At 68.1% G+C, this 922746-nt stretch carries 773 protein-coding genes, 13 tRNA genes, 3 rRNA genes, 2 other RNA genes, 9 pseudogenes, 1 CRISPR repeat array and 2 riboswitches (2 of these 803 only partly in view); of the genes and pseudogenes, 376 read left to right on the top strand and 424 right to left on the bottom strand.

Features of this window, described 5'->3' with window-relative positions; all coding sequences use genetic code 11:
• The 25 genes from fusA to AC3WQA_RS12090 form a co-directional block, all read right to left on the bottom strand.
• On the bottom strand, positions 1-362 hold the 5' end (the start) of the coding sequence (gene fusA, locus AC3WQA_RS12210) for an elongation factor G (protein WP_492675316.1). Its footprint begins 1768 nt before the window's first position; only the first 362 of its 2130 coding nucleotides appear in the window; the start codon lies at positions 360-362; its stop codon lies beyond the left edge, outside the window.
• Positions 363-491: 129 nt separating this feature from the next.
• Positions 492-959, bottom strand: a complete 468-nt coding sequence (rpsG, locus tag AC3WQA_RS12205; RefSeq protein WP_492675315.1) for a 30S ribosomal protein S7 — start codon at positions 957-959, stop codon at positions 492-494.
• A 17-nt stretch (positions 960-976) separates the two neighbouring features.
• Positions 977-1351, bottom strand: coding sequence for a 30S ribosomal protein S12 (gene rpsL / locus AC3WQA_RS12200; RefSeq protein WP_492675314.1), 375 nt, complete (start codon positions 1349-1351; stop codon positions 977-979).
• A 177-nt stretch (positions 1352-1528) separates the two neighbouring features.
• Positions 1529-5743, bottom strand: a complete 4215-nt coding sequence (gene rpoC, locus AC3WQA_RS12195; RefSeq protein WP_492675313.1) for a DNA-directed RNA polymerase subunit beta' — start codon at positions 5741-5743, stop codon at positions 1529-1531.
• 163 nt (positions 5744-5906) lie between these two features.
• Positions 5907-10067, bottom strand: coding sequence for a DNA-directed RNA polymerase subunit beta (rpoB, locus tag AC3WQA_RS12190; protein WP_492675312.1), 4161 nt, complete (start codon positions 10065-10067; stop codon positions 5907-5909).
• 326 nt (positions 10068-10393) lie between these two features.
• A complete protein-coding gene (gene rplL, locus AC3WQA_RS12185) occupies positions 10394-10762 on the bottom strand; it encodes a 50S ribosomal protein L7/L12 (protein ID WP_492675311.1) in 369 nt (122 codons plus the stop codon).
• Positions 10763-10809: 47 nt separating this feature from the next.
• On the bottom strand, positions 10810-11334 hold the full coding sequence (gene rplJ, locus AC3WQA_RS12180) for a 50S ribosomal protein L10 (protein ID WP_492675310.1): 525 nt from the start codon (positions 11332-11334) through the stop codon (positions 10810-10812).
• 335 nt (positions 11335-11669) lie between these two features.
• Entirely contained in the window at positions 11670-12377 is a 708-nt protein-coding gene (gene rplA / locus AC3WQA_RS12175; RefSeq protein WP_492675309.1) for a 50S ribosomal protein L1, read from the bottom strand.
• 3 nt (positions 12378-12380) lie between these two features.
• The gene (gene rplK, locus AC3WQA_RS12170) at positions 12381-12809 is read right to left on the bottom strand and encodes a 50S ribosomal protein L11 (protein ID WP_492675308.1); all 429 of its coding nucleotides are present in this window, start codon (positions 12807-12809) and stop codon (positions 12381-12383) included.
• A 330-nt stretch (positions 12810-13139) separates the two neighbouring features.
• Positions 13140-13700 (bottom strand): transcription termination/antitermination protein NusG, encoded by a 561-nt coding sequence (gene nusG / locus AC3WQA_RS12165; RefSeq protein WP_492675307.1) that lies wholly within the window; start codon positions 13698-13700, stop codon positions 13140-13142.
• A 12-nt stretch (positions 13701-13712) separates the two neighbouring features.
• Positions 13713-14102 (bottom strand): preprotein translocase subunit SecE, encoded by a 390-nt coding sequence (gene secE / locus AC3WQA_RS12160; RefSeq protein ID WP_492675306.1) that lies wholly within the window; start codon positions 14100-14102, stop codon positions 13713-13715.
• A 74-nt stretch (positions 14103-14176) separates the two neighbouring features.
• Positions 14177-14252: transfer RNA gene (locus AC3WQA_RS12155), tRNA-Trp, on the bottom strand.
• A gap of 108 nt (positions 14253-14360) precedes the next feature.
• Complete coding sequence (tuf, locus tag AC3WQA_RS12150; RefSeq protein ID WP_492675305.1) at positions 14361-15551, bottom strand: elongation factor Tu; 1191 nt, start codon at positions 15549-15551, stop codon at positions 14361-14363.
• A 70-nt stretch (positions 15552-15621) separates the two neighbouring features.
• Positions 15622-15697: transfer RNA gene (locus AC3WQA_RS12145), tRNA-Thr, on the bottom strand.
• Between the two features lie 138 nt (positions 15698-15835).
• Positions 15836-15909: transfer RNA gene (locus AC3WQA_RS12140), tRNA-Gly, on the bottom strand.
• Between the two features lie 228 nt (positions 15910-16137).
• Positions 16138-16223: transfer RNA gene (locus AC3WQA_RS12135), tRNA-Tyr, on the bottom strand.
• A gap of 92 nt (positions 16224-16315) precedes the next feature.
• Entirely contained in the window at positions 16316-16804 is a 489-nt protein-coding gene (locus AC3WQA_RS12130) for an acyl-CoA thioesterase (protein ID WP_492675304.1), read from the bottom strand.
• 110 nt (positions 16805-16914) lie between these two features.
• Positions 16915-18003 (bottom strand): redox-regulated ATPase YchF, encoded by a 1089-nt coding sequence (ychF, locus tag AC3WQA_RS12125; RefSeq protein WP_492675303.1) that lies wholly within the window; start codon positions 18001-18003, stop codon positions 16915-16917.
• A gap of 123 nt (positions 18004-18126) precedes the next feature.
• On the bottom strand, positions 18127-18732 hold the full coding sequence (gene pth / locus AC3WQA_RS12120) for an aminoacyl-tRNA hydrolase (RefSeq protein ID WP_492675302.1): 606 nt from the start codon (positions 18730-18732) through the stop codon (positions 18127-18129).
• A 49-nt stretch (positions 18733-18781) separates the two neighbouring features.
• On the bottom strand, positions 18782-19459 hold the full coding sequence (locus tag AC3WQA_RS12115) for a 50S ribosomal protein L25/general stress protein Ctc (RefSeq protein WP_492675301.1): 678 nt from the start codon (positions 19457-19459) through the stop codon (positions 18782-18784).
• A gap of 168 nt (positions 19460-19627) precedes the next feature.
• Positions 19628-20566 (bottom strand): ribose-phosphate diphosphokinase, encoded by a 939-nt coding sequence (locus AC3WQA_RS12110; RefSeq protein ID WP_492676355.1) that lies wholly within the window; start codon positions 20564-20566, stop codon positions 19628-19630.
• 58 nt (positions 20567-20624) lie between these two features.
• A tRNA-Gln gene (locus AC3WQA_RS12105) sits at positions 20625-20702 on the bottom strand.
• A 158-nt stretch (positions 20703-20860) separates the two neighbouring features.
• Positions 20861-22258 (bottom strand): 4-(cytidine 5'-diphospho)-2-C-methyl-D-erythritol kinase, encoded by a 1398-nt coding sequence (ispE, locus tag AC3WQA_RS12100; protein WP_492675300.1) that lies wholly within the window; start codon positions 22256-22258, stop codon positions 20861-20863.
• A gap of 34 nt (positions 22259-22292) precedes the next feature.
• Positions 22293-22898 (bottom strand): lipoprotein insertase outer membrane protein LolB, encoded by a 606-nt coding sequence (lolB, locus tag AC3WQA_RS12095; RefSeq protein WP_492675299.1) that lies wholly within the window; start codon positions 22896-22898, stop codon positions 22293-22295.
• Positions 22895-24577 carry a tetratricopeptide repeat protein gene (locus tag AC3WQA_RS12090; protein WP_492675298.1) on the bottom strand — a complete coding sequence of 561 codons (1683 nt, stop codon included), beginning with the start codon at positions 24575-24577 and terminating at the stop codon, positions 22895-22897. Before AC3WQA_RS12090 ends, lolB begins: the two co-directional genes overlap by 4 nt.
• Positions 24578-24735: 158 nt before the next feature.
• Here AC3WQA_RS12090 and hemA point away from each other — a divergent pair, with 158 nt between their 5' ends.
• Entirely contained in the window at positions 24736-26004 is a 1269-nt protein-coding gene (gene hemA, locus AC3WQA_RS12085) for a glutamyl-tRNA reductase (RefSeq protein WP_492675297.1), read from the top strand.
• Positions 26005-26095: 91 nt separating this feature from the next.
• Here the strand turns inward: hemA and AC3WQA_RS12080 are convergent.
• The 3 genes from AC3WQA_RS12080 to rplM all read right to left on the bottom strand — a co-directional run bounded on the left by AC3WQA_RS12080 (position 26096) and on the right by rplM (position 27013).
• Positions 26096-26170 (bottom strand) — tRNA-Gln (locus AC3WQA_RS12080).
• Positions 26171-26182: 12 nt separating this feature from the next.
• A complete protein-coding gene (rpsI, locus tag AC3WQA_RS12075; protein ID WP_492675296.1) occupies positions 26183-26575 on the bottom strand; it encodes a 30S ribosomal protein S9 in 393 nt (130 codons plus the stop codon).
• A gap of 9 nt (positions 26576-26584) precedes the next feature.
• A complete protein-coding gene (gene rplM, locus AC3WQA_RS12070; RefSeq protein ID WP_492675295.1) occupies positions 26585-27013 on the bottom strand; it encodes a 50S ribosomal protein L13 in 429 nt (142 codons plus the stop codon).
• Positions 27014-27208: 195 nt separating this feature from the next.
• On the opposite strand from rplM, the gene coq7 reads away from it, so the two are divergent.
• Entirely contained in the window at positions 27209-27850 is a 642-nt protein-coding gene (gene coq7 / locus AC3WQA_RS12065) for a 2-polyprenyl-3-methyl-6-methoxy-1,4-benzoquinone monooxygenase (protein WP_492675294.1), read from the top strand.
• Between the two features lie 36 nt (positions 27851-27886).
• On the opposite strand, the gene speD is transcribed toward coq7, so the two are convergent.
• The gene (speD, locus tag AC3WQA_RS12060) at positions 27887-28672 is read right to left on the bottom strand and encodes an adenosylmethionine decarboxylase (protein WP_492675293.1); all 786 of its coding nucleotides are present in this window, start codon (positions 28670-28672) and stop codon (positions 27887-27889) included.
• Positions 28673-28982: 310 nt separating this feature from the next.
• On the opposite strand from speD, the gene crp reads away from it, so the two are divergent.
• Positions 28983-29678: a cAMP-activated global transcriptional regulator CRP gene (gene crp, locus AC3WQA_RS12055; protein WP_492675292.1), complete on the top strand. Its 696-nt coding sequence runs from the start codon at positions 28983-28985 to the stop codon at positions 29676-29678.
• A 17-nt stretch (positions 29679-29695) separates the two neighbouring features.
• On the opposite strand, the gene AC3WQA_RS12050 is transcribed toward crp, so the two are convergent.
• Positions 29696-32653, bottom strand: a complete 2958-nt coding sequence (locus AC3WQA_RS12050) for an EAL domain-containing protein (protein WP_492675291.1) — start codon at positions 32651-32653, stop codon at positions 29696-29698.
• Positions 32654-32805: 152 nt separating this feature from the next.
• Between AC3WQA_RS12050 and dinG the strand changes: the two genes are divergently transcribed.
• The 4 genes from dinG (at position 32806) to AC3WQA_RS12030 (ending at position 36202) form a co-directional block, all read left to right on the top strand.
• On the top strand, positions 32806-34929 hold the full coding sequence (gene dinG / locus AC3WQA_RS12045; protein WP_492675290.1) for an ATP-dependent DNA helicase DinG: 2124 nt from the start codon (positions 32806-32808) through the stop codon (positions 34927-34929).
• Between the two features lie 65 nt (positions 34930-34994).
• Positions 34995-35546, top strand: a complete 552-nt coding sequence (locus AC3WQA_RS12040; RefSeq protein WP_492675289.1) for a HutD/Ves family protein — start codon at positions 34995-34997, stop codon at positions 35544-35546.
• Positions 35547-35622: 76 nt separating this feature from the next.
• Positions 35623-35820: a hypothetical protein gene (locus AC3WQA_RS12035; protein WP_492675288.1), complete on the top strand. Its 198-nt coding sequence runs from the start codon at positions 35623-35625 to the stop codon at positions 35818-35820.
• Between the two features lies 1 nt (position 35821).
• The gene (locus tag AC3WQA_RS12030; RefSeq protein WP_492675287.1) at positions 35822-36202 is read left to right on the top strand and encodes a YchJ family protein; all 381 of its coding nucleotides are present in this window, start codon (positions 35822-35824) and stop codon (positions 36200-36202) included.
• A gap of 52 nt (positions 36203-36254) precedes the next feature.
• On the opposite strand, the gene ligB is transcribed toward AC3WQA_RS12030, so the two are convergent.
• From ligB to AC3WQA_RS12010, 4 genes are all read right to left on the bottom strand, one after another.
• On the bottom strand, positions 36255-37955 hold the full coding sequence (gene ligB / locus AC3WQA_RS12025; protein WP_492675286.1) for an NAD-dependent DNA ligase LigB: 1701 nt from the start codon (positions 37953-37955) through the stop codon (positions 36255-36257).
• A gap of 92 nt (positions 37956-38047) precedes the next feature.
• On the bottom strand, positions 38048-38827 hold the full coding sequence (locus tag AC3WQA_RS12020) for an NRDE family protein (protein WP_492675285.1): 780 nt from the start codon (positions 38825-38827) through the stop codon (positions 38048-38050).
• A gap of 42 nt (positions 38828-38869) precedes the next feature.
• The gene (locus AC3WQA_RS12015; protein WP_492675284.1) at positions 38870-40987 is read right to left on the bottom strand and encodes a beta-agarase; all 2118 of its coding nucleotides are present in this window, start codon (positions 40985-40987) and stop codon (positions 38870-38872) included.
• Positions 40984-42315 (bottom strand): APC family permease, encoded by a 1332-nt coding sequence (locus tag AC3WQA_RS12010; protein WP_492675283.1) that lies wholly within the window; start codon positions 42313-42315, stop codon positions 40984-40986. The genes AC3WQA_RS12015 and AC3WQA_RS12010 overlap by 4 nt, the downstream gene beginning before the upstream one ends.
• 103 nt (positions 42316-42418) lie before the next feature.
• On the opposite strand from AC3WQA_RS12010, the gene AC3WQA_RS12005 reads away from it, so the two are divergent.
• Entirely contained in the window at positions 42419-42745 is a 327-nt protein-coding gene (locus AC3WQA_RS12005; protein ID WP_492675282.1) for a hypothetical protein, read from the top strand.
• Positions 42746-42777: 32 nt separating this feature from the next.
• On the opposite strand, the gene AC3WQA_RS12000 is transcribed toward AC3WQA_RS12005, so the two are convergent.
• Both AC3WQA_RS12000 and AC3WQA_RS11995 read right to left on the bottom strand, forming a co-directional pair.
• Entirely contained in the window at positions 42778-42972 is a 195-nt protein-coding gene (locus AC3WQA_RS12000) for a hypothetical protein (protein WP_492675281.1), read from the bottom strand.
• Positions 42969-43766, bottom strand: coding sequence for a COG4280 domain-containing protein (locus AC3WQA_RS11995; protein ID WP_492675280.1), 798 nt, complete (start codon positions 43764-43766; stop codon positions 42969-42971). Before AC3WQA_RS11995 ends, AC3WQA_RS12000 begins: the two co-directional genes overlap by 4 nt.
• Positions 43767-43848: 82 nt before the next feature.
• On the opposite strand from AC3WQA_RS11995, the gene dinB reads away from it, so the two are divergent.
• On the top strand, positions 43849-44931 hold the full coding sequence (gene dinB / locus AC3WQA_RS11990; RefSeq protein ID WP_492675279.1) for a DNA polymerase IV: 1083 nt from the start codon (positions 43849-43851) through the stop codon (positions 44929-44931).
• A gap of 250 nt (positions 44932-45181) precedes the next feature.
• On the opposite strand, the gene AC3WQA_RS11985 is transcribed toward dinB, so the two are convergent.
• The 8 genes from AC3WQA_RS11985 to pdsR all read right to left on the bottom strand — a co-directional run bounded on the left by AC3WQA_RS11985 (position 45182) and on the right by pdsR (position 53393).
• Positions 45182-45406 (bottom strand): Tsi2 family anti-toxin, encoded by a 225-nt coding sequence (locus AC3WQA_RS11985; protein ID WP_492675278.1) that lies wholly within the window; start codon positions 45404-45406, stop codon positions 45182-45184.
• A 14-nt stretch (positions 45407-45420) separates the two neighbouring features.
• Positions 45421-45888 carry a Tse2 family ADP-ribosyltransferase toxin gene (locus tag AC3WQA_RS11980; RefSeq protein WP_492675277.1) on the bottom strand — a complete coding sequence of 156 codons (468 nt, stop codon included), beginning with the start codon at positions 45886-45888 and terminating at the stop codon, positions 45421-45423.
• Positions 45889-46004: 116 nt separating this feature from the next.
• A complete protein-coding gene (locus AC3WQA_RS11975; RefSeq protein WP_492675276.1) occupies positions 46005-47321 on the bottom strand; it encodes an ABC transporter permease in 1317 nt (438 codons plus the stop codon).
• On the bottom strand, positions 47318-48280 hold the full coding sequence (locus AC3WQA_RS11970; RefSeq protein WP_492675275.1) for an ABC transporter ATP-binding protein: 963 nt from the start codon (positions 48278-48280) through the stop codon (positions 47318-47320). Before AC3WQA_RS11970 ends, AC3WQA_RS11975 begins: the two co-directional genes overlap by 4 nt.
• A 115-nt stretch (positions 48281-48395) precedes the next feature.
• Positions 48396-49871: an anthranilate synthase component I gene (gene trpE, locus AC3WQA_RS11965; RefSeq protein WP_492675274.1), complete on the bottom strand. Its 1476-nt coding sequence runs from the start codon at positions 49869-49871 to the stop codon at positions 48396-48398.
• A 234-nt stretch (positions 49872-50105) separates the two neighbouring features.
• Positions 50106-52118: an ATP-binding protein gene (locus AC3WQA_RS11960; protein WP_492675273.1), complete on the bottom strand. Its 2013-nt coding sequence runs from the start codon at positions 52116-52118 to the stop codon at positions 50106-50108.
• A gap of 7 nt (positions 52119-52125) precedes the next feature.
• Positions 52126-52707 (bottom strand): hypothetical protein, encoded by a 582-nt coding sequence (locus AC3WQA_RS11955; RefSeq protein WP_492675272.1) that lies wholly within the window; start codon positions 52705-52707, stop codon positions 52126-52128.
• On the bottom strand, positions 52704-53393 hold the full coding sequence (gene pdsR / locus AC3WQA_RS11950; protein WP_492675271.1) for a proteobacterial dedicated sortase system response regulator: 690 nt from the start codon (positions 53391-53393) through the stop codon (positions 52704-52706). Before pdsR ends, AC3WQA_RS11955 begins: the two co-directional genes overlap by 4 nt.
• A gap of 181 nt (positions 53394-53574) precedes the next feature.
• On the opposite strand from pdsR, the gene AC3WQA_RS11945 reads away from it, so the two are divergent.
• The gene (locus AC3WQA_RS11945) at positions 53575-54336 is read left to right on the top strand and encodes a hypothetical protein (protein ID WP_492675270.1); all 762 of its coding nucleotides are present in this window, start codon (positions 53575-53577) and stop codon (positions 54334-54336) included.
• 747 nt (positions 54337-55083) lie between these two features.
• On the opposite strand, the gene rpe is transcribed toward AC3WQA_RS11945, so the two are convergent.
• Both rpe and djlA read right to left on the bottom strand, forming a co-directional pair.
• The gene (gene rpe / locus AC3WQA_RS11940) at positions 55084-55752 is read right to left on the bottom strand and encodes a ribulose-phosphate 3-epimerase (RefSeq protein ID WP_492675269.1); all 669 of its coding nucleotides are present in this window, start codon (positions 55750-55752) and stop codon (positions 55084-55086) included.
• A 101-nt stretch (positions 55753-55853) separates the two neighbouring features.
• Positions 55854-56660: a co-chaperone DjlA gene (gene djlA / locus AC3WQA_RS11935; protein WP_492675268.1), complete on the bottom strand. Its 807-nt coding sequence runs from the start codon at positions 56658-56660 to the stop codon at positions 55854-55856.
• A 203-nt stretch (positions 56661-56863) separates the two neighbouring features.
• Here djlA and AC3WQA_RS11930 point away from each other — a divergent pair, with 203 nt between their 5' ends.
• From AC3WQA_RS11930 to AC3WQA_RS11905, 6 genes are all read left to right on the top strand, one after another.
• Complete coding sequence (locus tag AC3WQA_RS11930) at positions 56864-57760, top strand: phosphoribosylaminoimidazolesuccinocarboxamide synthase (protein WP_492675267.1); 897 nt, start codon at positions 56864-56866, stop codon at positions 57758-57760.
• Positions 57761-57783: 23 nt separating this feature from the next.
• Positions 57784-58254 carry an Mpo1 family 2-hydroxy fatty acid dioxygenase gene (locus AC3WQA_RS11925; protein ID WP_492675266.1) on the top strand — a complete coding sequence of 157 codons (471 nt, stop codon included), beginning with the start codon at positions 57784-57786 and terminating at the stop codon, positions 58252-58254.
• Positions 58251-58655, top strand: a complete 405-nt coding sequence (locus AC3WQA_RS11920; RefSeq protein ID WP_492675265.1) for a hypothetical protein — start codon at positions 58251-58253, stop codon at positions 58653-58655. Before AC3WQA_RS11925 ends, AC3WQA_RS11920 begins: the two co-directional genes overlap by 4 nt.
• Positions 58656-58784: 129 nt before the next feature.
• Complete coding sequence (locus AC3WQA_RS11915; RefSeq protein WP_492675264.1) at positions 58785-59051, top strand: DUF2249 domain-containing protein; 267 nt, start codon at positions 58785-58787, stop codon at positions 59049-59051.
• Positions 59051-59656: a hypothetical protein gene (locus tag AC3WQA_RS11910; protein WP_492675263.1), complete on the top strand. Its 606-nt coding sequence runs from the start codon at positions 59051-59053 to the stop codon at positions 59654-59656. Before AC3WQA_RS11915 ends, AC3WQA_RS11910 begins: the two co-directional genes overlap by 1 nt.
• Positions 59657-59785: 129 nt before the next feature.
• A complete protein-coding gene (locus AC3WQA_RS11905) occupies positions 59786-60403 on the top strand; it encodes a hypothetical protein (RefSeq protein ID WP_492675262.1) in 618 nt (205 codons plus the stop codon).
• A 48-nt stretch (positions 60404-60451) separates the two neighbouring features.
• Here the strand turns inward: AC3WQA_RS11905 and AC3WQA_RS11900 are convergent, their stop codons facing one another.
• Entirely contained in the window at positions 60452-61366 is a 915-nt protein-coding gene (locus AC3WQA_RS11900) for a DMT family transporter (protein ID WP_492675261.1), read from the bottom strand.
• 123 nt (positions 61367-61489) lie between these two features.
• Between AC3WQA_RS11900 and AC3WQA_RS11895 the strand changes: the two genes are divergently transcribed.
• The 5 genes from AC3WQA_RS11895 (at position 61490) to AC3WQA_RS11875 (ending at position 67975) form a co-directional block, all read left to right on the top strand.
• Positions 61490-61984, top strand: coding sequence for an Lrp/AsnC family transcriptional regulator (locus tag AC3WQA_RS11895; RefSeq protein ID WP_492675260.1), 495 nt, complete (start codon positions 61490-61492; stop codon positions 61982-61984).
• A gap of 109 nt (positions 61985-62093) precedes the next feature.
• Positions 62094-63803 carry an acid phosphatase gene (gene acpA, locus AC3WQA_RS11890; protein WP_492675259.1) on the top strand — a complete coding sequence of 570 codons (1710 nt, stop codon included), beginning with the start codon at positions 62094-62096 and terminating at the stop codon, positions 63801-63803.
• Between the two features lie 226 nt (positions 63804-64029).
• Complete coding sequence (gene pip, locus AC3WQA_RS11885) at positions 64030-64983, top strand: prolyl aminopeptidase (RefSeq protein WP_492675258.1); 954 nt, start codon at positions 64030-64032, stop codon at positions 64981-64983.
• A 100-nt stretch (positions 64984-65083) separates the two neighbouring features.
• Positions 65084-66940, top strand: coding sequence for a M1 family metallopeptidase (locus AC3WQA_RS11880; protein WP_492675257.1), 1857 nt, complete (start codon positions 65084-65086; stop codon positions 66938-66940).
• A 90-nt stretch (positions 66941-67030) separates the two neighbouring features.
• Entirely contained in the window at positions 67031-67975 is a 945-nt protein-coding gene (locus tag AC3WQA_RS11875; protein WP_492676354.1) for an alpha/beta fold hydrolase, read from the top strand.
• A 334-nt stretch (positions 67976-68309) separates the two neighbouring features.
• On the opposite strand, the gene AC3WQA_RS11870 is transcribed toward AC3WQA_RS11875, so the two are convergent.
• The 6 genes from AC3WQA_RS11870 to ttcA form a co-directional block, all read right to left on the bottom strand.
• Positions 68310-70109, bottom strand: coding sequence for a DUF885 domain-containing protein (locus AC3WQA_RS11870; RefSeq protein WP_492675256.1), 1800 nt, complete (start codon positions 70107-70109; stop codon positions 68310-68312).
• Positions 70110-70191: 82 nt separating this feature from the next.
• Complete coding sequence (locus AC3WQA_RS11865; protein ID WP_492675255.1) at positions 70192-70770, bottom strand: methyltransferase family protein; 579 nt, start codon at positions 70768-70770, stop codon at positions 70192-70194.
• Positions 70771-70860: 90 nt separating this feature from the next.
• The gene (locus tag AC3WQA_RS11860; RefSeq protein ID WP_492675254.1) at positions 70861-71631 is read right to left on the bottom strand and encodes a M48 family metallopeptidase; all 771 of its coding nucleotides are present in this window, start codon (positions 71629-71631) and stop codon (positions 70861-70863) included.
• 115 nt (positions 71632-71746) lie between these two features.
• Positions 71747-72664: a recombination-associated protein RdgC gene (locus tag AC3WQA_RS11855; protein WP_492675253.1), complete on the bottom strand. Its 918-nt coding sequence runs from the start codon at positions 72662-72664 to the stop codon at positions 71747-71749.
• Positions 72665-72821: 157 nt separating this feature from the next.
• A complete protein-coding gene (locus tag AC3WQA_RS11850) occupies positions 72822-74024 on the bottom strand; it encodes an amino acid aminotransferase (protein ID WP_492675252.1) in 1203 nt (400 codons plus the stop codon).
• Positions 74025-74087: 63 nt separating this feature from the next.
• Positions 74088-74906 (bottom strand): tRNA 2-thiocytidine(32) synthetase TtcA, encoded by an 819-nt coding sequence (gene ttcA, locus AC3WQA_RS11845; RefSeq protein ID WP_492675251.1) that lies wholly within the window; start codon positions 74904-74906, stop codon positions 74088-74090.
• A gap of 96 nt (positions 74907-75002) precedes the next feature.
• On the opposite strand from ttcA, the gene AC3WQA_RS11840 reads away from it, so the two are divergent.
• Both AC3WQA_RS11840 and AC3WQA_RS11835 read left to right on the top strand, forming a co-directional pair.
• Complete coding sequence (locus AC3WQA_RS11840; RefSeq protein WP_492675250.1) at positions 75003-75209, top strand: YdcH family protein; 207 nt, start codon at positions 75003-75005, stop codon at positions 75207-75209.
• Positions 75210-75219: 10 nt separating this feature from the next.
• A complete protein-coding gene (locus AC3WQA_RS11835) occupies positions 75220-75807 on the top strand; it encodes a GNAT family N-acetyltransferase (protein WP_492675249.1) in 588 nt (195 codons plus the stop codon).
• Positions 75808-76077: 270 nt separating this feature from the next.
• Here AC3WQA_RS11835 and pssA read toward each other — a convergent pair whose 3' ends face one another.
• From pssA to AC3WQA_RS11820, 3 genes are all read right to left on the bottom strand, one after another.
• Positions 76078-77472, bottom strand: coding sequence for a CDP-diacylglycerol--serine O-phosphatidyltransferase (pssA, locus tag AC3WQA_RS11830; protein ID WP_492675248.1), 1395 nt, complete (start codon positions 77470-77472; stop codon positions 76078-76080).
• A gap of 50 nt (positions 77473-77522) precedes the next feature.
• Positions 77523-77924 (bottom strand): DUF4156 domain-containing protein, encoded by a 402-nt coding sequence (locus AC3WQA_RS11825; RefSeq protein ID WP_492675247.1) that lies wholly within the window; start codon positions 77922-77924, stop codon positions 77523-77525.
• Between the two features lie 98 nt (positions 77925-78022).
• Entirely contained in the window at positions 78023-80923 is a 2901-nt protein-coding gene (locus AC3WQA_RS11820) for a M16 family metallopeptidase (protein ID WP_492675246.1), read from the bottom strand.
• Positions 80924-81210: 287 nt separating this feature from the next.
• Here AC3WQA_RS11820 and AC3WQA_RS11815 point away from each other — a divergent pair, with 287 nt between their 5' ends.
• From AC3WQA_RS11815 to AC3WQA_RS11785, 7 genes are all read left to right on the top strand, one after another.
• A complete protein-coding gene (locus tag AC3WQA_RS11815) occupies positions 81211-81405 on the top strand; it encodes a hypothetical protein (protein WP_492675245.1) in 195 nt (64 codons plus the stop codon).
• A gap of 139 nt (positions 81406-81544) precedes the next feature.
• Positions 81545-82021, top strand: coding sequence for a tRNA (cytidine(34)-2'-O)-methyltransferase (locus tag AC3WQA_RS11810; RefSeq protein WP_492675244.1), 477 nt, complete (start codon positions 81545-81547; stop codon positions 82019-82021).
• A complete protein-coding gene (locus tag AC3WQA_RS11805) occupies positions 82018-82677 on the top strand; it encodes a ubiquinone biosynthesis accessory factor UbiJ (RefSeq protein WP_492675243.1) in 660 nt (219 codons plus the stop codon). Before AC3WQA_RS11810 ends, AC3WQA_RS11805 begins: the two co-directional genes overlap by 4 nt.
• Positions 82678-82682: 5 nt before the next feature.
• The gene (gene ubiB / locus AC3WQA_RS11800; RefSeq protein ID WP_492676353.1) at positions 82683-84326 is read left to right on the top strand and encodes a ubiquinone biosynthesis regulatory protein kinase UbiB; all 1644 of its coding nucleotides are present in this window, start codon (positions 82683-82685) and stop codon (positions 84324-84326) included.
• Between the two features lie 82 nt (positions 84327-84408).
• Complete coding sequence (locus tag AC3WQA_RS11795; RefSeq protein WP_492675242.1) at positions 84409-85122, top strand: pseudouridine synthase; 714 nt, start codon at positions 84409-84411, stop codon at positions 85120-85122.
• 122 nt (positions 85123-85244) lie between these two features.
• On the top strand, positions 85245-85667 hold the full coding sequence (gene arfB, locus AC3WQA_RS11790; protein ID WP_492675241.1) for an alternative ribosome rescue aminoacyl-tRNA hydrolase ArfB: 423 nt from the start codon (positions 85245-85247) through the stop codon (positions 85665-85667).
• The gene (locus AC3WQA_RS11785; RefSeq protein ID WP_492675240.1) at positions 85664-86260 is read left to right on the top strand and encodes a lysophospholipid acyltransferase family protein; all 597 of its coding nucleotides are present in this window, start codon (positions 85664-85666) and stop codon (positions 86258-86260) included. Before arfB ends, AC3WQA_RS11785 begins: the two co-directional genes overlap by 4 nt.
• On the opposite strand, the gene AC3WQA_RS11780 is transcribed toward AC3WQA_RS11785, so the two are convergent.
• Positions 86261-87310 (bottom strand): LysR family transcriptional regulator, encoded by a 1050-nt coding sequence (locus AC3WQA_RS11780; RefSeq protein ID WP_492675239.1) that lies wholly within the window; start codon positions 87308-87310, stop codon positions 86261-86263.
• A 115-nt stretch (positions 87311-87425) separates the two neighbouring features.
• Between AC3WQA_RS11780 and aceB the strand changes: the two genes are divergently transcribed.
• On the top strand, positions 87426-89021 hold the full coding sequence (gene aceB / locus AC3WQA_RS11775) for a malate synthase A (protein ID WP_492675238.1): 1596 nt from the start codon (positions 87426-87428) through the stop codon (positions 89019-89021).
• Positions 89022-89167: 146 nt separating this feature from the next.
• Positions 89168-90442: an isocitrate lyase gene (gene aceA / locus AC3WQA_RS11770; RefSeq protein ID WP_492675237.1), complete on the top strand. Its 1275-nt coding sequence runs from the start codon at positions 89168-89170 to the stop codon at positions 90440-90442.
• 43 nt (positions 90443-90485) lie between these two features.
• On the opposite strand, the gene AC3WQA_RS11765 is transcribed toward aceA, so the two are convergent.
• From AC3WQA_RS11765 to AC3WQA_RS11750, 4 genes are all read right to left on the bottom strand, one after another.
• Entirely contained in the window at positions 90486-93395 is a 2910-nt protein-coding gene (locus tag AC3WQA_RS11765; RefSeq protein WP_492675236.1) for a bifunctional diguanylate cyclase/phosphodiesterase, read from the bottom strand.
• Between the two features lie 271 nt (positions 93396-93666).
• Entirely contained in the window at positions 93667-96765 is a 3099-nt protein-coding gene (locus AC3WQA_RS11760; RefSeq protein ID WP_492675235.1) for an efflux RND transporter permease subunit, read from the bottom strand.
• Between the two features lie 100 nt (positions 96766-96865).
• Positions 96866-97987, bottom strand: a complete 1122-nt coding sequence (locus AC3WQA_RS11755) for an efflux RND transporter periplasmic adaptor subunit (protein ID WP_492675234.1) — start codon at positions 97985-97987, stop codon at positions 96866-96868.
• Positions 97988-98164: 177 nt separating this feature from the next.
• Positions 98165-98629 (bottom strand): MarR family winged helix-turn-helix transcriptional regulator, encoded by a 465-nt coding sequence (locus AC3WQA_RS11750; protein WP_492675233.1) that lies wholly within the window; start codon positions 98627-98629, stop codon positions 98165-98167.
• Positions 98630-98696: 67 nt separating this feature from the next.
• Between AC3WQA_RS11750 and AC3WQA_RS11745 the strand changes: the two genes are divergently transcribed.
• Complete coding sequence (locus AC3WQA_RS11745; RefSeq protein WP_492675232.1) at positions 98697-99218, top strand: O-acetyl-ADP-ribose deacetylase; 522 nt, start codon at positions 98697-98699, stop codon at positions 99216-99218.
• On the opposite strand, the gene AC3WQA_RS11740 is transcribed toward AC3WQA_RS11745, so the two are convergent.
• The 11 genes from AC3WQA_RS11740 to AC3WQA_RS11690 form a co-directional block, all read right to left on the bottom strand.
• Positions 99205-100962 (bottom strand): BatD family protein, encoded by a 1758-nt coding sequence (locus AC3WQA_RS11740; protein WP_492675231.1) that lies wholly within the window; start codon positions 100960-100962, stop codon positions 99205-99207. The two genes, AC3WQA_RS11745 and AC3WQA_RS11740, sit on opposite strands and share 14 nt — an antisense overlap.
• Complete coding sequence (locus tag AC3WQA_RS11735; RefSeq protein WP_492675230.1) at positions 100959-102950, bottom strand: colicin transporter; 1992 nt, start codon at positions 102948-102950, stop codon at positions 100959-100961. The genes AC3WQA_RS11740 and AC3WQA_RS11735 overlap by 4 nt, the downstream gene beginning before the upstream one ends.
• The gene (locus tag AC3WQA_RS11730; RefSeq protein ID WP_492675229.1) at positions 102947-103927 is read right to left on the bottom strand and encodes a VWA domain-containing protein; all 981 of its coding nucleotides are present in this window, start codon (positions 103925-103927) and stop codon (positions 102947-102949) included. The genes AC3WQA_RS11735 and AC3WQA_RS11730 overlap by 4 nt, the downstream gene beginning before the upstream one ends.
• The gene (locus AC3WQA_RS11725) at positions 103920-104429 is read right to left on the bottom strand and encodes a DUF4381 family protein (RefSeq protein WP_492675228.1); all 510 of its coding nucleotides are present in this window, start codon (positions 104427-104429) and stop codon (positions 103920-103922) included. The genes AC3WQA_RS11730 and AC3WQA_RS11725 overlap by 8 nt, the downstream gene beginning before the upstream one ends.
• On the bottom strand, positions 104426-105361 hold the full coding sequence (locus AC3WQA_RS11720; RefSeq protein ID WP_492675227.1) for a DUF58 domain-containing protein: 936 nt from the start codon (positions 105359-105361) through the stop codon (positions 104426-104428). The genes AC3WQA_RS11725 and AC3WQA_RS11720 overlap by 4 nt, the downstream gene beginning before the upstream one ends.
• Entirely contained in the window at positions 105358-106353 is a 996-nt protein-coding gene (locus AC3WQA_RS11715; RefSeq protein ID WP_492675226.1) for an AAA family ATPase, read from the bottom strand. Before AC3WQA_RS11715 ends, AC3WQA_RS11720 begins: the two co-directional genes overlap by 4 nt.
• 136 nt (positions 106354-106489) lie before the next feature.
• A complete protein-coding gene (locus AC3WQA_RS11710) occupies positions 106490-108742 on the bottom strand; it encodes a type IV pilus secretin PilQ (protein WP_492675225.1) in 2253 nt (750 codons plus the stop codon).
• A gap of 56 nt (positions 108743-108798) precedes the next feature.
• Positions 108799-109335, bottom strand: coding sequence for a pilus assembly protein PilP (locus AC3WQA_RS11705; RefSeq protein WP_492675224.1), 537 nt, complete (start codon positions 109333-109335; stop codon positions 108799-108801).
• Entirely contained in the window at positions 109335-109997 is a 663-nt protein-coding gene (locus AC3WQA_RS11700) for a type IV pilus inner membrane component PilO (protein WP_492675223.1), read from the bottom strand. The genes AC3WQA_RS11705 and AC3WQA_RS11700 overlap by 1 nt, the downstream gene beginning before the upstream one ends.
• On the bottom strand, positions 109994-110710 hold the full coding sequence (locus tag AC3WQA_RS11695; protein ID WP_492675222.1) for a PilN domain-containing protein: 717 nt from the start codon (positions 110708-110710) through the stop codon (positions 109994-109996). Before AC3WQA_RS11695 ends, AC3WQA_RS11700 begins: the two co-directional genes overlap by 4 nt.
• Complete coding sequence (locus tag AC3WQA_RS11690; protein WP_492675221.1) at positions 110710-111768, bottom strand: pilus assembly protein PilM; 1059 nt, start codon at positions 111766-111768, stop codon at positions 110710-110712. The genes AC3WQA_RS11695 and AC3WQA_RS11690 overlap by 1 nt, the downstream gene beginning before the upstream one ends.
• A 304-nt stretch (positions 111769-112072) precedes the next feature.
• Between AC3WQA_RS11690 and AC3WQA_RS11685 the strand changes: the two genes are divergently transcribed.
• On the top strand, positions 112073-114604 hold the full coding sequence (locus AC3WQA_RS11685; protein ID WP_492675220.1) for a penicillin-binding protein 1A: 2532 nt from the start codon (positions 112073-112075) through the stop codon (positions 114602-114604).
• Positions 114605-114673: 69 nt separating this feature from the next.
• On the top strand, positions 114674-115348 hold the full coding sequence (locus tag AC3WQA_RS11680; RefSeq protein ID WP_492675219.1) for a hypothetical protein: 675 nt from the start codon (positions 114674-114676) through the stop codon (positions 115346-115348).
• A 72-nt stretch (positions 115349-115420) separates the two neighbouring features.
• On the opposite strand, the gene AC3WQA_RS11675 is transcribed toward AC3WQA_RS11680, so the two are convergent.
• From AC3WQA_RS11675 to AC3WQA_RS11665, 3 genes are all read right to left on the bottom strand, one after another.
• Positions 115421-116716, bottom strand: coding sequence for a citrate synthase (locus AC3WQA_RS11675; RefSeq protein WP_492675218.1), 1296 nt, complete (start codon positions 116714-116716; stop codon positions 115421-115423).
• Between the two features lie 400 nt (positions 116717-117116).
• Positions 117117-117362: a type B 50S ribosomal protein L31 gene (locus AC3WQA_RS11670; protein WP_492675217.1), complete on the bottom strand. Its 246-nt coding sequence runs from the start codon at positions 117360-117362 to the stop codon at positions 117117-117119.
• Positions 117363-117419: 57 nt separating this feature from the next.
• On the bottom strand, positions 117420-118358 hold the full coding sequence (locus AC3WQA_RS11665) for a nucleoside hydrolase (RefSeq protein WP_492675216.1): 939 nt from the start codon (positions 118356-118358) through the stop codon (positions 117420-117422).
• A 240-nt stretch (positions 118359-118598) separates the two neighbouring features.
• On the opposite strand from AC3WQA_RS11665, the pseudogene AC3WQA_RS11660 reads away from it, so the two are divergent.
• Positions 118599-118985 (top strand): annotated as a pseudogene (locus AC3WQA_RS11660) (IS110 family transposase); the annotation flags it as partial.
• Positions 118986-119575: 590 nt separating this feature from the next.
• Here the strand turns inward: AC3WQA_RS11660 and AC3WQA_RS11655 are convergent.
• On the bottom strand, positions 119576-120589 hold the full coding sequence (locus tag AC3WQA_RS11655; protein ID WP_492673427.1) for an IS30 family transposase: 1014 nt from the start codon (positions 120587-120589) through the stop codon (positions 119576-119578).
• Positions 120590-120626: 37 nt separating this feature from the next.
• Here AC3WQA_RS11655 and AC3WQA_RS11650 point away from each other — a divergent pair, with 37 nt between their 5' ends.
• Positions 120627-121616, top strand: a complete 990-nt coding sequence (locus AC3WQA_RS11650; protein ID WP_492675215.1) for an integron integrase — start codon at positions 120627-120629, stop codon at positions 121614-121616.
• A 261-nt stretch (positions 121617-121877) separates the two neighbouring features.
• Positions 121878-122774: a 4-hydroxybenzoate octaprenyltransferase gene (gene ubiA / locus AC3WQA_RS11645; RefSeq protein ID WP_492676352.1), complete on the top strand. Its 897-nt coding sequence runs from the start codon at positions 121878-121880 to the stop codon at positions 122772-122774.
• A 69-nt stretch (positions 122775-122843) separates the two neighbouring features.
• Here the strand turns inward: ubiA and AC3WQA_RS11640 are convergent, their stop codons facing one another.
• The gene (locus tag AC3WQA_RS11640) at positions 122844-123575 is read right to left on the bottom strand and encodes a ComF family protein (RefSeq protein ID WP_492675214.1); all 732 of its coding nucleotides are present in this window, start codon (positions 123573-123575) and stop codon (positions 122844-122846) included.
• A 302-nt stretch (positions 123576-123877) separates the two neighbouring features.
• Between AC3WQA_RS11640 and AC3WQA_RS11635 the strand changes: the two genes are divergently transcribed.
• Positions 123878-125878 (top strand): multicopper oxidase domain-containing protein, encoded by a 2001-nt coding sequence (locus tag AC3WQA_RS11635; protein ID WP_492675213.1) that lies wholly within the window; start codon positions 123878-123880, stop codon positions 125876-125878.
• 72 nt (positions 125879-125950) lie between these two features.
• Here AC3WQA_RS11635 and AC3WQA_RS11630 read toward each other — a convergent pair whose 3' ends face one another.
• Positions 125951-128935 (bottom strand): ligand-binding sensor domain-containing diguanylate cyclase, encoded by a 2985-nt coding sequence (locus tag AC3WQA_RS11630; protein WP_492675212.1) that lies wholly within the window; start codon positions 128933-128935, stop codon positions 125951-125953.
• 140 nt (positions 128936-129075) lie between these two features.
• Here AC3WQA_RS11630 and bioB point away from each other — a divergent pair, with 140 nt between their 5' ends.
• From bioB to AC3WQA_RS11600, 6 genes are all read left to right on the top strand, one after another.
• A complete protein-coding gene (gene bioB, locus AC3WQA_RS11625) occupies positions 129076-130128 on the top strand; it encodes a biotin synthase BioB (protein WP_492675211.1) in 1053 nt (350 codons plus the stop codon).
• 103 nt (positions 130129-130231) lie between these two features.
• Positions 130232-131575 (top strand): 8-amino-7-oxononanoate synthase, encoded by a 1344-nt coding sequence (bioF, locus tag AC3WQA_RS11620; RefSeq protein WP_492675210.1) that lies wholly within the window; start codon positions 130232-130234, stop codon positions 131573-131575.
• A 28-nt stretch (positions 131576-131603) separates the two neighbouring features.
• Positions 131604-132539, top strand: coding sequence for a sulfurtransferase (locus AC3WQA_RS11615; RefSeq protein WP_492675209.1), 936 nt, complete (start codon positions 131604-131606; stop codon positions 132537-132539).
• Positions 132536-133306, top strand: a complete 771-nt coding sequence (gene bioH / locus AC3WQA_RS11610) for a pimeloyl-ACP methyl ester esterase BioH (RefSeq protein ID WP_492675208.1) — start codon at positions 132536-132538, stop codon at positions 133304-133306. Before AC3WQA_RS11615 ends, bioH begins: the two co-directional genes overlap by 4 nt.
• Positions 133303-134208: a malonyl-ACP O-methyltransferase BioC gene (gene bioC, locus AC3WQA_RS11605; RefSeq protein ID WP_492675207.1), complete on the top strand. Its 906-nt coding sequence runs from the start codon at positions 133303-133305 to the stop codon at positions 134206-134208. The genes bioH and bioC overlap by 4 nt, the downstream gene beginning before the upstream one ends.
• Positions 134209-134358: 150 nt before the next feature.
• The gene (locus tag AC3WQA_RS11600; protein WP_492675206.1) at positions 134359-136200 is read left to right on the top strand and encodes an SLC13 family permease; all 1842 of its coding nucleotides are present in this window, start codon (positions 134359-134361) and stop codon (positions 136198-136200) included.
• A gap of 22 nt (positions 136201-136222) precedes the next feature.
• On the opposite strand, the gene AC3WQA_RS11595 is transcribed toward AC3WQA_RS11600, so the two are convergent.
• Complete coding sequence (locus tag AC3WQA_RS11595) at positions 136223-137503, bottom strand: nucleotide sugar dehydrogenase (protein WP_492675205.1); 1281 nt, start codon at positions 137501-137503, stop codon at positions 136223-136225.
• Between the two features lie 43 nt (positions 137504-137546).
• Positions 137547-137900, bottom strand: a complete 354-nt coding sequence (locus tag AC3WQA_RS11590) for a Rieske (2Fe-2S) protein (RefSeq protein WP_492675204.1) — start codon at positions 137898-137900, stop codon at positions 137547-137549.
• A 75-nt stretch (positions 137901-137975) separates the two neighbouring features.
• Here AC3WQA_RS11590 and AC3WQA_RS11585 point away from each other — a divergent pair, with 75 nt between their 5' ends.
• The 3 genes from AC3WQA_RS11585 to AC3WQA_RS11575 all read left to right on the top strand — a co-directional run bounded on the left by AC3WQA_RS11585 (position 137976) and on the right by AC3WQA_RS11575 (position 140695).
• A complete protein-coding gene (locus tag AC3WQA_RS11585; protein ID WP_492675203.1) occupies positions 137976-138248 on the top strand; it encodes a hypothetical protein in 273 nt (90 codons plus the stop codon).
• A gap of 50 nt (positions 138249-138298) precedes the next feature.
• A complete protein-coding gene (gene yedA, locus AC3WQA_RS11580; RefSeq protein WP_492675202.1) occupies positions 138299-139216 on the top strand; it encodes a drug/metabolite exporter YedA in 918 nt (305 codons plus the stop codon).
• An 87-nt stretch (positions 139217-139303) separates the two neighbouring features.
• Positions 139304-140695, top strand: a complete 1392-nt coding sequence (locus tag AC3WQA_RS11575; RefSeq protein WP_492676351.1) for a short-chain fatty acid transporter — start codon at positions 139304-139306, stop codon at positions 140693-140695.
• Positions 140696-140704: 9 nt separating this feature from the next.
• Here the strand turns inward: AC3WQA_RS11575 and AC3WQA_RS11570 are convergent, their stop codons facing one another.
• The 4 genes from AC3WQA_RS11570 to AC3WQA_RS11555 form a co-directional block, all read right to left on the bottom strand.
• Positions 140705-142012: an ABC transporter permease gene (locus tag AC3WQA_RS11570; RefSeq protein WP_492675201.1), complete on the bottom strand. Its 1308-nt coding sequence runs from the start codon at positions 142010-142012 to the stop codon at positions 140705-140707.
• 11 nt (positions 142013-142023) lie between these two features.
• Positions 142024-143187: an ABC transporter permease gene (locus AC3WQA_RS11565; protein ID WP_492675200.1), complete on the bottom strand. Its 1164-nt coding sequence runs from the start codon at positions 143185-143187 to the stop codon at positions 142024-142026.
• A gap of 10 nt (positions 143188-143197) precedes the next feature.
• Positions 143198-143884, bottom strand: a complete 687-nt coding sequence (locus AC3WQA_RS11560) for an ABC transporter ATP-binding protein (RefSeq protein WP_492675199.1) — start codon at positions 143882-143884, stop codon at positions 143198-143200.
• Positions 143885-143977: 93 nt separating this feature from the next.
• Positions 143978-145219 (bottom strand): efflux RND transporter periplasmic adaptor subunit, encoded by a 1242-nt coding sequence (locus AC3WQA_RS11555; protein WP_492675198.1) that lies wholly within the window; start codon positions 145217-145219, stop codon positions 143978-143980.
• Positions 145220-145346: 127 nt separating this feature from the next.
• Here AC3WQA_RS11555 and AC3WQA_RS11550 point away from each other — a divergent pair, with 127 nt between their 5' ends.
• The 3 genes from AC3WQA_RS11550 to AC3WQA_RS11540 all read left to right on the top strand — a co-directional run bounded on the left by AC3WQA_RS11550 (position 145347) and on the right by AC3WQA_RS11540 (position 148035).
• Complete coding sequence (locus AC3WQA_RS11550; protein WP_492675197.1) at positions 145347-146033, top strand: fumarylacetoacetate hydrolase family protein; 687 nt, start codon at positions 145347-145349, stop codon at positions 146031-146033.
• 30 nt (positions 146034-146063) lie between these two features.
• Positions 146064-146474 (top strand): large-conductance mechanosensitive channel protein MscL, encoded by a 411-nt coding sequence (mscL, locus tag AC3WQA_RS11545; protein WP_492675196.1) that lies wholly within the window; start codon positions 146064-146066, stop codon positions 146472-146474.
• Positions 146475-146598: 124 nt separating this feature from the next.
• Positions 146599-148035 carry a M20/M25/M40 family metallo-hydrolase gene (locus tag AC3WQA_RS11540; RefSeq protein ID WP_492675195.1) on the top strand — a complete coding sequence of 479 codons (1437 nt, stop codon included), beginning with the start codon at positions 146599-146601 and terminating at the stop codon, positions 148033-148035.
• A gap of 29 nt (positions 148036-148064) precedes the next feature.
• On the opposite strand, the gene AC3WQA_RS11535 is transcribed toward AC3WQA_RS11540, so the two are convergent.
• The 3 genes from AC3WQA_RS11535 to AC3WQA_RS11525 all read right to left on the bottom strand — a co-directional run bounded on the left by AC3WQA_RS11535 (position 148065) and on the right by AC3WQA_RS11525 (position 150908).
• Positions 148065-148838, bottom strand: a complete 774-nt coding sequence (locus AC3WQA_RS11535; RefSeq protein WP_492675194.1) for a hypothetical protein — start codon at positions 148836-148838, stop codon at positions 148065-148067.
• A gap of 93 nt (positions 148839-148931) precedes the next feature.
• On the bottom strand, positions 148932-149639 hold the full coding sequence (locus AC3WQA_RS11530) for a thymidine kinase (RefSeq protein ID WP_492675193.1): 708 nt from the start codon (positions 149637-149639) through the stop codon (positions 148932-148934).
• A gap of 69 nt (positions 149640-149708) precedes the next feature.
• Positions 149709-150908, bottom strand: coding sequence for a trans-sulfuration enzyme family protein (locus tag AC3WQA_RS11525; RefSeq protein WP_492675192.1), 1200 nt, complete (start codon positions 150906-150908; stop codon positions 149709-149711).
• Between the two features lie 95 nt (positions 150909-151003).
• Between AC3WQA_RS11525 and AC3WQA_RS11520 the strand changes: the two genes are divergently transcribed.
• Positions 151004-151480 carry an Lrp/AsnC family transcriptional regulator gene (locus AC3WQA_RS11520; protein ID WP_492675191.1) on the top strand — a complete coding sequence of 159 codons (477 nt, stop codon included), beginning with the start codon at positions 151004-151006 and terminating at the stop codon, positions 151478-151480.
• On the opposite strand, the gene AC3WQA_RS11515 is transcribed toward AC3WQA_RS11520, so the two are convergent.
• On the bottom strand, positions 151456-154329 hold the full coding sequence (locus tag AC3WQA_RS11515; protein ID WP_492675190.1) for a bifunctional diguanylate cyclase/phosphodiesterase: 2874 nt from the start codon (positions 154327-154329) through the stop codon (positions 151456-151458). The genes AC3WQA_RS11520 and AC3WQA_RS11515 overlap by 25 nt on opposite strands.
• A 435-nt stretch (positions 154330-154764) precedes the next feature.
• Between AC3WQA_RS11515 and AC3WQA_RS11510 the strand changes: the two genes are divergently transcribed.
• From AC3WQA_RS11510 to AC3WQA_RS11485, 6 genes are all read left to right on the top strand, one after another.
• The gene (locus AC3WQA_RS11510; RefSeq protein WP_492675189.1) at positions 154765-156756 is read left to right on the top strand and encodes a UvrD-helicase domain-containing protein; all 1992 of its coding nucleotides are present in this window, start codon (positions 154765-154767) and stop codon (positions 156754-156756) included.
• 116 nt (positions 156757-156872) lie between these two features.
• Positions 156873-158447: a sulfotransferase family protein gene (locus AC3WQA_RS11505; protein ID WP_492675188.1), complete on the top strand. Its 1575-nt coding sequence runs from the start codon at positions 156873-156875 to the stop codon at positions 158445-158447.
• A gap of 298 nt (positions 158448-158745) precedes the next feature.
• Positions 158746-161661 carry a TonB-dependent receptor plug domain-containing protein gene (locus tag AC3WQA_RS11500; protein WP_492676350.1) on the top strand — a complete coding sequence of 972 codons (2916 nt, stop codon included), beginning with the start codon at positions 158746-158748 and terminating at the stop codon, positions 161659-161661.
• Between the two features lie 223 nt (positions 161662-161884).
• Complete coding sequence (locus tag AC3WQA_RS11495; protein ID WP_492675187.1) at positions 161885-162118, top strand: hypothetical protein; 234 nt, start codon at positions 161885-161887, stop codon at positions 162116-162118.
• A 50-nt stretch (positions 162119-162168) separates the two neighbouring features.
• Positions 162169-162828 carry a hypothetical protein gene (locus AC3WQA_RS11490; RefSeq protein WP_492675186.1) on the top strand — a complete coding sequence of 220 codons (660 nt, stop codon included), beginning with the start codon at positions 162169-162171 and terminating at the stop codon, positions 162826-162828.
• A gap of 9 nt (positions 162829-162837) precedes the next feature.
• Positions 162838-163149, top strand: coding sequence for a hypothetical protein (locus AC3WQA_RS11485; protein ID WP_492675185.1), 312 nt, complete (start codon positions 162838-162840; stop codon positions 163147-163149).
• Positions 163150-163192: 43 nt separating this feature from the next.
• Here the strand turns inward: AC3WQA_RS11485 and AC3WQA_RS11480 are convergent, their stop codons facing one another.
• On the bottom strand, positions 163193-164227 hold the full coding sequence (locus tag AC3WQA_RS11480) for an AI-2E family transporter (protein ID WP_492675184.1): 1035 nt from the start codon (positions 164225-164227) through the stop codon (positions 163193-163195).
• 509 nt (positions 164228-164736) lie between these two features.
• On the opposite strand from AC3WQA_RS11480, the gene AC3WQA_RS11475 reads away from it, so the two are divergent.
• The 4 genes from AC3WQA_RS11475 (at position 164737) to ubiE (ending at position 170573) form a co-directional block, all read left to right on the top strand.
• Positions 164737-165654 (top strand): hypothetical protein, encoded by a 918-nt coding sequence (locus AC3WQA_RS11475; RefSeq protein WP_492675183.1) that lies wholly within the window; start codon positions 164737-164739, stop codon positions 165652-165654.
• 70 nt (positions 165655-165724) lie between these two features.
• Positions 165725-168307: a glycerol-3-phosphate 1-O-acyltransferase PlsB gene (plsB, locus tag AC3WQA_RS11470; RefSeq protein WP_492675182.1), complete on the top strand. Its 2583-nt coding sequence runs from the start codon at positions 165725-165727 to the stop codon at positions 168305-168307.
• A gap of 122 nt (positions 168308-168429) precedes the next feature.
• Positions 168430-169791, top strand: coding sequence for a metal-dependent hydrolase family protein (locus tag AC3WQA_RS11465; RefSeq protein ID WP_492675181.1), 1362 nt, complete (start codon positions 168430-168432; stop codon positions 169789-169791).
• Positions 169792-169820: 29 nt separating this feature from the next.
• Positions 169821-170573, top strand: coding sequence for a bifunctional demethylmenaquinone methyltransferase/2-methoxy-6-polyprenyl-1,4-benzoquinol methylase UbiE (gene ubiE, locus AC3WQA_RS11460; RefSeq protein WP_492675180.1), 753 nt, complete (start codon positions 169821-169823; stop codon positions 170571-170573).
• Positions 170574-170617: 44 nt separating this feature from the next.
• Here the strand turns inward: ubiE and AC3WQA_RS11455 are convergent, their stop codons facing one another.
• The 6 genes from AC3WQA_RS11455 to AC3WQA_RS11430 all read right to left on the bottom strand — a co-directional run bounded on the left by AC3WQA_RS11455 (position 170618) and on the right by AC3WQA_RS11430 (position 177882).
• A complete protein-coding gene (locus AC3WQA_RS11455) occupies positions 170618-171151 on the bottom strand; it encodes a pseudouridine synthase (RefSeq protein WP_492676349.1) in 534 nt (177 codons plus the stop codon).
• Between the two features lie 10 nt (positions 171152-171161).
• Positions 171162-172814, bottom strand: a complete 1653-nt coding sequence (locus tag AC3WQA_RS11450; protein ID WP_492675179.1) for a DHA2 family efflux MFS transporter permease subunit — start codon at positions 172812-172814, stop codon at positions 171162-171164.
• A 26-nt stretch (positions 172815-172840) separates the two neighbouring features.
• Positions 172841-174034 carry an HlyD family secretion protein gene (locus AC3WQA_RS11445; RefSeq protein ID WP_492675178.1) on the bottom strand — a complete coding sequence of 398 codons (1194 nt, stop codon included), beginning with the start codon at positions 174032-174034 and terminating at the stop codon, positions 172841-172843.
• Between the two features lie 10 nt (positions 174035-174044).
• On the bottom strand, positions 174045-175535 hold the full coding sequence (locus tag AC3WQA_RS11440; RefSeq protein ID WP_492675177.1) for an efflux transporter outer membrane subunit: 1491 nt from the start codon (positions 175533-175535) through the stop codon (positions 174045-174047).
• Positions 175536-175570: 35 nt separating this feature from the next.
• Positions 175571-175942, bottom strand: coding sequence for a MarR family winged helix-turn-helix transcriptional regulator (locus AC3WQA_RS11435; RefSeq protein WP_492676348.1), 372 nt, complete (start codon positions 175940-175942; stop codon positions 175571-175573).
• A 167-nt stretch (positions 175943-176109) separates the two neighbouring features.
• Positions 176110-177882, bottom strand: coding sequence for a hypothetical protein (locus AC3WQA_RS11430; RefSeq protein WP_492675176.1), 1773 nt, complete (start codon positions 177880-177882; stop codon positions 176110-176112).
• A 245-nt stretch (positions 177883-178127) separates the two neighbouring features.
• Between AC3WQA_RS11430 and AC3WQA_RS11425 the strand changes: the two genes are divergently transcribed.
• Together AC3WQA_RS11425 and AC3WQA_RS11420 are read left to right on the top strand one after the other, a co-directional pair.
• Positions 178128-179378: a zinc ribbon domain-containing protein gene (locus AC3WQA_RS11425; protein WP_492675175.1), complete on the top strand. Its 1251-nt coding sequence runs from the start codon at positions 178128-178130 to the stop codon at positions 179376-179378.
• Positions 179379-179391: 13 nt separating this feature from the next.
• Positions 179392-180078 carry a hypothetical protein gene (locus tag AC3WQA_RS11420; protein WP_492675174.1) on the top strand — a complete coding sequence of 229 codons (687 nt, stop codon included), beginning with the start codon at positions 179392-179394 and terminating at the stop codon, positions 180076-180078.
• 54 nt (positions 180079-180132) lie between these two features.
• Here AC3WQA_RS11420 and AC3WQA_RS11415 read toward each other — a convergent pair whose 3' ends face one another.
• The 16 genes from AC3WQA_RS11415 to AC3WQA_RS11340 form a co-directional block, all read right to left on the bottom strand.
• The gene (locus tag AC3WQA_RS11415) at positions 180133-181731 is read right to left on the bottom strand and encodes a S10 family peptidase (protein WP_492675173.1); all 1599 of its coding nucleotides are present in this window, start codon (positions 181729-181731) and stop codon (positions 180133-180135) included.
• A gap of 115 nt (positions 181732-181846) precedes the next feature.
• Positions 181847-182704 (bottom strand): EamA family transporter, encoded by an 858-nt coding sequence (locus AC3WQA_RS11410; protein WP_492675172.1) that lies wholly within the window; start codon positions 182702-182704, stop codon positions 181847-181849.
• 349 nt (positions 182705-183053) lie between these two features.
• Positions 183054-183845: a MerR family transcriptional regulator gene (locus AC3WQA_RS11405; RefSeq protein WP_492675171.1), complete on the bottom strand. Its 792-nt coding sequence runs from the start codon at positions 183843-183845 to the stop codon at positions 183054-183056.
• A 69-nt stretch (positions 183846-183914) separates the two neighbouring features.
• Positions 183915-184685, bottom strand: coding sequence for a sulfite exporter TauE/SafE family protein (locus tag AC3WQA_RS11400; RefSeq protein WP_492675170.1), 771 nt, complete (start codon positions 184683-184685; stop codon positions 183915-183917).
• On the bottom strand, positions 184682-185107 hold the full coding sequence (locus AC3WQA_RS11395) for a protein tyrosine phosphatase family protein (protein WP_492675169.1): 426 nt from the start codon (positions 185105-185107) through the stop codon (positions 184682-184684). Before AC3WQA_RS11395 ends, AC3WQA_RS11400 begins: the two co-directional genes overlap by 4 nt.
• A complete protein-coding gene (locus tag AC3WQA_RS11390; RefSeq protein ID WP_492675168.1) occupies positions 185104-186051 on the bottom strand; it encodes a c-type cytochrome in 948 nt (315 codons plus the stop codon). The genes AC3WQA_RS11395 and AC3WQA_RS11390 overlap by 4 nt, the downstream gene beginning before the upstream one ends.
• Positions 186048-186686, bottom strand: coding sequence for a c-type cytochrome (locus AC3WQA_RS11385; protein ID WP_492675167.1), 639 nt, complete (start codon positions 186684-186686; stop codon positions 186048-186050). Before AC3WQA_RS11385 ends, AC3WQA_RS11390 begins: the two co-directional genes overlap by 4 nt.
• Positions 186687-186694: 8 nt before the next feature.
• Entirely contained in the window at positions 186695-187636 is a 942-nt protein-coding gene (locus tag AC3WQA_RS11380) for a molybdate ABC transporter substrate-binding protein (RefSeq protein ID WP_492675166.1), read from the bottom strand.
• A gap of 182 nt (positions 187637-187818) precedes the next feature.
• Positions 187819-188367 (bottom strand): DsrE family protein, encoded by a 549-nt coding sequence (locus tag AC3WQA_RS11375; protein ID WP_492675165.1) that lies wholly within the window; start codon positions 188365-188367, stop codon positions 187819-187821.
• A 131-nt stretch (positions 188368-188498) separates the two neighbouring features.
• The gene (locus AC3WQA_RS11370) at positions 188499-189953 is read right to left on the bottom strand and encodes an MFS transporter (RefSeq protein ID WP_492675164.1); all 1455 of its coding nucleotides are present in this window, start codon (positions 189951-189953) and stop codon (positions 188499-188501) included.
• Positions 189954-190134: 181 nt separating this feature from the next.
• Positions 190135-192318 (bottom strand): alpha-L-rhamnosidase-related protein, encoded by a 2184-nt coding sequence (locus AC3WQA_RS11365; RefSeq protein WP_492675163.1) that lies wholly within the window; start codon positions 192316-192318, stop codon positions 190135-190137.
• Positions 192319-192801: 483 nt separating this feature from the next.
• On the bottom strand, positions 192802-194838 hold the full coding sequence (locus AC3WQA_RS11360) for a glycoside hydrolase family 13 protein (RefSeq protein WP_492675162.1): 2037 nt from the start codon (positions 194836-194838) through the stop codon (positions 192802-192804).
• A 142-nt stretch (positions 194839-194980) separates the two neighbouring features.
• A complete protein-coding gene (locus AC3WQA_RS11355) occupies positions 194981-197341 on the bottom strand; it encodes a glycoside hydrolase family 31 protein (protein ID WP_492675161.1) in 2361 nt (786 codons plus the stop codon).
• A 173-nt stretch (positions 197342-197514) separates the two neighbouring features.
• Positions 197515-199098, bottom strand: coding sequence for an alpha-amylase family glycosyl hydrolase (locus AC3WQA_RS11350; RefSeq protein WP_492675160.1), 1584 nt, complete (start codon positions 199096-199098; stop codon positions 197515-197517).
• The gene (locus tag AC3WQA_RS11345) at positions 199095-200723 is read right to left on the bottom strand and encodes a tryptophan halogenase family protein (protein ID WP_492675159.1); all 1629 of its coding nucleotides are present in this window, start codon (positions 200721-200723) and stop codon (positions 199095-199097) included. Before AC3WQA_RS11345 ends, AC3WQA_RS11350 begins: the two co-directional genes overlap by 4 nt.
• 79 nt (positions 200724-200802) lie before the next feature.
• Positions 200803-203685, bottom strand: a complete 2883-nt coding sequence (locus AC3WQA_RS11340; protein WP_492675158.1) for a TonB-dependent receptor — start codon at positions 203683-203685, stop codon at positions 200803-200805.
• 434 nt (positions 203686-204119) lie between these two features.
• Between AC3WQA_RS11340 and AC3WQA_RS11335 the strand changes: the two genes are divergently transcribed.
• Positions 204120-205736, top strand: a complete 1617-nt coding sequence (locus tag AC3WQA_RS11335) for an alpha-glucosidase family protein (RefSeq protein ID WP_492675157.1) — start codon at positions 204120-204122, stop codon at positions 205734-205736.
• Positions 205737-205757: 21 nt separating this feature from the next.
• On the opposite strand, the gene AC3WQA_RS11330 is transcribed toward AC3WQA_RS11335, so the two are convergent.
• From AC3WQA_RS11330 to AC3WQA_RS11315, 4 genes are all read right to left on the bottom strand, one after another.
• Positions 205758-206807, bottom strand: a complete 1050-nt coding sequence (locus AC3WQA_RS11330) for a MutS-related protein (RefSeq protein WP_492675156.1) — start codon at positions 206805-206807, stop codon at positions 205758-205760.
• Positions 206717-207337 (bottom strand): hypothetical protein, encoded by a 621-nt coding sequence (locus AC3WQA_RS11325; protein ID WP_492675155.1) that lies wholly within the window; start codon positions 207335-207337, stop codon positions 206717-206719. Before AC3WQA_RS11325 ends, AC3WQA_RS11330 begins: the two co-directional genes overlap by 91 nt.
• A gap of 14 nt (positions 207338-207351) precedes the next feature.
• The gene (locus AC3WQA_RS11320; protein ID WP_492675154.1) at positions 207352-208896 is read right to left on the bottom strand and encodes an amino acid permease; all 1545 of its coding nucleotides are present in this window, start codon (positions 208894-208896) and stop codon (positions 207352-207354) included.
• 66 nt (positions 208897-208962) lie between these two features.
• Positions 208963-209643: a lysoplasmalogenase gene (locus AC3WQA_RS11315; protein WP_492675153.1), complete on the bottom strand. Its 681-nt coding sequence runs from the start codon at positions 209641-209643 to the stop codon at positions 208963-208965.
• A 108-nt stretch (positions 209644-209751) separates the two neighbouring features.
• Between AC3WQA_RS11315 and AC3WQA_RS11310 the strand changes: the two genes are divergently transcribed.
• Positions 209752-210519, top strand: coding sequence for a TdeIII family type II restriction endonuclease (locus AC3WQA_RS11310; RefSeq protein ID WP_492675152.1), 768 nt, complete (start codon positions 209752-209754; stop codon positions 210517-210519).
• Positions 210520-210522: 3 nt separating this feature from the next.
• Here AC3WQA_RS11310 and AC3WQA_RS11305 read toward each other — a convergent pair whose 3' ends face one another.
• The 5 genes from AC3WQA_RS11305 to AC3WQA_RS11285 all read right to left on the bottom strand — a co-directional run bounded on the left by AC3WQA_RS11305 (position 210523) and on the right by AC3WQA_RS11285 (position 221779).
• Positions 210523-211941 (bottom strand): DNA cytosine methyltransferase, encoded by a 1419-nt coding sequence (locus tag AC3WQA_RS11305; RefSeq protein WP_492675151.1) that lies wholly within the window; start codon positions 211939-211941, stop codon positions 210523-210525.
• 66 nt (positions 211942-212007) lie between these two features.
• Positions 212008-213720, bottom strand: a complete 1713-nt coding sequence (locus AC3WQA_RS11300) for a sulfatase-like hydrolase/transferase (RefSeq protein ID WP_492675150.1) — start codon at positions 213718-213720, stop codon at positions 212008-212010.
• Positions 213721-213939: 219 nt separating this feature from the next.
• Positions 213940-217050: an efflux RND transporter permease subunit gene (locus AC3WQA_RS11295; RefSeq protein WP_492675149.1), complete on the bottom strand. Its 3111-nt coding sequence runs from the start codon at positions 217048-217050 to the stop codon at positions 213940-213942.
• A gap of 196 nt (positions 217051-217246) precedes the next feature.
• A complete protein-coding gene (locus AC3WQA_RS11290; protein WP_492675148.1) occupies positions 217247-220468 on the bottom strand; it encodes an efflux RND transporter permease subunit in 3222 nt (1073 codons plus the stop codon).
• A gap of 99 nt (positions 220469-220567) precedes the next feature.
• Positions 220568-221779: an efflux RND transporter periplasmic adaptor subunit gene (locus AC3WQA_RS11285; RefSeq protein ID WP_492675147.1), complete on the bottom strand. Its 1212-nt coding sequence runs from the start codon at positions 221777-221779 to the stop codon at positions 220568-220570.
• A 328-nt stretch (positions 221780-222107) separates the two neighbouring features.
• Here AC3WQA_RS11285 and AC3WQA_RS11280 point away from each other — a divergent pair, with 328 nt between their 5' ends.
• From AC3WQA_RS11280 to AC3WQA_RS11260, 5 genes are all read left to right on the top strand, one after another.
• Positions 222108-222629 carry a c-type cytochrome gene (locus AC3WQA_RS11280; protein WP_492675146.1) on the top strand — a complete coding sequence of 174 codons (522 nt, stop codon included), beginning with the start codon at positions 222108-222110 and terminating at the stop codon, positions 222627-222629.
• A gap of 117 nt (positions 222630-222746) precedes the next feature.
• Positions 222747-223430, top strand: a complete 684-nt coding sequence (locus tag AC3WQA_RS11275; protein ID WP_492675145.1) for an alpha/beta hydrolase — start codon at positions 222747-222749, stop codon at positions 223428-223430.
• Positions 223431-223435: 5 nt separating this feature from the next.
• Positions 223436-224554 carry a cell division protein ZapE gene (gene zapE, locus AC3WQA_RS11270; RefSeq protein WP_492675144.1) on the top strand — a complete coding sequence of 373 codons (1119 nt, stop codon included), beginning with the start codon at positions 223436-223438 and terminating at the stop codon, positions 224552-224554.
• Between the two features lie 143 nt (positions 224555-224697).
• Positions 224698-226437, top strand: coding sequence for a putative bifunctional diguanylate cyclase/phosphodiesterase (locus tag AC3WQA_RS11265; RefSeq protein WP_492675143.1), 1740 nt, complete (start codon positions 224698-224700; stop codon positions 226435-226437).
• A 130-nt stretch (positions 226438-226567) separates the two neighbouring features.
• The gene (locus tag AC3WQA_RS11260; protein WP_492675142.1) at positions 226568-226960 is read left to right on the top strand and encodes a peptidase C13; all 393 of its coding nucleotides are present in this window, start codon (positions 226568-226570) and stop codon (positions 226958-226960) included.
• A gap of 60 nt (positions 226961-227020) precedes the next feature.
• Here AC3WQA_RS11260 and AC3WQA_RS11255 read toward each other — a convergent pair whose 3' ends face one another.
• From AC3WQA_RS11255 to gpmA, 4 genes are all read right to left on the bottom strand, one after another.
• Positions 227021-227458 (bottom strand): hypothetical protein, encoded by a 438-nt coding sequence (locus AC3WQA_RS11255; RefSeq protein ID WP_492675141.1) that lies wholly within the window; start codon positions 227456-227458, stop codon positions 227021-227023.
• The gene (locus tag AC3WQA_RS11250; RefSeq protein ID WP_492675140.1) at positions 227458-231918 is read right to left on the bottom strand and encodes an RHS repeat-associated core domain-containing protein; all 4461 of its coding nucleotides are present in this window, start codon (positions 231916-231918) and stop codon (positions 227458-227460) included. Before AC3WQA_RS11250 ends, AC3WQA_RS11255 begins: the two co-directional genes overlap by 1 nt.
• Before the next feature lie 179 nt (positions 231919-232097).
• Positions 232098-233060: an IS1595 family transposase gene (locus tag AC3WQA_RS11245; RefSeq protein WP_492673425.1), complete on the bottom strand. Its 963-nt coding sequence runs from the start codon at positions 233058-233060 to the stop codon at positions 232098-232100.
• Positions 233061-233376: 316 nt separating this feature from the next.
• Entirely contained in the window at positions 233377-234120 is a 744-nt protein-coding gene (gene gpmA / locus AC3WQA_RS11240) for a 2,3-diphosphoglycerate-dependent phosphoglycerate mutase (RefSeq protein ID WP_492675139.1), read from the bottom strand.
• A gap of 238 nt (positions 234121-234358) precedes the next feature.
• On the opposite strand from gpmA, the gene AC3WQA_RS11235 reads away from it, so the two are divergent.
• Together AC3WQA_RS11235 and AC3WQA_RS11230 are read left to right on the top strand one after the other, a co-directional pair.
• Positions 234359-236818 carry a S9 family peptidase gene (locus tag AC3WQA_RS11235; RefSeq protein WP_492675138.1) on the top strand — a complete coding sequence of 820 codons (2460 nt, stop codon included), beginning with the start codon at positions 234359-234361 and terminating at the stop codon, positions 236816-236818.
• Positions 236819-236901: 83 nt separating this feature from the next.
• Positions 236902-238179 carry an MFS transporter gene (locus AC3WQA_RS11230; protein WP_492675137.1) on the top strand — a complete coding sequence of 426 codons (1278 nt, stop codon included), beginning with the start codon at positions 236902-236904 and terminating at the stop codon, positions 238177-238179.
• Between the two features lie 6 nt (positions 238180-238185).
• Here AC3WQA_RS11230 and AC3WQA_RS11225 read toward each other — a convergent pair whose 3' ends face one another.
• From AC3WQA_RS11225 to zwf (AC3WQA_RS11210), 4 genes are all read right to left on the bottom strand, one after another.
• Positions 238186-238833 carry a bifunctional 4-hydroxy-2-oxoglutarate aldolase/2-dehydro-3-deoxy-phosphogluconate aldolase gene (locus tag AC3WQA_RS11225; RefSeq protein ID WP_492675136.1) on the bottom strand — a complete coding sequence of 216 codons (648 nt, stop codon included), beginning with the start codon at positions 238831-238833 and terminating at the stop codon, positions 238186-238188.
• A gap of 112 nt (positions 238834-238945) precedes the next feature.
• On the bottom strand, positions 238946-240775 hold the full coding sequence (gene edd / locus AC3WQA_RS11220) for a phosphogluconate dehydratase (RefSeq protein WP_492675135.1): 1830 nt from the start codon (positions 240773-240775) through the stop codon (positions 238946-238948).
• Between the two features lie 334 nt (positions 240776-241109).
• Positions 241110-241829, bottom strand: coding sequence for a 6-phosphogluconolactonase (gene pgl / locus AC3WQA_RS11215; RefSeq protein WP_492675134.1), 720 nt, complete (start codon positions 241827-241829; stop codon positions 241110-241112).
• Complete coding sequence (gene zwf, locus AC3WQA_RS11210; protein WP_492675133.1) at positions 241826-243292, bottom strand: glucose-6-phosphate dehydrogenase; 1467 nt, start codon at positions 243290-243292, stop codon at positions 241826-241828. The genes pgl and zwf (AC3WQA_RS11210) overlap by 4 nt, the downstream gene beginning before the upstream one ends.
• 211 nt (positions 243293-243503) lie before the next feature.
• Between zwf (AC3WQA_RS11210) and AC3WQA_RS11205 the strand changes: the two genes are divergently transcribed.
• The 3 genes from AC3WQA_RS11205 (at position 243504) to nagA (ending at position 246665) form a co-directional block, all read left to right on the top strand.
• The gene (locus AC3WQA_RS11205) at positions 243504-244256 is read left to right on the top strand and encodes a GntR family transcriptional regulator (protein ID WP_492675132.1); all 753 of its coding nucleotides are present in this window, start codon (positions 243504-243506) and stop codon (positions 244254-244256) included.
• A 27-nt stretch (positions 244257-244283) separates the two neighbouring features.
• Positions 244284-245315: an SIS domain-containing protein gene (locus AC3WQA_RS11200; protein ID WP_492675131.1), complete on the top strand. Its 1032-nt coding sequence runs from the start codon at positions 244284-244286 to the stop codon at positions 245313-245315.
• Positions 245316-245516: 201 nt separating this feature from the next.
• On the top strand, positions 245517-246665 hold the full coding sequence (gene nagA, locus AC3WQA_RS11195) for an N-acetylglucosamine-6-phosphate deacetylase (protein WP_492675130.1): 1149 nt from the start codon (positions 245517-245519) through the stop codon (positions 246663-246665).
• A 79-nt stretch (positions 246666-246744) separates the two neighbouring features.
• Here nagA and AC3WQA_RS11190 read toward each other — a convergent pair whose 3' ends face one another.
• Together AC3WQA_RS11190 and AC3WQA_RS11185 are read right to left on the bottom strand one after the other, a co-directional pair.
• Positions 246745-247278, bottom strand: coding sequence for an energy transducer TonB family protein (locus tag AC3WQA_RS11190; RefSeq protein WP_492675129.1), 534 nt, complete (start codon positions 247276-247278; stop codon positions 246745-246747).
• A 64-nt stretch (positions 247279-247342) separates the two neighbouring features.
• Entirely contained in the window at positions 247343-248629 is a 1287-nt protein-coding gene (locus tag AC3WQA_RS11185; protein WP_492675128.1) for an acetyl-CoA C-acetyltransferase, read from the bottom strand.
• Between the two features lie 113 nt (positions 248630-248742).
• Here AC3WQA_RS11185 and AC3WQA_RS11180 point away from each other — a divergent pair, with 113 nt between their 5' ends.
• Both AC3WQA_RS11180 and AC3WQA_RS11175 read left to right on the top strand, forming a co-directional pair.
• Positions 248743-249885 carry a hypothetical protein gene (locus AC3WQA_RS11180; protein WP_492675127.1) on the top strand — a complete coding sequence of 381 codons (1143 nt, stop codon included), beginning with the start codon at positions 248743-248745 and terminating at the stop codon, positions 249883-249885.
• Between the two features lie 115 nt (positions 249886-250000).
• Positions 250001-252478, top strand: a complete 2478-nt coding sequence (locus AC3WQA_RS11175) for a sensor domain-containing protein (protein WP_492675126.1) — start codon at positions 250001-250003, stop codon at positions 252476-252478.
• A 141-nt stretch (positions 252479-252619) separates the two neighbouring features.
• On the opposite strand, the gene AC3WQA_RS11170 is transcribed toward AC3WQA_RS11175, so the two are convergent.
• Entirely contained in the window at positions 252620-253003 is a 384-nt protein-coding gene (locus AC3WQA_RS11170; protein WP_492675125.1) for a GNAT family N-acetyltransferase, read from the bottom strand.
• Between the two features lie 842 nt (positions 253004-253845).
• Positions 253846-253922: transfer RNA gene (locus AC3WQA_RS11165), tRNA-Met, on the bottom strand.
• 176 nt (positions 253923-254098) lie between these two features.
• Between AC3WQA_RS11165 and AC3WQA_RS11160 the strand changes: the two genes are divergently transcribed.
• From AC3WQA_RS11160 to AC3WQA_RS11145, 4 genes are all read left to right on the top strand, one after another.
• Positions 254099-254638, top strand: a complete 540-nt coding sequence (locus AC3WQA_RS11160; RefSeq protein WP_492675124.1) for an RNA pyrophosphohydrolase — start codon at positions 254099-254101, stop codon at positions 254636-254638.
• 142 nt (positions 254639-254780) lie between these two features.
• Entirely contained in the window at positions 254781-255155 is a 375-nt protein-coding gene (gene erpA / locus AC3WQA_RS11155; protein ID WP_492675123.1) for an iron-sulfur cluster insertion protein ErpA, read from the top strand.
• A gap of 2 nt (positions 255156-255157) precedes the next feature.
• Complete coding sequence (gene nudC / locus AC3WQA_RS11150) at positions 255158-256120, top strand: NAD(+) diphosphatase (RefSeq protein WP_492675122.1); 963 nt, start codon at positions 255158-255160, stop codon at positions 256118-256120.
• Positions 256121-256174: 54 nt separating this feature from the next.
• Positions 256175-257044: a beta-lactamase induction protein gene (locus AC3WQA_RS11145; protein ID WP_492675121.1), complete on the top strand. Its 870-nt coding sequence runs from the start codon at positions 256175-256177 to the stop codon at positions 257042-257044.
• Positions 257045-257089: 45 nt separating this feature from the next.
• On the opposite strand, the gene AC3WQA_RS11140 is transcribed toward AC3WQA_RS11145, so the two are convergent.
• From AC3WQA_RS11140 to AC3WQA_RS11120, 5 genes are all read right to left on the bottom strand, one after another.
• A complete protein-coding gene (locus AC3WQA_RS11140) occupies positions 257090-258964 on the bottom strand; it encodes an MFS transporter (RefSeq protein ID WP_492675120.1) in 1875 nt (624 codons plus the stop codon).
• A gap of 55 nt (positions 258965-259019) precedes the next feature.
• Complete coding sequence (locus AC3WQA_RS11135; RefSeq protein ID WP_492675119.1) at positions 259020-259967, bottom strand: phosphatidate cytidylyltransferase; 948 nt, start codon at positions 259965-259967, stop codon at positions 259020-259022.
• Complete coding sequence (locus AC3WQA_RS11130) at positions 259967-260587, bottom strand: lysophospholipid acyltransferase family protein (protein ID WP_492675118.1); 621 nt, start codon at positions 260585-260587, stop codon at positions 259967-259969. Before AC3WQA_RS11130 ends, AC3WQA_RS11135 begins: the two co-directional genes overlap by 1 nt.
• A gap of 45 nt (positions 260588-260632) precedes the next feature.
• The gene (locus AC3WQA_RS11125) at positions 260633-261244 is read right to left on the bottom strand and encodes a CDP-alcohol phosphatidyltransferase family protein (RefSeq protein WP_492675117.1); all 612 of its coding nucleotides are present in this window, start codon (positions 261242-261244) and stop codon (positions 260633-260635) included.
• Between the two features lie 104 nt (positions 261245-261348).
• Positions 261349-262104: a Bax inhibitor-1/YccA family protein gene (locus AC3WQA_RS11120; RefSeq protein ID WP_492675116.1), complete on the bottom strand. Its 756-nt coding sequence runs from the start codon at positions 262102-262104 to the stop codon at positions 261349-261351.
• 99 nt (positions 262105-262203) lie between these two features.
• On the opposite strand from AC3WQA_RS11120, the gene AC3WQA_RS11115 reads away from it, so the two are divergent.
• Both AC3WQA_RS11115 and AC3WQA_RS11110 read left to right on the top strand, forming a co-directional pair.
• Positions 262204-262419 carry a hypervirulence associated TUDOR domain-containing protein gene (locus AC3WQA_RS11115; protein WP_492675115.1) on the top strand — a complete coding sequence of 72 codons (216 nt, stop codon included), beginning with the start codon at positions 262204-262206 and terminating at the stop codon, positions 262417-262419.
• Positions 262416-262949: a DUF488 domain-containing protein gene (locus tag AC3WQA_RS11110; protein ID WP_492675114.1), complete on the top strand. Its 534-nt coding sequence runs from the start codon at positions 262416-262418 to the stop codon at positions 262947-262949. The genes AC3WQA_RS11115 and AC3WQA_RS11110 overlap by 4 nt, the downstream gene beginning before the upstream one ends.
• Before the next feature lie 60 nt (positions 262950-263009).
• On the opposite strand, the gene AC3WQA_RS11105 is transcribed toward AC3WQA_RS11110, so the two are convergent.
• Complete coding sequence (locus AC3WQA_RS11105) at positions 263010-263993, bottom strand: helix-turn-helix transcriptional regulator (RefSeq protein WP_492675113.1); 984 nt, start codon at positions 263991-263993, stop codon at positions 263010-263012.
• Between the two features lie 110 nt (positions 263994-264103).
• Between AC3WQA_RS11105 and AC3WQA_RS11100 the strand changes: the two genes are divergently transcribed.
• Together AC3WQA_RS11100 and AC3WQA_RS11095 are read left to right on the top strand one after the other, a co-directional pair.
• On the top strand, positions 264104-265003 hold the full coding sequence (locus AC3WQA_RS11100; RefSeq protein WP_492675112.1) for a hypothetical protein: 900 nt from the start codon (positions 264104-264106) through the stop codon (positions 265001-265003).
• A 101-nt stretch (positions 265004-265104) separates the two neighbouring features.
• Entirely contained in the window at positions 265105-265911 is an 807-nt protein-coding gene (locus AC3WQA_RS11095; RefSeq protein WP_492675111.1) for a DUF481 domain-containing protein, read from the top strand.
• 147 nt (positions 265912-266058) lie between these two features.
• On the opposite strand, the gene hemC is transcribed toward AC3WQA_RS11095, so the two are convergent.
• The 5 genes from hemC to hemF form a co-directional block, all read right to left on the bottom strand.
• Positions 266059-266970, bottom strand: a complete 912-nt coding sequence (gene hemC, locus AC3WQA_RS11090) for a hydroxymethylbilane synthase (RefSeq protein WP_492675110.1) — start codon at positions 266968-266970, stop codon at positions 266059-266061.
• Positions 266971-267025: 55 nt separating this feature from the next.
• Complete coding sequence (locus AC3WQA_RS11085) at positions 267026-267730, bottom strand: LytR/AlgR family response regulator transcription factor (RefSeq protein WP_492675109.1); 705 nt, start codon at positions 267728-267730, stop codon at positions 267026-267028.
• A 2-nt stretch (positions 267731-267732) separates the two neighbouring features.
• Positions 267733-268779, bottom strand: a complete 1047-nt coding sequence (locus AC3WQA_RS11080; RefSeq protein WP_492675108.1) for a sensor histidine kinase — start codon at positions 268777-268779, stop codon at positions 267733-267735.
• A gap of 99 nt (positions 268780-268878) precedes the next feature.
• Positions 268879-269553: an alpha/beta hydrolase gene (locus tag AC3WQA_RS11075; protein ID WP_492675107.1), complete on the bottom strand. Its 675-nt coding sequence runs from the start codon at positions 269551-269553 to the stop codon at positions 268879-268881.
• 57 nt (positions 269554-269610) lie between these two features.
• Entirely contained in the window at positions 269611-270513 is a 903-nt protein-coding gene (gene hemF, locus AC3WQA_RS11070) for an oxygen-dependent coproporphyrinogen oxidase (protein WP_492675106.1), read from the bottom strand.
• Positions 270514-270675: 162 nt separating this feature from the next.
• Here hemF and AC3WQA_RS11065 point away from each other — a divergent pair, with 162 nt between their 5' ends.
• The gene (locus AC3WQA_RS11065; RefSeq protein ID WP_492675105.1) at positions 270676-271515 is read left to right on the top strand and encodes a glycosyltransferase family 2 protein; all 840 of its coding nucleotides are present in this window, start codon (positions 270676-270678) and stop codon (positions 271513-271515) included.
• Here AC3WQA_RS11065 and AC3WQA_RS11060 read toward each other — a convergent pair.
• Together AC3WQA_RS11060 and AC3WQA_RS11055 are read right to left on the bottom strand one after the other, a co-directional pair.
• Positions 271478-272407: a lysophospholipid acyltransferase family protein gene (locus tag AC3WQA_RS11060; RefSeq protein ID WP_492675104.1), complete on the bottom strand. Its 930-nt coding sequence runs from the start codon at positions 272405-272407 to the stop codon at positions 271478-271480. The genes AC3WQA_RS11065 and AC3WQA_RS11060 overlap by 38 nt on opposite strands.
• A complete protein-coding gene (locus tag AC3WQA_RS11055; RefSeq protein ID WP_492675103.1) occupies positions 272382-272651 on the bottom strand; it encodes a phosphopantetheine-binding protein in 270 nt (89 codons plus the stop codon). Before AC3WQA_RS11055 ends, AC3WQA_RS11060 begins: the two co-directional genes overlap by 26 nt.
• 84 nt (positions 272652-272735) lie before the next feature.
• Between AC3WQA_RS11055 and AC3WQA_RS11050 the strand changes: the two genes are divergently transcribed.
• Entirely contained in the window at positions 272736-273728 is a 993-nt protein-coding gene (locus tag AC3WQA_RS11050; RefSeq protein ID WP_492675102.1) for a chorismate transformation FkbO/Hyg5 family protein, read from the top strand.
• 19 nt (positions 273729-273747) lie between these two features.
• On the opposite strand, the gene AC3WQA_RS11045 is transcribed toward AC3WQA_RS11050, so the two are convergent.
• The 15 genes from AC3WQA_RS11045 to queD form a co-directional block, all read right to left on the bottom strand.
• Entirely contained in the window at positions 273748-274368 is a 621-nt protein-coding gene (locus AC3WQA_RS11045) for a hypothetical protein (protein WP_492675101.1), read from the bottom strand.
• Positions 274369-274406: 38 nt separating this feature from the next.
• Positions 274407-275411, bottom strand: a complete 1005-nt coding sequence (locus tag AC3WQA_RS11040; protein WP_492675100.1) for an alpha/beta hydrolase family protein — start codon at positions 275409-275411, stop codon at positions 274407-274409.
• Between the two features lie 158 nt (positions 275412-275569).
• Positions 275570-276940, bottom strand: coding sequence for a bifunctional UDP-N-acetylglucosamine diphosphorylase/glucosamine-1-phosphate N-acetyltransferase GlmU (gene glmU, locus AC3WQA_RS11035; RefSeq protein ID WP_492675099.1), 1371 nt, complete (start codon positions 276938-276940; stop codon positions 275570-275572).
• Positions 276941-276994: 54 nt separating this feature from the next.
• Positions 276995-277537, bottom strand: coding sequence for a hypothetical protein (locus AC3WQA_RS11030; RefSeq protein WP_492675098.1), 543 nt, complete (start codon positions 277535-277537; stop codon positions 276995-276997).
• 253 nt (positions 277538-277790) lie between these two features.
• The gene (locus AC3WQA_RS11025; RefSeq protein WP_492675097.1) at positions 277791-278213 is read right to left on the bottom strand and encodes a F0F1 ATP synthase subunit epsilon; all 423 of its coding nucleotides are present in this window, start codon (positions 278211-278213) and stop codon (positions 277791-277793) included.
• 101 nt (positions 278214-278314) lie between these two features.
• Positions 278315-279748, bottom strand: coding sequence for a F0F1 ATP synthase subunit beta (gene atpD / locus AC3WQA_RS11020; RefSeq protein ID WP_492675096.1), 1434 nt, complete (start codon positions 279746-279748; stop codon positions 278315-278317).
• An 84-nt stretch (positions 279749-279832) separates the two neighbouring features.
• Positions 279833-280750 (bottom strand): F0F1 ATP synthase subunit gamma, encoded by a 918-nt coding sequence (atpG, locus tag AC3WQA_RS11015; protein ID WP_492675095.1) that lies wholly within the window; start codon positions 280748-280750, stop codon positions 279833-279835.
• Between the two features lie 153 nt (positions 280751-280903).
• On the bottom strand, positions 280904-282454 hold the full coding sequence (gene atpA / locus AC3WQA_RS11010) for a F0F1 ATP synthase subunit alpha (protein ID WP_492675094.1): 1551 nt from the start codon (positions 282452-282454) through the stop codon (positions 280904-280906).
• A gap of 98 nt (positions 282455-282552) precedes the next feature.
• Entirely contained in the window at positions 282553-283086 is a 534-nt protein-coding gene (locus AC3WQA_RS11005) for a F0F1 ATP synthase subunit delta (protein ID WP_492675093.1), read from the bottom strand.
• A gap of 3 nt (positions 283087-283089) precedes the next feature.
• Positions 283090-283560, bottom strand: coding sequence for a F0F1 ATP synthase subunit B (locus AC3WQA_RS11000; protein WP_492675092.1), 471 nt, complete (start codon positions 283558-283560; stop codon positions 283090-283092).
• A 96-nt stretch (positions 283561-283656) separates the two neighbouring features.
• Complete coding sequence (atpE, locus tag AC3WQA_RS10995; RefSeq protein ID WP_217316683.1) at positions 283657-283950, bottom strand: F0F1 ATP synthase subunit C; 294 nt, start codon at positions 283948-283950, stop codon at positions 283657-283659.
• 45 nt (positions 283951-283995) lie between these two features.
• Positions 283996-284811: a F0F1 ATP synthase subunit A gene (gene atpB / locus AC3WQA_RS10990; protein ID WP_492675091.1), complete on the bottom strand. Its 816-nt coding sequence runs from the start codon at positions 284809-284811 to the stop codon at positions 283996-283998.
• 3 nt (positions 284812-284814) lie between these two features.
• A complete protein-coding gene (locus AC3WQA_RS10985) occupies positions 284815-285180 on the bottom strand; it encodes a hypothetical protein (RefSeq protein ID WP_492675090.1) in 366 nt (121 codons plus the stop codon).
• 261 nt (positions 285181-285441) lie between these two features.
• A complete protein-coding gene (locus AC3WQA_RS10980; protein ID WP_492675089.1) occupies positions 285442-285822 on the bottom strand; it encodes a phasin family protein in 381 nt (126 codons plus the stop codon).
• A 153-nt stretch (positions 285823-285975) separates the two neighbouring features.
• Positions 285976-286338, bottom strand: coding sequence for a 6-carboxytetrahydropterin synthase QueD (queD, locus tag AC3WQA_RS10975; protein ID WP_492675088.1), 363 nt, complete (start codon positions 286336-286338; stop codon positions 285976-285978).
• Positions 286339-286460: 122 nt separating this feature from the next.
• Between queD and zwf (AC3WQA_RS10970) the strand changes: the two genes are divergently transcribed.
• The 5 genes from zwf (AC3WQA_RS10970) to pgm all read left to right on the top strand — a co-directional run bounded on the left by zwf (AC3WQA_RS10970) (position 286461) and on the right by pgm (position 293328).
• The gene (zwf, locus tag AC3WQA_RS10970; protein WP_492675087.1) at positions 286461-287858 is read left to right on the top strand and encodes a glucose-6-phosphate dehydrogenase; all 1398 of its coding nucleotides are present in this window, start codon (positions 286461-286463) and stop codon (positions 287856-287858) included.
• The gene (locus tag AC3WQA_RS10965; protein ID WP_492675086.1) at positions 287855-288520 is read left to right on the top strand and encodes an HAD family hydrolase; all 666 of its coding nucleotides are present in this window, start codon (positions 287855-287857) and stop codon (positions 288518-288520) included. Before zwf (AC3WQA_RS10970) ends, AC3WQA_RS10965 begins: the two co-directional genes overlap by 4 nt.
• A 203-nt stretch (positions 288521-288723) precedes the next feature.
• Positions 288724-289827 carry a transaldolase gene (gene tal / locus AC3WQA_RS10960; RefSeq protein ID WP_492675085.1) on the top strand — a complete coding sequence of 368 codons (1104 nt, stop codon included), beginning with the start codon at positions 288724-288726 and terminating at the stop codon, positions 289825-289827.
• A complete protein-coding gene (pgi, locus tag AC3WQA_RS10955) occupies positions 289824-291479 on the top strand; it encodes a glucose-6-phosphate isomerase (protein ID WP_492675084.1) in 1656 nt (551 codons plus the stop codon). Before tal ends, pgi begins: the two co-directional genes overlap by 4 nt.
• A gap of 202 nt (positions 291480-291681) precedes the next feature.
• The gene (gene pgm, locus AC3WQA_RS10950; RefSeq protein ID WP_492675083.1) at positions 291682-293328 is read left to right on the top strand and encodes a phosphoglucomutase (alpha-D-glucose-1,6-bisphosphate-dependent); all 1647 of its coding nucleotides are present in this window, start codon (positions 291682-291684) and stop codon (positions 293326-293328) included.
• A 132-nt stretch (positions 293329-293460) separates the two neighbouring features.
• Here the strand turns inward: pgm and purD are convergent, their stop codons facing one another.
• Positions 293461-294741 (bottom strand): phosphoribosylamine--glycine ligase, encoded by a 1281-nt coding sequence (gene purD / locus AC3WQA_RS10945; protein ID WP_492675082.1) that lies wholly within the window; start codon positions 294739-294741, stop codon positions 293461-293463.
• A gap of 293 nt (positions 294742-295034) precedes the next feature.
• On the opposite strand from purD, the gene AC3WQA_RS10940 reads away from it, so the two are divergent.
• A complete protein-coding gene (locus tag AC3WQA_RS10940) occupies positions 295035-297599 on the top strand; it encodes an EAL domain-containing protein (protein WP_492675081.1) in 2565 nt (854 codons plus the stop codon).
• A 243-nt stretch (positions 297600-297842) separates the two neighbouring features.
• On the opposite strand, the gene AC3WQA_RS10935 is transcribed toward AC3WQA_RS10940, so the two are convergent.
• The 10 genes and pseudogenes from AC3WQA_RS10935 to AC3WQA_RS10890 form a co-directional block, all read right to left on the bottom strand.
• The gene (locus AC3WQA_RS10935; RefSeq protein WP_492675080.1) at positions 297843-299219 is read right to left on the bottom strand and encodes an AMP-binding protein; all 1377 of its coding nucleotides are present in this window, start codon (positions 299217-299219) and stop codon (positions 297843-297845) included.
• Positions 299220-299254: 35 nt separating this feature from the next.
• Positions 299255-299827: an L-threonylcarbamoyladenylate synthase type 1 TsaC gene (gene tsaC / locus AC3WQA_RS10930; RefSeq protein WP_492675079.1), complete on the bottom strand. Its 573-nt coding sequence runs from the start codon at positions 299825-299827 to the stop codon at positions 299255-299257.
• A gap of 147 nt (positions 299828-299974) precedes the next feature.
• Complete coding sequence (locus AC3WQA_RS10925; RefSeq protein ID WP_492675078.1) at positions 299975-302461, bottom strand: DNA topoisomerase I; 2487 nt, start codon at positions 302459-302461, stop codon at positions 299975-299977.
• A 171-nt stretch (positions 302462-302632) separates the two neighbouring features.
• A pseudogene (locus AC3WQA_RS10920) lies at positions 302633-303106 on the bottom strand (DNA-processing protein DprA); the annotation flags it as partial.
• 202 nt (positions 303107-303308) lie between these two features.
• Positions 303309-304595: a hypothetical protein gene (locus AC3WQA_RS10915; protein ID WP_492675077.1), complete on the bottom strand. Its 1287-nt coding sequence runs from the start codon at positions 304593-304595 to the stop codon at positions 303309-303311.
• A 238-nt stretch (positions 304596-304833) separates the two neighbouring features.
• Positions 304834-305085 carry a hypothetical protein gene (locus AC3WQA_RS10910; protein WP_492675076.1) on the bottom strand — a complete coding sequence of 84 codons (252 nt, stop codon included), beginning with the start codon at positions 305083-305085 and terminating at the stop codon, positions 304834-304836.
• Complete coding sequence (gene mobV / locus AC3WQA_RS10905; RefSeq protein ID WP_492675075.1) at positions 305082-306143, bottom strand: MobV family relaxase; 1062 nt, start codon at positions 306141-306143, stop codon at positions 305082-305084. The genes AC3WQA_RS10910 and mobV overlap by 4 nt, the downstream gene beginning before the upstream one ends.
• Positions 306144-306609: 466 nt before the next feature.
• Complete coding sequence (locus tag AC3WQA_RS10900) at positions 306610-308409, bottom strand: recombinase family protein (RefSeq protein ID WP_492675074.1); 1800 nt, start codon at positions 308407-308409, stop codon at positions 306610-306612.
• 36 nt (positions 308410-308445) lie between these two features.
• On the bottom strand, positions 308446-309111 hold the full coding sequence (locus tag AC3WQA_RS10895; RefSeq protein WP_492675073.1) for a DNA-processing protein DprA: 666 nt from the start codon (positions 309109-309111) through the stop codon (positions 308446-308448).
• A gap of 80 nt (positions 309112-309191) precedes the next feature.
• Positions 309192-310322, bottom strand: coding sequence for a LysM peptidoglycan-binding domain-containing protein (locus AC3WQA_RS10890; RefSeq protein ID WP_492675072.1), 1131 nt, complete (start codon positions 310320-310322; stop codon positions 309192-309194).
• A gap of 122 nt (positions 310323-310444) precedes the next feature.
• Here AC3WQA_RS10890 and def point away from each other — a divergent pair, with 122 nt between their 5' ends.
• The 5 genes from def (at position 310445) to AC3WQA_RS10865 (ending at position 316368) form a co-directional block, all read left to right on the top strand.
• Positions 310445-310954 (top strand): peptide deformylase, encoded by a 510-nt coding sequence (def, locus tag AC3WQA_RS10885; RefSeq protein WP_492675071.1) that lies wholly within the window; start codon positions 310445-310447, stop codon positions 310952-310954.
• Positions 310951-311922: a methionyl-tRNA formyltransferase gene (fmt, locus tag AC3WQA_RS10880; protein WP_492675070.1), complete on the top strand. Its 972-nt coding sequence runs from the start codon at positions 310951-310953 to the stop codon at positions 311920-311922. Before def ends, fmt begins: the two co-directional genes overlap by 4 nt.
• Before the next feature lie 220 nt (positions 311923-312142).
• Positions 312143-313438: a 16S rRNA (cytosine(967)-C(5))-methyltransferase RsmB gene (gene rsmB, locus AC3WQA_RS10875; RefSeq protein ID WP_492675069.1), complete on the top strand. Its 1296-nt coding sequence runs from the start codon at positions 312143-312145 to the stop codon at positions 313436-313438.
• 195 nt (positions 313439-313633) lie between these two features.
• Positions 313634-315406 carry an ArnT family glycosyltransferase gene (locus tag AC3WQA_RS10870; protein ID WP_492675068.1) on the top strand — a complete coding sequence of 591 codons (1773 nt, stop codon included), beginning with the start codon at positions 313634-313636 and terminating at the stop codon, positions 315404-315406.
• A complete protein-coding gene (locus tag AC3WQA_RS10865) occupies positions 315403-316368 on the top strand; it encodes a glycosyltransferase (protein ID WP_492675067.1) in 966 nt (321 codons plus the stop codon). The genes AC3WQA_RS10870 and AC3WQA_RS10865 overlap by 4 nt, the downstream gene beginning before the upstream one ends.
• Here the strand turns inward: AC3WQA_RS10865 and AC3WQA_RS10860 are convergent.
• The 4 genes from AC3WQA_RS10860 to AC3WQA_RS10845 are packed head-to-tail and all read right to left on the bottom strand — an operon-like array spanning position 316365 to position 320284.
• The gene (locus tag AC3WQA_RS10860) at positions 316365-317207 is read right to left on the bottom strand and encodes a glycosyltransferase family 2 protein (RefSeq protein ID WP_492675066.1); all 843 of its coding nucleotides are present in this window, start codon (positions 317205-317207) and stop codon (positions 316365-316367) included. The genes AC3WQA_RS10865 and AC3WQA_RS10860 overlap by 4 nt on opposite strands.
• A 7-nt stretch (positions 317208-317214) precedes the next feature.
• Positions 317215-318129 carry a glycosyltransferase family 2 protein gene (locus tag AC3WQA_RS10855; RefSeq protein WP_492675065.1) on the bottom strand — a complete coding sequence of 305 codons (915 nt, stop codon included), beginning with the start codon at positions 318127-318129 and terminating at the stop codon, positions 317215-317217.
• A gap of 1 nt (position 318130) precedes the next feature.
• A complete protein-coding gene (locus AC3WQA_RS10850; RefSeq protein ID WP_492675064.1) occupies positions 318131-319069 on the bottom strand; it encodes a UDP-glucuronic acid decarboxylase family protein in 939 nt (312 codons plus the stop codon).
• Positions 319070-319096: 27 nt separating this feature from the next.
• Positions 319097-320284, bottom strand: coding sequence for an O-antigen ligase family protein (locus tag AC3WQA_RS10845; RefSeq protein ID WP_492675063.1), 1188 nt, complete (start codon positions 320282-320284; stop codon positions 319097-319099).
• Positions 320285-320492: 208 nt separating this feature from the next.
• Between AC3WQA_RS10845 and AC3WQA_RS10840 the strand changes: the two genes are divergently transcribed.
• The 4 genes from AC3WQA_RS10840 to AC3WQA_RS10825 all read left to right on the top strand — a co-directional run bounded on the left by AC3WQA_RS10840 (position 320493) and on the right by AC3WQA_RS10825 (position 324694).
• Entirely contained in the window at positions 320493-321308 is an 816-nt protein-coding gene (locus tag AC3WQA_RS10840; RefSeq protein WP_492675062.1) for a glycosyltransferase family 2 protein, read from the top strand.
• Positions 321309-321449: 141 nt separating this feature from the next.
• Positions 321450-322484, top strand: coding sequence for a CDP-glycerol glycerophosphotransferase family protein (locus tag AC3WQA_RS10835; RefSeq protein ID WP_492675061.1), 1035 nt, complete (start codon positions 321450-321452; stop codon positions 322482-322484).
• A gap of 156 nt (positions 322485-322640) precedes the next feature.
• The gene (locus AC3WQA_RS10830) at positions 322641-324365 is read left to right on the top strand and encodes an ArnT family glycosyltransferase (RefSeq protein ID WP_492675060.1); all 1725 of its coding nucleotides are present in this window, start codon (positions 322641-322643) and stop codon (positions 324363-324365) included.
• Complete coding sequence (locus AC3WQA_RS10825; protein ID WP_492675059.1) at positions 324362-324694, top strand: hypothetical protein; 333 nt, start codon at positions 324362-324364, stop codon at positions 324692-324694. The genes AC3WQA_RS10830 and AC3WQA_RS10825 overlap by 4 nt, the downstream gene beginning before the upstream one ends.
• Positions 324695-324754: 60 nt before the next feature.
• Here the strand turns inward: AC3WQA_RS10825 and ntrC are convergent, their stop codons facing one another.
• From ntrC to dmeF, 4 genes are all read right to left on the bottom strand, one after another.
• Positions 324755-326134 (bottom strand): nitrogen regulation protein NR(I), encoded by a 1380-nt coding sequence (gene ntrC, locus AC3WQA_RS10820; RefSeq protein WP_492675058.1) that lies wholly within the window; start codon positions 326132-326134, stop codon positions 324755-324757.
• Positions 326127-327137 (bottom strand): two-component system sensor histidine kinase NtrB, encoded by a 1011-nt coding sequence (locus AC3WQA_RS10815; RefSeq protein WP_492675057.1) that lies wholly within the window; start codon positions 327135-327137, stop codon positions 326127-326129. The genes ntrC and AC3WQA_RS10815 overlap by 8 nt, the downstream gene beginning before the upstream one ends.
• A gap of 184 nt (positions 327138-327321) precedes the next feature.
• Positions 327322-327939 carry a cation efflux transmembrane domain-containing protein gene (locus AC3WQA_RS10810; RefSeq protein WP_492675056.1) on the bottom strand — a complete coding sequence of 206 codons (618 nt, stop codon included), beginning with the start codon at positions 327937-327939 and terminating at the stop codon, positions 327322-327324.
• Positions 327936-328877, bottom strand: a complete 942-nt coding sequence (gene dmeF / locus AC3WQA_RS10805) for a CDF family Co(II)/Ni(II) efflux transporter DmeF (RefSeq protein ID WP_492676347.1) — start codon at positions 328875-328877, stop codon at positions 327936-327938. The genes AC3WQA_RS10810 and dmeF overlap by 4 nt, the downstream gene beginning before the upstream one ends.
• 87 nt (positions 328878-328964) lie before the next feature.
• Here dmeF and AC3WQA_RS10800 point away from each other — a divergent pair, with 87 nt between their 5' ends.
• Together AC3WQA_RS10800 and AC3WQA_RS10795 are read left to right on the top strand one after the other, a co-directional pair.
• On the top strand, positions 328965-329231 hold the full coding sequence (locus AC3WQA_RS10800) for a metal/formaldehyde-sensitive transcriptional repressor (protein ID WP_492675055.1): 267 nt from the start codon (positions 328965-328967) through the stop codon (positions 329229-329231).
• A 92-nt stretch (positions 329232-329323) separates the two neighbouring features.
• A complete protein-coding gene (locus AC3WQA_RS10795) occupies positions 329324-330598 on the top strand; it encodes a M20 family metallopeptidase (protein ID WP_492675054.1) in 1275 nt (424 codons plus the stop codon).
• Positions 330599-330643: 45 nt separating this feature from the next.
• Here the strand turns inward: AC3WQA_RS10795 and ygiD are convergent, their stop codons facing one another.
• On the bottom strand, positions 330644-331417 hold the full coding sequence (gene ygiD / locus AC3WQA_RS10790) for a 4,5-DOPA-extradiol-dioxygenase (RefSeq protein WP_492675053.1): 774 nt from the start codon (positions 331415-331417) through the stop codon (positions 330644-330646).
• Between the two features lie 139 nt (positions 331418-331556).
• Here ygiD and AC3WQA_RS10785 point away from each other — a divergent pair, with 139 nt between their 5' ends.
• Complete coding sequence (locus AC3WQA_RS10785) at positions 331557-332168, top strand: NAD(P)-dependent oxidoreductase (protein WP_492675052.1); 612 nt, start codon at positions 331557-331559, stop codon at positions 332166-332168.
• A gap of 79 nt (positions 332169-332247) precedes the next feature.
• Entirely contained in the window at positions 332248-332820 is a 573-nt protein-coding gene (locus AC3WQA_RS10780; RefSeq protein ID WP_492675051.1) for an NADPH-dependent FMN reductase, read from the top strand.
• Between the two features lie 69 nt (positions 332821-332889).
• On the opposite strand, the gene glnA is transcribed toward AC3WQA_RS10780, so the two are convergent.
• Entirely contained in the window at positions 332890-334299 is a 1410-nt protein-coding gene (gene glnA, locus AC3WQA_RS10775; RefSeq protein WP_492675050.1) for a type I glutamate--ammonia ligase, read from the bottom strand.
• Positions 334300-334613: 314 nt separating this feature from the next.
• Here glnA and AC3WQA_RS10770 point away from each other — a divergent pair, with 314 nt between their 5' ends.
• Positions 334614-335405: an undecaprenyl-diphosphate phosphatase gene (locus AC3WQA_RS10770; protein WP_492675049.1), complete on the top strand. Its 792-nt coding sequence runs from the start codon at positions 334614-334616 to the stop codon at positions 335403-335405.
• Here AC3WQA_RS10770 and AC3WQA_RS10765 read toward each other — a convergent pair.
• Positions 335354-336358: a LysR family transcriptional regulator gene (locus AC3WQA_RS10765; protein ID WP_492675048.1), complete on the bottom strand. Its 1005-nt coding sequence runs from the start codon at positions 336356-336358 to the stop codon at positions 335354-335356. The two genes, AC3WQA_RS10770 and AC3WQA_RS10765, sit on opposite strands and share 52 nt — an antisense overlap.
• A gap of 143 nt (positions 336359-336501) precedes the next feature.
• Here AC3WQA_RS10765 and AC3WQA_RS10760 point away from each other — a divergent pair, with 143 nt between their 5' ends.
• The 8 genes and pseudogenes from AC3WQA_RS10760 (at position 336502) to AC3WQA_RS10725 (ending at position 345375) form a co-directional block, all read left to right on the top strand.
• Entirely contained in the window at positions 336502-337743 is a 1242-nt protein-coding gene (locus AC3WQA_RS10760) for an efflux RND transporter periplasmic adaptor subunit (RefSeq protein ID WP_492675047.1), read from the top strand.
• Positions 337744-337882: 139 nt separating this feature from the next.
• A pseudogene (locus AC3WQA_RS10755) lies at positions 337883-341069 on the top strand (efflux RND transporter permease subunit).
• A 1-nt stretch (position 341070) separates the two neighbouring features.
• Positions 341071-342519: an efflux transporter outer membrane subunit gene (locus AC3WQA_RS10750; protein WP_492675046.1), complete on the top strand. Its 1449-nt coding sequence runs from the start codon at positions 341071-341073 to the stop codon at positions 342517-342519.
• Positions 342516-343184, top strand: coding sequence for an SDR family NAD(P)-dependent oxidoreductase (locus AC3WQA_RS10745; RefSeq protein ID WP_492675045.1), 669 nt, complete (start codon positions 342516-342518; stop codon positions 343182-343184). The genes AC3WQA_RS10750 and AC3WQA_RS10745 overlap by 4 nt, the downstream gene beginning before the upstream one ends.
• A gap of 236 nt (positions 343185-343420) precedes the next feature.
• Positions 343421-343762: an ArsR/SmtB family transcription factor gene (locus AC3WQA_RS10740; protein WP_492675044.1), complete on the top strand. Its 342-nt coding sequence runs from the start codon at positions 343421-343423 to the stop codon at positions 343760-343762.
• Positions 343759-344247, top strand: coding sequence for an ArsI/CadI family heavy metal resistance metalloenzyme (locus AC3WQA_RS10735; RefSeq protein WP_492675043.1), 489 nt, complete (start codon positions 343759-343761; stop codon positions 344245-344247). The genes AC3WQA_RS10740 and AC3WQA_RS10735 overlap by 4 nt, the downstream gene beginning before the upstream one ends.
• Before the next feature lie 55 nt (positions 344248-344302).
• Positions 344303-344686, top strand: a complete 384-nt coding sequence (locus AC3WQA_RS10730) for an arsenate reductase ArsC (RefSeq protein WP_492675042.1) — start codon at positions 344303-344305, stop codon at positions 344684-344686.
• Positions 344686-345375, top strand: a complete 690-nt coding sequence (locus AC3WQA_RS10725; protein ID WP_492675041.1) for an aquaporin — start codon at positions 344686-344688, stop codon at positions 345373-345375. The genes AC3WQA_RS10730 and AC3WQA_RS10725 overlap by 1 nt, the downstream gene beginning before the upstream one ends.
• A 28-nt stretch (positions 345376-345403) precedes the next feature.
• Here AC3WQA_RS10725 and AC3WQA_RS10720 read toward each other — a convergent pair whose 3' ends face one another.
• The 6 genes from AC3WQA_RS10720 to AC3WQA_RS10695 all read right to left on the bottom strand — a co-directional run bounded on the left by AC3WQA_RS10720 (position 345404) and on the right by AC3WQA_RS10695 (position 348606).
• Positions 345404-346543, bottom strand: a complete 1140-nt coding sequence (locus tag AC3WQA_RS10720) for an AI-2E family transporter (RefSeq protein ID WP_492675040.1) — start codon at positions 346541-346543, stop codon at positions 345404-345406.
• Positions 346540-346830 carry a hypothetical protein gene (locus AC3WQA_RS10715; RefSeq protein ID WP_492675039.1) on the bottom strand — a complete coding sequence of 97 codons (291 nt, stop codon included), beginning with the start codon at positions 346828-346830 and terminating at the stop codon, positions 346540-346542. Before AC3WQA_RS10715 ends, AC3WQA_RS10720 begins: the two co-directional genes overlap by 4 nt.
• Positions 346827-347279, bottom strand: coding sequence for an ABC transporter ATP-binding protein (locus AC3WQA_RS10710; RefSeq protein WP_492675038.1), 453 nt, complete (start codon positions 347277-347279; stop codon positions 346827-346829). Before AC3WQA_RS10710 ends, AC3WQA_RS10715 begins: the two co-directional genes overlap by 4 nt.
• Positions 347280-347287: 8 nt before the next feature.
• Positions 347288-347650 (bottom strand): ElaB/YgaM/YqjD family protein, encoded by a 363-nt coding sequence (locus AC3WQA_RS10705; protein ID WP_492675037.1) that lies wholly within the window; start codon positions 347648-347650, stop codon positions 347288-347290.
• A 73-nt stretch (positions 347651-347723) separates the two neighbouring features.
• On the bottom strand, positions 347724-347879 hold the full coding sequence (locus tag AC3WQA_RS10700; protein WP_492675036.1) for a DUF1328 domain-containing protein: 156 nt from the start codon (positions 347877-347879) through the stop codon (positions 347724-347726).
• 112 nt (positions 347880-347991) lie between these two features.
• Complete coding sequence (locus tag AC3WQA_RS10695) at positions 347992-348606, bottom strand: YbhB/YbcL family Raf kinase inhibitor-like protein (RefSeq protein ID WP_492675035.1); 615 nt, start codon at positions 348604-348606, stop codon at positions 347992-347994.
• Positions 348607-348710: 104 nt separating this feature from the next.
• Here AC3WQA_RS10695 and AC3WQA_RS10690 point away from each other — a divergent pair, with 104 nt between their 5' ends.
• Positions 348711-350186 (top strand): AAA family ATPase, encoded by a 1476-nt coding sequence (locus AC3WQA_RS10690; RefSeq protein WP_492675034.1) that lies wholly within the window; start codon positions 348711-348713, stop codon positions 350184-350186.
• Between the two features lie 57 nt (positions 350187-350243).
• Here AC3WQA_RS10690 and AC3WQA_RS10685 read toward each other — a convergent pair whose 3' ends face one another.
• The 3 genes from AC3WQA_RS10685 to AC3WQA_RS10675 are packed head-to-tail and all read right to left on the bottom strand — an operon-like array spanning position 350244 to position 352552.
• Positions 350244-351248 (bottom strand): YheT family hydrolase, encoded by a 1005-nt coding sequence (locus tag AC3WQA_RS10685; RefSeq protein WP_492675033.1) that lies wholly within the window; start codon positions 351246-351248, stop codon positions 350244-350246.
• The gene (locus AC3WQA_RS10680) at positions 351245-352045 is read right to left on the bottom strand and encodes a lysophospholipid acyltransferase family protein (protein ID WP_492675032.1); all 801 of its coding nucleotides are present in this window, start codon (positions 352043-352045) and stop codon (positions 351245-351247) included. Before AC3WQA_RS10680 ends, AC3WQA_RS10685 begins: the two co-directional genes overlap by 4 nt.
• 12 nt (positions 352046-352057) lie before the next feature.
• Complete coding sequence (locus tag AC3WQA_RS10675) at positions 352058-352552, bottom strand: Lrp/AsnC family transcriptional regulator (protein WP_492675031.1); 495 nt, start codon at positions 352550-352552, stop codon at positions 352058-352060.
• Positions 352553-352680: 128 nt separating this feature from the next.
• Here AC3WQA_RS10675 and phhA point away from each other — a divergent pair, with 128 nt between their 5' ends.
• Positions 352681-353574: a phenylalanine 4-monooxygenase gene (phhA, locus tag AC3WQA_RS10670; protein WP_492675030.1), complete on the top strand. Its 894-nt coding sequence runs from the start codon at positions 352681-352683 to the stop codon at positions 353572-353574.
• A gap of 45 nt (positions 353575-353619) precedes the next feature.
• Here the strand turns inward: phhA and AC3WQA_RS10665 are convergent, their stop codons facing one another.
• From AC3WQA_RS10665 to AC3WQA_RS10655, 3 genes are all read right to left on the bottom strand, one after another.
• On the bottom strand, positions 353620-355395 hold the full coding sequence (locus AC3WQA_RS10665) for a DUF885 domain-containing protein (protein ID WP_492675029.1): 1776 nt from the start codon (positions 355393-355395) through the stop codon (positions 353620-353622).
• A gap of 230 nt (positions 355396-355625) precedes the next feature.
• Complete coding sequence (locus AC3WQA_RS10660; RefSeq protein WP_492675028.1) at positions 355626-356330, bottom strand: helix-turn-helix transcriptional regulator; 705 nt, start codon at positions 356328-356330, stop codon at positions 355626-355628.
• Positions 356331-356361: 31 nt separating this feature from the next.
• Positions 356362-356994, bottom strand: a complete 633-nt coding sequence (locus AC3WQA_RS10655) for a glutathione S-transferase family protein (RefSeq protein WP_492675027.1) — start codon at positions 356992-356994, stop codon at positions 356362-356364.
• Between the two features lie 144 nt (positions 356995-357138).
• Between AC3WQA_RS10655 and AC3WQA_RS10650 the strand changes: the two genes are divergently transcribed.
• From AC3WQA_RS10650 to folE, 7 genes and pseudogenes are all read left to right on the top strand, one after another.
• On the top strand, positions 357139-358155 hold the full coding sequence (locus AC3WQA_RS10650) for a class 1 fructose-bisphosphatase (RefSeq protein WP_492675026.1): 1017 nt from the start codon (positions 357139-357141) through the stop codon (positions 358153-358155).
• 77 nt (positions 358156-358232) lie between these two features.
• Positions 358233-359144 (top strand): patatin-like phospholipase family protein, encoded by a 912-nt coding sequence (locus AC3WQA_RS10645; protein ID WP_492675025.1) that lies wholly within the window; start codon positions 358233-358235, stop codon positions 359142-359144.
• Between the two features lie 217 nt (positions 359145-359361).
• Complete coding sequence (locus AC3WQA_RS10640; protein WP_492675024.1) at positions 359362-360780, top strand: cryptochrome/photolyase family protein; 1419 nt, start codon at positions 359362-359364, stop codon at positions 360778-360780.
• Positions 360781-360871: 91 nt separating this feature from the next.
• A complete protein-coding gene (locus tag AC3WQA_RS10635) occupies positions 360872-361441 on the top strand; it encodes a lipocalin family protein (RefSeq protein ID WP_492675023.1) in 570 nt (189 codons plus the stop codon).
• Entirely contained in the window at positions 361438-362199 is a 762-nt protein-coding gene (locus AC3WQA_RS10630; RefSeq protein WP_492675022.1) for a TspO-related membrane protein, read from the top strand. The genes AC3WQA_RS10635 and AC3WQA_RS10630 overlap by 4 nt, the downstream gene beginning before the upstream one ends.
• A 16-nt stretch (positions 362200-362215) precedes the next feature.
• Positions 362216-363745 (top strand): annotated as a pseudogene (locus AC3WQA_RS10625) (cryptochrome/photolyase family protein).
• A 125-nt stretch (positions 363746-363870) separates the two neighbouring features.
• Positions 363871-364596, top strand: a complete 726-nt coding sequence (folE, locus tag AC3WQA_RS10620; protein ID WP_492675021.1) for a GTP cyclohydrolase I — start codon at positions 363871-363873, stop codon at positions 364594-364596.
• A gap of 18 nt (positions 364597-364614) precedes the next feature.
• Here folE and AC3WQA_RS10615 read toward each other — a convergent pair whose 3' ends face one another.
• From AC3WQA_RS10615 to AC3WQA_RS10600, 4 genes are all read right to left on the bottom strand, one after another.
• Positions 364615-365283, bottom strand: a complete 669-nt coding sequence (locus AC3WQA_RS10615) for a Rossmann-fold NAD(P)-binding domain-containing protein (protein WP_492675020.1) — start codon at positions 365281-365283, stop codon at positions 364615-364617.
• 8 nt (positions 365284-365291) lie between these two features.
• Positions 365292-365432 (bottom strand): DUF2256 domain-containing protein, encoded by a 141-nt coding sequence (locus AC3WQA_RS10610; RefSeq protein WP_492675019.1) that lies wholly within the window; start codon positions 365430-365432, stop codon positions 365292-365294.
• Positions 365433-365442: 10 nt separating this feature from the next.
• A complete protein-coding gene (locus AC3WQA_RS10605; RefSeq protein ID WP_492675018.1) occupies positions 365443-366168 on the bottom strand; it encodes an SDR family NAD(P)-dependent oxidoreductase in 726 nt (241 codons plus the stop codon).
• Positions 366169-366421: 253 nt separating this feature from the next.
• Positions 366422-367318, bottom strand: a complete 897-nt coding sequence (locus AC3WQA_RS10600) for a LysR family transcriptional regulator (protein WP_492675017.1) — start codon at positions 367316-367318, stop codon at positions 366422-366424.
• Between the two features lie 103 nt (positions 367319-367421).
• Here AC3WQA_RS10600 and AC3WQA_RS10595 point away from each other — a divergent pair, with 103 nt between their 5' ends.
• The 3 genes from AC3WQA_RS10595 to AC3WQA_RS10585 are packed head-to-tail and all read left to right on the top strand — an operon-like array spanning position 367422 to position 372548.
• On the top strand, positions 367422-369008 hold the full coding sequence (locus AC3WQA_RS10595) for a proton-conducting transporter transmembrane domain-containing protein (protein WP_492675016.1): 1587 nt from the start codon (positions 367422-367424) through the stop codon (positions 369006-369008).
• A 13-nt stretch (positions 369009-369021) separates the two neighbouring features.
• Complete coding sequence (locus AC3WQA_RS10590) at positions 369022-371538, top strand: YbcC family protein (protein WP_492675015.1); 2517 nt, start codon at positions 369022-369024, stop codon at positions 371536-371538.
• Entirely contained in the window at positions 371535-372548 is a 1014-nt protein-coding gene (locus AC3WQA_RS10585; protein WP_492675014.1) for an L-threonylcarbamoyladenylate synthase, read from the top strand. The genes AC3WQA_RS10590 and AC3WQA_RS10585 overlap by 4 nt, the downstream gene beginning before the upstream one ends.
• Before the next feature lie 345 nt (positions 372549-372893).
• Here the strand turns inward: AC3WQA_RS10585 and AC3WQA_RS10580 are convergent, their stop codons facing one another.
• The 3 genes from AC3WQA_RS10580 to AC3WQA_RS10570 form a co-directional block, all read right to left on the bottom strand.
• Entirely contained in the window at positions 372894-373919 is a 1026-nt protein-coding gene (locus tag AC3WQA_RS10580) for an SDR family oxidoreductase (RefSeq protein WP_492675013.1), read from the bottom strand.
• A gap of 135 nt (positions 373920-374054) precedes the next feature.
• Positions 374055-374732, bottom strand: coding sequence for a ChrR family anti-sigma-E factor (locus tag AC3WQA_RS10575; protein ID WP_492675012.1), 678 nt, complete (start codon positions 374730-374732; stop codon positions 374055-374057).
• A complete protein-coding gene (locus tag AC3WQA_RS10570) occupies positions 374729-375301 on the bottom strand; it encodes a sigma-70 family RNA polymerase sigma factor (protein ID WP_492675011.1) in 573 nt (190 codons plus the stop codon). Before AC3WQA_RS10570 ends, AC3WQA_RS10575 begins: the two co-directional genes overlap by 4 nt.
• A gap of 196 nt (positions 375302-375497) precedes the next feature.
• Between AC3WQA_RS10570 and AC3WQA_RS10565 the strand changes: the two genes are divergently transcribed.
• From AC3WQA_RS10565 to AC3WQA_RS10510, 12 genes are all read left to right on the top strand, one after another.
• Positions 375498-376457: an acyl-CoA desaturase gene (locus AC3WQA_RS10565; RefSeq protein WP_492675010.1), complete on the top strand. Its 960-nt coding sequence runs from the start codon at positions 375498-375500 to the stop codon at positions 376455-376457.
• A 1-nt stretch (position 376458) separates the two neighbouring features.
• Positions 376459-377751, top strand: a complete 1293-nt coding sequence (locus AC3WQA_RS10560; RefSeq protein ID WP_492675009.1) for an NAD(P)/FAD-dependent oxidoreductase — start codon at positions 376459-376461, stop codon at positions 377749-377751.
• Positions 377748-378512, top strand: coding sequence for a DUF1365 domain-containing protein (locus AC3WQA_RS10555; protein WP_492675008.1), 765 nt, complete (start codon positions 377748-377750; stop codon positions 378510-378512). The genes AC3WQA_RS10560 and AC3WQA_RS10555 overlap by 4 nt, the downstream gene beginning before the upstream one ends.
• Positions 378513-378520: 8 nt before the next feature.
• On the top strand, positions 378521-379795 hold the full coding sequence (locus tag AC3WQA_RS10550) for a class I SAM-dependent methyltransferase (RefSeq protein WP_492675007.1): 1275 nt from the start codon (positions 378521-378523) through the stop codon (positions 379793-379795).
• The gene (locus AC3WQA_RS10545) at positions 379792-380325 is read left to right on the top strand and encodes a DUF2878 domain-containing protein (RefSeq protein WP_492675006.1); all 534 of its coding nucleotides are present in this window, start codon (positions 379792-379794) and stop codon (positions 380323-380325) included. The genes AC3WQA_RS10550 and AC3WQA_RS10545 overlap by 4 nt, the downstream gene beginning before the upstream one ends.
• A 44-nt stretch (positions 380326-380369) precedes the next feature.
• On the top strand, positions 380370-381116 hold the full coding sequence (locus AC3WQA_RS10540; RefSeq protein WP_492676346.1) for a DUF1295 domain-containing protein: 747 nt from the start codon (positions 380370-380372) through the stop codon (positions 381114-381116).
• The gene (locus AC3WQA_RS10535; protein WP_492675005.1) at positions 381113-382195 is read left to right on the top strand and encodes an SAM-dependent methyltransferase; all 1083 of its coding nucleotides are present in this window, start codon (positions 381113-381115) and stop codon (positions 382193-382195) included. Before AC3WQA_RS10540 ends, AC3WQA_RS10535 begins: the two co-directional genes overlap by 4 nt.
• A 9-nt stretch (positions 382196-382204) precedes the next feature.
• Positions 382205-382747 carry a lipocalin family protein gene (locus tag AC3WQA_RS10530; RefSeq protein ID WP_492675004.1) on the top strand — a complete coding sequence of 181 codons (543 nt, stop codon included), beginning with the start codon at positions 382205-382207 and terminating at the stop codon, positions 382745-382747.
• Positions 382748-382841: 94 nt separating this feature from the next.
• On the top strand, positions 382842-384878 hold the full coding sequence (locus tag AC3WQA_RS10525) for a S9 family peptidase (protein ID WP_492675003.1): 2037 nt from the start codon (positions 382842-382844) through the stop codon (positions 384876-384878).
• Positions 384879-385024: 146 nt separating this feature from the next.
• Entirely contained in the window at positions 385025-386410 is a 1386-nt protein-coding gene (gene yjjJ / locus AC3WQA_RS10520; RefSeq protein WP_492675002.1) for a type II toxin-antitoxin system HipA family toxin YjjJ, read from the top strand.
• A 73-nt stretch (positions 386411-386483) separates the two neighbouring features.
• Complete coding sequence (locus AC3WQA_RS10515) at positions 386484-387881, top strand: AAA family ATPase (protein WP_492675001.1); 1398 nt, start codon at positions 386484-386486, stop codon at positions 387879-387881.
• On the top strand, positions 387878-388693 hold the full coding sequence (locus AC3WQA_RS10510) for a retron system putative HNH endonuclease (protein WP_492675000.1): 816 nt from the start codon (positions 387878-387880) through the stop codon (positions 388691-388693). Before AC3WQA_RS10515 ends, AC3WQA_RS10510 begins: the two co-directional genes overlap by 4 nt.
• A gap of 24 nt (positions 388694-388717) precedes the next feature.
• On the opposite strand, the gene AC3WQA_RS10505 is transcribed toward AC3WQA_RS10510, so the two are convergent.
• The 3 genes from AC3WQA_RS10505 to AC3WQA_RS10495 form a co-directional block, all read right to left on the bottom strand.
• Positions 388718-389809 (bottom strand): PA0069 family radical SAM protein, encoded by a 1092-nt coding sequence (locus AC3WQA_RS10505; protein WP_492674999.1) that lies wholly within the window; start codon positions 389807-389809, stop codon positions 388718-388720.
• Between the two features lie 52 nt (positions 389810-389861).
• Entirely contained in the window at positions 389862-390425 is a 564-nt protein-coding gene (locus AC3WQA_RS10500) for an acetate uptake transporter (protein WP_492674998.1), read from the bottom strand.
• 99 nt (positions 390426-390524) lie between these two features.
• Positions 390525-391928: a hypothetical protein gene (locus AC3WQA_RS10495; RefSeq protein ID WP_492674997.1), complete on the bottom strand. Its 1404-nt coding sequence runs from the start codon at positions 391926-391928 to the stop codon at positions 390525-390527.
• A gap of 189 nt (positions 391929-392117) precedes the next feature.
• On the opposite strand from AC3WQA_RS10495, the gene acs reads away from it, so the two are divergent.
• From acs to AC3WQA_RS10425, 14 genes are all read left to right on the top strand, one after another.
• Positions 392118-394058: an acetate--CoA ligase gene (acs, locus tag AC3WQA_RS10490; protein WP_492674996.1), complete on the top strand. Its 1941-nt coding sequence runs from the start codon at positions 392118-392120 to the stop codon at positions 394056-394058.
• Positions 394059-394146: 88 nt separating this feature from the next.
• Positions 394147-394821, top strand: coding sequence for a response regulator transcription factor (locus AC3WQA_RS10485; protein WP_492674995.1), 675 nt, complete (start codon positions 394147-394149; stop codon positions 394819-394821).
• A 243-nt stretch (positions 394822-395064) separates the two neighbouring features.
• Positions 395065-395499: a hypothetical protein gene (locus tag AC3WQA_RS10480; RefSeq protein WP_492674994.1), complete on the top strand. Its 435-nt coding sequence runs from the start codon at positions 395065-395067 to the stop codon at positions 395497-395499.
• Positions 395500-395531: 32 nt separating this feature from the next.
• Entirely contained in the window at positions 395532-395918 is a 387-nt protein-coding gene (locus AC3WQA_RS10475; RefSeq protein ID WP_492674993.1) for a hypothetical protein, read from the top strand.
• Positions 395919-395991: 73 nt separating this feature from the next.
• Complete coding sequence (locus AC3WQA_RS10470; protein WP_492674992.1) at positions 395992-396510, top strand: hypothetical protein; 519 nt, start codon at positions 395992-395994, stop codon at positions 396508-396510.
• A 17-nt stretch (positions 396511-396527) separates the two neighbouring features.
• Entirely contained in the window at positions 396528-397013 is a 486-nt protein-coding gene (locus tag AC3WQA_RS10465; RefSeq protein ID WP_492674991.1) for a hypothetical protein, read from the top strand.
• Between the two features lie 132 nt (positions 397014-397145).
• Positions 397146-397640: a hypothetical protein gene (locus tag AC3WQA_RS10460; protein WP_492674990.1), complete on the top strand. Its 495-nt coding sequence runs from the start codon at positions 397146-397148 to the stop codon at positions 397638-397640.
• A gap of 60 nt (positions 397641-397700) precedes the next feature.
• Entirely contained in the window at positions 397701-398159 is a 459-nt protein-coding gene (locus AC3WQA_RS10455) for a hypothetical protein (RefSeq protein ID WP_492674989.1), read from the top strand.
• A gap of 67 nt (positions 398160-398226) precedes the next feature.
• Entirely contained in the window at positions 398227-398736 is a 510-nt protein-coding gene (locus AC3WQA_RS10450) for a hypothetical protein (RefSeq protein ID WP_492674988.1), read from the top strand.
• Between the two features lie 594 nt (positions 398737-399330).
• On the top strand, positions 399331-399804 hold the full coding sequence (locus tag AC3WQA_RS10445; RefSeq protein WP_492674987.1) for a GNAT family N-acetyltransferase: 474 nt from the start codon (positions 399331-399333) through the stop codon (positions 399802-399804).
• 120 nt (positions 399805-399924) lie between these two features.
• On the top strand, positions 399925-400305 hold the full coding sequence (locus AC3WQA_RS10440) for an MAPEG family protein (RefSeq protein ID WP_492674986.1): 381 nt from the start codon (positions 399925-399927) through the stop codon (positions 400303-400305).
• Positions 400306-400520: 215 nt separating this feature from the next.
• On the top strand, positions 400521-401507 hold the full coding sequence (locus AC3WQA_RS10435; RefSeq protein ID WP_492673891.1) for an IS5 family transposase: 987 nt from the start codon (positions 400521-400523) through the stop codon (positions 401505-401507).
• A 269-nt stretch (positions 401508-401776) separates the two neighbouring features.
• A complete protein-coding gene (locus AC3WQA_RS10430) occupies positions 401777-405022 on the top strand; it encodes a TonB-dependent receptor (RefSeq protein WP_492674985.1) in 3246 nt (1081 codons plus the stop codon).
• Positions 405023-405277: 255 nt separating this feature from the next.
• Positions 405278-405640: a hypothetical protein gene (locus AC3WQA_RS10425; protein ID WP_492674984.1), complete on the top strand. Its 363-nt coding sequence runs from the start codon at positions 405278-405280 to the stop codon at positions 405638-405640.
• 157 nt (positions 405641-405797) lie between these two features.
• Here the strand turns inward: AC3WQA_RS10425 and AC3WQA_RS10420 are convergent, their stop codons facing one another.
• The gene (locus tag AC3WQA_RS10420) at positions 405798-410219 is read right to left on the bottom strand and encodes an autotransporter domain-containing protein (protein ID WP_492674983.1); all 4422 of its coding nucleotides are present in this window, start codon (positions 410217-410219) and stop codon (positions 405798-405800) included.
• Between the two features lie 633 nt (positions 410220-410852).
• Between AC3WQA_RS10420 and AC3WQA_RS10415 the strand changes: the two genes are divergently transcribed.
• Both AC3WQA_RS10415 and AC3WQA_RS10410 read left to right on the top strand, forming a co-directional pair.
• The gene (locus tag AC3WQA_RS10415; protein WP_492674982.1) at positions 410853-415541 is read left to right on the top strand and encodes a glutamate synthase-related protein; all 4689 of its coding nucleotides are present in this window, start codon (positions 410853-410855) and stop codon (positions 415539-415541) included.
• A gap of 13 nt (positions 415542-415554) precedes the next feature.
• Positions 415555-417018 carry a glutamate synthase subunit beta gene (locus AC3WQA_RS10410; RefSeq protein ID WP_492674981.1) on the top strand — a complete coding sequence of 488 codons (1464 nt, stop codon included), beginning with the start codon at positions 415555-415557 and terminating at the stop codon, positions 417016-417018.
• A gap of 83 nt (positions 417019-417101) precedes the next feature.
• Here AC3WQA_RS10410 and AC3WQA_RS10405 read toward each other — a convergent pair whose 3' ends face one another.
• Positions 417102-420581, bottom strand: a complete 3480-nt coding sequence (locus AC3WQA_RS10405) for a hybrid sensor histidine kinase/response regulator (protein WP_492674980.1) — start codon at positions 420579-420581, stop codon at positions 417102-417104.
• Between the two features lie 78 nt (positions 420582-420659).
• On the opposite strand from AC3WQA_RS10405, the gene AC3WQA_RS10400 reads away from it, so the two are divergent.
• Complete coding sequence (locus AC3WQA_RS10400; RefSeq protein WP_492674979.1) at positions 420660-421349, top strand: 4'-phosphopantetheinyl transferase family protein; 690 nt, start codon at positions 420660-420662, stop codon at positions 421347-421349.
• Positions 421346-422089 (top strand): pyridoxine 5'-phosphate synthase, encoded by a 744-nt coding sequence (locus AC3WQA_RS10395; RefSeq protein WP_492674978.1) that lies wholly within the window; start codon positions 421346-421348, stop codon positions 422087-422089. Before AC3WQA_RS10400 ends, AC3WQA_RS10395 begins: the two co-directional genes overlap by 4 nt.
• A 193-nt stretch (positions 422090-422282) precedes the next feature.
• Here the strand turns inward: AC3WQA_RS10395 and AC3WQA_RS10390 are convergent, their stop codons facing one another.
• The 9 genes from AC3WQA_RS10390 to dnaA form a co-directional block, all read right to left on the bottom strand.
• Complete coding sequence (locus AC3WQA_RS10390; protein WP_492674977.1) at positions 422283-422693, bottom strand: ExbD/TolR family protein; 411 nt, start codon at positions 422691-422693, stop codon at positions 422283-422285.
• 6 nt (positions 422694-422699) lie between these two features.
• A complete protein-coding gene (locus tag AC3WQA_RS10385; protein WP_492674976.1) occupies positions 422700-423122 on the bottom strand; it encodes an ExbD/TolR family protein in 423 nt (140 codons plus the stop codon).
• Between the two features lie 11 nt (positions 423123-423133).
• A complete protein-coding gene (locus tag AC3WQA_RS10380; protein ID WP_492674975.1) occupies positions 423134-423886 on the bottom strand; it encodes a MotA/TolQ/ExbB proton channel family protein in 753 nt (250 codons plus the stop codon).
• 50 nt (positions 423887-423936) lie between these two features.
• Entirely contained in the window at positions 423937-424596 is a 660-nt protein-coding gene (locus tag AC3WQA_RS10375; protein WP_492674974.1) for an energy transducer TonB, read from the bottom strand.
• A 193-nt stretch (positions 424597-424789) separates the two neighbouring features.
• Positions 424790-426076 (bottom strand): tetratricopeptide repeat protein, encoded by a 1287-nt coding sequence (locus AC3WQA_RS10370; protein WP_492674973.1) that lies wholly within the window; start codon positions 426074-426076, stop codon positions 424790-424792.
• Positions 426077-426256: 180 nt separating this feature from the next.
• On the bottom strand, positions 426257-428689 hold the full coding sequence (gene gyrB, locus AC3WQA_RS10365; protein WP_492674972.1) for a DNA topoisomerase (ATP-hydrolyzing) subunit B: 2433 nt from the start codon (positions 428687-428689) through the stop codon (positions 426257-426259).
• Positions 428690-428762: 73 nt separating this feature from the next.
• The gene (recF, locus tag AC3WQA_RS10360) at positions 428763-429842 is read right to left on the bottom strand and encodes a DNA replication/repair protein RecF (protein WP_492674971.1); all 1080 of its coding nucleotides are present in this window, start codon (positions 429840-429842) and stop codon (positions 428763-428765) included.
• An 87-nt stretch (positions 429843-429929) separates the two neighbouring features.
• A complete protein-coding gene (gene dnaN, locus AC3WQA_RS10355; protein ID WP_492674970.1) occupies positions 429930-431030 on the bottom strand; it encodes a DNA polymerase III subunit beta in 1101 nt (366 codons plus the stop codon).
• A gap of 252 nt (positions 431031-431282) precedes the next feature.
• Complete coding sequence (gene dnaA, locus AC3WQA_RS10350) at positions 431283-432623, bottom strand: chromosomal replication initiator protein DnaA (protein WP_492674969.1); 1341 nt, start codon at positions 432621-432623, stop codon at positions 431283-431285.
• 203 nt (positions 432624-432826) lie between these two features.
• On the opposite strand from dnaA, the gene rpmH reads away from it, so the two are divergent.
• From rpmH to AC3WQA_RS10290, 12 genes are all read left to right on the top strand, one after another.
• Positions 432827-432961: a 50S ribosomal protein L34 gene (gene rpmH, locus AC3WQA_RS10345; RefSeq protein ID WP_056000379.1), complete on the top strand. Its 135-nt coding sequence runs from the start codon at positions 432827-432829 to the stop codon at positions 432959-432961.
• Positions 432962-432974: 13 nt separating this feature from the next.
• Positions 432975-433376, top strand: a complete 402-nt coding sequence (rnpA, locus tag AC3WQA_RS10340) for a ribonuclease P protein component (protein WP_492674968.1) — start codon at positions 432975-432977, stop codon at positions 433374-433376.
• A 93-nt stretch (positions 433377-433469) separates the two neighbouring features.
• Positions 433470-435173, top strand: coding sequence for a membrane protein insertase YidC (gene yidC / locus AC3WQA_RS10335; protein WP_492674967.1), 1704 nt, complete (start codon positions 433470-433472; stop codon positions 435171-435173).
• A gap of 370 nt (positions 435174-435543) precedes the next feature.
• Complete coding sequence (gene mnmE / locus AC3WQA_RS10330) at positions 435544-436887, top strand: tRNA uridine-5-carboxymethylaminomethyl(34) synthesis GTPase MnmE (RefSeq protein ID WP_492674966.1); 1344 nt, start codon at positions 435544-435546, stop codon at positions 436885-436887.
• Between the two features lie 85 nt (positions 436888-436972).
• A complete protein-coding gene (locus AC3WQA_RS10325) occupies positions 436973-438304 on the top strand; it encodes an SWIM zinc finger family protein (protein ID WP_492674965.1) in 1332 nt (443 codons plus the stop codon).
• The gene (locus tag AC3WQA_RS10320) at positions 438301-439842 is read left to right on the top strand and encodes a DUF5691 domain-containing protein (protein WP_492674964.1); all 1542 of its coding nucleotides are present in this window, start codon (positions 438301-438303) and stop codon (positions 439840-439842) included. The genes AC3WQA_RS10325 and AC3WQA_RS10320 overlap by 4 nt, the downstream gene beginning before the upstream one ends.
• Positions 439839-440921 carry an ATP-binding protein gene (locus AC3WQA_RS10315; RefSeq protein WP_007809840.1) on the top strand — a complete coding sequence of 361 codons (1083 nt, stop codon included), beginning with the start codon at positions 439839-439841 and terminating at the stop codon, positions 440919-440921. The genes AC3WQA_RS10320 and AC3WQA_RS10315 overlap by 4 nt, the downstream gene beginning before the upstream one ends.
• A 7-nt stretch (positions 440922-440928) precedes the next feature.
• Positions 440929-443208 (top strand): DUF5682 family protein, encoded by a 2280-nt coding sequence (locus tag AC3WQA_RS10310; RefSeq protein ID WP_492674963.1) that lies wholly within the window; start codon positions 440929-440931, stop codon positions 443206-443208.
• Positions 443201-444388, top strand: a complete 1188-nt coding sequence (locus AC3WQA_RS10305; protein WP_492674962.1) for a VWA domain-containing protein — start codon at positions 443201-443203, stop codon at positions 444386-444388. The genes AC3WQA_RS10310 and AC3WQA_RS10305 overlap by 8 nt, the downstream gene beginning before the upstream one ends.
• 423 nt (positions 444389-444811) lie before the next feature.
• Positions 444812-445003, top strand: coding sequence for a hypothetical protein (locus AC3WQA_RS10300; RefSeq protein ID WP_492674961.1), 192 nt, complete (start codon positions 444812-444814; stop codon positions 445001-445003).
• Entirely contained in the window at positions 445000-446871 is a 1872-nt protein-coding gene (locus AC3WQA_RS10295; RefSeq protein ID WP_492674960.1) for a DUF4209 domain-containing protein, read from the top strand. The genes AC3WQA_RS10300 and AC3WQA_RS10295 overlap by 4 nt, the downstream gene beginning before the upstream one ends.
• A gap of 121 nt (positions 446872-446992) precedes the next feature.
• Positions 446993-447604 carry a Fic/DOC family protein gene (locus AC3WQA_RS10290; protein WP_492674959.1) on the top strand — a complete coding sequence of 204 codons (612 nt, stop codon included), beginning with the start codon at positions 446993-446995 and terminating at the stop codon, positions 447602-447604.
• Positions 447605-447619: 15 nt separating this feature from the next.
• Here the strand turns inward: AC3WQA_RS10290 and AC3WQA_RS10285 are convergent, their stop codons facing one another.
• The 14 genes from AC3WQA_RS10285 to AC3WQA_RS10220 form a co-directional block, all read right to left on the bottom strand.
• Complete coding sequence (locus tag AC3WQA_RS10285; RefSeq protein ID WP_492674958.1) at positions 447620-447805, bottom strand: hypothetical protein; 186 nt, start codon at positions 447803-447805, stop codon at positions 447620-447622.
• A gap of 213 nt (positions 447806-448018) precedes the next feature.
• Complete coding sequence (locus tag AC3WQA_RS10280; protein ID WP_492674957.1) at positions 448019-449095, bottom strand: AAA family ATPase; 1077 nt, start codon at positions 449093-449095, stop codon at positions 448019-448021.
• Complete coding sequence (gene pnuC / locus AC3WQA_RS10275; RefSeq protein WP_492674956.1) at positions 449092-449664, bottom strand: nicotinamide riboside transporter PnuC; 573 nt, start codon at positions 449662-449664, stop codon at positions 449092-449094. Before pnuC ends, AC3WQA_RS10280 begins: the two co-directional genes overlap by 4 nt.
• The gene (locus AC3WQA_RS10270) at positions 449661-451001 is read right to left on the bottom strand and encodes a phenylacetate--CoA ligase family protein (protein ID WP_492674955.1); all 1341 of its coding nucleotides are present in this window, start codon (positions 450999-451001) and stop codon (positions 449661-449663) included. Before AC3WQA_RS10270 ends, pnuC begins: the two co-directional genes overlap by 4 nt.
• The gene (locus AC3WQA_RS10265; RefSeq protein WP_492674954.1) at positions 450998-451582 is read right to left on the bottom strand and encodes a hypothetical protein; all 585 of its coding nucleotides are present in this window, start codon (positions 451580-451582) and stop codon (positions 450998-451000) included. The genes AC3WQA_RS10270 and AC3WQA_RS10265 overlap by 4 nt, the downstream gene beginning before the upstream one ends.
• Before the next feature lie 2 nt (positions 451583-451584).
• Entirely contained in the window at positions 451585-452553 is a 969-nt protein-coding gene (locus AC3WQA_RS10260; protein ID WP_492674953.1) for a radical SAM protein, read from the bottom strand.
• Positions 452550-454304, bottom strand: a complete 1755-nt coding sequence (locus AC3WQA_RS10255; RefSeq protein WP_492674952.1) for a vWA domain-containing protein — start codon at positions 454302-454304, stop codon at positions 452550-452552. The genes AC3WQA_RS10260 and AC3WQA_RS10255 overlap by 4 nt, the downstream gene beginning before the upstream one ends.
• Positions 454305-454416: 112 nt before the next feature.
• Complete coding sequence (locus tag AC3WQA_RS10250; RefSeq protein WP_492674951.1) at positions 454417-455379, bottom strand: hypothetical protein; 963 nt, start codon at positions 455377-455379, stop codon at positions 454417-454419.
• Entirely contained in the window at positions 455379-456962 is a 1584-nt protein-coding gene (locus AC3WQA_RS10245; protein WP_492674950.1) for an AAA family ATPase, read from the bottom strand. Before AC3WQA_RS10245 ends, AC3WQA_RS10250 begins: the two co-directional genes overlap by 1 nt.
• Before the next feature lie 144 nt (positions 456963-457106).
• A complete protein-coding gene (gene rbsK, locus AC3WQA_RS10240) occupies positions 457107-457997 on the bottom strand; it encodes a ribokinase (protein ID WP_492674949.1) in 891 nt (296 codons plus the stop codon).
• Between the two features lie 175 nt (positions 457998-458172).
• Positions 458173-458796: a hypothetical protein gene (locus AC3WQA_RS10235; protein WP_492674948.1), complete on the bottom strand. Its 624-nt coding sequence runs from the start codon at positions 458794-458796 to the stop codon at positions 458173-458175.
• 169 nt (positions 458797-458965) lie between these two features.
• Entirely contained in the window at positions 458966-460309 is a 1344-nt protein-coding gene (hslU, locus tag AC3WQA_RS10230) for an ATP-dependent protease ATPase subunit HslU (RefSeq protein WP_492674947.1), read from the bottom strand.
• A 252-nt stretch (positions 460310-460561) separates the two neighbouring features.
• On the bottom strand, positions 460562-461098 hold the full coding sequence (gene hslV, locus AC3WQA_RS10225) for an ATP-dependent protease subunit HslV (protein WP_492674946.1): 537 nt from the start codon (positions 461096-461098) through the stop codon (positions 460562-460564).
• Between the two features lie 134 nt (positions 461099-461232).
• Positions 461233-462135 (bottom strand): LysR family transcriptional regulator, encoded by a 903-nt coding sequence (locus tag AC3WQA_RS10220; RefSeq protein ID WP_492674945.1) that lies wholly within the window; start codon positions 462133-462135, stop codon positions 461233-461235.
• Between the two features lie 103 nt (positions 462136-462238).
• On the opposite strand from AC3WQA_RS10220, the gene AC3WQA_RS10215 reads away from it, so the two are divergent.
• Positions 462239-463231 (top strand): aldo/keto reductase, encoded by a 993-nt coding sequence (locus AC3WQA_RS10215; RefSeq protein WP_492674944.1) that lies wholly within the window; start codon positions 462239-462241, stop codon positions 463229-463231.
• Positions 463232-463483: 252 nt separating this feature from the next.
• On the opposite strand, the gene AC3WQA_RS10210 is transcribed toward AC3WQA_RS10215, so the two are convergent.
• On the bottom strand, positions 463484-465448 hold the full coding sequence (locus AC3WQA_RS10210) for a M1 family metallopeptidase (RefSeq protein ID WP_492674943.1): 1965 nt from the start codon (positions 465446-465448) through the stop codon (positions 463484-463486).
• A gap of 86 nt (positions 465449-465534) precedes the next feature.
• Between AC3WQA_RS10210 and queF the strand changes: the two genes are divergently transcribed.
• Entirely contained in the window at positions 465535-466359 is an 825-nt protein-coding gene (queF, locus tag AC3WQA_RS10205) for an NADPH-dependent 7-cyano-7-deazaguanine reductase QueF (RefSeq protein ID WP_492674942.1), read from the top strand.
• 148 nt (positions 466360-466507) lie between these two features.
• Positions 466508-467047: a hypothetical protein gene (locus tag AC3WQA_RS10200; protein ID WP_492674941.1), complete on the top strand. Its 540-nt coding sequence runs from the start codon at positions 466508-466510 to the stop codon at positions 467045-467047.
• A 9-nt stretch (positions 467048-467056) separates the two neighbouring features.
• On the opposite strand, the gene AC3WQA_RS10195 is transcribed toward AC3WQA_RS10200, so the two are convergent.
• From AC3WQA_RS10195 to AC3WQA_RS10185, 3 genes are all read right to left on the bottom strand, one after another.
• The gene (locus AC3WQA_RS10195; protein ID WP_492674940.1) at positions 467057-468712 is read right to left on the bottom strand and encodes an acetolactate synthase large subunit; all 1656 of its coding nucleotides are present in this window, start codon (positions 468710-468712) and stop codon (positions 467057-467059) included.
• Positions 468713-468922: 210 nt separating this feature from the next.
• Positions 468923-470521 carry a GMC family oxidoreductase gene (locus AC3WQA_RS10190; RefSeq protein WP_492674939.1) on the bottom strand — a complete coding sequence of 533 codons (1599 nt, stop codon included), beginning with the start codon at positions 470519-470521 and terminating at the stop codon, positions 468923-468925.
• A 5-nt stretch (positions 470522-470526) separates the two neighbouring features.
• The gene (locus AC3WQA_RS10185) at positions 470527-472137 is read right to left on the bottom strand and encodes an FAD-dependent oxidoreductase (RefSeq protein WP_492674938.1); all 1611 of its coding nucleotides are present in this window, start codon (positions 472135-472137) and stop codon (positions 470527-470529) included.
• Positions 472138-472253: 116 nt separating this feature from the next.
• Between AC3WQA_RS10185 and AC3WQA_RS10180 the strand changes: the two genes are divergently transcribed.
• Complete coding sequence (locus tag AC3WQA_RS10180; RefSeq protein ID WP_492674937.1) at positions 472254-473243, top strand: AraC family transcriptional regulator; 990 nt, start codon at positions 472254-472256, stop codon at positions 473241-473243.
• 42 nt (positions 473244-473285) lie between these two features.
• Here the strand turns inward: AC3WQA_RS10180 and AC3WQA_RS10175 are convergent, their stop codons facing one another.
• The 3 genes from AC3WQA_RS10175 to AC3WQA_RS10165 form a co-directional block, all read right to left on the bottom strand.
• Positions 473286-474338: a glycerophosphodiester phosphodiesterase gene (locus AC3WQA_RS10175; RefSeq protein WP_492674936.1), complete on the bottom strand. Its 1053-nt coding sequence runs from the start codon at positions 474336-474338 to the stop codon at positions 473286-473288.
• A 55-nt stretch (positions 474339-474393) separates the two neighbouring features.
• A complete protein-coding gene (locus AC3WQA_RS10170; protein WP_492674935.1) occupies positions 474394-475443 on the bottom strand; it encodes a LacI family DNA-binding transcriptional regulator in 1050 nt (349 codons plus the stop codon).
• A gap of 87 nt (positions 475444-475530) precedes the next feature.
• Positions 475531-476814 (bottom strand): sugar MFS transporter, encoded by a 1284-nt coding sequence (locus AC3WQA_RS10165; protein WP_492674934.1) that lies wholly within the window; start codon positions 476812-476814, stop codon positions 475531-475533.
• A gap of 404 nt (positions 476815-477218) precedes the next feature.
• On the opposite strand from AC3WQA_RS10165, the gene glk reads away from it, so the two are divergent.
• The 4 genes from glk (at position 477219) to AC3WQA_RS10145 (ending at position 485931) form a co-directional block, all read left to right on the top strand.
• On the top strand, positions 477219-478256 hold the full coding sequence (gene glk / locus AC3WQA_RS10160) for a glucokinase (RefSeq protein WP_492676345.1): 1038 nt from the start codon (positions 477219-477221) through the stop codon (positions 478254-478256).
• A gap of 84 nt (positions 478257-478340) precedes the next feature.
• A complete protein-coding gene (locus AC3WQA_RS10155) occupies positions 478341-481229 on the top strand; it encodes a TonB-dependent receptor (protein WP_492674933.1) in 2889 nt (962 codons plus the stop codon).
• Positions 481230-481379: 150 nt separating this feature from the next.
• Positions 481380-483695, top strand: coding sequence for a beta-N-acetylhexosaminidase (locus AC3WQA_RS10150; RefSeq protein WP_492674932.1), 2316 nt, complete (start codon positions 481380-481382; stop codon positions 483693-483695).
• A 220-nt stretch (positions 483696-483915) separates the two neighbouring features.
• Positions 483916-485931, top strand: coding sequence for a S1 family peptidase (locus AC3WQA_RS10145; protein ID WP_492674931.1), 2016 nt, complete (start codon positions 483916-483918; stop codon positions 485929-485931).
• Between the two features lie 12 nt (positions 485932-485943).
• Here the strand turns inward: AC3WQA_RS10145 and AC3WQA_RS10140 are convergent, their stop codons facing one another.
• From AC3WQA_RS10140 to AC3WQA_RS10130, 3 genes are all read right to left on the bottom strand, one after another.
• Positions 485944-486219: a hypothetical protein gene (locus tag AC3WQA_RS10140; protein ID WP_492674930.1), complete on the bottom strand. Its 276-nt coding sequence runs from the start codon at positions 486217-486219 to the stop codon at positions 485944-485946.
• Between the two features lie 221 nt (positions 486220-486440).
• Entirely contained in the window at positions 486441-487373 is a 933-nt protein-coding gene (locus AC3WQA_RS10135; RefSeq protein WP_492674929.1) for an RDD family protein, read from the bottom strand.
• A gap of 131 nt (positions 487374-487504) precedes the next feature.
• A complete protein-coding gene (locus AC3WQA_RS10130) occupies positions 487505-488398 on the bottom strand; it encodes a CE1 family esterase (protein ID WP_492674928.1) in 894 nt (297 codons plus the stop codon).
• A gap of 274 nt (positions 488399-488672) precedes the next feature.
• Here AC3WQA_RS10130 and AC3WQA_RS10125 point away from each other — a divergent pair, with 274 nt between their 5' ends.
• Entirely contained in the window at positions 488673-489344 is a 672-nt protein-coding gene (locus AC3WQA_RS10125; RefSeq protein WP_492674927.1) for a TetR/AcrR family transcriptional regulator, read from the top strand.
• A 474-nt stretch (positions 489345-489818) separates the two neighbouring features.
• Here the strand turns inward: AC3WQA_RS10125 and AC3WQA_RS10120 are convergent.
• Positions 489819-489894: transfer RNA gene (locus AC3WQA_RS10120), tRNA-Ile, on the bottom strand.
• Between the two features lie 223 nt (positions 489895-490117).
• On the opposite strand from AC3WQA_RS10120, the gene AC3WQA_RS10115 reads away from it, so the two are divergent.
• From AC3WQA_RS10115 to AC3WQA_RS10105, 3 genes are all read left to right on the top strand, one after another.
• On the top strand, positions 490118-490324 hold the full coding sequence (locus AC3WQA_RS10115; RefSeq protein ID WP_492674926.1) for a hypothetical protein: 207 nt from the start codon (positions 490118-490120) through the stop codon (positions 490322-490324).
• A 12-nt stretch (positions 490325-490336) separates the two neighbouring features.
• On the top strand, positions 490337-490720 hold the full coding sequence (locus AC3WQA_RS10110; RefSeq protein ID WP_492676344.1) for a DUF2170 family protein: 384 nt from the start codon (positions 490337-490339) through the stop codon (positions 490718-490720).
• Positions 490721-491007: 287 nt separating this feature from the next.
• Positions 491008-493002, top strand: coding sequence for an SPFH domain-containing protein (locus AC3WQA_RS10105; RefSeq protein WP_492674925.1), 1995 nt, complete (start codon positions 491008-491010; stop codon positions 493000-493002).
• Positions 493003-493180: 178 nt separating this feature from the next.
• Here AC3WQA_RS10105 and AC3WQA_RS10100 read toward each other — a convergent pair whose 3' ends face one another.
• From AC3WQA_RS10100 to dtd, 4 genes are all read right to left on the bottom strand, one after another.
• Positions 493181-493876: a VIT1/CCC1 transporter family protein gene (locus tag AC3WQA_RS10100; RefSeq protein WP_492674924.1), complete on the bottom strand. Its 696-nt coding sequence runs from the start codon at positions 493874-493876 to the stop codon at positions 493181-493183.
• Complete coding sequence (locus AC3WQA_RS10095; RefSeq protein ID WP_492674923.1) at positions 493873-494439, bottom strand: cytochrome b; 567 nt, start codon at positions 494437-494439, stop codon at positions 493873-493875. Before AC3WQA_RS10095 ends, AC3WQA_RS10100 begins: the two co-directional genes overlap by 4 nt.
• A 232-nt stretch (positions 494440-494671) precedes the next feature.
• On the bottom strand, positions 494672-496546 hold the full coding sequence (rpoD, locus tag AC3WQA_RS10090; RefSeq protein WP_492674922.1) for an RNA polymerase sigma factor RpoD: 1875 nt from the start codon (positions 496544-496546) through the stop codon (positions 494672-494674).
• 144 nt (positions 496547-496690) lie between these two features.
• On the bottom strand, positions 496691-497131 hold the full coding sequence (dtd, locus tag AC3WQA_RS10085) for a D-aminoacyl-tRNA deacylase (RefSeq protein ID WP_492674921.1): 441 nt from the start codon (positions 497129-497131) through the stop codon (positions 496691-496693).
• 82 nt (positions 497132-497213) lie between these two features.
• Here dtd and AC3WQA_RS10080 point away from each other — a divergent pair, with 82 nt between their 5' ends.
• Both AC3WQA_RS10080 and gnd read left to right on the top strand, forming a co-directional pair.
• Positions 497214-498110 (top strand): LpxL/LpxP family acyltransferase, encoded by an 897-nt coding sequence (locus tag AC3WQA_RS10080; RefSeq protein WP_492674920.1) that lies wholly within the window; start codon positions 497214-497216, stop codon positions 498108-498110.
• Between the two features lie 64 nt (positions 498111-498174).
• A complete protein-coding gene (gene gnd, locus AC3WQA_RS10075) occupies positions 498175-499086 on the top strand; it encodes a phosphogluconate dehydrogenase (NAD(+)-dependent, decarboxylating) (protein WP_492674919.1) in 912 nt (303 codons plus the stop codon).
• Between the two features lie 36 nt (positions 499087-499122).
• Here the strand turns inward: gnd and AC3WQA_RS10070 are convergent, their stop codons facing one another.
• Positions 499123-500892 carry an SLC13 family permease gene (locus tag AC3WQA_RS10070; protein WP_492674918.1) on the bottom strand — a complete coding sequence of 590 codons (1770 nt, stop codon included), beginning with the start codon at positions 500890-500892 and terminating at the stop codon, positions 499123-499125.
• A 151-nt stretch (positions 500893-501043) separates the two neighbouring features.
• Here AC3WQA_RS10070 and AC3WQA_RS10065 point away from each other — a divergent pair, with 151 nt between their 5' ends.
• Entirely contained in the window at positions 501044-501979 is a 936-nt protein-coding gene (locus AC3WQA_RS10065; protein WP_492674917.1) for a patatin-like phospholipase family protein, read from the top strand.
• Positions 501980-502000: 21 nt separating this feature from the next.
• Here AC3WQA_RS10065 and AC3WQA_RS10060 read toward each other — a convergent pair whose 3' ends face one another.
• The 10 genes from AC3WQA_RS10060 to xth all read right to left on the bottom strand — a co-directional run bounded on the left by AC3WQA_RS10060 (position 502001) and on the right by xth (position 509920).
• Entirely contained in the window at positions 502001-502369 is a 369-nt protein-coding gene (locus tag AC3WQA_RS10060; protein ID WP_492674916.1) for a DUF488 domain-containing protein, read from the bottom strand.
• Positions 502370-502434: 65 nt separating this feature from the next.
• Complete coding sequence (locus AC3WQA_RS10055; protein WP_492674915.1) at positions 502435-503151, bottom strand: glycosyltransferase; 717 nt, start codon at positions 503149-503151, stop codon at positions 502435-502437.
• A gap of 293 nt (positions 503152-503444) precedes the next feature.
• The gene (locus AC3WQA_RS10050) at positions 503445-504308 is read right to left on the bottom strand and encodes a ParB/RepB/Spo0J family partition protein (protein WP_492674914.1); all 864 of its coding nucleotides are present in this window, start codon (positions 504306-504308) and stop codon (positions 503445-503447) included.
• 3 nt (positions 504309-504311) lie between these two features.
• Positions 504312-505151 (bottom strand): ParA family protein, encoded by an 840-nt coding sequence (locus tag AC3WQA_RS10045; protein ID WP_492674913.1) that lies wholly within the window; start codon positions 505149-505151, stop codon positions 504312-504314.
• A gap of 48 nt (positions 505152-505199) precedes the next feature.
• On the bottom strand, positions 505200-505835 hold the full coding sequence (gene rsmG / locus AC3WQA_RS10040; RefSeq protein WP_492674912.1) for a 16S rRNA (guanine(527)-N(7))-methyltransferase RsmG: 636 nt from the start codon (positions 505833-505835) through the stop codon (positions 505200-505202).
• A gap of 83 nt (positions 505836-505918) precedes the next feature.
• A complete protein-coding gene (locus AC3WQA_RS10035) occupies positions 505919-506359 on the bottom strand; it encodes an SPFH domain-containing protein (protein ID WP_492674911.1) in 441 nt (146 codons plus the stop codon).
• Between the two features lie 384 nt (positions 506360-506743).
• A complete protein-coding gene (locus tag AC3WQA_RS10030) occupies positions 506744-507577 on the bottom strand; it encodes a pirin family protein (protein WP_492674910.1) in 834 nt (277 codons plus the stop codon).
• 98 nt (positions 507578-507675) lie between these two features.
• Positions 507676-508422, bottom strand: a complete 747-nt coding sequence (locus tag AC3WQA_RS10025; protein WP_492674909.1) for a DUF4336 domain-containing protein — start codon at positions 508420-508422, stop codon at positions 507676-507678.
• Between the two features lie 28 nt (positions 508423-508450).
• Positions 508451-509140: a YecA/YgfB family protein gene (locus tag AC3WQA_RS10020; RefSeq protein ID WP_492674908.1), complete on the bottom strand. Its 690-nt coding sequence runs from the start codon at positions 509138-509140 to the stop codon at positions 508451-508453.
• Between the two features lie 3 nt (positions 509141-509143).
• Positions 509144-509920 carry an exodeoxyribonuclease III gene (gene xth, locus AC3WQA_RS10015; protein ID WP_492674907.1) on the bottom strand — a complete coding sequence of 259 codons (777 nt, stop codon included), beginning with the start codon at positions 509918-509920 and terminating at the stop codon, positions 509144-509146.
• Positions 509921-510091: 171 nt separating this feature from the next.
• Between xth and AC3WQA_RS10010 the strand changes: the two genes are divergently transcribed.
• Positions 510092-510301: a cold-shock protein gene (locus AC3WQA_RS10010; RefSeq protein ID WP_492674906.1), complete on the top strand. Its 210-nt coding sequence runs from the start codon at positions 510092-510094 to the stop codon at positions 510299-510301.
• A gap of 412 nt (positions 510302-510713) precedes the next feature.
• On the opposite strand, the gene AC3WQA_RS10005 is transcribed toward AC3WQA_RS10010, so the two are convergent.
• The 4 genes from AC3WQA_RS10005 to AC3WQA_RS09990 all read right to left on the bottom strand — a co-directional run bounded on the left by AC3WQA_RS10005 (position 510714) and on the right by AC3WQA_RS09990 (position 514321).
• A complete protein-coding gene (locus AC3WQA_RS10005; protein WP_492674905.1) occupies positions 510714-511007 on the bottom strand; it encodes an addiction module antidote protein in 294 nt (97 codons plus the stop codon).
• Positions 511000-511311: a type II toxin-antitoxin system RelE/ParE family toxin gene (locus AC3WQA_RS10000; RefSeq protein ID WP_492674904.1), complete on the bottom strand. Its 312-nt coding sequence runs from the start codon at positions 511309-511311 to the stop codon at positions 511000-511002. Before AC3WQA_RS10000 ends, AC3WQA_RS10005 begins: the two co-directional genes overlap by 8 nt.
• A gap of 88 nt (positions 511312-511399) precedes the next feature.
• Positions 511400-512197, bottom strand: coding sequence for an alpha/beta fold hydrolase (locus tag AC3WQA_RS09995; protein ID WP_492674903.1), 798 nt, complete (start codon positions 512195-512197; stop codon positions 511400-511402).
• 48 nt (positions 512198-512245) lie between these two features.
• Positions 512246-514321, bottom strand: coding sequence for a M3 family metallopeptidase (locus AC3WQA_RS09990; protein ID WP_492674902.1), 2076 nt, complete (start codon positions 514319-514321; stop codon positions 512246-512248).
• A gap of 91 nt (positions 514322-514412) precedes the next feature.
• Between AC3WQA_RS09990 and AC3WQA_RS09985 the strand changes: the two genes are divergently transcribed.
• Together AC3WQA_RS09985 and AC3WQA_RS09980 are read left to right on the top strand one after the other, a co-directional pair.
• The gene (locus tag AC3WQA_RS09985; protein ID WP_492674901.1) at positions 514413-516137 is read left to right on the top strand and encodes a patatin-like phospholipase family protein; all 1725 of its coding nucleotides are present in this window, start codon (positions 514413-514415) and stop codon (positions 516135-516137) included.
• 143 nt (positions 516138-516280) lie between these two features.
• Positions 516281-516811, top strand: coding sequence for a gamma carbonic anhydrase family protein (locus AC3WQA_RS09980; RefSeq protein ID WP_492674900.1), 531 nt, complete (start codon positions 516281-516283; stop codon positions 516809-516811).
• Between the two features lie 7 nt (positions 516812-516818).
• Here the strand turns inward: AC3WQA_RS09980 and AC3WQA_RS09975 are convergent, their stop codons facing one another.
• Positions 516819-517358 (bottom strand): hypothetical protein, encoded by a 540-nt coding sequence (locus tag AC3WQA_RS09975; RefSeq protein WP_492674899.1) that lies wholly within the window; start codon positions 517356-517358, stop codon positions 516819-516821.
• Positions 517359-517600: 242 nt separating this feature from the next.
• Entirely contained in the window at positions 517601-518431 is an 831-nt protein-coding gene (aroE, locus tag AC3WQA_RS09970) for a shikimate dehydrogenase (RefSeq protein ID WP_492674898.1), read from the bottom strand.
• A 194-nt stretch (positions 518432-518625) separates the two neighbouring features.
• On the opposite strand from aroE, the gene AC3WQA_RS09965 reads away from it, so the two are divergent.
• Positions 518626-518862, top strand: a complete 237-nt coding sequence (locus tag AC3WQA_RS09965; protein WP_492674897.1) for a hypothetical protein — start codon at positions 518626-518628, stop codon at positions 518860-518862.
• A 108-nt stretch (positions 518863-518970) separates the two neighbouring features.
• On the opposite strand, the gene AC3WQA_RS09960 is transcribed toward AC3WQA_RS09965, so the two are convergent.
• On the bottom strand, positions 518971-520455 hold the full coding sequence (locus AC3WQA_RS09960; RefSeq protein WP_492674896.1) for a RimK family ATP-grasp domain-containing protein: 1485 nt from the start codon (positions 520453-520455) through the stop codon (positions 518971-518973).
• 180 nt (positions 520456-520635) lie between these two features.
• Here AC3WQA_RS09960 and AC3WQA_RS09955 point away from each other — a divergent pair, with 180 nt between their 5' ends.
• On the top strand, positions 520636-521109 hold the full coding sequence (locus AC3WQA_RS09955) for a GNAT family N-acetyltransferase (protein ID WP_492674895.1): 474 nt from the start codon (positions 520636-520638) through the stop codon (positions 521107-521109).
• Between the two features lie 30 nt (positions 521110-521139).
• Here the strand turns inward: AC3WQA_RS09955 and AC3WQA_RS09950 are convergent, their stop codons facing one another.
• Positions 521140-521829, bottom strand: coding sequence for a hypothetical protein (locus AC3WQA_RS09950; RefSeq protein ID WP_492674894.1), 690 nt, complete (start codon positions 521827-521829; stop codon positions 521140-521142).
• A 97-nt stretch (positions 521830-521926) separates the two neighbouring features.
• On the opposite strand from AC3WQA_RS09950, the gene lptM reads away from it, so the two are divergent.
• The 4 genes from lptM (at position 521927) to AC3WQA_RS09930 (ending at position 524588) form a co-directional block, all read left to right on the top strand.
• On the top strand, positions 521927-522100 hold the full coding sequence (gene lptM, locus AC3WQA_RS09945) for an LPS translocon maturation chaperone LptM (protein WP_492674893.1): 174 nt from the start codon (positions 521927-521929) through the stop codon (positions 522098-522100).
• A gap of 11 nt (positions 522101-522111) precedes the next feature.
• On the top strand, positions 522112-522942 hold the full coding sequence (gene dapF, locus AC3WQA_RS09940) for a diaminopimelate epimerase (protein ID WP_492674892.1): 831 nt from the start codon (positions 522112-522114) through the stop codon (positions 522940-522942).
• A 64-nt stretch (positions 522943-523006) separates the two neighbouring features.
• A complete protein-coding gene (locus tag AC3WQA_RS09935) occupies positions 523007-523699 on the top strand; it encodes a DUF484 family protein (protein ID WP_492674891.1) in 693 nt (230 codons plus the stop codon).
• Positions 523692-524588, top strand: coding sequence for a tyrosine recombinase XerC (locus tag AC3WQA_RS09930; RefSeq protein ID WP_492674890.1), 897 nt, complete (start codon positions 523692-523694; stop codon positions 524586-524588). The genes AC3WQA_RS09935 and AC3WQA_RS09930 overlap by 8 nt, the downstream gene beginning before the upstream one ends.
• A 27-nt stretch (positions 524589-524615) precedes the next feature.
• Here the strand turns inward: AC3WQA_RS09930 and AC3WQA_RS09925 are convergent, their stop codons facing one another.
• Positions 524616-525413, bottom strand: a complete 798-nt coding sequence (locus tag AC3WQA_RS09925) for a glutathione S-transferase family protein (protein WP_492674889.1) — start codon at positions 525411-525413, stop codon at positions 524616-524618.
• A 93-nt stretch (positions 525414-525506) separates the two neighbouring features.
• Here AC3WQA_RS09925 and AC3WQA_RS09920 point away from each other — a divergent pair, with 93 nt between their 5' ends.
• From AC3WQA_RS09920 to AC3WQA_RS09890, 7 genes and pseudogenes are all read left to right on the top strand, one after another.
• Positions 525507-526127 carry a FecR domain-containing protein gene (locus tag AC3WQA_RS09920; RefSeq protein ID WP_492674888.1) on the top strand — a complete coding sequence of 207 codons (621 nt, stop codon included), beginning with the start codon at positions 525507-525509 and terminating at the stop codon, positions 526125-526127.
• Positions 526128-526326: 199 nt separating this feature from the next.
• The gene (locus AC3WQA_RS09915; RefSeq protein ID WP_492674887.1) at positions 526327-528669 is read left to right on the top strand and encodes a S9 family peptidase; all 2343 of its coding nucleotides are present in this window, start codon (positions 526327-526329) and stop codon (positions 528667-528669) included.
• Positions 528670-528825: 156 nt separating this feature from the next.
• Entirely contained in the window at positions 528826-531084 is a 2259-nt protein-coding gene (cas3, locus tag AC3WQA_RS09910) for a CRISPR-associated helicase Cas3' (protein ID WP_492674886.1), read from the top strand.
• Entirely contained in the window at positions 531081-531746 is a 666-nt protein-coding gene (gene cas5c / locus AC3WQA_RS09905; RefSeq protein ID WP_492674885.1) for a type I-C CRISPR-associated protein Cas5c, read from the top strand. Before cas3 ends, cas5c begins: the two co-directional genes overlap by 4 nt.
• The gene (gene cas8c, locus AC3WQA_RS09900; protein WP_492674884.1) at positions 531743-533521 is read left to right on the top strand and encodes a type I-C CRISPR-associated protein Cas8c/Csd1; all 1779 of its coding nucleotides are present in this window, start codon (positions 531743-531745) and stop codon (positions 533519-533521) included. The genes cas5c and cas8c overlap by 4 nt, the downstream gene beginning before the upstream one ends.
• The gene (cas7c, locus tag AC3WQA_RS09895) at positions 533518-534453 is read left to right on the top strand and encodes a type I-C CRISPR-associated protein Cas7/Csd2 (RefSeq protein WP_492674883.1); all 936 of its coding nucleotides are present in this window, start codon (positions 533518-533520) and stop codon (positions 534451-534453) included. The genes cas8c and cas7c overlap by 4 nt, the downstream gene beginning before the upstream one ends.
• Positions 534454-534470: 17 nt before the next feature.
• Positions 534471-534716 (top strand): annotated as a pseudogene (locus tag AC3WQA_RS09890) (CRISPR-associated protein Cas4); the annotation flags it as partial.
• A gap of 631 nt (positions 534717-535347) precedes the next feature.
• Here AC3WQA_RS09890 and AC3WQA_RS09885 read toward each other — a convergent pair.
• The 5 genes from AC3WQA_RS09885 to AC3WQA_RS09865 form a co-directional block, all read right to left on the bottom strand.
• Positions 535348-535590: a hypothetical protein gene (locus AC3WQA_RS09885; protein WP_492673254.1), complete on the bottom strand. Its 243-nt coding sequence runs from the start codon at positions 535588-535590 to the stop codon at positions 535348-535350.
• Between the two features lie 19 nt (positions 535591-535609).
• Positions 535610-539677, bottom strand: a complete 4068-nt coding sequence (locus AC3WQA_RS09880) for an RHS repeat-associated core domain-containing protein (RefSeq protein WP_492673253.1) — start codon at positions 539675-539677, stop codon at positions 535610-535612.
• A gap of 51 nt (positions 539678-539728) precedes the next feature.
• Positions 539729-540406, bottom strand: coding sequence for a hypothetical protein (locus AC3WQA_RS09875; protein ID WP_492673252.1), 678 nt, complete (start codon positions 540404-540406; stop codon positions 539729-539731).
• A 177-nt stretch (positions 540407-540583) separates the two neighbouring features.
• Positions 540584-541138, bottom strand: coding sequence for a hypothetical protein (locus AC3WQA_RS09870; protein WP_492673251.1), 555 nt, complete (start codon positions 541136-541138; stop codon positions 540584-540586).
• A gap of 68 nt (positions 541139-541206) precedes the next feature.
• Positions 541207-541614: a helix-turn-helix domain-containing protein gene (locus tag AC3WQA_RS09865; protein WP_492673250.1), complete on the bottom strand. Its 408-nt coding sequence runs from the start codon at positions 541612-541614 to the stop codon at positions 541207-541209.
• A 38-nt stretch (positions 541615-541652) separates the two neighbouring features.
• Between AC3WQA_RS09865 and AC3WQA_RS09860 the strand changes: the two genes are divergently transcribed.
• From AC3WQA_RS09860 to cas2, 6 genes and pseudogenes are all read left to right on the top strand, one after another.
• Positions 541653-541970, top strand: coding sequence for a helix-turn-helix domain-containing protein (locus tag AC3WQA_RS09860; RefSeq protein WP_492673249.1), 318 nt, complete (start codon positions 541653-541655; stop codon positions 541968-541970).
• Positions 541971-542160: 190 nt separating this feature from the next.
• Entirely contained in the window at positions 542161-543687 is a 1527-nt protein-coding gene (istA, locus tag AC3WQA_RS09855) for an IS21 family transposase (RefSeq protein WP_492673248.1), read from the top strand.
• 10 nt (positions 543688-543697) lie between these two features.
• On the top strand, positions 543698-544438 hold the full coding sequence (istB, locus tag AC3WQA_RS09850; protein WP_492673247.1) for an IS21-like element helper ATPase IstB: 741 nt from the start codon (positions 543698-543700) through the stop codon (positions 544436-544438).
• Between the two features lie 143 nt (positions 544439-544581).
• A pseudogene (gene cas4, locus AC3WQA_RS09845) lies at positions 544582-544974 on the top strand (CRISPR-associated protein Cas4); the annotation flags it as partial.
• 1 nt (position 544975) lies between these two features.
• Positions 544976-546010, top strand: coding sequence for a type I-C CRISPR-associated endonuclease Cas1c (gene cas1c / locus AC3WQA_RS09840; protein WP_492674882.1), 1035 nt, complete (start codon positions 544976-544978; stop codon positions 546008-546010).
• Positions 546011-546028: 18 nt separating this feature from the next.
• On the top strand, positions 546029-546319 hold the full coding sequence (gene cas2, locus AC3WQA_RS09835; RefSeq protein WP_492674881.1) for a CRISPR-associated endonuclease Cas2: 291 nt from the start codon (positions 546029-546031) through the stop codon (positions 546317-546319).
• Positions 546320-546494: 175 nt separating this feature from the next.
• Positions 546495-558664: a CRISPR direct-repeat array (repeat unit 31 nt; unit sequence GTCGCGCCCTCACGGGCGCGCGGATTGAAAC).
• A gap of 41 nt (positions 558665-558705) precedes the next feature.
• Here cas2 and AC3WQA_RS09830 read toward each other — a convergent pair.
• Positions 558706-560616, bottom strand: a complete 1911-nt coding sequence (locus AC3WQA_RS09830; RefSeq protein WP_492674880.1) for a M56 family metallopeptidase — start codon at positions 560614-560616, stop codon at positions 558706-558708.
• A 1-nt stretch (position 560617) separates the two neighbouring features.
• Positions 560618-561004: a BlaI/MecI/CopY family transcriptional regulator gene (locus AC3WQA_RS09825; RefSeq protein ID WP_492674879.1), complete on the bottom strand. Its 387-nt coding sequence runs from the start codon at positions 561002-561004 to the stop codon at positions 560618-560620.
• A gap of 164 nt (positions 561005-561168) precedes the next feature.
• On the opposite strand from AC3WQA_RS09825, the gene AC3WQA_RS09820 reads away from it, so the two are divergent.
• Positions 561169-561852: a rhomboid family intramembrane serine protease gene (locus AC3WQA_RS09820; protein WP_492674878.1), complete on the top strand. Its 684-nt coding sequence runs from the start codon at positions 561169-561171 to the stop codon at positions 561850-561852.
• Between the two features lie 10 nt (positions 561853-561862).
• Here the strand turns inward: AC3WQA_RS09820 and AC3WQA_RS09815 are convergent, their stop codons facing one another.
• Together AC3WQA_RS09815 and tfpB are read right to left on the bottom strand one after the other, a co-directional pair.
• Positions 561863-562579 carry a glutamine amidotransferase gene (locus AC3WQA_RS09815; protein WP_492674877.1) on the bottom strand — a complete coding sequence of 239 codons (717 nt, stop codon included), beginning with the start codon at positions 562577-562579 and terminating at the stop codon, positions 561863-561865.
• Complete coding sequence (gene tfpB / locus AC3WQA_RS09810) at positions 562576-564411, bottom strand: type IV pilus assembly ATPase TfpB (protein WP_492674876.1); 1836 nt, start codon at positions 564409-564411, stop codon at positions 562576-562578. Before tfpB ends, AC3WQA_RS09815 begins: the two co-directional genes overlap by 4 nt.
• 101 nt (positions 564412-564512) lie before the next feature.
• On the opposite strand from tfpB, the gene glyQ reads away from it, so the two are divergent.
• Together glyQ and glyS are read left to right on the top strand one after the other, a co-directional pair.
• Positions 564513-565421, top strand: a complete 909-nt coding sequence (glyQ, locus tag AC3WQA_RS09805; RefSeq protein WP_492674875.1) for a glycine--tRNA ligase subunit alpha — start codon at positions 564513-564515, stop codon at positions 565419-565421.
• On the top strand, positions 565418-567571 hold the full coding sequence (gene glyS / locus AC3WQA_RS09800) for a glycine--tRNA ligase subunit beta (protein WP_492674874.1): 2154 nt from the start codon (positions 565418-565420) through the stop codon (positions 567569-567571). Before glyQ ends, glyS begins: the two co-directional genes overlap by 4 nt.
• Before the next feature lie 76 nt (positions 567572-567647).
• Here the strand turns inward: glyS and AC3WQA_RS09795 are convergent, their stop codons facing one another.
• Positions 567648-568334, bottom strand: a complete 687-nt coding sequence (locus AC3WQA_RS09795) for a helix-turn-helix domain-containing protein (protein WP_492674873.1) — start codon at positions 568332-568334, stop codon at positions 567648-567650.
• A gap of 292 nt (positions 568335-568626) precedes the next feature.
• On the opposite strand from AC3WQA_RS09795, the gene AC3WQA_RS09790 reads away from it, so the two are divergent.
• Positions 568627-569490, top strand: a complete 864-nt coding sequence (locus AC3WQA_RS09790; RefSeq protein ID WP_492674872.1) for a YbaY family lipoprotein — start codon at positions 568627-568629, stop codon at positions 569488-569490.
• Between the two features lie 463 nt (positions 569491-569953).
• On the opposite strand, the gene AC3WQA_RS09785 is transcribed toward AC3WQA_RS09790, so the two are convergent.
• On the bottom strand, positions 569954-570388 hold the full coding sequence (locus AC3WQA_RS09785; protein WP_492674871.1) for a hypothetical protein: 435 nt from the start codon (positions 570386-570388) through the stop codon (positions 569954-569956).
• A gap of 153 nt (positions 570389-570541) precedes the next feature.
• Positions 570542-571546: a GlxA family transcriptional regulator gene (locus AC3WQA_RS09780; protein WP_492674870.1), complete on the bottom strand. Its 1005-nt coding sequence runs from the start codon at positions 571544-571546 to the stop codon at positions 570542-570544.
• A 295-nt stretch (positions 571547-571841) separates the two neighbouring features.
• On the opposite strand from AC3WQA_RS09780, the gene AC3WQA_RS09775 reads away from it, so the two are divergent.
• From AC3WQA_RS09775 to AC3WQA_RS09765, 3 genes are read left to right on the top strand one after another with little or no spacing between them, the layout of a single operon-like run.
• On the top strand, positions 571842-572855 hold the full coding sequence (locus AC3WQA_RS09775; RefSeq protein WP_492673427.1) for an IS30 family transposase: 1014 nt from the start codon (positions 571842-571844) through the stop codon (positions 572853-572855).
• 18 nt (positions 572856-572873) lie between these two features.
• A complete protein-coding gene (locus AC3WQA_RS09770) occupies positions 572874-573803 on the top strand; it encodes a DJ-1/PfpI family protein (RefSeq protein ID WP_492674869.1) in 930 nt (309 codons plus the stop codon).
• A gap of 10 nt (positions 573804-573813) precedes the next feature.
• Positions 573814-574494 (top strand): DJ-1/PfpI family protein, encoded by a 681-nt coding sequence (locus AC3WQA_RS09765; RefSeq protein ID WP_492674868.1) that lies wholly within the window; start codon positions 573814-573816, stop codon positions 574492-574494.
• A gap of 805 nt (positions 574495-575299) precedes the next feature.
• Here the strand turns inward: AC3WQA_RS09765 and AC3WQA_RS09760 are convergent.
• From AC3WQA_RS09760 to mnmG, 4 genes are all read right to left on the bottom strand, one after another.
• Entirely contained in the window at positions 575300-577144 is a 1845-nt protein-coding gene (locus tag AC3WQA_RS09760) for an autotransporter domain-containing protein (protein WP_492674867.1), read from the bottom strand.
• A gap of 426 nt (positions 577145-577570) precedes the next feature.
• Positions 577571-579901: a Tex family protein gene (locus AC3WQA_RS09755; protein ID WP_492674866.1), complete on the bottom strand. Its 2331-nt coding sequence runs from the start codon at positions 579899-579901 to the stop codon at positions 577571-577573.
• A gap of 118 nt (positions 579902-580019) precedes the next feature.
• Positions 580020-580790: an RDD family protein gene (locus AC3WQA_RS09750; RefSeq protein WP_492674865.1), complete on the bottom strand. Its 771-nt coding sequence runs from the start codon at positions 580788-580790 to the stop codon at positions 580020-580022.
• A gap of 193 nt (positions 580791-580983) precedes the next feature.
• On the bottom strand, positions 580984-582858 hold the full coding sequence (gene mnmG / locus AC3WQA_RS09745; RefSeq protein ID WP_492674864.1) for a tRNA uridine-5-carboxymethylaminomethyl(34) synthesis enzyme MnmG: 1875 nt from the start codon (positions 582856-582858) through the stop codon (positions 580984-580986).
• Positions 582859-583436: 578 nt separating this feature from the next.
• On the opposite strand from mnmG, the gene AC3WQA_RS09740 reads away from it, so the two are divergent.
• Positions 583437-583622, top strand: a complete 186-nt coding sequence (locus AC3WQA_RS09740) for a hypothetical protein (protein ID WP_492674863.1) — start codon at positions 583437-583439, stop codon at positions 583620-583622.
• Positions 583623-583739: 117 nt separating this feature from the next.
• Here AC3WQA_RS09740 and pepN read toward each other — a convergent pair whose 3' ends face one another.
• Complete coding sequence (pepN, locus tag AC3WQA_RS09735; protein WP_492674862.1) at positions 583740-586382, bottom strand: aminopeptidase N; 2643 nt, start codon at positions 586380-586382, stop codon at positions 583740-583742.
• Positions 586383-586448: 66 nt separating this feature from the next.
• Between pepN and AC3WQA_RS09730 the strand changes: the two genes are divergently transcribed.
• On the top strand, positions 586449-587456 hold the full coding sequence (locus AC3WQA_RS09730) for an aldose 1-epimerase (protein WP_492674861.1): 1008 nt from the start codon (positions 586449-586451) through the stop codon (positions 587454-587456).
• Positions 587453-588403, top strand: coding sequence for a pyridoxal-phosphate dependent enzyme (locus AC3WQA_RS09725; protein ID WP_492674860.1), 951 nt, complete (start codon positions 587453-587455; stop codon positions 588401-588403). Before AC3WQA_RS09730 ends, AC3WQA_RS09725 begins: the two co-directional genes overlap by 4 nt.
• A gap of 7 nt (positions 588404-588410) precedes the next feature.
• On the opposite strand, the gene AC3WQA_RS09720 is transcribed toward AC3WQA_RS09725, so the two are convergent.
• Positions 588411-589535: a sterol desaturase family protein gene (locus tag AC3WQA_RS09720; protein ID WP_492674859.1), complete on the bottom strand. Its 1125-nt coding sequence runs from the start codon at positions 589533-589535 to the stop codon at positions 588411-588413.
• Positions 589536-589620: 85 nt separating this feature from the next.
• Positions 589621-590505, bottom strand: coding sequence for a DMT family transporter (locus tag AC3WQA_RS09715; protein ID WP_492674858.1), 885 nt, complete (start codon positions 590503-590505; stop codon positions 589621-589623).
• Positions 590506-590591: 86 nt separating this feature from the next.
• Here AC3WQA_RS09715 and AC3WQA_RS09710 point away from each other — a divergent pair, with 86 nt between their 5' ends.
• From AC3WQA_RS09710 to AC3WQA_RS09700, 3 genes are all read left to right on the top strand, one after another.
• Positions 590592-591152 (top strand): DNA-3-methyladenine glycosylase I, encoded by a 561-nt coding sequence (locus AC3WQA_RS09710; RefSeq protein ID WP_492674857.1) that lies wholly within the window; start codon positions 590592-590594, stop codon positions 591150-591152.
• 303 nt (positions 591153-591455) lie between these two features.
• Positions 591456-592229, top strand: coding sequence for a hypothetical protein (locus AC3WQA_RS09705; protein WP_492674856.1), 774 nt, complete (start codon positions 591456-591458; stop codon positions 592227-592229).
• A gap of 84 nt (positions 592230-592313) precedes the next feature.
• Complete coding sequence (locus tag AC3WQA_RS09700) at positions 592314-593174, top strand: transporter (protein WP_492674855.1); 861 nt, start codon at positions 592314-592316, stop codon at positions 593172-593174.
• Between the two features lie 79 nt (positions 593175-593253).
• On the opposite strand, the gene AC3WQA_RS09695 is transcribed toward AC3WQA_RS09700, so the two are convergent.
• A complete protein-coding gene (locus tag AC3WQA_RS09695) occupies positions 593254-594915 on the bottom strand; it encodes a M28 family metallopeptidase (RefSeq protein WP_492674854.1) in 1662 nt (553 codons plus the stop codon).
• Positions 594916-595045: 130 nt separating this feature from the next.
• On the opposite strand from AC3WQA_RS09695, the gene AC3WQA_RS09690 reads away from it, so the two are divergent.
• The 4 genes from AC3WQA_RS09690 (at position 595046) to AC3WQA_RS09675 (ending at position 601216) form a co-directional block, all read left to right on the top strand.
• Positions 595046-596470, top strand: coding sequence for a sugar porter family MFS transporter (locus AC3WQA_RS09690; RefSeq protein WP_492674853.1), 1425 nt, complete (start codon positions 595046-595048; stop codon positions 596468-596470).
• A 105-nt stretch (positions 596471-596575) separates the two neighbouring features.
• Positions 596576-597601, top strand: a complete 1026-nt coding sequence (locus AC3WQA_RS09685; protein ID WP_492674852.1) for a LacI family DNA-binding transcriptional regulator — start codon at positions 596576-596578, stop codon at positions 597599-597601.
• Between the two features lie 94 nt (positions 597602-597695).
• Positions 597696-600602, top strand: coding sequence for a sensor domain-containing protein (locus tag AC3WQA_RS09680; protein ID WP_492674851.1), 2907 nt, complete (start codon positions 597696-597698; stop codon positions 600600-600602).
• Between the two features lie 59 nt (positions 600603-600661).
• Entirely contained in the window at positions 600662-601216 is a 555-nt protein-coding gene (locus AC3WQA_RS09675) for a hypothetical protein (protein ID WP_492674850.1), read from the top strand.
• 530 nt (positions 601217-601746) lie between these two features.
• Here the strand turns inward: AC3WQA_RS09675 and AC3WQA_RS09670 are convergent.
• From AC3WQA_RS09670 to AC3WQA_RS09660, 3 genes are all read right to left on the bottom strand, one after another.
• Positions 601747-602352, bottom strand: a complete 606-nt coding sequence (locus tag AC3WQA_RS09670) for a hypothetical protein (protein WP_492674849.1) — start codon at positions 602350-602352, stop codon at positions 601747-601749.
• A 224-nt stretch (positions 602353-602576) separates the two neighbouring features.
• Positions 602577-602653, bottom strand: a tRNA-Arg gene (locus tag AC3WQA_RS09665).
• Positions 602654-602804: 151 nt separating this feature from the next.
• Positions 602805-604748, bottom strand: coding sequence for a M61 family metallopeptidase (locus tag AC3WQA_RS09660; RefSeq protein ID WP_492674848.1), 1944 nt, complete (start codon positions 604746-604748; stop codon positions 602805-602807).
• Between the two features lie 273 nt (positions 604749-605021).
• Between AC3WQA_RS09660 and AC3WQA_RS09655 the strand changes: the two genes are divergently transcribed.
• Complete coding sequence (locus tag AC3WQA_RS09655) at positions 605022-605777, top strand: SDR family NAD(P)-dependent oxidoreductase (protein ID WP_492674847.1); 756 nt, start codon at positions 605022-605024, stop codon at positions 605775-605777.
• 96 nt (positions 605778-605873) lie between these two features.
• Here AC3WQA_RS09655 and AC3WQA_RS09650 read toward each other — a convergent pair whose 3' ends face one another.
• The 3 genes from AC3WQA_RS09650 to speA form a co-directional block, all read right to left on the bottom strand.
• On the bottom strand, positions 605874-606659 hold the full coding sequence (locus AC3WQA_RS09650) for a 3-hydroxybutyrate dehydrogenase (RefSeq protein WP_492674846.1): 786 nt from the start codon (positions 606657-606659) through the stop codon (positions 605874-605876).
• A gap of 91 nt (positions 606660-606750) precedes the next feature.
• Entirely contained in the window at positions 606751-608928 is a 2178-nt protein-coding gene (locus AC3WQA_RS09645; RefSeq protein WP_492674845.1) for a PA3715 family protein, read from the bottom strand.
• A gap of 154 nt (positions 608929-609082) precedes the next feature.
• Complete coding sequence (gene speA, locus AC3WQA_RS09640; RefSeq protein WP_492674844.1) at positions 609083-610969, bottom strand: arginine decarboxylase; 1887 nt, start codon at positions 610967-610969, stop codon at positions 609083-609085.
• A gap of 212 nt (positions 610970-611181) precedes the next feature.
• On the opposite strand from speA, the gene speE reads away from it, so the two are divergent.
• From speE to AC3WQA_RS09615, 5 genes are all read left to right on the top strand, one after another.
• On the top strand, positions 611182-612051 hold the full coding sequence (gene speE / locus AC3WQA_RS09635) for a polyamine aminopropyltransferase (RefSeq protein WP_492674843.1): 870 nt from the start codon (positions 611182-611184) through the stop codon (positions 612049-612051).
• A 59-nt stretch (positions 612052-612110) separates the two neighbouring features.
• A complete protein-coding gene (locus AC3WQA_RS09630; protein ID WP_492674842.1) occupies positions 612111-613145 on the top strand; it encodes a hypothetical protein in 1035 nt (344 codons plus the stop codon).
• Positions 613146-613177: 32 nt separating this feature from the next.
• On the top strand, positions 613178-613813 hold the full coding sequence (locus tag AC3WQA_RS09625; protein ID WP_492674841.1) for a nucleotide-binding protein: 636 nt from the start codon (positions 613178-613180) through the stop codon (positions 613811-613813).
• Positions 613814-613843: 30 nt separating this feature from the next.
• On the top strand, positions 613844-614314 hold the full coding sequence (locus tag AC3WQA_RS09620; RefSeq protein WP_492674840.1) for a SixA phosphatase family protein: 471 nt from the start codon (positions 613844-613846) through the stop codon (positions 614312-614314).
• Between the two features lie 86 nt (positions 614315-614400).
• Entirely contained in the window at positions 614401-616287 is a 1887-nt protein-coding gene (locus AC3WQA_RS09615) for a phospholipase D-like domain-containing protein (protein WP_492674839.1), read from the top strand.
• A gap of 6 nt (positions 616288-616293) precedes the next feature.
• Here AC3WQA_RS09615 and AC3WQA_RS09610 read toward each other — a convergent pair whose 3' ends face one another.
• From AC3WQA_RS09610 to radC, 3 genes are all read right to left on the bottom strand, one after another.
• Entirely contained in the window at positions 616294-617010 is a 717-nt protein-coding gene (locus AC3WQA_RS09610; RefSeq protein WP_492674838.1) for an SPOR domain-containing protein, read from the bottom strand.
• A complete protein-coding gene (gene argS / locus AC3WQA_RS09605; protein WP_492674837.1) occupies positions 617010-618698 on the bottom strand; it encodes an arginine--tRNA ligase in 1689 nt (562 codons plus the stop codon). The genes AC3WQA_RS09610 and argS overlap by 1 nt, the downstream gene beginning before the upstream one ends.
• Positions 618699-619179: 481 nt before the next feature.
• The gene (radC, locus tag AC3WQA_RS09600) at positions 619180-619851 is read right to left on the bottom strand and encodes a RadC family protein (protein ID WP_492674836.1); all 672 of its coding nucleotides are present in this window, start codon (positions 619849-619851) and stop codon (positions 619180-619182) included.
• 185 nt (positions 619852-620036) lie between these two features.
• Between radC and coaBC the strand changes: the two genes are divergently transcribed.
• From coaBC to AC3WQA_RS09585, 3 genes are read left to right on the top strand one after another with little or no spacing between them, the layout of a single operon-like run.
• Entirely contained in the window at positions 620037-621242 is a 1206-nt protein-coding gene (gene coaBC, locus AC3WQA_RS09595; protein WP_492674835.1) for a bifunctional phosphopantothenoylcysteine decarboxylase/phosphopantothenate--cysteine ligase CoaBC, read from the top strand.
• Between the two features lie 8 nt (positions 621243-621250).
• Positions 621251-621706, top strand: a complete 456-nt coding sequence (gene dut, locus AC3WQA_RS09590) for a dUTP diphosphatase (RefSeq protein ID WP_492676343.1) — start codon at positions 621251-621253, stop codon at positions 621704-621706.
• Positions 621707-621751: 45 nt separating this feature from the next.
• The gene (locus tag AC3WQA_RS09585; RefSeq protein WP_492674834.1) at positions 621752-624097 is read left to right on the top strand and encodes a phosphomannomutase/phosphoglucomutase; all 2346 of its coding nucleotides are present in this window, start codon (positions 621752-621754) and stop codon (positions 624095-624097) included.
• A 48-nt stretch (positions 624098-624145) separates the two neighbouring features.
• Here AC3WQA_RS09585 and AC3WQA_RS09580 read toward each other — a convergent pair whose 3' ends face one another.
• Complete coding sequence (locus AC3WQA_RS09580) at positions 624146-624790, bottom strand: DUF4124 domain-containing protein (RefSeq protein WP_492674833.1); 645 nt, start codon at positions 624788-624790, stop codon at positions 624146-624148.
• 97 nt (positions 624791-624887) lie between these two features.
• Positions 624888-625535, bottom strand: a complete 648-nt coding sequence (gene pyrE, locus AC3WQA_RS09575; protein ID WP_492674832.1) for an orotate phosphoribosyltransferase — start codon at positions 625533-625535, stop codon at positions 624888-624890.
• Positions 625536-625638: 103 nt separating this feature from the next.
• On the opposite strand from pyrE, the gene AC3WQA_RS09570 reads away from it, so the two are divergent.
• The 3 genes from AC3WQA_RS09570 (at position 625639) to AC3WQA_RS09560 (ending at position 628078) form a co-directional block, all read left to right on the top strand.
• Positions 625639-626406, top strand: a complete 768-nt coding sequence (locus tag AC3WQA_RS09570) for an exodeoxyribonuclease III (protein ID WP_492674831.1) — start codon at positions 625639-625641, stop codon at positions 626404-626406.
• A 4-nt stretch (positions 626407-626410) separates the two neighbouring features.
• Complete coding sequence (locus AC3WQA_RS09565) at positions 626411-627688, top strand: AmpG family muropeptide MFS transporter (protein WP_492674830.1); 1278 nt, start codon at positions 626411-626413, stop codon at positions 627686-627688.
• A 135-nt stretch (positions 627689-627823) separates the two neighbouring features.
• Entirely contained in the window at positions 627824-628078 is a 255-nt protein-coding gene (locus AC3WQA_RS09560; RefSeq protein ID WP_492674829.1) for a hypothetical protein, read from the top strand.
• A 3-nt stretch (positions 628079-628081) separates the two neighbouring features.
• Here AC3WQA_RS09560 and AC3WQA_RS09555 read toward each other — a convergent pair whose 3' ends face one another.
• A complete protein-coding gene (locus tag AC3WQA_RS09555) occupies positions 628082-629200 on the bottom strand; it encodes an anhydro-N-acetylmuramic acid kinase (protein ID WP_492674828.1) in 1119 nt (372 codons plus the stop codon).
• A gap of 13 nt (positions 629201-629213) precedes the next feature.
• A complete protein-coding gene (locus AC3WQA_RS09550) occupies positions 629214-630662 on the bottom strand; it encodes an OapA family protein (RefSeq protein ID WP_492674827.1) in 1449 nt (482 codons plus the stop codon).
• Positions 630663-630844: 182 nt separating this feature from the next.
• Here AC3WQA_RS09550 and tyrS point away from each other — a divergent pair, with 182 nt between their 5' ends.
• The 10 genes from tyrS (at position 630845) to AC3WQA_RS09500 (ending at position 640388) form a co-directional block, all read left to right on the top strand.
• Entirely contained in the window at positions 630845-632056 is a 1212-nt protein-coding gene (tyrS, locus tag AC3WQA_RS09545) for a tyrosine--tRNA ligase (RefSeq protein ID WP_492674826.1), read from the top strand.
• A 442-nt stretch (positions 632057-632498) separates the two neighbouring features.
• Positions 632499-634039 (top strand): 16S ribosomal RNA (locus AC3WQA_RS09540).
• Between the two features lie 79 nt (positions 634040-634118).
• Positions 634119-634195: transfer RNA gene (locus tag AC3WQA_RS09535), tRNA-Ile, on the top strand.
• Between the two features lie 41 nt (positions 634196-634236).
• A tRNA-Ala gene (locus AC3WQA_RS09530) sits at positions 634237-634312 on the top strand.
• A 185-nt stretch (positions 634313-634497) separates the two neighbouring features.
• Positions 634498-637375: ribosomal RNA gene (locus AC3WQA_RS09525) — 23S ribosomal RNA — on the top strand.
• A gap of 181 nt (positions 637376-637556) precedes the next feature.
• A 5S ribosomal RNA gene (gene rrf / locus AC3WQA_RS09520) occupies positions 637557-637669 on the top strand.
• The 16S, 23S and 5S rRNA genes sit together here with 2 tRNA genes alongside, the layout of an rRNA operon.
• A gap of 136 nt (positions 637670-637805) precedes the next feature.
• Complete coding sequence (glpK, locus tag AC3WQA_RS09515; RefSeq protein ID WP_492674825.1) at positions 637806-639311, top strand: glycerol kinase GlpK; 1506 nt, start codon at positions 637806-637808, stop codon at positions 639309-639311.
• A gap of 25 nt (positions 639312-639336) precedes the next feature.
• Entirely contained in the window at positions 639337-639696 is a 360-nt protein-coding gene (locus AC3WQA_RS09510) for a DUF1304 domain-containing protein (protein WP_492674824.1), read from the top strand.
• Positions 639697-639708: 12 nt separating this feature from the next.
• Positions 639709-639984 carry a helix-hairpin-helix domain-containing protein gene (locus AC3WQA_RS09505; RefSeq protein ID WP_492674823.1) on the top strand — a complete coding sequence of 92 codons (276 nt, stop codon included), beginning with the start codon at positions 639709-639711 and terminating at the stop codon, positions 639982-639984.
• Positions 639981-640388, top strand: a complete 408-nt coding sequence (locus AC3WQA_RS09500; RefSeq protein ID WP_492674822.1) for a cupin domain-containing protein — start codon at positions 639981-639983, stop codon at positions 640386-640388. The genes AC3WQA_RS09505 and AC3WQA_RS09500 overlap by 4 nt, the downstream gene beginning before the upstream one ends.
• Before the next feature lie 33 nt (positions 640389-640421).
• Here AC3WQA_RS09500 and AC3WQA_RS09495 read toward each other — a convergent pair whose 3' ends face one another.
• From AC3WQA_RS09495 to AC3WQA_RS09430, 14 genes are all read right to left on the bottom strand, one after another.
• Entirely contained in the window at positions 640422-642311 is a 1890-nt protein-coding gene (locus AC3WQA_RS09495; RefSeq protein ID WP_492674821.1) for a GGDEF domain-containing protein, read from the bottom strand.
• Positions 642312-642410: 99 nt separating this feature from the next.
• Positions 642411-643973 carry a threonine ammonia-lyase, biosynthetic gene (gene ilvA / locus AC3WQA_RS09490; protein ID WP_492674820.1) on the bottom strand — a complete coding sequence of 521 codons (1563 nt, stop codon included), beginning with the start codon at positions 643971-643973 and terminating at the stop codon, positions 642411-642413.
• A complete protein-coding gene (ilvN, locus tag AC3WQA_RS09485) occupies positions 643970-644248 on the bottom strand; it encodes an acetolactate synthase small subunit (protein ID WP_492674819.1) in 279 nt (92 codons plus the stop codon). The genes ilvA and ilvN overlap by 4 nt, the downstream gene beginning before the upstream one ends.
• A 156-nt stretch (positions 644249-644404) precedes the next feature.
• A complete protein-coding gene (ilvB, locus tag AC3WQA_RS09480; RefSeq protein WP_492676342.1) occupies positions 644405-646204 on the bottom strand; it encodes a biosynthetic-type acetolactate synthase large subunit in 1800 nt (599 codons plus the stop codon).
• A 163-nt stretch (positions 646205-646367) separates the two neighbouring features.
• Complete coding sequence (locus AC3WQA_RS09475; RefSeq protein WP_492674818.1) at positions 646368-646709, bottom strand: VOC family protein; 342 nt, start codon at positions 646707-646709, stop codon at positions 646368-646370.
• Between the two features lie 63 nt (positions 646710-646772).
• Positions 646773-647774, bottom strand: coding sequence for a ketol-acid reductoisomerase (ilvC, locus tag AC3WQA_RS09470; RefSeq protein ID WP_492674817.1), 1002 nt, complete (start codon positions 647772-647774; stop codon positions 646773-646775).
• Entirely contained in the window at positions 647771-649486 is a 1716-nt protein-coding gene (ilvD, locus tag AC3WQA_RS09465; protein WP_492674816.1) for a dihydroxy-acid dehydratase, read from the bottom strand. The genes ilvC and ilvD overlap by 4 nt, the downstream gene beginning before the upstream one ends.
• 238 nt (positions 649487-649724) lie before the next feature.
• Positions 649725-650864, bottom strand: a complete 1140-nt coding sequence (gene leuB, locus AC3WQA_RS09460; protein WP_492674815.1) for a 3-isopropylmalate dehydrogenase — start codon at positions 650862-650864, stop codon at positions 649725-649727.
• On the bottom strand, positions 650861-651505 hold the full coding sequence (leuD, locus tag AC3WQA_RS09455) for a 3-isopropylmalate dehydratase small subunit (RefSeq protein WP_492674814.1): 645 nt from the start codon (positions 651503-651505) through the stop codon (positions 650861-650863). Before leuD ends, leuB begins: the two co-directional genes overlap by 4 nt.
• Positions 651502-652914, bottom strand: coding sequence for a 3-isopropylmalate dehydratase large subunit (gene leuC / locus AC3WQA_RS09450; RefSeq protein WP_492674813.1), 1413 nt, complete (start codon positions 652912-652914; stop codon positions 651502-651504). The genes leuD and leuC overlap by 4 nt, the downstream gene beginning before the upstream one ends.
• Positions 652911-653846 (bottom strand): branched-chain amino acid transaminase, encoded by a 936-nt coding sequence (locus AC3WQA_RS09445; RefSeq protein WP_492674812.1) that lies wholly within the window; start codon positions 653844-653846, stop codon positions 652911-652913. Before AC3WQA_RS09445 ends, leuC begins: the two co-directional genes overlap by 4 nt.
• Positions 653843-655495 carry a 2-isopropylmalate synthase gene (locus AC3WQA_RS09440; protein WP_492674811.1) on the bottom strand — a complete coding sequence of 551 codons (1653 nt, stop codon included), beginning with the start codon at positions 655493-655495 and terminating at the stop codon, positions 653843-653845. The genes AC3WQA_RS09445 and AC3WQA_RS09440 overlap by 4 nt, the downstream gene beginning before the upstream one ends.
• 368 nt (positions 655496-655863) lie before the next feature.
• On the bottom strand, positions 655864-657765 hold the full coding sequence (btuB, locus tag AC3WQA_RS09435) for a TonB-dependent vitamin B12 receptor (protein WP_492674810.1): 1902 nt from the start codon (positions 657763-657765) through the stop codon (positions 655864-655866).
• Positions 657766-657894: 129 nt separating this feature from the next.
• Positions 657895-658116: riboswitch (cobalamin riboswitch) on the bottom strand.
• Complete coding sequence (locus tag AC3WQA_RS09430) at positions 658113-658931, bottom strand: TatD family hydrolase (RefSeq protein WP_492674809.1); 819 nt, start codon at positions 658929-658931, stop codon at positions 658113-658115. It overlaps the preceding riboswitch by 4 nt.
• Before the next feature lie 186 nt (positions 658932-659117).
• Here AC3WQA_RS09430 and AC3WQA_RS09425 point away from each other — a divergent pair, with 186 nt between their 5' ends.
• From AC3WQA_RS09425 to AC3WQA_RS09355, 15 genes and pseudogenes are all read left to right on the top strand, one after another.
• Positions 659118-660719: a M4 family metallopeptidase gene (locus AC3WQA_RS09425; protein WP_492674808.1), complete on the top strand. Its 1602-nt coding sequence runs from the start codon at positions 659118-659120 to the stop codon at positions 660717-660719.
• A 119-nt stretch (positions 660720-660838) separates the two neighbouring features.
• Complete coding sequence (locus AC3WQA_RS09420) at positions 660839-662473, top strand: ESPR-type extended signal peptide-containing protein (protein ID WP_492674807.1); 1635 nt, start codon at positions 660839-660841, stop codon at positions 662471-662473.
• A gap of 216 nt (positions 662474-662689) precedes the next feature.
• Positions 662690-664405, top strand: a complete 1716-nt coding sequence (gspE, locus tag AC3WQA_RS09415; RefSeq protein ID WP_492674806.1) for a type II secretion system ATPase GspE — start codon at positions 662690-662692, stop codon at positions 664403-664405.
• A 120-nt stretch (positions 664406-664525) separates the two neighbouring features.
• Positions 664526-665740, top strand: coding sequence for a type II secretion system inner membrane protein GspF (gene gspF / locus AC3WQA_RS09410; protein WP_492674805.1), 1215 nt, complete (start codon positions 664526-664528; stop codon positions 665738-665740).
• A gap of 88 nt (positions 665741-665828) precedes the next feature.
• Positions 665829-666197 carry a type II secretion system protein GspG gene (locus AC3WQA_RS09405; RefSeq protein WP_492676341.1) on the top strand — a complete coding sequence of 123 codons (369 nt, stop codon included), beginning with the start codon at positions 665829-665831 and terminating at the stop codon, positions 666195-666197.
• Positions 666198-666262: 65 nt separating this feature from the next.
• Positions 666263-666697 (top strand): annotated as a pseudogene (locus tag AC3WQA_RS09400) (GspH/FimT family pseudopilin); the annotation flags it as partial.
• Complete coding sequence (locus AC3WQA_RS09395) at positions 666694-667209, top strand: prepilin-type N-terminal cleavage/methylation domain-containing protein (protein WP_492674804.1); 516 nt, start codon at positions 666694-666696, stop codon at positions 667207-667209. The pseudogene AC3WQA_RS09400 and the gene AC3WQA_RS09395, both read left to right, overlap by 4 nt.
• Entirely contained in the window at positions 667206-667919 is a 714-nt protein-coding gene (locus tag AC3WQA_RS09390; protein ID WP_492674803.1) for a prepilin-type N-terminal cleavage/methylation domain-containing protein, read from the top strand. The genes AC3WQA_RS09395 and AC3WQA_RS09390 overlap by 4 nt, the downstream gene beginning before the upstream one ends.
• Positions 667916-668776, top strand: a complete 861-nt coding sequence (locus AC3WQA_RS09385; RefSeq protein ID WP_492674802.1) for a type II secretion system minor pseudopilin — start codon at positions 667916-667918, stop codon at positions 668774-668776. The genes AC3WQA_RS09390 and AC3WQA_RS09385 overlap by 4 nt, the downstream gene beginning before the upstream one ends.
• Entirely contained in the window at positions 668773-669936 is a 1164-nt protein-coding gene (locus AC3WQA_RS09380) for a PilN domain-containing protein (protein WP_492674801.1), read from the top strand. The genes AC3WQA_RS09385 and AC3WQA_RS09380 overlap by 4 nt, the downstream gene beginning before the upstream one ends.
• Complete coding sequence (gspM, locus tag AC3WQA_RS09375; protein WP_492674800.1) at positions 669933-670586, top strand: type II secretion system protein GspM; 654 nt, start codon at positions 669933-669935, stop codon at positions 670584-670586. Before AC3WQA_RS09380 ends, gspM begins: the two co-directional genes overlap by 4 nt.
• Positions 670583-671326, top strand: coding sequence for a hypothetical protein (locus AC3WQA_RS09370; RefSeq protein WP_492674799.1), 744 nt, complete (start codon positions 670583-670585; stop codon positions 671324-671326). Before gspM ends, AC3WQA_RS09370 begins: the two co-directional genes overlap by 4 nt.
• 84 nt (positions 671327-671410) lie before the next feature.
• Positions 671411-674029 carry a type II secretion system secretin GspD gene (gene gspD / locus AC3WQA_RS09365; RefSeq protein WP_492674798.1) on the top strand — a complete coding sequence of 873 codons (2619 nt, stop codon included), beginning with the start codon at positions 671411-671413 and terminating at the stop codon, positions 674027-674029.
• A 42-nt stretch (positions 674030-674071) separates the two neighbouring features.
• Positions 674072-676636, top strand: a complete 2565-nt coding sequence (hrpB, locus tag AC3WQA_RS09360; RefSeq protein WP_492674797.1) for an ATP-dependent helicase HrpB — start codon at positions 674072-674074, stop codon at positions 676634-676636.
• A gap of 98 nt (positions 676637-676734) precedes the next feature.
• Entirely contained in the window at positions 676735-677064 is a 330-nt protein-coding gene (locus AC3WQA_RS09355) for a DUF1161 domain-containing protein (protein WP_492674796.1), read from the top strand.
• A 42-nt stretch (positions 677065-677106) separates the two neighbouring features.
• On the opposite strand, the gene AC3WQA_RS09350 is transcribed toward AC3WQA_RS09355, so the two are convergent.
• A complete protein-coding gene (locus AC3WQA_RS09350; RefSeq protein ID WP_492674795.1) occupies positions 677107-678495 on the bottom strand; it encodes a M20/M25/M40 family metallo-hydrolase in 1389 nt (462 codons plus the stop codon).
• Positions 678496-678819: 324 nt separating this feature from the next.
• On the opposite strand from AC3WQA_RS09350, the gene AC3WQA_RS09345 reads away from it, so the two are divergent.
• Positions 678820-679938 carry a GGDEF domain-containing protein gene (locus tag AC3WQA_RS09345; protein ID WP_492674794.1) on the top strand — a complete coding sequence of 373 codons (1119 nt, stop codon included), beginning with the start codon at positions 678820-678822 and terminating at the stop codon, positions 679936-679938.
• Positions 679939-679970: 32 nt separating this feature from the next.
• Here AC3WQA_RS09345 and glnK read toward each other — a convergent pair whose 3' ends face one another.
• Positions 679971-680309: a P-II family nitrogen regulator gene (glnK, locus tag AC3WQA_RS09340; protein ID WP_492674793.1), complete on the bottom strand. Its 339-nt coding sequence runs from the start codon at positions 680307-680309 to the stop codon at positions 679971-679973.
• Positions 680310-680492: 183 nt separating this feature from the next.
• On the opposite strand from glnK, the gene AC3WQA_RS09335 reads away from it, so the two are divergent.
• Both AC3WQA_RS09335 and AC3WQA_RS09330 read left to right on the top strand, forming a co-directional pair.
• Positions 680493-680750: an accessory factor UbiK family protein gene (locus AC3WQA_RS09335; RefSeq protein WP_492674792.1), complete on the top strand. Its 258-nt coding sequence runs from the start codon at positions 680493-680495 to the stop codon at positions 680748-680750.
• A 155-nt stretch (positions 680751-680905) separates the two neighbouring features.
• Positions 680906-682405 (top strand): YifB family Mg chelatase-like AAA ATPase, encoded by a 1500-nt coding sequence (locus tag AC3WQA_RS09330; RefSeq protein ID WP_492674791.1) that lies wholly within the window; start codon positions 680906-680908, stop codon positions 682403-682405.
• Positions 682406-682532: 127 nt separating this feature from the next.
• Here the strand turns inward: AC3WQA_RS09330 and AC3WQA_RS09325 are convergent, their stop codons facing one another.
• From AC3WQA_RS09325 to AC3WQA_RS09300, 6 genes are all read right to left on the bottom strand, one after another.
• Positions 682533-684023: a M16 family metallopeptidase gene (locus AC3WQA_RS09325; protein ID WP_492674790.1), complete on the bottom strand. Its 1491-nt coding sequence runs from the start codon at positions 684021-684023 to the stop codon at positions 682533-682535.
• Complete coding sequence (locus AC3WQA_RS09320; protein WP_492674789.1) at positions 684020-685474, bottom strand: M16 family metallopeptidase; 1455 nt, start codon at positions 685472-685474, stop codon at positions 684020-684022. The genes AC3WQA_RS09325 and AC3WQA_RS09320 overlap by 4 nt, the downstream gene beginning before the upstream one ends.
• Positions 685475-685556: 82 nt before the next feature.
• Positions 685557-688733: an efflux RND transporter permease subunit gene (locus AC3WQA_RS09315; protein ID WP_492674788.1), complete on the bottom strand. Its 3177-nt coding sequence runs from the start codon at positions 688731-688733 to the stop codon at positions 685557-685559.
• Between the two features lie 108 nt (positions 688734-688841).
• A complete protein-coding gene (thrC, locus tag AC3WQA_RS09310) occupies positions 688842-690152 on the bottom strand; it encodes a threonine synthase (RefSeq protein ID WP_492674787.1) in 1311 nt (436 codons plus the stop codon).
• On the bottom strand, positions 690149-691108 hold the full coding sequence (locus AC3WQA_RS09305) for a homoserine kinase (RefSeq protein WP_492676340.1): 960 nt from the start codon (positions 691106-691108) through the stop codon (positions 690149-690151). Before AC3WQA_RS09305 ends, thrC begins: the two co-directional genes overlap by 4 nt.
• 26 nt (positions 691109-691134) lie before the next feature.
• Positions 691135-692292: a homoserine dehydrogenase family protein gene (locus AC3WQA_RS09300; protein ID WP_492674786.1), complete on the bottom strand. Its 1158-nt coding sequence runs from the start codon at positions 692290-692292 to the stop codon at positions 691135-691137.
• A 396-nt stretch (positions 692293-692688) separates the two neighbouring features.
• On the opposite strand from AC3WQA_RS09300, the gene AC3WQA_RS09295 reads away from it, so the two are divergent.
• Together AC3WQA_RS09295 and AC3WQA_RS09290 are read left to right on the top strand one after the other, a co-directional pair.
• Positions 692689-693435: a c-type cytochrome gene (locus tag AC3WQA_RS09295; RefSeq protein WP_492674785.1), complete on the top strand. Its 747-nt coding sequence runs from the start codon at positions 692689-692691 to the stop codon at positions 693433-693435.
• Entirely contained in the window at positions 693432-694727 is a 1296-nt protein-coding gene (locus AC3WQA_RS09290) for a cytochrome c (protein WP_492674784.1), read from the top strand. The genes AC3WQA_RS09295 and AC3WQA_RS09290 overlap by 4 nt, the downstream gene beginning before the upstream one ends.
• 39 nt (positions 694728-694766) lie before the next feature.
• Here AC3WQA_RS09290 and AC3WQA_RS09285 read toward each other — a convergent pair whose 3' ends face one another.
• Together AC3WQA_RS09285 and AC3WQA_RS09280 are read right to left on the bottom strand one after the other, a co-directional pair.
• Positions 694767-694892 (bottom strand): hypothetical protein, encoded by a 126-nt coding sequence (locus tag AC3WQA_RS09285; RefSeq protein WP_492674783.1) that lies wholly within the window; start codon positions 694890-694892, stop codon positions 694767-694769.
• Between the two features lie 50 nt (positions 694893-694942).
• Positions 694943-696934, bottom strand: coding sequence for a bifunctional 2',3'-cyclic-nucleotide 2'-phosphodiesterase/3'-nucleotidase (locus AC3WQA_RS09280; protein ID WP_492676339.1), 1992 nt, complete (start codon positions 696932-696934; stop codon positions 694943-694945).
• A 198-nt stretch (positions 696935-697132) separates the two neighbouring features.
• Between AC3WQA_RS09280 and AC3WQA_RS09275 the strand changes: the two genes are divergently transcribed.
• Complete coding sequence (locus AC3WQA_RS09275) at positions 697133-699361, top strand: NADP-dependent isocitrate dehydrogenase (RefSeq protein ID WP_492674782.1); 2229 nt, start codon at positions 697133-697135, stop codon at positions 699359-699361.
• Between the two features lie 76 nt (positions 699362-699437).
• Here AC3WQA_RS09275 and AC3WQA_RS09270 read toward each other — a convergent pair whose 3' ends face one another.
• Positions 699438-699671 (bottom strand): hypothetical protein, encoded by a 234-nt coding sequence (locus AC3WQA_RS09270; protein ID WP_492674781.1) that lies wholly within the window; start codon positions 699669-699671, stop codon positions 699438-699440.
• Between the two features lie 152 nt (positions 699672-699823).
• Between AC3WQA_RS09270 and AC3WQA_RS09265 the strand changes: the two genes are divergently transcribed.
• Positions 699824-700534 (top strand): zinc ribbon domain-containing protein, encoded by a 711-nt coding sequence (locus AC3WQA_RS09265; protein WP_492674780.1) that lies wholly within the window; start codon positions 699824-699826, stop codon positions 700532-700534.
• A 163-nt stretch (positions 700535-700697) separates the two neighbouring features.
• On the opposite strand, the gene AC3WQA_RS09260 is transcribed toward AC3WQA_RS09265, so the two are convergent.
• Both AC3WQA_RS09260 and AC3WQA_RS09255 read right to left on the bottom strand, forming a co-directional pair.
• Positions 700698-701105: a hypothetical protein gene (locus AC3WQA_RS09260; protein ID WP_492674779.1), complete on the bottom strand. Its 408-nt coding sequence runs from the start codon at positions 701103-701105 to the stop codon at positions 700698-700700.
• A gap of 164 nt (positions 701106-701269) precedes the next feature.
• Positions 701270-701974 (bottom strand): SDR family NAD(P)-dependent oxidoreductase, encoded by a 705-nt coding sequence (locus AC3WQA_RS09255; RefSeq protein WP_492674778.1) that lies wholly within the window; start codon positions 701972-701974, stop codon positions 701270-701272.
• A 125-nt stretch (positions 701975-702099) separates the two neighbouring features.
• Here AC3WQA_RS09255 and AC3WQA_RS09250 point away from each other — a divergent pair, with 125 nt between their 5' ends.
• The 4 genes and pseudogenes from AC3WQA_RS09250 to AC3WQA_RS09235 all read left to right on the top strand — a co-directional run bounded on the left by AC3WQA_RS09250 (position 702100) and on the right by AC3WQA_RS09235 (position 705836).
• Positions 702100-703026, top strand: a complete 927-nt coding sequence (locus tag AC3WQA_RS09250; protein ID WP_492674777.1) for a LysR family transcriptional regulator — start codon at positions 702100-702102, stop codon at positions 703024-703026.
• An 8-nt stretch (positions 703027-703034) separates the two neighbouring features.
• Positions 703035-703486: pseudogene (locus AC3WQA_RS09245) on the top strand (NADP-dependent isocitrate dehydrogenase); the annotation flags it as partial.
• Positions 703487-703574: 88 nt separating this feature from the next.
• Positions 703575-704669: a TraB/GumN family protein gene (locus AC3WQA_RS09240; RefSeq protein ID WP_492674776.1), complete on the top strand. Its 1095-nt coding sequence runs from the start codon at positions 703575-703577 to the stop codon at positions 704667-704669.
• Positions 704670-704753: 84 nt separating this feature from the next.
• Positions 704754-705836, top strand: coding sequence for a TraB/GumN family protein (locus AC3WQA_RS09235; protein WP_492674775.1), 1083 nt, complete (start codon positions 704754-704756; stop codon positions 705834-705836).
• On the opposite strand, the gene AC3WQA_RS09230 is transcribed toward AC3WQA_RS09235, so the two are convergent.
• On the bottom strand, positions 705734-706783 hold the full coding sequence (locus tag AC3WQA_RS09230; RefSeq protein WP_492674774.1) for an aldo/keto reductase: 1050 nt from the start codon (positions 706781-706783) through the stop codon (positions 705734-705736). The genes AC3WQA_RS09235 and AC3WQA_RS09230 overlap by 103 nt on opposite strands.
• Before the next feature lie 133 nt (positions 706784-706916).
• Between AC3WQA_RS09230 and AC3WQA_RS09225 the strand changes: the two genes are divergently transcribed.
• Positions 706917-707579 carry an NYN domain-containing protein gene (locus tag AC3WQA_RS09225; RefSeq protein WP_492674773.1) on the top strand — a complete coding sequence of 221 codons (663 nt, stop codon included), beginning with the start codon at positions 706917-706919 and terminating at the stop codon, positions 707577-707579.
• A gap of 55 nt (positions 707580-707634) precedes the next feature.
• Here AC3WQA_RS09225 and trmB read toward each other — a convergent pair whose 3' ends face one another.
• Positions 707635-708336 carry a tRNA (guanosine(46)-N7)-methyltransferase TrmB gene (trmB, locus tag AC3WQA_RS09220; RefSeq protein WP_492674772.1) on the bottom strand — a complete coding sequence of 234 codons (702 nt, stop codon included), beginning with the start codon at positions 708334-708336 and terminating at the stop codon, positions 707635-707637.
• A gap of 123 nt (positions 708337-708459) precedes the next feature.
• Positions 708460-710724, bottom strand: coding sequence for a DUF6600 domain-containing protein (locus tag AC3WQA_RS09215; RefSeq protein ID WP_492674771.1), 2265 nt, complete (start codon positions 710722-710724; stop codon positions 708460-708462).
• Between the two features lie 217 nt (positions 710725-710941).
• Here AC3WQA_RS09215 and AC3WQA_RS09210 point away from each other — a divergent pair.
• The 6 genes from AC3WQA_RS09210 to AC3WQA_RS09185 all read left to right on the top strand — a co-directional run bounded on the left by AC3WQA_RS09210 (position 710942) and on the right by AC3WQA_RS09185 (position 715676).
• Positions 710942-711015, top strand: a tRNA-Gly gene (locus AC3WQA_RS09210).
• Between the two features lie 65 nt (positions 711016-711080).
• Positions 711081-712004 (top strand): 30S ribosomal protein S6--L-glutamate ligase, encoded by a 924-nt coding sequence (gene rimK / locus AC3WQA_RS09205; protein WP_492674770.1) that lies wholly within the window; start codon positions 711081-711083, stop codon positions 712002-712004.
• A 39-nt stretch (positions 712005-712043) separates the two neighbouring features.
• Complete coding sequence (locus AC3WQA_RS09200) at positions 712044-712343, top strand: hypothetical protein (protein ID WP_492674769.1); 300 nt, start codon at positions 712044-712046, stop codon at positions 712341-712343.
• Between the two features lie 58 nt (positions 712344-712401).
• On the top strand, positions 712402-713388 hold the full coding sequence (locus AC3WQA_RS09195; RefSeq protein WP_492673891.1) for an IS5 family transposase: 987 nt from the start codon (positions 712402-712404) through the stop codon (positions 713386-713388).
• 318 nt (positions 713389-713706) lie between these two features.
• Positions 713707-714393, top strand: a complete 687-nt coding sequence (locus AC3WQA_RS09190) for a response regulator transcription factor (protein WP_492674768.1) — start codon at positions 713707-713709, stop codon at positions 714391-714393.
• Complete coding sequence (locus AC3WQA_RS09185; RefSeq protein WP_492674767.1) at positions 714393-715676, top strand: sensor histidine kinase; 1284 nt, start codon at positions 714393-714395, stop codon at positions 715674-715676. Before AC3WQA_RS09190 ends, AC3WQA_RS09185 begins: the two co-directional genes overlap by 1 nt.
• Positions 715677-715680: 4 nt before the next feature.
• Here the strand turns inward: AC3WQA_RS09185 and AC3WQA_RS09180 are convergent, their stop codons facing one another.
• The 3 genes from AC3WQA_RS09180 to AC3WQA_RS09170 all read right to left on the bottom strand — a co-directional run bounded on the left by AC3WQA_RS09180 (position 715681) and on the right by AC3WQA_RS09170 (position 719806).
• Entirely contained in the window at positions 715681-716118 is a 438-nt protein-coding gene (locus AC3WQA_RS09180; protein ID WP_492674766.1) for a hypothetical protein, read from the bottom strand.
• Positions 716119-716155: 37 nt separating this feature from the next.
• On the bottom strand, positions 716156-718357 hold the full coding sequence (locus tag AC3WQA_RS09175) for an LTA synthase family protein (protein WP_492674765.1): 2202 nt from the start codon (positions 718355-718357) through the stop codon (positions 716156-716158).
• Positions 718358-718582: 225 nt separating this feature from the next.
• Entirely contained in the window at positions 718583-719806 is a 1224-nt protein-coding gene (locus tag AC3WQA_RS09170; protein WP_492674764.1) for a multifunctional CCA addition/repair protein, read from the bottom strand.
• Positions 719807-720008: 202 nt separating this feature from the next.
• On the opposite strand from AC3WQA_RS09170, the gene AC3WQA_RS09165 reads away from it, so the two are divergent.
• Both AC3WQA_RS09165 and AC3WQA_RS09160 read left to right on the top strand, forming a co-directional pair.
• Positions 720009-722186 carry a TonB-dependent receptor gene (locus AC3WQA_RS09165; protein ID WP_492674763.1) on the top strand — a complete coding sequence of 726 codons (2178 nt, stop codon included), beginning with the start codon at positions 720009-720011 and terminating at the stop codon, positions 722184-722186.
• Between the two features lie 44 nt (positions 722187-722230).
• The gene (locus AC3WQA_RS09160) at positions 722231-723424 is read left to right on the top strand and encodes a class I SAM-dependent methyltransferase (RefSeq protein WP_492674762.1); all 1194 of its coding nucleotides are present in this window, start codon (positions 722231-722233) and stop codon (positions 723422-723424) included.
• Between the two features lie 68 nt (positions 723425-723492).
• Here AC3WQA_RS09160 and AC3WQA_RS09155 read toward each other — a convergent pair whose 3' ends face one another.
• The 4 genes from AC3WQA_RS09155 to AC3WQA_RS09140 all read right to left on the bottom strand — a co-directional run bounded on the left by AC3WQA_RS09155 (position 723493) and on the right by AC3WQA_RS09140 (position 729145).
• A complete protein-coding gene (locus AC3WQA_RS09155) occupies positions 723493-724857 on the bottom strand; it encodes a S41 family peptidase (protein WP_492674761.1) in 1365 nt (454 codons plus the stop codon).
• Between the two features lie 71 nt (positions 724858-724928).
• Positions 724929-726152: a murein hydrolase activator EnvC family protein gene (locus AC3WQA_RS09150; RefSeq protein ID WP_492674760.1), complete on the bottom strand. Its 1224-nt coding sequence runs from the start codon at positions 726150-726152 to the stop codon at positions 724929-724931.
• A 69-nt stretch (positions 726153-726221) separates the two neighbouring features.
• The gene (locus AC3WQA_RS09145; RefSeq protein ID WP_492674759.1) at positions 726222-726938 is read right to left on the bottom strand and encodes an acid phosphatase; all 717 of its coding nucleotides are present in this window, start codon (positions 726936-726938) and stop codon (positions 726222-726224) included.
• A gap of 2 nt (positions 726939-726940) precedes the next feature.
• Positions 726941-729145 carry a TonB-dependent receptor gene (locus tag AC3WQA_RS09140; RefSeq protein WP_492674758.1) on the bottom strand — a complete coding sequence of 735 codons (2205 nt, stop codon included), beginning with the start codon at positions 729143-729145 and terminating at the stop codon, positions 726941-726943.
• Positions 729146-729333: 188 nt separating this feature from the next.
• Between AC3WQA_RS09140 and AC3WQA_RS09135 the strand changes: the two genes are divergently transcribed.
• From AC3WQA_RS09135 to AC3WQA_RS09115, 5 genes are all read left to right on the top strand, one after another.
• Entirely contained in the window at positions 729334-730563 is a 1230-nt protein-coding gene (locus AC3WQA_RS09135; protein ID WP_492674757.1) for a nucleoside recognition domain-containing protein, read from the top strand.
• Between the two features lie 301 nt (positions 730564-730864).
• Positions 730865-732169 (top strand): hypothetical protein, encoded by a 1305-nt coding sequence (locus AC3WQA_RS09130; RefSeq protein WP_492674756.1) that lies wholly within the window; start codon positions 730865-730867, stop codon positions 732167-732169.
• Positions 732170-732745 (top strand): GGDEF domain-containing protein, encoded by a 576-nt coding sequence (locus tag AC3WQA_RS09125; RefSeq protein ID WP_492674755.1) that lies wholly within the window; start codon positions 732170-732172, stop codon positions 732743-732745.
• Between the two features lie 224 nt (positions 732746-732969).
• A complete protein-coding gene (locus AC3WQA_RS09120) occupies positions 732970-733398 on the top strand; it encodes a hypothetical protein (protein WP_492674754.1) in 429 nt (142 codons plus the stop codon).
• Between the two features lie 285 nt (positions 733399-733683).
• A complete protein-coding gene (locus tag AC3WQA_RS09115) occupies positions 733684-735654 on the top strand; it encodes a chloride channel protein (protein WP_492674753.1) in 1971 nt (656 codons plus the stop codon).
• A 41-nt stretch (positions 735655-735695) separates the two neighbouring features.
• Here the strand turns inward: AC3WQA_RS09115 and rpiA are convergent, their stop codons facing one another.
• On the bottom strand, positions 735696-736337 hold the full coding sequence (gene rpiA, locus AC3WQA_RS09110; RefSeq protein ID WP_492674752.1) for a ribose-5-phosphate isomerase RpiA: 642 nt from the start codon (positions 736335-736337) through the stop codon (positions 735696-735698).
• A gap of 1166 nt (positions 736338-737503) precedes the next feature.
• Here rpiA and AC3WQA_RS09105 point away from each other — a divergent pair.
• The 3 genes from AC3WQA_RS09105 to AC3WQA_RS09095 all read left to right on the top strand — a co-directional run bounded on the left by AC3WQA_RS09105 (position 737504) and on the right by AC3WQA_RS09095 (position 742897).
• A complete protein-coding gene (locus AC3WQA_RS09105; protein WP_492674751.1) occupies positions 737504-739243 on the top strand; it encodes a proprotein convertase P-domain-containing protein in 1740 nt (579 codons plus the stop codon).
• 177 nt (positions 739244-739420) lie between these two features.
• Positions 739421-741415, top strand: coding sequence for a PKD domain-containing protein (locus AC3WQA_RS09100; protein ID WP_492674750.1), 1995 nt, complete (start codon positions 739421-739423; stop codon positions 741413-741415).
• A gap of 201 nt (positions 741416-741616) precedes the next feature.
• A complete protein-coding gene (locus tag AC3WQA_RS09095) occupies positions 741617-742897 on the top strand; it encodes a TIGR03862 family flavoprotein (protein ID WP_492674749.1) in 1281 nt (426 codons plus the stop codon).
• On the opposite strand, the gene dbpA is transcribed toward AC3WQA_RS09095, so the two are convergent.
• Complete coding sequence (gene dbpA / locus AC3WQA_RS09090) at positions 742860-744254, bottom strand: ATP-dependent RNA helicase DbpA (RefSeq protein WP_492674748.1); 1395 nt, start codon at positions 744252-744254, stop codon at positions 742860-742862. The two genes, AC3WQA_RS09095 and dbpA, sit on opposite strands and share 38 nt — an antisense overlap.
• 94 nt (positions 744255-744348) lie before the next feature.
• On the opposite strand from dbpA, the gene folB reads away from it, so the two are divergent.
• The 3 genes from folB (at position 744349) to AC3WQA_RS09075 (ending at position 746209) form a co-directional block, all read left to right on the top strand.
• The gene (folB, locus tag AC3WQA_RS09085; RefSeq protein ID WP_492674747.1) at positions 744349-744708 is read left to right on the top strand and encodes a dihydroneopterin aldolase; all 360 of its coding nucleotides are present in this window, start codon (positions 744349-744351) and stop codon (positions 744706-744708) included.
• The gene (folK, locus tag AC3WQA_RS09080) at positions 744708-745190 is read left to right on the top strand and encodes a 2-amino-4-hydroxy-6-hydroxymethyldihydropteridine diphosphokinase (RefSeq protein ID WP_492674746.1); all 483 of its coding nucleotides are present in this window, start codon (positions 744708-744710) and stop codon (positions 745188-745190) included. The genes folB and folK overlap by 1 nt, the downstream gene beginning before the upstream one ends.
• A gap of 167 nt (positions 745191-745357) precedes the next feature.
• Positions 745358-746209 (top strand): DUF6159 family protein, encoded by an 852-nt coding sequence (locus AC3WQA_RS09075; protein WP_492674745.1) that lies wholly within the window; start codon positions 745358-745360, stop codon positions 746207-746209.
• 94 nt (positions 746210-746303) lie between these two features.
• Here the strand turns inward: AC3WQA_RS09075 and AC3WQA_RS09070 are convergent, their stop codons facing one another.
• From AC3WQA_RS09070 to AC3WQA_RS09060, 3 genes are read right to left on the bottom strand one after another with little or no spacing between them, the layout of a single operon-like run.
• Positions 746304-747041 carry a pteridine reductase gene (locus AC3WQA_RS09070; protein ID WP_492674744.1) on the bottom strand — a complete coding sequence of 246 codons (738 nt, stop codon included), beginning with the start codon at positions 747039-747041 and terminating at the stop codon, positions 746304-746306.
• Positions 747042-747094: 53 nt separating this feature from the next.
• Positions 747095-747742, bottom strand: coding sequence for a hypothetical protein (locus tag AC3WQA_RS09065; protein ID WP_492674743.1), 648 nt, complete (start codon positions 747740-747742; stop codon positions 747095-747097).
• Positions 747739-749778 (bottom strand): transglycosylase SLT domain-containing protein, encoded by a 2040-nt coding sequence (locus AC3WQA_RS09060; protein ID WP_492674742.1) that lies wholly within the window; start codon positions 749776-749778, stop codon positions 747739-747741. The genes AC3WQA_RS09065 and AC3WQA_RS09060 overlap by 4 nt, the downstream gene beginning before the upstream one ends.
• A gap of 173 nt (positions 749779-749951) precedes the next feature.
• Here AC3WQA_RS09060 and AC3WQA_RS09055 point away from each other — a divergent pair, with 173 nt between their 5' ends.
• The 5 genes from AC3WQA_RS09055 (at position 749952) to AC3WQA_RS09035 (ending at position 755588) form a co-directional block, all read left to right on the top strand.
• Positions 749952-751193: a hypothetical protein gene (locus tag AC3WQA_RS09055; protein ID WP_492674741.1), complete on the top strand. Its 1242-nt coding sequence runs from the start codon at positions 749952-749954 to the stop codon at positions 751191-751193.
• A 3-nt stretch (positions 751194-751196) separates the two neighbouring features.
• Entirely contained in the window at positions 751197-752051 is an 855-nt protein-coding gene (locus AC3WQA_RS09050) for a hypothetical protein (RefSeq protein WP_492674740.1), read from the top strand.
• A gap of 483 nt (positions 752052-752534) precedes the next feature.
• Complete coding sequence (locus AC3WQA_RS09045; protein ID WP_492674739.1) at positions 752535-753017, top strand: hypothetical protein; 483 nt, start codon at positions 752535-752537, stop codon at positions 753015-753017.
• 290 nt (positions 753018-753307) lie between these two features.
• Positions 753308-754891 (top strand): glycoside hydrolase family 17 protein, encoded by a 1584-nt coding sequence (locus AC3WQA_RS09040; protein ID WP_492674738.1) that lies wholly within the window; start codon positions 753308-753310, stop codon positions 754889-754891.
• Positions 754892-754904: 13 nt separating this feature from the next.
• Positions 754905-755588 carry an SDR family NAD(P)-dependent oxidoreductase gene (locus AC3WQA_RS09035; protein WP_492674737.1) on the top strand — a complete coding sequence of 228 codons (684 nt, stop codon included), beginning with the start codon at positions 754905-754907 and terminating at the stop codon, positions 755586-755588.
• 34 nt (positions 755589-755622) lie between these two features.
• On the opposite strand, the gene AC3WQA_RS09030 is transcribed toward AC3WQA_RS09035, so the two are convergent.
• The 6 genes from AC3WQA_RS09030 to AC3WQA_RS09005 form a co-directional block, all read right to left on the bottom strand.
• Complete coding sequence (locus AC3WQA_RS09030) at positions 755623-755835, bottom strand: hypothetical protein (RefSeq protein WP_492674736.1); 213 nt, start codon at positions 755833-755835, stop codon at positions 755623-755625.
• A gap of 157 nt (positions 755836-755992) precedes the next feature.
• Entirely contained in the window at positions 755993-756385 is a 393-nt protein-coding gene (locus tag AC3WQA_RS09025; protein WP_492674735.1) for a hypothetical protein, read from the bottom strand.
• On the bottom strand, positions 756382-757176 hold the full coding sequence (locus tag AC3WQA_RS09020; RefSeq protein ID WP_492674734.1) for an endonuclease/exonuclease/phosphatase family protein: 795 nt from the start codon (positions 757174-757176) through the stop codon (positions 756382-756384). The genes AC3WQA_RS09025 and AC3WQA_RS09020 overlap by 4 nt, the downstream gene beginning before the upstream one ends.
• Before the next feature lie 63 nt (positions 757177-757239).
• A complete protein-coding gene (locus AC3WQA_RS09015) occupies positions 757240-757905 on the bottom strand; it encodes a thiol:disulfide interchange protein DsbA/DsbL (RefSeq protein ID WP_492674733.1) in 666 nt (221 codons plus the stop codon).
• A gap of 120 nt (positions 757906-758025) precedes the next feature.
• Complete coding sequence (locus tag AC3WQA_RS09010; protein ID WP_492674732.1) at positions 758026-758928, bottom strand: thiol:disulfide interchange protein DsbA/DsbL; 903 nt, start codon at positions 758926-758928, stop codon at positions 758026-758028.
• Positions 758929-758994: 66 nt separating this feature from the next.
• Positions 758995-759762 (bottom strand): c-type cytochrome, encoded by a 768-nt coding sequence (locus AC3WQA_RS09005; protein WP_492674731.1) that lies wholly within the window; start codon positions 759760-759762, stop codon positions 758995-758997.
• A 106-nt stretch (positions 759763-759868) separates the two neighbouring features.
• On the opposite strand from AC3WQA_RS09005, the gene yihA reads away from it, so the two are divergent.
• On the top strand, positions 759869-760486 hold the full coding sequence (gene yihA / locus AC3WQA_RS09000) for a ribosome biogenesis GTP-binding protein YihA/YsxC (RefSeq protein WP_492674730.1): 618 nt from the start codon (positions 759869-759871) through the stop codon (positions 760484-760486).
• Positions 760487-760574: 88 nt separating this feature from the next.
• On the opposite strand, the gene AC3WQA_RS08995 is transcribed toward yihA, so the two are convergent.
• Positions 760575-761090 carry a GAF domain-containing protein gene (locus AC3WQA_RS08995; RefSeq protein ID WP_492674729.1) on the bottom strand — a complete coding sequence of 172 codons (516 nt, stop codon included), beginning with the start codon at positions 761088-761090 and terminating at the stop codon, positions 760575-760577.
• Between the two features lie 58 nt (positions 761091-761148).
• Here AC3WQA_RS08995 and bioD point away from each other — a divergent pair, with 58 nt between their 5' ends.
• The 3 genes from bioD to dcp all read left to right on the top strand — a co-directional run bounded on the left by bioD (position 761149) and on the right by dcp (position 764553).
• Positions 761149-761829, top strand: coding sequence for a dethiobiotin synthase (bioD, locus tag AC3WQA_RS08990; RefSeq protein WP_492674728.1), 681 nt, complete (start codon positions 761149-761151; stop codon positions 761827-761829).
• A gap of 59 nt (positions 761830-761888) precedes the next feature.
• Positions 761889-762239: a hypothetical protein gene (locus tag AC3WQA_RS08985; protein WP_492674727.1), complete on the top strand. Its 351-nt coding sequence runs from the start codon at positions 761889-761891 to the stop codon at positions 762237-762239.
• Between the two features lie 103 nt (positions 762240-762342).
• The gene (gene dcp, locus AC3WQA_RS08980; RefSeq protein ID WP_492674726.1) at positions 762343-764553 is read left to right on the top strand and encodes a peptidyl-dipeptidase Dcp; all 2211 of its coding nucleotides are present in this window, start codon (positions 762343-762345) and stop codon (positions 764551-764553) included.
• A gap of 281 nt (positions 764554-764834) precedes the next feature.
• Here dcp and AC3WQA_RS08975 read toward each other — a convergent pair whose 3' ends face one another.
• From AC3WQA_RS08975 to trxA, 4 genes are all read right to left on the bottom strand, one after another.
• Positions 764835-766202 (bottom strand): glutamate--cysteine ligase, encoded by a 1368-nt coding sequence (locus tag AC3WQA_RS08975; RefSeq protein ID WP_492674725.1) that lies wholly within the window; start codon positions 766200-766202, stop codon positions 764835-764837.
• Positions 766203-766326: 124 nt separating this feature from the next.
• Positions 766327-767112 carry an ankyrin repeat domain-containing protein gene (locus AC3WQA_RS08970; protein WP_492674724.1) on the bottom strand — a complete coding sequence of 262 codons (786 nt, stop codon included), beginning with the start codon at positions 767110-767112 and terminating at the stop codon, positions 766327-766329.
• Between the two features lie 245 nt (positions 767113-767357).
• Positions 767358-769124 carry a transcription termination factor Rho gene (gene rho, locus AC3WQA_RS08965; protein WP_492674723.1) on the bottom strand — a complete coding sequence of 589 codons (1767 nt, stop codon included), beginning with the start codon at positions 769122-769124 and terminating at the stop codon, positions 767358-767360.
• A 166-nt stretch (positions 769125-769290) separates the two neighbouring features.
• Positions 769291-769617 (bottom strand): thioredoxin TrxA, encoded by a 327-nt coding sequence (gene trxA, locus AC3WQA_RS08960; protein WP_492674722.1) that lies wholly within the window; start codon positions 769615-769617, stop codon positions 769291-769293.
• A 397-nt stretch (positions 769618-770014) separates the two neighbouring features.
• Here trxA and rhlB point away from each other — a divergent pair, with 397 nt between their 5' ends.
• The 5 genes from rhlB to ung all read left to right on the top strand — a co-directional run bounded on the left by rhlB (position 770015) and on the right by ung (position 775101).
• The gene (rhlB, locus tag AC3WQA_RS08955) at positions 770015-771769 is read left to right on the top strand and encodes an ATP-dependent RNA helicase RhlB (RefSeq protein WP_492674721.1); all 1755 of its coding nucleotides are present in this window, start codon (positions 770015-770017) and stop codon (positions 771767-771769) included.
• Positions 771770-771883: 114 nt separating this feature from the next.
• Positions 771884-772561: a cell division ATP-binding protein FtsE gene (gene ftsE, locus AC3WQA_RS08950; RefSeq protein ID WP_492674720.1), complete on the top strand. Its 678-nt coding sequence runs from the start codon at positions 771884-771886 to the stop codon at positions 772559-772561.
• 2 nt (positions 772562-772563) lie between these two features.
• Positions 772564-773538 carry a permease-like cell division protein FtsX gene (ftsX, locus tag AC3WQA_RS08945; protein ID WP_492674719.1) on the top strand — a complete coding sequence of 325 codons (975 nt, stop codon included), beginning with the start codon at positions 772564-772566 and terminating at the stop codon, positions 773536-773538.
• A 28-nt stretch (positions 773539-773566) separates the two neighbouring features.
• Positions 773567-774403, top strand: a complete 837-nt coding sequence (locus AC3WQA_RS08940; protein ID WP_492674718.1) for a response regulator — start codon at positions 773567-773569, stop codon at positions 774401-774403.
• Positions 774400-775101, top strand: a complete 702-nt coding sequence (gene ung / locus AC3WQA_RS08935; protein ID WP_492674717.1) for a uracil-DNA glycosylase — start codon at positions 774400-774402, stop codon at positions 775099-775101. The genes AC3WQA_RS08940 and ung overlap by 4 nt, the downstream gene beginning before the upstream one ends.
• Here the strand turns inward: ung and thiD are convergent.
• From thiD to AC3WQA_RS08900, 7 genes are all read right to left on the bottom strand, one after another.
• Complete coding sequence (gene thiD / locus AC3WQA_RS08930) at positions 775029-775811, bottom strand: bifunctional hydroxymethylpyrimidine kinase/phosphomethylpyrimidine kinase (RefSeq protein ID WP_492674716.1); 783 nt, start codon at positions 775809-775811, stop codon at positions 775029-775031. The genes ung and thiD overlap by 73 nt on opposite strands.
• Positions 775808-776416 (bottom strand): thiamine phosphate synthase, encoded by a 609-nt coding sequence (locus tag AC3WQA_RS08925; protein WP_492674715.1) that lies wholly within the window; start codon positions 776414-776416, stop codon positions 775808-775810. Before AC3WQA_RS08925 ends, thiD begins: the two co-directional genes overlap by 4 nt.
• Entirely contained in the window at positions 776413-777183 is a 771-nt protein-coding gene (locus AC3WQA_RS08920) for a thiazole synthase (RefSeq protein WP_492674714.1), read from the bottom strand. The genes AC3WQA_RS08925 and AC3WQA_RS08920 overlap by 4 nt, the downstream gene beginning before the upstream one ends.
• Before the next feature lies 1 nt (position 777184).
• Positions 777185-777385: a sulfur carrier protein ThiS gene (thiS, locus tag AC3WQA_RS08915; protein ID WP_492674713.1), complete on the bottom strand. Its 201-nt coding sequence runs from the start codon at positions 777383-777385 to the stop codon at positions 777185-777187.
• 1 nt (position 777386) lies between these two features.
• The gene (locus AC3WQA_RS08910) at positions 777387-778358 is read right to left on the bottom strand and encodes an FAD-dependent oxidoreductase (RefSeq protein ID WP_492674712.1); all 972 of its coding nucleotides are present in this window, start codon (positions 778356-778358) and stop codon (positions 777387-777389) included.
• Complete coding sequence (thiC, locus tag AC3WQA_RS08905; protein ID WP_492674711.1) at positions 778355-780166, bottom strand: phosphomethylpyrimidine synthase ThiC; 1812 nt, start codon at positions 780164-780166, stop codon at positions 778355-778357. The genes AC3WQA_RS08910 and thiC overlap by 4 nt, the downstream gene beginning before the upstream one ends.
• Positions 780167-780236: 70 nt before the next feature.
• A riboswitch (TPP riboswitch) is annotated at positions 780237-780338 on the bottom strand.
• 67 nt (positions 780339-780405) lie between these two features.
• The gene (locus AC3WQA_RS08900) at positions 780406-781089 is read right to left on the bottom strand and encodes a Fe2+-dependent dioxygenase (protein ID WP_492674710.1); all 684 of its coding nucleotides are present in this window, start codon (positions 781087-781089) and stop codon (positions 780406-780408) included.
• 158 nt (positions 781090-781247) lie between these two features.
• Here AC3WQA_RS08900 and rpoH point away from each other — a divergent pair, with 158 nt between their 5' ends.
• Positions 781248-782105 carry an RNA polymerase sigma factor RpoH gene (gene rpoH, locus AC3WQA_RS08895; protein WP_492674709.1) on the top strand — a complete coding sequence of 286 codons (858 nt, stop codon included), beginning with the start codon at positions 781248-781250 and terminating at the stop codon, positions 782103-782105.
• Between the two features lie 84 nt (positions 782106-782189).
• On the opposite strand, the gene AC3WQA_RS08890 is transcribed toward rpoH, so the two are convergent.
• Positions 782190-784370, bottom strand: a complete 2181-nt coding sequence (locus AC3WQA_RS08890) for a primosomal protein N' (protein WP_492674708.1) — start codon at positions 784368-784370, stop codon at positions 782190-782192.
• Positions 784371-784803: 433 nt separating this feature from the next.
• On the opposite strand from AC3WQA_RS08890, the gene AC3WQA_RS08885 reads away from it, so the two are divergent.
• Together AC3WQA_RS08885 and sppA are read left to right on the top strand one after the other, a co-directional pair.
• Positions 784804-786201, top strand: coding sequence for an MATE family efflux transporter (locus AC3WQA_RS08885; protein ID WP_492674707.1), 1398 nt, complete (start codon positions 784804-784806; stop codon positions 786199-786201).
• 216 nt (positions 786202-786417) lie between these two features.
• Positions 786418-788319, top strand: a complete 1902-nt coding sequence (sppA, locus tag AC3WQA_RS08880) for a signal peptide peptidase SppA (protein ID WP_492674706.1) — start codon at positions 786418-786420, stop codon at positions 788317-788319.
• Between the two features lie 66 nt (positions 788320-788385).
• Here sppA and AC3WQA_RS08875 read toward each other — a convergent pair whose 3' ends face one another.
• The gene (locus AC3WQA_RS08875; RefSeq protein WP_492674705.1) at positions 788386-788613 is read right to left on the bottom strand and encodes a hypothetical protein; all 228 of its coding nucleotides are present in this window, start codon (positions 788611-788613) and stop codon (positions 788386-788388) included.
• Positions 788614-788694: 81 nt separating this feature from the next.
• Between AC3WQA_RS08875 and AC3WQA_RS08870 the strand changes: the two genes are divergently transcribed.
• Positions 788695-789474 carry an SDR family oxidoreductase gene (locus AC3WQA_RS08870; protein WP_492674704.1) on the top strand — a complete coding sequence of 260 codons (780 nt, stop codon included), beginning with the start codon at positions 788695-788697 and terminating at the stop codon, positions 789472-789474.
• Between the two features lie 9 nt (positions 789475-789483).
• On the opposite strand, the gene AC3WQA_RS08865 is transcribed toward AC3WQA_RS08870, so the two are convergent.
• On the bottom strand, positions 789484-790428 hold the full coding sequence (locus tag AC3WQA_RS08865) for a DegV family protein (RefSeq protein WP_492674703.1): 945 nt from the start codon (positions 790426-790428) through the stop codon (positions 789484-789486).
• 155 nt (positions 790429-790583) lie between these two features.
• On the opposite strand from AC3WQA_RS08865, the gene AC3WQA_RS08860 reads away from it, so the two are divergent.
• Positions 790584-791375: an AMP nucleosidase gene (locus AC3WQA_RS08860; RefSeq protein ID WP_492674702.1), complete on the top strand. Its 792-nt coding sequence runs from the start codon at positions 790584-790586 to the stop codon at positions 791373-791375.
• 257 nt (positions 791376-791632) lie between these two features.
• Here the strand turns inward: AC3WQA_RS08860 and AC3WQA_RS08855 are convergent, their stop codons facing one another.
• The 4 genes from AC3WQA_RS08855 to AC3WQA_RS08840 are packed head-to-tail and all read right to left on the bottom strand — an operon-like array spanning position 791633 to position 795207.
• Positions 791633-792640, bottom strand: a complete 1008-nt coding sequence (locus tag AC3WQA_RS08855; protein ID WP_492674701.1) for a sulfotransferase family protein — start codon at positions 792638-792640, stop codon at positions 791633-791635.
• 26 nt (positions 792641-792666) lie between these two features.
• Positions 792667-793200, bottom strand: coding sequence for a tetratricopeptide repeat protein (locus tag AC3WQA_RS08850; RefSeq protein WP_492674700.1), 534 nt, complete (start codon positions 793198-793200; stop codon positions 792667-792669).
• A 57-nt stretch (positions 793201-793257) separates the two neighbouring features.
• The gene (locus tag AC3WQA_RS08845) at positions 793258-794853 is read right to left on the bottom strand and encodes a tetratricopeptide repeat-containing sulfotransferase family protein (RefSeq protein WP_492674699.1); all 1596 of its coding nucleotides are present in this window, start codon (positions 794851-794853) and stop codon (positions 793258-793260) included.
• Positions 794854-794880: 27 nt separating this feature from the next.
• Positions 794881-795207: a hypothetical protein gene (locus AC3WQA_RS08840; RefSeq protein WP_492674698.1), complete on the bottom strand. Its 327-nt coding sequence runs from the start codon at positions 795205-795207 to the stop codon at positions 794881-794883.
• 196 nt (positions 795208-795403) lie between these two features.
• Between AC3WQA_RS08840 and AC3WQA_RS08835 the strand changes: the two genes are divergently transcribed.
• Entirely contained in the window at positions 795404-796708 is a 1305-nt protein-coding gene (locus tag AC3WQA_RS08835) for an aspartyl/asparaginyl beta-hydroxylase domain-containing protein (RefSeq protein ID WP_492674697.1), read from the top strand.
• Positions 796709-796811: 103 nt separating this feature from the next.
• Here AC3WQA_RS08835 and AC3WQA_RS08830 read toward each other — a convergent pair whose 3' ends face one another.
• The 5 genes from AC3WQA_RS08830 to AC3WQA_RS08810 form a co-directional block, all read right to left on the bottom strand.
• The gene (locus AC3WQA_RS08830) at positions 796812-797264 is read right to left on the bottom strand and encodes an EVE domain-containing protein (RefSeq protein WP_492674696.1); all 453 of its coding nucleotides are present in this window, start codon (positions 797262-797264) and stop codon (positions 796812-796814) included.
• On the bottom strand, positions 797261-797872 hold the full coding sequence (locus tag AC3WQA_RS08825; RefSeq protein WP_492674695.1) for a 5-formyltetrahydrofolate cyclo-ligase: 612 nt from the start codon (positions 797870-797872) through the stop codon (positions 797261-797263). Before AC3WQA_RS08825 ends, AC3WQA_RS08830 begins: the two co-directional genes overlap by 4 nt.
• Positions 797873-797936: 64 nt before the next feature.
• A non-coding RNA gene (gene ssrS, locus AC3WQA_RS08820) (6S RNA) lies at positions 797937-798123 on the bottom strand.
• Between the two features lie 11 nt (positions 798124-798134).
• Positions 798135-798485, bottom strand: coding sequence for a cell division protein ZapA (locus AC3WQA_RS08815; protein WP_492674694.1), 351 nt, complete (start codon positions 798483-798485; stop codon positions 798135-798137).
• Positions 798486-798489: 4 nt separating this feature from the next.
• Entirely contained in the window at positions 798490-798729 is a 240-nt protein-coding gene (locus AC3WQA_RS08810; RefSeq protein WP_492674693.1) for a TIGR02449 family protein, read from the bottom strand.
• Between the two features lie 79 nt (positions 798730-798808).
• On the opposite strand from AC3WQA_RS08810, the gene AC3WQA_RS08805 reads away from it, so the two are divergent.
• Both AC3WQA_RS08805 and AC3WQA_RS08800 read left to right on the top strand, forming a co-directional pair.
• A complete protein-coding gene (locus AC3WQA_RS08805) occupies positions 798809-799375 on the top strand; it encodes a UPF0149 family protein (protein WP_492674692.1) in 567 nt (188 codons plus the stop codon).
• Positions 799372-800712, top strand: a complete 1341-nt coding sequence (locus AC3WQA_RS08800) for an aminopeptidase P N-terminal domain-containing protein (protein WP_492674691.1) — start codon at positions 799372-799374, stop codon at positions 800710-800712. Before AC3WQA_RS08805 ends, AC3WQA_RS08800 begins: the two co-directional genes overlap by 4 nt.
• A gap of 32 nt (positions 800713-800744) precedes the next feature.
• On the opposite strand, the gene pepQ is transcribed toward AC3WQA_RS08800, so the two are convergent.
• The 6 genes from pepQ to rph all read right to left on the bottom strand — a co-directional run bounded on the left by pepQ (position 800745) and on the right by rph (position 807493).
• The gene (gene pepQ / locus AC3WQA_RS08795) at positions 800745-802052 is read right to left on the bottom strand and encodes a Xaa-Pro dipeptidase (RefSeq protein WP_492674690.1); all 1308 of its coding nucleotides are present in this window, start codon (positions 802050-802052) and stop codon (positions 800745-800747) included.
• 48 nt (positions 802053-802100) lie between these two features.
• Positions 802101-802427: a PilZ domain-containing protein gene (locus AC3WQA_RS08790; RefSeq protein ID WP_492674689.1), complete on the bottom strand. Its 327-nt coding sequence runs from the start codon at positions 802425-802427 to the stop codon at positions 802101-802103.
• Positions 802424-804745: a DUF1631 family protein gene (locus AC3WQA_RS08785; protein ID WP_492674688.1), complete on the bottom strand. Its 2322-nt coding sequence runs from the start codon at positions 804743-804745 to the stop codon at positions 802424-802426. Before AC3WQA_RS08785 ends, AC3WQA_RS08790 begins: the two co-directional genes overlap by 4 nt.
• Before the next feature lie 79 nt (positions 804746-804824).
• The gene (gene hemW / locus AC3WQA_RS08780; protein WP_492674687.1) at positions 804825-805991 is read right to left on the bottom strand and encodes a radical SAM family heme chaperone HemW; all 1167 of its coding nucleotides are present in this window, start codon (positions 805989-805991) and stop codon (positions 804825-804827) included.
• A 178-nt stretch (positions 805992-806169) separates the two neighbouring features.
• On the bottom strand, positions 806170-806763 hold the full coding sequence (rdgB, locus tag AC3WQA_RS08775) for an RdgB/HAM1 family non-canonical purine NTP pyrophosphatase (RefSeq protein WP_492674686.1): 594 nt from the start codon (positions 806761-806763) through the stop codon (positions 806170-806172).
• A gap of 1 nt (position 806764) precedes the next feature.
• On the bottom strand, positions 806765-807493 hold the full coding sequence (rph, locus tag AC3WQA_RS08770) for a ribonuclease PH (RefSeq protein WP_492674685.1): 729 nt from the start codon (positions 807491-807493) through the stop codon (positions 806765-806767).
• A gap of 70 nt (positions 807494-807563) precedes the next feature.
• On the opposite strand from rph, the gene AC3WQA_RS08765 reads away from it, so the two are divergent.
• From AC3WQA_RS08765 to AC3WQA_RS08735, 7 genes are all read left to right on the top strand, one after another.
• Entirely contained in the window at positions 807564-808424 is an 861-nt protein-coding gene (locus AC3WQA_RS08765; RefSeq protein ID WP_492674684.1) for a YicC/YloC family endoribonuclease, read from the top strand.
• Positions 808421-809041, top strand: coding sequence for a guanylate kinase (gene gmk, locus AC3WQA_RS08760; protein WP_492674683.1), 621 nt, complete (start codon positions 808421-808423; stop codon positions 809039-809041). The genes AC3WQA_RS08765 and gmk overlap by 4 nt, the downstream gene beginning before the upstream one ends.
• A 68-nt stretch (positions 809042-809109) precedes the next feature.
• Positions 809110-809934 (top strand): ABC transporter ATP-binding protein, encoded by an 825-nt coding sequence (locus AC3WQA_RS08755; protein WP_492674682.1) that lies wholly within the window; start codon positions 809110-809112, stop codon positions 809932-809934.
• Positions 809931-810701 carry a lipid asymmetry maintenance ABC transporter permease subunit MlaE gene (gene mlaE / locus AC3WQA_RS08750; protein WP_492674681.1) on the top strand — a complete coding sequence of 257 codons (771 nt, stop codon included), beginning with the start codon at positions 809931-809933 and terminating at the stop codon, positions 810699-810701. The genes AC3WQA_RS08755 and mlaE overlap by 4 nt, the downstream gene beginning before the upstream one ends.
• Positions 810702-810738: 37 nt before the next feature.
• Positions 810739-811599, top strand: a complete 861-nt coding sequence (gene mlaD, locus AC3WQA_RS08745) for an outer membrane lipid asymmetry maintenance protein MlaD (protein ID WP_492674680.1) — start codon at positions 810739-810741, stop codon at positions 811597-811599.
• Positions 811600-811628: 29 nt separating this feature from the next.
• Positions 811629-812303 carry an MlaC/ttg2D family ABC transporter substrate-binding protein gene (locus AC3WQA_RS08740; protein ID WP_492674679.1) on the top strand — a complete coding sequence of 225 codons (675 nt, stop codon included), beginning with the start codon at positions 811629-811631 and terminating at the stop codon, positions 812301-812303.
• Positions 812293-812598: an STAS domain-containing protein gene (locus AC3WQA_RS08735; RefSeq protein WP_492674678.1), complete on the top strand. Its 306-nt coding sequence runs from the start codon at positions 812293-812295 to the stop codon at positions 812596-812598. The genes AC3WQA_RS08740 and AC3WQA_RS08735 overlap by 11 nt, the downstream gene beginning before the upstream one ends.
• Positions 812599-812657: 59 nt before the next feature.
• Here the strand turns inward: AC3WQA_RS08735 and AC3WQA_RS08730 are convergent, their stop codons facing one another.
• Entirely contained in the window at positions 812658-813497 is an 840-nt protein-coding gene (locus AC3WQA_RS08730) for an MlaA family lipoprotein (protein ID WP_492674677.1), read from the bottom strand.
• Between the two features lie 193 nt (positions 813498-813690).
• On the opposite strand from AC3WQA_RS08730, the gene rpoZ reads away from it, so the two are divergent.
• The 4 genes from rpoZ to recG all read left to right on the top strand — a co-directional run bounded on the left by rpoZ (position 813691) and on the right by recG (position 818949).
• Positions 813691-813981, top strand: coding sequence for a DNA-directed RNA polymerase subunit omega (gene rpoZ / locus AC3WQA_RS08725; RefSeq protein ID WP_492674676.1), 291 nt, complete (start codon positions 813691-813693; stop codon positions 813979-813981).
• A gap of 127 nt (positions 813982-814108) precedes the next feature.
• Positions 814109-816268: a RelA/SpoT family protein gene (locus AC3WQA_RS08720; protein WP_492674675.1), complete on the top strand. Its 2160-nt coding sequence runs from the start codon at positions 814109-814111 to the stop codon at positions 816266-816268.
• Between the two features lie 179 nt (positions 816269-816447).
• Positions 816448-816831 carry a RidA family protein gene (locus AC3WQA_RS08715; RefSeq protein WP_492674674.1) on the top strand — a complete coding sequence of 128 codons (384 nt, stop codon included), beginning with the start codon at positions 816448-816450 and terminating at the stop codon, positions 816829-816831.
• A gap of 15 nt (positions 816832-816846) precedes the next feature.
• Positions 816847-818949, top strand: coding sequence for an ATP-dependent DNA helicase RecG (gene recG / locus AC3WQA_RS08710; protein WP_492676338.1), 2103 nt, complete (start codon positions 816847-816849; stop codon positions 818947-818949).
• 240 nt (positions 818950-819189) lie between these two features.
• On the opposite strand, the gene AC3WQA_RS08705 is transcribed toward recG, so the two are convergent.
• The 6 genes from AC3WQA_RS08705 to AC3WQA_RS08680 form a co-directional block, all read right to left on the bottom strand.
• A tRNA-Thr gene (locus AC3WQA_RS08705) sits at positions 819190-819265 on the bottom strand.
• Positions 819266-819281: 16 nt separating this feature from the next.
• The gene (locus AC3WQA_RS08700) at positions 819282-819962 is read right to left on the bottom strand and encodes an SPOR domain-containing protein (RefSeq protein WP_492674673.1); all 681 of its coding nucleotides are present in this window, start codon (positions 819960-819962) and stop codon (positions 819282-819284) included.
• Positions 819963-820016: 54 nt separating this feature from the next.
• Entirely contained in the window at positions 820017-820751 is a 735-nt protein-coding gene (locus tag AC3WQA_RS08695) for a type III pantothenate kinase (protein WP_492674672.1), read from the bottom strand.
• On the bottom strand, positions 820748-821737 hold the full coding sequence (locus AC3WQA_RS08690) for a biotin--[acetyl-CoA-carboxylase] ligase (protein WP_492674671.1): 990 nt from the start codon (positions 821735-821737) through the stop codon (positions 820748-820750). Before AC3WQA_RS08690 ends, AC3WQA_RS08695 begins: the two co-directional genes overlap by 4 nt.
• Positions 821738-821825: 88 nt before the next feature.
• On the bottom strand, positions 821826-822179 hold the full coding sequence (locus AC3WQA_RS08685; RefSeq protein ID WP_492674670.1) for a YraN family protein: 354 nt from the start codon (positions 822177-822179) through the stop codon (positions 821826-821828).
• Positions 822179-824062: a penicillin-binding protein activator gene (locus AC3WQA_RS08680; protein ID WP_492674669.1), complete on the bottom strand. Its 1884-nt coding sequence runs from the start codon at positions 824060-824062 to the stop codon at positions 822179-822181. The genes AC3WQA_RS08685 and AC3WQA_RS08680 overlap by 1 nt, the downstream gene beginning before the upstream one ends.
• A gap of 69 nt (positions 824063-824131) precedes the next feature.
• Here AC3WQA_RS08680 and rsmI point away from each other — a divergent pair, with 69 nt between their 5' ends.
• The 17 genes from rsmI to lpxC all read left to right on the top strand — a co-directional run bounded on the left by rsmI (position 824132) and on the right by lpxC (position 842519).
• Positions 824132-824980, top strand: coding sequence for a 16S rRNA (cytidine(1402)-2'-O)-methyltransferase (gene rsmI, locus AC3WQA_RS08675; RefSeq protein ID WP_492674668.1), 849 nt, complete (start codon positions 824132-824134; stop codon positions 824978-824980).
• Between the two features lie 86 nt (positions 824981-825066).
• Positions 825067-825429, top strand: an RNA gene (rnpB, locus tag AC3WQA_RS08670) — RNase P RNA component class A.
• Between the two features lie 280 nt (positions 825430-825709).
• Positions 825710-826156, top strand: a complete 447-nt coding sequence (gene mraZ, locus AC3WQA_RS08665) for a division/cell wall cluster transcriptional repressor MraZ (RefSeq protein WP_492674667.1) — start codon at positions 825710-825712, stop codon at positions 826154-826156.
• A 45-nt stretch (positions 826157-826201) separates the two neighbouring features.
• Complete coding sequence (gene rsmH / locus AC3WQA_RS08660) at positions 826202-827137, top strand: 16S rRNA (cytosine(1402)-N(4))-methyltransferase RsmH (RefSeq protein WP_492674666.1); 936 nt, start codon at positions 826202-826204, stop codon at positions 827135-827137.
• 5 nt (positions 827138-827142) lie between these two features.
• On the top strand, positions 827143-827406 hold the full coding sequence (gene ftsL / locus AC3WQA_RS08655) for a cell division protein FtsL (RefSeq protein WP_492676337.1): 264 nt from the start codon (positions 827143-827145) through the stop codon (positions 827404-827406).
• Positions 827403-829280 (top strand): peptidoglycan D,D-transpeptidase FtsI family protein, encoded by a 1878-nt coding sequence (locus AC3WQA_RS08650; RefSeq protein WP_492674665.1) that lies wholly within the window; start codon positions 827403-827405, stop codon positions 829278-829280. The genes ftsL and AC3WQA_RS08650 overlap by 4 nt, the downstream gene beginning before the upstream one ends.
• Complete coding sequence (locus AC3WQA_RS08645; RefSeq protein ID WP_492674664.1) at positions 829277-830755, top strand: UDP-N-acetylmuramoyl-L-alanyl-D-glutamate--2,6-diaminopimelate ligase; 1479 nt, start codon at positions 829277-829279, stop codon at positions 830753-830755. The genes AC3WQA_RS08650 and AC3WQA_RS08645 overlap by 4 nt, the downstream gene beginning before the upstream one ends.
• Positions 830752-832119 carry a UDP-N-acetylmuramoyl-tripeptide--D-alanyl-D-alanine ligase gene (locus AC3WQA_RS08640; protein WP_492674663.1) on the top strand — a complete coding sequence of 456 codons (1368 nt, stop codon included), beginning with the start codon at positions 830752-830754 and terminating at the stop codon, positions 832117-832119. The genes AC3WQA_RS08645 and AC3WQA_RS08640 overlap by 4 nt, the downstream gene beginning before the upstream one ends.
• Positions 832109-833209: a phospho-N-acetylmuramoyl-pentapeptide-transferase gene (gene mraY, locus AC3WQA_RS08635; RefSeq protein ID WP_492674662.1), complete on the top strand. Its 1101-nt coding sequence runs from the start codon at positions 832109-832111 to the stop codon at positions 833207-833209. The genes AC3WQA_RS08640 and mraY overlap by 11 nt, the downstream gene beginning before the upstream one ends.
• Before the next feature lie 2 nt (positions 833210-833211).
• A complete protein-coding gene (gene ftsW / locus AC3WQA_RS08630; protein ID WP_492674661.1) occupies positions 833212-834447 on the top strand; it encodes a putative lipid II flippase FtsW in 1236 nt (411 codons plus the stop codon).
• The gene (gene murG / locus AC3WQA_RS08625; protein WP_492674660.1) at positions 834444-835520 is read left to right on the top strand and encodes an undecaprenyldiphospho-muramoylpentapeptide beta-N-acetylglucosaminyltransferase; all 1077 of its coding nucleotides are present in this window, start codon (positions 834444-834446) and stop codon (positions 835518-835520) included. Before ftsW ends, murG begins: the two co-directional genes overlap by 4 nt.
• Positions 835517-836962 carry a UDP-N-acetylmuramate--L-alanine ligase gene (gene murC, locus AC3WQA_RS08620; protein ID WP_492674659.1) on the top strand — a complete coding sequence of 482 codons (1446 nt, stop codon included), beginning with the start codon at positions 835517-835519 and terminating at the stop codon, positions 836960-836962. Before murG ends, murC begins: the two co-directional genes overlap by 4 nt.
• Positions 836962-837924, top strand: coding sequence for a D-alanine--D-alanine ligase (locus AC3WQA_RS08615; protein ID WP_492674658.1), 963 nt, complete (start codon positions 836962-836964; stop codon positions 837922-837924). Before murC ends, AC3WQA_RS08615 begins: the two co-directional genes overlap by 1 nt.
• Positions 837921-838655 (top strand): cell division protein FtsQ/DivIB, encoded by a 735-nt coding sequence (locus tag AC3WQA_RS08610; protein WP_492674657.1) that lies wholly within the window; start codon positions 837921-837923, stop codon positions 838653-838655. Before AC3WQA_RS08615 ends, AC3WQA_RS08610 begins: the two co-directional genes overlap by 4 nt.
• Before the next feature lie 12 nt (positions 838656-838667).
• Positions 838668-839903, top strand: a complete 1236-nt coding sequence (ftsA, locus tag AC3WQA_RS08605; RefSeq protein WP_492674656.1) for a cell division protein FtsA — start codon at positions 838668-838670, stop codon at positions 839901-839903.
• 119 nt (positions 839904-840022) lie between these two features.
• A complete protein-coding gene (gene ftsZ, locus AC3WQA_RS08600; RefSeq protein ID WP_492674655.1) occupies positions 840023-841201 on the top strand; it encodes a cell division protein FtsZ in 1179 nt (392 codons plus the stop codon).
• Between the two features lie 403 nt (positions 841202-841604).
• The gene (lpxC, locus tag AC3WQA_RS08595; protein WP_492674654.1) at positions 841605-842519 is read left to right on the top strand and encodes a UDP-3-O-acyl-N-acetylglucosamine deacetylase; all 915 of its coding nucleotides are present in this window, start codon (positions 841605-841607) and stop codon (positions 842517-842519) included.
• A 104-nt stretch (positions 842520-842623) separates the two neighbouring features.
• Here the strand turns inward: lpxC and AC3WQA_RS08590 are convergent, their stop codons facing one another.
• Positions 842624-843067: a DciA family protein gene (locus AC3WQA_RS08590; RefSeq protein ID WP_492674653.1), complete on the bottom strand. Its 444-nt coding sequence runs from the start codon at positions 843065-843067 to the stop codon at positions 842624-842626.
• Between the two features lie 202 nt (positions 843068-843269).
• On the opposite strand from AC3WQA_RS08590, the gene secA reads away from it, so the two are divergent.
• The 6 genes from secA (at position 843270) to AC3WQA_RS08560 (ending at position 851691) form a co-directional block, all read left to right on the top strand.
• Positions 843270-845999: a preprotein translocase subunit SecA gene (secA, locus tag AC3WQA_RS08585; protein WP_492674652.1), complete on the top strand. Its 2730-nt coding sequence runs from the start codon at positions 843270-843272 to the stop codon at positions 845997-845999.
• A gap of 496 nt (positions 846000-846495) precedes the next feature.
• On the top strand, positions 846496-846675 hold the full coding sequence (locus AC3WQA_RS08580) for a hypothetical protein (protein ID WP_492674651.1): 180 nt from the start codon (positions 846496-846498) through the stop codon (positions 846673-846675).
• 258 nt (positions 846676-846933) lie between these two features.
• Positions 846934-848052 carry an ISL3 family transposase gene (locus AC3WQA_RS08575; protein WP_492673495.1) on the top strand — a complete coding sequence of 373 codons (1119 nt, stop codon included), beginning with the start codon at positions 846934-846936 and terminating at the stop codon, positions 848050-848052.
• Between the two features lie 14 nt (positions 848053-848066).
• Positions 848067-849134, top strand: coding sequence for an HlyD family secretion protein (locus AC3WQA_RS08570; protein WP_492674650.1), 1068 nt, complete (start codon positions 848067-848069; stop codon positions 849132-849134).
• 79 nt (positions 849135-849213) lie between these two features.
• The gene (locus AC3WQA_RS08565) at positions 849214-851259 is read left to right on the top strand and encodes a peptidase domain-containing ABC transporter (RefSeq protein WP_492674649.1); all 2046 of its coding nucleotides are present in this window, start codon (positions 849214-849216) and stop codon (positions 851257-851259) included.
• A 267-nt stretch (positions 851260-851526) separates the two neighbouring features.
• A complete protein-coding gene (locus AC3WQA_RS08560) occupies positions 851527-851691 on the top strand; it encodes a hypothetical protein (RefSeq protein WP_492674648.1) in 165 nt (54 codons plus the stop codon).
• Positions 851692-851725: 34 nt separating this feature from the next.
• Here AC3WQA_RS08560 and AC3WQA_RS08555 read toward each other — a convergent pair whose 3' ends face one another.
• A complete protein-coding gene (locus AC3WQA_RS08555) occupies positions 851726-852739 on the bottom strand; it encodes an IS30 family transposase (RefSeq protein WP_492673427.1) in 1014 nt (337 codons plus the stop codon).
• Between the two features lie 121 nt (positions 852740-852860).
• On the opposite strand from AC3WQA_RS08555, the gene AC3WQA_RS08550 reads away from it, so the two are divergent.
• Complete coding sequence (locus AC3WQA_RS08550) at positions 852861-853550, top strand: DUF3267 domain-containing protein (protein WP_492674647.1); 690 nt, start codon at positions 852861-852863, stop codon at positions 853548-853550.
• Positions 853551-853640: 90 nt separating this feature from the next.
• Here AC3WQA_RS08550 and AC3WQA_RS08545 read toward each other — a convergent pair.
• From AC3WQA_RS08545 to rsmA, 4 genes and pseudogenes are all read right to left on the bottom strand, one after another.
• A pseudogene (locus AC3WQA_RS08545) lies at positions 853641-854291 on the bottom strand (helicase-related protein); the annotation flags it as partial.
• A gap of 76 nt (positions 854292-854367) precedes the next feature.
• Complete coding sequence (locus tag AC3WQA_RS08540) at positions 854368-855219, bottom strand: symmetrical bis(5'-nucleosyl)-tetraphosphatase (RefSeq protein WP_492674646.1); 852 nt, start codon at positions 855217-855219, stop codon at positions 854368-854370.
• Positions 855219-855602 (bottom strand): Co2+/Mg2+ efflux protein ApaG, encoded by a 384-nt coding sequence (gene apaG / locus AC3WQA_RS08535; RefSeq protein ID WP_492674645.1) that lies wholly within the window; start codon positions 855600-855602, stop codon positions 855219-855221. The genes AC3WQA_RS08540 and apaG overlap by 1 nt, the downstream gene beginning before the upstream one ends.
• A 22-nt stretch (positions 855603-855624) precedes the next feature.
• Positions 855625-856431, bottom strand: a complete 807-nt coding sequence (gene rsmA, locus AC3WQA_RS08530) for a 16S rRNA (adenine(1518)-N(6)/adenine(1519)-N(6))-dimethyltransferase RsmA (RefSeq protein WP_492674644.1) — start codon at positions 856429-856431, stop codon at positions 855625-855627.
• Positions 856432-856537: 106 nt separating this feature from the next.
• Between rsmA and AC3WQA_RS08525 the strand changes: the two genes are divergently transcribed.
• Positions 856538-857551: an IS30 family transposase gene (locus AC3WQA_RS08525; protein WP_492673427.1), complete on the top strand. Its 1014-nt coding sequence runs from the start codon at positions 856538-856540 to the stop codon at positions 857549-857551.
• Here AC3WQA_RS08525 and AC3WQA_RS08520 read toward each other — a convergent pair whose 3' ends face one another.
• From AC3WQA_RS08520 to AC3WQA_RS08500, 5 genes are all read right to left on the bottom strand, one after another.
• Positions 857552-857704: a hypothetical protein gene (locus AC3WQA_RS08520; protein WP_492674643.1), complete on the bottom strand. Its 153-nt coding sequence runs from the start codon at positions 857702-857704 to the stop codon at positions 857552-857554.
• A gap of 188 nt (positions 857705-857892) precedes the next feature.
• On the bottom strand, positions 857893-858177 hold the full coding sequence (locus AC3WQA_RS08515) for a BrnT family toxin (protein WP_492674642.1): 285 nt from the start codon (positions 858175-858177) through the stop codon (positions 857893-857895).
• A gap of 41 nt (positions 858178-858218) precedes the next feature.
• The gene (gene pdxA, locus AC3WQA_RS08510) at positions 858219-859232 is read right to left on the bottom strand and encodes a 4-hydroxythreonine-4-phosphate dehydrogenase PdxA (RefSeq protein ID WP_492674641.1); all 1014 of its coding nucleotides are present in this window, start codon (positions 859230-859232) and stop codon (positions 858219-858221) included.
• Positions 859233-859246: 14 nt separating this feature from the next.
• Positions 859247-860584 carry a peptidylprolyl isomerase gene (locus AC3WQA_RS08505; RefSeq protein WP_492674640.1) on the bottom strand — a complete coding sequence of 446 codons (1338 nt, stop codon included), beginning with the start codon at positions 860582-860584 and terminating at the stop codon, positions 859247-859249.
• 31 nt (positions 860585-860615) lie between these two features.
• Positions 860616-863054, bottom strand: coding sequence for an LPS-assembly protein LptD (locus tag AC3WQA_RS08500; RefSeq protein WP_492674639.1), 2439 nt, complete (start codon positions 863052-863054; stop codon positions 860616-860618).
• A gap of 347 nt (positions 863055-863401) precedes the next feature.
• On the opposite strand from AC3WQA_RS08500, the gene AC3WQA_RS08495 reads away from it, so the two are divergent.
• From AC3WQA_RS08495 to tpx, 5 genes are all read left to right on the top strand, one after another.
• Positions 863402-864178, top strand: a complete 777-nt coding sequence (locus AC3WQA_RS08495; protein WP_492674638.1) for a ferredoxin--NADP reductase — start codon at positions 863402-863404, stop codon at positions 864176-864178.
• A gap of 119 nt (positions 864179-864297) precedes the next feature.
• Positions 864298-865059 (top strand): helix-turn-helix domain-containing protein, encoded by a 762-nt coding sequence (locus AC3WQA_RS08490; RefSeq protein ID WP_492674637.1) that lies wholly within the window; start codon positions 864298-864300, stop codon positions 865057-865059.
• A 109-nt stretch (positions 865060-865168) separates the two neighbouring features.
• Positions 865169-866407, top strand: coding sequence for an NnrS family protein (locus AC3WQA_RS08485; RefSeq protein WP_492674636.1), 1239 nt, complete (start codon positions 865169-865171; stop codon positions 866405-866407).
• Between the two features lie 10 nt (positions 866408-866417).
• Positions 866418-866870, top strand: a complete 453-nt coding sequence (locus AC3WQA_RS08480; protein WP_492674635.1) for a CopD family copper resistance protein — start codon at positions 866418-866420, stop codon at positions 866868-866870.
• Positions 866871-866920: 50 nt separating this feature from the next.
• Positions 866921-867421 carry a thiol peroxidase gene (tpx, locus tag AC3WQA_RS08475; protein WP_492674634.1) on the top strand — a complete coding sequence of 167 codons (501 nt, stop codon included), beginning with the start codon at positions 866921-866923 and terminating at the stop codon, positions 867419-867421.
• A gap of 91 nt (positions 867422-867512) precedes the next feature.
• On the opposite strand, the gene AC3WQA_RS08470 is transcribed toward tpx, so the two are convergent.
• A complete protein-coding gene (locus AC3WQA_RS08470; protein ID WP_492674633.1) occupies positions 867513-868967 on the bottom strand; it encodes a DNA recombination protein RmuC in 1455 nt (484 codons plus the stop codon).
• Positions 868968-869111: 144 nt separating this feature from the next.
• Between AC3WQA_RS08470 and AC3WQA_RS08465 the strand changes: the two genes are divergently transcribed.
• A complete protein-coding gene (locus AC3WQA_RS08465; protein ID WP_492674632.1) occupies positions 869112-870302 on the top strand; it encodes an NAD(P)/FAD-dependent oxidoreductase in 1191 nt (396 codons plus the stop codon).
• A 53-nt stretch (positions 870303-870355) separates the two neighbouring features.
• On the opposite strand, the gene AC3WQA_RS08460 is transcribed toward AC3WQA_RS08465, so the two are convergent.
• Positions 870356-871195, bottom strand: coding sequence for an alpha/beta fold hydrolase (locus AC3WQA_RS08460; RefSeq protein ID WP_492674631.1), 840 nt, complete (start codon positions 871193-871195; stop codon positions 870356-870358).
• Complete coding sequence (gene hemH / locus AC3WQA_RS08455; protein WP_492674630.1) at positions 871192-872226, bottom strand: ferrochelatase; 1035 nt, start codon at positions 872224-872226, stop codon at positions 871192-871194. Before hemH ends, AC3WQA_RS08460 begins: the two co-directional genes overlap by 4 nt.
• Positions 872227-872303: 77 nt before the next feature.
• Between hemH and AC3WQA_RS08450 the strand changes: the two genes are divergently transcribed.
• The 4 genes from AC3WQA_RS08450 to tatC all read left to right on the top strand — a co-directional run bounded on the left by AC3WQA_RS08450 (position 872304) and on the right by tatC (position 874512).
• Positions 872304-872993 carry a lipid-binding SYLF domain-containing protein gene (locus AC3WQA_RS08450; protein WP_492674629.1) on the top strand — a complete coding sequence of 230 codons (690 nt, stop codon included), beginning with the start codon at positions 872304-872306 and terminating at the stop codon, positions 872991-872993.
• A gap of 69 nt (positions 872994-873062) precedes the next feature.
• A complete protein-coding gene (tatA, locus tag AC3WQA_RS08445) occupies positions 873063-873317 on the top strand; it encodes a Sec-independent protein translocase subunit TatA (protein ID WP_492674628.1) in 255 nt (84 codons plus the stop codon).
• Between the two features lie 21 nt (positions 873318-873338).
• Positions 873339-873773: a Sec-independent protein translocase protein TatB gene (gene tatB / locus AC3WQA_RS08440; protein ID WP_492674627.1), complete on the top strand. Its 435-nt coding sequence runs from the start codon at positions 873339-873341 to the stop codon at positions 873771-873773.
• Positions 873760-874512, top strand: coding sequence for a twin-arginine translocase subunit TatC (gene tatC / locus AC3WQA_RS08435; protein ID WP_492674626.1), 753 nt, complete (start codon positions 873760-873762; stop codon positions 874510-874512). The genes tatB and tatC overlap by 14 nt, the downstream gene beginning before the upstream one ends.
• Before the next feature lie 168 nt (positions 874513-874680).
• Here tatC and AC3WQA_RS08430 read toward each other — a convergent pair whose 3' ends face one another.
• Positions 874681-875091: a DUF8168 domain-containing protein gene (locus AC3WQA_RS08430; RefSeq protein WP_492674625.1), complete on the bottom strand. Its 411-nt coding sequence runs from the start codon at positions 875089-875091 to the stop codon at positions 874681-874683.
• 62 nt (positions 875092-875153) lie between these two features.
• On the opposite strand from AC3WQA_RS08430, the gene AC3WQA_RS08425 reads away from it, so the two are divergent.
• Positions 875154-876167 (top strand): IS30 family transposase, encoded by a 1014-nt coding sequence (locus tag AC3WQA_RS08425; RefSeq protein ID WP_492673427.1) that lies wholly within the window; start codon positions 875154-875156, stop codon positions 876165-876167.
• Here the strand turns inward: AC3WQA_RS08425 and AC3WQA_RS08420 are convergent.
• From AC3WQA_RS08420 to AC3WQA_RS08400, 5 genes are all read right to left on the bottom strand, one after another.
• The gene (locus tag AC3WQA_RS08420) at positions 876067-876507 is read right to left on the bottom strand and encodes a DUF8168 domain-containing protein (RefSeq protein ID WP_492674624.1); all 441 of its coding nucleotides are present in this window, start codon (positions 876505-876507) and stop codon (positions 876067-876069) included. The two genes, AC3WQA_RS08425 and AC3WQA_RS08420, sit on opposite strands and share 101 nt — an antisense overlap.
• Before the next feature lie 275 nt (positions 876508-876782).
• Positions 876783-877949, bottom strand: coding sequence for a glutathionylspermidine synthase family protein (locus AC3WQA_RS08415; protein WP_492674623.1), 1167 nt, complete (start codon positions 877947-877949; stop codon positions 876783-876785).
• Complete coding sequence (locus AC3WQA_RS08410) at positions 877949-878599, bottom strand: DUF1190 domain-containing protein (RefSeq protein ID WP_492674622.1); 651 nt, start codon at positions 878597-878599, stop codon at positions 877949-877951. The genes AC3WQA_RS08415 and AC3WQA_RS08410 overlap by 1 nt, the downstream gene beginning before the upstream one ends.
• A gap of 47 nt (positions 878600-878646) precedes the next feature.
• Positions 878647-879591 carry a serine/threonine protein kinase gene (locus AC3WQA_RS08405; protein ID WP_492674621.1) on the bottom strand — a complete coding sequence of 315 codons (945 nt, stop codon included), beginning with the start codon at positions 879589-879591 and terminating at the stop codon, positions 878647-878649.
• On the bottom strand, positions 879588-880028 hold the full coding sequence (locus AC3WQA_RS08400) for a hotdog fold thioesterase (protein WP_492674620.1): 441 nt from the start codon (positions 880026-880028) through the stop codon (positions 879588-879590). Before AC3WQA_RS08400 ends, AC3WQA_RS08405 begins: the two co-directional genes overlap by 4 nt.
• 65 nt (positions 880029-880093) lie before the next feature.
• Between AC3WQA_RS08400 and AC3WQA_RS08395 the strand changes: the two genes are divergently transcribed.
• On the top strand, positions 880094-881143 hold the full coding sequence (locus AC3WQA_RS08395) for a 2Fe-2S iron-sulfur cluster-binding protein (RefSeq protein ID WP_492674619.1): 1050 nt from the start codon (positions 880094-880096) through the stop codon (positions 881141-881143).
• 172 nt (positions 881144-881315) lie between these two features.
• Here AC3WQA_RS08395 and AC3WQA_RS08390 read toward each other — a convergent pair whose 3' ends face one another.
• The 11 genes from AC3WQA_RS08390 to AC3WQA_RS08340 all read right to left on the bottom strand — a co-directional run bounded on the left by AC3WQA_RS08390 (position 881316) and on the right by AC3WQA_RS08340 (position 893021).
• Positions 881316-881762: a rhodanese-like domain-containing protein gene (locus AC3WQA_RS08390; protein WP_492674618.1), complete on the bottom strand. Its 447-nt coding sequence runs from the start codon at positions 881760-881762 to the stop codon at positions 881316-881318.
• A gap of 48 nt (positions 881763-881810) precedes the next feature.
• Positions 881811-882221 carry a hypothetical protein gene (locus AC3WQA_RS08385; RefSeq protein ID WP_492674617.1) on the bottom strand — a complete coding sequence of 137 codons (411 nt, stop codon included), beginning with the start codon at positions 882219-882221 and terminating at the stop codon, positions 881811-881813.
• A gap of 54 nt (positions 882222-882275) precedes the next feature.
• The gene (locus AC3WQA_RS08380; protein ID WP_492674616.1) at positions 882276-882761 is read right to left on the bottom strand and encodes a YiiD C-terminal domain-containing protein; all 486 of its coding nucleotides are present in this window, start codon (positions 882759-882761) and stop codon (positions 882276-882278) included.
• 40 nt (positions 882762-882801) lie between these two features.
• Positions 882802-885483, bottom strand: coding sequence for a M9 family metallopeptidase (locus AC3WQA_RS08375; RefSeq protein WP_492674615.1), 2682 nt, complete (start codon positions 885481-885483; stop codon positions 882802-882804).
• Positions 885484-885745: 262 nt separating this feature from the next.
• Positions 885746-886948 (bottom strand): M24 family metallopeptidase, encoded by a 1203-nt coding sequence (locus tag AC3WQA_RS08370; protein WP_492674614.1) that lies wholly within the window; start codon positions 886946-886948, stop codon positions 885746-885748.
• Positions 886945-888546, bottom strand: coding sequence for an aldehyde dehydrogenase family protein (locus AC3WQA_RS08365; RefSeq protein WP_492674613.1), 1602 nt, complete (start codon positions 888544-888546; stop codon positions 886945-886947). The genes AC3WQA_RS08370 and AC3WQA_RS08365 overlap by 4 nt, the downstream gene beginning before the upstream one ends.
• A gap of 1 nt (position 888547) precedes the next feature.
• Positions 888548-889453, bottom strand: coding sequence for a dihydrodipicolinate synthase family protein (locus AC3WQA_RS08360; RefSeq protein WP_492674612.1), 906 nt, complete (start codon positions 889451-889453; stop codon positions 888548-888550).
• Positions 889450-890739, bottom strand: coding sequence for an FAD-dependent oxidoreductase (locus tag AC3WQA_RS08355; protein ID WP_492674611.1), 1290 nt, complete (start codon positions 890737-890739; stop codon positions 889450-889452). The genes AC3WQA_RS08360 and AC3WQA_RS08355 overlap by 4 nt, the downstream gene beginning before the upstream one ends.
• A complete protein-coding gene (locus tag AC3WQA_RS08350; RefSeq protein WP_492674610.1) occupies positions 890732-890986 on the bottom strand; it encodes a (2Fe-2S)-binding protein in 255 nt (84 codons plus the stop codon). The genes AC3WQA_RS08355 and AC3WQA_RS08350 overlap by 8 nt, the downstream gene beginning before the upstream one ends.
• Complete coding sequence (locus tag AC3WQA_RS08345; RefSeq protein WP_492674609.1) at positions 890983-892083, bottom strand: NAD(P)/FAD-dependent oxidoreductase; 1101 nt, start codon at positions 892081-892083, stop codon at positions 890983-890985. The genes AC3WQA_RS08350 and AC3WQA_RS08345 overlap by 4 nt, the downstream gene beginning before the upstream one ends.
• Entirely contained in the window at positions 892080-893021 is a 942-nt protein-coding gene (locus tag AC3WQA_RS08340) for a 4-hydroxyproline epimerase (protein WP_492674608.1), read from the bottom strand. The genes AC3WQA_RS08345 and AC3WQA_RS08340 overlap by 4 nt, the downstream gene beginning before the upstream one ends.
• A gap of 168 nt (positions 893022-893189) precedes the next feature.
• Here AC3WQA_RS08340 and AC3WQA_RS08335 point away from each other — a divergent pair, with 168 nt between their 5' ends.
• Both AC3WQA_RS08335 and AC3WQA_RS08330 read left to right on the top strand, forming a co-directional pair.
• Complete coding sequence (locus AC3WQA_RS08335; protein WP_492676336.1) at positions 893190-893864, top strand: PAS domain-containing protein; 675 nt, start codon at positions 893190-893192, stop codon at positions 893862-893864.
• Positions 893865-894233: 369 nt separating this feature from the next.
• Positions 894234-897287, top strand: coding sequence for a TonB-dependent receptor (locus AC3WQA_RS08330; protein ID WP_492674607.1), 3054 nt, complete (start codon positions 894234-894236; stop codon positions 897285-897287).
• 67 nt (positions 897288-897354) lie between these two features.
• On the opposite strand, the gene AC3WQA_RS08325 is transcribed toward AC3WQA_RS08330, so the two are convergent.
• Entirely contained in the window at positions 897355-898473 is a 1119-nt protein-coding gene (locus AC3WQA_RS08325) for an ISL3 family transposase (protein WP_492673495.1), read from the bottom strand.
• Positions 898474-898853: 380 nt separating this feature from the next.
• Between AC3WQA_RS08325 and AC3WQA_RS08320 the strand changes: the two genes are divergently transcribed.
• From AC3WQA_RS08320 to AC3WQA_RS08310, 3 genes are read left to right on the top strand one after another with little or no spacing between them, the layout of a single operon-like run.
• Positions 898854-899612 (top strand): uroporphyrinogen-III synthase, encoded by a 759-nt coding sequence (locus tag AC3WQA_RS08320; protein WP_492674606.1) that lies wholly within the window; start codon positions 898854-898856, stop codon positions 899610-899612.
• 39 nt (positions 899613-899651) lie between these two features.
• Positions 899652-900764 carry a uroporphyrinogen-III C-methyltransferase gene (locus AC3WQA_RS08315; RefSeq protein WP_492674605.1) on the top strand — a complete coding sequence of 371 codons (1113 nt, stop codon included), beginning with the start codon at positions 899652-899654 and terminating at the stop codon, positions 900762-900764.
• Positions 900761-902014, top strand: coding sequence for a heme biosynthesis protein HemY (locus tag AC3WQA_RS08310; protein WP_492674604.1), 1254 nt, complete (start codon positions 900761-900763; stop codon positions 902012-902014). Before AC3WQA_RS08315 ends, AC3WQA_RS08310 begins: the two co-directional genes overlap by 4 nt.
• Positions 902015-902111: 97 nt before the next feature.
• Here AC3WQA_RS08310 and AC3WQA_RS08305 read toward each other — a convergent pair whose 3' ends face one another.
• The 3 genes from AC3WQA_RS08305 to AC3WQA_RS08295 are packed head-to-tail and all read right to left on the bottom strand — an operon-like array spanning position 902112 to position 904217.
• Positions 902112-903035: a histone deacetylase family protein gene (locus tag AC3WQA_RS08305; protein WP_492674603.1), complete on the bottom strand. Its 924-nt coding sequence runs from the start codon at positions 903033-903035 to the stop codon at positions 902112-902114.
• Between the two features lie 8 nt (positions 903036-903043).
• Positions 903044-903616: a cob(I)yrinic acid a,c-diamide adenosyltransferase gene (locus tag AC3WQA_RS08300; protein WP_492674602.1), complete on the bottom strand. Its 573-nt coding sequence runs from the start codon at positions 903614-903616 to the stop codon at positions 903044-903046.
• 1 nt (position 903617) lies between these two features.
• Positions 903618-904217, bottom strand: coding sequence for a hypothetical protein (locus AC3WQA_RS08295; protein WP_492674601.1), 600 nt, complete (start codon positions 904215-904217; stop codon positions 903618-903620).
• Positions 904218-904321: 104 nt separating this feature from the next.
• Here AC3WQA_RS08295 and ubiH point away from each other — a divergent pair, with 104 nt between their 5' ends.
• The 3 genes from ubiH to AC3WQA_RS08280 all read left to right on the top strand — a co-directional run bounded on the left by ubiH (position 904322) and on the right by AC3WQA_RS08280 (position 907663).
• Positions 904322-905542 carry a 2-octaprenyl-6-methoxyphenyl hydroxylase gene (gene ubiH / locus AC3WQA_RS08290; RefSeq protein ID WP_492674600.1) on the top strand — a complete coding sequence of 407 codons (1221 nt, stop codon included), beginning with the start codon at positions 904322-904324 and terminating at the stop codon, positions 905540-905542.
• Positions 905539-906738, top strand: a complete 1200-nt coding sequence (locus AC3WQA_RS08285; RefSeq protein WP_492674599.1) for a UbiH/UbiF/VisC/COQ6 family ubiquinone biosynthesis hydroxylase — start codon at positions 905539-905541, stop codon at positions 906736-906738. The genes ubiH and AC3WQA_RS08285 overlap by 4 nt, the downstream gene beginning before the upstream one ends.
• 130 nt (positions 906739-906868) lie before the next feature.
• Complete coding sequence (locus AC3WQA_RS08280; RefSeq protein WP_492674598.1) at positions 906869-907663, top strand: dienelactone hydrolase family protein; 795 nt, start codon at positions 906869-906871, stop codon at positions 907661-907663.
• Positions 907664-907815: 152 nt separating this feature from the next.
• Here the strand turns inward: AC3WQA_RS08280 and AC3WQA_RS08275 are convergent, their stop codons facing one another.
• Positions 907816-908154, bottom strand: coding sequence for a DUF2069 domain-containing protein (locus AC3WQA_RS08275; protein ID WP_492674597.1), 339 nt, complete (start codon positions 908152-908154; stop codon positions 907816-907818).
• Complete coding sequence (gene wrbA / locus AC3WQA_RS08270; protein WP_492674596.1) at positions 908151-908747, bottom strand: NAD(P)H:quinone oxidoreductase; 597 nt, start codon at positions 908745-908747, stop codon at positions 908151-908153. The genes AC3WQA_RS08275 and wrbA overlap by 4 nt, the downstream gene beginning before the upstream one ends.
• 65 nt (positions 908748-908812) lie before the next feature.
• Here wrbA and AC3WQA_RS08265 point away from each other — a divergent pair, with 65 nt between their 5' ends.
• The 3 genes from AC3WQA_RS08265 to AC3WQA_RS08255 are packed head-to-tail and all read left to right on the top strand — an operon-like array spanning position 908813 to position 910811.
• Positions 908813-910075: a YihY family inner membrane protein gene (locus AC3WQA_RS08265; protein ID WP_492674595.1), complete on the top strand. Its 1263-nt coding sequence runs from the start codon at positions 908813-908815 to the stop codon at positions 910073-910075.
• A complete protein-coding gene (locus AC3WQA_RS08260) occupies positions 910072-910545 on the top strand; it encodes a TlpA family protein disulfide reductase (protein ID WP_492674594.1) in 474 nt (157 codons plus the stop codon). The genes AC3WQA_RS08265 and AC3WQA_RS08260 overlap by 4 nt, the downstream gene beginning before the upstream one ends.
• Positions 910545-910811: an acylphosphatase gene (locus AC3WQA_RS08255; RefSeq protein ID WP_492674593.1), complete on the top strand. Its 267-nt coding sequence runs from the start codon at positions 910545-910547 to the stop codon at positions 910809-910811. Before AC3WQA_RS08260 ends, AC3WQA_RS08255 begins: the two co-directional genes overlap by 1 nt.
• Here AC3WQA_RS08255 and prfA read toward each other — a convergent pair.
• Both prfA and AC3WQA_RS08245 read right to left on the bottom strand, forming a co-directional pair.
• Positions 910808-911887 carry a peptide chain release factor 1 gene (prfA, locus tag AC3WQA_RS08250; RefSeq protein ID WP_492674592.1) on the bottom strand — a complete coding sequence of 360 codons (1080 nt, stop codon included), beginning with the start codon at positions 911885-911887 and terminating at the stop codon, positions 910808-910810. The two genes, AC3WQA_RS08255 and prfA, sit on opposite strands and share 4 nt — an antisense overlap.
• Positions 911888-912120: 233 nt before the next feature.
• Complete coding sequence (locus AC3WQA_RS08245; protein ID WP_492674591.1) at positions 912121-912903, bottom strand: glutaminyl-peptide cyclotransferase; 783 nt, start codon at positions 912901-912903, stop codon at positions 912121-912123.
• A gap of 85 nt (positions 912904-912988) precedes the next feature.
• Here AC3WQA_RS08245 and AC3WQA_RS08240 point away from each other — a divergent pair, with 85 nt between their 5' ends.
• Both AC3WQA_RS08240 and AC3WQA_RS08235 read left to right on the top strand, forming a co-directional pair.
• Entirely contained in the window at positions 912989-914806 is a 1818-nt protein-coding gene (locus tag AC3WQA_RS08240; protein WP_492674590.1) for a monovalent cation:proton antiporter-2 (CPA2) family protein, read from the top strand.
• A 60-nt stretch (positions 914807-914866) separates the two neighbouring features.
• On the top strand, positions 914867-915946 hold the full coding sequence (locus AC3WQA_RS08235) for a glycosyltransferase family 9 protein (RefSeq protein ID WP_492674589.1): 1080 nt from the start codon (positions 914867-914869) through the stop codon (positions 915944-915946).
• Between the two features lie 248 nt (positions 915947-916194).
• On the opposite strand, the gene AC3WQA_RS08230 is transcribed toward AC3WQA_RS08235, so the two are convergent.
• Together AC3WQA_RS08230 and AC3WQA_RS08225 are read right to left on the bottom strand one after the other, a co-directional pair.
• On the bottom strand, positions 916195-919641 hold the full coding sequence (locus tag AC3WQA_RS08230; protein ID WP_492674588.1) for an ankyrin repeat domain-containing protein: 3447 nt from the start codon (positions 919639-919641) through the stop codon (positions 916195-916197).
• Positions 919642-919701: 60 nt separating this feature from the next.
• Positions 919702-919950 (bottom strand): YcgL domain-containing protein, encoded by a 249-nt coding sequence (locus tag AC3WQA_RS08225; protein WP_492674587.1) that lies wholly within the window; start codon positions 919948-919950, stop codon positions 919702-919704.
• A gap of 196 nt (positions 919951-920146) precedes the next feature.
• Here AC3WQA_RS08225 and AC3WQA_RS08220 point away from each other — a divergent pair, with 196 nt between their 5' ends.
• Positions 920147-921649 carry an OmpP1/FadL family transporter gene (locus tag AC3WQA_RS08220; RefSeq protein ID WP_492674586.1) on the top strand — a complete coding sequence of 501 codons (1503 nt, stop codon included), beginning with the start codon at positions 920147-920149 and terminating at the stop codon, positions 921647-921649.
• Positions 921650-921874: 225 nt separating this feature from the next.
• Here AC3WQA_RS08220 and AC3WQA_RS08215 read toward each other — a convergent pair whose 3' ends face one another.
• Positions 921875-922746: the 3' portion of a coniferyl aldehyde dehydrogenase gene (locus tag AC3WQA_RS08215; protein ID WP_492674585.1), read on the bottom strand. 544 nt of this gene lie beyond the right edge of the window; only the last 872 of its 1416 coding nucleotides appear in the window; its start codon lies off the right edge, out of view; it ends in the stop codon at positions 921875-921877.

Raw genomic sequence — 922746 nt, 5'->3', positions numbered from 1 at the left:
GGCTGCACACCACCGACCGCGCACAGCACGAACACCGCGCCGTCGAGCACGCGCAACGAGCGCTCCACTTCGATGGTGAAGTCGACGTGCCCGGGGGTATCAATGATGTTGAAGCGGTACTGCTCCATCGAACCATCCATGCCCTTCCAGAAGGCCGTGGTGGCCGCGGAGGTGATGGTGATGCCGCGCTCCTGCTCCTGCTCCATCCAGTCCATCGTGGCCGCGCCGTCGTGCACTTCGCCGATCTTGTGCGAGACGCCGGTGTAGAACAGGATGCGCTCCGTCGTGGTGGTTTTGCCGGCATCGATGTGAGCCATGATGCCGAAGTTGCGGTAGCGCTCGATGGGTGTGGTGCGTGCCATGGTCGTATCCGGCGGAGTTCCATCCCCGAAAGGTCAGCGGCGGCCATCCGGGCCGCTCTATCAAGAAAAATCCGGCGCAAGCGCCGGCTTGTGCGGTGCCGGCCCGAAGGCCGGCGCCAGTACCGCCGCTTACCAGCGGTAGTGCGAGAAGGCCTTGTTGGCTTCCGCCATGCGATGCGTTTCCTCACGCTTCTTGGCAGCGCCACCACGACTCTCGGAGGCCTCCTGCAACTCGGCAGCCAGCTTGCGCGGCATCGAGGTCTCGCCACGCTTGCGCGCCGCCTCGATCACCCAACGCATGGCCAGCGCCATGCGACGCCCCGAACGCACCTCGACTGGCACCTGATAAGTGGCGCCACCAACGCGGCGGGACTTTACCTCGACGGCAGGCGCGACGTTGTTCAGCGCCTTCTCGACCAGCGCCACCGGCTCGGCGTGCTTCTCGCCCAGGTGATCGAGTGCGCCGTAGACGATGCTCTCGGCCACCGACTTCTTGCCACTCTTCATCACCATGTTGATGAAGCGCGCGATCAGCTGGCTACCGTGCTTGGGATCGGGCAGCACCACGCGGGCGGGATGGGAACCTTTACGCGACATAGTTAATTCCTAGAGTCTCAGGACTTCGGGCGCTTGGCGCCGTACTTCGAGCGCGACTGGCGGCGCTTGGTGACGCCGGCGCAATCGAGGCTGCCGCGCACCGTGTGGTAACGCACGCCCGGCAGATCCTTGACACGACCGCCGCGGATCAGCACCACCGAGTGCTCCTGCAGGTTGTGGCCTTCGCCGCCGATATACGAGATGACCTCGTAACCATTGGTCAGGCGCACCTTGGCCACCTTGCGCAGTGCCGAGTTCGGCTTCTTCGGAGTGGTCGTATAAACGCGCGTGCAGACGCCACGGCGCTGCGGGCTGTTCTGCAAGGCAGGCGAAGCGCTCTTGTAGCTCTTCGGGCTGCGGGATTTGCGCACCAACTGGTTGATAGTCGCCATGCGTAGCCTATTCGTGAAAACATAAAGGCAGCCCGAACACGCTCGGTCTGCCAAGAAGCGGGAATATAACATGGACGGCCTGTCACAGACAAGCCAATGCCCGCCCTCCTTGACCCGAACACGAGGCGCATCCCTGCGCCTCATTTCGTATGTCTGGCGAGTCAGTCCGCCAGGGACTTACTCGGCATCCGCATCGCCAGCGGCCGGCGCCTCGGCGAACGAGACGGTGGCAGCAGCACCGGATAACGTCTCCAGCTCCGAGGCGGTCAAGCCGCCTTGGTTGCGGCGCGCGTCATGGTAGGCCAGACCCGTGCCTGCAGGAATGAGACGTCCGACGATAACATTTTCCTTCAAGCCACGCAAGGTATCGCGCGTACCGCGAACCGCTGCCTCGGTGAGGACGCGGGTGGTTTCCTGGAAGGAGGCCGCCGAGATGAACGACTCGGTCGCCAGCGAGGCCTTGGTGATACCCAGCAGCACCGACCCGTAGCCCGCCGGACGTTCGCCCTTGGCTTCCGCACGGTCGTTCTCGGCATTGATGCGCACCCGCTCCACCTGCTCGCCGCGCAGGTAGTGGCTGTCGCCAGCCTCGGTGATCTCGACCTTGCGCAGCATCTGGCGAATGATCGCTTCGATGTGCTTGTCGTTGATCTTCACACCCTGCAGTCGATAGACGTCCTGGATTTCCTTGACCAGGTAGGTAGCCAACGCCTCCACACCCTTCAGACGCAGGATGTCGTGCGGGCTGGGCTCGCCGTCCACCACGGTTTCGCCCTTCTCCACGTGCTCGCCTTCGAACACGATGACCTGGCGCCACTTCGGGATCAGCTCCTCGTGCTCGTTGCCGTCGGCGTCCTTGATGATGAGGCGCTGCTTGCCCTTGGTGTCCTTGCCGAAGCTGATGACGCCCGAACGCTCGGCCAGTACCGCCGGCTCCTTCGGCTTGCGTGCCTCGAACAGGTCGGCCACGCGCGGCAGACCGCCGGTGATGTCGCGGGTCTTGGAGGCGTCCTGCGGGATACGCGCCACCACGTCACCCACGCCCACCGCCGCGCCATTCTGGATCGACACGATGGCGCCGGCTGGCAGCATGTACTGCGCCGGCACGTCGGTGCCCGGCAACTTGAGCTCGCGACCCTGCGCGTCTTCCAGGCGCACGATGGGGCGCAGATCCTTGGCCGCCGTACCACGACGCTTGGGGTCGGTGACCACCGCCGATTCCAGGCCGGTCAACTCGTCGGTCTGGTTCTGCACGGTGATGCCATCGACGAAGTCGATGAAGCGCACCACGCCCGCCACTTCGGTGACGATCGGATGGGTATGCGGATCCCAGTTGGCCACGACCTGGCCGGCCTTGACCGCCGCGCCGTCCTTGACCGCGATGGTGGCACCGTAGGGCACCTTGTAGCGCTCGCGCTCGCGGCCGTTGGCATCGCGCACCGATACTTCGCCCGAACGCGACACCGCCACCAGGTGACCCTGGGCGTGCTGCACGGTCTTGATGTTGTTGAAGCTCAGCGTGCCGGTGGTCTTCACCGTCACGTTGTCCACGGCGGCGGCTCGCGACGCCGCGCCGCCGATGTGGAAGGTACGCATGGTCAGCTGGGTACCGGGCTCGCCGATCGACTGCGCGGCGACCACGCCCACGGCCTCACCCATGTTGACCAGGTGGCCACGCGCCAGGTCGCGGCCGTAGCACAGCTTGCACACACCGTGGCTGGCGGCACAGGTGATTGGCGAGCGCACCTTGATGGCCTGCACGCCGGCCTTGTCGAGCTTTTCGACCAGCGCCTCGTTGAGCAGGGTGTCGCGCTCGACAATGGGCTGGTCGTCGTTGCCGGGGGCGTAGACGTCCTCGACCACCACGCGGCCCAGCACGCGGTCGCGCAGCGGCTCGACCACGTCGCCGCCTTCCACGATCGGCTGCATCATGATGCCGTTCTCGGTGCCGCAGTCGTCCATCGTGATGACGACGTCCTGCGCCACGTCGACCAGGCGACGGGTGAGGTAACCGGAGTTGGCGGTCTTCAACGCGGTATCCGCCAGGCCCTTGCGGGCGCCGTGGGTCGAGTTGAAGTACTGCAACACGTTCAGGCCTTCGCGGAAGTTGGCCTTGATCGGGGTCTCGATGATCGAGCCATCCGGGCGCGCCATCAGGCCGCGCATGCCGGCCAGCTGACGAATCTGCGCCACCGAACCACGCGCGCCGGAGTCGGCCATGATGTACAGCGAGTTCATCGACTTCTGGGCCACCTGCTTGCCCGTGCTGTCGGTCACCGTCTCGGTGCCGATGCCATCGATCATCGCCTTGGCCACCAGCTCATTGGTGCGCGACCAGATGTCGACCACCTTGTTGTAGCGCTCGCCGGCGGTGACCAGGCCCGACTGGTACTGCTGCTGGATCTCGACGACTTCCTTCTCGGCTTCCTCGAGGATCGCCTTCTTCTCGACCGGGATCTTCATGTCGTCGATGCCGATGGAAATGCCGGCGCGCGTGGCGTAGCGGTAGCCGGTGTACATCAGCTGGTCGGCGAAGACCACGGTTTCCTTCAGGCCCAGGCGGCGGTAGCTGGCGTTGATGAGACGCGAGATCGCCTTCTTGGTCAGCTCGGTGTTGGCCAGCTCGAAGGGCAGGCCCTCGGGCAGGATCTCGGCCAGCAGCGCGCGGCCCACGGTGGTTTCCACCAGCTTGATTTCGCTGGTGCGCGTGCGGTCGGCGGCGATGTGCGTGAGCTTCAGGCGCACCTTGCACTTGGCGTGCAGTTCCACCACGCGGTTGTCGTAGGCGCGGCGCGCCTCGCTGATGGAGGAGAACACCATGCCGGTGCCCTTCGCGTTCACCAGCTCGCGGGTCATGTAGTACAGGCCCAGCACCACGTCCTGGGTCGGCACGATGATCGGCTCGCCGTTGGCGGGCGACAGGATGTTGTTGGTGGACATCATCAGCGCGCGCGCTTCCAGCTGCGCCTCGATCGACAGCGGCACGTGCACGGCCATCTGGTCACCGTCGAAGTCGGCGTTGAACGCCGTGCAGACCAGCGGATGCAGCTGGATCGCCTTGCCTTCGATCAGCTTCGGCTCGAACGCCTGGATGCCCAGACGGTGCAGCGTCGGCGCGCGGTTCAAGAGCACCGGGTGCTCGCGGATCACCTCTTCGAGGATGTCCCACACCTGGCCTTCCTCGCGCTCGACCAGCTTCTTGGCCGCCTTGATGGTGGTGGCTTCGCCACGCGCCTGCAGCTTGGCGAAGATGAACGGCTTGAACAGCTCCAGCGCCATTTTCTTGGGCAGGCCGCACTGGTGCAGGCGCAGCGTCGGGCCCACGGTAATCACCGAGCGGCCGGAGTAGTCCACGCGCTTGCCGAGCAGGTTCTGACGGAAGCGGCCCTGCTTGCCCTTGATCATGTCGGCGAGCGACTTCAGCGCGCGCTTGTTGGTGCCGGTGATGGCACGGCCACGGCGGCCGTTGTCGAGCAGCGCATCCACCGACTCCTGCAGCATGCGCTTCTCGTTGCGCACGATGATGTCCGGCGCGGAGAGTTCGAGCAGGCGCTTCAGGCGGTTGTTGCGGTTGATGACACGGCGATACAGGTCGTTCAGGTCGGAGGTCGCGAAGCGGCCACCGTCCAGCGGCACCAGCGGGCGCAGATCCGGCGGCAGCACCGGCAGCACGGTCAGCACCATCCACTCCGGCTTGTTGCCCGACTGCAGGAAGGCCTCGATCAGCTTGACCCGCTTGGTCAGGCGCTTGAGCTTGGTTTCGGAGTTGGTGGAGGCGATCTCTTCCTTCAGGCGGATGACTTCGCCCGGCAGGTCGAGCGACTTCAGCAGTTCGTAGACCGCCTCGGCGCCCATCCGCGCGTCGAACTCGTCGCCGTGCTCTTCCACCGCTTCGAGGTACTGGTCCTCGCTAAGCAGCTGGCCACGCTCCAGCGCGGTCAAACCCGGGTCGATCACCACAAAGGCTTCGAAGTACAGGATGCGCTCGATGTCACGCAGGGTCATGTCCAGCATCAGGCCGATGCGCGAGGGCAGCGACTTGAGGAACCAGATGTGCGCGGTGGGACTGGCCAGCTCGATGTGGCCCATGCGCTCGCGGCGCACCTTGGCCAGCGTCACTTCGGTGCCGCACTTCTCGCACACCACGCCGCGGTGCTTCATGCGCTTGTACTTGCCGCACAGGCACTCGTAGTCCTTCACCGGGCCGAAGATCGCGGCGCAGAACAGGCCGTCACGCTCCGGCTTGAAGGTGCGGTAGTTGATCGTTTCCGGCTTCTTCACTTCGCCGTACGACCACGAGCGGATCAACTCGGGCGAGGCCAGCGCGATCTTGATCGAATCGAATTCCTTCGTTTCGCGCTGCTGGTTGAACAGGTTGAGCAGGTCTTTCATTTGAAGTCTCCGGTCGGAGCTGATGCTTTGGTCGGGGTCCGCGATGGAAACGGGGTTTCGGTTGCCGGAACCGGAAACCCGGGGGTCGAACCTGGCAGGGCGTAGCCGTGTGGCTTTCCGGCCCTTACCGGGTTCCGAGTCCCGAGTCCCGAGTCCCGACCAATCACTTGACCTCTTCCAGATCGATGTCGATGGCGAGCGAGCGGATTTCCTTCACCAGCACGTTGAAGGACTCCGGCATGCCCGCGGACATTTCGTGGTTGCCGTCGACGATGTTCTTGTACATCTGGTTGCGACCCTGCACGTCGTCGGACTTCACCGTCAGCATTTCCTGCAGGGTGTAGGCCGCGCCGTAGGCTTCCAGCGCCCAGACTTCCATTTCGCCGAAGCGCTGGCCGCCGAACTGCGCCTTGCCGCCCAGCGGCTGCTGGGTGACCAGCGAGTACGGGCCGGTGGAACGCGCGTGCATCTTGTCGTCGACCAGGTGGTTGAGCTTCAGGTAATGCATGTAGCCCACGGTGACCGGGCGGTCGAACGCCTCGCCGGTACGACCGTCGTACAGCACGGTCTGGCCCGACTCGGGCAGGTCCGCCAGCTTCAGCATCGCCTTGATCTCGGTTTCCTCGGCGCCGTCGAACACCGGCGTGGCCATCGGCACGCCTTCCTGCAGGTTCTCGGCCAGCGCGCGGATCTCGTCGTCGGTGAGCGACTTCAGATCCACGTGCTGCACCGCGCCGGCGACGTGGTGGTTGTAGATCTGGTCGAGGAATTCGCGGATCTGCTTGACCTTGGCGTCCGCCTCCAGCATCTGCTGGATCTTCTTGCCCAGGCCCTTGGCCGCCCAGCCCAGGTGCACTTCGAGAATCTGGCCGATGTTCATACGGCTGGGCACGCCCAGCGGGTTCAGGCAGATATCCATGGAGGTGCCGTTGGCCATGTGCGGCATGTCTTCCACCGGCACCACGTTCGACACCACGCCCTTGTTGCCGTGCCGGCCGGCCATCTTGTCGCCCGGCTGGATGCGGCGCTTCACGGCAAGGAACACCTTGACCATCTTCAGCACGCCCGGCGCGAGGTCGTCACCCTGGGTGATCTTGGCCTGCTTCTCCTTGAAGCGCTTGTCGAACTCCTCGCGATGGCGCTTGACCTGCTCGGAGGCGCGTTCGAGGAACTCGGTGACGGCCTCGTCCTTGACGTTGATCTTGAACCAGTCGTCCTTCTTCAGGCCGTCGAGGTAGGCGCCGGTGATCTCGGCACCGCGCTTCAGGCCGCCCGGGCCGCTCATCGCGCTTTGCCCGACCAACTGGACGCGCATGCGGTTGTAGATCGCGCCTTCGAGGATGCGGAACTGGTCGTCGAAATCCTTGCGGATACGCTTGACCTCGGTTTCCTCGATCTGCTTGGCGCGTTTGTCCTTCTCGATGCCGTCGCGGGTGAACACCTGCACGTCGATGACGGTGCCGTCCATGCCGGGCGACACGCGCAGCGAGCTGTCCTTCACGTCGGATGCCTTCTCGCCGAAGATCGCGCGCAGCAGCTTCTCTTCCGGCGTGAGCTGGCTTTCGCCCTTGGGCGTGACCTTGCCGACCAGGATGTCGCCGGCCTTCACCTCGGCGCCGATGTAGACGATGCCGCTCTCGTCGAGTCGGGCCAGCGCCTGCTCGCCCACGTTCGGGATGTCGGCGGTGATTTCCTCGGCGCCCAGCTTGGTGTCGCGCGCGACGCAGGCCAGCTCCTCGATGTGGATCGAGGTGTAGCGGTCTTCCTGCACGACGCGCTCGGAGAGCAGGATCGAGTCTTCGAAGTTGTAGCCGTTCCACGGCATGAACGCGATCAGCATGTTCTGGCCGAGCGCGAGCTCGCCCAGGTCGGTCGACGAACCGTCGGCCAGCGTGTCGCCCTTCGCCACCACGTCACCCACGTTCACCAGCGGGCGCTGGTTGAGGTTGGTGTTCTGGTTGGAGCGGGTGTACTTGGTCAGTGTGTAGATGTCGACGCCGGCATCGCTCTCGCCGATCTCGTCCTCGTTCACGCGCACCACGATACGGCCGGCGTCGACCTGGTCGATCACGCCGCCGCGCTTGGCGGAGACGATAACGCCGGAGTCGCGCGCCACCGCGCGCTCGATGCCGGTGCCGACCAGCGGGGTCTGCGAACGCAGGGTCGGCACGGCCTGGCGCTGCATGTTCGCGCCCATCAGCGCGCGGTTGGCGTCGTCGTGCTCAAGGAAGGGCACCAGCGCCGCCGCCACCGACACGGTCTGCATGGGCGAGACGTCCATGTAGTCGACCTCGGCGGCCGGGCGCAGCTCGGATTCGCCGCGGAAACGGCAGGAGACGAATTCCTCAATGAACGCACCGTGCTTGTCCAGCGGCGAGTTCGCCTGCGCGATCACATGGTCGCCTTCCTCGATCGCCGAGAGGTAATCCACCCGATCGGTGACCTTGCCGTGGGCCACTTCGCGGTACGGCGTTTCCAGGAAGCCGTACTGGTTGGTGCGCGCGTACACGGCGAGCGAGTTGATCAGGCCGATGTTCGGGCCTTCCGGCGTCTCGATGGTGCAGACGCGGCCGTAATGGGTGGGGTGCACGTCGCGCACTTCGAAACCGGCGCGCTCGCGGGTCAGGCCGCCTGGGCCCAGCGCGGAGACGCGGCGCTTGTGGGTGACTTCCGACAGCGGGTTGTTCTGATCCATGAACTGCGACAGCTGCGAGGAGCCGAAGAACTCCTTCACCGCCGCCGCTACCGGCTTGGCGTTGATCAGGTCCTGCGGGGTGAGGCCATCGGCCTCGGCCAGGCTCAGGCGCTCGCGCACCGCGCGCTCCACGCGCACCAGACCGATGCGGAAGGTGTTTTCCGTCATCTCGCCGACGCTGCGCACGCGGCGGTTGCCGAGGTGGTCGATATCATCCACCGTGCCGTGGCCGTTCTTGATCTCGATGAGCACCTTCAACACGTCGAGGATGTCCGAGCTGGCGCCCAGTTCCTTGACCAGGCGCTGGCACTCTTCTTCCTTGCGCTCGCCGAAATACTTGTGGTCGTACAGCACGCCGGAACCGGCGATTTCCTGGCGGCCCACACGGCGGTTGAACTTCATGCGACCCACGGCCGACAGGTCATAGCGGTCGAAGGTGAAGAACAGATTGTGGAACAGGTTCTGCGCGGCATCCTTCGTCGGCGGCTCGCCCGGGCGCATCATGCGGTAGATCTCCACCAGCGCCTCCAGCGGCGTCTTGGTGTTGTCGATGCGCAGGGTGTGCGAGATGTAGGCGCCGCGATCGAGATCGTTGACGTACAGCGTCGGCACCGTCTCGATGCCGGCCTTGCGGAAGTTCTCCAGTTGCTCGGCGCTGATCTCGTCATTGGCCGAGGCCAGCAGCTCGCCGGTCTTGGCATCGACGATGTCGGTGGCGAGGATGCGGCCCACCGGGTAGTCGTCCGGCACTTCCAGCGCAGTGATGTTCTCGGCCGCGAGCTGGCGCACGTGGCGCGCGGTGATGCGCTTGCCAGCTTCCACCAGCACCTTGTCGCCCACGCTGAGGTCGAAGCTGAGGGTTTCGCCGCGCAGGCGCTCGGCCACCAGCTCCAGCGTGGTGCCACCCTTCTTGCCGAGGTGGAACACGTTGTGCTCGAAGAAGATGTCCAGCATCTCCTGGTTGTTGTAGCCGAGCGCGCGCAGCAGCACCGTCACCGGCAGCTTGCGGCGGCGATCGATACGGGTGAACAGCGCGTCCTTCGGGTCGAACTCGAAGTCCAGCCAGGAGCCGCGGTAGGGGATCACGCGGGCGGAGAACAAGAGCTTGCCCGAGCTGTGCGTCTTGCCGCGGTCGTGATCGAAGAACACGCCCGGACTGCGGTGCAGCTGCGAGACGATGACGCGCTCGGTGCCGTTGATGATGAAGGTGCCGGTGTCGGTCATGAGCGGGATCTCGCCCATGTAGACCTCTTGCTCCTTGACGTACTTCACGGCCTTGCGCGACGCCGGGCTGTCCTTGTCGTAAATCACCAGACGCACGGTGACGCGCAGCGGCGCGCCGAAGCTCATGCCGCGGTTGCGGCATTCGCGCTCGTCGAAGCCGGGCTCACCCAGGCGGTAGTCCACGTATTCCAACGCGGCGTTGCCCGAATAGCTGACGATCGGGAACACCGACTTCAAGGCGGCATGCAGACCCTTGTCCTCACGCTTCTTCGGCGCGACGTGCTCCTGCAGGAACTCCCGGTAGGAGTCGGTCTGGATGGTCAGCAGGTTGGGCACGCCCAGCACGGGCGGCCGCTTGCCGAAATCCTTGCGGATGCGCTTCTTCTCGGTAAACGAGTAGGTCATGGGTTGACGCCTCGGTTCGCAGTGGCGCCGGTGGTGTGACGCACCGGCTGAATGATGAAGGGGCGATCTGGGGGATCGCGGTTGGGGACTCATGCTTCGAATCCGCAGCCGCCATGCCTCAGAGCAAAAGCTTCCGTGCCTTATGTGTCTGAAATGGGCTCCTGCCCATTTCAGACTCACCCGCCAAAGGCGGGCTCCGTTGGGCAGGCGCCAGGGCGCCTGCCCAACGACGGGCCATCCTGGCCCTTAAGCGGCCAAAGCCCGGGAGCTTTCGCTCCCAGGCTTGGGCTTGCGCTGGGTCGGACTGCCGGCGCGCAAGGCGCCGATTACTTCAGTTCGACCGTGGCGCCGACAGCTTCCAGATCCTTCTTGAACTTGGCAGCATCTTCCTTCGACACGGCTTCCTTCAGGACGCCACCAGCCTCGGTGAGATCCTTGGCTTCCTTCAGGCCCAGGCCGGTGATGGCGCGGACGGCCTTGATGACGTCGACCTTCTTGTCGCCGGCGCTCTTCAGGATCACGTCGAACTCGGTCTGCTCTTCGGCGGCCGGGGCGGCAGCGCCGGCGGCAGCCGCGGCCACCGGGGCGGCGGCGGAGACGCCAAACTTCTCTTCGATGGCCTTCACCAGCTCCATCACTTCCATCAGCGACTTTGCGGCGACGGCGTCAACGATCTGTTCGTTGGTCAGGGACATTGTGTATTACCTCTGGAAAGGGATTTCGTACGGATACGTCGTCGGAATCAGGCAGCAGCCGGGGCTTCGGCAGCGACTTCGCCGCCACCCTGCTGGTCGGCCACGGCCTTGATGGCACGAGCGAACATCGCAGCCGGTTCGGCCAGCACGCGGGCCAGCATGGCCAGCGCTTCGTCGCGGGTCGGCAGCGAGGCCAGCACGTCGACGTGAGCTGCGGGCAGCAGCTTGCCTTCCACCGAGACGACTTTCGCCTTGAGCTTGTCGTTGGTCTTGGCGAACTCCTTGATCAGGCGACCGGCGGCGCCGGGCTCCTCGGTCGAGAACGCGTACAAGAGCGGACCGGTCAGGACGTCCTTGACGACCTCGAACTCGGTACCCGCCACAGCGCGCGACGCCAGCGTGTTCTTGACAACCTTCAAGAACACACCGGTCTCACGGGCCTTCTTGCGCATCGCGGTCATCTGAGCGACCGTGGTGCCCGCGTACTCGGCAGCGACCAGGGAGTGAGCCTTCGCGGCGACTTCTGCCAGTTCGGCGACGACTTCTTGCTTCTGGGTCAGATTGAGAGCCATTGCACTCCTCCAAATGAACTCCGCTCACGGCTCCTGCCGCTTGCGGTCCTGGGCGACGCCATCCGTGACGTCGGGGACGCGAAGCATCCCGGGTGGTGGCCTTTCCGGACGTATCGAACGATCCAGTACGGGCAGCACCATCTGCGCAGGCCGACCCCAGCGGAGTCGATTAAGCGGGCGAGCTTGCGGCGACGGCGATTCCCTGCCAGAGCGAGCCTCCTGCCCGTCGTCGCGGCTTGCCACCCGCGCCTGCGGTCTTTGACGGCCACCCCGGCGAACCGGGGCTGCCCTCAAAAACGTCCCGCGCGGCGGTGGCCGCACGGGGAAAAACGGTCTTACTTGGTCGCGATGCTCAGCGAGGCGGTATCCACCACCACGCCCACACCCATCGTGCTGGAGAGGGCGACCTTCTGCAGGTACTGCCCCTTGGCCGTGGCCGGCTTGGCCTTCAGCAGGTCGTTGACCAGCGCATTGAGGTTGTCGGCGAGCTGCGCGGCCTCGAAGGTGGCCTTGCCGATGGTGGCGTGGATGATGCCCGCCTTGTCGTTGCGGAACTTCACCTGGCCCGCCTTGGCGTTCTTCACCGCGGAAACCACGTCGGCGGCGACCGAGCCATCCTTCGGGTTCGGCATCAGGCCGCGCGGGCCCAGCAGCTGGCCCAGCTTGCCGACCACGCGCATCGCGTCCGGCGTGGCGATGACGCGACCGAAATCGAGCTCGCCGGCCTGCATGCGCTCGGCCAGGTCGTCCATGCCCACGGCGTCGGCACCGGCGGCCTTGGCGGCCTCGGCCTTCTCGCCCGGCGGGCAGAACACGGCGACCTTGATGGTCTTGCCTGTGCCGTGCGGCAGCAGCGAGGAGCCGCGCACGCCCTGGTCGGACTTCTTGGCGTCGATGCCGAGGCGCACGGCCACGTCGACGGATTCGGCGAATTTCGCCTTGGCGTTGTCCTTGACGATCTTCAGGGCCTCGTCGAGACCGTAGACCTTGCCGGGCTGCACCGCGGCCTGGGCGGCCTTCATACGCTTGGTGATCTTTGCCATGTCTTAACCCTCCACCACCAAGCCCATGCTGCGCGCGCTACCGGCAATGGTGCGCACCGCAGCGTCCAGATCGGCAGCCGTCAGATCCGGCTCCTTCAGCTTGGCGACGTCCTCCAGCTGCTTGCGGGTGATCTTGCCGACCTTGTCGGTGTTCGGCTTGGACGAGCCCTTGGCGACACCGGTGGCCTTCTTGATGAGGATGGTGGCCGGCGGGGTCTTGGTGATGAAGGTGAAGCTGCGGTCGGAGTAGGCCGTGATGATGACCGGAATCGGCAGACCCGGCTCCAGCTTCTGCGTGGCGGCGTTGAACGCCTTGCAGAACTCCATGATGTTCAGGCCGCGCTGACCCAGCGCCGGGCCGACCGGCGGGCTGGGGTTGGCCTGACCGGCCTTGACCTGCAGCTTGATGTAACCGACAACTTTCTTTGCCATGGAATTTTCCTCGCGAGTTCAGGCGCCTGGCGGCTCCTCGCTGTGCAACATCCTTGATTGGGAGGGGAACCCGCAACCCTGTGGATTCCTGAAACACGGACACGCCGGATCGAAAGACCCCGGCGGGAACCGTGCAGTATAGGGATTGAGCAGCCCGCTAGCAAGCCCTGTGCCGAATCACCCTCTACTCTTCCGGGAAGAACCAGGGGTGGACGAAGGGACAAGCTGGCGCCAACGGCAGGCCAAGGCGCCTTGAATCAATCTTTACGCAAGCCCCATCTCAAGGCCGGCGCGCGGGCAATGCCGCCTCGCACGCGCGCCACAGCCAGATCAGGCCTTCTCGACCTGGCCAAACTCCAGCTCGACCGGGGTGGAGCGACCGAAGATCAGCACCGCCACGCGCAAACGACTCTTCTCGTAGTTGACTTCCTCGACCACGCCATTGAAGTCGTTGAACGGGCCTTCGGTGACACGCACCATCTCGCCCGGCTCGAACAGCACCTTGGGGCGGGGCTTTTCGACGCCCTCGCGCACCCGGCTCAGGATGGTCTCGGCCTCGCTGTCCTTGATCGGCAGCGGCTTGTCGGCGGTACCGCCGATGAAACCCATCACCTTGGGGGTTTCCTTGATGAGATGCCAACACTCATCGTCGATGCGCGGCACCTTGCCCTCGGTATTGGTCTCGATCTGCACCAGCACGTAGCCGGGGAAGAACTTGCGATCGCTGCGGCGCTTCTGGCCGCCGCGCATCTCGATCACTTCTTCGGTGGGTACCAGCACTTCGCCGAATCTTTCTTCCATGCCGGCGCGCGCGATACGCTCGACCAGTGCCCGCTTCACCTGATTCTCGAAGCCCGAATAGGCGTGCACCACATACCAACGCTTGCTCATGGCTTTCTACCCTTACAGCTTGAGCAGCCAGTCGAGGATGACCGACTTGAGGATCAGATCGATCAGCCCCAGCAGCAGCGACAGGATGATGACCACCAGGATGATGACACCCGTGGTTTTGATCGTCTCGTCGCGCGTCGGCCAGACCACCTTGCGCATTTCGAACTGCGACTCGGCCATGAAGTGCCGCACACGGCGCCCCAGCCCGGTGAAAGCGGCAATCGACAGCGAAATCACCAACGCCGCCAGCACACCCAACAAGCGTGCCACCGGTGGCACGCGGGTATCGTTGCTGAACCACGAATACGCCACGATGCCAGCCACCAGGATCACGGCGGCCAGCACCAGTTTGCCGATATCGACGACGCTCGTGCCCTTGGGCTGTTCTGCCTTGGTATTCATGCGTAGCTCGCGGGGGCCGGAACCGGAAGAACGCGTCCGGTTACGCTACCACCCGTCATCGACCCTCGGATGTTTGGCACGCCAGGAGGGACTCGAACCCCCAACCTGCGGTTTTGGAGACCGCTGCTCTGCCAATTGAGCTACTGGCGTAAAAAATGAAAAAAGGGAATAGAGCATCAGGGATGAAAGAAGCCGGAAAGCGCGAACCGCGAGTCTTTCCGATTTCCTGTTCCCTTATCCCTATTCCCTGCATTCTAACTACTTGATGACCTTGGCCACCACGCCGGCGCCGACGGTGCGGCCGCCTTCGCGGATGGCGAAGCGCAGGCCTTCGTCCATCGCGATCGGGTGAATCAGGCTCACCACCATCTTCACGTTGTCGCCAGGCATCACCATTTCCACGCCTTCCGGCAGCTGCACCGCGCCGGTCACGTCGGTGGTACGGAAGTAGAACTGCGGGCGGTAACCCTTGAAGAACGGCGTGTGACGACCGCCCTCTTCCTTCGACAACACGTACACCTCGGCCTCGAAGTCCGTGTGCGGCGTGATCGTGCCCGGCTTCGCCAGCACCTGACCGCGCTCCACGTCGTCGCGCTTCAGACCGCGCAGCAACAGGCCCACGTTGTCGCCCGCCTGGCCCTGGTCCAGCAGCTTGCGGAACATTTCCACGCCGGTCACCGTGGTCTTCTGGGTCGGACGAATGCCCACGACCTCGATTTCCTCACCGACCTTGACGATGCCGCGCTCCACGCGTCCGGTCACCACCGTGCCACGGCCGGAGATCGAGAACACGTCTTCCACCGGCATCAGGAACGGTCGATCCAGCGCACGCACCGGCTCCGGAATGTAGCTGTCCAGCGCATCGACCAGCTTGATGATCGACGGCACGCCGATCTCGCTCTGGTCGCCTTCCAGCGCCAGCTTGGCCGAACCGTGGATCATCGGCGTGTCGTCGCCCGGGAAGTCGTACTTCGACAGCAGCTCGCGCACTTCCATCTCGACCAACTCGAGCAGCTCGGCGTCGTCCACCATGTCCGCCTTGTTCAGGTAGACCACGATGTACGGCACGCCCACCTGGCGCGACAGCAGGATGTGTTCGCGCGTCTGCGGCATCGGGCCGTCCGCGGCCGAGCACACCAGGATCGCGCCGTCCATCTGCGCCGCACCCGTGATCATGTTCTTCACGTAGTCGGCATGGCCCGGGCAGTCCACGTGCGCGTAGTGGCGCAGCGGCGACTCGTATTCCACGTGCGCCGTCGAGATCGTGATGCCGCGCGCCTTTTCTTCCGGCGCCGCGTCGATCGCGTCATAGGCCTTGAACTCGCCACCGAAACGCTCCGCGCCAACCTTCGTCAGCGCCGCCGTCAGCGTCGTCTTGCCGTGGTCCACGTGACCGATCGTGCCCACGTTCACGTGGGGCTTGGTGCGCTCGAACTTGCCCTTTGCCATACGCTTGAATCCCGGTGATATCAGAGTGAAAAGCAACCGCCCGGCACGGACGATTGCTGCATGGAAAGAATGGTGCTCATGACTGGAATCGAACCAGCGACCTCTTCCTTACCAAGGAAGTGCTCTACCGACTGAGCTACATGAGCAAAATTTTCGGATCTTCCGTGACCGTTTCGGTTGGCCCGGCAACCCTGCCCGGCCCTGCAATTGTTTCAGCCGTGCTCCTTGGCCGCAAGTCACCAGCCTCCTGCCGGGAGTCGATGTTCGCGCGCGAGAACGTTCAATGGAGCGGGAGACGGGAATCGAACCCGCACCATCAGCTTGGAAGGCTGAGGTTCTACCGTTGAACTACTCCCGCCCGGCGCGCCGCCCGCCATCTATCAACCTCGATCGACAGCCAGCCGCAAACTTGCGTGGAACCAACTGGTGGAGGAACTGGATTACTGCGGGCATCCTGCCCTCCGCCCCTCCGGGGCCGCGCCGCCTTCGCGTCGCGTTCCGACTCGCTCCCGGCGAATCGGCCGAACCGTTGCTTCATTTCGGTGGTTCCAATCCACCTCCATGAAACGTTTCGCAGCCTTGAACTTGGTGGAGGGAGGTGGATTCGAACCACCGAAGGCGTAAGCCAGCAGATTTACAGTCTGCCCCCGTTGGCCGCTTGGGTATCCCTCCAACAAAGAACGCGTATTGTGTGGATAGCGCCGCGCGCTGTCAACACCTGAAGGCCGAAATCGCCGCCCGGAACCGCCGTTTCCCCTCCACCCTCAGGCGGTGGGTGTCTGCGCATCCACAGCCAACTGCTCCATGCCGCGCGACAGTTCCAATAGCTTGCGAGCCTGCGCCTGCAGCTGGCGCTCGGCCTCGTTGCGCGGCTGCCAGGGCGGCACAGGTGTGGGTTTGCCGTCGGGTGCATCCAACGCCACGAACACCATCACGCAGCTGGTGGCCAGCCGTTCCGCACCATGGCGCAGGTCGCTGGCCATCACGTCCACCGCCAGGTGCATGCTGGTGGTGCCGGTGTGGATGAGGCGCGCGCGTACCGCCACCAGGTCGCCGATCAGGATCGGCGCCACGAACTGGATGCCGCTCACCGACACGGTGACGCAATACGCCCCGCTCCACGCCACCGCACACGCATAACCGGCCTGGTCGATCCATTTCATCGCCATGCCGCCGTGCACCTTGCCACCGAAGTTGACGTCGGTAGGCTGGGCGAGAAAGCGGAAAGTCACTTCGTGCTGCTGGCCTGGCATGTGGACTCCGGTCGCGGCGGCGGGAAGGCCGACATTATGCCCGCTTGCCGCGCGCTGGGCGGCGCTCCAGCCGCTTCACGATGCATTGTTCGCGAGCGGCGCGACGGCGTTTAGACGTTGAACAGAAAGTGCAGCACGTCGCCGTCCTTGACCACGTAGTCCTTGCCTTCCTTGCGCAGGCGGCCCGCATCGGCGGCGCCCTTCTCGCCCTTGTAATGGATGAAGTCGTCGTAGCCGACGGTTTCGGCGCGGATGAAGCCACGTTCGAAATCGGTGTGGATCACGCCGGCGGCCTGCGGCGCGGTGTAGCCGCGCTTGATCGTCCAGGCGCGCACTTCCTTCACGCCGGCGGTGAAGTAGGTTTGCAGGTCGAGCAGCTTGTAGCCGGCGCGGATCACGCGATTGAGGCCGGGCTCGTCCAGACCGAGATCCTTCAGGAACTCATCGCGGTCGGCGTCATCGAGCTGCGCCATTTCCTCTTCGATGGCGGCGCACACCGGCACCACCTCGGCGCCCTCCTCGGCGGCGCGGGCGCGCACGGCGTCGAGGTGCGGGTTGTCGTGGAAGCCGTCTTCCAGCACGTTGGCAATGTACATGAGCGGCTTGAGCGTGAGCAGGAACAGGTCGCGCACCAGCGCCTTTTCCTCGTCATCCAGCTTCACGCTGCGCGCGGACTTGCCATCGTTCAACGCCGTCGCGAGCTTTTGCAGCACCGGCTTCTTCGCCATCGCCTCCTTGTCATTGGCCTTGGCCGCGCGCTCGGCGCGGTTCAATGCCTTTTCCACCGAGTCGAGGTCCGCCAGCGCCAGCTCGGTGTCGATGGTTTCGATATCGGCGATGGGATCGACCTTGCCGGCCACGTGGATCACGTCGCCTTCGAAACAACGCACCACGTGCGCGATGGCGTCCACCTCGCGGATATGCGCGAGGAATTTGTTGCCCAGGCCTTCACCCTTGGACGCGCCAGCCACCAGGCCGGCGATATCGACGAACTCCACCGCCGTAGGCACGATCTTCTGCGGGTTCACGATGGCCGACAGCGCATTCAGACGCACATCCGGCACCGGCACCACGCCCACGTTCGGCTCGATGGTGCAGAACGGGAAATTCGCCGCCGCGATGCCCGCCTTGGTGAGCGCGTTGAACAGGGTGGACTTGCCGACGTTGGGCAGGCCGACGATGCCGCATTTAATGCCCATGACGATGCTCCACGGGACTCGGGACTCGGGACTCGGGACTCGGGAAAGCGCAACTGGGCAACATGGAATGATTCCAAAGACAGGGTAAATGACGAAACACGTGGGGCTTGCGCCTCGATGCTCTTACGAGTCCCGAGTCCCGAGTCCCGAGTCCCGGCTTGTGTGTAACCGCTGCATCGCCTTGTCGAACTGGCCTTGCACCGCCAGCGGCAGCACGTCAAGCGCGCGGGCGATGCCGTCGGTGATGGCGTCTTCATCTTGCGCCGAAGGGCGGCCCAGCACCCAGCCGGTGACCTTGTCCTTGTGGCCGGGATGGCCGATGCCAAGGCGCAGGCGGTGGAACTTGCCGTGGCCCAGGTGGGCGACGATATCGCGCAGTCCGTTCTGGCCGCCGTGACCGCCGTCGAACTTGAGGCGCGCGGCGCCGGCGGGCAAATCCAGATCGTCGTGCGCGATCAGGCACTCGTCCGGCTCGATCTTGTAATAGCGCAGCGCGGAGGCCAACGCGATGCCGCTCTTGTTCATGAAGGTGGCGGGCTTGAGCAGCCACACGGGCTGGCCGGCGATGCGCAGCTTGCAGCTTTCGCCGTGCAACTTGCCGTCGAAACTCCAGCGCTCACCCTGCCCTGCCGCGAGGGCGTCCACAAACCAGAACCCGGCGTTGTGCCGGGTTCGGAGGTATTCGGCACCGGGGTTGCCCAGTCCGACGATGAGCTGCAAACCCGCCATGACGGCCAGCAAGCGTGCGGCCCGCGCACCAAGCGCGGGCCGCAGCAGCTTACTTCTTGGCGTCCTTGGCCGGCGCCGCCGGCTTGGCGGCAGCCTTGGCGTCGGCCGGAGCAGCGGCCTCGGCGACCGGCGCTTCCTCGGCCTCTTCCTTCACCGTGTTGGCGGTGACTACGGCGGCGTCGTGCGACTCGCCCAGGTGCAGCGCCACCAGCTCCACGCCCTTGGGCAGGGTGAGCTGGGAGAGGTGGATGATGTCGCCGGGCTTCAGTGCGGCCAGATCCAGCTCGATGTGCTCGGGCAGATCCTTCGGCAAGCAGCTCACTTCCACTTCGGTCAGGTTGTGCGAGATCAGCACGCCCGAGGTCTTGGCGGCGGCGGACTTTTCCTTGTTGAGGAAGTGCAGCGGCACGTGCGCGCGCAGCTTGGCGTTCTCGTCGACGCGCAGGAAATCCATGTGCATCATCTGCTGCTTGTACGGGTGCTTCTGCCAGTCGCGCACCAGCACCTTCTGCACCTTGCCGTCGACGCTGAGGTCGAGCACGGAGGAGAAGAACCACTCGTGCTTGGCGGCGAGCAGGATGGTGTTGTGCTCGATCTGGATGCTCTGCGCGGGCTGGCCCGCACCATAGATGACGGCCGGAACGAAGCTCGCACGACGCAGGCGGCGGCTCGCACCCTTACCCTCGTCCTTGCGGCTTTCGGCCTTGATTTCGTGAATCTGTGCCATGTTGGTAGTACCTCGAAGTTGGCCACCTTGCGGTGGCTTGGTGACTCCCCCGCGACCAAGGGAGTCTGGATCGGGACTCGGGACTCGGGACTCGGGACTCGGAGAGGCAAAAGCTTTCGCTTGGCTGCTCTTCCGAGTCCCGAGTCCCGAGTCCCGAGTCCCGGTTAATCAATCCACATACAGCGAACTCACCGATTCGCCCTGGGCGACGCGGCGCATGGTTTCGGCGAGCAGCTCGGCCACCGACAGCACGCGGATCTTGGGGTTGGCCTGCGCCTCGGGGCTGAGCGGCAAGGTGTTGGTGACCACCAGCCGATCGAGCTGCGAGTTTTCCAGGTTGCGCATGGCGGCGCCGGAGAGCACCGGATGCACGCAGTAGGCCACCACCTTCTTCGCGCCGCGCTCCTTCAGCGCGGCGGCGGCGGCGCACAGCGTGCCGGCGGTGTCGACGATGTCGTCCACCATCACGCAGGTCTTGCCGGCCACGTCGCCGATGATGTTCATGACCGTGGCCACGTTCGCCTTGGGGCGGCGCTTGTCGATGATGGCGAGGTCGGCGTCGTCCAGCCGCTTGGCCAGCGCGCGGGCGCGCACCACGCCGCCCACGTCCGGGCTCACCACGATCATGTCGTCCATGCTGTAGTGGCGCCAGATGTCGGCGAGCAGCACCGGCGAGGCGTAGACGTTGTCCACCGGGATGTCGAAGAAGCCTTGGATCTGCTCGGCGTGCAGGTCGACGGTGAGCACGCGGTCGAAGCCGGCGGTGCTGATGAGCTTGGCCACCAGCTTGGCGGTAATCGGCACGCGGGTGGAACGCGGACGGCGATCCTGCCGGGCGTAGCCGAAGTACGGAATCACGGCGGTGACGCTGGCGGCGGATGCTCGCTTGAGCGCATCGGCCAGCGCCAGCAGCTCGATCAGGTTCTTCGCACTCGGTGCGCCGGTGGGCTGCAACACGAACACTTCCTGGCGGCGCACGTTCTCTTCGATCTCGATCTGCACTTCGCCGTCGCTGAAGGTGCTGACCAGCGCCTTGCCCAGCGGCACGCCCAGCCGATGGGCGACTTCCTCGGCAAGTTGCGGGTGCGCCTTGCCGGCAAACAGCATCATCGGGCTGGACCTGTCCACGCGTGCATTCCTCGAAGAACCTGTTACGACTACCGGATGGCTGGGGCGGCAGGATTCGAACCTGCGAATGCGGGAATCAAAATCCCGTGCCTTGACCGGACTTGGCGACGCCCCATGAATTGTTTCCTCCGCCACGTCCTGGTGGCGGAAATGCCACCGGCATCCGGCCGGAGGCATCGTCCACTAGCACCGCGTCCATGTGGCGGAAGCTCCACCGGCCGTCCTGACCGAACCCTTCCAGCGAGCAAACGCCGCTTCAAGCGCGGCGCCGGGTCAAGAATTTTTCGCTCCGGCGGAGGCCGCGCGATGCCGATCCCATGCAGCCAGCAACGGCGAACGGTTGACGCCGCTTGCCACGTGGACGCCGAACTCATCGGGGCACAACGCCGCGATGGCTTCGGCCTGTTCCCGCGTCACGGTCTCAAGAAACACGCAACCACCACTGCCGGAAAGCCGCGCCGCCCCATGACAGCCCAACCAATCCAACGCCGCTGCCACCTCGGGATGACGCCCCCGCACCACCGGTGCGAAGGCATTTTCCGTCGTTTCGCCCGAAACAAAGGATGAAATTGTCGCCTGCGGCGCATTGCGTGTCAATTCAGGCGCTTGGAACAGCGCCGAGGTAGGCACGTGCGCGCGCGGATCGAGCACCACGTAATGCCGTCTCGGCAGGGTCAGCGGGGTGAGCCGCTCGCCCACGCCTTCGGCCCAGGCGCTGCGACCACGCACGAAAACCGGCACGTCGGCCCCCAGTTGCCGACCCAGCTCGGCCAGCGCGTCCTCGTCTAGACGGCAGCCCCACAACTGGTTCAGCGCCACCAGCACAGTGGCGGCATCCGAGCTGCCGCCGCCCAGGCCGCCGCCCATCGGGATGCGCTTTTCCACCGCGATGTCGGCACCGGCCACGCCGCCCGTGTGCGCCTGCAGCAGGCGGGCGGCGCGTACCGCCAGATCGCTGTCGGCCGGTACGCCGGGAACCTCGATGACGCGTTGAATTGCGCCGTCCTCGCGCACGCGCAGGCGCAGCTCATCACCCCAGGCCAGCAGGCGGAACACAGTCTGCAACTCGTGGTAGCCGTCGCTCCGGCGACCGGTGATGCGCAGGAACAGATTCAGCTTGGCCGGCGCCGGCCAGCGCGTCCAGCCTGCGGGCGATAGCTGTAACCGGCGGCGCATGTACACGCGCAGATGCATGGGAAAGCCGCGTTCGCGGTCGTGCGCATGGTGTGCAGCCAGCGCCGGGGTGTACTGCCGGGGCGGGATGACGGCAAAGCCGTGACGGGCGTAGAACGGCGCGTTCCACGGCACGTCCGTGAGCGTGCCCAATACCACCGAGGGATAGCCCGATTCGGCGGCCCAGGCGCAGGCGTGCTCCAGCAGCGCCGCGCCGATGCCGCGTCGACCGTGGCTGGGCAGCACGTCGATCTCGGCGATGCCAACCTCGCCGTCCGCCACCTCCACGCCCACAAAGCCCACGGCCTGGCCGTTCGCATCCAGCGCCACCCATACGCGTCCAGCGGCAATGGCCGGCGCCAGCGACCGTGGATCCATCGGCGAGGCGGCATAGGCCGCCCAGGCCGGATGGCCGCGAAACAGCTGCTGCGCCGCCCGCTCGATGTCGAGCAGGGCATCGAGCTGGGCAGGGTGGGCGGGGGCAATGGTGCAGGTCATGCGGGAAACCGGAGGTGCCGCGCGGGCGCGCGGACTAGTGAATCGTCCAACTCTCCACCGACAGTCTTACCTTGTACGGCGGCTGCGCGGCGAAGATGGTGGTGGGCAGCGGCGGCTGGCGCGTGACGTCCCAGGCGCGGTACTCCACCGTCCAGCCATCCTGGCGCAACTGCGAGGGCAACTGGTTGTCGCCGAAGCTCAGCTCGGCCGGGCCGCTGTCGGCGCGCAGGCCCAGCACCCAGGCGCGCAGGTCGTGCAACGGCACCTCCCAGCCCAGCGCGCGGCGCATCAGCGTTTCGGCGTCCGCGCCCTGTAGCGGGCCGCCGTCCAGCCCTTCCAGCAACGCGCCATCGTTGCCGCCGCTCAGTTCGAAGCTGCGCCCGGTGATGGGAGCGCGGAACACGAAGCGGTAGTTGTCGCCATCCTGCGTCCAGGTAAAGCCGCCGCTGCCGCCATCGTGGCCGTCGGAAACACCGAGGCGCCCTTCCAGCGTCCACGTGTCGGCGTGCGCCAGCGCGTGCTCGCGCGCGAGTTGGGCGCCCAACTGGCCAGCGTCGCCGTGGTGGCGCACCAGCGCCGGGGTGCAGGCGGCGAGCAGCAGCGGCAGCACCGCCGCGGGGAAACGATGCGGGAATCTCATGGTTGCAGGCGCTTCAGGGTGTCTTGCAGGCTGGCGTTGCGTGGATCGAGCTTGCGCACGGCATCGAATACGCGCTGCGCGCCCGCGCGGTCGCCCTGTTGCCAGAGCACCTCGCCCAGGTGCACGCCGATGTCGGGCATCTGGCTGGCTTGCCAGGCAGCGTGCAAGACCTGCGCCGCTTCATCCAGATGGCCCAGCCGGTATTGCACCCAACCCCAGGAATCGGCGATGGAGGGGTCGTCTGGTCGCGCCGAGCGCGCCTTGGCGATCAACGCCGCGGCCTCGGCAAGATCCCGGTTGGCATCGGCCAGGGTGAAACCCAGTGCGTTGGCGGCGTCGACATCATCCGGTTTTTGCTGCAGCAGGCTGCGGAAATCCTTCACCGCGAGGTCGACCTGGCCGGCCGCGGCGTAGGCCATGCCGCGTCCGTAGAGCAGGCCGGCATCGTTGGGTACCACCTGCAGGGCGTGCGAGTAGGCGGCAATCGCCGGCACGTAGCTGCCGTCGCGCATGTACAGCTCGGCGTCGAGCTGCCAGGCCTGGCGCAACTGCGCGGGCTGATCGAGGTAATCCAGTTGCAGTTCGCCGAGCAATTCGTGCGCCGCCGCGCTCTTGCCCTGCGCCTGCAGCAGCACGGCGCTGCGCAAGTCGGCATCGAAGGCATGTGGATCGGCGTCGTCCACCTGGCCATACCAGGACAGCGCCTCGGCGTCGCGATGCTGCATCTCGGCGAGCTGGCCGAGCAGGTAGGCGCTCTTTTCGCGCAACGCGGGGGCGGCTTGCCGCACTTGCCGATACAACGCGGCCAGCGCCTTGTCGTCGTGGCTGTGCACGGCCAGCGCGGCGCGCAGCCGATAGGTGTCGACGTCCTGCGGGCCATGCGCCAGCAGTTTCGCGGCGGCCGCGTCGTCGCCCACCGCGCTGAGCACGCTGGCGTAGGCCAGGCGCAGGCGCGCATCCTTGGGCGAGCGGGCAACCGCCTGCTGCAACAGCTCGCGCGCGCCCTTGGTGTCGCCGCCGTGGGCGCGCATCTGCGCCGCCCATGCGTAAACCTGCGGCTCGCGCGGGAAGCGCGCCATCGCCGCGTCGGCCAGTTGCCGGGCATAGGCGTGGCGGCCCAGCCGCTCGCCCAGCTCGCTCATCGCGAGCCAGGCCTGCGGATCGGCGGGCAGGCGCGCCGGCGTGGCCAGCGCCACCAGCAGTTGCCCAGCCTGCGCCGGGTCACGCGCGCCCACCAGCACCTGCCCGAATTCGCGCCAGGCGTTCGGGGCGTGGCTGTCGGTAAGTCGCTGCAGTTGACGCTGCGCCTCCGGCGTGTCGCCGCGATTGAGCGCCAATTGCGCCCGCGTCCGCGCCATCGCCGTCGCGTCGGCGCCCAGTGCCTGCCAGCGATCCAGCGCGCGCGCGGCGGCCGCGTCGTCATGCACCGCAATGGCCAGCATGGCGGCGCGTTCGGCCACCTTGGGGTCATGGCCCAGTTGCGCCGCCGTGCCGTAATACTGCGCAGCGGCTTTCAGGTCGCTCCGCCCCAACGCCATTTCACCGGCCAGGAGCTGCCCCAGCAGGTCATGCCCGGCATCGGGCGTGGCCACCACCATCCGCGCCAGCGGCTGAACCGGCCCGGTTGGCGCCGGCTTGTGCGGCACCGGCGCGCACGCCGGCAAAGCGAGCGCCAACATCGCCGCTGCCGTAAAATGCCGCAATAGCTTGATTCCGCACAGCCCGCTTCGCACACTGACCACTGTCTGTTCGTCCATTCGCCCGTTACGCCTCGATCGCGCGAGCATCCACGTCGACTCGACGACAAGCTTAGCCTACGCCGCCAGATATCCGCCTCATGCCGTTGATCGCCCTCGGGCTCAATCACCTCACCGCCCCGGTCGGCCTGCGCGAGCAGGTGGCCTTCGATGCCGAGACCGCGGCCGCCGCGCTGCACGAGCTGGGGTGCGAACCGGGCGTGGAAGAGGCGCTGATCCTGTCCACCTGCAACCGCACCGAGTTGTACGTGGGGGTGGCGGCCGGCGCCGAAGACTTGCCGCAGAACTGGCTAAGCCGCCACCACCGTGTGACCCCGGGCAAGCTGGACGAGTTCCTCTACCGCCACGACGAGCGCGATGCCGCGCGCCACCTGTTCCGCGTCGCCACCGGACTGGACTCCATGGTGCTGGGCGAGCCGCAGATCCTGGGCCAGGTGAAGGACGCCTACCAGCTCGCACGCGAGGCACATACGCTGAGGGCACCGCTGGATCGCCTGCTGCAGCACACCTTCGCGGTGGCCAAGCGGGTACGCACGGAAACCCGCATTGGCGCGCACACCGTGTCGGTGGCCTTCACCGCCGTGCGCCTGGCCGAGCAGGTGTTCGCCGATCTGCGCGAAGCCTGCGTGCTCTTGATCGGCGCTGGCGACACCATCGAACTGGCCGCCCGCCACCTCGCCGAGCAGCACGTGCGCCGCCTGATCGTGGCCAACCGCACGCTGGAAAACGCGCAGGAACTCGCCAGCCGCTATGGCGGCTACGCGGTGGCGCTGGCCGACCTGCCGCAACACCTGGCCGAGGCCGACGTGGTGATCTCCTCCACCGCCTCACGCACACCCATCGTCACCCGCGCCATGGTGGAAAAGGCACTGGCCGCGCGTCGGCGCCGGCCGATGTTCATGGTGGACATCGCGGTACCACGCGACATCGAGCCCGGCGTGGCCGAACTGCCCGACGTCTACCTCTACGGCATCGACGACCTGCAACAGGTGATCGACGACAACCGCCGTTCGCGCGCTGCCGCCGCGCGCGAGGCCGACGCCATCATCGACCTGCAGGTGGATCGCTACATGGCCTGGCGCCACGCGCTCACCTTGCACAACCCGGTGCAGGAGCTGCGCCAGCGGGCCGATCACCAGCGCGACGAGGTACTGGGCAAGGCGCGCGCCATGCTCGCCCACGGCAAGAGTGCCGACGAGGCGCTGGCCTTCCTCGCCCACACCCTTACCAACAAGCTGTTGCACCAGCCCAGCGCACACCTGCGTGAGGCGGCGCTTTCCGGCGATGCGGAGTTGCTGCGCATCGCGGGGCAGTTGTACGGGTTGGATGAGGACGGCCCCGCCGGGTAGCACCAAGGCAACCCGGCATCACTGTCGCCAGGCGTGCGGACTGATCGACCAGACGCAAGAAACCCGCCTTGCGGCGGGTTTCTTGCGTATTTGGCAGCCCCGGAAGGATTCGAACCTCCGAATGCCTGAGTCAGAGTCAGGTGCCTTACCGCTTGGCGACGGGGCTGTAGACCGGAGTTTAGCGCTTCGAGAACTGGGTGGCGCGACGTGCCTTGTGCAGGCCGACCTTCTTGCGCTCGACCTCGCGGGCGTCGCGGGTCACGAAGCCGGCCTTGCGCAGCGGCGACTTCAGGGTTTCGTCATACTCGATCAGCGCGCGTGCGATGCCGAGACGGATCGCGCCAGCCTGACCGGTGATGCCGCCGCCTTCGACGGTAACCTTGATGTCGAACTTGTCGGTGTTCTGGGTCAGCTCAAGCGGCTGGCGCACGATCATGCACGAGGTCTCGCGACCGAAGAACTGGTCGAGGTTCTTGCCGTTGACTTCAATCGCGCCGGTGCCCTTGCGCAGGAACACGCGGGCGGCGGAGGTCTTGCGACGGCCAGTGCCGTAATTCTGTTGGATCGCCATGATGATTCCTTAAACCTCGAGGGCCTGCGGCTGCTGCGCGGCGTGCGGATGCTCGGCGCCGCCGTACACCTTGAGCTTGCGGTACATATCGCGGCCCAACGCATTCTTCGGCAGCATACCCTTGACGGCGATCTCGATCACGCGCTCGGGGTGCGTAGCCAGCATGTCCTTCAGACTGGTGGTCTTCAGGTTGCCGACGTAGCCGGTGACGCGGTGGTACATCTTGTCGTCAAGCTTGGCGCCGGTCACGTGCACCTTCTGCGCGTTGACCACGACGATGTAATCGCCGGTGTCGCAGTGCGGGGTGAACTCCGGCTTGTGCTTGCCACGCAGGCGGCGCGCGATTTCGGTCGACAGGCGGCCGAGCGTCTTGCCCGTGGCATCGACCACGAACCAGTCGCGCTTGACGCTTTCTGCCTTGGCGGTGAAAGTTTTCATTTCGGGATACCTGTCTGCCGCCCAACGGGGGCGGTTGCACTTAATCGATGAAGCAAAGGCGCGAGATGATAGCGGAGCCGTCATCGCCTGCGCAAGTCCACCGACAGGTGGCCTGTGAGCTGGCAATGATAGCATGCGTCGCCGGTCGCTTGCATAGCCCCTACCTCGGTGACACCGCGACCGCAGGAGAACCCCATGAACGCCCGTGTCTTGAGCCCGCTGGATCGCCTGTTGTGCGGCATCGAGCGCGCGTTGGAAACCGTTGCCGGCCAGCCGCCGGCCAGCCGCCCCTCACCCGCGCTCCATGCGCCGCATGCCGAACTGGACGAGGCCGCGCGCCGTCACGCCGCCGGCCTGATGCGCGTGAACCACACCGGCGAGGTCTGCGCACAGGCCTTGTACGACGGCCAGGCCGCGCTGGCGCGCGACACGACCAACCGCGAGCACCTCTTGCACGCGGCCGCCGAGGAAACCGACCATCTGGCTTGGTGCGGGCAGCGCCTCGCAGAACTGGACAGCCGTCCCAGCGTGCTGAACCCGCTGTGGTATGCCGGCAGCTACGCCATCGGCGCGCTGGCCGCACTGGCCGGCGACGCGGTGAGCCTGGGCTTCGTGGTGGAGACCGAGCGTCAGGTGGAGGCGCACCTGGCCGAGCATCTGGAGTCGCTGCCCGCGCAGGATGAGCGCTCGCGCGCCGTGCTCGTGCAGATGAAGGTGGACGAGGCGCGCCATGCGCAGGATGCGCAAGCGCGCGGCGGCATCGACCTGCCGTTTCCGATCCCGCAACTGATGCGGGCCAGCTCGATGGCGATGAAGACGGTTGCTTATCGGGTTTGAAAGCCCCTCTCCCGCGCGGAGAGGAGTGCAAGCCGCCTACATCAGATTGCGGCCGTGGAACAGCTCCTCGATCTCGCGGCGCAGCAGCAGCTCGATCTTCTGGCGCTCCTTGAAGGAGAGGTCGTCGGCGTGGGCCTCGAACAGGTAGGTGTCGAGGTCGAAATCCTTGATGTGCATCTTCGTGTGGAACATGTTTTCCTGATACACGTTGACGTCGAACATCTCGTACTTCTGGCGGATGTGGCGCGCCAGGTAGTCCTGCACCGAATTGATCTTGTGGTCGATGAAGTGCTTCTTGCCCTTCACGTCGCGGGTGAAGCCGCGCACGCGGTAATCGCACACCACGATGTCCGACTCGAAGCTGTCGATCAGGTAGTTCAACGCCTTCAGCGGCGAGATCACCCCGCAGGTGGCCACGTCGATGTCGGCGCGGAAGGTCGCGATGCCGTTGTGCGGGTGCGTCTCGGGGTAGGTGTGGACGGTGATGTGGCTCTTGTCCATGTGCGCGACCACGGCACCGGAAATGGTGTCGCGGCCGAGCTTCTCGACGATCGGCTCCTCGGAAATCAGGATGGTCACCGAGGCGCCCTGCGGGTCGTAGTCCTGGCGGGCCACATTCAGGATGTTGGCGCCGATGATCTCGGCCACGTCGGTGAGGATCTGGGTGAGCCGGTCGGCGTCGTACTGCTCGTCGATGTACTCGATGTAGCGCTGGCGCTGCTCTTCCGACACTGCATAGCAGATGTCGTAGATATTGAAGCTCAGGGCCTTGGTGAGGTTGTTGAAGCCCTGCAGGCGCAGGCGCGGAAGCGGCTTGACCACGACGACTCTCCATGGCCGATGGCGGCCAGCAGATGAGGCGGGTTAGCAGCAAGGGTCCCCGCGGGATTGCGGACGGCGGGGACCCTTGTCACCCGTCATCCGGCCAGCAACCAAGGGCAGGCATGCCCTCGGCGAAAGACTGCGAAGTATGCAGCAAAGCCATGGAAAAATGAACCACTGCCCGTCACCGGGTTTGCCACGGCCGCTGGATCAGCGATGATGCGCACTGCGGCCGGTAGGGGCTGACCGCGCCAACGCAATCACATACGCCGCTTGCGGCGCATGCAGCGACGTACCGAGGAAGACCGCCGTGGCGCTACTCAAATACCAGCTTCAACAAGCCTTCGAACGCTCGCAGGCGCCACTCGCCTTCGCCCCCGACCCGGATTCGATGGAGCGTTTCCTGGCCCAGTGCCACCGCCGCCGCTACCCCAGCAAGACCGCGATCATCCGCCCCGGCGACCCCGCCAACACGCTGTACTACGTGATCGACGGCTCGCTCTCGGTGTGCACCGAGGACGAACAGGGCCGCGAATTGATCCTGGCCTACATCAACCGCGGCCAGTTCATCGGCGAGATGGGCCTGTTCGTGGCGCAGTCGCAGCGCGAGTCCGTGGTGCGCACGCGCACCATCTGCGAGATGGCCGAGGTCAGCTACGAGCGGCTGTTCCAGCTGATGCGCGGCCCGCTGGCCGAGGAATGCCCCAAGCTGCTGTTCGCGATCGGCGCGCAGCTCACCAACCGCCTGCTACGCACCTCACGCCAGGTGAGCCGGATGGCCTTCATGGACGTCACCAACCGCATCTCGCGCACCCTGCTCGACCTGTGCGAGGAGCCGGATGCGATGACCCATCCCGACGGCACCCAGATCCGCATCTCGCGCCAGGAAGTGAGCCGCATCGTCGGCTGCTCGCGCGAGATGGTCGGCCGCGTGCTCAAGCAACTCGAAGAGCAGGGCATGATCGGCGTGTCCGGCAAGACCATCGTGGTGCGCGGCACGCGCTGACGCCACGCCGGCGCGTCTCAGGCACCGTCTGCCGGCAGCGGCTGCGGTGCGGGTCGCCCCAGCAGGAAACCCTGGCCGTATTCGCAGCCCATGGCGTGCAACACGTCCCGCTGGGCCTGCGTTTCGATGCCTTCGGCGATCACGTCGATACCCAGGGCGAACGACAGCGCCAGGATCGCCGTCACCACGGTATTGGCGCCGGAACCGCCATCGAAGTCGAGCCCGCTGACGAAGCTGTGGTCGATCTTCAGCTTGCCCAGCGGCAGCGAGTGCAGGTAGCTCAGCGAGGAATAGCCAGTACCGAAGTCGTCCAGCGCGGTCTGGATGCCGGCCGCGCGCAGGCGCTCGAACATGCCGCGCACGCGCGCCTGGTCGTCCAGCAGGGCACCCTCGGTGATCTCCAGCAGCAAGCGCTCCGGCGCCAGCCCGCTGCGTTCCACCAGTTGCAGCAGGCGTCGCTCGAAATCGGCGTGCCGCAGGTGCTGTGGCGACACGTTGATGGTGACGAAACCGTTGCCGGTATCCGGCTGCGCCATGCGCGCGCAAACCTTGACGTAGAGTTTCCAGTCGATGGCGTCGAGCAGGCCGCTGTCCTGCGCGATGTGCACGAAGTCCGTCGGCAACAGCAGGCCGCGCCGGGGGTGGTTCCAGCGCAGCAAGGCCTCATGGCCCACCACCTGGCCGCTGCCGAGATGCACGATGGGCTGGTAGTAGGGCTCGAACTCGTCATGCTGCAAGGCGTGGCGCAGCTCGATCTCCAGCGCCAGCTGATCCACCGCGTTCTGCGCCAGCGTCTCGTCGAACAGCATGTAGCGGCCGCGCCCCAATTCCTTGGCCCGGTACAAGGCCATGTCGGCATCGCGCAGCAAGGCGTCGGCCCGTTCATGGCGATCCTGTTCCAGCGCAATGCCCACGCTGGCCGATGGCTCCAACTCGCGCCCGCCCACCCACAGCGGCTGGTGCAAGCTCTGCAGCACCGCCTGCGCCACCTGCTCGGCCCTGCCTGGTTCGCCGACTTCGTCGAGCAGGATGGCGAACTCGTCGCCGGACAGGCGCGCCGCCACGTCCGGCGCCTGCACGCCCTGGCGCAGGCGGCGAGCCACCTCCTGCAGGAAGGCGTCGCCGGCCAGATGACCGAGGCTGTCGTTGATGACCTTGAACCGATCGACGTCGAGATAGAGCAGGGCGCAGCGCGCCCCCGGCCGCCGCTGAGCCAGGCGCCGGTTGAGTCGTTCGCGCAGGTAGCTGCGGTTGGGCAAGCCGGTGAGCGCGTCGTGGCTCACGTCGTGACGCAGGCGCTCCTGGATGCGCTCGCGCTCGGCGATCTCCTGCCGCAGCTCGCGCGTGCGCTCGGCCACGCGCTGTTCCAGTTCGGCGTTGGCCTGCTGCAGCGATGCCGCCGCGCGCCGCCGATGGATGCTGTTGGCGATCTGCAGGGCGGCGAAGCTGAGCAGTTCCATGTCGGCCTGGTCGTAGCGCACTTCCGGCGTGTAGCTCTGCACGGCCACCAGGCCAATCACTTCGTCGGCCACCCGCAGCGGCACGCCCAGCCAGCATTGCGACGGGCGGCCGATGGGCGCCTTGTCGATTTCGCCGCGCGCCGCCAGCTCGGCCACGTCCTGGGGAAAGCCCAGGAACGCCTGGCCGCTGCGCAGCACGTACTCGGACAAGCCGCGCGCCAGCTCGCGTTCGCTCAGGCCGTGTTCGTCGTCGTCCACGGCATAGGGAAACCGCAGCCGGCGGCGATCCGCCGTCAGCAGCGCGATGAAGAAATTCTCCGCATTGATGAGCTCGCCCACCACCTCGTGCACGCGCCGGTAGAACTCGTCCTCGCTGATGTCGGCGGTGGCGAGCTGGGCCAGATGGAACAAGGCCGCCTGCAGGCGCTCGGCCCGCTCGCGCTCAACCACCTCCTGCTGCAGATCGTAGTTGGCCTCGGCCAGCTCGCTGGTGCGCAAGCGTACGCGGTGCTCCAGTTCGTCCATGTTCTGCTTGCGTTCGATCGCCGTCAGCACGTGGCTGCCGACGAACTGCAGCAGCACGCGATCCTCTTCGACGAAGTGCATGTCGTCGCGGTAACTCTGCACCACCAGCGCGCCGTGCACTTCGCCGTCGCGCCGCATTGGCACGCCCAGCCAGTCCACCGCCATCGGGCCGGTCGGCGTCCAGTTGCCGCGAAGCTGTTGCCTGATCGCGTCCATGCTGCCCATCAAGGCCCGGCCGCTGGTAAGCAGATGCCAGGTCAAGGTGCCGCGCTCGTCGTCCAGCGGCATGGCGGCATCCAGCGTCGGCGCGTCGGTATCCTGCGTATCGGCGTAGTAGAGGAAGCGCATCGTGCGCAACTGCGGATCGCAGCGCACGATGAAAAAATTCTCCGCGTACATCAGGGTGTCGATGATGCCGTGCAACTGGTGCAGCACCTCGGCCATGTCCAGGTTCGAACCGGCCAGATCCGCGATGGCGAACAGGGCGCGCTGCAGGGTTTCCGAACGGGACAACTGCCGATGCGCAGCTTCCAGCTCGCGCAGCTTGAGCGCCTGCTCCAGCTTCTGCGTGATGAGCGGCAAGCTGGGCGCCAAACCCGCCAGCACCGCCTCGTGCCCGCTGCCCTTGGCCAGCTCCAGCAACAACGCGGCGCGCCCGCGCGTCAGCAGGCGTACCGCCAGGGCATCTCCGAACGCCACATGCGGGAGCCCGGTGCGCTCCAAACGCCCGCGCACCATCGCCAAGGCGGGCGAAATCGGGGTTTCGGCGACTTCCTCGGGGGCCGCGGCAAACGGCGACCAGGCGATCTGTGCGCTGACGCAGCCCGGCTGGGCGCGCGCCAGCGTCACCGCCAGGCGGGCGATTTCGCCAGGGTCGGTCGCCTGCACCAGCCGGGCCAGCCAGGCGACGACGCCGGCGCCGCCCGCAGTCGATGCGGCGGCCCGCAGGCCGCCCATGTTGTCCTCGTGGAGTATGGTGGAACCCGACATCCGCCTCCCCTGCCCGATGGCGGCAACCCATCCAGTCGACCAACGCGCCGTACACGCTCACTGGATCGGCTTGCCTCTTTGCATCTTGAGCCCTGCCGCGGACTTTTCCAAGCAAGCTCAGGCCTTGCTCCGGCAACCGCTAGAATTTGCCGATGCTCACCGACACCACCAAGGACGCCATCCGCGCCGCCTACGCGCGCCTGAAGGAAGGCCTGCCCGGCTTTCGCCCGCGCGCCGCGCAGGGAAAGATGATCGCCGAGGTGGCCAAGGCGCTGGCCGCATCAAACGGCGCCGCCGCGGTCGAGGCGCCCACCGGCACCGGCAAATCCATGGCCTACCTCATTGCCGGTTACGCCGTGGCCCGCGCGCAGCAAAAGAAGCTGCTGATCGCCACCGCCACCGTGGCGCTGCAGGAGCAACTGGTGGAGCGCGACATCCCGCTCTACCTCAGGATCTCCGGCAATCAGGCCAAGGTGGCGCTGGCCAAGGGCCGCGGCCGCTACCTGTGCCCGCGCAACCTGGCCATGACGATGAACAGCCTGGCCGGCTCCGCCCAACTGGGCCTCGGCTTCGACGCCGACCTGGCGATCTGGGCCAAACCGCCGGCCGAACGCGACAAGACCGCACTGAAAAAACTGGCCAAGGCCTGGGAAGCCGGCGAATGGAAGGGCGACATGGACGCCGCGCCCGAGCCGGTGGGCGACTTCCTGCGCCCCATGCTCACCACCAGCGCCGGCGGCTGCACCAACCGCAAGTGCGTGTATTTCCTGCAATGCCCGTTCTTCGTCGCACGGCGCGCGGTGGAGGATGCCGACATCATCGTGGCGAATCAGGATCTGGTACTGGCCGACCTCACCATGCCCGATGGGGACGAAGGCTGGGGCGGCGTGATCCTGCCGCACCCCGACGAGACGCTGTACGTGTTCGACGAGGCCCACCACGTGCCCGGCAAGGCCATCGACCGGGGCGCCTCGGAGGTGTACATGACCGCCGCGCTGCGGCAGCTGAACCGCCTCGGCCGGCAGGTGCACGCCGCCTACTCGCTCACCGACAAGGAGAGCCTCGGCAAGCTCACGCTGGAAGCCGGTGACGCCAGGCTGCAGGAGCTGTCCGACACGCTGGAAGCCCTGGAAAAAACCATCCGCCTCGCCTGGTTGCCCGATCCCGCCGAAAAGGAGCCGGTCTACCGCGGCTCGCTGGGCGCCTTGCCGGCAGACTGGGTGGAGCATGCCCGCGCGCTGAGCCTGCTGACCCAGGAAGTGCAGCGCTGGCTCACCGCCGTGCGCCGCGCCGTGGTGGAGATGACCGATGGCGGCCCCACCCAGGAGGCGCTGTCGCGCGAACTGGGCATGGCGCTGGAGCGCCTCGCCCACCACGCCGCCTGCTGGCAGGCCTGGTCGGGCACGGATGCCGAGACCGCCCCGCCGCTGGCGCGCTGGGTAAGCCTGGCCGGCGACCAGCAACTGGTCTGCCACGCCTCGGCGGTCTCGGCCGCCGAACTGCTGCGCAACGTGCTGTGGGGCAACGCCAGCGGCGTGCTGCTCACCTCCGCCACGCTCTCCGCCGGCGGCCATTTCCGCGGCTACGCCGACGCCGTAGGCCTGCCCGACGACGCCGCCACCTTGAGCCTGCCTTCGCCCTTCGACCTCGCCGCGCAGGCCCAACTGCACGTGCCAGCCATCACCGCGCTGCCCGACGCGCGCGAGGAGCACGCACAAGCCATCAGCGACTGGCTGGCCGCCGAACTGGACTGGAACGCCGGCAACCTGGTGCTGTTCACCTCGCGCGCCAAGCTCGACCGCGTGCTGCAGCGCCTGCCGATCGACAAGGTACGCAAGGTGCGCGCGCAGGGCTCGCTGGGCAAGGCGCAACTGATCGCCGAGCACGTCGCCGACGTGGAAGCCGGCAAGGGCAGCACGCTGTTCGGCCTGGCGAGCTTCGGCGAAGGCCTGGATCTTCCCGGCAAGCTGTGCGAGACCGTGGTCATCACCCAGTTGCCCTTCGCCGTGCCCACCGACCCGGTCGGCGCCACCTATGCCGAATGGCTGGAATCGCGCGGCCGCAACCCGTTCGTCGAGGTGGCCATCCCCGAGGCCACCCGCCTGCTCACCCAATACTGCGGGCGGCTGATCCGCAGCGAAACCGACCACGGCCGCATCGTGATCCTCGACCGCCGCGTGGTCACCAAGCGCTACGGCGCCGGCATGCTGCGCGCGCTGCCGCCATTCAAGCGCATGATCGAAACCACCCCGCAGGAGCCCGCTCGCGGGCGATAACGCTCCGGGCAAACCGCCCACATCGCCCGCCAGCGGGCTCCTACCCCAATCCATCCGCCACGAGCATGCCCATCATCGCCCTCGCCGACTGCCCGCCGCGCCCATGGAAAAACGGCCTGGGCCGCACTCGCGAACTGGCCATCCATCCGCCCGGCGCGAGCATGGACGATTTCCTGTGGCGCGTGAGCATTGCCGAAGTGGACAAGGCCGCGCCGTTCTCCGCCTACCCCGGCATCGACCGCGTGATCGCCCTCTTGGACGGCGACGGCTTCACCATGCAGCTGGCCGATGGCCGCACCCACGCCCTCACCACGCCTTGCGCGCCGTTCGCTTTCGCCGGCGAGCTGGACGTGACGGCAACGCTCGCCGGTCGCCCCGGCCGCGACTTCAACCTGATGTGCCGACGCGAGCATGTGCGCGGCGCGCTCACCGCCGTGCACGGGCCGGGACGCCACGCGCTGGCACCGCACACCGTGCTGGTGTTCTGCGCGCGCGGCCGCATCGACACCAGCGAAGGCCCACTTGCCGCCGAGCAGGCCTGGCTGCCCAACGGCGCCGGCCACTATGCGCTGGCGGCGGACGCGATGGCCCTGGTGGCGCTCGTGGCGCCCCGCTGAAACCCTGCCATGCGTCATCTGCCCGGCGCACCGCATGTGCGCCAGAATGGGGACCCCTGACCTTCGAGGTATAGCCATGGCCGCCTTCCTGCTTTGGCTGTTGCTGCTGGTGTTTTGCTGGCCGCTGGCGCTGCTGGCGCTGGTGCTCTACCCCATCGTGTGGCTGCTGTGCCTGCCGCTGCGGCTGGTGGGCATCACCGTGGGCGCGGTGTTCGCTTTTCTCGGTGCGTTGCTGATGCTGCCGGCGCGCGTCCTGCGCGGCCGTCCGGTCTGAGGTGAAACCCGCCGCGCCCTGCCCCTGCGGCAACCCCGCCGGTTATGCCGCCTGCTGCGGCCCGCTGCACGATGGCGCACCCGCCGCCAGCGCCGAGGCATTGATGCGCTCGCGCTACAGCGCCTACGTGCTGGGTCGCACCGACTACCTGCTGGCCAGCTGGCACGCCAGCACGCGGCCGGACGCCGCCGAGCTGGACACGCCCTCGCCCACCTGGCTGGGGCTGGAGATCAAGCGCGCCGAAGCACACGGCGACCACGCCACCGTGGACTTCGTCGCCCGCCTGCGCCACGGCGGCGGCAAGGCGCAACGCATGCACGAACTCAGCCGCTTCGTACGCGAGGGCGGCCGCTGGTATTACCTGGACGGTGAGCTGTCGTAGGTGCGGTTGCCGCCGTGACCCAGGCGGCGCGACCGAAGTCGCTCCGTCGCCGCTAGCGCCGCCGTGCGGGGCGCTGGAAGCCGGCGATGCCAGCCGCGCGCATCTGGACGGCCAAACCGCGCACGTCGGGATGAGCGAAGAAAGCCGCCAGCTGCCGCGCATGCGCGGCGCTGGCGCCTTGCCCGCGCCAGCCGGCTTCGTCCAGCGCCGCCAGGGCGGCCCAATCCAGCCCGGCTTCCACCGCCTCACGCGGCGCCCCCAGCGCGCGCAACCAATCGGCAAACGGACGGCCACGGGCGGTGGCAAAGGCCTGCGCCAATGCAGCGGCACGCGGTCGGCCGATGCCGGGCACGCCCGCCAGCTGCGCCGGCGTCAGGCTCAGCCAGTCCAGCAGGCCGCGCACCCGCCCCGCCTCGATCAGCGCCTGCCAGGTCTCGGCTGCCACGCCATCCATGCGCAGCCCCTGCTTGCCACCCAGCCACTGCAGCCGGGCGAAGAACTGCAGCTCGCAGCCGGGCGTGGCGGCCCAGCAGGTCAACAGCTCGTGGTGCGCGGCATCGGGCACGCTGACCGCGATACGCTCGCTGGCACGCCACACCACCGCCTGCAGACGCGGGATGGTGAGGCCAGCCAACGCCACCTCGACCCGATCGCCGGGGCGGATATCAAGCTGCTGCCAGCGTTTGAGCGAGCCCACGCTCACCCGCGTGATGCGGTGGTCGTCCAGTTGCACGGGGGCCAGCTCCAGCACCGGCGTGATGCGCCCGCTGCGACCCACCGTGAAGCGCACCGCGCGCACTTCGGCCAGCGCACTGGCGGCGGGGTATTTCCACGCCACCGCCCAGTCGGGTGGCGCAGCGCGCCAACGCGACGCCGCCGGGCGATGCCCTTGGCGCAGCACGGTGCCATCGGCGGCGAATGGCAGCGCGTGGCGATACCAGGCATCGCGCCAACGCTTCACGTCGTCGAGGCTGCCCGCAGGCTGCGTCAGCGCCGCGCTGCCAGCGAAGCCCAGCGCGCGCAGACCGGCCAGCCGCGCCGGCATGTCGGCCGGGCCGCTGGGCCAGTCCCACACGAACAGGCCGATCTTCGCGGCGGTGGCGGTGTCCAGCGTCGCACGCGCCAGCGCGCCGGCCACCGCCGAGCGTGCGTTGACGCCACCCGCCTGCGCCTGCACGTGCCCAGGCAACCGCCACACCAGTTCGCCTTGCAACACCACGCGTGCCGGTGCGTGCGGCAACTGCTTGGGAATGGCGGCGATGCGCTGTGCCTGCGCCGTCCAGTCGCTGCCGTGCCAGCCGTCGCCACGGCTCACCGCCTGCTGCAACGCGCCGTCCACATAGAGCAGGGTCACCGCCACGCCATCGGCCTTGGGCTGCACCCATAGGTCGCGGTAGCCGCGTGCGCGCATCCAGCCATCCACCGCGGCGGCATCGGGCAGCTTGGCCAGGCCGGTCTGCGCCACCGGCGCGGCATGGCGGCCGCCGGCGTCGCCCAGATGCGCCAGCGGCGCGGGAGCCTGCGCGGGAAAGCAGGCAACCCATGCCGCCAGTTGCTGTTCGGCCTGGTCGTAGACGGCGTCGCTCACCGGCGCGGCGCCATCCACGCGATAGGCATGGTTCCAGCCGTCCAGCCGCGTGTGCAGCGCGGACAACTCCACCTGCGCGCGCGCCGGCGACCAGCGCGGACAATCGGCGGCGCCGGCGGCACCGGCCCACAGGACGATCAAGGACAACAAACAGCGCGGATGCATCGGTGACTCCCGCCACACGGAGCCACCACGCTAACCACCGCCCCGCGCCAGCTCAGGCGGCACGGAGCGCAGCGTCGCGTAGGCGCAAGGCTTCAGCGCGTGGGGGCCGATGCCTTGCCGAAGCGCAGCCGCGTTTCGCCATCGAAGCGTCCCAGCGGGCCGAAGCGGCGTTCCACGATCACCCCGGCGCCGTCGTGGCCAATCGCCAGCACGGTGCTGGCGCGGGTGCCGTAGCGTTCGCCGCGAATGAAGGCGGGCGACAGCAGGCGTTCGCGTTCCAGCCCGACGCCGGTATCGGGCAGTTCCGCATCCGGCGCGTGCCGCTCGTCGGCCAACGCGGCGAACAGCGGCGCGAAATCCTCGTCCGCGCCCAGCCGCAACCAGGCGGTGAGGCGCTGCATCAGCGCACGCGTCTTTGGCCAGGGCGTGTTGAAGTCGGCGTTGGAAAGACCGTGCACGCCGGGCATCACCGCCTCGGCGCGCGCGCCGGGGCGATTGCCGAGATAGAACGCGCTGTCCGCATCGAAGGTGAGCAGGTTGAACGGGCGATAGCCGGCGGCCCGTGCGAGCAGTTGGCTCGCGTGCGCGAGTGCGCCCTCCGCGCCAACCAGGAAGTCGGTGGCGAGCAGGCCGCGCGAGGCGCCCAGTTGCGGGTCGCGCGGATCGCGCACGTTGGTCACCACGCAGCAGCGCCCCGCGTCGGTCACGCCCAGCCAGGTGCCGCCGGCCTCGAGATCGCGGCCGCCGAGGATGGGCAAGTCATCCCAGCGCGCCAGCGGCGCGCTGGGCCGCGCATGCAGCTCGTCGCGGTTGCCGACGAGCACCAGTCGCCAGCGCGGATGGGACTGCCAGGCGAAGGCGATCAGGCACATGGGTGGCTCCGATGGAATCGAATCGCGAGCGCCGTCATGGTGTCACAACCCGGCCTGCACCTGCGCATTGGCCTTGCGCACCGCCTCGACGAAACCCGCAAACGGGATATCGGTGATGCCCACCAGGCTGAAGTGCCCGTTCTCGCCATCCAGCAGGCGGCCGGTGACCGGCTCGTCCGCGTATTCGAACCAGTGAGTGCCCACGATCTCCGGATCGCCCGTCGCCGCCTGCAGGTAGCGCGCATAGGCTTCGCCGCGTTGCGCCTCGCTCGCCACCGACACCACGCCCTTGCCGAACGGGCCACGGTCGTCGGAACCGAAGTGGAACTCGGAAATCAGCACCGGCTTGTCGAGCTTGCGCATCGCCGCCGCGTCGAAGCCGTGCTGCGGCACGTCGGCGTAGATGTTGAAGCTCACCACGTCGCAATACCTGGCGCACGCCGCGACAGCCTCGGGCGTCTTCACCGCGAAGCGGCTGCCCAGATAAAGATGATGCGGATCGTGGCGATGGATCGCCTCGACGACGGTACGGAAGAACCGGTCCGCATACCGGGCCAGCCAGGCGCTGTAGTCGGCGGCGATGGCGGGGTGCGCTGCACCCGGCGCGGGCGCGGGGAAGTTGGTGGCGTCCAGCGCGTCCCATGAGGGCAGCGCGATACCCCATGCCGCCGCGAGCTTGCCCGGGGTGCCGTATTTTCGCTTCAGGTCGGCAATGAAGGCCTGCTTGGCCGCGCTGCGTGCCTCGCCGTGCAGGGTGCCCATGGCGAGCGCCCAACGACCTTCCGGGCCATAGGCGGACCACGACAATTCGTTGTCGGCGAAATAGCCCAGCAACCACGGATCGTCGCGCACGCCACGCGCGGCCCTTGCCGCCGCGGCATCCGCCGCCGGCGCGAAACGCGGGTCGAACGGATCGGGCATGCGGCCCCACCAGTCGTAGCCGGTGGCAACGGTGCCGAAATCGCCGCGGATATCCAGCTCGCGCGTGTAGGGCAGCTGGTGCAACGCGCCCAGCGCGGGATCGCTCCAGTTGGCGATGGTGTTGAAGCCCCATGCCTGCAGACGCGCCAGGGTGCGCGTGCGCCACGCAGCCAGCCAGTCCGTGCCGTCCACCCGGTACAGGTTGGCGGCGTAGAAGTCGAACCACTGCCCGTGGTCGCAGCAGCGGCCCGCACCTGCTCCCTGCTGCGCATTGCGGTTGTCGCCGGTGCCGTAGAACGCCGCCCACGCGCCACGGTCCGGCGGCAGGTCGCGGAACATGTACGTGCGGTCCTGCACGTAGGTGCGGGTGTCGTCGGCCTTCACGGTGTTCACGCCTAGCGAGAAGAAGCCGTGACCCTCCGGCGTGACCAGCCACCAGCGACCCTTGGCCTTCTGCGTGTGGAACCAGCCGGTCGCCGGCAGACGGACGTCCAGACGTCCGCCGTAGTGATCCTCGTTGCCAGGCGATCCGGCGGGTGACGTACGCCGGACGGCAGCGCGCAGCGCGGCATCGTCGGCAACCTTCTCCGGCCACTCTTCCCGGGTGTACTGGCCGTAGTGGTCGACGATGCCGGTATAGGCTTCGTGCAGCGCGGCCTCGCCAGGCACCGCGTCCATGCGTCCGAACAGCAGGGATTGCGCGGCTTGCGGCGCCGGCACCGAGAGCCGCACGTCATGAACCGCCGAGAGATCGAGCGCGCCCGCAACGGTGGTCGCCACCAGCACGCGCCTGCCGCGGTCGTCGAACGGTCGGGTCGGCCCGGCCTGCATGCCGAAAGTCAGCGGCGAGACGGCACGCAGCGGCACCACCAGGGTCTGCGCGGGGCCGGCAGGCAGGCCCACCACGGCGTGCAGGTGCGACTTCGCGCCCGCACCGTCGATGTCGATCGCCAGGGTCACCGCCCACGGCATCGCGTTCTGCACGCGCAGGCGCAACTCGCCCTGCCCCTGCCAGTTCCAACCGCCCTGCGCGGGCATCACGACGACCTGCGGTTGGGCGGCCGGCTGGAACGTGTAGCGTTGCTGCTTTACGCCGTCCTGCGCGGTTTCCGTCGCTGCGGTACGCACCACATGTTGCAGGTCGGCGCGCGTCGACGCTGCCGTGAGGTCGGCCACCTCAGTCGCCATTACCTGCGTGGCGACCAGCACTACAACACCCGCCAGCCAGATCCGCTTCATGCCACTCTCCTCCGCAGCCATTGCCACAACCCGTACACCGGCGCACCGAGCGCGATGATAAGCAGGCTCATGCCGGCATCGTGCGGCGAGGCAATCGCCGTCGCCACGATCACGCCGAGCACGGTGAGCACGAACACCAGCGGCAGCAGCGGGAACCACGGCACGCGGTACGGCGCCGGCTCGTCCACGAACTTCCAGCGGTACCAGAACAGCGTGCCGATGCCGAAGGCGTGGCCCAGCCACTCGCCCACCGTGGTGTAGTCCACCAGTTGGCCGAAGTTGCCCCACAGCATCAGCACGATGGTCCAGCCGCCGAGCAGCGCCAGCGCCACGTGCGGCGCGCGGCTCACCGGATCGATGCGGCCCACCGCGCGGAACAGTGCGCCATCCGCGCCCATGGTCTGCAGCACGCGCGCACCGCCGGCGATGGCGATGCTGCAATAGCCGAAGGTGGAGCAGGCGATGCCGACCGCCATCACCTTCTCGCCGGCCGTGCCGAACAGGTGGCGCATCAGGTCGGCGGCGGGCGCGGAGCTGGCGGCCAGGCCGGCGTGGCCCATGCCGGTGAGATAGGCGATGTTGGCCAGCACATAGGCGGCGACCACGCCCAGCATGCCCAGCAGCAGCGCGCGCGGCAGGGTGCGCTGCGGATCGCGCACCTCGCCAGCCAGGTCGTTCAAGTAATGGAAGCCGCCGTAGGTGAACAGCACCGGCAAGAGCGCGCCCACGAAGGCGCCGCTGGACACGTGGTGCGTGGTGTCGGTGGCGAGCACGCCGCCCAGATGCCCGTGTGCCAGCGCCAGGCCCACCGCCACCAGCAAGGCCACCGCGGCCAGCTTCAGCACGGCGAACACGTTCTGCAGCATGGCGCCGGCGCGAATGCCGCTGAAGTTCACCCCCACGATGAACACGATGGCGGCCACGCCCGCCGGCGTCACCCATGTGGTGGAAAGCCCCAGCGCCTTGCAGAAATAATCCGCGAAGGTGATCGCCACCGCGGCCACGCTGCCGGGGTAGTTGATGAGCGCCATCGTCCAGCCGAACAGGAACGCCGGCAGCACGCCGAAGGCCTCGCGCAGGTAGAGATAGATGCCGCCCGCCTGCGGCCGGCGCGAGCCGAGTTCCGCGTAGCACAGCACGCCAGCAAGCGTGAGCGCCCCGCCCAGTACCCACAGCGCCAAGAGCGGCAAGCCGGAAGCCGTGCGCTCCGCTACCGTGGCCGGCGTGCGGAAGATGCCGGCGCCGATCACGCCGCCAATCACGATCATGGCGCCATCCCACACGCCGAGGCGGCGCAGGTAGGCGGGGGAGCTGTCAGTCGTCGTCATCGGGCAACCTTGGCATGGCCGGCCCGCCCCGCGCCAGCCCCTTGCGCTTGCCCGTCTCGCCGCAAAGGTTCACGCTGCGGGCCTCGTCCGCGAAGCCCGATCCATGGCCGTCCTGCTTGTTGTCCTGTTGATCCTGCTGGCTGTCGCCATGCTCTACCGGGCGGCGCGCAACGACGCCGCCAAGCCCGCGCTGTTGCAGGAATGGGCCAAGGCCAACCACCTAGTCCTCCTGCGCAGGCGACGGGCATTCGTGCCGTGGCGGATACGAGCGGGACTGCGCTACTCGAAGCAGGACAGCTTTGCGTATCTGGAAGTGCTGGACGAGTCCACCCACCGCGTCCGCCGCGTCTGGCTGCTGCTGCGCAGCCACCTGTCGCGCGACATGACCCTCGACGACATCGAGGTGCTCGGCTGGGACGAGGACCGCTGAAAACCTGTCCCACGCACGCGCCGCCGATCGCCTTAGCCGCGCCTCCCGCGCAGCACGCCCCAGGCCAGGATCAGCAGCAGGCCCGCCGCGAACAGCGGCGCGTTCCAGGTTGCCGGCAGGCGCAGCCACGGCAAGCCCCACCAGGCCAACACCAGCCAGGCCACGATGGCCAGCGCGTAGCGGCCATCGTCCACGAACAGTCGCCACAGCCTGCGCAGCCAGCTCATCGCGGCGCCTCCCGCCGCGCGTGGCGGCACCAGGCCGCACAGGCCAGCGCCGTGGCGAGCCAGGCCAGCGCCAGCACGGGGATGGCGCGGTCGCCGCCGGGCCACGGGTAACCCATGCCCTCGGCGCTCCAGAACGAGCCGAAGGCGCACAGCAGTACGCCGACGACGAACTTCAGCGTGTTCTCCGGCACCCGCGCCAGCGGCCGATGCACCGCGACGCCGAGCACCACCACCAGCAGCAGCGCGGCCAGCGCGCCCAAGCTGGCCGGCCACAGCAGCGCCGCGTGGCCGGCGCCGATGGCGAGCACGATGAACACCACTTCCACGCCTTCAAGCACGGTGCTCTTGAAGCTCAGCACGAAGGCGAGCTTGTCCAGCCCACTCCGCACGCCGCCGCGCTCACGCAGGGCGGCCGTCTCGGCACGGTAGATGGCCGCCTCGTCGTGCCGCGCCAGCACGCCGGCCGCGCGCAGCGCCGCCTTGCACAGCCAGCGCATGCCGAACAGCAGCAGCAAGGCGCCGATCGCCAGTTGCAAGCCGTGCAGCGGCGCGCGCATCAGCAGGCGCCCCAGCAAGGCCACCGTCAGCAGCAGCACGGCAAGACCGCTGGCGCTGCCGGCCAACGCACTGCGCCAGCCCCGGGTGATGCCCACCGCCAGCACCACGGTGAGCGCCTCCACGCACTCCACCAGCGCGGCGAGGAAAGCGGCCAGCATGGTGGAGCCGGCATGGAGCGAGGGCAAAAGCATGGGCGACTCGGCGGCGAACGCGATGGGCGCAGCATAGGCGTTCATGGCACGCCCCCCAAGCCGCTTGCCGCAAGCGGAGCAGGACGCGCATCCCGTCGCTGGCGTTGGCCTCTAAAATCGTCGCACCGTGAACAGCCTGCCCCGCAAGATCCTCCACGTCGACATGGACGCGTTCTACGCGTCGGTGGAGCAGCGCGACGACCCCGCGCTGCGCGGCCGGCCGGTGGTGGTGGCGTGGAAGGGCGCACGTTCGGTGGTGTGCGCGGCCAGCTACGAGGCGCGCGTCTTCGGCGTGCGCTCGGCGATGCCGGCAGTGCGCGCGGAGCGGCTGTGCCCGCAGGCGATCTTCGTGCCGCCGGATTTCTCCCGCTACAAGGCGGTGTCGCGGCAGGTGCAGGCGATCTTCGCGCGGCACACCGACCTCATCGAACCGCTGTCGCTGGACGAGGCCTACCTCGACGTCACCACCACCAAGACCGGCCTGCCCTCGGCCACCGCCACCGCCGAGGCGATCCGTGCGGCGATCCTTGCCGAGACGCAGCTCACCGCCTCGGCCGGCGTGGCGGCGAACAAATTCCTCGCCAAGATCGCCTCCGACTTCAACAAGCCCGATGGCCTCTACGTGGTGCGCCCGGACAAGGCGCTGGCCTTCCTCGCACCACTCGCGGTGGGCCGCCTGCCCGGCGTGGGCAAGGTGATGGAAGGCAAGCTCGCCGCGCTGGGTATCGCCACCGTGGGCGACTTGCGCGCCTTCGCCGCCGGGGAGCTGGAACGGCGCTTCGGCCGCTGGGGTATCCGCCTGCACGAGTTGTCGCTGGGTATCGACGAACATCCGGTGACGCCGGATCGCCCCACCTTGCAGGTTTCCAGCGAGGACACCTTCGCGCAGGACCTGCGGCTGGACGAGCTGGCGCCGCACATCCACCGCCTCGCCGCACACACCTGGGCCGCGCACCAGCGCGAGGCACGGGACGGGCGCATCGCGCGCACCGTGGTGCTCAAGCTCAAGACCGCCGACTTCCACACGCTCACGCGCAGCCTCACGCCCACCCAGCGCCCGACCTCCGAACACGAACTGGCCGAGATCGCCTGCGCACTGCGCGAACGAGTGGAGCGCCCCGCCGACGCGCTTTATCGCCTGGTCGGCGTGGGCTTGGCCGGCTTCATCGACGCCGACAGCTACGCGGCGCAGTATGAGTTGTTTGGGTGAGTTGTTCGGCGATGACGCTCATGCAGGAATGATCCGGTCGTTTTGGCCCGCGTTTTGCGCGAATAGGGGGAGCAACGCCGACACGGCAACCTTGTCGGCGTGGATCTGTCCAGCCTCGTGGAAACTGACTGGCATGCTGCGCAGCAAGGGCTACTTTGGTGAGCTGATCGGCAACGAAGTCCGCCCTGATCAGCATGAGCAACCGACCGAAATGGCCACCTCGACAGCGCCCCATGAAGTTCAGGGGTGCCTATTTGCCAGTCACCAGTCGCTCATAGGGTGGCAAATTCGCGACACGAATGGCCAGCTCGTCATAAGCAGTCTTCAAGTTTTCCATCACCCTCTCGCGCTCCTCGAGGAGAAGATACTCCTCCGTTTCCAGCTCTTCAGTTTCAGCAGCGTCGCGGAGCATACGATACTCTGCAGCAATGGCCTGGATAGCCACAATTAGCGCCTCATTACTTATCTCTGGCATAATGACACCTTATTTTAACCCTTTTTAGCCAATTTACATTGAAGCTCAACAGCAGCGCGAGCCATGTTGTTCAGATACCCTTGCATCGTAACCTGTGTCATTCGTGTCTTGCATTCAATTTGATAGTGATGGCCGACGAGCTTCGGATTATAGGGGCTAGCTTTCTTCTTCTCGTCCTTTTTGATAACAAGCTCATCACTGTATTCGGTTCCCTCTGGAATCCAGAAGTCATGATTCGGGAACCATTTCGGCACATCATGCAATGAAGTCCCCTTTCCCGGAAGGACTTTCAGGCCGTCCTTATCCTTTTCAAACTCAACATCGGCCCGAATTGTCATCATCCGATTGAGCTTGTTACTGTAGTACTCGGATTCCTCCCAGCGAGGATCAAGAACGCCGTTACCTGGGTAGAGTCCAATTTTTATCTTTTTAAACGACTTATCCATTACAGAGCGATAAAGATCGCACGTTGTCTTTGCCACGAAACCATCCTTGATCACTTCAATTTCAAATAGAAACCATGCAGCCAATAGGCGGCTCGCGCATCAGGGAAGGGTGGATTCAAATCCTCCAATTCGCTTGCTCACCTTGCCCCGCCTCATGCCCGAATCCACCGCCACAGCTCGCCCCAACTCGGCTTCTTGCCGTACATCAGGATGCCGGTGCGGTAGATGCGCGCGGCCAGCCACACGCAGGCGAGCAAGGCCAGCACCATCAGCGTCAGTGACAGCGCCAGTTGCAGCGGCGGCACCGAGCTCATCGACCAGCGCACCGGCATGGTGAAGGGCGCGAAGAACGGGATGAAGGACATCGTGGCGCCCAGCCCGCCCGCCGGGTCCTTGATGAGCGCGAACACCGAGAAGAAACCCACCATCACGAACAGCGTGACGAACACCGCGTACTGCTGGGTTTCCTGGATGGTGTTGCACATCGCACCGATCGCCGCGTACAGCGCGCCGTAGAGCAGGAAGCCCAGCGCGAAATACAGCAGGAACACCACCAGCAGCGCCGGCGGCATGCCGGGGATGGCGAACTTCTGCGCGGCCGCCGCGCCCATGCCCAGCGTACCGGCGATATGCGCGCCCTGGCTGCCCAGCACGAAGGCGGTGCCAGCCCAGATCGCCATCTGCGTCAGGCCCGCCAGACCCACGCCAAGCACCTTGCCCAGCAGCATCTGGAACGGCGTCAGCGAGGAGGTCAGCACCTCCATGATGCGCGAGGTCTTCTCCTCGATCACCGAGGTCATGGTCTGCTGGCCGTAGATCAAGGTGGCGAGGTAGAGGATGAAGCCCATTGCGTAGGCGATCATGAAACTGGCCTCGCCGCTCTGCCCGGTGAGCTTGCCGGCGGAAACCTTGGTGGTGTCCATGTCGGCCGGCGCCATCGCCTTGTTCACCAGTGCCTGATCCACGCCCGAGGCGGCCAGGCGCACGCCGGCCAGCGCCTTGCCGACGTCGCGCTGCAGGCGGCCCATCGCTTCGAGCGAGCTGACGTTGTCGCCGTAGTAGCCGAGCTTGCCGCTGCTCAGTGTGTTCGCATCGAGCACCAGCACGCCGTCCCAGCCGTCCTGGCGCTTGTCCTGGTCGAAGCCGGTCTTGGCGATCAAGCCGTCGCGCACTTGGGCAAGGTCGGCCGGCGTGGCCGGGAATACCTGCACCGCGTAGCGGGCCTTGGCGCCGGCCTGTTCGCCGAAGCTCGCGGCCTGCAGCGCCTTGGCCACCGGCTGGCCGAGGCCGCTGGTGGAGGCATCCACCACCGCCACGCGGCTGGTGCGGTTGCCGCCGGCCATCATCAACGCGGGCAGCAGCATCACCGCCACCATCATCACCGGCAGCAGGATGGTGGAGATCAGGAAGGCCTTGGTGCGCACGCGCTCGATGTATTCGCGGCGGATCACGGCAAAGGTCTTGTTCATGCGGCAGCTCCGGCAACGGCAGGCAGGGGGGCGGCAGCGGGATCGGCGCCGACCTTGGCGATGAAGATGGCTTGCAGCGAAGGCTCCACCACCTCGAAGCGGCGCAAGCCCACGCCGGCCTCGACCAGCGCGGCGAGCAGGCGCTCCGGGTCGGCGCCTTCGGCCATCTTGAGTTCCGCGCTGGCGCCGTAGTCGTCCAGCCGCGCCACCAGGCGCGGGTCGGCGAGGATCGCCTCCGCGCGCTCGCGGCCGTGCGCAAAGCCCAGCGCCACGTGGCGGCCGCCGAAATCGGCCTTCACCTGCGCCACCGGGCCGTTCACCACCAGCTTGCCGCGCGCGACGATGGCCACGCGGTCGCACATGCGCTCGGCCTGCTCCATCACGTGGGTGGAGAACAGCACGGTGCGGCCGCTTTTCGCGATCTCCACCACGATGTCCTTCATCGCCTGCGCGTTGATCGGGTCGAGGCCGGAGAACGGTTCGTCGAGGATCACCAGCTCCGGTTCGTGCAGCAGCGCGCCGGCAAACTGCACCTTCTGCTGCATGCCCTTGGAGAGGTCTTCCACCTTTTTTTGCGCCCAGGCGCCCAGCTCCAGCCGCTCCAGCCAGGCCAGCGCGCGGGTGCGCGCGTCGCCGCGCGCGATACCCTTGATCTCGCCCAGGAACACCAGGTGGTCGAGCACCTTCATCTTCTTGTACAGCCCGCGTTCCTCGGGCAGGTAGCCGATGCGCGCGGACAGGTCGCGGCTGTTGCCGTTGCCGCCGAACAACGCGATGCGCCCCGCGTCCGGCGCGAGGATGCTCATGATGAGCCGGATCGTGGTGGACTTGCCCGCCCCGTTGGGGCCGAGCAGGCCGTAGATGCCGCCCGCGGGTACCTGCAGGCTGAGCTGGTCGACCGCGGTATGGCCGTCGAACCGCTTGGTGACCGCTTCGATGCTGACGCTTGGCGTGGACACGTGTGGCGCTCCCTGTACGAGCCAGCCGGCCCGAAACGCCAGACCTTAGCACGGCCCACCACGGCCGCACGCCTACCTCTCGTCATGCCCGCCGGGGCGGCACGGCAAGCCGCGCCTACAGGCCTCGCGCCGCCTGCGCCACCGCGCGAAACAGCGCGCGGCCCTTGTTCATCGTCTCCTCCCACTCGGCGGCGGGATCGGAGTCGTGGACGATGCCGGCGCCAGCCTGCACATGCAGGCGGCCGTCCTGGATCACCGCGGTGCGGATGGCGATGGCGGTGTCGGCATCACCCCACCAGCCGATCCAGCCGATCGCCCCGGCGTAGATGTTGCGCTTGTACGGTTCCAGCTCCTGGATGATCTCCAGCGCGCGGATCTTCGGCGCACCCGAGAGCGTGCCGGCCGGGAAGGTGGCTTTCAGCACGTCCATGTAGGACAACCCCGCCTTCGCCGTGCCCTGCACCTGCGAGACGATGTGCATGACGTGCGAGTAGCGCTCGATCGCGAAGGCGTCGGTGACTTCCACGCTGCCGGTTTCGCTGATGCGGCCGATGTCGTTGCGGCCCAGGTCGATCAGCATGACGTGCTCGGCGCGCTCCTTGGGGTCGGCCAGCAGCTCCGCCTCCAGCGCCTGGTCCTCGGCCTCGGTGGCGCCGCGCCGGCGCGTGCCGGCCAGCGGGCGCACCAGCACCTTGCCGTCCTTGAGCCGCGCCAGGATCTCCGGCGAGGAGCCGACGATCTGGGTGCCGCCGAGGTCGACGAAGTACATGTAGGGCGAGGGGTTCAGCGCACGCAGCGCGCGGTACACGTCCACCGGGCGCGCATTGAAGCGCACGGACAGCCGCTGCGAGGGCACCACCTGGAAGATGTCGCCGGCGCGGATGTATTCCTTCGCACGCTCCACCATGGCCTCGAACTCGGCCTTGGTGAAGGAGGACTGGAAATCGCCCTCGTCCAGCGCCTGTGCGTGCACCAGCTGCGGGTAGGCCGCGCCGCCCTGGCGCAACCGGTGGGTGAGCGCATCGAGCCGGCGCTGCGCCTTGGCATAGGCCTGCGGTTCGGACGGATCGGCGTGCACGATCAGGTACAGCCGGCCCTTGAGGTTGTCGAACACGGCCACTTCCTCGGCCAGCATCAGCAGCACGTCGGGCGTGCCCAGCTCGTCGGCGCGATCCCACTGCGCGAGGCGCGGCTCGATGTAGCCGATCGTCTCGAAGCCGAAGTAGCCGACCAGCCCGCCCGAGAACGCCGGCAGTTGCGGCAGGCGCGGCACGTCGTACTGCGCGCGCAGCTTCTCGATCTCGCCCAGCGGATCGTCCAGGTGGCGGCGCTCGGTGACTTCGCCTGCGTCCTCCACTTCCAGCTCGTGCCCGCGCAGGCGGTACACGCGCTTCGCCGGCAGGCCGATGATGGAATAGCGGCCCCACGTCGCGCCGCCATCGACCGACTCGAACAGGAAGGTGTACGGGCCATCGGCCAGCTTGAGGTACACCGACAGCGGGGTGTCGAGGTCGGAGAACACCTCGCGCACCAGCGGGATGCGGGTGTGGCCTTGCGCAGCCAGCGCGTCGAAGTCGCTACGGGAGATCACGGGAACGATCCAGCGGGGATGGGCTGCACACGATAGCAGGGACGCGGCGTTTTCCGTATGGACGTCCATAAAGCGAAAGCGCCGGAAGCTCCCTCTCCCCCAGGCGAAAGCTCGGGGGAGAGGGAGGCTTGTGCTCCACGCGAGCCTCATTCCCCCTCACCCTGACCCTCTACCCCAACGGTGGAACTGTCGGGGAGAGGGGATAGCAGCGAAGGCTCCCTCGCTGGAGGTGGGTCAGAGCCGCTGCCGCGGCATCGGGTGCAGGCGCAGGCTGAAAGCCACGCCGCCGCCGTCGTCGAGGTTGCGCGCGCTGGCGCTGCCGCCGTGGCGCTCGGCCACCAGGCGCACCACGTACAGGCCCAGCCCCAGGTGCGGGGCGTCGCCCGGCGTGGCCTTGTCGCGCAGGCTCACCAACGAATCGAACAGGCGCCCGGCCATTGCCGCCGGCAGCGGCGGGCCCTGGTTGGCCAGTTCGATCTCGGCGCCATCGTCCACCGCGCGCAGCGCCAGACGCAGCCAGCCATCGGCCGGCGTGAAGGAGAGCGCGTTGTCCAGCAGCTTGTCCAGCGCCTGCGCCAGCAGCTCCGGGGCGCAGTGCAGGTGCAGGGGCGCCGTGGGCAAGGCGCAGTCGAGCCGGCGCGCGCCGATCAGCGGCCGGTAGGCGTCGGCGCAGCCGCGCACCACGTCACGCAGGTCGACGTCCTCCGGCTCGGCGGCGGCGATGGCGCGCTCCATCCGGCTCGCCTCGCTCATCGCGCGCACCAGGGTGCCCAGCCGCGCCACGCCGTCGCGGGCGCGGTCGAGGTAGGGCCGCGCCTCGGCCGGCAGGCCGGCGCGCTCCTGCAGCGCGTGCTCCAGGTTGTCCAGCGAGGATTTCACGATGGCCAGCGGCGTGTTCAGCTCGTGCGACAGCTTGGAGGCCAGCGTGCGCAGGTAGTCGGTGTAGCCACCCACCGCCTCGATCAGGCGCTCGAAACTGCGCGCGAGGTCGCCAATTTCATCGGGCTCGTCGACCATCGGGAAATGGCCATCCAGACGTCCATCGTAAAGCTGCGCACGCTCGGCCGCATTGCGCAGCCGACCCAGGCGCAGGCTCAGCCGCGTGGCGAAGAACAGCAGGATCGCGCCCGCCAGCAGCAACACGCCGAAGCTGGTGAGCAGCAGGCCGAACAGCGCGCGGTTGGCCAACAGCGGCACGGCGCGGCTGGCCTGTTCCAGCAGCAGCACACCGGCGAGTTGGCCGCCCTGCTCGATCGGTACGGCGGCAGACAGCACCACGCTGCCGCGCTCCTCGCCGCTGCGCCACACGCTGGCCGGCGTTCCGGCGCGCGCCCGGCGCACTTCCGCCGTATCCAGCCGCGGCACGTTCTGCGCCCACAGGGCGGCGTCCTCCAGCCGGGTGGCCAGCAAGGAGCGATACACCAGCGACGCGAACCAGCCGGGCTGGCCACGCGCGCCCGGCGCGTCGTCCAGCTTGCCGCTGCGGGCGAGCAGCCAGCCGGCCGGCGACAGCACGCGCGCCTGCACGCGCTCGGGCGCGAGGCTGGCCAGCTCGTCGGCGAGTTTCGTCGAATACGCCAGCAGCGGCCGCGTGACCAGGCCCGTGCGCTCGCCGCCGTCGCTCGCCACATAGGCGCCCACGCCCAGCCTGGTCAGGCCAGCCGTATCGGGCAGGCGCAGTTCGACGCGAAAGCCGCTGCCGTCCTCCTGCCACTGCGCCGGCAGGCTGGCGGGCAAGCCCGGCACCGCCGCGTCCTGCGCGCTGGCGAGGATCGCGCCCGGCGCATCGCTTTCCAGCAGGTAGCGCTGCTGCCCGGCGGCGTTGCCCAGCAGCAGGTTGAGGTGATCGGCGGCCAGCGCGCCGTCGCCATCGGTGGTTGCGGTGCGCGTGCGGCGAGTGTCGCGCACCTCCGCGTACAGGTAGCGGCCACGCGTGTCCGCGGCCAGCATCACCTGGCCGCGGCGACCGAAGTCCTGTGCCCACGGCGTCAGCGGCGCCCAGTCGTCGCCGTAGCCGTCCACGGTGATGGGGTTGATCGCCGGTTGCACGTACCAGCCCGGCCCATCCGGCGCCTGCAGTGCGTGCGTCACCACCAGGCTGCGCGCCACCGCGCGCGCCGAGGCGAGCAGCGCCTGCGCCTGGCCTTCGCGCAGGATCGCCTCCATCTGCCGCACGTACAGCCAGCCAGCCACCGGCAGCGCCAGCGTGCACAGCGCGACCAGCAGCAGTTTGCGGCGCAGGTTCATCGCGCGATCAAGGCTTCTTCGGCACGGCCGGCGTGACGTAGCGCCGGTAGCGCGCATCGGTGGCCACGTGCATGAAGGCATCCAGCAAGGGTTGCTTGCCGGCATCGTGGTTGGCGAAGCTCATCGACCAGCTCAGCCGCACGCCGCTGGCCGCGCCCGGATCGCAGAACACCACGGCGTCGTCGACATGGTCGCTGCCCTCGTACACCACGCCCTGGCAAGGCATGTGCGGATTGTGCATGGCGATGGCGGTGGCCTTGCCGGCCGGATCGCGGGCGAGGTAGCGCTTGCGGTCGGTGGCCAGCTCGTCGGCCAGCGTGGCCAGCTTGCGCGGCCACACGTTGAGCACCATCACGCGCTCGGGTTGGCCCGTCCACTCGCCCTGGTAGAGCACGGCATCCACGCCGATGGCGCGCGCGTAGGTGCAGCAGTCGCGCGTCCAGCCGATCGGGCTGGCCACCTCCACCGCCCAGGCGGGCGCCTTGCCGTCGCGCGCGCCATGAGCGAGCAGGGTATCGGCGGGTGTGCCGGCAAGGGCGGCAAGCGGCGCCAGCAGCACCAGCGCCGGCGTGAGGAATCTCATCTTCATGGTTTCCAACGATAGCCCACGCCATGCACGGTTTCGATGGCATCGAACGCCGGCGCGACCGCGATGAATTTCTTGCGGATGCGCTTGATATGCGAGGTGATGGTGGCGTCGTCCACCACCAGTTCCGCCTCGCGCATCAGCTGGTCGCGGTTCTTCACGTGGCCGGGGAAACGGATCAGCGTGTGCACCATCCAGAACTCGGTGACGGTGAGCGGCACCTCCTCGTCGTTCCAGGTGATGCGCATGCGCTCGGACTCCAGCTTCAGCGGGCCGTGCTCGATCACCGTCTCGCTGGAGGCCGGCGCCTTCAGCGACTCGATGCGGCGGAACAGCGCGGCGATGCGCGCGGCCAGCTGGTGCAGGCTGGTGTCCTTGCTGAGGTAATCGTCCGCGCCCAGGCGCAGGCCGGAGATCACGTCGAAATCGGAATCGCGCGCGGTGAGGAAGATGATCGGCAGCGTGGCCGACTTCGCGCGCAGCTCGCGGCACAGGTCGAAGCCGCCCTCCGGCTCGTCGCCCAGGCCGATGTCGATGATGACCAGCTCGGGCAGCTTGGCGGCGAAGGCATTGGCGGCCTCCTGTCGCGAGCCGTAACCCCGCGTGTCGTAACCGAAGCGGTTGAGCGCCTCGACGTAGTTGGCGCGGATCAGCGGTTCGTCCTCGACGATGGCGATGCTGCGGCCCATGGCGTGTTCCTTGCGGTGCGGTGCCGCGCAGCGTGCTATGCGCGTCGCTTCCATGCAAGCTTCCATGCACGCCTGCCCGCGAATTGCCCCGAAGCCGCCCCCGGCGGCGCCTCTGCCGCACCACCCATGGCTATGGCCGCGTGCTCGAATGGGTACCCATCGACCGATGGATGCCGGCGTGATGGCCCGTCGCGCCGATCGAGTCGCGAAATCGAACCCGTGCACAGCCATGTGCGTCGCCACCATCCGCACAACCACCGAGACCGCCCGCATGCCCTCGCTACTGCTCTCTCCCTGCCGCACCGCGCTGCTCGCGGCCATGCTGACCATCGCGCCGCCCCTCATCGCGCGGGAGCACCCGCCTGCCGTTTCAATCCTCGAGCCGGGCGGCTATGACCCCGAAGACCTCGATGTCTCGACGCTTCCTGCCCACGGCTGGCTTGCTCTGACCCAGCGTGGCGACCACTGGGAACTGGTGCGCGCGAAGGTCGATCTGACCCCTGAAATCAGCTCCCCCGATCAGCCCAAGGCGCTCGTCTTCCTGCACGCGCGCCAGCTCGTCGCCGGCAAGGTATCCACGCTGGCGATGAAACTGCCCGATGACCTGGATACGCCGGAACACGCCGGCGATGGCAAGGGCAAGGATCGCCTCGAACTGACATTCAACCGGCAACGCTACCGGCTGACCCTGTCCAAGCTAGGCTCGACTTTCGGAAGAAGTCTCTTCCTCGACGACGGGCATACACGCACCCTGCTCGACACAGACGTGGACGAAGCACAGCTCATTTGGGCCGGCGATCTCGACCACGATGACCGGCTTGATCTGATCATCAGCACCGACATCGAAGATGGCGAAGGCGGCGACATCTGCCTGTACCTCTCATCCGCCGCCGGCAAGCACCAGCTCGTGAAGCAGGTTGCGTGTCAGGGCTTCAGCGGCTGATCGCACGCAGGTCGTAGCGCCAGCCACACCGCGTCATCAAGCCTCCAAACGACGCCCTACGAAAGAATTTGCCCGCATTTCGCCATATTTCACCGCCGATTTGCCCGCTTCGGCCCCGCGAAAGTACGCGCTGGATGTTTTCATGCTCTCCACCTCCCCCGCCACGACCCCATGAACAAGCCCGCATCCCTGCCCGTCGACCCCAACGCCGAATTGCGCGGCTTCGAGCCGTTGCGCGTGAGCCTGGCGCTGGGCGCTCTGTTGCTGGGCCTGCTGCTGGGCCTGCATTGAGGCGCCCACCCTCCGCCATCCCAACCCTCGCCGTGGAAAGCGTGGTCGCGACCGATGCGCAGGGAAGCGCATCGGTCGCCGGGCCAGCCGCCTGATCCGGGCCGGCCACCGGCCACGCCTTCCGCAACCGCCTCCACCGACGTGGCTCCTTCATCCCCTCCCGCGAGGGGATTTTTTTGTGGCGGGCCGGCGGGCCGCCGCCGATGCGCCGTCCAAGCTTGCTGCCGACGATTTTTGCGGGAACCTATCCGACTGGCGCCGGTCAGAGTGGGTGACTGGCGCCGCTCCATTGCCGTGGATGACGCCCGCATGGCCGCCCACACTCCCCTCCGGGACGGTCGTGCCCGCGTCCGCGGCGCCGGTCAATGGTGTCTCCTCATGCGTCTGCGACGACGTTTGCCCCGGTGCGGCGACAGCCGCCCGGGGCTTTTCTTGCGCGGCGCGCGGTTGTCGCGATCAGCCGATGGCGGCGCGCATCGCGGCGATGCGTTCGCGGTAGTCCGGTGCGTTGAAGATGGCCGAGCCCGCCACGAAGGTATCGGCGCCGGCGGCCGCGATGGCGCCGATGTTGTCGGCGGTGACGCCGCCGTCGATCTCCAGCCGCACGGCCAAGCCGCGCTCGTCGATCATCCGGCGCACGCGGCGCAGCTTTTCCAGCGCCATCGGGATGAACTGCTGCCCGCCGAAACCGGGGTTCACCGACATGATGAGCACCAGGTCGAGCTTGTCCAGCACGTAGTCCAGGCAATCCAGCGAGGTGGCCGGGTTGAACACCAGGCCAGCCTGGCAGCCGGAGTCCCGGATGAGGCCGATGGTACGGTCGACGTGCTCACTGGCCTCGGGATGGAAGCTGATGAGCGTGGCGCCGGCCTTGGCGAAGTCCGGCACGATCCGATCCACCGGCTTCACCATCAGATGCACGTCGATCGGCGCGGTGATGCCGTACTTGCGCAAGCTCGACAGCACCATCGGGCCCATGGTGAGGTTGGGCACGTAGTGGTTGTCCATCACGTCGAAGTGCACCCAGTCCGCGCCGGCGGCCAATGCGGCGGCGGTATCTTCGCCCAGCCGCGCGAAGTCGGCGGCGAGGATGGAGGGGGCGATGAGGGGGCTTTGCTTGCTCATGACGGCTACTCGGCAGATCGAAAAAGATTGTAGGAGCCCGCTGGCGGGCGATGCTCCTGTCCTGGTGCATCAGAGCAGAAACATCGCCCGCCAGCGGGCTCCTACTTGAAGCCTCGTTCCGCCTTGATGCGTTCGTAGGCGGCGTTGATCTCGCTGGCGCGCGACTCGGCCTGCTTGCGCATGGCTTCGGGCAGATCGCCCAGGCGGTCGGGATGGTGCTCGGAAATCAGCTTGCGGTAGGCGCGCTTCACCGCGCGGTCGTCCACGCTGCGCTCGATGCCCAGCACGGCGTAGGGATCGGGCATCTGCGCGCTGCGCGGCGGCACGTAGCCGCCGCCATGGCGCGCGCCGGCATCGGCGCGGCCCGGCCCGGCCGCACTCCATGCGCGCCCGCGCATCGCCATCAGCGCCACCAGCTCCATCTCGCTCACGCGCAACGCGTTGGCCAACTGGCGCAGGATCGCCAGCTTGTCCGGCGAGGGTTCGCCTTCGGCAAACACCGTGTCCAGCACCACGTCCAGCACCGGGAAGGCATGGTCGCGACGCGGCCCCACCCAGCGCCGCAGCTCGTCGATGGAGATGGCCACGTCGTAACCGGCCTGCTTGCCGGTATTGAAACTGGCGATGGCCAACTGCCGCTGCCCGCCGCTCAGCCCCATGCGCGTCATGACATGTTCGGCCGCCGCGATCTCCGCCTCGGAGACGCGGCCGTCGGCCTTCGCCACCGCGCCCAGCAGGGTGAACAACGGCGCGACGAACCCCCCCGCTTCCGGCGCTGCCGCGCGATGCTGGCCATGGCGGAGGTGCTCCAGCACGAAGCCGATCGCGCCCCCTACCAGGGCGCCGAGCAGGCCATGGCCGAGCCAAAACCCGGCCAGCGCAAACCAGATGGTGAGCGGTATGCCCATGCCAGCTCAGCCTTCGCGCACGCGGCGTGATGGACGCGGCGACGGGCAAACGGGGGCGAATCCAGGGATGGCGGACGGCTGCGGGCGCATCGGCGGAAGACCGGAATAAAGCCGCGATTCTAACAGCCGCCACCGCCCCAGCCGGTCGCCGGCAGCCCCCTGACGCTACAATGCGCGCTTCCCCTCGTCACGGAACCGCCATCGTGCCCACCACCTTGTCGCAATCGAACCTGCCCGGCCTGGAACTGATCCACCGCGGCAAGGTGCGCGATGTCTACGCACTGGACAGCCAGCGCCTCTTGATGGTGGCCACCGATCGCCTCTCCGCCTTCGACGTGGTGATGCCCAACCCGATCCCCGGCAAGGGCGAGATGCTCACCCAGATCTCCAACTTCTGGTTCGGCCAGACCGCCCACCTGATGCCCAACCATCTGTTGGACGTGCCGCTGGCCGAGGCGCTCCCCGCCGGCACCGACCTCGCGCTGTACGCCAGGCGCGCCGTGGTGACGCGCCGCCTGAAGCCGGTGCCGGTGGAATGCATCGCGCGCGGCTACATCATCGGCTCGGGCTGGAAGGACTACCAGAAGACCGGCGAGATCTGCGGCATCAAGCTGCCCGCCGGCCTCCAGCAGGCGCAGCGGTTGCCCGAGCCGATCTTCACGCCCTCCACCAAGGAGGCCGTGGGCACCCACGACGAAAACGTGAGTTTCACGGTCGCCGCGAACAAGGTGGGCCGCGAGCTGGCCGAACAGGTGCGCGACGCCACGCTGCGCATCTACGCCTGGGCCGCCGCCTATGCCGCCGAGCGCGGCATCATCCTGGCCGACACCAAGTTCGAGTTCGGCACCGACGCGGACGGCAAGCTCTACGTGATGGACGAGATGCTCACCCCCGACTCTTCGCGCTACTGGCCGGCCGAGAGCTACCAGGTGGGCATCAGCCCGCCCAGCTACGACAAGCAGTTCGTGCGCGACTGGCTGGAAACCCAGCCGTGGGACAAGACCGCGCCCGGCCCGACGATCCCCGCCGAGGTGATCGCGCGCACCGCCGCCAAATATGCCGAGGCGCTGCACAAGCTGGCCGGCATCACGCTCGACTGAGTACCCACTCTGGGGGAGTATCGATGCGCAGTATGCAGGACTGGCTCGACGGCTACAGCGCCGACCACCAAAACCCGGTGAACCAGGTTTTCCACTGGTGCTGCGTGCCGCCCATCGTGTGGTCGGTAGTCGCACTGCTGTGGACGATCCCGGTGCCGCCGGCCTTCCTGCGCCCCGGCGCCTGGGCCGTGGCGGTGATGGTGCTGGCGTTCTACTGGTACTGGAAACGCGCGCACAAGCTGGCACTGGCGCTGCTGCTCGCCTTCGCCGCGCTTGGCCTGCTCACCCATCTTCTATACGCGCAGCTGGGTGCCGCCGACCTGCGCTGGCTCGCGGTCGGCGTGTTCGTGGCGGCCTGGATCGGCCAGTTCATCGGCCACCAGTTCGAGGGCCGCAAGCCCAGCTTCCTCACCGACCTCGCCTATCTCCTGATCGGCCCCGCCTGGCTGATGGCCAAGCTGCTGCGCCGCCTCGGCATGGAACCGCTCGCATGAACCTGCTCGCCCTCGTCAGCAGCCTCGTCTGGTGGGTGCTCTACGGCAGCATCGGCGCGCTCGCCTGCGCGCTGATCGCCTGGGTCGTGCTGCGCTGGGTCGAGCGTTGCAACGTGGTGTTCAACTGCGTCTATCTCGCCTGCCTCGTGTGGACGCTGCTGGGCATGCTGCTGGTGGCCGGCGTGGCCGCGCACGAAGGCATCGTGCGGCCGCCGCTGCGACCCCTGCTGGCCTCCAACCTGCTGCGCGTCGCGCTGGTCGTGGACATGCTGCTTGGCGCGGTGCTGGTATGGCGACTCACGCCGCGCGTGGACGCGCGCCGGGTGCGGCCGGGCAGCGCCTGCCTGGCGGTGGCCACGGTCATGGCCGTGGCGTTCGGCGTGGCGACCAGCCTGACCTGAGCGCCGGCGAAAAATCGCCTGCCCGCCGCCGCACGCCCGAGCGCTTGCAGGCCGCCGCCTGACCCAGATCAGCGCTGCCGTTCGCGGCGCGGCGTAGCGTGGGGGCTCCCTTGGAACGCGAGCCCCCGCATGAGCATCGACGCCATCACCGAAGCCAACACCCACCTGTTCGACGCGCGCGGCGTGGCGCGGCGTTTCCGCCACAGCGCGATCTTCGGCGCCATCGGCGCGCTGCGCAACGGCGAGACGATGCGCTTCGTCAACGACCACGACCCGATTCCGCTGATCGCGCAATTGCGTGACCGCCTGGGCGAGCACATCACGGTGACCTACCGCCAGCGCGACGCCGATGCGGTGGTGATCGACTTTGCCATCGTCGGCCTGCCGGAGGAGTGATGAACTACCCAGCCTTCTTCGACGACGCGCCGCGCATCCGCGTGCGCGATCCGCTGGCCGATTTCCTCGGCGCCGCCGAGGGCGGCGTGCTGGAATACCGCTACACCGACGCGGTGCGCCTCGCCGGCCACTCCTGCCCCACCGTGGCCGGCAGCTGGCTGCTGGCACGGGCCGCGCTGATGGCGCTGTATCCGGATGAAACCGCCGAACGCGGCGGGGTCGCGGTGAGCATGCCGGCGCCCGCCGACGAGGGCGTCACCGGCGTGATGGCGCAGGTGTTCACCCTGGTCACCGGTGCCGCCGCCGACAACGGTTTCCACGGCATCGGCGGCCAGTTCGTGCGGCACGGCCTGCTGGATTACGCCGGCGCCGGTGCGATCCGCTTCACCCGCACGGACACCGGCGCCAGCGTGAGCGTGGTGCTGGATCTCTCCAGCGTGCCGCCCGCCGCCGACGCCCGTGCGCTGATGGGCGCGGCGATGCACCCCGACGCCACCGCCGCGCAGCGCGCCGCCTTCGGCCAGGCCTGGCAGGATCGCGTGCGGCGCCTGCTGCTGGAGCACGCCGACGACCCCGCCGTGGTGCGCGTCACCCGGCTGAGCTGAGAGCCTTGGCATGCAACCGACTGGCGCCTGAACGGGCGCCAGTCGGGATGTCGCCGCCGCGCCGGCTGCCGCGTTCCCTGCCCACAGACCGCCCACGCGGCGGCACCCACGGCACCAGGAGAACGCATCATGCAAAACCAGACGCAGAAATGGCTCGTCGTCGGCCTGCTCGGCCTGTGCGGCCTCGGCGGCATGGCCGTCGCGCAGGCGCAGACGCAGCCGCCGCAGAACGCGGCCAGCGACACCCAGCGTGACGCCAACCAGCAGAAGCGCATCGACCAGGGCCTGAAATCCGGCCAGCTCACCACCAAGGAAGCCGCCAACCTGGAACAGCGCGAGGCGAACCTCGACCGCACCGAGCAGCGCGACATGCGCCACGGCCCGATGACCAAGGCCGAGAACGCGCAGATCCAGCGCATGCAGAACCGCGACAGCAGGGCCATTGCCCACGACGACCACAACGCGGCCACCGGCAACCCGAACTCCGCCTCCTCGCGTCGCATGCAGGCCGACGCGGCGCGCAACGCGAAGCAGGAACAGCGCCTCGCCAACGGCGTGAAGTCCGGCCAGGTCACCAACCGCGAGGACGCGCGCATGCAGGGCCGCCAGGCCCACGTCGACCACCTGGAACACGTCGCCGGGCGCGACGGCAAGGTCGGCAAGGGTGAGCAGCGTCGCATCCAGAAAACCGACAACCGCGACAGCCGGCGCATCCACCACGTCAAGCACGACCAGGCGCAGCGCTGATTGCCGCCGAGCCGCCCGCCACGCGCGCACCGCGTGGCGGACGGTGACTCACGCGGTTTCGCCGGCCCCCGCCAGCACCGCCGGCGCCGGCCGCCGCCGCAGGTTGGCCAGTACCACGCCGCCGATCACCACGGCGCCACCGACCAGCTCCATCGCGCTGGGCACTTCACCCAGCCACAACCAGCCGATCACCAGGGCAATCGGCGGCGAGAGGTAGATGAAGCTGGAAACGCGCGTGGCGCTGGCGCGCTTCACCGCCACGTTCCAGGTGAGATAGCCCAGGAAACTCGGTGCCACGCCCAGCCACAGCAGCGCCGCGAGATGCGACCACGGCGCCGCGTGCAGCGCCTGCGGCAGGCCGCCGACGAAGGGCAGGCAACCCAGCGTGCCGGCGAAGAACGTGAACGCGGTGACCGTGAGCGTGCCCAGCCGCAGCGACAACGGCCGCTGGCCGACGAAATACACCGCCGAGGCGAGCACGCAGACCAGCACCAGCAGCGCCCGCGGATCGACCTCGACCTGCTTGCCGCTGGCCAGCACCACCAGCACCGTGCCGGCCAGCGCGATGGCCAGCCCCGTCCAGGTGCGCAGGCTCAGGCGCTCGCGTATCCACCAGGCCGACAAGGCCGCCGTCGCCGCCGGCGCCAAGCAGATGATGATGGAGGCGGTGCCGCTGGCGATGCGCGTCTCTGCCCAGTTCAGGCTCACGTGGTAGAGCGTGAGGCCGATCAGGCCCAGCGCGAACAGCGCCGGCCAGTCGCGCCGTGGCGGCAGCGGCGTGCGCCGGGCCACGAGCATCACGGCGAAGCACAGCGAGGCGATGGCCAGGCGCGCGAAGGCCACCTCGCCTGGCGTGAACGAGGCCAGCGCGTAGGCGATCGCGGCATAGGCCGACGACCAGGTGAGCAGGGCGATGGCGATGCACGCGAGGGCGCGCGCGTCGAGGCGTTCGGTGGCGACCATGGGGAACGGCTTGCGTGGTGGGGAGTGCGCATCCTAGTCTCGCTCCGGTCGCCGATGAATACCGGATACCCAAGCCATTCCCCGGTCTTGCCATCGATAACCACCGCTGCGGAGCACCTTGCCTTGGCATCGAAACCCGAACTGGACGCCAAGGACTGGCACATCCTGGAAGCCCTGCAGCGCGACGCGCGCCTGGGCTACGCCGAACTGGGCCGCAAGGTGAAGCTCTCCGCGCCGGCCGTGGCCGAGCGCGTCAAACGGCTGGAGGAGGCCGGCGTGATCGCCGGCTACCGCGCGGTGGTGGAGCCGAAGCGCCTCGGCTACCGCATCGAGGCGATGGTGCGGCTGCGCTGCGACGGCGGCATCTGCGCGCGCATCGGCGCCATCGTCGCCGACATCCCCGAGGTGCTGGACTGCCGCCGCCTCGCCGGCGAGGACTCCGCCCTGCTGCGCGTGGTGGCCATGTCGATCCAGCACCTGGAAAGCGTGCTCGACCGCCTCCTGAAGATCCACACCAGCATCAGCACCACCACGCTCATCGTGCTGCAGGCGCCGCATACCAACCGCGCGCTCACCCGCAGCATGTGGGATGCCGCGCGCAAGCTGCCGCTCGATTAAGCTCGGGCAAACGCACGGCGCGTGACCGGCGCGCAGCCCCTCCATGGATGGCGCGCGACCGTCACACATCTCGCGCATACTCGCGCCACGTCCTTGCCAGTGAATCACCATGACCGGAAAAAACCTGCCGCCCGAAAGAGGGGACATCCCGGCCGACACCCCGACCGATCCCGCCCGCCGCAAGCTGCTGGGCGGCCTCGCCACCGCCGGCGCCGCGCTGGCCGTCGGCGGCCGCCAGGCCGACGCGCGCACCCCGGTCGAGGCCACCACCGCCATCGCCGCCGGCCACCCGGCCTTCGATGCCGCGCTGCGCGAGCACATCCGCCACGTGCTGGTGATCTACGCCGAGAACCGCAGCTTCAACAACCTGTTCGCCGACTTCCCCGGCCTGGAACAGCCGCTGTCCGCGCTCAAGCCCGAGCACTACCGTCAGCGCGACCGCGACGGCAGCGAGCTGAAAACCCTGCCGCCGATCTGGCGCGGCCTGGTGCCGCACGAGCAAGTGGTGAACCATCGCCGCTGGAAGATCGACGAGGACGCCATCACCGGCCTGCCCAACGCGCCCTTCGCACTCGCCGCACCCGACGGCACGCCGCTGCCGCATGGCGTGGTCACGCGCGACCTGATCCACGTCTTCTACGCCAACCAGCGCCAGATCAACGGCGGCAAGAACGACGGCTTCGTCGCCTGGGGCGACAGCGGCGCGCTGGTGATGGGCCACTACGCCGACGGTGCCAGCAATCTGCGCCTGTGGCGCCTGGCCGAGCAGTACACCTTGTGCGACAACTTCTTCATGGGTGCCTTCGGCGGCTCCTTCCTGAACCACCAATACCTGGTGGCCGCGCAGCCGCCCTATTACCCGCATGCCGACACCAGCCCGGCGAAGTTCCAGATCGCGCGCATCGAGGGCGACGACCCCAAGGGCCTGGTGCTGAAGCTGGCCGCCGACTCGCCCGCCAGCGCCATGCAGGGTCGCCCCACGGCACTGGGCCCGAGCGCGCTCACGCCGGATTTCTGGGCGGTGAACACCATGGGCCCGCCCTACCAGCCCGCGTGGACCACGGACAAGGCCCATCCCCAATTGGCCGACCCGAACGACTACGGCACCTTGCCGCCGCAGGCGCACGCCACCATCGGCGATCGGCTGAGCGCCAAGGGCGTGGACTGGGCCTGGTACGCCGGCGCCTGGCAGATGGCGCTGGATGGCAAGGGCGACTCCGGCCTGCGCGACAGCTTCCCGGCCAGCCCCAATTTCCAGAACCACCACCAGCCGCTGAACTACTTCAAGAGCTTCGCCCCTGGCACGCACGCACGCGCCGCGCATCTGCGCGATGGCGGCACCGGCGAAACCGCGAAAACCAACCACCTGCTCGCCGCCATCGAGGCCGGCCGGCTGCCCGCGGTGACCTTCTACAAACCGCAAGGCGACCTCAACCTGCACGCCGGCTATTCCGACGTGGAAGCCGGCGACCGCCACATCGCCCAGGTCGTCGCCACGCTGCAGAAGAGCCCGCTGTGGGAGCACACTCTGGTGATCGTCACGGTGGACGAGAACGGCGGCTGGTGGGATCACGTGGCTCCGCCCAAGGGCGACCGCTGGGGGCCGGGTACGCGCATCCCGACGCTGCTGATCTCGCCGCACGTGAAGCGTGGCCATGTGGAGCACACCGTGTACGACACCGGCTCGATCCAGCGCTTCCTCAATCGCCGCTTCGGCCTGGCGCCACTGCCCGGCATCGTGCTGCGCGACCAGGCCATGGTCGAAGCCGGCGGCAAGGCGCCGGGTGATCTCACCGAGACACTGCTGTTCGGCACCTGACTTGCCCTCTACCCCGGCCCCTCTTCCGCGCTCCTCAAAGCTAGGGTCATCCATGGCCCTTCCCTGCATCCGCCAGCGGGCGAGGGGAGCCGAGCCAAAGCCCCTGTCCAGCTTGCGGGAGAGGGGGCTTGATCCGCACTCCCCTCGCCCGCTGGCGGGAGAGGGGTTGGGGGAGAGGTGCTTTGGCGAGTCACGTATCCGCAACACGTATCCCGAGACCCGAATCATGCGCGAGCTCTACCCCGCCATCGAACCCTTCCGCACCCGCCGCCTGAGCGTGGATGCGCGCCACACGCTGTACGTGGAGGAATGCGGCACGCCGAACGCCGTGCCCGTGCTGTTCCTGCACGGCGGCCCCGGCGCCGGCATCGGCCCGAACAGCCGGCGTTTTTTCGATCCCGCGCGCTGGCACGTCGTCTTGTTCGACCAGCGCGGCGCGGGGCAGTCCACGCCCTTCGCCGACCTCACCGACAACACCACGGCGCATCTGGTGGCCGACATCGAGGCGCTGCGCGAGGAATTGCAGATCGAACGCTGGGTGGTGTTCGGCGGCTCCTGGGGCAGCACGCTGGCACTGGCCTACGCCGAGGCGTACCCCGAGCGCGTGCTGGGCCTGGTGCTGCGCGGGATCTTCCTCGCCCGCGACATGGAGCTGCGCTGGTTCAACGAGGCAGACGGCGGCGCGCGGCACATCTTCCCCGAGCGCTGGGCGCGCTACCGCGACTTCATCCCGGAGGCCGAACGCGGCAACATGATCGAAGCCTACTGGCGCCGCCTCGACAGCGACGACGAGGCCGTGCGCCTCGCCGCCGCGCAGGCATGGAGCGCCTATGAAGGCGGCAGCACCACGCTGGTCCACGATCCCGATGCACCGGGCGATTTCGACGAGCCGCACAAGGCGGTGAGCCTGGCGCGGCTGGAGGCGCACTACTTCCGCCACCGCATGTTCCTGCAGCCGAACCAGCTGCTGCGCGACGCGCCGCGGCTCGCACGCATACCCACCGACATCGTGCACGGCCGCTACGACATCATCTGCCCGGTGGCCAGCGCACTCGATCTGCACGCCGCCCTGCCCGCCTCGGCGCTGCGCATCGTGCTGGCCGGCCACAGCGCCGCCGATCCCGCCATCGTCGACGCGCTGGTGCAGGCCACCGACCGATTGGCGGACCGTTACTGCTGAAGCCATGCCACCCACGGCGCCACCGCGGGAGGACTTTAGCCACAGGCACCCGCTCGAGACGCGGTGGCATACTGGGACTTCCCGTACCCCGAGCCCGCCCATGCGCCTGCTTTCCGCCCTTGCCTTCGGTGCCCTGCTGCTGCCGCTGGCCGCCTACGCCAACGACCCCAACTCCTACGCCCAGCCCGACCAGGTGCTGGTGACGCATCTGGATCTGCAGCTCCGGGTCGACTTCCCGCACAAGCAGTTGGACGGCGTGGCCACGCTGGCGCTGGACTGGAAAAACCCCAAGGCACCGGCACTGGTGCTGGACACGCGCGACCTGAAGATTGCCGCCATCGACGCGGTGGACGCCAAGGGCAAGACCCACGCGCTGAAATACGCGCTGGCGCCTGCCGTCAAGGACATGGGCAGCAAGCTCACCATCGAGACGCCGCAGCATCCGGCCAGGGTGCGGATCGCCTACGTCACCTCGCCCGCGGCCTCCGGTCTGCAATGGCTGCCGCCCGCGCAGACGGCGGACAAGCAAGCCCCCTTCATGTTCTCGCAGTCCGAATCCGTGCATGCGCGCTCGTGGGTGCCGCTGCAGGATTCGCCGGCGATCCGCTTCACCTACGACGCGCATGTCAGCGCGCCGAAAAACATCCGCGTGGTGATGAGCGCCCTGAATGACGCCAGGCATCCGCTGGACGGCTCCTTCGACTTCAACCAGCCGCACGCGATCCCCTCCTACCTGCTCGCCATCGCCGCCGGCGACATCGCGGTGAAGGAAACCGGCCCGCGCTCGGCGGTGTATGCCGAGCCGTCGGTGGTGGACAAGGCCGCGCATGAGTTCGCCGACACCGAGAAGATGATCGCCACGGCGGAGCAGCTCTATAGCCCCTATCGCTGGGGCCGCTACGACCTGCTGGTGCTGCCGCCATCCTTCCCCTACGGCGGCATGGAAAACCCGAACATGACCTTCGCCACGCCGACCATCATCGTCGGCGACAAGAGCCTGGTCAGCGTGATCTCGCACGAGCTGGCGCACTCGTGGTCGGGCAATCTCGTCACCGCCGCCAGCTGGCGCGACATCTGGCTCAACGAAGGTTTCACCACCTACGTGCAGGGCCGCATCACCGAAGCGCTGTACGGTCCGCGCCTGGCCACCGAGGAAGACCTGCTGGCGATCCGCGCGCTGCAGAAGGACATCGGATCGATGCGCGCCAACGCGCAGAAACTCGCGCCCGATCCCACCGGCCTGGGCGGCGACGACGCGCTCTCCGACGTGGCCTACAGCAAGGGCTCGTGGTTCCTGCGCACGCTGGAGACGAAGTTCGGCCGCAAGGATTTCGATGCGTTCCTCAAGGGCTACTTCGACCACTTCGCCTGGCACAGCATCACCACCGAGCAGATGCTGGCCTACCTCAAGCCCAACCTGATCGAGAAATACCCCGGCAAGATGCGTTGGGATGAAGTGCAGGCGTGGGTCTACGGCACCGGCATCCCGAAAGATGCACCCATCCCCGACTCGCTGCAGTTCGACGCCATCGACAAGCAGCGCAACGCCTTCCTCGCCGGCACGCTGCCAGCGGCGAAGCTCGCCGCCAAGGGCTGGAACACCCAGGAGTGGATGTACTTCCTCGACCGCCTGCCCGACGTGCCCAAGCTCGCCGACGTGCAAGCCATCGATGCCGCCTGGCACCTGACCGGCACCCGCAACGCCGAGGTCGGCATGCGCTGGTACGTGCACGCCATCGCCGCCGGCGACCAGGCCGTGTGGCCCGCCGCCGCCGAGCACATGACCCGCATCGGCCGGCTCTACCTCACCCTGCCGGTGTATGGCGCGTTCGCGAAGACGCCTGAAGGCCTCGCCTATGCCGAACAGGTCTACGCCAAGGCAAAGGACGGCTACCACCCGCTGACCCAGCAGGCGGTGGAGGCCATTTTTGCCTCGGCAAAAACGGCAAATAAGTAAGCCCGGCTTTTCCCGCCCGCACGGGCAGGCGCCCTGCCCACGAGAACACGCACCATGCCCAACACTTCCACCCGCCCGCTCTGGCAACGCATGCTGCTGCGCCGGCTGAAGTTCCTCGCCGTCGTGGTGGTCGTGCTGGGCGCGCTGCTGGGCGGCAGCTACCTGTTCGCACCGCAGTGGCTGTTCAACGCCAACGTGGCGCGCGAGGCGATGGCCGCGCATCTGGACAAGCACTCGGTGCAGGCCGGCGACACGCGCTGGTCGTATTACGAGGGCGGTGACGGCCCCACCCTCGTGCTGCTGCACGGTTTCGCCGACGACAAGACGGTGTGGCTGGCAGTGGCGAAGGAGCTCACGCCGCACTTCCACGTGGTGATCCCCGACCTGCCCGGCTGGGGCGAATCCTCGCGCGACATGGCGGCGAACTACGACATCGACGCCCAGGCCGCGCGGCTGCAGGCTTTCATGCAGGCACTGGGCCTGCAACGCGTGCTGCTGGTGGGCCATTCAATGGGCGGCGCCATCGCTGGCGTGTATGCCGCCGAACATCCCGAGCGCGTCAGCGGCCTCGCCCTGCTGGACAGCTTCGGGCTGAAGTTCAAGGAGAACGCCTTTGCCCGCGCGACGCTCGCCGGCCACGATCCGTTCGCCTTCACCGACCGCGCCGGCTTCTGGCGCGTCGCCGACCTCGTGCTTGCGCAGCCGCCGAAGATCCCGGCGCGTTTCGTCGATGTGCTGGTGGCGCGCAACGTGGCCGACCACGCCTTCATCGCCAAGGTGTTCGACGAACTGCGCCAGCCCGCGCAATACCTCGCCGTGCAGAACCGTCTGGGCCAGCTCACCATGCCGGTGCTCGGCCTGTGGTGCCGCGACGATCAGGTGATCGACGCCTCCGCGCTGGACAGCCTGCGCAACGGCCTCGTCCACGCCAGCGCGATCAGCAGCAGCACGCTGATGGGCTGCAATCACATCCCCGAGCTGGAACACCCCGCGGAAACCGCGCGCATTCTCACGGCGTTCGCGTTGTCGCATTGAGACAGGGATTCGAGAAGCGGGAAGCGGGAAGCGGGAAAAGCCCCCCTCACCCCAACCCTCTCCCCCAAGCGAAGCTTGGGGGAGAGGGAGGCAAGCGGCTCGCGGCTGAAACTCCCTCCCCCCAACAGCTCCACCGTTGGGGGAGAGGGCTGGGGTGAGGGGGCGCTTGCGCGCTCCCGACTCAGAGCCTGTGAAAAATTCCACGTCCTGTGGAATTTTTCATCGCGGTGTCCGGCGCATGTCCGGACGCCGCTCCGTGCATCAAGCACTTGCGTGCTTGACCCACGTCCGGCCATCCGTGGCCGAACTTCGAGGCTGAAAAATTCACAGCCTCTCAGTGCTTCAACTGCGCCGGAATGAACACCTTGTCCACCGCCTCGGCCATCTGGTCGGGCGGCAACAGGCCTTGCGCAAGCAGGAAATCGTTGAACCGCTTGAGGTCGAAACGCTGGCCCAGCGCGATCTCGGTGTGCGCGCGCAGGTCGAGGATGCGCGAGTAGCCGTAGAAGTACGCCGTGGCCTGGCCGGGCGAGCGGAACATGAAGCGATCCAGCTCCTCGCGCGCGAAGGCCTCGGACAGGCCCACGTCGTTGACCAGGATGTCGTGCGCCCGTTCGCGCGAGATCAGGCCGAGGTTGAGCATGGGATCGAGGAAGGCGCGCGCCGCACGCAACAGGCGCAGTTGCAGCGCGATCATCTGCCCGCCCGCCGGCTCGTAGGGCACCATCATCCACTCGGCGTACAGCGCCCAGCCTTCCACGTTGACGCTGTTGAAGGCGAACAGCGAGCGCGCCAGCGACACGCCGTGCTCCACCATGCCGGCGAACTGCAGCTCATGGCCCGGCCGGCCCTCGTGCGCGGTCAGCGTCCAGGCGCAGGCCTTGCAGGTGAAGTCGTCGCAGGCCTCGCTGTTGCCACCCTTGGCGCCGGGCGGGTTGCCCAGCGGCAGCACGAAACTGCCGCGCTCGCCGTGGTTGTCGATCAACGCGGGCGGATCCATGTGCGGCGCCGGCTCGGCCGCGCTCTCGGCCTCCGAGGCGAGGCGGATGATCATGGGCCGCGCGGGCAGGCTCACCAGCTGCTTGTCGCGCACGATGCCTTCGATCTTGCCCAGCACGTCGTGGTAGTACGGCATGATGTCGTCGCGGCCGAGCTGCTGCCGCTTGAGCTGCTTGATGACGTCGCGGTAATCGCTGGCCTGGAAGCCTTCGGCCTTGGCCACCGTCGGCGCCAGCAACTGCATCTGCGCCTGCGTTTCCATGTATTCCAGTTCGGCGGCGCGGATGAGCTGCTGCGGCGGGATGTCGATGCCGACCTGCTTCAGCGCATCGGCGTACAGCGGCTCGGGCAGGCGCGCATCGCTGCGCGCGCGCGGCAGCACGGTGGCCTTGACCCAGGCGTCGTAGTCGGCAAGCTGCTTCTGCAAGGCGTCCAACGCCGGGCCGGCGCCGGCGATCTTGTACTTCGCGTAGAGCTTGCGCACGCCTTCGACATAGCGCGCGGTGTTGGCGAGGTTCTGTTGTACCTCTACCTTGTACGGGCCGAGCAGCTGCTTGTTGGCCAGCTTGGCCTCGAACAGCGCCTGCGCCTCCCGCGTCACCGGCGTGCAGCCCGGCGCCATGCCCACGTAGCACTTCAGCCGTGCCAGCGCCTGCGGGCGACGACTGGCGGCGACCTGGTCCTGCAGCAGCACGAACTCGCCCTGGAAGATGGTCTGGCCGACGTCGGTGTAGGGCAGCAGATACTGGTCGCTGAGCTGACTGCTTTCGATATTGCGGCTGGCCGCGGCGATCATGATTTCCAGATCGCTGCGCACATCCGGATCGGTTTCCGCGGCCAGCTGCTTGCGCAGCGTGTCGCGCGCCTGCATCAGCGCCGCGCGGGTACGCGCGTCCACCTTGGGCTTGAGGTCGACCACCTTGGCGTCGTAACCGGACAGGCCGAGACTGGAGGCCATCTCGGGGCTGAACTCGGCCATCACCTTCAACAGCCCTTGCGCATCGGCGTTGCTTTTCTTCACCCAGGCCGGCGGCGCCTTGGCGGCGGGTGCCGGCGGGTCGCCGCTGGGGGTGGCCTGTGCGCCGGCGGCAAACAACGCCAGCATCAATGCGGCGGCGATGGCTCGTTTCGTCATGGCAAGCGTCCTGTGGGTGTGGGTGGCGGTTCGACGCTATCACGGCGATTTCCCCGCCGGGATGTGCCAGAAGCCAGTGTCCTCACCACACGCCGGGGATCAACGCCTTCGTGTGCCGCATGTAGTCCACGTAGGCGGCGCCGAAGCATGCGCGCATCAGCGCCTCTTCGTGGCGCAGCTTGACGACGAAGCCACCGCCCACCAGCGCCAGTGCCAACAGGCCGAGCGGCGCGCCGATGGCCAGCACGCTACCCAGCACGCCCAGCAGCAGGCCGGTGTAGATCGGGTGGCGCACCCAGCGATACGGGCCTTGCTCGATCAGCTCGTGATCCTGCTTGAGCTGCACCGTGGCACTCCAGTTGCGCCCCAGCGTCACCCGCGCCCAGCAGGCGAAGCCCAGGCCGAGCAGCACCAGCAGCCAGCCCAGCGGCGGCAGCCACGCGGCGGTCGACGACCACTGCCGGTACACCCAACTCGCGCCGGCGCCGTGGCCGAGCGAGAACAGCAGCGCGAAACCCACGACCACCGGCAGGCGATAGGCCAGCATCTGCATCGTGCCGTCCTGCCGCGCGGCAGCCTTGACCCCGCGCGCGCTCCACACCCAATACAGCGCCCAGGCAAGCCAGGTCGCTTCGATCAGTGGGCCATAGGGGAGATGCATGACGGACGCCTGCGGTGAACACGCCGCAAGCCTGCGGCAAACATGCGGCGCCGCCCAGTGACGGCTGTCAGGCCGGGCGCATGCGCCCGGTCAATCCGCCACATCCGCCACCAGCCGATCCAGCTCGGCCTTCAGCGTGGCGCCGTTGACGCGCAGCCAGTCGCGCTGCTCGCGCCAGTCAGGCAGCAGGCCTTCCACCTGCGCCCAGAAGCGCGGCGCGTGGCTGCGCACCCGGAGGTGGCAGAGCTCGTGCACCAGCACGTAGCGCAGCGCAGCGGGCGGGGCGAGCGCCAGCGCGAGGTCGAGGTTGATGCGGTCGCGGGTGTCGAGGCTGCCCCACAGGCTTTTCATCGGCCGCACCTTGAGCGCGGTGGGCGCCAGGCCCAACTGCGGCACGTAGAGCGCCAGCCAGCGCGCCACGTCGCGGCGGATCAGGGTTTCGAAGTGCGAGGCCAGCAGGCCGCGCGCCACCGGCAGGGCACGGGTGTGCGGGCGCGGGATCACCAGGGTGAGACCGTCGGCGTGTGCCGCGATCTTCGGATAGCTGCCGTCGGCCCAGTCCAGGCTCGCCGTCTCGCCGCGCAACGGCAGCGTGGTGGCGTGGCCCACGCGCAGCGCCGGCAGCGGCTTGACGATCAGGTTCAGCTCGTCGAGCTTCTGCTCCAGCCAGTCGGCGTGGTGGCGCAGGAAAGCGCTGACCTGGGCAGGATGGGTACCGTCGGGATAGCTGACCCGCGCGCCCTTGGGCGTGACGGTGAGGCGCAGGCGCCGCGCACGCGGATGGGCAGCCTTTTGCACGCGGATGACATGGCCATCCGCGGTCGCCAGTTCCAACCAGTCGCCTTCGAGATGCTGTGCCATGGCCTGCTGCCTGCCCACGCCGGGCGTGACTTGCAGGCAGAATGTGGGGAGAACTGCGCCCCGGCGCAAGGGGCGACCGGTGAAAGCGGGCGCGAAGCCCGCCACCAAGCCAATCTCAACCGTCCGTAGGACGCGGCAAACCGAACCATTCTTCCAGTTTGGCGAGCAGGCGCTCCAGCTCCAGCGTGAGCAGGGCGAAGCTGGCGTCAGCCTCGGCCTGGGCGTCCTCGAAGCTGTCGCCCAGTTCCTCGGTGACCACGTCGAGGAACTTCAGCTTGCGCACGATCAGGTCCTCGCCCAGCACGAAGCTGATGCGATCGTCGAAGATGAGCCCCAACTGGAACACCTGCTTGCCGTTGCGCAGGTGCTCCTTCACCTCCTCCGCATCGAGATCCTGGCGGCGGCACTTGGCGATCGCGCCGGTGGCGGTGGCGGGGTCGCGCAGTTCCACCTCGTCGCCCAGCGCGAGGCCCGCGGGCAGCGTGCCGTTGGCGAGCCAGTCGGTCATCAGCACACGCGGGCCTTCCTCCGGCGCCAGCGGCACGGCGGGGAAGCTGCCCAGCGCCTCGCGCACCTGGGTGAGCGCGTTCTCGGCCGACTTGCGGCTGGAGGTATCCAGCACCAGCCAGCCGTGCTTGGTGTCCACGTAGGCCGCGAGCTTCGATGTGCGCACAAAGGCGCGCGGCAGGAGCTCGGTGAGCAGGTCTTCCTTCAGTCGCTTGCGCTCGCGCCCGCCGACCTTGCGGCCCTCCTCCTCGGCGATCTTCTGCACCTTGCGATGCAGCTCGTCGTTGACCACGGCGGCGGGCAGCAGCTTGTCCTCGCCACCCACGGTGAACATGGTGCAGTGCTTCACCGCGTGGGTGAGCGGAGCCTCTTCGCCGCGCCCGACCGGCGGCACGAAGCCCTTGGTGAACATTTCCAGCGGGCCGCAGGGGCGCAGGCGGTGTTCGCCCAGGACTTCGTCGAGACGCTTCAGGTCGGCGGCAACAGCGGGGGAAAAACGGAACAGCGTGAGGTTGCGGAAGAACATGCAAAATCCAGTGGAACCACGATGGAAAAACCGTTCGCCCTGAGCGCTGGCCCGCCGGGCCAGAGTCGAAGGGTCGCCGCTGGGTAGCGGCGTTTCGACTGCACCCGCTGCGCGGGCTACGCTCAACGCGAACGGCTTGGAGGGTGGAACAACGCGATCAACGACAGACGGTGGCGACCGCCTTCGTCACGTAATCGATATTGGCAGTGTTGAGCGCCGCCACGCAAATGCGGCCGCTGTCCAGCGCATAGATCGCGTACTCGTCGCGCAGCCTACGCACCTGCGCCTTGCTCAGGCCCGAGTAGGAAAACATGCCGGCCTGCGCGTTGACGAAACCGAAATCCGGCGCGCCCAGCGCGGCGAGCTTGTCCACGAAGGCGGCGCGCATGGCGTGGATGCGGCTGCGCATCGCGCCCAGCTCCTGCGTCCACAGCGCGTGCAGCTCGGGGCTTTCCAGCACGCCGGCCACCAGTTTGCCGCCGTGGGTGGCGGGGCTGGAGTAGATGGTGCGGATGGTGGTCTTGATGTGCGAGAGCAGGCGCGCGGCCTCGTCGCGGTCGGCGCCCACGAAGCTGAGCGCGCCCACGCGCTCGCCGTAGAGCGAGAACGACTTGGAGTAGGAGTTGGCCACCACGAAGGTGTCGATGCCCGCATCGGCCAGCACGCGCACGGCGGTGGCGTCGCTGGCGGCATCCTTGTCGAAACCCTGGTAGGCCATGTCGACGAAAGGCACGAGCTGGCGCTCCTTGAGCAGCGCGGCGAGCTGCCGCCACTGCGCGGGTGTGGGGTCGACACCGGTGGGGTTGTGGCAGCAGGCGTGCAACAGCACCACGGTGCCGGGTTCGAGCTTGCCCAGATCCTCCAGCATGCCGGCGAAATCCAGGCCGTGGCTGGCGTCGTCGTAATAGCGGTAGTCGGAAAGCGCGAAACCGGCGGCCTTGAACACCGCGTGGTGGTTGCCCCAGGTGGGCCGGCTCGCCGCCAGCTTCGCCTTGTCGCCCAGCACCTGCTTGAGCATGTCCGCGCCCACGCGCAGCGCACCGGAACCGCCGATGGTCTGCGCGGTGGCCACGCGCCCTTCGGCGAGCAGGGCGGAACCTTCGCCGAACACCAGCTTCTGCGTTTCACGCGTGTAGGCGGCCAGGCCGTCGATGGGCAGGTAGCCGCGCGGCGCATTGGCGCGCACCAGCGACTCCTCCACCCGGCGCACCGCATCCAGCACGGGAATCCCGCCGGCGTCGTCCACGTAGATGCCCACGCCGAGATTCACTTTCTCCGCACGCGGATCGGCGCGAAAGGTTTCGGTGAGGCCCAGGATGGGATCGCCGGGGGCCATGTCGACGTTGGCAAAGATGGACACGCTGCACCTCAGATATGAACGTTTGGAAGTATGGACGTCCGTTCGCACGGACAGCCGATGATCTCAGATTTCGCCGCAGCTTGCTTGCAGTGCAGCAAAATCAAACAGGTTGCGGTCGGCCAGCTGCGACGGCGCCACGTTGGCCAGCGCGCGGAATATGGTTTCGCTGCGCCCCGGGTGTTCGGCCTCCCACGCATCCAGCATGCGCCGCACCAGCTTGCGTTGCAGGTTTTCCTGCGAGCCGCACAGGTCGCAGGGGATGATGGGGAAGGCACGCAGCTGCGCGTACTGCGCCAGCTCGCTCTCGCGGCAATACGCCAGCGGGCGGATCACGATGTGGCGGCCGTCGTCAGAGCGCAGCTTGGGCGGCATCGCCTTCAGGCTGGCCTGGTGGAACAGGTTGAGGAAAAAGGTGGCGAGGATGTCGTCTCGGTGATGACCCAGCGCAATCCTGGTCACCCCGTTCGCCGCCGCCCAGGCGTACAGCGCGCCGCGCCGCAGCCGCGAGCACAGGCTGCACTGGGTCTTGCCCGTCGGCACCACCCGCATCACCGTGCTGTAGGTGTCCTGCTCGATGATGTGGAACGGCACCGCGCGCGAGCGCAGGTATGCCGGCAGCACATGCTCCGGAAAGCCCGGCTGCTTCTGGTCCAGGTTCACCGCGATCAGCTCGAAGCGCACCGGCGCCCGCGCCTGCAGTTGCAGCAGGATGTCCAGCAAGCTGTGCGAATCCTTGCCACCGGAGAGGCACACCATCACCTTGTCGCCATCCCCGATCATGCCGTAGTCGGTGATCGCCTTGCCGACCTGGTGGCGCAGCCGGGCAGCGAGGCGCTCGACCTCGTCGACGGCCGGCTGGAGGGGGGCGAAAGGCGCGGACATGGCGGTCTTCGGCAAACGGAGCGCCCATTGTAACCGCCCGCCCCGGCCGCTTTGTGCCAGCGCTACACTAGGCGCCTTGCCCACGCCAGCCACGCCATGCAAGTCACCGAACAAGCCGAGATCGCCCAGTTGCTCGCCGAGCTTCGGCAGGAGCATCGCGATCTCGACGCCGCGATCGATCAGCTGGCCAGTGTCCTGGGCCGCGACGAGCTGCAATTGACCCGCCTCAAGAAGCGCAAGCTGCTTTTGAAAGACCATATCGCGCGGCTGGAAAGCAAGCTGATTCCCGATCTCGACGCGTGAGGCTCCCCACATGCTGGCACCCGTACACCTGGCCGACGACTACGTCGCGCTGGAACCCCTGACGCTGGATCACGCCAGCGCGCTGGAAGCCGCCGCCGACGACGGCGAGCTGTGGAACCTCAAGGTCACCCGCGTGCCGGCGCCGGGCCAGGCCCGCGACTACATCGCCAAGGCGCTGCAAGGCCAGGCCGAAGGCCACATGTTGCCGTTCGCCGTGCGCGAGGTCGGCAGCGGCGAGATCGTGGGCACCACGCGCTATTACGAATTCGACGCCGAGCTGCCACGCCTGGCCATCGGCTACACCTGGTACGCCAGGCGCTGGCAACAGACCCACCTCAACACCGCCTGCAAGCGCCTGCTGCTGGAACACGCCTTCGAGCAACTCGGCTGCGTGGCGGTGGCCTTCCACACCGACGAGGCGAACGAGCCCTCGCTGCGCGCCATCGAGCGCCTGGGAGCGCAGCGCGAAGGTGTGCTGCGCGCGCACAGGCGCCGCCCCGACGGCAGCCTGCGCAACACCGTGTGCTTCAGCATCCTCGCCGAGGACTGGCCCAACGTGGAGAGCTGGTTGGCGATGCGACTGAACCGCCTGGCCTGAGCCTCGAGACTCGTGAAGTCGGAAGTCGGAAGTCGGAAGTCGGAAGTCGGAAGTCGGAAGTCGGAAGTCGGAAGTCGGGAAGAGCATGCCGCTGGTCTCCCTCTCCCCCGACAGTTTCATCGTTGGGGGAGAGGGTTGGGGTGAGGGGGAGCGACTTCCACGCCGCATCCACGCGCCTAACCACGTTCGACCGGGAATCAAAACCTATCCCGGCCTGCTGCACAGGTTGGACTGAAGCTCGACCGATGTCCGGCTTCCCGGGTTCCGCGGTTACAGCAAGCGATTCACCAGCCGATCCAGCCGCACCCGGCTGAGCCGTCGCAGCAGGCGGCGCACGTCCGGCGGGTAGTCGCGCAAGGTCTCCAGCTCGCGATAGCTGGCGAGCCGCCGGGCGTGCTGGCGCAGCGCCGCCCACTCAGCCTCGTGCATGGCGGCAAGGTGTTGCGCGGGGTCGCGCAGCAGAAGGCCGTTTTCCAGATCCAGCGACCATGCACGCGGGTTGAGGTTGTGCCCGGTGAGCAGGGCCACGTCCGCGTCCACGAACAGGCCCTTCAGGTGGTAGCTGTTGTCGGCGTGACGCCACAGCCACAGCGTGAGCTGGCCGCTGGCGAGCTGGCGCGTGTGCGCGCGGGCGAAGCGACGCAGGTTGTTTTCGTACAGATAGGGCAGCAGGCCAATGGTGCTGAAGGGCTGATCTGGCGGAATGTAGAAATCGTTGGCGGTCTTGTCGCCCACCATGATCTCCACCCGGCAACCACGGCGCAGCGCCCGCCCGACGGCGTCGCGCACCGGCCGTGGCAGGTTGAAGTAGGGCGTGAGCAGCACCACGCGTTCGCGCGCCGACGCCAGCAGCGCCAGCACGGTGGCATTGAGCGCATTGTCGTGGCGGCCGAGGCCGAGGATGGGCGTGATCGCCACCTCGCCATGCTGCAGCGCCTCGTCGGGCGCGGCGTAGTTGGCCGTGAGCAGGGACTGGCGCAGCTCGCGGATCGCCGGCAGCAGCTCGCGCGTCGAAGGCAGCGGCGACGCATCCAGCCGCGGCACGGCGGGGCTGGATGCGAACTGGCGATCCACCAGCCCCACCAGGGTGTCGGCGAGACCGCGATGCTGCACCTGGTGGTAGCGATCGAGCCGGTAGCGGCCATGCCTGGCGAGGTAGACGTCGTTGAGGCTGGCGCCGGTGTAGAGCACGGTGTCGTCGATCACCCAGCCCTTCAGGTGCAGCACGCCGAGCAGCTCGCGGCTTTGCACCGGCACGCCGCGAATCTCCACGCCATCGCCCAGCCGCCGCGCCAGCTCGCGGTACATGCCGGCATTGCCCTCGCTGTGCGCCTGGCCGATCAGGCCACGACGCGCGCGATGCCAGTCCACGTACACGGTGATGCGCAGCGCCGGGCAACGCGTCCTGGCGGCGTGCAGGGCTTCGAGCACCTCGCGGCCGCCGTCGTCGTCCTGCAGGTACAGCGCCACGATCACGATGCGGCGCTCGGCCCGCGCGATCAGCTGCAGCAGGGTGCGCCGCAACGTGTCCGGGTCAGGCAAGGCGACAATCGCCGTCGCCGGCACGGCGAAGGCCGGCGGCGCCACCATGGCCGCCGTCGCGGCGTGCTGCCGCGGCAGCAGGCGGCGGGCCAGGCGGCCAGGAGCGTTCAACAGGCTATTCATGGGCGCGGATGATCGCAGACCGAATGCACGCTTGCCGACCGCACCCCGGATCAACCGCCCTTGATCGGGTAGGTCTTGGCGCTACCGCTGTCGGCGGGCGCACCGGCCGGCTGGCCCGTCGCCGGAGCGACGATGTGCGAGCCACACTGGTAGGCGCCCCACGCCTGCGCGCCGTCCTTGGGTTCGGCCAGCGGCTTGATGGTGTCGGCGTGCATGTCCACCGCCTGGTTGCGTGCCATCACCTGCAACTCGTCGCGCACCTTGATGGTGTTGCGATCCACCGGGCCAACGTGATCCATCACCGAGACGGTGATCTTGCCCAGATCCTTGCACGCCGACGTGTCACCGCTCCACGCGGTGCGCACGTTCTGCGAGGCCGGCGTGGGCGTGATGCCCCAGGTGCAGGCGCCCAGCAACAGGGTGGGCACGACGAGCAGCAGGGTCTTGCGCATGGGGTGGCTCCGGAAAGACATGAACGAAAGAGGCCGGACGGCAAACCGTCCGGCCTCCATGCTAACGCGGTCGATACGGCCGCGTCCCGCGGGCGGGCTTATTTTGCCGCCGTGCCGGCAGCCGTACCGGCGACCGGCTTGCCATCGGCATCGAGCACCTGCACGTCGCCGAGCTTGAGCGCGCGCACCGGGGCTTCGATCTGCTTCAGGTCGCCGACGATCACCCAGGTCATCGCCGCGGGCTTGACGATCTCCTTGATCGCGGCCTCGGCCTGCGCCTGGGTGACGGCTTCGAGCTTGCCCTTCAGCGTCTGCACGTAGTCGTCGGGACGGCCGTATTCGACGATGCCGTCCATCGCACCGAGCACCGCGCCGGCGGTTTCGTAGCTGCCCGGCAACGCGCGGATGCGGCTGTCCTTGATCTTGGCGATCTCGGCGTCGGTGAGCGGCTTGTCGCCGACGACCGCGCGCGCCTCCTTCAGCACCTCCGCGACGGAGGGCGCGGTCTTGTCGGTCTGCACCGGCGCGTAGAACAGCATCGGCCGCTGGCCCTGCGCGTCCATCAGGAAGCTCTGCGCGCCGTAGGCCCAGCGCTTGTCCTCGCGCAGGTTCATGTTGAGACGCGAGGTGAAGGTGCCGCCGAACGCGCCGTTGCCGACCTGGATGGCGAGGTTGTCGGGCGCGCGGGTGGAGGGCGCGAGCAGGCCGGCGAGGATCAGCGACTGCGGCGCATCCTTGCGGTCGATCAGGAACACGCGTGGCGTGGCCTGCGCGGCCACCTCCGCGATGTTCTTGTGCGGCACGGCGGTGGCGGGCGCCTGCCAGTCGCCCAGGGTGGCGTTCAGCTCCGGGATGATCCTGGCCAGGGTGGTGTCGCCCGCGACGAGGATCTTGACGTTGTCCGGCCGCAGCCAGTCGTGCTGGAAGGCGCGCAGGTCGGCGGCGGTGAGCGCCTTGATGCTGGCCTCGGTGCCGCTGCCGGTGAACGGGATGGCGTAGGCATGGCCGGCGCCGTACAGCAGCGGCGGCAGCGAGCGCAGCGCCAGGCCCATGGGCTGGGTCTTTTCCTGCGCGATGTCGGCCAGCCACTGGCCGCGCACGCGCTCGATGTCGGCGGCGCTGAACGCCGGCTCGCGCACGATCTGCGAGAACAACGCGAGCGAGGGCTTGAGCTGGTCGTTCAGCGCATTGAGCGAGGCGCTGCAGGTGTCGAGCGCGCAGCCCACGCGGGTGATCGCACCCAGGCGCTGGCGCGCCTTGGCCACCGCCACCGAATCCATCGTGGCGGTGCTCTCGTTCATCAGCGTGGCGGTGAAGCTGGCGGTGCCGGGCCGCTTGCCCTGGTCGGCGGCGTAACCGGCGTCGAACAGCAGCTGCACGTGGGTCACCGGGATGGTGTGGCGCTCGGCCAAGATCACCTCGATGCCGTTCTTGAGCTTGCCGCGTTCAAGCCGGGGGAAGCTCAGCGACGGGAAGCTGGCGACGGCCGGTACCCCCTTGGCGCGATCCAGCGTGCTCGGGGTGACGCTGTATTTGGCGGCGGCGGGCCGCTGGGGCGCGGGCTTGCCCGCCAGCTCGCCCAGCGGCTTCACCGCCTTGTCCTCGGCGGCGGGATCGAAGCCCTTGTCGGCCGGCAGCACGGTCAGCAGGTAATCGCCCTGGCTGAGCCAGGTGTTCGCCGCGGCCTTGACCGAGGCCGGCGTGGCGGCATCGGCGCGTGCGAGATCCAGCTTGTACGCGCCCGGGTTGCCGCGATAGACCTGCCCTTCGGCCAGGATCACCGCCTTGCCGCCGAAGCCGCCCACCTTCTCCAGCCCACGCACGAATTGCGCGCGGTTGCCGATCTTGGCGCGCGCCAGCTCGTCGGCGGTCGGGCCTTCCCGCAGGAATTTCGCCAGCTCGTCGTTGACCGCCGCCTCCACCTTGGCCGGGTCGACGCTGTGCTTCACGTCGGCCTCGATCTGGAACTGGCTGGCCAGCGCGAAGGGCGCGATGCTGGCGGAAATGCTGTCCACCAGTTTGTCCTGGTACACCAGCCGTTGGTACAGCCGCGAGGTCTTGCCGCCGCCCAGCACGGTCGCGGCGAGATCGAGCTGGATCGCGGCATCCGCGCCCAGTTGCGGCACCACCCAGGTACGGTAGATGCGCGGCTGCGCGACGTGGTCGTGCTGCACGCCGCGCGTCGATTTCGCCAGCGGGGTGATCCACGGCTGCTGGTGCGCCACCGGTGTGCCGGCCGGGATGTCACCGAAATACTTCAGCGCCTTCTCGCGCGCCTGCGCCACCGTGATGTCGCCGGCGAGCACCAAGGTGGTGTTCGCCGCGCCGTAGTTGGCATGGAACCAAGCCTTCACGTCATCCAGCGAGGCGGCGTTCAAATCGGCCATCGAACCGATGGTGTCGTGCTGGTAGGGATGGTTGGCCGGGTAGGTGTTGGCGAGGATGTTCTCGTCCACGCGGCCATACGGGCGGTTCTCGCCCTGGCGCTTTTCGTTCTGCACCACGCCGCGCTGGGTGTCGAGTTCCTTCTGACCGATGGCGCCCAGGAGATGGCCCATGCGGTCGGATTCCATCCACAGCGCCATGTCCAGCGCGGTGGTGGGCACCGTCTCGAAATAATTGGTGCGGTCGAACCAGGTGGTGCCGTTCATGTCGGTGGCACCGGCCAGCTCGAAGGGCTGGAAATACGTGCCTTTGTGGTGCTCCGAGCCCGAGAACATCAGGTGCTCGAACAGATGGGCGAAGCCGGTCTTGCCCTTGGGCTCATCGGCCGAACCGATGTGGTACCAGATGCTCACCGCCACCACCGGCGCCTTGTGATCCTCGTGCACGATCACGGTAAGGCCGTTGGGCAGGGTGAAGCGGGTATAGGCGATCTCCGGCATCTGCCGGGTGGCCGACGCGACCTGCGCGGCGGCGGCGAACGCCGGCGACGGTGCGATACCGGCCGCGGCGCCGAGCAGGCCCGCGATCATCAGGGCCAGAGGCTTGCTTCCCATCGTCTTGCTCCTTTCGTTGTGGGTAAAACCCGAAGGCTAAGGTAGGTCGCAAGTTCTTGACAGTGACGAAAGGCATGCCGCGCTTGATTCTTGCGAAAGCTCCGCGGCGCAGCTGTCCGCCCGCACTGTCCGCCGACCGGGTGGGGTTGTCCGCGGACGGCTTGGCGCATCCCGGGCTGCATGGATTTATTCCAACGCATCAATGAATTGCATCTTTTTTTTGGATTGGCACGGCGATTGCTCATGTCATGGCACGAAACACCACCCCAACCCACCGGAGAATCGCCATGAAACACGAAAACCTGCTGCTGGTCGGCCTGTTCCTCGCCTGCACCCTGACCTGCTCGCTGGTGCTGGGCGGCATGGTGAGCAGTTTCCCCGCCACCACGCGGGCGCTCGGCAACGCCGCCGTCGCCCAGACCGGCACCACGCCCTGCGCCCTCCCCGCCGACGGCGTGATCTGCCCGCGCCAGCCAGGCTGAGAGCTGGTGAAAAATCGCCCGCCTACCGCGGCCGCCGCCGAACGCCCCCGGCGACGCCGCGACGACGTTCGAATTTTTCGCCGGCTCGGCGCGGCGACATGGTTGGCCAGCACGCCGCCATGCACGCGATAATCGGCGGATGCTCCACATCATCCTGCACAACCCGGAAATCCCGCCGAACACCGGCAACGCCATCCGTCTCGCCGCCAACACCGGCGCCGCATTGCACCTGATCCGCCCGCTCGGCTTCGAACTGGACGACGCGCGCCTGCGCCGCGCCGGGCTGGACTACCACGAGTACGCCCGCGTGCGCGTGCACGACCACCTGGACGCCTGCCTCGCCACCATCGGTCACCCGCGCGTGTTCGCCTACTCCACCCGTGGCCAGACTGACTACAGCACCGTGCGCTACCGGGACGGCGACGCCCTGCTGTTCGGCTGCGAAACCGCCGGCCTGCCCGAGCCGGTGTTCGCCGCCATCCCCGCGGCGCAGCGCCTGCGCCTGCCGATGTGCCCGGACAACCGCAGCATCAACCTCTCCAACGCGGTGGCGGTCGCCGTGTACGAAGCCTGGCGGCAGCTGGGCTTCCCCGGCGCCGCTACAATCGACGGATGACCGACCCCGCCCCCAACGCCTGGCTGCCCGCCCCGCTGCGCAAGCTCGCCGGCCGCGCGCTGGAAGCCGCGCTCAACCACACCTTGTCGCTCGATCCGGACACGCAGCACGCGCTGGCCGCGCTCGATGGCCGCCGCGTGGTGCTGCAACTGCGCGGGCCGGAACTCGCGCTGGCGGTGACCGTGGCGGGCGAACTCCTGCGCGTGGGCCCGCCCGATGCCGACGCCGCAGGCCCCGCGCTGCGCGTGAGCGCCACGCCCGGCAGCCTGCTGGCGATGGCGCTGCGCCGCGGCGACGACGGCGTGGCGCCCGGCCAGGTGGAGATCGCCGGCGACGCCGACCTCGCCCGCCGCCTGCAGAAACTGGCCGAACGCTTCGCGCCTGATTTCGAGGAAGCCTTCGCGCGCAGCTTCGGCGACGTGCTGGGCGTGCCCATCGCCCGCGCCATGCGCCAGGCGTTGATCCACGCGAAGGAAAGCGCCAGTCACCTCGGCGAAGATACCGCCGCCTGGCTGCGCGACGAGGCCCGCCTGGTGCTGGCGCCAGGCGAGGCCGAAGCCTTCCTCGACGGCGTGGACGCCTTGCGCGAACGCGGCGACCGCCTGGAAGCCCGCCTCCACCGGATCGAGGCCCGCCTCAAGGGGCGCGCCGCGTGACGCCGCTGGCCGTGGTCCCGCGCCTGCTGCGCGTAGCCGCCGTGCTGCTGCGTTACCGGCTCGACGAGCTGGTCGACGCCACCCACCTGTTCCGTCCGCTGAAACTGCTGCGCCCGCTGCTGGGCCGCCCGACCGTCGACGTGCGCCCGCTGGCGCGCGGCGCGCGCCTGCGCCTGGCGCTCACCGAGCTGGGGCCGATCTTCGTCAAGGCCGGCCAGGTGCTGTCCACCCGCCGCGACCTGGTGCCCGCGGACATCGCCGACGAACTGGCGCTGCTGCAGGATCAGGTGCCGCCGTTCCCCGGCAACGCGGCGCGCGCCATCGTCGAGCGTGAGCTGAAAAAACCGATTGGCCGTCTATACGTCCATTTCGACGAAACCCCGCTGGCCTCCGCCTCCATCGCCCAGGTGCACGCTGCCGAGCTGCCCGACGGCCGCGCCGTGGTGGTGAAGGTGCTGCGCCCCGGCATCGACGCGCAGATCGCGCGCGACGTGAAGCTCTTGCGCTCGCTGGGCGAACTGGCCAACCGCTGGCACCCCAACGCCGACAAGATCCGCCCGCTGGACGTGGTGGCCGAAGTCGAGAAGATGCTGGAGAACGAGCTGGATCTGCAGCGCGAAGGCGCCAGCGCCAGCCTGCTCAAGCGCAACTTCGCCAGCGGCGTGGATCTCTATGTCCCGGAAGTGCACTGGGAACTGACCAGCGCACGCGTGCTGACGCTGGAGCGCGTGCACGGCGTATCCGCCGACGACATCCAGGCCATCGACGCCGCCGGCATCGACCGCAAGACGCTCGCCGCCAAAGGCGTGCGGGTGTTCTACGAGCAGGTGTTCCGCGACAACTTCTTCCACGCCGACGCCCACCCCGGCAACATCTGGGTGGACACCACGCGCACCGGCGAACCACGCTTCATCGCGCTGGACTTCGGCATCATGGGCTCGCTGCCCGAGGCCGACCAGTACTGGCTGGCACAGAACTTCATCGCGCTGTTCGAGCGCGACTACGCGCGCATCGCCAAGCTGCACGTGGATGCCGGCTGGATGCCGTCCAGCGTGCGGCTGGACGAACTCGAAGCCGCCGTGCGCACGGTGTGCGAGCCGTATTTCACGCGCCCGCTGGCACAAATCTCCATCGCCGAGCTGGTGGTGAAGCTGTTCCAGACCGCGCGCCGCTTCGAGCTGACCCTGCAGCCGCAGCTGATCCTGCTGCAGAAAACCCTGCTCAACATCGAGGGCGTGGGCCGCCTGCTCGATCCCGAGATCGACATCTGGGCGGTGGCGCATCCCGTGCTGAAACGCATCCTGCGCGAGCGCTACAGCGTGCGCCGCACCTTGGGCGAAGTACGCAAGCGCCTGCCGGAATGGTTTCACATGGCGCCGCAACTGCCCGGCCTGCTGCACGACTCGCTGGAGCGCCTCGCTCGTGGCGAACAGCACCTGCTGGCCGACGTCGAGACGTTCAGCCACCAGAAGCGCCTGCTGCGTCAGCTGCAGCGCATGATCGCCGGCAGCGCGCTGGGCGCCGCCTTGCTCGTCTGCGCCACTTTGCTGTGGACGTTGGCGCCGCAGCACGGCCCCTGGCCGCCGCTGGGCATGGGCGGGGCGGGGCTGCTCGCGTTCGGCTGGGGCTGGCTGCCCCGCCGCACGTAGGAGCGCGCTGGCGCGCGATGCCTTTCGGCACTCCCCACTCCGCACGATGAGAGCATCGCGGCCAAGGCCGCTCCTACAAGACATGACCCCCATCGACATCCTCTACCAGGACGACGCCCTGATCGCGGTGAACAAGCCCGCCGGCCTGCCCGTGCATCGCTCCAAGATGGTGAACGACGCCGAGCACTACCTGGTGGACGTGCTGCGCGAGCAGGTGGGCGGCAACGTCTACCTCGCCCATCGGCTCGACCGCGCCACCAGCGGCGTGCTGCTGGTGGCGCGGTCGAGCGAGGTCGCCGCCGCGCTGGGCGAGCAGTTCATGGGCCGCGACGTGCACAAGCAGTATCTGGTGGTGGTGCGCGGCTGGCCCGAACCCGCCGCAGGCGTGGTCGACTACCCGCTGCCCGGCTCGCGCGAAACCGGCCCGCGCCGCGAGGCCCGCACGCACTACCAACGGCTCGCCACGGTGGAAGTGCCGATCGAACTCGGGCGCTATCCGCAGCAACGCTATGCCCTGCTGCTGGCCGCACCTGAAACCGGCCGCTTCCGCCAGATCCGCAAGCACCTCGCCCATCTCAACCACCCGGTGATCGGCGACTGCCAGCACGGCCGCAGCGACCACAACCGCCTCTACAAGCAGCACTTCGCCTGTCACCGCATGCTGCTGCATGCGTGGAAGCTGGATTTCCACCACCCCGCAAGCGGCGCGCCGATGACGCTCGAAGCGCCGCTGGACACCGAATACACGGCGCTGCTGGAGCGCTTCGGCTGGTCGACGGCCCAGCAAAACCCGTAGGAGCCCGCTGACGGGCGATGCTCTTGCTCCGATGCGTCAAAGCAAGAGCATCACCCGTCAGCGGGCTCCTACGGGCGCGTCATGCGCTTCGGCCCGCCAATGCGATCCCCTACACTCCACCCATGCTGACCATCAGCCGCACCCTCGCCATCCCCGAACCCGAACTGGTCGAGCGCTTCTTGCGCGCCGACGGTCCGGGCGGGCAGCACGTGAACCGCACCGAGAGCGCGGTGGAGCTGCGTTTCGACGTGGCGCGCTCGCCCTCGCTGCCGGAACCGCTGCGCGCGCGCCTGCTGGCGCGGCGCGACCGCCGCCTCACCGACGACGGCGTGCTGGTGATCCAGGCGCGCCGCTTCCGCGACCAGGCACGCAACCGCGACGACGCACGCGAGCGGTTGACCGAGATCATCCGCGCCGCGCAGGTGGTGCCGAAGAAGCGCGTGGCCACCAAGCCCACGCGCGCCTCCAAGGAACGCCGCCTGGTCGGCAAGCAGCAACGCGGCAAGCTGAAACAACTGCGCTCAAGCAAGCCGGGGCCAGAATGAAGGGCCACCTGTTCACCCCCGCCGAACTGCCGCCCGCGATGCCCAGGCTGGCCGACACCTGGCGTCGCCGGTGCTGCCGCGGCGTGCTGCGGCTCGCCGGCTGGAGCCTCGTCGGCGTATTCCCCGACACCCCCAGGCTGGTGCTGATCGCCGCGCCGCATTCCTCGTGGTGGGACGGCATCTGGGGCTTGCTCATCAAGGCCGCCGTTGGCGCCGACGTGCACTTCATGGGCAAGCAGGAGCTGTTCCGTGGCCCGCTCGGCGCCCTGCTCGTCAAACTCGGCGGCATCCCCATCAACCGCCGCTCGGCGCAGGGCGTGGTGGAGCAGATGACCCAGCGCTTCGCGGAACAAGGCACGCTGTGGCTTGGCGTGGCGCCCGAAGGCACCCGGCAGCGCGTGGAGAAATGGAAGAGCGGCTTCTGGCGCATCGCCCACGACGCCAACGTGCCGGTGTTCCCCGTCGCTTTCCACTATCCCGACAAGACCATCCAGCTCGGCCCGCTGTTCGACACCACGGACGACATGGCCGCCGACATGGCGCGGCTGCGCGCGTGGTACGCGCCGTTCAAGGGCAAGCATCACGGGGTGTGACTAGCGCCCCGAATGCCCCGGCTCGTCGTAGTCGCGGTACGTCAGCAGGCCCGGCCGCACCAGGTCGATGAAGGCGCGCGCCTCTGCGCTGAGGAACTTGCCCTTGCGCATCACCACGCCGTAGCTGCGCTGCGGAAACCAACGCGACATGTTGCGCACGGCCAGCCGCCGGTGGTCGGCCTCGGTGATGCAGATGCCGGTGACGATGGAGATGCCCATGCCCATCGCCACGTATTCCTTGATGACGTCCCAGCCGCCCACTTCGATCGCCACGTGGTAGGGCACCTGGTTCTGCTGGAACACCAGATCCACCAGCCGGTAGGTGGACAAGCGCTGCGGCGGCAGGATCAGCCCGTAGGGCGAAAGATCCTTCAGCGCCACCTCCGGCTGCGCCGCCAGCGGGTGATCCTTCGGCAGGATCAGCATGGGATCGTAGTGGCGCACCGGCGCCCAGGCGATGTCGTTGGGCACGTCCAGCATCGAGCCCACGGCGAAGTCGGCCTTGTCCTCGCGCAGCATGGCCAGGCCATCCTTGCCGGTGACGTTGGCCAACTGCATCTGCACCGCGGGATAGCGCTCGCGGTAGCGGCGCACCAGCTCGGGCAGCAGGTAGGCGATGGTGGAGGTACCGGCGGCAATGGTGAGCTTGCCGGCCTGCAAACCCTGCACCTTGGCCTGGAAATCGCGATCCAGGTTCTCCCAGCCCTCCACCAGCGGGCGCGCCAGCTCGTACAGCGCCTCGCCCGCGTCGGTGAGGTTGATGCGCCGGCGGCGGCGCTCCAGCAGCGTCGTACCCAGTTCGCGCTCCAGCGCCTGCAACTGCAGGCTGACCGAAGGCTGGGACAGGAACAGCGCCTCGGCGGCGCGGCTCAGCGTGCCCAGTTTCACCGTGGCCACGAAGGCACGCAGCTGCTTGTGGCGGTTGCCCTTGTAGTAGTAGCGCGCGCTCTCGAGAGCCGAACCATCCGCCGGCGCATGTTTTTTTGCTGCACTGCGGCTAGCCTTTCCGGCGCTTTTTACACGCTTTGATGGCGCTTTTTGTACTTTCATACCAGTAACTTACATTTGTCTTTGATATTGTCAATACCAAAGATTGAAACATTTGTTTTGTCAAACAATCATGCCGTGGCCTAACTTCGAGCCGTCCATCGCTACGGAGCCCATCATGGCCTTGCCCCGCGAACGCCTCGACACCCGCGCCGTCGAAATCACCGCCCACACCTCGCCCGCGCAGCAGGCGATCCTCTGCCCGCAAGCGCTGGCTTTCCTCGCCGACCTGCACCGCCGCTTTGATGGCCGCCGCCAGCAACTGCTGGCCGCCCGCCGCACCCGCCAGGCGCACTGGGATGCCGGCGCACGGCCGGATTTCCGCGCCGACACCACCGCGATCCGCGAGTCGGAGTGGACGGTGGCACCGATCCCCGCCGCGCTGCGCGACCGCCGCGTGGAGATCACCGGGCCGGTGGATCGCAAGATGATCATCAACGCGCTGAACTCCGGCGCCAAGGTGTTCATGGCCGATTTCGAGGATTCCTCGGCGCCTAGCTTCGCCAATCAGATGGACGGCCAAATCAATCTGCGCGATGCGGTGAATGGCCAGCTCGACTACACCTCGCCCGAGGGCAAGCACTACGCGGTGAGCGCCAACCCCGCTGTGCTGGTGGTGCGTCCGCGCGGCTGGCATCTGCCCGAGCGGCATGTGCTGGCCGATGGCGAGAGCATGGCCGGCGCGCTGGTGGACTTCGGCCTGTATGCCTTCCACAACGCACGCGCCCTGCATCGCCGCGATCGCGGCCCGTATTTCTACCTGCCCAAGCTGGAGTGCATGGAAGAAGCCGCACTGTGGGATGCGGTGATGGCGCACGCCGAGCGCGAACTGGACATCCCGCCGGGCAGCATGAAGGTGACCGTGCTGATCGAAACCCTGCCCGCCGCGTTCGAGATGCACGAGATCCTGCACGCGCTGCAATCGCGCTGCGTGGGCCTGAACGCCGGTCGCTGGGATTACGTGTTCTCCTACCTGAAGACCCTGCGCCGGCACCGCGACCGCCTGCTGCCCGAGCGCGGCCAGGTGCAGATGACGGTGCCGTTCCTGAAGAATTACTCGGAACTGCTGATCCAGACCTGCCACCGTCGCGGCGCCTTCGCGATGGGCGGCATGGCGGCGCAAATCCCGATCAAGGGTGACGAGGCCGCAAACGAGGCCGCGCTGGCCAAGGTGCGCGCCGACAAGCTGCGCGAGGTGCGCGCCGGCCACGACGGCACCTGGGTGGCGCATCCCGCGCTGGTTGGCGTGGCGCAGGCCATCTTCGACGAGCACATGCCCGAACCTAACCAGCGCGACGTGGAGCGCGACGACGTGCGCGTGACGCGCGAGCAACTGCTCGCGCCCTGCCCCGGCACCATCACCCGCGCCGGCTTCGACAACAACGTGGAGGTGTGCCTGCGCTACACCGCCGCGTGGCTGGACGGCCTGGGCTGCGTGCCGATCCACCACCTGATGGAAGACGCCGCCACCGCCGAGATCGCCCGCGCACAGTTGTGGCAATGGCTCCATCACGGCCAGCTCAGCTTCTCCGACCACGCGCCGATCGACTTCGCGCTGTTCGACCACGCGCTGGCCAGCCACACCCACCGCCTGCGCGACAGCCAGCACCCCGGCGCCGCGCGCGCCGATGCGGCGGCCACGCTGATCCGCGCGCTGATCCACGCCGACACGCTGGTCGATTTCCTCACCCTGCCCGCCTACGAACAACTCTGACCCTCTTTTTCCCTTCTCCCTCCGGGAGAAGGTGCCCGGAGGGCGGATGAGGGTGCGGATGCACGCGGACACCGCGCTAGCCCCGAACCCTCTCCCCAACCCCTCTCCCGAAGGGAGAGGGGCTCAATCACTACCGGAGCCTTGCCATGAAGACCGCCGAACAACTCACCCTGGACTGGAACAACAACCCGCGCTGGAGCGGCGTGCGCCGCAACTACACCGCGGCGGACGTGGTGCGCCTGCGCGGCACCGTGGCCATCGAGCACTCGCTGGCCAAGCGTGGCGCCGAGCGCCTGTGGAAATCCCTGCACGAGGAAGACTTCGTCAACGCCCTCGGTGCACTCACCGGCAACCAGGCCATGCAGCAGGTGAAAGCGGGCCTCAAGGCGATCTATCTCAGCGGCTGGCAGGTGGCCGCCGACGCCAACAACGCCGGCGAGATGTATCCCGACCAGTCGCTCTACCCGGCCAACTCGGTGCCGCAGGTGGTCAAGCGCATCAACAACACCCTGCTGCGCGCCGACCAGTTGCACCACGCCGAGGGCAAGGACGGCATCGACTGGCTGGCGCCCATCGTGGCCGATGCCGAGGCCGGTTTCGGTGGCGTGTTGAATGCGTTCGAGCTGATGAAGGCGATGATCGAAGCCGGCGCCGCCGGCGTGCATTTCGAGGATCAGCTCGCCAGCGTGAAGAAGTGCGGCCACATGGGCGGCAAGGTGCTGGTGCCCACCCGCGAAGCCGTGGACAAGTTGAACGCCGCGCGCCTCGCCGCCGACGTGCTCGGCGTGCCCACGCTCATCGTGGCGCGCACCGACGCCGACGCGGCGGATCTCCTCACCTCCGACATCGACGCCAACGACCAGCCCTTCGTCACCGGCGAACGCACCGTGGAAGGCTTCTTCCGCGTCAAGCCCGGCCTGGATCAGGCAATCAGCCGCGGCCTCGCCTACGCGCCCTATGCGGATCTTGTGTGGTGCGAAACCAGCAAGCCCAACCTCGCCGACGCGCGCCGCTTCGCCGAGGCGATCCACGCGAAGTTCCCCGGCAAGCTGCTCGCCTACAACTGCTCGCCTAGCTTCAACTGGAAACAGAACCTGGACGACGCCACCATCGCCAGGTTCCAGCAGGAACTGGGCGCGATGGGCTACAAGTTCCAGTTCATCACCCTGGCCGGCTTCCACAGCCTGAACTACGGCATGTTCGACCTGGCGCACGGCTACGCGCGCCGCCAGATGAGCGCCTTCGTGGAGCTGCAGGAGAAGGAATTCGCCGCCGCCGAACGTGGCTTCACCGCCGTGAAACACCAGCGCGAAGTGGGCACCGGCTACTTCGACGCGGTGACCCAGGCCATCCAGCAAGGCCAGTCGTCCACCACGGCGCTGAGCGGTTCGACGGAAGAGGCACAGTTCGCGGCGGCATGAGCGAGGGTCGCGCCGGCCGATCGAGGCCGGCGCTGCGCCAGGGTCACCCGTACAGCTCCGCTGTCGGGTGACCCAACAGGAAGCCCTGTCCGAATTCGCAGCCCATTGCCAGCAGGGCGTCGCGCTGCGCTTCGGTTTCGATGCCTTCGGCGATGACGCCGATACCGAGCGCGCGCGCCAGCACGAGAATCGCCATCACCACGGTATGGGCGCCGCCGGCCACCTCGGCATCCAGCTCGCACACGAACGCCCGATCGATCTTCAGTTCGCCCAGCGGCAGCGAATTCAGATAGCTGAGCGAAGAATAGCCGGTGCCGAAATCATCCAGTGCCGCCTGCACTCCCGCCGTGCGCAAGCGCGCCAGGATGGCGCGCACCAGCGCCGGGTCGTCCAGCAAGGCGCCTTCGGTCAACTCGACCAGCAGGCGCTTCGGCGGCAGCCCGCTGCGCTCCATCAGCTGCAGCAGGCGACGGTCGAAATCCGCATGTCGCAGGTGCAGCGGCGCCACGTTGACCGTCACGAAGCCGGGGCCGGCATCCGCCCGCGCCATGCGCTCGCAGACCATGCCGTACATCTGCCAATCGATGGCTTCGAGCAGACCGCAGGCTTGCGCCACACGCACGAAATCCCCGGGCAACAGCACGCCACGGCGCGGGTGGCGCCAGCGCAGCAGGGCTTCGTGGCCCACCACCTCGCCGGTGTCCAGCCGGCAGATCGGCTGGTAGTACGGCACGAACTCGCCATGCTGCAAGGCGTGGCGCAACTCGACCTCCAGCGCCAGTTCGTCCACCGCATGGCGTGCCATCCTCGCGTCGAACATCGCATAGCAGCCGCGCCCCATCCGCTTGGCGCGGTACAAGGCCATGTCCGCGTCGCGCAGCAGCGCATCGGCCTGTTCGTGCTGCCCGGCCAGCGCAACGCCGACGCTGGCGGAAGGCTGCAGCTCACGGCCGCCGACGACCAGCGGCTGGTGCAAGGCCTGCAACACCTCCTGCGCCACGCGCTCGGCCACCACCGGCGCGGCCACCGCATCCAGCAGGATCACGAACTCGTCCCCGGCCAGCCGCGCGACCACGTCCGGCGCGGCCACGCAGGCACGCAGCCGATGCGCCATCGCCTGCAGGAAGGCGTCGCCGGCCAGGTGGCCAAGGCTGTCGTTGATGATCTTGAAGCGATCCACATCCAGGTACAGCAGCGCGCAAGGCGCCGCTTGCGGCGAACGCGCCAGGCGCTCGCCCAGCCGCTCGCGCAGGAAGCCGCGGTTGGGCAGGCCGGTCAGCGCATCGTGCATCACTTCGTGGCGCAACTGTCGCTGGATCTGCTCGCGCTCGGCAATCTGCTCGCGCAACGCGCGCGTGCGCTCCTCCACCCGCTGTTCCAGCCGCAGGTTGGCCTGCAACAGCGCAGCGGCGGCGCGGCGACGCTGGATGCTGTGGGCAATCTGCAGGGCGGCGAAGCCCAGCAGCTCCTGGTCGGCGGGGCCGAAGCGCATCTCGTCGCCGTACCCTTGCACCGCGACCACGCCGATAGCCTTGTCCCCCGCGCGCAATGGCACCCCCAGCCAGCAGGAGGACGGCGCACCCAACCGCCGCGGCACCACCTCGCCGGCCGCGGCCAGCGCATCGAGTTCGTGCCGGCTGGCCAGCAGCGGCTTGCCGGTGCGCAACACGTAAGCCGTGACGCCCTGCTCCATCGGCATGCCAAAGGCGCTTTGCACGCCGGCATCCACGTGATACGGAAAATCCAGCCACTGCCGCTGTTCGTCGAGCAGGGCGATGAAGAAGTTCGAGGCGTCCAGCAGGCTGCCCACCTCGGCATGCACCCGCTGGTAGAACGCCGCCTCGTCGAGGTCGGCCGTGCCCAGTTCCGCCAGCCGGAACAGCGCCGACTGCAGGCGTTCCGCCCGCTGGCGCTCCTGCACCTCCTCCTGCAGCTCGCGGTTGGCGGCGGCCAGTTCGCTGGTGCGCAATTGCACCCGGCGCTCCAGCTCGTCCTTGCTCTGCTTGCGCTCCAGCGCGGTGAGCACGTGCTGGGCGACGAATTCCAGCAACGCGCGATCCTCGGCGGTATAGCCGACACCTTGCCGGTAGCTCTGCACCACCAGCGCGCCATGCACGTCGCCATCGCGCAGCATCGGCACACCCAGCCAGTCCACGCTGTCCGGCCCGACCACTTCCAGCGGCTCGCCGATCTGCGCCATCAACTGCTCGGCGCTGCCCATCAGCGGTTTGCCGTGGGTCAGCAAATACCAGGTCAGCGAACCGCGCCGCGACTCCATGGTTTCGTCGCACGCGATCTCGGGGCCGACGGTGTCCAGCGTGTCGGCGAAGTACAGGAAGCGCAGCGTGCCGCGCGCCGCAGCGTGCCGGACGATGAAGAAATTCTCCGCGTACATCAGCGTGCCCACGATGGCATGGATGCCGCGCAGGAACTCGCCCATGTCGTGCTCGGCGCCGGCCAGTTCGGAAATGGCGAACAAGGCGCGCTGCAGGTTTTCCGAGCGTTCCAGCCGGTCATGCGAGTCGTGCAACGCGGCCAGCTCCAGCAGCCGCCGCAATTGCCGGCCGGCCTGCGCCAGGCAGGGCTCCAGCGCGTCGCGCACGTCCCGACCCGCCAGCGCCACCGGCGGCGTCAGCAGCAACACCGCCGGCACGCCGGGTGCCAGCCGCAGCGCCAGCCCGGCGCCGACCAGCACCGGCGCCGCAAGCTCCGTGTCCGGTGCCGCCTGCAGCCAGGCCGCCAGCGGCGCATCCGGCTCGCCGCTGGTGACGCGGCATTCGCCACGCTCCAGCCACAAGACCCGGGCATGCCCCCAGGCCGGATCGCCGTGCGCCAGCTCCACCACCCGTTCGGCCACCGCCTGTGGCGTGGCCGCGTCGACCAGCCGGCCCAGCCACGCCAGCCGCGCGGCCTCGCCCGGAACCACAGCGCTCGTCCCTTGGGGCCGACTCATGCGCGGATGATCCTTGCCTGGACTGAAGCAGGCATCAGGGTACACGTTTTCCCGTAGTCGACGCCCTCATCGACAGCCACCGGATCACCTCGGCCAGCCCGCCTTTCCGTGCCCGATGCCACCGGAACGCGGTAGCCAGCCGACGGTCAAGGCATGCCGGCGGGCAACCACGCCTCGAGCCGTACCTGTTCCAGCCGCAGCCAGCCGGCGGCACGGAGACGCTCGTGGATGGCGCCCACGCAATCATCCCGAAGTGATGCCGCAAGGCCGCTCAGCCTGGCGGCGGTGCCAGTGCGCGCGGCTTGCGCCCGAAGCGCCGCTGCAGCTTGTCCATGTAGAGATAGATCACCGGCGTCAGGTACAGCGTGAGCACCTGCGAGACGAGCAGACCGCCGACCACCGCCAGGCCCAGCGGGCGACGCGAGGCGGCGCCGGCGCCGAGGCCCAGCGCGATCGGCAAGGTGCCGGCGAAGGCGGCCATGGTGGTCATCATGATCGGGCGGAAGCGCACGTGGCAGGCCTCGACGATGGCCGCGGCCGGCGTCATGCCTTCCTCGCGCTGCCGCTCCAGCGCGAAGTCGATCAGCATGATGGCGTTCTTCTTCACGATGCCGATCAGCATGACGATGCCGACGAAGGAGAACAGATCGAGCGGCGCGTGGAAGATCATCAGGGTGAGCAGCGCGCCCACCGCCGCCGCCGGCAGCCCGGAGAGGATGGTGAGCGGATGGATGAAGCTCTCGTAGAGGATGCCCAGCACCAGGTAGATCACGAACACCGCCAGCACCAGCAGCAGGCCCATGCCCTGCATCGATTGCTCGAAGGCCTGCGCCGTGCCCTGCACGCTGCCGGTGATGGAAGCCGGCAGATCGAGCCGGCGCATCGCGCCGTCGATCTCGTCCACCGCCTGGCTGAGGCTCACGCCGTGCGCGAGGTTGAAGGAAATCGTCACCGCCGGCAGCTCGCCCTGGTGGTTCACGGTGAGCGCCCGCGCGCTGCGCGTGAAACTGGCCACGGTGGAGAGCGGCACCAGCTTGCCGCTGCTGGCGGTGACGTAGAGCTGCGACAGCACGGCCGGATCATTCTGCAGCGCGTACTGCACCTGCAGGATCACCCAATACTGCGTGGCCGCGCCGTAGATGGTGGACACCTGACCCTCGCCGAAGGCGGTGCCCAGCGCGCTTTGCACCTGGCGCATGGTGAGCCCCAGCGGCGCCAGCTTGGCGCGATCGACCTGGACATCGATGGCCGGGCCGTTCAGGTCGAGGTCGCTGGTGACATCCTGGAAGCCCGGCAGCCTGGCGAAGGCCGCCATCACCTTGCCGGACTCCGCGTACAGCGCGTCGAGGTCGGTGGACTGCAAGGTGTACTGGTACTGTGCCTTGGAGGTGCGACCGCCGACCTGGATCGACGGCGGGTTCTGGATATAGGCGCGGATGCCCGGCACCCTGGCAAACTGCGCGCGCAGCTCCTGCATGATCTGGTCGGGATCGAGCCGGCGCTCGCCCGCCGGCTTCAGGCGCATGAAGATCGAGCCGTTGTTGGTGGTGACACGCGGCCCGCCCGAGCCCACCGAGGACATGTAGGCGACGACGTTCGGGTCGGCACCCACGATGGCCGCGAGCTGCTGCTGGCGCTGGCCCATCGCGGCGATGGAGATGTCGTCCGGCCCCTCGGTGTTGACCACGAGCTGGCCGGTGTCGCCGGCCGGGATGAAATCCTTGTCCACCACGGCGAACAGCAGCGCGGTGGCGGCAAGGCTGGCGAAGAACACGCCCAGCACCGTGCGCGGATGCGCCACCGCCCACGCCAGCGAGCGGTTGTAGCCGTCGCGCACGCGGTTGAAGCCGGCATCGAAGGCCAGCGCCACGCGCGACTTCTGCTCGTGCTCGGCATGCGTCACGAAGCGGCTGCACAGCATCGGCGTGAGCGTGATGGAGACGAAGCCGGAGATCAGGATGGCGGTGGAGATCACCACCGCAAACTCGTGGAACAGCCGCCCCACGATGCCGCCCATGAACATCACCGGCAGGAACACCGCCACCAGCGACAGCGTCATCGAGAAGATGGTGAAGCCGATCTCGCCCGAACCCCTGATCGACGCCTCGTACGGCTCCATGCCGGCCTCGACGTGGCGCACGATGTTCTCCAGCATCACGATGGCATCGTCCACCACGAAGCCGACGACGAGGGTGAGCGCGAGCAGCGAGAGGTTGTCCAGGCTATAGCCGAGCGCGTACATCACGCCGAAGGTGCCCACCACCGACACCGGCAGTGCCAGCGCGGGGATCAGCGTGGCCGAGGCATTGCCGAGGAACAGGTAGATCACCAGGATCACCAGCAGGCCGGCCAGCAGCAAGGTGTACTGCACGTCGTCCACCGAGGCGCGGATCGACGCCGAGCGGTCGTACAGCGTCTGCAGCGTGATCGATGGCGGCAGCGTGGCCTCGAAGCCGGGCAGCACTTGCTTGATGCGGTCGATGGTGGCCACCGTGTTGGAGCCGGGCTGGCGGTCGATGGCGAGCACCATCGCGCGCTTGCCGTTGAACCAGCTCGCCACCTGGTCGTTCTGCACGCCATCGCTGGCGTGGCCGAGCTGCGCCAGCGTCACCGGCGCACCGTTGCGCCAGGCCACGATGAGCTTGTTGTACGGCGCGGCGCGCGCGATCTGCCCGTTCGAGCTGACCTGCAGCAGTTGGCGCGAGCCGTTCAGGGCGCCGGTGGCGAGGTTGACGTTGGCGTCGGCAATCGCCTGCTGCAACGTGTCGATGCCGATGCCGTGCGCGGCGAGCCGGGCCGGGTCGACGCCGATGCGCACGGCGTATTTCTGCGCGCCGAACACGCTCACCTGGGCCACGCCCTGCACCATCGACAACTCCTGCGCCAGCCGCGTCTCGCCGTAGTCGTCCACGGTGGAGAGCGGCAGCGTGTCGGAGCTGATCGCCAGATACAGGATGGCCTTGTCCGCCGGGTTCACCTTGCGGAAGGTGGGCGGCGTCGGCATGTTGGTGGGCAGCTGGCGCTGCGCCGCCGAGATCGCCGCCTGCACGTCCTGCGCGGCGCCATCGATGCTGCGGTCGAGGTCGAAGGTCAGCGTGATCGAGGTCGAGCCCAGCGCGCTGGTCGAGGTCATCTGGCTGACCCCGGCGATGGTGGAGAACTGGTTCTCCAGCGGCGTGGCCACCGCGGTGGCCATGGTTTCCGGCGAGGCGCCCGGCAAGCTTGCGCTCACCGAGATGGTGGGAAAGTCCACGTTCGGCAACTCGTTCACCGCGAGCTTCGGATACGCCGCCACGCCGAACACCAGCAGCGCGATCATCACCAGCGTGGTCATCACCGGGCGGCGGATGCACAGGGCAGGGAGATTCAAAGAACCGCCTCCCCGTAGGAGCGCGCTGGCGCGCGATGGCGTGTTCCGCCCAAACCCTCATCGCGCACCAGCGCGCTCCTGCAGCGAAACGATGCGGCGCTCATTCCGCCACCACCTGTACCCGGCTGCCGTCGGTCAGCAACATCTGCCCGTCGGTGACCACCTCTTCGCCGCCGGCGAGGCCTTGCGCGATCACGATGCGCGCGCCATTGCCAGTGCCCGCCGTGACCCTGCGCTGCCGCGCGCGGCCCTGCGCATCCACCACGAACACGAAGCTGCCCTGCGGCGAGTTCTGCAGCGCGGTGGCCGGCACCGTCACCACGTCGTGCAGGCGCGCGGTGGGCAGGGTCACCTGCACGAACTCACCGGGCGTGAGGCGGCCGTCCGCGTTGGGGGTGCTCGCCTTCAGCTGGATCGTGCCGGTGCCGGTGTCCACCGCGTTGTCGATGAAATCCAGCGTGGCGGACAACGGCTGGCCGGCCGCGCCCGGCACCTGCACGCGCACCGCGAGCGGCCCGTGCGCGGCGGCGGCGCGCACCTCTGCCAGGCTGGCCTCCGGCACGGCGAAGCCGACGTGGATGGGCCGCACCTGGTTCAGCACCACGAGCCTGGTGGCGTTGGCGCTCACCTGCGCGCCGGGATACACCAGCGGCGCGCCGGCGAGACTGTCCACCGGCGCCTTGATCTGCGCGTAGCCCAGCTGGGTCTGCGCCATTTCCACGGCGGCCGTGTCCGCCTTCACCGCGGCGGCGGCGATGCCCACGTTCGCTTGGTAGCCGTCATAGTCGGTCTTCGACACATAGCCCTTGGCCAGCATCGGCGTGTAGCGACGCAGCACCTGCTGCGCATTGGCGAGCTGGGCCTGATCCTTGGCGAGGTTGCCGCGCGCCTGGTCGAGCTGCGCCTGCAGCAGGCTGGGGTCGATCCGCGCGATCACTTCGCCCGCATGCACGCGGCCGCCCAGCGCATAGGCAATGGACTGCAACTGGCCGCTGACGCGCGACTGCACGGTTACGCTGGCATACGCCTCGGCGTAGCCGTTCACGGTGAGCGACAGCGCGAGGTCGCCGCGTTCGGCCCGGGCCACGCGCACCGGCACGGTGGCGGCGGCCTTCGGCGGATTTGCCGGCCGGCGCGATGAGGCCTCATGCGCCAGCCAGGCGACCGCGAGGGCCACGCCGGCGAGCGCCGCGAATTTCTTCCAGTGCATGCGCTGCGGCATGGGTGCTCCGTTTCGTGCATCGAGGCGTCCTGCCAGCCGATGCCGTGCCGGAAGCCAGACCAAGGCACAACGCGCGGCGCGCCGCCACGTTGACTGTCACGACATATTTTACGCCGCCGGCGATCCAGCCCGGCGCGCGCGGCTACGCGGGTACGGCGAACGTTCGCCCCTGCCGCGTCACGGCTTGCGCGTTTCAGGCGCCTCCAGCGCGTCCAGCGCCTGCAGGTTTTCCTTGATGCGGCCCATCACCTCCAGCGCCTGCCGCATCTCCTCGTAGGCGATGCCGGCGGTGGCCTCGCGGCGCAGTTCGCGTGCGATGCGTTCCATGTCGTCCACCACCTCGTGCGCCTGTGCGGTGACGTAGAGCCGCCACGCGCGGCGGTCGCGCGGATCGGGCCGGCGCTCGACGAAACCGGCCGCCTGCAAGCGGTCGATCACCCGGCCCACGGCGATGGGTTCCATCTCCAGCATCTCGGCCAGCTCGTTCTGGCGCAGGCCTTCGCGGTGATAGAGCATCTTGGTGGCGCGCCACTGCGCGCGGGTGAGGCCGAACTGCACCGCCCTTCGATCGAAGTGCTTGCGGAACAGCAAGGTCACGTCGTTCATCAGGTAGCCGAAGGAAAGCTCTTCCGTTTTCGCCATGATCGGGTGCACCCTGTGCCGTATGGCGCAAGCATAAGCTGAACCCGCGCAAGCCGGAGCCATGCCCATGAGCATTCGCGTCATCACCGCCGACATCACCACCCTCGCCGTGGACGCCATCGTCAACGCCGCCAACGAAACGCTGCTGGGCGGCGGCGGGGTTGACGGCGCCATCCATCACGCCGCTGGTCCGGCGCTGCGCAGCGCCTGCGCGGCCTTGCCGCAGTTGCGCCCCGGCGTGCGCTGTCCCACCGGCGAGGCGCGCATCACACCCGGTTTCGGCCTGCTGGCCCGCTACGTGATCCACACCGTCGGCCCGGTCTGGCGCGACGGCCGGCATGGCGAGCCGCACCTGCTGGCCGCCTGCCACCACAACGCCCTGGCGCTGGCACACGAGCACGATCTGCGCCGCATCGCCTTCCCCGCCATCAGCTGCGGCGCCTACGGCTATCCGCCGCCGCTCGCCGCGCGGGTCGCCATCGACGCGCTGCTGGAGGCCAACCGCGAACGGCCCGAGTTCGAGCTCACCGTGTGCTGTTACGGCGAGGGCATGCGTGCGGTGTTCGAAACCGCGCTCAACGCAGCTTGAACGGATAAAGCGGCGGTAGTTCATCCATGCCAGGCGCGTCATCGATGCGCCACGCCAGGCCCGGCCTGAACGCTGCCGCCAGCGCCGCGCCGTCGATCTCCGCCGCCGCACCGCCGTAGCAGCGCTGCTGCAAGGCTTCCAGCGCATGGCGCTGCGTTTCGTCCGCCAGCGCCGCCGTGAGCTCGCCCGGCTGGCGCATCGCGGGGCGCTCGGCCTGCGCCCAGGCCAGCAAGGTATGCAGTTGCGCCGAGGCATCGTGGCCGCGTGCGGCCGCAAGGAAAGCCGCCCGCTGCTCGCGCGCGGAAGGGACGGCCACCGGCGCGGTGGCCGTCGCCGGGCGCGGCGCCTGCCCCCGGTGCAGCCACCACCACGCGGCGAAACTCGCCAGCCACAGCACCAGGCTGGCCAGGGCGATCCAGCGCCACAGCATCAGCTGCCCTGCGGCGCCGGCGACAGGCGGAGCCGTCGCGGTGGGTGCCGCCACGACAGCGCCCGTCGGCGCCGCGGCCGTCGGCGCGACAGTGGCAGCCACCGCTCCCGCCGCCGGCAACACGGTGAGCGTGTGCGCGGGAATCTCGGCGGTCTGCACCTGGCCGCGGGTCACGTCGAACCAGCGCAACGTGGTGGCGGGCAGGGTCAGCGTCCCGGCCTGCTCGGGCACCACCGCAAAGGCGCGCTGGCTGCTGCCCACCAGCCACGGGCCGTCGCTGCCGGTGGTGGTCTTGGGCTGATCGGGATACACGGTGGCACCGCCGACCGCAGGCAGGCTGAGCGCCGGCAGCGCATCGGCCGGCACGCCGGTGGCGGACAACTGCATCTGGAGATTGATCGGCTGGCCCACGCGCACCGGCGTGCCCGCCGCTGGCCAGCCGCTGAGCGTGAGGCTGAGCGCGCGCGCCGGCAGCCACGCCGACGCGCCCCAGTTGGCCGGTACCGGCTGCACCTGCACCGTCACCGGCGGCGCGCTGGCGCTGACCTGGTTGCCGATGCCGAAGAAGCTGTCCGGGTTGCCCGGGTCGAGCGCTTCACCCTGGAAGCCCAGCGCGGGAATGGTGAGCGCACCGGCATGCTGCGGCACCAGCGCATAGCGCCGTTCGATCACGTGATAGGTGTTGCCGCCGCGCACGCTGTCGTACTGCAGATCCTGCCCTACCTGCGACAGCTGCACGCCGCCGACCTGCAGCGCGTCCAGCGCGCCACCGCTCAGGTTGCCGCGATAGAAAATCTTCACCACGTAGCTGAGCTGCTGGCCCACCCAGGCCTGCTTGGGCTCGACGTCGGCTTCCATGAACAGGTTGCGGTCCGGTGCCGCCGCGCTGGCGGCGCTGGCTGGCCGCACCGTGATCGACAGGGGCGCGGTCTGCATGCCGTCGACCGTGAGCGCGGGAATCGTGAGCGCGCCCACGCGGCGCGGCCGCAGCACCACGCCGATCACCAGCTCGCTGCTGCGCCGGCCGTTGACGATGCTGAGGTTGCTGCTCTGCGACTGGCCCAGCACCTCAAAATCCGTCTGCAGCGGCGACAGGTCGGGCGGGCTGGTGAAGCCGCCGCCGGCGACGCGCAGGTTCAGCGTCACCGTGTCGCCCAGGCTCACGGTGTGCCGATCCAGCGTGGCGCTGACCGTGGCAGCCTGCGCCGCCAACGGCAGGATCAGGCACAGCCACAGGGCCAGCCCCCGCGCGGTTCGTCCGCTGCCCGCGATCAGCGCCAGACAGCCCAGCCAAGCCTTTCGTCGCCACATCATGGCCCGTCTCCATCAGGCGCACCGCCGTGGCGGCGCTGGTATTCGAGTTCGAACTTGCGCCGCAGCAGCGCGCCGGGATCGTCGGGCACGCGCTGCAAGGCCTGCCGCAGATCGGCCGGCAGTTTCGCGGAAACATCGTCGCCGGCGGCGGCGCCGAGCTGGTGCGTGGCGGGCGGCGCGCCGGGGTGCGCGGTGGCGGCCCCCAGCTCCTTGTCCAACTGCTGCTTGAGCGCCTGCTGGGCCCGGGTGGCCTGCGCCTGCAACGCCGCCTGCTGCGCGGGCGTCAGCGGCGTGGATCGACTCTTGTCCTGCCCGTTCTTGCCCGGCTGTTCCCTGCCTTGCTGGTGCTGGTTCGCCGTGCCGGCCTTGTTGCCGGGACTCGATGCAGGCGACGGCGGGCTGGCGCTGCTGGCAGCGGAGGCGGGCGGCGGCGAGACGGCCGTGGAGGCCGCCGCTGGCGCATCGGCGGACTTGCCCTCGCCTTGGCCATGCGACGTCGCCGCCTGGTCGTCTTGCGCGTGCCCGCCCGGCTTGCCGGCCTGGCCCTGATCCGCGCCCTTGCCCCGCCCGCTCGCCCCGGCGGCGCCGCCTTGCGACGGCGAGGATGTCTGCGGTGGCGGCTTCTGCTGCTTGCGCAGCCAATCCTCCACCGCCTGCCGGTTGGCCTTGGCATCGGTGTTGCGCGGATCGCCCTTCAGCGCTTCGTCGTACGCATGGATGGCATCGGCATACTTGCCCTCGCGGGCCAAGGCGTTGCCGCGGTTGTAGGCCGCATCCGCGCCCCTGGCCGCCTGCAGCGCCCGTACCGCAGCGGCGTAATCGCCGGCACGATAGGCGGCCGCGCCACGCCAGGCCGGATCTTGCGCCAGTTGCATCGCCTGCTTCGCGTCGCCGCGCCGGAGCGCGCTGGCCGCCTGCTGATCGCGCCGCTGCCACAGGTCGCGCCAATCCATCGCCTGGGCCGGCGCCGGCAGCAGCGGCAACAGTGCCAGCGACAACACCATCAACCAGCCACGGCGGAAGGACAGCGCGGCCAACGGCAACAGCAGCAACAGCAGCCAGGGGCCGCGATCCTGCCAGGCATCGCCCTGCCCGCCCTGCACAGCGTGGATGGTGCCGGCGCGCAGCTCGCCCTTGAGCGCGGCAATGTCGCCGCCATCGTCGCGCATCGGCACATAGCGCCCGCCACCGGCAGACGCCACCGCGGCGAGCGCAGCATCATCGCGCCCGGCCAGTTGCAGCTGGCCCTTGGCGTCGTGCAGAAAGCCGCCGCCCGGCAGCGGCACCGGTGCGCCCTGCGGCGTACCCACACCCAGCACCGACACGTGCACACCCGCGGCCAGCGCCTTGCGCGCGGCCTCGCGCGCGCCCTCGCCGGCGCTGTCGGCGATCAGCACCAGCGAACCGCCGCCCGTGCCGGCGCCGCGCATCAGCTTGACGCCGCGCGCGATGGCGGCCGCCGCATCCTCGCCATCCACCGGCATGGTGTCGGGCGCCATCGCATCGAGCAGGGTGCCGAGGCTGTGCACGTCGGCGCTGAGCGGCGCCACCACGAAGGCCTCGCCGGCATAACCGATCAGGGCGTTCGTGCCGTCGCGATTGGCCAGCAACAGGTCGTGCGCCTTGCGCCGCGCGCGGTCGATGCGGCTGGGTGCCACGTCATGCCCGAGCATGCGCTGGGAGAGCGAAATCGCCACCACCTGCGCGGCGCGACGCGTGTACAGCGGCGACTCGACGCGGCTCCATGCCGGCCCCGCCAAAGCCAGCACCGCGATCGCCCACGCCAGCGCGAGCAGCGCCAGCGGCAGGCGTTGGTGGCCCGGCTTGCCCGCCAGCAAGGCCGGCAGCAAGGCCGCATCGACCAGCCGCGCCAGTGCCTGCTCGCCGCTGGTTCGCCGCGCCGCCTGCCACAGCAGCCATGGCAACGCGGCCAGCAGCAGCAGGCACCACGGCCGCAGGAAATGGAACTGCGCCAGCGCCGCGCTCATGTCGATGACCCCGCCTGGCGTCGACGCGGCAGGCTGGCCAGGAGCCACAGGATCAGCGCAGCAGCCAGCGGCCAGGCAAACCATGCGTGGCGCGGACGCAAGGTGGGCCCGTGTTGCGGCATCGGCTCCAGTGCATCGATGGCGCGATAGGCGTCGGCAAGCTGCTTGCCATCGGTCGCGCGGAAGAAACGCCCGCCCGTTTCCGTGGCGATTTTCGTCAGCATGCCTACATCGAGGTCGGCCGAAGGATTGACGATCTGCGCACCGAAGAAGCCTGGCACGCGCATGCGCTCGGCGCCGATGCCCACGGTATAGATACGCACGCCGGCGGCCTTGGCGGCGCGCGCGGCTTCCTGCGGGCCGATGCTGCCGGCGTTGTTCACGCCATCGGTGAGCAGCACCAGCACGCGCGCCTGCTCGGGCAGCGCGGCCAGTCGCTTCACCGCGATGGCGATGGCGTCGCCGATGGCGGTCTCGCTGCCGGCCAGCCCCACCGCCGCGCCCTGCAATTGCGCGCGCACGGCGTCGAGGTCGTAGGTGAGCGGCGTCACCAGGAAGGCCTGGCTGCCGAACAGGATCAGCCCCATTTCGTCGCCCGCGCGGCGGTCGATGAAGTTGCCGGCGATGGCCTTCACCGCGCCGAAGCGGCTCACGCTCTGGCCAGCCAGTTCCATGTCGGGCGTGTGCATGCTACCGGAAAGATCCACCGCGAGGAACAGCGCGCGCCCGCTGCGTTGCTGCGCCTGCGGCGGCCCCACCCACTCGGGCCGCGCCGCGGCGGCCACCAGGCACAACCAGGCCAGCGTCAGCAGCCAGGGCACGAAGCGGCGCACCTGGCCGCCACCGGCGGCGGCCAAGTGCAAGCCCGGTTGCGGCAACCGCAGCGCACGCCCCGGCGTGGTCGGCGGCAGGTAACGACGCAGCAGCCAGGGCAGCGGCAGAGCGAGCAACAGCCAGGGCCAGGCGAACTCAAACACGGCCCGACTCCCGACGCGGCTTCCATGCGCGCGGCGACGCGGCGGCGACCAGCCAGGTGCGCGCGGCGGCGAGTATCGCCGGCACCTCGAAGCCGGCCTGCGGCCGATAGATCGCCGCGTCGAGCAGGCTCAGCCGGGTCACCACGAGCGGCTCCACCGGCAGCCGCGCCAACGTGTTCCGCCATGCCTCGCCGCGCTGCCGCGCGGCAGCGGCTTCATGTTGGCGCGCCACGCGACGCAGCAGTTGCTGCACGCCGGCGCCCAACGCAGCCACGTCGCCGTCGCGGGCATGCCGCTGCGCCAGTTGCTCCAACTCACGCAGCCACTGCCGGCACCGCTGGCGCCGACGGCGATGCCCGTGCCACCACCACACGGCCACGGCGAGCAGCAGCATGGCCACCGCCAGCAGCCACCACCAGCCCGGCGCCGGCGGCCACCATGGCGGGGCGGGCGGCAGGTGGATGTCGCGCAGGTTGGGGCCAGTGGCGGGCTGCATGCTCATCGCCGACCACCACTCGCACCGAGCAGGTCGCCGACGGCCAGCAGCGGATCATCGCGGGTGTCGATCACCCGGCTGCGCAGGCCGGCGGCTTGCGCCAGCGCCTGCAGGCGCCGCGAGCCCACCGCCAGCGCATGCTGGAACTCGCGCCGCTGGCGCTCTCCCAGCAGCCACACGTCGCGGCGCTCGCCGGCGTGTTCCAGCGGATAACGCCCCGCCGGCGGCAACTCGCGTTCCAGCACATCCATCACCACCAGCACCCCCACCCGGGCGCGCGATTTCAGCTCGAGCAGATGCCGGCGCGCATCGTCATCCGCGCTGAAACCATCGCTGACGACGAGCACGCGGCTGGCACCATGCTGCAACCGCCGTGCGCGCGACAACGCGGCCGACAGCGGTTCGTCGTGCGTGGCCGGCGCCTGCGCATCCCACTCGGCCAGCGCGCCGCATACGGCGAGCGCGCCGCGGGTGCCCGCGCGCGGTCGCAGCAGGCCATCGCTGGCGCCAAAACCGAGCATGCCCACGCGCTCGCCCGCGCGCGCGGCCAACCAGGCGGCGCAGGCCGCCGCACGCGCCGCCTGTACCGACTTGAAGCGCGCACGGGTGCCAAAACGCAGGCTGGCGTGGGTATCGAGCAGAATCAGCAGGCGGCCCTCGCGCTCCTCCTGGAACAGTTTGGTGTGCAGCTTGCCGCTGCGCGCGGTGAGCCGCCAATCCAGCCGGCGCACGTCGTCGCCGGCCTGGTAGGCACGCGATTCGGCATAGTCCATGCCGCGCCCATGCAGATGGCTGGCCTGCGCGCCATGCCGTTCGGCGCGGCTGGCTTGCATCGGCAACTTCATCCGCCCGACGCGCGCGCCCAGCGCGATCAGCTCGGCCAGCGACACGCGGCTGCAGCCATCGCCATCGATCCGTTGGGGCAGCGGCGCGCTCACGGCAGCGGCACGAGATCCAGCAGGCGATCGATCACCTGGTCGGGCTTGACGCCCTCGGCCTCGGCTTCGTAGCTGAGCAGCACGCGATGGCGCAGCACCTCGTGCACGATGGCGTGCACGTCCTCGGGCAGCACGTAGTCGCGACCGGCCAGCCAGGCCACGGCGCGCGATGCGCGATCCAGCGCGATGGTGGCGCGCGGACTGGCGCCCCAGGCGATCCAGCGCGCCAGTTCCTGGCCATAACGGCCCGCATCGCGCGTGGCCAGCACCAGTTGTGCGAGGTATTCCTCCAGCGCCGGTGCCAGGTGCACCGAGAGCACCTCATCGCGCGCGGCGAACACTTCCGCCTGGGTCAGCACGGCCTGCGGCGCAACCGCGGCGTGGGCACCGCCACGCGCCTGTTCACGCGCGAGCTGCAGGATGGCCAGCTCAGCCGCCGCATCGGGATAGCCCATGGTGACATGCAGCAGGAACCGGTCGAGCTGCGCCTCGGGCAGGGCGAAGGTGCCTTCCTGCTCGATCGGGTTCTGCGTGGCCATCACCATGAAAAGTTCGGGCAGCGGCCGCGTGTGTCGGCCCACGGTGATCTGTCGCTCGGCCATGGCCTCCAGCAACGCCGACTGCACCTTGGCCGGCGCACGATTGATCTCGTCGGCCAGCACGATATTGTGGAACAGCGGGCCGGGTTCGAATTCGAAACTGCCCGACTGCGGTCGGAACACGTCAGTACCGGTGAGGTCGGCGGGCAGCAGATCGGGGGTGAACTGCACGCGGTGGAAATCCGCTTCGACGCGGGTGGCCAGCGCCTTCACCGCCGTGGTCTTGGCCAACCCCGGCGCGCCCTCCACCAGCAGGTGGCCATCGGCGAGCAGGGCCACCAGCAGGCAGTCGACCAGTTGGGGCTGGCCGATCACGCAGGCCTGCAGCGCTTCGCGCAGGCGTGCGAAAGCGTGTTGTGATCGGCTCGCTGCCTGGGCTTCTGGTTTGTCCATCGTTTTGATCCGGCGGGAAACGCCGCTGTTGACCGCGGCAACGACAAGAAGTTTAGTCGACCTGGATGGCCGGTTCAGGCCCGCAACGCAAAGAGGCGGCCGAAGCCGCCTCTTTGCCTGTTGCATCGACGATCGGTTACTGCAGCGAATCGCTCAGGATGCGCGGCGTCACGAAGATCAGCAGCTCGGCCTTGGTGTTATTGCGCGAGGTATGGCGGAACAGGAAGCCCACGCCCGGGATATCGCCCAAGCCAGGCACCTTGGTGACGGTGTTCTGCTTGTTGATCTCGTAGATGCCGCCGAGCACCACGGTCTGGCCGTTGTCCACCAGCACCGAGGTGTTCACCGACTGCGTGTTGATCTGCGGCACCTGGCCGTTCGGCGTGGTGAGGAACTTGTCCAGCGAATCCTTCGTCACGTTGATCGCGAGATAGACCCGGTTGTCGGCGGTGATGGTCGGCGTGACCTTGAGCTCCAGCACGGCGTCCTTGAACTGCACCGACGCGGTCTGGCCGCCGGTGCCGCCGACACCGCCCTGATAAGTCACGTAGCCGATTTCCTGGCCCTGCCGGATCACGGCTTCCTGCTGGTTGGCGGTAATGACGCGCGGGCTGGAGATCACCTCACCGCGACCTTCGGTTTGCGCGGCCGACAGTTCCAGATCCAGTGCGTAGTTGCGGCCGAGGATCGCCAGGCCCAGCGCACCGGCTGGCGTGCTCGCCGGAAGGTTGACGTTGTAGCCGCCGGGCAGTTCGACCGAGCCGGGGTGCGGCTGCGGACCGGTAGCGCCGTTTGCCAGCCAGTCGCTTACCGCGTTCCGGTAGGCGACGTTGTTGTTCCAGATGTCGGTGCCGTACTTGGTCGCACCGTCAGCCGTAGGGCCGGTGGTGATGATGTTGCCGTTGTTGGTGCGGTTGCCCGACACGCCCCACTTCACGCCAAGATCGCGGGCGAAGCTGTCCGAGGCGATGACGATGCGCGACTCGATCAACACCTGCTGCACCGGCTTGTCCAGCACGGCCACCAACTTGCGAATCTGCCCGGTCTTCTCGGCGGTGTCGTTGAGCAGCAAGGTGTTGGTGCGCTGGTCGAAGGAGACGCTGCCGCGGGACGACAGGAAGCCACGCGACGCGCTCGCACCGCCACCGGAGGAACCGCCGCCGGTACTTTGCATGCTGCCGGTGGTCAGCAGCTTGGCGATCTCTTCCGCCTTGCCATAGCTGATCGGGATGTAGGTCGTGATGAGCGGCGCGTTATCCTCGGATTTCATGCGGGCCGTGGCGAGGTCTTCCTCATACTTGGCCAGCTCCTGCTGCGGCGCCACCCAGATCACGTTGCCGTCGCGCCGCTTGTCCAGTCCCTTGGCGCGCATGATGACGTCGAGCGCCTGATCCCAGGGCACATTCACCAGACGCAGGGTGATGCTTCCCGAAACCGTATCCGAAGCCACGATATTGAGGCCCGAGGTGTCGGCGATCAGCTGCAGCACCGAGCGCACCGGGATGTCCTGGAAGTTGAAGGTGGCGCGCTTGCCGGTGTAGACCGGCTGCTGGTCCTGCGTCAGCTTGTTGCCGGCACCAGCGGCAGCGGCCTGCTTGGGCGCCACCTCGACCACGTACTGATTGCCTTCCTGGTAGGCGGAAGTATCGACCACACCCTTGGTGGCAATGGTCATCTGCACGCCACCGGCGGAGCGCGTGACAATCGACTGCACCGGCGTGGCGAAGTCCATCGTGTCCAGCCGCTGGGCGAGGTTGGCCGGCACGTTGGCGTTGGGGATGCTGACCTCGACCTTGTCGCCGATGGTATGCATCTGCGCGTCGGCACCGGGGCCGCTGAAGCTCACCAGCACCCGGCCCTGGCCGTTGGCGCCGCGACGGAAGTCGATCTTGGTGACGCTGATGCTGCCGGCCGCCGTGGCAGGCAGTCGCTTGGACGGGTCGATGATCGCCGCCGTGGTGACGTTGCCCGGCTTGGCTTCGGCCGCTTGCGTCGCACTGCCGCCAGCGACGGTGAGCACGAGGCTGTCGCCCTGAACCGTCGATTGGTAGGAGGCCGGCTGCATCAGCTCGACGATCACCCGGGTGCGCCCTCCGGCGGCCACGGCGGACACACCCGAGGTGGCACCCTGGCCGATGTCGGTGTGCCGCGGGGCCGTGGTGCTGGTGCCCGCGAAATCAAGCGCAATGCGCGCCGGATTGTCGGTGGTGAAGATGCGTGGTTGCGGTGGCGTGCCGGTGAAGTTCAGGTGCAGCTGCACGCTGCCGCCAGGCAGGGTGGTGTAGCTGATGTCCTTCAACGTGTTGCCGCCTGCGGCCAGCGCGGCTTGACCGAAGCCTGCGCCGACAAACAGCAGCAACGACAGGAGACAACGAATGGTATGGCGCATGACCCGGCCCTGGACAGATTGGATATGGTTGCTCATTGCATCAGCCCCTGTGTCCCCTATTGCTCGCCGAGTGCGATGCTGGCTTGACGTTCCATCCAGCCACCATTGCCGTTGGATACCAGCTCGACCAGATCGATATGGTCATCGCCGATTGCCGTGATATGACCATAGTTCTGGCCCATGTATTCGCCGTCGTGCACCGGATGGACGACGCCTTTCGGATCTTTCACCAGCGCCTCGATGCCGCGACCGCTACCGATCGTGCCGACCATCTTCAGGCTGTCCAGCGAAAACATTTCCAATGGCTGCTTTGGCCGATTCTGGTCGGGCCGGGGGCCACTGTTGGGGCCTTGCTGCTGGGCGGCGCTGGGGCCGAAGGGATCGCGCAGATCCTGATCGGCGTAGGTGAAGGTCTCGAAGGTCTTGATGACCGGCAACGGCGGGATCGGCGCCCCTTTCTTGGCCTTCTGCTGCGCGACCCACTCGCGCAGGTCGGAAGTTCCCCGGGTGCAACCACCCAGCACCAGCACGGCAGCCAGAAGCAGGCCAACCCGCGCCAGCGTCGCTGGTTTGATGACAGTGGACAGTTTCATCACTTGTGTCCTCCTGCCTTGTTGGCCGGGCCTTTCTCGGCACCGCCAGTTTCGTTCTCGTCGAGGTAGCGGTATGTCTTCACCGTACCCTGCAGCACCAGCTGGCCATTGGTCGAGGTGCCGTTCTTGTCGGCATGTTCGGGGGTCAACGCCACGTCATGCATGGTGAGGATCACCACGCGCGGCAGCGAGGCCACGCCGCTGATGAAGGTGCCGAACTGATGATAGGTACCGACCATCTTCAGCTGGATCGGCTCCTCGGCGTAGAAATCCTTCGGGATCTCGGGTTGCGGCACGAAGGAATCCACCTGCAGCCCCGCCGACAACGCGGTTTGCGAAATGTCGATCAGCAGCTCGGACATCTCGGTCTTGCCGGGCAGCTGGCGCAGCAGCTGGCGCAGCATGTCCTTCATTTCGTCCAGTTGCTGTTTCAGCGCGTCGAGGTTGGCCGCCTTGGCCTGCTTGGTGGTGAATTCCTGCTTGAGCTGCTCTTCTTTTTGCGCTTGCGAAGCCAGCTCGTCCTGTTGGCTGCTGATCTGGGCGTACCAGCCCAGCAGTACCACCAGCAGGAACACCACCGAGGTGAAGAAAAGCTTGACCGTCTTGGACCAGCCGCCGATGTTGTTGCGATCGAGGCTGCGCAGATCGTCGAAGAGTTTCATGCCTTGGCCCCCCCCTTGGCGGCGGCACTGGGTCTGGCCGCATCCGCATGCGCTGTGCCAGCGTGGGCCGGCGATGCCAGGGGAGCCGGCGGCGCCACGGGAGCAGCCACCGGCACCGTCGCCGCGCTGCCGGCCGGCGCCAGGTCATCGGTTGCGCCCGACTCGTCCGCCTTGGGCTTGCTCAGCTTGACGTTGATGCCGAAGCTGTAGGGCATACCCGACGTGTCGTGGATGTTTTCAGTCTTGCGCAGGTCGACATGTCCCATCCACTGCGAAGCCTCGATATTGCGCATGTACTCGGCCACGCTGGCGTTGGACTGCGCCACGCCGTCGAGCGACATGGTGTCGCCGGTCTGCTTGAGCGCCGTGAGGCGCACGCTGGAGGGGATCGTCTTCACCAGCTCGTCGAACAGGTGCACCATCTTCGAGCGATCCGCCTGCAACTGCTCGATGATCTGCTTGCGTGCCAGCAGGTGTTCACGCACCTTCTCCAGATCCTTGATCTGGGCGATCTTGACGTCGAGCTGCTTGATCTCGCCCTGCAGGATGGTGTTGCGATCGTTCTGGTTGTCGATGCGCATGCCCATCCAGAACGTCCACAGCAGGATGAAGCACAAGCCGGCCACGAAGGACAGGATGAGCTGGCCGAAAAACTCGCGTTCGCGCAGCTTGCGCCGCTCCGCGCGCCAGGGAAGGAGGTTGACATGTGCCATCAGTCGAAACTCCTCAAGGCGAGACCGACCGCAACCATCAGCGCCGGTGCATCCTGACCCAGGGTCTGGCCCTGCACCTTGGGCGACATCGACATGCGCGCGAGCGGGTTGGCCACCACGCAGGGCACGCCGATATGCTCTTCGAGCATGCCGGCGATGCCGTCGATGGTGGCGCAGCCGCCGGCCAGCACGACCTGGTCGACCTTGCTGTATTCGCTACCGGCGAAGAAGAATTGCAGAAGGCGGCTGACCTGCTGCACCAGGGATTCCTTGAAGGGCTCCAACGCCTCGCTCTCGTAGGTGTCAGGCAGGCCGCCCTTGCGCTTGGCACGACCGGCTTCCTCGTAGGAAAGTCCGTAACGGCGCATGATTTCGTCGGTGAGCTGCTTGCCGCCGAAGACCTGCTCGCGCGAGTAGATCGTGCGCTGGTTGCGCAGCACCGACAGCGTGGTCATGGTGGCGCCGATATCGATCACGGCCACCAGCGCGTCGCGGCCCACATTGAGCTGGTCGGTGAGCAGGGCGAAGGCGTTTTCCATCGCGAACGCCTCGACGTCGACCACCTTGGCGGTGAGCCCGCCCAGTTCCAGCGCAGCCACCCGCATGTCCACGTTTTCGGTACGCGAGGCGGCGAGCAGCACGCTGTTCATCTCGGGGTTGTCGCGCACCGGCCCCAATACCTCGAAATCGAGGCTCACCTCGTCGATCGGGTAGGGAATGTACTGGTTGGCCTCGACCTGGATCTGGCCTTCAAGGTCTTCCTCGCTGAGTTCGGCCGCCATCGGAATGATGCGCGTGATGACCGCCGAACCCGCCACCGCCGCCGCGGCGTGCTTGATCTTGGCGCCGGATCGCGCCAGCGCGCGTCGGATCGCCTCGCCCACCGCCTCGACCTCAACGATGTTCTTTTCGACCACGGCATTGGGCGGCAGCGGCTCCACCGCGTAATGCTCGACGCGGTAGCGCCCACCACTCTGGCTGAGCTGCAGCAGCTTCACTGCGGTCGAACTGATGTCGACTCCGATGAGCGCCGGCTTTTTGGGTGTGAAGAGCCCCACGGTGTTCCCCCTTTGCCCTGGGCATCAGCAGCCGGGTGTCCGGCTAGTGTGCGGGGGCATTAGATCGAAAATTTTACGTCTGCGCAATGGCCTGCCGCATTTTTCTCAAGTATTTCCCGTGATGGCGCCCACAGTTGTGCAAACGCCGACACGGGGCGTGATGCAGGCCACGTTTCCAGCAACCACAGGATGTTGCGCCACCATCCGTCACGCCACCGTAGATATGCCGATCCCCGCACTCCCCGACCCTCGGCGGCCCACCCCTTATACTCTGCCCGGTTCCGCCACAGGCCTCTTCCGACCAATGCGTATTCTCAAGCGTTTGCTGCGCTGGGCAGTGATTCTGGCGTTTTCCGGCCTGCTGCTGGGCGTGCTCGCGGTCGGCGTGGCGTACTGGCTGGTGGCCCCCCGGCTGCCCGCGGTGACCGTGCTCAGGGATTACCACATGCAGGTGCCGCTGCGCGTGGAGAGCGCCGACGGCAAGTTGATCGCCACCTTTGGCGAGACGCGCCGCATCCCGGTGACCATCGCGCAGGTGCCGGACAACCTCAGGCATGCGGTGCTCTCGGCCGAAGACGCCGACTTCTACCACCACCCGGGCATCGACTGGCGCGGCATCGTGCGTGCCGCCTGGCATGTGGCCATCAGCGGCGGTGAAAAGACCCAGGGCGGTTCCACCATCACCCAGCAGGTGGCGCGCAACTTCTTTCTTTCGCCGGAGAAGCTCTACTCGCGCAAACTCACCGAGATCTTCATCGCGCTGCGCATCGAGCACGAGCTCAGCAAGGATCAGATCCTGGAGCTCTACCTCAACAAGATGTTCCTTGGCCACCGTTCCTATGGCGTGGCCGCCGCGGCCTCGTACTACTACGGCAAGACGCTGCCCCAGCTCAGCATCGCGCAATGCGCCACGCTGGCCTCCACCTTCCAGTCGCCCTCGGTGGTGAACCCGATCAACAATCCCGCGCGCATGCTGGCGCGGCGCAACTGGGTGCTCGGCGAAATGCTCAGGCACCGCTACGTCACGCGCGCGCAATACCAGGCGGCCGTTGCCGAACCCAACGACGCCGCGCCGCACGAGGCGCCGATCCAGGTGGATGCGCCCTACCTCGCCGAGATGGCGCGCCGGCAGGTGCTCGACCGCCTCGGCAACGACGCGCTCACCGAAGGCTACGTGGTGAAGACCACGCTGGACAGCGCACGCCAGCAGGAGGCGGTGAAAGCCGTGCACGACGGCCTGCTTGCCTACGACCAGCGGCACGGCTGGCGCGGCCCGGAAGCGCACGTCGATCTGGCCGAAGACGCCACGCCGGCCGATGACGCCCGCGCCCTGGCCGGCTACGGCGACGTCTCCGGCCTCATGCCCGGTCTGGTCACCGCGAGCACGCCCGGCAACGCCAGCGTGTATCTCGACGATGGCCGCCGCATCGCGCTCGACCTCGCCGGCGTGGCCTGGGCCCGCCCCTACGTCAACGACAGTCGCACCGGCGCCCCCCCGCGCCAGGTGGATGCCGTGCTCAAGCGTGGCGACATCGTGCGCGTGATGCAGAACGACAAGGGCGACTGGCAACTGGCGCAGATTCCCGCCGCGCAGGCCGCGCTGGCATCGATCCGGCCGGAGGACGGCGCCATCGAAGCGCTGGTGGGCGGCTTCAGCTTCACCCGCAGCAAGTTCAACCGCGCGGTGATGGCGGCGCGCCAACCCGGCTCCAGCTTCAAGCCCTACTTCTATTCGGCGGCGTTCGACCACGGCTTCACGCCGGCCTCGATCATCAACGACGCGCCGTTGGCACTGCCCGACCCCTCGAAACCCGGCGGCCTGTGGACGCCGAACAACGACGACGACAAGTTCGCCGGCCCGATGCGCCTGCGCGAGGCGCTGGTCGAGTCGAAAAACCTGGTATCGATCCGCCTGCTCGACGCCATCGGCGTGCGCTACGCGCGCGAGTTCGTCACCCGCTTCGGCTTCCCGCTGGACGCCATTCCGCCCAACCTGACCATGGCGCTGGGCACCGCCTCGGTATCGCCGATGGCCATGGCGCGCGGCTACTCGGTATTCGCCAACGGCGGTTACCTGGTGACGCCGTACTTCATCCGCGAAATCGACGACCGCAACGGCAAGCCCGTCTACGTCGCCAACCCCGCCCGCGCCTGCCGCGAATGCCAGGAGCGTCTGCTCGCCAACCAACCACCCGGCCCGCCACCGGCGGACATGGGCAAGCGCCCGGCCAACGGCCTCGCCAGCGCGGCCAGCACCCCGGCCGATGCCGCAAGCGCCGCCAGCGTCGACGACTCGGGCGTGGAAAAGCTGCCGGCCGACGCCCACGATGCAGGCGCCCACGCCCCCGTACTGGCGCCGCACGTGCTGGGCCCGCGCACCGATTTCCTCATCACTTCGCTGTTGAAGGACGTGATCCTGCGCGGCACCGGCGCCGCCGCGCGCGCCCTGAACCGCCCCGACCTGGCGGGCAAGACCGGCTCCACCAACGACCATCGCGACGCCTGGTTCGTGGGCTTCAACGATGACCTTTCCACGGCCGTGTGGGTGGGTTTCGACAACTACTCCTCGCTGGGCCGCGGCGAATTCGGTGCCAAGGCAGCGCTGCCGATCTGGATGACCTACATGGGCCCGGCGCTGCAAGGCCTGCCGGAAAGCACGCTGCCCACGCCGCCAGGCATCGCCACCGTGCCGATCGACCCCGCCAGCGGCCTGCCGGTGCCCGCGGGCACGCCGGGCAGCCTGAACGAGTACTTCAAGGTCGAGGACGTGGCCCGCCTGCGCAGCCAGGCCACCCAACAACAGCAGGATCAGCAGAACCCGTACAACATCTTCTGACGTGTGCTCGCGATTCCCGGGATGCCGCCGCTTGCGCTAGTCTGGCCGCGCAGGCAGCGGAGAAACGACATGGCCCGAGGCGAACATCACCGCATCCACGCCGGCGACCGCCAGCAGCGCAATCGACGCCGCATCGCGCAGGAGGCCGCCCGCCTGATGAGCGAGCATGGCATCCGCGACTATCGCCGCGCCAAGCTCAAGGCCGCCGAGCGGTTGGGCATCACCGACGAACAGGCGCTGCCACGCAACCAGGAGATCGAGCAGGCGCTGCGCGAGCACCAGCGCCTGTTCCAGGCCGACAGCCAGCCGCAACGCCTGCGCCAGTTGCGCGAGGCCGCCGTGGAGGCAATGCGTTTCCTCGCCCGCTTCGAGCCGCGCCTGGTCGGTACCGTGCTGGACGGCAGTGCCGACGCGCATTCGGCGGTCTGCCTGCACGTCTACAGCGACGATCCCGATGCAGTACATCGCTTCCTGCATGAGCACGGCGTGCCGTACGAGATACAGACGCGCCGCCTGCGCATCAGCCATGACACCCAGGTCGAATACCCGGGGCTGCTGTTCACCGCCGACGCGCTGCCATTCGACCTCACCGTGCTGCCACGCGACGCCTTGCGCCAGGCGCCACTCGACCGCGTCGACGAGAAGCCCATGCGCCGCGCCGGGCTGACCGCACTGCAAGCCCTGCTGGGTGAAGACGACAACGCGGACGAGCTGGAGCGCATGCTGGCCGGCGCGCTGTACTAGGCCTTTTCCCAAACGACAACGCCCCGGCATGGCCGGGGCGTTGGGTGTGCGTGGCGCCAAATGTGGCGCGGATCAGCGCTTGGCCGACGCCACGTAATCGCGCACGCCGTGCCCGGTGTAGACTTGGCGCGGACGACCGATGCGCGCCCCCGGAGTTTCGTGCTGCTCGATCCAGTGCGAGATCCAGCCGGCGGTGCGCGCGATGGCGAACATCACGGTGAACATCTCGGTGGGGATGCCCAGCGCCTTGTAGATGATGCCGGAGTAGAAATCGACGTTCGGATACAACTTGCGCTCGACGAAGTAATCGTCCTTCAGCGCCGCCTCTTCCAGCTTCATCGCCACGTCCAGCAGTGGGTCGTTGACGCCAAGTTCGGCCAGCACCTGGTGGCACATCTCGCGGATGATCTTGGCGCGCGGGTCGAAGTTCTTGTACACGCGGTGGCCGAAGCCCATCAGTCGGAAGCTGTCGTTCTTGTCCTTCGCGCGCAGGATCGCCGACTCGACGTTGTTCGGCGAGCCGATTTCCTTGAGCTGCTTGAGCACCGCCTCGTTGGCGCCGCCGTGCGCGGGGCCCCACAGCGCGGTGATGCCGGCGGCGATCGAGGCGTACGGGTTGGCGCCGGTGGAACCGACCAGGCGCACGGTGGAGGTGGAGGCGTTCTGCTCGTGGTCGGCGTGCAGGATGAACAGCAGATCCAGCGCCTTGGCGGCCACCGGGCTCAGCGCCAGCGGCTCGCTTGGCACCTCGAACATCATGTGCAGGAAGCGGTCGACGTAGCTGAGATTGTTGCGCGGATAGCGGAACGGCCAGCCGATGGAATAGCGGTAGCAGGCGGCGGCGATGGTCGGCATCTTGGCGATCAGGCGGATCGCGGCCAGTTTGCGGTCGGCCGGATCCTCGACGTTGAGATCGTCGTGGTAGAAGGCGGACAGCGAGGCCACCGAGGCGGCCAGCATCGCCATCGGGTGCGCGTCGTGGTGGAAGCCCTGGAAGAAGTTCTTCAGCGACTCGTGCATCATCGTGTGATGCGCCACGTCGTGCTCGAAGTCGGCGAACTCGGCCGCCTTCGGCAGCTCGCCATTCAAGAGCAGGTAGGCCACTTCCAGAAAGCTGGATTGTTCGGCCAACTGCTCGATCGGGTAGCCGCGATACAGCAGCACGCCCTGGTCGCCATCGATATAGGTGATCGCACTCTTGGTGCTGGCGGTGGCGCCAAAACCAGGGTCGAAGGTGTAGTGGCCGGTGTCCTTGTACACCGAGGCGATGTCGATGCAGGCCGGGCCGAGAGTGCCGGTAACCAGCGGCAATTCACTGCTGCGCTGACTGGCTTCATCCACCAGCTTGACGGTCTTGGAATCGGACACGGGAACCTCCTTAAGCGTGGGTCGTCGCCTGCGGAACCGGGAAGCGGCCCGATAGGCGAGGGGGACGAGCATCGTGCCGGGGCGGGCGGGCGATGCGATCCGCGCATTATCGCACACCCACCGGCCGCACATGCGTTTGCGAATGGTGAAAGACCCATGCAAAAAGTCGCCATGAGCGGCTTTTTGACATCGCACCGGCGATGGCCCGACCCGATGGGTAACGATGCCCAGCCAGCGTTCCCCATCTCCCGCCGGGCGAGCGCCACTTGCGGTTGCGCGACGTCACCAGCCAGGTGGTTCGGAAGACCATTCGCCAAGGAGGGGCGCAAAAAAGCGTGGGGCAGACCTTGGCCCGCCCCACGCCGGATATTTCGGCTGCCGTCTCGCGGCGGCGCTGCGCTTACTTCTGCGCGTAACGCTTGCGGAACTTGTCCACGCGACCGCCGACATCCAGCGACTTCTGCTTGCCGGTGTAGAACGGGTGCGAGTGGCTGGAGATATCCACCTTGATCAGCGGGTACTCGTTGCCGTCCGTCCACTTGACGGTGTCCTTGGCGGCAATCGTCGAACGCGTCAGAAACGCGAAGTCGGACGACAGATCCTGGAACACCACCGGACGGTAATTCGGATGGATATCGGGCTTCATGACGGGCTCAATGCAGCGTGAAAAGAACGCGATTCTACGCAGCCGCGCGACATCGCGTCAAGCCGCCGGCACGCCCAACGCCCGACGCACCATCGCCGCAAAGCGCGCATGGTCGATGTCCAGCACCACGTTCGCCTGCGCGGGGCGCCCCAGCCGATCCGCCCAATCCACCACCGTGGCGCCGCGGGTAAGCCGCCCATCCAGCTCCACTGCCACGGCGCGCGATTCGCTGTGCGTAACGAGTGTTGGCTCGATTGCCACCGCCATCGCCAGCGCATCGGCCGCGATCACCCCATGCCGGCCATGCTTGCCGTTGTAGTCGCGCGCGGTGCGGAAAACCTGCCCGAAGAAACGCGCCCGCGCGTCCCCGGCCGCCAGCCAGCCATCGAATTCAGCTTCGTCGAAAGCATGCCGCAGGACGAGCTCCCAGTCGACCAGGTCAAACGCAGGGAAAGACTCGAACACCACGTGCGCGGCCTCCGGATCAAAGCCGATGTTGAACTCGGCGGGCACCTTGCCGGTGTTGCCGTGGCCAGTCACCGCGCCACCCATCACCACCAGCCGCTTCACCCGTGACGGCAGCGCGGGATCGAGCCTGAGCGCCAGCGCAAGGTTGGTCAGCGGCGCCAACGCCACCAGGGTCAGCTCGCCAGGACGCTCGCGCGTGAGCCGCAGCAGCGCCAGCGCAGCGGCTTCGCCATCCACCGCCGCCACTGGCTCGGGGAAACCGACATCGCCCAGGCCATCCTTGCCGTGCACGAAGGCGGCATCTTCTTCCGGCGCGCGCACCAGCGGCGTGGCACACCCCGCGAACACCGGGAAATCGGCCCCCAGCAGATCCTTCAGCGTACGCGCATTGCGTACGGTATGTCCCAGACCCACATTGCCGGCCGCCACGCTCAACCCAGTGATCTCGGCATGCGTGTGCGCCATCATGATGGCCAGCGCGTCGTCCACGCCGGGGTCGGTATCAATCAGGAGTTGCGGTCGGGTCATAGATAATCCACTCATCAATCAGGATCGCCATGTTCGGCTACGCACCAAGCAGTTAACCGAGACGGATACGATAAACCAGTTGTTGGCAAGCAGCCGACGCATCGTTGAGAGCCTAACGCTGGAATTAAGCGGCGGCGCAGCCATCCGCCTTGAACGAGTAAAAAGAGACTTCCTCCCCTTTCGGCCTCGAGGGCCATGATGGTGTTGCGACACAACCGTCACTGCGAAGAGGAAGTCTCCATGAGCACTATAACCATCGGTGTGGATTTGGCGAAGAGCGCGTTTTCGGTGTGCGAGATGGACGGCGCCGGGCACGTGTTGCGGCGGCAGGACCTGAAGCGTGAGGCGTTCGCGCTGTGGCTGGCGCAGCGGCCGGCGGGCACGGTGGTGGCGATGGAGGCGTGCAGCGGGGCGCACCACTGGGCGCGACGCTGCATCGAGTACGGCCTGCAGCCCAGGTCCATGGCCGCACAGTTCGTGGCGCCGTTCCGCAAGAGCCGCACCATCAAGAACGACCGCAACGATGCCGAGGCGATCGCCACGGCGGCGCAGCAGGGTCACATGCGCTTCGTGCCGGTGAAGACGGTGGAGCAGCAGGCGCAGCTGGCCTGCCAAGGCCTACGAGATCGTCCCAGTCGCTGGTTGGTAAGAACCAGAGGCTTAGCTGGCGCAGAACTCCCAGGTTGCCATGCTCTAGCTCGGAGATGGCGTTACCCAAAGCTTGGGCGGAGCTCTCCGCGTTATCGAATCGCTCGGAGTACCCGTGTTACGGGCTTTGCGAGGACGGCGACGTGTGTTGGGCATTTTGGGTGGCCGAGCAAGACACGACATTGTACGTGCACGAAGACCTGAGAATTGAGTGGTACGGCACGGGTTGGCCCGATCTGTACGAAGTGGACGAAGACAGCGGATGTTGGTGTGAGAAAGCCGCATAACGCCTGAGGTAACCGGCGCGAAGACCGCGTAGCGGGATTTGCGCCCGGTTGACCAAGTTGTTAGAACTCACGCTCGCGATGTACCTGCTTGAGGACTGTTTCACGGTTACGAAAGTCTCCGGGGAACGGTGTGTATACGGAGAGCGTGGGAATTGGCAAATGCAATGTTGCAAAATCGTTGTAAGCGTAGCTCGCAAAGAACGTGATATCGAGCATCTGGTGCTCCGGCGGCGGAGAGTCGAAGCTTAGGATGGGCGGTTTCAAGGTCCACGTGCAACATGATCAATGAATTGTTCCGGCGCTTGCTTCGGCGAGCCTCAGGTGGTCGTTGTAGACCTCCAGCGGGGTACGGAATTGATGACGCTTTCGCGGTCGGGTGTTGAGGCTGAGGGCGATCTGGTTGAGCTCGTCCTGGCTGTAGACCGACAGGTCGGTGCCCTTGGGCAGGTACTGTCGAAGCAGGCCATTGGTGTTCTCGTTGCTGCCGCGCTGCCAGGGGCTGTGCGGGTCGGCGAAGTACACCTGCACGCCGGTACGCAAGGTCAGGGCGTCGTGGTAGCTCATCTCCTTACCCTGGTCGTATGTCAGCGTCTTGCGCAAGGCTTCAGGGATGCTCTTCAGCGCCTTGCCAAAACTCTCCAGTACGTCGGCTGCGCTGGCGCTGCTCATCTTGGCCAGCACCACGAAGCCGCTGGTGCGTTCGACCAGTGTCCCCACGGACGAACGGTTGCCGGCGCCCTTGATCAGGTCGCCCTCCCAGTGTCCGGGAATCAAGCGATCCGCCACTTCCGGTGGACGTACGTGGATGCTCTGCATGTTCGGTATCTGGCCGCGTCGATCCATCCCGCGCGTGCGTGGCTTGCGCGTGCTGCGGCCTTGGCGCAGGCAGTCGATCAACTCCTTGCGCAGTTCGCCGCGCGGCACCAGGTACACCGCGGTGTAGATCGTTTCGTGAGACACCCGATAGCTCGCCGCGTCAGGAAAGGCCCTCGCCAGTATCCCGGCGATCTGCTCCGGCGACCAGCGTGCCCGCAACAGCGCCTGCACGGTTTCCCACAGCGCAGGGTCGTCCAGTTTTCGCGTCACGCGCGGTTTGCTCCGGCATTCCCGACTACGCTGATGCGCCGCCTGCGCCTTGTAGTTCGCCGGGTCGACACGTGCCCGGCGGCGCTCGCGACTGATCGTGCTCGTCGCACGTCCCAGCGAGCGGCCAATGGCACGCAGGCTGTCACCCGCCTCCAAGCGGCGCTGAATCTCCACTCGCTCTTCCAGGGTCAGTTCGTTGTACGTTCTCATCGCAACAGCCTATGTCAGAATCGGCAAGGTGTTGCACGTGGAGTTTGAGACGGCCCAGGCTGGCGCCGGTGGGCCGCCACGACTGCTGGACGAGGTGCGGCGGGTGCTGCGGGTGAAGCACTACAGCCTGCGCACGGAGCAGGTTTACGTCGGCTGGATTCGCCGCTTCATTCTGGCCAACGGCAAGCGGCATCCGCGCGCGATGGGCGCTGCCGAGGTGGAGGGGTTCCTGTCGCAACTGGCGGTGCAGGGACGGGTGGCGGCCAGTACGCAAAACCAGGCGTTGTCGGCCTTGCTGTTCCTGTACCGGGAGGTGCTGCAGGCGGATTTGCCCTGGCTCGATGGGGTGATCCGGGCCAAGCGGCCGGCGCGCGTGCCCATGGTGTTATCCCGTGATGAGGTCAGTCGTTTGCTGGCGCACATGGATGGCCGGCCGTGGCTGCTGGCAAGCCTGCTATACGGCTCGGGCCTGCGCTTGATGGAAGCGCTGCGGCTGCGCGTGAAGGATGTGGACTTCGACCGCGGCGAGATCACAGTACGCGACGGCAAGGGCGGCAAGGACAGGCACACCATGTTGCCGCGTACCCTGGCGGAGCCGTTGCGACGCGAGGTGGAGCGCGCGCGGCAGTTGCATCAAGCCGATTTGGACGAAGGTTTCGGCAGGGTCTGGCTGCCGTTCGCGCTGGCGCGGAAATACCCCTCCGCACCGCGCGAATTCGGTTGGCAGTATGTGTTTCCGGCAGCGCGCCGATCACACGATCCGCGCGATGGCGGCGAACGCCGGCACCATATCGACGATGCCTTGCTGGCGCGGGCTTTGAAGCGCGGTTGCCGCGAGGCCGGCATCGCCAAGCCGGTCAGCGCGCACACGCTGCGACACAGCTTTGCCACGCACTTGCTGGAATCGGGCAGCGATATCCGCACGATACAAGAGTTGCTTGGCCACAAGGACGTCGCCACCACGCAGATCTACACCCACGTGCTGAATCGTGGCGGGCGCGGGGTCCTGAGCCCACTGGATCGTTGAAGGGCTCTGCGCGCGGGGCGAACGGACAAGCCCACGCACCCCGGCACCAGCGGTTCTTGCGCCACGCGCCGGCTATTTGCGGCGCCAGGTCACGTTGTGGCGGCGGTGGCGTGGGTGACGGCGGGCTAAAATGCGCCGATGGCTTCCCGATCGCGCAAGCGCAAGCAACCCAAGTCGCCCCGACCGCCGTCGCCCGCACCGGCCAGGGCGACGCGGGCGATCGTGCCGCGCCCGGCGGACAGCTCGGCGCGGGCGTCGAGCGTGCTGGATATGCTGCTGCGCGCGCTGCCGGCGCGTTTCCGCGAGCCGGCGCGCGACGTGCTGGTGCTCACGCGCATGGATCGGCCGATCGGCGCGCTCTTGCTGCTGTGGCCCACCTGGTGGGCGCTGTGGCTGGCGGCGGGGGATTTCCCGCCGTGGAAGCTCCTGCTGATTTTCAGCCTCGGCGTGTTCTCGATGCGCGCGGCCGGCTGCGCGATCAACGACTTTGCCGACCGCAAGCTCGACCCACAGGTGGCGCGCACGGCGGGGCGGCCCATCGCCAGCGGCCGGATAAGCCCGCGCGCGGCGCTCGTGGTGTTCGGCGCGCTGCTGGCGTTTTCCTTCGTGCTGGTGCTGTTCACCAATGCGCTGACGATCAAGCTGGCCTTTGCCGGCGCGCTGCTGGCGGCGCTGTATCCCTTCACCAAGCGCTGGATCTCGCTGCCACAGGTGGTGCTGGGCGCCGCCTTCGGCTGGGCGATACCGATGGCGTTCGCCGCCGTGCAGGGCACGGTGCCGGCGCTGGGCTGGCTGCTGTTCATCGGCAACATCCTGTGGTCGGTGGTGTACGACACCGAGTACGCCATGGTGGATCGCGAGGATGATTTGAAAGCCGGCGCCAAATCCACCGCCATCCTGTTTGGCGATGCGGATGTGCCGATTCTCGGCGTGCTGATGGCCACCCTGCTGCTGACGATGGCGCTGGTGGGGCATCGCGCTTCCTTGAGCTGGCCGTACTGGCTCTGCCTGCCGGTGGCGACGGGGTTGTTCGCATGGCAGCTGTGGCTGATCCGCCGGCGCGAGCGCGGGGCGTGCCTGGCGGCGTTTCGCCACAACAACTGGTGGGGGCTGACGTTGTGGGCCGGCATTGCGCTGGCGCTGGCGGCGAAGCCGTAGGGATGTTTGGTCGCCCGCGAGCGGGCTCCTACGGGAGAGGTCGTGGCGGGCGATGCGGCCCGGCGAGGCTCATGGGCCATGCGCTGGCGACGGCGCGCGGGCCAGCGCCCACACGTCCACGCGGGCCACGCCGGAGTGCTTGAGCACGCGGGCGCACTCGGCCAGCGTGGCGCCGGTGGTCATCACGTCGTCGAGGATGGCCACGTGCGCCGGCAACGTCGCGTCTTCGCGCAGGGCGAAGGCGCCATGCACGTTGCGACGGCGGGCGACGGCATCCAGCTCGGTCTGCGCGTGGGTGGAACGCACGCGGCGCAACACGTCGTGCCGCAGCGGCAGGGCGAAGTGGCGCGCCAGCGGGCGGGCCAGCTCCAGGGCCTGGTTGTAGCCACGCTGGCGCAGGCGTGCGTGGTGCAGCGGCACCGGCAGCAACAGGGCGGGCAAGGGCGTGGCGGGCGATTCGGCCAACCATTGCCGCGCCAGTGCGCGACCGGCGGCGAGGTCGTGGCCGAACTTGAAGCGGGTTTCCAGCGGGTTCAGCGGCCAGCCGTAGCGAAACGGCACCCAGGCACCATCCCATGGCGGCGCGTGGCGCAGGCACGCTCCGCACAGCGCAGCGGGCGTGGCCAGCGGCAGGGCGCAACGCGCGCAGCAGCGGCGGTTGCGCGGCAGCTCGGTGGCGCAGTCGGCACACAGGTCGCTGTCGCCGTGTCCGCTGGCGCCACACAACAGGCAGCGCGACGGCAGCAGCCAGCCGTGCAGGGCCTGCCAGGTTTGCCGCCATATCCCCGCTTCGCCGCCCATGGCGCTGGCCTCCGTGTCGAGGCGTCGATGGTAGCGACAATTTGCCCGCGTTCGAGAGAAATTCCGTGCGCAGCGAAAGCTTCCATCGCACCGCCCACGACTCATCATCGCCAGCGGCATCGAATCAGCCACTTGCACGACCGTCCCCATGCACCAGGCCGTGACTGACGCGGGCCTTCGCAATATCTTGTCGACCGGCGCACGCCGAACCACGTGTTGGTTCGCCGCGGCGGTCGTAGACTCCACGTTTTGTCGATGACTTCGCTGGCGACGCCGACACCCTTCCGCTCGAGGAACGCTTCATGACCCTGCCCGACGACGACCATTCCGCCTCATCCACCTGGCCCGCCGTGGCCGGCACTGCGCTACGCGTGGCCTTCGGCATCATCTGGATCGTGGGCGCCGGGCTCACCTTCAGCGGCGACTTCGCGGCGCATTACGTGGGCTACCTGCACAATGCCGCGCACGGTCAGCCGGCGTGGGCGGCGTGGTGGTTCGCCATGTGGATCGCGCTGGTCACCCCGCATGCGGGCCTGTTCGTGTGGTTGACGCGCATCGCCGAGACGGCGCTGGCGCTGGCGCTGATCTTCGGCTTCGCGCGCAAGACCACTTACATCCTCGGCCTGCTCTTCAGCCTGTTGATCTGGAGCACGGCCGAGGGCTTCGGCGGGCCGTATTCGGTGGGCGTCACCAACATCGGCGCGGCGCTCAGCTATGTGCTGATTTTCGTGGCGCTCATCATCGTCAACTACCGCGTCGGGCCCAGCCTGTACAGCGTCGATTACCTGATCGAGCGGCACTGGCCGGCATGGCGCCGGATCGCCGAGTGGAACGTGGCGGCCGAGCCCAACGACGCCGCGCGCCTGCCCTGGCGTGTGCAGGCGCCCGCGCTGGCCGGCATCGTGGTGCTGGTGGCCTTGCTGCTCGCCGGCCTGCAGAGCGCGACCAACGTGAAGTCGGCCTCGCCCGCCGCCGCCGCCGCCGCGGTGACGCCGCTGGCGCTGGCCTCGCCCCAGCCCATCGACCACGCGCGCGACGCCAGCCTGCCGCCGCTGCAACCGGGCAACACGGCCAAGGTGACGATCACCGTCTCCGACCAGAACGTGGAGATCGCCAGCGGCGTGCAGTACCAGGCCTGGACCTTCGGCAAGAGCGTGCCCGGCCCGGTGATCCACGTGCGCCAGGGGCAGACGGTGGAGTTCACCCTCGTCAACCACGGCAGCATGCAGCATTCGATCGATTTCCATGCGGCGATCACGCCGCCCAACCTGCACTACGCCGACATCCTTCCGGGCGAGCAGATCCAGTTCTCCTTCGTGGCCAAGGTGGCGGGCGCCTTCCTCTACCACTGCGGCACGCCGCCGGTGCTGCTGCACATCGCCAACGGCATGTACGGCGCGATCATCGTCGACCCGGCCACGCCGCTGCCGCCGGCCGCGGAGAGCTACGTGCTGGTGCAGGGCGAGTGGTACACCCAGCAGGTGGCCGGCAAGCTGATGGCCAACGACTACGCCAAGGTGCAGGAAATGCGCCCGGACGAAGTGGTGTTCAACGGCGCCGCCTTCCAGTACCGCGACCATCCGCTCACCGCCAAGCCGGGCGACCGCGTGCGCCTGTACGTGGTGAACGCCGGCCCCAGCCTGTGGAGCGCCTTCCATGTGATCGGCGCGATCTTCGACAAGGTGTATCCGGGCGGCAATCCGGCGCAGGCGATCGACGGCGTGTCCACCTGGTCGGTGGGCCCGGGCGAGGGCGCGGTGTTCGACCTCAAGCTCGACGAGCCGGGCAAGTACGCCTTCGTCGACCACGCGATGGCGCACATGGTGCTCGGCGCGATGGGTTTGCTGCATGTGCTGGAGCCGCCGGGTGCGGCAGCCGCCAAGCCGCCGATCTCGAAGGCGCCGGCCGACCAGCAGGCCGCCGCCGTGGCAGCAGCCAAGCCCGCCGCCAGCAGCGGCCCCTACGCCTTCGACGCGGCGCGCGGCGCGCAGCTCTACGCCACCAACTGCGCCGCCTGCCACCAGCCCACCGGCCTGGGCCTGACCGGTGCCTTCCCGCCGCTGAAGGACAACCCCGCAGTGCAGGATGCCGACCCGGCCACCCAGCTCACCACCATCCTGCACGGCCTGCGCGGCGTCGCCATCAACGGCGTCAGCTACGCCAGCGCGATGCCGCCGTTCGCCGACAGCCTGAGCGATGCCGACATCGCCGACATCGCCAACCACGAGCGCAGCTCGTGGGGCAACCAGGGCAAGCCGGTCACGGCCGAGCAGGTGAAGGCGGCGCGCACGGCGGGCAAGTAAGGCGCCGACGCCCGGCCGCGTCGCCCGTGGCGGCGGCGCGGCAGCTGCGGTAGACGGGCTTTTCCACCGGCTTCACTCGCGCACGCAATTGCGACCGGCCTGCTTGGCCCGGTACATGGCCTGGTCGGCCTCGCGCAGCAGGCGATTGGCGTCGGCGTCGCTGGCGATCGTCGCGGCGGCCACGCCGGCGCTGACGGTGACGTGGTTGGCGAGGATGCTGCCGGGCACGGGGATCAGGCTGGCCTCCACGCCAGCGCGGATGCATTCGGCGACCTCGAGTGCCTGCGCCCGCCCGCAGGCCGGCAACAGGCAGGCGAATTCCTCGCCGCCGTAGCGCGCCACCAGCGCGTCCGCCGGAGCGCAGTAGCGCATCGCCGTAGCCACCACACGCAGCGCCTCGTCGCCGGCGGGGTGGCCGTAGTGGTCGTTGTAGTCCTTGAAGTGGTCGACGTCGACGAAGACCAGGCTGGCCGGACTGGGATCGGCGCGGCGCGCCACCGCGTCCAGCGCCTCGTGCAGGCGACGCCGGTTGGCCAGGCCGGTGGGCGCGTCGAGGTAGGAAAGCTCGGTGAGCCGCGCGTTGGCCGCGTTGAGCTCGGCGGTGCGGTCGTCCACCAGCGCGCGCAACTGCGCCTGCCGCTGCTTGAGCGCGCGCACCCGCCAGTGCAGCAGCAGGTACAGCACGAGCATGATGACCAGTGCGTAGCCGATCCGCGCGAGCGTGGTCTGCCACCAGGCCGGCAGCACGGTGATCGCCAGCTGCACCGGCGGGCTCGGGTTGCCGGCATAGTCGCGCGCCTCGATGCGCAGGGCGTAGCGGCCCGGCGACAGGTGGCTGAGCACGCGACTGGTTTGCGTCGTCCACGGCGAAGGAGTGGCCTCGTCGCCCAGCAAGCGGGTGCGGAACTGGCTTTCGTCCTCGTTGCGCCAGCTCAGCAGCGCATAGCGCACGATGAGGTTGTTCCAGCCCGGGCGCAACACGATGTCCTGCGCGGGGAGGGGTTTGTCGTCGAGGCGGGCGCCGGTGATGCGCAACGGCTTGGGCGTGCGGTCGGGGCGGTCGTCGGCGGGGTCGTACACGCCCAGCCCGCCCAGCATGCCGACCCAGTAGCGGTCATGCGCGTCGATGAACTGCCCGCCGCCGTTGCACTCGTCGTGCGGCAGGCCGTCGCGCCGGGTGAACACGCGCGAGCGGTAGCCATGCGCGGTGGGCAGCAGTTGCTGCACGCCGTTGTTGGTGCAGATGTAGGTGCGACCCTGGCTGTCGCGCAGCGCGCCGTAGGCGTAGGCATCGGGCGCCGGCGGCAACGGCTCCGGCAGCAGGCGCGGGTGGGCCGGGTTGGCCACGTCCACGCGCACGATGCCGCGCGCGCTGCCCAGCCACAGCACTGGCCGGCCGGCATCGACCAGCAGCGATACGCCGAGGATGGCGCCGGCGGGCAGCGCGGCCTCGCCGGTCACGTTGACGAGCCGGCGGCCATCCCAGCGCAGCAGGCCCAGCGAGCTGGCCACCCACAGCCACGCCTGGCCCTGGGCATCGGTCTGCGTCGCCAGTGCGTTGGCGCCCCAGCGCGCGGGCGCGCCCGCCAGCGCCAGCGCCGTCCACGTGCCCGCGCGTCGGCGGTACAGACCGCTGGTGCGGGTGGCCAGCCACAGCTCCGGCTGGCCGTGGTCGCTGCGGCCAAGCAGGTCGAGCACGGCCTCGGCCGTGTCCAGCGCCCATGGCGTGGCTACCTGCTGGAAGCGCGGGCCGGGCAGCACGCGCATCAACGCGCCACCGGAGAGGCCCAGCCACAGGGTGTCCTCGCCGTGCTCGTCCGGGGCGCGACGCAGCAGGCGCACGAAGGACGAGGGCAAGCCATCGGCCACTCCGAAACGACGCCAGCGGCCCTCCTCGTACAGCGCCAGGCCGTCGCGCGCCGCGCCCACCCACAAGCGCTCGCCGCCCTGCCCGTCGGGCTCCGCGCGCACCGCGAACACGCCGCTGGCATCGGTGCCCAGCAGCGAGGCGGTACGCCATGGCCCGCCGCTGGCCAGTGCCCGCGCCATGCCGTTCTCGGTGGCCAGCCACAACACCTGGGTGCCGTCGGGGGCGCGCCAGACGGCGACATCGCGCACCACGTTCGAGGGCAGGCCGTTGTCACGGTCGAACACGCGCACGGCGTCGCCGTGGATGCGCACCAGGCCGGCGCGTGAGGCAGCCCACACGGCGCCATCGTCGTGCGGCAGCTGGCTCTGCGCGAGACTGTAGAAATCGTTGGTGGGCGCGTTGCCGTTCTGCAGGCTCCAGCTGGCGAGGCCGTCGGCATCCAGCCGCCACAGGCCGGCGCCGAAGGTGCTGATCCAGAGTTGCTCGTGGCCGCCCCGGCGAGCCACCAGCAGGCTTTCGATCTGGCTGCCGTCGAAGCCCGGCGCCACGAAACGCCGCCAGTGGCCATCGCCCTCGCTGTACCAGAGGCCTTGCGTGCCACTGCCCACCCAGAGGCGCGCGTGGCCGAACAGGTCGTGCGTGGCGGCGAGGCTCAGCACCGTGCGCGGCAACTGCTCGGCACCGGGCGCAGGCGACCACCGGCCATCGGTAAACCACAGCAGGCCATCCCCCATGCTCAGCGCCCACAGCGTGTAGCGCCCCGCGACATCGCGCGTCTCCACCAACCGGCGCACGTCGCGGGCGGGGAAGTGGGCCACGGAGCGCCAGCGGTGACCGTCGTAGCGGGCGATGCCACGGTCGCGGAAGGCGGCCCACAGGCTGCCGTCATGGGTGCTGGTCAGGGTGCCCAACTGGCCGCTGGTGGCGAAATCCCCGGTGTTGCGCCAGCGGCTGCCGTCGTAGCGCACCAGCTCATTGGCGGCGGAGGCCCAGACGAAGCCGTCCTGGTCCACGGCCACCTGGGCCATGATCGAGGTCGGCAGGCCGTCGCGCGCCGAGAAGCTGGTGAAGGCCGGCGCGCCGAGGTCGAACAGGCTCAGCGGGCGCACGGGCGCCGCCGGCGCGGCGGCGAGCGGCCACACCACGAGCAACAGCAGGCAGGTCAGGGCGCGCGACAGATGCGTCATCGGCAAGCGTGGGCGTGGCGGTCGCCGCAGTATGCACGGCTCGCGTGTCGGGAACGTGGTAAACCACAATGCGGTGGCGTTTGGTTGACGGGCACGGACGGGCCGCCCACACTTCGCGGCCTCAGCCACGGAGCCGCCCCATGTCCCCTGCCACCGTCCGCCACGACTGGACGCGCGACGAAGTCGCCGCGCTGTTCGCCCTGCCGTTCAACGAGCTGCTCTACCGCGCGCACGGCGTGCACCGCGAGCACCACGATCCGAACGCGGTGCAGGTGTCGACCCTGCTGTCGATCAAGACCGGTGGCTGCCCGGAGGATTGCGCCTACTGCCCGCAGGCGCAGCGCTACGACACCGGCGTGCTGCCGCAGAAACTGCTGGAAGTGGACGAGGTGCTGGAGCGCGCGAAAGCCGCCAAGGCCGCCGGCGCCAGCCGCTTCTGCATGGGCGCGGCGTGGCGCGGGCCGAAGGATCGCGACATCCCCAAGGTGGCCGAGATCGTGCGCGCGGTGAAGGATCTGGGCCTGGAAACCTGCGCCACCCTGGGCCTGCTCGGCGACGGCCACGCGCAGGCGCTCAAGGACGCCGGGCTGGACTACTACAACCACAACATCGACACCGCGCCGGAGTTCTACGGCGAGATCATCCACACCCGCGAATACACCGATCGCCTGACCACGCTGGAACAGGTGCGCGACGCCGGTCTGAAGACCTGCTGCGGCGGCATCGTCGGCATGGGCGAGACGCGCACGCAGCGCGCCGGCCTGCTGCAGGCGCTGGCCAACCTGCCCGAGCACCCGCAGTCGGTGCCGATCAACCAGCTGGTGCCGGTGCCGGGCACGCCGCTGGCGAACGCGGAGAAGCTCGATCCGTTCGAGTTCGTGCGCACCATCGCGGTGGCGCGCATCGTGATGCCGCGCTCCATCGTGCGCCTCTCCGCCGGCCGCCAGCAGATGAGCGACGAGGTGCAGGCGCTGTGCTTCTTCGCCGGGGCCGGCTCGATCTTCGCCGGCGACAAGCTGCTCACCACCGGCAATCCCGATGTGGCGCACGACCACGCGCTGTTCCGCCGGCTCGACCTGCATCCGCTGGAAGTGGCGGAGGAAAGCGCCACCGTGCATGCCGGCATCCTCGCCGAAGAAGGCTGCTGTGGCGGCGGTGGCGGCTGTGGGTGTTCGTGCAGCGAGGCGGCCTGATCCATACGTCTTGCGGCCTGCTGCTTTGCCCCCTCTCCCCCAGGCCTTGCCTGGGGGAGAGGGACGGGGTGAGGGGGTCGCCGTTGCCCTGAGACTGCCAGCCATGCCCAAAGCCCCCCTCCCCCCAATCCTCTCCCCCAACGATGCAGCCGTTGGGGGAGAGGGAGTTTCGAGCCCATCGCCCGCGCCGGCGTCGTCGCTTTATCTCCCTCTCCCCCCGACGAAGTCGGGGGGAGAGGGTTGGGGTGAGGGGGCTGCTCTCGCTTCACGCCCAGACCTGCTCAGCCGTCTGGCCATCCAGACGGCCGAACGTGAAACGCAAAACCTGCGCCGTCGCCTGCGCACCATCGACCACGTCGATGGCCCGTGGCTGGTATCGAACGGCCAACGCCTGCTCGGCTTCTGCAGCAATGATTATCTCGGTCTGGCGCAGCACCCCGCGCTGGTCGCCGCGCTGAAACAAGCCGCCAGCGCGGGCAGCACCTCGGCCCACCTGATCTGCGGCCATCGCCGCGAACATGCGGAGCTGGAAGAGGCCCTAGCCGAGTGGACGGGGCGCGCGCGTACCCTGCTGTTCTCCACCGGCTACATGGCCAACCTCGGCGCACTGCAGGCGCTGCTGGCGCGCGGCGAGCTGTGCGTGCAGGACAAGCTCAACCACGCCTGCCTGCTCGACGGTGCCCAGCTTGCCGGCACCGAACTGAAACGCTATCCGCATGCCGACGTGGCCGCCGCCGCGCGCCAGCTGGCGAGCCGGCCCGGCGTGCCGGCGCTCGTCGCCACCGATGGCGTGTTCAGCATGGATGGCGACGTGGCGCCGCTGGCCGCGCTGGCCGCGCTATGCGCGCGCGAGCACGCCACCTTGATGGTGGACGACGCGCATGGCCTGGGCGTGCTCGGCCCCGACGGCGCGGGCAGCCTCGCCGCCGCCGGTCTGGGTGAAAGCGACGCGCCGGTGCTGATGGCCACGCTGGGCAAGGCGCTGGGCGCCAGCGGCGCCTTCATCGCCGGCCCCTCCGCGTTGATCGACGGCCTCACCCAGTTCGCCCGCAGCTACGTCTACACCACCGCCATGCCACCCGCGCTGGCCGCCGCCGCACTGGCCGCGGTGCGCGTCGCGCGCGGCGAAGGCTGGCGCCGCGAGAAGCTGCACGCGCTGATCGCCCGCTTCCGCCGCGGTGCGACGCAGCTCGGCCTGCCCTTGGCGGACTCGACCAGCGCGATCCAGCCGCTGCTGCTGGGCGAGGCTCGCGCCGCGCTCGATGCGACGCGGGCGCTGGAAGCGCGCGGCCTGCTGGTCACCGCGATCCGCCCGCCCACGGTGCCGCCGGGCCAGGCGCGGCTGCGCATCACGCTGAGCGCCGCGCACGAGGAGGCACACGTGGATCGCCTGCTGGGCGCACTGGCTGATCTGCCGCAAGGGGCGCGGGCGGGGCGCCACGTATAATGCCCCGCTGCCCTTCGCGTTTTTCCCCATGAGCCTCCTCAACATCGCCGCCTACCGCTTCGTGGCGCTGGACGACCTGCCGGCGCTGCGCGAACGCGTGCGCGAACGCGCCGCCGCGCTGGCGCTCAAGGGCACCGTGCTGCTGGCGCCGGAAGGCATCAACCTGTTCCTCGCCGGCGCGCGCGACGCGGTGCAGGCCTTCATGGCCTGGCTGCGCGAGGACGCGCGTTTCGCCGGGCTGGAGGCGAAGGAGTCGCTCTCCGACGCTGCCCCCTTCGGCCGCCTGCGCGTGCGGCTGAAGCAGGAGATCATCACCATGCATCAGCCGGCGATCCGCCCCGCGGGCGGCCGCGCGCCGGCGGTGGACGCGGCCACGCTCAAGCGCTGGCTGGATGCCGGCCACGACGACGATGGCCGCACCGTGGTGATGCTGGACACGCGCAACGACTACGAAACCGCCGTGGGCCGCTTCATCGACGCGGTGGACTACCGCATCGCGCGTTTCACCCAGTTCCCCGCCGCCGTCGCCGCCGACCGCGCGCGCTACGCCGGCAAGACCGTGGTGTCCTACTGCACCGGCGGCATCCGCTGCGAAAAGGCCGCGCTGCACCTGCAGGCGCTGGGCATCGAGCACGTGCACCAGCTCGAAGGCGGGATACTCAAATACCTCGAACTCACCGACGGCGCGCACTGGCAAGGCGGCTGCTTCGTGTTCGACGAGCGCGGCGCGGTGGGTGCCGACCTGCGCCCCACGACCAGCTCCCCTCTCCCGCTTGTGGGAGAGCGGCTGGGGGAGAGGGGAGAATCTCGCAAGGATCTTGCATCGAAGCCGGTTTCGATCCACGGCGTGGCAAGCCCCGACCCCTCACCTCAATCCCCTTCGGCTGGCTCAGGGCAGTGCTCTCCCCGGAGGGGAGATGAGACGAACGCGAAGGGCGCGTTGCTTGAAGGGAGCGGCGCATGAGCCTCTACATCGAACAAGCCGGCCACGGCCCCATCCCGCTGGTGCTGCTGCACGGCTGGGCCATGCACGGCGGGGTGATGGCGCCGCTGGTGGAAGCGCTGGCGGATCGCTGCACGATCCATGTGGTGGACCTGCCCGGCCATGGCCACTCGCGCGACAGCAAGGTGCCGCTGGAACCCGCCGCCTGCGCCGCCGCCATCGCACAGGCCACGCCACCGGCGATCTGGGTGGGCTGGTCGCTGGGCGGGCTGATCGCGCTCACCGCCGCGCTGGAGCAGCCGCAAAGCGTGCGTGCCCTGGGCATGCTGTGCGCCACGCCCAAGTTCACGCGCAGCGCGGATTGGCGCTGGGGCAGCGACGGCGCGCTGGTGCGCCAGCTCGCGCTTGACCTGGAAACCGACTACCACGCCACCATCGACCGCTTCCTGGCGCTGGAGGCGATGGGCAGCGCCGACCCGCGCGCCGAGCTGCGCCATCTGCGCCAGCTGGCCTTCACCCGCGGCGAGCCCGACCTGCGCGTATTGCAGGAAGGCATCCGCATCCTGGACACGCAGGATCTGCGCGCGCGTCTGCCCTCGCTGCAACTGCCCAGCGCCTGGATCGCCGGCCGCCGCGACCGCCTGGTGCCACCGCCGGCGATGGACTGGTCGGCCGCGGCCGCGCGCGGGCACTACGCGCAGATCGAGCACGCCGGCCACGCGCCGTTCTTCACCCATGCCGACGCCGTGGTCGCGGCGCTCGGGCCCCTGCTGGAAACCCTGCGATGAGCGACTTCCACCTCGACCGCGCGCGCTTGCGCCGCAACTTCGGCCGCGCCGCGACCAGCTACGAGAACCACGACGCGCTGCAGCGCGAGGTACAAGCCGACCTTTTGGCGCGGCTGGATTTCTACGACGAATCGCCCGACCGCAAGGGCCTGCTGCCCGAACACATCCTCGACATCGGCGCCGGCACCGGCCTGGGCACCGCGCAGATCAAGGCGCGCTACCCCAAGGCCGAGGTGATCGCGCTGGACATCGCCCTGCCCATGCTCAAGGCGGCCAAGCGCCACAGCGGCTGGCTGAAGCCGCTGCGCCGCGTCTGCGCCGAGGCCACCGCGCTGCCCTTCCCCGACCACAGCATGGACATCGTGCATTCCAACCTGTGCTTCCAGTGGGTGGACAACCTCGAGGCGCTGTTCGCCGAGTGCTGCCGCGTGCTGAAGGTCGGCGGTTTCCTGGTGTTCTCCAGCTTCGGCCCGGACACGCTGAAGGAGCTGCGCGCGGCCTGGGCCAGCGTGGACGAGCACTCCCACGTGGGCCGCTTCCTCGACATGCACGACGTGGGCGACGCGGTACTGAACGCCGGCCTGCGCGACCCGGTGCTGCAGACCAACCACTACACCCTGACCTACAGCCAGCCGCGCAAGTTGCTGGACGATCTGCGCGGGCTGGGCGCCACCCACGCCGATGCGGCACGCCCGCGCGGCCTCACCGGCAAGGCGCGCTATCGCGCCATGCTGGAGGCCTACGAGGCGATGCGCGTGGACGGCCGCATCCCGGCCAGCTGGGAAGTGGTCGCCGCCCACGCCTGGGGCCCGCCGCCCGGCCAGTCGCGGCGCATTCCCGGCGGCGGCGAGGTGGCCAGCATCTCGGTCAGCAGCCTGCGCGGCTCGCGGCGGACGCGCTAGGAACCGGGGCATCCCGGCGCTGGCAATGCGGAGTTCACCAGCCCTTCCGCCGCGCCGTTTATACTGGCGCGACCCTGCCAGGGACGAACGTCGCAGCGTGAATCCGCCACTGCCACTCCACGCATCCACGCCCTGCCGGGAGGCGCGCTGATGCCGCTTGCGCTCACCCCCGAAATGATCCTGGTGCTCGGGCTGGTGGGCTTCACCATGCTGATGCTGGTGCTGGAGTGGATTCGCGCCGACATGGCGGCGCTGCTGGTGGTGGTGGTGATCGGCCTGACCGGGGTGATCCCCTCGGAGAAGGTGTTCAACGGCTTCGCCGGCAACGCGGTCATCGCCATCATCGCCATCATGATCATGGGCGAAGGGCTGGATCGCGCCGGCGTGCTGAACCTCACCGCGCAGGCGGTGATGAAGCTGGCCAAGGGCATGGAGTCGCGCCTGGGCCTGGTCATCAACCTGATGGCCAGCCTGTTCTCGGCGGTGATTCCCAGCCAGGCGCTGGCGGCGTTGATGATACCGGTGTCCAGCCGCCTGTCCGCGCGCACCGGCGTGCCGATCTCCAAGCTGCTGCTGCCGATGGCGTTCTGCATCCTCACCGGCACCAACACCACGCTGATCGCCAACTCGCCGCTGATCGTGCTGAACGACCTGATCGCCAGCGCCAATGCCAACCTGCTGCCCGGCGCGCACACCATTCCCAAGTTCGGCCTGTTCAGCGTGACCCCGGCCGGGCTCGCGCTGGGCCTGGTGGGCATCGCCTATTTCTACTTCTTCGGCAGGAAGCTCCTGCCCGGCCACGAGGACGAGCGGCTGAAGGTGACGCCGGGGCGCACCGAAAGCTATTTCGCCGACACCTACGGCATTGCCGGCGAAACCGCCGAGCTGATCGTCACCGCCGAAAGCCCGCTGGTTGGCATGAGCATCGGCGAAGCCGAACAGCTGCACGGCGCGCCGCTGATCCTCGCCATCAAGAGCGGCAACGAGGCGCGCATGGCGCCGCCGGCCGACCACGTGATCTGGGTGGGCTCGGTGCTGGGCGTGCTCGGCCCGCACGAGCAACTGGCGCAGTTCGCCAACAACCAGCTGTGCCGGCTGTCGGCGCGCATGAGCCAGCTCGGCGAGCTGTTCAACCCCACGCGCGCGGGCATTTCCGAAGTGGTGATTCCGCCGGTGTCGCGCTTCGTCAAGCACCGCATCGCCGAACTGCGCCTGCGCAAGCGCTTCGGCATCTCGGTGCTGGCGGTGAACCGCGGCGACAAGGTGTTGCGCGACGACGTGCGCCAGGTGGAACTGCGCGCCGGCGACACCGTGGTGGTGCACAGCAACTGGCGCGACCTCGCGCTGGCCGCCGAGGACCGCGACCTGGTGGTGGTCACCGACATCCCCAAGGAGGAGCAGCGCCCCGGCAAGATCTGGCAGGCAGTGGGCTTCTTCGTGATGGCCAAGTGCCTCGCGCTGTTCACCAACCTCGACCTCTCGGTGGCGATGATGTGCGGCGCCGTGGGCATGCTGCTGTCGGGCGTGCTGAACATGGACGAGGCCTACAAGGCGATCAACTGGAAGACCATCTTCGTCACCGCCTGCCTGATCCCGCTGGGCTGGTCGATGGATGCCACCGGCACCGCCGCATGGCTGGCGCAATACGTGCTGCACTACCTCGGCCATGCCACGCCCTGGCTGCTGCAGGCCACGCTCGCCGTGCTCACCCTGCTGTTCTCGCAGGTGATGTCCAACGTCGGCGCCACCGTGATGATGGTGCCCATCGCCATCTCGGTGGCGGTGGCCACCGGCGGCAACCCGTCGGCCTACGCGCTGATCGTGGCGGTGTCCTCGTCCAACACCTTCCTGCTCAGCTCCGGCCACCCCGCGCTGATGATGGTCACCGGCCCCGGCGGCTACAAGGGCAGGGATTTCCTGCGCGTGGGCGCGCCACTCACGCTGGCGATGCTGGTGGTCACCCTGGTGTCGATCAACCTGCTGTTCCGCTGAACGGGACGCTCGCCGGTGCCGCTTACAGGCGGCCGTCCACCATGTCGCGCGGCAGTACGCCCTTGATGTCGTAGACGACACCATCGGGCTTCGCCAGCGCACGCACCTCGCCGGGCGGCCGGTTGCGGAACGGCTCGTGCGCCACCGCCAGCACGACGGCATCGTAGCCACCGGCCGCCGGCCACTGCGGCAGCAGGTCGAGGCCGTACTCGGCCCTGGCCTCCTCCGCGTCGGCCCAGGGATCATGCACATCCACGCGCATGCCCAGCGCCATGAACTCGCGCACCAGATCCGCCACGCGGGTATTGCGCAGGTCCGGGCAGTTTTCCTTGAAGGTAAAGCCGAGCACCAGCACGCGCGCGCCCTTCACCGGCTGGCCGCGCAGGTTCATCAGCCGCACCACTTCGGCGGCGACGTGCCCGCCCATCGCGTCGTTGATGCGCCGGCAGGCCAGCAGGATGTCCGGGTAGTAGCCGGCCGATTGCGCCTTCTGGATCAGGTAGTAAGGATCCACCCCGATGCAGTGTCCGCCCACCAAACCCGGCTGGAACGGCAGGAAGTTCCACTTGGTGCCGGCCGCGGCGAGCACCTCCTGCGTATCGATGCCCAGCCGGTGGAAGATCAGCGCGAACTCGTTGATCAGGGCGATATTGGCATCGCGCTGCGTGTTTTCGATCACCTTGGCGGCCTCGGCGACCTTGAGGCTGGGCGCCCGGTGCGTGCCGGCCCGGATGATCCGCCGGTACAGCGCATCGACGAACTCGGCGGTTTCCGGCGTGGAGCCGGAGGTGATCTTGGGAATATCGGCCAGCCGCCGCTGCGCATCGCCGGGGTTGATCCGCTCCGGACTGTAGCCCACGGTGAAGTCGACGTTGCAGCGCAGGCCGGAGGCGCGCTCCAGCTCCGGCACGCAGATCTCCTCGGTGGCGCCCGGGTACACGGTCGACTCGTAGATCACCACGTCGCCGCGCTTGAGCACGCCGCCCAGCATGGCGCTGGCGCGGATCAGCGGCGAAAAATCCGGACGCTTGTGCGCATCCACCGGCGTGGGCACGGTCACCACGTAGGTGTCGCGATCGCGCAGCGCATCCACCTCGGTGGCGTAACGCAAATGCCGCGCCTCGGCCAGCTCGGCGGCCGTGCGCTCCCCCGTGCGATCCCGCCCCGCGCGCAACTGCGCCACGCGCTCGGCATCGATATCGAAGCCCAAGGTGTCGAACCACTTGCCGAATTCAAGTGCCAGGGGCAGCCCCACATAGCCCAGGCCAACGATGGCAAGCCGAATCCGCTCAAGGTCTTTCATGTGACGTTTTCCCGCCGGACAAGCAAGGCGACAGGGTAGCGGATCAAGCGGCGCTGGCTCGCCCCAGCAGCCACACTTCCCCGCCGCGCACTTCGACCGGCAGGGCGCGCAGGCTTTCGCCACGGCAGGGACCGCCCACGCACAGGCCGCTGCCGCAGTCGAAGCTGGCGCCATGCACGGCGCAGATGATGAGTTCGTTCTTGCGCAGGAACTGGCCCGGCGCATAGTCCAGCCGCCGGCCGGCGTGCGGACAGACGTTCAGCCAGGCACGCAGCAGCGCGCCCTGGCGCTGGACGATCACGCTGTCGCCATCCAGCGCGGCCACGTTTTCGACGGCGGTGGTGCCGTCCTCGGGGAGGGCATCCAGCGGGCAAAGCAGGGTGTCGGCAATGACCATGGGCACTTGTCTCGGCGGCCGATTGGCCCCATCGTAGTCGCGTAAGTCCTTGATTTTAGCACACGGATTTTTAACATGTACCTTCGCATGCCCATGCCGCACCGTCCCCGCCACCCGCTGCTGCGCGTCCTGTCGTTCGTTCTCGGCCTGGCCGCATTGGGCGTGCTCGCGGTGTTCGGACTGATGGTGGCCGGCGTACTGCTGGTGGGCGGCGCCGTGTTCATGCTCTGGCGGCACTGGAAGCTGGCGCGCACGCCGGCGGCGGCCCGCCCGGCGCAGCCGCGCTCCACCGACGTGCTGGAAGGCGAGTTCGTGGTGATCCGCGAGAGGCGTTCCGCCGCGCACTGACCGCGCCGCCGTCAACGTGGATAATGCGCCGTCCCCACGGCGTTCCCTCCATGTCCGATCCCTCGCTGCCGCCCGCGGCCAACGTGCCGCGCCGCCTTGCCGACCCTCGCCTGCTGGTGCCGCTGGGGCTGGGCACGTTGTACCTGGTGTGGGGCTCGACCTATCTGGGTATCCGCATCGCCGTGGGCGGCTGGCCGCCGTTCCTCCTGGCCGGCGTGCGTTTCCTGATTGCCGGCAGCCTGCTGCTGAGTTTCCTGCGCCTGCGCGGCATGGCACTGCCCACCCGGCGGCAATGGCGCAACGCGGCGGTGGTCGGCACGTTGCTGCTCGGTCTTGGCAACGGCCTGGTCTGCTACGCCGAACGCGAGGTGAGCTCGGGCATCGCCGCCGTGGCGGTGGCCAGCATGCCGCTGTTCATGGCGCTGTTCGGCCTGCGTCACGGGCATCGACCCAATGCGCTGGAAACGGCGGGACTGGTGATCGGCTTCATCGGCGTGGTGGTGCTGAACCTGGGCGGCGACCTGTCCGGCTCGCGCCTCGCCGCGCTGGCGCTGTTGGCGGCCGCCGCCGCCTGGGCCTATGGCTCGGTGTGGAGCAAGCACCAGGAAATGCCCCCCGGCCCGATGAACACCGCCGCGCAGATGCTGTGCGGCAGCGCGGCGCTGTTCGTCATGGGCTTTGCCAGCGGCGAGCGCCTGCCCGCGCATCCACCGCTGGCCGCGAACCTGGCGCTGGCCTACCTCGTCGTGGCCGGCTCGCTGATCGGCTACAGCGCCTATCTGTATGTGCTCAGGCACGCGCGCCCCGTGCTCGCCACCAGCTACGCCTACGTGAACCCGCCGGTGGCGGTGCTGTTCGGCGTGCTCGTGGCCGGCGAGCACGTCGGCATGCTGGAAATCACCGGCACCGCGATCATCCTCTGCGGCGTGGTGGCGATCACCCTGGCACAGCAGAAGCGCACGGGCTGACGCCACCGGCTTGCCCCGGCGATGCGCGTGGCGCGACCATGCGCAAGGCATCATCTCGAAGGCATGAACATGGCGAACGAAGGCCTGATGGCGCGTCTGGCGCTGCGCAGTGCGGCGTGGTCGGAGCGCTGGTTTCCCGATGCCTGGGTATTTGCCGCGCTGGGCGTGGCGCTGGTGGCGCTCGCAGCGCTGGGTTTCGGCGCGACGCCGGTGGCCACGGCGAACGCCTTCGGCGACGGCTTCTGGAGCCTGATCCCGTTCACCATGCAGATGGCCTTCGTGGTGATCGGCGGCTACGTGGTGGCCACCGCGCCGGTGGTGGCGCGCGGCATCGACGTGCTGGCGCGCTTCCCGCAAACCGGCCGCGGCGCGATCTGCTACGTGGCGCTGCTGAGTATGCTGGCCTCGCTGCTGTCCTGGGGCTTTTCGCTGGTGTTCGGCGGACTGCTGGTGCGCGCGCTGGCCACGCGCGAGGAGTTGCGCATGGATTACCGCGCCGCCGGCGCCGCCGCCTACCTCGGCCTCGGCGCGATCTGGGCGATGGGCCTGTCGTCGTCGGCCGCGCAGCTGCAGGCCAATCCGGCCAGCATGCCGCCGGGCCTGCTGGCGATCACCGGCGTGCTGCCGTTCACCCACACCATCTTCCTGTGGCAATCCCTGCTGCTCACCGCCTGCCTGATCGCGGCCTCGCTCGCGGTGTGCTGGCTCACCGCGCCGTCGGAGGCGAACGCGCGCACGGCGCGCGATTTCGGTATCGGCGAAGCCGCCGCGGTGCCCGCGCTGCCACCGCGCACGCGCCCCGGCGAGTGGCTGGAATACAGCCCGCTGCTCTGCGTGCTGATCGGCCTGTTGGGCCTGGGCTGGCTGGTGCATGAATTCATGGCCAAACCGGCGGCAAGCGCGATCGCCAACCTCAACACCTACAACTTCCTGTTCCTCACTGTGGGCCTGCTGCTGCACTGGCGTCCGCGCAGCTTTCTGGACGCGGTGACACGCGCGGTGCCGAGCACGGCGGGCGTGCTGATCCAGTTACCGCTCTACGGCGGCATCGCCGCCCTGCTCACCCACGCTCGGGGTGCGGACGGCGCCACGCTGGCGCACCGGCTGGCGCAGCTGTTCGTGCACGTGGCCAGCACCGACAGCTTCCCCGCGGTGATGGGCGCGTACTCCGCCATCCTCGGCTTCTTCGTGCCCTCCGGCGGCGGCAAGTGGCTGGTGGAGGCGCCCTACGTGATGCAGGCGGCGAACGACCTGCACGTGCACCTGGGCTGGGCGGTGCAGGTGTACAACGCCGCCGAGGCGCTGCCCAACCTCATCAATCCGTTCTGGATGCTGCCCCTGCTGGGCGTGCTCGGCCTCAAGGCACGCGACGTGGTGGGCTACACCTTCATGCAGCTGGTGGTGCACGTGCCCCTGGTACTGGGACTGTTGTGGCTGTTGGGGCTCACCCTTACGTACGTGCCGCCGGTGATGCCCTAGCGCTGGCTCCTACAGCTCGCGCAAGGCGGTGGCCACCGGCAGCCGCGCGGCGCGCACGGCGGGGAAGATGCCGCCGACGAAGCCGATGGCCAGCGCCCACTTCAGGCCCGTCCACACCAGCGCACCGTTCACCTTGAACTGGAACATCACGTCGGTGAAGCCGTTGAGCGTGGAGGCGGTGTAGCCATCGAACACCAGCCACACGACCAGCGCCCCGACGAGGCCGCCGACCAGCGCCAGCAGCATCGTCTCCAGCATCACCGACACCACCACCGGCGCGCTGCGGAAGCCGATGGCGCGCAGCGTGGCGATCTCGCGGGCGCGCGCGGCCACTGCGGCGAACATGCAGTTGAGCGCGCCGAATACCGCGCCGATGGCCATGATGAGGCCCACCGCCACGCCCACCGCGCGGATGGTCTTGGTCAGCGTCTCGGACTGGCGGGCGAAGAAGGCGCGCGTGGTGTCGGCTTCGACCTTGAGCTTGGGATCGGCCGCCAGCGCCGCCTGGAACGACGCGAAGGCCTTGGCGTCGGTGAGCCGCACCAGCACCGATTCGGCACTGTCGCCGCGCCGCCAGGCCGCCGCCACTTCCTGCCGATCCGCCCACAACTCGGAGTCGTAGGCATTGCCGGCGGCAAACACACCCACCACCTTCCATTGTTGCCGGCCGATCTTCACCGCATCGCCCACCGCCAGGCCAGCGTATTCGCGCTCGGCGCTCTGGCCCACCACCAGCTCGTTCAGGCCGGGCTTGAACGGGCGACCGGCGACGATCCTGAGGCCCGGACGCAGCGCCCAGGCGGCGGCGTCGACGCCGCGCAACTGCGCGTTGGCGTCGTCGTCCGCGCCGCGCTTGCGCAGGTTGGCGGTGACCACCAGCTCGGCCGACACCAGCGGCTTGCCGGAGGCGTCGCGCGCGATGCCAGGCGCCTGTTCGATGGCATCCACGTCGTTGCGCACCAGCACCGACTGCGACTCGGCTACCGAGCCGCCGCGCAGCACGATGGCGGTGTCGTCACGGCCACCGCTGGCCAACGTGGCCTGGAAGCCCTGCCCCATGGCGAACAACGCCACCAGCACGCCAACCACGCCGGCGATGCCCACCACGATCACCGAGGAGGAACCCAGCCGCTGGCGCAGCGTGCCCACGCCCACCAGGGTCACCTGCCCGGCCTGGCGGCCACCACGGCTGAACGCGAGCCACAGCGCGAGCAGCACCACCAGCGCCACCGCGCCGACCCACGGCAGCGCCGTCCAGGCCATCAGCACCACCGCCACGAGCAGCAACAGGCCGAGATTGATCGCAAATTTTTTCATGGCGCGCTCCTTCAGCGTCCGCTCAGTGCATCGACGATGTTCAGGCGCATCGCGCGCCATGCCGGCGGCAGTCCTACCACGGCGCCGATCAGCAACATCAGCAGCACGCCGGCCAGCCAGGTGCTGGGCGCCAGCGCGTGCACCGGGATCATGCCGCCCGAGGCCGCACCGATGCCCGGCACGATCACGGACACCAGCGCCAGGCCGATCAGCCCGCCGATCAGCAGCAGCAGCACGCCCTCGGCCAGCACCATCGCCAGCACGCTGGTGCTGGAAAAACCGATCGTCTTCAGCACCGCGAGCTCACTGGTGCGCTCGCGTACCGCCTGCATCATGGTGTTGCCGGTGAGCAGCAACAGGGTGAAGAACACGGCGCCCATGATGGCGGTCACGATCAGGCCGATGTTCACCAGTTGCTTGATGAAGGAGGTCTGGAAGGCCTGCTCAGTCTGCGCCTTGGTTTCGTGATCCGAATTGGCCGAGATCGCGTCAATGGCGCGCGCCACCGGATCGGCCTGCGCCGGGTTGGCCACCTGCACCACGTACCAGTGCACGTTGCCGGCGCCGAAGGCGTTGTTCTCGTCGAAGTATTTCCAGTGGAACAGCAGCATCTGCTCGCGCCCGGCATCCTGCGGCGTCTTCGCGTGGAAGATGCCCACGATGTCGAAGGTCCAGGTGCTGTTGCCGCTGGCCTTGGACGGAAAGATGGTCGATTTCAGCGGAATCTTGTCGCCAATCTTCCAGCCGAAACGCTGCGCCAGCGCCGCGCCCACGATGGCGCCGGTGCGGGTCTTGTCCCACGTGGCGCGCTCGTCGGCGGGCAGGGTCATTTCAGGATACAGGTCGAGGTAATTGGGGCTCACCGCGAAGCTGATGACCTGATTTTTCGGATCCTGATACACGCCGCCAAACCAGTTGGCGTAGGCCACTTCCGATACGCCAGGCACCTGCGCGATGCGCGCGCCCAGGCTCTCGGGCAAGGGCTGCTGCATCGACATCTTGGAGTTGACGATCAGCCGCCCCGCACCCGCCACGCTGTCGCCCGCGCTGAAGGCGAGCCGCACCGAGTCGAGCAGACCGAACAACAGAAAGGCCGCGATGATCGACACCAAGGTGAGCAAGGTGCGCGACTTGCGCCGGAACAGCGCGGCCCAGATGAGATGGAAGTATTTCATGGCGTTCCCCTCAGGCCACCGCATGCCCGGCCAGCGTACCCTTGTCCAGATGCAGGGTGCGGCTGGCGAATTCGGCGGCCTTGGGATCGTGGGTGACCATCACGATGGTCTTGCCGTGCTCGCGGTTGAGCGTGCGCAAGAGGTTCAGCACATCCTCCGCGCTCTGCCGGTCGAGATCGCCGGTGGGCTCGTCGCACACCAGCAAGGTGGGGTCGGAGACGATGGCGCGGGCGATCGCCACGCGCTGCTGCTGGCCGCCGGACAGCTCGCTGGGCTTGTGCGAAGCGCGTTCGGCCAGCCCCACCAGTTGCAGCGCGATGGCCGCATTCTTCTTGCGCTGCGCGCTGGAAAGTTTGGTGAGCAGGAGCGGCAGCTCCACGTTCTTCTGTGCGGAGAGCATTGGCATCAGGTTGTAGAACTGGAACACGAAACCGACGTTGGCCGCGCGCCATTTCGCAAGCTGGCCGCCGCCCAGTTGGTCGATGCGCGAACCGGCCACGCGAATGCTGCCGGCGCTGGGCGTATCCAGCCCGCCGATCAGGTTGAGCAAGGTGGTCTTGCCCGAGCCGGATGGCCCCATCAAGGCAAGGAAATCCCCCTCGGTGATGTCGAGGTCGATGTGGTGCAGCACTTCAACCTTCTGCTTGCCACGCGTATAGACCTTGGCGAGGTCGCGAATGTCGATCAGGGTGTCCATGCTTGCCTCCGGTGAACTGGATTGATGGTAGGTGCCCGCTTGCGGGCGATGTTCGTTGCGGCTCGTTGAAAAGCATCGTCCACGAGTGGACTCCTACGGGGAAGATGCTTTCATTTGGACGTCCGAGCCGTCGTGCAACGCGGCCGGCGGGGAAAGCACCACGCTGTCGCCGGCATGCAGCGCCGTGGGAATCAACGCCATGCCGCCATCGTTCGGCGCGCCCGGCTGCACCATCACGGCATGCGCCTTGCCGCCGTCGACCACGAACACCATGGCATGGCCATCGCGCTGCACGATGGCCTTGGCCGGCACCAGCACGCCCTGCGGCGCCTGCGCGGCGGCCTGCGGTCGGGCTTCGAGGAAGGAGACGCGCACGCCCATGTCGGGCACGATGCGCGCATCCTTCTTCTCCAGCGCCACGCGCACCTTCACCGTGGCCTTGCCGCGGTCGGCGGCGGGCACGATGGCGATGACGTGGGCGGGAATCTTCCAGTCCGGGTAGGCGTCGAGCACCGCCTCGGCGGGCATGTCCGGCTGCACCCGGCCGATGTAGGCCTCGTTGACGTCCACGTCCACTTCCAGCGAATCCATGTCCACGATGGTGCCGATGCCGGTACGGGTGAAGCCGCCGCCGGCGGAGAACGGCGAGACGATCTCGCCCACCTGCGCGTCCTTGGTGGTGATGACGCCGGCGAACGGCGCGCGCACCACGCAGTAGTCGAAGTTGACCTGCGCCTGCGCCACGCCCGCCCCGGCGGCGACCGCCTGTTTCTGCTGCGCGGCCAGCTGGGCACGGGTGGCTTCCACCAGCGTGCGCGCCTGTTCGGCCGCCTGTTTCGGCACCAGACCCTGCGCCGCCAGCTGCTGCTGACGCCGCGCATCGCGTTCGTTCTGTGCCAGCTGCGCCTGGTACTGCGCCACCAGCGCGTGCGCGGCGGCGGCCTGCGCCTTGGCGGCGGCGAGCGCAGCCCGGTAGGCGCTGTCGTCCAGCCGCGCCAGCACCTGGCCCCGCTGCACGTGATCGCCTTCCTCGATCAGCACGGCGGTGAGCGTGCCGGTGATCTGTGCCGACACCGTGGCCTGCCGCCGCGCGGTGACGTAGCCGGTGGCCTGCAGCACCGCGCCGGCCGCCGCGTCGCTGGCGGGCGACACCGCCATGGCCACTTGCACCGGTACGGCGCGATGGCCGAAGGCCTGCCAGGCGAAGCCACCGGCCAGCACCAGCACCAGCACGGCGCCGCCGGCGAACCACGGCCAGCGCGGCGACCGCGCATCGTGCAGCTCGCGCTGGCTGCGCTCGATGCGCAATTCCTTCAGCAGATCGGCGTTGCTCACCCGGGTGACCTCGATAGTGCGATGCCGAGGATGCTAGTCGACATCACGCGGCGCATGCACCGGCAGCCATCAACCGTCGCGCGTGACAGCTGTCATCCATGCCACGCCACGCGCTACGCTACGGGGCATGGACTACGCCATCGCCCCGCCCCGCCAGCCCAGCCTGCCCATCCTTGGAAGCACGCAGCGCTTCCCCGTGCGCCGCATCTTCTGCGTCGGCCGCAACTACGCCGACCACGCGAAGGAAATGGGCGCAGCGGTAGAGGCGGGGCGGCCAATGTTCTTCTGCAAACCGGCCGACGCGGTGGTGACCGACGGCGCGGACGTGCCCTACCCCTCGCTCACGCACGAACTGCACCACGAGGTGGAGATGGTGCTGGCGCTGGGCGACAGTGGCCGCGACGTGCCGATGGAACACGCCGCGGCGCTGGTATGGGGCGTGGGCGTGGGGCTGGACCTCACCCGCCGCGACCTGCAGGCGCAGCTGAAGGCCAAGGGACATCCCTGGGACATCGCCAAGGGCTTCGACCACAGCGCGCCGGTCTCGGCGCTGCGCCGGCTCGACGGTGCCCTGCCCAGCCCCGATACCGAACTTTCGCTCAGCATCAACGGCGAGCGCCGCCAGCATGCGCGGCTCGCGGAGATGATCCACGGCGTGCCGCCGCTGTTGTCCGCGCTGTCGGAACTGTTCGAGCTGAAAGCCGGCGACCTCGTCTTCACCGGCACGCCCGCCGGCGTGGCGGCGCTGGCACACGGCGACCACTTCCACGCCGAACTCGCCGGCTGGGCCGTGCTCGACGGCCGCATCGCCTGAATCCCTTCACCCAAGCCAAGGAAACCAACGATGAGCATGCTGCAGGAATTCAAGGCCTTCGCGATGCGCGGCAACGTGCTGGACATGGCCGTCGGTATCGTGATCGGCGGCGCGTTCGGCAAGATCGTCAGCTCGCTGGTCAGCGACGTCATCATGCCGCCGATCGGCTGGCTCACCGGCGGCATCGATTTCTCCGCCATGAAATGGGTGCTCAAACCGGCTGACGACAGCGACCCCAAGCACAAGCTCGCCGAGGTGGCGATCAACTACGGCAGCTTCATCAATACCGTCATCACCTTCGTCATCGTGGCCTTTGCCATCTTCATGCTCATCAAGATGGTGAACCGGCTGCAGCAGAAGAAGGACGAGGCCCCCGCCGCGCCGCCCGCCGACGTGACGCTGCTCACCGAGATCCGCGACCTGCTGAAAGAGCGCAAGTGACCCGCTAGCCCTCCCCTCTGGAGGAGGGGAGAGGATGCGGCAAGCGTTCGCCAAACCATGACCTCCGACCCGGGCGCGCGCCGCCGGCGGCCCGATAATCGGGGCCCGCCACCCGGAGTTCCCCATGCCCCGCCCCACCCTCGCCCTGCTCGCCGCCGGCCTGCTGCTGGCCAGCGGCCTGGCCAACGCCGCCGACACCGTCATCCCCGCCGCGGCCGTAAAGACGGCCGAACAACTGCGTGACACGGCGCTGACCGACCCGACGGCCATGCGCGTGCTGGCCTCGCTCACCACCGAGGTGGGCCCGCGCCTGGCCGGCAGCGACGCCGACCAGCGCGCGCGCGACTGGGCGGTGGCGAAGTTCAAGGCGCTGGGCTTCGACAAGGTCTACGTCGAGCCGGTGACCTACCCCAAATGGGTGCGCCGCCACGAGAGCGGTGCCATCGTGGCGCCCTTTCCGCAACACCTCGTGCTCACCGCGCTGGGCTATTCACCGGGCACGCCCAAGGGCGGACTCACCGCGCCGGTGGTGCGCTTCGACAGCCTCGATGCGCTCAAGGCCGCCGATCCGGCCACGATCAAGGGCAAGCTCGTCTTTGTCGATGTGCGCATGCAGCGCCACCAGGACGGCCACGACTATGCGATGGGCTCGGCCGTGCGCGTCGCCGGAGCAGTGGTCGCCGCCGAAAAGGGCGCGGTCGGTTACCTCCTGCGCTCGGCGGGCACCGACGCGCACCAGCGCATCGCCCACACCGGCGTCACCGGCTTCAAACCCGGCGCCCGGGCCATTCCCGCCGCCGCGCTCGCCAACCCCGACGCCGACCAGCTCGAACGCGTGCTGGCCTACGGCAAGCCGGTGACGGTGCAGCTCGACCTCGACTGCGGCTTCGAGGGCAGCTACACCGGCGCCAACGTGATCGGCGAAATCACCGGCGCGAAACACCCGGAACAGGTGGTCGCCATCGGCGGGCACCTGGATTCCTGGGATCCTGGCACCGGCGCCATCGACGACGGCGCCGGCATCGCCATCTCGATGGCCGCCGCCAGGCTGATCCACGCGCTGCCGCAGCGCCCCGACCGCACCATCCGCGTGATCGCCTTCGCCAACGAGGAAATGGGCCTGTGGGGCGCCCGCGCCTACGCCGACCGGCACGCGCAGGAGGTGGGCCACTTCCTGCTCGGCACCGACTCCGACCTCGGCGCCGGCAAGGTGTATCGCATGAGCGCCAGCGTGAAGCCCGCCGCCCGCCACGCCATCGAGCAGATCGCCGATGTGCTCAAGCCGCTGGGCGTGGCCTACGACGCCGCCCGCCCCGGCGGCGGCGGCTCCGATCTGGGTTCCATGCACGCCAGGGGCATGGCCGCGCTCACGCTGAACCAGGACGCCACGCACTACTTCGACTGGCACCACACCGCGAACGACACTCTGGACAAGGTCGAGCCGGCGGAACTGGCGCAGAACGTGGCGGTGTACGCGGCATGGGCCTACATGGCCGCCGAGGCCACCGGCGATTTCGGCTCCGCGCCCGGCGCGTTCAAGGGCGACGGCGCGGAGGAGTAGGCGTCACCCGCCGGGCGAACGACGCCGGCTCATGCCGGCCAGTGGAAGGCCACGTGGCGGTTGTTGAAGGCGGGGTCGTCGAGGCTGCCGCCCGGCTGCGCGATCAGCGGCTGGTCGACGCCGTCGACCTCCAGCGCCTGCCCGGCGACGAAGCGCGCGCCCAGCACCGCCAGTTCCACCAGTTTCTCGCACAGCACGCCGGCGCGCTGCAGCTCGGCCGCCGGCACGTGGCGCAGGCTGAAGTCGGGGCGGGCGAACTTGCGCAGGCCGCGCGTGTGCACGTGCGAGCCCACGCCATCGGCCTCGTCGCTGCGCAGGATCAACACGTGGTGGCGTGGCGGCGCGCCGCCTTCGACCAGATGCCTCGCGCGCCAGGCATCGGCGTCGAACAGGCCCATGATCTGCGGATCGAGCACCGCGCAGGCGCCGACGTCGAGCAGCGCGGCCAGCACGCCCAGCGTATCGCGCAGGTAATCCAGTGCGGGCGCGTCGTCCAGCTCGCCGCGCAGCACCAGCACCTCGGGCGCGATGCGTGCTTGCTCAAAGGCGACCGGCGCATCCTCGCGCAGCGTCTCGCCCAGCGCGCCGGCGAGCGGGTAGCCCTCCCACTTGCGCAGTTCGAGGTTGTGGAAGCGCTTGAGCGCCACGCCATCCGGCAGGCCGGGACTGCCATAGCGCATGGCCGGGATGACCAGCTCGCGCGCGAAGTGGCCGAACACGTAGAACTGCAGCAGCGCGCGTTCGCCGGCGGCAGGTTGCCAGTAGGGGCGGGGCCAGGCGGGGATGAGGGTGGGGTCGGTCATGGGGAATTTTCGATGGAGCGCTTGGCGCGGATCAGTGGGGTTGCAAAAGCGGAAGCCTCTTACTCATTTCGAAAATTTGCGGGGCGCAAATTTTCATAACGGCAACACGCTTTGCTGCAGCTCGATGCGGCCGCGGCCCGCGGTGATCTTCTTGAACTCGGCGCGGCTCACCGAGACGTAGCGTCCGTTGCCGCCGATCTCCACCTGCGGGCCGTCGGTGACCGCGCGGCCCTGCTCATCGACGCGCACCACCATGGTGGCCTTGCTGCCCGAGTGGCAGATGGTCTTGATCTCCACCAGTTCGTCGGCCCAGGCCAGCAGGTGGCGGCTGCCCTCGAACAGCTCGCCACGGAAGTCGGTACGCAGGCCGTAGGCCAGCACCGGCACGTGCAGCGTGTCCACCACGTCGGTGAGCTGCCACGCCTGCGCCTTGGTCAGGAACTGCGCCTCGTCCACGAACACGCAATGCAGCGCGCCGTGCGCGGCGATGTCGGCCTCGACCAGGGCGAGCAGGTTTTCGCCGCCCGTGAAACGCCGCGCACTCGCCTGCAGGCCGATGCGCGAGGCCACCATGCCCATGTGACGACCCGCCGCCACGGGCTGCCCGGCTTCGCCCGCTTCCGTCTGCGGGAGCGGGTGGCGCGCAGCACCGGGAGCGGACACCTCTTGCGCGCGCGTATCGATCGCCGGCGTGAGGATCAGCGTGCGCATGCCGCGCTCGCGGTAGTTGTACGCGCTCTGCAGCAGCGTGGTGGTCTTGCCGGCATTCATCGCCGAATAATAGAAATAGAGCTTGGCCATGGTGCTGCCGCGAAATCCGAGGCCACCATGGTAACGCGGCGGGAGAACGATCCTCCCGCCGCGCGCGGGTCAGGCCGCCGCCGCGAGGCGCGCGTGCTGCAGCGCCTGCTCCAGATCGGCCCACAGGTCGTCGACGTGCTCGATGCCCACCGACAGCCGCAGCAGGCCGGAGGTGATGCCGCAACGCTGGCGCGTGGCCTCGTCCACCACGCGATGGGTAAGCCCGGCCGGGTGCTGGATCAAGGTATCGACCGAGCCCAGGCTCACCGCCGGCGTGGCCAGCCGCACCGCCGCCATCACCGCCGCTGCCGCCGCGTGGCCACCATGCAGCTCGAACGCCATCAGGCTGCCGGGGCCGCGCATCTGCTTGCCCACCAGCGCGGCATTGGCCACGGTGCCCAGCCCCGGATAGCAGACCTTGGCCACCGCCGGGTGCGCGGCCAGCCGCTCGGCCAGGCGCTGCGCGTTCTCCTGCGCCTTCAGCACACGCAGCGACAAGGTGGGCAGGCCGCGATGCAGCAGGTAGGCGCCCAGCGGATGCAGCAGCCCGCCGGTGGCCGCGCGCACGTGGCGCAGCGCGCTGGCCCACGCGGCGTCGCAGGCGATCACCCCGGCGATCACGTCGCCGTGGCCGCCGAGGAACTTGGTGGCGCTGTGCAGCACCAGTTGCGCGCCGCATTCCAGCGGCTTTTGCAGCACCGGCGTGGCGAAGGTGGAGTCCACCATCACCGGCACGCTGCCGGCGGCGCGCACCACCGCGGCGATGTCGACCAGATCCAGCGTGGGGTTGGCCGGCGTCTCCACGATCACCAGCGCCGTATCGGCATCGACCGCCGCGGCGATGCCCTCGACCGTGCACCAGCGCACCGGGATGCCGAGCAGGCCCGAGTCCAGCAGGTGGTCGTTGGTGCCATACAGCGGGCGCACCGCCAGCACGTGCGTGCCGCGCTGCCTGGCCGCCAGCAGGCAGGCGCTCATCGCCGCCATGCCGGAGCCGAAGGCCACCGCGTCCGTGCTGCCTTCGAGCTGCGCCAGCGCCTGCTCGAAGCGCGCCACCGTGGGGTTGAACAAGCGCGCGTAGATCGGGTTGGCCGCGCTGGCGGCGCCGCCCACCAGGGCGTCGAAGCTGGCCGTGCCTTCGTCCAGGTCGCGCACCGGGTAGGTGGTGGACAGATCCAGCGGCGGCGCGTGCACGCCCAGTTCGGCGAAGTCCTCGCGCCCGGCGTGCACGCCGAGAGTGTCCGGATGCAGCGTGTGTTGGCTGGTCATATCCCGCCCCTTGATTCGAGAAGTGGCTGGACAATAAAACGATTCGCGGCTATCTAACCGCATGGCCGAAGCTTATTCGGCAATGGAGCCTGGCCATGCAATTGGATCGAACCGACTTCGCCATCCTGCGGGAATTGCGAAAGAACGCGCGGCTACCGAACAAGACCCTGGCCGAGCGGCTGGGCGTGGCGCCATCCACCGCACTGGAGCGGGTGCGCCGGCTGCGCGAGGGCGGCGCGATCACCGGCTTCCACGCCGAGATCGCACCGCGCGCAGTGGGCATCGGCCTGCAGGCGATGGTCGCGGTGCGCCTGGCGCGGCACGCCCGCGGCGACGTCGACGCCTTCCACGCCTACCTGCTCACCCTGCGCGAGGTGATCGGCTTCTACCACGTGGCCGGCGCCAACGATTACCTGGTGCACGTGGCGGTGCGCGACAGCGACCAGTTGCGCGACTTCGCGCTGGACGCCTTCACCACCCGCCCGGAAGTGGCGCATATCGAAACCAGCCTGATCTTCGGCTTCCGCCGCAATCCCGACCTGCCGGTTTACCTGGAGGGCGCGGAGGATTGAGCCACCGCCGGCAGGCCCAGCCGCTCGCGCACGAAGCGCTCGAACTCCACCGCCGGCAACGGCCGGCTGAAGTAATAGCCCTGCGCCTCCTCGCAGCCGCGACGACGCAGGAAATTCAGCTGCTCGGCGGTTTCCACGCCCTCGGCGATGGTGCCCATGCCAAGCCCGTGCGCCATCTGGATGATGGCGACCACGATGGCCTGGTCGTCGGGGTCGACGGTGATGTCGCGCACGAAGGACTGGTCGATCTTGATCTTGTTGATGCGGAAGCGCTTGAGGTAGCTCAGCGAGGAGTAGCCGGTGCCGAAGTCGTCGATGGCGAGCCGGATATGGCGCAGGCCGAGCTCGTCCAGCTTCTGCACCACCATGCCCGGCGCCTTCATGGCGACGGCCTCGGTCAGCTCCAGCTCCAGGCATTCGGGCGGTGCGCCGGTTTCGTCCAGCAGGCGGCCGATGCGCTCCACCAGGTCGCTCTGGCTGAACTGCGCCGCCGACAGGTTCACCGCCATGCTCATCGCCGGCAGGCCGCAATCCAGCCAGTCGCGCATCTGCACCAGCGCAGTGCGCAGCACCCATTCGCCGATCGGCACGATCAGGCCGTTGGCCTCGATGATGGGAATGAACTCCCCCGGCGACACCACACCCCACTGCGGCGAATGCCAGCGCAGCAGTGCTTCCGCGCCCACGATGCGACCATCGGCCAGCGCCAGCTGCGGCTGGTAGGCCAGGTGCAGCTCGCCGCGCTGCCAGGCCTGCTTGAGCGCGTTGCCCAACGCCAGCGTGCGCGTGGTCAGCGCCTGCATCTCGGGCGCGTAGAAGCAATAGGCGTTGCGGCCATTCTCCTTGGCGCGGTACATCGCGATCTCGGCGTTTTTCAGCAGCTCATCCAGCCGATCGGCGTCGTCGGGGCACAGCGCGACGCCCACCGACACCGTGGTGAACAGCTCCTGCCCGGCCACCACCAACGACTGCGCCAGCGCCGGCAGCAGCCCCTGCATCAGGCGCGCCACCGCCTCCTGGCTGGTGTCGGGCAGAACTGCCACGAACTCGTCGCCGGAATGGCGTGACAACAGGCCGTCGCCGATGCCGGCCAGCAGGCGGCGCGACATCTCCTGCAGCAACAGGTCGCCGGCATCGTGGCCCAGGGTGTCGTTGATGTCCTTGAAGCGATCCAGGTCGATCCAGAGCAGCGCCAGCAGGTTGCCGCGGGTGCGCGCATAGCGGAAGTGCTCGGGCAGCATGGCGCGGTTGGGCAAGCCTGTGAGCTGGTCGTAGTGCGCCAGTTGCTGGATGCGCTCGGCGGCGCGCTTTTTCTCGGTGATGTCCTCATGGTGGGCGAGGTAATGCGTCACCTCGCCCTGCTCGTTGCGCAAGGGATAGATCAGCACCATCTCGACGACTTCGCGCCCGGACTTGCAGCGGTTGACGAACTCGCCCTGCCACGGCCGCCCATGCACCATGCACTCGCGCAGTTCCCGCCAGGTGGCCTCGGCGGTCTTGCCCGTCCACAGCAGCTCGCGCGAATCCTTGCCGATGACTTCCGCCGCCGCATAGCCCATGCGGCGCTCGAAGGCCGGGTTGACGAATTCGATGCGGCCATCCACATCCGTCACGATGATGGAAACCGGGCTCTGCGACACCGCCATGGAGAGCATGCGCAGATCCTTCTGCGCCTCGTGCTGGCGGGTGACATCGCGGGAGATCACCACGTAGCACGGTGCCTGCCCGTCCTGTGCGGGCTTGCCCGCCACCGACAATTCGAACCAGCGCCGCCCGGCCGGCACGTCGAGCACGATCAGCTTGCCGCGCGAAATGCCTTGCTCGCGCGCCTCCGTCAGCGCCTGCATCACCACCCCGGCCTCCCGCGCCGGCATCAGCTCCGCCACCGTGCGTCCCAGCAACTGTTCGCGACCGGCCAGCAGGCCGCGATCATCGCTGGCGTGCACGTCCAGGTAACGCCCTTGCGCATCCAGCTCGAACAGCAGGTCGGGCAGCGCCTCCAGCGTGGTCTGCAAGTGCTGGCGCGAATCGCGCAACAGCGCATACGGCCGGCGCACCGTCTCGGCGAACACCGCCCCGTACAGGAACACGCAGGCCAGCGCCTTGTAGATGTGGCCGAACAGGATGGTGCTGTCGCTGACGCTGGCGTAGGCGGCGAACGGCACGCCGCTCATCGCCAGGATGCTGGCGGCGGCAAACAGGCCACTGGCATGGAACTGGCGCGGCCGATGCAGGCACCAAGCCAGCCGCGCCGCCGTCAGCAGGTAAACCGCGATCAACGCGTACTCCGTCGCCACCTTGGCCACGGTGAGTCCCTGCCCGGGCAGGAAGAAGCGCGGCAACAGATCCGGATCGAGAAAGTACGCCGCATGCCATGCCGCCACCAACGCCAGCGTGGCGAGCAGGCCAGCTCCGAACTGCCCGCGCGTGGCCGCCGTCGCCCACGGCAGCCAGGCCGCGGCCAACAACGCCAGCGCGCCCAGCGTGCGCGCGGCCAGCCAGAAATAGATGGCCTTGTCCGGCGCGGCAGGCGTGATGAACACCGGCATGCCGCGCACCGACAGCATGTGCGAAAAATCCAGCAGCGCCACGCCGAGGAAGGCCAGCCCCAGCAGCAGGTAATTGCGTGCCGGACACTCGTTGCGCACGCTCCACACCACCGCGAAAACCAGTCCCGACACCACGATGGAGAGGGTCTCCAGCCCCATATGCAAGGGCAGGTAGGCCACCACCTCGCCGCGCCTGAACGCAGCCGGCAGCAGCAGGAACAGAACCAGCACTGCCAGCAGCACCGCAATGCTGCGCAGCGCCCGACGGGCTTCCGGCTGGTGGCTGGGATGGATCAGCATGATTCCATGGTCTGCATCTCGCGAGGCCTTGTCCGGCAAGAAACGGCAGCTTCCCAACGACGAAACCCATCCGGGCGCCTGAAAATTTCAACCCTCGGCCAGGCCATGGACAGCCGGTCACGGGCCAGTCGCGCCGGCGACCGCCACGCCGCAGGCGCATCCGGGCGGGAGCCGGACGCACCGATGAAAAATCCCGCACACCCCACAGAACCCTTCACGCGCCTTGCCGGCAGAACCCGCGCCGTGCAGCCTGCCCCGGCACATCCCCACCCCCATCCTGTCGGCAGCCGTGGCGGCAACTGTAGCCACCGCCCACCCCATGCCCGACCACCGCCGTCGATCCTGACGCAAGCCGCGTGGAAATCCCGTGCAGCCGCCCGGGCCGGCGAGCCCCCTCTGCTACCATCCCCGCCTGCCCCTCGCCCGCCCCGCTCCATGCTCAACCCGCAACAACAGGCCGCCGTCGAACATTGCGATACCCCGCTGCTGGTGCTGGCGGGCGCCGGTTCAGGCAAGACCAGCGTCATCACGCAGAAGGTCGCGTACCTGATCCAGCGGCGGAAACTGCCGGCCGGCAAGATCGCCGCGATCACCTTCACCAACAAGGCCGCGCGCGAGATGCGCGAGCGCGTGGGCAAGCTGATTTCCAGCGAGGACGCCGCCGCGCTCACCGTGTGCACCTTCCACGCGCTGGGGCTGAAGTTTTTGCAGATCGAGCACGCGCGCGCCGGGCTGCGCCGCGGCTTCTCGGTGCTGGACGCGGACGACAGCGCCGGCATCGTCAAGGAACTCGCGCCCACCGGCGCCAAACCCGACGTGCTGCGCGGCATCCACCACCTGCTCAGCCACGCCAAGAACGGCGGCCTGTCGCCGGAGGAAGCGCTGGCCGCCGCGCGCAGCCCGAAGGAGCTGGAAGCGGCGACGATCTACGAGCTGTACCAGGCGCGCCTCGCCGCCTTCAACGCAGTGGATTTCGACGACCTGATCCGCCTGCCGCTACGCATCCTCGAAAGCGACACCGAATGCCGCGAAGCCTGGCGCGAGCGCCTGCGCTACCTGCTGGTGGACGAATACCAGGACACCAACGACGCGCAGTACCGCCTGCTGAAAGCCCTCACCGGCGAACGCGGCCGCATCACCTGCGTGGGCGACGACGACCAGAGCATCTACGCCTGGCGCGGCGCCAACCCCGAGAACATCGACCAGCTCGGCCGCGACTGGCCGAACCTGCGCGTCATCAAACTCGAACAGAACTACCGCTGCGGCAAGCGCATCCTGCGCGCGGCCAACGCGCTGATCGCGAACAACCCGCACGCGCACGAAAAGAAGCTGTGGAGCGAGCACCCCGAGGGCGGCCCGATCCGCGTGCTCGAATGCAAGGAGGCCGAGCACGAGGCCGAGAAAGTCGCCGCCATCGCCGCCACGCTGGCCGAAAAGCACCAGGCGCGTTGGGATGACATGGCCATCCTCTACCGTGGCAACTTCCAGGCGCGGCCGCTGGAAAAAGCGCTGCGCCTGGCGCGCGTGCCCTACCACCTCACCGGCGCGCTTTCCTTCCTCGACCGCGAGGAGGTGAAGGACGTGCTGTGCTACCTGCGCCTGCTCGCCAACCCCACGGACGACGCCGCCTTCCTGCGCGTGGTGAACAAGCCCAGGCGCGAGATCGGCGCCACCACGCTGGAAAAACTCGGCCAGTTCGCCCAGTCGAAACACGGTTCCCTGCTCGAAGCCAGCCGCAGCGACGCGGTGCTGCGCCAACTCTCGCCGCGCCCGGCAAGTGCGCTGGCCGGCTTCTCCGACCTGGTGGATGAGCTGCGCAGCGCTGCGCTGCACGAAAGCGCCGCCGACCTGGTGGAGCGCCTCTTGCAGCGCACCGGCTACGCCGTCCAGCTCGCCGCCGCCACGCCGGACGTCACCGTGCGCGAACGCAAACTCGGCAACCTGCGCGAACTCACCGACTGGTTCCGCGCCATGCAGCGGAACTCGAATACAGCCGGCGGCAACAGCGCGGGCGACCTCGCCTCGCAGCTCGCTCTGCTCAGCCACGCCGACCGCGACGACCCCGGCAACGCGGTGCGCCTGATGACGCTGCACGCGGCCAAGGGGCTGGAGTTCCGCTTCGTCTTCATCGTCGGCTGCGAGGACGGCACCCTGCCCAGCGACGGCGCGCTGGACGAAGGCCGCCTGGCCGAGGAACGCCGCCTGATGTACGTGGGCATCACCCGCGCCAAGGAATTGCTCACGCTGTCGTGGTCGGCCAAGACCCGCCGCTACGGCGAGGTGCACAGCAACCAACCCAGCCGCTTCCTGCACGAACTGCCGCAAGCCGACCTGCACTGGCAAGGCCGCGACGCCGAAGCCGACAAGGAAGCCGTGCGCGAAACCGCCGCCTCGCACATGGCACGGATCAAGGCGATGCTCGGTTAGCGGTTGGCGGTTGACGTCCGCGCGCGTGCCTTTCATTGTGCGCAAGGCGACCACCACACCCGTGCCGCGCCAGCCGCCCGGCGAACTCGCGCCCGCCGGGCCTCCAGGGGAATTCCGTGATCGACTCGACCCGCGCCTTCGCCAAGCTCGTCGCCGCCTTCAACCAGAACGACTGGCCGCGCGCGCGGCAACGCGCCCTGCAGTTGCTCGCCGCCGCGCCTGGCGATGCGCAACTGCTGTTCATGTCCGGCGTGGCCTCGATGCAGCTGGGCCGCCTCGAATCCGCGCTCGACCACTTGCTGCAGGCGAGCCAGCTCGAACCGCGTCGTGCCGATTACGCGGCGCAATACGCCCGCGCGCTGATGCTTGCGCGGCGGCTGCGCGAAGCGCGGCGGGTCGCCGACCGCGCCATGACCCTCGCCCCCCACGACGCGCTGACCCTGGACACGCTGGGCACGGTCTACCTGCAGGCCGGCGCGCCGGTGCAGGCCGCCACCGCCTATCAGCGCGCCGTGGCGCAGACGCCCGGACACGCCCCGGCACACTTCAACCTCGCCGCCGCCCTGCGCACGCTGGGTGACCAGGCGGGTGCCGAGCGCACGCTGGAAAGCTGCATCGAGCGGGATGCGACCCACTGGCGCGCGCACCTGGCGCTCGCCGAACTGTCCACGCAAAGCGCCGCGCACAACCACCTTCCCCGCCTGCAGGCGCTGCTCGCACGCCATGCCGACGACCCCGCCGCGCAAGTCATCCTGAACCTTGCGCTGGGCAAGGAATACGACGACCTGGCCGACTATCGCCACGCCTTCGAGCACTGGCTGCGCGGCAAGGGTGCCGGCTACCGGCTGCGTCCGGGCAGCGCCGCGTGCGACGAGGCGATGTTCGACGCCTTGATCCGAGCCTTTCCGCCCAACCAGGCCATGCCGGCCGATGGCGATGCCAGCCGCGAACCGATCTTCCTCATGGGCCTGCCCTATACCGGCACCGCGCTGCTCGACCGCATGCTCGGCCGCCACCCGGAGGTGAACTGCGCCGGCGAGCTGCCGAACTTCCCCACCCTGCTGCAGCAGGCCACCGGCAGCGCCGGCAACGTGCTGGCCGAAACCGACCCCGCCGCCCGCACCCGCCAGGTCGACTGGCGCTCGCTCGGCACCGCCTACCTCGCCAGCACGCGGCCGGCCACCGGCACCACCGCGCATTTCACCGATCGCCTGGCGCACCACTATCTGTACGCCCCCTTTCTCGCCCGCGCCCTGCCCAACGCCAAGCTGATCTGCCTGCGCCGCGAGGCGCTGGACACCTGCCTGGAAAACTTCCGCCACCTGCTCGGCCAGGCCTCGCCACGCTACGACTTCGCGCTCGACCTCTACGACACCGGCCGCTACTGCATCCAGTTCGACCGCCTCGTGGCGCACTGGCGGCAGGTGCTGCCCGGCCGCATCCTCGAGCTCGACTACGAATCGCTGCTGCAGGAGCCGCAAACCGCCATGCGCCGCGTGCTGGACTTCTGCGAGCTGCCCTGGCACGCGGACTGCGCATCGCCCACCCCCGACACCGACTGGCGCGCGGCGGGCGCCGATCCACTGGGCAGTCCCCGGCTCGCCCCCATCGGCCACTGGCGCCACTACGCCGAGCCCCTGCGCGACCTGCGCCGCCTGCTGGCGCAGGCCGGGCTGGCCACGGCGGAGTAAGCAAGCCGGCGTGTGCCCGATGCCACCCGACTCCCTATTGCCAGCCGGCCACGGCCTCATGCGCCAGAACACTTAAATTTACATATATATCAATAACATGCAACCTAACCATGGCGCGCGTACTATACCGAGATAACGTTATACGTCCGTTGACTCTTCGTTAGAATTTGAAGTAGGGTGACTTCGCGACCATTCCATAAGGCGCAAGTTTCCACCGCCGGGCTTTTGCGAACGTCTACATAGGGGGCGCGCCAAAGCTTCAGCTGTTCACCACGTATGGGAGTCAACCGTGAAACTAATCAACAATCATCTGGCGACGGCGGTACGCATCGCGCTGACCGTTGGCGCGCTCGCCGCCACGGGTGCCGTCTTCGCACAAGACGCCGGCAGCTCGGCAAGCAGTGCCTCCGACCAACCCAGCGCCCAGAAGGCGAAAACGCTGCAGACGGTCACCGTAACCGGCTCCCGTATTCGTAGCGTGGACGTGGAGACTCAGGAGCCCGTCTTTACGATGACCCAGGCCGATATCCAGAAGACCGGCCTGGTCAGCGTTGGCGACATCCTGTCCAACCTTACGGTAGCCGGTGCGCAGACCTTCAGCAAAGCATCAGTGCTGACCTCCAACCCCGAGGAAGGCGGCCAGTACGTCAACGTTCGTAATCTCGGCGAGCAGCGCACCCTGGTGCTGGTCAACGGCAAGCGCTGGGCAACCAGCTTGGCCGGCTACACCGACATGTCCACCATCCCGGCCTCGCTGATCGATCATATCGACGTGCTGAAGGACGGCGCCTCAGCGATCTACGGCTCCGATGCCATCGCGGGCGTGATCAACATCATCCTCAAGGATCACTACACCGGTGCCGAGGCTTCCGCCTATTACGGCCAGAACCAGGCTGGCGACGGTGACAAGGACGCCTACTCGTTCACCATGGGCACTAACGACGACAAGAGCTCGCTGGTGTTCGGTGCGAACTACACCAAGGAAGGCGCGATCTGGGCCAACAAGCGCCATGACACCAGCTTCACCTATGGCCCGAACCACATCGAAGACGGCCTCAGCGGCACCGGTCCGTGGGGGCGTTATCGCCACGTGAGCTCCACCGGTGGCGCCACCGGCCCGAGCATGGTGCTCAACCACACCGGCTCGTGGGACGGCGTTGGTGTCGGCGAGGATTCCCGCAATCCCGCCAACTACCACAACGGCCTGACCACGGACGACCTGTTCGATCCGTCGCTGCAGATGAACCTGGCTGGCTCAGGCCAGCTCAAGTCGATCTTCACCAGCGGCCGCTACGACTTCAACCAGTACGTCACCTTCCGGGCGACCGGCATGTACGCCGAGCGCGACAACACGCGCCAGGTCGCCGGCTATCCGCTGAACAGCCTGACCCAGGCCACCAATCCGGTCTACATCGACGCCAACAGCTACTACAACCCCGAGCCGGGCAACCAGCTGTTCTTCTACCGTCGTATCGTCGAGCTTCCGCGCATCACGACCAGCAACGTCAAGTCCTATCACCTCGATGGCGGCTTCGAGGGCATGTTTGAAATCGGCGACCACACCTGGAACTGGGATGCTGGCGTCAATTACAACAAGTACAATGCCGTTGAGCTCGGCTCGGGCAATATCAACCTGACCAACCTGAAGGCCGCCTTGGGCCCGTCGTTCCTGAACGGCGACGGCGTCGTGCAGTGCGGCACGGCCGCATCACCGATCCCGCTCTCGCTGTGCACGCCGTTCAACGTCCTTGGCGGCCCCAGCGCCTCCACGCCTGCGGCGCTGAATTTCGTCAACAGCCACAGCATCAGCACGCTGCAGAGTGTGTCGAAGGACTACACCGCCAATATCACCGGCGGCATCTTCGACCTGCCGGCCGGCGAATTGGCTTTCGCGGCGGGTTTTGAGCGCCGCGAGCTCAGCGGCTACAACATCCTCGACCAGCTGGTGGCATCGGGCAAGACGACGGATCTGGCCGGCGGCAACACCTACGGCAAGTACAACACGAACGAGGCCTATGCCGAGTTGAACGTGCCGCTGCTCAAGGATCTGCCGGGCGTGCAGTCGCTGTCGGTGGACATCGCCAGCCGCTACTCGCACTACAGCAACTTCGGCGGCACTACCAACAACAAGTACAGCTTCCAGTGGAAGCCCATCGCCGACCTGATGGTTCGCGGCACCTACGCCAAGGGCTTCCGTGCCCCCACGCTGGATGACATCTCCGGCGGTGGCTCGCAGTCGTTCGACTACTACACCGACCCGTGCGACACCAGGTTCGGCGCGGCGGCATCCAACGCCACCGTGGCGGCCAAGTGCATCGCGCAGGGCCTGTCGTCGACCTTCCGTCAGCTCGCCACCACGGGCCTGCCCATCAGTGCGCCGGAAACGCAAAGCACCACGGCCTTCAATGCCGGCGTCGGTAACGCCAACCTGAAGCCTGAGCACTCCACCAGCAAGACGGCCGGTTTCGTGTACAGCCCGTCCTGGCTGCCCGGTTTCGACGCCAGCGTCGACTGGTACAAGGTCACCATCTCCAACGATATCACCGCGATCAGCGCAGACTACGTGCTCAACCAGTGCTATCTGGCCAACTCCACGACCTACTGCGGTCAGTTCAGCCGCGACCCAGGCACGGGTCAGGTGGTTGGCCTGAACCGCGGCAACACCAACATGGGCCTCCTGTCCACCGAAGGCTGGGATTTCGGCGGCCACTACCGCTTGCCGGACTTTGGCTACGGCCGGTTCGTGGCCAGCCTTGACGCCAACTACCTCAGCGCCTACAACACGCAGAGCACGTCGGACGCCAACGTCGTCGGCTCCGCGGGCAACTGGAGCCTGCCGCGCTGGCGCGCCAACGCCGGCCTTGACTGGTCGATGGGTAACTTCGGCGCCACCTGGTCGCTGCGTTACTACGGCGCCTTCCGCGACCTGTGCTGGGACGACTCCGACCCGACCGCGCCCATCGAGTGCAACCAGCCGTACTACAACGGCAAGAACTGGGGCACCGGTGCCAACCGCAAGGGCGCCAGCGTCTACCACGACGTCCAGTTCCGCTACAACACACCGTGGAATGGCAGCGTGCAGGTGGGCGTGAACAACCTGTTCGACAAGAAGCGTCCGATCACCTATTCGGTGGCCAACAGCAGCGCGGCTTCGTACGACCCGGCGCTGGATATCGACCGCTACTTCTACGTGCGGTACAACCAGAAGTTCTAAGCCACCACGGCAAGACTGTTGAGAAACAGCCTGTGAGGCGAACCACGGATGGTTCGCGCGCCGATCAAGTCCGCAAGCGCTTGATCGGCGCGCCCAGGTCAGAGACGACCAGGGTCAATACGTCGGGAAAGAGCACGACTGCTCTTTCCCGACACTATTTGGGTGCAAGACGCAGACGCACAATTCAAATTGCGGCCTCCAGTCCGCACGAAGGGAAGCAAAGATGAATTTCCGATGGATTTTGGCTACTGGCCTTCTCGCCACGAGCTTTTATGCGCAGGCGGCAGACAGCACCGTGTGTAACCGGTGCGGCACCGTCGAACTGCAAGGCAAGGCCCGCGATCTTGGCAATGGCGATCATTACCTGTTCGACATGACCTACCGCAAGCTGACTCACTTGCGCGTGACCGGCATGGCATCCCCATGCTCAGGGCTGCTGCCGCAGCAAGCCTTCTGACGGGTCAAGCTCATGTGGACAACATCCCCATCACGCCTGACGAACAAGCCATGTTCGACACCACGCAGGCAATTTACGACATCAACGGATCACTGGACGTCAAGGCACAGTCATCCATCGTCGTCACAAAGACCGGAGCATCCGCCAGAAGCCAAGGTTTGGAATCGGCTGCCGATCAGCCCAGCGCAAGCAAAACCATCACGGCATTCGACGCGGTTGCCAACAACCACTATATGCAGCTCGCCATAGACCAAATGACCGACTGGGGTCATGACTTCTTCGGTACTTACGCTACTTACACACGGGTGCTGCTCGCAGACCTATCCACCTTAGCCACAAAGGTGGTTCCACTTTCGCCGACAACCATTACAGATATGCTGATTTTTCCCGATGGCAGCAGTGTCTTGGTTCGCTGGAACTATACGCTTCAGCGTTACGAGTACCTCCCTGGCTCGGCAAAAGACAGCGTCGGTAATCCCATCCCGGTCAGCCAGCAAGAGGTCACGGGTGGCGCGTCCTACAAGGAATATACCTTTCCGCCAACAACGAATGGTCTGCTTGCAGGCATCAGCCAGATCGAAAACCTTGATCGCATGGGCGTACGAACCAACTTCCCGGCCGGCGTCACCCTCAACGGCTGGTTTATTATCTCTTGCACGAATATAGGCACTGGGCCGGTATGCACGATCGTACACAACCGTGGCGATTGATGGGTGAGAATGATCATGTCCTACGGCATCCCGAACTTCCTTCGCTCAGTCCTGCTTTTCCTTGTCACTACCACCGCCTTGAAGGTTTTTGCTCATGGCTTCTTTATGCAGGGAAAAGGCACGCTCCCAGTCGGCGCATTTGTCTTGGTCGGCGGTTTTTTCCTGCTCTTGCTTTTGGCCTCGCTGCAGATATTTCGCAGGTGCCCAAGAGCCGCTGCAGAACTCAATGGCTGGAGCCGCCTGTTGCTGACCTTTGCCATGCTGGAGTCCATCCTTGGCATGGCTTCTCCAATGATCCCGTCGCTGCGGCAGATGCTATGAAATAGCCAGGATTTGTTTATTCCTCCAACGCTATTGCACTTCTTCACACCAACCCCGCCGCCTCCAGCTCCGCCTTGAGCCAGGCATAGGCAACCGGCGCCACGATCACCCCGGGCAAGCCGAAGGCGGCCTCCAGCAGCAGCATGGCGATCAAGAGCTCCCACGCACGCGCATGGATTTGCGCGCCGACGATGCGGGCGTTCAGGAAATACTCCAGCTTGTGCACCAGCACGAGGAAGCCCAGCGCGGCCACCCCCACCCCCAGCGACACCGACAGCGCCGCGATGGTGATGACGGTGTTGGAGATGAGGTTGCCGACCACCGGCAACAGGCCCACCAGGAAGGTGAGCCCCACCAGGGTCTTGGCCAGCGGCACATGGATGCCCAAGAGCGGCAGCATGCCCAGCAGGAAACCGGCGGTGAGCGTGGTGTTGATCAGCGAGATGCGCACCTGCGCGAACACGATGTCGTGAAAGGCGCGCGCCAGGCGCTGGCAACGCTCACCCAGCACCACCGCCAGCGGCCCCTGCTGGTGCGGCGGACGGGTGCGGCCGAGCGCCACGATGGCCCCCAGCACCAGGCCGATCAAGATATGCACGAAGGCGCGGACGGCCTCCTTGCCGGCCAGTTGCAAGGCCACCGCATGCTTGCGCGCCAGCTCCACCACGCCATCGCGCAGATCGTCCACGCTGTCGGGCAGATGGTTGACCAGGGCCGCCGGCAATTGCGCACGCGCCTTCTCCACCAGCGGCATCAGCTGCTGCTGCCAGACCAGCTCCGGATTGCCCAGCTCACTGCGGAAAAAGCCTACCGCGCCCAGGATCAGGGCAATCAGCAAACCCACCACCACGATGCCCAGGGCGGTGACCACCACCATCCGGGCGCGGTCGCCGGGGATGCGCCGCCCCAGCAACGGCACCATGGACTGCACCAGCTCGAACACCAGGAGCCCGGCCAGCAGCGCCGACACCAGATGCAGCATGAGCACCAGTCCCAGTGCCAGCGCCGCCAACACGTAACTGGCCGTGCGCAGGGCGGGCGTGCCGGCACGCGGCGCGGCAGGCAGGGGTATGTTCATGCAGGCTCCATCGACAGGGATCGCCGCCAGTCTGTCAGCCGGCGCATGACGCGGCCAGTCCCGCCAGCCCGTGGCGCCACGCCGCCAGCGGAAAGCCTGCTGCGCGATCGCCCTCATCAAGACAGAAACTCATACATTGAAATACATTCGACTCAACATGTTGCATGATTTAGCGAAAGTGTTGCCTTAACTCGGGCACCGGGTTACCATGGCCCCGCCTTCCTGCTGCTGACGATTTGTTTCCGCAGTGAGGCCATTTCCCTTCCGGCCTGGCCGGATTACCCCGTGAGGCCTCGCCCGCGGGGTTTTTCTTTGTTTATGCGTTCGTCCATGAACGCGGAAGTCAAACGGGCGGCCATCCTTGGCCGCACTTTCCATGGGTGGCTGCGTTCGGCCTTCTGAGCCAAAGAGCACGCGGGGGGGGCGCAAGACTTTGCGCGTCGCCCTTGCCCGCCCATCGACGCAGCGCTTACCCTGACCAGCTCCCCACGCTGTCACGCGAGCCCCTCATGCGCCTGCGCCACCTTCTGCTCCCCCTGCTCGCCACCCTGGCGCTGGCCGCCTGCCATGGCCGCGACGAGGCCGCACAAGTGGGCGGCAGCACACCGCTGGCGGCGGTGCAGAGTTCGATCGACCTGCTCAAGACCGGCGACTTCAACGGCCTGTGGAAGCACGCGCTGCCGCCGGCCGACTACGCCACCCTGCGCGCCGACTGGAGCCGCCGCAACGCGAACCAGCCGCCGCCCGATGCGCTGGAGCAGGCGAAATTCGCCGCCGCCATGCAGCAGCTCACCGCGCCCGACGCGCAGGACAAGCTCGACGCCCAGCTGCAGCCCAAGCTGGCCGCCATGACGCAGCAGTACCAGGACCAGCTGCCGGTGCTGGTGGCCATGGGCGGCGCTTTCCTCAAGAACGGGGTGGCCCGCAACCAGGCGCTGGACGACGAGCAGCGCGCCCAGGCCGATGGCTTGATCGACGCACTGACGCCCTGGGCGCAGCAGGCGCCATGGTTCGATCCTGGCCACGCCAAACAGGCCGTGGCCACCGTGGTGGCCACCGCGCGCAAGCTCGACCTGAAAAACGCCGACGCCCTGCGTGCCATGGATTTCGACACCGCCATGGGCAAGCTGGGCACCGGCTACACCGGCCTCAAGCAGGTGCTGGCCATCTACGGCCTGCCGGTGGACGAGGCGCTGGCCTCGGTCAAGCTGAGCACGCCGGCCAGCCAGGGCGACCACGCCGTGGTGAAGGTGGACTACACACTCCTGGGCAAGCCGCTCTCCGCCGAAACCCGCGTGGTGAAGCTGGACGGCCGCTGGTACAGCGAAGCGCTGATCCGCAACGTGCGCGAGGCGCACGCCCGCCTGCTGCCGGCAGGCGCCGGCCAGGGTCTGCCGCAAGCCGGCCGCGCGGCCAGCGCGCACTGATCCCCACCGCGCCCGGCACGCGCCACGCACGGCGGCGTATGGCCAGCGCCTGAGCCACTACAATACGCGGATGCCGAACTTTCCCACCGTCGAGCCCTCCCGTCGCCGCGCGCCCTGGTGGTTCCAGCTGGCCGGGCAGCTGCTGCAGCCCTGGGTGCGCCTGCGCCGCGATCCGGCCGAGCCGGCCAGCCTGCTGAAGGCCGGCGTGCCGGTGTGCTACGTGATCGAGCGCGACGGCTTCTCCGACGCGCTGATCCTCGACCGCGCCTGCCGCGAGGCCGGCCTGCCCAGCCCGCTGCAACCCTTGGCCGGCACGCGCCGCAAGCGCTCGGTGTTCGCGCTGATGCGCCGTGATGGCTGGCTGCTGGGCCGCAAGCGCCACCGCTCGCCGAACGAGCCGCTGGGCCAGCTGGTGCAATCGCTGGAAGGCCGGCCCGAGCGCGACATCCAGATCGTGCCGGTGTCGATCTACGTGGGCCGCGCGCCGAACCGCGAATCGGGCTGGTTCAGCGTACTGTTCTCCGAGAACTGGGTGATGGTGGGCCGCTTCCGCCGCCTGCTCGCCGTGCTCCTGAACGGTCGCGACACCACCGTGCATTTCGCCGCGCCGGTGTCGCTGCGCGAGGTGCTGGCCGAATCGGGCGAACTGGCGCCGCCGCGCTTCGCGCGCAAGCTGGCGCGCGTGCTGCGCACCCACTTCCGGCGCATCCGCGCGGCGGTGATCGGCCCCGACCTTTCGCACCGGCGCACCATGGTGGACGACGTGCTGCGTGCCGAGCCGGTACGGGCGGCGATCGCCGCCACCGCCGCCAAGGAAAAAATCGGCACCGCCAAGGCTTGGCGCCGCGCGCGCAAGATGATGCTGGAGATCGCCGCCGACTACTCGCACCCGGTGGTGCGCTCGGTGTCGTTCCTGCTGTCCAATTTCTGGAACAAGCTCTACGACGGCATCGCCATGCACCACTTCGACAAGGCCCGCGCCGCCGCGCCGGGTTACGAAGTGATCTACGTACCCAGCCATCGCAGCCACGCCGACTACCTGCTGATGAGCTACCAGCTGCACATGTCCGGCGTGGTGGTTCCGCACATCTCTGCGGGCGTAAATCTCAACATGCCGGTGATCGGGCCCATCCTGCGGCGCGGCGGCGCGTTTTTTCAACGCCGCACCTTCAAGGGTGATGCCATGTATTCCGTAATTTTCAAGGAATACATGGCACAGCTGATCGACCGCGGCGTGCCCATGGAGTACTTCATCGAAGGCACGCGCTCACGCACGGGCCGCCTGCTGGCTCCGCGCGGCGGCTTGCTATCGATGACGGTACGCGCCTTCCTGCGTGCACCGCGCCGGCCGGTGCTGTTCCAGCCGGTATACATCGGCTACGAGAAACTGATGGAAGGCAAGAGCTACGCCGGCGAGCTTTCCGGCAAGCCCAAGGAAAAGGAAACCCTGTTCGCGCTTGTGCGCGGTATCGGCAAGCTGTTCAAGCAGCACTACGGTCACGTCACGCTGAACTTCGGCGAGCCGATCGGGCTGACCCCGCTGCTGGAAGCCGCCAGCAACGATTGGCGAGACGCCACCCACAACCCAGACATCAAGCCCGGCTGGCTGAGTGAAGTGATCGACCAACTCGCCGAGAAGATCCAGGTCAACATCAACCGCGCCACCGACGTCAATCCGATCAACCTGCTGGCGCTCACCCTGCTGGCCACGCCCAAGCACGCGATGGCCGAGAGCGACCTCCTGGCGCAACTCGAGCTCACCCGCTCACTGCTGCTGGAACTGCCCTACTCCGACCGCGTCACCATCACGCCGATGGACCCGCCGGGCATCATCGCCTACGGCGAGCAGATGGGCTGGATCCGCCGCGTCAAGCATCCGCTGGGCGACGTGCTCGACGTGGAAGCCGAGCCGGCCGTGCTGCTCAGCTACTTCCGCAACAACGTGCTGCATCTGGTCGCCGCCGCCGCCTGGGTGGCCGGCTGCTTCCTGAACAACCGGCGCATGTCGCGCGCCTCGGTGCTGCGCCTGGGCCGCGCCATCTACCCGTTCCTGCAGGGTGAGCTGTTCCTGGCCTGGGACGCCGACGGCTTCGGCGCGCACCTGGACGCCACCATCGACTTCTTCGTGCGGCGCGGCCTGCTCGAAGCCGTCGGCGACGGCCGCGTGCTGGAGCGCGGGCCCGGCCAGGACGACAGCGCCTTCCAGCTCAAGGTCATCGCGCGCAGCCTGATCCAGGCCTTCGAGCGCTACTACATCGCCATCGCCGCGCTGGTGAAGCACGGCCCGCACGTACTCTCCGGTGGCGAGCTGGAAACCACCTGCACGCTCACCGCGCAGCGCCTCGCCCTGCTGAACGAGCTCACCGCGCCGGAATTCTTCGACAAGGCGCTGTTCCGCGGCTTCATCCAGAAACTGCGCGAACGCCGCATCGTGTGGAGCGACGAGAACGGCAAGCTCGACTACGACCAGGCGCTGGAAGACATGGTGCGCGACGCGCGGGTGATCCTCTCGCGCGAGATGCGCCACGCCATCCTGAAGATCACCCCCGGCAGCGGCAAGGACGCCACCGGCGACGAGCCCGGCGAGGACGGCAAGCTGCACGAACGCCACGTCGCCGCCGAGCAGCATGCCCACGTCACGCACGAGGACTGACCGGGGTATCAGGGACGTGCCCCGTCCCTGATACCCCGGCCCACCGGGACGTTTCCCGGCCGCCCACTGAAAGCACGGAAAATCGCGGTTAGCATGGCGGCTCCACCCTCGGGGAGATCGCCATGCCCACACGCCTGCTCCTGGCTGTCGCCGTCGCCGCCAGTACCCTGCCCGCTGCGCTGGCCGCCGAAGCGCCCGCCGCCGCCAACCGCGACGTCACCGTGCTGCACTGCGCGCACCTGCTCGACCCCGCCGCCGGCAAGCTCCTGGGCGAAACCACGCTGGTGGTGCAAGGCCGCCGCGTGAAGGCCATCCAGAGTGGCCGCGCCGACGCCGCGCCCTACCGTGCCGACGCCGAAGCTGCCGGCGCGGGCTTCACCCAGGTCGAACTACCCACCGCCACCTGCCTGCCCGGCCTGATCGACACGCACACCCACCTTTCCCTTGAAACCAGCCCCACCGGCTACTCCGACCAGTTCCGCTGGAACACCGCCGACTACGCGATCCGCTCCACCGTATACGCGCGGCGCACCCTGCTGGCCGGCTTCACCACCGTGCGCAACCTCGGCGACGGCCACAACGAAACCATCGCCCTGCGCAACGCGATCAACGCCGGCATCGTGCCCGGCCCGCGCATCTACACCGCGGGCAAACCCATCGGCAGCACCGGCGGCCACGCCGACCCCACCGACGGCTACCGCAGCGACCTGGCCGGCGACCCCGGCCCGAAGGACGGCATCATCAACTCGCCCGCCGACGCGTGGAAGGCCGTGCGCCAGCATTACAAGGACGGCGCCGACCTCATCAAGATCATGCCCTCCGGCGGCGTGCTGGACGAAAGCGCCAGCGCCGACAACTCACAGATGACGCTGGACGAGATCAAGGCTGTGGTCGCCGCCGCGCACGACTACGGCTTCACCGTGGCCGCCCACGCGCACGGCGCCGAGGCGATCCGCCGCGCGGTGCTGGGCGGGGTGGATTCCATCGAGCACGGCACCTTCATGGACGACGCCGACATGCGGCTGATGAAGGAGCACGGCACCTGGTACGTACCCACCATCATCGCCGGCAAATACGTCGAGGAAATGGCCGCCAAACCCGGGTACTACCCGCCGCAGGTGGCCGCCAAGGCACGCCAGGTCGGCCCGGTGATCCTGGCCACCGCGGGCAAGGCCTACCGCGCCGGCGTCAAGATCGCCTTCGGCACCGACGCCGGCGTCTACCCGCACGGCGACAACGCAAAGGAATTCCAGTACCTGGTGCAGGCCGGCATGCCGCCGATGGCGGCGCTGCAGGCCGCCACCACCCATGCCGCCGAGCTGCTGCACAAGCAGGATGAACTGGGTCGCCTCGCTGTGGGCCGCGTCGCCGACGTGGTGGCCGTGCCGGGCAATCCACTGGACGACATCACGCTGATGCAGCGGGTGAGCTTCGTGATGAAGGACGGCCACATCTACAAGCTGGACGGCCACGCGCAGCAGTAAGTCCGCCCCGATCGGCTACCATGCCCGCCATGAACGAGCAGCCCCAGACCACCCATTTCGGTTACCGCGACGTGCCGGTGGCCGACAAGCAGAAGCTGGTCGGCCAGGTGTTCACCTCGGTCGCGTCGAGCTACGACCTGATGAACGACCTGATGTCCTTCGGCATCCACCGCCTGTGGAAACGCCACTTCGTGGCGGTGAGCGGCGTGCGCAAGGGCGACCGCGTGCTCGATCTCGCCGGCGGCACCGGCGACATCGCCGCGCTGCTGAAGCCGGTGGTGGGCGACGCGGGCGAAGTGGTGGTGGGCGACATCAACGCCGCCATGCTGGGCGTGGGCCGCGACCGCCTGACCGACCGCGGCCTGGTCGGCGGCCTGCGCTGGACGCAGCTCAACGCCGAATGCCTGCCCTTCCCCGACGCCAGCTTCGACGCGGTGACCATGGCCTTCGGCCTGCGCAACGTCACCGACAAGGACAAGGCGCTGGCCGACATCTGCCGTGTGCTCAAGCCCGGCGGCCGCGCCCTGGTGCTGGAATTCTCCCGCGTGCAAAGCGAACTGCTGGGCAAGCTCTACGACTTCCACTCGTTCCAGGTGCTGCCCAAGCTCGGCCGCCTGTTCGCGGGCGACGCCGACAGCTACCAGTACCTGGCCGAATCCATCCGCAAGCATCCGGATCAGGCAACCCTGAAGGGCATGATGGAACGCGCCGGCTTCGACCGCGTCGAGGTGCGCAACCTCTCCAACGGCATCGTGGCGATCCACCGCGCGTACAAGTGCTGAACCGCGCGCTGGCGGCGGCGCGCCAGACCCCGCCAGCCGCGTCGCTAGCTCACCACCCGCAGTTGCCCCGGCCGCAACCCATCCAGCGCGTAGTCGCCGATGCGCAGGCGGATCAGCCGCAGCGTGGGAAAGCCCACCGCCGCCGTCATCCGGCGCACCTGGCGGTTGCGGCCTTCGCGCAGGGTGAGCGTGAGCCAGCTGGTGGGAATGGCTTTGCGAAAGCGCACCGGCGGATCGCGCGGCCATAACCAGTCCGGTTCTTCGGCATGTTCGGCGGGCGCCGGCAAGCTGGGGCCGTCGTTCAACAGCACGCCGCGCCGCAAGGCGGCCAGCGCGGCGTCGGTGATCGCGCCATCCACCTGGGCGAGGTAAGTCTTGGGTTGCTTGTGGCGCGGATCGGCGAGGCGATGCTGCAGGCGGCCATCGTCGGTGAGCAGCAGCAGGCCTTCGCTGTCGTGATCCAGCCGGCCGGCCGGGTAGACGCCCTTTTGCGCCACATGGTCGGCCAGCGTGGGGCGGCCGCGGTCATCGCTGAACTGGCAGAGCACGCCATAGGGTTTGTTCAGCGCCAGCAGCATCGGCATGCGCTCAGTGGCCGCCACCCGCCGCCGGCCCCGCCTTGGGCGCGAACGGCGGCTTGGCGAGGAAGATCACCACGATCAGCGCGATGAAGACCCAGCCCAGCACGTGGAAGACCTCGTTGAAGGAGAACTGGAAGCCCTGCTGGGTAATCATGCCGTTCAGCACCATCGCGCCGCGCTGCGGATCGCCATGGCCGATCTGCTGCAGCGCCGATTGCGCCACCGGATTGTAGGGGTTGATGTGTTCGGCCAGCTGCTCGTGGTGGGTCACCGCGCGGCGCGTCCACAGCAGGATGGTGATCGAGGCGGAGAAGCTGCCGCCCAGGGTGCGCAGGAAGGTGGCCAGGCCCGAACCGGCGGCGATCTCGTTGCCCTGGAGGTCGGAGAGCAGGATGGTGAGCGTGGGCATGAAGAACAGCGCCACCCCCAAACCCTGCCACAGCTGCACGACGGCCACGTGGTAGAAGTCGATCTGCAGATAGAAGTCCGAACGCATGAAGCAAGTGCCGCCCATCACCAGGAAGGACGCGGCGGCGAGCAGGCGCAGATCCATGCGCGTGGCGTACTTGCCCACGAAGAAGGTGAGCAGCACCGGGATCACGCCCAGCGGCGCGGTGGCGAAGCCGGCCCAGGTGGAGGTATAGCCGAGATTCTGCTGCAGCCACAGCGGCACCAGCAGCGCGATGGAGAAGAACGCCGCATAGCCCAGCACCATCGATAGCGTGCCAGTGGTGAAGTTGCGATGGCGGAACAGCTTGAGGTCGACGATGGGATCGTCGTCGGTGAGCTCCCAGATCAGGAAGATCGCCAGCGCGATGGCCGCGACGATGCTGGCGCCGATGATGAAGTTGGAGTTGAACCAGTCCTCGTCGTTGCCCTTGTCCAGCACGATCTGCAGCGCGCCGACGCCGATGACGAGGGTGACCAGGCCCACGTAATCCATGCGCGGCCGTTCGAGCTTCTCCGGCTTGTCGCGCAACTGGTTGCCCACCACCATGCTGGCGAAGATGCCGATCGGCACGTTGATGAAGAAGATCCACGGCCAGGAGTAGTTGTCGGTGATCCAGCCGCCGAGGATGGGGCCGGCGATCGGCGCCACCACGGTCACCATCGACAGCAGCGCCAGCGCCATGCCGCGCTTGTGCGCCGGGTACACGCCGATCAGCAGGCTCTGCGTGACCGGGTACATCGGCCCGGCCACCGCGCCCTGCAGGGCGCGGAACAGCAACAGCATGCCCATGCTCTGCGATACGCCGCACATGAAGGAGGCGGCCGAAAACAGGATGGTGCACCACATGAACAGCTTCGTCTCGCCGAAACGGCGGGTCAGGAAGCCGGTCAGCGGCAGCGAGATCGCCATGCTCACCGCGAACGAGGTGATGACCCAGGTGCTCTGGTCGTTGCTCACGCCGAGGTTGCCGGCGATGGTCGGCAGCGACACGTTGGCGATGGTGGTGTCCAGCACCTGCATGAACGTCGCGAGCGAAAGCCCGAACGTGGTCATGCCGAGGTTGGGTGGGCTGTAGTGGGTGCTCATGGAACCGTGTCGGTCGTGGTTTAGGCCTTCCCCTCCCCCGCTTGCGGGAGAGGGTGTCCGAAGGGCGGGAGAGGGTGCGGGCGAAGCGAAGCGACCGGTACGCCGAACCTCTCCCCAACCCATCCCCCGGAGAGGGAGGGGCTAGATGCTTACTTGGAACCGCCCGCCATGTTGGCGTGGATGATCTGCGCGATCAGCGCATCGGCCTTGGTCGCCTGCTTTTCGTAGACATCGGTGCTGAAGGCCGGCTGCGCGGGCGGCTGCTGCGCCAGCATCGGGCCGCTGCGGTCGTGCAGGTTCACCTCCACGTCCAGCGACATGCCGATGCGCAGCGGGTGCGCGTCGAGCTGGGCCGGGTCGGCAAACACCACGCGCACCGGGATGCGCTGCACGATCTTGATCCAGTTGCCGGTGGCGTTCTGCGCCGGCAGCAGCGAGAACGCGCTGCCGGTGCCGATGCCGAGGCTCTGCACCTTGCCCTGGTAGCTCACCGCGCTGCCGTAGACGTCCGAATGGATGACCACCTTCTGGCCGATGCGCATGTGGGTGAGCTGGGTTTCCTTGAAGTTGGCGTCGATCCACACCTGGTGCAGCGGCACCACGGCCAGGAGCGGCGCACCCGGCGCCACGCGCTGGCCGAGCTGCACCGAGCGCATCGCCACGTAGCCGGTGACCGGCGCCACCAGCGTGGTGCGCAGGTCGTCGAGATAGGCGGCGCGCAGTTTCGCGGCGGCGGCCTGCACGTCGGGATGCGAGGCCACCACGGTGTCGTCCACCAGCACCTTGCTGGTCTGGTACTGCTGCTGGGCGGCCACCAGCGCGCTCTGCGCGGCGGTGAGTTCGTCGCGGGCGTGCGCCAGCTCCTCGGCCGAGATCGCGCCGGACTTGGCCAGCCCGGTGCGGCGGTCGACGTCAGCCCTGGCCTTGGCCACAGCGGTTTCGCGCGCCGCCACCAGCGCCTGCTGGCCGTTCACGCTGGAGTACAGGCCACGCACCTTGCGCACGGTGGCGGCGAGGTTGGCCTTGGCCTCGGCCAGCGCCACGTCGGCGTTGGACCGATCCAGCTTCACCAGCACGTCGCCCTGCTTCACCAGGTCGCCGTCGTCGGCGCCGATGGTGACCACGGTGCCGGGGATCTGCGGCGTGAGCTGCACCACGTTGCCGCCCACGTAGGCGTCGTCGGTGCCCTCGTACCAGCGCCCGTCGAGGTAGTACCACGCCGCCCAGGCTACGGCGGCGATCAGCAGCACCGCGAACAGGGCACGCAGGAGAAAACCGCGACGCTCTTTGCGCGGCACGGGGTTGGCCACGGGGGCGGCCGGCGTGGGATGGGGAGTGGACATGGGGATGCCTTCAGGAATGCTTGGCGGGGAATGAAGTGGCGGCGGTGGCGGGCGTGGCGGACGGGCGCTCGCCATCGTGCGGTGCCGGATCTTGCGGGCGGTAGCCACCGCCGAGCGCCTGGATCAGCTGCAGGGACTGGTCGGCGCTTTGCGCGGCCAGCGCGGCCATGCGCTGTTCGGCCAACAGCAGTTGCTGACGCACGCCGAGCGACTCGAGATAGCTGCCCACGCCGGCGCGATGGCGTTGCTCGGCCAGTTGCCAGGCCTCCCGGGCGGCCGCCAGCGCGCGTTGCTGCGCGGCCATCTGCTGCCCGAGCGACTGCTGCGCATCGACCTCGTCGGCCACTTCGTTGACCGCGCGCACCAGGGCCTGGTTGTACTGCGCCACGGCCAGTTCGTACTGCGCATCCTTGCCGGACAGGTTGGCGCGCAGGCGGCCGCCGTCGAAGACGGGCAGCGACAGCGACGGCGCCACGTTGTAGAAGCGCGCCGGCAACTGGAACAGGTTCTCGCCGCCCAACGAAATCAGCCCGGCCATCACGCCGAGGTCGAGGTTGGGCAGGAAGGCGGTCTTGGCGGCCTTGATGGATTTGCCGGCGGCCTCGACGCGCCAGCGCGCGGCGGTGAGGTCGGCGCGGTGACCGATCAGCTCCACCGGCAGCGCGGCCGGCACGGCAAGCACGGCGGGCGCCAGCGGCTGCGGCCGGGCGATGGCGCGGCCGCGATCCGGCCCCTTGCCCAGGAGCACGGCCAGCGTGGTCTGCGCGGCATCGATGCCGCGCGCGGCCACGGCGAGCTGCTCCTGCGCGCCGGCCACCGCGGCCTCGTCGCGCTGCAGCTGCAACTGGTTGTCCAGCCCCGCCGCCACGCGTTGCACGGTGAGCTTGCGCACGGCTTCGGCGCGCTGCATTTCATCCTGCGCCAGGTCACGCTGCGTATACGCCTGGCCCAGTTGCACGTAGGCGCGCGCCACGTTGATGGAGAGCTCGATGCGCGCGGCGCGGGCGTCGACCTCGGCGGCGCGCGCCTGCCCCACGGCGGCCTCCCACGCGGCGCGCTTGCCGCCCCACAGGTCGACCTCCCACTTGAAGCTGCCGTAGACGTATTTGGCCGCGCCAGCATGCCCGTTGCCCAGGCCAGGCACGGTGGTGGGGATGCGCGCCTCGGCCACGCTGGCGCCCACGCCGACGCTGGGTTGGCGCGCGGCATCGGCGAGTCCGGCCAGCGCCTGCGCCTGGTGCGCACGCGCATCAGCTTCGGCCAGCGAGGGGTTGTCGGCCAGCGCTTCGTGGATCAGCGCGTCGAGCCGGGCATCGTGCAGCCCGGCCCACCAGTCGGCGGTGGGCCAGGCCGCGCTGGCCGACACGCCGGCGAGGCTGTGCGCGGTCTTCAGCGCGGCGGGGTCAAGCGGCGCGGCGTGCGGATGCAGGTTGCCGTCACTGGCGCAACCGGCCAGTGCGAGGGTCAACCCGACCATTGCCGCAAGGGGATGCAGACGCATGGGCTTTCGTACTCGAAACGGGGATGGGGTGGGGTTCAAGCCTTGTCGCGCAGCGCGTGCAGCACCCGCTCCAGGTAATCGTGCAGTTGGTGGCGCTCTTGCGCATCCAGCGAGGCCTGCGCCGCGGCGAGCACACGCTCGTTGCAGCCGGTGAGCCGGTGCCAGAGCGCGTCGCCCTCGGCCGTGAGCTCGATGCGCAGTGCGCGGCGATCCTGCTCGTGCGGGCAGCGGCGCAACAGGCCACGCTGTTCCAGTTGGTCGAGCTGACGGGTCATCGCGCCGCCATCGAGCTCCACCGCGCGGGCAAGTTCGGAGGCGCTCATCGGCCCCAGCCGGGCCAGCCGCTTCAGTATCAGGAACTGGGTGAAGCGCAGGTCCAGCCCCTTGGCGGCGATCTCCGCCTCCATGGCGCGCACCAGCTCGCTGCGCACCAGGCCGAGCAGGATGCCCAGACTTTCGCGGGAATAGGAGGGCGCGTCAGCATGCTTCATGGCCGCGCATTCTATTGCCCGAAATATATTTGTCAAGGCAAATATGTTTCAGGTTTATTTTGCCTCGGCAAGGCTTGTACGGCTCACGCTCCGATGGCGAGCGGCTTGCCGCAGTGGCCACAGAAGCGGTCGCCGAGGTTGATGGCCTCCCGGCAGGACGGACAATGCGCCGCGACCGGCGGCGGCGCGCCGCCGCCCTGGATCGCCGTCATCATGGCCTGCGGCAGGCCGGCGCTGTTGCCCGGCCCACCCAGCGCATTCATCGCGCCCAGGATGGCGCCCTTCTGCATGTCGGCACGCGAGGTGGGCGCCACGATCACGCTCTGCTGCTGGGCGAATTCCACCAGGTGCGCGGCCAGCTGGCGCGCGTAGTCGGGCACGCCGCGCAGGCCCACGATGAAGCGCTGCGCGTTCTTGCCGAAGATCACGGTATCCAGTTCGGCCGCCCACACGCGCAGGGTCATCGTCTCGATGTTGATGAGCTGCTTTTCGGTTTTCACGCGGTCGGTGAAGGTGTTGCCGAAGTTCATCTGCGCCGACTGGTAGTTGCCCTGCATCTCCACCCACACCAGGCGCGAGGTGAAGTCGAAGCGACCCCACAGCACGTGTCCGGCCTTCAGGCAGTAGAAGCCCACCACCAGCATCGACAGCCCCAGGGTGAGGGTGGAGAACAGGTGCTTGTCCATCGCCTCGGGCTGGAATTTCGCGCCGAACATCGCCAGCCAGGCGACGCCCAGCACGACCAGCGCCAGCCCCAGCACGTCCAGCCAGGCGATGAAGCGGAAACGCGGCAGGGCGAAGGCCGTGACCGGATCGACGCGGCGCTGGCCGACGCCGGGCATCGGCTGGGTTTCCTCCACCAGCTCGGCGGCGAACATGCCCGCGCCATTGCCGATCACCGGCATCTTGCGCGCGTAGCGCCGGTTCGGGATGCGCTCGACCCAGGTGTCCTGCAAGGTGCGGTCCAGCTCGTCCATCAACTGCTTGGGGTGGCAGTTCATCGACAGGCTGGTCTGTTCGCGCGCCATGTTGGTGGGCGGCAGGCCCACGGTCTGGTGCATCAGCGCGACGAAATACAGCCCCACGCCGAGCAGTGCGGCGAGCAGCAGGAACAGCGTCTGCCCGTTCAGCGACAGCCAGTCCAGGCTGGGCAGGCCGGGCGCCACCAGCGGCAGCAGCACGGGCACGAAGATCGCCGACAGGATCAGCACCACCAGGCCGCGCATGCCCACCTCCGCGCGCGCGCCGGCGCCGCTCTCCAGCGGCCGCACCAGCAGCAGCACGCTGAAGCCGAAGTAGAACAGCCCCATCCAGTCGGCCGCCTTGCCGGCGCCGAAGCCCAGCCAGGCGACCAGGAAGGAAAGCAGGGTCACCACGATGGCGATGGCGGTCTGGAACTGCCGCTGGGCAATCCACTGCACAGGCAGCGGCGCGAAGATCAGCTCGCGTATCCATGCGTACAGCAGGCCGTTCAACGGGCCATGCGGTTCGGGGTATTTGAGCGCGTTCTGGCGCAGCGTTTCCTTCAGCTCATCCGACCTGTCGCTGCGGCCATCGGCGTCGGGTGCCAGCTCGCCCGCCAGCCCGTCCGGCCGGCTGCGGCCGAAGAAGAAGCGCAGCTGCAGCAGCAACTGGCGCCCCTTGTTCAAGCCGGCCAGCAGCACGCCCACGCCCAGCAGCAAGGGCAGCACACCGTGCAGGCCATGCCCGGCCGCGATCGCACCGCGACTGAGCAGCAGCAGGCCGATGCCGCCCAGTACCAGGACGGCGCTGGCGGCGGCGAGGAACCAGTTCTCCGCGTAATACGGATTGGGAAAGTCGAGCTGGCGGCTTTCGGCGTTGTATTCGTACGACATGCGGGCGGCTCTCCGGTGACGGCAGCGACAGCACGCAGCCGTCGTCCTTGTATCCGCCTGCACTTTTCTGCAAGCTTGACGGGCAGTCAAGCATCGCGCCGGCCCGAGAGCCTGCGCACAGGGGATACCGGGATGGCATCACCACGCACCGCGCATCGTTTGCATGACGTCCGCCGACCTCGCGCCGACCCGCCGCGCCACGCCGTGTCGCGCGGCGCCGTGTTCCCAGCCCCGGAGCTCACCTCATGAATTGTCCCGCCTGCGGACAGGCCAACCCCGACGGCAGCACGTTCTGCCGCGCCTGCGGCGCCACGCTGGCCATGGCGCCGGTCGCGCCACCTTCGGCCATCGCCGAGGCCGGTTGGCGCTGCCCCGCCTGCCAGCGCAACAACCTGGCCGGCACCCGCTTCTGCGCCGGTTGCGGCGCACCCGCTGCAAGTGCCGAGACAGCCGTCGCGCCGCCGGCCACGTCCAGCATCGCCACCGGCGCGGCAAGCCAACCGCCAGCGCCCGCGAACACCGATGCCACCGCCACCGGTTGTCCGCACTGCCATGCGCCACGCCCGCCGGGCAGCCGCTTCTGCAAGGCTTGCGGCCAGCCGTTCGACGAGGCAACCACCTTGCCGCTGTCGACCCTGATGCCCGCGCCGCCGATCACGCCACCCATGCCGGCGGCCAATCACACCGAAATCCCTCTACCGGCCGCCGGCATGCCGCCCGGCGAAGCGGACGCCACCGTCGTCGTGCCACCGCCTGCCGCGCCTGCAACCCCCGCAGCTCCCGCCCGGCAGCATTCCGCCACACCCGCCAACGCGGCCGCCGATGGCGGCGGCAAAAAGGTCATCTTCCTCGTGCTCGGCGGCGCAGCGCTGCTGGCCGGCCTCGGCGCCCTGGCCAGCTGGAAACTGCAGCAGCGCGGCGCACCGGCGGAGCAGGCCGCCAGCCTCGCGCCCGCCGTCAGCGACACTGCGCCAACCACCGCCGCGCCGACGAACATCACCACGCCACCGGTGGCGGTCACCACTGCCACCGCGCCCGCCACGCCTGCCACCACCCCGGCAAGCCCGGCCCTTGCCGCAAGCGCCCCGGTGGCGACTCCCGCCGCCGATCTCGCGAACATCCCGCCACCCGCGCCCATCGCGAGCACGCCCGCGCCGGCGTCTGCTCCGCCACCTGCCCCCGCACCCGACCAGGCCAGCGCTCCCGCACCAGCGCCCGCCAGCGCGCCGCCGCTCAGCCGCCCCCTGCCCACCCGCCATGTGCACGCCAGCACGCCCGCGCCGCCGGCCGCCCCGGCGGCACCATCGCGCAGCGACATCGCGCTCAAACTGGTGCGCGAGGGCGAGGCCGCCTTCGGCCAGCAGAATTACAGCGTCGCCATCGCCAACGCGAAGGCGGCGCTCGCGGTGGAGCCGGACAATGCCCGCGCCAGCCACCTGCTGCAGGAAGCACAGCAAGCCCAGCAAAACGCCATGAACAGCATCTCCATCCAGTGAAGGGAGTACCGCCATGAACGCAGACATCCGCCACGCGAAACCGCTCGCCGTCCTCGCCGCCAGCCTCGCCATGGCGCTGGCCGCCGGCTGCGCGCAGATGCCGACACAGTCTTCCGGCGACGGCCAGGCCAGCGACGGCAGCCGCGCCGCGGGCGGTTGCAATCCGGTAGCGGCCGGTGCGGTGGGCGCGCTGGCCGGTGCCTTCTTCGGCAAGGGCAAGGGCCATATCGCCGGTGCCGCGATCGGCGCCGGCATCGGTGCGCTGGCCTGCATGGCCTACAACTACCACGCCCGCAAGGTACGCGATGCCCAGGCGGTGGAGGCCGACTACACCCGCCGGCACGGCAAGCTGCCGGCCACCAACACGGTGTCCTCCTACGCCAGCTCGTTGCAGCCCTCCAGCACGGTGCAGGCCGGCAAGCCGGTGGAGATGCAGTCGCAGATCGTGGTGTTGAACGGCAGTCGCGCCACCGCGCCGCAGCTGGCCGAGACGCTCACCCTGTTCGGCCCCGACGGCAAGCAGCTTTCCAGCGTCACCAAGCAGGCCGCCGACATCAACGGCAGCGGCGAGTACCAGACCTCGTTCAACTTCAACCTGCCGCCAGGCATCCAGGACGGCCGCTACAGCGTGCACTCCACGCTCACCATGGATGGCAAGCAGGTGGGCAGCAACGAGATGCCGATGCTGGTGGTGGGCTGACGGGCGCGGTGCCGATGGCGGCCAGGCCGTCGGGAGACGGCCTGGCCGCTTGCTTCAGTGCCCCACGTGATCGGTGCTGTCGATGAACTTCGCCACGTTGTCGTGCAGCTGCTTCAGCGACGGCTCGTGCGCATACACCATGTGGCCGGAGGGATACCACGCGTAGCTGATGTTCTTCTGCAGCGCGGCGGGTACCGGCAAGTGATCCATCTCGTAGATCGCCGCGTAGAACGGCGTGGCGAGGTCGTAGTAGCCGCCATTCAGGAAGACCTTGAGATTGGGGTCGGTCTTCATCGCCATCGCGAGGTCGGGGATCACGTTGGTGGACTGCTGCAGCGCCCGGTGGCTGCCCGGCACGCGGTGCGACATGTCCCAGTGGCTGATGTCGGCATATTCGCGGTAGGTCTGGCCGGCGCCGAATTTCAGGTCCTTGCGCACGTAGTCGTTCCACGCCGCGATGTAGGCCGAGCTGATCGCGGAGGACTGCGGGTCGTAGAACGCATCCTTGCCGAGCGGGTCGAGCGAGGGGCCGGAGAAGCGCGTGTCGAGGCGGCCGGTGGTGGTGTCCGCATCGGCCTGCAACTCGTGCTCGAACATGCCGCCGGAGACGCGCAGGTCGGCCTTCAGCCAGTACGCCACTGGCAGGCCGGTGTACTGGTGGAGCTTCTGCGCCACCGCCTGCTTGCGCGCCTCGTCCAGCGTGTTGCCGGCCATCAGCGCCTGCGCGTATTCGCCGGTGGCGAAGGACTCCACCTCTTTGAGCAGGGTTTCCACGTCCGCCGGCGGCGACGGCAGCTTGTGGTGATACCAGGCGGTGGCGGCATAGGTGGGCAGCGCGAGGACGTAGGGCTGATCCACGCCGGGATTGGTCTGCGGGCCGTCGACGCTGTTGTCGAAGGAGAGGATCTGCGAGAGCAGGATCACGCCGTTCAGATCCACGCTGTCCTCGTTGGTGAGGATGTTGGCCACCACCGCCGAACGGGTGGTGCCGTAGCTCTCGCCGAACAGGTACTTCGGCGAATTCCAGCGGCCGTACTTCGACAGGAACTCGGTGATGAACTGGGCGAAGGCCTGGCCGTCGCCGTCAACGCCGTAGATCGCCTTCTCGCGCTCCTTCATCTGCGCGGCGCGCTTGGTCGGATCCTTGTCGTCGGCGATCAGCCGGCTGAAGCCTGCGCCCGGTGCGTCGATGAACACCAGATCGGAGGCATCGAGCAGGCTGTAGTCGTTGTTCACCACCTGGTAGGGCGCGGCCGGCGTGTGGCTGTCGTCGGCGGTCACCACGCGCATCGGCCCGAACGCGCCCATGTGCAGCCACACCGTGGCCGAGCCGGGGCCGCCGTTGTAGATGAAGGTGACCGGGCGCTGCTTCGCCGGCACGCCCTTCTTGAAATAGGCGGTGTAGAACATGCTCACCGTGGGCTCGTGCTCCTTGTCGCCCTTGCCGTGCAGCACCAGGGTGCCGGCCACCGCCTGGTAGGCGATGCGCTTGCCTTCCACCGACACCGAACCCTCGGTCACCGAGGACTGCGGTTTCACCAGCGCCGCCTCCGGCGCATCGGTCGCCGGCGCCGGCTTCTTGTCGGTGTCGGCGAACGCCGCCGTGCTGATGAAGAGGGCGGCCACGGCCGCGGCGAGAGGAAGCTTGCGCATGAGTGGAATCCTCGATGATGGCGGGCGCACGGGCGCCGGGGAACCTGCAGCATGCCGGCGCCGCCAGCGGGCCGCATGCCCCGGAAGTCACGCCCGGGCGGCCGCCGCCGCGCGATCACCCCCAGGCCAGCAGCGCCAACGCCGGCAGCGCCAGCGCGAGACCGGCGAGATTCGTGCGGCTGAGCCGCTCGCGGAACAGCAGCACGCCGGTAAGCGCGCCCAGCACCACCACGCCGAGATTCATGCCGGCGAACACCAGCGCCGGGTGCGCCGGCAAGGCGCGATGCGCGGCGAGGTAACAGCCGATGTTGCCGAAGTTGCACAGCCCCAGCAGCAGGCCGCCCAGCGCATGGCGCAAGCCGAAGCGCGCGCCGCCGCGCAAGGCGCGCAGCGCCGCCAGCGCGAAGGCCACCGCCAGCGCCAGCGCGAACATCGCCACGAGCGCGCTGCCCAGCGGCACGCCGGCCGCGGCCACGCGCTTGAACAGCACGTCGATGGCGCCGAAGCCGGCAAACACCGCGCCAGGCCACAGCCAGGGCGCCACCCCGCCTGCGCCACGCACGGGCGCCGATCGCCACACCATGCCCAGCAAGGCGGCAAGGCCGAGCGCGCAGCCCAGCGCCTTCGCCAGATCGAACCGCTCGCCGAACAACACGAAGGCCGCCAGCAGGGAAAGCAGCAGCGACAGACGCTGCGCCACCTCCGAACGCACGATGCCGGCATGCCGCACCGAGGCGCCCAGCGCGATAAAAATGGTGGGAAGCAGCACACCCAGCGCCAGCAGCGCCGGCCACGGTGCACCCGGCGCGCGCAGCGGCGCCAGCGCCGGTCGCAGCAGCCATGTCGCCAGCGCCAGCGCCGCCACGTAGTTCCACGCCACCATCTGGCCCACGTCCAGGCCGAAGCGCCGCGCCAGTTTCAGCAGCACCGACACCAGCACGCTGAAGACCGCGCTCGCCAGCACGTAGATCATCGGATCAGCCCGCCTGGCGGCAGGACGCGTGGTCGCTCCGCCCGCGGCATGCCGAAGCAGCCGCCATCCGGATGCAAGGTGAAGGGCATGGCGAATTCCTGCAGCAACAGCGTCGCGTCATTGTATGTGTCGCCCGGACCGGGGAGCCAGGCCGGTCATGCCGGTCGTGCGCGGTCATGCCGCTCCACCGACGCCCCTGGCTGCAGCAACTCCGGCATGGCGAAATGCCGCGCGATTGGAAGCACACCGCGCCACCCGCGCGAGAAGGAGCTCGACGAGAGATCGCCTTCTGCTTGCCAAGGCGCGTGGGCCACCGGGCGATTCGCTCGCGCGAACCGCCCGGCTCGTTTCACCGCTCGAACCTCAGCTTCGCTGCCCGCATCGCCTCACCCACGTACGCAAACATCGCCGGATCCATGCCCTGCCCTGCCATCGCCTGCGGTTCGGCGTGATAAGCCTCCCGCAGCTTGCCCGCGATGCCGGGGTCGCCCCCGCTGAACGCAGCGACCAGCGCATGCCAGCGACGCCCCATCTCGAGCACCGCCGGATCGGTGGCCGGCGTGCCGGCGTCCATCGCCGCGCGCACCTCGGCAATCAGCTGCGGCCACGCCTGTTCGTACCGGTGCATGTCCTCGCTGCCGTATTGCCCGGCACGCTCGCGCAGGCGCTCGCGCTCCTCGGGCGTGAAGTGCTTGCCGAGGATTTCCCCGCGCTGCTTGAACTCCGCCAGCTCGGCCTCGCTGAAATGCACATCAAGTTGCTCGCTCATCTGAATGCTCTCCAAGAGTTGTTCGACATTGGGTTGCGATGCCGTGTCCAGCCGCTGCCACGCCTGCTCCAGCGCGGCCAGTGCCGCCGACCTCGCCGCCACCTCGTGACGCAGGGTTGCGATGCGCGCCTCGATCAGCGCCGCTGCCGAGCCCTTGCGTTGCAGCAGCGCGCCGATCTCGGACAGGCTGAAGCCGGCATGTCGCAACACGCCGATTTCGGCCAGCCGCGCCAGCGACCTGGTGCCGTACAGGCGGTAGCCGCTGTCGGAACGCGCATCCGGCGTCAGCAGGCCGCGCGCCTCGTACAGACGCAGTGCCTTGGCCGACAGGCCGGTGCGTTTGGCGATCTGGCCAATGCGCAAAAGCTTCATGGTGGCGGTGGTTTTCGACATCGGACGAGGACACTAGGGCTTGCCCCTGGGGCAAGGTCAAGCCCTCGCTCAGACGTGCAGGTTGCGCACCAGCATGTAGACCGCCACCACCGAGATAGCGAGTGCGAACACGCGGTTCAGCGCGCCGCGCGTACGCGCGAGGCGCCGTGCGAGGCGCGCGCCCAGCCAGCCGCCGGCGATGCCGCCGGCCACGAACAGCGCCGCGACGCGCCAGTCGACCAGGTCCGAGGCGGCGTAGTTGATCGCGGTGGTGGTGGCGAACGCGCCGACCGCAACCAGCGAGCTGCCGATCGCGGTGATGATCTCCATGCCGCTGGCGAACATCAGCCCCGGCACGATCAGGAAGCCGCCGCCGATGCCGAAGAAGCCAGCCAGCGCGCCGGCGCCGAAGCCGGTGGCGCCCAGCCGCGGATACAGCCGCGGCTTCGGATAGCGGCTCTCCATGCCGCCGTGCCGGCCGCGCAGCATCAGCGCCGCCACCACCAGCATCAGCAGCGCGAACAGCGCGAGCAGATGGTGGCCATCCACGCGCTTGCCCAATGTGGAGCCAGCGAAGGCGCCCAGCACGCCGGTCACCGCGAACGCCAGCGCCGGGCGCCAGCGCACATGGCGGGCGCGCGCATGCGGCAGCAGGTTCGCAAACGCATTGGCGGCCACCGCCACCGCGCTGGTGCCGATGGCGAGGTGCGGGTCGGGCAGGCCCACCACGTAGAGCAGCATTGGCACGGCGAGGATGGAACCGCCGCCACCGATCAGCGCCAGCGAGAAACCCACCAGCGCGCCGCAGGCCAGCGCCAGCAGCTCGGGCGCCAGCATCACTGCGCCGCGCCGCGCTGCAGGACGGTGGCGTCCACCGTGTAACCCGCGTCGGCGGCAAGGCGGTCGATGTCGGCGGCATCCAGCGTGCCGGCCATCGCCAGCGCCCACAGGTGGATCGAGCGCGAGCCGCTGCGGCAGAACGCCAGCAGCGGCGCAGGCATGTCGCGCAGCGCCGCGGCGAACGCGGCCACGTCGGCATCGTGCCACTGACCGGAGACGACGGGCAGATGGCGCCAGGCGAGGCCGTGCGCCGCGGCGACTTGCGCGAGTGCGGCGCTGGTCGGCTGCCCCGCAACTTCGCCGTCGGGACGATTGCAGACAAGGCTGCGCCAGCCCTGCGCGGCGAGCGCGGCGAGGTCGTCCGCGGCGAGCTGGCCGGCCACGCCGAACGCGGGCGTGAGGCGATGCACGGGCGTGTTCACTTCGACGGCTCGCTGCCGAGCAGATGACCGTTCACCGTGGTGCCGTACAGCGACATCGCCGTGTCGTGGTACTTCGCGCGCGTGGCGGCGATGTCACCGGTGTAGCGCGGGTCCTGCGGGCGCTCGTGCGCGTCCATGAACATCGCCACGTCCCAGGCGTCCTGGTCGCTGAGCGTGCCGCCGCGACTGAACGGCATGTTGGCCTTGATGAAGGCGGCGGCGTTGTCGAGCTGGTGCATGCCCGCGCCCCAGTTGAAGGACTGCGCGCCCCACAGCGGTGGGAACACGTTGCGCCCAGCCACCTGCTGGCCCTGGCCATCCATGCCGTGGCACAGCGTGCAGTGCGTGGCGAACACCTGCGCACCGCGCGCATAGTCGGGCGGCTGCGGCGGCTTGAAGCCCTGCTTCGGGTAGCCCGCGCCGGCCAGCTTCGCGCCGGTGGGCGCGCCCTGTGCCATCCACCACGCATAGGTTTCCAGCGCCACGATCACGTCGCTGTCCAGCGGCGGCGCCTTGCCATTCATGCTGAAGCGGAAGCAGCCCTGCAGACGCTCGCCGAAGCTGTTCACGCGGCCGTTCTTCTTGCGGTATTGCGGGTACACGCCCCAGGCGCCCCACAGCGGCGCGGAGTTCGCGAGCCGGCCGGCGTCGAGGTGGCAGTTGCTGCAGCTGAGGCCGTTGCCCACATAGTCGCGCGCGTGCTGCGGCGTGTCGGTGAAGATGGCGCGGCCCAGGCGGATTTCGTCGCCCAGCGGGCCGCTGGGGATCGCCGACTCGGGTGGCGGCGTGAACGCGGGCGGCACCTTGGCCTTCGCCGACTCGCTCGCGGCTTTCGTCACGCTGGCGGTTGTCACCGGCTTCGCGGTGGCTGGCGCCTCGGGCGCCGGGTGCGTGCACGCGGCAAGCACCAGCGTACCAAGCAGCGCGAGCGAAACATGTTTCATGGCGTGCTCCCCTTGGCCGGCAGCGGCTGCGCGGCAAACCAGCCGGCCACGGCATCGATCTCCTGCGGCGTGAGCTGTTTGGCGACGTGCTGCATCAGCGCGAGCGGATCGTTGTGGCGCGTGCCCGCCCGCCAGGCGCGCAGCTGTGCCGCGATATAGGCCGCGCCCTGCCCGGCCAGCGGCGGGAAGTTCGCGCCCACGCCCACGCCGCCGGGCGCGTGGCATTGCACGCAGGCGGGCAAGTCGCGGCGCCAGTCGCCACGCGTGGCGAGCCGTTCGCCGCTGGTGGCGGTCGGCGTTGCGGTCGCCGCCAGCGTGGGCACCGGCAGCGCGCCGTAGAACTTCGCCATGGCCGCGCGCTCGTCTTCGCTCAGCGCACTCGCGTTCGGCTGCATCACCGGGTTCGCGCGCGTGCCATTGGCGAAGTCGTCGAGCTGGCGTTGCAGATAAGCGGCATCGAGCCCGGCGAGCCGCGGATAGCCGCTTGCCGCCATGCCGCCGCCGTCGACGCCATGGCAAGCCATGCAGGGTGCGGCGCCCTTGCCGTTGCCTTGCTGCGCGATGGTCGCGGCGTCGGTGGCGTGAACGGCCAGCGGCGCCAGCAGCAAGGCGCAGGCCCCAAGGAAATGCCGCATGGCGGGCCTCATGGCAGCGGCGGCTGGAAGCCGTACTTGCGGTAGATCGCCTGCGCCGTGGCGCTCTGCATGAAGGCGAGGAAATCCTTGGCCGCCTGCGGATGCGGCGCGGCCTTCAGGCGGGCAGCGGTGTAGGTGGCGGTGATGTTTTGCGCGGCGGGGATCGCCACGGTTTCCACCGGATGATGCAGGATCTGCTGCTGGAAGTACGCCTCGGTGGACCACACAGGCGCGGCATCCGACTCACCCTGCAACACACGCAGCGGCGACTGCCGGTGGTGGATGGTGGTGAGGAAGGTGCTGCCGTCCTGCACCTTGGTCACCATCACCGCATGGTCCAGCGCCTCGCCGCCGGCCTTGCGGTAGCCGGCCTCGATCTGCTTCGCGATGCCTTCCCAGTCGGGGTTGGGCATGCTCACGCGCACATCGGCGCGGCCGAGATCCTGCAGGCCTTCGATGTGCTTCGGGTTGCCCTTGGCGACCAGGATCGCCAGCGGATTGCGCGCGTAGTCGGCGCTGGCGGCGAACCAGTTGTGTGCCTTCTGCAGGCGTTCGAGCGCGCCCTTGCCGGCCGTAAAGACGTCCGGTTTCAGCGCGAGGCGCAGGTTGCCCATCACCAGCGCGCCGCTTTCGATCTGCCTGGCCAGGATGCCGGGCGGCAGGGTTTCCACGAACACGCGCTGGCAGGCCGGATGCGCCTGTTTGAAGGCCGCGACCAGGTCGTGCACCACCATGAACTGGTTGCCTGCAAAGAACACGGTGAGCTGCGGATCGACCACGTCGCCGTGCAGGTCGGCGATGGCGTCGAACGGCGGCACGCTGAATTGCAGGCCGTCCGGGGGCGGGTTCCACGGCGGCAGGAAGCCCTGCGCGGAAGGGGTGGCGGCCTGGGCGGCGGCGCAGAGGGCGCACAGCGCGAGGGCAGCCAGCCACGAACGGGTTTGCTTCATCGGTTTTCCCCAAGGCAGCTGCAGCGCAAGAGCGCTTGCTTGATGCTTGAAATGCGCGTCCTGCGCATTTCAAGCTCGCCAAGGCCGGCCTGCCGGCCCTGGCTCCGTTCGCGCAGGCGCGTACCGCGCCTGCGCGACGCCGGGCCATGCATGGCCCGGCGGCTGTCCTGCAACCCTTCGGGCTACATGGGCAGCAGTGCGTAGCCCTGCTGCTGCAGCTCGGTGACCGTGGTCAGCGCGGAGAGCGCCAGCGTGACGTGGCTGTCCTTCCATGCATAGTCGTAATGGTGCTCGGCCATCGCCTGGCCGCACACGGCCACGTCCACGCCCGCCTTGCGCAGCTGCTCGATCAGCGGCAGGTTGGGGTTCGCCACGCCATACAGTTTCTTGTACGCCGCGTCGTCGAGCGCGATGGCGGTGGCGCCACCGGCGGCGACCGCGACGAACTTCAGGTGATCGAGCGGCACGCCGGCCTGCGTGTAGAGGTTCACCGTGCGCGCTACGTGGTCGAGCGCGGCATTCACCATATCGGGCTTGGGCGCCTCGTGGGTGAGCAGGAACACCACCTTGTAGGTGGCCTGTCGGTCGGGCTGGTAGGCCGCCTGCGGCAGCGGGTGGATCTTGCCGGCGCCGTTGATGGTGGGCGTCTGCCAGAAGGCGGCATCGCCGGCCGTCGCGGCGGCGGGCAACAGGCCAAGGGCGAGCAAACCGATGAGTAGCGAACGTGGCATGACGGCCTCGCAACAGGCAATGACGGGGTTGTCGCCGGATGCTAGGCCCGGCGCTGTCGATAAGCCAAGGAAATTTTTATGATGATGTACATAAAGCGTCCTTATGCCAGCATCGGCCCGGGCGACACGCCCTATGCACGCACCCGCAAGGTGCACCATCCGGCCACGAACAGGCTGGCGCCGCCCAGCGCCAGCGCCCAGCTCGGGTCGTCGTGGAAGAACCACTTGAGCAGTACGCCGAGCACGCTGGCGGCGAGCAGCTGCGGGATCACGATGAAGAAATTGAAGATGCCCATGTAGACGCCCATCTTCGCCGCCGGCAGGTTGTCCGACAGCATCGCGTAGGGCAGCGAGAGGATCGAGGCCCAGGCGAAACCCACGCCCACCATGCCCGCGAGCAGCCAGTGCGGATCGCGCACCAGCACGAAGGAGGCCAGGCCCGCCGCGCCCAGCCACAGGTTGACGAGGTGGCTCCAGCGCAGGCCGATCGCGCGCACCAGCGGCGGGATCAACAGCGCGGCCAGCATACCCACGCCGTTGTAGGTGCCCATCAGCACGCCGGCCCAGTTGGCGCCCGCGTTGTAGGCCACCGAGGTGGTGTCGGTGGAGCCGAAGAAATGCCCGGCCACCGCCGGCGTGGTGTTGATCCACATGGCGAACATCGCGAACCAGGAGAAGAACTGCACCCAGTTGAGCCGGCGCATGGCCGGCGGCATCGCATACAGGTCGCCCATGATCTGGCGCAGCGCGCCCTGGCTGCGCGTGCGCGACAGCCACAGGAACAAGCCGCCGGCGGCGGCGAGGCCAAAGGCCAACAGATACAGCTCCGCGCGCAGGACGAGCTGGTGGATCAGCGCGGCGAAGACGACGCCGACGACGGCGAACAGCGCGCCGATCCGCCACGCGCCGGCCACGTCCGCGGGCGCGACATCGGGCGGATTGTCGGCGAAGGCGTGCAGCATCTCGGGCGGGTACTCGCGCGTGCGGGCGATCGTCCAGCCCATCGCGCCGAGCAGCACCGCCGCGCCGACGACGAAGGCGTACAGCACCGAGTGCGGCACCACGCCGGGCGGTGCGGTGTTGGCCACCCCGAAGCGGGTCAGCAGCCACGGCAGGAACGAGGCCACCACCGCGCCCACGCCGATCAGGAAACTCTGCATGGCGTAGCCCAGCGGGCGCTGGCGCGGCGGCAGCTGGTCGCCGACGAAGGCGCGGAACGGCTCCATCGCGACGTTGAAGGACGCATCCATGATCCACAGCAGGCCCGCGGCGACCCACAGCGTGGACGAGTTCGGCATCGCCAGCAGCGCCAGCGTGGCCAGCACCGCGCCGGCGAAGAAGTACGGCCGGCGTCGGCCGAAGCGCGTCCAGGTGCGATCCGACCAGTAGCCGATCAGCGGCTGCACGACGAGCCCGGTGAACGGCGCGGCGATCCACAGCACCGGGATCTGGTCCACGTTCGCGCCCAGCGTCTGGAAGATCCGGCTGACGTTGGCGTTCTGCAGCGCGAAGCCGAACTGGATGCCGAGGAAGCCGAAGCACATGTTCCAGATCTGCCAGAACGACAGCTCGGGTTTGCGGGTCATGGGGTGGTTCCTGGGCTCACGTGGCAGCGGGAATGGCCCTCTCCTCCGGGCAAGGCCCGGGGAAGAGGGTTGGGTGAGGGGGCGCTCTTCGCTTGTACGGAATGCTCAAGAGCATGGGCCCCCTCACCCCAGCCCTCTCCCCCCGACGGGGTAGCTGTCGGGGGAGAGGGAGTTGCCGGCATCACGGCGGGTTTTCCGTGCCCAGCGGCACGATGCGCAGCGCGCCGATGTCGGCGTCGTTCAACGCCCCGTCACTGCCGCCCGCGCCGCCGGTGTAGTGCGCGTTGCTCGCCAGCCCGCTCATGTTGAAGCCGTCCTGCAGCCCGAAGCTGCAATGCGCGCCCGCGGCCGCGCTGAACCGCGCCGTGGTGGAGAGTTGTTCACCGGTGCTGTGCGGCATCACCACCGGCACGCTCTGCACCGGACTGCCCTCGCAGCGGATGGCGACCTGCTTCACCGCGGCGGTGATGCCGGTGTTGATCGGGCCGTGGTCGTTGCGATAGCGCAGCGCCACCTGGTAGGTGCCGGCGGCAGGGGCCACCCAGCTGCGCGGCCAGGCGCCGTCGACCTGCACGAAGGGGCCTTCGCACTGCGGCGGGCCAGGCAGCGATTCCAGGCCGGCGGCGCCCGGCGTGGTGACGCTGAAGCACTGCAGCGCGGCCCGCGCCGGCACCGTGAGCGTGGCCTTGATGGCGCCCACGCGCACGCCGTTGACGTAGAGCACGCCGGGCGCCGCGCTGTGCACCTGCCATGCCGCGCCAGCGCGTGCCACGGTCGGCGCGGCGGGCGCCACCGGCGCGAACGGCGGCGCCTTGCCGCGCAGGGCGAGCGCGGGCACGCGGATGGCCTTGAGCCGCACCACGGTTTCCTCGCCCTGCTGGCTGCGCTGGTCGGCCACCAGCAGGTTGCCGTCGAGTTTGGCCGGGCGCACCAGGGTGATGCGCCGGCCCGGCCAGGCGAGGCTGATGCGTTCGCGCTGGCCGAACAGCATCGGCACCAGTTCGGTGGGCAGCTTGGGGTCGATACGGCCGTCGTCCTCGATGCCGAACACGCCCTCGCCCACCATCGAGAGGTAGGCCGCCACCGACCACAGCTGGCGCGGCGAATCCACCACCGGCCCGCTGAGCTTGCCGTCGTTGACGTGGGTGGCCTCGGTGGTGAGCTCGTAGTTCTCCATGTTGGAGCCGGCCAGCGCGGCGCCGCGCATGATCGAGGCGATCTCGAAGGCGATGTGCGCGGGGTCGTCGAGCTTGCGCGCGGCGCGCAGCGCGTAGGCGCTGACGAAGGGCCAGATCGCGCGGTTGTGGTAGATCGGCTGGTCGCTGCGTTCGGGCCAGATCACCGGGCTGCCGGAGGGCCACAGCGGGTAGGCCGCCAGCGCCTGGCGCGCACGCGCGTCGTCGGCCACACCGCTGCTGATCGCCAGCGCGATGCCGAGCAAGTCATAGGTGTCGTACGGCAAGCCGTCGCCGCCGATGTAGCTCATGTACAGGCCGCGGTCGGCGCGCCAGAAGCGCGCGTTGATGGCGTCCTTGAGCGCCGCCGCCTGCGCGCGGTAACTGTCGGCCCGCGCATCGTGGCGCGCCGCGGCCATCTGCGCGGCGAGCACGAGCGCCTGGTAGTGCAGCACGTTGGTGGAGAGCGCGTAGGACTGCGCGATCGGCACCACGTCGCTGGCCATCCACGCCGGGTAGCTCTGCTCGCGCCAGTCGAGGAAGGACGTCTCGCCGCGGTACAGGCCCATCGCCGGATCGAAGGCATAGGTGCGCTCCTGCGCCAGCGTGGCGGTGAGCGCCTGCCAGGTGGTGTCGACGAAGCCCGCGTCGTCCTGCAGGTGACGCGCGGCGAGGAACCAGGCCACGCGGTCGGTGGAAACCGGCCAGCTGCCGCCCGAGCCGGTGTCCTGCACCACGAACGGCCCCGGCGGCGTGCCCGCCACGCGGCTGGCGGAAAGCTTGAACGCAAGGCCGTTGCGCGCGCGCGCCGCATCGAAGCGCCACAGCCCCAGATCCACCGAATACGCCAGGTCGCGCGTCCACACGTACGGCCACTTCTCGCCCGTCTCGAAGCAATGGCAGGGGATCGGCTGGTCGTGGCCGTAGGCGCCGTCGCGCACGGCCTCCACCGAATCCAGCGCGAGGTCGTCCTGCGCCATCGCGTACAGGCCGTCGAACAAGGGGCTGGCGGTCTGCACGCCGTAGCGCGGCGGCGGGATCGTGCGGTCGCCGTGCGCCGCATGCAGCAGGTAGCCCTGCCCCTGCATTTCGATGCGGGCATGCTGGCCGCGCCATTGCAGTTGATCCTGCCAGAGCGGGCCGTGCGCGCCGGCGGTGAGCGCCAGCATCAGGCTGCCGAACAGGCTCATGGCGTGTCCTCCCCGTGGCCGGCACGCGGTTTGGCTGCATCGGCGATGATCGTCTTCATGTGTTTGCCCCTCGTTCCGGTCGCGGACCAGCGGCATCATGCGCTGCGCCCCCGTCTGCCCATCCCCGCCCGCCGTGGCCGGCTGGCCGCACGACGTGCACGCGGCCAACCCGTGCCAGTGTACGCAGATGGCCCGCGATCCGCGCCGGGTCGGCGTGCGCCGCGGCAGCCGGCCGGCGCCCGCCGCCGCTGAGAGGCTGTGATTTTTTCAGCCTCGAAGGCCGGCCACGGATGGCCGGACCTCGATCCATCACGCAAGTGATGGATCGGCGGAGGCGCGTACGGGCATGCACCGGACGCGCCGATGAAGATTTCCAAAGGACGTGGAAATCTTCACAGGCTCCGACACCTGCCGCGTCGCGCGGCAGGTGTCGTCCATGCGCGCGGCCATCCGTGGCCAGGCGCTTGCGGGATCCGTCGACTCTCATTGCGCCAGGATCACCCCGAAATGGCCTTGCACGCCGAGCGTGACCGCGCCGCCGCTCACCGTGTACTTGTGGCCGGTGAGCAGGTCGGTGAGCTGGCTGCCATCGGTCACGCTCAGCGGCCGCACTGGCACCGTCACGGTCTGCGTGCCGCCGGTGGCGTTCAGCACCACGGCGATGCGGTTGTTCTGGTCGAAGCGGCCGAACGCATAGATGTCGTGGCTGTCGTCGGTCAGCAACGTCATGAACGAGCCGGTGCGCAGCGCCGGATAGGCACGCCGGATGCCGATGAGCTGCTGGGTCAGCGCCACCGCGCTGTTGGTGGTGGTGGCCTGGCTCCAGTCGAAGCTGCGGCGGTTGTCCGGGTCGGCGCCGCCCTGCATGCCGTATTCGTCGCCGTAGTAGATGGTGGGCGTGCCGACGTAGGTCATCTGGAAGATCAGCGCGAGATAGGTCTTCCAGATGTCGCCGCCGCAGCGCGTGGCGAAGCGCGAGGTGTCGTGGCTGCCCAGGAAGTTGGTCATGGTCTGCTGCACGTCGGTCGGCAGGTCGGCGCGCGTGCCGTGCAGCCAGCTGTCGAGACTGCCCGGGGTCAACGAGGCGCTGTTGCCGCTTTCGTCCACGCCGCAGATCCACTCCGACACCGGCTGGGTGAAGCCGTTGTAGTTCATCGCGCCGTCCCACTCGGCGCCGTCGTCCAGCCAGGACGAGGCGTCGCCCCAGTACTCGCCGATGACGGTGGCGTTCGGGTTCGCCGATTTCACCGCCGCGCGCAGCTCCCGCATGATCTGGTGATTGGTGGCGTCGCTGCCGTTGTTGCCGCCGGCATCGAGGTACTGCGCCGCGTCCAGCCGCCAGCCGTCGATGCCGTAGGACGGCGCGAGATAGGTCTGCATCACCGAGCCGGCATTGGCGTAGATCTGGTTGCGTGTGGCCGAGCCGCTGGCGCCGTAGTCCAGCTTGGGCATGCTGGAGATGCCGAAGAAGGTGGAATAGCTGCCGGGCCAGTTCTGGAACGTGTAGTAGCTGTAGTACGGGCTGGACTGCGACTGGTCGGCGCCCTGCTGCGGGCAGGAGATCGTGCCGTAGCGCTGCGCACCGAACCAGCAGCTGCTGTCGCCGCTGTGGTTGAACACGCCGTCGAGGACGAGGTAGCCGCGCGGCCCGTTGCTGCTGCTGTGCACGTCGCCGATCAGCTGCTGCAGCGTGGCGTTGCTGCCGAAAGCGGGGTCGACGGTGTAGTAGTCGGCGGTGTCGTACTTGTGGTTGGTGGGCGAGGCGAAGATCGGGTTCAGGTAGATGATGTCCGCGCCCAGCGTGTTCTTGATGTAGCCCAGCTTCTGGTCGACGCCGGCCAGGTCGCCGCCGAAGAACACCTCGCTGTTGCAGCCGCTGACGTTGGCGGTGACGCCGGTGCCCCAGGCATGCTGCTCGGTGGCGCAGCCGGCGTAGGTGTACTGGCCGTTGGTGACGTCGTTGCTGGTGTCGCCGTTGTAGAAGCGGTCGGGGAAGACCTGGTACATCACGCCGTTCTTCATCCAGTCCGGCGTCTTGAAACCGGGAACGATGAAGAAGTCGCCGGACGAGGGTTCGCTGCCGGTGATGCCGGCCGCGTTGTACCAGGCGGTGGCGCTGCCGTCGTTGATCTGGAAGCGGTAGTACTTCTCCGACGCGCTGGCCGGGATGCTGCCCTGCCAGAGGTCGTAGGTGCCGGTGGCGTCGTTGGCCACCCAGTGCATCGCCACCCAATGGAACTGGCCGTCGGCGCTGTCGTAGTACTTGATGTTGGCGCTGGTGATGTCGCCCTTGAAGGTGCGGAAGGTGAGCGTCACCGGCGTACTCGCGGTGGGCTCGGCGGCGCTGTCGTACAGCGGTCCCTGGTCATGGAACAGGCCGGCCCATTCCACGTTGTTGTCGTTGCTGGCGGCGTGTGCGGCGGTGCTCCACAGCGAGGCGCCGGACCAGGCCAGCGCCAGGCACAGGGCGAGCGGCAGCCTGCGCAGGGCGTGGCGCGCGCGCTTCATCGGATGCTTCATCGAAACCCCTCCCGGATCGAACTGGACGCAGGCCGCCACGCTGGCCGGCGCCCAGGGCCGGCATCTCCTCGCGTGGCGGCAATGGCCATACCTGGCAGCGGACATCCGTGTGCGGCGCGCCTCCGGCGCACCACACCCCTGTTCAGTGGACGGCGGCGGCGCGCAGCGTGACGTTGCGCGCCCCGCCCGCATCGAGCTTCAGCACGGTGAGCGTCCCGTAGCGGTCGCTGGCCGTGCTCCAGCCTTCGCCGTCGGCGGCTTCCAGCTCTGCCGGCGTGGCGTAGTGCCTGAGCGAACCGTCGACGGCCGTCGCGGCAAGGCCGTGCACACGCACCAGATAGCCGCGCAGCGCGGGGCGGTAGCTGCCCTCGGGCGCCGCGAGGCTGAAGCTCACGGTGTCGCCGCTGCGCTGCGTGGCGAGGCGCTGCAGGTAATAGGCGCCGTGCTGGTAGTCGTAGCTTTCGCCATCGTCGTCGTAATAGTCGAAGTGCGTGGGCTGGGCTGCCGGGAACACGTCCACGTGCAGCGCGGTCACCGGATGCGCGCCCACGTGATCCATCACCGGCGCCGTGGGGATGATCGCGCCCTCGCGCACGAACAGCGGGATGTCGCGCCAGTTCGTCGCGTCCACCGGGATGGTGATGGTCTGGCCGCCCGTGTAGAGCTTGCCGCTGGCCCAGTCCGTCCACGTGCCCGCGGGCAGGTAGATGCGCTTCGCGGTCTGGCCTTGCTCGACCACCGGCGACACCAGCAGCCAGTCGCCGAACAGCCAGGCGTCCACGTCGTTGCGCGCGTTCGCGTCCTGCGGCCAGACGAAGCTGAGCGGCTGCACCAGACCCACGCCCTGCGTGCTGGCGCGATGCTGATAGCTGTAGATGTAGGGCATGAGCGCGTAGCGCAGGCGGATCGCGCGCGCGGCGGCGGCCTCGGCCACCGGGCCGTACTTCCACGGCTGGCGTTTTTCGTTCAACTCGCCGTGCACGCGGAAGATCGGCGTGAACGCGCCGAACTCGATCCAGCGCGCGTAGTTCTCGTCGGTGGGATGGCCGTGGAAGCCGCCGCCATCCATGCCCCACTGCATCTCGCCCACGTCGATCGCCGAGAGCATGCGTACGCGCTGGCCGGCCATGCTGGCCCAGCCGGTGGCGATGTCGCCCGACCACAGGCCGTAGGCGTAGCGCTGCGCGCCGAGCCAGAAGTCGCGGTTGATCGACCACACGCGCAGCTTCGAGTGCGCGCGCTGGCCGTCATACGTGGCGCGCTGCATGTTGAGGAACTGGGTGTTGCTCTGGGTGGTGTCGGCCTCGTCGTTCCACCAGCCGACGATGCCGGTGTCGAAGCTGTGCGCGAGCTGCGGGTTGAACCACCACGCGCGCGCCGCCGGCTGGTCGAAGTCGATGTCCTTCACCGGCAGGTGTGAGAAGTAGTCGGGGCTGGCCTTCTCGCCGGGCAGCCACAGGCCCTGCGCGGTGGCGTAGCGGCCTTCCACGGTGTCCACGTGCACGCGCGGCTTCATGATGCCGGTCATGTGCACGCCGAGTGCGTCCATGTCGGCCTTCAGCTTGCCGGTCGGGCCGTCGGGAAACTTCACCGGGTTCCAGCGGAACTCGCCCCAGTCCTTGCCCCAGTCCTTCCAGTCGAAGTCGAAGGTGAAGGCGTCGAGCGGGATGTGCTTGGCGCGGTAGCTGGCGACGATGTCGCGGAATTCCTTCTCGTCGATGCCCCACTGGCTGTTGATGAAGCCGTTCGCCCATTTCGGGAACAGCGGCGCGTGGCCGCTGAGATCGGCCAGTTCGCCGAACAGCTCGGCAGGCGTACCGGCGAGCAGGTAGTAGTCGGCGTCGGGCCGTGCGAACTGGTCGATGGCGATGTGGCCGCGCGCGAGGTCGAAGTCCGCGCCGTCGCAGTTCACCAGCACGCCATAACCGGCGGTGCTCCACACAAAGGGCGCGCCGGCGTGGCCCTGCTCGCCGGCCTTCGCCACCTGTTTGCCGGTGCGCAGCAGGCCGGCGCGGACATCCTTCGTGAAGGCGTCGTAGCCGCCGATGCCGTACAGCGCGTCGCCGGGGGCGTGGTCCAGCACGATGCGACCCTTGGCGAGCGCGGCGAGGTCGGCCTGTTGCAGCAGCGGGTGGCCGTGCGCGTCGCTCACGGCGAGCTTGCCGCTGCGCTTGTCGAACGTGGCGACGAGGCGATCCGAGCGCAGTGTCAGCGTGTCGCCGCCCTGCTGCAGCTGCGGCTGGAACGCGGTGGTATCGGGATGCGGCGCCATCACCAGGCCGGCGGGCGTGGCGCCGGTCTTTGGCAGGTAATGCACATGCAGCACGCCGGGTGCGATCAATTGCATCGTGACCGAACCGTCGCCCAGCGCGAGCGTCAGGCCGTTGCTGCTCACGCTTTGCACGGGTGCCGGGGTGGCGTCGGGTGCGGCCAGCGCGACCGGAGCGAGGCCCAGGCCCAGCAGCACGGTGAGTGCGAGCGCGTGCAGTTTCGGTGTCGTCATTGTGCGTTTCCTTGGGGATTCAGCGGGGTTTTGACGATGCCGTCGGCGCCTCGCCGTTCGCCCTGAGCGTCGGCCCACAGGGCCAGAGTCGAAGGGCAGTCTCGCGGATGCTTCGACTCCGGCCCTGCGGGCCGACGCTCAGCATGAACGGAGTCTCTGGCGGCATGTCGTCGTCAATCGGAATTCAGGATCGCGCTGCCGTAGGCGGGCAGTTGCAGCTTGCCGTCGGCGATGCGGGTATCGGGCAGGCTGTGCTTGAGCAGCTTGCGGAAGCGCTGCGCGGGCAGTGCCACCGTCTGCTTCTGGCCCGAGAGGTTGTGCAGCACCAGCACGTCGCCGTGCGCATCGTCCAGCTCCCACGCGGCGACTTGCGCACCGGCTTGACGCCAGTTGCGCAGCACGCCGTCGCGCAGCGCGGGGACATCGCGGCGCCAGTGGATCAGCATGCGATACCAGTTCAGCAGCGAGGCGGGATCGGCCTGCTCGGCCTCGACCGACACCGCCGGGCCGTCGCCCGCGCTCCAGCCTTCCCACGTGGTTTCGCCATCACCCTTGCCGGCGCGATACCAGCGCATCGGTTCGCGCAGTTGCGGGTCGGGCTTCCCGCCGCGCATGCCGAGCTCCTCGCCGTAGTAGACGAAGGGATGGCCGGGCAGCGTGAGCAGCATCGCGGCAGCGGTGCGCATGTGCGCGGGATTGTCGGCCAGCTGGCTCATCACGCGTTCCTGGTCGTGGTTGGACAGGAAGGGCGCGTCGTCGAAGCGACCTTGCGCGGCGGCGCGGTAGGCGTCGCTCATGCGCTGCAGCGTGGCGCCGAGGTCGCGGTCGCGCTCTTCCTTCGCGCTGTCGATCAGCCGCGTGGCCAGCGGAAAGTTGAACACCGCGTCCAGCGCGCCCAGCCACGGCACCAACTCGTCGGGGTTGTGCCGCGCCACCTCGCCGACCAGCCAGGCCTGCGGGTTCGAGCGGTCGATGCCCTGGTGGAATTCGCGCCACCAGGCGAGGTTCTCCTTGAGCGCGAGCGGGCTGTCCACGTCGGTTTCGCTGTCGTCGTAGATGTGCTGCGCGGCGTCGAGGCGGAAGCCGTCCACGCCCTTGTCCAGCCAGAAGCGGCCCACCTTCACCATCGCGGCGCGCACGGCGGGGTTGTCGTAGTCGAGGTCGGGCATCTCGGCGGTGAACACGCCGAGATAGTGTTGTTTTGAAGCCGGCTGCCCACCAGCCGCCGCATGCCACAGCGGGCCGCCGGTGGCGCTGACCTGCTTGAGATCGGTGGCGGGTGTGGCCCAGCTGTACCAGCCGTGGTACGGGCTGCGCGGGTTCTGCGCGGCCTTGAACCACGGCGACTGGTCGCTGCTGTGGTTGATGACCAGATCCAGCACCACCTTGATGCCGCGCTGGTGCGCTTCCTTCACCAGGCGCTCGAAGTCGGCCATCGTGCCGTACTGCGGGTTGATCGCCTCGTAGTCGGTGATGTCGTAGCCGTGGTAGCTGGGCGAGGGGTTGATCGGCATCAGCCAGATGCCGTCCACGCCCAGCGATTTCAGGTAGTCGAGCTTCGCGGTGACACCGTTCAAGTCACCCACGCCATCGCCATTGGTGTCGACCCAGCTGCGCACGAAGATCTCGTAGTAGGTGTCGGAGGGTGCTGGCGCCGTGGCCGTGGTGGGCGCGGTGGCGGACGCGGCGCAGGCGCCGGGCGCGGCCAGCAGGGCGGCAGCGAGCAGGTGGGCGAGTCGCAGCAGTCGGGGCGTCATGAAGCCTCCATCACGGTCGCGGGTGCGGGCGTGCTGCAGTAGCGTCCCACGTAGTCGCGGTGCGCGGGCAGCGCGTTCGCCGTGCGGCCGACCAGGGTGCGGATGTCGGCGAGGAACTGGTCGAGCTTGCGCGCATCGAGTTCGTCGGCCAGCGGATGGTGGCTGGCCGGTTCGATGCCCTGCCCCAGCAGCACCTGCAGCCAGCCGGTCTCGGTGAACAGCTCCTCGCCGTCGCGGAAGATCAGCCCGCTGCGGCGGAACAGTTCGATGCGGCGGGCCAGCGCCGCGGGAATCTCCATCGCGCCGCAGCGCTGCCAGAACGGCGTGTCGGTGCGTTCGGTGGCCTTGTAGTGCAGGATCAGGAAATCGCGCACGCGCTCGTACTCGAAGCGTGTCTGGCGGTTGTATTCGTCCACCAGCGCGGCATCGCAATGGCGGTCGGGGAACATCGCCAGCAGCCGGTTCACGCCCGTCTGCACCAGATGAATGCTGGTCGATTCCAGCGGCTCCATGAAGCCGGCGGCGAGGCCCAGCGCGAGGCAATTGCCCTTCCACGCCAGCTTGCGCATGCCGGTGACGAAGCGCAGCGGACGCGGATCGCCCAGCGCTTCGGTTTCCAGGTTCGCCAGCAGTTGCGCGGCGGCCTCGTCGTCGCTGATGAACTGGCTGCAATACACGTGGCCGTTGCCGGTGCGGTTTTGCAGCGGGATGCGCCACTGCCAGCCGGCGCTGCGCGCGCTGGCCTGCGTATAGGGGCGCATCAAACCGCCCGGCGCACTGCCCACGGCCAGCGCGCGGTCGCACGGCAGCCAGTGCTGCCAGTTTTCGTAGCCGGCCTTGAGCGCGCCTTCGATCAGCAGGCCATGGAAGCCGGAGCAGTCGATGAAGAAATCGCCCTCCACCGCATCGCCGTTGTCCAGCTTCAGCGATTCGATGAAGCCGTCGTGCGCGCGCAGGCGCACGTCCACCACCTTGCCCTCGATGCGCTCGACCACGCCGGGCGCGATGCGCTGGCGCAGGTACTGGCCGTAGAGCGCGGCGTCGAAATGGTAGGCGTAGCGGAGGCCGCCCAGCGGGCTGTTCGGCACCGCGTCGATGCGCGCGAAGCGGTTCTGCGCGGCGGCGGCGGCGTTCAGCGAATACGCCCACAAGTCCGGCGCGCCGGGCTGTCCGCGGCTGGCCGCTCCTGCGCATTCGGCAACTGCTCCCGGCATGGCTCTATCTCCGGCATCCCTGCCGTCGCCTGCGTTCGCGGCACGGGTGCGTCCCTGCACGGCGCGCAGCCAGTAATGGTGGAACGGCGACAGCCCCAGCGGCAGGCCGAGGTCGCCGAAGGCATGGAGATAGGACTCGCCCACGCGGGTGAAGTCGTTGAGCTGCACGCCGAGCTTGAAGGTGCCGTGCACGGCACGCAACATGTCGTCCTCGTCGATGCCGAGGAAGCGGTTGACGTGCTGGATCTGCGGGATGGTCGCCTCGCCCACGCCGACGGTGCCGATCGTCGCCGATTCCACCACCTTGATCGTGATCTGCTCGCCCAGCGCACGCGCCAGCAGCGCCGCCGCCAGCCAGCCGGCGGTGCCGCCGCCGAGGATCACCACATGCCGTATGCGCGAGTCGTTCATGTCGTCACCGTGGAAAAAAAGCCCCCGCCGGTTTGCACGCAGCGGGGGACGGGGAGTTACACCAGGGGCGCGGCGCCGCTTACTGGAACTTGTACGAGACGCCAATATCGTAGCGACGACCGTACATTTCCCACATCTGCACCTGGCGCGGGTCCTTGTTCTGGTAGGTGGTGAAGATCTTGTTCGACAGGTTCGAGCCCTGCGCGATCAGGGTGAGGCCCTTGAAGGTGCCGCTGTCGAAGGTGTAGCTGACCTGCGCGTCGAAGCTGCTGCCGCCCTTCAGGTACTGCTCCACACGGGTGGCGCTGATGCCCGACACCTCACCCAGGAAATCCGAGCGATAGTTGTCGCTCACGCGCGCCTCGAAGCCGCTGTGCTGGTAGTACAGCGTGCCGTTGGCCACCCACTTGGACAGGCCGGGCACGGTGATCGGCGTGGCATTGCCCGGATACACCAGCGAGCTTCTGGTGCGGCTGCCGGTGAGCACGGTGCCAAAGCCATCCAGCACCGGGGCGAGCAGGTTGAACGGCAGGTTCAAGGTGACCTGCACGCCCTTCACGTAGCCACGGCCATCGTTCATCGGGCCGGAGACCACGCCCAGCGGCGTGCCCAGCTGGGTCACCTGCGCCGGCGACAGCTGGTACGGCAGGAAGGAGCTGAAGTCGTACAGGTAGGACGAGTTCGGGTTGATGTAGTCGTGCAGGCCGACGAAGTAGCCCGACACCGCGACATAACCGCCACCACCGTTGCACAGCTCGGTGTTCTTCTTGTCGGCGCCCTTGCACTGGTAGTTGTTGCCGCCGGAGAAGTAGTGCTCGTAGCTCACGTTGTAGTTGTCGGCCATGGTCGGCTTGAGCCTGGGATTGCCGCCCGAGGCGCTGAAATAGGCCGTGTTCGGATCGGTGGACGGCAGGTGGGTGATGTTGCCGCTCACCGCGAGGCTGGCGTTCATCTGATCCATGCGCGGGCGGGCCTGGGTGCGCGCCGCGCTGAAACGCAGATCGTCGTTGTCGGTGAAGCCGAAGATCAGGTTGGCGCTGGGCAGGATCTTGTTGTAGCTGGCGCTGGCCGTGACCGGAATCAGGCTGATCTGATTGCCGATATTGCCGCTGCCCGGTGCCTGGCGCTCACCGATGCCGCGCTGCGAGACGTGCTGCATCTGCACGCCGAAGTTGCCACGCAGGCTGACATTGCCGAGGTAGGTCTCCAGGTTGAACTGCACGTAGGGGGTGAAGATCTTCTCGCGCACCTGCCAGTCCGGCGGCGTGCTGCCGGTATTGGAAGCAAACGTCGGCACATTGACGAGCGTGCCGTTGGCGATCAGTGCGAACGGGTCGTAGCAGAGTTGCGGGCCCACGCCCATCCAGGCCAGCGGGTCGCAGCTGGTGCCGCCCTGGATCGGCGCGCTCGTCACGGCATTGCCGCTGCTGAGCAACCCGCCGCCAAGCGTGAGGTAGCTCTGATCGGTGTGGTAGGTCTTGTTGCGCGTGCTGTGCGCGAGGCCGAATTCCATGCTGGAGAACGGGCCGCTGGCGAAGCTGCGGGTGACGGCCAGGCGCAGGTTGGCGAGATAGTCCACCGTGCGCGGTGCATTGATGAAACCCGCCTGCACCACGTTGTTGCCGCCCCAGCCCTGCGGATCGGTCAGCACCACGCCCTGGGTGTAGTCCAGGGAGGGGTCGAGCCACAACTGATCGTTGCCGAGTTCGCTGAAGCCCACCGTGTCACTGGCACCGGTCTTGTTGTAGCCCGTGCCGGAGTAACTCTCCAGGCCCACGCTCCGGTTGGTGGCACGCGAGTAGTTGGCATCGGCGTCGATCGTCCAGTTTTCGTTCAAGGTGAACTGGTTGTCGAAGTTGACGTTGTAGACGCGCGCGCTGGTGCTGTTGTAGTCGTTGCGGATCACCGGCACCACGCCGGTGTAGGTGCCGCTGGTAATCATGCCGTTCTGCACGGTGCCGCCCGGTTGCAGCGGAGCACCGCCCCACAGCAGCGGAAACTCCATGCCCTTGGCCTGCTGGGTTTCCTTGAAGTTGTCGTAGGTGAGGTCGAGCGAGCCGGTATAGCTTTCATTCGGCTGCCACTGCACGGTGGCGAGCATGCCGTTGCGCTTCATCGAGTCGGTCATGCCGTAGTTCTTCGAACCGCCGATCACGTAGTTGCCATTGGCATCGGTGGGATAGCCCCACGGCGCCTGATGCTCGATCTGCGAGGGGCTGTCTTCCAGATCCACGCCCAGCGTCACGCCGATGGTGTGGTCGGCGAACTGGTCGACCCACACGCCGTTGACGTTGCGGCCGGTGTTGCTCACGCCCTTGCCCGGCGCCAGCTGCGACAGGCTGTTCCAGATGTAGTGCGCGTTCACCGCCGCTTCCATGCCCTGCTTGTCCAGCGGGCGGATGGTGTGCATGTCCACCGTGCCGGCCAGCCCCTGGCCGATCAGGTCGGCCTCCGGCGAAAGGTGCACCACCACGTTGTCGAACCAGCTGGCGGGATACTGGTCGAACTGCACGTCGCGGTTGTTCGAGGTGGAAACCTGCTGGCCGCCATTGATGAGGGCGGTGGAGAAATCCGGGCCCAGGCCATGGATGGAAAGCACCTGCGGGCGACCGTTCAGGGTCTGCACCGCGAGGCCCGGCAGGCGGCCCAGCGCGTCGGCGATGGAGACGCCCGGCAGCTTGCCCACCTGCTCGGCCGACACCGCCTCGACGATGGTGTCGGCATTGCGCTTGAGCGCCGTGGAGTTCTCGATCGAACTGATGAAGCCGTTCACCTGCACGGCTTCCATCTTCTTCGCCTCGCGCTTGTCCTTGTCGGCGCTCTTGCCGTCCTTGCTGGACCCGGCGCCTTGGCTGCTGCTCTGGGTCTGATCCGGCGTGGCCTGCTGCGCGGCCGCGCTGGCGGTGAAACCGAGGCCGGCGGCGATCAACGCCAGCGCCAGCACATTGCGATTGAGTTGCATGGTTCTCGTCTCCCCACGAAAAAAGTCTGCGATGGTGTTTGGGCGGTGCGCGGCATTCGCGATCCCTGTTGCAGGCCACCGGTTCGATCCGGCGCAACTGCCACCGCGTGATTCGATGGTATGGCGCCGCACGCGGCGTGCACGATCCGTGCATACGTATTCATGACGGGCACATGACGCGGATGCCGCGACGCAACAAGCCTGCGCCAGGCACCCCGCGGCGGCGCGCCGCACCGGCCCGAACCGCGCCACGGCGCGCTTTGCCATCCATGGGAAAATCATTTGGACGTCCATTTACATGCCGCGCATGACGCGCATGCAGCACGCATGAATACGTATGCAGCGGGGTTCGGTGCGTGCCGACCCTGCCACTAAGCTGGCAGCTCGCTCGCGGGCGGCGGGAGCGCCGCCCGGCGCACGCATGGGGTTACGCAATGACCGACACACCGTGGTGGCGCGGCGCCGTCATCTACCAGATCTACCCGCGCAGTTTCCTCGACACCAACGGCGATGGCGTGGGCGACCTGCCCGGTATCGTCGCGCGGCTCGACTACGTGGCCGCACTGGGCGTGGACGCGATTTGGGTCTCGCCGTTCTTCCGTTCGCCAATGGCCGACTTCGGCTACGACATCGCCGATCCCTGCGACGTCGATCCGCTGTTCGGCACGCTGACCGACTTCGACACCCTGCTGCGCGAGGCGCATGCGCGCCAGCTCAAGGTCATCATCGACCAGGTGCCCAGCCACACGTCGATGGAACATGCCTGGTTCAAGGAAAGCCGGCAGAGCCGCGACAACCCCAGGGCCGACTGGTACGTGTGGGCCGACGCCAAGGCCGACGGCACGCCGCCGAACAACTGGCTGTCGATCTTCGGCGGCCCGGCCTGGCGCTGGGAGCCGCGTCGCGGCCAGTATTACCTGCACAACTTCCTGCACCAGCAGCCCGACCTCAACTTCCACCACCCCGCCGTGCGCGCGGCGGTGCTGGACAACCTGCGTTTCTGGCTGGAGCGCGGCGTGGACGGCTTCCGCCTCGACTCCATCAACTTCTGCTTCCACGACGCCCGCTTGCGCGACAATCCGGCCAAGCCCGCGGCCGAGCGCAACGGCCGCGGTTTCAGCGCGGCCAACCCCTACGCCTTCCAGTACCACTGGCACAACAACACCCAGCTGGAAAACCTCGGCTTCCTCGAAGACCTGCGCGCGCTGATGGACCGCTACCCCGGCGCCGTCGCGCTGGGAGAAATCTCTTCGGAGGATTCGCTCGCCACCATGGCCGACTACACCAGCGGCCACCGCCTGCACATGGGCTACAGCTTCGAGCTGCTCACCGACGACGGCAGCGCCGGCCATATCCGCGCCACCGTGCGCGCGCAGGAAGCGCGGATGGACGAGGGCTGGCCATGCTGGGCCATCTCCAACCACGACGTGAAACGCGTGCTCAGCCGCTGGGGCCGCGGCGAGGCTTCGCCCATGCTGGCCAACCAGCTCAGCGCGCTGGCCTGCTCGCTGCGCGGCTCGGTATGCGTGTACCAGGGCGAGGAGCTCGGCCTCACCGAAGCCGAATTGCCGTTCGAGGCGCTGCGCGATCCCTACGGCATCGCGTTCTGGCCCGAGTTCAAGGGCCGCGACGGCTGCCGCACGCCGATGCCGTGGAGCGATGCGCCGCATGCCGGCTTCAGCCGCGCCACGCCGTGGCTGCCGGTGCCGCCGGAACACCTCGCCCTGAACATCGCCCGGCAACAGACCGATCCCGCTTCGGCGCTCAACGGTTTCCGCCGTTTCCTGCGCTGGCGGCGCAGCCAGCCCGCGCTGCGCCTCGGCGACATCCGCTTCCTCGATACCCCCGAGCCCGTACTCGCCTTCGTGCGCCACTGGGGCGACGAGCGCGTGCTGGCCGTGTTCAACCTCGCCGCCGCGCCGGTGGAGTTCGCACCGCCGCCGGGCGAGCCGCTGCAACTGCTCGAAGGCCACGGCCTCGCCGCCGGCACGCTGCACGGCGAACGCCTGCGCCTGCCCGCCCACGGCAGCCTGTTCGCCCGCATGGGCTGAGCCGTAGCGGGATCGCGCGGCTCAGTCCGCGTCGTGCCCGGCCACCTGTGCCAGCGCCGCGCCCACGATGGCGGGCGGAAAACCCACGCGCTCCAGCAGGCGGATCGCATTGCGCTGGGTCGCCGCACCGGGATGCAAGCGGTAATCGTAGAACCCTTCCACGTCGGGGCTCTCCTGAAAATGGCATAGCAGGTAGCGCTCGCCCAGCAGGGCCTGCAGCTCCACGTCATGGGTGGTGACCAGCACCAGCGAGTGCTCGCCAAGTGCACGCAGTACGGCCGCCGCGATGGCGATGCGCTCCACGGTATTGGTGCCACTGAAGGGTTCATCCAGCACGAACAGGCCACCGGTCTGGGCATCCGTATCGAGGAAGCCTCGGATCGCGTCGATCTCGGCAAAGTAGCGGCTTCTGCCACTGGCCACGCCCTGCTCGCCATGCACCACCGCACGTACCGGCAGCGCCGGCAGCACGGCGCGCGTGGCAAGGCAGAAGCCGGCGGTGCGACCGAGGATGGCGTTGATCGCCAGCATCTTCACGAAGGTAGTCTTGCCGACCATGTTGGAGCCGGTCACCAGCACGCCCCGGCCATCCAGCTGGATCGTGTTGGCCACACCCTCGGGCAGGAACGGATGACGACCTTCGTCGATGGAGAGCGTGGGTGTCGTGGCGAGCTGCGGCGCGCAATGCCGCGGATACAGCTCCAGTGCCGACGCCAGCGCGGTGGCCGCGTCGAGCCGCGCTACCTCGGCAAAGCTGGCGCGCAGGCGTTGGCGCTGGGCGAAGAAGCGATCCACCGACCACAGGTGTACGTTGAGTTCGAGCAGGCAGACGAGGTTCAACCATGGCATGAACCAGGACACCGGCTCACGCTTACATACCCGCAGCAGCCACAGCGGGCGTCGCGCCGTATCGCGCGCCATGCGCTCGGCACGCAAGCGCGCCAGCATCGGCAAGCTTGTCCCGCCTTCGCGCACGGTGGTCAGCGCATCGGCCACACCCAGCAGGTGCAGGCAAGCATCCACTCGCTCCATCTCGCGCATTTGCCGCCAGCTGAAGCGGAACACCAGCATGATGTTGACCAGCCGCGCAGCAGCAGGCCCGCCAACGGCAGCAGCGAAAGCAGGCCCCACAGGCCAAACAGCCACCGCTGCGACGTCGGTGCCGGCCTCTCGCCAAACAGGATGTCGGCCACATGCCCATGCACAGGCGCGCTCAATCGCAACAACACGGACTGCAGGCGTTCGCGCAGCGGCGCATCGTCGCGCAAGCGCTGATGCAGGGCATGGCGCGCCGCCAACTCGGCGGGGTCGTCCACGTACTCTCGCAGCAGCCGATGCAAGGCCTGGCTGCCAAGCGGCGTCACTGTGGTATCCAAACGCTCGAACAGGCGCGGCCACTCCAGATCGGCCCAGGTCTTGTCGTCCACGCCGGCCGCGTCGCCGCGCGTCAGCTCGAACCAGCGCGCCGCGAGCGGCTCGTGCTTTTCGCCGGGCCGGCCCCAGCGGGCACGCAGCTCATCCAGCGCACGGCGACGCGGCAGCAGGGTATCCAGCGCGTGCTGGGCAAACTCGCGCCATTCCAGGAAGAAACCGGCGGTCATCCCTGCCCGCCGCCTTACGGCCGGTCGGCCTCCAGCTTGCTGTGCCACATGCCGTAGCCGAAATAGATCAGGCAGCCCAGCGCCATCCAGATCACGAAGCGCTCGAAGGTGATCGCGGGCAGGCCGCCGATGCGCTGCCAGCCGCCGGCATCCAGCCACGGCACGCCGAAGATCAGCAGCAGCGAGAAGGCCACGCCCAGCGGCGCGAACAGCGCGATGGCCGGCATGCGGAAGCTGCGCGGCAGCTCGGGCTTGCGGATGCGCAGTGTGAGCACCGCGCTGCAGATGATGATGAAGGCGGACAACGTGCCGATGTTGACCAGCTCGGCCACCTCGCCGATCGGCAGCAGGCCCGCCACCACGGCGGTGAACACGCCGAGGATCACGGTGGGCCGCGCCGGCGTGCCGAAGCGCGGGCTGACCTTGGCGAACCAGGCCGGCAGCAGGCCGTCGCGCGCCAGCGCGAACCAGATGCGCGCCGCGCCCAGCATGAAGGCGAACAGCACGCTGGTGACACCCACCACCGCCGCCACCGCGATGGCGATGGCGACCCAGTGCAGGCCGATCGCCTCGAACGCCTGCGACACCGAGGCGTCGCCGCTGAGGTTGCTGTAGTGGGTGATGCCGGTGAGCACCAGCGACACCGCGATGTACAGCACCATCGCCACCGCCAGCGACAGCAGCACCGCGCGCGGCAGGTCGCGCTGCGGATGCTTCGCCTCCTCCGCCGCGGTGGTCAGCGTGTCGTAGCCGAACACCGCAAAGAACACCACGCTGGCGCCGGTGAGCACGCCGGCCCAGCCGAAGTGGCCCACGCCCTGCGCATCGACGATGCGCGCCGGGATGAAGGGATGCCAGTTCACCGTGTGGATGTAGAACGCGCCGACGCCGATCACCAGCAGCACGCCCAGCACCTTGATCGCCACGATGACCGTGTTGAAACGCGCACCCCACTCCATGCGCACGGTGAGCAGCAGCGCCACCGCCAGCGACACGCCGGCCGCGATCACGTTGAAGCGGTGGCCGTCGCTGGGCGCGGCCACCGCGGCGCCGTGCACGCCGAAGATCTGCTGCAGGTAATAGTGCATGGTCTGCGCGCTCATGCTCTGCTGCGCCCACTCCGGCAGATGCACGCCCGCCGAGGCCAGCAGCACCTGCACGTAGCCCGACCAGCCGATGGCAACCACCGCGACCACCAGCGCGTATTCGAGCAGCAGATCCCAGCCGATGATCCATGCCACGAACTCGCCCAGCACCGCGTAGCCGTAGGTGTAGGCGCTGCCGGTGACCGGGATCAGCCCGGCGAACTCGGCATAGCACAGCGCGGCACAGGCGCTGCCGGCGCCCGCGATCAGGAAGGACAGCGCCACCGCCGGGCCGGCGTTCGCCGCCGCCTGCTGGCCGGCCAGCACGAAGATGCCCACGCCGATGATGCCGCCCACGCCGATGGCGGTGAGCTGCCACAGCCCCAGCACGCGGCCGAAGTCGCCGCGCCGTCCCGCCTCGCCCTGCAACTGCTCGACGGACTTGTGCCGCAGCATCCGGCTCAGAAAACCCATGGGTGCATCCCCGTTGGAAAACCGACCGATGATAACGAATCGACGACCCCCGTCATGGCCCGGCAGTCATGCCTCGGGCATGGCGCGCCGCACCGAGCGGGCGATCCACCACAACGCCAGGTAATACGTCGCCAGCACCCACAGGCTGGCCAGCGGCAGCGGGCCGCGAAAGCGATCCCAGGCCAGCAGCGTGTCGCTCAGCATGAACACCAGCGCGCCGCGTGCCGCCAGCTTCGCGGCGGCATCGCCACGCAGGCCGCGCACCAGCGCCTGCGCGCCCATCGCTGCCAGCACCGCCACGTAGACCAGCACCGGCACCCGCAGCGACGCCGCGATGGCGTCCCACAGCAAGATCAGGTTCGCCGCGCCGTAGGCAAGACACGCCAGCAGCGGCCACACCGGCCGCGCGAAACGGCTGTCGCCCAGGAAGGCCGCGATGAAACAACCGTGCGCCACGAGAAAGCACAACAGCCCCGGCACGAACAGATCGCCCGGCAGCATCAGACACACATCGCCCGCCAGTGATGCCGCGATACCAGTCAGCACGAGCCGCCGATAACGCCCCGACACCGCTGGCCGCGCCCGCCACGCCAACGCGAAGATCAACGCCGTCGCCAGCGGCTTGGCACACCAGTGCAGCCACAGCCACGCCGGCACCTGCGCGCCGAGCAAGGCGCCGACGATGGCCGCGCTGGCGGCCAGCGTGACGGCGACGCGCCACGACGGCGACACGGAAGAAGCCGGCATGCTTATCTCCTGGGGACGCGCTCTTCGTATGCGAACCAGCGGTGATCTTAGACGATCACTCTTCGTGTACAGTCAGGACAACCTACCAAATGCCGCCACAGCGTACCGATGCGAAAAGAGCACATTGCATTCATTGAGAAGGAATTCCGCGAGTGCGTGAAGAACACGATCGGGCGGCTGGAGGCCGAAGACACTCACCGCCCGTTCCATGCCGCCCTACTTTCCGAACAGGCGCTGTTCTGGAGCCGCTTCGAGCGATCCTTCAGCACTTCGCTCGGTCAGCGCGTCATTGAGCAGGTTTCTCGGGTCGCCGCCGAAGCCGGCGGTGCGCAGTTGGCGCAGACGCAGAAAGCGACGACAGTTGCACTCCCCAGCGCTGCGCTAACCGCCATCGCCGATCACATCAGCAGTCTACGCGGCGGCAAACGCGGCAAACGCGCCGCCGTGCCCTCGCTGAACGACACAGTCGCCGCGCTGCGTGACGCACACGCCGCTGCCGACGATAGCCAACCCGAGCGCGTGATCTCGGATCTGTGGTGGCAGCACGGTGGCATCAACCACTACATGAGTATCAAGACAGTCAAGCCGAACATCGACCAGACCGCCGAGGCCAAACGCGACCTACTCAAGCTCAAGCTGGCCGAGCCGTCGGCAAAGGTCTATTTCGGCCTGTATTACAACCCTTACGGCGAGCACCGCGCCAACTACGGCTGGAGCCCGCCCAAGCGCATCTTCGACATGGCGAAAGATGCGTGCGTGCTGATCGGCAAGGACTACTGGGACACGCTGGGCGGCGACGGCTTCTACGAGGAACTGCTGGCCATCGCCGCGCGCGTGGGCGCCGAGACGCGCCCGCAGATCGACGCCTTGCGGTAACGATCAGAACAGTCCGGGCTGCACCGCAGGGCGTCCGTTTGCCGACTGCCTGGCAAAGCCCTGCATCCACGCCACATCGCTGGTGTTGCGGTAGCGCGAATAGCTGAAATCGGCCGGCGCTTGCACCACGCTTTTCTCCAGCAGCTTGCGCACCAAGGTGCCGATGGCCAGACCCAAGCCACCCGGCACGGCGTTGCCGATCTGCTTGTATTGCTGGATCAGCGGGCCGGCAAACTGCCAGCCGTCGGGAAACTCCTGCACGCGCTTGTATTCCTCCACCGAGAGCGGACGCAACTCCTGTGGGTGCGCCAGGTCGGTGGCCGGCATGGCAGGGTGGGTGACCAGGGTCGGCGCCGGCTTGTCCCAGGCAAGGCGGCGCAGGAAGCCGGTCTTGCCGCCACCGGCGAAATAGGACTTGCCCAGCGCCTCGCGCTGCAGCTTGTCGGGCAGGTTGCGCCAGTTCTGCCCTTCGGCGAGCAGGCGGTAGTAGCGCAGGCGTTTCTCCGGAAAGCTCAGGTGATGATGCTGCGCCAGCCCCTTCACGGCCTGGCGGAACGTGCGCCATTTTTTCAGACCGTGTTGCCCGCCTTCGGCGTGCGTGGGTTCGAGGTACGGCGGCTTGACGCCATCGCGCGCGCATACGATCACCACCCGCTCGCGTACCTGCGGCGTGCCGAAGTTGGCGGCGTTGTAGAGGTTGAACGAGTACGCATAGCCGGCCCTGGCGATCACGCTGAGCACGAAGTTCAAGGCGCCGCCCGGCAATTCGTCCAGCTCAAGTTCGGGGTAATCCGCGCCACGCAGATGGTGCGGGCGGTGGTTCATCGGGCAGGACAACAGGCCGCGCACGTTCTCGATCACGAGGTACCTGGGCCTGAGGTCGAGCGCGATGTCGAGATAGGTGAGGAAGGCGTTGCCGCGGTCGTCGTTGAAGCCGTGGCGCTTGCCGGCGGTGCTGAACGCCTGGCACGGCGGGCCGCCCACGATCAGGTCGATGTCATCCGCGCGACTCAAGCCCGCGTAGTCGAGGATCTCGTCGGAACCGTAGGCGTTGATGTCGCCGATCAGCGCCATTTGTGGACGATTGAGCGCAATCGTCTGCCGGCAATACTTGTCGAACTCGCAGGCGAGGCGGATGTCGAAACCCGCCCGTTCGATGCCCAGATCCAGCCCCATGGCGCCAGAGAAGAAGCTCAATGCCAACGGCTTCTTTCCGCCGCCGATGTTGGCGTAGGTTGGGTGATCTTCCGCGACGCGATGTGCGCTGGTCAGGCCGTAGCGATCTACGCCGCCGGCATCCAGCAGCCAGGTCGTGCCGATCTTGCGTGCCTCAAGCATGCCCTCACGGCACAAGGTGCGCACGCGCTGCACGCTGATGCCCAGCTGCGCGGCGGCTTCATCCACGGTCTTTTCGGTACTCACGGTTAGTTTCCCTTGCGAAACATGCAGCGAGTACCTTAAGGCCGCGCATCAGCCCTCACAAGCGCTTTATTCGTACACATGCAGCCGGCCGAAGATCCAGCCGTAGTACGCGCCCAGCAAGGCCTTGTCCGGGCAGTCGTCGAAGCGGCCCTGGCAGCGGTCGCGCAGGCGGGTGGCGGCGGCAAAATACGCGTCGGCGGGGAGGCCGGCGGCCTGGATCACCATGGTGGGCAGGTAGGCGATGTCCAGCGTGGGATAGGTGGGCAGCGGCGGGCCGGCGAAGTTGCTCTTGACCATGTAGTAGGTGAGGTAGTCGCGCTCGCCCCGCAGCGCAGGCGACAGCACGCGCGCCAGGGTCTGGATCAGCCCGTCGAACGAGGGCTGGTGGTCGCCGAAGTGCACCAGCACGGTGGGCTGCTCGCGGTCGAGGAAATCATGCTCCAGCGCGCTCATCGCCGTGTCCGAATCGTGCAGCCGCGCGAGGTAGGTGTCGAAATCCAGCGCGGTGTCGCCCTTCAGGCTGTGCAGCAGGTTGCGGAAGGGCTTGGCCAGCTTGGCCATCGGCTCGTCGTCGTGCGGGCCATGCTGGTTGATGGTGAGGATCATCACGAACACCGGCTGGCCGGGTTTCTTCACCTTGTCGTAGACGCGCCTGGCGGCGGCGAACATCTGCGCGTCGGTTTCCTCCCACTCGTCCAGGCCCAGCTCGCTGGCGCCGTAGAGATGATCGAAACCGTAGGCCTGATAGGCGTCGCGGCCGTTGAGGAAATCCGCATTGGTGGGATAGATCGCGATGGTGAGGTAGCCCAGCCTGCGCAGCAGGGCCGGCAGCGTGTCGCGCATGTGCGGCGCCAGCACGAAGGGCGCGTACATGCCGCCGGGGCCGAAGATGTCCTGCGGCAGGCCGGTGTGCACGGCGAACTCGCTGACCCAGGTGCCGCCACCGAAGGTGTGCGTGCGCAGCACGCCGTGGCCGCGCGTGCGCGCATCACGCTGGAACATCGCCGCCTTGCAGGCCGGCGCGTCGCAGGCGGCGAAGCTGGCCGGATCGAAGGTGCTTTCCTCCAGCACCTGCACGATGTCCGGATACGGCGGTGGACGCGTGCCGGGCAGGCCGCTGGCGGTATCGCCGAAGGCACGCTCGGCACTGGCCGCATCGGCCATGGCCGGCAGGCTCACGCCGCCGTCGCTGATATTGACGAAGAAGTTGGTGAGCTGGGCGTCGTCGGAGAGTTTCTCCCAGGCATTGCGCTGATGCAGCCGGCCGAACGGCCCGCTGGCCGACAGACACGCAAGGAACGCCAGCACGCCAAGCAGCGATCCGCCCAGCCGCCAGGCCAGCGCGCGGCCGCGACTGGCCGCGGCAAGGCAGCGACCATCCAGCCGCCAGGCCAGGATCAGCAGCAACGGCGTGCCCAGCGCCACGCCGGCCGAGAGCAGGTACAGGTGCGGGTAGTGGCGCAGCGTGGCGAGCAGGCTGGAGCGCAGGTAGTAGACGAAATCCGCCGGCATCAGCGGCGTGTCGAGGTAGCGCAGCTTCAGGTCGGAGATGAAGCGCAACGCGGCGAACGCGCCGCCGCCCAGGAGCAAGGCAAAGGCCAGCCGCGCAGTGGCGCAAAAGAGCAGGCCGGTGACGCACAACAGCAGCGACAGCACGAACAGTTTCTGCAGCGGCTCCGGCTCCGGCCACGCCGTGACCCAGGCAGCGGCGAGGAAGACCAGCGCGGCGGCCACCCGCACCACGCCACTGCGCATGTAACGCGACGAAAACCGAACCATGCTGCATGCCCCCTGCCGGCAACCCGGCGGACGCCGGTGCGTCATCTTACGGGGAACTGATTGGCGACGATGTGCAGCCAGCTTTTCCCGCTCCCTCCGGGAGCTGCCGCCTGCGGGGCGGACAAGGATTCGGGCAGCGCGTGGCTCACCTGGCCATGGATGAACGGTTGCCGGGACTCGCCACCAACCAGGTCGAGCGGAGTCGCCAAGCAGATGCTCTCACGCCGCACGCACCGGTGTGGCGCGGCGCGCGCGCCAGGCCTTGCAGCGTGCGCCGAGGCAGGAGAACACCACGTACAACGCCGGCGTGGACAGCAGGGTGAGGCTCTGCGAGATGAGCAGGCCACCGATCAGCGCGATGCCGAGCGGGCGGCGCAACTCGCTGCCTTCGCCCAGGCCGATCGCCAGCGGCGCGGCGGCAAGGATCGCGACCATGGTGGTCATCATGATCGGACGGAAGCGCACCAGGCAGGCTTCGTGCGCGGCCTCCAGCGGGCTGAGTCCGCGCTCGCGCTCGGCCACCAGCGCGAAGTCGATCATCATGATGGCGTTCTTCTTCACGATGCCGATGAGCAGCACCAGGGCGATCTGCGCGATCACCGACAGCTCGGTGTCGGTGATCCACAAGGCGAGCAGCGCACCCGCGCCCGCCGCCGGCAAGGTGGAGAGGATGGTCACCGGGTGGATCAGGTTTTCGTAGAGCATGCCCAGCACGATGTAGACGGTGAGCACCGCCGCCAGCACCAGCCACAGCATGCCGCCCTGCATCTCGCGGAAGCGGCGGAAATCGCCGCCGATGTTGAGCTTGATGTCGCCGGGCAGACGCATGCCGGCCACGGTGCTCTGCACGATGGCCATGGCCTCGCCCATCGACACGCCGGGGGCGAGGTTGAAGCTCAAGTCCATCGTGGTCAGCTGGTTTTCGTGGGTGATCGAGCTGGGCGAGAGGCCGGGCACCTGCTTGGCCAGCGCAGTGAGCGGAATCATCTGCCCGGCGTTGGAGCGCACGTAGACCTGGTCGATCGCCGCCGGCGTGGCGGTCTGGTTGGGCAGCGCGTTCACCACCACTTTGTACTGGTTGATGTCGGAGTAGATGGTGGACACCTGACGCTGGCCGAAGGCGTCGTACAGCGCGCCGTCGATGGCGCCGATGGAGACGCCCAGCCGTGCGGCGGTGCCGCGATCGATCACGACGTTCTGGCGCAGGCCGCCCTCGTCCACGTCGCTGCCCACGTCCTGCAACCTGGGGTTTTTCTTCAGCTGCGCCACCAGCTTGGGCAGCCACTCTTGCAGCTCGGCGAGGCTGTTGCCTTGCAGGCCAACCTGATACTGGCCGCCCTGGCTGGTGCCGCCGCCACCCGCGCTGGGCAGGTCTTGCAGCGGGCGCAGGCGCAGGTCGAGGTCGGGATATTTCGCGGCCTTCGCGCTGAGCCGCGCGAGCACGGCGAAGGTGTCGTCCTTGCGGCCTTGCTCGCGGGTCTTGAGGTCGATGTTGAACGAGCCGCTGGTGCCTTGCCGGCTGCTGCCAAGGCGCGTGCCCACGGAGGCCACGTCGGGATCGGCCAGCAGCATGTCGGTGAGGCGCTGCATGCGATCCACGCTCTGCGCGAAGGAGACGGTGGCGCTGGAGGTGGCGCGGCCCCAGATCAGGCCGGTGTCCTGCGGCGGAAACAAGCCGCTTTTCACCACACCAAACAGGAAGAAGGTGAGCACGACCAGCGCGAGCGGGGTCAGCGCGAAGGCGAGCTTGTGACGCAAGGAAAAATTCAGCGCGCGGCTGTAGAGCGCCAGCATGCCGGCATGGAAGCGATCCAGCGCGTGGCTGAGCCGCGATGGCTTGGCCGCTTCGGCGTGACCGCCGAGGAAGCGCCCGCACAGCGCCGGCGTAAGCGTGAGCGAGGTCAGCGCCGACATCACGATGGCGGCCACCAGGGTGACCGCGAAATCGTGCATGAACATGCCGGTGTAGCCGCCGGCGAACAGCAGCGGAATGAACACGGCGATCAGCGAGGCGGTGATCGAGACGATGGTGAAGCCGATCTCCTTCGCGCCGGCCAGCGTCGCGTCCATCCGGCTCATGCCGGCGTCGATGTGGCGGATGATGTTCTCGATCACCACGATGGCGTCGTCCACCACGAAGCCGATGGCGATGACCAGCGCCAGCAGGGTGAGGTTGTTCAGCGTGTAGCCCAGCACGTACATCACCACGAAGCCGCCGGCCAGCGACAACGGCACCGCCACCGCCGCGATCAGGGTGGGCGCGAGCCGGCGCAGGAACAGCGCCATGGTGAGGATCACCATGGCCAGCGAGATCAACAGCGTGGCCTGTACCTCGTGCAGCGAGGCGCGGATGGTCGGCGTGTCGTCGAAGAACGGCGTCATCGTGGTGCCGGGCTGCAGGTAGCCCTTGAGCACCGGCAGCTGCGCGCGCACCTCGTCCACCGTGGCGATCACGTTGGCGTCGGATTTCTTGTACACGTACACGAGGATGGCCGGCTGGCCGCCGAACGAGGCCGACTGGTAGGCGTCCTGGCTGCCGGCGTAGACGCGCGCCACATCGGACAGGCGCACCGGCGTGCCGTTCTTCATCGCGATGATGAGTTTGGCGAAGTCGTCGGCGCTGTGCAGCTGGGCGGTGGAGCTGACCGCCATGGTGGTGTGCTCGTTGGAGAGGAAACCCTCCGGCGAGGTGACGTTGGCGGCGGTGAGCGCGTTGCGCAGGTCGTCGGGCGAGATGCCCATGGCGTTCAGCGCGCGCAGGTTCACGTCCACCCGGATCGCCGGCGTGGCGGCGCCGGCGATGTCCACCGAGGAGACGCCCTTCAACTGGCGCAGGCGCTGCGCCAGCAGGGTGTCGGCGGTGTTGTAGAGATCCGCCGGCGACTGCGTGGCCGAGGACAGCGCGATGGCGACGACGGGGTCGTCGTTCGGGTTGGCCTTCTGGTAGCTGGGCGCCCCGTTCAGGCCGGTCGGCAGGTCGGGCAGCGCGGCGTTGATCGCCGCCTGCACGTCGCGCGCGGCGGAATCGAGGTTCACGCCGTTGTTGAACATCATGAAGACGAAGGTGCTGCCCTCGGAGGAGTGCGAGTGCATCGTCTCGATGCCCGGCACCTGGCCCAGGTGCCGCTCCAGCGGCGCCGCCACCGTGCTGGCCATGGTCTGCGCGTCCGCGCCGGCCTCGCTGGCCTGCACGAAGATCGCCGGGAACTGCATGTTCGGCAGCGCCGAGACGCCCAGCAGCGCGTAGCAGATCATGCCGACCACCAGCACGCCCATGGCCAGCAGCGAGGTGCCGATCGGACGGCGGACGAAGGCGCCGGAGAGGTTCATGCACAGCCTGCGCGATGGACGACGGGCGAGCAGCGGCGGCGGAAGCTGGGGTTCATGAGCAACTCAACGTGCGCGCGGCGGAAGGGTTGAATCTCCTCGCGCAGAAACCGGATTTTCGGTAGGGGCCCGCTGGCGGGCGATGAGGCTCTTGGCGAAAGGCTTCATCGCCCGCCAGCGGGCTCCTGCGAACACAGCATCACGCCCGCGCCAGCGCGCGGCGTTCGCCACGTGCACGCAGCCATTCCTGGAAGCGCTCCATGTACAGGTAGATCACCGGCGTGGTGTACAGCGTGATGAGCTGCGACAGCAACAGGCCGCCGACGATGGAGACGCCCAGCGGCCGGCGTAGCTCCGCGCCGATGCCGTTGCCCAGCGCCAGCGGCAGCGCACCCAGCATCGCCGCCGCGGTGGTCATCATGATCGGGCGGAAGCGCAGCAGGCAGGCGCGGTGGATCGCCTCACGCGCGTTCATGCCCTTGCGCTGCGCCTCGATGGCGAAGTCGATCATCATGATCGCGTTCTTCTTCACGATGCCGATGAGCAGCACGATGCCGACGATGCCATCCACCGACAGGTCCATGCCGAACAGGATCAGCGCCAGCAGCGCGCCCACGCCGGCCGGCGGCAGGGTGGAGATGATGGTCAGCGGGTGGATGTAGCTCTCGTAGAGCACGCCCAGCACGATGTAGATCACGATGATCGCGGCCAGCAGCAAGAGCACCTCGTCGCCCAGGCTGTTGGAGAACTCCGCCGCCTTGCCGATGAACTCGCCGCGCAGTTGCGGCGGGAATTTCAGCTGCGCCTCGGCCTGGTGGATCGCGTCCACCGCGTCGGAGAGCGAATAGCCCGGCGCCACGTTGAACGACAGCGTCACCGCCGGCAGCTGCTGCTGGTGGCTGATGACCAGCGGCGCGCTGGTGACCTTGGCGCTGGCCAGCGCGGACAGCGGAATGCTGCCACCGGCGCCGATCTGGAAGCCCACGTTGCCGGTGTTGCCGATACCGGACGGCGTGGCCGAGTTGCTGGACTTCAGCTGGCCGAAGCTGGTGGCGTTGGAGCCGGTGAGCGCGCCGTTGCCGTTGCCGCGCACGGTGAGCTGGTCAAGCAGGCCGGTGGTGGTGCGGAACGACGGCGCCACCTCCAGCACCACGCGGTACTGGTTGAGCTGGGTGAAGATGGTGGAGATCTGGCGCTGACCGAAGGCGTCGTACAGGGTGTCGTCGATGGTCTGCACCGGCACGCCCAGACGCGAGGCCTTGTCGCGATCGATGTCGAGCTTGAGCGAGTTGCCCTGGTCGGCGAGGTTGTTGTCCACGTCGGCCAGCGCGCGCTGCTGGCGCAGCGCATGGGTCATCTGCGTGGCGTACTGCGCCAGCTCGGCGGTGTTGGTGTCCGACAGCGCGTACTGGTATTCGGTGGCCGCGACGGTGCTGTCCAGCGTCACGTCCTGTACCGGTTTCAGGTACAGCGCCACGCCGGGAATGTCGGCCACCGCGTGCTGCAGGCGCGGCAGGATCTTGTCCAGGCCGTCGCGCTGGCCGCGATCCTTCAGCACGATGGAGAGCTGGCCCTGGTTCAGCGTGGGGTTGATCGTGCCGGCGCCGATGAAGGCGGCCACGCCGGCCACGGCCTTGTCCTGGCGCAGCGCCTCGGCCACCGCCTGGGTGCGCCGTTCCATCGCCGGAAAGGCCACGTTCTGGTCGGCCTGCACCACGCCGGTAATCATGCCGGTGTCCTGCTCGGGCAGCAGGCCCTTGGGGATCACGATGTACAGGAACACGGTGAAGGCCACGGTGGCGGCGGCCACCAGGATGGTGAGCTTCTGGTGGTCGAGCACCCAGTCCAGCGTGCGCTCGTACAGGCCCACGGTGCGCGACCACACGGTGTGCTTGCCGGCGGCGAGGTGGCGCTCGTGCGCGTCCTCGCCCTCGGGCAGCTGGTCGGGCCGCAGCAGGTAGGCGCACATCATCGGCGTCAGCGTCAGCGACACCAGCATCGAGATCGCCACCGCGATGGTGAGCACCCAGGCAAACTCGTGGAACAGCCGTCCGGTGACGCCGGGCATCAGCAGCAGCGGCAGGAACACCGCGATCAGCGATACGGTCAGCGACAGCACGGTGAAGCCGATCTCCTTCGCGCCCAGCTCGGCCGCCTCCTTGCCGCTCTTGCCCTGCTCGATGTAGCGCACGATGTTCTCGATCATCACGATCGCGTCGTCCACCACGAAGCCGGTGGCCACGGTCAGCGCCATCAGCGAGAGGTTGTCCAGCGACATGCTGGTGAAGCTCATCACGCCGAAGGTGCCCAGCAGCGACAGCGGCACCGCCACCGACGGGATCACCGTGGCCCACAGCCGGCGCAGGAACACGAAGATCACCGCCACCACCAGGAAGATGGTCAGCAGCAGGGTGAACTGCACGTCCTCGACCGAGGCGCGGATGGTGATGGTGCGGTCGGCGAACACGTTGAGGTGCACGTCGGCCGGCAGCACCGCGCGCAGCTCGGGCAGGATGTCGCGGATCTGCTTCACCGTCTCCACGATGTTGGCGCCGGGCTGGCGCCGGATGTCGAGCAGCACCGCCGGCTTGCCGTTGGCCCAGGCGGCGAGCTGGTCGTTCTCCACGCCGTCCACCACGTTGGCCACGTCGGAAAGCTTCACCGGCGCGCCGTTCTTGTAGCTGATGATGGTGTTCTTGTAGTCGGCGGCGTCGCTGAGCTGGTCGTTGGTGCCGATCGAGTAGCTCTGCGTCTTGCCGTTCAACGTGCCCTTGGGCGCGTTGACGTTGGCCTGGGTGAGCGCGCTGCGCACATCCTCGAGCGTGAGGCCGAGGTTGGACAGCTGCGCCGGATTGACCTGGATGCGCACGGCCGGGCGCACGTTGCCGGCGATCGACACCAGGCCCACGCCCGGCACCTGCGACAGCTTCTGCGCGAGGATGGAGTCGGCCAGGTCGTTGACGTCGCGCAGCGGCCGGCTGTCGGACTGCAGCGACAGCGTGAGGATCGGCGCGTCGGCCGGGTTCACCCGGTTGTACACCGGCGGATACGGCAGGTTGCCCGGCAACACGCCGCGCGCCTGGTTGATCGCCGCCTGCACGTCCTGCGCGGCCACGTCGATGTCGCGGTTCATGGCGAACTGCAGCACGATGGTGGACAGGCCCGCCGACGAATCCGAACTCATCATGGTGAGCCCGGAGATCTGCCCGAGCTGGCGTTCCAGCGGCGTGGTCACCAGCACCGCCATGGTGCTGGCGCTGGCGCCGGGGTATTGCGTGGTCACCACCAGGCTGGGCGCCTCGATCTCCGGCAGCGCCGACACCGGCAACTGCCGGTAGCCCAGGATGCCGAGCAGCAGGATGGCCACCATCAGGAGCGAGGTGGCGATCGGCCGGCGGATGAAGAGTGTCGAGAAGCCCATGATCGTCCGTACTGCAGTCTGGGGTGGCGTCCTGCGCACCGGCGCGGCGGCGCCGGGCGATGCCGCATGGCCCGCCGCGCCGGGCGCGGCGGGATCGGATCAGTGCCGGCGGAAGCCGCCCTGGCCCTGCTTCTTGGCTTTTTCGAGCTCGGCCGCACTGGGCGCCGCCGGCACCTCGCCGGGCTTGAGCGGATTGACCTTGCTGCCGGGCTTCAGGCGGAACTGGCCCTCGGTCACCACCTTGGCACCCTCGGCGAGGCCGCTGCCGATCATCACGTGGCTGTCGCCCACCTCGCCGGCCACCGTCACCGGCTGCATCTTCACCGTGTCGTCGCCCTGCACCACATAGACGTAGTCGCCGTCCGGGCCGCGCTGCACCGCCTGCGACGGCACCACCAGCGCGCCATCGTCCACCCGCACCTGCAGGCGCACGTTGACGAACTGGCCGGGCCACAGCTCGCCGTTGGCGTTGGGGAACTGCGACTTCAGGCGGAAGGTGCCGGTGGTGGTGTCGATCTGGTTGTCGATCACCTTGAGCTCGCCGCCGCTGGCGACCGGATGCGCGTCCACGCGGTCGAGCGCGGCGACCACGAGCGGCGCCTTCGCCTGCGCGGCGCGCACCATGTCGAGGTTCTGCTCGGGCAGGGTGAACATCACGTTGATCGGATGCAACTGGGTGAGCGTGACGATGGTGCTGGTGGTGGTCACCACGTTGCCCGGATCGACGCCACGGATGCCGGCCAGGCCGTCGATCGGCGAGCGGATCTGGGTGTAGTCGAGCTGCACGCGCGCGTTCTCCGCGGCGGCCTTGTCCTGCGCCACCGCCGCTTCGAGCTGACTCACGTTGTTGCGGTAGGTATCCATGTCCAGCGCCGCCACGTAGCCCTTGGCCACCAGCGTCTGGTTGCGCTTGAGCGTGCTCTGCGCGGTGGCCAGCGAGGCGCCGTCCTGCTTCTGTCGCGCCAGCGCCTGGTCATAGGCGGCCTGGTAGGTGCGCGGATCGATCTGCGCCAGCAGCTGGCCCTTCTTCACCGGCTGGCCTTCGGTGAAGTCGAGGCTCAGCAACTGGCCGCCCACCTGCGGGTTCACCGCGATGGTCTTGAGTGCCTGCACCGTGCCCGGCGCGGTGAGGTACACCGGCACGTTCTGCCGCGCCACCGGCACCACGGTCACCGGCACCGGCGTCTTGTCCTTGCCGTCCGGCCCCTGGCTGTCGGCCTTGCCGCCGGGCTTGTGCAGCAGGCGGATACCCACGATGGCCAGCACGACCACCGCAGCGACGATCAGCGCGATCTTCCAAAAACGCGACATGCGGGAAACTCCTGCGTAAAAACGTGACTAACCGGGGAAAGGGGCATGCGGCCCGGCCAGGGGGAGGGCCGATGGTGCCAAGCATAGGTGCACTGCAACGCCAGGCAACAATGCCAGTTGACATGGTTGGCCCATGACCGATGGCACGGCCGGCGCGTCCGCGCGCCGCCGGTTCAGCGCCGCGCCTGAATCTTGCCGGCCGCTTCGTCTATACTCGCCGCCCTATGCCCCCGTCGTCACCGGCGCCCGGGCGGGCGGCGGCCTGGCTGCATACCGAGGGCCGCAGGGGCTTGCAGACCATCGACCTGGAGTACACATGAGCGGTTCCATGAACGATTCCGACCGGGTATTCGTGCGTCAGTTCGCCAAGGTGATCGGCGGCCTGATCGTGCTGACCGTGTCGCTGGTGACCATCGCCATGACGGTGCACAACCACCACCCCGACGCCACCGACCCCACCGCCAAGGCGCAAGTGGACGCGCGCATCGCCCCGGTCGGCGCCGTCTACGCCGGCAACACCGGCCGCGCCGCCATGCAGGCCGCCGCCGACGCCGCCACCAAGGCCGCCGCCTCGCAGGTCGCCTACGGCGGCAGCACCGACGGCAAGACCATCTTCGACAACCTGTGCACCAGCTGCCACACCGCCGGCGTGGCTGGCGCACCCAAGTTCGGTGACAAGGCCGCCTGGGCACCGCGCATCGCGCAGGGCCTGGCCACGCTGTTCAAGCACGCCACCGACGGCTACCTCGGCCCGGACGGCAACTTCATGCCGCCCAAGGGCGGCAACCCCGCGCTCTCCGAGGCGCAGGTGCAGGCCGCCGTGACCTACATGGTCGACCACTCCAAGTAAGCCACGCTTCAATCAGATCAAGGCAAACGCCGCCCCTCGTGGGCGGCGTTTTCGTTCGCTCGCTCTCCCGCCTGCGGGAGAGCGAGGCAAGCAGAAGGCCTCCACTACAATACCCCCATGAATCTCCCCGATCTCCCGCCCAACCCCGCCAGCTTCCCCGCCGCGGCGGCCACCTTCACCCTCACCGGCCCGGCCGGGCTGCTGGAGTGCATCAGCGACGTGGCCGAGCGCGCGGAGGCGCGGCGCGGCGTGGCGGTGATCTGCCACCCCAACCCCGTGCAGGGCGGCACCATGCACAACAAGGTGGTGACGATGGTGGAGCGCGCGCTGCGCGAATCGGGGCTGGACACGCTGCGCTTCAACTTCCGTGGCACCGGCGCCTCGGCAGGCGCGTACGACGACGGCAATGGCGAGAGCGAGGATCTCGCCGCCGTGGCGGCCTGGCTGCGCCGCGTGCGCCCGGATGACGCGCTGTGGCTGGCCGGCTTCTCCTTCGGCAGCTACGTCACCATCCGCAACGCGGCGCGACTCGGGGCCGCTGCGCTCATCAGCATCGCGCCGCCGGTGGGGCGTTGGCAGCTGGACGATGCCTTGCCCACTTGCCCGTGGCTGGTGGTGATGGGCGAGGCCGACGAGGTGGTGTCGCCGCAGGCGGTGTTCGACTGGATCGCGGCCATGGCCACGCCGCCGGCGCTGGTGCGCGTGCCGGAGACGGGCCATTTCTTCCATCGCCGCCTGCTCGACCTGCGCGGCGCGGTGAAGCACGAGGTGGCCGACTGGCTGCCGCCGGCGCGCGCCTGAGCCACATGAGCGAAACCCTTTCCCCCGCGCCCAGCGTGCGCTACGCCGAAGGCGTCGCCGCGCACCGTTGGGAGTCCGACTCCACCCAGCTCGCCGTGCTGCCCGAGTTCGACCGCCTGCACACCGCGCTGTGCGCCGCGCGGGCAAACGACAACGGCCTTTTCGGCCGGCTGAAATCCCTGCTCGCCAGCGAGCCCGCGCCGGCGCCACGCGGCCTCTACCTGTGGGGTACGGTGGGCCGCGGCAAGACCTTCCTGATGGATTTGTTCGCCGCCAGCCTGCCGCACGGCGTGGCACTGCGCCGGCACTTCCACCGTTTCATGCAGGAGGTGCACGAGCGCCTGCGTGCGCTGGGCGAGCGGCAGGATCCGCTGGACGAAGTGGCCGCCGGGCTGGCCGCGCGCTGCCGCGTGCTGTGCCTGGACGAGTTCCTGGTCAACGACATCGGCGACGCGATGATCCTGGCGCGCCTGCTGGAAGGCCTGTTCGCGCGCGGCGTCTTGCTGGTCACCACCTCCAACACCGCACCGGAAAACCTGTACCAGGACGGCCTGCAGCGCGCGCGCTTCCTGCCTGCCATCGCGCTGCTCGAGCAGCGTTGCCGCGTGATGGAGGTGGCCTCCTCGCATGACTGGCGGTTGCGCGCGCTGAGCCAGGCGGCGGTGTACTACACGCCGCCCGGCGCGGAGGCGCAGCGCGCGCTGGAGCGCATCTTCGTCGCGCAGGCGCATGGCGTGATCGTCGAAGGCGGCGCGCTGCGCGTGAACGACCGCGACATCCCGCTGCGCAAGCGTGCCGACAACATCCTGTGGTTCGACTTCGCCGCGCTGTGCGAAGGCCCTCGCGCGGTCGCCGACTACATCGCGCTGGCCAAGGCCGGCCCGGCCATCCTTGTCTCCGACGTGCCGCAGTTCAACCGCTACAGCGAGGACGCCGCCAAGCGCTTCGTGCAGCTGGTGGACGAGTTCTACGACCGCCACGTCAAGCTCATCCTCTCCGCCGCCGCGCCGATCACCGCGCTGTACGACGGCGAGCGCCACCGCGCCGAGTTCGGCCGCACCGAATCGCGCCTGATCGAGATGCAGAGCGAGGCCTACCTCGCCCTGCCGCACCGCGCCGACTGAAACCACCGCGCCGCCTCAAGCATCGCGCCCCGCCGTCGATAAACTTCCAGTCATGTGACGCGGAAGGCCCACCGATGGCGACAACGCAGGGCACATCGCCGGACGCCTCCGCCGCTGCGGAGCATGCTGGTGCGCCCGCGGCAATGGCCGACCAGCACGCCCTGCCCGGCTTCGAGGCCGTGGCGCGGCTGGTGGCCCATGCGCTGGACGTGCCGCTGGTGGCCTTGTTGCTGCTCGATGGCAGCGCGTTCTGGTATCGCCCACCCGGCGCCACCGACCCACCCCGGCTGCACGACCGGCTGCTGGCCGCCTGCCACGCGGCGGCCCGCCGCGGTGACGCCGAAAGCGTCCTCGATGCCCGCGAGGACGCGCGCTTCCTGCCCGAAGACGCCGACCCCGCGCATGCCGTGGTAGCACTGTTCGTCTGCGAGCCGGTGTTCGGCCTGGATGGCCGGCGGCTGGGCGCCCTGTTCGCCATGGATAGCCGCCCGCGCCTCGCGCTGACTCCCGGCGAACGCACTGCCCTGCGCGACGCCGCCGCGCTGGCCAGCACCGGCGCCGCCTTGCGCAATTACCTGTACCGCACCGACCACGCCAGCCAGCTGCCCCACCGCTACGCTTTCTTCGCCGACCTGCGTGCCCAGCTGCCCAACGCCACCGACCACGCCTGGCTGCTGGCCATCGAGACGGCGCCGGTGGTGCGCTTCCACGCCTTCGTGCGCGCGATGGGCCACGCCTACGCCGACGCGCTGATGCGCGCGGTCGCCGAACGGGTGACGACCTGGATGACGCCGGGCATGCAGCTCTACCAGGTGGCCCCTACCCGGCTGGCCGTGCTGCTGCCGGGCACGCAACCCTCGCCGGAACCGCTGCAACTGGATGCGCTGGTGGCCGTGCTGCGCCAACCGTTCGACTGCCAGGGCATCCCGCTCAGTTTGCAGCCCGGCGTGGGTCTGCTCGAGGTGGAGGGCAGCGAGTTGCGCGGCGGCGACCCGCTGCGCCGCGTGATGAACGCCTCCTGCGCGGCGATGGACACCGCCAGCGGCTGGGCGGTGTACGACCACGCCCAGGACGAGCGCCAGCGGCAGGAGTTTTTCCTGGTCACCGAGCTGGCTGCCGCGCTCGCCGAAGGCAGCGAGCTGGAGCTGCACTACCAGCCGCGCGTGGATCTGGCCAGCGGCCGCTGCGTGGCTTTCGAAGGCCTGGCGCGCTGGCGCCATCCCACCCTGGGCCAGGTGTCTCCCGGTGTGTTCGTGGCGCTGGCCGAACAGGCCGGCCTGATGCGCAGCCTCACCGACTGGGTGCTCGACCGCGGGCTCGCCCAGCTGGCGCTCTGGCAGCGCGAGGGACTGCAGCTGCGCGTCTCGCTCAACGTCTCCAGCATCGACCTCGACGCCACCTTGCCCCGCCGCCTCGCCGCTGCCGCGTACCGCCATGGCGTCTCGCTCAAACAGGTGGAAATCGAGTTCACCGAAAACCATGCGCTGATCTACGACGACCTCACCCACGACGTGCTCAGCACCCTGCAGGAAGCCGGCGTCGGCATCGCCATCGACGACTTCGGCGTGGGCTACAGCAACCTCGACGCGCTGCGCCGGATGCCAGCCAACTGCCTGAAGATCGACCAGTCGCTGGTGCGCAGCCTGGATACCCACCAGCACGATGCCATCGTGGTGCGTGCCATGGCCGCGCTGGGCCGCGAACTTGGCTTTCGCGTGGTGATGGAGGGCGTGGAAAGCGCCAGTGTGCTCGCCGCCGTGCGCGACATGGGCTGCGACGAAGTGCAGGGCTACCACATCGCCCGCCCGATGCCGGCCGCCGCCGTGGCCTCCTGGCTGCGCGAGTACGAGGCGCGCGGGGCCGCCGGCACGCAGGACGAGTGATCCCGCCGCCGGGCAGCACGGGCGGGCTCGCGGTGCCCGCGCGTATCGCGCGCGCCGGGGCAAGCCGTGCGGCATCGGCGGTTTCCCAAAGGCTTTAAAGTGGCGGCTCCGTTCCCGCCCGGAAACCCGCATGCCCGCCCCGCTCGCCCTCGCCCTGCTGCTGGCCGCCGCCCCCGCCAGCGACGATTTCGCCACGCGCACGCAGCAGGCCAAGCTCGCCGAAGCCGCCGCCAGCGGCGCGCCTTACCAGAAGGCGCTGTGGCAGCGCATCGGCCAGCCCACCACCGCGGCCTACAAGGCCTGCCTCGCCGGCAACCACGACGACAGGACGCCCTTCACCCTGGTGCTCGACCTGGACGCCCAAGGCAGGCCGCAACGCGTCGCGGCGCAACCCGACCTGCCGGTGGCGCGCTGCATCGCCGGCCGTTTCGCCAGCTGGAGCTACCCCGCCCCGCCGGCCGCGCCCCGCCCGTATCCGCTGGAGATCGATTTCAGCGTCGAGGCATCCGCTGGCAAGCCCTGAATCTGCACAGGAGCGAGTCCGAGTAGTAGATCGGGTTGCCATCAACATAGGCATAGTCGCTCAATCATTGGGCTTCAAGGGAACGCCAGAAATTAGGCAGAAAATCAGCCCGGACAGCAGGCCGATGACCAATCCGATGAGAAGCTGCTCCAACACGCCTGAGATGACGTTCTGGTAGGCGTAATTGCCCACCAGAGCGGCGAACGCCACAAATAGAACCATGCTGATGACGCAGGCGCCCAGACAAACATAGCCGACCGTGAGCTTATGCCAGTGACGTAGCTTCGCCACCCAAGGCCACCCAAAAAGGCCGATGCCCAGATAGCCCAGCGGAACGCCAAAGAGGTAACTGAATACCAATGACCCGTACCATGAGAGTCCGGGTCGGCTGTAACCCATTACCACGTAATACGCGGCATAGATGGCAATGAACGCCAAAGGTGTCAGCCAAGGTGTGAGGGCAATCCCCAACCAGATTGGGCGCCGTGTGGTAGCCATCACGGATGACACGTGGGAGAGGTGCACCAGTGCACCATCTTATTGCTGAAGGGAAGGTCGCCACCGAATACGGGGATTCCCCAAGAGGACGTAGATCCACCAGCAATTTTCCGAAAGATGGCATTGTGGAAGTCCGAAATGGATTTACCACTCACAATCATTGGATTGTCGGGCGTGGCTCCCGCCAACTGTCTCACGCGAGCGGCGACCAAAGCCTCACGAATCGCTTCCATCTTCTGAGCGATGACGGCCGAGTCGGCGGCACATGTTTTACCCAGCGGCAGATGGTCGGATATCAGCGAAGCAAGCCGGTAATTGGTGATCCCAGACAGCGTGCCGACATTGTTTGCCACGTTACTCCCCTCACAGGCATACGTGTCGCCCCCTGCGCACGCGGTAGCGTAGTAATTCTTCCAGTCGCCCGCCGCAGCGTAGGCGCTCTCTTGCGGTGTGTTCCAACAACCTTGCCCATTGCATCGCAGGCCAGTGGGGTCTGTTCGGTTGAGTGGATCACCACCCACATAGGCATACGTACTTGTCTGCCCACCGAACATACCCAGTGGATCACTCTGCAGATACCATCCCGTCGTCGCATCGTAGTCACGATTGACGTTGTAGCTGAGGCCGGTCTCCACATCAAAGTACTGCCCCGGGAACCGCAGGTTGTAGACGTATCCGCTGCTGGTCGGGGCGCTTTCGCCCCAGGCATTGCCGGCGTAGGGCCATGCCCATATCGTTGCTCCGCTGCCGTTGCTGATAGCCCTTGGCGTGCCCAATTGATCCGCCGTGACGTACGCGATGGTGCTAGCCGTTCCCGATGTATCGACGTTCGCCACCGGGATGCCACCCATCCAGACGTAGTCCCGGTTCGCGGTGCCCTGCTCGCTGAGCAATTCCTGCTCTTCGCCGTAGCTGTATCGCTGGTTGGCCGTACCAGCGACCTTCAGGATGCGCTCACCGAGTGCGTCATAGGTATACGCGCCCACCGTGTTGCCCGTGATCTGGGCAACGACAAGCCGGTTCCGTGCGTTATATCCAAATCCCAGATTGCCAGTCGCTGTAGTGATCGCCGTGGTATTGCCATTGGCATCCACTGTCCGCGCATAGCTACCAACAGCCGTGAGCTGATGTGTACTTGTGTTATATTGATACGTGCCAGTTGCTAAGCCGCTGCCAGTCTTGCTGAGACGATCACCCGTTTGGTTGTAAGTGACGCTTTGCAGTGCCGTGCCGTTCGCTTCAGTGAAGGTGGTCAGGCGATCTAGCGGATCGTATTTGTAGGTCTCCGTTGCCGGATTTGCTCCCGGCGCATTGCCGATAGCTGTGATATCACCAACCGGATCCTGTGTAACGTGCAGGTTGAAGGCTGGGCTGGTTAGATCCGTCAAGCGGTAGTTCGCATCGTACGTTCGTATGATCGTTTGCCCATTACCGAGCGTATAACTACTAACTGGACCAAACGGCAGATAACTAACGTTGTTGACAGCGATACTAGACGTGCCATTCGAAGGCGTAATGCTTACGCTTTGGATACGTCCGCCGCTATCGCGGGCATAGGTGGCCAACGTGCCGCTGGGGTACAACACTCCGCTCAGGCGACCGGCCGTGGTGTACGCATAACCGGTGGTGGCCGTGGCGGTACCGGTGGTCTGCTGCTTCTCGATCACCTGGCCCTGGGCGTCGTAGCAGTACACCGTGGTGACGGTGCTCTCGACGATGCGGGTCAGGTGGCCGACCGGGTATGAGCTGCTGCAGCCGGTGACGCCGTTGGCCTCGTCGTAGTGGTAGGCCACGTTCTGGGTGCTGTCGACGTAGCTGGTGCTGGCCAGGCGATCCAATGCATCGTAAGTGTTGGTGGCGGTGATGTTGTTGGCGTCAGTACGGCTAAGCACGTTGCCGGCGGCGTCGTAGATGCGACTCGTCACGCCGGTGTCAGGGCTGATCTGTCCCGTGGCGTCGCTCAGACCATCGTAGCCGTAGGAGGTGGCGAGGTTGTTGGGATCGGTCACTTGGATGAGGCGATCCAAGGGATCGTAGGAGTATTGGGTGGTCGTGTTCTGGGTGGCAGGATCGGTGCCGTTGTAGTTGTCTAGCGTCTTCACCAGACGGTTCAGGGGATCGTACCTAGACTGCCGCTGGATGCCACGACCATCGCCGCTCTGCACCAGGTTGCCGTTCGCGTCGTAGCTGCCACTGGCGCTGGCGCTGAACACAGTCTTGTTCAGGCCATCCACCACGCTCGTGAGCTGACCCAGCGTGTTGAAGGTGCGACTCAGGCTTTTATGTACCCCGCCGCTGTTGTCGAAGACCTTTTCGGCCGTCTTGTCACCTGCTGCGTCCAGGGTGTACTGCACGTAGTTACCCTGCGCATCGATGATCGTGATGAGGCGGTGGGCTGCGTCATAGCCGTAGGTCGTGGTCACGCCGTCGGGGTCGGCGACGGATGACACGGCACCGTAGGGCTTGTAGCCAAAGGTTGTTTGCGCCCCACCAACCGTGTGGCTGGCCAACCAGCCACGCGGCGTATAGGTCATGTCAGTGTTGATGCCGTTGGCGTCGGTCTCCCGGGTGAAGCGGCCGTCGGCGTCGTAGGACACGAAGGTGGTGACATGGCCCAACGGATCGGTGATGGTGTGCAAGTCACCGATTTGGTAGCACGCCGCGCCCGGCGTACCGCAGTTCATGGCACTGCTTGTCAGGTAGTAGCCATACGTGGTCGTCTGCGTCAGGTCGGTGCGCGGGCCGGTGGCTGTGAGTAGCAGGCTCACGAGGGGACATTGCACGGTGTCGACGGTGGCGCAGTAGGTGTACGTCCAGCGGCGGACGCCGTCAGGCACCGTACCCGTGGTACTGCAGGCATAGCCCGTGGCCGCGCTGTTGGCGGGGTCGATCTCGCAACGAGCGAGCGTTTGCCCCAGAGTATTGTAGACCCACTGGTTGGAGCTGACTGTCGTACCGGAGGCGTTTTGCACCGTACGCGTCAGGGGTACGCGTAGCGTCGTGTTCCAAGTGGTAGTCGTGGTGCGTTGACTGCTCGTGCCCGATGCGTCGATCTGTTGATCTAAGAGGCCGTTGGTGTCGTAGGTTGTCTTGGTGACAAATCCCTTCCAATCCGTTACCGAGCTGAGATAGCCATTTGAATCGTAAGAGTAGGATTGGTTTGTTTGATTGCACTGCAGCCCACAATAAGCACCACTGCCGTCGGGTTTGAGCGTCCCTGCCGACTCGACGAAATTGAGCGTGACGTACTTGCCCAGAGGTGTCGTAAATGAAGCACTCTGGTTTCCAGGAGATAGGGTTGTGGCGTCGGCTCCGACGGCAAAGGTCGACGAGACAGCGGCCCCGTTGTTGTAATAGCTATACCCCGTCGTTTCGTAGCGCACCCCTGCCTCATCGACGACTCCAGTCAGCGCCGCGGGCATGCTGGCGCTGTTGGTTCCCGTTAGCGATGGCTCGTTGTAGACGTATTGGCGGGTCTTGCCGTCGGGATACTTCACCGAAAGAAGCATCCCGGAATTGGGGTCGTAGACATACGTCAGCGTTCCACCATCGGGCAGGGTAACGGCTTGAATTTGTCCGTTACCGTTATAGGTAAAATTGAGTGCGCGACCTTGCGGGCTGGTAACCGTCAAAAGCAGCCCCGGTGCCGGCGCGACAGTCACGGGCGTGCTTGCATTGCTGTAAGTAAGCGCGGTTATCTCGCCGGACGAATCGGTGATTGACTGCAACAGGCCCATCGCATCATAGGTTTCCGTGGAACGCGGGTCTGCAAGCGCGACCGTGTAGTACTGCGGATTTCCACTGGCATCGTCGTGTTCGATCAGTCGATTCGGATTATCCGAATCGGCCGTCCATAGGCCATTACTTAGAACAAAATGCTGCCGACTCCCATCGGGTCGATCGAGGTAAACGTACGAAGATCCAGCGGTGCCTTGCTCGATACGTACAATTTCGAGCGACCGATCAAAGGTGTGTCGCCATTGCGATCCGAGATGGGAGGTGGCGACATTGCTTGAACTGTTGTAAAAGCGCCGAAAGGTCAGCCAATCCGAGCTTCGAAAGTCAGTGTCTTGCTCAAACTTGTTGCCCGTCGCCACATTGATTGGATCACCCTCACCGACAGTAAAGGGGCCAGAAGGATGGCTGTCGAGAGAGGCGTCACCACTACCGCCATGTGGACTGGATCCGCCGGTACGTCCACCCACGCCACTTGTGCAGGCGCAGGAAGATGGATCACCAAGAATCTTTAGGACGTTGTAGTTCTTGCTTGTCGCGAGAATAGTAGTTGGATATTGGCTTCGCTGCCCATCATACGAAAAGAATATTTGCGCGGCTGTGCCTCCATTTTTCGATGGATCGAGATATTTGATGGTGACGGCGCACGAATGGTGTATACAATCTAGGCCCATAGCCGGATCCTTGCCCAGTTCAGCATAGAACGGCGCGGCGTCATAGTTCACCGCAGCACTCAGGGTAGAATATCCATTGTAGGGTGGGCCGTAGTAGCTCGTTTGCGCGTGACTAACTTGCGCAAAAGTCGCCAGAAAAATGAGCCCTAAGCACGTAATGAAATCAAGCCACGCCGAACGCACGGTTGTGCGCCTTTCCATGGATATCCCTTCCTGATTAGCGACTTCGCTCAGCCATGAAAATTGTCGACAGCACGCAAATGCGGCTCTGGCCAAGGGTTGCAGAGGGTCATGGCTCGCGCCAGTCGCGGCAACATGTCCGCGAGACGAAAACGGCGGTTGAAGCGGTAGGCGGCTTCGGCCAAGTAGCGGCGGGCGTATTTGGCTTGGCGAAGTGCGTGGTAGCAGCCACTGATGGCGCGTTTGACGTTGCCCATCAGCACGTTGACCCAGCGCGCGCCCTTCACCTCGGTGCTGGCGCGGCCACCACCGGTCACCAGCACCGTGTGCGCGTGGTCGCCCTCGGCCAAGCGGCGGAAGCAACCCAGGCCGTCGCTAAACACCTCGGCGCCCGGCGCCAGTCGCCGCGTGCGCCAGTCGTTCATCGACGCATTGTCGAAGCTGCGCACCGGCTCGATGACGGCAAACGTCGGGTGCTCCAGCTCGGCGTCGGTCGAAACGGCCACCACAAAGGCCTGCTTGTTCTCCGAACCGCGCCCCGGCTTGCCGCCGTTGCGCTCGCCACCAAGGTACGCATCGTCGATCTGGACAAACCCGTCCAACTGGCGCGGCGCCTCGCGGTCGGTCATCGCCTGCATGACCTTGTGCTTGAGCTTCCACGCCGTGTCGTAGCTGACGCCGAGATGGCGCTTGAGCTCAAGCGCCGACATGTTGGTCTTGCTGCCTGTCAGCAGGTGCATGGCCAGGAACCACGTCGTCAACGGCAGGTGGCTGGCACCGAACAGCGTGCCGCTGGTCAGCGTTGTCTGGTGGCGGCAGGCGCGGCACTGGTAGTACACCCGCCCATCGCGACGGAAGCGCGAGCGCGGCCGCTTGTCGCAATGGGGGCACCGGAAACCGTGCGGCCAGCGGGCGCGATACAGCGCTCGATAGCACTTGGCCTCGGTACCGTAGCGTTGGATGAACTGCGCCATCGACAATCCCGCCTGGAACTGCACTTGGTTCATCGCCATGATCGTTCTCCCGCTTCGAACATGGCACCGAGGTTGCGCTCGCCGCGTCTCAAATCACGCGACGAACAGCTGAGCAAAGTCGCTAATCAGGTATCCCTTTCATGTTTCCTCCAACCGCGGATAGCACATTCCTTCGAAGAGACTGAGGTCACTTCGGCTCATTCAGATTTATAACATAGGTACTGGCAGGTTTGTTCCGACTCTATGTGTAGGTATCTGCCTACAACGTACTGTCATCTGGGGCAGGGATTCCAAGGAATCTACATAATTCAGGCACGCGACCACCTCCAAAAATATGCTTAATTTGACCTGGCAGCTATTTCGCCTTGCCCTGGTTCGCCACGGCGGCCATCTTGGCCTCGATGGCGGCGGCGTCGCCGAGGTAGTAGCGCTTCAGCGGCTTGAGCGCGTCGTCGAATTCGTACACCAGCGGCACGCCGTTGGGAATGTTCATTTCCACGATGGCCTCGTCGGAGATGCCGTCGAGGTACTTCACCAGCGCGCGCAGCGAGTTGCCGTGCGCAGCCACCACCACGCGCTGGCCGCGCTTGATCGCCGGCGCCAGCACTTCATGCCAGTACGGCAGCACGCGGGCCACGGTGTCCTGCAGGCATTCGGTATCGGGGATCTGTTCGGGCCGGAGCGCGGCATAGCGCGGGTCATGCACCGCCTCATTCTTGTCGCGATCCAGCGGCGGCGGCGGGATGTCGTAGCTGCGTCGCCACACCTTCACCTGGTCGTCGCCGTACTTCGCCGCCGTCTCCGCCTTGTTGAGGCCGGTGAGACTGCCGTAGTGGCGCTCGTTCAAGCGCCAGTCGGTGTGCACCGGCAGCCACATCAGCTCCATCGCATCGAGCACGCCCCACAGCGTGCGCACGGCGCGCTTGAGTACCGAGGTGTGCGCCACGTCGAAGGCGTAACCCTCGCGCTTCAGCAGCTCGCCGGCCTCGCGCGCCTCCTGCATGCCTTGCGCGGTGAGATCGACGTCGGCCCAGCCGCTGAAGCGGTTGTCGAGGTTCCACTGCGACTGGCCGTGGCGGATCAGGACGAGCTTGTGCATGGTGATAAACCCTGGCGGAAAGGCCAAAATGGTAGCGGCAAACCCGCAACCACGCCGTCATCGCCCCGGCGCCCGTACCGTGCCGCGCAAGATGCCCAGACGGCAAAGTCGCAGCCGCTTGTGTTGCTACCGCCCAAGCTCCTAGCGCACGCGGCCGCAACACGCCTACCCGACCAATGGCGCTTGCGGGCCGGCAGCACCCCGCTATGCTGCGGAGCTTTCGACTGTGGAGCGCACCATGCGTCAGCTGCTGCTTGCCGGCCTCGTGGCCTTCACCGTGCTGCCCGCCACCGCCTTCGGCGCCCCCGCGCCCGCGCCCGCGCCCGCCAGCGCGCCGCTGGATCTGGAAACCATCATGGCCAGCCCCGACTGGATCGGCCACGCGGTGGAGCGCCCGTACTGGAGCGTGGACGGTCGCCAGCTTTACTACACGCTCAAGCGCGACGGCGACAGCGTGCGCGATCTCTACCGCACCAGCGCTGCGGGCGGCGCGAGCACCAGGCTCGACCCCGCCGCGATGGCGCAGGCTGACGGCCCCGCGGTATACGACCATAACCACACGCATGCGGCCTTCATCCTGCACGGCGACGTGTTCCTGGTCGATCTCGCCTCCGGCCGCCGCGTGCAGGTGACGCGCACGCCGCAGGACGAGTCCTCGCCGCAATTCAGCGCCGATGGCCGTGCTCTGCAGTTCCGCGACGGCCACGACTGGTACAGCTACGAGCTGGCCAGCGGCGTCACCGCGCCCGCGGCGATCCTGAAATTCGCCGACGACCCGGCCGCCAAAAAGCCCGGCGCGCTGGAACGCCAGCAACTCGCACTCTTCAGCACGCTGCGTGAGCTCAAGGCCGACCGCGACGCGCACCACGCGCAGCAGCAGGCGCTGGACGCCGCCGATGCCAGCCGCGTGCCGCCGCCGTTCTGGCTGGGCGATCAGATCAAGGCGGTGGACACCGAGCTGTCGCCCGATGGCCGCTGGATGCTGCTGGTCACCGAGCCCACACACCACGACGACGGCAAGGCGCCGGACGTGATCCACTACGTCACCGACTCCGGCTACACCGAGGCGCAGAAGGCGCGCACCTATGTGGGCCGCAACAAGCCGGCGCCGCAGTCGCTGCTGCTGCTGGATCTTGCCGCGCACAAGGTCTGGCCGCTTGCCACCGACAAGCTGCCCGGCATCCAGGACGATCCGCTGAAGGCGATCCGTGCGCAGACCATCGCCGCGCTGGACAAGGCCGGCCACGCCGACGAGGCCAAGGCGCTCAAGGCGCCGGCCGTGCGTCCGGTCAGCATCGCGCTGGTGCCCGACAGCGACAGCAACGGCGCCGGCGTGGCGTGGAATGCGGATGGCAGCGAGGCCGCCGTGCAGCTGCGCGCGATCGACAACAAGGATCGCTGGATCGCCACCGTGGATCTCGCCAGCCACACCCTGGTGACGCAGGATCGCCTGCACGACAACGCCTGGATCAACTGGAGCTTCAACGACTTCGGTTGGCTCAAGGACGGCCGCACGCTGTGGTATCTCAGCGAAGCCAGCGGCTGGTCGCGGCTGTACGTGAAGCCGCTGGACGGCAAAGCCAAGGCGCTCACCGACAACACGCACTTCGAGGTGAGCCAGCCCGCGCTCAGCCCCGATGGCCAGTGGTTCTACCTGCTGACGAACCAGGTCGCGCCCTACAGCTATGACGTGTATCGCGTGCCTTCCAGCGGCGGTGCGCTGACGCGCCTGACACAGTACGAAGGCGTGGACGGCTTCACGCTGTCGCCCGACGGCAGCCAGCTCGCCGTGCTGCACTCGGCGCCCTACCGGCTCGACCAGCTCGCGGTGCAGCCTTCCGCCGGCGGCGCGCCGCGCGAGCTCACCGACACGATGCAGCCGGCCTACACCGCGCGTGCCTGGCTGCAGCCGCAGTTCGTCGAAGTGCCTTCGAGCCACGGCGTCGGCGTGATCCACGCCAAGTACTACGGCCCCGCCAACGAGACCGACGCGCCCGCCGCGCGTCCCGCGGTGATCTTCGTGCACGGCGCCGGCTACCTGCAGGACGTGTCGAAGCAGGAGACGTACTACGTCCGTGAGCAGATGTTCCAGAACCTCCTGGTGCAGCAGGGCTACGTGGTGCTGGACATGGACTATCGCGGCTCCGCCGGCTACGGCCGCGACTGGCGCGACGCGATCTACCGCCACATGGGCCATCCCGAGCTGGAGGATCTGCTCGACGGCAAGGCCTGGCTGGTGAAAAACCACGGCGTCGACCCGCGACGCGTGGGCATCTACGGCGGCAGCTACGGCGGCTTCATGACCGAGATGGCCTTGCTGCGCGCGCCGGGCGAGTTCGCGGCGGGCGCCGCGCTGCGCGCACCGGCGGACTGGGTCACCTACAACGACGAATACACCTCGAACATCCTGAACGACCCGCAGCTCGACCCCGCGGCGTACCAGGCCAGCTCACCGATCGAGTACGCGCAGAACCTCGCCGACCCGCTCTTGATCGAGCACGGCCTGATCGACGACAACGTGATGGCCAGCGACTCGATCCGCCTCTACCAGCGCTTCGTCGAGCTGCACAAGCGGAACTTCTGGATCTCGCTGTACCCGCTCGAACGCCACGACTTCAAGCACGCCGACGACTGGTACGACGAATACCGCCGCATCGACGAGCTGTTCGACACCTACGTGAAACGCCGCGCGAAATGATCGCCGCCGCCGGCGCGCCCGCCCTGCGGGCCGTCGGTCGCGGCATGCGCACCCATCGACCCATCGACGATCGAGACCACCGCATGCCCCGCGCCACGCCCTTCGCCCAACGCAATTTCAGCCTGCTGTTCGGCGGCAGCACGATCTCCGCCATCGGCGACCAGTTCACCCTGGTGGCACTGCCATGGCTGGTGCTCAAGCTCACCGGCGATCCGGCCGCGCTCGGCCTGGTGCTGGCGGCAATGGCGCTGCCGCGTGCGGCCTTCATGCTGATCGGCGGGGCGGTGGTGGATCGGCTCTCGCCGCGCCGCGTGCTGCTGGCGGCGCGCGGCGTCAACGCCGTGCTGGTGACCCTGCTGGCCGTGCTGGTGCTGGATGGCGCCATCCACATGGCGACGGTGTACGCGCTGGCGTTGGGCATCGGCCTGGCCACCGCCTTCGCCTACCCGGCCGGCTCGGCGATCCTGCCGCAGCTGGTGCCCACCGAACAACTGCGCGCGGCCAACGGCCTGTTCATGGGCATGCGCCAGCTCAGCATGCTGGTGGGGCCGGCGCTAGCCGGCCTGCTCATCAGCGTCGGCTCGCACGGCGGCCACGGCAAGCTCGCCGACGGCACCGGGCTGGGCCTGGCCTTCGCCATCGATGCGGCGAGCTTCACCTTCTCGCTGGCCTCGCTGGCACTGATCCGCATTGCCGCCGACCATCAGCCGCGCCCGGTCAGCGGCGGCGTGCTGGACAATGTGCTCGCCGGCATCCGCACCGTGTGGGCCGACCTGCCGCTGCGCGCCTTCATGCTTTACGCGGCGGTGGTGTCGGTGTTCGTGGGCGGCCCGATCCAGGTCGGCCTGCCGCTGCTGGCCGATACCCGGCTCGATCACGGCGCCGCCTCGCTCGGCATCCTGATGACCGCCAACGGCGCCGGCATGCTGGTGGGCAGCGCGCTGGCCGGCCTCGCGGCAAAGCTGGTGCGCGAGCGCCTGGGCCTGATGGTGCTGGGCATCGACAGCCTCGTCGGCCTCGCGCTGGCGGCGCTGGCCTTCGACCATTCCACCGTGACCGGCGCCGCCCTGCTGGCCGCCACCGGCATGCTCGGCGGCGTCGCGCAAATCACCATCGTCAGCTGGATCCAGCATCGCGTGCCGCCGGCGATGATGGGCCGCACGATGAGCCTGCTGATGTTCACCTTCATGGGACTGGGGCCGCTGTCCGCCGCGCTGGCCGGCGCCTTGCTGAAAGTGATTCCGCTGCCCGTGCTGTTCGTGGGCGCGGGCCTCGCGCTGAGCGGCATCGCCGTGCTGTGCATGGGCAACCGGGCGCTGCGCGGCATCGGCTCGCCCGTGCAGGCACCTGCCGCGGAGTGAGCCGCCTCAGCGGCGCAGTGCCGCCGCCTCGCGCGCCAGTTGCTCAATGCCGGCCCAGTCGCCAGCCTTGAGCTTGTCCTTGGGCGTGAGCCAGGAGCCGCCGACGCAGGCGACGTTGGGCAGGGCGAGGAAATCCGGTGCACTGGCGAGGCTGATGCCGCCGGTCGGACAGAAGCGGATCTGCGGCAGCGGACTGGCCCAGGCAGCGAGCAATTTCGCGCCGCCCACCGGCACGGCAGGGAACAGTTTCAGGTGCCGGTAGCCGCGTTCCAGCAGGCTCATCGCCTCGCCGGCGGTGGCCACGCCGGGCAGCAGCGGCAGCTCGCTGGCATCGGCGGCATCGAGCAGGCGCGGCGAGACGCCGGGCGACACCGCGAAGCGCGCGCCGGCCAGCCGCGCGGCTTCGAGCTGGCTGGCGTCGAGCACGGTGCCCACGCCGACCACCGCGCCTTCCACCTCGGCGGCAATGGCGCGGATCGCGTCCAGCGCGCAGGGCGTGCGCAGGGTCACCTCGATGCTGGGAATGCCGCCGGCCACCAGGGCGCGCGCCATCGGCACGGCGTGCGCCAGTTCCTCGATGATGACCACCGGCACCACCGGTGCCAGCGCGAGGATCTGGGCGAGTTGCTGCTGCTTGCTGTCTTGGGGAGTCATGCGTCCGGCTCGTCGTGATGTGGGTGTCGTGCAGGAGCGCGCTGGTGCGTGATGTGGGTTGACGCGGAAAGCCTTATCGCGCGCCAGCGCGCTTCTACAGAAAGAACGGGTATCAGGCGTGGTCGATGGCGGCGAACACGGTGGCGCCTTCGTCGGCCGGGCCCACGGCGTTGCGCAGGCAGGCAAACAGCTCGCGGCCCATGCCGACGTGGTGGGCGGAGAGATCGACCTGCGCCGCCTCGCGCGCCGCCCATTCGGCGTCGTCCACCAACACGGCGAGCGTGCCGGCTGCGGCGTCCAGGCGGATCAGGTCGCCATCGCGCAGCTTGGCCAGCGGGCCGCCGGCGGCAGCTTCGGGGGTAACGTGGATGGCCGCCGGCACCTTGCCGGAGGCGCCGGACATGCGGCCGTCGGTGACGATGGCCACCTTGTGCCCGCGCGCCTGCAGCACGGAGAGCGGCGGGGTGAGCTTGTGCAGCTCGGGCATGCCGATCGCCTTTGGCCCCTGGAAGCGCACCACTGCCACGAAATCGCGGTACAGCTCGCCACGATTGAAGGCGGCCTGCACCGCCTCCTGGCCGTCGAACACCAGCGCGGGCGCCTCGATCACCATGCTGTCTTCCGGCATGGCCGAGACCTTGATGACGGCGGTGCCGAGGTTGCCCTTGAGCACGCGCAGGCCACCGTCCGGACGGAACGGCTGGGCCGCCGGGCGCAGGATGTCGAGGTTGCCGCTGGCCGTCACCGCCTGCCACACCAGCTTGCCCTGCGCGTCCAGCGCCGGCATGCCGCGGTAGGCGTCCAGGCCGTGGCCCCACACCGTCTGCACGTCGCCGTGCAGCAGGCCGGCGTCGAGCAGGGTGCCGATCAGGAACGGCATGCCACCGGCCTGGTGGAAGTGGTTCACGTCGGCACTGCCGTTGGGGTAGACGCGCGCCAGCAGCGGCACCGCGCGCGACAGCGCGTCGAAGTCATCCAGCGTGATGGCGATGCCGCCCGCGCGCGCCGCCGCCACCAGGTGCATCAGGTGGTTGGTGGAGCCGCCGGTGGCGTGCAGGCCCACGATGGCGTTGACGAAGCTGCGCTCGTCGAGCATCCGGCCCACCGGGGTGAACTCCGTGCCTTGCGCGGTGATGGTGCGCGCGCGAAACACCGCGGCGCGGGTCAGCGCCTCGCGCAGCGGCGTGTTGGGCGTGACGAAGCTGGCGCCCGGCAGGTGCAGGCCCATGATCTCCATCAGCATCTGGTTGGAGTTGGCGGTGCCGTAGAAGGTGCAGGTGCCCGGTGCGTGGTAGGCGCCGGACTCGGCTTCCAGCAGATCGGCCTGGCTGGCCTTGCCCTCGGCGTAGTTCTGCCGCACCTTGGCCTTCGCGGGGTTGGAGAGGCCGCTGGTCATCGGCCCGGCCGGCACGAAGATGGTGGGGAGATGGCCGAAGCTGAGCGCCGCGGTGAGCAGGCCGGGCACGATCTTGTCGCAGATGCCCAGCATCAGTACGGCATCAAAGGTGTCGTGCGACAGCGCCACGGCGGCGGCCATCGCGATCACCTCGCGCGAGAACAGCGACAACTCCATGCCTTTGCGGCCCTGGGTGATGCCGTCGCACATCGCCGGCACGCCGCCGGCCACCTGCGCCACCGCGCCCACCAGCCGCGCAGCCTGGCGGATCTGCTCGGGGTACGGCTCGTAGGGCTGGTGCGCCGAGAGCATGTCGTTGTAGGCGGTGACGATGCCGAGGTTGGGCGTGGCGGTGCCCTTCAGTGCGGGCTTGTCCTGACCGCTGGCGGCAAAGGCATGGGCCAGGTTGGAGCAGCCCAGGCGATGCCGGTACACGCCCTCGCCGATGGCCGCGTCGATGCGCGCGAGATAGGTGGCGCGGGTGGCGGCGCTGCGCTGGACGATGCGGGCGGTGACTTCGGCGACGGTGGGGTGGAGCTGGGTCATGGCGAACATCCGGAAATCTTCGGGCTGGGAGCGGGCCATGGATGGCCCGCCGCGAAGCCGGCGAATGCCGGCTTCGGCGGAGCCCCGGCTTCACCGGGGCGAGTCCAAAACGGGCAGGAGCCCGTTTGTGGCATCAAGCGCGGCGCTCTGGCTCTGAGGCCGTGGCTTGCTCGAGAAAAAGCAGAAGCCTGTACCTATGCCCTTCGCGGGCTGTCCTGCCCGCGAAAGGCTCGGCAAGTCCGGCTACGCCGGGCTTGCCTCCGTTGGGCAACGGCAAAGCCGTTGCCCAACGTGCGGCCATCCATGGCCGCGGAGCCCGTGACCGAGGTATCGGTCACGGGCTCCAGTAAACCGAGAGCGGCACCGCGTCCTGATGCACCACCGCCCACACCGGATAGTCCTTCGCACCGTCCAACCCCTGCCGCACATCCGCCAGCAGGTCGCGCTTGGCCTCGCCGCGCACCAGCAGGTACAGCGCGCGCGTGGCCAGCAGCACCGGCAGGGTGAGGGTGATGCGCGGCTCGCCGGCAGCGGGCGCATGCATCGGCAGCACCTGCGCCGTGCCCCGCGGATCGATGGCGGCGGCGAGATGGTCGCCGCCGGGGAAGAACGAGGCGGTGTGGCCGTCCTCACCCATGCCCAGCACCACCACGTCGAACGGCGATGGCAAGGCATCGATGCGCGCCGTGGCCTCGGCCAGGCCGGCTTCGGGCGTGGCGGCGCCGGTGTACAGCGGCACGAAGCGGGCGGCGGCGGCGGCGCCCTGCAACAGGGTTTCCTTGACCAGCTTCGCATTGGAACGGACGTCGGTATCCGGCACCCAGCGCTCGTCCACCAGGGTGACGACGACGCGCGTCCAGTCCAGCGATTGCCGCGCCAGCTGCGCGAAGAAGGCCTTTGGCGTGCTGCCGCCGGAGACCGCCAGCGCCGCCGTGCCGCGCGCCGCGATGCCCGCGCGCAGATCTTCGGCGACGCTCGCCGCCAGCGCCGTCGCCTGCGCCTGCGCCTCGGCATCGCGGAAGTCGTGCATGTCGAGGGCGGACGACGCGCTCATGCCTCGTCCTCGTGCCAGGTGCGGCCGTCGCGCTCGATCAGCGCCACCGCCGCGCTCGGCCCCCAGCTGCCCGACGCATAGGGGCGCGGCGGTTCACCACCGGCCTCCCACGCGGCGAGGATGGGATCGGCCCAGCGCCAGGCCGCTTCGACTTCATCGCGGCGCATGAACAGCGTGGGATTGCCGCGCACCACGTCCAGCAGCAGGCGTTCGTAGGCATCGGGCTGGGCCGCGCCGAAGGCCTCGGCAAAGCTCATGTCCAGCGGCACGTGGCGCAGGCGCAGGCCGCCGGGGCCGGGGTCCTTGATGGTGAGCCACAGCTTCACGCCTTCGTCCGGTTGCAGACGCAGCACCAGCCGGTTCTGCGCCAGCGTGCCGGCGCCCGCGCCGAAGATGGAGTGCGGCACCGGCTTGAACGCCACCACGATCTCGGAGACGCGCTCGGGCAAGCGCTTGCCGGTGCGCAGGTAGAACGGCACGCCGGCCCAGCGCCAGTTGGCGATCTCGACCTTCAGCGCCACGAAGGTTTCGGTGGCGGATTTCGCGCCGCCCAGTTCCTCGATGTAGCCCGGCACCGCCTGCCCTTCGGCCACGCCGGCGCGGTACTGCCCACGCACGGTGAGCTGGGCCACCTCCGCCCCCGTCAGCGGCTTGAGCGAGCGCAGCACCTTGAGCTTCTCGTCGCGCACGGCGTCGGGCGCCAGCGAGGCGGGCGCCTCCATCGCCACCATGCACAAGAGCTGCAGCAAGTGGTTCTGCACCATGTCGCGCATCGCGCCGGCGTGGTCGTAGTAGCCGGCGCGGCGGCCCAGGCCCAGCGTTTCGGCCACGGTGATCTGCACGTGGTCGATGTGGCTGGCGTTCCACAGCGGCTCGAACAGCGCGTTGCCGAAGCGCAGCGCCAGCAGGTTCTGCACCGTCTCCTTGCCGAGGTAGTGGTCGATGCGGAAGGTCTGCGCCTCGCCGAACACTTCGCCCACCGCGTCGTTGATGCGCCCCGCGCTGGCCAGATCCCGGCCGATGGGTTTCTCCAGCACCACGCGTGCGTGCTCGCCGTTCAGGCCGTGGCTGCCCAGGCGGCGGCAGATGTCCATGAACAGCTCGGGCGAGGTGCTGAGGTAGAACACGCGCACGCGCGGCGAGTCACCGCCGACCAGCGCGGCGAAATCCACCCAGCCCTCGTCCTTGCGCGCGTCCAGCGTGCGGTAGTGGACCAGGGCGAGGAAGGCGTCGAGCTTGCCGGCGGCGGCGCCCTTGGCGACCAGCGTCTCGCGCAGCTGGGCGCGATAGGCCGCGTCGTCCAGCACCTCGCGCGCCACGCCGACGATGCGGCTGTCGGCCGGAATCTGGCCGTCGGCGAATCGGTGGAACAACGCGGGCAGCAGCTTGCGCAGGGCGAGATCGCCGGTGCCGCCGAAGATCACCAGGTCGAAGCTGTCAACCGTGTACAGGGTAGCCGTCACGCAATCACCTCGAGGCAGGGATGGCTGGCCGTGGGTTGGCCGGCCCGTGCGACGACGATAGTACCAGTGAAATACCAGAGCAAGCAGACCACTGCATACGAATTCATTGCCGAGTTTTTCAGGCAATGATTCCAGCCAGTTTCATCTGAAACCATGAATTGGCCATCCAGACGACTTGCAAGCAATGGTTTGCTATTGGTATCTTCATGGCATGGAAACCACTCTCGCCCGCGAATACCGCCGGATCTGCCGCGACCCGGCCAACCACCAGCCGCTGGCCTACCTGCGCCTGCGCAGCGCGATCCGCAACGTGGTCGAGCAGCGCGCCATCGAGCCCGGCCAGGCGCTGCCCAGCGAACGCGACCTGTCGCAGACGCTCAAGCTGTCGCGGGTCACCGTGCGCAAGGCCATCGCCGGCCTGGTGGAGGAAGGCCTGCTCACCCAGCGCCACGGCGCCGGCACCTTCATCGCCGAGCGCATCGTCAAGCCGATGTCGCGCCTGTCCAGCTTCACCGAGGATCTGCGCGACCGCGGCCTGCATCCGCGCTCGGAGTTCTTCGAGCGCAGCGTGGGCGAGGTCACGCCAGAGGAAGCCATGGCGATGAACCTCTCGCCCGGCTCGCTGGTGGTGCGCCTGCACCGTGTGCGCTACGGCCAGAACGAGCCGCTCGCCATCGAGCGCAGCGTGGTGCCCGCCGCCATCCTGACCGACCCGATGCTGGTGCGCGACTCGCTGTACGAGGTGCTGGAATCGCTGGGCTGCCGTCCGAAGCGGGCGCTGCAGCGTCTGCGCGCGGTGTCGCTGGGCGCGCAGCACGCGCGCCTGCTGCACGTGGCCACCGGCAGCGCCGGGCTCAACATCGAACGGCGCAGCTTCCTCGACGATGGCCGCGTGGTGGAGTTCACCTGCTCCTGGTACCGCGGCGACATCTACGACTTCGTGGCCGAGCTGCACGCCGACTGACCCTCCCCGCCCCCGCCCGAGAAAACCATGCAAGCCAGCGACACCTTGATGTTCCGCGAGGCGCACGAATCCGCCGACGTGGTGGCGCGCCAGTTCGCCGCCAACGAGGCGGTGGTGAAGGCGCTGGCCGCCGAGCTCCGCGCGCAGCCGCCGCGTTTCATCGTCACCTGCGCGCGCGGCAGTTCCGACCACGCGGCCGCCTACGCCAAGTACGTGTTCGAAACCCAGCTCGGCATCGCGGTGACCTCGGCCTCGCCCTCGGTCACCTCGGTCTACGCGGCCCCGCAGCAGTGGCAGGGCGCGCTGTTCATCGCCATCTCGCAGTCCGGCAAGAGCCCCGATCTGGTGCGCACGGCGCAGGCCGCCAAGGCTGCCGGCGCGCGCGTGGTGGCGCTGGTGAACGTGGCGGATTCGCCGCTGGCCGGGCTCGCCGATACCGTGCTGCCGCTGCACGCCGGCCCCGAACGCAGCGTGGCCGCCACCAAGAGCTACCTCGCGGCGCTGGCCGCGATCCTGCAACTGGCCGCGCACTGGCATGGCGACGCCGGGCTGCTGGCCGCGCTGGACACCCTGCCCGATGCGCTGCGCGCCGGCTGGGGTGCGGACTGGTCGCCGCTGGTCGAGGTGCTCACGCCGGCCAACAACCTGTTCGTGCTCGGCCGTGGCTACGGCCTCGCCGCCGCACTGGAGGCGGCGCTGAAATTCAAGGAAACCTGCGGCCTGCACGCCGAGGCGTTCAGCGCCGCCGAGGTAAAGCACGGCCCGATGGCGCTGGTCGGCCCACACTTCCCGGTGCTGTGCTTCGCGCAGGAGGACGAGTCGCTGGCCAGCACGCTCGCGGTGGCCGACGAATTCCGTGCCCGCGGCGCCCACGTGCTGGTGGCCGCGCCGGGCAGGCAGGGCGCGGGTTGCCTGCCGCTGGCCGGCGGCCTGCCGGCGATCTGCACCCCGCTCATCGCCATCCAGAGCTTCTACCGCGCCGCCAGCGCGCTGGCGCTGCGACGCGGCTTCAATCCCGACGTGCCGCCGCATCTCAACAAGGTCACCGAAACCGTCTGACCGCGCGCGCGCCTGCCGCCGCGAGAGTGGCCCATGGATGGGCCACACGCTGGCCGTCCGCGCAGCGGGCGGCCAGCGGAGCCGCCGCCGGGCGGCGCCCGGCGACGGCGAGCCTGGCAAGGGCAGAAGCCCTTGCCAGGCATCGGTAACAGCTCTTGCTCTTCGCGGCACCGCAACCATCCATTGCCATCAGCCAGACCCATGCCCATCGCCCTCACCCATGCCCGCGTCCTCACCGCCCACGGCTGGCGCGACGACCTCGCCGTGCTGATCGAAGACGCGCGCATCGCCGCGCTGCTGCCGCACGGGCACGCGCTGGTGCGCGCGGCGGAGCCCGTCGATCTGCACGGCCAGACGCTGCTGCCCGGCTTCATCGACGTGCAGGTGAACGGCGGCGGCGGCGCGCTGTTCAACGCCGCGCCCACGGTGGACACCATCCGCACCATCGGCGCGGCGCATCGCCAGTTCGGCACCACCGGCTTCCTGCCCACCCTCATCAGCGACAGCGTGGCGGTGATGCGCGCCGCGTTGGCGGCGGTGGAGAAGGCCTTCGATGAAGGCGTGCCCGGCCTGCTCGGCGTGCACCTGGAAGGCCCGTGGCTGGCGCCCGCGCGCAAGGGCGTGCACGACCCCAAGTGGTTCCATGTGCCGGGCGAAGAGGAGTTGGCGATGATCTGCGCGCCGCATCGCGGCGTGCGCATGGTGACCCTGGCACCCGAACAGGTGCCGCATGCCATCATCGCGCGGCTGGCCGCCGCCGGCGTGATCGTCTGCGCCGGCCACACCGCCGCCGACCACGCCACCACACGCGCCGCGCTGGCCACCGGCGTGCGCGGCTTCACCCACCTGTTCAACGCGATGACGCCGCTGGGCAGCCGCGAACCCGGCGTAGTGGGCGCGGCGCTGGACGATCCCGGCAGCTGGTGCGGGATCATCGTCGACGGCCACCACGTGCACCCCGCCAGCCTGCGTGCCGCGATCGCCGCCAAGCCGCGCGGCAAGATGGTGCTGGTCACCGACGCCATGCCGCCGGTGGGCGCCGCCGACCCCAGCTACGTGCTGAACGGCGAAACCATCACCGCGCAGGACGGCATCTGCCGAACCGCGAACGGCGTGCTTGCCGGCTCCGCACTGGACATGGCGAGCGCCGTGCGCAACGCCGTGCACCTGCTCGACCTGCCGCTGGACGAAGCCGTGCGCATGGCCAGCGGCTACCCCGCCGACTTCCTCGGCCTCACCGCCAGCCATGGCCGCATCGCGGTGGGCTGCCGCGCCGACCTCGTCGCACTGGACGCCGTCGGCCGCGTGCAGCGCAGCTGGATCGGCGGAAGCCAGGAGCTTGGGCGGTAGAAACATTTGAGGCGGAAAGTTGCCCCTGCAGGGCGTGCTTTGCAGCCCGGATGGCTTCTGCCGCCCAAGCTCCTGGGCCCTACGGCGCCGCCTGTCCGCTGCCGCCGCTGTAGCGCATCGGCAGTTCGCCGCTGAAGCCGGCGGGGTGATCCGCCGGCACGGCGAAGCGCCAGCCGCGCACGCTGGCCAGCGCATGCGCATCGAGCACGGCGTCGCCGCTGGACTCGAGCACGCTCGCGTCGGTGACCTGGCCTTGGCCGTCGACGCTGACGTGCAGCAGCACGCGGCCATCGAGGTGGCCTTCGGCCTGCGACCACGGCAGCGGCGCCTCCGGCATCGCCAGCGGCTGCAGCACGGGCGGCGGTGCGGGCGCCTCATCCGGCGCACTCGCCACTGCCACTGCCGGCGCCAGATGGCGGCGGGCCACCAACGGCGCGCCATGTGCCGGGTGCGGCGCCAGCCGGCGCGCTTCGCCGACGCGCGGCACGAAGCCGGCCACGCGCTCGCTGGGCCCGGCCCAACCGGTGTTCATGTCGCTCAACCACCCGGTTCCCGCGCCGCCGACAAGCAGCGCGAGCAGACTCAGGGCCGTGGTGGTGCGCAGACGAAACATGGCGGAAGCTTATGCGCCGTGCAGGGCGAATCGGGACTGAACCCGACTGCCCCGCGAACCGGCTTCAGCGCTCCAGGATCGCGGTGACGCCCATGCCGCCGGCGGTGCAGATCGAGATCAGGCCGCGCCCTGCGCCCTTGCGCTCCAGCAGCTTGGCCAGCGTGGCGATGAGGCGCGCGCCGGTGGCGGCGAAGGGATGGCCCACGGCGAGACTGGAGCCGTGGACGTTGAGTTTCGCCGGGTCGATCGTGCCCAGCGGCGCGGCCAGCCCCAGCCGGCTCTGGCAGTAGTCCGCGCTCTCCCACGCACGCAGCGTGCACAGCACCTGGGCGGCGAAGGCCTCGTGGATCTCGTAGTAGTCGAAGTCCTGCAGGGTGAGCCCGTTGCGCTGCAGCAGCCGCGCCACCGCCACGGTGGGCGCCATCAGGAGGCCCTCGCCATGCACGAAATCCACCGCCGCCACCTCGGCGTCGCGCAGCCATGCCTGCACCGCCAGGCCGTGCCGCGCGGCCCAGTCCTCGCTGGCCAGCAGCGCCGCCGCCGCGCCGTCGGAAAGGCCGGTGGAATTGCCGGCGGTGAGCGTGCCCTGCCCCGAGGTCTTGTCGAAGGCGGGCTTGAGCGCGCCGAGTTTCTCCAGCGTGGAATCGGGACGCAGGAAGCCGTCGCGCTCCAGGCCGCGGAAGGGCACCACCAGGTCGGCGAAGAAGCCGGCTTCGTAAGCGGCGGCCAACTTTTGATGGCTGGCCAGCGCGAGCTCGTCCTGCGCCTGCCGGCTCACCTGCCACTGCCGCGCCATCTTCTCGCAGTGGTCGCCCATGGCCAGCCTGGTGCGCGGCTCGGCCACGCCGGGGAAGGAGGGTTTGAGTTCCTTGAACGAGAACCCGGCCAGCGCGGCTTTCGCCTTGTCCAGCGGCGTCTTGGCGCGGTTCATCGCCAGCAGGCGCTTGCGCAGCCGGGTGCCGTAGACGATGGGCACGTCGCTGGTGGTGTCGCTGCCCGCCGCGATGCCGGCCTCGATCTGGCCCACCGCGATCTTGTTGGCCACCACGATGGCGTTGTCCAGCGAGGTGCCGCAGGCGCGCGCGGTGGTGATGCCCGGTGTGGTGGGTGCCAGGCCGGAGGACAGCACCGCCTCGCGCGCGAGGTTCCAGTCGCTGGCGTGCTTGATGACGGCGCCCAGCGCCACCTCGCCCAGTTCCTCGCCGTGCAGGCCGAAGCGCTCCACCAGCGCGCCCAGCACCTTCACCGACATGCCGAAATTGCCCACGTCGGCGTACGCGCTGTTGTTGCGGCAGAACGGGATGCGCACGCCGCCGATCACGCCGACGCGCCGTTTTTGCGTGTTTTCCATGTTCGAACAAACCCTACGGTCGAGTACGCCAAGGCTAACTCGCCATGCTGCATCGCGGAAGCCCGGGAGGCTGAATGGTAGAATGGCCGCTCCCCAATGCCGGAACATCGCCCGTGGACACCCAAACGCTCGTCGCCCTGCCCTTGGTTCTGGCCATGGAGCCGGTCGCCGGCGAAGCGGCCGCGCGGCAGACCCTCACCCGCGACGAGGCGGCCGAGCTGGTCGAGCTGATCGCCGCCGACCTGCACGCGGTGGTGCCGCAGGTGGACGCCGCCCGGCTCGCGCTGGCCGGCGCGCTGTTCGACACGGTGGAATTGCTGCGCCCCGGCTTCCCGGTGTGGCACACCCTGGAAGACCTCGCCCGCCGCGTGCCGCGCGCGCACCTGAACCACGTGGTGGCCTTCGGCACACACGAAGGCCAGATGCCGGCACCCGCGCTGGAGCCCTCGCTGCTCTACGCCGAAGGCCCGATGCGCCTGCTGCCGCTGTTGCTGCTGGCGCCAGCCGAGCTGGCCGAGACGCTGTCCGCCGAGATCGAGGTGCAACTGGTGGGGCGCGGCGCCACCGGCAACGCCACCGCCGACTGGCTGATGCGCACGCTGGGCCTGCGCCTGGAGCACGCGCGCTACTTCAGCCGCGGCGACCTGATGGCGATGGTGAGCGTGCAGTACGAACACGCGAACCTCGCGCCGATGTGGCAACTGCTGGAGGCGGCCCTGCTCACCCCCGCGCGCGAGGAGGCGACGATGAGCCTGCGCGGCCTCGCGCTGCGCTACGCCCACGGTGAAGTGCTGGCGCAGCCGCCGGCCGCCTGGCTGGCCGCGCAAGACACGCCGGCCGACCCGCGTGCCCGCGCGCACGACTTCGCCGGCATCCTGTTCGAACTGCGGCAGTACATGGCCCTCCTGGGCGCGCACGGCGTGGCGTTGCGGCTGGACGCCGCCGAGGCCGCGCACGACGACGCCGGCTGGCTGCTGGAACCGCAGCTTGCCCCCGATCCGCAAGCCGCCACGCCCGAGCTGTACGCCCACGAGGCGCCGGGCCTGGGCGTGGTGGCGGTGAGCGTGGCCCAGCGCGGCGGCGATCCGGCGCCGCGCCTGCTCGCCCACGGCTATCCACTCACGCCGCGCGCACTGGGCGCCCTGCTGGAAACGCTGGCGACGCGCTACGGCTGCGCCGCCGAACTGCAGGCGCCCGGCCACGTGGTGCTGGACGGACAAGGCCGACTCGGCGTGCCGCCCGCACCGCTGCACTGACGGTCGCAGGCGGCGTATCCACGCCGCCTGTACGCCGCTTTCACGGCCTGTTGCGCCCCCCGCGGCGCATGCTTGGCGTCCACGGGACAACGTCCGCTGCGCCACAGGCCAAGCCATGTCCACGGTCATGCACACCCCCGATGGCGAATCGCCCCCCACCGGCGATCCGCGGGCACTGGCCGAACGCGTGCTCAAGGATGCACCGGCGCTGATCGCCTGCCTCGACACCGAGCTGCGCTTCCGTTACGCCAACCCCACGCTCGCGCGCTGGTTCGGCGTCGAGCCCGCACAAGCGCTGGGCCGGCGCATGCAGGACGTGCTCGACCAGCAAAGCTACCTCAGCGCGCGCGCCGCCCTGCTGCGCGCACTGGGCGGCGAGCCGGCGCACTACGAGGGCGAGCTGGCCAACAGCACCTCGCGCCATTACGTGCAAGGGCAATTCCAGCCACAGCGCGATGCTGCCGACCGGGTCGGCAGCGTGGTGGCGGTGTTCACCGACATCACCCGCCGCCACGCGCTGGAACTGCAACTGCGCGAGAGCGAGCAACGCTTCGCGCAAGCCTTCCAGCACGCCGCCATCGGCATGGCGCTGATCCACCCCGATGGCCAATACCTGCGCGTCAACGCCGCGCTGTGCGCCCTGCTCGGCTACAGCGAAACCGAACTGCTCGCGCGTGGCTGGCGCGACCTCACCCACCCGGCCGACATCCCCACCAGCGGCATCCTGGTGGAACAACTCGTCAACGGCAGCCGCGACGCCTGGCAGGCCGAGAAACGCTACATCCACCGCGACGGGCACCCGGTGCACGTGCAGCTCAGCGTGGCCTGCGTGCGCAACGAGGCCGGCCGGCTGCACTACATGGTCGCCATGGTGCAGGACATCAGCGAACGCCGCCGTTTCGAGGAGATGCTGCAGCACGAATGCCTGCTGGCCGAGGCCACGCTGAACTCCCTCGGCGACGCCGTGGTCACCACCGACCCGAGCCTGCACGTGACCTCGCTGAACCCCATCGCCGAGGCGATGACCGGCTGGAACAGCGGCGAGGCGCGCGGACGGCGCATGGACGAGATCCTCGACCTGCGCGACCCCGCCGCCGGCACGCCGGTGGACAACCCCCTGCGCGAAGCCCTGCGCCGCGACACCTTCGTCGGCCTGACCGGTACCCGCGCGCTGTGGCACCGCGACGGTTTCCGCACGCCGGTGGAGGAATCGGCCGCGCCCGTCCACGACCCCGCCGGCCGCGTGGTGGGCGGCGTGCTGGTCTGCCACGACGCCAGCACGGATCGCGCGCTCAACCTGCGCCTGATCCACCTGGGGCAACACGACGCACTGACCGGCCTGCCCAACCGCAACCGGCTGGTGTCGCAGCTGGAACAGACCGTGCAGCGCACCGCCCTGCAGGGCTCGCGTTGCGCGCTGCTGGCCATCGACATCGACAACTTCCGCCAGCTCAACGAGACATTGGGCTTCGAGGCCGGCGACCACGCCATGCGCACGCTGGCGCACGTGCTGCGCGAGTCGCTGCGCGATGGCGAAACCCTGTATCGCGTCCACAGCGATGAATTCGCCCTGCTGGTGCCGCAATTGGCCACCCCCGCCGACGCCGCACTGCGCGCCGTGGATCTGCTGCAACGCTGCGCCCGCGTGGTGCTGCCCGGCGCCGCTTCGCCGCACCTGAGCGCCAGCATCGGCCTGGGCGTATTCCCCGACGACGGCAACGACGCCGACATGCTGCAGCGACACGCCGGCATAGCCCTGCACGAAGCCATGGCCAGCGGTCGCGGCAGCTGGCGCCGCTACGACGCCTCGATGAGCGCGCGCAGCGCCAGCCGGCACCAGATCGAGAGCGCACTCGGCGAGGCACTGGCCCGCGACACGCTGTCGCTGTACTACCAGCCGATGGTCGACGCCGGCAGCGGCCGCATCGTCGGCGCCGAAGCCCTGCTGCGCTGGCGCGCCGAAGGCCGCGACGTATTCCTGCCCGACCAGTTCATCCCGGTGGCCGAAGACAGCGGCCTGATCGTGCCACTGGGCGCGTGGGCGCTGCGCCACGCCTGTGCGCAGGCACGCATCTGGCGCCTGCGCCAGCACCGCCTGCCGATCGCGGTGAACGTATCGCCGCTGCAACTGCAGCACGAGGGCTTCTATCCGCAACTGGACGCCCTGCTCACCGAATACGGCATCGCCCCCGGCGAGCTGGAACTGGAACTGACCGAGCGCAGCATGCTCGCCGGCGGCGACCCCACGCTGCGCCTGCTCCAGCGCATCCGCCGCCGCGGCGTGCGGCTGTCGCTGGACGACTTCGGCACCGGCTACTGCAGCCTCTCCTACCTGCGCCAGCTGCCCGCCGACAAGCTGAAGATCGATCGCAGCTTCGTGCGCGACCTCGCCGCCGACGCCAACACCGCCTCGATCACCCGCGCCATCATCGCGATGGCGCGCGACATCGACAAGGCCGTGATCGCCGAGGGCGTGGAAACCGCCACCCAGGCCGATTTCCTGCGCAGCGCCCACTGCGGCGAGCTGCAGGGCTATTTCTACGGCAGGCCGATGCCGGCGACCGCGCTGGAACAACAACTGGCGGCTTGCTGAAAACGCTCCGCCGGCGACCGCCCGACGGGCCATCCGCCGGGCAGCCGCACACGTGCATGATCGCCGACGCCGAACCCGGGCGCGGCGGCAAGACATGGGAAAGCACCACCTACCTGCCGCAGGCCACCGTGCAAGCCTCGGCTACGGCGCCTGTTCGTACATCGCGTAATGACTGGGCCGCATGCCCAGATCCGCATACGTCGCCTGCGCGCGCCGATTACCCTGCTCCACGTACAGCCGCACGCTGGTCACCTCCGCCGCACGCGCACGCCGCAGCACCTCGGCATGCAGCGCGCGGAACACGCCGCGCCGCCGCACCACCGGCTCCACGTACACGCTCTGCATCCACCAGTAGTCGCTGTTGTGCCAGTCGCTCCACTCGCAGGTCACCAGCAAACCACCGGACGGCACGCCGTCGCACTCGGCCACCAGGTAGAAACCGCGCTGCGGCTGCGCAAACACCCCGCGCACGCCGCGCTCCAGCACCGCCGGATCCAGCTCGCGGCCTTCCGTTTCGCGCGCCATCAAAGCATTCCAGCGACACAGATGGGCAAGGTCGGATAACGTGGCGAGACGGATGGCGGGCGGCATACCGGCGACTCGGTGAGAGCGGACAGGCATGGTAACCCGCGTGCGCCGGCACCGCAGGGAGCCCCGGTGGTGGCCGCAGCAGACGGCGCCTTTTCGCCGGCCTCAGCCGCGCCCCGGCCGGCGCAGGCGCTTGCGCGCGCCGCAGCGCACGCACTGCCACAACGGCAGCCGTACCGGCCGTGGCGCAGGCTTGGCAGGCGGCAGGCCGGGCTTGCCGGCGTCGCGCGGCGACCCGGACGCGAATCGGGAACTGTCATTGTCGAAAATGGGCACGAGCGGTGACCGGGCAATCAAGGCAGCCGCAGGTATAGCGCGCCGCCCGGCGGCCGGCACTGATCGGGATCAGCCGCTGGCGGGCGGCTACAGGAGCGTGAAGCACGATGACCCGGCGCCCCACGTAAGTACAAAGCGGGCGTCGCCTCGTCCATTCCGGTCAGAAACACATGGCGGGGTCGTCTGGCGCTGGACTTCAGGCTCCGCGTTGAGTTGCGAGCCTGCCACCGAGCCAGTGGTGAGGCTCGTAGATGGCGGCTTCGCTTCGATAGCGGGGCAGAATCGGAATTTTCCCTGGCGCCAAGCTTACCCAACCCGCCCATGCGCCAGACGAGCGCCGGAACCGTTCCCGCGCTTTTGCTCAAGCCCACGACGCCGGAAAGCGTCACAGAAACCGCCACAGCACCCGCTTGCGCCTCGCCGACGCGGGCGATCCGCAACGGCCAGCTTGGTTACGCAGAAGGGAAACCTCGGAAAACCACGAGGTGGTGGCCGCAAAGGCATGGTGGCTATGGGTGGACTCGAACCACCGACCCCAGCATTATGAGTGCTGTGCTCTAACCGGCTGAGCTACATAGCCATGGGGCGCCGCGCGCCCAGTAGCTGTGCACCGGCGGGGCGCGGCAGTTTAATGGCATCGCGGCACGGGTTCAAGTTGCCGTCGGCTTGCCGGGGCCGGGCGCGCATGGTTGAATCGGGCCATCGCCCTGCACGGTCGGCTTGTCATCCGCCGCGGCGGGGCCCGAGGATGACGAGATGATCGACGTCGATGGCTACCGTCCGAACGTGGGCATCGTGCTGCTGAACGCAGACGGGCGGCTGTTCTGGGCGCGCCGCATCAACCGCGATGGCTGGCAGTTCCCGCAGGGCGGCATGCGCAGCGACGAGACGCCGCTGGAGGCGATGTACCGCGAGCTGGAGGAGGAAACCGGCCTGCATGCGCGGCACGTCGAGGTGCTCGCCGTCACCCGCGGCTGGCTGCGTTACAAGCTGCCGCACCGCTACATTCGCCAGCACCAGCACCCCACCTGCATCGGCCAGAAGCAGGTGTGGTTCCTGCTCAAGTTGGTGAGCGACGAGAACGCGCTGCGGCTGGATGCGGGTGACAAGCCGGAGTTCGACATCTGGCGCTGGGTGGATTTCTGGTATCCGGCGGCGCACGTGGTGAACTTCAAGCGTGACGTGTACGAACGCGCGCTGCGCCATTTCGCGCCGCTGGTGGAAGGCATGTGCCGCGTGGAGCTGGGCAACGCTCCACCACGCGCCGCGCCGCCGCACGGCTGGCGGGCGGCCTGAACGGCGACGCCAAACCCGGACATGCACTGGGTTCGGCGGTTCGAAAATCGCCGGGAAGATGGTTTTCGGGTATCCCGGAACAGCCACGTGGGGGCGCGGTCGAAGTATGCTTGTGCCATCCATTCCCCGGTGTTGAATGTTCATGGATACCCTGCTCCCGCTCCCCGCCATGCCCGATTACCACAGCGGCGCGACGATGCTGTTCACCGAAAAGGCCGCGCACAAGGTGCGTGAGCTGATCGCGGAGGAGGGCAACGTCGCGCTGAAGCTGCGCGTGTACATCTCCGGCGGCGGCTGCTCGGGCTTCCAGTACGGCTTTACCTTCGACGAGGAACAAGCCGACGACGACTTCGCGCTGGAACGCGACGGCGTCACCCTGCTGTGCGATCCGTTGTCGCTGCAGTACCTCACCGGCGCCGAGATCGACTACAAGGAGAGCTTCGGCGGCTCGCAGTTCGTGATCCACAATCCGAACGCCAAGACCACCTGCGGCTGCGGCTCCTCGTTCTCCGCCTGACCATGGCCACATCGCCGCCGCTCAACACCTTCGCCGGATTGAGCCTCGTCCTCGACCGCATGGCCGAGTACCGCGACGACGCGGCCTGGCTGGCCACGCAGGCCGCCGCGCCAGGCACGCGCTACCTGCTGCTGGACGCCGAAGACCGCGCCTTCCTGCACGCCGACCGCGACGCGTTGCGCTGGCTGGATGGCGCCGAGCGCGCACGCCGGTGCGCCGACACGCCGGCCTGGCTGCTCGGCATCGCGGGCGGGCGAGCGCACTTCCTGCTGCCACTGGCCGAGGACACCGATGCCGCGGCGCTCGAGGACGCGCTGGCGGCACGACGCGCCAGCCTGCGCGCGGCGGGCCTGCTGCTCGCCCCCGACGAGGCCGGCCTGTTCGCCTACGCCAAGGGCCTGGCGCACTGGCAGCGCGAGACGCGGCATTGCACGCATTGCGGCGCGCCGGTCGCCATCGTCAGCGCCGGCCATCGCCTGCGCTGCACGAACGCCGCGTGCGGCCACATGCACTTTCCGCGCACCGACGCTGCGATCATCGTGCTGGTGGAACACGCCGGCCGCTGCCTGCTCGGTCGCCAGGCCAGCTGGCCGCCGGAGCGCTGGTCCACCCTGGCCGGTTTCGTCGAACCGGGCGAGGGGCTGGAGGACGCCGTGCGGCGCGAGGTGATGGAGGAGTCCGGCGTCACCGTCGACGCGGTGCACTACCACTCCTCGCAGCCCTGGCCGATGCCGGCCTCGCTGATGCTGGGCTTCACCGCCACAGCCAGCGAGCCAACCATCCACCCGCGCGACGGCGAGCTGGAGGAAGCCCGCTGGTTCGCCCCGCAGGAGATCGCCAGCGGCATCGCCGACGGCAGCTTCCTGCCCTCCACGCCGCTGTCGGTGTCCTATCGCCTGCTGGCCGATTGGCTGCAGGCACGCGCCGGCCTGTCGCTGGATGCACTGGTGGCGGCACGGCGCTGAAACCAGCGCGGCACATGCCTCGCATACAATGTGGCCATCCACTGGAGTTAGCGCATGGCCATCCGTCTGCTCGTCGCCCTGATCGCCCTCGGCCTGCTGCACTGGCAGCCGCGCCTTGCGCACTGGCGCGGCGACGCCGGCTTCCGCCGCTGGGTGAAGCAGCTGGGCGACACCAGCGGCGGAGGCCGCATCGCACTGGCGCTGCTGGTGCCGCTGGTGGCCTGCGCACTGGCGATCTGGCTGCTGGGCCACCTGCCCGTGGCCGATCTGCTGCAGCTGCTGCTGGCGCTGGCGGTGATCCTGTACAGCTTCGGCCCGCATGCCTTCGAGGCGGATCTGGCCGCCATCCTCCATGCACCCGACGGCGCCAGCCGCGAAGCCGCGGCGCAGGCGCTGGGCGAGGATGGCGAACGCGTGCCGTGGCGCGCGCCCGAGCTGGGCGAGGCCACCGCCTACGCCGCGCTGCGCCGGCGCTTCGGCGTGCTGTTCTGGTTTTTCCTGCTGGGCCCGGCGGGCGCCCTGCTGTACCGGCTGAGCCGGGCGCTGGGCCACGACGACAGCCTGCCGCTGGACGGCGAGGCGCGCGCCAGCGCGCGCCGCTTGGCCAACCTGCTGGACTGGGCGCCCGCGCAGCTCCTGGTGTTCACGCTGGCGCTGGTGGGGCACTGGGACGCGGTGATCGGCGCCTGGCAGCGCTGGCACGAACAAGCCCTGCCCAACGCCTGGCTGGCCGACGGCCCCGGCTTTCTCGGCGCCGCCTCGCGCGCGGACATCCAGTTCGACATCGACGGCGGCGAGGGCTACGCCGAGGAGCGCAGCGATGCGCTGGCCGAACTGCGCCGCCTGCGCGGCGCCCTGCTGCGCGCCCTGCTGGCCTGGCTCAGCGTGGTGGCGCTGATCGTGGTGGGCGGCTGGCTGCGCTGACACGGCGCGCGGTTCGGCGCCCGCCGCCAGGAACCGGAATGCCGGCTACGCCAGTTCGCCGCGCAGTTCGCGCACGCGGGTTTCCAGCGAGGCGGCGCTGACGCCGTCGGGCGGGCGCGGCGCATCCACCACCAGCTCCACGCGCGCGCGGAAGCGGCGCGGCAGGCGCATGCGGCGCATCGCCGAATCGCGCCGGCTCCACATGCTGCCCCACAGGCCGCGCAGCGCCATCGGCACCACCGGCACCGGACGCCGCGCGAGGATCTTCTCCACGCCGGGGCGGAACGGCGCCAGCGTGCCGTCGCGGGTCAGTGCGCCCTCGGGGAAGATGCACACCAGCTCGCCCTCGGCCAGTGCGGCGTCGATCGCGTCGTAGGCCGCCTGCAGCACGGCGGGGTCTTCCTTGTAGCCGGCGATCGGGATCGCCCGCGCGGTCTTGAACAGGAACTTCAGGAACGGGATGTTGAAGATCTTGTAGTACATCACGAAGCGCGCCGGCCGACGCAGGCTGGCCATCAGCAGCAGCGGGTCGACGAAGCTCACGTGGTTGCACACCAGCAGCGCGGCGCCCTCCTCCGGCACCTGCCGCAAGCCGTCCGCGCGCACGCGGTACAGCGTGCGCGTGATGAGCCAGGTGACGAAGCGCAGAATGAACTCCGGCACCAGGGTGAAGATGTAGGCCGCCACCAGCACGTTGAGCAGCGCGGCGACGAGGAAGATGTGCTCCGCATCCAGCCCCAGCGCGCCCAGGCCCAGGCCGAACCCCGCCGCGGCGACGATCAGCAGCGCGTTCATGATGTTGGTGCCGGCGACGATGCGCGAGAGCTTCCCGCGCGGCGCGCGCGCCTGCACGAAGGCGAACAGCGGCACCACGTAGAGGCTGGCGAAGACGCCGATCAGGGCGAGGTCGAGCACGATGCGCCAGTTGCCGGCGCCGCGCAGGAAGGCCAGCCAGTTCAGGTCGCGCACCGGCGATGCGCCATGGCGCGCGAAAAACAGATCCACGCCGAAGGCGGTGAGCCCGAACGCGCCCAGCGGCACCAGGCCGATCTCCACCCGCCTGCCGGAGAGCTTCTCGCAGGCCAGCGCACCCAGCCCGCTGCCGACGGTGAACAGGGTGAGCACCAGGGTGTAGACGGTATTGTCGCCGCCCAGCGTCTCGCGCGTGTAGATCGGCAGTTGCGCCACCAGCACCGTGCCGAAGAACCAGAACCAGGAGATGCCCAGCACCGCATTCCACACCGCGCGGTCGGCGTGGGTGATGCGCAGCACGCGCGCGGTTTCGGAGAAGGGATTCCAGCTGATCCTCAGTTCCGGCGCGGTGGCCGGCGCCGGCGGAATCGTGCGGCTGATGGCATACCCCACCACCGCCACCGTGATGGTGATGCCCCCGGCCAGCCATGGCCCGATGCCGCCCGCGCCCATCGCCGTGGTGCCCGCGATCATGCCCACCAGGATCGCCAGCTGCGTGCCCATCTCCACCAGGCCGTTGCCGCCCACCAGCTCGGCCGGCTTGAGCGCCTGCGGCAGGATCGCGTACTTGATCGGCCCGAACACGGTGGAATGCAGCCCCATCATGAACAGCACCACCAGCAGCAGGCTCACGTGGTGGGTGACGAAGCCCACCGCCGCCACCCCCATCGCGACGATCTCGAACAGCTTGACGAAGCGGATGATGCGCGTCTTCTCGAAACGCTCCGCCAGCTGCCCCGCCGTGGCCGAAAAAAAGAAGAACGGCAGGATGAACAGCGCTGGCGCAAGGCTGGTGTAGATCGAGGCCTGATGGTCGTCCAGTCCCAACTGGAAGGCCACCAGCACCAGCAGCGCATTGCGGAAGGCGTTGTCGTTGAACGCCGCCAGCGCTTGCGTCCAGAAAAACGGCGCGAAGCGGCGCTGGCCCAACAAGGCGAACTGGCTCATGCATATCCCCTGATGAAATACTGCCGGCAAGAGTAACTGGAAGGCCGTTCCCTGCTCACGTCAGGAAATATCGCGTCATGTGGAAGAACACCGGTGCGGCGAAACACACCGAGTCCAGCCGATCCAGCATGCCGCCATGGCCCTCGATCATGTGGCCCCAGTCCTTGATGCCACGGTCGCGCTTGATCGCCGACATCACCAGACCACCCAGAAAGCCCATCAGGTTGATGACCAGCGCCATGCCGAGCGCCCCGAGGAATGAAAACGGCGTGATCCACCACAACAGACCGCCCAGCAGGCTGGCCGAAGCCACCCCGCCGACGAAGCCCTCCACGGTCTTGGACGGCGACAGCGAAGGCGCTATCAGGTGCCTGCCGCACAGCTTGCCCCACACGTACTGCAACACGTCCGAGGACTGCACCACGATCACCAGGAAGGCGATCAGCAACAGCTGCCGGTGCTCGTAGCCGGGGATCTGCAACGTCAGCAGCGCCGGCACGTGCGAAATGCAGAACACGCTGATCATCAGCCCCCACTGCACCTTGGCCGCGCGCTCCAGGAAGCGCGTGGTGTCGCCGCCCGTGGCAGCCAGGATCGGCAGCAGCAGGAAGGCATAGACCGGAATGAAGATCGAGAACATGCCGTACCACGCAACGCCCACCAGCACGTACTGGAGCGGCAACACCAGGTAGAAGGCGGCCACCAGCGCCCAGTAATCGCCGCCACGCGTCGGCAGCAAGGTGATGAATTCGCGCAGCGCCAGCAGCGAAACCAGGAAGAACAGCGCCAGCACGCCGGGACGGCCAAACGCAAAGGCGACGCCGACCAGCGCCGCCATCACCCACCAGGCATTGATGCGCGCATTGAGGTTGTCCACCGTCGAGCGCCCGGCCGGCGAGGCGCGCCATGCCAGCACGCGCCCGATGAGCGTGGCGAGCAGCAGGACCGCACCGATGCCGGCGAACAACGCCATGGCCTGCGCGTGTGAGCTCAAGTGCGCCATCAGACGGCCTCCGGCGGTGCCAACGCGAGCAGCGCCGCGCGCGCACGCTCCAGGAAATCGTGCTTGTCCTCGCCATCGTCCAGCCGCAGCGGCAGGCCGAAACGCGCCGTGCACAGCAGCGGCAACGGAATCAGCCGTCCCTTGGGCATCACGCGGTTGAGGTTTTCCAGCCACACCGGCACCAGTTCCAGGTCGGCGCAGCGCGTCGCGAGGTGGTACAGGCCGCTCTTGAAAGGCAGCACGCCATCACCCGGATTGCGCGTGCCCTCGGGAAACAGGATCAGCGCGCTGCCCGCGTCGACCGCCGCCGCCATCGTGGCCACCGGATCCTCGGTGCGTTGCGCGGCATCGCGCTCCACCAGCACGCCCTTGAACACGCGGTGGATCAGGTAACGGCGCAGCGCGCCATGGCGCCAGTACTCCGCCGCCGCCACCGGACGCGCCTGCGCGCGCAGGCGCGGCGGCAGCGCCGACCAGATCAGCACGAAATCGCCGTGGCTGCTGTGGTTGCCGTAATACACCCGGCGTCCCGGCGCGAGCGGCTCGCTCCAGAACACGCGGCTGCCCGTAAGCAGGCGAATGAAACCGGTCAGCGACCGGGCCACCAACGGTTCAAGCATGCGTCCTCCATGGCCTGCGGGCAGCCGCCCGCCACGCCGTCGATGTCATGTCCCCAATTCACGCAAGGCCGCGCGCGCCCGGTTCAGCACCGTCAGCGCGCCCAAGAGGGCCAGCAGCCACACCAAGCCATCCTGCCAGCGCCCGCCCGGCACCCCCAGCGCCAGCAACAAGCCGACCACGCCGAACACCAGCGCGCGGTCGCTCTTGCCCAGCGGGCCGTCATAACGGCGCGAGGCGCCGATCTGCACGCCGATCACCCCGGTCATCTCGGTCAGCACGGCCAGCAGCACGCAGATGGCCAGCGGCCACAGCGAAAAACCCGGCGTCAGCGCGAGCGGCAGATACAACCCGGCATCGGCAACCACGTCGCCGAGTTCATTCAGCACCGCGCCCAGCTTCGAGGCCTGCCCATGCTCGCGCGCCAGCATGCCGTCGATCGCATTGAGCGCCATGCGCAGCAGCAGCCATAGCGGCAGCAACCCCCACACCCAACGATGCCCGCCGGCCGCGCCGCCGACGGCCAACCCCACCAGCAGCGATACCAGCATGGCCGCCACCGTCACCTGGTTGGCCCGGATACCCACCGTCGCCATGCGCCGCACCAGCGGCCGCAGCAGCGCCTGGAAGCGCGGCTTGAGGTCATACACACTGGGCATGAATCAGCTCCCTGTCGTACCGATGGCCGGCGCGATGCACCGGCCGTCTCCCTGGCGCGACGGCGCGTTCGCCATCGCTCCCCTGATGGATCGCCCCTGCCGCCTCAGTTGCGCGACTGCAGCTTGGACAGCAGGCGCAGCATTTCCAGGTACAGCCACACCAGGGTCACGGTGAGCGCGAAGGCGCCGTACCACTCCATGTACTTGGGCGCACCGGCGGCCACGCCCTGCTCGATCATGTCGAAGTCCAGCACCAGGTTCAGTGCGGCAATCACCACCACCAGCAGGCTGAAGGCGATGCCCAGGCCGCTGCTCGCGGTGATGAAACCGAAGGAGTGGCCGAAGAAGCCCATCACGAAGCTGGCCAGGTACACCAGCACGATGCTGCCGGTGGCGGCGACCACGCCGGCGCGGAACTTGTCGGTGACGCGCACCCAGCCGCTGCGGTAGGCCACCAGCAGCACCGCCATGGTGCCGAAGGTGAGTGCCACCGCCTGCATCACGATGCCGGGGTAGCGCAGCTCGAAGATCGCCGACACCGCGCCCACGAACACGCCCTCGACCAGCGCGTACAAGGGCGCGGTGACCGGCGCCCAGGTCTGCTTGAAGGCGGTGACGAGCGCCAGCACGAAGCCCACGAGAGCGCCACCCAGCGCCAGCGGCGCCATCGCCGGCAGGCTTTCCGCGCCGTGGAAGCGACTCCAGCTGAAGGCCGCTCCGATCACCACCAGCGCCAGCATCAGGCCGGTCTTGTTGACCGTGCCGTTGAAGCTCATGGCATTGGCGTCGCGTTGGAACACCGCGCCACTGGCGGCGTCGAGGAAGATGTTCTTGTTGAGTGCCGGATTGCCGCTTTGCATGTCGTACTCCCGTCAGATTGCGCCATCGTAGCGCCGTTTGCGGCCGCTGCACGCGCACGGTGCGAACATGCTGGCAACGCAACTCCATGGGACACCCGCATGCCCGCACAGTTCCACCTCGGCGACCACGTGCGCTGGAACTCCGAGGCCGGCTACGTCAGCGGCCACATCGTCAAGGTGCACACTGCCGACACGCTGTACAAGGGCCACCCGCGCCATTGCAGCCCGGCCGCGCCGCAGTACGAAATCAAGAGCGACAAGACCGACCACATCGCCATGCACAAGGGCACGGCGCTCACGAAGCTCGATCCGTGAGCGGCGGCGATCCGGCCACGGTCTGGACGATCGGTCACTCCACCCGCACGCTGGAGGCGTTCCTCGCCCTGCTGGCGGCGTATGGCATCGAGGCCATCGCCGACGTGCGCCACTTCCCCGGTTCGCGCCACATGCCGCAATTCGCACGCGAACGGCTTGAACCGGCGCTCGCCGCGCACGGCCTCGGCTATGCCTGGTTCGAGGCAGTGGGCGGACGCCGCCCCGCGCACCGGGATTCGCCCAACACGGCCTGGCGCAACGCCTCGTTCCGCGGTTACGCCGACTACATGTGTACGCCGGCCTTCGCCGACGGTTTCGACGCCCTGCTCGCCTATGGCGCGCGCCAGCGCACCGCCCTGATGTGCGCCGAGGCCGTGTGGTGGCGTTGCCATCGCTCGATGCTGGCCGACGCGATGAAGGTACGCGGCATCGAGGTCGTCCATATCCTCGACGCCAAGCACGCCAAGCTGCACCCCTACACCTCGGCCGCGCGTGTCGAGAACGGCCAGCTGAGCTATGCCGCCACGTAGGAGCCCGCTGGCGGGCGATGATGCCTTTCGCGAAGAACTCCATCGCCCGTCAGCGGGCCCCTACCGGGGGGGCGATTGATAGGCGCCGATGGCCAGTTGCAACTGGATTTTCATTTCCTCGCGCAGCGGCAGCGGCGCTACCACTTCGGCGTCGGCGCCGTATTTCAGCACGTCCATCAGCAGTTCTTTCGCGTTGGAATACGGCAGTTTCAGCTCGTAACGGCCATCGGCCAGCCAGCTGCCCTGCTGCTGCGAGTGCCAGTGCTCGTCGGCCACCCAGCGCGCGGCATGCGCGGAGAAGCGGATGGTGGCCCAGGCCTTGGGCGCGCCGGCGAAGATGCCGTAGCTGGAAGCCAGCGCCACATTCAACTCGGCCTCGGGCACGTCGCGCGCGGCTGTCTCCAGTGCCTGCGCATCGGCGATCCGATCCACCGCGAAACTGCGCAGCGCCTCGCGGTCGTGATCCCATACATCCAGATACCAGTTGTCGCGGTAATGGGTGAGCCGCTGCGGCGACACCGTGCGCCGGCTGTCGCTGCCGGTGGTGCGCGCGCGGTAGCGAAAACGCAGCTGGCGGCGCTCCAGCACCGCGCCGGCCACCACGCGAAACGCCTGCTGGTCGAGCTTGCGCGCGCCCCAGGGAATCACCCGGATGCGCTCGATCGGCAGCGCCTTGCCACTGGCATGGTCGGACAGCAGGTGTTCGATGCGCGACTTGAACGGCGCCAGCGCGCCGGAGAGCACGCCCGGGCCGCTGCGCCCGATCAGCTCGTTCAGCGCGAGCAGCGCGGCCAGCTCGTCGGAGGTGAGCCACAGGCCGGGCAGCTCGAAGCGCTCGCCCTCGCCCTGCTCGTAGCGGTACGCCACCGGTTCGCCGGCCACGCTTTCCACCGGCGCGCCCAGCGCATCGCGCAGGAAGCCGATGTCGCGATACAGCGTGGCGCGCGAGCACTCCAGCTCGTCCATCAGCTTGGGCAGGGGCACCGGGTAATGCGCCGACTTCAGCAGGCGGTGCAGAATGAGGATACGTTCGTAGCGGTCCATGGCAGGCTCGTGGATCAGGCTGCCGCAAGGATGGCACCGTTGCCTGCCTGCAAGCCAGCCGGCACGGCCTGTCGTAAGCTGTCGTCCCGTCTTCCCCGCCCGACCCGCCCATGCCCGCGATCAGCCCGTGGCCCGGCGACGCCCTCGCCGCGTCGCCGCCATCCTCCGGCAACCACTCCAGCCTGAACCGCGGCGAGGCACAGTTGCAGGTACTCGCCGCCGGCGGTTATGGCATCTGGATGTGGCTGGGGCTGTCCTTGCTGCTGGGACTGAATCCGCTGGGTCGCGATGGCACGCAGGCGCCACTGACGCTGGGTGCGCTCCTGATCGGCACCGGCTTGCTGCTGGCCTGCCTGCGCGTGCCGGGCCTGACCCGCTGGCACGGCTGGACGCTGCGCCTCAACCAGCGGCCCACGCGCGCTGCCACCCTGGCCATGGTGACCTGGTTGCCGGCCGTGGCCGTGGCCCTGCTGACCGACGGCGACTACAGCTTCTGGATCACCCGGCTGGCAGGTGCCGGGCTGATGGTGTGCAGCCTCGCCTGCGTGCTGCAAACCGCGCAGGACGACCGCGCCGACCTGCCGCCGACGCTGCTGCACCTCACCACCCTGTTGCCGGCCTGCCGCATCGCCACGGCGGCCTACACCGGCGGGCTATGGCTGTGGCTCAGCCTGCTGGTGCGCGGCGCGCCCAACGGCAACGGCGATCTCCTGTGGCGCCTGTTGCTGATCGTGCTGGCGCTGGGCCTGGGCCTGCTCGATGGCGGCCTGTGGCAGGCGCTGCGCGAGCCGGGCCTGCCCACCACCAGCCGCGATCCGCTGCTGCGCCGCCGCCTGGCCGCCGCCCTGCTCAGCTACGCCTTGCCCTGCACCGCCCTGCTGCTGGGCACGGCCGCCAGCAGTCTGCTGGTGGCCGTGCTCGCCGTACCCGGCTGCGTGCTGGGCCGCCTGCTCGACCGCGACCTGTACGTGGGAGCCCTGGCCGAGGCGCGGGCGGCCGGCGCCGGCTGAATCGTCACCAGCGGATGCGGCGTGGCCGGTATTCATCGGCAATTCAAGCCGCCGCGTTAAGGTGTGCTCTTACGATTGTTTAACAAAGGCACTCCCTCCCCATGAACAAGACCCTGATCGCCGCCGCGCTGCTGGCGGCCTGCGCCAGCTATGGCGTCCACGCGCAAGACACCGACAACAGCGCCAGCTCCAGCGACTGGACCGGCTCGGGCGAACTCGGCTTCGCCTCCGCCACCGGCAACACCCGCTCGCAGAACCTCAACGCCAAGCTCGGCCTGGGGATGGAAAACGAGCAGTGGAAGAACAACTTCTACGTCGACGCGCTGCGCACCAAGGCGCAGCAGAAGGTGGTCGACCAGGCCGGCAACACCATCACCCAGTTCAACACCACCGCCAATCGCTACGATGGCGGCGCCTCGGTGGGCTACAAGCTCGACCCGCGCAGCTACATCGTGGGCGCGGCGCGCTACGACCACGACGAGTTCGGCGCCAACCTGTGGCAGGGCGTGGTGTCGCTGGGCTACGGCTACATCGCGCTGAAGGACGCCCGCACCGAGCTCTCCTTCGAAGTCGGCCCCGGTTACAAGCGCTATCGCCCGGCCGACACCACCGTGATCGTCGGCGGCGTTGCCACCAAGGTGATGCAGCCGGTGGCGCATGAAGTCGTCGCGCGCGGCCTGGTGAACTACAAGTACCGCCTCACCGAGAACACCGCCTTCGAGGACACGTTCCTGACTGAAGCCGGCGCCAAGAACACCTACCTGCAGAATGACGCCGGCCTGGCTGTGAGCATGACCCGGAAGCTGGCGCTCAAGGTCGGCTTCCAGGTGCGCCACAACAGCGACGTGCTGCCGGGCATCAAGAAGACCGACACGCTAACCACGACCAACCTGGTGTACAGCCTGTAAAGCCGGGACTCGGATTCGAGATTCGGTAAAGAGCCCGCCGCTTGTCTCCCTCTCCCCCAGTTCCACTGGGGGAGAGGGCTGGGGTGAGGGGGCCGCTTCCTGTCGCGGCTCGAAACCGCGACTCAGGCGCTCTGGCCGTCCAGCCGTCTAGACGTCCAGAAACGCTGCCGCGCCCTGTGCCAGCAAGGCCCGCGCCACCGTCTGTCCCAGCGCCACCGGATCGTCGCCCTGCGCCTGCGCGCGCAACACGCGGCCGCCAGCCACATCCCCCACCAGCCCCGCCAGTTGCAGCCCGCCGGCACCACGCGTGCACCACGCGCCCACCGGCACCGTGCAGCTGCCACCCAGCGCCTGGTTCATCGCACGCTCGGCGCCTACGGTCTGCCGCGTGGCGGCGTCGTCCAGCACCGCCAGACACGCGAGCACATCCGCCTGGTCGGCGCGCGCCTCGATGGCGATGGCTGCCTGCCCCGGCGCCGGCAGCCAGTCAGGCGGCCGCAGTCGGCTGCGGATATGCCCGCCCAGCCCCAGTCGCTCCAGCCCCGCGCAGGCGAGGATGATGGCGTCGTACTGGCCCGCCTCCAGCTTGGCCAGCCGCGTGCCCACGTTGCCGCGCAGGTCGAGCAACTCCAGGTCCGGCCTGAGCGCGCGCAGCAGCGCCTGCCGGCGCAGCGAGGAGGTGCCCACCTTCGCCCCTGGCGGCAAGCTGTCGAGGTCGGCGTGGCGAGGGCTGACAAAGGCATCGGCCGCATCCGCGCGCGCAAGGATCGCCGGCAGCGTGAACGCGGGTTCCAGCTCCACCGGAACATCTTTCAGCGAATGCACGGCCAGCTCGGCGCGGCCTTCCAGCATCGCCACCTCCAGCTCCTTCAGGAACAGCCCCTTGCCACCGATGGCGGCCAGCGGCTTGTCCAGGATCTCGTCACCGCGCGTGGAGAGCGGCACCAGCGTCACCGTGATCGCCGGATGCGCCGCGCGCAGGCGCGCCGCCACGTGCTCGGCCTGCCACAGCGCCAGCGCGCTCTTGCGGGTAGCAATGCGCAGGATGTTCGAAGTCATGCCCGTTCCACGCTTTGATTCATGCGCCATTGTCGCCGAAGCGGCCGGGCGAGGGCTAACCCATCCGTAGCAGCTTGCGCAGCGCCGGCAGGTTGCGCCGGCTCACCTCGGGGCTGAAGTCGGTGCCGGCGAGGCGGGCCAGGGCGCGACCGTCGGCCAGCACCTTCAGGCCGATCAGGCGGGCCGGCGGCACCAGGCAGTTGCGGTGCAGGCGAAGCAGTTGCTCGGGGTAGGCCTCTTCGAGCTGGCGCAGGGAGTCGTCGATCAGAAGTTCGCCGCCGGCATGTCGCACGACGACGTATTTTTCCTCGGCGAGCAGGCAAATCACCTCGTCCAGCGCCACCCGCACCTGCTCGCCGTGCACCCGCGCATGCAGCCAGGCGCGCGTGGCCGGCGGCGTTTCGGCGAGGCGCTTTTGCGCACGCTGCAAGGCCTCGCGCAGGCGCTCCAGGCGCACCGGCTTGAGCAGGTAATCCACCGCCTCCAGCTCGAAGGCCTGAAGCGCATGGTTTTCGTAGGCGGTGCAGAACACCACCAGCGGCCGCGCGCGCCCGGCCAACCGCGCGGCCAGCGCGAGGCCGTCCAGCCCCGGCATGGCGATGTCCAGCAACAGCAGGTCGGCTTGCTTGTCGGCGAGCGCCGCGAGCGCGGCGTCGCCGTCGGCCGCGCTGCCGACGCATTGCACGCCTTCGCATTCACCCAGCAGGCTGGTCAGGCGCAGGCGCGCCAGGGGCTCGTCGTCGACCACCAGTACGCGCATCGTCAGCCGCCCCGCCCGTCTCGCGGCAGGCGCAGGCGCACCACATAGCGGTCGCCCTGCGCGCCGGCCCGCACGTCGGCGTGCGGGCCGTAACGGAAGGCCACGCGCCGGCGCACGCTGTCCAGTCCGTGGCCGCTGCCGCCGCGCGCCGGCGTGGCGGGCAGCGGATTGGTGATCTCGATGACGAGCGCGTCGTCGGCCACGTCGGCGCGCAGCGTCACCGCGCCGCCTTCGCGCAGCGGCTGGATACCGTGCAGCACGGCGTTCTCCACCAGCGGCTGCAGCAGCAGGCGCGGCAACGGGAAATCGCGCGGTGCCGTGGCCAGCTCGCGCTCCACGCGCAGGCGTTCGCCCAGGCGCAACTGCTCGATGGCCAGGTAGCGGTCGATCAGATCCAGCTCCTCGCCCAGCGTGCCGTCGCTGCGCTCGTGTTGGCCCAGCGCGGCGCGGAACAGCTCGGCCAGATCCTCCACTGTGCGCTCGGCGGCCTTGGGATCGAGCGGAATCAGCGCCGCCACGGTGTTCATGCTGTTGAACAGGAAGTGCGGACGGATGCGCGCCTGCAGCGCCTCCACCTGCGCGCGGCTCACCGCGGCCAGGCGCAGCTGCCACTGCGCGGCCACGTAGAAGTAGCGCAGGATCGCCGCGCCCAGCAGCGCCGCGATCAGGACGTTGTCACGCACGAAACTCGCCGCGCCGTCCTTGACCAGGCCCATGGCCAACGCCGCGTCCAAGCCATGCGCCACCCAGCTCGCCACGCCCACCAGCAGCAACAGCAGCAGCCAGGCCGCGAGATACGGCAGGTGTCCGGGCAGGCGCTGCAGCCAGGGCCGCGAAAGGCACAGCGCCACGCCGACCAGCAGCACCAGCCAGGCCACGAACAGGATGCCCACGCTGTAGCCGGTCAGGTCGCGATGGTCGCCCGCCGCCAGCCACACCACGGTGGCCGCCAGCGCGCCGGTCAGCAGCAGGGTGAACAGCACCGGCAGGCTGCAGAAATCCGGCAGCAGGCTGGGCTCGTCGCTCTGGCGTGGGAGGGCTAGGCGCATGCGCGCAGTATGCCTTGAGCGCAGGGCGCGGGGCTCGGGGCTCGGGGCTCGGGGCTCGGGAAACGCAGACCGCACCAGAGGCCGACGGGCCAGTCCCGGTCAGGCCGGTGCGAAGCGCTGCGTGAGCCAGTCGCGCAGGTCGGCGATCTCCTGCGGGCACACCGCGTGCGCCATCAGATAGCTGTGCCAGTCCACGCGATAGCCCAGGCCTTGCAGCAGGTCGCGGCTGGCGCTGCCGCGCGGTGGGATCACCACCGGGTCGAGGCTGCCATGCGCCTGGAAGATGGGCACGGCCGCGTTCGCGGCGCTGCGCTCGGCGGCCACGGTGTCGGCGATGGGCAGGTAGGTGGAGAGCGCCACGATGCCCGCCAGCGGCTGCGCATGGCGCAGGCCGGCGCTGAGCGCGATGGCGCCGCCCTGCGAAAAGCCAGCCAGCACGATGCGCTCGCTGGGCACGCCGCGCGCGTGCTCGCGCGCGATCAGCGCCTCCACCGCCGCGACCGAGGCGCGGATGCCGGCTTCGTCCTGGCGCGCGCCCAGGTCGAAGCTGGCGATGTCGTACCAGGCGCGCATCGGCACGCCGCCGTTCACCGTCACCGGTCGCACCGGCGCGTGCGGGAACACGAAGCGCACGGCCGGCCAGTGGGCCGCGACCAGCTCCGGCACGATGGGCGCGAAGTCGTGGCCGTCGGCGCCCAGGCCGTGCAGCCACAGGATGCTCCAGCGCGGGTCGGCGCCGGTGGCGTGTTCGACGGCGGGCAGCAACGTGCTCATGCGCGCTCCAATGGCCAAGATGAAAACCGTGAGTTTCGCCGATGCCCGCGACGCTGGCTACAACCACTCGCGCGGCTGGAGGTAGTCCGCCAGCCGCGCCTCGGCGGAACCGGGCTCGGGCTGGTAGGCGTACTCGAAACGCACGCGCGGCGGCAGGCTCATCAGGATGGACTCGGCGCGGCCGCCCGACTGCAGGCCGAACAGCGTGCCGCGGTCGTAGACCAGGTTGAACTCCACGTAGCGGCCGCGGCGGTAGAGCTGGAACTCACGTTCGCGCTCGCCGTAGGGCGTGTCGCGGCGGCGCGCGGCGATCGGCAGGTAGGCGTCGAGGAAGCCCTGGCCCACGGCCCTGGTGAAATCGAGGCAGCGCTCGAAGCCGCCTTCATTGAGGTCGTCGTAGAACAGGCCGCCCACGCCGCGCGTCTCGCCGCGGTGCTTGAGCGTGAAGTACTCGTCGCACCACTGCTTGAAGCGCGGGTAGACGTCTGCACCGAACGGCGCGCACAGCTCGCGCGCCACCGTGTGCCAGTGCACCACGTCCTCGTCGAACGGGTAGAACGGGGTGAGGTCGAAGCCGCCGCCGAACCACCACACCGGCTCCACGCCCGGCTTGCTGGCCTCGAAGTAGCGCACGTTGGCGTGCGTGGTGGGCACATAGGGATTCAGCGGGTGCAGCACCAGCGACACACCGGTGGCGATGAAGCTGCCGCCGGCCAGCTCGGGCCGGTGCGCGGTGGCGCTGGGTGGCAACTGGTGGCCGCTGACGCGCGAGAAGTTCACGCCCGCCTGCTCGAACAGTGCGCCGCCGCGCAGCACGCGGGTACGTCCGCCGCCGCCCGCCGCGCGCGTCCAGGCGTCCTCCGCGAAACGCGCGCCACCGTCGAGTTGTTCCAGCGCGCCGCAGATGCGGTCCTGCAGTTCGCGCAGGAAGCTTTCGGCGCGGTCGGCTTGTTCGCTCATGAGGGCTACTCCGTGGTGATGACGTCGAGCTTAGCAAGTGCGGCGCACACCGCCGCTGCGACGCCGTGTCGCGCGCACCTGCACCAGGAGCGTGAGCGGATCAAGACGCGGCTTGGCTTCCATCGACCAGCCGCCTACGCTTGCGCCATGACGATGCCGACCATGCCTCGCGCAACCGCCCCACCGCCGCCCAGCGAGGACACCGCCGTCCCTGCTGGCCTGCCGCGCTGGTGCGTGCTGATCCCCTGCCTCAACGAGGAAGCCGCGATCGGCGCGGTGGTCGCGTCCGTGCTGGCCTTGGGCGCGCCGGTGATCGTGGTGGACGACGGCTCCAGCGACCGCACGCCGGAGATCCTCGCCGCCCTGCCGGTGACGCTGCTGCGCCACACGCGCCGCTGCGGCAAGGGCCAGGCGCTGCGCGAAGGCTTTCGCGAGGCCTTGCGGCAGGGCTTTGCCGCCGTGCTCACCATGGATGGCGACGGCCAGCACCTGGCCAGCGACATCCCGCGCCTGCTCGCCGCCGCCGTGGCGCACCCCGGCCAGATCGTGATTGGTGCGCGCCTGCTGGACAAGGCGCAACAACCCAAGGCACGCCGCCGCGCAAACGCGGTGGCGGATTGGGGGATTTCCTGGGGCTGCGCGCAGCCGGTGGCCGACACGCAGAGCGGCCAGCGTTGGTATCCGCGCGCCGTGCTGGATCTGGTCGACCTGCCCGCGCAGGATTTCGTGTTCGAGGCCGCGCTGCTGATCGCCGCCTCGCGCGAGCTGGGCATGGGCATCGTCTCGGTGCCGATCGCCTCGCGCTACCACGCCGGCCACCGGCCCAGCCATCTGCGCCCGGTGCGCGACGTCACCCGCATCACGGTCTATACCATCCTGCGCGTGCTGCACTACGGTCACGTGGTGCGCGCCTATCGCCGCGGCCAGCGCGCGCCGCGCGTCGTCGACCCCGCGCCGCTCGAACTCACGCCGCCGGTGTCCGCCAGAAATCGTGGAAGTTGAACCAGTTGTACGGCGCCACCCGCACGTAGTGCTCCAGCCGCTGCGCATAGCGCGCCAGCACGGCGTCCAACGCGGCGGCGCGATCGGCACGCGCGATCGCCACACGCTCGGCGAAGGGCTCGAAAATCAGCCGGTAGCGGTTGCCGCCCTCGTACAAGCCAAAGCACAGCAGCACCGGCACTTGCAGTGCACTCGCCAGCAGCCACGGCCCCACCGGCAAGGGCGCCGGCGCGCCGAGGAAATCCACCATGCGCTCGGCCTCGTGCGTGCCGGCGCGGTCGGCCAGCAGCGCCACCATCGCGCCCTGCCGGCACGCCTCGGCGGCGGCCAGCGCGATGTGCGCGCCGCCTTGCGCCGCATCGATCACCGCCGCGCCCACCTCGGGTGCCAGCGCTTCCAGCAGGGAGGTCATCGCCGGCGTCTTGCCCTTGTCCAGCACCACGCGCAACGACAGCTCCGGGCGGCGCGCCGCCAGCACGCGCAGCGCCTCGAAGCTGCCCTGGTGCGAACCCACCAGCAGCACGCCGCGGCCCTCGGCCAGGCATCGCTCCAGCTCGGCCAACCCCTCGACGGCGATGGCAAAACCGCGCTCGCCGCGCGCCAGCAGAAAGACCCGATCCAGCGTGGTGGCCGCATAGGCGTGGAACTGACGCAGCAGCTGCCCGAGGCGCGGCGGCCGACCGAAGGCGCGCGCCAGGTATTGCCGCGAGGCGCGGCGCTCCTCGCCGCGGCGCAAGAAGAAATACAGGGTGATGGGATACAGCAGCAGCCGGGCGAAACGGCGCCCGCCGTGGAGCGCCAGCGTGAGGATCAGCCACAGCGCGAAGCGCCCACCGCCCTCGCGCTGCGCGCGCCAGTGCGCGGCTTTAGGCGACGCGGTGTTGTTCGACATGGGCCGACAGTTCGCGCAGGCTGGCGAAGGCGCGCGTGCTGGCCGCGTCTTCCGAACGCAGCTGGACGCCGTAGCGCCTGGACACCGCCAGCGCGATCTCCAGCGCATCGATGGAATCCAGCCCCAGGCCGTCGCCGAACAGCGGCGCATCCGGATCGATGCCCGCCGGCTCAACGCCTTCGAGGTTCAGGCACTCCACGATCAGGGCCGCCAGCTCCCGTTGGGCGGTGGTCAAATCGGCCATGTGCGAAAACCCGGCAACATCGTGGAATCACTGAAAAACGGCCACAAAGTGTACCATGACGGCCTTGTCTCACCGGTTGCAAGCATGATCGAGGGTTGTGGAAACAGACCGGCCGATGCCGGCTCCGTGCGCGCGCCGCGCATCGCCTACCGCACCAACGCCGTCGCCCGGACGCTGGCCGAGCCCGGCACGCTGGCGCTGTTCGGTTTCGGCGGCGCGACGGCGGATCACGACGATCCGCGCTGGCTGCGCGTGTCGCTGGCCAGCCTCGACGACAGCGTTCCATGCGAGGTCTGGCACGTGGACGCCGCGGTGCGCCACGGCCGCGACGGCGCACTGCGCTGGTCGGCCGGCGGCGGCTGGCTGTACGCCGCGCTGGAGCTGGATGAGCGCGAGCACGGCGGCCCCGCCGGCGCGGCGCGCACCGCCTACGCGCAACTGCGCGACTTCGTCCGCGGCCGCGAGGAACACCACGTGCTGCGCCTGTGGAACTACCAGGGCGCAATCAACGCCGGCGAGGGCGATGCCGAGCGCTACAAGCTGTTTTGCGACGGCCGCGCCGAGGGCTGCGGCGACTGGTTCGCCGACGGCTACCCGGCCGCCACCGCGATCGGCCACCACGGCGAGCCGCACCTGCTGCAGGTCTACCTGCTGGCTTGCGCGCAGGCCGGCACGGCAGTGGAAAATCCGCGCCAGACCAGCGCCTGGCGCTACCCGCGCCAATATGGCCGCACCGCCCCCGGCTTTGCCCGCGCGATGCGCCTGCCCGGCGCGGACGCGCTGGCGATCTCCGGCACTGCCGCCGTGGTAGGCCACGCCTCCGCCCATGACGGCGACACCGCCGCGCAGCTCGCCGAAATCCTCGCCAACCTCGACGCCCTGCTGGCCAACGCCGGCATGCCCAGCGGCTTCGACACCCAGTCGCCGCTGAAGGCCTATGTACGCCACCCCGGCGACGCACCGCGCGTGCGCGAACTGCTCGCCCGCCATCTGCCCGGCGTGCCGGTGCTGCTGCTGCACGGCGACGTCTGCCGCCGCGAATTGCTGGTGGAGCTGGATGGCTGGCGCTACGCCTGAGGCGCACCTTCGCCGGATATTATTTTTTCGCGTATGCCGGATCGATGACGGTAACGAATTGGTGAACTTCGTCCCGAATGTAGGGATTCGCCGGCCCCTTGTCGCTGGCGGCGGACTCCTGTGATCGCAGCGACACGGACTGCAGCAACTTGCCGGTCGTCGCGTCAAATACGTACAAGACCGCGGAGTACCCGACCCGCGGCGAAGTCGATTGGCCGTAACCGCCGAGCGTGGGGTTGGAAGAGCCGGCGCTCATCCAGGGCTTGTACAGCACGCTCAAGCGGTAGGGCCAGGCACCCTGCACGCTGGCCGGCGCTCCCTGCGTAAAAGCGCTGTCGTTCGACTCCACGAAGTGCACGGCCACGTGCCGCGCGTCGGCCCAGTCACGGAATGCGTTTTCAACCGTTACGCAGCTTACGCTCTCGCTGCTGCAGGACAGGTACAGGCTGAAACGCGGACTGGAATCCGCGTCGAACAGCGACAGCGGCTGCAAGCTCTCCTGCGCCCGACGGTTCCCCGCTGCGACCGTACTGGCGCAGCCTTGCAGCAAAGACGCTGCGGCGATGACCATCCCCAACCACCGTATCCGCATGCCGTGCTCCTCGGTCGATTGCAGCCATGTCCAATGGGGGCCGATCATAGCGAAAGCCACCGGGCGACGGCCACGGCGAGCGACGTTCAGGGAGAGTCGCCGAGGCGCGGCCCGAACTTCAACCATGCCGACGCTGCCAGGCCACCGTAGTACCGGTCGACCGCCGCGGCCTGAGCGCGCGCACGCCGGACATCGCCGCGGACCAGCGTCGCACCGATGCCGGCTACCGCCGATGCCAGCCGTGTGTCCCACTGCGCGCGACAGGACGCCAGTTGCTCCGGCCGCGGCGGCGCCGGCCGCCCCAGCGCATCCAGCGCCTGCCCCAGGGCGGCCGCGCCGGCGATTTCGTGACCCAGCCACGGCGGCGTCACGCTGGCCATGTCGGTCACGCACCCGCGACGCAGCGCCTGGTGGCTGGTCCTGTCCATCTGCAGGTGGGCATGGTCCTGCCCGCCGGTGAGGAAGACCAGCCGCGTATCCTGCTGGAAGCGCTGGAACAGCACAGCCGGTGGCAGGCTGAGCCCGCTGCCGCCCGGCGGATCGCTGCCGGCTGCTAGCAAGGCGCCGCGGAATACGTCCGGATAGCCCAGCGCGATGCGCAGCGCCACCCGCGAACCGCCGGAAAACCCTCCCACGTACACGCGCGCGGGATCGAGCGGATAGCGTCGGCCGACGTTAGCCCACGCCAGCAGCGCCAGCGGCACGCGGCGGTCGATCACGTCAGCCGTGTTGCCGGCGTGCGCCATGCTCACGTAGATCAGCCCGCGCCGATCCAGCTCTTGCGCCCAGCCTTCCGGCAGATCCGCCTGCGGCCACGGCGGCACGAACACCAGCAGTCCATAGCCCGATGGCGGCGGCGTGCCGGTCGGCACGTACAGCACGAAGCGCTCCCGCGCCAGGTCGATCGACTGCTCGCGCATCGCCCCGTGATGCACGGCGAGATAGCTCTGCAGACGCGCATAGGTCAGCGGAGTGAACAGGCGTCGCGCGATCTCGCTGCCCCGCGACAACGGCGTGTACGTATCGAAGTGCACATCCCGCAGCAGGCCCGTCGACGGTGCCGCTGCGTCCCGGACGGAATCGGCATGCATGCCGAGACCCGGCATCGGCAAGGTGCAAAGCAGCCACCCCACCGCCATCGCGGCAACACGAACCGGATGGGCGGCAACCCGCAGCATGAGGGCAGCTTAAGGCTGCGCGGGGCGCCGAGTACAGCCGGGGCGTGGGCACGCTGCGCCTGCCGGCGATATCAGCCTTGCTTCGTCGGCCGCTGCCAGCCCGGCAGCGTGGCTTGTCGGCCACGCGCGAGGGTAAGCCCGCCGGCGGGGGCATCCTTGGTGATGACCGAGCCGGCGCCGATGGTGGCTTGCGCGCCGATGGTGACCGGCGCCACCAGCGAGCTGTTGGAGCCGATGAAGGCGCCGTCCTCGATGCGGGTGGCGAACTTGTTCACGCCGTCGTAGTTGCAGGTGATGGTGCCGGCGCCGATATTGACGTCGCAGCCGACCACGGTGTCGCCCAGATACGTGAGGTGGTTCGCCTTGCTGTTCGCGCCGATGCGGGTCTGCTTGGTCTCGACGAAATTGCCCACGTGCACGCCGGCGTCGAGTTCGGTGCCGGGGCGCAGGCGCGCGAACGGGCCGATGGTGCAGGGGCCGTGGGTGACCACGCCTTCGAGGTCGCAGTGCGACTGCAGCACGGTGCCCGCGGCCAGCTGCACGTCCTTCAGGCGGCAGTACGGGCCCACCCGCACGCCGTCGCCGAGGCGCACGTCGCCTTCGAGGATCACGTCGATGTCCAGCTCCACGTCGTGCCCATGCGCGACTTCGCCACGCACGTCGATGCGCGCGGGGTCGGCGAGGCGCACGCCGCCCAGCATCAGCGCGTGCGCGCTGCGGCGGCGGTATTCGGCCTCCAGCCCCGCGAGCTGCAGCGCATCGTTCGCGCCGGAGGCCTCCAGCGGATCGGCACACGCCACGCTGAGCGCGGGGCGCTTCTCCGCGTTCGCCATCGCGAAGATGTCGGTGAGGTAGTACTCGCCCTGCGCGTTGTCGCAATCGAGTCCGGCGATCCACACGCGCAGCGCGGCGGCGGGCGCGACGAGCATGCCGGTGTTGACCAGGTCGATGGCGCGCTGTTCGTCGTTGGCATCCTTCTCCTCGACCACGCAGCGCACGTGGCCGTTGCCGTCGCGCAGCACGCGACCGTAGCCCTCCGGCTCGGCCACGCGGATCGCCAGCAGGCCGAAGCCGCCCTCGGTCTGCGTCAGCCCGAGCAGCGTCTCGGCGCGGATCAGCGGTACATCGCCGTAGAGCACCAGCACCTGCGCGTCGTCCGGCACGCCGGGCAAGGCCTGCTCCACCGCATGCCCGGTGCCCAGGCGCTCGGCCTGCAGCACCCAGTGCAGATCCGCCTGCCCGGCAAAGGCGGCCTGCACCTGCTCGCCGCCATGGCCGTAGACCACGTGGATGGCGGCAGGCGACAGCGCGCGCGCGGTGTCCAGCACGTGCGCCAGCAGCGGCCGCCCGGCCAGCGGCATCAGCACCTTGGGCCGCGCGGATTTCATCCGCGTGCCGGCGCCGGCAGCGAGGACGATGACGTGAAGCGGTACGGGATTCATGCGGTCGGCCCTGACGTGATGAGTCGAAAAGTCTAGCAGGGCGCCATGCCTACCTCAGCGCGCGTAGGCACCGGTCAACGCCCGTACCGTTACCTGCGTGGCGCCGGAGCGACAGGTGAAGCTGAAGACGTACTGGCGGGCGAAGCGGTGTGTCCTGCCGTCCACCGCGTGCGGGTTGGCTTGCGCATCGGCGGCCCAATGGTCGACGCGCAGCGGCTCGAATCGCCATTGCAGTACCGCCGTGCGCACGGCGGCAAAGAACGTATCCCAGGGCGGCTGCGCCATGTCGATCACGGCGCCGATGACATCACTCACCGTACCGTTCGCGTCGACGTAGACCACGGCGTCGATTTCCTCGGATGCGGGACAGGCGGCGAGCTGTGCAGACGGATAGGTCGGCTTCACGCGGTACAGCGGTTCGCCACCGATCGTCGTTTCCCCCAACGACAACGGCACGCTGGTCATGTCTGCCGCCGTCGCCGCACCTGTCGCACGCTCCCGGCTCGCCGCGCAAGCAGTCAGGTACGACACGGCAAGGGCGACCAGCAAGGTGCGTATATTCACGGCAAGCCTTCCCGGATTCGGCACGGTCGACATGCTGCCAGATCGCCGCCCGCGGCGCAGGACTCGCAAACACGATCTGCCCACGCAAAAACGCCGGCACAAGGCCGGCGTTCCTTCTACTCACAATGCCATCGAAGCCACTTGCAGCGCCACGGGAGCAGCTCGCAATGCCCACCGAAGCGACCATGCCTTGCCTCGGACTCGAACAAAGCGACCGCTTCAGCCAAGAGTGTGGCCAAGGATGGCCGCCCGTTTGATCTTCGCGCTCACGGACGAGCGCACAAGCTCAGTGCTTGAGGTTCTTCCGCATCCGCTCCAGCGCCTGCAACTGCGCCAGCGCCTGCGCCAGCTTGGCCTGCGCCTCGGCCACTTCCACCGCTTCGGTGCGGTTGGCCAGCGCGTCCTCGGCTTCCTTCTTGGCGCGCTGGGCGGCGGCCTCGTCCAGGTCGGCGGCGCGACTGGCGGTGTCGGCCAGCACGGTGACCACCTGCGGCTGCACTTCGAGGATGCCGCCGGAGATGTAGAACTGCGCGCGCTCGCCGTTTTCCTGCAGCACGTCGACATGGCCGGGCTTGAGGCGGGTGATGAGCGGTGCGTGGCGCGGCGTGATGCCGAGCTCACCCTGGTCGCCGGTGGCGACCACCATCGTGGCCTCGCCGGAGTAGATCTCGGCTTCGGCGCTGACGATGTCGACTCGGATGGTGGTCATGGTTGGTTACTCGTTGCGGTCGCGAAGGATTGGGAAAACAGGCAAGGCGCGCCCACGACGTGGTTCCGACGCGAGAGCGCCCGTGCTCATGCGCAATCCGCTTACGCGGATTGCTTGGCGCCCATTTCCTCGCCCTTCTTGATCGCCTCGTCGATACCGCCAACCATGTAGAACGCCTGCTCGGGCAGGTGGTCGACTTCGCCTTCGACGATCATCTTGAAGCCGCGGATGGTTTCCTTCAGCGACACGTACTTGCCCGGCGCGCCGGTGAACACTTCGGCCACATGGAAGGGCTGGCTGAAGAAGCGCTCGCACTTGCGGGCGCGCGCCACCACCTGCTTGTCCTCTTCGGACAGCTCGTCCATGCCGAGGATGGCGATGATGTCCTTCAGCTCCTTGTAGCGCTGCAGCATGCCCTGCACGCGGCGGGCGATGTCGTAGTGCTCCTGGCCAACCACCTGCGGATCGAGCTGGCGGCTGGTGGAGTCCAGCGGATCCACCGCCGGGTAGATGCCCAGCGAGGCGATGTTGCGCGACAGCGTCACCGTGGAATCCAGATGCGCGAAGGTGGTGGCCGGCGACGGGTCGGTCAGGTCGTCCGCGGGCACGTACACGGCCTGGATCGAGGTGATCGAACCGGTCTTGGTGGAGGTGATGCGCTCCTGCAGCACGCCCATTTCGTCGGCCAGGGTCGGCTGGTAGCCCACCGCCGACGGCATGCGGCCGAGCAGCGCGGACACCTCGGTGCCGGCCAGCGTGTAGCGGTAGATGTTGTCCACGAAGAACAGCACGTCCTTGCCCTTGCCGTGCTCGTCCTTCTGGTCGCGGAAGTACTCGGCCATGGTCAGGCCGGTCAACGCCACGCGCAGGCGGTTGCCCGGCGGCTCGTTCATCTGGCCGTAGACCATCGCCACTTTCGACTCGGGCAGGTTGTCGATCTTGACGACGCCGGCGTCCTGCATCTCGTGGTAGAAGTCGTTGCCTTCGCGGGTACGCTCACCCACGCCGGCGAACACCGACAGGCCCGCGTGCTGGGTGGCGATGTTGTTGATGAGTTCCAGCATGTTCACCGTCTTGCCCACGCCGGCGCCGCCGAACAGGCCGACCTTGCCGCCCTTGGCGAACGGACAGACCAGGTCGATCACCTTGATGCCGGTTTCCAGCAGCTCGTTGGCCAGCGCCTGCTCGTCGTAGGACGGCGCCTCGCGGTGGATCACCCAGTGGTCTTCGGCGTTGATCGGGCCGACTTCGTCCACCGGGTTGCCCAGCACGTCCATGATGCGGCCGAGCGTGGCGTTGCCCACCGGCACCTTGATGCCTTCGCCGGTGTTGCGGGCCGTCAGGCCACGCTTCAGGCCGTCGGTGGAACCCAGCGCGATGGTACGCACCACGCCGTCGCCCAGCACCTGCTGCACTTCCAGCGTGATCTCGGTACCGTCGATCTTCAGCGCGTCGTACACCTGCGGCACCTGATCGCGCGGAAACTCCACGTCGATGACCGCGCCGATGATCTGAACAACTTTGCCCTGGCTCATTTGGAGTGCTCCGGATGAATCTTTGTGATTTCGTATCAGCGCCGACGAGTCGTCGCTATGCGTTCTTTTCAAGGGCTGTCGCGGTTACACCGCGGCAGCTCCTCCCACGATCTCGCTGATTTCCTGCGTGATCGCGGCCTGGCGGGTCTTGTTGTAGACCAGGGTCAGCGTGTCGATCACCTTGTTCGCGTTGTCCGACGCGCTCTTCATCGCGACCATGCGTGCGGCGTGCTCGCTGGCGTGGTTTTCCAGCACGCCCTGGTACACCACCGCCTCGATGTAACGGCCCAGCACGTGCTCCAGCACGGTCGGCGCATCGGGCTCGTAGATGTAGTCCCAGTCGTGGCCCTGCTCGAGCTTGATGCCGGCATACGCCGACTCCCCGGCAGCCTGATGCGCTTCCAGCTCCGCCGCCACCAGCGGCAGCGGCAGCAGCGCATCGACGGTGGCCGTCTGCGTCATGGTGTTGACGAAGTCGTTGTAGGCGAGGAAGACGCGATCCAGGCCGTTGGCCTGGTAGGCGTCCAGCACCACCTTGATGACGCCGATCAACTGTTCCAGCTTGGGCCGCTCGCCCAGGTGGGTGACGCTGCCGACCAGGTTCACGCCCTTGAGGCGGCGGAAGAACTGCTGCGCCTTCTGGCCGATCGCCACCACGTCGACGGCGACGCCCTGCTCCTGCCAGGCCTGCACCGCCGGCAACAGCTTGCGGAACAGGTTGGAGTTCAGGCCGCCGCACAGGCCGCGGTCGGTGGACACCACGATGTAGGCCACCCGCGCCACGTTCGGCCGCTCCACCAGGAACGGATGCTTGAAGTCCGTCGAGGCCTGCGCCACGTGCGCGATCACCTTGCGCATCTGCCGCGCATAGGGGCGCGAGGCCTTCATCAGATCCTGCGCCTTGCGGATCTTCGAGGCCGAGACCATTTCAAGCGCGCGCGTCACCTTGCGCATGTTCTGCGTGCTCTTGATCTTGGTTTTGATTTCGCGTCCGCTTGCCACAGGTCTACCTCGGGACTCGGGACTCGGGACGCAGGACTCGGCACCGCCGAGACCGTCAACCCGAGTTGTATCTCGTATGCAGGCCTCGCGATCCGGAAGCTGCGGGACGCGCTTGCGCGAGTCCCGAGTGCCGAATCCCGAGTCCCGGCTCTCTTACCAGCTACCCGTCTTCTTGTACTCGTCCAGCGAGGCCTTGAAGACGCTTTCGATCTCGCCGTCCCAGGCACCGGTGGCGACCAGCTTCTTCATCAGCTCGCCGTGGGTCTGGTGCATGAAGGCGTGCAGGCCCTTCTCGAAATCCAGCACCTTGTTCACCGGCAGGTCGTCCAGGTAGCCCTTTTCGGCGGCGTACACGGAGAGTGCCAATTCGGCGATGGAGAGCGGCGCGTACTGCTTCTGCTTCATCAGCTCGGTCACGCGCTGGCCGCGGTCGAGCTGGGCGCGGGTGGCCGGATCGAGATCGGAGGCGAACTGCGCGAACGCGGCCAGTTCACGGTACTGCGCCAGCGCCAGCTTGACGCCGCCGGAGAGCTTCTTGACGATCTTGGTCTGCGCCGAACCACCCACGCGCGACACCGAGATGCCGGCGTTCACGGCCGGGCGGATGCCGGCGTTGAACAGGTCGGTTTCCAGGAAGATCTGGCCGTCGGTGATCGAGATGACGTTGGTCGGCACGAAGGCGGACACGTCGCCGGCCTGGGTTTCGATGATCGGCAGCGCGGTGAGCGAGCCGGTCTTGCCCTTGACTTCGCCGTGGGTGAACTTCTCCACATACTCCTCGGAGACACGCGAGGCGCGCTCGAGCAGGCGCGAGTGGAGATAGAACACGTCGCCCGGGTAGGCTTCGCGGCCCGGCGGGCGCTTCAGCAGCAGCGAGATCTGGCGATAGGCCACAGCCTGCTTGCTGAGGTCGTCGTACACGATCAGCGCGTCCATGCCGCGGTCGCGGAAGTACTCGCCCATGGCGCAGCCGGCGTAGGGCGCGATGTACTGCAGCGCGGCCGACTCGGAGGCGGAGGCGACCACCACGATGGTGTTGGCCAGCGCGCCGTTCTCTTCCAGCTTGCGCACCACGTTGGCAACCGAGGAGCGCTTCTGGCCGATCGCCACGTAGATCGAGAAGATGCCCGAGTCTTTCTGGTTGATGATGGCGTCGATCGCCAGCGCGGTCTTGCCGGTCTGGCGGTCGCCGATGATCAGCTCGCGCTGGCCGCGGCCCACCGGGATCATCGCGTCCACCGACTTGTAGCCGGTCTGCACCGGCTGATCCACGCTCTTGCGCCAGATCACGCCCGGCGCCACCTTCTCGATGGGGGCGTTGAGCTTGGCGCCCAGCGGGCCCTTGCCGTCGATCGGATTGCCCAGCGCGTCGACCACGCGGCCCAGCAGCTCAGGGCCGACCGGCACTTCGAGGATGCGGCCGGTGGTCTTGGCGGTATCGCCTTCCTTCAGATGCTTGTAGTCGCCCAGCACCACGGCGCCGACCGAGTCGCGCTCCAGGTTCAGCGCCAGTGCGGTGGCGTTGCCCGGCAGCTCGATCATTTCGCCCTGCATCACGTCGGCCAGGCCGTGGATGCGCACGATGCCGTCGGACACGCTGATGATCGTGCCCTCGTTGCGGGCTTCCGCGCCGAGCTTGAACTGCTCGATGCGGTGCTTGATCAGTTCGCTGATCTCGGACGGGTTGAGAGTGGTGCTGGACATGGGTCGATATCCTGGATTTTTGTAATCGCGATGCGGTCTTTAGAGCGTGCGGCGCGGACGCCTTGTCTTGCCCTGCGCGAAACGGGTTTCGCGTGAAATCACTGTGCCAAGCTGCTGGCGAGACGCTGCAGGCGCCCGCGTGCGGAACCGTCGATCACTTCGTTGCCGGCGTCGATCACCACGCCGGCCAGCAGCGCCGGATCGACCGCCGCCTGCAGGTCGATCTCGCGACCGAAACGGCGCTTGAGCGAGGCCTTGAGCTGCTCGACCTGGGCTGCGTCCAGCGCCATCGCGCTGGTCACCTTGACCAGCAGCTGCGACTCGGACTCGCGGCGATACTGTTCGAACAGTGCCGCCACCTCCGGCAACAGTGCCATGCGGCGATGTTCGGCCAGTTCGGTGAGGAAGGACGCGAACGGCGCATCGGCCGCGATGCCCTGCGGCAGGTGCAGCGCCACCAACTGGGCCGGCTGCACGCGCGGATCGTTGCCGAGGCCGGCAGCGCGAGGGTCGGCGGCCACCGCGGCAGCGAAACCCAGCGCCTGCGACCAGGCCGGCAACGCGCCGCTTTCCCGCGCCAGCTCGAAAGCGGCGCGGGCGTAGGGTCGAGCGAGGGTGATAGCTTGCGCCATGGCTCAGATTTCCGCGGCGAGCTGGTCGAGCAGCGCCTTGTGCGCCGTCGCATCCACTTCGCGCTGCACGATCTTCGCGGCGCCCTGCACGGCCAGTGCACCCACGCGCTCGCGCAATTGCTCGCGCGCCTGCTGCGCCATCGCGGCGATGTCGTCCTGCGCAGCGGCCTTCAGGCGATTGATCTCGGCCACCGCATCGGTGCGGGCCTTGTCGAGGATGCCGTTGGCCTGCTGCTGGGCCTTGTCGATGATCTCGGATGCTTGCTGGCGCGCCTTGCGCACCTCGTCGGCAACCTTGGCGTCGGCGTCCTTCAGCTCGGCATGCGCGCGCTCGGCGGCGCCGAGACCCTCGGCGATCTTGAGCTGCCGATCCTCGATGGCCTTGTTGATGTGCGGCCAGATGAACTGGACGCAGAACCAGATCAGGATGGCGAAAGCAATCATTTCGCCGATCAGAGTGCCGTTGGGAAGCATCGCTGCGTTACCTGTAACGTGGATTTACGAGCACGGGCGCCAAAGCTCCCGCACGAGGCAACGGCGCCGTCGAGGCGGCGCCGTGGGCCAGGGCGATCAGTGACCCGCCGCAGCCGTCAGGTTCGACAGCAGCGGATTCGCGAATGCGAAGTACATGGCCAGCGCCACGCCGATCAGGAACGCCGCGTCAATCAGGCCGGCGAGCAGGAACATGCGACCCTGCAGCAGCGGCACCAGCTCGGGCTGGCGGGCAGCGGCTTCCAGGAACTTCGAACCCATGACGCCGATACCGATACAGGCGCCGAGCGCACCGAGGCCGATGATGAGGCCGAGCGCGATGGCGGTGAAGCCCTGAACTTGGGCGATGTGAGCGACTAGTTCCACGGTGATCTCCTCGAGAAAAGAAAAACGGTTACGCGTTGAAAGGAAAAACAGTCAGTGATGGTCGTGCGCCATCGAGATGTACACGATGGTCAGCACCATGAAGATGAAGGCTTGGATCGAGATGATCAGGATGTGGAAGATGCCCCACACCGTGTAGCCGATGATGCCCATGCCATACAGCGCCCAGCCGGCCACGCCCGCGCCCGCGCTGAACAGGCCGGCGATCAGCATGAACACCAACTCGCCCGCATACATGTTGCCGAACAGTCGCATCGCCAGACTCACTGGCTTGGACACCAGCTCGACCACGTTCAGCAGAAAATTCCAGATCCACAGCGACCAGTGATTACCAAACGGCGCGGTGAACAACTCGCGCATGTAGCCACCGAAGCCCTTGGCCTTGAAGCTGTAGACGATGATGAGCAGGAACACCGTGATCGACATGGCGAAGGTCATGTTGGTGTCGGCGGTGGGCACGGCGCGGAAGTGGCCGATGCCGAATTTCTCGGTGATCCACGGCAGCAGGTCGACCGGCAGCAGATCCATCGCGTTCATCAGGAATACCCAGACGAACACGGTCAGCGCCAGCGGGCCGAGTACGCGGCGATCGCCGTGGAACACATCCTTGACCTGGCCGTCGACGAACTCGAGGATGATCTCGACGAAGGCCTGGCCCTTGGACGGCACGCCGGCCGTGGCCTTGCGCGCCTTCGACCAGAACCACAGACAGAAGAACACGCCCAGCACCAACGACACCGTGATCGAGTCGATGTGTATTGCCCAGAAACCTTCTTTGCTCGTCTGCGGAACGAGGTGCGTAAGGTGGTGCTGGATGTATTCGGAAAGACCGCCCGGCTCGCTTGCCATGCCTCAACCCTTGAATCTGAACGCCAGCAGATGAACCGCATTGGCCGCCAGCAAGCCCATCACGGCGGCCAATGGCGGCAACTTGTACTGCAACAGGATCACGGCCAAGCCGCCAATCACCACCACCCACTTCACCAGCCAACCCAGCAAGAGGCGAAAGAAAGCCGTTGCGCCACCCACCAGCCGGCCGAAGGCCTGCACGGAAAACAGCGCGGTACCCAGCGCCACCACACCAGCCCCCGCCGTCGCCGATACCGCCGCGCGCGGCCCCTGCCACAGGAATGCCGCACCGACCAGCGCCGCCACCAGCAATTGCAGCGACACCACTCGCCAGGCGAGGCGTCGACCGCTACCGAGACTGTTGAGCACGCAACCCCTCCGCAGCGGCTTCCACCGGAGCACCGATGCAGATACAAGCCGTGATCCGATCCGTAAAAGTATAGCAGTGCCGTCCTTGCAGCCACAAGCCGTCGGGGCGCGGCGATGCGCCGCGCAGCGCTGTCGTCGGGCCACCGCTATGAACTGATTCAGCTAAAGAAAAGGGCCGGACTTGGGGAAGTCCGGCCCAGACTGTCGCGCCACTGGGGAGGGGCCGCGCGACAGGGTGCCACTCGGGGAAACCGCAAGGTTTTACTTGGCGGCCTTCTTGGCCGTCGGCGCGGTGGCCGCATCATTGGCGGCCTGGCGCTGCTCCAGCACCAGCGCCTGCAGGGACTCCGCCGTTTTTTGCGTCACGGCAAGGATTTCCTGCGAGACCGTCACGGCGCGCTCGGCCTGCTCACGGCTCAGGGTGCTGCCCTTTTCCCACAGGTCGCGCAGCGCGTCGGCGTCGCGCGCCTCGAGCACTTCGGCCACAAAGGCCGACGAGGCCAGCGCCTGCTGCTCCAGCGCCTTGATCTGCAGGGCGGCAACCGTCTCCAGGCTCTTCAGCGCCAGCGACTGTGCCTTGAACGCGCCCTCGGCAGCCTGTTTGGTGTAGGCAAAAAACGGGTTGGTGAATTGCGTCGTCATGTGCTTGCCCTCGGTGGGGTGTGCGGGTAGTGGGAAGCACTCTAACAGGTAATTTTGTGCAGTGCAATATGTTTTTCCGGACAAAGTCAGATCGCTAGGCAAATGTTCATGAAACACAACCTATTACGATCCATGCGCCAACGTGGCGGCGCATCAAAAATCTGTTCGACCACAGCTGGCGCCCGAGGTGCAGGTTTCGTGCACCACCACCTTGTCCAGCCCCGGCAGGCGCTCGCGCAGGCGCTGGAAGATCCAGCGCGCCAGCATTTCGCTGGTGGGGTTGTCCAGCCCCTCGATGTCATTCAGATAGTGATGGTCGAGCTGCTCGAACAGCGGCGCGAAAGCCGCCTTGACGTCGGCGAAGTCCATCACCCAGCCGCTGTGCGGATCGGGCGCGCCGGCCACGTGCACCTCGATGCGGAACGAGTGCCCGTGCAGGCGCGCGCACTTGTGCCCTGCCGGCACGTGGGGCAGGCGGTGCGCCGCCTCGATCTGGAAAATCTTGAAGATATGCATGTGGCCTGGCCTGCGTTCGCGCTGCGCGAGTCGTTCGCATTGTAACCGGCGCCGCGCGCCGCCCCGTTGCAAACAGCGGCGCCCCTGGCCGATGCTGCGCCTTCCACAAGGACGCCCCAGCCATGCCCAACCCCGCTTGCGATGCCCTGGTGTTCTTCGGCGCCACTGGCGACCTCGCCTACAAGCAGATCTTCCCCGCTCTCCTGGCCATGCTGGGCCGTGACGGTTTCGACCTGCCCATCATCGGCGTGGCGCATGCAGGCTGGAGCCTGGAGCAGTTGCGCCAGCGTGCCCGCGCCAGCGTGGAAGAGGCCGCGCGCAAGGCCGGCACGACGCCGGACGAAACCGCCTTCGCCAGACTCATGGCGCGCCTGCACTACATCGATGGTGACTATGCCGACGCCGCCACGTTCGCCCAACTCAAGCAGGCGCTGGGCGAGTCGCGCGCGCCCCTGCACTACTTCGCCATCCCGCCCGCGCTGTTCGGTACGGTGGTGCAGGGGCTGGCGGCCGCCGGCTGCGCCAAGGGCGCACGGGTGGTGGTGGAAAAACCCTTCGGCCGTGACCTCGCCTCGGCGCAAGCGCTGAATCGCACGCTGCACGAGGTTTTCCCCGAGTCCGCCGTGTTCCGCATCGACCACTACCTCGGCAAGGAAGCGGTGCAGAACCTGCTGTATTTCCGCTTCGCCAACAGCGTGCTGGAACCGGTGTGGAACAACCGCTACGTGGATCGCGTGCAGATCAGCATGGCCGAGCAGTTCGGCGTGGACGGCCGCGGCAGCTTCTACGAAGGGGTGGGCGCGATCCGCGACGTGTTGCAGAACCATCTATTGCAGGTCACCGCGCTGCTGGCGATGGACGCCCCCGTCGGCAGCGATCCCGCCGCGCTGAACGCCGAGAAGCTGCGCCTGTTCCGCGCGATGCGCCCGCTGGCGCCGGCGGACGTGGTGCGCGGCCAGTTCAAGGGCTACCGTGCCGTGCCCGGCGTGGCGGCGGATTCCGACGTGGAAACCTTCGTGGCGCTGCGTCTTTTCATCGACACCTGGCGCTGGGCCGGTGTGCCTTTCCTGATCCGCGCCGGCAAATGCCTGCCGCTCACCACCACCCAGGTGATGGTGGACATGAAGGCGCCGCCGCTGTCGGTGTTCGACGCCGTGGGCGCGCGCGAATCCAATTACTTCCGCTTCCGCCTGAGTCCGCAGGTGGTGATCGCCGAGGGCATGCGGGTGAAGCGCGCGGGCGAGGCGCTGGCGGGCGAATCGGTGGAGCTGATCGCCCGCCACCACGCTGCCGCCGAAATGACCCCCTACGAACGCCTGCTGGGCGACGCGCTGCGCGGCGACAACGCCTTGTTCACCAGCGACGAATGCATGGAGGCCGCCTGGCGCGTGGTGGACGGCGTGCTCGACCACCCCGACGCCGCACGCCTGTACGACCCCGGCAGTTGGGGCCCGCCCGAGGCCGCCCAACTTGCCGGCGCCGAGGGCTGGCACGACCCGCAGCCGGAGGCCGCGCCGTGACGGCCACCGCGCCGCTGGTGATCCTGCTCGACGTCGACGACACCCTGCTCGACAACGATCGCTTCGCCGCCGACCTCGGCGACGAACTGGAGCGCCGCTTCGGCGCCGCCGAGCGTGCGCGCTACTGGGCGATCTACGACGCGCTGCGCACGGAGCTGGGCTACGCCGACTACCTCGCCAGCCTGCAGCGCTTCCGCAGCGGGCTGGAAAACCATCCCGCCCTGCTGGAAATGTCCGGCTTCCTGCTCGACTACCCGTTCGAGCAGCGGCTGTTCCCCGGCGCGATGGAAACCCTCGCCCACCTGCATACGCTGGGCCGGCCGGCGATCCTCTCCGACGGCGACGTGGTGTTCCAGCCGCGCAAGGTGCAGCGCGCCGGCCTGTGGGACGCACTCCACGGCGACGTGCTGATCTACCCGCACAAGCAGCGGATGCTGGATGCCATGCAGCAACGCTTTCCCGCCGCGCATTACGCGATGGTGGACGACAAGCCGCAGATCCTCGCCGACATGAAGCGCCTGCTGGGCGCGCGCCTCACCACGGTGTGGGTGAAGCAGGGCCACTACGCCGCCGCCGCGGGCCAGCGCATCGAGCCCGCGCCCGACCTGGAGATCGCGTGCATCGCGGAACTGCGCGGGCGTAAGCTTGGTGACTTCCTATGATCGATGCGGCTGCAACCTCTCCTCACCGTTCACCCCGAGCGTAGGCCACCGAGCCTACGCGGGGAGCGGCCAAGGATGGCCGCGCCTCAAAACCAGCGCCATCCATGGTGCTTCCCCGCGTACGCTTGCTGCCGCAAGCTACGCTCAGTACGAACGGAGTATTCGACAAACTCCCCTCCCCATTCTTTCAAGTGACCATCACCATGAAAGCAACCCAGCAACTGCACGACCTCGGCCAGAGCCTCTGGCTGGACAACATCACCCGCACCCTGCTCGACGACGGCACGCTGGCGCGCTACCTCCGCGACTACTCGGTCACCGGGCTCACCTCCAACCCCAGCATCTTCGACGCCGCCATCGGCAGCGGCGAAGCCTATGACGCGGCAATCCACGCCAAATCGCTGGCCGGGCTCTCGGGCGAGCCACTGTTCATGGAGCTGGCGCTGGAAGACCTGCGCCGCGCCGCCGACCTGTTCAAGCCGGTGTTCGACGCCACCCACCAGGTGGACGGCTGGGTGTCGATGGAAGTCTCGCCCCTGCTTGCCGCCGACACCGCGGGCACCATCGCCGCCGCCGAGGCGATCCACGCGCAGGCGCAGCGGCCCAACCTGTTCGTGAAGATTCCCGGCACGCCCGAGGGCATTCCGGCCATCGAGGAAGCGATCTTCCGCGGCATCCCGATCAACGTCACCCTGCTGTTCTCGCGCGATCAGTACCAGGCGGCGGCGGAAGCCTACCTGCGCGGCATCGAGCGCCGCCTTGCCGCCGGGCTCGACCCGCTGGTGGCCTCGGTGGCCTCGGTCTTCATCAGCCGCTGGGACGTGGCGGCCAACGCGCAACTGCCCGCCGAGCAGCACAACACGCTGGGCATCGCGGTGGCGCGGCAGACCTATCGCGCCTACCGCGAGCTGCTGGCCTCGGCGCGCTTCCAGAAACTCGCGGCCAAAGGCGCGCGCCCGCAGCGCCTGCTGTGGGCATCCACCGGCAGCAAGGACCCGCACGCCTCCGACACGCTGTACGTGGATGCGCTGGCCGCACCCAACACCATCGACACCATCCCCGAGAAAACCCTGCACGCGGTGGCCGACCACGGCCAACCCGGCGACGCGATGCCGGCGGACGGCGGCAACGCCGAGGCGGTGCTGGCGAAGATCGCCGCCATCGGCGTGAACCTCGACGCACTGGCGAAGAAGCTGCAGGACGACGGCGCCGAGGCCTTCGTGAAGTCGTGGCAGCAGATGCTCCAGCGCATCGCCGACAAGCAGGCCGCGCTGGACGCCAGGAGCCGGGAGCCCGTCGCCCGATGAGCCGCGCCGACCTCACCCTGCTGCCCGAGTGGCAAGCCCTGCAGCAACACTGCAGGCAGCTCGAAACCCGCCACCTGCGCGAGCTGTTCGCCGCCGATCCGCAACGCGGCGAGCGACTCGCGGCCGAGGCCGTCGGCCTGTACTTCGACTACGCCAAGCAGCGCGTGGACGACGAGGCGTTGCGCCTGCTGCGTGCGCTGGCCACGGCGCGCGACCTCAAGGGCCGCATCGCGGCGATGTTCCGCGGCGACAGGATCAACGCCACCGAACACCGCGCCGTGCTGCACGTGGCGCTGCGTGCGCCGCGCGATGCGCACATCGAGGTCGACGGCCACGACGTGGTGCCCGAGGTGCACGCCGTGCTGGATCGCATGGCCACGTTCGCCGACGCCGTACGTAGCGGCGCGTGGAAGGGCCACAGCGGCAAGCCGATCCGCAACGTGGTTTCCATCGGCATCGGTGGCTCCGACCTCGGGCCGGTGATGGCGTATGAAGCGCTGCGCGACTACAGCCGGCGCGACATGCGCTGCCGCTTCGTCTCCAACGTTGACGGCGTGGATTTCGCCGAGGCCGTGCACGACCTGGACGCCGCCGAGACGCTGTTCATCGTCTGCAGCAAGACCTTCACCACGCTGGAGACGCTGAGCAACGCGCACGCGGCACGCGCCTGGTGCGTGGCCGCGCTGGGCGACGAACAGGCTGTGGCGAAGCACTTCGTGGCGGTGTCCACCGCCGCCACGGAAGTGGCGAAGTTCGGCATCGACACGCAGCACATGTTCGGCTTCTGGGACTGGGTGGGTGGGCGCTACTCGATGGACTCGGCGATCGGCCTGTCCACCATGCTGGCGATCGGCCCGGAGCACTTCCGCGCCATGCTCGATGGCTTCCACGCCATGGACGAGCATTTCGCGAGCGCGCCGTTCGAGGCCAACCTGCCCGTGCTGATGGGCCTGCTCGGCCTGTGGAACGCCAACTTCCTCGGCGCCGCCACGGTGGCGGTGCTGCCCTACGAGCAATACCTCAAGCGCTTCCCGGCCTACCTGCAACAGCTCACCATGGAGTCCAACGGCAAGCACGTGACATTGGACGGCCAAACGGTGGACTACGCCACCGGCCCGATCTACTGGGGCGAGCCCGGCACCAACGGCCAGCACTCGTTCTACCAGCTGATCCACCAAGGCACGCACCTGATCCCCTGCGACTTCATCGGCTTCGGCCAGACCTTGCAGCCCGTGCCGGCCCAGGGCGGCGGCGACCAGCACGACCTGCTGCTCGCCAACCTGATCGCGCAGGGCGAAGCGCTGGCCTTCGGCAAGACCACCGCGCAAGTCCTCGCCGAAGGCACCGACGCCGCGCTGGCGCCGCACCGCACGTTCGAAGGCAATCGTCCCAGCAGCACCATCCTCGCCAGGAAACTCACGCCCTACGCGCTGGGCACCCTGGTGGCGCTGTACGAACACAGCGTGTTCGTGCAGGGCGCGATCTGGGGCATCGACTCCTTCGACCAGTGGGGCGTGGAGCTGGGCAAGCAGCTTGCCAAGACCACCATCGCCGAACTGGTGGCGAAGGACGAACCCCGACTCGCGCACGACAGCTCCACCAATGCGCTGATCCGACGTTATCGCGCGCTGCGTGGTGGCAGGTCAGCGTGACCGGCCCAAACACCTTCCGCTCAACCTGGTTCGTGATGACATTCCGTTGAAAGTCCCGTTCGCGCTGAGCGCAGCTTGCGTTAGCAAGCGGAGTCGAGGCGGCCCTTCGACTTCAGCCCTTCGGGCCTACGCTCAGGGCGAACGGTAAGAAGATGGCTTGGGTTCGACACCCACCAAAAGCAGCAAGAAAGTCGAGATTTCCATGAGCCCACAGATCAGCCCACTCGCCGGCCAGCCGGCACCCGCCTCCATCCTCGTCGACGTGCCCGCCCTGCTGGCCGCCTACGCCGACCTCAAACCCGACCCCACCATGCCCGCGCAGCGCGTCGCCTTCGGCACCTCGGGCCATCGTGGCTCGGCGTTCGAGCGCAGCTTCAACGAGGCGCACATCCTCGCGGTGACGCAGGCGATCTGCGATTACCGCCAGGCGCAGGGCATCGATGGCCCGCTGTTCATCGGCGCCGACACGCACGCGCTGTCGCAGCCCGCCTTCGAGACGGCGCTGGAAGTGCTGGCCGCCAACGGCGTGGCGACGATGATCTCGGCCGGCGGCGAGTTCACGCCCACGCCGGCGGTGTCGCACGCCATCCTGGTCTACAACCACGGCCGCAGCACGGGCCTGGCCGACGGCATCGTCATCACGCCCTCGCACAACCCGCCCGCCGACGGCGGTTTCAAGTACAACCCGCCCAACGGCGGCCCCGCCGACACCACCATCACCAAGTGGGTGGAGAACCGCGCCAACACGCTGCTGGAAGGCGGCCTGCGCGAAGTGCGCCGCATGCCCTACGCGCAGGCGCGCAAGGCAGCCAGCACGCATGAGCACGACTTCCTCCATGCCTACGTCGCCGACCTCGCCCACGTGGTGGACTTCGACGCGATCCGCAGCGCCGGCGTGCGGCTGGGCGTCGATCCGCTGGGCGGCGCGGGCGTGCACTACTGGCGCGCCATCGCCGAGCACCACCGCATCGCGCTAGCCGTGGTGAGCGAAACCGTCGACCCGCAATTCGCCTTCATGAGCGTGGACTGGGACGGCAAGATCCGCATGGATCCTTCTTCCAGCTACGCCATGCAGCGCCTGATCGGCCTGCGCGACGCCTACGACGTGGCCTGCGCCTGCGACACCGACCACGACCGCCACGGCGTGGTGACGCGCTCGGCCGGGCTGCTGCCCGCCAACCACTACCTCAGCGTGCTGGTGGACTACCTCTTCCGCCGGCGCCCGGGCTGGAACGCGCAGGCGATGGTGGGCAAGACCGTGGTGAGCACCGCGCTGATCGACCGTGTGGCGGCGCGCCTTGGCCGCCAGCTCTACGAGGTGCCGGTGGGCTTCAAATGGTTCGCGCCCGGCCTGCACGACGGCACGCTCGGCTTCGGCTGCGAGGAAAGCGCCGGCGCCTCCCTGCTGCGATTCGACGGCGGCGCGTGGAGCACCGACAAGGACGGCCTGGTGCCGGGCCTGCTCGCCGCCGAGATCACCGCGCGCGAAGGCCGCGACCCCGGCGAGGTCTACGCGCGCCTCACCGCCGAACTCGGCCAGCCACACACCCGCCGGGTCGACGCCGCCGCCACGCCGGCGCAGAAGGCCAGACTCTCCAGACTGTCGCCTGCGCAGATCGCCGCCGAACGCATCGCCGGTGACCGCGTCACCGCCGTGCTCGACAAGGCACCCGGCAACGACGCCGCCATCGGCGGCATCAAGGTGGTGACCGAACACGGCTGGTTCGCCGCCCGCCCCTCCGGCACCGAGGCGATCTACAAGATCTACGCCGAGAGCTTCAAGGACGAGGCGCATCTCGACAGCCTGCTGGCCGAAGCGCAGTCGGTGGTGGACGCCGCGCTGGCGTGAGGCCCTCCCCTCTCCCGCCTGCGGGAGAGGGTGCCGAAGGCGGGAGAGGAGCGCGGCGCAGCCGCGCTGACTTGCGCGCAAGATCACCTCAGCCCAACCCGCCCCCTGCAAGCACGGGCGGGAGAACGGCGATCAGCGATGCAGTGCCCGGTGCGCGATGTCGCGCCGACAGAACGCTCCGTCGAAATGAATCTTCGCCACCGCGTCGTAGGCGGTTTCGCGGGCGGCGGCGATGTCCTTGCCCAGCGCGCACACGGTGAGCACGCGGCCGCCGGCGGTGACCGCGCGGCCTTCCGCATCCAGCCTGGTGCCGGCATGGAACACCTTGGCGTCGGCGCCCAGTTGTGCGTCGAGGCCGTCGATGACGTCGCCGCTCTTCACCTTGCCGGGGTAGCCGCCGGCGGCCAGCACCACGCCCAGCGAAGGGCGCGCATCCCACTGCGCGCGGGTGTGGCGCAGCTCGCCGTCCAGCGCGGCCTCGATCAGCTCCACCAGGTCGCTCTTCAGCCGCAGCATGATGGGCTGCGTTTCCGGATCGCCGAAGCGCACGTTGAACTCGATGACCTTGGGGTTGCCGGCCTTGTCGATCATCAGGCCCGCGTAGAGGAAGCCGATGAAGGGCGCGCCCTCCATCGCCATGCCGTGCAAGGTGGGCTCGATCACTTCCTTGAGGATGCGCTTCTCCACCTCGGGCGTGACCACCGGCGCGGGCGAATAGGCGCCCATGCCGCCGGTGTTGGGCCCGAGGTCGCCCTCGTCACGGCGCTTGTGATCCTGGCTGGAGGCCATCGGCAGCGCGTGGCTGCCGTCGCTCATCACGATGTAGCTGGCTTCCTCGCCGTCGAGGAATTCCTCGATCACCACGCGTGCGGAGGCGTCGCCGAAGGCGTGCGCGCCCAGCATGTCGTGCAGCGCCAGCTCGGCGTCGGCCTGGGTCAGCGCCACCACCACGCCCTTGCCGGCGGCCAGCCCGTCGGCCTTGATGACGATGGGCGCGCCATGCGTGCGTACATAGGCCAGCGCGGGATTCAGTTCGGTGAACACCGCGTAGCGCGCGGTGGGAATGTTGTGGCGCAGGAGGAAATCCTTGGCGAAGGCCTTGGAGCCTTCGAGCTGCGCGGCGACCGCGCGCGGCCCGAAGATGCGCAGGCCCGCCGCGCGGAACTTGTCCACCACACCGGCCACCAGCGGCACTTCGGGGCCGACCACGGTCAACTCGATCTTTTCGGCCCTGGCCAGCGCCAGCAGGCCGTCCAGGTCGGTCACCGCCACGTCCGCGTTGCGCACGCCGCGCTCGTGCGCGGTGCCCGCGTTGCCGGGTGCCACGATCACCTCGGAAACCCGCAGCGACTGCTTGAGCTTCCACGCCAGCGCGTGCTCGCGCCCGCCGTTGCCGATGACCAGGACTTTCATGCCGATGACTCCGAAAACGCGTCGCCGCGCGGAAATGGACGGCCATTGTAGCCGGGCCGCGCCCGCCGCCGTCCCGCTGGGCTGGCTGTCGGGCAGGCACGCAACGGCTTGCTCGGCGGAGCCGCGTCCGGACATGTGCCGGACGCGGCGAGTTGAGAAAGTGCAGGAAAGCACTTTCTCAACACCCTGCTAGACGGGTCGTTGACATCCATGCTGGATAAATCGACCGTATCCCGAATGCGGGCCAAGCCACTCCGAAGCCGGCCTTCAGGAACGTCAAACAGGATGATGCCTTGCTGCCCGCCACCGCCAACACCTCGCTGATCCGCCGGCTTTCCCTCACGCTGTGGGGGCTGTTCCTGGCAGTGATCCTGTTGCTGTCGGTGCTGGGCCTGGTCGCGCTGCGCCTGGTGGCGGATCGCGTCGTGCCGCTGGTCATCCAGCAATGGGCGCAACTGAAGGCGCAGACCAACGAAAACCTGCTGGTGCAAGCCAACGCCAGCGTGCTGCGTTTGCGCAAGGTGTTGCTGGAACGCCTGGACGATGCCCCGCCCGGCGCCGTCGAACGGTTCGACCAGCTGTTCGTGCGCAGCCCCGACGGCTTGTGGCGCGTGCGCCCCGCGCTGGTGGACAGCGTGCACGCACCCACGCTGTACCTGCACGACGGGCCGCACGGGCTGTCCGATTCGGCGCGCCTGCGCGCCGTGGTCAGTTACCAGCTGCTGCGCGAGCAGGGTCCGGCGCTGGTGCCACCGTTCTTCTCGGCCTACATGGATTTCGTGGAAAACGGCCTGATGGTGTACGCCCGCGGCATCGACTGGGGCGACAACGCCGATGCCAAGGCCAGCAACGCCGACTATCCCACCATGCTGGGCGCCGACCCGCACCGCAACCCCACGCGCAAGGTGTTCTGGACGCCGGTGTACCGGGATAACCAGGCCCGCACCTGGATGGTGTCGGTGATCGCGCCGCTGGACTGGCACGGCCGCTGGGTGGGCACGGTCGGCCACGACGTGGCCATCCAGACCCTGCTCGATTCGGTGGACGACAACCACGGCACCGCCGTGCAGCGGCTCATCATCGACGGCCGCGGCAACCTGCTCGCCTACACCCAGCTGCGCCAGCGCATCGCCACCGCGCAAGGCCAGTTGCAGATCGCCATGCTGCACGATCCGGTGCTGGAGAAGGTGCAGCACATGGTGCTGTCCGCGCACAGCGACACCGGCGCGGGGCGCACGCCTGACGGCAGCTGGTGGGTGGCCTGGTCGCGTATCCGCGGGCCGGGCTGGTTCCAGGTGAGCATGCTGCCGCAGACGCGGGTGAACCACCTGGTGCTGCTGGCCTGGCTGGCGATGCTGGGCGCCGGCGCGTTGATCCTGCTGCCCATGCTGTGGCTGCTGCGCCGGCGCGTCCATCGCCTGGTGGCGCACCCCCTGCAGCAGCTGACCCGCGCCGTGGACGAACTCGGCCGGGGCGGCACCCCCGGGCCCATCGCGCCGGAAAGCCGGGACGAACTGGGGCGGCTGGCGGCCGCCTTCGACACCATGGCGGCCGAGCTGGCGCAGCGGCGCGACCAGCTCATCACCCTGGCCGAACACGACGCGCTCACCGGCCTGTACAACCGCCGCCGTTTCGAGGATGAACTGGCGCGCTTCTTCAGGGATGGCGCGCACGACGACCCACGCTGCACCGTACTGCTGTTCGACCTGGACGAGTTCAAGTACGTCAACGACAACTTCGGCCACCTCGCCGGCGACGCCATGCTGGTGCGCGTGGCCGGCGCGGCCAAGGCGTTGATGCGCGAGGCCGATATCCTGTGCCGGCTGGGCGGCGACGAATTCGCCGTGTTCATGCCGCACGTCCCGCTGGACAGCGCCCTCGCGCTGGCGGAGCGCCTCGTGCGCACCGTGGGCGGCACGACGCTGGAGATCGAAGGCAAGGCCCTGCGGTTGACCACCAGCCTCGGCGTGGCGCACTGCCCCGACCACGGCCGCAGCGCCGAGGAGCTGGTATCGCACGCCGACATGGCCATGTACCAGGCCAAGCGCCAGGGCAAGAACCGCTGGAACACCTACCGCCCCGACCACGACGCCGCGCAGGCGATGGCCACGCGTCTGGCCTGGAACCAGCGCATCGACTACGCGCTGGAACACCATCTGCTGCGCCTGCACTTCCAGGGCGTGTACCACGCGGGCAACCGCCAGCTGACGCATCTGGAAGCGCTGGTGCGCATGCAGGACGAAGCCGACGCCACGCAATGCGCCCCGCCGGGCGAATTCATCGGCCACGCGGAGAAAAGCGGCAAGATCCTCGACATCGACCGCTGGGTCGTGCGCGAAAGCATCGCCGTGCTGGCCGCCAACCCCACCCTGCCGGCACTGGCCATCAACATCTCCGGCCGCTCCATCGACGACCACGAGCTGCCCGGCTTCATCACCGCCGAGCTGGCCCGCCACGGCGTGGCGCCCGGGCGCCTGCTGGTGGAACTCACCGAAACCGCCGCCATTTCCGACCTGCACGACGCCGCACGCTTCATCGACGCCCTGCGCCAGGCCGGCTGCATCCCGTGCCTGGATGACTTCGGCAGCGGCTTCGCCTCCTTCGCCTACCTCAAGCACCTCAAGGTGGACGTGCTCAAGATCGACGGCATGTTCATCCGCAACCTGCCCAACGACCGCGACAACCAGGTCTTCGTGCGCTCCATCATCGAAGTGGCCCGCGGCATGGGCCAGCAAACCGTGGCCGAATTCGTGGAAGACGAGGCAACCCTGCGCCTGCTGCGGGAATTCGGCGTGGACATGGTGCAGGGCTACCACCTGGACAAACCGCAGGCGGAGCATCCGACGCTGCGGGGGTAAGGCGGGGCTTCCCGGACGCGGGCAAGCGGGCTTCGCCAAGAACGGGGTCAGGTTCAAGAACGGGGTCAGGTTCACTTAACTCGGCGCAGCAGAACACCCGCCAGCAGCTCAGCAACTTCAGCCATGACGCCGGCAGGCGCACGAAACCGCTTTGGTGCTGACGACAAAACGAGGATCAGGAGCCCCTCTCCAGCCCTGCGGGCAGCCTCTCCCGCAAACGGGAGAGGCGAGAAGCAAGCGGGCTCAACCCAGCAGCGCCAGCAGTGCCGCCCTTGGCAGCTTGCCCGTCTCATTGCGCGGCAGCGCGTCCACCAGACGCAGGCGGCGTGGCAGGAAGACCGGGTCGACGGCCGTGCGCAGGGCATCGAGGATGGCGGCTTCGGTGAGCGTCGGCGCCACCGCGAGCGCGGCGATGCGGCGCACGCCGCTGGCGTCGGCTTCGTCGAGCTGGAACACCACGCCGTCGGCGACGCCGGGGATGGCGAGCAGGCGGCGGGTGAGGTCGCCCAGCGAGGCACGCTTGCCGGCGATTTCCAGCAGGTCGGTGTTGCGGCCACGCAGCTGGAAGCGGCGGCCGTCGTCGGTGAGGCTCACCAGGTCGGCGAGGGTCACCGCAGCATCGAGCCGATCGGCGTCCACGGCGGTGCCGTCGGGTTGCGGATGCAGGCGCACGCCGTCGAACAGCATCCAGTCGGCGTCCCGGGTGAGGCGGCGACCGGCGATGGCGCAGGTTTCGGTGGAACCGAACACTTCCAGCAGCGGCGCGTCGAAGGCGGCTTCGGCAGCGCGGGCCAGCTCGGGCGACAGCGGCGCGGTGGCGGAAAGCATCGCCGCCAGCGGCGGCAGCACAGTGCCGGCGGCGAGCAGGGCGCGCAGGTGCACCGGCGTGGTGACCAGGAGACGCGGCGCGGGCAGCTCGGCCAGCGCGCGGGCCACGTCGGCGGGGAAGAAGGGGCGGCCGGCGTGCACGGCGGCCGCACCGAGGAGCGGCAGCAGCACGCTCATCTCGATGCCGTAAATGTGTTGCGGCGGCACGGTGGCGACGATGTGGAAAGGCGCCCCGACGACCTCGCGCAACATGGCCTGGGTGCCGGCGCTGCTGGCGTGGAGACTGCGCCAGCTCTTGGCGTGGGCGCGCGGCGTGCCGGTGGAACCGGAGGTATAGGCGATCAGTGCGAGGTGTCCAGCATGGATGGCCGGCACTGCGGCGCCGATGGCGACGGGTTCCACATCCAGCGTGGGCAGCCGATGGTAGGCCGGCGGCGCGTGCACCAGCGCCTGTTCGCCCACGGCATAGCAGCCGGGATGGGCCGCCATCACCTCGGCCACCGCCTGCGGTGCGCGCGAAGGCGGCAGCAGGTTGGTCTGGCCACGCGTAATCAGGGCGCAGAAAGCGACCAGGAAGGCGTAGCGGTCGTCGCACAGGTTCACCGCGGCGCCCGCTGCGGGCAGCCACGCGGCGACCGCGTGCACCTGAGCGAGGAACTGCGCCGCGCTCACCGGTTGGCCGTGGCGGTGGGCCACGATGCGCTGCGGATCGTCGGCGCGCAGCAGGGGCAGGCGCTGACCGCCCTTGCCTTGCTCTTCGCTGTTGACGCCAGCCACGACGCTGCTCCGCATGCTCGCCGGCGAGGCAGGGGAAAACTCCGGCGGCGTCATGCGCGGATCACGGCGCCGGTGAGCGCGTCGCGGATGCCGGTGGGGCGATCCAGTCCGCCCAGCGGGGCGTCGAGCAGGCCATCCAGCGCGGCGCCGAAATAATCGCGCACGGCCTGCGCGCTCATCGCCGGCGGCACGCCGTGCGGGTTGGCGCTGGTGGAAACCAGGGCGCCGCCGAACGCGCGGCACAGCGCGGCGGCGGGCGCGTGGGCGGTGACGCGCAGTGCGATGCCGGCATGCCCGCCGGCCACGTAGTCGGGCACATCCGGTGAGCGCGGAAAGATCCAGGTATGCGGGCCGGGCCAGCTGGCCTGCACCTCTTCCAGCACCTTGTCCGGCACCTTGGCGAAGTCGATGTAGCGCCGCACCTGCGCGAAGTCGGCGGCGATCAACAGCACGCCCTGCGTGGCAGGGCGCCGCTTGAGCGCGAAGATCTGCTCGAAGGCCGCGCGGTTGTGCGGATCGCCGCCCAGGCCGTAGACGCCTTCGGTGGGATAGGCCAGCACGCCGCCGGCGCGCAGCAGGGCGGCGGCGGCATCGAGTTCGGCGAGGGTGAAGGTTTGCGGCATCAGGTCAGTGTTCCGGGCCCTGCACGTCCGTGGCGCGAATCCAGCCGGGCGACGGCTCGGCGCAGCACGGCGGCAAGCCCGAACCCTCTCCCCCAACCCCTCTCCCGGAGGGAGAGGGGAGCACCGCAGGAGCCAGCATGCAAGGCATCAGGCGGGGGTCTTTTTCGCGGCGGCTTTTTTGGTGGCGGCCTTCTTGGTGGCGGTCTTCCTGGTCGCCGTTTTCTTCGCGGGCGCCTTCTTGGCCGCAGCCTTCTTGACCGCCACCTTCTTCGCGGCGGGCTCCTTCTTGGCGGCGGTTTTCTTCGCCGCGGTCTTCTTGCCGAAGCGGCCCGGTTTCTTGGCCGGTGCGGCGGCGAGCAGCTCCAGGCACTGCGCCTCGGTGAGCTCCTTGGCTTCCTGGTCCTTGGGAATGCGTGCGTTCTTCTCGCCGTCGGTGATGTAGGGGCCGTAGCGGCCGTTGAGCACCTGCACGCCGTTGCCGAAGTCGTTGATGACGCGGTTGGCGAGCATTTCAAGCTTGTCCGCCACCAACTGCAGCGCGCGCGGCAATTCGATGGTGTAGGGGTCGTCCTCGGGTTTGAGCGAGGCGTAGGTGCTGCCCTGCTTCACGAAGGCGCCGAAGCGGCCCACTCCCACGCTGACCTCGTCGCCGTTCGGCGCGCTGCCCAGCTGGCGCGGCAGCTTGAACAGTTCCAGCGCCTCTTCCAGCGTGATGGTGTGCATGCTCTGGCCGGGACGCAGCGAAGCGAATTGCAGCTTCTCGTCCGAGTCCTTGTCGCCGATCGCGGCATACGGCCCGAAGCGACCCAACCGCACGAACACCGGCTTGCCGGTTTTCGGATCGGCGCCCAGCTCGCGCGCGCCGGTGGCCTCGCTGCGATCCACCGACTCGGTCTTCTCGTCCACCTGCTGCTTGAACGGCTGCCAGAAGCGCTGCATCAGCGGCACCCAGGCTTCCTCGCCGCGACTCACCGCGTCCAGCTCGTCCTCGAGCTTTGCGGTGAAGTCGTAATCCACGTAGCGGCTGAAGTGCTGGGTGAGGAACTTGCCCACCGCGCGACCGATGTCGGTGGGCTTGAAGCGGCGGCTGTCGAGCAGCACGTACTCGCGGTTCAAGAGCACCTGGATGATGCTGGCGTAGGTGGACGGACGGCCGATGCCGTACTCCTCCAGCGTCTTCACCAGGCTCGCCTCGGAGTAGCGCGGCGGCGGCTCGGTGAAGTGCTGGTCGGCGGCGATGGCGTGCAGCGGCACCGCCTCGCCCTTTTCCAGTCGCGGCAGGCGGCGGCCTTCATCATCCTCGTCGGCGGCCTTCTGGTCGCGGCCTTCCTCGTACACGGCGAGGAAGCCGGGATCGACCACGGTGGTGCCGGTGGCGCGGAAGGCGGCATCGCCGCCAGTGGCGTGCGGCAGCGCGAAATCCACCGACACGGTGTTGAGCGTGGCGTGGATCATCTGGCAGGCCACGGTGCGCTTCCAGATCAGCTCGTACAGCTTGCGCTGTTCGTCGTTGAGGAACGAAGCCACTTCGCGCGGCGTGCGCATGGCCGCGGTGGGGCGGATCGCCTCGTGCGCCTCCTGCGCGTTCTTGCTCTTGGTCTTGTAGACCTGCGGCGCGTCGGGCAGTGCCTTGGTGCCGAAGTCGCGGGTGATCAGGTCGCGCAGTTCGCCCAGCGCGTCCTGCGACAGCGCGGTGGAGTCGGTACGCATGTAGGTGATGAGGCCAACGTTGCCCTCGCCGCCCAGCGCCACGCCCTCGTACAAGCCTTGCGCCACCTTCATGGTGCGGCTGGTGGTGAAGCCCAGCTTGCGCGCGGCCTCCTGCTGCAAGGTGGAGGTGGTGAACGGCGGCGCGGGGCGGCGCTTGCGCTCCTTGGAACCCACCTCGCTCACCGTGAGCCGACCATGCGCGGCTTCGGCGAGCTGGGCGCGTGCGGCCAGTGCGTCGGCCTCGTTGGTGAGGTCGAACTGCTCGAACTTCTTGCCGTGCAGGCGGGTGAGCTTGGCGCTGAACTCGCCCTCGGCGTGCTTGAGCTGGGCTTCCACCGTCCAGTATTCGCGCGCCTTGAACGCCTCGATCTCCTCCTCGCGCTCCACGATCATGCGCAGCGCGGGCGACTGCACGCGACCGGCGGAGAGGCCGCGCTGCACCTTGCGCCAGAGCACCGGCGACAGGTTGAAGCCCACCAGGTAATCCAGCGCACGGCGCGCCTGCTGGGCGTCCACCATGTCCAGCGACAACTCGCGCGGCGCGGCCACTGCGGCCTTGATCGCCTTGGGCGTGATCTCGGAGAACACCACGCGGTGCAGCGCCTTGCCCTTGGTCAGGCCGCGGTCTTCCAGGATCTGGCTGATGTGCCAGCTGATCGCCTCGCCCTCGCGATCCAAGTCGGTGGCGAGGTAGATGTCGTCGGCGAGCTTGGCGGCCTTGGCGATGGCGTCGACGTGTTTCTCGTTGCGCTCGATCACCTCGTACTTCATGGCGAAGCCGTGTTCGGTGTCGACCGCACCCTCCTTGGGTTTGAGGTCGCGCACGTGGCCGTAGGAGGCGAGCACCTGGAAATCCTTGCCCAGGTATTTGTTGATGGTCTTGGCCTTGGCGGGCGACTCGACGATAAGCAGGTTCTTGGCCATGAATCTCTTGCTGTGGAGGCGATGGGGTCGCGTGTGGGGCGGCAACTATATAATTAGTCAGACCATGCCGGGGGCAAGGCTGTCAAGTCGGAAGGCGTGAAAGTGCGCTGTGGCGCGGTTTGCGGCGGGGCAGCGGAGGATGCCCCGGCACCCCGGGAGAAGCCTTCCGCGTCAGGGCATGCGCTGGTAGCGGTTGCCGGGCAGGCTGGCCACTCGGCCATCCAGCTCCAGCATCAGGAGCATGGAGGACAGCGCCGCCGCACCCAGGCCGCTGCGCGCGGCCAGCTCGTCCAGCGTGGCCGGATCGTGGCCCAGAGCCTCGTGCAGGCGACGGTAATCCGGATCGTCATGCGTCTCGGCATCGGGCGGCGCCGGGGCGTCGGCGCGGGCCAGCCGCTGCGCCAGTTCCACGCCCATGGCGCGCGCGGCCGGGGCCAGCGCCTCGATTACCTCGGCCGGCTCCTCCACCAATCGCGCACCGTCACGGATCAGTCGATGGCAGCCGCGCGCCAGCGGGTTGGCGATGGAACCAGGCAGGGCAAACACCTCGCGCCCCTGTTCACCGGCCAGCCGCGCGGTGATGAGCGAACCCGATTGCAGGCCCGCCTCCACCACCACGGTACCCAGCGACAGGCCGGCGATGACTAGGTATGCAATTTACCGTGGAAAGCGTACCCACATCGATACCCCCTCGCCTTCGGCGGCCCCCCAAGGGGGGCTATGAATGGTGCTTCGCACATTGGAAAAGCAAAAGCTGGTTAACATTTATTTCTAAATGAGCCGTAGGCCACTGGGGCTCTGCCCCCTTCAAAGCCCCCTTGGGGGCCGCCGTAGGCGGGGGGTGCTTTTACTTTTCATCGTCAAGGAAGTCTAACCATTTGGCTCCTTCCTCTGCATTTGAAATGTTCCGATTACCGTTTGCCACCTGTGAAGCTGTGTAGTGTTTACCTTGGCTTTCGGCCCGGTCTTTTTGACCCTTGATGCGCTTTAACTGTTCACCAAATCTTCCCATGTTCTTCTCATCAAAGATTCGCTTTACATCGCTTAGGTGCATCTCCGTTACTCTTGATGCCCACTGAATATCTTCACCATCGATATACTGCGAAGTCTTCAGATTCAAAGCATGATAAATTAGCGCATAGGTTAAAGTCTTGAATTGCGCCCTTCTATAAAATGAGTTCGGGATAGAGCCCTCTTGGAACAAATCCTTAAACACCTTGAAATATTCTTGCTCCGCCTCCCCAGTAATAATATATTTATCGTATAGTTCTAGATTGGTTAGTGCGCTGAATGCTCCAGCCAATTCCTCCGATATTTTTCTTTGGTCATACATTGGGTAATCAGTCATCGGTCGGTCTGGGTCAGCTTCTGTGTAGATATACCCGAACCTCTGGGCAAATCCATCAGCCATGCTTTCCACACTGATTGAATCAATAAAACTCTTTTCAGTATTCACTCCATAAAAGTTGAATGATGGGTCTTCTATAATCTGCGTTCCTGACTTTTTGGTAGCCCTATCTATGCGCTCACCCGAATAAGATTTTAGAGCGATAGGCTTCAATTCACCTAATGGGCTGTTCGGTGTTTCAATCATTTTCAGCTTTTGAGCGAACTCATCGCAAAACCATGATGCATAGCCATCTTCATCTTTACAGCGTTTAAGTTCATCAAAGAACTTGGCAGCCGATTCGCAGTTGACCAAATTGGACTTAACTGGTGCTGCTTCACCAATCCAGTCATGGGATAAGGTCTTTCCAGCTCCGCTTGGCGCAAGGATTACATTCCAAAGGCAGGGTGTCAGGCTCGGAATCTTATCGCCAGTAAGCTTGCATCCGCTCTTATTCAAATATGTTGCTATGTAATGGATGGTAGCAAATAGAGGCAGTTCAAGAGGAATATCGGTATATTTTCTGAATGGTGTAATTACTTTCTGAAGGATAGATCCGGGAGGTGTCGCAATCAGTCCTCTCCAATCCTTCTTTAAGTTTGCCTCTCTTTTCATGAAGTGCTTCACTACTTGCCTACCTTCTCCCTTCAGATTAAGAAAAGCATTTACTCCACTATTTGATTCTTCTCGATATGTCTTGCCTGATGCTGTGCGCTTAGTTACATATCCTGATTTTACATTAGCCATAATAATCACCATTATTGTTGTTATGACTATATGGTAAGGGATAATTTACTACTTAATCATTTTTTGTAGTAATTTTTTTCAAATGGCTATCTTATGCCATTCCTCTAGTTACCGACCCCCCCCCCGTAGTAATGTCGCAATTTATCCCGCAAGCCTTATCCCGTAAGGGTTTCAAGCCTTTTGATGTTGTAGTAATGGCGTAGTAATGATGACTATGAAAAAGCCTCATTGCTGAGGCTTAATTTCGATCCTTAGTCTTGTAATCTATTTCATCCAAGACATGCCATTTCCTCAAATACTCCCCAAGAAAATCGACGATAAAAGTAATATCCTGATCGTTCGGGGTGATACTCATACGCTCCATTTCCTCCCACATTGACCTCGAATACTTCGCGGTCAGATTGTTCAAAGCCTTCGTCTTCTTGGCAGGTGTCATACTTCCACCCATGCCACTGCCTAGTGTTTCATAATCAATATCGTTCATGCTCATACCGCTAACCTCATAGTTGTTTTAGTTGTTTGCTCCTGCCTTTGCTCTTGCTTTTGCTCTTGCTTTTCCCCCGAAGGGGCCCGCTCTTTGCGAAGCAAAGTGGAGTGGGTCCCCAAAGGGGCTAACGCCCCCTTGACCCCCTTCCTTGAAAGTCTGCCCAGCTCTTCCGCTCTCTCTGCCTCTGCCACAATTTCAGGGTGCTTGCTCCTGATAAAGCCCACGATGTTGTAAAGCCTTGTGACCTCTCTTTTAAGGTCGCTGACCTTGCCCCTGAAATACTGAAGGTCTGCCTTTGCCTTCTCAAACCGTCCACCGAGTGCTGACAGACAGCCCTTGGTGTAACTCTTCCATTTACTCTCAAGACTTGTTAGCGCCACCTCCACCTTCACAACCTTGATATAGGCATTACCGCTTTTATTTATCGTGAAGTCTTTCTCATCCAATAGACCAGCTGTGCTTGGCATGTCGTTGAGCGTGATTGTTTGACTGTTTAGCCTTGTGTAGTGGCTCCTGACTGGCTCATGTGTTGCGCCTGCCCGCTCTATGCCTCGCTCAAGGCCCAGGTGCTCGACAGCCTGGTGATAGTCTGTCTGCCACTTCCCGAAGGCGTCCCTTTCGCCCCCAAAGAACCTTTTGTTAGCCAGCTTGCCCTCGATGATTGGCACAACCATCGCGTGTATGTGTGGTGTGGCTTCGTCTAGGTGAAGAACAGCATGAACCAAGTTCTCGCCAAATCTTGCCCTTAGCCACTTCATGTTCGCCTCCGTCCATGCCTCAATACTGTTCTTTGGGTCGTGGAAGAATTCGGGGCTGGCCGTCATCAAGACTTCCGTTGCCAGCACGGCGTCTTTCCTCCACTTCCTGATTTCATTCTTCTCGAGATGGGCCTTGACGGTTTCGACTAATGTCCGATGGGTCAACTCGACCAATTCTCTATTCTTTGGAGTTCTTTCGGGGTCAGCGTTCTCGACCTCCCTTAACCTTCGGTTGTGGTCGTCGGCTGCTTTCATCTGTCCAAAGCTCTTGATTTTCTCCATTCGCAATATTGCGTAACTCATGCTTCACCTATGTACTAATTTCAAGGTATACACTTTGAAAGGGTATACTTTGATCACATGGTAGCGAATAATTCTTGAGTTAATATAAAAAAGGCCATCTCTGGCCTTTGAGTTAATCTAAATTGGAGAAATCGGTATCAAACGGCACCCAATCTTAGGGCATTTTGGATATTTTCAGTTTTTGCGATATTGAAAAAGCACGCGATGCGACCGCAGGGTAAGAATCGTGTGCAAGACATTTTTGCTCTTAATGCCCTAGCTTCTGAAAAGAGGGCATTTGCCCTTTTTCATAAAATGATCGTTTTTTGATTTCAAACGCATGCCACCGCAGGTGAGATGCGTTTGCTAAACCTTTTTGCTCTTAATGCCCTAGCTTCTTGGTTAGGGGCATTTGCTCTTTGTGGTCGTAGACCACGGTGACCGCTTTACGCTTTTGCTCCAGCTACTTCACCCGCCAAACTCGCTTTTAGTTCTTAAAGGCTGAACGATTCTTACCACTAACAAACCTTGCCTCTCGGTAAAGCGGTGATACCGACTTGACTTCATTGAGTGTGTCTTGAAGGTTGATTCCATACTTCTCCAGAATGTTGAACTCTGGAACCTTCTGACCCTTGACCCTCTTAAGCTTCGGCTTGCCAGTCTTTTCGGTGAAGCTGGCAACTCGAATGGTCTTACTACCCAGCGATTGATAGACTTCGACCTTGGCCAGCTTCTCTGCCTTCTGGTGTTTGACCTTGAGGCTTATCTGGTTGGTCTTGATAAATCCATTGAGCTTGCGTCGCCCTTCATCCGTGCTGAACATTTCAGTGATGTGTTCAGTTGTCAGGTTGGCAAGTTCATCAACCCCGCCAATCTTTGCCTTTGCCTTCTCTACATCTTCCGATGCCGTCTGTAAGGCATTCTCTGCGTCCCTGAGCCGTTCCAGCATAAACATGGGTACATTGCCCCTGCTTTCCTTGAGGAAGTCGTCTAAAGAGCGTTTTAGGTTCTCGTAGATGGTTCGGTTTTCTCCTAGCCTCCCCTCTTTGGCTCTGAGGTCGTCGTTAGCCTTTTTGGCAAGTAGGTTTATTCCAGCCATGCCTTTCAGTTGGTCGGTTAGGTCAGTGGTCAGTTCTTTGCTATGGCTCAATCCCTGCACACGGCTGTTGGTCGATTCATTCCAGACCCTCAACCTTTCAAGATATTGAAGGAATGCTTTGAACACATACTCAAACCTCAGCCTATCATTGTCGCACTTGGTTGCTCCATTGCCTTTACTTTCACATTTGAAATGTGGATAAACCTTATCAAGGTAACTTGAACCTCTATGGTCATAGTACATCGGTAAGCCACACACTCCGCAAAATATCGAGTGTTGGAAAATGTTGTAATTCCTTTCTGACCTTCGACCTGCGAAGTTCTTAACCTTTCTCTCGGTCAGTCTATCCTTGACCTTCCAGAATAATTCTGGACTTATGATGTTTGGGTAATAGTCCTCGATAGCGTCAATCTTAACTTTCTTGGCTGAGCCGCTTGGTTGGTATATGACCCGATGAAGTGTCAAGCATCCTATGACTGACCTTGATTCAAAGATTTTTTGAATATGTCCAGTTGTCCATTTCCTCCCTGAAGTCTTATTGATTTCCTTGATAGCCGAATTCATACCAGTGTCTAACATCAAGTTGAACAATCGCTCAACCTCTTCACATTCGGCCTCAACCCTAATCAATTGCCCATCTTCATACCTCAATCCATAGGGGATAGACTTACCAACCTTAATTATCTTTTGGCCTTTCTTGGCTTGATTTATCCGCGACCGCCAAGCAGCAGATATGCGCTTTGACTTGGTTTCACTCTCTTCATTCGCCCGCTTGGCTATCACCTGGACCATTATCAATGTTTCGAGGTCGCGACTTGGGTCATCTACCTCATAACACTTCTGGTCAATGGTGGTGTAAATCCTTATGCCTTTACGCAAGATGCCTTGAAGCATCTCCGCTGACACAATGAGCCTTTGCCTTGTCAGGCGGTCAATGGATTCAACCACCAAATAATCACCCCTGCCGATTTCACCAGTGTCTATCCGCTCCAGCAAAGCCTTGAAGTTGCCAGTCTTGGCATTGCTTCCTCGATAGGCTGACTTGCCTCGGTCATAGATGGTTTCGACAACCTTCACCCCAGTTGAAGCGGTGAAGGCGTCCAATGGGTTCAGTTGCCGATGCTCGGAATCGCCACCGCTCTGGCGCTCTGAACTGAATCGGATGTAGGCGTATGCCTTGGCATTCATGGAGTTAGCTCGGTGTAGTTTCCTCGGAGAATCATACTACCGCGTCATCAGCCGGTTCCGGCGCGGAAAATGGTCGGCGCGCGCGGCGGTGCCGGGCGAAAACTCGCTGACCATGGCACCGTGCGCCACGATGCGCCGGGCCAGCGCGTGGTGCTTGCGCGGGTAGACCCGGTCCGGCCCGGTGCCGACCACCGCGACCGTGGGATAGCCGACTTCCAGCGCGGCTTCATGGGCCGCACCGTCGACGCCGTCGGCCATGCCGCTGGTAACCACGAAGCCGGCCTGCGCCAGCGCGCGGGCGAAGCTACGCGCATGCTCCAGCCCCGCCGGGCTGGCGCCGCGCGCACCCACGATGGCCACCTGTGGGCGCAGCAACAGGCTGGCGTCGCCGGCCACGAACAACACGGCGGGCGGCTGCGGGATGGCTTCCAAGAGCGGCGGGAAATCCGCGTCCGTACAGCGCAGCAGGCGGTGGCCGGGCTCGCCCAGCCAGGCGATATCCGCGGCAAGGCGCGTCGCGTCGGGTGCCCTCAACCAGGCTTCGGCGCCCTCGCCCAGCGTCGAAGCCCGTCGGCACAGCCAGGCCAGCGCGGCATCGATCCGGCCGTCGGTCGCGGCCAGCGCCTCGCGCAACCCGCCCGGGCCGAGGCCCGGCGTGCGCATGGCGGTAAGCCAGCCGCGTAGTTCATCCGTGTCGTTCATGACGTGAGTTTACGCAGCCGGCAGACATGAAAACGGCGCGGGGTGAGCCGCGCCGTCGTGTCGGTGGATGCCGACAGGAGTCACTCCACGTCGGGCAACTTCAACGCGTCGCCCTTCTTCACCGGACGCAGGCCATCCATCACCAGCGCGTAGCTGACATGGTCGAAGGTGCGGAACACCATCACGTGGCCGATGTATTCGTCGGGCAGCTGCACCGTCTTGCCCACGCCGCGATCCCAGCTGTTGCTGGCCACGTCGTCGTGGATCTTGTCGTTGGGCTGCCACACCGCGAAGGTGGTGCCGTTGTCCACGCCGTCATTCTTGCCCACCGACAGCGCCACCACCTGGTGCGGGCCTACCGCATCCATGGCGCCGGCAAAGGCGATCACGCGACCACCCTTGGGCAGGGCCTTGGGCGCATGCGGGTAGTAGTAGGGGTCGTAGGCGGTGTCATCCACCGGAATCAGGCGATCGCCGCTGCGCACTTCCTGGGTGGAGTCGAGCAGCAGCAAGGTGGACGGATCGCCGCCGCGCAGCACCTCGGCGGTACCGATCACCTTGACCTCCACGCCCAGATCCTTGCCGCGCCGATAGTGCGGCGAGTCGCGGAAGTCCTCCTCCCACGGCGACTTCACCATCGCGGCGTTGGCATTCAGCTCGTCGCCGAAGATCGCGCGGTCGTCGTCGCCCTCGTCGTAACCGCGGAAGACGTGCTCCGGCCGCACGACCAGCAACTTCTGACCCGGCTGGGCGTCCAGACCACGTGCATAGAGGCTCTGCCCGGGGGTACCGCGCAGCCGAGCCTCTTCCAGGCCCACCACGTAGGGCAGCTTGGACACCGCGCTTGAATCCATCACGCGCAGATCCTTCAGGAAGGTCTGCAGGGCAGCCAGCGGGATGGCCGGCACGGCGTCGCCATCGTGGTGCACGGCCGGCGTCAGCCGCAGCCCGGGGCCGCCGTTGATGAAGGAAAGATTGAGCACGTCACCCGGATAGATCAGATGCGGGTTGCGCACCTGCGGGTTGGCCTGCCAGATCTCCGGCCACAGCCAGGGTTTGGCGAGAAACTTCGCCGAGATACCCCAGAGCGTATCGCCCTTGTGCACCGTGTAGGCATCAGGGTGACCGCTGCGCAACTGGGCAGCACCAGCGGCGCACACGGCCGCCGCGACCATGGTGCCAGCCAGCACCGTGAAGGCTTTCTTGAACATAGATTGGGAACCCCTCTCCCGCGGTAGTGGCGAGTGTAACCGAAGCATTAAGCCATGCAATCGGGCGCGGTTCGCAAAATCCGTGGCCATCGCCGCGGCAGGCAGCGTACTACAATGGGCACATGGCTACGCTCGATATCCTCGAATTTCCCGACCCCCGCCTGCGCACCAAGGCGACAGCCGTTGCCGTGTTCGACGAGCGGCTCCGGCAATTCGTCGCCGACCTGTTTGAAACCATGTATGCCGCCAACGGTGTGGGCCTGGCCGCCACCCAGGTCAACGTGCACCAGCAAGTGCTGGTGATCGACATGAGCGAGGAGCGCGACCAGCCGCTGGTACTCATCAACGCCGAGATCCTCGAAGAGGACGGCGCCCAGGTCTATCAGGAGGGTTGCCTCTCCTTCCCGGGCATCTATGCCGATGTCACCCGTGCTCTGAAGGTGAAGGTCAAGGCTCGCGACGTGGACGGCAAGGAATTCACCTACGAGGCCGAAGGCCCGCTGGCGGTGGCCGTGCAGCACGAGATGGACCATCTGGCCGGCAAGGTGTTCGTGGACTACCTCTCGCCGCTGAAGCGCTCGCTGCTGCTCAAGCGCCTGGAAAAGCACCGCAAGCAGGCGGCCGGCGCTTGAGCGCGTCGCCCCTGCGGGTCGTCTTCGCCGGCACCCCGGAATTCGCCGTCCCCTGCCTGGCCGCCTGCCGCGCCAGCGGCGCCGAGGTGGTGGCCGTCTACACCCAGCCCGACCGTCCCGCCGGCCGCGGCCGCAAGCTGGCGCCCAGCCCGGTGAAGCAGGCCGCGCTCGCCGCCGGCATCGCGGTCGAGCAGCCGGAGACGCTGAAAACGCCCGCAGCGCAGGCCGCGCTTGCCGCCTACCGCCCCGACCTGCTGGTGGTGGTGGCCTACGGCCTGATCCTGCCACGCAAGGTGCTGGCGATCCCGCGCCTGGGCTGCTGGAACGTGCACGCCAGCCTGCTGCCGCGCTGGCGCGGCGCCGCGCCGATCCAGCGCGCCATCCTTGCCGGCGACACCGAAACCGGCGTGGCTCTCATGCAGATGGAAGCCGGCCTGGACACCGGCCCGGTACTGCTGGAAAAGCGCACGGCCATCACGGGCGAGGACACCGGGGGCTCGCTGCACGACCGCCTCGCCGCACTGGGCGCCGCAGCGCTGGCCGAGGGTCTGCGCCGCACGCTTGCCGGCGAGACGCTGGTCGCCACGCCACAGGCCACCGACGGCGTGGCCTACGCGCACAAGCTGGACAAGGCCGAGGCGCGCCTCGACTTCAGCCGTCCCGCCATCGAACTGGCACGCCAGGTGCGCGCCTTCGACCCATGGCCCGGCAGCGACGCCGAGATCGCTGGCGAGGCGCTGCGCATCTGGGCCGCACATGCACTCGACCTCGCCCATGAAGCGGCATCGGGCAGTGTGCTCGGCGCCGGCCGCGAGGGCATCGCCATCGCCTGCGGTTCGGGCGTGCTGCGCGTGACTGCCGTGCAGCGCGCCGGCGGCAAGCGCATCTCCGCTGCCGACTATCTCAATGCGCGGCCCGAGCTGCGGCGGCCTGGCCCCCTCACCCCTTCGGGGAGAGGGCTGGGGTGAGGGGCGGGTGCTCGCGATGGATTACCCATTTGCCGTCTTGATGCATGAAAGCGGTTTCGAGCTTCCGAAGGACGCTCGAAACCGCTTTGGTGCCGCGATAGCGAGCAAAGCCAATCCCCCTCACCCCAACCCTCTTCCCCAACGATGAAGCCGTTGGGGGAGAGGAAGTTGATCCGTCCCAGCTCGCGCTTCGACGTTGAGCCGCCGCAGGCCCCACTCCATGAATGACACCCGCGCCCTCGCCGCCAAAGCCCTCACCGAGGTGGCCCTGAAAGGCGTCTCGCTGCGCGAGGCGATGGATCGCCATGCGGCGAAAATCTCCGACCCACGCGATCGCGCCCTGCTGATGGCGCTGCTCAGCGACGGCGCGCGCTGGTGGCCGCGCTACGACGCCGCGCTGGAACGCCTGCTCGACCAGCCGCTGCGCAAGAAGGCACCGGTGGTGCACGCGCTGCTGGTGCTCGGCTTGGTGCAACTGGAGGTGCTGGAGCTGGCCGACTACGCCGCCGTGGCGGCCACGGTGGAGGCCGTGCGCGCGCTGCACCGGCCGCAGTTTGCCGGCCTGGTGAACGCCGTGTTGCGGCGCTGGCAGCGCGAGCGTGCCACACATCTGGCAGCGCTGGATGCGCAACCGGAAACCCGCCACGCCCACCCACGCTGGCTGGCGCAGGCCATCGCGCACGACTGGCCGGCACAGGCCGAGGCCGTACTCGCGGCGAACAACCGCGAACCGCCCTTGATGCTGCGCGTCAATCGTCGCCGCACCACGCGCGCGGCGCTGCTCGAACAACTGCGCGCGGACGGCCAGACGGCCGCACCGCACGATTGGCTGATCGACGCCATCGTGCTGCCGCACAGCACCGACGTCACCCGCCTGCCCGGCTTCGACGACGGCGCCTTCGCGGTGCAGGACGGCGCCGCGCAGATCGCCGCCACGCTGGCCGACGTGCACGACGGCCAGCGCGTGCTCGATGCCTGCGCCGCCCCCGGCGGCAAGGCCTGCCATCTGGTGGAACGCGCCGACATCGAACTCACCGCGCTGGAGTTCGACCCCAAGCGCGCCGACCGCATCCGCGACAACCTGCGCCGCCTGCGCCTGGACGCGCGGCTCGTGGTCGGCGATGCCGGCGCGCCCAAGGCTTGGTGGAACCGCCAGCCGTTCGACCGCATCCTGCTCGATGCGCCGTGCTCGGCCACTGGCGTACTGCGCCGCCGCCCCGACGTGCGCCTGCACCGCCGCGCCAGCGACATCGCCGCGATGACCGCGCAGCAGGCGCGCCTGCTCGCCGCGCTGTGGCCGCTGCTGGCGCCGGGCGGGCGGCTGGTCTACATCACCTGCTCGCTGCTGCGCGTGGAGAACGAGGGCGTGGTGGCGCCCTTCCTCGCCGCGCACGCCGATGCCCACGCTGCGCCGTTCACCCTGCCGGTGGGGCAGGCCGCCAAGGTGGGCTGGCAGGTGCTGCCCGGCGATGGCGACTTGGACGGCATGTACTATGCGGTGCTCGAAAAGCGCTGACTGCCGGAAGCTGCATGATTATCCCCTCCCCCACATGCGGGGGAGGGTGCCGAAGGCGGGAGAGGGGCGCGGCGCGGCCGCGCTGCTTTCAGGCTTTCGGTTCGTCGAAAAGCGCCCTCTCCAGCCCTGCGGGCAGCCTCTCCCGCGAGCGGGAGAGGCGAAAGTCCAAAACCTTCGCCGGCCCTGAACCACGCCATGTTTTCCATCGCCAAAGCCACCCCGCAGGAACGCCGCGATTTCTGGCTGCTGCTCGCCATCGCGCTGGTGATACTCGGCGCCGGCATCGGCCTGCGCGATCCCTGGCCCTCGGACGAGCCGCGCTTCGCGCTGGCGGCGAAGCAGATGGTGGAAAGCGGACACTGGCTGTTCCCGCATCGCGGCAGCGAGCTGTACGCCGACAAGCCACCGATGCTGATGTGGCTGCAGGCCGCCAGCTTCGAGCTGGTGCGCTGGTGGCGCCTCGCCTTCATGCTGCCCTCGCTGCTGGCCGGCCTGGGCACGCTGGTGCTGGTGTACGACCTCGGCCGGCGGCTGTGGAATCGCCGCACCGGTCTGTACGCCACGGGCGGCCTGCTGCTGGCCTTCCAGTTCGTCTACCAGAGCCAGCGCGCACAGATCGACCCGCTGGTGGTGTTCTTCATCACCGCCGCGAACTGGGGCCTGCTGCGCCATCTGCTGGCGCCGCCCGACGGCGGCAGGTCGGCGAACTGGCCGCTGTACTGGCTGGGCTGCTTTTGCGCGGGGCTGGGCGTCATCACCAAGGGCGTGGGCTTCCTCGCACTGCTGATGCTGATTCCCTACGCCTGGGCAGCATGGCGCGGCTGGAGTGGTGTGGCGCGACCGGGTCGCGGCGCGTGGTGGCGCTGGTGGCTGGGCCTTGCCGCCACGCTGGCGGCGATCGCGCTGTGGCTGCTGCCGATGCTGCTGGTGGCGCACGCTCGCGACACCGACCCGGCCTATGCCGCCTACGTGCACGACATCCTGTTCAAGCAGACCGCGAAGCGCTATGCCGAGGCCTGGCACCACCTCCATCCATGGTGGTACTACCTGCCCATCGTGCTGTTCAGCTGGTTGCCGTTCTCGCTGCTGTATCCCGGTTGCCTGCCGCGCTGGCGCAACGCGATCAAGGCGCGCGACGCGCGCGTGCTGCTGCCGCTGGGCTGGGTGGTGCTGGTGCTGCTGTTCTTCAGCGTCTCCAAGGGCAAGCGCGACGTCTACATCCTGCCCGCCCTGCCGATGCTGGCGCTGGCCTGCGCGCCCTTCGTGAACGAGCTGCTGCCCAGGCGCGGACTGCGCGCGGCGGGCCTGGCTTTCATTGCGCTGCTCGGCGTGCTGATGCTGGGTGCCGGCGGTTACGCCCTGCTGGCGCACGCACCGAAGGTGGCGCAATTCGCCGCCGAGCGCGGCCTCGCCAACGGTGGCGCGGCGCTGTGGTGGATGTGCGTGACGCTGGGCGTGGTGCAGCTCGCACTGGTCGCCACGCTGCGCCTGCGCCGCGCCTTGCTCGCGGTCTGCGGCGGCATGGCGGCGCTGTGGCTGGCGTGGGGTTTGTGGGCGGTGCCGCTGCTCAACCCATCCAGTTCCGCCTCCGCGCTGATGGCCGAAGTGCGCGGTCACCTCGGCCCGCACGACGAGGTCGGCCTGGTCGCCTGGGTCGAGCAGAACCTGCTGATGCTGGATCACCCCGCCGCCGATTTCGGCTTCAAGCAGCCTTCACACACGCAATTCGCCCGCGCCGTGCAGTGGCAGGCCGAGGCGCCGGCCACGCGCTGGCTGTTCGTGCAGCAACCGGCCATGGGCGCCTGCGTGGATCGCACCAGGGCGATCTACCTCGGCCACGCCAACCAGCGCGACTGGTGGATGTTCAAGGCCGACGCGGTGGTGCCGGGCTGCCTGCCCGGTGCGGCCACGGACACCGGCCCCGACGACGACACCGCCGGCGACGCCAGCCAGCCGGCCCGGCCATGAGCGCACCACCGCGTATCCAGCTGCTGGCGCGTGACAACGGCGCCGGGCTTACGCGCGACATGGCGCTGCTCGCTGCCGCCTTGTCCGCGGACGGCAGCGCGGTGCGCACGGCAGCGCTGCCGCATCGTGGCCGCCTCGCCGAGTGGCTGACGCGACTGCGCCTCGCCGGCAGCTCGCCGCTGTTCGACCTGAACCTGATGCTGGAGCGCGTGCGGCCGGAATTCGCGCGGACGGCCGCGCGCAACGTGCTGCTGCCCAACCCCGAATACTTTCGCGCGCAGGATCGCGCCGCCCTGGACTGCATCGACGAGGTCTGGGCCAAGACCCGCCATGCCGAACGCCTGTTCGCGGCGCTGGGCAAGCCCGTGCGCCATATCGGCTTCGCCAGCCCCGACCGCCGCGATGCCGGCGTGCCGCGCCAGCACGCCTTTTTCCACGGCCCCGGCCGCAGCGCCAACAAGGGCACCGCCGCGCTGCTGAAGCTGTGGGCGGCGCACCCCGAATGGCCCGTACTCACCGTGGCGTGGCGGCGCAAGCACGTGGAACTGGGCGCGCTGCCGGCCAACGTGCGGCTGATCCGCGAGCATCTGGACGACGCCGCCTACCGCCGCCTGCAGAACGCGCACCGCTTCCACCTGTGCCCCTCGCAGACCGAAGGCTACGGCCATTACCTGGTCGAGGCGATGAGCTGCGGCGCCGTGGTGGTGACGCTGGACGCCGAGCCGATGCACGAGCTGGTGAACGCCGAGCGTGGCGTGCTGGTACCCGCGCAGGTCACCGGCAGGCAGGATCTGGCCACGCTGTACGGCTTCCACGACGAAGACATGGCGCGTGCCATCGAGCGCTGCGTGGCGATGTCCGAAACCGAGGCGGCCGCGCTGGGCACTGCGGCGCGGGCCTGGTACGAGGCCGAGCGCGCGGCGTTTCCGGCGCGGTTGCGCGCCGCTCTGGAAGCCGTCTAGCCGTCCAGACGTCCCGCAGGGAACTCCGCGAGGTGGCCGTCGATGCCGCGCTCGCAGCGCACGATGCCTTCGGTGCGGGTGGCGTGGAACAGGCGGTTGTTCGGCAGACTGAGGTCGTCCACATCGGGCTGGGCGCGCGAGGCGTGCCACAGGTGCACCGCCAGCGCGGCCCACTTCAGCGCGCGGCGGCGCAGGCCGGCGTTCTCCAACCGCGCCACCAGTTCGCGATCCTCGGCGCCGTAGCCTTCCATGCGCTCGTCGAAGCCGTTGACGCGCAGCAGGTCGTCGCGCCAGAAGCTCATGTTGCAGCTCATCACCCGGCCACCGTTGCGCGAGCGCGATTTCCAGCGCGCCAGCTGCGGCTGGCGGAAGGCGTACAGGCGCTTGCTGCCGTCGAACTCGTGGAAGTCTGCGCGCGACCACGGCGCGAATACCGGCACGCCGCCCGCCAGCAGGCGCGCGGATTCCTCGCGCGTGGCCTTGATCCGCCCCCCCTGCAGGAAGAAGCCGCGCTCGGCCAACATCAAGTGATCGGCGATGAAATACGGATGCAGCAGCATGTCGCCGTCGAGCAGGAGCACGTAGTCGCCGCAGCTGGCGGCGATGCCGCGGTTGCGCGCGCGCGCGGCGCGGAAGCCGCGATCCTCGTGCCATACATGGCGCAGCGGCACCGGGTAGTCGCGTGCCATGCGTTCGATGAGCGCGCGCGTCGGCGCGCCCGAACCGTCGTCGGCCACGATCACCTCGTCGGGCAGGCGCGTCTGCGCGGCGAGACTGGCCAGCACGCGCGCCAGCGCCTCCGGCCAGTTGTAGGTGAGTACGACGACACTGGCCTTCATGCCGGCATCAACGCCCGCGCAGGCCGCGACGGAGGATGGACAGCGCGCGCTCCAACCGCCGCCACCATGGCGAAGGGCCACGCAGCGCGATGCCGGCGTAGCGGCGAGCCTCGGCCCAGTCGGGGCGTTCGCGGGTCTTGAACTCGGCGCGCGCCAGATCGAGCGCGTGCGCATCGAGGTGCATGCGCTGCGCGTAGAAGTTGATCAGGCAGCGCGAGCGGAACTGCGCGGGAAACTCGCGCATGCGCGCCTGCTCGTGCCACCAGCCGTTGCGGCCATGGATGCGGTAGTCGACGTTGCCGGTGGGCAGGAAATACTTGCGTGAGCCAAGGATGCTGGCGCCGAACACCAGGCAGTTGTCGGCGCTGATGCGCCAGTTCGCGGTGAACTCCAGCGGCAGGTCGAGCACGCGCTCGGCCAGCTTCCTGCGCAGCGCCAGCGCCGAGGTGGGCGCGCCGTACCAGCGCGCGTACACCCAGGTGCCGAGCACGGTGTGGCCGAGGTCCATGGCCTCCTTCGCATAAGCCTGCATGCCCGACTCGTTGCCGACCAGGCGCACGTCGGAGAACACGAAGTCGATCTCCCTGCGCGTGGCGAACACCTCGCCGAGCTGGCGCAGGTAGTCCAGCCCCCAGTGGTCGTCGGCGTCGAGGAAGCACACGATGTCGCCGCGGGCCACAGCGAGCCCGCGCTGGAACGCGGCGAGCTGGCCGCCGTTCTCTCCACACAGCAGCTTCACCCGCGGGTCGTGGCCGTAGCGTTCGCGCAGGTAGTCGGGCGAGCCGTCGGTGGAACCGTCGTCCACCACGATCACTTCCAGCGGCGCGTGGCGCTGCGCCAGCGCGCCGTCCACCGCCTCGGCCACGAAGTCGCGGTAGTTGTAGTTGGTGACGACGACCGAGAACGCGGGCGCGACGTCCACCTCAGACCTCCAGCAGCCGACGGAAGTAGCCGATGGTTTCCTTGAGGCCGTCTTCCAGCGCCACCTTCGGCTGCCAGCCCAGTTTCTCCTGCGCCAGCGCGATGTCGGGCTTGCGCTGGCGCGGGTCGTCGGCGGGCAGCGGGCGGAACACCAGCTTCGAGCGGCCACCGACCAGCGCCAGCACCAGCTCGGCCAGCTGCAGCATGCTGAACTCGCCGGGATTGCCGATGTTCACCGGCCCGGTGAAACCGCGCGGCGATTCCATCATGCGCACAAAGGCCTCGATCAGGTCGTCCACGTAGCAGAAGCTGCGCGTCTGGCTGCCGTCGCCGTAGATGGTGATGTCCTCGCCCTTCAGCGCCTGCACGATAAAGTTGCTCACCACGCGGCCGTCGTTGGGATGCATGCGCGGGCCGTAGGTGTTGAAGATGCGCACCACCTTGATGTCCAGATCGTGCTGGCGGTGGTAGTCGAAGAACAGCGTTTCGGCGCAGCGCTTGCCCTCGTCGTAGCAGCTGCGAAAGCCGATCGGGTTGACCCGGCCCCAGTACTCCTCGCGCTGCGGATGCACCTCGGGGTCGCCATACACCTCGCTGGTGGAGGCTTGCAGGATACGCGCCTTCACCCGCTTGGCGAGGCCCAGCATGTTGATCGCCCCGTGCACGCTGGTCTTGGTGGTCTGCACCGGGTCGTGCTGGTAGTGCACCGGCGAGGCCGGACAGGCCAGGTTGAAGATGCGCTCCACCTCCACGTACAGCGGGAAGGTGACGTCGTGGCGCAGCAGCTCGAAATACGGGTGGTCCAGCAGGTGCGCCACGTTGCGCTTGCTGCCGGTGAAGAAGTTGTCCACGCACAGCACGTCGTGACCGTCGGCCAGCAGGCGATCGCACAGGTGCGAGCCGAGGAAGCCGGCGCCGCCGGTGACCAATACCTTGTGCATCGTCTGTCGTTCCGCGAAGCGAGGCGGCTAGTGTAAGCGAGGCTCCTGCGCGGCAGCTCGTCGCGCGTCGAGCTCCAGCCACAAGGCCAGCGCCAGCGGCAACCACACCAGCAGCCAGCCGGGGCGCGGGCTGTTCAACAGTTGCGGCATGTCGAACTGCAGCACCACGCTGGCGTACAGCCACAGCGCCAGCACCAGGCGACCACTGCGGCGCGCCCGGTGCCGCCAACCCAGCCAGGCGACGCTGAACCACATCACCAGCAGCAGCAGCAGGCCCGGCAGCCCCAGCTCGATCAGGGTCTGGGTCAGCACATTGTGGCTGTGGGTGTAGCTTTCGCCTTCCACACGCAGGACGAAGGCCGAACCGATGCCCAGGCCGCGCCATGGGTGTTGGGCAATCAGGTGCATGGACTGCACGAACAACTCCGGCCGCAACGAGGTGCCGCGCCCAACCAGCGCCGCTGCCGGCCATCGCAGGCAGGCCAGCAGCAGCAGCAGTGTGCCACCCGCCAACCAGCGCGCCGCCCGGCCGCCCCACCAGAGCGGGGCGGACAAGACGCACGCCGCCAACGCCAGCCACACGCTGCGCGAACCGGTCAGCGCGACGAAGACCAGCAACGCGGTCACGGCCAGCCAGCGCAGCGCCGCAACGCGGCTGCCGGCACCCGGCAACAGGCAAAGCCACAGGCAGGCCGCCCCCATCACGGCGGCGGCATAGTTCGCGGTGGCGGTAACCCCGTCGGCCACCATGCGGCCATCCGCCGGCGGGCGCCACACATAGCCCACGTCGTGAAACGCCGCGAACAGCGCCAGGCCCAGGCCGCCCAGCCACAGCAGGCGCTGGCCGCCGCGCTCATCCTCAGCAAGGCAAAGCGGCCAGGCCAACACGAACATCAACACGCTGAGCAACCGGCTGAAGGCATCGCCCGGATGCGTGTCCGCCCCCCAGCACAGGCTCAAGGCGGCCCAGGCCAACAGCGCCAGGAACCAACGGAAAGCCGGCAAGGGCCACAGCTCCCGCCAGAGGGCCGCCCGCCCACCGAGCGCCAGCCCGAAAGCCGGCAAGTACAACAGGACGATCAGGCTGGCCTGATACAGCTTGCCGGGGTTGAACGACACCCCGGCCGGCATCGCCACCAGCCCCAGCATCATCCACACGACGCCTGCGCCCAACACCCCGCGCCAGAACGCGCGGCGCCGCCAAAACCATGGCATGGCGGTTTCATCCAGGCTGTCGACCAACCCATTCCGCAGGGGCAAGGTTGGATGGTATTGGCGATCCATGGGTTCCTTAGCTGATGGCGGCCACCGCCACCTCGTGCCTTCGAGCGACATCGGATGCAACAGGAACGGCAAGGCTGCTTCGAATCGGCATGTTGCCTGCCGCCGGCTGAAAGCCAGCCTACCGGCTAGAATCCGCCACATGCCCACCCTACCCCTCACCCTCGCCATCATCGCCCGCAACGAGGCGGCCGTGATTGCGCGCTGCCTGGACAGCGTACCGTTCGCGGCCGAGAAATTGGTGGTGGATTCGGGCTCGACCGACGCCACCGTAGCGGTCGCGCTGGCGCATGGCGCGCGCGTGGTGCAGCAGGATTGGCTGGGCTTCGGGCCGCAACGCAACTTCGCCAGCACGCAGTGCAGCCACGACTGGATTCTGGTGCTGGATGCCGATGAATGGTTGTCGCCCAAGCTCGCCGCCGAGCTGGAGCGCACCTTGCCTGCCTTGATGGCCAGCGACGCGGCTGGCGCCAGCCTGCGTCGGCGCACCGTCTACATGGGCGCGCCGCTGCGCTGGTATCGGCCGGCGGTGGGCGAGAAGCTGGGGCGGCTGTACCACCGTGGCCGCGCGCGCTGGACGGATGCGCGGGTGCACGAGTCGCTGTGCTTCGACGGCCGCGCGCCGGTACTCAAGGCACCGTTCGAGCACGCCAACAACCCCACCCTGGTGCACAAGCAGCTGAAGGTGCTGCGCTACGCCGAGCTGAAGTGCCGCGACTGGCTGGACAAGCGTAAGCCGGTGCGGATGTGGCAGGCGCCGTTCGTGTACCTGCTGGCCTTCCTCAAGGACTACGTATTCCGGCTGGCCATGCTGGACGGCTGGCGCGGCTTCCTGATTGCGCAGACCGCGGCCAGCTACGCGCTGTACAAGCGCATGCGCTATTACGAGATGGTGCGCAACCCCGCATCGGTGGACGCAGCGGCCGAGGCGCTGAACAAGCACCAGATCGATCACTGATGCTCAAAGCCCCTCGCCCACTTGCGGGAGAGGGGTTGGGGAGAGGGTAGCCCGACCTCGTCGCGAGCCCGTACCCTCTCCCCCAGCCCCTCTCCCGGAGGGAGAGGGGAGGAAACCCTGACCTCGCGAGACACTCTACCCATGCCCAAGCACTACCTACTCTACGGCTCCGAGCGCTACGCGCTGGCCATCCTGCGGCCGATCCAGGCGGCGATCCGCGCGCGCGGCGACGAGGCGGCCTGGTTCTTCGACGGCCCCGGCGCGGAGGATCTCGCCGCCGACGAGCGCCTGCTCACCGTCGCCGAAGTGCGCGCGTGGCAGCCGCTGGCGGTCATCACCTCGTCCAACGCCGTACCGCACTTCTTCCCCGGCGTGAAGGTGGAAACCTTCCACGGTTTCGACGCCGGCAAGCCGCGACACATCTACGTGCGCGGCTTCTTCGACCTGTACTGCACCACCGGCCCGCGCGACACCGCGCAGTTCCAGGCCATCGCCGACCAGCTCGGCCACTTCAGCGTGATCGAGACGGGCTTCCCCAAGATCGACCCGTTCATGCGCGAACTCGGTGGCGCTATTCCGCCCGTGCGCACGCCGCCGGTGATCCTCTACCACAGCACCTTCTCGCCCTCGTGGAGCGCGGCGGAAACCTTGTACGAGGAAGTGCAGCGGCTGTCGCGCGACGGCCGCTGGCGCTTCATCGTCAGCTTCCACCCGAAGATGAACCCGGCCACCGTGACGAAGTTCAAGGCGCTGCAGAACGAACACCTCAGCTTCGCCGAGAACGACAACATCCTGGAACTGTTCGGCCAGGTCGACATGATGTGCTCGGACACCAGCTCCGCGCTCAACGAGTTCCTGCTCACCGGCAAGCCCGTCGTCACCTTCAACAACCGCCGCCCCGGGCCGCAGCTGATCGACATCCACGACGCGAAGGATTTCGAGCCGGCGATCGAACGCGCGCTGAGCCGCCCGCCGGAGCTGATGGCGGCGATCCGCGCCTACGCCGACGCCATCCATCCCTATCGCGACGGCCGCTCCAGCGAGCGCATCCTGGACGCCATCGACAGCTTCATCGCCAAGGGCGGCAAAAACCGCCAGCCCAAGCCGTGGAACCTCTGGCGCAAGCTGAAGATCCGCCGCCGCATCGGCTACTGGGGCCCGGCGCGCTGGCGCTGAGGATGCGAGGTTCGAGGGAGCCTCCCGCTTGGCTCCCTCTCCCCCGGCGACTTCATCGTCGGGAGGACGGGCTGGGGTGAGGGGGCAAGCCCTTGCACCAGGATGCCGCTCTGCCCGGGCCGCTAGAATGCCCGCACCCCTGCCACGAGCCCGCCCGTGACCCTCACCCCCTACAGCCGCTCCGAACACCTGCGCTCGCTCTGGCCCTGGCTGCCGTTATGGACGGCGGTGGCGCTGGCAGCGATCTTCGCGCACGGCCCGATGCCGCTGTACTCCACCCGCACGCTGGCGGTGGCCTGGGAGATGTGGAACCAGCACCACTGGCTGGTGCCGTACATCAACGGGCAGCCGTACAGCGAGAAAGCACCACTGCTGTTCTGGCTGATCCACGCCGGCTGGTTCGCGTTCGGTGTGGGCGACGTCTGGCCGCGTGTGCTGGAAGTGGGCTTCGGCGCCGCCGAGCTGGTGCTGGTGTCGCTGCTGGCACGGCACCTGTTTCCGAACCGGCCGTGGATGGTCAAGGCCGCGCCGTGGGCACTGGCCGCGCTGTCGTTCGCCTTCCTGTTCGGCCTGCAGATCATGTACGACGTGCTGCTGGCGGTGTGGGCGCTGGCCGCGCTGCTGTGCCTGGTGCCCACCGCGCGCCACGCGGCGCCGCGCTGGTGGCTGTTTGGCCTGTGCCTCGGTTGCGGTCTGCTCACCAAGGGGCCGGTGATGCTGCTGCACATCGTGTTCCCCTGGCTGCTCGGCCCGCTGTGGAGCGACTGGGCGCGCGAACATCGCATGCGCTGGTACGGGCACGGCGTGCTGGCCATGTTGCTCGGCCTCGCCATGCTGCTGGCCTGGGCGCTGCCCGCCGGCCTGGCCGGCGGCGAGGCCTACATGCACCGCCTGTTCTTCAGCCAGACCGCCGCGCGGGTGATCCATGGCGTGCAGACCGCGCAGCCGTTGCAGAGTCATGCACGGCCCGTGCTGTGGTACGTGCCGATGCTGGCCGTGCTGCTGTTCCCCCTGATCGGCTGGCCGCGCGTCTGGCTGGCGCTGGCCACGCTGCGCCGCCCGCTGGAGCCGGGCCTGCGCTTTGCGCTGTGCTGGATCGGGCCAACCTTCCTGGTGTTTTCGCTGGTGCGCGGCAAGCAGCCTTATTACCTGCTGCCCGAGCTGGCCGGCGCCGTGCTGCTCTTGTGCGGCGCCGTCGCCGTGCTGCGCGAGCGCCGACCACTACTCGCCGGCAACGCCTGGCTGGGCACCTGGCCGCTGGGCGTGGGCGGCGTGCTGTTCGCCTTGCTGCTGCTGGCGCTGCCCAACCTGGTGGACAGCCACCAGTTGCACGGCGCCTGGGTGGAAACCAGCGCGCCGTACAGCCGCTATTTCGCGGTGATCTTCCTGCTGCTGGGCGCGCTGCTGTTCCTGCGCGGGCGCGGTGAGCTGCGCCGGCTGGCGGTGGCCGGGTTGATCGGCACCTTCGCGCTCAATGCGCTGTTCACCCTCACGATGTGGCCACACTACCAACTGGCGCCCACCTCGCGCCTGCTGGGCGAGGCGCAACGGGCCGGCCACAGCGTCGGTTTCGTCGGCAACTACGAGGGCGAGTTCCATTTCCAGGGGCGCCTCACGCAGCCGCTGCGCGAGCTCTTCGACAACGCCTCCATCCAGGCCTTCGCCAAGGCGCACCCGCATGGCATGATCGTGGAACACCCCGAACGACTCGACCCCGCCGCGCTGCGCTACGCGCTCCTGGTACAGCCATTCCGTTCCTCGTGGATCGTGGTGTGGCCCGCCAGCACGCTGGCCGACCTGCGCGGCGGTACCACGCCGCAGGAGCCCGCACAGCCGCCGCAAGTCTACGGCGCCGACGGCCACGCCACCGTGCGGCCATGACCGCCGACGCGCGCGTCGCCAGCCTGCGCAAGCAATGCGACGGCCCACGTGACGGTGCGCTGCTGCGCTATGCGCTGGGCGCCGCCATGCTGGACGCGGACGCCGCCGCCGAGGCCTGCGTGGAATTGCGCCGCGCGGTGGCCTTCGACCCCGGCTACTCGGCCGCGTGGAAACTCCTGGGCAAGGCCTGCCTCGCCGCCGCCGACCCTGCCGGCGCGACGGCTGCATGGCGCCAGGGCATCGCCGTGGCGCAGGCACGCGGCGACGTGCAGGCGGCGAAGGAAATGACGGTGTTCTTGAACCGCATCAAACGCGACAACCGCGATTGAATCTTGCCCAAGCCCCTGTCCCGACCCGCTCCGCAGCGGGGAAAGCAGGGAAACACCGGCTCACCGCTTGCGCGTGCGTGACGCCCCCAGCTTGCGCGTGAGCGTGTTGCGGCCCACGCCCAGCGCCAGCGCCGCGTGCTGCCGGTGGCCGCCGTGCGCGGCCAGCGCCGCTTCCAGCAGCACGCGATCCAGCGCTTCGCGGGCGCGCTCGTGGATGGCAGCCTCGTGTTCGGCCAGCGCCTGCACGGCCCAGTCGCGCAGCGCGTCGGTCCAGTCGCCGCCGGCCTGCGCCGGCGCGGCGGCACCGAGGTCGGCGGGCAGGATTTCCGCGCCGGGCGCGATCACCGCGAGGCGACGGCAGAGGTTTTCCAGCTCGCGCACGTTGCCAGGGAAGTCGCGTTGCGCCAGCGCCTTCAGCGCGGCCTTGGCGTAGCGCTTGGGCGGCAGCTTGAGCTCCTGCGCGGCGGCGGCGAGGAAGTGCGCGGCCAGCAGCGGAATGTCCGCACGCCGCTCGCGCAGCGCGGGCAGCGCGATGCGCACCACGTCGAGGCGATGCTTGAGGTCGGCGCGGAACTGCCCGCTGGCCACACGCGCGTCGAGGTCCTGGTGGGTGGCGGCGACGATGCGCACGTTGCAGCGGATCAGCTCGCGCCCACCGACGCGGTAGAACTCGCCGCCGGCCAGCACGCGCAGCAGGCGCGTCTGCAGGATCAGCGGCATGTCGCCGATTTCGTCGAGGAACAGCGTGCCGCCTTCGGCCTGCTCGAAACGCCCGGCCACGCGCCGCTGCGCGCCGGTGAAGGCACCTGCCTCGTGGCCGAACAGCTCGCTCTCCAGCAGCTCCGCAGGAATCGCGGCGGTGTTGAGCGCCACGAAGGGCTGCTTGCGGCGCGCGCTTTCCTCGTGCAGCGCGCGCGCCACCAGCTCCTTGCCGGTGCCGGTTTCGCCGGTGATGAGCACGTTGAGGTCGCTGGCCGCGACACGGCCGATCAGGCGGAACACCTCGCGCATCGCCGCGCTCTCGCCCAGCAGCGCCGTGGTGAGTGGTGTCGGTACGGACGCCGGCGCGGCGGGCGCGGCGCCGTCGTGCAGGGCGCGCTGCACCGCCGCCACCGCCTGATCCAGATCGAAGGGTTTGGCGAGATAGTCCACCGCGCCGGCGCGATAGGCGGCCGCCGTGGTGGCCACGTCGGTGAACGCGCTCATCACGATCACCGGGCCGATGCCGCGCGCCTGCAACTCTTCCAGCAAGGCCAGGCCGCTGGCGCCGGGCATGCGCACGTCGGTGACCAGCAGCGCGGGCCGCTGCTTGCGCAGGGCGTCGCGCACGGCCTCGACGGCATCGAACTCGCGCACCGCGTGGCCGGCGTCGCGCAGCGCGGTGGCCAGTACCAGACGCACGCCGCGGTCGTCGTCGACGATCCAGATTTCGTCACGCATGCGCAGGCTCCAGCGGCAGGTACAGCGAGAACACGGTGTGGCCGGGCTCGCTCGCGCAGCGCAGCTCGCCGCCGTGTTCGCGGGCGATCTCGCGCGACAGCGCGAGGCCGAGGCCGGTGCCGTCGGCCCGACCGGACACCAGCGGTTCGAACAGGCTGTCGCGCAGTTCGGCGGGCACGCCCGGGCCGTCGTCGACCACGTCCACGCGCAGCGCAGCGCGCAACATACCCGCGCCGACGCGCACGCCGTGCTCGGCGCGCGTGCGCAAGGTGAGCGTGCGGGCGCCGGCTTCCACCGCGTTGCGCGCGAGGTTCAGCAACACCTGCAGCAGGCGGTCGGCGTCGCCGCGCACGTCGGGCAGACTGGGGTCGAAGTCGTGGCGCAGGCGCGGCGGCGCGGGTTCGGCCCGCAGCAGCTCGCTCAGGCGGTCGAGCAGCTGATGGATACCCACCGTGCCCAACCGCGTGGCGCCGTCGCGATGCAGCAGGCGGTTCGCCAGCGCGGCGAGGCGGTCGGCCTCGTCGATGATGAGGCCGGCCAGCGCCTGCAGTTCCGCGCCGTCGACGCGGCGTTGCAGCAGTTGCGCCGCACCGCGCAGGCCGGCCAGCGGGTTCTTCACCTCGTGCGCGAAGCCGCGCAGCGTGGCCGACAGCGGCGAGGCGGCCTCGACGCGCGGCACCAACGCGTGCACTTCGAGCAGCAGGCCGCCGTCGCCGGTCGCCTGGGCGCTGAGGTCGGCGCGCAGCGTGCGTTCGTCGAAGGCGGACAGCGCCACTTCGCGCAACTGCACCGGCTCGGCTTGCGCCTGCGCCAGGGCGAGCCCCGCCAACGCCGCCGGCTCGCGCAGCCACAGCGCCAGGGGCTGGCCGTGGGCGCTGCGCGCGCCACAAGCCAGGAGTTCGGCCAGGGCCGGATTCAGCCAGACGACGCGCAGGCCGGCATCGACCCGGGCCACTCCGGTCGCCAGCTGCTCCGCCCAGGCTTTTGCTGCATCGCCGCACATTGCACCATCATGGGCAATGTGCGTCGTTGGTGCAACGGCTTTGTTCCGAAGGCCGCGCCGATGCTCGCCAGTCCTTGCGTGTCGGCAGCAGCGTTTGGAAGGAACAGGGGTACGAGCTTTCGCTTGCATGCACCCCCTGCGCCGGACGAGCACAAGGAAATTTCGGAAAGGGCGCGCCTGAAGGTCAGCGGTGCGCTTCCGACAGGCGATGCTCCAATCGTGCGGCCCGCCATACGGCACGCGCGGCATCGACATTCATGACCATGATGCCGACGCCAGCAACAAGGTCTGGCCATATCGATCGCCACAGAACCGTTGCGCCACCGGCGGCAATGATGGCGATATTCGCAAATACGTCGTTGCGTGCCGATAGGAACGCCGCGCGCGTCAGGCTTCCCCGATGAAGGCGATGGCGCAAGAGCAACAACGCGCACGAAAAATTGATGGCCAGCGCTCCCAGTCCCGTCAGCGTGAGCGGCACCGGCGCAGGTACGACGGCAGCAGCCACCATGAGCTTGGTGGCGATGGACCACAGTGCTGCGAGCGCCGGGACGAGCAAAACCGTGGCCAGCAACATGCCGACGCGCGCACGCGCGCGTGCGCTCCATGAAAGAGCCGCCAGGATCAGCAGGTTGACGGATGCGTCCTCAAGAAAGTCGACGCTATCGGCAAACAACGACACGGAACCGATGTGGAGGGCGACGGCAAACTCGATGCCGAAATAGCCGAGATTGAGCCAGGCGACGGTGAGTACCGCTCGCCGAAACACCCGATTGGTCTCGTCACTGCCAGATGTGTTCAAGCGCAAGTGTCCATGGCAGGGTTACTGGCGTGGACTATCTCCACGGTGACGTGGACCAGTTCCTCGTGGATCGCCAAGTGATCGCGAACGACCGCGACCGTCAGCGGCTCGTGGCTCACCAAGCCGAGAATGCAGGCATAGCGACCCTTGCCGACGCGCCATACATGCAGGTCGCTGATCGCCGCGTGCGGAATCCACTCGTTCACCACATCGCGGATCTCCTGAACCAACGGCGCGTCCATGTCTGCATCCAGCAGGATGCGGCCCGACTGCTTGAGCAAGCTGAAGGCCCATTGGGCGACCAGCCCGGCGCCGACGATGCCCATGGCCGGATCCAGCCACCGGGCCCCGAAATACTTGCCACCCAACAGGGCCAGGATCGCCAGTACCGAGGTTGCCGCGTCGGCGATCACGTGCAGGTAGGCCGAGCGCAGGTTGATGTCCTGGTGATGGTGGCCGTGCCCGGTATGGCCGTGGTCATGGTCATGGTGATGCCCGTGGTCGTGCTGGTGGCCATCCTTGAGCAGCCAGGCACAGGACAGGTTGACGAGCAGGCCCACGACGGCAATGACGATCGCCTCGTCGTAGTGGATGGGCGCCGGCGCAAAAAGTCGCTCCAGCGACTGCACGAGCATCAGCACCGCCACGACGCCAAGCAGCAAGGCGCTGCTGTATCCACCCAGCACCTCGATCTTCCAGGTGCCAAAGGCAAACCGGGTGTCCGTGGTGAGATGCCTGGCCAGCACGTAGGCCCCGACTGAAAGCCCCAGTGCCATGGCATGCGAACTCATGTGCCAGCCGTCGGCCAGCAGGGCCATGGAATTGAGCGCATAGCCGCCGACGATTTCCACCACCATCATCACGGCGGTGATCACCACGGCCCGCAAGGTGTTCTTTTCCGCCAGGGGATTCCCTTCGTTGAAGCGATGAGGGTGCATGTAGGGCGACGGATCGGGGGTGTTCACGGACAAGCCCTAAACAAATGATATACCCCCCTATACTATAGAGATCAGCCGGAGGCCGCCATGTCACACACCATCCGCAACAAGAAAGCGCTCATCACCCGGGTTCGTCGCATTGGCGGGCAAGTGGCTTCACTGGAGCGCGCCCTGGAGAGCGATACGGACTGCAATGCAGTTCTGCAGCAAGCCGCCTCCATCCGCGGCGCTGTCCAGGGACTGATGGGGCAGTTGCTGGAAGGCCATCTTCGGGAACATGTCGCAAGCAACTCGCCCCGGGCCTTGCAGGAACTCGAGCCGGCCTTGGCCATTCTGCGCAGCTATCTTCGCTAGCGCGCATCGCCGGCCGCCCCATCGGATTACACGCCAGATTCACTGGTGCGGATGCAGCGTCGAACGGTTCGCCCGAGCCAGGACTCGCTGCCATGAACCAAACCCCGACCATCGCCGGCGAACCGCTGCCGGGCCATCTGCGCGACCTGCTGCCGCAACTGGAAGCGCTGTACACCGACATCCACGCGCACCCGGAACTCTCCATGCAGGAAACCCGCACCGCGGGGCTGGCAGCGGAGCATTTGCGCAAGGCCGGCTATGAGGTGACCACCGGCGTGGGCAAGACCGGCGTCGTCGGCCTGCTGCGCAACGGCGACGGCCCCACCGTGATGCTGCGCGCCGACATGGATGCGCTGCCCGTCGCGGAAGCCACCGGCGTGGCTTATGCGAGCAAGCTCACCGCGGTCGACCACGAAGGCAACACCGTGCCGGTGATGCACGCCTGCGGCCACGACATGCACGTCACCTGGCTGGTCGGTGCCACTACCTTGATGGCGCAGAACCGCGACAGCTGGAAGGGCACGCTGATGGCAGTGTTCCAGCCGGCGGAGGAAACGGCCCAGGGCGCGCAGGCGATGATCGACGACGGCCTGTTCCAGCGTTTCCCCAAACCCGACGTGGTGCTCGGCCAGCACGTGATGGTCGGCCCGGCCGGCGCCATCGGCGGGCGCAAGGGCGTGATCACCTCGGCCGCCGACAGCTTGCAGATCCGCCTGTTCGGGCGCGGCGCGCACGGCTCGATGCCGCAGGCCAGCATCGACCCGGTGGTGATGGCGGCAGCGACCGTGCTGCGCCTGCAGACCATCGTCGCGCGCGAACTCGCGCCCACCGAGGCGGCGGTGCTCACGATCGGCTCGCTGCAGGCCGGCACCAAGGAAAACGTGATCCCCGACGAGGCCGTCATCAAGCTCAACGTGCGCAGCTTCGACGAGGGCGTGCGTGCGCGCGTGCTCGCCGCGATCACCCGCATCGTCAACGCCGAGGCCGCGGCCTCGGGCGCGCCGAAGCCGCCGGAAATCACGCCGCTGGACAACTACTCGCTGGTGAGCAACGACGAGGCGGCGACCACCACGGTGGCCGAGGCCTTCCGCCGCCACTTTGGCGCCGAACGCATCCACCAGACCGGGCCGACCTCGGCCAGCGAGGACTTCGGCGCGTTCGGTGCGGAGTGGCACGTGCCGTCGGTGTTCTGGTTCGTCGGCGGCACCGACCCGGACACCTACGCCAAGGCGAAGGCGGCGAACCGGCTCAACGAGATCCCGACCAACCACAACCCGCGCTTTTTGCCGGTGCTGCACCCGACCCTGCAGACCGGCGTGGAGACGCTGATGGTGGCCGCGCGTGCTTGGCTGTCGGCGGCGCCCTGAACCACGCCATTCGCGGATCGCGCGGCGATGCCGTTGCGCCGCCGCTCAGCCGAACTGCACGCTCAGCATCGAGATCGAGCCACCGTCCATGCCCTCGACCGGGAAGCTCACCGGCTCGCCCGGGTCGCTGGCGCCGAGCACGTAGAGCAGCGGCAGGTAGTGGTCGGGCGTGGGGATGGAGAGCTCGGCGTCGCGACCCAATGCGGTGTAATCGGTCAGCGCCGCGTGCTCGCCGCGCACGATCAGCTCGCGCACCTGCGCCTCGAAACGCTGCGCCCAGTCGAACGACGCGACCGGCGACTGCCCCCACGCGTAGCGATGCAGGTTGTGCACCACGTCGCCGCTGCCGATCACCAGCACGTCCTCGTCGCGCAATGGGCGCAGCCGCTTGCCCAGCCCATAGTGGAAAGCCGGCGCCTGCGTCGCGTCGATGGAGAGCTGCACCACCGGCACATCGGCGTCGGGATAGACGTGGCGCAGCACCGACCAGGTGCCGTGATCCAGCCCCCACGACACATCCGCGCGCACGTCGAGCGGCTGCAGCAGTTCACGCACGCGACGCACCAGGCCGAGATCGCCCGGCGCCGGGTACTGCACCTCGAACAGTTCGCGCGGAAAACCGCCGAAATCGTGGATGGTGCGCGGCGTCGCGGTCGCGGTGACCGCCGTGGCCGGCAGATACCAGTGCGCCGACACCGCCAGCACCGCGCGCGGGCGCGGCAGGCGCTGGCCGATGGCGGCCCAGCCGCGGCTCCAGTCGTTGTCCTGCAGCGCGTTCATCGGATTGCCGTGGCCGAAGAAGATCGTCGGCATCCGCATCGAAACATTCTGCTCTGGCATCGCAGCGCCCACCCGTGTCTGGCATCCACACATTGCTTACACCTGCGGCGCTAGTCTGGCGTGATCGTCGACGCGGCGCCACCGGCAAGCCGCGCGATGCCGACACAGGAAAACCATCATGGACATCGCCTTGCTTGGCGTCAGCGGCCGCGTCGGTTCGCGCTTGCTGGCGGAACTGTTGCGCCGCGGCCACCACGTCACCGGCATCGCCCGCGACACCGGCAAGCTGGCCGGCCAACCGGGCCTGCAGCTGAAGAACGGCGATGCCAACCAACCGGCGCAACTGGCGCCGCTGCTGGCCGGCCATGACGCGGTGTTCAGCGCGCTGAAGTTCGCCACGACCGATGCCGCGTCGCTGATCGCCGCGGTGAAGCAGGCGGGCGTCGCCCGCCTGCTGGTGGTTGGCGGCGCCGCCACGCTGGAAGTGGCACCGGGCCAGATCCTGCTCGACGCACCGGGCTTTCCCGCCGCGTATCGGCCGGAAGCCGAGGGCGGTCGCCGCTTCCTCGACGCCTTGCGCGGCGAGCGCGTGCTCGACTGGACCTTCCTGTCGCCACCGGCCGAGTTCGACCCCGGCGAGCGCACCGGCACATTCCGCCTCGGCGGCGACCAGTTGCTCGCCGATGCCAGCGGCAAGAGCTGGATTTCGATGGAGGACTATGCGATCGCCCTCGTCGACGAGCTGGAAACGCCGCGGCATTCGCGGCAGCGCTTCACCGTGGGCTACTGACCGGGCGCCGCGCCACCCGGCCAGCACCACCGCGGCGCAACCGCCGCCATCGCGGCACGTCACCCACCGGGAGATTCGCATGACTACGTACAAGGTCGGTTACATCGTCGGCAGCCTCGCCAAGGGCTCGATCAACCGCCAGCTGGCCCAGGCGCTGGCCAAGCTGGCACCGCCGCAACTGGATCTGGTGGAGATTCCGATCAAGGATCTCCCGCTGTACTGCTACGACTACGACGCCGACTACCCGTCAGTGGCGCGTGCGTTCAAGCAGGCGATCGCGGAGGTCGACGCGATCCTGTTCGTCACCCCGGAATACAACCGCTCGATCCCCGGCGCGCTGAAGAACGCGATCGACTGGGCCAGCCGGCCGTGGGGCAAGAACTCCTTCGCGCGCAAGCCCTCGGCCGTGATCGGCACCTCGCCCGGTTCGATCGGCACCGCGGTGGCCCAGCAGCACCTGCGCAGCGTGCTGTGCTTCTGCAATTCGCCGCTGATGAATACGCTGGAGGCCTATGTCCAGTTCAAGCCGGGGCTGATCGGCGCGGACGGCGCGATCACCAACGATTCCACCACCGAGTTCCTCACCAACTACATGAGGGAGCTGCACGTCTTCATCGAGCGCGTGCTGACCGTGTTGCCGCGCGAGGACTGAGCGCCTGCCGCAGCCACCAACGACAACGGGCGCCGCAGCGCCCGTTGCCCGGTTGCCTCACGTCGCCGATTACAGCGCGTAGTACATCTGGAACTCGATCGGATGCGTCGAGGCGCGGTAGCGGGTGACTTCCTGCATCTTCACGCCAATGTAGGCGTCGATGAAGTCATCGGTGAACACGCCGCCGGCTTTCAGGAACTCGCGATCCTTGTCCAGCGCTTCCAGCGCCTGGTCGAGGCTGGAGCAGACCTGCGGGATGTTCTTCTCTTCTTCCGGCGGCAGGTCGTAGAGATCCTTGTCGGCCGGCGCGCCCGGGTCGATCTTGTTCAGGATGCCGTCGAGGCCCGCCATCATCAGCGCAGTGAACACCAAGTAGCCGGAGTTCATCGGGTCGGGGAAGCGCACCTCGATGCGGCGGCCCTTCGGGCTGGCCACGTAGGGGATGCGGCAGCTCGCCGAGCGGTTGCGCGCCGAGTAGGCCAGCATCACCGGCGCCTCGAAGCCTGGCACCAGGCGTTTGTAGCTGTTGGTGGTGGAGTTGGCGAAGGCGTTGATCGCCTTGGCGTGCTTGAAGATGCCGCCGATGTACCACAGCGCGGTCTGGCTGAGGCCGCCGTACAGATCACCCGCGAACAGGTTCTCGCCGTTCTTGGCCAGCGACTGGTGCACGTGCATGCCGCTGCCGTTGTCGCCCACGATGGGCTTGGGCATGAAGGTGACGGTCTTGCCGTTCTGGTGCGCCACGTTCTTGATGACGTACTTCATCGTCATCAGCTCGTCGGCCTTCTGCACCAGGGTGTTGAACTTCACGCCGATCTCGCACTGGCCGGCGTTCGCCACCTCGTGGTGGTGCACCTCGACGGTCTGGCCCAGCGACTCCAGCACCTTGCACATGTCGGCGCGCAGGTCGCCCAGGGTGTCCACCGGGCTCACCGGAAAGTAGCCGCCCTTCACGCCGGGGCGGTGGCCCATGTTGCCCTCGTCGTACTTGAAGCGGGTGCTCCAGGCGGCCTCGTTGGACTCGATCTCGTAGAACACGCGGCCCATGTCGTTCTGCCAGCGGATCGAGTCGAAGATGAAGAACTCCGGCTCCGGCCCGAAGAAGGCGGTGTCGGCGATGCCGGTGGACTTCAGGTAGGCCTCGCCGCGCTTGGCGATCGAGCGCGGGTCGCGGCCGTAGGCCTGCAGGGTGCTCGGCTCCAGCACGTCGCAATGCAGCACCAGCTGGGTGTGCTGGCTGAACGGGTCGAGGTAGGCGGTGGCCGGGTCGGGCATCAGGATCATGTCCGACTCGTTGATGCCCTTCCAGCCGGTGATCGAGGAGCCGTCGAACATCTTGCCGTCCTCGAAGGTCGACTCGTCGATGGCGTGCGCCGGGAAGGTGACGTGGTGATGCTTGCCGAGCATGTCGGCAAAGCGGAAGTCGACGAACTCGACCTCGTGTTCAACGATCAGGTCGAGCACTTTCTGGGCAGTCATGGGGCAACCTCGGCGGGGATCGGATGGATGCGGCTGGAAAGAATGCACGAGACTAGAGCAAGGTCGGTGCCAAAGCGTGCATTCCGCGTGGATTCACGGAGTTGGAGGCGTCGATGACCTTTTCCGTCGCGGCAATTGCACCAATTTCATGCGTCATTCCCCTTGATTGCACCAACAAGGAACGTGCGCTGTCATTGTCGCCATTGCAAGGCCTGCGCTATCGAGCCGCCACATCGTATGCGTAAGCTGTGGTGCCGCGCGGTCGCCATGGTGACGACCGCCCCACCACTCCGACAAACCCGACGAGCGCACCCGTGACCGATCTCATCCACGTCATCCTGCTGGGCATCATCGAAGGCATCACCGAGTTCCTGCCGATTTCCTCCACCGGCCACCTGCTGATCGCCGAGCACTGGCTGGGCGCCCGCTCGGATCTGTTCAACGTGGGCATCCAGGCCGGCGCGATCCTCGCGATCACCCTGGTGTACTGGAAGCGCATCTGGCAGCTGTTCACGCAATGGCGCAAGCCGGCCACGCGCGACTACCTGGCCAAGCTGGTGGTGGCATTCCTGATCACCTGCGTGCTCGGTATGGTCGTCACCCACTACGGCTTCAAGCTGCCGGAGACGGTGACGCCGATCGCCTGGGCGCTGGTGATCGGCGGCTTCTGGATGATCGGCGCGGAGGTGCTCGCCGCGAAGCAGGCGGATCGCACCGAGGTGACGTGGCGGGTAGCGATCCTGGTGGGCATCGCGCAGATGGCGGCGGGCGTGTTCCCCGGCACCTCGCGCTCCGGCGCGACGATCTTCACCGCGATGCTGTTCGGCACCAGCAACCGCGCCGCGGCCACTGAGTTCGCGTTCCTGGTGGGCATCCCCACCATGTACGCCGCCACCGGCTACGAACTGTTGAAGGTGTGGAAGGGTGGCGGTACCGCGCACGAGGACTGGAACGCGCTGATCGTCGGCTTCGTCGTCTCGCTGATCGTGGGCTTCATCGCGGTGAAGTGGCTGCTTGGCTACATCCGCACGCACCGCTACACCGTGTTCGCGGTCTACCGCATCGCGCTGGGCGCGGCCTTGCTGCTGTTGATGCCGGGCGCCTGAGCCGCGTCCTTGAGCGACGGCGCCATGCCCAGCTTGCAGGCCAGCTTGCAGGCCGGCAGGTTGGTGCGTTCGAACAGTTCGTGCACCCATTCCAGAAAGGCTTGCACGCGCGCGGACAGGTGCTTCTTCTGCGGGTAGACCAGCCACACCGGCGAACCAGTGGAAATGGTGTCCTCCATGATCACCTTGAGCTTGCCGTAGCCGATCGCGCTGGCGGCCAGCCAGTGCGGGGTCTGGATGATGCCCAGCCCGGCCATCGCCGCCTGGATCACCGACTCGCCGTCGTTGATCAGCAGGTGCGCGTCCACGTCCAGCGCCACGCGGCCATCCGGCGTGTCGAACTGCCACTGGTAGGCGCGGCCACTGGTGGGATAGACGTAGTTGATGCAGCGATGCTGCTTCAGGTCATCGATGCTGACCGGCGTGCCGTGGCGTTCCAGGTAGGCCGGCGCGGCGCACAGCACGTTGCTGAAGTAGCCCAGTTTGCGCGCGATCAGGTTGGAGTCCTCCAGCTCGCCCATGCGGATCGCACAGTCGATGCCTTCCTCGATCAGGCCGATGTTGCGATCGCTCATCGACAGCTCGAGCCGGATGTCCGGATATTTCGCCTCGAAGTCCGCGAGGTTGGGGATCAGCGCGGCGCGACCCACCGACACGTTCACCGCCACGCGCAGCTTGCCGCTGGGCTTGGTGCGCGCGTAGTTCAGCGCCTCCACCGCCTCGCCAAGGTCGGCCAGGATCGCCTTGCAACGCTGGTAGAACGACTCGCCGTCGTCGGTGAGCCGCAGTGCCCGCGTGCTGCGGAACAGCAGGCGCACGCCGATCTGCTCCTCCAGCCTCGACACCGCGCGGCTCACGCCCGATGGCGTCATGCCCAGCTGCACGGCGGCCGCCGCAAAACTGCGCGCTTCCACCACGCGGACGAAGCTCGATATTGCCGAGAAATCTTCCATACCTGTCATTGTGCCGACATTCGTGACGCCCAGTCACTAGTAGAGTTCATAAATTTGGGGTTTTCTGTACCCGATGGTACACCTATTATTCGCTTCCCCATCGTGCTGCATCGCCGCACGACCCCACTCAAGGGAACGCGAAGATGAAGAAGAAACTGATCCTGCCCGGCCTCGTCGTGGTGGCGGCCGCCGGCAGCTGGGCCCTGCTCGGCGAGCACGGTGGCAGCCACGCCCAGACCCCCGGCGCTGGCGCCGCCCTGCCGGAAGTGACCGTGGCGCGCGCCCTGCTGCGCCCGATCAGCAACAGCGCCGAATTCACCGGCCGCGTGCAGGCAGTGGACAGCGTGCAGGTACGCCCGCGCGTGGGCGGCTACGTAGACTCGGTGGCGTTCAAGGAAGGCGCGCTGGTGCACAAGGGCGACGTGCTGTTCCGCATCGACCCGCGTCCGTTCCAGGCCGAGGTGAACCGGCTCACCGCCAACCGCACGCAGGCGCTGGCCGAACTGGGCCTGGCCCAGGCCAACGCCCAGCGCGGCCATCGCCTGCTCGATCAACATGCGATCGCGCAGGAAGAGGCCGACCGCCTCGACACTGCCGCGCAGAGCGCGCGGGCCACGCTGGCCGCCGCCGATGCCGCGCTGGCCTCCGCGAAGCTCAACCTCGGCTTCACCGAGGTGCGCGCGCCGATCGACGGCCGCGTGAGCAACGTGCACATCACCCCCGGCAACCTCGTCGGCAGCAGCGACGTGCTGACCAGCGTGGTCTCGGTGAACCCGGTCTACGTGGTCTTCGACGTGGACGAGCACACCTGGCTGAAGCTGGATCACCTACGCGCCAAGGCCACGCAGGACGGCAACAGCCCGCGCATCGAGGCTGCGATGGAACTGTCCGACGAGAGCGGCTACCCGCACACCGGCCGCATCGACTTCGTCGACAACCAGCTGCACACCGACTCCGGCACGATGCGGCTGCGCGCGGTGTTCGACAACCAGGACAGGCTGTTCACCCCGGGCCTGTACGCCCGCGTCCGCCTGCGGAGCGGCCAGCCGCAGCCACGCCTGCTGATTGACGACCGCGCGGTCGGCACCGACCTCGGCAACCAGTTCGTCTACGTGGTGGACGCCGGGCACAAAGTGGAATACCGCAAGGTCAGCACCGGCGCGCTGTTCCACGGCCTGCGCGTGATCGACAGCGGTCTCGCGCCCGGCGACGTGGTGGTGGTGAACGGCCTGCAGCGCGTGCGCCCGGGCGCCGAGGTGAGCCCGCAGCAGGTGGCGATGGACTACCGCCTGGACGCGCCGGACAAGGCGGTGGTGGAGGCAAGCGGCCATGACGATTCACGTACCGCGATGACCAAGCCGCCAGCCCACGAACCGCAAGGCTGAGCCCCCTCCCCTGCATGCAGCAGGGGAGGGATGGGGTGGGGTGAAGCCCACCAGCAAAAGCCCACCCCTCCCAACCTCCCCCTGCGTCGCAGGGGGACGAGTCAAGAGCCGCCACTGGCAAGGCTCCCAAGGATTCCTCATGAAAAACATTGCCCAGTTTTTCGTCGACCGGCCGATCATGGCAGCCGTGCTATCGCTGCTGTTCGTGATCACCGGCTCCATTGCGGTGTTCCAGCTGCCGATCAGCGAATACCCCGAAGTCGTGCCGCCCACCGTGGTGGTGCGCGCCAACTACCCCGGCGCCAACCCCAAGGTGATCGCCGAAACCGTCGCCACGCCGCTGGAAACCCAGATCAACGGCGTGCAAGGCATGCTCTACACCTCCTCGCAGGCTACCAGCGACGGCGTGATGACGCTGACCGTGACCTTTGCGCTGGGCACCAACCTCAACGACGCCCAGGTGGAAGTGCAGAACCGCGTGTCGCAGGCGCTGCCGCGCCTGCCGGAGGAAGTGCAGCGGCTGGGCGTGACCACGCAGAAGAGCTCGCCCGACCTCACCATGGTCGTGCACCTCACCTCGCCCGACAAACGCTACGACATGCTGTACCTGTCCAACTTCGCGCGGCTGCACGTGAAGGACGTGCTGGGCCGCCTGAACGGCGTGGGCGACGTGCAGATCTTCGGTGCCGGCGAGTACTCGATGCGCGTGTGGCTGAACCCGGACAAGCTGGCCCAGCGCGGCCTCACCACCGGCGACGTGGCGAACGCGATCCGCGAGCAGAACGTGCAGGTGGCGGCCGGCGCGCTGAACGCGCCGCCGGTGCGCGGCACTGCCGACTTCCAGCTCAACATCAACACCCAGGGCCGGCTGAGCACGGTCGATGACTTCCGCAACATCGTGCTGCGCACCGATGCCGACGGCGCCACCGTGCACCTGGGCGACGTGGCGCGCGTGGAACTGGGCTCGAACCAGTACGCGCTGCGCAGCCTGCTGGACAACCAGCCGGCGGTGGCGATCCCGATCTTCGCGCGGCCCGGCTCGAACGCGATCCAGATCTCCGACGAGGTGCGCGCCACCATGGCGCAGCTGAAAAAGGAGTTCCCGCAGGGCATCGACTACCACATCGTCTACGACCCGACCGTGTTCGTGCGCGGCTCGATCGAGGCGGTGGCGCACACCCTGCTGGAGGCGATCCTGCTGGTGGTGCTGGTGGTGATCCTGTTCCTGCAGACCTGGCGCGCGTCCGTCATTCCGCTGATCGCGGTGCCGGTGTCGCTGATCGGCACGTTCGCGGTGATGTACCTGGTCGGCTTCTCGCTTAACGCATTGAGCCTGTTCGGCATGGTGCTGGCGATCGGCATCGTGGTGGATGACGCCATCGTGGTGGTGGAGAACGTGGAGCGCCACATCGAGCTGGGGCAGTCGCCGAAGGAGGCCACGCGCAAGGCGATGCACGAGGTCACCGGGCCGATCGTGGCCACCGCGCTGGTGCTGTGCGCGGTGTTCATCCCCACCGCCTTCATCAGCGGCCTCACCGGCGAGTTCTACCGCCAGTTCGCGCTGACCATCGCGATCTCCACGGTGATCTCGGCATTCAACTCGCTGACCCTGAGCCCGGCGCTGTCGGCGATCCTGCTGCTGCCGCATGGCGCGCCGAAGGACCGCCTCACCCGCGCCATCGACCGCCTGTTCGGCTGGCTGTTCCGCCCGTTCAACCGGGTGTTCCAGCGCGGTGCCGAACGCTACGTGGCAGGCACGCGCCGCATGCAGGGCAAGGGCGGCGCCGCGCTGCTGGTGTACGCGGGCCTGATCGCGCTCACCGCGTTCGGCTTCTGGCACGTGCCCACCGGTTTCGTGCCGACCCAGGACAAGCAGTACCTGGTGTCGTTCGCCCAGCTGCCCGACGCCGCCTCGCTGGACCGCACCGAGGACGTGATCAAGCAGATGAGCGCGATCGCGCTGAAGCAGCCCGGCGTGCAGAGCGCGGTGGCCTTCCCCGGCCTGTCGGTGAACGGTTTCACCAACTCGACCAACGCCGGCATCGTGTTCGTCACGCTGAAGCCGTTCGACCAGCGGCGCAGCGCGGATCTTTCCGCGGGTGCGATCGCCGGCGCGCTGAACGCGAAGTTCGCGGCGATCCAGGACGCCTACATCGCGGTGTTCCCGCCGCCGCCGGTGATGGGCCTGGGCACGATCGGCGGCTTCCGCCTGCAGATCGAGGACCGCGGCCAGGTCGGCTTCGACGAGCTGTACCAGCAGACGCAGAAGCTGATTGCGGCGAGCCGCAAGGATCCGGAGCTGGCCGGGCTGTTCTCCAGCTTCCAGGTGAACGTGCCGCAGGTGGACGTGAACGTGGATCGTGCCAAGGCCAAGGCCGAGGGCGTGAACCTGGGCGACGTCTACCAGACCATGCAGGCCTACCTCGGCTCGCTCTACGTCAACGACTTCAACCGCTTCGGCCGCACCTACCAGGTGAACCTGTCCGCCGAGCCGCAGTTCCGCAGCGACCTGGAGGACATCAGCCAGCTGAAGACACGCAACGCGAAGGGCGAGATGGTGCCGCTGGGCTCCTTCGTCACCGTGGCACACGGCGCCGGCCCGGATCGCGTGCAGCACTACAACGGCTATCCCACCGCCGAGATCAACGGCGGCCCGGCGCCGGGCTACAGCTCGGGCCAGGCGCAGGCGGAAATGGAGAAGCTGGCGCGCCAGGTGCTGCCGAACGGCATGAGCTTCGAGTGGACCGACCTTACGTATCAGCAGATTCTCTGCCGGCAACACCGCGGTACTGGTGTTCCCGCTGTGCGTGCTGCTGGTGTTCCTGGTGCTGTCCTCGCTGTACGAGAGCTGGTCGCTGCCGCTGGCGGTGATCCTGATCGTGCCGATGGTGCTGCTGTCCGCCATCGCCGGCGTGTGGCTGTCGGGTGGTGACAACAACATCTTCACCCAGATCGGCCTGATCGTGCTGGTGGGCCTGGCCTGCAAGAACGCGATCCTGATCGTGGAGTTCGCCCGCGAAATGCAGATGGAAGGCATGAGCCGGCACGAGGCGGTGCTGGAGGCAGCACGGCTGCGCCTGCGCCCGATCCTGATGACCTCGTTCGCCTTCATCATGGGCGTGGTGCCGCTGGTGACCTCGCACGGCGCCGGCGCCGAGATGCGCCACGCGATGGGCGTGGCGGTGTTCGCCGGCATGCTCGGCGTGACCGTCTTCGGGCTGATCTACACCCCGCTGTTCTACGTCGTGATCCGCGCCCTGGTGGAGCGCCGCGAAGCGCGCAAGCACGCGCAGGCGAATGCACTGCCGGCGCTGGAGGGACATTGAGATGAAGCACCTGCTCCGTAGTACCGCCCTGTTCGCCGCCCTCGCGCTCGCCGGTTGCGTCAGCGTGGGCCCGAACTACCACAAGCCGGCCACGCCGACCACGCAACTGCAGGAGCTCGACGCGGTGCGCGAAAGCGCCGCGCAGTTCCAGGCCGCGTGGTGGGAGCAGTTCGGCGACCCCACCCTCGATGCGCTGATCCAGCGCGCGGCGGCGAACAACCTCGACCTGCGCATCGCGGTGGCGCGCCTCGCCGAATCGCGCGCCCTGCTCGGCGGCGCGAAGTCGCAGTACCTGCCGGACATCCAGGCCGGCGCCTCGTATACGCGCAGCCGCGAGCAGACGCCCGGCCTCAGCGCCCGGCGCAACACGGTGACCGCCTACCAGGCCGGCTTCGACGCGAGCTGGGAGATCGACGTGTTCGGCGGCGTGCGCCGCTCGGTGGAAGCCGCGCACGCCGACCTCGGCGCCAGCGAGGCCGCGCTGCAGGATGCCCAGGTGAGCCTGTTCGCCGAGGTGGCGCGCAACTACTTCGACCTGCGCGGCACCCAGCAACGGCAGGACATCGCCCGGCGCGACATCGCCAACCAGCAGGACACGCTGAAGCTGATCCGCGCCCGCGCCGAGGTGGGCACCGCCTCGGACCAGGACGTGGCCAGCGTCGCGGCGCAACTGAGCGCGACGGAGGCGCAACTGCCCCTGCTCGACATCCAGGCACATGCGGACACCTACCGCCTCGCTGTGCTGCTGGGCGAACAGCCCGGCGCGCTCGACGTCGACGTGTCGCCGCAGACGTTCAAGCCGATCGACGCGGTGCTGCCGATCGGCGCTGCCGGCGACGTGCTGTCGCGCCGCCCCGACGTGCGCATCGCCGAACGCGAATACGCCGCCGCCAACGCGCGCATCGGCGTGGCCAAGGCGGATTTCTTCCCGCACCTCTCGCTGGGCGGCTTCCTCGGCTTCCTCGCCGGGCGCAGCAACGACTTCGGCAGCCCGTCCACCCGCGCCTGGTCGATTGCGCCCAGCATCACCTGGAACGGCCTCAACGTGCAGCGCGTGCGCGCCAACCTGCACGCCGCCGAGGCACGCGCGGACGCGGCCCAAGCGAACTACCAGCGCACCGTGCTGGAGGCGATCGAGGACGTCGACAACGCCGTGGTCGGCTATAACCTGCAGCACGACCGCGTCGAGAAGCTGATCGCGCAGGCGCAGCAGAGCCGCCGCGCCGCCGGGCTGGCCAAGGTGCGCTATGAGCAAGGCGCCACCGGCTATCTGGAACTCCTGGACGCCGAACGCGTGCAACTCGCCGCGGACGACGCATTGGCCCAGGCGCAGACCGCGATCGACACCCGCGCGGTGGCGCTGTACAAGGCGCTCGGCGGCGGCTGGCAGGCCTGCGGCGACGACACGCGCTGCGCACCGGTCGCCACTCCGGTGGCCGCGGTGCCATGAGCACGGCACGCCAGCGGGCGGCAACGGGCGTGCCGACAAGCTCGCCCGTGCATCGCGTGGCCCTGGTCACCGGGGCAAACCGCGGCCTGGGCTTCGAGGCGGCGCGGCAGATCGGCGGTGACGCCACCGCGGTGCCGCTCGACATCACCGATGCCGTGCAGATCGCCGAACTCGCCACCTGGATCGAACGCGAGCACGGCCGGCTCGACGTGCTGGTGAACAACGCCGGCGGCCATGCCGACCGCGAGGCGCGCACCGAGAGCAGCACCCCCGACGCCGTGCGCGCCGCGCTGGAGACGAACCTGCTCGGCGCCTGGCAGCTGTGCAGCGCACTGCTGCCGCTGATGCGCCGGCACCGCTACGGCCGCATCGTCAACGTCACCAGCGGTTGCGCCGGCAGCATGGCGCCCGACGCGAGCGGCTATCCCGCCTACCGCGTGTCCAAGGCCGCGCTCAACGCCTACACCCGCGCGCTCGCCGCTGAACTCGCCGGCAGCGGCATCCTGGTCAACGCAGTCTGTCCCGGCTGGGTCGCCACCGCACTGGGCGGCCCCGGCGGCGGCCCAGTGGAACGCGGCGCCGACGGCATCGTGGCCGCCGCCTGCCTGCCCGAGCCGGGCATCAACGGCGCACTGCTGCGCGACGGCCAGCGCATCGCGTGGTGACGCGCGCCATTTCCCGCGAATGCGGCACGCGCCAACGGCCGCCCACGTAGCCGAGCACGCCCGGGGAATTCCGCCAGCTCCCGATTGCCGGCGCGGTACTCACGATATCGCGCTAGCTGCGGGAAAACCTCCGCCGTGTTCCCAGCGACGCATCGATCCGGACCCTAAGCCGGGTCCGGTGACACGGAAAGCGGTCTTTGTTGACAAAGGTTCTATATTTCTGGAAATATGAAAACATGGAAACACCAGTCGCCCTCGCCGCCCTCGGTGCGCTCGGCCACGACACCCGCCTCGCCGCGTTCCGCCGGCTGGTGCAGGTCGGCCCGGCGGGCTTGGCGGTGGGCGAGCTGCGTGAACACCTGGATCTCCCCGCCGCCACCCTGAGCGCCCACCTCAACGTGCTGCGCGCCGCCGGGCTGGTCGAGGATCAGCGCGAGGGGCGGGTGATCCGCGTCCGCGCCAACTACCGGCAGATGAACGCACTGCTGGCCTACCTCACCGAGAACTGCTGCGCCGGCACCGCCGATTGCGGGCCGGCGACCACCTGCAAGCCGCGCCAGACCGGAGCCAAGCCATGAACCGATTCCACGTGCATCTCAACGTTGCCGACCTCGCCGGCAGCATCCGCTTCTACACACAGCTGTTCGCCGCGGAGCCCAGCGTGGTCAAGCACGACTACGCCAAGTGGATGCTGGAAGACCCGCGCGTCAACTTCGCGATCTCCAGCACCGGCCGCGCGCCGGGCGTCGACCACCTCGGCCTGCAGGTCGACAGCGCCGACGAACTCGCCGCACTCGGGGCTCGCCTGGACGCCGCCGGCGGCAGCGTGGTGCCGGAGGCCGGCGCCATCTGCTGCTATGCCCGCTCGGACAAATTGTGGACCGAAGACCCGCAAGGTACGCGTTGGGAAAGCTTCCACACCGTCGGCGACGCCACGACCTATGCCGCCGCCGGCGCGGCCTGCGCGACCGACGGAGCGACCTGCACACCGGGCGGGCGCGCGACGAAGCCGAAGGTCGACAAAGGCGGCACCTGCTGCGCGCCGAATTCCGGCTGCTGCTGAGAGCGGCAAGGCGCACCTTTCCCTTCCAGCATCCCCATGCCATGAGCCCGTCCCGATGAAACGCATCCTGTTTGTCTGCATCGAGAACGCCAACCGCAGCCAGATGGCCGAAGCCTTCGCGCGCATCCATGGTGGCGCGGCGGTCGAAGCACTGAGCGCCGGTTCGGCGCCATCCGGCCGGATCAACCCGAAGGCGGTGCGTTTCATGGCCGAACTGGGCTACGACCTGGGCACGCATGCGTCGAAGTCGCTCGCCGAGATCGACGGCGAATTCGATGCCGTCGTCACCATGGGCTGCGGCGACAGCTGCCCGTGGGTGCCGGCGCGGCGGCGCGAGGACTGGCAACTGCCCGACCCGAAGCACCTGGACGACGACGGTTATCGCGCGGTGCGCGACGAGATCGCCGCCCGCGTCCGCCGTCTGCTGGCGACACTGTGATGCCGCTGTCGCGCCGACTGCTCGCCGAATTCCTCGGTACCTGCGCGCTGCTCGCCACGGTGGTGGGTTCCGGCATCATGGGCATGGCGATGTCCGGCGGCAACGGCGGCATCGCGCTGCTGGCGAACGCCACCGCGACCGCCGGCATCCTGTACGTGCTGATCGCCGTGCTCGGCCCGATCTCCGGCGCGCACTTCAACCCCGCGGTGAGCCTGGCGCTGCGCCTGCGCGGCGAACTCGACACGCGCGAGGCGCTGGCCTACGTCGCGGTGCAGCTCATCGCCGCGGTCGGCGGCGTGCTGCTGGCCCACGCCATGTTCGGCCAGCCGCTGCTGCAGCCCGGCACGCATGCCCGCAGCGGCGCCGCGCAGTGGCTGAGCGAGGGTGTGGCCACCGCCGGCCTGCTGCTCACCATCCTGCTCGGCGCGCGTGCCCGGCCGGCGGCGATGCCGGCGCTGGTCGCCAGCTACATCTTCGCGGCCTACTGGTTCACCGCCAGCACCTCGTTCGCCAACCCCGCGGTCACCGTGGCGCGGGCGCTGACCCGTACGTTCGCCGGCATCCGGCCCGCCGATGTGCCGGGCTTCGTGCTGGCCCAACTGGCCGGCACGGCGGTGGCGCTGCTCGTGGCGCACCTGCTGCATGATCGATCCACGGCCGCGGGATGCCCTTCGCCACGCGAGGACTGACGCGGCGGCGCCGTGGCCGCCCAGACGCCTAGCGCTGCACGATGCGCGCGAACCACGCCCCGCCGCGCACGTGTTCGGCAATCAGCTTGGCGCTGGTGAGCATGGGCACGGCGAGCAGCGCGCCGGGCACTCCCCACAGCCAGCCCCAGACCAAGAGCCAGATCAGGATGGCGATGGGCGACAGCCGCATGCGCCGGCCCAGGATCAGCGGCGTCACCACGTTGCCCTCCAGGCCGCTCAGGCCGGCAAAGCACAAGGCCGGCAGCACGGCCTGGCCCAGCGCGGCGTCGTGGGCCAGGCCCACCAGCAGCAACACGCCGGTGGTGACGATGGCGCCCACGTAGGGGATGAAGTTGGCGAACATCGCCACCGCGCCCCACAGCAGCGGATCGGGCAGATGCAGCAGCCACAGCAGGGCGGCGGTGAGCGCGCCCAGGGCGAAGTTGATGGTGAGCGTGGTGAGGATGTAGCGCGACACCTCGCCCTGGATGCCGCGCACCACCACCACCGCCTGGCGCTTGCGGCCGAAGCCCGGCGCGATCTCCACCAGCCGGCGCAGCAAGAGCTCACCGTAGACCAGAAAGAAGAACACCAGCAGCAGCACGGTGAGCACCGCCGCCAGCACCGGCGGCGCGCTGGAAACCACGTCCCACGCGCTCACCGCCACGTCGACCGGCTGCCGCCGCGCGCGCACCGGATGGCCGTTCACCAGAGCTTGGGTGGCGAGGTTGGCGGCATCCAGCGGGCGGGTGAGGTGTTCGAGCTTGGGTACGAAGCCGCGCAGGGTGCGCGGCACCTCGTGAACCCAGTCCAGCGCCGGTGGTGTGAGCAGGCCGATGCCGGCGCCGATGCCGCCGACCAGGGCCAGCATCAACACGCTGGCGACCAGCCAGCGCGGCAGTCCGTGGCGCGCGCCGAAGGCCACGATGGGATTGAGCGCCAGCCCGATGAAGGCGGCCAGCACCAGCGGAATCAGCAGCGTCTTGCACAGCGTGGCGGTGTACAGCAGCGCCAGCAACAGCAGCACCTGCAGCAGCACGCGGATCGCGCGCAGGTGGCGCCGCGCGCCGCGTACGCGCGGCTGTCCGGCCGGCGGGCGCGGCGGCGACCCACCGGTCTGGAACGACGGCGCGACGGCCACGTCGAGGGCGTCCGCTGGGGTATTCATGTGTCCGTATCGCCCCCGGCGCCCGGCGCGCTGGCCAGCCGGATGGCTTGCGCCAGCGCCTCGGCCAAGCCGCCACCCAGCAGCCCACGCCAGCCCGCCATGCGCGGCAGGCGCAGGTCGAGACCGCCCAGCAGCAGGCCCACGCCGCCGATGACGCCCAGCGCGACGAGGGGATGGCGCCGTCCGCACGCAAGCAGGGCCGCCGCCGGGGCGGCCAGCGCCGCACGCCGCGTCTGCGCCTGCGCCCGCGCGGCACGTACCGCCCCGATGTGCTGCCAGAGCCTCATGCGTCATTGCCCTTCGTATCGGCATCGCGGCCAGCGCGCGGGCCTGCCGTGGCGGCCTGCCATGCCGCGCGCCACTCCTGCCGCGTAGCTGGCAGGCTCATCCAGCGCAGGCAACGCCGGAACAGCATGATCGACGCCGCCAGCAGCACGATTTGCAGCAGCGCCAGCACGGCCAGCGCCGCCACCCAGGAATGCAGGCCCGCGGCCAGCACGACCGCCAGCAGACCCAGCAAGGTGAGGCCCAGCGCCACCGCGAACACGACGGCGGCCAGCGCCGCCGCCAGCCACCATGCCAGCGCGCTGCGTGCCAGCCCCAGCTCGGCATGCAGCAACTGCCGCTGCGCCGCCAGCCAGTGGCGCAGCGCACCGGCCAGGCGCGTGCCCTCATCCAGCACCGACGCCTCCGGCGGCGCCTCGTCCGGCGGCGGCGCGGCGGTGGACGGCTGCACGCGCCGACTCAGCGCCGCAGCAGCCGGCCGATCAGCCAGCCCGCCGCCAGCGCGATCGCCACCGACTGCACTGGCTTCTCGCGCACGTAGTCGCGCACCCCGCCCAGCCAGACGTCGGCGCGTTCCAGCGCGGCGTCGCGCGCGGCACGGCCACGCGCGGCGGCCTCGTCCAGCGTGTCGTCCACGCGGTGCGCGCCGGCGGCGGCCTGGTCGGTGGCGCGGTGCAAGGTTTCCTCCACGTGCCCGGCGGCCCGCTCCACGGCATCGCGGGTGCCTTGGATGACGCTGGAGGTGGCCTGCTTGATCCGCTCGGCACCGGTATCGATGCGGTTGGCGGCAGCGCCGCCGGGGCTTGCTGGCTGATCGTTCATGTCGCGGCTCCACATGGCAGACGCATAGCATGCCGATTCGCCGCGCGCAGCGCCATGGCCCGCTTGCGCAGGTTCACTTTGCGCGGCGCAGGAAAGCAACCACGGCCAGACCGAGGAACACCGCGCACAGCACCTTCGACACCTCGGCGGCCACACCGGCAAAGCCGCCGAAACCCAGTACGGCGGCAATCAGGGCGACGATGAAGAAAACCAGGGCGTAGTGCAGCATGCGTACGGTCCGTGCGGCGAACGACAGTCGCGCGCAGTGGCGCGACTACCTGCCATTTACCTACAACGCCCGCCATCCGGGCGTGAAGAGTCGGCCCGGAACGTGCGCCACATCACACGGGGCGGATCGCGTAGGTGCCGGTCAGCGTGGCCGAAGCCAGCACCTGACCGTCCATCGCCGCGCGCAGCTGCGCCAGGGTGAAGCCGGGCGACAGCGGCAAGGCGTCCACGGCGAGCGCATGCACGGCGAAGTGGTAGTGGTGCACGAGGCTGTCGTTCCACGGCGGGCACGGGCCGTCGTAGCCGCGATAGTCGCCGGCCATGTCGGCATCGCCGGCGAACCAGCCGGTGTAGTCGTTCACGCCCTGCACGCTGCCCGGTGGGCCGAAGGGTTCGCGCTTGCCACGCGGCGTGATGCCGTCGCTGCACGCGCCTTCGGCCAGCTCGCCGCATTCGGCGGGGATGTTCGCCATCAGCCAGTGCACAAACTCCACGCGCGGCAGCTCGGCCGGCACGGTGCGCCCCACCTGGTTCACGTCGTCGCCACGGCTGGGCACGTCCACGTCGATGCAGGTGAGCACGAAGGAGCGCGTGCCTGCCGGCGCGTCCCGCCAGGCCAGGTGCGGGCTGCGGTTGTCCGACAGCGCCACCGGCGCGCCGGGCTTGCCGAAGGCGTTGGCGGCGGGAATCGGCTGGCCGTCCGCGAAATTGTCGCTGCGTAGCTGCATGGCTTGCCTCGTGACGTGGTGTTGGGGGCTCGGGACTCGGGAAAGCATGCCGCCGCCCGCCCATCCCCACAGGCATTACCATGGCGCCCTTGCCCGGAGGACGCATGAGCGAGCTGCAAGACCTTACCACCCTGGTGCGTGCGGCCACGCCGCTGCTGGTGATCGAGACGGTGGACGAACAGCGCGTGATCGAGTGCTTCCGCCACGTGATCGCGCAGTCGCTGCATCCGCTGTGGCGCTGGACGCTCACCACCGGCCTCGCCCGCCTCGACTTCGCCCAATCGGAACCGGCGGCGGCGGCCGACGTCACCAGCACGCTGGAGGCGGTTCGCGGCGCCTCCGAACGCGGCATCTACCTGCTGTTCGACTTCCACGGCCTGCTCGGCTACGCGATGAGCCAGCGCCTGCTGCGCGAGATCGTGCAGCGCCAGCGCTCGGCCTCGCACACCATCGTGCTGGTGGGCGCCAAGGTGGAGCTGCCGGCCGACCTGGAAGCACTGGCGCTGCGCGTGCCGCTGGCGCTGCCCGACCTCAAGGAACTGGCCGCGATCATGCGCGGCGAGGCGCTGGCCTGGCAGCGCGAGCAGGGCCGCCGCATCGAGGTGGACAACGAGGCTGCGCGCACCATCGTGCGCAACCTGCTGGGCCTGTCCGCGCCGGACGCGCGGCGCATCGTGCGCAAGCTGATCTACAACGACGGTGCGCTGGGCCCGCAGGATCTGCCCGAGCTGATGCAGTCCAAGTTCGACCTGCTGAACCGCTCGGGCCTGCTGCACTACGAATACGCCACCGCCAACTTCGCCGACATCGCCGGCATCGCGCGCGTGCGCGAGTGGGTGAAGCTGCGCCGCGCGGTGTTCCTCGCCGCCACGCCCGATCCCCGGCTCGATCCGCCCAAGGGCATGCTGCTGCTGGGCGTGCAAGGCTGCGGCAAGAGCCTCGCGGCGAAGGCCATCGCCGGCGGCTTCGGCGTGCCGCTGGTGCGGCTGGATTTCGGCGCGCTGTACGACAAGTACCAAGGCGAGACGGAGAAGAACCTGCGCGAGGCGCTGGCCAGCACCGAACTGCTGGCGCCCTGCGTGCTGTGGATCGACGAAATCGAAAAGGGCCTGGCCGGCGGCGGCGAGGACGGCGGCGTGTCGCGCCGCGTGCTGGGCTACCTGCTGACCTGGATGGCCGAGCGCAAGTCCAAGGTCTTCGTGGTGGCCACCGCCAACGCGGTGACGGAACTGCCCGCCGAACTGCTGCGCAAGGGCCGCTTCGACGAAATCTTCTTCGTCGACCTGCCCGCCGAAGCAGTGCGCGCGGAGATCTTCGCCATGCACCTGGTGCGGCGCCAGCTCGATCCCAAGGGCTACGACCTGCCCGCGCTGGCCGCCGCCAGCGATGGCTTCTCCGGCGCGGAGATCGAACAGGCCATCGTCAGCGCGCTGTACGCCGCCGCCGGCCAGGCCGGCGGCCCGGATCAAGCCGCCCTGCTCGACGCACTGCACACCACCCGCCCGCTCTCCGTGTTGATGCACGAACAGGTCGCCGCGCTGCGCGCCTGGGCGCAAGGCCGCTGCGTGGCGGCGGATTGACGGATGCGGCAGACCTCAGCCACGGCATGGCCGCCGTAGGAGCGCGCTGGCGCGCTCCTACCTGCCGGCCACCGCGTTGAACCGTGCCGCGATGTAGTCGTCGGTGAAGCTCACCATGTTGCGACCGCTGATGAAGCCGCAGTGGCCGCCGTGTTCGGCGATTTCCAGCTCCACGTTGGGCGGCAGGTCGAGTTTCTCGAAGGCGTCCACCGGGATCACCGGGTCGTCGCGCGCGGTGAGGATGGTGACCGGCAGGTGCAGCGCCTGGAGCGCGCTGCCGGCCACCGAATAGCCGTCCAGATACTGTTCGAGGCTGCCGAAGTCGGTGTGCCGGCGCACCAGCGATTCGGTGAGCCCGCGCAGGTCGCGCTTGAGTTCCGCCATTTCGAAATAGCGATGCTGCGGAAACGCCTTCTGCTTCTTGAGCAGCGAGTGCCGCCACTTGTGCATGAAGTAGGCCTGGTAGAACCAGGGCGCGGCTTCCTCCAGCGAGAACAGGCCTTCGGCCGGGTCGATGATGGGGCACACCGCCAGCGCGTAGGCCAGCGGAATGCCGGCGCGCGGCGCCTCGATCGCCGCGCGCAGCGCGAAGTTGCCGCCCAGCGAGAAGCCGGCCAGCGCCAGCGGGCGCGTCGGCCAGCGCTGCGCGATGTCGGCCAGCGCATGCACCACCTCGTCCAGCCGGCAGGAGTGGAACAGCGCCTCGTTCAGATCATGGCTGTCGCCGTGGTCGCGGAAATTGAGCCGGAACACGTCCCAGCCGTCGGCGAGCAGGCGGCTGCCGGTCTGCAGCACGTAGGTGGAGTCCACGCTGCCTTCCCAGCCGTGGAACAGCACGGCCAGGCCGCGCGCCTGCGGCCGGCCGCGCTGCGCGGTGTAGGCGCCGGAGAGGCGCACGCCGTTGCCGCCGTCCACCAGCACCGGCTCGGCACCCTGCTGCACCCGCCGCGCGCGGCGCGGCAGCAGCAGGCGGCGGATGCCGCTGGAAGAAAGCATGGTCTGCAGGTGGCCGCTGGTGAGCGGCCAGGACGGCTGGAAGTCCGCGCCGCGCGGCAGGCTCATGCGGCGCGATCCTCCAGCGCGGCGGCGATCCGCTCGCGGGAGAGCTCGGCCATCTTGCGGCGCGCATCGGGGCTGGCCGGCACCGTGGCGAGGAAGTGCACCTCGGCATCCATCGGCGGATTGCCGAGCAGGCGCAGGAAATTGGCGAAGAAGCTCTCGTGCTCGCGGAAGCCGGCGTCGCGCTCGCGGCGGCCGGCGCGCGCGAAGCGCAGTGCCACCGGCTGCACGGCGGCCCCGGCGTCCAGCGCGGCCTGGAAGATGCGCGCGTGGAATACCTTGAGCTCGCCGTCGTGGCTGGTGCCGCCCTCGGGGAACACCGCCACCGCGTGGCCTTCGCGCAGGCGTTCCACCATCGCCTGCATCACCGCGCTCAGCGAATGATTGTTGCCGCGCCGATGGAAGATGGTGCCGCCGCCCTTGGCCAGCCAGCCCACCAGCGGCCAGCCGGCGATTTCGGCCTTGGCCACGAAGCAGACCGCACGCTGCGAATGCAGCAGCACGATGTCGATCCACGAGGTGTGGTTGGCCACGAACAGCACCGGATCGGCCAGCGGCTGGCCCACGCGCACCGAACGCATGCCGAAGATGCGCAGCAGGCCCTTGGCCCACAGGCGGATCAGGCGGTGCGGCAGCGGCTCGCGGCCATCCTGCATCACGCGGTGCTGGTTCCAGCTCATCACCAGCCCGGCCAGCGCGATCGCCAGCACGATGTGGACGAGCAGCAGCGGCACGCGCCAGAGGTAGCGCAGCGGCCGCAGGTAGTCCCGGGTGGTCTGGTGGGTGGTGGCGGTATCCATCGGCCGCCTAGTCTAGCGGCTGCCGCCCACAACATGCTGCGCCCGCGACAGCGGCAGCGCGGGCGAGCGTTTCACCGTACGCAGCACGAAGCTGGAGTTGACGTCGGCCACCCCGGCGGCATTCAGCAGGTGGTCGAGCAGGAAGCGCGAGAAATCGGCGAGATCGGCCACGTAGACGTGCAGCAGGTAGTCCATGTCGCCGGTGAGCGCATGGCAGGCCACCACCTCGTCCCAGCCATTGACGCAATCCACGAAGCGCTCGATCACCGCCGCCTCGTGCTTCACCAGCTGCACGCGCACGAAGGCCTGCAGGCCCAGACCCACTGCCTGCGGCTCGATCCGCGCGGCATAGCCGGCGATCACGCCGTCCGTCTCCAGCCGCTGCAGGCGGCGCAGGCAGGCCGAGGGCGACAGGTTCACCCGTTCGGCCAGCTCGGCATTGGTGATGCGCCCTTCCGTCTGCAGCACCGCGAGCAGGCGCAGATCCGTACGATCCAGCGTGGCCATGCATGAAACCTCGGTTTCGAATCATATTTGCGCAATGATATTGCGCAAAAGACCACCTTGCATGCAAGCAAACAATCTTCGTGCATCGGCTTGCGCCTATGCTGGCACGGTCACTCCCGGAGCCCGCCATGAACGCCGTCACGCCCCGCAAGATCGAGCACCAGCAGACCGACCGCGGCTATATCCCGGTCTACGCCACCGGCGTGGTGGAACAGCCCTGGGCGAGCTACACGCGCACCGACCACGCGGTGTGGGACAGCTTGTTCAAGCGCCAGCGCGAGTTGCTGCCCGAGCGCGCCTGCGCGGAATTCCTCGATGGCGTGCAGCGCTTCGGCCTGGGCAACGGTGGCATCCCGAAATTCGAGGACATCACCCGCCTGCTGCGCCGGACCACCGGCTGGGAGCTGGTGGCGGTGGAAGGCCTGTTGCCGGACGAGGTGTTCTTCGACCACCTCGCCCACCGCCGCTTCCCGGTGAGCTGGTGGATACGCAAGCCCGAGCAACTCGACTACCTCAGCGAGCCGGATCTGTTCCACGACCTGTTCGGCCACGTGCCGCTGCTGCTCAACCCGGTGTTCGCCGACTACATGCAGGCCTACGGCCAGGGTGGCATGAAGGCCTTCGGCATCGGCCCCGAGGCGCTGATGAACCTCACCCGCCTGTACTGGTACACGGTGGAGTTCGGCCTCATCCACACCGGCGCGGGCATGCGCATCTACGGCGCCGGCATCCTGAGTTCCAAGGGCGAGTCGATCTACAGCCTGGACGCGGCCGCGCCCAACCGCATCGGCTTCGACCTCTCGCGCGTGATGAGCACGCGCTACAAGATCGACACGTTCCAGCAAACCTACTTCGTGATCGACAACTTCGAGCAACTGTTCGAAGCCACTCGCCCCGACTTCACGCCGATCTACGCCGGGCTCAAGACCACCCCCGCCCATGCCGCCGCCGACGTGCTGGACAGCGACCGCGTGTTTCAGCGCGGCACGCGGGAAGGCTTTGCCACCGACGCGGATACCTGAGCAACGACGAGTCTTGCGCGGGGCTCGCCGTGCAAGACTGGGGTGTCATGGCCGCTGCGCGTGGCCGTCGTCCGGCTCTGGCCCACCGTCCTTGATGAAGCGGTCGATGCGCGCCTCCAGCACCGGCAAGGGCACCGAGCCGGTGGAGAGCACGGTGTCGTGGAAGGCGCGCAGGTCGAACTTGCCGCCCAACGCCTGTTCCGCCTTGGCGCGCAGCTTCAGGATGGTGAGGAAGCCCAGCTCGTAGCTGTCGGCCTGGCCGGGCCAGCTGATGTAGCGATCCACCTCGTTGGCGATTTCCAGCGGACTCAGCGCGGTGTTCCCGGTCAGGTAATCGATGGCCTGCTGGCGCGTCCAGCCGAGGTGGTGGATGCCGGTGTCGACCACCAGGCGGCAGGCGCGCCACATCTGGTAGGTGAGGTAGCCGAACTGCTTGTACGGCGTGTCGTAAATGCCCATCTCGTTGCCGAGGTATTCCGCGTACAGGCCCCAGCCCTCGCCGTAGGCGGAGATGTAGCCGTCGCGGCGGAACGCGGGGAAGTGGTGCTGCTCCTCGGCCAGCTCTAATTGCAGCGCATGCCCGGGATAGCTCTCGTGCAGGGTCAGCGCCGGCATGTTGTAGAGCGCCCGCGAGGGCAGGTCGTAGGTGTTGACCAGATAGACGTCCGGGCCGCCGCGGCCCGAGGTGTAGTACGGCGCGATGGCGGCCGGCACCGGTTCGATGGTGAAGCGCTCGCGCGGCAGGTGGCCGAACAACTTGCCGACCTGGCCGTCCACCTGCTTGGCCACCCAGGCGGTCTTGTCGAGCAGCTCCTGCGGCGTTCTGGCGTAGAACTGCGGGTCGCTGCGCAGGTAGTGCAGGAAGTCGGCGAAGCTGCCCTGGAAACCGGTCTGCTGCATCACCGCCAGCATCTGCGCGTGGATCTTCGCCACCTGCTCCAGGCCGAGCTGGTGGATCTGGTCGGGCGAGAGATCCAGCGTGGTGTATTCGCGGAGCTGCTGGCGGTAATAGGCCTGGCCGTCGGGCAGCGCCTCGGCGGCGAGCGTGCTGCGCGCCTGCGGCACGTAGTCGTCGTCGAAGAACTTCAGCAGCTTCGCGTAGGCGGGGATCACCGCGTCGCGGATGCATCGCTGTGCCTCGCCGCGCAAGGCCTGCGCCTGGTCGGCGGGGATCGTCTCGGGCAGGTGCTTGAACGGTGCGTAGAAGCTGGCCGCAGTGGGGTCTTTCAAGCCGGCCACAGCGGCGATGGAGCGGTCACGGCCCTGCAGCACTTCGCGCGGCACGCTGAAGCCGCGCGCAAGGCCCAGCCGCATGTTGGCGATCTGCTGGTCGAAGTAGCGCGGTATCTGGCCGAGGCGATCGAGGTACTTGCGGTAGTCGGCCGCCGTGCGCAGGTGGTCGCCGCCCAGCTGGTAGTCCACGTCGCTCCAGAACGCCGAATCGCTATTGAATGGCATCTGCCACTGCTTGAACTGCTGGTCGGCGATGAAGTTGCGGATCTGCTCGCGGTACACCGCGTAGTTCACCTGGTTGGCCGGCGTGAGCCGCTTGGCGTCGATGGCATCGAGCCGCGCCATCACCTGCTTCCAGTGGTCGAGCCGCCGCTGCTGGCTGGCGGCGTCCACGTCATCGAGGCGGCCATTGTCCGGCTGCGCTTCGCCCGAGGCGCTGATGCCGGCCTGGCCGGTGCGCCACGCCCACTCGGCGGTGTAGATGGCGGTGAAGCGCGCATCGGCGCCAGCAACAACGGCCTGTGCCGACGGCAGGCCGGCAGTGAAGGCCAACGCCGTTGCGGCAACCAGCAGCAGGGTCTTGTACACGGGGAGTCCTCACGGTTTCGTGGCCAACGGCGCCGCATGCCTGAGCGCGCAACCGTCGCACCGTCCCACGTCGTGGCCGCGCATGCAATGCGGCGAAGGTCATGCCGTCGCGGCATGCGGTCCGGCGCCGACGGAAAATCCGCCGCCGCTCAGCGTCCGTGAAAACTCGAACACCGTCGCGAGGGCGTTCGGCGGCAGCCGCAGTAGACAGGCGGTTTTTCCACAGGCTCTCAGTTCATGCCCGCGCGATCGCCGCCCACCACGCGCAGGTAGTCGTCGAGGCCGCGGCCCGGCACCTCGGCGAAGGTCTCGCCGGTGGCTTCGCTGGCGTGGATGCGATCGGGGCGGAAGTTGCGGAAGTCCCGGCGCAGCCGGCACCACGCGCCCAGCGTCCACTTGCCGCCCCAGAACGCGAGGCACAGCGGCTCCACGTCGCGCAGGCTGGGCTGGCCGCCCTCGTCGCGGTAGTCCAGCCGCAGCACGTGACGCCGCTCGATGGCGGCATGCAGGCGGTCGATCAGCAGCGCGAAATCGGTGCGGCCCTGGTCGCGCCACACCGGCGCGTAGATGCGCGTGCGTGCGGCGCGCTCACGCAGCTCGGGCGGCAGCACGGCTTCGATCTTCAGCAGCGCCGCCTGCGCCCCGGCGGCGAGCCGGTCGCCCGCGAAGGCACGCACGAAGCGCGTGCCGACCACCAGCGATTCGAGTTCGTCGGCGGTGAACATCAGCGGCGGGATGTCCGAACCTTTGCGCAGCACGTAGCCGACGCCGGCCTCGCCCTCGATCGGCACGCCGGAGCGCTGCAGGTCGGCGACGTCGCGGTACACCGTGCGCAGCGACACGCCCAGCGTCTGCGCGAGCGTGCGCGCCTGCAGCGCGGTGCGGCGGCCGCGCAGGGCGTGGATGATGAGGAACAGGCGGTCGGCGCGGCGCATGCGGACATTGTGCCTGCGCCACGCATGGGTGTCAGGCCAGACCCATTTCCTTGACCAGGGCGGCGTCTGCCTGCTGCGCGCGTTGCTGCGCCGGTCGCGTCCGCACCCGCTCGATGTAGGACGCGATGGCCGGCGTGGCCTCCAGCATGCCGAAGCCGGTGATCCAACCGAGCGCATTGCCCCACAGCACGTCGGCGGCGGTAAAGCGCTCGCCGAGCAACCAGGGGCCGCGTTCGATCTGCGTGCCTATGGTGCTCACCACACTGTCGAAATCGCCGTACGGCGATTGTGCGTGCGGGCCGGGCTCGCGTTTGAGTGATTTGTCGACGATGGCCGGCTCCATGCAGGCCGCGTAGAACACCAGCCAGCGCAGGTAACTGCCGCGCTGCGGATCGTCCAGGGCTGGCGCCAACCCTGCTTGCGGGAAGCGGTCGGCCAGCCAGATATGCAGCGCCACGGTTTCCGTCACCACCTCGCCGCCGGCACGGATGGCCGGCACCTTGCCCAGCGGATTGATGGCGAGGTAATCCGGCGAGCGCTGTTCGTCCTTGCGGAAATCGATCGGGCACAGCTCGTAGTCCGCACCCAGCTCTTCGAGCAGGGCGCGGGTCATGCAGGAACGGCTATGGGGGTTGTGGAAAAACACCAGGGCGGGTGAGTTCATGGCAGCTCTCTCGGTGGGAAGTGGGAACGCGTCGTACGCAGCCAATATGCCAGCCCCCTGCTGCCAGCATTCTGTCAGCAGTCGGGCTGGCGCGGTTCAGCCGCAGCCGGGACAATGGCGGCACTTTTTCGCTACGGAGCCACCATGCGCCCCATCACGCTGATCCAGTTCCTGATCGAGGAACGCCGCGCCGGCCACGTCAATGCCGAGCTTTCCCTGCTGATCGAAGTGGTGGCGCGCGCCTGCAAGCGCATCGGCGTGGCGGTGGGCAAGGGCGCGCTGGGCGGCGTGCTGGGCAACGCCGGCACCGACAACGTGCAGGGCGAGGCGCAGAAGAAGCTGGACGTGATCTCCAACGAGATCCTGCTCGAAGCCAACGCCTGGGGCGGGCACCTGGCCGCCTGCGCCTCGGAGGAGATGGAAGACCCGCAGCCGATCCCCGACATGTACCCCAAGGGCCAGCACCTGCTGCTGTTCGATCCGTTGGATGGCAGCTCGAACATCGACGTGAACGTATCGGTGGGCACCATCTTCTCGGTGCTGCGCTGCCCCGACGGCATGGGCGAACCGACGGCCGAACACTTCCTGCAGCCGGGTACGGCCCAGCTCGCCGCCGGCTACGTGGTGTATGGCCCGTCCACCGTGCTGGTGCTGACCTTCGGCCACGGCAGCCACGAGTTCACGCTGGATCGCGAGGTGGGCAGCTTCGTGCTGTCGCGGCGCGACATCCGCGTGCCGGAGGAAACCGCCGAGTTCGCCATCAACATGTCCAACCAGCGCCACTGGCAGGCGCCGATGCAGCGCTACGTCGGCGAACTGCTGGCCGGCAAGGACGGCCCGCGCGGCAAGGATTTCAACATGCGCTGGGTGGCCTCGATGGTGGCCGACGTGCACCGCATCATGACCCGCGGCGGCGTGTTCTATTACCCGCTGGACGCCAAGATCACCGCCAAGGGCGGCAGCGGCAAGCTGCGCCTGATGTACGAGGCCAATCCGATGGCCTTCATCATCGAGCAGGCCGGCGGCGCCGCCACCACCGGGCGCGAGCGCATCATGGAACTGCAGCCCACGGCGTTGCACCAGCGCGTGCCGGTGTTCCTGGGCTCCAGGCACGAGGTCGAGCTGGCCACGCGCCGCCACCGCGACGCCGACAAGGCGTAGGAGCCCGCTCGCGGGCGATCGCGCTGTCTATCCCATTCCACCCAAAAGCATCGCGCGCAAGCGCGTTCCTACCCGCCATGTCCCTTCGCCGCCTGCTCTTGCCCCTTGTCGCCACGCTGATGCTTGGCGCCTGCACCCACGCCGCCAAGCCGGAGCCGCCGCCGGTGGTGACACCGCCGCCGCCACCGCCGGTGAAGCTCAAGATCGGGCTGGCGCTGGGCGGCGGGGCGGCCAAGGGCTTCGCCCATATCGGCGTCATCAAGATGCTGGAAGCCAGCGGCATCCATCCCGACGTGGTGGCCGGCACCAGCGCCGGCAGCGTGGTCGGCGCGCTCTATGCCAGCGGCATGAACGCCTTCCAGATGCAGCAGGCGGCGGTTGACCTGGACGAGGCGAAGATCCGCGACGTGCAGCTGTTTTCCGGCGGGCTGGTGCGCGGACGCGCGCTGGAGAACTACGTGAACCAGCAGGTGCATGACCAGCCCATCGAAAAACTGAAGCTGCCGTTCGCGGCGGTGTCCACCGAACTGGCCACCGGCGCGCGCACGGTGTTCGTGCGCGGCAACACCGGCCAGGCGGTGCGCGCCTCGTGCAGCATCCCCGGCGTATTCGAGCCGGCAAGGATCGCCGGCAAGCAATACGTGGACGGCGGCGTGGTCAGCCCCATCCCGGTGGACGCCGCGCGCCAGCTCGGCGCCGACTTCGTGATCGCCGTGGACATCTCGGCCAAGCCCAGCGGCAGCAACCCGCAAGGCATGCTGGGCATCATGGGCCAGTCCATCACCATCATGGGCCGCGAGCTGGCCAGGCAGGAAACCGCCCGTGCCGACGTGGTGATCCGTCCCGACATCGGCGGCATCGGCCCGGCCGACTTCGACCAGAAGAACAAGGCCATCCTCGCCGGCGAACAGGCGGCGCTGGCGGCGATTCCGACCATCCGCGCCCGGCTCGCGGCCATGCAGGCCAGACGCGACGCCGGCGTGCACTGAGCACCCGTGACAAATCCGCCGCAACGCCATCCGAAGCCTGCACGAACCACGGCCGTGGTCGATGCACGGCGGCGCACCCGGGCCGGCACCGGGCAACGCGCGAGATCCAAAACCGCGGCCGCCACGTAACGGTGTCCAGTCTGCCGGACACCCACCAGCCCATGCACGCGCTTTCCCTCACGCAGCACCCCACCGGGCCACGCCCCGGGCCAGCGCCATGAGCACGGCGCTGATGCTGTTCCGCCGCGACCTGCGGCTGGCCGATCACCCGGCGCTCGCCGCCGCCTGCGCCGCGCACGAACGCGTGCTGCCGGTGTATCTGCACGCCCCGCACGAGGAGGCACCATGGGAGCCCGGCGCGGCCAGTCGCTGGTGGCTACACCGCTCACTGGAGGCCTTGCAGGAGCGTCTTTCCGCGCAAGGCGCCGTGCTGCATGTCGCGCGCGGCGACGACCTGCCCACGCTGCGTGCCCTGATCGCTGCCAGTGGCGCTTCCGCGGTGTACTGGAGCCGCCGCTACGAACCGGCCGCCATCGCGCAGGACACCGCGCTCAAGACGGCACTGCGCGCCGACGGCGTCGCCGTGCACAGCGTTCCCGGCAACCTGTGGTGCGAGCCATGGCAGGTCGCCACGGCCGAGGGCCAGCCTTATCGCGTGTTCACGCCGTACTGGCGCAAGCTGCGCACGCAGTTGCCGGTCGAACCGCCGTTGCCGGCGGCGCGCGCCCACGAGTGGCTGCGCCTGCCCGACAGCCTGCCACTGGAGGCGTTGGCGCTGCAGCCGCGCATCGCGTGGGCTGGCGGCCTTGCCGAAAGCTGGCAGCCGGGAGAAGCCGGCGCGCAGGAGCAACTGGAACTGTTCTGCGACGACGCGCTGGCCGACTACGCCCACGGCCGCGACCTGCCCGCGCGCCACGGCACCTCGCGCCTGTCGCCACACCTGCATTTCGGCGAGATCACGCCGCGCCAGATCCTGCACGCCTTGCAAGCGCGCGTCGAACGCATCGATGCGCGTCGCCGCCCCGATATCGAGCCTTACCTGCGCGAGCTGGGCTGGCGCGAGTTTGCCCACCACCTGCTCTACCACTTTCCCGGCACGCCCGGCGAGAACTTCAACCCGCGCTTCGACGCGTTCCGCTGGGCCGACGACGATCGCGTGGCCCTGCACCGCTGGCAGCGCGGCCGTACCGGCATTCCGCTGGTGGACGCCGGCATACGCGAGCTGTGGCACACCGGCTGGATGCACAACCGCGTGCGCATGATCGCGGCAAGCTTCCTCACCAAGAACCTGCGCCAGCACTGGCGACACGGTGCGCGCTGGTTCTGGGACACGCTGGTCGACGCCGACCTCGCCAACAACACGCTGGGCTGGCAGTGGGTGGCCGGCTGCGGCGCCGATGCCGCGCCGTATTTCCGCGTGTTCAACCCCTACACGCAGGCGGCGAAGTTCGACCCGGATGCGACCTACCTGAAGCGCTGGCTGCCCGAACTCGCCGCGCTGCCGGCGAAGCTGCTGCATGAGCCGTGGCGCGATCCGGCGGCACTGGCCGCCTGCGGCTATCCCGCGGCCATGGTGGACGTCGGCGCCACGCGCGAGGCGGCGCTGCAGGCGTGGCAGGCGTTGCCGCCGCGCTGACCAGGTACCGGGCATCCAATCGGGCCGCCGCGCCGTATGCAGGTGAGCGGCAACGGGCGCCGCGCCACTGTCGGGTATCCACGTGAAACATATGCGCACAAGCCTCGCCGTCGCCGCGCTGGCCATGTTCTCGCTCACGGCATGCGCGGGCACGGCCGCGCCGATCCCGCCGGTGCGCGGCGTGGATCTGTCGCGCTACATGGGGCGCTGGTACGTGATCGCTTCCATCCCGACCCGTTTCGAGCGCGGCGGCCACAACGCGGTGGAAACCTACGTGCGCAACCCCGACGGCACGATCTGCACCTGGTTCCGCCAGCGCCCCGGCAGCTTCGATGCACCGGCGAAGCTGCTCCACTCGACCGCCAGCGTGCTGCCGGGCAGCGGCAACGGCGAGTGGCGCGTGCGCTTCTTCATGTTCCTGCGCACGCAGTACCTGGTCGGCTGGCTGAAGCCGGACTACAGCCAGGTGCTGGTGGTGCGCGATGCGCGCGATTACCTCTGGTACATGGCACGCACCCCCGAGGTTCCCGCCGCCGACTACCAGGCCATGCTCGAACGCGCCAAGGCCATGGGCTACGACACGGCCCGCATCGAGAAGGTGCCGCAGCGCTGGCCCGAGGCCGCCGCGGACAACCAGACCTTCAGCGGAGGATGCCCATGAAATATCTCGTCGCGCTGTTGGCCTGGGCCATGCCGGCCATCGCGTGGCTGTCCAACAGCGGCACGTTCGGGCCGACCAACGGCGCGATCTCGGATCGCTACCCGACGCTGATCGTGGCCGCCGGCTACGCGTTTGCGATCTGGGGCCCGATCTTCCTGCTGGACGTGGTCTACGGCACCTGGCAGTGCCTGGACCGACGGGTCGATGCGGCCCTGCGGCGCATCCGCCCATTGACGGCGACGGGCTTCGCGCTGACCTCGCTGTGGATGGTGGTGTTTTCGCTGCAATGGTTCTGGCTGGCGCTGGCCATCATCTGGGGCAGCCTGGCCTGCCTGCTTGCCGCCGCGTGGCAGGTCTCGCGCACGTCCCGGCATGCGCGCGGTCGCTGGTGGCAGTGGGTGCCGTTGTCCCTGCATGCGGGCTGGGTATCGCTGGCGGTGTTCCTCAACGTGGCACAGGTGATCGTGGCCTTCCGCCTGCTCCCCATCGAACACATGCTGCCGTGGACGCTGGTGCTGTTCGCGCTGGCGGCCGCGCTGGTACTCACCGCCATCGCCCGCATGTCCGGCAATCCCTGGTATGCGCTGGCGGTGGTGTGGGGACTGGTCGGCGTGCACGTCAAGCAGCAGGGCTCGAACCTGGCCGGCGCCGACGTCGCGGCATGGGCAGCCCTGATCCTCGCCGTCGCGGCGGCGGCGTTGTCGCTGTGGCGCAGCTTCACAAGCAGCCGCCCGGCATCGCCGCGCGTCGAAGGTTGACCGGCGGCGTCATCCCGTGACCGTGCTGCGCCTGTTGCTGGGCGATCAGTTGAACCCGGAACACCCGTGGTTCGCGACCGTTGATCCCGACGTGCTCTACGTACTGATGGAGGTGCGCCAGGAGACCGACTATGTGCTGCACCATGCGCAGAAGATCCTGGCGATCTTCGCGGCCATGCGCGATTTCGCGCGACAGCTGCGGGCGGCGGGGCATCGGGTGCACTACCTGGCGATCGACGATGCGCACAACCTGCACGCGATCCCCGCCAACCTGGACCGCCTGATCGGCGAGTCCAGGATCACGGCGCTCGAATACCAGGCCCCGGACGAGTGGCGGCTGGACCGGCAGCTGGCCGACTATGCGCGCGGCCTGCGCATCCCTGCGCGGATGGTGGACAGCGAGCATTTCCTCACCCGCCGCGACGAGGCGGCCGTGTTCTTCGGGGTGCGTCGGCGCTGGACGATGGAGCCGTTCTACCGGCACATGCGCGCAGCGCACGAGGTGCTGATGGAGCCCGACGGGCGCCCGGTCGGCGGACGCTGGAACTTCGATGCCGCGAACCGCAAGGCCTGGCCCGGCGTGCCGGCGGAGCCGCCCGATCCGCGAACCAGCCACGACCATCGCGCGCTGTGGCAGCGCATCGTCGCCGCCGGCGTGCAGAGTTTCGGCCAGCCGCAGGCGGAGGACTTCCGCTGGCCGCTGAACCGCGCCGAGGCGCTGCGGCAGCTCGATGCCTTCGTGCGCCATGCCTTGCCGCATTTCGGCGACTATCAGGATGCGATGAGCACGCGCGCGCGGCAGCTGTTCCACTCGCTGCTCTCCTTCGCACTGAACGTGAAGATGCTGTCACCGCGCGAAGTGATCGCGCGCGCGGAAGCCGCGTGGCGATCGGGTGCGGCGCCACTGCCCGCGGTGGAGGGTTTCGTGCGCCAGATCCTCGGCTGGCGCGAATACGTGCGCGGCGTGTACTGGGCTCGCATGCCGGGCTATGCCGCAAGCAATTTCTTTGGCCACGCCCGCCGATTGCCGCACTGGTTCTGGACCGGCGCCACGCGCATGAACTGCCTGCGCCACGCCATCACGCAGTCACTGGAACACGCCCACGCCCACCACATCCAGCGGCTAATGCTGATCGGCAATTTCGCCCTGCTGGCCGGGCTCGATTCCGGCGAGGTGCACCGCTGGTACCTGGGCATCTACGTCGACGCCTTCGAATGGGTGTAGCTGCCCAATACGCTCGGCATGAGCCAGTTTGCCGACGGCGGCCTGCTGGCCACCAAGCCGTACGTCTCTGCCGCCGCCTACATCCACCGGATGGGCGATTACTGCGGGCAATGCCATTACCGGCATGCCGAGCGCACCGGTCCACGCGCGTGCCCGTTCAACGCCCTGTACTGGGACTTCCTGGCCCGCGGGCGGAAGCGGCTGGCGGGCAACCCGCACCTGGCGATGCCCTACCGGCAGCTGGAGCGCATGCCCACGACGCAACTCGAAGCGCTGCGTGCCCATGCCGAAACCCTGCTGTCCGGCCTCGACGATCTGTAACGTCGATTCGCGCGACGGCATCCAATTCGCCTTCGCCTGCGTAAAGGAACCGGTATCCGACGTGCCGCCTGCGTCCGTCGCCGCAGGCGACCGGCGCCACGACCCGCCAGCAACCGAGGAAGACCATGTCCACCCCGATGACCAACCTCCCGCACGTCTCGCAGCTGCCCGCCGCTTCCGCCTCGCAGCGGGTCGGCGACCGCTTGCGCGCCGCCGGGGTGCGCTTCCACGCCAACGACAACATCGCGGGCTGGCTGGAAGCCGGCGAGCTCGAGGCGATCGAGCAAGAGGTTGCGTGCAAGGCGCAAGCTCTCCTGCGCTCGCTGGTGATCGACGTGGAGCACGACCACAACACGCGGGATACCGCGCGTCGGCTCGCCAAAATGTTCATGCGCGAGGTATTCGCCGGGCGTTACCAGCCGGCGCCAGCGGTCACGGAGTTTCCCAACGCCGAGCGCCTAAACGAGCTGATGGTGGTCGGCCCGCTGCGCGTGCGCAGCGCCTGCTCGCACCACCTTTGCCCGATCATGGGGCGCGTGTGGATCGGCGTGCTGCCGAACGCCAATTCCAACCTGATCGGCCTTTCCAAGTACGCGCGGCTGGTCGACTGGGTGATGAGCCGCCCGCAAATCCAGGAGGAGGCAGTCAGCCAGATCGCCAACCTGCTGGAACAGCGGCTGCAGCCCGACGGCATCGCCGTGGTCATGGAGGCGGACCACTACTGCATGCACTGGCGCGGCGTGAAGGACGACGAGGCGCGCATGACCAACAGCGTGATGCGCGGTGCCTTCCTCGGCGATCCCTCGCTGCGCAGGGAGTTTCTCAGCCTGTTGCCCAGGCATGCGGCCTGACTTGCCCCGCCGTCGGCATCACCGTGATGCGAATTCGGCGATCTGCCGGTTCTCGACGATCGGCGGATGCGGCGGCCCGGAACGGACCAGGGCGAGCATGCAGCGTCCTACCGCCTCGGTCGTGGTGAAGCTTCCCGGCATCAGCTTCTGCGCCAATGCCAACGCGGGTGCCACTAGCGTGTAGGCGACGCGGCGGAGGCGGTGGGGCGAACACTCGCCCTGGGTCGGCCGGATCCCGCCCGGCCGCAGGCAGGTGGACGCTAGCCCGGCGCGGCCGGGCACCGCCTCCGCCTGCCCTTTCACGCGCAGAGGCATCCAGCGGCTGCTGGCGTCGGCAGCTGCGCCGGAAACGTAGATCAGATAGCCGGCGGGATTGGCCTTGGCATAAGCCGTGGCCACCCGCTCCAGCACCCCGACGGTCGCTTCCCGGTACACCGCCTCGGACAGCAGCAGCGGCAGCGGCCCGGCGCAGTAGAGACAGGCGTCGAAGCCGCGCAGATCCAGCCGCTCCAGCGCGGCAGTCGAGAACTCCGGGACCTGCATGACGCGAACCCGGGATGGCGCGGCAGGCAACGGGCGGCGCACCAGCACCGTCACCTGCGGCAACCCGGCATCCTGCAGCAATACCTTGAGCACGCCCTGCCCGACCAGCCCCGTCGCACCCACCAGCAGAATATTCGGTGCCATGTGCGGCCTCAGGCTCGACTGCGACAACGTCGCGAACAGTACTTCACGCTTTCCCAGTCACGCGACCATTTTCGCCGCCAGGTGAAGCGGCGCCCGCACACCGCGCAAGGTTTGTCGGGGAGGTCGCGTTTGTTCTGGGCGCGTGGCATGGCAGCTGTCCTATTTCGAAGCGATTGCGCCGCGACCACCGTCCACGCCCAGCACTTGCCCGGTGATCCAGCCCGCGCTGGACGAGAGCAGGACGGCAGCGAGATTCGCGACGTCCTCGGGCTGCCCCAGTCTGGCAAGCGGATGCATGGCCGCGATGGCATCGCGCAGCTTGGGGTTGGAAATCATGCTGGCTGTCAGCGGCGTCTGAGTGAGGGACGGCGCGATTGCGTTCACGCGAACCGCAGGAGCCAGTTCGGCGGCCAGGGACCGCGTCAGCCCCTCCACCGCCGCCTTGGCCATGCCGATGGAGCAGTGCGAGGCGAAGCCACGCGTGGCCGCGACCGAGGAGAACAAGACCACCGACGCTCCGTCGGCGCTTGCCCGCAATGCAGGGAGTGCTGCCTGGACGGCCAAGGCCGCTGCCGCCGCATTCAGCTGATAGTCGCGCAGCAGGTCACTCAACGTGACACGCGGCAGCGGTCTTGTCTGCGCGCTGCCCACCGCGTAGACGAGGCCTGCCAGTACTTCCGGTGCCTGCGCCGCAACGCGTTCGAATACCCCATCCTCCAGGACATCGGCCGCCGTCCAACTGGCATCGAGCTCTTGAGCCAAAGCCTGCAGCTTGTCAGCGTCGCGCGCCACGAGATGCAGGGGCCGGCCCGCTTCGGCAAGCTGCCTCGCCAGACATGCGCCGATGCCGCCAGTGGCTCCGTAGATCAGGATGCTCGGTGACATCAGCCTTTGCCCCATACCGGTTCGGCGAGTCATACGCATGGCACCACAGATTCGGATGCACCGTCGCCGCAGCGCCGGGGCGCGAGCTTCGAAAGCACCGATAGGGGGCCCGATGTCGTGCTTGCATCTGGACCGGGTTGATTTTCGTAGGCATTGTGCTGCGCGGGCCTGATGCGCGAGATGCTTGCCTGACGGGCATGGGGGTTGCCGCATCCATGACGGATCGACCCACCGGGCAATCGCGGCGCATCCGCTACTCGGTCAGATCCAGCACGGTTCGTGGCCCGATCAGTTCGCGCAGCAGCGGATTGGGGAAACGCCGCTTCATGGTCACCGCGAAAAAGGTCTCGCTGAGTTGCGGCAACTGGTGGGCTTCCACCAGGCGCCGGCTGGCGAGCTCGTCCTTGACCACGATCGGCGGAACCACGACCAGGCCGATGTCCTCGCGTGCGATCAATCGCAGCATCGCCATGTCGTCGACTTCCGCGACCACCCGAACCGTCAATCCCATGCGCTCGACCAATGCGTCGAAACCGATGCGCACGCTGCTCTCCATCGTGGGCAACACCAGCGGCTGCGTGGTCAGCAGCTTTTCCAGCGTACCGCCCTTGCCGATGCGCCTGGGGGTACCGATCAGGCTCGCCGGCTGTTCGGCAATCGCATGCGAGACCCAGGGTGTGGCGGCATCGCGGGCAGGTGCAACGTTGACCAGGACGACATCCAGCCGGTGGGCTTCCAGTCCCTGCAACAGGAAGGCGGTAGTGCCCGAGCGCACAATCACCTCGATATCCTGCCGCGCCAGCAATGGGCGCAGGAAGCCGATCTGGAAATTTCGGGACAAGGTGGCCAGAGCCCCCACCCTGAGGATGGAGCGCTGATTGCCGGATCGCTGTTTCAGCGTGGCAAGCAAGTCGCCACCGGTGGCGAAGATCGCCTCGGCGTGATCGAACGCAATGCGTCCAGCCTCGGTCAACTGGAGCTGTCGACCGTTGCGTTCAAACAAATCCTGCCCCAGTTGGCCCTCGAGTTTTTTTATCTGGATCGATAACGCGGACTGCGAGATCAGCAATTTTTCCGCCGCACGGGTGAGGTTACCCTCGCGTGCGACGGCCCAGAAGTAGCGCAGGTGGTTGTAGTTGAGCGCAGCCATGCACCATTCTATTTTATAGATAGAATCGTTTCGTTAAATGTATTTTTTAGAATGATCATTGGCGCGTAGCCTTGCCGCGGCCTATCAGACCGCGGAGTGATCGATGCTGCCTGCCCTTGCTGCCTTGTCCCTGCTTGCCCCCGCCAGCCTCCTGCTGGTGGCACTGCTTCCGACCCGTCCGGACCATCGACGCCCCGGGTTGATCCTTCTAGCCAGCCGCCTGGCGACAGCGTTCTCCCTTGTGCTGGCGGTACTCGCCTGCGTGCTGATTGCGGCGGAAGGCGCCATCAGCAGCCCGCTGCTGGGTGATGCCGGCATCGGCCTGTCGGCCCGGCTGGATGCGATCAGTTGCTGCATGTTCCTGCTGGTCGCCTTCGTCGGCGTCATCGTGGTCCAGTACAGCCGGAACTACATGGACGGCGATGCGCGCCAGGGCGCCTTCATGGCCGGCCTATGCCGGACGCTGGCGGCGGTGATGCTGCTGGTGCTGGCCGGCAACCTGGCGCAGCTGGTCGCCGCGTGGGTGGCGACCAGCCTCTCGCTGCACGACCTGCTGGTGTTCTACCCGGAACGCCGACCCGCGCGGATTGCCGCGCGCAAGAAGTTCATCGTCGCCCGCCTGGGCGATGTGTGCCTGCTCGGTGCCTGCGCAACTCTGGTTGGCACGTTCAGCACGACGGACATCGCCACCATCCTGATGCGCGCGCGGGCCATGCCGCACGACGCTGCACCGGCGACCTTGTCGTTGGCGGCACTGTTGCTGGGCATTGCCGCGTTGATGAAGTCGGCACAATTCCCCAGCCACGGCTGGCTGCCTGAAGTGATGGATACGCCGACCCCTGTGTCTGCCCTGCTGCATGCGGGCATCATCAATGCAGGCGGTTTCCTGATGATCCGCTTCGCCGACGTGATGCTGCTGTCGATGCCGACGCTGCACGGGATCGCGCTGATCGGCGGGTTCACTGCGTTGTTCGGCGGCGTGGTGATGCTGACCCAGACCAGCGTGAAGGGCTCGCTGGCGTGGTCGACCGTGGCGCAGATGGGCTTCATGACGCTGCAGTGTGGTCTCGGCGCGTTCTCGATCGCGTTGCTGCATCTGGTGACCCATTCGCTGTACAAGGCGCACGCCTTCCTGTCCGCAGGCAGCGTGGTCGAAGCCGAGGCGGTGCCTGCATTCGCCCGGCCGCGCCGGCGCCCCGTGCTGCTCGGCTTGCTGCTGGCGATGGCGATCTACGCGGGGCTCGGCTGGCTGTTCGGAGCCTTTGTCCGGCCTGAACCTGCCGTACTGGCGCTGGGAGCGATTCTCGTGATGGGCGTCAGCATGCTGTTGGCCTCGGTGCTGCAAGGCGCGACCACGCGCAGGCTGGTGTTGCAGACGGTGGCAGGCGCCGCCGGGGCCACGCTTGCCTATTTTTTCCTGGAATCCGCCATCACACGCCTGACCGCCAGCAGCTTGCCGCCGATTCCTGCGCCAGACGCCACCGGCCTGTTGATCATGGGGCTGGCGATTGCATCGTTCGCCGTGGTGGCCATGCTGCAAAGCCTGATGCCGCGCTGGAACCAGCGACCCGCCTGGCGGGCCGCACGCGTACACCTGGCCAACGGCCTCTACGTCAACACCTTCTTCAACCGGCTGGTTGGCGCCTTGCGTCAGGACCGCACGCATCACCACACCACGACCATCGCCTGAGGGGCTGCATCCGATGAATGCCACAGCATTGAAGATCCAGGAACGGGTGAACGCGGCACCGGCTGCCGATGCCGACCCGGCACAGCTTGCACTCGACGCCGCGCGGCGTGCCTGCCGGCGCATCGCGCCGCTCTGGCCGCTGAAGCACTTCGTGGCGGTCAATCCATTCCTCGGCATCACCGACTGCAGCTTTGCCGACGCCGCGCGCCTGATGGCCGACACGGCAGGTGCCCGCATGACCATGCCGCGCGCGTTCTACCGCGACGCCATCGCCGAGGGACGCATCACCGATCAGGACCTCGCGCAGGCACTGCAGCGCAAGGGCGTCGCGGCGACTGGCCTGGTCGATGTGTCGGCGCTGCGGCAAAGCCTGCAAGCGCCGGATCCGGCCGCGCGCGAGCCACTGCCGACGGTGGCCGATGTCGCGAGCCGATCGACGCAGCGGGATTGGGCCACCTTCGCCTGCGAGAGGATTTCGCTATGGGCTGCCGGCTACTTCGACGAGGGCCAGGCGCTATGGCCATCACCGTGGCGGCATCTGGACCCCTACGCGGCCTGGCAGCAGGAGGCCACGCTGGATCGCACGCCGCAGATCATGGGGCTTGCCGGTTTCCATCGCATCGTCCGCTCGCTCCCCGCTACCGCGGAGGCGATGCTTGCGACGGGGGTCGAACGCCTGAAGCTGGACGGCCCCGGGCTGACCGATTATTTCCATCGCCTGCTGATGAGCGTGGGCGGCTGGGCCGCCTATGCACGTTACCGGACCTGGCAGAGCGAATTGGCGGGGCGCAGCGACAGCTCGCTACTTGAACTGTTGGCGATACGGTTGGCCTTTGACGTGGCGCTTCTGGAGGCATGCCAGACGCACGATGCCGTGGAAGCAGCGTGGATGCAGGCGCGTGCACGTTTCGGTGCACCGGCAGACAGCGCCGAGCAGGCCTCGCTGGTCCTGGAGGAACTGCTGCAGGACGCCTACGAGATCGCCTGGCAACGCCAGTTCACCGCAAAGCTGGCCGCGCCGCGCAAGAGCACCCCGGCTCTGCGGCCTGCCGTGCAGGCTGCGTTCTGCATCGACGTGCGCTCGGAGGTATTCCGGCGGGCGCTCGAGCATGCCGCGCCCGACATCGAGACGATTGGATTCGCCGGGTTCTTCGGCATGCCGATCGAGTATGTACCACTGGGGCGCGCGCACGGTGGCGCGCGCTGCCCGGTGCTGCTGGCTCCGACCGTCACCGTGCACGAGGTCGTCAAGGCGGCTCCCGAGCGGGAGCTGGCCGCCATCGCGGCACGACGACGCTGGCGGCTTCGCGCCACCGGGGCCTGGCGCTGGTTCAAGCTGGCGGCGGTTTCCTCATTTACCTTCGTCGAATCGCTGGGGTGGATGTTCGCCGGCAGGCTCGTGGCCGACAGCCTGGGCTTCACGCGGCCGGAGTCGAATCCGGCGGAACGCGGCATTGACGCGGCGGTGGCGGCACGTCTCGCCCCCGACATCACGCCATCGCAGACGGACGGACATGCCAGCGGCATGACCCTGGAGACCCGGGTCAAACTGGCCGAAGGAGCCTTGCGCGCGATGTCGCTGCATCGGCATTTCGCGCGTCTCGTGCTGTTTGCCGGACACGGCGCGAGTTCCGTCAACAACCCGCATGCCAGCGGCCTGGACTGCGGTGCCTGCGGCGGGCATTCGGGCGAGGCCAATGCGCGGGTTGCGGCGGCGGTGCTCAACGACCCGCATGTGCGCAAGAAGTTGAACGCGCGCGGCATCGCGATACCGGACGACACCTGGTTTCTCGGTGCAATGCACGACACCACCACGGATCAGGTGGCGATCTTCGACCGGGACGAAGTTCCCGCCACCCATGCCGAGGATCTGGCGCGATTGCAGGCGGTACTGGCCGCGGCAGGCTGGTCTGCCCGGCAAGAACGGGCGGCGAACCTCACGCTGCATGACACACGGCCATTCGATGTCCAGATCATGGCGCGCGGCAAGGATTGGAGCGAGGTGCGCCCGGAGTGGGGCCTGGCCGGTTGCGCGGCATATGTCATCGCGCCGCGCAGCCGCACGGCAGCGCTGGAGCTCGGCGGACGCGTGTTCCTCAACTCCTACGATTGGCAGCACGATGACGGCTTCGCGGTCCTGGAGTCCATCATGACCGCACCGATGCTCGTGGGCGCCTGGATCAACCTGCAGTACTACGGGTCGGCAGTGGACAACCGGGTGTTCGGTTGCGGCAACAAGGTGCTCCACAACGTGGTCGGAAGGCTCGGCGTGCTGGAAGGCAATGGCGGCGATCTGCGTACCGGCCTGCCCTGGCAATCCCTCCACGACGGCGTGCGCCTGGTCCACGAGCCGCTGCGGCTGTCGGTGGTCATCGCGGCGCCGGTCGATGCCATCACCGCGATCGTCGCCAGGCATCAGTCGGTACGCCAGCTGTTCGATCACGGCTGGGCCCATCTATTCGCCATGGGGGATGCGCCCCATTCGCTGAAGCGCTACGCAGGCAACCTTGAGTGGGAGGAAACGACATGAGTGCGATGGATCACCAGGCCAGCCGCGGGGTGACAACACCGCCCGGCGCCGACGTGCATGCCGCCGTGGACGCGCTGCGCCGGGGCGGGCTGATCGGCCTGCCGACCGAGACCGTCTACGGACTGGGCGCTGACGCCAGCAACCCCGCTGCCGTCGCGCGGATCTTTGCCGCCAAGCAGCGCCCGGCGGATCATCCGCTGATCGTGCACCTGCATCGGGCCGCGCAGTTGGAGCAGTGGGCTCGCGCCATCCCCGCCGCAGCGTGGCGCCTGGCCGAAGCGTTCTGGCCCGGCCCGCTGACCCTGGTGTTGCCGCGCGCGGACACCGTGTCCGACGCCGTCACCGGCGGCCTCGACACCGTGGCGCTGCGCGTACCTGCGCACCCACTGGCGCTGGAAGTGCTGGAAGCGTTTGGCGGAGGTATCGCGGCACCCTCCGCCAACCGGCACAAGAAAATCAGCCCCACCACGGCTGAGCATGTGCGGGAAGAACTCGGCGACGCGGTCGACGTGTTGCTGGACGGAGGAAGCTGTCGCGTAGGTATCGAGTCGACCATTGTCGACCTGTCGATCGGAACCATGCGCCTGCTTCGCCCAGGTGCGATCACCGCAGAGGATGTGGAACGTACTGTCGGGGAGCCCGTCGAGCTGGCAATTCATCCATCCGTCCGCAGCCCTGGCCGCATGACGCTCCACTATGCGCCCACCGCCCGCGTCGTGCTGGCTTCCATGGAGCAGGTATCCGAGAAGATTGCCGAGTATGCCGCCCTGGGTGTTCGCGCGGGCGTACTGTCCGAGCAACGCGCACCAACCTGGCCGACACACGTGCCTTGGCTGCCGTTGGGCAACTCGGCCAGTGAGCAGGCGCAGCAATTGTATCGGCGCCTGCGCGAGGCGGACGGCATGGATCTGGCCGCGCTGATCGTGGTTCCCCCCGGTGACCGCGGGCTGGGCCATGCCTTGCGCGATCGTTTGTGGCGGGCTGCTGGCCTTGGCGATCCGCTCGCATGACCTTCATGTCCCCGCGGACCGGTGCGCCTGACAGCCATCTTGCCTGGCTCTAAAACGAAGCCATCTTCATTTTCCGCGAAGCGGTGGCGCAGGGGCATCCCGGTGTTGCTGTTTTCCGGTGGAAAGGACTCCACCGTGCTGGCGCACCTTGCCGTGCGCGCCTGGCCGCGCGATCGCCCGAGCGCCAGGGCCGCATCGGCGACCAGGAGGGCAATGGCAGCCTCGAACGGCAAAAGCGGGAGGGCTACTTCTGAGCACGCGCGACCCCTGGCAATGGCCCGACGAAACCGCCGCGGCGCTGGCCACGATGCACGGCAAGGAACGCGCGATCGCGCGGGTGGGGACTCATTTTGCGAAGTAGCCTGCGCGGTCGATATCGGCGAGCAGCCCGGCCTCGCGGGGCTGCCAGCCGAGGCTTTCGCAGGTACTGGCGCTGCTGGTGGGGTTGTCGAGAGACACCAGCGGAGCGAGCCAGCTGAAATGTGCCGCGGCTTGCGCAGCCTCGCGCGAGGCTACCGGCAGGCCCAGGCGTCGGCCGATGACCGCGGCAATGCCGCGGAAGGCGATACCTTCCTCGGCAACCCCATGGTAGCGCGCGCCGGCTTCCCCGCGTTCCAGCGCCAGGCGGAACAGCCGCGCCGCATCGAGGCGATGCACGGCAGGCCAGCGGTTGTGGCCATCGCCGACGTATGCGGCGCAGCGTTTCTTCCGGGCCGTAGCGATCAACTGCGGGACGAAGCCGGCATCGCCATCGCCGTGGACGGTGGGCGGAAGCCGCACGATCGATGCGCGCACGCCGCGCGCCGCCCAGGCTTCTACCGTCGACTCGGTCATGGCGCGACCGAAGCCCGGTGACCCGGGGTCGGGGTCATCGTTTTCGGTAAAGGGCGTGGATCGGCGCGCTTCGCCGGAAGCGAGGCCGAGTGTCCCGAATGTCGTGACCAGCGGACGCCCGGATCCTTTCAGCCCCGCCGCCAATGCATCGATGGCGCGGTGATCGGCCTCGGTCGTGGCGGACAGGAAGCGCGCGACGATGCCGGCTGGCCAGCCGCCGAAGAACACATGGAGCCGCCGGGACAGGGACAGCTTGGACAGCCCATGTATGAAAGCCAGGTGGATGACGCCATCGGAGGCCGAGGCAGCCTCGCGCAGGCTATCGGCATTTTCCAGGTCGCCCCGAAAGGGCTGCACGTCCATCCGGCGCAAGGCCCGCTCCGTCTCGTCCGAGCGGGCGAGCCCGGCCACGGAGTGGCCTGCCTGCTGCAATTCCCTGACAACCGCCCGGCCAATGAACCCGTTCGCCCCGGTAACCAATACGCGCATGATCCTTGTCTCCAGGTATGAAAAATCGCTGGCGCATGCGCGCGCCATGGGCAGCCCCTGCGGGCTGCGTGCGAGGCATTTGCCGTGATCGGGAGGTCGAACTTCTTTATCGCGCGCCCGGCATGGGACCGCTGTCGGGGGTGATGGAAGACTGACGCCGGTCGCGGCTCGAGGCGGCCGGGCTCACAAACCCACCAGCGGCTGCAGCTTGCGCGCCAGCCAGCCGGGAAAGCGCAGCGGCGCATCGAGCGCTGCCACGCACACGCAGGGGACGCCGGGCGCGGTGATCGGCTGGTGCTCGATCTCGTTGTCCAGATCGGCCATGTCGCCGGGCGCGAAGTGGCCGAGCGCATCGTCATAGGCGCCTTGCAGGATCTGGGTGAGTTCGGTGCCCTGGTGACTGTGCATCGGCATGCTCTTGCCCGGGGCGATCTTGAGCAGGATCAGCGTATCGCCGCTGCCGCGCGCGGCCCGGATCATGTGCACGCCCGGCGCCACCCAGCGCCAGCGCAGCGCGCGCCAGGAGCGGCCAAAATACGGCTGCAGCGGTCGCGGCAGGCTGTCCGCGTCGGCAGCGGTCGATGGCAGGCGGTCGTCGATGGCGTCCGGCGCCAGCTGCGGCTCCGCGTCGAGCAGATCCAGCATCGCCGCGCGCAGGTGGACGCCGCGTGCGGTGTCCACCGTTACCGGCTGCTGCTGGCCCAGCAAGGCGCCGCCGATGTGTTCGGCACCGGACAGGCGTTCGCGGCAGAGTTCGCATCCATCCATGTGGGTGGCCGCCACGGCGGCCATCTCCGCCGACAGCGCTCCGGCGGCGAAACTGACGACCGTGGCCTCGTCGAGATGATGGCGCGGGTTCATGCCTGCCCCCGCACGCCGAGTTGCAGGCGCTGGAACGCGCGGCGCAGGCCGGATTTCACGGTGCCCAGCGGCATGCCGAGTTCGTCGGCGATTTCCTGGTGCGATTTGGCTTCAAAGTAGGACATACGGATCAGGCGGGCCTGGACGGCCGGAAGGCGTTCGATGCGATGCTGCAGGTCGACGTGCTCGGCGTGGCTTTCGGCCGAGGAAAAACCGCTGGCTTCGTCCTTGTCCAGCCATCCCGGCTCGTCGTCCATCGGCACCCAGCACGGCTCGCGGCGCACGCGGTCGATGTGCAGGTTGCGCGCGATGCGGAACAGCCAGGTAGACAGGCTGCTGCGCGCGGGATCGTAGGACGCGGCGCGCTGCCAGAGTCGCAGCAGGGCTTCCTGCGCCAGTTCCTCGGCCACCGCCACGGGCGATCCCATGCCCTTCAGGTAGAGCCGCACGCGCGGCGCGAAGTGGTCGTAGATGCGCATGAAACCATCGCGGTCGCGCTGATGCGTCACCGCCGCCATCTGCGCCGACCAGTAGTCCGCGTCCCGCGCCTGAGGCTCGCTGCTCGACATGGCTCTCGCCACCTCGAATGGCGACAGGCTTGCTTGGTGGGGGTGGGATTTCATCTTAGGGCAAGGCGGCCTTGGTTGCTCTCGACAGCCTATACGCGTACCGGCGCCATTCGGATGCAGATGGAATCGACGGCGGCGTGCATCCATTTCCCGGCCCGCCACGTATTGGTTGGCAACGAGCCATCGGACAATCGCCATGCCCACCCGCCCCGCCCACGCCGCAAGCACGACTGCCCCGCCGTCGACCCGCAGCCTGCGGCAATGGTTCGATACGGCGGAAGCACCGGCGGCGTTGGACGATGCACGCGCCGACCGCATCGACTGGCTGCGCGCCGCACCCTTCGTGGCGCTGCACCTGGCCTGCCTCGGGGTGGTCTGGGTCGGCGTCTCGCCGATCGCCTTGACCGTGGCCGCCGCGCTGTACGCCGTGCGCATGTTCGCGCTCACCGGCTTCTACCACCGCTATTTCTCGCACAAGACGTTCCGCACCTCGCGCGCGGTGCAGTTCGCGTTCGCGCTGATCGGCGCCGCCTGCGTGCAGCGCGGGCCACTGTGGTGGGCGGCGCATCACCGCAACCACCACCGCCATGCCGACACCGCGCTCGACCCGCATTCGCCGGGCGTGTACGGCTTTCTGCGGAGTCACATGGGCTGGTTCCTCACGCCGCGCGCCTTCCATACCGAGCTGGAGCGCGTGCCGGATCTGGCGAAGTATCCCGAGTTGCGCTGGCTCGACCGCTACGACATCGCCGTGCCGGTGCTGCTGGCGGTGGCGCTGTACTTCCTCGGCGTGGCGCTGCATCACCTCGCCCCGTCGCTGCATACCAGCGGCGGGCAGATGCTGGTGTGGGGCTTCTTCGTCTCCACCATCGTGCTGTTCCACGCCACGGTGACGATCAACTCGCTGGCGCACCGCTACGGTTCGCGCCGCTACGCCACCCGCGACGACAGCCGCAACAATGTCTGGCTGGCTCTGCTCACCTTCGGCGAAGGCTGGCACAACAACCACCACTTCTTCCCCGGCAGCGCGCGGCAGGGCTTCCGCTGGTGGGAGATCGACCTGACCTGGTACGGCCTCAAGCTGATGGCGCTGCTGGGCCTGGTGCACGACCTGAAACCCGTGCCCGCCTGGGTGCTCGCCAAGGCGGGGCACTGACATGCGCATCGCCGTGATCGGATCGGGCATCGCGGGGCTGGCCTCGGCCTGGCTGCTGTCGCGCCGCCACGAGGTGACGCTGTACGAGGCGAACGACTACCTCGGCGGCCACACGCACACGCACGACATCGAACTCGACGGCCGGCGTTACGCGGTGGACACCGGCTTCATCGTGCACAACCCGGCGCACTACCCATTGCTGACCCAGCTGTTCGACGAGCTGGGCGTGGCCTCGCAGCCCACCACGATGAGCTTCGCGGTGCACAACGAAGCCACCGGGCTGGAATACAACGCGACATCGCTGGACACCTTGTTCTGCCAGCGCCGCAACCTGCTGTCGCCGCGTTTCCTCGGCATGGTGTGCGACCTGTTCCGTTTCTACCGCGAGGCGCCGGCCCTGCTCGACGGCCCGCATCCCGGCCCCGCGCTGGGCGACTGGCTCGCGGAGCACCGCTACGGCGCCGCGTTCCGCGACGAGCACCTGGTGCCGATGGCCTCGGCGCTGTGGTCGTCGCCGCCCGCGCAGATCCTGGCGTTCCCCGCGCGCTACCTGGTGCAGTTCATGGCGAACCACCAGATGCTGCAGGTGACCGGCCGACCGGAGTGGCGCGTGGTGCGCGGCGGTTCGGCCACGTATGTGCGGGCGCTGCGCAGCCGTTGGCAGGTGCGCGAGCGCCTGCACAGCCCGGTACGTGCGGTGCGGCGCGACGTGCTCGGCGCGACGGTGACGAGCGACGCCGGCAGCGAGCGCTACGACCAGGTCGTGCTGGCCTGCCACAGCGACCAGACACTGGCCCTGCTGGCCGACGCCAGCGAACGCGAGCGCGCGATCCTCGGCGCGATTCCCTACCAGCGCAACGACGTGGTGCTGCACACCGACGCCAGCCTGCTGCCGCGCCGTCGCAAGGTTTGGGCGGCGTGGAACGCGTTCATCCCGCGCGAACCCGGGACGCCGTGCACGGTGAGCTACTGCATGAACCTGCTGCAGGGCATCGCCTCGCCCGCGCCCTTCGTGGTCACGCTCAACCGCAGCGAGGCGGTCGATCCGGCCAAGGTGCTGCAGCGTCTGTGCTACCACCATCCCGTCTACACGCACGCCGCGGTGGCCGCGCAGCGGCGCAAGGCGGAGATCCAGGGTGTCAACCGCACCTGGTTCGCCGGCGCGTACTGGGGCTGGGGCTTCCACGAGGACGGCATGCAGAGCGCGGTGGAAGTGGCCGCCGCCTTCGACGTGCGCTGGCAGGCGCGCAAAACCAGCGCCCTGTCGCCGCGATCCGCCGGAGCCGCCGCATGAGCGAGCCGCTGCACAGCGCGGTGTATGAGGGCACGGTGCGGCACCGCCGGCTGGCGCCGCACCCGCACGCATTTTCCTACCGCATGGCACAGCTGTACCTGGATCTCGACGAGATGGATCGCGTGTTCGCGGATCGCTGGCTGTGGTCGAACGGCCGCCGCAACCTCGCCGAGTTCCGCCGCAGCGACTACCTCGGCCCCGCCGAGCTGCCGCTGGCCGAGGCGGTGCGCCAACGCGTGGAGCAGGCCACGGGCCGGCGACCGGATGGCCCGATCCGGTTGCTCACGCACCTGCGCTACGGCGGCCTGATCTTCAACCCGGTGAGCTTCTACTACTGCTACCGCGCCGACGGCGAGACGCTGGAGTGCATCGTCGCCGAAATCACCAACACGCCATGGAAGGAACGCCACGCCTACGTGCTGCCGGTCGAAACCGCCGAGAGGCGTGGTCGCGCACTGGGCTGGTCGTTCCCGAAGGACTTCCACGTCTCGCCGTTCATGCCGATGGATCGCGCTTACGCATGGCGCTTCACGACTCCCGATGAACGCCTGTTCGTGCATATGGACGTGTTGCGCGACGGCGCACGCGAATTCGATGCCAGCCTGGAGCTGCATCGCCTCCCGCTCTCGGCTGCCTCACTGGCGCGTGTGCTGTGGCGCTATCCGTTGATGACGACCCAGGTGGTGGGCGCGATCTACTGGCACGCGCTGCGCCTGTGGCTGAAGCGCAACCCCTTCCACGACCACCCGCAGACTTCCTGAGGCTTGCCATGAATGCCATCGTCCAAAACGACATCGCCGTGTCCATCGGCAGCCTCGACCGTTTCCTGCGCGGGCGCCTGCTGCAGCAGTTGGTGGGTTTTCGCCATGGCCGGCTGAGCCTGCGCGATGCACTGGGCACGGTGGTCATCGGCACGCCGGACGTCGGCCCGACCGACCTCGCCGTGCATGTGGGCGTGCTCGACCCGGCCTTCTATCGCGCCGTGGCGGCCAACGGCAGCGTGGGCGCCGGCGAGGCGTACATGGACGGCCATTGGCGCTGTGACGATCTGGTCGGCCTGATCCGCCTGCTGCTGCGCAACCGCGAGCTGCTTGACGGCATGGAAACCGGACTGGCGCGCCTCGGCGGCATGGCGATGCGCGCGCTGCATGCGCTCCGGCGCAACACGCGCCACGGCAGCCGGCGCAACATCGCCGCGCATTACGACCTCGGCAACGATTTCTTCGGCTTGTTCCTGTCGGACGACCTGATGTACTCCTCGGCGTACTGGGCCGGCGCCGACGACACGCTGGAAGCCGCTTCCACCCGCAAGCTCGACCTGATCTGCCGCAAGCTCGACCTCAAGCCCGGCGACCGCGTGGTGGAGATCGGCACCGGCTGGGGCGGCTTCGCGCTGCACGCGGCGCGGCACTACGGCTGCCACGTCACCACCACCACGATTTCGCAGGAGCAGCACGCGCTGGCGCGCGCGCGCGTGGCGGCGGCGGGCCTGAGCGATCGCGTGCACGTGCTGCTGCAGGATTACCGCGACCTCGAAGGCCAGTTCGACAAACTGGTGTCGATCGAGATGATCGAGGCGATCGGCGCCGAATACCTGGACACCTATTTCCACCAGCTCGGCCGTCTGCTGAAACCCGACGGCCTGGCCCTGCTGCAGGCCATCACCATCGAGGATCACCGCTACGCGCAGGCGCTGACCTCGGTGGACTTCATCAAGCGCAACGTGTTCCCCGGCAGCTTCATCCCCTCGCTCAGCGCAATGCTGACGGCCAAGACGCGCAGCAGCGACCTCGGCCTGGTCGCGCAGGAGGATTTCGGTGACTCCTACGCGCGCACGCTGCACGCCTGGCGCGAACGCTTCATGGCGAAGCTGCCCGAAGTGCGCGCGCAAGGCTTCGACGAGCGCTTCATCCGGATGTGGGAGTTCTACCTCGCCTACTGCGAAGGCGGCTTCCGCGAGCGGACGATCGGCGTATCGCACCTGCTGCTGGCGCGTCCGCGCTGGCGGCGCGCCGGCACCGTTGCGGAGCGCGGCGCGGCATGAACTTCTGGCTCACCCTGATCGCCTATGAGGTCGTCTGGTTCGCCGCCGTGATCGGCGCGGGCCACGGGTGGTGGTGGCCGGGCGTCACCGCCACGTTGGCGTTCGCGGCATGGCGCCTCGCGGTATCCGCACACCGCCGCGTCGAATGGCGGCTGCTCGCAACGGCCCTACTGCTGGGCCTCGCGCTGGAATGCGCGTGGGTGCACACGGGCCTGCTGAGTTACGCCGCGCCATGGCCGTGGGCCGCGGCGCCGGCCTGGCTGATGTCGCTGTGGCTGGCTTTTGCGCTGACCATCGTGCCGCTGTTCGGCTACCTGCATGCGCGGCCCGTGCTTGCCGCGGTGTTCGGCGCGTTCGGTGGGCCGCTGGCGTACCTTGGCGCCGCGCGCGGCTGGCACGCGGTGCTGCTGCCCACGCCGATGTGGCCGAGCTTGCTGGCCCTCGCCGTGGGCTGGGCCATTGCCTTGCCGCTGCTCGCCACGCTGGCGCGGCGCTGGCTGCAGGCCGACGCGGCACGGGGCACGCCGTGAACGCGTGGCTGACGCTGTTGCTGGTGTGGGTGCTGGCCGTGCTGATGATGGCGCTGGGCTGGCGCTGGCAGCGGCGCCACGCCAACGCCGGCATCGTCGACGTGCTGTGGGCGGCGGGCCTGGGCGGCAGTGCGGTGTTGCTGGCACTGCTCGGTTCCGGCGCGCCGGCGCCGCGCCTGGCGCTCGGCCTGCTGGGCGGCTTGTGGGGTTTGCGGTTGGCGCGGCATCTGTGGCGCCGTGTGCGGCGCGAAACCGAGGATGGCCGCTATCGCGCGCTGCGTGAGCGCTGGCAGGGCGACCAGCGCAAGCTGTTCGCGTTCTTCCAGTTCCAGGCGCTGCTGGTCCCGTTGTTCGCGCTGCCGTTCGTGGCGGTGGCGGCCAACGCGACGACGGCCCCCGCATGGCTGGCGCTGGGCGCGGCGATCTGGCTGGTCGGCGTGCTCGGCGAAGCCATCGCCGATGCGCAGCTGGCGCGCTTCCGCGCCGATCCACGGCAGCGCGGCCGCACCTGCCGCAGCGGACTCTGGCGCTGTTCGCGCCACCCGAACTATTTCTTCGAGTGGCTGCACTGGTTCGCCTACGTGGCGCTTGCGGTCGGCTCGCCGCTGGGCTGGCTGGCGTGGAGCGGGCCGCTGCTGATGTACCTCTTTCTGCGCTTCATCAGCGGCATCCCGTTCACCGAGGCGCAGGCGCTGCGCACGCGCGGCGAGGACTACCGCGCCTACCAGCGCAGCACGCCGATGCTGTTCCCGTGGTTTCCGAAACGCTCCCTCGACCTGAGATCCGAATGATGAATACCGTTGCCCTGGACACAGTGGAACTGTCCGCCGACCGTGCCGCGCCCGGCGTACTCGGCCTGGCCGAACGCGGCCTGCTGCCCGACGCGCTGCTGCGCCTCGGCATCCGCCGGATGTGCGCCGAGCGCCTGCGCGAGGAACGCGCCGGCGGGCTGGATGCGCAGGCCGCACGGCAGTCGCGGCTGATCGACGAGCTGCGGCACAGCCCGGTGGCGATCCACACCGACGCGGCGAATGCACAGCACTACGAGTTGCCACCGGCGTTCTTCGAACGCTGCCTCGGCCCGCGCCTGAAGTATTCCTCGTGCTATTTCCCGCGCGGCGACGAGACGCTGGCCGAGGCGGAGGACGCGATGCTGGCGTTGTACGGCGAGCGCGCGGAACTGGCCGACGGCCAACGCATCCTCGAACTCGGCTGCGGCTGGGGTTCGCTCACGCTGTGGATGGCCGAACGGTATCCGAACGCGCGCATCACCGCCGTCTCCAACTCGCACGGCCAGCGCCGTCATATCGAGGCGCAATGCCGCGCACGCGGCTTGTCCAACGTGCAGGTGCTCACCCGCGACGTGAACACGCTGACGCTGGAGCAGATGCAGTTCGACCGCTGCGTCTCCATCGAGATGTTCGAGCACATGCGCAACTATCAAACGCTGATGCAGCGCATCGGTGCGTGGCTCGCGCCAGGCGGCAAGCTGTTCGTGCACATCTTCGCGCATCGCACCCTGCTGTATCCGTTCGAGACCGCCGGCGCGGACAACTGGATGGGCCGGCATTTCTTCACCGGCGGACTGATGCCGGCCGCCGACACGCTGCTGCATTTCCAGCAAACGCTGCAGATCGAGCAGCGCTGGCTGGTGGACGGCACGCATTACGCGAAGACCGCCAACCACTGGCTCGAACAACAGGACAGCCAGCGCGACGCGGTGATGGCCGTGCTGCGCGAAGCCTACGGCGCGCATGCCGCACTGTGGTTCCAGCGCTGGCGCATGTTCTGGATGGCCTGCGCCGAACTGTTCGGCTATGCCGGCGGCCAGGAATGGCTGGTGGCGCACTACCGCTTCGTGCGTCCGTAGGCGGCGCTCATGCGAGGACTGCCCTGCTTGCTGCTCGGTTTCGGCCTGCTGTCCGGCGGCGTGCATGCCGGCACACTGCCGCCGATCCAGCCCGTGCCGCATGTCGACCTGCCGCGCTTCATGGGCAGTTGGTATCTCATCGCCAGCATTCCCACCGCGTTCGAACGCGAGGCGTGGAACGCGGTGGAAACCTACACGCTGCAACCCAACGGCAACGTCCACACCACCTTCCGCTTCAACCAAGGCACCGCCAACGGCGCGCTGAAGCAGATCCACTCCACCGGCTACGTGCATGCCGGCAGCGGCAATGCAGTATGGGGCGTGAAGGTGTTCGGGCCGTTCAAGGCGCAGTACATCGTAGCCTGGCTCAAACCCGACTACAGCCAGATGATCGTGGCGCGCGACGCCCGCGACTACACGTGGGTGTTTTCGCGCACGCCCACCGTGCCAGCAGCCGACTGGGCGACGCTGCGGGCGCAGGTCGCCGAGCTGGGCTATGACATCCGCAAGCTGCGCCAGGTACCGCAGATCCGGCCGGCCCCCGCACCTTGAGGCCGGCCAGCCCCACGCCGGGGTGACTACCCGCACATGCCGCGCCGTCGCCCACGGTTGTAGCGTGACGGTTTCCACCGCCCGGGCTCACGCCATGCTGAAATCCCCGCACCTGCTGGTCTCACTCGCCCTGCTCGCCGCGCCGTGGGTCACGCAGGCGGCACCGGACGCCGCTACCTCGCGGATCGACCAGCTGCGCGCCCTGCACGATCGGGTGCGCTACATCGGCCCGGTGGCGCTCTCGCCCGACGGCACGCGGCTCGCCTACGTGCTGGAAGGCAAGCAACCGGCGATCACGCTGGCCGACGGCGATGGCGGCCATGCGCAGGTGCTCAAGCTCGGCCGCGCGCTCACCGCCTGCGGCAAGCGCGACCTGGCCTGGTCGCCGGACTCGCGCACGCTGGCCTTCATCGCCGACTGCGGCAAGGACCTCACCAACACCCAGGCCGTGCACAACGACGTCTACCTTGCCGACGTCGCCGGCCAGGCCGCGCCGCGCGCGCTGGCGCAACTGCCCGGCTACGCGCACGCGCTGGTCTGGACGGTCGACGGCAAGGCGCTGGGTTTCCTGTACGTGCCGGGTGCCACCCGCCAGGCCGCCGCCACCGCCGCCGGCGCGGAGCAGGTCGGCGTGATCGGCGAAGAGCCCGCGCAGATCCAGCGCGTGGCTCGTCTGGATGCCGCCAGCGGCAAGCTCGCCTTGCTCACCGGCGCCGCGTTGTACGCCTACGAATTCGACTTCTCGCCGCACGGCGCCCGCCTCGCCTACACCGCCGCGCCGCCGCCGGGCGACGACAACTGGTGGGTGGCCAAGCTCTACGTGCAGGACGCCCGGCCCGGCGCCGCGCCGCGCGTGATCGTCGACCCGGCCGCCGCGCGCAGCGCGCTGCACGGCCTGCAGATGGCGCTGCCGCGTTTCTCGCCCGATGGCACGCGCATCGCCTTCATCGGCGGCCTGATGAGCGACCAGGGCGCCACCGGCGGCGACCTCTACGCCGTGCCGGCCGATGGCGGCATGCTGGCCGACCTCACCCCCGGCATCACGGTGACCCCGCAATGGTTCGCCTGGAAGGGCAATGACGCGCTGCTGGTGAGCCAGAACGCGCAAGGCCAGGTGCAACTGGCCGACTACGCCGTGCACGGTGACCAGGCGACGCTGCAGGCGCCCCATTTCAGCCTGCCCGCCTCCATCGGCGCCGGCGGCGCCGTGCTGTCGCTCGCGCTGTCGGCCGACCGCCAGCGCGTGGCCTACCAGCAAAGCTCCTTCGAACACGCACCCGAGGTGCATGCCGGCACGCTGGGCGGCACGCCGCCGCCCGCCGTCACCCACCTGAACACCGCGCTCACGCCGCTGTGGGGCAAGGCGGTGTCGGTGGCGTGGGACAACGGCGGCCATCACGTGCAGGGCTGGCTGATCTACCCGGCCCGGTTCGACCCGCACAAGACCTACCCGATGATCGTCGGCGTGCACGGTGGCCCGGCCTGGGGCGTGCTGCCGCACTGGCCCGGCATGAGCGCCATGTACGCGGTGAGCGGCTACTTCCAGTTCCTGCCCAACCCGCGCGGCAGCTACGGCCAGGGCGAGGCCTTCGTGCAAGCCAACCGCAAGGACTTCGGCTACGGCGACCTCGCCGACATCCTCGCCGGCGTCGACGCGGTGGAGAAGCTGGCGCCGGTGGACGACCACCGCCTCGGCCTCACCGGCTGGAGCTACGGCGGCTTCATGAGCATGTTCGCGCCCACCCAGACCCAGCGCTTCCGCGCCGCGGTGGCCGGCGCCGGCATCTCCAACTGGGCCAGCTACTACGGCGAAAACCGCATCGACGAATGGATGATCCCGTTCTTCGGCGCCAGCTACTACGACGATCCGCCGGCCTACGCCAGGAGCTCGCCGCTCAGCTTCATCAAACAGGCGAAAACCCCCACCCTCGTCATCGTGGGCGACCGCGATGAGGAATGCCCGGCGCCGCAATCCTTCGAGTTCTGGCATGCGCTGAAGACGCTGGGCGTGCCCACCGAGCTGGTGGTCTACCCCGACGAAGGCCACCACTTCGCCAACCCCAAGCACGTGCACGACGTGGAGCAGCGCTCGCTGGATTGGTTCGCCAAGTATCTGCCGGCATCGAAGTGAACGGGGGACATGGCCAGCCTCCCGCCGTCGGCGAGAGGCTGGTTCATCCAAACGATGATCTATTCAAGATACTCGCGATAATTTTCACAAAATACTGATTTATTGAATAATTGACATGAATAATCTATTCATGTATCTATTCATGAATGACCAGTACAGCAGCCCTTGGCGAGCGTCTGCTCGACGCCCTGCGCCTGCGCCGGGTGGCCAGCGCGCGTGAGCTGGGGGCGGCGCTGGGCGCCAGCCAGCCCAGCATCTCGCGCGCCCTGGCGGCCGCCGGGCCGCGCGTGGCCAGCGTGGGCCAGGCGCGCCGCCGCCGCTACGCCGCCGTGCGCGAGGTGCGCGGCCTGGGCACGCGCTGGCCGCTGTACCGCATCGACGAACGCGGCCAGCCACGTGAATTCGGCCAGTTGACGGCACGGCACGGCGGCGGCTGCGTGGTGACCGCCAGCGCGCCGCCCGACTGGCTGCAGGGCGAATTCGCCGACGGCCTGTTCCCCGGCCTGCCCTGGTTCCTCGACGACCAGCGCCCGCAAGGCTTCCTCGGCCGCCAGTTCGCCCAGCGCTGGGCGTGCGAGCTGGGCCTGCCCGACGACATCCTGCGCTGGAACGAGGACGCCGTGCTCGCCGCCCTGCTGCTGCACGGCGACGACATGCCCGGCGACTTCGTGCTCGGCGACACGGCGCTGGAACGCGCCTTGCGCAGCGAACCGGAAGTCATCCCCGCCGCGGCGCGCGGCGAGTACTACGCGCAACTCGCGCAAGCCGCCCTGGGCGGCGAACTGGTGGGTTCCGCCACCGCCGGCGAGCAGCCCAAGTTCACCACCTGCGTGCGCGAGGCCGACGGCAACCTGCGCCATGTGATCGTCAAGTTCGGCGAACCCGCCGACACTCACCCCGGCACGCGCCGCTGGGCCGACCTGCTGACCTGTGAACACCTCGCCGCCGAACTGCTCACGCAACATGGCCACGCCAGCGCGCGCACCGAACTGATCCAGTCGCAAGGCTGGCTGTGTCTGGAAACCACGCGCTTCGACCGCATCGGCGCGCACGGCCGACGCGGCTTCGTGAGCCTGGCCGCGTGGAGCGACGCCCACGACGGCGAGCACGATGACTGGGCTGCCGCCGCGCAGCGCATGCAGCAAGCCGGCTGGATCGACGCCGACGCGCTGGCGCAAATCCGCCTGCGCGGGTGGTTCGGCCGGCTGATCGCCAACGCCGGCATGCACTTCGGCAACCTCGGCTTCCAGCTCGGCGATACCTTGCCGCTGCAGCCCGCGCCCAGCTACGACATGCTGCCCATGCTCTACCGGCCCGCCGCCAACGGCAGCGTGGTGGCACGCGCGTTCGACCCCCCGCCACCGCTGCCGGCACTGTTGCCACATTGGCGCGAAGCTGCCACGCTGGCCAGCCAGTATTGGCCGCGCGTGGCCGCGCACCCCGCCATCAGCGCCGATTTCCGCCGCCTCGCCGAGGCCAACCACGTCACGGTGCAGGCCCTGCGCCGACGTTTCGACCCAGACGCCACATGAACCTCGCCCTGTTCGATTTCGACGGCACCATATCGGATCAAGCAAACCCTGTCCCAAGGCCTTAGGATTCGGTATGCCCATCAACCGGCAACACAAGCAAACCACCATGCAGCCAACCACTTCATCGCCTCACACGAGCCTGCGTCTGGACGCTCTGCGGCTGACCAATTTCCGCTGCTTTGCCAGCCTGGAGATGTCGTTCCATCCGCAGATTACCGTGCTGGTTGCCAACAATGGCCAAGGCAAGACAGCCATTTTGGATGCCGTAGCTACCGCGCTCGGGCCGTTCGTCGGTGCGTTTGATGAGGCTGTGGATCGCACTTTTGAGCAGGACGACATCCGCCTCGTACATACCGGCTCCGGCAACACGATGGAGTTAGCCAAAGGTGGCGTTGCCGTGGAAGCCGACGGTATCGTGAACCACCAGAAAGCAACTTGGAACCGCCGCTTGGCAGGCCCCAAAGCAAGAACCACACGCAAGGACGCCCAAGTACTCACCGCCTGGGGCAAAGAACTGCAAGACCGCGTGCGCGATGAAGCCGAGATGCAAGTCACTGGCACTTGCCTTCCGCTGGTTGCCTGCTATCCCACCGACCGCCTGTGGAACATTCGCCGCCTTCCTTACAAAAAGCTTCCGCGCACCTCGCGCATGGTCGGCTACACCCACTGCCTGCAATCGGGGTCGGATTTCCGCCTGATGGCGGACTGGTTCCGTTACTGGAGCTACAGCGCTCTGGAGCATCACCAGAAAGTGTCATTTGGCCAGCGTGATGCCCTTCCTTCGGAGGCCGGCAACGCCATCGAAGCCATGCGCAAGGCAATCGACTGCTGCCTGAAACCTTCGGGCTGGGGCCAGCTCGATTTCAGCATCGAACGCCAAGAGCTGGTGGCGAACCATCCAGATCACGGCGAACTTCCCGTAGGCATGCTCAGCGATGGCATTCGCAGCATGCTGACGCTCGTGGCCGACATCGCTTTTCGCATGGTCAAACTCAACCCGAATCTCGGGCCGTACGCAACGCGTGAAACCTGCGGCATCGTATTGATCGACGAAGTGGACATGCATCTGCACCCAGCCTGGCAGCAGACAGTATTGACGTCACTGCGCGAGGCCTTTCCGCGTATCCAGTTCATTGTCACCACCCACAGTCCGCAGGTAACCACGACCGTTTCGGCGGAATCCTTGCGCATCCTGACCAGCGATGGTGTGGCCGCCGCCCCTTCCGGCACTGAGGGCGCCGAGGCAGGGCGTCTGCTCGAAAGCGTCTTCGGTGTCAATCCACGGCCAACGCAAAGTCCGGCAACACAGGAACTACTTCACTACTTGAGACTCGTGGACAACGGTCACTGGAAGACCGACGAAGCGTTAGCTCTACGGAAGAGGCTCGACCAACGCTATCAAGGCACGGAGCCAGCCTTGCTTGAAGCCGACCTCGTGATTGAAAACAAGGAGTGGGAGCAACAGGAGTGAAGCGTATACGCAAGGGTGATGAACCTGTGCTTTTGGCTGCCTACCGCCAAGCTGCGCCTGCGAGTACGTGGGAAGCCATGCGTGGTGACGCCCTCAATCGCGGCCAGCAGGCATACGTAGCCTGTCGCGCCCAGACCATCATCGATCAGGGTGGTCTGTGTGCGTATTGCGAAATCGACATCCACGACAACGACCCGCTGAAGTGCCGCATCGAGCACTTTCATCCAAAGTCGGATGTGACTACCGGACACAACTGGGCATTGGACTGGAACAACATGCTCGCCGTATGCAGTGGCGGGAGCCAGTCGGCTCTTGATGATCCATCTCATTACCAGAAGCCGCTTCCCGCCAATCTCAGTTGTGATGCCTACAAGGACAAACAGATTCAATCCGGCAGGTTATCCGCCGGTTGCGCCGGATGGATTCTTGATCCGAAACAGATCTATGCCTTCCCATGCCTATTCAAAGTAAACGCCTTTGATGGAACCATTGAACCTGACGCTCACGCTTGCATAAGCGCACCAGCATGGCCGGGCAACAGGCACGCCAGTACGCTAGCCTTGGTCAGGCACACCATTGATATGCTCAACCTCAACTGTGTCCGTCTCAAGGATGCTCGGCTCATCGTGATACGCGGCATCGAAAAAGATAAAAAGCGAGAACGAGATAAGGGATTCGATGCAGGCCAAGGCCTGACTAATCTTGCTGAGCGTTACTTTAGGCGTATCTGGCCCAGCTTTTTCACCACCAGGCGGCTGCGACTCGGCCAAACCGCCGAGCAATACCTGCAACAGAACAACTTCCAAGGCTGAGTGTCGCGCCGCAAACGGCATCGATTAGAACAGCTCTCCCTGCTGTGCCACCTCGCGCGGCGGCATGAAGCGCGTGCAATCGAGCATAAGCTCGCGCGTGCGGGCAAGGCCGAGGCGGCGGCAGGCGACGTCGAAACGACGACGCAGCAGGTCGGCGAACACGCCCGATCCACGCATGCGGGTGCGGAAGTCACTGTCGTAGTCGCGGCCTCCATTCATCTGCTGCAGCAGACTCATCACGTGCTCCGCACGTTGCGGCGCATGCAGCGCCAGCCATTCGCGGAACAGTTGCTTCAGTTCCCACGGCAGGCGCAGGGTGGTGTAGCCGGCGCAGTGGGCACCGGCTTCATGCGCGCGTTCCAGCACGGCTTCCATGTGCATGTCGTTGAGCGCTGGAATGATGGGCGCCACCAGCACGCCGACCGGCACGCCGGCTTCGGCCAGCGCGGCGATGGCCTTGAGCCGGCGGTGCGGCGCGCTGGCGCGCGGCTCGAGCTTGGCGGCGAGATGGTTGTCCAGCGCGCTCACCGAGACGAAGACCTGTACCAGGCGCTCGCGCGCCATCGCGGCGAGCAGGTCGAGGTCGCGCTCCACCAGCGCGTTCTTGGTGACGATGGTGCATGGGTGGCGGCACTCGGCCAACACTTCCAGCGCGGCGCGGGTGAGCCGCCAGGTTTTCTCGATCGGCTGGTAGGGGTCGGTGTTGCTGCCGATGTTGATGGGTTTGGGCAGGTAGCCTGGCTTGGCCAGCTCCAGGCGCAGCACCTCGGCGAGGTTGCCCTTGGCGCGGATCTTCGTTTCGAAATCCAGCCCCGGCGAGAGGTTCAAATAGCTGTGGCTGGGGCGGGCGAAGCAGTAGATGCAGCCGTGTTCGCAACCACGATAGGGGTTGAGCGCCTGATCGAAGCCGATGTCGGGCGAGTCGTTGCGGGTGATGACGCTGCGCGCGCGCTCCTCGGTGACTTCCGTGCGCGGCCGCGGCGCGGCCTCGTCCAGCAGCGCGCCTTGCCAGCCGTCGTCTTCGGCATGGTGGCGGATGGTCTCGAAGCGCCCCTCCGGGTTGGAGGCGGCGCCGCGGCCCTTGATGGCCTGCGGCGGAGGGAGGGAATCGTCCATCCGGGCAGTGTCGCGCGCGGCCATCTCACCGCGCGCGACACCGTGGTGGCGCTCAGCCCACCGGCAGCACGGTGCGCTGCTGGCTGTCGTTGATGATTTCGGCGGCGGACAGGTAGAAGGCGAGCGCGGCGGTCAGCAGGCCCATGTAGCCGCCGGCCTGGTGCAGGCCGGACAGGCCCGTCCATTCGCCCGCCGCGAGCAGGAAGAAGGTGATCCACAGCGCGAGAAAAATCAGCTGCAACGCGCGCGGCGCCTTGAACGTGCCCAGCCACATGTAGAAGGTGAACACGCCCCACAGGAACAGGTACCAGCCGACGAAGGCGGCCGGCACCTTGTCGTGCAGGAACAGCACGAACAACGCGAACGACCACCAGAACGCGCCGTAGCTCAGGAAGGCGGTGGCGCCGAAGGTGTTGCCGCGCGGCAGCTCCATCACGCCGGCGATGGCCTGCGCGGTGCCGCCGTAGGCCAGCGCGCAGGCCAGCACCAGGCCCATCGCGCCGGCATCGAACCAGCCGGCGTTGATCATGCTGAGCAGCCAGGTGGTGAGCGCGAAGCCGGCCAGGCCCAGCGGTGCGGGGTTGGGAAATTTCGTTTGCGTGGTGGCGTCGCTCATGGTGGTTTCCCCGAATGGTTTGGATCGCGGTATGGGTCGTGTCGCACGCAGCGGGCCGCCCACCGCCGGCGCGTGGCGCCGGCGGTGGGCGGGATCGGGTCAGAACTTGTACATGCCGTTCACGCTGACCTGGTTGCCTTGGGTGTTGGTGGTGACGGCCGGGCCGCTCGCCCCATCGAGCTTGGCGTGCATCCATTCGATGCCCAACGCGTAGGCGCCGGCGGCGTATTGCAGGCTGAGTGCGCTCTGCTGGCTCTTCAGGCGACCGTTGGCGCCCACCCACCGCAGCACGTCGGCACGGTCGGGCTGGCTGATGCCGTAGAACGCGTAGGCGCTCCAGTTCGGCGTGAACTTGTAGCCGGCCTGCACATAGCCGCCGCTCTCGGTGATGTCGCCGAACTGCGCCAGCGCGCCGAAGATTTCACCCAGCCCCTGGCCGGTGTAGGCCAGCCCCTTGAACACGAACTGGCCCGGCGTCCAGGTGCCGCCCAGCTCGTAGCCCACGCTGCTGATCTTGTCGGCGACCGGCGTGGGCGCGTTGCCACCCACACCCTTCAGGTTCACCTGGCTGTAGTGGGCGGCGGCGAAGGCCACCCAGTCCTTGTCGGCCACGCGCAGGCGCGCCTCCAGCTGCGGCCGGAACCCGGCGTTGCCGGCGGTGAGGTAGTTCACGTTGTCGCCGGGGCCGTTCCAGTGGCCCTCGAAGGCGCCCAGGTCGAGCCGCCATTTGGGGCCGGCGCTGCCGTGGTTCAGATCCTGCATCACCACCACGCCGGGGAAGCGCCAGCCCACCATGCCGGTGCCAAAGCCCAGCGGGAAGGCTATGTGCTCCAGCGATTCGGGCACGGCATCGAGCGGGAACATCAGCTCCCACTGCTGGCCCACGCGCACCGTGGTGCCGCTGACCGGGTTGACGAAATCCATGTAGGCCTGGCGCAGGCGCGGCGTGAGCTGTTGCTGGCTGTAGGCGCCGGTGCCGTTGGTGCCGCCGAAGAAATCCATCTCGATGCGACCGCCGCCCCGCCAGTCGCCGGCGAATTTCGCGCCGCTGAAATCCAGCCAGAAGCGCGTGTTGCGCACGTCCACACCGGAGAGCGTGCCGTGGTTGCTGGCCACCGGGAATTCGGCATTGCTGCCGTTGCCGAAGGTGAAGCTCTTGTCCTGGGTGAAGGCGCTGGCGCTGATGAAACCGTGCAGCGCCACCGACACCCCTGGCGCCGAGCTGAAGGTGGGCGTGGCCGGCGCCGGCGGCGCGGCGGCGACGTTCTGCACCGGCGCGGCCGGCGTGGGCTGGCTCGCGGCCGGCGCCTTCTGCGCCTGGATCATCGCCTTGAGCTGGGCCAGCTCCTGCTCCAGCTGATCCACCCGCTGCTCCAGCTGCTGTTCGCGTGCACTGGTGCCGGCTGGAGCGGTCTGCGCCTGCGCCGCCAGCGGCAAGGCCAGCGCGCAGGCCACAGCCAGCGCCAGCGGTTTGCGAAAACCACACATGCGATGCGCGATCATGGAACCCTCCCCAAATGGTGTGCGGCGAGCATGGCCATGCCGCCGCGTCGATAGCCATTCGCCCTTGGTCGCAACTCGACCAAAGTCGAAACCCGCGGCAACGCACCGCCGCATGCAGGTCGTTACACTCGAATGCCGGCGGACGTCCAAACGCCGAGCGCCGCGACCCACTGCCAAGAGGAAAACAGCATGTCCGCGATCTATCCCGTCGACCCCGCGTTTGCCGCCAAGGCGCGTACCCAGCGGGAAGACTACGAGCGGCTGTATGCCGAATCGGTGAAGAACCCGGAAGCGTTCTGGGCCAAGGCCGCCGAGCGGCTGGACTGGGTGAAGCGGCCGACGAAGATCAAGGACGTCTCCTTCCAGCGCGAGGATCTGCACATCCGCTGGTACGAGGACGGCGTGCTCAACGTCGCCAGCAACTGCCTGGATCGCCACCTGAAGGAGCGCGGCGACAAGGTGGCCATCATCTTCGAGGGCGACAACCCGTCGGTGTCGCGCAAGATCACCTACCGCGAGCTGCACGCCGAGGTGTGCCGGTTCGCCAACACGCTGAAAAACCTCGGCGTGGTCAAGGGCGACCGCGTGGTGATCTACCTGCCGATGATCCCCGAGGCGGCGGTGGCCATGCTGGCCTGCGCGCGCCTGGGCGCCACCCATTCGGTGGTGTTCGGCGGCTTCTCGCCCGATTCGCTGGCCGGACGCATCGTGGACTCGCAGGCCAAGCTGGTCATCACCGCCGACGAGGGCCTGCGCGCGGGCAAGCACATCCCGCTCAAGACCAACGTGGACGAGGCGCTCACCCGCCCCGGCACCAACAGCGTGGAAACCGTGGTGGTAGTGCGCCACACCGGCGGCGCGGTGGCCATGCAGAGCCCACGCGACCGCTACTGGCACAACCTGATGGAAGGCCAGAGCAGCCAGTGCGAGGCGGTGCCGGTGGAAGCCGAACACCCGCTGTTCGTGCTCTACACCTCCGGCTCCACCGGCAAGCCCAAGGGCATCCTGCACACCACCGGCGGCTACCTCACCTTCATCAGCTACACCCACGAGCAGATCTTCGACCTCAAGGAAAACGACGTGTACTGGTGCACCGCCGACGTGGGCTGGGTAACCGGCCACAGCTACGTGGTGTACGGCCCGCTGTGCAACGGCGCCACCACGGTGATGTTCGAGGGCGTGCCCAACTACCCCGACCACAGCCGCTTCTGGCAGGTGGTGGACAAGCACGGCGTCACCATCTTCTACACCGCGCCCACCGCCATCCGCGCGCTGATGCGCGAGGGCGAAGGCCCGGTGAAGAAGTGCTCGCGCGCCTCGCTGCGCCTGCTCGGCTCGGTGGGCGAGCCGATCAACCCGGAGGCCTGGGAGTGGTACTACAACGTGGTCGGCGAAAAGCGCTGCCCCATCGTGGACACCTGGTGGCAGACTGAAACCGGCGGCATCATGATTTCGCCGCTGCCCGGCGCCATCGCCACCAAGCCCGGCTCGGCCACGCTGCCGTTCTTCGGCGTCCAGCCCGCCATCGTGGACACCGACGGCAACGTGCAGCAGGGCGCCTGCGAGGGCAACCTGCTCATCAGCGACTCCTGGCCCGGCCAGGTGCGCACCATCTACGGCGACCACCAGCGCTTCATCGATACCTATTTCAGCGCCTATCCCGGCAATTATTTCTCGGGCGACGGCGCGCGCCGCGACACGGACGGCTACTACTGGATCACCGGCCGCGTCGACGACGTCATCAACGTCAGCGGCCACCGCCTGGGCACCGCCGAGGTGGAAAGCGCGCTGGTGGCGCACCCCAAGGTGGCCGAGGCCGCCGTGGTGGGCTGCCCGCACGACATCAAGGGCCAGGGCATCTACGCCTACGTCACCCTGGTGGCCGGCGAAACCGGCACCGAGGATCTGCGCAAGGAACTGGTGGCCTGGGTGCGCAAGGAAATCGGCCCGATCGCCAGCCCCGACTACATCCAGTGGGCCGCCGGCCTGCCCAAGACCCGCTCGGGCAAGATCATGCGCCGCATCCTGCGCAAGATCGGCGAGAACCGTCCCGACCAGCTCGGCGACATCACCACCCTCGCCGACCCGTCCGTGGTGCAGGTGCTGGTGGACGAACGACTCATCAAGTGACCCGCAGGAGTGGCTTCAGCCGCGATGCGCTTGCCATGATGCAAGAGTAATCAAGGCTGAAGCCCGCCCTGCCTGGCTGATCCGCCCCATGCCCGACATCCTCATCGCCGACGACCACCCGCTGTTCCGCGACGCCCTGCAGCGCGCGGTGCTCACCGCCTTGCCCGATGCCGCCGTACACGCCGCCGACAGCGTGCACGCGCTGCTCGCGCTGGTGGAACGCTACCCCGATGCCGAACTGCTGCTGCTGGATCTGCACATGCCCGGCGCGCGCGGCTATTCCGCGCTGGCGCACATCCGCGGCCAGTACCCCGGCCTGCCCATCATCGTCGTCTCCGGCCACGAGGAAGCCCAGGTCGCGCGCCGCGCGCTGGCCCACGGCGCCGCCGCCTACATCCCCAAATCCACCGCCGGCGGGGACATCATCGCCGCCATCCGCGCCGTGCAGGGCGGCGACACCTGGTTGCCGTCGCAACTGCTGGGCGGCAGCACCCAACTGCAGGCCGACGAAGCCAATACGGCCGGGCGCATCGCCAGCCTTACGGCACAGCAATTCCGCGTGTTCACCATGCTCGCCGACGGCCTGCTCAACAAGCAGATCGCCTGGGAACTCGGCGTCTCCGAAGCCACCGTGAAGGCGCACATGACCGCCATCATGCGCAAACTCGGCGTCAACAACCGCACCCAGGTCGCGCTCGCCGCCAGCCAACTCGCCGTCGATCCCGCCGCCCTGCCCGCCCTGCCGGAAGAGCCAGCGGCATAGCGCGGTGTGACACGCATATTCGCGTTTTTGAAGGCATAATCCATATGCCCTCGTCTTGTGTGATATGCACAGCGGCGCGATGGTCCCCTCAGCGTTCACGACACTGGCAAGCCGTTGACTGCCTTGTGGATCGGGCTGCTTGACGGCGAGACGGATGGCGCGGAGCATGGCTTGCATATGCCCCGATTCGGGGTCTACTTGGCGTTAGATTTTTGAACGTGGCAACGTATGGAGGGGGTTGGCATGAACACGATAAAGGTTCTCGCCGTAGCGCTGCTTGTGGCGCTACTTGTCACCGGCTGCACGCTCACGCGCGGCTCGTATGTTCTAATCGGTACAGCGCATCCGCCGACCACCGCATCCCAAGTCACGCTCTACACCACGTTACCGCCCATGTACGAGAAGATCGCGTTCGTCTCGGCTGACAGCCGCAACGACTTCGCAAGCGAGCAAAACTTAAGCGATCATGCAATTGAGCGCCTGAAAGAAGAAGCGGCAAAGGTCGGGGCAAACGGGCTGTTGCTCAACGGCATCGGCAATTATCAGGTCGGGTCGAGTGGCGTAGCCATCATCCCCAACTATGGCAATGGTTACACCACTACAGGCGTCGTCGGCATGGACGCTAGGATTGGCAAGGAGGCAAAGGGCCTTGCAATCTGGGTACCGCCGCAACATTGACGTCGGCTACATGAAGCTCGGGTGATCAACCAATGGGTCAGCCAATTGACGAAATCCGGGAAACTTTCGGCCGCGTCGAGGCAGAGGCCGACCCCGATCTCAAGTTTGAGTATCTGGAGGAGGCGCTCGATCTTACCGACGACTTCCTGCAAGACAATCCAGAATCAAAAGACGCTACTGTCGTTCATAACCTACGCCGGTCGTACCTGCGGCGCTTGTTGGGTCAACTTGTGCAAATGCGCAAGGTCGAAATCGATTCTTGGCTTAACTACACAAAGCTATTCACCTTTCGTGTTGGTTCCGAGATTGATGAGATAGTCAAAGATGATTACAGCTTGGCTGTGGCGTACGACGAGTTTATAGATCTTTGGAGAAATGAAATCATCGCTTTAATTGAACGACGTAAAGCAAAAATCTAACTATTCGGTCAACCGGACGCAAATCCCGCTGCGCGGTCTTTGCGCCGGTTACCTCAAGCGTTAGGGGCCACTCATGGAACGTAACGGTTTGGCCTACCTCTTCACCGCTTTGCTCTGGGCCGTATGTTTTCAGTCCGTCGCTCACTCAAACCGCGAGCATCCGGCGCAAGCCTCGGTTTGTCAGCTCACACATTTCGGTCCTGAGCACGATGGACTTGTCTACAAAATATCGGCGTTGTACTCCACCGATCTTCGCCACGGTGCTTGGCTCATAGATCCAACAAATAAAGATTGCTGGGTCCCGCTCGGTGTTCCGCAACGCGACGCCGACAGCTCTGTAGCCCGCTTCATGCAAGCTGTGGTTGACGGTATTATGCGCAACGGTCCCGGTACAAAACGAGCGCTGCGAGCAGAGCTTGTGTTTCATTGGGTCAAAACTAATCCCCAAGGTGCTTCGCTTGGGAAGCCTTGGGTTGCAAAGGGCATGGTCGAGCTAAGGCGTGTTTTCAGTTTGTCACCCGCCGCCGCGGCCCCTAACCAGTCATCCGAGCGGACGCGCGAAAAGCCGCGCGCCGCTCAATTCCAGCGTTAGCGCCTAGGCACGGTGACATGAAAATTGCTCGGCTCATGGCAGTTTTGGCCTTTCTGTCTCTCAGTGCTCTGAGCCTCGACGCGCGCGCTATCAAGCTGCCTCCCCCTCCAACAATCGCTCAACTCGCCGGCATCTGGATCGGCCCGGATGAGTCGGGTGCGGTTTTGCGCCTTGAACTTGATGGTCGGGGTATTGGGAAACTTCAAGTCAGTGAGCGTGGCTCGCCCGCCGTGCTTTCTTCCTACAACGTAACGCTCAACAAAGATCGCTATGCCTCCAAACTTTCCTTCGCATTATCCCCAGACAAGAACTCACCGAGCAATTTCAGCCTGTCTGGCTCTGTGGTAGTCGGAGCCCGTGCCCTCTCGCTCGTGCGACACTTCAACGATTCTTACGAAGGTTTTGTGCTCAATGCGTTGCTCATCCGGCAGAGTGATCTTGCACTTGGCTCACAAAGGCTCAAAGACATGGCAGCGCAGTCCAACGCAAGTCGTGGGCGCTAACCAGTCATTCGAGGCGGACGGCTTCGCCGCCGCTTAATTCCAGCGTTAGGCCGCACAACTGCATGCCGCGAGCCCTGTTGGCAACAACGACCGCGCTGTCTAGACTCTCTACCCCACCAACCGGAGTTGTCCATGGCCACGCCCGATCGCGAGTCAATTATCTATTTCCCTTTTGGAGGCGATGAATACAAGCAGTGTAAAGGTGCGCAATCGCAGATGGATGGGCTCGTTACCAAGACCATCGACAAGATCCGCGCAACGCTAGAGAAGCAGAAGGAAGCATCGGACTTAATAATCGTCGCGCATGGAAAAGAGAGACATAGCCCCCATCGAGAGCCCAAGCTCTACAGCGAAGGCGGATGTTTTGGAGTTAGCAAGAAGACCGCGAACGACCTTGTCACGAAGTTGCGGAACGGCCTAGGTGCGTCATTCAGTTCGACAAAGATTGGAGGCGTCTACTTGTGGATATGCTATTCCTCAAGCAGCGGCCTTGGCGCCACGTTCGGCGAAGCCTTGCGCAAGGAGAGACTGTCGGTCTATGCAACCCCGCTCGAGATAGGCGGCGTAGGGGTCTGGAATGCGCGACAGGGAACCGTCGGTGAAGACAGTTTTGTGCTCGTCCAGTGATCATCGCCATCGGTGCCGGTGCGGCCTAACCCTTCGCTCAACCGATTAGGCCCCTTTGCGATGCATGAAGATCCCAAGCGCACACGTCCTGTTGGCCTCGTGCGCTACGCCAAGGAGTTCCACGATGCTGCCGAAGGTGCCGGCCGTACACTCGGCCATCGGTCAGGGTTCGAGATCATTGCGCCCATTCCCGTTCTCTATCTCATCGGGCACTCGATGGAGCTTTCCCTCAAGGCATTTCTACTTCACCAGGGCGTGAGTCTGCGGGAACTGCGCACGCAATTCGGCCACGGCCTTCATCAATGCTTTGATGGTGCGAAGGAGCGTGGACTGCTTACGCATGCATCGTTCGACGAACACGAGCTCGGTGCCTTCGCGGCCCTCGATAAGCTCTATTCAACGAAGCAACTCGAATACATAGTTACCGGAGCAAAGACTTTCCCTATCTACGGATATTTGCGAAGCATGAGCGCCAAATTGCTCAGCGCCATCTCACCGCTGGTTGGGTACACTCCGTGAAACGGTGGCTTAACCACTCGTTCGAGGCGGACGGCTACGCCGCCGCTTGACTAAAGCGTTAGACCTTATGGCATCAGACTCGCACTCCTTCATTTTTCCGATTCTCCAAACCGAAATCCCAAACCGACACCTCGTTCTTGAGGATCCCGAGGCCACAGAGCTGCTCGAAAGGTATGACGGATCGCCATACTTCTTTTACAGCTCAAATCGAGGAGCCTTTGTCGAAAGTTGGATCATATCCAATACTGAAAGGCTATCTGGCCTCTCTTATTTCAATTCAACATCGACAACTATTAACAAAGAACAGATTATTTCTGCGCTTGAGAGCATTGAATTAGCCTTCACCATTATTGAAGAGCTCGGCAAGGAAAAATGGGACAGAATGTTCTCTTACCCCGCCTCAAAAGCAGTGCACGATACCGATGAAGAACTCTTTCGCGGCCTTCCCGAGGACGGAGAAGCCCCGGCTTACCTAATATTCTGTTTGCGCAAGCACAGACGCGTTCTCTCTCATGCACTGAATAGTACTGGATATGCTCAATTCATTTCTTACAATCCGTATCTGGAATCGGCATAAGGTCTAACTAATCGTTCAAGCCGACGCCGCTTCGTGGCACGGCTTAACTCAGGTGTTAGGTTACTTATGTCAATGCGCGTTCAATTAGTGGTACTGAGTGTCGTATTGGCTCTATCCATCACCTCATTCGCAGTAGCTCGCCTCTACTCGCCTTCTTTAGCCCTCAAGGTCGGTATTGCACCAGTCATATTTGCAGGCCTGGCTCTTTTTGGTCACCTCGTCACACTCGACGACGATGCAAGAGGCGGCTTTTCAAATTCTCAATCTTCGTCTGGCATCTGGCGTAGTTCGCTGTTGGGGCTTACGCTAAAGACAGGGTTGTTCGGGCTCGTGTGCTTTCTTGTTTTTTCTGGCCTCTAACCATCGCGCATCATGGGGCCTAACAATTCGCAGGAGACTTCCCCGCCAGCCCGTGCGCATGAAGCTTTTGCCCTGGGCTTTCGGGCCGCTGCCGGTGATGGGATGTCGGATGCGACGTGAAACGTGCGGCGGTCAGTGCATGACGGCGGACAACGCGTGTCAGACGGCATTTCATTCGAGGCGGACGGCTCCGCCGCCGCTCAACTCAAGCGTTAGGCATCACAGGAAGCGGCAATGTCGAAGTCAGTACAAATTCGCTGCGTCGAGCGTGATGACTGGACCAGTTGGCTCCCACTTTGGGAGGGCTACAACGCCTTCTACGGCCGGGCAGGTGCAAGTGCCTTGCCCGAGGGAATCACTCGTAGCACCTGGGAGCGGTTCTTTAATCCAATCGAGCCCGTCTTTGCACTTGTCGCAGTCAGTGAGGGAGCCCTGGTTGGCATCGCCCACTACCTGTTCCACCGGAGCACCACCAGAGTCGAGCCGGTCTGCTATCTGCAAGACCTCTTCACTCAACCGCAGCAGCGCGGGCGCGGCGTGGGAAGATCCCTCATTTCATCGGTGTACGAGCAGGCAAAGGCTGCGGGAGCGAGCCGCGTCTACTGGCAGACTCAGGTTTCCAATGAGGCCGGCCGCGCGCTATATGATCGGGTGGCCGAGCACCGCGGTTTCATCGTCTATAGCCATGAGATCCGGGGCGATGCCTAACCCCTCCGTCAAGGGGACGTCTTGCGTCTTGCGGCAGGCCGCAAGACGCCCCTTGTGCCGAACGTCAGGCACAAGAATGTCCGCGGGTGGCGCAAGTGAAACCGTGAAGGGAGGGAGGCTGTGTCTCTGACAACAACGATCCTGCTGGTGCTTGGGCTCTACGTGGTGCAGCTGTTCCTGCAGGAGACATCCCGCTTTGGCCTTGATCTTCGAGGTATCGTTGGCAATCGCGATAACCCGCCGGCGCTCTCCACTCTCGCGGGACGGCTCGAGCGCGCAAAGAACAACATGCTCGAAGCGCTGCCACTGTTTCTTGGCATCGCCTTGCTGGCAGTGGCGAAGGGGCGCGAGGCGGGCTTGGTGGCCAATGCGGCGTCTGTCTTTCTGGTCGCGCGTATCGCTTACGTTCCAGCGTATGTGAGTGGCATACCCATGTTGCGGTCGGCTGCCTGGTTAGTCGGAGTCGCAAGCCTCCTGGTGATGGCTTGGGCTCTCGTTTGAGCAACGGTGATGGGTAAGGCTTCGAAAACCGCTCCGCCGAACCCCGCCGACTTGCGGTTCGGGGGGGGGGTGCGCGACCGACGGGCGATCGGCCACTGCCGCATCCGCCACCGGTGGGATTTGTCACGCCAGCTTCATCCGATTTCGTATCATCTAGGGAAACTCCGATTTTGCCCCGCTGTCGAAGTGAAGCCGCCACCCACCGAGCGTAACCGATGCCTCAGCAGCTGACCTTGGCCACGCAGTCCGATGCGGGTTTCGAAGCCCACCGCAAGACGACTCGCCGCGACGTGTTCCTGGCCGAGATGGACAAGGTGGTGCCGTGGACCGAGCTGTGCGCGGTGATCGAGCCGTTCTACCCCAAGCCGCGTGCCGACGGCGGTGGCCGCCCGAGCGTGGGCCTGGAAAGAATGTTGCGCATCCACTTTCTGCAGCAGTGGTACGCGCTGTCCGACCCGGCGGTGGAGGAGGCGCTGTACGACTCGGCGGCGATGCGCCGGTTTGTGGGCATTGACCTGGGCCGCGAATCGGCGCCGGACGAGACGACGGTGTGCAAGTTCCGCCACCTGTTGGAGCGGCACGGGCTGGCCGACCAACTGTTTGCGACCGTGGGCAAGCACCTGAAACGGCATGGCTTCAAGCTGTCGCAAGGCACGATCGTGGACGCCACGATCATCGCGGCCGCGCCATCGACGAAGAACAAGGTCAAGGCGCGCGACCCGGAGATGCACCAAACCAAGAAGGGCAATCAGTGGTTCTTCGGCATGAAGGCGCACATCGGCGTCGATGCTGAAAGCGGCCTGGTGCACACGGTAAAGGGAACGGCGGCGAACGTGGCTGACGTGACCGAGGTGCCGAACCTGCTGCACGGCAAGGAGCGGCATGTGTTCGGCGATGCGGGCTACACCGGCGCCGAGAAGCGGGCTGTGAAGCGCGGGCGCACGTTCTGGATCGCGGCCAAGCGCAGCGTGGTGAAGGCCATCGACGATACCAAGCTGCGCGAAATTACCGAGCAGCTGGAACACGCGAAGGCCTCGATCCGTGCCGCGGTGGAACACCCGTTCCGGGTCATCAAGCGCCAGTTCGGCTATGTGAAGGTGCGCTACAAGGGCCTGGTCAAGAACACCGCCCAGGTCAAGACGCTGCTCGCGCTGGGCAACCTGTGGATGGCACGCAAGCATCTGCTGGCTTCCGTGGGGTAGGTGCGCCCGGAGAGCGCACCACAGCGGCCAAGGGAGGCAGCCGCGAGTGAAAAACCACATGCGAACCGGCGCAGGGGCGTGCACTCGACCATCGCCACGCTGCGCGCGCCACGAAAAATCCGGCGTCGTCACTGACAGTGGTTAATCAGACGATCCCTAGCGCGCGGCGCAACGCTGGCGGCAACCAGCACAACGTCGCCAACCGCCTCCCCCATCGGGAGGCGTTGTCGTTCCAACAGCACACCATCAGAGAATCACGCGAGGAAACCATGGCTTACACGTTACGCTCCCGCACCCTACCGTTCGCCATCGCCGCACTGCTGGCGAGCGCGCCTGCCCTCGCGCAGAACATCACCACTTCCGGCGCCATCGGCCGCGTGCTGGACGCGCAGGGCCACCCGGTGGCGGGCGCCACCGTGACCATCCTGCACGTGCCTTCCGGCACCACCAAATCGGTGAGCACCGACGCCGACGGCCGCTATGCGGCGCAGGGCCTGCGCACGGGCGGGCCGTTCACCATCACCGCCAGCAAATCCGGCGTGGCCGGCGCGGAACAGGACAACGTCTACCTGCAGCTGGGCCAGCCCTCCGCGATCAACCTCACCATGGGCGCGAGCGCGGCGGAGGCGAAGGACCTCAGCGCGGTGACGGTCACGGTTTCGTCGCTGTCGCAGACCTTCACCTCCGAGAACAAGGGCCTGTCGACCACCATTTCGCAGCGCCAGCTGCAGGCCACACCGCAGGGCAACCGCTCGATCGACGACGTGGCGCGGCTCGACCCGCGCATCACCGTGACCGACCAGGGCACCGGCGCGATCTCCGCCGCCGGCATGAACAACCGCTACAACAACATCGCGGTGGACGGCGTGACCCAGGGCGATCCGTTCGGTCTGAACGCGAATGGCCTGCCCTACCAGAAGTCGCCGATCTCGCCGGAGACGATTTCCGAATACAACATCTCCACCGCCAACTACGACACCTCGTCCGACGTGGTGGGCGCCGACGTCAACGCGGTGACCAAGTCCGGCACCAACGCCTTCCACGGCGCGGTCTATTACAGCTACCGCAACGCCAACCACCTGGTGGGCGACGCCGGCTGGCTGCCCAGCAGCAACCCGGGCTACCACTACAAGGGTTACCAGAAGGACTCCACCGGCGGCTTCAACATCGGCGGCCCGATCATCAAGGACAAGCTGTTCTTCTTCCTCTCCGCCGAGCATGAGAAGACCACCGGCATCGGCGCCGATTCGGCCAACGGCCTGGATACCACGCTGGGCAACGGCCCCTCCACCAGCAACAAGGTGTCGCCGGGCGACCTGCAGAAGGTCATCGACACCGCGAAGCAGCTGGGCCTCACCCCTGGCGGCTTCGGCAGTTCCACCGGCCTGACCTACGACGACAAGCGCTACCTCGGCAAGATCGACTGGAACATCTCCGACAACCACCGCGCCAGCTTCACCTTCCAGCGCACCAAGGAGCTGCTGCCCGCCGTGGGCGGCAACAGCCCGAGCAGCGTGGGCCTGACCAGCTACACCTACACCAAGACCATCACCACCAACAATTACGTGCTGCACCTGTACGACGACTGGAACGAAAATTTCTCCACCGAGGCCAAGATCGGCTACCAGAAGTATGTGCAGGACACCACGGCGCCGTACCAGCAGCCCTCGGTGGCGGTGAACCTCTCGCCCACCGGCAACGGCCCGACGGTGAACCTGGGCGAGGAGCAGTACCGCCACTACAACCACATCGATACCAAGAAGACCAGCCTGTTCCTGGCCGCCACCTGGTACCACGGTGACCACACCATCAAGGGCGGCATCGACTTCCAGCGCAACCAGATCTACAACCTGTTCGGCCAGTCCGAGTTTGGCGTCTACACGTTCTGGGGCCTGGCCAACTTCGCCGCCGGCAACTACAACAAGTACTCGCTGTACCACCCGGCGCCGGGCTACACGCTGGCCGACATCGCCGGCGCGTGGACGTACAGTCAGTTCAGCCCGTTCCTGCAGGACACCTGGCAGGTCAACGACGCGCTGTCGGTGCAGTACGGCGTGCGCGTGGACATACCGCACTCCAGCAAGCAGCCGGCGTACAACGCGGCCTTCGCGCAGGCCTTCGGCTACGCGAACAACTACACCGTGGGCTCCGCCAACCGCATCGTGGAGCCGCGCCTGTCGTTCAACTACAACTTCGACACCACCTACAAGACCCAGTTGCGCGGCGGCGTCGGCCTGTTCCAGACCAACCCGCCCACGGTGTGGATGACCAACCCGTTCCAGAACAACGGCATCACCCTGCTCAACTACACCTCGTACAACCCGGCCGGCACACCGTTCAGCTCCGACCCGTTCCACCAGAACATCCCAGCCGGCGGCGGCGCCGGCTCGATCGACACCATCGCCCACGACTTCCACCTTCCCAGCGTGTGGAAGATGAGCCTGGCGCTGGACCGCGAGCTGCCGTGGTGGAAGATGGTGGCCTCGGCCGAGTACCAGCACATCCAGGTGCGCGACGGCATCCTGTACGAGGCCGTCAACTTCGGCACGCCTACCGGCACGCTGCCGGACGGCCGCGAGCAATTCTGGAAGACCCCGGGCGAGGCGCCCAAGAGCAGCGACACGCTGGCCAACCATAACCCGGCCTTCAGCACCGCCTCCACGCTGCTCAGCAACACACATCGCGGCAAGTCCGACAGCTTCACGCTGGCGCTTTCCAAACCGTTCTCGGACAGCTGGTTCGGCAACGTCAGCCTCACCTTCAACCACGCCAGCGACGTCGACCCGGGCGCCGACACCATCGCCTACAGCGGCTACCAGCGCGTCGCCCGCCTGAACCCCAACTCCAACGTGCTGGCCACCTCCAACTACAACGTGGCCAAGACGCTGAAGGCCTCGCTGACTTGGCAGCACGCGTTCTTCGGCGACTACAACACCATGGCCTCGCTGTTCTACAGCGGCCATACCGGCCTGCCCTACACCTGGGTGTTCGGCAACGATGCCAACGGCGACAGCATCTCCGGCTGGGATCCGGCCTACATCCCGGCGGCGAACGATCCCAAGGTGGCCTACGCCGCCGGCACCAGCGCGCAAGCCATCGCGCAGTTCCAGGCCTTCCTCGACAGCAACCCGTACCTGCGCGACCACCGCGGCCAGATCGCCAACCGCAATGGCGACCGCACCGCCTGGGTGAACGAGCTGGACATGAGCCTGTCGCAGGAAGTGCCCGGCATCTTCAAGGGCAACAAGGGCGTGCTGCGGCTGGACGTCTACAACGTGCTCAACCTGCTCAACAGCGACTGGGGCCAGCAGCGCAACACCGGCATCTACCCCACCCGCAGCCTTGCCAACTACGGCGGCGTGAACGCGCAGGGCCAGTACGTGTACGTGCTGCCCACCGACAAGAGCGGCAACTACCAGCCGCAGCAATTGCAGACCTACGACGGCGGCTTCTACGACCCCAGCCGCGTGGTGTCGCGCTGGTCAGCCATGCTGACCCTGCACTACACGTTCTGACCGCTCCACCTGCCATAAATGACACGGGCGCCTGCGGGCGCCCGTGTCATTTATGGTGGTGGTGGCGGCGCCATGCACGCCCGGCGGCCGGGCTCGGGCACGAACACCTTGTACCCACGGCGGCCGCGACGCACGGTTGCGGCGTGGAAACAGAAAGCCCAACATCGCCGGGCCACGCGGCCGCCCAGGCCTGCGCGTCCATATCCATCGGGCACGGCGTCCGTTGCCTCAGCCCCAGACTCAGGAAATATCACGTTGCGCAACCGCATCCCTGCGCTGCTCCTGCTCGGCATCACAACCGCCAGTGGCAGCCTGGCTCCGGGGCGAAGCTGGGCGCATGCTCCCGGCGCCTCCCAGGCACCGGCACGCATAGCCCCGCACCGCTATGCCATCGTTGTCGAGACTCCCCCTGGCCGGCCATGCGTGCATCGCGTCAAAGAGCGCTTCATGGCCATTGCGGGTGTCGATGCAGTGAGCGTCGACACCGCCACGATGACGATAACGGTGACCATGCGGCCCGGCGCCAGCCTCGAACGTGCGACCGCAGCCAACGCGGCCGGGAAGGTCGGCCTGGCCATGCGCGACTTCCGCTCCCTTGCCCAGGGGCCAAACCCATGATGGCCGAGCCACGGCTGGTCGCCGGCGACCAAGGGCCGTGGCGCCCGGTCACTTTGTAGTCCCCCGGCGCTTTCCCGGGGATTGGCGAAGGAAACAACGCGAAGGGCCGGCATTCCGCCGGCCCTTCGTCTTTACCGATGCGTCCCTGCGACGTTGCTCAGAACCGCCACGACAGGCCGGCGTTGAAGTAGTCGTTGCCCAGATTCCCACCCAATGCGCCCTGGTAGCTGACGTCGAGCTGCATGGACTTGCTGAAGAGCATGTGGACGCCGGTCTCACCATTCAGCCAGCTGCCCGGCAGCTTGTTGCCGCGAACCTGGAAAGGGGTACCGGGCGCGCCGGCGAAGGCCACCTGCGCCACCGGCTGGCGGTCGCCCCACACCGCGCTTCCGGTCAAGCCGACGTAGGGTTCAAAGGCCGCCTTGCCCGCCTCGAACGAGGCGCCGAGCCGCACGCCCAGGTCGCCCTGGTAGCGGGTCTGGTCGATACCGTAGTAATGCAGGGACAACGCGCCGGCACCGACTTCGGTGTAGCCGCCCTGCGAGGACCTGGCGGCCAGCACAGCCGCATGGGGCTGAATGAACCATTGCTTGGCGATGTGGAAAGTGAATCCCGTGTCCAACTGCATGGCCAAGGCGGAAACGCCAGGCTTGCCGCTCGCGGTCTGCGCGCCGCCCATGGCGACGGTCCGATCCGCGTAGCTCCAGCCATCGGTGTAGCTCAGCGTGCCGCCGATGAACCAGGGGCCGCGCAGATAGCTGGCGTACGCAGCGAGCATGTTGTACCGCGAGCGCACATTGGACGACAGCGCGGGCGTGCTGGTGGTGACATTGCTGTGGCCCAGTGCAACACCGACCCTGGCCTGCGTGCCCAGGGCAACTTCGCCGCCGACCGCGATGCCGCTGCCGCTGAACGTGTTGTTCTGGAATTCGCCGCGCAGCCGCGTGTCAAGGCTGGTGGCCTGCGCCCAGAAGCGATGATCGCCGACATCCTGGCCAGGCGCGCGGCAGCTGGCGGCATCAAGCTGCCTGTCGAAGCAGCCCGGTGCGTCCATCATCTGCTGGCCGATCGTCGCAAGGAACCGGTCGCCGACCAGGTTGACCGAACGTGCGGAAGCGACGCTGCTTTCGCCCGACAGCATCTCCAGGTTTGCCGGCACGTTGCCGCTGGCGGCCGCATTGAGCTGCGTCAGCAGGTTGCCGGAAGCGGTGTATTGCAGGCTGTTCAACGCCTGGCCCACCGCATACTGGTTGCTGTTGCTGGTTCCTGCCGTCCAGTTGAGCGGATTGAGAACCTCGAGCGACACGCTGTTGAGATAGTTGATGCGCGCCAGCTGCCCTGTCGGGGCCGACGCCAGCACCGGAGCCTGACCATTGGCGGCGGGCTGCAGCGCGGGGAGGTTGATCCACGCGGTCGAACCCGTGGCGCTCAAGGCATTGCTGAACTGGCCGGTCAGGCTGCCGGCGCTCAGCAGATTGAAGCTGCGGTAGAACGAAGTGCCTGCCTGGGCCAGGGGCGCCAGCAGCAGCTTCATGCCTGCGATGTTGGCGTTGCCGTTCACCGTCAGATGGGTGTTCGCGCCGTTGCCCATGTCGTAGGCGAACAACATCGTGCCGCCCTGGTTGCTCAGGCTGCCCACGGTCAGCGTGTTGCCGCCGGTGCTGCCGGGTGCCACGAGGCCACCGCGCACATCCAGCAGCCCCGATGCCGAACCGCTGCCCGCGAGCGTGGCCGACGGAGATGCCAGCACGACGCCGTCGAGTATCGAGCCATTGAGCACCACGGTGCCGCTGTTGACGGTGGTGCCGCCGGTGTAGCTGGCCGTGCCGGTGAGGGTCAGCGTGCCGGTGCCGTACTTGATCAGCGGACGGTTGCCGCTGAGCAGGGACGGGTCGGGATTGGAGTCGTTGTTGGCCAGGCCGAACTGCAGCACCTTGGCGCTGGCGTAGTTGCTGGTGACGTCGTACAGCATCCATGCGCCACGGCCATAGGTGCCGATCGCCAGCGCGTCCAGGCCGGGCTGGTAGTCGATCACCGTGATCTGCGTATTGGGCAGGCCGTTGCCGAGCCGGCGCCAGTCGAAGAGGTTGCCATTGGCGTCGCTCTCGGCGGACACCAGCGGGTTGCCCGCATTGGCCGCCGAGTTCATGCCGCCGACCAGCAGGGCGTTGACGCCGTTGCTGTTGATGAAGCCGAGCGCGTCGGGGCGGATGAAATTGGCTGGCAGGTTCGCGGTCAGGTCCTTGCCGGTGGCGCCGCCGTCGACGGTTCCCCACAGGAAGCCGTTGCCGTCCGCGCCGGGTGCGGCGGCAAAGAAGCGGTTCTGGCTGCGCGGATCGAACAGCACCGCGTTGGGTGCGTGCATGGCCACCGGGAAGGAGAACACCGGCTGCAGGTTGATGCTGTCGATCGACGTGCCGGTGCTGACGAACAGGCGGGCATAGTTGCCGCTCTGCGGGTCCTGGTAGAGGTAGGTGCCGGCCAGCAGCGCGTAGGTGTTGTCCTGGGTACCGAAGTCGAGCGCGGAGACAAAGCCCGTGACACCGGCGAAGTACGACGGCAGGATCTGGTAGCAGCCCTGCGTGCAGGAGGTGTCGCCGGCGACATAGGGGGTCGGTGCGGTGTTGAAGCTGTCCTGCGACACCAGCACGCCCGGCGCGACACCGGTGGCCATCAGGCTCTTGTCGATGTGGTTGAGGACGAACGGGTTGACGAAGTTGATCGTGTTGCTGTCGAGCTCGACGGTGTTGCCCCCGATGTAGGGGTTGGCCACGGTGGCGAACACGCCGGTGCTGTCAGGCGCGAAGTAAATATCCGTGCTGACCGGGTAGTTGTCGATCAGGTGGCCGCTGGCATCGGTCCAGGGCACGGTGTTGACGTAATTGCCCTGCGCATCGGTCTTGTAGCGGGTCAGCCCGCCCAGGTACTGGCTGGCGACGTAGGTGTAGCTGAAGCCGGGCGTGCTCTGGCCGTTGACCAGCGCCAGGCTGCCGTCACCGCCGCCGATCTGCCGGTAGATGGACGCGTTGCCCGGGGTTTGCCGCGCCGCGCCGTTGTCCTGCGCGGCGACGGCGATCTGCCCGTTGTTGGGATCCAGCCCGAGGCTGTAGATCTCCAGCGCCTGGCGGCCGTTGTTCAGGCCGCGCCAGACGCCGTCGGTGCTGGAGGGGTTGGTGCGGGTATAGAGGCCGCCGTCGGTGCTCATCAGGAGGTTGCCCTGGCCGTCGAAGGCAAAGGCGCGTGCATCCGGATGCACCGTGGAATGGTCGCTGGTGTAGTTGTCGGTGAGCGGCGCGTAGGTAATGGTGCCATCGGCATTCACCGCCACGCGGATCGCCGAGACACCCTCGAAGGTGCTGCCGGTGGCCTGGTCGTAGCGGCCGTCGCCAGCGATGTAGACCACATTGGGATGGTTGGGATCGATCGCCACCAGGGAGTTGGTCATCGCCTGCCCGCCCTGGTTGATCGCCAGGCCGGGGATGTTTTCGCCGTACCGCTGGAGCTGGTAGGCGGCGGCGCGCGACGTGTTGCCGCCGGTCTGGTTGGAAACCGTGTTGGCAGCCAGCGAGGGGCTCAGGTCGACCCAGCTCTTGCCGCCATTCTGCGACAGGAAGGCGTTGTTGAGCTGGCCTTGCGCCATGTTGACCACGCCGACCACGACGGAGCCGTTCGGGCCGGCCGCCACGCGCAGCATGGTGGGGGTGTTCGCGTTGATCGCGCCGTTGGCGTTGGCGGCGCTGAAGATCTGCGTCCAGGTCTTGCCGCCGTCGGCGCTGGTGTAGACCGCGGTGTTGCTGGTGCCCGAAACCCCGACGTAGAAGCGGTTCGGGTCATGCGGGTCGCCGACGAGGGCGGAGGTGGGGCCGGGCGGCAGGCCCGAGCCGGTCGCCAGGTCGACCCGAGCGAAGGTCTTGCCGCCATCGGTGCTGCGATACAGGCCGCTGTTCGCGCCGTTGCGCTTCTCGCCCTCTTCTTCGAAGCCGGCGGCCATGATGACGTTTCCTCGCGCCACGACGTTGAGCATGCTCACGTCCGGCAAGCTGCTCTGGCCGATGGCGCTCCAGCTCTTGCCGCCATCGGTGGAGTACAGGAGCCCCTGGTTGGTCAGGCCGCCGCGGTCGAAATGCGTTCCGGTCGCGCCATTGGTGGTGCTGCCGACGCTGGCGACCAGCCGCATGCCCGTGGGGTCAGACAGGTCGAAGCTGATTTGCGACACCGCGAGCGATGCCTGGTTGTCCGTCGTGGCCGCCCAGGTCTGGCCGCCGTCCGTGCTGCGGAAGATGCCGCCGCTGGGGGAGCTGACCAGCATGACCTGCGAATTGAACGGATCCACCGCAATCGATTGCACCGCGCCCGACTGGGTGGCGAAATAAGGGGGGGTGTCGGTGGGCTGCCCGGCCTGCGGGGAGTTGGCACCATTCATCAGGAAATAGGGCCCCGACTCCGTTCCCGGGCCAGCCGGGACGAAGGTTTGTGCGTACCCCATCACCGGCGCGATGAGTGCGGCGGCGATCACCGCGGCCAACAGTTTCGGTGTGGCCTGACGGCCGGCGGATCGACGAACGCTGCTTACTTGCATGACTCCCCCAGAAAAATGACGACTGACAAGTTGTCCCGACAGCGCATCGGATATGCGCTTGTTCACGGCTGCCCGGTTTGCCAAACCCGCCAAGGCGGAGCCTGGGCAAACCCACCCATCGCTTGCGCGATTGATCAATGAACGATGCTTGCTCGAAGGCGCCCCGGGCTTCTTTGAAGCCTATGCCGCATGCCCGGACTCATCGAGCGATTTCGCCCATGGATACAACGACGCTTGAGACAGTCGAATTTGAAATGGCCATCGCAGGGTCGCGTCGACCTCCGCGATGCCGACGGCTGCAGCCGCCATCGCTTGCGACGCCCGATGAAGGCCAACAACGAACCCCTTGGGATGCCCGGGCGGCATCCGCCCCGGCATCGCCATGCCCACCGCGCGCGCCGGCCATTTGTGGCGTTGCATCACGCCGGTCAACCTGCGCCAGGTTCCACGCATCGACGCCAGACGCTGTCCGTAAACATCGGCTCGCTGCCTTTTTCTAGGAAAATTTCCTAGCTTATGCGTTTGGCCGTCCAGCAGGATGGACGGCTAAACGATGATTTTTTCAACTGGTATGGTTGCCAGCTTGTTGCGGTGCAGTATATTCGGGGTGAGTCCGCCCCCGGGAGCCCCGCGATGAGCCAGCCACTTGCGCAAGGTCTGTACGACCCCCGCCACGAGCACGATGCCTGCGGCGTGGGCTTCGTGGCGCACATCAAGGGACGCAAGAGCCACACGATCATCCAGCAGGGGCTGGCGATCCTGCAGAACCTCGACCATCGCGGCGCGGTGGGCGCCGACCCGCTGATGGGCGACGGCGCCGGCATCCTGATCCAGATTCCCGATGCGCTGTACCGCGAGGAGATGGCGGTGCAGGGCGTGGCGCTGCCGCCGCCGGGCGAATACGGCGTGGGCATGGTCTTCCTGCCCAAGGAGGAGGCCTCGCGGCTGGCCTGCGAGCAGGAGCTGGAGCGCAAGGTGCGCGCCGAAGGCCAGCGCGTGCTGGGCTGGCGCGACGTGCAGGTGGACGCCGCGATGCCGATGTCGCCGGCGGTGAAGGCGCGCGAGCCGGTGATCCGGCAGATCTTCATCGGCCGCGGCCCCGACGTGATGGTGCCCGACGCGCTGGAGCGCAAGCTCTACGTGATCCGCAAGACCGCCAGCCACGCGATCCGCGCTCTGAACTTCAAGCACGGCACGGAATACTTCGTGCCCTCGATGTCCACCCGCACCGTGGTCTACAAAGGCCTGCTGCTGGCCGGCCAGGTGGGGCGCTACTACAAGGATCTGGCCGACCCGCGCGCCAGCTCGGCGCTGGCGCTGGTGCACCAGCGCTTCTCCACCAATACCTTCCCCGCCTGGGAGCTGGCCCACCCCTACCGCATGGTCGCCCACAACGGCGAGATCAACACGGTGAAGGGCAACGTCAACTGGCTGAATGCACGTACCCAGGCGATCTCCTCGCCGGTGCTGGGCGAGGACCTGCCCAAGCTGTGGCCGCTGATCTACCCCGGCCAGAGCGACACCGCCTCGTTCGACAACTGCCTGGAACTGCTGACCATGGCCGGCTACCCGCTGGCCCACGCGATGATGATGATGATTCCGGAGGCGTGGGAGAAGCACACGCTGATGGATGCCAGCCAGCGCGCGTTCTACGAATACCACGCCGCGATGATGGAGCCGTGGGACGGCCCCGCCGCGATCGCCTTCACCGACGGCCGCCAGCTCGGCGCCACGCTGGATCGCAACGGCCTGCGCCCGGCGCGCTACCTCATCACCGACGACGAGCTGGTGATCCTCGCCTCCGAAGCCGGCGTGCTGCCGGTGCCCGAGGCCAGCATCGTGAAGAAGTGGCGCCTGCAACCGGGCAAGATGCTGCTGATCGACATGGAAGCCGGGCGCATCATCGACGACGCCGAGCTGAAGGCCCAGCTCGCCAACGCGCGCCCGTACAAGCAGTGGATCGAGCGCATCCGCATCAAGCTGGACGACCTGCCCGGCGGGCCGGCCGAGCCGCGCGCGCGCGACGAACGCCTGCTCGACCGCCAGCAGGCCTTTGGCTACAGCGCCGAGGATCTCAAGTTCCAGCTGCTGCCGATGGCGAAGAACGGCGAGGAGGCGATCGGCTCGATGGGCAACGATGCGCCGATGGCGGTGCTCTCCAGCCAGAACAAGTCGCTGTACGACTATTTCCGCCAGACCTTCGCCCAGGTCACCAACCCGGCGATCGATCCGATCCGCGAGGCGCTGGTGATGTCGCTGGTGTCCTTCATCGGGCCCAAGCCCAACCTGCTCGACATCAACAACATCAACCCGCCGCTGCGCCTGGAAGTGCAGCAGCCGGTGCTGGGTTTCGCCGAGATGGCGAAGATCCGCAAGATCGGCCGCTACTCGCAGGGCAAGTTCCGCAGCCACGAGCTGGACATCAGCTATCCCGCCGCGTGGGGCAAGGCCGGCATCGAGGCACGGCTCGCCTCACTGTGCGCGCAGGCGGTGGATGCGATCAAGCTGGGCCACAACATCCTGATCGTCTCCGACCGCGCCGCCAACCGCGAGCGCGTGGCGATCCCCGCCCTGCTCGCCACCTCGGCGGTGCATCAGCACCTGGTGGAACGCGGCCTGCGCACCTCCACCGGCCTGGTGGTGGAAACCGGCTCCGCGCGCGAGGTGCACCACTTCGCCCTGCTCGCCGGCTACGGCGCCGAGGCGGTGCATCCGTATCTGGCGATGGAGACGCTGGCGCAGGAATTCGCCCATGCGCCCGGCGGCGTCACCGCGGAGGACGCCGTGGCCCACTACGTCAAGGCGATCGACAAGGGCCTGCAGAAGGTGATGTCCAAGATGGGCATTTCCACCTACATGTCCTACACCGGCGCGCAGATCTTCGAAGCCGTGGGCCTGTCGCGCGCGCTCGTGGACAAGTACTTCACCGGCACCGCCAGCCACATCGAGGGCATCGGCCTGTTCGAGGTGGCGGAGGAAGCGCTGCGCGTGCACGCCGCCGCCTGGGGCGCCGACCCGGTGCTGGAAGGCGCGCTGGCCGACGGCGGCGACTACGCCTGGCGCGTGCGCGGCGAGGAGCACCTGTGGACGCCCGACGCCATCGCCAAGCTGCAGCACGCCACGCGCGCCAACAACCCCGGCACCTACGCCGAATATGCGGCGCTCATCAACGACCAGAGCCGCCGCCACATGACGCTGCGCGGCTTGTTCGAGTTCAAGCTCGATCCCGCCGCCGCGATCCCGCTGGACGAGGCGGAGCCGGCCAAGGAGATCGTCAAGCGCTTCGCCACCGGCGCGATGTCGCTGGGCTCGATCTCCACCGAAGCGCACACCACGCTGGCGCTGGCGATGAACCGCATCGGCGGCAAGAGCAACACCGGCGAGGGCGGCGAAGACCCGGCGCGCTACCGCGCCGAATTGAAGGGCGAGTCGATCAAGGACGGCGACACCCTGGCCGGCATCATCGGCAAGGGCCGCGTCGCGCGCGACCTCGCGCTCAAGGCCGGCGACTCGCTGCGCTCGCGTATCAAGCAGGTGGCCTCCGCGCGCTTCGGCGTCACCGCCGCCTACCTCACCTCGGCCGATCAAATCCAGATCAAGGTGTCGCAAGGCGCCAAGCCCGGCGAAGGCGGCCAGCTGCCCGGCCACAAAGTGTCCGAATACATCGCCGAGCTGCGCCACTCGGTGCCCGGCGTGGGCCTGATCTCGCCGCCGCCGCACCACGACATCTATTCCATCGAAGACCTCGCCCAGCTGATCCACGACCTGAAGAGCTGCAACCCGCAGGCCTCGATCTCGGTGAAGCTGGTGTCCGAGATCGGCGTGGGCACGGTGGCCGCCGGTGTGGCCAAGTGCAAGGCCGACCACGTGGTGATCGCCGGCCACGACGGCGGCACCGGCGCTTCGCCGTGGTCGTCGATCCGCCATGCCGGCACGCCGTGGGAACTGGGCCTGGCCGAAACCCAGCAGACCCTGGTGCTGAACCGCCTGCGCGGCCGCATCCGCGTGCAGGCGGACGGCCAGATGAAGACCGGCCGCGACGTGGTGATCGCCGCCCTGCTCGGCGCCGACGAATTCGGCTTCGCCACTGCACCGCTGGTGGTGGAAGGCTGCATCATGATGCGCAAGTGCCACTTGAACACCTGCCCCACCGGCGTGGCCACGCAGGACCCGGTGCTGCGCCAGCGCTTCACCGGCCAGCCCGAGCACGTGGTGAACTACTTCTTCTTCGTCGCCGAGGAAGTGCGCAAGCTGATGGCGCAGCTGGGCATCCGCCGCTTCGACGAGCTGGTGGGCCGCGTCGACCTGCTCGACACCCGCGAAGGCGTCGAACACTGGAAGGCCAAGGGGTTGGATTTCAGCCGCGTATTCCATCGTCCGGAAGGCAGCACCGAACTGGCCCGTCGCCACGTGGAAGCGCAGGATCACGGCCTCGCCCACGTGCTCGACCATGTGCTGATCGACAAGGCTGCAGCTGCACTGGAGCGCGGCGAGAAGACCCGCTTCATCGTCGACGTGCGCAACGTGGATCGCAGCGTGGGCAGCATGCTTTCGGGCGAATTGGCGCGCCGCCACGGCCACGCCGGCCTGCCCGACGACACCATCCACGTGCAGCTCGACGGCACCGCCGGACAAAGCTTCGGCGCCTTCCTAGCGCGCGGCATCACCCTCGACCTGGTGGGCCAGGGCAACGACTACGTGGGCAAGGGCCTCTCCGGCGGCCGCATCATCGTGCGCTCGCCGAACGACTTTCACGGCTTCGGCCCCGATCACATCATCGTCGGCAACACCGTGCTCTACGGCGCCACCGGCGGCGAGGCCTGCTTCAACGGCGTGGCCGGCGAACGCTTCGCGGTGCGCAACTCCGGCGCCAGCGCGGTGGTGGAAGGCGTGGGCGACCACGGCTGCGAATACATGACTGGCGGCACCGTGGTCGTGCTGGGCGACACCGGACGCAATTTCGCGGCCGGCATGTCCGGCGGCGTGGCCTATGTGTACGACCCGCACGGCGCCTTCGAGCCGCGCTGCAACCTCGCCATGGTGGCGCTGGAGCCGGTGTTCGCCGGCGTGGAGCAGCAGGTGCGCGTGCCGCGCGAGCTGTGGCACCGCCTGGGCGAAGCCGAGGCCGCCACCGACGAGGCCATCCTGCGCCAACTGCTGGAAACGCATTTCCGCACCACCGGCAGCTTCCGCGCCAAGGAAATTCTCGCCGACTGGCCGAACGCCCGCGCGCGCTTCATCAAGGTGATGCCGCACGAATACAAGCGCGCACTGGCCACCGTCAACAAGAGCGTGGCCAGCAGCGCCGCCGCCACGGTCTGAAGGAGATACGAGCATGGGCAAGATCACCGGCTTTCTCGAATTCGACCGCGTCGCCGAACCCACCGAAGAACCCGCCAGGCGCAAGCAGCACTACCGCGAATTCGTGCGCCAGCTCGACGACGACGCCGCGCGCAAGCAGGCCGCGCGCTGCATGGATTGCGGCATCCCGTTCTGCCACAACGGTTGTCCGGTCAACAACATCATCCCGGACTTCAACGACCTCGTGTACCGGGGCGACTGGAAGCGCGCGCTGGACAGCCTGCTCTCCACCAACAACTTCCCCGAGTTCACCGGCCGCATCTGCCCCGCGCCCTGCGAGGCGGCCTGCACGCTGAACATCGCCAGCGATCCGGTGGGCATCAAGTCGATCGAGCACAAGATCATCGACAAAGGCTGGGAGGAAGGCTGGGTGCTGCCGCAACCGCCCACCACGCTCACCGGCAAGCGCGTGGCCGTGGTGGGCAGCGGCCCGGCCGGCCTCGCCTGCGCGCAGCAGCTGGCGCGCGTGGGCCACGCCGTCACCGTGTTCGAGAAGAACGATCGCCTCGGTGGCCTGCTGCGTTACGGCATCCCCGATTTCAAGCTGGAAAAGAGCCATATCGACCGTCGCGTGGCACAGCTCGCCGCCGAAGGCGTGGTGTTCCGCACCGGCGTCTACGTAGGCAACCCGCACGACGCCAGCGGCATCAACCAGACCGCAACCATCACCCCGGCCGAACTCAGGGAGCAGTTCGACGCCGTGGTGATCGCCGGTGGTTCGGAAACCCCGCGCGACCTGCCGGTGCCCGGCCGCGAGCTGGCCGGCGTGCACTTCGCGATGGATTTCCTGCCGCAGCAGAACCGCGTCAACGCCGGCGACCAACTGGCCGAACAACTCAGCGCCAAGGGCAAGCACGTGGTGGTGATCGGCGGCGGCGACACCGGCTCGGATTGCGTGGGCACTTCCAATCGCCACGGCGCGGTGGCGGTGACCCAGTTCGAGCTGCTGCCCACGCCGCCCAAGCAGGAGAACAAGCCGCTCACCTGGCCGTACTGGCCGCTGCGCCTGCGCACCTCCAGCTCGCACGAGGAAGGCTGTGCGCGTGACTGGTCGGTGGCCACCAAGCGTTTCAACGCCGACGCGCAGGGCCGCCTGAAGAGCCTCACCGCCGTGCGCCTGCAGTGGCAGGACGGCAGGATGGCCGAACTGCCGGGCAGCGAGTTCGAGATCCGCGCCGAGCTGGTGCTGCTGGCGATGGGCTTCACCGCGCCGCGCGCCACCGTGCTGGATGCCTTCGGCGTGGACAAGGACGCGCGCGGCAACGCCAGGGCCGTCACCGAGGGCGACGCCAGCTACCGCACCAGCGCGGGCCATGTGTTCGCCGCCGGCGACATGCGCCGTGGCCAGTCGCTGGTGGTGTGGGCGATCCGCGAAGGCCGCCAGTGCGCCCACGCGGTGGATGCGTTCCTGATGGGCCACAGCGACCTGCCACGCTGAGCGCCTGGAAAAATCCGCCGCCGCGACGGCGTCCGAATTTTTCGCAAGCCCACCGCCAACCCTGCCCCATCTATGGGAGCGTTTCAGGCGGTCGGCGGCGCGGCCTGCTCCTGCCGCCAGCGGGCGGTGAGCAGGGCGCGCAAGGCGGCCGGGCGCACCGGCTTGCGCAGCAGGGGATAACCCAGCGCACGCGCACGACGCAGCAGTTCACTGCTGCCGTCGGCGGTGACCAGCGCGGCGGGCGGCAGCGGCGCACAGGCCGCGTGCAGGCGTTGCAGCGCCTCGAGGCCGTCCACTTCGTCGCCCAGATGGTAGTCGGCCAGGATCAGATCCACGCCGCCACGCCGCAGTTCGGCGGCGGCGCCGGCCACGTCGCGCGCGGTGCGGCAATCCACGCCCCAGCGACCGAGCAGGGCGCGCATGCCGTCCAGTATGGCGGCATCGTCGTCCAGGCACAGCACGGTGAGCGGCAGCGCCTCGTCGCCACCGACGGGACGCACCACATCCCGGCGCACGGGCACGCCATCGACCCATGGCACGGTGATCGAAAACACGCTGCCCCGCCCGGGGTGCGAGCGCAGGTCGAGCCGATGCTCCAGCATGCCGGCGATGCGCTCGCAGATCGACAGGCCCAGCCCCAGGCCTTGCTCGCCCCAGGGCGAGGGCTGCTCCAGACGCTGGAATTCGCCGAAGATGCGCGCGCGCTGATCCTCGCTGATGCCAGGACCGCTGTCCCACACCTCGATGCGCACTTCGCCGCCCAGGCGCCGCGCGCCCAGCAGCACGCCGCCATGCCGCGTATAGCGCAACGCGTTGGAGAGGAAGTTCTGCAGCACGCGGCGCAGCAGTTGGGCATCGCTGCGCACCATCAGGCGGGTGGGCATCACCCGCAGCTTGAGGCCACGCGGCTCGGCCACCACCGCGAACTGGCTCTCCAGCGAAGCGAACAATTCGCCCAGCGCGAAGTTGCCCGGCTCGGGCCGATAACTGCCGGTATCCAGCCGCGAGGTGTCGAGCAGCGCGCCGAGCAGATCCTCGGCCGCGTGGAAGGCGGTATCGATGCGCTCGGCCAACTGGCGCGAGGCCGCATCCAGCTGCGGCTGCTGGCGCAGCGCCGAGGTGAACAGGCGCGCGGCATTCAGCGGCTGCAGCAGGTCGTGGCTGGCGGCGGCGAGGAAACGCGTCTTGGAGACGTTGGCCGCCTCGGCCGCGCGCTGCGCCTGCGCGGTGGCGGCCAGCGCCGCGGAGAGTTCGGTGGTGCGCTGCGCCACGCGCTGTTCCAGCGTCTCATTGGCCTCGGTCAACGCCTGCTCGACGCGCTTGTAGGCGGTGACGTCGGTGTAGGTGGTGACGTAGCCGCTGCCAGGCAGCGCGCGCCCGCGCATCTCGATGGTGCTGCCATCGGCACGCACGCGCTGGAACACGTGCGGCGTGCCGGCGCGCAGATGACCGAGGCGCTTGGCGACATGCCCGGCCACTTCTCCGGGGCCGCATTCGCCGCGTTCGGCGTTCCAGCGGATCAGCTCGGCGACCGACACGCCCACGTACACCATGCCGTCGGGATAGCCGAACAGTTCCAGGTAGCGCCGGTTCCACGCCACCAGGCGCAACTCGACATCCACCACGCTGATGCCCTGCGAGACGTTTTCCAGCGTGGAGGAAAGCAGCTCGCGGTTGAAGCGCAGCTCCTGCGAGGCCTCGTCCAGCAGCGCCATCGCCTCGGCGATCTCCAGCCCGCTGCCCGACAGCGCGCCGATCAGGATGCGCCGCGCGTTGGCCGTGCCCAATGCGCCGGCGAGCAGCCGCTCGGTGTGCTGGATCAACGCGCGATCGGCCGATTCGCCGACCTGCAGCGGCCGCCCGCGCCGCGCCGCGTACTCGGCGAAGGCGCGTTCGGCGCCGCGCGCACCCACGATGCGGGTGGCGATGGTGCGCAAATCGGCCACCGCCACGCGTCCGCGCCAGTCACCCGCGCCATCGCGCGCCGTGGCATAGGGATCGACGAACAGGGCCGCGTGCATGCGCTCGTCGAGGCTCGGCCGCCAACGCAGCGAGACGCCCACCAGGCAGGCCACGTTGACCGCCAGCGACCACAGCGTGCCACGCAGCAGGGGATCACCGCCGTCCAGGTGGAACAGTGCCTGCGGGCGCAGCCAGCCCAAGCCCAGCGGGCCATCCAGTTGCCAGTTGCCCGCATGCAGCATGGCCGGCAACAGCAAGGTGTAACCCCACACCGCGATGCCCGCCAGCAGGCCGGCGACCACGCCACGCCGACTCGCGCCACGCCAGTACAGCGCCGCCAGGATGGCCGGCGCCAGTTGCGCCACCGCGACGAAGGCCAGCAGGCCGGTGGCGGCGAGGTTCTCGCTGCCGGCCACGCCGCGGTCGTAGGCATAGGCAAGGGCAAGCAAGCCGACGATGGCCACCCGCCGCACGCGCAACACGATGCGCGAAAGATCGCTGCGCCGCTCCAGCTGCAGCCCGCGCAGGCGCAGCAGGGCCGGCATCAGCAGATCGTTGCTGACCATGGTGGAAAGCGCCACCGCCGCCACGATCACCATGCCGGTGGCCGCCGAGAAACCGCCCACGAAGGCCAGCATGGCCACGCCGTGGTCGCCCAGCGCCAACGGCAGGTTGAGCACCCAGGCATCGGCCAACCCGTGGCGCACCGCCGGCAACTGCATGCCGGCGGCGAGGATCGGCAGCACCGCCAGGCTGATCACCGCCATGTACAGCGGCAACAGCCAGCGTGCGCGGCGCAGGTCGCGCGGGTCGGCACACTCCACCACGCCAATCTGGAATTGCCGCGGCAGGCAGAACATGGCCAGCATGGCCAGCCCGGTCTGCACGAAAAAGCCCGCGTTCAGCCCTTCCGGATGGGCCAGCGGCAAGCGGGCCGTCGCCACCAGCCCCGGCCCGTGGTGCAAGGCGTAGACGGCCAGCGCCACGAAGGCCAGCAGCTTGATGAGGGATTCCAGCGCCACCGCCAGCATCAGGCCGTGATGGTGTTCGCTGGCATCGATGCTGCGCGTGCCGAACAAGATGGCGAACGCCGCCAGCAGCAGTGCGCCCCACAACGCGGGATCGGCCACCAGCGCACCCTGCCGCCCCGGCAGGTCGCCCACCATCACCGCGAAGGACATCGCCACCGCCTTCAGCTGCAAGGCGATATAGGGCAGCACCGCCACCACCGCGATCAACGCCACCAGCGCCGCCAGTCGATGCGACTTGCCGAAACGCGCGCCGATGAAATCGGCGATGGAGATGGTGTTGCGCCGCTTGGCCACCTCCACCAAGCGGCGCAACACGCCGAAGCCGAACACGAACAGCGCAATGGGCCCCAGATAGATCGGCAGGTAACCCAGCCCATCGCGCGCCGCCGAGCCCACCGCCCCGTAAAAGGTCCACGACGAACAGTAAGTGGCCAGCGCCAGCGCATAGACGATGGGTCGCAGCCGCGTCTGGCGTGGATACCAGGGCCGCCGGTCGCCCAGCCACGCCACGCCGTAAAGCAGCCCCACATAGAGCAGCGCCACGAGCAGCAACCGCCAGCCTTCGATCAAGCCCGTTCCTCCCCGTGCTGCCGCGGTACCTGACACCGACCTTGCCGGCGGCAACGACCATCCGTCAGCATGGTACGCATGCACGCCTTCGACGAAACCATCGGGCTGAAATTAGCAGAGCCCCTGCAAGCTGACGAGGTGCGCGTGTGTCTGCTGCCGCGCCCGCGTGGTGCCGGCCGTGCACCGCTCCTGGCCCTGCTCGGAGCCCAACTCGGCATCGCGCCGGCCGCCGTGCAGCTGCTCAACGGCGAACATGGCCGCCCCGCACTGGCGCCGCGCCACGCCGCCACGTTCGATTTCAACTGGTCGCACAGCGGCGAATGGGCGCTGGTGGCGCTGGGATACGGCATCGCGCCAGGCATCGACCTCGAAGTGCCGCGCCCGCGCCCGCGCGTACTGCAGCTGGCCCAGCGTTTCTTCAGCGCCGAGGAGGCCGCCTGGCTGGCCGGACAGCCGGAGGACGCGCAACTGGCGGGCTTTCTCGACCTGTGGACCGCGCGCGAGGCGGTGCTCAAGGCGCTGGGACGCGGCATTGCCTTCGGCCTGGACAAGCTGGCCTTCCGCCGCGTGGGCGACGGCATCCGCCTGCTGCACCTGGCCGGCGACGACGTTTGCCACTGGCAAGTGCATCGCCTCGAGCTGGGCGCCGGCATGCATGCCGCGCTGGCCTGGCGCGGACCGCCGCGACGCCTCCGCGTGGAATGCTTGCCGCGACGGCCCGATCGCGGCAGTGTGTCAGCTCCGGCCACATCAAAGCCACGTCCATGACCCTGCTCAGCGTCAACCTCAACAAGATCGCCGTGCTGCGCAACTCGCGCGGCGGCGACGAACCCGATATCTGCCGCGCCGCGGAAACCTGCATCGCCGCCGGTTGCGGCGGCATCACCGTGCACCCGCGCCCCGACCAGCGCCACGTGCGCCCCGACGACGTGCGCGCGCTGGCCGCCATGCTGCGCGGCCGGGTGGAATTCAATATCGAGGGCAACCCCTTCGCGCCCGCGCGCGGCAGCTATCCCGGTCTCATCGAACTGGCGCGTTCGGCGCGGCCCAACCAGGTGACCCTGGTGCCCGACGGCGATGGCCAGCTCACCTCCGACCATGGTTTCGAGCTGACGCGCGACGCCGAACGCCTGCGCCCGCTGGTGGCGCAGCTGCGCGACCTGGGCTGCCGCGTCAGCCTGTTCGTCGACGCCGGCAGCCAGGATTTCGCGCTGGCCAGGGCGATCGGTGCCGAGCGTATCGAGATCTACACCGGCCCGTACGCCGAAGCCTTCGCCAACGGCGAGCCCGACGACGCACTGGCTGCCTGTGCCGCCACCGCCCGGCAGGCGCAGCAGGCGGGGCTGGCGGTCAACGCGGGACACGACCTGAGCCAGGCCAACCTGGGCACCTTCAAGGCCGCCATTCCCGGGTTGGCCGAAGTCTCCATCGGCCACGCGCTGATCGGCGAGGCGATCTACCAGGGGCTGGCCAACACGGTGCGCAACTATCTGCAAATCCTGCGCTGATTCCTGGTTTTTGTAGGAGCCCGCTGGCGGGCGATGCTTTGGCTTTTGCGAATCCCGAATCCCGGCCTGATCGCCCGCCAGCGGGCTCCTACGGTTTCGTGGCATGGTTTGGCCATTTAGACGTCCATAAACGACAAACCCCGCGCGCGGCGGGGGTTGTCGTGGGTAACGCCTGGAACCGCTGCGTGCCGGTTTACTGGTCGCCTTCGGTGAAGCCAATCTTGACCAGGTTGTACTGCTTGGCGTCCGCCAGCACGGTAGCGACGTACTGATACGCCGTCGCGTCGGCAGCCTTGATCTGGATCTCCGGCTGGTTGGTCTGTTGAGCGATCACCGCAAACTGCGCCTTGAGACCCAGCTCGTCGACCGGAGTGTCGTTCCAGTACAGCGCGCCCGAGGCGTCGATCTTGAGATTGATCGGCTCCGGCGGATTTTGCGGCTGGATGACGTTCGGGTTCGGCTGCGGCAGGTCAATCTTGATCTTTTGCAGCGGAATCGGCGCGGTCACCATGAAGATGATGAGCAGCACCAGCATCACGTCGATCAGCGGCGTGATGTTGATGTCGGCCATCGGGCCGCCGGTGGATTTGACGGAAAAGGCCATGCTTGCTTACTCCTTCGCCGGGGCGGTGGTCATGAAGCCCACGTGCACCATGCCCTGGCTTTTGGCGTCGCTGATGACCTTGCGCACCGTCTTCCACTGGATGGCCTTGTCCGCACGGATCTGCAGCTCCGGCTGCGGAGCCTTTTGCGCGGCCACCGCCAACTGGGACTTCAGTTCCGCCTCGCTGACCAGATGATCCTGGAAGTACAGATCACCGTCTTCCTTGATCGCCAGATCCAGCGGCGGCGTCTCGACCTTTTCGTCACTGCTCTTGGGGGTGGCAATCGGCACCGTGATCGTGACCGGATGCGACATCAAGGGTGCGGTAATCATGAAGATGATGAGCAGCACCAGCATCACGTCGGCAAGCGGCGTAACGTTGATCTCGGAAACCGGGCCGCCGGTGTTGCCCCCGACGCTCATGGACATGGGTCAGCCCCTCACTCGACGCGCGAGCCGGTCGCGAAGAAGTCGTGCAGGTCGTGCGCGAATTCGTCGAAACGGGCAAAGATGACGCGGTTCGACCGATTGAAGAAGTTGAACGCGAGCAGGGCCGGGATGGCGGTGAACAGACCGATCGCGGTCATGATGAGCGCCTCGCCCACCGGGCCGGCCACGGCGTTCATCGAGGCGTTGCCGCTGGCGGCAATGCCGATGAGGGCGTGGTAGATGCCCCACACGGTGCCGAGCAGACCGACGAAGGGCGCGGCTGAGCCGACCGTGGCGAGCAGGGTCTGGCCGCCTTCGAGGCGCAGGCTCTCGCGATCGATAGCTTGGCGCAGGGCGCGGTCGACGAACTCGGAGCGCGACAGCGTCTGGGCCAGGCCGCCATTGCTGCCGGCCGCCTGCTGGTGGTGGGTCACCGCCGAGGCGGCATCCAGCGCGATCTTGGAGAAGGGCTCACTCTTGGGCTGGGCCTCCAGCTCGCGGATCGCGTCCTGGGTGGACGGGTTGTTCCAGAAGCCGTTGATGACGCCATCGGCGCGCGACTTCACCAAGCCGTTGCGGATGGTGTTGGCGATGATGAAGTACCAGGACAGGAAGGACATCACCACGAGGGTGATAAATACCACCCAGCCCAGCCAGTCGAAGCCGTGGGCGAGGCTGGCGAAGCCCATCTGCTTCATGGCTTCGGCGTTGGAATTGCCGGCCAACTGGGCGGCATCGGTCGGTGCAGAGGTCTGTAGGAACATAACGCTACCCTTGGGAAGTCAGGCGTGAACTTGGGGGACTGTAACGGGAATTACAGGTTGTTGAGGTTGAAGGTGACCGGCACGCGGGCGTAGCCCTCGACCTTCTTGCCGTTCTTGACCTCGGGATTGAAGCGCCAGTGCCCGGCCGCTTCGATCGCCGCGCGATCAAGCTCATGGTAACCGCTGGACTTGTCGACCTTGATGTCCTTGGGCGTGCCATCGACGCCGACCAGGATCAACAGGGTCACCGTGCCCTCGTGCCGCTGGCGGATGGCCTGCGCCGGATACTTTGGCTGCACCCGGCTGTTGTAGCTCAAGTCCTGGCCGGCCGCGATATCGGCGGGCGGCTGAGGCGGCGAAGGCGGCGCGGGCGGCTGGGCCGCAACGGCGTTCTGCGACACCTCGGACACGGCCGGTGGCGGCGCCGGCGGTGGCGGCGTCGGTGGCGGCACCACCTGCTTGATGATCTTCGGCGGCGGCTGCTTGGGCGGCTCCGGCGGCGGCGGCGGCGGCGGCGGCGGCGGCGGCGGCGGCTCGATGAAATTCACCTGCACAATCGCCTCTTTCTTGGCGTGTTTCTGCCCGGGCGGTGCCATGGGGGCGAGCAGGATCAGAAACGCAAAAGCGTGCAGGCCGATGGCAAAAGCCAGCGCCAGCGTGCGTTTCCAACTGAACCCCTCGAGCTCAGTGTCTTCGATACTTGAGGCCATCTGTCACTATCTGGAGCTGGGAACGGAGAAAGCGTCGCCGCAGGCTTGGCACGTGCCGTCCGACCTATGGACGGAACACGCCGCTTCGGTTACGCAGGGGAGGTTTCAACGGTACAACAGCATTCGGCTTTTGTATAGCGCTCACGGGAGATTCAGATGGACGTCCGATCGCGCCACGCGAGCATGCACTGCATCACTTGCCAATGCCGGCCTTGCGCAGCCACTCCTTGGCTTTGCCCGCCGTCTCCGGATCCTTGGCGGCTTCCATCATTGCGGTGACAGCGGCGGGCTTGTCCTTCAGTTCGCGATCGCACTCCGCCAGCATCATGTAGGCATGGCCCCGGTGCTTGACGCCCTTGGCGAGGCCTTGCTGCAGATGCTTGCGGGCGTCGGCGAATTTCTGATCCTGGAAGTAGGTGCGCGCCAGCGCGACGTCGATCTCGCCATCCTTGGCCAGTGGCGCGGCCTTCTGGTAGTAGGCGATGGCCTTGGCGTCATTTTCGCCAATGGTGGCGGCGTCGCCGGCCAGCTTGTAGTTGTCGGCGCTGGCCTGGATGTCGCCCTTGGCCACTCCGTCGTCGAACGCCGCCAGCGCCTTGGCACTGCCCGTCTTGGTGTCGCCGCCGTTCTGCGCCTGCAGCAGGTAGGCCTTGACCAGATTGATCCAGTCGCCCTGATCCTTCAGCGTGCCGTTGCTGCGGCCCAGCTCCAGCACATCGATGGCGCCAGCGTAATCCTGCTGTTGCAGCAGGATGGCGCTGGCGTTGTGCAGGAGGCTGTTGCTGGTGGGATTCTTCTCGAATTCGGCCTTGGCCATCTTGGCGGCGTCGGCGCCTTGCCCCGACTCGGCATAGCTGGCCAACAGCACTTGGTTCCAGCTGTCCTTGGGCTCAGTGGTGAGCGACTTGGCCTTCTGGATGGCGGCAATGGCCTCCGGGTACTTCTGCAGGCGATAGTCGTTCACGCCTTCCAAGCCGTAGGAGTCGGCGGTTTCCTTCTTGCCCTCGACACGCCACTTGGCGATGGTGTCCAACGCGTTCTGGTACTGCTCGTCGGCGGTGTAGAACTGCGCCAGCTCGTACATCAGCTGGAAATAGGTGTCGTTGGGCATCACGCCGTTGTCCAGCGCACGCTTGAGCAGCGGGATGGCGCCCTTCACGTCGCCAGCGTTGTACGTGAGATTGGCCAGGCCTTGCAGGGCGATGGCTTGCGCGTACTTGCTCTTGCTGCCGTCGACGATGGGCTGGAGAATCTGCTCGGCCTTGGCCTTGTCGCCGTTGTTCACCGCGTCCAGGCCTTCGTTCAGCGCCTTCTGATCCTTTTCGCTGGTGAGGTCGAGCTTGGGCGCTTCGCGTTTGGTATCGGGATACTGCACCACCGGCTTGTCCTTCGACGCGGCCAGCACACAGGTGGGCGCGGCGGCGAAGGTGAAGGCCAGCGCCGCGCCGGCCAACAGGGTGAACAAGGGCGTGTGCTTCATGACCATCCTCGTGCTGTTTTTACGCAATGGTGACTGCGCAGGGGATCGCTGAGCCTACTCTTAGCCACACATGAATGACAAGTTGCATTGCGGCAAGAAAGCACTTGCTTCTTCAAGGACTTGCATACCACTTTCCATACCCGCGCGCATACCCCGGCGGGCCTGCGCGGGAGTACCGGGTCAGATGTCGAGGTTGGCGACCTTGAGCGCATTCGCCTCGATGAAATCACGGCGCGGCTCCACCGCCTCGCCCATCAGCATGGAGAACATCTGGTCGGCGACGAAGGCGTCCTCGATGCCCACCTGCAGCATGCGGCGGGTTTCCGGGTTGACGGTGGTTTCCCACAGCTGTTCGGGGTTCATTTCGCCCAGGCCCTTGAAGCGCTGGATGGTGCGGCCCTTCTTGGCCTCGTCCAGCAGCCAACTGCGCACCTCGGCAAAGCTGCCCACGCCACGCGAGGCACTGCCACGTCGCACCACGGCGTCGGTTTGAACCAGTCCGGCAAGCTGCTGGCTGACGTTGGCGATAGGGCGGAACTCGGCGCCGGTGAAGAACGGGCGCGGCAGCAGCAGGGTATGCGAGAGTCCATGCTGCTCACGCACCACTTCGATGGCGGCAGGATGCTCACCCTCGGCAGGACGCAACGCAAGCCGATAGCGCGGCTTGCCCAGACCACTGGCGGCGAGCTTGCCGGCCACGCCGGCGAGCCACGCCTGCATCGTGGTGGCATCCTCCCACAGGGAGGGGCCGATGGGCGTGTGTTCCAGCAGGGCGGCGAGCACGCTGGTGTCGAAGCGATGACCGAGGCGCTCGATCTGGTCCAGTGCGGCCTGGTAGTCGCGCAGCAGTTTTTCCAGCGCCGCGCCAGTGATCGCGGGCGCGTGCGGATCGCTCACCAGCTCGGCGTTGTCCACCGCACTGGAGATGAGATACGCGTTCAGCGCCGCGTCGTCCTTCAGGTAAAGCTCCTGTTTGCCCTGCTTGAGCTTGTACAGCGGCGGCAGGCCAATGTAGACGTGGCCTCGCTCGATCAGCTCGGGCATCTGCCGGTAGAAGAAGGTCAGCAGCAGGGTGCGGATGTGCGAGCCGTCCACGTCCGCATCGGTCATGATGATGATGTGGTGGTAGCGCAGCTTGTCGGGGTTGTAGTCCTCCTTGCCGATGCCGGTGCCCAGCGCGGTGATCAGGGTGCCGACCTCGGCCGAGGACAGCATCTTGTCGAAACGCGCCTTCTCCACGTTGAGGATCTTGCCCTTGAGCGGCAGCACGGCCTGGGTCTTGCGGTTGCGGCCCTGCTTGGCCGAACCGCCGGCGGAGTCACCCTCGACCAGGAACAGCTCGCACAGCGCGGGGTCTTTCTCCTGGCAATCGGCCAGCTTGCCGGGCAGGCCGGCGATGTCCAGCGCGCCCTTGCGGCGGGTCATCTCGCGCGCCTTGCGCGCGGCTTCGCGGGCGCGGGCGGCATCCACCACCTTGGAGGCGATGGCCTTGGCCTCGGCCGGGTGCTCCAGCAGGAACTCGCCGAGTTTCTCGTTGACCGCCTGCTCCACCGCGGTCTTCACCTCGGAGGAGACCAGCTTGTCCTTGGTCTGCGATGAAAATTTGGGGTCGGGCACCTTGACCGACAGTACGGCGATCAGGCCTTCGCGCATGTCGTCGCCAGAGAGCGCCACCTTGGCGTTCTTGGCCAGGCCTTCCTTCTCGATATAGCCCTGCAGCGAGCGCGTGAGCGCGGCGCGAAAACCGGTCAAGTGGGTGCCGCCATCGCGCTGCGGGATGTTGTTGGTGAAGCAGAACATCGTCTCGTTGTACGAGTCGGTCCACTGCATCGCCAACTCGATGCTGATGCCATCCTGCTCGGCCGCCAGGCTGATGACGTTGGGATGCAGCGCAGTCTTGAGCTGGGCCAGGTGTTGCACGAAGGACTTGATGCCGCCCTCGTAGGCGAAGATGTCGTGGCGCCCTTCCCCGCGCTCGTCGATCAGCTCGATACGCACGCCGGAGTTCAGGAAAGCCAGCTCACGCAAGCGCTTGGCCAGCACCTCGTAGTGAAACTCGATGTTGTTGGTGAAGGTGGCAGGGCTTGGGAGGAAACGTACCGTGGTACCCCGCAGGTTCGAGACACCTATCTGTTTTACCGGATACAACGGTTCACCCAGCGAGTATTCCTGCTGGTGTTCGAAACCATCGCGGTGGATGGTGAGCCAGAGGTGTTCGCTGAGCGCGTTCACCACCGACACACCCACGCCGTGCAGACCACCGGAAACCTTGTAGGAATTGGCGTCGAACTTGCCGCCCGCGTGCAGTACGGTCATCACCACTTCGGCGGTGGAGCGCCCCTCTTCCGGGTGCATATCCACCGGAATACCGCGGCCGTTGTCGCTGACGCTGACCGAGCCGTCTTCGAGGATGGTGACCGCCACGTGATCGCAATAGCCCGCCAGGGCCTCGTCGATGGCGTTGTCCACCACCTCGAACACCATGTGGTGCAGGCCAGTGCCGTCATCGGTATCACCGATGTACATGCCCGGGCGCTTGCGGACCGCTTCCAGGCCTTTCAGCACCTTGATGTTGCTGGAGTCGTAATGCGATTCGTTGGTGGGTTCGTTCATGCGGCTACCGTGTCCTGTGCCAGCAACGCACGCGAGGGCGAAACGCCCGTTGCGCCAGCGATGCAAACGTTGATTATAGCAGGGGCACCCAGCCCCCCTGTTCCACGTGGAACATCTGCTGCACGCGCCCCTGCAGGGGTGTCGGCAAGGCTGTGCCGGTGACCAGTACCTGGGCTTGCCCGGACTGCAGTTGCTCGACCAGCGCGGCCTGATGGGCCTCATCCAGTTCGGCGGCGAGATCATCCAGACAGAGGATGGGCCACTCGCCACGCCAGCTGGCATACAAACGTGCCTGTGCCAGCAGGCAGGCCAGTGCGGCGAGCTTTTCCTGTCCGCGCGAGAGATGTTCGCGCAAAGGAGCATGCTCGAAAGCCAGCGACCAGTCCGCCCGATGGGGGCCGAGGCTGGTGTGTCCGCGAGCCGCATCCCTGCCCCGCTGCTGTGCCAGTTGTTCATCCAACGCCAGACCATCACCCCAGCCAGCGCGATAGCGCAATTCGCAGGTGCCCAGTTCCGGCAGCAGCACGGCGAGTTCGGCTTGAAGATGAGATTGCAGCGCGGTCAGGTAGTCGCGACGTTGGGCATCCAGCCAAGCGGCCAGGGTCGCCATTTCTGCTTCCCAGGGCAGGTAAAGGGCTTCATCGGTGGTCATCGGAGCACGCAGCAAACTGTTGCGCTGCTTCAAGGCGCGTTGGTAACGACGCCAGTAGGTGAGGAATGCGTGTTCCACGTGGAACACCCCCCAATCGAGAAAGCGACGGCGCTCTTCCGCACCGCCAGCGATCAAGGCGTGCGAGCCGGGTTCAAAACAGGTCACCGCGCATTCGCCAATCAAGGCACCCAGGCTGCAGGCCTCGCCGTCGAGGCGAGCTTCCCAACGGGTGGCCTCACGACCCATTCCCAGCCGGCGCAGACTGCCGTCGCCCCAGCGCATCTCTGCGTAAATAGATAACCGGGACGCACCACGCGCCAGCAACGCCTCGCGTGCGCCGCTACGAAACGAGCGCGCGTGCGAAAGCAGGAATACCGCCTCGAGCACACTGGTTTTGCCCACGCCATTGGCGCCGACCAGTGCGTTGATGCCCGGAGCGAAGGTCAACGCAGCGTCATCGAGGCTGCGCAGCCCCTGGATGCGCAAGCGTTCCAGCCTCATGCCCGCATCCCTCGAAAGCAACAACGCCGGAGCGTCTCACGACGACTCCGGCGTTGCCGAAGGGCGGGTGTTGCATTTGGCGACACGTCAGAGACGCAGCGGCATGACGACATGGCGCGCTTGTTCGTTGTCCGACTCCTGTAGCAGGCAGCTGGACTGGGCGTCGCGCAGACTGAGACGCACCTGATCGCCACGCAAGGCGGCCAGTGCATCCAGCAGGTAGCCCACATTGAACCCCACGGAAAGATCGTCGACATGGGTGTCGGCTTCGATCTCTTCCACCGCTTCTTCCTGCTCCGGATTGTGCGCCATGATGCGCAGCTTGCCGGGTGACAGCTCCAGCTTCACGCCACGGTATTTTTCATTGGAGAGGATCGCTGCGCGCTGCAGGGCTCCGCGTAGCACCTCGCGATCCAGCACGGCGTGCTTGTCCGCGCCCAACGGGATCACCGCCTCGTAATCGGGGAAGCGACCGTCGATGAGTTTGGAGGTGAACATGACGCCGCCACGACGCACGCGCAGGTGATTGCGGCCAAACTCCAGCTCCACCTCGCCTTCGCCCGGCTCCAGCAGACCTACCAGCTCGTTCACACCCTTGCGCGGAATGATGATCTGGCGCCGCGCGCTCACCGTGGTGGCGAGGCTGGTTTCCTTCATCGCCAGACGGTGGCCGTCGGTGGCCACGCACCGCAAGCTGTGCTCCTGCAGATCCAGCAGCATGCCGTTCAAGTAGTAGCGCACGTCCTGGTTGGCCATGGCAAAGGCGGTGCGCTCCATCAGGTCGCGCAGGGCTTCTTCGGGCAGGCTGACTTTTTCCACCAGTTCGATGCCGTCGTTGGACGGGAATTCACTGGCCGGCAAGGTGGTGAGCGTGAATCGGCTGCGCCCGGCGTGCAGCGCTGCACGGTCACCGTTCAACTTGAGCTCGATGTTGGCGCCATCGGGCAACGCCCGCACGATGTCGAAGAACTTTCGCGCGGGAATGGTGGTTTCGCCGTCGACGGCATCCATGGCAGTGGCGGAAGCCACCATTTCCACTTCCAGGTCGGTACCGGTCAGGAAAAGCCTGCCATTGGTGATCCTGACCAAGAGGTTGGCCAGTACTGGCAAGGTTTGTCGACGCTCCACCACACCGACCACCTGCTGCAGTGCCTTGAGCAGAACTTCTCGCTGGATGCTGAATTGCATGTCTGGGCGTCCTCTATGCCTGCTGTTCTGTCTTTAAAAGAATTTTAGTAGTTGTTGTAGGCGGGGTGGATAACTTGATTTTTCGAATAAATCCTTTCAAATCAAGTTGTTTCCTGCCTTCCATCCTGTGTGGAAACGGCTGGGCTGGCCGTGCGTGGTTTGTGGATAACTCGCCACCCGGTTTCGTCCACCTATTATCCACAGCTTGCTTGCCAGCTTATCAAGAACTTGTGCCTGTGCCGTAGCCAGACCTCAACCGGTAAGGATGCGGATCAGCTGCTCCCAGTCCTGGCGCATGCGGGTATCGGTCTCGCACAGCTTCTTGATGGTGCGGCAGGCATGCAGCACCGTGGTGTGGTCGCGTCCACCGAAACCTTCGCCGATTTCCGGCAGGCTGTGGTCGGTGAGCTCCTTGGACAGCGCCATGGCAATCTGCCGTGGCCGCGCCAGCGAGCGCACGCGCCGTTTGGAGAGCAGATCCTGCAGGCGCACGTTGAAGTAGTCGGCGGTGATCTTCTGGATGTTCGGCACCGTCACCGCTTGAGCGTGGGTGGCCAGCAGGTCGCGCAGGGTTTCCTCGGCAAAGCCCGCGGTAATCGGCTTGCCGTAGAAATTGGCGCGCGCGGCCAGGGTGTTGAGCGCCCCTTCCAGGTCGCGCACATTGGAGCGGATGCGCTTGGCAAGCAGCATCGCCACGTCCTCGGAAACCGCGACGCCCTTGTCCTGTGCCTTGGACAGCAGGATCGCCGCGCGCGTTTCGAAATCCGGCGGCTCGATCGCCACCGACAGCCCCCAGCCCAGGCGCGACTTCAGCCGCGGCTCCAGCTTGTCCACTTCCTTCGGGTAGCGGTCACAGGTGAGGATGATCTGCTGCTTGGACTCGAACAGCGCGTTGAAGGTGTGGAAGAACTCTTCCTGCGTGGTGTCCTTGCCGGCGAAGAACTGGATGTCGTCGATCAAGAGCGCGTCCACCGAGCGGAAGCGCAGCTTGAACTGATCCATGCTCTTGGTGCGCAACGCCTCGATCATCGAACCCACGAACTGCTCCGAACGCAGGTACAGCACCTTGCAGGCGGGGTTGTTCTGCCGCATCAGGTTGCCGGCGGCGTGCATCAGGTGGGTCTTGCCCAGGCCGGTGCCGCCATACAGCAGCAGCGGGTTGTAGGCGCGGCCGGGGTTTTGCGCCACCTGCATCGCGGCAGCCTTGCCCAACTGGTTGGATTTGCCTTCGACGAAGGTTTCGAAGGTGTAGTGCGGGTCCAGGTTGTGATTGAAGGCCGGCGCCGGCGCGGCGGCCGGCGTGGCCACGCCAGTGTGACGGGGCGCGGTGGTGGGCTTGGCATTGGCGCGTGCCACGCTGGAACCCACCTCCAGGCGTACCGGCAACTCCCTTCCGGCCAACTGGCCAAGCAGGGCGGCGATCTGCGGCAGGTAGCGCTCGCGTACTGTGTCCAGCGTGTAGGGGTTGGGAGCGTACAGCGCCAGCCCGGTTTCGTCCTCGCGGGCCTGCAGCGGCATCAGCCAGGTGTGCAGATCCTCGGCGCTCAACTCGCCTTCCAGACGCTCCAGGCAGCGCCGCCACAACTCACTCATGAATTTCGTCCACAAACTTTGGGGGCGCTTGCGCGCAGGGTGGACGGAGAAGTCTAACAGCAGCTTACGCCACGCCGTCCCCGTGTCATCCACACAGCTATCCACAGGCGGCGGTGCGTGCTGGAAGACCTTGGTTTGACATCGCGCCGTGGCGCAACGCATAATCGGCGGCCTTTTCCCATCCCATCCCTTCGGAGCAAGCCATGAAGCGGACCTACCAGCCCAGCAAGCTCAAGCGCGCGCGTACCCACGGGTTCCGTGCCCGCATGGCCACCGCCGACGGTCGCAAGATCCTGAACGCCCGTCGTGCCAAGGGCCGCAAGCACCTGATCCCGTAAGCGGCGCGTCGACGTGTCTGCTGCCGGGCTCCCGCGCGAGGCGCGGTTGCGACTGGCCAGCGACTTTGTCGCCTTGCGCGACAGCAGCAGCGGTCGCCTTGGCGGCCGCTGTTTTCATGTGCGCTTCCGCGCCAACGGACTGCCGCACGCGCGGCTGGGCCTGGCCATCTCCAAGCGCGTTTCCAAGCGTGCGGTGGAGCGCAATCGCATCAAGCGCCTGCTGCGCGAATCCTTCCGCCAGATCCGTCACCAGTTGCCGCCGGTCGACCTGGTGGTGATGGCGCGCGCGGAAGCCGCTGGTGTGCCTGGCGCGCAACTCCTGCTGGAGGCGGCTGCGCTGTGGCGACGGTTGGCAGCGATCCAACGGCCCGCGCCGACTGCTGCCGCGGAGCCGCCCGTGGCTCCGCAGCATTGATGCCGTGCGCCGCCACCGCCACAATCGCGTGTTGACCTTTCTTCCACCCCGTGTGGCCGCGTGCCGCGTGGCGTCGTCTGGACTCGTGACACGATGAAACAAACACGCAACTTCCTCTTCTTCGCCCTGCTCGCCACGCTCTGGTTGCTGTTCATGGCCTGGGAGAAGGATTACCTCGCGCCACCGCCCGCGCCGGTCGCCGGTGTGGCGACTGCCGCCAGCGCGCCGGGCGTGCCGGGCAGCCGGGGGGGGGCCGCGCCGGCTATCGGCAATGCCGTCGACGTGAACGACAAGACGCCCAGCACGCGCATCACCGTCACCACCGACGTGCTGCGCCTCACCATCGACACCCGTGGCGGCAGCCTGGTACAGGCGCAACTGCTGGATTACGGCGTGGCGCCGCGCACGCACAAGAACCCGCATCCCGCGCCGGTTAGCTTGCTCGACGATACGGACGCGCATTACTTCGTGGCGCAGAGCGGCCTGGTCGGCAGCAGCGATACCGCTCCCATCGATCAGCCCAACCACCTGGCTGTGTTCAGCGCCGCGCAGTCGTCGTACACGCTTGCCGCCGGCCAGAATGCGCTGGACGTGCCGCTGACCTGGCACGACGCCAAGGGCCTCACCGTCACCAAGACCTACCGCTTCACTCGCGGCAGCTACGTGATCGCGCTGGATCAGAAGATCGCCAACGGCGGCAACGCGGCCTGGCAGGGCAATGCCTACACCCAGCTGCAGCGCACCGAGCCGCCGCACACCGGCAACTGGATCAAGAACATCTCCGATCCCGAAATACGCAGCTTCCAGGGTGCGGCGTGGTACACCGGCGAGAAGTTCGAGAAGCTGCCGTTCAAGGATTTCGCCGAGCCCAAGGACGCGCTGAACGCCGATCTCAAGGGTGGCTGGGCAGCGATGTTGCGCCTGTATTTCTTTGCTGCGTGGATTCCGCCGGCCAATGAAACCGCGCACTACGCCACCGCCACGGTGAACCCGGACAGCGCGCATCCGCGTTATCTCATCCGTGCCATCGGCCCCACGCTCAGCGTGGCGCCGGGGCAGAGCCTGGACACCGCTGCGCGCCTGTACGTCGGCCCCAACCTGCAAGGCAAGCTCAATGCCATTGCGCCGGGGCTGGATCTCACCATCGACTACGGCATGTTCAAGGCCATCGCCGTGCCGATGCACGGCATCCTCTCCTTCTTCCACGCCATCGTGAAAGACTGGGGCCTGGCCATCATCCTCCTGGTGCTGGCGATCAAGGCCGTCACCTGGAAGCTCACCGCCATCCAGTACCGCTCCAGCGCCAAGATGCGCAAGCTGGCGCCGCGCATCCAGGCGCTGAAGGAGCGCTATGGCGACGACAAGGTCAAGCTGCAACAGGCGCAGATGGAGCTGTACAAGAAGGAGAAGGTCAACCCGATGGCGGGCTGCTTCCCGGTGCTCATCACCCTGCCGGTGTTCTACGGCCTGTACTACGTGCTGGAGTATTCGCTGGAACTGCGCCACGCGCCCTTCCTGTGGATGCCTGACCTGAGCGCCCCCGATCCGTACTACATCCTGCCGGGCATCTACGCACTGGTGATGCTGGGCACGCAGTGGCTGAACCCGGCCATGGCGGGCATGGATCCCACGCAAGCCAAGATGATGAAGGTGATGCCGCTGCTGTTCACGGTGATGTTCGCCTTCTTCCCCGCCGGCCTGTGCCTGTACTACGCGGTGAACGGTCTGGTCGGCCTGGGCCAGCAGTGGTGGGTGACCCACCACATCGATCGCGAAGGCGAGCCCAAGGCGGCGTGAGTTCGTCGATCCAGCGAAGGCTCGCTGCTGCTCGGAATATACGCAGACGCTCTTCTCCCTCTCCCGCCGGGAGAGGGGCCGGGGAAGAGGGTTCGGACTTGCGCCAACATCTCGTTCTGTCCGAATCCTCTCCTGGCTGTCGCCACCCTCTCCTGGAGGGAGTGGGGCTCAGTAGCCGGCGCTGGCGCGAAACTGATCTCTTCGGCCTGGTTGTTCAAAGCGAAGGCCTGCTGTGCCCGGAGTTGGCAGACTGGACATCGGATATTCCGGACAGCAGTAGCGCATGCCGGCATCCGGGGGATGAGGCTTTCCGCGTCACGCTGGCCGCAGCGAATACCGCCGGAGTTGTCTTCGTCTTACGCTCCCGTCCATGAGCCAGGCCACCGACACCATCGCCGCGATCGCCAGCGCCCTTGGCGCCGCCGGCGTGGGCGTGCTGCGCGTGTCCGGCCCTGCCGCACCGGCGATTGCGCAGGCCCTGCTCGGCCGCGTGCCGCAGCCACGCCACGCCCACTTCGCCGCGTTCCGTGATGGTGCCGGCGCACTGATCGACCGCGGCCTGCTGCTGTACTTCCCCGCCCCCGCCTCCTACACCGGCGAACACGTGCTGGAACTGCAAGGTCACGGCAGTGCTGTGCTGCTCGATGCGCTGCTGCGTCGCGTGTGCGAACTCGGCGCGCGGTTGGCGCGCCCCGGCGAATTCACCGAACGCGCGTTCCTGAACGGCAAGCTCGACCTGGCCCAGGCCGAGGCCGTCGCCGACCTGATCGCCGCGCGTTCGCAGGCCGGCGCGCGCGCCGCGCTGCAGTCGATGGAAGGCGCGTTCTCGCGCAAGGTCGGCGCGCTGCTGCACGCGCTGATCGCGCTGCGCGTGCACATCGAGGCGGCGATCGACTTCCCCGAAGAGGAAATCGACTTCCTCGCCGACCCGGCGATCACCGCACAACTGGAAAGGTTGCGCACCGAACTGGCCGAACTGCTGCGCGAGGCGCAACGCGGCGTGCGCCTCAACGACGGCCTCAAGGTCGCCATCGTCGGTCGCCCCAACGCCGGCAAGTCCAGCCTGCTCAATGCGCTGGCCGGCAGCGACCGCGCCATCGTCACCCCGATCGCCGGCACCACCCGCGACGTGCTGCGCGAATCCCTGAGCCTCGACGGCATCGCGCTGGAACTGGCCGACACCGCCGGCCTGCGCGAGACGGAAGACGAAGTCGAACGCGAAGGCGTACGCCGCGCCCACGGCGAACTGCTGCGTGCCGACGTCGCCCTGCTGGTCACCGATGCCGACCACGCCGCCGCCGACCTCACCCTCTTCGCCGCGCTGCCGACCGGCGTCGAACGCCTCGTGCTGATCAACAAGATCGACCGCGACCAGCTCGCTCCGCACGCCGAAACACGCGACGATGCCGCCTGGCTGTGGGCCTCGGCGAAAACCGGCGAAGGCCTCGACGCCCTGCGCGAGCACCTCAAGCAGCTCGCCGGCGCCGGCAGCGGCGAAGGCGCCTTCAGCGCCCGCCGCCGCCACGTCGTGGCGCTGCAGCAAGTTGCCATCCACCTCGACCAGGCCGCCCACGCGCTGACCGTCACCCGCGCCGGCGAACTCGCCGCCGAAGAACTGCGCCAGGCCCAGCACGCCCTCGGCGAAATCACCGGCGACTACAGCAGCGACGACCTGCTCGGCGCGATTTTCTCGAGCTTCTGCATCGGGAAATAAGCCGGACGAGTCGCCCTTCAAAACCGCCGTGCCTCGGCTATGCTTCGCCTGACCCGCACAACGACCGAAGGGAACCGGCCCGCGCATGACGACTGCGTTGACGCTCGACCAGGTGCTGGCGCTGGCGCCGGACAGTGCTTCGGCGAAGGCCGCCGGCGGCTTGACCGGCGACGGCCAGTGGCCGAGCCTGGGCAGCGATGGCGAAGCCCTCTGGGGCGAGTGCAAGGGCAGTGGCGCCAAGCCGTACCAGACCCAGGTCGATCTCGCCGCGCTGGTCACGCGCTGCTCCTGCCCCAGCCGCAAGTTTCCCTGCAAGCATGCGCTGGCCTTGCTGCTGATGCATGCCCAGGGCCAGCCGCGGCTGGCGACGCCGAGCGCGCCGCCGGCCTGGGTCGGTGAATGGCTGGCTTCGCGTCGCGACAAGGCGACGAAGAAGGAACAGGCCGCCGAGCAGCCGCCCGCCGATCCGCAGAAGGCGGCCGCGACGGCGGCAAAGCGCGAGGCCGCGCGCTGGAAGCGCATCGAGGACGGCAGCGTCGAACTGCAGCGCTGGATGGCCGACCAGTTCCGCCACGGCCTGGCCCGCTTCGGCGAGGCGCAGCGCAAGGACGGCGCCGCGATGGCGGCGCGGATGGTCGACGCCCAGGCCGGCGGCCTGGCCCAGCGGCTGGGTGAGGCGCTGGACGCCCTCGCCGCCGGCCGCCACGAGGAAGCGGTCGAACGCTTTGGCCTGCTGCAGTTGCTGATCGACGGCATCGCCCGCCGCGGCACGCTGGCCCCGCCGCGACTGGCCGACCTGCGCAGCGCGCTGGGCTGGCCGCACGACAGGGACGAGGTGCTGGCCGGCGGCGAGGCGATCACCGATCACTGGCTGATGCTGGGCCAGCGGGTGCAAAGCGAGGACGAGCGGCTCAGCGAGCGGCGCATCTGGCTGCGTGGTCGCGACAGCGGCCGCCATGCCTTGTTGCTGGATTACGCCTATCAGGGCCGTGGCTGGGAAGGCACGTGGAGCAACGGCTGCAGCTATCCGGCCACGATGCATTTCTACCCGGGCAGCGTGCCGTTGCGGGCGATCGCGGGCGAGCAGGGCAACGGCGTGGCGCAAGCCTGGCCGACGGTTGACGTGGAGGTAGCGATCGATCAGGCCTCGCATGCGTTGGCCGGCAATCCGTGGCTGCCTGCCGTGCCGCTGCTGCTGGCCGAGGCCACGCCGTTGCGGCAGGACGAGCAGTGGTGGCTGCATACCGGAGCCGGCACGTTTCTGCTGCGCACCGACCTGGCCAACGGCTGGTCGCTGCTCGCGTTCAGCGGCGGCCATCCGCTGCAGTTGATGGGCGAGTGGGATGGTCGGCGTCTGCGCGTGCTCGCTGCCCACGCGTCGACGGGCGCGACGTGGGCGCTGGAGACGCGCGCATGAACGGCTGGTTGAAGGCCGCCCTGGTCGGCATCGAAGGCAGCGCGCCGCTGCCTGCCGACGGGGAGATCGGCGCGTTGATGGCGACGGTCGCCGCCCAAGGCGATGATCCGGCGCAGGGTTTCTGCCGCGTCGCCGGCGTACTGGCTGCCTGCCGCCTCGCGGCGCTGAGCCTGCCGCCGCCGGTGGTCCCGCCGACCGCGGCCGCCGCCGATGCACAGGCGCTGGCGGACGATCATCCCGTCTGCGCGGCGCTGGTTTCAGCCTTCGCCGAAGGCCCGTTGCGCCTGCAGTACGAGGCCTGCCTCCGGCTGGCGGCGGCCGATGCGCACTTACCCGCCGCGCTGCTGCCGGCCGCGCTGCAGGCTGGCCAGCGGCAGCAAGTCCTGCGTGCGGCGCTGCTGCCACAGCTCGGCGCGCGCGGACAGTGGCTGGCCGCGTGCAATCCGGATTGGCGCTATGCCGCGTCGTCGGCCGATACCGCACCGGCCGCGAACGACGAGGAACAGCAGTGGCAGCAAGGCAGCATCGAGCAGCGCTCGCAGTACTTCCGCGCCCTGCGCAGCCGTGATCCCGCGGCGGCGAACGCGCTGCTGCAGGCGCAACTCGGCGAACTGGCGGCGAAGGAGCGCGCGGCGCTGGTCGAGCTGCTGGCGATCGGCCTGCAGGCGGAGGATGCCGCCCTGCTCGAAAACCTGTTGAAGGATCGCAGCCGCGAGGTGCGTTATATCGCAGCCCGCCTGCTGGCCCTGTTGCCCGATGCTGCCCACGCACGACGCCTGTGCGATTGGATGGCTGAACTGGTGACATCCAGACGCGGCATGCTCGGGCGCAGCTGGCAGTGCGAAGCGCCCGCAGTAGCCGATCCGGCCTGGGCCGGCGCCGCGATCGACGCCGCGCGGCCACAACACGAGACGCTGGGCGAACGCGCCTGGTGGCTGTACCAGCTGGTGCGGCAGGTGCCGCTGGCGTGGTGGTGCGAGCACACCGGGATGCGCGCGGCGGAACTGCTGGCCTGGGCCGCCAAGTCGGACTGGGCCGAGGCGCTGCAGCGCGGCTGGCGCGAGCGCGTCGGCGCGTCGGACCCCGCATGGATCGAGGCAATGCTGGCGTCGAACGCGCCGATCTTCCGCCACGGCATGTCCGACCTGCTGGCGCTGCTGCCGATGGCGCAACGCGAGCGGCACTGGCCGCGGAACCTGGCCGAACTGCAGCAGGCCGGCCTGCTCGGCCAGATCATCGGCGCGTGCGCCCCGGGCGAAACGCTGTCCGCCGGTTATTCCGCCGCGCTGCTGCCGAGCCTGCAGACCTTGCTGGAAGGCGATGCGCTGCGCCAGGACTACACCTTGCGCGCCGTGCTGCTCGACCTGGCCACCCTGCTGCATCCCGACAGCCTGTCGGCGCTGCGCCTGCCGCCGCGTCGCGGCGACGAGACCCCGGCGCTGGCCGAATGCCTGACCGACTTCCAGCGCATCGTCGCGGTGCGCCGCGCGCTGCACGATTCCCTTGCCCGATCCACGCGTTCCACGGAGCTTCGATGAGCACAGCCGTCCTGCGTCAACATGCCGAGGTCCAATTCGCCGAGGAACTCGATCAGCTGAGGAAGGTCGACACGCGGCAGCGTCCCGGCAACTGGCTGATGTCGCCGTGGGCGGTGGTCACCTACCTGGTCGGCGGCCGGCTCGACAACGGCTTCGAGGTCAGCGCGAAGTACATCGGCAGCCGGCGCCTGATGGAGATCGCCGTGGCCACGCTGGCCACCGATCGCGCGCTGCTGCTGTTCGGCGTGCCCGGCACGGCCAAGTCGTGGGTGTCCGAACACCTCGCCGCCGCGATCAGCGGCGATTCCACCCTGCTGGTACAGGGCACCGCCGGCACCAGCGAGGAGCAGATCCGCTACGGCTGGAACTACGCACAACTGCTGGCGAATGGCCCCAGCGAAGCCGCACTGGTGCCCAGCCCGCTGATGCAGGCGATGAAGCTGGGCAAGATCGCGCGCATCGAGGAACTCACCCGCATCCCGGCCGACGTGCAGGACGCGCTGATCACCGTGCTGTCCGAGAAGACCTTGCCGATTCCCGAGCTGGCCTCGGAAGTACAGGCCACCCGCGGTTTCAGCGTGATCGCCACCGCGAACAACCGCGACAAGGGCGTCAACGAACTGTCCAGCGCGCTCAAGCGCCGCTTCAACACGGTGATCCTGCCGGTGCCGGCCAGCGAGGAGGAAGAGGTGTCGATCGTGGTCAAGCGCGTGGCCGAACTCGGCCAGGCGCTGCAGCTGCCGGCCGAACCGCCGGCGCTGAAGGAAGTGACGCGGATCGTGCGCATCTTCCGCGAGCTGCGCAACGGCCAGACCGAAGACGGCAAGGCCAAGCTGAAATCGCCCAGCGCCACGCTGTCCACCGCCGAGGCGATCTCGGTGATCAACAACGGCATGGCGCTGGCCGGTCACTTCGGCGACGGCGTGCTGCGTCCGGCCGACATGGCCGCCGGCATGATCGGCGCGGTGGTGAAGGACCCGGTGCAGGATCAGGTGGTGTGGACCGAATACCTGGAAACCGTGGTGAAGGAACGCAGCGAATGGAAGGACCTGTACCGCGCCTTCCGCGAGCAGGCGTGATACTGCGATGACCGACGCGGTCACCCTGTTCGGCATCCGCCACCACGGCCCGGGCTGCGCGCGCAGCCTGCGCCGTGCGCTGGAAACGCTGCAGCCGGACTGCGTGCTGATCGAGGGCCCGGCCGGCAGCGAGCCGTTGCTGGCGCACCTGGCCGACGCCGCGATGCAGCCGCCGGTGGCGCTGCTCTCGCACGCCGTCGACGATCCGCAGCTGGCGGTGTTCCACCCCTACGCCGAATTCTCGCCCGAGTGGCAGGCGCTGCAGTGGGCGATGCAGGCCGCGGTGCCGGTGCAGTTCATCGACGTGCCGGCCGGGATCAGCCTGGCCTGGCAGCAGCAGGCGCGCCGTGCGGAGGAAGTGGCCGCCGACGTCGACGAAGCGCCGTCCGATGAAGAAGCGGTCGTCGACGAAGCCACGGCCAGCCTGCCGCACGATCCGCTCGACTGGCTGGCCCACGCCGCCGGCTACGACGACGGCGAGAGCTGGTGGAACCACATGGTCGAGGAACGCGGCGACGGCGAAGGGCTGTTCGAGGCGATCGCCGCCGCGATGACCGAACTGCGCACGCACGCGCCGCAACGCCCGCGTGGCGACGAAGCGCAGGAAGCGATCCGCGAGGCGCATATGCGCAGCCTGCTGCGCGACGCGCGCAAGGCCGGCCACGCGCGCGTCGCGGTGGTCTGCGGCGCGTGGCATGTGCCGGCGCTTGCCGCCAGCGTCACCGCGGCGGCCGACAAGGCCGTGCTCAAGGGCGTCGACAAGCTCAAGGCGCAGACCACCTGGGTGCCGTGGACGTATCGCCACCTGGCGCGCCGCAGCGGCTACGCTGCCGGCATCGCCGCGCCGGGCTGGTACGACCACCTCTGGCGCCAGCCCGTCGATGGCAGCCGCACAATCGGCTGGTTCGCGCGGGTGGCGCGGCTGCTGCGCGAACACGAGCTGGATTGCTCCAGCGCCCATCTGATCGAGGCCAGCCGGCTGGCCGACACCCTGGCCGCGCTGCGCGAACGCCCCGCGCCCGGGCTGGACGAACTCAACCAAGCCACCCGCAGCGTGATCTGCATGGGCGACGACGCGCCGATGCGCCTGATCGCCGAACGGCTGATGCTCGGCGACGCGCTCGGCAGCGTGCCGCCCGCGGTGCCCACCGTGCCCTTGCAGCGCGACCTGGAAGCCCAGCAGAAACGCCTGCGCCTGAAGCCCGAGGCGCTGAGCCGCACGCTCGACCTGGACCTGCGCAACGACAACGACCGCCAACGCAGCCAGCTGCTGCACCGGCTGACCCTGCTCGGCATCGAGTGGGGCCGGCTCGGCGCGGTCGGCCGTTCCAGCCGCGGCACCTTCCACGAGGTGTGGCAGCTGGCGTGGGAACCGTCGTTCGCGGTCGAGCTGATCGTGGCCAGCCGCTACGGCCACACCCTGGCGCTGGCCGCCACGGCGCGCGCGCTGGAGCAGGCGCGCGCCGCGAACCGGCTGCACGAGCTGGCCTCTCTGATCGATCGCGTGCTGCTGGCGAACCTGCCTGACGCGGTCGAGCAGGTCGCCGCCGAACTGCAGGCGCGCGCCGCCACCGATGCCGATCCGCTGGCCCTGCTCGGTGCCCTGCCCGCGCTGGCCAACGTGTATCGCTACGGCAACGTGCGCCAGACCGACGTGGCCCAGGTCGCGCAGCTGTTCGACAGCATGCTGCTGCGCGCCAGCCTCGGCCTGCCGCTGGCGCTGGCGGATCTGGACGACGAACCGGCGGCACAGGCGCGCGAGCAGATCCTCGCCGCCGATCGCGCCGTCGAGCTGCGCCAGGGCGAATCGCAGCAGCAAGCCTGGCAGCACGCGCTGCACATCGTGGCCCACGCAGACAGCGGCACGCCGCTGCTGCGCGGCCTGTGCTGCCGCCTGCTGCTGGATGCCGCGGTGCTGCCGCTGGACGAAGTGCGCCGGCAGTTGTCGCAACAGCTGTCGCCCGGTGCCGAACCCTTGCCGGCGGCGCAGTGGCTGGACGGCTTCCTCAACCGCAACGCCACCGTGCTGCTGCACAGCGACGAGCTGTGGGCCCTGATCGACGAGTGGATCGCCGGCCTCGGCGAGGAGCATTTCGTGCGCGTGTTGCCGCTGGTGCGGCGCAGCTTCGCCGCGTTTGCGGCCGCCGACCGGCGCGACCTGGGCCTGCGCGTACAGCGGCCGGCCGGCGTCTCGCGTGCCGCCGTCACCGAACTGGCGTGGGACGAAAACCGCGCGCGGCGCGCCCTGCCGATGCTGCGCGAACTGCTGGGAGTGGCCGATGGCTGAGCACGACGACACCTTGCCTTCCACCAGCCGCGCCGAGCGCTGGCGGCTGGTGCTGGGCAGCGACGCCGCCGATAGCTGCGGCACGCTCGACGGTGCGCTGGGCCAGATGGATGCGGCGCTGGCCGCGCTGTACGAACCCGACGGCAAGCACGGCCTGCAGCGGCGCGGCGGTCGCGGCGGCTCCGCGCCGAACGTGGCGCGCTGGCTCGGCGACATCCGCAAATACTTTCCCGCCTCGGTGGTGCAGGTGATGCAGCGCGATGCGCTGGAGCGACTGGACATGCGCCAGATGCTGCTGGAAAAGGAGATGCTCGAAAGCATCCAGCCCGACGTGCACATGGTGGCCAACCTGATCTCGCTGTCGCAGGTGATCCCGGCCGGCACCAGGGAAACCGCGCGACTGGTGGTGCGCCAGGTGGTCGACGCGCTGCTGCGCAAGCTGGAGGAGCCGATGCGCTCGGCGGTCAGCGGCGCGCTCGACCGCGCCCGCCGCAACCGCCGTCCTCGGCACGCCGAGATCGACTGGCACCGCACCATCCGCGCCAACCTGCGGCACTGGCAGCCCAGCCATCGCACGATCATCCCGCAGACCCTGGTCGGCTTCGGCCGCAAGGCGCGCAAGCCGCAGCGCGAGGTGATCCTGTGCATCGACCAGAGCGGCTCGATGGCCGCCTCGGTGGTCTACTCAAGCATCTTCGGCGCGGTGCTCGCCTCGCTGCCGGCGGTGTCGACGCGGTTGGTGGTGTTCGACACCAGCGTGGTCGACATGAGCGAGCAACTCGACGATCCGGTCGACCTGCTGTTCGGCGTGCAGCTCGGCGGCGGCACCGACATCCATCGCGCGGTGAGCTACAGCCAGTCGCTGATCCGCGAACCGCACAACGCGATCTTGGTGCTGATCTCCGACCTCTACGAAGGCGGCGTGGAAGAACGCCTGCTGGCCCGCGCCCGCGAACTGGTCGACGCCGGCGTGCAGTTCATCACCCTGCTCGCGCTGAGCGACGAAGGCCGCCCATCCTACGACAAGGCCCTCGCCGCCAAGCTCGCCGCGCTCGGCGTGCCCTCCTTCGCCTGCACCCCCGATGCCTTCCCCGGCCTGATGGCCGCCGCGATCCGCCGCGACGACATCGGCCAGTGGGCCGCGACCCAGGGACTGGCGTCCACGCGCGGGCAGGAGTAGCCGGAGCGTGGCCGTGCCATGGTCGACCGCGCCGCCCGCGAATCCATAGCAAGGGAAGTAGCGAAAAGCGTGGCCCTGCATTGCAGGTAGTCGACTTTCACTTTTGTCGTAGAGTGCCGCTGCTTGTTCGAAGCACACGTGAACCGCAGTACCCCGGCCGCTCGCACCGGTCGGGGGTGCGGGCAGGTCGTCGAACCGCACTACCGGCGAGCTCGATGGAAAATCGGACCTGATTGGCGACTTCGCTCAGCCGGTCTTCCACCGTTCCCCCTGAGCGTAGGCCGTAGGACCGAAGTCGAAGGGCAGGTGCGGCACGCGCTTCGACTTCGCTTGCCATCGCAAGCTACGCTCAGCGCGAACGGAATTCACAGCCGAGCGAAGTCGCTAATCAGAAAATCCGACGGAAGGAACACGGACCATCCCATGGCTCTGAAGAAATCCCATCCCCACTTCTCCCTCTGGCAAAACCGCGATGAACTGCGTGGCGACATGGATGTCTGGGTCACCGTACTCGAAGCCTGCCCCACGAAGGCTGGTCGACTCCAACAAGGCATGATGCAGGAACTGCTTACGAGAAGAATTCGCTTCGTGCGCTGCGCCGAGTCAAGCCAATGAGCACGGAGCGCTATCCGGAAGACCTCGTGGTAACACCGAAGAATTTCAACGAAAGCGGTTGGCGAGAGGTACTGGCCGAAAGCGCACCAGAGAACTACAGCGCCATGTGGCGTGCTTTCTCCGCAGCAGCGCAGAAGGTAATGGAAGCGAAGCAACGGGAACGAGGAAAGGTGTTTTGGCTGCTCGCCGATGCCTGCTCGATGATGCTTCGCCCCAAAAGTATCAACGAACCCTATCAGCCCATCATGGTGATCGATGGAAAGCGCAGCGCGATCCCGGAGGATTTTTCCGCAGCGGATATGGTCTTTTTCACGCAGATCGTCGATGACATCGATGACGTGCGATTGAAGGCGCGTGTCGCCGATGTGATCTGGCTTCTGGGAAGGCCTCGTGACGTACAGTTTGCTCTCAAGGCCATCGATGCCTACCGCATGATTCCGCTGGACATCGAGACTTGGGTACGGGATGGGCGTGAATGCTGGGAGCGAGCCATTGGCTTGGCTCGTATGTTGAAAGGCGCGGCCAGCGAGCGGTTGCAGGAGATGGAGACGGCCATTTTGGCGGCCTTTGAGGCTGCATCGTGCGCCGATGGTTTCCTCATTCTTTGGCTGGCCGAGCTACTCGCATCCAGCCGCCTTGGACGTGATCAGCGCCCTGCCATCGCGCAGAAACTCGCGAGCTCGGCGCGTGTATTCGACGGCCAAGGCGACCTTCATCGTGCCGGCGAGTTTTGGCGAGTCGCGATCGACTGGTTCAAGGCAGTGGATGACCATGCGAAGGCTGCGGAAATGACGGTTTGCTTGGCGGAAAACTGCGTCAAGGAGGCTGACACAAGGGTTGCGGCCGACAGTCCGAGTCACATGGCGGCGGCTCATTTTTACGAAGACGCTATCCAGGCTTATCGCACGATCCCCAGATCCCAGCGCGCTGCCTGGCGCGTGGACGAGCGGATTGGCGAGCTGCGTGTACTGCTCCAAGCATCGGGAGAAAAGTCTCTCGACGAAATGGGCATCATCCATTCCCCCGAGGTGGACATCACCCAATTGGTGGAGCATGCGCGAGATGCGGTCAGGGGCAAGACGCCCATCGACGCTTTGAGGGCACTGGTCAACCTGCATCCCGGCGCAAATGCAAAGCGAGCCCGCGATGAGGCTATCGCGACATTGCGCAAGCATCCGTTGCAGGCGTCCTTTCCCGCAACGACCATGAGCCGGGACGGTCGTGTCATTGCCAAGCGGCCGGGTATGAGTTTGGCAGGTGAGCCAACGGCAGATGACGAGATCGTCATCCGTACGCAGATGATCAATGATCTCCAGCTCTTGGTCGGTCTCGCTGTTCAGGGCGAGATTGTCCCGGCACTTCAAGTCATTCTGATGGAGCACCGTTTGCGCGAGGCCGATTTCGTGGCACTGGCCCATCGTTCCTCCGTTGTCCCTCCGGGGCGCGCGGGACTGTTTGGCAAAGCGCTCTTTGCCGGTTACGACCGGGATCTTGTCACGGCGATTCACCTGCTCGTTCCGCAGATCGAGCACATGGTGCGCTTCCACCTCAAGCAGGCCGGAGTCAAAACCACGACGCTCGATGGCGATGGCATCGAGACCGAATGCGGTTTGAGCACATTGATGAGCATGCCAGGAGCAGAAAAGGTCTTCGGCGAAAACCTGACTTTCGAGTTCAGCGCCTTGCTCTGTGACGCTCATGGACCGAATCTGCGCAACGAACTCGCTCATGGTTTGATGGATGAAGACGCTTGTCAGTCCGTCTACGCGATCTATGTCTGGTGGCTTGCCTTAAAGTTGACGTTCAATGCGTACTGGCTGGCGAGCCGGAAGCACGCGACTGATGAAACGGATGGCGAGAAGGAATGACGCGTCGGGATAGAACACGTCTGGGATAGTGGATCCGGATGAACTACCCAGGAAGCTGCCCAGGAACCGGTTCGACGCGGCAGTGAGCAGGTTGGAATCGATCGTCATCCACGAGGTCGCCATGAACAACCGTTACCAGGTGGGCGGGACACAAGCTGCCATTCAGCCCGGTTCACATGGCCAGGTCTTGCTCAACAAACTGGGCGTGACCACGGCGGAGGACATGGCCGAACTTGAGCTGGTACTGCTGCAAAAGCTCTACGAAGCCGTGCTGGCCGAGCTGTCGCCCGATGCGGCGTTCACGCTGGCGCATTTGAAAACATGGCATCGGCGCTGGTTGGGCAATGTCTACGAATGGGCTGGCGAGGAGCGGTCGGTCAACGTGAGCAAGGACGGTTTTCATTTCGCCGTCGCGGCGCAGATACCGCGGTTGCTTGCGCTGTTCGAACGCGATTACCTGGCGCGCTTTACGCCCTGCCACCGGCTGGAACACGATGACTTGATCGAAGCCATCGCGGTCACGCACGTGGAATTCATCCTGATTCATCCTTTCCGCGAGGGCAACGGCCGCCTGTCGCGTTTGCTCGCCGATGCGATGGCCACGCAAGCCGGACATGGACCACTGGACTACAGCGCGTGGGATGCCGACAGGGAGGGTTACTTCACGGCGGTCCAGGCTGGCGTTGCGGGCGACTACGCGCCCATGCAACGTTACGTTGGATCGGCGTTCTGACTCCGCGGTCGGGTGTCAGCGAGCCAGCGTGACGTGGCTGAATTTACTGTTGCCGGCGCGCAGCTTGCGCTCGATCCGGGCAATGCTTTGCCCGGTTTCTATGGCCGTGGAACTGGCTACGGCGCGGATGATCGCCTGCTTGTTCAGCGCAGCGCCCGGACGGGCGGGTGGGGCTGGAGTGGTGGTCTTGGCCGGTTTCATGAACCTCATTCTACCGTAGCGGCATAGGCAAAACGCGCTGATTGGACCGGTCCGCTCGGGCAGGTTCAGATGGTCATGACACGCCATGGCCGGCAGTGCTTCGACGCCGCTCGCTACGCCCGATGCGGATGGTTGAGGGATCCTGCGGTTCCTGCTGATCCCATCCATACGGTGAGCCGAATGATTCGCGCAATCGGCTCACCCGTCGGAAGATCACGCCCGGACAGTCGGCGCCGGCGCTGACAACAACCCCGTGACCTCGGCGATCCGCTGCTCGAGAGTGCCCCGCAAGAGGGTGTACGCGGTGCCGCTTGCCTCCAGTTCGTGCAGATATGCAGCATGCTGTTGCCGCCGAAACGCGTCGCCCCGCCGCGTGCCGTCCTGCACGAAGGGGAAGTCGGGGGCGCACAGGAAGACGTGGTCGTAGCCGTGGGCGGCGAGGCGTTCGAGTTCGGGGTCGGCGCGGCCGAACAGGTCGCGGCTGTACAGCAAGGTGGTGAGCGGGCTGGTGTCGCAGAACAGCCAGCGGTGGGCGTGGATGGCGCGTTCGCGTTCGTGTGCGAGCTGGGTTTGAGCGATGTGCAGCAGGTCGTCGTAGACGAGTGCGCCACCCTGCTCCACCCAGCGCTGGCGGCCGTATTCGGGAACCCAGGCGGTGCCGAGGCGTTCGGCGAGGGCTTGCGCCAGCGCGGTCTTGCCGCTGGACTCGCCGCCGAGCAGGCAGGCCCGTTGCACGAAGTCGCCGTAGACGGTGGGCGACAGGTGTTCGCGGTGCGCGTGCGGATCGCGGCGGAGCACGCTGCCGGAGATCGGGATGGCGTGGCGTTCGCGATCCACGCAGACGTGTCGGACCTCGGCGTGCTGCGGATCGCGTCGCTGGCGGAAATACGCGGTCAACGCGGCGGCGAAGCCGTCGCCGTAATCCTCGCTGGTGAACACGGCATCGACGCTGCAGTCGAACACGCGATCGCACAGCCAGCCGACGAAGTCGCGGTGCGTGGCGTCCGCGTCGTCGTTGTGCGGCAGCGTGGCGGGGCCGGGCCCGTGGTGCGCGGCGGCGAGTGCGGCGAAGCGTTCGACGTCGAGCACCAGCCGTCGCGTTTGCGGGAAGCGATCGGCCAGCCAGCGCTCGCGCGCGTCGGCGTCGCAGCGCTCGAACGCGGGTCGGGTGTAGCTGATCAGCAGCACCTCGTCGCATTGCGCCAGCGCGGCGTCGATCACCAGTTCGTGGCCGCGATGCAGCGGGCAGAACTTGCCGACCACCAGGCCGCGACGATGCCGCTCGCTCATGCCGCGGCCGCCGGTTCGGCCCCGCGCAGGTGCAGCCAGTGCCGCCACGACACCACGGCGTTGATCCAGTACACCGCATACAGCACCGAGGTGAGGTACAGGCCGCGGCTGGCGTACAGCGGCACGGCGATGGAGTTGACCAACAGCCAGAATGGCCAGCTCTGCACATGGCGGCGCATCATCAACAGCTGCGCCACGATGCTGAAGGCCAGCACGGTGGAGTCCAGGAACGGTGCATAGGCGTCGGTGAAGCGATGCAGCAGCAGGCCGTAGCCGAGTGCACCCAGCGTGCCCGCCAGCAATTGCCACAGCAGTTTGTGTACAGGCAGGTCGGTGACCGGCAGCACTTCGCCGTGGCGTCCGTGCAGCCACTGCCACCAGCCCACCACGCTGGTGACCACGAAGAACGCCTGCAGGACCGTATCGGCGTATAGACGGCTATTCAGAAAGACAAAGGCAAACAGGCTGCAGCCGACGATGCCGGTCCACCAGGTGTGCACGCTGTTGCGTCCGGCCAGCAGGATCGAGGCGCCGGTGATCAGGTTGGCGGCGATTTCCAGCAGGTTCATCGGGCGTCGTCCAGATCGGAGCTGTACTGCATGATCTTGTCGTCTTCCTCGATGGCGTGGAGGCTCAGCGGCAGTTCGCCGAGCAGGGCGCGCAGCGCCAGCCGGGCGTCGTCGTCGCAGCTTGATTGCGCAGGCAGCCGCAAGGCCAGTGCGCCGTCCGCTTGCTGGTGCAGGCCGTAATGGGCCAGCGGCAGATGGCCAAGCGCGTGGCTGACGTCGATATTGTTGAGCCAGCGGCCGTCGGCGTGGCGGAAGCGCACCGGTGCGCGACCGGCCAGTTCGCGCAGCACCGGGTCGGCGGCGGTGTGCGCGAGTGCGGCGTGATCGCCGGTGCGATAGCGTAGCAGCGGCAGGCAGAAGTTGAAGCCGCCGCTGACGGTGATCTCGCCGCGCTGGCCTTCGGCTACCGGTCGCCCGGCGGGATCGAGAATCTCCACGTACAGCCGATCCTGCAGCAGCACGTGGCCGCCGGCCGCGGCATCGAACACGGCGATCGGGCCGACCTCGTTCATCGAATAGATGTCCAGCACCGGGCAGGCGAAGCGCTGTTCCAGTTCGGCGCGCAGGCCGGTGGTCAGCGTCATCGAGACGTTCAGCAAGGCGCGTGGTCGCATCCGTGTCGGCAGGCGCAGCAGCTCGGCGAACGAGATCGGATCGCCGGCCACGATCTCCGGCGCCATCGCATCGAGATAGCGCGCGCGGTCGGCGGGATCGCGCCAGTCGTCCGGGTGCAGGTTGATCTTGGCCAGGCCCGATTCGTCCATCGTCGGCGTGATCGAGACATAGGTGAAGCACTTGCGCTGGTGGCCGAGCAGGATCACCCCGACCTGGTCGCGACCATGCCGCGGCTCGATGCCGAAGCGGCGCAGCGCGCGTTTGTGGAACGCCAGGTAGCGCCCGGCCACCTGCGGATGCGAGGGGATCAGCAGCGGATGGCCGGTGGTGCCGGTGGTGCGGAAATTGATCAGCCGCTCCAGCGGCAGCGGATCGGGCACGAAGCGGGTGATGTCGGCTGACAGCTCGGCGCGCGAGATCGTCGGCAGTTGCCGGAAGTCGCGCGGCGGCAGGCCCAGCGCGCGGTAGTACGGCACCTCGTCGAACACGTGCTGCACGAAGGAGTCGAGCCATGCCGGCGCTCCCGTCGCTGGCCAGCCGGGCGTGGCCGCCAGCGTGTGCTGTTCGAATTCTCGCAGCGCCGCCACGTCGTCATGGGTCAGGCGGTTGCCGCTGTGGTTGCGGAAGATTGGCGCACTCGGGTGCTCGCGCAGCCGTTGCAGCATGCGCCGGCCGGCGTCGGTGAGCGTGGGATAGCGGTCGTGGTCGCTCGCTTCGGTCACTCGCGCGTCCACTTGTCGGCGGACTCCTCGGCGGCTTTCTTCGCCAGCGCTTCGCGGATCGCGCGGGCACGTTCCTCGGCGGCGCGGCTCGCGGCGAGCAGGCGTTGCCGCTCGGTGCCGCTGATGCGCGACAGCCGGTCGCTGGCCTGGGCTGCGGTCTCGCCGGCCGGGCGATAGCCGAGGTGGGCCAGCAGTACGCGGGCGAGTTCTTCACGGCGATCCGGATCCTGCACGAAGCGCGGCGCGGGCGTGGTGGCGGCCAGTTCGGCGAGGTCGCCGTCCAGCCGTGCCAGCAAGGCTTCGCCGCTGCAGCCGGCGCCGAGGAACCAGCCGTCGGCGAGCAGCCAGCAGCCGACCTGCACCAGGGCGAGGCGGTTGCGGTCGGCCCGGGCGTCGTTCGAGGCGAAGCGCTGCAGCACGTCGCGCCCGGCCCGGGCGCCGTGCATGCGCAGCAGGTCGTGCACCAGTGCTGGCACGGCCACGCTGCCGCGTTCGCCGATGCGCGGTTCATCGAGGAAATCCGGCGGCGTTTCCGCCAGCCGGCGGGTCAGGGTTTCCAGCAGCGGGCCTTCACGTTGCACGCTTATACCTCGAACTTGGCGAATACATGATTGGCGCGGCAGTCGGCGCAGGCCGCTACCGCGTGTTGCCTGCGTGCGGCGCGCCAGTGCGGCGACAGCGCCTGCAGGTCGTCGATCGTGCGCAGCTCGTCCACGTGCCGGCCGTAGTCGTCGACGCTGAAACTGCACGGGGCGATGCGGCCGCGCTCGTCGATGAAAAGGAAATCCTCGCCCGGCGCGCAGTCGCCGATCGCCACGGCGCGATCGTGCACGTTGGCCTCGATGCGCTGCAGATAGTGCGCGCTGCCTGCCAGTCGCGTGCCGTGGCGCAAAAGGCGTTGACGCAAGCTTGGCAACTGTTCGCGCAAGCCAGCCACATCCTGCGGGCGCAGCCGGTGTGCGGGGAAGAACTCGGGGCGGTCGCGCCCGCCCAGCGGATTGAAGCTGATCTCGTCCACGCCCCAGCCCGCCAGCGTCTCGCACAGCTCGGCGAACGACGCCACGTTCTGTCGCATCAGCACGGTGTTCACGCGCAGCTTCAGCGGTGCGCCACAGTCGTCGCGTTCGGTGACCAGGATGAGGATGTTTTCGCGCAGGCGCTGCCAGCCGCCGGGCCAGCCGCGCATTGTGTCGTGGAAATTGGCCGGGCCGTCGATGCTGACCGTGATCTCGGCGAAGTGTTGCAGCAGCTGCCGGCGTACCGTGGCCTGCTGCAGCGTGCTGCCGTTGGTGGTGGCGCTGATCGCCAGTCCGGCCTCCTCGTGCAGCATCCGCGACACGCGCCACAGCGGCGGCCACAGCAGCGGCTCGCCGCCGAGCCAGCTCCACAGCACGCGCTGGCCAGTGGTGTGTTGGTACTCACCGAACAAGCGGCCGAGGCGCTCGACCGTGGCGGCATCGATCGCGTGGCGCGGGCCGGGGCGGCGACGGTCGTAGGCGCAGAAGCCGCAGCCGAGGTTGCAACGCTCGCTGACCCGCCACAGCACGATCATCGCGGCGCCTCCCCGGCATAGTGCTTGCGGGCAAAGGCGCGGGCGAACGTGACCAGTTGCTCCATCGCGGTCACCGCGTGGATGTCCCAGCCCTGTTCGTCGCGGGCGCGAATCAGGTCGGCGGCCCAGTGGCCGTACTTCGCGTCGGTCCAGTGCGGTGGCAGGTTCAGCGCCATGGTGCCGCCGGCGCCGCCGCGGGCGAGCGCGTCGGCGGCGACCTGCCAGCCGCTGTTGCCGCGCTCGTCCTCATCGAACATCGTGGTGATGCCGTCGTCGGAGATCTGCAGGATGTGCACCGGCCGCGCGTGCTTGCCGCGGCTGGCGTAGGTGTCGCGCAGGCGATGGATCGGGAAGCAGGTGGCGCCGCCGTAGAAGCCGGTGAGCACCCGCAGGATCGCGTCCTCATCGCGGACGAAGCCGTCGGTGGCGGTGACCTCGTGCTTGCCGCTCCACAGCGTGGCCTGCACGCGCGAGCCGGCGCGCAACGCGGACAGCGCGATGATGCTGCCGGCCAGGGTAAGGAACGAGGTGCGCTGCTGCGGGTTGGGCATCGAGCCGGAACTGTCCACGTAGATGTCCAGGTCCACCGGCACGCGCTCGCGCGCGCGCGCCGGTGCGTTGCCGTAGACGCGGCGCACGGTGGTGAGGCCGGGGATCACCCGCGGCGACTGCAGGGTGCTTTGCAGCCAGTCGATCTCGTCCAGCGGATCGCCGATCCGCCACGGCTCCAGCCCCTCCAACTGCGGTTCGGGCGAGGCGGGCGACAGCCGCACCGGGAACGGCACCAGGTCGGCCAGCGCGCGCTCGCGGTAGTAGCGCACCGCGATCTCGTGATCGGTCAGGGTGATGCCGGCGGCGCGCAGCAGTTCGCCGTATTCGAACGGCTCGCGCGCCTGGCTTTTCGACTGCTGCGTGTTCGGCAACGGTGCCGCGGGCGGTGCGGCGTCGCCGGTGATGCCGGAGTCGCGGCCGGGGTGGATCGCGCCGTCGATTTCGTCCGCCTCCACATCGAGCACGCCGCTGGGATCGCAGTCGGCGGCGGCCTGGGCGGTGTCGTGCAGGAGGCCGATCGCGCCGTGGCGCCGCTCGCTTTCAACCAGGTACGGCAGCAGCAAGGTGGCGAAGCGGCCGGCACCGTCCAGCCAGTCGCCGGCGTAGACGCGCACCAGTCGGGCACCCAGCCAGGCATCGCCGCCGGTGGCGTCGTCACCGGCGCCGCCAAGGCTGCCGCGATCGAGCTGCCACAGGTCTTCGTAGATGCCCATGTACAGCGCCCACAGCGGATCATGCGCGGGCGTGCCGGCGGCCAGCTTGCGGTAGATGTCGGCCATGCGCAGGCCGGCCTGGCGCTGCAGACGGTCGTTGATGAACAGATCGGTGTAGAGATTGGCAACCATCGGCGCGTGCCGCTCCAGCGTGGGCAGCGCGCGGCGGATGCGCGCTAGCAGACGGAACTGGTCGGTGGCCGTGGCCGGCGCCAGTACATGATGGCCGATCTCGTGGGCGAGAATCTCCAGCGCGTAGTCATCCAGTGCCAGCGCGCGTACCTGCTGCAGGTCCACCACTACGCGCTGGTCGGCCAGCCGGATCATCGCGAAGCTGCCGCTCAGGCCTTCGCCGGCGGCGTCGACGCGGCTCTCGCACAAGCGCGGGTCGCGCAGGCGGGTGTACTTGCTCCAGGTGGCCAGCGCGACGGGCCAGCTGGCGCGCCAGCGTTCGAGCAGGTCGGTGGCGGCCGCCAGCGTGTTCACGCGTCCCTCGCCGGGTTTAGGGCGGGCACTGCCCGCCGGCTTGTCCGCGCGGCGCGGCGAAGAGCGGCGGGCAGGGCCAGCCCTACGCCGGCAGCGTGCGTGGCTTCCGGTTTCATGTGCGCGGGAACAGCGCGATGGCGTGGGTGTAGGGCGAGCTCAGCGCCAGCGTGTGCGCGTCGGCCACCGCGAGCAGGGAGTCGCCTGGCCAGCCCAGCGCGGCGACGTGTTGTGGCGGCGCGGTCACCTGGTGGGTCGATGCCGCATCGAATTCCGCTGCGCTGGCCGGCAGCAGCACGGCGCCGTGGCGGTCGGCGAGCAGCAGCCGGTGGCGATCCGCGCTGCGTACCATGAAGCCTTCGTCGGCGGCGCGCAGTTCCGGCGGTTGCGCGAAGTGGCCGCCGAAGCCGCTGAAGGCGCCGATCTGCACGCCGCTTGCCGGCACCTGCTGCGCGCCGTGCCAGGGATCGGCCAGCAGCGCGTCGCGCAGCGCGGGCCAGTCGCTGGCCGGGTCGGCGTCCAGCGCGGCCAGCGCCAAGGCGGGCGGCAGGATATTCGCGGCGGCCAGCGCACCGCGTCGGTAGTGCGCCATGCCGGCACGCCAGGCCAGCAGCTGGCCGAGCGCGCGCAGTTGCGCCAGCTCGGCCACCTCGCCGGCCAGCGCGGTCATCCATTGCAGCCAGTCGGCCACACGCACCTGCGGCCACTGTCCCAGCTGGATGACCGCATTGCCCAGCGCGCCGAGCACCGCCTGCGGTTGCGCGGCGAGCAGGCCGGCGTGGCGCGGCGCCAGTTCCAGCCACACCTGATCGACCCACGGCTGGCGCGCGCCGGGGCCGGCCAGGCCTTGCGCCACCAGATCGAGCGCCATGTCGTAGCCGGCGATCGCCACCGCATGGACGCGTTCGGGCGCGATCGCATCGACGGCCTGCACCACGCGATCGAGCGCGCTGCCGACGAAGCCGGCGAAGGCCGCGTCGTCGAAACCGGGGTGGCGGTGGCGAACTTCAGCCGCGCGCGCATTGAAGCGGCTGCGGCCGGCCGCGAGTGCACGGGCCAGCGGTGCGCTGACGGCCATCAGGAAGCCCGCAGCCAGTTCAGGTAGTTGGTGTAGCGCTGGTGCAGGTACTTCAGTTTCAGCAGGTCGTCGTACAACGGGCCGTAGAGCTTGCGGCCGGCGGCGCGCTGTTCCACCAGGTGCTCGATCTTCGACAGCCGCGCCCGCGTCTCGCGCTCGCCCAGTCCATCCAGGCCCTTGGCAAATTCGGCGGACAGCTCGCCGACCGGGTCGTTGCGATCCAGGTCCAGCCGGTCGTATTCGGCGTTGGAGAGGTCGAACAGGTGGCGCAGCCAGCTCAGCCGGTCGCTGCGGAAGGCGGCGTGTTCGGGCAGCGCGAAGAACGGCGCGTCGAGGTCGGGCTGCAGCTTGTCGTGCAGCACGAACGGCAGCACCTGGCGCAGGTCCTCCAGCTCGATCGCCGGGTTGCCGCGGAACCACGCCATCGCCTTGGCGTACACCAGCAAGGTCATCAGGTTGCGCACCGACAGGCCGTTGCGGGTCTGGCAACCGAGGTCCTTGAGCCGGTCGCGGCCGTTGTCGGCGGCGGTGAGCTGGTGCCATTCCGCGCCGGACAGCCGCGCGGTGTCCTTGGTCATGTACTCGAACTGGCTGCCGGCGGTTTCCATCAGCTCGAACTGGCTGCTGAAGAACTCCAGTCGTCGGCGCAGTTCCTCCGGCACCGTCACCGCCAGCACCTGCTTGCCGGCCGCGTCGATGTCGGCGGCGCTGAAGACGATCTCCGGCGGCACCATCTCCTCCGGCCGCACGCCGGATTCGATGCGCAGCAACAGCTCGTCGAGGAAGCGCGGGTTGAACGACAGCGCCTGCACGATCACGTCGATGCGATCGCGCAGCGCCTCGATCACCTGGTAGGTGCCGCCGCCCTGGTCGTCGTTGGCGGTGAGGTACCAGGCCGATTCCGGGCACTCGTAGACGTGGTTGAGCATCTCCGCGTAGTTGTCGCCCATCACCGTGAGCAGGGCGCTCTGGGTGCGGGTGGGGATGCGGTTGTATTCGTCGATGATCTTCACCCGCATGCCCAGCCAGCTGCGCCAGGCGATGCGGATGTCCTCCATGCTTTGCGCGCCAGCCAGGTCGGCCGGCAGCGGATTGCCGAGCAGGTCGGCGAGGGTCATTTGCGGGTGGCCGTGCTGCATGGCGCGGCGCACTTCCTTCACCGAATAGCCGGCCAGCACGCCCATCAGGATCGCGCTGGCGGTCTTGCCGCGGCCGGGCCCGCCCACGAACAGGCATTTGCGGCGGGTGGCGAAGGTCAGCAACGGCAGCAGGATGAAGCTGGAGTAGCTTTGCGCCGAGGGTAGGTTCAGCGTGCGCTTGCTGTCGCCGATGGTGAACGCCGCGGCGGCGCCGTCGTTGTACTCGATGTCGTAGTGCGGACTGATCACCGCGTTGTTGACGATCCAGAAGTAGGCCTGGCGCAGCTTTTCGTCGAGCGGGAGCGCCGTGGCGGCGGTCTCCTCGCCAGCATCCAGCGGTCCCTCGTACAGGCTGGCGACATCGAACTCGCGTGTCGCGGCCGGCACGGCACGCGGATTGGTGGGCGCCTTGGAGACGCGCTGGAAGAGCTTGAAGCCGGACATGCGGACCCCTGTGTCATGCCACGGCGGCAACGTTGCCGTCCATGGCCTCGGCGCGAATTCTGGCGCATGCGGCGGGTTCTGGCCAACGACGCAGGGCGCGGAAGCGCGTCGGTGTCGCAGCGCGCCGACGGGTCGGCGCGTGGTTCAGCCCGGCAGTGTGTCCAGCTCCTGCAGCCGCGGCATGCCGCCCTGCGCGCCCAGCTTGGTCACCGACAGCGCGGCGGCGGCGCAGGCCTTGCGCACGGCTTCGGGTAGGCCTTCTTTCAGGAATACCGCCAGCGCACCGTTGAAGGTGTCGCCGGCGCCGGTGCTGTCGATCACGTCGACCTTGAAGCCGGGCTGGTGTATGGGTTCGGGGTGGATGTCGTCGCGATACCACGCGCCATCACCGCCACGGGTGAGCACCACGGGGCACGGGGCGCGGCGCATCAGTTCGCGGAAATCCGTCGCTGCGTCGGCGTCCAGCGCGGTGGCCAGCTCGTGCTGGTTGGGAGTGAGGTAGCTCGCCAGCCGGAGCCACTCGATGGGCAGCGCTTGCGCGGGTGCGGGATTCAGGATCACCGGCACGTTTTCGCGGCGGCCCAGGCGCAGCGTGGCCTCCACCGCATCCAGCGGAATCTCCAGCTGCACCAGCACGGCGTCGGCGCGGGCGATGGTGGCGTGGGCGGCCTCGACCTGGGCCGGGCTGACGCGGGCGTTGGCGGCGGGCACCACGAGGATCTGGTTCTCGCCATCGGCCACCGTGATCGAGGCGGTGCCGCTGCCCTCGTCGGCCAGCCGGGCGACGTGATCGAGATGGATGCCTTCCCGTGCCAGCCCGGCGTGCAACTGGTCGCCGAAGGCATCACGACCCAGCGCGCCGACCAGCGCGACCTCGGCGCCCAGCCGCGCGGCGGCCACCGCCTGATTGGCGCCCTTGCCGCCGTGGGCAGTGAAGAAGCGCGTGCCGAGCAGGGTCTCGCCCGGGCCGGGGAAGCGCGGCGCCAGCGTGACCAGATCCAGGTTGATGCTGCCGACGACGACGATGCGGCTCATGGGTGCTTCCCGGCGGGTGGGCTTTCAGGACGAGTCCGAAAGCTTACCCGCTGGCGTGGCGCATTGAGCGCGAAGCCAACCCCATAGGAGCCCGCTGGCGGGCGATGCTCCTGCTCTGATGCATCAAAGCCAAGACATCGCCCGCCAGCGGGCTCCTACGGGGTTTTTCTGGAGATCAGGGCGAGGGCGCGCGGCCGATGCCGGTGTCGCCGCCGGGCAGCAGCGCCGGCGCAGGACCGGCCACGGCGAGCAGGGACTGGGCGTAGCCGTCGCCGACGCACAAAGTGGAGACTTCGTCCCAAGCGAAGAACGAGGGTTCGCGCATCCACTCCGCGTCGGGGCTCAGCTCCTGCAGGAAGAAGCCGTCGTCTTCGATGCGTTCGAGGCGGCCGATGTAGCACACTTCGCCGGCCTCCTCACTGTCCACGTAGACGCCGATCACCGTGGCCATGGCACCGGCGGCCGCCACCGCCTCGCGGATGGAGTCGAGCGGAAAGCTGCTCGGCAGGTCGGGGGCGATGCCCTTGAGCGCCAGCGCCTTGGCCATGAAGACGTGGTGGGCTTCGGGGGCTTCGAGCTCCGTGATGTCGCTGTGCCGCATCACGTAGATGCCGTCGTCAGTGAGGCCGTCGCCGACGACCCACAGCAGGATGAACTCGCGGCCCACGCCACCCACGTAACCGCAGAAGCTGCCGTGTTCCAGCGCGCCACGCCACAGGCGCACCATGGTGTGGTTCTGCTGGGCTTCGCGCAGCTCGGCGCGCAGGCCGCGGGTCTTGAATTCGATGATCTTTGCCATAGCGGTGCCAGTTTAGCAGAGTGGCGCACTTAGCTGGTTCGGAGCGTGTTGTGACACGTTGTCAGCCATTGCATGCAACATCACGGTAATTTCAGCAATTTCGTTGAAAATTTCACTGATTCGCCGCTGTTGCGCTCGACTGGCCCTCCCTGGCCGGAGCGGGCGGCGTTCAGAGTATGTAGCGGCTCAGATCCTCGTTGCCGGCCAGGGCGCCAAGGTTTTTGCCGACGACTTCAGCGTCGATGCGAAAGGTTTCGCCGGATTTGTCGGCAGCTTCGAAGGAGATTTTCTCCAGCAGGCGCTCCATCACGGTGTGCAGGCGGCGGGCGCCGATGTTCTCGGTGCGCTCGTTTACCTGGAACGCGACCTCGGCCAGCCGGTCGATGCCCGACTCGGTGAATTCCAGCGTGACGCCCTCGGTGGAGAGCAGGGCCATGTACTGCTTGGTCAGCGCGTTGTGCGGCTCGCGCAGGATGCGCTTGAAGTCGTCCACGCTGAGTGCGGACAGCTCCACCCGGATCGGCAACCGGCCCTGCAGCTCGGGGATCAGGTCCGACGGCTTGGCCAGCGAGAACGCGCCGGAGGCGATGAACAGCATGTGGTCGGTCTTCAGCGGGCCGTACTTGGTGGAGACGGTGGAGCCTTCCACCAGCGGCAGGAGATCCCGCTGCACGCCCTCGCGCGACACGCCGGAGTGGCCGTAGTCGCTGCGCTGCGCCACCTTGTCGATCTCGTCGATGAACACGATGCCGTTCTGCTCGGCGGCTTCCACCGCCTGCGCGCGGATTTCCTCGTCGTTGAGCAGCTTGCCGGCCTCCTCGTCGATCAGCAGCGGCCGCGCCAGTTTGATCGCCAGTTTGCGGCTCTGCGTCTTGGCGCCGCCGATGTTCTGGAACATCTGGCGCAACTGCGCGCCCATCTCCTCCATGCCCGGCGGCGACATGATCTCCACGCCCACGTTCATGGCGAAGTCCAGCTCGATCTCGCGCTCGTCCAGCACGCCCTCGCGCAGTTGCTTGCGCAGCTTCTGGCGGGTGTCGCTGTCGATCGCCGGTGCGGCCGGCGCGTCGTGGCTCCAGTCGGTCGGCGGCGATTGCCGGCGCGGCAGCAGCGCGTCGAGGATGCGATCCTCGGCACGGTCTTCCGCCTGGGTGCGCACGCGCTTCGCCGCCTGTTCGCGGGTCAACTTGTAGGCGATCTCGGCGAGGTCGCGGATGATGGATTCCACGTCCTTGCCCACGTAGCCGACCTCGGTGAACTTGGTCGCCTCGACCTTCACGAATGGCGCGTTCGCCAGCGAGGCGAGGCGGCGGGCGATCTCGGTCTTGCCCACGCCGGTGGGGCCGATCATCAGGATGTTCTTCGGCGTGATCTCGTTGCGCATCTCAGGCTGAAGCTGCATGCGCCGCCAACGGCTGCGCAACGCCACCGCCACGGCGCGCTTGGCGTCGTGCTGGCCGATGATGTAGCGGTCGAGTTCGTTGACGATTTCGCGGGGAGTGAGTTCGGACATGGCGGCGCCGGAATATGTGGAAAAGCTACAAGGCTCTTGGTGAGAAGTGCGGTCACGGATGGCCGCCCGTTTGATCCTCGCGATCAGGGACGATCGCAAAAACCGTGGTGAGAAGTGCGGTCACGGATGGCCGCCCGTTTGATCCTCGCGATCAGGGACGATCGCAAAAGCCATGGTGAGAAGCGCGGTCATGGATGGCCGCCTGTTTGACCTTCGCGATCAGGATCGATCGCAAAAACCACGCCGCGTGAATCACAACTCTTCGATCGACACGTTGTGGTTGGTATAGATGCAGATGTCGCCGGCGATCTTCAGCGCGCGCTCGACGATGGCGCGGGCATCCAGTTCGGTGTTTTCCATCAGCGCCAGCGCGGCGGATTGCGCGTAGGGCCCGCCGGAGCCGATGGCGATCAGGCCGTGTTCGGGTTCCAGTACGTCGCCGTTGCCGGAGATCAGCAGTGAAGCCTCCCTGTCGGCCACCGCCAGCATCGCCTCGAGGCGGCCGAGGCGGCGGTCGGTGCGCCACTCCTTGGCCATTTCCACCGCGGCGCGGACGAGGTTGTTGCCGTGCTTGTCCAGCTTCTGCTCGAACAGCTCGAACAGGGTGAAGGCGTCGGCGGTGGCGCCGGCAAAGCCGGCCAGCACGTTCTGGTCTTTGCCCAGTCGGCGGATCTTGCGTGCGTTGGCCTTGGCCACGATGTTGCCCAACGTGACCTGGCCGTCGCCGCCGATCACGACGCGGCCGTTGCGCCGCACGCTGACGATGGTGGTGGCGTGGAAGGATTCCATGGGAGCTCCGGAGGATGAACCCACCACGTGGGGGCAGCGGTGGCAGGTTCAATACGCGGCTGGGGCCAGGCCGCCCGCCGCACCCCGGCCCGCGCAGCGGCCGCCGCCGCAGACGGGCGGTTTTTCAGCGGCGCTCAGGCTTGCCGCCGCATCAGCTCCACCAGCCAGTCCACGAACACGCGCAGGCGCGCCGGTAGTTGCCGCTGCGGCGCGTACAGCACGTGTACCGGCAGCGCGGGCGGTGGGAGTCCGGGCAGCACTTCGCGCAACTTGCCGGTGGCGAGCGGCCCGGCGATGCGGTAACGCGGGAATTGCGCGATGCCCAGCCCCGCCTCGCAGCAGGCGACATAGCTGTCCGCGCTGTTGACGGTGACGCGCGCGGGCAGGCTCACGGCGCGGTGCCGGCGGTTCACCACGAATTCCAGCGAAGGCTCCGGGCGGCGCGTGGTGGGCGAGGTCCAGTTCACCGCCAGGTGGCCTTGCTGCAAATCCGCCAGTGTGGCGGGCTGGCCGTGGCGGCGCAGGTAATCGGCGCTGGCCACGGTGACCTGCGCCAGCGTGGCCACGCGCCGCCCCACCAGACCCGAGTCCGGCAGCTCGCCCACGCGCAGTACGCAGTCCACGCCTTCGCGCAGCAGATCCACGAAGCGGTCGCTGCTGCCGATGTCCAGCTCGATCTGCGGGTAGCGCGCGCAGAACGCCGGCAGCGCGGGTATCACCATTTGCCGCGCCAGCGTGGCCGGCAGGTCGATGCGCAGGCGGCCCTGCGGCTTGAGCGCGGCCTCGCGGAAATCAGCTTCCACCTCGTCGAGGTCGGCCAACAGGCGCACGCAATGCGTGTAGTAGGCCTGGCCGTCGCGGGTGACGCGCTGGCTGCGCGTGGTTCGCTGCAGCAGTTGCGCGCCCAGCCGTGCCTCCAGCGCCTTGATGGCATGCGTAACGGTGGCGCGCGGCAGGCCGAGGTCGTTGGCGGCGGCGGTGAAGCTGCCCAGTTCGACGATCCGCGCGTACAGCCGCATGGTGTCCAGTCGATCCATGGATTGTTGTTGCCGATGGAATGGTGATGGTGATTATTGGGTATTTATCCCACAACGGCCACGGCGCAGCATGGCGCCACCTTCCCCACCCGAGCGACGCCATATGCAAACCCGCACGCTAGGAAACCACGGCCCCCGCGTCTCCGCCCTCGGCCTCGGCTGCATGGGCATGAGCGACTTCTACGGCGACCGCGACGACGCCGAAGCCATCGCCACCATCCGCCATGCGCTGGATCGCGGCCTCAGCCTGCTCGACACCGCCGACATGTACGGCCCGCACATCAACGAGGAACTGGTGGGCAGGGCGATCAAGGGGCGCCGCGAGCAGGCCTTCGTCGCCACCAAGTTCGGCATCGTGCGCGACCCGGCCAATCCGGGCGCACGCGGCGTCAACGGCCGCCCCGAATACGTGCGCGCCGCCTGCGAGGGCAGCCTGCAGCGGCTCGGCATCGAGACCATCGACCTGTACTACCAGCACCGCGTGGATCCGACCGTGCCGATCGAGGAGACCGTGGGTGCGATGGCCGGGCTGGTGCAGGCCGGCAAGGTGCGCCACCTTGGCCTGTCCGAAGCCTCCGCCGCCACGCTGGAACGGGCGAGCAAGGTGCATCCCATCGCGGCGTTGCAGAGCGAGTTCTCGCTGTGGACGCGCGACCCGCAGCACAACGGCGTACTCGACGCCTGCCGCCGGCTGGGCATCGCCTTCGTGGCCTACTCGCCGCTGGGCCGTGGCTTCCTCACCGGTGCGATCCGTTCGCCGGACGACTTCGAGGCCGACGACTACCGCCGCTCCAGCCCGCGCTTCCAGGGCGAGAATTTCGCGCGCAACCTCGCCCTGGTGGACAAGGTGCAGGCCATCGCCGCCGACAAGGGCTGCTCGCCCGCGCAACTGGCGCTGGCCTGGGTGTTGGCGCAGGGCGACGACGTGCTGGCGATACCCGGCACCAAGAAACGCTCGCGGCTGGACGAGAACCTGGGCGCGCTGGACGTGGTGTTGTCGCGGGACGACCTCGCCGCCATCGATGCGGTGTTTCCGCCCGAGGCGGCGGCCGGCGCGCGTTATGCGGCGGCAAGCATGGTGCATGTCAACGGCTGAGGTGCTGGTTACCCGTTCGCCCTGAGCGTAGGCCCGAAGGGCCGGAGTCGAAGGGCGCGCCCGAAGGCGCTTCGACTTCCTCGCTCCTCAATGCCAGCGCCATCCATGGCGCTTCCCCGCGTGCGCCTGCTTGCGCAAGCTGCGCTCAGCGCGGACGGACTTGGCCGAGGCCATGGAACCATGCCCCTCGCAAGCACGCACTTCCACTGCTGGCTGAAGCCCTCTTCCGCAAGCGGGAGAGGGCTTCAAACCTCAAGGCATCGCGTAACTGTTGTTGGAACGGTCCGCGTCAGGCAGCTTGTGCTCGGGATCGAGTTCCAGCCTGGCGATGGGCTTGCCGGTATCCAGCGTGAGCTTGGGCGTGGCGCCGTAGCGCCAGGCTTCCACCGGCACGCGCACGTCGCGGTGGCTGCCGTCGGCAAAGTCCACGCGCAGCGTGGCGGGCATCACCAGCTTCTGCTGGCTGACCAGGTTCACCACCGCGCCCTTGGCCGGATCGTTGTCCACGTAGCTGGCGCCGGTCACGCCCATGTCCAGCTGCCAGTTGTCGAGGTACCAGCCGCGCCACCACCATGAAAGATCCTCGCCCGCGGCGCTGTCCATGAAGCGGAAGAAATCCGACGGCGTGGGATGGTGATACGCCCAGGTGCGGATGTAGGCGCGGAAGGCGGGGTCGAAACGATCCGGGCCGAGGATCTGCTCGCGCAGCAGGATCAGGCCGAGCGCGCCCTTGTAGTAGGTGAGCGGGTGGCGGTATTTCTCGCTGATGGTGTCGGCGTGCGCCATGAGCGTGGGCGCGTTCGGGTCGGCGAGGATGGGCAGGATTTCATCCACCGGGTTGCCACCCTTGGGCGCGTATTCGCCGTCGCGCTTGGGGCCGTATTCGCCGTGGTTGAAGGCGTCCGAAGCGTAGACGTCGATGAAGGTGTTGAAGCCTTCGTCCATGAAGGCGTGGCGGCGCTCGTTGGAGCCCACGATCATCGGGAACCAGGTGTGGCCGATTTCGTGCGCGCTGATCCAGAACAGCGGCTTGCCGCCTTCATCGAAACCGTCGAACACGATGCCGGGGTATTCCATACCCGCGCCGTGGCCGCCGAGGTTGATCGCCACCGGCCACGGGTACGGATACCACTTGGCCGAGAAGTGCTCGATCACGCCCTTCACGTATTCGGTGGAGCGGTTCCATTTGTCCGCGCCCACGCCTTCGACCGGGTAGATCGACATGGCCAGCGCATGCTTGTTGTCCGGCAGCTTGATGCGTGCGGCATCCCACACGAAGGCGGGTGAGGCGGCGAAGGCCACGTCGCGGGTGTGCTCCATGTGGAAGCGCCAGGTCTGCGTGCCGCTGCGCGTGGGCCGGGAGGCCGGGTCGTTCACTTCAGCGGGCTTGCGGATGTAGACCGTCTGGTCGCTCTTCGCGGCTTCGGCGAGGCGCGCGCGCTCGGTGGCAGTGAGCACCTGCGCGGGGTTGGTCAGCTCGCCGGAGCCTTCCACGATCCAGTTCCACGGCACCGTCACCGCGTAGTCGATGGTGCCGTATTCGAGGTAAAACTCCTGGCCGAGGTAGGGCAGCGTGTCCCAGCCGCGGAGGTCGTCGTACACCGCCATGCGCGGGAACCACTGCGCGATCTCGTAGATGTCGCCGTTCTTGCTCGGCGTGACCGCGGTGCGCCCGCCCCACACGCCGGGCACGGTGTAGTGGTAGCGGATATGCAGCTTGGCCACGCCGTCCTTCGCCTTCAAGGGCGCGGGCAGATCGATGCGCAGGCGGGTGTCGTCGACGAGGTAATGCACCGGCTTGCCGTCCACTTCCACCGCGTCGAGCTGGTAGCCCGTGGTGGATTCACCGGGCTTGCCCGGCCACGGTGAGGTCAGCGCGCCGCGCGAACCGGGCCGGTAGATGTTCTGGTCGAGCTGCACCCACAGTTCATCCAGCGCGTCGGGGCTGTGGTTGGTGTAGGTGATGGTTTCCTCGCCCGCGAGCGTGTGCGTGGCGGGCTCGATGCGCGCGTGGATGTCGTAGTCGGCGCGGTTCTGCCAGAACGCCGGGCCGGGCTTGCCGGCACTGTCGCGGAAGGCGTTCGCCGCATGCGGCAGCGCGAGCGGCGCGAACAGCGCTTGCGCGTCGAAAACGGTGGGTTTGTCTTGCGCGTGCAGCGGCGCGCAGACGACGACGGCAAGCAGGGCGGCGGCGCCAGCCGGCAGCAGGTGCTTCATGGGGACGGCTCATGGGGGGAGGCGGCCCATTATGGAAAGCGCGGCGCCGGCGCGGATAGGCCAGAAGTCACCGTTAAACTAGGCCCATGCACACCCCCGACGACTCCCAGCTCGGCAAGGCCACGGTCTACGCCGACCGCTACGACCCCAGCCTGCTGTTCCCCATCCCGCGCGCGGCCAAGCGCGCCGAGATCGGCGTGGGCGAAACCCTGCCCTTCCACGGCGTCGACATCTGGAACGCCTATGAGCTGTCGTGGCTGGATCTGCGCGGCAAGCCGCAAGCGGCGGTGGCGGAATTCCGCATCCCCGCCAGCACGCCGAACATCATCGAGTCGAAATCCTTCAAGCTGTACTTGAACGGTTTCGCGCAGGAGCCGCTGGCCAGCGCGGATGCCCTGCGCGCGCTGCTGCAGCAGGACCTCGGCGCCGCCGCCGGCGCCGCGATACACGTGATCCTGCACCCGGCCCGCACCGCCGCGCATGCCTTCGCCGACCTCGAAGGCGAATCCATCGACGCCCTGCCCGTCGCCATCGACGACTACGGCCCGCCCAAGGCCGACTACCTGCACGCCGACACGCAGGCCGCCACGGTCGAGGAAATCCTGGTCAGCGACCTGCTGCGCTCCAACTGCCCGGTCACCGGCCAGCCGGACTGGGCCAGCGTGCAGATCGCCTACCGCGGCGCGCCGATCGACCGCGCGGGCCTGCTGCGCTACCTCGTCTCCTTCCGTACCCACAGCGAATTCCACGAGCAGTGCGTGGAGCGCATCTACATGGACGTGATGGCGCGCTGCGCACCCGCGCGGCTCAGCGTGTACGCGCGCTACACCCGTCGCGGCGGGCTGGACATCAACCCGTTCCGCAGCAGCACGCCGGCCACGCCGACGAACGTGCGCGGCGCGCGGCAATAGGGTATCGCGAGGTTTTTCGAGGTCTCTGGCCGGCGGCCACCGGCCACGCCGGGCTAACCGGCGCTTCAGCCGGCCTCGGTTAGCCTTGGCGTTCCCGGCGCGCACGGATCACGTTGTTTGCATGCGATGCCGGCCTGCGGAGATCGTCATGCATCGTCTGGTTCGACTGTTCGTCCTTGGCTGCGCCACCACGGGCCTTGTGGCTTGCCACAAGCATGCCGAGGCACCGGCGGTGCCAGCGGGTGCGCACTCCGCGCCCGCGCATAGTGCGCCGCGTGCGCCCGCGCCTGCCGCCAGCGTCAAGGCGGCCGCGCCCGTCGCCGCGCCCGCGCCCAGCGCGACCTTCCGCGTCGCCAGCCTTACCGTGGGCAGCCTGATCGACCCGGTGAGTTACGCCGTCACCACGCGCGGCGACCGCTTTTCACCTGAGGTTTCCACTCTCTACGCCAGCGTCGCCACCACCGGCCGTACCGACAAGGCCACGCTCACGGCGCACTGGCGCTATCTCGAAGGCCAGGGCGTGGCGATCAACACACTCTCGCAGAGTGTCACCGCCGACGGCGCCGCCATCACCACGTTCAAGGTGCACAACCCGAACCGCTGGCCGGTGGGCCGTTATCGCGTGGAAATCACCCTGGACGGCAAGCCGGTCGCGCAGCAGGATTTCACGGTGGGCGAAGGCAAGTAGGCGCGGCGTTTAGGGCGCGATCCTGCGCTTGAGCCCGCGCGCCAGCACCGGCGGCAGGCGCGGCAAGACGCGCAGCAGGTACGGCAGCACGCGGCGTTTGGCGCCGGCCAGCGCCTCGGGCACGCGGGCATCGATCAGGTGCGGCCCGGGCTGGGCGAAGGCGTAGGCCAGCGCGGTGCAGAAGTCCTCGGCGCTTTCCGTGCGCACCGCGTGCACGCCCATGCCTTGCGCGAGTTGGGCGAAGTCCAGCCGCGGGCCGTGCAGGTCGAGCTGGGCGCGCGCCTTCGGCCCGGCGCTTGCCGCGCCGACGCGATCCAGCTCCACGTTGAGCACCGAATAGCTGGCGTTGTTGAACACCACCACGGTGACGTCCAGCTGCTCGCGCGCCATCGTCCACAGTGCCTGCAACGTGTACATGGCGCTGCCGTCGCCCACCAGCGCGAGCACCGGGCGCTCCGGGCAGGCGATGGCAGCGCCCACCGCGCAAGGCAGGCCCTGGCCGATGGCGCCGCCGGTGAGGGTGAGCAGGTCGTGCCGCGGCGCGCCCTGGGTCAGTGCGCCCAGCAGCAGGCCCGAGGTGATCGCCTCGTCCACCACGATGGCGCGCTCGGGCAGCAGGCTGCCCACCGCCTTGCACACCTTGGCGGCGGTGAGCCGGCCGCGCGGCAACGCGGGCCGCGCGGGCGCCTGCACGGCGGGTTCGACCTCGCCCGCTCCCATTGCGGCGACGAGTTTCGCGAGGCTGGCGGCGGCCTCCTCGTCGAAGCCGGCGAGCGTGTGCACCGCGCAGCTGGGCGGCACCAGGTCGCTGGCCTTGCCGGGATAGGCGAAGAACGACACCGGCGATTTCGCATCCACCAGCACCAGGTGCCGGTACGGCGCGAGCTGCACGCCGGCCATCTCCGCGAGGTAGGCGATGCGCTCCACCGCCGGCAGGCCGGCACCGCGTTCCAGGCGGGTGGGGAACACCTCGGCGAACAGCGTGACGCCGCAGCGCGCGGCGAGCCGCGCGGCATCGCGCAGCGGCGCCTCGCGCAGCGCGTGGCCGCCGAGCAGCAGGGCGGTGGGCTCACCGCTGCGCAGCACGGCGGCGATGGCGTCCACCGTTGCGTCGGCGGCCACCGGCGCGATGCGTGGCGCCGGCGGCGGACACGGCGTGGCGCCCGCGCCCCATGACACGTCGACCGGCAGGATCAGCGTGGCCACCTGCCCCGGCAGGCCGCGCGCGGCGGTGAGCGCCTCCACGGCATCGCCGCACAGCGCGGCGGTACTGGCGCTGGTACGCACGAAACCCGGCGAGACATTGCGCGCCACGGTTTCGATGTCCGACTGCAGCTGCGCGTCGTATTTCACGTGATGCGTGGCGTGGTCGCCCACGATGTTCAGCACCGGCACGCGGCCCTTGCGCGCGTTGTGCAGGTTGGCCAGCCCGTTGCCCAGGCCGCAGCCCAGGTGCAGCAGGGTGGCGGCGGGCTTGCCGGCCATGCGCGCGTAGCCATCGGCGGCGCCGGTGGCCACGCCCTCGAACAAGGTCAGCACGGCGCGCAGGCGCGGTTCGCCGTCCAGCGCGGCCACGAAGTGCATCTCGCTGGTGCCGGGATTGGTGAAGCACACCTCCACGCCGGCATCGGCCAGGGTCTGCAGCAGGGCTTGGGCACCGTTCATGGCGATCTCCGTGGATAAGCGTCTGTGGAACATGCGACCGGACGGGCGCGGGGCCGCAGCGACCCTGAGCGCGGCCTGCCATGGCCGGCGGAGCCGAAGCATCACGCCGGAACCTGATCAGCGTCGGCCCGGCAAGCGTTCGTCCTGAACCGTTCGTCCCGGGCGTAGCGTGGCGGAGCCGAAGGACGTTCCCCTTCGACTGCCGCGCCCTCAGCCTGCGCCACGCACCAGCGCGGCGCACTTCTCGCCGATCATGATGGTGGGCGCGTTGGTGTTGCCGCCGGTGAGCGTGGGCATGATGGACGCATCGGCCACGCGCAGGCCGTCGATGCCATGCACGCGCAGGTCGGCATCCACCACCGCGTGGGGATCGCTGGCCGGGCCCATCCTGCAGGTGCCCACCGGGTGGTATTCGGTGTCGGCGCTGCGGCGCAGTTCGCGTGCGATGCCATCCGGGTCGTCGGCGTGGATCGGCGCCAGCATCGCCCCGCGCCAGGGCCTGAGTGGCGGCGCATCCATGATGGCCAGCGCGCGCTGCACGCCGCGCACCAGCTGCGGCAGGTCGTCGGGATGGTTGAAGTAGCACGGGTCGATCACGGGCGCGTCGCGCGTGTCGCCGCTGGCCAGGCGCAGCTCGCCGCGGCTCTTCGGCCGCAGCAGGGTCACGTGCAGGCCGATGCCGCTGCCCAGGTGCAGCTTGCGGTTGTGGTCTTCCACCATGGCGGTGAGGAATTCCAGCTCGATGTCGGGCATGGCGAGCGTGGGGTCGCTGCGCAGGAAGCCCACCGCCTCGGCCACGTTGCTGGTGAGGCAGCCGCGCCGTTCGCGCCGCCAGCGATGGATGCCGCGCAGGATGGCGAGCGCGCCGGCCGGCGAGAGCGCAAAGCCGGCGTCGCGTCGCGGCGAGCGCCAGTTGAGGCTGGCGGTGATGTGGTCCTGCAGGTTCTGGCCGACGCCGGGCAGCGCGTGCACCGTCTCGATGCCCTGTTCGCGCAGCGCCGCTGCCGGGCCGAGGCCCGAGCACAGCAAAAGCTGCGGCGAACCGTAGGCGCCGGCACAGACGATCACCTCGCGCGTGGCGGCGAGGCGCTCCGGCCGGCCATCGCGCACGATGTCGATGCCGGTGACGCGGCGGCCGTCGAACACCAGGCGCTGCGTGGTCGCATGGGTGAGCACGGCGAGGTTGGCGCGGCGGCGAATGGGGGCGAGATAGGCGTACGCCGCGCTGCATCGCTCGCCGCCGCGCATGGTGACCTGCGACGGCGAGCAACCTTCCTGCTGCGCGCCGTTGTAGTCGGTGGGCATGAGGCCCGTGGCCGCGCAGGCGTCGAGGAAGGCCGTTGTGCTGGGAAAGGGGTCGCGCAGCCAGCTCACGCCCAGCGGGCCGCCCCGGCCGTGCCAGGGGTTTTGGCCGTAGCACTCGCTGTCCTCGGCGCGCTTGAAGTACGGCAGCACGCTGGCGTAGTCCCAGCCAGGATTGCCAGCGGCGGCCCAGCCGTCGTAGTCGCTGGCATGGCCGCGGCAATAGATCATCGCGTTCACCGCGCTGGAGCCGCCCAGCACCTTGCCGCGTGGCTGGAAACCGCGCCGGCCGGCGAGCCCCGCCTGCGGCGTGGTCTGGTAACGCAGCACGTGCCGGCCGATCTTGGCGCCCAGCGCGAAGCCCATCGGCGCGCGGATCAGCACGCTGCTGTCCTCGCCGCCGGCCTCGACGAGCGCCACGCGCGTGCCGGCGTCTTCACTCAGGCGCGCGGCCACGGCGCAACCGGCGGAACCCGCACCCACCACGATGACATCGAACGTCTGCATCGGTTTCAGTCCCCTTGTGTGATCGCGCGCGCCGCCGCGCGTGCGGTGAGTATGCAGCCTGGCAGGAAGCTGCCTTCCAACGAGCGTTTGCCGCAGGCGCCGCCGCCGCCGAAGCCCGCTGCCTCGCCCACTGCGTACAGGCCGGGGATGGGCGCGCCGGCGCGATCCAGCGCGCGGCTGGCCAGGTCGGTGGCCAGCCCGCCCAGGCTCTTGCGCGTGATGAGTTGGGTGCGGATGGCGATGAATGGCCCCGCGCCACGGGCCTGCAGCGGCGCGGGCGCGCAGGTGCGCAGGCGATCCGGCCCCCACTGGCGGGCGTGGCGGATCAGGCGCAGCTGGGCGTCGTTTTCAAGTTTTTCGCCGCGCGCGAAGTTGGCGTCGAAGGCGTCCGCCGTGGCCTGCAGCGTGGCGGCGTCCACGTCATGCGAGGCGGTGAGCGCATTCATCTTTTCGGCCAGCCCGGCCAACGTGTCGGCCACCAGGAAATCGCGGCTCTCGCGCTGCATCTGGCGCAACAGGCGGTGGTTGCCGAGCAGGGTTTCCTTGAGGAAGGGCAGCAGTTGCTGCTCGCGGATGCGCGCGTTGTGCTCGGCGCCGGAGATGGCGAATTCCTTCGCGCCAATGCGCCAGTTCAGCAGCTGCCAGCTCCAGGGTTTCTCCTGCGCCGTCACCTGCTGGCACAGCCAGTGGGTGTCGAAGCCGGTCACCAGCGGCTCCGGCCCGATGCGCCGGCCGCGATGATCCAGCCACAGCGCCGACTTGCAGGGGATCAGCGACAGCCCGTGGCCAGGGAAGTGCGGGTAAGGGTGAGGGATGCCGGCGGCGTAGTTCCACATGTCGCCGGCATGGCTGATCTGGCCGTCCAGATGGCGCGCCACCCAATCGTGCAGCGCGCCGTCGGCGAACGGATGCGCGCCGTTGAGCATGCTCGCCGGCGGCGGGTGGGCCGCGCTCCAGTGCTTGCGCACCTGGACGTGGCTGCCGTTGAGGCCGCCGGTGGCCAGCACCACCACTTCCGCCGCGATGCGCTGCTCGGTGCCGCTGGCCTCGTCCAGTGCCAACGCGCCGCAGACGCGGCCGGCACGGGTTTCCAGCGCAATGGCGCGATGGCGATGCAGCAGGGTCAGCCGGCCGGCCGCGCCGGCCTCGTGCAGCGCGTCGATCAGGCGCCGCATGAGCGCCAGCGAGGTGCCCCACAGCACGTGGTAGCGCGGCAGCGTGTTGCCCTCGCCGAAACGGCCGCGCTCCACCCAGTTCACCGCCGGCAGGAAGCGCAGCCCCAGCGCGGTGAGCCAGTCGTACACCTCGGGCCGCGAGCGCTCCACGTAGTGCTCGGCCCAGGCGCGCGGCCAGTGTTCGTCCGGCGCCAGCTCGCCAAAGCGCAGCCAGTCGGCCAGCGCGCGGGCGGGCGTGTCGGGGATCCGCATGCGCGCCTGCTGCGGCGTGCCCACCAGCGCCATGCCGCCGAAGGCCCAGCGCGCGAGGCCGCCGAAGCGCGCGGGCGTGTCGCGGTCGAGCAGGATCACCCGCCGCCCCGCGCGCAGCAGCTCCAGCGCGGCTACGATGCCGGCCAGGCCGCCGCCGATCACCAGTGCTTCTGCCTGTCGCGTCGCCATGCTGCCCCTGCGTCCCCTGCCCTCGTCGCCCCATTGATAGCGCGTTACGATGGCGGCGCGATTGACTTCATGGGCCAAAGCGATTGACTTCAGCGGCCAGCGTCTCGATGAGTTGGGTGAACACCGTGCTGCAGGCCGCCGAACACCTGGGGGTGCCGCGCGAACGCGTGCTGGCGCGGGCCGGTATCGGCGCGCAGGCGCTGCGGCGCGAGCGCTGGCCGGTGGATCACATCACCCGGTTGTGGCGTGCCGCCGTGGCGGTCACCGGCGACCCGGGCTTCGGTCTCAAGGCGGGCGCGCTGACCGGGCCGGCGAGCTTCAACATCGTGAGCTACCTCCTGCAGTCGGCGGCGACGCTGCGCGAAGCGGTGGCGCTGGCGCAGGCCTACCAGCCGCTCATCAGCGACGGCGGGCGCATCCAGTTCATCGCCGGGCGCGATGCCGGCTGGCTGGTGTACCACCCGCGCCAGGGCAGCCTGGCCTTCAGTCCACACCAGATCGAGGCCGTGCTCGCCGCCACGGTGCGGCTGATGCATTGGCTGGCCGGCAGCGGCCTGCGCCCGCGCCGCGTGCAGTTCAGCCAGGCGCGGCTGGCATCGCTGGCCGATTACCGCGAGGTGTTCCATTGCCCGGTGGTGTTCGAGCAGGCCTTCAGCGGCGTGGAGGTGGCCAACGCCGCGCTGGATGCGCCGCTGCCGCAGGCCGACGCGCAGCTGGCGCGCCTGCACCGGCAGTACGCGCAGGCGCAGCTGCTTGCGCTCACCACGCCGGACGACCTGGTGCGCACCACGCGCGACTGGATCGCCCAGCACCTGGCCGGCGGCCAGCCCGATCGCGCACTGGCTGCCGCGGCGCTCGGGCTTAGCGCGCGCACGCTGGCAAGGCGCCTCCAGGCCGAAGGCACCAGCTTTGCCGCGTTGCATGACGCCGCGCGCCGCGATGCCGCGCTGGCCGCCGTCGCCCGTGGCGAGCACTCGCTGGCCGTGATCGCCCAGCAACTCGGTTTTGCCGAGCCCAGCCCGTTCTGGCGTGCGTTCCGCCGCTGGATCGGCACCACCCCGGCGGCATGGCGGGCCGGGCGCAGGCCCGTCGATCCATCGGTGTAACGGCGCCCCGCGCGGGGCTGGAACGCCTGTGGCGTGGCGGCGCTAACCCGGCAAGGACGGCGACGGGCCGCAGGCATCCACCGCCCGCCGGCCCAGCGCGGGGTCGTCGGTGAAGAACGCATCCACCCCGGCGGCGAGCAGGGCGCGCATCTCGGCCAGGCTGCCGGCTTCGGCGCGATGGGCCGGATCGTCACCCTCGCGCAGGGCGGGCGGCAGGAAGGCGTTCTCCGGGCGCAGGGTGTAGGGGTGCACTTCCAACCCCGCCGCATGCGCCTCGCGCACCAGCGCGGTCGGGGCGCCCAGCCGGCCATCGGCCGCGAGCGGCAGGATCGCGCGCGTGGACGGGCCGATGGCATCGGCGTAGCGCGCGATGTCACGCAGGCCGACCGGCGTCATCATTGCGGCGTAATCCAGCGCGCCACCGGCTGCCGCGATGTCGAATGGCTGGCCGTCCAGCTCCAGCAGCTGCAGCAGGCGCACGTTCGCCAGGCCGCGCCGCCGCCGCGCGCCGTCGAGGTACTTGAGGTTGCCCACCTCGAAGGACTGGATCTCCACCGGCGCCGCGCGGGTGTACGGGTGCGCGGCGAGGGCGTCGAGCAGGGCGTCTTCCATCGGCAGGCCGAGACCCGCGAAATACGTGCCGTGCTTGATCTCGGGGATGAGCCCCACCGTGCGCCCGCCGCCCGCCGCCAAGGCCACGATCTCGGCGAAGGTGGCAACCGGATAGCGGCCGTCGTGCGCGGTGCCGCGCAGCGCGGGCAGGCGTTCGCGCGCGCGCAGCGTCTGCAGCTCCGCCAGGGTGAAATCCTCGGTGAACCAGCCCTCCACCGCCACGCCGTCGATGGATTTCACCGTGCGCCGTGCGGCGAACTCGCCGTGCATGGCCACGTCGGTGGTGCCGGAGATCTCATTCTCGTGGCGCGACACCAGCACGCCGTCCCGCGTCATCACCAGATCCGGCTCGATGAAATCCGCGCCATCCGCGATGGCTCGCGCATACGCGGCGAGCGTGTGCTCGGGCAGGTGCGCGCTGGCGCCGCGATGCGCGATCACGCGCACGCACGCGGCCAGCGGCGGTTCGGTCGGGGTGGACATGGGCGGCTCCACGCGGGCTGGAGCCGCAGCTTAGCCGGCGTCGCGGCTGGCTGCTTCAGCGCGCGGGCGGCGCGCCACGCAGCGGGGCGGTGGAGCCGCGCACTACCAGCTCGGGGCTGAAGCCTTCGTTGGTTTCCTCCAGCGGCTCGCCGTTGGCGGCGCGCTGCAGGTTGCCGATCAGGCGCTGCGCGGCGCGCAGCGCGATCTCCTCGGTGGCCTGGCGCGCGGTGGTGAGCGCGGGCCAGGACTGCTTGGAGAACGGGCTGTCCTCGAAGCCGGCGATGGAGAGCTCCCACGGCACGCTGATGCCGCCCGAATGCGCGGCGGCGAGCACGCCGGCGGCGATCTCGTCGTTGGAGCCGAAGATGGCGGTGGGGCGATCCTTCAGCGCCAGCAGCTTGCGTGCGCCGCGGAAGCCGTCGTCGAAGGAGTAGTCGCCGGCAAGGATCAGCTTGCGGTCCAGTGCGATGCCGTAGTCCTTCAGCGCATCCTCGTAACCCTGGTAGCGCTCCGGGCTGGAGCGGTGATCCTGGCCACCCCACAGGAAGCCGATGCGGGTGTGGCCGAGCTGGATCAGGTGCTCGGTGATCGCGTAGGCGGCGTCGCGGTCGTCCACGTAGACGCAGGGGTAGCCGTCGCGCGGGTCTTTGCGGGCGGAGATGATGCGCATGAAGGGCACCTTGGCCGCCGCCAGCCTGGCGATCAGCTCCGGCTGCTCGGACATCGGCGGCGCCAGCACCAGACCGGCCAGTCGCGCGTTGGCGGCCAGCGCCACCAGCTCGTCGGCGAGCCTGGGCGAGGTGGCGTCGCAGGGATGGATCTGCAGGCCGTAGCCGCTGGCGCGGCAGGCGGCCAGTACGCCGCTCTGCAGGCTGATGACGTAGTGCGCGTTGGGGTTGTCGTACACCAGACCCACCGCGTAGGCGCGCGTGCTGCGCAGGCTGCGCGCGGAGGGGTCGGGCTGGTAGCCCAGCGCATCGATGGCGCGCTGCACCTTTTCGCGCGTGCGCGCATGCACTGCCGGTTCGTTGTTGATGACGCGCGAGACGGTCTTCAGCGACACGCCCGCCTGCTCGGCGACATCCTTGATGGTTGCGCTGCGCAAGCCTGGCCTCGCTGGGTGACGGGTGGTGCGGCGCGCGGCGCCGCGAAACATGGGGGCATTCTAGCGGACGGCGCGTCGCCGGGCGCTTCAGTCCGCCGCGTGCCGGCCCGCGCGATGGCCGCGCAGGCCGTAGTAGAGGATGTACAGGTAGCACGGCACCATCAGCAGCACGAAGGCGCTCTGGAAATCGATGACTTCCTTCAGGTGCACGAAGGCCTGCGGGATCAGCGCGCCGCCGGCGATGCCCATGACGAGCAGCGCCGAGGCGGCTTCCGTGTGCCGGCCCAGGCCCTTGATCGCGAGCGGGAAGATGGCTGGCCACATCATCGCGTTGGCGAAGCCCAGTGCGGCCACGAGCAGCACCGAGACGTAGCCGGTGGTGGCCCAGGCGCCCAGCGCGAACAGCACGCCGAGCACCGCCGACAGCGCCAGGTAGCGTTGCTGCGAAATGAAGCGCGGGATCAGCACCAGGCCCGCGACATAGCCCAGCAGCATGGCGCCCAGCGTGAAGGCGGTGAAGAACTTGGTCTGGTCCAGCGGCAGGCCGAAGCCGGCGCCGTAGGTGCCGATGGCGTCGCCCGCCATCACCTCCACGCCCACATACAGGAACAGGCACAGCACGCCCAGCCACAGGTGCGGGAAGCCGAAGATGCTGCGGTCGCGCTGGCCGCTGGCGTGTTCGTCGTTGGCGCCGGCGGGCGTGATCTCGGGCAGCGGCGAACGCAGCACCCAGATCGCCAGCAGCGCCAGCACGCCGGCCATCACCATGTAGGGCAGGTGGATCTTTGCGGCGAAGGCGGCCAGCAGGATCTCTCGGGTGGCCGGATCGGCGGCCTTCACCTGCGCATCGAGGTCGCCGATGCCGTGCAGCACCAGCGCGCCGATCACCAGCGGGGCGAGGATGCCGGCGACCTTGTTGCAGATGCCCATGATCGCGATGCGCTGCGCGGCGCTCTCGATCGGCCCGAGGATGCTGATGTAGGGGTTGGAGGCGGTCTGCAGCAGCGACAGGCCGGCGCCGATCACGAACAGGCCGAGCAGCGCGCCGGCGAACAGGCGCACGGTGGCGAACTGGCCGAACAGCGCCGCGCCGACCGCCATCACGAACAGGCCCAGCGCCATGCCCTTCTTCATGCCGGTGCGGCGCAGGATCACCGAGGCTGGCAGCGACAGGAAGAAGTACGAGAGGTAGAACGCCATCGGCACCAGGAAGGCGTACACGTCGCTGAGGTCGAACGCCAGCTTGACGAAGGTAATCAACGGCCCGTTCAACCAGGTGACGAAGCCGAAGATGAAGAACAACACGCCGATGACGCTCATCGGGCCGAGGTAGGAACGGTCGGACGGCGTGGCCGCCAGCGTGCTTGCCATGAAAGCTCTCCCCGTAGCGGCCGGGCTGCCGCGGCTGCGCGGCGCATGGCCGCAGAAGACTCTTTATTGGCCGGAATGTACAACGTTGTCAACTGGGCCGTCGGATAGCCGTGGCGCACGGCTCGCGGCGCAGGGTGTCACGGCGCGGTTCGCGGGCATCGGGGCGCGCTGGCGCCTGTTGGTGCGGTGTCTGGTGGGCTTTGCCATGGCCGTCCTGGCGGGCCGGGAAAGATTTTGCCGGACGGCACTTGACAACGTTGTCATAGGCATCCCAGACTCGCTCGCCACAGCCTGCCGTGCGATGTGCGTCACGTTGCCAGCCGGGCCGGAAGCCGATCGAGGGGGATGTTCACGTGGGTGAGTTCGCCAGCCAGCATCGCGCTGCCCAAGCGTCGCCGTCGCCAGTGGGCGTCGCCGGTGACGGCGAGCCATTCCTGGCCGCCGACGTGGGCGGTACGCATGCGCGCCTTGGCCTGGTCCGGGCGGTCACTGGCAAGCGTCACCCGGTCAGCGTGCTGCACTACCACCGCTACCACTGCGCCGACTGGCCCGACCTCGGCAGCATGCTGTGCGATTTCATGGCGCAACTGGCGGGCAGCGGCCACGCCGCGCTGGCCGGACAGGTTCGGCGCTGCGTGGTGGCCAGCGCCGGCGTGGTGCTGGACGGCATCATCGTCAACGAGAACCTGCCGTGGCCGGTGGCTATCGACGCGCTGCGCGACGCCACCGGGTTGCGCGAGCTCGAGGTCATCAACGATTTCGAGGCGGTGGCCTGGGCCACCCAGTTCCTCGCCGATGGCGACACCCTGCCGGTGATCGAACCTGTCCAGCGCCCCGCCCGTGGCCCGGTGCTGGTGATGGGGCCGGGCACTGGCCTGGGCAGCGCGGTGCTGCTGCCGCGCGCCGGCCATGCCCAGGTGCTGCCCACCGAAGCCGGCCAGATCTCGCTGGCGCCGGGCAATGCGCGCGAAGGCGAGATCCTGCGCCTGCTGGCGCGCGAACGCCTGCATGTCTCCTACGAGGACGTGCTCTCCGGCCCGGGCCTGCTGAACCTCTACCGCGCGCTGTGCGAGCTGCGCGACGAGCCGGCGGTGCTGGCGACGCCAGCGGAGATCACCGGCGCGGCGCTGACCAGCCACGCCGGCGCGGCGCGGGAGACCCTCGGCGTCTTCTGCGGCCTGCTCGGCAGCTTCGCCGGCGACCTGGCGATGCTGTACGGCGCCAGCGGCGGCGTATTCCTCGCCGGCGGCATCCTGCCGCAGATCCAGGGTTTCCTGCGCATCAGCAGCTTCGCCGAGCGCTTCCACAACAAGGGCGTGATGCGCGCCTTCCTGCAAAAGATTCCCGTACGACTGATCGAGCACGGCCAGCTTGGCGTAATTGGCGCCGCAAGCTGGTTCCTGGACGAGCGGCTGAAACAAGGCAGCACGCCGCCGCACTAGCCACCCGGCGCCACCGGTTACCCGATGCATCACCACCATGGCCACCCGGCCCTGAACCACGCCAGCCTCTGAGGGGAGGACACCATGAACCATCGCAAGACACTGCTAGCCGCCAGCATCGTCGCCGGCTTGTGCCTGTCCGTCGGCGCGTACGCGCAGGACGCCGGGCAGAACGGCGGCACGGCGAACAAGAAGGACGCCAAGCAACTGTCGACGATCACCGTCACCGGCATCCGCGACAGCCAGGCGCTGTCGATCGACACCAAGCAGTCCGCCGATTCGCACGTCGAGGTGGTCTCCGCCATCGACATCGGCAAGCTGCCGGCCAAGAACGTGGCCGACACCATCGCCCAGCTGCCTGGCGTGAACATCGCCGATGCGGCCGGCGCCGAAGGCGGCTTCGACGAGGCCGACCGCGCCAGCATCCGCGGCAGCGCGCCCTCGCTCACCCTGACCACGCTCAACGGCCACGCGCTCGCCTCCGGCGACTGGTTCGTGCTCGCCGGCGGTTCGCGCAGCGTGAGCTACTCCATGCTGCCGTCGGAAATCGTGAGCCAGGTGGTGGTGCACAAGAGCGCCGAGGCCAACCAGCTCGAAGGCGGCGCCGCCGGTTCCATCGACATCATCACCCGCAAGCCGCTGGAGTTCGCCAAGTCCTTCAGCGCCGAAGCCAGCGTGGGCGGCGTCTATGCCGACCTGCCCGGCAGCACCAAGCCGCAGTTCAACGGCCTGGTCAACTGGAAGAGCGACGATGGCCGCTTCGGCGTGCTGGCCGAAGCCTTCTACGAGGATCGCGCGCTGCAGCGCAACGGCCAGGAGATGCTGGGTTATTCCTACATCCCCACCGGCTCGGCGGCGGCCACCAGCCTCGGCCTGGGCGCGGCCACGCCAGGCAGCAAGAGCACCGGCGTGTTCTATCCCAACCTGCCGGGCGCCGTGCTGTTCACCCAGGAGCGCAAGCGCAAGGGCGGCTCCATCGACGTGCAGTGGAAGGTGGCCGACAACCTGACCCTGAACCTCGACACCTTCTTCTCCAAGCTCGACGCCACCGACTACAACCGCAACTACATGCTGCGCGCGCGTGACCAGCTGCCGGCGCAGGCCACCACCGGCACCATCCAGGGCAACATCCTCACCAGTGCCACCCTGCCCGGCGCCGCCAACATCTCGCAGGGCATCTACGACATGATCTCGCGCCCGGGCGAGGGCGAATCGAGCGCCTTCGTCACCCTGGATGCCGACTGGAAAGCCACCGACAGCCTCGACTTCAAGTTCCAGGGCGGCGCCACGCGCGGCACCGGCCGCACACCGACCCAGGACGTCATGGAGATGGACACCGGCTACGGTGCGAGCGCCGGCTATGCGATGAACGGCCTGGGCAAGCCGCTGAACTGGAACATGAGCGGCACCAACAACGCCTACACCCCGGCCACCTCCGGGCTGGACTGGATCTTCGGCGACCAGGGCATCCACGTCACCGACAAGGAGCGCTGGTTCCAGGTGGACGGCGAGCAGGACTTCGACGCGGGCACGCTCTCCTCGCTGCAGTTCGGCGCCCGCTACAGCAAGCACACCCACGAGAACCCGTACGCGACCAGCCAGGGCCCGAACTGGGCCTCGGCCGTGCAGTTCGGCCAGAACCCGAGCATCTACCCGGCGGCCGGCGGCAACTACCCGGGCGACTTCGCGAGCCAGCTTGGCGTGGGCCAGATGCCCTCCAACATCTGGTACTGGACGCCGGCGCAGCTGGCGCAGCTGAACGCGCTGTACGCCAACCGCGCCGGCAGCGGCCCCGCCTCGCGCTTCTATCCCAACGACATCTACTCGATCACCGAGAAGAACGCGGCAGCCTATTTCCAGGCCAATTTCCAGGGCAGCGCCTGGAGTGGCAACGTGGGCCTGCGCTACGTCTCCACCAGCGACAACATCGGCTACACCAGCGCGTCCATCATCGAGAACAGCTACAGCGGCCCGTACAACAACTCGCCGTGGTATCCGAACGGCTGGTACTGGAACTACCACAAGGGCCACTACGGCAAGCTGCTGCCCAGCGCCAACCTCAAGGTCAATCTGGACGACGACGGCAGCCTGGTGGCGCGCTTCGCCGCCTCGCAGACCCTGACCCGCCAGGACTACGGCCAGCTGACCGGCTTCGTGAGCCTGTCCGATCCGATGGCCGCCAACGTGCTCGGCGGCGGCAGCGGCCCCAACCCGAACCTGAAGCCGCTGATCTCCACCAACTTCGACGCCTCGCTGGAATGGTATTTCGCCAAGCGCGGCCTGCTGTCGGCCAGCGTCTACGAGATGGACCTCAACAACTACTACGACTACGGCACGGTCACCCGCAGCTACCTCAACAACTACCTGACCTTCGGCACCGGCAACCCGTCGCACACGCCGGTGTACAGCCAGTACCTGGTGAGCGTGCCGGTCAACGTCAACGGCACACTGAAGGGCGTGGAGCTGAACTGGGTGCAGCCGATCGGCGAGCACTTCGGCACCCAGGTCAACTACACCTACGCCAACGGCCATTCGTCCGGCGGCTCGCTGCTGTACAACCCGGACGGCACCTTCGGCAACAACATCGCCGCCGGCAACCGCCCGCTGTTCGGCACCTCGCGCGACACCGTCAACCTGTCGGCGTTCTACGAGGATGCGAAGTGGAACGCGCGCATCAACTACACGTACCGCTCCTCGTTCTACGACGGCATGATGGCCGTGCAGGCCGGCGGCCTCGGCAATACCCCGCCGCTGCTGCCGTACTACTCGGCGGGCACCGGCTACCTGTCGCTGTCGGCGGGCTACAAGATCAACGACAACCTCAACCTGTCCTTCAGCGCGATGAACCTCAACAACCCGACGCTGCGCTACTACGTCAAGGGTTCGCAGGCCGGCCTGGATTTCGGCAAGGCGCCCGAGGCGTTCTACATCAACGGCCGCCAGTACTACTTCAACGTGAACTTCAAGTTCTGATCCACGCTTCCGCTTGATCGCGACATGCGCGGGCCAGGGATGGCCTGCAATCTCCCCGAGCGGGTCCGGCGTCATCTTGCGGGCTCGCTTTTTTTTGTCCGGAAGCCCCGGGATTCGTGGCAAGCTTGGCCGTCCAAACGGGAGTTGTCGATGCGCCGCCCTTCCTTGCTTGTTCGCCGCGCCGGATGGTTGCTCGCGCTGGTCCTGTCGCCGCTGTTTGCCGCGCCGGCTGCCGCGCCGTCGCCGCTGCTGCCGCTGCCGGCCCAGCTCACGTCGCAGGCGGGCCAGTTCGTGGTGGATGCACGCACGCCCGTGGTACTGGCCGACCACGACCCTGCCACGCGGCAGAGCGCGCAATACCTCGTCGAGCTGGTGGCGCGCGTGCGCGGCTTGCATCTGCGCATCGTGCCGGGCGAAGCCAAGGCCGGCGGCATCGTGCTCGCGCGCGACCCGCAGGCGCCGGTGGTGGCGGCCGAAGGCTATGCGCTCGACGTCACGCCGCAGGGCATCCGCGTCAGTGCGCGCGATGCCGCCGGGCTGTTCCACGGTGCAGTCACGCTGTACCAGCTGCTGACGCCCGACGCGAAGCACGGCGCGGTGCGCGTGCCGGCGCAGAGCATCCGCGACTGGCCGCGCTTCGCCTGGCGCGGCCTGATGCTGGATTCCGTGCGCCACTTCCAGAGCGTCGCCGAAGTGGAGGCGCTGATCGATCAGATGGCGCAGCACAAGCTCGACGTGCTGCACTGGCACCTCACCGACGACCAGGGTTGGCGCATCCAGATCAAGCGCTATCCCGAGCTGACCCGCATCGGCGCCTGGCGCACGCCGCCCGACGCCGGCCAGGACGGCGAGCCGCGGCGCTACGGCGGCTATTACACGCAGGCGCAGATCCGCGCCGTGGTGGCCTACGCCGCCGCGCGTTACATCACCATCGTGCCCGAGCTGGACATGCCCGGCCACGCGCAGGCGGCGGTGGCGGCGTATCCGCAGCTCGGCGTCACCGGCGCGCGGCCGCAGGTTTCCGCCGACTGGGGCGTGAACCCGTATCTCTACAACGTCGACGACGACACCTTCGCCTTCATCGACCACGTGCTCGACGAGGTGATGGCGCTGTTTCCGTCCACCTACATCCATGTCGGCGGCGACGAGGCGATCAAGGACCAGTGGCGGGCCGCGCCCGCGGTGCAGGCGAAGATGCGCGCGCTCGGCCTCGGCAGCGAGGATGCGCTGCAAGGCTGGTTCATCGGTCGCATCGGCCAGTACCTCGAAAAGCACGGCCGCAAGCTGATCGGCTGGGACGAGATCCTGGACGGCGACAACCTGCCCAAGGCGGCCGCCGTGATGAGCTGGCGCGGCATCGACGGCGCGATCAAGGCCGCGATGATGGGCCACGACGTGGTGATGTCGCCTTCGCCGACGCTGTACTTCGACCACGTGCAGGGGGATTTGCCCGACGAGTTCGCCGGCCGGCTCGGCGTGGAATCGCTGCAAGAGGTGTACGGCTTCCAGGCCGTGCCTGCCGTGCTGGACGCCAGGCAGGCGCAGCACGTGCTGGGCGTGCAGGCCAACGTGTGGACCGAGCACATGCCCGGTTTCGTCCACGTCGAGCATGCCGTGTTCCCGCGCCTGGACGCGCTCAGCGAGGTGGCCTGGTCGCCAGCCGCCGCGAACGACTGGCCCGGCTTTCTCGCCCGCCTGCCCGCGCAACTGGCGCGCTACCGCGCCCAGCATGTCGCCTATGCCGACAGCGCCTTCGCGGTGCGCATCGCGGTGGACCGCAACGTGGCGCTGGCCACCGGCAAGGCCACGGTCACCCTGTCCGATCAAACCGGCTCCGGCGCCATCCACTACACGCTGGACGGCAGCGCGCCCAGTGCGGCATCCAGGCGCTACGACGCGCCTGTCAACCTGACGCTGCCGGCCACCGTGCGCGCCGCCAGCTTCGCCGCCGACGGCAGCGAACTGGCCGCGCCGCGCGAGCGCAAGCTCGACCGCGCCGCGCTGCTGAGCCGGCCCGGCCCGGCGCTGGCGAACTGCCCCGGCAGCGACTTTCGCCTGCGCCTGCAGCCCACGCCCGATGCCATCAGCACCCAGCCGGTGTACGCGGTGAACGTGTTCGACGCCTGCCAGATGTTCCCGGCCACGCTGATGGACGGTGTCACGGCCATCCACGTCGAGGCGGCACGCCTGCCGCGCAACTACGCGTTGGCACACGAGCAGAAGCTGGTGATGGCGCGCCCGCAGGCCACGCCGTTCGGCGAGCTGGTGGTGCACGCCGACCGCTGCGACGGCCCGGTGCTGGCCACGCTGCCGCTGCCTGATCCGGCGAAGTCCCCGCGCGAGTTCACGCTGGAGGCGAAGCTGCCGGCGCAGAGCGGCGAGCACAGCCTGTGCCTGCTCGACACCGCGCCCATCCATGGCCCGCTCTACGGCCTGGATCGGGTGACGCTGCAAGGCAAGCCCTGAGAGAGCCTGTGAAAAATCGCTCGTCTGCTGCGACGGCCGCCGAGCGCCCACGTGCCGACGTTCGAATTTCGCACCGACGCTGATGGCCCGCGTGCCGCCGGCCTCGTGCCCGCGGCGCGCCATCTCGGGCGCCACGGGCGCATGCGATGATGCGCGCTGGCGCGAGCCGCGAGGATGCCGCGGGGAGTCCGCGAGTCGCGCCGCCATGCGAAGGAAACGTATGCGTGATGCTTGCCGTGGGACGATCCGCCGACCGGGCCGGATCGGTGTGTGGGCCTTGCTGGCCGGCGTGATCCTCGCCGCGCCGTTGGCGCAGGCCGCCAGCCTCGATGCGGCCTTGCTGCCGACGATCCAGGGCGCCACCTTCGAGGTGGTGCAGGCCAAGCCCGCCGGTGATCCGCTGAGCTACGAGAAACCCTTGCCGCTGGATCTGCTGCCCTACCAGGAGCGCACCGACAAGTACTACTCCATCGGCACCGCCTTCGCGATCGGCCACGGCCGCTACGTCACCGCCGGCCATGTGTTGCTGGCCGGGCTGGACAGCCTGTGGGGCGCGCCCGAGCTGCGCGACGGCGCCGGCCACGTCTACCCGATCGGCCAGGTCGAGCAGTTCGACCTGCGCAAGGATTTCGTGGTGTTCACGCTGGCGCAGCCGCCGGGCAAGGCGGTGGCGCTGCCGGTCGACCGCACGCCCGCGCTCAACGCCGTGGTCTACGCCGTGGGCAATGCGCTGGGCACCGGTGTGGTGATCCGCGACGGCCTGTACACCTCCGACACACCCGAGCAGCAGGACGGCGCGTGGAAGTGGATGCGCTTCTCCGCCGCCGCCTCGCCCGGCAACAGCGGCGGCCCGCTGCTGGACAAGGACGGCAAGGTGATCGGCGTGGTGCTGATGAAGTCGGCCAACGAGAACCTCAACTACGCGCTGCCGATCCGCGAGGTGCTGGACGCGCCGGCGGGCCAGGCCGTGCTGGACACGCGCACGGTCTACCAGCTGGACCTGTTTGGCGACGTGCAGAACGGCCGGCTCAAGGCGCAGTTCGCCCTGCCCGAGAACCTCGCCGCGTTCTACCGCGACGTGCAGTCGCGGCGCGACGCCAGCGAGGACGCCATGCTCAAGGCGCTGCTTGCCCGCGAGGCGCCCACGCTCTTCCCCAATGGCGCCGGCGCGGCGCGCCTGTTGCACCAACAGAGCCAGATGGATGCCTTCCCCACTCTGATCGTGCGCGGCAGCGACGGCATCTGGCAGCGCCACGGCAACGCCGCGCGCGACTACGACCTTGGCCATGACGGTTTCGCCGCCGTGGGCACGGTGGGACGCAACGGCATGGTGCGCATCCGTCGCCCCGACGACGTGGATGCCGCGAGTTTCTACGCCAGCGCCAAGCTGCGCATGGATCTGCTGGCCCGCGCTGGCCTGTTCCATCGCGCGGTGGGCAGCGAGAGCATCAAGATCACCTCGTTCGGCCAGCCGGATCACGAGCGCACCTACCGCGACCGCTGGCAGCGCCCGTGGCATGTCGCGGTGTGGCCGATGCCCTATGCCAACATGCTGATGGTGGCCTACTCGCTGCCCACGCCGGAAGGCTGCGCGATGCTGTTGCGCATGGTGCCGGCCACGGGCCGCCACGACACCCAGCTCGACCTGGACGAGCTGGTCAACTTCGTCCACCTCACCTACGAGGGCAACCTGGCCCAGTGGCGGAGCTTCCTCGCCGCGCCCGCGCTGCAGCCGGCGGTCATGCGCGACATCCACATCGCCTTCGACTACGGCCAGCGTTTCAGCTACGACTCGCCGCGCATGGCCTTCGCCTACCCTTCCGCGCTGCAGGCGGTGCAGCCGGACAACCTGCTGTGGCTGGGCTTCCGCTTCTTCCTCGACGGCGACAAGCCGGTGTGGGACGTGGGCATCGTCGACGTCTGGAAAACCCAGGCCGGCGACGACCACGACAACGTGGATGTGCAGCGCTACATCGCGCCGCCGGCCGGGCTGGATGCCGATTTCACCAGTCGCTGGCGCAAGCTCAGCGAGCGCAGCTTCCCCTACAACGGCGAGGCGCGCTTCGAGAATGGCCTGATGAAGATCAACGCGGTGATCGCGCCGCCGGTTGCCGGTGCGACGTCACCCAGCGTGCTCTACACCGCTTTCTACGGCACCGCCGGCAACCAGCCGCAGACGCAGATGAAGGACAAGCTCGACCTGCTCACCCGGGATCTGCGCATCAAGGAGCACTGAGAGGCGCCCCTTTCAAGGTGTCACCTTCCGTGCTTTGGGCACACGCGCCGTCGTGACATGCGCGCGGGTGGTACTGCCGTCCACATAGCCCTTGGGCACCTTCGGTTTTGGGGCACGTTTGCTGCTGGCCAGAGGTTTGGGCTTGAGGCGCGCCGCCAGCGCCAGCAAGCGTTGCGCGAGCTGCGGTGGCGACAGGTGGCTGGCGCACGGGATGTGCTCCGCCGGCAAGGCCAGCGCGATGGCTTCGTGGCCGCTGACGATCGCCACAGCGAGGTGGAAGAGCGACACGTCCAGTAGCGGGTGCTCGGCCTGATGCGCCGGACGCGCCGATGAGTATTTCCGCAGGAAGCGAAAATACTCACAGGCTCTGAGGCAAGGGACGCCGAGGCGGCGTGTTTTTTATACGAAGTCCGGCCAAGGGTGGCCGGCCGTGAAGGCGTGCCCTCCGACGCCGTGTCACCGAGGTCGTCGGTGGTCACGGGTCAGGGTTGGGCTGCGGGCAGTGGCGCTCACTCTCCCGCACCGGCGATGGCATTCAGTTCCCGCTTTTGCACCACGCAGGTACTCACGATCAAGTCGTGCAAGCCCTGTTTTCGTGCCGTCCAGCCGACCATCACGTATCCGACGTAAAGGATCAGCGTGGACAGAAATTTGCTGAAGAAGCGCCCAGTGGCACGCAGAAAGCCGATGCGTGTTCCACGCATATCGACCACGCTGACGCCCAACACCAACTTGCCCGGCGTAGCCTGCCAACTTGAAGATTCGAAACCCGCCCAATACAACCACATTGGCACGATCAGGAACATGTTCATGCGCCTGTTATCGGCGGGAAGATGCCATCCAAACACGTGCTTTTCCAGCAGCACCAGCGGGAAAATGACAATCAGGCTGTCAACAAGGAAGGCGGCCACGCGGCGCCAAAAGCCTGCGTGCAGGCCGACCATTTCGCTGTTGGATGGCAGCTCGCACAGCAACCGTGGTTGTCCGGAGGCGGCCGCCCTGCGTGTGTTGGCCGCAAGGGTTGCGGCGGCAGGCTCTTCATCAGCGTCGCCATTCCTTTGCAGGACGCTACGCAGAGGCCGCCATACGTTCTGGCTTCCAGGGGAGGCTTCGGTCTGGCCATCCCAGGCACCACATCCCAACTGATGGCGCGCGAACTCGACGCTGACCGGCCCGTGTTCTGTGCCATTCAGCCGAACCCTCAGACCCTGGCCGTCATCCGGCAACAAAAGTGCTTTGGCACCGCAAGCGTCCAGCGCCTGCCAGAGCGTCATCGCTGCATCCTCATCCGTGCAGCGACCGGTCATCGGCAAACGTTTTCGTACGTCGCGCTCGAATGTTGCCGGGTCGCGTTCCAGGACTTGTGCCACGCGTTGCCATGCGGTTATCGCATCCGCGTCTGGTTTCAGCTCGTCAAACAATGTCACGGACCACTGCTGCATGGATTCATTCCTTCGTTTTGCCGGGTTGGGACGGATGATGCTGGCCGTCGCCGGCGGGTTCTAAAAATCCGGGGTGGTTTCTGAAATGCCTGGCATCCGCCCGCCAGTGGCCTTCGCATGCATGTTGCGCATCAATGCCAGCGCCCCGTTGCAATCGCCGCGATGACATCGCTGGCCTTGATGACGTGCGTTGCGCGACCGATCAGGAGGCGCGGCAAGTATTGCGGGCCGCCCGGCCACGTGTGCCCGCCGCCGCCGATCCGATACAACGTCACATGGACACCTTCGCGACAGCCTGTCCAGTCCGTGCGGTCGAGACGAACCACGCCCTTTCCTTGTTCGCGCGCCGCGCTGGGCGTGGGCGCGCAACCATCCCATTTCGCCCAATCCGCAAGCGTCGCCGGAACAGGCAGGACGGCACCACCGCCCGGCAGATGGATGTGCCCGCCCATGTAGGGGTCGATGGGATCGCCGGTGCCGTGGAATGCCACCACCGTCAGCGGCCGCGCTGGGTGGCAATCCGATTGCAGCGATGTTGCGGGCGCACCACTCACCGGCACGATCGCGTCGATGCGTGCCGACATTCGGCAACCAAGCAGCTGGATGAGATGCGCGCCGTTCGAAAAACCCGTGAACACGATGTGGCCGGTGTCGATGCTGTAGCGCTGCTCCAGCAGGCGCAGCAGTGCGCGTGCGAATGCCACGTCATTCACGCCGGCACGGTCGGCCGGCGAATTCACGCCGGCGGCCCACGAGCGGTCAACGCCTTTCGCGTACACGACGATGAAGTTCAGCCGATCGGCAACCGTGTCCAGGCCGGTCATGCGCGCCATACGTGCCGGCGAACTGCCGTGCCCGTGAAACGCGACGACCAGTGGCACGGCTTCACCCTGGCTGTAGTGTGGCGGCAGGTGTATCCGCCATTCGCGCGTTCTTCCATCGATGACGGCACTGTGCAGCGGATCGATGGTTGCCGCGTGGGCGCCTATCGGCGCGGCCAACGACAAGGCCGGCAGGAGCGCCACGCAGGCACGGCAACACCACTTTGCAAGTCGCATGGGGTGAACTCTCTGGGTGTGAGCGGCTATTCGGCCCGAGGCCGACCCCACCGCTGATTACGGCTGGTCACGCAGGTAGCCGTGTTTCGCGCAGAGTCGACCAGATGCGGCAGGCAGGCCGTGTTCTGCCGGGACGGAGTGCGCGAGGGCGTACATCCTGAGCCCTTGATGGTCTATCGCACGGCTTCGCTCCCGCACTTGTCGCTGCATATTTTATGAGCAATGCTCATGAAATATGCTCATGTTGGGTACGCCGTTCGTGACCAGAACAAGTCAGGAAAAACAATCAGTTGCAAGGCGTACCCCGGTGCAGGAGCGGGCCCAGAGGACGCGATTGCTCATATTGGAGACCGCAGTCCAGGTGCTTGAGGAGGATGGACTGGAGCGCTTCAACACCAATCGGCTGGCTGAACGCTCAGGCTTCAGCGTTGGCACCATCTACCAATACTTTGCCAACAAGCAGGCCATCCTGGCGGCACTCTCACACTATGAGCGTGAGCGGCGCATCGGCCTGATCCGCCAGGCGATGCGCCGTCACGATGTCGCGGCCCCCGGCTCGTCCGCCAACGATGCCGACGAACAGCTCGAACGTGTTCGCAAGGTGGTGCGCATCATCCTCAACGTATTCGACGGTCGACACCGGGCGCGCCGCGTTATGGCCGACCTGGCCCTTCAAGCAGGGCACCGGGAGGTGCTGAATCGACCCTTGGCACAACTCGCGGCCATGCTGACCATCGGCTCCGACACACGGCACTCCCGAGCCTTGTCCGATACTGACGCGTTCGTGCTCACGCGAGCGATTGCTGGCGTCCTGCGCGCTGCCTTGGCCAAGGATCCGCGCCTGCTCAAGCAGCCTGCCTTTGAGGATGCCCTGGTCGCGATGATCGTTGGATTTTTGCGCCTACGCCTATGACGCGAGTGCTGCAGGCCCGTGTTATGCAACGGCGTGTCGAGGCCGATCCAAAACCGGCCCACTTATCGGCTGGAAAGCCGCATGTGTGCGTTGAACCATAAATTGGCCGCGACCGTAAAGCATGATTTGGCCGCAGACCCACACGCCTAGGCGATGCCCTGGCGTCAATCGCGTGCCGCCTGAATGCCGTAGCCGTCGCAAGCCATGCGACGACTCCGATGGAGGCTGATCTCCAGGTTCATTTGGATGAGGTTCCATCACCATGACGACGTCAGGCGAACGAGCCCGGTTCTTGATATGGGCGGGCGCATTTCTGGCCGCGCTCACCAGGATGAGAGCCTGCCGATCGCCGTCCGACGAGCGGCTGTCGTCATCGCACGACATTCCCCGGATTTTGCCTTTGGCGAGCGAGGATGGCGCAAACGCGCAGACTCTATTCGTTTGCGCAACGCGGCTGATCCGCGGAGGGCCGTCTGGTGGGCCCACCAGGATTCGAACCTGGAACCAAGGGATTATGAGTCCCCTGCTCTAACCGTTGAGCTATAGGCCCGTGAGGGTGCCGCCCGTTGCGTGGCGGTCATGCATGGTAGCGGGAGCGTGCGCCATCCGCCATGCGGATGGGCGCACGGCGACCCGCTGCGCCGGGGCGTACGACTTCGCTGGGGGCGCTCCGGCATTCTCCTGTTGCGGCTCTGCTTGCCGGCATCAACGCTCTGGCATATAGTTACGCGTAACGTTACGCCTAACCATGCGATGCAGGGAAACACCGAGCCATGACCAGCAACAGGCATCTCAGCCCGGGCGCGAAACGGCAGAAAGCCTTTCGCGAGCGGATGGGCACGATGGGCATGACGATTCCCCGCATCTATATGACGGGGGACGAGCAGGCGATGGTGCGGACGTTCCTGCGCCATTGCCGCGGCGAGCGCACCGAGCGGCTGATCGCGGGCATGGACTTTTCGCGCGCGCACGAGAAGTGAACCGCGCCGCGTCTGTTCGAGGCGCTCAAGGCCGACGCCGCGCGGCAGGACGCGCTGGCCGACATCCGTTTTGAAGGTGTGCCGCCAATGGTCACGCTGGCGCTGTCGCAGTACGGCGGTCAGGCGGTGCGGCTCGCCGTGAGCGACGAGGAAATTTTCGTGACGACGGTGCTTTGCGAGAAGGGCGCGGTGAAGCAGCCGGCGCGCTTCAACCAAGCCTGCCTTCGTCTTGGGCCGACGTTGCCACTGTCGAACGTGGGGCTGGTCGGCAATGACTACATCCTGTTCGGCCAGCTTTCGGCGCACTCGCCGCTGGCCAACATTGTCGAGGAGCTCGACGTGTTGGGCCGCAACGCGGTGGAAACGCTGAACGCGCTGTCCGCACTGATCCGCTGAGGCGCGTTGCCATGCTTCGCTCCACTCCCGAACGCCCCCTGGCCTGCGATGCCGTGAACGGCAAGCGGTGCCCTTGCCCGCCGGCGCACGGCACGGGGTAGCCGGCCATTTCATTTCCCTGACGAACGCATGCGCCGGCGGCTTGGCCGTCGCGGCGGCTGGCATGCGTCCGTCGTCGACCAGGGCGCGGGCGAAACCGCTTCGGCGAGCGAACAGCGGCGGCGCCACGCCCCTCCATCCTGACCCGGCAACGCGCCGGGCATCACCCAAGAAAAGGATTTGCAACCATGACCTGGCTCATAGCGACGGCGGTTGCCGTCATCGTGCTGGTGCTGCTGGTGTATGCCTCCAACGCCATCGTCTACATCCCCAACGACCGCGTCGGCATCGTCGAGCGGTTGTGGGGCGCGCCTTCGCTCTCGGAAGGCTTGATCGCCCTGAAGGGCGAGGTGGGCTTCCAGCCGCAGGTGCTGCGCGGCGGCCTGCACTACTTCTTCCCGTTCCAGTACCGCGTGCACAAGGAGGATCTGGTCACCATCCCGCAGGGTGAGATCGGCTACGTGTTCGCCCGCGACGGCAAGGATCTGGTCGATGGCCAGGCGCTGGGCCGCAGCGTGGACGGCGGCATCGTCGACGTGGCGGCGTTCCTGCGCGGCGGCGGCCAGAAGGGCCCGCAGCGCACGATCCTGCGCGAGGGCACCTATGCGCTTAACCTCGCGCAGTTCGCCATCATCACCGCCAACCGCGTGCACGGTCTGCTGCTGTCGCACGAGGAGGCCGACACCATCGCCAGGATGGGCGCGGTATTGAATCAGCGCGGCGGATTCTCGCCGGTGGTGATCGTCAGCGGCCAGGCGCGCGGCGCCACCGAAGACACCACCCAGGACATGCTCGGCGTGGTCACCGTGCACGACGGCCCGGTGCTGCCGCCGGACGAGATCGTGGCGCCGCGCGTGGGCCAGGATCCAGCCAACGTCGCCACCTTCCACAACAACTTCCAGAACATCGACGCGTTCCTGCGCGCCGGCGGCAATCGCGGCCGGCAGCACCAGGTACTGGTGGAGGGCACGTATTACATCAACCGCCTGTTCGCCACGGTGGATTTCATTCCCAAGACCGTGGTGCCGGTGGGTTCGGTGGGCGTGGTCGTGTCCTACATCGGCAGAGCCGGTGCGGATCGATCCGGCGAGGGCTACTCGCACGGCGAGCTGGTCGACAACGACTGTCGCGGCGTGTGGAAGGAGCCGCTGCTGCCCGGCAAGTACGCGTTCAACACCTACGCCGGCAAGATCCAGCTGGTGCCGACCACCAACTTCATCCTCAAGTGGACGCCGGAGGTGACCAACCTGCACAAGTTCGACGAGAACCTCACCGAAGTTTCGCTGATCACCAAGGACGCGTTCGAGCCGCTGCTGCCGCTGTCGGTGGTGGTGCACATTGACTACCGCAAGGCGCCGCTGGTGGTGCAACGCTTCGGCGACATCAAGCGGCTGGTCGACCAGACGCTGGATCCGATGGTCAGCGCGTATTTCAAGAACATCGGCCAGACCAAGACGCTGATCCAGCTGATCCAGGATCGCGCGGCGATCCAGATGCAGGCCGGCACCGAGATGAAGGAGCGCTTCGCCGCCTACAACCTGGAGCTGCAGGAGGTGCTGATCGGCACGCCGCACGGCAGCGCCGGCAACGCCTCGGGCGCGCGCATCGACACCATCCTCAACCAGCTGCGCGACCGCCAGGTGGCGATCGAGCAAGTGGCTACCTACGAGCTGCAGGAACAGTCGGCGCTGAAGGAGCGTTCGCTGCGCGAAGCGCGCGCCACCACCGAGATCCAGGCGGAGCTGACCAACTCGTCGATCCAGATCGCGATCAAGAAGAACGTGGGCGAGGCCGCCGTGGTGGAGGCCAACAAGCACGCCGAGGTCATTGGCATCAACGCCGATGCCGAGCGCCGCCGGCTCACCGCCGAAGGCGACGGCAAGGCCTCGGCGATCGCCGCGGTCGGCAAGGCGGAAGCGGCGGCGATCCAGGCCAAGTCGCAGGCGCTCACCGGCGAAGGCGCGCGGCTGCAGTTGATCAACACGCTGGGCTCACAGTTCGCCGAGGCGATCCGCGACGGCCAGATCGCCATCGTGCCGAAGATCGCGTTGGGCGGCGAAGGCGGGCAGGGCCTGGGTTCGCTGATCCAGCTCGCCAGTTCGCTGCTGGCCGAGCACGCGGATGCGGGACTGGCCGATGCCACCGTCAAGCCAAGCGATGCGACCGCCGTGGCGGGCGTCTGAGCGCGCGGCGAACGGGAGGTGCCATGCCCCGCCCAGAAGAGTGGCGCGCCCCGCCTCCGGGCGGGGCGACCCCGGGCAGCGCTGATCGACGTCGAGTAAGGAAAGCCGCTGCGCCGCCCGGTTCGGGCGGCGCAGCGCGAGCCGCATGTTGGCTTCGCGCGGCCTTGGCCGGCGACTCCTACATGATCGTTCCGGCCAGCGCGCCGATGCCCGCGGTCAGCGCCATCGCCAGCACGCCCCACAGAACGACGCGCAGCGCCGGTTTCATTGCCTTGGCGCCGCCGGTTCTGGCGCCGGCCACGCCAAGCAGGGCGAGGCACAGGATCGAGCCCGTCGCCACCACCGGCACCAGCCGGGATTCCGGTGCCGCCAGCACCAGCAGCAGCGGCGTGGCGGCGCCGACGGAGAAGGTTGCGGCCGAGGTCAGCGCGGCCTGCACCGGACGTGCGGTCGTGAACTCGGAAATGCCCAGCTCGTCGCGCGCATGGGCGCTGAGGGCGTCGTGGGCCATGAGCTGTTCCGCCACCTGGCGCGCCAGTTCCCTGGTCAATCCGCGCGTCACGTAGATCTGGGCCAGCTCCCTTGCTTCCGACTCCGGGTCTTCCGCCAGCTCGCGGCGCTCGCGCGCCAGGTCGGCGTGCTCGGTGTCCGATTGCGAGCTCACCGACACGTACTCGCCCGCCGCCATCGACATGGCGCCGGCGATCCAGCCCGCCAGGCCGGCGAGCAGCACCGCGTGCTTGCCCGATGCGGCGGATGCCATGCCGAGGATCAGGCTGGCGGTGGAAATGATGCCGTCGTTGGCGCCCAGCACCGCCGCGCGCAGCCAGCCCGCCCGGCCCGCCCGGTGTGATTCCGAATGCAGGCGGCTCATGGTTCGCTGCCGCCCAGCATGCGCTGCAGCACAGCGTCCTTGAGGACGTAGTGGTGGATCAGCGCCACCGCGGCATGAAGGCCGGCCAGCACCACGATGGTCCAGCCGGTGATGTCGTGCAGTTCGCCGAGGGTGTGCGCCAGCGGGCCATCCCTGACCGTGGCGAAACGCAACGGGAACAGGCCGAAGAACTGGAACGTCTCGGCCTGCGCCCAGCGCCAGACGAGACCCAGCGCCACCTGCGCCACCAGCAGCAGGTAGAGCAGGTAGTGCATCGCCTTGGCCGCCTTGCCCTGCAGCCCTTCGACGGCAAGTGGCAGCCGCCTGCCGCGCGTGGCGCGCCACGCCAGCCGCAGCAGCAGCACCGCGGCGAGCACGATGCCCAGCGAGATGTGCAGGGATTCCATCTGCTTGCGCGCATCGTGGGGCAGGAAGTCCCAGAGCATGGCCAGCGCGAAAAGCACGAGCACCAGCAGCGCGGTGAACCAGTGCAGGACGATCGTGGTGCGGTCGTAGCGGGCCGCCGTGGATCGTGCGGCAACGGTGGATGGCGACGGCGTCATGGGCTTGGGTGTTCCTTGGCTTGCTGTAGCGGGGAACCCGGCAGTACCCCGGGGCATGCGTGGACTGTCCGATCCGGCGACGGGCACAGGGCCGAATCCGACGCGCATGCTAGCGGCTGAAACTGTGGCATTTCTGAGCCGCCGGCGCCATGCCCCGACTGTCCCGGCCGCTGCATGCGACGACGGCCGCTTGCGCGGCCGTCGTCGTTGCCCGGCTTTACATGCCGCGGAATCAATCCACGTCGAGGAAGGAGCGCAGTTGCTCGGAGCGCGAAGGGTGGCGCAGCTTGCGCAGCGCCTTGGCTTCGATCTGGCGGATGCGCTCGCGGGTGACGTCGAACTGCTTGCCGACTTCTTCCAGCGTGTGATCGGTATTCATGTCGATGCCGAAGCGCATGCGCAGCACCTTGGCCTCGCGCGGCGTCAAGCCGGCGAGCACGTCGCGCACGGTTTCCATCAGGCCGGTTTCCGTCGCCGATTCGATCGGCGAGCTGGCGTTGCCGTCCTCGATGAAGTCACCCAGGTGGGAATCCTCGTCGTCGCCGATCGGGGTTTCCATCGAGATCGGCTCCTTGGCGATCTTCAGCACCTTGCGGATCTTGTCCTCGGGCATCTCCATTTCCTTGGCCAGCTCCTCCGGCGTGGCCTCGCGGCCGTACTGCTGGAGCATCTGGCGGGAAATGCGGTTGAGCTTGTTGATCGTCTCGATCATGTGCACCGGGATGCGGATGGTGCGCGCCTGGTCGGCGATCGAGCGGGTGATCGCCTGGCGAATCCACCACGTCGCGTAGGTGGAGAACTTGTAGCCGCGGCGGTACTCGAACTTGTCCACCGCCTTCATCAGGCCGATGTTGCCTTCCTGGATCAGGTCGAGGAACTGCAAGCCGCGGTTGGTGTACTTCTTGGCGATGGAGATGACCAGGCGCAGGTTGGCCTCGACCATTTCCTTCTTGGCGCGGCGAGCCTTGGCTTCGCCACTGGCCATGGCACGATTGATGTCCTTGATGTCGGTGAGCGGCAGGAACAGCTTGCGTTCGATCGCGGCGAGCTTCTCCTGCTCGGCGTCGATGGCTTCGCGGTGTTCCTTCACGTGCGGCGACCATTTCTGACGCTTGCGCGACAGCTCGGCGGCCCATTCGAGGTTGCCCTCGTTGCTGGGGAAGGCCTTCAGGAATTCGGCCTTGGGCATCTTCACGTGCTTGACGAAAATGTCCATCAGCGCGCGCTCGTGATGGCGGATGTCGCCCACCACTTCGCGCAGCTTGCGCACGAAACCGTCGATCAGTGCGGACGGCAGCTTGAGCTTCAGGAACTCCTCGGCCATCTGGTCGCGGATCTTGACGATTTTCTTGTCGGTGATGCCGACCGCCTTGGGCGCGGCCTTCTGGAACTTGGCGTAGTAGTCGCGCAGCAGCTCCATGCGGCGCTTGACCTCTTCCGGGTCGGGGCCGCTGGAGCCGGCTTCTTCCTCTTCCTCGGCGCTTTCGTCTTCGTCCTCGTCGGTGGCGTCCTCGTCGTCGCCGTTGGCGGCAGCGGCGGCGGCGGCCTCCTCGGCTTCGATGCGGGCGGCGTCGGCGGCGGCTTCCAGGTCGAGGAAGCCGGCGAGGATCTCGCTGAGGCGGCGCTTGCCGTCCAGGTGCTGGTCGTATTCCTCCAGCAGCAGTTCGATGGTCAGCGGGAAGCTGGCCAGTGCGGTCTGCACCTGCGCGAGGCCTTCTTCGATGCGTTTGGCGATGGCGATTTCGCCTTCGCGGGTGAGCAGCTCCACCGTGCCCATCTCGCGCATGTACATGCGCACCGGATCGGTGGTGCGGCCCACCTCGGCGTCCACCGCGGAGAGCAGCGCGACGGCCTCTTCGGCGGCGGCCTCGTCGTCGCCACTGGCGGCGGGCGCATTGTCGGCCAACGGGTCGGAATCGGGCGCCGCGTCGTGCACCTCGATGCCGACGCCCTTGAGCACCGCCATGATGTCTTCGATCTGGTCGGCGTCGACGATGTCGTCGGGCAGGTGGTCGTTGATTTCGGCGTAAGTGAGGTAACCCTGTTCCAGGCCCTTGGCGATCAGCGCCTTGATTTCGGACTGTTGCTCGTGGACTTTGCTGTTCATTCACCGACCGCCGCAGGGTTCAAGAACCGGACATTATAGCGATGTGCTGCTTTTTTGCCCAGTTTTCAAGTTGAGGGAGCTTGACCGTGGTAACGCAAAAATCGCGCCAGATCGCGGGTTTGCGCGCCATCCGCTGGTGCACGTTCAGCCAGTGTCGAGCCGAAAGGTCACCGGCCCGTCGTTGACCAGGCTCACCACCATGTGGGCGCCGAAACGTCCGGTTTCCACCGTCGGATGCGCGGCGCGCGCGAGTTCCAGCAGACGCTCGAACCAGCGTCGGCCGTGCTCGGGCGGCGCCGCGCTGGTGAAGCTGGGCCGCATCCCGCTATGGGTATCGGCCGCCAGGGTGAATTGGCTAACCAGCAGCAGGCCGCCGCCGACATCGGTTAGCGAACGGTTCATCTTGCCGGCTTCGTCGGCGAACACGCGGTAGCCCAGCAGGCGCTGCAGCAGACGCTGCGCCTCGCGCTCGCCGTCGTGCGGTTCGATCGCCACCAGGGCGAGCAGGCCGGCGTCGATCGCGCCCACGGTGGCGCCGGCAACCTCGACTTGGGCACGGAGCACACGCTGGATCAGGGCGATCATGGCGACGGGGCGGGCGGCGGAATGCGCAGCATAAGCGCGCGTTCGCGCCGGTGGAAGCGCGGGCATCCCGTACACTTCGCCGATGCGTGCCGACATGATCCTCGTCTATCTTCTGCTGCGCCTGCTCGCCCTGCTGCCGCTGCGCGCTTTGCAGGGCGCGGGCGTGCTGTTGGGCCGCCTCGCCCTGTGGCGAGGCGGCGCCACCGCGCACCATGTGGCGGTGAATCTCGCCATCGCCCGGCCCGGACTGGATGCCGCCGCACGCGCCGCCTTGCTGCGCGAGGCGATGGCGGAGAGCGGCAAGTCGGCCACCGAGATCGTGAAGATCTGGGGCGGCGGCGCCGAGCGTGCGCTGGCGCTGGTGCGCGAGGTGCGCGGCGAGGCGCTGTTCGATGCCGCGCTGGCGGCGGGCAAGGGCGTCATCATCGCCGCGCCGCACCTGGGCTGCTGGGAACTGCTGAATTACTGGCTGTGCCGCAAGACGCCGATGGCCATTCTCTATCGCCCGCCGCGCATCGCCGCGCTGGAAGGCCTGCTGCGCAAGGTGCGCGGCCAGCTCGCGCCCGAGCAGGTGCGCGCCGAGGGCGCGGGCGTGCGCACGCTGTACAAGCGCCTCGCCGCCGGTGGCACGGTGGGCATCCTGCCCGACCAGAAGCCACGCGCCGGCGAGGGCGAGATCGTGCCCTTCTTCGGCCGCGATGCGCTCACCATGGTGCTGTTGCCACGGCTGGCCGCGCGCACCGGCGCCACCGTGCTGTATGCCTTCGCCGAACGCCTGCCGCGCGGCGCGGGCTATCGCATCCACCTGCTGCCGGCGCCGGACGGGCTCGCCGACGCCGATCTCGGCAGCGCCTGCGCCGCGCTCAATCGCGGCGTGGAAAACTGCGTGGCGCTGGCCTTCGCGCAGTACCAATGGCAGTACAAGCGCTGGTCAGCCAACGGTTTGTCCAGCCCCTACGACGAAGGCCGGCCGGCATGACATCGCTCGCACGGCGACGGGTATATCGTGCGCGGCTGACGCAACTCAATCACGGAGCAACGCGATGAATCTGGGCATGGTCGGGCTGGGCAAGATGGGCGCCAACATGGCGGAGCGGCTGGTGCGCGGCGGCCACCGGGTGACCGGCTGCGACCCCAGCGCCGAGGCGCGCGCGGCGGCCCACGGCAAGGGCATTGCCGGTGTCGACAGCCTGCCCGCGCTGGTGGCGGCGCTGCCCGCGCCGCGCGTGATCTGGCTGATGGTGCCGGCCGGAAAGATCACCGACGACACCGTCGATGCCCTGCTGCCGCTGCTGGCCCGGGGCGACACCGTGATCGACGGCGGCAACTCCAACTACAAGGACAGCCAGCGCCGCGCGGCGCGCTACGCCGAACACGGCCTGGGCTACGTGGACTGCGGCACCAGCGGCGGCGTGTGGGGGCTGGCCGAGGGCTACAGCATGATGATCGGCGGCGACGTCGCCGTGGTCGAGGCGCTGCGGCCCATCTTCGAGACGCTGGCGCCGGCCAGGGACAAGGGCTGGGGCCGCGTGGGCCCGGCGGGTGCGGGCCACTTCACCAAGATGGTGCACAACGGCATCGAGTACGGCCTGATGCAGGCCTACGCCGAGGGCTTCGCCATACTCCAGCACAAGCAGGAGTTCGGCCTCGACCTGCGCCAGGTGGGCGAAATCTGGCGCGATGGCAGCGTGGTGCGCTCCTGGCTGCTCGACCTCACCACCGACGCGCTGGGCAAGAACCCCGCGATGGACGGCATCGCGCCCTACGTGGTCGATTCCGGCGAAGGCCGCTGGACGGTGGCCGAGGCCATCGACCTCGACGTGCCCGCGCCCATCATCACCGCCGCGCTGATCGAGCGCCTGCGTTCGCGCGATGGCGACTCCTTCACCGACAAGCTGCTGTCCGCCATGCGCAACGAGTTCGGCGGGCATGCGGTGAAGCACGAGGCGAAGTAGGCACCTGCCCGAGCAACGTCATCCCGGCTGGGAGGTTCAGCCGGGATGAAACGGCCAGAACGTCGGGATCAGCCACATCGACAGCGTGCAGAACAGCGCGATCAGCGGAATGCCCATCTTCATGAAGTCGGTGAAGCGGTAGCCGCCGGCGTAGTACACCATGGTGTTGGTGGGGTAACCCACCGGGGTGGCGAAGGAGGTGGCGGCGGCGAACGCCACGGCCACCACAAAGGGGCTGGGGCTGGCGTCCAGCGCGTGCGCCACGCTCACCGCGATGCCCACCATCAGCACCACCGCGGGGTTGTGGCCCATCAGCTCGGTAAGCAGGGCGGTGAGCAGGTAGACCATCAGCAGCGCGGCGAGCGGGCCGTGGTTGCCGATCAGTTGCATGCCGGCCTGCACCACGGTGTGCGACAGCCCGGTGTTCTCGATGGCGGTGCCCAGCGGCAGGATGGCGCCGAGCAGCACGATGATCTTCCAGTCCATGCCCTCGTAGACGTCCTTGCGGCCGTAGCAGCCGGCCAGCGCCATCGCCGCCGCGCCGCAGATCGCGGCCACCGGGATCGGCAGCCAGCGCAGCCCCGAGACCAGCACCACGCCGGCCATGATCGCCGCGGCCACGACCGCCTTGTACGAAGGGCGGCGCGCGTCGTCGCGCTCGCTGAGCACGATGAAGGCGTCGTCGCCGCGCAGCTGCGCCATGCCGGGCTCTTCCACCAGCACCAGCAGCACGTCGCCCACCGCGAGGCTGACGTCGGCCAGGGTGTTGCGCAGCATCTGGCCGCGGCGGTGGATGGCCAGCACCACCGTGTCGGCGCGGCGGCCCAGCTCGGTCTCGGCCAGCCGCCGCCCTTCGGCGAGGCTGGCCGGCGCCACCATCACCTCGGCCAGCACGCCGGGGTGGCGTGTGTCGCGCGCGTAGCGGCTCTCCGGCACGTTGCTGAGGTGCGCGCGGCGGGCGAAATCCTCGATCTTTGCCCAGTCGCCACGCACCAGCAGCACGTCGCCGGCCTCCATCTGCTGCGAGCGCGGCGACCACATGCGCCGGTCGCCGCGCAAGAGTTCCAGCGGATACACGCCATAGCGCTCGCCCAACCGGGCTTCGTCGATGCGCTTGCCCACCAGCGGGGAGCTGGTGCCCAGCGCCAGTTCGGTGACGTATTTGCCGATGCTCGCCTCCTCGACGGCGTTGGCGTCGACGTGGCGCGGCAGCAGCCAGCGACCCACCAGCATCAGGTAGGCGATGCCGACGACGGCGAGGATCGCGCCCATCGCGGTGAACTCGAACACGCCGAAACCTGGCAGGCCGGCCTTCTGCGCCAGCGAATCGGCGAGCAGGTTTGACGAGGTGCCGATCAAGGTACACACGCCGCCCATCTGCGCGGCGAAGGCCATCGGCATCAGCACGCGCGCGGGCGAGGTGCCGGTGCGCTGGCATACGCGCAGCGCCAGCGGCAGGAAGGTGGCGACCAGGGCGATGTTCTTGATGAAGGCGCCCAGCGGCGCGATCACCAGCATCAGTATCAGGGTGAGCAGCCAGGGCCTGCGTATGCGCATCAGCAGGCGGCTGAGCGGCTCCAGCGCGCCGGAGCGCTCGATGCCGATGGAGAGCGCGAACATCGCCGCCACCGTCACCGTGGCCTCGTTGCTGAAGCCCGACAGCGCTTCGACCGGACTGACGATGCCCAGCGAAACCAGCGCGGCCAGCAGCAGCAGCGCCACCAGGTCCACGCGCAGCTTTTCGCTGGCGAACAGCACCATCGCCACCGCGACCAGCGCCACCACGGCCCAGGCCTGCCAGCTCATGCGGCGGCTTTCCCGTGAACGATGGTGGCGTGCGCCCTGCGCAATGTCTGCATCGGTTCGACCCCGGCGTCATGCGGCATGTGAAACCGCATGCTACGCGAGCAGGCCGCATCCCGCGACACGCGCGGCGGTTACGCGGCAGAATGCGGGCATGAACACGACTTCCACCGGCACCGCCGTTGCTGTTCCGCAGGTCCACCCCAGTGTGGCGTTGGCGCTGGGCGCCGGTGGCGCCAAGGGGCTGGCGCACATCGGCGTGATCGAGGAGCTGGAAGCGCGTGGTCTGCGCATCCAGGCCATCGCCGGCAGTTCGATGGGCGCGCTGATCGGCGGCGTGCATGCCATGGGCAAGCTCGCGGTGTACCGCGACTGGGTGTGCTCGCTGGACAAGCTCGACGTGCTCAAGCTGGTGGACTGGAGCTTCAGCGGCGGCCTCATCAAGGGCGAGAGGATCATCGGCACGTTGCGCGAGCTGATCGGCGAGGCGCAGATCGAGGAGTTGCCGATCAGCTACACCGCCGTGGCCACCGACCTCGACCGCGAGCGCGAGGTGTGGCTGTCGCGCGGGTCGCTGCTCGATGCCATCCGCGCCTCCTTCGCCATCCCCACGGTGTTCCGGCCGCACCATGTGGACGGTCGCCGACTGGTGGATGGCGCCCTGCTCAATCCGGTGCCGGTGACGCCGCTGATCCGCGAGTGCGTCGACTACGTCGTGGCGGTGAGCCTGGATGGCGCCGCCGTGGTGGAAGCCGCGCCGGGCGTGGTCGAACCCGACGGGAGTCCCGGCTATCGCCAGCGCATCGGCGCCTTTCTCGGTCGCCTCATGTCGTACGGCGACCACGCCGAGCCCACGCGCGACCCCGGCGCCTTCGAGGTGCTCAGCCGCGCGATGGACATGATGCAGGCCAACCTTTCGCACCTGCGCCTGGCCGCCTACGAGCCGGATTTACTGATCCAGCTGCCGCGCAACATGGCCGGTGTGTACGAGTTCTACCGCGCGCGCGAACTGATCGAACTGGGCCGCGAGCAGGCGCGCAAGGTGCTGGACGACTGGCCGACCGCGACGACGACACCGGCGCGACCGTAGGCTGCCGCTGCCGCAGGCCGTTCAGTGCGGCCCGTGCGTGCGCAGCCAGTTCTCCAGGTAGGCTTTCATCACCACCGCGTTGTTGTGCTCTTCGTCGCGCGCGCCGAACAGCAGGGTGACGTGGTGCTTCGCGGCGTGCTCGGCCAGCGGCTGCCAATGCTCGGCGAGTTTGTCCAGCTCGCCCGCGTAGCGCTGGCGGAAGCCTTCCCACAGGCTGGGGTCGTGCTTGAACCACTGCCGCAGCGCGGTGGAGGGCGCCAGCTCCTTTGCCCACAGATCCAGCGGCACGTCTTCCTTCTTCAGCCCGCGTGGCCACAGGCGGTCGATCAGCACGCGGTAGCCGTCGCCCTTCGCGGCGGGCTCGTAGACACGCTTGATGGTGATGCTCACGGAACGCTCCCGGTGGGGAATGCGTTGCAGCATACGCTCGCGCGTCGTGGTGGGCGTGACGCGGGTCAGCGCTCCTCGACGCGGGTGACCTTGCCCCGCCGCATCAGCCAGGCCACGCCGCGCAGGTCGGCCAGGCCCACCCACAGGCGGTCGAGCATGCCGTACTTGCTGACGCCTGCCGTGCGCGGGCGGTGGCCCACCGGCACGCTCTGGCTCTGGAAACCGGCGCGCTTCACCAGCGCCGGCAGGTAGCGGTGCATGTGGTCGAAATAGGGCAGGCGCAGGAACACCTCGCGCTCGAACAGCTTGAGGCCACAGCCGGTGTCCGGCGTGGCGTCGCGCAGCATGCGCGAGCGCACCGCGTTGGCGACCTTCGAGGAGATGCGCTTGTTGAAGCTGTCGCGGCGCGTGGTGCGCCAGCCGGCGAACAGCTTCACCTCGGCCGCCGCGGCATCGCGTGCGGCGAGCAGTTTCGGGATGTCGGCCGGGTCGTTCTGGCCGTCGCCGTCCAGCGTGGCGATCCACGCGCCGCGCGCCGCGCGCACGCCGTTCCACACCGCCGTGCTCTGCCCGCTGCGGGTGACGTGGTGCAGCACACGCAACTCGGGGTGCTGCGCTTTCTGTGCATCGAGCACGGCGCGACTGTCGTCGGACGAATCGTCGTCGACGTAGATCACCTCGTAGTCGATCTTGCCGCGCAGCGCGGCGGCGATTTCGGCGAGCAGCGGCGGGATGTTGTCGCGCTCGTTGAAGACGGGAACGACGACGGAAAGCTGAGGCATGGCGGGGCCTTTGCGGAGACGGGTGCCGCGATGCGACGGCAGGAACGGATTTTAGTGCATGCAGAGCGCAGGCCTCCCCCTCTCCCTTCGGGGGAGGGGTTGGGGGCGAGGGTTCGGGCGGAGCGGAGCATCGCGCTTCGTACCGCACCCTCATCCGCCCTGTCGGGTACCTTCGTTCAGCACATCCCTGTGCTTCACCCTCCGGGCGGCTCCGCCGTGCAAATCGGCAATCCTGCCGATTTGTCTCCCGAGGGTAGAAGGAATCACACCCTCAGCACCGCGAAATATCCAGATCAGCGGATCTTGCCGAGGATGCCTTCAAGCTCGTCGTTGCTGTGGTAGTGGATCACCAGCTTGCCGCGGCCACCACGGGCTTGCGCCAGCTCGACGCGGGTGGCGAAGCGCTCGGCCAGCTCACGTTCCAGTGCGGCGATGTTGGGGTCGGCGGCGGGTGCATGCCTGGCCTTGCCCTTGGGCGCGGCCTGCGCGCGGCGCGCGGCGTCTTCCAGCTCGCGCACGCTCCAGCCCATCGTCACGGCCTGGCGGGCGAGCTGCAGGGCGATGCCTTCGTCCAGGGTGAGCAGGCAGCGCGCGTGGCCCATCTCCAGCTTGCCCTCGTCCAGCAGCTTCTTGATCGCCTCGGGCATCTCGGTGAGGCGCAGCAGGTTGGAGACGGCGGCGCGCGAGCGGCCCACGGCCTCGGCGGCCTGCTGGTGGGTGAGGTCGAAATCCTCGATCAGGCGCTTGAGCGCGTCGGCTTCTTCCAGCGGGGTGAGATCCTGGCGCTGGATGTTCTCGATCAGCGCCATGGCGGGCACCGCGACTTCCGGCACCTCCTTCACCAGGGCGGGGATCTCGCTCATCTGCGCGCGCTGGGCGGCGCGCCAGCGGCGTTCGCCGGCGATGAGTTCGTAGGTGTGCTTGCCGATGGCGCGCACCACCACCGGCTGGATCAGGCCCTGCGCCTTGATCGAGGCGGCCAGTTCGTCCAGCGCCTCGTTGTTCCAGTGGCGACGCGGCTGGTATTTGCCGGCCTGGATCTGGCCGATGGGGAGCGTGCGCAGCTCGCCTTCCTGCTCCAGCACCGGCGTACCGGCGCCGTCGCCGCCCAGGAGCGCATCCAGCCCGCGACCCAGCCCTCGTTTCTTTGCAGCCATGTGTCAGTCCTGGTGGGTGGCGTCCAGCGCTTCGTCCGGCTCGGCGGCGGCATCGTCCAGCTCGTGGTGCACCGGCGGCAGGCCGCGCTCGCGGCGGATGATCTCGCCGGCCAGCCCGATGTAGGCGATCGCGCCGCGCGAGCTGCGGTCGTAGAGGTGGATGGGCTGGCCGTGGCTGGGCGCCTCGGCGAGGCGCACGTTGCGCGGGATGATGGAGCGCAGCACCTTGTCGCCGAAGTGTTCGGTGAGCTGGGCCGAGACTTCGTTGCCGAGGTTGTTGCGCACGTCGTACATGGTGCGCAGCAGGCCTTCGATCTCCAGCCGGGGGTTCAGCCGCTGGCGCACCGCCTTGATGGTTTCGAGCAGGCTGGAGAGGCCTTCCAGCGCGAAGTATTCGCACTGCACCGGGATCAGCACGCCGTCGGCGGCGGTGAGCGCGTTCAGCGTGAGCAGGTTCAGCGAGGGCGGGCAATCGACCAGGATGGTGTCGTAGCGCCCGTCAACCTTGGTCAGCACCTCCTTCAGCCGGTGCTCGCGCGCCAGCGCGTCCATCAGCTTGAGCTCGGCGGCGGTGAGGTCGCCGTTGCCGGGCAGGAGGTCGAAATGGCCCTCGGTGGCGACCGCGGCCTCCGCCACCGTGGCTTCCTCCAGCAGCACGGCGCAGCCGTTGGGCTGCGCGGCGCGCTTGTCCACGCCGGAGGCCATGGTGGCGTTGCCTTGCGGGTCCAGATCGACGAGCAGCACGCGGCGCTTCGCCGCGGCCAGCGCCGCCGCAAGGTTGACGGCCGTGGTGGTCTTGCCGACGCCGCCCTTCTGGTTGGCGACAGCGAGAATGCGTGCCATGTCGGTGGATCGTTTGCGCGGAAGGGCGCCTAGATTAGCAGGCCCGGCTCAGTCGGTGGCCCGACGGAGCACCACCAGGTGGCGCTCCGCGTCCAGCCCCGGCACGGTGAGCGCGTGGATGGACGCCACCGCGAAGCCGGCCGGCACGCCGGGCAGCTCCTCGGTGGGCGGCTTGCCCTTCATCGCTAGCCAGCGACCGTGCGGAGCCAGCAGATGACCGCCCCAGCCAAGCATGTCGGCGAGGCTGGCGAAGGCGCGAGCGGTGATGCAGTCGTACTGGCCCTCGACCTCTTCCACGCGGGCCTGCATGGCGCGCACGCCGTCGAGCTTGAGCGTGCGGATCGCCTCGCGCAGGAAGCGCACCTTCTTGCCGTTGGAATCCACCAGCAGGATCTGCCGCTCCGGCGCGGCGATGGCCAGCACGATGCCGGGCAGGCCGGGGCCGGTGCCGAGGTCGGCGAGGGTGGTGCCCGTCACGTGCGGCAGGATGGCCAGCGAGTCCAGCAGGTGGCGGGTGACCATCTCGGCGGGATCGCGGATCGCGGTGAGGTTGTAGGCGGCGTTCCAGCGCTCCAGCAGCGCCTGGTAGTCCAGCAGGCGCGCCGCGGCGCCAGCAGGCAGGCTCAGCCGCATGGCGGCGATGCCCTGTTCGAGACGGGCTTGCAGGGCGGCGCGGTCGGTCATGCGGACTTCCGGTGAGGCGGGCCGGGCAGTATAGAAAAACCCGCCGGACGGCGGGTTCGGGCGGCACGACGTGGCGAGAGTGCTCAGGCGGCGGTTTCCAGCTCCACCCGGGTCACCATCATGCCGCGTTCGCGCAGCGCGCCGTTCAGCGCCTGCTTCACGTGCGCGCCCAGCTCGTGGCGGTTGGCGGCGGGTTCGTCGCGCAGCGCCGCCTGGGCACCGCGACGGATCAGCTCGCTCACCTCGTCGATCACCGCGTCGGCGCGCTCGGGTTCGAGCACCTGCCAGTACACCGTGCCGCGCAGGGCGCTGGGGTCATCCAGGCGCAGGATCTGGCCGCTCAGGTCGATCTTGTGCGCCACGCGTTCGCGCCAGGGCAGCACCAGATGCGTGCCCTCGGCAAGCACGCGCACCAGTTTGCCGCCGCGATACAGGCTGTAGACCTGTCCCGCCGGCACGCGACGCGTCGCGCTGGCGAGCAGCAGGGCGGAGAAGGCGAGCAGCAGGATCAGTGCGGTTGACATGGCTTTGGCGGCAATGGGTTGCGTGACGTTTCTGTGACTTTCCGCAGCTTTGGAATGCAGCTGCCTGAACAATTGGAAGTTAACTGGTATTTAACGCCAGCTCGAGGGGCTTGACAAGCGCCTCGGCGCGAAGGCTTGCGCCTTCGTTCAGGGAATCGGCGCCGGGCGGGGCAGCTTGAGGTGGCATCGGCACGACAGACGTGCGGTGCATCACGGTTCCGGCGTGAAGTGGGGATGCACACCCCCGCCTACCGCCGCGAGCGGGATAGGCCGAAGCCTGGAGCCGGTGAAGTGGGTTGCCGCTGCGGAATACCCCAGCGGCGCGTCCGGCCCTCCGCGGCCGGGCCGAGCGTTTGAAAAATGCACAGACGCTCGGCGAACGCTTCAGAACCGCCCGGCACGGAAGTCGGCGATGGCCTGCTGGATCTCCTCGGGCGTGTTCATCACGAACGGCCCGTAGCGGGCCACCGATTCGCCCAGCGGCTTGCCCGCGACCAGCAGTACGCGCGCCGGCGCTTCGCGGCCGCCGATGCGCACGCGCTCACCGGTCGACAGCACCGCCAGCTCGCTGCGCGCCAGCTTGTCGCCGGCCACCTGCGCATCGTCGCCGTCGAACACGTAGGCGAAGGCGTGGTGGCCTTCTGGCAGTGGAATCTCCACTTGCGCGCCCGGCTCCACCGCGATGTCCAGATACACCGGCGCGGTGGTGATGCCGGCCACCGGCCCGCTGACGCCGCCGAATTCACCCGCGATCACCTTCACCGTCACGCCGTCGGCCGGCTGCACCACCGGGATGCGTTCGGGGGCGATGTCCTGGTAGCGCGGCGCGGTCAGCTTGTCGCTGGCGGGCAGGTTCACCCACAGCTGGAAGCCCCACATCAGGCCGTTCTCCTGCTGCGGCATTTCCGAGTGCAGGATGCCGCGGCCGGCGGTCATCCACTGCACGCTGCCGGGCACGAGGTCGCCGCGGTTGCCGTGGTTGTCGCCGTGCTGCATGTGGCCGGCCAGCATGTAGGTGACCGTCTCGAAACCGCGGTGCGGGTGCTCGGGGAAACCGGCGATGTAGTCGTCGGCGCTGTCCGAGCGGAACTCGTCCAGCAGCAGGAACGGGTCGAGCATGTCCAGCGCGGGCTGGCCGATGACGCGCTTCAGCTTCACGCCCGCGCCATCGGCGGTGTCGATGCCGCGGATGCGGCGGAGGATGCGGCGTTCGCTCATGGCGGTGCTCCGGTGAGGTGATGCCGCCAAGATGCGCGCGCGCGGTGCGTTATCCAAGCGCCACGGCGGGAACGGATCGTTCTGCCGGCGCGACGATCTCAGGCCAGCCAGCGGAACGCGCGGCGCAGCTCCGCCCCGGCACTGTCCAGATAGCAGCGGCCGTGGGCGAGGATGATCCGTCGCGGTTGCCAGTCCGTGATGCGCTGGAGGCAGGCGCGCGCCGTGGCGCGGTCGCGGAAGGTCAGGCGCATGTCCAGCGGCGCCTTGCCGTCGGGATCGAGCACGCCACCCAGCCGCGCGATCCAGCGCATCGCCATGCCGAGCCTGGCGGCTTCGAAGTTCTCGATCAGGTCGGCGAGGATCAGGGTGGCGCTGGCGCGGTGCAGGAACACCACCTCCTCGATCACGCGGCTGCCGCGAAAATGCAGTTGGTCGAGCTCGGTGGCCCAGGCCGGTTCCGGCCGGTCGCCGAGATCGGCATCGAAGACGACCTCGATCTTCTGGCTCGCCGCGCGTTCGCGCACGCCGGGCGAGGCCCAGGCGACGGCGGCGGGATAGCGCCGCTTCCACGCGGCGATGTGCGCGTAGTGCAGCTTGTTGGGCGAGACCAGGTGGCGCACCGGACCCAGCGCATCGATCGCGGCGAACAACGCCGCATCGGGAGCGATCGGCGAGTGGCACCACAGGCCGCCGTCGGCCAGCCGTGCCACGGTCATGCGGGTGGGAAACGGCACACTGCCGCCCAGCGCGGCCATGCGCACGATCGGGCCGTCGACGATCCACAGGCCCGGCGCGACCGGCTTCAAGATATTGATGGGTTCGTAGAGCGGCGCCGCGGTGTCCAAGCGTGGTTCCCCCCGCCGCGCGGCGTCGTCAGTGCACCCAGTGCCCGCTGCGATGGCGCGGCGGCGGCGCGTCGTCGTGGCCGGAGGCCTCGGCGTGGTGTTTGGCCAGTGCTTCCAGTTCATCCTCGGTCGCGGGCTTTTCCCGCCAGTAGCGGCCCACGGCGTGCAGTACGCCGGGCACCTGGGCGAGGCAGTCGTCGTATTCCTCGTCGCTCAGACGCTCGAAGTCGGCGTCGGCGTTCAGCACGCCCTCGTCCACCGCCAGCGCCATCACCGGGCCCAGGACTTCCATGAGGTCGGGGTCGTCGGCCAGGCGGGCTTCCCACAGCGCGGCGCCGATATCGATGCCGCGGCTGAAGCCTTCGCACCAGCCAGCCGCGGAGAGTTGCGGGCCGTGCTCGGTGTCCACCTCGCCCAGGATGGGCTCGTAGGCGTCCACGTCGAGTTCGGCGTGGATCGAGTCGTTGAGCTTGGCCAGCAGCGCCAGCACGCGGTTGCCCTCGGCCTCGTCGGTGAACGGCTCGTGCAGCACCTCGGGCAGCCACTCGTCGGGCAGCACCTGCAGCGGGCCCACCGTCAGCGCACTGAGCAGGCCGTGCACGCCGTCGAGCAGCAGGTAGTCGTTGTCCTCGCGGGCATGCGCGCGCAGGTAGCGGTCCAGTTCGTCCAGCTCACCGTCGGTGAGCGAGCTGGGCCAGTCGGCGGGGGTGTTGGTCATGCCTCAAATATCCAGTTCCAGTGTCACCGGGGTGTGATCGGAGGGGCGCTCCCAGTGGCGCGGCGCGCGGTCGATGGCAGCGGCGGTGGCGGCGGCCTTGAGCGCCTCGGCAATCAGGATCAGGTCGATGCGCAGGCCGAGGTTGCGGCGGAAACCGCCTTGCCGGTAGTCCCACCAGCTGTAGTGGCCGCCGGCGGGTTCGAACAGGCGGAAGCTGTCGTGCAGGCCCAGCGCGGTGATGGCCCTCAGCGCGGCGCGTTCCGGCGGCGAGCAGAGGATCTCCTCGCCCCAGGCGGCCGGGTCGTGGACGTCGCGGTCGTCCGGGCAGATGTTGAAATCGCCCAGCACCACCAGGCGTGGGTGGCGGCGGATTTCCTCGGCGAGGAAATCGCGCACGGCCGCCATCCAGGCCAGCTTGTAGGCGTATTTCTCGTCGCCCACCGCCTTGCCGTTCACCACGTACAGGTCAACCACGCGCAGCGGGCCGATGCTGGCGGCGAGGATGCGCCGCTGCGGATCGTCCAGCCCCGGGATGTCGGTGACCACCTCGCCGAAGTCGCCCAGCCCTTCGCGGGCGAGCAGGGCGACGCCGTTGTAGGTCTTTTGCCCGGAAAAGACCGCCCGGTAGCCGGCGGCGGCCAGTTCGGCGGTGGGAAATTTTGAGTCTTCGAGTTTGGTTTCCTGCAGCGCCACCACGTCGGGAGCGGCGTCGCCCAGCCACTGCACCAGTTGCGGCAGGCGCACGTTCAGCGAGTTGACGTTCCAGCTGGCGATTTTCATGCCGGTATTGTACGGGATGCCCGCGCGTGCCCCGCCGGGCGCCAGCGCGGCGCGTTTCCATGTATGCTGCACCGTGGCAGGAGGCGGAAAGGCTTCGTCTCCTGGCTCACGTTGCAGTCGGGCGGCTCCGTTTCGATCTGCATTCATCCATAGTTTCAAAGGTCAAGTGTCATGTCGGAACGTCAGAGCGGTACGGTCAAGTGGTTCAACGATGCCAAGGGCTTCGGCTTCATCACCCCGGAAAGTGGTGATGACCTGTTCGTGCATTTCCGCGCGATCCAGGGCAACGGCTTCAAGTCGCTGCAGGAAGGCGAGCGCGTCACCTTCGTCGTCACCAAGGGCCCGAAGGGCCTGCAGGCCGAGGAAGTGCAGAAGGCCTAAGCCTTCGGCACTCCACCGCCTGGGAAAGCCCGCCGCAAGGCGGGCTTTTTCTTTGGCGCGTCCGGCAGGGCGCACCTGCTTGGAGATGAAAGTCCTCTACTCGCCCGGCAAGGGGAAGCGTTAGCGAAAGGCAAGGGCGATGCGGGTGACCGGTCGCCTGTGAGAAAGCCGGAAGCAAAGCGCTGGCCTGACGAACAGGAAGCGGATACGAGGCGACACGTTGGGGTGAGGCAGCCACAAAGGCCAGAGCCCGGTACTTGCACGGAATGGCGCGGCATATGTCCGACAGGTATCAACGGGGAGGCAGGTGCGTCATGCCTGGGGAAAGCTCGCCTCATGCCTGAACCCGATTAGCGACAAGGCTCAGCGCGAACGTTTTTCAGCTGAGCTTTGTGGCCAATCGGGTGCCCGCTTAAGCCGCCACATGGGGCTTGGCGGTCAGGTCGATGCCAAGAGCCTTCATGACCGAGAGCGTGGTCTTGAGCGTGGGATTGCCCGCCTCGCTGAACGAGCGGTAGAGCTGTTCGCGCGACAACCCGGTCTGGCTGGCGATCTGCGTCATGCCTTTCGCCCGCGCAACCATGCCGAGCGCCTTCGCGATGTAGCCCGCATCCCCGCTTTCAAAGGCATCAGCCATGAAAGTCGCGATTTCCGCATCATCGACGAGCGCGGCCGCCGGATCGTATGCCGTCAGTTTTTCAGCCATCGGTATCACTCCACTCTTTGGCTAGTCTCTTGGCCATCGCTATGTCGCGAGCCTGTGTTTTCTTGTGGCCGCCACACAGCAGGACAAGCAGGACAACGCCGCGTTGCTGGAAGTAGGCCCGGTAACCGGGGCCATGATGGATGCGCAGCTCGCTGACGCCCTCGCCCACAGGTTCCACATCACCCGGTATCCCATGTGCCAGTCGCGCCAACCGCGCGGCGATCAAGGTTCTGGCCCGCTTATCGCGCAGGCGAGCCTCCCACTTGGCGAAGGTCTCGGTTTGCTTCAACTCGGCCACGGACATGAATGTAGTCTATAAACTACATTTGTGCAAGCTTGCCCCCGTCATCCCGTGGGGCATCGCATATGCTCTTTACCGGCGCACGAACCGCTCAATATCCCGGCGCTGGTGTCTGCTGCTGCCGGAGCATCGACCGCGCAGTCTCGACCATCTGCCCTTCCGCCAGACGGTAGGTAGTGGAATGCGTGCCGCTGAATACCTCGACGACATGCAGTTTCCCGAGCCCGGGAGCCGCCCGCAAGGCGGACAACGGAGTTTCGTCATCTGCCATCCCCTGGTAATCCACGACGGATGCAAGTTGCGTTTGCGCGAGCGCCTCATTGAGCGAATAGTCGCTCGCCAGCAGTGTCGACATTGGCAAAACCGCCCAAGGGGCGAGAAACCAATGCTTCTTCAACCGCATACGGATGACCGAGGCCAGCGAGGGTGCTGTCGCTTCGAGCATCAGCCCGGCCGAGCCCTGGCCGGCCGCGCTGTAGGCCGCCACTCCCGAACCTAGGGAGCGGCCATAGAGGACGACGCGATGCTCGCCGCAAACGGCCTTCGCTGCGGCCAAGGTCTGCATGCCACGTGTCTGCAACCTTTTCAGATCCGGCGCGCCAGGTGCGCCATCCTGACCCGGATAAGCCACCGCCAGAACGGCGATGCCGCGTTCCGTGAAGGCGTGGAATAGCCCGGTTTCGTAAGCCCGCAGCTCGCCATGCTGGCCCGGGAAGAACAGCACGCAGCCTTCGCGCGGCTCGCCATAACGGCGGATGAGGAAGGCATCGGCGCGGCCGTCGAGACTCCGCAGCGCAGGTGCTGCCGTCGGCGTCTCCGTATGCGGCAGGACGAAAGGTGCCAGTCGGTAGCGCAGCAGGTACGCGCCGATGCCGAAGTAGATCGTCACCAGCAGTGCCCCCGCTGCGAAAAGAGTACGAAGCCTCATCGCCAGCCGTTATGCCTCCAGCCCGTAGCTGCGCAGCAGCGCCTCCGGCTCGGGTCTGCGACCACGGAATGCCACGAAACTTTCCAGCGCCGGGCGGCTGGCGCCGACGGCGAGGAACTCGCGGCGGAAACGCGCGCCGGTGGCGGGGTCGATCACGCTGCCGGTGGCTTTCGCCGCATCCTCGAAGGCGCCGAAAGCGTCGGCGCTCAGCAGTTCGGCCCACAGATAGCTGTAGTAACCCGCCGCGTAGCCGCCAGCGAAGATGTGGCTGAAGCCGTGCGGGAAGCGCTGCCAGGCCGGTGGATGAATCACGGCCACTTCGCGGCGTGCCTCTTCCAGTACGGCCAGGGTGCGGGCGCCTTCGGCCGGGTCGTAGTCCAGGTGCAGGCGGAAGTCGAACAGCGCGAATTCCAGCTGGCGCACCAGGAACAGGCCGGCGTGGAAATGCCGCGCGGCGAGCATGCGCTGGAACAGTTCCTCCGGCAGCTTCTCGCCGGTCTGCCAGTGGCGCGCGAACAGGTCGAGCGCCTCGCGGTTCCAGCCGAAGTTCTCCATGAACTGGCTGGGCAGTTCCACCGCGTCCCACTCCACGCCGTCGATGCCACCGATGGACGGCAGCGCGATCTCGGTCAGGAGGTGATGCAGGCCGTGGCCGAATTCGTGGAACAGGGTGAGCACGTCATCGTGGGCGAGCAGCGCGGGCCGCCCTTCCGTCGGAGGCGCGAAGTTGCAGGTAAGGAAAGCCACCGGCAGTTGCTTGCCGATGCCATCCGGCTCGGTGCCGTCGTCGAAGCGGGCGCGGCAGACGTCCATCCACGCGCCGCCGCGCTTGCCGTTGCGCGCGTAGAGGTCGACGTAGGCGCCGGCGAACACGCGGCCGGCGGCGTCCGTCACGTCGTAGTAGCGCACGTCGGGATGCCACGTGTCGACGCCGTCGCGGGCGGTGAGCGTGATGCCGTAGAGCTTGCGCGTGATCGCCCACAGGCCGTCGATGACGGCGGGCAGCGGAAAGTAGGGCTTGAGCTGTTCTTCGTCCAGCGCGTAGTTCTGCTGGCGCAGCTTTTCGGCGGCGTAGCCCACGTCCCACGACTCGAGGTTGTCGAGCTTGAGCGCGTCGTGTGCGAAGGCGCGCAGCGTGGCCAGCTCGCGCTGCGCCACAGGTTTGGCGCGCGCGGCGAGGTCGCGCAGGAAGGCCAGCACCTCGGCGGTCGAGCCGGCCATCTTGGTGGCCAGCGATTCCTCGGCGGCGTTGGCGAAGCCGAGCAGCTGCGCGGCCTCGTGGCGCAGCGCCATGATCTGCTCGATGCGCGCGGAGTTGTCGTACTGGCCGGCGTGCGGGCCTTGATCCGATGCGCGGGTCTGGTAGGCCCAGTACACGCGCTCGCGCAGCGCGCGATTGTCGGCGTAGGTGAGCACGGCCTGCACGCTGGGCTGCTTCAGTGTCACCAGGAAACCGTCCAGTTCCTGTTCCTTGGCGTACTGGCGCAGCACGGCACGGCCGGATTCGGGCACGCCGGCGAGGTCGCGCTCGTCGGTGACGTGCTCGCGCCAGGCGTCGGTGGCATCCAGCACCGCGTTGGAGAATTCGGTGGCGAGTTTCGACAGCTCCACGCCGATGGCGCGGAAGCGCGAACGCGCGGGTTCTTCCAGCGCCACGCCGGAGAGCCTGAAGTCGCGCAGCGCGTGTTCCACCAGGGCGCGTTCGGGGCGCGGCAAGGCGGCGAAACCGGGCGCATCGGCCACCGCCTGCACGGCGGCGTAGAGCGCGCGGTTCTGGCCTTGTTCGAGGCCGTAGTCGGTGAGTGCTTCCTCGGCCGGGCCGTAGGCCTCGCGCAGCGCGGGGCTGTCGGCCACCGCGTGCAGGTGCGACACCGGCGCCCAGGCGTGCGCCAGGCGCTGCGCGAGCCGCTCCTGCGCCAGCATCACATGGGCGAAATCACGCGGCGCGCCGGGCGCGGTGAGCGCCTGGATGGCGGCGCGGTCGTCGGCGAGGATGGCATCGACGGCCGGGGCGATGTGTTCGGGGCGAATCGCGGAGAACGCCGGCAAGGCGGCGTCGGCCAAGAGGGGATTGTCGTGGGTCATGGGGGCTCCTTGTCGCGGCAAGCGTGGCGATGCGGCAGGGCGAAAGCAAGCGAAGACACCACCGTCACGGCACTGTCGTAGCATCGCCGCCATGCAGCCCACCGATCTGGCCGATCTGATCCGCCGTACCGCGATCTTTGCGCACCTCGACGATTTTCAGCTGGAGATGCTGGGCAAGCGCATGCGGTGGCTGTGTCTGCCCGGCGGGCAATACCTGTTCAAGGCCGACGAGCCGTCCGAAGCGCTCTACCTCCTGCGCAGCGGCAGCCTGGGCGTGTTCGACGGCCCCACCACCCTGCTGCACCAGCTGGCCGCGGGCGACTGCGTGGGCGAGATCAGCCTGCTTTCCGGCGGCAACCACCATCTCTCCGTGCGCGCGCTGCGCGATTCCGAACTGCTGCGGCTGGATGTGGCCGACTTCGAGGCGATGGTGGAGCGCCACCCCGCCACCATGCTCGCGGTGGCGCGCACCGCCACGCTGCGCCTGCTGCAAAACCAGCGCCGCGTGCCCTCGCCCAACCGGCCGCGCACCTTCGCCATCCTGCCGGTGCACCACGGCGTGCCGGTGCGCGAGCTGGCGCAACAACTGGCCAAGGCGATGGAGCCCTACGGCCGCTGCATGGTGATCGACAGCGCGCTGGGCCAGGGCCACGGCAGCGACTGGTTCGCCGAACGCGAAGCCTGGGCGCAGTTCGTGCTCTATCTGGACGACAGCGGCGATCCGGCCTGGCGCCAGCGCTGCCTGCGCCAGGCCGACGCGTTGCTGCTGCCGGTGCTGGCGGCGCAGGCCGCGCAGCCGTGGCCGGAGGCCACGCCCGGTCACCCGGCGCGCACCGGCCACCGGCCACGCCACCTGCTGCTGCTGCACGAGGGCGGCCACCCGGCACCCGGCGCGGCACAGCGCTGGCGCGCGCTGTTCAGCGGCGCCCTGATGCATCACCACGTATGCGGCGAAGACGACATCGGGCGCGTGGCGCGGCTCATCACCGGGCATGCGCGCGGCCTGGTGCTGGCCGGCGGCGGCGCGCGCGGGCTGGCCCACCTGGGCGCGATCAAGGCACTGCGCGATGCCGGCCACACCTTCGATGCCGTGGGCGGCACCAGCATCGGCGCCATCATCGGCGCCGGCGTGGCCAACGGCTGGGACACCAGCACCATGCTGCGCCGCTACTTCGAGGCCTTCGTGCGCCGCCGTCCGCTGTCGGACTGGACGCTGCCGCTGGTGGCGCTGACCCGCGGCCGCCGCGCCAGCCACATGCTGCGCGACGCCTTCGGCGACACCGAGATCGAGGATCTGGCCAAGCCCTTCTTCTGCGTTTCCACCAGCCTCTCCGGCGCCGGTCGCGCGGTGCACCGCACCGGGCCACTATGGCTGTGGCTGCGCGCCTCCAGCGCGATACCCGGCGTGCTGCCGCCGGTACTGCATCGCGGCGAGGTCTACGTGGACGGCGCCTTGGTGGACAACCTGCCCACCGATGTGATGGCCACCGATGGCGTCGCCCACCTCACCGCGGTGAGCATCCACGGCGACATGGCGCTGCGCACCGGCATCGAGGACGTGGCCACGCCGCCCTGGTGGCGCCTGCTGCTGCAACAGCATCGTGGCCCGCGCTGGCCGGGGCTGGTGTCCACCCTTGCCCGCGCCGCGATGGTCAACAGCGAGGAAACCAGCGAACGCTGCCGCGCGCTGGCGCAGCGGCTGATCGTGCCACCGCTGGATCGCGTGGGCCTGCTCGACTGGAAGGGCTGGCGCCGCGCCGTGGATGCCGGCTATCGCGAAACCCTGCGCGTGCTGGAAGCCGAGCGCAAGGAATGATGCGGCGCTGCTCCCCTCTCCCGCTTGCGGGAGAGGGGCCGGGGGAGAGGGCCAGGCTTGCCGCGAGAGTGAGAGCACCCTCTCCCCAACCCCTCTCCCGCAAGGCGGGAGAGGGGCTTACGCGGCGCGGCTACAATACCCGCATGAACAACTTGCGCAGCTACCAGGGCATCACGCCCACCCTCGGCGAACGTGTCTACATCGACCCGATGGCCAGCGTAATCGGCGACGTGGTGCTGGGCGACGACGTCTCGGTCTGGCCCGGCGCGGTGCTGCGCGGTGACGTCAACGCGATCCGTGTCGGCGCGCGCAGCAGCATCCAGGATGGCGCCGTGGTGCATGTGGCGCATGCCGGGCATTACGGCCCGGGTGCGCCCTGCCTGATTGGCGCCGACGTCACCATCGGCCACGCCGCCGTGGTGCACGCCTGCACCATCGAGGACGGTTGCCTGATCGGCATTCACGCCAGCGTGCTCGATGGCGCGGTGGTGAAAAAGCACGGCTTCGTCGGCGCCGGCGCGCTGGTGCCGCCGGGCAAGGTGGTAGGCGAGCGCGAGCTGTGGCTGGGCAATCCGGCCAGGCGCGTGCGCGTGCTGGGCGATGACGAGGTGGAGAAACTGCTGTATTCGGCCGCGCATTACGTGCGGCTGAAGGACGCTTACCTCGCCGGTTGAACCGCGCTCACGGTGCCGCGGCGCTCGCGGAAAGCTGTGCGCGCATCGCCATGGCCTGGACGGCGTGCTCCTGGCCCAGCCGGATGCGCTGGGCATCGAGATAGCCGCCGAGCAGGGCCAGCCGGTAGTTGCTGGCGTTGGTCACGAAGTGTGCCGGGTCGTACTGGTAGTTGCCGGCGTCATAGGCGCGCAGCAGCTGCAGCTCGCGTTGGGCCTCGTCGAGGTCGCCATCCACGATGGATCTCTCCACATCGTCGCAGGCCGGCTTGAACGCCTTGCGCAGTTCTTCCAGTGCGGTTGAATCGTGCGGATCGATCTGCAGCACGCTGAAGTAGAACTCGAACGCGTTGCTGCCCACCGGCGCCACGCGGCGACCGTCGCGCAGCGCGGCGCCGGCGAGGTCGAGCAGGATGCGCGTGCCGTCGGCGGCGGGCGGCGCCTGGGTGGCGGCGTTCCAACGCCACCAGCCGCCGCCGAGCAGGATCAGGACCAGTGCGCCGACCAGCCATGCCGGGCGGCGCGCGAGAAACAAAGCGTAATTTTGCATGGCACCTGCGCCTGACCATAACCGAACGCCGCGGCCATCCACGGGAGCGGCTGCGACCCGGGTGGCAAGCTAGCGGCGAAGCGTGTCAGTGCGATGACGGGCGCATGTGCCGGCCGCGATATCGCCGGCCATGCCCGCGCGCGGCGGCAGCGCGGGTCGGTGTGCCCGGCCGCAGGTTCGTACGCGCCGCCGCGGATCGTTCGGCGGCGACCGCGGCAGGCGGGCGGCTTTTCCACGGGCTCTCAGCTGGCAGCGCGCAGCGCCTGGTATGCCGGTTCGGTATCGGGTCGCTGGCCGTGCCAAAGCTGGAAAGCTTCGGCGGCCTGTTCCACCAGCATGCCGAGGCCATCGTAGGCATAGCGCGCGCCGGCCGCCTGCGCCCAGGCGAGGAAGCCGATGGCCGCCTCGCCGTAGGCGAGGTCGTAGCAGGTCGCGCGGGCGCCCACCAGCGACATCGGCAAGCGCAGCCCGTCGCCCAGTACGCCGGCCGAGGTGGCATTGATGATCAGGTCGTAGCTGCCCAGGTTCGCCAGATCGTCCCAGTAGCGGGTGTGTACGCGGGCCGGATCGCCGATGGCGTCGGCCAGTGCGTCGGCGGTTTCCGGCGTGCGGTTGACGATGGTGAGCGTGCCGATGCCGGCGTCCAGCAGCGCCCACGCCACGCCGCGCGCGGCGCCGCCGGCGCCCAGCAGCAAGGTATCGTGGCCGCGCAGGTCGATGCGGTAGCGCTCGCTGAGATCGCGCACCAGGCCGTCGCCGTCGGTGTTGTGCGCGGCGAGCCGGCCGTCGGGCAGCCGGGTGAGCACGTTCGCGCTGCCGGCGCGCGTGGCCGTGGCGCTGCGTTGATCCGCGAGCGCATACGCCGCGCCCTTGTGCGGCAGGGTGACGTTGGCGCCCGCGCCGCCATCGGCGAAGAAGCCGCGCACGGCGTCGGCGAAGCCCTCCGGCGTTGCGTCGATGGCGCGGTACGTCAGCGCGATGCCGAACTGGCGCGCGAAGTCCTGGTGGATGCGCGGCGACAGCGAATGCGCGATGGGGTGGCCGAAGACGGTGTACTGGGCGAGTGGGGTCATGCGCGTGCTCCTGGTATGCGACGGCCATTGTAAGGAGCGCTCGGTGATCGCCAAGCATGCGGCTTGCACGGACGCCGGGCGGTGCGCCGTTTGCGCGCCTCCGGACAAGGCTGGCGGGCGGGAGTGCGCTGGCGTCGCAGCTTATGAGAAAGCGGGCCGGCATGCTGCGCCCATCGCCCCGCGAGGAAGCCGCCATGCGCCCCAGCACCATCGACCGTCATCGCCACGAACGCCTGCTCGCCGTCGCCCTGCTGTGGCTGGCGGGTGGCGCGGCCCTGCTCGCCACCACCCTGGTGCCGGCGCATACCGCGCTGCTGGGCTGGGCGCCGCTGCTGTGGCTGCTGGCGGCGCCGCTGGCGCTGCTGCTGATCCTCGAACCGGGCCTGCCGCGGCAACTGCTGCTGTCGCGTCGCGCGCGGCGCCGGCACTGAATTCCATCTGGCAGTGGAAGCGCCCGCAGGCGGGATGCCGCGGGCCGGAGCGATGCACGCGAGGGAACGCCGTCGCCGGTCGCCGCAAGGACGCGGCGGCGGCGCCATTCAGCGCGCCATGCCCTGCCGCTTGCGCTCCATGCGGCGCAGGAACTCGCGCATGATCGAAAGGTACAGATCCTCGCCGAGGTAGACGTCTTCCACGCCGGCGTCGATGGAGGGGTTGTCGTTCACCTCGATCACCACCGGCTTGCCATCGACCTGCTTGAGATCCACGCCGTACAGGCCATTGCCTACCGCGCTGGTGGCCTTCAGCGCCAGTTTCACTACCTCGGCCGGCGCCTTGCGCACCGGAATGGTTTCGAAGCCGCCGGATTTCGCGGTGCCCTTGGCGCCGTGGTTGTAGATCTGCCAGTGGCCGCGCGACATGTAGTACTTGCAGACGAACAGCGGCTCGCGGTTGAGCACGCCGATGCGCCAGTCGAACTCGGTGTAGACGTATTCCTGCGCGAGCAGCAGCGCGCTGTGCTGGAACAGTTCGCCGGCGGCCTTGTCCAGCGCGGCGGCGTTCTCCACCCGCACCACACCGCGCGAGAAGGAGCCATCGGGAATCTTCAGCACCAGCGGGTAGCCCAGCCGTTCGGCCACCTCCTTCATGCCGCGGCTGTCGTCGCGGTAGAGGATTTCGGTATGCGGCACGGCCAGCTTGCGCGACACCATCAGGTCGTTCAGGAAAATCTTGTTGGTGCAGCGCAGGATCGAAGTGGGGTCGTCGATCACCACCATGCCTTCCTTCTCCGCACGGTGGGCGAAGCGGTAGGTGTGATTGTCGGAGGCGGTGGTCTCGCGGATGAACAGGCCGTCGTATTCGGCCAGTCGCTGGTAGTCGTTCTTGCCGATGGGCTCCACTTCGATGCCCAGTTCCTTGCCGGCCGCGACGAAAGCCTTCAGCGCCTTCTTGTTCGACGGCGGCATCGCCTCGTTCGGATCGACCAGCATGGCGAGGTCGTAGCGGTAGCGCTTGCGCACGCGCGGCTTGCGCCACAACTTGCGCGAGAAGCGATCCAGCGCCTCGGCGAAGCCGTCCTCCTGGCTGTCGTCCAGCGTATGCAGGCCCACCGGCTTGATCGAGGCCACCTGCCACACGCGTTCGCGCTCGAACTCGATGCGCAGCAGCGGACAAGGGAAGGTCTCGAACAGCTGCCGCGCCAGGTCCTGCAGCGCGGGGTAGGCGGTTTCGCCGAAGTACACCAGGATGCCGAAGTCGGTGGTGTCGCGGCCGCCGGCGGGCAGGAAGTGGGTGAGCTTGGCGTTGAGGTCATCGATGTCCACGCCGTACAGCGAGCGTCGGCGCAGGTCGTTGATGGTGCGCACGGAAGGCAGCACCTTGTGCCCGCGCGCCTCGGCCAGCAGCGACACGTAGTAGCCCGCGCCGAGGTACTTGTAGCTGCGGCACAGGTTGATGACATGGGTGCGTTCGTCGTCCGCGCCGACCGGTTCGCGCAGGTAGTCCATCGCGCTCATCACGTCCACGGAGGGGTAGTACGAGCCCCAGTCGGAGGCTTTCTCGACAACGACGACGAGACGGGTCATGTCACTCTCTGGCGGTGGAAGGCCATGTGTGGACACGACCGAAGCGCGCAGTGTGTGACGCGCACGGGCGGCAGACAAGGGCGGCCGCTTAAGCGAGGTTAAACGTCCGCCACCGGCGCATTGCGACCGCGCCGGGCCGCGACTACATTGCGCGCCAATTGCCGTGCCGAGGAAGTCACCATGCCCGATTCGCCCGCCCCCGATGTGCGCGTGCGCCGTGCCGTGGCCGACGATCTCGATGCGTTGGCGGCGCTGGAGGAGGCCAGCTTCGACGGCGACCGCCTGAGCCGCGCGCAATACCGCCGCCACCTGGACAGCGACAGCGCGCTGGTGCTGGCGGCCAGCGCCAAGGCGCATGGCCTGCTCGGCAGCGCCGTGCTGTTCTTCCGCAAGGGCAGCGCGGTGGCACGGCTGTATTCGCTGGCCACCCGGCGCGCGGCGCGCGGCCAGGGCGTGGGCGGCGCCCTGCTTGATGCGGTGGCCAGCCAGGCGCGGCGCCGCGGCTGCCGCGCGCTGCGGCTGGAGGTGCGCGCCGACAACGACGCCGCGATCCACCTCTACGAAAAGCACGGCTACCGGTGCACCGGCCGGCTCGCGGCCTATTACGAGGACGGCGCCGACGGCTGGCGCTACGAGCGGCCGCTGGCCGGCTGATCCGCGGTTGCCGTCACCGCGCCCACGCTCCTAGCGCCCCAGCGGCGCGGCGATGCGCCGCGCGGTGGCGTCGTCGGGACGCGCCAGCAGCGTCCCGCTGCGTGCCAGGCTCACGCTGTAGTGGCCACCGTCGACCAGCGGCAGGAAAGCACCGCTGCCATAGACCGCATCCACCATCGGCAGCGCGGCGGGGTACTGACGGTGCAGGTCGAGCAGGTCGAAGCCGGCGTTCCCGCGCAGGTCGATCACGGTGCGTTGCGCGCTGCGCTCCTGTGCCACGTCGTCGTAGCGGCCATCCAGGCGATCCAGCCGGTACAGCGGCGGCAGCCCGGCCAGGCGCGCCGGTAGCTTCCACCTCAGCACCACCGCTTCCAGGCGCCAGTCGTCGCCGGCCAGGTCGACCCGGCGCGTGCTGCCGTCGGGCCAGGCCAGGGTGAGCGCCCAGCGCTGCGGCGAGAGGATGTGCGCGTCGAGTTCCACCACCGGCGTTTCCTCCGCCAGCAGGCGGTAGCCGCGCAGCGCCAGGCCGCCGCTGGCCAGGAGCACCGCCAGCAGGAACAGCAGCAGGCTCATGGAACCCTGCCAGGCCGCCGCCAGCCGCGCGCCCTCGTGCAGGCATCGGCGCAGCGCGAGCAGGCGCAGCAGGCTCAGCAGCAGGAGTGCTCCGGCCAGCACCAGCGCAAGGGTGGCAGGCAGGCGCAACAGCTCGATGGCATTCATCAAGGCATCCACGGGAAAGGCGCGCGCATGATAAGCCGCCGATGGCGCGCATGGGCTCGCTTATACTGCCGGCGCATCCGCCCAAGGGTATCCATCCATGCGCCGTTTCCTGCTGCTGACGCTCTGCCTTGCCGCCGCCCTGCTCGCCGGTTGCGGCAACAAGGGGCCGCTGGTGTTGCCGCCCGCTCGCCCGCAGCCGGCCGCCCAGCCCACGCCACCGCCCGCGCCGGCCAGCACGGCGCCCACGCCCGCCGTGGCCGCTTCGCGCTGAGCGCCGCGCCCATGCTGCGTTTTTCCAAGATGCACGGGCTGGGCAACGATTTCGTGCTGCTGGACTGCCGCGCCACGCCGTTCGCGCTGGATGGGGCGCAGATCCGCGCGCTGGCCCACCGCCGCACCGGCGTGGGCTTCGACCAGCTGCTCAGCGTGGAGCCGGCGCGCGACCCGACGTGCGCGTACTACTACGGCATCTGGAACCCGGATGGCTCGCCGGCCGGCCAGTGCGGCAACGGCGTGCGCTGCGTGGCCGCCTGGCTGCATCGCGCCGGCCAGCTTCCGCTGGGTGAGGAAGTGCGGCTGGAAAGCCCGTCCGGCCCGGTCACCGTGCGCCTGCGCGCGCCGCGCGAGGTCACCGTCGACATGGGCGAGCCGGTGTTCGCGCCGGCCGGCATCCCCTTCGCGGCCAGTGCCGAAGCCTGGCACTACCGCATCGATGTGGCCGGCACCGCGCTGGAGATCGGCGCGGTATCGATGGGCAACCCGCACGCCGTGGTGCTGGCCGACACCTTGCCCGAGGGCGCGGCCGAACGGCTGGGCCCGCTGCTCAGCACGCACGCACGCTTCCCCGCCGGCGCCAACGTCGGTTTCGTGCAGCGGCTGGATCGCGACCATCTCCGCCTGCGCGTGCACGAACGCGGCGCCGGCTGGACGCTGGCCTGCGGCACCGGCGCCTGCGCCGCGATGGCCGTGCTGCGCCAGCGCGGCGAGCTGGACGAGCGCGTGCGAGTGGACTTGCCCGGCGGCAGCCTGCGCATCGCCTGGCGCGGCCCCGGCCATGCCTTGTGGATGACCGGCCCGGCCGCGTTCGCCTTCGAAGGCGAGTGGCTGGATTGATCCGGCCGCGCGTCCATCGCACACTCGGGCGCATCACCCACGCTTTCGGCCCGAGGTTTCACGCATGAACGTTCCCCAGCCCGACGCCGTTGTCGACTTTGAAGCCGATGACGTCGCGGCCTACCTGCGGCGTCACCCGGGGTTTCTCGGCGCTTATCCGGAGCTGGCGGCCCAGCTCGTCCTGCCGCGCGAGCAGGGTGCGGTGGCCTCGCTGGCTGGCTTTCAGGCGCAGCAATTGCGCGAAAAGGTTGTCGAGCTGGAGCGTCGCCTCGCCGAGCTCACCGGCATCGCCGCCGACAACCAGCGCCTGATGGAGCGGGTGCACGCGCTCACCGTGGCACTCCTGCGCGCCAACACGCTGGAAGTGGCCACGCGCACCGTGATGGCCCGGCTCAGCGAGGATTTCCATACCGAGGAAGTGCGCCTCCTGCTGTTCGGCCGGCAGCCCGACCTGCCGCGCTCGCCGTGGTTGCGCCAGGTGGGTGGCGGGGTGGCGGAGCTGCCCGCCTTCGCCGATTTCATGCAGCAGCAGGAGCCGTTCTCCGGACGCCTGGCCAGCGACAAGCTGGCGCAGCTGTTCGGCGACGAGGCGTCGGCGATCCACTCGGTGGCGCTGCTGCCGTTGGGCGAAGCCGGCCTGCTGGCCATCGGCAGCCTCGATGCCGACCGCTTCCAGCCGGGCATGGGCACGCTGTTCCTGAAGATGATCGCGGCCACCATCACCGCCGCGCTGGCGCGCGCGCGCGACCTTGCCTGAAGCCCCGGCCCCGGCGGCGCGGGTCGAAGCCTGGCTGACGCGGCTGGGCGTTGAGCGGCGCGCGTCGCCGCATACCGTGGACGGCTACCGGCGCGACCTCGCCAAGCTCCTGGCCTGGATGGGCGCGCAGGGCATCGCCGACTTCGCCCAGCTCGAACCCAACCGGCTGCGCCAGTTCGTCGCCGCGCAGCACCGCGGCGGGCTGGCACCGAAGAGCCTGCAGCGTCTGCTTTCGGCCTGCCGCAGCCTGTTCCGTGAATTGCGCCGCGAAGGCGTGCTGGCGCACGACCCGCTGGCCGGTGTACGCGGCCCCAAGGTGCATCGCAAGCTGCCGGTGGTGCTGGACGTGGACGAGGCCGTCACCCTGGTGACGGCCGGCGGCGAAGGGCCGTTGGGGCTGCGCGACCGCGCCATGCTGGAGCTGTTCTATTCCAGCGGCCTGCGCCTGTCCGAACTATGCGGCCTGCACTGGGGGGATTTGAGCCTCGACGAAGGCGAGGTGCGCGTGCTCGGCAAGGGCCGCAAGACGCGCCTCGTGCCGGTGGGCCGGCATGCCGTGGCCGCGCTGCGCGCACTGGGCGCGCTGGAGGGCAACGACCCGGCCAGCGCGGTGTTCCGTGGCCGTGGCGGCGCCACCATCCACCCGCGCACCGTGCAGCTGCGGTTGCGCAAGCTCGCGTTGGAGCACGGCTTCGCCAAGCACGTGCACCCACACCTGCTGCGGCATACCTTCGCCAGCCACCTGCTGGAATCCTCCGGCGACCTGCGCGCGGTGCAGGAGTTGCTCGGTCATGCCGACATCGCCACCACCCAGATCTATACCCACCTGGATTTCCAGCACCTGGCCAAGGTGTACGACGCCGCGCATCCGCGCGCGCGGCGCAAGTAGGTGGCCTGGTTGCTACCGCCCAAACTCCTAGGAGGCGCGCGGCAGCACCGGTCGCGGCGCGCTGGTGCCCAGCGTCTCGCGACTCAATGGGGCGCCGGCGGCGAGCAGGACGGCGCGATGTTCGGCCAGCGGCAGGCGCAGCGTGGCGTCCTCGTAGCGGGCCAGCTTCTGCAGGGCCGGCAGCGCCAGTACCTTCGCCACCAGGGCGGCGCAGCGCGGCCAGCGCGCGGCGTCGATCTCGTAGCGCACGAAGGCGGCGGTGCGGACATAGCAGGCGAGGCTGAGGTCGGCGATGGAGAGCTCACCGAACACGAAGCCCTGCGCCGGCAGCTGGGCTTCCAGATAATCCAGCGCGGCGGGTATCGTCACCGTCAGCGCCTCCTGCACCACCGCTTCGTCGGGCGCCTCGCCGAACACACGGCGGCGGATCGAGCGCTGGTAGAACAGCTTCCAGATCAGGCCATCGGCCAGCCGGGTGTCGGCGTACTCCTCCAGCCAGCGCGCACGGGCACGGTCGGCGATGTCCCGCGGATAGAGCGCGGGCGCGGGGTGCTTGTCCTCCAGGTACTGGCAGATCACCGAGGAATCGTTCACCACCAGGCCGTCGTCGAGCAGCACCGGGATGCGCCGCAGCGGGCTCAGCCGGGTGAACTCGTCGTTGCCGGCGAAGGGCGGCATCGGGTCGATCTCGTAATCCAGCCCCTTCAGCTCAAGGCAGGCGAGGACCTTGCGGACATAGGGCGAGATGTAGCTGCCGATCACGTGCATGCGGGCCATGTTGTCGTTCCGGGTGAGTAGGGGGATGTCGCCAGGCGGCGTGGTCATGCTGCACCGCAGGATGACAGATTGTCGCAGGCATGGGCTTACTGGCATCAAGCGATGCCGTCGGGGGACGGCTGCGCAGTTCGGACGCCACGCATGGCCCGTCGCTTCGCCGACAACATCGTCTACCTGCTGCCTACCGTGGCGCCGCCGCGCCGGCGCCCGCGTGCGGCCGTGGCTAGCGGCACCAGCGTGCTGGCCTTCCGGCCGTCCGCCCGCCCGGCTGTTGCGCCCACTGCCGCTCCCGCCACACGCGCGCCGCGTTGCGCGCTGCTGCTGGCGCTGGCCTGCGTGCTGCCGGCGGCGTTTGGCCTTGGCCATGCCATGGCACATCAGCACGCCATGCGTCACCTCACCGCCACCACGGCGCGTACGCTGGCCTTGCCGGGTGGCGGCACGGCGCGGCTGGATGCCGCCACCACCTTGAGCTATGCCGCCACCGACCCTTGGGCGGCGACGCTGGAGCGTGGCCATGCGTGGTTCGCCGCATCGGCGGACGCGGCCCGACCGCTGCGCGTGCGTGCCGGCGATGGCGTGATCGACACGGCGGGCGGCCGTTTCGCGTTGACCCGGCGGGGCCATGCGGTGCGGGTCGAAGTGCTGGCCGGCACGCTCACGGTACGCCTGCCGGCCAGCGGCCAGCAGGTGACGTTGCGGGCCGGGCAAGGGTTGGGTTACGGCTACGGCCGGATGGGCCCGGTGCGGCCAGCTTCTTGAAGCGCCCGGCACAACCTTTGGCAGGGGTGGCGGCCGGCACTGGCCGCTACCATCGAATCCTGGTGCCGCCCGCCAGGTTGTCGCGCGTGATGGGTGCGCGATCCGTCCGTGGATCGCATCCGCGGCGCGGTTTTCCGGCGGCACCGATGGCGCGCCCGCGACACGGGCGGCGGCATTCCGTTTCCATGAGGACAGCAGGATGATTTCGACGATGGCGAAGGCGTGCCTTTCCGGCGCGCTGGCGGCGGGCATGCTGGCGTGGACGGCCGGCGCGACAGCGCAGGGGCGCACGCTCACCGCGCAGGATTACGCCCATGCCGAGCGCTTCATGGCCTACGATACCGCGCCGCTGGTCGAGCACGACGTGCAGCGCGTGAAATGGCTGGACGCCACGCACTTCTGGTACGTCGACCACGATGCCGGCGGCGATCACGCCATGGAAATGGACACCGCCACCGGCAAGGCCGCGCCCGCCTTCGACCAGGCCAAGCTCGCCGCCGCGCTGGGCAAGGCCAGCGGCAAGCCCTTCGCCGCCGACAAACTGCCGCCGTCCGGCTTCGACTTCCGCGTGCAAAAGGATGGCCGCTACGACATCGACCTGATGGGCACGCACTATCTGTGTGACCTCAAGGGCATCGGCGAATGCACGGCCAAGGCCACGGCGACGAGCGGCGACGAGCCCGGCATCCTCTCGCCCGACAAGACCAGGGAAGCCTTCGTCCGCGACTGGAACCTGTGGGTGCGCGACCTCGCCACCGGCAAGGAAACCCGGCTCACCACCGATGGTGTGCAGGATTTCGGCTACGCCACCGACAACGCCGGCTGGATTCACACCAACCGTGCGGTGCTGAACTGGTCGCCGGACTCCCGGCGCATCGCCACCTACCAGCAGGATCAGCGCGGCGTGGGCGAGATGTACACGGTGAAGACCGGAGTCGGCCACCCCGTGCTCGACGCGTGGAAATACCCGCTACCCGGCGACAAGAAGATCTTCATGATCGAGCCGGTGGCGATCGACGTGGCCACGCGCAAGCTGGTGCGCCTGCAGTTGCCGCCGCAGCAGCGCCTGTCCAGCCTGTGCGACGACATCAGCTGCAACAGCGACGGCCAGTGGAGCGACCTCAAGTGGGCGCCCGACAGCAAGACCTTCGCCATGGTCAACAGCGCGCGCGACCGCCAGACCGTGTGGTACCGGGTGGCCGACGCCACCACCGGCGCCGTGCGCACCGCCTTCGACGAGACGGTGAAGACCTATTACGAAAGCGGCCACGGCGAGGTGAACTGGCAGTACCTGCCCAAGGCGCATGAAGCCGTCTGGCCGTCCGAACGCAACGACTGGAACAACCTCTACCTGGTCGACCTCAAAACCGGCAAGACCCTGCACCCGATCACCACCGGCGAGGGCAACGTCACCGAAGTGCTGCGCCTGGATCGCCAGACGCGCGAGCTGTGGTTCGTCGGCGTGGGCAAGGTGCCGGCCGTCAACCCGTACTACCGGCAGTTCTGGAAGGTGAGCCTGGATGGCGGCCAGCCGCAGCTGCTCACGCCCGAAGACGCCGACCACACCATCAGCCTGTCGCCCGACGGCAAGACCTTCGTCGACAGCTGGTCCACGCCCACCGCGCCGCCGGTCACCGTGCTGCGCTCGGCCGCTGACGGCCACGTCATCGCCACCGTCGCCAAGACCAACATCACCCGCCTCAAGGCCGCCGGCTGGGTGCCGCCGGTACCGTTCACGGTGAAAGCGCGCGACGGCAAGACCACGCTGTACGGCCTGATGTTCAAGCCGAGCCATTTCGACCCGGCCAAGCAATACCCGATCATCGACTACGTCTACCCCGGCCCGCAGACCGGCTCGGTGCGCGGCCGCAGCTTCATGAGCGCGCGCGGCGACAACCAAGCGCTGGCCGAGCTCGGCTTCATCGTCATCGCGCTCGACGGCATGGGCACGCCGTGGCGCAGCGCCAGCTTCCACCACACCTGGTACGGTGACATGGGCGACAACACCCTGCCCGACCAGGTCGCCGGTATCAAGGAACTCGCCGCGCGCCACCCGTGGATCGATGCCAGCCGCGTCGGCATCTGGGGCCACTCCGGCGGCGGCAACACCACCGCCGACGCGATGTTCCGCTATCCCGACTTCTTCAAGGTGGGCTGGGCCGAAAGCGGCAACCACGACAACCGCAACTACGAGAACGACTGGGGCGAGAAGTACCAGGGCCTGCTGGTGACCAACAAGGATGGCGGCACCAACTACGACAACCAGGCCAACCAGGACATGGCGAAGCACCTCAAGGGCCACCTGATGCTGGTGCACGGCACCATCGACGACAACGTGCCCATCGGAGAGACCTACCTCGTCGCCGACGCGCTCATCAAGGCCAACCGCGACTTCGACCTGCTCATCATCCCCAACGTCCACCACGGCTACGCCGCCGCCACGCCCTACGCCACCCGCCGCCGCTGGGACTACTTCGTGCGCTACCTCGCCGGCGACACCCCGCCGAAGGAGTACGCGCTGAAGCAGTGGCCGTGGTTCTGAGCGCGGTTGGTTGATGCAAACAGGAAGGCCGGGGCGTGAGCCCCGGCCTTTCGCTTTTGGAAGCGGTTGGGTTGTTGCGGGTAAGGTCCGCGTGGTGGGCTCCTCCAAGGTAAACCTGTCGCAACCTTTGAGACGGGAAGAACATACGGTGCCACCATGAACAAGCCTCAGCCGATAGCCCATGCTGCCCGCGATGCTGGCGGAAGCTGGCGTGACCCACATGATCTCGTCGACCACCTGGAGAGCGTCGGCGAACTGGCAGCCAGCTTTGCCGCACATTTCGGGGCAGACTGGGCGCGATTGGCTGGGCGCTGGCACGATCTGGGCAAATTTCGACCGCGCTTTCAGCGCTACATTCGCCTCGCCAGCGGATTCGAGGCAGATGCCCATATCAAGGGTGAGGCCGGCAAGGCACCACACTCGACGGCGGGTGCCCTGCTGGCGCTGGAGCATTTCGGCGTGGCTGGCCGGGTGCTGGCCTTCCTGATTGCCGGCCACCACGCAGGCCTGGCCGATTGGTTTGGTGGTCTGCGGGAGCGGCTCGACAAACAAGAGAGCTACGCCGAACTGGCCGAATCCCTGGCTGAGCATCCGCCGGCGGATATTCTTGATGCCGGGGGTTTCAAGGCAGATCTGAGCAACATCCCCGGCGGCAAGGACGGTTTTGCGCTGTGGGTGCGCATGCTGTTCTCGGCGTTGGTCGATGCTGACTTTCTGGATACCGAGCGCTACATGGATCCGGAGAAATTCGCGGCTCGAAACACATGGCCTGCGCTGCATGATCTCGCACCGAGGTTCGATGCCCATATGGCGAGGCTGGCGGCCAGCGCCGACGCCACATCGGTCAATGCCGTGCGCGCCGACATCCTGCAGCAGTGTCGCGCTGCGGCGAACTTGGAACCCGGTTTGTTCTCGCTGACCGTGCCGACCGGCGGCGGCAAGACGCTCTCGGGAATGGCCTTCGCACTGGAACATGCACGCCTGCACGGCAAGCGCCGTGTCATCCATGTCATCCCCTACACCAGCATCATCGAGCAGACCGCCGATGTGTTTCGCGGCATTTTTGGCGAAGCCGTCATTGAGCATCACAGCAACGCAGAATCAGCACCCGACGATGAAACTGCTGCCTCGCGGTTGGCTTGCGAGAACTGGGACGCGCCTATCGTCGTGACCACCAACGTGCAGTTCTTCGAGTCGTTGTTCGCCTCGCGCACTTCGCGCTGCCGGAAACTGCACAACATCGTCGACAGCGTCGTCGTGCTTGATGAGGCGCAGTTGCTTCCGCCGGAGTTCCTGCAACCCATTCTGGATGTGCTGAACCTGTTGACGCGGCACTACGGTGTCAGCGTGTTGCTGTCCACCGCAACCCAGCCGGCGTTGGCCAGCCGCGAATACTTCGATGCGAAGAAGAACCGGCGAGGCCTGGATAACGTGCAAGAGATCATCGCCGATCCCGATGGGCTGTACGCAGCGCTGGAGCGTGTCACCGTTCAACTCCCCGATGACTGGCACCAAGCCACGGACTGGCCTCAGCTTGCTCAATCGCTGGCTGTGCATGAATCCGTGCTCGCCATCGTCAATACGCGCAAGGACGCGCGCGCGCTGTGGGAGGCCATGCCAGAAGGCACGCTGCACCTGTCGGCCCTTATGTGCGGTGCGCACCGGTCGCAGGTCATCGCGGAGATCAAGGCGCGACTCAAGACTGGAACGCCCACCCGCGTCGTCAGCACTCAGCTGGTTGAAGCGGGCGTGGATCTGGACTTTCCCGTCGTCTATCGCGCACTGGCTGGACTGGATTCCATGGCGCAGGCGGCGGGGCGATGCAATCGCGAGGGTCGGCTCGATGGCAAGGGCAAGGTGGTGGTGTTCGTGCCGCCCAAGTCGGCACCGCCTGGTTTGCTGCGACAAGGCGAGAACGCCAGCCGCGATGTTCTGCATGACAAGCCATCTGCACCGTTTGCCCGAGCCAATTTTGCCGCCTACTTCGAGCGCCTGTACTACGGCTGCAGCCTGGACAAGGCCGGCATCTGCGACTTGCAGGCCGTGGATGGCGAGGAGCTGGCCGTGAGCTTTCGCAGCGCCGCTGAGAAATTCAGATTGATCGACGATGAAGACAGCCTGCCCATCGTAGTGCGCTATTACGGGCAGGATGGGCAAAGCCGCGACATCGACGGCTTGCTTGGAAAGTTGAAGCAAGACGGCCCGCAGCGCTGGCTGATGCGCAAGCTGCAGCGCTATACCGTCAACCTGCATAAAAATCAGGCGCTGGCATTGTTTGCGCGCGGCGACATCGAAGGCATCCTGCCCGGCCTGTACGCGCAGACGAACGGCTGGCTATACGATCCCGAGACCGGCTTGAATCCGGAGCCGATCCAGCTTCGTCCACAAGACACTATCTGGGGGAATTTATCTTGAGAACTTATTGCTTGGAGCTATCTGGCCCCTACGCCTGTTTCACGCGCCCCGAAATGAAGGTAGAGCGTGTGAGCTATGACGTGATGACCCCATCCGCCGCGCGCGCTTGCTTCGAAGCCATCCTTTGGAAACCGGCGATCCGCTGGCATGTCCGCAGCATCGAAGTGCTTCGGCCGATCCGCTGGATCAACCTGCGCCGTAACGAAGTGGCCAGCGTGGTTTCCACCCGCAACGTCGAGGCGGCGATGAAGGCCGGCAGAGGAGAGCTGGGCCTCAATATCGAAGATGACCGCCAGCAGCGCGCCGGTCTGTTCCTACGCGACGTGGCTTATCGCGTACACGCTGATCTGGAGTTCTTGTCGCAGCGTGACCCGCAGGCCAACCCCGTGAAGTATCAGCAGATGTTTGAACGGCGCGCCAGCAAGGGGCAATGCGTCAACCAGCCCTACCTGGGCTGCCGCGAGTTTGCCGCAGCCTTCCGGTTGATCGAGCATCTTGAGGACGAACCGACCGCCATTGCGGAAACCCGCGAGCTGGGCTTCATGCTGCACGATCTGGATTTCAGCAACGCTGCCGACCCGCAGCCGCGCTTCTTCCGTGCGCAGATGGAGCAAGGCGTGGTCAAGGTGCCGGGCTGGGACAGCGCGGAGGTGCGGGGATGATCCTGCAAGCGCTCGACGCCTATTACCGACGTAAACAGGCCGATCCCGATCCGGCCAAGCGCCTTCCCGCGGAGGGGTTCGAAGACAAGGAAATTCCGTTCATTTTTGAACTCGATACCGATGGGCAAGTGACCAATCTGGTAGATACCCGGCGGGTCGAAGGCAAGAAAAAAATCGGGCAGCGCTTTCTGGTGCCGCAGGGCGTCAAGAAAACCTCGGGCGTTGCGGCCAACCTGTTGTGGGACAACGCCGAGTATGTGCTTGGCATCACGGATGCAAAGAAGCTTGAAGACAGCACCAAGAAGGGAAAGGCAGAGGAATATCAGGCACGCCTTTCGGACATGCGCGCTGCATTCCGGACGCGAATCGTCGATCTACAAGAAACCGTGCAGCAGGACGCCGGTGTCTGCGCCGTACTGGCTTTCCTCGATGCGTTGGACCTGGCTGCCTTGGAACGATTTGCGTGTTTTGTCGAGGTGCAATCCAGCAACCCAGTGCTGAGTTTTCGGTTGCGGGGTGATCTTGGGCTGGTCTGCCAGCGTGAGCTGGTTGCCGATGCGGCAAGCCAGATTGATGAGAAGACACATGACGGGATATGCCTGGTTCGTGGTGAAGTGGCTGCCGTTGAGCGCCTACACCCTGCCATCAAAGGGGTGTGGGGTGCACAGACCTCTGGTGCGAACATCGTTTCCTTCAACCTGGATGCATTCAATTCGTACGGCAAGGTCCAAGGCGCCAATGCTCCCTTGGGCAAACAGGCAACCTTCGCCTACACCACGGCATTGAACCACCTGCTGGCGCGTGACGCCCGCCAACGCATTCAAGTCGGCGACGCCTCTACCGTGTTCTGGGCAGAGGAAAAGCACGGTCTCGAAAGTGCACTTCCCGACCTGTTCGGCGATCCGCCCAAGGACGATCCAGATCAAAACATCCGCGCCGTGAGTGCGCTCTATGCCGCCATTCAGACCGGCCAGTTCGCCGAAGGCGGACCGGAAACCCGCTTTCATGTGCTGGGCCTCGCCCCGAATGCCGCCCGCATCAGCATTCGCTTCTGGGAGACGGCCACCGCCATGGCGCTGGCTCGACGCATCAAGCAGCACTTCGACGATATCGAGGTCGTGCATGCCGACTACGAGCCGCCTTATCTGTCGTTGTTTCGTTTGCTGACGGGCGTCGCCCTGCTGAACAAGGCCGACAACATCCCGCCCAACCTCGGCGGCGAAGTGATGCGAGCCATTCTCGAAGGCTTGCCATATCCCGCCACCTTGCTCAATCAGGCCGTCATGCGCTGCCGTGCCGAACAAAAGGTGCCCTACGCCCGCGCTGCCGCCATCAAGGCCAGCCTCAACCGCCAGATCCGTTTCCGCCAAAGCCACGAGAAGGAGTTCCTGCCCATGCTCGATCCCGACAACACTAATCCGGGCTACCGGCTTGGCCGGCTGTTTGCCGCGCTGGAGAAGATTCAGGAGGACGCCAGCCCCGGCCTCAACGCCACCATCCGCGATCGCTACTACGGCGCAGCCTCCAGTACACCGGCGGCAGTGTTCTCCACCTTGCTGCGCCTGTCCAAGCACCACCTCGGCAAGCTCAACGGCGGCCTCGCGGTCACCCGGGAAAAATTGATCGGCAACATCATGGGCGGCTTCGATGCTGCCAGCTTCCCACCACGTGTGTTGACGCTGGCCGATCAGGCGCGTTTTGCACTCGGCTACTACCACCAGCGCCAAGCCTTCTTCACCAAGTCTGAACCCAAGAATCCGGAGGAAACCCGATGAGCCTTTCCAACCGCTACGACTTCGTGCTGCTTTTCGAGGTGAAAGACGGCAACCCTAATGGTGACCCCGATGCCGGCAACCTGCCTCGCTTGGATGCGGAGACGGGGCACGGATTGACCACCGATGTGATGCTCAAGCGCAAGGTGCGCAACTTCGTTGCGATGACGCAGGATCAGACGGAGCGCGATCCTGGCCCGGGCGAAGTTCGCAACGAAATCTATGTGCGTGAAAAGGCAATCCTCAATCTCCAGCATCAGCGTGCGTACAGCGCATTGAAACTGGATGCCGAGGATGCATCGACCGATAGTGGCGAAGACGCCAAGGACAAGAAGGGTGCTAAGAAGCGAAAGGGCACCGGCCAAGATGCGGAGCTGGCGCGAGGCTGGATGTGCCAGAACTTCTACGATGTGCGCACGTTCGGCGCGGTGATGTCGACCGGCGTCAATTGCGGTCAGGTTCGTGGCCCCGTACAACTCACGTTCGCACGCTCGGTCGATCCCATCATTGCGCAAGAGCACTCGATCACCCGCATGGCGGTGGCAACTGAAGCCGAGGCCGAAAAGCAGGATGGCGACAACCGCACCATGGGCCGCAAGCACACCGTGCCCTATGGTCTCTACGTTGCGCACGGTTTCGTCTCGAGCTTCCTCGCCAAGCAAACCGGCTTCTCGCAGGACGATCTGGAACTGCTGTGGCAGGCATTGGCCCAGATGTTCGAGCACGACCGCTCTGCCGCACGCGGCGAAATGGCGACCCGTGGTCTGTACGTGTTCAAGCACGAGTCCGAGCTTGGCAACGCGCCCGCACATGCTTTGTTCGAGCGAATCCAGGCCAGCAAGAACACCGACGTGCCCCGCAGCTTTGCCGACTACACGGTGGCCGTGAACGATGCCGACCTGCCGGCTGGCGTGACGCTCACCCGGTTGGTGTAAGTCGAAGAGGGCGGATGATGGAAGACGATGACCTCATTCCCATCTCCGCCCTCCAGCACTATCTGTACTGCCCGCGTCAGTGCGCCCTGATCCATCTGGAGCAGCAATGGGCCGAGAACCGCCAGACGGCCGAAGGCCAGTTGCTGCATCGGCAGGCGGACAAGCCGCAGGTTGAGCGGCGGCGCGGGGTGCGCACCGTGACGGCCATGCCGCTGCTGTCGCTGGAGCTGGGGATTACCGGCAAGGCCGATGTGGTTGAGTTTTGCGTATTGCCATCGAGCTGACCATCTGTTGCCAACACGGCTGACCATTTCAGGCAAGTGAACTGACCAGCAGCAGCAGCTTTTTGACCAGTGAACGTCGTAGCTGTAATGCGTGATCTTGCTGCTGTCGTCGTTCAACACGCGACCGCGTCACTGACGTGGCCGACCATGAACCGCTATGTCTTGCCTACCGCCAAACGTCATGCATCGAAGGCCCGCATGAGGCGGGCGTTCGATGCATGTGCCCCAGCTTGGCAGTGAGGTTTTACCCCATATTTCCCTGCAGCCCTTTTTCTAACCGCAAGGTTCTGGTTGACGGCGCGCATCGGTCATCGTGTGGCGCTTGCCGTTGGCGTAGTAGGCGTGCAGCGTGACGTGGCCCAGCATGTCTGTGACGGTTGCAAATTAATTTCCTCCGCCTCCTTATTGCTGCTTCTGCAGGTAGCGCAGCCGACACCCGCCGCCCTGGTAGAGCCGAAGGCGGTGAACTCGACTGTGGCGACACTGAGTGGCGCCTCGCAGCCATAGAGTCCACCGCCTCCCCTCATTGGGAGGCGAGAGGATCCAGTGATGGACGAACACCAATGAAATAAACAAGGCGCCTCCAGAGGCGCCTTGTTCGGTACTCAGGTCATTCACGCGGTGCCGAACTTCCCGGCAATTGTTCGAAGTCTTCATCTGGCTCAAGGTAGTGGATTAATCCAGCCCCAGCCATTCTGACTATCACACCGGAACGCAAATAGCTCCACTGTTCTTGTGGAAAGAGCGTGGTGTACTCATTCGTGTCGATAGAGCATACAACAACTCCTACGCGCCCCCCCCCTAATGCCACATGATCGCCTAGCCTGACTTCTTTCCCATCTGCATATTTCATTACGCGCCGCCTCCCTTTCTCACAGAGGCACTGCCCCGGGTGGCGGCGGCGGCTCTGTCACGCCAATCGCAGACCAAAAGCACTGACAGTTATTGGGATTCTGGTTCATTCGATACAGGTGTACGTGATCACCCGGGAAAGGGTAATGGGGTTTGCTTGGGGGAACTTTATCAAGGCGGTAACCAATCGTGCCCACTTGGGGCGAACACGGTGGGCAGGAGTTATCAGCCTTATTGCACATTTTTCCGCCAAGCCAATTGCCGACGGCACCGCCCGCAACAGCACCACCTGCAGCACCTGCAGAACCACCAGACTCTCCTCCAGCAACGCCACATCCAACAGTACCTACACCAGGCGCAACCAGCGTGCATGCAGCACCACCACCCACTGCGCCGCCCGCCCCGCCAAGCACTCCTCCTAGAACTCCACCACATGTGGCCCCAGCGGCCGCCCACGCGGCTTGGCATGTCTGTCCCGACGAAGCTAGGCCCAATGGATCGATCGAGCCCAACGGATCTCCATCTACGTAGGCGTAAATGTTCTCCCCTCCCTCTTCCCCAATCGGATCGCGACTGAGCCAGCGGCCTACGGCTGGATCATAAGCACGGTACTGCGTCAGAAACAGACTTGATCCTTGGTCATGCAGCATACCTGCATACCCGTAGTCGGGATGTATACCCCTTGCCCGTGTTGTGACGCCATACGCACCGTACTTGGCAGTGCCCAGCATTTTGCCGTTGGCGTCCGTCGCACCAACCACACTGCCTAATTGGTCGCGCACGTAGTACAGCGCCTGCACCCCATGGATTTCACCCTGGTCGAAGTAGTCCGCCATCACCACGTCGTTGCTATCACGCACCTGGCAAACCGCCGACCCACACCACAGATAGCGAGCCTGCGTGCTGGCAGCGCCGTTCTGGTGGGTGATCATCAAGCGCCGGCCCCAGCCGTCGTAACCGTAACGGGTGACTTCACCGGTTGCGGTATTGGTCTGGCTGACCAGCCTACCAGCCGCGTCCCATGTGTACTGATGTACGCCATCACTGATCAGATTGCCATCCGCATCGTACTGCCATGACATGCCGTTGACCGTGCTGAGCTGGTTCAGCGCGTTGGCAGAGGCCGTGAGGGAGAACGAGGCACCCGCCGCCTTCAGCAGATTGCCGGCCGCGTCGTAGTCGAAGCGGCTGGCATCCCGATCGTCACCGCGCACATCCGTGAGTCGGTATGCCGCATCGTAGCGATACCGCTCGCTGTCACCACGACCATCTTCGTTGTTCCCGTCATCGCGACCGTCATGGCCCCATCCGTCGCGATCGTGACCGTAGTCGTGCTGCAAATCGTTCGCTACCGCCTGTTCCGCATCAATGGTATCGGCCCGATCGTCGTGATTGCCGTCACCATCGTGATCCCTCCCTTCGCGCAGCCGCGGCCACTCAAGTTTGGCGGCTGTCAGCAGATGCTCGGGACTGTGAGCATATTCCTGCAAGGCCTCCAGGCGCCGCCCCTTGACGTCCAGGTACATCAGACGATGCAGTTGCCGGTCACCACGGTTGGACTCGTACTCCATGTTCAACGCAAGGCCGGGCTGGCCGGAGGGCGTCATCAGCACCCGCCACGTCAGCTGGTCGGTGTCGCCGAGGTAGCTGTATTGGAAGTTGCCAAGCGGGTTGGTTTCTTCGCTCAACCGACCCAACGCATCGTAGGTATCGCTCACCGTCACGTCCGTGGTGCGGTGAATGACCCTGCCCAACGCATCGTAGGCATACTGCGCGCTGTCATTCGCACTGAACGGCCCCGTCTCCTGTGCCAGTTTGAGGGCGCCAGGTTGACCGGCTGGCACATAGCTGAAGCCGGTGTTACCCAAGCCGTCCGTCATGCCAGTCAGGCGGGAATAGTAGGGATCGTAGCGGTAGGATGCCGCCGCCGTGGGGTTCACGGCATGCAGGTACTGCACTCCAGTAAGCAGGTCAGCCAGGTCATAGCTGTACGCCATGGTCTGCCCCAACGCATCAGTCTGGCTAATCAGACGGCCAACACCGTCATATGCGTACGTCGAGCCCTTGCCATCGGCATAGGTCTTGGCGGTCACCCGGCCTTCAAGGTCACGCGTCCACGTGGTGACGTTCCCGTTCGGATCGGTCATCGTGTGGCGCTTGCCGTTGGCGTAGTAGGTGCACTGCGTGACGTGGCCCAGCGGGTCGGTGACCGCGATGAGGTTGCGTACGGCGTCGTAGCCGTAGTGGGTGGTGTTGCCCTGGCGGTCAGTGACGGCCACGAGGTCTAGGCGGTTCCACGTGTACCGGGTGGAGGTGTGGTCGGGATAGCTGACGGATACTACGCGATTGAGCGCGTCGTACTGGAACTGGCGCGTGTAGCCCGCAGCATCAGTGCTGGTGGCGACGCGGCCTTCGGCATCGTAGGTGTACCGCTGCGACACATGCCCGAGCGCGTCGATGACGGCCAACAAGTAGCCGTTGCTGTCGTACTGGTAGCGCGTCATGTTGCCCAGAGGGTCGGTGGCCGAGGTGCGTTGGCCGCGGGCGTTGTAAGTGTAGGTGGTGGTACCGCCCGCCGCATCGGTCGTGGTTAGCGGCTGATGCTGGCCGTTGTAGGTGGCGCTCGCCAGCGTATCGAAACCGCTCGCGGTCTTCTGCTGCACCTGGATCTGGTCAACGCCGTTGGGTGCGTACGTATAGGTGGTTTCGCGGCCATCGGGGTCGATCTTGGACGTGACCTTGCCGTACGCGTTGTAGGTGTAGTGAGTGACCTGACTGCTGCCGTCATCCAGCACCCGACCCACGTCACTGGGCAGGTTCAGCGTGCCGGGATAGTACGGCCCCGGCTGGCCGGCATAGTCGTACCAGATCATGCCTTCCAGCGGATACTTGACGTTCTCCAGCACGCGCGAGGTGTAGTAGCAGCACGGATAGGCGTGCAGGAAGTGCTTCATGCGCGCTTTGCTGTAGTCGCAGCTGGTCGTGCCATTGCTCACCGTGCAGGCCGCCGCGAACGCATTCTTGTCCCAGTAATACGAGTCGCGGTAGTTGAGGTAGGCATTGAAGGTATTCATGCCGCTCGGCGCCTGCGACACGCTGAAAGGTGCACCGGGCGCACCGGGCATGTATTCGGTGCGCTCGGTATGCCCGGCGGGATCGGTCGCCTGGATCGACAACTCCGTGGCATTGCCGTTGGCGCCTTCGGTGTGTGCGAAGGTGGTGGTGCCGTAGGGCGTTGTCATCGCCTGCACGAACAGGGCGCTGTCGTAGGTGAAGGTGGAGGTCATGCCGATCGCGTCGGTGATCGACACTAGACGCCCTTGACTGTCGTAGGCCAGGGTTGCGTGGCGACCGAACGGATCGGCAATGCCGGTGACGAGCAGGGGCGCGGTGCTGTTGCCGTAGGTGAAGGTGGTCTGCTGGCCGATCGCGTCGGTCACTGTGACTAGGCGATGCTGGTTGTCGTAACTTAGCGTGAGGGCATTGCCCTGCGCATCGACGATCCGGGTGAGGAGCACCTTGCGCGGGTAGGTAGTCGCGCCGTCCGGCATGGCGAAGACGTCCTTGCTGCCATCGGCGTAGCGCAGTTCGTAGCTGACCGGGTTGCTGGAGGTCATGACCAACACCGCGCCGTTGTCCGGTTCGGGCGAAAACGCACCGGTGGTTGCGTTGTATCCACTGTAGGGCCAGCCGCCGCCGCCCGAGACATAGCGCAGCACCTGACTGCCTGGGTTGCTCGGATCATCCTGGATCCAGCTGATCCAGTTGAGCGTCCACTTCTGCCCGACGCTGAAGGTATCGAACACTACCGGCTGGTCGGCTTCGCGCTCGTTGTAGGCAATCGTGGTCTCCACCGTCGGTCCCAGCGGCGGGGTGTAGCCAATCGGTGTATCGCGGATGTTGAGGCCAGCGAGCAGCGATTTGAAGGAGTACACCGGCATGCCATGGGCAGACCCGCAGCTATTGCTGTCGGCGCTGTCGCACGGCGCGTTGGCATTGGGATCGTTGGCCTGTGTGACGCCAGCCCACGCTTGCATCGTGGTAATGACCAGGATCATCGTTAAAAGTAGCTTGCTCAGCGTCTTCATAAGGTTCTCTCTATCCATGCGAGCGACGTTCGGTGAACCAACGCCGTTGAATCAGTGAAGGGGGAGAAGCGAAATCGGATCGATGCGTGTGCTGGGAGAAACAGGCCGCCCCGAGGTGGTGCTGACCTGCTGGCCGTCGGTGTGACGAAACGCACCTTGCCGGTAGCGCGCCAAACAGGCGCCATCGCCTTTCTGGCAAAGCACTGCCACGCAACCGGTCAGATCGTGGAAGAGCGTGAGGTCGTCGGCACTGCCGGTGGCGGCTTCGTCGTGCGCGGCGTCGTGCGGGGCGTAACGCACCAGATCGCCCACGTGATACGGCGCGGCGGTGAATTCGGTGCGCAGCATGAAGAGCGTTAACGACTGGTTGGTTGTTCCCTTGGGCACGTTGATCGTCACCATCTGCACATCGTGCAGGTAGGGTGTTATCGAAACGGGCAGGCTTTTCCAGTAGCCGTGCGACTTGGCCCAGTGGAAAACCTGGTTCATGTCCGCCGGCGTGCCCACGCTCGCGAGCCGGCCAATGACCAGGTGAGGATAAGCGCCGTCGACGAGCAGGCCACAACGATCAGCACTGCAAATGGGCTGCAAAGGTTTGCCATCCGCCGCGCGTGCAGCGCGGTTGAGCAAAAGCAACAAGGTGAGCGCCAGACCTGTGGTCACCTTGCGCCAATGGCGTCCACAAACCTCAAGACCTGTAGTCTTGACCGGGCTACGGAACGATTTCATGCCCCTTGTCTTCCCTGACATCAGCGACTCCCCAGGCCCTGATTCGATGATGTCGCCATGAGCCGCATCGCGGCAGGCGATCACACGCACTATCTCTTCGCCTGCGCATAGACGTCAACAAGCAAGATCTTGCGCCGAGATGAACTGTCCTGCTATCGTCTCATCGACCTCAGTGCCTCATCGGCAACGCCATAGGCGACGCCACAAGCCCTCGTCCGTAGCCCCGCCGCACCGCACAGATACACGGCACTGAATCTGTCGCGGCCTAAGGTAGATCTGCTGCACACCCCAGCCCATCGCCAGCATCATGGCCATGACGCCGACGAGACGAAGCAGCAAAACCGGTACGGGCAGCGGCGAATGCGAGGCCAGGTACCATGCCTCAAGCAATTCGAATCCCAGGAAGCCCATGACGATACGGCCGAACAAGGCCAAGCCGCGCAGGGATGCCGCAAAGTGCACGCTTTCGCTGCCAAAACGAAGCGAGTGTGTAAACAGTAGCAGGCGTATTTCCCGATCCGTGAGGTCGGCTTCATGCTTCAGACGGATCAGGTTTTGCCGATCCAGTTGAGGCCGATCACATCGGAAGCGCGTACGGAAGGCCCGTTCTTCTTCCTGTGCCAAGCGGTCACGAGCCTCCAGCGAGAGCACCTCCGCATCCGCCGCGCCTTCGCGGACGGCATCCACCAACTCGGACTTCAATTGGTTCCACTTGATGTCGTGCTCTTTCATGGACGAACTACTCCTGGGAAAAAGAATGACGGAACGGTACGAGTGCCCATCTTGCTCGGGTCGTTCGTTCATCGGCGCACCGCGATGGCGAGTAGTTCCTTCACCTGTCCCGGCTCCACACGCCCCTTCTCGGTACTCAGAGCATAGGCAGCCTTCAGTATCCGCAAACGCATGGCTGGCTTGAGCTTCTTGCTCAATGTGGCTAGCTCGGTATCAACGCATCGGATGATCTGATCGACGAGCGCGAAGTCCATCGTGCGCGTGGCCGCTTTGATCGGCTGTTCACCGGGACCAGCCAGTAGCCAGACCGGATCGATACCGTAGGTCTCGTACAAGGCACGAAACAACGCGACCGGCATCTCACGTTCGCCGCGCTCGTAGTTGGCATACGCACGCAGTGACAATCCCAGGGTATCGGCGAAGGCGCCTTGGCTCAGGCCGGTGCTGGCCCGCACAGCTACCAGTCGTTGACCCATAGCAGCGTTTTGTTCTGGCGTTGCAATGCTACTCATATATGCCTATATTGAGTCTCATACATGCCGTAGAGGGTAACGACTTGCGCCACGAAAGGAAACGCCATGAACGGATCAAGGCACGCCTGCGGCAGGCGGGCAGTTCATTGGCGCAAGTGGCGAGAGAACTCGGCGTGCAGCCGACGACTGTCACCTCGGTGAGCCAAGGATATCGGCGCTCGCAGCGTATAGAGGCACAGATCGCGACCACGCTCTCGACGACACCCGATCAGCTCTGGCCGGATCGCTACCCGGTGCTCCAGCGCGCCGCCCCGCCTTCGCCCACAGGAAACGCCTCGCCCGGAACCGCCATCGGTTAACCCACCCCGAACCGCGAGCGCAAAAAGGGCCAGCGTCTGCAAACGCCAGCCCTTTGAGATTGCCATTGTCGAGTGACCACCGACGTACGCATTCTCATGCGCCCCCGCCGATCCTGTCAACCGCGCCGCCCTGAACGGCGGCGCGACGGACGGCAGCGCTCGCCCGATCCCCTCCGCATGAGAATTTGACATGGTTCTGAAGAGCTTATGCCGGCTATTGCTGATCACCGACCTGTCCAACCGCAAGGTCGGACAGATCTGCCATGTGCACCATCACACCGCCGGCCGCTACCGCGACCGCCTGCGAGAAGAAGGGCTGACCTGGGAACGTGTGAGCGAACTTTCCGAAGAAGCGCTCGATGCGCGCCTCAACAACGGCCGTGAGCGGATACGAAAGAAGTTCGTGGAACCGGACTGGTCTCACGTCCATCAGGAGCTTTCCCGCCCCGGGGTGACGATCACGCTGCTGTATGAGGAATACGCCTCCTCACTCGACACCGAGCCCATGTCCGATCGGGAATTCCGGCGACGCCACGACCGCTACAAGCGCACGCTCGGCGTGGTCATGCGCCAGGTGCGACGCCCGGGCGAAGAACTCTTCGTCGACTACTCGGGCAAGCGCCCCTCGATCACAAATCCCGACACCGGCGTGAAGACGCCGGCGGAATTGTGGGTCGGCGTCCTGGGCTCCAGCCGCAAGACCTTTGCCTATTGCACGGCGACGCAGCAGTTGCCCGACTGGATCGATGCGCATGTGCACGCGTTGGCGTTCTTCAGTGCCGTCCCGCTCTACCTCGTCCCCGATAACCTCAAGTCCGCCGTGGTCAGCATCTCCCGCAAGGATGGCCACTACATCAACCCCACCTACCAGGCCTTTGCCGACCACTACAACCTGACGGTGATGCCCACCCGCGCGCGCAAGCCGCGGGACAAGGCGGCCGTCGAAGGTGGTGTTCGCCTGGCCCAGATGTGGATCCTTGCGCGGCTGCGGAACCGCACGTTCTTTTCGCTCCCCGAACTCAACCAGGCAATCGACGAGCTGTTGGTACGCCTCAACAGCAAAGGAATGCGCACGCGTGGCGGCATGAGCCGAAACGAGTTGTTCGAGGAGCTGGATCGGCCAGCGATGCGCGCGCTGCCGGTGCAGCCCTACGAGTATGCCGAGTGGAAGATTGGCGTCACGGTTCCGCAGGATTACTGCGTCGTCTGGGAGCGCAACTACTACTCAGTGCCTTTCAGCCTGGTGGCGCGCAAGGTCAATCTGCGGGTCACGACGACCACGGTCGAGGCGTATCACCGCGGGCAGTTGGTGGCCACGCATCGCCGTTCGTTCGGTGTCGATGGCGTGTTCATCAAGAAGGAGCACCAACCGCCTGCGCACCGGCTGTACGGTGAAGAGCAGATGGCAGAGCTCGTCGCCTGGGCGGAAACCGTCGGGCCGTCTGTCCACCAGTTCATGCAGCAACACCAGCAAGCCCATTCCGCTGCCGCCTCGATGCAGGCCTTCCGCGGGCTCAAACGGCTGGCCCGAGACTTCGGCACGGAACGGCTCGACCGAGCCTGCGCGCGGGCCCTGCGCATGCGCGCGATCACCATCACCTCCGTCCGCTCGATGTTGTCGCGCGGCATCGAGAACACACCGCTGCAAGACGACGCGGCGGCCAACGACCCCATCGCACCGCACCAGAACGTGCGCGGCGCCACCGACTACGAATAGGGGATACCTCATGTCACACCTGCAAACCATCGAGCAACTGCGCGACTTGCACCTCGCCGGCATGGCCGAGGCGTTCGCCCACCAGATGAGCGATACCGTGTTCGCCAGCGTGGCTTTCGAGCAGCGCGTACAAATGCTGGTCGAGGCCGAAAAAGCGCAACGTGACAACCAACGCTATCAGCGCCTTCTGAAGAACGCCAAGCTCAAGGTCATCGCCGCACCCGAGGAGATCGACTATCGGCCGGGGCGTGGTTTGGACAAAGCCGTGATGGCGGATCTGCTGACCGGCTTCTGGATCGGCGCACACCGGAATGTGCTCATCACCGGCGCCACCGGCACTGGCAAGACTTGGCTCGGCTGCGCCCTCGGCGTCCAGGCCGCGCGCTTGGGTTTCACGGTTGCGTACCGCCGAACCGCCCGGCTGCTGGAAGAGATGGCCATCGGGCACGAGGACGGAACCATCGCGCGACAGCGCAACCAGCTCAGCAAGGCGCAACTGCTGATCCTCGACGACTTCGGGTTGACCGCGCTGACGAATCGCGGGCGCTCGGATCTGCTCGAAGTGCTGGATGATCGGGTGGGCAGCGGCGCCACCATCATCCTGGGTCAAATGCCCGTCAAGGATTGGCACTCCTACATAAACGATCCAGCAATGGCCGACGCGATCCTCGATCGGCTCGTCCACAGCAGCGTTAAGCTGGATCTGAAGGGCGAATCCATGCGGCGGGTGAAAAACCGCAGCGGTCAGTAGACTGCCTGCGCCGGGCAGCGAGGTGCCGGCGGTGGATAGTCTGTTGGCGAAGCTGGATAGCGCCGCAGGCGACGGTGGTCAGCTGGGTTGCCGGCCGCGGTCAATCGCTGTGGCAAAGGTGGTTAACCGGCTGGCGTTTTGCAGAGTTTCACGACAGCGAAGCCGGCGAGCGTGCTTTTCCCGTCGAGTACAAGCGTGGTCGGCCCAAGGCGCACCGCGCCGACGAAGTACAGCTGTGCGCGCAGGCATTGTGCCTGGAAGCCATGCTGGGTATCCCGGTTGAAGCCGGTGCCCTGTTCTACGGACAAACCCGGCGGCGGCAAGAGGTGACCTTTGATCTGGCACTGCGCGAGCTGACCGAGCAAGTCATCACCGACACGCGTCACATGCTGGCTTCCGGGCAAACCCCGTCGGCCATTTACTCGCCTCAACTCTGCGACCGCTGCTCACTGATCGACGTCTGCCAGCCGCGCTGGCTGGGGCGGCGCGGCATCGACGCGTGGCTGCGTCGCAAGCTCGACGATGAGGAGGACTGACATGCGCCGCCAGCTCAATACGCTCTACGTCACCACCGATGGCGCCTGGCTGCGCAAGGATGGAGCCAATGTCGTGTTGGAAGTAGAGCGCGAGGAGCGTGCTCGCTTGCCCGTGCACATGCTGGAAGGGTTGGTGTGCATCGGCCGCGTCGGTGTGTCGCCGCAGCTACTCGGCTTTTGTTGCGAGCAAGGCATCACCGTCAGCTACCTGACACCGCAGTGTCGTTTTCTCGCGCGAGTGGAGGGGCCCGTATCAGGTAACGTATTACTGCGTCGTGCCCAATACCGCGCCAGCGACGCGCCGGAACGTTGCGCGGTCATCGTTCGCAACCTGCTGGTCGGAAAAATCCACAACCAACGTGCCGTGCTAGCGCGCGGTTGGCGCGACCACGGCGCGCATCTTGCCAACGTACCGGCGTTCCAACATGCACTGAAGCGACTCAAGCGCATACCGCACCGACTGTTGCAGGAGAGCGATGTCGACTTGCTTCGCGGATTGGAGGGTGAGGCGGCACAGGCTTATTTCGGCGTTTTTGGACAGTTGGTGCGGGTGGAGTCGCCCTTGCTTGGCTTCGGCGGCCGCAATCGCCGCCCGCCACGCGATGCATTCAATGCGTTGTTATCGTTCTTCTATACCCTGCTAACCCACGACTGCCGCTCGGCGCTGGAGTCCGTTGGATTGGACCCCGCCGTCGGCTTTCTCCACCGTGATCGCCCCGGTCGGGCCAGCCTCGCACTCGATTTGGCGGAAGAGTTCCGCCCTCTGCTGGGCGAACGGCTCGCACTCTCACTCATCAATCGGCGGCAGTTGAACGAACGCGACTTCCAGACCTTCGAAAACGGTGCCGTGCTTCTGAAAGATGAAGCGCGCAAGACGGCACTGGTTGCCTACCAGGAACGCAAGCGAGAGCAGCTCCAGCATGACTTCCTGGGCGAGAAGGTCGACATCGGCTTGCTGCCCTTCGTGCAAGCGCAATTGCTGGCCCGCCACCTGCGCGGCGACCTCGACGGCTATCCTCCGTTCCTTTGGAAGTAGACGGGCGGAGCAGCAATCATGATGGTTCTGGTCAGCTATGACGTCAGCACGATGACAGTCGCAGGCGAGAAGCGCCTGCGCAAGATCGCCAAGGCTTGCCGTGACCTTGGCCAGCGGGTTCAGTACTCTGTGTTCGAAGTTGAAGTCGAGCCCGCGCAGTGGGTAGCCCTGCGGCAGCGCCTTTGCGACCTGATTGATCCCGGCACCGATAGCCTTCGTTTCTATCATCTCGGTGCCAAGTGGCAAGGCAAGGTCGAACACGTCGGTGCCAAGCCGGCCGTCGACTTCAAGGCCCCGCTGATCTACTGACGCGAACCTTCAGCTACCGGCAAAGCCCCGAGAGGTTCGCAAAACCATAAGGCTTTGTTTTCATGAGCTTTTGACGATTTTTCGAAACTTTGGTGCCCACAGTTGGCCTCAAGCAATGAGTGCTCGCGTTGGGAGGGGTTTGGCCAAGGTGTTGGCAGCAATTTACAATGACGCCGTCGCGCCCTCACGGGCGCGCGGATTGAAACACGACGGGGGCAACGTACTACTACAGGGCGCGGTGTCGCGCCCTCACGGGCGCGCGGATTGAAACTCGACAGTGGCGAAACGGTCGCGGTTTCGGCGCGTCGCGCCCTCACGGGCGCGCGGATTGAAACAATCCATTGTCAGCAATGGCATAAACCTTGTGCAGGTCGCGCCCTCACGGGCGCGCGGATTGAAACTCCGCGAACTTGTGGGCGCCCCAGAGCAGCACGCGGGTCGCGCCCTCACGGGCGCGCGGATTGAAACCCCGAATCGGCTGGACGCGTTGGTGTGGGCCATGTCGCGCCCTCACGGGCGCGCGGATTGAAACCGCTGTGACGGACAGACAGCGCACATTTACTCTCGTCGCGCCCTCACGGGCGCGCGGATTGAAACGTGTCGGGCTACACCGCTTCGCGCCTTGAAACGGTCGCGCCCTCACGGGCGCGCGGATTGAAACCAGCATGTCGCCGTACTCGCCGAACGGCCCGAAGGTCGCGCCCTCACGGGCGCGCGGATTGAAACGCTGAAACGCTCGGTTATCAGCAGGTCGTCGAAGCGTCGCGCCCTCACGGGCGCGCGGATTGAAACCAGCCGATGGCCGGCATCATCAAGGGCTGATCCATGTCGCGCCCTCACGGGCGCGCGGATTGAAACTTCTCGGCGCAGTCGAGACAGCGCACTCTGCAACGTCGCGCCCTCACGGGCGCGCGGATTGAAACGCGGCCACCTTCCATCGCGTGCAGCACCTTGACCGGTCGCGCCCTCACGGGCGCGCGGATTGAAACGCTGAACGCCTATGGCGGCGGTGGTGGCGCTCCGGGTCGCGCCCTCACGGGCGCGCGGATTGAAACTCGCTGGTGAGGGCGCGGGTGAGCTTGTCTCGCCGTCGCGCCCTCACGGGCGCGCGGATTGAAACCAATGATTACCACACTGTACGCCAAACTTATTGGTGGTCGCGCCCTCACGGGCGCGCGGATTGAAACCAGCATGTCGCCGTACTCGCCGAACGGCCCGAAGCGTCGCGCCCTCACGGGCGCGCGGATTGAAACTACAAAAGGGTTACGCTGTGTAACCGTAAGCCGGTCGCGCCCTCACGGGCGCGCGGATTGAAACCAGCATGTCGCCGTACTCGCCGAACGGCCCGAAGCGTCGCGCCCTCACGGGCGCGCGGATTGAAACCGAGGAGATACGAAATGAGCAATAACGTAGCGAAGGTCGCGCCCTCACGGGCGCGCGGATTGAAACCATTTCGTGGCCGCGCTCGGTGTGCACGTTGCCGAGTCGCGCCCTCACGGGCGCGCGGATTGAAACCGCGTGTGGACGATGGCCGCAGGGGCGGTGCTGCCGTCGCGCCCTCACGGGCGCGCGGATTGAAACACTTCTTCCTCGCTTGCCGACATGGCGGCTAACATTGTCGCGCCCTCACGGGCGCGCGGATTGAAACAAGGTCACGGAGCTGCGCAAGGTCACCGGCAAGCGTCGCGCCCTCACGGGCGCGCGGATTGAAACGCGGCGACATCGTGGATGGTGTGGTGGTGGCAGCGGTCGCGCCCTCACGGGCGCGCGGATTGAAACAACGTCTACAACTGCACGGCAGCGGTGGGCGTGATCGTCGCGCCCTCACGGGCGCGCGGATTGAAACACCACGCTCTGGCCGTCCAGCGACGGCACCACGCGAGTCGCGCCCTCACGGGCGCGCGGATTGAAACTTGACGTAGACCAGGCCATTCCAGCGGAAGCAATAGTCGCGCCCTCACGGGCGCGCGGATTGAAACATGTAAACGTCAAGCTCGCCAACGAAATCATCTACGTCGCGCCCTCACGGGCGCGCGGATTGAAACTCTGGAATCTCCAGCGGAACCTGCGGCGCGAGGTTGTCGCGCCCTCACGGGCGCGCGGATTGAAACGTGTGGCTGGCTCGAGTTCGACTGTCAATCACGCGTCGCGCCCTCACGGGCGCGCGGATTGAAACTCGGCAGGTCTAAGCCGGCTGTCCAAGCTCGTCGCGTCGCGCCCTCACGGGCGCGCGGATTGAAACGACATCGCTGGCCCCCGCGTCCGCCAGTCGCCGCCGGTCGCGCCCTCACGGGCGCGCGGATTGAAACGAGCATCACGCCGCAACCGATGTAGCCCATCCACCGTCGCGCCCTCACGGGCGCGCGGATTGAAACTGTGCCACTACCGGATGCAGCCCTACTGCGGAACGTCGCGCCCTCACGGGCGCGCGGATTGAAACCGCAATTCCGTCCGCACCATCGCGGAGCTGCTGGCGTCGCGCCCTCACGGGCGCGCGGATTGAAACGCGCCAGATCCGGCAAGTTGGGAGGGAACCCAAATGTCGCGCCCTCACGGGCGCGCGGATTGAAACTTGTTGCCGCTGGCATCGGCGGGCAGCGTGATGCGTCGCGCCCTCACGGGCGCGCGGATTGAAACCTCGCGGTGGCCGGCGCGGTGCGACAGGACGCCGGGTCGCGCCCTCACGGGCGCGCGGATTGAAACCCACAGTGCATAGGTGTAGCGGCCAGCGGCATTGGTCGCGCCCTCACGGGCGCGCGGATTGAAACACGCCGATCATGTAAGTGCCTTCGGAAAGACCGTAGTCGCGCCCTCACGGGCGCGCGGATTGAAACGTCAATCTGACGGCCGGCGCGGTGTATCCCGATTGTCGCGCCCTCACGGGCGCGCGGATTGAAACTCGCTGGTGAGGGCGCGGGTGAGCTTGTCTCGCCGTCGCGCCCTCACGGGCGCGCGGATTGAAACGCCAACTCGGTCGGCGAAACCATCACCAAGACCCGGTCGCGCCCTCACGGGCGCGCGGATTGAAACATCGCGGCCATGGATGCGCTGCTGCCCATCCTCGCGTCGCGCCCTCACGGGCGCGCGGATTGAAACGTGAAGGAGCGCGTGATGGCCGTCAATGCGCTGATGTCGCGCCCTCACGGGCGCGCGGATTGAAACGTCAATCTGACGGCCGGCGCGGTGTATCCCGATGTCGCGCCCTCACGGGCGCGCGGATTGAAACGTTTACAACCTCGGCGAGCACAATCTTGAGCGCTCGTCGCGCCCTCACGGGCGCGCGGATTGAAACGCACTCGCGGCAGTCGATGTCGGGTTGCGCTTTCATGTCGCGCCCTCACGGGCGCGCGGATTGAAACTCGCGCTGGCACTCCGGCACCGAAGGCGTCCAGTGGTCGCGCCCTCACGGGCGCGCGGATTGAAACGACATTGAGGACGTCCGCGCCGAGCAATCCCTGATGTCGCGCCCTCACGGGCGCGCGGATTGAAACAGCTATCTGACCCTGCTGGCCACCGCGTTCGCGCACGTCGCGCCCTCACGGGCGCGCGGATTGAAACCCGGGGCGCACGTCGCGTGAGTTGTGTGAGCGCACGTCGCGCCCTCACGGGCGCGCGGATTGAAACCGCGCGATTGCCGACCGCGAGCCGTTCGCCAACTGTCGCGCCCTCACGGGCGCGCGGATTGAAACCAGGACGGCCTGCGCGCCAAGCTCGGCTTCCGCGCGTCGCGCCCTCACGGGCGCGCGGATTGAAACACGCTGTCTGCAACGACATCGCCAAGCAACGTCAGGTCGCGCCCTCACGGGCGCGCGGATTGAAACGGTGAACGTCGGCTGCTGGTCAACACGCTGGCAGGTCGCGCCCTCACGGGCGCGCGGATTGAAACTGGATTTCCTGATGACCCCAAGTCAAGACGCCATGTCGCGCCCTCACGGGCGCGCGGATTGAAACACGCCGTCTGCAACGACATCGCCAAGCAACGTCAGTCGCGCCCTCACGGGCGCGCGGATTGAAACCTGCAGAACGCCAAGGTCAACGGCGAGCAGGCGGCGTCGCGCCCTCACGGGCGCGCGGATTGAAACTCAACGAGGAAGGAAGCATCACCATGCGACAGGACGTCGCGCCCTCACGGGCGCGCGGATTGAAACCGCGTGTGGACGATGGCCGCAGGGGCGGTGCTGCCGTCGCGCCCTCACGGGCGCGCGGATTGAAACACGCTGTCTGCAACGACATCGCCAAGCAACGTCAGGTCGCGCCCTCACGGGCGCGCGGATTGAAACGATTCGTACAATGGGGTTGACGCTCGCCACCACTAGTCGCGCCCTCACGGGCGCGCGGATTGAAACTCGCTTGCCGCTCCGCGCCCGTTGCGGGGCGCGGGTCGCGCCCTCACGGGCGCGCGGATTGAAACCTCCCCGAGGAAGAGGCTGTCATCACGAACACCTATCGTCGCGCCCTCACGGGCGCGCGGATTGAAACAAGCCGAGCCGGGACGGCATCGCGGACGCGCTGGGGTCGCGCCCTCACGGGCGCGCGGATTGAAACGAGCCGCCGCGACTCTGTGGCGACGACACGCTGTCGTCGCGCCCTCACGGGCGCGCGGATTGAAACGGCTTATGGAGTGGTGTCTGTCCTTTGCACCACCGGTGTCGCGCCCTCACGGGCGCGCGGATTGAAACATCGGGTCGGAATACAAGCTCCTGCCGCTGTCCGGTCGCGCCCTCACGGGCGCGCGGATTGAAACGCTGCCGCTCACAGCAGCGGCGATTCGCGGCCCTGTCGCGCCCTCACGGGCGCGCGGATTGAAACGACCTCGCCATCATGCACCCGGAATGCACGCATCGTCGCGCCCTCACGGGCGCGCGGATTGAAACTCATGCCGCCACCCCCGTCAGCCTGCGCTGCCACAGTCGCGCCCTCACGGGCGCGCGGATTGAAACCGCACGATGCGAAACCTGAAGCCAAGGTGCATAAATGGTCGCGCCCTCACGGGCGCGCGGATTGAAACCGACACGCCCGACAAGGGGTGACCCCATGAAGCGTCGCGCCCTCACGGGCGCGCGGATTGAAACTCTCTGCTTGACCGCCTCAAGATGAGATGGGTTGACGTCGCGCCCTCACGGGCGCGCGGATTGAAACGTGCGCGTCTTGCTGCGCATTTCGCTGGGATATGGTCGCGCCCTCACGGGCGCGCGGATTGAAACCGGTAGTACGGGTAGGGGAGAGGGCGCATGAGTCAGTCGCGCCCTCACGGGCGCGCGGATTGAAACGCGCACAACACATTCAGCGCATGGCCGAGCGCGCAGTCGCGCCCTCACGGGCGCGCGGATTGAAACATCAGTCAACGGGATCAAATTACGCATTTTCGTGTCGCGCCCTCACGGGCGCGCGGATTGAAACGTGCCGTCGGTGCAAGGATCAAGCGTGAATCCAAGTCGCGCCCTCACGGGCGCGCGGATTGAAACCCGTGATCTCCGCGCGTCCCTCGGCTGGGGGTGGTCGCGCCCTCACGGGCGCGCGGATTGAAACGTGATACAGACCGGGTTTTTTGTGCCTGTGGTGCGTCGCGCCCTCACGGGCGCGCGGATTGAAACTCGGGCTGTACGGCATTGCCCAGCAGGTGAAGGCCGTCGCGCCCTCACGGGCGCGCGGATTGAAACTACGGCGCGAGGATCACTCACCATCGCCATCGAACGTCGCGCCCTCACGGGCGCGCGGATTGAAACTTCCTGCTCTGCACGCTCGGCCGCATCTTCCACGTCGCGCCCTCACGGGCGCGCGGATTGAAACGCTGCATCTCGCGCAGCTTGGCCACCAGGATGGGGTCGCGCCCTCACGGGCGCGCGGATTGAAACACGGCTTGGCCGTACTCGCCGCCGGAGCGGGCTGGGTCGCGCCCTCACGGGCGCGCGGATTGAAACCTTGTTTGATCTTCCTCGTCACCGCATCCGCGTCGTCGCGCCCTCACGGGCGCGCGGATTGAAACGCGACATGGCCTACGGCAAGGCGCCGGACTACGCGGGTCGCGCCCTCACGGGCGCGCGGATTGAAACGACGTCGGTTCCGGCGGGGTGCCGGAGTTGACACCGCGTCGCGCCCTCACGGGCGCGCGGATTGAAACATGTCGATGCAGAAAACCGAAGCGCGGGCCGAGTAGTCGCGCCCTCACGGGCGCGCGGATTGAAACGGCGATTCTCCGATGCGTGCGACATCGTGCGTCTGGTCGCGCCCTCACGGGCGCGCGGATTGAAACGAGAATGTCGATGTACGTGCCGACCAAGTTTGCCGGTCGCGCCCTCACGGGCGCGCGGATTGAAACTAGCAGTGACGGCTACGTGTCTGAGGGCGAGGGCGTCGCGCCCTCACGGGCGCGCGGATTGAAACTGATGACCGCCCCTGACCTGATCGCGGAGCTGTCGTCGCGCCCTCACGGGCGCGCGGATTGAAACGCGTCATCGCGGCGAGCTACGCGAGCGCGCCGATCGTCGCGCCCTCACGGGCGCGCGGATTGAAACCACGACCGCGACACCAGAGACTGCGGATGCCGCGTCGCGCCCTCACGGGCGCGCGGATTGAAACTTATGACGGTTCGGCATAAGCCCTGCGCTGCGCTAGTCGCGCCCTCACGGGCGCGCGGATTGAAACCGCCGCGCGATGCAGCCGGACGGTGCTGCACTGCTGTCGCGCCCTCACGGGCGCGCGGATTGAAACAACGCCGCCACCAGCGGTACGCGCGACGGTGCCAGTCGCGCCCTCACGGGCGCGCGGATTGAAACTAGCAATACTGGGGAGGATTGAGCATGGCCGATGGTCGCGCCCTCACGGGCGCGCGGATTGAAACTTGTCGCTCATCGCGGCTGCCCCAGTTGTCTAATGTCGCGCCCTCACGGGCGCGCGGATTGAAACTGGATGATGTCGTCCATCAAGTCCTTCACCCATTGTCGCGCCCTCACGGGCGCGCGGATTGAAACACCACTCGCGGCACGACTGGCTGGGCGCTGGCGCAAGGTCGCGCCCTCACGGGCGCGCGGATTGAAACCTGCGCGGCCTTGGCAGCGGACTCCTGCTCCTGCGGTCGCGCCCTCACGGGCGCGCGGATTGAAACCACACTTCGTCCATCGTGAAGTGCTGCCAAGGAAGTCGCGCCCTCACGGGCGCGCGGATTGAAACAACCTGTTGGTGGCCCTGGCCGCTACGATCTCGCGTCGCGCCCTCACGGGCGCGCGGATTGAAACTTCTGGAACGTGGCGAGCGAGTAATTCGCGCCCAGTCGCGCCCTCACGGGCGCGCGGATTGAAACATCTCTCACCCCTACGTCAGCGACAAGCCGCGCAAGGGTCGCGCCCTCACGGGCGCGCGGATTGAAACATCTCTCACCCCTACGTCAGCGACAAGCCGCGCAAGGTCGCGCCCTCACGGGCGCGCGGATTGAAACATCGGTAGTAGTCCTGTCGGTTGACGCGCGGCGCCTGGTCGCGCCCTCACGGGCGCGCGGATTGAAACCACTCAACCCGAGTGCGCCGAAGGTCATCGACGGGGTCGCGCCCTCACGGGCGCGCGGATTGAAACGCCGAATCGTTCGACGAAATAATCTCTATGGCATGTCGCGCCCTCACGGGCGCGCGGATTGAAACATCCGCTCGCCGGACAAGGATCACGATTGGTCGGTCGCGCCCTCACGGGCGCGCGGATTGAAACTGGAGCGTGTACACGCTCCACCCTTCCGTAACTGGTCGCGCCCTCACGGGCGCGCGGATTGAAACAAAATGTGGTCGCAACTTTGCAGCGTGACGAAAAGTCGCGCCCTCACGGGCGCGCGGATTGAAACATGCCGCACTCCTCATCGAAGCAATCGCCTGAGGTCGCGCCCTCACGGGCGCGCGGATTGAAACGTCTCCACGTTCGGCTCCGCTGCAGGAACGATCCTGTCGCGCCCTCACGGGCGCGCGGATTGAAACTGGAAGAACGATGTCGGTCAGATCGTGACGCGCGAGTCGCGCCCTCACGGGCGCGCGGATTGAAACCAGCCCTGCCGCATGCACTCCGCGAACACGTTGCCGTCGCGCCCTCACGGGCGCGCGGATTGAAACAGGCTGGCGATGTATTCCTCGTCACGCTCCACCCGTCGCGCCCTCACGGGCGCGCGGATTGAAACAAGCGCGAGTGGGACGACAAGGCGGAGACATGGTTGTCGCGCCCTCACGGGCGCGCGGATTGAAACAACGTCTACAACTGCACGGCAGCGGTGGGCGTGATGTCGCGCCCTCACGGGCGCGCGGATTGAAACACGTCCAGCGCAACTCCGGCAATCTGTGCGCATGGTCGCGCCCTCACGGGCGCGCGGATTGAAACACGGCGCTGCGCTACGTGTTCGCCGTGATAGGCAGGTCGCGCCCTCACGGGCGCGCGGATTGAAACTTGACCCACACCAGCGGGACGAAGCCGAGGTTGTGTCGCGCCCTCACGGGCGCGCGGATTGAAACTGGACAGCGTGGCAGGCGATCCGCGATGCGTGTCGGTCGCGCCCTCACGGGCGCGCGGATTGAAACCGCAATTCCGTCCGCACCATCGCGGAGCTGCTGGCGTCGCGCCCTCACGGGCGCGCGGATTGAAACACGCCATTGGTGTGTCCACGGATGTAGCCGGACGGTCGCGCCCTCACGGGCGCGCGGATTGAAACTGGCCCATGCCGCGATGCAGGTTGCTGTGGCTCGTCGCGCCCTCACGGGCGCGCGGATTGAAACCCACTCCCTTGATAGTTTCCGGAGCCTCGTCGCCGTCGCGCCCTCACGGGCGCGCGGATTGAAACCTTGCGCCCCTTGTCCGTGGCAACGTTGGGGACGAGTCGCGCCCTCACGGGCGCGCGGATTGAAACCAGCCACGGCACGATGGCGCCACTGGCGGCGAGGGTCGCGCCCTCACGGGCGCGCGGATTGAAACTTTCCACGAGCTTCGGCGATTCTCCGATGCGTGCGTCGCGCCCTCACGGGCGCGCGGATTGAAACTGTTTCACCACGCCGGAAGTGATGTAGCCCTGCATGTCGCGCCCTCACGGGCGCGCGGATTGAAACCGGAAACGGTGACGGCTCTGGCGGCGTCCATGAAGGTCGCGCCCTCACGGGCGCGCGGATTGAAACGGGGCGTGTATCGCGTAGACCATGATGTTGGACAGTCGCGCCCTCACGGGCGCGCGGATTGAAACAGGGCTTTGGTGATGCCTGCCACCGTGTTGCCGTGTCGCGCCCTCACGGGCGCGCGGATTGAAACGAGACTCTCCCTTATGCCGACTAGCAGGGTCAAGGTCGCGCCCTCACGGGCGCGCGGATTGAAACGTACTCTCCGACGCGCAGGTGCGGTACTGGATGAGTCGCGCCCTCACGGGCGCGCGGATTGAAACGCTTTCAGCTATCCGCCCACTCCGTTCATCAAGCGTCGCGCCCTCACGGGCGCGCGGATTGAAACAGCAAAGACCGGCCGCTGCTGATGGAGCGCCTCGGGTCGCGCCCTCACGGGCGCGCGGATTGAAACCTCGACGCCGAACACGCCCGCGAGCGGATGGCAAGTCGCGCCCTCACGGGCGCGCGGATTGAAACCGAGATAGCTTTCCGCTCGGCCTCTTGTGGCCAAGTCGCGCCCTCACGGGCGCGCGGATTGAAACGAGGCCGTGGCATCGCTTGAGCGGTGCGTCCTCGTCGCGCCCTCACGGGCGCGCGGATTGAAACCCCTGCATGGCTTCGCGGATCGCGGCGACCTCCGGGTCGCGCCCTCACGGGCGCGCGGATTGAAACGAGGCCGTTGCATCGCTTGAGCGGTGCGTCCTCGTCGCGCCCTCACGGGCGCGCGGATTGAAACGTGCACAACACATTCAGCGCATGGCCGAGCGCGCGTCGCGCCCTCACGGGCGCGCGGATTGAAACATCGCCAACGGCGTGGTAAGCCATAACACCCGCTGGTCGCGCCCTCACGGGCGCGCGGATTGAAACGCGGCGCGGGTGCAGGCCGGCCGCGTGCATGTGCGTCGCGCCCTCACGGGCGCGCGGATTGAAACTCGTCGTCCGTTGCGCTTACCCATCGCCTGTGTCGGTGTCGCGCCCTCACGGGCGCGCGGATTGAAACCGTGTTGTCGACGCGATAGAAGTGGATGGTGACCCGTCGCGCCCTCACGGGCGCGCGGATTGAAACACGCGGCGGCGATGCTCGGCCTCGGCCGAACCCACGTCGCGCCCTCACGGGCGCGCGGATTGAAACCGCATGACTACGACGGCCGCAGCGGGCCGGTGAGTCGCGCCCTCACGGGCGCGCGGATTGAAACGCGGCAACGTCCGCGCCCGTGTCGCCGCGGGCGTGGTCGCGCCCTCACGGGCGCGCGGATTGAAACGTCACGGCCTGCCCGATGTCGGGATAGTCGGCGGTGTCGCGCCCTCACGGGCGCGCGGATTGAAACGAGTGATCCAAGACCACTCCGCCCGAAATGACCGGTCGCGCCCTCACGGGCGCGCGGATTGAAACGAGGAATCGGGGGTCATCCTGCGCACCACGAGTGGCGTCGCGCCCTCACGGGCGCGCGGATTGAAACCATGGCCCGAAGTCTTGCCCCGCCGAGTCTCTCAAGTCGCGCCCTCACGGGCGCGCGGATTGAAACGACTGCCGCTCTGCGCCTGTTGCGGGCCGCTCTGGTCGCGCCCTCACGGGCGCGCGGATTGAAACCCGTTGACGTGCGTGGGGCTGCCGCCATGATTCAGTCGCGCCCTCACGGGCGCGCGGATTGAAACAACGCTGGATTGCTCTCCCCGAAGGACGCAAAAGTCGCGCCCTCACGGGCGCGCGGATTGAAACATGTAGCCCGGCGTACTTGGCAAAGCTGGGAATAGTCGCGCCCTCACGGGCGCGCGGATTGAAACGAGCGTGTCCGCAAAGGCCTTGGCGTCCCGCTGCGGTCGCGCCCTCACGGGCGCGCGGATTGAAACTCCTGCTCATGCGTAGCCTAACCAGGCGCTCAAGCGTCGCGCCCTCACGGGCGCGCGGATTGAAACCTCGATGGAGGCGCCCGCTACGTCAGCCGGGCGCCGTCGCGCCCTCACGGGCGCGCGGATTGAAACATCGTTTCTGTCTCCACAGACGCGCGAATACCGTCAGGTCGCGCCCTCACGGGCGCGCGGATTGAAACCGCGTCTGACCGTGTTGTATCGGACAGTCAACGAGGCGTCGCGCCCTCACGGGCGCGCGGATTGAAACAACGACGTTTATACGTGGCAGAACAGCGCGGGATGTCGCGCCCTCACGGGCGCGCGGATTGAAACCTCACCGAGGACGAGCAGCAGAGCGTCCGCGCCAGTCGCGCCCTCACGGGCGCGCGGATTGAAACAAGGGTGGCCGCATCATCGAGCCATCGGCGGGCAGTCGCGCCCTCACGGGCGCGCGGATTGAAACTCGCGAGCTGGTATCCGCCCACGGGGGCGAAGCTTGGTCGCGCCCTCACGGGCGCGCGGATTGAAACGTCTACGACCGCTGGGAGAAAGCCCCAGCGGACGGTCGCGCCCTCACGGGCGCGCGGATTGAAACATCGGCGCGGAATACAAGTTCCTGCCGCTGTCCGGTCGCGCCCTCACGGGCGCGCGGATTGAAACGCGGGGATGCTCAGCACCTCCCACGTCTGGCCGTGTCGCGCCCTCACGGGCGCGCGGATTGAAACATCCTCGAACCCGTCCGTCACGTGGTCACGATCACGTCGCGCCCTCACGGGCGCGCGGATTGAAACGGGTCGCGCCGAACAGGGTGGCGATGTTCGCGTGTCGCGCCCTCACGGGCGCGCGGATTGAAACTCGACGATCAGACCGTCGCGCTGGCGAAGCCCGAGTCGCGCCCTCACGGGCGCGCGGATTGAAACATCCACGCAGCGAAATCGCGCTCACGAAGCGCCGTCGCGCCCTCACGGGCGCGCGGATTGAAACGGTTGCTTTCGGCGCTGGCGGCGCTGGCTTGTATGGTCGCGCCCTCACGGGCGCGCGGATTGAAACAACCTTGACGATTTTAGCAGCCCATGGGCAGGCTGGTCGCGCCCTCACGGGCGCGCGGATTGAAACAACGACGTTTATACGTGGCAGAACAGCGCGGGATCGTCGCGCCCTCACGGGCGCGCGGATTGAAACGGTCTCCTTGTTTCGCCTCGCCGGGGTGGCTGGCGTCGCGCCCTCACGGGCGCGCGGATTGAAACGACGGGGTGGTGATCGCGCGTTGTGCCGAGCACTAGTCGCGCCCTCACGGGCGCGCGGATTGAAACTTCGCTATCGGCAGGCGCTTCATGGCCGTGCATCGTCGCGCCCTCACGGGCGCGCGGATTGCAATTTGCGGCGTCGCCTTCGCCATCCGCAGCTCTGGTTACGCTTTCACTCCCTGCCCACCGGCTTGGCCGTGCCCTTGGCCAGCACCGCGTCGAGCAGTTGATCCATCGCGGCGTTGGCTTGGTCGGCGGTGGCCTTGATCTGGTTGTCTTGGGCGGTGAGTTGCTGGTCGAGTTTGGCTTGTTCGGCGTCGCGCGCGCGTTGGCGGTCGGCCTGTTTTGCCTGTGTGGCGGCCTGGCGGCGGGTGAGGTCGGTTTGCTGCGTGGCGAGGGCTTGCTGTTTGGCGGCGATGTCGCGCTGTTGCGCCTGGTCGGCGTCGCGGGCGGTGGCGGCGAGTTGGCGCGATTGCGCGGCGAGGCGGGCTTGCTCGCGTGCCAGCTCGGCCTGGTGGCGCGCGAGTTCGGCGTGTTGCCGGGCGATCTCCACGTTGCGGTTGGCCACCGCGCGCTGCTGCGCGGCGAGCGCGATCTGCTGGTGCGAGAGCTTCTGCAGCGGGGCCATGATGGCTTGGGCGTGCGCGATGGTGGCGGCGTCGTGGGTGAGGTAGGCCTGGTCGCCACGACGTATCCACAGCAGCGGGGCGCCAGTCTTGGGCAGGTGTTCGATGGCTGCGGCATCGGCTGGCAGGCCGCGCACGGTGAGGTGGTGGCCGTCGAACAGCGCATAGCCCTGCTTCAGGTGCGGGTCGATGTCGATATCGATGCTGCTGGCATGGAAGCCGAAGTCGGGCGCGGGTGGCGGCAGTGGCGGTGTGGGTGGTACGGGCGGCGGAGGTGGCGGCGGCGGGGGTGATGCGGCGCCCGGCAGGGGTGGCGACACGTTCGGAACGAGCGGAACGGGTGGTGCGGGTGGTGGCGGGGGCGGCGTCCAGGTCGTGTTGGCGTGGGCGGGTGTCTGGCTGGATGGGGTGGTCGTGGCGTGGTCGCTCGCCACCACGCGGTAGGGCAGCACGCCGGCCAGTGCGACCAGTGCGACGAGTGGCCAGCTACGGGTGCGCGGCATGGCCGTGGAAGTTTGTTGCAGCATGACGAGTCGCCTCCGCAGGTTGTGGAAGGTGGAGGATGCGCCGGCCAGGCCGGCCGGTGGTGGGTGGGCCACGCCCAGTTGCAGCAGCAGGCGGCCGTAGTCCTGCGGCGCGGCGCGCTGTTGTTCGATGGCGAGTGCATCGCAGGCGGCTTCGCGGTGAAGCGCGTATTCGCGCAGCGCCCAGAGCAGCAGAGGGTGGAAGCAGAACAGCCGCGCGGCCAGCGCGGGTATCCAGCCCAGCCACAGGTCGCTGCGCTGGAGATGCGCCAGCTCGTGGGCCAGCGCCAGCGCGGCGCCTTCGCGGGTCAGCGTGTGCCGCGCCGGCCACAACACCACCGGATGCCAGAGGCCGCAGACCTGGGGCGAGTTGATGGTGGGCGAGACGAGGATGGCGGGCACCCGGCGCAGGCCGAGCGCGCGGGCCTGGCGTGCGCAGTGATCCTGCAGGGCGGCGGCCACGGTCGGCTGCGCGTCGCGGCGCAGCCGTCGCGCCTGGCGGTGTTCGCGGATCAGTGCGGGCAGTTGCGCCAGCAGCAGGGCCAGCCACGCGGCGAGCAGGGCGCTGCGCCAGTGGCTGGCCACTCCGTCGGATGCCGCCGTCGCGGCCGGCAGTGGCACGCGCGCCGTCGTGACGTGGCCTGGCGTGGCGGCCGGCGCGCCGGTCGCGGGGTTCGTGTCATGGGTGGGTGCCGCCACGGTGGCTTCGATGGCTGCCGGCGCCAGCAGCGGCAGGCGGATCGGCGCCTGCCAGGTCAGTCCCAGCAGCGCTTGCAGGCCGACCAGCCACCACAGCGCGCAGCGCGCGGCGGCGGGCAGGCGCGGCACGGCGCGGATCAGCAGCAGCACCACGCCGGTCAGCGCGGCGGCTTGCAGCGAGGTCCAGGCAAGCCGTTCGAGCAGCAGGGCGGCGAAGGTATCGAGCGTCGTCATCTCATTTCTCCCGGCGCGTGGTCTTGAGCTGTTTCACCAGCGCCTGCAGCTCGGCCAGCTCGGCGTCGCTCACCTCGCCGCGTTCGGCCATCCACGCCACGAAGGGCGATACCGAGCCGCTCAGCGTGTTCTCCACGAAGCTGCCCACGGCGTGACGCATCGCCTCGCCGGGGCCGGTGGCGGTGCTGTAGCGATACACGCCCTGCACCTGGCGGCGCTTCAGGTAAGCCTTGGCGCGCAGGCGTTCCATCATCGTCAGCACGGTGGAACGGGCCAGTCCCTGCGCCTCGCCGAAGCTGGCGGCCACCTCGCCCACCGAGGCCGGTTCGTGCGCGGCGAGGTGGCGCAGCAGGGCGAGTTCCTGGTCGCCGATGGAGGGTCGTGGCATGGCTGGGTGTCCATTGACTACAGATGTAGCCAAGCTACGCCTGGCGACAGCTGTAGTCAAGCCTGTCGCGCGGCGGCGGTCGGGCCGCCCGGCGTGGCGCCGCGCCGCGTGCCCTGCCATCGCCTATCATGCTCGGACGGGTGTGTCGGCCGGTGGGGTGAATCGTGTTCGTGCATGTGGAAACGCGGCGGCGGCGGCAATGGCAGTGGGCCACGCCGCTGATCGTGACGCTGTGCGTGGTGTGCTTCGTGGGGCTGGCGATGATGCCGCCGACGCAGCGCATCGCGGCGTTGCAGGCCTGGGGCACGGTGCCGGCGAACATCTTCAGCGCGCACGAGCCGCTGTGGCCGCAGCTCACCGATCCGGCGTTGCTGCGCCTGTTCACCGCGCTGTTCATCCATGTGACCTGGCTGCACCTGCTGGGCAATCTGCTGTTCCTGATGATCTTCGGCCTGCCGGGCGAGCGCGCGCTGGGTTCGCTGCGTTTCCTGCTGCTGTTCGTGCTGGGCGGGATGGTGGCGAACCTGATCGGCGCGCTGTCGCTGGCAGGCGTGCATTTGCCGATCATCGGCTGCAGTGGCGCGGTGTCGGCGGTGGTCGGCACTTACGTGGCGCTGTTCCCGCGCGCGCGCCTCGGCCTGGTGCTGCCGCTGGGCTTGTATCTGGAGTTCGTGCGCGTGCCGGCCTTCCTGCTCATCGGCATCTGGGTACTGCTGCAGTTGCTCTTCAGCTACGCCGGGCCGAGTTACGGCGCCTACGTGTGGTGGGCGCACATCGGCGGCTTCGTGTTCGGGCTGGCGTTTGCGCTGGTGTCGCGCGAGGCGATCATGCGTCGCCTGCGCCGCTGAAGAGCGGGTTTCAGCGCACCGGCAGGCTCTGCACGAAGCGCTGCAGCAGACCGCGCGCGGCGGGCGTGGCGGCCACCGCCAGGTAGCTTTGCCTGGGGTCGAGGCCTTCGCGCTGCATGTCGGCGCGCTTGCGGCGGATGTAGGCGCGCATCACCTCGGCGCTGAATTCGGGGTGGAACTGCGAGCTGAGCGCGCGCGGGCCGTAGCGCAGCAGCTGGTGCGGGTCGCGCGCGGAGCGTGCCAGCACGGTGGCGCCGGGCGGGGCTTCGAGCACGCTTTGCAGGTGGGTGGTGTGGGCGCGGAAGCGGCTGGGCAGCGTGTCGGCCAGCGCGTCGCCAGCGGCGTCATCGAGTTTCTGGATGGCTTGCGTGCCGATCTCGCGGCCGCCGGGCAGGTAGTCGACGCGTCCGCCCAGCGCATGCGCCATCAGCTGGTGGCCGAAGCACACGCCGAACAGCGGCAGTTCCACGTCCATGGCGGCGCGAATCCAGCCGGCGGTACGCTCGCTCCAGTCGGCGCGTTCGGTGACCATCGCCGCCGAACCGGTGAGGATGGCGCCGGCAACATCCTGCGGCGGCGGCAGTGCCTCGCCGCGTTCCACGTCGATGGTCTGCACGGCCACCAGCGGCAGGCGCGCGCCGAGGCGGAACCAGTGCGGGAAGTCGCCGTGGCGGGCGCGGATGGCGTCCGGCGCGCGGCCGGTGCGGATGATGAGGACGGGCTTCATGCGGGTTCGGTGTCGATGGTGGTGGCAGGGGGATCGATGGGCGGCAGCACGGCCAGCACCTCCTGTACGGTGGTGAGGCCGCGCGCCACCTGTTCGGCGGCGGAGATGCGCAGTGGCCGCATGCCTTCGGTGAGCGCGGCCTGGCCGAAGTTGCCCAGCTCCATCTGGGCCGACATCAGCGCGCGCAGGCGCGGCGAAACCGGCATCATCTCGTAGATGCCGGTGCGGCCCATGAAGCCGGTGTTGCGGCATTCCAGGCAACCGACCGGCGCGCACACCTTCTCGGGCACGGGCAGCGCCCAGCCGTGGGTGAGCGCGGCCCATTCGTGCGGGTTCTGCGTGGTTTCCCGCTTGCAGTACGGACACAGCGTGCGCACCAGACGCTGCGCCACCACGCCGGTGAGCGTGGACTGGATGAGGTAGTGCGGCACGCCGAGATCGAGCAGGCGCGTCACCGCGCTGGGCGCGTCGTTGGTGTGCAGCGTGGAAAGCACCAGGTGGCCGGTGAGCGAGGCCTGCACCGCCATCTGCGCGGTTTCCAGGTCGCGGATCTCGCCGACCATGATGATGTCGGGGTCTTGCCGCAAGAGGGTGCGCACGCCGGTGGCGAAGTCCAGGTCGATGGAGGGCTGCACCTGCATCTGGTTGAACTCGGGCGACACCATTTCGATCGGGTCTTCCACCGTGCACACGTTCATCGCCGGGGTGGCGAGGTGCTTGAGCGTGGAATACAGCGTGGTGGTCTTGCCCGAGCCGGTGGGGCCGGTGACCAGCACGATGCCGTGCGGGCGTTCCACCATGTGCCGCCATTGCGCCGTCTCGCGCTCGGAGAAGCCGAGCTGCGCGAAGTCCTTCACCACCAGGTCGGGATCGAAGATGCGCAGCACCATCTTCTCGCCGAAGGCGGTGGGCATGCTGGAGACGCGCAGCTCCACCTCGCGGCCGCTGGACGAGCGCGTCTTGATGCGGCCGTCCTGCGGGCGGCGCTTCTCGGCCACGTCCATGCGTGCGAGGATCTTGATGCGTGCGGTGACCGCGCTCATCACCGGCGGTGGCAGCTCGAACACCTTGTGCATCACGCCGTCGATGCGGAAGCGCATCTGCCCGGCTTCGCGGCGCGGTTCCAGGTGGATGTCCGAGGCGCGCTGCTCGAAGGCGTACTGCAAGAGCCAGTCGACGATGTGCACCACGTGGCGGTCGTCGGCGCCGACTTCGCCGCTCTTGCCCAGCTCGACCAGCTGCTCGAAGTTGAGGAGGGCCGAGGTGTCGTAGCCGCCGTTGGCCTTGGCATCCTGCGCCAGCTGGATCGAGCGCTGGACGCCGTAGAACTCCTGCAGGTAGCGGTTGATGTCGATCGGGCTGGCCACCACGCGGTGCACGTCGCGGCGGAGCATGTGCGAGAGATCCTTGGCCCAGGCCGCGTCGAACGGCTCGGCGGTGGCGAAGGTCACTTCGCCCGGCGCCACCGCCACCGGCAGGATGCGGTGGCGACGCGCGTAGGCCTGGCTCACCACCTGGGTGACCGCAGCCACGTTGACCTTCATCGGGTCGATCTTGAGATAGGGCAGCGCGGCATGCGCGGCCAGCCACTCGACGAGGTTCTCCAGGCTGAGCGGTCGCCCCGGTTCGCGCTGGTTGGCCAGCCTGGCGTTGGCGATCAGTACCAGCGGATGCAACTCCACCGTGCTACGGCCGGCACGCGAACCCATGCGCACCTGCTTGGCGTCGTCGGCGGTGACGTAGCCGTCCACCACCAGGGTGGCCAGCAGTTCGTCCAGTTCCAGCCGGCCACGCCGACCGAGCAGGCTGGCGATGTGGGGTGATGCGGCCATGCGGATGAGCTCTCCCGTAGGTGCCGGAACGGCGCCAGAAACCGGCGTGCGGGCACGCTGCGGCTATACTAGCGCGCTTTGATCCGGCGTCACGGAAAACCATGTCCGCACTCACCTTTCAGGATGTGATCCAGACCCTCAACCGCTACTGGGCGGCACAGGGTTGCGTGCTGTTGCAGCCGCTCGACACCGAAGTCGGCGCCGGCACCTTTCATCCCGCCACCTTTCTGCGCGCGCTCGGCCCCGAGCCCTGGGCGGCCGCCTACGTGCAGCCGTCGCGCCGGCCCACCGACGGCCGCTACGGCGAGAACCCCAACCGCCTGCAGCATTACTACCAGTACCAGGTGGTGATGAAGCCGAACCCCGAGAACATCCTCGATCTCTACATCGGCTCGCTGAAGGAGCTGGGCATCGACCCGCTGGTGCACGACCTGCGCTTCGTCGAGGACAACTGGGAATCGCCCACGCTGGGTGCCTGGGGGCTGGGCTGGGAGGTGTGGTTGAACGGCATGGAAGTGACCCAGTTCACCTACTTCCAGCAGGCCGGTGGGCTGGAATGCCGCCCGGTTACCGGCGAGGTCACCTACGGCCTGGAACGCCTCGCCATGTACCTGCAAAATGTAGATAACGTTTTTGATCTTGTCTGGACTGATGGGCCTCGCGGAATCGTCACCTACGGCGACGTGTTCCACCAGAACGAGGTCGAGCAGAGCACCTACAACTTCGAGCACGCCAACGTGGCCAAGCTGCTGGAATGGTTCGACACCTGCGAGGCCACCGCCAACCAGCTGATCGCCGCCAACCTGCCGCTGCCGGCCTACGAGCAGGTGATGAAGGCCAGCCACACCTTCAACCTGCTCGATGCGCGCCGCGCGATCAGTGTCACCGAACGCCAGCGCTACATCCTGCGCGTGCGCACGCTGTCGCGCGCGGTGGCCGAAACCTACGTGGCGCAGCGCGAGAAGCTCGGCTTTCCGGGCCTGAAGAACACCAAGGAGCAGGCCGCATGAGCGCCGCCAAGTCACTGTTGATCGAGCTGGGCACCGAGGAACTGCCGCCCAAGGCGCTGGACGAGCTCTCCGCCGCCTTCGCCCACGGCATCGCCGAGGGACTGAAGAAGCGCGGCATCGAGGCGGCGCTGGAGGAGGCGAAGGCGTATTGCTCGCCGCGGCGTTTGGCCGTCCATATACCGCGCGTGGCGGAGCTGCAGCCGGCGCAGGCCATCGAGCGTCGCGGCCCGGCGGTCAGCGCCGCGCTGGATGCGCAGGGGCAGCCGTCCAAGGCGCTGGTCGGCTTCGCACAGTCCTGCGGCGTAACGGTGGAGCAGCTGGAAAAACTCGAAACCGACAAGGGCGCGTGGTTCGTGTTCCGCGCGGTCAAACCCGGCCAGCCGCTGGCGGCGCTGCTGCCGGAGGTTGTGGACGAGGCGCTGAAGGCGCTGCCGATCCCGCGCCCGATGCGCTGGGCCGATCACGACTACGCCTTCGTGCGCCCGGCGCACTGGCTGGTGATGCTGCACGGCGCCGCCATCGTCGAAGGCTCGGTGCTGGGCCTCGCCAGCGGGCGCAAGTCGCGCGGCCACCGCTACATGCACCCCAATCCCGTGCATGTGTCGGACGCCGACGGCTGGCTGGATGCGCTGCGCAGCGCCAAGGTGCTGGCCGACCCGGCCGAACGCCGAGCGCGCGTGCGCGACGAGGTGGCGCGCGCGGCGCAGGAAACCGGCGGTGTGCCGCGCCTCTCCGATGAGCTCCTGAACGAGATCGCCAACCTGGTCGAGTGGCCGGTGGCGATCGCCTGCAGCTTCGAGCGCCGCTTTCTTGCCGTACCGCCCGAAGCGCTGGTCACCACCATGGAGACCAACCAGAAATTCGTGCCAGTGTTCGACGCGGATGGCCGGCTCACCGAACACTTCATCGGCCTGGCCAACATCGAATCGACGAACCCGGCCGAGGTTCGCAAGGGCTACGAGCGGGTGATACGCCCGCGTTTCGCCGACGCCAAGTTCTTCTGGGACGAGGATCTGAAAACCCCGCTGGTCAGTTACCAGGAGCCGCTCAAGGGCGTCACCTACCAGCAGGCGCTGGGCAGCCTGTGGGACAAGAGCTGCCGCGTGGCCGAGCTGGCACGCATCGTTGCCGGCCGGCTGGGGCTGGACGGCGGCGCCGCCACCCGCGCGGCCGCGCTCTCCAAGTGCGACCTGCTGACCCGCATGGTGGGCGAGTTCCCCGAGCTGCAGGGCGTGATGGGCCGCTACAGCGCCGCTCACGACGGCGAGCAGGCCGATATCGCCCAAGCGCTGGACAGCTACTACCAGCCACGCAACGCCGGTGACGGCATCGCCGCCGACAAGCTGGGCCAGGTGCTGGCCGTGGCCGAACGGCTCGACACGCTCGCCGGCATCTTCGCGGTGGGGCTGAAACCCTCGGGCAACAAGGATCCGTTCGCGCTGCGCCGCGCCGCGCTGGGCCTGGCGCGCACCGTGATCGAAGGCGGCCTGGGGCTGGACCTACGTGCGTTGTTCATCGAGGCGCTGGAACTCATCCCCGACGCCGCCTTCGCCGCCAGCGTGAAACCGGGCAAGGACGGCAAGCTGCCGCCGGTCGACGCGGGCGCGCGTCGCGGCGTGCTGGCGGTGGAACTGCACGATTTCGTACTCGACCGCCTGCGCGGCTACTACGCCGAGCGCGACTGCCCGGCCGATGCCTTCGAGGCGGTGCTGGCGGTGACGCCGGAAACCCTGCCCGATTTCGACCGCCGCCTGCACGCGGTGGTGGCTTTCCGCGACCTGCCCGAGGCGGCCAGCCTCGCCGCCGCGAACAAGCGCGTGGCCAACCTCCTGCGCAAGCAGGTGGAGGAAGGCGGCGCTGCCGTGCCGGCCAGCGCGCTCGACCCGGCGCACTTCGAGCACGCTGCCGAGCGCGCGCTCGCGGCGGCGTTGGAAGCGGCGCAGGCGGAATCCATGCCGGCGCTGCGTGCGGGCGATTACGAGCACGTGTTGAAACGCCTCGCGCAGCTGCAGGCGCCGGTGGATGCGTTCTTCGAAGGCGTGCTGGTCAATGCCGAGAACCCTGCCGTGCGCAAGAACCGCCTCGCCCTGCTGGCGCGGCTGGCCGCGGCCTTCGGCGAAGTAGCCGACATCGCCTTGCTACGGGGCTGACAGGCAGGACGCCGACACCCACACGGCGGCCCTTGCGGGGCCGCCGTGTGGGTGTCGGTCAGCTTGGCGCCGTGACTCAGGCGGTGGTGCGGGCCTTGGCCTCGCGGACGCGCTCGGCCAGCTGGCGGTTGAATTTCAACATCTCGACGGCATTCACGCTGGCGCCATCGGCACCGAGCAGTTGATAGAGCTGGCTGAGCAGGTCGGTGTTCTCGGCCATGGTCAGCGGGCTGTTGGCCAGCTCCAGCTCCGACTGCAGGATCTGCATGGCGGTGTTCAGGCGCTGCGGGTCGACCGCGTTGTCGTTGCGCGGCGTGCTCTGGGCCGTGTGGGCGCTGCGGCCACGCAGGCGTTGTGGCGAGGTGGTTTCCGTGGAGTACTGCGGGTCGTCGCCACCCAGGCCGTTGGGATCGACCTGCAGCGCGGTGCCTTCGCCGGCCACCAGCCACACCAGCGAGATGCCCAGCGTGCGCGCCAGCGTGACGCAGCGCGCGCGCGAGGGGTCGGTATTGCCGTCGCGCCAGCTGCGCACCACCCCCTCGGAGAAACCGCACATGCGGGCGACTTCGGTAGCGCTACCCACGCGCTGGATCAGCAGCTTGATGCGGTCGGCGAAGGTCGACTGCTGGGGATCGTGCGGGGGGCGCTGCGTGTTCATGACGTTCGACTTCAAGGGGATGTGGCCAGTGATCGCAAGAATGCGCGTCTTGCCATCGTACGGACGCGGTGCCAGCGTGAAGCGCGGGTTCAGCGGTGTCGCCATCTTGCGGTCTGGCCCCTGTCAGCAGGCTTTCCTGGCGCGATGGAACCGTAAATCCGTACTATGTACGCAAGATGATAAGTGGCCGCCGTCGCTTCCCGCGCCGGGGTGCCGTCGTCGTTTCGCTCGCATTCACGCAAAAAAGCCGACGCCGGTGGCAAGGTACACCCCCCGACATCCCCATGGGGACGCGTTTGAGCTAAGCTCCCGCATTTCCCCCGGCACGATTCCGTCAAGGCATGCCCATGCCTGGCGGGGCGCGTGCCCGATTCCACCCAGCTACGAGGCTTACCCCATGCGCAAGTTGGTTATGTCGGTGATGTCGTTGGCCGTGTTGGCACTGGCCGGCTGCGGCCCGTCGTCGCCTTCGCAGACGACGGATGGCGCCGCCGGTGCCGGTTCGACCGCCACGGCCATCCCCGGTTCCGTCAATGGCACGATCTCGGTGCGTGGCGCGGTCCAGCCCTCGCAGAATGCGCAGCTGGTCGTCAGCCTGGTCGACGTTTCCTCCGCGCAGGCCGGCTCGGCGCCGATCGCCAGCAAGACGGCCGCCGCGGGCGCCACCTTCCCCTACGCGTTCCAGCTCGATTTCAAGCCCGCCGACATCAACCCGAACGATCTCTACGTGGTCAAGGCCACGCTCACCGATGGCGCGCGCCACTACGCCATGCCGATCCAGGCACCGGTGCTGACCAAGGGCAACAAGAACCAGGCTTCGATCGAATTGGTGGCCGAGCAGACGCCGGCCGAGAAGGATCTGGCCGACTTCAACACGCTGGTCAAGCAGATCGGCGGCATGAAGATGTCGAGCGGCACCAAGCTGGAAGACAACGCCTCGCGCGGCTGGCAGGTGTTCCGTCAGGACGGCGAGGTGAAGATGATCCGCGAGCTGGTCGATTACGGCGACAAGGGCTTCACCAGCACCGATTTCGCCTACCGCAACGGCGCGCCGTGGGTGGCCGTGCAGCAGCAGAAGTCCAGCAAGGACGCCGCACCCAACCTGACCGAGCGCGCCAGCTGGACCGAGAACGGCATGCTGGTGCTGCACGAGAAGGTGAGCGGCGGCAGCACCAGCGACCTCGATTCCGATGCGGCCGGCAGCCTGCTGCGCCAGGCCAAGGTCATCTTCAGCATCGCCGGCGGCGGCCACAAGAAGTAAGCCGGCGGCACCGTTCGCCCACGAAAAAGCCCGGCATCGCCTGGGCGTTCAGTTAATCTGTTGATGATGCAGTAAAGCCGGGCTCCCAATGGAGTCCGGCTTTTTGCTTGAATCGCCTGTCGACGGCGTCGATCCGGCATGCCGCCACGGTGGCACGGAGGAGCTCGTTGTACCCCCTCACCCGAGGTGCAGACTCACCAAAAGAGGGGACTGGCGCCAGGAAGGGTGGGGGATGGTGAAGGAATCATGGATCGGCTTGGTGCTGGTCGCAGCCGTCGTGTGTAGTCCGATGGTGCAAATTGCCATCGAGCTGACCATGCGTTGCCATCACAGCTGACCACGCCCGGCGGCTGAACTGACCAGCATCGCCTACCAGCCGACCATCTGACTGAGAGTCGCCTGTCGAACCGAAGCCACCGGTCGCGAGTGGCAGCTTTCGGAGAGGCTGCTGACTCGAGATTCGTCACCAAGTGGCGGATGCTCCCACGGCACATGTCATTGATGTGATGAGAGAGCGCAACTTGCCCACCGCGTCGCTGGATTGATGAGGCAAGGTGACGAAAGCCATCTTTTTGCCGCCGCTGAAACTCCACGGACCGAACTGCTCGGCCAGCGGAACCGACACTGGTGTGGCGAGCTGCGGATAGATCAGGGCGCCCCAGAACCTTGGGATATTGGTGGGAGCGAATCGGCTGAGGTAGGCAGCCATCTGATACAGGACCAAGCCCGTCGAGCGCAGGCCTCTCCTCGACAAACCCAAGGCGATTGGCAAAGCCGCGGGGGCCGCGGTAACCCTTGGGGTAACCCATGGAAAGGCATCAAGGAACTTTTCCAAGCACGAGATCGGTCCGCCCATCGTGCCTGGCGAGGGCTTGGCCGAGCACGAAGTGATGGCCATGCGCGAAATCCGCGCGGAGCTCTGAATGAGGTAAGCGACAGTAGCTGGCCAGCTCGGCGTGATGGTCCGCCGGCTGACTGTTCTTCCGAAGCCCGCGCCGATCACGCCTCATATCGCGCGATCGCCAGCTGAGCGAAGTCGCGAATCAGGAATCTAGGTGTCGAAGTCGAGATCGACTGACGACTGAAACCTTTCTCGGAATTCCCGCGGCGTCACCTTCAGATGGCGGTGAAATGAAAGGCACATTGCACCGCCGGAAGGGAAACCGCAGCGGACGGCGATCCGGGCTATCGTCAAGTCGCCGTCGGTGAGCAGCTTTCGCGCGGCGTCGATTCGCTGCAATTGGACATAATGAGCCGGCGTTATTTTGACGGTTTCGGTAAAACGTCGAGCGAAATTGCGTGGACTCATTGCAGCACGCTCAGCCAATTTATCAACGGAAAGGTCGCCAGTCAGGTTTGCCGCGATCCACTTGGTAATTTGGCTGAATCGGTCACTTTCCGTCACGCGAATTTGCGCGGCTAATTCCTCACTAAACTGTGACTGACCACCGGGCCGCTTGAGGAACACGACAAGCTCTCGCGCCACCTGCAAGGCAATCTTCCGGCCCATATCCGTCTCGACCAGCGAAAGGGTGAAATCGATCCCGGCCGAAATGCCGGCCGAACTGTGGTATTTGCCATCGGTGACGAAGAGCGCGTCGCTGTCGACTGTGACCTGTGGAAATTGCGCGCTGAATTCCTCGCAATGCGCCCAGTGGGTGGTTGCTCGCCGGTGGTCGATGGCGCCGGTGGCAGCAAGCGCAAACGCACCCGTGCATATCGAGCCAACACGCTCGAAACGGGAGCACATGGTGGCCAACTTCATGATCAGGTCGGGGTCGCGGCTGGCAGCGCGGGCACCGGGGCCCCCGGCTAACAGCAACGTATCGCCCGTCAGCGCGTCACCAAGAAAACCAAGTGAAGCGGAGACGGGAATTCCGGATGTCGTTGCCAACAGCCCAGATCGAGAGCCTGCCAGCAAGACTTCGTAACGCTGCGGACGGCCGTTCAGCGCAGCGATGCTGTTGGCTGTCGACAGCACATCGATAGGCCCAGCGATATCCAGCAATTGTGCGGGCGGAAAGCCAACAACTATGACGCGATGCGGAGGAACCATGGGTGGGAATCTATCGCCGATCTGTTCTTGGCAGAAAAGGTAGGTTATTTGTCATTCCCGCCAAATGCAAACCACCTATGCTGAGGATGTCAATGTTGGCGGTGAGGCCGTGATGATGCGTTCCCCTTTGAATTCCTTGAAGTCTCTGTTCCTTATCGGCATCACTTGCGCGGCGTTCGGCGCCTGTCCGAGTGGTTACGCTGCCGGCCGTGGCGCGGCGCCGCAAAAACAGATTGCCATGGCCGTCTCAAACTCCACGTGCAACACCTTGCCGATTCTGACATAGGCTGTTGCGATGAGAACGTACAACGAACTGACCCTGGAAGAGCGAGTGGAGATTCAGCGCCGCTTGGAGGCGGGTGACAGCCTGCGTGCCATTGGCCGCTCGCTGGGACGTGCGACGAGCACGATCAGTCGCGAGCGCCGCCGGGCACGTGTCGACCCGGCGAACTACAAGGCGCAGGCGGCGCATCAGCGTAGTCGGGAATGCCGGAGCAAACCGCGCGTGACGCGAAAACTGGACGACCCTGCGCTGTGGGAAACCGTGCAGGCGCTGTTGCGGGCACGCTGGTCGCCGGAGCAGATCGCCGGGATACTGGCGAGGGCCTTTCCTGACGCGGCGAGCTATCGGGTGTCTCACGAAACGATCTACACCGCGGTGTACCTGGTGCCGCGCGGCGAACTGCGCAAGGAGTTGATCGACTGCCTGCGCCAAGGCCGCAGCACGCGCAAGCCACGCACGCGCGGGATGGATCGACGCGGCCAGATACCGAACATGCAGAGCATCCACGTACGTCCACCGGAAGTGGCGGATCGCTTGATTCCCGGACACTGGGAGGGCGACCTGATCAAGGGCGCCGGCAACCGTTCGTCCGTGGGGACACTGGTCGAACGCACCAGCGGCTTCGTGGTGCTGGCCAAGATGAGCAGCGCCAGCGCAGCCGACGTACTGGAGAGTTTTGGCAAGGCGCTGAAGAGCATCCCTGAAGCCTTGCGCAAGACGCTGACATACGACCAGGGTAAGGAGATGAGCTACCACGACGCCCTGACCTTGCGTACCGGCGTGCAGGTGTACTTCGCCGACCCGCACAGCCCCTGGCAGCGCGGCAGCAACGAGAACACCAATGGCCTGCTTCGACAGTACCTGCCCAAGGGCACCGACCTGTCGGTCTACAGCCAGGACGAGCTCAACCAGATCGCCCTCAGCCTCAACACCCGACCGCGAAAGCGTCATCAATTCCGTACCCCGCTGGAGGTCTACAACGACCACCTGAGGCTCGCCGAAGCAAGCGCCGGAACAATTCATTGATCATGTTGCACGTGGACCTTGAAACCGCCCATCCTTTTATTCGACGGTGTCGACGTCATTGACTTCGCGGCCCCCGAAGACATTTTTTCTAATGCTGGAATGAAGGTCTTCACCGTCAGCGCAAGCGGCGGAACGATCACGACAGCTGACGGGTTGAAGGTCACCCCGACCTATAGCTATGCAGCGGCTCCGAAAGCCGACGCGCTCGTGATTCCCGGTGGCGGGACCAGCCGAATCGAAAAAGACACGACGACTTTGGCCTGGATCAAGCAGCGCTATGCAGACGGTGAAACCATCATGTCGGTATGCAACGGTGCCTTCACTCTGGCGAATACCGGGTTGCTGCATGGCATGAAGGCGACCACCACCTCCGGCAATATCGATGCGCTAAGAAAGGCGCATGCCGATATCGATGTTGTACGAACGGCGCGAGTGGTCGACAACGGCCGGATTATTACGACCGGCGGCTATTCCGCCGGGATCGATGGCGCACTGCATCTGATCGCTCGCATGGCCGGCGACGGCAAGGCGCAATGGACCGCCGAATTGATTGAGTACGATGCACAGCCGGAAGGGAGCTTTCTGCCGGCCACGCATGGCTTTCATGTCATGCACCAGACTCTGGGCAACGAAAATCTGACGGGTTTCGGCCACATCGATACGTTGGTCAGCACTGCAGGCGATGCCAATCGCTGGCGCTATGTGTGGCTGGTGCATTCCAAACTCGGCAATGCTGATCTTGCCGACCGTATCGACCTTGCGCTGGCGGACGAACGCAAGGAAATGCAAGGGATGGATATGAACGGACCGTACACATCCTCGCCTGGGCATCATTGGATCTTTATCGACACAGATGGAGAAACATGGAGGGAAAAGCTCGAAGTCTCCGGCGCCGGCGAAGCTGGGCAGCACCTGGTCGCGCTGAGTGTCGAAAAGGCGGGAAAATAGGAGGCGAAACATGTCCTTTCACATAGGTCTTCTGGTCTTCCCGGATGTCCAGCAACTTGATCTGACCGGCCCCTACGAGGTATTCGCCAGCGCACCGGATACGATGGTCCATCTCTTGTGGAAGGACTTATGGCCGATCCGGTCGGCAACTGGTTTGCAGCTTATGCCGACCACGACGTTGGATACATGTCCTCCTCTGGACATGCTGATGGTCCCCGGCGGACGTGGAATCAACGCGCTCATGCGGGATGAAACCGTCATCCAGTTTCTGCGGAACCAAGCCTCGCATATCCGTTACCTCACCGCAGTCTGCACTGGCGCGTTGGTGCTGGGCGCCGCCGGTCTGCTGATCGGCCGAAAAGCGACGACACACTGGTCCTCTCACGATCTTCTCGAAAGACTCGGGGCACGCCCTGTCAAGCGGCGCGTCGTTCGTGATGGCAATCTCATCACCGCTGGCGGCGTCACGGCTGGTATCGACTTCGCGATCAGCATAGTCGCGGAGCTCTTTGGAGACACCACGGCTCAGGAAATCCAATTGAGTTTGGAATATTCGCCGGCCCCACCCTTCCGCAGCGGCGATCCCGATACTGCAGAGAACGAAGTAGTGACCGCTGTCCGCAGCCGAATGGCATCAGTCCGCGCGGAAAGAGAGGCAATCATCAACGGCTTGCCGGTGCGCGACACGTGATCAACGCAACCGCACGAAAACCCCAGAATCACTTCCGACTGTTTTGATCCACTGTGGCGGAAAGCAAGCTTGGCGTTCCGTCGGCAATGGTGGCTAGGCGCGATGACAGCAGTGGTCAACGCGCTGACGACGTTGGGCAGTTTGGGTGCCGAAGGACCAAGGCGTTGACGTCGGACCGCTTCTGGCGAGGCGTTGCAGAGGTTGCTATCGCGAACAGCCTGAGACAAGCCTTACACCGATATCGATGTGATCCGGCACTGGTGCGTCCGAAGCGCTGATATCCATCCGGGCGGCTATGAACACCTTTGGCTTGTTGCGCGCAGCCCTTGGTGGGGCAGGTTGGCTCGGGACCAGCCCAGAGGTAATTCGTCAGGCGAGCGACTTCTTCGGCGACACCGTGGTTGCTTTTCAGCGCAAAGGACTCGTTGCATACCTTGCGGATGGCAGTTGGCGGCGGGGACCACCGCCGCGGCTCATCACGTACGGAGACTCGTCCTTTGCGGCTTAGGACCCTCCGTGTGAAATCCCTGGCGGGCGTCCAAAGTTATCGCGGGCAGGATTCCGAGAGAAGTTGACCTGCAGCGTACCGGCGGGCGGCGGCACACGCTGTGGCCGCCTCGCTTCGTAGCTAGCTTTCGGCACGAAAAAGCCCCTGATGCTCGATCAGGGGCTAGGGGTACCACCTCGAAAATCAACAGCTAGTCGGAACGGCTAGCGGCATCGCCGGGCTTTTTTTATTGCGATCATCCTGATCGCGAAGATCAAACGGGCGGCCGTCCATGGCCGCACTATTCATGCGCTGGCTTCAGAAGGCGTACTTCATGCCCAGGTTGACGCTGTTGTACTTCTGGCTGTTGTCGCTGAAGCGGCCGCTGTAGCCCACCCAGCCGCTGAGGCGCGCGTTGAACTGCGCGGACAGGCCGAGGTCGGCGCTGCCCCAGGTCTGGTCGGGCACGTAGCCGGTCAGCGCGAAGCTGCCGTTCATGCTGTTCAGGCCGGCGGTGACCGTGCGCGGATCGTTGGCCTTGCTGTCGTGGTTCCAGGCGATCTCGGCATACGGGGCAAGCAGCATGCTGCCGGCCTGCCACTGGCCCTGCACGCGCCAGCCGATCGTGCCGATCAGCGCATCGCGCTGCTGGCGGCCGAACCACATGGCGGTGCTGTCGCTGCCGTCTTCGCTGTAGCCACTGACCTTGACCGTCTGCCATTCGGCGGTGGCGAACGGGCCGGTGCGCAGGCTGCCCAGGTTGAACCACCAGCCGCCGGTGAGGCCGGCGCCCAGATGCGAGCCATCCGCCTTGCCGGTTTCGGTGCGCGTGGCGGTGCCGATGACGAGGGTGCGGTCGATGTTGCTGAAGTTGGACTGGCCGAAGTCGGCATAGCCGCCCACGTAACCGCCGCCCTGGTGCCAGGTGAGGTAACCCAGGCCGCTCACACTCTGCAGCTTGTAGCCGCCGCCGGTGGCGAAGCCGGCGTTGTTCTGGCCCACGCCCAGCGCGATGCCGGCCGAGAGGTTGTCGCCCATGCGCGCATCCACGCCCAGGGTGAGGCCCACGTTGTTGCTGGTGGTCTTGGGCGAGCCGGCCTGCGCGTCGAAGCGCTGGTGGCCGTAGTCCACGTTGACGAAGGCGCGGCTGTCGCCGCCGGTGCTGTCGGTGAGCATCTGGCTGCGGATGGCGCGGGTCTGTGTCTGCGTGGCGGACAGCGCCGACTCACCCATGAGCGACAGCTGGCCGGGCGCGGCGATTTCGCCGAGCACCACCTCGGAGAGCATCTTGTGCGCCGCCGTGGTGGGGTGCACGCCGTCGGCGAACAGGTAGGTCTGGTCGGTGCCGGCCGCATAGGTGACCGGCGCGCCCGAGCCCTGTGGGCCGCACTGCACCGAGCTGCCGCTGCCGCCGGTGCAGGCCGGTGCGGTGACGTTGCTGAAGCCATAGGCCGACGGATTGGCGATCACCTCGTTGATGAGGCCGTAGGTGTTCACCGGAATGATGTTGAGCCCCTGCCCGCTCAGCTGGCCCAGGCCCGCGTTCAGCGTGCCGTTGTACAGCGTGGCGAGCTGGGTGGCGCCGGCCGAGACGGCGGCACCGCCGGCCAGGGCCTCGGGCGTCGCGCCCATGTTGGGCAGGTTGTAGACCACCACGTAGCGCGCGCCGCTGGCCTGCATCTGGCCCAACAGGCCCAGCTCGGTCTTCGCCGCGTTCACCGTGCCGGCGGCCAGCACGTTGGGATCGGTGGAGGTGCCGGTCAGGTAGAAGATGTCGTTGGCGCCGCCCCAGACCTGGAACAGCGCGTTGCCGTCGGCATGACCGCCGTTGGCGGCGAGGTACATCTGGAACTGCTGCGGCAGGGTGGGCACCGGGGCCACGCCCTGCACCACGCCGGCGCCGCCGAAGGCGTAGTCGGTGCCGCCCAGCAGCGAGGCCTTGATCGGCAGGCCCAGGCCGGTGGCGACGTTCTCGGCGGTGGTCGTGCCCGGGTTGGTGGTGAAGCGCATCGGCGCGGGCGAGCCCATGGAGAGCGAGAGATTGCCGGCGTCGCTCAGGCTGTCGCCGAACACGACGACGTTGTCGAAGGTGGTCGCGGCGGCAGCGGTGCTGAACAGCAGGGCGGCGGCGATGGCGCCCACCAGGTGACGGGTACGAAGCATGTGGAGACTCCTCGGCCGGGATGGCCTTGTTAGCAGCGCGTTACGTTACGGCATTCCATACGTTACCGCATGCTGCAATGCAATTCCGTTTGCAATGGTTCAGCCTCGGCGTCGGTGAGGAATTCAAACGCCGTCGCCGGACGTGCCTGGCATGCTGCGCGTCGTGAAAACCAGAGCGTCGGGCGAACCTCATGACCGACGTTTTCGCGTCGTGCGTCGCCGTCAGGCGCGCCGCGCGGCGATTGCTGCAGGCGGGCGATTTTTCACCGCTGCTCAGAGCCGATGAGGATTTCCGCTTCCTGCGGAAATCCTCATCGGCGCGTCCGGCGCAGATCCATACGCGCCTCCGCGGGTCAATCACTTGCGTGATCGACCCGCGACCGGCCATCCGTGGCCGGGCTGAGAGTTTGGAATACTCGCGAACGCTCAGCGCTTGGTTGCCCGTGCCATGGCGTCGGCGAAGGCGCTGTTGGCGGGAGCCGGCGCGGGTTTGGGCTGGCCGCTGCCGGCGCGTGGGCCGCGGCCATCGCGCGCGCCGCGCGCGTCGCCGCCAGCGCCCTTGTCGCGCGTCTGGCCCGGCTCGTCGTCCAGCCGCATCGAGAGCGCGATGCGCTGGCGCGGCAGGTCTACCTCCATCACCTTGACCTTGACGATGTCGCCGGCCTTCACCGCGTCGCGCGGGTCTTTCACGAAGGTGTGCGACAGTGCGGAGACGTGCACCAGGCCGTCCTGATGCACGCCGATGTCGACGAAGGCGCCGAACGCGGCCACGTTGGTGACGCGGCCTTCGAGGATCATGCCGGGCTTGAGATCCTTCACGTCCTCCACGCCTTCGGCGAAGCTGGGCGCGACGAACTCGGGTCGCGGGTCGCGGCCGGGTTTTTCCAGCTCCTTCAGGATGTCACGCACGGTGGGCAGGCCGAACTTTTCATCGGTGTACTGCTCGGCCTTCAGGCTGCGCAGGAAGCCCAGATCGCCCATCACGTTGCGCACCTCGCGGCCGCATTGCTGGATGATGCGCTCCACCACCGGATAGGCTTCCGGGTGCACGGCGGAAGTGTCCAGCGGGTTGTCGCCGCCGGGCACGCGCAGGAAGCCGGCGCATTGCTCGAAGGCCTTGTCGCCCAGGCGCGGCACTTTCAGCAGCGCCTTGCGGTTGGCGAACGGGCCGTTGGCGTCGCGGTGCTTCACCACGTTCTCGGCCACGCTGGCGGAGAGGCCAGCCACGCGCGACAGCAGGGCGGCGGAGGCGGTGTTCACGTCCACGCCCACTGCGTTCACGCAATCCTCCACGCGGGCATCCAGCGCACGTGCCAGCTTCACCTGATTCACGTCGTGCTGGTACTGGCCCACGCCGATCGCCTTGGGTTCGATCTTCACCAGTTCGGCCAGCGGATCCTGCAGGCGGCGCGCGATGGAGACGGCGCCGCGCAGGCTCACGTCCAGCTCGGGGAATTCCTTGGCGGCGAGTTCGGAGGCCGAGTACACCGAGGCGCCGGCTTCGCTCACCACGATCTTGGCGAGCTTGTGCTCGGGGTGGCTCTTGGCCAGGCCCTTGATGAGTTCGCCCGCGAGCTTGTCGGTTTCGCGCGAGGCGGTGCCGTTGCCGATGGCAATGAGATCGACGTGGTGCTTCATGCACAGTCGCGCCAGCGACGCCAGCGATTCGTTCCACTGCCGGCGCGGCTCGTGCGGGTAGATGGTGTCGGTGGCGAGCAGCTTGCCGGTGGCGTCGACCACGGCCACCTTGCAGCCGGTGCGGATGCCGGGGTCGAGGCCGAGCACGGTCTTGGCGCCAGCGGGCGCGGCCAGCATCAGGTCCTTCAGGTTGTCGCCGAATACGCGGATGGCTTCGTCCTCGGCGCCTTCGCGCACGCGGCCGAACAGATCCAGCGTGAGGTGCAGGTGCAGTTTCACGCGCCAGGTGAGGCGCACGGTTTCGCGCAGCCAGGCATCGGCGGCGCGGCCGCGATCATGGATGTTGGCGTGCGCGGCCACGCGGCCTTCGCCTTCAAGGTGGCCTTGCTCGGCGTCCAGCGCGGGCTGCAAGTCGAGTTCGATGATGCCCTCGTTGCGCGCGCGCATCAGCGCCAAGAGGCGATGCGAGGGAATCTTGCTTACGGCTTCGACGTGGTCGAAGTAGTCGCGGAACTTGGCGCCTTCGGCCTCCTTGCCGGCGACGACTTTCGCGCGAATTTGGCCCTTGTCCCACAGCCAGTCGCGCAGCTCGCCCACCAGATGCGCATCCTCGGCGATGGACTCCATCAGGATCGCGCGGGCGCCATCGAGCGCGGCGCGCACGTCGGCCACGCCTTTTTCCGCATCGACAAAGGATTCGGCGAACGTTTCCGGCGTCAGCGTGGGGTCGTCGCGCAGGCCGACGGCCAGCGGCTCCAGCCCCGCCTCGCGGGCGATCTGCGCCTTGGTGCGGCGCTTGGGCTTGTACGGCAGGTACAGGTCTTCCAGCACGGACTTGGTGTCGGCGCCGAGGATGTCGGCCTTGAGCTGATCGGTGAGCTTGCCCTGTTCGGTGATGCTGGCGAGGATCGCGGCGCGGCGGTCTTCCAGCTCGCGCAGGTAGCGCAGGCGCTCTTCCAGCGTGCGCAGCTGGGTGTCATCCAGCCCGCCGGTGACTTCCTTGCGGTAGCGCGCGATGAACGGCACGGTGGCGCCGCCGTCGAGCAGGTCCACCGCCGCGCGCACCTGCTCGGTCTTGGCGGCGATGTCGTGGGCAATGCGTTGTTCGATGCTGAGCATGGGGCGAAGCGTGTCCTTGGCGTGGAGCGAGCCGGCGATGATAGCAAGCAGTCGGCGTCGTCCCGGAAATGAAAACGGCGCCGGGAGAACCCCGGCGCCGTGCTGGCGAAGCAGCGGGTCAGGCGCTGAACGAGTTGCCGTGGGCGCCGGGTTTGGCCGGTGCGTCCTTGAACTGGCTGGCACGGCCGTTGAGCACGAGGGTGCTGCAAATCATGTCGTGCAGGCCCTGCTTGCGCGCCGTGAAGGCCACCATCAGGAAGCCGATGCCAATGATGAGGATGTCGAGAATCTTGGCAAAATAACGTCCGATGGCGCGCCCGAAGCCGATGCGACGACCTTCCAGATCGGTGACGCGGATGCCCAGTGCCAGCTTGCCCACCGTGGCCTGCCACGACGAGCTTTCACAAATCGCGAAATACAACACGGCAATCACCAGGCTGATCAACATGGCTGGCCATGCGGCGGCCAGGTAGTGCATTTGCGCCGCGTGCATGACTTGCAAGTCGCCGGGCGAGCCTTGAATGGCCGTCGTCATGACCTCCTTCGCGGCACTGGCACCCGTGAGTTTCTCGATCAGTGTCTGCGGAATCCAAAGGATGATGGCGTCGATGATGTAAGCCGCCACGCGCTTCCAGAAGCCGGCGTAGTCCTCCAGCGCGGCGGCGGTGGTTTGCGGCAGGCTGGCCGGGGGCGGCGGCGTGCCGGCGACGGCGCTGTCCGGGTCGGGCATCGCATCGGGGAACAGCACCGACAACGGTTGCCAGTCGGCGAGGCCTTCGCGCCAGGCGAGGTCGCTGCCGCTGACCTGGCCGATCTTCAACCATGCGCGCACGTCGTCTTCCTTGTAGGGGCCGTGGCGCTCGCCGTTGCGGCCGATCCAGATTTCCATTGCCTGCTCCCCATGCTGGTTAGGTTTCAAGGCGTCATGATGCCATGAGTTCGGGCGGGTGCCGCATGCCCCTGGTTCGCGCCGCCAAGGGCAGGAGCCCGCTCGCGGGCGATGCCCCTGCTCTGGTGCATCCACGCAAAAGCATCGCCCGCGAGCGGACTCCTGCCGGCGGGGGTGATGCGAGGCGGTGGCGTCAGGCGGCGTGGCGCTTCAGGTGCACCAGCAGCAGCGAGATGGCGGCCGGGGTGACGCCGCTGATGCGGGCGGCTTGGCCCAGGGTAGCGGGCTGGCTGCGCTTGAGCTTCAGCAGCACTTCGGCGGAGAGGCCGCGCACTTTGTCATAGTCGAAGGCGGCGGGGATGGCGGTCTGCTCGTGGCGGCGCGCTCGCGCGATTTCCTCGCGCTGACGTTCCAGATAGCCCGCGTATTTGGTCTGCACTTCCACTTGCGCGGCCACGTCGTCGCGCTCCACCGCCGGGCCGAGTTCGGCGACGGTGACGAGTTTCGCGTAGTCCAGCTCGGGGCGGCGCAGCAGGTCCAGCGCGTTGGTTTCGCGGCTGAGCGCGATGCCGAGCTGGCGCTCGATGGCGGCGCCCAGCGTATTGGTCGGCGCGGCCCACAGCGCGGCCAGGCGCTGGGTTTCGCGCTCCACCGCCGCGCGTTTGGCGCGCAGCGCATCGAACCGCGCCTGCGGCACCACGCCCAGCGCGTGGCCTTGTTCGGTGAGGCGCAGGTCGGCGTTGTCCTCGCGCAGATGCAGCCGGTACTCGGCGCGCGAGGTGAACATGCGGTAGGGCTCGATGGTGCCGTTCGTGGTGAGGTCGTCGATCAGCACGCCGAGGTAGGCCTCGTCGCGGCGTGGATACCACGGTGCCTTGCCCTGCACCGCCAGCGCGGCGTTGAGCCCGGCGATGAGTCCTTGCGCGGCGGCTTCCTCGTAGCCGGTGGTGCCGTTGATCTGGCCGGCGAAATACAGGCCGCCGATGGCCTTGGTTTCTAGCCACGGGTTGAGCCCGCGCGGGTCGAAGTAGTCGTATTCGATGGCATAGCCGGGGCGGGTGATGTGCGCGTGCTCGAAGCCCTTGATCGACTGCACCAGCGCCAGCTGCACGTCGAATGGCAGCGAGGTGGAGATGCCGTTGGGGTAAATCTCCTGCGCGTCCAGTCCCTCGGGCTCGATGAAAATCTGGTGCGAGGGCTTCTCCGCGAAGCGCACCACCTTGTCTTCGATCGACGGGCAATAACGCGGGCCGATACCTTCGATCTGGCCGGTGTACAGCGGCGAGCGATCCAGCGCGCCGCGGATGATCTCGTGCGTGCGCTCGCTGGTGTGGGTGATCCAGCAGCTGACCTGGCGCGGGTGCTCCTCGCGCGTGCCAAGGTAGGAGAACACCGGCGCCGGCGTGTCGCCGTACTGCTCTTCCAGCCCGCTGAAGTCGATGCTGCGGCGGGCGATGCGTGGTGGCGTGCCGGTCTTCAGCCGATCCGCCGCCAGCGGCAGTTCGCGCAGCCTCGAAGCCAGCGCGCTGGCCGGCGGGTCGCCAGCGCGGCCACCGGCGTACTGGGCGGGGCCGATGTGGATCTTGCCGGCGAGAAAGGTGCCCGCCGTGAGCACGATGGATCGGGCGCGGAAGGCAACGCCCATGTGCGTGACCACGCCCGCTGCGCGGCCGCCTTCCAGGATCAGGTCGTCCACCGCCTGCTGGAACAGATCCAGGTTCGACTGCGATTCCACGATGTGGCGGATCGCCGCCTTGTACAACGCACGATCGGCCTGGCAGCGGGTGGCGCGCACGGCCGGGCCTTTGGAGGCGTTCAGCGTGCGCCACTGGATGCCGGCGAGATCGGCCGCGTGCGCCATCGCGCCGCCCAGCGCGTCGATCTCCTTCACCAGGTGACCCTTGCCGATGCCACCGATCGCCGGATTGCAGCTCATCGCGCCCACCGTCTCGATGTTGTGGGTGAGCAGCAGGGTGCGCGCGCCGGTACGCGCGGCGGCCAGCGCGGCCTCGGTGCCGGCGTGGCCGCCGCCGATCACGATGACGTCGTAATGGGTAGGGTGCTGCATGGGGCTGGGTCTCGGATCGGAGGCGCCGGATGGTTAGCCGGAGTCGCCACGGATGTCGCGCATGGTATCGCGTGGCGGCCTGCCACGGGCTGGCCTGGAAGTTGCTTTACGTTCCCCCGCACTTTCACGAGTACCGGCTGCGCAAATTGCGCGTCGGGGCCGGGCGGACAGGGGTCTGGCCACGCGTCGCGGAAGGAAGCGGGACGGCGCCCTTCGGGGCGCCGTCATTTTTTCCGGAGCCAAAAAACATCGCCCCGCACTTGGCGGGGCGATGTTTATGCAGATCTGGCGCCCGGCGGTCACAGGAACAGGGGGAATCCAGGATGACCTTGGTGCCGGGCGCCAGAAACCGTGAAACCTGCCTGCCTGACCGGCGCGGATGGCCAGGCTGGGTGGGTCATCCTCGCCGCGAATGGGTGAATGCGCCCTGACTGAAACGGAAGTTTCTGCCCATCCGTGGCAACTGGTGACGTACCGCGTCAGTTTCCGCTGGTGACCAAAACGCGGGTGTGATGAGCTTCGCACCTTGGCACGACTGGTGCAGGAATGTTGGCGAACACGGTCAGGGAGCCATCGTCATGAACCTCAATGCCAGCTTTGAAAAGTTCTTCCCGCACCACGATCTGCTGGTCGAGATTGGCAAGGTGGAGATGGCGATGGAAACCCTGCAGCGCCACGCCGAGCAGGAGCGCGCGATGTTGCAGCCACGGCTGGAGTCGCGCATGGTGAGGTTGTGCACGGCGCTGCAGAGCTTGCCGGCATAGGCGGCGCCGCGCGAGGCGCGAGCCTGACGCGATGGGTGGGCCGGTGCGCGTGAGTGCACGGTGGCCACTGCATGAAAACGGCGGCGCGAGGCCGCCGTTGGGTTTTCCGGGCGTGGCTCAGGCCTTGAGCATGTTGCCCACGATTTCACCGAGGTTGCGCGACAGCGGGTGGCCGGCAAGGCCGGACAGCGCGTCGCGCGCCGCGTCGCGTCGCACCGGCTCCAGTCGCCGCCAACCGTTCAGTGCCGTGGCGAGACGGGCGGCGATCTGTGGATTGAGCGCGTCCAGCGCCAGCAGCTGGCTGGCGTAGTGGCGATAGCCGGCGCCATCGGCGCGGTGGAAGCCACTGGGGTTGCCGCTGGCATAGCTGCCCAGCACGGCGCGGGCGCGGTTGGGGTTCTTGAGGGTGAAGGCCGGATCGGCCTGCAGCGCCTGCACGCGCGCCAGCGCGTCCGCGCCGGGTAGCTGCGCCTGCAGGGCAAACCACTTGTCCAGGGTCAGCGGGTCGTTGGCGTAGCGCTGGCGGAAGTGCGCCAGGGGCGCCGCGGCGCGCGCGGCATCGTGGCGAGCCAGCACGGCCAGCGCGCCGAGGCGGTCGGTCATGCCCGGCGCGCTTTCATATTGCGCCAGCGCGTGGGCACCGGCCTTGCCGGCATCCAGCAGGGCGAGCAGTTGCAGCACGCGCTGTTTGAGCCGGCGGCCGGCCTGGCTGGCGGCGTCCAGCGCGGCGGTGGTCTGCGCGGCGAGCTGGCGGTAGCGCGCGTCCAGTCGTTCGGCGCCGATACCTTGCGCCAGGCGCTGCTGCAGTTCGTCGCGTAGTGCGTGGATGCGTGCGGGGTCGACCGCGCGCTCGCGTTCGGCCAGTTCCACTTCGCCGGGCGGGGTGAGCAGATCGGCGAGCAGGGCGGGGTCGATCCGCGCGTCATCGAACAGGGCGGCCAGCGCGGTGCACCAGGCATCCACCGCCAGGGTGTCGCCGCCGTCGCGCAGCGCGTCGAAGGCGTGCAGGGCGAGTTGCTGGCTGGCCTCCCAGCGGTTGAAGCCGTCGGGGTCGTGCGCCACCAGCAGGGCGAGTTCGGCCGGTGGGTAGTCGCACTCCAGCACCACCGGCGCGGAGAAGCCGCGCAGCAGCGAGGGCACCGGGCGCTCAGCCACCCCGGTGAACACGAACGACTGCTCGGTGGCGTCGAGCACGACCACGGTTTCGTCGCCCAGCGATTGGCCGTCCAGATGCAGCGGCAGCATGGCACCGTCGGCGCCGAACAGGGCGAGCTTCACCGGGATCGGCACGTTGTGCTTGTGTTCCTGCCCGGCACTGGGCGCATGCTGCTGCGACAGCGCGAGTGTGTAGCGGTGCTGCGCGGCGTCGTACTCGCCACGCGCCTTGACGTGCGGCGTGCCGGCCTGGCCGTACCAGGCGAGGTAGGGCGAAAGATCCGTGCCGTTGGCCTCGCCCAGCGCGTGGATGAAATCCTCGATGGTGGCGGAGCGGCCGTCGTTCTTCGTGAAGTACAAATCGGTGCCGCGGCGGAAGCCGTCCGCGCCCAGCTTGCCGGCCAGCATGCGCACCAGCTCGGCGCCCTTCTCGTACACGGTGGCGGTGTAGAAGTTGTTGATCTCGCGGTATTGCGCGGGGCGCACCGGATGGGCCAGCGGGCCGGCATCCTCGGGGAACTGCGCGCGGCGCAGCAGCGAGACGTCCTCGATGCGCTTGAGCGGCGCGGAGTTCATGTCGGCGGAGAAGCTCTGCTCGCGGTAGACGGTGAAGCCTTCCTTCAGCGAAAGCTGGAACCAGTCGCGACAGGTGACGCGGTTGCCGCTCCAGTTGTGGAAGTATTCGTGCGCAATCACCGCTTCCACGCGGCGGTACTCGTCGTCGGTGGTGGTGTCGGGGTCGGCCAGCAGGCACTTGGCGTTGAAGATGTTGAGGCCCTTGTTCTCCATCGCGCCCATGTTGAAGTCGAGCGTGGCGACCACGTGGAACACGTCCAGGTCGTAGTTGCGGCCGTAGACCGCCTCGTCCCAGCGCATGGAGCGCACCAGCGCGTCCATCGCGTAATGGCAGCGCTCGATGACGTCGGCCTCGGCCCAGATCTTCAGCGCCACGTCGCGGCCATCGGCGGTGCGGTAGGCCTGCTCGATCTGTTCCAGCTTGCCGGCCACCAGGGCGAACAGGTAGCTGGGCTTGCGGTGCGGGTCGACGAAGCGCGCCCAGTGGCGGCCGTCGTCCAGTTCGCCCGCGCCATCGGGGTTGCCGCCGGCCAGCAGCACCGGGAAGCGCGCGCGGTCGGCGCGCAGGGTGACGGTGAAGCTGGCCTGCACGTCGGGGCGGTCGGTGTAGTAGGTGATGTGGCGGAAACCCTGCGCCTCGCACTGGGTGAGCAGGAAGCCGGTGTCGCGCGCGCCGGAGAGGTACAGGCCCTCCAGCGCGGTGTTGGCGGCGGGATGCAGCCGCACGCGGGTTTCCAGCACGCTGCCGTCCTTGGCGCCGTCCACTTCGATGCCACCGTCGATCGGGCGCCAGGCCGTGGCGGGCAGCGGGGTGCCGTCCAGCACGATGGCGAGCAGTTCGAGGTTCTCGCCGTCCAGTTGCAGCGGCGCGTGGCGCGCGCCAGCGCAGCGCAGGGTGAGCCGGGCGGCGACCTCGGTGCGATCGATGTCGAGATCGAACACCAGTTCCGCGTGATCCACCCGCCACGCGGGCGGTTGGTAATCGGCGAGGCGGACGGGCAACACGGCGTTGTGGTCGAGATCGGACATGGGCATGTGGCGTGGCGTGGAAGAGGCGCAAGGTAACATGGGGGCTTTCAAGCGCAGGTAAAGCCGATGTCCGCCACCCGTTATGCCACGGCCCTGAACAAGGAAAATGGACAGGAGCTGGTGGTGCTGTATGACATCCTCGGCGGGCGGCGGCTGAAGATCGCCCGGCATGGCGCGGCGGTGACCAGCTATACCGTGCGGGTGAACGACGCCCTGCACGAGCTGGCCGAGGGCTATCGCGACGCCGGGGAAATCGCGCAGCGGCCGGGCTCGCGCTTCGCCATCATGGCGCCCTTCGCCGGGCGCATCCAGGACGCGCGCTACAGCTTCGACGGCGTGGCGCAGGATCTCGCACCCGGCACCACCGGCGGCGCGCGGGCGGCACGCCACGGCTTCGTGCGCGGCGTGGATTTCGACGTGCTCGCCAGCCACGCCGACGACACCCACGCCACGGTGAGCTTCGCCAGCGCCGCGATCCGCCCGCAGCCGGGCTATCCGCATGCCATCGACCTGGCCGTGCGCTACACGCTGGACGCCGGTGGGCTCACGCTGGAGGTGGTGATGCGCAATGTGGGCGACCACGCCGCGCCGTGCTTCTTCGGCTGGCATCCGTATTTCCGCGTGGGCGGCGGCGCCATCGACGGCTGGGAGCTGAAGCTGCCCGCGCAGACCCTGATCCGCACCGGCGCCGAGCTGATCGCCCTGCCCGGCGAAGCCGCCTACGTGGCGGTGGACGACGCGCCCGCGCTGGACTACCGCGACTGGCGCGCGCTGGGCGAGGCGATCATCGACCAGGGTTATGCCGACCTCGACGCCGAGGCGGACGGCCGTCTGCGCACGCGCCTGCGCAACCGCGCCAACGGTTTGGGCATCGCGGTGTGGCAGGAGCGTGGCCTGATGCACGTGTTCACCGGCGACACCCTCGCGCAGCGCGCGCGCACGGCGGTGGCGCTGGAACCGATGGAGTGCATGGCCGATGCCTTCAATCGTCCCGAATGCGCCGCGGCGATCCGGCTCGAACCCGGCGCCGAGCGCGTGTTCCGCTGCGGCGTGGAGCTGGAGGTCGCGCGATGAACGCGGCCCTGCCCACGCTGGCGCAGGTGCGCGACGCCGCCGCGCGCATCGCGCCGCACGCGGTGGTGACGCCGGTGCTGCGCAGCGCGGCGCTGGACGCGCTGGCCGGCGCCGCGCTGCATTTCAAGTGCGAAAACCTGCAGCGCGGCGGCGCCTTCAAGTTTCGCGGCGCCTGCAACGCGGTGTGGTCGCTCACCGACGAGGAAGCCGCGCGCGGCGTGGTCACGCATTCCTCCGGCAACCACGGCAACGCATTGGCGCTGGCCGCCGCCACGCGCGGCATCCGCGCGCACGTGGTGGTGCCGGAGGGCGCGGTGCAAGCCAAGCTGGATGCGATCGCCCGCGCGGGTGGCACGCTGCATCGCTGCGCGCCTACGCAGGCCGCGCGCGAGGCGATGTGCGCCGAGGTACAGGCACAGACCGGCGCCGCGCTGGTGCATCCCTACGCCGACGTGCGGGTGATGGCAGGGCAGGGCACCATCGCGCTGGAGTTGCTGCGGCAGGTGCCGGAACTCGATGCGCTGATCACGCCCGTGGGCGGCGGCGGGTTGGCCGCAGGCGTGGCGATTGCCGCGCACGCGCTCAGGCCGGAGCTCGCGCTGTTCGGCGCCGAGCCGGCCGGCGCCGACGATGCGGCGCGTTCGCTGGCGGCGGGCGCGCGGGTGGCCGGCATGACGCCGGACACGCTGTGCGACGGCCTGCGCGCGCTGGTGGGCGAACCCAACCTGGCTGCCCTGCACGCGCAGTGCGTCGAGGTCATCACGGTAAGCGATGCGGAAACCATCGCGGCAATGCGCCTGCTGTGGGGCGAGCTGAAGCAGGTGGTGGAGGTGTCCAGCGCCACCGTGCTGGCGGCGATCCTCAAGCAGCCGCAACGCTTCGCCGGCAGGCGCGTGGGCCTGGTGCTCACCGGTGGCAACGTCGACCTCGACGCGTTGCCTTGGTGAGCGCAGCTCAGGCTAGCGCGGATTCCTCGACCGCCGTGGCGTCCGGCGCCGCATTCGCCGTGGCGGTGGCCGCATGGCCCGGTTGGTGCTGCGCCAGCGCGTGCAGGTCGAGCTGGTCCACCGGGATCGGCCGGTAAGTCACCGGATCGAACGCCACCTCGCCGGGTTTCCAGCCGTCCAGGTGGCGCACCACGGCGAGGAAGCGTTTGGTGGAGTACACGTGCAGGCCGAGCAGGCCGAGCGTGTTGTCGTGATCCACCACCGGGTCGCCCACGCCGGTGGGGCGCGGCGGCTCGCCGTACAGCGCGGTGCCGAAGATCACATCCCAAATCGAAAACACCTGACCGAAGTTGCAGTTGTGCAGTTTCGGCCGCGCGGGGTCGACCAGCATGTGGTGCAGGCGGTGGAACCTGGGGTCGACGAACACGCGCTGGAGGAGCCGTCCAAACCCCAGCCGGGTATTGGTGTGCGAGAGGTTCTGCACCAGCTCGCCCAGCAGCATCAGCCAGGCGAACTCGTCCGGGTCGACGCCGATGGCCAGGCCCACCGTGGCGAGGATCATCGACTGGATGAAGCCGTCGATCAGGTTGCCGCGGTCGTTCGTCCAGCAGCTCATCTGCCGCGTGCTGTGGTGCATGCTGTGCAGCGCCCACCACCACGGCAGCGCGTGCTGGGTGCGGTGCATCCAGTAGTAGGTGAAGTCGTAGACCACGTAGTACACGGCGAACAGCACATAGGGGTGGCCGTTGAACCACGGCACCAGGCTGGTCAGCGCCAGTGGCGAGCCGGTGCTGGAGGTGGTCGCGTCGGCGCCGCCAAGCAGTTGGCTGAAGGGCATCAGCACCAGGTAGGTGAACAGCGGAAAGATGCCTACCAGCATCATCACCGTGTAATTGCGATCCAGCCGGGCGAGCTTGCGGTTGGCCCATTTCTCGGCGGGAAAGAAGGTTTCCAGCGAGCGGAACAGGCCGCCGATGATGGCGAGCTGCAGCAGCGCGATCAGCAGCGAGGCGGCGATGTCGCGCGGATCGCCGGAGAGCTTGCCCAGGTGCAGCAGGTCGAGCGCCGGTGCCACTGCGTGGCGGCTCAGCCAGTCGACCAGGTGTGACCACAGGGTGGGTAGCGAAAACATCGGTGGGCTCGGGAAAAACGGCGGCGAGCATGGTAGCGCCGCCGCGTCGGCGGCATGCTGAATGCCAGCGTGTGAACTTGCGTGGTCAGCGTCGCCGCAGGCGTACCCCGCTGACCGCGCACAGGCCCAGCAGCACCAGCGCGATGCCGAGGCCCTCCATCGGCGAAGGCCGCTCGTGCAGGATCGCCCAGGCCAGCAGCACGCTGAGCACCGGCACGCCCAGGCTGCCCACGCTGGCCACCGTGGTGGGCAGGCGGCGCAACACGATGGACCACAGCCACCACGCCAGGCTGGAGGCCATCAGCACGCTGTAGGCCAGCGCCGCGGCCAGCGCGCCGTTCCACACCATCGGCCGCTGCGGCACCATGAGCGCCACCAGACTCAGCGCCACGCCGCCGGCCAGCATCTGCCAGGCGGTGAGGCTGAGCGCGGAGACGGCGTGCTGGCGGAACAGGCGCTTGCTGAGCACGGTGCCGCCGGCCCAGGCGGCGCCGCCGGCGATGGCCAGCGCGGTGCTCGTGGCGTTGCCCAGGCCATGCCAGGGCTCGATGATGCAGACGAGGCCGAGCGCCGCGAGCAGCACGCCGAGCCCGTGCCGGCGCGTGGGGCGCTCATGCAGGATCAGCCACGCCAGCAGCACCGCCCAGAACGGCATGGTGTAGGCCAGCAGCGCCACGTGGCCGGCGCCGCCGCCGACCAGCGCGAGCTGCTCCAGCCCCTGGAAGGCGGTGGTCTGGCACAGGCCGATCAGCACGGTGGGCAGCAGCGGCGGCGGTCGCAAGGGTTGCCGCGTCAACGCCAGCGCCGCCAGCAGCACCAGCGCGCCCAGCAGGTAGCGCAGCGCGGCGAAATCGAACGGCCCGGCGTAGGCCAGCGCCTGTTTCATCACCACCCAGCTGTAGGCCCACAGCACGATGGTGACGATGAGCGCCAGCGCGGCGCCGCGTCGGGAAGTGGCTGCAGGGGACATGGGCGCGCGGTAGGCAAAAGATGCGAGTGTATTGCCTGCCGGCGCGGACCGGCGTTCACTGTGCGCTTTTCCGCAGGAGCCACCGCATGCAACGCTGCCACTGGGCACCCGCCGCCGATGCGCTGATGTGCGCCTACCACGACGCCGAATGGGGCGTGCCGCTGCACGACGACAACGCGCTGTTCGAGTTCCTGTGCCTGGAGGGCGCGCAGGCGGGGCTGTCCTGGCGCACCGTGCTGGCCAAGCGCGAGAACTACCGACGCGCATTCCACGGTTTCGACATCGCCCGCGTGGCGGCGATGACGGATCGCGAGCTGGAGAAGCTGCTGCTCGATCCGGGGATCATCCGCAACCGGCTCAAGGTAAGCGCCGCGCGCGACAACGCCGTCGCCGCACTCGGGATCGTCGGCGAGTTCGGCAGTCTGGACGGCTATCTGTGGTCGTTCGTGGACGGCCAACCGCTGGTCAATCGCTGGAAGGAGCCGCGCGAAGTGCCCGCCTCGACGCCGTTGTCCGATCGCATGAGCAAGGCGCTGAAGCAACGCGGTTTCCGCTTTGTCGGCAGCACCATCTGCTACGCGCTGCTGCAGGCCACCGGCATGGTGAATGACCATCTGGTCGGCTGCTTCCGCCACGGCCGGGCTTGAGTGCGCGACGGACGGTGTGCAGGAAATGTGATGAACCGCACAGATGGCCGTCGTTGTCTGAACGCGAGGCATGCATTCTCCGAAATCCGTGCTGAATTCGCCGGTGTACGGTACTTGCGGTGCCCGGGGCACTGCGAAATGCTGTAGATCGCTGCCAGACGATGGAGCGCCTCCCGGGAGGGATGCGCGAATCCAGCGGCAGGCAAGGGAGGCTGCTCGCAGCCCGTATGGAAGAAAAATCAGGGGGAAGAGCTGATCAAATTACTCCGGGAGAAACCCATGAAGACGCGTCAATTCACGCTTGTGCTGCTGGCCGCCAGCGTCGTTGCGGCCCTGGCCGCCACGCCGGTGCTGGCGCAGACCGCTGGTACCACGACGACGACCACCACCACCACGTCCACGAACCACGAGTCGACCCAGCTGACCACCGAGTTCACGACGTTCGCCGGTTCTGACGCCAACGCACAGGCGCTGGTCAACGGCCTGCGCAACGGCAGCTCGATCACGCTGACCGAGGCCGTCGCGGGCACCAACGGTGCGCCGGGCACGACGACGACGACCACCTTCACGCCGGACACCGGCAAGATGGGCTATGGCAACGTCAAGATCGCGCTGTCGCTGGCCGAGGCCAGTCTGGCCAAGGCGGGCATCACCGATCCCACGGCGGCCGAACTCGAGGCCGCGTTGAATGGCGGCACCCTGGTGCTGGCCGACGGCACCTCGGTCGATCTCAAGGGCGTGCTCGCGGCCCGCGCCTCGGGTGAGGGCTGGGGCCAGATCGCCGGCGGCATGGGCTTCAAGCTGGGCGAGGTGATGCGCTCGCCGAACGCTGCCGGCCACGCCGCCGCCGGGGCGCATGCGAACGTCTCGGTCGCGAAGGTGGAATTCGGCAAGGACCACATGGACAGCCATCCGGATGCGGGCCACCATGGCGGCCGCCCCGACTTCGCGAACAAGCCCGATTTTGCGGGCAAGCCTGATGTCGGCGGCAGGCCGGACATCGCTGGCAAGCCCAGCTTGCCGGAGCACCCGCAGATCCCGGAGCACCCGAGCCACGGCGGCCGCCCGGGCGGCTGATCCACCCGGCCGATCCCGACTCCCGCGGATCCGGCGCCTGGCGCCGGATCCGCTTCGTTGCGTCCCCTTTAAGGAAGACCTTTCATGCGTAACCAACATTACTGGATGGCGGTCGGCGGCCTGCTGCTGATCGGCGCGCCGACGGCCCATGCCGCCACCACCGACAACGGCCAGTTCAGCCTCTCCGCCGGCGCCGACTACAGCAGCGGCAAGTACGGTACCGACGCCACCACCGAAATCTGGTCGGTGCCGTTCACGGCGGAGTACCAGGCCAACGACTGGACCTTCAAGCTGGTGGTGCCGTACGTCAATGTCAGCGGTCCCGGCAACGTGATCCCTGGCGTGGGCCGGGTGAACAACAACAACCCGCTCTGCCGTGGCCTCGGCCACGCGGTCGGCGGCGTGCTCCACGCGTGCGGCGGCGGTACCGGTGGCACCGTTGCCACCGTGAGCAGCGGCTCGGCCTCGGGCCTGGGCGACGTGGTGGCCTCGGCCGGCTACCAGTTGTTCACCAGCAGCGACCAGAGCTTCGGCGTCGATCTCACCGGCAAGATCAAGTTCGGCACCGCCGACGCGGACAAAGGCTTGGGCACCGGCAAGAACGACTACGGCCTTTCGCTGGACACCTACAAGGTGTTCGGTGGCTGGACCGCGTTCGGTGGCGTGGGCTGGATGAAGTACGGCAGCTCGCAGTACATCCAGCTCAAGAACGGCTTCAATGCGAACGTCGGCGCCCAGTACAAGCTCGGCGGCAGCGACAGCATCGGCGCCTACTACTACTACCGCGAGCGCATCGCCGTCGGCGGCGGGCCGCAGAGCGAGCTGACCGGCTACTGGAACCACAAGCTCGGCGAAAGCTGGCGGCTGCAGGCCTACGTGATGGGCGGCTTCGCCAACGGCAGCCCGGACTACGGCGCGGGCGCCACGCTGAAGTACACGTTCTGAAGCGCGGCGGCGCCGTGATCGGCGCATGGGTGCGGGAAAAGCGGCCGGATCGTCCGGCCGCTTTTCTTCGTGGCGCAGCTCAGGGCTTGCCGCCCATCATCTTCTCGCGGGGTGCGCGGAACTCGCTGTCCTTCGACCACTGCGGCCAGGCGTCGTTGCCGGCCAGCGTGCGACCGATGGTGTAGAGCGCGCCTATATCCTCGGCCACGCCGCGGAAATCCCAGTGCGGGTCGTACACGTCGCGGGGGGTGTGGTAGCGGTGCGCGGTGTAGTCGGCCAGCATTGCATTGCCGACCACGGTGCCGCCGTTCACCAGGTCGTTGCCGGTCAGCGTGTCCAGCGCGGGCACGCCGGCCTTGGCGAAGCTGAAGTGGTCGGAACGGAAGTAGAAGCCGTTCTCCGGGGTGGTTTCCGGCGTGGCTACGCGGCCCTGTTTCGCCAGCGCGCCCTTGAGCAGGTCTTCGAGCTGCGACTGACCGTAGCCGACCACGATCATGTTCTTCGTGGGGCCGATGATGTCCAGCGCATCCATGTTGATGTCGGCCACGGTTTTCTGCAGCGGGAACACCGGGTGCGCCACGTAATACTGCGAGCCGAGCAGGCCGGCTTCCTCCAGCGTCACCGCCGCGAACAGCACCGAGCGCTGCGGCTTTGGCTGTTGCTGCGCGAAGGCGCCGGCGAGGGTAAGCAGCCCGGCGATGCCGGTGCCGTTGTCGATCGCACCGTTGTAGATCTGGTGGCCCTTGAGCTTGGGATCGCGGCCGAAGTGATCCCAGTGCGCGCTGTAGACGATGGCCTCGTCCGGATGCGTGCTGCCCTCGACCAGGCCGAGCACGTTGCGGGTGACGCCGTGGGTGATGGTGCTGTCCAGCGCGAGCGAGGCCTTGGCGGCCAGCGGCACCGGCTTGAAGCCGCGTTGTGCGGCGGCGGCCTTCAGCTGGTCGAAATCCTGCCCGGCCTTGGCGAACAACGCGCGCGCGGCGTCGGTGGTGAGCCAGCCGGCCACCGGCAGGCGTGGCGAGGGGTCTTCGCTGGCCGGCAGGCTGAGCTGCGGGCCGGCGCCCGAGTTCACCAGCACCGTCCACGGATAGCCCGCCGCACCGGTGTCGTGCACGATGAAGCAGGCGGCGGCGCCTTCGCGCGCGGCCTCTTCATACTTGTAGGTCCAGCGGCCGTAGTAGGTCATCGAGCGGCCCTTGAACAGCTTCGGGTCGCCGGTGGCGTAGCCGGGATCGTTGACCAGCACGATCACCGTCTTGCCCTTGACGTCCAGCCCGGCGTAGTCGTTCCACTGCCACGACGGCGCATCGATGCCGTAGCCGACGAAGACGATGTCCGAGTCCTTCAGGTTCACCTGCGGCTTGGCCTGCAGCGTGCCGGCCAGCATCTGCGTGCGGTTGGCGAAGTGTTGCACGCCGCCGCCCTCGGCCACGTCCAGCGTCACGTCCTTGTTGTCCAGCACGGTGGAGACGTAGGGCACGTCCTGGAACCAGGCGCCGTGGTTGCCGGGCTTGAGGCCCAGCCGCTTGAACTGCTCGACGATGTAGGCGGTGGCGCGTTGCCCGCCCACGGTGCCGGGCTTGCGGCCTTCCATCGTGTCGGAGGCAATGGCCTTCTCATACGCGGCGAAGCGGGCGGGCGTGATGGCGGGCGAGAACGTCGCGTTCGCGGCGGCCTGGCCGGCCAAGGCGGGCGCGGCGGCGCCTGCGGTGAGCAGGGCGAAGAGGATGAGGCGACGCATGGGCTTCCTCCGGTGGTGGCAAAGGTGCGAGTCTAAGCCGGTTGCCGGCCTGCTTGCATACGTATTCAGGCAGACGCTGACCGGCGAGTATGGCCAGAATCGGAACAGACACAGCCACGGGGAGAACGCGATGGGTGCGATGGTCGGGGCGAAGGGCGCGGGCGGCGAGCGCGTGACGATGCGGGTGGTGCTGATTGCGGCGGCGGCGGCGCTGGGCGGCTTCCTGTTCGGCGTGGATACGGCGGTCATCAATGGCGCGGTGGACGCGGTGCGCGCGGGTTTCGGGCTGGATGTCAGGCAGGCCGGCTTCGCGGTGTCCTGCGCCCTGCTGGGTTCGGCACTGGGCGCCTGGTATGCGGGCATGCTGGCCGACCGCTATGGCCGCGTGCGCACCATGCAGGTGGCGGCGGCGCTGCTGGCGGTGGGCGCGCTGGGTTCGGGCCTGGTGCACGGCATGTGGGATCTGGTGCTGTGGCGGCTGGTCGGCGGCACCGGCGTGGGCATGGCCTCGGTGATCGCGCCGGCCTACATCGCCGAGGTGTCGCCGGCGGCGGTGCGCGGGCGGCTGGGTTCGCTGCAGCAGCTCGCCATCGTGTTGGGCATCTTCGCCGCCCTGCTCAGTGACGCCTGGCTGGCGGGCGCAGCCGGCGGCGCCGGGCACCAGCTCTGGCTGGGCCTGGAGGCCTGGCGCTGGATGTTCCTGGTCGCGGTGGTGCCGGCGCTGGTCTACGGCACGCTGGTGCTGGGCGTGCCCGAGTCGCCGCGCTATCTGGTGGCGCGGGCGCGCCTCGACGAGGCGCGCGTGGTGCTGCGCAAGGTGCTGGCGCTGGATGACGAGCAGGCGCTGGAGGCCAAGCTCGCCGACATCGAGCACAGCCTGCGCATGGAATACCGCCCGCGCCTCGCCGACCTGCGCGGCAAGTGCGCGGGTCTGCTGCCGGTGGTGTGGATCGGCATCGCGCTGTCGGTGTTCCAGCAGTTCGTCGGCATCAACGTGATCTTCTACTACTCCTCCACCCTGTGGCATTCGGTGGGCTTCAGCGAGGCAGACGCCTTCAGCATCACCGTGGTCACCTCCATCGTGAACGTGCTGGTGACCTTGGTCGCCATCGCGCTGGTGGACCGGATCGGACGCAAGCCCTTGTTGGTGATCGGCTCGGCCGGCATGACCATTACCCTGGCGCTGATGGCCTGGTGCTTCTCGCAGGCCTCGGGCAGCGGCACGGCGCTCACGCTGCCGCACGACGTGGGCATGGTGGCGCTGGTGGCGGCCAACGCCTACGTGGTGTTCTTCGGCGTGAGCTGGGGCCCGGTGGTGTGGGTTTTGCTGGGCGAGATGTTCCCCAACACCATCCGTGCCATCGCGCTGGCGGTGGCGGCGGCGGCGCAGTGGCTGGCCAACTTCGCGATCAGCGATAGCTTCCTCTCGCTGGCCGAACACGGACTGGGTTTCGCCTACGGCCTGTACGCCGCCTTCGCCCTGCTCTCGCTGGTGTTCGTGCTGGTTGCGGTGCGCGAGACGCGCGGCCTGGAGCTGGAACAGATGCGCGGCTGAAGATCGCCGGCCGCGCCACGTGTGGCGCGGCCGGCTGTCGCGCGTCAAGGCCGGGGGTGTCTTCCCTGCTAGGATGCGGGCACGCCATGCCGCGCCGGGTCGCCGATGAAGGGAAAGGCCACATCGTTCGATATCGCCCACCATGCCGGGGTGTCGCAGTCGACCGTCTCGCGCGCGCTGCGCGGCAGTCCGCTGGTGAGCGAGGAAACGCGGCGGCGCATCCAGGCGGCCGCCGAGGCGCTCAATTACAAGGTGGACAAGAACGCCTCCAACCTGCGCCGCCAGCACACCGGCACGCTGGCGCTGCTGTTGTTCGAGGACCCCACCGCCGACGACTCGCACATCAACCCGTTCTTCCTGTCGATGCTGGGCTCGATCACCCGCGCCAGTGCGCAGCGCGGCTACGACCTCCTGATCTCGTTCCAGCAGTTCTCGCGCGACTGGCACGCCGATTTCGCCGGCAGCCAGAAGGCCGACGGCCTGATCCTGCTCGGCTACGGCGACTACCAGTCGCACCGCGACAAGCTGGAGAAGCTGGTGGCGCAGGGCACGCGCTTCGTGCGCTGGGGCGCGGTGTTGCCGGGCCAGCCCGGCGTCTCCATCGGCTGCGACAATTTCGATGGCGGCCGCCAGGCCACCGCACACCTGATCGAGCAGGGCTGCCGGCGCATCGCCTTTCTCGGCGATGCCACGGCGCATTACCCCGAATTCCACGAGCGCTACCGCGGTTACGCGGCGGCGCTGCGCGCGGCCGGCATCGTGGTGGACGAGAACCTGCAGGCCGATGCCGAAACCACCGAGCGGGCCGGTTACGAGGCCGCCGAATTGCTGCTCGATGGCGGGGTGGCCTTCGACGGCATCTTCGCCGCCAGCGACCTGATCGCCATTGGTGCCCTGCGCGCGCTGGCCGAGCGCGGCATCCCGGTGCCCGAGCGGGTGGCGCTGGCCGGCTTCGACGACATCCCCATGGCCAGCTTCGTCAATCCGGCGCTCACCACCGTGCGGCAGGACACCGGCCGTGCCGGCGAGGTACTGGTGGAGCATCTGCTGCAGCTGATCCGCGGCGAGCGCGCCGAGAGCGTGATGCTGCCGGCCGAGCTCAAGCCGCGGCGTTCGAGCGGAGCCGCTTAGACGGCCATCGATTCGACACGGCCTTCACGTTTCGGCGGCGCCGGTGGCTGGCATACTGCGAACCCGAGTCATGGCGTGATGAGCAGCGAGTTCCATGGAGCCAGGCAAACTCGAATCGGCGGGTAGTCGAGCCTTCGGGCGCATCACCGAGGCCTACGTGGCGCTCGATGCGCAGTGGCGCTACACCTACGTCAACGAGGCTGCCGCCGCGTTGTTCGGCCGCAGCGCGGCGAGCCTGCTCGGCAAGCACATCTGGACCGAGTTTTCACAGCCCACCGTGCAGCCGTTTCGCGAGGCCTACGAGCAGGCGATGGCCGCGCAGCAGCCACGCACGGTGGAAACCTGGTCGGCGCAATACGGACGCTGGTTCGAGAGCGGTCTCTACCCCGCGCCCGACGGCCTCACCGTCCGCATCCAGGACATCACCGAGCGCAAGCGCGAGGCGCTGCGGCTGCAGACCCAGCAGCGCCTGCTGAACCAGGCGCAGCAGCTGGCCATGGTGGGCAGCTGGAGCTGGGACGTCGCCGCCGACCGCGTGCACTGGTCCAACGAATTGTTCCGCATCTACGGCGTGCCGCCGGCGGAACACGCCGTCACCTTCGACGCCTACCTCGCCCGGGTGCATCCCGACGACAGCGCGCGCGTGCAGGCCATCATCCAGCGGGCCTTGCGCGAAGGCGGTGGCTTCGAGTTCGAGGAGCGCATCATCCGCCCCGATGGCGAGGAGCGCACACTGTACAGTCGCGGCGTTGCCGAAACCGACGCGAACGGTCGCGTGCTGCGCCTGCAGGGCGTGTGCCGCGACATCACCGCGCGCAAGCGCAACGAGGAGCTGCTCGCCGGCCAGCATGAAATCCTGCTTGGTATCGCCGCGCAGCAGCCGCTGGAGGAAAGTCTCGCGCGGATCGTCCAGCTGCACGAAGCGCAGAACCCGGGCGCCATGTGCTCGCTGCTGTTGCTCGACGCCGATGGCAGCCACGTGCTGCATGGCGCCGCGCCCAGCCTGCCGGAGGCCTACAACCGCGCCATCCACGGCCAGGCGATCGGCGCGGGCCGCGGCTCCTGCGGCACCGCCGCCTGGCGGCTCGAGCGGGTGGTGGTGGCCGACATCGCCACCCACCCTTACTGGGCCGACTACAAGGATCTCGCGCTGGGCCATGGCCTGCGTGCCTGCTGGTCCACGCCGATCCAGGGCAGCCATGGCGAGGTGCTGGGCACGTTTGCGGTGTACTACCGCATGCCGCGCGAGCCCAGTGCGGACGAGCTGGCCGACATCGACCGCATGCTGCCGATTGCCGGCATCGCGATCGAAAGCGAACGTCTGCTCGGCCGTCTGCGCGAGCGCAACCGTTTCTTCGAGATGGCGCAGGAGGTGTTCTGCATCCTCGATCCGGACAGTGGCCGGCTGGTGCAGTTCAACGACTACCTGCAGCGGCTCACCGGCTGCAGCGCGGAAGAGCTGCGCGGGCGCAACTTCCGCGAATTCCTGCTGCCGCTGACCGGCGGCAAGGCGCTTCACGACACCGACGGCGATGCGGCGCTCGCGGCGGCAACGATCACCCGCTGCGTGGCCAAGGACGGCAGCGAGCACCTGCTGGAATGGGCCGCGTTCGCCGCGCCAGGTGGCCTGCTTTACGCGGTGGCGCACGACGTCACCGCCCGCCACCGTGCGGAACAGGAACTGCTCTACGAAGTCAGCCACGACGCCATCACCGGCCTGCCGCGCCGGGCGCAGCTGGAGCATGCGCTGGCCGACCTGCTGCAGGCCGGCGTCGCGTCGGTGTGGGTGTTGGTGGTGGGGCTGGATCGCTTCCAGGTGGTCAACGAATCGGTAGGCCACGTGATCGGCGACGACGCCTTGCACCGCGTGGGCGACCGTCTGCGCCAGGCACTGGATGCCGCCTGGCCGATCGCCCGCGTGGCCGGCGACAAATACGCGATGCTCGCGCTCGGGCTCGACCAGCCGGGCGTGCTGGCGCTGGCCGAACGCCTGCGCGCCGAGGTGGCGCACCCCATTGAGGGGCATGATTACCGCCTGCTGCTCACCGCCAGCGTCGGCATCAGCCATGCCCCCGAGCATGGCGACACGCCGGCCGCCCTGCTGCGCGGCGCCGAGGCGGCGCTGAGCCTGGCCAAGCACGACGGCCGCGACCGCGTGACCGTGTTCAGCCTGACCCAGCGGCAGGCGCTGGAGGAGCGCGTGCTGCTGGGCAGCCACCTGCGCGATGCCGTGCGCCGCAACGAGCTGGAGCTGTACTACCAGCCGCAGTACAACGCGCTGGATCAGGCGCTGACCGGCTTCGAGGCGCTGCTGCGCTGGAACAGCGCCGAGCTGGGGCGGGTGATGCCGGCCAACTTCATCCCCATCGCGGAGGCGCTGGGCCTGATGCCCGAGATCGGCGCCTGGGTATTTGCCCAGGCGGCGCAGCAGATCCGCGCATGGCTGGATCGCGGCTACCGCAGTTTCACCGTGGCGGTGAACGTCTCCGCGCAGCAGATGCAGCACCCGCACCTGGTCGCCCAGGTGGACGCGGCGCTGCGTCGCCACCGCGTGCCGCCGGCCATGCTCGACATCGAGATGACCGAGAGCGCGCTGATGGAAAACGTGGCGCGCATCCGCAGCGCGCTCGAAGGCCTGAAGGCGCTGGGCGTGCAGCTGTCGCTGGACGACTTCGGCACCGGCTACTCCAGCCTCGCCTACCTCAAGCAATTCCCCATCGACAAGCTCAAGGTCGACCAGAGCTTCGTGCGCGAACTGCCCGGCAACGCCAGCGATGGTGCCATCGTGCAGACCATCATCGAGCTCGGCCACCAGCTCGGCATGCTGGTGTCCGCCGAAGGCGTAGAAACACCAGCGCAAGCCGCCTTCCTCGCCGGCCTGGGTTGCGACGAGCTGCAGGGCAACAGCCTGGGCGCGGCCGCGCCGCTCAGCGAAGCCGAGCATCACTTCGCTGCGGCAAGAAACGCGCCACCGGAGGCCTCCGCCAGCGGGCTCAAGTAGTCCGCGCCGTTGCCGTTGCCATGGCGTATCGCCGCGCTGATCGCGGCATCGAGGTCGCCATGATCGTCGCCAGCGCCAGCCTGCAACTGGCCAGCAGCCATCCGTTCTTCGCCCTGCAAAACCAGCAGGAAACCTCGCACGCCTGGTGGGATGACCCCACCGCGAAGGACGGTCGCCGCGAGCTGGAAGCCGGCGGCGCCGACGCCAGCCTGCAACGGCAGATCAGTGCCGCGCGGCTGGCCGCGAGCCACTGGCAGACCCGTTTCGCCTTCGACACCGCCGCCGGCGGCAAGGTCGAACACGTGCCCTTCGTCGGCTCCAGCGACGGCTCCCTCGCGCTCGACCTCAATGGCAACGACGGCAATGGCAGGATCGACGAGAACGTCCCGATCCACGCGCACCTCCTGGCATGGCGCCGCGATGCCAGCGGCGTCGGCCTGCCGCAGAGCCTCGCGCAGTCGGGCATCGGCGCCATTGCCCTGGATCACACCGGCACGCCGTTCGCGCCCAAGGACGCCGGCAGCACCCTGCAGGGCGCCGTGCGCGTCACCGGCATCTACCTGCACGAAGATGACAGCTCTGGCACCTTGCAGCGGGTGGATCTGGTGGCTTGAGGTGCGGCGTGGATGACCCTGGGTATCCCGCTCCGCGTCCTGCGGAGCCGGCTGCCTGCGGCCGCCGTGCGAAACGTTCCTGACGATCGGTCTGTGGCCTGGACGGCGCCGGCAAGATGGACGAGGCCGGCGAGCGGCATTTCCTGCTGGGCATCGTCGACCATGCACGCGGCGTTGCCTCACGCTCGAAGCACGCAAGAAAACCGTATCCCAGCAATCGTTCGTCCTGAGCGTAGCGCAGCGGAGTCGAAGGACGTTTCCCCTCGATGCCTCGTTCCTCAAGGCCAGCGCCATCCATGGCGCCGCCCCGCGTACGCTTGCTGTCGCGAGCTACGCCCGGCGCGAACGGTTTTTCAGCGGAGCCTTGTCGCTAATCAGGACGCTTGATGGCCACCGGCAAGTTCAACCGCTTCTTCTGCACGGGTAGCGGTGGTTGCCGATACCGGCAGGTGCCACGGTGGAAAAGGGGCGTTCGCTGGCGCCGCGTGCCGTTATCAGTTCGAGGGGGCGCGGGCCTTTTGATGGGTGCGTCAGCGAGAAGAAGCGATGAAGCTGTTCGGTGCGTAAAGCACCCAGTCGGCTTCCTGGCCATTCACCGCCACGCGGGCATTGAACGCGACGCAGCTGTGATCCGGGCAGGGACTGGCGTACGCCATGTTGCCCGGGGCGGGAACGAGCAGCGCGTAGTCGTGTTTGGTATTGATCTCGCGGCAGAACTCGGGGGCGCCGCCGATGATCTTGATCATCACCGGGCTTGCATAATATTTCTGATCCAGCACCTGCCGCTTGAATTCCTCGGAGGTGCAGGCCCAGGCGCCCGACTTGAAGCTGACCGAAGTGGCCTGGGCGGGCGGCGCAAGCTGCGCTTCCTGCGCGAGGGTCGGCATCGGGCCGTTCCTCCCGAAATGCCAGAGAAGAACGCCGCCAAATACCACCAGCCCCACCAGTGCCCGCTTCAATATCTTTGTCTCTCCTTCGATCCTCCATGGATCGTCGCGCCGCAGAATTGCGCCGTATTTCGGGAGCGTCAAACCAGGCAGGCGAAACCGGGACGGAGAGCGGGGTTCCCCACGTTTCCATGCTGCCACAGCCATCTGATCGAGCCGTGCGGGACGTGGTTTTTGTATCTGTTGCATGGGCTCTTCGCGTTTGGCGTTTGACCGCTGCCGCACCAGCTCCCCACGCCCCAGCCGCATGATGGAGGACAGCCGTCGTCTGGCGCGAACAGGTACTTGCCGTTGAGCGCTGCCTGCGGCTCCGCACGCCATGTCGGCCAACCAGTTGGCGGAGGCGGTCATCGTGTGGAGTGACGGCAACACCTCGATGCGAGTCAAGGCACCGTGGAGTTCAACGAAGGAGATGGCGCGCCCGGAGGGATTCGAACCCCCGACCAATGGCTTCGGAAGCCACTACTCTATCCGGCTGAGCTACGGGCGCGTGATGCTGCGAGGCCGCGCGCGAAACGTTGCGGCTCGCGGCGGACGGGCAGTATAGCGGAGATGGCTGGGATCGCCCATGCGGGCAAGGCCGGGGGCAAGAGCCCCTATCCCCCGCCCTCTCCCGCTCGCGGGAGAGGGCGGACGCGCGATCAACGGGCCTTGAGCAGGGTGCTGAGCGTGTCGGGTGTGCTGGTGTCGCGCACGAGGTGCGGGTACTTGAGGCCGTCGTGGTAGTCGATGCGCAGGGTCTTGTACTCGTCGAAGTTCTTCACCAGCAGTTCGATGGGCTGGTGCTTGTCCTTGGCGGCGGCGGTGACGGCGTCCTTCAGCGCGTCGGCGTCGTAGTCGTGGCCGTTGACGGCGACGATGGTCATGCTGGGGGCGAGCCCGGCCTTGAAGGCGGGGCCGTCCCACAGCACGTCGGCGATCTGGCCGCCCTTGCCCACCGCCACGCCCAGCGACCAGGTGAGGTCGGCGAAGTGGCGGCGCGCCTCGAACGCCTTCACCGCAGCGCTGGGCTGGTCGGTGTAGACCAGTTTCCAGCCGTGCGAGGCGATGCCGCCGGTGAGCGGGCCATGGCCGTCGAGCCGCTCACGCAGGTACTTGGCCCAGTCGAACGGGGCGATGCCGTCGAGCGTCTTCACCACGTCGTCAAAGGTGTAGGTGTTGGTGACGAAGCTGCCGTTGTCCATGCCGAAGAAGGCCTTGGCGAAGGCGTCGATGCTCTGCTTGCCGTGGCTGAGCTCACGCAGCTTGCCGTCCACGTCCAGCCAGATCAGCTGGCCGGCTGAGTAGTAGTCCTCGCTGCCCTGGTAGTTGCGGTAGGGCAGCGGCGCGCGCTGGGCGATGATCGGGTCGTTGGTGGTGTCCTGCACGTTGCGCCAGCTGGCGAGACCGGGGCGGCCCTTGTCGTACACGGCGGCCACGAAGGCCCACATGTCGTGCGCCTCGCCGGCATCCCACAAGCCGGAGCGCGAGGCCATCACCTGGCCCCAGAACTGGGTCTGGCCCTCGTACACCCACAGCAGGGTGTCGCTCATCGGCACGTTGAAGTTGGGCGTCCACAGGTCGGCGCCGCGGCGGTACTTGCCGTCCCAGGAGTGGTTGAACTCGTGCGAGAACAGGTCGCGGCTCAGCGCGTGCTTCTTCCACTCGGTGAAGAAGTCGGCCGCGGTGCCGTCCTCGCTGGACTGGTGATGCTCCAGGCCGTTGCCGCTCATCTTGTCGCTGAGCGAGACGAGGAAGTCGTAGTGGCCGTAATGGTGCGCGCCGTAGAGCTTGTACATCTGCTGCACGAGGTTCTTGAACGGCTGGATTTGCGCGGGCGTGGCTTCGAGGTACTTCGGCGCGTCGGCCACGATGTCCATGTGCACCGGCGTCTGCGCGCCCGGGTCGAGGTCGATGCGCTTGAAGTACTGGCCGGCGTAGATCGGCGAATCCACCAGGGTGTTGTAGGTGGTGGGCTTGAAGTGCACGGTGTTGCCGTCCTTCGAGGCCACTTCCAGCGCGCTGCCGAACTGCCAGCCGGCGGGGAAGGTCACGCTGGCCGCGGTCTTGATCCGGCGGCTGTAGTAGCCGGCCGGATAGATCGAGTTGGCGTTCCATTGCAGGTTGAGCATCTCCGGCGTCATCACCACGCGACCCTCGCGGGTGCTTTGCGGCGAGAGGTATTGGAAGTCCAGCTCCACCTGGCTGGCACCCTGCGGCACGTCGAGGTGGAAGGCGTAGACGTTGAGCGGGTCGCGCGTCCACGGGATCACCTTGCCGTTCGCCTTCGCCACCAGGCCGGCGAGCTTGTCGATCGGGCCGGTGGGCGAGTGGTTGCCGGGAATCCACTGCGGGTAGAGCAGGGTCAGCGGGCCGGCCAGGGCGGGGATCACCTCGTGCACGCGGAACACGCGATGGGCGAGGTCGGTGGCGTCCACGCTGATCTGCAGCGTGCCGGTAAAGGCCACATCCTTGGGCGCGGGCACGTCGGCCAGGGCGTTGAGGCTGACGAGGCCAAACGCGCTGACGGCGATGGCGGAGGCGAGGCGGCTGGCTTTCAAGCAGGTACTCCCAGGCAACGACCGCGCGACCAGTGGCGCGGGCATGAGGGCTCGATGCTAGTGCGCCCGCGCTGCCACCTCCCCCTGCCAGAGGTCATGCCGCGTGGCGCAGGCAGACGGTGGCGCCGCTGTGGGAAGTCCTTGTGGCGCCATGGGTGACCGGTCGGCGCCGGCCTTTCGATCACGGTGATGCCTTCCGCACCAACCACCGCGAATCGGGCCTGGGCATGATCCAGCGTCATCGGTGGTGGCGCGTGGTGGCCCGGCTGCCGCCGCGCGCCGGTCGGGCGGCTGGGGCGGGCTGCTAGAATGGCACGCATGACGACGAAAACTGCCTGGGTCACCGGCGCCACCGCCGGTTTCGGTGCCGCCACCGTGGAACGTTTCGTGGCCGGTGGCTGGCGGGTGATCGCCAGTGGCCGGCGTGCCGAACGGCTGGCCGCGCTGGTGGAGCGCCACGGCGCGGACAAGCTGCACGTGGCCGCCTTCGACATCCGCGACGAAGCCGCGCTGCGCGCCGCCGTCGACGGCCTGCCGGACGCCTTCAAGGACGTCGACCTGCTGGTCAACAACGCTGGCCTCGCGCTGGGCACTGCCACCGCGCAGCACGCCGACCTCGCGCAGTGGCGGCAGATGATAGCCACCAACGTCACCGCGCTGGCGACGATGACGCATGCGCTCCTGCCGAAGCTGATCGAGCGGCGCGGCGCCATCGTCAACATCTCTTCGATCTCGGGCAGCTACCCATACCGCGGCGGCAACGTCTACGGCGGCACCAAGGCCTTTGTCACCCAGTTCTCGCAGAACCTGCGCGTGGATCTGCACGGCACCGGCGTGCGCGTCACCTCCATCGAACCGGGCATGGCGCAGACCGAATTCACCGTGGTGCGCACCGGCGGCGACCAGGCGGCGTCGGATCAGCTCTACGCCGGCGCCCACCCGATCACCGCCGGCGACATCGCCGACACGATCTGGTGGATCGCCAACCTGCCGCCGCACCTGGACGTCACGCGTCTGGAGATCATGCCGGTGAGCCAGAGCGCGGCGGGGCTGCAGGTGCATCGCGACGCCTGAACCGACCCCCGCACCTGCGGGAGCGCGCTGGCATGCAAAGCTCACGGCGAAAACCCTGTCGCGGCCGAAGCCGCCCCACAAGGCTTCGGTGACGCGCTATTGCATGTGCCAGCCGTGGCTGACCGTGAGGCTCTGCCCGGTCAGCGCGGCGTTGGGGAAGGCGGCCAGGAACAGCGCGGTCTGCGCGATGTCTTCCACCGTGGTGAACACGCCGTCCACGGTGTCCTTGAGCATCACGTTCTTGATGACGTCGGCCTCGCTGATGCCCAGCTCCTTCGCCTGCTCGGGGATCTGCTTTTCCACCAGCGGCGTGCGCACGAAGCCGGGGCAGATCACGTGCGAGCGCACGTGGTGCGCCGCGCCCTCCTTGGCCAGCGTGCGCGCCAGGCCCAGGAGGCCGTGCTTGGCGGCGACGTAGGCGGATTTCAGCTTCGAGGCCTCGTGCGAGTGCACCGAGCCCATGTAGATCACCGTGCCGCCGCGGTCGCCTTTGTACATGTGACGCAGCGCGGCGCGGGTGGTGAGGAAGCCGCCGTCCAGATGGATCGCCAGCATCTTCTTCCAGTCGGCGTAGCTGAACTGGTCGATGGGGTTGATGATCTGCACGCCGGCGTTGGAGATGAGGACGTCCAGACGGCCAAATGCTTCCACCACCTTGTCCGTTCCCGCATCCACCGCTGCCTCGTCGGTGACATCCATGGCGATGCCGATGGCTTGGCCGCCTGCCGCATTGATCGCCGCGGCTGTCGCATCCGCCGCTTGCTGGTCGATGTCGCAGATGGCGACGCTGGCGCCTTCCTTCGCGTACAACTGCGCTATGGCCTTGCCGATGCCGCTGGCCGCGCCGGTAATCAGCGCCACCTTGCCGTCGAGACTGCCCATGGTCGGGGACTCCGTGAGGAAACCAGGGCATTGTAGGACGCGGGCAGCATGATGCGATGAGGCCGAGGGGGCACTTGTCGACCTGCCGGCCTCAATGCTTCGCCAGCTGTTCGACGTACTGCTTGCCGTCGTAGCGCCAGAGGCGGGAATCGCCGTCAATTTTTTTGCAGGACGCGTCGCTGGACATCACGATGTCGGCCAGCCCGTGGTGGCGGTCATGGCCGATGCACAGCACGCTCGACGTGGTGGAGGTGTCCGCTGCGTCGCCGCCTGCGCCTTCGCTGTTGGACGTTTCCTCCACGGTCGTGGTCAGCAATTTCCGCACTTGCTTGCCGTCGCGCAGATACAACGAGAGCGTGGTGATGTCGTAGACGCACTGCCAGCAGTGCGCGCTGTTGCTGCTGCGCACACCGAACGCGCGGCGCCCCGGTGCGAGGTCGTAGCGTGCGGTGTCGAGCCAGACGTGGTTCAGGCTGACGGCGTCGCTTTCGATGCCGTTGGGTTCGTGTCGATAGGCCAGGATATCGCGTGAGACGATGTCGACCACCTCGACATCGAGGTCGTAATCGTCAGCCCCGTTGTCGTCCTGCGCATCGCCATCGGTCGCCTGGTAGGCCAGTGCGATGATCGCGTGCCGGGTGTCGGCCGGGTCTTTGCGGCAATCGGCGTAGTCGTCGCCAGGTGTGACGGACAGGGCTTGCTCCACGTCGGCGAGCATGCCTTCGGGGCACGCCAGCGGATCGACCTTGGGCATCGCCGCGAGTTTTGCGGCCAGCGCGGCCGCGTCGCGCTGGCGCAGCTCTGCGCACAGGCCGAACGGATCGCCGGCGGGATGCTTGGCGCGGCAGGCACTCGCGACCTGGGTCAAGGCGTCCTCGCGCAACGCTCCGCCCTTGGCGAGCTGCCTGGTGATGGGCCGGAACTCGGCCATGCGTTGGCGCCGCTGCGCCGGGCTGGCCGTGACCAGCCCGGGCAGATCCAGGTCGGCAAGTTCGCCACAGTAACCGTTGCCCTGCCGAAGGTTGGCGATGGCATGGGCGCGCTTGAACGCTGCCATGCCGTCGTGCGTGATCGGCTGATCCTGCGCGATGGGCGGCAGCGCGCAGCCGTGCGTTTGCGCGTAGGCGTTGGCGAGCGCCCGCAACGCCGGCGCGGCTTCGCGCCCGCGCTTGCCGGTCAACCAGTGCACGGGATTGATGAGGTCGCGATAGGCGTTCTGGTAGTTGTAGCGCGTGTAGCTCAGTCCTTGCAGTTGCGCCAGCCGCGCCGAGGACTCGAATGCCTGCGCGAGCGAGCGTTCGAGTTCACGGGCGGGAAATGCGGCGGGATGGTCGATCACCACCGGCAGCTTGGCGGTGAGGAAGGCCATGCGCTGGATGAGCTGCGTGCGGAGCTTTTCGGCCATCTTGTCGGTGGTCGAATCGCGCCGGGCCGATTCCATCCACGAAATGTTGACGTCGAACGCCGGCTGCATTTTCTGGAGCAGCGCGGGCAGTTCGGCGTTGTCCGGATCGAGCCCGTACAGCGCCTGGAAAATCACCAGGCAACTGTCCGGCCCGTGGCGGGTGCAGCCGTCTTCGCTCAGCTCGGCCGAAAACTTCCTGCTCAGGATGGCCGTCACCTGGGCCACCAGGGACGGCGTCCAGGGCACCGAACCGGTGGCGATCTCGGGCAGGCAGCCGCGCATGTCGGCCGCGCCGCGACCCATGTCCCATTGCCACGCATCGTTGCGGGTCACCGCGTAGACGACGGGATCGGCGGACATCCACGCGGCGCGGGGAAAACACTTGAACACGGCCGCCATCGCCAGCGAGGTCGGCGACCAGGTCGAGTCCGGGATGTAGGAGAAAAATTCCCAGGCCGTGCGATTTTCCACGTTCTCCGAGCGCAACCGGCCCCACAGCGCGGCGGCGTCGGACGGGCGCTGGTAGTCGAACAGATCCCAGCTGGCGGCCTGATCGATCAGCACCGGGCGGATGCCCTGCGGGATGTCGCCGAACTGCGGCATCGCCAGCATCGCGGCGAGCCTGGCGGGCGTCAGGTGGTGCCACGTTGCCGGCAATCCGATATGACCATCGGGCGGCAGGTTGCGCGGCACGCCGCGCGCCTCGGCGAGGATGGCCGCGAAGTCCGCCGCGGACAGCGCCTGCGGATCGGGCGGCGTTGTGGCGGTCATGCGCGCCGGGGCTTGCGCCGCCGCCCACGCGGTGGGGGCGAGCGCACCGGCGCCCAGCGCCGTCGACCATGCCAGGACGAGCCAACCCGGCATCCATCGGGTTCGTGTCTGCGCCATCGTGCACCTTTCGCGATTCGCCGGGATGGGCGAATGCTATGGGTCGCGCATGGCGTTTTCGTGGCCGCGGTGTCGCGGCCGTCGGGCATGATCTCCGCCGGGCGATTCCGCCGTGACGGCAATGCCGGGATCAGTCCGCCTCGGCCAGATAGGTGTACGCGGTGAGCCCGCCGTCGAGCGCGGCGTACAGCGCCTCGGCCTCGCTGCCCGCGATGCCGGCGGCGGCGATGCGCTCACGGTAGCTGGCGCGCAGCGCGGTGAGGTCGTAGCCGACGTAGTCGAGCATCAGGTCGGTGGTGTCGCCTCTTCGCTGGTGGGCGAACACGTAGCCATCGCCATCCACGCGCACGTTCACCGCGTCGGTGTCGCCGAACAGGTTGTGGATGTCGCCCAGCGTCTCCTGGTACGCGCCGACCATGAAGATGCCGAGGCGGTAGCTCTCGCCGTCCCTGAGCGCGTGCAGCGGCAGGCTGACGTCCACGCCCTCGGCGTCGACGTAGTGGTCGATGCGGCCATCCGAATCGCAGGTGAGGTCGACGATCACGCCGCGCCGCGTGGGCTCTTCGTGCAGCCGCGCGATCGGCGCGATCGGGAAGATCTGCTCGATGGCCCAGATGTCGGGCACCGACTCGAACACCGAGAAGTTGACGAAGTATTTGTCCACCAGCTTCTCGTCCAGCTCGTCCAGCACCGCGCGGTGCGAGCGCTCGCCGGGCAAGAGGCGCGCACGCACGGCGCTGGCGATGGCGTAGTAGGCCTCGTCCAGCCGCGCGCGGTCGGCCAGCGTCAGCTGGCCCAGCGCGTACAGGGTCTGGCCTTCGTGCAGGTGGTGCTGGGCTTCGTGGAACAGCTCCAGCGCAGGGCGCTGGTCGAGTTCCGCATGCACCTCGCGCAGGCGGCGCAGCACGGCGGGTTCGTCCGCGCGCGGCGCGGGGATGGCGCCGTCGGGCACCGCCTCCACTTCGCTGACGTTCACCACCATCACGGCGTGATGGGCGGTCATCGCACGGCCGGCTTCGGTGAGGATATGCGGGGCCTTGAGGCCTTCGGCGGCCACCGCCTCGGCCAGCGCCTGCACGATGGTGGCGGCGTACTGCTCCATCGAATAGTTGATCGAGTTGACGCTGCGCGAGCGCGAGCCTTCGTAATCCACGCCCAGGCCGCCACCCACATCGACGATTTCCAGCGGCACGCCGAGCCGCGTCAGCTCGACGAAATAGCGTGCGGCCTCGCGCATGCCGCCGGCGATGTCGCGCACGTTGGAGATCTGCGAGCCCATGTGGAAGTGCTGCAGCTTCAGCGTGTGCTTGAGGCCAGCCGCGTCGAGCCGCTCGACCAGGGTCAGCACCTGGTTCGGCGACAGCCCGAACTTTCCCTTGTCACCGCCGGTGTTCTGCCACTTGCCGGCGCCGATGGAGGCGAGGCGCACGCGCACGCCAAGCAGCGGCTCCACGCCCAGTGCCTTCGCCTCGCTGAACACGTGATCCAGTTCGGACAGCTTCTCGATCACGATGTGCACGCGCAGGCCGAGCTGCTTGCCGATCAGCGCCAGGCGGATGTACTCGCGATCCTTGTAGCCGTTGCAGATCACGATGGAACCGGGCCGCGCCATCGCCAGCACCGCCATCAGTTCGGGTTTCGAGCCCGCTTCCAGGCCGAAACCGTGCGTGCCGGCAGCGACCAGCTCGCCGGCCACGCCGCGCTGCTGGTTGACCTTGATCGGGTAGATGGCCGTATAGCCGCCCGCGTAGTGCCACTCGCCGATGGCTTTGGCGAACGCGGCCTGCAGGCGCGCGAGGCGGTCGGCGAGGATGTCGGGGAAGCGTACCAGGAGCGGCAGGCGCAGGCCTTCGGCGCGGGCGCGCTCGACGATGGCGGGCAGCGAAAGTGCCGGGCCGTTGGTGCGGCGCGGACGGATGACGATGTCGCCGGCGTCGTCGACGTCGACGTAGCCATTGCCCCAATGGGGCACGGCATAGGTGTGGCGCGCGGCGGCCACGGTCCAGGGCTTCGACATGAAGCGTCTCCTTGTGCAAACGGGATGCATGTCGTCGCAGCGGCGAGCCTTGACGGTGGAAAAGCGCGCGGGGCCGGAAGCCTCGCACGCCGCGGGGCCCTTCGCGCCAGCCGACGCGAACGCCGGAGTCGCCATTGTAACAGCCCGCCCGCCCCGGCTCGGCTACAATGGCCGACCGTTTCCTCCCTCCGTCTTGCCCCTCAGGTACACCCATGTCGCAGCAGAACACGTCGAATGAAGCCCGCTGGTACACCGAAGCCCACCAGGCCTCCGGCTCTTCCATCGGCTTTCGCACCGAGCAATTGCTGCACGCGGAGAAGACCCCGTTCCAGACCATCGAGATCCACCAGACCACGGACTGGGGCAAGCTCATGGTGATCGACGGCTGCGTGATGCTCACCACGCGCGACAACTTCCTCTACCACGAGATGATGACCCACCCGGCGCTGTTCACCCACGCCCGCGCCAAGCGCGTGGTCATCATCGGCGGCGGCGACTGCGGCACGCTGCGCGAGGTGCTCAAGCACGAGGAAGTGGAGAAGGCCACCCAGGTGGAGATCGACGAGCGCGTCACCCGCCTGGCCGAGCAGTATTTCCCCGAGCTGTGCGAATCCAACGGCGACCCGCGCGCCGAGCTGCTGTTCATCGACGGCATCAAGTACATGGCCGAGGCCGAGCCGGAATCCATCGACCTGGTGATCGTGGACTCCACCGATCCGGTCGGCCCCGCCGAAGGCCTGTTCAACGCCACCTTCTATGCCAGCTGCTTCAAGGCGCTGCGCCACGGCGGCCTCTTGGTGCAGCAGTCGGAATCGCCGCTGGCGCATCTCGAGCTCATCAAGTCGATGCGCGCCGCGATGCGCACGGCCGGCTTCAGCGCGGTGAAGACCCTGCCGTTCCCGCAGCCCTGCTACCCCACCGGCTGGTGGAGTTGCACCATGGCGCGCAAGGGCGGTGACCTCTCGGGCTTCCGCGAGCGCGGCGCGCACAGCAAGGGCTTCCGCACCCGCTACTACAACGCCGACATCCACAAGGCTGCGCTGGCCCAGCCGGAGTTCATGCGCGAGGCCCTGGGGGAATAAGGCCGGGGACGGGGAGAGCGTCGCACAGCGTGGTTTTCGATCGTGACCGGAGCGGCTTCATGTGGATAGGGCAACGCGTGGTCTGGATCGGCATGCTGGCGATGCTCGCCATGCCCGCGCTGGCGGCGGACAAGCCTGCCGCCAGCGCGGACGCGCGCGCCGCCACGCTGGAGGGCTTCCAGCGTGACCTGGTCAGCGTGCTGGCACTGCGGGCGGGGGCGCAGCCGCTCCTGGGCGCGGCGCTGCTGGCGCGCGCGCTGCCCAAGCCGGGCAAGTTCACCAGCTTCCACGCGCTGATCGACCGCGCGGCGACCGCCGCGGATGCCGGCCCGGCGGTGCAGTGGGCGCGACTGGCCGATTGCGATGCCGGCGCTGACGCTTGCCCCAACGCCGTCGCGCTGCGCAAACTCGTCGAACAGGCGCCGGACAACGCGGCGGTGTGGCTGCTGAAGTTCGACCTCGACACCCGCAACATGAAATCCACCGCGGCCCGCGCCGATTTCGCCCACGCCGCTGCGGCCAAGCTGTACGACGACTACGCCGGCACCAGCGCCGCCGCCCTGGCCGCCGTGGTGGATGCCTTGCCGCCGCCCGCGGCGGCGCAGGGCGCGGCCGGCGCCAGCGGCGTGCAGGCCTTGCTGGTGCTGGGCAATGCCCGTCTGCAGGTGCGCCCGGTACTGCCCGTGGTGGCGCAGTGGTGCGGCCACGCGCAGACCGATACCGCCATCAAGGCCGATTGCCTGCAGCTGGGCCGGTTGCTTGCCTGGGGTTCCAGCCCGCTGGCGCGCTCGTTGGGCCTGCACCTGATCGAGACGCTGGGCGACAGCCAAGCGCGAGCCGACGCCTTGCGCCAGCGTCGCGACCTCGCCTGGCAGGTGCACAACCACGCCCGACTGGCGCTGCGGGTGCCCGACGATGCCGGCCTGGCGGCGCAATGGCTTGGCATCGCCCGCCAAGGCGGTGGCGAGATGAGCCAGTGGCTGGCCCTCCTGCGCGCCGCCGGCATTTCGACCACCGCACCGGGCAGCTGGCAGCCGGCGGCCCCGGCTGATACCGCGCCGCCCCACCTCCCCATGAAGGCCGCTAACGGTTAGGCTTGGCCCACCGACGCGAGCGAGGCAAACCCATGCTTACGACGCTGGTGGCAAGCAGCAAGGGCGGTTGCGGCAAGAGCACGCTGGTGACCCAGCTGGCCTCGCACTGGGCGCAGGCCGGCCAGCGCACGGCTATCGTGGATGCAGACCGGCAAGGCTCCAGCTACACCTGGGCCAGTCGCCGGCCCGACAACGTGCCCGGCGTGCTGGCGCTGGAGGGCGGCCGCAAGGCACTGCAGCGGGTGCCGACGGACACCCAGCAACTCCTGGTCGACACCCCGGCCGGCGTCGGTGAGCGCGAGCTGGAGCCCTACCTTGACCAGGCCGCCGCCCTGCTGGTGCCGGTGCTGCCCTCCCGTTTCGATCTCGACGCCACGCTGCGTTTTCTGGACGAACTGCGGACTGTCCGCCGGATCAAGGCTGGCAAGCTGCCGGTGGCACTGGTGGCCAACCGGCTCAAACCCTGGACGCACGCCAGCCAGGACGCGCTGGAGCAGCTTGCCGCCGAGGCACCTTTCCCCATCGCCGCGCAGCTGCGCGACAGCCAGGCCTACGTGCTGCTGAGCGGCCTCGGCAAGGGCATCTTCGACTACCAGTCCGAACAGGTGCGCCAGCAGCAACAGGACTGGAAGCCCCTGCTGCGCTGGCTCAAGCGGGCAGCCGCCTGAGCCGGATCATCCCATCCACCGGAGTTTCCCATGCACGAATTGATTCTGTTGCGCCACGCCGAAGCCCTGTCCGCCCATGATGATGGCGACCAGTCGCGCGCGCTGAGCGAACGCGGCCGCCACGAGGCGCAGGCGGCCGGCAGCTGGCTGGCCAAGCATGGGGTGCGGCCGCAGCGCGCGCTGAGTTCGCCGGCGCAGCGCGCCACGGAAACCGCGCAACTCGCACTGGCGGCTCTGACGACGGCGCCGGCGCTGCAAACCGTGGGCGAGATCTACGAGGCCACCCCGGGCGAACTGCTGGCCCTGCTCGACCAGCACATGGAGGCCGGCAGCGTGCTGCTGGTGGGCCACAACCCCGGGATCGAGCGGCTGGTGGCGCTGCTGGTGGAAGGGCGCTCCGACGAGTTTCGTGGCATGCCGCCCGCCGGGCTGGCGGTGTTGCATCTGAACGGCAGCCTGGAACCCGCCAGTGCGCGGCTGGATGCTTTCTGGTCGCCCTGAGTTGCCGCCCGCTGCCGGGGAACGTACGCAGCGCCCGCCTGTCTCTAATGCCTCCGGCGCTGCCGCCCTCGCCTTGCCCATCGCGCATGCCGTTCCGCTGGCTACTCCCGCTCCTGCTGACGACCATCGCCCTGCTGCAAGGCTGCACGCTCAGCCGCGCGCAGATCCGTGCGGCCGACGCCATCGTTGCCGCCAGCCCCGGTCGCGCCGATACCTGCCAGGCCGCCGATCGCTGCGCCATGCCCTCGCCCCTGCTCGCCGCCGCGCAGCAGGCGCTGGCCGATTCCACGCCCGCGCACCCGGTCAACACCGTCGTCCTGCTCGACGACAGCGAGGCCGCGCTGGCCGCGCGCATCAGCCTGATCCGCGCCGCGCAGCGCAGCATCGACATCCAGACCTACATCTGGGATGAGGACGACGTCGGCCAGCTGATGCTCGACGAGCTGGTCAAGGCGGCGCGGCGCGGCGTCAAGGTGCGCATCCTCGCCGACCAGTTGTTCTCCTTCGAGGATCTCGGCCTGCTCGACCGCCTCGCGCGGGTCAGCCCCAACCTCGCGGTGAAGCTGTACAACCCCACTTTCCATGACGCGCACACGCCGCCGCTGGAGTTCGCCGCCGGCGTGGTGTGCTGTTTCATGAAGTTCAACCAGCGCATGCACAACAAGCTGTTCCTGGTCGACGACAGCATCGGCATCACCGGCGGGCGCAACTACCAGAACCGCTACTTCAACTGGGACAAGGATTTCGACTACCGCGACCGCGAGGTGATGGTCGGCGGGCCGGTGGGCGCGGAGATGGCCGCGAGCTTCGCGCTGTTCTGGCAGCACAAGCGCGCGGTGCCGCTGGTCAAACTGCGCGACGTCAACCGACGCCTGCGCGACGACGGCGCGGTGCCACCCTGGCCAGCGCCGCACTACGCCGACCCGGCACGCGTGGCGCGCGTGCAGGCCGAGGCGGAAGACCCCGACTGGCTCGCCGCGTGGCTCGCCGACGCCACCTTGCGGGTGAGCCAGGTGCGCTATTTCAGCGACCTGCCCGCCAAGACCGACGACCCGAGCAAGCGCAACGCCCGCGCGCTTACCAACCACCTGATGGCGATGCTGGCCGGCGCCAGGAAAGAGGTGGTGCTGCAGACGCCCTACCTGGTGATGAGCCGCCATGCGCAGAAAATCTTCAAGCGCCTGCATCGGCAGCGGCCCGCGCCGCGCGTCATCGTGTCCACCAACTCGCTGGCGGCCACCGACGCCTTCGCGGTGTATGCGCTCTCCTACAAGAACCGCCGCCGCTACCTCACCGAGTTCGGCTTCCAGATCCACGAGCTGAAGCCGCACGCCGAGAGTGCCGCGGAGGATTACGAAGAAGCCAACCAGGCCGCCGCCGACGGCCCCGACGGCCAGCCCATCGCGGTGCCCGGCAAGCGGCGGCGTTTCCCCGGCAACGAGCGTCGTCCCGGCGTGTTCGGCAGTCGCGGCAAGCGCAACCGGCCCGCGCCGCTGCAAAGCGGTGGCCGCCGCTACAGCCTGCACGCCAAGTCGATGGTGGTGGACGGCGCCTTCGCCATGGTCGGCTCGCACAACTTCGACCCGCGCTCGGACCACTACAACACCGAGTCGGGCGTGATCGTGGTCGATCCGCGCTTCGCCAGCGAGCTGCGCGCCTCCATCCTCGAAGACACCTTGCCGCAAAACGCCTGGACGATCGCCCCGCGCAAGCCGCGCATCCCGGTGCTGGGCCAGCTCAGCCTGGCCATCGGTGACCTCTCCGCGCACCTGCCGCTGTTCGATCTGTGGCCGCTGCGTTACGCCACCAGCTACGAGATCAGGCCCGGCTGCGCCCCGCTCGCCCCGGACAACCCGCGGTTCCACGACTGCTACACCGCGGTCGGCGACTTCCCCGACGTGGCGCTCTCGTCCAAGCTGATCTACACGCGGCTCGTCACCGCCTTCGGGGCGGGGGTGAAGGGCATCCTGTGACGGTGGTTACTTGCCTTCCTTCAGCGCGATCGAGCTGATGCCGGCGTGGCCGAGCCGCTGCTTGGTGGCTTCCAGCGCGCTGGCCGAGGCGAACGGGCCCAGTCGCACGCGGTGGTAGGTCTGGCCGTTGATGGTGACGGTCTGCACGTTGGCGACGAAGCCCTGCATGGCCAGTTCGGCCTTGCTGGCCTCGGCCTTCGCGGCGTCGGGGAAGGCGCCGACCTGCAGCAGGTAGCCGCTGTCGGCGGGGGGCTGCGGCACGGCGGCGGCAGGGGCGGCCACCACGCGCTGGGTGGCCACGGCCTGGCCCGGCGTGAGCCCCGGTGCCGGCACCGGCGTGGCGGGCGTCGGGGCCGGGGCGGGCGGGGCGACGGCGGCTTGCTGCTCGGCCTTGGCCTGCGCGCTCAACTCGGCGTCCGGGATGCGCACTTCCTTCTCCGACAACACGGAGTAGAAGTCGAACTGCGGCTTCTTCGGCGTGCTCGCGGCGGCGCCAGGCGCGACGGCGCCGGTTTCGCCGGGGGGTTCGGCGGTGGCCTGCGGGTTGGCTTGCGGGCCGCCCTTGGCCGACATCGGCAAGGCCGAATGGCGCATCAGGAAGGCCAGCGCTACCACGCCGATCAGGATGCCGACGAGGATCGCGGCCCAGGTGGGAAATCCGCCGCCGTTGTTGCGCACGGCCTGCCGGCCCCTGCTCTTGCCACTGCTCTTGCGGGTTGCCATCACATGCTCTCCGGGGCGGTCAGGCCCAAGAGGTCGAGGCCGTTGCGCAGCACCTGCCGGGTGGCTACCACCAGCGCCAGGCGGGCGTCGCGCAGGTTCTTGTCCTCGACCAGGAACTGATACGAGTTGTAGTAAGTGTGGAAGGCGTTGGCCAACTCGCGCAGCCAGACGGCGAGCAGGTGCGGCTCCAGGTTCGTGGCTGCCGCGTCCACTACCTCGGGGTAGCGCGACAGCTCGGTGAGCAGGGCCTGTTCGTGTTCGTTGTCCAGCCGCGCGAGCTGCATCAGCCCATTGTCCGGATCGAACGTGAACCCTTTCTCGCCGGCCTGGCGCAGCACGCTGCACACGCGGGCGTGGGCGTACTGGATGTAGTAGACGGGGTTGTCGTTGGTCTGCGAACGCGCGAGGTCGATGTCGAATACCAGTTGCGAGTCGCCCTTGCGCGCGATCAGGAAGTAGCGCGTGGCGTCGCGGCCCACCTCGTCGATGAGATCGCGCAGGGTGACGTAGCTGCCGGCGCGCTTGGAGATCTTCACCTCCTCGCCGCCCTTCATCACCGTCACCATCTGGTACAGCAGGTAATCCGGGTAGCCCTTGGGGATGCCGCAGTCCAGCGCCTGCAGGCCAGCCTTCACGCGCGCCAGCGAGCCGTGGTGATCCGAGCCCAGCACGGTGATGGCCTTGGCGTAGCCGCGCTGCCACTTGGAAAGGTGATAGGCCACGTCCGGCACGAAATACGTATACGTGCCGTCGGACTTGCGCATCACGCGGTCCTTGTCGTCGCCGAAGGCCGTGGTCTTCAGCCACAGCGCGCCGCCTTCCTCGTAGGTATAGCCGTGGGCGGTGAGCTCGCGCACGGTTTCCTCCACCTTGCCCTCGGTGTACAGCGAGGATTCGAGGAAATAGACGTCGAACTCCACGCCGAAGGCCTGCAGGTCGAGGTTCTGCTCGCGGCGCAGGTAGGCCACGGCGAAGGCGCGGATGGCGTCGAGGTTGTCCGCGTCCCTGGCGCCGGTGATGGTGTGGCCTTCCACGGTGACGCTGTCGCCGGCGAGATACGCCTTGGCCACGTCGGCGATGTAGTCGCCGCGGTAGCCGTTCTCCGGCCAGCCGGCGTCGCCGGGGGCGATGCCCTTGGCACGCGCTTGGGTGGAGATGGCGAGGTTGGCGATCTGCACGCCGGCATCGTTGTAGTAGAACTCGCGCCGCACCGTCCAGCCGGTGGCGTTCAAGAGGCGCGCCACGCAATCGCCCAGCGCCGCGTTGCGGCCATGGCCCACGTGCAGCGGGCCGGTGGGGTTGGCCGAGACGTATTCCACGCCCACCGTGCGGCCGGCGCCGCGCGCGCTGCGACCATAGGCTTCGCCCTGTTCCAGGATGCGGCGCACCTGCGCCTGGCTGGCGTCGGCGGCGAGGAAGAAGTTGATGAAGCCGGGGCCGGCGATTTCCACCTTGGCCAGCAGCGCGTTCGCGGGCAGGGCGGCCACGAGTTTCTCGGCCAGCTCACGCGGCTTGGTGCGGGCATGCTTTGCCAGCAGCATCGCGGCGTTGCAGGCGAAATCGCCGTGCTCGCGCGAGCGCGTGCGCTCGATCACGAAGTCGGGCACCGCGAGCTCGGCCGGCAGGGTGGCTTGGGACTGCAAGGCGTGGATGGCTTCGAGAACGAGTTCATGCAGCTGGGTTTTCACGGGCGCCGGGCTTTCGGGATGGAACCGAAAAGCTTAGCAGACCCCCGCCGTCTGAGCCGCCGTCGATGCCATGGCCAGGCCCGTCGCGCGCTGGTCTGTGGCGTTGGGCAGTCCTGTGGATAAGTCTGTGGGGAAAGTCGGCCGGGACGGGCAGGTTTCGGCGATGGCCACTCGCCGAGCGCGATGTCTCGCAAGACAAATGTTTATAAACAGCAACTTATGATGGTAATTGAAAGTGCTTATGGCAGTGTGGCCCGCAACAGCCGGTTTCCGGGATTTGTGCATAAGTTTCGCTGGCTTGGCGCGGGCAGTTGCGGCGTCGAATGCGTCACCGGCTTGTCACGTACCGCGGCGATACTGGCTGGGTGCCCGGGCGTCTCCCCTCCGCCAGCGGGCATCCGGAGATGCCGCCTCCCCGCTCCCAAACGCCGGCAGGCCGGTGCGGGTTTCCCGCGCCGGCCTTTGTTTTTGGTGGTATCGCTCAAAGCAGGCCGCGCGCCGCCATCGACACCGGGTGGCCGCTGCCGATCACCAGGTGGTCGAGCACGCGCACGCCGACCAGCTGCAGGGCATCGCGCAGCTCGTGGGTGATCGCGCGGTCGGCCGCGCTGGGCTCGGCCACGCCCGAGGGATGGTTGTGGGCGAAGATCACGGCGACGGCGTTGTGTTGCAGGCAGGCGCGCACCACCTCGCGCGGGTGCACGCTGGCGCCGTCCACGGTGCCGCGAAACAACTCCTCGAAGGCCAGCACGCGATGGCGGTTGTCCAGGTACAGGCAACCGAACACTTCGTAAGGCAGGTGGCGCAGCCGTGCGCTGAGGTAGTCGCCGCTGTCGCGCGGGTTGCCCAGCGCGGGCGCCTCGCGCAATTGCTCGGCCAGGCTGCGCCGGGCCAGCTCCAGCGCGGCGGCGATGCGCGCGCGCTTGGCCGGGCCCAGGCCGACCGCGCGCACCGAGTGGTCGGGCCGGCCGAGCAGGGCGCCGAGGCTGCCCGCGTTTACCAGCAGCTCGCGGCCCAGCGCGATGGCGTCCTTGCCGCGCACGCCGCTGCCCAGCAGCACGGCCAGCAGTTCGGCGTCGGACAGCGCGCCGCTGCCGCGCTCCAGCAGCTTTTCGCGGGGGCGTTCGCCTTCGGGCCAGTCGCGGATGCTCATGCGATCAGGGTGCCTGCGCCATTGCGCGGCGAGCAGTCGTCCGGCGGCACGAATCCGGTAAGCTAGCCGCCTGATCGCACGTCAGGCCCGCCCTACATGGGAACCTCGAAAACCGCTTCCCAGAAGGTTTCGCGAGCGACACGCTCCGGTGTCGCGGGCGCCACGAAGTTGTGAGAGGTTCCCGCATGAGTCTTGCCCAACGCCGCATTCTGCTCGGTGTGTCCGGCGGCATCGCCGCCTACAAAGCCTGCGAACTGGTTCGCCGCCTGCGCGAAGCCGGCGCCGAGGTGCGCGTGGTGATGACCGCCGGCGCCGAGCGTTTCGTCGGCGCGGTCACCTTCCAGGCCTTGTCCGGGCAGGGTGTGCGCACCTCGCTGTGGGATGCCGCGGCCGAGGCGGCGATGGGGCATATCGAACTGGCGCGCTGGGCCGAGCGCATCCTCGTCGCACCGGCCAGCGCCGACGTGATCGCGCGCCTGGCGCATGGCCAGGCCGATGACCTGCTTGCCACGCTGTGCCTGGCCAGCGCCGCACCGCTGACCATCGCCCCGGCGATGAACCGGCAGATGTGGGCGCACCCGGCAGTGCAGGCCAACGTGGCGCTGCTGCGCCAGCGCGGCGTGCAGGTGCTGGGGCCGGCCTCCGGCGAACAGGCCTGCGGCGACGTGGGCGAGGGACGCATGCTGGAGCCGGAGCAACTGCGCGACGCGCTGGCCGCCTCCTTCGGTGACGGCGCGCTCACGGGGTTGCAGGTGGTGGTCAGCGCCGGCCCTACCTTCGAGGACATCGATCCGGTGCGTTTCATCGGCAACCGCAGCTCCGGCAAGATGGGTTTCGCGGTGGCGCAGGCTGCCGCCGAGGCGGGCGCGCGGGTCACCCTGGTGGCTGGCCCGGTGAGTCTGGCCACGCCGCCTGGTGTGTCGCGGCGTGTCGATGTGCGCAGCGCGGCGCAGATGCAGCAGGCGGTGGTCGAGGCCTGTGCCGGCGCGCACGTCTACGTGGGCGCGGCGGCGGTGGGCGATTACCGCCCGGATGAAGTGGCGCCGTGCAAGCTGAAAAAACAGGCTGGCGCCGAGCTGGTGCTGAAGCTGGCCGAGAACCCCGACATCATCGGCGGCCTCGCCGCGCAGGCCGGGCACCCCTTCCTGGTGGGCTTCGCCGCCGAGACCAACGACGTGGCGCGCTACGCGCAGGACAAATTGCAGCGCAAGGGGCTGGACATGATCGCCGCCAACCGCGTGGGCGGCGGGCTGGGCTTCGAGACCAGCGACAACGCGCTGGACGTGTACTGGCAGGGCGGCATGCTGGAGCTGCCGCGCGCCGCCAAGCTGGATCTGGCGCGGCAATTGGTCGCCGCCGTAGCCACGCGCTATCGCGCGGTGCGCGGATGAGCGGGGCGGTGCTGGAGGTCGAGCTGAAGATCCTCGACCCGCGCCTGGGCGTGAGCATCCCCCTGCCCGAGGCCGCCACCGCTGGCAGCGCGGGCATGGACTTGCGCGCCGCGCTGGAGACACCGCTCGTGCTCGAACCCGGCGCCACGGCGCTGGTCCCCAGCGGCATCGCCATCCATATCGGCGACCCGGGCTGGTGCGCGCTGATCGTGCCGCGCTCCGGCCTGGGCCACAAGCAAGGGCTGGTGATGGGCAACCTGGTGGGCGTGATCGACGCTGATTACCAGGGGCCGCTGATGATTTCCTGCTGGAATCGCGGCCGCGAGCCGGTCACCATCGGCGTGGGCGACCGCATCGCGCAATTGCTGCTGGTGCCGGTGGCGCAGGCGCGGCTGCGGCGAGTGGACGAGTTCGCGCCCAGCACGCGCGGCGTCGGCGGTTTTGGTTCAACGGGCATCAAATAATGCAGGCGTGGGCTGGACGCGGACCTGTGGGAGCAGGCAGTGGCAATGACTGAAGCTACCGAATCGAGCGGGCGCCGGCGCACCGATTGGCGACAACTATGGCCGCTGGCGTTGGCCACCGTGTTGCTGTTCGCGGGCGCCTTCTGCGCCTGGCAGACCTGGCTGATCGCCGACGAGAGCCACGCGAACGCGCGCGTGGTGCGGGCGCAGGACCTGGCCGTGCAAAGACTGACGGCGCTGGTTGCCGCCGACCGTGCCAAGCTCGTGCAGGCGACGGTCGGGCTCGATCCGGCCTTGCTCAAGGACGAAAAAGACCTGTTCATGGCCACCTTGCACATGCGCCTGCCGCACGCGTTGCAGTTGGAGATCTACAGCGGCAGCCTGGATGAGGTGCTGCATGCCAACTTCCACGAGTTCGGCTATGCCAAGGCGGCGCAGCTGATGGCCGCGCAGAGTGCCGACGGCCTGCCGCCGGTGCAAAGCGTGTCCCATGGCGTGGGCGACCGTCGCCTGAGCCTGGTGGTGCCGATGCATTCGGCCGGCGGCTCGGCGCCGCAGGCCTGGGTGTGGGTGGAGCTGCCGTTTGACGGCATGGCCGACACCTTCAACGCGGTATCGCCGGCCGGCGGCCGGCTGGATTTGCGCCAGGGCGACGCCGACACCGACATGCGTCTGCTGTCGAACGGCAGCCCGGCGGCAGCGTTGTACCCGGGCGCCAAACCGGTGCCGGGCAGCACCTTCAGCGTGGCGGCGGCGCTGCCGCAGAGTTTCATCGTGCTGCCCCATGCCTGGCCGCTGGCGGCGCTGCTGGCCCTGCTGGGGTTGGGTGGTGGCATCGGCTTGCTGCGCTGGCGCTTGCACCAGGGGCGGCGGGCGGGCGAGTCCGACGTCGATATCGATGCCTTGCGCCAGGCGCAGGAGGAGGAGCGCAAGGCCGCTCCGCCCGAACCCGTGCTGGCCAAGCTGGCCACGCCGCCGGCCGCTGCGCCGGCCGCCGTGGCGCAGGCGACGGTGATCGATCCGTCGATCTTCCGCGCCTATGACATCCGTGGCGTGGTGGGCAAGACCCTGGATGCCGACGTGGCCGGCCTGCTGGGCCAGGCTATCGGCACGCTGATGCGCGAGCAGGGCCTGCGCGAGATCGTGGTGGGCCGCGATGGCCGCTTGTCCGGCCCCGAGTTGGCCGGCGCGCTGGCCGAGGGCTTGCGCAAGGCCGGCATCGACGTGATCGACCTGGGCGCGGTGCCCACGCCGGTGGTGTACTTCGCCTGCTGGCACTACAACACCGGCAGCGGCGTGGCGGTGACCGGCAGCCACAACCCGCCCGACTACAACGGCTTCAAGATCGTGATCGGCGGGCAGACCCTGGCCGAGGAAGCGATCCAGGATCTGTACCGGCGCATCGCCGGCAACGTGCTCGAAAGTGGTGGTGGCGGCAGCCTGCGCCAGGTCGACGTACTGCCCGACTACCTGGAGCGCATCGTCGGCGACGTGCAGGCCGAGCGCCGCCTCAAGGTGGTGGTGGATTGCGGCAACGGCATCCCTGGCGCGGTGGCGCCGCAGGTGCTCGCCGGGGTGGGTTGCGAGGTGGTGCCGCTGTATTGCGAGGTGGACGGCAACTTCCCCAACCACCATCCCGATCCGTCCGATCCGCACAACCTGGAAGATCTGATCCACGTGGTGAAGCAGACCGGTGCCGACCTCGGCCTGGCCTTCGACGGCGACGGTGACCGCCTCGGCGTGGTGACCAAGGCCGGCGAGATCATCTTCCCGGATCGCGTGTTGATGCTGTTCGCGCGCGACGTGCTGTCGCGCCAGCCGGGCGCCACCATCATCTATGACGTGAAGTGCACCGGCCATCTCAAGGGCCAGATCCTGGAGGCCGGCGGCAGCCCCCTGATGTGGCGCACCGGCCATTCGCTCATCAAGGCCAAGATGCGCGAGACGGGCGCCGAGCTGGCCGGCGAGATGAGCGGCCATTTCTTCTTCAAGGAGCGTTGGTACGGTTTCGACGATGGCATTTATGCCGCCGCGCGGCTCTTGGAGATCCTCGCCGGCGATCCGGAGGAACGCAGTCCGGAGGATATTTTCGCCACCTTGCCCAAGGGCGTCTCGACGCCCGAACTGAAGATCGAGCTGGCCGAGGGCGAGCACTACCGCTTCATGGAGAAGTTCCGCGCCAAGGCGAACTTCGGCGACGCCACCCTCATCACCATCGACGGCGTGCGCGCCGACTGGCCGGATGGCTGGGGGCTGGTGCGCGCGTCCAACACCACGCCGGTGCTGGTGCTGCGCTTCGACGCCGACACCGGCGGCGCGCTCAAGCGCATCCAGCAGGTGTTCCGCGAGCAGCTGCTGGCCACCGATCCGACGCTCAAGCTACCGTTCTGAACCGGCGTCGCGCGGGTTGCCCCGGCGGGCACGGTCTTTGGCGGGCGCTCAGGGTTGCGGGTTTTGCGCGGCCTGCAGGGCGCGATAGTGCGCCAGTTGCTGCGCCTGCCCCTTGACGGCCTGGTCGCGTTCGGCCTGTTGGCGCGTGAGTGTCGCCTGCAGGCTGTTCACCAGCGTGCGTTGCTTGGCGATGTCGTCCTGCAGGAACTTGGGCAGCGGCTGCTTGTTGTGCTCGAACTCGGAGGCGCGCGCCAGCAGCCCGGTGAGGGATTGCTCCTGGCTGCGCAGGTTGAGCTTGCTGGTGTGGATCTGCAGATCCATGTTGGCCAGGGTCTGGTCCAGCGAGGATTTGTAGGAAGCCTCGTCGGGATAGGCGGCGAGCAGTTGCTCGTCGGTGCGGGCGCGATCCCGCGACGCGCGCTGCGCGGCCGCCTGTTGCGCGGCCAGCTGTTGCGCCGCGGCGCGTTCGGCCGGGCTCAGCGTGCGCTGCACATGCTGCACGATCATGCCCTGATCGTTGACCACTTCGTAGCCGTATTTGATCGCGTCGTCGGTGAGGCTGTCGCTGAAATGCGGCAGGCCTTTGCCGTCCACCCACTTGTAGCGCATGCCGTTGCGATTGGCTTGCTGCGCGATGGTGGTGGCGCTGGCCAGCAGCGCGGCGATGACGAGGATGTGGATGGATTTGCGCATGAAGGCCCCCTTGCCTGGAGTATAGACGGCTCGGCATCGCCGCTGTGGCACGCGTGGCCCATGGAGTGCGCGCGGCGTGACGGATATCGCGCGTGGATCAGCCCGCGACGCCATAGCGCTCGCGGTAGGCCAGCAGGCGGGCGTGTTCGGCGGCCAGCGCCGGCCGCTCGCCGGCATAGGCCAGCACGTCGGCGAGGCTGGCGATGGCGATCACCGGAATGCCGTGGTCGCGCGCCACCTCTTGCGCGGCGGAAAGCTCGCCCTGGCCGCGCTCCTGCCGGTCCAGCGCGATCAGCACGCCAGCGGGTTCCGCGCCATGCGCATGGATCAGCGCCAGCGACTCGCGCACCGCGGTGCCGGCGGTCATCACGTCGTCCACGATCAGCACGCGGCCCTTGAGCGGGGCGCCGACCAGCACGCCGCCCTCGCCGTGATCCTTGGCTTCCTTGCGGTTGTAGGCCCATGGCAGGTCACGGCCGTGCTGCTCGGCCAACGCGATGGCGGTGGCCGCAGCCAGCGCGATGCCCTTGTAGGCGGGGCCGAACAGCATGTCCACCGCCACGCCGGCACGCTCCATCGCGGCGGCATAGGCGCGACCGAGGCGGGCCAGCGCGGCGCCGGAGTCGATCCGCCCCATGTTGAAGAAATACGGGCTCTGTCGTCCGGATTTCAGGGTGAACTCGCCAAAACGCAGCACCTCGCGCTCGAGGGCAAGGTCGATGAAATCGCGCTGGTAGGGCTGCATGGCATGGCACTCACGGCAAAAAACGCCATGATACGGCAGCCTGCGGCTTGGGCTGCCGGGCCGCGTTCGGCTACCCTGCCGCGGATTCCAAGGAACTCCGACCATGCGCATCATCAGCCTGAACGCCAACGGCATCCGCTCCGCCGCCACCAAGGGCGTGTTCGAGTGGTTGCGCGGTCAGCACGCCGACGTGGTCTGCCTGCAGGAAACCAAGGCGCAGGAGGATCAGCTCGCCGACCCGCTGTACCGCCCCGATGGCCACCATTGCTTCTACCGCGATGCCAGCAGCAAGAAAGGCTATTCCGGCGTGGCGATCTACGCGAAGCGCGAGCCGGACGAAGTGCGCACCGCGCTGGGCTGGGACGACTTCGACAACGAAGGGCGCTATGTGGAGGCGCGTTTCGGCAACTTGAGCGTGGTGTCGTTCTACATCCCGTCCGGTTCCTCCGGCGAGGAGCGCCAGCAGTTCAAGTTCAAGGCGATGGAGTGGCTCGCGCCCATCCTCGACCAGTGGTTGGCGAGCGGCCGCGACTACGTGCTGTGCGGCGACTGGAACATCGTGCGCAGCGCGCGCGACATCAAGAACTGGAAATCCAACCAGAAGAACTCCGGTTGCCTGCCGGAAGAGCGCGCGTGGATGGATGGCCTGGTGGCGCGCGGTTGGGTGGACAGCTACCGCACCCTGCATCCGGAAGGCGAGGATTACACCTGGTGGTCGAACCGCGGCCGCGCGCGCGAGAACGACGTGGGCTGGCGCATCGACTATCAACTGGTGACGCCGCTGCTGGCGGCGCGGCTCAAGGCCTGCGCGATCTACCGCGACGAGCGCTTCTCCGACCACGCGCCCTATACCGTCGACTATGCCGACTGAAGGCGTGACGGCACGCAAGCCGTCGATCTGGCGCGCCTTCGCGCAGCCGGCCGCTGGCACGCTGTGCCTGCTCGGTTTCGCGTCTGGGCTGCCCTTCCTGCTGGTGTCCTACACGCTTTCGTTCTGGCTGAAGCAGCGCGGCATCGAGCTCAAGGAGATCACGATGATCGCCAGCGCCGGCATGACCTACGTGTTCAAGTTCGCGTGGGCACCGCTGCTGGATCACGGTCAGCTGCCGCTGCTGGCGCGGCTGGGGCAGCGGCGCGGCTGGCTGCTCGCGGCCCAGCTCGGCGTGATCGTCGGCCTGCTCGCGATGGCCGCGCTCACCCCGGCGCGGCTGTCGTGGTTCGTGGCGGCCACGCTGTTCGTGGCCTTCATGGGCGCCACGCAGGACATCGCCATCGACGCCTACCGCATCGAGATCGCGCCGCCTTCGGCGCAGGGTGCGCTGGTGGCCACCTATTCGCTGGGCTACCGGCTGGGCCTGCTGGTGGCCGGCGCGCTGGCGCTGATCCTGGCCGACCACCTCGCCTGGCCGCGCATCTATGCGCTGATGGCCGCCGTGATGGCACTGACCCTGCCCACCACGCTGCTGATGCGCGAGCCGGCGGTGTTGCACCAGGTGCCAGCGTCGTGGCGGCAGGCGATGCGCGAGGGCGTGGCCGATCCGTTCGCGGATTTCTTCCGCCGCTTCGGGCCGGCGCTGGCGCTGGCAACTTTGCTGTTCATCCTGCTGTTCAAGATCCCCGAGCAGGCGATCATCGGCGGCGTGATGGGGCCGTTCTATCGCGACATGGGTTTCTCCAACACGCAGATCGGCGCGGTCACCAAGATCTATGGCATCTGGATCGGCATTGCCGGCGCCTTCGCCGGCGGCGCGGCGGTGGCGCGCTGGGGCGCGTGGCGGTCGCTGGGCGCCTGCATCGCGCTGGGCGCGGTCAGCAATCTCCTGTACCTGCTCCTGCTCGCCCATCCCGGCCACCTCGCGATGCTGACGCTGGCGATCTCGGGGCAGAACTTCTTCGAGGGCATGCTTGGCCCGCCGACGGTGGCCTTCCTCTCGCTGCTGGTCAACCAGCGCCATACCGCCACGCAGTACGCCCTGCTCAGCTCGCTGGTGAACCTGTCGGGGAAGGTGCTCGGCTTCTTCGCCGGCGCCATCGTCGGGGCGCTGGGCTATGGCGGCTACTTCATCATCACGGTGTGTTCGGTGCTGCCGGCGATGCTGTTCTTCGCCGGGCTGTGGCGGCGCTTCGATCCGCTGGCGCGGCCGGAAAACTGAGCGCTGCGGCACGCTTCGCCGCATCGGTGCTTGCCGCTTGTTGGTGACGCGGCGAGGATGGGCGGCACAGGGGGCACACGCACGTGGAGAGACGCACGGGTGCCGGATTTCACGATACGACAGATCGACCACGGCTTGGCCGAGCGCATCCAGTCGCTGGCCAGGGTGCGCCAGTGGACCATCAATGAGGTGCTGTTGCACGCCCTGCGGCGCGGCCTTGGCTACACCGAGAGCGGCGCGCGCATCGAAGCGTTGGTGGATGTGGAAGAGCCGCAGACGGATGAAAACGACTGGAATGCCGCCGAGCAGGCGGCGTTCCGCGAGGCGGTGCAGGCGCTGGCCTATGCGCGGGGCGATGCCATGGTGGCCATGGTGCGCGGCGGCAAGTGAGCGTCAGCGTGGCGCGAGATGGATCGCGCCAAGCACCCGCGGCCCGTGCGCGCCGGTGACGGCAGGCAGGTTGCCAGGCAAGCCTTGCAGGCGCTGCCGTGCCAGCCAGGCGAAGGCGATGGCTTCGAGGTAATCCGGATCGACGCCGCCACTTGCCGTGCTGGCCAGTGTGCGCGGCGCGAGCCGTTCGCGCAGGCGCCGCATCAGCGCGCCGTTGTGCACGCCGCCACCGCAGGCCAGCACCTCGGCTGCCTCCGGCGCATGGCGCTCGATGGCCTCGGCCACGCTGCGCACGGTGAGTTCCAGCAGCGTGGCCTGCACGTCGGCGGGCGCGAGCGCCTGCACGCGTGGCTGCGTGGCCAGCCAGGCGAGATGGAAATGTTCGCGGCCGGTGCTCTTGGGCGGCGGCAGCGCGAAGTACGGGTCGGCCAGCAGTGCATCGAGCAGGGCGTCGTCGCGGCGGCCGCTGGCAGCGAAGGCGCCGTCGCGGTCGCAGGCTTCGCCGCGGTGGCGCAGGCACCAGGCATCCAGCAGGCCGTTGGCGGGGCCGGTGTCGAAGCCGGTCACGCAGCCGTCGGCGCCCAGTACGGTGATGTTGGCGATACCGCCGAGGTTGAGCACCACGCGTGCGTGGCCGGGATGTGCCAGCAGCATCGCGTGCACGGCGGGCAGCAGCGGCGCGCCCTGGCCGCCGGCGGCGACGTCGGCGCGCCGGAAGTCGGCGACCACATCGATACCGCAGCGTTCGGCGATGACGGCCGGGTTGCCCAGTTGCAGGGTGAACGGGTGCGGGCCGGTCGGGCGGTGGCGCAGGGTCTGGCCGTGCGAACCGATGGCGCGCACCGCCGTGGCCGGGGTATGGCTGTCGTGCAGCAAGGCCAGTGCGGCGTCGGCGAAGGCTTCACCCAGTCGGGTGTCCAGCCGGCCAAAGGCATCCAGATCCAGTGCCGCCTCGCCTTGCGCCACAGCGAGGATCTCCGCGCGCAGCGGCGCGGACCAGGGCTGCGCGCGCGCGGCCAGCAGGCGTGGACGGCCGTCATCGAACGACACCAGCGCCGCGTCGATGGCGTCCGCGCTGGTGCCGGACATCAGACCCAGATACAGCGAGGTGACTTCGCTCACGTGCGGGCGGGCTTCAGTCGTTGCGCGGCAGGCCGGGCGTGTCACGCTGCGCCAGCTTGAGGCGTTGGTCGATCTGCTCCAGCCGCGCCAGCTCGGGCTTCACCACGGTGGCCTTGAACTTCGCCAACTGGGTGGCGGGCAGCGGTTCGGGCTTGGGCAGGGTCACCGTCTGCGGGTTGCGCTGCACGCCGTCCACGCGGAATTCGTAGTGCAGGTGCGGGCCGGTGGCCAGGCCGGTCATGCCCACGTAGCCGATGGTTTCGCCCTGGGTGACACGCGAGCCCACGTGCAGGCCGGGGGCGAAGCGCGACATGTGCCCGTAGGCGGTGCTGATGTCCTTGTTGTGCTGGATCAGCACGAAGTTGCCGTAGCCGCTCTCCCAGCCACGGTACTTGATGACGCCGTCGCCGGCGGCATGGATCGGCGTACCCATCGGTGCGGCGTAGTCCACGCCCTTGTGCGCGCGCATGCGGCCGAGGATGGGGTGCATGCGCGCCACGCTGAAGGTGGAGGAGATGCGGGTGAAGTCCACCGGAATGCGCAGGAAGGATTTCTGGATCGGGCGGCCGTCCTCGCTGAACCAGCCGTAGCTGCCGTCGGCCTTCTTGAAGCGGTAGGCGGTGTAGCGCGTGCCCTGGTTGACGAACTCGGCGGCCACGATGTTGCCTTCGCCAAAGCGCACACCGTCGCGGTAGAGGTCGTCGTAGATCACCGTGAAGCTGTCGCCTTCGCGCAGGTCCTGCACGAAGTCGATGTCGTACTTGAACAGGTCGGCGAGCTTGCCGACCATCGCGTTCGACAGCCCTGCCTGCCCGGCGGCGGCGTACAGGCTGGAGCGGATCACGCCGTGCGCCATTTCCTCGCGCACGTCCATGTCGCGGGCCTGCAGGGTGAGCGAGGGTTTGATACCGTCCAGGCGCACGATGGCGCGGGTGGCCTGATCCTTGTCGAAGCGGAAGCCGGCGAGACCGCCGCCGGGATGGCTGAGGAAGTCGAACTCCTCGCCGGGGCGGATGTGGTGCAGGGCGGATTTCGCGTCGCCGGCGGCGTCCATCACCTCCTGCAGGTCGGCGAGGCTGAGGCCGCGTGCCGTGAAGATATCGGACAGGGTCTGGCCCGGCTGCACTCGCACCGTCTGCCAATCCTCCACCTTGCTGGCGGCCGGATCGACCGGGGCCAGCTTGGGCAGCGCCAGCGGCAGCAAGGTGTGCGCCACCGGTGCGGGCGCGGGCTTCATCGCGGTGGCCCAGGCCGGCATGACGAGGCCCGAGAGCAGGGTGGCCATCAATGCGGTACCGGCAAGCACCCAGCGTTCGCGATGCCAGCGAAGCGGCGCCGCCGGTTCGAGCCGGTCGAACGACCAATGAGCGCAGCGCTCGTAGAAGCCGTTGTGTCGACGCTGCGCCTTGCGGCAGATGGCCAGCTTGCGTGCGCGACGCGCTTCCCGAAGTGCCTCACTCATGCTGTGCAACCCCGTCGTAACAAAATAACAAACCCACGTACCTTAGTCGCCCTGTAACAAGCGCGTCAATGCCTTTGCCATCAAGGGTTTGCGTATGGTTTGAGGTTAACGCACAATTAACGGTGAAACATGGCCGCCGCCGTACGGATGGCTGTCATGGCAACCACCATGTCGAGGGATGCATGAACGAACCCGAACAGGCGCTCGCCGCCGTAGCGCGCGGCGTCGACGAAATCATCAAGCGCGAGGATCTGTTGGAGCGGCTCAAGGCGGGCCGCCCGCTGCGCGTCAAGGCAGGCTTCGACCCCACCGCGCCCGACCTGCATCTGGGTCACACCGTGCTGCTCAACAAGATGCGCCAGTTCCAGGATCTGGGACACCAGGTGATCTTCCTGATCGGCGACTTCACCGGCATGATCGGCGATCCCACCGGCAAGAGCGCCACGCGCAAGCCGCTGACCCGCGAGGACGTGCTGAAGAACGCCGAGACCTATGCCGCGCAGGTCTACAAGGTGCTCGACCGTGAGCGCACCGAAGTGCGTTTCAACAGCGAATGGTTCGGTCAGATGAGCGCGGCCGACATGATCCGTCTCGCCGGCCAGCACACCGTGGCGCGCATGCTGGAGCGCGACGACTTCGCCAAGCGCCACAAGGCGCAGCAATCCATCGCCATCCACGAATTCCTCTATCCGTTGGTGCAGGGTTACGACTCGGTCGCGCTGAAGGCCGACGTGGAACTGGGCGGCACCGACCAGAAGTTCAACCTGCTGATGGGGCGCGGCCTGCAGGAGCACCACGGTCAGCGCCCGCAGATCGTGCTCACCGTGCCGCTGCTCGAAGGCCTGGACGGTGTGCACAAGATGTCCAAATCGCTGGGCAACTACATCGGCATCGACGAGCCGGCCATCGACATCGTCACCAAGACGCTCAAGATCGGCGACGAGCTGATGTGGCGCTGGTTCGAGCTGCTCAGCTTCGAGGTGTCGCTGGATGAGCTTGCCGCCATGAAGCGCGATGTCGCCAACGGCGCGCTCAACCCGCGCGACGCCAAGTTGCGCCTGGCGCGTGAGCTGGCCGCGCGTTTCCAGGGCGCCGCCGCCGCCGAACAGGCCATTGCCGGCTGGCATGCGGTGGTGCGTGGCGAAGGCGACACCGCGCTGCTGCCGCTCACGGAAATCGCCGTGCCCGTCGAAGGCTTGCGCTTGCCAGCCCTGCTTGCGGCCGCCGGGCTGGCCAGCAGCAATTCCGAGGCAAACCGCAAGCTCAAGGAGCGCGCGGTGAAGATCGACGCCGTCGTGATGGAAGACGCGCAGCGCGTCTTCGTGGCGGGCTTTGAAGGCGTGCTGCAAGTCGGCAAGCGCAACTTCGCCCGGGTGCGGTTGCTCGCTGTGTGAGCGCATGGCGTGCAATCGAGGAATGTTTCTTTATCGAACAGCACGTTGCACGAAACACCAAAACTTTTTCGCAAGTCGTGCTTGCCAAAGTGCGGGGCCGCACCTAGTATTCGCCGCCCCGCTGCTGCATCGGCACGGTTCGTCACTTCTCCGCTGAAAAGTTTTCACGAAGAGGTTGACGGTCGAAGAAAACGATGTATAGTGAGCGGCTCACCCGGGACGAAACGTCACGGGGCGGAAACGAAAGAATCCGCACAGATTGATGATCTTTGACAGTGTGCACAGGTGAATTGTGTGGACGCCTTGCGCTGGCGAGTCGATGACTTGTCCAAGCAATGCAAAGCGTCCCACCCAAAGAAAGTCAGTAATGAGTTTCAATGGTTGGGGTCACGCTTCAGAAAGATAGACGGCCAAGCCTGCAAGGGCGAGATTGTCGAAAACTTAAGTGAAGAGTTTGATCCTGGCTCAGATTGAACGCTGGCGGCATGCCTAACACATGCAAGTCGAACGGCAGCACAGGTAGTAATACCGGGTGGCGAGTGGCGGACGGGTGAGTAATGCATCGGGATCTACCCAAACGTGGGGGATAACGTAGGGAAACTTACGCTAATACCGCATACGTCCTACGGGAGAAAGCGGGGGCTCGCAAGACCTCGCGCGGTTGGACGAACCGATGTGCGATTAGCTAGTTGGCGGGGTAATGGCCCACCAAGGCGACGATCGCTAGCTGGTCTGAGAGGATGATCAGCCACACTGGGACTGAGACACGGCCCAGACTCCTACGGGAGGCAGCAGTGGGGAATATTGGACAATGGGCGCAAGCCTGATCCAGCAATGCCGCGTGTGTGAAGAAGGCCTTCGGGTTGTAAAGCACTTTTATCAGGAGCGAAATACTATCGGTTAATAACCGGTGGGGCTGACGGTACCTGAGGAATAAGCACCGGCTAACTTCGTGCCAGCAGCCGCGGTAATACGAAGGGTGCAAGCGTTAATCGGAATTACTGGGCGTAAAGGGTGCGTAGGCGGTTCGTTAAGTCTGTCGTGAAATCCCCGGGCTCAACCTGGGAATGGCGATGGATACTGGCGGGCTAGAGTGTGTCAGAGGATGGTGGAATTCCCGGTGTAGCGGTGAAATGCGTAGAGATCGGGAGGAACATCAGTGGCGAAGGCGGCCATCTGGGACAACACTGACGCTGAAGCACGAAAGCGTGGGGAGCAAACAGGATTAGATACCCTGGTAGTCCACGCCCTAAACGATGCGAACTGGATGTTGGTCTCAACTCGGAGATCAGTGTCGAAGCTAACGCGTTAAGTTCGCCGCCTGGGGAGTACGGTCGCAAGACTGAAACTCAAAGGAATTGACGGGGGCCCGCACAAGCGGTGGAGTATGTGGTTTAATTCGATGCAACGCGAAGAACCTTACCTGGCCTTGACATGTCCGGAATCCTGCAGAGATGCGGGAGTGCCTTCGGGAATCGGAACACAGGTGCTGCATGGCTGTCGTCAGCTCGTGTCGTGAGATGTTGGGTTAAGTCCCGCAACGAGCGCAACCCTTGTCCTTAGTTGCCAGCACGTAATGGTGGGAACTCTAAGGAGACTGCCGGTGACAAACCGGAGGAAGGTGGGGATGACGTCAAGTCCTCATGGCCCTTACGGCCAGGGCTACACACGTACTACAATGGTCGGTACAGAGGGTTGCAATACCGCGAGGTGGAGCCAATCCCAGAAAGCCGATCCCAGTCCGGATCGGAGTCTGCAACTCGACTCCGTGAAGTCGGAATCGCTAGTAATCGCGGATCAGCTATGCCGCGGTGAATACGTTCCCGGGCCTTGTACACACCGCCCGTCACACCATGGGAGTGAGTTGCTCCAGAAGCCGTTAGTCTAACCGCAAGGGGGACGACGACCACGGAGTGGTTCATGACTGGGGTGAAGTCGTAACAAGGTAGCCGTATCGGAAGGTGCGGCTGGATCACCTCCTTTCGAGATAGACAGCGCGACCCGTCGCGCAAGACGTCCACACAAGACACCTGTATTCACGTAGCGTCCCTGACAAGCTTCCGGGTCTGTAGCTCAGGTGGTTAGAGCGCACCCCTGATAAGGGTGAGGCCGGTGGTTCGAGTCCTCCCAGACCCACCATCCAGGCCGTACTGCCTTGGCGGTGCCGGCAGCCCAGGCACGGGGCCATAGCTCAGCTGGGAGAGCACCTGCTTTGCAAGCAGGGGGTCGTCGGTTCGATCCCGACTGGCTCCACCACCTGGCGACGTGAATTCACAGCACACTAAAAGATTTGAAGCGAGGCGGCGTTGAGGCCGTTCTTGTGTTCTTTGAAAATTGGCAAACGAGTGACAAGCGTCTTGGTTCGAACCGAACCGAGGCACGTGTTGAGGCACGAACAGGTGGTTTGAAACGTGTAACTCCGAGGCGACTTGGGGTTATATGGTCAAGCGACCAAGCGTATACGGTGGATGCCTTGGCAGTCAGAGGCGATGAAGGACGTGGCAGCCTGCGAAAAGTGTCGGGGAGCTGGCAACAAGCTTTGATCCGGCAATGTCCGAATGGGGAAACCCACCTCGCAAGAGGTATCGTGCGGTGAATACATAGCCGTACGAGGCGAACCCGGGGAACTGAAATATCTAAGTACCCGGAGGAAAAGAAATCAACCGAGATTCCCTCAGTAGCGACGAGCGAACGGGGACTAGCCCAAAAGTGCACAGTGTTTTAGTCGAAGGGTCTGGAAAGGCCCGCCGCAGACGGTGATAGCCCGGTAGACGAAAGGGCACCGTGCATGAAATTGAGTAGGGCGGGGCACGAGAAACCCTGTCTGAACATGGGGGGACCATCCTCCAAGGCTAAATACTCCTGACTGACCGATAGTGAACTAGTACCGTGAGGGAAAGGCGAAAAGAACCCTGGTGAAGGGAGTGAAATAGACCCTGAAACCGTATACGTACAAGCAGTGGAAGCCCGCAAGGGTGACTGCGTACCTTTTGTATAATGGGTCAGCGACTTACTGTCAGTGGCAAGCTTAACCATCTAGGGGAGGCGAAGGGAAACCGAGTCTGAATAGGGCGAATAGTCTCTGGCAGTAGACCCGAAACCGAGTGATCTATCCTTGGCCAGGTTGAAGGTGCGGTAACACGCACTGGAGGACCGAACCCACATCTGTTGCAATAGATGGGGATGAGCTGAGGATAGGAGTGAAAGGCTAAACAAACTCGGAGATAGCTGGTTCTCCTCGAAAGCTATTTAGGTAGCGCCTCGGACGAATCTTCCTGGGGGTAGAGCACTGTTATGGCTAGCGGGTCATCGCGACTTAGCAAACCATGGCAAACTCCGAATACCAGGACAGACTATCCGGGAGACACACGGCGGGTGCTAACGTCCGTCGTGAAAAGGGAAACAACCCAGACCCGCAGCTAAGGTCCCCAAGTTCTAGCTAAGTGGAAAACGATGTGGAAAGGCATAGACAGCCAGGAGGTTGGCTTAGAAGCAGCCATCCTTTAAAGAAAGCGTAATAGCTCACTGGTCGAGTCGGTCTGCGCGGAAGATTTAACGGGGCTAAGCTAGACACCGAAGCTCGGGGTGCACAGCAATGTGCGCGGTAGAGGAGCGTTCCGTAAGCCTGTGAAGGTGGATTGTAAAGTCTGCTGGAGGTATCGGAAGTGCGAATGCTGACATGAGTAACGATAAGGGGGGTGAAAAGCCCCCCCGCCGAAAGCCCAAGGTTTCCTCGCGCAACGTTCATCGGCGCAGGGTGAGTCGGCCCCTAAGGCGAGGCAGAAATGCGTAGTCGATGGGAAGCTGGTTAATATTCCAGCACTTGACTGTAGTGCGATGTGGGGACGGAGAAGGTTAGGTCTACCGGGCGTTGGTTGTCCCGGGGAAAGGCGGTAGGCATGAGGGTTAGGCAAATCCGGCCCTCTTTATGCCGAGCACCGAGACGAGCCCTTATTGGGTGAAGTGACTGACACCACGCTTCCAGGAAAAGCCACTAAGCTTCAGCTACAGCAAACCGTACCGTAAACCGACACTGGTAGGCAGGGTGAGAATCCCAAGGCGCTTGAGAGAACTCGGGTGAAGGAACTAGGCAAAATGGCACCGTAACTTCGGGAGAAGGTGCGCCTGCCGATGTGGTCACATGCGTGACTGAGCATTGGCAGGTCGCAGTAACCTGGCCGCTGCGACTGTTTACCAAAAACACAGCACTCTGCAAACACGAAAGTGGACGTATAGGGTGTGACGCCTGCCCGGTGCTGGAAGGTTAATTGATGGGGTCAGCCGCAAGGCGAAGCTCTTGATCGAAGCCCCAGTAAACGGCGGCCGTAACTATAACGGTCCTAAGGTAGCGAAATTCCTTGTCGGGTAAGTTCCGACCTGCACGAATGGCGTAACGACAGCGGCGCTGTCTCCACCCGAGACTCAGTGAAATTGAAATCGCTGTGAAGATGCAGCGTTCCCGCGGCAAGACGGAAAGACCCCGTGAACCTTTACTATAGCTTTACACTGAACGTTGAGTTCTTCTGTGTAGGATAGGTGGGAGGCTACGAAACGCAGACGCCAGTTTGCGTGGAGCCATCCTTGAAATACCACCCTGAAGTGCTTGACGTTCTAACCTCGGCCCGTAATCCGGGTCAGGGACCGTGTATGGTGGGTAGTTTGACTGGGGCGGTCTCCTCCCAAAGAGTAACGGAGGAGCACGAAGGTACGCTCAGCGCGGTCGGACATCGCGCACTGTGTGCAAAGGCATAAGCGTGCTTGACTGCAAGATCGACGGATCAAGCAGGTACGAAAGTAGGTCTTAGTGATCCGGTGGTTCTGTATGGAAGGGCCATCGCTCAACGGATAAAAGGTACTCCGGGGATAACAGGCTGATACCGCCCAAGAGTTCATATCGACGGCGGTGTTTGGCACCTCGATGTCGGCTCATCACATCCTGGGGCTGTAGTCGGTCCCAAGGGTATGGCTGTTCGCCATTTAAAGTGGTACGCGAGCTGGGTTCAGAACGTCGTGAGACAGTTCGGTCCCTATCTGTCGTGGGCGTTGGAGATTTGAGGGGGGCTGCTCCTAGTACGAGAGGACCGGAGTGGACGTTCCGCTGGTGTTCGGGTTGTCATGCCCATGGCATTGCCCGGTAGCTATGAACGGAAGTGATAACCGCTGAAAGCATCTAAGCGGGAAGCACGCCCCGAGATGAGATCTCCCGAGAGCTTGACTCTCCTTAAGGCACCATCAAGACCAGGTGGTTGATAGGCGCGATGTGGAAGTGCAGCAATGCATTGAGCTTACGCGTACTAATGAGCCGTGCGGCTTGACCATATAACCCCAAGTGGCCTTCACCACGTACCCGGTACTTCAACCAGGGCGCTTGTCACTCGTTTGCCAACGTTTTTCGCGGGAGTCATCTCGCGGAGAGTCTGGAACCAGCCCGCCAGGCCGGTTCCGCGAATAGATTCTCACCCCTTGTGGAGTCGGCGCATCGCGCTACTCCCACCCCTTCCCTGGCGGCCATAGCGCTGTGGTCCCACCCGATCCCATCCCGAACTCGGAAGTGAAACGCAGCCGCGCCGATGGTAGTGTGCATCCGCATGCAAGAGTAGGTCACCGCCAGGGATTTTATCCTCCGAACGCCCCCACCTCCCGGTGGGGGCGTTCTCTTTTGCACTAGCCCAAATCACCATGCAAGCAGGCGCCGACGGCGCGGATACCAGTGCTAACCTGATGCGCATCCCCCGGCGTGGAGTTCCCGGTGACGAAGCGTTACCTCCTGGCACTGGATCAAGGCACGACCAGTTCACGCGCGGTGCTGGTGAATGCGGGCGGCCAGATTGCCGGTATGGCGCAGCGTGAGTTTGCCCAGATCTATCCGCAGCCCGGTTGGGTGGAGCACGACGCGCACGACATTCTCGCCGGCATGCTGGCATCGGTGGCTGAGCTGATGGCGCGCCAGCAGGTTGCCTGGAGCGAGATCGCCGGTATCGGCATCACCAACCAGCGCGAAACCACGGTGATCTGGGATCGCGCCACTGGCACGCCGATCCACCACGCGGTCGTCTGGCAATCGCGGCAAACCGTGGCGATCTGCGAGCGCGTCCTGGCCGAAGGTGCCGGCGAGCTGGTGCGGGGGAAGACCGGCCTGCTGGTGGATGCCTACTTCTCGGCCAGCAAGATCCGTTGGCTGCTCGACCACGTGGACGGCGCGCAGGCCCGCGCCGAACGCGGTGAGCTCCTGTTCGGCACCATGGAAACCTGGCTGGCGTGGAACCTGAGCGGCGGGCGCCTGCACATCACCGATGCGAGCAACGCGGCGCGCACGCTGCTCTACGACATCCACGCCGGCGCGTGGGACGAGGAACTGTTGCGCCTGTTCAACGTGCCGCGCGCGATGCTGCCGCAGGTGCGCTCCTGCAGCGAGCATTACGGTGACACCGATCCCGCGCGTTTCTTCGGCGCCCGGGTGCCGATCGCGGGCATGGCGGGCGACCAGCAGGCCGCCCTGTTCGGCCAGGCCTGCTTCGAACCCGGCATGGCCAAGAACACCTATGGCACAGGCTGTTTCATGCTGATGCACACCGGCGCGCGGGCAGTGGCATCGAGCCATGGCTTGCTCACCACCATTGCCTGGGAAATGGACGGCCAAATCGAATACGCGCTCGAAGGCAGCATCTTCATGGCCGGTGCCGTGGTGCAATGGCTGCGCGACGGCCTGCGGTTGATCGAGCGCGCCGGCGATACGTTGGCGCTGGCCACCAGCGTGGATTCCACCGACGGCGTCTACCTGGTGCCAGCCTTCGTGGGCCTTGGCGCGCCGTACTGGCGCAGCGACGTGCGCGGCGCGATGTTCGGGCTGACGCGGGGCACGCGACGGGAGCACCTGGTGCGCGCGGCGCTGGAGGCCATGGCCTACCAGTCGCGCGATGTGCTGGGGGCGATGGAGGCCGATGCCGGCATCGCGCTCAAGGAATTGCGCGCCGACGGCGGCGCCATCGGCAACGATTTCCTGGCGCAGTTCCAGTGCGACATGCTGGGCGTACCGCTACTGCGCGCGCGGGTGCAGGAAACCACCGCATTGGGCGCGGCCTACCTCGCCGGCCTGGCATTGGGCTTCTGGGAAAACCGCGCACAACTGACGCGCCTGTGGCAGGTGGAACGCGCCTTCGCACCGACGATGGCGCCGGCGATGCGCGCGCGTCTTTACCGTGGCTGGCAGCAGGCAGTGGAAGCAACCTGTGGCTTCCGGATGGCGTCCGCATGACGAAGTCGAACCAACGAGGGCAGGCATGAACGAGACGGCGATGGCCTTGGTGGCGCTGGTCGCGCTGCTGCATGCGTATTTTCTGGTGTTGGAGATGTTCCTGTGGGAAAAACCCGTGGGGCGGCGCACGTTCGGGTTGAGCGCGGAACATGCGCGGATCACCCGGACGCTGGCGGCGAACCAGGGCCTGTACAACGGGTTTCTCGCTGCCGGCCTCGGATGGGGTTTGCTGCCGGGGCCGATGAGCCTGGCCATCAAGACGTTCTTCCTGGCCTGTGTCGTCGTGGCTGGCGTATTCGGCGCGTTCACCGCCAACTGGCGCATCTTCGTGGTGCAGGCGTTGCCGGCTGCATTCGCGCTGGCACTGACCTGGTTGGCGCACTGAAGGGGGCACGGCATGCATCCGGACAAGGTGGATCGCACACGCCTGCACCAGCTGACCGACCTGCCGAACGTCGGCCCGGCCTGCGCGCGCGATCTCGAACGGTTGGGCATTCGCACGCCGGCCGCGTTGCTGGGGCAGGATGCGCGCGTCCTGTACGAGCGGCTGTGCGTGCTGACCGGCACGCGGCAGGACCCTTGCGTGCTTGACGTGCTGGTGTCGGTCACGCGCTTCATGGCGGGCGAGCCGGCGCGGCCGTGGTGGCATTACACCGCCGAGCGCAAGCGATGAACGGCAAGCGGCTGCCGCCAGCCGCAGGCGCGCCGGAACTGCGTGCGGCGGTATTCCGCTACGCGCCCGAACGCGAGTTCCACACCGACGAGTTATGCCACATCACCGAGCTGGCCAATACGCCGGACGACGAGGCGCTGTCGGTGGCGCTTGCGCGCGTGGCGCCGGGCATCACCACGCGCTGGCACCGCCTGCGCGACACGGCCGAGCGTTACGTGATGATCGCCGGCCGTGGCGTGGTCGAGGTGGATGGCCTGGCGCCGTGCGCCGTAGGGCCGCACGACGTGGTCGTCATTCCGCCCGGCTGCCGACAGCGCATCCGCAATGTCGGCGATGGCGAGCTGCTGTTCTACGCGCTGTGCACGCCGCGTTTCCGTGCAGAGGCCTATGAGGCGGCGGAGTAGCGCGGTGCCGCCTTTGCCGGGGAAGTCGGGCGTTCAGGGCATCGTCTCGACGCGGTTCCTGCCCGCCGCCTTGGCGCGGTAGAGCGCGGCGTCCGCACGCTCGATCAACGTGGATGGCGTCGTCTCGTCGGGGCGAAGGGCGCTGGCGCCGAGACTGACGGTGACCTGGAGCGATGTTTCGCCGAGCGGGATGACCGCGGCGGCAACCTGGGCGCGCAGGCGTTCGGCCACCAGCTGGCCGTGTTCCAGGTCGGTGCCCGGCAGCAGCACCAGGAACTCCTCGCCGCCGATCCGGCCGAAGCGGTCGTGCTGGCGCAGCGCGCCCTGGCACAGGCGCGCGGTCTCGCGCAGCACCGCGTCGCCGGCGGGATGACCGTGGCTGTCGTTGACGTGCTTGAAGTGGTCGATGTCCAGCATCACCACGGTGAGGCCTTGCCGCGACAGCCGCGCCTGGGCGATGGCCTGCGCCAGCAGGTATTCGATATGGCGGCGGTTGGAGCTGCCGGTCAGTGGGTCGAGCAGGGAGAGTCGATTCAGGCGGCGGCTCTTCAGCCACTGGCGATAGGCGAGCCAGACGATGCCGAGCACCAGGATGCCGCCGAGCAGGATGGCCAGCCGCTGCCAGTTGCGCACGTGCTCCAGCGCGACCAGTTGCTGGCTCTGCAGCGCCTTCTCGTCGGCGAGCCTGCGGTTCTCCAGGTCGCGGCGCGCGGTATCGAAGCGATAGCGCATCAGGGTGGTGACCTGGGACTTGGCCGCCTGCACGAGCGCGGTATCGGTGGCGATCTTGCGCTTGAGATCGTCCAGCGCCTGTTGCGTGTGCCCCAGTGCCTCCTCGTTGTGCGAGCGTGCAGCATACAGCTCGGCCTGATAGCGCAGGTTGCCGCTCTTTTCCAGGGCGGCCGCGGCGGCCTGGAATTCCTGCGCCGCCAGGCTGCGCTGGCCCAGCCCGGCATGGGCCTCGGCAAACTGCAGGGAAAGCATGTCGGCGTTGGAGTTGTCTGCGCTCGACTGGAAGATTTTGCCGGCCGCGGTGGCCTGTTGCAGCGCGTCGCGATAGTGGCCCAGCGTGTTGCTGTTCTCGGCCAAGGCCAGCAAGGCCGCGCCCACGTTCTGCGGCGGCCCGATCTCGCGCGCCAGCGCGAGTGCCTGCTGCAGCGGCGCGGTGGCGGCCGCCGGCTCGCCGCGCTCGTTGGCAAGGAAGCCCTGCGACATGTAGATCGCGCGCAGCTGCTGCCGGTCCTGTCCGTCGCTGGCGGCCGCCAGTGCCTGGCGCAAGTACTTGGCCGCATCGTCGTATTCGCCCATGCGGCGGTACAGGCCGGCGATATTGACGAGGTTGGCGCGTCCCGCCGCCTTGGCGTCGTCGAGCCGGTCGTAGGCGCGCTGTGCATCGAGCAGGTCGATCATGGCCTTGGCCTGTTCGCCCAGCAGCGACAAGGCATTGCCGCGCCAGGTCAGGGCATCGGCGAGCAGATGCGGCTTGCCCACGGCGTGCGCCGTCTGCACGGCGGCGTCGAAGGCCGGCAAGGCATCGCGGTCGGTGCCGACCTGACTCAGGTAATTGCCCAGGCACATCTGGAAATTCGACTCGACCTCCGGATCGTGGGCTGCATGGGACTCGGCGATGCCCTGCCGGGCGAAGGCGACGCCGCCCTTGGCGTCGCCCTGGTAGGCCAGGAAGCAGTAGATGTAGCCGTAGCGGCGCGCGCGCCTGGCGTCATTGGGTGGCAGCAGGGCGCGCAACCGCGCCAGTACCTGCTTGACTGCGGCGTCGGAGTCGGGCGATACGTCGCCGTCGTTCACCTGCTGCAGCAACTGGTCGAAGGCCGCTGGGTCGGGCGTCGTCGGCGCTTGCGCATGCACGCAGCGCGGCAGCGCCAGTGCGGCACAGGCCAACCAGGTCAGCCACCTTGTGCGCAAAGTGATGCTCCGGCGTGGAAGGGGACGCGCCATCGGCGCGGGGCGCTCGCCCCCTTTATCGGCCGCTGCCGCCCGCGCTTGATGCACGCGGCGCGGCCATCACTCGCGCAGCAGCAGGCGATAGGCGGGATTGTCGCTTTCGTCGGCATGCGGGTAACCCAGGCTGGCGAGGCGATGGCGGCAGGTGGGCAGCTCGGCGTCGGGCACCTGCAGGCCGACCAGGATGCGGCCGTGGTCGGCGCCGTGGTTGCGGTAGTGGAACAGGGAGATGTTCCAGTCCGGCTGCAGGCGGGCGAGGAAGTCGGGCAGGGCGCCGGGGCGTTCGGGAAAGTCGAAGCGGTAGAGGTGTTCGCTCTGCGCCAGCGGCGAGCGGCCGCCCACCATGTGGCGCAGGTGCAGCTTGGCCAGTTCGTCGTCGCTGAGGTCGAGCACGTCGAAGCCCTGCGCGCGGAACACCGCCACCAGCGCTTCGCGCTCCTGCCGGCTGGCGGTTTGCACGCCCACGAAGATGTGCGCGTGGCGGGCGTCGCCGATGCGGTAGTTGAACTCGGTGATGGCGTGGCGGCCGAGCGCGGCGCAGAAGCGGCGGAAGCTGCCGCGTTCTTCGGGGATCGTCACCGCGAACAAGGCCTCGCGCTGTTCGCCGGCTTCGGCGCGCTCGGCCACGTGGCGCAGGCGCTCGAAGTTCATGTTGGCACCGGAGACGACGGCCACCAGCGCGCCGCGTGCGTCGGCATGGCTGGCGGCGTATTGCTTCAGCCCGGCCAGCGCCAGCGCGCCGGAAGGTTCGGGCACGCTGCGGGTTTCCTGGTAGATGTCGCGGATGGCGGCACACAGCGCGTCGCCGTCCACGCGCAGCACGGCGTCGAGATGGCGGCGGCACAGCGCATAGGTGAGCGCGCCGACCTGCTTCACCGCGGTGCCGTCGGCGAACAGGCCGACCTCGGGCAAGGTCACGCGCACGCCGCTTTCGAGCGAGCGCGCCATCGCGTCGGAATCTTCGGCCTGCACGCCGATCACGCGGGTCTGCGGCGACAGCGTCTTGATCGTGCTGGCCACGCCAGCGGCGAGGCCGCCGCCACCGATGGGCACGAAAACGACGGCGGGCGCGGCGCACTGGCGCAGGATTTCCACGCCCACGGTGGCCTGGCCGGCGATCACGTCCAGGTCGTCGAAGGGGTGCACGAACACCAGCCCCTGTTCGGCCTGCAGGCGCGCGGCGGCGGCCTGGGCATCGCTGTAGGAGTCGCCTTCGAGCACGATCTTGACGGCGTCGCCGCCGAGCCGGCGCACGGCATCCACCTTCACCTGCGGCGCGGTGAGCGGCATCACGATGGTGGCGTGCAGGCCCAGCCTGGCCGCCGCCAGCGCCACGCCTTGCGCGTGGTTGCCGGCGGAGGCGGCGATCACGCCGCGCGCGCGTGCGGCCTCATCCAGCTGCGCCATCTTGTTGTAGGCGCCGCGCAGCTTGAACGAGAAGACGCTTTGCAGATCCTCGCGCTTGAGCAGCACCTGCCGGCCCAGTCGTTCGGAGAGCAGGGCGGCTGGCTCCAGCGGGGTTTCCCGCGCCACCTCGTAGACGCGCGCGGCCAGCGCGCGGCGCAGCAGGTCGAGGTCGCCGGGTACGCCGTCGTCGGTGCTTGCCGCGAGCTGCGCGTTCATGCGTGGCCGACGGCGAGCATCGGCGTGCCGTTGCCGCCGAGCAGGGAGAGGCTGTTGGCGTCCAGCACATCCACCAGCTTGCGCAGCTGGCGCAGGATCTGCTCCAGCGTGCCCTCGTCGCCGTGCAGCACCAGGGTGAGCTGGGACACCGTGGGATCGTGCGTGGCGGCCACGGTGAGCGCGTCGATGTTGACGTGGCGCGCGGCGAACAGCCCGGCCACGCGCACCAGCGCGCCGGATTCGTTTTGCAGCAGGATGGACAGCGTGTGTTTCATGGCGATGCTCCGTGGAGTCATGCGATCAATCGCCGTTCGCCCTGAGCGTAGGCCCGAAGGGCCGGAGTCGAAGGGGCCGCAGAGGCGTTTCGACGCCGCCCGCTGCGCGGGCTACGCTCAACGCGAACGGTGTATGTCAGCGCGAACGGCGATGGCTCAGAACATGTGCGTGGATGAGGCCTCGACGTCGGTGGCCGCGGACGGCTCGCGCGAGGGAATGAAGTCGCCGGTAATCATCTGCGCGTAGCTGGCGCCGGGGCCGACCATGGGGTAGACGCCGGCGTCGGGGTCGATCATCACTTCGAGGAAGGCGGGGCCGTCCCAGGCGAGGAAGTCGGCGATGGTGGCGTCGAGCTCGGCCTTGTGCTCCAGCCGGCGCGCCCAGGCGAAGCTGTCGGCTTCGGCGGCGCGCACGAAATCCTTGGTGTGCAGGTTCTTGTCGGTGGCGGCGAAGCGGCCCTTGTAGAACAGCTTCTGCCACTGCCGCACCATGCCGTCGCCGACGTTGTTGAGCAGCAGCACCTTCAGCGGCAAGCCGTAGGTGGTGACGGTCTCCAGCTCGCCGAGGTTCATGCGGATGGAGCCGTCGCCGTCGACGTCGATCACCAGCGCGTCGGGCCGCGCGAACTGCGCGCCGATCGCCGAGGGCAGGCCGAAACCCATGGTGCCCATCGAGCCGGAGGTGAGCCAGTGGCGCGGCGCGGCGAAGTCGAAGAACTGCGCCGCCCACATCTGGTGCTGGCCCACGCCAGTGGCGATGATGGCGCGGCCGCGGGTGTGCCGGTTGATCGCCTCGATCACCGCCTGCGGCTGGAGCAGCGGGCTCGCGCGGTCGTAGTTCATCGCGTGGCGGTTTTTCAGCGCGGCAAGATGGGCGTGCCAGGCGGCCAGCGACGGCAGCGTGGCGCGTGCGCGGCCCCAGGTGGTGAGCCGTTCCAGCGAGGCGGTGAGCGGGCCGACGTGCTGCCAGTCCACCGGTTTCACCTTGCCCACCTCGGCAGGGTCGATGTCGATCTGTGCGATGAACTTCGCGCGCGGAGCGAACTTGTCCGGCACGCCGGCCACACGGTCGTCGAAGCGTGCGCCCAGCGCGATCAGGAAATCACAATCCTCCACCGCGTAGTTGGCGTAGGCGGTGCCGTGCATGCCCAGCATGTGCAGCGCCAGCGGCTCGCGGGTGTCGAACGCGCCCAGCCCCATCAGCGTGGTGGTGACCGGCAGACCGAAGGCATGCGCGAAGGTGCGCAGTTGGTCGGCGGCGCCGGCCGCCACCACGCCGCCGCCGGCATAGATCAGCGGACGTTTGGCCTGCGCCAGGGCAGCGAAGAAGCGCGCGCAGCTTTCGTCGTCCAGCCGTGCGCCTTCCACCGCGCGCAGGCGTGCGCGGTAGCCGGGGATGGCGAGGCGGCTGGCACCGTCGAAGCGCAGCGTGGCGTTCTGCACGTTCTTCGGGATGTCCACCACCACCGGGCCGGGGCGGCCGCTGCGCGCCAGTTCGAAGGCGGTGCGCAAGGTGGCTTCGAGCTGGTCGGGGTCGGTGACCAGGAACACATGCTTGGCGCAGGCGCCCATGATGGTGGCCACCGGCGCCTCCTGGAAGGCGTCGCTGCCCAGCGCCGGCGTGGGCACCTGGCCGCAGATCGCCACCATCGGCACCGAGTCGGCCATGGCGTCGCGCACCGGCGTGACCAGGTTGGTGGCACCGGGGCCGGAGGTGACCACGGCCACGCCCACCTCGCCCGAGGCGCGCGCGAAGCCGGCGGCCATGAAGCCCGCGCCCTGTTCGTTGGCCGGCACCACCAGCGGCATCGGCTCGCGGCCGTCCGCGCCGACGTGCTCGGCGTTGTAGCGGAAGATCGCGTCGTACACCGGCAGGATGGCGCCGCCGGAGTAGCCGAACAGTACGCGCGCGCCTTCGTCCGCGAGTACCTGCACCACGATCTCCGCGCCGCTCATGGCGAGGCCGGCGCAGGGATGGAGGGCGGTGGCGGCAATGGTGGCGCTTTGCGTGGTGGTGGTCACGATGGGTTCCTGCTGGTGGGCGGTGCGCCGCTACGGTGGGCAATCGGCTTTGGCCGCGACGAGGCGCTCGCTCGTGGAAGGCCGCGCCTGGCGTGGGTCAGTTGCGGATCAGGTCTCTCTCGACCGCCGGATGTACCGGCACGCCGAAGCGGGAGATGATCTGCAGGTCCTGCTCCAGGGTGGAGAAGCGTTGCCACTCGAAGCCGTTGCCGTCGACCTCGCTGGAGAAGCCAGCGGCCGTGTCGTCCTCGAAGCCGATCTGCAGCACCTGGCCGGCGCGCGCGGCGTCCTGGCGGATCGAGAAGTTGAGCTGGTCGGTGCGCCACATGGCGTAGGTGCCCAGCACCACGGCCTGCGGGATCTGACCCAGGCGCCGGCTGTAGTCGGCGATGGAGGCATCCAGGTCGGCGACGGCCAGGGCGATATGGAAACGTTTCATGACGTGCACCTCTTGGGTTGTGGATTGACCGCGCCGCGCATCGCGCGCGGCGCGGCGTCGGCATCAGCCGACTTTCTTCAGCGGTTCGGCGGTGGCTTGCGGATGCAGCCAGGTCATCCGCGCGCGCAGCTTGCGGCCCACCTGCTCCAGCGGGTGGTCGAGATCGGCCTGCTTGTACTGCTTGTAGTTGGGCAGGCCGGCGTTGTATTCGGCGGTCCAGTTTCTGGCGAAGGTGCCATCCTGGATGTCGCGCAGCACGTCCTTCATGCGCGCCTTGACGCCGGCATCGATCACGCGCGGGCCGGACACGTAGTCGCCGTACTGCGCGGTTTCGCTGACGAACTGCAGCATTTTTTCCACGCCGCCTTCGTAGAACAGGTCGACGATCAGCTTCAGCTCGTGGAACACCTCGTAGTAGGCGATCTCGGGCTGGTAGCCGGCTTCCACCAGGGTCTCGAAGCCGGCCTGCACCAGCGAGCTGGCGCCGCCGCACAGCACGGCCTGCTCGCCGAACAGGTCGGTCTCGGTTTCTTCCTTGAAGTCGGTCTTGATGATCATGGCGCGGGTGCCGCCGATGCCGTCGGCGTAGGCGATGGCGCGGGCCTGCGCCTGGCCGGAGACGTCCTGGTGCACCGCCCAGATGCAGGGCACGCCGCGGCCGCGCTCGTACTCGCTGCGCACCAGCGCGCCGGGGCCCTTGGGCGCGACCAGGATCACGTCGATGTCGGCGCGCGGCGTGATCTGCTTGAAGTGCACGTTGAAGCCGTGCGCGAACAGCAGCGCGGCGCCGGGCTTGAGGTTGGGCTCGATGGACTCGGTGTACAGCCTGGGCTGCACCATGTCGGGGGTGAGCACGGCGACCAGGTCGGCGCCCTTCACCGCCTCGGCGGGTTCGAGCACGGTGAAGCCGTCGGCCTTGGCCTTGGCCGAGGTCGGGCCGTGCGGGCGCAGGCCGACCACGACGTCGAGGCCGGAATCGCGCAGGTTCAGCGCGTGGGCGCGGCCCTGGCTGCCGTAGCCGAGCACGGCGATGCGGGACGTGGCGAGGGTGGGGTTGGGGCTCATGCGGTGACTCCCTGGTTGGATGCGGTGGTGGTGTGGGATGCGGGTGCGGTGGTGGGTGAAGTGGTGGCGCCGTCGGAGGCCGAGCCGACCAGCAGGGCGAACTTGGCGAGTACGCCGCGCGTCACCCTGGGTTCGGGCGGTGTCCAGTGTTTGCGGCGTTCGGCGAGGTCGGCGCTGGTGCTGATCTCGCGGGTGATGGCGTCGATCACCAGCGGGTCGCCGTCCTTGAGCAGGCCGATGGCGCCGCCGCGCGCGGCCTCGGGCGCGATGTGGCCGACCATGAAACCGTGGGTGGCGCCGGAGAAACGGCCATCGGTGATCAGCGCCACGTCGTCGCCCAGGCCGCGCCCGATCAGCGCGGCGGTGACGCCGAGCATCTCGCGCATGCCGGGGCCGCCGGCCGGGCCTTCGTTGCGGATCACCACCACGTCGCCCTTGCCGATGCGGCCTTCCTGCACGGCGGCGAAGGCGGCTTCCTCGCTCTCGTAGATGCGCGCCTTGCCTTCGAAGCGGGTGGTGCCGTGGCCGGCGCTGTGCTTGCCGGGGATCTTCAGGATGCAGCCGTCCGGCGCCACGTTGCCGTAGAGGATGGAATAGCCGCCGTGCGGCTTCAGCGGCGCGCTCACCGGTGCGATCACTTCCTGGCCGGCGAAGCGCGGCGCGGCGGCGGCTTCCTCGAACAGGGTGCGGCCGGTGACGGTGGGCGCGTCCGCCAGCATGCCGGCCTCGATCAACTCCTGCGCCACGCGCGCGGCGCCGCCGGCGTCGAACATCTCTACCGCGGTGTAGCGGCCGGAGGGCAGGAGATCCGCGATCACCGGGGTGGCCTCGGTGGCGGGCTGGAAATCCTCCAGTGACCACTGCGCACCGGCCTCGCGCGCAATCGCCAGGGTGTGCAGCACCGCATTGGTGGAGCCGGCGGTGGCCGCCACCATGCGCGCGACGTTGGCCAGTGAGGTGCGGTTGATCAGCGCGCGCGGCGTGCGCCCGGTGCGCAGGCAATCCATCACCAGCTCGCCGCAGCGGCGCGCGGCGGTGAGCTTGTTGGGATGCGTGGCCGGGATGTCGTTGAGGCCCATCGGCGACAGCCCCAGCGTGGTCAGCACCATCGCCATGGTGTTGGCGGTGAACTGGCCACCGCAGGCGCCGGCGCCGCCGCAGGCGTCGCATTCCACCGCGCGCAGTTCCGCATCGTCGATCTTGCCGGCGCCATGCGCGCCGACCGCCTCGAACACCTGCTGGATGGTGATGGGTCGGTTCTTGTGCAGGCCGTGCGCGATGGTGCCGCCATAGAGCGCCACCGCGGGGATGTCCAGCCGCGCCATCGCCATCGCGGCGGCGGGGATGGTCTTGTCGCAGCCGCACAGCACCACCATGGCGTCGCACAGGTGGCCTTCCACCGCCGCCTCGATCGAGTCGGTGATCACCTCGCGGCTGACCAGCGAATAGCGCATGCCCGGCGTGCCCATGGCGATGCCGTCGGTGACCGCGATGGTGTTGAACTCCACCGGCGTGCCGCCGGCGGCGCGCACGCCGTCCATCGCCGCCTGCGCCAGCTCGCGCAGGTTGAGGTTGCACGGCGAGACGTCCGACCAGGTGTGCACCACCGCCACCAGCGGCTTTTTCAGCGCGGCATCGTCCATGCCGGTGGCGCGCAGCATGGCGCGCGCGGGGGCGCGGTCGGGGCCGGCCTTTATCAGATCACTGCGCATCAAAAAATCTCCGAAGGTCGGGATTTCCCTCTCCCCCACGGGGAGAGGGGTCGTGGCTTGCGCCGGCATGGATCGCTGCCGGTAGTCATGGAATGCCTCTCCTGCGCGCGCAGCAGCGCCGGGCAGGGGGCAGCGAGCGAACGAGTTCGGGGGCCTGCGTTCGTCGCTCCCGTCGCCGCACGCGACGCGCAGGAGAGGGCATGGGGTGCGGACGGGGAGCGTCCGCCGGAAGGGGATTTCAGCCGCAACATGCGTTGACCTCGTCATCCGAGATGTCGCCGGCGCCGATGCGCGCGGCCAGCGCGGCCAGCACCGCGTCGCGCACCTCGGCGGTGCCGGCCTTGCCGCCGAGGTCGCGGGTATGCGGGCCTTCGCGCAGCACACGCTCCACCGCGCCGCTGACGGCGGCGGCTTCCTTCTTCAGGCCCAGCGAGTGGCGCAGCAGCAGGGCGGCGGAGAGGATGGTGCCGACCGGATTGGCGATGCCCTGGCCGGCGATGTCGGGCGCGGAGCCGTGGATGGGTTCGTACAGGCCTGTCCTGAGCGTAGGCGCAGCCGAAGTCGAAGGGCCCGCAGCAGCGCCATCGCCCAGCGACGCCGAAGGCAGCAGCCCCAGCGAGCCGGCGATGGCGGCGGCCTCGTCGGTGAGGATGTCGCCGAACAGGTTCTCGGTGACCACCACGTCGTAGCTGGCGGGGCGGGTGAGCAGCAGCATCGCCATCGAGTCGACCAACTGGTGTTCCAGCGTCACGTCGGGATAGTCGGTGGCCACGCGGGTGACGGTGCGGCGCCACAGGCGCGAGGTTTCCAGCACGTTGGCCTTGTCCACCGAGGTGACGTGCTTGCGCCGTCCGCGCGCCAGCTCGAAGGCGCGGCGGGCGACGCGCTCCACTTCGGCCACGGTGTACCGGCACTCGTCGGTGGCGGCGACATCGGTCTTGGTCTTGGCGCCGAAGTAGGCGCCGCCGGTGAGCTCGCGCACGAACAGCACGTCCACGCCGGCGAGCTTTTCGTTCTTCAGCGGTGACAGGTTGGCCAGCGCGGGATGCACGCGCAGCGGGCGCAGGTTGGCGTACACGCCCAGCGCGGCGCGCAAGGCCAGCAGGCCCTGCTCTGGGCGCACCGGGGCGTTGGGATCGGACCACTTTGGCCCGCCCACGGCGCCCAGCAGCACGGCGTCCGCCGACTGGCAGGCCGCCAGCGTGGCGGCGGGCAGCGGCTCGCCGGTGGCGTCGATGGCGGCGCCGCCGATCAGCTGCTCGTCGAACTGGAAGTCATGGCCGAAGTGCGCGGCCACGGCCTTCAGCACATCGACGGCGACGGCGACGACCTCGGGGCCCACGCCGTCGCCGGGCAGGGTGACGATGCGTGCTTTCATGCGAGCGATCCGGTGATGGGTGAGCGGTTGTTGCGGGAAGTGCGGCCAGGGACGGCCGCTTCTTGACCTTCGCGTTCACGGATGAACGCATCAATCAAGGGGGCCTGCGCCAGCAGGTAGCCCAGCTGATCCACGCCCTCGAGCAGGCAGTGGCGGGCGAAGGGCTCGAGCTGGAAGCCGATGCGGCCGCCATCGGGCAAGCCGACGTATTGGCCTTCGACGTCGATGGTCAGCTCGATGCCAGGATGCACCAGCAGCCACTGATGCTCGGGCGCGCTGATCACGATGGCGAGCAGGCCGTTCTTCAGCGCGTTGCCACGGAAGATGTCCGCGATCTCGCTGCACAGCACGGCCTGGATACCGTAGTCCAGCAGCGCCCACGGCGCGTGCTCGCGCGAGGAGCCGCAGCCGAAATTGCGCCCGGCGACGAGGATGGCGCAGCCCTTGGCCTCGGCCCGGTTGAGCGGAAAGGCTGGGTTGTCGCCGCCATCTGGCAGGTAGCGCCAGTCCTGGAAGCAGTGCTTGCCCAGGCCGGTGCGCGTGGTGGTGGTGAGGAAGCGCGCCGGGATGATGCGGTCGGTGTCGATGTTCTCGTCCGTCAGCACGGTGGTGCGTGAGGTGAGGCGGGTGACGGGTTTCATGCGGCAGCCTCCGCGAGATAAGGACGGGGATCGGCGATCACCCCGGCCACCGCGCTGGCGGCGGCGGTGGCGGGGCTGGCCAGCACGGTGCGCGCGCCCTTGCCTTGGCGACCCTCGAAGTTGCGGTTGGAGGTGGAGACGACGAGCTCGCCGGGCTGGGCCATGTCGCCGTTCATGGCGATGCACATGGAGCAGCCGGGCAGGCGCCACTGCGCACCGGCGGCGCGGAACACCTCGTGCAGGCCTTCGGCTTCGGCGGCGACACGCACCGCCTCGGAGCCGGGCACCACCAGCATGCGCACGCCGTCGGCCACGCGGCGGCCGCGCAGCACGCGGGCGGCTTCGCGCAGGTCGGGCAGGCGCGAGTTGGTGCAGCTGCCGATGAACACCACGTCCACCTTGTGGCCGGCCATCGGCTGTCCGGCCACGCTGTGCATGTAGTCCAGCGCGCGCTGTTCCACCGCGCTCGATGCGACGGGCACCGGCGCGTCGATGGCGATGGCGGCGCCGGGATGGGTGCCGTAGGTGACGGTGGGCACGATGGCGCCGGCATCGATGCGCACCTCGCGGTCGTAGCGCGCGCCCGCGTCGCTGGCCAGCGTGCGCCAGTGCGCCACGGCCTTGTCCCAGGCTGCGCCCTGCGGCGCGCGCGGGCGGCCCTTGAGCCACGCGAACGTGGTGTCGTCCGGCGCGATCAGGCCGGCGCGGGCGCCCGCCTCGATCGACATGTTGCACACCGTCATGCGCTCTTCCATCGACAGTGCCTCGATGGCTGCGCCGCGGTACTCCAGCACGTAGCCGGTGCCGCCGGCCACGCCGATGGTGCCGATGATGTGCAGGATCAGATCCTTGGCGCCGACGCCCGACGCCAATTGGCCGTCCACATGGATGGCGAAGGTCTTGGGCTTGCGCTGCAACAGGCACTGGCTGGCCAGCACGTGACCCACCTCGGTGGTGCCGATGCCGAAGGCCAAGGCTCCAAAGGCACCATGGGTGGAAGTGTGGCTGTCGCCGCAGACGATGGTCATGCCCGGCTGGGTGGCGCCCAGCTCGGGGCCGATCACATGCACGATGCCGCGCGCCTCGCTGTTCCAGCCCTGCAGCGTGACGCCGAAGGCGGCGGTGTTGGCTTCCAGCTGCGCCACCTGCGCCTTGGCCTCGGGCGTGGCATAGGGGCGCTCGCCGCTGGCGTCGGGCGGCAGGGTGGGCGTGGAGTGATCCAGCGTGGCCAGGGTGCGATCCGGGCGGCGCAGTTTCAGGCCGCGCGCGCGCAGCTCGTCGAAGGCCTGCGGCGAGGTCACCTCGTGCACCAGGTGCAGGTCGATGTACAGCGTGGCTGGGGTGGCGGCGGTTTCCGGCGCGACGACGTGCGCGTCCCAGATCTTCTCGAACAAGGTTTTGGCCGTCATGCCGCGATCTCCTGTTTCTCCACGACCTCAAGCCAGCCCCATTTGTCCGCCGTGCGGCCGTCGAACAGGCCGAAGAAGGCGCTGCGCAGTGCGGTGGTGATCTCGCCGGGCTTGCCGTTGCCGACGTGCTTGCGATCCACCGAGCGCACCGGGGTGATCTCGGCGGCGGTGCCGGTCATGAACACTTCATCGGCGCTGTACAGCGCCTCGCGCGGCAGGTCACGCTCTTCCACCGGGATGCCCAGTTCGGCGGCGAGCGTGAGCACGCTGTCGCGGGTGATGCCGGCGAGGATGCCGGCGCTGGAGGGCGGGGTGAGCAGGCGGCCCTTCTTCACCAGGAACAGGTTCTCGCCCGCGCCTTCGCTGAGCATGCCGCCCACGCCCAGCGCGATGCCTTCGTCATAGCCGTTGCGGCGCGCTTCCAGCCCGATCAGCTGGCTGCTGAGGTAGTTGCCGCCTGCCTTGGCCCAGCTCGGGAAGGTATTGGGCGCGGGGCGCTGCCATGAGGCCACGCAGACATCGGCGCCGCGCTCGGCGGCCTCGCCCAGGTAGGCGCCCCAGGCCAGCGCCATGATCGCCACTTCCACCGGCGCGCCGTCCTTCGCCAGCACGCCCAGGGAGTCGGCACCGCGAAACACGATGGGCCGCACGTAGGCCGATGGCATCTGGTTGGCGCGGATCACCGCGTGGCAGGCGGCGTCGATCTCGGCCGCGCTGTAGCCCACGTCGATGTCGTACACCTTGGCCGACTCGAACAGCCGGCGCGTGTGGTCGGCCAGGCGGAAATAGGCCGGGCCGTTCGGCGTGGCGTAGACGCGCTCGCCCTCGAACACCGAGGAGCCGTAATGCAGTGCGTGCGTGCTGACGTGGACGTTGGCCTCGGCCCAGGGCTTGAGGCGGCCGTTGTGCCAGAGGAAGGGGGTGTGATTCATGGATGGGTTCCTTTTTGCGCGCTTCCGTGTGCGCGAGGGTCAAGCGGCGGCCTTCCATGGACGCACGCTGCGATGGATGCTTCGTGCCGGCCCGGCATCGACTGCCGTTCGATGCGATTGACGATGGCCAGCGCGGCCAGCGCGGTGGCTTCGACGATGTCGGTGCTGACGCCTTGCCCGCGCCATTCGCGTCCGCCGTGGCGGGCGACCAGTTGGGCCTGGCCTTGCGCATCGCCGCCTTCGCTCACGGCGCGCACGTGGAAGTCGGCCAGTTGCAGCTCGCTGCCGGTGGCGCGCTCGATCGCGCGCAGCACGGCGTCCACCGGGCCGTCGCCGATGGCGGCCTCGCCTACCTCGCGGCCGTCGTCGTGCGCCAGCTTCACCGAGGCCGAGGCGCCGCCCAGGTGCGTGCTGGTGCCCAGTTGCAGCAGGCGCCACGGGCCTTGCGCCGCCGGATCGTGGCCCAGCGCGAGCGCTTCCAGATCCTCGTCGTGCACCTCGCGCTTCTTGTCGGCCAGCGTCTTGAAGCGCGCGAAGATCGCGTCCAGCGCGGCCTCGTCGGGCGTGTGGCCCAGCGCTTCCAGCCGCGCGCGCAGCGCGGCGCGACCCGAGTGCTTGCCCAGCACCAGCTTCGTCTCGGCGACGCCGACGTCCTCCGGGCGCATGATTTCGTAGGTGCCGCGGTGCCTGAGCATGCCGTGCTGGTGGATGCCCGACTCGTGCGCGAAGGCGTTGTCGCCGACGATGGCCTTGTTGCGCGGCACGGCCTGGCCGGTGAGCTGGGACAGCAGGCGCGAGGCGGGATAGAGCTTGCGCGTGTCGATGCGGCTGTCCACGCCGAAGTAGGCGCCGCGCACCTTCAGCGCCATCACGACTTCCTCCAGCGCGGCATTGCCGGCGCGCTCGCCGATGCCGTTGATGGTGCACTCCACCTGGCGCGCGCCCGCGCCGATGGCGGCGAGGCTGTTGGCCACGGCCAGGCCGAGGTCGTCGTGGCAATGGCTGGAGAACACCGCGCGTTCGGCGCCGCGCACATGGGCGCGCAGCCAGGCGAAGCGCTCGGCGATTTCGGTGGGTGTCGTGTAGCCCACGGTGTCGGGCACGTTGAGCGTGCTGGCGCCGGCGGCCAGCGCCGCGCTGAACACCTCGGCGAGGAACGCCGGCTCGGTGCGCATCGCGTCCTCGGCGGAGAACTCCACCTCGTGGCACAGGCCGCGCGCGCGCTCCACCCCAGCCACGGCGGCCTCCAACACTTGTTGCCGGCTCATGCCCAGCTTGTGTTCGCGGTGCAGCGGGCTGGTGGAAATGAACACGTGGATGCGCGAACGCGCGGCTTTTTCCAGCGCGCGGCCAGCGCCGTCGATGTCGCCCGGCACGCAGCGCGCGAGCGCGCAGGCGGTGGTGGTTTGCAGCATGCCGGCGATCTGTGCGACCGCAGCAAAATCATCCGGTGAGGCAGCCGGAAAGCCCGCTTCGAGCACGTCCACGCCCAACGCTTCGAGCATCTGCGCCATGCGCAGCTTGGCGCGCCGGTCCATCGAGAAACCCGGCGTCTGTTCGCCGTCGCGCAAGGTGGTGTCGAAGATGCGCACGAGGTCGCCGGCTACGTCGCCGGCCTCGTTCGTGCTGTCGTGCTGCGGGTTTTTCATCGCGTCGCTCCGCTTGGAACGAGCTTCAGGCAAGAAAAAACCCCGCGCCATTTCTGGTGCGGGGTTCTTCGGGTGTTTTCAGGTTCTGGTTCTAGCTACCTGGACACATGCCCTCAGCCCGCACCTCCGTTGGTAATAAGGAGTACGAGTACAAGAAGGCTGGTAATGAGCTGGCCGCGAAGCCGCAGCACGTCCGCCATCGCCGCGAGGCGGTAGCGTTGGGTGACATGACGGTGGCTGTTGCGTTGCGGCATGTCGTCGACCCTAAGGCACGCGACTGGCCGCTGTCAACCGGTTTCTTATGAAAAAAATCGCGACAAGTTTTTGGACGGCTGGACGTCCATGTCCCATGACACCTGGCGCCGCGGTCAGTGCGCGGCTGGCTGATAGCGCAGCGTCAGCGACCAGGTGCGGCCGGGTTGGTTGAAGTACCAGGCCGTCTCGTAGCGGTGGTCGAAGGCGTTGGCGAGGCTGCCTTCGATCTGCCAGTCCGGTGCGAAATGCCAGCTCGCGCGCAGCGCCAGCGTGCTGTAACCGCCGAGCGGATGCCGGTTGGCGACGTCGTCGTAGCTCTTGCCGGCCGCGTACCAGGTGCCCCCCACGCCGAAGGCGCCGTAGCGGCGATCGAGGTCGATGCGCGCGGTGCGCTCGGGGCGGCGCGGCAGCCACTTGCCGTCGGTGGCGCCGCCGTCGTCGTTCTTCGGCTGCTGCAGGGTCAGGTAGCTCTGCAACTGCCAGCCGGCGAGCGTGGCGCCGAACTGGCCTTCGACGCCACGGATGCGCGCGCGACTCAGGTTGTACGGCACGTAGTTGCGCGCCGGGTCGAGCACGATCATCTGGTTGATGCGGGTCTGGTAGGCATTCACCGCCCAGTGCCAGCCGTCGAGCTGCTGCTGCAGGCCCAGCTCGGCGCTGCGCGAGGTTTCCGGTTTCAGTTGGGGGTTGGCCGAAGGTGTGCCGTAGAACGGCGGGAAGTACAGGTCGTTGAAGGTCGGCGCATGGAAGGCGCTGCCGTAACTGGCGGACAGCCGCAGGCCGTGGTCGAAGGCATAGCCCCAGGCCAGCGCGCCGGTATCGTGGTCGCCGTACTGGCTACTGTGGTCGCGGCGCGCGGAGGCCTGCACTTCGTTGCGGCCGAACGTGCCCTGGTACTGCGCGAAGGCGCCGGTGTCGTGGCGCGCGGTGGCGAGGTAGGCGGTGCTGCTGTCCACCTGCTCCTGCTGCCAGTCGATACCGGCGGTGAGCAACTGGTCGGCGGTGAGTGTGATGTCGTTCTGCCACGAGGCCTGGTTGCGGCGCGAGTCGGCGTAGCCGGTCTGCTGCAGCGGATAGTAGGTGCCGTAGTACGTGCCCTGGTAATAGGTGGTGGCGAGATCCTTGCTCTGGCCCGCGCTCAGCGTGAGCCGCCACGCCTCCAGCGGCGAGAAGCTCAGCCGCGCGCCGGCCACGCGCTGCTCGTCGATGGCACGGTTGCTGCCGTACGGGCTGCCGGCGTACTCCACGAAGCTCTTGCTGCGCAGCCAGTCGCCGGCGAGCTCGGTGCCGTTGTCCCAGCGGTAGCCGGCGTTGAGCGCACCGTTCCAGTCGCGGAAGGCGTCGTTGCGCGGGTCGTCCACGAAGCAGCCGGCGAACACTTCGCCCGCGCCCATGCGGCAGGCCGGAAAGCCACTGGTGTACTGGCCGCCGAGACTGGCGTTGTACCAGGCATGCGCGTCGCCGCCGGCCAGGCCCACGCTGGCGGCGGCCAGGCCGTGGCTGCCGACCGTGGTGCTGAAGGAGGGGGCGAGGCCGCCATCGGGCGTGCCGTGGCGGGTGAAGATCTGGATCACGCCGCCGATGGCGTCGGGGCCGTACAGGCTGGAGCGCGGGCCGCGCACGATCTCGATGCGTTCGATCTGCTCCACCGGGATCTGCTCCAGCCGCGCGAAGCCGGCGGTGGAGGAGCCGATGCGGATGCCGTCGATCAGCACCAGTACGTGGGTGGCGTTGGTGCCGCGCAGGGAGAACGTGGTGAGCTGGCCGCGCCCGCCGTACTGCGCGATGGAGACGCCGGGCAGGCCGGTCAGCAGATCCGCCACCGACAGCGGCTGCAGACGCTCGATGTCGGCGCGGGTGATGACGGTCACCGAGGAGAGCGCATCGTCGGCGGTGATCGGCGTGCGCGTGGCGGTGACGATCACTGCCGACAGCGCGTTGGCGTCGGCGGGTTCGGCCGCTTGCGCGGCGGGGAGACAGCACAGGAGTGCCGTGGTCAACAGGGTCTTCTTCACGTTGCGTTCCTCGAGGCCGCACGCCCGCGCACGGCCTGGCCTGGCATCAATGAGCCGGGGCGGCAAACGGGGCGGAAACAGGCAGGCACGGCGAAGCCGGACGCGTCTGTCCAGCCACGCCCTCCGCGTGCCAGCAGTCGTGTCCGGGCCGGTCTCCGGGCTTGCGAGCGACGGGGATGCCCGTCCCGCGTGGCGCCTTCCCATGCCGTGGGCACAGTGGCGGATGGCCGCGCGTGTTGCTCGCCTACCGTTGCGGGGGCAGCGCCGGCATGGTGGCAAGGGCCACGCACCGGCTTCCCGTTTCATCCCTGGGGCGAATGCCTGCGGGACACCTGAACGGGCCGAGTTTAGCTTTGGACGGCCATCGGCGGCAACGCAGGCGGCAGGCCAAAGAACTGCTCGGCCGTCGCCGTGCTGTTCGCCGCAGTGATTTCCATGCGCTCGCCGCGGTCGCGCGCGATCTCCGCGCAGATGTGCTGGAGATACATCGGCTCGTTGCGCCGGTACGAAGGTTGTGGCTGCACGGTGCGCGGCAGCAGGTAGGGAGCGTCGGTCTCGATCATCAGGCGGTTGGCGGGAATCTCGCGCACGAACTCGCGCAGGTGGCTGCCGCGACGCTCGTCGCAGATCCAGCCGGTGATGCCGATGTGGCAGTCCAGTGCGAGGTAGTCGAGCAGTGCTTCGCGGGTATCGGTGAAGCAGTGCACCACGGCGGCGGGGAGCCGGTCGCGCCAGCGCCTGAGCAGGGCGAGGAAATCCGCGTGCGCGTCGCGCTGGTGCAGGAAGACCGGCTTGCCCAGCTCCGCGGCGATGGCGAGCTGGCGTTCGAAGGCGAAAAGTTGCGCCTCGCGCGGCGAGAAATTGCGGTTGAAATCCAGCCCCATCTCGCCGACGGCGCGCACCAGCGGGTCTTGCGCCAGCTCGCGCAGGCGCGCATCGGTGGCCGCGTCGTAGTCCGCCGCGTGGTGCGGATGCACGCCGACGGTGGCCCACAGCACGCCGGGGTGCGCGCGCGCCAACGCCAGCGCTTCCTCGCTGCCTGCGCGCGAGGCGCCGGTGACCACCATGCGCGTCACGCCGTGCTCGTGCGCGCGGCGCAACACGGCGGCGAAGTCGTGGCGGAAGGATTCGTGGCCGAGGTTGGCGCCGATGTCGATGAGTTGCATGGAGGTTCGGGCGGAGATTTGCAAAGTTCACAAGATCTTGCAATTCGCAAGATCTTGTTGCGAGCGGCGCATGGTTGCCCGTAGGATGCCAAGGCCGGGTCTTCGGGGGAAGGCCTGACGCACGATGTTTCTTCATGTGGCGCCGGGTTTGCCGCCGGCATCGCGTTTTAATCAGGGGATGACGGAATGATCAGGACCAAACTTGCCAGCGCCTTGTTCGCGCTGCTGGGCGCCGCTGTGGCGCCGCTGACTGTGGCGGCCCCCGCTGGCCAGGAAACGCCCGTGAATATGGGCCGCCTTGGCCACGTGGATGCCTCTGCACTGGTGTCGCGGATCGGCTTGGGTCGCGCCGACACGTTGCTGGCCGAGGGTGCGACGATCACTGCGCGTGGCACGTTGAAATCACGCGAGGAGCAGCTGCATGGCGGCGTGCCGGTGTATGGGCGCCATGTGGTGGTCGAGCGCAGTGCGAGCGGCGAGGTGCTCTCGGCACATGGCGTGGTGGAGCGCAACCTGTCGGTCAGCCTGTCGTCGACGCAGCCCCAGCTCACCTCTGCACGCGCGCAGGCCGCGCTGCAGCAGTACATGCAGCAGACGGGCCTGGCGACGCGCCATGCGCAGAGCAAACTGTACGTGTACCCGCAGGACGAGGCCGCGCCGCGCTTGGTGTACCTGGCTTCCTACGTGGTGGATACGGGCACGGGGCCTTCGCGGCCCACGGCCATCGTGGACGCCAATACCGGGGCGGTGCTCAAGCAGTGGGAGGGCCTGACTGATGGCCGCTTGCCAACCGGTGGGAGTCGACCGACGGCGGTGGCGGTGACTGGCCCGGGCGGCAACACGCTAACCGGCATGTATTACTACGACAACTCCGGCCCGGGGCTCGGGTTGCTGCCGGCGGTCAAGGCAGGCAGTGCCTGCTACCTCGGCGACGGCGATGTCGTCACCTATAGCCTGGCCGGCAGCGTCAATCGGGTCACCCAGTGGTCGTTTGGCTGCGCCGGCAACAATCCCGCGGGCTGGGTCAGCATGGGCGATTCCATCAACGAGGCCTATTCGCCGATCAACGATGCCCAGCACTTCGGCGGCGTGGTGCGCGACATGTACCGCGACTGGTTTGGCGAGGCGCCGCTGGTCAACCCCGATGGCTCGCCGATGCAACTGCACATGTGGACGCATTACGGCACCAACTTCGAGAACGCGTTCTGGGATGGCGCGGAGATGGTGTTCGGCGATGGCGACCAGTATTTCTATCCGTTCGTCGTGCTGGATGTCACCGGCCACGAGATCAGCCACGGCTTCACCGAGCAGCATTCCGGCTTGCAGTACACCGGGCAGTCCGGTGGCATGAACGAGGCGTTCTCCGACATGGCAGGCGAGGCGGTGAAGTTCTACGACCGCGGCCGGAACGACTTCCTGGTGGGCGAGGACATGATCAAGCCGGCGACGGCCACGATGCTGGGCCTGCCCGCCTTGCGCGACATGTGCACGCCCAGCCGCGACGGCGCCTCCATTGATACCGCCGCCGACTATTACGACGGCCTGGATGTGCACTACTCCAGCGGCGTCTACAACCGCGCCTTCTGCACGCTGGCCGGGACCGCGGGCTGGGATACGCGCAAGGCGTTCGAGGTGTTCCACGACGGCAATGCCGTGTACTGGGGGCCGGCGGAAACCTTCGACAGTGGCGCTTGCGGCGTCGAGCAGGCCGCGATCGACCGTGGCTATGCCGAGGCGGACGTGGTGGCCGCATTCCAGACGGTTGGCGTGACCTGCAGCGCGCAGTGACGCAACCCGCCGGGCCGCGCGGCCGTGGCGGCCCGGCGCTTCACGATGACGTCCAGACGCCATCCGAACCATGATCGAGCGCTATCGCGTCAGACGCGATGGCCAGGGGAAAACTGACAATGAACAGGGTTTACAGCAAGGTGTGGAATCGGGCCAAGGGCCTGCTGGTGGTGGCGCCGGAGACTGCGGCGCGGTGTGGCAAGGCAGGGCGCCGCGCGGCCGTCGTGGGCCTCGCCTGCCTCCTGGGCGGCGTGCTCGCACCGGTCGCCGGCGCGCATGCGCAGACGGCGCAGCCGGCGGCCACCTGCACCATGGTGACGGCGGGCGATCCGGCCACGGCCACGGGCAATGATGCGCAGGCCTGCGGCGCCGGTGCCACGGCGGATCAGGGCGGCACCGCCACCGGCGCCAATGCCAGCGCCAGCGAGAGCGGTACCGCTACAGGTGGCTCCTATACCGATGCCGACGGCAACGTCTACTACACCGAGGCCTCGGGCACCGGCGCCAGCGCCTATGGTGCCGGCGCCGGTGCCGATGGCGCCAACAGCACGGCCGTGGGCGCGGTGTCCTATGCCACCGGCGGCAACGCCTTTGCCGGCGGCTACAACGCCGGTGCCGACGGCTACAACAGCGTGGCGCTGGGCGCCAATGCGCAGGCTTTCGACCGCGGCAGCATTGCCATCGGCGGCGCCGATCCCGATCCCGCCAACGGCATGCTTGCCACCATGGCATCGGGCGAAGGTTCGGTGGCGCTGGGCTCGCTGGCGGTGGCTGCTGGCCGCGGTGCGATGGCGCTCGGCTACAACACGGTAAGCCTGGGCGACAATGCCACCGCCATGGGCAACGGCGCCTGGGCGCAGGGCGCAGGCGCCAGTGCGTTCGGTGGCGGCGCTTATGCTGCCGCGGACGGTGCGATGGCGCTGGGCGGCGGCGCCTTCTCCACGGCCACCAACAGCCTGGCGATGGGTACCGACGCCAAGGCTTCCGGCGCCTATGCCATCGGCATCGGCTCGCAGGAAGGCTCCAGCGCCTATGGCGGCGCCGTCGGCCAGCAATCGGCCTCGATCGGTTTCAACAGCGGTGCGCTCGGTGTTGGCACCGTGGCGCTGGGCGGTTACAGCGCGGCAGCCGGCCGGCTGTCCACGGCACTGGGCTACGGCTCGGTGACCACGGGCGACTATTCGCTGGCGGCGGGTGTCGGTGCGGAGGCGGATGGCGCCAACAGCGTGGCGCTCGGTGCCGGTTCGGTGGCCGACCAGGACAATACCGTCTCGGTGGGCGCGCAAGGCGCCGAACGGCGCGTCGTCAACGTGGCTGCCGGCACGGCGACGACCGATGCGGCGAACTATGGCCAGGTGCAGCAGGCTGTGGTCGACGCCAAAGCCTATGCCGACAACGGCGACGCGACGACCCTGAACTCGGCCAAGACCTACACCGACATGAAGGTTGCCGCGCTCGCCACCAGCGCTGACGTGAACAGCCTGCGGAGCGAGATGGACGATCGCTTCCACGCGGTCGACCATCGCCTGGCCCAGGTGGGCGCGATGGGGGCGGCGATGTCGCAGATGGCCTTCAGCACGCAGGGCATCGATACGCCCAATCGCTTTGGCGTGGGCGCCGGAGGCTACCGCGGGCGTGGCGCCTTGGCGGTGGGCTACTCGCACGCGCTGTCCAAACACGGCAACGTGACGGTGGGCGCCGCGATCAGCGGCAGCGAGACCTCCACCGGGGTGGGACTGGGCTTCGGCTGGTAGGCCGGGCCAACGACCGCATGAAAATACGAAGGCCGGCGCCAACAGGCGTCGGCCTTCGTGCATCCGGGGGGCGTGCATCGACGCGGACGCGCTGGAACCCATGGGGTGTGTCTGCGGTCGTATCTACCGGACGGCAGGCACGCTACAGTGGCTGTCCGGCGAAGCTCGGGGGAGCGGCGCGCGCGATGTAGGCAACGGCCGGCAAAGTGGGGCACGATGGTGGCGAGGACATTGGCAGCGGCGGTGGACGAGCGCGAGGCGGCGGTATGCGCCCTTTTGGTGGCGCGCGGCGCCCTGAAAGAGGCGGATCTGGCGCGCGCCAGGCGTCTGCACGAGGAGACACCGGAAGGCACGCTGACCGCCTTGATGGCGCGGCTGGGCCTGGTGTCCGAGCGCGTGCTGGCACTGGCCTGGTCGGAATTGCTGGGCGCGCCGCTGGTGGCCGTCGCCGAGGTGCCGGATCTGCCGCCGGCCGAGCTGGAAATCTCCGCGCGCTTCCTCAAGCAGCAGCATGTGGTGCCGGTGGACGGCGGCGAGCGCGGCCTGATGCTGGCGGTGGCCGACCCGGCCGACCCCTATCCGCTCGATGCGGTGCGTCTGGCGGCGGGGCGCCCGGTGAGCCTGTGCATCGGCCTGCGCTCGGAGATCGACGACCTGATCGAGCGCTACTACGGCAGCGGCCGTTCCGCGATGGGCGCCATCGTGGAGAACATCGACGGCGGCGCCAGCGAAGTGGACGACGTGGAGCATCTGCGCGACCTTGCCTCCGAGGCGCCGGTGATCCGTCTGGTGAACCTGATCCTGCAGCGGGCGGTTGAACAGCGCGCCTCCGACGTGCACATCGAGCCGTTCGAGAACCGGCTCAAGGTGCGCTACCGGATCGACGGCGTGCTGCACGAGGTGGAGGCGCCGCCGGCGTCGAGCACGGCCGCGGTGATCTCGCGCGTGAAGATCATGGCGCGCCTCAACATCGCCGAACGCCGCCTGCCGCAGGACGGCCGCATCCAGTTGCGCGTGCAGGGCAAGGAGCTGGATCTGCGCGTCTCCACCGTGCCGACCAGCTTCGGCGAATCGGTGGTCATGCGTATCCTCGACCGCGAGTCGGTGGTGTTCGACTTCGCCTCGCTGGGCTTCACCGATGCCTTCGAGCAGCGTTTCAGCGAGGTGCTGCACCGACCCAATGGCATCCTGCTGGTCACCGGCCCCACCGGCTCGGGCAAGACCACCACGCTGTATACCGCGCTGGCGAAGATCAACACGCCGGACGTCAAGATCATCACCGTCGAAGACCCGGTCGAATACCAGATCGAGGGCATCAACCAGATCCAGGCCAAACCGCAGATCGGGCTGGATTTCGCCGCAGCGCTGCGCTCCATCGTGCGGCAGGATCCCGACGTCATCATGATCGGCGAAATGCGCGACCTGGAGACTTGCCGCATCGCGATCCAGTCCGCGCTCACCGGCCACCTGGTGCTCTCCACCTTGCACACCAACAGCGCGGCCGGCGGCATCACGCGCCTGCTCGACATGGGCGTGGAGGACTACCTGATGGGCTCCACCGTCAACGGCATCCTCGCCCAGCGCCTGGTGCGCCGGCTCGATCCGGAGACGGCCACGCCCTACACGCCCGCGCCCGAGGTGATCGCGCAGTTCGAGCTGGAGAAGTACGCCAACGGCCAGCCGATCCGGCTGTGGAAGCCTGGTTCCAGCGCCACCAACCCCTCGGGCTACCGTGGCCGCCAGGCGATCATGGAATTCCTGGTGATGAGCGAGCCGCTGCGCCGCCTGGTGATGCGCAAGGCCGACGCCGGCGAGATCGAGCAGCAGGCCCGTGCGGAGGGCATGCGCACCATGTACGAAGACGGCATCCTCAAGGCACTGGCCGGCGTCACCACGCTGGAGGAGGTGCTGCGTGTCACGCAGGAGGGCTGAGGCCATGGCTTCCTCCTCGCGAGGAGCCGCTCCCGCTACCCGCTGGGGAGGGAGGGGGCACACACGGCATGCGGACTCGCTGGCGTTTGAGCGTATGGCGATGCGGGAGCGTCGAGCCGCATGAGCCAGTTTCAATATCGCGCCATCAGCGAGTCCGGCGAACTGCTCACCGGCCAGCTGGAAGCGGCCAGCGTGGAGGAAGCCATCGCGCGGCTGCAGGACCAGGGCCATACACCGCTGGAGGCGACGCCGGCCGCGGCGGGCGGCGGTTCGGGGCTGACCGGGTTGTTCAAGCGCGGGCCGTTCAACGGCGACCAGCTGGCGCAGTTCACCCATCAGCTGGCGACCCTGCTGGGCGCGGGCCAGCCGCTGGATCGCGCGCTGGGCATCCTGCTCGACCTGCCCGAGGGCGAGCATGCGAGGAAGCTGATCGAGCGGGTGCGCGACCGCGTGCGCGGCGGCGTGCCCTTGTCGCAGGCGCTGGAAGAGGAGCACGGCGTGTTCCCGCGGCTGTACCTCGCGCTGGTGCGCGCGGGCGAGGCCGGCGGTTCGCTGGAGGACACCCTGCGGCGGCTGGCGGATTACCTCGAACGTTCGCAGCAACTGCGCGGCAGCATCATCAATTCGCTGATCTACCCGGCCTTCCTGATGGTGGGCGTGCTGGGTTCGCTGGTGTTGCTGCTGGCCTACGTGGTGCCGCAGTTCGTGCCGATCTTCGAGGACATGCAGGTGCCGCTGCCGTGGATCACCAAGGCGGTGCTGGCCATTGGCCAGACCCTGCAATCGTGGTGGTGGCTGATCGTGCTGTTGCTGGTGGGCGGCGCGTTCGCACAGCGTGCGCGCCTGCGCGAACCGGCCGCGCGGCTGGCCTGGGACGCGCGTCTGCTGCGCATGCGCGTGATCGGCCCGCTCATGCTGAAGGTGCTGACCGCGCGCATCGCGCGCACTCTGGGCACCTTGCTGAAGAACGGCGTGCCGCTGCTCGGCGCGCTGGCCATCGCGCGCCAGGTCACCGCCAACCGCGCGCTGGACGAAGCCCTGTTGCAGGCGCACGAGCAGGTGAAGGAGGGCGGCGGGCTGGGTTTCGCCCTGGGCCAGTCCAAGCTGTTCCCGCGCCTTGCGCTGCAGATGGTGCAGGTGGGCGAGGAGGCCGGCGAACTGGACACCATGCTGCTGAAGGTGGCCGACACCTTCGAGCTGGAAAGCCGCCGTTCGATCGATCGCCTGCTCGCCGCTTTGGTGCCCGCGCTCACCGTGGTGATGACCGTGCTGGTGGGCTTCATCATGGCGGCGATCCTGCTGCCGCTGCTCAGCCTCACCAGCAATATTCAATGATCGGAGAATGATGATGAGTGGATTTTTTAATGCGGAGCCCGTGGCGCGGTGCGCGTCCCGCAGGCAAAGCGGCTTCACCCTGCTTGAAATGCTCGCCGTGATCGTGCTCATCGGCATCGTCGGCGCGGTGGTGGTGACCCAGGTCGGCAAGAACATGGACAAGGGCAAGTACGGCGCCGGCAAGGCGCAGCTCACCACGCTCAGCCAGAAGATCGAGAACTACGCGCTGGACAACGGCGCGCCGCCGTCGCAGCTGCAGGACCTGATGACCAAGCCGGCCGGTGCGGCGAACTGGCAAGGACCGTATGCCAAGGCCTCCGAGCTGAAAGACCCCTGGGGCCACGCCTTCGGCTACAAGGCGCCGGGCGACCACGGCGCTTTCGACCTGATCTTCTACGGCCAGGATGGCAAGCCCGGCGGCGACGGCTACAACAAGGATGCGGGTAATTGGCAATGAAACCGGGGCGTGCGGCGCGCGACGCGGAACGATGGGGCCTCCGTGCCCCGCGTCCCGGCCCCGCGGGCTTCACCCTCTTCGAGATGCTCGTCGTGATCCTCCTGATCGGCATTGCCGCGGCGGCGGTGTCGGTGTCGGTGACGCAGGGGCTGGCCGGGGCGCGCGTCAATGCGGCCAGCGGCGAGGTCGCGGCGGGGCTGCGCGCCACGCGGGCGCAGGCCATCGTGCACCACCAGGAGCAGACCTTCGACGTTGACGTGCGCGCCGACACCTGGAGCAGCCCGCAGCGCAAGCACGTGGCGCTGCCCAAGGGCATGAAGCTTTCCATCACCAGCGCGCTGGAGGATCGCCCCGACGACCACACCGGGCGCATCCGCTTCTTTCCCGACGGCAGCTCCACCGGCGGCCACATCATCCTCGCCGCCGGCCAGCGGCAGTGGCGCATCAATGTGTCGTGGCTCACCGGCCAGGTGGCGGTGGTGGATGGGGCGAAGCCGTGAAACCGGGATGCGGAAAAAGCCGATGCTGCAGCTCGCGGCTTGGCAGGGCATGCGGGCCGGCCGCGCCGTTCGCCGCGGCCGCCTGCCGCCGCGATCCGTGCCCCGCGCCGCGCAGGCAACGCGGTTTTTCCCTGCTCGAAGTCATCGCCGCCATCCTCCTGCTTGCCGTCGCCTTTGCCGCCCTGATGAGGGTGGGCAGCGGGGCGATCGTGCTGTCGCGCAACGCCGCGGCGCATGACGAGGCGGCGTTGTGGGCGCGCAGCTTGCTCGATAGTGCCTTCGTCACCGAGCCGCCCACGCCGGGCAGCCAGTCGGGCAAGTTCAACCAGACCTACCGCTGGACGCTCACCACGACGCCGTGGCCGGTGCCGGGCAGCAAGCCGGGCGACGGCGCGCTGCAGTTGTACCGGCTGGATCTGGCGGTGCAGTGGGGCAAGGGCGCGCATCCGAACGCGGCGCATTTCAGCACGTTGCGGCTGGGGCGGCCGCAGGCACCGGGCGGTTCGCCATGAACGCGCGCCCGTCGTTTCCGGCGTCCGCTGGCCGCGCTCCTGCAGGCGCTGCCGGCTTCACCCTGCTGGAAGTGCTGGGTGCGCTGGCGCTCCTGTCGTTGCTGCTGGTGGGGGTGTACTCGGGCGTGCGCAGCGCCATCCACGGCGTGCGCTCGGGCAGCGCGGCCATCGAACGGATGGACGAGATCGACGCGGCGCAGCGCTTCCTGCGCCGCGAGCTGGCGCAGTCGCTGGCGCAGGGCCTGGCGCGCGACGACCACAACCAGCCCATCGTGTTCATCGGCAAGGCGCAGGAGATGCGCTATGTGGCGCCGCTGCCTGGCTATCTTGGCAAGCTCGGGCCGCAGTTGCAGGTGCTCAAGTTGGTCGACGGCGGCAAGGGCGGCCAGCGGCTGGAATTGCAACTGGCGCTGTTGTCGCCCGACGGCGCGCCGCCCAAGGCGCTGGGCAAGCCGCAGGTGTTGCTCGATCACATCCAGTCCGGCCGCTTCGATTACCGTGGCCGCGACGCGCAGAACCAGCTCTTGCCGTGGGCCGACCATTGGGCCGATGGCGGCATGCTGCCGCAGCTGGTGCGTATCCGGATCACGCCGGTGGCGGGTCAGGCCTGGCCCGACCTGGAGGTTCCCCTGCGTGTGGACGCCGCCGCCGTGGTGGGCCGGCGCGGCATGTTGCCGGGCAACATGAACCTGCCCGGGGGCGGCGGATGAGCGGGCGCGCGGATCAACGTGGCGTGGCCTTGCTGCTGGTGCTGTGGGCCTGCACCTTGCTTGCGATCCTCCTGGGCGGCTATGCGGTGCTGGCGCGCACGCAGGCCGTGCAGACGCGCTATCAGTTTGCCCAGACGCAGGCGCATTACGCCGCCGAGGCCGGGTTGATGCGCGCCATCTGGAGCCTGCAGCAGGGCGATCCGCAGCTGCGCTGGGTGGGCGATGGGCGGATGTATCCGTTCGCCTTCGACGGCGCGCGGGTCAAGCTGTCCATCGTCGAAGAGGACGGCAAGGTCGATTTGAATGCCGCCACGCCCGAAGTGCTGCAGGGCCTGTTCCGCGCCGCCGGGCTGGATAGCGCCGCCGCCGCCCGGCTCACCGCCCATGTGGTGGCCTGGCGCAGCTTTGCCGGCGACACGGCGGCGGCGGACACGGATCGCGCGGCCTACGCGGCGGCCGGTCGCGATTACGGCCCGCGCCACGGGCCCTTCGCCACGCTGGAGGAGTTGCAGCAGGTGCTGGACATGACGCCGGATCTGTACGCCAGGTTGCAACCGGCCATCACGTTGTGGTCGGGGCGTGCCGTGCCCGATCCCAACACCGCCCCGTCGCTGGCGCTGGCGGCGATCCCCGGGCTCGATCCGCAGCAGTTGCAGGCCGTGCTGGCTGCACGTCAACACAACGCCGACGCCGGCATGCCTCCCCTTGGCGGGGGTATCACGGCTAGTATTCGTGCCGAGGCCACGCTGGCCGACGGTACGCGCGCGGAAATCCGTGCCACGATCCGTCAACGGCCCGGCACCATGGGGGTGTTGCCGTATACGGTGCTGCGCTGGCAGGAGGGTGACGGGGAATGAATGCTGCAACGCCATCGCTGCAGCCTTGGCTGGATCGTCTGCGCGAGGGCTGGCGCGGTTCGCCCCTGCCGGCGTTTTTCGCCTGGTGGGGCAAGGAACTGGCTGCGCTGCTGCCGGCGCGCTGGCGTGTCGTGCTGGGCGGCGGCGCCGATTGGCACCTGCTGCAGGCGCGTGGCGGCGAGTGGTCGCTGCGCCGCGCCGGTGAGGCCGAGCCGCTGGCGCGCTGGCGCGACAACCTCGCTCCCGCTGCGCAGCAAGCCGCCCTTGCCGCCGCCTGGCGACAGGCGGAGCCGGAGGATCGTCGGCTTGCCCTGCTGCTGCCCTCGGCGGCCGTGTTGCGCCGCACGTTGCACCTGCCACAGGCGGCGCGCGGCAAGCTGCGCCAGGTGGCGGGTTACGAGCTCGACCGGCAGACCCCGTTTACCGCCGCGCAAGTCTATTTCGCCGTACGCGAGCTGCCGGACACGCCATCGCCCGGGCGCGTCGCCACGGAGCTCCTGGTGGTCCGTCGCGGCACGCTCGATCCGCTGCTGAAACGGCTCGATGCGCTGGGCATCGCGGTGGATGCGGTGGACGTGCTCGCTGGCGCCGGCCGGCTGGGCGTCGATCTCCTGCCGCCCGAGCGTGCGCCGCATCGCCGCCGGCCGCGACTGCGGCTGAACCTCGCGCTGGCGGTGGCCGCTGTGCTGTTGCTGCTGCTGGCCATGGGTGGCTGGCTGCACAACCGCGAGGCCGCGCTTGCGCAGATGCAGGCGCAGGTCGACGCCATGCGCACCGATGCGCAGCAGGTTGCCGGCCTGCGCAAGCAATTGCAGGACGACGCCGGTGCGGCCGGCTTCCTGGCGCAGCGCAAGGCGCAGCGCGTCGGCGTGCTCGCAGTGCTGCTCGACCTCACCCAGCGCCTGCCTGCCAGCGCGTGGCTGGAGCGCCTCACCATCGACGACGCTGGCCAGATCGGCTTCCAGGGCCAGAGCCCGCAGGCGGCCAAGCTGCTGGACCTGCTCAAGGGCTCGCCGCTGATCGACAACGCCAATTTCCAGGGCAGCATCCAGGCCGATCCGGCCAGCGGCAAGGAGCGCTTCTACATGGTGGCGCAGCTGCATCAGGCGACCGCCGGCAAGGGCGGCAGCCAGCCGCCCGCGGGCGAGGGCTCGCCATGAAGCCGGTCAAGCTCTCTCCGCGCGACAGCCGCATCGCCGCCGTGGGCCTGCTGCTCGCCACACTGCTGGCCGGCTATTTCCTGCTGTTTCACTGGTGGTTCGTGGCGCCGCTGCGCGAGGTCGGTGCGCAGATGGACGAGCTGCGCGATACGCAGAGCCGTTACGCGGCGGCCATCACCGAGAAGCCGCTGCTGCAGAAACGGCTGGACGCGCTGGGTGCCGGCGCGGCCGCCAGCAGCGCCTTTTTGCCCGAGGACGATCCCAACACCGCCGCCGCCGACCTGATGCAGCGCGTGGTCGACGCGGTGGGCGCGCACACCCAGGGCGGCAGTTGCACGGTGACCCAGAAAATGCCGGTGCCCAACCCGACGGTGGCCTCGGGCGAGCCGTACCGCAAGGCTGCGGTGAGCATCAACCTGAGCTGCGACATCGAGCCCCTGGTGGGCGTGTTGCAGACGCTGGAGCAGGGCACCCCTTACCTGTTCGTGGACAGCCTGAGCGTCTACCGCAACCCGGTGGCGGGGCGGCAGGGCAGCGGCCCGCCGCTGGAAGTGCAGTTCACCCTGTCCGGCTATGTGCGGCCGGCGACCGGCGGTGCGGCCAGCGCACCAGCCAGTGCACCGGTGAATGCTGCAGGAGACGCGCCATGAACGCCGCCGCCCAACGTCGCCTGACGCCGCTGCTGGTGGGCGCCGCGGTGTCGCTGGCCGTGCTGTGGCTGGCGCTGCTCGCCGGGCTGGGACGCGGCGTGCACTGGGAGCCGCTGCGCGCCGCCAGCAAGCTGCCCGCTGCGGGCAAGCCGGCCGCGTTGCCACCGCCCTTGCCGCCGGAGCACTTCGCCGCCGTGTGGCAGCAGTCCCTGTTCAGCCCCGACCGCAAGCCCGAGGCGCACGCCGTGAGCGGCGGCAGCAGTCTGGGCGACCTGGAACTGACCGGCATCATCCTCACCCCGCAGGTGCGCATCGCCTTGTTGCACGACAAGGACGGCAAGCAGGGCCTGCGCGTGCGCGAGGGGCAGGCCCTGCCCGATGGCAGCGCCACCCTGGTCGAGGTGAAGTCGCGCGCGGTGATCTTCGACGGCGCGCAGGGGCGCACCGAACTGAAGCTGCCCGCGGGCGCGCCGATCGATGCGGCCGCGGCGCCCGTCGCGGCGGAACACGACGCCCGGCCGCCACTGCCCGAACCGCCGCCGGCGGCCCGCGCGGCGCCACACGCGGCCGCCGCGGAACCCGCTGCCGTGCAGCGCGTGACATCGATGGGGCGTGCCGCCCCCGCCACCCCGCCGCCGCAATACAACCAGCAACAGCTTGAACGATTGCGCCGACTCAAGGCCGCCATCCTGCAGCGTCGCGCCACCGGCCAGACGTCGCCTCCCGAAGGAGCCCATTGATCCATGTTCCACCTGTCCCGTTCCGCTCTTTCGCGACCGCTCGCCAGCCCGCGCGGCGTTTGGCTGCGCATTCTTGCTCTGGCTATGCTGACCTTCCTGGCCGGTTGCGCCAGCCGGCCGCCGCGGCCCGACGACACCTCGTTGCAGCGCGAAGCCATGGCCGGCACGCACGCGCCGGTACCGGCGCCGCTGCCGCTGGGCAACGACCAGGACACCGCCGGCAACGCCGCCGTGCTGCCGCAGGTCAGCCGCGGCAGCGGCGAGTTCGTGCACGCCACGGCGCTGGCCCATCCGCGCCCGGCGGTGACCGGCGCCGATGGTGTCACCTTCAATTTTGAAAACCAGCCGGTGCAGGCGGTGGTGAAGGCGATCCTCGGCGACCTGCTCAAGAAGAACTACACCATCGTGCCCGGCGTGCAGGGCAGCATCTCCTTCTCCACCTCCGAGCCGGTCGAATCCAGCCAGGCGCTGCCCATCCTGGAAACCCTGCTGGCGTGGACCGGCAATGCGCTGGTCGAGCGCGGCGGCAGCTACGTGGTGTTGCCGGCCAAGGACGCCGTGGGCGGCAATCTGGTGCCCAGCCTGGGCGCGGCGACGCCGGCCGGCGGCCTGCAGGCGCGGCTGTTCCCGCTGCACTACATCGCGGCGGCCGAAATGCAGAAACTCATCAAGCCGTTCGCGCGGCCCGACGCGATCCTCCTGGTCGACCCCGCGCGCAACCTGCTCGTGATGGCCGGCACGCCGGAGGAACTGGCCAACTACGACCGCACCGTGCGCACCTTCGACGTGGACTGGCTGCGCGGCATGTCGGTGGGCGTGTTCAACCTGCAGCACGCCGACGTGGAGCAGCTGATGTCGCGGCTGGACGACATGTTCGGCCCGCACGGCGACACGCCGCTGGCCGGCATGCTGCGCTTCATCCCGATCAAGCGCACCAACGCGCTGGTGGTCATCAGCACCCAGCCCAGCTACGTCGACGAGGTGGGCGGCTGGATCGCGCGCATCGACCAGGGCGGCGGCAACCAGCCGCAGCTGTACGTGTACGACGTGCGCAACATCAAGGCCTCCGACCTGGCCAAGTACCTGGCGCAGATCTACGCCAGCGGCGGCGGTGGCGGCGGCGCGTCCTCCGGCGGCGAGGTCGGTCCCGGCCTCACGGCCGGCACCCTGGGCGGCGCCGAAAACGCGCGCGGCGCCGCCAGCGGCATGGGCAGCATGGCGGGCAGCTTCGGCAGCGGCAATACCGGCGTCGCCGGCGGCGTGCCGGGATCGGCCGGCGGCTTCGGCGGCGCCGGCGCCAACGGCCTGGGCGGCATGGCCGGCGGCGGCACTGGCATCGGCGGCCTCGGCGGGCGTGGCGGCATGGCCGGCACCGGCGGCATGAATGCCATGGGCGGCGCCGGCGCCAGCGCCGCCAGCCAGGATCAGCAATACGTCTCCGAGGACGGCAGCATCCGCATCAGTTCGGTGGACGCCAACAACCAGCTCCTGGTGCGCGCGCGCCCCTCGCAGTGGGGCGAGATCGAGGCCGCCATCAAGCGGCTGGATACCGTGCCGCTGCAGGTGCAGATCGAGACGCGCATCCTCGAGGTGAGCCTCACCGGCCAGTTCCAGTTCGGCGTGCAGTGGTACCTGCAAGGGCTCACCGGCAGCACCAGCGGCACCGACAGCAACGGCAACCCGATCATCATCCCCGGGCAGCCCTACCGGCACCGGCAGGAGGCGCTGGGCGGCGGCGGCAATGCCTTCCACGGCGAGCCGTTCTTCTATTCCTTCCTCAACAGCAAAATGCAGGTCGCCGTGCGCGCCATGGAAGACAGCGGCAACACCAAGACGCTGTCCGCGCCCTCGCTGGTGGTGATGAACAACCAGCCGGCGCAGATCCAGGTGGGCAACAACGTGCCGGTGAACCAGAGCTACATCACGCCGGGCCTCGGCACCGGCGGCAGCACCATCGGCACGCTGGGCGAGGTGCGGTACATGCAGACCGGCGTGATCCTCAAGGTGGTGCCGCGCGTGAATCCCGGCGGCCTGGTCTATCTCGACGTCAGCCAGGAAGTGAGCAACCCCACGGCGCAGGACAAGAACGGCAACTTCACCATCGCCGACCGCAGCATGCAGACCCAGGTGGCGGTGCAGAGCGGCCAGACCGTGCTCCTGGGCGGCCTGATCCAGCAGAACGAAAACGGCGACGACAACGGCGTGCCCGGCATCAATCGCGTGCCGATCCTCGGCCGCCTGTTCGGCACCACCAACCGCAGCCGCAACCGCACCGAGCTGATCGTGCTGATCACCCCGCGCGTGATCCGCAGCAGCGAGGAGGCGCGCCAGATCACCGACGATTACCAGCGCGAGTTCGAATCGCTGAAGCCGCTGCAGGCCGAGCGGCAGGCGGGCGTGGCGCCGGTGGCCACGCCGCCCGCGAGCGCCGCCGCGCCCGCGGCAGTGCCCGCCGCGGCCACCACCATGCCGCTGGCCAGCCCGGCCGAGCAGTTGCAGCAGCAGGCCGAGGCCGCGTTGGGCAAGGGCGATTACCACGACGCCCAGGAGCTGGCGATGAAGTCCTGGCGTGCCGGCACGCACAAGGGCGGACTGTGCGTGCGCAACTGGCAGGTGGTGGCCCAGGTGCACGACAAGACCGGCGATCCGGCCGGCGCGCGCACCGCGCGCGAGTGGGTGAAGCAGTGTGGCGCCAGCCAGTGACGTGCGCCTTGCCGTGCGGGGCGGGGCGCTATCATCGCCGCGATGAGTTCCGCCGTCCCGACCTTCCCCATCACCCCGCTGCTGCCCGAGATCCGCGCCTCGCTTGAAGCGCGGCCGCGGCTGGTGCTGGAGGCGCCACCGGGCGCCGGCAAGACCACCCAGGTGCCGCTGGCGCTGCTCGACGCGGCCTGGCTTGCCGGCCGGAAGATCGTGATGCTCGAACCGCGCCGCATCGCCGCGCGCGGTGCCGCCTCGTTCATGGCGCGACAGCTGGGCGAAGCGGCGGGGCAGACCGTCGGCTACCGCATCCGCTTCGAGGCCAGGGTGAGCGCGGCCACGCGCATCGAAGTGGTCACCGAGGGCATCCTCACGCGCTTGATCCAGGACGATCCCGAACTCCCCGGCGTTGGCGCCATCGTGTTCGACGAATTCCACGAGCGCCACCTCGCCGGCGATCTCGGCGCCGCGCTGGCGCTGGACGTGCAGGCCACGCTGCGGCCCGACCTGCGCCTGGTGGTGATGTCCGCCACGCTGGACGGCGAGCGCATCGCGCAATGGCTGGATGCGCCGCGGCTCACCAGCCCCGGCCGCAGCTTCCCCGTGCGCATCGAGCATCCGCCGGCGCGCGCGCAGGAAACCATCGAGCACCAGCTGACGCGCGTGGTGAAGCAGGCGCTGGCGGAAAACGCCGGCGACGTGCTGGCCTTCCTGCCCGGTCGGCGCGAGATCGCGCGGGCGCAGGCCGTGCTGGAAGAAACCGTTGTACGGGACGCTGCGCTTTCGCTCCCCTCTCCCCTCGGGAGAGGAGACAGCGTGCGCATCGAAGTCGTGCCGCTGCACGGCGAACTGTCGCTGGCCGAACAGCAATGGGCCTTGTCGCCCGCGGAGCCCGGCCCCTTCGATGGGCTCAGGGCAGGCACGCGCCGCATCGTGCTGGCCACCAACGTGGCCGAATCCAGCGTCACCCTGCCGGGCATCCGCGCAGTGATCGACAGCGGCTTGGCGCGCGAGCCGCGCTTCGATCCGAACTCCGGTTTCACCCGGCTGGAAACCGTCGCCATTTCGCAGGCCTCGGCCGACCAGCGCGCGGGGCGCGCGGGGCGTGTGGCGGAGGGCACGGCGTATCGGCTGTGGCCGCAGAGCAAGCGGCTCGAGTCGGCACGCGCGGCGGAAATCACCCAGGCTGAACTCTCCGGCCTCGCGCTGGAACTCGCGGCATGGGGCAGCAACGCCTTGCGGTGGCTGGACGCGCCGCCGGCCGGCGCGCTGGCGCAGGCGCGCGAACTGCTGGCGAACCTCGGCGCGCTGGATGACGCCGGCCGCATCACCGCATTGGGCCGGCGCATGCTGACGCTGGGCGCCACGCCACGACTGGGCGCCGCCGCGCTGCGCACGCCAGAAAACCTGCGGCCGCTGGTGGCCGACCTGCTGGCGCTGATGGAGGCGCGCTCGCCGCTGCGCGGCGAACAGGCGCGCAGCGACGACTTCCGCATGCGCGTGGCCGCGCTGCATGCCTGGCGCGATCGCCGCGGTCACGGCGCCGATGCGGGCGCGCTGGCTGCGGTCGAGCAGGCCAGCAAAGGCTGGCGCAGACGTCTGGACGTCCGCACGTCCGCCAGCGGCACGCCGCACAGCCACGCGGTGGGCGACCTCTTGCTGCACGCCTTCCCCGACCGCATCGCGCGCCGCGACGAGGCCAACCCGCTGCGCTACACGCTGGCCAACGGCCGTGGCGCGCGCCTGCACGAGCACACCGCCCTGCTCGGCGAGCCCTGGCTGGTGGCGTTGGATCTGCGCTTCGAGGCACGCGACAGCCTGATCCTCGCCGCCGCGCCGTTTGATCCACGCGTGCTGGAACATGACTATCCGCAACGCTTCGTACGGGAGCGCGTGTTGCGCTGGAATGATGCCCGCGACGCGGTGGAGGCCAGCGAGGAGCACCGCTATGCTGCCATCGTGCTGGGGCGCCGCAGCGTGCCGGTGCGGCCGGAAGATGCCTTGCCCGCGCTGCTCGCCGCCATCCGTAGCCGGGGGCTGGATGCGCTGCCGTGGAGCGATTCCGCGCGCCGCCTGCGCCTGCGTATCCAGGCCTTGCGCGGCTGGATGCCGGAGCTGGGCCTGCCCGATGTGTCGGACGGCCCATTGCTCGCAACGCTGGAGGACTGGCTGGCACCCTACCTTGCCGGCAAGCGCCGGCTCGACGCGCTGGGCACGGAGGAACTCGCGCAGGCACTGTCGGCGCAGCTCGGCCACGCGCAGCGTCAGGCGCTGGACGCCCACGCGCCCGACGCGCTCGTCGTGCCCAGCGGGCAGACACGCCGACTGGAATACGCGCCCGACGTAGCGCCGGTGCTGGCGGTGAAGCTGCAGGAACTGTTCGGCCTGGACGACACGCCGCGCGTGGGCGGCGGGCGCGTGCCGGTCACCCTGCACCTGCTGTCGCCGGCCGGTCGGCCGATCCAGGTGACGCAAGATTTGCGGGGCTTCTGGGAGCGTACCTATCCCGAGGTGAAGAAAGAACTGAAGGGCCGCTATCCCCGGCATCCCTGGCCGGACGACCCGTGGACCGCCACGCCCACGCACCGCGCCAAGCCGCGCGGCAGCTGACGGCGCCGGCCGCCGGTCGATGGTGGGACGCTGGGCGTCCACGCCGTCTTCATCGCGCTCCCTGTCTGATGGGCACTTCCCACCATGGAGGCATCCCCATGAAAACCCAGGTAGTCATCGTTGCGCTGGCGCTGCTGGTTGCGCCCGTACTGGCCCAGGCCTCGTGCGATGCGGTGAAGTCGAGCATCGACGCCAAGCTCAAGGCCAAGGGCGTGGCCAACTACACGCTGGAGGTGGTCGACGCCGGGAAGGCCGCCGACGGCGGCAAGGTGGTTGGCCAGTGCGAAGGCAGCAAGCAGATCGTCTACACGCGCGGCGCCGCCGGCAGCGCGCCAGCGACGGAGGCGACCGAGCCGGCGGATAAAGGCAAGCCCGACCAAGGCAAGGCCGACAAGGGCGAGGCGGCGGACGGGAAGAGCGGCGGCTGACAGGTGCCGCCGCGTCGTGGACATGCGGCAGCGGTCGTCGGATCACTTCCCGGCGGAATCGGCGGGCGGCGAACGCACGAAGCTGCCGGCATCGCCGGGAAACACCACCGGGCTCTCGTAGCCATCGGCGGAAACGGACGACACGCCGAAGAACCAGTCATCGATCACCACATCCTTGAGCACGGCGTGGTCGACGTCGCCCACGGCACGGGCGTGCTGCCACTGCGGTGCGGTGGTGTCGCGCCAATGCACGCGGTAGCCGGCGGCGCCTGGCACCTTCTTCCAGTCCAGCGTGGTGTCGGTGGCCAGCGCGCCATGGACATCCACACCGTCGGGCGGCGCGGGCGCGCGGCCCAGCGCGGCCATGGTGATCGCGTCGAACGCGGTCACCCGCGCCAGGTAGCGGAAGTCGATGCCGTCCACGGTGTCGCCGTAGCGCACGCCGCCCTGCGTGCGCAGATCCTGGTGCTGGCGGGTGTAGTCCTCGTGCGCTTCGGTGACGCGCACGGCCGGATAGCCAGCTTCGAGGAAGGGCACCTGGTCGCCGCCACGGCCGTAGCGGTCGGTGCGATAGACCATGCGCGCGCGGAAATCGGGCAGGTATTGGTCGGCAAGCCGCGCCATGGTGCGCGCAAGGTTGCGCGAGGGCGAGTCCAGCTCGCCGCCGTGGTAGCGGCGGTAGGCCGCCTGCGCCGGCGTCTCATTGCTCTTGGTGCCTTCGGAGAACACCCGCACCACGGTGTTGTCAATGACGCCGTTCTGGCCGCGGCTGTTGCCCACGATGTCGTTGTTGAGCTCGGCCTCGACCTGCCAGCCGTGCGCCACCGCGTAATCGGCCAACACCTTGCCGCCGTACAGACCCTGTTCCTCGCCGGACAGTGCGGCGAACACCAGCGTCGCGCGGTTGTCCTGTTTCGACAGCAGGCGCGCCGCCTCGATCAGCGCGGCCACGCCCGAAGCGTCGTCGTTGGCGCCGGGTGCGTCGCTGTGGGCATCCATCACGTCGCTGGCACGCGAGTCCAGGTGCCCGGTCATCACGATCACGCGCTGCGGGTCGGTACTGCCGCGCTTGATCGCCACCACGTCCATCACTTCGGTGGGTTGCGGTATGCGCCGGCCGCTGAACACCTGCGAGGGCGTGATGACTTCGAGGCAGTCGCCGCAATCGTGCGAGATCGCCGCGAAGCGCGCCTTCACCCAGCGCCGTGCGGCGCCGATGCCGCGGGTGGCGGAGGTGGTGTCGGAAAGCGTATGGCGAGTGCCAAAGCCTGCCAGATGCGTGATCGTGGCGCGCAATTCCGTCTCGACCGGCGCATGGGCCAGCGCCTGCAGGGCGGGCTGCTCACGCGGGACGACGGGCAGCTCGCCGGCGCGCAATGGCGCGGCGACGGCCAGGGCGATCAGGCAGCCTGCAGGCAGGATCGGGCGCATGTTGGCAGTTCCCTGATGGTGATGGACGTGCGAACAAACGATATCGCAACCGGTCGCCTGGCGTGGCGTTACGGGGTGCCGGCGACGCGTGCCCCGGCCAGCGGCCGTTTCCGCTGGACGGATGCGGGCGGGTTCGGTCGCCGCGGCTGGCATAACGGTCACCATGAGGGCACCATACGCGCGAGGGCGCGCGGGGAGCCGTGCCTGTGAATAGCCCGTGTCGCCTCAAGTTGACCGCCTGTCAGCCGATAGGCAGGCAGATACAGGCATGGCAGGTTGCGCCACGGGCATGGCGGGTTTTGTCGTTGTTGCGGGGGAGGGGTGATGTCTGAAGGTGAAACGACCCGTGACGAGCCGGCGCGCGAGCCGGCGGACGAGGGTGATGCGTCTGGCGCGACGGCCGCGCCGCCGCCGCCGGATCGCGCCGCGCAGACCCGTCTGCTCGATTCGGTGGCGGCTTTCACCCACCACCGCGACATGGGCGCGCTCGATCACAGCCTCGTGCTGACCCTGGCTGAGCTGACTGCGGCGCAGGGGGTGACCCTGGTGACACGCGCGGTGGACAGTTCGGCGATCAGCGACATGGTGCGCTGCGAACCGGATGCGCAGGGCAAGTATCGACTTGGGATAGGCGAGCCGGACGAGAAGGATCCCGCCTTGGTGGCCTTGTTCCGCTGCATGGACGACGGCCACGTGCAAGCGGAGCAGGTGGGCGAGGTGCACCGGCTGGTGGTGCCGATCCAGCGCGATGGCCGCGTGATCGGTGCCCTGCAGATGGACAGTAGCGCGCCATCGGCCACCAACCAGCCGCTGGCCGAGGGGTTCGCGCGGATCTACGCCAACTACACGGCGCTGCTCTACGAGAGCGAGCGCGACAAGCTCACCGGCCTGTACAACCGGCGCACGCTGGAACGCCAGTTCCAACGCCTGCTGCTGCAGCATGAACAGGCGCTGGAGCGTGGCAACGAATCGTCGTTGCCGCCGGGCGAGCAGCCCAAGGTGTGGCTGGCGATTCTCGATATCGACCATTTCAAGCTGGTCAACGACACCTATGGGCATGTACTGGGCGACGAGGTGATCCTGCTGCTGGCCCAGCGCATGCGCAATTGCTTCCGGCGCGGCGACGTGCTGTTCCGCTTCGGCGGCGAGGAGTTCGTGGTGCTGTTCGGCTCCATCAGCGAATCCGAGGTGCGCGCCGTGCTGGAACGCTTCCGTCTGTTGGTGGCCGACAGCGCCTTCCCGCAGGTCGGCCGGGTCACCATCAGTGCCGGCTATGCCGGCGTGGGGCGGCACGATTACCCGGAAAGCGTGCTGGGTCGCGCCGACAAGGCGCTGTATTTTGTCAAGAACCACGGCCGCAACGGCGTGCGTGGCTACGAGGATCTGCGTGAGCGCGGCGAACTGGAAGACGACATCGCCTCGGGCAGCATCGACTTGTTCTGACCGCCGGGCCGGCCTGTGCCAGCGGGCGGTGGCTACAGTGCGTCCTGATCCAGTTCGCCGGTGCGGATGCGGATGACTTGCTCCAGCGGGCTGACGAAAATCTTGCCGTCGCCGATCTTGCCCGTGCGGGCGGAAGCCTGGATCGCCTCCAGCACGCGATCCAGTTGCTCATCGGCCACCGCCGCCTCCAGCTTGATCTTGGGCAGGAAGTCGACCACGTATTCGGCGCCGCGATACAGCTCGGTGTGGCCCTTCTGGCGGCCGAAACCCTTGACCTCGGTCACCGTGATGCCCTGCACGCCGACCTCGGCCAGCGCCTCGCGCACGTCGTCGAGCTTGAACGGCTTGATGATCGCCACGACCAGCTTCATGGGGTGTCCTTAAGGCAGGGCGCCGGGGCGACGCCTGCGTCCATTTTGCCTGCGCGGGCGCCTGCTGTCGCGTACGGCGAAGCGCTTGTAGGACAATCCCTACACATACTCACGGAGTCTACCGATGGTGCGCCCCCCTTTTGATGGTCGACACTTGTTTCCGACGAGTTCGAGGCGTCGTCCATGATGGACAGGCTTGATATCGACCAGCTGGCACGACGCCTGGCATCGTTGGTTCCGCCAGGAGTGGCGCAGGCGCAACAGGATTTGCGGGCCAATTTTCACGATGTCCTGGCACAAGGATTGCGCCGCCTCGACCTAGTCACCCGCGAAGAGTTCGATGTCCAGAGCCAGGTGCTCGCCCGCACCCGCGCCAAGATCGAAGAGCTTGAGCGGCGCGTGGCCGAACTGGAGGCCATCGCCGTCGCCCGCGGGGACTAGCACCGCCTCCTGGGAGCCGCCCCCGACCTGTCACCCTCACCCCGAGCCACCGGTCGGGGGCGGTTATTTTTTGCCACGTCACGCCATTGCGCCAGGAGCCGACTGATGGAGGTACGTCACCGTCGCCTCCCCGCGTGTCGGCAGCAGGTCGTCACGTGAGCCTTGCCGTCACCCTGAGTCGTGCCCAGGAGGGTGTTGCCGCGCCCCAGGTCATGGTCGAGGTGCATCTCTCCGGCGGCTTGCCCGCCACCAGCATCGTGGGCCTGCCCGAAGCTGCCGTGCGCGAAGCGCGCGACCGCGTGCGGGTGGCGATCCAGAACACGGCCTTCGAGTACCCCGGTCGCAAGGTCACCGTGAACCTCGCGCCCGCCGAGCTGCCCAAGGATGGCGGGCGGTTCGACCTGCCGATCGCCTTGGGCATCCTCGCCGCCAGCGGTCAGGTGCCACGCGAGAAACTGGACGATTGCGAATTTTTTGGCGAACTGGCGCTTTCCGGCAGCCTGCGTGCCGTGCCCGGCGTGTTGCCGGCGTTGCTGCGCGCGCGGGCACGCGGGCGCAAGGTGGTGGTGCCGCGCGCCAACGCCGCCGAGGCGGCGTTGGTGGCCGAGGTGGACGTGCGCCTGGCCGATAGCCTGGCCGAGGTTTGCGGCTGGTTGCGTGGCGCGCAGGATCTCATGGCGCCCGAGCCGGTGGGCAGCGCCGGCGGCGTCTACGACGGCCCGGATCTGCGTGACGTGCGTGGCCAGCAGCAAGCGCGCCGCGCGCTGGAAATCGCCGCCGTGGGCGGTCATCACCTCCTGATGATGGGGCCGCCGGGCACCGGCAAGACCATGCTGGCCGAACGCCTGGCTGGCATTCTGCCGCCCTTGAGCGAATCGGAGGCGTTGGAAACCTGCGCCGTGCGCTCCATCGCCGGACAGCCCGTCGACCCGGCCAATTGGCGGCGCCGGCCGTTTCGCGCGCCGCATCACACGGCTTCGGCGGTGGCGCTGGTGGGCGGCGGATCACAGCCGCGACCCGGGGAAATCTCGCTGGCGCACAACGGCGTGTTGTTCCTGGACGAGCTGCCCGAGTTCAGCCGCCAGGTACTGGAAGTGCTGCGCGAGCCGCTGGAATCGGGCCATATCGTGGTGTCGCGGGCGGCGCGGCAATGCCTGTTCCCCGCCCAGTTCCAACTGGTGGCGGCAATGAACCCCTGTCCGTGCGGCCACGCCGGCAACCCGCATCGGCCCTGCCACTGCACACCCGACCAGATCCAGCGTTACCGCGCACGCATCTCCGGGCCGCTGCTCGACCGCATCGATCTGACGGTGCAGGTGCCACCGCTGCCGCTGCACCAGATGGATGCGGCGCGCAGCGCCAGCGACGAGGATTCGGCCACGGTGCGTGCGCGCGTGCTGAACGCGCGACGCCATGCCCTGAATCGTGCGGGACGGCCCAACGCCGAGATCAGCCATCGCGAGCTGGAGCGGGATTGCGCGCTGGGCCCGGCCGAGCGGCGCTGGTACGAGCAGGCGCTGGAGCGGCTGGGCCTGTCCGCGCGCGCCTACCACCGTGTGCTGCGCGTGGCGCGTTCCATCGCCGACCTCGACCATGGCGCGGCCACACTGGAGCGCGAGCACCTGGCCGAGGCGCTGCAGTATCGGCGCGGCTGAACGCCGGGAGCCTGTGAAAAATCGCCCGTCTGCCGCCGTCGGGTACGCCGGCGCCGCCCGCGTGGCGACGTTCGAATTTTTCGCGGGGCCGGGAGCGCCGGCCCGGTCGCCGAGGCCTCGGCTTGGTTCAATGCGGCGGTGGCGCCTGCAGGGTGGCGCTGTCCAGGTCGAGCGTATCGGCCTGCAGTGTCATGGCCTCTGGATACGCCTTGTGCAGGGCGGCTTCGAACTGGCCGACGTCACCCACCACCACCACGCGGGTATGCCTGGCATCGAGGTGCCGATGCGCGTAGGCCGTGATCTCCTTGGGCGTCACCGCCTGCACCTTGGCGATGTACTGGTTGATGTCCGCGAGCGGCAACTGGTAGACGGCCAGCTCGGCGACTTCCTGGGCGAGGCCGGCGGTAGTTTCCAGGCGGCGACCGTAGTCGCCAATCAGGGTGGCCTTGCGCGCGGCGAGTTCTGCGGCGGCCACGTCCCGGTCGCCCAGTACGGCGAATTGCTGCTGCATCAACGCCACCACCTGCGGCGCGGAGGGGTTCTTGGTTTGCGCGGAAGCCAGCCACGCCCCGGCATCGGCCAGCGGCTGCAAGTGGCTCGATGCGCCGTAGGAAAGCCCGCGTTTGATCCGGATTTCCTCGTTGAGCCGCGCCGAGTAGGAGCCGCCCAGCACCGCGTTGGCCACCACGCCGACGTAGTAGTTGGCGTCCTTGCGCGCCGGTGCGGCGTGCGCGGCCACCACGCCGGCCTGGCCGGCGCCGGGCTGATCGATCACGAGGATGGCGGGCAGCTTGCCGTCGGCGCCGCCCTGGGGGCGCGGCGGCAGCGGCGTGGGCGGCTTTTTCCAGTCGCCGAAGCTGGCCGTGGCCAGTTGCAGCGCCTGTGCCGGCGTGATGTCGCCGGCCAGCACCAAAATGGCGTTGTCGGGGCGATACAGCTCGGCATGCAGGCGCTCGACGTCGGCGCGGGTGATGTGTGCGATCGAGGCTGGCGTACCGGTGCGTGAGTGGCCGTAGGCGCCCGCGCCGAACACCGCGCGATTGGCGGCCAGCGCGGCCAGCGTGAGCGGCTGGCTGAGCGACAGGCGCAGCGCATCGGTCGCCTGTGCCTTGGCCCGCGCCAGCTCCGCCGGGGCGAAGTCGGGTTGGCGCACTACCGTGGCGAGCAGGGCCAGCGCCTTCGGCAGCATGGGCGTGGTGACCGTGATACCCAGCGAGCTTTCGTCCCAGTCGGCGGCGGCCTGCAGCGAGCCGCCCAGCATCTCGGCGGCGGTGGCGATTTGCGGCGCGCGCTGGCCGCCGGCGCCACGGGCCAGCAGGTTGGCGGTGAGGTCGGCGAGGCCAGCCTCGTTGACCGGATCCGATTCGCCGCCGCGGCGCAGCACCAGTTGCGCGGTGACCAGCGGCAGGTTGGCACGCCGCACGCTGACGACTTCGAGCCCGTTGGGCAGGCGCTGCGTGGCGGGTGTGGGGAGGTCGAGCCGCGGCGCGGGGCCGGGCGCAGGCGGGGTGGTAGGGAAGCTGGCGGGGGCGTCGGTCGCGGCGGCAACGCCGACCAGTGCCGCAAAGAAAGCCGTAAAGACGGCCATACGCGTGGAGGAGGCGAGGCGGCGGTTCATTTCGCGGCTCCGGTCTTGGCGGCGACCTGCGGCAGGTAGTCGATGGTGACGTGGCGGGTGCCGGTGACGTAGTCGCGCAGCACGCGGTGCACATCCTCGGCGCTGACCTTCTGCAAGGCGTCGAGGTCGCTGTTGGCGCGCGCCGGGCTGCCTTCGGTGAGGGTGGCGCGACCCAGCACGAAGGCGAGGCCCTGCGCGGTCTGACGCTGCTTCAGCGCGCTGGTCAAGAGCTGGATTTTCACCCGCGCCAGCTCGTCGGCGGGGATCGGCTGGGTGGCGAGCCAGACCACTTCCTCACGCAGCAGCTTCTCGGCCTGTGCCGTGGTGTGGCCGCTGGCGAGGATGGCGTAGACGGTGAACAGCCCCGGCCCGACCCGGCCATCGGCATCGGCCCCCACTTGCTGGGCCACCTGGTGCCGGTAGACCAGCGACTGATACAGCCGCGAGGCGTCGCCTTGCGCCAGCAGGGCGGCGGCCACCTGCAACGGGATCAGGTCCTTGCCGTCGGCGGCGGACGGGATCAGCCAGGTCATCGCCACCGCCGGCAGCGGCGCCGTTGCGCTGGTGACGGTGTAGCGCGCGTTCTTCCTGCGCGCGGGCTCCTTCGCGGTCACCTGCGGAATGGGCGTGGCGGGCTTGGGTATCCAGCCGAAGTACTGGTCGACCCAGGCATCGAGCTGCCTGGGGTCGACATCGCCAGCCACGATCAGGGTGGCGTTGTCGGGGCGGTAGTAGGTGTCGTGAAAGGCGATCACGTCCTGCAGCGTGGCGGCTTCCAGGTCGGCGATGCTGCCGATGGTGGGCCGCTGGTACGGATGCACCTTGTATGAGTATTCGTCGATCGCGTTGAACAGTTTGCCGTACGGCTGGGCTAGCACGCTTTGGCGGTATTCCTCCTCCACCACGGCGCGTTCGGAGTGGAAATTCTGCGCGTCGACGTTGAGGCTGGCGAGGCGGTCGGCCTCGGCCCACAGCAGGGTCTGCAGGTGGTTGCTCGGCACCACCTCGAAGTAGTTGGTGATGTCGTCGCCGGTGGAAGCGTTGTTGGCGCCGCCCACGTCCTCGGTGAGCCGATCCATCGCTTCGGCGGCCATGTGCCGGGTGCTCTTGAACATCAGGTGCTCGAACAGGTGCGCGAAGCCCGAGCGGCCCTGCGGATCGTCCTTGGAGCCCACGTGGTACCACATCTGCACCGCCACGTCGGGGCTGGCGTGATCCTCGATGCTGAGTACCTGCAGGCCGTTGGGCAGGGTGCGTTCGCGGTACTGGATGGGCGGGATGGTCAGCGTGTCGGCCGTTGGCGCCGGCGCCTGCACCGGGGCCTTGGCTGGCGCGCTGCGGGTATGGCGGGCGTGGTGCGCCTTGGTGGTCTTCGCGTGCGCCGGCAGTGGCGCCGCCGCGATAGCGATGAGCGTGAGGGTGGCCAGCAAGGCGGCCGGGCGCAGGTGCATGGGCATCGCTCCGTTCGTCGGTCAAGGCCCGAACCATAGCAAGCCAGGCTGAACCGTGCGCGCGTGGGCGGCGGTGGCCGTGCTACGGCTTCGGCAGCGCCGGCACCTGCTTCGCCAGCTCGCGCTGACGCTGGATTTCCGCGCGCAGCAACTGGCGCCTGGCCTTGCGCTCGCGGCGGTCGTGCTGCCATAGGTACATGGCCGGGGTGCTGAGCAGGGTGAGCAACTGCGAAACCAGGAGGCCGCCAAGGATGGCGATGCCCAGCGGCTGGCGCATCTCCGAACCCACGCCGAAACCGATCGCCAGCGGCAGTGCTGCGCCCATCGCCACCAGCGTGGTCATGGTGATCGGGCGGAAACGCACCAGCGCGGCTTCGCGGATCGCCGTCGGCGCGGACAGCCCGCGCTCGCGTTCGGCGACCAGGGCGAAATCCACCATCAGGATCGCGTTCTTCTTCACGATGCCGACCAGCATCAAGACCGCGATCACCGCCATCAGGGTGAGCTGGCTGTGGGTGGCGAGCAGGGCGAGGAAGGCGCCCATGCCGGCGGCGGGCAGGGTGGAGAGGATGGTGAGCGGGTGGATCAGGCTCTCGTAGAGGATGCCCAGCACCACGTACATCGCGGCGATCACCGCCACGAACAGCAGCAGCGTGTTGGTGAGCGCGTCCATCAGGTTCTGGTTTTCGCCGGTGAATTTCTTCTGCACGCCCGGCGGCAAGTGCGCGGCGTAGATCGCCTGGTCGACCAGCTTCAGGCCATCGATCTGGGTGGTGCCCTTGGCGAGGTTGTAGCTGATGGCGGAGGATTCGATCTGGTTGTAGTGCTGGATGGAAACGGGCGCGATGTGCGGCTGGATGCGCGCCACCGCGGCGAGTGGGATCATCTTGCCCTGCGTGCTGCGCACGTAGGTGCCCAGCAAGGCGTCGGGGCTGAGCGTGTCGGCCTTGTTCGAGGTGAGGATCACCCGGTACTGGTTGATGTCGGAGTAGATGGTAGACACCGGGGTCTGGCCGAAGGCGTCGTTCAGCGCGTCGTCGACCTGCCCCATGGAGAGGCCGAGCTGCGCCGCCCGGGTACGATCCACGACAAGCAGATCTTGCTTGCCGATGTGGTCGAAGCTGGTGGTGACGTCGCGGAAGGGCTTCATGCCGCGCATCACCTGCGCCAGCGCGAGCGTGGGTTGCTGCAGCGGTGTGCCGCTGGTGCTGGTGAGCTGGAAGGAATACTGCGGCCCGCCGCTGCTGCCGCCGCCGCCACCACCGAGGAACTGCACCGGCGTCAGCGAGACCCTGAGGTCGGGCAGCTGCTTGAACTGCGCGGAGAGCCGCTCGACGATCTGCTGCGCGCTGTCGTGGCGATCGCCGGGCGCGTCGCCGCTGGGCTTCAGGTCGATGAACAGCGTGGCGCTGTTGCCGACCGCGCCGCCGTCGTTGCCACTGCCCAGGATGGTGGTGACGTCGAGCACGTCGCGGTCGGCCTGCACCGCGGCGATGATGTCCTTGGTGCGCGCGGCCATCAGGGTGGGCGAGATGTTGGCGTCGGCGCTGAGCCGCGCCTGCAGCAGGCCGATGTCCTCCTTCGGCATCAGGCCGCCGCCGGCGGTCATGCCCACCAGGACGGCCAGTGCGATGGTCAGCGCCAAGAGGATGGGCGGTTGCCAGCGCATCAGCCGGCGATGCCGCATGGCCCAGTCCAGGCCGTGCTCGTACCACGCCAGCAGGCGGCGATCGAGCCACTCGGCCCAGCGCTCCAGCCGGCCCGGCGCGCGCGCTGCGGCCGGCTCGTGCACCAGGTAGCGCCCGCACAGCGCGGGGGTGAGGGTGAGCGATACCAGCGCCGAGATCACGATGGTGGCGATCAGGGTCACCGAGAACTCGCGCAGCAGCAGGGTGAACAGGTTGCGGCCGAACACCATCGGCCCGAACACCGCGATCAGCGACAGCGTGATCGAGACCACCGTGAAGCCGATCTCGCGCACGCCGGTGAGCGCGGCATCCAGCGGCTTCATGCCTTGCTCGATGTGGCGCACGATGTTCTCGATCACCACGATCGCATCGTCCACCACGAAGCCGACGCACAGCACCAGCGCCACCAGCGAGAGGGTGTTGAGCGTGAAGCCCAGCGTCCACATCAGCACGAAAGCGCCGGCCAGCGACAGCGGCACGCTGAACATGGCGATGATGGTGGGGCGCAGCCGGCGCAGGAACAGCAGCATCACCAGCGCCACCATCACCACGCTCATGATGAGCGCCACCTCCACCTCGTGCAGCGCCGACTGGGTGGTGTTGGTGAGGTCGAACACCGGGCGGATCTGCACGTCCGCCGGCATCAGGCCACGCAGCGCCGGCAGGCGCGCGAGGATGGCCTTGACCGTGGCCACCGAGTTGGCGTCCGCGCGCTTGTTCACCTGCATCAGCACGGCGCGGTCGCGGTTGAACCAGGCGGCGGCGTACTTGTCTTCCTGGCCGCCGTCGACCGTGGCCACGTCGGCCAGGCGCACCGGCACGCCGTGGTGACTGGCGATCACCAGGTGGGCGAAGTCCTGCACGCTCTGCAGCGCGTCGTTGGCGGTCACCGTCATCTGGGTGGCGCCGTTGGCCAGCACGCCTTGCGGCGAGGTGACGTTGGCCGCGCGCAGCGCATTGGCCACGTCGTTGGCGGTGATGCCGGCGTGCGCCAGCGCCGCGCTGTTCAGCGCCACACGCACCGCACGCGGCGTGCCGCCGGCCACCTGCACCTGGGCCACGCCGGGGATCTGCGCCACGGCGGGCTTGAGCAGGGTGTCGGTGAGGTCGTAGAGCTTGTCCGGCGGCAGGCTGCTGGAGGTCAGCGTGACGAGCAGGACGGGAATCTGCGAGGTGTCGAACTTGAAATACTGCGGCGGCAACATGGCGGTGGGCAGGTCGGGCTGGGCGGCGTTGATCGCCTGCTGCACGTCACGCGCGGCCTGGTCGGCGTTGCGGCTCATGTCGAACATGATCTGGATCTGCGCGCTGCCCTCGCTGGCGTCGCCGTACATTTCCTTGACCCCGGGGATGCGGCCGAGGTGGCGCTCCAGCGGCGCCAGCACGGTGTTGGCCATCACCTGCGCACTGGCGCCGGGCACCGCGGCCTGCACGCCCACGCCGGGGAACTCGATCGACGGCAGCGCCGCCACGCCCAGCAGCAGATAGGCCCAGATGCCGGCCAGCGCCAGCCCGATGGCGAGCAGCGAAGTGCCGGCGGGGCGGCGGATCATGGGAGCGAAGATGTTCACGTGTCCTCCGTGGCGCGCCAGCATAGCCGGCTTGTCCATTGTCCATGCAGCGCGCCGCGCGGCGTATGTGCCTCAAGGCAGCCCCTGCCAAAAGACAGGGGCGGCGGGTCACGCCGGCGCGCGCAGCCAGCGCGCGAGCGCGTCGTCGCTGGCCACCAGCGGCTCGGCCTGGGCGGAGCGCTCGAGCATCGCGGCGAGCGCCGGTGGCACCGCGATGGGGCGCCCGATGAGCGGTTCCACCACCTGCTCGAACTTCGCCGGGTGGGCGGTGGCGACCACGGCCCAGGGCCGCGTGTCGCCGCCTTCGCGCAGACGGTCGAGCACGTGCATGGCGGTGGCGGTGTGCGGGCAGAACACCTCGCCGTGCGCGCGGGCGTGGGTGGCGATGGTGCGGCGGATGCCGGCGTCGTCCACGCTGTGTGCGTGCAGCGCGGCGCGCAGCGCCTCGTCGCTGCCGAAGGTCCAGCGTGCCCGCTCGAAGTTGCTGGGCGCGCCCACGTCCATGGCGTTGGCCAGCGTGGCCACGGCCTCGCGCGGGGCGTAGTCGCCGCCGGCGAAGAACGCGGGCACGGTGGCGTTGGCGTTGCAGGCCAGCCGCACTTCGCCCACCGGCAGGCCCATGGCGCGCACCCACAGGCAGGCCAGCGCGTTGCCGAGATTGCCCGACGGCACGATGACGTTGAGCGCATCACCGTGTGCGCGCCAGAAGCCCAGCGCGGCATGCGCGTAATAGCTCATCTGCGGCAGCAGGCGACCGAGGCTGATGCTGTTGGCCGAGGACAGCGGCACGGCCTGCTGCAGCTCGGCATCGTTCAAGGCCGCCTTCACCATGCGCTGGCAATCGTCGAAGCGGCCGGCCACGCGCAGCGCGCGCACGTTGTCGCCGAAGCTGCCGAGCTGGTGTGCCTGGCGCGGCGAGACGAGGCCGTCGGGGTAGAGGATGGCCACGCGCAGGTTCGGCTGGTGGTGGAAGGCTGCGCCCACCGCCGCGCCGGTGTCGCCCGAGGTGGCGACCAGGATGGTGAGTGGCCGCGTATCCGCGCGCGGCACGCGGCGCAGGCAGGCGGCGAGGAAGCGCGCGCCGACGTCCTTGAATGCGGCGGTGGGGCCGTGGAACAGCTCCAGCAGCTGCGCATCGGGATAGGGCAGGGCGCGCAGCGGTACCGGGAAATCCAGCGATTCGGCGCAGATCGCAGGCAGTTCGGCGGCCAGCGCGTCGCCGGCGAAGAACGGCGCGAGCAGGGCGGCGGCGGTATCGGCCAGCGTGCCGTGCGGGTCGAAGCCGGCGGGATCGAGCCGCGGCAGGCGTTCGGGTACGTACAGGCCGCCATCCGGCGCGAGACCGGCGGCGATGGCCTGGCTCAAGCTGGCGGCGGGTGCGTTGGCGCGCGTGCTTAGGTAACGCAGCGCCGCGCTCATGCCGGTACCTCGTCGTCGAGCAACGCCGCCGCCGGCCCATCGATCGGCGCCACGAAGGCGTCGCTGGCCAGGCCGGCTTCGGCAAACGCCGCCTGCATCGCGGTGGCGGCGGCCGCCGCCTCGGCACGCTGCTCGAACCAGCCGAACACGCTGGGCCCGCCGCCGGAAATGCTGGCGCCCAGCGCGTGGTGGTCGAGCGCGGCCTGCTGCACGCGGGCGAAGCCGGGCACCAGCGGCGCGCGGCGCGGTTCCACCAGCACGTCCTTGAGGCCCGCGCGCACCAGCGCGGCATCGCCACGGAAGCAGCCGGCCAGCAGCAGCGAGAGGTTGGCGCTCTGCGCCACGAACTCGCGCAGCTCGTAGGCGCCGGCCAGCGCGGCACGCGAGCGGCGCGTCTCCAGCACGACGTGCGGATGCACCAGGGCGCAATGCCAGGCGGCGGGCACCGGGATGCGCAGCAGGCGGTCGTGCGTGGACAGCGCCAGCCCGCCCACCAGCTGCGGGCCGACGTTGTCGCCGTGGCGGCCGCCGCTGGCCACCGCCTCGCCGTCCATCGCAAAGCCGTACAGCGCCGCGACCGGCAGCGGCGCCTCCAGCAGCGCGTTGGCGGCCACCAGCGCGGCCACGCAGGAAGCGGCCGAGCCGGCCATGCCCGAGCCCAGCGCGATGCCCTTGTGCAGGATCAGCTCGAAGCCGAACGGCAGCGCCAGTGCCGCGCGCAGCGCGAGCAGGGCCGCGCCGGCGGTGTTGCGGGGGGCTTCCAGCGGCAACTCGGGGCCGCCATGGATCGCGGCGATGCGTACGACGGGTTCGGCGATGCGGCGCACTTCGGCGCGGTCACCGGCGCCGGCCATGCTGTGGCCGAGGATGTCGAAGCCCACGCCCACGTTGCCCACGCAGGCGGGGGCGAAGGCGGCGGCGCGGTCGCGCGGCGGATGGCGGGGTGTGCTGTGCATGGCGGCGCGGCCAAGGGTAGCGGCAGTCATGCGCGGCACTCCAGCGATTCGGCGATGCGCAGCAGATCGGCGAACACGCCGGCCGCGGTGACGTCCGGGCCGGCGCCGGGGCCTTGCACCTGCAGCGGGTTGTCGCGGTAGCGGTGCGTGTGGAACTGCACGATGTTGTCGGTGAGCCGGGTGTGCGCGAAGGCGTGCGTGCGCGGCAGCACGCACAGGCGCACGCTGGCGCGGCCGTGGTGGTCGAGCTTGGCGACGTGGCGCAGCACGCCGCCTTGCGCGTGCGCCTCGGCCAGCTTCGCGGCCAGCGGCGCGTCCAGCGCGTCCATGTGCTGCATGAAGTCCTCCAGCGGCAGCGTGGCCAGCGCGTCCGGCACCAGGCTCTCCACCGCCACCTGTTCCAGCGACAGCGGCCAGCCGGCTTCGCGGGCGAGGATCACCAGCTTGCGTGCCACGTCCAGGCCGGAGAGGTCTGCGCGCGGATCGGGCTCGGTATAGCCCAGCGCATGCGCTTCGCGCACCAGCGCGGAGAACGGCTGCTGGCCGTCGTGGCGGTTGCACAGCCAGGCCAGCGTGCCGGAGAACATGCCGTGCACGCTGAGCAGCTCGTCGCCGGTGTCGAGCAGGTCGCGCAGCGTCTGCACCACCGGCAGGCCGGCGCAGACGGTGGCCTCGTAGCGGTAGCGCGCGCCGCCGGCGCAGGCTTCGCGAATCGCCCGCCAGTGCGCCAGCGGGCCGCTGGCGGCGAGCTTGTTCGGCGTCACCAGGTGCAGGCCGGCGGCCAGCCAGCGCGGGTAATGCGCCACCACGTCCGCGCTGGCGCTGCAATCGACCAGCAGCGCGTGGCGGCCGTCGTTGCCGCGCACGTGGGCGGCGAAGGCATCCAGATCATTGGGTCGCCATACCTGGGCGCCGCCCTGGCGGCCGTTCAGTTCGTCGTCGTCGCAATCCAGCCACATCCGCTGGCGCGCCACCACGCCGCAGAGCTTGAGCTCCAGCGCGTGGTCGCGCGCCAGTCGACCCTGCGCCTGGCGCAGCTGGGCGAGCAGCGCGCTGCCGACCCGGCCGGGGCCGATCAGGCCCACCGCCAGCGTGCGGCGCCGGGTGGCGGCCGGCGGCGCCACGTAGCGTGTGAGCGAGCAGGCTTCGGGGATTTCGGCGGGCGGTGCGACACAGACGTTCACGATGGGCTCTCCGTTGGGAGGCCCGTCCTCGCTGGCGTGTCGGTATGGGCCGGCCCGCCTCGTCGAGGGCGGGCCGTTGCGTGTTCAACCTACTCGCACACGAACGTCCACCCGTTGCCGGTGGTACCGGTACCGGTGGTAATAGTCGTGATGGAGCGGGTGGCGGTGCCGCCGGCGCGCGTCGGCATGCGCCCGGCGAAAACCGGGTGGCGGGGCATGCGGGCGCGGGCGGAAATCGGCGACATGGTTCGACCATACGGCCTATGTTGCGCTGCAGTCAACAGGTGCAATTGCAACCAATGGCGTCAGCTGTTGGCGACCTTCGACCTGCGGCAGGTTGTCGCGGCGGTGCGACAAAAGGCAGCGATTGAAGGGTGCGGCGCTAAAATGGCAGGAATGCACTCCTCGCTTTCCCTGCGCGCGCCGACCCGTGCGGCCGCCGCCTTGTTCGTGTTCGCCACCGCCGCGGCCAGTGCGGCGCCAGCATCCACGGCGCCCGCCGTCGACCCCATGCAGCAGCGCGTGGCGGCCTGCGCCAGTTGTCATGGTGCGCACGGCGAAGGCCTGCCCGGCAACGACACGGTGCCGCGCCTGGCCGGCAAGCCGGCTGGCTACCTGTTCCAGCAGCTCGAAGCCTTCCAGGACGGCCAGCGCCACCACGCACCGATGGAATACGTGGTGCGCCAGCTCAGCCCAGCCTATCTGCGGCAGATCGCCGACTGGTTCGCCTCGCAGCGGGTGCCCTTCCATCCCGCGCCAGTGCCGGCGCTGCCGGCGGCGGCGCTCGCGCGCGGCGAGCAGCTGGTGCATCACGGCGACGCCAGCCGCGGCATCCCTTCCTGCCAGAGTTGCCACGGCGACACGCTGACCGGCGTGGAGCCGATGATGCCCGGCCTGGCGGGCCTCTCCTACGCCTACATCGACGCCCAGCTCGCGGCGTGGCGCAAGCATCGACGTTCCAGCGACGGCCCCGGTTGCATGGTGGTGGTGGCCAACCGCATGACCGACGACGACGTCACCGCGGTGGCCGCCTGGCTGGCCGGCCAGGCGCCGCCGGCTGACCTGCGCCCCTTGCCGGCCAAGGCGCAGACCGAACCCCTGCCGGGCTGGTGCGTGATCGGCAAGCACGGAGTGAACCCATGAAGCGTGGATGGTGGCGTGGCATCGCGATCGTGCTGGTACTGCTGGTGGCAGCGCTGGGCGCGTGGCTGTTCCTGCCTGGCCGCGTGCATGAACCCTCGCCGGCGCAGCGCACGGCCGAGGCGGCCAGGCTCGGCGATTCCGCGCTGATCGCGCGCGGCCAATACCTCGCCACCGCCGGCGATTGCGCCGCCTGTCACACCGAACGCGGCGGCCAGCCTTATGCCGGCGGCCGCGCGCTGACCACGCCCTTCGGCGACGTCACCGCGCCCAACCTCACGCCCGATGCCGCCACCGGCCTGGGCCAGTGGAGCTTCGAGGATTTCTGGCGCGCCCTGCACGAGGGCCAGGGTCGCCACGGCGAACCGCTATACCCGGTGTTCTCCTACACCTCGTTCACCAAGGTCACCCGCGAGGATGCGCAGGCGATCTTCGCCTACCTGAAATCCCTGCCGCCGGTGAGCCAGCCCGCGCGCGCGCCGGAGCTGCCCTTCCCCTACAACGTGCGCGGCGGCCTGCGCGGCTGGCAAGCGCTGTACTTCAAGCCCGGCGTGTACCAGGCCGATGCGTCGAAGTCGGCGCAGTGGAACCGTGGTGCCTACCTGGTGCAGGGGCTGGGCCACTGCAACGAGTGCCACACCACGCGCAACGCGCTGGGTGCGATGGACAGCGACCAGCGCCTCGCCGGTGGCCAGATTCCCGCGCAGGGCTGGTATGCTCCCGACCTCAGCACGGCGCCGGGCGGCGGCCTCGCCGGCTGGAGCAACCAGGACATCGTCGACCTGCTCAAGACCGGGCAGTCGGCCAAGGGCGCGGCCTTCGGCCCGATGGCCGACGTGGTGCGCCACAGTACCCAGCACCTGAGCGATGCCGACCTCGCGGCCATGGCCGTCTATCTGCAATCGTTGCCGTCGCACGCCCCGGTGGCCACCCCACCCGTGCTGCACGTGAGCGGGGTGGGCCTCGCCGCCGGCGACCAGCTCTATGCCAAGCGCTGCGCCGATTGCCACGGCAAGCAGGGCGAGGGCGTGCCCGGCGTCTATCCGCCGCTGGCCGGCAACAGCACGGTGACCGAACCCTCCGGCATCAACGCCGTGCGCAGCGTGCTGCTGGGCGGCTTCGCGCCCGCCACCGTCGGCAACCCCGAGCCGTATTCGATGCCGCCCTTCGCGCAGCAGCTGAGCGACGAGGAGGTGGCCATGGTGGTCAGCTACATCCGCCAATCCTTCGGCAACCACGCCGGTGCCGTGCTGCCCGCCGACGTCGGCCGGCTGCGGCATACGCCGGTGGATTAGCCGCGTGACCCTGGCGGATCGGGTGGTTTCGACACGCCGCTAAAGACGATCTTCGTACCCGAAGTGAGCGGGCGAGGCGGTCAGCGGTGCCAGGTCGTCATTCGCGTTGCGGCGCTGTTCGTGGTCGTCGTCTGGCACCGCTGCCGCCTCTTGCAGGTCGGTCACATAGAGGCCTCATCCCTCCGGTGTCGCGTTCGTCGATGCCGTGGTCGTGCTCAACGCGACAGGTCGATGGCGTAGGTCGCCGTGCCGTCGCCGTGATCCTTCACTTCACGGATGCTGTCCAGGCCGTCGGCGTGCGCGATGGCGGCCTTGCCGCTGGCCGAGGTGAACAGCACCGGGCCAGCGGTTTTCAGCGGTGCGAAACGCCAGGAGCGTGCGGGCAGGTCGGCGGTGGTGATCGTGTGGTGTTGCGCGATCCAGCGCGCCAGGATCGTGCGCGTGCCGTCGGGCGCGGCGAGCACGATGTGCTGGCCGTCCAGGCCGGGAAAGTTGCCGCCGCCGCTGGCGCGGTAGTTGTTGGTGGCCACGATGAAACGCTGCCCGGGTCGCACCGGCTTGCCGTCGAAAGTCAGCGCCACGATGCGCTGGCCGGCGGGTTTCGATATGTCGATGACGTAATGGATGCCACCCTGCAACTGGTCGAAATTGAAGCCGGGGAAGTGAGTGTCGATGAGTTCCTGTGGCGCCCGCTGCGCCGGGTCGATGCGGCGGAAACGCTTGGCGGATTCCTCCAGCCAGGCCTTGATCCCGGCGCCGTCGGTCAGCACGGCGGCTAGCGTGTTCGGGTAGAAGTAGAGATCCGCCGCGTCGCGCAGGGTGAGCGTGCCGGCGGCCACGTCGGTGTAGTCGTCCGCGCCGCCGAAGCCGGTGCGGAAGGCGGCCGCAGCGGCGAGTACCGGCACGTCGGCCAGCTCCGGGTGCAGGCGCGGCAGTTCGGCGCGCACGTAGTCACGCTGCGCGGCGTTGACCACGGCGAGCGCGCGCATGTCGCCCTCGTCGGTGAAGTAGCTGGACAAACGCACGCGGCTTTCGCCGAGCGGCGTGTTGACGTAGGCCACGGCGGCGGCCTGCACCTTGGCCACCAGCGGCGCGATGGCGGCATCGGGCGGTACGCAGCTGGTGGCGTCGCCGCTCTTGGCGCAGATCGGTCGTGCCGCACTGTGCGTGTCGGCCTGGTCGACCGTCCAGCGGCCCGCCACGCGATCCAGCGCGAGCTGCACCACGCCGAGATCCTTGCCGGCGAAGCCGGCCATCACCGCGGGCACGCCGCGCACGAAGCCGCGCACGGCATCCACGTCCTGCATGTGCGCGTAGAACGGCCCGGGGAAGGTTTCGTGCGCATGGCCGAGCAGCAGCACGTCGATGCCGGGCACACCGGCGACGTGCCAGCCGGCGTTCTCCATCTGCGGCGTGTAGGGCGCCGTGTTCAGGCCGCCGTGCACCAGCGCCACCACCAGATCGGGATGTGCGGCCTCGATCTGCGGCAGGTAGTGCCTGGCCGCCTCCACCATGCCTTGCACCGTCACCTTGCCGGCGAGGTTGTGCCGGTCCCACGCCAGGATGGGCGGCGGGGTGAAGCCGATGATGGCGACGTGCAGCGGCACGTGCCGCGTCTGGCCGTCGGGCAGGGTGACGGCGATGGTCTTCTCCACCATCGTCCACGGCGGATAGATGGGCTTGGCATCACGCGTGCTGTCCACGTTCGCCAGCACCAGCGGGAAATGCGGGCCGGCACAGCGCTGCTGCGTGCCGCCATCCACGTTCATCGGCGTGCCGGTGACCTGCGAGAGATAGCCCAGGCCGTAGTTGAATTCGTGGTTGCCGATGGTGCCGCCGTCGTAGCCCACCGCGTCCATCGCGCGATAGATCGCCAGTTCGACGGCACAGCCCGGCTGTTGCACCTGCGCCTGCCAGTCCGCCAGCACCGTGCCCTGGATGGTGTCGCCGCTGTCGAACAGGAAGTTGTTCGGATACTCGGCGCGCGCCCGCGCGATCAGCGTGGCCGTGCGTTCGAAGCCCAGCGTGGGGTCGGCCTTCTGCTTGTAGTAGTCGTAGCCGAGGATGTTGGTGTGGAGGTCGGTGGTTTCCAGGATCGCCACCGTGGCGCGCGTGCCGTCGGGCAGGGCGGGCGCATGCACGGGTTGCCGGGCGCAACCGGCGAGCAGGGCGGCGAGCAGGAGAGGCGACAGGCGCGAGGCGTGCATGGCGTGGGCAAGGGCGGCGAGGAAGGCCGCCAAGCTAGCAGATCGCGCTGGCTGTGCGGTTCGACACGGTGCATGGACGCAGACCATGGGGGCGGCCAGGCGCGTGTCCCGGCATATCCCACGCACCCACGTCATTTGCGCGGCGGGCCGAAACCGCGACAATGGCGCGTTGCCCCTTGTCGATCCCGAGAGCCCGCCATGTCCGATACGCCCAAGATCATCTACACCCTCACCGACGAGGCGCCCTTCCTCGCCACCGCTTCGCTGCTGCCCATCGTGCAGGCCTTCGCCGCCACCGCCGGCATCGCGGTGGAGACGCGCGACATCTCGCTGGCCGGGCGCATCCTGGCGCAGTTCCCCGCCGCGCTGCCGGAGCACCAGCGCGTCGGCGACCACCTGGCCGAGCTGGGCAAGCTCACGCTGACGCCGGACGCCAACATCATCAAGCTGCCCAACATCTCCGCCTCGGTGCCGCAGCTCAAGGCCGCGATCAAGGAGTTGCAGGCGCAGGGTTATGCGCTGCCGGATTACCCGGACGCGCCGTCTACCGACGCCGAGAAGGACACCCGCGCGCGCTACGACAAGGTCAAGGGCAGCGCGGTGAATCCGGTGCTGCGCGAGGGCAACTCCGACCGCCGCGCGCCGCTCTCGGTGAAGAACTACGCGCGCAAGCACCCGCACAAGATGGGCGCGTGGAGCGCGGATTCGCAGACCCACGTGGCGCACATGGACGGCGGCGATTTCTACGGCAGCGAGCAATCCGTAGTGGTGGAGGCACCGACCTCGGTCAGGATCGAATGGTTCGGCAAGGACGGCTCGAGCAAGGTCCTGAAGGAAAAGGTGGCGCTGAAGGCTGGCGAGATCCTTGATGGCGCGGTGATGTCGCGTCGCGCGCTGGCCGCCTTCATCGACGCGCAGATCGCCGACGCCAAGGCCCATGGCGTGCTGTTCTCGCTGCACCTCAAGGCCACCATGATGAAGGTGTCCGACCCCATCATGTTCGGCATCGCCGTGGGCGAGTTCTACCGGGACGTGCTGGGCAAGCACGCCGACGCGCTGAAGCAGGCCGGCTTCAACCCGAACAACGGCATCGGCGACCTGTACGCGCGCCTGCCCTCCCTGCCCAACGCGCTGCAGGCCGAGATCACCGCCGACATGGCCGCAGAGTACGCCCGGCGCCCGGCCCTCGCCATGGTCAACTCCGACAAGGGCATCACCAACCTGCACGTGCCCAGCGACATCATCATCGACGCCTCGATGCCGGCGATGATCCGCGACTCGGGCAAGATGTGGAACGCCCAGGGCGAACGCCAGGACTGCAAGGCGATCATCCCCGACCGCAGCTACGCCGGCGTCTACGCCGCCACCCTCGCCGATTGCAAGGCGCACGGCGCGTTCGATCCGGCCACCATGGGCAGCGTGCCCAACGTGGGCCTGATGGCGCAGGCGGCCGAGGAATACGGCTCGCACGACAAGACCTTCCAGATCGCCGCCGACGGCGTGGTCAAGGTCATCGACGAGGCCGGCAAGGTGCTGCTGCAGCACGAGGTCGAAGCCGGCGACATCTGGCGCGCCTGCCAGACCAAGGATGCCCCGGTGGCGGACTGGGTGAAGCTCGCCGTCAGCCGCGCGCGCCTGTCGAACACGCCTGCCGTGTTCTGGCTCGACCCGCAGCGCGCCCACGACCGCGAGATCGCGAAGAAAGTGGAGCGTTATCTCAAGGACCACGACACCACGGGCCTGGACATCCGCCTCCTCGATCCGGTGGCCGCCACCAAGTTCTCGCTGGAGCGCATCCGCCGGGGCGAGGACACCATCTCGGTCACCGGCAACGTGCTGCGCGACTACCTCACCGACCTGTTCCCGATCATGGAGCTGGGCACGTCCGCCAAGATGCTCTCCATCGTGCCGCTGATGGCCGGCGGCGGCCTGTTCGAAACCGGCGCCGGCGGCTCCGCGCCCAAGCACGTGCAGCAGTTCCTCGAAGAGGATTACCTGCGCTGGGATTCGCTCGGCGAATTCCTCGCCTTGCAGGCCTCGTTGGAGTTCGTCGGCGACAAGACCGGCGAAGCGCGGGTGAAGGTGCTGGCGAAGACGCTGGACGAAGCCAACGGCAAGGTGCTGGACAACGACCGCTCGCCCGCCCGCAAGGTCGGCGAACTCGACAACCGCGGCAGCCACTACTACCTCGCCCTGTACTGGGCACAGGCACTGGCCGCGCAGGACGAGGATGCCGCGCTCAAGACGAAGTTCGCCCCGCTGGCCAAGGCGCTGGCCGAGAACGAGGCGACCATCGTTGGTGAGTTGAATGGCGCGCAGGGCAAGAGCGTGGACATCAAGGGCTACTACCACCCGGACATGGGGCTGGTGACCAAGGCGATGCGGCCGAGCGCCACGTTCAATGCAGTGCTGGAAGGGTTGAAGTAAGTCGAGGCATCGCACATCGACGTGAAACAAAGCGGGGCGCCTTTTGGCGCCCCGCTTGCGTCTTGCGTGATGTTCGTCATGCCGAAAGTCGACTCTGACCCCTGTTTCTCTGAAAGAAGTTCAGGTGTTGCCAGCGGCGCTGCAAGTGGTCGTGGATGGGTTGGTCGACAGCGCCGCAGGCCGGGCACGCCAGCCGCTTGGCTGTGTTCTCTGCCGTGAACACGATGCGGCCTTCGGCTTGCTGGAAGTCGACGTGGATGACGCGCCACGGCGCGGCGAGCCCGGGGGCTTGGGTGAAGAGCGTTTCCATCGTGCCAGCCTGCCTGCTGCGGGGTGGCTACCGCAAGATCGGCTGCGTGTCACCCACACCAGACGCGAGAGAGCCAAACCGGTAGCGCGTCTATAATCATTTAACCTGACACGTCTTGCGCTCAGGTTGACCGCTAACTTCGGAGATGTTGTGTGGCGTTAATTGAATGCCCTGAATGCGGATCGAAGGTCAGCGATACGGCAAAAGCCTGCCCGAGTTGCGGTCATCCCATAAGTCCTGGACCTCCGGCCGCTGCCGCTAAGCCCAAAAAGGCAGCGAACCCGGTAGCCGCAGTTATGGGGTTGGTTTTGTTTGTGATCGTGTGCGGCCCCCTTTTCTTTGGTGGATCTGACGACAAGGGCCATACGGCAAGTGCCTCGGCTCCGACAGCGGAGATCGCGAAGGTCATCGACGACGCGACACCACTGCCGAACTGTTTACTGAGCGACGTGCGATTGCCGGACGTCTCAGGGACAACCGGAACGGACATGGAAGATATTTGTAACGAAATTAGTTTGGTACAAGGTGGGAAAGCACCTTCCAGTCACTTTCTGGTGGAGACGGCGAAGGCAACCTTTGTCTTCCGTGTTCACGGTTACGACGTTCCACCTAAGGGCATCGCCTACCAACTTATGAATGTCATTGAGGCTCGCGGGCAGGCGGATGCGAGTGAGGCTGTGAAACTACAGACTCTTGAAGTGGTGACGAAAATGTATGTCGCATGGAACGGACACATCACGCCGCAAGATGTGAACGCCTTCCTTCGCAGCGCGGGCGAATCGGCCCACGAGCTAAGTGACGAGGGGCTCACCTCCATGATGGCCCTCGTCTTGGAGCAAAAGAAGGAGGCCGGCGAGCAGTAGTCTCGCTGGCGGGAAATAGGGGGAACAGGGGTCAGAGTGGACTTTCGAGTCCCCTGATCGCCTTGTCGGGCAGAAACAAGGGGGGCAGGATCACCTGTCGTGGTGAAACGAGGCTTCAAGCTGGCAAGCCGTATTGCCCCGCCGCTGACGTGCGGTGCTCGCATCACTTCGCCTGCAACGTCTCCATCGCCTTTTTCGCATCGGCGTGCGCGACATCCAGCGTGGTGGTCTTCAGCCCCTGCTCGGCCTGATCCAGCGCGGCATGCAGATGGGCCTCGACGGCAGCATCGCCCTTGGCGTCGACGATGGCGCCCTGGCCCAGGCCCTTGCAGGGATTCGCCGCCTTGGCGTCGAAGCCCTTGCCGGACGGCCCGACCAGGCAGTTCACCACGTGATGCAGATGCGCATGCGCCGTGGCGAGATCCGTCGCGCCCAGCGCCATGCCGGCATGCGCGCTGGCGGTAGCGATCTGCTTCGCTGCCGCGCCGTTCGCGTCCGCCGCCGACGCGGCGAGCGGCAAGGCAAACGCCAGCAACAGTACCGGCAATCCACGCATACGGTGCTTCGTCATGGCACGACTCCCGAACGGCGCGGCGCGAGCCGCAGTTGCCCGACTATGCATCCGCCTTCGTTAGGAAAGGGCAAAGACGTACCACAGGTCATGCCGCCGGCGCCGTGGCGCAATTCTGGACTCGACGCCTACCCGTATGGGGATCGTCACCATGGCCCGCGCGATCACCACGGCACGCGTCGCCCCAGGTAATCGAGGTACTGCAGCCCCGGCTTGCCCGACTGCGCCTCGATGGTGTCCACCAGCTTCGGAATGCTCTCGTCGATGCCGAGGCGCGCATCAGGGCCGCCCAGGTCGGTGCGCACCCAGCCAGGCGCCAACAGCAGCAACGTTCTGGCATCGCCAGCATGGCGAGCGGCGTAGCTGCGCATGAACATGTTGAGCGCGGCCTTGCTGCTGCGATACACCTCGTGGCCGCCGCGCTCGTTGTTGGCAACGCTGCCCTGCCCGGACGACATGATGGCGATCGTGCCGGCCGGCAGCACGCGATCCTGCAAGGCCTCGATGACGCGCAGCGGGCTCAATGCGTTGGTGACCATCACGCGCACGAATTCCTCGGTCGGCACATCGGCAATCGTTTCGTGGTCGGCGTTCGCGACGCCGGCATTGACGAACAGCATGTCGAACATCCGTGACGCGAGCCGCGCGCCCAGCGCATCCACCTGATCCGGATGGTTGATGTCGACGTTCTCGATCTCAAGCCGCCCGCCGCTGGCCTGTGCCAATCCGCGCAAACCGGACGAGCTTGCGCTGCGCTCGGTGGCGACGACGTTCCAGCCGCGCTTGAGGTAGGCCTCCGCAAGCGCCAGGCCCAGCCCGCGCGACGCGCCGATCAGCAGCAGGTTTTTGTTCGGGGCGGAAGCTGGCATCTACAATCTCCGATAGCGGCATGTGCATCGGCGGTCAGCATAGCGATGCCGCGCTGGTGCGGAAGCTGCGTCCGCCGCATTCCATACCTGCATCCCGCGCCATGCCAGGCAAACTTCCTCGTCCCATGTCCGACGCCGACCTGAACCTGCTGACCGCACTGGATGCCCTGCTCGCCGAGGGCAGCGTGGCCGGCGCCGCGCGTCGGCTGGGACTGAGTGCGTCGGCGATGAGCCGGACGCTCGCTCGCTTGCGCGCGGCTACCGGCGATCCGCTGCTGGTTCGCGCTGGCCGCGCCATGGTGGCTACGCCGCATGCCGTGGCGCTGCGCGAGCGCGTGCATCACTTGGCCCGCGATACCCGCGCAGTGTTGCGCCCGGCAGCAAGCGGCTTCGATCCCGCCACGTTGCAGCGATGCTTCACGATACGTGCCAACGAAAGCTTCGTGGAAATTTTCGCGGCGCGGCTGGTCGCGGCGGTCGCCACCGCGGCGACGCAGGTGCGGCTGCGTTTTGCGCCCAAGCCGGACAAGGACGTGCGCATGCTGCGGGAGGGACTGGTGGATCTTGAGATCGGCGTGCTCGGCGAATCGGGGCCAGAAGTGCGGATGCAAGGCCTCTTCCGCGACCGCTACGTGGGCGTGGTGCGGTGTGGCCATCCCCTGCTCGAACCGGGCCAGCTCACCGCCGCGCATTACGCAGCCTGCGGGCATATCGTCGCCTCGCGCCGGGGCCGCGCAGATGGCCCGGTGGACGCGGCGCTCGCCGAGCTGGGCCTGACGCGCAGAGTGGTGGCGGTGCTGCCGGGGTTCCGGGCCGCGCTCGCCGTCGCCAGCGCCTCTGACCTCGTGGCGCTGGTGACCGCATCCTTCTTCGATGCGACACAGGCGGCATGTTCGCCAGCCAGCCCGGCGAACGTCGCGAGTTTTCCGCTGCCGATCCGAACCATGCCGATCGCGGTTTCGCAGATGTGGCACCCACGTCTCGACGCCGACCCGGCGCACCGCTGGCTGCGTGGGCTGGTGCGGGCGAGCTGCCGCGAACAGACGCAATAAGGAACAGGGGGCAGAGTGAATTTTTCGCCGGCGGCAGCACGCCCAAGAACGTGCAGCAGTTCCTCGAAGAGAACTACCTGCGCCGGGATTCGCTGGGCGGGTTCCTCGCGCTGGCCGCCTTGCTCGAACACCTCGCCGAGCACTATCCCAACAAGCGCGCCGCGGCGCTGGCGAAGATGCGGGATCAGGCCAAGGGCCAGATCCTCGACCACGACAAATTCCCCGCCCGCAACGTTGGCGAACTCGACAACCGTGGCAGCCACTACCACCTCGCGCTGTACTGGGCGCAGGCGCTGACCACGCAGGACGGGGATGCGGAGCTGCAGGCGAAGTTCGCGCCGCTGGCGAAGGCATTGGCGGAGAGCGAGGCGAAGTTCGTCGGTGAGCTCAATGGCGCCAGGGCAAGAGCGTCGACATCAAGGGGCATTACCACCCGGATATGGCTCTCGTCGGCGCTGCGACGGACGCCGCAGCGCATTCAACCCCCGTTCCCGCGTCGCCCGCAACTATGGCGACTCTTGCCACAGCCCGCCAAGTTTGCGCCTGCCATGCACCTGCGCTCAGCCCTGATTTCTGCCGCTCTGGCGCTACTGCCCGCCACGAGCCAGGTCACCCACGCGCAGAGCACCGCCGGCACCACGCCGCCCCCGCCCGTTCCCGCCAACGTCCCGCTACTTGCCCCGGTGGTGGTCAGCGGCGTCGTCCCTGGCCCCGGCCTGTGGAAGGTGAGCAAGGACGATCACGTGCTTTGGGTGCTGGGCACGCTGTCGCCGCTGCCGGGCAGGATCCAGTGGGAGTCGCGCGAGGTGGCGCAGGTGCTGGCGCAGTCCAGGCAGGTGCTGTTGGCGCCGAAGATCACGCTGCATGCGGACGTCGGCTTCTTCGGCAAGCTGTTCTTGCTACCCAGCGCGTACAGCGCGCGCAAGAACCCGGACGGCAAGACGCTGGATCAGGTGATGGATGCGTCGACCCATGCGCGCTGGCTGGCGCTCAGGCAGAAGTATCCGGGCGAGGATCGCGGTGTCGAGCGCTGGCGCCCGCTGTTCGCCGCGCAAGACTTGTACAAGAAGGCCTTGCGTGCGAACGGGCTGAGCAACAACGGCGGCGTGCCGGGCACGGTGGCGGCGCTGGCCAAGGCCGATGGCGTGCCGGAAACGCCGGTGGAGTACCGCGTGGAGATCAAGCATCCCGGTGCCGCGATCAAGGCGTTCAAGGCCGGTGCGCCCAGCGACATGGAATGCTTCGGCGCCACGCTGGATGCCATCGAGCACGACCTGCCGGCGATGACCGCGCGCGCGAACGCCTGGGCCACCGGCGACCTGGACGCGCTGCGCACGCTGCCGGACAGCCACCGTCGCGATGCCTGCGTCACCGCGCTCGCCAGCGCGGGCTTTGCCCGGCAACTGGGCCTGGCCGACGTGCCGGCGCAGCTGCGGGCCAGCTGGCTGGCGGCTGCGAAGCAGGCGCTGGCGAGCGACACGGTGAGCTTTGCCATGCTGCCGATGGACGAGCTGCTCTCGCCCAACGGCTACCTCGCCGCGCTCAAGGCGCAGGGCTATGCCGTGGAAGCGCCGATCGGGCTGGACGACGACGCGCCCGCCGCTTCCTCCGGCAGCGCGCCCGCTGCGGCTGATACGCCATGATGCCGCGCTGAACTTTGCCGCCGACGGCCTGTCCGAAGCAGGCCCGGCGGCCCCATGTCGCCATCAACGAGCAAGGATGAAAGGATGCACAAGCGAGTGTGGATGGCCGCGATGCTCGGCCTGATGAACCTGCCGGCCCTCGCGCAAACCGTGCCCGCACCTGCGGCCACGGCGGCGAAGACCCTGCCCGCCGTGGTGGTCAGCGGCGAGTTGCCGGGGCCGGGGCTGTGGAGGGTAAGCAAGGGCGATCACGTGCTGTGGATACTCGGCACGCAGTCGCCGCTGCCGAAGAAGATGCAGTGGCAAGCGCAACAGGTGGAGGCCACCGAGCTGGCCGCGCAGGCGCTGCTCTTGCCGCCGGCCATCGAGGTGAACGCGAAGGGTGGTTTCTTCAGTCACCTGTTGCTCTTGCCGCGCCTGATCGGCATTCGCAAGAACCCCGACGACAAGAAACTGGTGGATGTCCTGCCGCCACCGGTGTACGCGCGCTGGCTGGTCTTGAAGGCGCGTTATCTCGGTCACGACAACGGGGTGGAGAAGTTCCGGCCGATCTTTGCGGCCGGCGAACTGTACGAGGCCGCGGTGAAACAGGCTGGCCTCAGCGACGACGACATCGCCGGCAAGCGGATGCGCAAGCTCGCCAAGCAGCACGGCATCCCGCAGGTGAGCACCAGTTTCAAGTTCACCATCGATGATCCGAAGCAGGCGCTCACGACCTTCCGCCACGGCAGCATGGACGACACCGCCTGTCTGGTGCAGACCATGGATCGCATCGAGCACGACCTGCCGCACATGCAGGCGGCGGCCAATGCCTGGGCCACTGGCGATATCGACACGCTGACGGCCCTGCGCCGCGAGCACCACAGCGACGCCTGCACCGACGCCTTCGACGGTTCCGACCTCGCGCGCCAGCAAGGCCTCGACAACGTGCCGGCCAAGGTGGAGCAGGGCTGGCTGACAGCCGCCGACGCGGCGCTGGCGAAAAACCGCAGCACGCTGGCACTGCTGCCGATGGGCGAGCTGCTCTCGCCCACCGGCTATCTCGCCAAGCTCAAGGCGCAGGGCTACTCGGTGGCCTCGCCCAGCGAGCTGGACGACGAACCGGCGCCAGCGTCCAGCACCGCGCCCAGCCCGGCCGGCAGCACCACGGGAGCACTCGCGCGCTGAGGCGCGGCGCTGGCGCGGTCGAGCCGTTCGATCGCTTCGGTGGGCAGCGTGAGCCGCAGTGCGCCCAGCAATTCCTCAAGCTGCGCCACGCTGGTCGCGCTGGCGATGGGCGCGGTGACGCCGGGGCGGGCCATCAGCCAGGCCAGCGCCACCTGTACGGGTGTGGCGTGCTGCGCGGCAGCCACTTCATCCAGCGCGGCCAGCACGGCCAGGCCGCGCGGGTTCAGGTGGCGCTGTGCCGCACGGCCGCGCGCGGCGCTCTTGGCAAGGTCGGCGGCGCAGCGGTATTTGCCGCTGAGAAAGCCGCTGGCCAGCGCGTAGTAGCAAATCACGCCCAGGCCTTCCCGGCGCGCCAGCGGTTCGAGCTCGGCCTCGTAGGCGGCGCGCGCCACCAGGCTGTATTCGGGTTGCAGGCATTCGTAGCGCGGCAGGCCGTGCTCGCGCGCCACCGCCAGCGCGGTTTCGAGGCGGCCGGCGCGAAAGTTGGAGGCGCCGATGGCACGCAGCTTGCCGGCTTCGATCAGCCGCGCGAATTCGCCGAGGATGTCGGCCATCGGCACGCTGGCATCGTCCTCGTGGGCGAAGTAGAGATCGAGGTGGTCGGTATGCAGGCGGCGCAGCGAGTCGTCCAGTGCGACGCGGATGTTGATGGGTCGCAGGCCGCTGCGGCGATCCCACTTGCCGACCTTGCTGGCGAGCAGCACGCGCTCGCGCTTGCCGCCTTGCTGCAGCCAGCGGCCGATCAGGGTCTCCGATTCGCCGCCGCGATTGCCCGGCACCCAGGCCGGGTAGACGTCGGCGGTGTCGACGAGGTTGCCGCCACCGTCGACGAAGGCATCGAGCAGCTCGAATGCACGCCGCTCGCTCACGCTCCAGCCGAAGACGTTGGCGCCGAAGACCAGCGGCGCGATGGCGAGCGGGGAACGGCCAAGGGGACGCAGCGGCATGGGAATCTCCTGCGGGATGGGGCCCCGATGATGGCGCGATGCGGTGTGCTGGCGCCATGAGGCGGGTCAGGCCGCGCCGGGGCATCCGCTACAATGCGCGGCATAAATCATCGCGACACCATGAGGATTTCCTATGCAGCGCACCGCCATCCTCGTCGACGGCGCTTTTTTCCTTGCCCGCTACCGCAAGGTATGGGGCGAGCGCGACGCCAGCGACGCACGCACCGTGGCCAAGACCGTGTTCGGCATGGCGCTGGAACACCTGAAGGCGCTGGATCGCCCGCGCGAATCGCTGTACCGCATCTTCTTCTACGACTGCCCGCCGCTGGACAGGATCTTCGTGCGCCCGGTGAGCGGCGAGAGCGCGGATTTCGGCAAGAGCGGCGCCGCCGCGTTCCGCCGCGAGCTGCACGACCAGCTGCGCCGCCAGCGCAAGATGGCGCTGCGCCTGGGCCGGCTGGCCGAACGCGGTGAGTGGAAGCTGAAGCACCAGACCCTGCAGCAGCTGCGCGACGGCAGCCTGAAGTGGGACGAGCTGCGCGACGACCATTATGAGCCGGACATGCGGCAGACCCAGGTCGACATGAAAATCGGCATCGACATCGCCGCGCTGGCGCACAAGCAGCAGGTGGATCAGATCGTGCTGGTGGCCGGCGATGCGGATTTCATTCCGGCGGCGAAGCTGGCGCGGCGCGAAGGCATCGATTTCATCCTCGACCCGATGTGGCAGGGCATCGCCAGCGACCTGCACGAGCATATCGACGGCTTGCAGTCGGTGTGCCCACGGCCGTTTTGACGCGGCGTTTTTCGCAAAAAGTGATCGCCCGCGAGCGGGCTCCTACGAAGCGCGGTCAGGTTCGGCGGTAGAGCAGATCCCACACGCCGTGGCCGAGGCGCAGCCCGCGCCGCTCGAAGTGGGTTTCGATGCGCCATGCGGGCTGGTCGGCGTACTGGCCGGGCGCCACCGCATTGCGCCAGGCGGGCGCGGCTTCCATCACCTCCAGCATGTGCTCGGCGTAGGGCTGCCAGTCGGTGGCCAGGTGCAGCAGGCCGCCCGGTGCCATGCGCGAGGCGAGCAGGGCGACGAACTCGGGCTGGATGATGCGGCGCTTGTGGTGGCGCTTCTTGTGCCAGGGGTCGGGGAACCAGATGCGCGCCTCGGCGAGCGTGTCCGGCGCGATCTCGTGCGCCAGCACCTCCACCGCGTCGTGCCTGTACAGACGCACGTTGCGCGCGTCGTGCGCGGCCAGGGTGTTCATCAAGCGGCCCACGCCGGGGCCGTGCACTTCCACGCCAAGGTAGTCGCGCGCGCCGTCGTGCTCGCTGGCGAAGGCCAGCGCCTCGCCGTTGCCGAAGCCGATCTCCAGCACCAGCGGCGCGGCGCGGCCGAAGCGGGCGGGGAAATCCTGCCGGTTTCCGCTGTAGTCGATGCCGAAGCGGGCCCAGTGCTCCTCGAAGGCGCGCTGCTGGGCGGGCGTCATGCGGCCCTCGCGCAGCACGAAGCTGCGGATGCGGCGCAGGTGGTCGGGGGGCGGGGTGTCGTCGTGGGTCATGGCAGCGCGGCCGGGGGCGCGATCGGCAATCGTCCATTGTAGCGGCGTGCGGCGTTGCACCGCGCACGAAAAACCCGCGCGTGGCGGGTTTCTCGTGCGGCTTGCGTTGGCGTGGGCGGTGCTTCAGTGCTGCTGTTGGTCGTCCTTGCGCGAAGGCTCGTGGCGCGGCGGTTCGGCGCGGTGCTGGGCCGATTCGGCCGGCCGCGGCGCCTCCCGCGGTGGCTGAAAGCTGGGGCGCGGCGGCTCGTAGCGGGGCGGCTGATAGCTGGGCTCGCGCGGCGGCTGGTAGTTCTGGCGCGGGGGTTCCTGGCGCGGTGGCTGGTAGGCCGGTTCGCGCGGGGGCTCGTCGCGGGGCGCCCGGTCGTTGCGCGTTTGCGCGGGTTGTTCGACGGGGCGCGGCGGTTCGTAGCGCGGCGGCTGGTAGGCCGGTTCGCGACGATATGGCGGTGCGTCGGCCGGCGCACGTTCAAAACGCGGCGGCTGCGGCGGGTTGTTGTCGGCGGGACGTGGCGGCGCCACTGCGTGGCGGCTCCCGGGGTCGCGGAGGTCGCCCGCACCGACGCGCGGCGCGGGTTCATCCACGCTGCGGATGGGCGCCACTGCGGGTAGACGGCGCGGCTCACCGCGCGGATGAGCGTAGCTGGATGAGGGCAACGCGCCGGCTTGCACGGGCTCGGGCTGACGCACACGGGACATGTCGACCGGCGCGGGCTCGGTGCGCGGCAGGTTGCCACGCGCCGAACCGGTGCGATCCACCATGGGCGGCTCGCGTGTTGGCTCGCGTGCCGGTTCACCGCTGTCCGCGATGCGCGGGCCGCCGTGCGCGTTCAACACGCGCACGTTGTTGAACGGCGCCTGCACGCGCGGCATGGGGCGAGGGGCCGTGTCGCCGGCGGGGTGCGTCACCGGCAGTGCGGTCGGTGGCGGCGTGCGCGCCACCACGTTGCGGCGGAAGTCGGCGGTGGGCAGCGGACGGGCCTGCTCGCCGCGCAGCGGCGCGATGGCGCGCGGGGTCGGGCGCAGTGTGTTCACGCCGCGCGCCATTACCGGCGCCACCGCGATCTCGTGCGGATCCATCCGCAGCAGGTCGCGCTGTACATGCCGGCCGTCGGCGAAGGCATGGCCCGGTACTGCCGTGAAGCCGTGCGGCGCGGTGCGGTTGGCCCAGTGATGATCGGCCGGCACGCGGCCGTCGCGGTAGTCGGCGTAGTGGCGATCGATGTTGTTGATGACCGTGGTGCGGTTGTAGGTGTTGTGCACGTAGATGTTGGTGATGTTCACGCGCTGGTAGTAGTGGCGGTCGCAGTGGTACCAGGGGTTGTAGATTTCGCCCGGGCCCAGCGGGAACCAGCCCACGGGGCCGACGCCGATGGAGACGCTCCAGCCGCCACCGCCGACGAAGGCCACCAACGCCGGGGCATACACCGGGCGCACCACGATCGGGCCGGGGATCCAGCCCCATGCGCCACCGACGAAGGCCCAACGGCCGTAGTGGTAGGGCGCGAAACCCCATGGCGCGTCGTCCACCCAGGTCCAGCCCCACGGCGCGATCCAGGCCCAGTGGCCGGTGCGGTAGGGCGCCCAGTCCGCGGGCATCGCGCTCGGGTACCACACCGCGCCATATTCGCTGCTGGTTTGCCAGCGGCCGTACTGGTCGAGATCCTGATAGCCCACCACGTCGGTGGAGACGTAGCGGCGCGTGACCGATTGCGTATAGCGTCGGTCGCGCTGGCTGCTCCAGGCGTCGAAGGCGTCGCCGGCGCCGATGTCGGTAATCATCAATGCGCCCAGCCCGGCGTCGTTGAACTGGTAGCTGCGGCCGGCGAACACGTCGCGGCTGGCGTTGTTCTCGCCGTAGACGGTGGCCTGGCCATCCATCACGCTCACCCGCGTGCCCTGGCCGTCATTGTCCACGTCCACCCGGTAGCTGCCGGGTCGGGTCACCACCAGTGCCAGCGTGGGCGTATCGATCTCGTAGCTCTGGCCCTGGTCCAGGTGGCGCACGCTGAGATTCACCGTGCCGCGGGTGAGTTCCACCTGGGCGAGGTTGTCGTTCAGGTTCAGCAGGCCGAAGTCGGTGTTGCCGGCCATGCGCAGCACGCCGCCGCCCAGCTCCAGCTCGGCGCGCGCGCCGTTGCCGGTGGCAAGTTTGTCGCCGGTGGTCAGCGGGCGGTTGATGTCGGCGTCGGCCCAGGTCTGGCTGCCAGTTGGCAGCAGGCCGAGGTTGCCGCTGAGGTAGGACAGCCGCGCCACGCGGTCGGGCGGCGCGGTGGTGTCACCGGCGGTCGATTGCGCCTGCGCGAGCGCGGCGGTGGCGCACAACAGCAGTACGGCGCAGGGCCGCCAGTGGCGGCGCCATGAAGCAAGCAAGGGTGCAAGCACACGCATCGGAGTCTCCTGTTTCCTGGTGCAGCGCGACGCTGCCGCGCGTCGCGCGGCCTCGGTTCGATTATGGGCACGGTGCGCGCCGCGATGACGGCCGCCAGGGGGTTTGCTGCGCTGCGGGTTCAGCCGGCGGACACGCGGCAGCGGGCTGGTGTTCATGCTCCGGGACGTGGCGGCGATTCCCACCGGTCGCTTCCCGGGTTACCATCCGCCGGCCGATGCGGGTGTAGCTCAATGGCAGAGCTGTAGCTTCCCAAGCTACTGACGAGGGTTCGATTCCCTTCACCCGCTCCACGCATGGCGCGGCCACGCCAGTTGCTGTCGTCCTCCGATCGCATCGACATCGCTACGGCACCGCCATGAAAATCGCCATCCTCTCGCGCAACGTACGGTTGTATTCCACCCGGCGCCTGGTGGAGGCGGCGCGTGCGCGCGGCCATGTGGTGCGCGTGCTCGACCCCCTGCGCTGCTACGTGCGCATCGCGCCGGGCGACGTGGCGATCCGCTACAAGGGGCGGCCGGTGCGCGACATCGACGCGGTGATTCCACGCATCGGCACGCAAAGCACCTTCTACGGCACCGCCGTGCTGCGCCAATTGGAGATGGCCGGCGTGTACACGCCCAACGGTTCGGATGCGGTGCTGCGCGCACGCGACAAGCTGCGCTGTCTGCAGATCCTCGCCGCGCAGGACATCGCCATGCCGGTCACCGTGTTCGGCGACAACCCGGACGACACCGAGGATCTCATGGCGCTGCTCGGTGAACCGCCGCATGTCATCAAGTTGAACGAGGGCAGCCAGGGCACCGGCGTGGTGCTGGCCGAGAAACACGCCGCCTCGCGCAGCGTGATCGAGGCCTTCCGCGGCCTGTATGCCAACTTCCTGGTGCAGGAATTCATCGCCGAGGCCAAGGGCTGCGACCTGCGTTGTTTCGTGGTGGGCGGCAAGGTGGTGGCGGCGATGCAGCGCACAGCGGGCGCGGGCGATTTCCGCGCCAACCTGCACCGCGGGGGCAGCGCCGCGCCGGTACGCCTGAGCAAGGAAGAGGGCCGTGTCGCGGTGCGTGCCGCCGAAGCGCTGGGACTGGGCGTGGCTGGCGTCGACCTGCTGCGCTCCGCGCGTGGCCCGCTGGTGCTGGAGGTGAACGCTTCGCCGGGGCTGGAGGGCATCGAGGCGGCCACGGGGGAGGATGTGGCCGGCGCCATCATCGAGCTGCTGCAGGTGCGGGTTGGCGCACGGTCGACGGCGGGTGCCGGCCGTCACGGAACGCTACGAAAGATGTAGTACGAAATCTTCGTTGATGGTCCGGATCGGCCTCGCCACTTGGCCGGTGAGATCAACGGCATGGTGCATGGGCTGCTGGAGGCTCAGCCGGTGGCGGCATCGCCCACCGGCGTTTTCGAGCAGGTGGCATTGCAGGCCATGCGCGGCTGGCGTTACGCCATGCCCGGCGGCGCGCCGATCGGACGGCATGATCGCCAGGTGCTGGTGTTTGATCCGCAGGCCGATGCGCTGCCTGCCGGCGACGGTGTGCTGGCGGCGGGCGGCGCCTGCCACGTGGTCACCGGTTCGCACATCTGCCGGAATTACGCGGCCGATGGCGCGGCGACGGTGGCGCATTAGGGAAACTCCGATTTTGCCCCGCTGTCGAAGTGAAGCCGCCACCCACCGAGCGTAACCGATGCCTCAGCAGCTGACCTTGGCCACGCAGTCCGATGCGGGTTTCGAAGCCCACCGCAAGACGACTCGCCGCGACGTGTTCCTGGCCGAGATGGACAAGGTGGTGCCGTGGACCGAGCTGTGCGCGGTGATCGAGCCGTTCTACCCCAAGCCGCGTGCCGACGGCGGTGGCCGCCCGAGCGTGGGCCTGGAAAGAATGTTGCGCATCCACTTTCTGCAGCAGTGGTACGCGCTGTCCGACCCGGCGGTGGAGGAGGCGCTGTACGACTCGGCGGCGATGCGCCGGTTTGTGGGCATTGACCTGGGCCGCGAATCGGCGCCGGACGAGACGACGGTGTGCAAGTTCCGCCACCTGTTGGAGCGGCACGGGCTGGCCGACCAACTGTTTGCGACCGTGGGCAAGCACCTGAAACGGCATGGCTTCAAGCTGTCGCAAGGCACGATCGTGGACGCCACGATCATCGCGGCCGCGCCATCGACGAAGAACAAGGTCAAGGCGCGCGACCCGGAGATGCACCAAACCAAGAAGGGCAATCAGTGGTTCTTCGGCATGAAGGCGCACATCGGCGTCGATGCTGAAAGCGGCCTGGTGCACACGGTAAAGGGAACGGCGGCGAACGTGGCTGACGTGACCGAGGTGCCGAACCTGCTGCACGGCAAGGAGCGGCATGTGTTCGGCGATGCGGGCTACACCGGCGCCGAGAAGCGGGCTGTGAAGCGCGGGCGCACGTTCTGGATCGCGGCCAAGCGCAGCGTGGTGAAGGCCATCGACGATACCAAGCTGCGCGAAATTACCGAGCAGCTGGAACACGCGAAGGCCTCGATCCGTGCCGCGGTGGAACACCCGTTCCGGGTCATCAAGCGCCAGTTCGGCTATGTGAAGGTGCGCTACAAGGGCCTGGTCAAGAACACCGCCCAGGTCAAGACGCTGCTCGCGCTGGGCAACCTGTGGATGGCACGCAAGCATCTGCTGGCTTCCGTGGGGTAGGTGCGCCCGGAGAGCGCACCACAGCGGCCAAGGGAGGCAGCCGCGAGTGAAAAACCACATGCGAACCGGCGCAGGGGCGTGCACTCGACCATCGCCACGCTGCGCGCGCCACGAAAAATCCGGCGTCGTCACTGACAGTGGTTAATCAGACGATCCTTAGAAACCGCCGGAGGACGGGCGTATCGTGACCGGCGGATGTCCGCGCCGAAGTCGCGGCCGCTGCCATGCCTGCATCCGGCCCGCAGCGGGTAGGGGCAAAGCTTGTTAAGCTGGCACACCCGACCGGCCGCTGGTGCCGGTGCCTCCGCGGAGCGGCACATGCGCGTACTGGTGATCGAAGACAACAGCGATATCGCCACCAATATCGGCGACTATCTGGAAGACCGCGGCCATGTGGTGGATTTCGCCGGCGATGGCGTCACCGGGTTGCATCTGGCGGTGGTGAACGATTTCGACGTGATCGTGCTCGACCTCACCCTGCCGGGTCTGGACGGGCTGGAGGTGGCGAAGAAACTGCGCCACGAGGCGCACAAGCAGACGCCGATCCTGATGCTCACCGCGCGCGACGCGCTGGAGCAGAAGCTCACCGGCTTCGAGTCCGGCGCCGACGACTACATGACCAAGCCGTTCGCGCTGGCCGAACTGTCCGCGCGGCTGGAAGTGCTGGCGCGGCGCGGCAAGGGCCCGCAGAGCCGCGTGCTCAAGGTGGCCGACCTCACCTTCAACCTCGACACGCTCACGGTGAATCGCGCCGGCAAGGCGATCCAGCTGAACCCGATCGGCCTCAAGCTCTTGCAGGCGCTGATGGAAGCCAGTCCCGCCGTGGTGACGCGGCAGGATCTGGAGCAGAAGGTGTGGGGCGAGGAGTTGCCCGATTCCGACTCGCTGCGCGTGCACATCCACGGTTTGCGCGCGGCCATCGACAAGCCGTTCGAGAAGCCGCTGATCCACACCCGGCACGGCATTGGCTACCGCATGGTTGACCCTGACGCGATCCAGGCCTGATGCAGTCCAGACGCAAGCTTCGGTTCCGCCTCGTCATCTCCTTCGCGTTGTTCGGCTTCGGCCTCAGCGCCCTGTTCGCCGTGGCCTCGCTCTACGTGCGCGCCAAGGTGGAAGACCAACTGGTGGTATCGGCGCTGCAGCACGATGCCGACCAGGCGGTGGACAAGGTCATCGCGCACCCCGGCCAGCCCGCCAGTTCGGAATTGATCGACGCCTGGATGTGGAGTGACCGCACCCTCTACAAGGCGCCGTTGGCGTGGCAGAACCTGGCCACCGGCGTCTACGACATGCATGACGTGGACGAGCAAGGCCGCCCGCGGCACTACAAGCTGGCGGTGCGGCGCAAGGGCGACATCATCGGCTTCGTGCGCTACGACGTGAGCCGCGAGGAGCTGGGCAAGCGGCAGCTCATCACCTCGTTGATCGTGGTGGTGCTGCTGTTCAGCCTGCTCTCGCTGGCGATCGGCCTGTGGTTGTCGCGGCGCGTGCTCAAGCCGGTGACCCAGCTCGCCAAACGTATCCGCGACTTTCGCAAGATTGGCAAGGCCGAGCCGCTGGCGTCGCATTTTGCCGACGATGAAGTGGGCGAGCTGGCGCAGGCGCTGGACGACTATTCGGCGCGGCTCACCGCGATGGTGGAGCGCGACCGCGAGTTCAATTCGGATGTGAGCCACGAACTGCGCACGCCGCTGGCGGTGATCGCCAGCACCACCGAACTGCTGCAGGGCTCGCCCGACCTTACGCCCAAGCTGGCCGAGCGGCTCAAGCGCATCGAGCGCGCCTCGCGCCAGGCCACCGAGCTGATCGAGGCGCTGCTGCTGCTCTCGCGCGCCGAACGGCGTGGTCCCACCCGCGGCGAAACCACCGAGGTGGGCAAGGTCGCCGCCGACGTGATCGAGAGCCAGCGTCCGCAGTTGCGCGGCAAGCCGGTGGAGATCGAGCTGGAAGCGCGCGAGCCGCTCAGCGTCAACGCGCCGGCCTCGGTGCTGTCGGTGGCGCTCACCAACCTGATCGGCAACGCCATCAAGTACACGCTGGAAGGCACGGTGCGCGTGGAAGTGGGCGCAGGCCGCATCGAGGTGATCGACACCGGCCCCGGCATCAAGCCGGAGGACGCCGAGCGGCTATTCCAGCGTGGCGTGCGCGGCGAAGGCGCCGGCGGCAGCGGCGCCGGCCTCGGCCTCGCCATCGTGCGCCGGTTGTGCGAACTCTACGGCTGGCAGGTGGCCATGCGCCCGCGCGGCGAGCGCAATGGCGCCATCGCCAGCATCGAGTTCGGCTGAAACGTCAGCGGAAGCGCAGCGCCAGCCAGGACAACAGCGCCAGCAGGTTGATGCCCAGCCGCGAAGCGGCCGGCCCGCCCAGCGCCAGCACGAAGCCCTCGCTGCCGAAGTGCCAATCCAGCCCCGGCCGCAGCGGCAGGTGCAGTACGGCGAACACGTTGAAGTAGGCGCCGCAGTGCATGGCGTAGCTGAAGACCGGTGTGGCGAGCAGCGGCAGTTGCAGCAGCTGCGCGACCTGCGAGAAACGCACGCCGCGCTCGCTGTTGGATAGCAGCAGCACGCCGGCCGTCAGCACGAAGGCATAGGCGGCCAGCGCCAGCGCGGCCAGCAACGAGGCGTGTGCGAAGCCGGACATCAGGAGTTCGCGCAGCTTGGTGGCGAAGCCATAGAAGCCGCCGGCCACCTCGAATATGCCGATCAGGCGGAACAGCAGCAGGCGCATGCAGGGGACATCCGAGGGGTGGACGGTGCGGGACGGATCAGCGCGAGCCGGCGCTCGCTGCTGTGGCCGGCAGTGGTGCGGGGTCGACGTTTGCCTGCACCGGCGGCCGAGGCGGGAAGGGTGCTACCGGGGTGGCGTCGCTGGCGCGGCGTGCCAGCCCGCCGTGCTTGAACAGGTCGCTGGCCACCTGGTAATAGGCGATGGTGGTGTCGACCAGCGACTGCTTGACCGGCGAGACCGGAGTGGCGTCGCCGGTGGCGAAGTCTGGCTTCAGCTGTTCGACGCGTCGGCGCGGTTCGAGGATGGAGAGCGTGTCGCCGCGCAGATAGCCGAGTTTTTCGTAGGTGCCGGGGAAGGCGTGGCCTTGCTCCGGCGCGCGCTGGAACACGTCCTGGCCGAAGAAGCGCGAGCGGTAGCTGAAGTCGAGCAGGCCGAGCAGGGTGGGCGGGATGTCGAGCTGGCCCATCAACGCGTGCACGCGGCGCGGCGCGATGTGGTCGGGCGCGTAGATCCACAGCGGGATGTGGTAGCGGTTGATCGGCAGGCTGGTCTTGCCCGCGCTCGACGCGCAATGGTCGGCGGTGATGACGAATACGGTGTTGGCGAAATACGGCTTGGTGCGCGCGCGTTCGATGAAGTCCTTGATCGACCAGTCGGTATAGGCCACCGCGCCGGGCCGCGAGGGCGAGCTCCACTTCACCCGTCCGGCCGGGTAGGTGTAGGGGCGGTGGTTGGAGGTGGTCATGATGTGCAGGAAGAACGGCTTGCCCGCGGCGTGCGCCTGATCCATCTGCCGCAGCGCCAGCGTGTACAGATCCTCGTCGGCCACGCCCCACACGTTCTGGCTGTGGATGGGCATGTCTTTCGGGATCGCGCTGCGGTCCACGTCGGTGTAGCCGTTGTGGCCGAAGAAGTAGTTCATGTTGTCGAAGTAGCCGTAGCCGCCGTAGACGAACTCCGACACGTAGCCGCGATCGTTGAACACGCTGGCCAGCGAGAACAGGTTCTCGTTGTTCTGCTCGCGCACCAGCGAATCACCCGGCGTGGGCGGCACCGACAGCGCCAGCGCCTCCAGCCCGCGCACCGTGCGCGTGCCGTTGGCGTAGAGGTGGTCGAAGAACAGGCTCTTGGACACCAGCGAGTCGAGAAAGGGCGTGAGGCCTTGCGTGTTGCCGAAGGTGCCGAGGTAGTCGCCCGACAGGCTCTCCACGCTGATGAGCACCACGTTGAGGTGCTGCTCCGGGCCGACGGCGCGGATCTCGCGGGTGAGGTCGCGCGGATCGTTGCTGACGAAGCTGGCGTTGGGTGCGGCCAGATCCTTGCGCACGATGGCGAAGGCCGTGTCATCGGGCAGCGAGCGGTAGAACTTCTTGAAGTCGAGATGGCTGGAGCGGAACGCCGCGAAGAACTGGTAGATGCCGTTGCCGGCCAGTTCGTTGACGTAATTGTTGGCGGTGCGATCCTTCAGCTCGCCGTTCACGCCGGCCACCGAGACGATGGTGAGCACGAGCCACACCAGCGGCACGCGGGCGCGCTGCATGAGTGTGCTGCCACTGTCCTGCGCGCGCAGGCTGCGGCGGGAAGCCAGGAACACCAGCAGCGCCAGCACCACCAGCAGGCCCAGCCACAGCCCCACCGGGTAGGACTCGCGGATGTTGCCGATCACCTCGGTGGTGTAGACGAGGTAGTCCACCGCGATGAAGTTGAAGCGCACGCTGAACTCGTTCCAGAACACCAGCTCCGCGGCGGCCACGAACAGCAGCCCGTATAGCAGCGCGAGGCCGAGCACGTACAGCCCCCATTGTCCGTTGGCGCGGGTGTAGGTCAGCGCGGGCAGTGGCAGGAAGAACAGGAACAGCACGAGGATTGGCCACGATTCGTGCAGGTGCACGTGCCAGAGCAGGAACAGCGCGCCCAGGCAGGCCGCGTACAGCGCGCCCAGCAGCAGCAGCCAGGCCAGCCAGCGGCCCAGTCCGGTCACCGGCGCGGCGCGCGTGGGCACCAGCCACAGGTACAGCACCAGCGGCCAGGCGACGTAGATGAGGGTGACGAGGTCGTAGCCCAGGCCCACACCGAAGGCGTACAGCCAGTGCAGCGGAGTGGATGCCACGTTGTGGCCGGACATCACCAGTAGCGCCACGCGTGTCGCGAAGCCGAGGACGAGATAGCCGATGCCCAGCCACCACAGCGGACGGAAGCGCTGGCGCAGCGGCGAGGAGGTGAACAAGGGGCGCGTCACGGCAGGCTCCGGTCGAACTTGGGAAATCACGGCGCACGCCGTACCAGCGTGCGTTATACACGGGCCGGGCGCGATTTACACGGTCGCGGCCTGTGAGGATTTCCGCTTCCTGTGGAAATCCTCATCGACGCGTCCGGCGCAGATCCGTACGCGTCTCCGCGAATCAATCACTTGCGTGATCGACCCGCGATCGGCCCTCCGTGGCCGGGCTTCGAGGCTGAAAAATCACAGTCTCTCAGCCTGCGCGATGGCGGCCAGTCGTGCGCGCTGCATCGCCGCGCCGATGGCCGGGCCGGCGAGTCCCTGCGCCACGAACGGCGCCGCGCCGACGGCCGCCGCCGCCGCGCAGGCGCGGCGCAGCCAGGCGGCTTGCGGGTAGTCGTCGTGCTCGTGGCCGGGCCGGCCGCGAGCGTCGGCCTGGCAGGCGGCGAGCAGGGTTTCCAGCCGCTGCGGCCGGCGCAGCGCATCGAGCGCGCCGAGCAGTTTCAGCGTGGTGGCTGGCTTCAGTTCGCACGCGCGGTGCACGTTGGTGTGCTCGCGGCAGGTCAGTTCGGCCAGCGCGGCGTGTTCGGTCGGCACCTTGAGTCGCGCGCACAACGCGCGCAGCGGCGCCACGCCGCGCTGCTCGTGGCCGATATGGCGCGGCAGCACGGCGGCCGGCGTCAGCGCCTTGCCAAGGTCGTGGGTGAGCGCGCAAAAGCCCACCAGGTCGTCACCGGGCGCCAGCGCTGCCGCCGCATCCAGCACCAGCTCCAGGTGGATGCCGGTGTCCACCTCGGGGTGGTAGTCCGCACGCTGCGGCACGCCGTAGAGCGCGTCCACCTCGGGAAACAGCACGGCCAGCGCGCCGGCCTCGCGCAGCACGCGCAGGAAGGCCGACGGCTGCGGTTCGGCCAGCGCCTTGCGGGTTTCCGCCCACACCCGCTCGGGCACCAGGTGATCCACCTCGCCCGCGGCCACCATCTGCCGCAGCAGCGCCATCGTCTCGTCGGCCACGCGAAAGCCCAGCGGCGCGAAACGCGCGGCGAAACGCGCCACGCGCAAGAGCCGCACCGGGTCTTCCGCGAAGGCCGGCGAGACGTGGCGCAGCACGCGCGCCGCGATGTCGCGCGCACCGCCGTAGGGATCGATCAGCGCGCCGTGTTCATCCTGCGCGATGGCGTTGATGGTGAGGTCGCGGCGCAGGAGATCCTCCTCCAGCGTCACCGTGGGTTCGGCGTGGAAGCTGAAGCCGTGATAGCCGCGCCCGCTCTTGCGCTCGGTGCGCGCCAGCGCGTACTCCGCGCCCGTTCGCGGGTGCAGAAACACCGGGAAATCCTTGCCCACCGGCCGGTAGCCCAGCGCCAGCAGGTCGTCCGGGTGCGCCCCCGTCACCACGTAATCGCGGTCGCCGCCGGTGCGGCCAAGCAACTGGTCGCGGACGGCGCCGCCAACGAGATAGATCTGCATGGGGTGATTGTGGCACGGCGTGGCGGGAGACATTTCGGCCTCGGCGCGCCGTTGGCGTCTGTGAGCCGCAGGCGTGACGGCAGGTGGCTGGGCCATGACTTCCAGCCCGGGGCCGGTTTCCCGGGTGTTGAACGTTATGTTATAATATCGCAAAATATAGGTGCAGGAGTACCCTGCTGTCACCCATGGAATCCGGCACGTCATGAAGCACGCCACACCTTCCCTCACGCTGGCCTTCGCCCTTGGCCTGGCCTCCGCCCACGCCATGGCCGGCGCTGCCACCGCTGCCACCGCTGCCACCGCGCCCGCGGTGGCGGGGGACGACGGCGCACGCAATCAGCCCGCGCCCGGGGTGCGTGACCTGGGCGCGGTCAGCGTCTCCGCCGCGCTCGACCAGGCACGCAACGCGCTGTCGCCGGACACCGGCAGCAGCCAGTACGTGATCGACCAGAAGGCCATCGCGCAACTGCCGCTGGGCGCGTCCACGCCGGTGAACCAGGTGATCCTGCAGGCGCCGGGCGTGGTGCAGGATTCCTACGGTGGCCTGCACGTGCGCGGCGACCACGCGAACCTGCAGTACCGCATCAACGGCGTGATCGTGCCGGAGTCGATCTCCGGTTTCGGCCAGACGCTGGACGCACGCGCGATCAAGAGCGTGAGCCTGCTCGACGGCGCGCTGCCGGCGCAATACGGCCTGCGTACCGCCGCGGTGGTGGACATCACCACCAGGAGCGGCCACGAGCTCGGCAACGGCGGCAGTGTGGGCGTTACCGCCGGCTCGTTCGGCACGCTCAACCCGAATGCCTCGATCTGGGGCAACAGCGACCGCTGGAGCTGGTACCTCACCGGCAACTACCTCGAGAACGACGTCGGCATCGAGAACCCCACGGCCAGCCGCAAGCCCACCCACGACCACACCAACCAGGTGAAGGCGTTCGGCACGCTGAGCTACCTGATCGACGACGACACGCGCCTCAGCTTCATGTTCGGCGCCGCGAACAACCGCTTCGAGATTCCGAACCGGTCGGGCGAGACGCCGCAGTTCGGCTACCTCGACCGCACCGGTTTCGACTCCGCCAGACTCAACGAACAGCAGCACGAGCAGACCCGCTTCGGCGTGTTGTCGCTGCAGGGCAAGCTGGGCGCGACCGATTACCAGGTCTCGCTGGGCCAGCGTTACAGCGGCCTGCGGTACCTGCCCGACGACGTCGGTGACCTGATGTTCGACGGCGTGGCCGGCAGCATCCGCCAGGGTGATCGCGCGAGCACGCTGCAGGCGGATTTCGCGACAAGGCTCGACGAGGCGCACACCTTGCGCTACGGCCTGTACGGCAGCTTCGACCGCGCCGCCACGAACACGAATTCGCTGGTGTTCCCGGCCGACGCCGCGGGCAGCCAGGCCGGCACCACGCCGTTCGGCATCTTCACCGGCAACCGGATCGTGGCGAAGACCTGGTCCGGCTACGTGCAGGACGAATGGAGCATCGGCCAGGACTGGACGGTGAACTACGGCCTGCGCGGCGACATGTACAAGGCCTTCGGCGGCACGCAGAGCCAGCTCAGCCCGCGCCTCGGCGTGGTGTGGCAGGCTGGCGACAGCACCGCCGTGCATGCCGGCTACTCCCGCTACTTCACGCCGCCGGCCACCGAGATGATTACCGCCGCGAACATCGCGGCCTTCGCCGGCACCACCAACGCGGTGAAGAACTACGGCAACAACACCCCGCTGGCCGAGCGCGCCGACTACTTCGACATGGGCGTGTCGCAGAACCTCGGCAGCGCGTGGACGCTGGGCCTGGATACCTATTACCGCGAAGTGCGGCGCCTGCAGGACGAGGGCCAGTTCGGCCAGGCGCTGGTGTACTCCACCTTCAACTACCGCCGTGGCCGCGTGGCCGGCGCGGAGCTCACCGCCAACTACGCCAGCGGGCCGTGGTCGGGCTACGTCAACTTCGCGTACGGCAAGGCGATGGGCAAGCACGTCGTCACCAGCCAGTACAACTTCAGCCCCGAGGACCTGGCCTATATCGCGGGCCACTACATCCACCTCGACCACGACCAGAAGTACACCTCCTCCGGCGGCGTCAACTACGCGCTGGGCGACGACACGAAACTGGGCGCCGACTACCTGTTCGGCAGCGGCCTGCGCCGTGACGGCGCGGTACCGAACGGCGCGTGCCTGCCGGCCTACTTCCAGCTCAACCTCAACGTGTCGCACGACTTCGCCTTTGCCCGTTTTGGCAAGCTGCACACCCAGCTCGCGCTGATCAACGCGCTGGATCGCAGCTACGAGCTGCGCGACGGCACCGGCGTGGGCGTGGGCGCGCCGCAGTTCGGCCCGCGGCGCGGGCTGTACCTCGGCGTGCAGAAGGATTTTTGAGGCATCCGTTATCCTTGCCGGGTTTTCCGGCCATGGCTCCAGCAATGCATTCCCGACTCCCCGAACCCGGCAAGGACGAACAGGCGCATTCCGACCGCCTGCTGCGCAAGCTGCGCGAGCAGATCGCGGCAAAGGGGCCGCTGTCCTTCGCGCAGTACATGGATCGCTGCCTGTACGCGCCGGGGCTGGGCTATTACAGCGCGGGCAAGACCAAGTTCGGTGCGGCGGGCGATTTCGTCACCGCGCCGGAGCTGGGCTCGCTGTTCGCGCGCTGCGTGGCCAACACCACCGCGCCGGTGCTGGCGGCGCTGGGCGACGAAGCCGATTTTTTCGAGCTGGGCGGCGGCAGCGGCGCGTTCGCCGAGCATGCGCTGCAGGCCTTTGCCGCCATCGGCACGCTGCCGCGGCACTACCTGATCCTGGAGCCCAGCGCCGACCTGCGCGCACGCCAGCGCGAGCGTCTCGCCGCCGCGCTGCCGGCCGAACTCAATGCACGCGTGCAATGGCTGGATCGCCCGCCGGATCTGGACTGGCGCGGCGTGCTGTTCGCCAACGAGGTGATCGACGCGCTGCCCACCACACGCTTCACGCTGAAGGACGGTGAGGTGTTCGAGGAGTACGTGGCGCTGGACGGTGAAGGCCGGCTGCGGCGCACGGATCGCCCGGCCGACCCGCTGGTGGCCGGTGCGGTGCGCCACCTCGAACGCGATCTCGGCGCGCCCTTCGCCGACGGCTACCGCTCCGAAATCCTGCCGCAGCTGCCGTACTGGATGCAGGCCATCGCCGATGCCATGCAGGCCGGCGTGCTGCTGTTCGTGGACTACGGCTACGTGCGGCGCGAGTTCTACCTGCCCGAGCGCAGCGACGGCACCCTGATGGCGCACTATCGCCACCACGCGCACAACGACCCGCTGTGGCTGCCCGGCCTCAACGACCTCACCGCCTCGGTGGATTTCACCGCGCTGGCCGAAGCCGGCAACCATGCCGGCTTCGGCGTGGCGGCCTACCTGACCCAGGCGCAGTTCCTGATCGCCAGCGGCCTGCAGGAGGTCTTCGAGGCCGCGCATGCGCAGGCGCCGGACGAAGCCGCGCGTTATCGCCTCGCGCAGGAAGTGAAGCGGCTTACCCTGCCCGAGCAGATGGGCGAGCGTTTCCAGGCGATGCTGCTGGCGCGCGGCATGGACGTGCTGCCCTTGCCGGCGGAGCTTCTGGCCGCCGACCGGGGCGGCCACCTGTAGGAGCGCGCTGGCGCGCGATCACACGGCGCAAAACACCTGATCGCGCGCCAGCGCGCCCTGCGGGCGTGTCATTGCGCCGTGGGTGTGCGGCGGCGCTCCAGCGCCAGCCCCTTGAGCACGTTGAGCGCCTGCGCCAGCGCATAGTCGCCAGTGGCGAGCGAGCCTTCGGCGGCGCTACCGTCGTTGTCGATGTCGGCGCCGGCCTTGGCGTTCTGGTTGGCGAGGTGGTGCGGCAGGTCGGCTTCCGAGTCGATCAGCGCGGGAGCGCTGTCGGCCTTCTTCACGCTGAGGTCGGCCAGCGGGATGTCGGGTTTGATGCCTTCGGCCTGGATCGAGGTGCCGTTGGGCGTGTAGTAGCGCGCGGTGGTGAGTTTCACCGCATGGTCGGCGTCCAGCGGCAGCACGGTCTGCACCACACCCTTGCCGAAGGTGCGCTGACCGACCAGCAGGGCGCGGTGGTTGTCCTTCAGTGCGCCGGAGACGATTTCGGCGGCGGAGGCGGTGCCGTGGTTCACCAGCACCACCAGCGGCGCGCCGCCGAGCAGGTCGCCGGGGTGCGCGGAGAAGCTCATGTTGGCGTCGGCCAGCCGGCCGCGGGTGGTGACGATGGTGCCGGTGTTGAGGAAGTCGTCGCTGACCGAAACCGCCGCGGTGAGCAGGCCGCCGGGGTTGTTGCGTAGGTCGAGCACGGCGCCCTTGGGCGCGCCGGTCTTGGCGATCAACGCGTCGAGTTTGCTTTCGAGATCGCTCGCGGTGTCGCTCTGGAACTGGGTGATGCGGATGTAGTCGAAGCCGGGTTCGAGCTGGCGCAGCTTGACGCTGGTGATGGCGATGTTCTCGCGCACCAGCGGCACATCCACCGGCTTGTCGCTGCCCTTGTGCACGACGGTGAGGGTGATCTTCGTGCCCGGCTTGCCGCGCAACTGCTTGAACATGGCGTCCACGTTCTGCGGGTCGATCAGCGTGCCGTTGATCTTGACGATGGTGTCGCTGGGCTTGATGCCGGCGCGCGCGGCCGGAGTGTCATCGATGGGCGTGACGATCAGCAGGCCGCCGTCCTGTTCCAGCACCTCGATACCGAGGCCGCTGTACTGGCCGCTGGTGTCCTCGTCCAGTTGGGCGAGGCCTTCCTTGTCCAGGTATTCGCTGTGCGGATCGAGCCCGGCGAGCATGCCGCTGATCGCGTCCTTCATCAGCTCGTGGTTGCCCACCGGTTCCACGTAGGCCTGGCGCACGATGTCGTAGACGCGGCTGAAGCGGCGGATGTCGTCGAGGTCGACGGGCTTGTCGGCGGGCGCGTCGGCGCGCACCTGGGTGGGCGCAAGGTCGGTGGGCGGCTCGGGCGCGCTGGCGGCGGATGCCGGTGCAGCCTGCGCGTGGACGACGGACGCCGCCAGCAGCAGGGCGCACAGGCTATAGGTGGGAAACCGCATGGAACGACTCCGGGGAAGGTGCACGCCATCCGTGCTGTACGACGCCAGCCTGCGACGGCGGCGCGCGCGCGTCAACGGTGTTTTTCCAGCCAGCGGCGCGGATCGACCGGCTTGCCGTCGTGGCGCAGCTCGAAATACGCGCCGGTGTTGATGCCGGTGGGCGCGCTGGCGGTGCCCACGGCCTGGCCGGCCTTCACCGCGTCACCCACGGCATGCAGTAGGCTCTCGTTGTTGCCGTACATGCTCATCCAGCCGTCGCCGTGGTTGAGGATGAGCAGCATGCCGTAGCCGCGCAGGAAGCCGGCGTAGACCACCCGGCCGTTGGCCACGGCATGGACCTCGCTGCCGCTGGCGGCGCGGATCAGCACGCCGTTGCCGTAATCGTGCACTTCGCCGGCGGTCGGCCAGGGCAGGTTGCCGCGGATATTGGCGCGGGCATGGCCCGGTTCGGCCGGCGCTGGCGCATGATCGCCGTGCTTGCGCGAGGCGGCCGCGCGCGCAGCCGCCTCACGCGCAGCCGCCTCGCGCATCGCGGCGTCGATCTGCCGCTGCAACTGCGCGACCAGCGCGTTGAGCGATTGCTCGTCCTTGCGCAGCGCGGTGAGGCGCTGCGCCTGATCCTGGTAGGTGGCGTCGACCTGGCCGGCCAGCTTCTGCTGCGCGGCGCGCTGTTGCGCCAGCTGCCGGTTTCGCGCCTCGCGCTCGCTGCGCTGCGCCTGCAAGGCTTGCTGCTCGGTGGCGATCTGCGACTCCAGCGTCTGCAGCTGGGCGAGGCTGGCCATGAGCGCCCGCACGCGCTGCAGGCGATCCTCCTGGAAGTATTTCGAGTAGGCCAGCGCGCGCGCGATGCGGCTCACGTCGTCGCCATCCAGCAGCAGGCGCAGGTCCGAACCGTGGCCCAGGGCGTAGCTGGCGCGCAGCAGGTCGGCGATGGCGGCCCGCTGGCCGGCCAGTTTCTGCTTGAGGTCGGCGCGCTGCTGCCGCAGTTGGTCGAGCTGCTGTTGCTTGGCGGCGAGCGCGGCGTCGATCTCGCGCAGCGCGCGCGCGGCGGCGGCCAGCGCGGCGGTCTGCTGCGCCAGCTCCGCGTTGAGCTGGTCGCGCCTGGCGGCGGTCGTGGCCTGCTGCTTGTCCAGCGCCTGCACCTGCTGTTGCACGTTGCCGAGTTTTTCCCTGGCGGCGGCCTGGTCGGTTTGCGCCTTGTCCTGGCGGGCCAGCGCGGACGTTCCGGCGAGTGCGCTGCCAAGCGCGACGGTGGTGAACAGGGCGGCGTGGGCGAGGCGGCGTGGGCTGGGCATCGGCCGATTATCACCGAGCCCGCGGACGGCGGCGAGCCGTCCGTGGGGCGGCCGTTCACGGGGACAGCGTCACGGCATCATGGCGACGACCGCCAGCGCGGGGGTGGCCGGCAGCGCCAGTGCCTTGCGCAACTCGGCGCGCGCCGCCGCGTAGTCCGCCTGCCAGGCCGGATCGTCCAGCAGGCGCCCGCCGAGCACGGTACCGGCGAGCCGGCCGGCTTCCACGTCGCTGGGGTAGTGCACGCCCATCACGACGCGGTGCTGCGCGTATAGGTCAGCCCGGGCGAAGATCGCCGCGCGCCGCTCCGGCACCATGTTCGCCAGCAGCACCGCCTCGGTATAGCCCAGGGTGGAATGGCCGCTGGGATAGCTCCAGTCGTCCGGCTGCTCCTGGCTGAGCGGATGCACCGCGTGCGACACCAGCACCGGGCGTGGGTGGTGCCAGAACGCCTTCACCGCTTTCACCTCACCCTTGTCGTAGGCCACCACGCGGGCGAACAACGCCGCCGTGCGGGGCAGCTGCTGTGGCGTGAACGACGCGCCGAACACATCGGCGTAGCGGAACACGCTGTGCGCCTCGTCGGCCTTTGCCGCGGCGATCCCGGCAGGTGTGCGCTGCGCTTGCATGGCCAGCACGCCAGCCAGGTCGCGCCGTGCCGCCAGCGACCCGACAGCGGGCGGCGGCGGCAGCAGCGCGGCGAGATCCACCGCGGGCGCGTTGCCGTCGGCGGCGAACGCGGGCAGGGCGGCGAACAGCAGCAGGGAAAACAGGATCGATGTGCGCATCGTCAGAACCTCGCCGACAGCGTGAGCTGGTAGTTGCGCTCGGGGATGGTGAAGTACAGCGGCGTGTTGTCCTGCGCGGTGTAGCCGGCGAGGTCGTAGACGTGCTTGTTGTCGAACACGTTGCCGACCTGCACGCCCACGCGCACGTCCTTGATGTCGCTGTCCGCCATGTCGAAGCTGTAGCTGGCGGAAAGGTTGGTGATCGCGTAGCCGCCCATGCGCTGGGTTTCGCCGCTGTCGCCGTAGCGCAGGCCCACGAACTTGTCGATCAGCGAGGCGTACAGCGGGCCGCTGCGGTAGATCAGGCCCAGTGCCGCGGTCTTGTGCGGCGCGTTCGGCAGCCACTGGTTGGTGGCCTTGTCGATCGCGCGGTTGAGCGAGCCGTTCGCGTACAGGCTGAGGCCGCCGCCGAGCTGGTAGCTGCCTTCCAGCTCCAGGCCTCGATAGGTGGCGCCGCCGGTGTTGTAGAAATAGGTGATGCCGCCGACCTTGCGCTTCTCCACCTTGTTGGTGAAGCGGATGTCGTAGACGTCGGCGGAAAGGCTGAGGCGATCGTCGCTCCAGGTGCTGCCGAGCTGGAGGTTGGTGGTGCCCTGCGGCTTGACGTCGCTGGCGCGCGGGTCGGTGGTGTAGAAGGTGTTGAGGTTGGGTGCGAGGAAACCCTTGGCCCATTGCGCGTAGGCCGTCCAGTTCGACATGAACTCCCAGTGCACGGCCAGCGCTGGCAGCGCCTTGCTCCAGGTCTTCGCGTACTGCAGCGGCTGGCCGGTCTTCTGGTTCACCGTGGCGTCGATGCTGCGCTTGAAGTCCACGTATTTCACGCCGCCGGTGAGCCAGGCGGTGTCGGCGAAGTTCCACTGGTATTCGAGGTAGGGCTGGAAGGTGCGCAGCGTGTCGTTCATGCGGCGGTCGACCGCGGCGGAAGCGGGCACGGCATTGAGCGCGCCGCCCAGCGTCTCGTCCGTCTCGACCTGCCAGCGCAGGTTGTCCTGGTGGTCGTACCAGAAGCCGGTGCGCAGCTCGCCCGGGCCGAGTGCCTTCGCGAGGCGGAAGATGTCGCCCCAGGAGCGGTAGATGTTGCGCATGCGCTGGCCCGGCACATCGTTGGCGCCGTACACGGTGCCGTTCGGCGTCTCGCCGTTGGGGTCGAGCGCGTTGTAGCCGAAGTGGTTGTAGCCGTAGGTGTAGGCCTTGTCGCTTAGCGTCCAGCCGTTGTCCGCGTAGTGCAGGCCGACGTAACCCATGTCGGTGTTGATCTCGTCCTTGTTGTAGCGGTAGTAGGCCTGGCTGGCCGGATCGTTGTTGAGGCCGTAGTTCGGGCCGAATTGCTGGATCTGCGCCAGCGTGGCGCCGAACGGGATGTACTGGTGCAGCTTGTTGTACAGGCCCATGAAGCTCAGCGTGAGGTGCTCGGTGAGCGGCTGCACGATCTTCGCCATCACGTTCTGGCGACGCTGGCCGGCGTGGGTCAAATAGCCGTCTGAATCGCCGTTCTGCGCGATCAGCAGGGCGCTGGTGCCGCCGGTCTGTGCGATGCGGCCGGTATCGAGTTCGGCGCCTTCCGTGCGGGTGTTCCAGCTGCCGAAGCTCAGCCACGGCTCGATGCCGAAGTCCGCCGTCGGGTCCTTCGAAGTCACCGCCACGGTGCCGCCGAAGGTGGCGTTGCCCAGCGTGGAAGCCGTGCCGGGGCCGCGATCGACCACGATGCTGCTGGTGTCGCGGTTGGTGTAGTAGCTGGTGGAGTGGTGGGTGAAGTCGTTCGAGTCGCCCCAGGGCAGGCCGTCGAAGCTGACGTTGTATTCGCCGTCGTTGAAGCCGCGCAGGTTGACCTGCGCCGCCTCCATCAGGCCGGGGCCGTTCGGCGCCACGGTGGAGACGCTGGGCGCGATCGCGATGGCGTCGGTGTAGTCGCCGCTGGGCGGGATGTTCTGCTGCAGGTACAGGCTGCCGATCAGCGACTGCGGCTCGGTGGCAAGGGTCGAGGCCTGCGTGGGCGCGACCACCGTGGTGGTGGCCGCGGTCACCTGCACGGCATCGAGACGCTTGGCCTCCTGCGGCGAGGGGAGGGCGTTGGCGTCTGCCGCCGTGGCCGCTGGCGCGGCGGGCCTCGTGTCGTCGGCCTGGGCCGATGACGCCAGCGCGATGGCAATGGCCAGCGCCAGCAGGGCGGGGCCGGGGTGGCGAGGAAAGCGCGTGGACAGGGGCATGAGGGATCCGGAGAGTAGGGCAAGGTGCGGCGCGCATGTTGGGCCGCGCACATGACAGTCGAGCAACAAAACGGAGACACCCGATGACGGGATGCCCGCACTCCATGGGGGCCTGCATCGGGCGTGGCCATCGGCATGGCGTTGCGCCATCGCGCACAATGGGGTGGGTTCCCGATGGCACGCAGCGCATGCTCAACCGGCTCTGGTACGGCTTCTTCCTCGTCGCGGCGCTGGCCGCACTCGCGCGCTGGCTGGGCAGTGGCGACGCGGGCGTGTTCGCAGCCATCGTGGCCGCCCTGTTCGACATGGCCGACCTGGGCGTGAAGGTGATGCTGCTGCTGTTCGGCACGCTCACCCTGTGGCTAGGTTTCCTGCGCATCGCGGAGGCCGCCGGTTTGGTGGACAGGCTGGCTTGGCTGCTCGGCCCGCTGTTCGCGCGGCTGATGCCGGAAGTGCCGCGCGGCCATCCGGCGGTCGGCCTCATCACGCTGAACTTCGCGGCGAACGCGCTGGGCATGGACAACGCGGCCACGCCGATTGGCCTGCGCGCGATGCGCGAGCTGCAGACGCTGAACCCGTCGGATGACACCGCCAGCAACGCACAGATCCTGTTTCTGGTGCTGAACGCCTCCTCGCTCACGCTCTTGCCGGTGACGGTCTTCATGTACCGCGCGCAGGCTGGCGCGCACGATCCCACCCTGGTGTTCCTGCCGATCCTGCTAGCACATTTCTGCGCCAACCTGACGGGGCTGCTGGCGGTGGCCTTCATGCAGCGCCTGCGCCTGAGCGACCCGGTGGTGCTGGCCTGGCTGCTGGGCGGCGGCGTGCTGCTGGGCAGCTTCGTGGCGGTGCTCGCTTCGCTCACCGCCGCCGCGCTGGCCTCGTTGTCGGGGCTGCTCGGCAACCTGCTGCTGTTTGGCGTGGTGGTGGCCTTTCTGTGCGCCGGCGCGTACAAGCGCGTGCCGTTGTTCGAGAGCTTCGTCGACGGTGCCAGGCAGGGCTTCGAGGTGTCGAAGGATCTCTTGCCCTACCTGATCGCCATGCTGTGCGCGGTGGGCGTGCTGCGCGCGTCCGGCGCGCTGGATTTCGCGCTGGGCGGTATCCGCTGGGCCGCCATGCACGCGCACCTGGATACGCGCTTCGTTGATGCCCTGCCGACGGCCTTGGTGAAACCCTTCTCCGGCAGCGCGGCGCGCGCCATGCTGATCGAAACCATGCATCACAACGGGGTGGACAGTTTTCCCGCCCTGCTGGCCGCCACCATCCAGGGCAGCACCGAAACCACGTTCTACGTGGTGGCGGTGTACTACGGCGCGGTGGGCATACGCCGGGTGCGCCACACCATCGGCTGCGCCCTGCTGGCCGACCTGGCCGGGGTGCTGGCGTCGATTGGCGTGTGTTACTGGTTTTTCGGCTGAGCGGCTGTGAGAAAGCACCCGTTTGCTGCGGTCGCCGCCGAACGGCGCCATGGCGGCGACGCTTGAACTTTCGCCGGCGCCGAGACGGAAGCGGCGGCGTCAGGCCGATGTGAAAATTCAACTTTTCCAGCGCCGCGCCGTTATTGTAGCCATGCAGAGACGTGTGCCTGCCAAGGCGAAAAATCCGGGGGTGCCAGTTCGCGTGTTCGGATCATGTCTGCCATGGCGTTGGTTTGCTGGGTGCCTGCTGGCACCGTGGTTTCTGCTGGCTGCGCTGCCGGCTCGGGCGGCTGATCTGCCGGTGCCGAGCGCTGGCGCCAGCGCCAGCGCTTTCGACCACCTGGCGGATCAGCTGGAGCACGACGACGTGGTGTTGCCCACGCGCGCCGACGCCATGCGTGCGCTCGCCCGGCTCAAGGCGGACGTGCCGCCCGGCGACGTCCGCCGCGAGCTGCGCTACCGGTATCTGTATTGTTTCCTCGGCATCGAGGGCAATCCGACGGCTGGCAAGGCCTACGCCGAGCGTGGCCTGGCCGATGCCCATCGTGCCGGCGCGGTGGCCGCCGAGATCAATTTCCACTATTGCCGCGGCTCCTATCAGGAAGCCTTGACCACGCCGCGCGATGCTTTGCCCGACTACGACGCCGGCATTGCGTTGGCCAAGCGGACGGAGAACAGCCAGTTGGTGGCCGACGGCTACACCTGGCGTGGTTCGGTGCAATCGCTGCTGGGCGAATACGCCAAGGCCGTGGTCAACCTGCTGGAAGCGCAGCGCTACTACGCCAGCACGGGTTCCAAGGGCGATCAGCAAGGCAACCTGCTGAACATCGCGATCGCCTACCGCCGGCTTGGCGAAGATACCAAGGCGCGCGGCTATCTCGACCAGCTGATGGCGGCGGGCATCCAGGACAAGGACGTGGCCTTGCAGGAAGCCGTGCACATGGAGCTGGGCTTCATCGGCCTGCAGGCCGGGGGTGGGCATCTCGAGGACGCCAGGCAACAGTTCGAGGCGGCGCTCGACACGGCCGTGAACACCCAGAGCACCATCGGCATGGCCTCCGCACACCTCGGCCTGGCCCAGGTACTCAACCAGACGGGCGCCTATGGCGACGCCCTGGCCATGCTGGCCACCGTCAAGTCGGAGTTGAACCGGACGGGCGATCATTCGAGCGGCGACATGGTGGCGACCCAGGAGGGCGTCGCGCATGCCGGCCTGGGCAAATATCCGCAGGCCATCGCCGATTTCGACCGCGCCGAGGCCTTGCTGCGCAAGAGCGGCAACCTGCGTTATTACAAGGATCTGCTGATCCAGCGCTCGCGCAGCTACGAGGCGATCGGCAACACCGGCCAGGCGCTGGCCGACCTGCAGCACGTGGTGAGCCTGGAGGCGGCGCTGGAAAGTCGGGCGCGTTCGGATTCCGCCACCCTGATGGGTTACCAGTTCGACGCCGCCCGGCGCGACCAGGAAAACCAGAAGCTCGCCGCCGACCGCAAGCTGCAGGAGCAGCAACTGAAGTCGCTGGAGCGCGTGCGCCAGTGGCAGCAGGTGGCGCTGCTGCTGGGCGGCCTGCTGATCGTGCTGCTGCTGTGGCTGGCTTACCGCTAGGTGCGTTTTGCCCGCCGCCTGCAGCAGATCGCCAACACCGACCCGCTCACCGGCATCGCCAACCGGCGCAGCATCGAGCTGCAGGGCCAGCGCATGCTTGAACAGGCGGCCATCAACAACCTGCCGATGGCGGTGGCGCTGATCGACATCGACCATTTCAAGCAGGTCAACGATACGTATGGCCACCAGGTGGGCGATGTCGTGCTGGCGCGCATCGCTGCCGTCTGCCGCGATACCTTGCGCTTGGGCGACGTGATCGGGCGTATCGGCGGCGAGGAGTTCCTGGTGCTGTTGCCCGGCGTCGACGTGGAGCAGGTGCGCGATATCGCCGAACGCCTGCGCGGCATGGTCGAGATGCTGGCGCTGGACGATGTCGTGCCCGGCCAGCGCGTCACCATCAGCCTGGGCAGCACGGTACGCATCGAGCCGGATCGCCATTTTGGCGAGTTGGTGGCGCGTGCCGATGCCGCGCTGTACCGCTCCAAGGAAGCGGGACGCAACCGGGTCACCGTCGCCATCGAGGAAGATGCCGCCGTGAAGGCAAGGCGCATGCCGACGCCTGCGGCGCCGCACTGAGGGGCCGCGAAAAATCGCCTGTCTACGGCGGCCTTGCCAAGGGCGCTTGATGACGTCCTTGCGGCGACGTTCGAATTTTTCACAGGCACTGACCGTGCAACCCGACGCTGGCTGCTTTCCTGTGGAAGGGGAGGCCTTGCTTCGCAAGTGGCTTCGGCTTCGGCTACGCTGCGGTCGCACTGGCGCAGAGGGGCTGTGCCGGCAATTCGACAAGGGGAAGGCATATGGGGAATGGTTCCGCACTGGCCGCGCTGGCCGGCATGGGTTTGTTGGCAATCCTGGTGATGGCGGTGGTCGGCATCCTGGTCGCCGCACTGGTGCTCAGCTTTGCCTACCGCATCGTGGTGGGCAACATGCCCTCTTACCCGCGCGCGCTGGGCACGGTGGTGGCGGCGTGGCTGGCATCCACGGTGGCCGCCGTGGTGTTGCGCCTGGTGATGTCGGGCGGGCTGGGCGGCTTGCTGGTGCTTGCCGCGCAGTTCCTGATCGGCGCGGCCATCATCAACCTGTTGCTGCCGTCAGGCAGCGGGCAGATTGGCTTTGGCAAATCCTGCCTGGTGCAATTGGTCTACACGGTGATCTTCATCGTCATCGCCATTGTCATCGGCCTGTTGGGGGCGCTGCTGTTCGGCGGCATGCTGATGCACCACTGAGCGGCTGCGGTTTCAGCCATCCAGCCCGGCCATGGATGGCCGGACGCGAGCAGCCGCGCAAATGACTGCTTCGCGCAGGTGCGTACGGACATGCACCGCACGCGCCGATGAAACATCCCGCACGATGCGGGATGTTTCATCGATGCTGAGCGGCCGCCGCGGGTGGTCGCCACCCGCGGTTTTGCCGTCCAGACGTCTGAACCGGAAGTGCGCGCAAGAATCTGCGATTTCGGTTTGCCGGCGAATCTGCGTAGAATTTCCGCCTTTGGGTAATGGCGGAAGCTCATGACGAAAGCGGACGATCCCTCGCCCGGGCGCGCCGACGTGCGTACCGAGGGCAGCACCGACGCCTTGCCGATCGCGCCGGCGCTGGGCATGTCGCTGGACGCGGCCAGCATGCCGCGCAAATCCACCCTGGTCACCCGGCGCATCCTGCTGCTCAGCGTGCTGGCGGTGATCCTGGGCGTGGCCTCGGCCTACGTGGCGCAGCTCCTGATGCTGCTCATCAACCTCATCACCGACCTGTGCTACTACGGCCGCATCTCGGATGTAGTCGGGCCGCACGCAAGGCATGGCTCCTTCGTGCTGTCACCGGCGGGCACCTCCTTCGGCGCCTGGGTGATCCTGATGCCGGCCATCGGCGGACTGGCCGCCGGCATCATGGCGCGCTGGGGCTCGCGCGCGATCCAGGGCCACGGCATTCCCGAGGCGATGGAGCAGATCCTCACCAATGAGTCCAACATCCCGGCGCGGATGACCTGGCTCAAGCCATTGTCCTCGGCCTTCGCCATCGGCACCGGCGGTCCGTTCGGCGCGGAAGGCCCGATCATCTCCACCGGCGGCGCGTTGGGTTCGCTGATCGGCCAGCTGCTGCGAGTGACCGCCAACGAGCGCAAGGTGCTGCTCGCGGCCGGTGCGGCGGCGGGCATGGCGGCGGTGTTCGGCGCACCGGTGGCCTCGCTGGTGTTGGCGGTGGAACTCCTGCTGTTCGAACTGCGCCCGCGCTCGCTGATCCCGGTGGCGCTGGCCACGATCACCGCGGTGGGCGTGCGCTACGCCACCTACGGCGCCGCCCCGGTGTTCCAGATGCCCAACGTGGCCGAGCCGGGCAGCCTCGCGCTGGTGGGCTTCGTCGTGATCGGCGGCCTGGTCGGCTATGTGTCGATCTGGGTCACCAAGGCGGTGTACGGCGTCGAGGATCTGTTCGAAAAGCTGCCCATCCACTGGATGTGGTGGCCGCTGCTCGGCGCGCTGGTGGCGGGCCTGGTGGGCTGGGTCGAGCCGCGCACGCTGGGCGTGGGCTACGACAACATCGATGCGCTGGTGCAGGGCCGCTTCGGGCTCGGCCTGCTGCTCAGTTTCGGCGCGCTGAAGTTTGTTTCCTGGGTGATTTCGCTGGGCAGCGGCACCTCTGGCGGCACGCTGGCGCCCTTGTTCATGATCGGCGGCTCGCTGGGCGCGGTGATCGGCATTGGCATCAACTACGTCGTGCCGGGCGCGCATGTCGATCCGCGCATCGCCGCGCTGGTGGGCATGGCGGCGATCTTCGCCGGCTCCTCGCGCGCGCTGCTCACCGCGGTGGTGTTCGCCTTCGAGACCACCCGCCAGCCGGCGGCGCTGCTGCCGCTGCTGGGTGGCTGCGTGGCGGCCTACCTGATCTCGGCGCTGCTGATGCGCAACACCATCATGACCGAGAAGATCGCCCGCCGCGGCGTGCGCGTGCCGTCCGAATACGCGGCCGATTACCTGGAGCAGGTGTCGGTGGGCGACGTGTGCGCGCGCGAGGTAGTGTCGCTCAAGACCACGCAGACGCTGGCCGAGGTGCGCCCCTGGCTGAACGACGGCGCGCCGGAAACGCGGCATCAGGGCTTTCCGGTGGTGGACGAGTCGGGCCGTGTCTGCGGCGTGCTCACCCGGCGCACCCTGCTCGATCCGCAGTGGCACTACACCCATACCCTGCGCGAGCTGGTGACGCGCCAGCCGATCGCGGTGAACGAGGGCGACTCGCTGCGCGAGGCGGCCGACCACATGGTGGCCGAAAAGGTGGGCCGGCTGATCGTGGTGAGCAAGGACGATCCGCACAAGCTGGTGGGCATCCTCACCCGTGGCGACGTGCTCGCCGCGCATGCGCAGCGCCTGCGCGAGGCGCGCGAATCCTCGCGGCACCTGAAGTTGCGCGACGGCTTCAGGCCGCAGCCGCGCAAGGGCGACCTCATGGACGGTTACGGCCACGCGCGCGGCACGAAAAAGCGCTGATGGCGTGGCGGCGGCCCGGGCTTCCCGGGCCGCCGCGGGCGTCACATCACGCGGTCGCCCAGCAGCACCACGTCGGCCGGACGCTGCGCGAACAGGCCCACGGTGACCACGCCGGCGAGCTGGTTGAGTTCGCGCTCCAGTGCCACCGGATCGGTGATGCGCCAGCCGTGCACGTCGATGATCCAGTTGCCGTTGTCGGTGGTGACGCCGTCGCGCCACACCGGCTGGCCGCCGAGTTTCACGATTTCGCGACTCACCAGGCTGCGCGCCATCGGGATCACCTCGATCGGCAGCGGGAACTTGCCCAGCACGTCCACGCGCTTGCTGGAGTCGATGATGCAGACGAACTGCGCCGCCGCCGCCGCCACGATCTTCTCGCGCGTCAGTGCCGCGCCACCGCCCTTGATGAGGCGCCGGTGCGGATCGCACTCGTCCGCGCCGTCGACGTAGAGGCCGAGCGGGCCGGTGGCGTTGAGATCCAGCACCTCGATACCGTGCTTCCTGAGCTGCGCGGTGGACTGCTCCGAGCTGGACACCACGCCGGCGATGCGATCCTTCATCGTCGCCAGTGCGTCGATGAAATACGCCACCGTGCTGCCGGTGCCCACGCCCACGATGGCGCCGTCCTCGACGTAGCGCAGCGCGGCTTCGCCGGCGAGTTTCTTTTCGTTGGGCTGGGTCATGGCGGCACCGTGGACTGGAAAGGGCGCCATGATCGTCGATTTGCGCGTGCGTCGCCATTTCGGGGCAGGCCGCAGTGGTAGGAGGGCGGGTTACCGTGGATGCGCTGCACGCTGGCCCCAACGACCTCAGCCTGGGCAGGCTCGCGCGGTCGCCGACATTCCGCGGTGTGGTCTTGGACGACGATTCATTGGCCAGCCCGCATCCTGCCTTATCCGGGCCCGGACACCTGCGTGGCGCCGCCGAGTTTCACGGGCCAGCATGCGCTGACGCGCAACGGCATCCATTGGCGGTGTTATTTCTGGGCGCCGTCACCATCCCGCGTGCGGGATCGCTTTGCGTTATTTCTTGCGACGTGCCGAAAATGATGCGCAGCGTTTTGCGTTAAATAGAAAGATAACCCGCCAAACCCGGATCGCGGCACTACCGCCGATGGGCTTGCATCGCCTCTGCCACATGGTTTGCCGGGTGCAAAGGAGGTCGCATCGGCCGGGGATGTGCCTTATGTAATTACGCAATACGTTATTTGTTGCTGTTATTTCTTGCTTTATGAAGATTGGATGAATGGCAAGAGTCAATCCGGTTTCATTCCAGAAAATTTCGTATTGACGATTCATACACGCATTGCGTAGCTTCGAGAGGTTCGCTGATGGGGAACATGGCGAACGGTTCCGGACGATGTCTGCGGGGGCGGACGTCGTCGAGCGAGGTCCACGGTTGTCGCACGAGGAATGTCTCGGGGGGGGCGGCGATGCGTGGTTGCGCCAGGGAGCCGACTGGCAAACAACCTTAACGGTGTCGCGCAGGCGACCAACCACTGTCCGGGGTCGAATGACCACGGTGGGCCGTTTTGTCCCAAATCCCGGGGATCATCCCATGCATCACGTTCGTCTGAAACCGCTGGCCGCCGCCATTGTCATGACTGCCGCTGCCCCCGTGTTCGCCGCGCCGATCCATACCGGTGGCGTGGCGGCTTATGCCGCCGCGCACCATGGCGCTGCACTGCGCACGGACGCGCGCCGCGTGGCCCCGGGATCGGACCGATAAGGTAAGTGCGACATCACCATGGCGGCCATTCGCCGTGGGCTTCCGCAAGTCAGTGAAAACCGAAATACATGTGCAGGGGGCGCATGTGTCCACCACCTTCTATCTTGATTGGGGAGAGCACGTGAAAAGCCTACTTTTGAAGACACTCGCAGCGTCCGTCCTGCTGGGCATGGTTGCCGGGCCGGCGCTTGCCCAGTCCAACGGGAGCGCGAAGGATCAGGGGAATCCCTACTCGCCTGCCTACGGGCACAGCTACCGCCATGGCGCCATTCCCACCCGGGAAGTGCACCAGAAGATGAAGTATTACAAGGCGACGCACATGCCTGCCGCGATGACGGCGGCGACCGGCGCCAACACGCTCAGCTATGCCGGCGGCATCGATGGCGTGGGCGTGATGGACGGGCACGTCAAGGTGTACATCGTCTATTACGGCAGCCAGTGGGGCTCGCGGAGCACGAACGCGAACGGCGATGACGTGTTCTCCGGCGACTCCTACGGCGCGGCGGCCAGTGCCGAGGAAATGTTCAAGGGCATCGGCACCGGCGGCGAACTGTGGTCGGCCGACCTGACCCAGTGGTGCGACGGCCCGAACGTGGCCAGCGGCGCCACCAGCTGCCCGTCCAACGCGAGCTTCGTGCCCTACCAGACCGGCGGCGTGTATGCCGGCGCCTGGTACGACAACTCGGCGGCGGCGCCCAGCGCCCCGACCGCGACCGATCTGGCGAACGAGGCGATCAAGGCGGCGGCGCACTTCGGCAACACCGCACAGGGTTCGAACCGCTACACCTACTACATCATCATGTCGCCGCACGGCACCGATCCGGACAACTACCAGAGCCCGACCCAGGGCTACTGCGCGTGGCACAACTACACCGCCTCCTCGTATGGCGACATCGCCTACAGCAACCAGCCCTACAACATGGATCAGGGTTCGAGCTGCGGCGCGGACTTCGTGAATGCGGCGCCGGGTGGTGATCTGGACGGCTGGACGATGACGCTGGGCCACGAATGGCACGAGATGATGTCGGACACCTATCCGGCCGGCGGCTGGACGAACCAGGTCAGCGGTTCGGCCGACAACGGCATGGAGAACTCCGACGAGTGCGCCTGGATCGCGGCGGGTCAGGCGGGTGGCGCGGCCAACGTGACGATGGGCACGGGCACCTTCACCGAACAGGCCAGCTGGTCGAACGACACCAACTCCTGCGCGATCACGCATGCGATCGTGGGCGGCGGTTCGAGCGGCGGCGGCAGCACGCCGGTGGCGAACTTCACCGACACGGTGAGCGGCCTGACGGTGAGCTTCACCGACAGCTCCACCGATACGGGCGGCACGATCAGCTCGTACGCGTGGGACTTCGGCGACGGCGCGACCGACACCACAGCGAACCCGAGCCACACCTACGCGGCGGCCGGCACCTACACCGTGTCCGAGACCGTGACCGACAGCACCGGTGCGACCAACACCAAGACCGCCTCGGTGACCGTCTCCAGCGGCAGCACGGGCGGCGGCACGTTCAGCAGCACCGACACGCCGGTGAGCATCGGCGACAACGCCACGATCCAGGACGGTATCGCGGTGAGTGGCCAGTCGGGCAACGCGCCATCCACGTTGAAGGTGAACGTCAACATCACCCACAACTGGTCGGGCGACCTGGAGATCGATCTCATCGCGCCGGACAGCACGTCGTACACGCTGCAGTCGCCGGATTACAACAACGACGGCGACATCAATACCACCTATACGGTGAATGCATCGGCCGACCAGGCCAACGGCACCTGGCAGTTGCAGGTGATCGACAACGACCCGTGGTACAGCGGCGACGCAGGCACGCTGAATGGTTGGAGTCTGCAGTTCTGAGGTGAAACACGGCGCGCACGGATGCGCGCCGCACCGCCCGGGATCGGGCCGATGAGGCAAGTGCGACACCGCCATGGCGGCCATCCATCGCCATGGGCTTTCACAAGGCAGTGAAACTCGAACACATGTGCGGGGGCGCAGGTGTTCACTACCTTCTATCTTGATTGGGGAGAGCACGTGAAAAGCTTACTTTTGAAGACACTCGCAGCGTCCGTCCTGCTGGGCATGGTTGCCGGGCCGGCGCTTGCCCAGTCCAACGGTGGCGCGCAGGGTCAGGGGAACCCTTACTCGCCTGCCTACGGGCACAGCTACCGCCATGGCGCCATTCCCACCCGGGAAGTGCACCAGCAGATGAAGTACTACAAGTCGAAGCACATGCCTGCCGCGATGACGGCGGCGACCGGCGCCAATACGCTCAGCTATGCCGGCGGCATCGATGGCGTGGGCGTGATGGACGGCCACGTCAAGGTGTACATCGTCTATTACGGCAGCCAGTGGGGCTCGCGGAGCACGAACGCGAACGGCGATGACGTGTTCTCCGGCGACTCCTACGGCGCGGCGGCCAGTGCCGAGGAAATGTTCAAGGGCATCGGCACCGGCGGCGAACTGTGGTCGGCCGACCTGACCCAGTGGTGTGATGGCCCGAACGTGGCCAGCGGCGCCACCAGCTGCCCGTCCAACGCGAGCTTCGTGCCGTACCAGTCCGGCGGCGTGTATGCCGGCGCCTGGTACGACAACTCGGCGGCGGCGCCCAGCGCCCCGACCGCGACCAACCTGGCGAACGAGGCGATCAAGGCAGCGGCGCACTTCGGCAACACCGCGCAAGGCTCGAACCGCTACACCTACTACATCATCATGTCGCCGCACGGCACCGATCCGGACAACTACCAGAGCCCGACCCAGGGCTACTGCGCGTGGCACAACTACACCACCTCCTCGTATGGCGACATCGCCTACAGCAACCAGCCCTACAACATGGACATGGGGTCGAGCTGCGGCGCGGACTTCGTGAATGCGGCGCCGGGCGGTGATCTGGACGGCTGGACGATGACGCTGGGCCACGAATGGCACGAGATGATGTCGGACACCTATCCGGCCGGCGGCTGGACGAACCAGGTCAGCGGTTCGGCCGACAACGGCATGGAGAACTCCGACGAGTGCGCCTGGATCGCGGCGGGTCAGGCGGGTGGCGCGGCCAACGTGACGATGGGCACGGGCACCTTCACCGAACAGGCCAGCTGGTCGAACGACACCAACTCCTGCGCGATCACGCATGCGATCGTGGGCGGCGGTTCGAGCGGCGGCGGCAGCACGCCGGTGGCGAACTTCACCGACACGGTGAGCGGCCTGACGGTGAGCTTCACCGACAGCTCCACCGATACGGGCGGCACGATCAGCTCGCATGCGTGGAACTTCGGCGATGGCAGCAGCTCGACCGCGACCAGCCCGAGCCACACCTACGCGGCGGCCGGCACCTACACCGTGTCCGAGACCGTGACCGACAGCACCGGTGCGACCAACACCAAGACCGCCTCGGTGACGGTGACCGCACCGCCGCCGGCTGGCAGCCCAGTGGCGAACTTCACCGACACGGTGAGCGGCCTGACGGTGAACTTCACCGACAGCTCCACCGATACGGGCGGCACGATCAGCTCGCATGCGTGGAACTTCGGCGACGGTAGCAGCTCGACCGCGACCAACCCGAGCCACACCTATGCGGCGGCCGGTACCTACACCGTGTCCGAGACCGTGACCGACAGCGCCGGCGCGAGCAACAGCAAGAGCGCCTCGGTGACGGTGACCGCACCGCCGCCGCCGCCGGGTGGCACCTTCAGCAACAACAAGAAGATGGTCATCGGCGACAACGCGACGATCAAGAGCAGCATCAGTGTGACGGGTGAGCCGGGTGCCGCGCCGTCCAACCTGCAGGTGCATGTCAACATCACGCACAACTGGTCGGGTGACCTGGAGATCGATCTGATCGCGCCCAACGGTGCCTATGCGGAGCTGCAGGCGCCGGATTACGGTGACGACGGCAACATCAACACCACCTGGGCCGTGAACGCGTCCTCGGTGCAGGGCAACGGCACCTGGAAGCTGCGCGTGATCGACAACGACCCGTGGTACAGCGGTGACTACGGCACCCTGAACGGCTGGAGCCTGACGTTCTGAAGTGACATTCGGCGCGCACGGACGCGCGTCGCGTGAATGGAAACGAGCCCGGCCGGCGACGGCCGGGCTTTTCGTTTCCGCTGAAAGCCCGTGGAAACCGCGGCCATCGGCTGCGACCGTCGCCAGGTGTGTCCGGCACGCCGTTGCGACGACGCGCGAATTTTCACCGGCGCCAGGGGCGGCGCATGCGACCATGCGCGGATGACGACCAACACACCAGCGCGCGTGGCGATCATCGGCGGCGGCCCGGCCGGCCTGATGGCGGCCGAAGCCGCGCGCGCCGCCGGCCTCGCGGTCGACCTCTTCGATGCCATGGGCTCGGTGGGGCGGAAATTCCTGCTCGCCGGCAAGGGCGGGCTCAACCTCACCCACGGCGAGCCGTTCGCGCGCTTCGTCGAGCGCTACGGCGAACGCCGCGACGACGTGGCGCGCTGGCTGCGCACCTTCGACGCGGACGCGCTACGCCACTGGGCACGCGGGCTGGGCGTGGAAACCTTTGTCGGCAGCTCGGGCCGCGTCTTTCCCGCCGACATGAAGGCCGCGCCGCTGCTGCGGCGCTGGCTGCAACGCCTGCGCGGCGATGGCGTGGGCTTCCACATGCACCATCGCTGGCTGGGCTGGGCGGACGATGGCGCGCTGCGCTTCGCCACGCCGGAGGGCGAGCGGCGCGTGGCCGCCGACGCCGTGGTGCTGGCGCTGGGCGGTGCGAGCTGGCCGAAGCTGGGCTCCGATGGCGCCTGGGTGGCGCCGCTGCGTGCCGCTGGCGTCGACATCGCGCCGCTGCAGAGCGCGAACTGCGGCTTCGAGATCGCCTGGAGCGAGCATCTGCGCACGCGCTTTGCCGGCGCGCCGCTGAAGCCTGTCGTCGCTCACTGGATCGACCGCCACGGCGTCGCGCAAGCGCGCCAGGGCGAATGCGTGCTCAGCGAATACGGCATCGAGGGCAGCCTGGTCTATGCCATCGGTGCGGACTTGCGCGAGCGCATCGCGCGCGACGGCCATGCGGCGTTGCGGCTCGATCTCGCGCCGGGCTTCGCGCCAGCCGTCTTGGCCGAACGCCTCGCTGCGCCGCGCGGCAAGCACAGCCTGGGCGACTGGCTGCGCCGCCGCGCCCACCTGGACGGCACCAAGTGCGCGCTGGTATTCGAGGATGCGGACAAGACGGTGCTGGCCGATCCGGCGAGGCTCGCCGCGCGGATCAAGGCGCTGCCGCTCACCCTGTGTGCGCCGCGTCCGCTGCACGAGGCGATCAGCACCGCCGGCGGCGTGCGGCTGGAGTCGCTGGATGAAGCCTTGATGCTGCGTGCGCGCCCCGGCGTGTTCTGTGCCGGCGAGATGCTGGACTGGGAAGCGCCCACCGGCGGCTACCTGCTCACCGCCTGCTTCGCCAGCGGGCTGCTCGCCGGGCGTGGCGCGGCGCAATGGTTGCGCCGCGCGGACGGGCTCAACCCAGCGTGCGCACGCGGAAGTTGCGGCCCTTGATGCGTCCCGCGCGCAGCCGTTCCAGCGCCTTGGCCGCCAGCGCGCGGCTGATCGCGACGTAGGCGCGGGTGGCGAACACGTCGATCTTGCCGATGTCTTTCGCCGCCAGCCCGGCATCGCCGGTGAGCGCGCCGAGGATGTCGCCGGGGCGCAGCTTGTCCTGCCGGCCGGCGTCGATCACCAGGGTCTGCATCGGCGCGAGGTTCAACTGCTTGCCGCGCGATGGCGCGATGCGCAGCGGATGCCAGGGCAGCGGCTGGCCGAGTTGTTCCTCGATGTTCTGCGCCTTGGGGCGCTCGCGCGGGGTGACCAGGGTGAGGGCGAGGCCACGCTCGCCGGCGCGCCCGGTGCGGCCCACACGGTGGGTGTGGGTGTCCGGGTCGTGCGCGATGTCGTAGCTCACCACCAGCGGCAGCGCGGCGATGTCGAGGCCGCGCGCTGCCACGTCGGTGGCCACCAGGATGTTGCAGCTGTGGTTGGCGAAGCGCACCAGCACCTCGTCGCGGTCGCGCTGTTCCATGTCGCCGTGCAGGGCGAGCGCGGAAAAGCCGCGGCGATCCAGCTCCTGCGCCACCGCGTCCACGTCCTTGCGCATGTTGCAGAACACCAGCGCGTGCTGCGCCGGCTCCGCGCTGAGCGTGCCCCTGGCCAGCAGTTGCGCCAGCGCGTCGGGCTTCTGCGCCGGCTCCACTTCGTGGAAGCGCTGCTCGATGGTGGTTTCCTCGGGCGCGACGTCCACCGTCACCGCCACCGGCTCGCGCTGCAGGCGCTGGCTGGTCGCGCGGATTTCCTCGGCATAGGTGGCCGAGAACAGCAGGGCCTGGTGATGCTTGGCGATGCGCCCGACGATGTCGTCGATCGCTTCGGAAAAGCCCATGTCCAGCATGCGGTCGGCCTCGTCCAGCACCAGCACCTGGATGCCGCCGCCGTGCAGGCTGCCGCGCTTGAGGTGTTCCTGCACGCGGCCGGGCGTGCCGACCACGATGTGCGGGTCGTGCGCTTCCAGCGAGGCGAGCTGCGGGCCCAGCGGCATGCCGCCGCACAGGGTGAGCAGCTTCACGTTGGGGATGTTCGCGGCGAGCTTGCGGATCGCCTTGCTGACCTGGTCGGCCAGCTCGCGCGTGGGGCACAGCACCAGCGCCTGCAGGCGGATCGTCTCCACCTGCAAGGCTTGCAGCAGGGCGAGGCCGAACGCGGCGGTCTTGCCGCTGCCGGTGCGCGCCTGCGCGATCACGTCGCGGCCGTCCAGCATCGGCGGCAGGCTTTGCGCCTGCACCGGCGTCATCTCCGCATAGCCGAGGGTGTCGAGGCTGGCGAGCAGGGCGGGCTTGAGCGGGAGCGTGGCGAAGGCGGTCATGCACCATGATCGCATGCCGCCGTCCCGGCCGGCGCTTGCATCCACGGGCGACGTGGTCGAACCTGTGCGGCCTGTGTTCCCGCCAAGACCCGCCATGGACATCGTTTTCATCGAAGACCTGCGCATCGACGCCGTGATCGGCATCTACGACTGGGAGCGCCGTGTGCGGCAGACGCTGGCCTTCGACATCGAGATGGCGTTCGACAACACGGTGCCCGCCGCCAGCGACGACATCGCGCACACGCTCAACTACAAGGACGTCTCCAAGCGCCTGATCGACTACGTGGGCGCGTCCAGCTGCGGCCTGGTGGAGACACTGGCCGAACGCTGCGCGGCGATCATCCGCGAGGAATTCGGCGTGGCCTGGGTGCGGCTCAAGCTTTCCAAGCCCGGCGCGGTGCGCGGCGCGAAAGCCGTGGGCGTGCAGATCGAACGCGGCGAGCGGCCCCGCTGATGGCGCGCGTCTACCTCAGCCTCGGCTCCAACGTGGCGCCGCAGCGCTACCTCAACGCGGCGCTGGCGGAGCTGCGCGCGCGCTTCGGCGCCATCGCGGTGTCGCCGGCTTACCGCAACAAGGCGGTGGGCTACGACGGCCCCGATTTCGTCAACCTCGCGGTGGGGCTGGACACCGACCTCGAAGCGGAGGCGCTGAACGACTGGCTGCACCAGCTCGAAGATCGCCACGGCCGCCGCCGCGACGTGCCGCGCTACTCGGATCGCACGCTGGACGTGGACATCGTGCTGTTTGGCGAGCAGGTGATCGATGGCCCCGGCCACCTGCGGATACCGCGCAAGGAACTGCAGTACGCCTTCGTGCTGAAACCCCTCGCGGACATCGCGCCGCAAGCGCGTCATCCGGTCAGCGGACAGAGCATGGCCGCGCTGTGGGCGGCGTTTCCGCAGGAGCGCGAACCGCTCACCCCGGTGGCGCTGTAGCCTTCCCGGGATGCCGCATCCCGCAGGACCCGCCGCATCGGCGGTGCGTCCTGCGGGGCATCGGTTGCGCCGAGGTTCGCCCCGGCACCTCGCCGGCGCGAGCCGCATCCCGCGGCCGGGATTTTGTGCTGCAATAGCTACTCGATCCATCAGGAAGGGGTAGGGACATGGCAGGCAAGTTCGCCCGCAGTTGGGCATTGATGAAGGCCAGCGCCGGCGTGCTGCGCGCCGACAAGTCGCTGTTGCTGTTTCCGCTGCTGTCGGGTGTGTGCACGCTGATCGTGGCGGCGAGTTTCCTGATCCCGGTGGGGCTGGCGCTCATCGACCATCAGCAGGCCACCGGCGATGCACACCTGGCGCCGGCTTATTACGTGGTGCTGTTCGCGTTCTACCTCACGCAGTATTTCGTGATCGTGTTCTTCAACACCGCGCTGGCCGGCGTGGCGCTGGCGCGGTTGCGCGGCGAGCCGGCCGGGCTGGCCGAAGGCTTTGCGCTGGCGCGTTCGCGGCTGGGCAGCATCTTCGGCTATGCGTTGATCGCGGCCACGGTGGGCATGCTGCTGCGCTCCCTGCAGGAGCGGCTGGGCCTGGTCGGCCGCTTCGTGGTGGGACTGATCGGCCTGGCCTGGACGGTGGCCACCTTCCTGGTGGTGCCGGTGCTGGCCAGCGAGGAGGTGGGGCCGATGGACGCGGTGAAGCGCAGCGCCGAGCTGCTCAAGCAGACCTGGGGCGAGAACCTGATCGGCAACGCGGGCCTGGGCGCGGTGTTCGGCGTGGTGTTCCTTCTCGCCGCGCTGCTCCTGGTGGTGCCCTTCATCGGCGCGGTGGCCACCCATTCCCTCGTGGCCATGGTGCTGGCCGGCGTGGTGCTGGTGCTGGGCCTGACCATGCTGGGGCTGATCCAGTCCACCTTGCAGGGCATCTATGCCGCCGCGCTGTATCGCTACGCGGAAGCGGGCGAGGTGGGTGGCGGCTTCGACCAGGCGCTGCTGGATTCGGCGTTCCGGCAGAAGCGCTGAAGGCCTGTGGTTTCCCAAGCGCGCAGCCCGGCCATGGATGGCCGGGCGCAGGGATGCAACAGGCTTTTCCGCATGGCGCGGAAAGGCCGCTGGCTCATATCGTCAGCGTGCGCCCGCCATCCACGCGCAGGATCTGGCCGGTAACGTAGGGGGCTTCGCACAGCAGCCACCGCACCGCGCCGGCCACGTCGTCGGGCGAGCCGGCGCGGCCCAGCGGCGTGCGCGCCAGCATGGCCTGCTGATCTTCGTAGGGCTTGCCGTCCGCCGGCCACAGCACGGCGCCGGGCGCTACGCCGTTGACGCGGATGTCGGGCGCGAGGTCGAGCGCCAGCGAGCGCGTCATCGCCGCCAGCGCGGCCTTGGCCATGCAGTAGATCGGATGACCCGCCAGCGGGCGCTCGGCGTAGATGTCCACCAGGTTCACGATGGCGCCGTGCGTGGCGCGTAGCGCGGGTGCGGCGGCCTGGGCGAGGAAGAACGGCGCCTTGGCGTTGGCGGCGAAGAGTTCGTCCCACTGCGCGGGGGTGGCGCTGCCCACCGGCGTGGGATGGAAGCCGGAGGCGTTGTTCACCAGCGCATCCAGCCGTCCAAACCGTGCCTGCGCGGTGTCCACCAGCGCGGGCAGTGCGTGCACGTCGGCCAGTTCGGCCTGCAGCACCAGGGTGCTGCCTGCGCGCGCGGCTTCCAGTGCGTCCGCCAGCGCTGCGGCCTCCGACACCGAATGGCGGCAGTGCAGGGCAAGGTTGTAGCCAGCCGTGTGCAAGGTGCGCGCGATGGTGGCGCCCACGCGCTTGCCGGCGCCGGTAATCAGGGCAACGGGGCGAGTTGACATGGAGGGTTCCTGCGGCGGCGATGGTGCCAGCTTGCCGGATCGGCGCGGTGGCGTCACTCGCCCGCGGTGGCCGGCCCGGCTTCGAACAGGGCGATGGCGGTGCTGGCCACCTGGCGGGTGTCGGCATAGGCGTAGGCGCCCACGCCCAGCGCGCCCACCACCGGCAGCCAGCGCGCGAGGCCTTCGCCCATGGCCCGTCGACCCAGCCTCACGCCGAGCTGGTGGGCGATGCGCTCCATGACGGCCTGGCTGGTGGGGCGGAACAGCAGACGGTCGCCCAGACGCACACCAAGGTCGCGCACGGCTTGCGCGGCGGTGTGGCGGAACAGGCAGTACAGCATCTGCTCGCGGCCCAGTTCGGCGTGCTGGCCGAAGGCGGAGGCGATGTCGCTCACCAGTTGCGCCTGCAGCTTCCAGATTGCCACCAGCTCGGGCAGCATGGTGAGCCAGCCCAGCGGGCCGGGCGGCAGTGCCAGCGTGCCGGCGGTGAGCGCGGCGCGCTGGGCGGCGGCGCGGGTGAGCTGGCGGGCCTGCGCGGCCGGGTCGGGCGTGGCGGCCTGGTGGCTGGCGGGGATCTGCGCGATGAAATCGAGGATGGCCTGGGTGATGCGACGGCTCGCCTCGTGCTCCACGCGCAGGGCCGGCAGGCGCCGATCATCGTCGTGGTCCGGTGCGTCCGAGGGTGGCGAGGGCGGCTTCACTGCGAGCGGTTGGCGGCGCTCGCCGATGTCGAACCGGACGCGGCAGGCAACACCGTCGCCGGACAAGCCATCGGCTTGCGCGGCGTCTGCGCGTTCGGCAGGGTGTAGGTCTGGCCGATCGGCGTCAGCCAGTCGGCTAGCGGCAGCGCGGCGCCGTGCAGGCGCCAGTCGTAGATCACGCCGAAGGCCAGCACGCGCGCCACGTAGTCGCGGGTTTCCTTGTACGGCATGGTGGCGATGAACAGGTCGGGGGCGAGCGCGTGGCGCGCGGCCAGCCACTGCGCCACCTTGTTGGGGCCGGCGTTGTAGGCGGCGCTGGCCAGCCACGGCGCACCGCCGAAACGCGCGGCCAGTTCGGCCAGGTAGCGCGTACCCAGCGCGATGTTGGTGGCCGGGTCGTACAGGCTGTCGCCGCCCGTCCATGGCAGCCCACTACGGCTGGCCACGCGCGCGGCGGTGGCGGGCACCAGCTGCATCAGGCCGCGTGCGTCGGCGCCGGAGCGGGCGTCGCTGACCCACGCGCTTTCCGAGCGCAGGATGCCGTAGGCCCAGGCCGGGGCGATGCCGGCCTGCTGCGCCTGCTGCGCCAGGCCATCCTGGCTGGCCAGCGGAAAGCGCAGCGCGTAGTAGTGCAGCGCCTCGCCGCTGGTGAAGGTGAACACGGCGCGGTCGTACCAGCCCCGTTGGTGGGCCAGTTCGGCGGCTTGCGCGCGGGTGGCGGCGTCGGCGCCTTCGAGCGCGCGGTTCCATTCACGCCGCGCCAGGCGCGGCAGATCCACCGCGTACAGTTCGAAGGCACGCTGCAGGCCCGGCTGCGCGAGCAGCGCCTGCTGCTGCGCGGGGTCGTCCGGCGGCGTGAGCGGGCACAGCGCGTAGGCCTGGCCGAGCTGGTCGGCGGCGAGGAAGCCGTAGAACGTGGCCGTGTCGGCGAGCTCGCGCCAGATCGCCTGCGCCGCGGCGGCCTGCCCGGTGGCGGCCAGCGCGCGGGCGCGGAACCAGCGCCATTCGCCATCCTGCTGCTGCGCGGCGGGCATGGCTTCGATACCGGCGAGCACGACGGGCCAGTCCTGTGCGGCGAGTGCGAGGCGCACGCGCCATTCGCGCGTGGCGGCGGTCTGCGCGGCGGCGGGCAGGGCGGCCAGCTGGCCGGCGGCGGTGGGGTCGAAGTCGGTGGCGTGGAACAGCGCGAGCGCGCGTTCCACCGCGTCGCGCTGCGTGGCGTTGAAGCGCAGGCGCGTGCGCAGGCGTTGCCAGCTGGCGTCGGCGGTTGCCACGTCACGCCGCGCCTGGCGCTCCAGCGCCAACGTGGCGGCCTGGCGCGCGCGCGCGTCGTCGGGCCAGTGTGCGGCGGCGGTCAGCGCGGCCGCGGGATCACGCAGCGCTTGCACCAGTCGTTGCGCCTGGGCGGCTTGCGCGGTGCCCAGCCAGTCGGCCAGCGCGGCGATGGTGCCACCCTGGCCCGCGCTGGCGGCGTGGTCGATGCGCGCCCACAGCCGCGCGCCGGTCAGCAGGCCGGCGGCGTGCGCGGCCTGCAGCACTGGCGTGCAGGCGCCGGGCAGTTCGGGCTTGGCCCATAGCGCGGCGAGGTCACGTTCGAAATCGAGTTTGGCGCCGCCGGCCAGCCTGGCCTGCAGGGCGTCGCAGGCCAGCGCATCGCCCATGCCCGGCTGGTACAGGGCGAGGAAACCGGCCCAGTCCTGGCGGCGCGCCAGCTCAAGCAGGAAGTCACGGCGCAGGTCCTGCGCGGGGATCAGCCCGGGATACTGCGCGAGGTAGGCCTGCACCGTGGCGAGATCGGCCTGGTGCAGGTCGTGTTCCAGCGCGGCGGCGGGCAGGTAGGGGTAGAGCGGATAGTCGCGCAGCGTTGCCGCATCGGCGCGCCAGGCGTCGCCGCCTTGCCGCGCAGCGACCCATGCCTGCTTGAACGCGGCGCGCTGGGAGTCGATGGCGGTGCCCGCCTGCGCGTTGGCGAGACTGAGCAGCGCCAGCGCGAGTGGGGCGATCAGGCGGCGCCGCAGCGCCTTCATGGCGGACATCAGGTGCTCCCGGGGGCGATTCGGCAAATTGTAGTGCGCACGGCGCGGCCTGCCTGAAAGCCTGTTCAATGCAGCCACGCCACCCGCGTTGCCGCGGCCCGTAGCCGGCGCCCACGCCGCATCCCGCCGGGTTACCATCCCCGGCCACCACCCATGCGCAGGAAGCCGTGCCGATGAGTCGACAGCTGGTGAGTCGTGAACAGTTGCAGCGCTACGCCGCGCAACGTCACACATGGCATGACGCAGCGGCCAAGGCGCCGCAGATTGCGGCCTTGTTCGGCCCGCAGAGTTTGGAATTCCGCACGTTGGACAAGCGCCTCGTGCTCGGCGACGAAGCCTTGCGCGTGCTGTGCGCCCTGAACGATTTCGACCGCCGCAAGGTGGCGGAAGAGCTGCTTGAAGTCGCCCGGCATCCCAACCGGCTCGATGCCGATACCGGGCGCAAGAACTGGTTCCAGCGCCTGCTACCCTCGCGCTATCCGTTTCGGGGCTATCACTACCTGATCCGTTACGCGATCACGCCGGGGCAGCCGGTGGCGGTTGTGGATATCTACATGGATACGAATCTGGTCGGTGCTCCGAATTCGCCAGACGCCATGCAGCGCAATGTCATGTACCGCGTGGACAAGGTGGGAACAGCGCGTTTTACGCCTCGATTCAAGGAACTTGGGGATAGTTCAGAAAAAGTCATCCGGCAGCTGCGAGCTAGCTGGAAGACGACAGCTCCGATCCCAATCCATCGCATCGAAACCCAGCATGCCGCCGTCAACGGCATGCTGAATGATTTGGACAAGGCCGCCTGGCTGATGGGCGCCCACCTTGAAACCGCCTACGCAGCCGGTACGCAAGGCATCGATAACTACACCTTGTTCCACAATCCCACCGATGGCTTTGCCAAGGATCTTGTGGAATGTGGTTTTGACAAGCAAAACAAGCTTGGACGCAGCAGTTGCAGCCGGCATCTTGCGGCGGTGCTCAAGGAGGCGCAGGGGCGCGGTCATCGCACCCGCTGGGTGGCGCACAGCCAAGGCGTCATCATCCTTACCGCCGCCGTGGAGTTTGTGCTGCAACACTACGGCATGCGGCTGGACTGCCACAGCGTCTGCCTGCATGGTTCCGGTGCCGACGTCGCACTGGCCAAGCAGATCTGCGCGCGTGCCGGCATCGTGGTTGAAAACGTGCTCAACAACCCCTTCGACCCGGTGGCCAATATCTGCGGTCACGTCGACCGCAGCGGCAGTGGGCTCGCACGGTCACTGAAATTCATGAGCCTGGTCAAAGGTGGCGATTCGCTTGCCAGCTCGCACACCCTGCCTTACCTGGGTCTGGAGACTTACGTGGAGCAGTTGCGATTCACCGGGAACCACGAACTGGCCCGCTATGCGCAGCAGTTCCACCCCTCCGAGATGGCTTGAGTCATGACCAAGCCCACGACATCTGTCCATCCCTTCGCCCGCCGCCCGCCGCCTTGGTATCGACGGCTTATGGCCCCCTTCCAAGCGCCACAAGGCGGCCCGCCGGTGGCCGAGGTTATTCCGCATCGGGTCGATTGCGGCCCGCTGATCTTGAGTTTTCCCGAACCCTTGTCCGTCTATGGGCCAGGCTCTGCTGATCCCGACCGGGTAGATCTTGATGACAGCGAGTTCGGCATGTCTGAACTCGACGTAGACCGCACTTGCCATCCGGCCATCGAGCTGGCAGTTACTACCTGGGCCTATCAGTTGCCGCGCTGGCACTACGCGCGTGTTCTTCCCATTCCGCTACCGCCCTACGCCGACATTACGGCCTACTGGCAGCTTGAACGGGTCAAGCACGGTATCCGGCTCAAGCCGGGCGACAGCGTCATGCTGGAGGATTACCTGCGGCACGACTACATCGCCTATCTGGAGTCCGAGGGTGGCCCCAACTGGAAGGTGCGTGACGAGGCTTACAAGGGCAAGCTGCTAAGCGGCGACCCCTTGCCGCAGTATCGAATCGATGAGCTTATTGCCAGTCGCTCGTGGTCGCCCCCAACAAGCTACGATCCGTTGGTTTGCGGCACCTTGCCGTGGTTGCGCTACTTCTGGAATCCGAGGGGACGGCCGCGTGCCCTCAACTACACCACAACCCTGTTGCCGGACGTGCTGCTTACGACCTGCTTCCGCATCGGCGATACGTACTCTGAGTGGGAACGCTGGTGGAGTTTATTTTTGGAAGACTGCGATAACCTGGTGAAAGCCATCGTCTGCGAGCGCAAGGTGCTGCCGGGTGCTGCTGCGGATGGTGACGATTGAATCGCGGGCTGGGCTCTGTGCATGATGGCTGGCGCCGTGAGTGTGCGAATACTCAGCCGGAGCCTTTGACCTTCGCCGGCCATCATGAGTTGGCGCGTTATGTGCGGCAGCTTCATCCCTCCGGGATGACCTGAGCCATGGCCATGCACGTGATGCCAGTCCACCTTTTTGCTCGCCGACCGCAGCCTTGGCATCGACGGCTTACGGCCGCCTTCCACTCGCCGCAAGGGGGGCGCCGGTAACTGATGTCATCCCGCATCGGGTCGATTGTGGCCCGCCTCATCCACAAGCACCTGCCGAAGAAACCGTAGATGCAAGCGACGCAGCAGGCGGTAGCGTGAAAATCAACCACGCGGATTGGAAGAGAATCACGGCTTCGCCTACACTTGATTCCAACGTTATGCTCAATAGGTGGAAATAGTGCGTAAAATTCTTGCAGTTGTGTCACGACTATTGTCCCGGCGAGCGAGCAAATATGGTTACATGAATGAATTGAGTCAAGATCCCAATAGCAGCCAAGAGAGCGAGACATGCTACTCGCCTTATTACGAATTCGAGCAACGAAGCGATGATCACGTGGTCTTGGCGCGCGCGGTCGTAACGCTTGGTGGAGAGCGAGTACCAAAGGATTACAAATTCGCCAGCCCGTTTTATAAAGATGCCACTGCCGCATACCGCGACGGCGTGGTTGAGTGGGTTTGGGAGGTGTACTTTATTAACACATCAAGTGATCCCATCACGGTAACGCCAAAAGCTGTCATGGGGTCATCGTTGCCAAATGTGTCGTTGGAGATCTTGCCGGGTCAATGGAAAATTACGCCACCTCTTGTAGGCTTAAGCAGTAACTACGGCGTCAAATCACCCGTGTCATTTGAGTACGAATACATCGGCAAGCTTTATCAGGTGGATGGTGTTGCAAAACGCATGACAGTTGAACAGGTCAAGCAAAAGTATGCGGGGCATTAAGCATGGCTGTTCCTGATTAGCGACTCCGCTCAGCCGTCTACCCTCCTTCAAACCGCACGACCAAGCCGAAATCGGCGGGACGCTGTGCGTGCAAGCTGAGCCACCGACGATTCCGTGGCACGCCTGTCCGTGCTTGGTCTTGGCGTTACCCACCTTTGGAACCGTTGGCGCTGCGGTAGTGTGGTTGCAGTCACCAGAGAGATGGGAGGCGCTGCGCGGGTGCCGACATGCAGGCAACAGACGGCGGCCTGATAAGCTGGCGCCCTTCGTCAGACGCGCGCAGGTAAGGCATGCCGTTTTCTCCGTCATCACGTCGTCGCCTCGTCGTCTGGCTGGCGCTGTGGGTGCTGGCCGGGGCCAGCGCCGCGTGGTGGTGGCTGGCGGGGCGGCCGGTGGACTTGCCCGATGCGCCGTCGGCGCGCATCGCCTGCGTCTCCTATGCGCCGTTCCGCCGTCCGGGCGAGACGCCGCTGGATCCGCATGCCTTCATCAGCCCTGCGCGCATCGACGCCGATCTGCGCGCGCTCTCCGCGCGCTTCGATTGCGTGCGCACCTATTCGCAGGGGCAGGGGCTTTCGGCGGTGCCGGGCATCGCGGCGCGCTACCACATGCAGGTGCTGATGGGCATTTGGCTGGGCAGCGACCCCAAGGCCAACGCACAGCAACTGGCGCTGGGCATCGCCACCGCGCGCAGGTACCCGCAGGTACTACGCGGCGTGGTGGTGGGCAACGAGGTGCTGCTGCGCGGCGAGTTGGGCGAAAGGCAGATCGTGGCGGCGCTGGCCGAGGTGCGCGCGGCGCTGCCGGCCACGATCCCGGTGACCTATGCCGACGTGTGGGAGTTCTGGCTGAAGCACCCTGCGCTGGCGAACGCGGTGGACTTCGTCACCATCCACATCCTGCCCTACTGGGAGGACCAGCCGGTGCCGCCCGAGCGCGCGGTGGCGCATGTGGCCGCGGTCTACGCCAAGGTGCAGCAGGCCTTTCCCGGCAAGCGCGTGATGATCGGTGAAACCGGCTGGCCCAGCGCGGGCCGGCCGCGGCGCGAGGCGCGCGCCAGCGTGGTGAACGAGGCGCGCTATCTGCGCGAGTTCCTGCGCTACGCCGCCACCGTGCACATGCCCTACAACGTGATCGAGGCTTTCGACCAGCCGTGGAAGCGCGCGCAGGAGGGTACCGTGGGCGGCTATTGGGGCATCTTCGATGCACAGGCGCACCCCAAGTTCGCGATGACCGGCCCGGTGGTGGAAATCCCCGATTGGTGGCTGGGCTGGCTGGCCGGCGCGGTGGGCGCGGGAGTGTTCGTGCTGGCGCTATGGCGGCGGCATCGGCGTGGCGCCTTGGCCTTGGGCCTGATGGGTTTCGCCAGCGGCGGCGCGTTGGCCTGGCAGGCGCGGCAGATGGTCTATGCCTGCCGTGATGGCTGGGAGTGGACGCTGTCCGTGCTGGCCTGCCTCGCCGCCTTGCTCACGGCACTGCGCTTGGCGCGCTGGCTGGCGGTACAACTGGCCGGGGCGCCGCACACACGCGCGCCGGCGGGGCGCTGGCGCTTCGCGTGGCTGTTCGTGCTGGCGTTGTACGGTCTCTTGATGGTGTTCGATGGCCGCTATCGCGATTTCCCGCTGGGCCTGTTTGCATTGCCCTGCGTGGGCTATGCGCTCAGTGCCTGGCTGGATGGCCGCGCGCGCGCGCCGTCGCGCGAGGCGCTGTTCCTTGCCGCCAGCCTGCCGGTGCTGGCCGGCGCGGTGGTGGCGCTGGAGCTGGGCGAGGATCCGGCCACCTGGCTGTGGTTGGCGCTGAACCTCGCCATCGCGCTGCCGGTGTTGTTGGCGGCGCGGCGCGCACGCGGCACCATAGTCAGCCCAACTCATTGAGGAGGATGCATCCATGTCATCGAACAAGCAGCGCATCGCGATTACCGGCGCTTTCGGCACGCTGGGTGCCGCCGTGGTGAAGGCCGCGCTGGCGGCGGGCCACGAAGTGGCCGCCATCGACCGTGCGCCGGTGCCGGCAGGGCTGGACGGCGCGCATGGTTTCGGCGGCGTGGACCTGGCCGATACCGGTGCTGCCAAGGCCGCCATTGACGCCGCCGCCGCCGCGATGGGCGGGCTGGATGCGTTGGTCAATATTGCCGGTGCCTTCCGCTGGGAGTCGCTGGCCGGCGGCAGCCTGGATACCTGGGATCTGCTCTACCGCATCAACCTGCGCACGGCGGTGGCGGCCAGCCAGGCCGCGTTGCCGCACCTGCCCGACGGGCGCGGCCGCATCGTCAACATCGGCGCGGCTTCGGCGCTCAAGGCCGGCGCCGGCGTGGGAGCCTACACGGCCTCCAAATCCGGCGTGATGCGGTTCACCGAGTCGCTGGCCGAGGAAGTGAAACCGCGCGGCATCACCGTCAATGCGCTCTTGCCCAGCATCATCGATACGCCGCCCAACCGTGCCGACATGCCCGAGGCGGATTTTTCCCGCTGGGTGCAGCCGACCGCACTGGCCGGCGTGGTGATGTTCCTGCTGTCCGATGCCGCCAGTGCCATCACCGGCGCGCTGATCCCGGTCACCGGGAGGGTGTGAGGCCCGCGCCGCCAGCCTGGCCGGTGGTGGCGGATCAGGCGTGCTGCGCCAGGATGGCGTCCACGTCGGGCGAAGACAGCACGACCTTGATGGGATGCGAGGTGGCGGCGTGCTCGTCGCTGGCGAACTTGCGCGCGAACCGGATGGCCGTGGCGATGGAGAGCCGGTTGAGCAGATGCTCGTCGTCGCGGCAGACACACCACAGGCCGCTGCGGGCATCTTCCACGATCTTGAAGATGGTGTTCATGCGACTGCCTCCGTCGCCATGCGGCGGTTGGAGTGGTGGTAACCGTGACAGTGTTGGCCGGCCACCGGGGCGCGGGTAGCGGCGGCCGGCTCGCCGCATGTAGGGCAAACCTGACACCGCCAGGCGGCCTTGCGCATGGCGCGAGCGGTGGAGGGAGTCAGCGCGCGGGCGTGGCGACGGCTTGCGGGCTGCCGGCGCCTTGCAACTGCACCAGGCGCAGGCAGCCGAGCAAGAGCGCCAGGGCGCCCGGCTCGACGTTGTAAAGCACCAGGGCGAAGCCGCCCAGGATGGCGGCGAGCGCAGCCAGCGCGATGGATCGCCGCCACAGCGCCAGCGCGCTCGCGACGAGCGCGGCCACGCCGTAGACCTCGTGCAGGAAGCCCAGCACCAGCGCCTGGCGCAGCGGGCACCACGCCGGCGCCGTCGTCGGCGCGCACAGGTCGGCCAGCGCGGGCTGCTCGATCAGCCCGTAGCGCAGCCAAGCCGCGCCCAGCCCGGCGAGAATCAAGCCGCACCAGGGCAGCAGGTTGCGCAGCGTGCGTGGGGTCATCCGGCCTTGCGCCATGTCGTGTCAAGGGATGGCAGGCTCACCTCCGCTGCCAGCGCGAGATGATCGGAGAAAGCCTGCGGCAGTGTCCAGACCCGCTCCAGCGTCACCGTCGGCGAGGCCAGGATATGGTCGAGCGCGCGCCGGGGTTTCCAGCTGGGGAAGGTGGGCGTGGGGCGCGCCGGCGGCTGCAGGCGGGTGCGCGCGAACAACTGGCGCATTTCCGCGCTGTCGGGAGCGGTGTTCAGATCCCCCATCAAGACGGCGTGCGGGTGATCTTCGAGGATCTCGGCGATGAAGCCGAGTTGGTGCGCGCGGGTGGGCGCGCGCAGCGAGAGGTGGGCGATCACCACGGCGAGCGCCTGTTCGCCTTCGCCGAAGCGCACCAGCAGTGCGCCGCGGCCATGGCCGGGCAAGGGGTAGTCGAGTACCGCACTGGGCGCGATGCGGCTGATGAGGCCGTTGGCCGTGTGCGAGAGCTTGGCCAGCGGGCGGTTCGGCTGGTGGCTCCAGTACGGCATGCCGGCGGCTTCGGCCAGGTAGCGGGTCTGGTTGAGGAAGCCCGAGCGCAGGCTGCCGGCATCGGCCTCCTGCAAGCCGATCACGTCGAACTCCGGCAGCAGCGTGGCGAGCTGGTCGAGGTTGTCGATCTTGCGCCGGCCGGGCAGCACCGCGCTCAGGCTGCGGGTGACGTATTCGCTGTAGCGCTGCACGCTGGCGCCGGCCAGGATGTTGCAACTGAGCAGGCGCAGGTGCCGGGGGGCAGCGGCGAGCGGGGTGGCTGGGTGTTCCATGATCCGGTACAGGCTACACGCACGACGGGGTAGCTTGCGTGAATGCCCGTGGCGCCGCCGCGGTCAGTGGCCGCCGTGCCGGTTGGCCGCGTCCAGCTCGCGCTTGGCCAGCCATTGGGCCACGGCGGAAAGCTCGTCCAGGGACTGCACGTGGGTGACCCGGTATTTGCCGTCGATCACCAGGGTAGGCGTGCCATCCACGCCCCATTTGGCTTCCAGCGCGAGGTCGGCCTTGAGCTTGGCGGTGGCCTCCGGCGAGTTGGCGAGGCTCAGAAATCTGGCGCGATCGACGCCCTCGCGGGCGTAGAAGTCGGCCAGCTCGTCCAGTGTGTTTATCGGGTAATGCTGGGCGAACTTGGCCACGAACAGCTGCAGGTGGGTGCGCTCCACCACGCCCATCTTGTCGGCTGCGTAATAGGCGCGGGCGAACGGCAGCCACTGCTCGCTGAACGGCGCCGGCACCAGCTTGAACACCACGCCCTTGGGCAGCGACTTTTTGAGCTTCTCGGCGACGGGCGCGAACTCGGCGCAGTGGATGCAGCCGTAGGAGAACACCTCGGCCACCTCCACCGTGCCCTCCGCGCTGTAGCGCTGGTGCGGGCCGGGCAGGCTCACGTATTGGTTGCCCTCGGTGTAGGGCGCTGGCGCGCTGGACTGCGCGGAGCAGACGCTGGCGATCAGGAGCCCGGCGAGCAGGGTGAGCAGACGCAGGTGGGCGAGGTGTTTCATCACGACAGACTCCGCGGAATTTCGCTGAAAACCGGCGGCGCGAACATCGCGTCCGCCGCATCGACACGGCAGGCTTCATCCGCCGGCCAGCAAGCCGCCTCCCGGCGACTTGGTGCGGGTTTACTTGCCGGCGGCTTCCTTGGCCACCAGCCACTGGGTCAGATCGATGGCGCGCTGCATGGTGCCGACATCCGAGGGCGAGAAGCGGTATTTGCCGTCCACCACGATGGTGGGCGTGCCGGCGACAGCGTAGGCCTTGATGAGGTCGTCGGCCTGCTTCATCTTGGTGTTCACCGAGAAGGAATTGGCCACTGCCGCGAACTCCTTGGGGTCGGCGCCGAACTTGCCGTAGAACTTGGCGATGTCCTCGATGGTGGGCCAGGCAGCCTTGGGCTTGGGACGGCCCTGGCTGAGGTCGTAGGTGGCCGTTTCGCCGGTCTTCCAGGTGGCGTCGAAGAAGGCATCGTGCGCCTTGGCGCGCACGCCCAGTGCCTCGGCGGCGAAGAACGCGCGCTGGTACACCGGCCAGTTCTCGTCCGGGCGGAAGGCGGCGGGCAGGTAGTGCACCACCGCGTTGCTGGGCAGGCTCTTCTCGATCTGATCCATCGCGCCGTGGAAGGCGTTGCAGGCCGGGCAGGCGTAGGAGAACACCTCCACCACCTCGATCTTGTCGGTCGGCATGTACTTGGGCTGGACCGGGTCGATGCGGAAGTAATCCTTGCCTTCCACCCACTGGCCGTTGTCGACGAAGGGCTTGGTCGGCGTGGCGGCGGTGCTGGCGGGAGCGGCCGGCGCACTGGATGCCGCCGCTGGCGTCGAGGCGGCGCTGGCGGGCGCACTGCTGGCGGCCGGTGCCGGCGTGCTGGTGGCAGCCACCGTGGCCGCCGTGGCTGGCGCCGCTGTGCTGGCGGGGGTGGCGGCCGGTGCCGGGGTGGCCGGCACGGTGGTGCCGTTGTCGGTGGCGTGGCCACAGGCGGTCAGCGCCAGCAGGGCGGCGCACAGGAAAGGCAGACGCTTGAACATCGGGGGTGACCTCGAGGGGCGGGGCAGGGCGGCGGCGCCGGCACGAAGCCGGCGCGCGGGGTTCGGTCAGGGCGAGGCAGCGGGCTTGGCGGCGCTGGCCGGGTGCAGGCCTTCGATGTAGCTGGCGACGGCGGCGATGTCGTTGGCGTCGAGCTTCCTGGCGATGCCGGGCATGATCTGCGAGTGCGCGTCAGTGCCCCAGGCGTTGCCGTCGTGCCAGCCTTTCAGCTGGGTTTCCACGTACTGCGCGTGCTGGCTGTCGAGCGCCGGGTACATGGCGCCTGGGTTGCCCATGCCGTCCGGACCGTGGCAGGCCATGCAGGCCGGAACGTCGCGTTTGGCGTCGCCTTCGCGGTAGAGCTTCTGGCCGGCCTCGACCAGCGCCTGGTCGGCCACGCCGGGCAGGCGCTTCTGGCTGGAAAAATAGGCCGCGATGTCGTGCATGTCCTGCTCGGACAGCGGCGTGGCCATGCCCAGCATGATGGGGTTCTTGCGCGCGCCACTCTTGAAGTTCTGCAGCTGGCGAACGATGTACTGCTCGCTCTGGCCAGCCAGCTTGGGGTACTGCGCGTCGCTGGAATTGCCGTCCATGCCGTGGCAGGCGCCGCAGGCGGCAGCCTTGGCCTGGCCGGCGGTCGCGTCACCCGGTTTCACCGCAGCGGCTTCGGCGGCGGGGATGGTCGCTGGCGCGGTGGCCGGGGCGGCGGTGCCGGCCGGCGCTGGCGTACTTGCCGCGGTGGCCGCCTGCGCAAGGCTGGTGCCGGAGGCCAGGGCGAAGATCAGCGCGGCACAGCCCAGCGCGGCCGGTCGAAAACCTGCGTAGCGAAAACTCATACACTGCTCTCCCGAAAACCTGTCGATGGCTGCCACCGCTTGCCGGCTCCGGCGCTGCTGGCAGAACCGTCCGATTATCCCTGTGCCTTCGCGTCCCGGTCAAACCATGCCCAATCCCCTGCAAGGCGCGCAGTTCGTGCTCGCCGCCCATCGTGTGAGCCAACTGCCTGCCGACGGCGGCGCCGAAGTGGCCTTCGCCGGCCGTTCCAATGCCGGCAAGTCCAGTGCCCTCAACGCGCTCACCGGCCACAAGGGGTTGGCGCGCACCTCCAAGACACCGGGGCGCACCCAGCAGATGGTGGCCTTCGCCTTGCCGGAGGTGGCGGATCGTGAGCCATGGCGGCTGATCGATCTGCCCGGCTATGGCTACGCCAAGGTGCCGGAGGACCTGCGCGCGCACTGGAAGCAGGAGATCGATGCCTACCTGCATCGTCGGCAGAGCTTGCGCGGCGTGGTGCTGATCGCCGACATCCGCCATCCGCTGAAGGAGTTCGACCGGATGATGCTGGATTTCTGCTTCGCCACCGGCCTGCCTTGCCACCTTTTGCTGACCAAGGCCGACAAGCTCTCGCGCAACCAGTCCGCGCAGGCGCTGGCGGCGATGCGCAAGAGTTTCCCCGACGGCCTGCACGCCACCGCCCAGGTGTTCTCCTCGCCTGCCGGTACCGGCGTGGAGGAGGCGCGCGCGCGGGTGGTGGAGCTGCTGGGCACGCCGCGCGGGTAGGGTTTGCGCGTACAGGCGGTGGGGCGTTGGCGAGAGCCGCGTCGCCCGCCGGCGTGCTCCCGCGCGATGAGGCTGCGGGCGAAAGACTTCAATCGCCCGCCAGCGGACTCCCGCCGGCAGCCACGGCGGCCATGAACACCGCGCACAGCGCCTCCATGCCGGCGCGATCGTCCTCGTCGAAGCGGCCGGTGCGCGGACTGTCCACGTCCCACACGCCAAGCAGGCTGCCGTCGGCCCGCACCAAGGGCACCACGATTTCCGACTGCGAGGCGCTGTCGCAGTAGACGTGGTTGGGATGGGTGCTGACGTCGTGCACCACCTGGGTCTGCCGCGTCTGCGCCGCCGTGCCGCATACGCCGCGGCCCAGTGCGATGCGGATGCAGGCCGGCTTGCCCTGGAATGGGCCAACCACCAGCTCCTTGCCGTCGAACAGGTAGAAGCCGGCCCAGTTCAGCTCGGGCAGGGCGTGGAACACCAGCGCGCTGAAGTTGGCGGCATTGGCGATCAGGCTGGGTTCGCCGGCCAGCAGGCTGCGCGCCTGCTGCGCGAGGTCGGCGTACTGCTCGCGCTTGCTGGCGAACGACGAGATTTTGGTTTCGAACATGGAACGCTCCGGTCGTGACCCGACTATGATGCGCGGCTTGCCCGCCTCACGCCATGCCATGTCCCCCTGCACGTATTTCATCGCCGGTACCGACACCGGTATCGGCAAGACCCACGCCAGTTGCGCCCTGCTGCATGCCCTGCGTGCCCGGGGGCTGCGCGCCACCGGCATGAAGCCGGTCGCCAGTGGCTGCATCGCATCGCCGCAAGGCTTGCTCAGCGAGGACGCGCTGGCGCTGCGCGAGGCCAGCAGCGCGCCGCTGCCGCCGTATGCGCAGTCGAACCCGGTGGCGCTGCGCGAGCCGCTCTCGCCGCACCTGGCCGCCGCGCACGATGGCGTGACGATTGCCATGCCGAAGTTGCGCGAGGCGTTCGACGCGCTGTGTGCCTGTCACGAGGCGGTGGTGGTGGAAGGCGTGGGCGGCTGGCGCGTGCCGCTGGCCCCGGGCCTGTTCGCCTCCGACATCGCCCGCGCGTGGGAGTTGCCGGTGATTTTCGTGGTGGGCCTGAAGCTGGGCTGCCTGAATCACGCGCTGCTCAGTGCGGAGGCGATTCGCGCCGACGGCTGCCGGCTGGTCGGCTGGATCGCCAATCGCATCGACCCGGTGATGGACGCGGCGGAAGAAAACCTGGCCACCTTGCGCGCCTTGCTGGGCGCGCCTTGCCTCGGCGTGCTGCCGCACGGCGTGGCGCCCGCGCAGGCCGCCGCCGAACTCGATCTGGCCGCGCTGGCACGCTGAATTTCACATCGGCCATGCCACAGCTTTCGCATGCTGGCAGGCAACCGCAGGAACGCTCCATGTCGCATCGCAACCACTACTACCTCTCCATCGCCGACCTCGCCCACGCGCGTGGCAGCGACCCCGCGCTGGCCTGGAATGGCAGCAGTCCGGCCGACTTCGCCGCCGCGCTGGACGAGGCCCTGCGCAGCCCGTTGCTGTTCCAGCGCTGGCAGGCCAGGCAGGCCGAACCCGATGAGGTCGACCCCGCGCTGGGCGCCACCGATCAGTTGGCGCTGGTGCGCGCGCATGTGGCCGATCTGCAGGTGGACGTGGAGGTGGTGACCGACCTGCCGATGAGCCTCTTGCGCCAGCGCCTGGGTTGGCTGATCGGCGCAGGCTGGCAGCTGCACGACGTGCGGCCGGGCTGACGTCGCGCCGCGCCGCCACTGGCAAAATCAGGGCTGCAGTCGGTACAGTCGGTGGCTGTTGCCTCTTCACAGCGCCGCCGGGCGCACCGACCGGGAATCCCGCATGTTTCGTCTACGCATGATCGCCATGGCCACCAGCATCGTCCTCGCCGCCTGTTCGAACGAGCCAGCCAAGCCGGCACCCACGCCGGTTTCCACCGCACCGGCCAAGCCCGCCAGCGCCGCCGCGTCGGTGACCGCCGCCAAGGCGACCAATCCATTCTTCACCGCCAGCACGCTGCCGTTCCAGGCGCCGCCGTTCGACAAGATCACCGACGCCGACTACCAGCCGGCTCTCGACAAGGGCATGGCCGACCAGCTCGCCGAGTGGCAGCAGATTGCCGACAACACCGACGCGCCCACCTTCGACAACACCTACGTGGCGCTGGAGAAATCCGGCGCGCTGCTCAACCGCGTGATGATGGTGTTCAACGGCGTCGCCAGCGCCAACACCGACGACACGCTGCAGAAGGTGCAGGAGGCCGAGGCGCCCAAGCTCGCCGCGCACCAGGACGCGCTGTACCTCGACAGCAAGCTGTTCGACCGCGTGCAGAAGGTCTACGACCAGCGCGCCACGCTGAAGCTCGATCCGGAATCGCAGCGCCTGATCGAGGTGACCTACCGCAGCTTCGTGCACCACGGCGCCAAGCTGTCCGACGCCGACAAGACCCAGCTGAAGGCGCTCAACCAGCAGGAGTCCACGCTGGAGGCGCAGTTCAACAACAAGCTGCTCGCCGCCGCCAAGGACAGCGCGCTGGTGGTGGACGACAAGGCCAAGCTCGACGGCCTCTCCGACGCCGACATCGCCGCCGCTGCGCAGGCGGCCAAGGATCGCGGGCTGGCCGGCAAGTGGGTGCTGACCCTGCAGAACACCACCCAGCAGCCCGAGCTGTTGACCCTGAAGGATCGCGCCACGCGCGAGGCGCTGTTCAAGGCCTCGTGGAACCGTGCCGAACTCGGCAACGCCGACGACACCCGCAGCATCATCGAGCAGCTCGCGCAGATCCGTGCGCAGGAAGCCAAGCTGCTGGGCTTCCCGAACTATGCCGCGTGGACGCTGACTGACCAGATGGCCAAGACGCCCGAGGCGGCGATGGGCTTCATGAAGAAGCTCGCGCCCGCCGCAGTGGCCCGCGCCAAGGCCGAGGCCGCCGAGATCCAGGCGCGGATCGACCAGGATCAGAAGGCGCTGGGCCAACCCAGCTTCAAGCTGCAGCCGTGGGACTGGCAGTACTACGGCGAGCAGGTGCGCAAGGCCAAGTACGACCTGGATGAGAGCCAACTGCGGCCATATTTCGAACTGGACAACGTGCTGAAGGACGGCGTGTTCTACGCCGCCAACCAGCTCTACGGCCTAACCTTCAAGGAGCGCAAGGACATCCCGGTGTACAACCCGGACGTGCGCGTGTTCGAGGTGTTCGACAAGGATGGCAAGTCGCTGGCGCTGTGGTACTGCGACTACTTCAAGCGCGACAACAAGAACGGCGGCGCGTGGATGGACAATTTCGTCGGCCAGTCGAAGCTGCTCGGCACCAAGCCGGTGATCTACAACGTCGCCAACTTCACCAAACCGGCGGCGGGCCAGCCGGCGCTGCTGTCGTTCGATGACGTCATCACGATGTTCCATGAATTCGGCCATGCGCTGCACGGCATGCTCGCGGATGAGCAATACCCCGGCCTGTCTGGCACCGCCACCGCGCGCGACTTCGTCGAGTTCCCCTCGCAGTTCAACGAGCACTGGGCGACCAACCCCAAGGTGTTCGCCAACTTCGCGAAGGACTACAAAACCGGCGCGCCGATGCCGCAGGCGCTGGTCGACAAGATGAAGAACGCCGGCATGTTCAACAAGGGCTACGACATGACCGAGCTGGTGGCCGCCGCCATGCTCGACATGAACTGGCACATGCTGGACGCCAACGCACCCAGGCAGGACGTCGACAAGTTCGAGGCTGCTGCACTGAAGAAGGACGGCGTGGATCTTGCCTACGTGCCGCCGCGCTACCGTTCCAGCTACTTCCTGCACATCTGGAGCAACGGCTATTCGGCCGGTTACTACGCCTACCTGTGGACGCAGATGCTCGCCGACGACGCCTTCGAGTGGTTCAAGGAGCACGGTGGCATGACCGCCGAAAACGGCCAGCGCTTCCGCGACATGATCCTCTCGCGCGGCAACACCGAGGAGCTGTCCAAGCTGTACAAGGACTGGCGCGGCAAGGATCCCAGCATCGAACCGATGCTGATCGACCGCGGCTTGAAGGCGGCGCCGAAGAAGTAAGCGGGCGCAGTCGAAAGACAAGAAGGGCCGGCGCAAGCCGGCCCTTCCTTTTCAGCGCCTTGGGCCGGCTTGTCGTAGCGGGCCGGGTTTAATTTTCAAATGAAGCCCATTTAACTGGCAAATCGGCATTCCAGATTTTAGAACCCCGGCATGGCTCGCCCGAACCGCTCCAGTGGAGCTGGTGCACATCCATGCCGCGCCGGACGTGCAGCAGATGATCCGGCGCGCCGAGGTGGTACGCGATCGCGACAACGGGCCATTGCCCCTGCCTTAAGCGTCGCTCAGTACGCGAACTCCTTGAACACCGGATCGACGCTGCCGCCCCAGGCGCCGTGGAACAGTTCGAGCTTGCGCTCGGCCGGGGTCAGCCCGCTCTCCACGATCTCGTGCAGCGGTTCGAGAAAATGCCGCTCGTCGGCGCCCTTGGCGTTTTGCCGGTTGCGGCGGGCAAGGCCGTGGCTGGCGATGGCCAGCGCCTCGCGGGCAAGCTCATGCACGGTGCCGTTTCGGAACGGCAGCTTCAACGCCTGCTTTGGCACGCCGTCGCGCAGCGCGTGGCGTTCCGCGCGGCTGAAGTCCTTGACCAGGTTCCACGCGGCGTCCAGCGCTTCGTCGTCGTAGAGCAGGCCGACCCAGAACGCTGGCAGCGCGCACAACCGGTGCCAGGGACCGCCGTCGGCGCCGCGCATTTCCAGGTATTGCTTGAGCCGCACCTCGGGGAAGGCGGTGGTGAGGTGGTCGGCAAAGTCGCGCATGGTGGCCTTGACGCCGGGGAGCTGGGGCAGCTCGCCGCGCAGGAAGCGCTGGAAGTCGGCGCCGGCCAGGTCGACGTAGTGGTCGTGCTGGTGGCTGAAATACATTGGCACGTCGAGGATGTAGTCCACGTAGCGTTCGTAGCCGAAACCATCCGCGAAGACGAAATCCAGCATGCCGGTGCGGTCGGCGTCGGTGTCGGTCCAGATGTGCGAGCGGTAGGACAGATAGCCGTTTGGACGTCCTTCGGTGAACGGCGAGTCGGCGAACAGCGCGGTGGCGATCGGCTGCAGCGCCAGGCCCACGCGGAATTTCTTCACCATGTCCGCTTCGCTGGAGAAATCCAGGTTCACCTGCACGGTGCAGGTGCGCGTCATCATGTCCAGGCCCAGCGAGCCGACCTTGGGCATGTACTCGCGCATGATCTTGTAGCGGCCCTTGGGCATCCACGGCATCTCGTCGCGCCGCCATTTCGGCTGGAAGCCCATGCCGAGGAAGCCGAGGCCGAGGCCGTCGGCCACGGCGCGCACTTCCTCCAGGTGCGCGTCCACTTCGCGGCAGGTCTGGAAGATGGTTTCCAGCGGTGCGCCGGAAAGCTCCAACTGGCCAGCCGGCTCCAGCGTGATGTTGGCCTGGCCACGGGTGAGCGCCACCGGGGCCTCGCCTTCGCGCACGATCTCCCAGCCGTAGCGTTGGGCGATGCCCTCCAGCAGGGCGCGGATGCCGCGCTCGCCCTCGAAGGGCGGCGGCGCGAGGTCGTCGGTGCGGAAGCCGAACTTCTCGTGCTCGGTGCCGATGCGCCAGGCCTCGCGCGGCTTCTCGCCGGCGGCGAGGTAGTCGATGAGCTGCTGGCGGCCGCTGATCGGAGTGTTCTTGACGGCGCTGGCTATGGACACGGGTCGGGCCTTGGTGGGGAATCCACCGACTATGGAGGCGCGAAGCGGCCACGAAAAGGGCCTAGGTCAAAATTTTTGTACGGAGCGGTACAGGTGGGCGGTGCGGCCGTGCCGGACGCGGCCGTCAGGGAGCGGCGACGGTGGCCGCTGCGTGGCAGGTCAGGCGTTGCATCAGCGCGTTCGGCAGGCGGCTGCGGTGGCCGATGCTGGCCAGCGTGACGCCAGGTTTGCGGATGCGCTGGTCGTCCGCACAGACGTTGGCGCCGTGGTCGAGCAGGTGCTGCACGATGCCGGCGTAGCCATCGACGACAGCCACGGTCAGGGCATCGGCCGCGTTCGGCGCTGCCCGCGCCATCACGTCGGCATGGTGGCGCAGCAGCACGTCGAGGGTAGCCGTGTCGTCACAATGCGCGGCAACGAGCAGGGCCGGGCCGTAGGCGTTCGCCCGGTTGGCCACCAGGTCTTGTGCCTGCAGCGCCTTGATCGTGTTCGGCCCGCCGAAGAGCGGGTCGTGGCTGGCGGTATCGCTCAGTTGTTTGGCGAACGCCTGCTTGAACGGTGGCAACAAGGCTTGGTCGTCCACCGTTGCACCATCGTCCAGCAAGCCGTCGACCACGGCGGGCTGGTAGGCGCTGGCGGCGGTGAGCATGGCGACTTGTCGCCAGCGCGGCTGTTCAGCCGTGGGCAGTGACGCGAGGCTATGCCGCAGTTGCGGCAGCTTGCCGTCGATGGCCGCGACCACGGCCGCCGAGGCGGCGGGCAGGGCGTCGTATGCGCCGTGCAGCCAGGCCTCGTGGATCGTGGGCAGTTGCTGACGGCAGAGGTTGTCGCTGGTGGGTGCGGGTTCTGCGGCGATGGCAGTCTGCGCAATGCAGAATGCACAAGCGATCAGGGCAAGACGGGCAAGCATTCCATGTCTCCTCGCGTCGGGAGGCGACAGCATGGAACCGATCAGGGGCAGAGGCAAGATCAACGCTTGGCGTCTTTAGAGCCAAAGCCGTACTGATGCCAATAAAGGGCTTTCCTGCCCTTTATTGGCTCGCCGGTATCGGGCAGTGCCCGATACCGGCTCCGCCGCGCCATCGCTACGCGATGGCGCGGCGAGCGCGCCGTCCGTGGCGCGTGAAGCGGTAAGCGACTGCCGCAGGCAGCCGCTTACCGCTTCATGGAATTGAAGAACTCGTCGTTGGACTTGGTGTTCTTCATCTTGTCGAGCATGAATTCCATCGCGGCCAGCTCGTCCATCGGGTGCAGCAGCTTCCGGAGTATCCAGATCTTCGCCAGCATGTCCGGCTCGATCAGCAGATCCTCGCGGCGGGTGCCGGAGCGGTTGATGTCGATGGCGGGGTAGACGCGCTTCTCCGAGATGCGGCGGGAGAGGTGCACTTCCATGTTGCCGGTACCCTTGAACTCCTCGTAGATCACCTCGTCCATCTTGCTGCCGGTGTCGGTCAGCGCGGTGCCGATGATGGTGAGGCTGCCGCCTTCCTCCACGTTGCGCGCAGCGCCGAAGAAGCGCTTGGGGCGCTGCAGCGCGTTGGCGTCCACGCCGCCGGTGAGTACCTTGCCGGAGCTGGGCACCACGGTGTTGTAGGCACGGGCGAGGCGGGTGATGGAGTCGAGCAGGATCACCACGTCGCGCTTGTGCTCCACCAGGCGCTTGGCGCGCTCGATCACCATCTCGGCCACCTGCACGTGGCGCACGGCGGGCTCGTCGAAGGTGGAGGAGATGACCTCGGCGCGCACGGTGCGGGCGATTTCGGTCACTTCCTCCGGGCGCTCGTCCACCAGCAGGATGATGACGTGCGCCTCGGGGTGGTTGTACTGGATCGCCTGCGCGATGTTCTGCAGCATCATCGTCTTGCCCGACTTGGGCTGGGAGACGATCAACGCGCGCTGGCCCTTGCCGATGGGGGCGACCAGGTCGAGGATGCGACCGGTGATGTCCTCGGAGGAACCGTTGCCGCGCTCCAGCTTGAAGGCCTTGCGCGGGAACAGCGGGGTGAGGTTCTCGAACAGCATCTTGTTCTTGGACGCTTCCGGCGGATCGCCGTTGATGTCGTCCACGCGCAGCATCGCGAAGTAGCGCTCGCCTTCCTTGGGGTGGCGCACGCGGCCGGTGATGTAGTCGCCGGTGCGCAGGTTGAAGCGGCGGATCTGGCTGGGGCTGATGTAGATGTCGTCGGGGCCGGCGAGGTAGCTCTCGTCGGCCGAGCGCAGGAAACCGAAGCCGTCGGGCATGATTTCCAGCACGCCCTCGGCCCAGATGCCGCCGCCGGAGCGGGCATGTGCCTTGAGCACGGAGAACACCACGTCCTGGCGGCGCGCGCGGGCCACGCCTTCCTGGATGCCCAGCGACTCGGCGAAGGCGAGCAGCTGCGGCGCCTTCATGCGCTTCAATTCGGTGAGGTTGATGAGGCGGTCGTCCGCACCTGGGTCGGCGTTGTCGTCGTCCATCGGCAGGCCGTGCGGGTTGTTGTAGCGCGGGTTGCCGCCGCCTTGCTGCGGACGTTGTGGGCCGCGCTCGTTGCGTTCGTTGCGCTCGTGGCGGCGGCGCCGGCCACGGCCTTCGCGCGGTTCGTTGTTGCGGGTGCCGTTGTTCGGGGTGCCGTTCTGGCCATTGTTCTGGCCGCTGCCGCCTTGCGCGGCGTTGCCGCTGTTCTGGCCCTGCGCCTGGCCCTGCGGGTTCTGCGCCGGCGCCACGTCGCGCGCTTCGGTGGTGGCTGCGCCGGGCGGCGGCATGGGCGGCATGGCCGGTGCGGGCGTGGGCAGCGGCAGCTCGGGGGCGACGCTGGTGGCGGCTGGTGTCTCGCCGGCGGCCGGCTTGGCGCTACGGGCGCGGCGCGGCGCGCGCGGACGCGGCTCGGTCGTGGGCTCGGCGCCGCCGGCGTCGGTCGGGGGGAAGTTATCGGTATCGGACACGGGCAGTCCTCGGAGGAGGCCGTTGGAAACAGGAAGGAGGGGTGCGCAGCGCGCCAGAGGGCGCAAGGGGATCAGGCGATCCCGCTGGATGCGACGGGCAATCTAGCATCCGCCGCGCATGGCCGTAAAGCGCATGGCGGCGGGACAAGCGGGAAAAACGCGGCGATCAGAGCGCCTTGTCGATCATCTGGGCCAGCTGGCCCTTGCTGACGGCGCCGATCTGGGTGGCCTCGACCTTGCCGTGCTTGAACACCATCAGGGTGGGAATGCCGCGCACACCGTAGGTGCGCGGGGTCTTCTGGTTTTCGTCGATGTTGATCTTCACCACGCGCAGCTTGCCTTGGTAATCCTTGGCCAGCTCATCCAGCACCGGCGCGATGGCCTTGCACGGGCCGCACCATTCGGCCCAGAAATCCAGCAGTACGGGGGTGTCGGACTTGAGTACTTCCTGCTCGAAAGCATCGTCGCTCACATGGGTAATCAGGTTGCTCACCGGGGTCTCCAACAAATCAGGAGTGAAGGGGGTTTGACATCCGCGTGGCCGGCATCGGCTACACTCAGGGAACCCATGAACGCGGGTCGAACCGGGAAGGGGGACGCGGCCGTTGCAGCCGTGCCTCCCATTGCAACGCAACTCGGGGCGCGATTCAAGCGATTCAAGGGCAGCAACGGATGGTTCCGTTGACATAGGCGAGGTGGCTTGCCCTGAGCCGCCTCGCCTATGCCAGCGGGATCGTCGGTTGCGTCGTAACCGTTCCGGCGCTTCTCGCGGCTTCGGTGCGCGCCTTGACGCGCGCCCGCCGCCTGCGCCGCCATCCCACCGCTCCGTCCCCTGGCGACGGAGCCGGGCCGGCCGTGGCCGTGCCCGCATCCATGGCTGTCATTCCTTCATGTCGCAAACCGTACTCACCGATACTTTCTTCACCAACTTCGAACTTCATCCACTGCTGCAGCAAGGTCTGGCCGGAGCCGGGTTCACCCGCTGCACGCCCATCCAGGAGATGGCCCTGCCGGTGGCGCTGGCCGGGCGCGATGTCGCCGGCCAGGCGCAGACCGGCACCGGCAAGACCTGCGCCTTCCTGGTGGCGCTGATGAACCGCCTGCTCACCACACCCGCCGTGGCCGGGCGCAAGGACGCCGACCCGCGCGCCCTGGTGATCGCGCCCACCCGCGAGCTGGCCATCCAGATCGACAAGGACGCCCGCGCCGTCGGCGTCCATACCGGGCTCAAGACCGCGCTGATCTACGGCGGCGTGGACTACGACAAGCAGCGCCAGCAGTTGCACGACGGCTGCGACATCATCATCGCCACGCCCGGCCGCCTGCTCGACTACTACAAGCAGCACGTGTTCAGCCTGGACAGTGTCGAGGTGATGGTGGTGGACGAGGCCGACCGCATGTTCGACCTCGGCTTCATCAAGGACGTGCGCTTCATCTTCCGCCGCTTGCCGGCGCGCGAGCAGCGCCAGGTGCTGCTGTTCTCCGCCACGCTCAGCCACCGCGTGCTGGAGCTGGCCTACGAGCACATGCACAACGCCGAGAAGCTGGTGGTGGAGACCGAGCACGTCACCACCGACCGCGTGCGCCAGCAGGTCTACTACCCGGCCAAGGAAGAGAAGCTGCCGCTGCTGCTCAACCTGATCGACCGGCTGCAGCCCTCGCGCAGCATCATCTTCGTCAACACCAAGGCCGCCGCCGAGCGCATCACCGAGCGGGTGAAGCGCCACGGCTGCCGGGTGGGCGCGATCTCCGGCGACGTGCCCCAGCTCAAGCGGCAGAAGCTCCTGCAGCGCTTCCAGGACGGCCAGCTCGACATCCTGGTGGCCACCGACGTGGCCGCGCGCGGCCTGCACATCCCGCACGTCAGCCACGTGTTCAACTACGACCTGCCGCAGGACGCCGAGGACTACGTGCACCGCATCGGCCGCACCGGCCGGCTGGATCAGGAGGGCGACGCCATCAGCTTCGCCTGCGACCTGTACGCGATGAGCCTGCCCGACATCGAGGCCTATATCGGCCAGTCGATTCCGGTGGCGACGATGGAGCCGGAGCTGCTGGCGATGCCCAAGCCGCGTGCCATCGACCCCGAATACGCCGCCAGCGTGGCCGCGGACAGCGCCGCCTTCGGCGACCACGTCGAACCGCGTCACGATGACAAGAAGGGCGGTCGTCCACGCCGCGATGGTGGCCGTGGCGACCGTGGCGGGCGCAGTGAGCATGGCCCGCGCGAGGGTCGCAGCCACGAGCCGCGCGTGCCGCACGCCGAAACGGCGGCCGCCGCAACGGTCATGGCCGAAACCGTCGCGCCAGTCGCATCGGTCGTGCCGGCCTCGGCGCCCGAAGGCGCCGTCGCCGAAGGCGAGCGCAAGCGCCGCCGTCGACGTGGCGGCCGCAACCGCCGCCGCGAAGGCGGCGAGGGCGCGAATGTGACGGCCGCCAGCCCGGCCGTCGCCGCGACCGAAGCCGCGCGTCCGCCGCACGGCGAGCGCCGCCCACCGCGCGCGCCACGCATGCCGGTCGAAACCGCGGCACCGGCGTCCGCCGTCCGGCCGTCGCAGCAGGTGCCGGCAGTGGCCGGCGAGCACGGCCATGCACGCAAGCCGGGGCTGTTCCGCCGACTGACCCGGCTGTTCACCGGGCGCTGAATCGCGCCCGTGCGGCGTGCCACCGAACCGATCCGGTGGCACGCCGGTCAACTTCCGGCGCCGCGCATCCCTTATCCTTGTCGGCATCATGGCGGGTGGCCCCGGGGACATGCGGTGATCCAGTTCGAACAGGTGAGCAAGCACTACGAAAGCGGCCACGCGGCGCTCACGCAGCTTTCCTTCAGCATCGCCACCGGCGAGATGGCCTTCATCACCGGGCACTCGGGCGCGGGCAAGAGCACCCTGCTCAAGCTGCTCGGGGTGATCGAGCGGCCCAGCCACGGCGCGATCACGGTGGATGGGCAGAACCTCGCCAAGCTGCGCCGCGGCGGCATTCCCAAGTGGCGCCAGCGCATCGGCATGGTGTTCCAGGATCATCGCCTGCTGATGGATCGCAGCGTGTTCGCCAACGTGGAGCTGCCGCTCACCATCGCCGGCGTCACCGGCGCCGAACGGGGCCGGCGCGTGCGCGCCGCGCTGGAAAAGGTGGGTCTGCAGGGCCATGAGCGGAAATTTCCGGCCGCGCTGTCCACCGGCGAGCAGCAGCGTGTGGGCATTGCCCGCGCCATCGTCGGCCGCCCGGCGCTGCTGATTGCCGACGAGCCCACCGGCAACCTCGATCCGCAGCTGGCGCTGGAGGTCATGGGCCTGTTTGCCGAGTTCCAGCAGGTGGGCACCACGGTGCTGGTGGCCAGCCACGACCTGCGCCTCATCAAAAGCATGAAGAAGCGCGTGGTGGTACTGCACCAGGGCCGGCTGGTGGCCGACCTCGCCGCCGAGGAGGTGCAGTGAACATGACGGCCGAACCCGTGCGCATGGAAGAAGACGCCGTGCCGCGCAGCACGCCCAGCCGCGGCGGTCGCGTCGCCGGCTGGCGCGAGCACCATGGCTGGAGCGCGGGCGCCAGCCTTGCGCGGTTGGCCGCGCGCCCGCTGGGCAGCCTGCTCACCATCACGGTGATGGCGCTGGCATTGGCGCTGCCGTTGACCTTCTACCTGCTGCTGGGCAACGTGCAGCAACTCGGCCAGGCGCTGGGGCAGGATCAGGCGGTCAACGTGTTCCTGCAGAACGATCAGGTCGAGCAGCAGGCACGGCTCCTGGCCAAGCAACTGGAAGCCCGCTCCGACGTCGCCGTGGTGACGGTGAAAACGCCGCAGCAAGGGCTGGACGAACTTGCGAAGCTGCAGGGCTTCTCCGGTGCGCTCGATGCGCTCGACCAGAACCCCTTGCCCTACGTGCTGCAGGTGCAACCCAGGCCCGGGCTGGATGCCGGCGTCATCGACCGCCTCGTCGGCGACCTGCGCGGCATGCGCGCGGTGGCACTGGTGCAGGACAGCGGTGTCTGGCGGCAGCGGCTGAACGCCCTGCTGGCGGTGGGCAATCGCGTGGTGGCGGCGCTCGCCCTGATGCTGGCGCTGGCCGCACTGCTGGTGGTGGGCAATACCGTGCGCATGGACATCGCCAGCCGCAGCGAGGAAATCGGCGTGCTGGTACTGATGGGCGCCAGCGGCGCCTTCGTGCGTCGACCCTATCTATACGCAGGTATCTGGTACGGTCTGTTCAGCGGTGCGCTCGCCGTGCTGCTGGCGCTGGGCATCGAGTTCGCGCTGGCCGGGCCGATCGCACGGCTGAGCCAGGCCTACGACGGCAAGTTGCACCTGGGTGGTCTGCCACTGGAGCTGCTGTTGGCGGTGCCGCTGGCGGCCGCGGCGCTGGGTTGGTTGGGTGCGCGGCTGGTCAGCGCATGGCAATGGCGCAAGGCCGTCTGAGCGTGGCGGCGAACGGATAGGGCAGGGCATGAACATCAGCAACCGGTCGGTCAGCGAGACGCCACGCGTGCTGGTGGTCGACGGCTCGAAGATGGTGCGCCAGATGATCAGCCGCGTGCTCAAGGCTGAGCTGCCTGGTGTGGAGGTGGTGGGCTGCGGTGATGGTGCCGAGGCCGAGCGTGTGCTCGGTGAGGGCCTGTTCGATTTCGTCACCGTGGCGCTGCGCCTGCCCGACATGGACGGACTGGAACTGGCGCGCTTCGTGCGCGAATCCGCCGCGCAAGCCTACGTGCCCATCGTGGTGGTGTCCGGCGACGTGGATGACCGCCTGCACAAGCGCACGCTGGGCGAGGACGTCACCGACTATTTCGACAAGGGGCTGGGCTTCACCGCGCTGGCCGAGTTCATCCGCGGCTACGTCAGCCCGGCGGACACGGCCTCCGGCGAGGTGCTGTACGTGGAGGACAGCCGCGTGGTGGCGCTGGCCACGCGGCGCATGCTGGAGAAGCACGGCCTCACCGTGCACCACGTCATCAGCGTGGAAGATGCACTGGCCATGCTGGAAACCGCCAAGGTGCGCGGCGAGGTGGGCGCCGACGTGGTGCTCACCGACGTCAGCCTGAAGGGCGAGCTGACCGGCGGCGACCTGGTCGAATGCGTGCGCCAGTTCTTCGGCTACGGCAAGGGTCGGCTGCCGATCCTGGTGATGACCGGCGACGACAATCCGGCCAACCAGACCGCGCTGATCCGCGCCGGCGCCAACGATCTGGTGGAAAAGCCCGTCGACGAGAAATTGCTCATCACCAAGCTGCTGTTCCAGCTGCGCGTGTCGCGCCACCTGCGCCAGCACAGTACGTCGGCATGAGCGAGGTGCGGTTGGCGCCGTCGTGGAAGACGCGCCTGGGTGCGTATCTGGAGCGACCGGAGATGCGGGCGCTGGCGGCGTTCCTGCGTGCAGAGAAACAGGCCGGCAAACGCATCTATCCGCCAGGCTCGGAGATCTTCGCCGCCTTCGAGCACACCCCGTTCGACGCGGTGCGCGTGGTGATCCTGGGCCAGGATCCCTACCACGGCCCCGGCCAGGCACATGGCCTGTGCTTCTCGGTGCGCCCCGGTGTGCGGGTGCCGCCGTCGCTGGAGAACATCTTCAAGGAAATCCAGCGTGACCTCGGCATCGCGCGCCCCGACCACGGCTGCCTCACGCCGTGGGCCGACCGCGGCGTGCTGCTGCTCAACAGCGTGCTGACGGTGGAGGAAGGCCGCGCCGGCTCGCACCAGGGCAAGGGCTGGGAAGGCTTCACCGACGCGGCGATCGATGCGCTGAACCGCGAGCGCGAGGGCATCGTGTTCCTGCTGTGGGGCAGCTATGCCCAGCGCAAGGGGCAGCTGATCGACACCCGCAGGCACAGCGTGCTGAAGAGCGTGCACCCCTCACCGCTGTCGGCGCATCGCGGCTTCCTCGGCTGCGGGCATTTTTCCGCAGCGAACCGCTATCTGGAAGCGCACGGCCAGGCGCCGATCGACTGGTCGCTGCCGCCAGCGGCGAGCTTGTCCGACAGATAACGTTTCGCCGCGCCCACGGCTTCGGGCAGCGGCGCGCCCAGTGCGAGACAGGCGGCGAGCGCGGCGCTGAGCGCGCAGCCGGTGCCGTGGGTATCGGCGTCGTGCACCCATGGGGCGGCGTAGCGACGCACGTCGCCGGGGCGCACCAGCAGATCCACCGCTTCGGGCAGGTCGGCATGACCGCCCTTCATCAAGACCGCGCGCGGCCCCAGCGCCAGCAAGGCGCGGCCCTGCTCGATCATCTGCGCTTCGCTGGTGGCGCGCGGCGCCTCGAGCAGGGCGGCGGCCTCGTCGAGGTTGGGCATCACGCAGTCGGCCAGCGGCAGCAACGCGCGGCGCAGTGTGGCGATGGCGTCCGTGGCGAGCAGGCGTGCGCCGGAGCTGGCGACCATCACCGGATCGAGCACCAGCACGCGTGGTTGGCAACGGCGCAGTGTGGCGGCCACGGCGTCGACGATGGCGGCCTCGGCCAGCATGCCCAGCTTCACCGCGGCGGGTACGCGCTCGTCGCACACGGCCTCGATCTGCGCCCGCACCAGGGCGGCGGGCAGCACCTGCACGGCGTGTACGCCGGCGCGGTTCTGCGCGGTGACGGCGGTGATCGCGGTGGCGCCGTCCACGCCCAGCGCGGCAAACGTCTTGAGGTCGGCCTGGATACCGGCGCCGCCGCCGCTGTCGGAGCCGGCGATGCTGAGCGCCAGCGGCCTCACGCGCGGCCCCGCGTGAGGCGCAGCCATTCGCGGGCGCGCTGCCCGGGGTCGGCGTGGCCGCCGATGTCGCTCATCACGGCCACGACGTCGGCGCCGGCGGCGAGGCAGCCGGCCGCGCGCTGCGGCGTGAGGCCGCCGATCGCCACCAGCGGCAGGCAGCCGATGCGCTGCTTCCATGTCGCGATGCGCGCCAGCCCTTGCGGTGCCCATGGCATCAGCTTCGCCGTGGTGGGGTAGATCGGCCCCAGCGCCACGTAGGTGGGCGCGCAGCCCAGTGCGCGCTCCAGCTCGGCCTCGTCGTGCGTGCTGATGCCCAGGCGTGCGCCGCGCCGACGGATGTCGGCCAGATCCGCCGTGTCCAGGTCGCCCTGGCCCAGGTGGATGAAATCCGCGCCGGCATCCAGCGCCTCGCGCCAGTGGTCGTTCACCACCAGTTGCGCGCCGTGCGCATGGCAGGCCGCCAGCGCCTCGCCGATGGCGTGGCGGATGGCGTAGCCGGGCTGGTCCTTGATGCGCAGCTGGATCAGCTTCACGCCCACGGGCAGCAGGCGCTGCACCCAGGTCGCGCTGTCCACGATGGGGTAGCACGGATCGAGCCGGCTCATGCCAGCCACGCCTGCCCCAGCGCGGGCGTCGACGGTTCGGCCAGCTCGCGCACCGGCATGGCGCCAGCGTGGTGCGCGGCATGGCCGGCGCGCACGGCTAGCGCGAAGGCGCGCGCCATCGCCACCGGATCGCCGGCCAGCGCCACGGCGGTGTTCGCCAGCACCGCGTCGAAGCCCAGTTCCATCGCGTTCGCGGCTTGCGACGGCAGGCCAAGGCCCGCGTCCACCACCAGCGGCACGTCAGGGAAGCGTGCGCGCAGCGCGCGCAGCGCGAACGCGTCGTTGAGCCCGCGCCCGCTGCCAATGGGCGCGCCCCAGGGCATCAGCACGCGGCAGCCGGCGTCCAGCAGGCGCTCGGCCACGCCGAGGTCGGAGGTGGTGTAGGGAAACACCTGGAAACCTTCGTCGGCGAGGATGCGCGCGGCCTCGACCAGGCCGAACACCTCGGGCTGCAGCAGTGCGCCTTCGCCGATCACCTCCAGTTTGATCCATGGGGTGTCGAACACCTCGCGCGCCATGTGCGCGGTGGTGACGGCTTCCTTCACCGAATGGCAGCCGGCGGTGTTGGGCAGCACGCGCACGCCCAGATCGCGGATCAGCGCCCAGAAATCCTGCCCCGCGCGCGCCGAGCCGCTCTCGTGGCGCAACGATACGGTGACCAGGTCGCAAGCCGCCGCCTGCACGGCTGCGGCCAGCACGGAGGGCGAGGGATAGCGCGCCGTGCCCAGCCACAGGCGCGAGGAGAGTTCCACGTTGTAGACGTCCATCTCAACCTCCTTGCATCGGGGCGAGGATTTCCAGGCTGTCGCCGTCGGCCAGCCCCTGCGCCTCGCGCTGGCTGGCGGGCACGAACGCGCCGTTCAAGGCGGTGGCGATGCGGGTGGCGTGGTGGTAGCCGAGTTCGGCCAGCGCCGCGGCGAGCCGGTCGGCGTGCAGCGTGCGACTTTCGCCGTTGACGGTGAGGTGCATGTCAGGCCCCCGTGCCGAGCAAGGTGGCGGCCGCCTGCCGCGCCATCGCGGGCGCAAGCAGGAAGCCGTGACGGAACAGGCCGTTGAGATGCCAGCGGCCGGCGTGCTGCCACAGGCGCGGCAGGTTGTCGGGCAGTGCCGGACGAATGCCTGCACCCAGCTCTTCGACGCGCGCCTCGGCGAAGGCTGGGTGCAGCGCGTAGGCGCCGTTGAGCAGCTCCATCGCCGAGCGCGCGCGGATCGCCCCGGCGTCGTCACTTTCGATGGCGGTGCCGCCCAGCATGTACCGCCCCTCGCCGCGCGGCACCAGGTAGACCATGCCGCGCGCGTGCAGCAGGCGGATCGGGCGGCTGAAATGCAGCTCGCGGCTTTCCAGCAGCAGCATCTCGCCGCGCACGCCGCGCAGCTCGGGCACGGCGGCGCGCGCGCCGTAGCCACGGCAATCGAGCACGATGCCGCCGTCGTCGACGAGGCTGTCGGCGTTGCAGCCGTAGCGGATCGTCACGCCGCGTTCGGCCAGTAGTGCGGCCAGCGCGGGCAGGGCGAGGCGTGGGTCGACGTGCGCCTCGTCGGCGAAGAACACCCCGTGGCGGAAGCGGCCGGCGAGATCGGGTTCGAGCGCGGCGATGCCAGCCTCGTCCAGCGCGCGGCCACCGTTGCCGCGCGTGAGGTAGGGATCGAGTTCGGCGTGGTCGCGCGGCGCGGCCACGACCAGGGTGCCGGCGCGCACCGTGGCGGGCACGTGGGCGCTCCACCAGTCCGGTGCCTGCTGGCCCAGTTCGGCCACCAGCGGTTCGGCGTGCACGCGCTCGCAGTGCGGCGCCAGCATGCCGCCGGCAAACCAGCCGGCGGCATGGCGGCCCGGCGCCTCGCCGCGCTCGACCACTTCCACGCGGGCGCCGGCGCGCGTCAGCTCCAGCGCGGCGGCGAGCCCCGCCACGCCCGCGCCCAGCACGCGGATGCGCGCGCTCATGGCTGTTCCTCCACGTACAGCTCGCCGCCGGCGGCTGCAAACTGCGCCGCCTTGGCCCGCATGCCGGCTTCGGCCTCGGCGCGCAGCTCCTGGCTCAGCTGCATGGAGCAGAACTTCGGCCCGCACATGGAGCAGAAGTGCGCGCTCTTGTGCGCCTCCTTCGGCAGTGTCGCGTCGTGGTAGGCGCGCGCGGTGTCGGGATCGAGCGCGAGCTTGAACTGGTCCTCCCAGCGGAAGCTGAAGCGCGCGCGCGACAGCGCATCGTCGCGCGCCTGCGCCGCCGGGTGGCCCTTGGCGAGGTCGGCGGCGTGGGCGGCGATCTTGTAGGTGACCACGCCGATTTTCACGTCGTCGCGGTCGGGCAGGCCCAGGTGTTCCTTCGGCGTCACGTAACAGAGCATGGCGGTGCCGAACCAGCCGATCATCGCCGCGCCGATGGCCGAAGTGATGTGGTCCTGCCCCGGCGCGATGTCGGTGGTGAGCGGGCCGAGCGTGTAGAACGGCGCCTCGCGGCAGCTCGTCAGCTGGCGCGTCATGTTCTCGCGGATCTTGTGCATCGGCACGTGGCCCGGGCCTTCCACCATCACCTGGCAGCCGTGCTTCCATGCGACCTGGGTGAGCTCGCCCAGGGTATCCAGCTCGGCGAACTGGGCGGCGTCGTTGGCGTCGGCGATGCAGCCGGGACGCAGGCCGTCGCCCAGCGAGAAGGCGACGTCGTAGCGACGCAGGATTTCGCAGATTTCCTCGAAGCGTTCGTAGAGGAAGCTCTCGCGATGATGCGCCAGGCACCAGCGCGCCATGATCGAGCCGCCGCGCGAGACGATGCCGGTGACCCGCTTCGCCGTCAGCGGCACATGCGCCAGGCGCACGCCGGCATGGATGGTGAAGTAGTCCACGCCCTGCTCGGCCTGCTCGATCAAGGTGTCCTTGAACACCTCCCAGTCGAGTTTCGCCGGGCTGCCGCCGACTTTTTCCAGTGCCTGGTACAGCGGCACCGTACCGATCGGCACCGGCGCGTTGCGCATGATCCATGAGCGCAGGTTGTGGATGTGGCGGCCGGTGGAGAGATCCATCACGGTGTCCGCGCCCCAGCGCGTGGCCCACACCAGCTTCTCCACTTCCTCGGCCACGCCGGAAGAGAGCGCGGAGTTGCCGATGTTGGCGTTCACCTTCACCAGGAAGTGGCGGCCAATCACCATCGGCTCCAGCTCCGGGTGGTTGATGTTGGCAGGCAGGATGGCGCGGCCGGCGGCGATCTCGTCGCGCACGAACTCGGGCGTGACGAAGGCGGGCAGGGTGGCGCCGAAGGCCTCGCCGTCGGCCAGCTTTTGCGTGGCGTCCGTGCGTGCGGCGGCGCGGCCGAGGTTCTCGCGGTGGGCGGCGTAGGCCATCTCCTCGGTGACGATGCCAGCGCGCGCGAATTCCAGCTGGGTGACCGGTTGGCCGTCGCGGCCCGCGCGCAGCGTGCGGTTGGCGGGGCAGGCTTCCACCGCGCGGCCGTGGCCGCTGCCGCCGTTGTCCTCGGCGCGCACCGCGCGGCCTTCGATCACCGCGAAGCCGCGCGCGGCCAACCACGGTTCGCGGATCGCCGGCAGACCCGCGGCGAGATCGATCCGCGGCTCGTCCTCGGTGTACGGGCCGCTGGCGTCGTACAGGTGCAACTGCGGCGTAGCGGTGTCGTCCAGCGCGATCTCGCGCAGCGGCACACGCAACGCGGGGTAACCGGGCGGTGTCGAATAGACCTTGCGCGAGCCGCGGATCGGCCCGGTGGTGACGGCGTTGGGGGTGGTGTCGCTGGGCTGCTGCATGGATCTCCTCCTCGTGAAACGGCGGGAGATCCGGGGCGTGACGCTGCAACGGCACGCAGTGCGTGCGGCGCTGCGTGTTTGCTTCCGTTCCTACGCCGGTATGACCCGGATCAGGTTCAAGGGTCAGCTCGACGCTTTCTCAGCCCCGTACGGGGCTCCCCTCGGAATGTCCGAAAAGCATGGCGGCGCGCTGGCGCGCCTGTCAAGGCGAGGCGCGCATGGCGGCTCCCGGCGCAGGGTCAGCCGCTCGTTTCCGCCCACATGCGCAGCAGGTTCGCGTGCGAACGGCTCACGGCGTCGAAGGCCTGGCTCTTGCCTTCGCGGCTGAAGATGTCGCGCTTGGCGTTCTCCAGATCCCACAGCAGCTCGCGCCGGGCGGGGTCGCGCACCAGGCTCTGCACCCAGATGATGGCGGCGTCGCGCACGCCGCGCGTGACCGGGCTAACGTGGTGCAAGGTGTTGGCCGGATAGGCGATGGCGGCGCCGGCAGCCAGCTTGAATTCGTATTCCATGCCACCACTGGCGTGAGCCACCAGTGCGCCGCCGTCGTAGGTCGTGGGGTCGGACAGGAACACGGTAATTGCGATGTCGGTGCGCACCGCGTTGCCTATGCTGCCCATGACTGGGGCGTCCACGTGAGCACCGTATTCCATGCCAACGGCATAGCGGTTGAACAGCGGTCGGGTGTTCGCCGCCGGCAGCAAGGCCGTCTGCAGCGTGGCGTGGCGCAGGAAGGCGGCGCGCACGATATCCGCCATTCGCTGGTGGCTGGTGCTGTTGGGGTCGAGCTGCTGGTTCTTCTTCACGTTGCGCGCCGACCAGCCCGCTGTGGTGGTGCCATCGACGAAGGGAGCGGCGGACAGTTCGGCGCGCAGGGCGGCAAGTTCCTGGGACGTCAATACATCGGGTACGCAGACGATCAAGCGGATTCCCCTCGTGGCGTGGTGCACCAAGGCATTGTAGTGACGGCGACGTATGTATTATTATACTTCTCGGTTTATTAAAGGTCGTGAACTCTTCACAGCTTTAGCACTCCAAGCATCAGAGTGCTAACCTGAAGTCCTGGTATCGGAGGTTTCCCATGTCCCAAGCCTTGACCATCGCCCCCAGTTACCTGCCCAGTGTCGTCGGCAGCCTGGATGCCTACATCTCGGCCGTGCACCGCATTCCGGTGCTAAGCCAGGATGAGGAGCAGGCGCTGTCGCGCCGCTACAACGAAGATGAGGATCTTTCCGCCGCGAAGAAGCTGGTGATGTCCCACCTGCGCTTCGTGGTGCACGTGGCGCGCGGCTATTCCGGCTACGGCCTGCAGCTCGCCGACCTGATCCAGGAGGGCAACATCGGCCTGATGAAGGCGGTGAAGCGCTTCGACCCGGATCAGGGCGTGCGCCTGGTCAGCTTTGCGGTGCACTGGATTCGTGCCGAGATGCACGAGTTCATCCTGAAGAACTGGCGCATCGTGAAGGTCGCCACCACCAAGGCGCAGCGCAAGCTGTTCTTCAACCTGCGCAAGAGCAAGAAGCGCCTGGGCTGGATGAACGCGGCGGAAGTTACCGCGGTCGCCAACGATCTCGGCGTGCCCGAGGCCACCGTGCGCGAGATGGAGTCGCGCCTGTCCGGCCGCGACATCGGCTTCGAGGCGCCGGCGGATGCCGACGACGATGCCAAGCCCGCGCCCGAGGCGTTCCTGGTCGACGATGGCGCCGACCCCTATGACAACCTCGCCGAGGCCGACCAGAGCGACCACCAGCTCGGCACCTTGTCCGCCGCGCTGGACGGGCTGGACGCGCGCTCGCGCCACATCATCCAGCGCCGTTGGCTGGACGAGGACAAGGCTACCCTACAGGAACTGGCCGACGAGTACGGCGTCAGCGCCGAGCGCGTCCGCCAGGTGGAAGCGAATGCGATGAAGAAGATGCGCGGGCTGTTCGCAGCCTGATCGCCGGTGATGGATGCTGTGGGTAGAACGGCCTCTTCGTGAGGCCGTTTGCTTTGGCGGGCAGGGGCACGCCCAACACGCTCGTCAATACAGATCCACCGGGTCGACATCCAGCGACCAGCGCACTTTTCTTGCGGCAGGCAGCCGCGCGAGTTGCGCGGCCCAGGGTTTGAGCGCGGCGTGCAGGGCGCGGCGATTCGTGGTTTCCAGCAGCAGTTGGCCGCGCTGGCGGCCGGCGCGCAACGGCATCGGCGCGGGCATCGGGCCGGCGAGCTGCAGGCCGTGATCCGCCGGCAGGGCGGCGCAGGCTTCGTGCAGGAAGGCGTCGACGTGGGTGCGCTGCGCGGCTTCGGCGCGCAGCAGCGCTTGGTGTGCGTAAGGCGGCAACGCGCCTTGCCGGCGTTCGGCAAGCAGGCTCTGCGCGGCCCTGGCGTAGCCGTGCGCCAAGAGCTCGCGCAGGAGCGGATGCTCGGGATGGTGGGTCTGCAGTAGCACGCGGCCGGGCTTGGCGGCGCGGCCGGCGCGGCCGGCCACCTGTACCAATTGCTGCGCCAGCCGTTCGCTGGCGTGGAAGTCGATACTCACCAGGCCCTCGTCCACGCCGGCGATGGCGACGAGGGTGAGGTTGGGCAGGTCATGGCCCTTGGCCAGCATCTGGGTGCCGACCAGGATCGCGGGTCTGGCCTCGTCGCGCAGGCCGTCGAGCAAGTGCTCGAAGGCGTCGCGGCGGCGGGTGGTTTCGCGGTCGATACGCAGCACCGGAACATCGGGGAAGCGCATGGCCAAGGCTTCTTCCAGCCGCTCGGTGCCTTGGCCTCGCGGGGTGAGCGCCGCGTTGCCGCAGCCCGGGCAGGCGGCGGGCGGGCGGGTTCGGTAATCGCAGTGGTGGCAGATCAGTTGCCGATGCCTGGCGTGCAGGGTCAGCGGGCGCTCGCAGCGTGGGCAGTCCGCGTGCCAGCCGCAGCCATGGCACAGCAGCACGGGGGCGTAGCCGCGGCGGTTCTTGAACACCAGTGCCTGTTCGCCGCGCGCCACCGTCTCGGCCACGGCGGCGAGCAGGGTTGGCGAAAGGCCATGGTCGAGATGCTGCGCGCGCATGTCCACGATCTGCACGGTGGGCGCATGCACCGCGGCGGGGCGGGCGCGCAGGTGCAGGGTGCGGTAGCGGCCCGCTTCCACGTTCGCCAGCGATTCCAGCGAGGGCGTGCCCGAACCGAGCACCACCGGCACACCCAGCGCGCGGGCGCGCACCACGGCGAGGTCGCGCGCGTGGTAGCGGAAGCCCTCCTGTTGCTTGTAGGCGCCGTCGTGTTCCTCATCCACGATCACCAGGCCGGCGTGCGGCAGCGGAGTGAACACCGCCGAACGCGTGCCGACGATCACCTTGGCCTCGCCCGAACGCGCGCGCAGCCAGGCGCGCGCGCGTTCGCCCTCGGCGAGGTTGGAGTGGATCACCTCCATCGCCACGCCCAGGCGCTCGCGCACGCGGCGCAGAGTCTGCGGGGCGAGGCCGATCTCGGGGATCAGCAGCAGCGACTGCTTGCCTTGCGCCAGCGCGCGTTCGATCAGGGCGAGGTAGACCTCGGTCTTGCCGCTGCCGGTGACGCCGTCGAGCAAGAAGGGCTGGAAGCCGCCGAGGCTGCCCGCCACGGCATCGACTGCGCGCTGCTGCTCGTCGCTCAGCAGTGGCGCGGGGCGCGTGGCGTTGGGGGCATGGGCCGTGCGCTCGGCGCGTTCGACCAGCCCCGCCGCCAGCAGGCGGCGCGCGGCGGCGCGCCAGCCAGGCAGGCAGGCGCCCAACTCGGTCGCTCCGAGTGGGCCATCGGCCAGTTCGGTGAGCAGCTCGCGACTGGCGCCACGACGACTGCCGGCGTCCAGCGCGCTGCGGCCTGCCGCGGTGAGCGACCAGGCTTCCTCGCCCAGTGCGGGCAGAGGCCTGGCCTCGCGCAGCGCCAGCGGCAAGGCGTTGGCATAGGCTTCGCCGGGCGCGCCCAGCCAGTAGTCGGCGGCCCAGGCCAGGGTTTGCATCAGCTCGGTGTCGAGCAGGGGCGCGGTGTCGAGCAGGCGCAGCACGCGCTTCAGCTTGCCGATGTCCACCAGTGGTGTGGCATGGGCATCCACCACCACGCCGACCAGTGGGCCGCGGCCAAACGGCACCAGCACCCGGCTGCCCGGGCTGATCGCGACGGGCGCGGCCGGGGGCAGGTAGTCGAACAGGGTCGGCAGCGGCACCGGCAGGGCGACGCGCAGGACGGTGGGCTTCATGACCGTGAGTTTAGCGGGCAGCAGGCACCCGCCCATGCTCCCGGGTGCTTGCGGCGCGGGCCGTGGCGGGCACGAGTTGCACGAAAAGTGAGAAACCGGTCGCAAGTGGTTCAGGTGCACAGGATTTCTTGCTTATCCACAGGAGCTGTGGATAAGTCTGTGGATGGCGCGGGGACGAGGGCGGCCAAGGCGCATGGTGGCGCCCTTCCTGACGGCTTGGCGACGTTTTCGTCACTTTGAAAATATCTTTATAATCAACATATTGACGCAATGCGACAAATTTTATCGACGCGCCGGGGCGGGACGTTCGAGCGGCTTGACAGGCTTTTGGCGCTGTGCAAAACGCTGCGCCGGAGGGTTGGGGGCACAGGTGGTGGCGTCGTCGTTCCGGCCCGGTGTCCCGGGTAGAATGGGGGCTCCCGGAGTTGTCCCCATGTCCTGGTTTCGTGCTGATCCTGCGCGCTTGCGGCAGGAACTGGGCGCCACCGTGCGCCTCGCCATTCCCTTGATGCTCGCCCAGTTGGCTGCCGTGGGCAGCAACGTGATCGACGCCCTGCTCTCGGGCCACGTCGGCGCGCATGTGCTGGGCGCGGTGGCGGTGGGCACCAGCGTGTGGTCGTTGGCCATCGTCGCCGGCATCGGCGTGATGATGGCGGTGCCGCCCTCGGTGGCCCAGTTCGACGGCGCCGGTCGTCGGCACGAGGTGGGTGCCGTGTTCCGTCAGGCCTTGTGGCTGGCGCTGATGCTGGGCGCCCTGCTGTGGTTCGCGGTGCGCCATGCCGGGCCGCTGCTGGATGTGATCGGGGTGACAGCCAGCCTGCGCCCGGACGTGGCGCGCTTTCTTGCCGCGATCAGCTGGGGCGCGCCGGCGCTCACCTGCTATTTCGCGCTGCGCGGGCTGTCCGAGGGGCTGTCGCTGACGCGGCCGTCGATGTTCTTCGGTTTCGGTGGCCTGGTGCTGCTGGTGCCGCTGGGCTATGTGCTGATGTTCGGCAAGCTGGGCATTCCCCCGCAGGGCGCGCACGGCTGCGGCATCGCCACCGCCACCGTGCTGTGGCTGGAGATGCTGGGCTTCCTCACCTATGTGTTGACGCACCGCAACTACCGTGGGCTGGGTCTGCTGGAGCGCTTCGAGTGGCCGCACGTGCGGCGCATCGGCGCGCTGTTGCACGTGGGTGCGCCGATGGCAGTGACGCTCTTGGCCGAGGCGGGCTTGTTCGTGGCCGCGACCCTGGTCATCAGCCGGCTGGGCGAGGATGCGGTGGCCGGCCACCAGGTGGCGATCAACGTGGCTTCGCTGTTCTTCATGGTGCCGCTGGGGCTGGCCATGGCGATCACCGTGCGGGTAGGCCATGCGGTGGGGCGCGGCGACGCGCGCGGTGTGCGCTACGCGGGTTTCTGCGGCATCGGCCTGACGCTGGCGACGCAGCTGATGTCGGCCAGCGCGATGCTGGGCCTGCCGCACGCGATCGCCGCGTTGTACACGCACGATGCGAAGGTGATCGCGCTGGCGGCGCAACTGATCGTGCTGGCCGGGGTGTTCCAGTTCTCCGATGGCATCCAGGTGGCGGCCAACGGCGCGCTGCGTGGGCTCAAGGACACCCGCGTGCCGATGCTGATTACCTTGTTCGCCTACTGGGGCGTGGGCATGCCGGTGGGCTGGTGGCTGGGTTTCCATCGAGCCTTGGGTGCGCACGGCGTGTGGATGGGGCTGATCGCGGGGCTGACGGTGGCCGCCGTGATGCTGTTCGTGCGCTTCTGGCGCAGCGCCTGGCGCGAGCGCTGGCGACGGCATGCGCTGGTGGCGGAGGCGCCGCTGGCGCTGGCCTGAGGGCTTGTGGAAATCGCCGGTCTACTGCGGCCGCCGCATCCCTGGCGGCGGCGCGCTGCGCGGCGGTCGTTGGGTTCATCCTGCACCCGGTTTTCACGCAGCGCCTCTTGCCAGACGCATCCGGCGACACCGCGCGCCGACGTTCGAATTTTTCATGGGCTCTGACGCGGTGGAAGGGAAGCGCTACGCTAGCGCTTCACGCCAAGGAAGCCCGTCATGCCGCCACCGCCGATGCCGTCTCGTCCGTCGTCCGTCCCGCCCTCGCGCCGCCGCGGTTTCTGGGCCAGCCTGGGCAGCCTCGGGCGTGCCATCAATGGGCTGCGGCTGGTGGTCGTCAATGCGGTGTTCCTGTGCCTGCTTCTGATCGTGTCGTTGCTGGTGATCGGCGGTATCGCCGGCAGCCGTGCCGCACATGAGGTAGCCAAGGGCAGCGTGCTGGTGCTGGAGCCGCAGGGGCAGTTGGTGGAGCAGTACAGCGTCGACCCGGTGCAGCGCACCCTGGATCGACTGGCCGGCAGCCAGCCCAAGCAGGTGCAACTGCGCGACTTGGTGGGTGCCATCGATGCCGCCGCGCGCGATCCGCGCATCGGCCGCATCCTGTTGCTTCCCGGCGACCTGCACGCCGGCGGCTTCGCCGCGCTGCGCGAAGTAGGTGCGGCGCTGGATCGCTTCCGCGCCGGCGGCAAGCCGGTGACCGCCTGGGCGGTGAACCTCGACCAGGGGCAGTATTACCTCGCCGCGCATGCCGACCGCGTGTTGCTCGATCCGCAGGGCAGCCTGATGCTGACCGGCCTTTCCAACTACCGCTTGTTCTACAAGGGGCTGCTCGACAAGCTCGGTGTGGACGTGCACCTGTTCCGCGTGGGCCAATTCAAGAGTGCCGCCGAGCCCTACATCCTCGACCATGCGTCCGCTGCCGCCAAACAGGCCGATGGCTACTGGATGGGCGGCTTGTGGAGTGAATACCTCGACGAGGTGGCCGGCCTGCGCAAGCTCGGTTCGACGGTGTTGCGCACTGACGTGGACGACCTGCCGCAGGCCATCATGGCCACGCAGGGCGACTTGGCCAAGCTCGCGCTGGACGAACACCTGATCGACGGCACCGCCACCCGTGCCGAGCTGGCCGGGCAGTTGCGCGCCGCAGGCGTGCCCGCCGCGAAGAACCGGCACGGCTTTCGCGCGGTGGATCTTCCGCACTACCTCGCTGACCTGCCGCCTGGTGCCAACCTGTACGCGCCGGGGGTGACCGTGGTGGTGGCCGAGGGCGAGATTGCCGGTGGCAAGCGCCCGCCGGGCGCCATCGGTGGCGAATCCACCGCCGCGCTGATCCGCGCCGCGCGCGAGGACAAGCGCACCCGCGCGCTGGTGCTGCGCGTGGATTCGCCCGGCGGCGAGGTCTACGCCGCCGAGCAGATCCGTCGCGAAGTGGCGGCCACCCGCGCGGCCGGCATCCCGGTGGTGGTGTCGATGGGCGACGTGGCCGCCAGCGGCGGCTACTGGATCGCGATGAATGCCAACCGCATCCTCGCCGAGCCCAACACCATCACCGGCTCGATCGGTATCTTCGGCATGTATTACTCGGTGCCGGGCACGCTGGCCAAGTTCGGCATTCAGAGCGACGGCGTGGCCACCGGGCCGATGGCCGGCGTCTTCGACATCACCCGTCCGCTCGACCCCAAGGTGGGCGCGGTGATCCAGGCCACCATCGACAAGGGCTACCGCGACTTCGTGGGCGGCGTGGCCAAGGCGCGCGGCAAGAGCTTCGATGCCATCGGCGCCATCGCGCAAGGCCGCGTGTGGACGGGGCGGCAGGCGCTGGATCGCGGCCTGGTCGACCAGTTGGGCGGCTTTGGTGACGCGGTGTCCGTGGCGGCGCAGCTCGCGAAGCTGGGCCGGGGCTATCCGGTGCGCTTCGAGCAAGCACCGATGAGTGCGTTCGAGCGCTTCCTGGTCGGCTTCAACCAGAGTGCCGGGGTGGAACTCCTGCAGTCCTGGGGCGTGCGCCTGCCGCCGTGGTTCGCCCAGGTGCAGGCGCTGGCGCCGGAGTGGTCGCTGTTGCGCGAGGCCAGGGCCGGCGTGCCCAACATCTACGCCGACTGCCTCTGCACGCTGCACTGAGCGCGGCGCTTCACCGGCGGGTTTCGGTATGGTTCAGCGGCGATGGCCGAGTTCCGAGTTCCGGCCTTATTGCGACTGCGCTTCGATCTGCTTGCGCTGCTCCTCGGCCCGCTGGTCGGCCATCTTCTGCACGTCCTTGGCCTTCTGCTCGTCGGCTTTCATGGCGTCCCATGGCGTGGCCACCCGGCTGCTGGCGGCGGTGGGTTGGGCGGTGGGTGTCGGCGGTTTGCCGGAGCAGGCGGCGAGGGCCAGCAGACAAGGCAGCAAGCAGGGCAGCAGGGGTAGACGTTTCATGCTGGGCGTCTCGTGGGTGACGAACCTGCAGTCTCTCGCCGCGCAGTCGCGCCGGCAAGGCCATCGGGTAAGCTTTCGCGCATGAACAGCCGCACCGACGCCTGGCAACTCCATGGCCACACCGCCCTTGTCACCGGCGCCAGCCGCGGCATCGGCCTCGCGGTGGCGCGCGAGCTGGCGGGGCGGGGCGCCAACCTGCTGCTGGTGGCGCGCGACGAGGGGCATCTCGAAGCCGTGCGGCAGGAGTTGGCCGAGGATTACCCCGGGGTGGCGGCCTATGCGCTGGGTGCCGACCTCGCCGAGGCGGAGGATCGCCTCGCAGTGTTCGATTGGGCGACGGACCTCGGCCTGTCGCCCTCCCTGCTGATCAACAACGCCGGCGGCAACATGCCCCGGCCCGCGCTGGAGTACGGCGAGGATTACCGCGCCATCTTCGAGCTCAACCTGTTCGCCGCTTTCGAGTTGTGCCGACTGGCATATCCGCATCTCGTGCAGCATGCCGGCGCGGCCATCGTCAACGTGGGCTCGGTATCCGGCATCACCCACGTGCGCACCGGCGCGCCTTACGGCATGAGCAAGGCGGCGCTGCACCAGATGACGCGCAATCTCGCCGCCGAGTGGGGCGTGGACGGTATCCGGGTGAATGCGGTGGCGCCGTGGTACATCCGCACCCGCCGCACCGATGACGCGCTGGCCGACCCGGATTACCTGGAGGAAGTGCTGGAGCGTACCCCGCTGCGCCGCATTGGGGAGCCCGAAGACGTCGCCGCCGCCGTCGCCTTCCTGTGCCTGCCTGCCGCCGGCTATATCACCGGGCAGGTGTTGGGCGTGGACGGCGGCTTCCTCAATTACGGGTTCTGAGCCGCGCCGTCAGAACGCGGCTTCGTGCTCTTCGGCGGCAAAGCCCAGGGTCAAGGCGCCTTCGCCCACGTTGACCATGCCGGTGATGCTCATGGGGGTTTCCAGCAAGGTGACGCCGGATTCCTTGCAGGCGTCGACGAGCGCGGCGTAGCCGTTCAGGTGTTCGAGCACGTTGATGTCGCCGCCGTAGCTCACGCACACCACCGGCACGATCAGGCCGGTACGCACGCGCTTGGCGGCGTACTCGAGCAGCATCTGCGCGCCCTGGTCGAAGCCGCGCGCCTTGGCGACCGGCCCGGTTTCGCCGCGGAAGCAGCGCAGGATCGGCTTGATGTCCAGCGCCGAGCCCAGCATGGCACTGAACAGGCCCACGCTGCGATCGTTCTTTTTCTTGGCGCGCGCGCGCAGGTAGTGCAGGTCGCGCGGCAGCATGTAGCCGTAGCTGTGGTTGGCGATGTGGTTGAGGCGCTCGCGGATGACGGCGGGGTTTTCGTTCGCCGCCATCAGCTGCGTGGCGGCCCAGATGGCCGGCCCGGCGCCGGCGAAAAGGTTGCGGGTGTCGACCACGCGCATCAGAAACGGGCCGGGGATGCCGGCACGCTCGCGCACTTCGCGGTATTCCCGCAGCACGGTGAAGCTGGCGCGTACCACGTTGTCGTGGGTCGGGCTGCGGGTGGCGGTCATGGTGAGGCAGAACACGCAGTCCTTCTCCAGCACCAGCCGTTCCAGGAAGAGCTTCTGCACGTCTTCCGCCGTGGTGGGCTCGGTCTCGGCCGTGTGGCTGCGGCTGCCCAGGCGGCGGTTGATGAAGCGCTGGATTTCCGCCGGGTCGCGGTTGTCCTTGAAGACTTCATCGTCCACCCTGACGGTAATCGGCAGCACGCCGATACCGTGCTCCTGCACGAAGGCCTGCGGCAGATCGCAGGCAGCGTCCATGGTCAAGCCCATACGCATATGTCATCCCCCTCGAATGGCCTGACCAACATAGCACGTGCGCCGCCGCACGTGGCGGGTTTCGCATGGATAATGAGGGCGTTAATCCACGGCACTCTGCCGGCGTGGCGTCGCCGGTTTTCCCGCCATGCGGGCATCGCAACAGGTTCCAAACCATGAAAGACAAGCATGAAATCGTCGCCAACTGGTTGCCGCGCTACACCGGCACGTCGCTGGAGGACTTCGGCCAGCACATCCTGCTTACCAATTTTGGCCACTACGTGGATCTGTTCGCGCAGTGGCACGGTGTGGAGGTGCACGGACGCGACCGCCCGATGCCCAATGCCACTGCCGACGGCATCACCCTCATCAACTTCGGCATGGGCAGCCCCAACGCCGCCACCGTGATGGATCTGCTGAGCGCCGTCGCACCCAAGGCGGCACTGTTCCTGGGCAAGTGCGGCGGACTCAAGAGAAAGAACCAGCTCGGCGACCTGATCCTGCCGATCGCGGCGATCCGCGGTGAGGGCACCAGCGACGACTACCTGCCGCCCGAGGTACCGGCGCTACCGGCCTTCCAGCTGCAGCGCGGCGTTTCCACCATGATCCGCGACCTCGGCCACGACTACTGGACCGGCACCGTCTACACCACCAACCGCCGCGTGTGGGAACACGACGAGGCCTTCAAGGAGACCCTGCGGCACACGCGCAGCATGGCCATCGATATGGAGACGGCCACCATCTTTGCCGCCGGCTTCGCCAACGAGATCCCCTGCGGCGCGCTGCTGCTGGTGTCCGATCAGCCGATGATCCCGGAAGGGGTGAAGACCGAAGCCAGCGACCGCCAGGTCACCACGCACTACGTCGAGGCGCACTTGCGCATCGGCATCGAGGCACTGAAGCTGGTACGCCGCAACGGGCGCAGCGTGAAGCACTTGCGCTTCGGGGATATCGAAGGCGAGGAGTGAGAGCCAGGTATTTCGTGAGTCCAGTGAACCTGTTCACGAGCTCCAGGCATCCCCGGCCATGTGGATGCCACGAAGTGCAGCAGCCAGACGCATCATGCCAATGTGTGGTGCACCATGCGCGGATGGTGCGGGGTACTGCGATCCGATCCTCATGATGCCGATGGAGTAGCCGCGTTACCGGGTTATGAGCGTGAAGTTCGGCTGGTGAATCGCGATTTTCTGCCCCCTCACCGCCGCAAGCAGCGGTGGGGTTGGTTTCAACGCACCAGCTTGTCCATGAGCGGCTGCAGCCACACCGCATACGGCATGCTATGCGCCGTGTCGGCGCGGATGGGTTCGCGTACTTGCGCCGCGCTGGCCGTGCTGAGTACCTCGCGTTGGCTGTGGTGGGGCGTCAGGCAGGCGGTATCGAAGGGCAGTTCGCAGAAGGCGAGCAGGCGGCGGATCTGTGCTTCAGGCTCACGCATCAAGGCTTCGTAGGGGAAGTCCAGCATGTGCTGTGGATGCTGCGCCAGCCAGAATACGCTGAGGCGTTCGTAGTCGCGGTAGTGCTCCGCCATCTCGTCGAGGTCGTAGCTGTAATGCACGCCATGCCGGAACAATTGGCGATAGCAGGAGAAGCAGGTTTCCACCGGGTCGCGGTGGCAGTGGACGATCCTGGTGCCGGGCAGCATGCGGCACGCGGCGCCCAGCAGCTGCCAATTGCCGACGTTCTTGTCGGTGAAGCGCGGGCGATACGCGCGCCAGCCTGCGGTGCGGGTGAGGTAGTTCTGGCCCAGCCGATGCCAGTCGTCGTCGGTGGTTGCGGCGACCCATTGCGGGAAGGGCTGGCCGCGGCGTCGCGATTCGTCCTCGATGACCTGCGGCAGGTCGGGAATCTCGTTGGCGCCTTCGACGTCGGGATGCGTGGCGAGGATGTGCTCGACCAAGATGGAGCCCGAACGCGGCATGCTGGCGATGAAGATGACTTCGTGGCCCAGTGTGGGGTCGGGCGGCACAGGCAGCGGCGCGCCAAAGGCTTCCATGATGTGGTCGATCTGCGTGCGTTCGGCGACGGCATCCCAGGCCACTTGCCGACGCTTGCCCGCATTGGCTTGCCGCAGCGCGGCGAACGCGTCGGCGTAGTCATGCTGGTCTTCTAGCGCACGGAACAGGCTGAAGCCGAGCATGGCCCGCGTGTCGGGCGACAGGTCGGGCTGGTTCAGCGCGGCGCGGATCGAGCCGATATCGGCTGGTCCCAGCGGCTCGGTCTTGAGGTTGGCCAACCCATGCCGTGCTTCGCGTACCCGGGCTACTGGTGCAGCACGTGGCGGTATTCGGCCACGGCGCGCGGGATGTTGCCCTGCAGGATGGCGATGTTGGCCAACCCGACGCGCGTCAGCACGTGCCCTTCGTCCAGCGCCAGCGCGTGGCGAAAGGCCTGCTCGGCCTCCTGCAATTGCCCGCCCTGCTTCAGCGCCTTGCCGAGGTTGTACCAAGGCAAGGCTTGCTGCGGCGCCAGTTCGCAGGCGCGTCGCAAGTGGGTCAGGGCTTCGCCCAGCAGTCCGGCATCGTGCAGGGCGCAGCCAAGGTAGATCCGCACGTTTGCGTCGGCGGGACGCTGCGCGACGGCCTTGCGCAGGAAGCCTGCAGCTTTCGCGGCGTCGTCGCCGCCCGGCAAGCAGGCGACGCCGTACAGGAATCGCGCGTTGGCGTGCCCGGGATGCGCGGCGAACGCCTGCCGCAGAACGCGTTCAGCGAGATCGACTTGGCCCTGGCCCCGGTGCGCGGCTCGCCTCTGCCAGCAACTGCCCGATGTTGGTCGCAGGGGGACGGGGCGTGGCATGGGGCAGTATCGGTTCGTGGAGGTAGGTGGCGTTGGCGGAATGTCGTCTCGTTCGGGTTAGCCCCGCGCAGGCAGCACGCCTGCCGCACGCAGCCGGTTGCGCAACGGGTCGAGCTTGCTGCCGTAACGCGGCGCGCGCGCGGTGTCGCCGCGCAGCGGCTGACGCACTTGCGCCGAGCTGATCGTCAGCACGGGGCGGGGCGTCCGGTGGTAGGCGAGGCAGGCGGCGTCGAAGGGTAGCCCGCAGGCCTGCAGCAGACGGTGGATCTGTGCCTCGGCATCTTGCGTCAGCGCTTCGTAGTCGTGGTCGAAGTATTGTTGCGGATAGCGTTGCCGCCACAGTGCGCCCAGTCGCGCGTAGCCGGTGTAGTAGTCCACGATGTCGTCCAGCTCGTAGCTGAAGTGGATGCCGGTGGCGAACAGTTGGCGGTAGCAGGCGAAGCAGGTTTCCAGTGGATCGCGGCGCGCGTTCACCACGCGTGCGCCGGGGAGCATTGCGAGTGCGGCGCCGACGAAGGCCCAGTTGCTCACGTTCTTGTCGGTGAAGCGAAGCTGCCGGCGACCCCACTGACGCGTGCGCTCCAGGTATTCCGTGCCGAGACGATGCCAGTCGGCAGCGGTTGCCGCAGGCACCCAAGCCGGGAATGGACAGCCACGGCGCGCCGATTCCTCGTCCAGGATATCGGGCAGCACGGGGATTTCGTCGCCACCGTCGACCTGCGGGTGCGATGCGAGGATTTGTTCGACCAGGGTGGAGCCGGAGCGCGGCATGCAGGTCAGGAAGATCACCTCCTGCCCGAGCGTGGTGTCCAGCGGCGCGGGCAGCGGTTGCGCAAAGGCGTTCGCGATGGCCTCCACGCGGGCGCGCTCCTCGTCGCGGCTCCAGTACAACTGGCGCCGCTTCAGCGCGTTCGCCTCGCGCACCACGTCGAAGGCGGCTGGGTAGTCGGCCTGGTCTTCCAGCGCTTTGGCGAGGGTGAAGCCGAGCAGGATGCGCGCATCGTCGGAGCAGCCTGTCTGCCGGAAAAGCTGGCGCAACCGGGCCGCGTCGTCGCCGGTCAGTCGCTCGATCTTGAGATTGCCCAGCGCAAACCAGGCGTCGGCATTGTCGGGATGCCGGCGCAGGGTCTCGCGCAGCGTCGCCACGGCGCCGGCGGCGTCGCCGAGGTTGGTCAGCACGGTGGCCAGCGCGTTGCGTGCCTTGAGGTAGTCGGGGGCGAGTTCCACTGCGTGGCGCAGCGCAGCGCCGGCTGACTGCAGGCGGGCGGACACTTGCAACGCGCGGCCGAGGTTGTACCAGATCGTTGCATCGTCGCGGGCGAGTTCGCAGGCGCGTTGCAGGCTGGCCAGGCCAATGTCGGCCTCGCCACTCTCAACCAGAGCATTGCCCAGCGTCATGTGGAGGGTGGCGTCGTTCGGGCGCGCGGCAAGCGCGCGGCGCAGGTAGCCGATGGCCTGCGCGTTGTCGCCGTCCATCAGGGCAGCGACGCCGAGCAGGCGATGGGCCTCCGCGTCGTCGGGCGCCAGAACCTGCGCCTGCGCCAGCCATTGCCGCGCAGGCGCGGTCTGGCCAAAGCTCAGCGCCCTGCGTGCCTCGTGCAGGTGCCGGGATACGGCCATGCTGATCTCTGGTTTGGAAGGCGGCGTGGTCATGGCGGCGGGTTCCGTGGGAAGTTGCGCTCAAGCGCCGCCCACTGCCCACGTTTCCATCCCGATCTGCATGCCGTGCACCTGGATGAAGCCACGCGCGGCGCGGTGTCCGGCCACGCCTGGACTGGGGATATCGTGCTGGCAGGTAAGGGCGAGTCCAGCGCCTTCGGAAGGGATGATAGCCCCGAAGCCTTCGGCCTCGAAGATGCGCGCCTGCGGCAGCGCAGGCGGGTCAGTGCGCGCGGCAGCGGAGCAGCCGTAGGCTGGCGCGTGGCGGCCGCCCTTCATGAACAACGCCACGCCGTGCGCCTTGAGCCGGCTTTCGACACATGCGCGGGTGGCGTTACCTGGAAGCATGGAGGGCTTCGAGAAAAGGAGCCGATGATACTGCCAAAGCTTTGGTAGTTTTGCTGCTGGCAATAAAGCAACAATTCGTCTGTAGTTTTGGCGCCCTTCGTTGGTTAAGTGTGCCCACTAAACTTGGACGTTCAGGTTCGTTACTGTTCGCCGGACGGCTCACTACGGGGCGGTAGTCCACACCATGAACCAGCCGATGTCGCCTTCCGCCATGAATCCGCGTGAGCGTGCCCGTTTTGCCCTCGAACACGGCGACGAAGTCGTGGCCGAGCAGGCTTACACGCGATGGCTGGATGTCGAGCCGGATGACCTGGAGGCGCTGCAGTTCCTCGCCGCGCGTCAGCTCGCCAAGGGCGAGCCCGGCAAGGCGATCGAACGCCTGCTGGTGGCGCGGCGCGTGCATCCACGTGAGCCCGGCGTACTGCATCAGCTGGGCGTGGCGCGCATGCTGGAGGGCGACTACGCCGGAGCCGTCGATCCCCTTGCGCAGGCCGTGGCCCTGTCGCCGCAGGCCTTCGTGGCGCGCCTCCGGCTGGGGGTCGCGCTGGAGCATGAAGGTCGCACGCACGAAGCGCTGGTGGCCTATTCCGTCGCCATCAACGCGGCGCAGGCCAAGGGGCGCTGGCTCAGCGACGACACCACGGCGACGGGTGTGCGTGAGGCGGTGCGGCATGCCATCGGTTTCGTGAACACCGGCCGGCGCGCGTTGTTCAGCGGCCTGCTGGAACCGCTGCGCGAGCGCTACGGTCGCTCCGAGATGCAGCGGGTCGAGCAATGCCTGGCAATCTACCTGAACGAGCAGCCGGCCAACCTGCCCGATCCGCGCCAGCGGCCGAGGTTTCTCTATTTTCCCGGCATTCCCAGCCAGACCTACTACCCGCGCGAACGCTTTCCGGAGCGGGAGGCGCTGGAGGCGGCCACCGACGCGATCCGCAAGGAGCTGCGCGCGGTGCTGGAGCAGCCGCAGGAGCTGGAGGCCTTCTTGACGGCCGACAGCCAGGAGCAGATGGACACCATGCTGCGCGGCTCGGGGTCGCAACCGGCGGCCTGGGACGGGTTCTTCTTCTATCGCCACGGCAAACGCTACGACGCGCATTGCGCCAGCTGCCCGCAGACCACCGGGGTGATCGACCGGATGCCGTTGTCGCGTATCCGCGAGCACGGCCCGGAGGCGCTGTTCTCGGTGCTGAAGCCGGGTTCGCACATCCTGCCTCACCAGGGCGTCACCAACACCCGGCTGGTCACCCACCTGCCGCTGATCGTGCCGAAGGATTGCGCCATCAGCGTGGGGGGCGAGCTGCACGTCTGGCAGGAGGGCCGCAGCGTCACCTTCGACGACACCTTCGTGCACGAGGCCTGGAACCGCAGCGAGCAGACCCGCGTGGTGCTCATCATGGATCTGTGGAATCCCGACCTCACCCTGGCCGAGCGCGAGGCCGTGACGGCGCTGGTGGCCGGCATCGGCGACTTCAACCGCAGCTGCGAGTTGCCGACGGATTGAGCGCGAAGCCGTGAGGGCCGGCCTGCATGGGCTGATCTGGGCTGGTTCGGGATGGCTCGGGATGGTTCGGGATGGTTCGGGATGTCGCCGCGTGCCGGCGACCTCACTCCAGCCCGAGTATGTGATCCCACTGCCCTGCCTCCACCGGCTGCACCGACAGCCGGCTGCCCTTGCGCAGCAGCACCATGCCGTCGAGCGCGGGATCGAGCTGGAGTTCCTTCAGCGTGATGGTGCGCTTGAGCTTCTTCACGAACTTCACGTCCACCAGCATCCAGCGCGGGTTGTCGCGCGAGCTGCCGGCGTCGAAGTATTTGCTCTTCGGGTCGAACTGGCTGGGGTCGGGATAGGCGTCGGTGGCGACCTTGGCGATGCCGACGATGCCGGGTTCGGCGCAGTTGGAGTGATAGAAGAACACCTTGTCGCCGACGCGCATGTCGTCGCGCATGTAGTTGCGTGCCTGGTAGTTGCGCACGCCGTCCCAGGCTTCCTGCTGCTTGCGCTTGAGGTCGTCGATGGAGAAGGCGTCGGGTTCGGACTTCATCAGCCAGTGGTTCATGCGTCTTCCTCCATGGCGGCGTGGCAGTCGATCAGTTCGTGTTCGGTGGCGATGTAGTCCAGCGCCACATCCCAGGGCTCCGCGTCGAGCCGGTCGACTTCCTGGAAGGCATAGCCCACGCCCACCAGCAGTGGCTCGGTGGGGCGGGTCTGCTCCTTCAGGAAGGCGAAGCTGCGGTCGTACCAGCCGCCGCCATGGCCGAGGCGATGGCCGCGACGGTCGAAGGCCAGCAGGGGCACCAGCACCAGGTCGAGCTGGAAGGGCGCGAACCATTCGCGCGGCGCCACCGGTTCGGGGATGCCGTAGCGATTGGGCGCGATGGGTTCGCCGTCGCGCCAAGGGGCGAAGTGCAGCTCCTTGCCCTTGGCCAGCAGCGGCAGCAGGAAGCGCTGGCCGCGCGTGGCCAGCGGCGGGATCACCAGGTTCAGCGGCAGTTCGCCGCCGGTGGCCCAGTAGCCGGCCACGCGCTGGTCGGTGAGGTATTCGGGCAGCGTCTCCAACGAACGGCGCAGGCCTTGCGCGGCGGCCATGCGCGCCGGCGGCGGCAGCGCGCGGCGGCGTGCGGCCATCTGTTCGCGCAGGCTTTGGCGCTGGGCGGTGGCGTCCACGAGGCGTTGTCTCCATCGAAGAACGCCCCGTTCATCGGCCGACGAACGGGGCGTGGAAGTGGTGGCGTCAACCGCGATGCCGCTGCCCACCAAACGACCTTGATCCACGATGGATCAGGTGGGAGGGCTACATGACCTCAAGGCTTTCCGCACGTGGCGGACATGCACAACAGCCGATGAAAAGCCGACCCGGGGCCGTATTTAGGAACAAGGCAAATGTAAGAGTGTGCTGGCGAGCACCGCAGAAAACGCCGGGGTTAGTTTAGGCCTTCGCGGGGGCACCTGTCACCGTTTCGCGTTGTTGCGATGCGGCGGTCTCCAGCGCGTTGTCCAGCCGACGGCGCAGGCTGGCCAGTTGGTCGGCGGTACGCTGGTCGTGGCCGTCCAGTTGCTTGCGCAAGGCGAGCAATTCGTGCGCCACGCTCACTGCCGTAAGCACGGCGAGGCGTTCGAAGCTGGGCGCGCGCGTGTTGGCGCGCAGCTCGCGCATCTTTTGGTCGAGGAAGCTGGCGGCCTCCATCAGGCCCGCGCGCTCTTCGGGCGCGCAGGCGATCAGGAATTCGCGGTCGATCAACCGCAGCGCGACCGGGGTGTTGCCGTGGGCGTCACTCATGGATTCAGCCGTGGCCTTCAAGCGATTTCAGGCGCTGGATCATCGCTTCGACCCGGCCGCGCGCGTGCTCGTTGCGTGCCAGCAGACTGGCGCGCTCGCCGGCGAGCTGCTCCTGGCTGTGGCGCAAGCCGCGGTTTTCCTCGCTGAGCCGACGCACGGTGTCGAGCAGGCGGTCGACCTGACGGCCCAGCGCTTCCAGCTCCTGCGCGATGGCGTCGGACGAGACGGGTTCGATGGCGTTCATGGGCAAAACTATAGCAGTACGATGGCCGGGCAAGCGGTACGGCTGTCGTAGAATGGCCGTCCCGTCGCAGGAATCCGCCATGCCATCTGCCGAACCGCTCCATCACGACGATCTGGATGCGCTGGTGGTGCGCCTGCGCCTTGGCGTGGATGCCAGCGAGCTGCACGGTTCGCTGTGCGGCTACCTCGCCGGCGGCGCCGCGGCGCATGGCGGCAACCTGTTGGCGGTGCTGCAACTGGAAGGGACGGAAGCGCCTGTGCTGACGCCCGTCGATCAGGCCGCGCTGGAGGCCTTGCTGGCGCAATGCCGCGAGGCATTGGATGACGATGAACTGGGCTTCGAAGCCCTGCTGCCGGCCGACGACCGCCCGCTGGCCGAGCGCGCCGAGGCGGTGGGGCAGTGGTGCCGGGGCTTCCTCGGCGGCTTTGGCCTGGCCGGTGCCGAGGCGCACGCCGGCTTGTCGGATGACGCCCGCGAGGTGCTGCGCGATTTCGCCACCATCGCCGGCGCAAGCTTCGACTTCGGCGACGCCGCGGAGGACGAGGACGCATTGATCGAGCTGCAGGAGTTCTTGCGCGTGGGCGCGCTCACGTTGCATGCCGAGGCCGCCGGCCACCGTCGCTCCGGCGGCGACCGCCTGCATTGAACGCCGCGTCCGGCCATGTCGCCGCGCCGGCTGTCGCGGGCGAGGAATACGCCCGCCGCCGCCGCCAGCTGATGGCGATGGCCGGCACGGACGCGGTGCTGCTGGTCGCCGCCGCTCCCGAGCGCACGCGCAACGCCGACGCCACCTGGCCGTACCGGCAGGATTCGGACTTCCACTACCTCGCCGGCTTTCCCGAGCCCGACGCCGTGCTGGCGCTGTTGCCCGGCCGCCTGCACGGCGAGGCGGTGCTGTTCTGCCGCGAGCGCGACGCCGAGCAGGCGCGCTGGCACGGCCGCTCGATCGGCACCGAGTGCGCGGTGGCCGACTACGGCATGGACGACGCGTTCCCGATCGACGACATCGACGACATCCTGCCCGGCATGATCGAAGGCCGCGCGCGCGTGTACTGCCACTTCGGCCGCGAGCCCGCGTTCGATGCCCAGCTGCTGGGCTGGATGCGCCGCCTGCGCCAGCTGCGCGGCGGCGGCGTGGTGCCAAAGGAGTTCGTCGCGCTGGGCCATCTGCTGCACGACCTGCGCCTGTACAAGTCGCGTGCCGAACTGAAACTGATGCGCGCCGCCGCCGGCATCGCCGCCGAGGCGCATCTCGCCGCCTGGCGCGCTGCCGTGCCGGGCCGCCACGAATACGAGGTGGAGGCCGAGCTGCTGCATGCGCTGCGCGTGCGCGGCGCGGTGCCCGCCTTCACGCCCATCGTCGCCGCCGGCAGCAACGCCTGCACGATGCACTACCAGCACAACCGCGCGCGGCTGGAGGCGGGCGACCTGCTGTTGATCGACGCGGGCGCGGAGCTGGACTGCTACGCCAGCGACGTCAGCCGCAGCATCCCGGTCAATGGCCGCTACAGCCGTGAGCAACGCGCGCTGTACGAGGTGGTGCTGGCCGCCCAACTCGCCGCCATCGACGAAGTACGCCCGGGCCAGCCCTTCGACGCCGCCCACCATGCCGCCGTGCGCGTGATCGCCGAAGGCCTGTGTGCGCTGGGCCTGCTCAAGGGTTGTGCCGACGACGCCATCGCCGGAGAAACCTACAAGCGTTTCTTCCCCGCCAAGACCGGCCACTGGCTGGGACTGGACGTGCACGACGTGGGCGACTACCGCATCGACGGCGCCTCGCGCGTGCTCGAAGCGGGCATGGTGGTGACGGTGGAGCCGGGCATCTACGTGCCAGGCGACGAGGCCAGTGTGGACGAACGCTGGCGCGGCATCGGCATTCGCATCGAGGACGACGTGGCGGTGACCGCGGGGGGCTGCGAGGTGCTGAGCGCTCCGGTACCGAAAGACGCCGAGGAGATCGAAGCACTGCTCGCCGCACGCTGACCACCGCCCGTCAGCGGGCTCCTGCGGCAGTCTCAGTCGAGCTGCGCGAACGCGTTGCGGGTGAGGTTCTCCGGTTCGCCGCCGGTGCACACCACGTCATCCTCGATGCGGATGCCGCCGTACTGGCGGAAGCGCTCGACCCTGGCCCAGTCGATGTCGGCGGCGACCGACTGGTCGCGCAGTTCGGCCAGCAGCAGGTCGATGAAGTACAGCCCCGGCTCGATGGTGACCACCATGCCGGGTTCAAGCGTGCGCGTCAGGCGCAGGTAGGGATGATCGGCGGGGCGTTCGATGCGCCCGCCATGTGCGCCCTGCTGGAACCCCGCCACGTCGTGTACTTGCGCGCCGATGCCGTGGCCCAGTCCGTGCGGGAAGAAGGCGCGGGTGATGCCGGACTCCACCGCGCTCTCGGCGCTCGTGCGGATGAAGCCGTGCTCGCGCAGGATGCCGGCGATGATGTGGTGGGCGTGGAGGTGCAGCTCGGGATAGTTCTGCCCCGTGCGCACCTTGGCCACGAAGCCTTGCTGGGCGGCATCCATGCTGTCGATTAGCGCCTGGAATTCCGGCGCATCGGCGGCGGCATGGGTGCGGGTGATGTCGCTGGCGTAGCCGGCGCAGCTGGCGCCGGCGTCGATCAGGAAGCTGCGCGGGGTGGCCGGCGGCGTGCGGTCGAAATGCATGTAGTGCAGCACCGCGCCATGTCCGTTCAGCGCCACGATGCTGCCGTAGGGCAGTTCGGCGTCGGTCTGCCGCGCGCTCGCCAGATAGGCGAGGTGGATATCGAGCTCGCTGTGGCCTTCGCGGAAGGCACGCTCGGCGGCGCGGTGGGCGCGCGCGCCGATACGGTTGGCCTCGCGCATCAGCGCCAGCTCGTAGGGCGTCTTGAAACTGCGTTGCCAGTGCAGGCAGTCCAGCACGGCCGGCGGGTTGTCGGCCGTCGCGCCGTCGCCGGTGGCGGCGATCACCGCGGTGCGCGCCTTGGGCAGTTGCGCGACAGCGTCGGCCGGCGTGCGCACGGTCGTGATGTCGAAGTGCTCCACCCAGTAGCCCGACGGCGCCTCGGGCACCACGTGCCAGTAGTCGCGCGGCTGCACGAAGATCAGCCGCGGCCGCGCGCCCGGCGTGTGCACGATCCAGCTGCCCGGCGCGCCGACGAGCGGCAGCCAGTGCCTGAAGTGCGGGTGGGCGACGAAGGGATAGTCCTGGTCGTCGAGGAACTTGCCCGGCGGCATGCCCGCGGCGATCGCGAGGTGGTCGAAGCCGCCCAGCGCCAGCGCCTTGTCCGCCTGTTCGCGCAGGCGGGCGAGGTGGGCGGGGTATTCGGCGGCGGGCGTGGTCATCGCGGCTTCCTGGTGGGCTGGGGCCGACCAGTGTAATCCGCCGCCGGGTCAGGCCTGCCGCAGCCAGCGCTCCAGCCGTTCGCCGTGGTCCTTGCTGATGGCGATGATGCGGTAGCCGGCCCAGTAGTGGCCGGGCCGCGCGGCCGGGTCGTGCCATTGCTCCTGCAGGCCCAGCTCGATCTCGTCGCCCGACGGCAGCGTCATGCGCGCCTGGTAGATGCCGCCACTGCCGGGTTTGCGTTCGCCGATCAGCAGGATGCCGCTGGCCGAGACGTTGCAGAGCTGGCCGAGCGGGCGCTCGGCGATGCTGTCGATCGCCACGGCGACGGTGTCGACCGGTTTGCGCGGCGCGCGGCGGTGGTCGCGGGTGGTCATGGGCGACGGGGCCTGGAGGCAGGGGAGGCGGCGCGCAACAGGCTGCCGGTCAGGCTGTGCCAGGCGCGGTCGAGCAGGCCGTCGCGTTGCGGCGGCAGCTCGCGCACGCGGCCGCCGGCGATGGCGCGGGCCAGCTCGCGCAGGTTCATTTCCTCGCCGCGCAGGCCGCGCCGCGTCACGAACAGGCTGTTGCCGGAAACCGGCGAGAACCACGCCAGCTTGCGCTGCACGCTCTCGCCGGTGGCGGGGTCGGCGAACTCGAACCAGCTGCCGAAGGGCAACTGGCGCAGGCGGTTGTAGATGCGGGCTTCCTGCGGGCCCAGCGGGGGTTCGTCCGCGGTGGCGACGGCGGGTTTGGCGTGCTGCGCCTCGCCCAGACGCTGGCGCTGCTTGAGCCGCAGCGCCAGGTCGGTGGCGCTGGGCGGCTCGCGCGTCGTCGCCGGCGCGCCGGCGGCCGGGGCGGCCGAGCGGATGGCTTTGGGCGTGGGCGGCGCGGCGGCCTCTGGCGGGGCTTGCCGCGCGGGTGGCGCCGGCAGCGCCGTCACGCTGGCGCTGGCGGGCGCCGCGGCCGCGTCGGTGTCGACCAGGCGCGTGGCCACCTGTTCGGCCTCTTCCGCGTGCATGCCGATCTGCTGCAAGCCGGCCTGCACCTCGCGGCGCAGCAGGTCGGGCTCATCCACCGGCAAGCGGCCGAGCAGCTGGTCGGTGACGCGCAAGCGCTGGGCGAAGGCGGGGCTGTCCTCGCCGTGCTGCAGCAGGGTGAGCGCCATCACGTCGGCCCAGGCACGGTCGAGCAGGGCGCGCAGCAGGCCGCGCGGCGGATGGCTGGCGAAGCGTTCGGCGAGGAGTTCGCTGGCGCGCTGGCGGGCCTGGTCCAGCCGCTCGCGGCCCTGGACTGCCTCGACGTGGCGGCGCTCCGCCGCCTGCGCGCGGCGGTTCAGCTGGGCGAGCTGGTGCTCGATGTCGGCCAGCAGGGTGGTGTACAGGCCGGCGCTGGGCGGTTCGGTCTGGGCGCGGGCCACCAGATGCTTCAGGCGTTCGGCCAGCTGGTGGTCGCCGTCGCCGTCGGGGCCGTCCAGCCAGTCGTTGGCGGCTTCGGCCACGGCACCGAGCAACTGGCGCGCCGGGTGTTCGCGCTGGTTGAAGAATTCGCGGTCGCTGACGGCCATCCGCAGCATCGGCACCTGCAGGTCGCCCAGCACGGAGCGGGCCTGCGGGCCGTGGTGCAGCTGCTGGCCGATCTGTTCGAACAGCATGGCCACCAGTTCCACCGTGTCGTCCTGCTCGGCGCTGAGCTGGGTCGGGGCGGTGCCGGGTGGCTTGTCGGCGTTGAGTTGCTGCAGGAGTTCGTCGCGCAGGCGCTGGGCGCTGCGCAGTTCGCGGCTGGCCTGGTCGGTGACCTGGGCCAGGTGCTGTTGCAGGGCGCCCAGCGCGGTCTGCAGTTCGTCCTGGGTGGCGATGCGGGAGGGCGCGCGGGCCGAGCTGTCGCCGCGGTGCCGCTGCGACAGCAAATTGCGCAGGGTTTCCAGCACGGCGATGGGGGGCGCGGTGGCGATGTTCTCGGTGTCGCTGGCGGAGGCTTCGGTGCTGGTCTGGCCGTGGTCGCCGCGCGTGATCTTGGGCGCCACGTAAGGCCGCAGTTGGGGCAGCAGCCCATCGGCCAGAAGTTGTGCGTTGATGGCTTCGTAGAGCGGGCCGCAGGCCACGATCACCGCCTGTTCGAAGGTTTGCAGCAGCAGCAGCTGGTGTTCGCTGGGCAGGTCGAGGCTGGCCACGGCGTTGCGCAGTGCCTGGCCGAGGCTGGCGGGGCCGATGGGCAGGGTGTCGCCATCCAGCGGCGGCGCGCCCACGAGCACGGCGAAACGGTACGAGAGTTCGGTGAGCGCCGGGCCATGGCGTGCTTCGCCGCGTGCGGCCAGTTTGTCCATGGCAGCGACCAGCTCGTGCTCCTCGCGCCCGAGCAGGCTGAGTGGTCGATGGGCGAGCTGGGCAGGAGCGCTCTCGGTGGCCTCGCCAAGCCTGGCAAAACCCGCGCAAAGGGCGTCGATGAAGCCCCGCATGAAGGTCACACGATGTTGTTGAACGGCGGCGCGGCTGTCGAAGCAGCGTTGCTGCGCAAACTGGCTGCGTGCGTTGTCGGCTTGCTGGTAGAGCTCCTTGTCGAAGCTGTCCAGGCATTGCCCGAGCGTGGGCTCCAGCCATTGCACGCATTGCGGGATGATGGTCGCCAGCAGGCGGCGCGCGCGCGCCGGCCGGGGCGAACCGGCATCGACGTCCGCGGCGACGTTGAGGTGGGCAGGGGGATGCTCGGCTTCCATGGCGTACGTTCCAGCCGTCTTTACCGCTGCAGTGTAGGCGCCTCGTAGGTGCGGCGCCACTGGTCGAAGGTCGGTGTTTTCAGGCAAGGAAACCGGCAATGACGTCGTTGAGAAAGCGCTGGCCCAGCGCGGTGGTGTGCAGGCGACCAGGTTCGTCGGCAAGCCAGCCGCGACGATGCGCCTCGGCCAGCGGCGCGGCGATGGCTGCCGGGTCGAGGCCGGTGCGCGCGCTGAAATCGGCCAGCGGCACGCCGTCGATCAGGCGCAGCGCGTTCAGCATGTACTCGAACGGCAGCTCGCTTGCCGCCACCGCGTGGTCGCCGCCGATGCGCGCGGCGCTGGCGCCGGCGGCCATGTAGGCGGTGGGGCTGCGCGCCTTCCAGCGGCGGCGCACGGTGCCCGTGGCCGCATCGCTGAGCTTGCCATGCGCGCCGGCGCCGATGCCGAGGTAGTCGCCGAATTGCCAGTAGTTGAGGTTGTGCCGGCAGCGCCGGCCCGGCCGGGCGTAGGCGGAGATTTCATACTGGCCGTAGCCGGCGGCGGCGAGCCTTGCCTCGCAGGCTTCCTGCATCGCCCAGGCGTGGTCGTCGTCGGGCAGCGGCGGTGGGTTGGCGGCGAACACGGTGTTCGGTTCCAGCGTGAGCTGGTAGTGCGAGAGGTGGGCGGGCGCGAGCGCGATGGCGCGTTCCACGTCGGCCAGCGCGCCAGCCAGTTCCTGCCTGGGCAGGGCGTACATCAGATCCAGGTTGATGTTTTCGTAGCCCGCGTCCTGCGCGGATTTCACCGCCGCCTCGGCTTCGCTGGCCGAGTGGATGCGGCCCAGGCGCCGGAGCTTGTCGTCGTCGAAGCTCTGCACGCCGAAGGAGATGCGGTTGACGCCGGCGGCGAGGTAGCCGTCGAAGCGGCCGTGCTCCACCGTGCCGGGGTTGGTTTCCAGGGTGATCTCGCAGTCAGGCGTGAAGGCCAGCCGTGCGCGGGCGCCGTCGAGGAAGCGCGCGATCAGTTCCGGTGCGAACAGGCTGGGCGTGCCGCCGCCGAAGAACACGCTCTCGACGGGGCGACCGTGCGCCGCCGTGCCGAAGTCGACCAGATCGGCGTCGAGATCGGCCAGCAGCACGTTGATGTAGTCGGCATAGGGCGGCGGCGTGCTGCGCAGGCCGTGCGAGTTGAAATCGCAGTACGGGCATTTCTTCACGCACCATGGCATGTGCACGTAGAGCGCGAGGGGCGGGGCGATGAGGGGCATGGGCGGATTGTAGTGGTGGGCCGCCGGTAACAATGGAAGTTGTAGCTTCGACGAGAGCCGGGCCTTCCTCGCCCTCGCTGCCGGCCGCCTGCCCGTCGAAGCCTTCGCCGCCTGGCTGCGCGAACGCCTGCACACGCGACGGGTGAACGAGGCGCCGGTGGGCTCCAAGCCGCGGCCGTCAAGCGTCGCTGAGCAGCATCTGCAACCGCAGCAGTGCCTGGCCGCGATGGCTGAACGCGTTCTTGCGCGCGGGATCGAGCTCGGCGGAGGACTGCACCTCGCCATCGGGCAGGAACAGCGGGTCGTAGCCGAAGCCCTGCGCGCCGCGCGGCGCGGCGAGGATGCGTCCGTGCCAGCGCCCCTCGGCCACCAGCGGGGCGGGGTCGTCGGCGTGGCGCAGCAGTACCAGCACGCAGATGAAGAACGCGCTGCGACCTTCCTCGGGTACGCCCGCCAGTTCGCGCAGCAGCCTGGCGTTGTTGGCCGCGTCATCGCCGTGCGTGCCGGCGTAGCGCGCCGAATACAGGCCGGGTGCGCCGCCCAGGTGGTCCACGCACAGGCCGGAGTCGTCGGCCAGCGCGGGCAGGCCGGTGACGCGCGCGGCGTGGCGGGCCTTGAGGATGGCGTTCTCGACGAAGGTGGCGCCGGTTTCCCCGGCGTCGCCTACGCCGAGTTCGCCTTGCGGCAGGATCTCGAAATCGCTGTCGGCGAGCAGCTCGCGCAGCTCCGCCAGCTTGCCCTGGTTGCCGCTGGCCAGCACGAGGCGCTGCATGTCAGTTCTCCAGCGCGGCGCGCTGCGCGACCACCAATTCGGCGATACCCTTCTGCGCCAGCGCCAGCAGCGCGTCCATTTCGTCGCGGCGGAAGGCGTGGCCCTCGGCGGTGCCTTGCACCTCGATGAAGCCGCCGCCGTCGTTCATCACCACGTTCATGTCGGTGTCGCAGTCCGAATCCTCGGCGTAGTCGAGGTCGAGCACCGGCTGGCCCTTGTAGATGCCCACCGACACCGCGGCCACCTGGCCCACGACGGGATTGCGCTTGAGATTCTCGCGCTTGACCAGGCCGTTCACCGCGTCGACCAGCGCCACGTAGGCGCCGGTGATGGCGGCGGTGCGGGTACCGCCGTCGGCCTGGATCACGTCGCAATCCAGCGTGATCACGCGCTCGCCCAGCGCCTGGCGATTGATGCAGGCGCGCAGGCTGCGGCCGATCAGCCGCTGGATTTCCATGGTGCGGCCGCCCTGGCCGCCCTTCGCCGCTTCGCGCTGCATGCGGGTGTGGGTGGCGCGCGGCAGCATGCCGTATTCGGCGGTGATCCAGCCCTCGCCCTTGCCGCGCAGCCACGGCGGCGTGCGTTCCTCGATGCTGGCGGTGCACAGCACGCGGGTGTCGCCGAAGCTGACCAGCACCGAGCCTTCGGCGTGGCGGGTGTAATGGCGTTCGATGGCGACGGCGCGCAGCTGATCGCTGGCGCGGCCGCTGGGGCGGATGAGGGAGTTCATGGAGGCCATTGGGCAGGGCTGGGCCGGAAAGTTTACCATTGCGGCCCTTCCCGACGTTCCCGAGCCGCCCATGATCCGCAGCATGACCGCCTATGCCAGCGCCGAAACCGGCGGCGCCTCCGGCGCGTTGAGCTGCGAGTTGCGCACGGTCAACCACCGCTACCTGGAGTTGTCGCCGCGCCTGCCTGACGAGTGGCGCGGCTTCGAATCCGCGCTGCGCGAGCGCATCGCGGCGAAGCTGTCACGCGGCAAGGTGGATGTGACGGTGCGCGACCGCAGCGATTCGCAACGCGAATCGCTGCAAGTCAACGACGCGCTCTTGCACCAGCTCGCGGTGTTGAACGTGGATATGGCTACGCGCTTCCCCGGCATGCAGGTGCAGTTCACCGAACTCCTGCGCTACCCCGGCGTGCTGCAACAGGCGACGATCGACCCCGAGGCGCAGCAGGCCGCGCTGCTCGACGTGCTCGACCGCGCGCTGGACGCGCTCACCGCCACCCGCGAGCGCGAGGGCGCGAAGCTCGCGCAGATCCTGCGTGATCGGCTCGACGCCATCGAGCGCATCGTGGGCCAGGTGCGCGAGTGGATGCCGCAGATCCAGGCGACCCTGCGCGCGCGGCTGGAAGGCAAGCTGGCCGACCTCGCGCAGGGCGCCGATGCCGGTCGGCTGGAGCAGGAGCTGGTGCTGCAGATCACCCGCAGCGACGTGGACGAGGAGCTCGATCGCCTCGCCACGCACGTCGCGGAGGCTCGCCGCGTGCTGAATCTCGACGAGCCGGTGGGGCGCCGCCTCGATTTCCTGATGCAGGAGTTCAACCGCGAGGCGAACACGCTGGGCTCCAAGTCGGTCGACGCGCGCAGCACCAATGCGGCGGTCGAATTGAAGGTGCTGATCGAGCAGATGCGCGAGCAGGTACAGAACATCGAATGAACGCGCAGCCCGGCACCTTGTTCGTGGTGGCCGCGCCTTCGGGTGCCGGCAAGTCCACCCTGGTCAACGCGCTGCTGGGGCGTGAGCCGGGCATTTCGCTGTCAATCTCGCACACCACTCGGCAGCCTAGGCCGGGCGAAGCCTGCGGACAGCATTACTACTTCGTGGATCGCGCGGAGTTCGAGCGCGACATCGCCGCCGGCATCTTTCTGGAATACGCCGAGGTGCATGGCAATTTCTACGGCACCTCGCGCGACAAGGTGCAGTCCACGTTGACGCAGGGATGCGATGTGCTGCTGGAGATCGACTGGCAGGGCGCCGCGCAGGTTCGGCGGCAGATGCCCGCCTGCGTCGGCATTTTCATCCTGCCACCTTCGCGTGCCGAGCTGGAACGCCGCCTGCGCGGGCGCGCTTCGGACAGCGCGGAGGTGATCGAGCGTCGCCTCGCCAATTCGCGCGGCGAGATCGCCCACGCCCACGAGTTCGACTACATCGTGGTCAACGACCGTTTCGAGGACGCGCTCGACGCGCTGCAGGCCATCGTGCGGGCGGTGCGCCGTGGTGAAAGGCTGCCTGCTCCGCGCCACACGGCGTTGATCGCCGAGCTGCTGGCCTGAATGCCACGCAAGCGCCGGCCGTGTCGTGGCTTGGCGGCTTCGCGCCGCTCCGCTAACGTAGGGCGCTTATGAACGCCGCCGCCCCCGACGACACGCTGATCCGCATTCGCGGCCTGACCACCGTGCTGGGTCGCAAGAAGGTCTTCGATGCGCTGGATCTGGACATCCCGCGCGGCAAGGTCACCGCGATCATGGGCCCCAGCGGCACCGGCAAGACCACCTTGCTCAAGCACATCACCGGACAGATGCGCGGCGATGCGGGCACCATTCATGTGGATGGCCGGAACGTCCCCGAACTGGGCCGCGAGGCGCTGTTCGGCCTGCGCGAGAAGATCGGCTACCTGTTCCAGAACTCGGCGCTGCTGACCGACTACGACGTGTTCGAGAACGTGGCTTTTCCGCTGCGCCGGCACACGAAGCTGCCCGAGACGCTGCTCCGCAACGTGGTGCTCACCAAGCTGGAGGCGGTGGGCCTGCGCGGCGCGGCGAAGCTGATGCCCAGCGAGCTTTCCGGCGGCATGGCGCGGCGCGTGGCGCTGGCGCGGGCGATCGTGTTCGACCCCATGCTGATCCTCTACGACGAGCCCTTCGTGGGGCTCGACCCGATCGCGCTGAACCAGGTGCTGAAGCTGATCCGCACGCTCAACCAGACGCTGGGCATCACCAGCGTGCTGGTGGCGCACGAGCTCTCCGCGATCCAGCGCGTGGCCGACCGCATCTGCCTGATCGCCAACGGCAAGATCGTGGCCGAGGGCGCGCCCGATGCGATCGCCCACGATGGTTCGCCGTGGACGCAGCAGTTCTTCGGTGGCGAGGCCGATGGCCCGGTGCCGTTCCACTATCCCGCCGGCGACTACGCCGCCGAGCTGGGCTTTCCGGAAGGCCGGCCATGAGCGCGCGCATGGATGACAACGTGATGGGCCGTTCGTTGCGCCAGATCGGCGAGTGCGGCCTGTTTCTGCTCAAGATCCTCGCCGCGGTGCCGCGCAGCGGGCGCTATGCGCGCGAGACGGTGCGCCAGCTGTGGTTCGTGGGCGCGATGAGCCTCACCATCATCATGGTCTGCGGCCTGTTCGTGGGCATGGTGCTGGCGCTGCAGCTCTATCACGTGCTGTCGATCTTCGGCGGCACCGCGGCCACCGGCACGGTGGTGGCCATTTCCATCTATCGCGAGCTGGGGCCGGTGGTCACCGCGCTGCTGTTCGCCGGCCGCGCCGGCACCGCGATCACCGCCGAGATCGGCCTGATGCGCGCCACCGACCAGATCGCCGCGATGGAGTTGATGGCGGTCGATCCGCTGGCCTACGTGGCGGTGCCGCGTTTCCTCGCCGGGCTGGTCGCGATGCCGCTGCTGGCCAGCGTGTTCTGCGCGCTGGGCATTTTCGGCGGGCATTTGGTCGGCGTTTCCTGGCTGGGCATCGACAACGGCACCTTCTGGTCGAACATGACCGCCACGGTGGATGTGTGGCAGGACATCGTCAGCGGCGTGGTGTGGAAGAGCCTCGCCTTCGGCGCCGTGGTGGCGCTGATCGCGGTGTTCCAGGGCTACACCGCGCCACCCACCAGCGAAGGCGTGGCCTATGCCACGACCCGCACCGTGGTGGCCTCGTCCATCGCCATCCTGGCGCTGGACTTCGTGCTCACCGCCTTCCTGATGTGACCTCCATGCGTACGAACCCTTCTTCGAGGATGTTGCCGTGAGCCAGAGAAAATCCTATGCCGTCGGCACCGGCCTGTTCATCGTGCTCGGCTTCGCCGCGCTGGCCTATCTCGCCACGCAGACCAGCTCGGTGGCGAATCGTCACCACGGCGCCAGCTATATGGTGGATGCGAAGTTCGCGAACATCGGCCAGCTGAAGGAGCGCGCACCGGTGAAGATCGCTGGCGTGCGCGTGGGCGAGGTTGCGGCGATCGCGCTGGCGCCCGGGGAACCGGTGGCCGACGTGAAGCTGGCCATCGACCAGCGCTACAAGGACATTCCGCGCGATTCGGTGGCCACCATCTTCACCAGCGGCTTGCTCGGCGACCAGTACGTGGGCATCGAGTACGGCCACGCGAAGCAGTCCCTGGGCAATGGCGGCACGCTGGCGCTGACCCGTTCCAGCCAGCCGCTGGAGGAGATGCTCGGCAAGTTCTTCGGCGCCGGCGGCGCGGCCGACGCCATCGGCGGCAGCTACCAGGTGACCGCGCGCTTCACCAACGTGGGCACGCTCTCGGTCGGTTCGTCGGTGAAGATGGCCGGCGTGCCCATCGGCCAGGTGGCGGCGGTGCAAGCCGAGCCGGCCAAGCTCGATGCGCTGGTCACGTTGTCCATCGACAACAAGTACAACCAGATTCCCGACGATTCCGCTGCCGCGGTGTTCACCAGCGGTTTGATCGGCAGCCAGTACGTTGCGATCCAGCCCGGCGGCTCGCCGGAGATGCTGAAGAACGGCGACGAGATGATCCTCACCCAGTCGGCGATGCAACTGGAAGACCTGATCGGCAAGTTCCTGGTCAACGGCTCCGGCGACAAGAAGGATGCCGGATCGTCCGGCGCGCCGGCTGGCAAGCCCTGAACCCTCACGATTCGCACAGGAGTTTTCGCATGATGCGTCATTTGGCTTTTGTCGTGACCCTGGCCTTCGGCGGCGTGCTCGTCGTGCCGGCCCACGCCCAGGCGGCCGCCCGGCCCGCCGCCGCGCAGTCGTCGCCGGAGCAGGTGGTGCAGGTCATCGCCCAGCAGCTCGACGCGCAGGTGGCCGGTCACAAGGCCGAGTTGCAGCAGAACCGGGAAAAGCTGGTTGGCATCATCAATCAGATCTTCCTGCCGCATTTCGACGTGGACTATGCGGCGATCCTGGTGCTGGGCCAGCATGCCCGCGCGGCGACGCCGGAACAGCGCGCGCAATTCGCCAAGGCGTTCTACGACTCGATCACCCACCGCTACGCCGAAGGCCTGCTCAACTACACCAACGGCGCGGTGAAGGTGTTGCCCTTCGCCGGCGACCTCAATGCCAAGCGCAGCGTGGTGCGCACCCAGGTGGCCACCGGCGACGGCAAGACGGTGTCGGTGGATTTCGCCTTCCGCAAGACTGCCAGTGGCGAGTGGAAGGCCTATGACGTGGTGATCGAGGGCATCTCCTACATCACCAACTACCGCAACCAGGTGGATGCCGAAATCCGCAAGGTCGGCCTCGACCAGCTCATCAAGAACCTGCAGACCCAGGGCGACCAGGCGCTGAAGGCCATGGAACCGGGCGACCAGGCCCATGGCCGCTGAGGCAGCCTTCCGGCTGGATACGGCCACGCCGGGCACGCTCGCGGTGGGCGGCGCGCTGGGTTTTTCCACCGCCGCCGGCGCCCTGCGCGCGCTTGATGCCGCACTGCAGGCGGGCGACCGCACGCGGCTCGATCTTGCCGGCGTGAACCACTGCGACAGCGCCGGACTGGCCTGTGTGCTGGAAGTGCTGGCGGCCGCGCGTCGACGCGGCCAGGCGGTGCGCCTCGAACACGTGCCCGCGGGCATGCGCATGCTGGCGCAAGTCAGCGGCGTGGAGACCTTGCTGGACGGTTGATCGCCGACGTCGTCCAGTCACGAAAACGGGGCCGCGTCGGCCCCGTTTTCGTGTCCGCCTCAATGCGAGGCGGGCTGGTTCTTGTCCTGCTTCTGCTCCCACTGCTTCTGCTGCTCCAGCAGCTCGTCGGGGTCGAAGCCGGGCTGGTCGACGCCCTGCATCCGGTCGATCACCGCCGCCGGCGGATTGCCGTCGTAGAGCTGGTACAGGCGGCGCTGGCGGTAGGCGTCGCGCAGGAAGGCGTAAGGGTCATAGGCGGTGTCCAGGAAGCTTTCCGCGTCGATCAGCTGCGAACGCATCGACACCACGAACAGCACCTGCGGCAGGTAATACTGGCCGTAATTGAAATAGTGGGTGCGCGCGATGATGCTCAGCGGGTCGAAGAAATAGCCGTCCACCGGGTAATGCCACACGTCGCGCGCGGTGGACGGGCCCAGCAGCGGCAGCATCAGGAAGGGGCCGTCGGGCACGCCCCAGCGCGCCAGCGTGATGCCGAAGTCGGTGGTCTTGAGCGGAAAGCCCATCTTCGTGGCCGGGTCGAACAGGCCGCCCACGCCAACGGTGAGATTGATGAGGAAGCGCCCGGTGCCGCCCAGCGCGTCGGAAGGCCGTGCCTGCAGGAGGTCGTTGGCCACCGTGACCGGCATCTGGATGTTGGTGAAGAAGTTGTTGACCGAGCGCCGCACCGGTGGGTTGGTGACCGCGCGATAGGCCACGGCGGCCGGGCGCAGGGCAGCCTTGTCCAGCCTGTCGTTGACCGCGTAGACCTTGCGGTTGATCTTCTGCAGCGGATCGTCGGTGCGCGGTGGCGCGATCGCGCAGCCGGCCAGGAACGCCACGGCGAACAGTGCCAGCCAGCGGCGAGGCGAGAGGAAAGGCAGCGAAGGCAACGTCGGCATGGGGGCGGCCGGGGCGATGGGTTGGATAGTGTACCGCTTGGTTTTATATGTGACGCGTATTTCGTCGTATCTACGGGCGCACAGTGCGTGGCGCGCGAAACCGCCCATATTACGCGTTTGCTGCATTGCCATGCCAGCGCCCGCTGCTCTACACTGTTACCCCGTATAAGTCTCTATTCTCCAAGGAATTCACATGGCCCGCATTACCGTGGAAGACTGCCTCGAGGTGGTCGACAACCGTTTCGAGCTGGTGTTGATGGCGACCAAGCGCGCCCGCCAGCTCGCCAAGGGGGCCGAGCCGGCCGTCAATCCGGAAAACGACAAGCCCTCGGTGCTGGCGCTGCGCGAAATCGCCGACCGCCGCATCGACCAGGCCACCATCGACGAGATCGACAAGGTTGAGCGCGAGCGCGCCGAGCGCGAGGCGCTGGAGTGGGCTGCGGCCGAAGTGGACGAAGACCTCTCCAGGATCGGCGACGATTGATGGAGAGCGGCAGTAGACCGCGCAGGCGACGCATCGGGGTGGCCGATGCGCCCGTACGCGCGGTCGGCGAGGCGGCCACTGGCCGGCTTGCCCTGCCGCTGAGGCCCCGCGCGGGGCGCCAGCCAGCATGAAAGCCACCCGTCCGCCCGCCGCCGATGTGTTGCCGCCTTACGTGCAGGCGCTGAAGGACAAGCTCGACTACCTGCCACCGCCGCCGCTCGAGCGCGTACTGCGCGCCTTTCGCGTCGGCGCGGAGGCCCATGCGGGGCAAACCCGCAAAAGCGGCGAACCCTACATCACCCATCCGGTGGCCGTGGCCGGCATCCTCGCCGAGTTGCACCTGGACGCCGAAACCATCATCGCGGCGATCCTGCACGACACGCTGGAAGACACCGCGCTCGGTCGCGACGCGCTGGCCGGCGAGTTCGGCGAAACCGTGGCCGAGCTGGTCGACGGTGTCACCAAGCTGGACAAGATGCGCTTCGGCAGCCGCCAGGAGGCCGACGCGGAAAGCTTCCGCAAGATGCTGCTGGCGATGGCGCGCGACCTGCGCGTCATCCTCATCAAGCTGGCCGACCGCCTGCACAACATGCGCACGCTGGGCGCGAAGGACGGCCCCTCGCGGCGCCGCATCGCGCGCGAGACGCTGGAGATCTACGCGCCCATCGCGCAGCGGCTGGGCATGAACAAGGTCAAGGCCGAGCTGCAGGATCTGGGCTTCCGCACGCTGTATCCGGATCGCTATCGTGTCATCAGCGAGCGCATCCGCGCCGCGCTGGGCAACCGCCGCGAGGCGATGGGCAAGATCGAGCACGCGCTGGCGATGCGCCTGGCGGCGGAGAAATTGCCGGCGCGCGTGGTCGGCCGCATCAAGTCGCCATGGAGCATCTATTCCAAGATGCGCGGCGAGCACAAGAGCTTCACCCAGCTGATGGATGTCTACGGCTTCCGCGTGGTGGTGGACAGCGCGATGAGCTGTTACATGGCGCTGGGCGTGGCGCACGCGCTGTACAAGCCGGTGGACAAGCGCTTCAAGGATTTCATCGCCATTCCCAAGGCCAACGGCTACCAGTCGCTGCACACCGTGTTGCTGGGGCCCTTCGGCGCGCCGATCGAGGTGCAGATCCGCACGGCGGAAATGGACTCGGTGGCCGAGAGCGGCGTGGCCGCGCACTGGGCCTACAAGACCGATTCGGGGCCCGCCAACAGCGCGCAGGCGCGTGCCCGCGAGTGGCTCTCCTCGCTGGCCGACAGTCAGGTCAACACGCCGGGCTCGGATGAGTTCATCGAGAACGTCAAGATCGACCTGTTCCCTGACGAGGTCTACCTGTTCACCCCGCGCGGCGACATCCTCGCCCTGCCGCGCCACGCCACCGCGCTGGATTTCGCCTACGCCGTGCACACCGACGTGGGCGATCACGCGGTGGCCGCGCGCGTGGACAAGAAGCTGGTGCCGCTGCGCGCGAGGCTGGAATCGGGCCAGCTGGTGGAAATCATCACCGCGCCCTCGGCGCTGCCCAACCCGGCGTGGCTGGAGTCGGTGGTCACCGGCAAGGCGCGCACCGCGATCCGCCAGCACCTCAAGCACATGCAACATGAGGATGCGGTGGACTTTGGCCACCGCATGCTCGACCGCGCACTGGACGCACGCGGCAGCAGCCTGGAATCCATTCCCCCGGCGGTGCTGGATCGTTTCCTGCAGGAAGCGCGGCTCAAGCGGCTGGAGGAGCTGCTGGCCGAGATCGCGTTGGGCAACCGCATGCCCGACGTCGTCGCTGGCCACCTGCTGGCGCTGCGCGACGGCCGTCCCGACGAGGCGGCGCCCGGCGCGCCGCTCAAGCGCGAGAAAATCCGCATCAGCGGCGTCGAACGCGGCGTGCTCAGCTACGCCAACTGCTGCCACCCGCTGCCGGGCGACGCCATCTTCGGCTACCTCTCGCCCGGCAAGGGCATCGTGGTGCACCGCGAGGAGTGCCCGAACGTGGTCGAGCTGCGCAAATCGCCCGAGCGCTGCGTGGCGATCGGCTGGGATCGCGACGTGCAGGGCGACTACCGCGCCGAACTGCGTGTGGAAGTCATCAACCGACCCGGCGTGCTGGCCACCATCGCCGCCGCCATCGCCGCCGCCGATTCCAACATCGAGAATGTGGAATACGCCGAGCGCGACGTCGCCGCCGCCACCCTGCTGTTCGCCATCGAAGTGAAAAACCGCAAGCACCTCGCCGACGTCATCCGGCGCGTGCGCCGCACCGGCGTGGTAAGCGGGGTGTATCGGCATCCCTTGTGACCCGGGACTGGTGATTCGGGATTCGGCGAGGCGGCTGCTTGTCTCCCGCTCCCCCCAGGCTCCGCCTGGGGAAGCGGGTTGGGGTGAGGGAGTGCTTCGGTATCGCTGGGCAGCACGAGGCTTGCGCGCTACGCTTTGGCTCTTGCAAATCCCCCATCCCCTGTCCCAAGGAACGCCCCATGTCTCGCCAGATCATCACCAGCGAAAACGCCCCCGCCGCCATCGGACCCTACTCGCAGGCCGTGCGTGCCGGCGACACCGTGTACTTCTCCGGGCAGATTCCGCTCGACCCGGCCACTGGCAACGTAGTCGAGGGCGACATCACCGCGCAGGCGCACCGCGTGTTCAAGAACCTGGTGGCGGTGGCGCAGGCGGCGGGCGGCTCGCTGGCGCAGTTCGTCCGCGTGGGCATCTACGTCACCGACCTGGCCAACTTCGCCGCGGTGAATGCGGTGATGGCCGAGTACTTCCAGGCGCCGTACCCGGCCCGCTCCACCATCGAAGTTTCCGCCCTGCCCAAGGGCGTGCAGGTGGAGGTGGACGCGATCATGGTGCTTGGCTGATCGTTCGCCTTGGCGATGATGGTCGCCAGCGACGACGACGACACGGGCGCACGGCCCGTGTCGTCCCTGCCGGGCGTGGGCCCGGCGCTGCTCGCCCTGCTGCACAAGCTGGGGCTGGAGCGAGTGCAGGATCTGTGGTTCCACCTGCCGCTGCGTTATGAGGATCGCACCCGCGTCACCGCGCTCGCCGACCTGCGTCCCGGGCAGAGCGCGCAGGTCGTAGGCACGGTGGCGGCGGTGGAGCGCGGCTTTCGCTTTCGTCCGCAATTGAAAGTGGCGCTGGATGATGGTGGCGCGCATACGCTGCAGCTGCGCTTCTTCCACTTCAATCGCGCGCAGGCCGAGCAGTTCGTGGTTGGCGCGCGCATTCTCTGTTTCGGCGAGGTGCGCTGGGCTGCGCAGGGCTGGGAGATGGTGCATCCGCAGTATCGCCGCCTCGCCGCCGGCGAAGCAGTGGCGGTGGAAGCTTGCCTGAGCCCGGTGTACCCGAGCACCGAAGGGCTGGGCCAGAAGCGTCTGGCCGGCGTGGTGGACAAGGCGCTCACGCTGTTGCCCGACGCGGCGGCGCTGGAGCTGATCCCGGCCGAGCTGTGCGCCGCGCATGGCCTCGCCTCGCTGCGCGAAGCCCTGCTCACCGTGCATCGTCCGCCGCCCGACGTGCGGCTGGATCTGTTGCTGCATGGTCGGCATCCGGCGCAGCAACGGCTCGCCTTCGAGGAACTGCTGACCCAGCACCTGAGCCTGAAGCGCATGCGCGCGGCGGTGCAACGACGCAAGTCGCCAGCGCTGGGCGGCGCGGGCGACCTGCGCCGGCGCTTGCTGGACGGCTTGCCGTTTGCGCTCACCGCCGCGCAGCAACGCGTGACGGCGGAAGTCTGCCGCGACCTCGCACAGCCGCATCCCATGCTGCGTCTGGTGCAGGGCGATGTCGGCTCGGGCAAGACCGTGGTCGCCGCGCTGGCCGCGCTGGCGGCAGTGGAAGCTGGCCAGCAGGTGGCGCTGGTGGCGCCGACCGAACTGCTGGCCGAACAGCACCTGCGCAACTTCCGTCACTGGCTGGCGCCGCTCGGCGTCGAGGTCGCATGGCTGGCCGGCAAGCAGCAGGGCAAGGCGCGTCAGGCGGCGCTGCGCCGCGTGGCCGAAGGCGCCGCCGTCACCGTCGGCACGCACGCACTGATGCAGGAAGGCGTGGCGTTCGCCAGACTGGGTCTGGTGATCGTGGACGAGCAGCACCGCTTCGGCGTGCAGCAGCGCCTCGCCCTGCACGACAAGGGCGCCGATCACGCAGCGGGCGTGGTGCCGCACCAACTGGTGCTCACCGCCACGCCGATCCCGCGCACGCTGGCGATGAGCGCCTACGCCGATCTCGATGTTTCGGTGATCGACGAACTGCCGCCCGGTCGCACGCCGGTGCAGACCGTCGCCGTGTCCAATGCGCGCCGCGCGGAAGTGATCGCCCGCATCCACGCCGCCTGCGCGGAAGGCCGTCAGGTGTATTGGGTATGCACCTTGATCGAGGAATCGGAACTGCTGCGCGCGCAGGCCGCCGAGGTGGCGCATGCGGAGCTTTCCGCCGCGCTGGCCGACTGCCGGGTGGGCTTGATCCACGGCCGTCTCAAGCCCAAGGACAAGCAGGCGGTGATGGACGCCTTCAAGGCCGGCGAACTGGCGGTGCTGGTCGCCACCACGGTGATCGAGGTGGGCGTGGACGTGCCCAACGCCAGCCTCATGGTGATCGAAAACGCCGAGCGTCTTGGGCTGGCGCAGTTGCATCAGTTGCGCGGGCGGGTGGGGCGCGGCGCGGTGGCCTCCAATTGCGTGCTGCTCTACCAGCCGCCGCTGGGCCAGCTCGCGCGCGAACGGCTTGCCGTGATGCGCGAAACCTGCGACGGCTTCCGCATCGCCGAAAAAGACCTGGAACTGCGCGGCCCCGGCGAGGTGCTGGGCACGCGCCAGACCGGCCAACTCGCCTTCCGCATCGCCGACCTTGCCCGCGACGCCCATTGGCTGCCTGCCGTGCAGCAGGTCGGCGAGCGCCTGCTGGCCGAGCACCCACGCGAGGCGGATCGCCTGATCGCGCGCTGGATCGGCGGGGCGGCCCGCTACGCGCGGGCGTAAATCAGCTGGCGCGGATCAAACCCGAAACGTCGTGCGCCTGGACGGTGGCTTACACGCGCTACAGACGGGCGACTCCTCACAGGCACTCGAGGCGCGCTTCGACAGGAGAAACAATCATCCGCCCTCAGAGTTACCCGGCAGCCGGGGTAACTCTGAGGGCGGTCAGGGTGCGTGAGGCGGTAACCAGCCAAAGAAAAACCGCGCCGTGGCGCGGCTTCTGGGTGGTGCGGGTAGTGCATTTGGTGCCGGCACCCGGATTCGAACTGGGGACCTACTGATTACAAATCAGTTGCTCTACCGACTGAGCTATACCGGCGCAACGGGGGATTCTCTCAGAAACAGCTGGTGCTGTGGGAGCCCACGCCGCTGCTGCGGATGCGGCTGCGCCAGTCGATGCCCGGGCCACTGGCGACCAGGTCGAGCCAGTATTGCGGCACGGTTTCGGTGCGCTCGTTGATGCGGGCGGGGTAGCCGGCGGCGACGACCTGGTCGCGGCGGTGGTGGGCGTTGTCCTGGTCGTGGAACAGGCCCAGCGAGATGGTGTTGGGCTGGTCGCCGCCGCCGACCACGAAGTAGTCCTTGATGCCGTGGGCGGCGAGTTGCTGGGTGACCGCCAGCGCCTGCGCGCGGCTGCCTGGCGAAGGCAGGTAGACCCACCAACTGCTCGATTGCGCGGCCAGCTCCTGGCGCGAACGCATGCGGCTGGCGAACGGGGTGAGCGCGCTGCGGGCTTGCTGCAGGTCGTGTGGGGTGGCGAAGGGCCCCAGGGTAAGGCAGCGCATCTCGGTCGCGGGCTTGCCGGCCGGTTCGGGTCGTTCGGTGACAGCCGGGGCGGGCAGGGCTGGCACGGCCGCCGTGGCGGCGGGGGTGGGCATTTCGGAAAGCAGGTGCAACTCGCGCACGCCAGGGTCGGTGGCTGCCGGCACGTGGGCGTAGGGCTGGCCAAGCCACAGCCAGGCACCGGCCACGATGTTGAGTGTCACCAGCAGCACGAACAGCAATCGCAGGAACATCGCTCCCCCGTCATCCATTGTGGCGGCGCGCAGCATGCCGTCGCGCGCCGGGAATCATTGTGACGCGGCCCATACCGCGAGCCCGTGCAGCACACTGTCGTGGGTCAGCTGCGCGGGATGCGCGAGCAGCGGCAGCAGCATGGCGGCGTCGCCGCCGCCAAGGCATAGCGTGGGCGCTTCGCCCAGCACTGGGGTCATGCGCGTGGTGAAGCGCTCGATCAGTGCGACAGCGGCCAGCGCGCAGCCGGAGGTCACCGCGTCGGTGGTGTTGTCGGCGGCTTCGACCACGCGGCCCGCGTGGTCGGCCTGCACCCTGGCGGTGGCACCGAGCAGGGATTCGCGCATCAGGCGTGGCCCCGGCGCGATCAGGCCGCCGAGGTGGCGGCCGTCGGCCGCGAGCGCATCCAGCGTGAGCGCGGTGCCGACGCCGGCCAGCACGCAGGGCGCGCGGCCGTCGGCGCGGGCGGCGACCATGGCGAGGAAGCGATCCACGCCGAGGCGCTGCGGTTCGGCATAGGCGTTCACCACGCCGCAGGCTGCGGGGGGCGTGCGCAGCCAGCGCGGCGCCAGGCCGAAGGCGCGGGCGACACTGGCGGTAACGGTTGCCTCGCGCGCTGCGTCCACCACCGAGGCAGCGAAGGCAGCGTGGATGGCGCGTCCTTCCCATGCGCTGGCGAGTGTGCCGGGTACGTCTTCGTGCCAGCCCACCGCGCCGCCGGCGCGGCCGTCGACGCCATCGGCGAACGCCCATTTCAGGCGGGTGTTGCCCAGGTCGAGCAGCAGGTTCATGCGCGGCGCACCGTGACGTCGGCGCTGTCCACCGTATGCAGCGTGCCATCCGGCAGGCGCAAGCGGAGGGCGCCGCGATCGTCCACGCCGGCGCCGATGCCGTCGCGCTCGCCGCCGGCACCGGTGAGGCGCAGCGGTTCTCCGCGCAGGAGGTCGTGGCGGGCGTAGTCGTCGGCGAAGGCGGCGAAGCCGGCGCGCTCGAACTGGGCGAGGCCGTCGACGAGGGCGGCGATCAGGGCGGCGGCGGCCAGGTTGCGATCCGGCGGGTTGCCGCCGGCGAGGCTGGCGAGGTCGCAGGTGGCCTGGCCGGCCTGTTCGCGCAAGGTGTCGGTGAGGCGCAGGTTCACGCCAATGCCGATGATGGCGGCGCACGGCCCCTGGTACTCGCCGCTCAGCTCCACCAGGATGCCGGCGAGCTTGCCGGACGGCAGGCCGGGCGCGGCGGCCAGCACGTCATTGGGCCACTTGAGGTCGGCGCCATGGATGCCCAGCGCCGCCAGCGCGCGCAGCACGATCACGCCGAGGGCGAGCGACAGGCCAGCGAGCGTGGCAAAGCCGCCGTCGAAGCGCTTCACGCAGGAGAGGTAGAGGTTCAGCCCCGGTGGCGACAGCCAGTGCCGTCCGCGTCGGCCGCGGCCGGCGCTTTGTGTTTCGGCCAGGAGCACGCCGAGGTCGGGCGCGGCGTTGCCGCGACGTTGCAGTTCGCTGGAGGTGGAGTCGAGCTCCCAGTGCACTTCCAGCGCGCCGAGTTGCGCCGCCAGCTGCTTCGGCAGCGCGGCGCGGATGCGCGCCGCGTCGAGCAGTTGGATCGGCCACGGCAGGCGATAGCCGCCGCTGCCACCGGCCTCGATCGGCACGCCGCGTGCGCGCAGCGCTTCGACCTGCTTCCACACGGCGGCGCGGGTCACGCCGGTGCGGGCGGCCAGCTCGACGCCGGAGCGCGCCTGGCCGGAGGCCAATGCAGCGAGGAGGTCGGCCATCTGCATCAGCGATGGCTTCCGGAGGCGCGGGCGGCGGGAGGGATGGCGGCGGGCATCCGGCCATTTTAGCCGGCCACTGCGCGCGGCGGCGGTTTCAGGCCTCAAAGGCGCCGCGCAACCATTGCATGCGCGCCTGGGTCTCCTCGCCGTCGTAACTCACCACGTCGAAGCGGCAGGTGAGCCGGCCGAGGGCGGGATGTTCGGCCAGCCACAACTGCGCGGTGCGCACCAGTTTCTGTTGCTTGGCCACGGTGACCGATGCCAGCGCGTCGCCATGGCCGGCGCGCACGCGGTAGCGCACCTCGACGAACACCAGCGTGTCGCCCTCGCGCATCACCAGGTCGAGTTCGCCGTAGCGGGTGGTGTAGTTGCGCGCCAACGGACGCAGGCCGGCACGGGCGAGTTCGGCCTCGGCGCGGCGTTCGAAGTCGGCGCCGCGTGCACGCATCAGCCGGCCGGCGAGGCGCTGCTGCTGGCCGGGGCCGGCGTGGCGGCAGCCGGGACGAGGGTGCCATCGGCCGGGGTGGGCGCGCTGCTGGCGGGGGCGCTCTGGTCGTCCATCTGCAGGCTGCCGCTCAGCGGGCGCGCGAGGCCGTTCTGGAAGCTGGCCCAGGTCAGCACGCGGCGGATGCGGCCGAACTGGTCGGCGGCGAGCTGGCCGGTGGCGCCGGACAGGTAGCTGCCAGTGTGTTCGCGCAGCCAGTCGAGGTAGGGCACCAGGTTCCAGGCATCCATGCCGAAGGCGAACAGGCGCGCGCCGCCGTCGCGGGCGGTGGGTAGCATCGTGGCGATGTCGGCGTGGCGGGGCAGGCCGGGTTGGGCATCGAACAGCCACGGCGCGTCGCAGAATTCCACACCGTTCAAGTCGCCGTCGGCGGTGGGGTTGTCGCTGCCGGCATAGATGTGCGAGGTGCCGAACACCGGCAGCAGCACCTTGGCCACGCGCAGTTGCGGCAGCAGCAGGCGGGCCTGGGCGGGGCGCATGCTGATGAAGATGCCGGCGTGGTCGCCCGCCGTCGCCATGCCGAGCTGATCGATGGTGGCGGCGTAGTTGACCACGCCGCCGGGCAGGGTGGCCAGGCCGGAGACGGCGCCGCCGCGCGCGGTCATTTCGGCCTTGAAGGCGTCGGTGGCGCGGCGGGCGAAGTCGTCGTCGGAAATCAGCACGTAGGCGGCCAGCAGGCCGCGCTCGATCAGATGGTCGGCGGCCTGCGCGCCTTCGGTTTCCGGCAGCAGGCCGAACTCGCTGATGTCGCTGGCCGGCAGTTGCTTGTTGTCGGGGTGGTTCAGCGCGAGCAATGGCACCGGCAGTTTCGGCAGGGCGAACACGGCGGCCACGGCGCTGCGGCTCAGGGGGCCGACGGCCAGTTGCGCACCGTCCTTCGCCGCCTGCTGGTAGGCCTTCACTGCGCCGTCGTTGCTGCCCTGGGTGTCGTAGACGCGCACCGAGGCGCGCGGCGCATGGGTGCGGGCGGCCTCCGCGTAGGCGGCAAAGAAGCCTTCGCTGATGGCGTGGCCGGCAGCGGCGAGTGGGCCGCTCGCGGGCAGCAGCAGGGCGACGTGGGCGGGCATCTTGTAGCCCTCGCGCACGTCGGCACCGGCACCGGGCAGGAGGGTACCCACCGGTTGCTGCAGCGCTGGCGTGGATTGGGCCACGGCCACGCCCAACTGGCGCAGCGCTTCGTCGATCCACGGCAGCATGCGGTCGCCCGCCTGCATCGCACCGGCGCGGCGCATCAGCGGGCCGGCGCCGAGCTTGGCCAGTTCGTCCAGCGCCTGCTTGCGGTTCTGCGCGCGATCCAGCCCGTGCAGATGGTCGTCCATCTGCGCGCGGGTGCGCGCGGCGCCCCAGTGGTCGTCGGTGCCGGCCTGAGCCTGGGCGCGCAATTCGTACAGGCGCAACTGCAGGGCTTCGGGGATGGCGACGGTGGGCTGGGTGGTGAGCTTGAGCGCGCCGGCCGCGTCGTGCTGGTGCAGCGCCAGCTCGGCGCGCAGCAGGTCGAAACGCACGGCTTCATCGCCGTGCAGGTTTGGCCGCTTGATCTGCGCCAGCGTGGGCGCGGCGGCTTCGATGCGACCTTCCTCGCGCCAGGCTTCGGCGGCCAGCAGGCGGTAGCGGTCGGCGTGCGCGCCGTATTGTCCGGCCAGCGCGAGGTAGGCCTGCGCAGCCTGTCCGAGCTGGCCCTGCTGCGCCAGGGTGGCCGCGCTGCCCGCCGCGCCGGCCTCGGCGGCACTGGGCTTGACCTCGCCCGGCACGCAGCCGGCCAGGGCCAGCATGCCGGCGAGCAGCAGGGTCGGCAGGGTGTGGCGGATCGCGTTTGACAGGCGCATCGCGGCTCCCGGGTTCGGTATGGTGTGGCAAGTGCGCGATGATAGCCGATCGTTTTCCGGGAGCCTCCGATGCCCTCCGCACAACCAGGATGCCTGTGGGTGGTGGCCACGCCCATCGGCCATCGCGACGATTTCTCCGCGCGCGCCATCGCCACCTTGCGCGAGGTCGATGTGATCGCTGCCGAGGACACCCGGCACAGCAAGCCGCTGCTCGCGCACTACAACATCGCCACGCCGCTGGTGGCGCTGCACGAGCACAACGAGCGCGAGGTGGTGGAGGCCATGGTGCGACGCCTGCTGGCGGGCGAATCGGTGGCGCTGATCTCCGACGCCGGCACGCCGCTGATCTCCGATCCCGGCTTCCGCCTGGTGCGCGCGGCGCGTGCCGCCGGTATTCGCTGCGCGCCGGTGCCGGGTGCCTGCGCTGCCGTTGCCGCGCTGTCGGTGGCGGGGTTGCCCAGCGACCGCTTCGTGTTCGAGGGTTTCCTGCCGCCGAAATCCGCCGCGCGTCGCGCGCGCCTCACGGAGCTGGCGGGCGAGCCGCGCACGCTGATCTTCTACGAGTCGTCGCACCGCATCGCCGAGAGCCTCGAAGACATGCGCGTCGTGTTCGGCGACGAGCGCGAGGCGGTGCTCGCGCGCGAACTCACCAAGCTGTTCGAGACCGTGCTGGGCGAACCGCTGGCCGGACTGGCCGCGCGCGTGGCCGCCGACCCCGACCAGCAACGTGGCGAGCATGTGGTGGTGGTCGCCGGTCGTGGCGAGGAGGTCGACGCAAAACTCGTCGAAGGCCAGCGCATCTTCGCCATCCTGCGCGAGGAACTGCCGCCGGCCAAGGCGGCGAAGCTGGCCGCGGCGATCAGCGGCGCGCCGCGCAAGCTGCTGTATGGCGAGCGGGGCATGGGGCATGAGGCATAGGTGATCGGAACAGCGCGGCGCGCGTGCTTTTGCTTCTGCCCACTCCCGGCTCCCCATTCCCTGTGCCCAGCCATTACAATGGCTGCGGAGTCGGCCGGACAGTCGCGTCGCACGCAAGTGCATCGAGGAAAGTCCGGGCTCCACAGGGCAGAGTGCCAGGTAACACCTGGGCGGCGTGAGCCGACGGCCAGTGCAACAGAGAGCAGACCGCCGATGGCCCGCAAGGGCACAGGTAAGGGTGAAAGGGTGCGGTAAGAGCGCACCGCGTACGGGGTCAACGTCGTACGGCACGGTAAACCCCACTCGGAGCAAGACCAAATAGGGGGACATTGGCGCGGCCCGCGTTGTCCCCGGGTAGGTTGCTGGAGCCAGGCGGCGACGCCTGGCCGAGAGGAATGACTGTCGCGCCGCAAGGCGTACAGAACCCGGCTTACAGGCCGACTCCACCTCTTTCCACGCGCCCGCTCCATGCCATCTGGCATGGGGCGGGCGCGGACGTGCCTGTCAGTGGGTGGCAGTCGGCCTCCGAACGGCGATTCAGGATGGGGTGTGTTTTAAAAACTTCCTTTCTTTCAACTACCTTTGGATAACTCCTCACAAAGTGCTGGAAATAGCGCCATCACTTTGCCTTTACCCATTGATTCACAAGCAAAAATGCCTTGACAGTCTCAGGGTGCGAGATTACTGTGGCGAACAGTGTGAAATCGTGGGTTTTTGTGGAGCTACTTCGTGTTCCAAGGCGAAACCGCCATCACCGTCGACGACAAGGGCCGCCTGGCCATACCGACCGCGTACCGCGAGTTGGTGGCGGGCGCCTGCGCGAATCGGCTGGTGGTCACCTACAACCCCTTCGAGGCGGGTTGCCTGTGGCTGTTTCCGCATGCCGAGTGGGAAGCCGTGCGCGACCAGGTCAACAAGCTCTCCAAGGTGGTGGCGGCGCACCGCGACATGCAGATGAAGCTGGTGGGCGCGGCGGCGGTGGTGGAACCCGATGGCGCCGCGCGCATCCTGCTGCCGGCCAGCCAGCGCGCCACCACCGGGATCGAGAAGAAGGCGGTTCTCCTGGGCATGGGCAACAAGTTCGAACTGTGGAGCGAGCAGGCCCACCTGGCCAAGATTCGCCAGACCATCGGCGAGGACAAGATCACCGACGACATGGCTGCGCTGCGGCTCTGATCGACGACATTTCTGGATGACAGGTTACGGGGCGGGAGGTGCGGCATGGCCGAAGCGCGGCACATCCCGGTGATGTTGGACGAAGCGGTGGAGGGCCTCGCCGTGCGGACAGACGGGCGTTATCTCGATGGCACCTTCGGGCGCGGCGGTCACGCGCGTGCCGTGCTGTTGCGCCTCGGCCCCGACGGCCGCCTGCTGCTGATGGATCGCGACCCGCTGGCCATTGCCGCCGCCCGCGCGGCGTTCGCTGATGATGCGCGCGTGGCGATCCGGCACGCCAATTTCGCCAGCCTCGCCGAGTGGGACGAAACTGCCGCCGGGCTCGATGGCGTGTTGCTCGACCTGGGCGTGTCCTCGCCGCAGCTGGACGAGGCCGCGCGTGGTTTCAGTTTCATGCACGACGCGCCGCTGGACATGCGCATGGACACCACCGCCGGCGAGAGCGCGGCGGATTTCCTCGCCCGTGCCACCGAGCGCGAGATCGCCGACGTGCTGTGGCAATTCGGCGAGGAGCGGTTCAGCCGCAAGATCGCCCGTGCCATCGTCGAGCGCCGCGCGGAAAGCCCGCTCGCGCGCACCGGCGAACTGGCGGCGCTGATCGAGCGCGTGGTGGGCCGGCGCGAACCGGGCAAGCATCCGGCCACACGCAGCTTCCAGGCGCTGCGCATCCGCGTGAACGGCGAACTGGACGCGGTGCAGCAGGGGCTGGAGGCCGCGCTGGCGCGGCTGAAACCGGGTGGCCGGCTGGCCGTCATCAGTTTCCATTCGCTGGAAGACCGCATCGTCAAGGCCTTCATCCGCGACCATTCCGGTCGTGTGCAAGGCAGTCGGCGCGGGCCGCCGGTGGCCGTAAGGCCGGCTGAACTCGCGGCGGTGGGCAAGGCGCAGTTCCCCACCGAGGCCGAACTGGCCGCGAACCCGCGCTCGCGTTCGGCCGTGCTGCGCGTGGCCGTGCGATTGCCGTTGCCGGAGGCCGCATGAGGCTGCTGCAGGCCGTCATCCTGCTGGGCCTGCTGGCCGCCGTCGTGGCCAGCGCCATCAGCGTGGTGTGGGCGCGCCACGAGGGGCGCGTGTTGTTTGTGCGGCTGACTACGCTGCAGAACCAGCGCGACGAGATGAATATCGAATTCGGCCGGCTCGAACTGGAGCAGGCCACCTTCGCCGAGCCGCGTCGCATCGACGAAGAAGCGCGCCAGCAACTGGGCATGGTCGATCCGCGTCCGCAAGACATCCGGTTGCTGCATCCATGAAATGGCTTGATCGACTCCGCCAGCAACCACGGCGCCCGACGCCGTCGGCTGGCCGCCGCCGCGATGGCGGCCCCAACGCGCGCAAGCGCATGGTGCTGGTGGTGACCCTGCTGGGTCTGGTGTCGCTGGGCCTGGCGGCGCGCGCCTTCGACCTGCAGGTGGTGCGCAAGGCGTTCTACCAGAAGCAGGGCGACGCGCGCTTCCTGCGCGAGGTGCCGATTCCGGTGTCGCGCGGCACCATCTTCGACCGCAATGGCGAGCCGCTGGCGGTGTCCACACCGGTCACCTCGATCTGGGCCAACCCGGCCGAGCTGCTGGCCAGCGACGATCGCTTCGCCGCATTGGCGCAGGCGCTGGGCGGCGATGCGGCCGACATCAAGAGCTACCTCGAAGCGCGCGCCAACCGCGAGTTCGTCTACCTCAAGCGGCAGATGTCGCCGGAGGCGGCGCAGGCCGTGCTCGATCTGGACATCCCGGGCATCAACGGCCAGCGCGAATTCAAGCGCTTCTATCCCTCCGGCGAAGTGACCGCGCACATCCTGGGCTTCACCAATATCGACGACCACGGCCAGGAAGGCCTGGAGCTGGCCTACGACGACTGGTTGGCCGGCCAGCCCGGCGCCAAGCGGGTGATCCGCGACGGCAAGGGTCACATCGTGGAAGACCTGGAGCAGGTGCGCGCGCCCAAGCCCGGACAGGATCTCACCCTCAGCATCGATCGCGGCATCCAGTTCCTCGCCTACAACGAACTGAAGGCCACGCTGGACAAGTTCCAGGCCGCCTCGGGTGCCATCGTGGTGCTGGACGCGCGCACCGGCGAGGTTCTGGCGATGGCCAGCCTGCCCACCTTCAACCCCAACGCGGTGGCCGGCAGCAAGCCGGCGCAGCGGCGCAACCGTGCGCTGACCGACGTGGTGGAGCCCGGCTCCACCATGAAGGCGCTGACCATGGCGGCGGCGCTTTCCAGCGGCAAGTACACGCCCACCAGTCCGATCGTGGATACCGGCAACGGCCACTGGCTCTTCTACGGACACGACATCCGCGACGACGACCCCAACGGCCTGCTCACGCCCACCGGCGTCATCACCCGCTCCAGCAACGTCGGTGCGGCGAAGATCGCGATGACGCTGGACACGCCGCTGATGTACGACACCTACCGCGCGTTCGGGCTGGGCAATTCCACCGGCAGCGGCTTCCCCGGCGAGGCTTCCGGCTACCTGAAGATCGGCCGCGACTGGCGCCCGCTGGAGAAGGCCATCATGGCCTACGGCTATGGCGTCAACGTCACCGCGCTGCAGCTGGCCAATGCCTACGCCACCATCGCCGACAACGGCGTGATGCACACGCCCACCTTCATCAAGGGCGACGACAGCGCCGGCAAGCAGATCATCTCGCCCGCGGTGGCGCACGAGCTGGTGTCGATGCTGGAGACGGTGACCGGCCCGGGCAGCACCGGCGCGCGCGCGCGCATCGCCAACTACAGCGTGGCCGGCAAGACCGGTACCTCGCACCAGGCGATCGCCGGCGGCTATTCCAAGAACACCTACAACTCGCTGTTCGTCGGCATCGTGCCGGCCAGCAACCCGCGCCTGGTCGGCGCGGTGGTGGTCAACGGCACCACCGGCCAATACGGCTATTTCGGCGGCACGGTGTCGGCGCCGGCGTTCTCCGCGGTGATGAGCGGCGCGCTGCGCCTGCTCGACATCCCGCCGGACAATATCGGTCGCTGGTACGTGGGTGGCCCGCTGCAGGGTAACGGTGGCCTGGTCGGCAACGAGGCGAATGCGCCGGCCGTCGCCAGGCCGGTGGTGAAGGAGGCGCCGGTCGAGGAGGCGCCGGTGGACGAAGCGCCCGGCGAAGGCGGCACGCCATGAGTATCCAGCGCCTCGATCAACTGCTGCTCGGGATCGCCGACCTGCCGCCGGCGGTGGCGCATGTCGCCATTGCGGGCCTCGCGCTGGACTCGCGCGCGGTGCTGCGCGGCGAAGCTTTCGTCGCCTTGCGCGGCACGCATGGCCACGGCGTCGCCTTCGCTGCGCAGGCGGCGGAGCGCGGCGCGGCGGTCGTGCTGGCCGAGGCGCCGATGGTGCCGGTCGAGGCGCTGGCGGTGCCGATCGTGTGGATCGAACACCTGCAGGCGCAGGTGGGCGAGATCGCCGCGCGCTTTCATGAACGGCCGTCCGAATCGCTGCGCGTGATCGGCGTCACCGGCACCAACGGCAAGACCTCCACCGTGCAGCTGCTGGAGCAGGCGCTCCGCCTCCTCGGCCATCGCCCCGCCACCATCGGCACGCTGGGCGCGGGTCTGCACGGCAGCTTGCGCGACATCGGCTGCACCACGCCCGATGCGATCAGCGTGCAGGGCCTGCTGGCCGGTTTTCGCGATGCCGGCGCCAGCCACGTGGCGATGGAAGTCTCCTCGCACGCGCTGGATCAGGGACGGGTGGGCGCGGTGGAGTTCGAGGTGGCCGCCTTCACCAACCTCACCCGCGATCACCTGGACTACCACGGCACGATGGAAGCCTATGGCGCGGCCAAGGCCAGGCTGTTCGCCTGGCCCGGCCTGCAGGCCGCGGCGATCAATGGCGATGACGCCTTCGGCGCGCAGCTGTTGGCGCAACTGCCTGCCGGCGTGCGCGGCCTGCGCCTCTCCGCGCAGGGCGATGCGGCGGCTGACGTATCGGCTTCCATGGTGACGACCACTGCCGCCGGACTGGCTTTCCGCCTGCACACGCCGTGGGGCGCGCACCATGTGAAGAGTCGCCTGCTCGGCCGCTTCAACGTCGCCAACCTCGTCACCGTGGCGGCCTGCCTGGGCGCGCTGGGCGAACCCTTCGACCGCGTCGTGGCCGCGTTGGAGCAGCTCGCGCCGGTCAATGGCCGCATGAACCGGCTCGGCGGCACGCACGGCCAGCCGCTGCTGGTGGTGGATTACGCGCACACGCCCGACGCGCTGGAGCAGGCGCTGACCGCACTGCGCGCGCACTGCGCGGGCAAGCTGATCTGCGTGTTCGGCTGCGGCGGCGAGCGCGACGCCGGCAAGCGCCCGTTGATGGGTGCCCTGGCGGCGCGGCTGGCCGACATCGCCATCGTCACCGACGACAACCCGCGCGGCGAGGACGGCGACGCCATCGTGGCGCAGATCGTGGCCGGCATGACCCAGGCCAAGCGTTACGGCGTGCAGCGCGACCGCGCCGCCGCCATCGACGAAGCGGTGGCGATGGCCGGGGCGGACGATGTGGTGCTGATCGCCGGCAAGGGCCACGAAACCTATCAGGACGGCGCCGCCGGCAGGCGGCCGTTCGACGACATGGCGGTCGCGCGCGCGGCGCTGGAGCGGCGCGCATGATGAAACTCTCCGCCATCGCGATGTGGACGCGCGGCCACCTGCTGGGCAGCGACGCCGAGGTGGCCGGCGTGGCCATCGACACCCGCAGGATCGCCCCTGGCGGCCTGTTCGCCGCGTTCAAGGGCGAGCGCGTGGACGGCCACGACTATCTCGCCCAGGCCGCCGCCGCCGGCGCCGCCGGTGCGCTGGTCGCGCGCAAGGTGGACAGCCCGCTGCCGCAGGTGCTGGTGCACGACGTGGAAGCGGCGCTGGGTGACTTGGCCAGCGCGGTGCGCGCGCAGCGCCATGCGCGGGTGATCGGCATCACCGGCTCCAACGGCAAGACCACGGTGAAGACGCTTGCCGCGAGCATCCTCGCGCTGCATGGCCGCACCCACGTCAGCGCCGGCAGCTTCAACAACGAGATCGGCCTGCCGCTCACGCTGCTCTCGATGCCGGCGGATACCGAATACGCGGTGCTGGAGATGGGTGCGGGCAAGCCCGGCGACATCGCCTACCTCGCCGCCATCGCACGGCCCGATATCGGCCTCGTCAACCTCATCGCGCCGGCGCATCTTGAGCGCATGGGCAGCATCGAAGGCGTGGCCGAAACCAAGGGCGCGCTGTATCAGGCCTTGCCGGCGGACGGCGTGGCGATCATCAACGCGGACGACGCCTTCGCCGGCTTCTTCGCCGGCCTGGCCGGCACGCGCCGTGTGCTGCGTTTCGGCTTGGCGAACGCCGCCGACGTGAGTGCGGACATCATCGAACAGCGCGCCGACGGCTCGCGCTTCAGGCTGCGCATGCCGCAGGGCGATGCCGAGGTGAACCTCGCGCTGCCTGGCCGCCACAACGTGGCCAACGCGCTGGCGGCGGCGGCGATCGCGCTGGCGCTGGCGGTGCCGCTGCCCACCATCGTGGCCGGGCTGGAGCAGGCGCGCGCGGTCGCCGGCCGGCTGCGCCGCGTCGCCATGCCGGGAGGCTGGACGCTGATCGACGACAGCTACAACGCCAACCCCAGCTCGATGGCTGCCGGCATCGCCACGCTGGCGCTGGCCGAGGGTGAGCGCTGGCTGGCGATCGGCGACATGGCCGAGCTGGGCGACGACGCGCGCGCCCTGCATGCGGGCGTGGGCGTGCAGGCGCGCGCGGCCGGCATCGAACACCTGCTGGCGGTGGGCCCGTTGTCGGCCGCGGCGGTGGAAGCCTTCGGCGCGGGCGGCGAGCACTTCGCCGACCAGACCGCGCTGATTGCCGCGCTGCGCCACGGCTTGCAGCCGGGCGCGACCTGCCTGGTGAAGGGCTCGCACTCGGCGGGCATGGATCGGGTGGTGAAGGCGCTGGCAGGCGCGCAAGACGAGGAGGACGCATCCCATGCTGCTTGAGCTGGCCGACTGGATGGGGCACCATTTCACCGCGCTGCATCTGTTCCAGTACATCACCTTCCGCAGCATCATGGCCGCGCTCACCGCGCTGTCGATGTCGCTGCTGCTCGGGCCGGCGCTGATCCGCAAGCTGGCGGCGCTGAAGGCCGGGCAGGTGGTGCGCAGCGACGGCCCGCAGACGCATCTCGCCAAGGCCGGCACGCCCACCATGGGCGGCGTGATGATCCTCGCCGCGGTGACCATCGCCACGCTGCTGTGGGCCGACCTGCACAACCGCTACGTGTGGACGGTGCTGGCGGTAATGCTCAGTTTCGGCGTGATCGGCTTCTACGACGACTACCGCAAGCTGGTGCTCAAGGACAGTCGCGGGCTGGCCAGCCGCTGGAAGTATTTCTGGCAGTCGGTGTTCGGACTGGGTGCCGCGTTGTTTCTGTATGCCACCGCGCCACATGCGGTGGGCCACCTGCCGGTGGCGGAGACCTCGCTGTACGTGCCGCTGTTCAAGCACGTGGCGCTTCCGCTGGGCGGCTTCTTCGTGGTGGTGGCCTACTTCATCATTGTCGGTTTCTCCAACGCGGTGAACCTCACCGACGGCCTGGATGGACTGGCCGCCATGCCCACCGTGCTGGTGTCCGGCGCGCTGGGCGTGTTCGCCTACCTCGCCGGCAACCGCGTGTTCTCCGAGTACCTGGGCATCCCCGCCATCCCCGGCGCGGGCGAGCTGGCCGTGGTGACCGGCGCGCTGGCCGGCGCGGGGCTGGGCTTCCTGTGGTTCAACACCTATCCCGCGCAGGTGTTCATGGGTGACGTCGGCGCGCTGGCGATCGGTGCGGCGCTGGGCTGCATCGCGGTGATTGTGCGGCAGGAGATCGTGCTGCTGGTGATGGGCGGCGTGTTCGTGCTGGAAACCGCCTCGGTGATGATCCAGGTGGCGAGCTTCAAGCTCACCGGCAAGCGCGTGTTCCGCATGGCACCGATCCATCACCACTTCGAACTGAAGGGTTGGCCGGAGCCGCGGGTGATCGTGCGCTTCTGGATCATCAGCGTGGTGCTGGTGCTGGTCGGCCTTGCCTCGTTGAAGGTGCGCTAGCGATGTTCGGTCTCGGCAGCTCGCAGGCGATCAAGCGGCACGGCCCGCAGGGCAGCTACGACCTGTGGCTGCTGGTGGCGCTGGTCGGGCTGGCCAGCGTCGGCGTGGTGATGGTCACTTCCAGCTCCATCGCGGTGGCCGACAGCAGTCACGTCGGCTCGTTCTATTACCTCAAGAAGGATTTGTTCTTCCTCGCGCTGGGCGCCGTGGCGGCGGGTGTGGCGATGAAGACCGAGCTGAAGCTGCTGGAGAAGTACGCCTTCCCGCTGCTGGGGCTGGCGGTGCTGCTGCTGCTGGCCGTGTTCGTGCCGCACCTTGGCATGCGCATCAACGGCGCCCACCGCTGGCTCAACTTCGTCGTCACCAGCTTCCAGCCGGTGGAGGCGGTGAAGCTGATCCTGGTGGTGTACGTCGCCAGCTATCTGATGCGCCATCGCGACAGCATGGAGACGGAGTTCTGGGGGCTCATGAAGCCGGTGGCGGTAGCCCTGGTCATCGTGCTGCTGCTGCTGATGCAGCCGGATTTCGGTTCGGCCACGCTGGTGATCTCGGTGACCATCGCGATGGTCTGGCTGGGCGGCGCGCGGCCGCTTTACCTGTGCCTGATGGGCGCGCCGCTGATGCCCTTCCTGTATGTCGCGGCCACCGGCGAGAGCTACCGCGTGAAGCGGCTCACCTCGTTCATGAACCCGTGGGAGCATCCGTTCACCGACGGCTTCCAGCTGACCCAGTCGCTGATGGCGATTGGTCGCGGCGAGTGGACCGGCGTGGGCCTGGGCTCCAGCGTGCTCAAGCTGTCCTATCTGCCCGAGGCGCATACCGACTTCATCTTCGCGGTGATCGGCGAGGAGCTCGGCCTGGCCGGCGTGCTGACGGTGATGGGCTTGTACGCGCTGGCGGTGGGGCGCGGCCTGTATCTCGGTCTCAAGGGCGTGGAGGTCGGCCAGCGTTTCGCCGGCTACATCGCCTTCGGCATCTCGCTGATGCTGGCGCTGCAGGCCATCGTGTCGGTGGGCGTGAACCTGGGGGCGCTGCCGACCAAGGGGCTGACCCTGCCGCTGATCAGCTACGGCGGCTCGTCGATGGTGCTGACCTGCGCGATGGCCGGCGTGCTGCTGCGCGCCACCTTCGAGATCAACCGCGCGCTGGACGCGCGGCAGATGGCCAAGCGTCTGCCCGAGGCGGTGGCCGCCGCCGACAACGGCGACGTGGCGCGTGCGCGCGAGGCGCTGGCATGAGCGCCGACCTGCGCCCCGTGCTCATCATGGCCGGCGGCACCGGCGGCCACATCTTCCCCGGCCTTGCCGTGGCCGAGACGCTGCGTGCGCAGGGCGTGCCGGTGGCGTGGCTGGGCGCGGCCGGCGGCATGGAGACGAAGGTGGTGCCGGCCCATGGCATCGACCTGCACGCGATCCGCGTGGGCGGCCTGCGCGGCAAGGGCTGGAAGACCCGCCTTGCCGCGCCATGGATGCTGCTGCGCGCGCTCGTCGCCGCGCTGGTCGTGGTGGCGCAGGTCAAGCCGCGCAGCGTGCTTTCGATGGGCGGCTACGTGGCCGGCCCCGGCGGCCTGGCGGCGTATCTCTTGCGCAAGCCGCTGCTGGTGCATGAGCAGAATCGCGTGGCCGGCTACACCAACCGCAAGCTGGCCAGCCTGGCCCGCCGCGTGCTGGCCGGCTTTGCCGATGCACTGCCCGGGGCGACCTGGGTGGGCAACCCGGTGCGCGCTGCGATCGCCGCCGTGGCGCCGCCGGCGCAGCGTTTCGCGAGCCGTTCCGGCCGCGCGCGGCTGCTGGTGCTGGGCGGCAGCCTGGGCGCGCGCGCCCTGAATCTCGCGTTGCCGCAGGCGCTGGCCTTGCTGGCGCCGGAACACCGTCCCGAGGTGCTGCACCAGTGCGGCAGCCGTGGCCTGGACGAAGCCCGCGCGGCGTATGCGCAATCCGGCGTCGCGGCGCAGGTGGTGCCCTTCATCGACGACATGGCCGGCACCTACGCCTGGGCCGACCTCGCGCTGTGCCGCGCCGGCGCGCTGACTTTGGCCGAACTCACCGCGGCCGGGCTGGGCGCGGTGCTGGTGCCCTTCCCGCACGCGGTGGACGACCACCAGACCCGCAACGCCGAGGCGCTGGTTGCCGTGGGCGCGGCCGAACTGATCCAGGAACGCGACTTGAACATCGAAACCCTTGCGCAGCGCCTGGACGCGCTGTTGTCCGACCGCGCGTCGCTGCTCGCGATGGCAAACGCCGCGCGCACGCTGGCCAAACCTGACGCGGCGGCGGCCATTGCGCGCGCCTGCCTGGAGGTCGCCGCATGACGCCGCGCCGCCTGCTCGCGCATGAGGATTTGATGACCACCTTCCGCCGCGTGCATTTCATTGGCATCGGCGGCGTGGGCATGAGCGGCATCGCCGAGGTGCTGCACAACCTCGGCTATGCGGTGTCGGGATCGGACAAGGCCAACTCGCCCACCGCGCAGCGGCTGGCCAAGCTCGGCCTGGTGGTGCACGTGGGGCACGACGCTGCGAACGTGGGCGATGCCGACGTGGTGGTCACCTCCAGCGCGATCCACGCCGACAACCCCGAACTGATCGCCGCGCGCGAGGCGCGCATCCCGGTGATTCCGCGCGCGGAAATGCTGGGCGAGCTGATGCGCTTCCGGCGCGGCATCGCCATCGCCGGCACGCACGGCAAGACGACGACGACCAGCCTCGCCGCCAGCGTGCTGGCCGAAGCCAACTACGATCCCACTTTCGTGATCGGCGGGCAGTTGAACGCCGCCGGTGCCAACGCGCGCCTGGGCACCGGGCAATACCTGGTGGCCGAGGCCGACGAGTCGGACGGCTCCTTCCTGCTGCTGTCGCCGGTGATCGCCGCGATCACCAACATCGACGCCGATCATCTGGAGAACTACCACGGCGATTTCGCCGAGGTGAAAAAGGCCTTCGCCGATTTCCTGCATCGCCTGCCGTTCTACGGCCTGGCCGTGCTGTGCGTGGACGATGCCGAGGTGGCCGAGCTGGCGAAGACCACCACGCGCCGGGTGATGACCTACGGCATCGCCACCATGGACGCCGACGTACGCGCCTCGAACGTGCGCCAGGACGGCTTCCAGATGCACTTCGACCTGCACCTGCCCGGCAACACCGACGCGCTGCCGGTGACGCTGAACCTGCCCGGCCGGCACAACGTGCTGAACGCCCTGGCCGCCGCCAGCATCGGCTGGCAGCTGGGCGTGGGCGCCGAAGCCATCGCGCGCGCGCTGGCCGCCTTCCAGGGCGTGGGCCGGCGCTTCCATCGGCGCGGCGAGCTGGCCATCGAGCAGGGCAGCGTGCTGCTGGTGGACGACTACGGCCACCACCCGCGCGAGCTGGCCGCGGTGTTCGCCGCCGCGCGAGGCGGCTGGCCCGAGCGCCGCCTGGTGGTGGCTTTCCAGCCGCACCGCTACAGCCGCACGCGCGACCTGCTCGACGACTTCGCTGGCGTGTTGTGCGAGGCCGACGTGCTGGTGCTCACCGAGGTGTATCCGGCCGGCGAGGCGCCGATCGCCGGTGCTGACGGTCGCTCGCTGGCCCGTGCCGTGCGTGCGCGCGGCAAGGTCGATCCGGTGCTCATCCAGCACCCGCGTGAACTCAAGGACACCCTGCCGGCGTTGCTGCGCGACGGCGACCTGTTGCTGCTGCTCGGCGCCGGCGACATCGGCGCGGCGGCGGTGGAACTGGCGCAGCTGGGCGAACTGAAGACCAAGGGAGCCGCCTGATGGCCGTCACGACGAATCCTGCCTCGCGCATCTCGAATCCCGCGGACTTCGGCCGCGTCGCCGTGGTGATGGGCGGCAGTTCCAGCGAGCGCTCGGTATCGCTGGATTCGGGCCGCAATGTGCTGGCCGCGCTCGTCGCGCGCGGCGTGGACGCGCACGCGGTGGACGGCATTCCCGCCCTGCTCGGAGCGCTGCACGAGCGGCGGTTCGATCGCGTGTTCAACATCCTGCACGGCGGCGACGGCGAGGACGGCGTGCTGCAGGGCGCGCTGGAAGCGCTGCGCGTGCCGTATACCGGCTCGGGCGTGCTGGGCTCGGCGCTGGCGATGGACAAGGTGCGCGCCAAGCGCGTCTGGCTGGCGCTGGGCCTGCCCACGCCCAGGCATGTGGCGCTGCCGCCGGGTGCGGATGCGGCGACCATGCACGCGGCGGCGCGCGAGGTGGGCTTTCCGCTGATTGTGAAGCCGGCCTGCGAGGGTTCCAGCGTCGGCGTGACCCGCGTGTTCGCGGAGGCGCAACTGGACAGCGCGGTCGAGCTGGCGGCGAAGTATCCGGGCGATCTCCTGATGGAAACCCTGATCGAGGGCGACGAGCTGACCATCGGCATCCTCGGCCGCGAGGTGCTGCCCTCCATCCATATCGTGCCCAAGGGTGCGTTCTACGATTTCAACGCCAAGTACGTCGCCGAGGACACGCAGTACCTGTGCCCCGGCCTGCACGGCGACGCCGAGGACGAACTGCGTGCGCTGGCGCTGGCCGCCTTCGATGCGCTGGGCTGCAGTGGCTGGGGCCGGGTGGACGTGATGCGCGACGCGCAGGGTCGGCCCTGGCTGCTGGAGGCGAATACCGCGCCGGGCATGACCTCGCACTCGCTGGTGCCCAAGGCCGCCCGGGCCGTCGGCATCGATTACGAAACGCTGTGCTGGCGCGTGCTGGAAACCAGCTTCCGGGAGGGCGCGTGAGAGGCAACCTCCGCCTCGTCGTCTGGTGCCTGGCCATCGCGCTGGTGGCCTTGCCCGTGGTCGGCGTGCTGCACGGCTGGTTCGCCGCCAGCCGCTGGCCGGTGACCAAGCTCACCGTGCAGGCGGAGTTCCATCACGTCGGGATGGACGAATTGCGTGCCGCCGTGCTGCCGCATCTGGGCAAGGGCTTCTTCGCGCTGGATCTGGATTCGGTGCAGCGCGCGGTGGCGGCGCTGCCGTGGGTGGAGTCGGTGGAAGCGCGCAAGCGCTGGCCGGACACCTTGCAGCTGCGGCTGGTCGAGCGGCAACCGTTCGCACGCTGGAACGGCAAGCAGCTGATCAGCCGGCAGGGGCAGCTGTTCAGCGCGCCGCTGGATGCCGCCAGCACCGCGGCGCTGCCCGACCTCAACGGGCCAGACGACCATCTCGCCGAAGTGGTGGGCTTCTACGCCGACGTGCGCAAGGCCTTCGTCGGCACCCAGCTCACCATCGACGGCGTCACGCTGACCGCGCGCGGCAGCTGGAGCGTGGCCACCACGGATGGTGCGCACATCGTGATCGGCGATCGCGACCAGGCCGGCGCGCGGCTGCGCCGCTTCCTCGCCGCCTACCCGCAATTGATGGCCGGCCATGCGCAGGGCTTTCTCTACGCCGACCTGCGCTATTCCAACGGTTTTGCCGTGCGCTGGCCGCCGCAGGCGCCGGCCGCCACTACCACGCGACGCACCTGAAGAACGCTGCCCATGAAGACACGCAACGACAAGCAACTGGTGGTGGGGCTCGATATCGGCACCTCGAAGGTGTCCGCCATCGTGGGCGAGTACGAGCCCGGTGAGCCGATCACCGTCATCGGCATCGGCACCCACGTCTCGCGCGGCATGCGCAAGGGCATGGTGGTGGACATCGAATCCACCGTGCACTCGATCCAGCGCGCGGTGGAAGAAGCCGAGCTGATGGCCGGCTGCGACATCCGCGCGGTCACCGCCTCCATTTCCGGCAGCCACCTGGAGACGCGCAACTCGCACGGCAACGCCGCCATCCGCGATCGCGAAGTGACGCCAGGCGACCTCGACCAGGTGCTCGAAGCGGCCAGCGCGGTGGCGATCCCGGCCGACCGCAAGGTGCTCTACAAGGAATCGCAGGAATACCGCATCGATGGCCAGGACGGCATCCGTTCGCCGGTGGGCATGAGCGGCACGCGGCTGGAGGCCAACGTGCACCTGGTCACTGGCGCCGCCACCGCGGTGCAGAACATCACCAAGTCGATCCAGCGCTGCGGCCTGTCGGTGGACGAGCTGGTGCCCTCCGCGCTGGCCAGCGCCAAGGCCGTGCTCACCGAGGACGAACGCGAGTTGGGCGTGTGTCTGGTCGACATCGGCGCCGGCACTACCGACATCGCGATCTACACCCAGGGCTCGGTGCGCTACACCGCCTCGTTGCCGATCGGTGGCGACCAGGTCACCGGCGACATCGCCTACGGCGTGCACACGCCCACCGCGCACGCCGAGGAAATCAAGATCAAGTACGCCTGCGCCAAGAGCGATTTCGCGCATGCGGACGAAACCATCCAGGTGCCCAGCGTGGGTGATCGTCCGCCGCGCCGGCTCGCGCGGCAGGCGCTGGCGCAGAGCGTGCAGGCGCGCTACGAGGAAATCTTCGAGATGGTGCAGGACAAGCTGCGCAGCTCCGGCTACGAAAGCATGGTTGCCGCCGGCGTGGTGCTCACCGGCGGCGCCGCGAAGATGGAAGGCGCGCTGGAGCTGGCCGAGGAGATCTTCCACAAGATGGTGCGCTTGGGCGCGCCGCAGGAAATCAGCGGCCTGGGCGAGGTGATCGCCAGCCCCTTGCACGCCACCGGCGTGGGCCTCTTGCTGCACGGCAGCCGGCACAACGCGCCAACGCGTGGTGTCGGGCCGGCGCTGGGCAACGTCGGCGGTCTGTTCGACAAGTGTCGCAACTGGTTCACCAAGAACTTCTAGAGAACGGGTTTCGGCGGCGCAGGAGGCGCAGCCACGGGCGGTGGGGGCCACCGCCCATCACCACGAAGCGACAGGAGTCGCCTCGCGGTTACAACGACAACAACTGTGGAGGACGGGAAATGTTTGAACTGGTCGAAAAGCTGGCACCCAATGCGGTCATCAAGGTCATCGGCGTGGGCGGCGGCGGCGGCAATGCCGTGGCGCACATGATCAATGCCAATATCGAAGGCGTGGAGTTCGTCGTCGCCAACACCGACGCGCAGGCGATGAACACCTGCAACTCGCGCAGCCACCTGCAGCTGGGCGCGAACGTCACCAAGGGCCTGGGCGCGGGCGCCAATCCCGAAGTCGGCCGGCAGGCCGCGCTGGAGGATCGCGAGCGCATCGAGGCGATGCTGGAAGGCGCCGACATGGTGTTCATCACCGCCGGCATGGGCGGCGGCACCGGCACCGGCGCGGCGCCGGTCGTCGCGCAGCTGGCCAAGGAGAAGGGCATCCTGACCGTGGCCGTGGTCACCAAGCCGTTCCCGTTCGAGGGCCGCCGCCGCATGCAGGTGGCGCAGAAGGGCATCGAGGATCTGTCCCAGCACGTCGACTCGCTGATCACCGTGCCCAACGAGAAGCTGCTTTCCGTGCTGGGCCGCGAGGTCACCCTCATCAACGCGTTCAAGGCCGCCAACAATGTGCTGCAGGGCGCGGTGCAGGGCATCGCCGACCTGATTACCGCACCCGGCCTCATCAACGTCGACTTCGCCGATGTGCGCACGGTGATGAGCGAGATGGGCCTGGCCATGATGGGCACCGGCACCGCCAGCGGCGACGACCGCGCCCAGGCCGCTGCCGAGGAGGCGATCAAGAACCCGTTGCTGGAGGACGTGAACTTGAACGGCGCCTGCGGCATCCTGGTCAACGTCACCGCCGGCACCAACCTCACCATGCGCGAGTTCGACGAGATCGGCCGCATCATCGCCGACTTCGCCAGCGAGGACGCCACCGTGGTGATGGGTACCTCGCTCGATCCCGAGATGAAGGACGATGTGCGCGTCACCGTGGTCGCCACCGGCCTGAACCGCGTGCCGGCGCGCCAGGCCATCCGCGGCGTCGATACGAAGCAGGTGGAGATGCGCCAGCGTCCTCGCCCGATGGTGCTGCGCACCGGTACCGGCAACGAGGTGGTGGACTACGCCCAGCCGGAACCGGTGTACAGCAGCAACCCGCGCAACGAGACGATGCCGCTGGGCCAGCAGGACAGTGGTTACCTGGATATCCCGGCCTTCCTGCGCCGCCAGGCCGACTGAGCGGCTTGCCGGCCTGCCACCCTGGGCTTGACCGGGGCGAGGCCGGGTGCGCGCAGGCGAGGGTGACTGGCGAGGCGGCAGATGCCGTGTCGCTGCGTCACGGCGGCCTGTCGTCGCGGCAGTCGTTGGTGCGTTCGCGTCTGTCGTGGGCAAGACGGTGCGCAGGGAGGCGCATGCCGGGTGGGGCGGGATGGTTCGCCTTGCCTTGCCGATGCTCCGGCCGGATTCCCGTCCTGGCCGGGGCGTCGCGTCGTGCGGCACGCCGCGGGCGGTGCGCGCGGGCATGGCGGCGGGTTCGCAAGCACCCGCCACAGACTGTACGGTATGGTTTGCTATTGCGGTTGGTTAAAACTGTGTTAGCATCCGTGCCCTATCAGCCGTTCCCTGGGCAGGTAACCACGAAATGATCAGGCAACGCACGCTCAAGAACATCATCCGCGCCACCGGCGTGGGGTTGCACACCGGCGACAAGGTCTACATGACCCTGCGTCCGGCCGCGCCCAACACCGGTATCGTGTTCCGCCGCACCGACCTGAATCCGCCGGTGGATCTGCGCGCGCGGCAGGACAACGTGGGTGACACCCGCCTCTCCACCACGCTGATGAACGGCGAGGTGCGCGTGGCCACGGTGGAACACCTGCTGTCGGCGATGGCCGGTCTGGGTATCGACAACGCCTACGTCGACCTGTCGGCGCCGGAAGTGCCGATCATGGACGGCAGCGCTGGCCCCTTCGTGTTCCTGCTGCAGTCGGCGGGCATCGAGGAGCAGAACGCGCCCAAGCGCTTCATCCGCATCAAGAAGCCGATCAAGGTGCAGGAAGGCGACAAGTGGGCCAGTTTCGAGCCCTTCGAGGGCTTCAAGGTCGGCTTCTCGATCGAGTTCAATCATCCGATCATCTCCAAGCGCACCTCGCGCGCCGAGATCGACTTCTCGACCACCTCGTTCGTCAAGGAAGTCAGCCGCGCGCGCACCTTCGGCTTCATGCGCGACATCGAGATGCTGCGCGAGCACAACCTGGCGCTGGGCGGCTCGATGGACAACGCCGTGGTGCTGGACGACTACCGCGTGCTGAACGAGGACGGCCTGCGTTACGAGGACGAGTTCGTCAAGCACAAGATCCTCGACGCGATCGGTGACCTGTACCTGCTCGGCCACAGCCTGATCGGCGCCTACAGCGCGCACAAGAGCGGGCATGAACTCAACAACAAGCTGCTGCGCACCCTGATGGCCGATGCCACGGCCTGGGAAGAAGTCAGCTTCCAGGACGATCCGGCCGTCTCGCCGATCTCCTACATCCATCCCGCCCAGGCGATCTGATCCGCCGATGCGCGAGTCATGCAGCCGCCGCGATGCGAGTCGCGGCGGCTGTTTCGTTGTGGGGTTCAAGCGGAAGCCTTGGAGCTTCTGGGAGCTTGGAGCTCCTAGCCGCTGCCGCTGGCGGCGGCCAGCCGGGCATACAGCGCCTGCCAGTCCGGGTCGCCCGTCGCCGCCGCTGCCGCCCGCAGATGGGCCGCCGCGGTGGGCGACAGCGTGCGCCGGCGATCCGGCTCCGGCGGGACCGGTGGCAAGGGGCTGACCTTCACCGCCAACGACTCGGCGCGCACCTCCAGTGCCCGTGCCGCCGTCAGTATCTGCGTCTGCAGCAGGCGCAACCGGGTGGCCCAGGCGGGCGAGGTGGCGAGAAACAGCAGCCGCCCGCCGCGCAGGTTGGCGAAACGCACTTGCTCGCGCAGCGGCTGCGGCAGGGTCTGGCGCAGCGCGCGGTCGAGCGCATCCAGCGTCGCGGCGCGGCCGGCGAGGTTGGCGAAGGCGCTGCAATCGCCCAGCGCTTGCGGGCCGCGGCGGCGCGGGGCGGGGCGGGACATGGTGGGCGGCTCCGGAAAGGCTGGCATCGATGATAACGCCCGTGTGGCAGGGACGGGCGGCCCTTGAATCCGCGGGCCCGCGCCGCCATTGCCCAACGGTTGCCGTGCCGCTCGCCACAAGTGACGCGCGGGCGCGTGTAGTAACATGCCCGATTGGCTCGCGCCTGCGCGGGCCTTCCCGTACCCGTCATTCGGAAGAACGATGCTCAATCGTGCCCTCACCAGTATTTTCGGCAGCCGCAACGAGCGCGTGCTGAAGCAGTTGTCGCGAACCGTGGCGCGCATCAATGCGCTGGAGCCGCAATTCGAGAAGCTGAGCGACGACGCCTTGCGCGGCAAGACCGCCGAGTTCAAGGAGCGCGTCGGCAAGGGCGAATCGCTGGACAAGCTGCTGCCCGAGGCGTTCGCCGTGGTGCGCGAAGGCGCCAAGCGCGTGCTTGGCATGCGCCATTACGACGTGCAGATGATCGGCGGCATGGTGCTGCACCAGGGCAAGATCGCCGAGATGCGCACCGGCGAGGGCAAGACCCTGGTCGGCACGCTGCCGGTGTACCTGAATGCGCTGGCCGGCAAGGGCGTGCACGTGGTCACCGTCAACGACTACCTTGCCCGTCGCGACTCCGCGCAGATGGGCAAGCTCTACGGCTTCCTCGGCCTCACCACCGACGTCGTGTGGCCTGGCATGGACCACGCCGACAAGCCCAAGGCCTACGCCGCCGACATCACCTACGGCACCAACAACGAATTCGGCTTCGACTACCTGCGCGACAACATGGCGCTCAGCAAGGAGCAGCGCTACCAGCGCGGCCTGCACTACGCCATCGTCGACGAGGTCGACTCGATCCTGATCGACGAGGCGCGCACCCCGCTCATCATCTCCGGCCCGGCCGAGGATTCCCCGCAGCTGTACATCGCGGTGAACAAGATCGTGCCCGGCATGATCCGGCAGAAGGAAGAAGAGGGCGCGGGCGACTACTGGGTCGACGAAAAACAGAAGCAGGTGCACCTCTCCGAGGACGGCATGCAGCACGCCGAGGAGCTGCTGCGCGCGGCCGCCGTCATCAGCGAGGACAGCAGCCTCTACGACGCCAAGAACCTCGCCGTGGTGCACCACCTGAACGCCGCCCTGCGCGCCAACGCGATCTACCAGCGCGACGTCGATTACATCGTGCGCGATGGCGAGGTGATCATCGTCGACGAGTTCACCGGCCGCACCCTGCCGGGCCGGCGCTGGTCGGACGGCCTGCACCAGGCGGTGGAGGCGAAGGAAGGCGTGCCGATCCAGCGCGAGAACCAGACGCTGGCCACGGTGACGTTCCAGAACCTGTTCCGCATGTACAAGAAGCTGGCCGGCATGACCGGCACGGCCGACACCGAGGCGTTCGAGTTCCAGAGCATCTACGGCCTGGAAGTGGTGGTGATCCCCACCCACAAGCCGATGATCCGCAAGGACAACGCCGACCTCGTGTTCCTCGGCCAGCAGGCCAAGTACAACTCGGTAATCGAGGACATCAAGGCCTGCCACAAGCGCGGCCAGCCAGTGCTGGTGGGCACCACCTCCATCGAAGTCTCCGAGCTACTCTCCGAACAGCTGAACAAGGCCAAGGTGGCACACGAGGTGCTGAACGCCAAGCAGCACGAGCGCGAGGCGTTGATCGTCGCCCAGGCCGGCCGGCCGGGCCAGGTCACCATCGCCACCAACATGGCCGGTCGCGGCACCGACATCGTGCTGGGCGGCAGCCTGGAGGCGGCGCTGGCCGCGCTGCCGGCCGAGGCCACCGAGGTGGATCGCGCCCGCGCCAAGGCCGAGTGGAAGAAGCTGCACGACCAGGTGCTGGCCGCCGGCGGCCTGCACATCATCGGCACCGAGCGCCACGAGTCGCGTCGCATCGACAACCAGCTGCGCGGCCGCTCCGGCCGCCAGGGCGACCCGGGTTCCTCGCGCTTCTACCTCTCGCTGGAGGACAACCTGCTGCGCATCTTCGGCGGCGAGGGCCTGATCCGCTGGATGAAGCGCTTCGGCATGAAGGAAGACGACGCGCTGGAAGACAAGATGATCTCGCGCCAGATCGAGAAGGCGCAGCGCAAGGTCGAGCAGCACAACTTCGACATCCGCAAGCACCTGCTGGAGTTCGACGACGTCGCCAACGACCAGCGCAAGGTGATCTACCGCCAGCGCGACGAGCTGCTGGAAGGCGAGGAGATCGCCGCCACCGTGGCCGACATCCGCCAGAGCGTGGTCGAGTCCATCGTGCGCGGTTACGTGCCGCCGGATTCGATCGACGAACAGTGGGACATCCCCGGTCTTGATCGCGAGCTGGAGTCGCGTTTCGGCCTCGCGCTGGAGTTGCCGCGCTGGCTGGAGCAGCAGCACGAGATCGACGCCGCGATGATCCTGCGGCAGGTCAGCGAGCAGGTGGACGCGATGTTCCAGGCCAAGGAAGCGCAGGTCGGCGCCGAAACCATGCGCGCGCTGGAAAAGCACATCATGCTCACCGTGGTGGACAACGCCTGGAAGGAGCACTTGGCCAACATGGACTACCTGCGCCAGGGCATCTACCTCGTCGGCTACGCGCAACAGGACCCCAAGCAGGCGTTCAAGCGCGAGTCCTTCCGCCTGTTCTCCGAAATGCTCGACCGCATCAAGAGCGAGGTGGTGCAGATGCTGGCGCGCATCCGCATCCGCAGCGAGGAGGAAGTGGCCGCTATGGAGGCCGAACAGCAGCGCCTCGCCGAGCGCCTGCAGCGGCAGATGCTGGCCACCGGCGGCGGCGCGCCGACCGGCGGCCTCGAAGCCGACCCGGCCAGCGTCGCCGCCGGCGCGGGCGCCCTGCAGTTGCAGCAGCCCGATGCGCCGCGCGTGGGCCGCAACGAACCCTGTCCCTGCGGCTCGGGCAAGAAGTACAAACATTGCCACGGGCAGTTGAGCTGATATGAGACACAAGAAACCCCGCCGAGGCGGGGTTTCTTGTGTCTGGGCGGCTCGTTCGTCTTTGTCACCTGGCACACTCCGTGGCTGGAAAACGGAAGGAAGCGTGACTTCTGGCGAGGGGTAAGTGAACCTGAGTCTGCGCTTGAAGGGTGTCTGTTCGACCGTTCCAGGCTGCGCCCATGTCGCGACTGCCGGGTGGCATGTGTAGCAGGGCGGCAGCCTGAAGCGCCGGGGTGCAACCGCAGCGTACAACTGGCAGGCCGCGCGGCACCGCCAAAACGCTGTCCACGACAGGTGCCCCATCCGCGCCCGACACAAGTTGCTTGCGCACACCCGCACACTCGCCATTTCACTTTTCGGCATCTCGCACGTCTTACCCCAAGAATCCCGTTTCCTGCCACCTGGGCCGGGAACCTGGGGCCCCTGGAAGCGCCGCGCGCAAATTGTTTGAGGATGCATGTCGATGTCAGGAGCGTCGTTGTTCAGACAGGAAGTCTTGGAAGCTCGCCGTGGGGAATGGCTGGGCTCCATCATCGTCGCGGCGCCGCTGTCGCGCTGGCTGCTCACCGCCTTGGCCATGGCGCTCGCCGCCGCCATCCTGCTGTTCCTCGTCTTCGGCCATTACACCCGCCGCGAAACCGTTGCCGGCCAGTTGGTACCCAGCGCCGGGCTATGAATAGGCTCATCGCGGAATCGTGTGGGCGTCCACGCCGGCAAAGGCTTGCGTAAACCTCCTCTGGCAAGCCATCTTCGGCCAGCAGGTGGGCGGTTGATTCCTGCATCGACTCGGTGAGCGAGGTTGTGCGATGAAGACAGGCCGCAGTCTGCGCGAGTTGTTCTCCTTCCCCGGCTTCGATGCGGCGGCGACGCTGGCGGGCGAATTCGGCGATCCAAAGGCACGCATCGTCCAACTTCGGCGCCGAAAAAAACGGCCGTGTGTTCGCGCTGCGGCCATCGCTGCCGCGGGCGTTACGACCAGAAAACCTGCCGTAGCCGCGACCTGCGCGTGGCCGGCTGGTTCCTGTACGTGGAGTACGAACGCTGGCGGGTGGATTGTCCCGGGTGCGGCGGCGTGCATGTAGAGCGGTTGGACTGGCTGGCGACCAATCCGCGCTACACCGCGCGCTTCGCCCTGCACGTGGGCAACCTCTGCCGCAGCATGACGAACAAGGCGGTGGCCGAGCTGGAGCGCCTGCACGACGGCACGGTCAAGGACCTGTCCAAGTTGTACATGGCCGAGCAGGTGCGCCGTGCCGGCTTGCCCGCGCCGCGCGCCATCGGCATCGACGAGATCGCCATCCACAAGGGCCACGACTACCGCGTGGTGGTCAGCGACCTGGAGCAGAGGCGGCCGATCTGGTTCGGTGGGCAAGGCCGCACCGAGGCGGACATCGATCGCTTCTTCGCCGAACTGGGGCCGACCAAGAGTGCGCGCATCGAACTGGCGCTGATGGACATGTGGCGCCCCTTCCGCAACTCGGTCGCCAGGAACGCCCCCCACGCCGCCATCGCCTTCGACAAATTCCACATCCTGCGTCACCTCGGCGACGCGCTCGACCAGGTGCGCCGCGACGAATACAAGCGCCTGCAGGGCAAGGACCGTAGTTACATCAAGGGCCAGCGCTACACACTGCTGAGCCACCGCGAGAACCTTAGCCTGGACGGACGCGCCGCCCTCAAGAAGCTGCTGGCAGCGAACAAGCGCCTGCACACCGCCTACCTGCTGAAGGAATCCTTCGGGCAGCTGTGGAGCTATCGCACCGAGCGCGGCGCACGGGTGTTCTTCGAGCGCTGGAAGCAGAGCCTGCGCTGGCAGCGCCTGGCGCCGTACCAGAAGTTCGGGCACATGATCGAGCGCCACTGGGACGGCATCGCCGCCTACTGCCAGCCCGACCACAAGGTCAGTCTCGGGCTGGTCGAAGGCCTCAACAACAAGATCCGCGTCATCCAGCGCAGCGCCTACGGCTACCGCGACGAGGACTACCTGAGGCTCAAGGTCATCGCCAGCTTCCTGCCGCCGCTACCCGAAAACGCCAAAATTCACCCACACTGATCCGCGATGACCCATTGAATATAGTCGCACCCAGCGCCGGCACCGTCAGCAAGCTGCGCGTGCGCGATGGCCAGCAGGTCAGGGCCGGCGATGTGCTGCTGGAACTGGCCAGCGACCAGGACAGTGCCGCCTTGGGCGACACGCATGCCCTGGTCGGGCAACAACTCGATACCCAACGTGCTGGCCTGCAGGCCGACCTGGCCAACCAGCAGCAACTGGCCCAGCAACAGGCCGAAGCCTTGCGCGGCAAGATCACGCTGCTGCTGGCGCAGTCGAGCCAGATTGCCGACCAGCTCGCCATCGAACAGAAACAGATCGACAGCAACCAGCAACTGCTGCAACGCATCCAGCCGCTGGGTGCCAAGGGCTACGTCTCCGAGGTGCAGATCCAGCAACAGCGCGCCGCCGTGCTGGATGCGCAGAGCCAGTACAAGACGCTGCAGCGCCAGCAACTGGATGCCCGCCAGCAGCTCGATACCGCCCGCCAGCAATTGGCGCAACTGCCGCTGGACGCCACCGCCAAGCGCAACGACACCGAGCGCCAGCTGGCCGGCGTGGCCACCTCCATCGCCCAGAACGAACTGCAACGCGCCGTGGTACTTCGCGCGCCGCGCGACGGCGTCGTCTCCGCCGTGCTGCCCAAACCGGGGCAGATGGTCAGCGCCGGCCAATCGCTGCTCTCCATCCTGCCCGCCGGCTCCACCTTGCAGGCGCAACTGCTCGTGCCCAGCCGCGCCATCGGCTTCATCGACCCGGGCAGCCGTGTGGTGCTGCGCTACGAGGCGTTCCCGTACCAGAAGTTTGGCCAGCAATACGGCCACGTCACGGACGTTTCGCGCAGCGCACTGACCTCTCCCGAAATCACCACGCTGATCGGCCAACAAAGCCAGGAGCCGCTGTATCGCGTGCAGGTGAGGCTGGACAAGCAGTTCGTGCTGGCCTACGGCAAGCAGGACGCCGTGAAACCAGGTATGGCATTGCAAGCCGACATCCTGATGGACAGGCGCAGCCTGCTGGAATGGGTGTTCGAGCCGCTGTATGGCATGGCGCATCACCTGTCGGGAGGCACGGCCCATGGCTGACGGCTCCCAACAGCAACACGCCAGCACCACACACGGCTACCGCGCCGCACTGCAATTCGGCTGGTCGCGTCGCCTGCCGATGATGCTGCAGACCGAAGCCGCCGAATGCGGACTGGCTTGCCTGGCGATGATCGCCAGCTTCCACGGCCATGATGTCGACCTGGCCGGCTTGCGGCGGCGTTTCTCCACTTCGCTCAAGGGCGTTACCTTGGCGCGCGTGATGCAGATGGCGGGCCAACTCGGCTTCACCTGCCGCCCGCTCAAGCTCGATATGGAGGATCTTCCGAAGCTGCGCACGCCCTGCGTACTGCACTGGGACTTGAACCACTTTGTGGTGCTCAAGCGCGCCGACAAGCGCGGCATCGTAATCCACGACCCAGCGCGCGGCATCCGCAAGCTGAGGCTGCGCGAGGTGTCCGAACACTTCACCGGTGTGGCATTGGAACTCGCGCCGGCGGCGGACTTTGCCCCAATCAAGGAACGCCAGGCCATCTCGCTGCGCGCACTCACCGGCAAGGTGCGCGGCCTGGTGCCCGCACTCACGCAAATCCTGCTGCTGGCCTTGGCGCTGGAAGTGTTCGCGCTGGCCGGGCCGTTCTACCTGCAATGGGTGCTCGATCAGGTGCTGGTGTCCGCCGACCACGACCTGCTCACCCTGCTGGGGCTGGGCTTTCTCGGCATCACCGTATTCTCCGCCCTCATCACGGCGGCGCGCTCGTGGGCGGTCACCTGGCTGGGCGCCACGCTCAACGTGCAATGGGCCAGCAACCTGTTCGGCCACCTGATGCGCCTACCGCTGGACTGGTTCGAAAAGCGCCATATTGGCGACGTGGTATCACGCTTCGGCTCTATCCAGACCATCCAGCAAACCCTTACCACGCAGTTCATCGGCTCACTGCTCGATGGCCTGATGTCGCTGGCGACCTTGGTGGTCATGGGCTTCTACAGCCTCACGCTCACCGCCCTGGTCGTGGGCCTATTCCTGGCCTACGGCCTGCTGCGCTGGGCGTTCTTCAACCCGCTGCGCCGGGCCAACGAGGAACAGATCGTCTACGGCGCACGGCAGCAAAGCGAGCTGCTGGAATCCATACGCGGCGCCATGCCGATCAAGCTGGCGAACAAGCAGGATGAACGCCTCGCCCGTTACGCCAACGCCACGGTGGCCACCGCCAATCGCAGCATCGGCATCCAGCGCCTTGCCATCGCCTTCACCTTGGGCAACCAGTTGATGTTCGGCATCGGCCGTGTGGCGATGATCTGGATTGCCGCCACGCTGGCGCTCAAGAACGCATTCACCGCCGGCGCCCTGATCGCCTTTATCGCCTATGCCGACCAGTTCACCCAGCGCGCAGCGGGGTTGATCGACAAGTGGGTGGACTTCAGCATGTTGAAGCTGCACGCAGAGCGGGTGGCGGATATTGCACTCACCCAGCCGGAACAGCGCGCAGAGACAGCGTGGACCGGTCCCATTCCCGAAGCCAGCATCGAGCTGTGCAATGTCAGCTTCCGTTATGCAGAGAGCGAGCCGTGGATTCTGCGCCACTGCAACCTCAAGGTTGAGGCGGGCGAATCGGTCGCCATCACCGGCCCCAGCGGCTGTGGCAAGAGCACCTTGGCGAAGATCGTGCTGGGCCTGCTGGAGCCTACCGAGGGAGTGGTGAAGTTCGGTGGCATCGACATCCGTAAGCTGGGGCTGGACATCTACCGGCAATGGGTCGGTGCGGTGATGCAGGATGACCAACTCTTCGCGGGCTCCATCGCTGACAACATTTGCTTCTTCGACGCAGAGCCTGACTTGGAACGGGTCACAACGGCGGCGCGGATGGCCGCCATTCATGAGGACATCATCGCGATGCCGATGGGTTATCAGAGCTTGGTGGGGGATATGGGATCGAGCCTTTCGGGTGGCCAGCGGCAGCGGGTAATTATGGCGCGCGCCATGTACAGCGAGCCACGATTACTTATTTTGGATGAAGCGACCAGCCATTTGGATATGGAAAAAGAGCAAAAGGTCGACGAGGCCGTGCAACTAATGAACGCAACACGAATGGTTATTGCGCATCGACCTGAAACGGTGGCTTCGATAGCCGCAGCGGGAAAGGTTCTTCAAATGTTCAAACCGTGAGTCTGACTCTCTCGATTCGCATGTCTAAAGCTAAGGAATCACTGATTAACATAATTCGCTACGCCAAAAGCTATTGACCTTGACATGCATAGCCAACCACTTCTAAATTTAATCAGGACTTCTAACACCGACCTCAAAAACTTGACGGTCATGGAAAATGAACCTGATTCTGTTCTTGAAGTTTAATTCTTGTCTTGATAATGAATTTCCGGGAATATTCTCGGACCCGAGGCGCGGGGAGGCTGCGCTACAACTAAGGAAAAAGAAATGCGTGAGATAAGTGTTGATGAAATCGATCAGGTGAATGGCGGCTTAGTGGTCGCCGCGATCCTGCTTGCTCCTGTTGAACTTTCCGTAGCGGCAGCTGTTGGGGTCGCAGCGGTAGGTATTGGCCTAGGTTATGCCATCGACAAGGCGCTTGGTGTTATATAAGCCAGGGCGGTTTCAAGGTCCACGTGCAACATGATCAATGAATTGTTCCGGCGCTTGCTTCGGCGAGCCTCAGGTGGTCGTTGTAGACCTCCAGCGGGGTACGGAATTGATGACGCTTTCGCGGTCGGGTGTTGAGGCTGAGGGCGATCTGGTTGAGCTCGTCCTGGCTGTAGACCGACAGGTCGGTGCCCTTGGGCAGGTACTGTCGAAGCAGGCCATTGGTGTTCTCGTTGCTGCCGCGCTGCCAGGGGCTGTGCGGGTCGGCGAAGTACACCTGCACGCCGGTACGCAAGGTCAGGGCGTCGTGGTAGCTCATCTCCTTACCCTGGTCGTATGTCAGCGTCTTGCGCAAGGCTTCAGGGATGCTCTTCAGCGCCTTGCCAAAACTCTCCAGTACGTCGGCTGCGCTGGCGCTGCTCATCTTGGCCAGCACCACGAAGCCGCTGGTGCGTTCGACCAGTGTCCCCACGGACGAACGGTTGCCGGCGCCCTTGATCAGGTCGCCCTCCCAGTGTCCGGGAATCAAGCGATCCGCCACTTCCGGTGGACGTACGTGGATGCTCTGCATGTTCGGTATCTGGCCGCGTCGATCCATCCCGCGCGTGCGTGGCTTGCGCGTGCTGCGGCCTTGGCGCAGGCAGTCGATCAACTCCTTGCGCAGTTCGCCGCGCGGCACCAGGTACACCGCGGTGTAGATCGTTTCGTGAGACACCCGATAGCTCGCCGCGTCAGGAAAGGCCCTCGCCAGTATCCCGGCGATCTGCTCCGGCGACCAGCGTGCCCGCAACAGCGCCTGCACGGTTTCCCACAGCGCAGGGTCGTCCAGTTTTCGCGTCACGCGCGGTTTGCTCCGGCATTCCCGACTACGCTGATGCGCCGCCTGCGCCTTGTAGTTCGCCGGGTCGACACGTGCCCGGCGGCGCTCGCGACTGATCGTGCTCGTCGCACGTCCCAGCGAGCGGCCAATGGCACGCAGGCTGTCACCCGCCTCCAAGCGGCGCTGAATCTCCACTCGCTCTTCCAGGGTCAGTTCGTTGTACGTTCTCATCGCAACAGCCTATGTCAGAATCGGCAAGGTGTTGCACGTGGAGTTTGAGACGGCCCAGGTATTGATTGATGCTTTGCATCCGAAGCCACCCTTGGGCGGCTTCGGATGACTGTGGTGCATCATGTCGTTTGATGTGTTAAGTGGAGAGTTGAAGATCATGCGTTTTATATACGGCCGTTCTCCCGCATTTACTCCCGACGAGCTTGTCATCGAGGACTATTCCGCCATTGGAATCGATAGCCTCGATATTATTGCCAACAGGAGGGGCATGGCTGTCGGCATTATTGTAATGATCTTCACCTTGGTGTTGTGGGTGGTCGCGGGGACTGACCCCCTGGGGCAATACCTGTCGTTCCTTGAACACCCTCGTCTTTTGCCACTGCTGATGGCGCCCATGTGGTTCGTGGCGCTTGTTGTGGCTCATGAAGTTGTTCACTTCATCTCCTTCCCTGGATTCTGGAAAAAAGGTAGAGCGGGCTTTGGCCTTGCCCCGGGGGTCTTTGTGCCGTATACGTGGACGACCGGGGCGGTGAGGAAGTGGCGGTTTGCATCTGCTATCTTGGCGCCGTTTGTGGCAATTACCTTTTTGCCGCTAGTGATTCAGTTTGCGTTTCACGTTTTTCCCGTTGAGAGTTGCGTGTCGATGATGTCCATTGTAAACGCGGGGCTGGCTGGTGCGGACTTGGTTGTGGCCGCCCTTGTCTTTGTGCGAGTGCCCCACGGTGCGTACATACAGGCGAATGTGTTTGGCATGAAACTCAAGCCTAGCGCGCTTCCTTCTGTTCGACGGGGAGCAAAGAGGCAGGTCTAGCATCACAGCATCTATCTGTGCAGTATCCGCGCAGCCTGAATCCGCCACCTACAAAGCCGGCAACTTCGGTCAATCCGAAACCCGCCTGATTCACGCCCGCGCAAACCGCGCCGCGCCGCCAACCCAGCGCGCGATCAACCGTTCCGCCGCGCGCGGGTGCTCGGCCAGCAGGCGCTCGCCGACCTGTTGCACCGCCGGCAACAGGTGCGCATCGCGCGAAAGGTCGGCGATGCGGAAGGCGAGCTGGCCGGTCTGGCGGGTGCCCAGCACTTCGCCGGGGCCGCGCAGTTCCAGATCCTTTTCGGCGATGCGGAAGCCATCGCAGGTTTCGCGCATCACTTCCAGCCGCTCGCGTGCGAGCTGGCCCAGCGGCGGCTGGTACAGCAGCACGCAATTCGAGGCCACCGTTCCGCGCCCCACACGCCCGCGCAACTGGTGCAACTGCGCAAGGCCAAGCCGCTCGGCGTTCTCGATCACCATGAGGCTGGCGTTGGGCACGTCCACGCCCACCTCGATCACCGTGGTCGCCACCAGCACGGCGATCTCGCCGGCCTTGAAGGCATCCATCACCGCCTGCTTGTCCCGGGGCTTCAGGCGGCCGTGGATCAAGCCCACCCGGCAGTCGGCCAGCGCGGCGGAAAGCTCGGCATGCGCCACCTCGGCCGCTTGCGCGCGCAGCTGTTCGGATTCCTCGATCAGCGTGCACACCCAATAGACCTGGCGGCCCTCGGCGCAGGCGGCACGAGAAACGGGGTCGGGTTCACTTTCCGCTTTTGGTGGCGGAAATCCAGCGTCGTTGAAGGCCCGCTGACGGCTTTCAGTCCCCACCACCCGGCGGCCGTTTACGGTGCGGTTCGGCGTTCACCGTGATGTAGCGCGGCTCCTCGCCATCCAGTTGCAGCGCGGTGAGCTGGCCGCCCCACACACAGCCGGTGTCGATGGCGTGCACGCCGAGGCCGGCGAAGCGGCCCAGCGCGGACCAGTGGCCGCAGACGATGCGGGTGTCGCGCCGGCGCATGCCGGGCACCTCGAACCAGGGGTACAGGCCGGCGCGCTGCGTGCCGGGTTCGCCCTTGGCCTCGAAGTCGATGCGGCCGTTGACATCGCAGTAGCGCATGCGGGTGAGCAGGTTGATCGCGGCGCGCTGGCGATCCAGCCCTTGCAGGCGATTCGACCAGCCGGCCGGGCGATTGCCGAACAGGTTCTTGAGGATGCGTGCGTGGCGCGGGCCGGCGAGCTCGTGCTCCACTTCCTGCGCGGCCTTCTGCGCCTGGCGCAGCGTCCACTGCGGGGCGAGGCCGGCGTGGATCATGGTCCAACCAAGCTGCTCGTCGTGGTGCAGCAGCCGTTGCATGCGCAGCCACTCGAACAGCGTGGACGCGTCGTCAGCGAACAGCACTTCGCGCAGTTCCGGGTTGACCTTGGCCTGGGCCTCGGGTGCGCGCAGCGCGATGGCGAGCAGGCTGAGGTCGTGGTTGCCCAGCGTGATGACACAGTATTCGCGCAGGCTGTGGATCAGCCGCAGCGTGGCCAGCGACTGCCCGCCGCGATTCACCAGGTCGCCGCAGAACCACAGGCGATCCGCCGCCGGATCGAAGCGCAGCTTGTCGAGCAGGCGCTGCAATTCCGGATAGCAGCCCTGCACATCGCCGATCGCGTAGGTGGCCATCAGTGCAGGGTGCGCGGGATGGACAGGGTGAAGCGCGGGATCGGCGCCTCGAAGCGGGTGCCGTCGTCGGCCAGCATCTGGTAACAGCCGGCCATCACGCCCACCGGCGTTTCCAGCACCGCGCCGGAGGTGTACTCGAAATCGTCGCCCGGGCGCATCCAGGGTTGCTCGCCCACCACGCCTTCGCCTTCCACTTCTTCGGTCTTGCCGTTGGCGTCGGTGATGACCCAGCGCCGGGCCATAAGCTGCGCGGGCACGCTGCCGGCGTTGCGCAGCGTAATGGTGTAGGCGAACACGTAGCGGCCGTCGTCGGGGCGGGACTGGTCGGCGACGAAACGGGTTTGCACCTGCACGTCGATCGTGTAGGGAATCTTGTCAGTCATGGGGCGATTGTAAGGCCTGCCGCTACGGGATTTCGCGCGTGGCAAGCACTTTGGCCAGCCGCACGAAATCCAGCGGCGCGAGCGTCTCGGCGCGCGCCTTCGGGTCGACGTCGGCGCGGCGGATCGCCTCGGCGTCAAGCAGCTGGTGCAGCGCATTGCCCAGTGTCTTGCGGCGCTGGCCGAAGGCGGCCTTGACCACCGCGTGTACGAGGTCGGGGTCGGCGTCGTGGCGTTCGTGTGCGGGCAGCGGCAGCAGCCGCACCACCGCCGAATCCACCTTGGGCGGCGGGCGAAAGGCGCCGGGCGGCACCACGAACAGCGACTCCACGCGGCAGGCCAGTTGCAGCATCACCGAGAGTCGGCCATAGACCTTGTTGCCGGGCTCGGCGGCCATGCGCTCCACCACTTCCTTCTGCAGCATGAAGTGCATGTCGGCGATGGCGGCGGCGTGCTCCACGCAGTGGAACAGGATCGGGCTGGAGATGTAGTAGGGCAGGTTGCCGGCGACGCGCAGGCGCTCCACGCCCTGGCGGTGCGCCAGCGCGGTGAAATCCACCTTGAGCACGTCGGCGTGGATCACGTTCAGTTCGCCCACGCTGGCCGCTCGCTCTTTCAGCGCGGGGATCAGGTCGGTGTCCAGCTCGATCGCGGTGAGGCGTTTGGCGACGGCGAGCAGCGGCAAGGTGAGCGCGCCTTCGCCGGGGCCGATCTCCACCAAGCAGTCGCCGGCGCGCGGGGCGATGGCGCGCACGATGTCGTCGATGTAGTGGCGCTCGTGCAGGAAGTGCTGGCCGAAGCTTTTCTTGGGGCGGGCGGGGAGATGGTGCATGTTAAACGGCTGGTTAGCTTTTCTTTGGTTTTTTGAAGATTTTTTTGAAAGGGCCGTCTCAAACTCCACGTGCAACACCTTGCCGATTCTGACATAGGCTGTTGCGATGAGAACGTACAACGAACTGACCCTGGAAGAGCGAGTGGAGATTCAGCGCCGCTTGGAGGCGGGTGACAGCCTGCGTGCCATTGGCCGCTCGCTGGGACGTGCGACGAGCACGATCAGTCGCGAGCGCCGCCGGGCACGTGTCGACCCGGCGAACTACAAGGCGCAGGCGGCGCATCAGCGTAGTCGGGAATGCCGGAGCAAACCGCGCGTGACGCGAAAACTGGACGACCCTGCGCTGTGGGAAACCGTGCAGGCGCTGTTGCGGGCACGCTGGTCGCCGGAGCAGATCGCCGGGATACTGGCGAGGGCCTTTCCTGACGCGGCGAGCTATCGGGTGTCTCACGAAACGATCTACACCGCGGTGTACCTGGTGCCGCGCGGCGAACTGCGCAAGGAGTTGATCGACTGCCTGCGCCAAGGCCGCAGCACGCGCAAGCCACGCACGCGCGGGATGGATCGACGCGGCCAGATACCGAACATGCAGAGCATCCACGTACGTCCACCGGAAGTGGCGGATCGCTTGATTCCCGGACACTGGGAGGGCGACCTGATCAAGGGCGCCGGCAACCGTTCGTCCGTGGGGACACTGGTCGAACGCACCAGCGGCTTCGTGGTGCTGGCCAAGATGAGCAGCGCCAGCGCAGCCGACGTACTGGAGAGTTTTGGCAAGGCGCTGAAGAGCATCCCTGAAGCCTTGCGCAAGACGCTGACATACGACCAGGGTAAGGAGATGAGCTACCACGACGCCCTGACCTTGCGTACCGGCGTGCAGGTGTACTTCGCCGACCCGCACAGCCCCTGGCAGCGCGGCAGCAACGAGAACACCAATGGCCTGCTTCGACAGTACCTGCCCAAGGGCACCGACCTGTCGGTCTACAGCCAGGACGAGCTCAACCAGATCGCCCTCAGCCTCAACACCCGACCGCGAAAGCGTCATCAATTCCGTACCCCGCTGGAGGTCTACAACGACCACCTGAGGCTCGCCGAAGCAAGCGCCGGAACAATTCATTGATCATGTTGCACGTGGACCTTGAAACCGCCAAGCAAGTTCAGGGTTTTCTTCGTCAGGGACTTCTTGTTTTTTTGTCAAAATGACTCTCGCCCAATCTGTTTTACCTTGATGCTTTTGCCCTAGCACATGGGTTTTGATGGTTTTCTTGTCCATGTCATTTTTTCTTTGGATTTACCCGCTTGAATTTCTTTAAATTCTCATCACTGACAAGTGGTGCATCCGGGTCTTGTTTAGCGTTTTCTTCTATTTCGTGTTCACTCATGTTTTTCAATCGTTTGTAATCAGTTTTTCCGTTTGTTGATTGATGTTTATCTCTATTTATTTGTGTGTTTCTCGTCATTTCATTGCCCTTTCATGCTTTGATAGAGTGCGCGCTCTTTCTGGCTTGCGGTTCGGGCGGATATCATTCTTCTTGATGTATTGCTGTTTCGCCATGTATAAACAACCAGCAAGATGCCCGGCTTCGACTCGCCGATGACTTGGATTCTTTCCTCGCCGTAGTCATTTCGATCATCAATGGCCTCGATTCTCTCGTCATCATCGAATATTGTTATCGCATCGTTGAAGTCAATGCCGTGTTTATCGATATTCCTGGAATTCTTGTTCTCATCCCATTCAAATAACATCTGTGGCTCCCCTGTGAATGTGAAGCTGGCACGGGCTTGATCTATCGCCCCTGCCTCGCTGTCACAGGGGAGAGAGTAGATTGGGCGATCAGGTTGATGGCCAGCTTGCTCGCGGCGATCAGGCTGGCGGGGTCGGCGCGGCCGCTGCCGGCGAGATCCAGCGCGGTGCCGTGGTCGACCGAGGTGCGGATGAAGGGCAGGCCAAGGGTGAGGTTGACGGTGCGGTCGAAGGCTTCGCTCTTGAGCACCGGCAGCGCCTGGTCGTGGTACATCGCCAGCACGGCGTCGTAGCGCGCGCGCATGGTGGGTACGAAGGCGGTGTCGGCGGGCAGCGGGCCGATGAGGTGCATGCCCTGGGCGCGCAGCTCATCCAGCAGCGGAATGATGACGTCGAGTTCTTCGTGGCCGAGATGGCCGGCCTCGCCGGCATGCGGGTTCAGGCCCAGCACGCCGATGCGCGGCTGCGCAATGCCGAACTTGTCGTGCAGCTCGCGGTGCACGATGGCAAGCGTGCGCGCGAGCGACTCGCGGGTGATCGCGTCGGCGACCGCGCGCAGTGGCAGGTGGGTGGTGGCCAGCGCCACGCGCAGTTCGGGGCTGGCCAGCATCATCACCACTTCGGCGTGCGTGCGCTGGGCGAGGAATTCGGTGTGGCCGGTGAAATCGGCGTAGCCACCGTCGATGATGCTGGCCTTCTGCAGCGGCGCGGTGACCATGGCGGCGTAGCGGCCCTGCAGGCAGCCGTCGGCGGCCTCGCCGAGCGTGGCGATGACGTGCCGCGCGTTGCGCGGGTCGGGCTGGCCGGGGGCTTCCGTGGCGCCCAGCGGCAGGTGGCGCACGCGCAGGCTGCCCGGCGTGCGCGTGGCGCGCGGGGTGCCGTCGTCGTCGTGCAGCGCGAGGTGCAGGCCGCAGCGCGCGGCGGCGCGCTCGAGCAGGTGGCGGTCGGTGATGGCCACCAGGTCGGCGGCCAGGTCGGTGGCGGCAAGGCGAGCGATCAGTTCGGGGCCGACGCCGGCGGGCTCACCGGCCGTGATGGCGAGCCGCGGCAGGGGCATGGGCGCGCCGTGACTCAGGAGGCCTTGGGGGTGTTGCTGTCGTCCCGCAGCGTCGGCACCAGCACCTGGATGTAGGCATTGGCGCGCAGGTCGCGCAGGAAGTCGTCGTAGGCCTGTTCGGCCTTGCGGTTGCCGATGGCCTGGCGTGCCTGGTCACGCGCCATCTGGGTGGTCTGGTCGCTCTGGCGGGTGCCCAGGAGCTGCAGGATGTCCCAGCCGTTGCCGGTTTCGAACGGCTTGGAGATCTCGTTGGGCTTGAGCTGGGTTACCTGCTGCGCGATGGCGGCGCCCCAGGTCTGCTGCTGGAACCAGCCCATGTCGCCACCGAGGTTGGCGGTGGTGTCGTCCTTGGAGTTGTCCTTGGCAAGCTTGGCGAAATCGGCGTGCTTGGCGGTAAGTTGCTCGTACAGGTCCTGCGCCTTCTGCCGGGTCTGCTCCGGCGTCATCAGTTCGCTGGGCTTGATGAGGATCTGGCGGGCGTGGTACTCGGCGACGATCTGCTTGGAGGGCGCGCGCTCGCCCACCAGCTTGAGGATGTGGAAGCCGGTGGGGCCGCGCAGCGCCGGGCTCACTTCACCGGATTTCATGTTGGCCACGGTGTCGGCGAAGGCGGGCGGCACTTCGTCCGCGCGGCGCCAGCCGAGGTCGCCGCCGTCCAGTGCGTCGGGCGCGTCGGAGTAGCGGATCGCCGCGGCGTGGAAATCCATGCCACCCTGGATCGCCTTGATCGCCGCCTCGGCCTTGGCGCTGGCGGCCTGGATCGCGGCGGCGTCGGCGCCGGAGGGAATGCTGATCTGGATGTGCGCCAGGTGTACCTCGCCGGCCTTGTAGGCCGGGCTGGCGAGCAGGTTGTCGATCTCGCTGTCGGTCACCGTGACCTGGTCATGCACCACGCCTTCGTGCAGATGCTGCACGGTGAGCTGGTCGGCGAGTTGCTGGCGGAAGGCGGCGAAATCCTGGCCGCTCTGCTGCACGGCGGCGCGCAACTGGTCGGGGCTCATCTTGTTCTGCTTCGCCACCATGTCCACCGCCTGGTCGACGTCGGCGTCGGCGACGTGCACGCCCTGGTCGTCGGCTTTCTGCAGTTGCAGGCGCATCAGGATCAGGCGATCGAGCACCTGCTTCTGCAGCACGTCGAGCGGCGGCAACTGGCCGGGCTGGCTGGCGTACTGCTGCTGGATCGAGCGCACCGCGTTGTCCAGCTCGCTTTGCAGGATCACGTTCTCGTTGACCACCGCGACGATGCGATCCAGTGCCTGCGGCTGGCTGGAGGCGGCGCCGGGCAGCAACTGGGCGTGGACGGGCAGCGCAAGGACGAGCGCAGGCAGGAGCAGGGCGAGGAATCGCTTCATTCGGGGACAACCGGAAGGTAGGTGCAGCGGTTTATTGATAGCCGAGAATATCACGGCGCAGCAGGGGGTCGATCTGGCCACCGGTGGCGCCCATGCCCTTGAACACGACCTCGAACATCACGGCGTTGTCGCGATAGTTGGCGTTCTTGACGGGTAGCGGCCCGACGCCGTAGTAGGCCTGGTTGACGTAGTTGCGGTCGACCAGGCGCAGGGTGACGCAACAGCTGTCGTATTCCACGCCGGCCAGCGCCTCGATCGTGCCGTGCAGCGGCGTGAGTTCGTTCCTGACCGGCACCGCATAGGTCCAGGCGCCGATCAGGCGCCAGCGATCGGACACGGGGTAGACCACGGAGGCGCTGTATTGTTCCAGCAGCCCTTGCCGGTAGCGATAGGCGAAGTTGACGACGCCGTCGCGGCCCAGCCGGCCCTGCAGCTCGAAGGCGGCCATGCCGGTGTGGCGGGTGTTCGGGCTCCACTGGTAGGAGCTGGCCAGCCGCCAGCGGTCGTCCAGTTGCAGGTTGAGCTGGGCCACGTAGGCCGAGCCGGCCCAGTCGGTGGCGGGCGCGCTGGTGTTGGCGCTGTTGGGCAACTGCACCTTCTGCGGCGTGAAGTAGCGGATCTGGCCGAAGCTGGCCGACAGCCGTTCCACGCCGCCATCGTCGAGCAGGCGCGTGGTGAGCGCGGCGGTGAGGTTGTTCGCGTTCATCTGGCGGTCGAGGCCGGAGAACGTGTTGGTGGTGAACAGCTGCCAGTAATCGAACGTCATCGCGTTCGTGTAGAACAGCGGCAGGTTGTCCTGGTTGCGGTAGGGCACGTACAGGTAATAGAGCCGCGGCTCCAGCGTCTGCGTGTACGGGTTGCCGAACAGCGTGGTGCTGCGGTCGAACACCAGGCCGTTGTCGAGGCTGACGATGGGCAGGCTGCGACTGGGCGAGCGCTCGGTGAACGGCGTCGCGACGCCGCTGCCCAGCAGGCCGTAGTAGCCGTAACGCTGGTAGCCGCTGGAGAGCTGGTAAGCGGTGTACTGCCAGTCCACGCGCGGGCGCACGAACCAGCCCGGCGTGCCGAAATAGGCTGCGAGCCAGGGCTGGATGTTCTCGCGGCTGCCTTCCACGTAGCCCGGTTTGCGGAAGGCCACGAACTGGTTGGTGATGCCCCATTCCAGCCAGCGGTTCAGCGGCATGTCGACGTTGAAGTTCGCATAGGGCAACTGCCGGTAGGGCAGCGAACTGTCGGTGAGGAACGGGTTCATGTTCTGGTAGGCCACGCCGCCCAACGAGGCGTTCCACCACTTGCCGCCGCCGGCCACTTCGGCGGACGAACCCAGCCAGTAGGTGGTGTTGCCGGTCAGCTGGTCACCGTAGTCGTACAGGAAATTGTTGTCGGAGCGGCGGTTGATCGAGGTGACGAAGCGCCAGCCCGGCCACAGCGCCGTGGTGTCGTCGAACTTCACCAGGTAACGCTGCTTGCCCCGGGTGTCGGCGGTGGTACCCGGGTCGGTGGCGCCGTGGTCGCGCGGCACGAACTGCGCATCCAGCGTGCCCTTGCTGCCGGCGGTGAGGTAGCGGAACTCGCCATCGAGCATCGGCCCGCGCAGGCTGTAGAAACGCGGGTCGAGCGTGGCGTCGTAGTTGGGCGCGAGGTTCAGGTAGTACGGTGTGCTCAGCATGTAGCCCGCGCGGCTGGTGTGGCCGAACGTGGGATAGAGGAAGCCGCTCATGCGCCGATGGTCGACCGGGAAGCTGAACCACGGCAGGTAGAGCAGCGGCATGCCGCCCACGCGGAAGCTGGCATTGCGCGCCACGCCACGGCCACTGGCCTTGTCGACGCTGATCGACTTGCCGCGGAACTCCCACACGTGGTGACCCACGTCGCAGGTGGAGTAGGTGGCCTGCGTGTAGCGCGTGCGGTCGGCATCGAACATCTGCGCGCGGCTGGCGACGCCGTTGCCGCGTGCGTCCAACATCTGGTAGCGCACGTCGTCGGCGATGCCGGTGGCAGCGTCGTTGTTGCCGTGGGCGCGACTGGCCGCCAGCACCGTGCCGGCGTCCTGGTAGTGCACGTTGCCGCGCGCGTCGTAGTCGGTGCTGGCGTCGTTGTAGTCGACCGTGTCCGCCTGCAGGCGCTGGTCGGCCCGCTCCAGGCGCACGTCGCCGGTGAGGTGGTAGATGGTCTGGCTGGCGCTGTCCACGTGCTGCGCGGTCACGTAGGTCTTGCTGGCGTCGCGCGCGCTGCTGTTGCGGCTGAGCGTGGGGTCGTAGAACGCCAGCATCGCGTTGGGTCGGCACATCGCGTAGTTGTAGGGTCGCGGCGCGCAGTGGAAGGCGCCCAGCGGGCAGGCCTGCTCGCCGCCGCCCGGCGATGTCCTGGGGTGCGGGACGGAACCGCCCGCAGCGCAGGCCGGGCCGCCGGACAGGGCGATGGCGGCGGCGACCGCCAGCAGGCGGCGTGGGGGAAGCGAGCGCGTCACGGTGGAAACCCGGCAGGACAAGGCCCGTAAAGCTAACAGAAACGCCATGCGTCAGGCAGGCGTGGCGCATGCGAATGACGGCTGCGACAGCCGTGAACAGCGCGTCGGGTTGGTTTGGCGATGGCCCTTGCGCACGGCGGGCGCCGCATTGGGCGGATGATGGCCGTGGTGCGCGCTCCTGCGTGAACCGGCCGTCCGGAGCCGCTGGTGGCGCGATCGCGTAAAATGCCGCGGCCGCTTCCCCGCGCGGCGCTCGCCTGGTGGCCGGTTTGCGCCGTGTCGCGTCGCGCGGGCCCGCCTTTGCCGGCGGCGCGGTTCCCCACCCGAATCCCGAGACGACCCCGACCATGGTAGCGATGGCAACCGAGCACGTGATCGACGTGCAGCACTGGAACGACTCCCTGTTTTCCTTCCGCACCACGCGCGATCCGGCCTTCCGTTTCGACAGCGGGCAGTTCGTGATGATCGGGCTGGAGCAGGATGGCCGCCCGCTGCTGCGCGCCTATTCCATCGCCAGCGCGAGCTGGGAGGAGCACCTGGAGTTCTTCTCGATCAAGGTGCCCGGCGGCCCGCTCACCTCGCGCCTGCAGCACCTCAAGCCCGGTGACCCGCTGGTGGTGACGCGCAAGCCCACCGGCACCCTGGTGCTGACCGACCTGAAACCGGGCCGGCACCTCTATCTGCTGGGCACCGGCACCGGGCTGGCGCCCTTCATGAGCATCATCCGCGACCCGGATGCCTATGCGCGTTTCGACAAGATCGTGCTGGCGCACGGCGTGCGCCGCGTGGAGGACCTGGCGTATGCCGATTACCTGGAGCGCGAGCTGCCGCAGCACGAATACCTGGGCGAGCTGGTGCGCGAGAAGCTGATCTATTACCCCACGGTGACGCGCGAGGATTTCCGCCATCGTGGCCGCATCACCGACGCCATCGCCGATGGCGCGATGAGCACACGCACCGGCCTGCCGCCGCTCGATCCGGCCAGCGATCGCGTGATGCTGTGCGGTAGCCCGGCGATGCTGGAGGATCTGTGCGCGCTGCTCGATGGCCGCGGCTTCCAGGCGTCGCCGCGCACGCGCGAGCCGGGCGACTACGTGATCGAACGCGCCTTCGTGGAGAAGTAGGTGCCGCTTGATCGGCGACAACCGGGCGCGACCGGCGGTCGCAGGGCCCCGCGCTTGTCAGGCGGCTTGCTATCATGCCCGGGTTCGCCGAGCCCCGAGACTACGGTGTGAGCCCTCCCATGCCATCCAGCCCTCCGCCAAGACGATTGCACGTGGTGCCGCAGCCGATCACCGATGACGGCGACGCCACTCGCTTTTGCAGCAGCTGCGCCTTTGCCGAGGCTTGCGCCGCCGTGGGTTACGGCAAAGTGGAACTGTCGGCGCTGCACTGCTTGGTGGAGCACGTGGGGCCGTTCCGCACCGGCGAGCACGTGTTCCGCACCGGTGACCCGTTCCGCGCGATCTATGCGGTGCGCACCGGCTCGGTGAAGACCCGCCTGTTCGACCGCGACGGCAACGAGCAGGTGCTGGGCTTCTACCTGCCGGGCGAAGTGGTGGGGCTCAACGCGATCTACCCCGAGCACTTCCCCTGCGACGCCGTGGTGCTGGAAGACACCCAGTTCTGCCGCTTCTCCTTCCCCGCGATGAGCGCGCTGGCGGCGCGCCAGCCGGCGGTGCAGCAGCATCTGTTCCGACTCATCAGCAAGGAGCTGGGCGCGGTGTCGCTGCTCGCCGGCGACCACAGCGCGGACGAGCGCATGGCGGCCTTCCTGATCGACCTCTCCACCCGCTACGCGGCGCGCGGGTTTTCTTCCACGCGCTTCCACCTCAGCATGTCGCGCGGCGATATCGCCAACTACCTGCGGTTGGCCGCCGAAACGGTGAGCCGCGTGCTGGGCCGCTTCCGTGGGCAGGGGCTGATCGCGCTGGAAGGCCGTGATCTGGTGCTCCTGCAACCCGATGCGCTGTGCGAGCTGGGCGCCAGCCTGTTGCCGGATTGACCCCGCCGCGTCGGTATCGACAGGCGGCACCGGAAGGCGGCTGATCCAGGTCAGGGCTGCGCCGTACACGCCCTGCCAACATGGGAACGATTATCAACGTCGGGTTCCCATGGACGCTTCCACCGCTACTGCCACGAACGATCCGGCCGCCTTGCTCGCGGCGGCGCCGCATCGCCCGCTGTTTCTCGCCGGCACCGTTGCCGTGCTGCTCACCATGACCTGGTGGACGCTGGAGCTGGCCTCGCTGCGCTTCGGCTGGGCCAGCTGGCCGCAGCCCACCATCCCGCCGGTGTTCGGGCACGCCATGCTGATCCAGTACGGCCTGTTTCCGTTGTTCATGTTCGGCTTCCTGATGACCACCTTCCCGCGCTGGATGAACGGGCCGTTCGTGCCGCCCAGCCGTTTTCTGCCGGTGGCCGGCGGCGTGCTGGGCGGCTACATCCTGGGCAACGTGGGCCTGTTGGGCCTGCCGACCGTGCTCAAGCTGGGCCTGGCGCTGATGCTGGCGGCCTACCTGCTGGGTGTGGCCACGCTGGCTGGCGTGCTGGCCAAGGCCACGGATCGCAACCAGCACGGCTGGTCGTGCCTGGCGGCGTTCTGCATGGGCACGCTGGGGCTGGTGCTGTTCCTCATCTGGCTGGTGGTTCCCGGCGCTTCGCCCGACCTGGCCTGGCTGGCGGTGAAGCTGGGCAGCTTCGGCTTCCTGCTGCCGGTGTATTTCACCGTCTGTCATCGCATGCTGCCGTTCTTCAGCAAGAACATGGTGGCGGGTTACACGATGTGGCGGCCGGATTGGAGCCTGCCGGTGGTGTGGGCCTTGTTGCTGGTGCATGTGCTGCTGGATTGGCGCGGCCTGGCCAACTGGCTGTGGCTCGCCGACCTGCCGCTGGCGGCGGTGTTCGCCGCGCACTGGCTGATGTGGAAGCCGTGGCGCTGCCTGCGACCGGGCCTGCTGGGCGTGCTGCATATCGCCTTTGCCTGGCTGCCGATCGCCTTCGTGCTGTTCAGCGTGCAGGATCTGGTGCTGGTCGCCAGCGGCAAGGCCGTGCTGGGGCTGGCGCCGCTGCATGCCATGGCGATCGGCTTCTTCGGTTCGATGCTGGTGGCCATGGTCACCCGCGTCACCCACGGCCACTCGGGCCGGCCGCTGCAGATGCATCCGGTGCCGTGGCTGTGCTTCGTGCTGCTGCAACTGGTGGCGCTGGTGCGCATCTGCGCCGAGCTGGAGCGGGATCGCTACCTGTGGCTGGTGGTGGCCGGCGCCGGCTGGTTGACGGCCTTCCTGCCGTGGGTGCTGCGCTCGGCGTGGATCTACCTCACGCCGCGCATCGACGGTCGGCCGGGTTGAGGGCGTGGCGATGAGCAACGCGCTGGCACCGTACTATCCGTGGATTCTCCTGCTGCATCTGGCCTGCGCCATCGTGTTCGTGGGCGCGGTGACGTTCGAGGTGTTCGTGCTCGAAGGCCTGCACCGGAGCATCGATATCGCCACCATGGGGCGGATCGAAACGGCGGTGATGGCGCGCGTACGCAAGTTCATGCCGGTGGTCGTGTTGCTGCTGTTCCTCTCCGGCTTCGCGCTGTTCGACCTGCGCTGCAACGGCTTGCAGTGCATCGGCAGTACGCGCTTCGGCTGGTTCCTGTTGGCCAAGGTCGCGCTGGCCTTTGGTGTGCTGGGCGTGTTCCTGAACGCCATCATCGCGGGCGTGCGCGGCCGGATGAACGCCTGCCGCTTCCGCTACACCCATCGCATCGTGCTGACGATGATGGTGGCGATCGTGTTTCTGGCCAAGGCGATGTTCTACTTGTAATCACCGCGCCGCGCCCCGACCGTGATGGGTTCCATCCCGAGGAGACTCCCATGTCCACTGTGCATTTCCACGAAAACCCGGTACGCGTCGACGGCAGCTTCCCTGTGCCCGGCAGCCAGGCGCCGGCGTTCCACCTGGTGGCGGGCGACCTGTCCGAGTCCACGCTGGCCAGCTTCGCCGGCAAGCGCAAGGTGCTGAACATCTTCCCCAGCATCGACACCGGCGTGTGCGCCGCCTCGGTGCGCCGCTTCAACGAGCTGGCGGCCGGGCTCAAGGACACCGTGGTGCTGTGCATCTCGGCCGACCTGCCGTTTGCGCAGAGCCGTTTCTGCGGCGCCGAAGGCATCAAGAACGTGCACATGCTCTCGCTGATGCGCGGGCGCGAATTTCTGCGCGACTACGGCGTGGCCATCGCCGATGGCCCGCTGGCCGGCGTGGCTGCCCGCGCGGTGGTGGTGCTGGATGCGCACGACAAGGTGGTCCACGCCGAGCTGGTGAACGAGATCACCCACGAGCCGAACTACGACGCGGCGCTGCACGCGTTGGGCTGATGCCAAGGCCCGGGCCGCGCCCGGCCTGATGGGATAGGGAGGCGCAACGAGGCGTCCTCCCGGCCTTCGTCCGGGCTGCGCCGCCGCGGGGTCACGCCTCCGGCAGCTCGTCCGCCGATGTCTCCGGCTCGTCTTCCTCCGTCGGTTCCGACGTTGCGCCCAGCAGGCGGCGGGCGTCGTCGGCGCCCAGCGATTCCACGCCGCGCAGCTTGCGCGCGATGGCGCGGGTGCGCACGCCGGTGGCGTCGATGTGGCGACCGGCTTCGTCCAGTTTTTTCTTCACCTTGTCGAGCACCTCGCCGAATTTGCCGAATTCGGTCTTCACCGCGCCCAGCAGCTGCCATACCTCGCCGGAGCGCTGCTGGATGGCCAGCGTGCGGAAGCCCAGTTGCAGGCTGTTGAGCAGGGCGCTGAGCGTAGTGGGGCCGGCCACGGTGATGCGATGTTCGTGCTGCAGCGCCTCGAACAGGCCGGGGCGGCGGATCACCTCGGCGTACAGGCCTTCGGTGGGCAGGAACAGGATGGCGAAATCGGTGGTGTGCGGCGGCGCCACGTACTTGGCGCGGATGGTCTTGGCTTCCTCGCGCACGCGGCGCTCCAGTGCGGCGGCGGCGAGGTTGGCCGCCTCGGCGTCGGCACGCTCCTGCGCGTCGAGCAGGCGTTCGTAGTCCTCGCGCGGGAACTTGGCGTCCACCGGCAGCCACACCGGTTGGTCGCGTTCGGCACCCGGCAGGCGGATGGCAAATTCCACGCGCTCGTTCGAGCCCGGCACGGTGGCACGGTTGGCTTCGTACTGTTCGGGCGCGAGCATTTGTTCGAGCAGGGCACCGAGTTGTACCTCGCCCAGGATGCCGCGGTTCTTCACGTTGCCGAGCACGCGTTTCAGGTCGCCCACGCCGGCGGCCAGGCTCTGCATTTCGCCCAGCCCGCGGTGCACGGCTTCGAGCCGGTCGGAAACCTGCTTGAAGGATTCGCCCAGACGCGTCTCCAGCGTGGACTGCAGTTTCTCGTCTACCGTGGCACGCATTTTTTCCAGCTGTTTTTCGTTGTCCTCGCGCAGGGTCTTGAGCTGGCCTTCCAGCGTGGCGCGCACCTCGCCCATGCGCTTTTCGTGTTCGCTGCCCAGCGTGGTGAGGCGCTGTTGCTGCTGTTCACCGAAACGGTTCAGCGCGAGGGTGAGTTCCTCGCGGCTCTTGCGCGCGTCCTCGGCGAGGCGCTGCGCCAGCGCGTCGAAGCTGGCGCGGGTGCCGTCGGTGAGAGCGGCGAGGCGCACGCCGAAACCATCGATGCGTTCGGCCTGCTGCTGCGACATGCCGCCGAGCTGTTCGCCGACGTGGCCGCGAAAGCGCTCGAAGCCTTGCTGCAGTTCCTCGCGGCCGGCGCGCTGTTCCTCGCGCAGGGCGCGCTGCAGGCGTTCGTTGTCGTCCTTGAGCGCGTCCAGCTTGGCCGCCAGGCCGCCATCGCCGCGACCGCGCAGCAGCAGGGCGATCTGCGCGACCAGCACGAGCCCGAGCAGGGCGAGCGGCAGGAGGTTGCTGATGGGCATGGTTCACGGTCTTGGCGAGCGAAGCCGCCAGTGTACGCGCCGCCGTCGCAGGGCTTGCGACGTGCGGCCTTTCGACAAGTCCTTCGCGCATTTTTTTTCGCGTTGACGCATGATGCCGGCATCCATCGGGCAAGGGAGCAAGTCATGGAGCATGTGCACGATTACCTGATTGTCGGCGCCGGCATGACGGCGGATGCGGCGGCCAAGGCGATCCTTGAAGCGAGCCCCGGGGCCGACGTGGCCCTGGTGGGCGAGGAACCGCACGGGCCCTACCAGCGCCCGCCCTTGTCCAAGGCGCTGTGGAAGGGCGAGATGACGCCCGCCGAAACCGACCTGGGCACGCGCGCGGCTGGCGCCAAGCTGTATCCGGGACGGCGCATCGTGCAGCTGGATCGCGCGGCGCATGTGGCCACCGATGATCGCGGGGATACCTATCGCTACCGGCGCCTGCTGCTGGCCACCGGCGCCAAGGCGCGACGGCTGCCGGTCGAGGGCGGCCCGCGCATGATCCACTTCCGCACGCTGGACGATTTCAGCCGGCTGCAGCGCGAGGCCACGCCGGGCGACCTGGTGGGGGTGATCGGCGGCGGCTTCATCGGCGCGGAGCTGGCGGCCGCGCTGTGCGGTCACGGCTGCCGGGTGAGCATGCTGTTTCCCGAGGAACGGCTGGGCCAGGGGCGCTACCCCGACGGCTTGTCGCGTTTCCTCACCGAGTATTACCGCCAGCATGGCGTCGACCTGCGCCCCGGCGTGCGGGTGAAGCACAGCGAGCCCACCGACGGCGGCGTGGATCTGACCGTCAGCGATGGCTCCCTGCTGCGGCTCAAGACCGTGGCCGCCGGCCTGGGCGTGGTGCCGAACACCGAACTGGCCGAGCAGGCCGGGTTGGAGGTGGACAACGGCATCGTGGTCAATGAGCAACTGCGCACGGCCGACCCGGACATCTGGGCCGCGGGCGACGTGGCCAATTTCTACAGCGAGGCGTTGGGCCGGCGCCTGCGCGTGGAGCACGAGGACGCCGCCACCAGCATGGGCCGCCACGCCGGGCGGGCGATGACGGGCGCCAGCGAGCGCTATACGCACATCCCGTTCTTCTACTCCGACCTGTTCGACCTCGGCTACGAGGCGGTGGGCCTGCTCGATACCCGGCTGGAGGTGGTGGAGGACTGGAAGGAGCCCAACCGCGAAGGCGTGGTGTATTACCTGGAGCAGGGCCGCGTGCGCGGCGTGCTGCTGTGGAATGTGTGGGGCCAGGTGGACGCCGCGCGCGCGCTGATCGCCGAGGCCGGGCCGTTCACCGCCGCCGCGCTGAAGGGGCGGCTGCCGGTGGCGTAGGCGGGCAGGTACGAGGGGCCTTCATCAAGGCGCCATCGCCCGCTGGCGGGCTCCTACGTGAGTAGCCATTGCGCCACTGCCTGCGGCTGTTCCAGCTGCAGGTGATGGCCGCCGGCCAGGGTGTCGACGGCGATGTCGGGCACGCAGGCGGCGCGCTCGCGCATCATGGCCGCGGGTAGATACGGGGTCTCCGGCGTGGCCAGCAGCAATGCCGTGGGTGCCTCGACACCGCGGAGGAGGGCACGAATCTGCGCCTCGGCGAGGCGGATCGGGGTGGAGCGGGCCAGCCGCGGATCGCTGCGCCATTGCCAGCCGCCGTCCACCGTGCGCAGGCCGCGTTCGACGATGGGGCGCGCGAGCTCGGCGGCGAGGCCGCTGGCCATGGCGCGCGCCCGCGCGGCCTGCTCGATGTCGCGGAACACGCGCAGCGACTGCGCGTTGGGCGGCGGCGCCGCCAGCGCATGGCGGTAGCGCGTCAGCGTCTGCGTGCCGTCGTCGCCCAGCGGGCCCAGGCCTTCGATCAGCCATAGGTGCTCGATGCGTTCGGGCGCGGCGGCGGCCACCAGCGAGGCGATGCCGGCGCCTAGCGAATGGCCAAGCAGGGCGCAGCGCGGCAGCGCCAGCGCATCGAGCGCATCCAGCACCGCACGCACGTAGTCGGGATAGTGATAGCCGATGCCGGCGGGCAGGTGGTCGGAATGGCCGTGGCCGGGCAACTCCAGCGCGAGCACGTGGTAATGCGCGACAAGCCGTGGCGCCAGCGCGGCGAAGCTGGCGGCGTTGTCCAGCCAGCCGTGCAGGGCGACCAGCGGCGGTGCTTCGGGTGCGCCCCATTCCAGCGCGGCCAGCGTGAGCTGCGGCAGCGCGATGCGGCGTTCGCGCGGCGTGTTCACACCGGCCAGCCCGAGAGGTGGCGGCGCAGCAGCGCGGCGAGGCTGCGCACCTGTCCGGCATCATCGTTGAGCGCCGGGATGTAGCGCAGCTCCGCACCGCCGGCCTCGATGAAGAAATCGCGGTTCTGCATGGCGATCTCCTCCAGCGTCTCCAGGCAGTCCACCGCGAAGCCGGGGCAGACCACGTCGAGGCGCTTGACCCCGGCACCGGCCAGTTCGCGCACGGTGGCGTCGGTGTAGGGCGAGAGCCAGGTTTCGCGGCCCACGCGCGACTGGAAGCTGAGCAGCACGCGCGCATCGTCCAGGCCCAGCCGTTGCCGCAGCGCCTGCGCGGTGGCGCGGCATTGCTCGGGGTAGGGGTCGCCAAGCCGCGCGTAGCGCTCGGGGATGCCGTGGAAGGAGAGCAGCAGCTTGTCGCCCTGGCCGTGCACGGCCCACCACGCCTCGATGCTCGCCGCCAGCGCCTCGATGTGGGCGGGCTCGGCGTGGTAGTCGTTGATGAGGCGCAGCTCCGGTGGCCAGCGCAGTGCCTTCAGCGCGTCGGCCACAGCATCGATCACCGCGCCGGTGGAGGTGGCCGAATACTGCGGGTACAGCGGCAGCACCAGCAGGCGCCGCACGCCTTCGCGTTGCAGTTGCGCGATGGTCGGCGCCACCGCCGGTGCGCCGTAACGCATGGCAAGCGCCACGCGCACGCCTGCGCCCAGTTCCGCCTGCAGCGCGCCGGCCAGCGCCTCGCTGCGCCAGCGCAGCGGCGAACCCTGCGTGTCCCAGATGCGCGCGTAGGCGTGCGCGGAGCGCCGGGGACGCACGCGCAGGATCACGCCGTGCAGGATCGGCCACCATTTCCAGCGGGGGTAGTCGATCACCCGGCGGTCGGACAGGAACTCGGCCAGATACGGCCGCACGGCGGCGGCGGTGGGCGCGGTGGGCGTGCCCAGGTTCACCAGCAGTACGGCTGTCTGAACGGATGCCTGCGGCACAGGGGTGGAATGATCGGCGGGGCCGGTATAGTGGGCTTGGTCGGACATCGTGGCGTTCGTGTCGGGATGGCCGCAGTCTGCCACAGTCCCCGAGCTTCCCTGCCATTGCGTCGACGGAGTTGCCCATGTTCAAGACATCGCTGCATCGCCTGCTGTTGATTGGCACAGCCCTGCTGTTGCCGGCCATGGCCGCGCACGCGGAAGACCCGCCGCTGGTGCGCGCGCAGAATGCGGTCAACGTGCTCGCCGCCGTCGAGCAGTCGCCGGACAAATCCATCCCCACCGACCTCCTCAAGGAGGCGCGCGCCATCGTGGTGATCCCGAACCTGCTCAAGGCCGGCTTCATCTTCGGCGGCAGCCGTGGCGAGGGGCTGATCTCGGTGAAGGGCGCGGACGGCACCTGGTCCAACCCGAGCTTCATCACCCTGACCGGCGCCAGCGTCGGCTTCCAGATCGGCGTGTCCTCCACCGACGTGGTGCTGGTGTTCCGCACCCAGCATGGCGTGGATACCATCGAGAACGGCAAGTTCACCTTCGGCGTGGATGCCGCCGCCGTGGCCGGCCCGGTCGGCCGCAGCGCCAGCGCCGACACCGACCAGAACATGAAGGCGGAGATCTACTCCTACTCGCGCTCGCGCGGCCTGTTCGCCGGCGCGGCGATCAACGGCGGTGCGCTGCGCATCGACTACGACGCCAACGCGGCGGTGTACGGCGCGGGCATCACGCCGCGGCGCATCTTCGAGGGCGGTGTGAACAATGTGCCGCAGCCCGTGGTGGCCTTCCGCGACGCGCTCGAAGAGTACACTTCCAAGTAGCCGTCTTGTGCGAAGATCGGCAGCCCACGGGTGGAGCCGTTTCCGGCCCGGGTCGCCTCGAGGTACATCATGTTCGGATTGGACAGCGTCTGGCACTGGCTGCTTCTGCTGGTGATCGTGCTGGTGGTTTTCGGCACCAAGAAGATCGGCAACATCGGGCCAGATCTCGGCAACGCCGTGCGCGGCTTCAAGAAGGCGCTCAAGGGCGGCGACGATGAGGACGACAAGGCGAAAGCCGCGGCGCAGGCCAAGGAGCAGCTGCGTGCCGAACCGCCGGCCAGCACCAGCACGCAAAACCAGCACGACTCGCACGAGTCGAAGTAGGCGCGGCGAGGTTCGGTCACGATGATCGAGATCAGTTTCGCCAAACTGGTGCTGCTCGCGCTGATCGCGCTGATCGTGCTTGGGCCGGAGAAGCTGCCCGGCGCGGCGCGCACCGCAGGCGCTTTGTTGCGCCGCGTGCGCAACGGCTGGGAGAGCGTGCGCAGCGAGGTGGAGCGCGAGCTGGAGGTGGAGGAAATCCGCCGTGCCGCGCGCGAGGCCGCCGCCCGCGCCGAGGCCGCGCAAAGCGATTTCGTGGACAACGTGCAACAGATACGCGAGCCACTCGACGAAGCCGTGTCGACACTGAAATCGGCGGCCATGCCGGAGGCCGCCGGCGAGCTGCATGCCGAAGCGCATGTCGCGGCGCCGGCCGCAGCGCCGGCTGCAGCCGACCCACAGCAGGAGCTGCGCCTGCCGATGCCGCCCGCACCGGAGCCCGCGCATGGCCGCCACTGATCCCGACGACCTCGGCGGCGAGTTGCAGCAGGGGCTGTTCTCGCACCTGCTCGAACTGCGCGCGCGTCTACTCAAGGCGGTGGCCTGCGTGGTGCTGGTGCTGCTCGCCCTGGTGCCTTTCGCCAACCGTCTGTACGCCGAGCTGGCGGCGCCGCTGGTGGCGCGCCTGCCGCAGGGCGCGCACCTGATCGCCACCGAGGTGGCCAGCCCGTTCTTCACGCCGCTCAAGCTGGCCTTCTACGCCGCGCTGTTCATCAGCATGCCGGTGATCCTCTACCAGCTCTGGGCCTTCGTCAGCCCCGGCCTGTACAAGCATGAGAAACGCCTCGCGCGGCCGCTGCTGGCGGCGGCGCTGGGGCTGTTCTACCTGGGCTGCGCATTCGCCTACTTCCTGGTGTTGCCGGCGGCGTTCCGCTTCCTCACCGCGGTCACTCCGGCGGGCGTGGAGATGATGACCGACATCACGCATTACCTCGATTTCGTGATGCTGATGTTCTTCGCCTTCGGCCTGTGCTTCGAGGTGCCGGTGGCGGTGGTGATCCTCGCCGCGGTGGGCATCGTCGACCTCGCCAAGCTGCGCAACGCACGCCGCTACGCCATCGTCGGCGCCTTCGGCGTCTCCGCCGTGGTCACCCCGCCGGACATCACCTCGATGGTGATGCTGGCCATCCCGATGTGCCTGCTCTACGAGCTGGGCATCCTCGCCGTGCGCTGGCTGCTGCCGAAACGGGCAGGCTGAGGTATCCACCGGCCTGCGCGTGGGGTGGGCCGTTGGGCGGTGCTGTGCCGTCGTGCGGTGCGGCACCTTGCGCCTCCGAAGTCCCATCACCGGCAGCGGCCCGAAAGCTCAGGGCAAAAGCTTCATACGCACGGGTTGACGGGAAGTCTCCTACGGAATTGTTAGACCTTACCCTGCTACTTGAGCGAGGTAGGAATCGACGATATCCCACGTCGCGGTCAGTAGTTCAACACGCCTTTCACTAGTGGTGTCTGCCGCCTCACCGTGTCTCGCTGGGTCGGCCGCGGCCTTGATATGGTCAATAGGTTCCCGGTCTGTGCTCGCCACTTCGCGAAATTTCCCCCACTGAACCGCCTTACCCTTGTTGGATAGATCATGCGTTTCAGCGCAGTGATGTCGCAATGACTCCAAGGCACGGTAACAGTAAAACCCAGTGTCATCAGCGTTCTTCATGGCGGATACGAGGTCTGCAAAACAGCGCTGCAAGAATACGCCTCGAGGCCCATTCAGCTTGCCACGAAGCTTAATGAGAGAGGCTGTTAGGTCAATTGGCCGTTCTCGACTCGAGATACATGGCATATCGATGGGCCGTCTCAAACTCCACGTGCAACACCTTGCCGATTCTGACATAGGCTGTTGCGATGAGAACGTACAACGAACTGACCCTGGAAGAGCGAGTGGAGATTCAGCGCCGCTTGGAGGCGGGTGACAGCCTGCGTGCCATTGGCCGCTCGCTGGGACGTGCGACGAGCACGATCAGTCGCGAGCGCCGCCGGGCACGTGTCGACCCGGCGAACTACAAGGCGCAGGCGGCGCATCAGCGTAGTCGGGAATGCCGGAGCAAACCGCGCGTGACGCGAAAACTGGACGACCCTGCGCTGTGGGAAACCGTGCAGGCGCTGTTGCGGGCACGCTGGTCGCCGGAGCAGATCGCCGGGATACTGGCGAGGGCCTTTCCTGACGCGGCGAGCTATCGGGTGTCTCACGAAACGATCTACACCGCGGTGTACCTGGTGCCGCGCGGCGAACTGCGCAAGGAGTTGATCGACTGCCTGCGCCAAGGCCGCAGCACGCGCAAGCCACGCACGCGCGGGATGGATCGACGCGGCCAGATACCGAACATGCAGAGCATCCACGTACGTCCACCGGAAGTGGCGGATCGCTTGATTCCCGGACACTGGGAGGGCGACCTGATCAAGGGCGCCGGCAACCGTTCGTCCGTGGGGACACTGGTCGAACGCACCAGCGGCTTCGTGGTGCTGGCCAAGATGAGCAGCGCCAGCGCAGCCGACGTACTGGAGAGTTTTGGCAAGGCGCTGAAGAGCATCCCTGAAGCCTTGCGCAAGACGCTGACATACGACCAGGGTAAGGAGATGAGCTACCACGACGCCCTGACCTTGCGTACCGGCGTGCAGGTGTACTTCGCCGACCCGCACAGCCCCTGGCAGCGCGGCAGCAACGAGAACACCAATGGCCTGCTTCGACAGTACCTGCCCAAGGGCACCGACCTGTCGGTCTACAGCCAGGACGAGCTCAACCAGATCGCCCTCAGCCTCAACACCCGACCGCGAAAGCGTCATCAATTCCGTACCCCGCTGGAGGTCTACAACGACCACCTGAGGCTCGCCGAAGCAAGCGCCGGAACAATTCATTGATCATGTTGCACGTGGACCTTGAAACCGCCATGCCAAAGACATAATCTATTGAACGTTCGCGATTTATTACACGAGTTATTTCAAGGTCATAGGCATGTCCAATCAAGTAACCAATCGCATCCAACTGACTCCGAACTAAGTTCATCACGACATTTCGAAGATCGAAGATGTCCCATTCATGGGGGCTCTCTACTGTTACCGCGACCTGATTCAGGATAATGCTCACGTGAGCTTCGCCCGTGGCACTCGAAGTCACGTGAGAAAAGTCCAAGGAAAACGCAAGAGATAACTGGGCTCGCTCCGGAAGCACAACACCTTGGAATAGGTACTGATGTGTCATATAAGGCCTAACTAGATTTATCCCCCGCATCCGGGGTGTTGCACCGGATGGTGGTGTCGTGGCTGCCGCGCCGTCAAGCGTGTTTCCCTGCGCAAACCATCGCCTTGCGCACCATCGGCAGCCGGCTTGCGACCATTGCTCGACTTGCAACACTTCGCCGGTGCGGGCGTAACCGGTTACGCGGTGGAAACAGGAGCGTAATGGGGCGCGAGTGACGGGCTGGTGGCTGGGTGTCGCGGGTTGTCCTGGCTTGGCGGCTGTCGATGCGGGCGGGATTAATCATGCGCTTCCGGCTCGATCACGTGCGGCACGAAGCGCGCGCTGTCCCGGGTGATCAGCCCGGCGTCTTCGCGCAGGCCCATGCCGCAGGCGTGGTCGCCCACTACCCAGCTGCCGATCAGCGGGTAATGGCCGTCGAAGGCGGTGAGCGGGTGATAGGCCTGGCGGATGCCGGGGCCGAAGTAGGGGCCGTCGGTGGCCTCGGTGCGGCCGTCGGGCAGGCGGATGGCGATGTTGGCGCCCTCGCGCGAGTGCAGCGGCTTGCGCACCCAGCCGCGTGGCAGGTCGCCGTCGTCGTCGAACTGTGCGGGCAGCAGGTTGGGGTGGCCGGGGTGGGCTTCCCACAGCAGCGGCAGGATGCCCTTGTTGCTGAGGATGGCTTTCCACGGCGGCTCGATCAGTTGCAGGCCGGAGCGCGGCAGGTAGTGGCCGAAATCCTCGGCGAACAGGTCTTCCAGCGGGTAGAGCTTGAACAGGCAGCCGATCGCCTCGTCGTCGAGGTTGGTGAAGCGGCCGTCCGTGCTGATGCCGATGTCCTCGATAGCTAGCGGCGAGGCGGTGATGCCGGCCTGCAGCGCGCAATCGCGCAGGTACTCGGTGGTGCCCTGGTCCTCCACCGAGTCGCGCACGGCGGCGAAGTGGAAAGGGCGCGCGATGACGGGTGCGAGTTCGCCAAAGCGTTCCACCAGGGCTTCCTGGATCGCGTTGAACTGGTCGCTGCCGGGCGGCAGCACACCGGCGCGCAGTTGGTCTTCCAGCCACTGCCACTGGAAGAACGCCGCCTCGTAGAGCGAGGTGGGCGTGTCGTAGTTGAGCTCGTAGAGCTTGGCCGGGCCGTGGCCGTCGTAGGCGAAATCCATGCGGCCGTAGAGGTGCGGCGCGCGCTGGCGCCAGCTGGCGGCGATCCAGTCCCAGTACAGCGGTGGAATGCCTAGCCGGGCGAGGTCGCGCTCGCTGCCCACCACGCGCTCGACCATGGCCAGCGCCATCTGGTGCAGCTCGGCGGTGGGCGCTTCGATGTCCTCCTCGATCTCGCGCAGGCTGAAGGCGTAGTACGCCGTCTCGTCCCAGTAGGGCGCATCGTCGATGGTGTGGAAGCCGAAGCCGCAGGCGGCGGCCTGGGCGCGCCAGTCGGGGCGTTCGGTGCAGGCGACGCGGTGCATCAGCTGCCGAAGCCGTGGAAGCTGCTGCGGCTGCCGCCGAGGCGACCGAAGCCGCCGCGGCTCAGGGTGGAGACACGGCTTACCGTCGTGGTGCGGTTGGGGGCGCTGGAAACGTCTTCCATGGGCCGGCCGCTGGCGGTGCGAGCGCCACCGCCGTAGTAGCCGCCCGACGAGTAGTAACCACTCGAATAACTGCTGCCGGCGTAGCTGTTGCCGCCGTTCGGCAGGTTGTTGAGCGGGTTGTCGTATTTGGGATGACGCCAGACGTCCCAGCGGTTGCGGAAGGCGGGGGCGCTCTGGAAGGCGCCGATCGGGGTGGTGCCGCGCATGGCTTGGGAGAGCATGAAGCCGGCCATCAGTGGGCCGAAGAAGCTGTGGCCGTTGACGTTGTTCTGCACGCACTTGTCGGCGCCGTAGTCGGCTTCGCAGGCGGTGGCGCTGGTGTAGGCAGGTGCCTCGGCTTCGGCCAGTTGGTGCGCCTTGAGGTAGGCGTCGCTGCACGTGTTGACGTCGTGGGTGGCGGCGGTGCAGGCCTCGACCGAGGTGTACAGCCCGCTGCGGGTGTGGTCGGGCTCGTTGCTGCCGCAGGCGCTGAGCAGCAGCGGGGCGCTGCCCATCAGCAGCAGGGTGGCGGTGCGCGATCGCTTCATGCGTTGCTCCGTAAGTTCCTTCACCAGTATGTCAGCTGAACCGGCGTTCAGGCCAGCGCCTCGGCCAGCTCGTGCAGGTCGGTGATGTGTTCCTCCCACCAGCGCGGCTCGGCGGCGAACGGGAAGGCGGCGGGGAAGGCGCCGTCGTGCCAGCGCTGGGCGATCCAGCCGGCGTGGTGCACTTGGCGCATGGCGCGCAGCGCGGGGATCAGCGCCAGCTCCGCGTGGTCGAAATCGCGCATCTGCGTGTAGCCGTCCAGCAGCATGCGCAAGGCGGCCGCGTCGCCGGCAAGCATCCACAGATCCTGCACCGCCGGGCCCATGCGCGCGTCGTCGAGGTCGACGAAGTGCGGGCCGGCGTCGGTCCACAGCACGTTGCCACCGTGGCAGTCGCCGTGCAGACGCAGCGTGCGCAGCGGGCCGACGGCCGCGTAGCGGGCGGCCACGGCGGCGTCCACGCGCCGCGCGGCGGCGCGGTAGGCGTCGTGGCGATGGGCGGGCAGCAGGGACGAGGCCAGCACCGCCTGCATCGGCGCCTCGATCATCGTGGCGCGGTCGAGCGTGCCGCGATGGGCGAAGCCGGCGCGCGCGCCCACCGTGTGCAGGCGGGCGATCAGCCGGCCCAGCCATTCCAGCTGTTCGCGTGATTCCAGCGTGGGCGCGCGGCCGCCGTGGCGCGGGCTGAGCGCATAGCGGAAGCCGCCGTGGTGGTGCAGCGTGTGCCCGGCAAAAGCCAGCGGTGCCACCAGCGGCAGCTCGGCATCCGCCAGCTCCCGCGCGAAGGCGTGTTCCTCGTCGATGGCCGCATCGCTCCAGCGGCCGGGGCGGTAGAACTTGGCGATCACCGGCGCGGCGTCCTCGATGCCCACCTGCCACACGCGGTTCTCGTAGCTGTTCAGCGCCAGCAGGCGGCCATCGGGCCACAGGCCGCAGGCGGCCACGGCGTCGAGCACCAGGTCGGGCGTGAGGCTGGCGTAGGGAGCGGCGTTCACCGGGCCGCCGCTGGCTCGACCGGCACCACCGCCATGGTGAGGCGCGAGGTGCACACCAGACGTTGCCGATCGTCCTCGATGCGGATTTCCCACACCTGCGTGCTGCGGCCCAGGTGCAGCGCCCTGGCGGTGCCGGTGACGGTGCCTTCGCGCACGCCGCGCACGTGGTTGGCGTTGATCTCCAGCCCCACGGCGCGGAATTTCGCCGGATCGAGCGTGAGCATGGCCGCGGTGCTGCCCAGCGTCTCGGCCAGTGCCACCGAGGCGCCGCCGTGCAGCAGGCCGTAGGGCTGGTGGGTGCGGCTCTCCACTGGCAGCGTGCCGGCGAGCCAGTCCTCGCCGATGGCGGTGTAGCGGATGCCCAGCGTCGCCATCAGCGTGTTGGCGGTCCAGCCGTTGATGCGGTCGAGGTCGGTGTCCTGTTGCCAGATGCCCATGATCGTGGTCGCGTGTGGTGGAGGCCGCATTGTCGGCTGCCCGGCATCGCGGCGACAATGCGCGGGTGTTTACCGTCACCCTGAAGAAATCCGGCCGTCGCTTTGCCGTGGCCGCGGACGAGACCGTGCTGGAGGCCGCGCAGCGCGCCGGCATCGCCTTGTCGTATTCCTGCCGCTCGGGCATTTGCGCCAGCTGCAAGGCCACCTTGCTGGAAGGCCGCTGCGTTTACCCACGCCACCCGCCGCTGGCGCTGGATGCCGACGAGCGTGCCCATCACGCGGTGCTGCTGTGCCAGGCCGTGCCGGCCAGCGACCTGGTGCTGCGCGCGCGCGAGGTGCCGACGGTGGAGGACATCGCGCGGCGCGAGCTGGCCGTGCACGTGGTGGACAAGCGAGTGCTGGCACCCGACGTGACCGGGCTCCACCTTGCGCCCGCCGAGGGCGAGTCGCGGCTGCGCTGGCTGCCGGGGCAATACCTGGACGTGCTGCTGCCCGATGGCCGGCGGCGACCGTTCTCCATCGCCAACGGCCCGCGCGCGGATGGCCTGATCGAACTGCACGTGCGCCACGTGGCCGGCGGCGGCTTCACCTCGCAGGTGGCCGCCGGGATGGCGGTGGGCGATCGGCTTCGCATCGAAGGCCCGCTGGGCACCTTCGTGGCGCGCGAGGATTCGGAACGGCCGCTGCTCTTCATGGCCGGCGGCACCGGTATCGCGCCGGTGAAGGCCTTGATCGAGCACTTCATCGAGCTGGGTACGCGCCGTGCGATGACGCTGTACTGGGGCGTGCGCACGGAGGCCGACCTGTACCTGCGCGCGCAGATCGAAAGCTGGCGGCGGCAGGCGCCACAACTGGGCTTCGTGGCGGTGTTCTCGAACGCGGCGGCGAATGATGGTGCGCGCCATGGCCTGGTGCACGAGGCGGTGCTGGCCGATCACCCCGGGCTCGCCGCGCACGATGTCTACATGAGCGGCCCGCCGCCGATGATCGAGGCGGCGCGCCATCGCTTCGTGGCCACCGGCTTGCCGGAAGACCGGCTTTACTACGACTCCTTCGCCTACGCGCCCGACGTGCTGGCGCAGATCATCGCCAGCCGCGCAGGGTTCCACTTCTGAGGTTTTGATGGGCAACGAAGCCGAGCCAACGTCTTGCCGTTCGCCCTGAGCGTAGGCCCGCAGGGTCGGAGTCGAAGGGTGATCGCTTGGGTGGCGCTTCGACTTCGCTTGCCATCGCAAGCTACGCTCAGCGCGAACGTCGTTTGAACCGGGTATCGCCGCTGAAGGCGAATTACTTGTTGCCCTTGGCCGTGGGCAGTTGCGCCTGCTGCCAGGCGTAAACGCCGCCTTCGAGCGCGTGCACGCGGGAAAAGCCCGCCTTGACCAGCCGCTGGGCGGCCTTGGCGGCGTTGCCGCGGCCATCCTTGTCCATCACCACCACCGGCAGTTCCTTGGCCTTGGCCAGGTCCTTGTGCTCGGGGTCGAACTGGCTCATCAGCACGTGGCGCGCGCCGGGCACGTGCATCTTCTCGAAATCGGCGATGGCCGAAAGATCGATCAGCAGCGGGTTGTCGCGGTTGATGAGCTGGGTGAGCCCGGCCGGGGTGAGCTCCTTCACCTTGCCCAGCAGGATGCCCGCCTGGGTGATGGCGAGGCCCACCACGAGAACCGCCAGCAGCGCGGCCAGCGCCATGTGGTTGCCGATGAACTGGGGCAGCTTGTGCAGGAAATCTTGCATGTCGGTTCCGAAGGAGGTGCTGGCGGTCGAACCGGCGATTATACGGGCTTAGTGCTGGTCGATATCCGGCAGGCCGCTTTCCAGCCACCAGTGCTTGGCCTGGTCGTCGTAGCGCCAGAGCTGGCGCTCGGTGATGCTGCGTTCCGCCTGGGTGTGCACGTTGACGAAGCGGATCTGCACGGTCTGCTGCACCTCGGTGTCGCTGAGCGCCGCCGGGCCGTTGCCGTCGTCGTAGTCGGTCACGCGCACCTGCTCGAAGCGTTCGATGTCGAGGTCGGTGGGCGGGTGGGCCTTGAGCACCTTGGGATCGACGAACTGCAGGGCGCTTTGCAGGCCACCCCAGCGCACGGCGCTGCCGTAGGCGTTGAGCGTATTGGTGAGGCTGTCGCTGCGCGTTTGCCGCGCGCAACCGACAGCGAGCAGCGTGGTGGCGAGGACGAGCGGAAGCAGGCGGCGCATGGGCGGGTATCCCGAGGGTGACCGCGCCATTGTGCGGCGAGGCCGGGCCCGGCTTCAATCGCGCCGCTTGGCGACGAAGCGCGACGCGAGCGTGGCGGCCGGCTTGCCGTCCGTGCCCGGCACGCGGCACGCCACTTCGATGCGTGCCTTGCCGCGCGCGGCCAGCGTGGCGAAAAACGGAGCCCAGTCCGCGCCTTCGGCCAGCTGCGCCTCGGCGAGAAAATCCGTCCATACCGGTGCCAGGTAGCGCACGCTGGATTCGCCCACGTAGACGTCGCAATCCAGGCCGCGCCCGCGCAGCGCCAGTTCCACCAGCGCCCAACTGGCCAGCGTCATCAGGCTGGTCAGGCTGCCGCCGAAGGCGCAGCCCTTGTCGTTGATATTGGGCGCCAGCGGCGCGCGCAGCGCGAGGCGGTCGGCATCGTGCGCCGCCAGCTCCAACGCCATGGCGCGGGCGAGCGGGATTTTTTCGCGGATGAAATGGATGAGGTCGGTGGCGGCGTGGGACATCGGCGTGAAGGGAAAACGGGGACGCGGCATTGTAGTGCCGCGCCCCCGAGTCCACGCCGGAACGGAGGGCTTACGGTGTCGCGGTGGCGGTGATGCTGGCGCCGCTGAACGGCGTCGTCGCCGCGACCGCGATGAAGTAGTCGCGGCCGCTGGCGGGCTGGTTGATGGACACCGATTCGCGGTTGGTCGAGCCGGTGGACTTGGCGTCGTAGCGGGTGGCCGAAGGCCAGCCGCTGGCGCTGACGTAGAGATCGGCGTTGCCGCTGCCGCCGCCGGTGTTCACGTCGAGCCGGCGGGTGCCGGCGGGTACGCGGATGTAGAAATACTGCAGGTCGCCGGCGCGCGGCGTGTCGGTGATGGACGTGGTGCAGCCGCTCTGCAGCTGGTAGCCATCGCCGGAGGTGCAGTTGCCAGGTGGCGGCGGGTTCGCGGTGGCCGAGGCGGTGGCGGTGAGGCTGACGCCGCTGAACGGCGCCTGCGCGTCGACGGCGATGTAGTAATAGCTGCCGGCCACGGGCTGGTTGATGACCACGGATTCGGTGTTGCCGGCGCCGGTGGAACTGGCGTCGTAGCGGGTGGTCGAGGGCCAGCCGCTGGCGCTGACGTAGAGGTCGGCGTTGCCGCTGCCGCCAGCGGTGCTCACGACGAGCTGCTGCGTGCCGGCCGGGATGAGCAGGTAGAAATACCGCAGGTTGCCGGCTTGCGCAGTGTCCGGCACGTTGATCGGGCAGCCGCTTTGCAACGCATAGCCATCGCCCGGCGTGCAACCACCCGGCGTGGGTGTGGGCGTGCCGCCACCATCGCTGCTGCCATTGCCGCCGCAGCTGGTGGTGTCGCCCTGGTGGGTGTTCAGGCAGGAGAGCCAACGCGTCCAGTCCGCGTCGTGGCTGGTGCGGATCGAGGCGAGATAGCTGCCATAGGCGGTGTAGTTGCCCGGGCGGAAGTCGCCCAGGATGGTGTTCACCTCGTCCGTGTGGTTCTCGAACATGTAGCGCACGCCGAGGTAGCCCCAGCGGTACACGCGCTCCTGGCCGCTGTTGTAGTCGTTGGCGAACACGGTGCTCAGCGGGTACTGGCCGGTGCCGGCATCCGCGATGGCTTCCGGGTAGGGAAGGCCGCGGTAGGAGTAGGACATGTACTCGGCCAGGCCTTCGATCCACCACACGGTGGGCTGGCTGGTTTCGGCGCTGAAGTCGCCGTACATGTCGTAGCGGCCGTCGAGGTAGTGCACGTACTCGTGGGTGAGGTTCCACACCTGGAAGTCCGGGCGCAGCCATTCCGCCTCGTAGGCGACGAAGCGCGGCTGGTTGGCCGGGTCGGCCGGGTTGCCTTCGAGGTAGATGCCGCCATTGTTGGTGTCGTTGCCGAAGATCGCGCCGGAGTAGGTCTGGTAATCCGTGCTGCTGTGGAAGATCACCAGCTCCAGCGTCTTGTTGTTGTCGTCGGCCACCGGAGTGTCGTGGTCGCCCACCTTCTGGTGGAAGAAGCCTTCTTCGCCCATGACGGTGTTGCAGACCTGGGTGACCTGCGCCGGCGTCAGCGCCTGCGCGCGCAGGTGCAGGTCGGTGCTGCACTGGTGATCCACCGGCAGCACCGCCTGGGCAAGCTGGGTGCGGAAGTTGCAGATGCCGTAATAGCTGCAGTCGGCATGGTCGTAGTAGTCGGCGATGTCGGCGGTGGACACCCAGACCGAGGCGCCGGCGCCGGTCATGCCGTAGCTGTTCAGCACTGACTTCACCAGTGGCTGCACGGTGGGCACGAGCGAGGGGTATTGCAGGAAGCGCGCCATTTCGCGGCCGGCGTTGGCGAGCAGGTACTCGTTGTTCGTGCCGGCCTCGGCGGCGTTGCGGCCGATGAAACCGGACAGCGCTGTGGTGATGCTGCCGTCGGCCTGCACCGCCGCCTGGAAGTCGGCGTTGTAGTGGCCGCGGAACAGCACGGTGAACACGTTGTTCACCGCCGTCATCATGTAGAAGTACGGGTGGTAACTGGCGTTGTAGCGATCCAGCAGGTCGCGCAGCGTGGGCAGCTGGTGCGCGTTCTCGCCGGCGCTGTCGATCAGGGTGACGAACTCGGCCAGCACGGCGCCATGGCTGTCGTTGACGTCGTGGAAATGCGCGTTGGCCACGAAGCCGTCCAGCGCCGGACGGATCGCGTTCTTCAGCGCGGTGCCGTAGCTGCCCACATCGGTGGGGTCGTAATACTGCGCGTAGTAGCCGGCGCGCAGGAACAGGATGAGCTGCAGCGTGCCGTTGGCGTTGTTGCCGGCGTAGCTGCCGTCGTTCCCCAGCAGCGCATTGGCCACGGTGACCATCTTGGCCTCGCCGAACACCTGGCCTGCGGTGCTGCCGGTCAGGCTGAAGAAGGTGTTGATGCAGCTGTCCACGTCGGCGCCGCGGATCAGCGCCACCAGCTGGCTGCCGCTGGCGGCGGCGAAGGCCTGCGGATCGCAGGGGGTGGTGGCCAGTGCGCGCAGGCGCCTGGCGGTAGGGGTCGGACGGTCATAGTCGGCGCGCAGCGGCACCTTCGAGCTGGATTGCGGCGGTCGCTGGGCGGGCGTCAGCGGGCGGGCCTGCTGATGCGGAACCGGCTGGATGTCGAGCGTGGACAGCCGCAGCGCGGCGGCATGCGGCGGTGGCGTGGCGTGCGGCGGGTTGTTGTGTTGACGCGTGGCGGCTTGGCTGGCGCTGCAGGCCAGCAGCAGGGCAGCCGACAACGCGCTGCGCACGGGCAGCGAACTCTTGCGAGGCATATGGATTTCCTCTGGTGGTGATCCCCCTGGTTGCCGCGGCGGCGCGAAGGCCGGGCCGCGGCACGATGATGCTAGGCGCGGCGACGGCAAGGGGATTGATCCGAATCGACGGCAAACATGCGGCATTCGTCCCATTGCCGCAAAACCTGACGGCGGTCACGCTGACGTTTGGACGTCCATCGTTACCACCGCGGATTGGTGGGTTTTCCGGGCGGCCGGATGAAGCCTCCCGCACGGCGCGGCATGCGCCATGGGCTCCGGGTCAGGCAAACGGCTGATCGATGGCGGGCGAGGGCGGGGTGAACCAGGCGGCACCGTCGGCGGTGACGTGGAAGTGGTCTTCCAGCCGCACGCCGTAACGGCCGGGCACCACGATCATCGGCTCGTCGCTGGCGCACATGCCGGGGGCGAGCGGGGTGGCGTCGCCGCGCACGAGATAGGGCGCTTCGTGGATGGCCAGGCCGCAGCCGTGGCCGGTGCGGTGCGGGACGCCGGGCAGGCGGTAGCCGGGGCCGAGGCCGGCGCGCTCCACCACGGCACGCGCGGCGGCGTCCACCGTCTCGCAGGCCACGCCGGGGCGCGCGGCGTCGAACGCGGCGCGTTGCGCGGCGTGTTCCAGTGCCCAGGTTCGCTCCACCTCGCCGTCGACGCGGCCGTAGGCGTAGCAGCGGGTGATGTCGGAGTGGTAGCCCTGCACCGTGCAGCCGGTGTCGATCAGCACGAGCTGCCCGTGTTCCAGCCGCTGCTCGCCGGGCAGGCCGTGCGGGTAGGCGGTGGCCTCACCGAACTGCACGATGCAGAAGGTCGAGCCGTTGTCGGCACCCAGTGCGCGGTGCGCCTCGTCGATGAAGCGCGCGAGCTCGCGGTTGCCGATGCCGTCGTGGAGGATGCCGGCGGCGAGCCGGTGCACGGCGAGCGTCATCGCGGTGGCCTGCCGCATCAGCGCCAGTTCGGCGGGCGATTTCGCCATGCGGCAGCCGTCGATGAGCATGCTGGCGTCGGAGCAGTGCTGGCCCAGCGCCGCGCCCAGCCGCACGGCGACGCCATGCGGCGCGGCCGGATCGAGGGCGAGCGTGCCGGCGTGGCGCTCGCGCAGCGCGGCGGCCACGAGCTGGTACGGGCTGTCGTGTTCCTCCCATGCCCGCACGTCGGCGTCGATGGCGAGCACGGCGGCGAGCGAGCCGAGTTCGAAGGCCGGGCAGACGACGATGGGGGCGCCGCGCGCGGTGAGCAGCAGCGCCACCAGCCGCTCGCTGGCGCCCCAGGGGATGCCGGTGAAGTAGCGCAGCGAGCTGCCGGCGGTGACCAGCAGCGCATCGATGCCGTCGGCGCGCATCAGGGATCGGACACGGGCGAGGCGGGCCTGGTATTCGTCGGCGCCGATCGGGGCGGCGCCGTCTGGCCATGGCGCCAGCCGGGCGCGCGCCTGCGCCAGACCGAGGCCGCCGATCTGCCGCGTGCTCATGCCGGTGTGCCGGCGTCGGCGGTGATGTCGTCGCCGCGCCAGCGGCCATCCACCAGTCGCGCGATGCCGTCGGGGTTGCGCTCGCGCAGCTCGGGCGGCAGCAGCGCATCGGGCACGTGGTCGTAGCAGTGCAGCGCGGCGAAGCGGCGGATCGCCGCGGGCATGCCCACGGCGGTGAAGCCGGGGTGGCCGGTGCTGGGCCAGGGGCCGCCGTGGTTCATCGCCGCGCTCACCGCCACGCCGGTGGGCATGCGGTCGGCGATCAGCCGGCCTACGCGCGGGCGCAGGGCGTGCAGCAGGCGCGCGCGTTGCGCCTCGTCGCGACCGTCGGTGGCGGCGTACACGGTGCCGGTGAGGTTGCCTTCGAGCGCGGCCACCACGGCCAGCAGGTCGGCCTCGCCTGGCGTGCGCAGGAAGAGGCTCAGCGGGCCGAAGGCCTCGCGCTGCAGTTCGGCGGGGTGTTTCAGGAAGGCGCGTGCGTCCACCTGCAGCAGGGTGGGCTGGAAGCGGAAGCCCGGGGCGACGGCGTGGCCGCCGACGAGGCAGCTGGCGCCCCAGCCTTGCAGGGCTTCCACCGCCTCGGCCAGGCCTTGCTGCACGCCGCGCGCGAGCAGCACGCCGGCTTCGGCGGCCTTGAAGCGGGCCACGGCCGCAGCGACGAAGGCATCGCCGTCGGCGCCTTCCGGCACGATCACCAGGCCAGGGTTGGTGCAGAACTGGCCGCTGCCGGCGGTGCAGGAGGCGAAGAATTCCGCCGCCAGCGCCGCGCCGCGTTCGGCCAGCGCGCCGGGCAGCAGGAACACCGGGTTGATGCTGGACATCTCCAGATAGGCCGGCACGCCCGCCGCGTCCGCCGCCGCCTTCAGTGCCATGCCGCCGGCGCGACTGCCGGTGAAGCCGATCGCGCCCAGCCGCGCATCGCCGGCCAGGCGCAGGCCGAGCGCGTGCTCGTAGCCGTGGAGCAATTGCACCATGGCGGCGGGCAGTCCCGCGTCGAGCACGGCGCGATGGGCGAGCTGGGCCAGTCGTTCGCAGGTAGCCGGGTGCGCGGGGTGCGCCGTGGCGATCACTGGCGCGCGGGCGGCGATGGCCGAAGCGAAATCGCTGCCGGCGACGGCGTTGAAGGCGAGCGGGAAATTGTTCGGCCCGAACACCGCCACCGGCTTGCCGAGCGGCGCGTAGTGCGAGCGCAGGCCGGCGGCGGTGTCGATGGTGGGCAGCGTCCAGGCGTAGTCGCGCGCCGCCTTGGCCGCCAGGCGCAACTGGCGCGTGGTGCGCGGCAATTCCACCTGCAGCAGGCGCGCTTCGGCGGGCAGGGCGGTTTCGGCGTGGGCCAGCGTGGCGAGGGTCGGCGCGTCCGCGTCGATGGCCTTGGCATAGGCTTCGAGGAAGCCGGCGATGCGCGCGGGCGAGGTGTCGGCGAGCTCCCCGGCGGCGGCGCTGGCGGCGGCCAGCGCGGCCTCCACGTCGGCCGCGCCGCAGCGGGGGTAGGCCGGGCCGATCGGTTCGCCCGTGGCCGGGTCGAAGGCGCGGAAGCTGCCGGTCAGCGCCTGCGGTTCGCGCCAGGTACCGGCGATCAACAGTGGCTGCATGGCCATGTCAGTGCCCCGGACGGCTGGCGTGGGCAGTGCGGATCACGCGCAGCGCGGCCGCGCGCTCGGCGCCTTCCAGCGGCAGGCGCGGCGCTCGCACGCGCTCGCTACCCATGCCCACCTCCTGTTGCACGAGCTTGATGAGCTGCACGAACTTGGGCACGGTGTCGAGCCGGAGCAACGGCAGGAACCACGCATAGAATTCGGCCGCTGTCGCATAGCCGCCGGCGCGGGCCAGCTCGAACAGGCGCACCGACTCGCGCGGGTAGGCGTTGACCAGGCCGGCGATCCAGCCGGTGGCGCCCATCGCGACGCCTTCCACGATGGCGTCGTCCATGCCCACCAGCAGTTCCAGCCGCTCGCCCAGCAGCGATTTCAGTGCGGCGAAGCGGCGCACGTCGCCGGAGGATTCCTTCACCGCCTGCACGTTGGGATGTTCGGCAGCGAGCTGGGCGATCTGCTCGGGCGAGAAATCGGTCTTGTACGCCACCGGGTTGTTGTAGAGCAGGCACGGCAGATCGGTGGCCGCGATGACGGCGCCGACGTGCGCGCCCATCTCGCGCCAGTCGGTGGAGTACACGTAGGGCGGCAGCACCATCAGGCCGGCGCAACCGGCCGCCTTGGCCGCGCGCGCCAGGCGCACGCCTTCGTCGGTGGACAGCGCGGCGATGCCGGGGATCACCGGCGCGCGGTCGCCGATGGCGTCCACCAAAGTGCGCATGATCGCCACCTTCTCCTCGAACGACAGCGTGGCCGCCTCGCCCAGCGAGCCCAGCGGCACGATGCCGGTGCAGCCGGCGTCGATCAACTGGCGCGCATGCTGCGCGAGGAAGGCGTGGTCGACGCTGTCGTCGGCGGCGAACGGCGTGGTGATGGCGGGGATGACGCCGCGCCAGAGGGAAGGCTTGCTCATGGTTCGTTCTCGTCGGTCGATTCGGCAGGGAGAAAACCGGCCAGCGTGGCTAGCCGGGTGGGAAACAGCGGCGGACGGCCCAGGCCGCCACGCGGGAAGCGGCCCAGCTCGGCCAGCGCCGCGCCGCAGATACGGCCCTGGCAGGCGCCCATGCCGCAGCGCGTGGCAAGGCGCGCGCTGCGGGCATCCGGGCAGTCGTCCAGCGCGGCCAGCGGCACGTCCTCGCAGCGGCAGACGATGGTGTCTCCGTCGGCCAGCCCACGCAGGCGCGGGTCGAGCGCGAAGTGCCGTGCCAGCAGCGCGGCGAAGGCGCGCGTGCGCGCTCGGCGTGGAAGCAGGGTGCGCGCCTGCGTGAGCGCGCCGGCGGCGACATGGCCGGCGATGGCGCCTTCGAGCCGCGCGGCGGCGAGGCCGCCGATGCCCAGTGCCTCGCCGGCGGCGAGCACGCCGGGCTGGCTGGTGCGCAGGAGTTCGTCGACCCGCACGCTCGGGTGCGTGCCGCTGTGATCGAGCGCGCAGCCCAGCAGCGCGGCCAGCTCGACGTTGGGCAGCAGGCCGTAACCCAGCGCGAGGGACTCGCAGGCGAGCCGGTGCGTGCCGTGGGCGTCGCGCCAGGTCACCGCACGCAGGCGATCCTCGCCGAGGGCGTGGGTCACGAAGCTGCCGCAGCGGTACGGCACGCCGGCGAGCCGCGCGCGCAACTGCGCCGCCTGCCACGCCCGCGCGGGCCAGCGCCACAGCTGCGCGGCGAAGGCGGCGAGCTGCGCGCCGCGCGCCTGTTCGAGGATGCCGAGCACGTGCGCGCCATGCCTGCGCAAGGTGGCGGCGGCGGCCAGCAGCAGCGGCCCGCTGCCGGCCACCAGCACGCGCTTGCCCGCCAGCGGCCAGCCCTGCTTGGCCAGCGCCTGCAGGCCGCCGGCGCCGCTGACGCCGGGCAGCGTCCAGCCGGGGAAAGGCAGCAGCAGCTCGCGTGCGCCGGTGGCGAGGATGAGGTGGGCGGCGTCGATCTCCAGCGCGCCGGTGGGCGATTCCGCGAGCAGCCTGCGGCCATCGGCGGCGACGATCTGGTGCTGCGCGCGCCAGCTCACCCGGTGGGTCAGCGCGGCGCTGGCGTTACGCGCCGCGCGCGGCATGCCGTGCCGCGTGTCGTGCCGCCAGACCTGGCCGCCAGGCTGCGGCTGCGCGTCGAGCAGGATGACGCGGGCGCCATGGCTGGCGGCGCTGGCGGCGGCCGCCAGCCCGGCTGGGCCGGCGCCGACCACGGCGACGTCGCAGGCCTCACGCACGGGTAGCCACCCGCATGCCTTCGCGTGCCGGCGTCATGCAGGCGCGCTGGTGGGCATGGCCGTCGATGGTCACGCGGCATTCGAAACACACGCCCATGCCGCACAGCGGCGCGCGGGGCTGGCCGTGCACGCTGTGGCGGAACGCGGCCGATGCGATCCGCGCCACGGCGGCGGCCACGCTGGCGCCTTCCGACACCTCGACCAGCCGGCCGTCGACGTGCAGGCACACCTTCTTCGGTGCGTTCATGGCAGTACCCGCGACGGCGCGTAGGGCGCGGGGTCGATGGCGGGTGGGCGGCCCAGGAGGAGGTCGAGCAGCAGCTGCGCGCTGCCCGGCGCGGTGGTGACGCCCAGGCCTTCGTGGCCGGCGGCCACCCAGACGTCCGTCCGCTCCGGCACGGCGCCGAGATAGGGTCGCCCGTCGGGCGTGGCGGGGCGAAAGCCGGTCCAGGCGCGGATCGCCTGCCGCTCGCGCAAGCCGGGCATGAAGCGGAAGGCACGGCGCAGCATGCGCGCGAGCATCGCCGGCGACACGGCGGGGTCGGTGGCGCCGAACTCGCGCGAGGAACCCACCAGCAGTTGCCCGCTGGGGCGTGGCTGCACGTTGAAGGCCACGCTGCTGGCGGCGTCGCCATGCGCGCTGTCGGCATAGCCCATTTCCAGCACCTGGTGGCGCAGGAGATCGGGATAACGGTCGGTGATGACGAGGTGCCCCTTGCGTGGGCGCAGCGGCAGTTCGGGCAGCAGCTCGGGCAGGGCGCAACCGGTGGCGACCAGGATGGGCCCGTGCAGGGTGCTGCCGTCGTCCAGCGTGGCGCGGTGATGGCCGAGCCGGCGTACGGCACGGCCGGCGTGCAGGGTGGCGCCGCGCCGGCAGGCGCGCTGCACCAGGTGCTGCGCCACGCGCGGCGGGTACACCACGGCCTCCCGCGGCACCAGCAGGCCGCCGCGCAAATCCGGCGCCAGCGCCGGTTCGGCCTCGCGCAATTGCCGCGCATCCAGCGCGATGGCGTGGCCGCCGGCCGCCGCGATGCGCGCCACGCGGGCGGCGATGGCGGCGGCCTGCGCGTCGGTCGCGGCCACCCACAGCGTGCCGCAGCGGGAGAACTCCGCGCCGGGCAGCCCGGCCAGGGTTTCCCAGTGCGCGAGCGAGAGTCTGGCCAGCGCGAATTCGGCCGGGTCGTCGTCCATCGCCACCAGGTGCCCCATCGCGCAGGCGCTGGCCGCGCCGCCGACCGGGCCGGGCTCGACGATGGCCACGCGCAGGCCGGCAGCCGCGGCCGCATCGGCGCAGGCCGCGCCGACGATGCCGGCGCCGGCGACGATGAGGTCGTAGCCGCTCATGGCGCGCCGCTGCCCCAGGCGAACGGATCGGCCTCGTCGATCAGCAGCTCGCCGCGCGCCACGATGTGCGCGCTGCCGGTGATGCGCGGCCGCACGCCGCGCTCGCCCGGCGTGTAGCAGGCCTCGAACACGCTGCCGAGGATGCTCTCCTGGCGCCAGAGTTCGCCGGGCGCAAGCTGGCCGTCGGCGGCGAGGCAGGCCAGCTTGGCGCTGGTACCGGTGCCGCAGGGCGAACGGTCGTAGGCCATGCCAGGGCACAGCACGAAGTTGCGGGCATCCACGCCCGGCGTGGGCGAAGCCGCACTGATCTCGATGTGGTCGATCTCGGCGCCGTCCGCGCCGCGGATGCCGGCGTCTTCCAGCGCGCGGCGGATCGCCTCGGCATAGGCGGTCAATTCGCGTTGCCGGGCGATCTCCAGCGGCAGCGGCGAGGCATGGGTGATGAAGAACCAGTTGCCGCCCCAGGCGACGTCGCCGCTGAGCTCGCCGTAGCCCGGTACGTCGATGCGCAATCCAGCCGCATGACGATAGCTCTCCACGTTGTCGATGGAGACGCGGTCGTCGGCGTGCAGGTCGACGCCGACGGTGCCCACCGGCGTATCCAGCCGGTGCTTCCCGGGTTGGATGCGACCCAGGTGCGCGAGCGTGCGCACCACGCCGATGGTGCCGTGGCCGCACATGCCGAGGTAGCCCACGTTGTTGAAGAAGATCACCCCGGCGCAGGCGTCGGCGCTCACCGGTGGACGCAGCAGGGCGCCCACCATCGTGGCCGAACCGCGTGGTTCGCAGGCGATCGCGCTGCGCCAGGCGTCGAACCCGCCACAAAAACGCTGGCGCTGTTCGGCGAGACTACCGTCGCCCAGTTCGGGGAAACCGGCGAGGACGACGCGGGTGGGTTCGCCGCCGGTGTGCGAGTCGATGACGTGGATCGTGTGCATGCCGCCATGGTCGGTGCACGGGCGCGCTTCCGTCTAGGCGAGCTTGTCATGGAGAAATGCGGAAAGTCGCACAATGGCATATGTCGCTGCCGGCTTTTGCTAGCGTGCGGCGAAAGCGTGCGACGGCTTGGGGAGAAGCTTGTGGACGTGAAACTGGCGGCGGAAGACATGCAGGCGCTGTTCGATGCCCTGCCCGACGTGGTGTTCTTCGTGAAGGATCGGGCGGGCCGCTATACGCACGCCAACCTCACCCTGGTGCGGCGGCTGCGCTTGAAGCGTCGCGAGGATGTGCTGGGGCGGCGCGCCGCCGAGGTGTTTCCCAGTGCGCTGGGCGCCACCTACGCCGCGCAGGACAGTCGCGTGCTGGTGGGCGAGACGATCACCAACCAGTTGGAGGTGCACCTGCTGCCCAACCGGGTGGCGGGCTGGTGCCTGACCTGCAAATACCCGTATCGCCAGCGTGGCGAGGTGGCCGGCGTGGTCGGCATTTCGCGCGACCTGCACCATCCCGATGGCCGCCACCCCACCTATCCGCGCCTCGCCCGCACGATGGAATACCTGCAAGCGCATTACGCCGAGAGCGTGCGCGTGGTGGAGCTGGCCAAGCTGGCCGAGTTGTCGGTGGCGCAGCTGGAGCGGCACTTCCGCCGCGTGTTCCAGCTCACTCCGCAGCAGGCGTTGACCAAGCTGCGGATCGAGGCGGCGATGCGCCTGTTGCGCGGCGAGGGCAGCGTGGCCGATATCGGTCTGGCCTGCGGCTTCACCGACCAGAGCGCCTTCGCGCGCCAGTTCAAGGCCACCGTGGGCATGACGCCGCGCGAGTTCCGCAATCTGCGCGGGTGAAGGTTTCCCCGGCCGTGGGGTGGTTCGCCGCGGGTGTCGCGTCGTGAGGCTCTGAACTTCGGTGCCGGAGACGGTTAGTGGCGTCTTTGCAAATGGATGTCTGGACGTCTGTTTGTGCGCGGGTCGAAATTTTGTGCGGATATCCGCGCTGCTTGCGCCGGGATGCTTCAAGACGGCGCAAGAGTTTGCGCGGCACGATGGCTGCGGGTTCCGAAGCATGGCGGGTAATCGCCTTGTCGTTGTGCCATGGCGGACTCGGGGGAGTCCGGCACGCGATGGCCTTGCGTGGGATGCCACATCGACTCGGGCGTATTGCCGCTGCGGTGGCCGCGCCGGTTGCTTGATTTCATAGATCGGGAGAAAACGCAGATGAACAGCCTCAAGCTGTCGCGCGGCCGTGTGCCGCTGCGACGACACGCGATTGCGCTTGCTACCTTTATGGCACTGGCCGGCAATGGCCTCGTGCATGCGCAGACCACCACCGGCGTGATCTTCGGTCAGGCGCCAGTGGCGTCTGGCGAGACGGTGGAAGTACGCAATACGGCCGGATTGGTGCGGCAGGCATCGGTGGATGCGCAGGGCCGCTACACCTTTGGCGCGCTGCCCTTGGGCACCTACACGGTGACCCTGCTGCGCGACGGGCAGAAGGTGGATGTGCGGCAGGACGTGAACCTGCGCGTGGGCGCGGGTGTCGAGGTGAGCTTTGCCGGCGCGGCCAAGGCGAAGGAACTTGGCACGGTCACCGTGTCGGCCAGCAGCTTGCCGGCGATCGATGTCACCGGCGTGGATTCGCGCACGGTCATCACCGCCCAGCAGTTGGCGCGCTTGCCGCTGGCGCGCAGCGCCGAGGCCATCGCGCTGTTGGCGCCCGGCGCGATTGCGGGCAGTTTCTCCGGCCCCACCGGCAATACGCTGGTGTCCTTCGGCGGTTCCTCGGTCACCGAGAACGCGTATTACATCAATGGTTTCAATACCACCGACCCGCTCAGCGATTTCGGCGGTTTCAGCCTGCCCTATGGTGTGATCGACCAGCAGGAAGTGCTGAGCGGCGGCTACGGCGCGGCCTATGGCCGTTCCGATGGCGGCGTCATCAGTCAGGTGGGCAAGCGCGGCAGCAACGAGTGGCACTTCGGTGCGCAGTTGCAGTGGACGCCGGCCTTTGCGCGCGCCGATCAAAGCAACGTGTACTTTGTCAGCCCGGCCAAAAAAGGCGTGCTGTACACCCGCAACGACGATGACAGCGCCTGGGCCGCCACCGCCAGCGTCTATGCCGGCGGCCCGCTCATCAAGGATCGTCTGTTCCTGTTCGCGGCGGTTGAATCCGAGCGCCGTGACGGCAACAGTATTGGCTCCACCGATTCGCCCTATAACACGCGCTACCAGAACAAGTATCCGAAGTGGTACGCCAAGCTCGACTGGAACATCAACGACAGCAACATCCTCGAACTCACCGGCGCGGCCACCAAGCGTTTCTACGCGGCCGACAACTACAAGTACGACTACGCCAGCGGCACAACCGGGGCCTTTGCGAACGCGGCGGTGCCCAGCAAGACCAGCGCGGATCTCTACATCGCCAAGTACACCGGCTATCTGACCGAAGACCTGACCTTCTCGGCGTTGTACGGCCGCATGGATGGCACCTACTACAACGAGGTGGACAACCTCTATCCGAACGTCGCGCGGCTCTACAGCACCGGCAAGCAGAATCCGGCGCTCAACGGCGGCAAGCCGATCACCAGCCCGCAAACGCTGGGTGCCATTTCCGATCCGCTGCACACTTCGCGCAATACCAATCTGCGGCTCGACCTGAGTTATCAGCTGGGCGATCACACGCTTTCGGCCGGTATCGACAACCAGAACATCGCCGATCTGCACGACGGCACCTCGATGGCGGCACCCGGCTATGCCTGGGAATACAACTCCGGCGACCCGAACACGCCGATCATGGGCACCGCGCCCGGCATCGATCCCTACGTGGCCGCGCCCGGTGCGTACAAGGGCGGCGCCACCGGCTACTACGTGGCCAAGTACCAGCGCTACGGCGGCGGTTCGGTCAAGGTGCTGCAACGCGCGCAGTACGTCGAAGACAGCTGGCAGGTGGATGATCGCTGGCTGCTCAAGCTCGGCCTGCGCAACGACCAGTTCACCAACTACAACCCGGGTGGCGCGCCCTACCTGCGGCTGACTTCGCCGCAATGGGCGCCGCGCGTGGGCTTCAGCTGGGATGTGCATGGCGACGCCAGCTTCAAACTCTACGGCAATGCCGGCCGCTACTACCTCGCGCTGCCGGCCACGGTGGCGATGCGCCAGGCCGGCGCGCCGTACTTCACCCGCGTGTACTACACCTACACCGGCATCGATGCGAACGGCCAGCCCACCGGGCTTACCCCGATCGACACCAGCCGCGGGCCCGAGGCGCCGATTTCGGCCAATCGCGAATACGGCCAGCCGCACGATCCCAACATGGTCGGCGCGACCAACCTGAAATCGGAATACCAGGATGAATTCATCCTCGGCTTCGACCACAAGCTGGGCGAGAGCTGGGTGTATGGCGCCAAGGCCAATTACCGCAACCTGCGCAATGCCATCGATGACGTCGGCGACTCGGCAGCCATCGCCGCCAAGATGGATCGCATGGGCATCAGCCGCACCACCTACGATGCCAGCACCATCTCCGGCGCGTACCTGTTCAACCCCGGCCGCACCAACATCCTCAAGGTGGCCAAGCTGGGCGGCGGCTATTACGAGGTGCCGATGACTTCGGCCGACTTCGGTTTCGGCTCCGGGCTGAAGCGGCGCTACTACGGTCTGGATCTCTATCTGGAGCATCCCTTCGACGGCAAGTGGCAGGGGCATATCGACTACCTGTACTCGCGCAGCTACGGCAACAGCGAAGGCCAGGTGCGTTCGGACACCTTCCAGACCGACGTGTCGGCCACGGTGGACTGGGACTACTGGCAGGTCATGCAGTACGCCAACGGCGAGCTGCCCAACAGCCGCCGGCACCAGATCAAGGCCTATGGCTCCTATCAGCTGGCGCCGGAATGGCTGCTCTCGGCCAACGTGTCGATCCTGTCGGGCATGCCGCGCAGCTGTCTGGGCCTGTACGGGCCGACGCAGAACAATCCGGGTCTGGGCTACGGCGACTACTACCACTGGTGTGCCGGTCAGCCTTCGCGGCCGGGGGATGCGGGCCACAATCCGTGGCAGTACACGCTGAGCCTGGCGGCCGAATACCGCCCCGGGTGGGCGGCCAAAAAACTGGCCTTCAACGTGATGGTCTACAACGTGTTCGACAACCGCGTGGTGACGCAGTCCTACCCGTTCTATGGATCCACTGGTGGCGAGGATCCGTACTACCAGATCGCCCAGTCGCAGTCGCAGCCGCGCTACGTGCGCTTTGGCGTGAACTACGATTTCTGAGAGGCTGTGATTTTTTCAGCCGCGAAGCCCGGCCACGGATGGCTTTCGATTTTGGGGTCATCGCGGATCAGTGTGGGTGAATTTTGGCGTTTTCGGGTAGCGGCGGCAGGAAGCTGGCGATGACCTTGAGCCTCAGGTAGTCCTCGTCGCGGTAGCCGTAGGCGCTGCGCTGGATGACGCGGATCTTGTTGTTGAGGCCTTCGACCAGCCCGAGACTGACCTTGTGGTCGGGCTGGCAGTAGGCGGCGATGCCGTCCCAGTGGCGCTCGATCATGTGCCCGAACTTCTGGTACGGCGCCAGGCGCTGCCAGCGCAGGCTCTGCTTCCAGCGCTCGAAGAACACCCGTGCGCCGCGCTCGGTGCGATAGCTCCACAGCTGCCCGAAGGATTCCTTCAGCAGGTAGGCGGTGTGCAGGCGCTTGTTCGCTGCCAGCAGCTTCTTGAGGGCGGCGCGTCCGTCCAGGCTAAGGTTCTCGCGGTGGCTCAGCAGTGTGTAGCGCTGGCCCTTGATGTAACTACGGTCCTTGCCCTGCAGGCGCTTGTATTCGTCGCGGCGCACCTGGTCGAGCGCGTCGCCGAGGTGACGCAGGATGTGGAATTTGTCGAAGGCGATGGCGGCGTGGGGGGCGTTCCTGGCGACCGAGTTGCGGAAGGGGCGCCACATGTCCATCAGCGCCAGTTCGATGCGCGCACTCTTGGTCGGCCCCAGTTCGGCGAAGAAGCGATCGATGTCCGCCTCGGTGCGGCCTTGCCCACCGAACCAGATCGGCCGCCTCTGCTCCAGGTCGCTGACCACCACGCGGTAGTCGTGGCCCTTGTGGATGGCGATCTCGTCGATGCCGATGGCGCGCGGCGCGGGCAAGCCGGCACGGCGCACCTGCTCGGCCATGTACAACTTGGACAGGTCCTTGACCGTGCCGTCGTGCAGGCGCTCCAGCTCGGCCACCGCCTTGTTCGTCATGCTGCGGCAGAGGTTGCCCACGTGCAGGGCGAAGCGCGCGGTGTAGCGCGGATTGGTCGCCAGCCAGTCCAACCGCTCTACATGCACGCCGCCGCACCCGGGACAATCCACCCGCCAGCGTTCGTACTCCACGTACAGGAACCAGCCGGCCACGCGCAGGTCGCGGCTACGGCAGGTTTTCTGGTCGTAACGCCCGCGGCAGCGATGGCCGCAGCGCGAACACACGGCCGTTTTTTTCGGCGCCGAAGTTGGACGATGCGTGCCTTTGGATCGCCGAATTCGCCCGCCAGCGTCGCCGCCGCATCGAAGCCGGGGAAGGAGAACAACTCGCGCAGACTGCGGCCTGTCTTCATCGCACAACCTCGCTCACCGAGTCGATGCAGGAATCAACCGCCCACCTGCTGGCCGAAGATGGCTTGCCAGAGGAGGTTTACGCAAGCCTTTGCCGGCGTGGACGCCCACACGATTCCGCGATGAGCCCGATTTTGAGGCATGACCGCACTCCCCAACTGGCCGCCGCGAGGCGGCCTTTTTTTTCGGCAAGACGCGCTGGCTATACTCGCCGCGATGGCGCGCGCGGGCGGGCCGGATGGATCGCCGCAGCCATGAATCAGCTTCCCCGCACCAAGCCCCCGACCTTGCCGCGCAGTCGCCGCGTGGTCATCACCCGTCCGGTGGGCGAAGGGCGTGCGCTGGCGCGGCGGGTGCGTGCGTTGGGCGGCGTGTCGTTGCTGTTGCCGGGCTTGGCGCTGCGCGCGGGCGGGTGCGATGCGGCCGCGTGGCGGGCCGCATGGGGCGACGACCTTCTGATTTTCACCAGCCCCGCCGCCGTGCGTTTTGCGCTGGCGCTGGCGCCGCCGCGCACGCGCGCCGGCGTGCTGGCGGTGGGGCAGGGCACGGCGCGCGCGTTGGCGCGGCATGGCGTGGTGGCGCAGGCGCCGCAGCGGCAGGACAGCGAAGGCCTGCTCGATCTCCCCGCCATGCAGGCGCTGCGCGGCCGGCGCGTGGCGTTGATCGGCGCGCCGGGCGGGCGCGGCGTGTTGCGCGATACCTTGCTGGCGCGTGGCGCGCAGTTGCGCGAGCTGCATGTCTACCGGCGCCAACCGCCACGGCTGGATCGGCGGCATGTGGCTGCCGTGCTCGCGCTGCCGCGCTCGGCGCGCGTGCTGCTTTCCAGCGCGGAAGCCTTGCGGAATTTGCTGGATTTGCTGCCGCCACCCGCGCTGGCACGGCTGCGCGCGACGGTACTGGTGGTGAGCAGCGCGCGGCTGGCGCAGGCGGCGCGCGCGGCGGGTTTCGCGCGCATCGTGCAGGCCGACTCCGCGTTGGCCGATGACTTGCTGAAGGCCGCGTGCGGCGCGTGATGCCGCTGCCCTGCGGGCCTGCCTGTTAGCATGGCGGGCATGAACGAGCCTGCTTCCCCCGCAACCGCCACGCCGGCCACCGCGCCGCGCCCCGCCACCTCTCCCTCGCGCGCCGCCGCTCCGCATGGCGGCAGCATCGCGCTCGCGTTGCTGTTGGCGCTGCTGGCCTTGCTGGCCGCGCTGTATGTCGGCTGGCGGCAGTGGCAGGGGCGACAGGGCCGGATCGGCGATGCGCAGTCCATCCAGACCCTGCAACGCAAAGTGGGCGTACTGGAAGACGAGCTGGCCAAGGTCGGTGGCGGTCGTGCCAGCCTCGCCCAGCGGCTGGATGCGGCCGATCAATTGACGCACGGTTTGCAGGCTTCGCAGTCGGCCCAGGACGAACGCCTGCGCCTGCTGGAGGAAGCCGTGGGCAAGCTCTCCGAGACCACGCTCTCCACGCACGATGCCGCCCTGCTGGACGAAACCGAGTCGCTGTTGCGCATGGGCAAGGCGCGCTACGAGCTGTTCCACGATGCGCAGGGCGCCGTCGCCGCCTACACGCTGGCCTCGCAGACGCTGGCCTCGGTGACCGATGGCGCCTTTGCAGCGTTGCAGCAGAGCGTGGAAGTGGAACGCCACGCGCTCCTGGCCACCCAGCCGATGGCGCAGGCCGAGGCCGCCGCCCGTGTGGCCGTCCTGCGCGAGCGCCTGCCCGTGCTGCCGCTGAAACCATTGGATGCCGAGGCCGGCACGGCGGGCACCGGCGCGTGGGCGCGCATCGCGCATGCGCTGGGCGGTGTGGTCAGCGTGCAACGCGACGATGGCGCACCGCTGCTGGCGGCCGATGCCCGTTTCGCCCGCGAGCTGGTGGCGCTCGACCTCGCCCAGGCGCAGGCGGCGCTCTTGGCGCACGATCCCAAGGCCTGGGTCGCCGCCCTGCAACGTGCTGACGCCGGCCTCGCCAGCCAGTTCGACCCCGGTGACGAGGCCGTGCAGCAGACGCGCGTCACGCTCAGGCAACTGGTCGACGCCGCGCCGCGCAATGCGCCGGTGCCCTTGGGTGCGGCGCTGGCGGAGCTGCGCAACCTGCGCGCCGTGCACGCCTTGACCGCGGCCCCCGCGCCGGCCGCCAGCGCCGCGCCGGTTCCGGCCAGGGGAGCGGTGCGATGAGCGTGTGGCGCTGGGTGCTGCTGCTGGTGATCGCCGCCGCGCTGGCCGCGTTCGGCTGGCACTGGGTGGCGGTCGATCCCGGCTACGTGCTGGTGCGCCTGCATGGCTGGCGCGTGCAGACCACGGTGGTCGCCGCCGTCGTCATCCTGGTTCTCGGCTGGGTGGTCCTGGTTGGCGCGTGGCGACTCCTGCGCTGGCCCCTAGGCGCCTTCAGCCGACGCCAGCGGCGGTTGAGTCGCCAGCGCTTGTCCGCCGGCCTGGTCGCGTTGATGGAGGGCCGCCACGGCGACGCCGAGCGCGACTTGAACCGTGCCTCGCGGCTGGATGCCCTGCGCGGGGTGGCGCTGCTCGCTTCCGCCGAGGCCGCCTCGCGACGTGGCGAACATGGCCGCGCGCTGGAGATTCTCGCCGATGCCGCGCAGGCCGCGCCGCGCGCCGCGCGGGTGCTGCGCGCGCGGGTGCTGCGCCGCGACGGCAAAGCCGCCGAAGCGCTGGCGCTGCTCACGCCCGAGGCCGACAAGGCCAGCCTGCCGCCGGGCGGCTGGCGCGAACTGGCGCTGGCCGCGCTGGCCGCCGGCGACACGCGCCGCGCGCTGGCCGCGCTGGAACCGCTGCAGCAAAGCGGCGCGCTGGGCGCGCGCGGTTACGCCGCGCTGGAGGCGAAGGTGCTGGTGGCCGCGATCCGTGCCGCCACCGACGGTGCCGAGCTCAACACGCTGTGGTCGCGCCTGCCCAAGACCCAGCGCCGCGTACCCGCCGCCGTGGAGGCCTACGCCCGCTGCATCGCCGGCTTCGGCCTGGTGTTGCCGGCGATGGATGAACTCGAATCCGCGCTGCGCCGCGAATGGTCGAGCGAACTGGTGGGGACGTACGGCGCGCTCGCCGGCGGCGACCTCGACGCGCGCCTGCGCCGCACCGAAACCTGGCTGGACCTGCACCCCAACGATCCCGCCCTGCTGCTCGCCGCCGGCCGCATCGCCGTGCGTGCCGGCCTGTGGGGCAAGGCCCGCGCGAACCTCGAACGCGCGCTGGCGCTGGCGCCTTGCGCCGATGCCTGGGAAGCGCTGGGCGATGCCCAGACCGGCCTGGATCACGTCGACGATGCGCGCCGCTGCTACCGCAACGCGCTGGCCATGGCGCGCGGCGAAACCGTATCGATGACGCCTGCCGACAAGCCCGGCCCCATCGACACCCGCGTCATCGCGGTGGAAGAGCGCGACGAACACGGCGTGCCACGACTGCCGGAGTAGCGGGTAAACCGCGCTGCGGCAGCGTGGTTGCGGAGCCACGGGTTCACGGGCTCAGGCAAGGCCCGGAGCCGGCGCGCCGACCTTGCCGTGGCCGCGCCTACCCCAGCAAGGCTTCGACATGCGCCGCCACGCTGGCGGCGAGCGCGCCGGGGTCGTAGCCGCCTTCCAGCGTGGACACCAGCCGGCCGCCGGCGTACTGCTCGGCCAGTTCGACCAGTTTGGCGGTGATCCAGGCGTAGTCCTCGCTGCCCAGGCACAGGTTGGCCAGCGGGTCGCGCGCGTGGGCGTCGAAGCCGGCGGAAACCAGCAGCAGCTGCGGCTTGAAGGCGCGCAGGCGGGGCAGGAGGTCGCCCTCCCACAGCTCGCGGAAGATGTAGGAGCCGTCGCCGGCCGACAGCGGGCGGTTGAGGATGTTGCCGGCGCCGCGTTCGGCCGGGCTGCCGCTGAACGGGTACAGCGGCATCTCGTGGCTGGAGGCGAACAGTACGCGTGGCTCGCGCCAGAAGATGTCCTGCGTGCCGTTGCCGTGATGCACGTCGAAATCGGCGATGGCCACGCGCTTCAGGCCGTGCACCCGCAGTGCCTGCGCGGCGCCGACGGCCACGTTGTTGAACAGGCAGAAACCCATCGCGGTGTCGCGCGTGGCGTGGTGGCCGGGCGGGCGCACGGCGCAGAAGGCGCGCTGTGGATGGCTGTCGCCGCACACCGCGTCCACCGCCGCCAGCACGGCGCCGGCGGCGCGCAGCGCGGCCTCGGCGGAGCCCGGCGACAGTACGGTGTCGTCGTCCAGGTATTGGATGGCGTCGTCGGTCACCGGTGCCAGCACGCGGTCGACGTGCGCCGCCGCGTGCACGCGCAGCAGTTGCTCGCGCGTGGCGCGCGGTGCTTCCACGCGGTCGAGCATGGCGTAGCGGTCGCGGTCGAGCGCGCGCAACACCGCCACGAGGCGCGCGGGCGCTTCGGGATGGCCGGGGCCGGTGTCGTGGCTGAGGCAGGCGCCGTGCGTGTACAGCCGCAGCATGCGGCGGCTCAGCCGGCTTTGGGGCGTGGCCGCCGTTCGTGGTGCCAGAGCACCTCGCCGTGGCCGCTGGCGCGGGCCAGCACGCGGCACAGCACAAACAGCAGGTCGGAGAGGCGGTTGAGGTAATGCTGGGTTTGCACGCGCACACCGGATTCTTCGCGGCGCAGGGTGATGACCGCGCGCTCGGCGCGGCGGCACACGGTGCGCGCGAGATGGCAGTTCGCCGCCGCCATGCCGCCGCCGGGCAGGATGAACTCCTTGAGCGGCGGCAGGGCTTCGTTGAAGCCGTCCAGCACGGTTTCCAGCCGGGTGACGTCGGTGTCCTGGATGGTGACCATGCCGGGGATGCACAGCTCGCCGCCGAGGTCGAACAGCTCGTGCTGGATCTGGGTCAGCGCCTCACGCACGGCGTCGGTCACGCCCTCCGCGGCCAGCACCATGCCGATGGTGCAGTTGAGCTCGTCCACCGTGCCGTAGGCCACCACACGGGTGGCGTCCTTGGGCACGCGCGAGCCGTCGCCCAGGCCGGTGGTGCCGTCGTCCCCGGTGCGGGTGTAGACCTTGGAAACGCGATTGCCCACGTCAGGCCTGCGTCTGGCCGCTGTGCTGGTTGCTGCGCGCCAGCTGGGTCGCCACCACATGCAGCGCGGCGCCCAGCGCCACGTAGGTGGCGGTGCCGGCGAGGAAGGGCAGGTACCAGTCGCCGAGGTTGGCGAACCAAGCGGTGAAGCTGCGCGCGGCCGGCACGTTGGCACTGATCCAGTAGAAGCTGCCGTTGGAGACGAGATAGCAGGCGCCCTCGGCTACCAGCAGGGCGGCCACGGCCAGGCCCAGCGTGCGCAGGTTCAGGCCCGACTGCCGCCGCGCCAGCCAGCTGCCGCCCGCCCACAGCGCGCCGTAGGACGGCAGCAGGAACCAGTAGGCCGGCGACACGCAGTAGGCGCTCCAGAAACTCGTGCCCTGCTGCGTGATGACGAAGTAATCCACCAGCACCGCTTCGGCCATCAGGAGCGGGAACGCCCAGCGACCCTGGCCGCGCAACCAGAAGCCGGCGAGGAAGAACACGCCCCAGGAGGCATCCCACAGCGCGTGGTGCAGCAGCGAGGGATGGATGCGGGTGGCGCCCATCACCAGGGCCAGGCCCAGGAAGATGAGCGCGCGGCGGGTCGTTGCGGTTGCCATGGGGGAGCTCCGTGCAGCAAGGCGGGAAACAGGGCAACAAGTTTAGCGCAAGGCGCCATGCCGATGCGCCGCCGCGCCGGTGCGGCTCGCGTATCATCCTGCGTATGAATGCCTCCTCATCCCCGGCCGGCGGCGTACTGATCGTCGGCGGCGGCCTGGTCGGCGCCAGCCTCGCCATCGCGCTGGACATGGCTGGCGTGCCCGCCACCCTGGTCGAAGCCGCCGCACCGCGCATCGCCGCGCAACCCAGCTACGACGAGCGCAACCTCGCGCTGGCCCGCGCCACCGTCAACGGCCTGGCCGCGCTCGGCGTCTGGGCGCACGCGGCGTCGCGCGCCACGCCGATCCGGCACATCCACGTCAGCCGCGCGGGTGAATTCGGCAGCGCGCGTATCGACGCGACGAAGCACGGCGTCGACGCGCTGGGCTGGACCCTGCCCGCGCGCGAACTGGGCGCGGCCCTGCTGCGACGGCTGGACGCCTGCATGCGCCTGACCCGGCTCGCACCCGCCAGGCTGGAGGCGCTGGAGCCGCACGCCGCGGGTTGGCGCGCGCATGTCCGCAGCGCCGATGGCGAGCGCGTCGTCGACGCCGCGCTGCTGGTGGGCGCCGACGGCACCGAGTCCTTCGTGCGCGCCCAGCTCGGCATCGAGGCCGAGCGTTACGACTACGCGCAGACCTTGTTCGTCGCCACGCTCACGCCCGAGCGCGCGCACGTCAACCGCGCCTACGAACGCTTCTCCGATGCCGGCCCGGTGGCCCTGCTGCCGCTGGCCGAAGGGCGCTGCGGCCTGGTGCTCACCGTGCCGGCGGAGGCGGCCGAGTCGGTCGCGGCGCTGGACGATGCCGCCTTCCTCGCGCTGGCGCAGCAACGTTTCGGCTGGAAGCTGGGCCGGCTCAGCCGACCGGGCAAGCGCCATCCGTATGCGATCCAGTGCGTGGCCGCGCAACGCCTCACCGGCCCGCGCGCGGTGCTGGTGGGCAATGCGGCGCAGACCGTGCACCCCATCGGCGCGCAAGGCTTCAACCTCGGCCTGCGCGATGCACTGACCCTCGCCGAGCTGGTGGCCGGTGCCGCCGATCCGGGCGCTGCCGCACTGCTGGCCGGCTATGCCGCGCGCCGCGCGCCCGACCGCGAAGGCACCATGGCGATGAGCCATGGCCTGGTGCGCCTGGCGTGCCTGGAACAACCCCTGCTCGCGCCGCTGCGCTCGCTGGCGCTGCTGGCGCACGATTGCCTGCCGCCGCTGCGCAACCGGCTCGCCCGCCACGGCATGGGCTTCCGCGGCACGCCGCCGCGCGCGGTGCTGGAGCGGCTGCCGTGAGCGCGCTGCCCGAACGGCGCCGCGCCCCGGCATTGGACGTGGCCGTGGTCGGCGGCGGCATGGTCGGTGCCGCCGCCGCGCTGGCGCTGGCCCGCGCCGGCTTCGCCACCGCCTTGCTGGAAGCGCGCGCGCCGACGCCGTGGCGCGTGGAGGATGAAGTGGATCTGCGCGTGGTCGGGCTGGCGCCATCCTCCATCGCGCTGCTGGACGAGCTGGACGTCTGGACGTCCATCCGCTCGGCGCGCAGCGGCCCCTACGCGCATATGCATGTCTGGGACGCCGGGAGCGGCGCGGCGATCCACTTCGATGCCGCCGACGCGGGCCGCGACCTGCTCGGCCACATCGTCGAGAACAGCCTGGTGCAGTGGACGCTGTGGCAGGCGCTGGAGGCGGCCGGCGTGCGGCGACTGTGCCCGGCCGAGGTGCGCGGCATCGAGCCGCGCGAGGATCGGGTGACGCTGGAACTGGCGGACGGCGACAGCCTGGCCGCGCGCCTGCTGGTGGCGGCCGATGGCGTGGCCTCGCCCCTGCGCGGCATGCTGGGCATCGCCACGCGCGGCCGCGACTACGCGCAGCGCGCGGTGGTGGCGCACGTGGCCACCGAGCGCGCGCACGCGCAGACCGCGTGGCAACGCTTCCTGCCCGGCGGCCCGCTGGCGTTGTTGCCGCTGGCCGACGGGCGCAGCTCCCTCGTGTGGTCGCTGCCCGAGGCCGAGGCGCAGCGTGTGCTGGCGCTGGATGATGCCGCCTTCATGCGGGAACTCGGCGTGGCCAGCGACTTCCGGTTGGGTCGTGTGCTCGCCACTACGCAGCGCGCGGCCTTTCCGCTGAAGCTGCAATTGGCGCAGAGCTACCAGGCCGAACGCTGCGTGCTGCTGGGCGACGCCGCCCACGCGGTGCATCCGCTGGCCGGGCAGGGCGTGAACCTGGGACTGCGCGACGTGGCCGAGCTGCGCGACGTGCTGGTCGAGGCGCGCGACGCTGGTCGCGATGTCGCCGCAGCCCATGTGCTGCGCCGCTATGCGCGCCGCCGGCGCAGCGCCGACACGCTGGATGCACGCGGCTTCGACGTGCTGGCGCGCATCTATGCCTGGCGGTCGCCGCCATTGGTGGCCGCGCGCGGGCTGGGCGTGCGCCTCGTCGACCGGCTGGCGCCGCTCAAACGTCGCCTGGCGGAGCATGCCGCCGGCCTTTGATGATGTGTTTTTGCGTTCGTCCGCGAACGCGAAAGGCAGACGGACGGCCATGCTTGGAAGCACGCTTCACGAAAAGCCGCTTCTGGCCGAGTTCCATCGCTACCCAGGCTCTACCGAGGAGGTTTTCGCCATGCGCCATATCCGATTTCTCGCCACCTTCCTGCTCGCCGGTTTCGCCTTTGCCGCGCAGGCGAAGATGGTGCATCGCCCGGTGGAATGGACCCAGGGCGGCACGCGTTTCCACAGCGTGCTGGTCTACGACGACGCCAGCGCCGCGAAACGCCCCGGCCTGGTGATGGTGCCGAACTGGTTCGGTGTGAACGACGAGGCGGTCAAGAAGGCGGAGATGATCGCTGGCAAGGATTACGTGATCCTGCTCACCGACATGTACGGCGCCGACGTGCGGCCGCAGCTGGACAACGCAGACCAGGCGCAGGCTGCGGTGAAGCCGCTGTATGCGAATCGCGGGCTGATGCGGTCGCGCATCAACGCGGCGCTGGTGCAGCTCAAGGCGCAGGCCAAGGATGCGCCGATCGACACCACGCGGCTCGCCGCCATCGGCTTCTGCTTCGGCGGCGCGGCCGTGCTCGATCTTGCGCGCAGCGGCGCGGCCGTCGCCGCCGTGGTGTCCTTCCACGGCGACCTCTCCAGCGACGACGCGTCGATGGCCAGGCACATCAAGGCGCGCGTGCTGGCGATGAACGGCGCCGACGACAGCTGGACGATGAAGGACGCCGACGCGTTCATGGCGGAGATGCGGCAGAGCCCCGCCGACTGGCAGTTCGTGGTGCTCGGCCATGCCGTGCACTGCTTCACCGAGGTGGGCGAGCACGCGCCGGGCTGCCAGTACGACGCCAAGGCGGCAGCGCGCAGCTATGCGTTGATGCGCGCCTGGCTGGACGCGGCATTCGCTGCGCGGCCGTGAGTCGGAGCCGATGAAGATTGCCACGTCCTGTGGAAATCTTCATCGGCGCGTCCGGTGCATGCCCGTACGCGCCTCCGCAGATCAATCGCTTGCGTGATGGATCTGCGTCCGGCCCGCCGTGGCCGGGCTTCGAGGCTGAAAATCACCGCCTCTCACCGGCGCGGGCGTCGCGCGCCGGCGCCGAGGCTGCCGATCAGGAGCAGGGTCAGGGCGATCTCGATGAGCGCCAGCGCGCGCTCGGTCGGCGCGCTCCAGGCCTCGGCCACGCCGTGGCAGAAGTAAAACAGCGCGAGGATGCCCGCCCACAGCAGGGCGCGGGCCGGGCGGCGCAGCGCGAGTGCCGGCAGCAGCAGCGGCACCACGGCCAGGCCCAGTACCAGGGGCGTCGGCAGGCGGGTCGGCGGCAGCAGCCAGCCGTGCCAGAGTACCTGCAGCGCCACCAGCGCGAACCACGCGACGAAGCCGGTTTTTTGCGCGGCGTAGGGACTCATGCGCCGGCCGCCTGCTTGCGCGCGACTTCGGCGAGGCGCCGGCCCAGTGCGCGTGCCAGCGTGCGTTCGTGCTCGCTGATCGGCTGCTCGCCCGTGGTGCCGGCGACGTGGCTGGCGCCGTAGGGTGTGCCGCCGCTCGCGGTGGCGCCGAGCGCCGGCTCGGTGAACGGGATACCCACCAGCAACATGCCGTGATGCAGCAGCGGCAGCGCCATGCTCAGCAAGGTGGCTTCCTGGCCGCCGTGCATGGTGCTGGTGGAAGTGAACAGCGCGGCGGGCTTGCCGACCAGGGTACCGCTGGCCCATTCGGCGCCGGTGCTGTCCAGGAAATGCTTCATTGGCGCGGCCATGTTGCCGAAGCGGGTGGGGCTGCCCAGCGCCAGCCCGCTGCACTCGGCCAGATCCTGTTTCGTCGCGTAGGGCGCGCCGTCTTCCGGCACCGGCGGTTGCGCCACCTCGGTGACTGGCGCCACCGGCGGCACCTGGCGCAGCCGCGCGCCGGCGCCGGCCTCTTCGATGCCGCGTGCGATCAGTCGCGCAAGCTGCGCGGTGTGGCCGCTGCGGCTGTAGTAGAGGACGAGGATGTCGTGCATGCGGGTGGGCGCGTTGCGATGGATGCGCTAGTGTAAGGCGAACTTCCGCGCCGCCCACGATCCGCATGAAGCATCGCTACGACCGCGATCACCTGACGAGTTTCGGCCGCTTCCTGTGGCAGCGCTTCGTCGACGACAAGTGCTTCGAGACGGCCGGTGCGCTGTCCTACACCACGCTGGTGTCGCTGGTGCCGTTGTCGGTGGCGGTGCTGGCGGTGTTCGCGGCGTTTCCGGCGTTCGAAGGCGCGCGCGCGACCTTGCTGGGCTTCGTCTTCCGCAACTTCGTGCCGGCGGCCGGCGCCACCGTGCAGGAAGCCCTGCTGGCGTTCGCCGCCAATGCGAGCAGGCTCACCGGCATCAGCGTGCTGGTGATGCTGGCCAGCGCGCTGTCGATGATGGTGAGCATCGAGGATCGATTGAACCGGATCTGGCGCGCGCGGCAGCGGCGCAGCTGGGTGTCGCGGCTGCTGCTGTACTGGGCAGCGCTCACGCTGGGGCCGATTCTCGTGGTGGGCGGCATCGCGCTGGCTTCCTATGCCACGGCGGTGCCGCTGTTGCAGGCGGCGGCGGGGCACTGGGTGAGCATGGGGCAGCGCCTGCTGGCGCTGCTGCCCTTCGTGGCAACCTTCGGCATGTTGTGGCTGATGTTCGTGCTGATCCCCAATTGCCGGGTGTCGCGGCGCAACGCCGCGCTCGGCGCGCTGCTGGGCGCCGTGCTGTTCGAGGTGGCGCGCTGGGGCTTCGCGCTGTTCGTGCGGCACGCGCAGAACTACCAGGACATCTACGGCGCGCTGGCAGTGATCCCGGTGTTCCTGCTGTGGATTTATCTCTCCTGGGTGATCGTGATACTGGCCGCTTCCATCGCTGCCGCGGTGGCGGCGTTCGACTACCAGGCGCCGGCGGAAATGCTGCCTGAGGGTGCGGAGTTTCTCGGCCTGCTGGTGGTGCTGCGGTATTTTGTCGAGGCCCAGCGCCGCGGCGCCAGCGTGGATGCCGATGCGCTGTGCGCCGGCGAGCCGCGCCTGTGCGGTGCGCGGGTGATGGGTTATCTCGACGAGCTGCAAGGCGCGGGGCTGATCCAGCGCGGCGATACTGGCTGGCTGCTCAGCCGCAGCCTGGACAGCACCGACCTGCTGCGGCTGTACCAGCACGGTCATTACCGCCTGCCGCTGGAACCGCGCGCACTGGTGCGCGAGCTGGGCCTGCGCCTGCCGGAGGCGATGCTGGCGATGCTGGCGGAACTGGCCGTCACGCTGCAGGCTGGGCTGGGCCGCACCTTGGCGCAGGTCTACCCGCCACCCGCTCCACCGAACGAGGCTTCCCCATGAACAAGCTCACCTGGCTGGCCGTGGCGCTGCTGGCGCTTGCCGCGCCGCTGCACGCGGCGATGCCGGCGCATCCGGCGCTGCATGTCACGACGCTCGATGGCCGGCACTTCGACCTGGGCGCGCAGCGCGGGCACTGGGTGATCGTCAATTTCTGGGCCACCTGGTGCGTGCCCTGCATCAAGGAGATGCCTGCGCTGTCGCACTATGTCGCCACGCATCCGGACGTGCGTGCCATCGGCCTGGCCTATGAGGACAGCGAGGCGGCCGACATCGAGGCCTTCCTCGGCAAGCATCCGGTGAGCTATCCGGTGGCGCAGGTCACGCTGGACAAGCCGCTGCAGGATTTCGACGAGCCGCGCGGCCTGCCGACGACGTACCTGATCGCTCCCGGCGGCACGGTGGCCGCGCACTTCCTCGGCCCGATCACGCCGGCGCAACTGGATGCGGCCATTGGCAAGGGCGCGCACTGATGGCCGCCGCGCACTTCCTGGTGAGCGGCCGGGTGCAGGGCGTGGGCTACCGCGCCGCCACCCGCGTACAGGCGCTGGCGCTGGGGCTCGCCGGCTGGGCCGTCAACCGGCCCGACGGGCGCGTCGAGGTGGTGGCCGAAGGCGGCGACGCGGCGCTCGACGCACTGGCGGCCTGGCTGCGGCAAGGCCCGGCCCTGGCGCGGGTGGATGCGGTGGAGCGCACGGCGCTGCCGGCGCAGGGCTGCGCCGGCTTTCGCGCCGGTTAATCGTTGCCCAGCGCCTGCAGGGCGTCGGTCTGCTGCTCGCGGGTGAGCGTGTCGATCAGCTCGTCCAGATCGCCCTGCAGGGTTTCGGGCAGGCGATACAGCGTGAGGTTGATGCGGTGGTCGGTGATGCGGCCCTGCGGGAAGTTGTAGGTGCGGATGCGCTGGCTGCGGTCGCCCGAGCCCACCTGCAGGCGACGCTCCTGCGCTTGCGCCGCCGCCTGTTTCGACTGCGCCGCGTCGGTGAGGCGCGCCTGCAGCAGGCTCATCGCGCGGGCGCGGTTCTTGTGCTGGCTGCGCTCGTCCTGGCATTCCACCACCGTGCCCGTCGGCAAGTGCGTGATGCGGATTGCCGAGTCGGTCTTGTTGACGTGCTGGCCGCCCGCGCCGGAGGCGCGGAAGGTGTCCACCTTGAGCTCGGCAGGGTTCAGCGCGATGGCGTCGATCTCGTCCAGTTCGGGCAGGATCGCCACGGTGGCGGCCGAGGTGTGGATGCGTCCTTGCGACTCGGTTTCCGGCACGCGCTGCACGCGGTGCGTGCCCGATTCGAACTTCAGCCGCGAGTACGCCCCCTTGCCCTCGACGCGCGCCACGATCTCCTTGTAGCCGCCGTGCTCGCCCTCGTGCGCGTTGAGGATTTCCACCTGCCAGCGCCGTCGCTCGGCATAGCGCGCATACATGCGGAACAGGTCGCCGGCGAAGATCGCCGCCTCGTCGCCGCCGGTGCCGGCGCGGACTTCCAGATACAGGTTGGCCTCGTCGCGCGGGTCTTTCGGCAACAGCAGGAGCTGCAGCGCGCCGTCGAGTTCGACGAGGTGCGCCTCCAGCCGCGCGATGTCGTCGGCGGCCAGCTCGGCCAGTTCGGGATCGTTTGCCAGCGCGCGCGCTTCGGCCAGTTCGCGCAGCGCGCCTTCGTGCGCGCGCAGCGCGGCCACCACGGGTTCGAGCTGGGCGTATTCGCGCGACAGCTCGCGGAAGCGCGTGCCGTCGGCCAGCACGTCGGGCTGGGCCAGCAGCAGGCCCAGCTCCTCGTGGCGCTCGGCGAGGGTTTCGAGTTTCTTGCGGATGGAGGGCGTCATGAGCGTTTCGGGGGCCGGGCCGGGGTTGAATGGCGCAAACCCTCGGCGGCAGGCGAAGGGCGCTGGTGGGGCCGCCGGGCCGACGGATTGTAGCCGGCGGCTGAACGCCTGGGAAAAACCCGTCTGCCTGCCGCGACTGTCGCGCCGCGCGACGGCGTGCGGATTTTCACCGGCGCCGGGCGGGGAGCGTGGCGCCGGGCGTGCCGGCGGCACGACGGACGACGCGGGCGGCGTCAGTGCGCGTGCTGGGGCGCGACGAGCTTGATCTCGTAGAGCCTGGGCCAGCGTTTGCCGGTGACGAACAGGCGGTCGCGCGCCGCATCGTAGGCGATGCCGTTCAGCACGTCGTTGGTGGGGTCGGCCAGCGTGCTGGCGGGCGGCACCAGACCCGCCAGCTCGATCCAGCCCAGCACCTTGCCGCTGGCCGGATCGATGCGCGCGATGCGCGTGGTGAGCCACACGTTGGCGTAGATCTCGCCCTTCACCCATTCCAGCTCGTTGAGGTTGGCGAGCGGCTGGCCGTCGGCGGTGACCTGGATGCTGCCGGTCTGTTTGAGCGTGGCGGGGTCGAGGATGCGCAGGGTCGGCGTGCCGTCGCTCATGTACAGGCGCGTGCCGTCCGAGGTGAGCGCCCAACCCTCGCCGGGATACGCGAAGCGCGCCTCGGGCTTGAGCGTGGCGAGGTCGTAGAGGAAGCCTTCGTGGTTCTGCCAGCTGAGCTGGATCAGCTTGTCCCGCCATACCGCGATGCCTTCGCCGTAGTCCGGCCACGGCGTGGGGGTGGATTGCAGCACCTTGCCGGTGGCCAGCTCCACCTTGCGCACGCTGGAGGCGCCGATCTGGCCGGTGCTTTCGTACAGGTGGCCGTCCAGATACAGCAGGCCCTCGGTGTAGGCATGCGTGTCGTGCGGGTAGCTGTGCACGACGCGGTAGCCGTAGACGGGGATGGCGGCCTGCGCGGGCGGCGGGGCGGCCAGGGCGATGGCGAACGCGGCGAGGGCGGCAAGGATTTTCATGCCCGGATGATCCCACGCCCGGTGTCGACGCGGCAGTGTCACCCGCACGTGGAATAATCGGCGAGGCGCAGCGAGGGAGGTACGGATGGACGGTCAGCATTTCCTCAAGGTGGCGGTGGTGTTGCTGCTCTCCACGGTGGTGATCGTGCCGCTGACCCGCCGCTTCCGGCTGGGCGCGGTGCTGGGTTACCTTCTGGCCGGCATCGCGATCGGCCCGCAGGCGTTGGGGCTGGTGCGCGACACCGGCGGCATCGCCGCGATCTCCGAGTTCGGCGTGGTGCTGATGTTGTTCGTGATCGGCCTGGAGCTGTCGCCGCGCCGCCTGTGGGTGATGCGCCGGCAGGTGTTCGGTACCGGCCTGCTGCAGGTGCTGGCCACCAGCCTGGCGATCGGCGTGCTGGGCTGGCGCCTGGCCGGGCTCGTGCCTGGCGCGGCACTGATCGTGGCCGGCAGCCTGGCGCTGTCGTCGACCGCGTTCGGCCTGCAGATCCTCGCCGAGCGCAAGGAGGCCGGCTCGGCCTACGGTCGGCAAGCCTTCGCGATCCTGCTGTTCCAGGATCTGGCGGCGATCCCGCTGATCGCGATGGTGCCGCTCCTGGCCGCGAGCACGGCGCGCCACGGCTTCGACCTCGGCGGCACGCTGCGCGCGGTGGGCATGATTCTCGCCGTGGTGGTCGGTGGCCGTTATCTGCTGCGCCCGCTGTTCCGCTTCGTGGCGAAGGCGGACACGGTGGAAGTGGCCACCGCCACCGCGCTGCTGGTGGTGATGGGCGTGGCGCTGCTGATGGAGCTGGCCGGCATGTCGGTGACGCTGGGCGCTTTCCTCGCCGGCGTGCTGCTGGCCGACTCGGAATACCGCCACGAGCTGGAATCGCACATCGAGCCGTTCAAGGGCCTGCTGCTCGGCCTGTTCTTCGTCAGCGTGGGCATGGCGATGGACATGTCGCTGCTGCTGCGCGAGCCGTGGCTGGTGCTGGCGCTGGTGGCGGCGCTGCTGCTGGTGAAGGGTGCCGTGCTGTGGCCGCTGGGGCGCTATCTGGGTGCGCTCGACGCCGGCGACGCGCTGCGCCTCACCGCGCTGCTGGCCTGCGGCGGCGAGTTCGCCTTCGTGGTGCTCAAGCTTGCCGGCGAGCAGGGCCTGCTCAGCGCGCGCCAGCACAGCCTGCTGGTGCTGGCGATCACCGTGTCGATGGCGTCGACGCCGCTGCTGGTGGCGATGCTGGCCAGGTTGCTGGGCGCGCGCAAGGCGAGCAAGCCGGTGCGCGAGTACGACGCCATCGTGACGGCGCCGCCGCGGGTGATCGTGGCCGGTTACGGCCGCATGGGCCAGATCGTGGCGCGCCTGCTGCGCGCCGAGGGCGTGCCCTTCGTGGCGCTGGATCACTCCGCCGAGCAGATGGACATGATGCAGCGCTTCGGCCGCGGCAACGACACCTTCTACGGCGACCCCGCGCGCCCGGAGCTGCTGCGCGCCGCGCAGGCCGGCAAGGCCGAGGTGTTCGTGCTGGCCATCGATGACGCCGAATCCGCGCTGCAGGTGGCGCGCACGGTGCGCCGGCTGTACCCGCAGCTGAAGATCGTGGCGCGCGCACGCAACCGCCAGCATGCCTGGCGCCTGATGGATCTGGGCATCCACGAGCCGGTGCGCGAGACGCTGTATTCCAGCCTGAAGCTGGGCGAGCAGGTGCTGCAGGGGCTGGGCTTCGACGAGGCACGCGTGCACACCCGGGTGGAGCGCTTCCGCCAGCAGGATGCCGAGCTGCTCAAGGCGCAATACCTCGTCTACGACGACGAGGCCAAGCTGGTGCAGACCACACGCGAGGCGCAGGCCGAACTGGATCGGCTGTTCGAGGCCGATGCCAGGCCGCAACGCGACGCGGAGAACAGCCACGCGCCCGGCTGAAGCGCGTAACGCAATTTCTTGCCGTCAACGCGGCGCCGTGTTTGGCGTTGCTCTTGCGACATGGCCTACTGCGCGCATCCTCTCGTCATCCGTTTTGGCCGTCTCGGCGACAGCGTGCTGTTGCAGCCGCTGCTGCAGCAGTTGCACCGGCGATACGGCCAGCCCTGCGACCTGCTCGCCATCGGTGACTGGCCGTCGGCCTTGTATGCGGGGCGGCCCGAAGTGGGCCGGATCGTGGCACTGCAGTCGCCGCGACGGCTGTTGCTGCTGAGCCCGGAGCGCCTGCGCGCCATCGGCTGGTTGCGCCAGCGTCGCGCCGCGCCGGTCTATGTCTGCGAACCGCAGCCGCGTGCCTTGTTGCGGATCGAGCACATGCTCGACCTGGCCGGCGTGCCGGCGGCGCACCGCGCGTATTTCACCGACCTGCCGCTGCGCGAGGGCGAGCATTGGGTGGATCACCTGCTGCGCTTCGGCGATGTGCTGCCGCCGGCCTTCCGTGACTGCGTGTCCGCGCCGCAGGAAGCGACCACCGGCTTGCCTGCACCGCGCCTGCAGGCCACGGCGGAGGCCCGCGACGATGGCCGGCGCTGGCTGCATGCGCGGCGGCTGGATGGCCGTCCACTGGTGCTGCTGCAACCGGCCAACAAACGCAGCCTGCGCTGGAACGGTGTGCGGGCACTGGACGATGACGACAAGGCCTGGCCGGTGCAGCACTGGGCGGCCCTGGCCTGGGCCATCGGCGAGGCGCTGCCCGAGGCGCGGGTGCTCCTGTGCGGCAGCCCGCGCGAGGCGGCTTACCTGGAAGGCATCCGCGCGTTGGCCGCCAGCGACGCGGTGACGGTGGCGGCGGACGATCTGCCGTTGCCGCGCCTGATGGCCCTGCTGGAGTGCGCGCACAGCATGGTGTCGGTGGACACCGGGCCGGCGCACCTGGCAGCGGCGCTGGGTTGTCCGCTGGTGGTGTTGTTCGGCGGCGCCGCGCCAGCGCATTGGGCACCGCGCCCCGTGCCGGGCGGTGTGGTGCGGGTGCTGGGTGGCGCGACGCGCGATGCGCGCGTCGCGGCGCTGGGCGTGGAACAGGTGGCCGCCGCGTGGCGCACCCTTGTGCCGCGCCGTGCGAACCCGGGCGTCGCGGCCTGAGGGATCGTGAATTTTCAAACCCGAAGCCCGGCCTCGGCTGGCCGGACGTGCATCAGTCACGCAAGTGACCGGTTCATGGCGATGAGTCCGGGCACGTGCAGGGCTCGCCGATGAGGCGTTCCGCAGGCAGCGGAACGCCTCACAAGCTCCAGAGCGACGGCAAAAAACCGTCCATCCGCGGCGGCCGCCACCGGGGGTGCCCGGCGACGCCCTTGCGACGACAGTCGAATCCTTGCGGGCGGCGGCGCCTACTCCGCCGATTGCGCCGGCTGGCGCAGGGTCTGCCGCACGCTGGGGATGGCGTTGCCAGCGCGTGCGGTGAGTTCGTGGGCGATGTCCACGTAGCCGAGTTGGCGGGCGACGTCGGCGGCGGTGCGGCCGAAGGCGTCGGTGGCGCTGCGGTCGGCGCCGCGCGCGAGCAGCAGACGCGCCGAGGCCAGCAGGGCGTGCATGGCGCAGGCGTGCAGCGCGGTGACGCCGCGCTGGTCGGCGTGGTTGACGTCGGCGCCGGCTTCCAGCAGCACCGGCAGCAGCGCGCCGAGGTGGGTGGCGTCGCAGGCGCTGCCCGGGCGCAGCCGCGCACCCAGCAGCAACAGCAGCGCGGTGTCGCCTTCGGCATCGGCGAGGTTGATGGTCGCGCCCTGCTTGAGCAGGGCGTCGAGCAGGCGCCGCGCGCGCAGGCTGTCGTTATGTTCGGCGCCGAACTGGGCGGCGGCGTGCAGGGCGCTGTGGCCGCGCGCGTCGACCGCGTCGATGGCGGCGCCGTGGGCGAGCAGGGCTTCGGCCAGCGCGGGGTGGCCCGTCGCGGCGGCGATCATCAGCGCGGTGGTCTGGTTGGGCAGGCGCTGGTCGACGGCGACGCCGTGGGCCAGCAGCAGGGCGACCGTCGCCTCGCGTCGCGCGGTGACGGCGGCGGCGAGCGGGGTGACGCCGCTGGCCGCCGGCAAGGCGGCGTCGGCGCCGGCGTCGAGCAGGTGGCGTGCGATCTCCTGGTGGCCGGCGCCGCAGGCGTGCAGCAGGGCGCTGGCGCCGTGGGCATCCACCGCGTCCACCGCGAAGCCGAGTTCCAGCAGGCGTTGCACGGCGACGGCGGCACCGGCCTGGGCGGCGGCGGGCAGGTCGTCGGCGCGCAGCGGGCGACGCGGGCGCGACCAGTTGCCCCAGTCCAGCCAGCGCTCGATCAACGGGTGCTCCAGCGCAAGACCGAGCGGGGTTTCGCCGTTGGCGTCGGCGGCTTCGGCGTCGGCGCCGTGGATGACCAGGGCACGCACCAGCGGCAGCGCGGCCGCGCCGTGTTCCAGCGCGGCGAACAGCGGCGTGCGGCCGTCGCGGTCGCGGCTGTCCGGGTTGGCGCCGCGCGCCAGGAGGGCTTGCAGCAGCGCCAGCTGGTGGTTGGCGGCGGCCAGGTGCACGGGTGTGCGGCCGCGTGCGTCGGTGCCGAAGGGGTCGGCGCCGCGTTCGAGCAGGTCAAGCAGCAGCGCGGTGTGCTGTGGGGCGTTGCCCAGGTGCAACAAGGCCTGGGCGAGGAGGCCGGCACCGGCGGGCGAGGCGCCGGCATGCAGGAGATCGGTCAGGGCCTCGCTGGCGGCGGGCAGCTGTGGCAGCAGGGCGTCGAACAGGCGGCGACCCAGCGCTTGCGGGGCGTCGGTGTCGTCTTCGCCGGCGGGCTGCGCGGCGAGACGTGCCTCGGGGTCGAGGCCGTGCCCGAGCAGCCAGCGCCGTGCCTCGGCCAGCCCCGGCTGGGCAAGGTCGAGGTAGAGCTGTGCCAGCTCGGCCGGCGGCCAGTCGCGCACGCGCGCGGCGAAGCCGGAGACGACGGCCCAGTGGCCGAAACGCAGGGCATCGAGCAGGTGGGTGGGGGTGTCGGCGCCCTCGGCGAGCGCGGCATCGCCGAGGTTGGCCGGCAGCGGCGTTGCCGGGTCGAGCAGGGCGACCAGATCCCAGCGGCCGGCGGCGGCGGCGTGGTCGAGCGCGCTGCGGCCGTCGAGGCCGGGCGCCTTGGGTTCGGCACCCAGCGCGAGCAGGGCACGCACGGTGTCGGCGTGGGCGCGTGGCGACTGGCAGGCGAGGGTGAGCGCGTCGCGTCCCAGCCGGTCGCGCTGGCGGGCGTCGGGCTGCGCCTCGGCCAGCAGTTGCACGATCTCGACCGCGCCAGCACGCGCGGCTTCCATCAGCGCGGTGTTGTCGTGGCGATCCACCAGGTGGACGTCGGCGCCGGCGGCACGCAGCGCGCGGGCGATGGCGAGGTGGCCTTCGCCCGCGGCCACCAGCAGGGCGCTGCGGCCCTGGGCGTCCAGGGCGTTCACCGCGGCGCGGTGCTTGAGCAGCAGCTTGATGCCGGCGGGATCGTCGTCGGCGATGCCGGCGGCGGCCACCAGGGCGGGCTCGCCGTTGGCGGGGGCGGGCTTGGCGCCGTGTTCGAGCAGGAACTTTGCCAGCGGCCAGTTGGCGGCGCGGCAGGCCACGGCGAGCGGGCTGGCGCCGGCCTTGTCCAGCGCGTTGATCGCGGCGCCGGCGTCCAGCAGCATCGCTGCCACGATGGGTTCCTCGCTGAGTACCGCGCCGTGCAGCGCGCTGCGTCCTTCGGCGTCGGTGGCCAGCGGATCGGCGCCATTGGCGAGCAGGGTCATCACCGCCTCGGCGCGGCCGTGCCAGCTGTCGCGGGTGGCGGCGAGCAGGGTGGTGAGGCCACCGCTGTGCTGGTTGACGTCGGCGCCCTTGGCGATCAAGGCGCGCAGCAGGCGGGTATCGGGCAGCAGCGCGGCGAGCATCAGCACGGGGCGCTGGTCGCGATCCTCGGGCGGCGGCGCGGTGGCTGGATCGGCGCCGGCCGCCACCAGTGCCAGGGCGCGTTCGATGTCGCCCGCGCGGGTGGCGGCGAGCAAGGCGGCGGCTTGTTCGGGCGTGCCGGCGGTGCTTTCTTCGGCGCTCAGCGGTTCGCCCGCTGGCGGGCTTGGCACGGCGTCGATGGCGACCACGCCGGTGGCAACGGGCGCGCCCTCGCGCTGATCGCACAAGAGCGCGCGCAGAGTGCGGTTGGCTACCACCAGGCAGCCCAGCGGCAGCAACACGACGCCATACAGCGCCAGCGCGGCGATGCGGATTTCCGATGGCAACATGCCGTACAGGCCGGACAGCGCGATGGCGCACCAGGTGAGCGCGAGCAGGGCCAGCGAGGCGGGCAGGAAGTGGCTGAAGAAACGCTCCTCGCGCGCGAGGTGGCGGCCAAACATCAGGCTGCGCAAGGTGGCGGTGAAGATCCACGAGCCGTCGTGCCGGGCCGGATAGGCGTCGTCCCACACGAACACCAGGCCGAACGCTGGCCATGGCCGCCACAGCACCGCCAGCGCCAGCGCCAGCGTGGCCACCAGCATCAGCGCGGCGGGCAGGCCGTGCGAGTCATGCAGCGCCAGCATCGGCCAGGCCACCAGCGCGAACACGATGGCCGCGTAGGCGGTGAACATCACCAGATGCGCCGCGCCACGGCGCAGCACGGTACGCGCGAAGCTGGGCTCAGGGTCGAAACCGATGGCGTGGCAGACCGCGGCCATGGTCAACGCGTTGGCGGTCAGCAGCGGAATCAGGGTGAGTGGGTGGGCGGCCAGGCCGGCCAGCGCCACGGCGATCAGCCCGGGCAGGAACCAGGCGAGGGATTGCAGCGGCGAGTGGCGGCGGAGGGCTTTGGTCGAGGTCATCGGCACAGTATAGGAATCGTGGCGAGGCCAGTCGGTAACCTCGCGTTAACGCGCCGCGCTTCAGCCGGGCAGCGTGCCCGGTGGCAGCTGCAGATGCCAGCCTTGGTCGCGCAGGTTGGCCAGTACGGTGGCGGTGTCCTCGCGCGGCAGCCGACGGGTTTCATCCAGTTGCAGCGCCATCACGAAGCGCAGCTCGCCCGTCATGGCGCGCAGCGGCGCGGGCAACGCGTCGAAGCCGTCGCGCTGGGCCAGCCACAGATAGGTGTCGGGCTGCTGGCGGCTGGCGTAGACGAAGCAGGAGAGGGACATGGACGTCTCGACGTAGCGGGGCAATCGGCGATTATGAATGATGACGATGGTTGTTCCGGCAATTGCTGCGCCAGCACTTGCAAGCCCTTGGCGCAACGTGCACAGTTCGGGTGAGTATGTTAAACACCTGTATGAATTCCGTAGGAACTTCATGCAGGCCGCCCGCAACCATTCGCCCGATACGCAGGAGCACGCGATGCACAAGTCTTTCCGTTCCCTCACTGGCGCTGCCCGTCCGCTGACGCTCGCCGTACTGGCCGCGGCCGTCGCGGGTGCCCTGGTGGCGCCGGACATGGCCCATGCCAGCGCCTTCCAGTTGAAGGAAAACAGCACCCAGGGCCTGGGCCGCGCCTATGCTGGTTCGGCCACCGCCGGTGGCGACGTGTCGGTGGTGGAAAACGCACCGGCGGCGATGAGCGACCTTGACGGCACCTACGTGCAGGCCGACGTCACCGCGATCAATTTCAGCGCCAAGTTCAGCGGCAGCGCACATGACGTGCTCGGCAGGCCGATCAGCGGTGGCAATGGCGGCGACGCCGGCACCACGCTGCCGGTGCCCGCGCTGGCGATCGCCACCAAGGTCAGCGACCGGGTGAACCTTGGTTTCGCTCTCGACGCGCCCTTTGGTTTCCAGACCGAGTACGACCGGAACTGGATGGGCCGCTATGACGCGGTCGAGACCAAGCTGCAGTCGCTCGACGCCACGCTGTCGGCCTCGTTCAAGATCAACGACCAGTGGAGCGTGGGCGCCAGCGCGATTGCCGAGCGCACCAGCGCCACGCTGACCAACGCCATCAACTTCAACGCCGTGGGCCTGGGCATCCAGCAGGGCATCGGCGCCAAGACGCAGGCTGCCGTGGCGCAGATCCAGGCCGCCGCTGCCGCCGGCCAGATTTCGCCGGCGCAGGCCGCCGGCATGATCCAGGCCGCCGTGGCCCAGGGCCAGGCCGCCGCCGCTGGCGTGGCCGCGATGACACCGCCTGGCGTGGACGGTTTCGCCAAGGTCAAGGGCAACAACTGGGCCTGGGGCTGGCAGCTGGGCACCTACTGGAAGCCCACCGCGAATGATCGCGTGTCGCTGAACTACCGCTCCAAGATCACTCACGACATCGACGGCACCGCCAACTTCACCGTGCCCGCCGGCTACAGCCTGCTGCTGACCAACCCGCAGCTGGCCGCCAGCATCCCGCCGTTTGCGAACACCAGCGGCAAGGCGCGCCTGACCAATCCGGCCGTGGCCACCCTGAGCTACTGGCACCACGAGGATCAGTTCGGCATCGGCGGCGACGTGGCTTGGACGCAGTGGAGCGTGATGCGCCAGCTCACCCTGGCTTACCCGAACCCGCTGCAGCCGACCACGGTGCTGCCGTTCAACTGGCGCGACACCCTCTACGTCTCGGTGGGCGGCGAATACTACGCCACCGACAAGCTGACCCTGCGCGCTGGCTTCGCCATCGACCAGGCGCCGATGACCGCCACCAACCGCGATCCGCGCGTGCCCGACGGCGCCCGCCGCATGGCCAGCTTCGGCATCGGCTACAAGGCCAACGCGAACTTCTCGATCAACGCCTCGTATGCGCACATCTTCGTCAGCCATGCCGGCGTGAACGGCTCCACCAGCTCCACCGGCGACGTGCTCGCCGGCAGCTTCGACGACTACGGCAACCTGCTCAGCCTGTCGGCGCAGTACAAGTTCTGATGGCTTTCAGGCCGTCGCAAGACGGCCTGAAAGCGCGATCCACGGATGGATCGCGCGCGGGTCGATCGCATTCGCGATCGACCCGCGGAGCCGGGGCCGGACGCAGTTCGGCCTCCGCGAGTCGGGAAAGTGCACGACAGCACTTTCCCGACATCAGACAATCGCTCGGGCATCAGTTCTGAAAAGGCCTCCTCGTTCGCGCGGAGGCCTTTTTCTTGAAACGCGTCAACCGCGCTTGAGCAGCAGCTCCAGCATGCGCCGGAAGCGCGCCCCGTAGGGCGGATTGAGCAGGCCCGCGCCGTTCCAGCGCGCTTGCCGGAACACTGGTTTGAAGTGCGAGAACGTGCGGAAGCCGGCCTCGCCGTGGTAGCCGCCCATGCCGGAGGCGCCCACGCCGCCGAAGGGCAGGCCGTGCTGGGCGATGTGGAAGATCGTGTCGTTGAGCGTGACGCCGCCGGCGTGGGTTTGCGCCAGCACGCGCTCGATCAGCGTCTGATCTACCTCGAACAGGTACAGCGCCAGTGGGTGCGCTCGTGCGGTGATGAAGGCGATGGCTTCGTCCAGCGTGTCGTAGGGTACGACCGGCAGCAGCGGACCGAAGATTTCTTCCCGCATCACCGGCATGTCGTCGCGCACGCCGGTCAGCAGCACCGGTGGCAACAGACGGCGCGCGGCGTCGGGCGCGGCGTCGCTCAAGGCTTCGATGCTGGCGCCGGCGGCTTGCGCGTCGTCGCGCAGCGCGGATAGCCGCGCGTAGTGGCGGTCGCTGGCGATGCTGGCGTATTGCGCGTTGCGCGCGAGATCGGGATACAGCCGTGCCGTGGCGGCGCGCGCGGCGGCGATGAATTCCGCCATCTGCGCGCGCGGCAGCAGTACGTAGTCGGGTGCGATGCAGGTCTGCCCGGCGTTGACCAGCTTGCCGAATACGATGCGCTCGGCGGCTTGTTCCAGCCGCGCGCCGGGGCCGAGGATGGCGGGTGACTTGCCGCCCAGTTCCAGCGTCACCGGGGTGAGGTTGGCACTGGCAGCGCGCATCACGTGGTGGCCCACCGCAGTGGAGCCGGTGAACAGCAAGTGGTCGAACGGCAGTGCGGCGA

It is taken from the genome of Rhodanobacter sp. FW106-PBR-R2A-2-24, from assembly GCF_058789615.1.
Note: the sequence above shows the minus strand (reverse complement) of the source record. Positions and strands in the feature narration are given on the sequence as shown.

Bases quoted from the DNA above. Each gene is read 5' to 3' on its own strand.
- rpsG (WP_492675315.1), bottom strand. From the start codon at position 959: ATGTCGCGTAAAGGTTCCCATCCCGCCCGCGTGGTGCTGCCCGATCCC.
- rpsL (WP_492675314.1), bottom strand. From the start codon at position 1,351: ATGGCGACTATCAACCAGTTGGTGCGCAAATCCCGCAGCCCGAAGAGC.
- rpoC (WP_492675313.1), bottom strand. From the start codon at position 5,743: ATGAAAGACCTGCTCAACCTGTTCAACCAGCAGCGCGAAACGAAGGAA.
- rpoB (WP_492675312.1), bottom strand. From the start codon at position 10,067: ATGACCTACTCGTTTACCGAGAAGAAGCGCATCCGCAAGGATTTCGGC.
- rplL (WP_492675311.1), bottom strand. From the start codon at position 10,762: ATGTCCCTGACCAACGAACAGATCGTTGACGCCGTCGCCGCAAAGTCG.
- rplJ (WP_492675310.1), bottom strand. From the start codon at position 11,334: ATGGCTCTCAATCTGACCCAGAAGCAAGAAGTCGTCGCCGAACTGGCA.
- rplA (WP_492675309.1), bottom strand. From the start codon at position 12,377: ATGGCAAAGATCACCAAGCGTATGAAGGCCGCCCAGGCCGCGGTGCAG.
- rplK (WP_492675308.1), bottom strand. From the start codon at position 12,809: ATGGCAAAGAAAGTTGTCGGTTACATCAAGCTGCAGGTCAAGGCCGGT.
- nusG (WP_492675307.1), bottom strand. From the start codon at position 13,700: ATGAGCAAGCGTTGGTATGTGGTGCACGCCTATTCGGGCTTCGAGAAT.
- secE (WP_492675306.1), bottom strand. From the start codon at position 14,102: ATGAATACCAAGGCAGAACAGCCCAAGGGCACGAGCGTCGTCGATATC.
- tuf (WP_492675305.1), bottom strand. From the start codon at position 15,551: ATGGCAAAGGGCAAGTTCGAGCGCACCAAGCCCCACGTGAACGTGGGC.
- AC3WQA_RS12130 (WP_492675304.1), bottom strand. From the start codon at position 16,804: ATGCCAGGCCAGCAGCACGAAGTGACTTTCCGCTTTCTCGCCCAGCCT.
- ychF (WP_492675303.1), bottom strand. From the start codon at position 18,003: ATGGGCATTAAATGCGGCATCGTCGGCCTGCCCAACGTCGGCAAGTCC.
- pth (WP_492675302.1), bottom strand. From the start codon at position 18,732: ATGGCGGGTTTGCAGCTCATCGTCGGACTGGGCAACCCCGGTGCCGAA.
- AC3WQA_RS12115 (WP_492675301.1), bottom strand. From the start codon at position 19,459: ATGGCACAGATTCACGAAATCAAGGCCGAAAGCCGCAAGGACGAGGGT.
- AC3WQA_RS12110 (WP_492676355.1), bottom strand. From the start codon at position 20,566: ATGCTGTTTGCCGGCAAGGCGCACCCGCAACTTGCCGAGGAAGTCGCC.
- ispE (WP_492675300.1), bottom strand. From the start codon at position 22,258: ATGACCTGCACCATTGCCCCCGCCCACCCTGCCCAGCTCGATGCCCTG.
- lolB (WP_492675299.1), bottom strand. From the start codon at position 22,898: ATGAGATTCCCGCATCGTTTCCCCGCGGCGGTGCTGCCGCTGCTGCTC.
- AC3WQA_RS12090 (WP_492675298.1), bottom strand. From the start codon at position 24,577: ATGTTGGCGCTCGCTTTGCCGGCGTGCGCGCCGGTGCCGCACAAGCCG.
- hemA (WP_492675297.1), top strand. From the start codon at position 24,736: ATGCCGTTGATCGCCCTCGGGCTCAATCACCTCACCGCCCCGGTCGGC.
- rpsI (WP_492675296.1), bottom strand. From the start codon at position 26,575: ATGGCGATCCAACAGAATTACGGCACTGGCCGTCGCAAGACCTCCGCC.
- rplM (WP_492675295.1), bottom strand. From the start codon at position 27,013: ATGAAAACTTTCACCGCCAAGGCAGAAAGCGTCAAGCGCGACTGGTTC.
- coq7 (WP_492675294.1), top strand. From the start codon at position 27,209: ATGAACGCCCGTGTCTTGAGCCCGCTGGATCGCCTGTTGTGCGGCATC.
- AC3WQA_RS12050 (WP_492675291.1), bottom strand. From the start codon at position 32,653: ATGTCGGGTTCCACCATACTCCACGAGGACAACATGGGCGGCCTGCGG.
- dinG (WP_492675290.1), top strand. From the start codon at position 32,806: ATGCTCACCGACACCACCAAGGACGCCATCCGCGCCGCCTACGCGCGC.
- AC3WQA_RS12040 (WP_492675289.1), top strand. From the start codon at position 34,995: ATGCCCATCATCGCCCTCGCCGACTGCCCGCCGCGCCCATGGAAAAAC.
- AC3WQA_RS12035 (WP_492675288.1), top strand. From the start codon at position 35,623: ATGGCCGCCTTCCTGCTTTGGCTGTTGCTGCTGGTGTTTTGCTGGCCG.
- ligB (WP_492675286.1), bottom strand. From the start codon at position 37,955: ATGCATCCGCGCTGTTTGTTGTCCTTGATCGTCCTGTGGGCCGGTGCC.
- AC3WQA_RS12020 (WP_492675285.1), bottom strand. From the start codon at position 38,827: ATGTGCCTGATCGCCTTCGCCTGGCAGTCCCATCCGCGCTGGCGACTG.
- AC3WQA_RS12015 (WP_492675284.1), bottom strand. From the start codon at position 40,987: ATGAAGCGGATCTGGCTGGCGGGTGTTGTAGTGCTGGTCGCCACGCAG.
- AC3WQA_RS12010 (WP_492675283.1), bottom strand. From the start codon at position 42,315: ATGACGACGACTGACAGCTCCCCCGCCTACCTGCGCCGCCTCGGCGTG.
- AC3WQA_RS12005 (WP_492675282.1), top strand. From the start codon at position 42,419: ATGGCCGTCCTGCTTGTTGTCCTGTTGATCCTGCTGGCTGTCGCCATG.
- AC3WQA_RS12000 (WP_492675281.1), bottom strand. From the start codon at position 42,972: ATGAGCTGGCTGCGCAGGCTGTGGCGACTGTTCGTGGACGATGGCCGC.
- AC3WQA_RS11995 (WP_492675280.1), bottom strand. From the start codon at position 43,766: ATGAACGCCTATGCTGCGCCCATCGCGTTCGCCGCCGAGTCGCCCATG.
- AC3WQA_RS11985 (WP_492675278.1), bottom strand. From the start codon at position 45,406: ATGCCAGAGATAAGTAATGAGGCGCTAATTGTGGCTATCCAGGCCATT.
- AC3WQA_RS11975 (WP_492675276.1), bottom strand. From the start codon at position 47,321: ATGAACAAGACCTTTGCCGTGATCCGCCGCGAATACATCGAGCGCGTG.
- AC3WQA_RS11960 (WP_492675273.1), bottom strand. From the start codon at position 52,118: ATGAACCTGCGCCGCAAACTGCTGCTGGTCGCGCTGTGCACGCTGGCG.
- AC3WQA_RS11955 (WP_492675272.1), bottom strand. From the start codon at position 52,707: ATGAAGATGAGATTCCTCACGCCGGCGCTGGTGCTGCTGGCGCCGCTT.
- pdsR (WP_492675271.1), bottom strand. From the start codon at position 53,393: ATGGGCCGCAGCATCGCCATCGTCGAGGACGAACCGCTGATCCGCGCC.
- AC3WQA_RS11945 (WP_492675270.1), top strand. From the start codon at position 53,575: ATGGCCCGTCGCGCCGATCGAGTCGCGAAATCGAACCCGTGCACAGCC.
- rpe (WP_492675269.1), bottom strand. From the start codon at position 55,752: ATGAGCAAGCAAAGCCCCCTCATCGCCCCCTCCATCCTCGCCGCCGAC.
- djlA (WP_492675268.1), bottom strand. From the start codon at position 56,660: ATGGGCATACCGCTCACCATCTGGTTTGCGCTGGCCGGGTTTTGGCTC.
- AC3WQA_RS11925 (WP_492675266.1), top strand. From the start codon at position 57,784: ATGCGCAGTATGCAGGACTGGCTCGACGGCTACAGCGCCGACCACCAA.
- AC3WQA_RS11920 (WP_492675265.1), top strand. From the start codon at position 58,251: ATGAACCTGCTCGCCCTCGTCAGCAGCCTCGTCTGGTGGGTGCTCTAC.
- AC3WQA_RS11915 (WP_492675264.1), top strand. From the start codon at position 58,785: ATGAGCATCGACGCCATCACCGAAGCCAACACCCACCTGTTCGACGCG.
- AC3WQA_RS11910 (WP_492675263.1), top strand. From the start codon at position 59,051: ATGAACTACCCAGCCTTCTTCGACGACGCGCCGCGCATCCGCGTGCGC.
- AC3WQA_RS11905 (WP_492675262.1), top strand. From the start codon at position 59,786: ATGCAAAACCAGACGCAGAAATGGCTCGTCGTCGGCCTGCTCGGCCTG.
- AC3WQA_RS11900 (WP_492675261.1), bottom strand. From the start codon at position 61,366: ATGGTCGCCACCGAACGCCTCGACGCGCGCGCCCTCGCGTGCATCGCC.
- acpA (WP_492675259.1), top strand. From the start codon at position 62,094: ATGACCGGAAAAAACCTGCCGCCCGAAAGAGGGGACATCCCGGCCGAC.
- pip (WP_492675258.1), top strand. From the start codon at position 64,030: ATGCGCGAGCTCTACCCCGCCATCGAACCCTTCCGCACCCGCCGCCTG.
- AC3WQA_RS11880 (WP_492675257.1), top strand. From the start codon at position 65,084: ATGCGCCTGCTTTCCGCCCTTGCCTTCGGTGCCCTGCTGCTGCCGCTG.
- AC3WQA_RS11875 (WP_492676354.1), top strand. From the start codon at position 67,031: ATGCTGCTGCGCCGGCTGAAGTTCCTCGCCGTCGTGGTGGTCGTGCTG.
- AC3WQA_RS11870 (WP_492675256.1), bottom strand. From the start codon at position 70,109: ATGACGAAACGAGCCATCGCCGCCGCATTGATGCTGGCGTTGTTTGCC.
- AC3WQA_RS11865 (WP_492675255.1), bottom strand. From the start codon at position 70,770: ATGCATCTCCCCTATGGCCCACTGATCGAAGCGACCTGGCTTGCCTGG.
- AC3WQA_RS11860 (WP_492675254.1), bottom strand. From the start codon at position 71,631: ATGGCACAGCATCTCGAAGGCGACTGGTTGGAACTGGCGACCGCGGAT.
- AC3WQA_RS11855 (WP_492675253.1), bottom strand. From the start codon at position 72,664: ATGTTCTTCCGCAACCTCACGCTGTTCCGTTTTTCCCCCGCTGTTGCC.
- ttcA (WP_492675251.1), bottom strand. From the start codon at position 74,906: ATGTCCGCGCCTTTCGCCCCCCTCCAGCCGGCCGTCGACGAGGTCGAG.
- AC3WQA_RS11840 (WP_492675250.1), top strand. From the start codon at position 75,003: ATGCAAGTCACCGAACAAGCCGAGATCGCCCAGTTGCTCGCCGAGCTT.
- AC3WQA_RS11835 (WP_492675249.1), top strand. From the start codon at position 75,220: ATGCTGGCACCCGTACACCTGGCCGACGACTACGTCGCGCTGGAACCC.
- pssA (WP_492675248.1), bottom strand. From the start codon at position 77,472: ATGAATAGCCTGTTGAACGCTCCTGGCCGCCTGGCCCGCCGCCTGCTG.
- AC3WQA_RS11825 (WP_492675247.1), bottom strand. From the start codon at position 77,924: ATGCGCAAGACCCTGCTGCTCGTCGTGCCCACCCTGTTGCTGGGCGCC.
- AC3WQA_RS11820 (WP_492675246.1), bottom strand. From the start codon at position 80,923: ATGGGAAGCAAGCCTCTGGCCCTGATGATCGCGGGCCTGCTCGGCGCC.
- AC3WQA_RS11815 (WP_492675245.1), top strand. From the start codon at position 81,211: ATGAAACACGAAAACCTGCTGCTGGTCGGCCTGTTCCTCGCCTGCACC.
- AC3WQA_RS11810 (WP_492675244.1), top strand. From the start codon at position 81,545: ATGCTCCACATCATCCTGCACAACCCGGAAATCCCGCCGAACACCGGC.
- AC3WQA_RS11805 (WP_492675243.1), top strand. From the start codon at position 82,018: ATGACCGACCCCGCCCCCAACGCCTGGCTGCCCGCCCCGCTGCGCAAG.
- AC3WQA_RS11795 (WP_492675242.1), top strand. From the start codon at position 84,409: ATGACCCCCATCGACATCCTCTACCAGGACGACGCCCTGATCGCGGTG.
- arfB (WP_492675241.1), top strand. From the start codon at position 85,245: ATGCTGACCATCAGCCGCACCCTCGCCATCCCCGAACCCGAACTGGTC.
- AC3WQA_RS11785 (WP_492675240.1), top strand. From the start codon at position 85,664: ATGAAGGGCCACCTGTTCACCCCCGCCGAACTGCCGCCCGCGATGCCC.
- AC3WQA_RS11780 (WP_492675239.1), bottom strand. From the start codon at position 87,310: ATGAAAGTACAAAAAGCGCCATCAAAGCGTGTAAAAAGCGCCGGAAAG.
- aceB (WP_492675238.1), top strand. From the start codon at position 87,426: ATGGCCTTGCCCCGCGAACGCCTCGACACCCGCGCCGTCGAAATCACC.
- aceA (WP_492675237.1), top strand. From the start codon at position 89,168: ATGAAGACCGCCGAACAACTCACCCTGGACTGGAACAACAACCCGCGC.
- AC3WQA_RS11765 (WP_492675236.1), bottom strand. From the start codon at position 93,395: ATGAGTCGGCCCCAAGGGACGAGCGCTGTGGTTCCGGGCGAGGCCGCG.
- AC3WQA_RS11755 (WP_492675234.1), bottom strand. From the start codon at position 97,987: ATGCCGCAGCGCATGCACTGGAAGAAATTCGCGGCGCTCGCCGGCGTG.
- AC3WQA_RS11750 (WP_492675233.1), bottom strand. From the start codon at position 98,629: ATGGCGAAAACGGAAGAGCTTTCCTTCGGCTACCTGATGAACGACGTG.
- AC3WQA_RS11745 (WP_492675232.1), top strand. From the start codon at position 98,697: ATGAGCATTCGCGTCATCACCGCCGACATCACCACCCTCGCCGTGGAC.
- AC3WQA_RS11740 (WP_492675231.1), bottom strand. From the start codon at position 100,962: ATGATGTGGCGACGAAAGGCTTGGCTGGGCTGTCTGGCGCTGATCGCG.
- AC3WQA_RS11735 (WP_492675230.1), bottom strand. From the start codon at position 102,950: ATGAGCGCGGCGCTGGCGCAGTTCCATTTCCTGCGGCCGTGGTGCCTG.
- AC3WQA_RS11725 (WP_492675228.1), bottom strand. From the start codon at position 104,429: ATGAGCATGCAGCCCGCCACTGGCCCCAACCTGCGCGACATCCACCTG.
- AC3WQA_RS11715 (WP_492675226.1), bottom strand. From the start codon at position 106,353: ATGGACAAACCAGAAGCCCAGGCAGCGAGCCGATCACAACACGCTTTC.
- AC3WQA_RS11710 (WP_492675225.1), bottom strand. From the start codon at position 108,742: ATGCGCCATACCATTCGTTGTCTCCTGTCGTTGCTGCTGTTTGTCGGC.
- AC3WQA_RS11705 (WP_492675224.1), bottom strand. From the start codon at position 109,335: ATGAAACTGTCCACTGTCATCAAACCAGCGACGCTGGCGCGGGTTGGC.
- AC3WQA_RS11700 (WP_492675223.1), bottom strand. From the start codon at position 109,997: ATGAAACTCTTCGACGATCTGCGCAGCCTCGATCGCAACAACATCGGC.
- AC3WQA_RS11695 (WP_492675222.1), bottom strand. From the start codon at position 110,710: ATGGCACATGTCAACCTCCTTCCCTGGCGCGCGGAGCGGCGCAAGCTG.
- AC3WQA_RS11685 (WP_492675220.1), top strand. From the start codon at position 112,073: ATGCGTATTCTCAAGCGTTTGCTGCGCTGGGCAGTGATTCTGGCGTTT.
- AC3WQA_RS11680 (WP_492675219.1), top strand. From the start codon at position 114,674: ATGGCCCGAGGCGAACATCACCGCATCCACGCCGGCGACCGCCAGCAG.
- AC3WQA_RS11670 (WP_492675217.1), bottom strand. From the start codon at position 117,362: ATGAAGCCCGATATCCATCCGAATTACCGTCCGGTGGTGTTCCAGGAT.
- AC3WQA_RS11665 (WP_492675216.1), bottom strand. From the start codon at position 118,358: ATGACCCGACCGCAACTCCTGATTGATACCGACCCCGGCGTGGACGAC.
- AC3WQA_RS11655 (WP_492673427.1), bottom strand. From the start codon at position 120,589: ATGAGAACGTACAACGAACTGACCCTGGAAGAGCGAGTGGAGATTCAG.
- AC3WQA_RS11640 (WP_492675214.1), bottom strand. From the start codon at position 123,575: ATGGGCGGCGAAGCGGGGATATGGCGGCAAACCTGGCAGGCCCTGCAC.
- AC3WQA_RS11635 (WP_492675213.1), top strand. From the start codon at position 123,878: ATGACCCTGCCCGACGACGACCATTCCGCCTCATCCACCTGGCCCGCC.
- AC3WQA_RS11630 (WP_492675212.1), bottom strand. From the start codon at position 128,935: ATGACGCATCTGTCGCGCGCCCTGACCTGCCTGCTGTTGCTCGTGGTG.
- bioB (WP_492675211.1), top strand. From the start codon at position 129,076: ATGTCCCCTGCCACCGTCCGCCACGACTGGACGCGCGACGAAGTCGCC.
- bioF (WP_492675210.1), top strand. From the start codon at position 130,232: ATGCCCAAAGCCCCCCTCCCCCCAATCCTCTCCCCCAACGATGCAGCC.
- AC3WQA_RS11615 (WP_492675209.1), top strand. From the start codon at position 131,604: ATGAGCCTCCTCAACATCGCCGCCTACCGCTTCGTGGCGCTGGACGAC.
- bioH (WP_492675208.1), top strand. From the start codon at position 132,536: ATGAGCCTCTACATCGAACAAGCCGGCCACGGCCCCATCCCGCTGGTG.
- bioC (WP_492675207.1), top strand. From the start codon at position 133,303: ATGAGCGACTTCCACCTCGACCGCGCGCGCTTGCGCCGCAACTTCGGC.
- AC3WQA_RS11600 (WP_492675206.1), top strand. From the start codon at position 134,359: ATGCCGCTTGCGCTCACCCCCGAAATGATCCTGGTGCTCGGGCTGGTG.
- AC3WQA_RS11595 (WP_492675205.1), bottom strand. From the start codon at position 137,503: ATGAAAGACCTTGAGCGGATTCGGCTTGCCATCGTTGGCCTGGGCTAT.
- AC3WQA_RS11590 (WP_492675204.1), bottom strand. From the start codon at position 137,900: ATGGTCATTGCCGACACCCTGCTTTGCCCGCTGGATGCCCTCCCCGAG.
- AC3WQA_RS11585 (WP_492675203.1), top strand. From the start codon at position 137,976: ATGTACCTTCGCATGCCCATGCCGCACCGTCCCCGCCACCCGCTGCTG.
- yedA (WP_492675202.1), top strand. From the start codon at position 138,299: ATGTCCGATCCCTCGCTGCCGCCCGCGGCCAACGTGCCGCGCCGCCTT.
- AC3WQA_RS11575 (WP_492676351.1), top strand. From the start codon at position 139,304: ATGGCGCGTCTGGCGCTGCGCAGTGCGGCGTGGTCGGAGCGCTGGTTT.
- AC3WQA_RS11570 (WP_492675201.1), bottom strand. From the start codon at position 142,012: ATGAAAAAATTTGCGATCAATCTCGGCCTGTTGCTGCTCGTGGCGGTG.
- AC3WQA_RS11565 (WP_492675200.1), bottom strand. From the start codon at position 143,187: ATGAAATACTTCCATCTCATCTGGGCCGCGCTGTTCCGGCGCAAGTCG.
- AC3WQA_RS11560 (WP_492675199.1), bottom strand. From the start codon at position 143,884: ATGGACACCCTGATCGACATTCGCGACCTCGCCAAGGTCTATACGCGT.
- AC3WQA_RS11550 (WP_492675197.1), top strand. From the start codon at position 145,347: ATGGACTACGCCATCGCCCCGCCCCGCCAGCCCAGCCTGCCCATCCTT.
- mscL (WP_492675196.1), top strand. From the start codon at position 146,064: ATGAGCATGCTGCAGGAATTCAAGGCCTTCGCGATGCGCGGCAACGTG.
- AC3WQA_RS11540 (WP_492675195.1), top strand. From the start codon at position 146,599: ATGCCCCGCCCCACCCTCGCCCTGCTCGCCGCCGGCCTGCTGCTGGCC.
- AC3WQA_RS11535 (WP_492675194.1), bottom strand. From the start codon at position 148,838: ATGACCGACCCCACCCTCATCCCCGCCTGGCCCCGCCCCTACTGGCAA.
- AC3WQA_RS11530 (WP_492675193.1), bottom strand. From the start codon at position 149,639: ATGGCCAAGCTCTATTTCTATTATTCGGCGATGAATGCCGGCAAGACC.
- AC3WQA_RS11525 (WP_492675192.1), bottom strand. From the start codon at position 150,908: ATGACCAGCCAACACACGCTGCATCCGGACACTCTCGGCGTGCACGCC.
- AC3WQA_RS11520 (WP_492675191.1), top strand. From the start codon at position 151,004: ATGCAATTGGATCGAACCGACTTCGCCATCCTGCGGGAATTGCGAAAG.
- AC3WQA_RS11515 (WP_492675190.1), bottom strand. From the start codon at position 154,329: ATGCTGATCCATCCCAGCCACCAGCCGGAAGCCCGTCGGGCGCTGCGC.
- AC3WQA_RS11510 (WP_492675189.1), top strand. From the start codon at position 154,765: ATGCTCAACCCGCAACAACAGGCCGCCGTCGAACATTGCGATACCCCG.
- AC3WQA_RS11495 (WP_492675187.1), top strand. From the start codon at position 161,885: ATGAATTTCCGATGGATTTTGGCTACTGGCCTTCTCGCCACGAGCTTT.
- AC3WQA_RS11490 (WP_492675186.1), top strand. From the start codon at position 162,169: ATGTTCGACACCACGCAGGCAATTTACGACATCAACGGATCACTGGAC.
- AC3WQA_RS11485 (WP_492675185.1), top strand. From the start codon at position 162,838: ATGATCATGTCCTACGGCATCCCGAACTTCCTTCGCTCAGTCCTGCTT.
- AC3WQA_RS11480 (WP_492675184.1), bottom strand. From the start codon at position 164,227: ATGAACATACCCCTGCCTGCCGCGCCGCGTGCCGGCACGCCCGCCCTG.
- AC3WQA_RS11475 (WP_492675183.1), top strand. From the start codon at position 164,737: ATGCGCCTGCGCCACCTTCTGCTCCCCCTGCTCGCCACCCTGGCGCTG.
- plsB (WP_492675182.1), top strand. From the start codon at position 165,725: ATGCCGAACTTTCCCACCGTCGAGCCCTCCCGTCGCCGCGCGCCCTGG.
- AC3WQA_RS11465 (WP_492675181.1), top strand. From the start codon at position 168,430: ATGCCCACACGCCTGCTCCTGGCTGTCGCCGTCGCCGCCAGTACCCTG.
- ubiE (WP_492675180.1), top strand. From the start codon at position 169,821: ATGAACGAGCAGCCCCAGACCACCCATTTCGGTTACCGCGACGTGCCG.
- AC3WQA_RS11455 (WP_492676349.1), bottom strand. From the start codon at position 171,151: ATGCTGCTGGCGCTGAACAAACCCTATGGCGTGCTCTGCCAGTTCAGC.
- AC3WQA_RS11450 (WP_492675179.1), bottom strand. From the start codon at position 172,814: ATGGGTTGGGGAGAGGTTCGGCGTACCGGTCGCTTCGCTTCGCCCGCA.
- AC3WQA_RS11445 (WP_492675178.1), bottom strand. From the start codon at position 174,034: ATGTCCACTCCCCATCCCACGCCGGCCGCCCCCGTGGCCAACCCCGTG.
- AC3WQA_RS11440 (WP_492675177.1), bottom strand. From the start codon at position 175,535: ATGCGTCTGCATCCCCTTGCGGCAATGGTCGGGTTGACCCTCGCACTG.
- AC3WQA_RS11435 (WP_492676348.1), bottom strand. From the start codon at position 175,942: ATGGAGGCGGAGATCGCCGCCAAGGGGCTGGACCTGCGCTTCACCCAG.
- AC3WQA_RS11430 (WP_492675176.1), bottom strand. From the start codon at position 177,882: ATGTCGTACGAATACAACGCCGAAAGCCGCCAGCTCGACTTTCCCAAT.
- AC3WQA_RS11425 (WP_492675175.1), top strand. From the start codon at position 178,128: ATGAATTGTCCCGCCTGCGGACAGGCCAACCCCGACGGCAGCACGTTC.
- AC3WQA_RS11420 (WP_492675174.1), top strand. From the start codon at position 179,392: ATGAACGCAGACATCCGCCACGCGAAACCGCTCGCCGTCCTCGCCGCC.
- AC3WQA_RS11415 (WP_492675173.1), bottom strand. From the start codon at position 181,731: ATGCGCAAGCTTCCTCTCGCCGCGGCCGTGGCCGCCCTCTTCATCAGC.
- AC3WQA_RS11410 (WP_492675172.1), bottom strand. From the start codon at position 182,704: ATGATCTACGTGCTGGCGAGCGCGGTCTTCAGCGTGCTGGTGTCGGTG.
- AC3WQA_RS11405 (WP_492675171.1), bottom strand. From the start codon at position 183,845: ATGAAGCTTTTGCGCATTGGCCAGATCGCCAAACGCACCGGCCTGTCG.
- AC3WQA_RS11390 (WP_492675168.1), bottom strand. From the start codon at position 186,051: ATGAAACATGTTTCGCTCGCGCTGCTTGGTACGCTGGTGCTTGCCGCG.
- AC3WQA_RS11385 (WP_492675167.1), bottom strand. From the start codon at position 186,686: ATGCGGCATTTCCTTGGGGCCTGCGCCTTGCTGCTGGCGCCGCTGGCC.
- AC3WQA_RS11380 (WP_492675166.1), bottom strand. From the start codon at position 187,636: ATGAAGCAAACCCGTTCGTGGCTGGCTGCCCTCGCGCTGTGCGCCCTC.
- AC3WQA_RS11375 (WP_492675165.1), bottom strand. From the start codon at position 188,367: ATGCCACGTTCGCTACTCATCGGTTTGCTCGCCCTTGGCCTGTTGCCC.
- AC3WQA_RS11370 (WP_492675164.1), bottom strand. From the start codon at position 189,953: ATGACCCGCAAACCCGAGCTGTCGTTCTGGCAGATCTGGAACATGTGC.
- AC3WQA_RS11365 (WP_492675163.1), bottom strand. From the start codon at position 192,318: ATGAGCCTGTTCGGCAGCCTGATGCTGGCGCTCACCGCCGGCGCGCAC.
- AC3WQA_RS11360 (WP_492675162.1), bottom strand. From the start codon at position 194,838: ATGAAGCATCCGATGAAGCGCGCGCGCCACGCCCTGCGCAGGCTGCCG.
- AC3WQA_RS11355 (WP_492675161.1), bottom strand. From the start codon at position 197,341: ATGACGACACCGAAACTGCACGCGCTCGCACTCACCGTGCTGCTGGGC.
- AC3WQA_RS11350 (WP_492675160.1), bottom strand. From the start codon at position 199,098: ATGACGCCCCGACTGCTGCGACTCGCCCACCTGCTCGCTGCCGCCCTG.
- AC3WQA_RS11345 (WP_492675159.1), bottom strand. From the start codon at position 200,723: ATGAACGACTCGCGCATACGGCATGTGGTGATCCTCGGCGGCGGCACC.
- AC3WQA_RS11340 (WP_492675158.1), bottom strand. From the start codon at position 203,685: ATGCAACTCAATCGCAATGTGCTGGCGCTGGCGTTGATCGCCGCCGGC.
- AC3WQA_RS11335 (WP_492675157.1), top strand. From the start codon at position 204,120: ATGACCGACACACCGTGGTGGCGCGGCGCCGTCATCTACCAGATCTAC.
- AC3WQA_RS11330 (WP_492675156.1), bottom strand. From the start codon at position 206,807: ATGCTGGTGTTCCGCTTCAGCTGGCGGCAAATGCGCGAGATGGAGCGA.
- AC3WQA_RS11325 (WP_492675155.1), bottom strand. From the start codon at position 207,337: ATGACCGCCGGTTTCTTCCTGGAATGGCGCGAGTTTGCCCAGCACGCG.
- AC3WQA_RS11320 (WP_492675154.1), bottom strand. From the start codon at position 208,896: ATGGGTTTTCTGAGCCGGATGCTGCGGCACAAGTCCGTCGAGCAGTTG.
- AC3WQA_RS11315 (WP_492675153.1), bottom strand. From the start codon at position 209,643: ATGCCGGCTTCTTCCGTGTCGCCGTCGTGGCGCGTCGCCGTCACGCTG.
- AC3WQA_RS11310 (WP_492675152.1), top strand. From the start codon at position 209,752: ATGCGAAAAGAGCACATTGCATTCATTGAGAAGGAATTCCGCGAGTGC.
- AC3WQA_RS11300 (WP_492675150.1), bottom strand. From the start codon at position 213,720: ATGGTTCGGTTTTCGTCGCGTTACATGCGCAGTGGCGTGGTGCGGGTG.
- AC3WQA_RS11295 (WP_492675149.1), bottom strand. From the start codon at position 217,050: ATGAACCTCTCCGGCGCCTTCGTCCGCCGTCCGATCGGCACCTCGCTG.
- AC3WQA_RS11290 (WP_492675148.1), bottom strand. From the start codon at position 220,468: ATGGGCTTCTCGACACTCTTCATCCGCCGGCCGATCGCCACCTCGCTC.
- AC3WQA_RS11285 (WP_492675147.1), bottom strand. From the start codon at position 221,779: ATGTCGCGTTTTTGGAAGATCGCGCTGATCGTCGCTGCGGTGGTCGTG.
- AC3WQA_RS11280 (WP_492675146.1), top strand. From the start codon at position 222,108: ATGAACGATTCCGACCGGGTATTCGTGCGTCAGTTCGCCAAGGTGATC.
- AC3WQA_RS11275 (WP_492675145.1), top strand. From the start codon at position 222,747: ATGAATCTCCCCGATCTCCCGCCCAACCCCGCCAGCTTCCCCGCCGCG.
- zapE (WP_492675144.1), top strand. From the start codon at position 223,436: ATGAGCGAAACCCTTTCCCCCGCGCCCAGCGTGCGCTACGCCGAAGGC.
- AC3WQA_RS11265 (WP_492675143.1), top strand. From the start codon at position 224,698: ATGGCCGACCAGCACGCCCTGCCCGGCTTCGAGGCCGTGGCGCGGCTG.
- AC3WQA_RS11260 (WP_492675142.1), top strand. From the start codon at position 226,568: ATGCCCGCCCCGCTCGCCCTCGCCCTGCTGCTGGCCGCCGCCCCCGCC.
- AC3WQA_RS11255 (WP_492675141.1), bottom strand. From the start codon at position 227,458: ATGGCTACCACACGGCGCCCAATCTGGTTGGGGATTGCCCTCACACCT.
- AC3WQA_RS11245 (WP_492673425.1), bottom strand. From the start codon at position 233,060: ATGGCGATGAACCAAGTGCAGTTCCAGGCGGGATTGTCGATGGCGCAG.
- gpmA (WP_492675139.1), bottom strand. From the start codon at position 234,120: ATGCACAAGCTCGTCCTGATCCGCCACGGCCAGTCGCAGTGGAACCTC.
- AC3WQA_RS11235 (WP_492675138.1), top strand. From the start codon at position 234,359: ATGCGTCAGCTGCTGCTTGCCGGCCTCGTGGCCTTCACCGTGCTGCCC.
- AC3WQA_RS11230 (WP_492675137.1), top strand. From the start codon at position 236,902: ATGCCCCGCGCCACGCCCTTCGCCCAACGCAATTTCAGCCTGCTGTTC.
- AC3WQA_RS11225 (WP_492675136.1), bottom strand. From the start codon at position 238,833: ATGACTCCCCAAGACAGCAAGCAGCAGCAACTCGCCCAGATCCTCGCG.
- edd (WP_492675135.1), bottom strand. From the start codon at position 240,775: ATGACCCAGCTCCACCCCACCGTCGCCGAAGTCACCGCCCGCATCGTC.
- pgl (WP_492675134.1), bottom strand. From the start codon at position 241,829: ATGAGCGCGTCGTCCGCCCTCGACATGCACGACTTCCGCGATGCCGAG.
- AC3WQA_RS11205 (WP_492675132.1), top strand. From the start codon at position 243,504: ATGGAAACCACTCTCGCCCGCGAATACCGCCGGATCTGCCGCGACCCG.
- AC3WQA_RS11200 (WP_492675131.1), top strand. From the start codon at position 244,284: ATGCAAGCCAGCGACACCTTGATGTTCCGCGAGGCGCACGAATCCGCC.
- nagA (WP_492675130.1), top strand. From the start codon at position 245,517: ATGCCCATCGCCCTCACCCATGCCCGCGTCCTCACCGCCCACGGCTGG.
- AC3WQA_RS11190 (WP_492675129.1), bottom strand. From the start codon at position 247,278: ATGTTTCGTCTGCGCACCACCACGGCCCTGAGTCTGCTCGCGCTGCTT.
- AC3WQA_RS11185 (WP_492675128.1), bottom strand. From the start codon at position 248,629: ATGGAAAACACGCAAAAACGGCGCGTCGGCGTGATCGGCGGCGTGCGC.
- AC3WQA_RS11175 (WP_492675126.1), top strand. From the start codon at position 250,001: ATGTCCACGGTCATGCACACCCCCGATGGCGAATCGCCCCCCACCGGC.
- AC3WQA_RS11170 (WP_492675125.1), bottom strand. From the start codon at position 253,003: ATGGCGCGCGAAACGGAAGGCCGCGAGCTGGATCCGGCGGTGCTGGAG.
- AC3WQA_RS11160 (WP_492675124.1), top strand. From the start codon at position 254,099: ATGATCGACGTCGATGGCTACCGTCCGAACGTGGGCATCGTGCTGCTG.
- erpA (WP_492675123.1), top strand. From the start codon at position 254,781: ATGGATACCCTGCTCCCGCTCCCCGCCATGCCCGATTACCACAGCGGC.
- nudC (WP_492675122.1), top strand. From the start codon at position 255,158: ATGGCCACATCGCCGCCGCTCAACACCTTCGCCGGATTGAGCCTCGTC.
- AC3WQA_RS11145 (WP_492675121.1), top strand. From the start codon at position 256,175: ATGGCCATCCGTCTGCTCGTCGCCCTGATCGCCCTCGGCCTGCTGCAC.
- AC3WQA_RS11140 (WP_492675120.1), bottom strand. From the start codon at position 258,964: ATGAGCCAGTTCGCCTTGTTGGGCCAGCGCCGCTTCGCGCCGTTTTTC.
- AC3WQA_RS11135 (WP_492675119.1), bottom strand. From the start codon at position 259,967: ATGGCGCACTTGAGCTCACACGCGCAGGCCATGGCGTTGTTCGCCGGC.
- AC3WQA_RS11130 (WP_492675118.1), bottom strand. From the start codon at position 260,587: ATGCTTGAACCGTTGGTGGCCCGGTCGCTGACCGGTTTCATTCGCCTG.
- AC3WQA_RS11125 (WP_492675117.1), bottom strand. From the start codon at position 261,244: ATGCCCAGTGTGTATGACCTCAAGCCGCGCTTCCAGGCGCTGCTGCGG.
- AC3WQA_RS11120 (WP_492675116.1), bottom strand. From the start codon at position 262,104: ATGCAAAGCGGCAATCCGGCACTCAACAAGAACATCTTCCTCGACGCC.
- AC3WQA_RS11115 (WP_492675115.1), top strand. From the start codon at position 262,204: ATGCCCGCACAGTTCCACCTCGGCGACCACGTGCGCTGGAACTCCGAG.
- AC3WQA_RS11105 (WP_492675113.1), bottom strand. From the start codon at position 263,993: ATGGACCGCTACGAACGTATCCTCATTCTGCACCGCCTGCTGAAGTCG.
- AC3WQA_RS11100 (WP_492675112.1), top strand. From the start codon at position 264,104: ATGCCCGCGATCAGCCCGTGGCCCGGCGACGCCCTCGCCGCGTCGCCG.
- AC3WQA_RS11095 (WP_492675111.1), top strand. From the start codon at position 265,105: ATGAACAAGACCCTGATCGCCGCCGCGCTGCTGGCGGCCTGCGCCAGC.
- hemC (WP_492675110.1), bottom strand. From the start codon at position 266,970: ATGACTTCGAACATCCTGCGCATTGCTACCCGCAAGAGCGCGCTGGCG.
- AC3WQA_RS11085 (WP_492675109.1), bottom strand. From the start codon at position 267,730: ATGCGCGTACTGGTGGTCGACGACGAGCCCCTGGCGCGCCTGCGCCTG.
- AC3WQA_RS11080 (WP_492675108.1), bottom strand. From the start codon at position 268,779: ATGCGCCTAGCCCTCCCACGCCAGAGCGACGAGCCCAGCCTGCTGCCG.
- AC3WQA_RS11075 (WP_492675107.1), bottom strand. From the start codon at position 269,553: ATGAGCACGTTGCTGCCCGCCGTCGAACACGCCACCGGCGCCGACCCG.
- hemF (WP_492675106.1), bottom strand. From the start codon at position 270,513: ATGAGCGAACAAGCCGACCGCGCCGAAAGCTTCCTGCGCGAACTGCAG.
- AC3WQA_RS11065 (WP_492675105.1), top strand. From the start codon at position 270,676: ATGCCTCGCGCAACCGCCCCACCGCCGCCCAGCGAGGACACCGCCGTC.
- AC3WQA_RS11060 (WP_492675104.1), bottom strand. From the start codon at position 272,407: ATGTCGAACAACACCGCGTCGCCTAAAGCCGCGCACTGGCGCGCGCAG.
- AC3WQA_RS11055 (WP_492675103.1), bottom strand. From the start codon at position 272,651: ATGGCCGATTTGACCACCGCCCAACGGGAGCTGGCGGCCCTGATCGTG.
- AC3WQA_RS11050 (WP_492675102.1), top strand. From the start codon at position 272,736: ATGATCGAGGGTTGTGGAAACAGACCGGCCGATGCCGGCTCCGTGCGC.
- AC3WQA_RS11045 (WP_492675101.1), bottom strand. From the start codon at position 274,368: ATGATCGGCCCCCATTGGACATGGCTGCAATCGACCGAGGAGCACGGC.
- AC3WQA_RS11040 (WP_492675100.1), bottom strand. From the start codon at position 275,411: ATGCATGCCGATTCCGTCCGGGACGCAGCGGCACCGTCGACGGGCCTG.
- glmU (WP_492675099.1), bottom strand. From the start codon at position 276,940: ATGAATCCCGTACCGCTTCACGTCATCGTCCTCGCTGCCGGCGCCGGC.
- AC3WQA_RS11030 (WP_492675098.1), bottom strand. From the start codon at position 277,537: ATGTCGACCGTGCCGAATCCGGGAAGGCTTGCCGTGAATATACGCACC.
- AC3WQA_RS11025 (WP_492675097.1), bottom strand. From the start codon at position 278,213: ATGACCACCATCCGAGTCGACATCGTCAGCGCCGAAGCCGAGATCTAC.
- atpD (WP_492675096.1), bottom strand. From the start codon at position 279,748: ATGAGCCAGGGCAAAGTTGTTCAGATCATCGGCGCGGTCATCGACGTG.
- atpA (WP_492675094.1), bottom strand. From the start codon at position 282,454: ATGTCCAGCACCACTCTCAACCCGTCCGAGATCAGCGAACTGATCAAG.
- AC3WQA_RS11005 (WP_492675093.1), bottom strand. From the start codon at position 283,086: ATGGCGCAAGCTATCACCCTCGCTCGACCCTACGCCCGCGCCGCTTTC.
- AC3WQA_RS11000 (WP_492675092.1), bottom strand. From the start codon at position 283,560: ATGCTTCCCAACGGCACTCTGATCGGCGAAATGATTGCTTTCGCCATC.
- atpB (WP_492675091.1), bottom strand. From the start codon at position 284,811: ATGGCAAGCGAGCCGGGCGGTCTTTCCGAATACATCCAGCACCACCTT.
- AC3WQA_RS10980 (WP_492675089.1), bottom strand. From the start codon at position 285,822: ATGACGACGCAATTCACCAACCCGTTTTTTGCCTACACCAAACAGGCT.
- queD (WP_492675088.1), bottom strand. From the start codon at position 286,338: ATGCATATCTTCAAGATTTTCCAGATCGAGGCGGCGCACCGCCTGCCC.
- zwf (WP_492675087.1), top strand. From the start codon at position 286,461: ATGCCCAACCCCGCTTGCGATGCCCTGGTGTTCTTCGGCGCCACTGGC.
- tal (WP_492675085.1), top strand. From the start codon at position 288,724: ATGAAAGCAACCCAGCAACTGCACGACCTCGGCCAGAGCCTCTGGCTG.
- pgi (WP_492675084.1), top strand. From the start codon at position 289,824: ATGAGCCGCGCCGACCTCACCCTGCTGCCCGAGTGGCAAGCCCTGCAG.
- pgm (WP_492675083.1), top strand. From the start codon at position 291,682: ATGAGCCCACAGATCAGCCCACTCGCCGGCCAGCCGGCACCCGCCTCC.
- purD (WP_492675082.1), bottom strand. From the start codon at position 294,741: ATGAAAGTCCTGGTCATCGGCAACGGCGGGCGCGAGCACGCGCTGGCG.
- AC3WQA_RS10935 (WP_492675080.1), bottom strand. From the start codon at position 299,219: ATGCGGAGCAGCGTCGTGGCTGGCGTCAACAGCGAAGAGCAAGGCAAG.
- tsaC (WP_492675079.1), bottom strand. From the start codon at position 299,827: ATGCCGCAAACCTTCACCCTCGCCGAACTCGATGCCGCCGCCGCCCTG.
- AC3WQA_RS10925 (WP_492675078.1), bottom strand. From the start codon at position 302,461: ATGGCCAAGAACCTGCTTATCGTCGAGTCGCCCGCCAAGGCCAAGACC.
- AC3WQA_RS10915 (WP_492675077.1), bottom strand. From the start codon at position 304,595: ATGGCTAATGTAAAATCAGGATATGTAACTAAGCGCACAGCATCAGGC.
- AC3WQA_RS10910 (WP_492675076.1), bottom strand. From the start codon at position 305,085: ATGAGCATGAACGATATTGATTATGAAACACTAGGCAGTGGCATGGGT.
- mobV (WP_492675075.1), bottom strand. From the start codon at position 306,143: ATGAGTTACGCAATATTGCGAATGGAGAAAATCAAGAGCTTTGGACAG.
- AC3WQA_RS10900 (WP_492675074.1), bottom strand. From the start codon at position 308,409: ATGAATGCCAAGGCATACGCCTACATCCGATTCAGTTCAGAGCGCCAG.
- AC3WQA_RS10895 (WP_492675073.1), bottom strand. From the start codon at position 309,111: ATGAACGACACGGATGAACTACGCGGCTGGCTTACCGCCATGCGCACG.
- AC3WQA_RS10890 (WP_492675072.1), bottom strand. From the start codon at position 310,322: ATGTTCAAGAAAGCCTTCACGGTGCTGGCTGGCACCATGGTCGCGGCG.
- def (WP_492675071.1), top strand. From the start codon at position 310,445: ATGGCTACGCTCGATATCCTCGAATTTCCCGACCCCCGCCTGCGCACC.
- rsmB (WP_492675069.1), top strand. From the start codon at position 312,143: ATGAATGACACCCGCGCCCTCGCCGCCAAAGCCCTCACCGAGGTGGCC.
- AC3WQA_RS10870 (WP_492675068.1), top strand. From the start codon at position 313,634: ATGTTTTCCATCGCCAAAGCCACCCCGCAGGAACGCCGCGATTTCTGG.
- AC3WQA_RS10865 (WP_492675067.1), top strand. From the start codon at position 315,403: ATGAGCGCACCACCGCGTATCCAGCTGCTGGCGCGTGACAACGGCGCC.
- AC3WQA_RS10860 (WP_492675066.1), bottom strand. From the start codon at position 317,207: ATGAAGGCCAGTGTCGTCGTACTCACCTACAACTGGCCGGAGGCGCTG.
- AC3WQA_RS10850 (WP_492675064.1), bottom strand. From the start codon at position 319,069: ATGCACAAGGTATTGGTCACCGGCGGCGCCGGCTTCCTCGGCTCGCAC.
- AC3WQA_RS10845 (WP_492675063.1), bottom strand. From the start codon at position 320,284: ATGCCATGGTTTTGGCGGCGCCGCGCGTTCTGGCGCGGGGTGTTGGGC.
- AC3WQA_RS10840 (WP_492675062.1), top strand. From the start codon at position 320,493: ATGCCCACCCTACCCCTCACCCTCGCCATCATCGCCCGCAACGAGGCG.
- AC3WQA_RS10835 (WP_492675061.1), top strand. From the start codon at position 321,450: ATGCCCAAGCACTACCTACTCTACGGCTCCGAGCGCTACGCGCTGGCC.
- AC3WQA_RS10825 (WP_492675059.1), top strand. From the start codon at position 324,362: ATGACCGCCGACGCGCGCGTCGCCAGCCTGCGCAAGCAATGCGACGGC.
- ntrC (WP_492675058.1), bottom strand. From the start codon at position 326,134: ATGCGTGACGAAATCTGGATCGTCGACGACGACCGCGGCGTGCGTCTG.
- AC3WQA_RS10815 (WP_492675057.1), bottom strand. From the start codon at position 327,137: ATGTGCGGCGATGCAGCAAAAGCCTGGGCGGAGCAGCTGGCGACCGGA.
- dmeF (WP_492676347.1), bottom strand. From the start codon at position 328,877: ATGCACCCTCATCGCTTCAACGAAGGGAATCCCCTGGCGGAAAAGAAC.
- AC3WQA_RS10800 (WP_492675055.1), top strand. From the start codon at position 328,965: ATGTCACACACCATCCGCAACAAGAAAGCGCTCATCACCCGGGTTCGT.
- AC3WQA_RS10795 (WP_492675054.1), top strand. From the start codon at position 329,324: ATGAACCAAACCCCGACCATCGCCGGCGAACCGCTGCCGGGCCATCTG.
- ygiD (WP_492675053.1), bottom strand. From the start codon at position 331,417: ATGCGGATGCCGACGATCTTCTTCGGCCACGGCAATCCGATGAACGCG.
- AC3WQA_RS10785 (WP_492675052.1), top strand. From the start codon at position 331,557: ATGGACATCGCCTTGCTTGGCGTCAGCGGCCGCGTCGGTTCGCGCTTG.
- AC3WQA_RS10780 (WP_492675051.1), top strand. From the start codon at position 332,248: ATGACTACGTACAAGGTCGGTTACATCGTCGGCAGCCTCGCCAAGGGC.
- glnA (WP_492675050.1), bottom strand. From the start codon at position 334,299: ATGACTGCCCAGAAAGTGCTCGACCTGATCGTTGAACACGAGGTCGAG.
- AC3WQA_RS10765 (WP_492675048.1), bottom strand. From the start codon at position 336,358: ATGGAAGATTTCTCGGCAATATCGAGCTTCGTCCGCGTGGTGGAAGCG.
- AC3WQA_RS10760 (WP_492675047.1), top strand. From the start codon at position 336,502: ATGAAGAAGAAACTGATCCTGCCCGGCCTCGTCGTGGTGGCGGCCGCC.
- AC3WQA_RS10750 (WP_492675046.1), top strand. From the start codon at position 341,071: ATGAAGCACCTGCTCCGTAGTACCGCCCTGTTCGCCGCCCTCGCGCTC.
- AC3WQA_RS10745 (WP_492675045.1), top strand. From the start codon at position 342,516: ATGAGCACGGCACGCCAGCGGGCGGCAACGGGCGTGCCGACAAGCTCG.
- AC3WQA_RS10740 (WP_492675044.1), top strand. From the start codon at position 343,421: ATGGAAACACCAGTCGCCCTCGCCGCCCTCGGTGCGCTCGGCCACGAC.
- AC3WQA_RS10735 (WP_492675043.1), top strand. From the start codon at position 343,759: ATGAACCGATTCCACGTGCATCTCAACGTTGCCGACCTCGCCGGCAGC.
- AC3WQA_RS10730 (WP_492675042.1), top strand. From the start codon at position 344,303: ATGAAACGCATCCTGTTTGTCTGCATCGAGAACGCCAACCGCAGCCAG.
- AC3WQA_RS10725 (WP_492675041.1), top strand. From the start codon at position 344,686: ATGCCGCTGTCGCGCCGACTGCTCGCCGAATTCCTCGGTACCTGCGCG.
- AC3WQA_RS10720 (WP_492675040.1), bottom strand. From the start codon at position 346,543: ATGAATACCCCAGCGGACGCCCTCGACGTGGCCGTCGCGCCGTCGTTC.
- AC3WQA_RS10715 (WP_492675039.1), bottom strand. From the start codon at position 346,830: ATGAGGCTCTGGCAGCACATCGGGGCGGTACGTGCCGCGCGGGCGCAG.
- AC3WQA_RS10705 (WP_492675037.1), bottom strand. From the start codon at position 347,650: ATGAACGATCAGCCAGCAAGCCCCGGCGGCGCTGCCGCCAACCGCATC.
- AC3WQA_RS10700 (WP_492675036.1), bottom strand. From the start codon at position 347,879: ATGCTGCACTACGCCCTGGTTTTCTTCATCGTCGCCCTGATTGCCGCC.
- AC3WQA_RS10695 (WP_492675035.1), bottom strand. From the start codon at position 348,606: ATGCAGCTACGCAGCGACAATTTCGCGGACGGCCAGCCGATTCCCGCC.
- AC3WQA_RS10690 (WP_492675034.1), top strand. From the start codon at position 348,711: ATGAGCGAGCTGCAAGACCTTACCACCCTGGTGCGTGCGGCCACGCCG.
- AC3WQA_RS10685 (WP_492675033.1), bottom strand. From the start codon at position 351,248: ATGAGCCTGCCGCGCGGCGCGGACTTCCAGCCGTCCTGGCCGCTCACC.
- AC3WQA_RS10680 (WP_492675032.1), bottom strand. From the start codon at position 352,045: ATGGATACCGCCACCACCCACCAGACCACCCGGGACTACCTGCGGCCG.
- AC3WQA_RS10675 (WP_492675031.1), bottom strand. From the start codon at position 352,552: ATGGCCACGCTGGATCGTACGGATCTGCGCCTGCTCGCGGTGCTGCAG.
- phhA (WP_492675030.1), top strand. From the start codon at position 352,681: ATGAACGCCGTCACGCCCCGCAAGATCGAGCACCAGCAGACCGACCGC.
- AC3WQA_RS10660 (WP_492675028.1), bottom strand. From the start codon at position 356,330: ATGCGCCGCGCCGACCGCCTGTTCCTCATCATCCACGCCCTGCGCGGC.
- AC3WQA_RS10655 (WP_492675027.1), bottom strand. From the start codon at position 356,994: ATGAACTCACCCGCCCTGGTGTTTTTCCACAACCCCCATAGCCGTTCC.
- AC3WQA_RS10650 (WP_492675026.1), top strand. From the start codon at position 357,139: ATGCGCCCCATCACGCTGATCCAGTTCCTGATCGAGGAACGCCGCGCC.
- AC3WQA_RS10645 (WP_492675025.1), top strand. From the start codon at position 358,233: ATGTCCCTTCGCCGCCTGCTCTTGCCCCTTGTCGCCACGCTGATGCTT.
- AC3WQA_RS10640 (WP_492675024.1), top strand. From the start codon at position 359,362: ATGAGCACGGCGCTGATGCTGTTCCGCCGCGACCTGCGGCTGGCCGAT.
- AC3WQA_RS10635 (WP_492675023.1), top strand. From the start codon at position 360,872: ATGCGCACAAGCCTCGCCGTCGCCGCGCTGGCCATGTTCTCGCTCACG.
- AC3WQA_RS10630 (WP_492675022.1), top strand. From the start codon at position 361,438: ATGAAATATCTCGTCGCGCTGTTGGCCTGGGCCATGCCGGCCATCGCG.
- folE (WP_492675021.1), top strand. From the start codon at position 363,871: ATGTCCACCCCGATGACCAACCTCCCGCACGTCTCGCAGCTGCCCGCC.
- AC3WQA_RS10615 (WP_492675020.1), bottom strand. From the start codon at position 365,283: ATGGCACCGAATATTCTGCTGGTGGGTGCGACGGGGCTGGTCGGGCAG.
- AC3WQA_RS10610 (WP_492675019.1), bottom strand. From the start codon at position 365,432: ATGCCACGCGCCCAGAACAAACGCGACCTCCCCGACAAACCTTGCGCG.
- AC3WQA_RS10605 (WP_492675018.1), bottom strand. From the start codon at position 366,168: ATGTCACCGAGCATCCTGATCTACGGAGCCACTGGCGGCATCGGCGCA.
- AC3WQA_RS10600 (WP_492675017.1), bottom strand. From the start codon at position 367,318: ATGGCTGCGCTCAACTACAACCACCTGCGCTACTTCTGGGCCGTCGCA.
- AC3WQA_RS10595 (WP_492675016.1), top strand. From the start codon at position 367,422: ATGCTGCCTGCCCTTGCTGCCTTGTCCCTGCTTGCCCCCGCCAGCCTC.
- AC3WQA_RS10590 (WP_492675015.1), top strand. From the start codon at position 369,022: ATGAATGCCACAGCATTGAAGATCCAGGAACGGGTGAACGCGGCACCG.
- AC3WQA_RS10585 (WP_492675014.1), top strand. From the start codon at position 371,535: ATGAGTGCGATGGATCACCAGGCCAGCCGCGGGGTGACAACACCGCCC.
- AC3WQA_RS10580 (WP_492675013.1), bottom strand. From the start codon at position 373,919: ATGGCGCGCGCATGCGCCAGCGATTTTTCATACCTGGAGACAAGGATC.
- AC3WQA_RS10575 (WP_492675012.1), bottom strand. From the start codon at position 374,732: ATGAACCCGCGCCATCATCTCGACGAGGCCACGGTCGTCAGTTTCGCC.
- AC3WQA_RS10570 (WP_492675011.1), bottom strand. From the start codon at position 375,301: ATGTCGAGCAGCGAGCCTCAGGCGCGGGACGCGGACTACTGGTCGGCG.
- AC3WQA_RS10565 (WP_492675010.1), top strand. From the start codon at position 375,498: ATGCCCACCCGCCCCGCCCACGCCGCAAGCACGACTGCCCCGCCGTCG.
- AC3WQA_RS10560 (WP_492675009.1), top strand. From the start codon at position 376,459: ATGCGCATCGCCGTGATCGGATCGGGCATCGCGGGGCTGGCCTCGGCC.
- AC3WQA_RS10555 (WP_492675008.1), top strand. From the start codon at position 377,748: ATGAGCGAGCCGCTGCACAGCGCGGTGTATGAGGGCACGGTGCGGCAC.
- AC3WQA_RS10550 (WP_492675007.1), top strand. From the start codon at position 378,521: ATGAATGCCATCGTCCAAAACGACATCGCCGTGTCCATCGGCAGCCTC.
- AC3WQA_RS10545 (WP_492675006.1), top strand. From the start codon at position 379,792: ATGAACTTCTGGCTCACCCTGATCGCCTATGAGGTCGTCTGGTTCGCC.
- AC3WQA_RS10540 (WP_492676346.1), top strand. From the start codon at position 380,370: ATGATGGCGCTGGGCTGGCGCTGGCAGCGGCGCCACGCCAACGCCGGC.
- AC3WQA_RS10535 (WP_492675005.1), top strand. From the start codon at position 381,113: ATGATGAATACCGTTGCCCTGGACACAGTGGAACTGTCCGCCGACCGT.
- AC3WQA_RS10530 (WP_492675004.1), top strand. From the start codon at position 382,205: ATGCGAGGACTGCCCTGCTTGCTGCTCGGTTTCGGCCTGCTGTCCGGC.
- AC3WQA_RS10525 (WP_492675003.1), top strand. From the start codon at position 382,842: ATGCTGAAATCCCCGCACCTGCTGGTCTCACTCGCCCTGCTCGCCGCG.
- yjjJ (WP_492675002.1), top strand. From the start codon at position 385,025: ATGACCAGTACAGCAGCCCTTGGCGAGCGTCTGCTCGACGCCCTGCGC.
- AC3WQA_RS10515 (WP_492675001.1), top strand. From the start codon at position 386,484: ATGCCCATCAACCGGCAACACAAGCAAACCACCATGCAGCCAACCACT.
- AC3WQA_RS10505 (WP_492674999.1), bottom strand. From the start codon at position 389,809: ATGGACGATTCCCTCCCTCCGCCGCAGGCCATCAAGGGCCGCGGCGCC.
- AC3WQA_RS10500 (WP_492674998.1), bottom strand. From the start codon at position 390,425: ATGAGCGACGCCACCACGCAAACGAAATTTCCCAACCCCGCACCGCTG.
- AC3WQA_RS10495 (WP_492674997.1), bottom strand. From the start codon at position 391,928: ATGATCGCGCATCGCATGTGTGGTTTTCGCAAACCGCTGGCGCTGGCT.
- acs (WP_492674996.1), top strand. From the start codon at position 392,118: ATGTCCGCGATCTATCCCGTCGACCCCGCGTTTGCCGCCAAGGCGCGT.
- AC3WQA_RS10485 (WP_492674995.1), top strand. From the start codon at position 394,147: ATGCCCGACATCCTCATCGCCGACGACCACCCGCTGTTCCGCGACGCC.
- AC3WQA_RS10480 (WP_492674994.1), top strand. From the start codon at position 395,065: ATGAACACGATAAAGGTTCTCGCCGTAGCGCTGCTTGTGGCGCTACTT.
- AC3WQA_RS10475 (WP_492674993.1), top strand. From the start codon at position 395,532: ATGGGTCAGCCAATTGACGAAATCCGGGAAACTTTCGGCCGCGTCGAG.
- AC3WQA_RS10470 (WP_492674992.1), top strand. From the start codon at position 395,992: ATGGAACGTAACGGTTTGGCCTACCTCTTCACCGCTTTGCTCTGGGCC.
- AC3WQA_RS10465 (WP_492674991.1), top strand. From the start codon at position 396,528: ATGAAAATTGCTCGGCTCATGGCAGTTTTGGCCTTTCTGTCTCTCAGT.
- AC3WQA_RS10460 (WP_492674990.1), top strand. From the start codon at position 397,146: ATGGCCACGCCCGATCGCGAGTCAATTATCTATTTCCCTTTTGGAGGC.
- AC3WQA_RS10455 (WP_492674989.1), top strand. From the start codon at position 397,701: ATGCATGAAGATCCCAAGCGCACACGTCCTGTTGGCCTCGTGCGCTAC.
- AC3WQA_RS10450 (WP_492674988.1), top strand. From the start codon at position 398,227: ATGGCATCAGACTCGCACTCCTTCATTTTTCCGATTCTCCAAACCGAA.
- AC3WQA_RS10445 (WP_492674987.1), top strand. From the start codon at position 399,331: ATGTCGAAGTCAGTACAAATTCGCTGCGTCGAGCGTGATGACTGGACC.
- AC3WQA_RS10435 (WP_492673891.1), top strand. From the start codon at position 400,521: ATGCCTCAGCAGCTGACCTTGGCCACGCAGTCCGATGCGGGTTTCGAA.
- AC3WQA_RS10430 (WP_492674985.1), top strand. From the start codon at position 401,777: ATGGCTTACACGTTACGCTCCCGCACCCTACCGTTCGCCATCGCCGCA.
- AC3WQA_RS10420 (WP_492674983.1), bottom strand. From the start codon at position 410,219: ATGCAAGTAAGCAGCGTTCGTCGATCCGCCGGCCGTCAGGCCACACCG.
- AC3WQA_RS10415 (WP_492674982.1), top strand. From the start codon at position 410,853: ATGAGCCAGCCACTTGCGCAAGGTCTGTACGACCCCCGCCACGAGCAC.
- AC3WQA_RS10410 (WP_492674981.1), top strand. From the start codon at position 415,555: ATGGGCAAGATCACCGGCTTTCTCGAATTCGACCGCGTCGCCGAACCC.
- AC3WQA_RS10400 (WP_492674979.1), top strand. From the start codon at position 420,660: ATGCACGCCTTCGACGAAACCATCGGGCTGAAATTAGCAGAGCCCCTG.
- AC3WQA_RS10395 (WP_492674978.1), top strand. From the start codon at position 421,346: ATGACCCTGCTCAGCGTCAACCTCAACAAGATCGCCGTGCTGCGCAAC.
- AC3WQA_RS10390 (WP_492674977.1), bottom strand. From the start codon at position 422,693: ATGGCCTTTTCCGTCAAATCCACCGGCGGCCCGATGGCCGACATCAAC.
- AC3WQA_RS10385 (WP_492674976.1), bottom strand. From the start codon at position 423,122: ATGTCCATGAGCGTCGGGGGCAACACCGGCGGCCCGGTTTCCGAGATC.
- AC3WQA_RS10380 (WP_492674975.1), bottom strand. From the start codon at position 423,886: ATGTTCCTACAGACCTCTGCACCGACCGATGCCGCCCAGTTGGCCGGC.
- AC3WQA_RS10375 (WP_492674974.1), bottom strand. From the start codon at position 424,596: ATGGCCTCAAGTATCGAAGACACTGAGCTCGAGGGGTTCAGTTGGAAA.
- AC3WQA_RS10370 (WP_492674973.1), bottom strand. From the start codon at position 426,076: ATGAAGCACACGCCCTTGTTCACCCTGTTGGCCGGCGCGGCGCTGGCC.
- gyrB (WP_492674972.1), bottom strand. From the start codon at position 428,689: ATGAACGAACCCACCAACGAATCGCATTACGACTCCAGCAACATCAAG.
- recF (WP_492674971.1), bottom strand. From the start codon at position 429,842: ATGAGGCTGGAACGCTTGCGCATCCAGGGGCTGCGCAGCCTCGATGAC.
- dnaN (WP_492674970.1), bottom strand. From the start codon at position 431,030: ATGCAATTCAGCATCCAGCGAGAAGTTCTGCTCAAGGCACTGCAGCAG.
- dnaA (WP_492674969.1), bottom strand. From the start codon at position 432,623: ATGAGTGAGTTGTGGCGGCGCTGCCTGGAGCGTCTGGAAGGCGAGTTG.
- rpmH (WP_056000379.1), top strand. From the start codon at position 432,827: ATGAAGCGGACCTACCAGCCCAGCAAGCTCAAGCGCGCGCGTACCCAC.
- yidC (WP_492674967.1), top strand. From the start codon at position 433,470: ATGAAACAAACACGCAACTTCCTCTTCTTCGCCCTGCTCGCCACGCTC.
- mnmE (WP_492674966.1), top strand. From the start codon at position 435,544: ATGAGCCAGGCCACCGACACCATCGCCGCGATCGCCAGCGCCCTTGGC.
- AC3WQA_RS10325 (WP_492674965.1), top strand. From the start codon at position 436,973: ATGACGACTGCGTTGACGCTCGACCAGGTGCTGGCGCTGGCGCCGGAC.
- AC3WQA_RS10320 (WP_492674964.1), top strand. From the start codon at position 438,301: ATGAACGGCTGGTTGAAGGCCGCCCTGGTCGGCATCGAAGGCAGCGCG.
- AC3WQA_RS10315 (WP_007809840.1), top strand. From the start codon at position 439,839: ATGAGCACAGCCGTCCTGCGTCAACATGCCGAGGTCCAATTCGCCGAG.
- AC3WQA_RS10310 (WP_492674963.1), top strand. From the start codon at position 440,929: ATGACCGACGCGGTCACCCTGTTCGGCATCCGCCACCACGGCCCGGGC.
- AC3WQA_RS10305 (WP_492674962.1), top strand. From the start codon at position 443,201: ATGGCTGAGCACGACGACACCTTGCCTTCCACCAGCCGCGCCGAGCGC.
- AC3WQA_RS10300 (WP_492674961.1), top strand. From the start codon at position 444,812: ATGGCTCTGAAGAAATCCCATCCCCACTTCTCCCTCTGGCAAAACCGC.
- AC3WQA_RS10295 (WP_492674960.1), top strand. From the start codon at position 445,000: ATGAGCACGGAGCGCTATCCGGAAGACCTCGTGGTAACACCGAAGAAT.
- AC3WQA_RS10290 (WP_492674959.1), top strand. From the start codon at position 446,993: ATGAACAACCGTTACCAGGTGGGCGGGACACAAGCTGCCATTCAGCCC.
- AC3WQA_RS10285 (WP_492674958.1), bottom strand. From the start codon at position 447,805: ATGAAACCGGCCAAGACCACCACTCCAGCCCCACCCGCCCGTCCGGGC.
- AC3WQA_RS10280 (WP_492674957.1), bottom strand. From the start codon at position 449,095: ATGAGCGAGCGGCATCGTCGCGGCCTGGTGGTCGGCAAGTTCTGCCCG.
- pnuC (WP_492674956.1), bottom strand. From the start codon at position 449,664: ATGAACCTGCTGGAAATCGCCGCCAACCTGATCACCGGCGCCTCGATC.
- AC3WQA_RS10260 (WP_492674953.1), bottom strand. From the start codon at position 452,553: ATGATCGTGCTGTGGCGGGTCAGCGAGCGTTGCAACCTCGGCTGCGGC.
- AC3WQA_RS10250 (WP_492674951.1), bottom strand. From the start codon at position 455,379: ATGGCCGTCAGCGCACCGCTGGCCCGTGCACTCGCGGCCGGCCGCAGC.
- AC3WQA_RS10245 (WP_492674950.1), bottom strand. From the start codon at position 456,962: ATGTCCGGCTTCAAGCTCTTCCAGCGCGTCTCCAAGGCGCCCACCAAT.
- rbsK (WP_492674949.1), bottom strand. From the start codon at position 457,997: ATGAGCCGCATCGTCGTCGTCGGCAGCATCAACCTGGATCTGGTCACG.
- AC3WQA_RS10235 (WP_492674948.1), bottom strand. From the start codon at position 458,796: ATGGCAAAGATCATCGAATTCAAGACCCGCGGCCTGCGCGCCGAGCTG.
- hslU (WP_492674947.1), bottom strand. From the start codon at position 460,309: ATGTCCGAACTCACTCCCCGCGAAATCGTCAACGAACTCGACCGCTAC.
- hslV (WP_492674946.1), bottom strand. From the start codon at position 461,098: ATGGAATCCTTCCACGCCACCACCATCGTCAGCGTGCGGCGCAACGGC.
- AC3WQA_RS10220 (WP_492674945.1), bottom strand. From the start codon at position 462,135: ATGGATCGACTGGACACCATGCGGCTGTACGCGCGGATCGTCGAACTG.
- AC3WQA_RS10215 (WP_492674944.1), top strand. From the start codon at position 462,239: ATGCAAACCCGCACGCTAGGAAACCACGGCCCCCGCGTCTCCGCCCTC.
- AC3WQA_RS10210 (WP_492674943.1), bottom strand. From the start codon at position 465,448: ATGAAGCACCTGCTGCCGGCTGGCGCCGCCGCCCTGCTTGCCGTCGTC.
- queF (WP_492674942.1), top strand. From the start codon at position 465,535: ATGCACACCCCCGACGACTCCCAGCTCGGCAAGGCCACGGTCTACGCC.
- AC3WQA_RS10200 (WP_492674941.1), top strand. From the start codon at position 466,508: ATGCATCGTCTGGTTCGACTGTTCGTCCTTGGCTGCGCCACCACGGGC.
- AC3WQA_RS10195 (WP_492674940.1), bottom strand. From the start codon at position 468,712: ATGAACGGTGCCCAAGCCCTGCTGCAGACCCTGGCCGATGCCGGCGTG.
- AC3WQA_RS10190 (WP_492674939.1), bottom strand. From the start codon at position 470,521: ATGCAGACGTTCGATGTCATCGTGGTGGGTGCGGGTTCCGCCGGTTGC.
- AC3WQA_RS10185 (WP_492674938.1), bottom strand. From the start codon at position 472,137: ATGGCGACGCGACAGGCAGAAGCACTGGTGATCGGCGGCGGCCTGGCC.
- AC3WQA_RS10175 (WP_492674936.1), bottom strand. From the start codon at position 474,338: ATGTCCACCCCGACCGAACCGCCGCTGGCCGCGTGCGTGCGCGTGATC.
- AC3WQA_RS10165 (WP_492674934.1), bottom strand. From the start codon at position 476,814: ATGGCAAGCACGCTGGCGGCCACGCCGTCCGACCGTTCCTACCTCGGC.
- AC3WQA_RS10155 (WP_492674933.1), top strand. From the start codon at position 478,341: ATGAACCATCGCAAGACACTGCTAGCCGCCAGCATCGTCGCCGGCTTG.
- AC3WQA_RS10150 (WP_492674932.1), top strand. From the start codon at position 481,380: ATGCGCCGCCCTTCCTTGCTTGTTCGCCGCGCCGGATGGTTGCTCGCG.
- AC3WQA_RS10145 (WP_492674931.1), top strand. From the start codon at position 483,916: ATGCGTGATGCTTGCCGTGGGACGATCCGCCGACCGGGCCGGATCGGT.
- AC3WQA_RS10135 (WP_492674929.1), bottom strand. From the start codon at position 487,373: ATGCAGCAGTGGTCCGTGACATTGTTTGACGAGCTGAAACCAGACGCG.
- AC3WQA_RS10125 (WP_492674927.1), top strand. From the start codon at position 488,673: ATGTTGGGTACGCCGTTCGTGACCAGAACAAGTCAGGAAAAACAATCA.
- AC3WQA_RS10115 (WP_492674926.1), top strand. From the start codon at position 490,118: ATGACCAGCAACAGGCATCTCAGCCCGGGCGCGAAACGGCAGAAAGCC.
- AC3WQA_RS10105 (WP_492674925.1), top strand. From the start codon at position 491,008: ATGACCTGGCTCATAGCGACGGCGGTTGCCGTCATCGTGCTGGTGCTG.
- AC3WQA_RS10100 (WP_492674924.1), bottom strand. From the start codon at position 493,876: ATGAGCCGCCTGCATTCGGAATCACACCGGGCGGGCCGGGCGGGCTGG.
- AC3WQA_RS10095 (WP_492674923.1), bottom strand. From the start codon at position 494,439: ATGACGCCGTCGCCATCCACCGTTGCCGCACGATCCACGGCGGCCCGC.
- rpoD (WP_492674922.1), bottom strand. From the start codon at position 496,546: ATGAACAGCAAAGTCCACGAGCAACAGTCCGAAATCAAGGCGCTGATC.
- dtd (WP_492674921.1), bottom strand. From the start codon at position 497,131: ATGATCGCCCTGATCCAGCGTGTGCTCCGTGCCCAAGTCGAGGTTGCC.
- AC3WQA_RS10080 (WP_492674920.1), top strand. From the start codon at position 497,214: ATGCGTGCCGACATGATCCTCGTCTATCTTCTGCTGCGCCTGCTCGCC.
- gnd (WP_492674919.1), top strand. From the start codon at position 498,175: ATGAATCTGGGCATGGTCGGGCTGGGCAAGATGGGCGCCAACATGGCG.
- AC3WQA_RS10070 (WP_492674918.1), bottom strand. From the start codon at position 500,892: ATGAGCTGGCAGGCCTGGGCCGTGGTGGCGCTGGTCGCGGTGGCGATG.
- AC3WQA_RS10065 (WP_492674917.1), top strand. From the start codon at position 501,044: ATGAACACGACTTCCACCGGCACCGCCGTTGCTGTTCCGCAGGTCCAC.
- AC3WQA_RS10055 (WP_492674915.1), bottom strand. From the start codon at position 503,151: ATGCCTCAGCTTTCCGTCGTCGTTCCCGTCTTCAACGAGCGCGACAAC.
- AC3WQA_RS10050 (WP_492674914.1), bottom strand. From the start codon at position 504,308: ATGGCTGCAAAGAAACGAGGGCTGGGTCGCGGGCTGGATGCGCTCCTG.
- AC3WQA_RS10045 (WP_492674913.1), bottom strand. From the start codon at position 505,151: ATGGCACGCATTCTCGCTGTCGCCAACCAGAAGGGCGGCGTCGGCAAG.
- rsmG (WP_492674912.1), bottom strand. From the start codon at position 505,835: ATGACCGACCGCGCCGCCCTGCAAGCCCGTCTCGAACAGGGCATCGCC.
- AC3WQA_RS10035 (WP_492674911.1), bottom strand. From the start codon at position 506,359: ATGTCAACCGCACTGATCCTGCTGCTCGCCTTCTCCGCCCTGCTGCTC.
- AC3WQA_RS10030 (WP_492674910.1), bottom strand. From the start codon at position 507,577: ATGAGCGAACGCCGCATCCTCCGCCGCATCCGCGGCATCGACACCGCC.
- AC3WQA_RS10020 (WP_492674908.1), bottom strand. From the start codon at position 509,140: ATGACCAACACCCCCGCCGACTGGCCCAGCTCGCTCACCGACGGTGAG.
- xth (WP_492674907.1), bottom strand. From the start codon at position 509,920: ATGAAAATCGCCAGCTGGAACGTCAACTCGCTGAACGTGCGCCTGCCG.
- AC3WQA_RS10010 (WP_492674906.1), top strand. From the start codon at position 510,092: ATGTCGGAACGTCAGAGCGGTACGGTCAAGTGGTTCAACGATGCCAAG.
- AC3WQA_RS10005 (WP_492674905.1), bottom strand. From the start codon at position 511,007: ATGGCTGAAAAACTGACGGCATACGATCCGGCGGCCGCGCTCGTCGAT.
- AC3WQA_RS10000 (WP_492674904.1), bottom strand. From the start codon at position 511,311: ATGTCCGTGGCCGAGTTGAAGCAAACCGAGACCTTCGCCAAGTGGGAG.
- AC3WQA_RS09990 (WP_492674902.1), bottom strand. From the start codon at position 514,321: ATGACCCACGACAATCCCCTCTTGGCCGACGCCGCCTTGCCGGCGTTC.
- AC3WQA_RS09985 (WP_492674901.1), top strand. From the start codon at position 514,413: ATGCAGCCCACCGATCTGGCCGATCTGATCCGCCGTACCGCGATCTTT.
- AC3WQA_RS09980 (WP_492674900.1), top strand. From the start codon at position 516,281: ATGAACAACTTGCGCAGCTACCAGGGCATCACGCCCACCCTCGGCGAA.
- AC3WQA_RS09975 (WP_492674899.1), bottom strand. From the start codon at position 517,358: ATGCAAAATTACGCTTTGTTTCTCGCGCGCCGCCCGGCATGGCTGGTC.
- aroE (WP_492674898.1), bottom strand. From the start codon at position 518,431: ATGACCCCACTCGCCCAGTACACCGTCTTCGGCCACCCCATCGCGCAT.
- AC3WQA_RS09965 (WP_492674897.1), top strand. From the start codon at position 518,626: ATGCGCCCCAGCACCATCGACCGTCATCGCCACGAACGCCTGCTCGCC.
- AC3WQA_RS09960 (WP_492674896.1), bottom strand. From the start codon at position 520,455: ATGACCCGTCTCGTCGTCGTTGTCGAGAAAGCCTCCGACTGGGGCTCG.
- AC3WQA_RS09955 (WP_492674895.1), top strand. From the start codon at position 520,636: ATGCCCGATTCGCCCGCCCCCGATGTGCGCGTGCGCCGTGCCGTGGCC.
- AC3WQA_RS09950 (WP_492674894.1), bottom strand. From the start codon at position 521,829: ATGAATGCCATCGAGCTGTTGCGCCTGCCTGCCACCCTTGCGCTGGTG.
- lptM (WP_492674893.1), top strand. From the start codon at position 521,927: ATGCGCCGTTTCCTGCTGCTGACGCTCTGCCTTGCCGCCGCCCTGCTC.
- dapF (WP_492674892.1), top strand. From the start codon at position 522,112: ATGCTGCGTTTTTCCAAGATGCACGGGCTGGGCAACGATTTCGTGCTG.
- AC3WQA_RS09935 (WP_492674891.1), top strand. From the start codon at position 523,007: ATGAACGTTCCCCAGCCCGACGCCGTTGTCGACTTTGAAGCCGATGAC.
- AC3WQA_RS09925 (WP_492674889.1), bottom strand. From the start codon at position 525,413: ATGACCACGCCGCCTGGCGACATCCCCCTACTCACCCGGAACGACAAC.
- AC3WQA_RS09920 (WP_492674888.1), top strand. From the start codon at position 525,507: ATGGCCCGTCGCTTCGCCGACAACATCGTCTACCTGCTGCCTACCGTG.
- AC3WQA_RS09915 (WP_492674887.1), top strand. From the start codon at position 526,327: ATGATTTCGACGATGGCGAAGGCGTGCCTTTCCGGCGCGCTGGCGGCG.
- cas3 (WP_492674886.1), top strand. From the start codon at position 528,826: ATGAACAAGCCTCAGCCGATAGCCCATGCTGCCCGCGATGCTGGCGGA.
- cas8c (WP_492674884.1), top strand. From the start codon at position 531,743: ATGATCCTGCAAGCGCTCGACGCCTATTACCGACGTAAACAGGCCGAT.
- cas7c (WP_492674883.1), top strand. From the start codon at position 533,518: ATGAGCCTTTCCAACCGCTACGACTTCGTGCTGCTTTTCGAGGTGAAA.
- AC3WQA_RS09885 (WP_492673254.1), bottom strand. From the start codon at position 535,590: ATGAAATATGCAGATGGGAAAGAAGTCAGGCTAGGCGATCATGTGGCA.
- AC3WQA_RS09880 (WP_492673253.1), bottom strand. From the start codon at position 539,677: ATGAAGACGCTGAGCAAGCTACTTTTAACGATGATCCTGGTCATTACC.
- AC3WQA_RS09875 (WP_492673252.1), bottom strand. From the start codon at position 540,406: ATGAAATCGTTCCGTAGCCCGGTCAAGACTACAGGTCTTGAGGTTTGT.
- AC3WQA_RS09870 (WP_492673251.1), bottom strand. From the start codon at position 541,138: ATGAAAGAGCACGACATCAAGTGGAACCAATTGAAGTCCGAGTTGGTG.
- AC3WQA_RS09865 (WP_492673250.1), bottom strand. From the start codon at position 541,614: ATGGGTCAACGACTGGTAGCTGTGCGGGCCAGCACCGGCCTGAGCCAA.
- AC3WQA_RS09860 (WP_492673249.1), top strand. From the start codon at position 541,653: ATGCCTATATTGAGTCTCATACATGCCGTAGAGGGTAACGACTTGCGC.
- istA (WP_492673248.1), top strand. From the start codon at position 542,161: ATGGTTCTGAAGAGCTTATGCCGGCTATTGCTGATCACCGACCTGTCC.
- istB (WP_492673247.1), top strand. From the start codon at position 543,698: ATGTCACACCTGCAAACCATCGAGCAACTGCGCGACTTGCACCTCGCC.
- cas1c (WP_492674882.1), top strand. From the start codon at position 544,976: ATGCGCCGCCAGCTCAATACGCTCTACGTCACCACCGATGGCGCCTGG.
- cas2 (WP_492674881.1), top strand. From the start codon at position 546,029: ATGATGGTTCTGGTCAGCTATGACGTCAGCACGATGACAGTCGCAGGC.
- AC3WQA_RS09830 (WP_492674880.1), bottom strand. From the start codon at position 560,616: ATGACGACGCTCGATACCTTCGCCGCCCTGCTGCTCGAACGGCTTGCC.
- AC3WQA_RS09825 (WP_492674879.1), bottom strand. From the start codon at position 561,004: ATGCCACGACCCTCCATCGGCGACCAGGAACTCGCCCTGCTGCGCCAC.
- AC3WQA_RS09815 (WP_492674877.1), bottom strand. From the start codon at position 562,579: ATGAAGCCCGTCCTCATCATCCGCACCGGCCGCGCGCCGGACGCCATC.
- tfpB (WP_492674876.1), bottom strand. From the start codon at position 564,411: ATGGCCGCATCACCCCACATCGCCAGCCTGCTCGGTCGGCGTGGCCGG.
- glyQ (WP_492674875.1), top strand. From the start codon at position 564,513: ATGTCCGCACTCACCTTTCAGGATGTGATCCAGACCCTCAACCGCTAC.
- glyS (WP_492674874.1), top strand. From the start codon at position 565,418: ATGAGCGCCGCCAAGTCACTGTTGATCGAGCTGGGCACCGAGGAACTG.
- AC3WQA_RS09795 (WP_492674873.1), bottom strand. From the start codon at position 568,334: ATGGCGACACCGCTGAACCCGCGCTTCACGCTGGCACCGCGTCCGTAC.
- AC3WQA_RS09790 (WP_492674872.1), top strand. From the start codon at position 568,627: ATGCGCAAGTTGGTTATGTCGGTGATGTCGTTGGCCGTGTTGGCACTG.
- AC3WQA_RS09785 (WP_492674871.1), bottom strand. From the start codon at position 570,388: ATGGCCATCACTTCGTGCTCGGCCAAGCCCTCGCCAGGCACGATGGGC.
- AC3WQA_RS09780 (WP_492674870.1), bottom strand. From the start codon at position 571,546: ATGGTTCCTCCGCATCGCGTCATAGTTGTTGGCTTTCCGCCCGCACAA.
- AC3WQA_RS09775 (WP_492673427.1), top strand. From the start codon at position 571,842: ATGAGAACGTACAACGAACTGACCCTGGAAGAGCGAGTGGAGATTCAG.
- AC3WQA_RS09765 (WP_492674868.1), top strand. From the start codon at position 573,814: ATGTCCTTTCACATAGGTCTTCTGGTCTTCCCGGATGTCCAGCAACTT.
- AC3WQA_RS09760 (WP_492674867.1), bottom strand. From the start codon at position 577,144: ATGCTTCGTACCCGTCACCTGGTGGGCGCCATCGCCGCCGCCCTGCTG.
- AC3WQA_RS09755 (WP_492674866.1), bottom strand. From the start codon at position 579,901: ATGCTCAGCATCGAACAACGCATTGCCCACGACATCGCCGCCAAGACC.
- AC3WQA_RS09750 (WP_492674865.1), bottom strand. From the start codon at position 580,790: ATGGAAATCTGGATCGGCCGCAACGGCGAGCGCCACGGCCCCTACAAG.
- mnmG (WP_492674864.1), bottom strand. From the start codon at position 582,858: ATGCAGCACCCTACCCATTACGACGTCATCGTGATCGGCGGCGGCCAC.
- AC3WQA_RS09740 (WP_492674863.1), top strand. From the start codon at position 583,437: ATGAACCTCAATGCCAGCTTTGAAAAGTTCTTCCCGCACCACGATCTG.
- pepN (WP_492674862.1), bottom strand. From the start codon at position 586,382: ATGTCCGATCTCGACCACAACGCCGTGTTGCCCGTCCGCCTCGCCGAT.
- AC3WQA_RS09730 (WP_492674861.1), top strand. From the start codon at position 586,449: ATGTCCGCCACCCGTTATGCCACGGCCCTGAACAAGGAAAATGGACAG.
- AC3WQA_RS09725 (WP_492674860.1), top strand. From the start codon at position 587,453: ATGAACGCGGCCCTGCCCACGCTGGCGCAGGTGCGCGACGCCGCCGCG.
- AC3WQA_RS09720 (WP_492674859.1), bottom strand. From the start codon at position 589,535: ATGTTTTCGCTACCCACCCTGTGGTCACACCTGGTCGACTGGCTGAGC.
- AC3WQA_RS09715 (WP_492674858.1), bottom strand. From the start codon at position 590,505: ATGTCCCCTGCAGCCACTTCCCGACGCGGCGCCGCGCTGGCGCTCATC.
- AC3WQA_RS09710 (WP_492674857.1), top strand. From the start codon at position 590,592: ATGCAACGCTGCCACTGGGCACCCGCCGCCGATGCGCTGATGTGCGCC.
- AC3WQA_RS09700 (WP_492674855.1), top strand. From the start codon at position 592,314: ATGCGTAACCAACATTACTGGATGGCGGTCGGCGGCCTGCTGCTGATC.
- AC3WQA_RS09695 (WP_492674854.1), bottom strand. From the start codon at position 594,915: ATGCGTCGCCTCATCCTCTTCGCCCTGCTCACCGCAGGCGCCGCCGCG.
- AC3WQA_RS09690 (WP_492674853.1), top strand. From the start codon at position 595,046: ATGGGTGCGATGGTCGGGGCGAAGGGCGCGGGCGGCGAGCGCGTGACG.
- AC3WQA_RS09685 (WP_492674852.1), top strand. From the start codon at position 596,576: ATGAAGGGAAAGGCCACATCGTTCGATATCGCCCACCATGCCGGGGTG.
- AC3WQA_RS09680 (WP_492674851.1), top strand. From the start codon at position 597,696: ATGGAGCCAGGCAAACTCGAATCGGCGGGTAGTCGAGCCTTCGGGCGC.
- AC3WQA_RS09675 (WP_492674850.1), top strand. From the start codon at position 600,662: ATGATCGTCGCCAGCGCCAGCCTGCAACTGGCCAGCAGCCATCCGTTC.
- AC3WQA_RS09670 (WP_492674849.1), bottom strand. From the start codon at position 602,352: ATGCAACAGATACAAAAACCACGTCCCGCACGGCTCGATCAGATGGCT.
- AC3WQA_RS09660 (WP_492674848.1), bottom strand. From the start codon at position 604,748: ATGCCCGCGCCACTGGTCGCGCGGTCGTTGCCTGGGAGTACCTGCTTG.
- AC3WQA_RS09655 (WP_492674847.1), top strand. From the start codon at position 605,022: ATGACGACGAAAACTGCCTGGGTCACCGGCGCCACCGCCGGTTTCGGT.
- AC3WQA_RS09650 (WP_492674846.1), bottom strand. From the start codon at position 606,659: ATGGGCAGTCTCGACGGCAAGGTGGCGCTGATTACCGGCGCGGCCAGC.
- AC3WQA_RS09645 (WP_492674845.1), bottom strand. From the start codon at position 608,928: ATGCCGGGTTGGCTCGTCCTGGCATGGTCGACGGCGCTGGGCGCCGGT.
- speA (WP_492674844.1), bottom strand. From the start codon at position 610,969: ATGTCGAAGCCCTGGACCGTGGCCGCCGCGCGCCACACCTATGCCGTG.
- speE (WP_492674843.1), top strand. From the start codon at position 611,182: ATGTCGCAGCAGAACACGTCGAATGAAGCCCGCTGGTACACCGAAGCC.
- AC3WQA_RS09630 (WP_492674842.1), top strand. From the start codon at position 612,111: ATGTGGATAGGGCAACGCGTGGTCTGGATCGGCATGCTGGCGATGCTC.
- AC3WQA_RS09625 (WP_492674841.1), top strand. From the start codon at position 613,178: ATGCTTACGACGCTGGTGGCAAGCAGCAAGGGCGGTTGCGGCAAGAGC.
- AC3WQA_RS09620 (WP_492674840.1), top strand. From the start codon at position 613,844: ATGCACGAATTGATTCTGTTGCGCCACGCCGAAGCCCTGTCCGCCCAT.
- AC3WQA_RS09615 (WP_492674839.1), top strand. From the start codon at position 614,401: ATGCCGTTCCGCTGGCTACTCCCGCTCCTGCTGACGACCATCGCCCTG.
- AC3WQA_RS09610 (WP_492674838.1), bottom strand. From the start codon at position 617,010: ATGGCAACCCGCAAGAGCAGTGGCAAGAGCAGGGGCCGGCAGGCCGTG.
- radC (WP_492674836.1), bottom strand. From the start codon at position 619,851: ATGAGCATCCGCGACTGGCCCGAAGGCGAACGCCCCCGCGAAAAGCTG.
- coaBC (WP_492674835.1), top strand. From the start codon at position 620,037: ATGAGTCTTGCCCAACGCCGCATTCTGCTCGGTGTGTCCGGCGGCATC.
- AC3WQA_RS09585 (WP_492674834.1), top strand. From the start codon at position 621,752: ATGACTGAAGCTACCGAATCGAGCGGGCGCCGGCGCACCGATTGGCGA.
- AC3WQA_RS09580 (WP_492674833.1), bottom strand. From the start codon at position 624,790: ATGCGCAAATCCATCCACATCCTCGTCATCGCCGCGCTGCTGGCCAGC.
- pyrE (WP_492674832.1), bottom strand. From the start codon at position 625,535: ATGCAGCCCTACCAGCGCGATTTCATCGACCTTGCCCTCGAGCGCGAG.
- AC3WQA_RS09570 (WP_492674831.1), top strand. From the start codon at position 625,639: ATGCGCATCATCAGCCTGAACGCCAACGGCATCCGCTCCGCCGCCACC.
- AC3WQA_RS09550 (WP_492674827.1), bottom strand. From the start codon at position 630,662: ATGAGTGAGGCACTTCGGGAAGCGCGTCGCGCACGCAAGCTGGCCATC.
- tyrS (WP_492674826.1), top strand. From the start codon at position 630,845: ATGAACGAACCCGAACAGGCGCTCGCCGCCGTAGCGCGCGGCGTCGAC.
- AC3WQA_RS09510 (WP_492674824.1), top strand. From the start codon at position 639,337: ATGAACGAGACGGCGATGGCCTTGGTGGCGCTGGTCGCGCTGCTGCAT.
- AC3WQA_RS09505 (WP_492674823.1), top strand. From the start codon at position 639,709: ATGCATCCGGACAAGGTGGATCGCACACGCCTGCACCAGCTGACCGAC.
- AC3WQA_RS09500 (WP_492674822.1), top strand. From the start codon at position 639,981: ATGAACGGCAAGCGGCTGCCGCCAGCCGCAGGCGCGCCGGAACTGCGT.
- ilvA (WP_492674820.1), bottom strand. From the start codon at position 643,973: ATGAACGCGCAGCTCGCGGCAAGCACCGACGACGGCGTACCCGGCGAC.
- ilvN (WP_492674819.1), bottom strand. From the start codon at position 644,248: ATGAAACACACGCTGTCCATCCTGCTGCAAAACGAATCCGGCGCGCTG.
- ilvB (WP_492676342.1), bottom strand. From the start codon at position 646,204: ATGAGCGGCGCGGAGATCGTGGTGCAGGTACTCGCGGACGAAGGCGCG.
- AC3WQA_RS09475 (WP_492674818.1), bottom strand. From the start codon at position 646,709: ATGAAACGTTTCCATATCGCCCTGGCCGTCGCCGACCTGGATGCCTCC.
- ilvC (WP_492674817.1), bottom strand. From the start codon at position 647,774: ATGAGCCCCAACCCCACCCTCGCCACGTCCCGCATCGCCGTGCTCGGC.
- ilvD (WP_492674816.1), bottom strand. From the start codon at position 649,486: ATGCGCAGTGATCTGATAAAGGCCGGCCCCGACCGCGCCCCCGCGCGC.
- leuB (WP_492674815.1), bottom strand. From the start codon at position 650,864: ATGAAAGCACGCATCGTCACCCTGCCCGGCGACGGCGTGGGCCCCGAG.
- leuD (WP_492674814.1), bottom strand. From the start codon at position 651,505: ATGAAACCCGTCACCCGCCTCACCTCACGCACCACCGTGCTGACGGAC.
- leuC (WP_492674813.1), bottom strand. From the start codon at position 652,914: ATGACGGCCAAAACCTTGTTCGAGAAGATCTGGGACGCGCACGTCGTC.
- AC3WQA_RS09445 (WP_492674812.1), bottom strand. From the start codon at position 653,846: ATGAATCACACCCCCTTCCTCTGGCACAACGGCCGCCTCAAGCCCTGG.
- AC3WQA_RS09440 (WP_492674811.1), bottom strand. From the start codon at position 655,495: ATGAAAAACCCGCAGCACGACAGCACGAACGAGGCCGGCGACGTAGCC.
- AC3WQA_RS09430 (WP_492674809.1), bottom strand. From the start codon at position 658,931: ATGCAACTCATCGACATCGGCGCCAACCTCGGCCACGAATCCTTCCGC.
- AC3WQA_RS09425 (WP_492674808.1), top strand. From the start codon at position 659,118: ATGATCAGGACCAAACTTGCCAGCGCCTTGTTCGCGCTGCTGGGCGCC.
- AC3WQA_RS09420 (WP_492674807.1), top strand. From the start codon at position 660,839: ATGAACAGGGTTTACAGCAAGGTGTGGAATCGGGCCAAGGGCCTGCTG.
- gspE (WP_492674806.1), top strand. From the start codon at position 662,690: ATGGTGGCGAGGACATTGGCAGCGGCGGTGGACGAGCGCGAGGCGGCG.
- gspF (WP_492674805.1), top strand. From the start codon at position 664,526: ATGAGCCAGTTTCAATATCGCGCCATCAGCGAGTCCGGCGAACTGCTC.
- AC3WQA_RS09405 (WP_492676341.1), top strand. From the start codon at position 665,829: ATGCTCGCCGTGATCGTGCTCATCGGCATCGTCGGCGCGGTGGTGGTG.
- AC3WQA_RS09390 (WP_492674803.1), top strand. From the start codon at position 667,206: ATGAACGCGCGCCCGTCGTTTCCGGCGTCCGCTGGCCGCGCTCCTGCA.
- AC3WQA_RS09385 (WP_492674802.1), top strand. From the start codon at position 667,916: ATGAGCGGGCGCGCGGATCAACGTGGCGTGGCCTTGCTGCTGGTGCTG.
- AC3WQA_RS09380 (WP_492674801.1), top strand. From the start codon at position 668,773: ATGAATGCTGCAACGCCATCGCTGCAGCCTTGGCTGGATCGTCTGCGC.
- gspM (WP_492674800.1), top strand. From the start codon at position 669,933: ATGAAGCCGGTCAAGCTCTCTCCGCGCGACAGCCGCATCGCCGCCGTG.
- AC3WQA_RS09370 (WP_492674799.1), top strand. From the start codon at position 670,583: ATGAACGCCGCCGCCCAACGTCGCCTGACGCCGCTGCTGGTGGGCGCC.
- gspD (WP_492674798.1), top strand. From the start codon at position 671,411: ATGCTGACCTTCCTGGCCGGTTGCGCCAGCCGGCCGCCGCGGCCCGAC.
- hrpB (WP_492674797.1), top strand. From the start codon at position 674,072: ATGAGTTCCGCCGTCCCGACCTTCCCCATCACCCCGCTGCTGCCCGAG.
- AC3WQA_RS09355 (WP_492674796.1), top strand. From the start codon at position 676,735: ATGAAAACCCAGGTAGTCATCGTTGCGCTGGCGCTGCTGGTTGCGCCC.
- AC3WQA_RS09350 (WP_492674795.1), bottom strand. From the start codon at position 678,495: ATGCGCCCGATCCTGCCTGCAGGCTGCCTGATCGCCCTGGCCGTCGCC.
- AC3WQA_RS09345 (WP_492674794.1), top strand. From the start codon at position 678,820: ATGTCTGAAGGTGAAACGACCCGTGACGAGCCGGCGCGCGAGCCGGCG.
- glnK (WP_492674793.1), bottom strand. From the start codon at position 680,309: ATGAAGCTGGTCGTGGCGATCATCAAGCCGTTCAAGCTCGACGACGTG.
- AC3WQA_RS09335 (WP_492674792.1), top strand. From the start codon at position 680,493: ATGATGGACAGGCTTGATATCGACCAGCTGGCACGACGCCTGGCATCG.
- AC3WQA_RS09325 (WP_492674790.1), bottom strand. From the start codon at position 684,023: ATGAACCGCCGCCTCGCCTCCTCCACGCGTATGGCCGTCTTTACGGCT.
- AC3WQA_RS09320 (WP_492674789.1), bottom strand. From the start codon at position 685,474: ATGCACCTGCGCCCGGCCGCCTTGCTGGCCACCCTCACGCTCATCGCT.
- thrC (WP_492674787.1), bottom strand. From the start codon at position 690,152: ATGAGCGCGGCGCTGCGTTACCTAAGCACGCGCGCCAACGCACCCGCC.
- AC3WQA_RS09305 (WP_492676340.1), bottom strand. From the start codon at position 691,108: ATGCACAGCACACCCCGCCATCCGCCGCGCGACCGCGCCGCCGCCTTC.
- AC3WQA_RS09295 (WP_492674785.1), top strand. From the start codon at position 692,689: ATGCACTCCTCGCTTTCCCTGCGCGCGCCGACCCGTGCGGCCGCCGCC.
- AC3WQA_RS09290 (WP_492674784.1), top strand. From the start codon at position 693,432: ATGAAGCGTGGATGGTGGCGTGGCATCGCGATCGTGCTGGTACTGCTG.
- AC3WQA_RS09280 (WP_492676339.1), bottom strand. From the start codon at position 696,934: ATGCACGCCTCGCGCCTGTCGCCTCTCCTGCTCGCCGCCCTGCTCGCC.
- AC3WQA_RS09275 (WP_492674782.1), top strand. From the start codon at position 697,133: ATGTCCGATACGCCCAAGATCATCTACACCCTCACCGACGAGGCGCCC.
- AC3WQA_RS09270 (WP_492674781.1), bottom strand. From the start codon at position 699,671: ATGGAAACGCTCTTCACCCAAGCCCCCGGGCTCGCCGCGCCGTGGCGC.
- AC3WQA_RS09260 (WP_492674779.1), bottom strand. From the start codon at position 701,105: ATGACGAAGCACCGTATGCGTGGATTGCCGGTACTGTTGCTGGCGTTT.
- AC3WQA_RS09255 (WP_492674778.1), bottom strand. From the start codon at position 701,974: ATGCCAGCTTCCGCCCCGAACAAAAACCTGCTGCTGATCGGCGCGTCG.
- AC3WQA_RS09250 (WP_492674777.1), top strand. From the start codon at position 702,100: ATGTCCGACGCCGACCTGAACCTGCTGACCGCACTGGATGCCCTGCTC.
- AC3WQA_RS09240 (WP_492674776.1), top strand. From the start codon at position 703,575: ATGCACCTGCGCTCAGCCCTGATTTCTGCCGCTCTGGCGCTACTGCCC.
- AC3WQA_RS09235 (WP_492674775.1), top strand. From the start codon at position 704,754: ATGCACAAGCGAGTGTGGATGGCCGCGATGCTCGGCCTGATGAACCTG.
- AC3WQA_RS09230 (WP_492674774.1), bottom strand. From the start codon at position 706,783: ATGCCGCTGCGTCCCCTTGGCCGTTCCCCGCTCGCCATCGCGCCGCTG.
- AC3WQA_RS09225 (WP_492674773.1), top strand. From the start codon at position 706,917: ATGCAGCGCACCGCCATCCTCGTCGACGGCGCTTTTTTCCTTGCCCGC.
- trmB (WP_492674772.1), bottom strand. From the start codon at position 708,336: ATGACCCACGACGACACCCCGCCCCCCGACCACCTGCGCCGCATCCGC.
- AC3WQA_RS09215 (WP_492674771.1), bottom strand. From the start codon at position 710,724: ATGCGTGTGCTTGCACCCTTGCTTGCTTCATGGCGCCGCCACTGGCGG.
- rimK (WP_492674770.1), top strand. From the start codon at position 711,081: ATGAAAATCGCCATCCTCTCGCGCAACGTACGGTTGTATTCCACCCGG.
- AC3WQA_RS09195 (WP_492673891.1), top strand. From the start codon at position 712,402: ATGCCTCAGCAGCTGACCTTGGCCACGCAGTCCGATGCGGGTTTCGAA.
- AC3WQA_RS09190 (WP_492674768.1), top strand. From the start codon at position 713,707: ATGCGCGTACTGGTGATCGAAGACAACAGCGATATCGCCACCAATATC.
- AC3WQA_RS09185 (WP_492674767.1), top strand. From the start codon at position 714,393: ATGCAGTCCAGACGCAAGCTTCGGTTCCGCCTCGTCATCTCCTTCGCG.
- AC3WQA_RS09180 (WP_492674766.1), bottom strand. From the start codon at position 716,118: ATGCGCCTGCTGCTGTTCCGCCTGATCGGCATATTCGAGGTGGCCGGC.
- AC3WQA_RS09170 (WP_492674764.1), bottom strand. From the start codon at position 719,806: ATGCAGATCTATCTCGTTGGCGGCGCCGTCCGCGACCAGTTGCTTGGC.
- AC3WQA_RS09165 (WP_492674763.1), top strand. From the start codon at position 720,009: ATGAAGCACGCCACACCTTCCCTCACGCTGGCCTTCGCCCTTGGCCTG.
- AC3WQA_RS09160 (WP_492674762.1), top strand. From the start codon at position 722,231: ATGCATTCCCGACTCCCCGAACCCGGCAAGGACGAACAGGCGCATTCC.
- AC3WQA_RS09155 (WP_492674761.1), bottom strand. From the start codon at position 724,857: ATGCGGTTTCCCACCTATAGCCTGTGCGCCCTGCTGCTGGCGGCGTCC.
- AC3WQA_RS09150 (WP_492674760.1), bottom strand. From the start codon at position 726,152: ATGCCCAGCCCACGCCGCCTCGCCCACGCCGCCCTGTTCACCACCGTC.
- AC3WQA_RS09145 (WP_492674759.1), bottom strand. From the start codon at position 726,938: ATGCGCACATCGATCCTGTTTTCCCTGCTGCTGTTCGCCGCCCTGCCC.
- AC3WQA_RS09140 (WP_492674758.1), bottom strand. From the start codon at position 729,145: ATGCCCCTGTCCACGCGCTTTCCTCGCCACCCCGGCCCCGCCCTGCTG.
- AC3WQA_RS09135 (WP_492674757.1), top strand. From the start codon at position 729,334: ATGCTCAACCGGCTCTGGTACGGCTTCTTCCTCGTCGCGGCGCTGGCC.
- AC3WQA_RS09120 (WP_492674754.1), top strand. From the start codon at position 732,970: ATGGGGAATGGTTCCGCACTGGCCGCGCTGGCCGGCATGGGTTTGTTG.
- AC3WQA_RS09115 (WP_492674753.1), top strand. From the start codon at position 733,684: ATGACGAAAGCGGACGATCCCTCGCCCGGGCGCGCCGACGTGCGTACC.
- rpiA (WP_492674752.1), bottom strand. From the start codon at position 736,337: ATGACCCAGCCCAACGAAAAGAAACTCGCCGGCGAAGCCGCGCTGCGC.
- AC3WQA_RS09095 (WP_492674749.1), top strand. From the start codon at position 741,617: ATGACGACCAACACACCAGCGCGCGTGGCGATCATCGGCGGCGGCCCG.
- dbpA (WP_492674748.1), bottom strand. From the start codon at position 744,254: ATGACCGCCTTCGCCACGCTCCCGCTCAAGCCCGCCCTGCTCGCCAGC.
- folB (WP_492674747.1), top strand. From the start codon at position 744,349: ATGGACATCGTTTTCATCGAAGACCTGCGCATCGACGCCGTGATCGGC.
- folK (WP_492674746.1), top strand. From the start codon at position 744,708: ATGGCGCGCGTCTACCTCAGCCTCGGCTCCAACGTGGCGCCGCAGCGC.
- AC3WQA_RS09075 (WP_492674745.1), top strand. From the start codon at position 745,358: ATGGCAGGCAAGTTCGCCCGCAGTTGGGCATTGATGAAGGCCAGCGCC.
- AC3WQA_RS09070 (WP_492674744.1), bottom strand. From the start codon at position 747,041: ATGTCAACTCGCCCCGTTGCCCTGATTACCGGCGCCGGCAAGCGCGTG.
- AC3WQA_RS09060 (WP_492674742.1), bottom strand. From the start codon at position 749,778: ATGTCCGCCATGAAGGCGCTGCGGCGCCGCCTGATCGCCCCACTCGCG.
- AC3WQA_RS09055 (WP_492674741.1), top strand. From the start codon at position 749,952: ATGAGTCGACAGCTGGTGAGTCGTGAACAGTTGCAGCGCTACGCCGCG.
- AC3WQA_RS09050 (WP_492674740.1), top strand. From the start codon at position 751,197: ATGACCAAGCCCACGACATCTGTCCATCCCTTCGCCCGCCGCCCGCCG.
- AC3WQA_RS09045 (WP_492674739.1), top strand. From the start codon at position 752,535: ATGAATGAATTGAGTCAAGATCCCAATAGCAGCCAAGAGAGCGAGACA.
- AC3WQA_RS09040 (WP_492674738.1), top strand. From the start codon at position 753,308: ATGCCGTTTTCTCCGTCATCACGTCGTCGCCTCGTCGTCTGGCTGGCG.
- AC3WQA_RS09035 (WP_492674737.1), top strand. From the start codon at position 754,905: ATGTCATCGAACAAGCAGCGCATCGCGATTACCGGCGCTTTCGGCACG.
- AC3WQA_RS09030 (WP_492674736.1), bottom strand. From the start codon at position 755,835: ATGAACACCATCTTCAAGATCGTGGAAGATGCCCGCAGCGGCCTGTGG.
- AC3WQA_RS09025 (WP_492674735.1), bottom strand. From the start codon at position 756,385: ATGACCCCACGCACGCTGCGCAACCTGCTGCCCTGGTGCGGCTTGATT.
- AC3WQA_RS09020 (WP_492674734.1), bottom strand. From the start codon at position 757,176: ATGGAACACCCAGCCACCCCGCTCGCCGCTGCCCCCCGGCACCTGCGC.
- AC3WQA_RS09015 (WP_492674733.1), bottom strand. From the start codon at position 757,905: ATGAAACACCTCGCCCACCTGCGTCTGCTCACCCTGCTCGCCGGGCTC.
- AC3WQA_RS09010 (WP_492674732.1), bottom strand. From the start codon at position 758,928: ATGTTCAAGCGTCTGCCTTTCCTGTGCGCCGCCCTGCTGGCGCTGACC.
- AC3WQA_RS09005 (WP_492674731.1), bottom strand. From the start codon at position 759,762: ATGAGTTTTCGCTACGCAGGTTTTCGACCGGCCGCGCTGGGCTGTGCC.
- yihA (WP_492674730.1), top strand. From the start codon at position 759,869: ATGCCCAATCCCCTGCAAGGCGCGCAGTTCGTGCTCGCCGCCCATCGT.
- AC3WQA_RS08995 (WP_492674729.1), bottom strand. From the start codon at position 761,090: ATGTTCGAAACCAAAATCTCGTCGTTCGCCAGCAAGCGCGAGCAGTAC.
- bioD (WP_492674728.1), top strand. From the start codon at position 761,149: ATGTCCCCCTGCACGTATTTCATCGCCGGTACCGACACCGGTATCGGC.
- AC3WQA_RS08985 (WP_492674727.1), top strand. From the start codon at position 761,889: ATGTCGCATCGCAACCACTACTACCTCTCCATCGCCGACCTCGCCCAC.
- dcp (WP_492674726.1), top strand. From the start codon at position 762,343: ATGTTTCGTCTACGCATGATCGCCATGGCCACCAGCATCGTCCTCGCC.
- AC3WQA_RS08970 (WP_492674724.1), bottom strand. From the start codon at position 767,112: ATGCTTGCCCGTCTTGCCCTGATCGCTTGTGCATTCTGCATTGCGCAG.
- rhlB (WP_492674721.1), top strand. From the start codon at position 770,015: ATGTCGCAAACCGTACTCACCGATACTTTCTTCACCAACTTCGAACTT.
- ftsX (WP_492674719.1), top strand. From the start codon at position 772,564: ATGACGGCCGAACCCGTGCGCATGGAAGAAGACGCCGTGCCGCGCAGC.
- AC3WQA_RS08940 (WP_492674718.1), top strand. From the start codon at position 773,567: ATGAACATCAGCAACCGGTCGGTCAGCGAGACGCCACGCGTGCTGGTG.
- ung (WP_492674717.1), top strand. From the start codon at position 774,400: ATGAGCGAGGTGCGGTTGGCGCCGTCGTGGAAGACGCGCCTGGGTGCG.
- AC3WQA_RS08925 (WP_492674715.1), bottom strand. From the start codon at position 776,416: ATGAGCCGGCTCGATCCGTGCTACCCCATCGTGGACAGCGCGACCTGG.
- AC3WQA_RS08920 (WP_492674714.1), bottom strand. From the start codon at position 777,183: ATGGACGTCTACAACGTGGAACTCTCCTCGCGCCTGTGGCTGGGCACG.
- thiS (WP_492674713.1), bottom strand. From the start codon at position 777,385: ATGCACCTCACCGTCAACGGCGAAAGTCGCACGCTGCACGCCGACCGG.
- AC3WQA_RS08910 (WP_492674712.1), bottom strand. From the start codon at position 778,358: ATGAGCGCGCGCATCCGCGTGCTGGGCGCGGGCGTGGCGGGGCTCGCC.
- thiC (WP_492674711.1), bottom strand. From the start codon at position 780,166: ATGCAGCAGCCCAGCGACACCACCCCCAACGCCGTCACCACCGGGCCG.
- rpoH (WP_492674709.1), top strand. From the start codon at position 781,248: ATGTCCCAAGCCTTGACCATCGCCCCCAGTTACCTGCCCAGTGTCGTC.
- AC3WQA_RS08890 (WP_492674708.1), bottom strand. From the start codon at position 784,370: ATGAAGCCCACCGTCCTGCGCGTCGCCCTGCCGGTGCCGCTGCCGACC.
- AC3WQA_RS08885 (WP_492674707.1), top strand. From the start codon at position 784,804: ATGTCCTGGTTTCGTGCTGATCCTGCGCGCTTGCGGCAGGAACTGGGC.
- sppA (WP_492674706.1), top strand. From the start codon at position 786,418: ATGCCGCCACCGCCGATGCCGTCTCGTCCGTCGTCCGTCCCGCCCTCG.
- AC3WQA_RS08875 (WP_492674705.1), bottom strand. From the start codon at position 788,613: ATGAAACGTCTACCCCTGCTGCCCTGCTTGCTGCCTTGTCTGCTGGCC.
- AC3WQA_RS08870 (WP_492674704.1), top strand. From the start codon at position 788,695: ATGAACAGCCGCACCGACGCCTGGCAACTCCATGGCCACACCGCCCTT.
- AC3WQA_RS08865 (WP_492674703.1), bottom strand. From the start codon at position 790,428: ATGCGTATGGGCTTGACCATGGACGCTGCCTGCGATCTGCCGCAGGCC.
- AC3WQA_RS08860 (WP_492674702.1), top strand. From the start codon at position 790,584: ATGAAAGACAAGCATGAAATCGTCGCCAACTGGTTGCCGCGCTACACC.
- AC3WQA_RS08850 (WP_492674700.1), bottom strand. From the start codon at position 793,200: ATGCCACGCCCCGTCCCCCTGCGACCAACATCGGGCAGTTGCTGGCAG.
- AC3WQA_RS08845 (WP_492674699.1), bottom strand. From the start codon at position 794,853: ATGACCACGCCGCCTTCCAAACCAGAGATCAGCATGGCCGTATCCCGG.
- AC3WQA_RS08840 (WP_492674698.1), bottom strand. From the start codon at position 795,207: ATGCTTCCAGGTAACGCCACCCGCGCATGTGTCGAAAGCCGGCTCAAG.
- AC3WQA_RS08835 (WP_492674697.1), top strand. From the start codon at position 795,404: ATGTCGCCTTCCGCCATGAATCCGCGTGAGCGTGCCCGTTTTGCCCTC.
- AC3WQA_RS08830 (WP_492674696.1), bottom strand. From the start codon at position 797,264: ATGAACCACTGGCTGATGAAGTCCGAACCCGACGCCTTCTCCATCGAC.
- AC3WQA_RS08815 (WP_492674694.1), bottom strand. From the start codon at position 798,485: ATGAGTGACGCCCACGGCAACACCCCGGTCGCGCTGCGGTTGATCGAC.
- AC3WQA_RS08810 (WP_492674693.1), bottom strand. From the start codon at position 798,729: ATGAACGCCATCGAACCCGTCTCGTCCGACGCCATCGCGCAGGAGCTG.
- AC3WQA_RS08805 (WP_492674692.1), top strand. From the start codon at position 798,809: ATGCCATCTGCCGAACCGCTCCATCACGACGATCTGGATGCGCTGGTG.
- pepQ (WP_492674690.1), bottom strand. From the start codon at position 802,052: ATGACCACGCCCGCCGCCGAATACCCCGCCCACCTCGCCCGCCTGCGC.
- AC3WQA_RS08790 (WP_492674689.1), bottom strand. From the start codon at position 802,427: ATGACCACCCGCGACCACCGCCGCGCGCCGCGCAAACCGGTCGACACC.
- AC3WQA_RS08785 (WP_492674688.1), bottom strand. From the start codon at position 804,745: ATGGAAGCCGAGCATCCCCCTGCCCACCTCAACGTCGCCGCGGACGTC.
- hemW (WP_492674687.1), bottom strand. From the start codon at position 805,991: ATGCCCCTCATCGCCCCGCCCCTCGCGCTCTACGTGCACATGCCATGG.
- rdgB (WP_492674686.1), bottom strand. From the start codon at position 806,763: ATGCAGCGCCTCGTGCTGGCCAGCGGCAACCAGGGCAAGCTGGCGGAG.
- rph (WP_492674685.1), bottom strand. From the start codon at position 807,493: ATGAACTCCCTCATCCGCCCCAGCGGCCGCGCCAGCGATCAGCTGCGC.
- AC3WQA_RS08765 (WP_492674684.1), top strand. From the start codon at position 807,564: ATGATCCGCAGCATGACCGCCTATGCCAGCGCCGAAACCGGCGGCGCC.
- gmk (WP_492674683.1), top strand. From the start codon at position 808,421: ATGAACGCGCAGCCCGGCACCTTGTTCGTGGTGGCCGCGCCTTCGGGT.
- AC3WQA_RS08755 (WP_492674682.1), top strand. From the start codon at position 809,110: ATGAACGCCGCCGCCCCCGACGACACGCTGATCCGCATTCGCGGCCTG.
- mlaE (WP_492674681.1), top strand. From the start codon at position 809,931: ATGAGCGCGCGCATGGATGACAACGTGATGGGCCGTTCGTTGCGCCAG.
- AC3WQA_RS08740 (WP_492674679.1), top strand. From the start codon at position 811,629: ATGATGCGTCATTTGGCTTTTGTCGTGACCCTGGCCTTCGGCGGCGTG.
- AC3WQA_RS08735 (WP_492674678.1), top strand. From the start codon at position 812,293: ATGGCCGCTGAGGCAGCCTTCCGGCTGGATACGGCCACGCCGGGCACG.
- AC3WQA_RS08730 (WP_492674677.1), bottom strand. From the start codon at position 813,497: ATGCCGACGTTGCCTTCGCTGCCTTTCCTCTCGCCTCGCCGCTGGCTG.
- rpoZ (WP_492674676.1), top strand. From the start codon at position 813,691: ATGGCCCGCATTACCGTGGAAGACTGCCTCGAGGTGGTCGACAACCGT.
- AC3WQA_RS08720 (WP_492674675.1), top strand. From the start codon at position 814,109: ATGAAAGCCACCCGTCCGCCCGCCGCCGATGTGTTGCCGCCTTACGTG.
- AC3WQA_RS08715 (WP_492674674.1), top strand. From the start codon at position 816,448: ATGTCTCGCCAGATCATCACCAGCGAAAACGCCCCCGCCGCCATCGGA.
- recG (WP_492676338.1), top strand. From the start codon at position 816,847: ATGATGGTCGCCAGCGACGACGACGACACGGGCGCACGGCCCGTGTCG.
- AC3WQA_RS08700 (WP_492674673.1), bottom strand. From the start codon at position 819,962: ATGTTCCTGCGATTGCTGTTCGTGCTGCTGGTGACACTCAACATCGTG.
- AC3WQA_RS08695 (WP_492674672.1), bottom strand. From the start codon at position 820,751: ATGAACCTGCTGCTCGACCTGGGCAACACCCGCCTGAAATGGGCGTTC.
- AC3WQA_RS08690 (WP_492674671.1), bottom strand. From the start codon at position 821,737: ATGCAGATGGCCGACCTCCTCGCTGCATTGGCCTCCGGCCAGGCGCGC.
- AC3WQA_RS08685 (WP_492674670.1), bottom strand. From the start codon at position 822,179: ATGCGTGCACGCGGCGCCGACTTCGAACGCCGCGCCGAGGCCGAACTC.
- AC3WQA_RS08680 (WP_492674669.1), bottom strand. From the start codon at position 824,062: ATGCGCCTGTCAAACGCGATCCGCCACACCCTGCCGACCCTGCTGCTC.
- rsmI (WP_492674668.1), top strand. From the start codon at position 824,132: ATGCCCTCCGCACAACCAGGATGCCTGTGGGTGGTGGCCACGCCCATC.
- rsmH (WP_492674666.1), top strand. From the start codon at position 826,202: ATGGCCGAAGCGCGGCACATCCCGGTGATGTTGGACGAAGCGGTGGAG.
- AC3WQA_RS08650 (WP_492674665.1), top strand. From the start codon at position 827,403: ATGAAATGGCTTGATCGACTCCGCCAGCAACCACGGCGCCCGACGCCG.
- AC3WQA_RS08645 (WP_492674664.1), top strand. From the start codon at position 829,277: ATGAGTATCCAGCGCCTCGATCAACTGCTGCTCGGGATCGCCGACCTG.
- AC3WQA_RS08640 (WP_492674663.1), top strand. From the start codon at position 830,752: ATGATGAAACTCTCCGCCATCGCGATGTGGACGCGCGGCCACCTGCTG.
- mraY (WP_492674662.1), top strand. From the start codon at position 832,109: ATGCTGCTTGAGCTGGCCGACTGGATGGGGCACCATTTCACCGCGCTG.
- ftsW (WP_492674661.1), top strand. From the start codon at position 833,212: ATGTTCGGTCTCGGCAGCTCGCAGGCGATCAAGCGGCACGGCCCGCAG.
- murG (WP_492674660.1), top strand. From the start codon at position 834,444: ATGAGCGCCGACCTGCGCCCCGTGCTCATCATGGCCGGCGGCACCGGC.
- murC (WP_492674659.1), top strand. From the start codon at position 835,517: ATGACGCCGCGCCGCCTGCTCGCGCATGAGGATTTGATGACCACCTTC.
- AC3WQA_RS08615 (WP_492674658.1), top strand. From the start codon at position 836,962: ATGGCCGTCACGACGAATCCTGCCTCGCGCATCTCGAATCCCGCGGAC.
- ftsA (WP_492674656.1), top strand. From the start codon at position 838,668: ATGAAGACACGCAACGACAAGCAACTGGTGGTGGGGCTCGATATCGGC.
- ftsZ (WP_492674655.1), top strand. From the start codon at position 840,023: ATGTTTGAACTGGTCGAAAAGCTGGCACCCAATGCGGTCATCAAGGTC.
- lpxC (WP_492674654.1), top strand. From the start codon at position 841,605: ATGATCAGGCAACGCACGCTCAAGAACATCATCCGCGCCACCGGCGTG.
- AC3WQA_RS08590 (WP_492674653.1), bottom strand. From the start codon at position 843,067: ATGTCCCGCCCCGCCCCGCGCCGCCGCGGCCCGCAAGCGCTGGGCGAT.
- secA (WP_492674652.1), top strand. From the start codon at position 843,270: ATGCTCAATCGTGCCCTCACCAGTATTTTCGGCAGCCGCAACGAGCGC.
- AC3WQA_RS08565 (WP_492674649.1), top strand. From the start codon at position 849,214: ATGATGCTGCAGACCGAAGCCGCCGAATGCGGACTGGCTTGCCTGGCG.
- AC3WQA_RS08560 (WP_492674648.1), top strand. From the start codon at position 851,527: ATGCGTGAGATAAGTGTTGATGAAATCGATCAGGTGAATGGCGGCTTA.
- AC3WQA_RS08555 (WP_492673427.1), bottom strand. From the start codon at position 852,739: ATGAGAACGTACAACGAACTGACCCTGGAAGAGCGAGTGGAGATTCAG.
- AC3WQA_RS08550 (WP_492674647.1), top strand. From the start codon at position 852,861: ATGTCGTTTGATGTGTTAAGTGGAGAGTTGAAGATCATGCGTTTTATA.
- AC3WQA_RS08540 (WP_492674646.1), bottom strand. From the start codon at position 855,219: ATGGCCACCTACGCGATCGGCGATGTGCAGGGCTGCTATCCGGAATTG.
- apaG (WP_492674645.1), bottom strand. From the start codon at position 855,602: ATGACTGACAAGATTCCCTACACGATCGACGTGCAGGTGCAAACCCGT.
- rsmA (WP_492674644.1), bottom strand. From the start codon at position 856,431: ATGCACCATCTCCCCGCCCGCCCCAAGAAAAGCTTCGGCCAGCACTTC.
- AC3WQA_RS08525 (WP_492673427.1), top strand. From the start codon at position 856,538: ATGAGAACGTACAACGAACTGACCCTGGAAGAGCGAGTGGAGATTCAG.
- AC3WQA_RS08520 (WP_492674643.1), bottom strand. From the start codon at position 857,704: ATGGACAAGAAAACCATCAAAACCCATGTGCTAGGGCAAAAGCATCAA.
- AC3WQA_RS08515 (WP_492674642.1), bottom strand. From the start codon at position 858,177: ATGTTATTTGAATGGGATGAGAACAAGAATTCCAGGAATATCGATAAA.
- pdxA (WP_492674641.1), bottom strand. From the start codon at position 859,232: ATGCCCCTGCCGCGGCTCGCCATCACGGCCGGTGAGCCCGCCGGCGTC.
- AC3WQA_RS08505 (WP_492674640.1), bottom strand. From the start codon at position 860,584: ATGAAGCGATTCCTCGCCCTGCTCCTGCCTGCGCTCGTCCTTGCGCTG.
- AC3WQA_RS08495 (WP_492674638.1), top strand. From the start codon at position 863,402: ATGGTAGCGATGGCAACCGAGCACGTGATCGACGTGCAGCACTGGAAC.
- AC3WQA_RS08490 (WP_492674637.1), top strand. From the start codon at position 864,298: ATGCCATCCAGCCCTCCGCCAAGACGATTGCACGTGGTGCCGCAGCCG.
- AC3WQA_RS08485 (WP_492674636.1), top strand. From the start codon at position 865,169: ATGGACGCTTCCACCGCTACTGCCACGAACGATCCGGCCGCCTTGCTC.
- AC3WQA_RS08480 (WP_492674635.1), top strand. From the start codon at position 866,418: ATGAGCAACGCGCTGGCACCGTACTATCCGTGGATTCTCCTGCTGCAT.
- tpx (WP_492674634.1), top strand. From the start codon at position 866,921: ATGTCCACTGTGCATTTCCACGAAAACCCGGTACGCGTCGACGGCAGC.
- AC3WQA_RS08470 (WP_492674633.1), bottom strand. From the start codon at position 868,967: ATGCCCATCAGCAACCTCCTGCCGCTCGCCCTGCTCGGGCTCGTGCTG.
- AC3WQA_RS08465 (WP_492674632.1), top strand. From the start codon at position 869,112: ATGGAGCATGTGCACGATTACCTGATTGTCGGCGCCGGCATGACGGCG.
- hemH (WP_492674630.1), bottom strand. From the start codon at position 872,226: ATGTCCGACCAAGCCCACTATACCGGCCCCGCCGATCATTCCACCCCT.
- AC3WQA_RS08450 (WP_492674629.1), top strand. From the start codon at position 872,304: ATGTTCAAGACATCGCTGCATCGCCTGCTGTTGATTGGCACAGCCCTG.
- tatA (WP_492674628.1), top strand. From the start codon at position 873,063: ATGTTCGGATTGGACAGCGTCTGGCACTGGCTGCTTCTGCTGGTGATC.
- tatB (WP_492674627.1), top strand. From the start codon at position 873,339: ATGATCGAGATCAGTTTCGCCAAACTGGTGCTGCTCGCGCTGATCGCG.
- tatC (WP_492674626.1), top strand. From the start codon at position 873,760: ATGGCCGCCACTGATCCCGACGACCTCGGCGGCGAGTTGCAGCAGGGG.
- AC3WQA_RS08430 (WP_492674625.1), bottom strand. From the start codon at position 875,091: ATGCCATGTATCTCGAGTCGAGAACGGCCAATTGACCTAACAGCCTCT.
- AC3WQA_RS08425 (WP_492673427.1), top strand. From the start codon at position 875,154: ATGAGAACGTACAACGAACTGACCCTGGAAGAGCGAGTGGAGATTCAG.
- AC3WQA_RS08420 (WP_492674624.1), bottom strand. From the start codon at position 876,507: ATGACACATCAGTACCTATTCCAAGGTGTTGTGCTTCCGGAGCGAGCC.
- AC3WQA_RS08415 (WP_492674623.1), bottom strand. From the start codon at position 877,949: ATGCACCGCGTCGCCTGCACCGAACGCCCCGACTGGCGCGCCCAGGCC.
- AC3WQA_RS08410 (WP_492674622.1), bottom strand. From the start codon at position 878,599: ATGAAGCGATCGCGCACCGCCACCCTGCTGCTGATGGGCAGCGCCCCG.
- AC3WQA_RS08400 (WP_492674620.1), bottom strand. From the start codon at position 880,028: ATGGGCATCTGGCAACAGGACACCGACCTCGACCGCATCAACGGCTGG.
- AC3WQA_RS08390 (WP_492674618.1), bottom strand. From the start codon at position 881,762: ATGCAAGATTTCCTGCACAAGCTGCCCCAGTTCATCGGCAACCACATG.
- AC3WQA_RS08385 (WP_492674617.1), bottom strand. From the start codon at position 882,221: ATGCGCCGCCTGCTTCCGCTCGTCCTCGCCACCACGCTGCTCGCTGTC.
- AC3WQA_RS08380 (WP_492674616.1), bottom strand. From the start codon at position 882,761: ATGCCGCGTCCCCGTTTTCCCTTCACGCCGATGTCCCACGCCGCCACC.
- AC3WQA_RS08375 (WP_492674615.1), bottom strand. From the start codon at position 885,483: ATGCCTCGCAAGAGTTCGCTGCCCGTGCGCAGCGCGTTGTCGGCTGCC.
- AC3WQA_RS08370 (WP_492674614.1), bottom strand. From the start codon at position 886,948: ATGAGCACGCGGCAGATCGGCGGCCTCGGTCTGGCGCAGGCGCGCGCC.
- AC3WQA_RS08365 (WP_492674613.1), bottom strand. From the start codon at position 888,546: ATGGCCATGCAGCCACTGTTGATCGCCGGTACCTGGCGCGAACCGCAG.
- AC3WQA_RS08360 (WP_492674612.1), bottom strand. From the start codon at position 889,453: ATGAGCAAGCCTTCCCTCTGGCGCGGCGTCATCCCCGCCATCACCACG.
- AC3WQA_RS08350 (WP_492674610.1), bottom strand. From the start codon at position 890,986: ATGAACGCACCGAAGAAGGTGTGCCTGCACGTCGACGGCCGGCTGGTC.
- AC3WQA_RS08345 (WP_492674609.1), bottom strand. From the start codon at position 892,083: ATGAGCGGCTACGACCTCATCGTCGCCGGCGCCGGCATCGTCGGCGCG.
- AC3WQA_RS08340 (WP_492674608.1), bottom strand. From the start codon at position 893,021: ATGCACACGATCCACGTCATCGACTCGCACACCGGCGGCGAACCCACC.
- AC3WQA_RS08335 (WP_492676336.1), top strand. From the start codon at position 893,190: ATGCAGGCGCTGTTCGATGCCCTGCCCGACGTGGTGTTCTTCGTGAAG.
- AC3WQA_RS08330 (WP_492674607.1), top strand. From the start codon at position 894,234: ATGAACAGCCTCAAGCTGTCGCGCGGCCGTGTGCCGCTGCGACGACAC.
- AC3WQA_RS08320 (WP_492674606.1), top strand. From the start codon at position 898,854: ATGAATCAGCTTCCCCGCACCAAGCCCCCGACCTTGCCGCGCAGTCGC.
- AC3WQA_RS08315 (WP_492674605.1), top strand. From the start codon at position 899,652: ATGAACGAGCCTGCTTCCCCCGCAACCGCCACGCCGGCCACCGCGCCG.
- AC3WQA_RS08310 (WP_492674604.1), top strand. From the start codon at position 900,761: ATGAGCGTGTGGCGCTGGGTGCTGCTGCTGGTGATCGCCGCCGCGCTG.
- AC3WQA_RS08305 (WP_492674603.1), bottom strand. From the start codon at position 903,035: ATGCTGCGGCTGTACACGCACGGCGCCTGCCTCAGCCACGACACCGGC.
- AC3WQA_RS08295 (WP_492674601.1), bottom strand. From the start codon at position 904,217: ATGGCAACCGCAACGACCCGCCGCGCGCTCATCTTCCTGGGCCTGGCC.
- ubiH (WP_492674600.1), top strand. From the start codon at position 904,322: ATGAATGCCTCCTCATCCCCGGCCGGCGGCGTACTGATCGTCGGCGGC.
- AC3WQA_RS08280 (WP_492674598.1), top strand. From the start codon at position 906,869: ATGCGCCATATCCGATTTCTCGCCACCTTCCTGCTCGCCGGTTTCGCC.
- AC3WQA_RS08275 (WP_492674597.1), bottom strand. From the start codon at position 908,154: ATGAGTCCCTACGCCGCGCAAAAAACCGGCTTCGTCGCGTGGTTCGCG.
- wrbA (WP_492674596.1), bottom strand. From the start codon at position 908,747: ATGCACGACATCCTCGTCCTCTACTACAGCCGCAGCGGCCACACCGCG.
- AC3WQA_RS08265 (WP_492674595.1), top strand. From the start codon at position 908,813: ATGAAGCATCGCTACGACCGCGATCACCTGACGAGTTTCGGCCGCTTC.
- AC3WQA_RS08260 (WP_492674594.1), top strand. From the start codon at position 910,072: ATGAACAAGCTCACCTGGCTGGCCGTGGCGCTGCTGGCGCTTGCCGCG.
- AC3WQA_RS08255 (WP_492674593.1), top strand. From the start codon at position 910,545: ATGGCCGCCGCGCACTTCCTGGTGAGCGGCCGGGTGCAGGGCGTGGGC.
- prfA (WP_492674592.1), bottom strand. From the start codon at position 911,887: ATGACGCCCTCCATCCGCAAGAAACTCGAAACCCTCGCCGAGCGCCAC.
- AC3WQA_RS08245 (WP_492674591.1), bottom strand. From the start codon at position 912,903: ATGAAAATCCTTGCCGCCCTCGCCGCGTTCGCCATCGCCCTGGCCGCC.
- AC3WQA_RS08240 (WP_492674590.1), top strand. From the start codon at position 912,989: ATGGACGGTCAGCATTTCCTCAAGGTGGCGGTGGTGTTGCTGCTCTCC.
- AC3WQA_RS08235 (WP_492674589.1), top strand. From the start codon at position 914,867: ATGGCCTACTGCGCGCATCCTCTCGTCATCCGTTTTGGCCGTCTCGGC.
- AC3WQA_RS08230 (WP_492674588.1), bottom strand. From the start codon at position 919,641: ATGACCTCGACCAAAGCCCTCCGCCGCCACTCGCCGCTGCAATCCCTC.
- AC3WQA_RS08225 (WP_492674587.1), bottom strand. From the start codon at position 919,950: ATGTCCCTCTCCTGCTTCGTCTACGCCAGCCGCCAGCAGCCCGACACC.
- AC3WQA_RS08220 (WP_492674586.1), top strand. From the start codon at position 920,147: ATGCACAAGTCTTTCCGTTCCCTCACTGGCGCTGCCCGTCCGCTGACG.